The 891,058-nt window shown below is 59.2% G+C and carries 948 protein-coding genes, 3 tRNA genes, 2 other RNA genes and 4 pseudogenes (2 of these 957 only partly in view); 429 read left to right on the top strand and 528 right to left on the bottom strand.

What is annotated here, in order from left to right; genetic code table 11:
* Positions 1-42, top strand: partial view of an HNH endonuclease gene (locus tag FHT76_RS05430; RefSeq protein ID WP_259184757.1) — the 3' portion only. Its footprint begins 534 nt before the window's first position; only the last 42 of its 576 coding nucleotides appear in the window; the start codon falls outside the window, past its left edge; its stop codon occupies positions 40-42.
* Positions 43-85: 43 nt separating this feature from the next.
* Here the strand turns inward: FHT76_RS05430 and FHT76_RS05425 are convergent, their stop codons facing one another.
* The 4 genes from FHT76_RS05425 to dnaQ all read right to left on the bottom strand — a co-directional run bounded on the left by FHT76_RS05425 (position 86) and on the right by dnaQ (position 2,952).
* Positions 86-781 (bottom strand): hypothetical protein, encoded by a 696-nt coding sequence (locus FHT76_RS05425; RefSeq protein WP_259184756.1) that lies wholly within the window; start codon positions 779-781, stop codon positions 86-88.
* Positions 782-805: 24 nt separating this feature from the next.
* On the bottom strand, positions 806-1,531 hold the full coding sequence (locus FHT76_RS05420) for a hypothetical protein (protein ID WP_259184755.1): 726 nt from the start codon (positions 1,529-1,531) through the stop codon (positions 806-808).
* A gap of 5 nt (positions 1,532-1,536) precedes the next feature.
* Positions 1,537-2,160, bottom strand: a complete 624-nt coding sequence (locus FHT76_RS05415; protein WP_259184754.1) for a hypothetical protein — start codon at positions 2,158-2,160, stop codon at positions 1,537-1,539.
* Positions 2,161-2,241: 81 nt separating this feature from the next.
* Positions 2,242-2,952 carry a DNA polymerase III subunit epsilon gene (gene dnaQ, locus FHT76_RS05410; RefSeq protein ID WP_259184753.1) on the bottom strand — a complete coding sequence of 237 codons (711 nt, stop codon included), beginning with the start codon at positions 2,950-2,952 and terminating at the stop codon, positions 2,242-2,244.
* An 85-nt stretch (positions 2,953-3,037) separates the two neighbouring features.
* On the opposite strand from dnaQ, the gene FHT76_RS05405 reads away from it, so the two are divergent.
* Entirely contained in the window at positions 3,038-3,439 is a 402-nt protein-coding gene (locus FHT76_RS05405) for a hypothetical protein (protein ID WP_259184752.1), read from the top strand.
* A gap of 3 nt (positions 3,440-3,442) precedes the next feature.
* Positions 3,443-4,066 carry a RusA family crossover junction endodeoxyribonuclease gene (locus FHT76_RS05400; protein ID WP_259184751.1) on the top strand — a complete coding sequence of 208 codons (624 nt, stop codon included), beginning with the start codon at positions 3,443-3,445 and terminating at the stop codon, positions 4,064-4,066.
* Here the strand turns inward: FHT76_RS05400 and FHT76_RS05395 are convergent.
* From FHT76_RS05395 to FHT76_RS05375, 5 genes are all read right to left on the bottom strand, one after another.
* Positions 4,032-4,643 (bottom strand): hypothetical protein, encoded by a 612-nt coding sequence (locus FHT76_RS05395; protein WP_259184750.1) that lies wholly within the window; start codon positions 4,641-4,643, stop codon positions 4,032-4,034. The genes FHT76_RS05400 and FHT76_RS05395 overlap by 35 nt on opposite strands.
* A 144-nt stretch (positions 4,644-4,787) precedes the next feature.
* Positions 4,788-5,141, bottom strand: a complete 354-nt coding sequence (locus FHT76_RS05390) for a hypothetical protein (RefSeq protein WP_259184749.1) — start codon at positions 5,139-5,141, stop codon at positions 4,788-4,790.
* Between the two features lie 121 nt (positions 5,142-5,262).
* The gene (locus FHT76_RS05385; protein ID WP_259184748.1) at positions 5,263-6,327 is read right to left on the bottom strand and encodes a helix-turn-helix domain-containing protein; all 1,065 of its coding nucleotides are present in this window, start codon (positions 6,325-6,327) and stop codon (positions 5,263-5,265) included.
* Between the two features lie 116 nt (positions 6,328-6,443).
* Positions 6,444-6,866, bottom strand: a complete 423-nt coding sequence (locus tag FHT76_RS05380) for a hypothetical protein (RefSeq protein ID WP_259184747.1) — start codon at positions 6,864-6,866, stop codon at positions 6,444-6,446.
* A 4-nt stretch (positions 6,867-6,870) separates the two neighbouring features.
* Positions 6,871-8,973: an ATP-dependent helicase gene (locus FHT76_RS05375; RefSeq protein WP_259184746.1), complete on the bottom strand. Its 2,103-nt coding sequence runs from the start codon at positions 8,971-8,973 to the stop codon at positions 6,871-6,873.
* A 123-nt stretch (positions 8,974-9,096) separates the two neighbouring features.
* On the opposite strand from FHT76_RS05375, the gene dnaE reads away from it, so the two are divergent.
* The 3 genes from dnaE to FHT76_RS05360 are packed head-to-tail and all read left to right on the top strand — an operon-like array spanning position 9,097 to position 13,445.
* Complete coding sequence (dnaE, locus tag FHT76_RS05370) at positions 9,097-13,011, top strand: DNA polymerase III subunit alpha (protein WP_259184745.1); 3,915 nt, start codon at positions 9,097-9,099, stop codon at positions 13,009-13,011.
* On the top strand, positions 13,008-13,262 hold the full coding sequence (locus FHT76_RS05365) for a hypothetical protein (RefSeq protein ID WP_259184744.1): 255 nt from the start codon (positions 13,008-13,010) through the stop codon (positions 13,260-13,262). Before dnaE ends, FHT76_RS05365 begins: the two co-directional genes overlap by 4 nt.
* 33 nt (positions 13,263-13,295) lie before the next feature.
* Positions 13,296-13,445, top strand: a complete 150-nt coding sequence (locus tag FHT76_RS05360; protein WP_259184743.1) for a hypothetical protein — start codon at positions 13,296-13,298, stop codon at positions 13,443-13,445.
* Between the two features lie 34 nt (positions 13,446-13,479).
* Here FHT76_RS05360 and FHT76_RS05355 read toward each other — a convergent pair whose 3' ends face one another.
* Together FHT76_RS05355 and FHT76_RS05350 are read right to left on the bottom strand one after the other, a co-directional pair.
* Positions 13,480-13,977 (bottom strand): hypothetical protein, encoded by a 498-nt coding sequence (locus FHT76_RS05355; RefSeq protein ID WP_259184742.1) that lies wholly within the window; start codon positions 13,975-13,977, stop codon positions 13,480-13,482.
* Complete coding sequence (locus tag FHT76_RS05350; protein WP_259184741.1) at positions 13,974-14,849, bottom strand: hypothetical protein; 876 nt, start codon at positions 14,847-14,849, stop codon at positions 13,974-13,976. Before FHT76_RS05350 ends, FHT76_RS05355 begins: the two co-directional genes overlap by 4 nt.
* A 123-nt stretch (positions 14,850-14,972) precedes the next feature.
* Here FHT76_RS05350 and FHT76_RS05345 point away from each other — a divergent pair, with 123 nt between their 5' ends.
* Entirely contained in the window at positions 14,973-15,764 is a 792-nt protein-coding gene (locus FHT76_RS05345) for a metallophosphoesterase (RefSeq protein WP_259184740.1), read from the top strand.
* A 3-nt stretch (positions 15,765-15,767) separates the two neighbouring features.
* Here the strand turns inward: FHT76_RS05345 and FHT76_RS05340 are convergent, their stop codons facing one another.
* The 7 genes from FHT76_RS05340 to FHT76_RS05310 form a co-directional block, all read right to left on the bottom strand.
* A complete protein-coding gene (locus FHT76_RS05340; protein WP_259184739.1) occupies positions 15,768-16,364 on the bottom strand; it encodes an RNA 2'-phosphotransferase in 597 nt (198 codons plus the stop codon).
* A 71-nt stretch (positions 16,365-16,435) separates the two neighbouring features.
* A complete protein-coding gene (locus FHT76_RS05335; protein ID WP_259184738.1) occupies positions 16,436-17,893 on the bottom strand; it encodes a hypothetical protein in 1,458 nt (485 codons plus the stop codon).
* Positions 17,894-17,974: 81 nt separating this feature from the next.
* The gene (locus FHT76_RS05330) at positions 17,975-18,712 is read right to left on the bottom strand and encodes an HNH endonuclease (RefSeq protein WP_259184737.1); all 738 of its coding nucleotides are present in this window, start codon (positions 18,710-18,712) and stop codon (positions 17,975-17,977) included.
* Between the two features lie 10 nt (positions 18,713-18,722).
* A complete protein-coding gene (locus FHT76_RS05325; RefSeq protein WP_259184735.1) occupies positions 18,723-20,150 on the bottom strand; it encodes a hypothetical protein in 1,428 nt (475 codons plus the stop codon).
* 23 nt (positions 20,151-20,173) lie between these two features.
* Entirely contained in the window at positions 20,174-21,343 is a 1,170-nt protein-coding gene (locus FHT76_RS05320) for a DotG/IcmE/VirB10 family protein (RefSeq protein WP_259184734.1), read from the bottom strand.
* Positions 21,344-21,352: 9 nt separating this feature from the next.
* Positions 21,353-22,330 carry a DotH/IcmK family type IV secretion protein gene (locus tag FHT76_RS05315; protein ID WP_259184733.1) on the bottom strand — a complete coding sequence of 326 codons (978 nt, stop codon included), beginning with the start codon at positions 22,328-22,330 and terminating at the stop codon, positions 21,353-21,355.
* 10 nt (positions 22,331-22,340) lie between these two features.
* Complete coding sequence (locus FHT76_RS05310) at positions 22,341-23,042, bottom strand: DotI/IcmL family type IV secretion protein (RefSeq protein WP_259184732.1); 702 nt, start codon at positions 23,040-23,042, stop codon at positions 22,341-22,343.
* A 251-nt stretch (positions 23,043-23,293) separates the two neighbouring features.
* On the opposite strand from FHT76_RS05310, the gene FHT76_RS05305 reads away from it, so the two are divergent.
* On the top strand, positions 23,294-23,842 hold the full coding sequence (locus FHT76_RS05305; protein WP_259184731.1) for a hypothetical protein: 549 nt from the start codon (positions 23,294-23,296) through the stop codon (positions 23,840-23,842).
* Between the two features lie 36 nt (positions 23,843-23,878).
* Here the strand turns inward: FHT76_RS05305 and FHT76_RS05300 are convergent, their stop codons facing one another.
* From FHT76_RS05300 to FHT76_RS05275, 6 genes are all read right to left on the bottom strand, one after another.
* Positions 23,879-24,988, bottom strand: a complete 1,110-nt coding sequence (locus tag FHT76_RS05300; RefSeq protein WP_259184730.1) for a hypothetical protein — start codon at positions 24,986-24,988, stop codon at positions 23,879-23,881.
* A gap of 94 nt (positions 24,989-25,082) precedes the next feature.
* Positions 25,083-25,262 (bottom strand): hypothetical protein, encoded by a 180-nt coding sequence (locus FHT76_RS05295; RefSeq protein WP_259184729.1) that lies wholly within the window; start codon positions 25,260-25,262, stop codon positions 25,083-25,085.
* Positions 25,263-25,265: 3 nt separating this feature from the next.
* The gene (locus FHT76_RS05290) at positions 25,266-25,922 is read right to left on the bottom strand and encodes a hypothetical protein (protein WP_259184728.1); all 657 of its coding nucleotides are present in this window, start codon (positions 25,920-25,922) and stop codon (positions 25,266-25,268) included.
* Positions 25,919-27,199, bottom strand: a complete 1,281-nt coding sequence (locus tag FHT76_RS05285) for a hypothetical protein (protein WP_259184727.1) — start codon at positions 27,197-27,199, stop codon at positions 25,919-25,921. The genes FHT76_RS05290 and FHT76_RS05285 overlap by 4 nt, the downstream gene beginning before the upstream one ends.
* Positions 27,200-27,209: 10 nt before the next feature.
* On the bottom strand, positions 27,210-28,418 hold the full coding sequence (locus FHT76_RS05280; RefSeq protein WP_259184726.1) for a thioredoxin fold domain-containing protein: 1,209 nt from the start codon (positions 28,416-28,418) through the stop codon (positions 27,210-27,212).
* Between the two features lie 88 nt (positions 28,419-28,506).
* Entirely contained in the window at positions 28,507-31,056 is a 2,550-nt protein-coding gene (locus FHT76_RS05275; RefSeq protein WP_259184725.1) for a DNA topoisomerase 3, read from the bottom strand.
* Between the two features lie 188 nt (positions 31,057-31,244).
* On the opposite strand from FHT76_RS05275, the gene FHT76_RS05270 reads away from it, so the two are divergent.
* On the top strand, positions 31,245-31,937 hold the full coding sequence (locus tag FHT76_RS05270; RefSeq protein WP_259184724.1) for a hypothetical protein: 693 nt from the start codon (positions 31,245-31,247) through the stop codon (positions 31,935-31,937).
* Between the two features lie 56 nt (positions 31,938-31,993).
* On the opposite strand, the gene FHT76_RS05265 is transcribed toward FHT76_RS05270, so the two are convergent.
* The 23 genes from FHT76_RS05265 to FHT76_RS41380 form a co-directional block, all read right to left on the bottom strand.
* Positions 31,994-32,998, bottom strand: a complete 1,005-nt coding sequence (locus FHT76_RS05265) for a hypothetical protein (RefSeq protein WP_259184723.1) — start codon at positions 32,996-32,998, stop codon at positions 31,994-31,996.
* A 12-nt stretch (positions 32,999-33,010) separates the two neighbouring features.
* Complete coding sequence (locus FHT76_RS05260) at positions 33,011-36,898, bottom strand: strawberry notch C-terminal domain-containing protein (RefSeq protein WP_259184722.1); 3,888 nt, start codon at positions 36,896-36,898, stop codon at positions 33,011-33,013.
* Between the two features lie 133 nt (positions 36,899-37,031).
* Positions 37,032-38,348, bottom strand: a complete 1,317-nt coding sequence (locus FHT76_RS05255) for a hypothetical protein (RefSeq protein ID WP_259184721.1) — start codon at positions 38,346-38,348, stop codon at positions 37,032-37,034.
* A gap of 259 nt (positions 38,349-38,607) precedes the next feature.
* On the bottom strand, positions 38,608-39,732 hold the full coding sequence (locus FHT76_RS05250) for a radical SAM protein (RefSeq protein ID WP_259184720.1): 1,125 nt from the start codon (positions 39,730-39,732) through the stop codon (positions 38,608-38,610).
* A gap of 9 nt (positions 39,733-39,741) precedes the next feature.
* Entirely contained in the window at positions 39,742-40,527 is a 786-nt protein-coding gene (locus tag FHT76_RS05245) for a hypothetical protein (RefSeq protein WP_259184718.1), read from the bottom strand.
* Positions 40,503-41,624, bottom strand: a complete 1,122-nt coding sequence (locus FHT76_RS05240; protein ID WP_259184715.1) for an SPASM domain-containing protein — start codon at positions 41,622-41,624, stop codon at positions 40,503-40,505. The genes FHT76_RS05245 and FHT76_RS05240 overlap by 25 nt, the downstream gene beginning before the upstream one ends.
* 98 nt (positions 41,625-41,722) lie before the next feature.
* Positions 41,723-42,487 carry a hypothetical protein gene (locus tag FHT76_RS05235; RefSeq protein ID WP_259184712.1) on the bottom strand — a complete coding sequence of 255 codons (765 nt, stop codon included), beginning with the start codon at positions 42,485-42,487 and terminating at the stop codon, positions 41,723-41,725.
* A gap of 36 nt (positions 42,488-42,523) precedes the next feature.
* Entirely contained in the window at positions 42,524-42,949 is a 426-nt protein-coding gene (locus tag FHT76_RS05230) for a hypothetical protein (RefSeq protein WP_259184711.1), read from the bottom strand.
* Between the two features lie 76 nt (positions 42,950-43,025).
* Positions 43,026-44,123, bottom strand: coding sequence for a radical SAM protein (locus FHT76_RS05225; protein WP_259184710.1), 1,098 nt, complete (start codon positions 44,121-44,123; stop codon positions 43,026-43,028).
* Positions 44,120-45,277 (bottom strand): radical SAM/SPASM domain-containing protein, encoded by a 1,158-nt coding sequence (locus FHT76_RS05220; RefSeq protein WP_259184708.1) that lies wholly within the window; start codon positions 45,275-45,277, stop codon positions 44,120-44,122. The genes FHT76_RS05225 and FHT76_RS05220 overlap by 4 nt, the downstream gene beginning before the upstream one ends.
* A gap of 279 nt (positions 45,278-45,556) precedes the next feature.
* Entirely contained in the window at positions 45,557-47,083 is a 1,527-nt protein-coding gene (gene pilV / locus FHT76_RS05215) for a shufflon system plasmid conjugative transfer pilus tip adhesin PilV (protein ID WP_259184707.1), read from the bottom strand.
* Positions 47,084-47,179: 96 nt separating this feature from the next.
* Positions 47,180-47,692, bottom strand: a complete 513-nt coding sequence (locus FHT76_RS05210; RefSeq protein ID WP_259184705.1) for a hypothetical protein — start codon at positions 47,690-47,692, stop codon at positions 47,180-47,182.
* Between the two features lie 12 nt (positions 47,693-47,704).
* Positions 47,705-48,766 (bottom strand): type IV pilus twitching motility protein PilT, encoded by a 1,062-nt coding sequence (locus FHT76_RS05205; RefSeq protein ID WP_259184704.1) that lies wholly within the window; start codon positions 48,764-48,766, stop codon positions 47,705-47,707.
* Positions 48,767-48,821: 55 nt separating this feature from the next.
* A complete protein-coding gene (locus tag FHT76_RS05200; protein ID WP_259184703.1) occupies positions 48,822-49,889 on the bottom strand; it encodes a type II secretion system F family protein in 1,068 nt (355 codons plus the stop codon).
* An 80-nt stretch (positions 49,890-49,969) separates the two neighbouring features.
* Positions 49,970-51,847 carry a GspE/PulE family protein gene (locus FHT76_RS05195; protein ID WP_259184702.1) on the bottom strand — a complete coding sequence of 626 codons (1,878 nt, stop codon included), beginning with the start codon at positions 51,845-51,847 and terminating at the stop codon, positions 49,970-49,972.
* A 59-nt stretch (positions 51,848-51,906) separates the two neighbouring features.
* Complete coding sequence (locus tag FHT76_RS05190) at positions 51,907-52,671, bottom strand: hypothetical protein (protein WP_259184701.1); 765 nt, start codon at positions 52,669-52,671, stop codon at positions 51,907-51,909.
* The gene (pilO2, locus tag FHT76_RS05185) at positions 52,631-53,992 is read right to left on the bottom strand and encodes a type 4b pilus protein PilO2 (RefSeq protein ID WP_259184700.1); all 1,362 of its coding nucleotides are present in this window, start codon (positions 53,990-53,992) and stop codon (positions 52,631-52,633) included. Before pilO2 ends, FHT76_RS05190 begins: the two co-directional genes overlap by 41 nt.
* Before the next feature lie 28 nt (positions 53,993-54,020).
* Positions 54,021-55,655 (bottom strand): pilus assembly protein, encoded by a 1,635-nt coding sequence (locus FHT76_RS05180; RefSeq protein ID WP_259184699.1) that lies wholly within the window; start codon positions 55,653-55,655, stop codon positions 54,021-54,023.
* Between the two features lie 27 nt (positions 55,656-55,682).
* Positions 55,683-56,519, bottom strand: coding sequence for a toxin co-regulated pilus biosynthesis Q family protein (locus tag FHT76_RS05175; protein WP_259184697.1), 837 nt, complete (start codon positions 56,517-56,519; stop codon positions 55,683-55,685).
* Positions 56,520-56,615: 96 nt separating this feature from the next.
* Positions 56,616-57,062: a hypothetical protein gene (locus tag FHT76_RS05170; protein ID WP_259184694.1), complete on the bottom strand. Its 447-nt coding sequence runs from the start codon at positions 57,060-57,062 to the stop codon at positions 56,616-56,618.
* A gap of 244 nt (positions 57,063-57,306) precedes the next feature.
* Entirely contained in the window at positions 57,307-57,468 is a 162-nt protein-coding gene (locus tag FHT76_RS05165) for a hypothetical protein (RefSeq protein WP_259184693.1), read from the bottom strand.
* Between the two features lie 145 nt (positions 57,469-57,613).
* On the bottom strand, positions 57,614-58,381 hold the full coding sequence (locus tag FHT76_RS05160) for a hypothetical protein (protein WP_259184692.1): 768 nt from the start codon (positions 58,379-58,381) through the stop codon (positions 57,614-57,616).
* Positions 58,382-58,432: 51 nt separating this feature from the next.
* Complete coding sequence (locus tag FHT76_RS41380) at positions 58,433-58,774, bottom strand: hypothetical protein (RefSeq protein ID WP_405049494.1); 342 nt, start codon at positions 58,772-58,774, stop codon at positions 58,433-58,435.
* On the opposite strand from FHT76_RS41380, the gene FHT76_RS05155 reads away from it, so the two are divergent.
* From FHT76_RS05155 to FHT76_RS05145, 3 genes are all read left to right on the top strand, one after another.
* Positions 58,756-59,877: a radical SAM protein gene (locus FHT76_RS05155; protein WP_259184691.1), complete on the top strand. Its 1,122-nt coding sequence runs from the start codon at positions 58,756-58,758 to the stop codon at positions 59,875-59,877. The genes FHT76_RS41380 and FHT76_RS05155 overlap by 19 nt on opposite strands.
* Positions 59,871-61,094 carry a hypothetical protein gene (locus FHT76_RS05150; RefSeq protein WP_259184690.1) on the top strand — a complete coding sequence of 408 codons (1,224 nt, stop codon included), beginning with the start codon at positions 59,871-59,873 and terminating at the stop codon, positions 61,092-61,094. The genes FHT76_RS05155 and FHT76_RS05150 overlap by 7 nt, the downstream gene beginning before the upstream one ends.
* Positions 61,095-61,224: 130 nt before the next feature.
* A complete protein-coding gene (locus FHT76_RS05145) occupies positions 61,225-61,620 on the top strand; it encodes a hypothetical protein (protein WP_259184689.1) in 396 nt (131 codons plus the stop codon).
* A 62-nt stretch (positions 61,621-61,682) separates the two neighbouring features.
* Here FHT76_RS05145 and FHT76_RS05140 read toward each other — a convergent pair whose 3' ends face one another.
* The 7 genes from FHT76_RS05140 to nrdH all read right to left on the bottom strand — a co-directional run bounded on the left by FHT76_RS05140 (position 61,683) and on the right by nrdH (position 79,148).
* Positions 61,683-68,141, bottom strand: coding sequence for a putative Ig domain-containing protein (locus FHT76_RS05140; protein WP_259184688.1), 6,459 nt, complete (start codon positions 68,139-68,141; stop codon positions 61,683-61,685).
* Positions 68,142-68,414: 273 nt separating this feature from the next.
* Complete coding sequence (locus tag FHT76_RS05135) at positions 68,415-74,540, bottom strand: Ig domain-containing protein (RefSeq protein WP_259184687.1); 6,126 nt, start codon at positions 74,538-74,540, stop codon at positions 68,415-68,417.
* A 200-nt stretch (positions 74,541-74,740) separates the two neighbouring features.
* Positions 74,741-75,256 (bottom strand): hypothetical protein, encoded by a 516-nt coding sequence (locus FHT76_RS05130; protein ID WP_259184686.1) that lies wholly within the window; start codon positions 75,254-75,256, stop codon positions 74,741-74,743.
* Between the two features lie 112 nt (positions 75,257-75,368).
* Positions 75,369-76,343 carry a class 1b ribonucleoside-diphosphate reductase subunit beta gene (nrdF, locus tag FHT76_RS05125; RefSeq protein ID WP_259184685.1) on the bottom strand — a complete coding sequence of 325 codons (975 nt, stop codon included), beginning with the start codon at positions 76,341-76,343 and terminating at the stop codon, positions 75,369-75,371.
* A gap of 21 nt (positions 76,344-76,364) precedes the next feature.
* The gene (gene nrdE / locus FHT76_RS05120) at positions 76,365-78,509 is read right to left on the bottom strand and encodes a class 1b ribonucleoside-diphosphate reductase subunit alpha (RefSeq protein WP_259184684.1); all 2,145 of its coding nucleotides are present in this window, start codon (positions 78,507-78,509) and stop codon (positions 76,365-76,367) included.
* Positions 78,506-78,910, bottom strand: coding sequence for a class Ib ribonucleoside-diphosphate reductase assembly flavoprotein NrdI (gene nrdI / locus FHT76_RS05115; RefSeq protein ID WP_259184683.1), 405 nt, complete (start codon positions 78,908-78,910; stop codon positions 78,506-78,508). Before nrdI ends, nrdE begins: the two co-directional genes overlap by 4 nt.
* Before the next feature lie 10 nt (positions 78,911-78,920).
* Positions 78,921-79,148 (bottom strand): glutaredoxin-like protein NrdH, encoded by a 228-nt coding sequence (gene nrdH, locus FHT76_RS05110; RefSeq protein WP_259184682.1) that lies wholly within the window; start codon positions 79,146-79,148, stop codon positions 78,921-78,923.
* A gap of 347 nt (positions 79,149-79,495) precedes the next feature.
* Here nrdH and FHT76_RS05105 point away from each other — a divergent pair, with 347 nt between their 5' ends.
* From FHT76_RS05105 to FHT76_RS05065, 9 genes are all read left to right on the top strand, one after another.
* Positions 79,496-79,678 (top strand): hypothetical protein, encoded by a 183-nt coding sequence (locus FHT76_RS05105; RefSeq protein WP_259184681.1) that lies wholly within the window; start codon positions 79,496-79,498, stop codon positions 79,676-79,678.
* A 77-nt stretch (positions 79,679-79,755) separates the two neighbouring features.
* The gene (locus tag FHT76_RS05100) at positions 79,756-80,121 is read left to right on the top strand and encodes a hypothetical protein (RefSeq protein ID WP_259184680.1); all 366 of its coding nucleotides are present in this window, start codon (positions 79,756-79,758) and stop codon (positions 80,119-80,121) included.
* Positions 80,118-81,131: a DNA cytosine methyltransferase gene (locus tag FHT76_RS05095; protein WP_259184679.1), complete on the top strand. Its 1,014-nt coding sequence runs from the start codon at positions 80,118-80,120 to the stop codon at positions 81,129-81,131. The genes FHT76_RS05100 and FHT76_RS05095 overlap by 4 nt, the downstream gene beginning before the upstream one ends.
* 213 nt (positions 81,132-81,344) lie before the next feature.
* On the top strand, positions 81,345-82,502 hold the full coding sequence (locus FHT76_RS05090) for a hypothetical protein (RefSeq protein WP_259184678.1): 1,158 nt from the start codon (positions 81,345-81,347) through the stop codon (positions 82,500-82,502).
* Positions 82,499-83,671 (top strand): hypothetical protein, encoded by a 1,173-nt coding sequence (locus tag FHT76_RS05085; protein ID WP_259184677.1) that lies wholly within the window; start codon positions 82,499-82,501, stop codon positions 83,669-83,671. Before FHT76_RS05090 ends, FHT76_RS05085 begins: the two co-directional genes overlap by 4 nt.
* The gene (locus FHT76_RS05080; protein ID WP_259184676.1) at positions 83,668-84,852 is read left to right on the top strand and encodes a hypothetical protein; all 1,185 of its coding nucleotides are present in this window, start codon (positions 83,668-83,670) and stop codon (positions 84,850-84,852) included. Before FHT76_RS05085 ends, FHT76_RS05080 begins: the two co-directional genes overlap by 4 nt.
* 67 nt (positions 84,853-84,919) lie before the next feature.
* Complete coding sequence (locus FHT76_RS05075) at positions 84,920-86,170, top strand: hypothetical protein (protein WP_259184675.1); 1,251 nt, start codon at positions 84,920-84,922, stop codon at positions 86,168-86,170.
* Entirely contained in the window at positions 86,167-87,399 is a 1,233-nt protein-coding gene (locus FHT76_RS05070; protein WP_259184674.1) for a hypothetical protein, read from the top strand. Before FHT76_RS05075 ends, FHT76_RS05070 begins: the two co-directional genes overlap by 4 nt.
* Positions 87,400-87,609: 210 nt before the next feature.
* Positions 87,610-88,782, top strand: coding sequence for a hypothetical protein (locus FHT76_RS05065; RefSeq protein WP_259184673.1), 1,173 nt, complete (start codon positions 87,610-87,612; stop codon positions 88,780-88,782).
* On the opposite strand, the gene FHT76_RS05060 is transcribed toward FHT76_RS05065, so the two are convergent.
* Positions 88,783-89,685 carry a TMEM43 family protein gene (locus FHT76_RS05060; protein ID WP_259184672.1) on the bottom strand — a complete coding sequence of 301 codons (903 nt, stop codon included), beginning with the start codon at positions 89,683-89,685 and terminating at the stop codon, positions 88,783-88,785. It lies immediately after the preceding gene.
* 275 nt (positions 89,686-89,960) lie between these two features.
* Between FHT76_RS05060 and FHT76_RS05055 the strand changes: the two genes are divergently transcribed.
* Positions 89,961-91,058 carry a hypothetical protein gene (locus tag FHT76_RS05055; RefSeq protein WP_259184671.1) on the top strand — a complete coding sequence of 366 codons (1,098 nt, stop codon included), beginning with the start codon at positions 89,961-89,963 and terminating at the stop codon, positions 91,056-91,058.
* Between the two features lie 34 nt (positions 91,059-91,092).
* Here the strand turns inward: FHT76_RS05055 and FHT76_RS05050 are convergent, their stop codons facing one another.
* A complete protein-coding gene (locus FHT76_RS05050) occupies positions 91,093-91,368 on the bottom strand; it encodes an HU family DNA-binding protein (protein WP_259184668.1) in 276 nt (91 codons plus the stop codon).
* A gap of 135 nt (positions 91,369-91,503) precedes the next feature.
* On the opposite strand from FHT76_RS05050, the gene ruvB reads away from it, so the two are divergent.
* The 3 genes from ruvB (at position 91,504) to FHT76_RS05035 (ending at position 93,936) form a co-directional block, all read left to right on the top strand.
* Positions 91,504-92,511 carry a Holliday junction branch migration DNA helicase RuvB gene (gene ruvB / locus FHT76_RS05045; protein ID WP_259184667.1) on the top strand — a complete coding sequence of 336 codons (1,008 nt, stop codon included), beginning with the start codon at positions 91,504-91,506 and terminating at the stop codon, positions 92,509-92,511.
* 63 nt (positions 92,512-92,574) lie between these two features.
* Entirely contained in the window at positions 92,575-93,579 is a 1,005-nt protein-coding gene (locus tag FHT76_RS05040) for a hypothetical protein (RefSeq protein WP_259184666.1), read from the top strand.
* A gap of 15 nt (positions 93,580-93,594) precedes the next feature.
* The gene (locus FHT76_RS05035) at positions 93,595-93,936 is read left to right on the top strand and encodes a hypothetical protein (RefSeq protein WP_259184665.1); all 342 of its coding nucleotides are present in this window, start codon (positions 93,595-93,597) and stop codon (positions 93,934-93,936) included.
* 4 nt (positions 93,937-93,940) lie between these two features.
* Here FHT76_RS05035 and FHT76_RS05030 read toward each other — a convergent pair whose 3' ends face one another.
* Positions 93,941-96,268 (bottom strand): preprotein translocase subunit SecA, encoded by a 2,328-nt coding sequence (locus FHT76_RS05030; RefSeq protein ID WP_259184664.1) that lies wholly within the window; start codon positions 96,266-96,268, stop codon positions 93,941-93,943.
* Positions 96,269-96,302: 34 nt separating this feature from the next.
* Positions 96,303-96,935 carry a hypothetical protein gene (locus tag FHT76_RS05025; RefSeq protein WP_259184663.1) on the bottom strand — a complete coding sequence of 211 codons (633 nt, stop codon included), beginning with the start codon at positions 96,933-96,935 and terminating at the stop codon, positions 96,303-96,305.
* Between the two features lie 161 nt (positions 96,936-97,096).
* On the opposite strand from FHT76_RS05025, the gene FHT76_RS05020 reads away from it, so the two are divergent.
* From FHT76_RS05020 to FHT76_RS05010, 3 genes are read left to right on the top strand one after another with little or no spacing between them, the layout of a single operon-like run.
* Complete coding sequence (locus FHT76_RS05020; protein WP_259184662.1) at positions 97,097-97,531, top strand: hypothetical protein; 435 nt, start codon at positions 97,097-97,099, stop codon at positions 97,529-97,531.
* A complete protein-coding gene (locus tag FHT76_RS05015) occupies positions 97,528-97,947 on the top strand; it encodes a hypothetical protein (RefSeq protein ID WP_259184661.1) in 420 nt (139 codons plus the stop codon). Before FHT76_RS05020 ends, FHT76_RS05015 begins: the two co-directional genes overlap by 4 nt.
* A gap of 8 nt (positions 97,948-97,955) precedes the next feature.
* Positions 97,956-98,429 carry a nucleoside 2-deoxyribosyltransferase domain-containing protein gene (locus FHT76_RS05010; RefSeq protein WP_259184660.1) on the top strand — a complete coding sequence of 158 codons (474 nt, stop codon included), beginning with the start codon at positions 97,956-97,958 and terminating at the stop codon, positions 98,427-98,429.
* On the opposite strand, the gene FHT76_RS05005 is transcribed toward FHT76_RS05010, so the two are convergent.
* Together FHT76_RS05005 and FHT76_RS05000 are read right to left on the bottom strand one after the other, a co-directional pair.
* Positions 98,430-99,176, bottom strand: a complete 747-nt coding sequence (locus FHT76_RS05005; RefSeq protein WP_259184659.1) for a hypothetical protein — start codon at positions 99,174-99,176, stop codon at positions 98,430-98,432.
* Positions 99,177-99,275: 99 nt separating this feature from the next.
* Positions 99,276-99,947 (bottom strand): NUDIX domain-containing protein, encoded by a 672-nt coding sequence (locus FHT76_RS05000; RefSeq protein WP_259184658.1) that lies wholly within the window; start codon positions 99,945-99,947, stop codon positions 99,276-99,278.
* 319 nt (positions 99,948-100,266) lie between these two features.
* Between FHT76_RS05000 and FHT76_RS04995 the strand changes: the two genes are divergently transcribed.
* Positions 100,267-101,034, top strand: a complete 768-nt coding sequence (locus FHT76_RS04995) for a PhoH family protein (RefSeq protein WP_259184657.1) — start codon at positions 100,267-100,269, stop codon at positions 101,032-101,034.
* 18 nt (positions 101,035-101,052) lie between these two features.
* Here FHT76_RS04995 and FHT76_RS04990 read toward each other — a convergent pair whose 3' ends face one another.
* The 3 genes from FHT76_RS04990 to FHT76_RS04980 all read right to left on the bottom strand — a co-directional run bounded on the left by FHT76_RS04990 (position 101,053) and on the right by FHT76_RS04980 (position 104,349).
* On the bottom strand, positions 101,053-101,457 hold the full coding sequence (locus FHT76_RS04990) for a MucR family transcriptional regulator (protein ID WP_405049493.1): 405 nt from the start codon (positions 101,455-101,457) through the stop codon (positions 101,053-101,055).
* 74 nt (positions 101,458-101,531) lie between these two features.
* Complete coding sequence (locus FHT76_RS04985; protein ID WP_259184655.1) at positions 101,532-102,551, bottom strand: hypothetical protein; 1,020 nt, start codon at positions 102,549-102,551, stop codon at positions 101,532-101,534.
* A 61-nt stretch (positions 102,552-102,612) separates the two neighbouring features.
* Complete coding sequence (locus FHT76_RS04980; RefSeq protein ID WP_259184654.1) at positions 102,613-104,349, bottom strand: glucan ABC transporter ATP-binding protein/ permease; 1,737 nt, start codon at positions 104,347-104,349, stop codon at positions 102,613-102,615.
* 159 nt (positions 104,350-104,508) lie between these two features.
* On the opposite strand from FHT76_RS04980, the gene FHT76_RS04975 reads away from it, so the two are divergent.
* The 3 genes from FHT76_RS04975 (at position 104,509) to FHT76_RS04965 (ending at position 107,567) form a co-directional block, all read left to right on the top strand.
* The gene (locus FHT76_RS04975) at positions 104,509-105,951 is read left to right on the top strand and encodes a PcfJ domain-containing protein (protein WP_259184653.1); all 1,443 of its coding nucleotides are present in this window, start codon (positions 104,509-104,511) and stop codon (positions 105,949-105,951) included.
* Between the two features lie 93 nt (positions 105,952-106,044).
* Complete coding sequence (locus tag FHT76_RS04970) at positions 106,045-106,632, top strand: hypothetical protein (protein ID WP_259184652.1); 588 nt, start codon at positions 106,045-106,047, stop codon at positions 106,630-106,632.
* An 86-nt stretch (positions 106,633-106,718) separates the two neighbouring features.
* The gene (locus FHT76_RS04965) at positions 106,719-107,567 is read left to right on the top strand and encodes a hypothetical protein (protein WP_259184651.1); all 849 of its coding nucleotides are present in this window, start codon (positions 106,719-106,721) and stop codon (positions 107,565-107,567) included.
* A gap of 287 nt (positions 107,568-107,854) precedes the next feature.
* Here FHT76_RS04965 and FHT76_RS04960 read toward each other — a convergent pair whose 3' ends face one another.
* The 4 genes from FHT76_RS04960 to FHT76_RS04945 form a co-directional block, all read right to left on the bottom strand.
* Complete coding sequence (locus FHT76_RS04960) at positions 107,855-108,514, bottom strand: hypothetical protein (RefSeq protein WP_259184650.1); 660 nt, start codon at positions 108,512-108,514, stop codon at positions 107,855-107,857.
* 11 nt (positions 108,515-108,525) lie between these two features.
* On the bottom strand, positions 108,526-109,260 hold the full coding sequence (locus FHT76_RS04955) for a hypothetical protein (RefSeq protein ID WP_259184649.1): 735 nt from the start codon (positions 109,258-109,260) through the stop codon (positions 108,526-108,528).
* Positions 109,261-109,337: 77 nt separating this feature from the next.
* Entirely contained in the window at positions 109,338-110,690 is a 1,353-nt protein-coding gene (locus tag FHT76_RS04950; RefSeq protein WP_259184648.1) for a hypothetical protein, read from the bottom strand.
* 120 nt (positions 110,691-110,810) lie between these two features.
* Positions 110,811-111,995: a hypothetical protein gene (locus FHT76_RS04945; protein ID WP_259184647.1), complete on the bottom strand. Its 1,185-nt coding sequence runs from the start codon at positions 111,993-111,995 to the stop codon at positions 110,811-110,813.
* A 190-nt stretch (positions 111,996-112,185) separates the two neighbouring features.
* Between FHT76_RS04945 and FHT76_RS04940 the strand changes: the two genes are divergently transcribed.
* On the top strand, positions 112,186-112,824 hold the full coding sequence (locus FHT76_RS04940) for a hypothetical protein (protein WP_259184646.1): 639 nt from the start codon (positions 112,186-112,188) through the stop codon (positions 112,822-112,824).
* A gap of 85 nt (positions 112,825-112,909) precedes the next feature.
* Positions 112,910-113,491, top strand: a complete 582-nt coding sequence (locus FHT76_RS04935) for a hypothetical protein (RefSeq protein ID WP_259184645.1) — start codon at positions 112,910-112,912, stop codon at positions 113,489-113,491.
* A 2-nt stretch (positions 113,492-113,493) separates the two neighbouring features.
* On the opposite strand, the gene FHT76_RS04930 is transcribed toward FHT76_RS04935, so the two are convergent.
* Entirely contained in the window at positions 113,494-113,703 is a 210-nt protein-coding gene (locus tag FHT76_RS04930) for a cold-shock protein (protein WP_259184644.1), read from the bottom strand.
* Between the two features lie 227 nt (positions 113,704-113,930).
* The gene (locus tag FHT76_RS04925) at positions 113,931-116,864 is read right to left on the bottom strand and encodes a hypothetical protein (RefSeq protein WP_259184643.1); all 2,934 of its coding nucleotides are present in this window, start codon (positions 116,862-116,864) and stop codon (positions 113,931-113,933) included.
* Positions 116,865-117,938: 1,074 nt separating this feature from the next.
* Between FHT76_RS04925 and FHT76_RS04920 the strand changes: the two genes are divergently transcribed.
* The gene (locus FHT76_RS04920) at positions 117,939-119,012 is read left to right on the top strand and encodes a Fic family protein (protein ID WP_259184642.1); all 1,074 of its coding nucleotides are present in this window, start codon (positions 117,939-117,941) and stop codon (positions 119,010-119,012) included.
* A gap of 41 nt (positions 119,013-119,053) precedes the next feature.
* Here the strand turns inward: FHT76_RS04920 and FHT76_RS04915 are convergent, their stop codons facing one another.
* Positions 119,054-119,254 (bottom strand): hypothetical protein, encoded by a 201-nt coding sequence (locus FHT76_RS04915; protein ID WP_259184641.1) that lies wholly within the window; start codon positions 119,252-119,254, stop codon positions 119,054-119,056.
* A gap of 117 nt (positions 119,255-119,371) precedes the next feature.
* Positions 119,372-120,148 (bottom strand): hypothetical protein, encoded by a 777-nt coding sequence (locus FHT76_RS04910; RefSeq protein ID WP_259184640.1) that lies wholly within the window; start codon positions 120,146-120,148, stop codon positions 119,372-119,374.
* A 119-nt stretch (positions 120,149-120,267) separates the two neighbouring features.
* Here FHT76_RS04910 and FHT76_RS04905 point away from each other — a divergent pair, with 119 nt between their 5' ends.
* Positions 120,268-120,837: a hypothetical protein gene (locus FHT76_RS04905; RefSeq protein WP_259184639.1), complete on the top strand. Its 570-nt coding sequence runs from the start codon at positions 120,268-120,270 to the stop codon at positions 120,835-120,837.
* A 225-nt stretch (positions 120,838-121,062) separates the two neighbouring features.
* Here FHT76_RS04905 and FHT76_RS04900 read toward each other — a convergent pair whose 3' ends face one another.
* Together FHT76_RS04900 and FHT76_RS04895 are read right to left on the bottom strand one after the other, a co-directional pair.
* Positions 121,063-121,488, bottom strand: coding sequence for a hypothetical protein (locus FHT76_RS04900; RefSeq protein ID WP_259184638.1), 426 nt, complete (start codon positions 121,486-121,488; stop codon positions 121,063-121,065).
* Positions 121,489-121,574: 86 nt separating this feature from the next.
* Positions 121,575-129,080 (bottom strand): putative Ig domain-containing protein, encoded by a 7,506-nt coding sequence (locus tag FHT76_RS04895; RefSeq protein ID WP_259184637.1) that lies wholly within the window; start codon positions 129,078-129,080, stop codon positions 121,575-121,577.
* Between the two features lie 289 nt (positions 129,081-129,369).
* Between FHT76_RS04895 and FHT76_RS04890 the strand changes: the two genes are divergently transcribed.
* Positions 129,370-130,071, top strand: a complete 702-nt coding sequence (locus tag FHT76_RS04890; protein WP_259184636.1) for a hypothetical protein — start codon at positions 129,370-129,372, stop codon at positions 130,069-130,071.
* A gap of 17 nt (positions 130,072-130,088) precedes the next feature.
* Here the strand turns inward: FHT76_RS04890 and FHT76_RS04885 are convergent, their stop codons facing one another.
* The 5 genes and pseudogenes from FHT76_RS04885 to FHT76_RS04870 form a co-directional block, all read right to left on the bottom strand.
* Entirely contained in the window at positions 130,089-131,099 is a 1,011-nt protein-coding gene (locus FHT76_RS04885) for a hypothetical protein (protein ID WP_259184634.1), read from the bottom strand.
* A 102-nt stretch (positions 131,100-131,201) separates the two neighbouring features.
* Positions 131,202-131,468 (bottom strand): hypothetical protein, encoded by a 267-nt coding sequence (locus FHT76_RS04880; RefSeq protein ID WP_259184633.1) that lies wholly within the window; start codon positions 131,466-131,468, stop codon positions 131,202-131,204.
* 36 nt (positions 131,469-131,504) lie between these two features.
* Entirely contained in the window at positions 131,505-132,662 is a 1,158-nt protein-coding gene (locus FHT76_RS04875) for a transposase (protein ID WP_259184632.1), read from the bottom strand.
* 206 nt (positions 132,663-132,868) lie between these two features.
* Positions 132,869-132,916, bottom strand: a pseudogene (locus tag FHT76_RS41375) (hypothetical protein); the annotation flags it as partial.
* A 69-nt stretch (positions 132,917-132,985) separates the two neighbouring features.
* Positions 132,986-133,294 carry an RNA polymerase sigma factor gene (locus tag FHT76_RS04870; RefSeq protein ID WP_259184630.1) on the bottom strand — a complete coding sequence of 103 codons (309 nt, stop codon included), beginning with the start codon at positions 133,292-133,294 and terminating at the stop codon, positions 132,986-132,988.
* Positions 133,295-133,421: 127 nt separating this feature from the next.
* Here FHT76_RS04870 and FHT76_RS04865 point away from each other — a divergent pair, with 127 nt between their 5' ends.
* Positions 133,422-133,670, top strand: a complete 249-nt coding sequence (locus FHT76_RS04865; RefSeq protein ID WP_259184629.1) for a hypothetical protein — start codon at positions 133,422-133,424, stop codon at positions 133,668-133,670.
* Positions 133,671-133,700: 30 nt separating this feature from the next.
* Positions 133,701-133,838 carry a hypothetical protein gene (locus FHT76_RS04860; RefSeq protein WP_259184628.1) on the top strand — a complete coding sequence of 46 codons (138 nt, stop codon included), beginning with the start codon at positions 133,701-133,703 and terminating at the stop codon, positions 133,836-133,838.
* Between the two features lie 154 nt (positions 133,839-133,992).
* Here the strand turns inward: FHT76_RS04860 and FHT76_RS04855 are convergent, their stop codons facing one another.
* Positions 133,993-134,460, bottom strand: a complete 468-nt coding sequence (locus FHT76_RS04855) for a hypothetical protein (protein ID WP_259184627.1) — start codon at positions 134,458-134,460, stop codon at positions 133,993-133,995.
* Positions 134,461-134,580: 120 nt separating this feature from the next.
* Here FHT76_RS04855 and FHT76_RS04850 point away from each other — a divergent pair, with 120 nt between their 5' ends.
* Positions 134,581-134,922: a hypothetical protein gene (locus FHT76_RS04850; RefSeq protein WP_259184626.1), complete on the top strand. Its 342-nt coding sequence runs from the start codon at positions 134,581-134,583 to the stop codon at positions 134,920-134,922.
* Positions 134,923-134,974: 52 nt separating this feature from the next.
* Positions 134,975-135,667 (top strand): hypothetical protein, encoded by a 693-nt coding sequence (locus tag FHT76_RS04845; RefSeq protein ID WP_259184625.1) that lies wholly within the window; start codon positions 134,975-134,977, stop codon positions 135,665-135,667.
* A 119-nt stretch (positions 135,668-135,786) separates the two neighbouring features.
* Here the strand turns inward: FHT76_RS04845 and FHT76_RS04840 are convergent, their stop codons facing one another.
* Together FHT76_RS04840 and FHT76_RS04835 are read right to left on the bottom strand one after the other, a co-directional pair.
* The gene (locus FHT76_RS04840) at positions 135,787-136,671 is read right to left on the bottom strand and encodes a hypothetical protein (RefSeq protein ID WP_259184624.1); all 885 of its coding nucleotides are present in this window, start codon (positions 136,669-136,671) and stop codon (positions 135,787-135,789) included.
* Between the two features lie 63 nt (positions 136,672-136,734).
* Positions 136,735-137,466 carry an NADAR family protein gene (locus tag FHT76_RS04835; RefSeq protein ID WP_259184623.1) on the bottom strand — a complete coding sequence of 244 codons (732 nt, stop codon included), beginning with the start codon at positions 137,464-137,466 and terminating at the stop codon, positions 136,735-136,737.
* Between the two features lie 108 nt (positions 137,467-137,574).
* On the opposite strand from FHT76_RS04835, the gene FHT76_RS04830 reads away from it, so the two are divergent.
* Positions 137,575-138,708 (top strand): hypothetical protein, encoded by a 1,134-nt coding sequence (locus FHT76_RS04830; protein WP_259184622.1) that lies wholly within the window; start codon positions 137,575-137,577, stop codon positions 138,706-138,708.
* Positions 138,709-138,711: 3 nt separating this feature from the next.
* Here the strand turns inward: FHT76_RS04830 and FHT76_RS04825 are convergent, their stop codons facing one another.
* Together FHT76_RS04825 and FHT76_RS04820 are read right to left on the bottom strand one after the other, a co-directional pair.
* Complete coding sequence (locus FHT76_RS04825) at positions 138,712-140,622, bottom strand: PcfJ domain-containing protein (RefSeq protein ID WP_259184620.1); 1,911 nt, start codon at positions 140,620-140,622, stop codon at positions 138,712-138,714.
* 60 nt (positions 140,623-140,682) lie between these two features.
* On the bottom strand, positions 140,683-141,525 hold the full coding sequence (locus FHT76_RS04820; RefSeq protein ID WP_259184619.1) for an alpha/beta hydrolase: 843 nt from the start codon (positions 141,523-141,525) through the stop codon (positions 140,683-140,685).
* A 64-nt stretch (positions 141,526-141,589) separates the two neighbouring features.
* On the opposite strand from FHT76_RS04820, the gene FHT76_RS04815 reads away from it, so the two are divergent.
* A complete protein-coding gene (locus tag FHT76_RS04815) occupies positions 141,590-142,144 on the top strand; it encodes a hypothetical protein (RefSeq protein ID WP_259184618.1) in 555 nt (184 codons plus the stop codon).
* 111 nt (positions 142,145-142,255) lie between these two features.
* A complete protein-coding gene (locus tag FHT76_RS04810; protein WP_259184617.1) occupies positions 142,256-144,115 on the top strand; it encodes a helix-turn-helix domain-containing protein in 1,860 nt (619 codons plus the stop codon).
* A 42-nt stretch (positions 144,116-144,157) separates the two neighbouring features.
* Here the strand turns inward: FHT76_RS04810 and FHT76_RS04805 are convergent, their stop codons facing one another.
* The 5 genes from FHT76_RS04805 to FHT76_RS04785 all read right to left on the bottom strand — a co-directional run bounded on the left by FHT76_RS04805 (position 144,158) and on the right by FHT76_RS04785 (position 147,920).
* Positions 144,158-145,066 (bottom strand): hypothetical protein, encoded by a 909-nt coding sequence (locus FHT76_RS04805; RefSeq protein WP_259184616.1) that lies wholly within the window; start codon positions 145,064-145,066, stop codon positions 144,158-144,160.
* A gap of 46 nt (positions 145,067-145,112) precedes the next feature.
* Positions 145,113-145,514 (bottom strand): hypothetical protein, encoded by a 402-nt coding sequence (locus FHT76_RS04800; protein ID WP_259184615.1) that lies wholly within the window; start codon positions 145,512-145,514, stop codon positions 145,113-145,115.
* Positions 145,511-146,089 carry a hypothetical protein gene (locus FHT76_RS04795; protein WP_259184614.1) on the bottom strand — a complete coding sequence of 193 codons (579 nt, stop codon included), beginning with the start codon at positions 146,087-146,089 and terminating at the stop codon, positions 145,511-145,513. The genes FHT76_RS04800 and FHT76_RS04795 overlap by 4 nt, the downstream gene beginning before the upstream one ends.
* 109 nt (positions 146,090-146,198) lie before the next feature.
* Positions 146,199-146,579: a hypothetical protein gene (locus tag FHT76_RS04790; RefSeq protein WP_259184613.1), complete on the bottom strand. Its 381-nt coding sequence runs from the start codon at positions 146,577-146,579 to the stop codon at positions 146,199-146,201.
* A gap of 15 nt (positions 146,580-146,594) precedes the next feature.
* Positions 146,595-147,920, bottom strand: coding sequence for a nicotinate phosphoribosyltransferase (locus FHT76_RS04785; RefSeq protein WP_259184612.1), 1,326 nt, complete (start codon positions 147,918-147,920; stop codon positions 146,595-146,597).
* 119 nt (positions 147,921-148,039) lie between these two features.
* On the opposite strand from FHT76_RS04785, the gene FHT76_RS04780 reads away from it, so the two are divergent.
* Positions 148,040-148,303: a hypothetical protein gene (locus FHT76_RS04780; RefSeq protein ID WP_259184611.1), complete on the top strand. Its 264-nt coding sequence runs from the start codon at positions 148,040-148,042 to the stop codon at positions 148,301-148,303.
* A gap of 161 nt (positions 148,304-148,464) precedes the next feature.
* Here FHT76_RS04780 and FHT76_RS04775 read toward each other — a convergent pair whose 3' ends face one another.
* A complete protein-coding gene (locus FHT76_RS04775; protein ID WP_259184610.1) occupies positions 148,465-148,767 on the bottom strand; it encodes a PilZ domain-containing protein in 303 nt (100 codons plus the stop codon).
* 162 nt (positions 148,768-148,929) lie between these two features.
* Between FHT76_RS04775 and FHT76_RS04770 the strand changes: the two genes are divergently transcribed.
* Positions 148,930-150,219 carry a hypothetical protein gene (locus FHT76_RS04770; protein WP_259184608.1) on the top strand — a complete coding sequence of 430 codons (1,290 nt, stop codon included), beginning with the start codon at positions 148,930-148,932 and terminating at the stop codon, positions 150,217-150,219.
* Here the strand turns inward: FHT76_RS04770 and FHT76_RS04765 are convergent.
* Genes FHT76_RS04765 through FHT76_RS04755 form a run of 3 tightly spaced genes read right to left on the bottom strand, consistent with a single transcriptional unit; the run spans position 150,203 to position 154,536 of the window.
* The gene (locus FHT76_RS04765) at positions 150,203-150,856 is read right to left on the bottom strand and encodes a hypothetical protein (protein ID WP_259184605.1); all 654 of its coding nucleotides are present in this window, start codon (positions 150,854-150,856) and stop codon (positions 150,203-150,205) included. The genes FHT76_RS04770 and FHT76_RS04765 overlap by 17 nt on opposite strands.
* Before the next feature lie 3 nt (positions 150,857-150,859).
* Positions 150,860-152,821, bottom strand: coding sequence for an ATP-grasp domain-containing protein (locus FHT76_RS04760; protein ID WP_259184603.1), 1,962 nt, complete (start codon positions 152,819-152,821; stop codon positions 150,860-150,862).
* 5 nt (positions 152,822-152,826) lie between these two features.
* Positions 152,827-154,536 carry a hypothetical protein gene (locus FHT76_RS04755; RefSeq protein ID WP_259184601.1) on the bottom strand — a complete coding sequence of 570 codons (1,710 nt, stop codon included), beginning with the start codon at positions 154,534-154,536 and terminating at the stop codon, positions 152,827-152,829.
* Between the two features lie 164 nt (positions 154,537-154,700).
* On the opposite strand from FHT76_RS04755, the gene FHT76_RS04750 reads away from it, so the two are divergent.
* Positions 154,701-154,952 carry a hypothetical protein gene (locus FHT76_RS04750; RefSeq protein WP_259184600.1) on the top strand — a complete coding sequence of 84 codons (252 nt, stop codon included), beginning with the start codon at positions 154,701-154,703 and terminating at the stop codon, positions 154,950-154,952.
* Between the two features lie 93 nt (positions 154,953-155,045).
* On the opposite strand, the gene FHT76_RS04745 is transcribed toward FHT76_RS04750, so the two are convergent.
* On the bottom strand, positions 155,046-156,194 hold the full coding sequence (locus tag FHT76_RS04745; RefSeq protein ID WP_259184597.1) for a hypothetical protein: 1,149 nt from the start codon (positions 156,192-156,194) through the stop codon (positions 155,046-155,048).
* Between the two features lie 9 nt (positions 156,195-156,203).
* Positions 156,204-156,509 (bottom strand): hypothetical protein, encoded by a 306-nt coding sequence (locus FHT76_RS04740; protein ID WP_259184596.1) that lies wholly within the window; start codon positions 156,507-156,509, stop codon positions 156,204-156,206.
* Between the two features lie 136 nt (positions 156,510-156,645).
* Here FHT76_RS04740 and FHT76_RS04735 point away from each other — a divergent pair, with 136 nt between their 5' ends.
* Together FHT76_RS04735 and FHT76_RS04730 are read left to right on the top strand one after the other, a co-directional pair.
* Entirely contained in the window at positions 156,646-157,008 is a 363-nt protein-coding gene (locus FHT76_RS04735) for a hypothetical protein (RefSeq protein ID WP_259184595.1), read from the top strand.
* Positions 157,009-157,347: 339 nt separating this feature from the next.
* Positions 157,348-157,545, top strand: a complete 198-nt coding sequence (locus tag FHT76_RS04730) for a hypothetical protein (RefSeq protein ID WP_259184594.1) — start codon at positions 157,348-157,350, stop codon at positions 157,543-157,545.
* 15 nt (positions 157,546-157,560) lie between these two features.
* Here the strand turns inward: FHT76_RS04730 and FHT76_RS04725 are convergent, their stop codons facing one another.
* Complete coding sequence (locus tag FHT76_RS04725; protein WP_259184593.1) at positions 157,561-157,845, bottom strand: hypothetical protein; 285 nt, start codon at positions 157,843-157,845, stop codon at positions 157,561-157,563.
* Positions 157,846-157,995: 150 nt separating this feature from the next.
* Between FHT76_RS04725 and FHT76_RS04720 the strand changes: the two genes are divergently transcribed.
* On the top strand, positions 157,996-158,541 hold the full coding sequence (locus tag FHT76_RS04720) for an NUDIX domain-containing protein (RefSeq protein ID WP_259184592.1): 546 nt from the start codon (positions 157,996-157,998) through the stop codon (positions 158,539-158,541).
* Between the two features lie 253 nt (positions 158,542-158,794).
* On the top strand, positions 158,795-159,184 hold the full coding sequence (locus FHT76_RS04715; protein WP_259184591.1) for a hypothetical protein: 390 nt from the start codon (positions 158,795-158,797) through the stop codon (positions 159,182-159,184).
* Here FHT76_RS04715 and FHT76_RS04710 read toward each other — a convergent pair.
* Both FHT76_RS04710 and FHT76_RS04705 read right to left on the bottom strand, forming a co-directional pair.
* Positions 159,181-161,721 (bottom strand): polynucleotide kinase-phosphatase, encoded by a 2,541-nt coding sequence (locus FHT76_RS04710; RefSeq protein ID WP_259184590.1) that lies wholly within the window; start codon positions 161,719-161,721, stop codon positions 159,181-159,183. The genes FHT76_RS04715 and FHT76_RS04710 overlap by 4 nt on opposite strands.
* Before the next feature lie 3 nt (positions 161,722-161,724).
* On the bottom strand, positions 161,725-163,158 hold the full coding sequence (locus FHT76_RS04705) for a 3' terminal RNA ribose 2'-O-methyltransferase Hen1 (RefSeq protein ID WP_259184589.1): 1,434 nt from the start codon (positions 163,156-163,158) through the stop codon (positions 161,725-161,727).
* 165 nt (positions 163,159-163,323) lie between these two features.
* Between FHT76_RS04705 and FHT76_RS04700 the strand changes: the two genes are divergently transcribed.
* Complete coding sequence (locus FHT76_RS04700) at positions 163,324-163,911, top strand: RNase H family protein (protein ID WP_259184588.1); 588 nt, start codon at positions 163,324-163,326, stop codon at positions 163,909-163,911.
* Here the strand turns inward: FHT76_RS04700 and FHT76_RS04695 are convergent.
* Positions 163,898-166,255: a bifunctional diguanylate cyclase/phosphodiesterase gene (locus FHT76_RS04695; RefSeq protein WP_259184587.1), complete on the bottom strand. Its 2,358-nt coding sequence runs from the start codon at positions 166,253-166,255 to the stop codon at positions 163,898-163,900. The two genes, FHT76_RS04700 and FHT76_RS04695, sit on opposite strands and share 14 nt — an antisense overlap.
* Before the next feature lie 422 nt (positions 166,256-166,677).
* On the opposite strand from FHT76_RS04695, the gene FHT76_RS04690 reads away from it, so the two are divergent.
* Both FHT76_RS04690 and FHT76_RS04685 read left to right on the top strand, forming a co-directional pair.
* On the top strand, positions 166,678-167,847 hold the full coding sequence (locus FHT76_RS04690; protein WP_259184586.1) for a transposase: 1,170 nt from the start codon (positions 166,678-166,680) through the stop codon (positions 167,845-167,847).
* Between the two features lie 36 nt (positions 167,848-167,883).
* Complete coding sequence (locus FHT76_RS04685; RefSeq protein WP_259184585.1) at positions 167,884-168,060, top strand: hypothetical protein; 177 nt, start codon at positions 167,884-167,886, stop codon at positions 168,058-168,060.
* Here the strand turns inward: FHT76_RS04685 and FHT76_RS04680 are convergent, their stop codons facing one another.
* Entirely contained in the window at positions 168,061-169,377 is a 1,317-nt protein-coding gene (locus FHT76_RS04680; protein ID WP_259184584.1) for a hypothetical protein, read from the bottom strand.
* A gap of 167 nt (positions 169,378-169,544) precedes the next feature.
* On the opposite strand from FHT76_RS04680, the gene FHT76_RS04675 reads away from it, so the two are divergent.
* Complete coding sequence (locus FHT76_RS04675; RefSeq protein ID WP_259184583.1) at positions 169,545-169,817, top strand: hypothetical protein; 273 nt, start codon at positions 169,545-169,547, stop codon at positions 169,815-169,817.
* A gap of 80 nt (positions 169,818-169,897) precedes the next feature.
* On the opposite strand, the gene FHT76_RS04670 is transcribed toward FHT76_RS04675, so the two are convergent.
* Positions 169,898-170,899 carry a hypothetical protein gene (locus FHT76_RS04670; protein ID WP_259184582.1) on the bottom strand — a complete coding sequence of 334 codons (1,002 nt, stop codon included), beginning with the start codon at positions 170,897-170,899 and terminating at the stop codon, positions 169,898-169,900.
* 1 nt (position 170,900) lies between these two features.
* Positions 170,901-171,140 carry a hypothetical protein gene (locus tag FHT76_RS04665; protein ID WP_259184581.1) on the bottom strand — a complete coding sequence of 80 codons (240 nt, stop codon included), beginning with the start codon at positions 171,138-171,140 and terminating at the stop codon, positions 170,901-170,903.
* A 254-nt stretch (positions 171,141-171,394) separates the two neighbouring features.
* On the opposite strand from FHT76_RS04665, the gene FHT76_RS04660 reads away from it, so the two are divergent.
* Positions 171,395-172,759, top strand: coding sequence for a co-chaperone YbbN (locus FHT76_RS04660; protein WP_259184580.1), 1,365 nt, complete (start codon positions 171,395-171,397; stop codon positions 172,757-172,759).
* A gap of 61 nt (positions 172,760-172,820) precedes the next feature.
* On the opposite strand, the gene FHT76_RS04655 is transcribed toward FHT76_RS04660, so the two are convergent.
* Together FHT76_RS04655 and FHT76_RS04650 are read right to left on the bottom strand one after the other, a co-directional pair.
* The gene (locus FHT76_RS04655) at positions 172,821-174,521 is read right to left on the bottom strand and encodes a flotillin family protein (protein WP_259184579.1); all 1,701 of its coding nucleotides are present in this window, start codon (positions 174,519-174,521) and stop codon (positions 172,821-172,823) included.
* A gap of 6 nt (positions 174,522-174,527) precedes the next feature.
* Entirely contained in the window at positions 174,528-175,181 is a 654-nt protein-coding gene (locus FHT76_RS04650) for a YqiJ family protein (protein ID WP_259184578.1), read from the bottom strand.
* 195 nt (positions 175,182-175,376) lie between these two features.
* Here FHT76_RS04650 and FHT76_RS04645 point away from each other — a divergent pair, with 195 nt between their 5' ends.
* Both FHT76_RS04645 and FHT76_RS04640 read left to right on the top strand, forming a co-directional pair.
* Positions 175,377-175,520, top strand: a complete 144-nt coding sequence (locus tag FHT76_RS04645; protein WP_259184577.1) for a hypothetical protein — start codon at positions 175,377-175,379, stop codon at positions 175,518-175,520.
* 16 nt (positions 175,521-175,536) lie between these two features.
* Positions 175,537-175,698 carry a hypothetical protein gene (locus FHT76_RS04640; RefSeq protein ID WP_259184576.1) on the top strand — a complete coding sequence of 54 codons (162 nt, stop codon included), beginning with the start codon at positions 175,537-175,539 and terminating at the stop codon, positions 175,696-175,698.
* Between the two features lie 87 nt (positions 175,699-175,785).
* Here the strand turns inward: FHT76_RS04640 and FHT76_RS04635 are convergent, their stop codons facing one another.
* The 9 genes from FHT76_RS04635 to FHT76_RS04595 all read right to left on the bottom strand — a co-directional run bounded on the left by FHT76_RS04635 (position 175,786) and on the right by FHT76_RS04595 (position 181,179).
* Positions 175,786-176,091 (bottom strand): ASCH domain-containing protein, encoded by a 306-nt coding sequence (locus tag FHT76_RS04635; protein ID WP_259184575.1) that lies wholly within the window; start codon positions 176,089-176,091, stop codon positions 175,786-175,788.
* Positions 176,092-176,166: 75 nt separating this feature from the next.
* Positions 176,167-176,475, bottom strand: coding sequence for a hypothetical protein (locus tag FHT76_RS04630; RefSeq protein ID WP_259184574.1), 309 nt, complete (start codon positions 176,473-176,475; stop codon positions 176,167-176,169).
* 60 nt (positions 176,476-176,535) lie between these two features.
* Complete coding sequence (locus FHT76_RS04625; RefSeq protein ID WP_259184573.1) at positions 176,536-177,006, bottom strand: DUF2269 domain-containing protein; 471 nt, start codon at positions 177,004-177,006, stop codon at positions 176,536-176,538.
* Between the two features lie 3 nt (positions 177,007-177,009).
* Positions 177,010-178,317, bottom strand: a complete 1,308-nt coding sequence (locus tag FHT76_RS04620; RefSeq protein WP_259184572.1) for an SDR family oxidoreductase — start codon at positions 178,315-178,317, stop codon at positions 177,010-177,012.
* A gap of 72 nt (positions 178,318-178,389) precedes the next feature.
* Positions 178,390-178,962 carry a hypothetical protein gene (locus FHT76_RS04615; RefSeq protein WP_259184570.1) on the bottom strand — a complete coding sequence of 191 codons (573 nt, stop codon included), beginning with the start codon at positions 178,960-178,962 and terminating at the stop codon, positions 178,390-178,392.
* Positions 178,928-179,458 (bottom strand): hypothetical protein, encoded by a 531-nt coding sequence (locus tag FHT76_RS04610; protein WP_259184569.1) that lies wholly within the window; start codon positions 179,456-179,458, stop codon positions 178,928-178,930. Before FHT76_RS04610 ends, FHT76_RS04615 begins: the two co-directional genes overlap by 35 nt.
* A 48-nt stretch (positions 179,459-179,506) precedes the next feature.
* Positions 179,507-179,749: a hypothetical protein gene (locus FHT76_RS04605; RefSeq protein WP_259184568.1), complete on the bottom strand. Its 243-nt coding sequence runs from the start codon at positions 179,747-179,749 to the stop codon at positions 179,507-179,509.
* Positions 179,685-180,611, bottom strand: a complete 927-nt coding sequence (locus FHT76_RS04600) for a hypothetical protein (protein WP_259184567.1) — start codon at positions 180,609-180,611, stop codon at positions 179,685-179,687. Before FHT76_RS04600 ends, FHT76_RS04605 begins: the two co-directional genes overlap by 65 nt.
* Positions 180,612-180,711: 100 nt before the next feature.
* Positions 180,712-181,179 carry a hypothetical protein gene (locus tag FHT76_RS04595; RefSeq protein ID WP_259184566.1) on the bottom strand — a complete coding sequence of 156 codons (468 nt, stop codon included), beginning with the start codon at positions 181,177-181,179 and terminating at the stop codon, positions 180,712-180,714.
* Positions 181,180-181,334: 155 nt separating this feature from the next.
* Between FHT76_RS04595 and FHT76_RS04590 the strand changes: the two genes are divergently transcribed.
* Positions 181,335-182,420 (top strand): hypothetical protein, encoded by a 1,086-nt coding sequence (locus FHT76_RS04590; RefSeq protein WP_259184565.1) that lies wholly within the window; start codon positions 181,335-181,337, stop codon positions 182,418-182,420.
* On the opposite strand, the gene FHT76_RS04585 is transcribed toward FHT76_RS04590, so the two are convergent.
* Together FHT76_RS04585 and FHT76_RS04580 are read right to left on the bottom strand one after the other, a co-directional pair.
* The gene (locus tag FHT76_RS04585) at positions 182,417-183,886 is read right to left on the bottom strand and encodes a hypothetical protein (RefSeq protein WP_259184564.1); all 1,470 of its coding nucleotides are present in this window, start codon (positions 183,884-183,886) and stop codon (positions 182,417-182,419) included. The genes FHT76_RS04590 and FHT76_RS04585 overlap by 4 nt on opposite strands.
* Positions 183,883-184,962, bottom strand: a complete 1,080-nt coding sequence (locus FHT76_RS04580) for a hypothetical protein (protein ID WP_259184562.1) — start codon at positions 184,960-184,962, stop codon at positions 183,883-183,885. The genes FHT76_RS04585 and FHT76_RS04580 overlap by 4 nt, the downstream gene beginning before the upstream one ends.
* 233 nt (positions 184,963-185,195) lie before the next feature.
* On the opposite strand from FHT76_RS04580, the gene FHT76_RS04575 reads away from it, so the two are divergent.
* Both FHT76_RS04575 and FHT76_RS04570 read left to right on the top strand, forming a co-directional pair.
* Positions 185,196-185,417, top strand: coding sequence for a hypothetical protein (locus FHT76_RS04575; RefSeq protein ID WP_259184561.1), 222 nt, complete (start codon positions 185,196-185,198; stop codon positions 185,415-185,417).
* A 7-nt stretch (positions 185,418-185,424) separates the two neighbouring features.
* Entirely contained in the window at positions 185,425-185,649 is a 225-nt protein-coding gene (locus tag FHT76_RS04570) for a hypothetical protein (RefSeq protein ID WP_259184560.1), read from the top strand.
* Between the two features lie 7 nt (positions 185,650-185,656).
* Here the strand turns inward: FHT76_RS04570 and FHT76_RS04565 are convergent, their stop codons facing one another.
* From FHT76_RS04565 to FHT76_RS04550, 4 genes are all read right to left on the bottom strand, one after another.
* Positions 185,657-185,992, bottom strand: a complete 336-nt coding sequence (locus FHT76_RS04565) for a hypothetical protein (RefSeq protein ID WP_259184559.1) — start codon at positions 185,990-185,992, stop codon at positions 185,657-185,659.
* Positions 185,993-186,107: 115 nt separating this feature from the next.
* Positions 186,108-186,428, bottom strand: coding sequence for a helix-turn-helix transcriptional regulator (locus FHT76_RS04560; protein ID WP_259184558.1), 321 nt, complete (start codon positions 186,426-186,428; stop codon positions 186,108-186,110).
* Positions 186,429-186,537: 109 nt separating this feature from the next.
* On the bottom strand, positions 186,538-187,548 hold the full coding sequence (locus tag FHT76_RS04555; RefSeq protein WP_259184557.1) for a hypothetical protein: 1,011 nt from the start codon (positions 187,546-187,548) through the stop codon (positions 186,538-186,540).
* A gap of 112 nt (positions 187,549-187,660) precedes the next feature.
* Positions 187,661-188,947, bottom strand: coding sequence for a hypothetical protein (locus tag FHT76_RS04550; RefSeq protein WP_259184556.1), 1,287 nt, complete (start codon positions 188,945-188,947; stop codon positions 187,661-187,663).
* Between the two features lie 289 nt (positions 188,948-189,236).
* Here FHT76_RS04550 and FHT76_RS04545 point away from each other — a divergent pair, with 289 nt between their 5' ends.
* The gene (locus FHT76_RS04545) at positions 189,237-190,895 is read left to right on the top strand and encodes a hypothetical protein (RefSeq protein ID WP_259184555.1); all 1,659 of its coding nucleotides are present in this window, start codon (positions 189,237-189,239) and stop codon (positions 190,893-190,895) included.
* Between the two features lie 171 nt (positions 190,896-191,066).
* On the opposite strand, the gene FHT76_RS04540 is transcribed toward FHT76_RS04545, so the two are convergent.
* Positions 191,067-192,002 (bottom strand): PAN domain-containing protein, encoded by a 936-nt coding sequence (locus tag FHT76_RS04540; RefSeq protein WP_259184554.1) that lies wholly within the window; start codon positions 192,000-192,002, stop codon positions 191,067-191,069.
* Between the two features lie 502 nt (positions 192,003-192,504).
* Between FHT76_RS04540 and FHT76_RS04535 the strand changes: the two genes are divergently transcribed.
* A complete protein-coding gene (locus FHT76_RS04535; protein WP_259184553.1) occupies positions 192,505-193,860 on the top strand; it encodes a hypothetical protein in 1,356 nt (451 codons plus the stop codon).
* 53 nt (positions 193,861-193,913) lie between these two features.
* On the opposite strand, the gene FHT76_RS04530 is transcribed toward FHT76_RS04535, so the two are convergent.
* Positions 193,914-195,107: a Fic family protein gene (locus tag FHT76_RS04530; protein ID WP_259184552.1), complete on the bottom strand. Its 1,194-nt coding sequence runs from the start codon at positions 195,105-195,107 to the stop codon at positions 193,914-193,916.
* A 522-nt stretch (positions 195,108-195,629) separates the two neighbouring features.
* On the opposite strand from FHT76_RS04530, the gene FHT76_RS04525 reads away from it, so the two are divergent.
* From FHT76_RS04525 to FHT76_RS04515, 3 genes are all read left to right on the top strand, one after another.
* Positions 195,630-196,343, top strand: a complete 714-nt coding sequence (locus FHT76_RS04525) for a hypothetical protein (protein ID WP_259184551.1) — start codon at positions 195,630-195,632, stop codon at positions 196,341-196,343.
* Between the two features lie 215 nt (positions 196,344-196,558).
* Complete coding sequence (locus FHT76_RS04520; RefSeq protein ID WP_259184550.1) at positions 196,559-198,556, top strand: hypothetical protein; 1,998 nt, start codon at positions 196,559-196,561, stop codon at positions 198,554-198,556.
* 124 nt (positions 198,557-198,680) lie between these two features.
* Complete coding sequence (locus FHT76_RS04515) at positions 198,681-200,000, top strand: hypothetical protein (protein WP_259184549.1); 1,320 nt, start codon at positions 198,681-198,683, stop codon at positions 199,998-200,000.
* A gap of 84 nt (positions 200,001-200,084) precedes the next feature.
* Here FHT76_RS04515 and FHT76_RS04510 read toward each other — a convergent pair whose 3' ends face one another.
* Both FHT76_RS04510 and FHT76_RS04505 read right to left on the bottom strand, forming a co-directional pair.
* Positions 200,085-201,344, bottom strand: coding sequence for an EAL domain-containing protein (locus FHT76_RS04510; RefSeq protein ID WP_259184548.1), 1,260 nt, complete (start codon positions 201,342-201,344; stop codon positions 200,085-200,087).
* Between the two features lie 371 nt (positions 201,345-201,715).
* The gene (locus FHT76_RS04505) at positions 201,716-201,976 is read right to left on the bottom strand and encodes a hypothetical protein (RefSeq protein ID WP_259184547.1); all 261 of its coding nucleotides are present in this window, start codon (positions 201,974-201,976) and stop codon (positions 201,716-201,718) included.
* A gap of 228 nt (positions 201,977-202,204) precedes the next feature.
* Between FHT76_RS04505 and FHT76_RS04500 the strand changes: the two genes are divergently transcribed.
* A complete protein-coding gene (locus tag FHT76_RS04500; RefSeq protein WP_259184546.1) occupies positions 202,205-202,651 on the top strand; it encodes a hypothetical protein in 447 nt (148 codons plus the stop codon).
* Positions 202,652-202,676: 25 nt separating this feature from the next.
* Here the strand turns inward: FHT76_RS04500 and FHT76_RS04495 are convergent, their stop codons facing one another.
* The 5 genes from FHT76_RS04495 to FHT76_RS04475 all read right to left on the bottom strand — a co-directional run bounded on the left by FHT76_RS04495 (position 202,677) and on the right by FHT76_RS04475 (position 206,789).
* Positions 202,677-203,648 carry a hypothetical protein gene (locus tag FHT76_RS04495; RefSeq protein WP_259184545.1) on the bottom strand — a complete coding sequence of 324 codons (972 nt, stop codon included), beginning with the start codon at positions 203,646-203,648 and terminating at the stop codon, positions 202,677-202,679.
* A gap of 30 nt (positions 203,649-203,678) precedes the next feature.
* Entirely contained in the window at positions 203,679-204,299 is a 621-nt protein-coding gene (locus FHT76_RS04490; protein ID WP_259184544.1) for a hypothetical protein, read from the bottom strand.
* Positions 204,300-204,421: 122 nt separating this feature from the next.
* Positions 204,422-205,174 carry a hypothetical protein gene (locus tag FHT76_RS04485; RefSeq protein ID WP_259184543.1) on the bottom strand — a complete coding sequence of 251 codons (753 nt, stop codon included), beginning with the start codon at positions 205,172-205,174 and terminating at the stop codon, positions 204,422-204,424.
* 202 nt (positions 205,175-205,376) lie between these two features.
* Positions 205,377-206,228: a hypothetical protein gene (locus tag FHT76_RS04480; RefSeq protein WP_259184542.1), complete on the bottom strand. Its 852-nt coding sequence runs from the start codon at positions 206,226-206,228 to the stop codon at positions 205,377-205,379.
* A gap of 135 nt (positions 206,229-206,363) precedes the next feature.
* Complete coding sequence (locus tag FHT76_RS04475) at positions 206,364-206,789, bottom strand: HEPN domain-containing protein (RefSeq protein ID WP_259184541.1); 426 nt, start codon at positions 206,787-206,789, stop codon at positions 206,364-206,366.
* A gap of 265 nt (positions 206,790-207,054) precedes the next feature.
* Here FHT76_RS04475 and FHT76_RS04470 point away from each other — a divergent pair, with 265 nt between their 5' ends.
* Complete coding sequence (locus tag FHT76_RS04470; protein WP_259184539.1) at positions 207,055-208,002, top strand: ADP-ribosylglycohydrolase family protein; 948 nt, start codon at positions 207,055-207,057, stop codon at positions 208,000-208,002.
* Between the two features lie 29 nt (positions 208,003-208,031).
* On the opposite strand, the gene FHT76_RS04465 is transcribed toward FHT76_RS04470, so the two are convergent.
* From FHT76_RS04465 to FHT76_RS04435, 7 genes are all read right to left on the bottom strand, one after another.
* Positions 208,032-209,087: a hypothetical protein gene (locus FHT76_RS04465; RefSeq protein WP_259184537.1), complete on the bottom strand. Its 1,056-nt coding sequence runs from the start codon at positions 209,085-209,087 to the stop codon at positions 208,032-208,034.
* A 68-nt stretch (positions 209,088-209,155) separates the two neighbouring features.
* Positions 209,156-209,821, bottom strand: coding sequence for a hypothetical protein (locus tag FHT76_RS04460; RefSeq protein ID WP_259184535.1), 666 nt, complete (start codon positions 209,819-209,821; stop codon positions 209,156-209,158).
* A 221-nt stretch (positions 209,822-210,042) separates the two neighbouring features.
* Entirely contained in the window at positions 210,043-211,134 is a 1,092-nt protein-coding gene (locus FHT76_RS04455) for a hypothetical protein (protein WP_259184534.1), read from the bottom strand.
* A gap of 109 nt (positions 211,135-211,243) precedes the next feature.
* Entirely contained in the window at positions 211,244-211,930 is a 687-nt protein-coding gene (locus FHT76_RS04450; protein WP_259184533.1) for a hypothetical protein, read from the bottom strand.
* Between the two features lie 61 nt (positions 211,931-211,991).
* Positions 211,992-212,186, bottom strand: coding sequence for a hypothetical protein (locus FHT76_RS04445; protein ID WP_259184532.1), 195 nt, complete (start codon positions 212,184-212,186; stop codon positions 211,992-211,994).
* 166 nt (positions 212,187-212,352) lie between these two features.
* Positions 212,353-212,946 (bottom strand): hypothetical protein, encoded by a 594-nt coding sequence (locus FHT76_RS04440; RefSeq protein WP_259184531.1) that lies wholly within the window; start codon positions 212,944-212,946, stop codon positions 212,353-212,355.
* Positions 212,947-213,069: 123 nt separating this feature from the next.
* Positions 213,070-214,065 (bottom strand): hypothetical protein, encoded by a 996-nt coding sequence (locus FHT76_RS04435; RefSeq protein WP_259184530.1) that lies wholly within the window; start codon positions 214,063-214,065, stop codon positions 213,070-213,072.
* 346 nt (positions 214,066-214,411) lie between these two features.
* Between FHT76_RS04435 and FHT76_RS04430 the strand changes: the two genes are divergently transcribed.
* Positions 214,412-215,461 (top strand): hypothetical protein, encoded by a 1,050-nt coding sequence (locus tag FHT76_RS04430; RefSeq protein WP_259184529.1) that lies wholly within the window; start codon positions 214,412-214,414, stop codon positions 215,459-215,461.
* Here FHT76_RS04430 and FHT76_RS04425 read toward each other — a convergent pair.
* From FHT76_RS04425 to FHT76_RS04415, 3 genes are all read right to left on the bottom strand, one after another.
* Positions 215,443-216,120, bottom strand: a complete 678-nt coding sequence (locus FHT76_RS04425) for a hypothetical protein (RefSeq protein ID WP_259184528.1) — start codon at positions 216,118-216,120, stop codon at positions 215,443-215,445. The two genes, FHT76_RS04430 and FHT76_RS04425, sit on opposite strands and share 19 nt — an antisense overlap.
* Positions 216,121-216,132: 12 nt before the next feature.
* Positions 216,133-217,650, bottom strand: a complete 1,518-nt coding sequence (locus tag FHT76_RS04420) for a hypothetical protein (RefSeq protein WP_259184527.1) — start codon at positions 217,648-217,650, stop codon at positions 216,133-216,135.
* Between the two features lie 102 nt (positions 217,651-217,752).
* The gene (locus tag FHT76_RS04415; RefSeq protein ID WP_259184526.1) at positions 217,753-218,169 is read right to left on the bottom strand and encodes a hypothetical protein; all 417 of its coding nucleotides are present in this window, start codon (positions 218,167-218,169) and stop codon (positions 217,753-217,755) included.
* A gap of 303 nt (positions 218,170-218,472) precedes the next feature.
* On the opposite strand from FHT76_RS04415, the gene FHT76_RS04410 reads away from it, so the two are divergent.
* A complete protein-coding gene (locus tag FHT76_RS04410; RefSeq protein ID WP_259184525.1) occupies positions 218,473-218,970 on the top strand; it encodes a hypothetical protein in 498 nt (165 codons plus the stop codon).
* A gap of 133 nt (positions 218,971-219,103) precedes the next feature.
* Entirely contained in the window at positions 219,104-219,373 is a 270-nt protein-coding gene (locus FHT76_RS04405; protein ID WP_259184523.1) for a hypothetical protein, read from the top strand.
* Positions 219,374-219,435: 62 nt separating this feature from the next.
* Here the strand turns inward: FHT76_RS04405 and FHT76_RS04400 are convergent, their stop codons facing one another.
* Positions 219,436-220,989 carry a hypothetical protein gene (locus FHT76_RS04400; RefSeq protein ID WP_259184522.1) on the bottom strand — a complete coding sequence of 518 codons (1,554 nt, stop codon included), beginning with the start codon at positions 220,987-220,989 and terminating at the stop codon, positions 219,436-219,438.
* 74 nt (positions 220,990-221,063) lie between these two features.
* A complete protein-coding gene (locus FHT76_RS04395) occupies positions 221,064-221,297 on the bottom strand; it encodes a hypothetical protein (RefSeq protein WP_259184521.1) in 234 nt (77 codons plus the stop codon).
* A 323-nt stretch (positions 221,298-221,620) separates the two neighbouring features.
* On the opposite strand from FHT76_RS04395, the gene FHT76_RS04390 reads away from it, so the two are divergent.
* Positions 221,621-222,922, top strand: coding sequence for a hypothetical protein (locus FHT76_RS04390; protein ID WP_259184520.1), 1,302 nt, complete (start codon positions 221,621-221,623; stop codon positions 222,920-222,922).
* Between the two features lie 383 nt (positions 222,923-223,305).
* Here FHT76_RS04390 and FHT76_RS04385 read toward each other — a convergent pair whose 3' ends face one another.
* Positions 223,306-223,941, bottom strand: coding sequence for a helix-turn-helix transcriptional regulator (locus tag FHT76_RS04385; protein WP_259184519.1), 636 nt, complete (start codon positions 223,939-223,941; stop codon positions 223,306-223,308).
* A 148-nt stretch (positions 223,942-224,089) separates the two neighbouring features.
* On the opposite strand from FHT76_RS04385, the gene FHT76_RS04380 reads away from it, so the two are divergent.
* Complete coding sequence (locus FHT76_RS04380) at positions 224,090-225,226, top strand: hypothetical protein (RefSeq protein ID WP_259184518.1); 1,137 nt, start codon at positions 224,090-224,092, stop codon at positions 225,224-225,226.
* A 47-nt stretch (positions 225,227-225,273) separates the two neighbouring features.
* Here the strand turns inward: FHT76_RS04380 and FHT76_RS04375 are convergent, their stop codons facing one another.
* Together FHT76_RS04375 and FHT76_RS04370 are read right to left on the bottom strand one after the other, a co-directional pair.
* Positions 225,274-225,828 carry a hypothetical protein gene (locus tag FHT76_RS04375; RefSeq protein ID WP_259184517.1) on the bottom strand — a complete coding sequence of 185 codons (555 nt, stop codon included), beginning with the start codon at positions 225,826-225,828 and terminating at the stop codon, positions 225,274-225,276.
* Between the two features lie 281 nt (positions 225,829-226,109).
* On the bottom strand, positions 226,110-226,934 hold the full coding sequence (locus tag FHT76_RS04370; RefSeq protein WP_259184516.1) for a hypothetical protein: 825 nt from the start codon (positions 226,932-226,934) through the stop codon (positions 226,110-226,112).
* A gap of 193 nt (positions 226,935-227,127) precedes the next feature.
* On the opposite strand from FHT76_RS04370, the gene FHT76_RS04365 reads away from it, so the two are divergent.
* The 3 genes from FHT76_RS04365 (at position 227,128) to FHT76_RS04355 (ending at position 228,455) form a co-directional block, all read left to right on the top strand.
* On the top strand, positions 227,128-227,445 hold the full coding sequence (locus tag FHT76_RS04365) for a hypothetical protein (protein WP_259184515.1): 318 nt from the start codon (positions 227,128-227,130) through the stop codon (positions 227,443-227,445).
* A gap of 177 nt (positions 227,446-227,622) precedes the next feature.
* Positions 227,623-227,910: a hypothetical protein gene (locus tag FHT76_RS04360; RefSeq protein ID WP_259184514.1), complete on the top strand. Its 288-nt coding sequence runs from the start codon at positions 227,623-227,625 to the stop codon at positions 227,908-227,910.
* 113 nt (positions 227,911-228,023) lie between these two features.
* Positions 228,024-228,455, top strand: coding sequence for a hypothetical protein (locus tag FHT76_RS04355; protein WP_259184513.1), 432 nt, complete (start codon positions 228,024-228,026; stop codon positions 228,453-228,455).
* Positions 228,456-228,464: 9 nt separating this feature from the next.
* Here the strand turns inward: FHT76_RS04355 and FHT76_RS04350 are convergent, their stop codons facing one another.
* The 4 genes from FHT76_RS04350 to FHT76_RS04335 form a co-directional block, all read right to left on the bottom strand.
* Positions 228,465-228,923 carry a hypothetical protein gene (locus FHT76_RS04350; RefSeq protein ID WP_259184512.1) on the bottom strand — a complete coding sequence of 153 codons (459 nt, stop codon included), beginning with the start codon at positions 228,921-228,923 and terminating at the stop codon, positions 228,465-228,467.
* A gap of 103 nt (positions 228,924-229,026) precedes the next feature.
* On the bottom strand, positions 229,027-229,869 hold the full coding sequence (locus FHT76_RS04345; protein ID WP_259184511.1) for a hypothetical protein: 843 nt from the start codon (positions 229,867-229,869) through the stop codon (positions 229,027-229,029).
* A 330-nt stretch (positions 229,870-230,199) separates the two neighbouring features.
* Entirely contained in the window at positions 230,200-230,574 is a 375-nt protein-coding gene (locus FHT76_RS04340) for a helix-turn-helix transcriptional regulator (RefSeq protein ID WP_259185551.1), read from the bottom strand.
* Positions 230,575-230,746: 172 nt separating this feature from the next.
* Positions 230,747-232,885 (bottom strand): DUF262 domain-containing protein, encoded by a 2,139-nt coding sequence (locus FHT76_RS04335; protein WP_259184510.1) that lies wholly within the window; start codon positions 232,883-232,885, stop codon positions 230,747-230,749.
* A 248-nt stretch (positions 232,886-233,133) separates the two neighbouring features.
* On the opposite strand from FHT76_RS04335, the gene FHT76_RS04330 reads away from it, so the two are divergent.
* Positions 233,134-234,108 carry a helix-turn-helix domain-containing protein gene (locus FHT76_RS04330; protein WP_259184509.1) on the top strand — a complete coding sequence of 325 codons (975 nt, stop codon included), beginning with the start codon at positions 233,134-233,136 and terminating at the stop codon, positions 234,106-234,108.
* A 106-nt stretch (positions 234,109-234,214) separates the two neighbouring features.
* Here FHT76_RS04330 and FHT76_RS04325 read toward each other — a convergent pair whose 3' ends face one another.
* Positions 234,215-235,702, bottom strand: a complete 1,488-nt coding sequence (locus FHT76_RS04325; RefSeq protein ID WP_259184508.1) for a hypothetical protein — start codon at positions 235,700-235,702, stop codon at positions 234,215-234,217.
* Between the two features lie 204 nt (positions 235,703-235,906).
* Here FHT76_RS04325 and FHT76_RS04320 point away from each other — a divergent pair, with 204 nt between their 5' ends.
* Positions 235,907-236,590 carry a hypothetical protein gene (locus FHT76_RS04320; protein WP_259184507.1) on the top strand — a complete coding sequence of 228 codons (684 nt, stop codon included), beginning with the start codon at positions 235,907-235,909 and terminating at the stop codon, positions 236,588-236,590.
* A 52-nt stretch (positions 236,591-236,642) separates the two neighbouring features.
* On the opposite strand, the gene FHT76_RS04315 is transcribed toward FHT76_RS04320, so the two are convergent.
* From FHT76_RS04315 to FHT76_RS04285, 7 genes are all read right to left on the bottom strand, one after another.
* Positions 236,643-237,395: a DUF262 domain-containing protein gene (locus tag FHT76_RS04315; RefSeq protein WP_259184506.1), complete on the bottom strand. Its 753-nt coding sequence runs from the start codon at positions 237,393-237,395 to the stop codon at positions 236,643-236,645.
* A gap of 153 nt (positions 237,396-237,548) precedes the next feature.
* The gene (locus FHT76_RS04310) at positions 237,549-238,172 is read right to left on the bottom strand and encodes a hypothetical protein (RefSeq protein ID WP_259184505.1); all 624 of its coding nucleotides are present in this window, start codon (positions 238,170-238,172) and stop codon (positions 237,549-237,551) included.
* Between the two features lie 109 nt (positions 238,173-238,281).
* Positions 238,282-239,232, bottom strand: a complete 951-nt coding sequence (locus tag FHT76_RS04305) for a type I restriction enzyme HsdR N-terminal domain-containing protein (RefSeq protein ID WP_259184504.1) — start codon at positions 239,230-239,232, stop codon at positions 238,282-238,284.
* A 129-nt stretch (positions 239,233-239,361) separates the two neighbouring features.
* Positions 239,362-240,456: a hypothetical protein gene (locus FHT76_RS04300; protein ID WP_259184503.1), complete on the bottom strand. Its 1,095-nt coding sequence runs from the start codon at positions 240,454-240,456 to the stop codon at positions 239,362-239,364.
* Positions 240,457-240,649: 193 nt separating this feature from the next.
* The gene (locus FHT76_RS04295; protein ID WP_259184502.1) at positions 240,650-242,731 is read right to left on the bottom strand and encodes a DUF262 domain-containing protein; all 2,082 of its coding nucleotides are present in this window, start codon (positions 242,729-242,731) and stop codon (positions 240,650-240,652) included.
* Positions 242,732-242,828: 97 nt separating this feature from the next.
* On the bottom strand, positions 242,829-243,815 hold the full coding sequence (locus FHT76_RS04290) for a DNA cytosine methyltransferase (protein WP_259184501.1): 987 nt from the start codon (positions 243,813-243,815) through the stop codon (positions 242,829-242,831).
* Positions 243,812-244,228: a hypothetical protein gene (locus FHT76_RS04285; protein WP_259184500.1), complete on the bottom strand. Its 417-nt coding sequence runs from the start codon at positions 244,226-244,228 to the stop codon at positions 243,812-243,814. The genes FHT76_RS04290 and FHT76_RS04285 overlap by 4 nt, the downstream gene beginning before the upstream one ends.
* A gap of 299 nt (positions 244,229-244,527) precedes the next feature.
* Here FHT76_RS04285 and FHT76_RS04280 point away from each other — a divergent pair, with 299 nt between their 5' ends.
* A complete protein-coding gene (locus FHT76_RS04280; protein ID WP_259184499.1) occupies positions 244,528-245,328 on the top strand; it encodes a hypothetical protein in 801 nt (266 codons plus the stop codon).
* A 164-nt stretch (positions 245,329-245,492) separates the two neighbouring features.
* Here the strand turns inward: FHT76_RS04280 and FHT76_RS04275 are convergent, their stop codons facing one another.
* Positions 245,493-246,491 (bottom strand): hypothetical protein, encoded by a 999-nt coding sequence (locus tag FHT76_RS04275; RefSeq protein ID WP_259184498.1) that lies wholly within the window; start codon positions 246,489-246,491, stop codon positions 245,493-245,495.
* Between the two features lie 492 nt (positions 246,492-246,983).
* Between FHT76_RS04275 and FHT76_RS04270 the strand changes: the two genes are divergently transcribed.
* The 3 genes from FHT76_RS04270 to FHT76_RS04260 all read left to right on the top strand — a co-directional run bounded on the left by FHT76_RS04270 (position 246,984) and on the right by FHT76_RS04260 (position 249,287).
* On the top strand, positions 246,984-247,976 hold the full coding sequence (locus tag FHT76_RS04270) for a hypothetical protein (RefSeq protein WP_259184497.1): 993 nt from the start codon (positions 246,984-246,986) through the stop codon (positions 247,974-247,976).
* Positions 247,977-248,445: 469 nt separating this feature from the next.
* The gene (locus tag FHT76_RS04265; RefSeq protein WP_259184496.1) at positions 248,446-248,967 is read left to right on the top strand and encodes a hypothetical protein; all 522 of its coding nucleotides are present in this window, start codon (positions 248,446-248,448) and stop codon (positions 248,965-248,967) included.
* An 89-nt stretch (positions 248,968-249,056) separates the two neighbouring features.
* On the top strand, positions 249,057-249,287 hold the full coding sequence (locus FHT76_RS04260) for a hypothetical protein (protein ID WP_259184494.1): 231 nt from the start codon (positions 249,057-249,059) through the stop codon (positions 249,285-249,287).
* A 53-nt stretch (positions 249,288-249,340) separates the two neighbouring features.
* Here FHT76_RS04260 and FHT76_RS04255 read toward each other — a convergent pair whose 3' ends face one another.
* Positions 249,341-250,639, bottom strand: coding sequence for a PcfJ domain-containing protein (locus FHT76_RS04255; RefSeq protein WP_259184493.1), 1,299 nt, complete (start codon positions 250,637-250,639; stop codon positions 249,341-249,343).
* Positions 250,640-250,957: 318 nt separating this feature from the next.
* On the opposite strand from FHT76_RS04255, the gene FHT76_RS04250 reads away from it, so the two are divergent.
* The 4 genes from FHT76_RS04250 (at position 250,958) to FHT76_RS04235 (ending at position 256,078) form a co-directional block, all read left to right on the top strand.
* A complete protein-coding gene (locus tag FHT76_RS04250) occupies positions 250,958-252,238 on the top strand; it encodes a phosphopantothenoylcysteine decarboxylase (protein ID WP_259184492.1) in 1,281 nt (426 codons plus the stop codon).
* Entirely contained in the window at positions 252,235-253,956 is a 1,722-nt protein-coding gene (locus tag FHT76_RS04245; RefSeq protein WP_259184491.1) for a methyltransferase domain-containing protein, read from the top strand. The genes FHT76_RS04250 and FHT76_RS04245 overlap by 4 nt, the downstream gene beginning before the upstream one ends.
* 2 nt (positions 253,957-253,958) lie before the next feature.
* Positions 253,959-254,972 carry an aminotransferase class I/II-fold pyridoxal phosphate-dependent enzyme gene (locus FHT76_RS04240; protein WP_259184490.1) on the top strand — a complete coding sequence of 338 codons (1,014 nt, stop codon included), beginning with the start codon at positions 253,959-253,961 and terminating at the stop codon, positions 254,970-254,972.
* A gap of 92 nt (positions 254,973-255,064) precedes the next feature.
* Complete coding sequence (locus tag FHT76_RS04235) at positions 255,065-256,078, top strand: hypothetical protein (protein ID WP_259184489.1); 1,014 nt, start codon at positions 255,065-255,067, stop codon at positions 256,076-256,078.
* A 10-nt stretch (positions 256,079-256,088) separates the two neighbouring features.
* Here FHT76_RS04235 and FHT76_RS04230 read toward each other — a convergent pair whose 3' ends face one another.
* Positions 256,089-256,544, bottom strand: a complete 456-nt coding sequence (locus tag FHT76_RS04230; protein WP_259184488.1) for a hypothetical protein — start codon at positions 256,542-256,544, stop codon at positions 256,089-256,091.
* A gap of 242 nt (positions 256,545-256,786) precedes the next feature.
* On the opposite strand from FHT76_RS04230, the gene FHT76_RS04225 reads away from it, so the two are divergent.
* Complete coding sequence (locus FHT76_RS04225) at positions 256,787-257,512, top strand: hypothetical protein (protein WP_259184487.1); 726 nt, start codon at positions 256,787-256,789, stop codon at positions 257,510-257,512.
* A 49-nt stretch (positions 257,513-257,561) separates the two neighbouring features.
* Here the strand turns inward: FHT76_RS04225 and FHT76_RS04220 are convergent, their stop codons facing one another.
* Positions 257,562-258,167: a BglII/BstYI family type II restriction endonuclease gene (locus FHT76_RS04220; protein ID WP_259184486.1), complete on the bottom strand. Its 606-nt coding sequence runs from the start codon at positions 258,165-258,167 to the stop codon at positions 257,562-257,564.
* Between the two features lie 155 nt (positions 258,168-258,322).
* Positions 258,323-258,724, bottom strand: coding sequence for a hypothetical protein (locus FHT76_RS04215; protein WP_259184485.1), 402 nt, complete (start codon positions 258,722-258,724; stop codon positions 258,323-258,325).
* A gap of 403 nt (positions 258,725-259,127) precedes the next feature.
* Here FHT76_RS04215 and FHT76_RS04210 point away from each other — a divergent pair, with 403 nt between their 5' ends.
* From FHT76_RS04210 to FHT76_RS04175, 8 genes are all read left to right on the top strand, one after another.
* Positions 259,128-259,400, top strand: coding sequence for a hypothetical protein (locus FHT76_RS04210; RefSeq protein ID WP_259184483.1), 273 nt, complete (start codon positions 259,128-259,130; stop codon positions 259,398-259,400).
* On the top strand, positions 259,397-259,711 hold the full coding sequence (locus tag FHT76_RS04205; RefSeq protein WP_259184482.1) for a hypothetical protein: 315 nt from the start codon (positions 259,397-259,399) through the stop codon (positions 259,709-259,711). Before FHT76_RS04210 ends, FHT76_RS04205 begins: the two co-directional genes overlap by 4 nt.
* 132 nt (positions 259,712-259,843) lie before the next feature.
* On the top strand, positions 259,844-260,032 hold the full coding sequence (locus FHT76_RS04200) for a hypothetical protein (RefSeq protein WP_259184481.1): 189 nt from the start codon (positions 259,844-259,846) through the stop codon (positions 260,030-260,032).
* An 88-nt stretch (positions 260,033-260,120) separates the two neighbouring features.
* Positions 260,121-260,366 carry a hypothetical protein gene (locus tag FHT76_RS04195; RefSeq protein ID WP_259184480.1) on the top strand — a complete coding sequence of 82 codons (246 nt, stop codon included), beginning with the start codon at positions 260,121-260,123 and terminating at the stop codon, positions 260,364-260,366.
* The gene (locus FHT76_RS04190) at positions 260,363-261,010 is read left to right on the top strand and encodes a hypothetical protein (protein WP_259184479.1); all 648 of its coding nucleotides are present in this window, start codon (positions 260,363-260,365) and stop codon (positions 261,008-261,010) included. The genes FHT76_RS04195 and FHT76_RS04190 overlap by 4 nt, the downstream gene beginning before the upstream one ends.
* A 138-nt stretch (positions 261,011-261,148) precedes the next feature.
* Positions 261,149-262,285, top strand: a complete 1,137-nt coding sequence (locus FHT76_RS04185) for an AAA family ATPase (protein ID WP_259184478.1) — start codon at positions 261,149-261,151, stop codon at positions 262,283-262,285.
* 89 nt (positions 262,286-262,374) lie between these two features.
* Positions 262,375-262,794, top strand: coding sequence for a hypothetical protein (locus tag FHT76_RS04180; RefSeq protein WP_259184477.1), 420 nt, complete (start codon positions 262,375-262,377; stop codon positions 262,792-262,794).
* Between the two features lie 95 nt (positions 262,795-262,889).
* Complete coding sequence (locus FHT76_RS04175; RefSeq protein ID WP_259184476.1) at positions 262,890-263,114, top strand: hypothetical protein; 225 nt, start codon at positions 262,890-262,892, stop codon at positions 263,112-263,114.
* Between the two features lie 108 nt (positions 263,115-263,222).
* On the opposite strand, the gene FHT76_RS04170 is transcribed toward FHT76_RS04175, so the two are convergent.
* The 3 genes from FHT76_RS04170 to FHT76_RS04160 all read right to left on the bottom strand — a co-directional run bounded on the left by FHT76_RS04170 (position 263,223) and on the right by FHT76_RS04160 (position 265,503).
* Complete coding sequence (locus FHT76_RS04170) at positions 263,223-263,636, bottom strand: hypothetical protein (protein ID WP_259184475.1); 414 nt, start codon at positions 263,634-263,636, stop codon at positions 263,223-263,225.
* A gap of 125 nt (positions 263,637-263,761) precedes the next feature.
* Positions 263,762-264,733 carry a signal peptidase I gene (gene lepB / locus FHT76_RS04165; protein WP_259184474.1) on the bottom strand — a complete coding sequence of 324 codons (972 nt, stop codon included), beginning with the start codon at positions 264,731-264,733 and terminating at the stop codon, positions 263,762-263,764.
* A 218-nt stretch (positions 264,734-264,951) separates the two neighbouring features.
* The gene (locus FHT76_RS04160; RefSeq protein ID WP_259184473.1) at positions 264,952-265,503 is read right to left on the bottom strand and encodes a hypothetical protein; all 552 of its coding nucleotides are present in this window, start codon (positions 265,501-265,503) and stop codon (positions 264,952-264,954) included.
* A gap of 211 nt (positions 265,504-265,714) precedes the next feature.
* Here FHT76_RS04160 and FHT76_RS04155 point away from each other — a divergent pair, with 211 nt between their 5' ends.
* Together FHT76_RS04155 and FHT76_RS04150 are read left to right on the top strand one after the other, a co-directional pair.
* Positions 265,715-266,098, top strand: coding sequence for a hypothetical protein (locus FHT76_RS04155; protein WP_259184472.1), 384 nt, complete (start codon positions 265,715-265,717; stop codon positions 266,096-266,098).
* Positions 266,099-266,110: 12 nt separating this feature from the next.
* Complete coding sequence (locus tag FHT76_RS04150) at positions 266,111-266,740, top strand: hypothetical protein (RefSeq protein ID WP_259184471.1); 630 nt, start codon at positions 266,111-266,113, stop codon at positions 266,738-266,740.
* A gap of 80 nt (positions 266,741-266,820) precedes the next feature.
* Here the strand turns inward: FHT76_RS04150 and FHT76_RS04145 are convergent, their stop codons facing one another.
* From FHT76_RS04145 to FHT76_RS04135, 3 genes are all read right to left on the bottom strand, one after another.
* The gene (locus FHT76_RS04145; RefSeq protein WP_259184470.1) at positions 266,821-267,441 is read right to left on the bottom strand and encodes a hypothetical protein; all 621 of its coding nucleotides are present in this window, start codon (positions 267,439-267,441) and stop codon (positions 266,821-266,823) included.
* A gap of 137 nt (positions 267,442-267,578) precedes the next feature.
* Positions 267,579-268,178 carry a hypothetical protein gene (locus FHT76_RS04140; RefSeq protein WP_259184469.1) on the bottom strand — a complete coding sequence of 200 codons (600 nt, stop codon included), beginning with the start codon at positions 268,176-268,178 and terminating at the stop codon, positions 267,579-267,581.
* A gap of 98 nt (positions 268,179-268,276) precedes the next feature.
* The gene (locus tag FHT76_RS04135; protein WP_259184466.1) at positions 268,277-268,414 is read right to left on the bottom strand and encodes a hypothetical protein; all 138 of its coding nucleotides are present in this window, start codon (positions 268,412-268,414) and stop codon (positions 268,277-268,279) included.
* Between the two features lie 278 nt (positions 268,415-268,692).
* Here FHT76_RS04135 and FHT76_RS04130 point away from each other — a divergent pair, with 278 nt between their 5' ends.
* The 13 genes from FHT76_RS04130 (at position 268,693) to FHT76_RS04070 (ending at position 281,407) form a co-directional block, all read left to right on the top strand.
* Positions 268,693-269,073 carry a hypothetical protein gene (locus tag FHT76_RS04130; protein ID WP_259184464.1) on the top strand — a complete coding sequence of 127 codons (381 nt, stop codon included), beginning with the start codon at positions 268,693-268,695 and terminating at the stop codon, positions 269,071-269,073.
* On the top strand, positions 269,070-269,459 hold the full coding sequence (locus tag FHT76_RS04125; protein ID WP_259184462.1) for a hypothetical protein: 390 nt from the start codon (positions 269,070-269,072) through the stop codon (positions 269,457-269,459). Before FHT76_RS04130 ends, FHT76_RS04125 begins: the two co-directional genes overlap by 4 nt.
* A 114-nt stretch (positions 269,460-269,573) precedes the next feature.
* Positions 269,574-270,245, top strand: coding sequence for a hypothetical protein (locus FHT76_RS04120; RefSeq protein WP_259184461.1), 672 nt, complete (start codon positions 269,574-269,576; stop codon positions 270,243-270,245).
* A 430-nt stretch (positions 270,246-270,675) separates the two neighbouring features.
* Positions 270,676-271,758, top strand: coding sequence for a hypothetical protein (locus FHT76_RS04115; RefSeq protein WP_259184459.1), 1,083 nt, complete (start codon positions 270,676-270,678; stop codon positions 271,756-271,758).
* Positions 271,759-271,834: 76 nt separating this feature from the next.
* Positions 271,835-272,098 (top strand): hypothetical protein, encoded by a 264-nt coding sequence (locus tag FHT76_RS04110; protein ID WP_259184458.1) that lies wholly within the window; start codon positions 271,835-271,837, stop codon positions 272,096-272,098.
* A gap of 269 nt (positions 272,099-272,367) precedes the next feature.
* On the top strand, positions 272,368-273,573 hold the full coding sequence (locus tag FHT76_RS04105; protein ID WP_259184457.1) for a hypothetical protein: 1,206 nt from the start codon (positions 272,368-272,370) through the stop codon (positions 273,571-273,573).
* Between the two features lie 174 nt (positions 273,574-273,747).
* On the top strand, positions 273,748-274,461 hold the full coding sequence (locus FHT76_RS04100; RefSeq protein WP_259184456.1) for a hypothetical protein: 714 nt from the start codon (positions 273,748-273,750) through the stop codon (positions 274,459-274,461).
* 77 nt (positions 274,462-274,538) lie between these two features.
* On the top strand, positions 274,539-275,222 hold the full coding sequence (locus tag FHT76_RS04095) for a hypothetical protein (RefSeq protein ID WP_259184455.1): 684 nt from the start codon (positions 274,539-274,541) through the stop codon (positions 275,220-275,222).
* Between the two features lie 76 nt (positions 275,223-275,298).
* Positions 275,299-275,862 carry a hypothetical protein gene (locus tag FHT76_RS04090; protein ID WP_259184454.1) on the top strand — a complete coding sequence of 188 codons (564 nt, stop codon included), beginning with the start codon at positions 275,299-275,301 and terminating at the stop codon, positions 275,860-275,862.
* A 727-nt stretch (positions 275,863-276,589) separates the two neighbouring features.
* Positions 276,590-277,222, top strand: coding sequence for a hypothetical protein (locus FHT76_RS04085; RefSeq protein ID WP_259184453.1), 633 nt, complete (start codon positions 276,590-276,592; stop codon positions 277,220-277,222).
* A gap of 303 nt (positions 277,223-277,525) precedes the next feature.
* Positions 277,526-278,446 carry a hypothetical protein gene (locus FHT76_RS04080; RefSeq protein WP_259184452.1) on the top strand — a complete coding sequence of 307 codons (921 nt, stop codon included), beginning with the start codon at positions 277,526-277,528 and terminating at the stop codon, positions 278,444-278,446.
* 172 nt (positions 278,447-278,618) lie between these two features.
* A complete protein-coding gene (locus FHT76_RS04075; protein WP_259184451.1) occupies positions 278,619-281,084 on the top strand; it encodes a TOTE conflict system archaeo-eukaryotic primase domain-containing protein in 2,466 nt (821 codons plus the stop codon).
* Between the two features lie 158 nt (positions 281,085-281,242).
* Complete coding sequence (locus FHT76_RS04070; RefSeq protein WP_259184450.1) at positions 281,243-281,407, top strand: hypothetical protein; 165 nt, start codon at positions 281,243-281,245, stop codon at positions 281,405-281,407.
* 36 nt (positions 281,408-281,443) lie between these two features.
* On the opposite strand, the gene tilS is transcribed toward FHT76_RS04070, so the two are convergent.
* Entirely contained in the window at positions 281,444-282,154 is a 711-nt protein-coding gene (gene tilS, locus FHT76_RS04065; RefSeq protein WP_259184448.1) for a tRNA lysidine(34) synthetase TilS, read from the bottom strand.
* An 89-nt stretch (positions 282,155-282,243) separates the two neighbouring features.
* Positions 282,244-282,528 carry a hypothetical protein gene (locus tag FHT76_RS04060; protein ID WP_259184447.1) on the bottom strand — a complete coding sequence of 95 codons (285 nt, stop codon included), beginning with the start codon at positions 282,526-282,528 and terminating at the stop codon, positions 282,244-282,246.
* Between the two features lie 234 nt (positions 282,529-282,762).
* Here FHT76_RS04060 and FHT76_RS04055 point away from each other — a divergent pair, with 234 nt between their 5' ends.
* From FHT76_RS04055 to FHT76_RS04030, 6 genes are all read left to right on the top strand, one after another.
* Positions 282,763-282,942, top strand: a complete 180-nt coding sequence (locus tag FHT76_RS04055) for a hypothetical protein (protein ID WP_259184446.1) — start codon at positions 282,763-282,765, stop codon at positions 282,940-282,942.
* 61 nt (positions 282,943-283,003) lie between these two features.
* Positions 283,004-283,198: a hypothetical protein gene (locus tag FHT76_RS04050; RefSeq protein ID WP_259184445.1), complete on the top strand. Its 195-nt coding sequence runs from the start codon at positions 283,004-283,006 to the stop codon at positions 283,196-283,198.
* Positions 283,199-283,314: 116 nt separating this feature from the next.
* Entirely contained in the window at positions 283,315-283,713 is a 399-nt protein-coding gene (locus FHT76_RS04045) for a hypothetical protein (protein ID WP_259184444.1), read from the top strand.
* Between the two features lie 124 nt (positions 283,714-283,837).
* Positions 283,838-284,527 carry a hypothetical protein gene (locus FHT76_RS04040; protein ID WP_259184443.1) on the top strand — a complete coding sequence of 230 codons (690 nt, stop codon included), beginning with the start codon at positions 283,838-283,840 and terminating at the stop codon, positions 284,525-284,527.
* A 152-nt stretch (positions 284,528-284,679) separates the two neighbouring features.
* Complete coding sequence (locus FHT76_RS04035; RefSeq protein WP_259184441.1) at positions 284,680-286,029, top strand: hypothetical protein; 1,350 nt, start codon at positions 284,680-284,682, stop codon at positions 286,027-286,029.
* A gap of 218 nt (positions 286,030-286,247) precedes the next feature.
* Positions 286,248-286,643 carry a helix-turn-helix transcriptional regulator gene (locus tag FHT76_RS04030; RefSeq protein WP_259184438.1) on the top strand — a complete coding sequence of 132 codons (396 nt, stop codon included), beginning with the start codon at positions 286,248-286,250 and terminating at the stop codon, positions 286,641-286,643.
* A 67-nt stretch (positions 286,644-286,710) separates the two neighbouring features.
* On the opposite strand, the gene FHT76_RS04025 is transcribed toward FHT76_RS04030, so the two are convergent.
* The 3 genes from FHT76_RS04025 to FHT76_RS04015 all read right to left on the bottom strand — a co-directional run bounded on the left by FHT76_RS04025 (position 286,711) and on the right by FHT76_RS04015 (position 288,603).
* Positions 286,711-287,598, bottom strand: coding sequence for a hypothetical protein (locus tag FHT76_RS04025; protein WP_259184437.1), 888 nt, complete (start codon positions 287,596-287,598; stop codon positions 286,711-286,713).
* Between the two features lie 52 nt (positions 287,599-287,650).
* Positions 287,651-288,322 (bottom strand): hypothetical protein, encoded by a 672-nt coding sequence (locus tag FHT76_RS04020; protein WP_259184436.1) that lies wholly within the window; start codon positions 288,320-288,322, stop codon positions 287,651-287,653.
* 62 nt (positions 288,323-288,384) lie between these two features.
* Positions 288,385-288,603 carry a hypothetical protein gene (locus tag FHT76_RS04015; protein WP_259184435.1) on the bottom strand — a complete coding sequence of 73 codons (219 nt, stop codon included), beginning with the start codon at positions 288,601-288,603 and terminating at the stop codon, positions 288,385-288,387.
* A 408-nt stretch (positions 288,604-289,011) separates the two neighbouring features.
* Between FHT76_RS04015 and FHT76_RS04010 the strand changes: the two genes are divergently transcribed.
* Together FHT76_RS04010 and FHT76_RS04005 are read left to right on the top strand one after the other, a co-directional pair.
* Complete coding sequence (locus FHT76_RS04010) at positions 289,012-290,196, top strand: hypothetical protein (protein WP_259184434.1); 1,185 nt, start codon at positions 289,012-289,014, stop codon at positions 290,194-290,196.
* A 195-nt stretch (positions 290,197-290,391) separates the two neighbouring features.
* Positions 290,392-295,071 (top strand): Ig domain-containing protein, encoded by a 4,680-nt coding sequence (locus FHT76_RS04005; RefSeq protein WP_259184433.1) that lies wholly within the window; start codon positions 290,392-290,394, stop codon positions 295,069-295,071.
* 286 nt (positions 295,072-295,357) lie between these two features.
* Here FHT76_RS04005 and FHT76_RS04000 read toward each other — a convergent pair whose 3' ends face one another.
* A complete protein-coding gene (locus tag FHT76_RS04000; protein WP_259184432.1) occupies positions 295,358-295,900 on the bottom strand; it encodes a hypothetical protein in 543 nt (180 codons plus the stop codon).
* Between the two features lie 160 nt (positions 295,901-296,060).
* Between FHT76_RS04000 and FHT76_RS03995 the strand changes: the two genes are divergently transcribed.
* Positions 296,061-296,720, top strand: coding sequence for a hypothetical protein (locus FHT76_RS03995; RefSeq protein WP_259184431.1), 660 nt, complete (start codon positions 296,061-296,063; stop codon positions 296,718-296,720).
* Positions 296,721-296,737: 17 nt separating this feature from the next.
* On the opposite strand, the gene FHT76_RS03990 is transcribed toward FHT76_RS03995, so the two are convergent.
* Positions 296,738-297,787: a PAN domain-containing protein gene (locus tag FHT76_RS03990; RefSeq protein ID WP_259184430.1), complete on the bottom strand. Its 1,050-nt coding sequence runs from the start codon at positions 297,785-297,787 to the stop codon at positions 296,738-296,740.
* 248 nt (positions 297,788-298,035) lie between these two features.
* Here FHT76_RS03990 and FHT76_RS03985 point away from each other — a divergent pair, with 248 nt between their 5' ends.
* Complete coding sequence (locus FHT76_RS03985; protein WP_259184429.1) at positions 298,036-298,245, top strand: hypothetical protein; 210 nt, start codon at positions 298,036-298,038, stop codon at positions 298,243-298,245.
* Between the two features lie 138 nt (positions 298,246-298,383).
* Here FHT76_RS03985 and FHT76_RS03980 read toward each other — a convergent pair whose 3' ends face one another.
* Positions 298,384-298,917, bottom strand: coding sequence for a hypothetical protein (locus tag FHT76_RS03980; RefSeq protein ID WP_259184428.1), 534 nt, complete (start codon positions 298,915-298,917; stop codon positions 298,384-298,386).
* A gap of 115 nt (positions 298,918-299,032) precedes the next feature.
* On the opposite strand from FHT76_RS03980, the gene FHT76_RS03975 reads away from it, so the two are divergent.
* The gene (locus FHT76_RS03975; RefSeq protein ID WP_259184427.1) at positions 299,033-299,542 is read left to right on the top strand and encodes a hypothetical protein; all 510 of its coding nucleotides are present in this window, start codon (positions 299,033-299,035) and stop codon (positions 299,540-299,542) included.
* A 13-nt stretch (positions 299,543-299,555) separates the two neighbouring features.
* On the opposite strand, the gene FHT76_RS03970 is transcribed toward FHT76_RS03975, so the two are convergent.
* From FHT76_RS03970 to FHT76_RS03955, 4 genes are all read right to left on the bottom strand, one after another.
* A complete protein-coding gene (locus FHT76_RS03970; protein WP_259184425.1) occupies positions 299,556-300,236 on the bottom strand; it encodes a hypothetical protein in 681 nt (226 codons plus the stop codon).
* 59 nt (positions 300,237-300,295) lie between these two features.
* Positions 300,296-300,613, bottom strand: coding sequence for a helix-turn-helix domain-containing protein (locus FHT76_RS03965; protein ID WP_259184424.1), 318 nt, complete (start codon positions 300,611-300,613; stop codon positions 300,296-300,298).
* 214 nt (positions 300,614-300,827) lie between these two features.
* A complete protein-coding gene (locus FHT76_RS03960) occupies positions 300,828-301,517 on the bottom strand; it encodes a hypothetical protein (protein ID WP_259184423.1) in 690 nt (229 codons plus the stop codon).
* A 378-nt stretch (positions 301,518-301,895) separates the two neighbouring features.
* Positions 301,896-302,618, bottom strand: a complete 723-nt coding sequence (locus tag FHT76_RS03955) for a hypothetical protein (RefSeq protein WP_259184422.1) — start codon at positions 302,616-302,618, stop codon at positions 301,896-301,898.
* Between the two features lie 211 nt (positions 302,619-302,829).
* On the opposite strand from FHT76_RS03955, the gene FHT76_RS03950 reads away from it, so the two are divergent.
* The 3 genes from FHT76_RS03950 (at position 302,830) to FHT76_RS03940 (ending at position 305,241) form a co-directional block, all read left to right on the top strand.
* Positions 302,830-303,924 carry a hypothetical protein gene (locus FHT76_RS03950; protein WP_259184421.1) on the top strand — a complete coding sequence of 365 codons (1,095 nt, stop codon included), beginning with the start codon at positions 302,830-302,832 and terminating at the stop codon, positions 303,922-303,924.
* Positions 303,925-304,222: 298 nt separating this feature from the next.
* Positions 304,223-304,585 carry a hypothetical protein gene (locus tag FHT76_RS03945; RefSeq protein ID WP_259184420.1) on the top strand — a complete coding sequence of 121 codons (363 nt, stop codon included), beginning with the start codon at positions 304,223-304,225 and terminating at the stop codon, positions 304,583-304,585.
* Between the two features lie 128 nt (positions 304,586-304,713).
* Positions 304,714-305,241 carry a GNAT family N-acetyltransferase gene (locus FHT76_RS03940; protein ID WP_259184419.1) on the top strand — a complete coding sequence of 176 codons (528 nt, stop codon included), beginning with the start codon at positions 304,714-304,716 and terminating at the stop codon, positions 305,239-305,241.
* A gap of 23 nt (positions 305,242-305,264) precedes the next feature.
* Here FHT76_RS03940 and FHT76_RS03935 read toward each other — a convergent pair whose 3' ends face one another.
* On the bottom strand, positions 305,265-306,302 hold the full coding sequence (locus FHT76_RS03935) for a hypothetical protein (protein WP_259184417.1): 1,038 nt from the start codon (positions 306,300-306,302) through the stop codon (positions 305,265-305,267).
* A 281-nt stretch (positions 306,303-306,583) separates the two neighbouring features.
* Between FHT76_RS03935 and FHT76_RS03930 the strand changes: the two genes are divergently transcribed.
* Positions 306,584-307,720: a hypothetical protein gene (locus tag FHT76_RS03930; protein WP_259184416.1), complete on the top strand. Its 1,137-nt coding sequence runs from the start codon at positions 306,584-306,586 to the stop codon at positions 307,718-307,720.
* Positions 307,721-307,731: 11 nt separating this feature from the next.
* Here FHT76_RS03930 and FHT76_RS03925 read toward each other — a convergent pair whose 3' ends face one another.
* Positions 307,732-308,358 (bottom strand): hypothetical protein, encoded by a 627-nt coding sequence (locus tag FHT76_RS03925; protein ID WP_259184415.1) that lies wholly within the window; start codon positions 308,356-308,358, stop codon positions 307,732-307,734.
* 24 nt (positions 308,359-308,382) lie between these two features.
* Positions 308,383-309,048 (bottom strand): hypothetical protein, encoded by a 666-nt coding sequence (locus FHT76_RS03920; RefSeq protein WP_259184414.1) that lies wholly within the window; start codon positions 309,046-309,048, stop codon positions 308,383-308,385.
* Between the two features lie 277 nt (positions 309,049-309,325).
* Here FHT76_RS03920 and FHT76_RS03915 point away from each other — a divergent pair, with 277 nt between their 5' ends.
* The gene (locus FHT76_RS03915) at positions 309,326-309,919 is read left to right on the top strand and encodes a hypothetical protein (protein ID WP_259184413.1); all 594 of its coding nucleotides are present in this window, start codon (positions 309,326-309,328) and stop codon (positions 309,917-309,919) included.
* 36 nt (positions 309,920-309,955) lie between these two features.
* Here FHT76_RS03915 and FHT76_RS03910 read toward each other — a convergent pair whose 3' ends face one another.
* Positions 309,956-310,600: a hypothetical protein gene (locus FHT76_RS03910; protein ID WP_259184411.1), complete on the bottom strand. Its 645-nt coding sequence runs from the start codon at positions 310,598-310,600 to the stop codon at positions 309,956-309,958.
* A 413-nt stretch (positions 310,601-311,013) separates the two neighbouring features.
* Between FHT76_RS03910 and FHT76_RS03905 the strand changes: the two genes are divergently transcribed.
* Positions 311,014-311,382: a hypothetical protein gene (locus FHT76_RS03905; protein ID WP_259184410.1), complete on the top strand. Its 369-nt coding sequence runs from the start codon at positions 311,014-311,016 to the stop codon at positions 311,380-311,382.
* 229 nt (positions 311,383-311,611) lie between these two features.
* Here FHT76_RS03905 and FHT76_RS03900 read toward each other — a convergent pair whose 3' ends face one another.
* On the bottom strand, positions 311,612-311,986 hold the full coding sequence (locus tag FHT76_RS03900; RefSeq protein WP_259184408.1) for a hypothetical protein: 375 nt from the start codon (positions 311,984-311,986) through the stop codon (positions 311,612-311,614).
* A gap of 25 nt (positions 311,987-312,011) precedes the next feature.
* Complete coding sequence (locus FHT76_RS03895; RefSeq protein ID WP_259184406.1) at positions 312,012-312,314, bottom strand: hypothetical protein; 303 nt, start codon at positions 312,312-312,314, stop codon at positions 312,012-312,014.
* Between the two features lie 146 nt (positions 312,315-312,460).
* On the opposite strand from FHT76_RS03895, the gene FHT76_RS03890 reads away from it, so the two are divergent.
* From FHT76_RS03890 to FHT76_RS03880, 3 genes are all read left to right on the top strand, one after another.
* Positions 312,461-312,664: a hypothetical protein gene (locus FHT76_RS03890; protein ID WP_259184405.1), complete on the top strand. Its 204-nt coding sequence runs from the start codon at positions 312,461-312,463 to the stop codon at positions 312,662-312,664.
* A gap of 279 nt (positions 312,665-312,943) precedes the next feature.
* Positions 312,944-313,423: a hypothetical protein gene (locus FHT76_RS03885; protein ID WP_259184404.1), complete on the top strand. Its 480-nt coding sequence runs from the start codon at positions 312,944-312,946 to the stop codon at positions 313,421-313,423.
* Positions 313,424-313,554: 131 nt separating this feature from the next.
* Positions 313,555-314,784, top strand: a complete 1,230-nt coding sequence (locus tag FHT76_RS03880) for a hypothetical protein (protein WP_259184403.1) — start codon at positions 313,555-313,557, stop codon at positions 314,782-314,784.
* 195 nt (positions 314,785-314,979) lie between these two features.
* Here FHT76_RS03880 and FHT76_RS03875 read toward each other — a convergent pair whose 3' ends face one another.
* Entirely contained in the window at positions 314,980-315,126 is a 147-nt protein-coding gene (locus FHT76_RS03875; RefSeq protein WP_259184402.1) for a hypothetical protein, read from the bottom strand.
* Positions 315,127-315,142: 16 nt separating this feature from the next.
* Here FHT76_RS03875 and FHT76_RS03870 point away from each other — a divergent pair, with 16 nt between their 5' ends.
* On the top strand, positions 315,143-315,631 hold the full coding sequence (locus FHT76_RS03870; RefSeq protein WP_259184401.1) for a hypothetical protein: 489 nt from the start codon (positions 315,143-315,145) through the stop codon (positions 315,629-315,631).
* Between the two features lie 13 nt (positions 315,632-315,644).
* Here FHT76_RS03870 and FHT76_RS03865 read toward each other — a convergent pair whose 3' ends face one another.
* Complete coding sequence (locus tag FHT76_RS03865) at positions 315,645-316,358, bottom strand: hypothetical protein (RefSeq protein ID WP_259184400.1); 714 nt, start codon at positions 316,356-316,358, stop codon at positions 315,645-315,647.
* A gap of 1,055 nt (positions 316,359-317,413) precedes the next feature.
* On the opposite strand from FHT76_RS03865, the gene FHT76_RS03860 reads away from it, so the two are divergent.
* The gene (locus FHT76_RS03860; protein ID WP_259184399.1) at positions 317,414-318,076 is read left to right on the top strand and encodes a hypothetical protein; all 663 of its coding nucleotides are present in this window, start codon (positions 317,414-317,416) and stop codon (positions 318,074-318,076) included.
* A gap of 103 nt (positions 318,077-318,179) precedes the next feature.
* On the opposite strand, the gene FHT76_RS03855 is transcribed toward FHT76_RS03860, so the two are convergent.
* A complete protein-coding gene (locus FHT76_RS03855; RefSeq protein ID WP_259184398.1) occupies positions 318,180-318,407 on the bottom strand; it encodes a hypothetical protein in 228 nt (75 codons plus the stop codon).
* Between the two features lie 863 nt (positions 318,408-319,270).
* Positions 319,271-319,885, bottom strand: a complete 615-nt coding sequence (locus tag FHT76_RS03850; protein ID WP_259184397.1) for a hypothetical protein — start codon at positions 319,883-319,885, stop codon at positions 319,271-319,273.
* Between the two features lie 214 nt (positions 319,886-320,099).
* On the opposite strand from FHT76_RS03850, the gene FHT76_RS03845 reads away from it, so the two are divergent.
* From FHT76_RS03845 to FHT76_RS03830, 4 genes are all read left to right on the top strand, one after another.
* Positions 320,100-323,570 carry a DEAD/DEAH box helicase gene (locus FHT76_RS03845; RefSeq protein ID WP_259184396.1) on the top strand — a complete coding sequence of 1,157 codons (3,471 nt, stop codon included), beginning with the start codon at positions 320,100-320,102 and terminating at the stop codon, positions 323,568-323,570.
* Positions 323,571-323,675: 105 nt separating this feature from the next.
* Positions 323,676-324,620 carry a tyrosine-type recombinase/integrase gene (locus tag FHT76_RS03840; RefSeq protein WP_259184395.1) on the top strand — a complete coding sequence of 315 codons (945 nt, stop codon included), beginning with the start codon at positions 323,676-323,678 and terminating at the stop codon, positions 324,618-324,620.
* Between the two features lie 99 nt (positions 324,621-324,719).
* A complete protein-coding gene (locus FHT76_RS03835) occupies positions 324,720-326,822 on the top strand; it encodes a helicase-related protein (protein WP_259184394.1) in 2,103 nt (700 codons plus the stop codon).
* Between the two features lie 74 nt (positions 326,823-326,896).
* Positions 326,897-327,226: a hypothetical protein gene (locus FHT76_RS03830; RefSeq protein ID WP_259184393.1), complete on the top strand. Its 330-nt coding sequence runs from the start codon at positions 326,897-326,899 to the stop codon at positions 327,224-327,226.
* Between the two features lie 269 nt (positions 327,227-327,495).
* On the opposite strand, the gene FHT76_RS03825 is transcribed toward FHT76_RS03830, so the two are convergent.
* Entirely contained in the window at positions 327,496-328,098 is a 603-nt protein-coding gene (locus FHT76_RS03825; protein WP_259184392.1) for a hypothetical protein, read from the bottom strand.
* Between the two features lie 866 nt (positions 328,099-328,964).
* On the opposite strand from FHT76_RS03825, the gene FHT76_RS03820 reads away from it, so the two are divergent.
* Both FHT76_RS03820 and FHT76_RS03815 read left to right on the top strand, forming a co-directional pair.
* Positions 328,965-329,624, top strand: coding sequence for an ERCC4 domain-containing protein (locus tag FHT76_RS03820; protein WP_259184391.1), 660 nt, complete (start codon positions 328,965-328,967; stop codon positions 329,622-329,624).
* Between the two features lie 130 nt (positions 329,625-329,754).
* Positions 329,755-330,762 carry a hypothetical protein gene (locus FHT76_RS03815; RefSeq protein WP_259184390.1) on the top strand — a complete coding sequence of 336 codons (1,008 nt, stop codon included), beginning with the start codon at positions 329,755-329,757 and terminating at the stop codon, positions 330,760-330,762.
* 92 nt (positions 330,763-330,854) lie between these two features.
* Here FHT76_RS03815 and FHT76_RS03810 read toward each other — a convergent pair whose 3' ends face one another.
* From FHT76_RS03810 to FHT76_RS03800, 3 genes are all read right to left on the bottom strand, one after another.
* A complete protein-coding gene (locus FHT76_RS03810) occupies positions 330,855-331,586 on the bottom strand; it encodes a hypothetical protein (RefSeq protein WP_259184389.1) in 732 nt (243 codons plus the stop codon).
* A gap of 25 nt (positions 331,587-331,611) precedes the next feature.
* Complete coding sequence (locus FHT76_RS03805; protein ID WP_259184388.1) at positions 331,612-332,616, bottom strand: hypothetical protein; 1,005 nt, start codon at positions 332,614-332,616, stop codon at positions 331,612-331,614.
* A gap of 388 nt (positions 332,617-333,004) precedes the next feature.
* The gene (locus tag FHT76_RS03800) at positions 333,005-333,310 is read right to left on the bottom strand and encodes a hypothetical protein (RefSeq protein WP_259184387.1); all 306 of its coding nucleotides are present in this window, start codon (positions 333,308-333,310) and stop codon (positions 333,005-333,007) included.
* 71 nt (positions 333,311-333,381) lie between these two features.
* On the opposite strand from FHT76_RS03800, the gene FHT76_RS03795 reads away from it, so the two are divergent.
* Positions 333,382-333,588: a hypothetical protein gene (locus tag FHT76_RS03795; RefSeq protein WP_259184386.1), complete on the top strand. Its 207-nt coding sequence runs from the start codon at positions 333,382-333,384 to the stop codon at positions 333,586-333,588.
* A gap of 233 nt (positions 333,589-333,821) precedes the next feature.
* Here the strand turns inward: FHT76_RS03795 and FHT76_RS03790 are convergent, their stop codons facing one another.
* The 4 genes from FHT76_RS03790 to FHT76_RS03775 form a co-directional block, all read right to left on the bottom strand.
* Positions 333,822-334,688, bottom strand: a complete 867-nt coding sequence (locus FHT76_RS03790) for a S1 family peptidase (RefSeq protein WP_259184385.1) — start codon at positions 334,686-334,688, stop codon at positions 333,822-333,824.
* Between the two features lie 459 nt (positions 334,689-335,147).
* Positions 335,148-336,617, bottom strand: coding sequence for a hypothetical protein (locus FHT76_RS03785; protein ID WP_259184384.1), 1,470 nt, complete (start codon positions 336,615-336,617; stop codon positions 335,148-335,150).
* Positions 336,618-336,829: 212 nt separating this feature from the next.
* Entirely contained in the window at positions 336,830-337,891 is a 1,062-nt protein-coding gene (locus FHT76_RS03780) for a hypothetical protein (protein WP_259184383.1), read from the bottom strand.
* Entirely contained in the window at positions 337,888-339,069 is a 1,182-nt protein-coding gene (locus tag FHT76_RS03775; protein WP_259184382.1) for a hypothetical protein, read from the bottom strand. The genes FHT76_RS03780 and FHT76_RS03775 overlap by 4 nt, the downstream gene beginning before the upstream one ends.
* 131 nt (positions 339,070-339,200) lie before the next feature.
* On the opposite strand from FHT76_RS03775, the gene FHT76_RS03770 reads away from it, so the two are divergent.
* Positions 339,201-339,557, top strand: a complete 357-nt coding sequence (locus tag FHT76_RS03770; protein ID WP_259184381.1) for a hypothetical protein — start codon at positions 339,201-339,203, stop codon at positions 339,555-339,557.
* Positions 339,558-339,591: 34 nt separating this feature from the next.
* Here the strand turns inward: FHT76_RS03770 and FHT76_RS03765 are convergent, their stop codons facing one another.
* Entirely contained in the window at positions 339,592-340,038 is a 447-nt protein-coding gene (locus tag FHT76_RS03765; RefSeq protein WP_259184380.1) for a hypothetical protein, read from the bottom strand.
* A 125-nt stretch (positions 340,039-340,163) separates the two neighbouring features.
* Between FHT76_RS03765 and FHT76_RS03760 the strand changes: the two genes are divergently transcribed.
* Positions 340,164-340,538, top strand: a complete 375-nt coding sequence (locus FHT76_RS03760; RefSeq protein WP_259184379.1) for a hypothetical protein — start codon at positions 340,164-340,166, stop codon at positions 340,536-340,538.
* Between the two features lie 159 nt (positions 340,539-340,697).
* On the top strand, positions 340,698-341,261 hold the full coding sequence (locus tag FHT76_RS03755) for a hypothetical protein (protein WP_259184378.1): 564 nt from the start codon (positions 340,698-340,700) through the stop codon (positions 341,259-341,261).
* A 130-nt stretch (positions 341,262-341,391) separates the two neighbouring features.
* On the opposite strand, the gene FHT76_RS03750 is transcribed toward FHT76_RS03755, so the two are convergent.
* Entirely contained in the window at positions 341,392-343,242 is a 1,851-nt protein-coding gene (locus FHT76_RS03750) for a hypothetical protein (protein WP_259184377.1), read from the bottom strand.
* A gap of 348 nt (positions 343,243-343,590) precedes the next feature.
* On the opposite strand from FHT76_RS03750, the gene FHT76_RS03745 reads away from it, so the two are divergent.
* The 4 genes from FHT76_RS03745 to FHT76_RS03730 all read left to right on the top strand — a co-directional run bounded on the left by FHT76_RS03745 (position 343,591) and on the right by FHT76_RS03730 (position 353,464).
* Positions 343,591-344,622 carry a hypothetical protein gene (locus tag FHT76_RS03745; protein ID WP_259184376.1) on the top strand — a complete coding sequence of 344 codons (1,032 nt, stop codon included), beginning with the start codon at positions 343,591-343,593 and terminating at the stop codon, positions 344,620-344,622.
* Between the two features lie 585 nt (positions 344,623-345,207).
* Positions 345,208-345,834 carry a hypothetical protein gene (locus FHT76_RS03740; protein ID WP_259184375.1) on the top strand — a complete coding sequence of 209 codons (627 nt, stop codon included), beginning with the start codon at positions 345,208-345,210 and terminating at the stop codon, positions 345,832-345,834.
* 367 nt (positions 345,835-346,201) lie between these two features.
* Positions 346,202-352,543 (top strand): Ig domain-containing protein, encoded by a 6,342-nt coding sequence (locus tag FHT76_RS03735; protein WP_259184374.1) that lies wholly within the window; start codon positions 346,202-346,204, stop codon positions 352,541-352,543.
* Between the two features lie 213 nt (positions 352,544-352,756).
* On the top strand, positions 352,757-353,464 hold the full coding sequence (locus FHT76_RS03730) for a hypothetical protein (RefSeq protein WP_259184373.1): 708 nt from the start codon (positions 352,757-352,759) through the stop codon (positions 353,462-353,464).
* Between the two features lie 19 nt (positions 353,465-353,483).
* Here FHT76_RS03730 and FHT76_RS03725 read toward each other — a convergent pair whose 3' ends face one another.
* From FHT76_RS03725 to FHT76_RS41370, 5 genes are all read right to left on the bottom strand, one after another.
* A complete protein-coding gene (locus FHT76_RS03725) occupies positions 353,484-353,924 on the bottom strand; it encodes a hypothetical protein (protein ID WP_259184372.1) in 441 nt (146 codons plus the stop codon).
* Positions 353,893-354,495 carry a hypothetical protein gene (locus tag FHT76_RS03720; protein ID WP_259184371.1) on the bottom strand — a complete coding sequence of 201 codons (603 nt, stop codon included), beginning with the start codon at positions 354,493-354,495 and terminating at the stop codon, positions 353,893-353,895. The genes FHT76_RS03725 and FHT76_RS03720 overlap by 32 nt, the downstream gene beginning before the upstream one ends.
* Before the next feature lie 209 nt (positions 354,496-354,704).
* Positions 354,705-355,943 carry a hypothetical protein gene (locus tag FHT76_RS03715; RefSeq protein WP_259184370.1) on the bottom strand — a complete coding sequence of 413 codons (1,239 nt, stop codon included), beginning with the start codon at positions 355,941-355,943 and terminating at the stop codon, positions 354,705-354,707.
* 121 nt (positions 355,944-356,064) lie between these two features.
* A complete protein-coding gene (locus FHT76_RS03710) occupies positions 356,065-357,039 on the bottom strand; it encodes a hypothetical protein (RefSeq protein WP_259184369.1) in 975 nt (324 codons plus the stop codon).
* A complete protein-coding gene (locus FHT76_RS41370) occupies positions 357,039-357,479 on the bottom strand; it encodes a helix-turn-helix domain-containing protein (RefSeq protein ID WP_405049492.1) in 441 nt (146 codons plus the stop codon). Before FHT76_RS41370 ends, FHT76_RS03710 begins: the two co-directional genes overlap by 1 nt.
* 210 nt (positions 357,480-357,689) lie before the next feature.
* Between FHT76_RS41370 and FHT76_RS03705 the strand changes: the two genes are divergently transcribed.
* A complete protein-coding gene (locus FHT76_RS03705) occupies positions 357,690-357,923 on the top strand; it encodes a hypothetical protein (protein ID WP_259184368.1) in 234 nt (77 codons plus the stop codon).
* Here FHT76_RS03705 and FHT76_RS03700 read toward each other — a convergent pair whose 3' ends face one another.
* The 7 genes from FHT76_RS03700 to FHT76_RS03670 form a co-directional block, all read right to left on the bottom strand.
* Positions 357,924-358,784 (bottom strand): hypothetical protein, encoded by an 861-nt coding sequence (locus tag FHT76_RS03700; RefSeq protein WP_259184367.1) that lies wholly within the window; start codon positions 358,782-358,784, stop codon positions 357,924-357,926.
* A 101-nt stretch (positions 358,785-358,885) separates the two neighbouring features.
* Complete coding sequence (locus tag FHT76_RS03695; RefSeq protein WP_259184366.1) at positions 358,886-359,491, bottom strand: hypothetical protein; 606 nt, start codon at positions 359,489-359,491, stop codon at positions 358,886-358,888.
* A gap of 161 nt (positions 359,492-359,652) precedes the next feature.
* Complete coding sequence (locus FHT76_RS03690) at positions 359,653-360,753, bottom strand: hypothetical protein (RefSeq protein ID WP_259184365.1); 1,101 nt, start codon at positions 360,751-360,753, stop codon at positions 359,653-359,655.
* Between the two features lie 56 nt (positions 360,754-360,809).
* Positions 360,810-361,307, bottom strand: a complete 498-nt coding sequence (locus tag FHT76_RS03685) for a hypothetical protein (RefSeq protein ID WP_259184364.1) — start codon at positions 361,305-361,307, stop codon at positions 360,810-360,812.
* Positions 361,308-361,402: 95 nt separating this feature from the next.
* On the bottom strand, positions 361,403-361,696 hold the full coding sequence (locus FHT76_RS03680; RefSeq protein WP_259184363.1) for a DUF2829 domain-containing protein: 294 nt from the start codon (positions 361,694-361,696) through the stop codon (positions 361,403-361,405).
* Between the two features lie 114 nt (positions 361,697-361,810).
* Positions 361,811-362,635, bottom strand: a complete 825-nt coding sequence (locus FHT76_RS03675; protein WP_259184361.1) for a hypothetical protein — start codon at positions 362,633-362,635, stop codon at positions 361,811-361,813.
* A gap of 58 nt (positions 362,636-362,693) precedes the next feature.
* Positions 362,694-363,647 (bottom strand): hypothetical protein, encoded by a 954-nt coding sequence (locus FHT76_RS03670; protein ID WP_259184358.1) that lies wholly within the window; start codon positions 363,645-363,647, stop codon positions 362,694-362,696.
* A 600-nt stretch (positions 363,648-364,247) separates the two neighbouring features.
* On the opposite strand from FHT76_RS03670, the gene FHT76_RS03665 reads away from it, so the two are divergent.
* A complete protein-coding gene (locus FHT76_RS03665; RefSeq protein ID WP_259184357.1) occupies positions 364,248-365,270 on the top strand; it encodes a hypothetical protein in 1,023 nt (340 codons plus the stop codon).
* Between the two features lie 33 nt (positions 365,271-365,303).
* Here FHT76_RS03665 and FHT76_RS03660 read toward each other — a convergent pair whose 3' ends face one another.
* Entirely contained in the window at positions 365,304-365,540 is a 237-nt protein-coding gene (locus FHT76_RS03660; protein WP_259184356.1) for a hypothetical protein, read from the bottom strand.
* A gap of 279 nt (positions 365,541-365,819) precedes the next feature.
* Between FHT76_RS03660 and FHT76_RS03655 the strand changes: the two genes are divergently transcribed.
* Positions 365,820-366,053 (top strand): hypothetical protein, encoded by a 234-nt coding sequence (locus FHT76_RS03655; protein WP_259184355.1) that lies wholly within the window; start codon positions 365,820-365,822, stop codon positions 366,051-366,053.
* Between the two features lie 225 nt (positions 366,054-366,278).
* Here the strand turns inward: FHT76_RS03655 and FHT76_RS03650 are convergent, their stop codons facing one another.
* On the bottom strand, positions 366,279-366,998 hold the full coding sequence (locus FHT76_RS03650; RefSeq protein WP_259184354.1) for a hypothetical protein: 720 nt from the start codon (positions 366,996-366,998) through the stop codon (positions 366,279-366,281).
* Positions 366,999-367,267: 269 nt separating this feature from the next.
* On the opposite strand from FHT76_RS03650, the gene FHT76_RS03645 reads away from it, so the two are divergent.
* Positions 367,268-368,161, top strand: a complete 894-nt coding sequence (locus FHT76_RS03645) for a hypothetical protein (protein ID WP_259184353.1) — start codon at positions 367,268-367,270, stop codon at positions 368,159-368,161.
* Positions 368,162-368,251: 90 nt separating this feature from the next.
* Positions 368,252-368,614 carry a hypothetical protein gene (locus FHT76_RS03640; RefSeq protein WP_259184352.1) on the top strand — a complete coding sequence of 121 codons (363 nt, stop codon included), beginning with the start codon at positions 368,252-368,254 and terminating at the stop codon, positions 368,612-368,614.
* A 111-nt stretch (positions 368,615-368,725) separates the two neighbouring features.
* On the opposite strand, the gene FHT76_RS03635 is transcribed toward FHT76_RS03640, so the two are convergent.
* Positions 368,726-369,406, bottom strand: a complete 681-nt coding sequence (locus FHT76_RS03635; protein ID WP_259184351.1) for a twin-arginine translocation signal domain-containing protein — start codon at positions 369,404-369,406, stop codon at positions 368,726-368,728.
* A 223-nt stretch (positions 369,407-369,629) separates the two neighbouring features.
* Between FHT76_RS03635 and FHT76_RS03630 the strand changes: the two genes are divergently transcribed.
* Positions 369,630-370,016, top strand: coding sequence for a hypothetical protein (locus FHT76_RS03630; RefSeq protein WP_259184350.1), 387 nt, complete (start codon positions 369,630-369,632; stop codon positions 370,014-370,016).
* A gap of 28 nt (positions 370,017-370,044) precedes the next feature.
* A complete protein-coding gene (locus FHT76_RS03625) occupies positions 370,045-370,269 on the top strand; it encodes a hypothetical protein (RefSeq protein WP_259184349.1) in 225 nt (74 codons plus the stop codon).
* On the opposite strand, the gene FHT76_RS03620 is transcribed toward FHT76_RS03625, so the two are convergent.
* Together FHT76_RS03620 and FHT76_RS03615 are read right to left on the bottom strand one after the other, a co-directional pair.
* Positions 370,245-370,772: a hypothetical protein gene (locus tag FHT76_RS03620; protein WP_259184348.1), complete on the bottom strand. Its 528-nt coding sequence runs from the start codon at positions 370,770-370,772 to the stop codon at positions 370,245-370,247. The two genes, FHT76_RS03625 and FHT76_RS03620, sit on opposite strands and share 25 nt — an antisense overlap.
* On the bottom strand, positions 370,769-372,349 hold the full coding sequence (locus FHT76_RS03615; protein WP_259184347.1) for a TROVE domain-containing protein: 1,581 nt from the start codon (positions 372,347-372,349) through the stop codon (positions 370,769-370,771). The genes FHT76_RS03620 and FHT76_RS03615 overlap by 4 nt, the downstream gene beginning before the upstream one ends.
* Positions 372,350-373,103: 754 nt before the next feature.
* On the opposite strand from FHT76_RS03615, the gene FHT76_RS03610 reads away from it, so the two are divergent.
* Together FHT76_RS03610 and FHT76_RS03605 are read left to right on the top strand one after the other, a co-directional pair.
* The gene (locus tag FHT76_RS03610; protein WP_259184346.1) at positions 373,104-374,144 is read left to right on the top strand and encodes a hypothetical protein; all 1,041 of its coding nucleotides are present in this window, start codon (positions 373,104-373,106) and stop codon (positions 374,142-374,144) included.
* A gap of 72 nt (positions 374,145-374,216) precedes the next feature.
* Positions 374,217-374,510, top strand: a complete 294-nt coding sequence (locus FHT76_RS03605; RefSeq protein WP_259184345.1) for a hypothetical protein — start codon at positions 374,217-374,219, stop codon at positions 374,508-374,510.
* 2 nt (positions 374,511-374,512) lie between these two features.
* Here FHT76_RS03605 and FHT76_RS03600 read toward each other — a convergent pair whose 3' ends face one another.
* Positions 374,513-374,890 (bottom strand): helix-turn-helix domain-containing protein, encoded by a 378-nt coding sequence (locus tag FHT76_RS03600; protein WP_259184344.1) that lies wholly within the window; start codon positions 374,888-374,890, stop codon positions 374,513-374,515.
* Positions 374,891-375,119: 229 nt separating this feature from the next.
* Here FHT76_RS03600 and FHT76_RS41365 point away from each other — a divergent pair, with 229 nt between their 5' ends.
* Complete coding sequence (locus tag FHT76_RS41365; protein WP_405049491.1) at positions 375,120-375,434, top strand: helix-turn-helix domain-containing protein; 315 nt, start codon at positions 375,120-375,122, stop codon at positions 375,432-375,434.
* Positions 375,435-375,706: 272 nt separating this feature from the next.
* On the opposite strand, the gene FHT76_RS03595 is transcribed toward FHT76_RS41365, so the two are convergent.
* A complete protein-coding gene (locus tag FHT76_RS03595) occupies positions 375,707-376,417 on the bottom strand; it encodes a hypothetical protein (protein WP_259184343.1) in 711 nt (236 codons plus the stop codon).
* Between the two features lie 225 nt (positions 376,418-376,642).
* On the opposite strand from FHT76_RS03595, the gene FHT76_RS03590 reads away from it, so the two are divergent.
* A complete protein-coding gene (locus FHT76_RS03590) occupies positions 376,643-377,554 on the top strand; it encodes a hypothetical protein (protein ID WP_259184342.1) in 912 nt (303 codons plus the stop codon).
* Here FHT76_RS03590 and FHT76_RS03585 read toward each other — a convergent pair.
* Positions 377,551-377,994 carry a hypothetical protein gene (locus FHT76_RS03585; protein WP_259184341.1) on the bottom strand — a complete coding sequence of 148 codons (444 nt, stop codon included), beginning with the start codon at positions 377,992-377,994 and terminating at the stop codon, positions 377,551-377,553. The two genes, FHT76_RS03590 and FHT76_RS03585, sit on opposite strands and share 4 nt — an antisense overlap.
* 105 nt (positions 377,995-378,099) lie before the next feature.
* Between FHT76_RS03585 and FHT76_RS03580 the strand changes: the two genes are divergently transcribed.
* From FHT76_RS03580 to FHT76_RS03560, 5 genes are all read left to right on the top strand, one after another.
* Positions 378,100-378,264, top strand: coding sequence for a hypothetical protein (locus FHT76_RS03580; protein ID WP_259184340.1), 165 nt, complete (start codon positions 378,100-378,102; stop codon positions 378,262-378,264).
* A 58-nt stretch (positions 378,265-378,322) separates the two neighbouring features.
* Positions 378,323-378,694: a hypothetical protein gene (locus FHT76_RS03575; RefSeq protein WP_259184339.1), complete on the top strand. Its 372-nt coding sequence runs from the start codon at positions 378,323-378,325 to the stop codon at positions 378,692-378,694.
* A gap of 172 nt (positions 378,695-378,866) precedes the next feature.
* A complete protein-coding gene (locus tag FHT76_RS03570; RefSeq protein WP_259184338.1) occupies positions 378,867-379,586 on the top strand; it encodes a hypothetical protein in 720 nt (239 codons plus the stop codon).
* A 246-nt stretch (positions 379,587-379,832) separates the two neighbouring features.
* A complete protein-coding gene (locus FHT76_RS03565; RefSeq protein ID WP_259184337.1) occupies positions 379,833-380,309 on the top strand; it encodes a hypothetical protein in 477 nt (158 codons plus the stop codon).
* Positions 380,310-380,523: 214 nt separating this feature from the next.
* A complete protein-coding gene (locus FHT76_RS03560) occupies positions 380,524-380,958 on the top strand; it encodes a hypothetical protein (RefSeq protein ID WP_259184336.1) in 435 nt (144 codons plus the stop codon).
* A 5-nt stretch (positions 380,959-380,963) separates the two neighbouring features.
* Here the strand turns inward: FHT76_RS03560 and FHT76_RS03555 are convergent, their stop codons facing one another.
* Both FHT76_RS03555 and FHT76_RS03550 read right to left on the bottom strand, forming a co-directional pair.
* Entirely contained in the window at positions 380,964-381,527 is a 564-nt protein-coding gene (locus tag FHT76_RS03555) for a hypothetical protein (protein ID WP_259184335.1), read from the bottom strand.
* A 243-nt stretch (positions 381,528-381,770) separates the two neighbouring features.
* Positions 381,771-382,697 carry a hypothetical protein gene (locus tag FHT76_RS03550; protein ID WP_259184334.1) on the bottom strand — a complete coding sequence of 309 codons (927 nt, stop codon included), beginning with the start codon at positions 382,695-382,697 and terminating at the stop codon, positions 381,771-381,773.
* Positions 382,698-383,028: 331 nt separating this feature from the next.
* Between FHT76_RS03550 and FHT76_RS03545 the strand changes: the two genes are divergently transcribed.
* From FHT76_RS03545 to FHT76_RS03530, 4 genes are all read left to right on the top strand, one after another.
* Positions 383,029-384,078 carry a hypothetical protein gene (locus FHT76_RS03545; RefSeq protein WP_259184332.1) on the top strand — a complete coding sequence of 350 codons (1,050 nt, stop codon included), beginning with the start codon at positions 383,029-383,031 and terminating at the stop codon, positions 384,076-384,078.
* Between the two features lie 117 nt (positions 384,079-384,195).
* Entirely contained in the window at positions 384,196-384,546 is a 351-nt protein-coding gene (locus tag FHT76_RS03540) for a hypothetical protein (RefSeq protein ID WP_259184331.1), read from the top strand.
* 132 nt (positions 384,547-384,678) lie between these two features.
* Complete coding sequence (locus tag FHT76_RS03535; RefSeq protein ID WP_259184330.1) at positions 384,679-385,839, top strand: hypothetical protein; 1,161 nt, start codon at positions 384,679-384,681, stop codon at positions 385,837-385,839.
* A gap of 67 nt (positions 385,840-385,906) precedes the next feature.
* Positions 385,907-386,983, top strand: coding sequence for a hypothetical protein (locus tag FHT76_RS03530; RefSeq protein WP_259184329.1), 1,077 nt, complete (start codon positions 385,907-385,909; stop codon positions 386,981-386,983).
* Between the two features lie 8 nt (positions 386,984-386,991).
* Here FHT76_RS03530 and FHT76_RS03525 read toward each other — a convergent pair whose 3' ends face one another.
* Positions 386,992-387,459, bottom strand: a complete 468-nt coding sequence (locus FHT76_RS03525) for a hypothetical protein (RefSeq protein ID WP_259184328.1) — start codon at positions 387,457-387,459, stop codon at positions 386,992-386,994.
* Positions 387,460-387,845: 386 nt separating this feature from the next.
* Between FHT76_RS03525 and FHT76_RS03520 the strand changes: the two genes are divergently transcribed.
* Both FHT76_RS03520 and FHT76_RS03515 read left to right on the top strand, forming a co-directional pair.
* Positions 387,846-389,708 carry a hypothetical protein gene (locus FHT76_RS03520; protein WP_259184327.1) on the top strand — a complete coding sequence of 621 codons (1,863 nt, stop codon included), beginning with the start codon at positions 387,846-387,848 and terminating at the stop codon, positions 389,706-389,708.
* Between the two features lie 232 nt (positions 389,709-389,940).
* Complete coding sequence (locus FHT76_RS03515; protein ID WP_259184326.1) at positions 389,941-390,309, top strand: hypothetical protein; 369 nt, start codon at positions 389,941-389,943, stop codon at positions 390,307-390,309.
* Positions 390,310-390,556: 247 nt separating this feature from the next.
* Here the strand turns inward: FHT76_RS03515 and FHT76_RS03510 are convergent, their stop codons facing one another.
* From FHT76_RS03510 to FHT76_RS03475, 8 genes are all read right to left on the bottom strand, one after another.
* Entirely contained in the window at positions 390,557-390,901 is a 345-nt protein-coding gene (locus FHT76_RS03510; RefSeq protein WP_259184325.1) for a hypothetical protein, read from the bottom strand.
* Positions 390,902-390,905: 4 nt separating this feature from the next.
* Entirely contained in the window at positions 390,906-391,442 is a 537-nt protein-coding gene (locus FHT76_RS03505) for a hypothetical protein (protein ID WP_259184324.1), read from the bottom strand.
* 431 nt (positions 391,443-391,873) lie between these two features.
* Positions 391,874-392,488 carry a hypothetical protein gene (locus FHT76_RS03500; protein WP_259184322.1) on the bottom strand — a complete coding sequence of 205 codons (615 nt, stop codon included), beginning with the start codon at positions 392,486-392,488 and terminating at the stop codon, positions 391,874-391,876.
* 135 nt (positions 392,489-392,623) lie between these two features.
* The gene (locus tag FHT76_RS03495) at positions 392,624-393,076 is read right to left on the bottom strand and encodes an Arc family DNA-binding protein (RefSeq protein ID WP_259184321.1); all 453 of its coding nucleotides are present in this window, start codon (positions 393,074-393,076) and stop codon (positions 392,624-392,626) included.
* 111 nt (positions 393,077-393,187) lie between these two features.
* Positions 393,188-394,021, bottom strand: a complete 834-nt coding sequence (locus FHT76_RS03490) for a hypothetical protein (protein WP_259184320.1) — start codon at positions 394,019-394,021, stop codon at positions 393,188-393,190.
* 407 nt (positions 394,022-394,428) lie between these two features.
* Positions 394,429-395,271 carry a Ku protein gene (locus FHT76_RS03485; protein ID WP_259184319.1) on the bottom strand — a complete coding sequence of 281 codons (843 nt, stop codon included), beginning with the start codon at positions 395,269-395,271 and terminating at the stop codon, positions 394,429-394,431.
* Positions 395,272-395,281: 10 nt separating this feature from the next.
* A complete protein-coding gene (locus FHT76_RS03480) occupies positions 395,282-396,154 on the bottom strand; it encodes a Ku protein (protein WP_259184318.1) in 873 nt (290 codons plus the stop codon).
* A gap of 144 nt (positions 396,155-396,298) precedes the next feature.
* Positions 396,299-397,210: a hypothetical protein gene (locus FHT76_RS03475; RefSeq protein WP_259184317.1), complete on the bottom strand. Its 912-nt coding sequence runs from the start codon at positions 397,208-397,210 to the stop codon at positions 396,299-396,301.
* Between the two features lie 332 nt (positions 397,211-397,542).
* Between FHT76_RS03475 and FHT76_RS03470 the strand changes: the two genes are divergently transcribed.
* From FHT76_RS03470 to FHT76_RS03450, 5 genes are all read left to right on the top strand, one after another.
* Positions 397,543-397,833: a hypothetical protein gene (locus FHT76_RS03470; protein WP_259184316.1), complete on the top strand. Its 291-nt coding sequence runs from the start codon at positions 397,543-397,545 to the stop codon at positions 397,831-397,833.
* Positions 397,830-398,510, top strand: coding sequence for a hypothetical protein (locus FHT76_RS03465; protein WP_259184315.1), 681 nt, complete (start codon positions 397,830-397,832; stop codon positions 398,508-398,510). The genes FHT76_RS03470 and FHT76_RS03465 overlap by 4 nt, the downstream gene beginning before the upstream one ends.
* Before the next feature lie 143 nt (positions 398,511-398,653).
* On the top strand, positions 398,654-398,872 hold the full coding sequence (locus FHT76_RS03460; protein ID WP_259184314.1) for a hypothetical protein: 219 nt from the start codon (positions 398,654-398,656) through the stop codon (positions 398,870-398,872).
* 99 nt (positions 398,873-398,971) lie between these two features.
* Positions 398,972-399,361: a hypothetical protein gene (locus FHT76_RS03455; protein ID WP_259184313.1), complete on the top strand. Its 390-nt coding sequence runs from the start codon at positions 398,972-398,974 to the stop codon at positions 399,359-399,361.
* 187 nt (positions 399,362-399,548) lie between these two features.
* Positions 399,549-400,268: a hypothetical protein gene (locus FHT76_RS03450; RefSeq protein ID WP_259184312.1), complete on the top strand. Its 720-nt coding sequence runs from the start codon at positions 399,549-399,551 to the stop codon at positions 400,266-400,268.
* Positions 400,269-400,272: 4 nt separating this feature from the next.
* Here FHT76_RS03450 and FHT76_RS03445 read toward each other — a convergent pair whose 3' ends face one another.
* Together FHT76_RS03445 and FHT76_RS03440 are read right to left on the bottom strand one after the other, a co-directional pair.
* On the bottom strand, positions 400,273-401,385 hold the full coding sequence (locus FHT76_RS03445) for a hypothetical protein (RefSeq protein ID WP_259184311.1): 1,113 nt from the start codon (positions 401,383-401,385) through the stop codon (positions 400,273-400,275).
* 175 nt (positions 401,386-401,560) lie between these two features.
* Positions 401,561-408,697 (bottom strand): putative Ig domain-containing protein, encoded by a 7,137-nt coding sequence (locus FHT76_RS03440; RefSeq protein ID WP_259184310.1) that lies wholly within the window; start codon positions 408,695-408,697, stop codon positions 401,561-401,563.
* Between the two features lie 242 nt (positions 408,698-408,939).
* Between FHT76_RS03440 and FHT76_RS03435 the strand changes: the two genes are divergently transcribed.
* The 3 genes from FHT76_RS03435 (at position 408,940) to FHT76_RS03425 (ending at position 413,940) form a co-directional block, all read left to right on the top strand.
* Entirely contained in the window at positions 408,940-412,272 is a 3,333-nt protein-coding gene (locus tag FHT76_RS03435) for a hypothetical protein (RefSeq protein WP_259184309.1), read from the top strand.
* A 12-nt stretch (positions 412,273-412,284) separates the two neighbouring features.
* On the top strand, positions 412,285-412,593 hold the full coding sequence (locus tag FHT76_RS03430; protein ID WP_259184308.1) for a hypothetical protein: 309 nt from the start codon (positions 412,285-412,287) through the stop codon (positions 412,591-412,593).
* A gap of 66 nt (positions 412,594-412,659) precedes the next feature.
* Positions 412,660-413,940 (top strand): PcfJ domain-containing protein, encoded by a 1,281-nt coding sequence (locus FHT76_RS03425; RefSeq protein ID WP_259184306.1) that lies wholly within the window; start codon positions 412,660-412,662, stop codon positions 413,938-413,940.
* Between the two features lie 53 nt (positions 413,941-413,993).
* Here FHT76_RS03425 and FHT76_RS03420 read toward each other — a convergent pair whose 3' ends face one another.
* Both FHT76_RS03420 and FHT76_RS03415 read right to left on the bottom strand, forming a co-directional pair.
* A complete protein-coding gene (locus tag FHT76_RS03420; protein WP_259184304.1) occupies positions 413,994-420,431 on the bottom strand; it encodes an Ig domain-containing protein in 6,438 nt (2,145 codons plus the stop codon).
* Between the two features lie 185 nt (positions 420,432-420,616).
* On the bottom strand, positions 420,617-421,777 hold the full coding sequence (locus FHT76_RS03415; RefSeq protein ID WP_259184302.1) for a hypothetical protein: 1,161 nt from the start codon (positions 421,775-421,777) through the stop codon (positions 420,617-420,619).
* Between the two features lie 126 nt (positions 421,778-421,903).
* On the opposite strand from FHT76_RS03415, the gene FHT76_RS03410 reads away from it, so the two are divergent.
* Together FHT76_RS03410 and FHT76_RS03405 are read left to right on the top strand one after the other, a co-directional pair.
* Positions 421,904-422,086 carry a hypothetical protein gene (locus tag FHT76_RS03410; RefSeq protein ID WP_259184300.1) on the top strand — a complete coding sequence of 61 codons (183 nt, stop codon included), beginning with the start codon at positions 421,904-421,906 and terminating at the stop codon, positions 422,084-422,086.
* Positions 422,086-423,084: a hypothetical protein gene (locus FHT76_RS03405; protein WP_259184298.1), complete on the top strand. Its 999-nt coding sequence runs from the start codon at positions 422,086-422,088 to the stop codon at positions 423,082-423,084. The genes FHT76_RS03410 and FHT76_RS03405 overlap by 1 nt, the downstream gene beginning before the upstream one ends.
* Before the next feature lies 1 nt (position 423,085).
* On the opposite strand, the gene FHT76_RS03400 is transcribed toward FHT76_RS03405, so the two are convergent.
* The 3 genes from FHT76_RS03400 to FHT76_RS03390 form a co-directional block, all read right to left on the bottom strand.
* Entirely contained in the window at positions 423,086-423,517 is a 432-nt protein-coding gene (locus tag FHT76_RS03400; protein WP_259184297.1) for a hypothetical protein, read from the bottom strand.
* 26 nt (positions 423,518-423,543) lie between these two features.
* Positions 423,544-423,780, bottom strand: coding sequence for an acyl carrier protein (locus FHT76_RS03395; RefSeq protein ID WP_259184296.1), 237 nt, complete (start codon positions 423,778-423,780; stop codon positions 423,544-423,546).
* A 74-nt stretch (positions 423,781-423,854) separates the two neighbouring features.
* Positions 423,855-425,285: a glyoxalase superfamily protein gene (locus tag FHT76_RS03390; protein WP_259184295.1), complete on the bottom strand. Its 1,431-nt coding sequence runs from the start codon at positions 425,283-425,285 to the stop codon at positions 423,855-423,857.
* 296 nt (positions 425,286-425,581) lie between these two features.
* Between FHT76_RS03390 and FHT76_RS03385 the strand changes: the two genes are divergently transcribed.
* Complete coding sequence (locus FHT76_RS03385) at positions 425,582-426,685, top strand: hypothetical protein (RefSeq protein WP_259184294.1); 1,104 nt, start codon at positions 425,582-425,584, stop codon at positions 426,683-426,685.
* A gap of 29 nt (positions 426,686-426,714) precedes the next feature.
* On the opposite strand, the gene FHT76_RS03380 is transcribed toward FHT76_RS03385, so the two are convergent.
* Both FHT76_RS03380 and FHT76_RS03375 read right to left on the bottom strand, forming a co-directional pair.
* A complete protein-coding gene (locus FHT76_RS03380) occupies positions 426,715-426,939 on the bottom strand; it encodes a hypothetical protein (RefSeq protein ID WP_259184293.1) in 225 nt (74 codons plus the stop codon).
* Between the two features lie 212 nt (positions 426,940-427,151).
* Positions 427,152-433,169, bottom strand: coding sequence for a putative Ig domain-containing protein (locus FHT76_RS03375; RefSeq protein WP_259184292.1), 6,018 nt, complete (start codon positions 433,167-433,169; stop codon positions 427,152-427,154).
* Between the two features lie 241 nt (positions 433,170-433,410).
* On the opposite strand from FHT76_RS03375, the gene FHT76_RS03370 reads away from it, so the two are divergent.
* Together FHT76_RS03370 and FHT76_RS03365 are read left to right on the top strand one after the other, a co-directional pair.
* Positions 433,411-433,839, top strand: coding sequence for a hypothetical protein (locus tag FHT76_RS03370; protein ID WP_259184290.1), 429 nt, complete (start codon positions 433,411-433,413; stop codon positions 433,837-433,839).
* 149 nt (positions 433,840-433,988) lie between these two features.
* On the top strand, positions 433,989-435,095 hold the full coding sequence (locus tag FHT76_RS03365; RefSeq protein ID WP_259184289.1) for a hypothetical protein: 1,107 nt from the start codon (positions 433,989-433,991) through the stop codon (positions 435,093-435,095).
* A 556-nt stretch (positions 435,096-435,651) separates the two neighbouring features.
* On the opposite strand, the gene FHT76_RS03360 is transcribed toward FHT76_RS03365, so the two are convergent.
* Entirely contained in the window at positions 435,652-435,972 is a 321-nt protein-coding gene (locus FHT76_RS03360; protein ID WP_259184288.1) for a hypothetical protein, read from the bottom strand.
* Positions 435,973-436,155: 183 nt separating this feature from the next.
* The gene (locus FHT76_RS03355; protein ID WP_259184287.1) at positions 436,156-437,025 is read right to left on the bottom strand and encodes a hypothetical protein; all 870 of its coding nucleotides are present in this window, start codon (positions 437,023-437,025) and stop codon (positions 436,156-436,158) included.
* A gap of 40 nt (positions 437,026-437,065) precedes the next feature.
* Between FHT76_RS03355 and FHT76_RS03350 the strand changes: the two genes are divergently transcribed.
* The 3 genes from FHT76_RS03350 to FHT76_RS03340 are packed head-to-tail and all read left to right on the top strand — an operon-like array spanning position 437,066 to position 439,059.
* Positions 437,066-438,196: a hypothetical protein gene (locus FHT76_RS03350; protein WP_259184286.1), complete on the top strand. Its 1,131-nt coding sequence runs from the start codon at positions 437,066-437,068 to the stop codon at positions 438,194-438,196.
* Positions 438,197-438,253: 57 nt separating this feature from the next.
* Complete coding sequence (locus FHT76_RS03345; RefSeq protein WP_259184285.1) at positions 438,254-438,559, top strand: hypothetical protein; 306 nt, start codon at positions 438,254-438,256, stop codon at positions 438,557-438,559.
* Complete coding sequence (locus FHT76_RS03340) at positions 438,550-439,059, top strand: hypothetical protein (RefSeq protein WP_259184284.1); 510 nt, start codon at positions 438,550-438,552, stop codon at positions 439,057-439,059. Before FHT76_RS03345 ends, FHT76_RS03340 begins: the two co-directional genes overlap by 10 nt.
* Here FHT76_RS03340 and FHT76_RS03335 read toward each other — a convergent pair.
* A complete protein-coding gene (locus FHT76_RS03335; protein WP_259184283.1) occupies positions 439,019-439,258 on the bottom strand; it encodes a hypothetical protein in 240 nt (79 codons plus the stop codon). The two genes, FHT76_RS03340 and FHT76_RS03335, sit on opposite strands and share 41 nt — an antisense overlap.
* On the opposite strand from FHT76_RS03335, the gene FHT76_RS03330 reads away from it, so the two are divergent.
* The 4 genes from FHT76_RS03330 (at position 439,241) to FHT76_RS03315 (ending at position 441,147) form a co-directional block, all read left to right on the top strand.
* Entirely contained in the window at positions 439,241-439,765 is a 525-nt protein-coding gene (locus FHT76_RS03330) for a hypothetical protein (protein ID WP_259184282.1), read from the top strand. The genes FHT76_RS03335 and FHT76_RS03330 overlap by 18 nt on opposite strands.
* 106 nt (positions 439,766-439,871) lie before the next feature.
* Positions 439,872-440,225: a ProQ/FinO family protein gene (locus FHT76_RS03325; protein ID WP_259184280.1), complete on the top strand. Its 354-nt coding sequence runs from the start codon at positions 439,872-439,874 to the stop codon at positions 440,223-440,225.
* A gap of 49 nt (positions 440,226-440,274) precedes the next feature.
* An RNA gene (ffs, locus tag FHT76_RS03320) (signal recognition particle sRNA small type) lies at positions 440,275-440,371 on the top strand.
* A gap of 53 nt (positions 440,372-440,424) precedes the next feature.
* Positions 440,425-441,147: a hypothetical protein gene (locus FHT76_RS03315; protein WP_259184279.1), complete on the top strand. Its 723-nt coding sequence runs from the start codon at positions 440,425-440,427 to the stop codon at positions 441,145-441,147.
* 2 nt (positions 441,148-441,149) lie between these two features.
* Here the strand turns inward: FHT76_RS03315 and FHT76_RS03310 are convergent, their stop codons facing one another.
* Positions 441,150-441,485 (bottom strand): PilZ domain-containing protein, encoded by a 336-nt coding sequence (locus tag FHT76_RS03310; protein ID WP_259184278.1) that lies wholly within the window; start codon positions 441,483-441,485, stop codon positions 441,150-441,152.
* 583 nt (positions 441,486-442,068) lie between these two features.
* On the opposite strand from FHT76_RS03310, the gene FHT76_RS03305 reads away from it, so the two are divergent.
* Complete coding sequence (locus FHT76_RS03305) at positions 442,069-442,401, top strand: hypothetical protein (RefSeq protein ID WP_259184277.1); 333 nt, start codon at positions 442,069-442,071, stop codon at positions 442,399-442,401.
* A gap of 15 nt (positions 442,402-442,416) precedes the next feature.
* On the opposite strand, the gene FHT76_RS03300 is transcribed toward FHT76_RS03305, so the two are convergent.
* The 7 genes from FHT76_RS03300 to thrS form a co-directional block, all read right to left on the bottom strand.
* Complete coding sequence (locus FHT76_RS03300; RefSeq protein ID WP_259184276.1) at positions 442,417-443,037, bottom strand: hypothetical protein; 621 nt, start codon at positions 443,035-443,037, stop codon at positions 442,417-442,419.
* Between the two features lie 137 nt (positions 443,038-443,174).
* Positions 443,175-444,263: a hypothetical protein gene (locus FHT76_RS03295; RefSeq protein ID WP_259184275.1), complete on the bottom strand. Its 1,089-nt coding sequence runs from the start codon at positions 444,261-444,263 to the stop codon at positions 443,175-443,177.
* Between the two features lie 7 nt (positions 444,264-444,270).
* On the bottom strand, positions 444,271-444,711 hold the full coding sequence (locus FHT76_RS03290) for a hypothetical protein (protein WP_259184274.1): 441 nt from the start codon (positions 444,709-444,711) through the stop codon (positions 444,271-444,273).
* A gap of 87 nt (positions 444,712-444,798) precedes the next feature.
* Positions 444,799-444,990: a superinfection immunity protein gene (locus FHT76_RS03285; RefSeq protein ID WP_259184272.1), complete on the bottom strand. Its 192-nt coding sequence runs from the start codon at positions 444,988-444,990 to the stop codon at positions 444,799-444,801.
* A 100-nt stretch (positions 444,991-445,090) separates the two neighbouring features.
* Entirely contained in the window at positions 445,091-445,921 is an 831-nt protein-coding gene (locus FHT76_RS03280) for an alpha/beta fold hydrolase (RefSeq protein WP_259184271.1), read from the bottom strand.
* A 113-nt stretch (positions 445,922-446,034) separates the two neighbouring features.
* Positions 446,035-446,808: a hypothetical protein gene (locus FHT76_RS03275; RefSeq protein WP_259184269.1), complete on the bottom strand. Its 774-nt coding sequence runs from the start codon at positions 446,806-446,808 to the stop codon at positions 446,035-446,037.
* Positions 446,809-446,877: 69 nt separating this feature from the next.
* Positions 446,878-448,062, bottom strand: coding sequence for a threonine--tRNA ligase (thrS, locus tag FHT76_RS03270; protein WP_259184268.1), 1,185 nt, complete (start codon positions 448,060-448,062; stop codon positions 446,878-446,880).
* Between the two features lie 312 nt (positions 448,063-448,374).
* Between thrS and FHT76_RS03265 the strand changes: the two genes are divergently transcribed.
* Both FHT76_RS03265 and FHT76_RS03260 read left to right on the top strand, forming a co-directional pair.
* A complete protein-coding gene (locus FHT76_RS03265) occupies positions 448,375-448,683 on the top strand; it encodes a hypothetical protein (RefSeq protein WP_259184267.1) in 309 nt (102 codons plus the stop codon).
* Between the two features lie 55 nt (positions 448,684-448,738).
* Positions 448,739-449,377 carry a hypothetical protein gene (locus FHT76_RS03260; RefSeq protein ID WP_259184266.1) on the top strand — a complete coding sequence of 213 codons (639 nt, stop codon included), beginning with the start codon at positions 448,739-448,741 and terminating at the stop codon, positions 449,375-449,377.
* A gap of 218 nt (positions 449,378-449,595) precedes the next feature.
* Here FHT76_RS03260 and FHT76_RS03255 read toward each other — a convergent pair whose 3' ends face one another.
* Positions 449,596-450,132 carry a hypothetical protein gene (locus FHT76_RS03255; protein WP_259184265.1) on the bottom strand — a complete coding sequence of 179 codons (537 nt, stop codon included), beginning with the start codon at positions 450,130-450,132 and terminating at the stop codon, positions 449,596-449,598.
* 203 nt (positions 450,133-450,335) lie between these two features.
* Between FHT76_RS03255 and FHT76_RS03250 the strand changes: the two genes are divergently transcribed.
* From FHT76_RS03250 to FHT76_RS03240, 3 genes are all read left to right on the top strand, one after another.
* On the top strand, positions 450,336-450,512 hold the full coding sequence (locus FHT76_RS03250) for a DUF2735 domain-containing protein (RefSeq protein WP_259184264.1): 177 nt from the start codon (positions 450,336-450,338) through the stop codon (positions 450,510-450,512).
* A 64-nt stretch (positions 450,513-450,576) separates the two neighbouring features.
* Positions 450,577-451,995 (top strand): hypothetical protein, encoded by a 1,419-nt coding sequence (locus FHT76_RS03245; RefSeq protein WP_259184262.1) that lies wholly within the window; start codon positions 450,577-450,579, stop codon positions 451,993-451,995.
* A gap of 42 nt (positions 451,996-452,037) precedes the next feature.
* Entirely contained in the window at positions 452,038-452,403 is a 366-nt protein-coding gene (locus tag FHT76_RS03240; RefSeq protein ID WP_259184261.1) for a hypothetical protein, read from the top strand.
* Between the two features lie 63 nt (positions 452,404-452,466).
* Here the strand turns inward: FHT76_RS03240 and FHT76_RS03235 are convergent, their stop codons facing one another.
* The 6 genes from FHT76_RS03235 to FHT76_RS03210 all read right to left on the bottom strand — a co-directional run bounded on the left by FHT76_RS03235 (position 452,467) and on the right by FHT76_RS03210 (position 458,481).
* The gene (locus tag FHT76_RS03235) at positions 452,467-452,997 is read right to left on the bottom strand and encodes a hypothetical protein (protein WP_259184260.1); all 531 of its coding nucleotides are present in this window, start codon (positions 452,995-452,997) and stop codon (positions 452,467-452,469) included.
* A gap of 56 nt (positions 452,998-453,053) precedes the next feature.
* Positions 453,054-453,773: a hypothetical protein gene (locus tag FHT76_RS03230; protein ID WP_259184259.1), complete on the bottom strand. Its 720-nt coding sequence runs from the start codon at positions 453,771-453,773 to the stop codon at positions 453,054-453,056.
* Positions 453,774-453,847: 74 nt separating this feature from the next.
* Positions 453,848-454,537, bottom strand: coding sequence for a class I SAM-dependent methyltransferase (locus tag FHT76_RS03225; protein WP_259184258.1), 690 nt, complete (start codon positions 454,535-454,537; stop codon positions 453,848-453,850).
* 91 nt (positions 454,538-454,628) lie between these two features.
* A complete protein-coding gene (locus FHT76_RS03220) occupies positions 454,629-455,687 on the bottom strand; it encodes a hypothetical protein (protein ID WP_259184257.1) in 1,059 nt (352 codons plus the stop codon).
* Positions 455,688-455,797: 110 nt separating this feature from the next.
* Positions 455,798-457,078, bottom strand: a complete 1,281-nt coding sequence (locus FHT76_RS03215) for a VWA domain-containing protein (protein WP_259184256.1) — start codon at positions 457,076-457,078, stop codon at positions 455,798-455,800.
* A 161-nt stretch (positions 457,079-457,239) separates the two neighbouring features.
* The gene (locus FHT76_RS03210) at positions 457,240-458,481 is read right to left on the bottom strand and encodes a VWA domain-containing protein (RefSeq protein ID WP_259184255.1); all 1,242 of its coding nucleotides are present in this window, start codon (positions 458,479-458,481) and stop codon (positions 457,240-457,242) included.
* 152 nt (positions 458,482-458,633) lie between these two features.
* On the opposite strand from FHT76_RS03210, the gene trxA reads away from it, so the two are divergent.
* The 3 genes from trxA (at position 458,634) to FHT76_RS03195 (ending at position 460,443) form a co-directional block, all read left to right on the top strand.
* Positions 458,634-458,954 carry a thioredoxin gene (gene trxA / locus FHT76_RS03205; protein ID WP_259184254.1) on the top strand — a complete coding sequence of 107 codons (321 nt, stop codon included), beginning with the start codon at positions 458,634-458,636 and terminating at the stop codon, positions 458,952-458,954.
* Positions 458,955-459,024: 70 nt separating this feature from the next.
* Positions 459,025-459,699, top strand: a complete 675-nt coding sequence (locus FHT76_RS03200; protein ID WP_259184253.1) for a hypothetical protein — start codon at positions 459,025-459,027, stop codon at positions 459,697-459,699.
* 81 nt (positions 459,700-459,780) lie between these two features.
* The gene (locus FHT76_RS03195; protein WP_259184252.1) at positions 459,781-460,443 is read left to right on the top strand and encodes a hypothetical protein; all 663 of its coding nucleotides are present in this window, start codon (positions 459,781-459,783) and stop codon (positions 460,441-460,443) included.
* Here FHT76_RS03195 and FHT76_RS03190 read toward each other — a convergent pair.
* Positions 460,425-461,105: a hypothetical protein gene (locus FHT76_RS03190; protein ID WP_259184251.1), complete on the bottom strand. Its 681-nt coding sequence runs from the start codon at positions 461,103-461,105 to the stop codon at positions 460,425-460,427. The two genes, FHT76_RS03195 and FHT76_RS03190, sit on opposite strands and share 19 nt — an antisense overlap.
* Before the next feature lie 266 nt (positions 461,106-461,371).
* Between FHT76_RS03190 and FHT76_RS03185 the strand changes: the two genes are divergently transcribed.
* The 4 genes from FHT76_RS03185 (at position 461,372) to FHT76_RS03170 (ending at position 463,421) form a co-directional block, all read left to right on the top strand.
* Positions 461,372-461,671 carry a hypothetical protein gene (locus FHT76_RS03185; RefSeq protein ID WP_259184250.1) on the top strand — a complete coding sequence of 100 codons (300 nt, stop codon included), beginning with the start codon at positions 461,372-461,374 and terminating at the stop codon, positions 461,669-461,671.
* 66 nt (positions 461,672-461,737) lie between these two features.
* Positions 461,738-462,328 carry a hypothetical protein gene (locus FHT76_RS03180; RefSeq protein WP_259184249.1) on the top strand — a complete coding sequence of 197 codons (591 nt, stop codon included), beginning with the start codon at positions 461,738-461,740 and terminating at the stop codon, positions 462,326-462,328.
* A 7-nt stretch (positions 462,329-462,335) separates the two neighbouring features.
* On the top strand, positions 462,336-463,181 hold the full coding sequence (locus tag FHT76_RS03175) for a hypothetical protein (protein WP_259184248.1): 846 nt from the start codon (positions 462,336-462,338) through the stop codon (positions 463,179-463,181).
* A 72-nt stretch (positions 463,182-463,253) separates the two neighbouring features.
* Positions 463,254-463,421 carry a hypothetical protein gene (locus FHT76_RS03170; protein WP_259184246.1) on the top strand — a complete coding sequence of 56 codons (168 nt, stop codon included), beginning with the start codon at positions 463,254-463,256 and terminating at the stop codon, positions 463,419-463,421.
* Between the two features lie 62 nt (positions 463,422-463,483).
* Here FHT76_RS03170 and FHT76_RS03165 read toward each other — a convergent pair whose 3' ends face one another.
* Positions 463,484-464,068 carry a hypothetical protein gene (locus FHT76_RS03165; RefSeq protein ID WP_259184245.1) on the bottom strand — a complete coding sequence of 195 codons (585 nt, stop codon included), beginning with the start codon at positions 464,066-464,068 and terminating at the stop codon, positions 463,484-463,486.
* Positions 464,069-464,195: 127 nt separating this feature from the next.
* Between FHT76_RS03165 and FHT76_RS03160 the strand changes: the two genes are divergently transcribed.
* The 6 genes from FHT76_RS03160 to FHT76_RS03135 all read left to right on the top strand — a co-directional run bounded on the left by FHT76_RS03160 (position 464,196) and on the right by FHT76_RS03135 (position 467,984).
* Positions 464,196-464,480, top strand: a complete 285-nt coding sequence (locus FHT76_RS03160; RefSeq protein ID WP_259184244.1) for a hypothetical protein — start codon at positions 464,196-464,198, stop codon at positions 464,478-464,480.
* A 22-nt stretch (positions 464,481-464,502) separates the two neighbouring features.
* Positions 464,503-464,967: a very short patch repair endonuclease gene (locus FHT76_RS03155; RefSeq protein WP_259184242.1), complete on the top strand. Its 465-nt coding sequence runs from the start codon at positions 464,503-464,505 to the stop codon at positions 464,965-464,967.
* A gap of 69 nt (positions 464,968-465,036) precedes the next feature.
* Positions 465,037-465,747 (top strand): ABC-three component system middle component 2, encoded by a 711-nt coding sequence (locus tag FHT76_RS03150; RefSeq protein ID WP_259184241.1) that lies wholly within the window; start codon positions 465,037-465,039, stop codon positions 465,745-465,747.
* A 56-nt stretch (positions 465,748-465,803) separates the two neighbouring features.
* Complete coding sequence (locus FHT76_RS03145) at positions 465,804-467,066, top strand: YwqG family protein (RefSeq protein ID WP_259184240.1); 1,263 nt, start codon at positions 465,804-465,806, stop codon at positions 467,064-467,066.
* Entirely contained in the window at positions 467,066-467,350 is a 285-nt protein-coding gene (locus FHT76_RS03140; RefSeq protein ID WP_259184239.1) for a hypothetical protein, read from the top strand. The genes FHT76_RS03145 and FHT76_RS03140 overlap by 1 nt, the downstream gene beginning before the upstream one ends.
* 55 nt (positions 467,351-467,405) lie before the next feature.
* A complete protein-coding gene (locus FHT76_RS03135) occupies positions 467,406-467,984 on the top strand; it encodes a hypothetical protein (protein WP_259184238.1) in 579 nt (192 codons plus the stop codon).
* Here FHT76_RS03135 and FHT76_RS03130 read toward each other — a convergent pair whose 3' ends face one another.
* From FHT76_RS03130 to FHT76_RS03110, 5 genes are all read right to left on the bottom strand, one after another.
* Positions 467,985-468,350: a hypothetical protein gene (locus FHT76_RS03130; RefSeq protein ID WP_259184236.1), complete on the bottom strand. Its 366-nt coding sequence runs from the start codon at positions 468,348-468,350 to the stop codon at positions 467,985-467,987.
* Between the two features lie 78 nt (positions 468,351-468,428).
* On the bottom strand, positions 468,429-469,556 hold the full coding sequence (locus FHT76_RS03125) for a hypothetical protein (protein ID WP_259184234.1): 1,128 nt from the start codon (positions 469,554-469,556) through the stop codon (positions 468,429-468,431).
* Positions 469,553-470,617 (bottom strand): hypothetical protein, encoded by a 1,065-nt coding sequence (locus FHT76_RS03120; RefSeq protein ID WP_259184233.1) that lies wholly within the window; start codon positions 470,615-470,617, stop codon positions 469,553-469,555. The genes FHT76_RS03125 and FHT76_RS03120 overlap by 4 nt, the downstream gene beginning before the upstream one ends.
* Before the next feature lie 51 nt (positions 470,618-470,668).
* Positions 470,669-472,000, bottom strand: coding sequence for an Eco57I restriction-modification methylase domain-containing protein (locus tag FHT76_RS03115; protein WP_259184232.1), 1,332 nt, complete (start codon positions 471,998-472,000; stop codon positions 470,669-470,671).
* A gap of 72 nt (positions 472,001-472,072) precedes the next feature.
* Positions 472,073-473,146: a tellurite resistance TerB C-terminal domain-containing protein gene (locus FHT76_RS03110; RefSeq protein WP_259184231.1), complete on the bottom strand. Its 1,074-nt coding sequence runs from the start codon at positions 473,144-473,146 to the stop codon at positions 472,073-472,075.
* Positions 473,147-473,315: 169 nt separating this feature from the next.
* Between FHT76_RS03110 and FHT76_RS03105 the strand changes: the two genes are divergently transcribed.
* The 4 genes from FHT76_RS03105 (at position 473,316) to FHT76_RS03090 (ending at position 477,536) form a co-directional block, all read left to right on the top strand.
* Positions 473,316-474,521: a hypothetical protein gene (locus tag FHT76_RS03105; RefSeq protein ID WP_259184230.1), complete on the top strand. Its 1,206-nt coding sequence runs from the start codon at positions 473,316-473,318 to the stop codon at positions 474,519-474,521.
* 10 nt (positions 474,522-474,531) lie between these two features.
* Positions 474,532-475,716, top strand: coding sequence for a hypothetical protein (locus tag FHT76_RS03100; protein WP_259184229.1), 1,185 nt, complete (start codon positions 474,532-474,534; stop codon positions 475,714-475,716).
* 308 nt (positions 475,717-476,024) lie between these two features.
* Positions 476,025-476,885, top strand: a complete 861-nt coding sequence (locus FHT76_RS03095; RefSeq protein ID WP_259184227.1) for a hypothetical protein — start codon at positions 476,025-476,027, stop codon at positions 476,883-476,885.
* A gap of 120 nt (positions 476,886-477,005) precedes the next feature.
* Positions 477,006-477,536 (top strand): hypothetical protein, encoded by a 531-nt coding sequence (locus FHT76_RS03090; RefSeq protein ID WP_259184226.1) that lies wholly within the window; start codon positions 477,006-477,008, stop codon positions 477,534-477,536.
* 30 nt (positions 477,537-477,566) lie between these two features.
* On the opposite strand, the gene FHT76_RS03085 is transcribed toward FHT76_RS03090, so the two are convergent.
* From FHT76_RS03085 to FHT76_RS03065, 5 genes are all read right to left on the bottom strand, one after another.
* Complete coding sequence (locus FHT76_RS03085; protein WP_259184224.1) at positions 477,567-479,516, bottom strand: ATP-binding protein; 1,950 nt, start codon at positions 479,514-479,516, stop codon at positions 477,567-477,569.
* Between the two features lie 11 nt (positions 479,517-479,527).
* Positions 479,528-480,613 carry a DNA double-strand break repair nuclease NurA gene (locus tag FHT76_RS03080; RefSeq protein ID WP_259184223.1) on the bottom strand — a complete coding sequence of 362 codons (1,086 nt, stop codon included), beginning with the start codon at positions 480,611-480,613 and terminating at the stop codon, positions 479,528-479,530.
* 1 nt (position 480,614) lies between these two features.
* Positions 480,615-481,751 (bottom strand): hypothetical protein, encoded by a 1,137-nt coding sequence (locus FHT76_RS03075; protein WP_259184222.1) that lies wholly within the window; start codon positions 481,749-481,751, stop codon positions 480,615-480,617.
* Positions 481,752-481,761: 10 nt separating this feature from the next.
* Entirely contained in the window at positions 481,762-482,811 is a 1,050-nt protein-coding gene (locus tag FHT76_RS03070; protein WP_259184221.1) for a replication initiation protein, read from the bottom strand.
* Positions 482,812-483,122: 311 nt separating this feature from the next.
* Positions 483,123-483,869: a thermonuclease family protein gene (locus tag FHT76_RS03065; protein ID WP_259184220.1), complete on the bottom strand. Its 747-nt coding sequence runs from the start codon at positions 483,867-483,869 to the stop codon at positions 483,123-483,125.
* A gap of 697 nt (positions 483,870-484,566) precedes the next feature.
* On the opposite strand from FHT76_RS03065, the gene FHT76_RS03060 reads away from it, so the two are divergent.
* The 3 genes from FHT76_RS03060 to FHT76_RS03050 all read left to right on the top strand — a co-directional run bounded on the left by FHT76_RS03060 (position 484,567) and on the right by FHT76_RS03050 (position 487,057).
* Complete coding sequence (locus FHT76_RS03060) at positions 484,567-485,172, top strand: LexA family transcriptional regulator (protein WP_259184219.1); 606 nt, start codon at positions 484,567-484,569, stop codon at positions 485,170-485,172.
* A gap of 73 nt (positions 485,173-485,245) precedes the next feature.
* Entirely contained in the window at positions 485,246-486,259 is a 1,014-nt protein-coding gene (locus FHT76_RS03055; RefSeq protein WP_259184218.1) for an AAA family ATPase, read from the top strand.
* Between the two features lie 75 nt (positions 486,260-486,334).
* Positions 486,335-487,057, top strand: coding sequence for a hypothetical protein (locus FHT76_RS03050; RefSeq protein ID WP_259184217.1), 723 nt, complete (start codon positions 486,335-486,337; stop codon positions 487,055-487,057).
* Here the strand turns inward: FHT76_RS03050 and def are convergent.
* The gene (def, locus tag FHT76_RS03045; protein WP_259184215.1) at positions 486,979-487,521 is read right to left on the bottom strand and encodes a peptide deformylase; all 543 of its coding nucleotides are present in this window, start codon (positions 487,519-487,521) and stop codon (positions 486,979-486,981) included. The genes FHT76_RS03050 and def overlap by 79 nt on opposite strands.
* A gap of 183 nt (positions 487,522-487,704) precedes the next feature.
* Between def and FHT76_RS03040 the strand changes: the two genes are divergently transcribed.
* Together FHT76_RS03040 and FHT76_RS03035 are read left to right on the top strand one after the other, a co-directional pair.
* On the top strand, positions 487,705-488,178 hold the full coding sequence (locus FHT76_RS03040; protein ID WP_259184214.1) for a BA14K family protein: 474 nt from the start codon (positions 487,705-487,707) through the stop codon (positions 488,176-488,178).
* Between the two features lie 62 nt (positions 488,179-488,240).
* On the top strand, positions 488,241-488,783 hold the full coding sequence (locus tag FHT76_RS03035; protein ID WP_259184213.1) for a hypothetical protein: 543 nt from the start codon (positions 488,241-488,243) through the stop codon (positions 488,781-488,783).
* Positions 488,784-488,789: 6 nt separating this feature from the next.
* Here FHT76_RS03035 and FHT76_RS03030 read toward each other — a convergent pair whose 3' ends face one another.
* Entirely contained in the window at positions 488,790-489,053 is a 264-nt protein-coding gene (locus FHT76_RS03030) for a hypothetical protein (protein ID WP_259184212.1), read from the bottom strand.
* A 77-nt stretch (positions 489,054-489,130) separates the two neighbouring features.
* Here FHT76_RS03030 and FHT76_RS03025 point away from each other — a divergent pair, with 77 nt between their 5' ends.
* On the top strand, positions 489,131-490,081 hold the full coding sequence (locus FHT76_RS03025) for a hypothetical protein (RefSeq protein ID WP_259184211.1): 951 nt from the start codon (positions 489,131-489,133) through the stop codon (positions 490,079-490,081).
* Here FHT76_RS03025 and FHT76_RS03020 read toward each other — a convergent pair.
* Complete coding sequence (locus FHT76_RS03020) at positions 490,065-490,331, bottom strand: hypothetical protein (RefSeq protein WP_259184210.1); 267 nt, start codon at positions 490,329-490,331, stop codon at positions 490,065-490,067. The genes FHT76_RS03025 and FHT76_RS03020 overlap by 17 nt on opposite strands.
* Positions 490,332-490,633: 302 nt before the next feature.
* Between FHT76_RS03020 and FHT76_RS03015 the strand changes: the two genes are divergently transcribed.
* From FHT76_RS03015 to FHT76_RS02985, 7 genes are all read left to right on the top strand, one after another.
* Complete coding sequence (locus tag FHT76_RS03015; protein ID WP_259184209.1) at positions 490,634-492,730, top strand: TerB N-terminal domain-containing protein; 2,097 nt, start codon at positions 490,634-490,636, stop codon at positions 492,728-492,730.
* Positions 492,727-494,046 (top strand): ATP-binding protein, encoded by a 1,320-nt coding sequence (locus tag FHT76_RS03010; RefSeq protein WP_259184208.1) that lies wholly within the window; start codon positions 492,727-492,729, stop codon positions 494,044-494,046. The genes FHT76_RS03015 and FHT76_RS03010 overlap by 4 nt, the downstream gene beginning before the upstream one ends.
* Positions 494,018-496,291 carry a DEAD/DEAH box helicase gene (locus FHT76_RS03005; protein WP_259184207.1) on the top strand — a complete coding sequence of 758 codons (2,274 nt, stop codon included), beginning with the start codon at positions 494,018-494,020 and terminating at the stop codon, positions 496,289-496,291. Before FHT76_RS03010 ends, FHT76_RS03005 begins: the two co-directional genes overlap by 29 nt.
* A complete protein-coding gene (locus FHT76_RS03000) occupies positions 496,291-497,601 on the top strand; it encodes a replication-associated recombination protein A (protein ID WP_259184206.1) in 1,311 nt (436 codons plus the stop codon). Before FHT76_RS03005 ends, FHT76_RS03000 begins: the two co-directional genes overlap by 1 nt.
* Position 497,602: 1 nt before the next feature.
* Positions 497,603-498,142: a metallophosphoesterase gene (locus FHT76_RS02995; RefSeq protein ID WP_259184204.1), complete on the top strand. Its 540-nt coding sequence runs from the start codon at positions 497,603-497,605 to the stop codon at positions 498,140-498,142.
* 331 nt (positions 498,143-498,473) lie between these two features.
* Entirely contained in the window at positions 498,474-499,082 is a 609-nt protein-coding gene (locus tag FHT76_RS02990; RefSeq protein ID WP_259184203.1) for a PAS domain-containing protein, read from the top strand.
* Between the two features lie 62 nt (positions 499,083-499,144).
* Complete coding sequence (locus tag FHT76_RS02985) at positions 499,145-500,308, top strand: hypothetical protein (protein ID WP_259184202.1); 1,164 nt, start codon at positions 499,145-499,147, stop codon at positions 500,306-500,308.
* 356 nt (positions 500,309-500,664) lie between these two features.
* Here the strand turns inward: FHT76_RS02985 and FHT76_RS02980 are convergent, their stop codons facing one another.
* Both FHT76_RS02980 and FHT76_RS02975 read right to left on the bottom strand, forming a co-directional pair.
* Complete coding sequence (locus FHT76_RS02980; protein WP_259184201.1) at positions 500,665-500,880, bottom strand: hypothetical protein; 216 nt, start codon at positions 500,878-500,880, stop codon at positions 500,665-500,667.
* Between the two features lie 47 nt (positions 500,881-500,927).
* Positions 500,928-501,152 carry a hypothetical protein gene (locus FHT76_RS02975; protein WP_259184200.1) on the bottom strand — a complete coding sequence of 75 codons (225 nt, stop codon included), beginning with the start codon at positions 501,150-501,152 and terminating at the stop codon, positions 500,928-500,930.
* Between the two features lie 154 nt (positions 501,153-501,306).
* On the opposite strand from FHT76_RS02975, the gene FHT76_RS02970 reads away from it, so the two are divergent.
* Positions 501,307-502,266: a DNA cytosine methyltransferase gene (locus tag FHT76_RS02970; protein WP_259184199.1), complete on the top strand. Its 960-nt coding sequence runs from the start codon at positions 501,307-501,309 to the stop codon at positions 502,264-502,266.
* Positions 502,267-502,273: 7 nt separating this feature from the next.
* Here the strand turns inward: FHT76_RS02970 and FHT76_RS02965 are convergent, their stop codons facing one another.
* Positions 502,274-503,407 carry a hypothetical protein gene (locus FHT76_RS02965; protein ID WP_259184198.1) on the bottom strand — a complete coding sequence of 378 codons (1,134 nt, stop codon included), beginning with the start codon at positions 503,405-503,407 and terminating at the stop codon, positions 502,274-502,276.
* 333 nt (positions 503,408-503,740) lie between these two features.
* Here FHT76_RS02965 and FHT76_RS02960 point away from each other — a divergent pair, with 333 nt between their 5' ends.
* From FHT76_RS02960 to FHT76_RS02945, 4 genes are all read left to right on the top strand, one after another.
* On the top strand, positions 503,741-504,370 hold the full coding sequence (locus FHT76_RS02960; RefSeq protein WP_259184197.1) for a hypothetical protein: 630 nt from the start codon (positions 503,741-503,743) through the stop codon (positions 504,368-504,370).
* Positions 504,367-505,452 carry a nucleotidyl transferase AbiEii/AbiGii toxin family protein gene (locus FHT76_RS02955; protein WP_259184196.1) on the top strand — a complete coding sequence of 362 codons (1,086 nt, stop codon included), beginning with the start codon at positions 504,367-504,369 and terminating at the stop codon, positions 505,450-505,452. Before FHT76_RS02960 ends, FHT76_RS02955 begins: the two co-directional genes overlap by 4 nt.
* An 89-nt stretch (positions 505,453-505,541) precedes the next feature.
* Positions 505,542-506,297, top strand: a complete 756-nt coding sequence (locus FHT76_RS02950) for a hypothetical protein (protein ID WP_259184194.1) — start codon at positions 505,542-505,544, stop codon at positions 506,295-506,297.
* A 254-nt stretch (positions 506,298-506,551) separates the two neighbouring features.
* Positions 506,552-506,950 (top strand): hypothetical protein, encoded by a 399-nt coding sequence (locus tag FHT76_RS02945; protein ID WP_259184192.1) that lies wholly within the window; start codon positions 506,552-506,554, stop codon positions 506,948-506,950.
* Here the strand turns inward: FHT76_RS02945 and FHT76_RS02940 are convergent.
* A complete protein-coding gene (locus FHT76_RS02940) occupies positions 506,947-507,444 on the bottom strand; it encodes a hypothetical protein (protein WP_259184191.1) in 498 nt (165 codons plus the stop codon). The genes FHT76_RS02945 and FHT76_RS02940 overlap by 4 nt on opposite strands.
* The gene (locus FHT76_RS02935; protein WP_259184190.1) at positions 507,441-508,634 is read right to left on the bottom strand and encodes a hypothetical protein; all 1,194 of its coding nucleotides are present in this window, start codon (positions 508,632-508,634) and stop codon (positions 507,441-507,443) included. The genes FHT76_RS02940 and FHT76_RS02935 overlap by 4 nt, the downstream gene beginning before the upstream one ends.
* Positions 508,635-508,764: 130 nt before the next feature.
* On the opposite strand from FHT76_RS02935, the gene FHT76_RS02930 reads away from it, so the two are divergent.
* The 5 genes from FHT76_RS02930 to FHT76_RS02910 all read left to right on the top strand — a co-directional run bounded on the left by FHT76_RS02930 (position 508,765) and on the right by FHT76_RS02910 (position 510,637).
* A complete protein-coding gene (locus tag FHT76_RS02930; protein ID WP_259184189.1) occupies positions 508,765-509,382 on the top strand; it encodes a hypothetical protein in 618 nt (205 codons plus the stop codon).
* Positions 509,383-509,420: 38 nt separating this feature from the next.
* Positions 509,421-509,528: transfer RNA gene (locus FHT76_RS02925), tRNA-Ser, on the top strand.
* 136 nt (positions 509,529-509,664) lie between these two features.
* Complete coding sequence (locus FHT76_RS02920) at positions 509,665-510,126, top strand: hypothetical protein (protein ID WP_259184188.1); 462 nt, start codon at positions 509,665-509,667, stop codon at positions 510,124-510,126.
* A 29-nt stretch (positions 510,127-510,155) separates the two neighbouring features.
* Positions 510,156-510,416 (top strand): hypothetical protein, encoded by a 261-nt coding sequence (locus FHT76_RS02915; protein WP_259184187.1) that lies wholly within the window; start codon positions 510,156-510,158, stop codon positions 510,414-510,416.
* Between the two features lie 26 nt (positions 510,417-510,442).
* Positions 510,443-510,637 (top strand): hypothetical protein, encoded by a 195-nt coding sequence (locus tag FHT76_RS02910; protein ID WP_259184186.1) that lies wholly within the window; start codon positions 510,443-510,445, stop codon positions 510,635-510,637.
* Here the strand turns inward: FHT76_RS02910 and FHT76_RS02905 are convergent.
* Positions 510,634-511,467: a Sir2 family NAD-dependent protein deacetylase gene (locus FHT76_RS02905; protein WP_259184185.1), complete on the bottom strand. Its 834-nt coding sequence runs from the start codon at positions 511,465-511,467 to the stop codon at positions 510,634-510,636. The genes FHT76_RS02910 and FHT76_RS02905 overlap by 4 nt on opposite strands.
* Positions 511,468-511,562: 95 nt before the next feature.
* On the opposite strand from FHT76_RS02905, the gene FHT76_RS02900 reads away from it, so the two are divergent.
* On the top strand, positions 511,563-512,252 hold the full coding sequence (locus FHT76_RS02900) for a hypothetical protein (protein ID WP_259184184.1): 690 nt from the start codon (positions 511,563-511,565) through the stop codon (positions 512,250-512,252).
* 210 nt (positions 512,253-512,462) lie between these two features.
* On the opposite strand, the gene arfA is transcribed toward FHT76_RS02900, so the two are convergent.
* The 6 genes from arfA to FHT76_RS02875 form a co-directional block, all read right to left on the bottom strand.
* Entirely contained in the window at positions 512,463-512,684 is a 222-nt protein-coding gene (arfA, locus tag FHT76_RS41360) for an alternative ribosome rescue factor ArfA (RefSeq protein ID WP_405049490.1), read from the bottom strand.
* Between the two features lie 61 nt (positions 512,685-512,745).
* Positions 512,746-513,018, bottom strand: coding sequence for a hypothetical protein (locus tag FHT76_RS02895; RefSeq protein WP_259184183.1), 273 nt, complete (start codon positions 513,016-513,018; stop codon positions 512,746-512,748).
* Between the two features lie 132 nt (positions 513,019-513,150).
* Positions 513,151-513,714 (bottom strand): type 4 pilus major pilin, encoded by a 564-nt coding sequence (locus FHT76_RS02890; protein WP_259184182.1) that lies wholly within the window; start codon positions 513,712-513,714, stop codon positions 513,151-513,153.
* 241 nt (positions 513,715-513,955) lie between these two features.
* Positions 513,956-515,272, bottom strand: a complete 1,317-nt coding sequence (locus tag FHT76_RS02885; RefSeq protein ID WP_259184181.1) for an AAA family ATPase — start codon at positions 515,270-515,272, stop codon at positions 513,956-513,958.
* A gap of 90 nt (positions 515,273-515,362) precedes the next feature.
* On the bottom strand, positions 515,363-515,875 hold the full coding sequence (locus FHT76_RS02880; protein ID WP_259184180.1) for a hypothetical protein: 513 nt from the start codon (positions 515,873-515,875) through the stop codon (positions 515,363-515,365).
* Complete coding sequence (locus FHT76_RS02875) at positions 515,872-516,087, bottom strand: hypothetical protein (protein ID WP_259184179.1); 216 nt, start codon at positions 516,085-516,087, stop codon at positions 515,872-515,874. Before FHT76_RS02875 ends, FHT76_RS02880 begins: the two co-directional genes overlap by 4 nt.
* 79 nt (positions 516,088-516,166) lie before the next feature.
* Between FHT76_RS02875 and FHT76_RS02870 the strand changes: the two genes are divergently transcribed.
* Together FHT76_RS02870 and FHT76_RS02865 are read left to right on the top strand one after the other, a co-directional pair.
* Positions 516,167-516,766, top strand: a complete 600-nt coding sequence (locus FHT76_RS02870; RefSeq protein WP_259184178.1) for a hypothetical protein — start codon at positions 516,167-516,169, stop codon at positions 516,764-516,766.
* Between the two features lie 149 nt (positions 516,767-516,915).
* Positions 516,916-517,071, top strand: a complete 156-nt coding sequence (locus FHT76_RS02865; protein ID WP_259184177.1) for a DUF1127 domain-containing protein — start codon at positions 516,916-516,918, stop codon at positions 517,069-517,071.
* A gap of 114 nt (positions 517,072-517,185) precedes the next feature.
* Here the strand turns inward: FHT76_RS02865 and FHT76_RS02860 are convergent, their stop codons facing one another.
* From FHT76_RS02860 to FHT76_RS02840, 5 genes are all read right to left on the bottom strand, one after another.
* The gene (locus tag FHT76_RS02860) at positions 517,186-518,196 is read right to left on the bottom strand and encodes a hypothetical protein (RefSeq protein WP_259184176.1); all 1,011 of its coding nucleotides are present in this window, start codon (positions 518,194-518,196) and stop codon (positions 517,186-517,188) included.
* A 67-nt stretch (positions 518,197-518,263) separates the two neighbouring features.
* Complete coding sequence (locus tag FHT76_RS02855; RefSeq protein WP_259184175.1) at positions 518,264-518,989, bottom strand: hypothetical protein; 726 nt, start codon at positions 518,987-518,989, stop codon at positions 518,264-518,266.
* Between the two features lie 295 nt (positions 518,990-519,284).
* Positions 519,285-519,360, bottom strand: a tRNA-Arg gene (locus FHT76_RS02850).
* A 45-nt stretch (positions 519,361-519,405) separates the two neighbouring features.
* Positions 519,406-519,840, bottom strand: coding sequence for a hypothetical protein (locus FHT76_RS02845; protein ID WP_259184174.1), 435 nt, complete (start codon positions 519,838-519,840; stop codon positions 519,406-519,408).
* The gene (locus FHT76_RS02840) at positions 519,840-520,166 is read right to left on the bottom strand and encodes a hypothetical protein (protein ID WP_259184173.1); all 327 of its coding nucleotides are present in this window, start codon (positions 520,164-520,166) and stop codon (positions 519,840-519,842) included. The genes FHT76_RS02845 and FHT76_RS02840 overlap by 1 nt, the downstream gene beginning before the upstream one ends.
* Before the next feature lie 101 nt (positions 520,167-520,267).
* Between FHT76_RS02840 and FHT76_RS02835 the strand changes: the two genes are divergently transcribed.
* Positions 520,268-521,332 carry a hypothetical protein gene (locus FHT76_RS02835; protein WP_259184172.1) on the top strand — a complete coding sequence of 355 codons (1,065 nt, stop codon included), beginning with the start codon at positions 520,268-520,270 and terminating at the stop codon, positions 521,330-521,332.
* Here FHT76_RS02835 and FHT76_RS02830 read toward each other — a convergent pair whose 3' ends face one another.
* Together FHT76_RS02830 and FHT76_RS02825 are read right to left on the bottom strand one after the other, a co-directional pair.
* On the bottom strand, positions 521,333-521,482 hold the full coding sequence (locus FHT76_RS02830; RefSeq protein WP_259184171.1) for a hypothetical protein: 150 nt from the start codon (positions 521,480-521,482) through the stop codon (positions 521,333-521,335).
* A 91-nt stretch (positions 521,483-521,573) separates the two neighbouring features.
* Complete coding sequence (locus FHT76_RS02825) at positions 521,574-521,900, bottom strand: iron-sulfur cluster assembly accessory protein (protein ID WP_259184170.1); 327 nt, start codon at positions 521,898-521,900, stop codon at positions 521,574-521,576.
* A 116-nt stretch (positions 521,901-522,016) separates the two neighbouring features.
* Between FHT76_RS02825 and FHT76_RS02820 the strand changes: the two genes are divergently transcribed.
* Complete coding sequence (locus FHT76_RS02820) at positions 522,017-522,328, top strand: iron-sulfur cluster assembly accessory protein (protein WP_259184169.1); 312 nt, start codon at positions 522,017-522,019, stop codon at positions 522,326-522,328.
* On the opposite strand, the gene FHT76_RS02815 is transcribed toward FHT76_RS02820, so the two are convergent.
* Together FHT76_RS02815 and FHT76_RS02810 are read right to left on the bottom strand one after the other, a co-directional pair.
* Complete coding sequence (locus FHT76_RS02815; protein ID WP_259184167.1) at positions 522,238-522,846, bottom strand: SMC-Scp complex subunit ScpB; 609 nt, start codon at positions 522,844-522,846, stop codon at positions 522,238-522,240. The genes FHT76_RS02820 and FHT76_RS02815 overlap by 91 nt on opposite strands.
* Positions 522,846-523,565: a DotI/IcmL family type IV secretion protein gene (locus tag FHT76_RS02810; protein WP_259184166.1), complete on the bottom strand. Its 720-nt coding sequence runs from the start codon at positions 523,563-523,565 to the stop codon at positions 522,846-522,848. Before FHT76_RS02810 ends, FHT76_RS02815 begins: the two co-directional genes overlap by 1 nt.
* Before the next feature lie 246 nt (positions 523,566-523,811).
* Here FHT76_RS02810 and FHT76_RS02805 point away from each other — a divergent pair, with 246 nt between their 5' ends.
* Positions 523,812-524,849 carry a hypothetical protein gene (locus FHT76_RS02805; protein WP_259184165.1) on the top strand — a complete coding sequence of 346 codons (1,038 nt, stop codon included), beginning with the start codon at positions 523,812-523,814 and terminating at the stop codon, positions 524,847-524,849.
* Here FHT76_RS02805 and FHT76_RS02800 read toward each other — a convergent pair.
* The 10 genes from FHT76_RS02800 to FHT76_RS02755 form a co-directional block, all read right to left on the bottom strand.
* Positions 524,829-525,551: a hypothetical protein gene (locus FHT76_RS02800; protein ID WP_259184164.1), complete on the bottom strand. Its 723-nt coding sequence runs from the start codon at positions 525,549-525,551 to the stop codon at positions 524,829-524,831. The genes FHT76_RS02805 and FHT76_RS02800 overlap by 21 nt on opposite strands.
* A gap of 297 nt (positions 525,552-525,848) precedes the next feature.
* Entirely contained in the window at positions 525,849-526,334 is a 486-nt protein-coding gene (locus tag FHT76_RS02795) for an NUDIX hydrolase (RefSeq protein WP_259184163.1), read from the bottom strand.
* Positions 526,331-526,636, bottom strand: a complete 306-nt coding sequence (locus tag FHT76_RS02790) for a hypothetical protein (protein ID WP_259184162.1) — start codon at positions 526,634-526,636, stop codon at positions 526,331-526,333. The genes FHT76_RS02795 and FHT76_RS02790 overlap by 4 nt, the downstream gene beginning before the upstream one ends.
* 54 nt (positions 526,637-526,690) lie before the next feature.
* Positions 526,691-530,116, bottom strand: a complete 3,426-nt coding sequence (gene smc, locus FHT76_RS02785; RefSeq protein WP_259184161.1) for a chromosome segregation protein SMC — start codon at positions 530,114-530,116, stop codon at positions 526,691-526,693.
* A 26-nt stretch (positions 530,117-530,142) separates the two neighbouring features.
* Positions 530,143-531,096 (bottom strand): DsbA family protein, encoded by a 954-nt coding sequence (locus FHT76_RS02780; RefSeq protein WP_259184159.1) that lies wholly within the window; start codon positions 531,094-531,096, stop codon positions 530,143-530,145.
* 319 nt (positions 531,097-531,415) lie between these two features.
* Positions 531,416-531,703: an HU family DNA-binding protein gene (locus tag FHT76_RS02775; protein ID WP_259184157.1), complete on the bottom strand. Its 288-nt coding sequence runs from the start codon at positions 531,701-531,703 to the stop codon at positions 531,416-531,418.
* A 78-nt stretch (positions 531,704-531,781) separates the two neighbouring features.
* Complete coding sequence (gene trxB / locus FHT76_RS02770) at positions 531,782-532,711, bottom strand: thioredoxin-disulfide reductase (RefSeq protein WP_259184156.1); 930 nt, start codon at positions 532,709-532,711, stop codon at positions 531,782-531,784.
* 103 nt (positions 532,712-532,814) lie between these two features.
* The gene (locus FHT76_RS02765) at positions 532,815-533,471 is read right to left on the bottom strand and encodes a metallophosphoesterase (RefSeq protein WP_259184155.1); all 657 of its coding nucleotides are present in this window, start codon (positions 533,469-533,471) and stop codon (positions 532,815-532,817) included.
* A gap of 192 nt (positions 533,472-533,663) precedes the next feature.
* The gene (locus tag FHT76_RS02760) at positions 533,664-533,948 is read right to left on the bottom strand and encodes a hypothetical protein (protein ID WP_259184154.1); all 285 of its coding nucleotides are present in this window, start codon (positions 533,946-533,948) and stop codon (positions 533,664-533,666) included.
* A gap of 7 nt (positions 533,949-533,955) precedes the next feature.
* Positions 533,956-534,423 (bottom strand): GatB/YqeY domain-containing protein, encoded by a 468-nt coding sequence (locus FHT76_RS02755; RefSeq protein WP_259184153.1) that lies wholly within the window; start codon positions 534,421-534,423, stop codon positions 533,956-533,958.
* 217 nt (positions 534,424-534,640) lie between these two features.
* Here FHT76_RS02755 and FHT76_RS02750 point away from each other — a divergent pair, with 217 nt between their 5' ends.
* Entirely contained in the window at positions 534,641-535,279 is a 639-nt protein-coding gene (locus FHT76_RS02750) for a hypothetical protein (protein WP_259184152.1), read from the top strand.
* A 9-nt stretch (positions 535,280-535,288) separates the two neighbouring features.
* Here FHT76_RS02750 and FHT76_RS02745 read toward each other — a convergent pair whose 3' ends face one another.
* Positions 535,289-535,483 (bottom strand): hypothetical protein, encoded by a 195-nt coding sequence (locus FHT76_RS02745; protein ID WP_259184151.1) that lies wholly within the window; start codon positions 535,481-535,483, stop codon positions 535,289-535,291.
* Between the two features lie 195 nt (positions 535,484-535,678).
* Between FHT76_RS02745 and FHT76_RS02740 the strand changes: the two genes are divergently transcribed.
* From FHT76_RS02740 to FHT76_RS02710, 7 genes are all read left to right on the top strand, one after another.
* On the top strand, positions 535,679-536,386 hold the full coding sequence (locus FHT76_RS02740) for an exonuclease domain-containing protein (RefSeq protein WP_259184150.1): 708 nt from the start codon (positions 535,679-535,681) through the stop codon (positions 536,384-536,386).
* Positions 536,379-536,927 carry a RecX family transcriptional regulator gene (locus FHT76_RS02735; protein WP_259184149.1) on the top strand — a complete coding sequence of 183 codons (549 nt, stop codon included), beginning with the start codon at positions 536,379-536,381 and terminating at the stop codon, positions 536,925-536,927. Before FHT76_RS02740 ends, FHT76_RS02735 begins: the two co-directional genes overlap by 8 nt.
* A gap of 94 nt (positions 536,928-537,021) precedes the next feature.
* A complete protein-coding gene (locus tag FHT76_RS02730; RefSeq protein WP_259184148.1) occupies positions 537,022-537,849 on the top strand; it encodes a uracil-DNA glycosylase family protein in 828 nt (275 codons plus the stop codon).
* A gap of 103 nt (positions 537,850-537,952) precedes the next feature.
* Positions 537,953-538,585 carry a ribonuclease HII gene (locus tag FHT76_RS02725; protein ID WP_259184147.1) on the top strand — a complete coding sequence of 211 codons (633 nt, stop codon included), beginning with the start codon at positions 537,953-537,955 and terminating at the stop codon, positions 538,583-538,585.
* An 84-nt stretch (positions 538,586-538,669) separates the two neighbouring features.
* Positions 538,670-539,218 (top strand): isoprenylcysteine carboxylmethyltransferase family protein, encoded by a 549-nt coding sequence (locus tag FHT76_RS02720; protein WP_259184146.1) that lies wholly within the window; start codon positions 538,670-538,672, stop codon positions 539,216-539,218.
* A 132-nt stretch (positions 539,219-539,350) separates the two neighbouring features.
* Positions 539,351-540,058, top strand: coding sequence for a hypothetical protein (locus FHT76_RS02715; RefSeq protein ID WP_259184145.1), 708 nt, complete (start codon positions 539,351-539,353; stop codon positions 540,056-540,058).
* Between the two features lie 90 nt (positions 540,059-540,148).
* Complete coding sequence (locus tag FHT76_RS02710) at positions 540,149-540,538, top strand: hypothetical protein (protein WP_259184144.1); 390 nt, start codon at positions 540,149-540,151, stop codon at positions 540,536-540,538.
* 39 nt (positions 540,539-540,577) lie between these two features.
* On the opposite strand, the gene FHT76_RS02705 is transcribed toward FHT76_RS02710, so the two are convergent.
* Positions 540,578-541,180: a hypothetical protein gene (locus tag FHT76_RS02705; protein WP_259184143.1), complete on the bottom strand. Its 603-nt coding sequence runs from the start codon at positions 541,178-541,180 to the stop codon at positions 540,578-540,580.
* A 23-nt stretch (positions 541,181-541,203) separates the two neighbouring features.
* The gene (locus FHT76_RS02700) at positions 541,204-542,733 is read right to left on the bottom strand and encodes a hypothetical protein (RefSeq protein ID WP_259184142.1); all 1,530 of its coding nucleotides are present in this window, start codon (positions 542,731-542,733) and stop codon (positions 541,204-541,206) included.
* A 314-nt stretch (positions 542,734-543,047) separates the two neighbouring features.
* Here FHT76_RS02700 and FHT76_RS02695 point away from each other — a divergent pair, with 314 nt between their 5' ends.
* Positions 543,048-544,151, top strand: coding sequence for a flagellin (locus tag FHT76_RS02695; protein ID WP_259184141.1), 1,104 nt, complete (start codon positions 543,048-543,050; stop codon positions 544,149-544,151).
* On the opposite strand, the gene FHT76_RS02690 is transcribed toward FHT76_RS02695, so the two are convergent.
* Positions 544,148-544,675: a hypothetical protein gene (locus tag FHT76_RS02690; protein ID WP_259184140.1), complete on the bottom strand. Its 528-nt coding sequence runs from the start codon at positions 544,673-544,675 to the stop codon at positions 544,148-544,150. The two genes, FHT76_RS02695 and FHT76_RS02690, sit on opposite strands and share 4 nt — an antisense overlap.
* A gap of 116 nt (positions 544,676-544,791) precedes the next feature.
* Between FHT76_RS02690 and FHT76_RS02685 the strand changes: the two genes are divergently transcribed.
* Positions 544,792-544,989, top strand: coding sequence for a hypothetical protein (locus FHT76_RS02685; RefSeq protein ID WP_259184139.1), 198 nt, complete (start codon positions 544,792-544,794; stop codon positions 544,987-544,989).
* 403 nt (positions 544,990-545,392) lie between these two features.
* Here FHT76_RS02685 and FHT76_RS02680 read toward each other — a convergent pair whose 3' ends face one another.
* Entirely contained in the window at positions 545,393-546,661 is a 1,269-nt protein-coding gene (locus FHT76_RS02680) for a hypothetical protein (RefSeq protein WP_259184138.1), read from the bottom strand.
* A gap of 102 nt (positions 546,662-546,763) precedes the next feature.
* Between FHT76_RS02680 and FHT76_RS02675 the strand changes: the two genes are divergently transcribed.
* Positions 546,764-547,594: an ATP-grasp domain-containing protein gene (locus tag FHT76_RS02675; RefSeq protein ID WP_259184137.1), complete on the top strand. Its 831-nt coding sequence runs from the start codon at positions 546,764-546,766 to the stop codon at positions 547,592-547,594.
* Here the strand turns inward: FHT76_RS02675 and FHT76_RS02670 are convergent.
* Positions 547,554-548,042, bottom strand: coding sequence for a hypothetical protein (locus FHT76_RS02670; protein WP_259184136.1), 489 nt, complete (start codon positions 548,040-548,042; stop codon positions 547,554-547,556). The genes FHT76_RS02675 and FHT76_RS02670 overlap by 41 nt on opposite strands.
* A gap of 152 nt (positions 548,043-548,194) precedes the next feature.
* Here FHT76_RS02670 and FHT76_RS02665 point away from each other — a divergent pair, with 152 nt between their 5' ends.
* Together FHT76_RS02665 and FHT76_RS02660 are read left to right on the top strand one after the other, a co-directional pair.
* A complete protein-coding gene (locus FHT76_RS02665; RefSeq protein WP_259184135.1) occupies positions 548,195-548,689 on the top strand; it encodes a DUF6283 family protein in 495 nt (164 codons plus the stop codon).
* Positions 548,690-548,735: 46 nt separating this feature from the next.
* Entirely contained in the window at positions 548,736-549,284 is a 549-nt protein-coding gene (locus FHT76_RS02660) for a hypothetical protein (RefSeq protein WP_259184133.1), read from the top strand.
* On the opposite strand, the gene FHT76_RS02655 is transcribed toward FHT76_RS02660, so the two are convergent.
* Positions 549,261-550,223 carry a hypothetical protein gene (locus FHT76_RS02655; protein ID WP_259184132.1) on the bottom strand — a complete coding sequence of 321 codons (963 nt, stop codon included), beginning with the start codon at positions 550,221-550,223 and terminating at the stop codon, positions 549,261-549,263. The two genes, FHT76_RS02660 and FHT76_RS02655, sit on opposite strands and share 24 nt — an antisense overlap.
* Positions 550,224-550,496: 273 nt before the next feature.
* Here FHT76_RS02655 and FHT76_RS02650 point away from each other — a divergent pair, with 273 nt between their 5' ends.
* Entirely contained in the window at positions 550,497-550,922 is a 426-nt protein-coding gene (locus FHT76_RS02650; RefSeq protein ID WP_259184131.1) for a hypothetical protein, read from the top strand.
* An 82-nt stretch (positions 550,923-551,004) separates the two neighbouring features.
* Here FHT76_RS02650 and FHT76_RS02645 read toward each other — a convergent pair whose 3' ends face one another.
* The 4 genes from FHT76_RS02645 to FHT76_RS02630 form a co-directional block, all read right to left on the bottom strand.
* Positions 551,005-551,289, bottom strand: a complete 285-nt coding sequence (locus FHT76_RS02645) for a hypothetical protein (protein ID WP_259184130.1) — start codon at positions 551,287-551,289, stop codon at positions 551,005-551,007.
* Positions 551,290-551,337: 48 nt separating this feature from the next.
* A complete protein-coding gene (locus FHT76_RS02640) occupies positions 551,338-551,790 on the bottom strand; it encodes a hypothetical protein (RefSeq protein ID WP_259184129.1) in 453 nt (150 codons plus the stop codon).
* A gap of 72 nt (positions 551,791-551,862) precedes the next feature.
* Positions 551,863-552,975 (bottom strand): hypothetical protein, encoded by a 1,113-nt coding sequence (locus FHT76_RS02635; protein ID WP_259184128.1) that lies wholly within the window; start codon positions 552,973-552,975, stop codon positions 551,863-551,865.
* 99 nt (positions 552,976-553,074) lie between these two features.
* Complete coding sequence (locus FHT76_RS02630; protein WP_259185550.1) at positions 553,075-554,115, bottom strand: class I SAM-dependent methyltransferase; 1,041 nt, start codon at positions 554,113-554,115, stop codon at positions 553,075-553,077.
* A 150-nt stretch (positions 554,116-554,265) separates the two neighbouring features.
* Here FHT76_RS02630 and FHT76_RS02625 point away from each other — a divergent pair, with 150 nt between their 5' ends.
* The 3 genes from FHT76_RS02625 (at position 554,266) to FHT76_RS02615 (ending at position 556,300) form a co-directional block, all read left to right on the top strand.
* Entirely contained in the window at positions 554,266-555,402 is a 1,137-nt protein-coding gene (locus FHT76_RS02625) for a hypothetical protein (protein ID WP_259184127.1), read from the top strand.
* A gap of 161 nt (positions 555,403-555,563) precedes the next feature.
* The gene (locus FHT76_RS02620) at positions 555,564-555,929 is read left to right on the top strand and encodes a hypothetical protein (RefSeq protein ID WP_259184126.1); all 366 of its coding nucleotides are present in this window, start codon (positions 555,564-555,566) and stop codon (positions 555,927-555,929) included.
* Positions 555,926-556,300, top strand: coding sequence for a hypothetical protein (locus FHT76_RS02615; RefSeq protein ID WP_259184125.1), 375 nt, complete (start codon positions 555,926-555,928; stop codon positions 556,298-556,300). Before FHT76_RS02620 ends, FHT76_RS02615 begins: the two co-directional genes overlap by 4 nt.
* On the opposite strand, the gene flaF is transcribed toward FHT76_RS02615, so the two are convergent.
* On the bottom strand, positions 556,297-556,644 hold the full coding sequence (gene flaF, locus FHT76_RS02610) for a flagellar biosynthesis regulator FlaF (RefSeq protein WP_259184124.1): 348 nt from the start codon (positions 556,642-556,644) through the stop codon (positions 556,297-556,299). The two genes, FHT76_RS02615 and flaF, sit on opposite strands and share 4 nt — an antisense overlap.
* 142 nt (positions 556,645-556,786) lie before the next feature.
* Between flaF and FHT76_RS02605 the strand changes: the two genes are divergently transcribed.
* The 4 genes from FHT76_RS02605 (at position 556,787) to FHT76_RS02590 (ending at position 561,354) form a co-directional block, all read left to right on the top strand.
* The gene (locus FHT76_RS02605) at positions 556,787-557,500 is read left to right on the top strand and encodes a hypothetical protein (protein WP_259184123.1); all 714 of its coding nucleotides are present in this window, start codon (positions 556,787-556,789) and stop codon (positions 557,498-557,500) included.
* A gap of 202 nt (positions 557,501-557,702) precedes the next feature.
* The gene (rpoD, locus tag FHT76_RS02600) at positions 557,703-559,709 is read left to right on the top strand and encodes an RNA polymerase sigma factor RpoD (protein ID WP_259184122.1); all 2,007 of its coding nucleotides are present in this window, start codon (positions 557,703-557,705) and stop codon (positions 559,707-559,709) included.
* 183 nt (positions 559,710-559,892) lie between these two features.
* On the top strand, positions 559,893-560,753 hold the full coding sequence (locus FHT76_RS02595) for a hypothetical protein (RefSeq protein ID WP_259184121.1): 861 nt from the start codon (positions 559,893-559,895) through the stop codon (positions 560,751-560,753).
* 202 nt (positions 560,754-560,955) lie between these two features.
* Positions 560,956-561,354, top strand: coding sequence for a helix-turn-helix domain-containing protein (locus tag FHT76_RS02590; RefSeq protein ID WP_259184120.1), 399 nt, complete (start codon positions 560,956-560,958; stop codon positions 561,352-561,354).
* A gap of 22 nt (positions 561,355-561,376) precedes the next feature.
* On the opposite strand, the gene FHT76_RS02585 is transcribed toward FHT76_RS02590, so the two are convergent.
* The gene (locus FHT76_RS02585) at positions 561,377-561,610 is read right to left on the bottom strand and encodes a hypothetical protein (protein ID WP_259184119.1); all 234 of its coding nucleotides are present in this window, start codon (positions 561,608-561,610) and stop codon (positions 561,377-561,379) included.
* Between the two features lie 189 nt (positions 561,611-561,799).
* On the opposite strand from FHT76_RS02585, the gene FHT76_RS02580 reads away from it, so the two are divergent.
* The 3 genes from FHT76_RS02580 to FHT76_RS02570 all read left to right on the top strand — a co-directional run bounded on the left by FHT76_RS02580 (position 561,800) and on the right by FHT76_RS02570 (position 564,869).
* Entirely contained in the window at positions 561,800-562,576 is a 777-nt protein-coding gene (locus FHT76_RS02580) for a hypothetical protein (RefSeq protein ID WP_259184118.1), read from the top strand.
* An 87-nt stretch (positions 562,577-562,663) separates the two neighbouring features.
* On the top strand, positions 562,664-562,912 hold the full coding sequence (locus FHT76_RS02575; RefSeq protein ID WP_259184117.1) for a hypothetical protein: 249 nt from the start codon (positions 562,664-562,666) through the stop codon (positions 562,910-562,912).
* Between the two features lie 463 nt (positions 562,913-563,375).
* Positions 563,376-564,869, top strand: a complete 1,494-nt coding sequence (locus tag FHT76_RS02570; RefSeq protein ID WP_259184116.1) for an acyl-CoA dehydrogenase family protein — start codon at positions 563,376-563,378, stop codon at positions 564,867-564,869.
* A 53-nt stretch (positions 564,870-564,922) separates the two neighbouring features.
* On the opposite strand, the gene FHT76_RS02565 is transcribed toward FHT76_RS02570, so the two are convergent.
* From FHT76_RS02565 to FHT76_RS02550, 4 genes are all read right to left on the bottom strand, one after another.
* Positions 564,923-565,144, bottom strand: coding sequence for a hypothetical protein (locus FHT76_RS02565; RefSeq protein WP_259184115.1), 222 nt, complete (start codon positions 565,142-565,144; stop codon positions 564,923-564,925).
* A gap of 57 nt (positions 565,145-565,201) precedes the next feature.
* The gene (locus tag FHT76_RS02560; RefSeq protein ID WP_259184114.1) at positions 565,202-565,846 is read right to left on the bottom strand and encodes a hypothetical protein; all 645 of its coding nucleotides are present in this window, start codon (positions 565,844-565,846) and stop codon (positions 565,202-565,204) included.
* A gap of 148 nt (positions 565,847-565,994) precedes the next feature.
* Positions 565,995-566,486 (bottom strand): hypothetical protein, encoded by a 492-nt coding sequence (locus FHT76_RS02555; protein WP_259184112.1) that lies wholly within the window; start codon positions 566,484-566,486, stop codon positions 565,995-565,997.
* A 624-nt stretch (positions 566,487-567,110) separates the two neighbouring features.
* Positions 567,111-567,497, bottom strand: coding sequence for a hypothetical protein (locus FHT76_RS02550; RefSeq protein WP_259184111.1), 387 nt, complete (start codon positions 567,495-567,497; stop codon positions 567,111-567,113).
* On the opposite strand from FHT76_RS02550, the gene FHT76_RS02545 reads away from it, so the two are divergent.
* The gene (locus FHT76_RS02545) at positions 567,489-567,611 is read left to right on the top strand and encodes a hypothetical protein (RefSeq protein ID WP_259184110.1); all 123 of its coding nucleotides are present in this window, start codon (positions 567,489-567,491) and stop codon (positions 567,609-567,611) included. The genes FHT76_RS02550 and FHT76_RS02545 overlap by 9 nt on opposite strands.
* A 318-nt stretch (positions 567,612-567,929) precedes the next feature.
* On the opposite strand, the gene FHT76_RS02540 is transcribed toward FHT76_RS02545, so the two are convergent.
* Both FHT76_RS02540 and FHT76_RS02535 read right to left on the bottom strand, forming a co-directional pair.
* On the bottom strand, positions 567,930-568,862 hold the full coding sequence (locus FHT76_RS02540; protein WP_259184109.1) for a ring-cleaving dioxygenase: 933 nt from the start codon (positions 568,860-568,862) through the stop codon (positions 567,930-567,932).
* 146 nt (positions 568,863-569,008) lie between these two features.
* A complete protein-coding gene (locus tag FHT76_RS02535) occupies positions 569,009-569,992 on the bottom strand; it encodes a hypothetical protein (protein ID WP_259184108.1) in 984 nt (327 codons plus the stop codon).
* Positions 569,993-570,322: 330 nt separating this feature from the next.
* Between FHT76_RS02535 and FHT76_RS02530 the strand changes: the two genes are divergently transcribed.
* Positions 570,323-570,781, top strand: coding sequence for a hypothetical protein (locus FHT76_RS02530; protein WP_259184107.1), 459 nt, complete (start codon positions 570,323-570,325; stop codon positions 570,779-570,781).
* Positions 570,782-570,852: 71 nt separating this feature from the next.
* On the opposite strand, the gene FHT76_RS02525 is transcribed toward FHT76_RS02530, so the two are convergent.
* Positions 570,853-571,107, bottom strand: coding sequence for a glycine zipper domain-containing protein (locus FHT76_RS02525; protein ID WP_259184106.1), 255 nt, complete (start codon positions 571,105-571,107; stop codon positions 570,853-570,855).
* 162 nt (positions 571,108-571,269) lie between these two features.
* On the opposite strand from FHT76_RS02525, the gene FHT76_RS02520 reads away from it, so the two are divergent.
* Positions 571,270-571,467 (top strand): hypothetical protein, encoded by a 198-nt coding sequence (locus FHT76_RS02520; protein WP_259184105.1) that lies wholly within the window; start codon positions 571,270-571,272, stop codon positions 571,465-571,467.
* A 192-nt stretch (positions 571,468-571,659) separates the two neighbouring features.
* On the opposite strand, the gene FHT76_RS02515 is transcribed toward FHT76_RS02520, so the two are convergent.
* A complete protein-coding gene (locus FHT76_RS02515) occupies positions 571,660-571,947 on the bottom strand; it encodes a hypothetical protein (RefSeq protein WP_259184104.1) in 288 nt (95 codons plus the stop codon).
* A gap of 26 nt (positions 571,948-571,973) precedes the next feature.
* Positions 571,974-573,134, bottom strand: a complete 1,161-nt coding sequence (locus FHT76_RS02510) for a hypothetical protein (RefSeq protein WP_259184103.1) — start codon at positions 573,132-573,134, stop codon at positions 571,974-571,976.
* Positions 573,135-573,320: 186 nt separating this feature from the next.
* Here FHT76_RS02510 and FHT76_RS02505 point away from each other — a divergent pair, with 186 nt between their 5' ends.
* Complete coding sequence (locus tag FHT76_RS02505) at positions 573,321-573,821, top strand: hypothetical protein (protein WP_259184102.1); 501 nt, start codon at positions 573,321-573,323, stop codon at positions 573,819-573,821.
* A 157-nt stretch (positions 573,822-573,978) separates the two neighbouring features.
* Here the strand turns inward: FHT76_RS02505 and FHT76_RS02500 are convergent, their stop codons facing one another.
* Together FHT76_RS02500 and FHT76_RS02495 are read right to left on the bottom strand one after the other, a co-directional pair.
* The gene (locus FHT76_RS02500) at positions 573,979-575,214 is read right to left on the bottom strand and encodes a hypothetical protein (protein WP_259184101.1); all 1,236 of its coding nucleotides are present in this window, start codon (positions 575,212-575,214) and stop codon (positions 573,979-573,981) included.
* A gap of 62 nt (positions 575,215-575,276) precedes the next feature.
* The gene (locus FHT76_RS02495) at positions 575,277-575,753 is read right to left on the bottom strand and encodes a hypothetical protein (protein WP_259184100.1); all 477 of its coding nucleotides are present in this window, start codon (positions 575,751-575,753) and stop codon (positions 575,277-575,279) included.
* 582 nt (positions 575,754-576,335) lie between these two features.
* On the opposite strand from FHT76_RS02495, the gene FHT76_RS02490 reads away from it, so the two are divergent.
* A complete protein-coding gene (locus tag FHT76_RS02490; RefSeq protein ID WP_259184099.1) occupies positions 576,336-577,193 on the top strand; it encodes a metallophosphoesterase in 858 nt (285 codons plus the stop codon).
* A 748-nt stretch (positions 577,194-577,941) separates the two neighbouring features.
* On the opposite strand, the gene FHT76_RS02485 is transcribed toward FHT76_RS02490, so the two are convergent.
* From FHT76_RS02485 to FHT76_RS02475, 3 genes are all read right to left on the bottom strand, one after another.
* Positions 577,942-578,493: a DUF262 domain-containing protein gene (locus tag FHT76_RS02485; protein WP_259184098.1), complete on the bottom strand. Its 552-nt coding sequence runs from the start codon at positions 578,491-578,493 to the stop codon at positions 577,942-577,944.
* A 122-nt stretch (positions 578,494-578,615) separates the two neighbouring features.
* Positions 578,616-579,002 (bottom strand): hypothetical protein, encoded by a 387-nt coding sequence (locus FHT76_RS02480; RefSeq protein ID WP_259184097.1) that lies wholly within the window; start codon positions 579,000-579,002, stop codon positions 578,616-578,618.
* Positions 579,003-579,341: 339 nt separating this feature from the next.
* A complete protein-coding gene (locus tag FHT76_RS02475) occupies positions 579,342-579,725 on the bottom strand; it encodes a DUF6750 family protein (protein ID WP_259184095.1) in 384 nt (127 codons plus the stop codon).
* A gap of 328 nt (positions 579,726-580,053) precedes the next feature.
* On the opposite strand from FHT76_RS02475, the gene FHT76_RS02470 reads away from it, so the two are divergent.
* Positions 580,054-580,434 carry a hypothetical protein gene (locus FHT76_RS02470; RefSeq protein WP_259184094.1) on the top strand — a complete coding sequence of 127 codons (381 nt, stop codon included), beginning with the start codon at positions 580,054-580,056 and terminating at the stop codon, positions 580,432-580,434.
* Between the two features lie 84 nt (positions 580,435-580,518).
* Here FHT76_RS02470 and FHT76_RS02465 read toward each other — a convergent pair whose 3' ends face one another.
* On the bottom strand, positions 580,519-581,445 hold the full coding sequence (locus tag FHT76_RS02465; protein ID WP_259184092.1) for a hypothetical protein: 927 nt from the start codon (positions 581,443-581,445) through the stop codon (positions 580,519-580,521).
* A 231-nt stretch (positions 581,446-581,676) separates the two neighbouring features.
* Between FHT76_RS02465 and FHT76_RS02460 the strand changes: the two genes are divergently transcribed.
* Positions 581,677-582,381 carry a helix-turn-helix transcriptional regulator gene (locus FHT76_RS02460; protein WP_259184091.1) on the top strand — a complete coding sequence of 235 codons (705 nt, stop codon included), beginning with the start codon at positions 581,677-581,679 and terminating at the stop codon, positions 582,379-582,381.
* A gap of 2 nt (positions 582,382-582,383) precedes the next feature.
* Here FHT76_RS02460 and FHT76_RS02455 read toward each other — a convergent pair whose 3' ends face one another.
* Positions 582,384-582,851, bottom strand: coding sequence for a hypothetical protein (locus tag FHT76_RS02455; RefSeq protein ID WP_259184088.1), 468 nt, complete (start codon positions 582,849-582,851; stop codon positions 582,384-582,386).
* Between the two features lie 225 nt (positions 582,852-583,076).
* Between FHT76_RS02455 and FHT76_RS02450 the strand changes: the two genes are divergently transcribed.
* A complete protein-coding gene (locus FHT76_RS02450; protein WP_259184086.1) occupies positions 583,077-583,580 on the top strand; it encodes a hypothetical protein in 504 nt (167 codons plus the stop codon).
* A gap of 90 nt (positions 583,581-583,670) precedes the next feature.
* Here the strand turns inward: FHT76_RS02450 and FHT76_RS02445 are convergent, their stop codons facing one another.
* Complete coding sequence (locus FHT76_RS02445) at positions 583,671-584,192, bottom strand: hypothetical protein (RefSeq protein WP_259184085.1); 522 nt, start codon at positions 584,190-584,192, stop codon at positions 583,671-583,673.
* Positions 584,193-584,293: 101 nt separating this feature from the next.
* Here FHT76_RS02445 and FHT76_RS02440 point away from each other — a divergent pair, with 101 nt between their 5' ends.
* Positions 584,294-584,881: a hypothetical protein gene (locus FHT76_RS02440; protein WP_259184084.1), complete on the top strand. Its 588-nt coding sequence runs from the start codon at positions 584,294-584,296 to the stop codon at positions 584,879-584,881.
* Positions 584,882-584,943: 62 nt separating this feature from the next.
* On the opposite strand, the gene FHT76_RS02435 is transcribed toward FHT76_RS02440, so the two are convergent.
* The gene (locus FHT76_RS02435; protein WP_259184083.1) at positions 584,944-585,369 is read right to left on the bottom strand and encodes an EF-hand domain-containing protein; all 426 of its coding nucleotides are present in this window, start codon (positions 585,367-585,369) and stop codon (positions 584,944-584,946) included.
* A gap of 249 nt (positions 585,370-585,618) precedes the next feature.
* Between FHT76_RS02435 and FHT76_RS02430 the strand changes: the two genes are divergently transcribed.
* From FHT76_RS02430 to FHT76_RS02420, 3 genes are all read left to right on the top strand, one after another.
* The gene (locus FHT76_RS02430; protein ID WP_259184082.1) at positions 585,619-586,383 is read left to right on the top strand and encodes an RNA ligase family protein; all 765 of its coding nucleotides are present in this window, start codon (positions 585,619-585,621) and stop codon (positions 586,381-586,383) included.
* A 65-nt stretch (positions 586,384-586,448) separates the two neighbouring features.
* A complete protein-coding gene (locus tag FHT76_RS02425) occupies positions 586,449-587,408 on the top strand; it encodes a DNA/RNA non-specific endonuclease (protein WP_259184080.1) in 960 nt (319 codons plus the stop codon).
* 2 nt (positions 587,409-587,410) lie between these two features.
* A complete protein-coding gene (locus tag FHT76_RS02420) occupies positions 587,411-587,662 on the top strand; it encodes a hypothetical protein (RefSeq protein ID WP_259184079.1) in 252 nt (83 codons plus the stop codon).
* Here the strand turns inward: FHT76_RS02420 and FHT76_RS02415 are convergent, their stop codons facing one another.
* From FHT76_RS02415 to FHT76_RS02405, 3 genes and pseudogenes are all read right to left on the bottom strand, one after another.
* On the bottom strand, positions 587,663-588,508 hold the full coding sequence (locus FHT76_RS02415) for a hypothetical protein (RefSeq protein WP_259184078.1): 846 nt from the start codon (positions 588,506-588,508) through the stop codon (positions 587,663-587,665).
* An 83-nt stretch (positions 588,509-588,591) separates the two neighbouring features.
* Positions 588,592-589,575 carry a D-alanyl-D-alanine carboxypeptidase family protein gene (locus FHT76_RS02410; protein WP_259184077.1) on the bottom strand — a complete coding sequence of 328 codons (984 nt, stop codon included), beginning with the start codon at positions 589,573-589,575 and terminating at the stop codon, positions 588,592-588,594.
* A gap of 39 nt (positions 589,576-589,614) precedes the next feature.
* A pseudogene (locus FHT76_RS02405) lies at positions 589,615-589,728 on the bottom strand (hypothetical protein); the annotation flags it as partial.
* A gap of 551 nt (positions 589,729-590,279) precedes the next feature.
* Between FHT76_RS02405 and FHT76_RS02400 the strand changes: the two are divergent.
* Positions 590,280-591,353 carry a hypothetical protein gene (locus FHT76_RS02400; RefSeq protein WP_259184076.1) on the top strand — a complete coding sequence of 358 codons (1,074 nt, stop codon included), beginning with the start codon at positions 590,280-590,282 and terminating at the stop codon, positions 591,351-591,353.
* A gap of 6 nt (positions 591,354-591,359) precedes the next feature.
* Here FHT76_RS02400 and FHT76_RS02395 read toward each other — a convergent pair whose 3' ends face one another.
* From FHT76_RS02395 to FHT76_RS02375, 5 genes are all read right to left on the bottom strand, one after another.
* Entirely contained in the window at positions 591,360-592,559 is a 1,200-nt protein-coding gene (locus FHT76_RS02395; RefSeq protein ID WP_259184075.1) for an ATP-binding protein, read from the bottom strand.
* Between the two features lie 181 nt (positions 592,560-592,740).
* A complete protein-coding gene (locus FHT76_RS02390) occupies positions 592,741-594,399 on the bottom strand; it encodes a hypothetical protein (protein WP_259184074.1) in 1,659 nt (552 codons plus the stop codon).
* Positions 594,400-594,478: 79 nt separating this feature from the next.
* Positions 594,479-594,652 (bottom strand): hypothetical protein, encoded by a 174-nt coding sequence (locus FHT76_RS02385; protein ID WP_259184073.1) that lies wholly within the window; start codon positions 594,650-594,652, stop codon positions 594,479-594,481.
* A 76-nt stretch (positions 594,653-594,728) separates the two neighbouring features.
* Entirely contained in the window at positions 594,729-595,367 is a 639-nt protein-coding gene (locus FHT76_RS02380; protein ID WP_259184072.1) for an NUDIX domain-containing protein, read from the bottom strand.
* Complete coding sequence (locus FHT76_RS02375) at positions 595,364-596,389, bottom strand: adenosine kinase (protein WP_259184071.1); 1,026 nt, start codon at positions 596,387-596,389, stop codon at positions 595,364-595,366. Before FHT76_RS02375 ends, FHT76_RS02380 begins: the two co-directional genes overlap by 4 nt.
* A gap of 110 nt (positions 596,390-596,499) precedes the next feature.
* On the opposite strand from FHT76_RS02375, the gene FHT76_RS02370 reads away from it, so the two are divergent.
* From FHT76_RS02370 to FHT76_RS02355, 4 genes are all read left to right on the top strand, one after another.
* The gene (locus FHT76_RS02370; protein WP_259184070.1) at positions 596,500-597,864 is read left to right on the top strand and encodes a DnaJ family molecular chaperone; all 1,365 of its coding nucleotides are present in this window, start codon (positions 596,500-596,502) and stop codon (positions 597,862-597,864) included.
* 59 nt (positions 597,865-597,923) lie between these two features.
* Entirely contained in the window at positions 597,924-599,060 is a 1,137-nt protein-coding gene (locus FHT76_RS02365; RefSeq protein ID WP_259184069.1) for a hypothetical protein, read from the top strand.
* A gap of 62 nt (positions 599,061-599,122) precedes the next feature.
* Positions 599,123-600,691 (top strand): hypothetical protein, encoded by a 1,569-nt coding sequence (locus FHT76_RS02360; protein WP_259184068.1) that lies wholly within the window; start codon positions 599,123-599,125, stop codon positions 600,689-600,691.
* 17 nt (positions 600,692-600,708) lie between these two features.
* Positions 600,709-602,220, top strand: coding sequence for a hypothetical protein (locus FHT76_RS02355; RefSeq protein ID WP_259184067.1), 1,512 nt, complete (start codon positions 600,709-600,711; stop codon positions 602,218-602,220).
* A 48-nt stretch (positions 602,221-602,268) separates the two neighbouring features.
* Here the strand turns inward: FHT76_RS02355 and FHT76_RS02350 are convergent, their stop codons facing one another.
* On the bottom strand, positions 602,269-602,595 hold the full coding sequence (locus tag FHT76_RS02350) for a hypothetical protein (RefSeq protein WP_259184066.1): 327 nt from the start codon (positions 602,593-602,595) through the stop codon (positions 602,269-602,271).
* 316 nt (positions 602,596-602,911) lie between these two features.
* Here FHT76_RS02350 and FHT76_RS02345 point away from each other — a divergent pair, with 316 nt between their 5' ends.
* Positions 602,912-604,027, top strand: a complete 1,116-nt coding sequence (locus tag FHT76_RS02345; protein ID WP_259184065.1) for a hypothetical protein — start codon at positions 602,912-602,914, stop codon at positions 604,025-604,027.
* Positions 604,028-604,030: 3 nt separating this feature from the next.
* Here FHT76_RS02345 and FHT76_RS02340 read toward each other — a convergent pair whose 3' ends face one another.
* From FHT76_RS02340 to FHT76_RS02330, 3 genes are all read right to left on the bottom strand, one after another.
* Complete coding sequence (locus FHT76_RS02340) at positions 604,031-604,633, bottom strand: sce7726 family protein (RefSeq protein WP_259184064.1); 603 nt, start codon at positions 604,631-604,633, stop codon at positions 604,031-604,033.
* A 2-nt stretch (positions 604,634-604,635) separates the two neighbouring features.
* Positions 604,636-604,863, bottom strand: coding sequence for a hypothetical protein (locus FHT76_RS02335; RefSeq protein ID WP_259184063.1), 228 nt, complete (start codon positions 604,861-604,863; stop codon positions 604,636-604,638).
* Positions 604,864-604,984: 121 nt separating this feature from the next.
* On the bottom strand, positions 604,985-606,487 hold the full coding sequence (locus tag FHT76_RS02330; RefSeq protein ID WP_259184062.1) for a hypothetical protein: 1,503 nt from the start codon (positions 606,485-606,487) through the stop codon (positions 604,985-604,987).
* Between the two features lie 117 nt (positions 606,488-606,604).
* Between FHT76_RS02330 and FHT76_RS02325 the strand changes: the two genes are divergently transcribed.
* On the top strand, positions 606,605-606,967 hold the full coding sequence (locus FHT76_RS02325) for a hypothetical protein (protein ID WP_259184060.1): 363 nt from the start codon (positions 606,605-606,607) through the stop codon (positions 606,965-606,967).
* Between the two features lie 20 nt (positions 606,968-606,987).
* Positions 606,988-607,659: a hypothetical protein gene (locus FHT76_RS02320; RefSeq protein ID WP_259184059.1), complete on the top strand. Its 672-nt coding sequence runs from the start codon at positions 606,988-606,990 to the stop codon at positions 607,657-607,659.
* On the opposite strand, the gene FHT76_RS02315 is transcribed toward FHT76_RS02320, so the two are convergent.
* The 4 genes from FHT76_RS02315 to FHT76_RS02300 all read right to left on the bottom strand — a co-directional run bounded on the left by FHT76_RS02315 (position 607,660) and on the right by FHT76_RS02300 (position 613,129).
* On the bottom strand, positions 607,660-608,718 hold the full coding sequence (locus FHT76_RS02315; RefSeq protein WP_259184058.1) for a hypothetical protein: 1,059 nt from the start codon (positions 608,716-608,718) through the stop codon (positions 607,660-607,662).
* On the bottom strand, positions 608,715-609,845 hold the full coding sequence (locus tag FHT76_RS02310) for a hypothetical protein (RefSeq protein ID WP_259184057.1): 1,131 nt from the start codon (positions 609,843-609,845) through the stop codon (positions 608,715-608,717). The genes FHT76_RS02315 and FHT76_RS02310 overlap by 4 nt, the downstream gene beginning before the upstream one ends.
* Entirely contained in the window at positions 609,842-610,972 is a 1,131-nt protein-coding gene (locus FHT76_RS02305; RefSeq protein WP_259184056.1) for a hypothetical protein, read from the bottom strand. The genes FHT76_RS02310 and FHT76_RS02305 overlap by 4 nt, the downstream gene beginning before the upstream one ends.
* 204 nt (positions 610,973-611,176) lie before the next feature.
* Complete coding sequence (locus FHT76_RS02300) at positions 611,177-613,129, bottom strand: hypothetical protein (protein WP_259184055.1); 1,953 nt, start codon at positions 613,127-613,129, stop codon at positions 611,177-611,179.
* 163 nt (positions 613,130-613,292) lie between these two features.
* Here FHT76_RS02300 and FHT76_RS02295 point away from each other — a divergent pair, with 163 nt between their 5' ends.
* Positions 613,293-613,640: a hypothetical protein gene (locus tag FHT76_RS02295; RefSeq protein WP_259184054.1), complete on the top strand. Its 348-nt coding sequence runs from the start codon at positions 613,293-613,295 to the stop codon at positions 613,638-613,640.
* Between the two features lie 70 nt (positions 613,641-613,710).
* Here the strand turns inward: FHT76_RS02295 and FHT76_RS02290 are convergent, their stop codons facing one another.
* Positions 613,711-614,280, bottom strand: a complete 570-nt coding sequence (locus tag FHT76_RS02290) for a hypothetical protein (protein ID WP_259184053.1) — start codon at positions 614,278-614,280, stop codon at positions 613,711-613,713.
* Between the two features lie 156 nt (positions 614,281-614,436).
* On the opposite strand from FHT76_RS02290, the gene FHT76_RS02285 reads away from it, so the two are divergent.
* Entirely contained in the window at positions 614,437-615,456 is a 1,020-nt protein-coding gene (locus FHT76_RS02285; RefSeq protein WP_259184052.1) for a DNA cytosine methyltransferase, read from the top strand.
* Between the two features lie 4 nt (positions 615,457-615,460).
* On the opposite strand, the gene FHT76_RS02280 is transcribed toward FHT76_RS02285, so the two are convergent.
* From FHT76_RS02280 to FHT76_RS02270, 3 genes are all read right to left on the bottom strand, one after another.
* On the bottom strand, positions 615,461-615,814 hold the full coding sequence (locus FHT76_RS02280) for a hypothetical protein (protein WP_259184051.1): 354 nt from the start codon (positions 615,812-615,814) through the stop codon (positions 615,461-615,463).
* 61 nt (positions 615,815-615,875) lie between these two features.
* Positions 615,876-616,583, bottom strand: coding sequence for a hypothetical protein (locus FHT76_RS02275; RefSeq protein ID WP_259184050.1), 708 nt, complete (start codon positions 616,581-616,583; stop codon positions 615,876-615,878).
* A gap of 64 nt (positions 616,584-616,647) precedes the next feature.
* Positions 616,648-617,223, bottom strand: a complete 576-nt coding sequence (locus FHT76_RS02270) for a DUF262 domain-containing protein (RefSeq protein WP_259184049.1) — start codon at positions 617,221-617,223, stop codon at positions 616,648-616,650.
* Positions 617,224-617,598: 375 nt separating this feature from the next.
* Between FHT76_RS02270 and FHT76_RS02265 the strand changes: the two genes are divergently transcribed.
* Positions 617,599-618,225, top strand: a complete 627-nt coding sequence (locus tag FHT76_RS02265; protein ID WP_259184047.1) for a hypothetical protein — start codon at positions 617,599-617,601, stop codon at positions 618,223-618,225.
* 52 nt (positions 618,226-618,277) lie between these two features.
* A complete protein-coding gene (locus FHT76_RS02260) occupies positions 618,278-619,327 on the top strand; it encodes a hypothetical protein (protein ID WP_259184046.1) in 1,050 nt (349 codons plus the stop codon).
* Positions 619,328-619,845: 518 nt separating this feature from the next.
* Here the strand turns inward: FHT76_RS02260 and FHT76_RS02255 are convergent.
* The 5 genes from FHT76_RS02255 to FHT76_RS02235 form a co-directional block, all read right to left on the bottom strand.
* Complete coding sequence (locus tag FHT76_RS02255; RefSeq protein WP_259184045.1) at positions 619,846-620,883, bottom strand: hypothetical protein; 1,038 nt, start codon at positions 620,881-620,883, stop codon at positions 619,846-619,848.
* The gene (locus FHT76_RS02250; RefSeq protein ID WP_259184044.1) at positions 620,880-621,896 is read right to left on the bottom strand and encodes a hypothetical protein; all 1,017 of its coding nucleotides are present in this window, start codon (positions 621,894-621,896) and stop codon (positions 620,880-620,882) included. The genes FHT76_RS02255 and FHT76_RS02250 overlap by 4 nt, the downstream gene beginning before the upstream one ends.
* A gap of 113 nt (positions 621,897-622,009) precedes the next feature.
* The gene (locus tag FHT76_RS02245; RefSeq protein ID WP_259184043.1) at positions 622,010-623,044 is read right to left on the bottom strand and encodes a hypothetical protein; all 1,035 of its coding nucleotides are present in this window, start codon (positions 623,042-623,044) and stop codon (positions 622,010-622,012) included.
* Positions 623,045-623,950 (bottom strand): hypothetical protein, encoded by a 906-nt coding sequence (locus tag FHT76_RS02240; protein ID WP_259184042.1) that lies wholly within the window; start codon positions 623,948-623,950, stop codon positions 623,045-623,047. It abuts the gene before it with no gap.
* A gap of 103 nt (positions 623,951-624,053) precedes the next feature.
* The gene (locus FHT76_RS02235) at positions 624,054-624,725 is read right to left on the bottom strand and encodes a hypothetical protein (protein ID WP_259184041.1); all 672 of its coding nucleotides are present in this window, start codon (positions 624,723-624,725) and stop codon (positions 624,054-624,056) included.
* Here FHT76_RS02235 and FHT76_RS02230 point away from each other — a divergent pair.
* Complete coding sequence (locus FHT76_RS02230; RefSeq protein WP_259184040.1) at positions 624,718-624,987, top strand: hypothetical protein; 270 nt, start codon at positions 624,718-624,720, stop codon at positions 624,985-624,987. The two genes, FHT76_RS02235 and FHT76_RS02230, sit on opposite strands and share 8 nt — an antisense overlap.
* A 181-nt stretch (positions 624,988-625,168) precedes the next feature.
* Here FHT76_RS02230 and FHT76_RS02225 read toward each other — a convergent pair whose 3' ends face one another.
* Both FHT76_RS02225 and FHT76_RS02220 read right to left on the bottom strand, forming a co-directional pair.
* Positions 625,169-625,378, bottom strand: a complete 210-nt coding sequence (locus FHT76_RS02225; RefSeq protein WP_259184039.1) for a cold-shock protein — start codon at positions 625,376-625,378, stop codon at positions 625,169-625,171.
* 77 nt (positions 625,379-625,455) lie between these two features.
* Positions 625,456-625,824: a response regulator gene (locus FHT76_RS02220; RefSeq protein WP_259184037.1), complete on the bottom strand. Its 369-nt coding sequence runs from the start codon at positions 625,822-625,824 to the stop codon at positions 625,456-625,458.
* Between the two features lie 175 nt (positions 625,825-625,999).
* Here FHT76_RS02220 and FHT76_RS02215 point away from each other — a divergent pair.
* Positions 626,000-626,075, top strand: a tRNA-Ile gene (locus tag FHT76_RS02215).
* Positions 626,076-626,129: 54 nt separating this feature from the next.
* Here the strand turns inward: FHT76_RS02215 and FHT76_RS02210 are convergent.
* A complete protein-coding gene (locus tag FHT76_RS02210) occupies positions 626,130-626,414 on the bottom strand; it encodes a hypothetical protein (protein ID WP_259184036.1) in 285 nt (94 codons plus the stop codon).
* A gap of 229 nt (positions 626,415-626,643) precedes the next feature.
* Here FHT76_RS02210 and FHT76_RS02205 point away from each other — a divergent pair, with 229 nt between their 5' ends.
* Together FHT76_RS02205 and FHT76_RS02200 are read left to right on the top strand one after the other, a co-directional pair.
* Positions 626,644-626,907, top strand: a complete 264-nt coding sequence (locus FHT76_RS02205; protein ID WP_259184034.1) for an ABC-three component system middle component 6 — start codon at positions 626,644-626,646, stop codon at positions 626,905-626,907.
* Complete coding sequence (locus tag FHT76_RS02200) at positions 626,891-627,325, top strand: hypothetical protein (RefSeq protein WP_259184033.1); 435 nt, start codon at positions 626,891-626,893, stop codon at positions 627,323-627,325. The genes FHT76_RS02205 and FHT76_RS02200 overlap by 17 nt, the downstream gene beginning before the upstream one ends.
* A 1-nt stretch (position 627,326) precedes the next feature.
* Here the strand turns inward: FHT76_RS02200 and FHT76_RS02195 are convergent, their stop codons facing one another.
* The 6 genes from FHT76_RS02195 to FHT76_RS02170 form a co-directional block, all read right to left on the bottom strand.
* Positions 627,327-627,995 carry a hypothetical protein gene (locus FHT76_RS02195; RefSeq protein WP_259184032.1) on the bottom strand — a complete coding sequence of 223 codons (669 nt, stop codon included), beginning with the start codon at positions 627,993-627,995 and terminating at the stop codon, positions 627,327-627,329.
* A gap of 74 nt (positions 627,996-628,069) precedes the next feature.
* Complete coding sequence (locus FHT76_RS02190) at positions 628,070-629,110, bottom strand: hypothetical protein (RefSeq protein ID WP_259184031.1); 1,041 nt, start codon at positions 629,108-629,110, stop codon at positions 628,070-628,072.
* A complete protein-coding gene (locus FHT76_RS02185) occupies positions 629,107-630,144 on the bottom strand; it encodes a hypothetical protein (protein ID WP_259184030.1) in 1,038 nt (345 codons plus the stop codon). Before FHT76_RS02185 ends, FHT76_RS02190 begins: the two co-directional genes overlap by 4 nt.
* A gap of 53 nt (positions 630,145-630,197) precedes the next feature.
* A complete protein-coding gene (locus FHT76_RS02180) occupies positions 630,198-631,157 on the bottom strand; it encodes a hypothetical protein (RefSeq protein WP_259184029.1) in 960 nt (319 codons plus the stop codon).
* Complete coding sequence (locus tag FHT76_RS02175) at positions 631,154-632,146, bottom strand: hypothetical protein (protein WP_259184028.1); 993 nt, start codon at positions 632,144-632,146, stop codon at positions 631,154-631,156. The genes FHT76_RS02180 and FHT76_RS02175 overlap by 4 nt, the downstream gene beginning before the upstream one ends.
* Before the next feature lie 20 nt (positions 632,147-632,166).
* The gene (locus tag FHT76_RS02170) at positions 632,167-633,183 is read right to left on the bottom strand and encodes a hypothetical protein (protein WP_259184027.1); all 1,017 of its coding nucleotides are present in this window, start codon (positions 633,181-633,183) and stop codon (positions 632,167-632,169) included.
* Between the two features lie 131 nt (positions 633,184-633,314).
* Here FHT76_RS02170 and clpS point away from each other — a divergent pair, with 131 nt between their 5' ends.
* The 3 genes from clpS (at position 633,315) to FHT76_RS02155 (ending at position 635,160) form a co-directional block, all read left to right on the top strand.
* On the top strand, positions 633,315-633,620 hold the full coding sequence (clpS, locus tag FHT76_RS02165; protein ID WP_259184026.1) for an ATP-dependent Clp protease adapter ClpS: 306 nt from the start codon (positions 633,315-633,317) through the stop codon (positions 633,618-633,620).
* Positions 633,621-633,759: 139 nt separating this feature from the next.
* Complete coding sequence (locus tag FHT76_RS02160; RefSeq protein WP_259184025.1) at positions 633,760-634,071, top strand: DUF1127 domain-containing protein; 312 nt, start codon at positions 633,760-633,762, stop codon at positions 634,069-634,071.
* Between the two features lie 123 nt (positions 634,072-634,194).
* Positions 634,195-635,160 carry a hypothetical protein gene (locus FHT76_RS02155; protein WP_259184024.1) on the top strand — a complete coding sequence of 322 codons (966 nt, stop codon included), beginning with the start codon at positions 634,195-634,197 and terminating at the stop codon, positions 635,158-635,160.
* Between the two features lie 129 nt (positions 635,161-635,289).
* Here the strand turns inward: FHT76_RS02155 and FHT76_RS02150 are convergent, their stop codons facing one another.
* From FHT76_RS02150 to FHT76_RS02140, 3 genes are read right to left on the bottom strand one after another with little or no spacing between them, the layout of a single operon-like run.
* A complete protein-coding gene (locus FHT76_RS02150) occupies positions 635,290-635,844 on the bottom strand; it encodes an RDD family protein (protein ID WP_259184023.1) in 555 nt (184 codons plus the stop codon).
* Positions 635,845-635,903: 59 nt separating this feature from the next.
* Positions 635,904-636,959 (bottom strand): ATP-binding protein, encoded by a 1,056-nt coding sequence (locus FHT76_RS02145; RefSeq protein ID WP_259184022.1) that lies wholly within the window; start codon positions 636,957-636,959, stop codon positions 635,904-635,906.
* A gap of 1 nt (position 636,960) precedes the next feature.
* Positions 636,961-637,713 (bottom strand): response regulator transcription factor, encoded by a 753-nt coding sequence (locus tag FHT76_RS02140; protein ID WP_259184020.1) that lies wholly within the window; start codon positions 637,711-637,713, stop codon positions 636,961-636,963.
* Between the two features lie 449 nt (positions 637,714-638,162).
* Between FHT76_RS02140 and FHT76_RS02135 the strand changes: the two genes are divergently transcribed.
* The gene (locus tag FHT76_RS02135; protein WP_259184018.1) at positions 638,163-638,453 is read left to right on the top strand and encodes a hypothetical protein; all 291 of its coding nucleotides are present in this window, start codon (positions 638,163-638,165) and stop codon (positions 638,451-638,453) included.
* A 171-nt stretch (positions 638,454-638,624) separates the two neighbouring features.
* Here FHT76_RS02135 and FHT76_RS02130 read toward each other — a convergent pair whose 3' ends face one another.
* Entirely contained in the window at positions 638,625-638,819 is a 195-nt protein-coding gene (locus FHT76_RS02130) for a hypothetical protein (protein ID WP_259184017.1), read from the bottom strand.
* Between the two features lie 261 nt (positions 638,820-639,080).
* Between FHT76_RS02130 and FHT76_RS02125 the strand changes: the two genes are divergently transcribed.
* The gene (locus tag FHT76_RS02125) at positions 639,081-640,310 is read left to right on the top strand and encodes a transposase (protein WP_259184015.1); all 1,230 of its coding nucleotides are present in this window, start codon (positions 639,081-639,083) and stop codon (positions 640,308-640,310) included.
* Positions 640,311-640,361: 51 nt separating this feature from the next.
* On the opposite strand, the gene FHT76_RS41260 is transcribed toward FHT76_RS02125, so the two are convergent.
* Positions 640,362-640,871: a DUF4031 domain-containing protein gene (locus FHT76_RS41260; RefSeq protein WP_310503263.1), complete on the bottom strand. Its 510-nt coding sequence runs from the start codon at positions 640,869-640,871 to the stop codon at positions 640,362-640,364.
* Between the two features lies 1 nt (position 640,872).
* Positions 640,873-641,817, bottom strand: a complete 945-nt coding sequence (locus FHT76_RS02115) for a hypothetical protein (RefSeq protein WP_259184014.1) — start codon at positions 641,815-641,817, stop codon at positions 640,873-640,875.
* Between the two features lie 151 nt (positions 641,818-641,968).
* On the opposite strand from FHT76_RS02115, the gene FHT76_RS02110 reads away from it, so the two are divergent.
* The 3 genes from FHT76_RS02110 to FHT76_RS02100 are packed head-to-tail and all read left to right on the top strand — an operon-like array spanning position 641,969 to position 643,498.
* The gene (locus tag FHT76_RS02110; protein WP_259184011.1) at positions 641,969-642,562 is read left to right on the top strand and encodes a hypothetical protein; all 594 of its coding nucleotides are present in this window, start codon (positions 641,969-641,971) and stop codon (positions 642,560-642,562) included.
* Between the two features lie 43 nt (positions 642,563-642,605).
* On the top strand, positions 642,606-643,061 hold the full coding sequence (smpB, locus tag FHT76_RS02105; RefSeq protein WP_259184010.1) for an SsrA-binding protein SmpB: 456 nt from the start codon (positions 642,606-642,608) through the stop codon (positions 643,059-643,061).
* Positions 643,062-643,114: 53 nt separating this feature from the next.
* A complete protein-coding gene (locus tag FHT76_RS02100; RefSeq protein WP_259184009.1) occupies positions 643,115-643,498 on the top strand; it encodes a DUF1917 domain-containing protein in 384 nt (127 codons plus the stop codon).
* A 55-nt stretch (positions 643,499-643,553) separates the two neighbouring features.
* Here the strand turns inward: FHT76_RS02100 and FHT76_RS02095 are convergent, their stop codons facing one another.
* The 3 genes from FHT76_RS02095 to FHT76_RS02085 form a co-directional block, all read right to left on the bottom strand.
* On the bottom strand, positions 643,554-644,633 hold the full coding sequence (locus FHT76_RS02095; protein ID WP_259184008.1) for a hypothetical protein: 1,080 nt from the start codon (positions 644,631-644,633) through the stop codon (positions 643,554-643,556).
* A 204-nt stretch (positions 644,634-644,837) separates the two neighbouring features.
* Positions 644,838-647,429 (bottom strand): ATP-dependent chaperone ClpB, encoded by a 2,592-nt coding sequence (gene clpB / locus FHT76_RS02090; RefSeq protein ID WP_259184007.1) that lies wholly within the window; start codon positions 647,427-647,429, stop codon positions 644,838-644,840.
* Between the two features lie 135 nt (positions 647,430-647,564).
* Positions 647,565-648,488, bottom strand: coding sequence for a flagellin (locus FHT76_RS02085; RefSeq protein WP_259184006.1), 924 nt, complete (start codon positions 648,486-648,488; stop codon positions 647,565-647,567).
* A 355-nt stretch (positions 648,489-648,843) separates the two neighbouring features.
* Between FHT76_RS02085 and FHT76_RS02080 the strand changes: the two genes are divergently transcribed.
* Positions 648,844-649,308 carry a D-Ala-D-Ala carboxypeptidase family metallohydrolase gene (locus FHT76_RS02080; RefSeq protein WP_259184005.1) on the top strand — a complete coding sequence of 155 codons (465 nt, stop codon included), beginning with the start codon at positions 648,844-648,846 and terminating at the stop codon, positions 649,306-649,308.
* Here the strand turns inward: FHT76_RS02080 and FHT76_RS02075 are convergent.
* From FHT76_RS02075 to FHT76_RS02030, 10 genes are all read right to left on the bottom strand, one after another.
* Positions 649,305-649,478 carry a hypothetical protein gene (locus FHT76_RS02075; protein ID WP_259184004.1) on the bottom strand — a complete coding sequence of 58 codons (174 nt, stop codon included), beginning with the start codon at positions 649,476-649,478 and terminating at the stop codon, positions 649,305-649,307. The two genes, FHT76_RS02080 and FHT76_RS02075, sit on opposite strands and share 4 nt — an antisense overlap.
* On the bottom strand, positions 649,475-649,666 hold the full coding sequence (locus FHT76_RS02070) for a hypothetical protein (protein WP_259184001.1): 192 nt from the start codon (positions 649,664-649,666) through the stop codon (positions 649,475-649,477). Before FHT76_RS02070 ends, FHT76_RS02075 begins: the two co-directional genes overlap by 4 nt.
* Positions 649,667-649,676: 10 nt before the next feature.
* Complete coding sequence (locus tag FHT76_RS02065) at positions 649,677-650,807, bottom strand: type III PLP-dependent enzyme (RefSeq protein WP_259184000.1); 1,131 nt, start codon at positions 650,805-650,807, stop codon at positions 649,677-649,679.
* Between the two features lie 524 nt (positions 650,808-651,331).
* The gene (locus tag FHT76_RS02060; protein ID WP_259183999.1) at positions 651,332-652,267 is read right to left on the bottom strand and encodes a DnaJ C-terminal domain-containing protein; all 936 of its coding nucleotides are present in this window, start codon (positions 652,265-652,267) and stop codon (positions 651,332-651,334) included.
* Positions 652,268-652,358: 91 nt separating this feature from the next.
* On the bottom strand, positions 652,359-652,916 hold the full coding sequence (locus tag FHT76_RS02055) for a hypothetical protein (protein WP_259183998.1): 558 nt from the start codon (positions 652,914-652,916) through the stop codon (positions 652,359-652,361).
* Positions 652,916-653,140: a hypothetical protein gene (locus FHT76_RS02050; RefSeq protein ID WP_259183997.1), complete on the bottom strand. Its 225-nt coding sequence runs from the start codon at positions 653,138-653,140 to the stop codon at positions 652,916-652,918. Before FHT76_RS02050 ends, FHT76_RS02055 begins: the two co-directional genes overlap by 1 nt.
* 143 nt (positions 653,141-653,283) lie before the next feature.
* Entirely contained in the window at positions 653,284-653,769 is a 486-nt protein-coding gene (locus FHT76_RS02045) for a CYTH domain-containing protein (RefSeq protein ID WP_259183996.1), read from the bottom strand.
* Positions 653,770-653,831: 62 nt separating this feature from the next.
* The gene (gene tuf / locus FHT76_RS02040; RefSeq protein ID WP_259183995.1) at positions 653,832-655,007 is read right to left on the bottom strand and encodes an elongation factor Tu; all 1,176 of its coding nucleotides are present in this window, start codon (positions 655,005-655,007) and stop codon (positions 653,832-653,834) included.
* A 57-nt stretch (positions 655,008-655,064) separates the two neighbouring features.
* The gene (locus FHT76_RS02035; protein ID WP_259183993.1) at positions 655,065-655,529 is read right to left on the bottom strand and encodes a hypothetical protein; all 465 of its coding nucleotides are present in this window, start codon (positions 655,527-655,529) and stop codon (positions 655,065-655,067) included.
* 10 nt (positions 655,530-655,539) lie between these two features.
* Entirely contained in the window at positions 655,540-655,812 is a 273-nt protein-coding gene (locus FHT76_RS02030; RefSeq protein WP_259183992.1) for a hypothetical protein, read from the bottom strand.
* Between the two features lie 315 nt (positions 655,813-656,127).
* Here FHT76_RS02030 and FHT76_RS02025 point away from each other — a divergent pair, with 315 nt between their 5' ends.
* Entirely contained in the window at positions 656,128-656,976 is an 849-nt protein-coding gene (locus FHT76_RS02025; RefSeq protein ID WP_259183991.1) for a hypothetical protein, read from the top strand.
* Between the two features lie 2 nt (positions 656,977-656,978).
* Here the strand turns inward: FHT76_RS02025 and FHT76_RS02020 are convergent, their stop codons facing one another.
* The 4 genes from FHT76_RS02020 to FHT76_RS02005 all read right to left on the bottom strand — a co-directional run bounded on the left by FHT76_RS02020 (position 656,979) and on the right by FHT76_RS02005 (position 660,163).
* Positions 656,979-657,686, bottom strand: coding sequence for a hypothetical protein (locus tag FHT76_RS02020; protein ID WP_259183990.1), 708 nt, complete (start codon positions 657,684-657,686; stop codon positions 656,979-656,981).
* A gap of 66 nt (positions 657,687-657,752) precedes the next feature.
* On the bottom strand, positions 657,753-658,427 hold the full coding sequence (locus FHT76_RS02015; protein ID WP_259183989.1) for a hypothetical protein: 675 nt from the start codon (positions 658,425-658,427) through the stop codon (positions 657,753-657,755).
* Positions 658,428-658,446: 19 nt separating this feature from the next.
* Positions 658,447-658,944 carry a hypothetical protein gene (locus FHT76_RS02010; RefSeq protein WP_259183988.1) on the bottom strand — a complete coding sequence of 166 codons (498 nt, stop codon included), beginning with the start codon at positions 658,942-658,944 and terminating at the stop codon, positions 658,447-658,449.
* Between the two features lie 82 nt (positions 658,945-659,026).
* Positions 659,027-660,163 carry an NUDIX domain-containing protein gene (locus FHT76_RS02005; RefSeq protein WP_259183987.1) on the bottom strand — a complete coding sequence of 379 codons (1,137 nt, stop codon included), beginning with the start codon at positions 660,161-660,163 and terminating at the stop codon, positions 659,027-659,029.
* 186 nt (positions 660,164-660,349) lie between these two features.
* On the opposite strand from FHT76_RS02005, the gene FHT76_RS02000 reads away from it, so the two are divergent.
* From FHT76_RS02000 to FHT76_RS01990, 3 genes are all read left to right on the top strand, one after another.
* On the top strand, positions 660,350-660,949 hold the full coding sequence (locus tag FHT76_RS02000; protein ID WP_259183986.1) for a hypothetical protein: 600 nt from the start codon (positions 660,350-660,352) through the stop codon (positions 660,947-660,949).
* A 74-nt stretch (positions 660,950-661,023) separates the two neighbouring features.
* Entirely contained in the window at positions 661,024-661,764 is a 741-nt protein-coding gene (locus FHT76_RS01995) for a hypothetical protein (RefSeq protein WP_259183985.1), read from the top strand.
* A gap of 678 nt (positions 661,765-662,442) precedes the next feature.
* Positions 662,443-663,147, top strand: coding sequence for a VWA domain-containing protein (locus tag FHT76_RS01990; protein ID WP_259183984.1), 705 nt, complete (start codon positions 662,443-662,445; stop codon positions 663,145-663,147).
* Positions 663,148-663,165: 18 nt separating this feature from the next.
* Here the strand turns inward: FHT76_RS01990 and FHT76_RS01985 are convergent, their stop codons facing one another.
* Both FHT76_RS01985 and FHT76_RS01980 read right to left on the bottom strand, forming a co-directional pair.
* Positions 663,166-663,594 (bottom strand): hypothetical protein, encoded by a 429-nt coding sequence (locus tag FHT76_RS01985; RefSeq protein WP_259183983.1) that lies wholly within the window; start codon positions 663,592-663,594, stop codon positions 663,166-663,168.
* Positions 663,595-663,760: 166 nt separating this feature from the next.
* A complete protein-coding gene (locus tag FHT76_RS01980; protein ID WP_259183982.1) occupies positions 663,761-664,279 on the bottom strand; it encodes a hypothetical protein in 519 nt (172 codons plus the stop codon).
* Positions 664,280-664,453: 174 nt separating this feature from the next.
* On the opposite strand from FHT76_RS01980, the gene FHT76_RS01975 reads away from it, so the two are divergent.
* Positions 664,454-665,278, top strand: a complete 825-nt coding sequence (locus tag FHT76_RS01975) for a hypothetical protein (RefSeq protein WP_259183981.1) — start codon at positions 664,454-664,456, stop codon at positions 665,276-665,278.
* 82 nt (positions 665,279-665,360) lie between these two features.
* Here FHT76_RS01975 and FHT76_RS01970 read toward each other — a convergent pair whose 3' ends face one another.
* Positions 665,361-665,657: a hypothetical protein gene (locus FHT76_RS01970; protein ID WP_259183979.1), complete on the bottom strand. Its 297-nt coding sequence runs from the start codon at positions 665,655-665,657 to the stop codon at positions 665,361-665,363.
* 178 nt (positions 665,658-665,835) lie between these two features.
* Between FHT76_RS01970 and FHT76_RS01965 the strand changes: the two genes are divergently transcribed.
* The 3 genes from FHT76_RS01965 (at position 665,836) to FHT76_RS01955 (ending at position 668,160) form a co-directional block, all read left to right on the top strand.
* The gene (locus tag FHT76_RS01965) at positions 665,836-666,669 is read left to right on the top strand and encodes an NYN domain-containing protein (protein ID WP_259183977.1); all 834 of its coding nucleotides are present in this window, start codon (positions 665,836-665,838) and stop codon (positions 666,667-666,669) included.
* 72 nt (positions 666,670-666,741) lie between these two features.
* The gene (locus FHT76_RS01960; protein ID WP_259183975.1) at positions 666,742-667,221 is read left to right on the top strand and encodes a hypothetical protein; all 480 of its coding nucleotides are present in this window, start codon (positions 666,742-666,744) and stop codon (positions 667,219-667,221) included.
* Positions 667,222-667,629: 408 nt separating this feature from the next.
* Positions 667,630-668,160 carry a DUF4433 domain-containing protein gene (locus tag FHT76_RS01955; RefSeq protein WP_259183973.1) on the top strand — a complete coding sequence of 177 codons (531 nt, stop codon included), beginning with the start codon at positions 667,630-667,632 and terminating at the stop codon, positions 668,158-668,160.
* 45 nt (positions 668,161-668,205) lie between these two features.
* Here the strand turns inward: FHT76_RS01955 and FHT76_RS01950 are convergent, their stop codons facing one another.
* Positions 668,206-668,634 carry a hypothetical protein gene (locus FHT76_RS01950; RefSeq protein ID WP_259183972.1) on the bottom strand — a complete coding sequence of 143 codons (429 nt, stop codon included), beginning with the start codon at positions 668,632-668,634 and terminating at the stop codon, positions 668,206-668,208.
* A gap of 9 nt (positions 668,635-668,643) precedes the next feature.
* On the opposite strand from FHT76_RS01950, the gene FHT76_RS01945 reads away from it, so the two are divergent.
* Positions 668,644-669,093 (top strand): hypothetical protein, encoded by a 450-nt coding sequence (locus FHT76_RS01945; protein WP_259183970.1) that lies wholly within the window; start codon positions 668,644-668,646, stop codon positions 669,091-669,093.
* Positions 669,094-669,213: 120 nt separating this feature from the next.
* Positions 669,214-669,567: a hypothetical protein gene (locus FHT76_RS01940; protein WP_259183969.1), complete on the top strand. Its 354-nt coding sequence runs from the start codon at positions 669,214-669,216 to the stop codon at positions 669,565-669,567.
* A gap of 60 nt (positions 669,568-669,627) precedes the next feature.
* Here the strand turns inward: FHT76_RS01940 and FHT76_RS01935 are convergent, their stop codons facing one another.
* Positions 669,628-670,215, bottom strand: coding sequence for a hypothetical protein (locus tag FHT76_RS01935; RefSeq protein ID WP_259183968.1), 588 nt, complete (start codon positions 670,213-670,215; stop codon positions 669,628-669,630).
* Positions 670,212-670,424: a hypothetical protein gene (locus FHT76_RS01930; protein WP_259183967.1), complete on the bottom strand. Its 213-nt coding sequence runs from the start codon at positions 670,422-670,424 to the stop codon at positions 670,212-670,214. The genes FHT76_RS01935 and FHT76_RS01930 overlap by 4 nt, the downstream gene beginning before the upstream one ends.
* Positions 670,425-670,569: 145 nt before the next feature.
* Between FHT76_RS01930 and FHT76_RS01925 the strand changes: the two genes are divergently transcribed.
* Positions 670,570-670,962, top strand: a complete 393-nt coding sequence (locus tag FHT76_RS01925; RefSeq protein ID WP_259183965.1) for a hypothetical protein — start codon at positions 670,570-670,572, stop codon at positions 670,960-670,962.
* A gap of 106 nt (positions 670,963-671,068) precedes the next feature.
* On the opposite strand, the gene FHT76_RS01920 is transcribed toward FHT76_RS01925, so the two are convergent.
* Positions 671,069-672,616 (bottom strand): hypothetical protein, encoded by a 1,548-nt coding sequence (locus FHT76_RS01920; RefSeq protein ID WP_259183964.1) that lies wholly within the window; start codon positions 672,614-672,616, stop codon positions 671,069-671,071.
* Between the two features lie 365 nt (positions 672,617-672,981).
* Between FHT76_RS01920 and FHT76_RS41355 the strand changes: the two are divergent.
* Positions 672,982-673,251 (top strand): annotated as a pseudogene (locus tag FHT76_RS41355) (PCRF domain-containing protein); the annotation flags it as partial.
* Positions 673,252-673,269: 18 nt separating this feature from the next.
* Positions 673,270-673,683, top strand: a complete 414-nt coding sequence (locus FHT76_RS41350; protein ID WP_405049500.1) for a peptide chain release factor family protein — start codon at positions 673,270-673,272, stop codon at positions 673,681-673,683.
* A 46-nt stretch (positions 673,684-673,729) separates the two neighbouring features.
* On the opposite strand, the gene FHT76_RS01910 is transcribed toward FHT76_RS41350, so the two are convergent.
* Complete coding sequence (locus FHT76_RS01910) at positions 673,730-674,452, bottom strand: hypothetical protein (RefSeq protein ID WP_259183963.1); 723 nt, start codon at positions 674,450-674,452, stop codon at positions 673,730-673,732.
* Positions 674,453-674,785: 333 nt separating this feature from the next.
* Between FHT76_RS01910 and FHT76_RS01905 the strand changes: the two genes are divergently transcribed.
* Positions 674,786-674,998 carry a hypothetical protein gene (locus FHT76_RS01905; RefSeq protein ID WP_259183962.1) on the top strand — a complete coding sequence of 71 codons (213 nt, stop codon included), beginning with the start codon at positions 674,786-674,788 and terminating at the stop codon, positions 674,996-674,998.
* 6 nt (positions 674,999-675,004) lie between these two features.
* On the opposite strand, the gene FHT76_RS01900 is transcribed toward FHT76_RS01905, so the two are convergent.
* Positions 675,005-675,616, bottom strand: a complete 612-nt coding sequence (locus FHT76_RS01900) for a DUF6891 domain-containing protein (RefSeq protein WP_405049489.1) — start codon at positions 675,614-675,616, stop codon at positions 675,005-675,007.
* A 406-nt stretch (positions 675,617-676,022) separates the two neighbouring features.
* Here FHT76_RS01900 and FHT76_RS01895 point away from each other — a divergent pair, with 406 nt between their 5' ends.
* The gene (locus FHT76_RS01895) at positions 676,023-676,238 is read left to right on the top strand and encodes a hypothetical protein (RefSeq protein ID WP_259183960.1); all 216 of its coding nucleotides are present in this window, start codon (positions 676,023-676,025) and stop codon (positions 676,236-676,238) included.
* Between the two features lie 63 nt (positions 676,239-676,301).
* Here the strand turns inward: FHT76_RS01895 and FHT76_RS01890 are convergent, their stop codons facing one another.
* Positions 676,302-676,790 carry a hypothetical protein gene (locus tag FHT76_RS01890; RefSeq protein ID WP_259183959.1) on the bottom strand — a complete coding sequence of 163 codons (489 nt, stop codon included), beginning with the start codon at positions 676,788-676,790 and terminating at the stop codon, positions 676,302-676,304.
* 146 nt (positions 676,791-676,936) lie between these two features.
* Between FHT76_RS01890 and FHT76_RS01885 the strand changes: the two genes are divergently transcribed.
* The gene (locus tag FHT76_RS01885; RefSeq protein WP_259183957.1) at positions 676,937-677,593 is read left to right on the top strand and encodes a hypothetical protein; all 657 of its coding nucleotides are present in this window, start codon (positions 676,937-676,939) and stop codon (positions 677,591-677,593) included.
* A 92-nt stretch (positions 677,594-677,685) separates the two neighbouring features.
* Here the strand turns inward: FHT76_RS01885 and FHT76_RS01880 are convergent, their stop codons facing one another.
* A complete protein-coding gene (locus FHT76_RS01880; protein ID WP_259183956.1) occupies positions 677,686-678,033 on the bottom strand; it encodes a HigA family addiction module antitoxin in 348 nt (115 codons plus the stop codon).
* A 142-nt stretch (positions 678,034-678,175) separates the two neighbouring features.
* Here FHT76_RS01880 and FHT76_RS01875 point away from each other — a divergent pair, with 142 nt between their 5' ends.
* The 3 genes from FHT76_RS01875 (at position 678,176) to FHT76_RS01865 (ending at position 679,500) form a co-directional block, all read left to right on the top strand.
* Positions 678,176-678,613, top strand: coding sequence for a hypothetical protein (locus FHT76_RS01875; RefSeq protein ID WP_259183955.1), 438 nt, complete (start codon positions 678,176-678,178; stop codon positions 678,611-678,613).
* 70 nt (positions 678,614-678,683) lie between these two features.
* Positions 678,684-678,869, top strand: a complete 186-nt coding sequence (locus FHT76_RS01870; protein WP_259183954.1) for a hypothetical protein — start codon at positions 678,684-678,686, stop codon at positions 678,867-678,869.
* Between the two features lie 16 nt (positions 678,870-678,885).
* Entirely contained in the window at positions 678,886-679,500 is a 615-nt protein-coding gene (locus tag FHT76_RS01865) for a hypothetical protein (RefSeq protein ID WP_259183953.1), read from the top strand.
* A gap of 27 nt (positions 679,501-679,527) precedes the next feature.
* Here the strand turns inward: FHT76_RS01865 and FHT76_RS01860 are convergent, their stop codons facing one another.
* A complete protein-coding gene (locus FHT76_RS01860) occupies positions 679,528-680,646 on the bottom strand; it encodes a hypothetical protein (protein ID WP_259183952.1) in 1,119 nt (372 codons plus the stop codon).
* Positions 680,647-680,744: 98 nt separating this feature from the next.
* Positions 680,745-681,026 (bottom strand): hypothetical protein, encoded by a 282-nt coding sequence (locus FHT76_RS01855; protein WP_259183951.1) that lies wholly within the window; start codon positions 681,024-681,026, stop codon positions 680,745-680,747.
* 205 nt (positions 681,027-681,231) lie between these two features.
* Here FHT76_RS01855 and FHT76_RS01850 point away from each other — a divergent pair, with 205 nt between their 5' ends.
* Positions 681,232-682,254, top strand: a complete 1,023-nt coding sequence (locus FHT76_RS01850) for a hypothetical protein (RefSeq protein WP_259183950.1) — start codon at positions 681,232-681,234, stop codon at positions 682,252-682,254.
* Here the strand turns inward: FHT76_RS01850 and FHT76_RS01845 are convergent.
* The 5 genes from FHT76_RS01845 to FHT76_RS01825 form a co-directional block, all read right to left on the bottom strand.
* A complete protein-coding gene (locus FHT76_RS01845; protein WP_259183949.1) occupies positions 682,212-682,493 on the bottom strand; it encodes a hypothetical protein in 282 nt (93 codons plus the stop codon). The two genes, FHT76_RS01850 and FHT76_RS01845, sit on opposite strands and share 43 nt — an antisense overlap.
* 82 nt (positions 682,494-682,575) lie before the next feature.
* Positions 682,576-682,842: a hypothetical protein gene (locus tag FHT76_RS01840; RefSeq protein ID WP_259183948.1), complete on the bottom strand. Its 267-nt coding sequence runs from the start codon at positions 682,840-682,842 to the stop codon at positions 682,576-682,578.
* Positions 682,835-683,527, bottom strand: a complete 693-nt coding sequence (locus FHT76_RS01835) for a hypothetical protein (RefSeq protein WP_259183947.1) — start codon at positions 683,525-683,527, stop codon at positions 682,835-682,837. Before FHT76_RS01835 ends, FHT76_RS01840 begins: the two co-directional genes overlap by 8 nt.
* A gap of 164 nt (positions 683,528-683,691) precedes the next feature.
* Positions 683,692-684,510, bottom strand: a complete 819-nt coding sequence (locus FHT76_RS01830) for a hypothetical protein (RefSeq protein WP_259183946.1) — start codon at positions 684,508-684,510, stop codon at positions 683,692-683,694.
* A gap of 270 nt (positions 684,511-684,780) precedes the next feature.
* Complete coding sequence (locus tag FHT76_RS01825) at positions 684,781-685,326, bottom strand: hypothetical protein (RefSeq protein ID WP_259183945.1); 546 nt, start codon at positions 685,324-685,326, stop codon at positions 684,781-684,783.
* 93 nt (positions 685,327-685,419) lie between these two features.
* On the opposite strand from FHT76_RS01825, the gene FHT76_RS01820 reads away from it, so the two are divergent.
* The gene (locus FHT76_RS01820) at positions 685,420-685,800 is read left to right on the top strand and encodes a hypothetical protein (RefSeq protein ID WP_259183944.1); all 381 of its coding nucleotides are present in this window, start codon (positions 685,420-685,422) and stop codon (positions 685,798-685,800) included.
* Positions 685,801-685,878: 78 nt separating this feature from the next.
* The gene (locus FHT76_RS01815; RefSeq protein ID WP_259183943.1) at positions 685,879-686,292 is read left to right on the top strand and encodes a hypothetical protein; all 414 of its coding nucleotides are present in this window, start codon (positions 685,879-685,881) and stop codon (positions 686,290-686,292) included.
* Positions 686,293-686,349: 57 nt separating this feature from the next.
* Here FHT76_RS01815 and FHT76_RS01810 read toward each other — a convergent pair whose 3' ends face one another.
* A complete protein-coding gene (locus FHT76_RS01810; RefSeq protein ID WP_405049499.1) occupies positions 686,350-687,237 on the bottom strand; it encodes an alanine--tRNA ligase-related protein in 888 nt (295 codons plus the stop codon).
* Positions 687,238-687,372: 135 nt separating this feature from the next.
* On the opposite strand from FHT76_RS01810, the gene FHT76_RS01805 reads away from it, so the two are divergent.
* Both FHT76_RS01805 and FHT76_RS01800 read left to right on the top strand, forming a co-directional pair.
* Entirely contained in the window at positions 687,373-687,891 is a 519-nt protein-coding gene (locus tag FHT76_RS01805) for a chemotaxis protein CheD (protein WP_259183941.1), read from the top strand.
* 73 nt (positions 687,892-687,964) lie between these two features.
* The gene (locus FHT76_RS01800; RefSeq protein ID WP_259183940.1) at positions 687,965-688,375 is read left to right on the top strand and encodes a hypothetical protein; all 411 of its coding nucleotides are present in this window, start codon (positions 687,965-687,967) and stop codon (positions 688,373-688,375) included.
* Between the two features lie 12 nt (positions 688,376-688,387).
* Here the strand turns inward: FHT76_RS01800 and FHT76_RS01795 are convergent, their stop codons facing one another.
* Positions 688,388-689,512, bottom strand: coding sequence for an OpgC family protein (locus FHT76_RS01795; protein WP_259183938.1), 1,125 nt, complete (start codon positions 689,510-689,512; stop codon positions 688,388-688,390).
* 224 nt (positions 689,513-689,736) lie between these two features.
* Between FHT76_RS01795 and FHT76_RS01790 the strand changes: the two genes are divergently transcribed.
* Entirely contained in the window at positions 689,737-691,302 is a 1,566-nt protein-coding gene (locus tag FHT76_RS01790; protein ID WP_259183937.1) for a TerC family protein, read from the top strand.
* Between the two features lie 62 nt (positions 691,303-691,364).
* Here FHT76_RS01790 and FHT76_RS01785 read toward each other — a convergent pair whose 3' ends face one another.
* Positions 691,365-692,099 (bottom strand): hypothetical protein, encoded by a 735-nt coding sequence (locus FHT76_RS01785; protein WP_259183936.1) that lies wholly within the window; start codon positions 692,097-692,099, stop codon positions 691,365-691,367.
* 278 nt (positions 692,100-692,377) lie between these two features.
* On the opposite strand from FHT76_RS01785, the gene FHT76_RS01780 reads away from it, so the two are divergent.
* From FHT76_RS01780 to FHT76_RS01770, 3 genes are all read left to right on the top strand, one after another.
* The gene (locus FHT76_RS01780) at positions 692,378-693,985 is read left to right on the top strand and encodes a PcfJ domain-containing protein (RefSeq protein WP_259183935.1); all 1,608 of its coding nucleotides are present in this window, start codon (positions 692,378-692,380) and stop codon (positions 693,983-693,985) included.
* A 72-nt stretch (positions 693,986-694,057) separates the two neighbouring features.
* Entirely contained in the window at positions 694,058-695,191 is a 1,134-nt protein-coding gene (locus tag FHT76_RS01775; RefSeq protein ID WP_259183934.1) for a hypothetical protein, read from the top strand.
* Between the two features lie 244 nt (positions 695,192-695,435).
* Positions 695,436-695,867, top strand: a complete 432-nt coding sequence (locus FHT76_RS01770) for a hypothetical protein (protein WP_259183933.1) — start codon at positions 695,436-695,438, stop codon at positions 695,865-695,867.
* Between the two features lie 57 nt (positions 695,868-695,924).
* Here FHT76_RS01770 and FHT76_RS01765 read toward each other — a convergent pair whose 3' ends face one another.
* Positions 695,925-697,202, bottom strand: a complete 1,278-nt coding sequence (locus FHT76_RS01765; RefSeq protein WP_259183932.1) for a hypothetical protein — start codon at positions 697,200-697,202, stop codon at positions 695,925-695,927.
* A 517-nt stretch (positions 697,203-697,719) separates the two neighbouring features.
* On the opposite strand from FHT76_RS01765, the gene FHT76_RS01760 reads away from it, so the two are divergent.
* The 6 genes from FHT76_RS01760 to FHT76_RS01735 all read left to right on the top strand — a co-directional run bounded on the left by FHT76_RS01760 (position 697,720) and on the right by FHT76_RS01735 (position 700,868).
* Positions 697,720-698,169 carry a hypothetical protein gene (locus tag FHT76_RS01760; RefSeq protein ID WP_259183931.1) on the top strand — a complete coding sequence of 150 codons (450 nt, stop codon included), beginning with the start codon at positions 697,720-697,722 and terminating at the stop codon, positions 698,167-698,169.
* Positions 698,145-698,612 carry a hypothetical protein gene (locus FHT76_RS01755; RefSeq protein WP_259183930.1) on the top strand — a complete coding sequence of 156 codons (468 nt, stop codon included), beginning with the start codon at positions 698,145-698,147 and terminating at the stop codon, positions 698,610-698,612. The genes FHT76_RS01760 and FHT76_RS01755 overlap by 25 nt, the downstream gene beginning before the upstream one ends.
* Positions 698,613-698,692: 80 nt before the next feature.
* Positions 698,693-698,896, top strand: a complete 204-nt coding sequence (locus FHT76_RS01750) for a hypothetical protein (RefSeq protein WP_259183929.1) — start codon at positions 698,693-698,695, stop codon at positions 698,894-698,896.
* A gap of 11 nt (positions 698,897-698,907) precedes the next feature.
* Complete coding sequence (locus FHT76_RS01745; protein WP_259183928.1) at positions 698,908-699,237, top strand: HNH endonuclease; 330 nt, start codon at positions 698,908-698,910, stop codon at positions 699,235-699,237.
* A 247-nt stretch (positions 699,238-699,484) separates the two neighbouring features.
* On the top strand, positions 699,485-699,733 hold the full coding sequence (locus FHT76_RS01740; RefSeq protein ID WP_259183927.1) for a hypothetical protein: 249 nt from the start codon (positions 699,485-699,487) through the stop codon (positions 699,731-699,733).
* A 103-nt stretch (positions 699,734-699,836) separates the two neighbouring features.
* Entirely contained in the window at positions 699,837-700,868 is a 1,032-nt protein-coding gene (locus tag FHT76_RS01735; protein ID WP_259183926.1) for a hypothetical protein, read from the top strand.
* A gap of 9 nt (positions 700,869-700,877) precedes the next feature.
* Here FHT76_RS01735 and FHT76_RS01730 read toward each other — a convergent pair whose 3' ends face one another.
* Positions 700,878-702,215: a hypothetical protein gene (locus tag FHT76_RS01730; RefSeq protein WP_259183925.1), complete on the bottom strand. Its 1,338-nt coding sequence runs from the start codon at positions 702,213-702,215 to the stop codon at positions 700,878-700,880.
* A 331-nt stretch (positions 702,216-702,546) separates the two neighbouring features.
* Here FHT76_RS01730 and FHT76_RS01725 point away from each other — a divergent pair, with 331 nt between their 5' ends.
* Complete coding sequence (locus FHT76_RS01725) at positions 702,547-703,584, top strand: hypothetical protein (protein WP_259183924.1); 1,038 nt, start codon at positions 702,547-702,549, stop codon at positions 703,582-703,584.
* A gap of 28 nt (positions 703,585-703,612) precedes the next feature.
* Complete coding sequence (locus FHT76_RS01720; RefSeq protein WP_259183923.1) at positions 703,613-704,848, top strand: hypothetical protein; 1,236 nt, start codon at positions 703,613-703,615, stop codon at positions 704,846-704,848.
* A gap of 110 nt (positions 704,849-704,958) precedes the next feature.
* On the opposite strand, the gene FHT76_RS01715 is transcribed toward FHT76_RS01720, so the two are convergent.
* Both FHT76_RS01715 and FHT76_RS01710 read right to left on the bottom strand, forming a co-directional pair.
* Positions 704,959-705,213 (bottom strand): hypothetical protein, encoded by a 255-nt coding sequence (locus tag FHT76_RS01715; protein WP_259183922.1) that lies wholly within the window; start codon positions 705,211-705,213, stop codon positions 704,959-704,961.
* Positions 705,213-706,022: a metallophosphoesterase gene (locus FHT76_RS01710; RefSeq protein ID WP_259183921.1), complete on the bottom strand. Its 810-nt coding sequence runs from the start codon at positions 706,020-706,022 to the stop codon at positions 705,213-705,215. Before FHT76_RS01710 ends, FHT76_RS01715 begins: the two co-directional genes overlap by 1 nt.
* 118 nt (positions 706,023-706,140) lie before the next feature.
* Here FHT76_RS01710 and FHT76_RS01705 point away from each other — a divergent pair, with 118 nt between their 5' ends.
* Positions 706,141-708,297, top strand: a complete 2,157-nt coding sequence (locus tag FHT76_RS01705) for a PcfJ domain-containing protein (protein WP_259183920.1) — start codon at positions 706,141-706,143, stop codon at positions 708,295-708,297.
* Between the two features lie 10 nt (positions 708,298-708,307).
* Here the strand turns inward: FHT76_RS01705 and FHT76_RS01700 are convergent, their stop codons facing one another.
* Positions 708,308-708,847, bottom strand: a complete 540-nt coding sequence (locus tag FHT76_RS01700) for a hypothetical protein (RefSeq protein ID WP_259183919.1) — start codon at positions 708,845-708,847, stop codon at positions 708,308-708,310.
* A gap of 244 nt (positions 708,848-709,091) precedes the next feature.
* Between FHT76_RS01700 and FHT76_RS01695 the strand changes: the two genes are divergently transcribed.
* The 4 genes from FHT76_RS01695 to FHT76_RS01680 all read left to right on the top strand — a co-directional run bounded on the left by FHT76_RS01695 (position 709,092) and on the right by FHT76_RS01680 (position 713,618).
* Positions 709,092-710,693, top strand: a complete 1,602-nt coding sequence (locus tag FHT76_RS01695) for an ATP-binding protein (protein WP_259183918.1) — start codon at positions 709,092-709,094, stop codon at positions 710,691-710,693.
* 23 nt (positions 710,694-710,716) lie between these two features.
* Positions 710,717-711,790, top strand: a complete 1,074-nt coding sequence (locus tag FHT76_RS01690) for a hypothetical protein (protein ID WP_259183917.1) — start codon at positions 710,717-710,719, stop codon at positions 711,788-711,790.
* An 88-nt stretch (positions 711,791-711,878) separates the two neighbouring features.
* Entirely contained in the window at positions 711,879-712,199 is a 321-nt protein-coding gene (locus FHT76_RS01685; protein WP_259183916.1) for a hypothetical protein, read from the top strand.
* Between the two features lie 282 nt (positions 712,200-712,481).
* The gene (locus FHT76_RS01680) at positions 712,482-713,618 is read left to right on the top strand and encodes an OmpP1/FadL family transporter (protein WP_259183915.1); all 1,137 of its coding nucleotides are present in this window, start codon (positions 712,482-712,484) and stop codon (positions 713,616-713,618) included.
* A gap of 58 nt (positions 713,619-713,676) precedes the next feature.
* Here FHT76_RS01680 and FHT76_RS01675 read toward each other — a convergent pair whose 3' ends face one another.
* Entirely contained in the window at positions 713,677-713,856 is a 180-nt protein-coding gene (locus FHT76_RS01675) for a hypothetical protein (protein WP_259183914.1), read from the bottom strand.
* A gap of 183 nt (positions 713,857-714,039) precedes the next feature.
* Here FHT76_RS01675 and FHT76_RS01670 point away from each other — a divergent pair, with 183 nt between their 5' ends.
* Both FHT76_RS01670 and FHT76_RS01665 read left to right on the top strand, forming a co-directional pair.
* The gene (locus FHT76_RS01670; protein WP_259183913.1) at positions 714,040-714,447 is read left to right on the top strand and encodes a hypothetical protein; all 408 of its coding nucleotides are present in this window, start codon (positions 714,040-714,042) and stop codon (positions 714,445-714,447) included.
* A gap of 200 nt (positions 714,448-714,647) precedes the next feature.
* A complete protein-coding gene (locus tag FHT76_RS01665) occupies positions 714,648-715,340 on the top strand; it encodes a hypothetical protein (protein WP_259183912.1) in 693 nt (230 codons plus the stop codon).
* A gap of 10 nt (positions 715,341-715,350) precedes the next feature.
* Here FHT76_RS01665 and FHT76_RS01660 read toward each other — a convergent pair whose 3' ends face one another.
* On the bottom strand, positions 715,351-716,184 hold the full coding sequence (locus FHT76_RS01660) for an ATP-grasp domain-containing protein (protein ID WP_259183910.1): 834 nt from the start codon (positions 716,182-716,184) through the stop codon (positions 715,351-715,353).
* Positions 716,185-716,314: 130 nt separating this feature from the next.
* Between FHT76_RS01660 and FHT76_RS01655 the strand changes: the two genes are divergently transcribed.
* Positions 716,315-716,557 (top strand): hypothetical protein, encoded by a 243-nt coding sequence (locus tag FHT76_RS01655; protein WP_259183909.1) that lies wholly within the window; start codon positions 716,315-716,317, stop codon positions 716,555-716,557.
* 17 nt (positions 716,558-716,574) lie between these two features.
* Complete coding sequence (locus tag FHT76_RS01650) at positions 716,575-718,038, top strand: hypothetical protein (RefSeq protein ID WP_259183908.1); 1,464 nt, start codon at positions 716,575-716,577, stop codon at positions 718,036-718,038.
* A 159-nt stretch (positions 718,039-718,197) separates the two neighbouring features.
* Here the strand turns inward: FHT76_RS01650 and FHT76_RS01645 are convergent, their stop codons facing one another.
* The 3 genes from FHT76_RS01645 to FHT76_RS01635 are packed head-to-tail and all read right to left on the bottom strand — an operon-like array spanning position 718,198 to position 719,700.
* The gene (locus tag FHT76_RS01645) at positions 718,198-718,584 is read right to left on the bottom strand and encodes a hypothetical protein (protein WP_259183907.1); all 387 of its coding nucleotides are present in this window, start codon (positions 718,582-718,584) and stop codon (positions 718,198-718,200) included.
* On the bottom strand, positions 718,581-719,279 hold the full coding sequence (locus tag FHT76_RS01640; RefSeq protein ID WP_259183906.1) for a DUF3841 domain-containing protein: 699 nt from the start codon (positions 719,277-719,279) through the stop codon (positions 718,581-718,583). Before FHT76_RS01640 ends, FHT76_RS01645 begins: the two co-directional genes overlap by 4 nt.
* A gap of 13 nt (positions 719,280-719,292) precedes the next feature.
* On the bottom strand, positions 719,293-719,700 hold the full coding sequence (locus FHT76_RS01635) for a hypothetical protein (RefSeq protein ID WP_259183905.1): 408 nt from the start codon (positions 719,698-719,700) through the stop codon (positions 719,293-719,295).
* A gap of 178 nt (positions 719,701-719,878) precedes the next feature.
* Here FHT76_RS01635 and FHT76_RS01630 point away from each other — a divergent pair, with 178 nt between their 5' ends.
* From FHT76_RS01630 to FHT76_RS01620, 3 genes are read left to right on the top strand one after another with little or no spacing between them, the layout of a single operon-like run.
* Positions 719,879-720,085 (top strand): hypothetical protein, encoded by a 207-nt coding sequence (locus tag FHT76_RS01630; protein WP_259183903.1) that lies wholly within the window; start codon positions 719,879-719,881, stop codon positions 720,083-720,085.
* A 32-nt stretch (positions 720,086-720,117) separates the two neighbouring features.
* On the top strand, positions 720,118-720,450 hold the full coding sequence (locus FHT76_RS01625) for a hypothetical protein (RefSeq protein WP_259183902.1): 333 nt from the start codon (positions 720,118-720,120) through the stop codon (positions 720,448-720,450).
* Entirely contained in the window at positions 720,447-720,911 is a 465-nt protein-coding gene (locus FHT76_RS01620) for a hypothetical protein (RefSeq protein ID WP_259183901.1), read from the top strand. Before FHT76_RS01625 ends, FHT76_RS01620 begins: the two co-directional genes overlap by 4 nt.
* A gap of 250 nt (positions 720,912-721,161) precedes the next feature.
* Here the strand turns inward: FHT76_RS01620 and FHT76_RS01615 are convergent, their stop codons facing one another.
* The 3 genes from FHT76_RS01615 to FHT76_RS01605 form a co-directional block, all read right to left on the bottom strand.
* Positions 721,162-721,521, bottom strand: a complete 360-nt coding sequence (locus FHT76_RS01615; RefSeq protein WP_259183900.1) for an aminoacyl-tRNA hydrolase — start codon at positions 721,519-721,521, stop codon at positions 721,162-721,164.
* Positions 721,522-721,700: 179 nt separating this feature from the next.
* Entirely contained in the window at positions 721,701-724,217 is a 2,517-nt protein-coding gene (locus FHT76_RS01610) for an EAL domain-containing protein (RefSeq protein ID WP_259183899.1), read from the bottom strand.
* 195 nt (positions 724,218-724,412) lie between these two features.
* On the bottom strand, positions 724,413-724,601 hold the full coding sequence (locus tag FHT76_RS01605) for a hypothetical protein (RefSeq protein WP_259183898.1): 189 nt from the start codon (positions 724,599-724,601) through the stop codon (positions 724,413-724,415).
* Between the two features lie 275 nt (positions 724,602-724,876).
* Here FHT76_RS01605 and FHT76_RS01600 point away from each other — a divergent pair, with 275 nt between their 5' ends.
* The gene (locus tag FHT76_RS01600) at positions 724,877-725,248 is read left to right on the top strand and encodes a hypothetical protein (protein ID WP_259183897.1); all 372 of its coding nucleotides are present in this window, start codon (positions 724,877-724,879) and stop codon (positions 725,246-725,248) included.
* 68 nt (positions 725,249-725,316) lie between these two features.
* Positions 725,317-727,125, top strand: a complete 1,809-nt coding sequence (locus FHT76_RS01595) for a PcfJ domain-containing protein (protein ID WP_259183896.1) — start codon at positions 725,317-725,319, stop codon at positions 727,123-727,125.
* Between the two features lie 28 nt (positions 727,126-727,153).
* Here the strand turns inward: FHT76_RS01595 and FHT76_RS01590 are convergent, their stop codons facing one another.
* The gene (locus tag FHT76_RS01590; RefSeq protein WP_259183894.1) at positions 727,154-728,017 is read right to left on the bottom strand and encodes a metallophosphoesterase; all 864 of its coding nucleotides are present in this window, start codon (positions 728,015-728,017) and stop codon (positions 727,154-727,156) included.
* A gap of 156 nt (positions 728,018-728,173) precedes the next feature.
* On the opposite strand from FHT76_RS01590, the gene FHT76_RS01585 reads away from it, so the two are divergent.
* A complete protein-coding gene (locus tag FHT76_RS01585; protein ID WP_259183893.1) occupies positions 728,174-728,602 on the top strand; it encodes a hypothetical protein in 429 nt (142 codons plus the stop codon).
* Between the two features lie 18 nt (positions 728,603-728,620).
* On the opposite strand, the gene FHT76_RS01580 is transcribed toward FHT76_RS01585, so the two are convergent.
* Genes FHT76_RS01580 through FHT76_RS01570 form a run of 3 tightly spaced genes read right to left on the bottom strand, consistent with a single transcriptional unit; the run spans position 728,621 to position 729,707 of the window.
* On the bottom strand, positions 728,621-728,842 hold the full coding sequence (locus tag FHT76_RS01580) for a hypothetical protein (protein WP_259183892.1): 222 nt from the start codon (positions 728,840-728,842) through the stop codon (positions 728,621-728,623).
* On the bottom strand, positions 728,839-729,378 hold the full coding sequence (locus tag FHT76_RS01575) for a NifU family protein (protein WP_259183891.1): 540 nt from the start codon (positions 729,376-729,378) through the stop codon (positions 728,839-728,841). The genes FHT76_RS01580 and FHT76_RS01575 overlap by 4 nt, the downstream gene beginning before the upstream one ends.
* On the bottom strand, positions 729,375-729,707 hold the full coding sequence (locus FHT76_RS01570; protein ID WP_259183890.1) for a hypothetical protein: 333 nt from the start codon (positions 729,705-729,707) through the stop codon (positions 729,375-729,377). Before FHT76_RS01570 ends, FHT76_RS01575 begins: the two co-directional genes overlap by 4 nt.
* 449 nt (positions 729,708-730,156) lie before the next feature.
* Here FHT76_RS01570 and FHT76_RS01565 point away from each other — a divergent pair, with 449 nt between their 5' ends.
* Entirely contained in the window at positions 730,157-732,220 is a 2,064-nt protein-coding gene (locus FHT76_RS01565) for a hypothetical protein (RefSeq protein WP_259183889.1), read from the top strand.
* A 125-nt stretch (positions 732,221-732,345) separates the two neighbouring features.
* The gene (locus FHT76_RS01560; RefSeq protein WP_259183888.1) at positions 732,346-733,644 is read left to right on the top strand and encodes a hypothetical protein; all 1,299 of its coding nucleotides are present in this window, start codon (positions 732,346-732,348) and stop codon (positions 733,642-733,644) included.
* Positions 733,645-733,699: 55 nt separating this feature from the next.
* On the opposite strand, the gene FHT76_RS01555 is transcribed toward FHT76_RS01560, so the two are convergent.
* The gene (locus FHT76_RS01555; protein ID WP_259183887.1) at positions 733,700-735,412 is read right to left on the bottom strand and encodes a hypothetical protein; all 1,713 of its coding nucleotides are present in this window, start codon (positions 735,410-735,412) and stop codon (positions 733,700-733,702) included.
* A 166-nt stretch (positions 735,413-735,578) separates the two neighbouring features.
* Between FHT76_RS01555 and FHT76_RS01550 the strand changes: the two genes are divergently transcribed.
* Positions 735,579-735,779 (top strand): hypothetical protein, encoded by a 201-nt coding sequence (locus tag FHT76_RS01550; protein ID WP_259183886.1) that lies wholly within the window; start codon positions 735,579-735,581, stop codon positions 735,777-735,779.
* Positions 735,780-735,915: 136 nt separating this feature from the next.
* Positions 735,916-736,629, top strand: coding sequence for a hypothetical protein (locus FHT76_RS01545; RefSeq protein WP_259183885.1), 714 nt, complete (start codon positions 735,916-735,918; stop codon positions 736,627-736,629).
* A gap of 79 nt (positions 736,630-736,708) precedes the next feature.
* On the opposite strand, the gene FHT76_RS01540 is transcribed toward FHT76_RS01545, so the two are convergent.
* Positions 736,709-736,939 (bottom strand): YiaA/YiaB family inner membrane protein, encoded by a 231-nt coding sequence (locus FHT76_RS01540; RefSeq protein WP_259183884.1) that lies wholly within the window; start codon positions 736,937-736,939, stop codon positions 736,709-736,711.
* A 141-nt stretch (positions 736,940-737,080) separates the two neighbouring features.
* Between FHT76_RS01540 and FHT76_RS01535 the strand changes: the two genes are divergently transcribed.
* On the top strand, positions 737,081-737,719 hold the full coding sequence (locus FHT76_RS01535; protein WP_259183883.1) for a TetR/AcrR family transcriptional regulator: 639 nt from the start codon (positions 737,081-737,083) through the stop codon (positions 737,717-737,719).
* A gap of 93 nt (positions 737,720-737,812) precedes the next feature.
* Here FHT76_RS01535 and FHT76_RS01530 read toward each other — a convergent pair whose 3' ends face one another.
* The 5 genes from FHT76_RS01530 to FHT76_RS01510 form a co-directional block, all read right to left on the bottom strand.
* Positions 737,813-738,985 (bottom strand): hypothetical protein, encoded by a 1,173-nt coding sequence (locus FHT76_RS01530; RefSeq protein ID WP_259183882.1) that lies wholly within the window; start codon positions 738,983-738,985, stop codon positions 737,813-737,815.
* A gap of 71 nt (positions 738,986-739,056) precedes the next feature.
* The gene (locus tag FHT76_RS01525; RefSeq protein WP_259183881.1) at positions 739,057-739,389 is read right to left on the bottom strand and encodes a hypothetical protein; all 333 of its coding nucleotides are present in this window, start codon (positions 739,387-739,389) and stop codon (positions 739,057-739,059) included.
* Between the two features lie 133 nt (positions 739,390-739,522).
* On the bottom strand, positions 739,523-739,705 hold the full coding sequence (locus FHT76_RS01520; protein ID WP_259183880.1) for a hypothetical protein: 183 nt from the start codon (positions 739,703-739,705) through the stop codon (positions 739,523-739,525).
* Between the two features lie 117 nt (positions 739,706-739,822).
* Positions 739,823-740,062: a hypothetical protein gene (locus FHT76_RS01515; RefSeq protein ID WP_259183879.1), complete on the bottom strand. Its 240-nt coding sequence runs from the start codon at positions 740,060-740,062 to the stop codon at positions 739,823-739,825.
* 201 nt (positions 740,063-740,263) lie between these two features.
* Positions 740,264-740,416: a hypothetical protein gene (locus FHT76_RS01510; RefSeq protein ID WP_259183877.1), complete on the bottom strand. Its 153-nt coding sequence runs from the start codon at positions 740,414-740,416 to the stop codon at positions 740,264-740,266.
* A gap of 271 nt (positions 740,417-740,687) precedes the next feature.
* Between FHT76_RS01510 and FHT76_RS01505 the strand changes: the two genes are divergently transcribed.
* Positions 740,688-741,938, top strand: coding sequence for a hypothetical protein (locus tag FHT76_RS01505; RefSeq protein ID WP_259183876.1), 1,251 nt, complete (start codon positions 740,688-740,690; stop codon positions 741,936-741,938).
* Between the two features lie 55 nt (positions 741,939-741,993).
* Here the strand turns inward: FHT76_RS01505 and FHT76_RS01500 are convergent, their stop codons facing one another.
* Entirely contained in the window at positions 741,994-742,554 is a 561-nt protein-coding gene (locus FHT76_RS01500) for a hypothetical protein (protein ID WP_259183875.1), read from the bottom strand.
* Positions 742,555-742,651: 97 nt separating this feature from the next.
* The gene (locus FHT76_RS01495; protein WP_259183874.1) at positions 742,652-743,809 is read right to left on the bottom strand and encodes a hypothetical protein; all 1,158 of its coding nucleotides are present in this window, start codon (positions 743,807-743,809) and stop codon (positions 742,652-742,654) included.
* A gap of 233 nt (positions 743,810-744,042) precedes the next feature.
* Here FHT76_RS01495 and FHT76_RS01490 point away from each other — a divergent pair, with 233 nt between their 5' ends.
* The 6 genes from FHT76_RS01490 (at position 744,043) to FHT76_RS01465 (ending at position 749,330) form a co-directional block, all read left to right on the top strand.
* Positions 744,043-744,381: a MerR family transcriptional regulator gene (locus FHT76_RS01490; protein ID WP_259183870.1), complete on the top strand. Its 339-nt coding sequence runs from the start codon at positions 744,043-744,045 to the stop codon at positions 744,379-744,381.
* Entirely contained in the window at positions 744,381-746,573 is a 2,193-nt protein-coding gene (locus tag FHT76_RS01485; RefSeq protein ID WP_259183868.1) for a VIT domain-containing protein, read from the top strand. The genes FHT76_RS01490 and FHT76_RS01485 overlap by 1 nt, the downstream gene beginning before the upstream one ends.
* 133 nt (positions 746,574-746,706) lie before the next feature.
* Positions 746,707-747,873: a hypothetical protein gene (locus FHT76_RS01480; RefSeq protein WP_259183867.1), complete on the top strand. Its 1,167-nt coding sequence runs from the start codon at positions 746,707-746,709 to the stop codon at positions 747,871-747,873.
* A gap of 94 nt (positions 747,874-747,967) precedes the next feature.
* Complete coding sequence (locus tag FHT76_RS01475) at positions 747,968-748,639, top strand: metallophosphoesterase (RefSeq protein WP_259183866.1); 672 nt, start codon at positions 747,968-747,970, stop codon at positions 748,637-748,639.
* Positions 748,636-748,917 carry a hypothetical protein gene (locus tag FHT76_RS01470; protein ID WP_259183864.1) on the top strand — a complete coding sequence of 94 codons (282 nt, stop codon included), beginning with the start codon at positions 748,636-748,638 and terminating at the stop codon, positions 748,915-748,917. The genes FHT76_RS01475 and FHT76_RS01470 overlap by 4 nt, the downstream gene beginning before the upstream one ends.
* Before the next feature lie 8 nt (positions 748,918-748,925).
* Positions 748,926-749,330, top strand: a complete 405-nt coding sequence (locus tag FHT76_RS01465) for a hypothetical protein (RefSeq protein ID WP_259183862.1) — start codon at positions 748,926-748,928, stop codon at positions 749,328-749,330.
* Here the strand turns inward: FHT76_RS01465 and FHT76_RS01460 are convergent.
* The gene (locus tag FHT76_RS01460) at positions 749,323-749,781 is read right to left on the bottom strand and encodes a helix-turn-helix transcriptional regulator (RefSeq protein ID WP_259183860.1); all 459 of its coding nucleotides are present in this window, start codon (positions 749,779-749,781) and stop codon (positions 749,323-749,325) included. The two genes, FHT76_RS01465 and FHT76_RS01460, sit on opposite strands and share 8 nt — an antisense overlap.
* A 226-nt stretch (positions 749,782-750,007) precedes the next feature.
* Between FHT76_RS01460 and FHT76_RS01455 the strand changes: the two genes are divergently transcribed.
* Positions 750,008-751,150 carry a mechanosensitive ion channel family protein gene (locus tag FHT76_RS01455; RefSeq protein WP_259183858.1) on the top strand — a complete coding sequence of 381 codons (1,143 nt, stop codon included), beginning with the start codon at positions 750,008-750,010 and terminating at the stop codon, positions 751,148-751,150.
* A 76-nt stretch (positions 751,151-751,226) separates the two neighbouring features.
* Positions 751,227-752,003, top strand: a complete 777-nt coding sequence (locus FHT76_RS01450) for a hypothetical protein (RefSeq protein WP_259183856.1) — start codon at positions 751,227-751,229, stop codon at positions 752,001-752,003.
* On the opposite strand, the gene FHT76_RS01445 is transcribed toward FHT76_RS01450, so the two are convergent.
* On the bottom strand, positions 752,004-752,303 hold the full coding sequence (locus FHT76_RS01445) for a hypothetical protein (protein ID WP_259183853.1): 300 nt from the start codon (positions 752,301-752,303) through the stop codon (positions 752,004-752,006).
* A gap of 140 nt (positions 752,304-752,443) precedes the next feature.
* Here FHT76_RS01445 and FHT76_RS01440 point away from each other — a divergent pair, with 140 nt between their 5' ends.
* On the top strand, positions 752,444-752,764 hold the full coding sequence (locus FHT76_RS01440; RefSeq protein ID WP_259183852.1) for a hypothetical protein: 321 nt from the start codon (positions 752,444-752,446) through the stop codon (positions 752,762-752,764).
* 14 nt (positions 752,765-752,778) lie between these two features.
* Here FHT76_RS01440 and FHT76_RS01435 read toward each other — a convergent pair whose 3' ends face one another.
* The 9 genes from FHT76_RS01435 to FHT76_RS01395 all read right to left on the bottom strand — a co-directional run bounded on the left by FHT76_RS01435 (position 752,779) and on the right by FHT76_RS01395 (position 759,978).
* Positions 752,779-752,982, bottom strand: a complete 204-nt coding sequence (locus tag FHT76_RS01435; protein ID WP_259183849.1) for a hypothetical protein — start codon at positions 752,980-752,982, stop codon at positions 752,779-752,781.
* A gap of 127 nt (positions 752,983-753,109) precedes the next feature.
* The gene (locus FHT76_RS01430; protein ID WP_259183847.1) at positions 753,110-754,300 is read right to left on the bottom strand and encodes a hypothetical protein; all 1,191 of its coding nucleotides are present in this window, start codon (positions 754,298-754,300) and stop codon (positions 753,110-753,112) included.
* Between the two features lie 10 nt (positions 754,301-754,310).
* Entirely contained in the window at positions 754,311-755,639 is a 1,329-nt protein-coding gene (locus FHT76_RS01425; RefSeq protein ID WP_259183846.1) for a hypothetical protein, read from the bottom strand.
* A 3-nt stretch (positions 755,640-755,642) separates the two neighbouring features.
* Complete coding sequence (locus FHT76_RS01420) at positions 755,643-756,416, bottom strand: hypothetical protein (protein ID WP_259183845.1); 774 nt, start codon at positions 756,414-756,416, stop codon at positions 755,643-755,645.
* Positions 756,413-756,814 carry a hypothetical protein gene (locus FHT76_RS01415; RefSeq protein ID WP_259183843.1) on the bottom strand — a complete coding sequence of 134 codons (402 nt, stop codon included), beginning with the start codon at positions 756,812-756,814 and terminating at the stop codon, positions 756,413-756,415. The genes FHT76_RS01420 and FHT76_RS01415 overlap by 4 nt, the downstream gene beginning before the upstream one ends.
* A gap of 173 nt (positions 756,815-756,987) precedes the next feature.
* Complete coding sequence (locus tag FHT76_RS01410; RefSeq protein ID WP_259183841.1) at positions 756,988-757,398, bottom strand: hypothetical protein; 411 nt, start codon at positions 757,396-757,398, stop codon at positions 756,988-756,990.
* A gap of 237 nt (positions 757,399-757,635) precedes the next feature.
* Positions 757,636-758,223 (bottom strand): DUF1643 domain-containing protein, encoded by a 588-nt coding sequence (locus FHT76_RS01405; RefSeq protein ID WP_259183839.1) that lies wholly within the window; start codon positions 758,221-758,223, stop codon positions 757,636-757,638.
* Complete coding sequence (locus FHT76_RS01400) at positions 758,183-758,737, bottom strand: hypothetical protein (protein ID WP_259183837.1); 555 nt, start codon at positions 758,735-758,737, stop codon at positions 758,183-758,185. The genes FHT76_RS01405 and FHT76_RS01400 overlap by 41 nt, the downstream gene beginning before the upstream one ends.
* Positions 758,734-759,978 (bottom strand): hypothetical protein, encoded by a 1,245-nt coding sequence (locus FHT76_RS01395; RefSeq protein ID WP_259183835.1) that lies wholly within the window; start codon positions 759,976-759,978, stop codon positions 758,734-758,736. Before FHT76_RS01395 ends, FHT76_RS01400 begins: the two co-directional genes overlap by 4 nt.
* 246 nt (positions 759,979-760,224) lie before the next feature.
* Between FHT76_RS01395 and FHT76_RS01390 the strand changes: the two genes are divergently transcribed.
* Positions 760,225-760,512: a helix-turn-helix domain-containing protein gene (locus tag FHT76_RS01390; protein ID WP_259183833.1), complete on the top strand. Its 288-nt coding sequence runs from the start codon at positions 760,225-760,227 to the stop codon at positions 760,510-760,512.
* A 51-nt stretch (positions 760,513-760,563) separates the two neighbouring features.
* Here the strand turns inward: FHT76_RS01390 and FHT76_RS01385 are convergent, their stop codons facing one another.
* The 5 genes from FHT76_RS01385 to FHT76_RS01365 all read right to left on the bottom strand — a co-directional run bounded on the left by FHT76_RS01385 (position 760,564) and on the right by FHT76_RS01365 (position 762,447).
* Positions 760,564-760,767, bottom strand: coding sequence for a hypothetical protein (locus FHT76_RS01385; protein ID WP_259183832.1), 204 nt, complete (start codon positions 760,765-760,767; stop codon positions 760,564-760,566).
* Between the two features lie 54 nt (positions 760,768-760,821).
* Positions 760,822-761,157: a hypothetical protein gene (locus FHT76_RS01380; RefSeq protein ID WP_259183831.1), complete on the bottom strand. Its 336-nt coding sequence runs from the start codon at positions 761,155-761,157 to the stop codon at positions 760,822-760,824.
* Between the two features lies 1 nt (position 761,158).
* Complete coding sequence (locus tag FHT76_RS01375; RefSeq protein WP_259183829.1) at positions 761,159-761,326, bottom strand: hypothetical protein; 168 nt, start codon at positions 761,324-761,326, stop codon at positions 761,159-761,161.
* A gap of 1 nt (position 761,327) precedes the next feature.
* Positions 761,328-761,741 carry a hypothetical protein gene (locus FHT76_RS01370; protein ID WP_259183828.1) on the bottom strand — a complete coding sequence of 138 codons (414 nt, stop codon included), beginning with the start codon at positions 761,739-761,741 and terminating at the stop codon, positions 761,328-761,330.
* A gap of 82 nt (positions 761,742-761,823) precedes the next feature.
* Positions 761,824-762,447 carry a hypothetical protein gene (locus FHT76_RS01365; protein WP_259183827.1) on the bottom strand — a complete coding sequence of 208 codons (624 nt, stop codon included), beginning with the start codon at positions 762,445-762,447 and terminating at the stop codon, positions 761,824-761,826.
* 207 nt (positions 762,448-762,654) lie between these two features.
* Between FHT76_RS01365 and FHT76_RS01360 the strand changes: the two genes are divergently transcribed.
* From FHT76_RS01360 to FHT76_RS01350, 3 genes are all read left to right on the top strand, one after another.
* On the top strand, positions 762,655-763,053 hold the full coding sequence (locus FHT76_RS01360; RefSeq protein WP_259185549.1) for a low molecular weight protein tyrosine phosphatase family protein: 399 nt from the start codon (positions 762,655-762,657) through the stop codon (positions 763,051-763,053).
* Positions 763,054-763,128: 75 nt separating this feature from the next.
* The gene (locus tag FHT76_RS01355) at positions 763,129-763,479 is read left to right on the top strand and encodes a hypothetical protein (protein ID WP_259183823.1); all 351 of its coding nucleotides are present in this window, start codon (positions 763,129-763,131) and stop codon (positions 763,477-763,479) included.
* Between the two features lie 329 nt (positions 763,480-763,808).
* Positions 763,809-765,968, top strand: a complete 2,160-nt coding sequence (locus FHT76_RS01350; protein WP_259183822.1) for a hypothetical protein — start codon at positions 763,809-763,811, stop codon at positions 765,966-765,968.
* 85 nt (positions 765,969-766,053) lie between these two features.
* Here FHT76_RS01350 and FHT76_RS01345 read toward each other — a convergent pair whose 3' ends face one another.
* The 10 genes from FHT76_RS01345 to FHT76_RS01300 all read right to left on the bottom strand — a co-directional run bounded on the left by FHT76_RS01345 (position 766,054) and on the right by FHT76_RS01300 (position 774,158).
* Complete coding sequence (locus tag FHT76_RS01345) at positions 766,054-766,488, bottom strand: hypothetical protein (RefSeq protein ID WP_259183821.1); 435 nt, start codon at positions 766,486-766,488, stop codon at positions 766,054-766,056.
* 179 nt (positions 766,489-766,667) lie between these two features.
* Positions 766,668-767,867, bottom strand: a complete 1,200-nt coding sequence (locus FHT76_RS01340) for a hypothetical protein (RefSeq protein ID WP_259183819.1) — start codon at positions 767,865-767,867, stop codon at positions 766,668-766,670.
* A 44-nt stretch (positions 767,868-767,911) separates the two neighbouring features.
* Complete coding sequence (locus tag FHT76_RS01335; protein ID WP_259183818.1) at positions 767,912-768,556, bottom strand: hypothetical protein; 645 nt, start codon at positions 768,554-768,556, stop codon at positions 767,912-767,914.
* 61 nt (positions 768,557-768,617) lie between these two features.
* Positions 768,618-769,652, bottom strand: a complete 1,035-nt coding sequence (gene parM / locus FHT76_RS01330) for a ParM/StbA family protein (protein ID WP_259183817.1) — start codon at positions 769,650-769,652, stop codon at positions 768,618-768,620.
* A gap of 36 nt (positions 769,653-769,688) precedes the next feature.
* Positions 769,689-770,168 (bottom strand): CYTH domain-containing protein, encoded by a 480-nt coding sequence (locus FHT76_RS01325; RefSeq protein WP_259183814.1) that lies wholly within the window; start codon positions 770,166-770,168, stop codon positions 769,689-769,691.
* Positions 770,161-770,352: a hypothetical protein gene (locus FHT76_RS01320; RefSeq protein WP_259183813.1), complete on the bottom strand. Its 192-nt coding sequence runs from the start codon at positions 770,350-770,352 to the stop codon at positions 770,161-770,163. The genes FHT76_RS01325 and FHT76_RS01320 overlap by 8 nt, the downstream gene beginning before the upstream one ends.
* Position 770,353: 1 nt before the next feature.
* Positions 770,354-770,713, bottom strand: coding sequence for an IcmT/TraK family protein (icmT, locus tag FHT76_RS01315; protein ID WP_259183810.1), 360 nt, complete (start codon positions 770,711-770,713; stop codon positions 770,354-770,356).
* 99 nt (positions 770,714-770,812) lie between these two features.
* A complete protein-coding gene (locus FHT76_RS01310) occupies positions 770,813-772,399 on the bottom strand; it encodes a type IV pilus twitching motility protein PilT (RefSeq protein WP_259183809.1) in 1,587 nt (528 codons plus the stop codon).
* Positions 772,400-772,511: 112 nt separating this feature from the next.
* A complete protein-coding gene (locus tag FHT76_RS01305) occupies positions 772,512-773,600 on the bottom strand; it encodes a type IV secretion system DotC family protein (RefSeq protein ID WP_259183807.1) in 1,089 nt (362 codons plus the stop codon).
* Positions 773,601-773,615: 15 nt separating this feature from the next.
* Positions 773,616-774,158, bottom strand: coding sequence for a DotD/TraH family lipoprotein (locus FHT76_RS01300; protein ID WP_259183806.1), 543 nt, complete (start codon positions 774,156-774,158; stop codon positions 773,616-773,618).
* 841 nt (positions 774,159-774,999) lie between these two features.
* On the opposite strand from FHT76_RS01300, the gene FHT76_RS01295 reads away from it, so the two are divergent.
* Together FHT76_RS01295 and FHT76_RS01290 are read left to right on the top strand one after the other, a co-directional pair.
* Positions 775,000-776,688, top strand: a complete 1,689-nt coding sequence (locus FHT76_RS01295) for a hypothetical protein (protein ID WP_259183804.1) — start codon at positions 775,000-775,002, stop codon at positions 776,686-776,688.
* 10 nt (positions 776,689-776,698) lie between these two features.
* Positions 776,699-778,573: an AAA family ATPase gene (locus FHT76_RS01290; RefSeq protein WP_259183803.1), complete on the top strand. Its 1,875-nt coding sequence runs from the start codon at positions 776,699-776,701 to the stop codon at positions 778,571-778,573.
* Positions 778,574-778,586: 13 nt separating this feature from the next.
* Here the strand turns inward: FHT76_RS01290 and FHT76_RS01285 are convergent, their stop codons facing one another.
* Positions 778,587-779,111, bottom strand: a complete 525-nt coding sequence (locus FHT76_RS01285) for a hypothetical protein (protein WP_259183801.1) — start codon at positions 779,109-779,111, stop codon at positions 778,587-778,589.
* A 144-nt stretch (positions 779,112-779,255) separates the two neighbouring features.
* On the opposite strand from FHT76_RS01285, the gene FHT76_RS01280 reads away from it, so the two are divergent.
* Together FHT76_RS01280 and FHT76_RS01275 are read left to right on the top strand one after the other, a co-directional pair.
* A complete protein-coding gene (locus FHT76_RS01280) occupies positions 779,256-781,607 on the top strand; it encodes an AAA family ATPase (protein WP_259183800.1) in 2,352 nt (783 codons plus the stop codon).
* Positions 781,608-781,738: 131 nt separating this feature from the next.
* Entirely contained in the window at positions 781,739-781,972 is a 234-nt protein-coding gene (locus FHT76_RS01275) for a hypothetical protein (protein WP_259183796.1), read from the top strand.
* Positions 781,973-782,011: 39 nt separating this feature from the next.
* Here the strand turns inward: FHT76_RS01275 and FHT76_RS01270 are convergent, their stop codons facing one another.
* Complete coding sequence (locus tag FHT76_RS01270; RefSeq protein WP_259183794.1) at positions 782,012-782,953, bottom strand: hypothetical protein; 942 nt, start codon at positions 782,951-782,953, stop codon at positions 782,012-782,014.
* 66 nt (positions 782,954-783,019) lie between these two features.
* Entirely contained in the window at positions 783,020-783,385 is a 366-nt protein-coding gene (locus FHT76_RS01265) for a hypothetical protein (protein ID WP_259183792.1), read from the bottom strand.
* A gap of 92 nt (positions 783,386-783,477) precedes the next feature.
* Here FHT76_RS01265 and FHT76_RS01260 point away from each other — a divergent pair, with 92 nt between their 5' ends.
* From FHT76_RS01260 to FHT76_RS01250, 3 genes are read left to right on the top strand one after another with little or no spacing between them, the layout of a single operon-like run.
* Positions 783,478-783,828 carry a hypothetical protein gene (locus FHT76_RS01260; protein ID WP_259183790.1) on the top strand — a complete coding sequence of 117 codons (351 nt, stop codon included), beginning with the start codon at positions 783,478-783,480 and terminating at the stop codon, positions 783,826-783,828.
* Complete coding sequence (locus FHT76_RS01255) at positions 783,825-784,979, top strand: RNA ligase (ATP) (RefSeq protein WP_259183788.1); 1,155 nt, start codon at positions 783,825-783,827, stop codon at positions 784,977-784,979. Before FHT76_RS01260 ends, FHT76_RS01255 begins: the two co-directional genes overlap by 4 nt.
* Before the next feature lie 49 nt (positions 784,980-785,028).
* Positions 785,029-785,259: a hypothetical protein gene (locus FHT76_RS01250; RefSeq protein ID WP_259183786.1), complete on the top strand. Its 231-nt coding sequence runs from the start codon at positions 785,029-785,031 to the stop codon at positions 785,257-785,259.
* Here FHT76_RS01250 and FHT76_RS01245 read toward each other — a convergent pair.
* The 3 genes from FHT76_RS01245 to FHT76_RS01235 all read right to left on the bottom strand — a co-directional run bounded on the left by FHT76_RS01245 (position 785,253) and on the right by FHT76_RS01235 (position 787,075).
* Positions 785,253-785,927 carry a hypothetical protein gene (locus FHT76_RS01245; RefSeq protein ID WP_259183784.1) on the bottom strand — a complete coding sequence of 225 codons (675 nt, stop codon included), beginning with the start codon at positions 785,925-785,927 and terminating at the stop codon, positions 785,253-785,255. The genes FHT76_RS01250 and FHT76_RS01245 overlap by 7 nt on opposite strands.
* A gap of 246 nt (positions 785,928-786,173) precedes the next feature.
* Entirely contained in the window at positions 786,174-786,746 is a 573-nt protein-coding gene (locus FHT76_RS01240; protein ID WP_259183782.1) for a GNAT family N-acetyltransferase, read from the bottom strand.
* Positions 786,747-786,835: 89 nt separating this feature from the next.
* Positions 786,836-787,075, bottom strand: a complete 240-nt coding sequence (locus tag FHT76_RS01235) for a hypothetical protein (RefSeq protein ID WP_259183780.1) — start codon at positions 787,073-787,075, stop codon at positions 786,836-786,838.
* 18 nt (positions 787,076-787,093) lie between these two features.
* On the opposite strand from FHT76_RS01235, the gene FHT76_RS01230 reads away from it, so the two are divergent.
* The 3 genes from FHT76_RS01230 to FHT76_RS01220 all read left to right on the top strand — a co-directional run bounded on the left by FHT76_RS01230 (position 787,094) and on the right by FHT76_RS01220 (position 789,268).
* Entirely contained in the window at positions 787,094-787,357 is a 264-nt protein-coding gene (locus FHT76_RS01230; protein WP_259183779.1) for a hypothetical protein, read from the top strand.
* Between the two features lie 34 nt (positions 787,358-787,391).
* Positions 787,392-787,783, top strand: a transfer-messenger RNA (tmRNA) gene (ssrA, locus tag FHT76_RS01225).
* A 111-nt stretch (positions 787,784-787,894) separates the two neighbouring features.
* Positions 787,895-789,268, top strand: a complete 1,374-nt coding sequence (locus tag FHT76_RS01220) for a hypothetical protein (protein WP_259183778.1) — start codon at positions 787,895-787,897, stop codon at positions 789,266-789,268.
* A gap of 166 nt (positions 789,269-789,434) precedes the next feature.
* On the opposite strand, the pseudogene FHT76_RS41345 reads toward FHT76_RS01220, so the two are convergent.
* From FHT76_RS41345 to FHT76_RS01200, 5 genes and pseudogenes are all read right to left on the bottom strand, one after another.
* A pseudogene (locus tag FHT76_RS41345) lies at positions 789,435-789,521 on the bottom strand (hypothetical protein); the annotation flags it as partial.
* 2 nt (positions 789,522-789,523) lie between these two features.
* A complete protein-coding gene (locus FHT76_RS01215; RefSeq protein ID WP_259183777.1) occupies positions 789,524-790,042 on the bottom strand; it encodes a hypothetical protein in 519 nt (172 codons plus the stop codon).
* Positions 790,043-790,113: 71 nt separating this feature from the next.
* Positions 790,114-791,283, bottom strand: coding sequence for a glutathionylspermidine synthase family protein (locus FHT76_RS01210; protein WP_259183776.1), 1,170 nt, complete (start codon positions 791,281-791,283; stop codon positions 790,114-790,116).
* Positions 791,284-791,336: 53 nt separating this feature from the next.
* Positions 791,337-791,534: a hypothetical protein gene (locus FHT76_RS01205; protein ID WP_259183775.1), complete on the bottom strand. Its 198-nt coding sequence runs from the start codon at positions 791,532-791,534 to the stop codon at positions 791,337-791,339.
* A 40-nt stretch (positions 791,535-791,574) separates the two neighbouring features.
* Entirely contained in the window at positions 791,575-792,270 is a 696-nt protein-coding gene (locus tag FHT76_RS01200) for a DUF1190 domain-containing protein (protein WP_259183774.1), read from the bottom strand.
* 215 nt (positions 792,271-792,485) lie between these two features.
* On the opposite strand from FHT76_RS01200, the gene FHT76_RS01195 reads away from it, so the two are divergent.
* Together FHT76_RS01195 and FHT76_RS01190 are read left to right on the top strand one after the other, a co-directional pair.
* The gene (locus FHT76_RS01195) at positions 792,486-793,172 is read left to right on the top strand and encodes a hypothetical protein (RefSeq protein ID WP_259183773.1); all 687 of its coding nucleotides are present in this window, start codon (positions 792,486-792,488) and stop codon (positions 793,170-793,172) included.
* Positions 793,173-793,229: 57 nt separating this feature from the next.
* Positions 793,230-794,177 carry a nucleotidyl transferase AbiEii/AbiGii toxin family protein gene (locus FHT76_RS01190; RefSeq protein WP_259183772.1) on the top strand — a complete coding sequence of 316 codons (948 nt, stop codon included), beginning with the start codon at positions 793,230-793,232 and terminating at the stop codon, positions 794,175-794,177.
* 198 nt (positions 794,178-794,375) lie between these two features.
* Here the strand turns inward: FHT76_RS01190 and FHT76_RS01185 are convergent, their stop codons facing one another.
* Positions 794,376-794,732: a hypothetical protein gene (locus tag FHT76_RS01185; RefSeq protein WP_259183771.1), complete on the bottom strand. Its 357-nt coding sequence runs from the start codon at positions 794,730-794,732 to the stop codon at positions 794,376-794,378.
* A gap of 106 nt (positions 794,733-794,838) precedes the next feature.
* Positions 794,839-795,861 carry a porin gene (locus FHT76_RS01180; protein WP_259183770.1) on the bottom strand — a complete coding sequence of 341 codons (1,023 nt, stop codon included), beginning with the start codon at positions 795,859-795,861 and terminating at the stop codon, positions 794,839-794,841.
* A gap of 275 nt (positions 795,862-796,136) precedes the next feature.
* Here FHT76_RS01180 and FHT76_RS01175 point away from each other — a divergent pair, with 275 nt between their 5' ends.
* Entirely contained in the window at positions 796,137-796,769 is a 633-nt protein-coding gene (locus FHT76_RS01175) for a hypothetical protein (protein WP_259183768.1), read from the top strand.
* 187 nt (positions 796,770-796,956) lie between these two features.
* Complete coding sequence (locus FHT76_RS01170; RefSeq protein WP_259183766.1) at positions 796,957-801,039, top strand: Ig domain-containing protein; 4,083 nt, start codon at positions 796,957-796,959, stop codon at positions 801,037-801,039.
* An 80-nt stretch (positions 801,040-801,119) separates the two neighbouring features.
* Here the strand turns inward: FHT76_RS01170 and FHT76_RS01165 are convergent, their stop codons facing one another.
* Both FHT76_RS01165 and FHT76_RS01160 read right to left on the bottom strand, forming a co-directional pair.
* Entirely contained in the window at positions 801,120-801,485 is a 366-nt protein-coding gene (locus FHT76_RS01165; RefSeq protein ID WP_259183764.1) for a hypothetical protein, read from the bottom strand.
* Between the two features lie 298 nt (positions 801,486-801,783).
* Positions 801,784-804,384 carry a PcfJ domain-containing protein gene (locus tag FHT76_RS01160; protein WP_259183762.1) on the bottom strand — a complete coding sequence of 867 codons (2,601 nt, stop codon included), beginning with the start codon at positions 804,382-804,384 and terminating at the stop codon, positions 801,784-801,786.
* 498 nt (positions 804,385-804,882) lie between these two features.
* Between FHT76_RS01160 and FHT76_RS01155 the strand changes: the two genes are divergently transcribed.
* From FHT76_RS01155 to FHT76_RS01145, 3 genes are all read left to right on the top strand, one after another.
* A complete protein-coding gene (locus tag FHT76_RS01155) occupies positions 804,883-809,385 on the top strand; it encodes a putative Ig domain-containing protein (protein WP_259183760.1) in 4,503 nt (1,500 codons plus the stop codon).
* A 306-nt stretch (positions 809,386-809,691) separates the two neighbouring features.
* A complete protein-coding gene (locus tag FHT76_RS01150; protein WP_259183757.1) occupies positions 809,692-810,156 on the top strand; it encodes an Hsp20 family protein in 465 nt (154 codons plus the stop codon).
* A 122-nt stretch (positions 810,157-810,278) separates the two neighbouring features.
* A complete protein-coding gene (locus FHT76_RS01145; RefSeq protein ID WP_259183755.1) occupies positions 810,279-810,593 on the top strand; it encodes a hypothetical protein in 315 nt (104 codons plus the stop codon).
* Positions 810,594-810,688: 95 nt separating this feature from the next.
* Here FHT76_RS01145 and FHT76_RS01140 read toward each other — a convergent pair whose 3' ends face one another.
* Entirely contained in the window at positions 810,689-812,986 is a 2,298-nt protein-coding gene (locus FHT76_RS01140) for an AAA family ATPase (protein WP_259183752.1), read from the bottom strand.
* A 176-nt stretch (positions 812,987-813,162) separates the two neighbouring features.
* On the opposite strand from FHT76_RS01140, the gene FHT76_RS01135 reads away from it, so the two are divergent.
* The gene (locus FHT76_RS01135; protein WP_259183750.1) at positions 813,163-814,725 is read left to right on the top strand and encodes a hypothetical protein; all 1,563 of its coding nucleotides are present in this window, start codon (positions 813,163-813,165) and stop codon (positions 814,723-814,725) included.
* A gap of 97 nt (positions 814,726-814,822) precedes the next feature.
* Here FHT76_RS01135 and FHT76_RS01130 read toward each other — a convergent pair whose 3' ends face one another.
* The 5 genes from FHT76_RS01130 to FHT76_RS01110 all read right to left on the bottom strand — a co-directional run bounded on the left by FHT76_RS01130 (position 814,823) and on the right by FHT76_RS01110 (position 819,835).
* Positions 814,823-815,476: a hypothetical protein gene (locus tag FHT76_RS01130; protein WP_259183748.1), complete on the bottom strand. Its 654-nt coding sequence runs from the start codon at positions 815,474-815,476 to the stop codon at positions 814,823-814,825.
* Positions 815,477-815,557: 81 nt separating this feature from the next.
* Positions 815,558-816,121, bottom strand: coding sequence for a hypothetical protein (locus FHT76_RS01125; RefSeq protein ID WP_259183746.1), 564 nt, complete (start codon positions 816,119-816,121; stop codon positions 815,558-815,560).
* A 138-nt stretch (positions 816,122-816,259) separates the two neighbouring features.
* Entirely contained in the window at positions 816,260-817,096 is an 837-nt protein-coding gene (locus FHT76_RS01120; RefSeq protein WP_259183745.1) for a hypothetical protein, read from the bottom strand.
* Between the two features lie 4 nt (positions 817,097-817,100).
* Complete coding sequence (locus FHT76_RS01115) at positions 817,101-817,961, bottom strand: hypothetical protein (RefSeq protein ID WP_259183744.1); 861 nt, start codon at positions 817,959-817,961, stop codon at positions 817,101-817,103.
* Complete coding sequence (locus FHT76_RS01110; protein ID WP_259183743.1) at positions 817,958-819,835, bottom strand: hypothetical protein; 1,878 nt, start codon at positions 819,833-819,835, stop codon at positions 817,958-817,960. Before FHT76_RS01110 ends, FHT76_RS01115 begins: the two co-directional genes overlap by 4 nt.
* A 296-nt stretch (positions 819,836-820,131) precedes the next feature.
* On the opposite strand from FHT76_RS01110, the gene FHT76_RS01105 reads away from it, so the two are divergent.
* Together FHT76_RS01105 and FHT76_RS01100 are read left to right on the top strand one after the other, a co-directional pair.
* Complete coding sequence (locus tag FHT76_RS01105; protein WP_259183741.1) at positions 820,132-820,305, top strand: hypothetical protein; 174 nt, start codon at positions 820,132-820,134, stop codon at positions 820,303-820,305.
* Between the two features lie 77 nt (positions 820,306-820,382).
* Positions 820,383-821,249, top strand: a complete 867-nt coding sequence (locus FHT76_RS01100) for a hypothetical protein (RefSeq protein WP_259183739.1) — start codon at positions 820,383-820,385, stop codon at positions 821,247-821,249.
* Here the strand turns inward: FHT76_RS01100 and FHT76_RS01095 are convergent.
* The 7 genes from FHT76_RS01095 to secA all read right to left on the bottom strand — a co-directional run bounded on the left by FHT76_RS01095 (position 821,246) and on the right by secA (position 827,414).
* Positions 821,246-821,749, bottom strand: a complete 504-nt coding sequence (locus FHT76_RS01095) for a hypothetical protein (protein ID WP_259183737.1) — start codon at positions 821,747-821,749, stop codon at positions 821,246-821,248. The genes FHT76_RS01100 and FHT76_RS01095 overlap by 4 nt on opposite strands.
* Positions 821,750-821,868: 119 nt before the next feature.
* Positions 821,869-822,276 (bottom strand): hypothetical protein, encoded by a 408-nt coding sequence (locus tag FHT76_RS01090; RefSeq protein ID WP_259183736.1) that lies wholly within the window; start codon positions 822,274-822,276, stop codon positions 821,869-821,871.
* Positions 822,273-822,671: a hypothetical protein gene (locus tag FHT76_RS01085; protein ID WP_259183734.1), complete on the bottom strand. Its 399-nt coding sequence runs from the start codon at positions 822,669-822,671 to the stop codon at positions 822,273-822,275. The genes FHT76_RS01090 and FHT76_RS01085 overlap by 4 nt, the downstream gene beginning before the upstream one ends.
* Before the next feature lie 278 nt (positions 822,672-822,949).
* On the bottom strand, positions 822,950-823,297 hold the full coding sequence (locus FHT76_RS01080) for a DUF3307 domain-containing protein (protein WP_259183731.1): 348 nt from the start codon (positions 823,295-823,297) through the stop codon (positions 822,950-822,952).
* Between the two features lie 4 nt (positions 823,298-823,301).
* Positions 823,302-823,745 carry a hypothetical protein gene (locus tag FHT76_RS01075; RefSeq protein ID WP_259183730.1) on the bottom strand — a complete coding sequence of 148 codons (444 nt, stop codon included), beginning with the start codon at positions 823,743-823,745 and terminating at the stop codon, positions 823,302-823,304.
* Between the two features lie 470 nt (positions 823,746-824,215).
* Positions 824,216-824,776 (bottom strand): hypothetical protein, encoded by a 561-nt coding sequence (locus tag FHT76_RS01070; protein WP_259183728.1) that lies wholly within the window; start codon positions 824,774-824,776, stop codon positions 824,216-824,218.
* 82 nt (positions 824,777-824,858) lie between these two features.
* Positions 824,859-827,414 carry a preprotein translocase subunit SecA gene (secA, locus tag FHT76_RS01065; protein ID WP_259183726.1) on the bottom strand — a complete coding sequence of 852 codons (2,556 nt, stop codon included), beginning with the start codon at positions 827,412-827,414 and terminating at the stop codon, positions 824,859-824,861.
* 330 nt (positions 827,415-827,744) lie between these two features.
* On the opposite strand from secA, the gene FHT76_RS01060 reads away from it, so the two are divergent.
* Positions 827,745-828,578, top strand: a complete 834-nt coding sequence (locus tag FHT76_RS01060; protein ID WP_259183723.1) for a MucR family transcriptional regulator — start codon at positions 827,745-827,747, stop codon at positions 828,576-828,578.
* Positions 828,579-828,669: 91 nt separating this feature from the next.
* Here FHT76_RS01060 and FHT76_RS01055 read toward each other — a convergent pair whose 3' ends face one another.
* The 3 genes from FHT76_RS01055 to FHT76_RS01040 all read right to left on the bottom strand — a co-directional run bounded on the left by FHT76_RS01055 (position 828,670) and on the right by FHT76_RS01040 (position 830,584).
* Complete coding sequence (locus FHT76_RS01055; RefSeq protein ID WP_259183721.1) at positions 828,670-828,921, bottom strand: hypothetical protein; 252 nt, start codon at positions 828,919-828,921, stop codon at positions 828,670-828,672.
* 316 nt (positions 828,922-829,237) lie between these two features.
* Positions 829,238-830,032 carry a TIGR04255 family protein gene (locus FHT76_RS01045; RefSeq protein WP_259183717.1) on the bottom strand — a complete coding sequence of 265 codons (795 nt, stop codon included), beginning with the start codon at positions 830,030-830,032 and terminating at the stop codon, positions 829,238-829,240.
* Between the two features lie 15 nt (positions 830,033-830,047).
* The gene (locus FHT76_RS01040) at positions 830,048-830,584 is read right to left on the bottom strand and encodes an NUDIX hydrolase (protein ID WP_259183716.1); all 537 of its coding nucleotides are present in this window, start codon (positions 830,582-830,584) and stop codon (positions 830,048-830,050) included.
* Between the two features lie 194 nt (positions 830,585-830,778).
* On the opposite strand from FHT76_RS01040, the gene FHT76_RS01035 reads away from it, so the two are divergent.
* Entirely contained in the window at positions 830,779-831,915 is a 1,137-nt protein-coding gene (locus FHT76_RS01035) for a hypothetical protein (RefSeq protein WP_259183714.1), read from the top strand.
* A gap of 46 nt (positions 831,916-831,961) precedes the next feature.
* Here FHT76_RS01035 and FHT76_RS01030 read toward each other — a convergent pair whose 3' ends face one another.
* Genes FHT76_RS01030 through FHT76_RS01015 form a run of 4 tightly spaced genes read right to left on the bottom strand, consistent with a single transcriptional unit; the run spans position 831,962 to position 838,141 of the window.
* Complete coding sequence (locus tag FHT76_RS01030; protein ID WP_259183712.1) at positions 831,962-832,633, bottom strand: hypothetical protein; 672 nt, start codon at positions 832,631-832,633, stop codon at positions 831,962-831,964.
* A gap of 51 nt (positions 832,634-832,684) precedes the next feature.
* Positions 832,685-835,954: an error-prone DNA polymerase gene (locus FHT76_RS01025; protein WP_259183710.1), complete on the bottom strand. Its 3,270-nt coding sequence runs from the start codon at positions 835,952-835,954 to the stop codon at positions 832,685-832,687.
* On the bottom strand, positions 835,951-837,465 hold the full coding sequence (locus FHT76_RS01020) for a DNA polymerase Y family protein (protein ID WP_259183709.1): 1,515 nt from the start codon (positions 837,463-837,465) through the stop codon (positions 835,951-835,953). The genes FHT76_RS01025 and FHT76_RS01020 overlap by 4 nt, the downstream gene beginning before the upstream one ends.
* Positions 837,383-838,141 (bottom strand): ImuA family protein, encoded by a 759-nt coding sequence (locus FHT76_RS01015; protein ID WP_259183708.1) that lies wholly within the window; start codon positions 838,139-838,141, stop codon positions 837,383-837,385. Before FHT76_RS01015 ends, FHT76_RS01020 begins: the two co-directional genes overlap by 83 nt.
* A 294-nt stretch (positions 838,142-838,435) precedes the next feature.
* On the opposite strand from FHT76_RS01015, the gene FHT76_RS01010 reads away from it, so the two are divergent.
* Positions 838,436-838,603 (top strand): hypothetical protein, encoded by a 168-nt coding sequence (locus tag FHT76_RS01010; protein WP_259183707.1) that lies wholly within the window; start codon positions 838,436-838,438, stop codon positions 838,601-838,603.
* A 343-nt stretch (positions 838,604-838,946) separates the two neighbouring features.
* On the top strand, positions 838,947-839,138 hold the full coding sequence (locus FHT76_RS01005) for a hypothetical protein (protein ID WP_259183706.1): 192 nt from the start codon (positions 838,947-838,949) through the stop codon (positions 839,136-839,138).
* On the opposite strand, the gene FHT76_RS01000 is transcribed toward FHT76_RS01005, so the two are convergent.
* The 3 genes from FHT76_RS01000 to FHT76_RS00990 form a co-directional block, all read right to left on the bottom strand.
* Positions 839,107-839,892, bottom strand: a complete 786-nt coding sequence (locus FHT76_RS01000; RefSeq protein WP_259183705.1) for a DUF429 domain-containing protein — start codon at positions 839,890-839,892, stop codon at positions 839,107-839,109. The genes FHT76_RS01005 and FHT76_RS01000 overlap by 32 nt on opposite strands.
* 293 nt (positions 839,893-840,185) lie before the next feature.
* Complete coding sequence (locus FHT76_RS00995) at positions 840,186-840,473, bottom strand: hypothetical protein (RefSeq protein ID WP_259183703.1); 288 nt, start codon at positions 840,471-840,473, stop codon at positions 840,186-840,188.
* Position 840,474: 1 nt separating this feature from the next.
* Positions 840,475-841,188 (bottom strand): pentapeptide repeat-containing protein, encoded by a 714-nt coding sequence (locus FHT76_RS00990; protein WP_259183702.1) that lies wholly within the window; start codon positions 841,186-841,188, stop codon positions 840,475-840,477.
* A 314-nt stretch (positions 841,189-841,502) separates the two neighbouring features.
* Here FHT76_RS00990 and FHT76_RS00985 point away from each other — a divergent pair, with 314 nt between their 5' ends.
* The 4 genes from FHT76_RS00985 (at position 841,503) to FHT76_RS00970 (ending at position 843,868) form a co-directional block, all read left to right on the top strand.
* A complete protein-coding gene (locus FHT76_RS00985; RefSeq protein WP_259183701.1) occupies positions 841,503-841,742 on the top strand; it encodes a hypothetical protein in 240 nt (79 codons plus the stop codon).
* A gap of 139 nt (positions 841,743-841,881) precedes the next feature.
* On the top strand, positions 841,882-842,700 hold the full coding sequence (locus FHT76_RS00980) for a hypothetical protein (RefSeq protein WP_259183699.1): 819 nt from the start codon (positions 841,882-841,884) through the stop codon (positions 842,698-842,700).
* A gap of 124 nt (positions 842,701-842,824) precedes the next feature.
* Positions 842,825-843,628 (top strand): hypothetical protein, encoded by an 804-nt coding sequence (locus FHT76_RS00975; RefSeq protein ID WP_259183697.1) that lies wholly within the window; start codon positions 842,825-842,827, stop codon positions 843,626-843,628.
* Positions 843,629-843,667: 39 nt separating this feature from the next.
* Positions 843,668-843,868 carry a cold-shock protein gene (locus FHT76_RS00970; protein WP_259183696.1) on the top strand — a complete coding sequence of 67 codons (201 nt, stop codon included), beginning with the start codon at positions 843,668-843,670 and terminating at the stop codon, positions 843,866-843,868.
* A 104-nt stretch (positions 843,869-843,972) separates the two neighbouring features.
* Here the strand turns inward: FHT76_RS00970 and FHT76_RS00965 are convergent, their stop codons facing one another.
* Complete coding sequence (locus FHT76_RS00965; protein ID WP_259183694.1) at positions 843,973-844,605, bottom strand: hypothetical protein; 633 nt, start codon at positions 844,603-844,605, stop codon at positions 843,973-843,975.
* A gap of 100 nt (positions 844,606-844,705) precedes the next feature.
* Complete coding sequence (locus FHT76_RS00960; protein WP_259183693.1) at positions 844,706-845,212, bottom strand: L,D-transpeptidase; 507 nt, start codon at positions 845,210-845,212, stop codon at positions 844,706-844,708.
* Between the two features lie 168 nt (positions 845,213-845,380).
* On the opposite strand from FHT76_RS00960, the gene FHT76_RS00955 reads away from it, so the two are divergent.
* On the top strand, positions 845,381-845,746 hold the full coding sequence (locus tag FHT76_RS00955) for a hypothetical protein (protein WP_259183691.1): 366 nt from the start codon (positions 845,381-845,383) through the stop codon (positions 845,744-845,746).
* Positions 845,747-845,814: 68 nt separating this feature from the next.
* Complete coding sequence (locus FHT76_RS00950) at positions 845,815-846,270, top strand: peptidyl-tRNA hydrolase (protein WP_259183690.1); 456 nt, start codon at positions 845,815-845,817, stop codon at positions 846,268-846,270.
* A gap of 33 nt (positions 846,271-846,303) precedes the next feature.
* Here the strand turns inward: FHT76_RS00950 and FHT76_RS00945 are convergent, their stop codons facing one another.
* Positions 846,304-846,633 carry a hypothetical protein gene (locus FHT76_RS00945; RefSeq protein WP_259183688.1) on the bottom strand — a complete coding sequence of 110 codons (330 nt, stop codon included), beginning with the start codon at positions 846,631-846,633 and terminating at the stop codon, positions 846,304-846,306.
* Between the two features lie 232 nt (positions 846,634-846,865).
* On the opposite strand from FHT76_RS00945, the gene FHT76_RS00940 reads away from it, so the two are divergent.
* Positions 846,866-847,363, top strand: a complete 498-nt coding sequence (locus FHT76_RS00940) for a hypothetical protein (protein WP_259183685.1) — start codon at positions 846,866-846,868, stop codon at positions 847,361-847,363.
* Positions 847,364-847,366: 3 nt separating this feature from the next.
* On the opposite strand, the gene FHT76_RS00935 is transcribed toward FHT76_RS00940, so the two are convergent.
* Positions 847,367-847,723: a ribbon-helix-helix protein, CopG family gene (locus FHT76_RS00935; protein ID WP_259183683.1), complete on the bottom strand. Its 357-nt coding sequence runs from the start codon at positions 847,721-847,723 to the stop codon at positions 847,367-847,369.
* Positions 847,724-847,859: 136 nt separating this feature from the next.
* On the opposite strand from FHT76_RS00935, the gene FHT76_RS00930 reads away from it, so the two are divergent.
* The 3 genes from FHT76_RS00930 to FHT76_RS00920 all read left to right on the top strand — a co-directional run bounded on the left by FHT76_RS00930 (position 847,860) and on the right by FHT76_RS00920 (position 849,424).
* On the top strand, positions 847,860-848,102 hold the full coding sequence (locus FHT76_RS00930; RefSeq protein ID WP_259183682.1) for a hypothetical protein: 243 nt from the start codon (positions 847,860-847,862) through the stop codon (positions 848,100-848,102).
* Positions 848,103-848,121: 19 nt separating this feature from the next.
* Entirely contained in the window at positions 848,122-848,886 is a 765-nt protein-coding gene (locus FHT76_RS00925) for a hypothetical protein (protein ID WP_259183681.1), read from the top strand.
* 97 nt (positions 848,887-848,983) lie between these two features.
* A complete protein-coding gene (locus FHT76_RS00920; protein ID WP_259183679.1) occupies positions 848,984-849,424 on the top strand; it encodes a hypothetical protein in 441 nt (146 codons plus the stop codon).
* Here FHT76_RS00920 and FHT76_RS00915 read toward each other — a convergent pair.
* From FHT76_RS00915 to FHT76_RS00890, 6 genes are all read right to left on the bottom strand, one after another.
* The gene (locus FHT76_RS00915) at positions 849,421-849,864 is read right to left on the bottom strand and encodes a hypothetical protein (protein ID WP_259183678.1); all 444 of its coding nucleotides are present in this window, start codon (positions 849,862-849,864) and stop codon (positions 849,421-849,423) included. The two genes, FHT76_RS00920 and FHT76_RS00915, sit on opposite strands and share 4 nt — an antisense overlap.
* Positions 849,861-850,427, bottom strand: a complete 567-nt coding sequence (locus FHT76_RS00910; protein ID WP_259183676.1) for a hypothetical protein — start codon at positions 850,425-850,427, stop codon at positions 849,861-849,863. Before FHT76_RS00910 ends, FHT76_RS00915 begins: the two co-directional genes overlap by 4 nt.
* A complete protein-coding gene (locus tag FHT76_RS00905) occupies positions 850,415-850,594 on the bottom strand; it encodes a hypothetical protein (protein WP_259183675.1) in 180 nt (59 codons plus the stop codon). Before FHT76_RS00905 ends, FHT76_RS00910 begins: the two co-directional genes overlap by 13 nt.
* A 100-nt stretch (positions 850,595-850,694) precedes the next feature.
* Positions 850,695-851,033: a DUF4326 domain-containing protein gene (locus FHT76_RS00900; RefSeq protein WP_259183674.1), complete on the bottom strand. Its 339-nt coding sequence runs from the start codon at positions 851,031-851,033 to the stop codon at positions 850,695-850,697.
* On the bottom strand, positions 851,030-851,350 hold the full coding sequence (locus tag FHT76_RS00895) for a type II toxin-antitoxin system RelB/DinJ family antitoxin (RefSeq protein WP_259183673.1): 321 nt from the start codon (positions 851,348-851,350) through the stop codon (positions 851,030-851,032). The genes FHT76_RS00900 and FHT76_RS00895 overlap by 4 nt, the downstream gene beginning before the upstream one ends.
* 122 nt (positions 851,351-851,472) lie before the next feature.
* A complete protein-coding gene (locus tag FHT76_RS00890) occupies positions 851,473-852,723 on the bottom strand; it encodes a hypothetical protein (protein WP_259183672.1) in 1,251 nt (416 codons plus the stop codon).
* A 230-nt stretch (positions 852,724-852,953) separates the two neighbouring features.
* On the opposite strand from FHT76_RS00890, the gene FHT76_RS00885 reads away from it, so the two are divergent.
* Positions 852,954-854,054 carry a hypothetical protein gene (locus tag FHT76_RS00885; protein ID WP_259183671.1) on the top strand — a complete coding sequence of 367 codons (1,101 nt, stop codon included), beginning with the start codon at positions 852,954-852,956 and terminating at the stop codon, positions 854,052-854,054.
* A 7-nt stretch (positions 854,055-854,061) separates the two neighbouring features.
* Here the strand turns inward: FHT76_RS00885 and parE are convergent, their stop codons facing one another.
* Positions 854,062-856,101, bottom strand: a complete 2,040-nt coding sequence (gene parE, locus FHT76_RS00880; RefSeq protein WP_259183670.1) for a DNA topoisomerase IV subunit B — start codon at positions 856,099-856,101, stop codon at positions 854,062-854,064.
* 393 nt (positions 856,102-856,494) lie between these two features.
* Here parE and FHT76_RS00875 point away from each other — a divergent pair, with 393 nt between their 5' ends.
* The 4 genes from FHT76_RS00875 (at position 856,495) to FHT76_RS00860 (ending at position 858,985) form a co-directional block, all read left to right on the top strand.
* Positions 856,495-857,016, top strand: coding sequence for a methylated-DNA--[protein]-cysteine S-methyltransferase (locus FHT76_RS00875; RefSeq protein WP_259183668.1), 522 nt, complete (start codon positions 856,495-856,497; stop codon positions 857,014-857,016).
* Between the two features lie 126 nt (positions 857,017-857,142).
* Positions 857,143-857,541 carry a type II toxin-antitoxin system Phd/YefM family antitoxin gene (locus FHT76_RS00870; protein ID WP_259183665.1) on the top strand — a complete coding sequence of 133 codons (399 nt, stop codon included), beginning with the start codon at positions 857,143-857,145 and terminating at the stop codon, positions 857,539-857,541.
* A 6-nt stretch (positions 857,542-857,547) separates the two neighbouring features.
* On the top strand, positions 857,548-857,976 hold the full coding sequence (locus FHT76_RS00865) for a hypothetical protein (RefSeq protein ID WP_259183664.1): 429 nt from the start codon (positions 857,548-857,550) through the stop codon (positions 857,974-857,976).
* Positions 857,969-858,985, top strand: coding sequence for a CBASS cGAMP-activated phospholipase (locus FHT76_RS00860; protein ID WP_259183663.1), 1,017 nt, complete (start codon positions 857,969-857,971; stop codon positions 858,983-858,985). Before FHT76_RS00865 ends, FHT76_RS00860 begins: the two co-directional genes overlap by 8 nt.
* 298 nt (positions 858,986-859,283) lie before the next feature.
* Here FHT76_RS00860 and FHT76_RS00855 read toward each other — a convergent pair whose 3' ends face one another.
* A complete protein-coding gene (locus FHT76_RS00855) occupies positions 859,284-860,498 on the bottom strand; it encodes a hypothetical protein (protein ID WP_259183662.1) in 1,215 nt (404 codons plus the stop codon).
* A gap of 147 nt (positions 860,499-860,645) precedes the next feature.
* Between FHT76_RS00855 and FHT76_RS00850 the strand changes: the two genes are divergently transcribed.
* From FHT76_RS00850 to FHT76_RS00825, 6 genes are all read left to right on the top strand, one after another.
* Positions 860,646-861,449: a hypothetical protein gene (locus FHT76_RS00850; RefSeq protein WP_259183661.1), complete on the top strand. Its 804-nt coding sequence runs from the start codon at positions 860,646-860,648 to the stop codon at positions 861,447-861,449.
* 1 nt (position 861,450) lies between these two features.
* Complete coding sequence (locus tag FHT76_RS00845; RefSeq protein WP_259183659.1) at positions 861,451-862,008, top strand: hypothetical protein; 558 nt, start codon at positions 861,451-861,453, stop codon at positions 862,006-862,008.
* A gap of 205 nt (positions 862,009-862,213) precedes the next feature.
* The gene (locus tag FHT76_RS00840; RefSeq protein WP_259183657.1) at positions 862,214-862,570 is read left to right on the top strand and encodes a hypothetical protein; all 357 of its coding nucleotides are present in this window, start codon (positions 862,214-862,216) and stop codon (positions 862,568-862,570) included.
* Between the two features lie 392 nt (positions 862,571-862,962).
* Entirely contained in the window at positions 862,963-863,265 is a 303-nt protein-coding gene (locus FHT76_RS00835) for a hypothetical protein (protein WP_259183655.1), read from the top strand.
* A gap of 8 nt (positions 863,266-863,273) precedes the next feature.
* Positions 863,274-863,741: a hypothetical protein gene (locus FHT76_RS00830; protein ID WP_259183653.1), complete on the top strand. Its 468-nt coding sequence runs from the start codon at positions 863,274-863,276 to the stop codon at positions 863,739-863,741.
* Positions 863,742-863,796: 55 nt separating this feature from the next.
* A complete protein-coding gene (locus FHT76_RS00825) occupies positions 863,797-864,369 on the top strand; it encodes a hypothetical protein (RefSeq protein ID WP_259183651.1) in 573 nt (190 codons plus the stop codon).
* Positions 864,370-864,378: 9 nt separating this feature from the next.
* Here the strand turns inward: FHT76_RS00825 and FHT76_RS00820 are convergent, their stop codons facing one another.
* Positions 864,379-865,551: a hypothetical protein gene (locus FHT76_RS00820; RefSeq protein ID WP_259183648.1), complete on the bottom strand. Its 1,173-nt coding sequence runs from the start codon at positions 865,549-865,551 to the stop codon at positions 864,379-864,381.
* Between the two features lie 127 nt (positions 865,552-865,678).
* Here FHT76_RS00820 and FHT76_RS00815 point away from each other — a divergent pair, with 127 nt between their 5' ends.
* Both FHT76_RS00815 and FHT76_RS00810 read left to right on the top strand, forming a co-directional pair.
* Entirely contained in the window at positions 865,679-865,933 is a 255-nt protein-coding gene (locus FHT76_RS00815) for a hypothetical protein (protein ID WP_259183647.1), read from the top strand.
* 82 nt (positions 865,934-866,015) lie between these two features.
* Positions 866,016-866,447, top strand: a complete 432-nt coding sequence (locus FHT76_RS00810) for a hypothetical protein (RefSeq protein WP_259183644.1) — start codon at positions 866,016-866,018, stop codon at positions 866,445-866,447.
* 15 nt (positions 866,448-866,462) lie between these two features.
* Here FHT76_RS00810 and FHT76_RS00805 read toward each other — a convergent pair whose 3' ends face one another.
* From FHT76_RS00805 to FHT76_RS00795, 3 genes are read right to left on the bottom strand one after another with little or no spacing between them, the layout of a single operon-like run.
* Positions 866,463-866,786: a hypothetical protein gene (locus tag FHT76_RS00805; RefSeq protein WP_259183642.1), complete on the bottom strand. Its 324-nt coding sequence runs from the start codon at positions 866,784-866,786 to the stop codon at positions 866,463-866,465.
* Between the two features lie 10 nt (positions 866,787-866,796).
* Positions 866,797-867,519, bottom strand: coding sequence for an HD domain-containing protein (locus FHT76_RS00800; protein WP_259183640.1), 723 nt, complete (start codon positions 867,517-867,519; stop codon positions 866,797-866,799).
* Between the two features lie 16 nt (positions 867,520-867,535).
* On the bottom strand, positions 867,536-867,802 hold the full coding sequence (locus tag FHT76_RS00795; RefSeq protein ID WP_259183638.1) for a hypothetical protein: 267 nt from the start codon (positions 867,800-867,802) through the stop codon (positions 867,536-867,538).
* A gap of 160 nt (positions 867,803-867,962) precedes the next feature.
* Between FHT76_RS00795 and FHT76_RS00790 the strand changes: the two genes are divergently transcribed.
* Positions 867,963-868,583: a hypothetical protein gene (locus FHT76_RS00790; protein WP_259183637.1), complete on the top strand. Its 621-nt coding sequence runs from the start codon at positions 867,963-867,965 to the stop codon at positions 868,581-868,583.
* Positions 868,584-868,598: 15 nt separating this feature from the next.
* On the opposite strand, the gene FHT76_RS00785 is transcribed toward FHT76_RS00790, so the two are convergent.
* The 6 genes from FHT76_RS00785 to FHT76_RS00760 form a co-directional block, all read right to left on the bottom strand.
* The gene (locus FHT76_RS00785) at positions 868,599-871,028 is read right to left on the bottom strand and encodes a hypothetical protein (RefSeq protein WP_259183635.1); all 2,430 of its coding nucleotides are present in this window, start codon (positions 871,026-871,028) and stop codon (positions 868,599-868,601) included.
* 658 nt (positions 871,029-871,686) lie between these two features.
* Positions 871,687-872,742 (bottom strand): hypothetical protein, encoded by a 1,056-nt coding sequence (locus tag FHT76_RS00780; RefSeq protein ID WP_259183632.1) that lies wholly within the window; start codon positions 872,740-872,742, stop codon positions 871,687-871,689.
* Positions 872,743-872,806: 64 nt separating this feature from the next.
* Positions 872,807-874,180, bottom strand: coding sequence for a hypothetical protein (locus FHT76_RS00775; RefSeq protein WP_259183629.1), 1,374 nt, complete (start codon positions 874,178-874,180; stop codon positions 872,807-872,809).
* A 71-nt stretch (positions 874,181-874,251) separates the two neighbouring features.
* A complete protein-coding gene (locus tag FHT76_RS00770) occupies positions 874,252-875,265 on the bottom strand; it encodes a hypothetical protein (protein WP_259183627.1) in 1,014 nt (337 codons plus the stop codon).
* Positions 875,255-876,571 carry a radical SAM protein gene (locus tag FHT76_RS00765; protein ID WP_259183625.1) on the bottom strand — a complete coding sequence of 439 codons (1,317 nt, stop codon included), beginning with the start codon at positions 876,569-876,571 and terminating at the stop codon, positions 875,255-875,257. The genes FHT76_RS00770 and FHT76_RS00765 overlap by 11 nt, the downstream gene beginning before the upstream one ends.
* 310 nt (positions 876,572-876,881) lie before the next feature.
* Entirely contained in the window at positions 876,882-877,082 is a 201-nt protein-coding gene (locus FHT76_RS00760; RefSeq protein ID WP_259183622.1) for a hypothetical protein, read from the bottom strand.
* Positions 877,083-877,135: 53 nt separating this feature from the next.
* On the opposite strand from FHT76_RS00760, the gene FHT76_RS00755 reads away from it, so the two are divergent.
* Genes FHT76_RS00755 through FHT76_RS00745 form a run of 3 tightly spaced genes read left to right on the top strand, consistent with a single transcriptional unit; the run spans position 877,136 to position 878,714 of the window.
* A complete protein-coding gene (locus FHT76_RS00755; RefSeq protein WP_259183620.1) occupies positions 877,136-878,155 on the top strand; it encodes a phosphoadenosine phosphosulfate reductase family protein in 1,020 nt (339 codons plus the stop codon).
* Positions 878,156-878,178: 23 nt separating this feature from the next.
* Positions 878,179-878,487 carry a hypothetical protein gene (locus tag FHT76_RS00750; RefSeq protein ID WP_259183618.1) on the top strand — a complete coding sequence of 103 codons (309 nt, stop codon included), beginning with the start codon at positions 878,179-878,181 and terminating at the stop codon, positions 878,485-878,487.
* 14 nt (positions 878,488-878,501) lie between these two features.
* Positions 878,502-878,714: a hypothetical protein gene (locus tag FHT76_RS00745; protein ID WP_259183615.1), complete on the top strand. Its 213-nt coding sequence runs from the start codon at positions 878,502-878,504 to the stop codon at positions 878,712-878,714.
* A 43-nt stretch (positions 878,715-878,757) separates the two neighbouring features.
* Here the strand turns inward: FHT76_RS00745 and FHT76_RS00740 are convergent, their stop codons facing one another.
* On the bottom strand, positions 878,758-879,201 hold the full coding sequence (locus FHT76_RS00740) for a hypothetical protein (RefSeq protein ID WP_259183613.1): 444 nt from the start codon (positions 879,199-879,201) through the stop codon (positions 878,758-878,760).
* A gap of 211 nt (positions 879,202-879,412) precedes the next feature.
* Here FHT76_RS00740 and FHT76_RS00735 point away from each other — a divergent pair, with 211 nt between their 5' ends.
* The 7 genes from FHT76_RS00735 (at position 879,413) to FHT76_RS00705 (ending at position 887,385) form a co-directional block, all read left to right on the top strand.
* A complete protein-coding gene (locus FHT76_RS00735) occupies positions 879,413-880,267 on the top strand; it encodes a hypothetical protein (protein ID WP_259183612.1) in 855 nt (284 codons plus the stop codon).
* A gap of 338 nt (positions 880,268-880,605) precedes the next feature.
* Positions 880,606-881,592 (top strand): PcfJ domain-containing protein, encoded by a 987-nt coding sequence (locus tag FHT76_RS00730; RefSeq protein ID WP_259183611.1) that lies wholly within the window; start codon positions 880,606-880,608, stop codon positions 881,590-881,592.
* 385 nt (positions 881,593-881,977) lie between these two features.
* The gene (locus tag FHT76_RS00725; protein WP_259183610.1) at positions 881,978-882,697 is read left to right on the top strand and encodes a PcfJ domain-containing protein; all 720 of its coding nucleotides are present in this window, start codon (positions 881,978-881,980) and stop codon (positions 882,695-882,697) included.
* An 82-nt stretch (positions 882,698-882,779) separates the two neighbouring features.
* Positions 882,780-883,229 carry a hypothetical protein gene (locus FHT76_RS00720; protein ID WP_259183609.1) on the top strand — a complete coding sequence of 150 codons (450 nt, stop codon included), beginning with the start codon at positions 882,780-882,782 and terminating at the stop codon, positions 883,227-883,229.
* Between the two features lie 4 nt (positions 883,230-883,233).
* Positions 883,234-884,046 carry a hypothetical protein gene (locus tag FHT76_RS00715; RefSeq protein WP_259183608.1) on the top strand — a complete coding sequence of 271 codons (813 nt, stop codon included), beginning with the start codon at positions 883,234-883,236 and terminating at the stop codon, positions 884,044-884,046.
* Positions 884,047-884,159: 113 nt separating this feature from the next.
* Complete coding sequence (locus FHT76_RS00710) at positions 884,160-885,356, top strand: hypothetical protein (protein WP_259183607.1); 1,197 nt, start codon at positions 884,160-884,162, stop codon at positions 885,354-885,356.
* Between the two features lie 202 nt (positions 885,357-885,558).
* A complete protein-coding gene (locus tag FHT76_RS00705; RefSeq protein ID WP_259183606.1) occupies positions 885,559-887,385 on the top strand; it encodes a glyoxalase superfamily protein in 1,827 nt (608 codons plus the stop codon).
* Between the two features lie 341 nt (positions 887,386-887,726).
* Here FHT76_RS00705 and FHT76_RS00700 read toward each other — a convergent pair whose 3' ends face one another.
* The 5 genes from FHT76_RS00700 to FHT76_RS00680 all read right to left on the bottom strand — a co-directional run.
* On the bottom strand, positions 887,727-887,981 hold the full coding sequence (locus FHT76_RS00700; protein WP_259183605.1) for a hypothetical protein: 255 nt from the start codon (positions 887,979-887,981) through the stop codon (positions 887,727-887,729).
* Between the two features lie 69 nt (positions 887,982-888,050).
* Positions 888,051-888,905, bottom strand: coding sequence for a hypothetical protein (locus FHT76_RS00695; RefSeq protein WP_259183604.1), 855 nt, complete (start codon positions 888,903-888,905; stop codon positions 888,051-888,053).
* A 141-nt stretch (positions 888,906-889,046) separates the two neighbouring features.
* A complete protein-coding gene (locus FHT76_RS00690; RefSeq protein WP_259183603.1) occupies positions 889,047-889,271 on the bottom strand; it encodes a hypothetical protein in 225 nt (74 codons plus the stop codon).
* Positions 889,272-889,320: 49 nt separating this feature from the next.
* A complete protein-coding gene (locus FHT76_RS00685) occupies positions 889,321-890,373 on the bottom strand; it encodes a hypothetical protein (RefSeq protein WP_259183602.1) in 1,053 nt (350 codons plus the stop codon).
* A 139-nt stretch (positions 890,374-890,512) separates the two neighbouring features.
* On the bottom strand, positions 890,513-891,058 hold the 3' portion of the coding sequence (locus tag FHT76_RS00680) for a hypothetical protein (RefSeq protein WP_259183601.1). The gene runs 423 nt beyond the window's last position; the window shows 546 of its 969 coding nt (coding positions 424-969); its start codon lies beyond the right edge, outside the window; the stop codon is at positions 890,513-890,515.

The raw sequence follows: 891,058 nt of genomic DNA, 5'->3' as shown, positions 1-891,058 counted from the left end.
TGGATCGACTTCCTCTACTGGGAATCTGAACTCGAGCGCTGAAAAAAATGAAGACCCCGAGAGCGTTGCCATCGGGGTCTTTTCGTTATCGTGAGATGTCTTCGCCGTGTGGCTGCTTCAAGCGGTTGTAGAGATCATGGGCGTTCCCCGTTCGCTCGATTTCCATCCGAAGACGATCCAGTCGCCGTGCGTTTTCGGTGATTTCGCCACCGGCCGTATCCTGGTCGCGGATGGCGTCGGCGCTGCCGCTCCCGGTAAGGAAATCACGATAAGCCGCCTTCACGCGCGCTAGCTCGAACTGGAGCTTCGCGGCCTCGAGGTCGAGTTTGAGGCGGATGATCTCCTTCTGCCGCTGGGCGGGGGAGTCGGTTTCGTCGGCGACCACAACCGGAGGCTCTTTCGCTTCCGCCGGGGGAAGAACGATCGGCTGGGGAGCTTTCGCCTCGTCTCGCGGCGGCGACGCGACTGGGCAATCCGCCTTGGTGAGTTTCGCGACGGCAACGCGGTCCAGAGCCATGGAGCCGTCGAGCCTCGTGACGGTCGCGTAATTTCCGCCGACCTCGATTTCCGAGACCGTCCCGAGGTGGCCTTCATAGGCGGCGCATTTTCCGGCCCACTGCTTCCCCGCCCATTCTTCGACGGTCGGGTTGTCCGAGAAGCCACCGATCATCACGGCAAGGCCTGCGAACAACGCGAGACCCATCAGGTCGCCCCGGTCGAAGAGCCGCCGCGGTTTGCCCGCTCCTGGAAGAGCGGGCTTTTGGAGGTTGATATCACTCATCGCGGTTTACCCTCCAAGACCGCCTCAGGCGGCCTTGGTTTCCTCTTCGGCGGCAGGAGCCTGCTCGTCGGACGGAAGGTCGAAGCCGTCGCGGAACTCGAGCGCGAGCATGGCGTCGATCTCGTTGGTCATGGCCTCGATGTTGTCGAGGTCGACAGCAGGAGCGGCGACGGCGACTTCCGGCTCGGCGGACGGCTGGAGCGGCTTGAGGGTTTCGAGCGGAGCGATGTCGCCGGACGCCTGGATGATGGCTTCAGAAGAGACCTGGAAGGAAGTGACCGGCTGCTTGCGGACGAGCGTCAGTTCCGGCTGGGCCTGCGGCGCGCGGAGGACGGTTTCTTCGATGCCGAGCGAGGTCGGCACGTTGGGCATTGTCATGCGGGTGGCGTCGGCGACGAACTGCACCGTGTCGTGGAACGTGCCGCAGGCGAGGTGGATGGCAGCGTCGACGTTCTGCTGGGTGCGCAGGTAGTTTTCGTTTTCGCGCAACAGACGGCCGTTGTCGGACTCGAGCGAGCTGACCTTGGCGTTGAGGCGACGGTTTTCGAGTTCGAGGTTCTCGACGCGCTTGTGATAGCGGGTCAGCAGTTCCTTGCAAGCCTTGAGGCGTTCGCCCTGCTCGCGCTTGAACACTTCATGTTCCTCGACAGCCTGGAGGAGGACCTTGACGGAGGCCGGCATCGACAGGGCGGAGTGGGTGGCCTGGCGCGAGGCTTCGGCGTTTGCTGCTGGCTGGTTCTGGTTGGTCATGTCGATTACCTTTCGTTCCTGAATGCGGACAACGGCCGCGGCGCGTGTGTCTCATGTCCGTAAGTGGTGAATTCGGATTCGTGGATCGGCGCTGACTGATAGTGCGCGCCGAGATGCATTTCCGACTGGCGGATATCCTGATGGTGCTGACGGACCGCCGGATGGGAGAAGACGCCGTCGCGGAACTCGGTTACCCGACGGGCCGGAACCTGCGGATTGTCGCGCGACATGCCGAGATCGTTCTGAAGAAGCATCGCGTCGATGCGATGGTTCAGGCCGACGCTGCTCGTGTGGGTGTCTTCGACGATACGCATCATCGACGCGTAGCTTTCCGTCAGGCGGGAATAGTTCGAGTGGATGATCTTGAGCTGGCGCTCCAGGTCGACGATGCGAACAGCATGGCGGCGGTTGTCTTCTTCGAGGACCAGGCGCGCGCCTTCCGAGGCACGAAGGCCTTCGCGAAGCTGCGTGATGACGGTGACGACCGCCTCCGCCTGCCTGCGCTGGACGTCCATCATTTCCGACAGGCGGTCGCGGGCGATAGCCCCCTGGCTTTCGGAATTGAGGTAGGTGTCCTGGAGGTCGGCAATAGACGGCTCGCCGCCCGACGCCTCGACGTCATGCTCCATGTCGATGTTCCTTGACTTGAGTTCTTGAATTAACTGACCTGATGATGAGACAGGAAATCCAAGACCTCGTCAACATCTTTGTCAGAAGAATTTTGCCCAGACGGGGTTCTTGACCTTCTTCTCCACAAAGGCGGAATGGGCCGAGATTTCGGCTTCGGAAGGCATGAGTGCCGGGCGCGCGGGGCGTACGGGGCGCGCCAGCGAACCGGAAACCAGCGATGCCACGGCCATGTTCATCGGCTGGCTCGAAAAACGGTTGTCGCCGAGGTTCAGCTGGTTGAGGCCGAGCATGTTGATATAGACGTCAGCCAGAAGTTCGGCGTCGATGTGAGCGCCGTGCTTTACGCGCTTGGAGGTGTCGATGCCGTAACGACGGCAGAGCGAATCCAGCGAGTTCTGGCCCATCGGAAACATCTTGCGGGCTTCCGACAGCGTGTCGACGACCTTGTTCTTCAACGGCGGCATTTTGAGCATCGCCAGCTCGTTGTTGACGAAGCCCATGTCGAACGGCGCGTTGTGGATGACGACAGGCGAATCCCCGATGAATTCGAGGAATTGCGGCATCACTTCGTCCATGGATGGCTTGTCCTTGAGGTCCTCGTCGCTGATGCCGTGAACCCTGAAAGCGTCCGGGTGCACCTTCTGGCGGCCCGGATTGACGAACATGTGGAAAAACTTGCCCGTGATCATGTTGCCGACGATTTCGACAGCGCCGAACTCGATGAGGCGGTCGCCGTCCCGATGGTTGAGACCCGTGGTTTCGGTGTCGAAAGAGATGACGCGATCCTTCATCGGGATGATGCCTTTCAGGGTCTTCAATTATCTGGTAGAACGGTGTAAACCTTTGTCACACGATTAAGCGCAAGGATCGATTTCGTTGTCAACGACATATAGGGTCTCCAATTACATCAGCCTGCCGGCCGTCATGTTGAGCGTCGCGTTGCTGGCCGTCGGGGCTGCCGCGTGGAGCGGATCGACATCCGCAGGAGGCTCGCATTCGGAGAAAATTGACGACGTCATCGGCGAAGTATCGGCCGTGACGCCGCTGACGCCGCTGTGCAAGGTCGTCGCCCATCGTCTTGTGGAGACGGCCGTCAAGCGCAAGGTGACCGTCCTTCGTCCCACCCGCGGCATCTGGAACGGCAAGGAAGACGAGGTCGCCGCGACTTGGGAGGCCGCCAGGTGTCCGACAGCGGCGCTCGTCGGACTTGCGTTCGGTTCGTCGAACATCGCCAACGACGATCAGCGCGAGCGCGTCGCCAAGGCGTCCAGGGGCTGATCGATGCGGATATCTGTGCAGCAGGCGAAAGCGCTCGGCATAAAGGTTCCAGGGGCGAAGGGAACCGCGAGAAAGGCGGGCGAGCCGGGAAAAGCCAAGACCAAGGGCAAGAACCGCGCTTCCGTGTCCGATTACGGCAGGCAATCCGTGCGTTTCGAGATAGACTTGCCAGCCGATCCGCAGCCCAAGGAGCGGCCGAGGACCGTGATGAACACGGGAGCGATAGTCGGAGCATTCATCGAGGCCAAGGGCAATGTCGGAAGGTTCAAGGAACTGCTGGCGGGGCGCATGTCGCACACCTACACGCCAAAGAACACGGCCGACTACGAAGACCTCATCCTCACCCATGCGAGGGTCGCGATGGCGACCGCCAAGATGCAGCCGTTCGAATGCCCGGTGAAGACCCATGTCCATCTGGTGTTCAAGGGAGACCCGGATGAGTGGCCGACGTCGCCTGGCGACGGAGACGCTGACAACCTCGAGAAGGCGGTTCTCGACGCCCTGAACAAGGTCGTCTATGTCGACGACCGTCTGGTGGTGAGAAGCATCCGCACGAAGTCGTGCGGTGATCGGCCAAGGCTCATCGTGAAGGTCAGCCCGGCATCGCGGCGAATGCGGTGTTCCTGAATATCGGTGCGGCGATAGGCTCGTTCTGGTTCGTCGCCAGTAGCGCGCGGTAATAGTTCGTGTACTGAGAAGTCTTCGGGAAAGCCGCCAGCGTCGCGCCGAACGCGGACAGGTATCTGTACATTTCCTGCAGGTTGGTGGAGGAGGACCGGTCGCTGTCGGCGATCTTGCTCATGAACCCGTCCTCGATGCCGAATTTGCGTTCGAACTTCCGCCCGGGCAGGCCGGTGGCTATGCGCAGGTCGACGCAGAAATCGGCGACCTTCTCCGTCATTTCCACGACTCGACGGGCATAGCCGTTCATGTCCGCGCGCTTGATGCGGTGGGCGTCGAATTCGGTGAACGCGGCAACGCCAGCCGCTTCAGGCACGATCGAGAGTTCCATGCCCGCGAGAGAGGCAAGTCTTGCCGCTTCCTCGATCGTCACTTCTGGGCCGTGGCTGAGGGCTATCTCCATGAGGCGGCGCTGATCCATGCCTGTGAGATAGGAAACTTCGCCGGCCCTGATCCCGGCCTCCTTGATCGCGTTCAAAATCGGATCGAGACACATCCTACGGGCAACGTTGTAATCAAGCATAATGAAACGAATTCCGGTCCATCGATTGGTGATGACACAGAATTCCCGGCCCGGCTGCATGGTTCAAAGGGAAAAGCCACCGGCGGATGGAACCGATTGCCGCGCCGGTCCGTTGGTAGCAGCCGCAAGGCGTGTCGGCGCTGTCTAAATCCAGTCTTCGTAGCGGACCGGCTTCTCTGAAAGAAGGGCGGAGCGTTCGCGACGCGCCCGTATGATGGAGTTGACACTGCCGACCATGAGATCGGCGGCCGCCTCCTTGGCGGCATCCAGGGTCTCGAAAAACTCTTTTTCCGGATCGGGCATGGCACCGTCGACGAAAGCCCTGTAGCGGCGCGGACTGATCGAAATGACGACCCTGTCCTGGGTGATGGCCACGGGCGTCGGGATCACCCGCTCTATGAGTATGTGATATCCGCCGTAGAAAGCGTTGAAAACGCCGTCGCGCTCGGTCCAGAGGATTTCCTCGCCGTTGTGAACTGAGACGTGCTGGGATGTCATGGCCGCGCCTTCCGTGGTTAGCGCTCAAAACATAGCCGAAACGATCGGAATTTCAACTGCAAGGACAACGCTCTGACAAAAAAACAGACTTCGATTCGATATCGTCGCCCAGCGTCTGCATTTACCGGGTCCGGTCGCGACAAACAGACGGCTCGGAAACGAGGTTGAGGATTCCCAGCTCCATGTCGATCTCCTTGACGCGCACCGTCGCATCGAGGCACTGCTCGACGGACGTCTTGCCGGAGTAACCGATCTTCGACCGGAATTTCACCGTCCAGATGCCGTCCGGGCCTTTCTCCGTGAGAGTGGGTCTGGCCGTAAAGACGGATACCGCAAGGCCGTGTTCGGCGATGGCGTCGAGGTTGCCGGACGACTTCAACGATTCCACATAGCCGTCGAAGGACGCCTGATCGGCGAACAGGTGTCGCGCATAGGAAATATCGCCGTCGAGACCGTCCGGATTGAGGCGGTAGACCTGCTCGTAGCCTTGCCGTGCGAAAAGGTTGACTCTGGCCGGGGTTACAAGTTTGTCCTTTTCCCAGTAGTCCTTGGGCCGGGGCGTGACGTCTCGCGGTTCGGAAATGTAGGTGACCGTCGTCTTCGTGCCGGCATGTTCCAGATTGCGGACAAGCTTTGTCATCCTGGGGTCAAGAGCACCGACCGAATCGTAGTAGCCCTCGAAGTTGTATGCGCAGTCCTTCGCGCCGTCGATGCGGTCCTTGACAACATATCCGTCCGGAAACTCGCGGTCCATCGCACTGAACGCCTTGGACCAAACGCCGAGTTCGTCGCACGAGCGATCAAAAGCGATGGTCACGCTGACGTTGGGGCGGAACCACCACGCGCGGACCGCCGCCCCGGCAGACACGGCGACGGCAACGACAGCGACGGCGATGATGGTCTTTCCCCTCGTGGTCCTCGCAAACGCGAGAGACTTGGCCACAATGAAATCGAGACGGCTTGCGAGCCTCAACGTGATGGTCTCCGACGGTTCGGGAGCGGCCTCCTCAATTGAAACAGACGGGTCGATCTTCAAGGCGAGGCAAACGGCGCGGTAGCTCTCCGGAGACACGGTCACGCCACCCTCGATGCGTCGAAGCGTTCTGACGTCTATTCCGGCTTCGTGGGCCAGTCTTTTCTGCGACATGGACTGCGAGAGCCTGAGTGCCTTGATGTCGTGCGTCATTCCGTTGTCTTGGTCCCTTGTGAACTACAGGACGATTGTCGAACTCAAACTGGACGGCATGGAAGAGGTCGACATGCGCTGACCGCCGACTGACCGTCAGTTGCCCGCTCTGTCCCTCAGATGACCTCGAGGTTTCGCGAAGCAGGAGCCGTCGGGAAGATGATCAGGGCCTGCCCTTGGGCGGCGATGGCGAGATCGCGCCAGCGGTTGATCAGTGCGACGGCGTTCGGAACCGAAGACGCCGGGACATGCGTGCCGCGGCCAAAGAACCCGACCTCGATCTTGTCGCCTTTCAGATGGATACCGAAGCGGGGGTAGTCGGAGCCGATCGTCACACAGCTCATCTGGATTTTGCTCGGGTCGTCGGGGCGGAACCAAAGCCAGATCACGTCGCCGCTGTCGAGCTTGGCCGTGATGCAGCCTTCCTCGGCGGCCGCCTGAGCCGGCTCCTGGCGGAAGCCGAGTGTCAGGCTGTTCATCGTCGCGACGAACGTTTCAAGCATGCCGATGAAGAGCGTGCGCTCGAGGTTTTCCTTCATGACGTCAGTCCCTTTCGAAGCCGAGACGGCCCTGGAGTTCGTTGGCTTCTCGGACCTTGCCGAGTTCGGCAGTCGACACGCTTTCCATGTCCTCGTAACGGAGATCGCATTCCTCGATGAAGAAGGAGGGACCCGCGAGCTTGGATTGCTTGCGCTTCATCTTGCCGCGCCGCCACGGGAAGCTGACGTCGAGCGTCTTGCGGGCGCGGGTGAAGGCGACGTGCGCCAGACGACGTTCTTCCTCGAGGCCGCCGCCCGACGGGCCGAACCAGAGGTCGCCAGGCTTTCCCTGTCCGCCTTCGTCGACGGCCCGCGGGTTCGGCATGACGCCGTAGTCGTAGCCGGGGCAGAAAACGTGGTCGAACTCGAGGCCCTTGGACGAGTGGATGGTGAGCAGGCGCACCTTGCCGAGATCGCCTGCGACCGGTTCGCCGTCGGTGATCAGCGACATGTCCTGAAGGAACAGCGCCGCCTCCTCGTAGCTCTCGGAGAGGCGATGCAACGCCTCGATGTTGAGGCGGCGGTTGTCGGCGTTGTCCTGCTTGGCGACGTAGGTTTCGTAGTCGAGTTCCATGAGACCCGTGGAGATCACGTCGAAGACCGGCCGGCCCCATCGTCCGTCCTCGGAGAGCAGGTGAAGAGCGCGAGCGAGCTTGACGGCTCCCGCCTTGGCGGTCTTGTTCAGCGCCACGCCGTTGCCTTCCTCGCAGGCGATGCGGCATGCCTCGTGCAGCTCGACGTCCTGATGACGGGCGATGTTGATGATGCCTTCGCAGGCCGACGTGCCGAGGTTGCGGGACGGTTTGTTGGCGACGCGAACGAATGCGAGGTCGTCGCGGGGGTTGACCGCAAGGCGCACCATCGCCAGCACGTCCTTGATCTCCTCGCGCTCCAGCATCGACGTGCCGGTCGACATGGCGGCGGCGACGCCCTTGCGGGCCAGCGCCTCCTCGAATGGCTGCATCAGGAAGGTCGAGCGGAACAGGATGGCGATCTGCGCGGGATCGGCACCGCCTTCGACCAGTTCCTTGATACGGCCGGCCGTCCAGGCCGCTTCGCTGGCGTCGGTCGGGTGTCCCGTTACGCGCACCGGAGGGCCGCTGCGCTCGGAATTCAAGACCTTGGGAGAGCGGCGGTTGTTGTAGTCTACGATCTGGTTGGCGGGCTTGAGGATTTCCTTCGTGCAACGGCGGTTCATCGTCAGCGCGTAGGACTTGGCGTTCGGACCCGCCATGTCGCGCATCGCGCCCGCATAGCCGCCCTGGAAGCCGTAGATGTTCTGGTCTTCGTCGCCGACGATGGTCATGCGGCCGTGGACGGACGCCAGATGGCGCACGAGCCTGATCTGGACCTGGTTGGCGTCCTGCGCCTCGTCGACGAGGATGTGCCGCACCTTGGCCGCTTCCTGCCTGAGGATGTCGGAATGCTTGTCGAACAGGACGACGACCTTGAGGATCAGGTCGCCGAAGTCGCAGAGATTGCGGCTTTCCAGCTCGTACTGGTAGGCGACGTAGCAGGCGGCGAGCTTTTCGGTGAATTCGTCGAGTTCCTGACGGCCGCGGTCCGATATCATCTCGGCGGTCAGCCCCCAGGATTTCCACAGGGAAATCTGGCGGCGGGCCTGGTCGGCGAAACCGGCCAATCCTTCCATCCACTCCTTGGAGGCGGCCTTGGCCTGCTCGTCGGTCATCTCCGCCGGGCGGTCGAAAGCGCCGTAGGCGGCAGGTGCGGAGGCGGCGACGCGCAGGAGATCGCGCTGGTCGTCCTCGTCCACGATGCCGTAGTTCGAATCCAGAAGGCCGCAGACGACGGCGTGGCGGCGCAGGATGCGGTTGGCGAGACTGTGGAACGTGCCGATCCTCAGGCCCTTGGCGAGGTCGCCGACGTGATGGTTGACGCGCTCGCTGATCTCCATCGCCGCCTTCTTGGTGAAGGTGACCGCCATGACGTTGTGAGCCGGGATTTTTTCGGTGACAAGGAGATGCGAAAGACGTGCCGTCAGGGTCGTCGTTTTGCCCGTGCCGGCACCGGCGGAAACCAGGCTGCACACAACGGAAGACGTCGCGGCGTCTTTCTGTTCGGGACTCAAATTTTCGAGGATGTTCATGTCAATCTCCTTGTCCAATTTGGTTGACATAATTATAGAACTCGTGTCAAGAAATGAATTCGATGGACGGTTTCCTCAGGCAATCGTATTCTTGAATTACATCGAAAATTGCTGGAGCGCGTTATGTCCGAGGTCTTTCCTTTTGCCCATCTGCATGTCCACTCGGACTATACCCTGTCGCGCGGTGCGAGCAAATTGAAAGACCTCATCAAGCGTTCCGTTGAGCTCGGCCTGCCCGCCATGGCGCTGACCGACGACAACGCCATGTTCGGGGTCATGGAGTATTCAAAGAAGGCGGTCGAGGAGGGTCTCCAGCCGATCCCGGGCGTCAAGGTATGGCTCGACTGCGGCAAGGGCGACAACGACAAGCCGATCCGCGGGTCGATGATCCTGCTGGCTCAGGACGAAGTCGGCTACGCGACGATCTGCACGCTGGTTTCGATGACCCACCGTCCGCACAACGGCCAGTCCGGCATCACCGCCAACGTTCCGCTGGAAATATTCGAGACCACGGACTTTTCCGGCGTCGTCATGCTGACGGGCGGCATGGACGGCTTCTTGCGCCGCATGGTGGCTGGCGGCCGCAAGTCCGAGGGCGAGGAGCTGCTCAACTGGTTCCGCTCGATGTTCGACGACCGTATCTATCTCGAGATCACCCGCTTCGGCGACGAGACGAAGGCGGAGATAGAGGTCGAGCAGCTCCTCATCGACATCGCCTACAACGCGCCTGCCGTCGAGGGCACCGACGGCGTCACCCGCACGGGCGTTCCGCTGATCGCGACGACCGAGGTCTGGTACGCCAAGGAATACCAGCACGAGGCCTTCGAAATCCTGAGCGCCGTCAACGGCAAGACGCAGATCACCACGGGCGGCAACGAGGGAACCGTCAACTGCAAGGACACCCGCCGCTATCACATGCGGTCTTCCGAAGAGATGCAGGCGCTGTTCTCCGATCTCCCGGAAGCGTTCGAGAACGCCTGTTACCTGCCCAAGCGCATGCACTTCATGGTTCCCGACCGCAAGCCGATCCTCCCGCCGTTCGCGACCGAGGGCGGTCGTTCGGAGGACGACGAGCTGACCGCGCAGTCCGAGGAGGGTCTCGACGAACGCCTCGCGCTCGCCAACATCACGGGCGACGCGCGCAAGCCCTATGACGAGCGTCTGGCATTCGAGCTTGGCATCATCAAGCGCATGGGCTTCCCCGGCTACTTCCTCATCGTTTCCGACTTCATCAAGTGGGCGAAGCGCCACGGCATTCCCGTCGGGCCGGGCCGAGGCTCGGGCGCAGGCTCGCTTGTCGCCTATTCTCTCAAGATCACCAACCTCGATCCGCTGCGCTTCGGCCTTCTGTTCGAGCGCTTCCTCAATCCTGAACGTATCTCGATGCCGGACTTCGACGTCGACTTCTGCCAGGACCGTCGCGACGAAGTCATCCAATACGTCGTTGACAAGTACGGTGTCGACCTCGTGTCGCTGATCGCCGCCTACGGCGAGCTGAAGTCGAAGGGCGCTGTCTCGGACGTCGGCCGCGTCATGCTGTCGGAAGAACACGGCGGCTACGCCTTCGGCGAGATCAAGCGCATCACCAAAGTCATCTCCATGGAGGGCGCGGTCCCGGCGACGCTCAAGTTCTCCTATGAGGACAAGGACAACCCTGTCTTCAAGCAGGTGATCGATTCGGAGCCGAAGTACAAAATCCTCTACAACAACGCCCGAAAGGTCGAAGGTCTCTACCGAAACTTCACCACGCACGCGGCCGGCGTCGTCATCGGCGGTCGTCCCCTGCACGAGCTGGTGCCGCTCGCATGGGACGACAAGAAGCATCTGCCGATCTCGCAGTTCAACATGAAGTACACCGAGGCCTCCGGTCTCGTGAAGTTCGACTTCCTCGGCCTCAAGACGCTCTCGGTCATCCGCGAGACGCTGCTGCACATCAAGGAAACGACGGGCAAGACGATCGATCTCGATGTCGTGCCGCTCGACGACAAGGGAACCTTCGAAATGCTCGCCAGGGGCTTCTCGAACGGCGTTTTCCAGATCGAATCCGAAGGCATGAAGCGCGTTCTGGCCGACATCAAGCCGACGCTCATCGAAGACCTTATCGCCGTCGTGTCGCTCTATCGTCCAGGCCCGATGGAAATGATCCCGCACTACGCTGACTGCAAGAACGGCAAGGCGACCCCCGATTATCCGGAGCCCGTCGAACGCACAAAGCCGTTCCTCGAAGAGACATTCGGCATCATGGTGTACCAGGAGCAGGTGATGCTCGTGGCCCAGAACGTCGGCGGTTACACGCTCGGCGGCGCGGACCTTCTCCGCCGCGCCATGGGTAAGAAAGACCCGGCCGAAATGGTCAAGCAGCGCGAAGGCTTTGTCGTCGGTGCGGCCAAGGGCTTCGTCGACGTGGTCTACGGCGACGGCAGCACGGGCAACGTCCACAGAGGCATGCGCTATCCCGTCGAGGAGACCACAGACCTCCTGACCGTCGAAGACATCATGGAGAAGGGCTTCACCCTCAAGGCGGGCGGCCTCAAGGTCACTTCGGTGACGCCGCTCAACAACGGCATGCCCAAGGACGTCGCCGAAGCCCTGTTCGACAAGATCGCCGATTTCGCGGGCTACGGTTTCAACAAATCGCACGCGGCCGCATACGCGCTGATCGCCTACCACACGGCGTGGCTCAAGCATAACTATCCGGCGGAATTCATGGCCGCGATGCTGACCTACGAAACCGACGATCCGGACCGCATGGCGAAGTTCAAGGAAGACATGGACATCATGGGCATCCCCATGCTGCCGCCGGACATGAACAAGTCGTTCCCGCGCTTCAAGCCCGAGCGGCTGGAGAACGGCAAGCTCGGCGTGCGCTTCGGGCTCACCGCGATCAAGGGCATTTCGGGCGGTATGGAAGACTTCCTCGCGGAGCGCAAGCGCGGAGAATTCAAGGAAGTCGAGGAGTTCTGGACCCGTTGCACCAACGCCTTCAACAAGGGGCAGCTCGAGAAGCTCGTGGAAGCGGGCGCGTTCGACAGCATCCACAAAAATCGCCATGCGACCTTCAACATCCTCAGCTACCTGACGTCCAAGGTCGACAAGAAGGCGTCCAAGGAAGCCGACCTGTTCGGCGGCATGCTTCCCGTCCAGGTCCCGGACGTAATCGCCGACAAGAAGGAAAAGGGCGAGCACATCAAGATCAAGGAAGTGGCGGAGTGGGGCAACAAGGTCGACCGGCAGTTCAATGCCGTCGGCTTCTATTTCGCTGACCATCCGCTCGACAGCTACCTCGGCAAGCTGATGAAGGTGAACGTCAAGCGCAAGGCGTCGCTCAAGGCGTGGATGCAGGAAAAGGGCCTCGAGGTCCTAAAGAGCAAGCGTCTGGCGGGCATCTGCGAAATCGTCGAGCGCAGGCAGTCGAAGAGCTCGGGCAAGTACTACGTCTTCGCCAAATTCCTCGAGAAGGCGGACTCGTTCCAGTGCATGTTCTTCGCCGATCCCGACAAGGTGGACGCGATCGTCCAGAAGCTCGAGAGCGCCAAGCTCGGCCGCCGGCCGCTGGTTGTGGTCGCCGATCTCGCCATCGATGTCGAGCGCGACGACATGACCCTGTGGGGCCGTGAAGTCTTCGATGCCGACGAGCTGATCGCCGACCATCGCGGCAACATCCACATCGTCATCGACCGGGACGACGTTTATCCGTCCCCGGACGAGAAGTCGATCCATCGCGCCGCGCTCGAGGACCTGCGCCAGGGACGAGGAACGCAGGAAGCCGCCGACGCGGCCGAAATCAAGATGAAGACCATGGCTCTTCAGCGCAAGGCTCGCGAAATCAGCGCGCTTCTCCAGTCGATGCGCGCCGATGACAACAAGAACGCCATCCCGATCTCGATCGAGCTGGTGTTGGGCAAGGACAAGACGACGGTTGCCCTCCAGGGCCGCTTCCTGGTCGACATGGCCGCGGAGAACGCGATCAAGGCGATGGACGGCGTCGTCTCGGTCGCCGAGGACGTCACGCCCGCAGCGCAGGCCATCGCGGCATGACCATGTTCGGCCTTTTCGGGAAAAAAGAAGAGCCACGCCCCCGCCAAGGCGTGTGGCTCTCTGCCGAAAAATGCAAGCAGCACTTCGAGGATATCGGCCGCGCTGGCAGGAGCGAAAGCGAAAGCGCGCGGCGGTACGGAAGGCACTACGTCCTGCTGGACGGAGCCATGGAACGTTTCGTCGCCTTCGAAGGGAAAATCGTCGACGTCGGGCCGTTCGCACAGCCAGCGCCGGCCTCGGGCGCAAAGTGACAGCATTAATCTCAACGTCAACGGAGACGATCAGTGGCTTATTTGATGCTTTTTTTGTTGGGGTATTTCATGGTGGCCTTTTCGGCCACATGGTTTTTCGGAATGGCCGCGCTAGTCGCATCGCTCGGATTCCTCGGTTTGATTTTGGCGGCTTTCTCGCTCGCTCTACTGAAAGGCCTGTAGGCTGTAGCCGTCGAAATCTTGTCTTGTGGTTTCGTCAGGCGGCCAGACTGGCCGTGATCAGCCGCCGGGTGGCGTCGCACTCCCTTTGGAATTGGGCGACAAGACCGAGTTCGAGGCTGGCGGCCCGCGCCGCAGGGACGGTGGTTTCAAGGAAATAGTCGATTTCGGAACGCAGCCGGGCTTTGGAATGAAGGTGCTTCTCCGTGTTCACGAGGCAGGTTTTGAAGTCTTCGACGGCGTCGCATTCCTCGACCCATGAACTCTCGATGATCCTCCCGTTGTTTGGCAGGAAGAAAGCGTTCCGCAGTTCGTCCAGGCCGGAGACGCCCCGTGCGTCGAACACATCGTCGTTCGGCGTTAAGACGAATGCATGAACAGCGCGTCTGCGAACATCGGTGGATCGCCCGGTGTCTCGGTAGTCGGCGAGGAGAACGCCGATCGGCCAACCAGTCTCCTCGTGCAGGGCGACGGCCATGGCGTAGCACTTGCCAAAGGTGAAAGCCTCCACCAGTTGTTCGCGCGTCGGCGTCAAAGGCGAGGACCCCTGCGTAGATCGTCACCGACCTGGCGCTCGAGATAGCGGGTCAGCTTGACGGCGCTCGACGAACTGGCATTCGCTTCGCGGACCATCGACATGATCTGGTCACGTGCCGCCTCGATGTAAATCTTCGTGCCTGTCGACTCCTGGGTTTTGAAGGTCACGGACAGCGATCCGTCCTTGTCGGCTATGATGAAGTCGTCGTTTGCCCAGACCGGCCGGCTGTCCTGAGGGATGTGCAGCGACAGCCAGCGCGACTCCACGGATATCGTCGGCAGCTCGGAGACTTCCGGCAGCGTCACGAAGCTCGCCACCCATTTGCGGACGTCCGCCAGTTCGCGAGAAGGATTGATGGGCAGCCAGATGTTCTCGTCTTCCAGATGGCGACGCTCCTCGACATCGGCTGTAATCGTGTCGAGGACGAAATCGGCCTTCTCGAGCGTCTTTATGCCGTCGGCGTGGCCGACCAGCACGGTGCCCTTGTCGCCCTTGAGAATGACGAAATCCTCGTCGGAATAGACCATGTCGAGGCCCATTTCGGTCTCGAAGTCGCCGGAGACGACGGTCGGGAAGTAGCGGCAGAGACGGCGGGCATCGTCCATGAACCAGCCGATGACGCGGTCCACCATCTCCAGACGCCATTCCCACTCTTCCTCGTCCGTGTCGACCGAGGCGAAGACGTACGCGCCGAAATGGCCGTCGTATTCGACCTTGCTGATGCCGGGGAGCTTGTCGAGGTATGTGACGAGCGAGGTGTGGTCCTCGAGCTGGCAATTGATCCCCTCGACCTTCATGATGGCGAGAAGCTCCTCGTTCGTGACGTCGAAGGTGTAGTCCCTGCGGAGGGACTCGGCGTGATAGCGCATGGATGGCATCCTGGTTGGGCGGCGATATCCAACCCTAGCATCCGCTCGCGCAAGACAGCGCGTCGCTGCCATGGTTTGTCCCTGTCAGCCGGTCGGGTCCTGCTGAATGCCACGGAGGACTTCATGAACATCTGGCACATTTCGGACCTTCACCTGACGAAGCACGAGATCGCAAGCGGAGCCGTTTTCGGCGATATTCCAAAAGCCGACCTCGCTGTCGTCCTCGGAGACCTGTCGAGCGACATGAGGGCCAATCTCGAATGGTGCGCGAGGGTGGTGCGGCCGCATATGCCCGTCGTCTATGTGCCCGGCAATCACGACTTCCATTTTCGTGGGATAATCCAGGCGAGCGCCGAGGGGCGGCATCTGGCGCGCAAGCTCGGCATCCACTACCTCGACGGAGACACGGTGATCGTCGACGGCGTCAGGTTCGTCGGCGGCACCTTCTGGTCCGACTATCGGGTCAACATCGTGGGTGACGCCCTCTCCGGCGACGAGAATGTCCGCCGCAACATGGAAAACGCGCTCGGCAAGGCCGACTACAAACGCATCATGAACTGCGAGATCGGCCGAGAGACCCTGAGGCCGTGGCATACGGCCGCGATCCACGAACGGACCAAGGGACTGATTTCGAGGACGTTGTCGAAAGCCTTCGCGGGGCCGACCGTGGTTCTCACGCATTACGGACCGCTTGCCGATGTCAGCCAGCCGGGCTTCGAGACTTCCTTGACGCATCCGTCATACACCTCTGACCAGCTGGAACTGATCGAGAGGTACCAGCCGGACATGTGGCTGTTCGGGCATGTCCACCATTTCTTCGAACGGCTGGTCGGCAGGACGAAGGTCGCCTGCAATCCGCGCGGTTACGGCCACGAGGTAACGGCTTTCCGCTGGGACTACACGCACGCTATCTGATTTTTAGGGATGGGGATGGGGCAGGTGCACCGCCTTGTGGGCCTGCGCCTCGACGAGGTAGTCAGGGCCGATGGGATCGGTGACGATCTCGCCGTTCGGAAGCAATTCGAACGAAGCCCCGTCGGCGGCGAGCCTTTCGGCGTCCACCTCGATGACGAGCGGACGGTCGCCGGGCCTCGCTGAAGCGATCTCCAGCGCTTCGGGATAGGAATAGGAGAGCCTGACCTTGAGCTTTTTGCTGACGGTCAGACCTTCATTCAGGACCCGTCGCGATGTTTCCGTGGTGCCGAAGTAGAGCGGGCCTGCGGGATAGAACGCCTCGCCGCCGATATCGACCTGGAACGAATGGCCCGAATACGCCCTGATGCGCCCGCCCGCGATCTGAAACCGCTTCTTGAAGTCCGAGCCGACGACTTCCTCGATTTCCTCCAGCGAAACAGGAGACTTGTCGAACGGCCCCAGCGTGTTCAAATAGGGGACGAAGGTCACGAGATCGGTGAACCCCTGAAGGTCGATCGCCACTCCGCCGTTGGCCCCAGGGTTATGCCGCAGGACGCGGGACAGGGTCTTGGAGATGATCGTGGCGCGTTCTTCATTCATGGGCGGCTCCTTGTGCGAGAGCCATGATTAAATCACCGATCTTCTTAATGCAAGACCCCGATATCGGGACCTCAGGTTTGCGCGTCGTCCTTCGCTGCGATCTGCATGAGCTGGATGATGAACTTCTTGCGTTCGCCGGGCGGCAGCGTCGGCAATTTGTCGAGGTTCCAGAGCATCTTGATGTTCTTCGTCGCCTGATACTGCGCGAAGACCTTAGAACGCTTGTCGCCGCCCCACTGGATCGGGACCTGCATCTGGAACAGGCCGTCCGGAATGTCGGTCATCGCCGGAACGAGCCCGAGCGACAGCGCGTCGTTCAGGAAGTCGGTCTTCATTTCCTCGGTGACGCGCGCCTGCACCCATCCAAGACCGTAGCTCGAGATCACGTAGTTGCGCTTATGGAGTTCGAGCGCAGGCATGAACATCGAAATCTTGTCCTGCCCCCTGATCCACGCGCCTTCCCAGCTCGTTCCCGCGCGGTCTTCGCCGTCCTGCGGCTTGCCGGCCTTGTCGGAGGCTTCCTTGAGCGTGGCGGCGCGCCAGAGCGTCTCGGCGATGACGCCGGCCGTCCACGAGCTGTCGAGCGTCTTGTCTGTCAGGAATTCCTGCACGGGGTCGGGAAGCTTGCTCACCAGCGAGCCGTATTCGCGTCCCATGTAGAAGGAACGGATCGACAGGTTGGCGTAGCGCGACAACGCCTGGAACTCGTTGTGGGCGACCCAGCTGCGGGACTGCTTGGCCTGCTTGTTGGTGCTGTTCGAGAACCCGTATACCGGGCCCACTTCCGGGTCGATACCCTCGACGTCGAGTTCGATCATGCACGGATGATCCGTGTCCTTGAGGAAGTCGACGATGTCGTTGCCGTGATGGCGAAAGTTCTTGCGGGCGACGAATTCGAAGGGACCCAGAGGAACCGGAACCTGGAGCATGTCCATGGCGTGCAGCGTTCGCGGACGGCGGACCATGATCGACACGGCGTCACGGATCGGCCTTGTCGTGCACTGGGTGAATTCCTGGTAGCTCTTGTCGGCCTTCATGATGGAGGCGGCTTCGGACTTCGGATAGTCGAGCGGCGGCAGGACGACGCGCAGGTCGTCGCGCAGCGTCTGCCCCATGAAGGCGCGGTCCATCGTCAGACGCGGGTCGATCTGCCGGATCAGGCGGAAAGCGGCGTGCATGATGCGGTGGAAGCACTGGCTGACGAACTGGCAGATGAAGCCAGGTGCCAGTTCGCTTGACTGTCCGGCGCGGCCCGGATCGTAGTTCCATTCCTTGAGGATGTTGGCGATCTTGACCACGAGGTAGCCCTCGTGGCGAAGGTTCGACCTTCGCCAGATTTCGGAAGCGCGGAAAAAGTCGTCATAGCCGATGTTGGTCAGCCAGATCGTGCCTGTCGACAGCTCGTCGGGGGACTGGATGCGCTCGGTTTTAGAGACCCCGGCCGTCGCCTTCCAGCCCGACATCGGCTGTTTGGGGTCGTCGAAAAGGACGACGCCAAAGTTCTTGTTTATGGCTCTGTCTTCGGCCATCAGCTACTCCGTTGCAGCGGGAAACCGCTATTCAATCAATAGAATCAGGCAAAGACCCAGCGAAGGTCAAGCATCCGACCGTCAACTGAACTGGCTAATCAGCGTTTTCCAAGTATTCGGCAACAAGTTGGAGTACGGCGCGCCGCCCGCGCGCCAACTGTCCACCATCGAAGTCATGATATTCTCGGAGCCGCGGTTGCGGACGCCGAGGGGAAGCAGGCGAATGCCGGCGAGGAACTCGCGACGTCTTGCATAAGCTTCGTCGGGCATCAGCATCATGGCGTTCGCGAGGTCGACCGGATCGGAGGTCAGCAGATGCTGCCGAGCGCCGTCCGCCGAAGACTTCAACGCCGCCATCAACGACTTGCCCATTTCGGCCGCCTCGGCCGCGAGCTTGAGGTTGGGGCTCCGTTTTGTCGTTCCCGTCTGGTCTTCGGCCTTGAGCGCTTCGTGGTGCGCGTCCGCCACCAGCGCCGTTCTGACGAGGTGATGAATCTGGACCTGCGTGATCTCCGGACGATAGATCAAGATCGCCTCTCGATGCGCGCCCGCCAGGCCGATGTGTTGGCACATGTGGCAGAACGGGCAGGTCGTGATGAGGTTCTCGAGCCTGTTGTCGTTGTGGTCGTCGTTGAAGTGATGGACTTCCTGCCACTTGTTGTTCTTGAACCCGCAGAAGCGGCAAGTGTGGTTGTCGCGTTCCAGCGCTTTCTTGCGAACGCGCTGAAACTCCATGTCAGCTTCTTGCGCACCCTTGTCGTTCATTCGCCAGTTGGTGGCCTTGACGCTCAGGAAGAGGGGAAGGAGAGCCTTGGACAATGTGATCTCCTTACCGCGGCAGAATGATGCCCTTGTCCGTCACCGCGATCCAGCGGCCACGGTAGTTCTGGAACGACTCGACGACGCCCGCGTCGGCCACGGTGTCGCCGACCTTGACCTCTACGACGTCCTTGCCGGTGGCGATCCAAGCGATGTCGCGCGACACGCCGCGAAGAACCGCGTTCTCGATGATCGGCGGCTTGAGCGGAGCCGTGACGCCGCCATCGGCCACCGCCGGAAGCGTGACGGGCTTGTCGGCGGCGACCGGAGCCTTGGCCACGGTGTTGCCGTCGAAGGACGCTCCGAACGAGGCGACACGCTGTTCGATGGCGTCGATGCGCTTGACCACCTCGTCGAGACGGCTGGCGAGCGCCGCGATGTCGGCGTTGGCGATCGGCGTGGCTTCCTTGACGGGAACCCCGGCGGTCTCGCCCTTCATCGACGCGAGGCCACCACGGTCGGTGCCGCCGACCATTTCGTCGAGAGGATCGACCTTGGCAGGAGCCTCTGCGGCGGGCTTGCCGACGGCCGGCAGGTCAAGCGAGGGCTTGCCTTCGGCGACGACCGGGTTGTCGACGGCGGCAGGCGCGTCGATCGCGATCGGGGTGTCGGTCGCCGCGGGTGCCTTTGTCGGAATCTCGAGCGCAGGCGTGCCTGCGATCACCGTTCCGTCGACCGGTGCAGCGACGGGATCGACGGCCGGAACGGCCGGGATGGCTGCCGTCTGCTGGGGCTGCTGTGTCGAGGCCGGTATCGCAGGCAGGGTTGACGGAACCGGGCCGTCCTGGAGGACAGCCGGCGCTTCTGCGACGACCTGACCGTTGTCCTGCGGGAAGAACATCGGGAGGACCTGCGTGTAGCCGATGAAGCCGACGACCGCGACGGCTGCCGCAACGCCCGCGTAGTACTTGATTCCGGGCTTCGCCGCGCCCTTTTCGGGGGCAGCTTCCGCGCCTTCTTCTTCGTTATCTCCCGTGCCGCCGGTATGATCGTCGTCATCGTCCGAGAACGGGTCGTGAGATGGCTTCCTCGCGGGAGCGGCGTCGTCGTCGTAAGGGTCGGCGGCAAGCGTCGTGCCGAAGCCGTCGTTGCCGGTGAAGTCGCCGAATTCCTCGTCCGGGTTGCCGGACAGGGATTCCAGTTCGACGCTCTGCGGCGACGGAGGGCCGCCGAAGTCGAAATCGACGTCGCCGCCGCCGAAGTCGTCGGTCGGCTCGAATTCCTGCGAGCCGAAGTCTACGTTCTCGGTGGAACCTTCGAATTCGGCTCCGCCGTCGAACGTGCCGAAATCAGGCTCGGACGAGGTCTCGAATTCACCGAAATCAGGCGCGTCGGACGACTCCGACTTCGAACCCTTGCCGTCGGATTCGAATTCCGAGATTGCGTCGAAGTTGTAATCGGACTCGAGGTCGAATTGGTCTTTGTTTTTATCAGGCATCTTTTCTGTCCCGGTGTCCGTTATTACTGGAGGAATAGCACGCCGATCGGCGTGCCGGCTTCGACGATGACCGTGGTCGGACGGTTGCCAAACTCCTGTTGGAGTATGCTACCGGCGTTCGCGACCGCCTGTCCACTGGCCTTGAGCAACTCTTCCTTCGTGTTGAGGTCCTTGCCGCCCGTGGTGATGGTGCCGTTGCCGGTGTCGATCGTCGTTTCGCCCGTGTCGCTGATGGCGTCGCCGATGCCCTGCGCGAAGCCAGATGTGAAGGCAATCGCGAGCTTCTGGAACATGTGGCGGTCGACCTTGGTGGCGAGGCCCGAGCCGATGTAAGTCGTGTCGACGGCGACCGCCTGGATCGGGATCGTCTCGTTGATCTCTTCGCCGGCGCGGGTGGTGCCGACCGTCATGCGGTCGAAGTTGATGACCAACGCGTTCTGCGCGACCTGGAAGGCACCGATGAGGGTAGCCCCTTCGTATTCGCCCTGCAGGATTTTCGCCAGAACCGGACCCGGATGGTCGGAGTTGGCGCGGCCGACGAGCTGCGCGTAGAGGATCGTGCCGGCGAGCGGCAGCTTGATCTTCGAGGTGGCTGCGTCCGCGGTTCCCGCCACCGACGGAGCGGACTGCTCGGCGGTGACAGGAGCAGGCATGGTCGCGCCGAACGCGACGACTTCGGCCACCGGCGGAACGCGGCGCTGCATGGCGTTCAGCATGTTGTTCATCTGCTCGGGGGTCACGGTGACGGCCGCCGGCGGAGGCGTGACCAGCGGAACTGTTTCGGTGACCGGAGCGTTCAGCGCGATCGGCTGCTGCATGATCTCGGCGACCGGCTCTTCGATCTTCGGGGTCTTGTCTTTCGGGTCCGGCTCGATCAGAAGCGGCACGTCGTTCTCGATCGTGTTTCCGACGACGGTCGGGAGGGCGGACTTGCCGGTCTCGATCGCCTCTTCCGCGCGCTTGTTGTCCGCCGTCTTGAGCTGGTCGCGGTATTCCTCCGTGATCGGCTGCGTGCCGCCGTGGATCGTCGTCTCGTTCATGACGCCGCCGCTGACGACAGATGGCGTCACGGGAACATCGGGCGTGTTCAGGTAGGACCAGGCGATGACGCCGACGATGACGACGCCGGCGAAGATCACCATTCCCTTGTTCTTGGTGACCGTACCCTTGAGGTTCGTGATGTACTGTTTCATTTGGTCACCTTAGCGATTGATGGTAACGCTCTCGAGGCGGCCGGCGTCGGGACCGTTGCCGGAACCTGACATCACCATCACGGGAGCTTCGTTGAGGACATAGACGTTGACGCCGACGACGTTCGACTGCTTCGACAGGTAGGCGGGCGAAAGCAGGCTCTTGGTCGTGCGGATGTAAAGGAGGTCGTTGTAGCGCCACGCCTGGGTATTCGGGTCCGACGTCTTGAGCTTCGAGGCTTCGGTCGGCGGAACGCCGTCTAGGAAGCCGAGCATCAGACTGTCGGAGGTGGCGGGCAGGCTGTCGGACGAAATGACGTCGTAGGAGGCGTTCGGGCCGCGCTGGTCGATCTGGGCGTCGACACGGAAGTCGACAGCGCCGTTCGACGGCTGGAGCGTCATCATGACCGGAACCTTGGCACCGAGAAGCGTCACGGCGATGTTCGACGGAACGTAAGCCTGTTTCGAGCTGATGGTGACGATGTTGGACGTGCCTTCAGCGCCGGAATTCTTGACGTCGTAGGCATCGGGATTGCCGTTCGTGACGCTGAGCACAGGCCAGGGCTGGCCGGTGACGTCGGCGAAGGTGATCGTCGAAATCCAGCCGGGCGACGTCTTGATCGTCGGCGGCGCGTCGCCGGAGCGCAGCGAGACGCGAACCGATCTGGAAACGGGACTGATGGCGTGGAGCGGTTCGCCCACGGCGCGGTCGTTTTCGTCTCCCTTTTGCTTGAACGTGCGCTGCTGGTCGGGCGTCAGCGGGAAGATGGTCTCGACGGCAGCCTTGAAGGCCTTGTCGTTGACCTCCTGGGCTGTCGGCGCGGCGGCGGCCGCCATAGGCACGCTTCCGACCTGCTGTTGCTGCGCGGCCTGCCCCGTCGGATAGGTCGCCGGCGGAAGGAGCAGGTTTGCCCCTTCCTGCGCAAAGGCGGCGGTCGCGAACACGGATACCATCGCGCTGGCCATCAGGGACTTCAATTTGGTTCTCATTTAACTGACCTCACTGCGAGATGATCTGTGCGATGGCGAGACCGCTGGGGTTTTCCGTTTCCGGTCTGCGAACGACTACAGCATCAACTGTAATCTCCTGAGTTTGGGAATTGCTAGCACTTTTGTACGAAACGATGATCGGAATTTGAAGACGCCACGCCCAGACACCGTTCAGGTCGCCCTGCGCCACCACGACCGGGGCGGACTTCGGAACGGCAGACGTCGAGTACTGGTTGGCCAGCATCTTCTCGAGGTATCCGGAGGTCTTGAGCGCTTCCTGGTAGCCGCGCCAGCCCGGTTCGTTGAAGCTCGGCTCGATGTCCTTGAGCTGCTGCGCGTAGTTGGCGAAATTCATGGAATACGCCTTGGTGATGTTCTGCGTCGCCCAGTTCAGGACCATTTCCTGGCTCTGGATCGGACGGTTTATCGCCTGGATTTCCGAGACGCGGCCCGACGGGTCGGTGACGAAATAACGGTACTCGATCGGCCTGAGGCCGAGATACGCGTTGCACAGCACCGAGATCAGCAGCAGCACCGCGAGAAGCATGGTGATGCGCAGGTTGAGAATGTATCTCTCCCTGGAAAGGGCGTCGCGGGCGAGCGTCGTGCCGGCGGCCATCTCCGTGTGGGAATACACCCCGGTTGCGGTTTGCCGGGCAGGTTTCACCTTTTCAGCGGCGTCTTTTTGAAGCGTCACGGGTTTCTTGGCCATTACTTTTCCCTGGAAGTACCGCGCCAAGTAAAAAGAAAGAATTGAGTTCTTTGTTCTTATTGACGACACTACCAATTGTCCCGAACAATCAATAGAAGTCAACCGCCCGAGACATTAATGGAAACCACGTTGGATTCACGCCAGACACGGTGGAGCGCATGCTATTTCGCGATGCTTCGCCAGGCCCTCCCAGCGGCTCGTCCAACCAGGGCTCAAGACCTGAAAAGGCCCGGAGTACAATGAACAGCATCATGTCGGATTCACGCCGAAGACTATGGAACGACGAGGCCACGAACCAGCTCATAGAGATGTGGGACCGCGTGTCGAGTATCGTCCTCATCGCGCTTGAACTGAACCGCACGACGTCGTCCGTCCAGACACAGGCCAGCCGCCGGGGTCTTCCCCGCCGCAACGAGGCAAATGAAAGACACCGCCGCAAATGGACGCCTGAAGACCTGAGGCTGCTGGAAGTCACCCTCGACAAGCACACCAACCGCAACGGCGACATCTACATCTGCGAGATCGCCGAGGACATGAAGCGCTCGATCGACGCCGTCAGCGCCAAGCTGGTCGAAATCCTCGGTCCGGAAGAAGAGATTTTCCCGAAATACAAGGTCACCGCGGAAACCGGCGTCGTCGTCGCGAAGGCCAACCCGCTGAAGCCAGCCAAACGCAAGAACGAGCCGGCCACCCGCGAATGCATGACCTGCCGCCGGCCGTTCTGGTCGGAAGGCTGGGGAAACCGCATCTGCCAGCCCTGTAAAAAGGAAGAATCCGGCGCGGACGGATACGACTACTGATCGCGATCCGCCGGCGGTACGGCTAAATGGAAGACCTCAAGGCGACGGAAACGTCGCCTTTTTTGCGGTTATGCACAGGGTATCGTGGTGGTCGTCGAGATATGCGAACGCGAAATTCCCGAGGTCGGTCGCGAGACGCGCGCTGTAGTCGCCAAACGACTTGATCGACGGTCGGTCAGAAGACACGTTCTCGATCACGGCTATGTTCTCGACGGGGGAACCCGTCTCGAAGTCCACCAGCGTTGCGGTAAGAGTGTCGCCGACGGTCTCGATGCGGACCCCGTGTTCCTCCTCTCGAGTGATGAGGACGACAGCGGCACCTTCCGGCGTTTCCTCCGCCCACGAAGCCTCGTCCTCCCGATATCCAGCGCCTTGCGTCGCCAGGAGCGCGTTGGCGAGTTCCGTGGCCTTATCGTGCCTGCCGGCGAACTCGGCCGTCAGGATGTCTGACCAGAGGAGGCTGAGTGTGGTGTTCACGCAACCCCAGGCGATAAAGCCGTCGACGGCGAGGGCGGCGGCGGTCACGCGCAGGTGTGGGGCGTCGTCGCCGGGTGTCAGGTAGTTGAATCGTTCACCGCTTTTCGCGGCCGAGACGGCTGCCTCGACAGACTCCGGACGGATTTGGCGCAAAAAGGCGGCAAGCGATCCCGCGGCATGGACGGATGCATCAGAGTCACCGGCCCTCGTGTCGCCGATGACCACGTTGCGGCCGATGCTCGGGGAGAGCTGGATACCAGGAAGGCCGTGATGCCGCCGGCGGACCGCTTCGACGGCCTGCTCGGCCGACACGGCGTTGCCGACGAAGACGACCGATACCTCGCCGGAACGGCCAAGTCCGACGGCCATGCTGGACCGGCCTTCGGGATCGAAGACGACGAGCGCTTTCGTGCGGCCGTCGTTCGACGACACCACCGTCATCCGAAGGTCCGCGGCCTCGATCGTCTGATCGGGGCCGTCCAGGAGTTCGCGGATGACCGGACGCAACGTGTCGAGGGTCACCTGCACGGCAAGCGCGCGCGCTTCGGCTAGCCACTTGAAGCGCTGCGTCTTGTAGGACGGGGTGGCCTTTGCCGACGCCGACAGGGCTTCTGTGTGATTGGACGCCGTGAATTGGATTTCGTGCGAAATGGGGTCTTCGGAAAGCATCGTCAGGTCCTTTTGTTTGCATAGGACGGTAGCCGAGACCGCCGAATTCAACAAAATCGGGACCTCGATGGCGTGGATTCACACCCCGCCATCGTCAGGCGCGCGATCTGCGCGGTTTGAGGCTGACCGGCCGCCGCAGCTTCTTCTCGGAGCGGATGAGCTCGAGGATTTGCTCTGTGAGACGCAGCGCGATGGCGGTCTCGCCGACAGCCGCCGCCCCGTCCCGCTTTGCGGAAAGCCTGGTGATCTTATGGTCGAACAGGCTGGTCGCCATGGATCAGGCCGCCAGCGGAATGAAACCAGGCCTGACACCGGCGGATGCCAGCGCCGAACGATAGTCGGACCAGGCCGCGATCACGCCGTCGGCGACGTCCCAGAGTTCCTTCTTCGTCTCGTAGTCGTTGGCGATATGCGCGTGGAACATCGTGACCGGAAGACCCCGTTCGCCGGGGTGCGCGTCCTTCGTGAGAGGCTCGAAGTGGCGGTCGCCTCGCGTCGTCACCAGGGTCAATGGATTGTAGACGGCGAAGCGGCAGAACTCGTTCTCGTAGCGGATGTCGTCGATCACGACACGGCCGCCGGCCTCGAGAATCTGATCGATCTTGCCGACGGCGATGTCGATCCAGAAATCGGTGGCCTGCATGCGACGCCATTCGTCACCGAGCGTCTGCATCAGCTGGCGCGCCGTACGGCCGGACATCTGCGGGATCGGGACTTCCTTGAGGTCGCCCTCGACATGGCGCTCGATCAGCTCTTCGGCGACGCCGCCGTCACGCAGCAACGAGCGAAGCATGTTCTTGAGCGGACCCGCCATTTTGACGCGCGTGTAGCCGTAGGCCGAGACCAGATGGTCGGCGAGCGTGCTCTTGCCGGACTCCTTCAGGCCGTGAACGAGGATCAGCTTCGGAAGATGCTGCTGGATGATGGCGGTCATGTTCTGTCCTTGCGGTTATCGAGAAATGAAGGAGGGGGCCTGCGGATGGGGGCGGGCGAAATCGTGGGGCCTGCCTGCTTCTCGTCCTCGGCCTCGGCCTTCTTGGTCAGCGCTTCCTTGAGGCTCTTGGGCATGGGGACCGCCTGTCCGTGCGCGAATGTGCGGTTCTGGACGGGACGGTCGACATGCACCTCGGGCGTCGATGGCGACGGTGCAGGCGCGGCACGGGAGAACGAGGTCTGGCGTGCAAACTGTGGCGGAGCGGAAGGTTCGGCCGCCCGATGCTGCTGAGGTGCGGACTGGACCGGGTTGTTGGTGAACGCGACCGCACGGGACGGCATGGGAGGCGGAGGTGCCGCTGGCTCCGCGATCGAAGAAGCGTCGTCGAGGACGTCGTCGTCTTCGCCGAGGTTCACGATCACGTTCGAAAGTTCGTCGACCGCATCGCTTTCTTGGGTGTCCTCGGTCGGAGTTTCGAATGCGGACACATCCTCGGTCGCCGTTTCGGTCCCGTGGATTGCGGCTTCGGCTAGGGACGGCGCGTTGTCGACGTTCGCGGCCGAGAGAACGGCGACGACATCGGCGGTGTCTTCATCTTCGGAATGACCGGATTCCTGGGCCAGAACGGCGGCGAACAGGGTGTTGCGCCACGCATTGCGGCCCCGGTCTTCGGCGTACGGATTTGCCTTGCGGTTCTGCGCGGCCGTGCGCCTTGCCTGTTCTATGACGTCTTCGGCCTCGGAGAGCTTGGCGCGCTTGATCTCGACACCGTAGCGCACGAGGCGCGAGGGATCGCCATGCGCCGCAGGCGCTTGTGCCTGGACCTGCGGAACGACGGAACGTGGAGCGGCGACGACAGGTCGCTCGACCGGAACCTGACGGACAGGTTCTACGACCGAGACAGCGGCAGGGGCAGGGGCGGGACCCTGGGCCTGGGATTGGCGCGGCACGGCCTGGACAGGCCTGACGGGAGCCTCGACTTCGGCCACCGCAGGGGCCTGCGCGGCCGGCGCGACGGCCACGACGACAGGCGTTTCGACGGCGGCGAACCCCGAGCGCAGTGTCGGATCGACGCCGAGACCGCGGCAGGCGAGGCCGAAGGCCATCGCCCCGTCCTCGACGCCGAGTTCGTCCACGGCGGCGAGATAGGCTTCTTCCTGGAGCCGCGCAGCCTGCTCGGAAAGCTCCGCCGCGCGTCGACGGATGTCGATCACGCGGTGAATGAAGGACTCCGAATTGCGGATGACCTCCGAGACTGGTGTTCTCTGCTGGCTCATTGGAAAACCGTTACTTGGACTTCACGCCCGATGCGTAGAGGAAGGAGTCGAGGTCGGAGGGGAGGCCGAGGACCGAGTAGAAACGGCCGTCCGGAGAGACGTATGCCAGGAAGGGGGTACGATCGACGCCGAACGACTTCGCGAAGTCCATGTTCATCGCGAGGTATTTCTCGGTGTCCTTGTATTCCTTCGAGTTCGGGTCGATCTTCGGCTCGATGTTGGTGCCTGCCTTGCTTTCGATCCAGCGGCGGCCGGGAGCCGGCGACGCGAGGATTTCGCGGGCGAAGGGTTCGCTGCCGTTGAGCGCGTTGATCAGGATGACCTTGACCTTGATCTTCTTGTCGAAAACCAGCGGCTCGAGATGGTCCCATGCGGCGTGGCAGTAGGGGCACTTCGGGTCGGCGACCATGTAGAGCGTGATCGGCGCGAGGCGCGAACCGACTTCGAAGAACGGGGTTGCCTCTGCGGCCTTGATGAACTGGTCGCGGTCGATCTTGCTGGCCCAGACGTCGGACGGATTGCCGTCGGCACCAGGGACGGCGGCTGCCGCTTCGGGAAGCGCCACGGGAGCGGCGGAGGGGGTCACGGGAAGCGCCGGAACGGTGCCGTCCTGTTTGACATCGGAGCCGGGTTCGACGGTGGCGGGCGCGATCTCGAGCGTCGCCTTCTCGGCGGCGGGCGTCGGCTCGGCCAAGGCCGGTGCAGGAACAGGTGCTTCAACAGCGGGTTCGGAAGCGGCAGGAGCCGGTGCTGCCGCTTTACCGCCGTCGGTCGCGGGCTTGGCGGCGGAGGCCGCTGGCTCAGCGTCGAGGTGGCCCTGCTTCATCGCGTTCGCCGCGTCGATGGCGCTGGCGTTTTCGGTCTTGGAACCGAGGGCCTTGGCGGCGTTGTCGAAGCGCTTGCGCATCTCGCCGAGCTGGACACCCGTGACGTTCTTGCCGCCCTGTTCGTAGAGCAGGCCGAGAACGATGTGCTTGCCGTCGGGAGCGACGTAGACAGACTGGAGCTTGCCCGTCGGCGATTCGAGCAGATAGCCCTTGAGGCCGGCTTCTTCGCCGATCAGCGTCAGCTTGTTGCCTTGCGTCTGGAGCCAGGCGAGGACGGGAGGCAGGAGAGTGTCGCGGCGCATCAACGTGTCGACGGACTGCGCGTCCTGGGCGACGGCCGACGTGGCCACGAGCATCGTCGACGCGACGAGCAGATTTCGAAGAATTCGCATTAGGGTATCTCCCGATGAGTTCTTTAAATGATTGTCGAACGCCATGGCCCCGTCAACCTTTTAAAAGACCTCACCGGGGCATTCCCTGTCATTTTTTGTCGAACGGACCGGGCCGTGCTCCGGGCGTAAATGTAGACTTCGATTTGGAGCCTGAAGACGTCTTGGAGCCGCCCTTCGCACCGCCCTTGTCGGTGCCAGAGCCGCCCTTGCCGCCGCCCTTCTTGTTGTCGTCCGGGAAGCTCTTGTTGTCGCACTTCGGGTATTCCGAGCACGAGAAGAAGGTCTTGCCTGCGTTCGGCCCGTTCTTGATCGGGATTTCGCGCATGTGGCCCTTGCCGCACTTCTCGCATTTCGGACCGGTCGATTCAGGAAAAGCGAAGGCGTCGCAGTTGTCCGTCCCGTCCTTCTTCCAGTTGTTGCACTTGAGATAGATCGCGCCCTTGGCGCTCTTCATAGTGATCATCTGGCCCTTGCCGCACTTCTTGCAGGTCGCGCCGTGACCGGGAGCCGGCGGGACGGGAGGCCCCTTGGGACGATCCGGCCAGACGATGTTTCGGCAGGTGTTCGGATCGTCCTTGTTGTAGGCGTCACAGGCGAGAACGACCGTCCGCTCCTTCTTTTCGCCGACGAAGCGCACGCCGGTACGCATCGTTCCCTTCCCGCATTCCTTACACGTCTCGCCGTCCCCTTTCATCGGCTCGACGGACTTGCCCTTGATCTTGATCGTCAGGTTCTTCGAATTCGCGACGCGCTTGCGCAGCGTGTCGTGCAGCACCTGCATGAACTGCTCTTCGGAGGCCTCGCCTTTTTCGATCTTCTCGAGCTGTCCTTCCCATACGGCGGTAAGGCCGGGCGACGTCATCTCGTTCGGCAGCGCGTCGATGACCGAGCGCCCTTCCGTCGTCGAAATGATGTTCTTGACCTTCCCCTTGCCTTCGCGCTTCAGGAACTTGCGCGACCGGATGAGGTTTTCGAGGATGTTCGCGCGCGTCGCCTCCGTGCCGATGCCGGCGTTGTCCTTGAGGCGCTTCTTGATCTCGGGGTCCTGGACGAACTTGTGGATGTCCGTCATTGCCGCGATCAGCGTACCGTCGGTGAAGTGCGCCGGGGGCTTGGTCGTGCTGTCCTTGAGTTCGCCCTTGTCGGCCGTGACCGGGTCGCCCTTCTTCATGGCGGGAACGGTCTGGTTGTCTTCCTTGCCGTCGTCTTCGTCGTCGCTCTCGCCGTCGAAGACGACGCGCCAGCCGTCACTGCCCGGAATACGGCCGGACGCACGGAACTCGAGGCCCTCGCACTTGACGGTGGCCGTCATCGATTTCCAGGTCTGGTCCGGATGAAACTGCGAAACGAAGGACTTGGCGATCAGCATGAACACCTGACGCTCGATCGGCGACATGTCCGCGAGCTTGCCTGCGTGGAATTCCGTGGTCGGTATGATGCCGTGGTGGTCGCTGACCTTGGAATCGTCCCAGGCCTTGGACTTGATCGACATGGTGGCACTCTGCGCCGCCTTGTCGACACCCGGAGTCGCGGTCATCGCCGCCATGATGGCGGGGGCTTCTTCCTTCAACACGGCTGTCGGAAGATGCTGGCTGTCGGTACGGGGGTAGGAGGTCGCCTTGTGCTTTTCGTAGAGCGACTGCGCCACCTGAAGCGTCTGCTCGGCGGTCAGGCCGAACTTCGACGAGCAGGCCTGTTGGAGGGTCGACAGCTTGTAGGGAAGCGGCGGACCCTTGGAGTTGTTCTTGGTCTCGAAATCCGAAATGACGCCGGGCTTGCCTGCGATCTTCGCCAGAACGCCGTCGGCGATACCCTTGTCGATCAGGTAGCCGTCGGGGTTCAAACCGGGGTGATCGGCCGGAATGACCCACTTCGCCTTGAACTTGCCGTTCTGGTGATTGAACCAGCCGTGAGGCATGTAGTGCTTGACGGGCTTGAAATTGGCGATTTCGAGGTCGCGCATGACGACAAGCCATAGCGTCGGCGTCTGCACGCGGCCGACGGACAGCATCATGTCCGCACCTGAGCGGCGCGCCAGGATCGTGTAAAGGCGCGTCATGTTCAGGCCGTGCAGCCAGTCCGCCTTCTGGCGTGCGAAGGCGGCCAGGAAGAGGTTCTTCTTCTTGGCGTTCGGGAACATGTTGTTGATGTTTTTGATGACTTCGTTTTCAGTCAGGGACTGCGACCAGAAACGCATCGTCCGGTCGTTGAACGGGTCCCAGTTGTGGAAACGCAAGAGTTCGTCGACGAGCAGCTGTCCTTCGCGCTCCGGGTCGCCCGCGTTGACGACGATGTCGACCTGCCGAAGCAGGGTCTTGCAGGCGTTGACCTGTCCGAGGACGGCCTTGGTCTTTTCCTTGTCGACCTTGCCGTCCATGCCATAGGCGGTGGTCGGCTCGTGCCGCCATTCCTTGGGGTACATCGGCAGGTAGTCGATATGCCACTTCTTCCAGTTCGGATCGTAGTCGTGCGGCTCGACCAGCTCGATCACATGGCCGAACAGCCAAAGGACGACGTCGTCGCCGACTTCCCAATGCGTCTGGCCACGGGACGCGCGCTTGCCGCTGATTTTGGCGAGACCTTCGGCAATAGCCTTGGCAAGGCTGGGCTTTTCCGCGATGAATAGACGTCTGGGCAAGATATGACTCCTGGACTTACCCAAAAAGCTTGCGGCCGTATCATGACCTAGTCAACAGAGCGCGGGTTGGGGTCTACAATTAATTGACGATATCCGACGGATTGACTTGGACACCCTTTTTGGTAGAACTCGCCCCGCAATAGGGAATCACCGAAATGACCGTGGCTGCGCGTTTCGCACAACGGAGAATGAACAGGCATAGCGGACTGATGGTCGGGAGCTGGTTGGCCGCTGTCGCCGCCGTCGCTCTCGGCGGACTTGCCTACGACACGTTCCTGTCGGGGCCGACGACGGTCGGAAGCACGCTTCTGGTCGACAGCCGGGCAGCGGACGAACTCGGCGTCATGGAGAGGCGGTCCGAGCGGTGGAAAGTGTCGATCACCTCGATACAGCGGGCGATCGACAGCGGCGCGTTCGGGAGGGCGGGAACGGACGACGTGCGCGGCCTCGCCGACACGATGGAAGCAGTCTTCGAAGCGGCGGCGCTCGATATGGGCAAGGACGGACAGCAATACGACGCGATGCGCCTCGAGGCGGCCGGATCGGATGCGTCGCGGGAACTGAAGCAGCGGATCAAATCCCTGAACGAGGTCCGCTCCTCGCTCGGACGGGCGTCGCTGTTCCTGACCGAGATCAGGACGGGGCTGCTGACCGGCGACCGCGACATGGAACTGGCGGGCAGGGATGGCCTCGCGCTCGTCGTGTCGCAGTGGATCAAGGAAAACCGCGGCGTCGAACGCTACCCTGTCTACGGAACCACCGCTTGGAGCGAGACCGTCGGTCGGCATCTGGACGACGCAAGGGCCGCCCTCGACGAGGACATGCAGGGGATTTCGAGTTCGCGCAACGGCCGGAAGGGTTTCGACCGTCTGTTGCCGTAACGGAAGAGGCCCGGATCATGAAGAACCGGGCCTCTTCCTGAGATCGCAATCACCGATCAGAGTTTCAACGAGACGGACGAGCGGGACGGCGTGGAGCCGACGTGACCGCGCAGCCTGTCCAGAGGTCCCGCGGAGACGTCACGCGCGTCAGGCACGCCAAGCGAAGGCTCCAGCGACTTCGGCGTGTTGTCTTCCACGCTGTTCGACAGAGCGTCGACCAGCTTCTCCGTGGCCTTCTCGACGGTCGTGGCCATCTCGTACTTGTCCATCAGGTCGCTGAGCTCGGCGATCAGCACGTCGGCGGTCTCGGCGTCGTCCCGGCTCATGGCCCAGGCCATCTTCGTCGTGAGATCGATGGCGTTGCGCACCGTCTCGCGCTTCCAGTTCAAGGTCTCGACGATGTCGTTGAACGTGGTTGTATTCGGGAGACCCTTGGCGACCTTGAAGACGTGATCGTCGTATTGGGCCACACCGGGGTTCTTCGCCACGCGGGCGAGATCGAGCATCGCGAGGACGGCTTCGGACTTGGCCGACCCCTTGATCGTGTCGTCGCTGAAGCGCTCGTTTTCGTCTACCGTCTTGAGGATGGCGGCGATGCCGTCGAGTTCATCGTTGGCGCGGGTGTTGATCAGGTCGAACGTTTCCTCGGTATAGGGATCGAGTTCGAGAACCTGCCGCTTCGGTTGTTCCGCGAACGGCGAGGCAGGGTCGAGATCGAGGTCGAGTTTCATCTTCGACTTCGCGGTCGCCGCTGCGCCGGTCTTTGGAATCTCGTCCGTGTTGGCAGTCTGTGGTTGGACCGGCGGCTCGCCACCGAAGAAATTGAGGTTGCCGTCGGTCTGGATGGTCGGCGCGACCGCTGCCTTGACGATCTCTCCTTGGCCGATGGCAGGATGCTTGAAGAACTTGGCCGGCTCGATGGCACCGGTATATACGCCGGCCGTTACGACCGAGCCGAGGATGGCCCCGGAGGTGAATCTCATGAGCCCGTTCGTGAACTTCGACAGCGCCGGGCCGTGCTTGCTCTTGAACGTCTGGAGTGCGGTAACTTCTTCCCTCATAGCAATATCCCTTTATCGCCTCGGACCGGAAAATGATGGCGCTGGCTGTTGCCTGGAACCACCGCCGCCGAAGTTGGGGCCGGAGGCCGGCTTCGGGCCGCCGCCGAACGAGTTCTGCTTCGCCTTGATCGTGCGGTTGTCGTAATAGAGCGGAAGGCCGAAGCCGAAGACGGCGTCGAGGAACGGCTTCAGCTTGTTGTCGGCGATACGGGCGGAAAAACCGCCGCTCTTGTCGATCTTGAACGCGCCCGCCATGAGGCCAGGACCCTTCTTGAACTTCTCCCACTCCTTTGCCCTCGGCACGATGACCGCGTAGCCGTAGTCGTCCCTTCGCAGGATCAGGCCCTCGGAGCGAGAGCGATATTCGGAGAAGATCGACAGGCCGTTGCCGAGATAGCGCAACGCCTCGTCGGAGTTGGCGATCCGCGACTTCCGGTCGGACAGCGCGCGGTGACCGCGCTCGCTGATCAGGACCGAGCGCCTGCGCTCGCCGTCGTCGCCGGTGAAGGACACCATCGCGCCGGCCGAGATTTCGGTGGCGATCAGCATGGCGCGGACGAAGTTGCCGTCGAGGAACGTCTTCGTTTCAGGAACGAGACCTCTCGGGGCGCGGTCGAAAGCCTTGAGATCGGGGTCGAGGGCATCGCGGCCGCCGCCGGTGTGGAGCCGGTAGCCCTTCTCGCGCATCAGGGTGGCGACCGAAATCTCGGAGATCGACTGGTCTCCTGGAACCGCGTAGCGGATGGTCCACTCGCCCGGCTGATGGGGGAGATCGGTGTTCCTGAGGCGCATGTCGACGATAATGCCGTATTTGCGGGTGTCGTCGGGACCGGGAACGTCGAGACCGAGGCCGGGAGCCGCGGTCTGGAGGATTTCCACCAGCCTCGCCAGTCGCTCGCTCGCCGACTTGACGGCGTTCGGGTCGCGGTCCTTGAGGGCGGCGTCGACCGAGATATAGCGGCCGCCGAGCGCCGTGCCGAGAACGGCGCGGCGATTACGCCCTATCTGCTTGATCTCGGCCTCGAAATAGGGACCCGCCATCTTGCCGGACAGTTGTCCGAGTCTGGTGCGCGACGCGGAAAGCGTCTGGGCCACCTTGGCGGCGCTGATCGGATCGCGCTCGACGAGGCCTTCCATGACGACGAGGTCGACCGGGCGGCCGAAGACGGGGCCGTCTGCTTCGACGCCTTCCTCGTAGCGCTCGCGGGAGACTTCCCTCCACGTGCCTTCGAGTTCGCGCACCCCGCGCGGCGTCTTGCCCTGGGCCTTCATGCCTTCGACGGCGTCGTTGTAGTCCTTGAGGAGGCGCGCGAAGAGTTCCTCGCTCTCCTCCGATTTCAGATATGGGAAGCCCTGGAGGTACTTGTTGATGTAGTAAAGTTCCTGCTCGGCCATCTCCTGGTCGATGTTCTTCATGGCGATGAACATGCGCTCGGCCACGCTCGGCTGGTCGGACAGGATGCGCATGGCGACCATGTTGCCGACGCTGTCTAGCATGTCAGGCACGTCCATGGCGGTGGCCGTCGAGGCGTTGGCCGACACGGTCGCGGAGAGCTTCTCGACCTTGCGGTTGTTCATGGCGAGCGAACGCATCTGCGAGGGAAGGCCCGTCGACAGCGTCTCGAAGGCCGGCGTGTTGACCTGTCCGCGGCGGTTGACGCGTCCCCAGAACTGCACGCGTTCGACGACGTTCGCCGGAATCTGGAGTTCGATCATGCGGCGGCGACGCTGGTCCTTGACCTTTTCCGAAGCGTGCAGCGACAGGCCCGTCGAGGCGGCGCGGGTGATGACGAGCGCGTCGAGGCCGCCGTTGTTGAAGGCGACGATCGTGTCGTTTCGGTTGCCCTTCTTGATCGGTGCGTAGAGGCCGTCGGTGACGCGCAGGTTGCGGGCCGAAATCTCGTCGGCCTTCCAGGGCTTTTCGATACGGCCCGCCGCGACGAGTTCGTGCGATATCGCCTCGATCCTGTCGCGGATGTCGTCGATCGGCGACAGCGACAGCGGCGGGAACTTCTCGATCATCGCCTTGATGTTTTCGGCTTCCGCGAGCGTGTAGGTGTCGGAGACCATCACCTTCTCCGGGTCTTCCTTGCCACGTCGGACCGACATATGGAGGATGCGGTCGAGCATCATGTTGAGGGCCGCGCGGAAATCCGGTGCCTGGGTTCCCTTGAGGGCTTCCTGCTCCTCGACGTCTTCCGGGTTCGGCTCGGCATCGGGATCGGGTTCGGCCGTCGACAGACCGGCCAGTTCCCGCATCAGGGTTTCCATCGTCTGCTCGATGACGACGACGGGCTTTTCGCCATCCAGAAGCGCCTGTACGCAGCGTTCGATGCAGAAGTTGACCGACAGCGCTGTCAGGAACTGGCGCAGGAGCGGCGCGCGCCGAGAACCGAAGTTCGGGCTGTACCATTTCTCCTGGGCCGCCTTGCCGCCTTCGCTCTGTGCGTCTTCGTTGCGTATCTCGATCTCGTCGTTGACCATGCGCTGGAGCTGCGCCAGGCGCGACAGTATCGGAGCGAGCGCGTCCGAATACTCCATGTTCAGGTCTTTGCGTTCCTCGTCGACGACGACATCGATCTTGATGCCGGAGAGATCGTGTTCGCGGCGGATGAGGACGCCGTCTTCCGCCAGATACTGGGCGACGGCTTCGGCCATGGAGTTGCCGCCCGCCTGCAGCGCGACGCGGACGTCTTCCGAGCGGAAGCTCGGCGGAAGGACGCGCGGATACTGGAGGAGGGATTCTCCGTCGCGCGCGAAGGTCGCCGACGAACGGATGACGCCCCAAGCCCCTGCGAGCGCGAGCTTCAGAGAACCGGAGGTGTTCGAATCCGCCCCGGTCGGTGCCGCGTTATGCGCCTCGTCCACCACGACATAAGCGCCCTTCGCCACTTCGGTCAGGAACTTCTCCTTGGCCGACCCCATTCTGTTGAACTGGCTGTAGGTACACATCAGGAAGCGGCATCCATCGGGAAGCTTGCCGGACTTGACGGCCTTGCGCAGCTCGGGGTCGGGAAGGGCCGCCGAAACGACGTCGCCTTTCTCCGAGGTAAGGTCGACGAGGACAGCGCCCGAGTTGAGGAGGAACGGCTTGCCGAGGCTTTGGACCGCTTCGATGTCTTTCAGGTCGCGATAGATGTCGGAGAAGAGGTTGGCCTTCTCGGTGATGAAGACCACGGTCCGGTTTTCACGGGCGGCGGCGAGCATGACGGCGGCTAGAACGCGGCCTTTGCCCAGTCCCGTCGCGTCGGCAAGAAGCATTTCGCGGTCGCGCTCCGTGGCGGCGATCGCCATGGCGTCGGCGTCGATCTGTTCCGGCGACAGGACGTCCCCTAGTTTTTCAAGCGAGTAGCCAAGACGATCCGCCAGGAAATCGTCGATCTGCCCGTGCGTCGCCTCGATACGGGCGAGCGCCGCCTCGGTCGGCTTCTTCATGTTGATCGGCACCATGGCGATCGGCGTTCCGAGCTTGCTGGCGGGACGGTAGACTGACTGGAAGGCGTTGTCCTTGCGGGCGTCGAGGCGCGGCTCTTCGACCGTCATGGGGGCCACGGGAACTTCGGCGTGCTTGATTGCGACGGGAGGCAGGAAGGGCGAGTGGCCGCGGAAGCGGACCCTCGTTTCGAGGACCGGCATGCGCACCTTGCGCAGATCGGGGAAGGCCGAAACGAGTTCGAGCGGCGTGTACGTTCCGCCACGGCGCGCCCACATGGTCCTCGGACCCGCGATCCTCACGAATCCGGCGTTGGCGAGAACCCTCGTCTGGACTTTGTCGAGCGGGCCGTCGCCGCGGACGACGATCGCCCATTCGCCTGGGGACTGCGCGAAATCGGCGGCCATGACCTCGAAGTTCCCGTGCTTGAGGTCGACCCATGTCGTCGCGGTGTCTGCGATAAGCATTGCAATATGTCCCGGATGGAAGGTTCTTTCAAAAATGATAGACCCCGTTCGGGAAAGGTTCCAGAGCGCAATACCAAAAGAAAAGGCGGACCTCGCGGCCCGCCTGTCTTAGTTTACCGAATTCCATTGGCCCTTAGCGGGGGCGGAACTGGCCGCCGGCCGGATCGGGAGCCTGGTTGTTGTTGTTGTCGTCGTCCGAACCGAAGTCCTGACCCTGCTGCTGCTGTTGCTCGGGACCGTCGTTTTCGACGTTGCGGGCAAGGCGCTTTTCTTCGACGCGCTTCGTGGCGTTGGCCTCGAAAATCTTGATGACTTCCGGCGAAACGTTCGGCGTCGGCAGGTCGTCGACAGAGTAGAGCTTCGTCGGATAGCGGTCGAAGGTCCAGGTCTGGTTCGCGAACCAGTCCGTGCCGCCCTGCATGGTGACAACCTGGTGCATGCCTTCGGCGATCAGGCCGTAGTGGTTGCGGCGGTTGCCGTTGTCGTTCAGGACGGGTTCGCCGGCTTCGTCGATCATCGGAGCCGTGAACTGTTCCTGCAGGTGCAGCTTGCCGGCTTCCTTCTGCCTCGTCTCGCGCTCGGCCGTCTTCTTGGCGGTCGTGAACGACCAGACCGGCCAGACTTCGAGGACGCCGTTGGAGTTGGCGATCCTGTCGGCGTTGGCGACGAAGTTCAGCCACTTGGCGGCTTCCTCGCTTTCCATCCAGCGATCAACGGCGACTTCCGGAGCGACATGAGCTTCGGCGTCCTTGTCCCAGCCGAGCCAGACCTGGGTCGAGGCGACCGAACCGGCCTTGCCGGCGTTGTTCTGGTTCACGAGACGGATGATGGCGGCAGGACGGCCACCGGCTTCCGAGGTGCGCTCGGCCAGCAGGCGGGCCAGCGTGTCGCGGAAGTTGGCGATCGCGGTTTCGCCTTCGCCGGTGATGGCGATCGCGGCTTCGTTGAAGTGGACGGTGCGGTCCTGGCGGATGAAGTTGTTCTTGATCGGCTGGAGGTAACCGACGGAAACGAAACCGGAGTGGAGCCATTCGGCGTCCGGCGTGTCCTTGAACTCGTGTTCGACGACCTTGACCCAGTTGCACTCGATCGTGCCGTCGGCCTGGAGCTGGGCGTCTTCGGCGATGACAGCCGCGTGTTCTCCCATCTTCGCGCCAGCGCCCTTCTTGCGGCCGACCTGGAGGTCGAAGACTTCCATCGGCTTCTTGTCGGCGTCCTTCGGCTCGCCGCGGTCCTTGATCCGGATGGTCACGACGTCGTTCTGCGCCTTGCCGAACGCCGGACGGATCAGGTAGCCCTCGACGGTGTCGACGCCGCGCGTCGCTTCCTTCGGGTTCTGGAGGTTGATCGCCTTGATGCGGAACGGAAGGTTGAGGGAAACCTTGCCACCGCCGCTGCCGCGGCCAGTGCGCTTCTTGAGGTCTTCCATACCGTTGAAGTCAAAATCCATTTTCTCGACCTTTCGATTATCGGCCCCGTCTGGGGCTGGGTTGGTTCATAATACAGGTTGGTGTCTTCTTTTTCGGGTAGATGTCGCACTTTCTGGGTGGACCCATCGCAAAAGAAGGTCGATCACTGCCTTGCCCCGAGAGCATTGCGCCGGCGGATGCAAGTGACAAAAGGATGTTGTGTCGATTTATTTGACGGCGCAATGCGAAAAGAAGACGTCGTTTACCAAAATCAACAGCGACGTCTTCGTTTGGGCGACGTCAGTAGAAACTGACGGACGCTTCGGGACCGAGGAGGGCCGCGACGCCCGCCTTGCGCTCCAGAAGCCATTCGACGTAGCGCTTTCCGCCGAAGCAGTCGTCGCCCTCGCGGTTGTCCTTCCAGAATTCCATCACGCATTTGTCGGCGTGTTCGCAAGACAGGCACTCCTCGTTCCTGTTCCTCGTGACCTGACGGCGGATGTAGGTCCGGCGCGCCGGCGAATTCAGGATGTCGGAAAACTCTTGGGTGACGATGTTGCCGAACGGCTGCATGAACTCCTTCCAGCCCGACCTGTAGTCGGGAAGAACGAAGTCTCCGTTGGGCATCAGGAACATGGTCTGGCCGGCGATGTTGGCGAACAGCCCGCGACCGCCCTGCGCGAGGATGAAGCGCATCTGGCCGATCTCGGGAACATGAAGGCCGGAAGACTTGCGCTCGATCCAGCGCTCCGTCAGTGCGATCATGAAGTCGGACCACGCGTTCATGGTCGGAGCGTAGCGGTCGTAGGCCCCGGTGGCGTTCTGGTCGTTCCACATGAAGGGAAGCCATGACGTTTCGACGATTCCGAGATCGGATAGGTAGTCTAGTGTCTTGACGGGACCCTGCTCGAGGATTTCGCGGTTGACCACGCTGATGGTCGAGACATCGAGGCCCGCGGCGACGGAATCGCGCACGCGACGGTCCCACTTCTTCACATACGGGCCGCCGCGCATGTCGCCGTCGTAGGAGGTCTGGAAGTGGTTGCCGCCGTACTTGCGGAACACGTCGTACCATTCGTCCTTCATCGAGACCAGGGAGGTCAGAACGGTATGGCGCACCTCGTAGCCCTTGGCAGGATCGAAGACGGCGTTGATGCGGTCGGCCATGTCCGAGAACAGCGGAATGCCCATGGAGGTTGGCTCCCCGCCGTACCAGTAGCAGATCACCGTGCGCTTGGCGATGCCGCGCGCGTCCCAGTAGGCGTCGATCTTTCGGCAGGCGTCCTCGATCAGGTCGGGAGACAGCGTCGTGCGGTCCTTGCGCTCCGCGAGGCTCAGGTAGCAGTGCGGGCAGCGCAGATGGCAAAAGAGGCTCGGCATCAGCGTCAGGACGAAATAGCCGTTCTCGATGGTGTTCGCTTCCATGACGGCTCCTCAGAATTCGAAGCGGGCGCTGCGGACGATGTCGTCGACCATCATCTTCGCCTTGTCGACGTTGGTGACAGCGACACGGCCGGCCGTGCCGAGCGCATGGAGGTGCCTGTTGTCGTAGGAGATCGCGCGAGCGTCGATCCATTTCGGCACGAAGCCCTCCGCAAACCCGGTCAACACTGCGCGGCTCGCGAACACGGTGAGGCGGCCGCTCTTCGACGGCACGGCGACTTGCGACGAGGCGAGGGAGGCGGCCAGCACGCCCCATGCCGCCTCGCAGTCCGGATCGCGCGCAGACGCCCTGCTGGCGGGTACCGTCGTCAACGTGATCTCGCCTTCGTGCTGGCGCGAATGCGGCATCAGGCCGAGGTTCGCCGGTATCCTCGTGACGAGGCCCGCCGAAGGCGAGACGAACTCCTCCGCGAGACCCGCGAGGAACCTTTCCTTCGCGCCGTACCTGTCTGCTGGAACGCCGACGGCGGCGGCGATCACCGTCATGGTGTTCGGGTGGCCGGCGAGATCGTAGGGCCAGTCGTCGTCCGACGCGTCGGACGTGAGGACGCATCTCAGACCCATGCCGAGCGCCTGTTTGAGCAGGATTATGGCAAGCACGGGGTTGTGCGCGGTGATTACGGCGTCACAGGACATCTTGCGTTCGCGCCATGCGTTGAAGTTGAACGGCAGCAGCCGTTCGACCAGCGCCTTTTTCTGGTGCAGCGTGACCCGCCGGACGGCGTCGAGACGCATGGCAGCCTGTGGCGAGATCAGCTCTTGCATGTGGACAGCCATGATCTGACCTCCTCCTTGCCGTGTTGTTGGATGAGCGCGTCGATGCGCTTGAAGAGCGCCGTCCAGACCGTGCACAGATCGGGGCGACCGTAGAGGGAGCCGGTGTCGTGGACGGCCTCGTTCATGCATCCGCCCTGGCAGGCGTCGAACCATGGACAGGTACGGCACTTGGTGTCGACGATGTCGCGCCGCGCCCGCAGCTGTTCCCAAACGTCGAGGTCGAAGCGGCCTTCGATCGCGTTGCCGAAACCGAAGTGACCGGAGTCGGCCATCTCGAAGCAGGTGTACAGCGACCCGTCGGGATCGAGGTTGATCGAGTTCTGCGCGCAGTCGCGCTGGAACGGGCAGACGGAATCGAAGAGGTGGACGTTGCCGAGACGCTTGCGCAGGAGGTGGGCGAACGGCTCGACGAGAACGCCCGACTTCATCGCCCACAGGTCGAACGCCTCCGTGAAGGCCGCGACCAGCTGATCCTGGTTGGCGTTTTCGATCTGGCTGCCGCCCTGGAATATCGCCCGCAGCACGAGAGGATAACCGAGCCTGTCTGCCGTCTCGACTTCGTGGGCGGCGTTGGTCGACCCCTGTCCGTCGACGACGAAGACCGCTCCCGGCCGCTTGCGGCGACGCCGCTCGATCGTCTGCATGGAGCGTTCGACGACCTTGCGGTAGGCGTCGGGATTTCCCTTGATCGTCCTCTGCGTGCCCCGGCCGTCCACCGACGTGCCGACCCTTCCCTGGAAAAGGGTGTCCAGTTCGAGGACGCGTCGTTCCGACCCGACGAGGTTCGACTGCACGCCGTCCCTGACATGGCCGAAGGTCTGCGCCATCTCCTCGCGGGCGATGTAGACCATTTCGCGCAGTTCGGCCTTGGGGACCAGCAGGATTTCTCCGCCGACATACTGCATGCTGACCATCGAGTGCGGGCCGCCGCATCCCATGACGGGAACGACTACGTCGCGGATGAAGCGGATCGCCTTGGTGAAGTCTTCGGCCGAGATACGCTTGTGCGGGTTCTCCTGCCACGAAGAGCAGTAGGAACAGTCGGCGTTGCAGGCCTTCACGAGCCTGAGGTGTAGGGTCAGATGACCGCCCTTCATGTGGAATTCGCTCCGGTCCGTTGCATCGGGGTATCCGACGCCATTTTCTCGGGACTTGCGCCGGCTCCGCATGGAACCTTGACCAAGTCGTCGCTCGTCTACTCCTGCGCCGGGGTCTCCGCGCCTGACTGCGCCTCGGAGCTTTGCTCGGCGGCATGAAGCCTGGCCAATTCGCTCGTGCCGTACTCGACTTGCGCGACCGCCTTCGAGCAGATGCCGATCATGACTTCGTCGAAACGGTCGACGCCGTCTTCGCCGGTGAAGGCATTCCTGACGACCGTGCGGATACGTGCCTTGAGGATATCGGATTTCTCGAGGGGAACGCGCTCATGGAAGCGGGAAAGGACGTACCCGTCGTCGGGCACGAAGTTCGAGGCATAGGTGGGGTCGAGCAATTCGACCACCATGTGCTGGAAGTAGCTGCTGATCGGCAGCATGACATTGTCGAAGTTGACGTTGGAACACCAGACCTCGGTAGCGGCCTCGATGCGCTGGCAATAGGCTTCGAACGACGCGTCGTCGAGATTTTCAGGAGGCAGGAAGGAGCCGCCGGCCCCGATCGCCTCGATCGTCGAGATCGTGTGCTTGATGTCGACGATCTCAGCCTCGGCGGGGATTTCGAGAAGGACAGACGGTTTCTGCGGCGACATCCCGTATGCGATGACGAGATCGAGGATTTCCTCGCTGAGGTCGCCGTCGCCGAGGAAGCGGGCGACGATGCCGATCTCAGAAAGGCCGGGAGGAACGTCGGTGTCCATGAATCCATCGTCGACCTCGACCCCGAACACCGTGGTGGGCAGGATTGCAGAAGGGTCTTTGGCGACCGCGTCGGCGCGAAGCGCGATGAGTTCCGAGATTTTCATGTCTGTTCCAGTCGGGATGGGGAAAAGGGACGTGTGTCAGCGCCAGCTGCGGGAGCCGTGGCAGGAGGGCTTCGGCGGAACGTATGGGGCGTAGCAGGTCGTTCCGGTGTTGGTGGAGTAGGTCGGCGGCGCGTAGCAACCCTTCGCCGTGAAATCGCGGGACTTCGCCGTCGTGTTGTCGGCCAGGACCTGCTCGGACGCTCCGGGGAAGTACTTCTCGCCGAGCGAAACGTCGCCATGGCCGAATTTCGTGGCGAGCAGCGCGAACGAGGCGTTGACCGCCTCCTGGACGGAGGGGCGGCCGACGGCCGCGTCGATCTTCGCGGCGAGCTCGTCCGTCGTCTTGACTTCCGGAAGGCTGACGACGCCGTCGGCGTTCTTCGCCACGAGGTTCATGGCATGCACGGCCAGAATGGCCATCGATGCCGAGATGACGATGCTTTTCTTTTTGACGTTGCTCATGGCCGCCCCCTGGTGCTTTTAATTGAAGACTTGGTTTCCGAGAATTATGTGACCGAATTCCATAAAAACCAAGTGGTCAAATGCTGGCCAGCGACTGCTGGTGGATTTCGAGAGCGGCCGCGAACAGTGTCCGTCCGCCCGAGCATTCGCCGGAACCGTCGTCCATCGACACGGCAAGGCAGCCGCTCGAGCAGATTTTCCTGAACGGACACTGTGTGCAGTTGACGATCTGCCGGTCCTTGCGCGCCTCGGCGTAGCCGCGCTCGAATTCGAGGTATTCGTCCGCGCCCTTGTTGTCGATCTCCGATGTCAACGCGGTGCAGCCCATCTTGTAGCCGGAGGAATCGACCGTATGGAACCTCGTGTCGCAATGGCCCGACCAGCAGCCGTAGCCGACGGCGTCGTTGGCGAGGCTTTCGACGGATTCCATCAGTCCGTCGAACGGCGACAGATGGAGGTTGCCGTTGCCGCGCGATTTCCACAGACGGTAGGCCTTCAGGATGCGCGCCATGCCCTTGGAGTAGGCCATGTTGTCGACGCCGATGCGGTCCCAGTTGCGGCGGGCGTAGCCGGTCTCGGTCAGGCGCTCGATGTGCATGCGCTCCACCCCATGGGCGACCATGAGGTCGAAGAGCTTGATCGGGTTTCGGAACTCCTCGAAGAACACCTTTGTCGCGGTCATGACGATGTACGGGTGCAGACCGTCCGCGACGAGGCGGTCGAGTGCCGGCCAGAACCGCTCTTCAAAGATCGCGTTCGTCTCCGGCCTGTCCTCGCGGAGCAGCCTGATCTTGGGATCGTAGGAAACGCCGACCTGCCCGTTGAAGCGGCGGCGGTAGACGTCGGCCCACTTGTCGGAGTAGGTCATGAGGTTCGTCTGGATGCCGTGGACGAAGTTGATCTCGGGCGCTTCGGCTTCCACCCGCCCGATCGCCTCGTCGAGCCATTCGGCCCCGAACATGGTCGGCTCGCCGCCGTGCCATTGCAGGAGGACCGTCTGGCCGGGCTTGGCGAACCTGCGGATGTCGGCGACCGAAGCTGCGACGGTGTCGACCGTCATGCGCTTGGGGTTTTTCGGGATGAAGCAGTGCTCGCAGTGGAGATTGCAGCCCTCGAAGACCCTCATGTAGACGAGGTGGTCGAAGTGCGGTGCGAAAGGTTCTCTGGCGCTCATGCCGCGCATGCTCCCTGGTTGTTCTCGCCGCCGTAACGGGTGGCCACTTCGAGTTTGGAGCCGATCTCGGCCTGGTTCAGGTAGGCGATCATCGTGTCGCGTCCGCCAGGTTGCTCGGAAAAGCGGCGGACGGCCGACAGGTACGTGCGGTAGCCGGAGCATTCGTCTTCGCCGTGGGCGGGACCGTTCGGCGTGATCGGGCAGCCTGACGCGCAGAAATGCTGGTTCTCGCAGGAGAAGCAGTAGCTCTCCTTGTGTTCGAGCGCCTGGTGGCGGATGGATTTGCGTCTGAACTTGTTGGCCGCGAACGCCTTGTATCCGTCGGCGATGTTGCCGTAGCTCTCCTCGAAGGAGGCCTTGTCGGGGCAGTTGTTGAGAGACCCGTCCGGCTCGACGACAACGAAGTCGTTCATGCAGGTTCCGCCCCAACGGTCCCCGCCGACACCGAAAAGGACGCCGGTGATCGAGGCGCGGATCGCGCCGTTCACCGGAGCCCACCCGGTCGTTTCCATCCGCTTCATCAACGCGGTGAACAGGCCGTCGAGAAAACGGGCGTGCTGTCGATTGGTCGGGCGGTCGGGAAACGAGGTCCCATAGGCGTTGTAGCGGTCGACGTTGAAGGCGGCGAAACCGCGCTCGACCATCCAGTCGACGATCCATTCCTCGCGGCCGAGTTCGTTCGTGGTCGGCACCACGCCGGGAATGACCTCGATGCCGGCATTGCGGGCCATGTCGACCTTGGTCTGCCACAGTTTGTGGTAGGCGTCGACGGAGCCGCCGATCATGCGTTGCGAAAAGTCGACCGACGTGCCGACCAATCCGTCGAACCGCGCGTTGATCAGCGGGAGGTGGTCGGGCCGCAACGGTATCAGGGACGTCTGCATGCTCTCGGTGTGGCCGGGCAGTTCGCGGTCGAGCAGCTCGCCGGCCTTGAAATACCAGTCCGCCGACTGCGTAAGCGGCTCGCCGCCGTGCCAGAGCACATGCACCTTGTCGCCGTTCCGGTAGCGGCGCATGTCGGAAAGGAAAGCCGCCGCCGAGCTCAACGTCTCCCGGCTCATGCGCGTCTTGTCGGCGCGAACCTCAAGGGGAAGGTAGCAGTGCGTGCATCCGACGTTGCATCGGTTTGTCGCCTTCATGTAGACAAGGATCATGGATCACCTCACGCAGCCGGTAACGCCATGGGCGGCGTCGCGCATGTCACGTCCTTGTTTTTCTCGAGTTGGAGGCGACTTGTCGGCACATCTGATTCCCGATGTTACCAAGTCTCCGCCAGCCTTTATAAATTCAAGAACTCACGTCCAATCAAAGTAGGTTCTCGTTGACGTGTTGACAAGGTCCAAATGCACTATGACCCAAGATAAAGCAAGACCTCGACCTTGGGCGGCCGTAAAGAAAAACCCCGCCTGAAGGGGCGGGGTTCGAGACTTGGATCATTCTCCGTAGTAGCAGAAGGTCTGTGCCACTGCCTGACGGGTCGTGTTGTCCGCCTTCGGGTCGCCTACCCAGTTGACCGTCCAGGTCAGGCCGTTGTCGGTGGCGACAATGCCCTGTCCCGTCTGGACCCAGGCGTTTGCGGTGTCCACGTTGACGGCACCGACGAAGGTGATGCCACCGGCGGTCTGGTTCACGACGTTGAGAGGAACGTTGACGCGCGCCTTTACCGAGTCGACCTGCTTGTAGACCATGACGCGGGCGTTGTTGTAGCCGCCGCGGCAGGTGGGCTTGGGAACGATCCCCGCTTCGTTGACGATGTAGGAATACTGCGTGACCGTCCGCGGCAGCAGGTCTCCGAGCGTCACGGCTGCCGCGAAGTTGCGCGCTCCACCCGCGACGTCGTTGCCGAACACCTTCGCGTCGATGTTGATGCGGCCGGCGTTCATGTCGCCGACGATATTGGCGTTCTGCGCGACTTCCAGGTTGCGCCCGGCCCTCAAGTCGCGTGTCGCCTTGACGTCGTTTCCGGCCGTCACGTCGACGCTGGCCATGACGTTCTTGCCGGCGACGGTTTCCTGGGCGACGACGTTGCGGCCAGCGGTGACGTCCTGGGCGGCCTTGACGTCCCGACCCGCGGTGACGTCCTGCGTGGCCTTGATATCGCGGTCGGCCCAGATGTCACGGGTGGCGCGCAGCGAGTTGGGCGCTGTGTCGTCGCCGATGATGACGGTGACGTCGCCGGTCTTCGGGTCGTCGACGCCCGAGATCATACCGGCGTTCTTCAGCGAGTTCTTGTTCATGTCGATGTGGGTGTTCATCCGGTTGGCTTCCGGATTGCCCACGTCGTTGCGGTAGAGGAAGTCCTTCAGCAGCGAACCGTCTTCGAAATTCATCGTCATCTGGAGCGTGCCGGTGTCGGGGCGTGTCGCAGCGGCTCCCCACTGGGATGCGTCCGTACGCCAGCCGCCGTTGACGCCGAGGACATCGCCGCTGTCCGACGAAAGCGGATAGGTCTTCGGAACGAAGCCGCCAGCTTCGCCGACGAGGCGGGCGGTGGAACCAAGCATGCGGTCGGGGATTTCACGGCCGCCGTAGGTGGTCAGCATGGCGTCGAGCGTCGTCGAGTTGATCTTGCGCACGAGGAGCGCGGTGTTCTGCTGGAAGGCGTTCGTGTCCACGAAGCCGGAGGTGAGAAATCCCTTGTCCTGGAGGCTGCCCGCCGGAACAGCGCCGCCGGCGGCCGTCCGGCCGACCTTGATGACGAGCGCGCCGCTCGTGGGGGCTGTCGCCAGAAGCGTCGAGTAGTTGGCCGAAAGGTAGCCCTTCGCGGCTTCGCCGATCGTCTTCATCCTGTCGGCGGTGTTCTTGGCGACGATGCGGTCGCTCTCGTTCTGCTGCATGTTGATGTAGACCACGGCCAGGACCGCGGCGATGGCCAGGGCCGCAACGGTTTCCATCAGGAACGCGCCGCGACGGCGGGAAGCCAGCAGTCTCTTCCTGAAATTGTTGTTTGGCGTCTTCATATCGGTCTCCGAATACGTACTTGGTACCATGGTATTAGAATGTTCCCGCCGGCCGAATTCTTCATTTTCGCCGGCAGGTCGTCACATTCGCGCAGTTCACATGTGGGAGACGATGACGGGGCTGCCGTCCGCCATCGCCGCGGCGATGGCCGGCGGCACGTCGACGACCTTCTTGTCGTAGATGCCGGTCAACGCAGTCAGCTTCACTTTGCCGGTCGACTTGTCGAAGACGCCGATCATGGAGGACTCGCCACCCATCTTGTCGTTCAGGCCCGCCATGATGACGTCGTAGGAGAGGCCGGAGGACTTCGGAACCGTCGAATTGACGCTGGTCATCAACGTCTTTGTGGCGGTGTCGTAGCGGGTGGTGAAGCGGTCCTTCGAGAACGCCGTTCCGTCCTTCATTCCCGGGAACAGATAGGCGGTGGGATCGACGATGGCCGTGCAGGTCGTCTCGAGGCAGCGTCTGACGGCACCCTTGTGCCAGGCCGTCATGTGGGTGGCCATGATCTGGCGGTCGATCTTGAACTGCTCCTCCTGCGCCGGGATGCCGAGCGCGAGGTACAGGATCAGGCTGAGCATGCACATGGTGACGTAGATGATCTGCATCGATCCTTCTCCTCAGTTCGGGTTGAGCGTCACCGGTTCCTTGTCGAGGGCGACCCTGCTCTTCTGCTGCTCGATGAACGACACGAGCTGGCTCGTGTCGCCTTCGCGGATCATCGAACGGATACCCGCGTCGTCTCCGACGAAAAGCATTTCCGTCTTGAGGACCTTGCGGTTGCCGCTCTGCGAACGCTGCGTCAGCAATTGTTGATGTATGACTCCGGCAAGGCCGTTCGCAAGCTGTTCACGTGCGAAGCCGATATTGTCGTCGGCGCGCGCCGTCAGCGTCAACAGGGAATCGATGGCCTGGATGACGCTGCCCGCGTGGATGGTCGTCAGCACGAGGTGACCGGAGATCGCGGCGCGCAACGCCTGGCTGGCGTCGTGCGCGCGGCGGATTTCGCCGAGGAGGATGTATTTCGGGATGTAGCGCATGGCGTCTTCGAGCTTGTCGCCGAAGGTGTCGCCTGGTTCGAGCTTGAGCTGGAAACAGTGGCCGAACTTGCCGCGCGGGCCGTTCAGCATCATTTCCGGCGGGTCTTCGATCGTGACGGCGATGTTGCCGAAGGAATGCAGGTAGGCGTTCAGGATCGAATAGGCGGTCGTCGTTTTGCCCTGTCCGGTTGCACCCGCCATGATGATCAGTCCCTTGCGGGAGGCGAGCTTGGCGAGATGGGTGACGATGGGCCTCGGAAAGCCAAGCGAGCCGATCGGCGGAATGACTGTCTTCGACTTGCGCACGGCGTACCAGGTGCCGTCGAGGTCGTTGATGACGGCGATACGGTAGCGGACGCCGTCGTGGTCGACGTGGAATTCCTTCTCGTGCTGGCCCTTATGGATGCAGGCGAGCCTGAGGTCGTTGATGTCTTCGATGTAGTCGTCGTTGATCGAAACGAGCGGCTCGTTCGCGGGCGTGTCGACCCCGCGCATCATGCACGCGCCGTTCGCCGACATGATGAGGTCGGTGAATTCGATGTCGGCGAGCTTGACCATCTGCGGCGGTCCGGGCGGTCCGCCGTTTGCTCCGCCGGAAGATGCCGGAACCGCGCCTTTTGCTGTTGGAATGAGCTTCGTCATCTGGGGATATTTCTCTCGCGCGATCTAATCAAAGACCCCGTTCCTGCCGTTTCGATTATTGGATTGCCGTTGCGATCTGCTGCTGGAGCGAGAAGATGCCGCCGTAAATCCACATGAAGGTCGCACCGAGCGCCAAGAAGCCGAGGTTGCGCAGCAGTCCTGTCTGGAGTTCGATGCGCTCGACGGATTCCTCGAGCCATTCGGTGCCGAGCTTTTCCAGCGCTTCGTCGAACTTGTTCAGGCCGGCGTAGGCGCGAAGGTCCATGACGCTTTCCTTGTCCGGGAAGTTATGGCCGGTCTTGTGCAGGGCCTCGCCGAGGTTGAAACCTTCCTTGACCCAGCGCAGCGTCGTGCCGATGCGCTCCCTGTACCAGGGGTTCGCGTCGCGCTCGAGCATGCTGAGCACCGTCGGAAGCGGGATGCCGGCCCTGATCATGCCGGACACCGTAAGCATGAAGCCCGAACCGAGAACGAGACGGTAGAGTGACCACGGCGGAAACTTGTCGAACTTCGAGCGCCACGGACCGGTCCAGCGCGGCAGGGACCACACGGAAGCGGCGATCAGGCAGGCGAGCACGGCAAGACCCGGATACAGGAACTGGTCGACGAGGCCGCCGACGAACGCCATCTGCGCGCCGATGCCTTCCCACTGCTCCTTGGGAAGCACGGAATCGAAGGCGGGGACGACCTGTCGGACGATGAGGACGAGAAGGCCGAGGGCCGCGCCGAACAGCATGACCGGATAGCTCAAGCCCTTGATGAGGGTCATCTTGATCTTGCCGGCGGACTCGTTGATGGCGATCGCCTTTTCGATGGCGACGGTGAGATTGCCCGCTTCTTCGCCGCCCTCGATGACGAGACGGTCGGATTCGGGGACCCAGCCCTTGATCGCCTGGCCGAGCTTGCGGCCTTCGGCCACCTGGCGACGCCAGTGGTCGATGATGACGGCGAGCCCTTCCTTGGGCTTGCGGCCGTCGTCGGAGGCGTGGGTCCACATGATGTCCAGCGCGCGGGTCATCGGGACGCCGTTGTTGAGGAAGCGGTTCAGTTTCCGGTAGACCCGGTTGCGCTTCTTCGCGCTGAACTGGAACTTGGCGAATTTGAGTTCAAGATTTGCCAGCATAGCAGGCGGTCCCCGTGGTTCGGTGTCTTGCGTTACCTAGAATCGTAGCCCGATTTCGAGGCGGTGAATTCGCCGGCGGATCAAAGGCCGACGAGTTCAAGGATTTTCGGGATACGGGCGGGATCGAGGTCTTCGATAAGGCCGACGAAGTGTTCGACGGAGCGGACGTCTGAGACACCCATCAATATCATCGCGAAGCCGTGTTCGAGCATGTCCATGCCGCCGAGCCTGTCCTTCCAGTAGGCGAGCGCCTCGACCTTCTGACCGGCGACGTAATAATCGAGGAACTTCTGGTCGGGGACGATCGTCTCGGCGGCGACCTGACGGCCCTTGTAGGCCTCGTAGGGATTGCCTTTGGTACGGTGCGTCGCGGCGAAGCGGATATCCTTGATGCGGTCTCCGGCAAGCTTCTCGAGAAGGACGAAAAGGCTTTCCTCGACGAGCTTGTGCTCACGCGCTTCGTCCCATCCGCACTTGTAGTCCGGATGGATTTTAGGGACGAGTCGCTGTGACACGAGACCCGTGAACTTGGTAGCGTCGCCGATCTTGAACAGGTCGAGCCCGAGGTCGCGCAGGCGGTCGAGGATGCCGATGGCGCTGTTGGCGTGCAGCGACGCCCAGACCGTGTGGCCGGTTTCGGCCGCGCCGTAGGCGAGGTTGGCCGATATGAGGTCTCGGATTTCGCCGATCATGATCGCGTCGGGGTCGTCGCGCAGGACGGCGTTCATGGCGAGGCCGAAGTTCTTCGTGCGCTCTTCCGCGGTGATCGCCGAGGCGATCGAAAGCTGCACCCAGCCCTCGATGATATATTCCGGCGGGTCTTCGATTGTGATGCCGTTGATGCCAGGACGCTCGCGCATCATTGCTGTCAGCGAGCGCTGCAGCGTCGTCGACTTACCGGAACCGGTCGGACCGCATATGATGTTGATGCCGATTGTCTTGCGGCGCATCTTGCGGATGTCGGTGATCTGGTTCGGCGTGTAGCCGAGTTCGTCGATGTCGGCGTTCGATCCGATCTTGTTGGCGTAGAGCAGACGGGCGACGAGGTAGCGGCCGTGACCGGAGGCGTAGGGGTTGAACTGGAGACGCACGGCCTGGACGCCTTGCGGGAACTTCAGCCCCTTCAGCGACGATTCCGTGACGCGGGCCTGCTGGAAGTCGAGCGGCTTGTATGTCGCTTCCGAGGTTTCCGTCATGTTGAACACGGCGTTGCAGAGCTCCAGCGCGGCACCGGCCGGCATTTCCTTGAGCTTCATGACGATGCCGTCGGTGCGGATGCGGATGATCGCCGTGTGGCGGTCGACGATGATGTGGATGTCCGACGCGCCGGTCTTGGCCGCGATCTCCAGGAGGCGAACGAAGTCGGCCTGCTTTTCGGCGGCGTCGACGCCGCGCGACAGGCTGGGGAAGCTGGCGTCAGGATTGAGGACGGACGCCTTCTCGTAGATGGCGTGGATCGTCGACATGTCGACCAGCGCTTCGCTGTCGATCCTGATGCCCCTGCGGCGCACCTTGTTGAGGACGGTGGAGGTGTCTGGATGGGCGACGTAGTCCTTGGCGACGACGAGAAGGTTGGTCGGACGCTTTTCCGGGTCTTCGCTCTCGAGCTTGAGGAGGGCGACGTACTGCGCCTGGCTGGCGGTGATTTCGGCGACGCCGCCGGGGGCCGTGAGAAGGGTCCAGTTCCTCTGGAGGAGCTTGAACTTCTGCTCTTCCGTCAGTTCGCGGTTGCGGGGCGGTTCCGGCTTCTTGGCAAGGGCTGTCGGCGCTGCGTTCTGCATCGGCTGGGTTCTTTGCTGCTGTGGTCTGGCGCTGGTCTGGGCGACGACGGGTGCGGTTCTCGCCTGCTGGGCAGGAGCCTGCGCGACGGGACGGTCGGACGGCTTTGCGCTCGGCTGGACAGCCGGCACCGGCTGGGTCTTCTTCGCGTCTTTCGAGCCGAACAGTTTGGACAACATGCCTTGCGTTTCCCGGTTTGAGGCGCGCGGAGGTCAGTCCCCGCGCGCGGCGTCTTTCATTAGCGGCGGGGAGCGGCCGGTACGCTCGTGCCGAAGGCGAGCTTCGAGGACTGGCCGTCCCTGGAAACGGTCACGCCGTTGGCGGTGATCGAGGAAACGGTCTGGCCGTTGGCCAGCACGTCGCCCCTGTGGACGGTCGTTTCGCCGTAGTAGGGAACGAGAAGGCGGGCGTTGAGATTGCCGCCGGCACCCGTGATGCTAACGATCACCGGGTTCGGCTCGCCGCCTCCCTGAGACTGCGTCTGGACCTGCTTGCTCGTCTGGACCAGCTGCTCTTCGAGCGACTTGACCTGTACGGACAGCTCGTCGCGCTCGGCGGTGACGGATTCCAGCTCGGCCTTGTTCTTGTCCTCTTCGCCGTTGATGACCTGGTAGAGTTCCTTGGCGAGCTTCGCCTTCTCGACCTGGTTCTTCAGGGCTTCGATTTCGCGCTTGTCGCTAGAACGGGCTTCGACGTCCACGTTTTCACGCTCGTTGTCGACCGAAGCGCCGACGAGTTCCTTGAGGCTCTTGCCGCCTTCGCTGGAGAGCTTCTTGATCTTCTCGTTGGCGTCGCCGACGCTGGCACCTTCCGGCAGCTTGAAATCGGGCTGCTTGGCGGCCGCGGCCGGCGCGGCACCTGGCAGGACGAGTTCGCCGGGGCTGTTCGGCTGGAGCGGAGCGACTTCCTGGGCGTTCGCCGTGGAAATCGCGGCCGACGCGATGAGGACAGCCAGAGCCGCCTTAACGCCGAACGGCGTTTTCCGGGAGTGGTAGTTGTTCATAGGCTTTCCCCTTGATGGTGTAAACGTTGTCTTCGACCTGGTATTCGAGGCTGTCGAGCATGAAGCCCGGCACCGCGCCCAGGACGTCCGCGAAGCTCAACGGGCTTAACGAAGTCTTGAATTCGATGTTAACCCCGGTCCAGAACTCGTTGGTATCGGCCGGCGAAAAAGACACCTCGGTGCGGCGAGATTCCATGATCTGGAGTACCGAGTTGACGATCACGGCCTTCTTTTCCGTCTCGATGTCGGCCGGGATTTTCGGGATGTTGCCGACGGCCCAGCTGAACGCGAACGGACCGGCCGATCCGGCGCTCGGAGACGACAGCTGCGGCTCGAGGCCGTTGTACTTCACCATGCGCATCGCGCCGGTGATCGGCATGCCGCCTTCGTCGAGGCCCTTGTCGCGCGTGACGTAGGCCGCGATGTCGGCGTTGTCGCCGCTCGGCTTGCATTCGAGGCTCGTGACGGTCCAGCCCGGGATGTCGAGCGGGAACTTCTTGACCTCCTGGAAGCAGCGCTCGAGAACGTGCGTTCCCATGAGCTGGCCGTCCCACGGCATCGGCGGAACGACGACCTTCTCGTCGGCGAGGCCGATCTGCGTCTTGGCCTGCTCGAGAGCCGCCTGCGCTTCCTCCTGGATGCGCTCCTGCTCGATCTTGTCCCACCAGTAGCGAGCGCCGAAAATCACGGCGACGGCGACCACGCCGATCACGCCGTACTTTACGTAGCTGCCGGAACGCTTGATGTCCTTGAGGCGGACGTTCGTGCGGCCGGTCAGCACGCTCTCGATCGAGACCTCGCGGGCTCCCGCGATCTCGAGGCCTTCGGGTGCGATGACCTCGGGGAAGTCGTATTGGGCGGTCAGCCTGATCAGCTGCTCGTTGGCTTCCGGCAGGTTGTCGATGAACCGCTCGGCGTCCGACAGGATGTTGTCGTCGCGAACGGCCAGCAGGTAGTAGCCGCCGTCGACCTCGAAGAGGGCGAGGAAGCTCGACCCCTTGTTCTGGCAGATGTGGGCGGCCAGCGAGGGAAGGTTTGTCTTGTGACCCTGGGCGGCGTAGCCGAGGCCGAACTGCGTCTTGACGCCCTTGCGGACGCAGAAGAAGTCGGGTCGGTCGGACTGGCCCGCACCGTAGGCGCGGGCTTCCTTGACCACCTTGCCTGGGTCCTGCGGGCTTTCCCATTGCAGGTCGACCGCATAGTCAACCTTGCCGATCTTGACCGAGCCGCGCAGCGCCGACGGGGTCGACGGGCCGAACCCCGAGGCCGGGACGTCGGCGAAGTCGTCGTCGAGATTGAAGTGGTCTTCGTTGTTGCTCATGCGGACGTTCCGATCCTTGTCCCCGGGCTTACTTCAGCACGGTCGGCGTGATCATGATGACGATGACTTCGCGTTCCTTCGAAGCCGAGGCGCTGCCGCCGAGCAGCGAAAAGAGCGGGTGGCCCGTTCCGCTGTTCTGGGTGGACGAGCGCACCTGCTCGAAGCCCGCGAGAACCAGGGTCTGGCCGTACGGGATGTTGGCGTTCTGGATGAAGTTCCTCTGGTTGAGGCGCTTCAGCTGGACGGTGTTGTCGCCGATCTTGCGTTCGTCGAAACCGTCGTCCGTGCCGACCAGTTCCTTGATGTTGACGCCGTACTGGAGAAGCACGTCGCCGTTGCGCTGGATGCGCGGCATCAGCTGGAGGGCGAAGCCCGTCGATACGGTGTCGGTCTCGAACGTCGTGTCCTCGGTTCCGGCGTCGGTGTCCTTCTCGACCGTGATCTGCTTGATGTAGTCGCGGTCCTGACCGACCTGGAGCGGAACGGGCTGGCCGTTGACGGTCGTCAGCGAGGCCGTGGTCACGACCGAGACGTCGCCGCGCTCGGAGAGCGCCTTAACGGCGGCGTTCGAACCGTTGTACTGCGAAGCCGCGTCGACCAGCGCCCATCCGAGCGAACCGCCGCCCGAGATCGCGCCGGCAGTGCCGGAGCCGCCGAGCGTGATGCTGTCTTTGGCGGACTTGAAGACGCCGCCGATGTTGAGCGCGAAGTCCTCGTTGTCCTTGACGGTGACCGAGTAGACCTTGACCGACAGGGCGACCTGGTCCTTGAGGCGCAGGTTCAGGTTGTCGATGTAGTCGCGGGCGCGGTCGACGACGGCAGGAGACCCCGTGACCGTGACGACGCCCGTCGAGCGGTTGATCGAGTAGCTGTCGCCGACGAGCTTGCCGAGCGCTGTCGTCAGTTCTTCGAAGACGTTGACGGTCACGTCGGTCTTGGCGTTCGCGCCGCCCTTGTTTTCGCCGAGCTCGCCGAGCGCGAAGCCGAGGCTGGTGACCATCGGCAGCGCAGGCACGTCGAAGCTGCGGGTGACGGTGCTGTCGATGACGATCTTGCCGCGCTCGTACTTCCACGAGACGTTGAAGTTGGAGGCGACCAGATCGAGCAGGTCGGACAGGCGGCCGTGGAAGTTCAGGGACATCGTCCCCTGGACGGGGCCGGCGGAGGCGACGATGGACGCCGGAGCGGCCGAGTTCGAAATCTGCTGGAGCGCCTGGTCGATCGGGAAGCCGGCCGGAACCGGGCCAGCGGCGAGCTCGGGCGCTACGGCCTGCGGCTGCGCGGCTGCGCCGCCGGTGCTTGCCGCGACCGGAACGTTGGCGGCGACGACCACCGGAATCTTGGTTTCCGTGGTGATGATGGACGCGACTTCCTTCAGGCTGATCGAAGCGTTGCCTTTGGAAATCGTGACGCCATTCGCCTTTTCGACCCGCTGCGGAAGCGGCTCGCCGTGTTCGTTGACGACAGACTTGGTGCCGACGAAAACGTCGCCGTGGGTGTTGATGACGTTCTTCTGCGCGGCCGGCAGCGGAGCCTTGGCCTCGGACAGAAGATTGGACGACTCCGCGCTCGTCGAGCGGATGTCGTTGGCCGCACGCTGGTTGACGCAGCCGGTTGCCGTCGAAGCGGCGAGGACGGCCAGGAGGATTTTGGTGAACTTCATTGGGAGGAGGCTCCTTGACCTGAGGTGTTAGCGGTTGACTTCGTCGGACAGCTTGTTGCTGATGACGATGACCTTGTTGCCGGTGTAGTAGTCGACCGTGATCTGCGGACGGGCGTCGCCCATCGCCTTGATGAGGTCGGAAGACGCCTTGACGAAATCGCCGGTGAAGGTGGCGTTGGCTTCGATCAGGTAGTCGTGTTCGCTGTTCCAGATGACCTTCCAACCGGTGGCGTCGGCCCAGGTGTTCAGCGTGGAATGGAGCATGTAGCCCTCTTCGACGATGAACGAACCCTTGCCTTCGTACTTCTGGAAGCCGTCCTTCTTCGCGTCGACGATTTCCTTGTCCTTCAGGACCTCGCCGGACTTGGCGCTGTCGCGGTACGGGCGGATGGTGAAACCGCCGCCGCCGACGGCAGCCGTTTCGCGTGCGGCAGGAGGATCACGGGGTTCGACGCGCGGCGCGGGAGCTGCATGCGGCTTCGGGGCGCGCTTGCGCTCGGTGCCGCCCTTCTTCTGGACGATGTCCTTGGAAGGGGTCGAGGAATAGGGACGGGCTTCCGATGCCTTGGCCTTGACGATCACGACCGTGCCGGAGCCGATCTCGGCCTTGAGGCCCTTCTTGGCGACGGCCGAAGACAGCGCGCTCTGCCAGTCGGGAGCCGAACCCCAGGTGACCGACGTCGACTTGTCTACGCCAGCGCCGTAATCGACCGTGAAGCCTTCCGGCACGATCTGCTTGGCGGCGCTTTCCAGCGGGATGTCGGAGCCGAAGCTGTCGAACGCGGCGAATGCCGATCCGGAATTCATGACTCCGAGGCCCACAACGAGGCTCCCGAGGATCAAGGTGCTGCGCAGAGATTTCATGTGGTTCCCCTAAGTATTCCTGCAAATTGACTTTGCTGATTGCCTGTATTCGATGGTCATTTGCAGTAACAGGCAGGTCAAGATGCGTGTTGAACTTTATTTGTTCTTCGATTGAACCCAGAAGCCATAGCCGGCGCAAGCAAGGGCGACCCATGCGGGTATCTTGTGGCGCTTGTGCCACAGGTGGACCGCCTGACGCTTGATATTGAAGACGTTGGCGGTGCTTTCGTAGGTCTTGAAGCCGTGATCGTTGCGCCACTTCTCGAGTTCGGAGAACGTCATGTTTTCGAGCGTGGCGGGCGCGATTTTCCCGTCCTTGCCGGCGGTTCCGTCGTAGAGCGCGATGGCGAAACGGACCCAGAAGGCGATTTCGAGGTCTTCGGGGTTGCCGGACTTCACGTCCTTTTCCCAATTGCGGATGGTCTGGCCGGAGAGGCGGAAATAGTCCTTGATCTCCTCGGGCTTGGTCAGGCCCTTCGACGCGCACCAGGCGAAGAAGTCCTTCTTGTCGAACGTGTCGATCGTCTCAACGGTGTCGGTCATTTGTCGTCCACACTAAATACAATACCGCCCGGAGCCGCCGGGCGCGGATCGCGAGTGTTGGACAGACTTTGGAAATTCACCGGGGCCGAATGCGGCTCTAATAAGTTAAAGGTAAGCGTGGGAACTGAGGCGCGTCAACAGTATAGTTCCAGTAAAATTCATGACTTCACGAAGTAATCGGGCGCGATGTCAACATTGTGCCTCAAGACACTGAAAATGCGTGGAAACTGGAAGCGGGAGACCGTCAGGCGTATTCGGGCTGACGGCCGAAGTCCGGATTGAACGCTCGATTCTTGTCGCCGTTGTCCAGAGCCTGGTTCAGGGCGCGCTTGTACGACCGCCAGATTTCGGCGGGAGCGAGTTCCTTGTACAGGTTCAGGTTTCTGACGTCGCAGACGGTGTGCATTGATCCGGCAATCTTGGATGACGAAATGAGCGGTATAGCTGTTCGTCAACATTAGGTCGGCGATTTGCAAGAAACGCGATTTATTTCGCTTGTGGCTGGCAAAGGAAGGGTTGGGCCGTCGTGCGGCCCAACCGAATTGGCGATGTCAGGCCGTTTTGCGGGCGGCCGCGATGCGCTGGTTGACGAGATCGGCCAGGCCACGCGCATCGATCTTGCCATCGACAGCGGTCGGCGAGGTGATGGAGTCGACCAACGTACCTTCGCGACCGTAGATGTCGACGCGCTCGAGGCCCATTTCATCGACTTCGACCAAGGCGTGGCCCATGCCGTCCCAATACACGGTTTTGACCGTGGCTTTGCCATTGGCCTGCTTTGTCGCGACATGGAGACCGTTGTTGCCGACGCGAAGGCAGTGTCCGGCGATGTGTTCCATCGCCACCGGCAAAAGGTCGCCCGAATAGCCCTGCTCGCGGATTTCGCGCAGCGCCGCACGTCCGAGCCTGCCGAACGAAAGATAGGTGACTGCCACGGTCACGGCGGCGGCCATGAACATGGGAAGCGCGAGAGACGCGATCGGCGGCTTGCCTGTGATCAGAGCGGAAACGATCGCGACGAGGCCCAAGCCTACGAACAGTGCCACCGGAAATAGAGACGTGTGATAGTCTGAAGTCGCCTGTACCCGATCCACGTCCGTTCTCGCCTCGACCGACTTCCACGCGGCGTTGGCCTTGGCGACGGATTGATGGATGACGAAGCTTTTGCCGACGTCGTCATCAATCGTCTTGGCATGGCGGGCGAGGGCGGACGCCGAAACCTCGTAAGCGCTGTTGGCGCGCAGTGCGGCATTGACGAGAAGGTTGGTCGGAACGCCCTTGAACGGGCCGATGTCGGCATATGGTTTTGGATTGCTCATCTGAAATTCCTTTCTGGAATATACAAATTCAAGAGGTCAAATCTTAATCTGTCAACATGCTGTCATGCCCTTCGTCTTAAAAACAAAGGCTCCGGTGAGGAGCCGGAGCCTTTGTTTTTTTGGTTGCCTGCGAGGTGGGTCAGTTGACCTTACGGGAAGCGACTGGTCGGCCGACGAGCCGTTGCCAAGCTGGCCGTTCGTGCCGAAGCCCCAGCACCAGGCCGCACCGTCGGTCTTCAACGCGCAGGTCGCGTAGCGGGCCTTGCTTCTTTGGATTGACGGCGTCGGGGTTAAAAAGAAGACTCCGCAACGGATTTCGTTGCCAAGACACGGATGCGGAAATACTATTTCATGGAAACAAGGATACCGTTGCCATGGCAGCACACAGAACATTCCTCTACCACGTCAACGTCACCCGCGACTGCAACCTGCGCTGCACGCACTGCTACATTTCGTCGATCGTGAAGAAGCATTCGGGCGAGATGGAGCGGCAGAACGTCATCAACATCGCTAACGGCATCGTCAAGCACATGGAGCGGATCGGCTACGATCTGGCCGAAATCCACCTGATCGGCGGCGAACCGACCCAGCTCGGCGTCGACTTCTTCGAATACGTCATCCCGGAAATGCGAAAAATCCTCGACGGGCGCGGCTTCAAGTACAAGCTCTGCCTCGTCAGCAACCTGATCCATCCGGAAATCGTCCGCATCGCCAGCCTGTTCGATCAGGTGGCGACGTCGTGGGAGCCGGAAACCCGCTTCCCCAAGGCCAAACTCGAGCAGATGTGGCGCAAGAGCATGCAGCGGCTCAGGGATGCGGGCATCAAGTTCGGATGCACGACCGCCGTGACCAAGCCGCTGATCAAGATGGGCGTCGAGGCGATGATGCAGAAGCTCTACTACGAAGAGGGCATCAAGAACATGCACTTCGGCTTCTTCATCCCGTCGGGGGACGGTCTCGACCACATGGACGAAATCTTCCCGGCCTTCCACGAGACATCCGCCTTCCTGATCGACGTCGCCAACTGGTACCGCGAGCGGCGGCTAGAAGACCCCGATCTCTACGTGAACCCGGCCGAAAGCCTCCTGCAGGCGATCCACACGAACCAGCCCGTGGACGACATCGTCTGTCCGATCATCGCGGGTTCCATGGACATCAACTGGGACGGCAACGCCATCAGCTGCATCGAGGCGGGCGGCAACACCGAGGTTCCGTGGTCGGGCAACGTCTACGAGACGTCGGTCGACGAAGTGTCGCAGACGGCCTCCTTCAAGCGCGACGTCATCAACGCGCGCCGGCCGCACAAGGCCTGCATCGGATGCGACGCTTACCAGTTCTGCCGTTCGGGCTGCGGCGTGCTCGCCAAGTATTGGGACCCTGAGAAGGACGCCGATTGCCCGGGATTCAAGGGGTTCATCGACCACGTCCGCCATCTCCACGACGACGGTGTCAGGCCGAAGGCGCTCGAGTTCGCGGGAGGCCATGCCGGATGCTGACGGCGACGTCGGAGAACGGCAAGGCGACCGAGCTTCAGGTGCAGATCGACGACGTCTACGCCTGCCTCGGGCTCTGCGCCGGCTGCGTGCTTTCTCCGGACGAACGCAAGGGCAAGACGCCAGACATGCCTGCCAATATCCTGGAACTGGCGATCTCGCGGCTGGTCGAGCATGCCTCGGCGATGCGGCCGCTGAATCGCGTCAACGTCACCTTCGCGATCGCCGACCACATCCTGATGGGCGCGGACTACATGAAGCGCATCCACGCGCTGGGGTCGAAGATCGTCAGGGCGGGGCAACCGGCCGCGATGGACTACAGCGGCGTGTTCTTCACGACATCGCTCGTCGGCAAGCCAGCCCGGGTGATAGACATGCTGAAGGAGGTCCGCGACAGCATCGAGGAAGACGTTCCGTTCATACCGCTGGTCGTCCTCGACGGCCGGGTGGTCAACGCCACGAAATTCGGGACGCAGTGGCGCGAAATGGTCCTGCACGCCAAGGAACTCTTCGGCAAAGTCGACCTCAACACCAACCTGTCGGTCGAGGCGTGCGCTTTGATGTCGCCGTCCGAATTGCTGTCCTTCGCCGCCGACAACGGCTTCGACGACGTCACCGTCAACTGGACGCCGACGCTTGCCAACGCCAGCGCCACTCTTTCGGATAACAAGGCCATCGCCAACTGGCTCATCGCCTTCGACGAGCTCGTCAGGGCCCGTGGAGACATCACGACGGGATACGGGCAGTATCTCGACCGGGTCGTCGAGAACGCGATCCGCGACAGGGGTCCCGATTCCGCATCGGGAATGGCGGATTACGTGAAGGCCTTGGTGCCAGAAACGATCAGGAAGTCCGTCGAGGTCGATCACCACGGCAACGTGCTGGCGAAGTTCGAAGCCGTGGGCGACATTCCCCACGCGCCGCGCCACGGACTGCGGCCGCTTGGCCACGTGTCGGAGGGGAGTATCAACGACATCCTCGCGAAGGCGAGGCCGACGATGCTACGAAACGTCATGACGCAGCACGCGAAAGGCGCTTGCCTAAGCTGCGACTACAACGCCGTCTGCGCCGTCACCGGGTTCCACGTGTCGACGGGCGTGGCGAGGATGACCGGGCGGAAGGAAGCCGCGGGGCAATGCCCGCACGTCGCCCGCCCGCTGATCGAAGCGGCTTACAGGCGCGCCATGGCGCAATCGACGGCGGTGGCCGCAACCCCGTAACGGCAGACGGGCGTCGCTGGCTGAGGCTTGAGTTTCGTCGTTTTCCGACTATTTTTCGAGCGCTCGCTCAACATCGCGAAAACGCGCGGTAGAATGGGAGTGTCACCACCACACACCATGGAGTTACCGCATGCAGATGCAGACATACTTCTATGACGATTCCAAAGCACTGGACTGGGAGCCGTCGACATCTTTCAAGGTGATCGACGCCATCCGAGCTTCCAACCGCGGATTCTTCGACGAATGGGACACGAGCGGCCATCCAGGCATGAAGGCGGCAAGGCTCGCGCGGGCACCCGACGCCAAGATGACGACGTCAGACATCAGGGCCTGGGACGATCTCGTCGTCAAGGAGCTTATTCCTTCCGTGGACCGCGAAATCGATGGCCTCAAATCGGAGGCCGAAAGGCTAGGTGTCGACGGATCGCCAATCTACGAACATGCCGTCGGTTTGCAAAACGAACGCAAGGCGTGGATCGCGAGGTCGCACGAACGTTTCATGGAAGCCTATCGTCCGCACCTTTGAGGCACCGTATCTCGAAGCCGCGTTGAAGTGGAAAAGCCCCGTTTCCGGGGCTTTTCTTTTCTTTAAGGAGAGACAATGTACGTCGTGCCGTAGACGTCATTTGGATCGGCGGTCAGCTTCGAGAACTCGTAGGTCCAGGTTATGCCGTCGGTGGAGGACTGCACGATAGGCGTGCGGAACGGAGTAACCGCCGCCGTCCATGTGTTCGTGTAATGCATCGTCAGCCTGTTGATGGCGACAGGCTCGGTGAAGCGGTAAGCCCTCCAATACGCGCCGTTCGCATCCGCAACGATGTGGCCGCCGTCGTAAGACGGGCCGGAAGTCGACCACACCTGGTCCGAGGTGAAGACGTTTCCGGGGATCGTGCTTCCGACGATCCCTATTCCCGCGATCCTGGACGGTGCCGCGCCTGACGCGGTCGTGCCTTCCCAGACAGTCCAGTCGAAGCCGCCGAGGACGTAGACGCCGAAGCGTCCGTCGAAATATGCGGGAGTGCTTTGATCGAGGACGCGCCAGTACGTCTTGCCGCTCGCAATCTTCATGCCCGCGACTGTCGTCGAAGCGGTCTTGCCGTCCTTCGAATCGGTCACCGTCCACGTTACCGTGAACGTCGCCGCATCACTGACAGCGGCATCGATACGACCAGAGATCGCTCCGGTCGCCGTGTCGTAAGTGATCCCGCTCGGAAGTCCAGTAACCACGAAGGAAGCCGTTCCGAATACTCCGGAAACGGTGGGCGCGAGCACCTTCGTGTAAGTCGCGTTCTTGTCGAAAGCGAACGAGGTCTGGCTGATTGTCAGCTGCGCGACGACCGCTTGCGTCAAGGCCAATGTCCCCGTCCGGCCGAATTCGTCGGTGACGACCACGGTTATCGGCCAGGTTCCGGCATCCGTCGGCAAGAGGACGGGATGGGTAAAGATGCCCGTCGTCGTGTCGAAGGCACCCCTGCCGACCGACTGGACCATCGCGTAGGTCAGATTGCCGATGACGTTGTCGAACAGCGGCTTGTCGGAGGTGAAGGTGGAACCGACGCGGGCGGTGTACGAGGTCTTCTGCCCGGCCGTCGGAACGATCGGGTCCTTCGGCGCGACACCGAACCAGAAGGCGGGCGTTTCCGAACTGTCGCCGTTCTGGGCCGTGACCTTGATCTTGAGATCGCGGACGATGATCGGCTCGCTCGGCGTTCCGGAGATGGTTCCCGTTTTCGTGTCGAACAACAGCCCGGCAGGGAGACTACGGTTAATGCTGTAGACCGTCCCTGCGTAATTCCACGGCTTTCCTGCGAGGCTGTCCTTGACGGTCGGCGTGAACGGCGTCGACGCCGTGCCCTGCTTGCCGAAGACCATCCGGTTCCCGGGAATGGCGGAGATCACCGGGCTGGCGTTGATCGGAGCGACGTGGATCGTGAAAGCGTTGGAGTTCTGGCGGTCCTCCAGTCCGTTGCCGAACGTGTCGACGGCCTCGATCGTCAGGCCAGGGTAGTCCTTTGCCTCGGCGATCACGTTGTTGACCGAAGTTCCGGAGGACTTGTCGAAGGCGAATATCGAGCCGGTCGTCGGGTCGACGTCGATGCCTTCGGGCCAGCTGCCCGCGCCCTTCTTGTAGGTGACGGTGCCGACGACGTAATCGGTGGCGATCGTGCGGGTAAGAGCCACGGACTGTTCGGTGGCGACGATCTGCGGAACGGTGACGCGCAGCGAAGGCAGGACCGCGATGCGGACAGGCTTGGATGTCACGCGGTTGGAGGCGTCGGTCACGAAGACGTCGACCTGGTGGTCACCGACCGCGGAGAACTGACCGGAGACCAGTCCCGATGTGCCGTTGATCGCCATCCGGGTGGCGAGGTCCCCGGAAATGTCGTTCGAATAGTAGCAGACAGCGCCGTAGGTGTTGGACGACGTCGCCTGCATCGCGAACGGGTATCCGACCTTGGTCTTGATGTCGGAGACGTTGAGGACGATGGCGTCTGTCGGCAAGATGACCGTGAAGGTCAAGGTGATCGACGCCGATTGACCGAGCGAGTCGACGGCCGATACAGAGACGTTGTCGTATTTGCCGACGACCGTGGGCGTGCCTTCGAAGGACACCTTGCCGTCGGTGACGGTCGGGGTCATGCCTGGCGGCAGGTTCTGAACGCCTGTGACGGTCCACGACCCCTTGGGGATGACCCGGCCGTAGGGCGAGTTCAAAGCCGTCACGACGATCGGTGTCGCCGGGGCGTTGACCAGGAGACCGGCCGGGTTTGCGGTCGCCGAAAGTTCGAGGCTCTTCCGCTCGGCGACGTTGAAGGTGAAGGCGTTTGCCGTGACCGTGCGGCCGGCCGCGTCACGGGCGCGATAGACGATGCCCGGGAAAGAACCCGTTGCTTCGGGATACCCCGCATAGACGAGAGAATCGGTGCCGGAGGCGCTCACATTGGGCGGAAGTGTCCCGGCGGTCTTCGTCCAGGTCACGGGTCTGCCGTAGGCGGCGTTCGAAAGCACAGTCCTCATCGTCGGCGCGTTCGTATAGCGGTAGAGCTGCTCGGTGTCGGAGGCCGACGAGCCGACCATGTTCACCGCGACAAGGGGATCGGCTGGAGAAACGGAGATGGTAATCTCGGGCGAGTATGCCGTGTTGTTTGGCCGTTGGCTTGGAACCGCCTTGATGTATTCCTTCTGGTGGTCGTCCGAGGCCACAAGACGAATCCCGGCGAACGTGCCGGCCTTGGACGGAACGCCCTTGAGCGTCAATGCAGCGCTGTCGAAGACGAGGGCATCGGGAGGCAGGTAGTCTCCCGCCTTGTCAGACGGCAGGGAAGCCACCGCGGCACCGCCGATCTTGTGCCCGACGACCTTGCCGGCACCGTCGAGGGACAACTCGTGGAAGTTGGATTCCTCGTCCGTCCAGCTGTAGCCGAGAAGCGGGCCTCCATCCTGACCGTAGGTCGTGTTGACCAACGTTCCGGGCAAATCGCCATCGATCGACCAGCTGATCTTGCCCATGACGTAGCGAAGATCGGGATCGAAAGAGGCGTCGATGGCCTCTCCCGCCTTTGGCGAGTACTGCTTGCCCGTCAATAGCGTCTTGCTCATAGACGCGATGGACAGGGGACGGACGACCGTGAAACCGTAGGCAAGCGGCGTCGCGAGGGTCCGGCCGTCGTCGTCCTTGGCGTCGACGTAGACGATGATGGCGGCGTCGCCACCGGTCGGCCACGAGCTGTCGTCGGAGAACGCGCCCGTGGAAGCCGAGAAGTCGACCGTCTCCGGAAGAGCGGCGGGGGAAGTCAGGAACTTGGGGCTGCCGACCGAATTGGTGACGGCGATGGCCTGTGTCGTAAAGGGCTCTCCCTGGCGGAGTAGGAAGCTGGCGTTCGCGTTCTTCGTTTCGACGTTGCCGGCGAGCGTTGCCTTGATCGCGACATCCACCGGGCCGGAAGCCGGTGTCGTCCCTTCCTTGTCCGCGACCGATATCCTCACGTTCCAGAGACCGAGACCTGCCGGGCTACCCGTCAGAACCCCCTGAAGCGGATCGAGACCGATGCCGCTCAGGCCTTCCGAGACGGCCTGGGCCTGATCCAGGGAATAGCTCAGCGGCGTGACGGCTGACCCGCCGACGATCGGTGCGATGTTGTCCGTCGAGACCAGCGAGTAGCGTCCGTTTCCGAGGTCCTTCAGTCGGAAGGTCGCCCTCGCGGGACTATAGGCGAGCGTCAGCGGCACCGGATTGACGACCTTGATGGCGAAAGGAGGGGTTTCGGACACGAGCGTTTCGCCCGTCCCCGCTGTCGACGTCGCCTTCAGCTTGAGGCCGGAGATGACCGTGCCAACGGGGCGGCTCGTCATGCCCGTGATCTTGCCCTGCTGGTCGACGGAGAATTCGGGCGGCACGGTGATGCCGTCGGCCCAAGCCCATGCGGGTTGTGTCCAGAAGCCGGAGACCTGTTTGCCCTGAATGGCGGTTGACGCGGTTCCCGCATCCGAAAGGCGAGGCAGTTCGAAGCTGTCTCCGCCCATCGTGACTTTCGGATATCCGCGCACTTCGAGCGGCAGGTCCACCGACCCTTCGCGGCCTGCGCCGTCCTTGAAACGCACGTGGACATCACCGTTGAATTCCTCCGTCACGTATCCCGAAAGGATACCCGTTGCCGGATCGAATTCGAGACCCGCAGGCTTCGGCGAGGCATCGAGGAAGACCACGGCGTCGACGCCGCCGATGACCGTGTCCTTGTTGATGGCCGAACGTAGGCTTGGAACATTGAGCTTCGGAGACTGCTCGCCCTTGTCTCCCTGTGCCGTGCCGTGGAAGGCCCTTGCCAGACCGGAAGGCGTCGGCCAGTCGCGGACAGTGACGTTGAACTGTTCGGACGTAACCGACGAGCCTTCGCTGTCCGTCGCCGTGATCGTGAACGGGCCGATTTCCCCGATGAATGACCGGTCGATACCCTTCAGCGCCGTCATGTCGCCGGTGGTCGTGTCGAAGGCCAGCCAGTCGGGGATGCCGCTTCCGGAAACGTCGTTCAACGTCCAGGTAATGGCGAGGTTCTTGGCACCCGGCGGCTGCGTGACGTCGAAGACGCGCTTCTGCGGCTTCTGGTCGGTATCCCATTGTGCGGTGAACAACGGAGGCACGACGGGATTGGCTGCGATCGGATCGCGGGGATCGACGATAACGGTGAATTCGTTCGAGGTCTTGGTGTCACCGGAATAATCGGACAGCTCGACACGGAAAGGACCATAGCTTTTGGCGTCCGCGGCGGTTGCACCGTAGATCGTGTCACCTGAAAGAGCAATGCCCTGAGGAAGGCCGCCTGCGTTTTGGACGACCTTGAAGGCCGGATATTTGCCGGGATTGGCCGTGTCCGGAATTACCGTCGAAAGATCGTAAGGAAGCGTCGCCCATGTCTGTTGCGCTGCGTGGCGCTTGACGTGGACGGCCGCGATGTCACCGAGGGACAGGTGGTCGTGGACGAAGAAGTTTACCGCACCCGGCGTCGCCTTGGTGTCGCCGTTGGAAAGCGTGAGCGGGACGGAGCGTTGGCCAGGCGTGCCGAAGGAGCCGGAAAGGCCGAGCGACGGCGTGTCGGTCGTCGGTGTCGTAAAGGAAAGCGTCGGCCAGTCGGACGGCGTCGTCAGGGCAACGGAATACGGGGAAATGCCGCCCGCCACGGTGATCTTGCCGTTGTAGGTATCCCCGACGCGGATATGCCGCGACTGCGCCGGAGTGGCGTCGACCAGTCCGACCCCCTTGCTTCCGACTTCGACCCGATAGAAGCACTCGGTCGACACCGTGTTTGAGCCGTTGGTAACGTCGATACGGACTTTGAAAGTCTGGTCGTCGCCGACTTTAGCAGGGGTCCCGGAGACCAAGCCATCCGGTGAAAGCTTGATTCCGTCGGGAAGCTGGCCCGAAGCGAGGTGATAGCTGATCTCGCCCTGGCCGCCGTAGGGGCGGGGGACATAAAACCGGTTGAACATCCCTGTGTATAGCTGGACCGGTGTCGACGCGTCGGCGTTCGGAGCGCAACCCGGTTGCGGATCGGACGAGCCGAACGTGAACCAGTTCGAGTAACCGGTCGTCTGGTCGCTGTCGAGCGCGCGGAAACGGATGCGCGCCGTATCGTAGGGACGGGTGATGACCCCTGAAATAACGAGGTTCTTGTAGTCGTCGTTCGAAGACACGCCGAGCGGATACTGCTGCCCGTCGTCGAGTTCGACGAAGTACCGCGGCGCGCGTTTCGGATCGATTTCACGATTGACCTTGTACTTGGACGGAGCTCCGAATCCGACGGTGATGCCCGAGCTGACTTCGAGCTGCGGCAACGGAGTAACCATGTCGGCGATTTTCGGGAAAGTCGGGCCGTCTTCGACGACGTAGGAGCCGATGTAGGTCACGACGACCCCGCCTGTGTAGTCCAATCCCTGACCGAGGATAGACGACCGCACCGCCGTCGTCGGGGTTCCTTCGATAAAGGGGCCGTTGATAGAGACACCGGCCGGTGCCGGCTTCAGGTTGTTCCATCTGAATACCGAGATGTTCGACGGGATCGCCATCTCGTCGACCTTGTACTTGCCGGTGTGGTTGTAGATGTCGACCTTGACGGGCGCGCCCTTGATCGTCACGACGTCGAAAGTCGCGACAGCCGAGGCGACCTCGTTGCCGAGTGCGTCGTAGCCGGCGAGATATGCAACCCGTCCAGCGACCTCTTCGGATGGCGTACCGGAAAAGGTCAGCGTGTCAGGGTCAAAAATAAGACCCCGCGGCAGAGCGCCGCCGACGACGCGCCAGTTGTCGTCCGCCCACTGCGGCTTCATCGGCAGACGTTCTGAGAACTCGTAGCCTACGCCGGCGGCGTAAAACGCCGTGATGTCCTTGGTTTCGGGGTCCGGATTCTCGGGGGTGTACGGCTCGGTCAGCGAGGTCTTGTAGCGGAAGAAGAACTGGCCGTCGGCACCGGTCATGGCGCTGGCGAAAGAGGGCGAGATCGAGGTCGTCGCCAGGGTCAGAGACAGGAAAGAATTCTGGAAAAAGCGGAACATGACACGAAGCCCAGATTGTGGTTATCGAAATCATAGACACCGAATCACAAAAAACAAAGCCGTTGGGTGAAGACGGCGAATATACGGACGATGGAGCAATTTTTGGGGGATATCGCCGTACATATCGAAGGGAAACGAAGACTTCGTAGCGAGGATCGCGGGGATTTGCCAACGGCACCGGCGACTCCAGATCGTCCACACGAAGATGAAAGAAGCCCCGGAGCAACCTGCTCCGGGGCTTCGATCGGTCGTCGGGTCGTCGCATCCGTTATGTCAGAATGGGAGCGTGACGATCTGGCCGGGGCTGGCGGTGAATTTTTGCCTTGCCAGTTGGGTGAACGACCCGTCCTTGTTTTTCAGGCTCAACCCAACATCGTTGAACAGTGCGTTGTTCCACACGTCCTGTCTCTGATAAAGCTTGATCTGGCCAGTGGTCGTCGTTCCCGGCACGGTGATGTCCAGCCAGGCCGTGTTCGCCGGAGCGTTCCAGCAAAGCAGGCCGCCGTCCTTGCCGTTGCCTCCCTGGACCAGGCTCGGGTCCTTGAGGTTCTCGGGGTCGGTCCCGTACCCGAAGGAGCTGGCAGCGAGCACCGCCTTGGGGAACACGTCAGCACCGTCGATGTTGAGCTGAATGTATCCCATGCAGACATGCGGATCAGTCGATCCATAGATGTTGAGACGGAAGGTGGTCGTCGGAACAGGCACGACCTCCAGCGTCAATGACAACGTCCCCGTCCGGCCGAATTCGTCGGTGACGACGACTGTGATCGGCCAGGTCCCGATGTCCGTCGACAAAACGCCGGGATTGGTGAATATGCCCGTCGTTGTATCGAACGCTCCCCGTCCCACGGGCTGGACCATGGCGTAGCTCAGGTTGCCGATGACGTTGTCGAACAACGGCTTGTTGGTGGCGACGGCCGAACCGACGTAGACGATGTAGGCGGTTTTCTGTCCGGCCGTCGGGACGATCGGGTCTTTCGGAGCGACGCCGAACCAGAAGGCGGGCGTCTCCGAGCTGTCGCCGTTCTGGGCCGTGACCTTGATCTTGAGGTCTCGGATGATGATCGGTTCGCTCGGGGTGCCGGAAATCGTGCCGGTCTTCGTGTCGAAGGACAGGCCGGCTGGAAGCGTACGGTTCAGGGAGTAAATCGTCCCGGCGTAGTTCCAAGGCTTAGCGGCCACGCTGTCCTTGACGGTCGGCGTGAACGGCGTCGACGCCGTGCCCTGTTTACCGAAGACCATTCGGTTTCCGGGGATTGCGGAGATCACCGGGCTGGCGTTGATCGGAGCGACCCGGATCGTGAACGTGTTCGAGTTCTGACGGTCCTCGAGCGCGTTGCTGAACCTGTCGACGGCGTCGATCGTCAGGCCGGGGTAATCCTTCGCCTCGGCGATCACGTTGTTGACGGCGGTTCCGCTGCTCCTGTCGACGGCGACGATCGTTCCGGTCGCCGCATCGACGTCGATGCCGTCAGGCCAGTTGCCCGCGCCCTTCTTGTAGGACACGGTGCCGGCCGCGAAGTCGGTGGCGACCGTGCGGGTCAGGCTGAGGCCCTGCTCGGCTGCGACGATCTGCGGAACGGTGACGCGCAGCGAAGGCAGGACCGCGATGCGGACAGGCTTGGAGGTGATGCGGTTCGTGACGTCGGTCACGAAGACGTCGACCTGATGGTCGCCGACGGTCGAGAACTGGCCCTTCACGAGACCGGAGGTTCCGCTGATCGACATCTGGGGAATTCCCGAGATGTCGTTCGAGTAGAAGCGGACAGCGCCGTAGGTGTTGGACGACGTCGCCTGCATCTCGAACGGATAACCGACCTTCGTCTTGATGTCGGAGACGTTGAGGACGATGGCGTCGGTCGGCAGGATGACCCGCATCGCGAGCGTGACGGACGCCGACTGACCGAGGGAGTCTACGGCCGACACGCCGATGTTCTGATAGGTGCCGATGACTGTCGGCGTGCCGCCAAAGGAGACCTTGCCGTCGGATATGGATGCCGTGATTCCAGGCGGCAGGTTGGTGACACCGGTCACCGTCCAGTCCGCCTTGGGAACGACGCGACCGTAGGCCGTGTTCTGCGCGGTGACGACGATCGGCGTCGCCTGCTCGTTGACGACAAGGCCAGCCGGGTTGCTCGACGCGACGAGCTGGAGGTTCTGGCGCGCGCCCACGTCGAATGTGACGGCGTTCGCGGTGACCGTGCGGCCGGCCGCGTCGCGGGCCCGGTAGACGATGCCCGGGAAGGAACCAGCGGCCTCTGGGTAGCCGCTGTAGACGAGCGATCCCGTTCCCGACGTCGTGACGTTGGCGGGCATTGTGCCTGCCACCTTCGTCCAGGTGACGGGGCGGCCGTAGGCCGGGTTCGAAAGGACCGTCGTCAAGGTCGCCGGGGTCGTGTAGCGATAGAGCTGTTCGCTGTCGGCGTTCGACGAACCGACCATGTTGACCGCGACCAGCGGATCGGCTGGCGCGACCGTGATCACGATCTCCGGGGATTTGGCGGTGTTGTTCGGACCCTGGCTCGGAACGGACTTGATGTAGTCCTTCTGGTGGTCGTCGGAGGCGATGAGGTGGATGTCGGCGAATGTTCCGGCCTTCGACGGAACGCCCTTCAGCGTCAGCGCGACGTTGTCGAAGACCAGCGCGTCGAGCGGCAGGTAGTCCGCAACCTTGTCGGACCCGAGAGCCGCGGCCGCGCCGGCGACCTTGTAGCCGACGACTTTTCCAGCGCCGTCGATCGACAGTTCGTGAAGGTCGGAGTTCTCGTCCTTCCAGCTATAGCCGAGCAGGGTGTTGCCGTTCTTGTCATACGCCGTATTGACCAGCGTTCCCGGTAGATCACCGTTGATGGACCAGCTGATGTTGCCCATGGCGTAGCGCAGGTCGGGGTCGAACGCGACGTCGATGGCATCTTCCGGTTTCGGGGAATACTGTTTGCCCGAAAGCTGCGTCTTGCGCATCGAAGCGATCGCCAGCGGCCGGATGACCGTGAAGCCGTAGGATAGCGGTGCGGCGAACGTGCGGTCGTCGTCGTCCTTGGCGTTGATGGAGACGAAGAAGGTGGAATCTCCTCCGGTGGGCCAGGAGCTGTCGTCGGAGAACGCGCCGCTGACAGCCGAAAAGTCGACCGTGTCGGGAAGGGAGGCCGGGGACGTCAGGAAGCGCGCGCTGCCGACGACGTTGCCGACGGCGATATCGGGCGTCTTGAAAGGCTCGCCCTGTCGCAGGACGAGGCCGACATTGCCGTTCGCGGTGTTGATGTTGCCCGCGAGCGTCGCCTTGACCTCGACGGCAACAGGACCGGAAGCAGGCGTGGTGCCTTCCTTGTCGGTGACCGAAATCTTCACGTTCCACAGGCCGAGACCGGCGGGGCTTCCCGTCAGCACGCCCGTGAGCGGATCGATGTCGATGCCGCTCAGGCCTTCCGAGACGGCATGAGCCTGGTCGATGGAGTATGCGAGCGGCGCTACGGCCGAGCCGCCGATCACCGGGGCGATGTTGTCGACCGACACAAGCGAGTAGCGGCCGTTGGCCTCTTCCTTGAGACGGAAGGTCGCCTTCGGCGGGTTGTAGGCGAGCGTCATCGGCTTCTGGCTGACGATCTTGATCGAGAACGTGTCGGTGTCGGAATAGATCGTCTCGCCCGTGCCTGCCTTGGAGCTGGCACGCAGCTTCAGGCCGGAAATCACGGTGTCGAGCGGACGGCTGGAGCGACCGGTCACCTTGCCCTGCGCGTCGATCGAGAACTCGGGCGGAACGGTGACGCCGGGAGCCCAGGACCAGGACGGCTGGGACCAGAATCCTGAGACCTGCTTGCCCTGGACGGCGGGGGAGGCATTGGCCGCGTCCGCGAGGCGGGCGACCTCGAAGCTATCGGTGCCCATCGTGACCTTCGGATAGCCGCGCACCTCGAGCGGCTGGTCGACGAAGCCTTCGCGGCCAGCGCCGTCCTTGAAGCGCACCCGCACGTCTCCCTTGAACTCTTCCGTGACGTAGCCGGAGAGGATTCCGGTCGCGGTGTCGAAGTCAAGACCGGCGGGACGCGGGGAGGCGTCGACGAAGACGACGGCGTTGAGACCCCCGATCACCGTGTCCTTGTTGATGGCGGAGCGCAGGCTCGGGACGTTGACCTTCGGAGCGGCTTCGCCCTTGGCTGCGTCTCCCTGCGCGGTTCCGGTGAAAGCCTTCGCGAGACCCGATGGGGCCGGCCAGTCCTGGACGTGGACGTTGAACTGCTCCGACGTGACTGTCGAGCCTTCGCTGTCCGTCGCCGTGATCGTCAGAGGGCCGACGGGGTTGTCGATGAACGAGCGGTCGATTCCCTTGCGCGCCGTCATGTCGCCCGTGGCCGTGTCGAAGACCAACCAAGCGGGGATGCCGTTGCCGGAGACGTCGTTCAGGGTCCAGGTAATGGCAAGGTTCTTGGCACCCGGCGGCTGCGTGACGTCGAAGACCCTTTGAGCAGGCTTTTGCTCCGCGTCCCAAGCCGCTGTAAATGTCGGTGCGACCACGGGATTGGCGGCGATCGGATCACGGGGGTCGACGACGATCTGGAATTCGTTCGATGTCGCGGTGTCGCCGGAATAATCGGAAAGCTCGATCTTGAACGGACCGTAGGCCTTGGCCTCCGCGTCCGTCGCGCCGAACAGCGTGTCGCCGGAAAGGTCGATGCCCTGCGGCAGAAGGTTGGCGTTCTGAACGACCTTGAAGGCCGGGAACTTGCCGGGAGTCGCCACCTCGGGAATGACGCTCGCCTGATCATAGGGGATCGTCGACCAGACTTGCGCGCCGGCGTGGCGCTTGACATGGACCGTCGCGATACCGCCGAGGGACAGGTGGTCGTGGACGACGAAGTTCACGGCACCGGACGTCGCCTTGGTGTCGCCGTTCGACAGCGTAAGTGGTACGGAACGCGGGCCAGGGGTCGCGAAGGCACCGGAAAGACCCATCGTCGGGGTGTTGGCCGTCGGCGTCGTGAAGGCGAGGGTCGGCCAGTCTGCGGGCGTTGTGAGGGCGACGGAATAAGGGGAAATGCCGCCCGCCACCGTGATCTTGCCGTCATAGGTGTCGCCGACCCGGATGTGCCGGGCCTGCGGCGGCGTCGCATCGACGAGACCGACGCCCTTGCTGCCGACTTCGGCGCGGTAGAAGCAGGCCGTCGACACCGTGTTGGAGCCGTTGGTGACGTCGATCCTCACCTGGAACGTCTGGTCGTCGCCGACCGTGGTCGGCGTGCCGGAGACAGCGCCGTCAGCGGCGAGCGACATGCCGTTCGGAAACTTGCCGGAGACCAGGTGGTACGTGATCTCGCCTTGGCCGCCTTGAGGGCGCGGCAAGTAGAACGTGTTGACCATGCCGGTCCACAGATGCACCGGGGTGGTCTCGCCTATGTTCGGCGCGCAGCTCGGCTGCGGGTAGGACGACCCGAACGTGAACCAGTTCGAGAAGCCCGTCGTCTGGTCGGTGTCCAGCGCGCGGAAACGGACGCGGGCCGTGTCGTAAGGGCGGGTGATCTCTCCCGAAACCAGGAGGTTCTTGTAGTCGTCGTTCGAGGAAACGCCGAGCGGGTACTGCTCGCCGCTGTCGAGCTCGATGAAGTAGCGCGGCTGGCGCTTGGGATCGATCGCCCGGTTCACCTTGTACTTGGACGGAGCGCCGAAGTTGACGACGAGCGCGTTTTGCACTTCGAGCTGCGGCAGCGGCGAGATCATGTCGGCGATCTTCGGGAAGGTCGGGCCGTCTTCGACGGTGTAGGAGCCGAAATAGGTGGCCACGACCTCGCCCATGTAGTTGATGCCCTGCCCGAGGACGCGGTAGGTGCCGGGAGTCGTCGGAGTGCCCTCGATATAGGGACCATTGACGGCGACGCCGGGAGGGGCGGACTGCAGGTTCTTCCATTCGTAAACGGAAATTGCGGACGGGATGGCCAGTTCGTCGACCTTGTACTTGCCCGTGTGGTTGTAGATGTCGACCTTGATGGGAGCGCCCTTCACGGTGATGACGTCGAAGGTGGCGACAGCCGTCGCGACTTCCTGGCCCGTCTGGTCGTAGCCCGCGAGATTGACGACTTTGCCTGACGTCACGTCTTCCGGTGTTCCCTCGAACGTGAGCGTGTCGGGATTGAACGAAATGCCCTTCGGCAGGCTGCCCGAGACGACCTTCCACGCGTCGTCCGCCCATTGCGGCTTCATCGGCAGCCGTTCGGCGAAATCGTAGCCGACGGCACCGACGTAGAACGCCGTGATGTCTTTCATTTCCGGGTCTGTCGGCTGCTCGCGTTCGACCATCTCCGTCTTGTAACGGTAGATATACTGGTTGTCGGCGGCCGCAAAAGACGGCGTTATCGAGGTCACGGACAACGTGAGTGCAAGTAGGGCGTTACTGACGAGGCGTAGCATTTTTTTGAAACCCAGATTTCGCTAGGGCGATGATAGGCAATCGCGAGCAAGTAATCAAAGACTCCAGGCAATGGAAAGAAAAAACGGACGTTCGCGCAAGTTTTTGGAAAACCGACTTGTGAAAAAACAAGCGTTTCGGAAGGGAGCGGGCATTCGCCGTTTCAACCTGGACACCGGATCGGCCGGCGGACTGACGTCCATCAAGGACCGAAGTCGCGCGTCGACGTTCCGACCGGTTCGTCATAAGGCGGGAGTTTGTCGCGGTATGCCGAGAGGAGCGACCTGAACTCCGGACCGTCGTATGGTGCCCTGTCGACGACATCGAAGACCGCGAGCAGCGCTTCCAGGAATTCGTCGTCGTCGCATTCGGCGAAGTTGAAAGGATAGTGGCGGAACTCGTGAAGGGTGACGAGGCGCTCCTCCTTGCCGACGCGCCTTGCGATGGAAGCCAGGTCGGTCCACCCGGTGACGTCGAGAAGACGGCCGTCGGGCGCTTCCACGACCGAATGATGGCCCGACTGGCACATGCCCATGTTCCAGATCGCCGTCTTCGCCGTCCAGCCGGTTATCTTCGACAGCACCCAGGCGAAGTCGTCGCAGTCCGACGACAGAAAGGCCGCGTCGATTACCGCCATGTGGTCCTCTGGATCGATCGAAGGGTCCTCCGACAATCCGCAGGTCTCGTGGAAAAAGGCCGAAACCTGTTCGATGTCCATGCCGTCTCCGATGGATGGTTGATGCCGGGACAATGCCCACCGGGACAGCAAAGGGCAAGCGTCAAAAGAGAAGGGCCGCTTGTGGCGGCCCTTGCGGAAGTCCTTAGCTGGCTCAGAACTGCCAGTCTTCGTCGACGGTGTCGACCGCCTTGCCGATGACGTAGGACGAACCGGAGCCCGAGAAGAAGTCGTGGTTCTCGTCGCCGCCGGGAGACAGCGCCGACAGGATCGCCGGGTCGACCTTGCAGATGTCGGCCGGGAAGATCGGGTCGAAGCCGAGGTTCATGAGCGCCTTGTTGGCGTTGTAGTGCAGGAACGCCTTGACGTCGTTGGTCCAGCCGATGCCGTCATAGAGCGATTCCGTGTATTCGCTTTCGACGTCGTAGAGGTCCATCAGGAAGTCGTAGGCGAAGTTCTTGATCGCGATACGGGCGTCTTCGTCGAGCTTCGACAGCGCCTGCTGGAACTTGTAGCCGATGTAGTAGCCGTGGACCGCTTCGTCGCGGATGATCAGGCGGATGATGTCGGCGGTGTTCGTCAGCTTCGCGCGGCTGGAGAAACGCATCGGCAGGTAGAAGCCCGAGTAGAACAGGAAGGACTCGAGGAACACGCTGGCGATCTTCCGCTTCAGAGGGCAGTCGCCGTAGTAGTGTTCGACGACGAGCGCCGCCTTCTTCTGGAGATGCTCGTTCTCTTCGCTCCATGCGAAGGCGTCGTCGATTTCCTTCGACGAGCAGAGCGTCGAGAAGATGTTCGAATAGGACTTCGCGTGGACGTCTTCCATGAAGGCGATGTTATTGAACACGGCACCTTCATGCGGCGTGACGGCGTCTTCGGCCAGCGTCGGCGCGCCCTTGCGCGCCTGCGTGGTGTCGAGCAGCGTCAGGCCCGTGAAGACGCGGGTCGTGGTCAGCTTCTCGTCGGGCGAAAGGCTCGCCCAGGTGGGGAGGTCGTTCGAAACGGCGACGCGTTCCGGGACCCAGAAGTTGTTGATCAGGCGCTGCCAGACCTCGAGGTCCTTGGGGTCCTCGATTTTGTTCCAGTTGATGGCGTACGGCACGCGAAGGGTCTTGGTTTCGGTGGTCATGTCTTTTGTTTTCCTTCTGGGTTAGAGCGCGCAGGAGACGCAGCCCTGGACCTCGGTGCCTTCGAGGGCCATCTGGCGGATGCGGATGTAGTAGATGGTCTTGATTCCCTTCTTCCAGGCGTAAATCTGCGCCTGGTTGATCTCGCGGGTCGTGGCCGTGTCCTTGAAGAACAGCGTCAACGAAAGACCCTGGTCCACGTGGCGGGTGGCGGCCGCGTAGACGTCGATGGTCTTCTGCCAGCCGATCTCGTAGGCGTCCTGGTAGTAGGGCAGGTTGTCGTTCGTCATGAACGGAGCCGGGTAGTAGACGCGGCCGACCTTGCCTTCCTTGCGGATTTCGACCTTGGCGGCGATCGGGTGGATCGAGGAGGTCGCGTTGTTGATGTACGAGATAGAACCTGTCGGCGGGACGGCCTGGAGGTTCTGGTTATAGAGACCGCCGGTCTTCACGAGTTCGCGCAGTTCCGCCCAGTCGGCGTTTGTCGGCACGTGGTGGCCGGCTTTCGCGAACAGCTCGCGGACCTTTTCGGTCTTCGGCGCGATGTTCTCGTTGACGTAGTAGTCGAAGTACTCGCCGGAAGCGTACTTGGAGTCTTCAAATCCCTTGAACGAGGAACCGCGCTCGCGGGCGATCAGGTTCGACGCGCGGATGGCGTGGTAGGTGACCGTCATGAAGTAGATGTCGGTGAAGTCGACGGACTCCTCGTCGCCGTAGAACATGCGCTCGCGGGCGAAGTAGCCGTGCAGGTTCATCTGGCCGAGGCCGATGGCGTGGCTTTCATCGTTGCCCTGGCGGATGGACGGAACCGAGTTGATGGCGCTCATGTCGGAAACGGCCGTCAGCGCGCGGATCGCGGTCTCGACCGAGCGGCCGAAATCGGACGAATCCATCTGCATGGCGACGTTCATCGAGCCGAGGTTGCACGATATGTCCTTGCCGATGTGGGCGTAGGACAGGTCTTCGTTGTAGAGGCTCGGCGTGTTGACCTGGAGGATTTCAGAACACAGGTTCGACATGTTGATGCGGCCCTTGATGGGGCTCGCCTTGTTCACGGTGTCCTCGTACATGATGTACGGGTAACCGCTTTCGAACTGGATTTCGGCGATGGTCTTGAACAGCTCGCGGGCGCTGATCGTGGTCTTCTTGATCTCCTTGTTGGCCACCATCTCCCAGTACTTCTCGGTGACCGAGATGTCGGAGAACGGAACGCCGTAGACGCGCTCGACGTCATAGGGCGAGAACAGGTGCATTTCCTTGTTGTCGCGGGCGAGTTCGAAGAAGATGTCCGGCACGACGACGCCGAGCGACAGGGTCTTGATCCTGATCTTCTCGTCGGCGTTTTCGCGCTTGGTGTCGAGGAAACGCAGGATGTCCGGATGGAAGACGTTCAGGTAGACGGCACCGGCACCCTGGCGCGCGCCGAGCTGGTTGGCATAGGAGAACGCGTCTTCGAGCAGCTTCATGACCGGGATGACGCCGGATGACTGGTTTTCGATCTTCTTGATCGGCGCGCCCATTTCGCGCAGGTTCGAGAGCAGCAGGGCGACGCCGCCGCCGCGCTTCGACAGCTGGAGGGCGGCGTTTTCGGCGCGCGCAATGGACTCCATGTTGTCTTCGATGCGCACGAGGAAGCACGAGACGAACTCGCCGCGCTGCTTCTTGCCGGCGTTGAGGAAGGTCGGGGTCGCGGGCTGGAAGCGGCCGGCGATGATCTCGTCGACGAGGGCCTCGGCCAGATCGCGCTCGCCGCGGGCAAGCGTCAGCGCCACCAGACAGACGCGGTCCTCGTAGCGCTCGAGATAGCGCTTGCCGTCGAAGGTCTTGAGCGTGTAGCTCGAATAGTACTTGTAGGCACCCATGAAGGTCGGGAAGCGGTACTTCTTGCCGTAGGCGCGCTTGAACAGGCGCTTGACGAACTCGAAGTCGTAGAGGTCGAGGACGGCCTTTTCGTAGTATTCCTTCTCGACCAAGTGGTCGAGCTTCTCTTCCAGAGAATGGAAGAACACGGTGTTCATGTTCACGTGCTGAAGGAAGTACTGGCGCGCGGCTTCCCGGTCGGCGTCGAACTGGATTTTGCCGTTGTCGTCATAGAGGTTGAGCATGGCGTTGAGGCCGTGGTAGTCGATCTTCTCGATGTCGGCACCGACCGAAGCTGCGATTGTCATTCTTTTTCTCTCCAAAATTGTCCAAGTCCGGTTTTGACCGCGACGACGTCTTCGTCCGTGCCGAGCAGCTCGAACCGGTAGAGCATCGGCACCGCGCATTTCTCGGCGACGATCTTTGCCCCTCGGCAGTACATCTCTCCGAAATTCGTGTTCCCCGCGCCGATGACGCCGCGGATGTTCTTCCTGTTGTCCGGGTCGTTCAGGAACCGGATGATTCCCTTGGGGACCGCTCCCCGTCCGTCTCCGTCCGCGTAGCTCGGTACGATGAGGACGTAAGGACGGTCGACGTTGACCGGACCGTCCTTCGGGCTGATCGGAATGCGGGTCGACGGTATCCCGAGCTTCTCGACGAAGCGGTCGGTGTTACCCGACTCGCTCGAGTAGTAGACGAGACCCGACACGCCGGCGTTCTCAGGCGGCCAGCTTCTTGATCAGGTCCGGACGGAAGCCGGCCCACATGTTGTCTTCGCCAGCTTCGACGACCGGAGCCTGGCTGAAGCCGAGGCCGCGCACGCGGCTCATCGCCGCTTCGTCTTCCGACAGGTCCACGACCTTGTAGGCGATGCCCTTCTTGTCGAACTCGCGGTAGGTCTGCTTGCACTGGACGCAGTTCGGGGTGCTGTAGACGATGACTTCCATTTTCTTACTCCAACAAGTGTTTGAACCAGTCTTCCGGAGACACGAATGCGCGCCGTGGAATCACGGTCAAATCCGTTACCATCTCGGTGTCTTGAATGGCTGCCCGGGATCGGGACGCGCCAAAGTTCAATTAGGTTCGGCTCGCCACATGCGCGGGTCAACGCCGATATTATTCATGGTAGGCAAATTCGGTGGACAACCGCAACCTATTGAAAGACCCCGTAAACGAATAAAAATATTTTTGCGGTTCCACGCGTCAGGGGCTTGCGTGCCGGCGCTTTTTACAATCCCGTTGAATTCCAACATCTTGACGTTTTTAACCATATTATGCCGACGTGCCACTATTAGTGGACGGTGCCGGCGACATCGTGCATTCCGTCGAAGTCCATAAATATGGCGGCCATCGCCTTGACCTGAGCGAAGGATTTATTTCGCTGCGCCTATGGCCGTTTTTCTACGGCGCGATCCACATCTCGTTCGAGCTGCCACAGACGCCGATGGCGGAAACCTACAGCGCGAGCTGTTCGTGACGAGCGTCCCAGGTGTGGCTTTCCGTTGACAGGGGCGGCTCCGAGGGACCTAAATGAAGGCTCCACAGAGAACCGACATGCCTTCATTTCAAGATTTCATAGAGCACAGCGCGGTCGTCGACGCCGGCGGAACGCAAGTGTTCCTGCCGCCGAGGAAAGCCGGCGGCGCTGAGAAGTCGCCGGTGTCCCGGGAGACGGAGCTTTTGACCCGTGCTTTCGGGCCGATATACGCAGGCGAGGTTCCGGCCCATGTCTTCCGGTCGGAAAAGCCGAAAATCAGGGACATTCTCTCTCCGCCCGAAGTCGGTGCGCGGTTCGCGCTCAGTCCGGCCGCATGCCGTGGCGTTCTCAACCGCGACAAGACCCGCGGCCGACCGATGCCGGCGCGATTGAAAGCCGCCTTGGAAACGGTGGCGCGAAGCGAAGAGGCGCAACCGGCATGAGGCTCGCCAGCCTGTGCGACGGCATCGGCTCCGCTCACCTTGCCGCAAGGTCGGTGGGATGGACATCGGTCGCCTCGAGCGAAATCGACCCGGTCTGCAACGCGGTCGTCGCGCACCATTTCCCGCAGGTCGAACATGTCGGCGACATGCGCCTTCCCGCGACGCTGGAGCGTATCAAAGACCTCGCCCCGAATGTCGTGATGTCCTCCACTCCCTGTCAGGCTTTCTCCACGAACGGCCTGAGACGATCCCTCGATGATGACCGGGGAAACCTCACGCTGGCGATGGTGACCTTCTTCCACGAAGCCAAACCGGACTGGCTGGTATGGGAAAACGTGTTGGGCGTGCTCAGCACCAAGGACAACGCATTCGGCCACCTTATCGGCGGATTGCTCGGCAGCGAAGGCCCGGTCGAAGAACCTCATGGCGGATGGCCGAATGTCGGAGCGGCCCAGGGAAACGGATGCAGGCTTGCCTGGCGGGTCGTCGATTCCCAAGGGTTCGTGCCCCAGAGGCGGCGGCGTCTATTCCTGGTCGCCACCCGCGGGGAAAGAGACCCGGTCGAGGTGCTCTTCGATGCCGCGGCCGCGGCACCCTCCGTCGAGCGGGTAATCGTTTGGAATGCGACAGCGGTGAGCGACCCCGACCTGCCAATCGTGTTCGACTGGCAGGCGGCGGGTGCCGGCAACGACAAGTCCTTCAGAGGCTTGTCGCGTCGATGGCTCGTCCGTGCGCCGGGTCTGGTCGGGACGTTGAACACCTGCAGGGTCGACGCGATGCTGGTGGATGGGGTCGTCAGGAAGATCACCACGGGGGAAGCCCAATCCTTGATGGGCCTTCCGAGCGGATATCTGGATGCCGTCACATGGAAAGGAAAACCGATATCGGCCGGAAAGATGCACGCGCTTTGCGGAAACTCGATCGTGGTGCCGATCCTCGAATGGATTTTCGGGCGTATCGCGGCCTATGACATCGGCACGCTGCCTGAAGTCGACCCGTCGTCGGCCTAGAAGGAGGGAAGCGCGGCCGGCGGACCTGTCGCGTTCCCTACGGCCGCCCCGTCTGTCCCCGCGGAGGACTTTTTTGACGGGCTTTACGGCCTTCCTTCGTCCAACCCGTGGGTTGGTGAACCAATGATGCTATCTTTCATCGGCGTGGGCAAGCCTTCCACGCGCAGGTTGTCGCTGGCATCCGTTCGGGGGTATATGGCGGTGGAGGACGCCATGCTCACGAATATCCGCTACCCAATCCATTTCGGCGCGCAGCCGACCACGACGGACCGCTACAAAGTTGTCCTCTGCTCCTATCCGTTCCGCCGCGATGTTCCCGAGGTCGAAGCCGGCGAGGCCGAGACGGTCCTCGATCTGAGCGACGAATACGTGAACGGGAGACTGGTCGAGTATGACGGGCGGCTCTTCCGCAACACGCGCGTGAAGGCCGAGGATCAGGATCACAAATCGCTCTTGAACTCCTTCGAGTGTTCCCGTGATCGAAACACACCGCACAAGCCGATGATGTCGTTCGAAGACAAATCGCGTCCGCTCGGGGTTGGACTGTGGAACCGCATCGCCCACCGGGTTTACGTCAATGCGAACGGCCGCACGGGCGAGGGATACGCATGGCCGAACGCCCCGTTCAACATGGGTCACGCGACCTGGGACAGAAACGAATTCACTTACGAAAAATGGTCGAAGAAGATCGGTTCGTTTGCGGCGGACGAGTTCCAGAACTCCTTGAACGAGGCCGAACGGGAAATCGACAGGTTGCTGTGGATCGGCGACGAGCTCTGGATAGAGACACCGCCGCTCGCCTATCAGGTGGGATATAACGGAGATGACTTCGATGTGCGGCTCGCGTTCCTGCCGGACTGGCTCGACCTCAATCTCGACCGCCAGTATTTCCCGCTGGCCGACAAGACCGAAGCGCTCGTTTACGCCGAGCAGGCGAATGCCCGCCTGAAAGGCAGGCGGACGGTTGACCACACCAAGATGATCGAACGCAGGACCGACAATGCCCTGCTGGAATTCGACCATGTGGCCTATGCCCTCAACCGGGCGGCGTTGCTGATGGGTGGAGACGTGGCCGTCAACATCCACAACAAGCCGGACAACACGAGACGAATGACGGAGGTCCACCATGATGCGATCGACGAGGTCCGCGCTGAGATCGGCAGGATCGGATGGAACCCGTCGTCATGGCACGTCGCCCATCTCGCCGGCGACATCGCGGAAGCATGGCAACGAGCCGGGAAGCCGCAAGGATGGACGCATTTCACCTCCAACAGGACGAACTTCTCCCATCTGACCATCGAACGCGTGAACGAGCAGATCGATTACCTGCCTATCATGATCGACACGAACAGACAGGGGCCGGGCCTGTGAAGACGGTCATCCGCTATCCCATCCTGTTCAGGGCGCATCCCGGCAGGACCGAGAAGCCGAAGGACGTTCTCGTCCCATATCTACATGAACACGACGTTCCGGAAATTTCCGAGGCGGAAACGCATATCGCCTTCAGGTCCCAGAAATACGCGTTGGTGGAATATGACGGGCGGCTGTTTTCCAAAGTCGGCAAGCCGGGGAGCAACTCCGCCGAAGCCTGCTTCGGACACGCTTTCGAAAAGGAAGAGCTACGTCGTCGCCCATGGTGGATACCCACGATCGAAGGCGACAAGGTATACATCCGCTACGCGGGGCAACCGCTCGACAATCTCGCCTACTACCGTCTCTATCTCGACGGCGGCGACAAGGCCAGGGAGACAATGATCTGGCCAGCCCTTACGCCGGACTACCAAAGACATCTGGGCGGGCCGCGCAGCCGCAACGAATTCACGTTTCAGGGGCTGGTGGACAAGATCAGGGATATCAACGGTGTCCAGTTCGACGCCGGGCGTGAAGAACACCGTGCCGAAGCCGAAAGACTGATCGTCATCGACGGATCGTATTGGATCGAAACGACGCCTCCCGCCATCTGCGTGGCCCATGAGGGGAGAATGATCGTGGAGCTTTCCCATCTTCCGAACTGGCTGGACCATGATCTCGGACGACAGTATTTCCCGCTGACGGCGAAAGACGAAGCGATCGAATACGCGAGGCGCGCGCAGGCGATCACCCAGCGCAGCGAGGAACCCGTCAGGAATTTCGCCGATTGGACGGATTTCCGGTTCGACGACAATCCGCTGTTCGCGTTCGACTACGAGGGCTATTCGCTCAAACGGACCACGTTCCTGCTCGGCGGCGACATCGCGAGGGCAATGACCGGCAACGGGGAGATCGAAGGCAAGATCGGAAGCGCGAGGGCGCGGGCCGTCCTTTCCGCGAAAGAGGGAGCGCGTTCCTGCGGCGCGGATTACCGGACGTGGCCGGACGCAAGCGACCTCGTTCACGACGTCACCGACGCCTGGAAAATGACGGGCCGCAAACCAGGATGGACGGAAATCCCGCCGAAACGCCACGAATTCGGAACGATGATCTGCGAACGGGCGGCCCAAATGGCGGATTCCATGCCGATCAGCGTTTCCGCCCGCTCAACCTGGACCACGTCACCATGAAAATCGACATCCGCTACCCGCTTCTCTTCAGCGCCCTTCCGTCCCGGTGTTACAGCCGCAAGGACGTCTTCGTGTCGTTCCTTCATACGGCGGACGTACCGGAGGTATCCGAACGCGATGTCGAAACCGTCTTCGCGGCGGAGACCTCCACGCCCTACCGGCTCGTCGAGTTCGACGGAAGGCTGTTTCGCAAGCTCGGCGCGCTCTCGGACCACGAGACTTCCCGTCTGCTCGACTACGCCTTCCAGAAGGACGAGGAGCGCAACAGGCCCTGGCCCTTCACGTTCGAGAACGGCAGGGCTAACCCGAGGCCAGTATCCCAGGCCCTCAACAACCATCTCTGCCACCGGCTCTATCTCGAGGGCGGCGAACATCGTCAAAAGCAGATCGAAGCGTGGCCGTTCGTTCCCTTCCTCACTGGCCTCCGTGGCAGTCGAACCAGCCGGAACGACTTCCGGTTCGAGGACCTCGAGAGGAAGCTCGCCGACATCGACGGCGAGGAATTCGGGAAGGGGCGGGCCGAACACGCGGCCGAAGCCGCGAAGCTGATCGTCATCGAACGCGATCTCTGGATCGAGACGACACCGCCTGCGATCAAGGTCGGGGTGGCTGGCTTCAATTCTTCCGCCAGAATGGTCATGGAACTGAGCCACCTGCCGACATGGCTCGACGCCGATCTCGACGTCCAGTATTTCCCGCTCACCGATCATTCCGCCGCTCTCGAGTATGCCGAGCGGGCGACGAAACTCACCCATACAGGCACCCAACCTTTCGAGGACTACACCCACGAGCGGCCGTTCACCACGGACACGACCGATCTTCTGTCGTTCGACGGAGACGGCTATTCCTGCGCGAGGACGGCGCTCATCCTCGGGGGCGACGTGGCGCGCTCGATCACCAACGCTCCGGAACTGGTGGAAAAGATCGGCGATGGCCGCGCACGGGCAGCGCTGCTTGCCCGCGACATGGCGAAGGCGATCGGCACCGATATCTCGGCGTGGCCTGACATGGGCGATCTCGTCAACGACATCACCGAGGCCTGGAAGATGACGGGCCGCAAGCCCGGCTGGGCGAACATCCCGGCGAACCGCCACGGGTTCGGCACGATGATCTGCGACCGCGCCGCCGACACGGGCAAGATTTCCGTGTTTGCGACGCTTGCCAAGGAAAACAAGCCGTAAGTCGCGCGATTCTTGCCGCGGACGGTGCCACGATGTAGGTACCAGAAGCGCCACGGAGTCCAGCGCCTTGAAGATCGACATTTCCCTCCCGTTCCTGACCAGGGGCAAACCCAAGCGCTGTGCCACGGAGCGGGACATCTACGTGACGATGCCGGTGACGGTCGACGTACCGGAAGTCTTCGAATCGGAGACGGAAGTGGCTTTCGAATCTTTCGAGCGGTTCCACATTTTCGCCGACCCCCGGGGCGGAGAAGACGAGATGCTCAAGGTGCAGTCAGGCGTGGAGCTGCGCGCCTATGACGGCCGCCTGTACCGCAAGCTCTTCGACGTGGGGTCGATCGCCGACGCCGCTTTCCATGTCGCTTTCGACGACAACACCGACCCCAAGGGCAACGACCCGGACGTCGGGATTTCGACCGGGTTCGGTTACTACGGTGCCAACCCGCTGGCGGGCGCGCTACGCCGCCAGATCGAATGGGACCTCGAGAAGACCAGCGTCGGCGACAGCAACGTCGTCTTGGCGTGGCCGAATGGAGCAGGGACGACGGCCCGCCTGCGCGCCCGCGGAAACGCCGAGTTCCCCAAGGTCGCGGCCAACATTGACGACATCGACGGCGCGTTGTCGGAAAGATCGATGCGACGGATCGAAACCCAGTCGGCCAAGCTGCTGGTCATCGGCCAGGACCTGTGGGTAGCGTGCCGGCCGCCGTGCTGGCGGGTCAGCGTGAACGATTACCAGGTCACGATCGATCTCGCTATCGCGATCGAGGGTTTCGATCCGATCATGAGCCGTCGGTACTTCCCGCTCGACAGGTTGGAAGATGCCCGCGCCTACGCTAAGAAATGCGCCCACGCAAACTGCGCCCACCCCGGCATCCGAATTACGCCTGTCGAGTACGTCGTCGACTACGAAGCGCCGATGCCCGAGCTGCTTGAATTCGACGCGGATGCGGAGGAACTGTCACGCATCGGCTACGCGCTCGCCGTCGAATGCATGCGATACGGGACGGGGAACCGAAAGTGGATGGACAATCTGCCCGGTGAGCTGAGGGAGAGCCTCTTCGCAGCCTATGCGGCGGCGATGGAGGCCGACTACGTGCAGGGTAAGATGGGTGACGTGACACCGTATGTGGAGGACCTCTGTTCGGTTTGGCGGCGCTTCAATCGCCCTGGCCGCTATTGCGAAATCGGACCCGTTCGCGGAAAGGCAGGAGACCTGATGATCAAGGAAGCCAGATTCCTGGCCGAAAACGCGCCGATCACCCTTGGCGGGCAATTTCCCACCCTGCTTCCGTCAGGTCCGGGAGCAAGCCGATGAGGATCGAAGCGAAACTGCCGTTCCTGACGAGAGGGCAGCCCCAACGTTGCAGCGCGGTCCGTGACATCTACGTCTCGATGCCGACCGTTTTCGACGTGCCGGAGGTCTCGGCCTCCGAGACCAACATCGTCTTCGAAACGGACCAACAGTGCACCGCCGAAACCGTCAGACGGAAAAGGGTGTTCCGTATGCGCGAATACGACGGCACGCTCTACCGCAAGATCGCTTCGCTGCCGGTTCTCGATCACCTCGTCGAGGCTTTCGGGAACAAGGACGCGGCGAGATTGCCGGACCCCGGTTGTTTGATCTCGATGGCACTGCAGGAAGTAGACGGCAACCCCTTGGCGAGCGCGCTTCGACGCCAGCACGAGTGGCAGCTCGACAAGCGCGCGAACGGCAACAGCAACGTCGTCATGGCATGGCCACAGGGAGATGGACCGGAGGGACGGGAGCGGGTCCGCGGGGGAACCGATTTCCCGAAGATCGCACCGACGACGGAGCATCTCAACAGGGAGATGTGCGAGATATCGCAGCGGATGATCGAGGCCAAGATGTCGAAACTCCTTGTGATCGACGACGGGCTTTGGATGGCGTCCCGGCCGCCGTCGTGGAGAGTGTCGGTCGACCGTGAAGGAGGAAAGTGGGACCGCGTCGACGTCAGGCTGGACCTAGCCGTGGCGATCGAAGGCTTCGACCCGATGCTGGCTCGACGGCACTTTCCCCTGGGCAGGCTGGAAGAGGCGAAGGCCTACGCCGCGCTCTGCGCCAAGACCAATGCCGACGAACGGAATATTACCTACACGCGCCGGAACTACATCGTCGACTACGCGGCGGAACGCTCCGAGCTACTCGATTTCGACGCCGACGCCGAGGAACTCGCCCGCATCGGCTACGCCATGGCGATGGAATGCGTTCGTTTCGGGCATCGGGCGCAAAAGAAGATGGAAGAACTCGGCGACCTAAGAAACGCCCTGGATGCCGCTTTCGCCCTGACGATGCAGACCAACTACGTCCTCGGCGAAATGGGAGACATCGGCCCCTACGTCGAAGACCTCTGCGCGATCTGGAAGAAATGCAGCAGGCCGATCAGCTACTGCGTCTCCGGAACGTCGGGGAGCCGCTTCGGCAACCTCTTGCTCCGGCGCGCCAAGGTGCTGGCCGAGAACGCTCCCATCACGTTCGGATTGGGTTTTGGCGGAGGTCATGCGCCGGAACGAATGAAAAGATGAAGGTCGATCTGAGGCTGCCTTTTCTCACCCGCGGAGGACCGCGGCGATCCAAGGATGTTGGTAGACGGTATTCACGAAATCCTAGACGACGAATCCATCCGTCTGGATATCGGTCCGCCAGCTGGGTTGCGGCTCCGATTTGATTCATGTTGGCAGCGAGGACATCCTGACCGCAACCAACGTCATAGGGTACCCAAGGGTTCAGACCGCATGTCTCTTTTCGCAAAACTCGACCGCAGGCAGATGGAACTGCTAAACCGCCCGATCTACCCCAACGTCCCGGAGACATACGACTGGGAGACGCTGGAGGTGACAAGCATCGTGTTGGACAGCATCGTCAGTCCCTTCGCGTCGTATGCGATCAACCGCATAACGGGCTTGCTCGACGGAGAGGAGCGGACCTCGTTTCTGCGAAAAGGCCGAGCGCCCTACAATGGGGATGACGAGGTAGAGATCGAGCGCACCTCGCCGAAGGAAGGCGTCGTCGAAACCGTCGTCACCGAGCGGGCGACAGGCAAGCAATGGCGGCTGATCTTCAAGGACGAGTACCGCGTTCCTGTCGTGACTCTCGAAACACGCGAAGAAAACGGTTCCTTCCGTCGTATCGCGAGGGCGAGAACCAATCGGGACGCCCCGATATCGGGTGCCGACGTGCCAGGCTTTCTCAAGCGCGACGGCGTCGATGCGTTCATCGATCTGTCGATGCTGTTGGCTCCGAAAATGCCGACGGACTTCAGGTCCGACTGGAAGGCCGGCATGCAACGCCACGACCGGGAGCAGCTGCCCCGTATCCGCGACATCCTCGCAAACGACGGCGGAATGCCGGGGCCGCTTTCGCGGGCCTACATCTCCATCCTGCATTCCATCGTTTTCGACGGGCATGCGAGGTGGGCGTTTTCGAAGCTCGACGGACTGGTCGCCCATCTGAACGAACAGGGCGCGGTATGGGGAGAGGCCGTGCTGGAATGTGGGAACGACAGCGCATGCATCGTGCCGACAGCCGACGGAAGCGTCGCGCTCTTCCATGACAACGCGTCGACCACCGGTGACGAACGGTCGTATGTCGCCAAGTTCGACCGGGTCGACGGAAAACCGTCCCTGCTGTCGCTCTATCCGATCGGACAGGACGAAGAGACGTCGTCGGCCGTCGACGCCTTCATGGAAGGAACGGCGACCCCGGCGTTCATCTTCAATTTCGGGGATGGCACCCAGAGCTTCAACGTACCGGGCCGAGGTCAGGACGCCATGACCGCATTCAGGCTGTGGTTCACTTCCGACGTGGAGTTCGGCATCCCGAACGGACGGATCGTCACCGGATTCCCGCTGTTCGAACCGGAGGACGACGACGATGACATCATCGTTGCCACCGGACCTGCGCTCTGATCAGGCGGTCGCCGATTTGCGGCCGCTCGCTTTCGGGCGGTTCGCCCACGAAAGGACGGCACCGCCGACGAGGAAGCCAGCCGACAAGACCCTGAATACCCAAGCGAGCAACCCGCTGGTCGAACGCGAGTTGCCGAGCATCTCGGCGAGGCGTTTTTCGCCGCGCACGACGTCGGCATAGCCGTTGCCGACGGAATCTGCGGCGATGCCGGCCGAAAACGGCTTCAGCGTTCCGTCGCCGTACTGAGCGATGACCGAGACCATCGACGGCTTGACCGCGGAGTAGGTCACGCGGACATCGCCGATACGCGGATTGCCCGTCGAGGTCCAGCGCGTGGACAGGGTCGACAACTCGGGAGAGGCGTTGTCAAGCCGCTGCTGTCCGAGCGCGGAGACCGTAAGGCGGACCAGCTCGGGAGACAGCTGAACGCCGCCGAGGTTCACGGTGTTGGCCTTGAATGTGGCGTCGCGGAAGGGGAGGTCGCCGGTGTTCCAGTAAGAGCGGTCGTGGAAATCCCAAGACCTGACCGGCGAGGATACCCAACGGCGGTTGTACTCGTAGACGCGTCGCTTGCGCTCCTGACCGTCGCGGTCCGTATAGGTCTTGTCTTCGTGGTCCTCGACCCACTGGTAAATCTCGACGTCGCGCTCAACGACGAGAGCGTCGAAATGGATGCCCGTGTTCGGATCGGAGACGCCTTCCGCAACGGAAACGGTACCTTGGACGTGGACCAGGTCGCCCGTCTTGTCGGACAGAGTCTCGGGGAAGGCCTCGTAGGCATGCTTCTCCACCCAGTCGAGGCGTCCGGCCGACGAGGAATGAAGGCCTTCGGTCAGCGCAAGGCCGCCGATGCCGACGGCGACGAGTGCGGCACCGACAATGAACGCAAGATTGAGTGACATCGAGACCTCCGATAAAGCAAGACGCCAGTTCATTGCATGTCGCGGCCGAGATTGCAAGATAATAGAAGACTCCGACAGTGCGGCTAGTTCGAGGCGGACGATCATGTTATCGATGCGCCACCAGGAGGGAGAACTGAAGGCCATGAGGGACACGAGGACAAAAGCGGGCGAGATCGTCGAAAACAGTTTTCGGAGCCTCGCGGCGAAAGCCGGAACCGGCCGCACGTGGACAGACCGCGAAGCGCTGTTCAGGGGCATCTGGTCCCATTTCTCCGATGTCGCACCGGGCAGGCGAGGCCATCGTCGATACCGTCAACGAAGTGGCCGTGAAGCTGCGGCCAGGGCGATCTGCGAGTTCTTCGGGGTTCAGGTTCACGAGGGACGACGGCGTCAACGAGGGGCTTGACCTTGTTCACATCGAGGAAGAGAAGGGCAATGGAAAATGGTCGCTGGGAGCGTCGTCCCACATGGGACGTTACTGGTTCACCGTGCGCCAATATCAGAACGACATTCCACATCTTATCTGTTCCGGAGAGCTGTCGTCTCCGACGGCGACGGGCTTCATCGGGCGGGTCCGCTCCGTGCACCATACGCCTGCCAACTTCCGTGATCTGACGCGGCTCGCGACGGCCTTGCGGGCCGGGAAAGAGGATGTCGCGCGCAAGGCTTCGACGTCCGACGCGATCGCGCCCGTTCTCGCACTTGACGGAGGCGTGCCCGGCGAACATTCGCGCCGTCTGCACAGGCTGCTGTTCGAGGACGCCGCCGCGAGAGCCGCGGAATGGGCGGTACCGCTGTTGCGCAAGGTGACCCAGGTCTATGTCGGTAAAGGGTTGCGATGGGGCGAGGCCGCGGCGCATTGGTCGATGCCGGCGGAAGGACACTTTCCGAGTTTCCGCAGCCCGACCACCACAAGCTGTCTGCTGCCGCATCCTGACGGCATCTCGATGGCGATGCTGTTCAGGGACGCGCAGCCGAACATCGCGACCGAAACCTATGTCGCCTTGATAGACGCGCAAAAGGGGACGTTCAACCTGCTGCCGATCGGCGAGGGATCGGTCGAGGATATCGAGGAGTTCATGAAGTCGGGCGGTGTTCCCGCGCTGACCTGCGCGTTTGAAACCGGAGAAGTCAGGGCGACGGAAAGGGCGATGTCGTCGAAGGTGCTGGAATCCTTCTGCGACCATGTCGGCGAGGCCTGGCTGGTGATGAACGACGCGCCGCTCTATGCGGCGGAGGGCGAGATGCCGATGGTCACCCACGATTTCACGCCATTCGGCGAGATCGCGCCTTGGACAAGAGCGGGCAAGCGCCTGGTCGCCATGGCCGTCGAGAAGCAGAGAAACGCTCAAGCAAAAACACCCGCTCCATAGGGGCGGGTGTTTTTGCGCATCAAGAAACCGATGATCAATCGTTGAGGTAGGCCTTCAGGCGCTTGCCGGCGTTGATCGTGATCTTGCGCTTTTCCGGAATATCGATGGCGACGCCCGTCTTGGGGTTCTTGCCGACGCGCGGCGCGCAGTCCTTGACCTTGATCGTCGCGAAGCCGGTGAGCTTGACGTCGTTGCCCGCCCGGAGAGTGTCCGAGATGGTGTCGATGAAAGCCTGGACAACTTCCGCCACGATGTCCTTGTTGATCTTCGTTCCTTCGCAGATCGTCGCTTCCAGTTCCGTTCTGTTCATAGTCTTCCTCGTGTTCTTCTTGTCTTGAGATGAAAGCGTTGCAATACTTTCCAAGTACAAGGGTCCCCGAGGGCGGATTCTCTGTCAATCGCACCAAGTAAAAACACGTTAAATACTGTGGGAATAGTTGCCTGTATGTCTGAAGAAATAGAAGACACCGCGATTGAGAACGATTCCGACGAGGGCGTGTCGCGCCCGGCGTCGCTCGCCGAGTTCAACGGACAGGGTGCCGCGAAGGAAAATCTCCAGGCATTTCTGGACTCCGCAAGGCAGCGCCAGCGCCACCTCGACCACACGCTGTTCTTCGGTCCTCCCGGTCTCGGCAAGACGACGCTCGCGCAGATCGTCGCGGGCGAGCTGGGCGTCGGTTTCCGTCAGGTCGGCGCGCCGGCGATCGAAAAGACATCGGACCTCGTGGCGCTCCTTGGAACCCTCGACGAGCGCGATGTCGTGTTCATCGACGAAATCCACCGTCTGCCGATGAAGATCGAGGAAATGCTCTACATCGCCATGGAAGATTTCCGCATGGACCTCATCGTGGGCGAAGGGGCGGAGGCCCGCGCGTTGCCGCTGCCGCTGCCGAAATACACGCTGATCGGTGCCACGACCAACCCGGGCAAGCTCTCCAAGCCGCTGCGCGACCGTTTCGGCATCCAGATCAGGCTCGAACCCTATACCGACGAGGAAATGGAGATCGTGCTCATGCGCGCGGCACCGCAGCTCGGACTGTCGCTGGTGAAGGGCGCGGCGCTGGAGATCGGCAAGCGAGCGCGCGGAACGCCCCGTATCGGCCTACGTATGCTCAACCGTATCCGCGACTTCGCGGTGACGACGGGAGGGCCTGTCGTGGACAAGGAAGACGCCCGCAGTTACCTCAAGCGGCTCGGGATCGACGCAGACGGCCTCGACGACACCGACCGTCGTTACCTGACGCTGATGAGAAAGCAGTACCGCAACCGCGCAGTCGGCGTGAAGACTCTCGCGGCCGCACTCAACGAGTCGATCGAAAACCTCGAGGAGTCGGTCGAACCCTATCTGATCCGCAAGGGCTATATCGAGAAGACGCCCACAGGCCGACGTCTTGTGGAAGAAACGTTCCCCGGGTCCGGAAACGGATTAAAACAGGGCGAGTTCCTCTTTTGAGGTCTTGATTTGTCAACATTCGAAGTGTATCTAAACTAACAAGTTTCTGATTGGAGTCTTTCGATGTCTGCATTGCCCTCGTTCTTTAGCCGGGGAGGTCCCGATTTCTCGACCCCGCCGGCGCGCAGGACGATACAGACGGGCATCCAGGTTCCGGACATCGACGACGTTCTCGAAGACGGTTACTCGCCAGCCGACGCGGAGCCGGACACGGTCGCTGAACTCCCCATGGTGGTTGTCGAACCTACTCCCGCGGCAGTCGCGTCCGTCACGGTAGCTGCCGTCGCGACGGAAGAGGCTCCATCCGACGAGCCCGAAACGGTTCCCCCCGTCTATCTCGGCGGCGCGCGTCTGCTCAACTGGGCGAACACGGCCAGCAGCGGAATGACGGTCGAAATCATGTTGAAGGACGTCGGCCCCCGCGAGGTAAACCCGTTCAAGGGCCTCAAATACGGAAAGGGAAGCGGGCAGCGCTTCAAGACATGGGTCGGTCCTTACAACGACCTAGCGGAAATCTCGCTGATCGACGAACTCGAAAGCGTCTACTTCGGCGAGTCGCAGCTCAGCTATTACGGCGACACCTGCAACAAGGGCGTCACCGTCAAGGTGCTGCTGGACAGCGGGCCGGACGGCGTCAACGGAAAGCACCCGTTCGAAGGCATGCCGACAGGCGCGATGGAAGGAATGGACCTCTACGTCCGCTTCATCGCCATCGACGACCAGGAACAGCCGATCGCGAAAAAACACGCTCCGAAGAACTCTCTGCTCCATCGCCAGTCGGAAGTCCGCCAGGCGCACACCTTCTCGCGCGACGAAGAATTCGTGAACTTCCTGCACAAGCGCCTCAAGAGACTGATCGGCGAGGCGCGGCCGGAGGTCGAACTTGCCGACAATCCGCGCGCATGGGCGCTTGAGGTGGTCAAGCTGCATCTCGGCGTCGAACACCTGCGGGTGATGAACGGCGAGGAGGTCGACGGCATCGAACCGCGCAAGAAGTGGAAGGCGCTCGCCTCGGAATACATGCAGAGTTCGGAGTACCATACGAGGCTTTTCCACCTTCGCCGCTGACCAGGGAGATCGTCGATGTCCGAACCAACGTTCCGCTACAAGTCGCTCGATCCCGACTTCAGACGCGATCCGAAGACGGCGTGCTACTGCGCCCTCTGCCAGAAGGACATCAAGGGCGAGCCGAAATTCTACGCCCACATGATCGATAGCTGCACCGCCGCCGTTCATCCGGAAGACCGCGAAATTGCCAATCGAGAGGTTCCCGAACACGAAAATTTCGGTCTTCTCGCCGTAGGGCCGGATTGCGCGAAGATCATCGGCCTGGACTTCGTCTACACGGCGGAGCAGGCCGCGGCCGTGAAAAAGGCCGCCGCCGGGGACGACAGGCCGGAACCCGCGCCTTCCTTAAAAATCTGATCGCTTATCGGTCGCGGCTAGTCCAGGACACCGCCGCCGAGGCCCGATCGTTGATCTGGTCCAGCAGCCTGGCGAACAGCGGGAACGATTCGACCCGGTATTCCGTAAGAGGACGCAGCATCGCGTAGGTGCGGAAAGCCACGGCGCGCCGGAGGACGTCCAACCGGGCGACGTGTTCTCTCCAGCACTCGTCATAGGCTTTGAGAACCAGCGTTCGCAACGTATCGGCCTCGATGGTCGGGTCCTGGAGGGCTGACAGCGCCCTTCGCAGGATTTCGGTGTCGTCCGTGCCGTCCTCCGCCGCCCAGTCGGCCACGGGGAGATCGAGCGCCGCCACCGACATGATGCGCGCCTTCAACGCCGCCGTGTCCCATGCCTCCGCATAGGAGTTTTCGGGCATGTGGTCGCGTACGGCTCTCGTGACGGCGGCAGCGCGCATCGCCTCGAAGGCCTCGCCCGGTGTCGGTGTCGACATGAATTCACGCCGGAGCGCGTGGAAGGCCTCGATCTGGACGGTGTCGACGGCGGAATACTGCATCAGCGCCTCCCTCGTGTCGGAACCCAGCGCGTCCGCGATCCGTTGGGCCTGGTCGACGAGCGGGCGCAGCGCGGCTTCTCCGTTCATCTCCAGAAGGCGACGCAGGCTGTCCGCCGGAACGGGCGAATGCTTCGTCACGAGTGCGTCCTCGATCGACAGATGGAAGACCGTCGAACCAGGCTCGCCCCTGCGGCCGGCACGCCCGCGCAGCTGATCGTCGATACGGCGCGATCCGTGCCGTCCGACACCGACGACATGAAGTCCGCCGAGACGGGACATCTCAACGCCTTCGGCGTGATCGTCCCCGCCGAGAACGATGTCGGTGCCCCGCCCCGCCATGTTGGTCGCGATCGTCAAGGCATGCCGACGCCCCGCCTGGGAAACCACGACCGCCTCGTGTTCGGCGCGAGACGCGTTGAGCAGGACATAGGTGAGCGGTTCTGGCGACGCCGTATCCCGTTCCGTAAACCCCCGCTCGGCGAGCAAGGCGGCCAGCGTCATGGATTCGGCGACGGATGCGGTCCCGACGAGGACAGGGCGGCCCGTCGCGTGAACGGAAAGCGCGTCCTCGATGGCGGCGCGGTCGCGTTCCGCCTGGGTCGCGTGGATACGGTCGAGAAGGTCCGTCCTGGACGACGGCAAAGACGGCGGGACGCGGACGGCCTGCACGTCGTACAGGCGCTTGATTTCCGAAGCCGAAGACATGGCCGTTCCGGTCGCGCCGCAGAGATTTCCGTAGAGGCCGAAATAGTTCATGTAGGTGGTCGAGGATACGGTGTCTCCGGAACCCGAGTGGGGAACGCCCTCCTTGATTTCCACCGCCTCGTGAAGACCGTCGGCGTAGCGGCGGCCTTCGAGGACCCGGCCCGTGTTGGCGTCGACGATCTCGACCTTGCCGTCGCGCACGATGTAGTCGCGGTCGCGCGCGAGCCTGTATCTCGCCTTCAGCGCGGCGTCGAGATGGCCGAGAACGTCGGATCGGCCGTCGAACAGACCTTGCGAGACCGGCAGATGTCCCGCCCGACGCAGCGCCGCCTCGGCCCTGTCTGTTCCGGCGGGCGTGAGATGGACCGAGCCGTCCTCGACCTCGATCTCGAAATCGTCTCCCTCTACGAGCGCGGCGGCGAACCCGTCACAGAAGATCGCACAGGAGGAGACCGTTCCTGAACCGTCGGACAGAACCAAGGGCGTCGAAGCCTCGTCGAGAAGCACGGAGTCGGCTTCGTCCACGACCGCGTGCGCATGTCCTCTCTGGACGATGTCGTCGTCGGTGAGCGCGATGCCGTCACGCAGGCGGTCGAAGACGAACTCGGAGTTGGAGCCGTGGACGATGTCGCACCGATAAGCGGCGCGTCGCTCTTCCTTGCTCATCCCCGGATGGACAAGGGAGCTCGTCAACCCAAGAAGACGGTAGACCGGAGCCATGAGGGCGTGATCGCGGGCGGCGAGGTAGGGGTTGACGGTGACCGAGTGGACACCGAGCCCATCGAGGGCAAGAAGGCACGAGGCGAGGCCCGCGGAGAGCGTCTTGCCTTCGCCCGTGTCCATCTCCGCTATCGCACCCCGGGCCATCACCAGTCCGCAGACGATCTGGCCGAGGCGAGGCACCAGTCCCGTCGCGCGGTGGCAGGCCTCTGAAAACAGGGACACCGCTTCAGGCGCATGTTCGAGCGCCCGCCCGCCGAGCGAGCGGAACGCGTCGGCAAGCTGATCGTCCGAAAGGTCAGCCTGATCCAGATCGACGGAAAGCCGCGCGTCTGCCGTCGCACGCGAGAGCGGCGGCGTTTCGAGCAACAGGATTTTCCGGAGGGCGGCGGCGGGCATGGCGTCAGATGTCGATCATGTCGCTCAGATAGGCCGGATCGCCGACCGTGCGGACTTTTTCGCGGACACGCAGCTCGAACCTCGAGCGGGCCGCTTCGCATTCGGAAGCGCTCCAGCGCGACGACCAGATTTTCGTGAGGGAATGGCGTTCGGTGAGGAGCGGTGCATCGTGGTTCCTGGTTTTCGACAGGTCGATTCCCTCGTACCAAGGGATGACCGGTTGCTGGAGATTTGACATCGCGTAGTACCGAGGTGCCGGCTGGTCGTTCCCGCCGGGAGCCAATCCGAAGGTGGGGACGTCTTCGAGCCAGACTCTGATCGAGACATCGACTTCGTTATCGGCGGTCAGGTTCCAGTCGTCGGCCGTCCTCTGCGCCGTAGCGCGGAGTGGCATGTCATGCAGAAGGTCGAGAAACTCGAACCGTTCGGAAATGGTCCGGACCTTGCGCAGCGGCCTGTCGCCGAGGCAGACCACGACATCGCCGTGGACCTTCCTGACCCACGTGAGGTCCACATCCAGCACCTGCTGGACGAACTTCACGGGGAAGGGAAGGCCTTCGTTCGACAGCACCCAGGTGACCACTTTTTCCGACTTCGGAGCGAAAGCCTTGAAGGCGTGAACGTAGTCCAGTTTCATGGAGGCTTCCTTTTGTCGGCGACGGCGTTGACGGCGTCTTCTATTCCGTCGTCTTTATGTTGACAGGATAAGGCGCGGACGGTAGCGTCGTCTATGATTTATCGCACGGAGCAAAGACTTCGCGCAAGACGCCAACCTACCTATCCGACGGGTATCCGCAGATGGAAACAGCAATTCAAACCGAAGCGACGAACGTGTTCCGCAATGCGGCCGCTCTCGGCGGGCGGCCGACGATCGACATCGCCGATCTCGTGTCGCTTCTCCTGGCGTCCAAGGCTCCGGACCGAGACAACGATCTCCTCGTGGAGGCCATGTTGGGAGGCAAGGCCCCGCTGAAGGTCATCGACGAGGCGCGCGTCAGGGCGGGCTTCTGGCTGCGCGACCAGGTCCCTGCGTTCACGGCGGGAAACGAGGCGCTGGCGACGCTCGCCCATCGCCGCGGCTACAGGGTGGAAACCCATTTCGACGGAACCCTATGGCATGTCGAGACCCGCAGCCTGGCGACGGGAGCCAAGGTCGTCGTCAAACACCTACTCCAGGGCGTCGCCGGCATCGCGGGCATTGCCGCGCTGGTGATCAGAGAAAGCGAAGCATGACACCCGAAGACATCCGCCGTCTCCTCGACGAGAACAGCCTTTCCATGTCGACGACGAGGACGGAAGCCAACCCGTTTCAACCCGGCGACAAGGCGGGGATGGTCCACTATTTCTGCACGCTGTCCGGTCCCGGCATCGATCAATTCGAGTTCTATACTTCAAACACGCCCGATATCGAGCCCGGCGACGTCGATATGATCGAGGCGGTGGTGAACGACGTGAAGGCTTATCGCGGCTGCGTCGGTTACGAAGACTTCCTGCGGTTGTTCGGGCTGAACGACGACGAGGACCGCGCCGACGTGGTTCTGGCATGGCAGGAACTCGAACGCCTGGCCCCGCTCGTAGAACAGGTCGCCGATCTCGCCAACGACAACCGCCGCACCGTCACGACACCAGCCGCCTCGCCTGGTATCTGAGGACACTCATGAACGTCATTCACGCATTGCAGCCCATTCCGAAGTCGATCTTCCTCGCTGGCCCGACCCCGCGCGACGAAGAAACGCCGACGTGGAGGCCGGAAGCGCTCGACATCCTGCGTGAACTCGGATTCACGGGAACCGTCTACGTCCCAGAGAACGACAGCTGGTCGAAACACGACCGATACGACGACCAGATCGTCTGGGAATGGGAGGCGTTGAAGGTGTCGACAGCCATTGTGTTCTGGGTGCCGCGCGACCTCTCCATCAACTCCAAGGGCCAGCAGAAAATGCCGGCCTTCACCACAAACGTGGAATTCGGCCTCTACGCTCGCTCCGGCAAGTGCCTGATGGGATCGCCAACGGGCGCGGCGAAGATGAGCTATCTGAACGCGCTCGCCCTCGAGTGCAACATTCCGCTTTATTCGAGCCTGCGCGAAGTCCTGGCCGCTGCCGTGGCAAAGACTTCGCTGACGCCCTGATCAAATGGCAGACGGCTGGAATGGCCGGTTGGCTTCGATGCCGAGAATGTCTTCGCGAGCAGCGGAAGCCATTCTGTGTGGTCCACCATGGGCGTCGGCGAAGTCCGCGAGAAATTTGATTTCGTCCAAGCTGGTGCTGTCGGAGGCCGCCATCATTAGCGATACGTTACGCGCCGCGAACGCCACGGCGTTCCCGAAGGTTTTCTCGTCCATGTCCGCCATGTAGTTGTCGTTCCAGTCGCCGCCCTTCTGGGCCATGAAGCGCGAGCGGATTCGACCGAGGACGCCAGACATGGGGGCCGAAAGCTCTGCGACCTTTTCGTCCCGTTCAATCATGATATGACCGACGATGCTTTGCATCGCGTCGAGGCTGACGACGGAACTGATGTTGACTTGCTTGAGGCGGGGAATCTTGGCTTCGAAAGCCTGACGCATCTTGGCGTCGACGGCTTTGCCGAATTCCGCCGCCTGACGATCGGTGATCCCCTCGGCGTTGGCGTATTCGGCGACCATGAGCTTCTGGATCGCGCCAAGCGACGGAAGGGACGTCCAGTGCTGAGAATGCGGCGCGCGCATCTGGATCGCGTAGACCTCGAGCATTTTCTCGATGGTGGCGTTCGCGCCGATCTTGTTGCCGTCCCTGAAAAGGGTCGCCGTTGTTAATGCCAAGGAGCGGACCTGCTCCTGGTCAAGGCGCAGCGCCGTCTCGTCGTCGATGGGTTTTGGCGAAAGACTGTAATCGCTCATCGCTGGGCCTCCGTTGCAATAGGTGGCCTATCAGTGATCGTCGGGGTGCAAGCGACAAGGTCATGGCCAGCGACGGCAGGTCGCTGGCCAGCCCGTATATCAGCGTGCCGAGGCCTGCGCGCCGAGCTCCCGCATATAGCGTTCCATGATCGAAGTGTGGGCGGGGAAGGCGGTTTCGACCGGTTCTCCGAGTTCCAGCACTTCCAGAACCTCGCTGTCAGGATTGAAGACCGGATCAACGATCACGTCTGCATAGACGCCGAAAATGAGGTTGATCCTGCCGTCCTGTACCGTGATGACGTCGTAGATGGTCACCTTGGATGGATCGAGCTTGATTCCGGTTTCTTCGAAATGCTCGCGGCAGCACGCCTCCTGCCAGGTTTCCCCGAGGTTGTGGAATCCGCCTGGGATGGCGAGCTTGCCGTAGCCGTCCGTGAGCGCGCGGCGGATGACGATGAGACCCTTGTTGGTCATCACAAGCAGAACGGCGACCGGAAGCGGGTTGCGAAACAAGGGCTGGTCGGGGAGCGGCGGGTTACCCGCCGATAGTGGCAGGATGTAATCGGCGTCGGACAGCTCGAGCGCGGCGCTGCCTGTCGGAGCCAGCTTCCACGGGTGGTGCGCGCCGTCGATATAAAGCACCGGAACGAGGCGGCGGTCGGATGACCTGAAGGCCCAGAAGACAGTGTCGTCGGTCCAGCGTGCGGTGTCCTGCCCGGTGAACCTGCGCCAGCCGTTGTGGATGACTTCGTTTGCCTGATTTTCGCTCACTTGCATGCTCCGTGTCTCGGTTTCCGGTCATCATTATAGCACCTCACCAACGAGCTCAAGATAAATTAAAGACCTCGCGAATTTGCGTTGTCGAAGTCTCCGCCGACGAGCACGATTTAGATGGCAGACATGCCGTCATGAGGTCTTTGAATGGACATTGTAATGCAGGATGCGACGGTCCCGCACCCTCCTGGAGGGGGCGGCGGCGCGAGGTCGGAATTCCGCAATGACGGCATACCGTATGGACGGGGCGTGGCACTTGGTGCCGCGCCCTTTTTTCATGTCTGCCGACACCCCGCAAACCTTCAGGAGCAGCACCATGGGTAGGAAGACTTCGCGCACGAACACCAAGAACCAGCGTATCGCTCAGCAGGCTCTCGCCACGCTCGTCATGGACTTCGACGCCGATCCGCGCACTCTCGACATCAAGCATAGACGCGCCAACCCCGACAGCTCCTTCAAGAAGAGGATCAAGCCCAAGACCGCCAAGCAGGTCGAATTTATGGACGCCATCGACAACGCGACGGTCATCTTCGGTGTCGGGCCGGCCGGCACCGGCAAGACCTACATCGCCGTCCGCAAGGCGCTCGAGATGCTGGCGACCAACCAAGTCAACAAGATCGTGTTGTCGCGGCCCGCCATGGAAGCGGAAGGCGAGAAGCTCGGTTTCCTGCCGGGATCGATGGAAGAGAAGCTGCATCCCTACATGTTGCCGATCTACGACATCCTCAAGGAAGCGCTCGGACAGACGACATTGGATTCCATGATGAGGAACGGGCAGATCGAGCTTTGCCCGCTGGCGTTCATGAGGGGTAGGACATTCACCAATTCACTCGTTATCGTTGATGAGGCCCAAAACGCAACCATGGGCCAGATAAAAATGGCTCTGACCCGAATGGGCGAGGGGACAAAAGCAGTCGTCACGGGGGACCCGAACCAGAGTGACCTCGACCCGAAACTGTCGGGACTGATGCCCTGCTCGAACGCGCTGCGCGCTGCACCTGGCATCGCCGTCGTCAAGTTCGAGAGGACCGAGATCGTCAGGTCGGCGATTGTGTCGACGATCCTCGAATACCTGGGCGAATAAAGTCCTCCGAGGAGCGCGTCAGTGCGCGCTCTTCCCTTCGATGCTCTTGCGCGGACGCTTCGGCCACTGCGGCGGCTCTGGCGGCAGCTCCCGCTCGGATACACCGAGTTCGGCCATTTTCAGCGCCGCCTGTTCCTTCATGATGCGGGTTCGCTCCGGCACCGACGGGTAGTCTGCCGGCAAACCGCAGAACTCGAGGTAGTCCTCGAACGGCATGTTGTAGAACATCAGCAGGTGTTTGCGCAGGTTGATCACTGGCTTGTTGTCGAAGAGGCAAAAGATGCGTTCGTTCGTTACGCTGCCTTCGACGGTCCGCACGATCTTGATCGAGGCGCTGTATTTCTCGCGAATGTCAGTCATCGACGTTCGTTCCTTGCAGTGGACATGGCCGATGTCACCTGGGACTTCCGACGCGACATCCATGTTAACCCGTTAGTGAGAGCATCCTCCTGACACCCTCGGGGTCTCCAGATATCGCATAAATCGTGACTTGGAAGTTAACGGACGGTTGCCGGGCGACGGATTTTGAACCGACGCTTGTGCAGAAACAGGAGAAACGTGCCGCCGAAAAGCCACGTCGCGTGGGCCGCACTCGACAGGAAGCCCATCCAGGCGGCGGTCGTGCGACCGAGGCCGTCGAGCGTGTGGGCGTCGCTGAAGCACATGTAGTCGGTGGCAGGCGCACGGTCGTCGCGTCTCGGCAGACAGGCGTCGACGGCAAAGGTCGCGCCTTTGAGCGACGTACTGCGGACGTATTTGGTGGAGTTGCCACGGGTGACATGCTCGCCGGAGTGCGTCACGAAGCCGTCGAACGGCAGCGGATCGGACGCGATCCGTTTCGACGCCACCTCCGCAAAGCCGCTGTCGAAGAACATGCAGGTCCTGTTCGGGCAGAAGGTTTCGAGCGGCATGTAACGGGCTTCGTTCAGCAGCATGTCGGCGACCCGGTTCTTCTCGAAGCGGAGAGTTCCCATCGGCAAGGCGATGTGGAACAGGAAAGTCGTGACGATGACGGCACCGGCGATCAGGAGAACGAATATGCGATCCCTGGTTCTCGTCTTCTTCAGAAGGCAAAGGCCGAAGAGGGTTGCCGTCAGGCCGAAGAACGCCACCATCCGGGTGACCTGGGGATTCACGCCCGCAAGGCTGCCGCCGACGGGGACATCGCCGTAGACGCCGAGAGCGACGATGAACGGGTGGATGTCGTTGTCCATGATATCGTATACACCGAGGACGAACGCGCCGAGCAGCGCCGCCGTGAAGCCGAAAGCAGAGAGAGACCGCCTGAACAGCATGACCGCCACCAGCAACAAGGCCGAGGTCATCACATCCGAATGCACCGAGATGATCATCTCCGCCGTGTCGTCGAGGCCGCCGTCGAGAAGCGACCCGTCGAAGAAGGCGACGAGGAAGCGCGCCTGGCTCCACAGGGTGAACAGCACCACCAGAACACAGGACGTGATGGCGGCTGGCCTCAGGAATTTCGACAGGGGTGCGGGAATGATCGAATGGGTCATGAAAATATGAGACCCCGCGCAGCGTCTCGATTCAAGCAGCACGGGGTCATTTCGCGGAATTTTACGCGGCCCGAGGCGCAAGCAATCCGCTCTCGAACAAAAGATGCGTGAACCGGCCGCCGCGCGTGGCTAGTTCGTCATAGGCCCCGATCTCGGCGATACGCCCATGGTCCATCAGGATGACGAGGTCCGCGTTGCGGATCGTGGAGAGGCGGTGGGCGATCACGAAGGTTGTCCGGTCCTTGGTCAGGGTATCGAGGGCCGCCTGCACCTGCCGCTCGGTCTCGACATCGAGCGCGCTGGTCGCCTCGTCGAGGACGAGGATCGGTGCCGACTTCAGGATGGCGCGCGCGATGGCAAGTCGTTGCCTCTCGCCGCCCGACAGTCGGTTGCCACGGTCGCCGACGACGGTTTCCATCCCGTCAGGCCTCGAGACGACGAAGTCCATCGCCGCCGCGGCCGAGACCGCTTCTGCGATCTCCTCGTCCGACGCGCCGTCGCGGCCGAGGCCGATATTCGCCCGGATGGTGCGGTTCAGCAGGCCGGCATCCTGGAACACCGTCGCGATGTTGCCGCGCAGTTCGGTGCGCGCGACCTTGGCGATGTCCTTGCCATCGACGAGGATTTGTCCGACCTGCGGTTCGTGGACGCGCTGGAGCAGGTTGACGAGGGTCGTCTTTCCAGCACCCGTCGCCCCGACGATCGCCACGGTCTGGCCGGGGTCCACTGTGAACGAGACGTCGCGGATGCCTTGGGTCGTGCCTGCGAAGTCGAATGACACGTTCCTGAACTCGACGCGACCCTCGACCGATCCCAGCAAGACTTCGCCGACAGCGTCTTCCTCGGGACGCGCGTCCGCCTCCAGTTCGAGGAAGTCATCGAGCTTCGAGCGGGCCTCGAAAATCTGCGAGACGAAGCCGCGGATGGACTCCAGCTTGCCGATGAGGAGGTTCGCGAAACCGATGAAGGCGATGATCTCGCCGACGGTCATCTCGCCGCGCATGACCAGCGCCGTGCCTACGACGAGGATCACCATCATCGAGATGGTCGACGCCATGCGGTTCAGCGCCGAAGCGAGCGCCCACCAGTCGAGGACGGGGAACTGCGCCTTGAGCAGGCTAGACGACAGCGACTTCAACGTCTCGGACTCGGCCTGCGCACGGTTGTAGCTCTGGACGACCGAGACACCCGAAATCGTGTCGGAGATGTGCGAGAAGAGGTCGTGATAGTGCTTCTCCACCGAGGCCTGACCGGCGCGGGTTTTCTTCATGACCACCGACTGGACGAGCCAGTAGACGGCACCGAGGACGAAGAGGACGACCGAAAGCCTGAGGTCCATGGCGAGCGCGGTCGGGATCAGCATGGCGAGCGCCACCGCAGTCGCCAGATGGCTGCGCATGAAGTCGAGCCAGAGCGCAAACAGCGTGTCGCTGGCCCGCAGCAGCGTATGCAGGACATTCGAGTTGCCGCGGGCGTTGTGCCACGACAGCGGCATCGAGATCAGCCGCGCGTAGGAACCGGAAAGGAGTGCCGCGCGCCGGCTGTGGGCGAGCCTGTCCGCCTGTCTGGCCACCAGCACGTATGCGACGATGTTGAAAGCGGCCAAGCCACCCCAGAGAGCGAGGTTGACGGTGATCTCCCCCTTGCCGGAGACGGCGTCGATGATGCGGCCGAACAGGATCGGTTCGAGGATCGCGACGCAGGCGAGCGCGACGTTGGCGAGGACGACAGCACCAACCCTCCATCTGTAGGCTGCGAGGTAGGCGAGGGAGCGGAGGTAGACGCGGGTAAGGGACATTGGGAGACCGATGCGGGAGTGATGGTGCAAGCCTAAGTAATGCGGCATGAACCGGCGCTTAACGGAGACGCCGGCCAAAAAGATTTCGGAGCGACATAAATTGCTGACAACGCGAAATCGCTGCGGCAATATTGTAAGACCCCGAAAACGGAAACCCTGATGGCCGTCGAAGAAGACAGCGAGATCGTCGAGTTTTTGTCGACCTTTACGGAGCACGCGGAAGTCGCGCGCCTGCTGTACCACTGCGTCGGGCGCATCCTTCTCAAGATCAAGAATTCCAAGCGTAACTGGCGCGAGGCGGGGCTGGCCGTCGACCTCAAGGACGCCGCCGACTGGATCGAGGTCTCGATCCTCCACAAGGAGGACTGGCTCCTCAAGGTGGACGAACACGGCCGACCCAGGAAGCTCCTCAAGTTCTCCGACCTGGAAGGTGTCCTCAAGGAGGCCAACAAGGCGATGATCAAGCGGGCCATGCAGATGCCCGTCATCAAGATCAACGACGGCGAAGAGGTTCTCGAACAGGTCCTCGATTCCGGTTGGTACATGGTCCGCCTCCTGACACCGAAGGCGCTCGACAACGAGTCCGCCATCATGCAGCACTGTGTGGGCCATGGAACGTACGACGAAAGGGTCCTCACGGGACAGGTCGTCATCCTGTCGCTGCGCGATCCGCACAACAAGCCGCACGTGACCATCGAGATCGACACCCGCAGCAACTCCGTGGTGCAGATCAGGGGCAAGCAGAACGAGCGCCCCAAAGCGGAGTACGCCCGTCGCGTCCGTCAGTTCATTCGGGATCGGGACTACGATTCCATCTACCGCCCGATCGAGATCGGCCTCGTGGTCGACGAGATGGGCAAGGCGCACAGCATCGACAACCTCCCCGAGGGCCTCGCGATCAAGGGAAACCTCGATCTCAGCGAGTACGCCCTGACCGAGCTTCCTGCCTTCCTCGAGGTGAGGGGCGATCTGAAGATCATCGGCTCCGCGATCCGCGAACTGCCAAGGGGCCTGAGGGTCACCGGAAACCTGCTGGCCGCCAAGAGCCGCCTGCAGAGCCTGCCGGTCGATCACGGGATCGCGCGCTCGATCGACGTGTCCTCGACGATGATCACAGAGCTGCCGGACGGACTGGAAGTAGACGGAGACCTCGATCTGTCCGACACGATGCTGAGGAAGCTGCCTGAAGACCTGGTGGTGACCGGCCATCTCAAGATGGAGGCCACGGACGTCGCCGTGTTTCCGGCCAGCGCGATCGTCGGCCTCAATCTGTTCCTGTCCGGCAGCGGCATCAAGCGCTTCGAAGGCGACCGTCTCTACGTCGGCGGATGCCTCATGCTCAGCAATTGCGGCCGGGTTCATTTCCCCGAGCATGTGGCCGTCGAGCGGGCGATGTTCATGGAGAAGACGGAAATCGCGTCCGGGGCCAAGGTTCTGGAGATCGGCGGAAACTTCTATTGCCAGAATTCCAATTTCACCACGCAGTCGCGCAAATTCCGCGCCAGGGGAAGGGTCATCGCCAACCGAGAGGCGAGGAACACGGAATTCGCCACGGCGATGCCGCTCGCACAGTACGACCGGACATTCGGCACTCAGGAGTAGTCTCCTTCGTTCTTGCTGCATGCGAAACCATGATGGACGTTGTGGAATACCGCGTGAACCGCTAGTTTCGCGGCCGAAAACGAGACCCATCCAATGATCGACGACAGAGAATACAACATCGACTTCCGCAACGAGCCCACCAGGTTCTATATCGTGGACGGCAGGACGGTGAGCGCCAGCACGGACTACAAGCAGTCTGAGCTTGGCGAACGTCTCTTCAAAGACCTCCGCGGCCTTATCACGGTCGAGCGAAGCCTAATCGGGCAGACGGAGGACGTCGTAAGCCGTAAAATCCACAACGGTGTCGCCAAGTCGCTCAGCTACATCGCTCGGCGGGTCGTCACCTACTGGGAACAGGCCGCGGTCAGGTACGAAGACCCGGACAGTCGCGAGCTTCGCGAGATCGAACGGAAGTACTACGGCTTGCTGATCACGCATTTCGACGAGGAAGCGGTCGCTGGTATCGGCAAGGTCGGAGACTTGGCCATCGCGGATTTCTACAAGGATGTCGTCAAGGCTCCGGAAAATGAAGTCAATTTTCAGATGCGTTACACCAGTAGGGCGACAGCGATCCTTGGCGGCTTCTCGAAGAAGCATCTTCCTGCCATCCGCGAGCGCCTTGAGGAAATCGACTCGGAACTACAGCCGGTCCAGCCGGGGAACGGTTCTCCGGCACCATAATGATCCGCGCAGATCGGCAACAAATCGGATGACGCGCACCTCCGTCGCGGGATAGCATTTCCTTCAGAGCCGGGGGGAAGGCGAAGATGAGTTACAAGGTTTATGACGGCTTCAAATTCAAGGCCACGGACATGGACGCCGTGCGCCACCACGTCGACGACTGGTGTAAGACGCTCGCAGTCCTTCACCGTCATTGGCTTGCTAGGCTGCATGCGAACATGGTGGCCAGCATCGTCGACGAGGCGGCGACGAGCGGCCGCCACGACGGCAAGGTGCCTATCGATGCGGTGAGGACCGAAATCCTCCAGCGCCAACAGGAAATAGTCAAATCGCAGCACCGCGACCCAAAGGTCGATCCGGAGTTCTCGGTGTCCGTTTTTACGCACCCGACGGGCTATTACGGCATCGTCCGCACCGAGCGTCGGGAATGGCTGGACGAATGGCTGAAATCCGACTTCGTGGAGGATTTTTGCTACTGGAACAATACGGACCGTCCCCGCGGAATGAGGCGGGAGGAGTGGGATGATCGGCACTCCGTCTGGAAGTCGTTGGCTTCGAGTAGAGCCGAGGTCCTGGATTGCACACCGGTCGGGTCCGACGTCGAAGACGCCGAAGTTGTCGCCGCGATGCCGACTGTCGAAGCGAGGGTGGCCAGGGAAGCACGGCGGATAACAGAGCTCGGGGAATTCGAGCGGCTTGCAAACGAGAGCAAGCCAGACGGGGATGAAGCCGAAAGCGACAGGTTCCAGAGATTGATTTCCATCGCCTCAGGCCTGCCGTCGTGGCTGAATTCGGACGAAGGGGCTGCCGGCATCGAAGAGACATCGGCGCGCGTCCGAGCCGTCGTGGCTGAGATCGACGAGAAAATGATGCAAAAGAGGATTGGACAGGTCGGCCTGACAAGCCGCCTGCTGTCCGCTCCATCGGGCTGTTGACGCTGAATTTGTCTGTCGACGCCGACCAGACGAACAGCCGGTGTTCGTCTGGTCCGGCCGCGGTTACAGAACCTCGCCGCGCTCGGGCAGTACGATTGCAAGAAATCCGACTTCCGAGGTCGTGCAGCCCCGCAGTATCGAAGCTCGCCGAAACACGTTCGCCCGTGCCGCTGAAATCCTTGCAGTTCCAGTCGGTGACCTTGTTGATCATCTTGATCGCGGAACTCAGGCGCATGGCGGTGTCCGCGAGCGCCAAGGATGCCCAAGGGCGACGCCAGCAACAATGGTCATACCGCTGCGAAAGCGATGTCCAGCTTCCTGGCGATGAGACGCTTCGCGCGTTCGCAGAATGCCTTTACGGCATCCTTCGAAGTCATCTGAGCGATGGACACGTCTAGTTGGGCGGCGGCCAGAACACCTTGTTCCATGTAAATGAGGCCGTCATCGTCCGGCACGCTGATGTCCTCTGGCCACGATGTGTTGGCCCAGACGCTGTGGAACCAGTTCTGCTCAGTGGGCAACTGTGAAACGCACTTGAAGACCATGATGGAGAGCTTGCTGTCGGCCGCTTCAACGCTTACGAATTTAGAGGCGTCCGGCTCAATCCGTCGGTCCGGCATATCCCATCCTGTATCGCTAGTGATCCTCAGTTCGACGAGCCAGTCGCCTATCCCAGGGTGGGACCTTCCCCCGCTACTGGGGACGAGCAGAAAGGACGCCTGATAGAGCGGCAAGAAGTTCCAGCCCCAAAAGTCACGGGGATCGGTTCTGGCGATCGGCGTTGGCGCGAGCGTGCTGGGTTTCCAGTTATAGAACTCCGTCTCTGGAAACTGCTGACCGATGAGGGTCAGCATGTCCAGGCACCGCTTCTGATAGTCCGCGAGGAGTCGGTAAGCGTGGCGGACGTCGACAAGAGCCGCCGAGAATGTCTGTTCGTCGATGGACATGGGATTGCCTCTCACTTGAAGTCTTTGAGCGCCGCTGTTGCGGACGGATTCCACGAATGGGGACGACAGGTCATCTCGCCGGGGAGTTTAAGGTGCTGGTAGTCGGCGAGACCGAGCGCCGCGACCACGTCGTCGATGATCCTCGTCGTCGCGCGCGACATCGGGTTTTCCCGCTCTTTTTCGATGGCATCAAGCAGGCGATCCCATCCGGCGGCGGCTACTTTGATATCGTGGCCAAGAGCCGAGACTTCCGCAGCAATCTGTTCAGCCATCTCTTCCGTCCTCTTCCCGAGCCCGCCGAGAGCGCAAAGGAAAGCGATGTGGCCGTCATCGCCGTTGGCATCCTGATAGGCCACCCATTCCCTCGCCCATTGGCGGGCGTCTTGACTCGGGTGGTTCCAGAGTTTCGCTTCCACGATCAAGCGGACCTGGATGGCGGGGTCGCCGAGCTTGAAATCGAGGAAGACGTCGGGTTCGACGTTCCTTTCGTCCTCGATCGCGTCGGTCCATCTGGGCCAGAAAGCGATGTCCTCGAGTTCGGCGACCTTGAGGTCGGGCAATGGCGCGCCGAACGTCCTGCGCAAGATGCGCCAGAGAATACCGTCATCGAGGTAAGCCAACCGCCCAAACACGGAGGCCGTAAGGAGGTCCTCAGAGATGCGGAAGACCTTCCGCCACGAGACCTTCTCCTCGCTTTTGCCGTTCGGTATCTTTCCCGCCTTGCCGCTTATGACTGCCTGAAGCATCCGTCCCCCTTGCGTCCGAGAGCCGCAGGTGGCGCAAACAAGCCGCAAAAGCAAGCCCCGGTTGTGACTTCCGATGCCTACGTCACAGAAATGCGGAAGGCGCTGTCCTTGCCCGCAAGCTTGCGGCCGCGCTCGATTGCAGCGCCGATGGGCGTCTTGACGTGGATAACGCCGGAGCGCTCGGGCTTGTCCTTCCAGCGGGCATGTGACTGCACCCACGTCTTCCCCTGGGTCGGCCGACCGTCGGCATCCTTGCCCTCGGCTCCGATGGGCAGGCGACGCCAAAAGCCGTCCACCTCCACCCGGAAGCGGGGCGGCGCGTAGGTATGGCTCGTTTCCCCGCGGCTTTCGAAATCGAGGGTTGCGACGTTCCGATTGAGCACACGCATATCCAACGGTGCCTTTAGCGCATGCTTTCTGGCAACACCGCCGTTGGGGTCGCCGAGCGCGGTGCGGGCTGGCAGGTCACGCACGAATTGCACTCTGGCGGAGAAGTAGGCGGGCAGGGCGAAAACGGTTTCGGCGATTTCGAAAAACAGATGGTCCTTCTCGATCTGGGCGATGGCGCGGTCTACGACGGCGCGCGCGCTTTCGTCGGTGTCGTAGCGGTCCGCCAGCTTCTGCTCGAACTGGTCGGAGAATACCGCCTGGGACTTTTCCCATTCGCGGGTGGTCATCCGGATTTCGTGCTTGAGGGTCCGCAGGTTGAAGAGACCGAGAGCGCCGGCCCGCCAGACCCCGGTATCACCCGAAAGGGTCGCGGCTGTCGGATTAAGTGCGTCCTGGATGACCCATTCGGGGGCGCTCGGATTGACGCTCCTGATCCTGGCTTCCTCGCCAGACAACGTCGCGCGCCGCTCGGCCGTGACCGCCGAGACGTCCGTCACGATGCCACCCGCCGTCTGCCAGTATAAAAGCTCGCCCATGCGAACGAGCGCGAGCCCGGATAAAACGACAGGTTCTCCGCCTTCCTCCTGGAAGACGATGTCGCGGACCCCGCCAGTGACCGAGTAGTTGTGAATGATCCCCTCTGGGAGGTCGACGAGCTTTTCCAGCGCGTGTTCGCGAATCGCCGGATCGGTGGCGTAGCCAAAAAAATCGGGGGCGCTGAAGGCGTGGTCTTTTTCAGTCCGCATCCTCAGGAAGTCGGTGATCTCGCTCGGCTCGGGCTTGAAAAAGCCGGACACGACGTCCCACACCTTCATGTAGGGAACCTCGACTCCGTTCAGGATTTCCTTGTTGCAGGTATCGAGGAAGGCCCTGGTCTGCTTGTCGATCGGGTTGCCGACACCCGACATCTGGTCGGCGGACCTGATGTTGTCGATCCGCTGCGCCTCGTCCTTCACGTAGCGCTGCGCGTTCCTTCTCGACGCCCGGTCGAATGAACCAGGGTCACGCTCGAGAAGGTTCTTCAGCCGGCCCTTGACCATCTGCGTCTCCGTTTCCTGTATCGCCAAGCTTTCTAGCGCGGCCCGGGACACGTGTCACCGGTGGAAACGAAAAGGGCGGCGTGGTGATCACGCCGCCCTTTTCGAACTCGGGAAAATGTCTTAGGCCGTGATCAGATCGCCACGACGGAGATACTCGATCGGGTACCTGCCGAGGGTGTTGTCATCGAAGCGCAGAAACAGGACTTGGCCGCCGGAAACAACCCCTTCGACCTTGCCAGTAGCCCCACCGGCCGAGAGCCAGCGATGGCGGTTGAAACGGGACGCAGGCATCAGGAATTTTTTGTCGTATCCAAGCCGGATCGCCATGGAAATGGCCGTGAGGGCGATACCGGCGACAAGCAACGTCGCCGCGTATCCTGGCATCACAGCAGGATGGATCGTCTTGTGCAGCTTGAAAGCCAAGTCATCCTGACCGTACTGCAAGAAGGGGAGGCTTCCGAACAGTACCATCGCCATCCCGCTGAAGCAGGCCAAGGCGTTGCCGACGATGACCGCGATGCGCAGCTTCGAACCGGCCGTGCGAGCCACTTCGTCCTGAACTGACAGGTCAGACGGGAGGGATGCGACAGGCGCTTCGGAAAGAGCGGCGGCCGCCAATTCGTCGATTTTGGCCAGGAATTCGCTGTCCTGCGCGAAGTCCTCTTTTTCGTGGTCGGCAATTAACACGACCAGCCCAGCGGAACCCAGGGCGATAAGAAGCGGCAGGAACGCCCAAGGAAAGCCCTGAACCGCGAATGGCATTGCGAGGAGAGAAACACATGCCGCCACAATCGCGCCGATCCGCATCTGCTTGACACCGTCACGACGTTCTGCCGCGACCAGACCGGCTTCGTAGCGCGAAAGACCCGAAAATTGCCCGGCCAGACGCAGCTCGTGACCGACCGGAACCGCGTGATCGATCCGGATTTCGCGCACCGCGCCGTTCTCCAACGAAAGCTTCATGGAGCGGAGCTCATTCGCCACGCCCATGAAAACGCCCTTGGTGATCTTGCCGTCGATTAAGGAAAGCCACGTTGTCCCGGAGAGGGCCTTGTCGAGCTGGTTTTGGATTTTCTCGTTGAACATCCCGGCACGGGTCGCGAGGAAGAACGGGTAAAACAAGCCGATCGCCATGGCGATGCCCATGAGGACTTTCTGGGCAAGGCTCGGCGCTTCGATACCGAGAACCAATACCACGGAGACGAGGGCGATATAGTAGCAGATCAATGTTGCAGCGCCTTTTACGACACCCCAAGCGGCAGCAGCACCTGTGTGGCGTTCCTGCCTGTCTAACACATCCGTCATCTAAAATCCTTTCGCGAAAAATATTGAACTCGCTCGACATGGTGGATGAGGTTGTACGACAAGATCAACCCGGCTGTTGTCGAAAAAAATGTAGACTTCGACAGCGGGCGGGCGAAATTTGTAAGCTGGTGTTGATGTGAGCGTATTTATGGATTTCAATATCGTAGATACGAATTGGAGGACGCCACCTATGGGGATGCTCGCACGCGGCCGGAAGAAGATATTCGGGGAACGGATCACGTTGCCGCTTTCCGAAGAGATGCTGGTGGACATCGACCGCAAGCTGGGCGAGGGCGAAGCGAGGCTCTCCTTCCTCAGAGAGGCAATCCAGCGGGAACTGGACCGTCGCTCGATGGATGCGGCCAGCTATTACGTCAGTGCGGCGCTGAGCGACCTCGTCCATGGGAACGTGTTCTTCAAGCTGGAATTCCGCAACAGAGACACTGTCCTGTTCGAGTTCCAGGACTACAGAAAGTCAGGGGAAGAAGCGATTTCGGCGGTGCTGGAGCGTGGAACGGAATTCGGCGTCGACGCAGTCATCGTAACCGGCACCATGCCGGGGGCGATCAATCGCAAAGACGAGGAAGACGCACGGCCCTACGTCGCCGCCCGCACATACGTCCACTGCGAAGGCGGCTTCCAACCCTTGCGAGAATTCCCGGTCAACCATGTCTCATGGGCCGATGTTGAGCACGCGTTCGCGATGGCAAGACGTGCCCGCGAGCGCAAAGTACCAAATGCGACGACTGTGGCGGCGATGGAAGAGGCGAGAGCAATCCGAGCGTCCGGGAAGTCCATAAGCGGGACTGAAGACGAAGTCATTCAATAGTTGACAGCCCCAACCCAGCGAACAACCATTTCGAAAAATAGCAGACCTCGGAGCCGTAAGTTGCTCTCGGAGTAGGGATCGCCAGATGTCCAAATTTCACAGACGCGACGAGTTTGTAGACGCCGTCCAGTGGTTCCACCCCGGAGACCACGATGCCGTCATCCTTCGTGAACCGCTTGGAGACCTGGCGAACCACAATGGACCCGTTCCGTGGCTGCCGCATGCGGACGGTGGCGGACAGCTGGTTTACGGAGGCGATTGGATCGTCACCGACCAGTTCGGACATCGCTATGCGGTCGCCAATCCAGTTTTCAGGACGCTGTTCCTCGGTGTCGGCGAAGATGTCCATCCTGACGACATCGCGGTCGACCGGTTCGCGGCCGTCATGAAGGCGAAGCTGTCGCGCAAACGCAGGCAGGGTCGCGGCGGCTGGGAGGACAAGGAAGTACGCTCGGGATCGTTCTTGTCGAGCCTTTTGGTCGAGCACGTCGCGAAGGGCGATCCGATCGATGTCGCGAACTTCGCCATGATGCTTCACCAGCGTGGGGAACAGATAGCGGGCGAGCGTGAGCGTTTCATTGACAGGAAACTGCGGGAGCGGCAGGAGCGCGAAGAGGCCGAGCTCCAGAAGAAGAATGGCGGCAGCCCAACGGTCGCCGCCACCTGAAGTCAAATGGTTCGAAGGTCGTCTGCGGACGACTTCCCAGAGCGCCGATCCTGGGTGATTTCGAAGCTGATCTTATGGCCGTCGGCCAAGCCGTTGAGGCCGGCACGCTGAACGGCCGAGATATGCACGAAGACGTCGCCGCCGCCGTTGTCCGGCGCGATGAAGCCGTAGCCCTTGTCGGTGTTAAACCATTTCACAGTACCAGTAGCCAAACCAAGTTCCTCTCATAGGTGGCAATTGCCGGCGCAATCTGGACGATCAATCCGGAAATGGCAAGAAGGATGTGGCTGGCTCGGGAATTCGAATATGATGCTGACGTGGCCTGTAATGGCCTTTATCGGCCATACTCGATATCGAGGCGCATCGTGCGTTCGAACGCCAGTCAGTGGCATTTGAACGGCCATGGTAGAGTTCCTTGACCGCTCAAATGCGAACAACGTCACGCAGGTCGAATAAAGAAGATAGACGTCGCTTCATACATCCGGCGGCGCGCCGCATCGGGATCAACATTGTTGAGAGGCGGTTCTATGTCTGTCACACCGCCGCTGAGAACCGAGTTCATTTCTCCTTGGCTGATTTTTTCAAGTGCAAGCATCAACTCAAGAACTGGCTTCGTTGCGAATTCACGCCAAACCGGGGCGATGCCGGATAGGGTCTTAGTTAGGGAATCGAGTGATACCGTACCACCCCATATTCCGAGGTGAAAACCTTGTCCCATCGCCGATGCCAACTCCACCAGTGACGGTCCCTCTTCCAAAAGCTCGTCTGGCATGGTGCACGTGAAAAACAGGTCAAAGTTGTTGTAGAACGGAGAAGTGAGATAGCAACCGTCAACGAAAATCCCCTCCCGTGGCGAAGGAAAACTTCTCGATCCGAAACTTACAAAGAAGGAACCTTCATCCTCGAAAAAATCTGGTAACCGAGAGAGATCGATCCGTGATCCTATGCGCTCTGGACTACTCTCCGATATCATTTCCTCGATATCGAACACCATTGCGCCATTGGCTTGATGGGCAGCGGTAGAATAATCGAGTGCGGCGAAAATCTCCGAAATGTCGCTGGGCAACGAGCGCCGATCACCTCTGGAAATTTCCGCCAACAGGTTTTGGTGCGGGGTGTTCGGCGGCGGGCCAGCGTGCTTCTTGAAAATTGGACCCAAAGTCCGGCCAGTGAAAAGGTGGACAAATCGATTAGGAGCGATAGACAAGGCGGATGGGGGCATCGAACGCGACGTTGCGGGTCCGTGATACTGTTGGTTTATCGTTGCGCGCCTACGAGATTTGGTCCGCGTGACAGGAACCCCCTCTTCTCTCTTTAGTCCGAATTTTCGTGACAGTTCTATTGTCTTGACGCCGTCCGTGGTCCCATTGGGCCGCTGTGAAAACAGAAGGCCAGTTTCGGCCCTCAATGCGAACATCAGGTCTTGGCAACTGAAATGCTCGGAGAAAGGATTGGGTTCGTCTGTGTCGCGGAGTTCCACTGGCACAAAGTTCTGGTCCAGGAAGTCCTCAATTTCGATAGACAGTACCTTTCTATTCGCGAACCGGAACGACAAGCGTTGAACAAAGCAACCTGGAAAGTCCGACCGAAACAGGTCAATCACAATCGCATCCAAGTCCCGTGGAAGTCGATTCCATAAATCCGGGTGTGGGTCTAAATATCGCGTTGTCTGCCAAATAAAACCAGTTCTCTCGGCGGGATAGGTAAAGCGGGTGAGGGGCTTCCTGAACGCCGGGTTGGTCTTTGTCCATCGAGGCGTTCCGAAACGCGCAGCGCGGTTCCTGTGCACGTGCAAAGCGGCACGCTGGTCATCGTCCAGCGCTTCTTGTTCTTCCGTGACTTCGAACTCGATTACCTCCCCTGGAAAAATCGAAATGAAAGTCTGCCGAAGGTATGAGCTGAGTCTCTTCATATCGCGACGGTAGTCGTCTCTCAGAGGTTCTGGCATGTTGATGGGGAAGGGGTGTGGGTATTGCGGGGGATGGCTCTCGTAAGCGACGGAACCAAGACGTCTATGTCGCCGCTTGAGGTCATTTACCACGGAAATAAGGAATTCCTGACCGAAACCTGTGCCACGCATGTCCTTCGCCACTTCCCAGTTCGATATGTAAAAGAGGTCGTGGTACTGAAATGGGGCAGACTTTCTATGGTCAGTCAGAAGAATGTGAACGAGGTGGGTGATGTCGCCGCCCTTGCTCTCGGCTTGGAAATAAGCATCGTGGGGGTCCAACAGAAAGGAAGGTTGCCGATTTACGATCAATTCTCCTTTCAAAACGCCAATCGTCCGGCCATCGCGGATCGCTCTGGCGGTCACGAAGTAGAAGGCGAGAGCATATTCCCCGTCGTCACCGCCACGTTCGCGGGTGATCTCAATGGAAACATCAGTGTCCCTCACCGACAAACTACCTCTGCGGACATCCCCCTTGCCGTATTCAAGAGGTCTCCACATCTCACCTTCGAAAGACGACGACTCTTCAATACCTGGATACCAGGAGACGAACCCATGTCCATTGTCCGATCTGGTCAATGCATCACGGACGGAAACATTCGCGAAGATATTTTTGGCGTCGAGGATGACCCTCTGTGCGATTTGCTTGAACGCCTTCCTCTTCGTCAGGTCGGACACGAGTTGATCATTTGACGCGCCAGTCTGCCCCGCGAGCCGTTTCCATAGCCCCTCTGTCGGGTCGCCGGCATGTCGCGATGGCTTCAAACCATCAAACAAGCCGATAAATTTCGATGAAAGCTCAGCCTCCAGCAGGTCCCATCCTTTGACGGGAACACCCTTTTCCGTGACGGAGATGATGTCGCCATTTGGCCGCTCCTTGTGTACCTCTGTCGGAGCCGGAATTGGACGCGACATGAAACTGTCCACCGACTCATCGAGACGAACAGCCATTGCGCCAACCAAAGGTAGGGATGCCACATCCAGCACGTGGGACCTAACCCGGTTCGCGACGGACATGCCGCGGTGACTGCGTTCCATTGTCGAAATGAGCAATGGCGTCAGCTCATCAAGGAAAGGGGATGGTAAAAGCTCCAAGCAACGCCTACGGGTGCCGCTCGGTTGTGCCTGCTCTACGATGGCTGTAGCAGTTGTCAGGTCGACATCCAGTGCTGAAGCCACAGCCTTGGCTTGAAAAGACCTCCGTGCCGAAACCTGATCCTGCGTTAAATAGTCGTCCAACTCAGCGACGGCGATGTGGGTGGAGGGGTTCTTCAGCGAGTAGAAAGTCTCAAAGCCGAGGGTGGAAGCAAACAGTTCCTGCGCCTTATGATGCGGATATTTTCGGCCTGTAATGTCGAAGATTGCATTTTTTAGTGCGACAACGGCCTCATTCACCACTTTCGGTGAGTGGATATACACTTTCATCGGTTTGGGTCCTCATGGCAGCACTGGCTCGCTCAGTCCGCCGCAAGGGTTGCGAACGATCTGTGATTCAATCTTGTGTAGTCTGTATGTAACCAAGGTCTCTGGAGGGAGCGTCACCACGCGAGCGGTCCGATGCTTGTCACCGGTGCCTAGTAGGCCGACGAAAGATGCCTGCTGCGAAAATTTTGTCAACAGTAAAAGGATAGGGGCAGAACTGCGGTCAGCAGAGCACGGCGAACCAGTTCGGAAGCGAAGGTTCGGATGACAAGGATTAAAGCTGCGCTGGCCTGTAATGGGCTTTATCGGCCAGGACGAGGAAGTTTTTGTCGCCAAATACGACTTAACGGCTGATTAAGTCGCCAGCCGGAAGTTAAGGACCATGTTGAGCAAAAGATTTGTGATGGGTTGTCCAGACAATCAACAGTATGGGCCGCGCCGGCGCGGCGCGGGTTAAGTTGCGTCTAGCGACAAAACGCCTATAAAGTTGCGTGGGGCGACAAATTGTCGTCGGAGGACGTGTTTATGTGTGCGCAACGAGTCTTATTCACGGACGGCAACGACAAGGCTGCCGACAGGGCTATTCAACGGGCTGCTGCGAACGGCAAGCTGATCAAAGTTCATGACGGTATCTACGTGGAGCCTGGGATCAGTCCTGTTGAGCAAGTATTGACGACGCGCTGGGCCGAAGTGGTAGCAAAGATTGCCCCAGAAGCGGTCCTGTCGGGGCGAAGCGCGTTGCGGAGCATGGTGTGGCGAGAACCTGCCGTGGAGGGCAAGTCATCGGTAGGTTGGATTTGGGCGAGCCGCGCCGACATAGCGACCACAAAGCGGTTGAGCCTTCCGGGCCTTGAGATCAGAATTGTGCCAGGTCCTGGCCCGCTAACCGGAGATATCCCGTTCCTGGGCGTATATCTCCCCAGTGCAGCACGAAGGCTTCTGGACAATCTAAAACCGACGAGGTCCCGCGAAGGGCCAAGTCGCACGGCTGGACGAGAGGCTGTCGAACTGGAAGTTGAACGGCTCCTCAGAACGGAACACGAGGACGCCCTGAACCAGATCAGACGGAACGCCGCTATGATCGCCCCCTTGCTCGACGCCGAGGAGCAGCTTTCGACCCTAAACGAAATCGTGGGCTTCGTTTTGGGGACCCGTGAAGCCGATCTGGTTTCCAAGGACGTGACCGCACGACGGAGACGCATCAGCCCTTACGACCCGGAATGCATGAACAGGCTTCGTGTCCTGGCGGAAACTATGGGTGTTGCCGTACTTCCGTCACGGGCCGATCCTCATACCGCAAGGGAGGCGAGGTCAAACACATCCTTCATCGAGGCCTATTTCACCAACTACATAGAGGGGACCAAGTTTCTGGTGGACAAGGCGAAGCGGATCGTATTCGAAGGCGACGACCCCGACGGTCGACCTGCTGACGGCCGTGATGTGACGCAAACGTTCTCACAGGTCGTGCATCTAACCCCGGGCATGACGATGTCGACCACGTTCGACGAATTCGTAGACGAAATCAGAGAGCGAAACCATCTGCTCCTCGACGCTCGTCCAGAGAAGGAACCGGGGCAATTCAAGACCGACGCGAACAGGGCCGGAAACACGGTTTTTGTCATGCCGGAGTTTGTCGAAGGAACTCTGAGGGAAGGCTACGCAATGATGCGCGGCATCGAGAACCCGCTTGCCAGAGCGATTTTCACCCACACAATGTTGGTGTTGGTCCATCCGTTCAACGATGGCAATGGTCGGGTGTCTCGGATCATGATGAACAAGACGCTGGTGTCGTCGGGACACAGCAGAATCGTCGTGCCTACGATTTTCAGGACAGACTACATCAATGGCTTGCGGGCTTTGACCGCCCACGAAGGACCAAGACCGTCGCCGCTCATTCGGGCAATGATGCGTTGTCAGGACGTGACGGCAAAAATCTCTGATCCATCGCTCGACCGCACGGTTGAGATTTGGGCGTCATGTCATGCCTTCCTCGAGAACGAGAGGGACGCCAACTTCACGCCACCCGACCCCGACGCCGTTATTGAGTGGCGGGATGGCATACCAGCGCCTTCCGAATATTGGCAGAACCTCGATCTTGAAGCAGCGATGTCAAAGGCAGAAAACTCGGCATCAGGACGCTTCGGGTTTTGAAGATCGGAGACCAGCTCCGCTGTCCATTTCGAGAAAGGCGGCTACAAGCGCGACCCAGACGGGGGAGAGGCCGGCATTCGGTTTTCGGGAATGAGTGCTGGCCACGTCATTGACTGCATATGCCATTCCTCTTCCAGGCCGGTCTCGTTGTCGATGACGCGGTAGTAGCAATGCTTGCCGTCACCTACGACGCGACCGGTCCGTCCGTCGTCGTGCCACACGTCGTTGAGGTCATAGGCCATGTCATACTCTCCAACATTGTCGCCAGCGGCGTCAGATTCACGGTATTCTCGCGAACCGCAACATTCAAGGAAGCCTTCGCTGTAAGCCTGGAAGGATCGGAAGTTTGTTCCAGCGCATCAGGATGGGTTCTCGAGCTTCATCATCTCGTTCCCCAATCGGTTCCCGAGAACGGCGGCCTTGAGCTCAGTAGAGTTTTGGAACCTGACAATCAGGGGAGGGTGTCCCTTACCTGCCTCGATTTTCAGAAGCTTGCGAAAGCTGTCGTCGTCTAGGTACCGTTCGATAAAGCGACGCAATCTGGGGCCGACAACCAGCCCCCAGCCCAGTATCCGTCTCGCGGCCCGGTATAGATTTCCCTCGATAGACGGGGTGGGTTCGACATTGATCTCGATTTCGCCTCGCTTGATTGCATCCCAGAAGATACCGTGCGAGACGACGCGATGGCTGTTTAGATCGAAAACCGCGGCGTCGTGCGTGAAGAACGTGGTCTTTGGAAAATCATCCAAAGACCGTCCCTTCACAAGCCCGGTCCTCAGAGTCCAAGTAGACTCGAATGCCCAGAAATCGATATCGGCATCACCGAACCGCGTCCTCCATCCACCGAAAACATTGCGCCGCGCGCCGAGGGAAGCTGCGACGGTTGCAACCTCATCGATCGTAGCCTCGATCACGATATCGATGTCAGAATCGAAAGCATCGCCACGGGCTATATCCCTGACCATGCCACCTGCGATCGCGCATCGCTTGAAGTGAGCGAAGGGACCGTCCATCAGGCTATCCAGCGCCGCACCGAAGGGGTTCGGGTCGCGCCATAGGAACGCGCTTATCCGCCGCTCGACATCTTGGTCATCGGCTGCGATGCCTGCATTACTATTCTTGAAATCCGCCATCATCCGATGGTTGCCCGGTCTCCAGAGCTTGTCTACAGACGAACAACGGTGATTTGACTGTATTGCGTTGCTTCCAGGCAACCGCACACGATATCTATCAGGAACAGCTCGCGGAGCCGACAATGACCGAGAAACTCTACACCCGCGTAACCCCGGATTTCGACCCGTCGGCTCCGACGGGCGTGCTCGTCTGCGCGGCCGATCTCACGGACACCTACGGATTTTCGCAGAACGGCTACGACAGTGTCGACTACGACGTGGAGCCGCACGTCTACGAGGTGATCCTGTCGGTAAACCGCATAGCATCCGAGGAAGAGGCGATCGCTGCCGCACGTGCACTCGGAATGTCGATCTACGACACCCACGACGATTTCGAAAGGTCGGTTGCAGCCGGAAAAGCCAAGGGCAAGTGGCCCAACGACTACATCTGCCTCGAGGAAGAGCCGATCAACCGACTGCTCGAGCGCGAAGACTTCCGTGCGGCCATGGCGGAGGCGGCGATCGGAGCGATACAGGATTACGTTGTCATCACCATCGACCAGCCGCTCCTGACAATGCTCTGGAACCCGGAGACCTACAGGCTTCTAGGACCACTTGCCATGGTGCCGGCCGCAGGGGCCGACAGCGCTCAGGACGTCCGACTTGCTCACGATCCCACAGTATCCACATCCAACAGCGGGCCACGCCGCTGACGAAACGGCGCAGCCAACCCGAACACCCGCGCCAGGATGCGAAGCGGCAAAGCGGCTCTGAGCCGCATGAGCGGCACGAAAAGGACCAAACGCGCCGCATGGCGCATCGGCGGTCCGCGACGTGGTCTCCCGAGATGCGCGGCCAGACGCCGCTCCATTATCCGCAAGCGTTTCTTTCCTAACTCCGAAACTCGACCCCAACCGTTTGATCCGGTATCGTACCCGTCAGGTATCGCGTAGGGGAAATGCCGTTTGGCCAAGATCAAGGCCGATGAGGACAGGCACGTCAGGACGATCGTCCTGCCCGTCCCGTCCAAGGAATGGGAACGCGCCGCCCTTTCGCTGACCCACGAGGCGAAGAACCTCTACAACACCGCGACCTTTCTGATCCGCCAGATCAACAGCGCGTACCGCCGTGACGAGGAGACGGGCGAGTATGTCCGCGCTGGCGATCTCCACACCAACCAGAATGCCTTGGATGCGTTCAATCGCATGATCTCTGTGATCAACGACAAGCGCAGCGGTAAGGAAGACGCGAAACTCGTCGAGGATCGCGTTGTATTTCTCGACGATCTCCGTCGGCCGCCAATTCGGCCGGGGAAAGCGTCTTTGGGACCAGTAAAATTCGAAGAAGAGCTTCAGTGTCGACAAGTGCACGACCTACGGGGCCCAGTGAAGCTTCTGGGGCGAGGCCCGCAAAACAAAATGGCCACCCTCTCGGGTGGCCATTTTCGTTGTTACCACGACCGCTTGATCGGTACGAAGCTTGCGGAGGAGGAGTTCGACCCGTTGCCGAGCTGGCCGACGGTGCCTGTTCCCCAGCATCCGACTTCGCCCCAGCTGTCGATCGCGCAGGCGGCGTCTGTGCCAGCGTCGATCTTTTCAAGGTTCTCGGCATTCGTTACTTGGGCGTAGGTCGTGCCGCAATATGCCTTGCCGTCGGTTTCGATCACGCAAGCCCTGCCGCCGCCGCGGGAGCCGTCCTTGATCGCCATCACGTTCACGACCGGGCCGCTCTGGCAACCGGCGAACATGCCGCTGACCGACTTGTAAGCGTAGCCGTAGGTCTCCGCTGCGGCGTTGGCTCCCGTAACGGAGGACACGATACCGGCTGTCGGGTATTTGGTGCCTGTAGCGCCGCGGCAAAGACGGCCTTCTCCACCCCAGCCCCACGAATACAACGAGCCGTCGCTCTTGGTCGCGTAGGTGCTGATGTACTCCATGCCGATGCTGGTGACGCCGGAACCGAGGCCCGAGACAGCCGTAGGGGTCGAGGTCGAAGCATTGCTGCCGGTCCCAAGCTGACCGTACGTTCCCATTCCCCAGCAATAGGCCAGGCCGTCCTTGATGGCGCAGGTAGACGCCGCACCCGGCGAGCTGAGAATGTCGGTCATGGCGACGAAGGTAACACCGGAAGTCATGATGCGGACAGGCGACACGCGGTCGGTCGTCGTCGAATCGCCGATCTGGCCATTGGCGTTGTCGCCCCAGCACCAGAGTTCCCCGCTTCTCAGGACGGCGCACGTCGTGTTGATGCCTGCGGCGACCATCACCGCGTCCGTGAACGAGCCGGCACGGACCGGCACGTTGGAGTTGGCCTTGACGCCGTTTCCGAGCTGGCCGTCGGTCCCGCCGCCCCAGCACCACACTTGGCCTTCGCGAACGCCGCAGGCGTGGTTGCTGCCTACGGAAATCTGGGTGAATCCGGAGGAGGTCGGGCGTGCGACGAAGATCGTGACGTCCTGCTCGGTCGACTTTGCTTCCGCCTGGGCGTTGTTATCCTTGAAATCCGCCTTGAGGTGGAAGGTGAACTGGCCAGGCTCGCGAGGCGTGCCCGTCAGGATACCACCCGAGATCGACATGCCGAGCGGGAGCTTCTGAGACGCGTTCTTGAACGAGACGGTATAGGTCAACCCTGTCTTCGGGATATTGGTGAGCGTCATCAAGTCGCCGAGATCATAGGTGTATGCAACCCAGCGGTCCGCATCCTTCACTGCCGTCGACATCGCCATATCGATGGTCGGGAGACCGATGTCCAGCTGGTAGACCGCCGAGCTGGCGACCTTCGAGTTGGTCTTGTTGGTCGCCGTGACCTTCACCATGAAGGTTCCGCTGTTAACCGGGGTTCCCGTGACGATGCCGTTGGAGGACATCGTGAGGCCGGCCGGCAGCGTTCCGCTGTCTGCGACCCACTTAAACGAGAAGTCTGTGACGCCGGCGTTCTTCACTTCGGCGAAGGTGCTGAAGTCGAAGGAGTAGGCCAAGCGCTTGGTGGCAACGGTCGGCGTTCCAGGCATCATGCGGACATACGGACCCGATGCGTCGACATTGATGGCGAAGACGTTCGAGTCACGTGTCTCGGTTCCCGTCGCAAAGGTGTCCGTCGCCTGGATCGTCAGGCCGCCGTACATTCCGAGGCCGACGGCAAGCGGAGCGGTCGCCTTGATAGCGCCGGTGGTGGCGTCGACGGTGAAGCCGTCTGGCCAGTTGCCCGAACCCTTGACGTACTTGACCGTGCCGAGGGCGTACGCGGTGTCGACCGTGCGGTTAACGTCTTCGTAAGGGTCGACCGTGACGATGTCGGGAACAACGACACGGAGGTTCGGCAGGACCGAGACCTTGACGGGCTTCGACGTCACGCGCTTCGTCGCGTCGGAAACGTAGACGTCGAAAGTCTTGTCGCCGATCGTCGGGAACGACCCCGTCACCAGGCCCGTCGACGCATCGATGCCAAGATTGCCCTTGAACTCGCCGGGAACGTGGGTCTGCGGGTCGCCGTCGATGGCATAGGAGTAGAACGTGACCTTTCCGTAGGTGTTGTCTGATGTCGACTGCATGCTGATCGGTAAGCCGACTTTCGTCACGACGTCTGAAACGTTCAGGACGATGGCGTCGTCAGGCGTGATCACGCGGATAGACACGGATGCCGTTGCCGTCTGCCCGAAGCCGTCGGTAGCGGTGAAGGTGTACGGGCCGAAGGTACCAAGCTGTGTGGGTGTCCCGGTCGCGACGATCCTGCCGTTGTCCCAACCGAAAGCGACACCAGGCGGCAGGGAGGCACCGGTCGTGTTGACTGACCAGTTGGCCTGCTGGATCGGGAGGTTCCACGCCTGGTTGACCGGCGTGATCGCGAAGTCCTCTATGGCCTTGTTGACCACGATGGCGGAGACCGTCGCAGGCGAGGCGGGCGTCAGGAGGGCGAAGCCGGTTGGAGCGCCGTCGACAACGACGTCGAAGGCGTTGGACTCCTGCTCGTCGTGGAAGGTGGTGCCAGCCACTACGAAGGCGTCCGAACCACGGATGGTCAGACCCGTGAACGAAGTTCCCTTGGCGGCCGTGATCACTCCGCCGATAGCGCCGTTCAGCGGATCGACAGTCATGCCGTCCGGCCAGTTGCCGCTGCCCTTCGAATAGGTGACGGTGCCGAGGATGTTCGACGCCGTGACCGGGGTGATGTGTTCCTTGCCGGCTTCCGCGTAAACCGTCGGCACGTCGATCTTCAGCGCGTCGATGACGTCGATCGAGAGCGTGTGGTCGGTAGTGCGTCTTGTGCTGTCGGAGACCGTGACGACGGGTGCCATGTGACCAGCGGTCGAGTAGATCGCGGTCGCAAGTCCGGTGGCGTCGACCGAGACGGACGGATCGGACGACAGGTAGCCCATGTCGCCGAAGGTCCTGCTGTCGGCCTTGATCTGCACCTGGACCGGGAAGTCCTTCTTGGTGCGGCCGGAAATCGAGGAAACCTCGATCCTCTCGTCCTCGTCGAGAACCGAGATCGCCACCTGCGTGCTGGCTGCGGAGCCAAGGCTATCCGTGGCCGAAACAGGGACAGAATAGTCGCCGACTTCCGATGTCGTGCCGGACAGGACGGCGCGTCCGTTCGCGACAGACATCGACAGACCGGATGGCAGGCCGGAGGTCGGGATGACCCAGTCCGAAGCGGGGATGGACTTGCCGAAAGCGGAGTTCAGCGCATTGACCGCGAAGGCGGGCAGCGCCGTTCCCTCGACGACGCCGAACGGGTTCGGCTTGGCGGAGAGTTCGAGGCCCTTGCGTTCTTCGACGACCAGCGTCTGCGCGTCGGCCGAGGCGGTGCGGCCCGCGGCGTCGCGGGCGCGCCAGACGAGACCGGGGAAGTTGCCCTTTTCGGTTGCGTAACCCGTGAACGACGCCGAGGTATCACCCTTCACCTGTGTCACGCCATCCGGAAGGGTGCCGGAGATCAGGGACCATGTGACCGGGCGGCCAGCAGCCGCGTTCACCGCATTGACGCTGAGCGTCGGAGTAGTGGTGTAACGGTAGATCGTTTCCGAAGCAGCCGACGCTACGACGGCCAGCGGCGCGGCGTTTTCGACGTCGATGGCGAACGGCCCGAGCTTGACGCTGTTATATTCCCCTTGGTTCGGCGACGGGATGGCGTAGTCGTCGGCGTGCAGGTCACGGGCTACGACATAGAGGCCGCCGAAGCTTCCGCTCTTGGACGGAGAGCCGACGAGCGACGGCTTCAGAGTGTCGAAGACAAGCGCGTCGTAAGGGAGGAGCGAAGAGGCGTTCGGATCGTTCGCGTCGATCCACTTCGAATTGCCGTCCTCGTCCTTCCAGCCCCAGCCGAGGAACACCTTGTTTTCGTCGTAGTTCCTGTAGACCAGCGTGCCCGGAACGTCGCCCTGGAGCGAGTAACGCACCGCCTTGATCACGTTGCCCGTCGACACGGACCACGAGGCGTCGATGCCGCCGTTGCCCGCTGCCGCATACTGCTTCGCGGACAGATCGGGAGTGACGGCGTTCGCGGTCATCGGCGCGACGACCGTGAATTGCTGGAACGCGTTCTCCTCGAAGCCGCGCCCGTCTGCGTCGCGAACGCCGATATAGAACGCGTAATAGTCCGTCGGAACCGAGAAGTGGCTGCTCGGCAACCAGGCACCGGTATCCGTGTCGAGATCGAGACCGTCATGGACTATTGCGGGGTTCGTCGAGAAGACGACGTTTCCGACGTAATTCGAGACGTCGATCGGGTCGGTGACGAAGCGCTCGTCCTGGCGGAGCTTGAGGGTGTTGTCCCCGTTCTTGCGCTTCACGAAGCCGTCGAGGGTCGCCTTGATGACAAGCGTGGCGGGCTGTTCGGGAGAACGGTTGCCTGCGTCCTTGACATTCAGCTTCACTGTCCACTCGCCGAGCTTGTCGGGAGCGCCGGTGACGCGGCCAGTGGTCTTGTTGACGTCGATCGTGCCGGTCATGCCGTTCGCGACGGCATCCGTGGCGTCGATCGAGTATTCGAGCGGCTTCTCGTAGGAACCGCCGACGATCGGAGACGGCGCGGCCGTGCCGTGTGTCGGACTGACGACATAGTTGCCGTTGGCGTCCTGCACCAGGTAATAGGTCGCCTTGGCGACGTTGTAGGCCAGCGTCACCGGAGCCGGTTTCGTGATCTTGATCGAGAACGGAGCCGTCCAGCTGTCGAGGCTTTCGCCAGCGCCGCTGATCGATGTCGCCTTGAAGACGATGCCGCTGACGACGGTGTCGAGCGGGGCGGTAGCCTGCCCTTCGACAGTGCCGGTCTCGCGGTTGAGGGTCAGGCCTGTAGGAAGGTCGGGCCCCTTCGAGGTGTCGACCGTCCAGTAAGGCTTGTTCCAGAAACCGGAACCCGTTTCGCCCTGCACGGGCACGCCGATCAGGGCCGCGTTTGCAAGGCGCGGCACCTCGTAGGCGCTCTCCGAGGTCTTGACGGTCGGATACGCTCGCACTTCGAGCGGCACGTGCATGACGCCCTCGCGTCCTGCTTCGTCCTTGAACGTTACCTCGACAACGCCGTTGTATTCGGACGTCGGCACGCCGGAGAAGGTGCCGTCGGCCGCGTTGAAATCCAGACCTGCCGGCTTGGACGGGTTCGCCCCTACGAACGTGACCTTCTCCGGACCGCCGATAACCGTGTCGCGGACGACGTAGTTGCGAAGCGTGTTTGACGCCGTACCCGGAATATTTAGCCAGGTGGCGCTTTCGCCAATGGACGTATTGCCGCTGACGGTGCCCTTGAACGTGGTGTTGACCATCGAGTCGGGTGCTGGCCAGTCGACCACCTGAATGTGGAATTCGTCGGTCGTGACGGTCGAGCCGTCTTCGTCGGTCGCCGTGATGGTGTAAGGACCCCAACGATGCAAGTCGTCATAGGCGATCTGCGGCGCGGCCGTCATCTCGCCCGTCGTCGGGTCGAAAGACAACCAAGCCGGTAGCGGATCGGCGGACTTGTTGTTGAGGACGTAGTCGACGCGGAAGTTCTTCGCACCGTCGGGCTGCTTGACGACGAGCGGCGTCGCCTTCTGCTCGCCCCAGCGGACGGTGAACTGCGGATCGACCAGGCTGGCGACGGCGATTTCGTCGCGCGGCGTCACGACGATCTCGAACGGGTTCGAGGTCACGGGCTTGCCTTCGTAATCCGTCATGGTCACGGTATGCGTGCCGTACGATTTCGCCGCCGAAGCTGTCGCGCCGTAGAAGTCGCCACCCTCGATGCCGATGCCGACGGGGAGCGTCTGCGGATCGGAAATCGTGAATTCAGGATAGGTCTTCGCGCCGGAGACGTCCGGGATGACCGAAGCGGCGTCATAGGGGATAGACCCCCACGCCTTCACCGGGCCAAGGCGCTGGACGGTGATGGTGGGGACGGTTCCGGTATCAAGCGGGCCGTGACCGACATAGGAAAGCTGACCTGCGATTTCGTTGCCGTCACCGTTGGACAGGGTCAAGGGTATGGTGGCATCGCCTGCGGCTGTCACCGTGCCGGAGACGCCGACCTGAGCGGTATCGACGGTCGACGTGGTGAAGGAGAAGCCAGCCGGCAGAGAGCCGTTGGCGGCCTTCACTTCGAACGGGTTCTGGCCTCCCTGGACCTCGGCTATACCGGCGAACGTCTTGCCGACGCGCACATGGCGGTCCTGCTGGGCGGTGGCATCGGCCAGCGAAAGGCCGCCCGGCCAGGTCCGGAACATGAGTTCGCAGGACTGTGGCGTGCCGACATTGCCGTTGATCGTAACGGTCGACGCGATCGTCACCTTCGTCTGCTGGTTGGCCTTGGACGGAGTACCGACGATCAGGTTGTTCTCGAGCTTGAGGCCGTCGGGGAATTCGCCGGAAATCTGCGTGTAGTTCACCTGACCGGAGGCGTTAAGCGGCTTCGGAGGAGACATGGAAACCGCCGTTCCCGTGTTCAGGTCGAACGGAAATTTGGCGTCGCAGCCGAGGATCGGCTGGCCGGTACCGAAGGTCAGCCAGCCAGAATATCCCTCGGTACCGTCGCTGTCGATCGCCTTCACCCTGATCTTGCCCGTGTCGAACGGCTTGAATACCCATCCCCAGAGCGCGAAACCGTTTGCCGTCTGGTTCTGGACCGCGACGCCTGTCGGAAGACCGTCGGTCTTGTCGATCTCGAGGTAGTAACGCATCGGCTTGGCGGGATTGATCGTGTGCAGAGCGAAAATCTTGCCGGGAACGGTCACGTTGAACTGGACACCGCTTTCGACGGGCAGGTCGCGGATGTCGGCCCAGTCGACCGGGTGGTTGAACGTCGGTCCGTCTTCGACGATGTAGTTGCCCCAGTAAGTGGCCACCACTTCGCCCATGTAGTTCTTTCCAAACAGCATGTAGCGCTTCTGGTCGGCCTTCGTCGGCGTACCCTGGATGTAAGGGCCGTTGGCGGTGATGCCGGAGGGCAACGGATAGATATGCTGCCAGCTGTCGATGACGACGCCGGCCGGAACCTTCATTTCGTCGACCTTGAACTTGCCGGTATGCGCGTAGATGTCCGCATGAACGGGGACGCCCTGGATCGTGTAGATGTCGAAGTGGGCTTCGGCCTTGGCGACGGTGTTGCCGAGCGAGTCGACACCTTCGAGCTGCACGGTCGTGTCGAGACCCGGCGTCGTCGGCGTGCCTTCGAACGTGCGGGTCGCGCTGTTGAAGGTGATGCCGTCGGGCAGCGAGCTTCCGGGAAGGACCGACCACGTGTCGTCTTGCCATTCGGGCTTGAGCGGCAGGAGTTCGGAGAAATCGAAGCCCACGCCGCCGGTGTAGTAGGCTGTGACGTCTTTGTTTTCCTGCTCTGGCAGGCTGACGGGTTCGAAGTTTAGGCTCTTGTACCGGAAGTAGAACACCCCGTTCTCTCCGACCATGCCAGCGGACTGCGCCGGAACGACGGAAGTGAGTGCGATGACCGCAGCGAGGAACGAGTTCCTGAATTTTGTAAACATCGACGTACCAATCAAGGTGAATTCATAGTTACTAAGAAGAATACGGCGAGTCGATACAAGGGGCAATGTCGAGGACTGCCCGATCAGGGAAAATTTGAGACTTGAAAGATAGAGAGCGCCATGCGAGCCGGAATTAAATAGAGGACGCCAAAGCTCGGGCGACGATACGGTTGAGGTAAGACGTCGCGTGGCCCATAACAGCCTTTATCGGCCACGGGCAGTAGAAACCTTGTCGCTTGGACGTCGATGACGCACAGTTGGTCATCAGCCACGCGACAGGAAGCGACCGATGGAACTGCATTTCGAGACGATCATGAAGGCCGCTGAACAGCAGCTGGCAAACGAAGCCCACATGCTCGTCAATACCGACCACAGGACGGCGGTCAAGCTGGCGACGATCGCCGTCGACAAGATCGCGCACCGATACAGCACGGCACAGAAGCTGACGATCCTCGCCGGGGTGAGGGATATCGACGAACTCGAAGTGGAAATCGCCGCTCTCGCACCCGTCAGAAAGATGTCCGAAGTGGCCACGGTGATGCTGAAATCATGCATCGCGGAACGGCTCGGCATGGTCACCGCGGCCATCGACATCGCGGTGTTCGGCAACGGCGTCCTCCGTGCGGCAGAGTCCTTCTTGAAGGTGGCGGAAGCCCAACATTGGGTCTCCAAGGACGAGGTCGTCTCGATGCGGGACGCATACGAGCGTCTCTATGCCGGCGAAGGGAGCGAAGACGATTTGCGAACGCTTCTGAAGGGAGCGGCGATCTTCAACAAGCTTTTCGGGGCGGAACGGCCCAGGGAGCGAGGCAACCAGCTTGCACCGGAACTAAGCGAGATGCGTCAGGTCGCGAACGAACTGAAGTTCTACCGAGACTTGCTCAGGCCGGGATGGCCGCTGCTGGCGTCCGCCTACGAGCAGCTCAACGACCAGCAGCGTCGTGATCGCGGCCTGACAACAGAGCGGAAGGCTCCGTCAGGTCCGAAATAGGCGGAGCGGTCCCCCGTTCAGAAGAAGCCCATGGGGCGGTCTACCCAGGCTTCGATGCATGCTCTTGCCTCGCTACCCTCGTCGGCGAGAAGAAGCATGAACTCGGACGCTTCGTCGAGAAGGTCCTCGTCGATGCTCTGATAGCGTTCGAGCCACAGTTTCTTGAGGACTGAGAACGCCTCGGCCCTTTTGGCTTTCTGGACTAGCCGCTGGCTCCTTTGCCATCCGTTCTGATTGAACAGGTCGAAGAACAGCGCTCGTGTCCGCCTGAAAAGAGGATCGTGATCCGGGTAGTCCTCGATCGGATTGAAGAACAATGCGCTCGATCCGCGATCACGCCACTTTTTGTCCCTGATGTCTCTCCATCGTTCGGTGGTGATCTCCGCCTTGGCGAAATCGATCACCGGATCGCCGAAGCCGCCATAAGGCGTGAATACCCGACCGCTCGGCGAGTTTCGTTTTCCCGTCGCATCGCGGCTTCCGATGGCGTAGCAAGGGGTGTCGATGCGGCAGTACGCCAGCTTTTCACAAACGATGATGTTCTCCTCGCAGTACCTTCGGACACGCGCCTCAATTTCAGGAGTGTCGTCCCACTGGATGTTGTCGCCAGGGCGATAGTTTCGCATCGAGGAACCTTGCGTGGCGAACGCATGGCCACACGGCTGCCGCGAGAAGAACCTGAAGCCGAAGGCGTGCCACGAGAACTGCCGCTGGTGGTCCCGATCGAAGTTCTTGAGTCCTTTGGTGGCGTTGCCTCCGTGAACCCAGCCAAAACTTCCCTTCAGCCCGCGAGTTGACTCGTTCGTGGTCTCGACCAGCGCCCAGTAGTGACCGTCATAGGCGTAGACCTTATCGTCCGACACTCCCATGTCCGATGCCAGTGCGTCTCGAAGGACCACTTCCATAAGCCGCGCGGGGACTTCTTCGAGTTCGACCTCGGTGCTGGCCCATACGTAGCGTTCTTTCGTATGGTAGTCCTGCTTCGTGTTTCCGTGAAAAAGGGTGAGGAACTGGATGTCGATTTTCATGTTGCCGCCTGCGATGTCTTTGTTTCCATTCTCATGGCGGAAACCAACGGCCGCAAACGGAAGACGCGGATAAGCGCGGGACGCCATGGAAACGGCGTCCCGTCACACACCTGCGTTTACTGGAGCTGCTTCAGCAGCTGCGGGACAGGCTGTTGGCCGGCCGGCATGTCGGTGGAAGGAAGGCTGGCGGCGAAAGACTCCACAGGTGCTTGTGTGCATCTGTGTAACGACGCCTGTCTCGCGATCCTTGGGTGCTGGCAGATTATTTTGCAAATCGTCGAGCGCCGCCATGGAAAGGGCGAGCGCACGGGCCTTGGCCAAAGGGTCGGTTCGGGGAGAGATGTCCGCTCCGAGCTTGTCGAGTTCCATGTGAACTACCCGGGCCTAAAGGACCGGGCTTCCACCTCAGGCGGCTTCCAGATGGAAGCTCGCCTGAGGTTTCTCTTTAGACGCTTCTTCGCCGCGTGCGTCTACGGCACTGATGGCCGTATACGTCTTATCTGCCGCTCCACGTCTGTAATCGGCAACCGTAGACAGAACGCCTCGGTCCGACAACCCTGTCCCAGGGTCGAGTAGTAAAGTCACAGCCCGTTTACCGATGACGACGCCGGCATTGTGGTCCGCGTTATCGCGGTGGCCGCAGGCCGTGCATTCGAATAGTGCCTGAGTTCTGCGGTTGTCGGCATCGACATGACCGCAGCAGGCGCATTCCTGGCTGGTGTAATGTGGTGCAACGAGAAACAGGAGTTTTCCAGCTCTCGCCGACTTGTAGCGTGTGAACTCCACGATCTGGCCGAGGCCAGGCTCGAGGAGACCTTTGTTCAGGGCCGCTTTGGCGGCCGCGCCGTTCTTGATGAACTTCCCGTTCTCGTCCTTCTTTGCCTTTGGCCGCTTCGTCATGTTCTTGAGCTTGAGGTTCTCGAAGACGTTGATCAACGCAGGACCATCGACGATCTTCCTGCTGGTCTTGTGGCCGAAATCCCTGCGGATATTCCGCTTTTTGGCGTTCTGGACGGCGATCCGCTCCTTCGTCTTCTGCCGACGACGAGACCCTTTCTGCTGGCGAGACAGCTTTCTCTGAAGGCCATTCCCACGCTCTTCGGCGCGATCCTTTGACTTCTTCTGCTCAGGTGAGAAGTCGAAGGCCTCGGTTGGCGAATGGACGGGGATCGTAGAGCCACGGTCGTGGCCATTAATGTTGGCCTCCAGCCATTCTCTGTCCTTCGACCTCAACCAGTCGAGCTTCGCCTGATCGTTCGCGAATACAGGGATTTCGGTCTCCGCAGGTACCTCGTCGGTCTCAAAGCTGAAGGAGACGAACCACTTGCCAGCATCCTTGACGATGCGGATCGAGTTCGGAATGCCGAACTTGCGATGCGCTTTACACTCCAGATGGCCGATGTTGTTGGTTTTCGTTCCGATGAAAAGGCGGGTGACACCGCCATCGCCTTTCTCGAAACGGAAGAGCTCGCGGGTGAGATGGATCGACCCACGATCCGTCTTTTTCTTGCGGCCAGGCCTACCGCAGAGCTTCTTGAAGAACCGCTGGTACGTCTGGTCCAATTGACTGCCGCGTTGCGCAGGATTTGCGACGGGCATTCGGAGAGCCACGGCGTCAGTTCCTTGTCCTTGAACTGGGAGAAGGACTGATCCAGCTGGGCGTATGTGCCAAGCGGCAGGTTCTTCCGCGCAAAGGTCGCGAGGTATTGATGCTCATCGCACTTGGCATTCCAGATCACGCGCGCGCAGCCGATCCACTGGTTCAGCCGTTGCTTCTGCGCTTCGGTAGGATTGGCCCTGAGGCGAATGCCCTGCAATGAATTTCCCAGCAAAATGAACCAACTATGCGCGAACTTTACCGGAAGACTTCGTCACCGGGAAGCCCCTTATCTATTCGGCTGTCGCCACTCGCTTACCTCCCCCTGAAGGGAGAGGACTGCGCTCGGGTCCCTGACAACATTCAGCACCAGAGCGTAAAGCCAGGTCCTGAAACGGCCGCTTCCCTTGAAATTGGATATCGATTGGGCAAGGCGCAAACACACCTCCTGGGCGACATCCTCGGCGTCGGCGCGGTTCCTCGTCCATTTCCAGGCGACCTTGAACACGAAGTCGTATTCGTGTTCGACAAGGCGCGAGAAGGCGCTGCGGTCTCCCGAGGCGGCCTTCTCGATCAGGTCTGGAGTCACTTCATCCATTCACGGTTCCTGCGCCCATTGCGCCGACACTCTCACAAAAATAAAGACGTGGCGCAATAGCAGCGCCTTGCTAGGTCTGTAAATAACGTTATTGTTGTCAACAAACTATAGAACCGGAGAGAACGCAATGGCAGACTTCATCGTGACAAAGACGGGCGACAAGCTGTTCTCTGGCAGGATTCCCGACGACCACCTGATTTGCCTTGGAAACGAGCTCGATTTCTCGCATCGCGGAACGGTCAAGCGCTATCGCATCGCCAACATCGTTACGCCAGTCAAGAACCGTTGGTTCCGGAAGGCGAAGTTCAGCGAGCCGAAAATCTTCCTCGATGAAGTGGAGCGCGACTCGGTGCGGAAGGTGGCCAACTGGCTCTAATAGCCATTCTCAAATCCAAGGAGCAAATCTATGTCAGAAGACTTCAAAGACTTCGAGTTCATACAGGGTGCGGGAGAGGTCATCGTCGACGGCAAGAGCGAGTGGCCGGCCTTGCTGCGCGTGAAATCCAGCGGCAAACCGCAATGGACACAGCAATCAGGATTCTGAGCGCGCTCAACAGACACGATCCTGTTGATCCCGACTACATCGAACTTGCGATGTTCGGAACTCTCGAAGAGATGCCAGAGGATTGATCGAAGCGACTACGAAAAACCCGGCTTTGACGACCGGGTTTTTCGTATGGAGAAAAGAGCTTGGGGGATCATCCAACCATTCGCAGCTGGCCGATATCGAGGGCCTGCGTGCATTCTTCGGCGATCCTCGCCTGATGCATCTTGAACATCAGCAGGACCGCTTCTGGCGAAGACATCGTTCCGGACGGCATACGTCTCGACAGGTTGTCGTAGGGCATCCACATGTCTTCCCCGTACTTTACCGCGAAACCGAGAAGCTCGCCCCGATCAAGGATGCGCGAAACGGTGTCGTCGACCTTCTCGAGCGAAATCTCCTCGACGATGTCGGGATGCTCGATCATGTAGACGGCGCGGATGCCGAAATTGGTGAGGTCAAGCGTCCAGCTGTCGGGATTGCCGCGCGCCCACTCGCAGTATCCTTCGTTCACAAGGTCGACGGCCGGCGGATAGCTGCTCTCGAAGCGCTTCATGCCGGAGTCGATGGCCAGCAGCGTTTCCTGGTGGACGGGCGTTAGGATCATCGGCGGTTTGGCCATCGGGAAATCTCCGGGAAATCGTTGATTCCACGAGGTTCCGATAGGTCGACGCGTTCATCAAATCCAAGAATCCAAGACGCCGGCTTGCCGGAACGCCTGTGATATGGCATATCGAGGTCAATGAATAAGTACGAAAACCTGAAAGCCCGACTGGACAAGGGCGAAGACGCCAGCATGAAGTGCTTCGGAAGCTCCATGCTCCCCATCCTGACCAATCCCTCCACCTGCAAATACAGACGCGAGACCTCCTACAAGATCGGCGACATCGTGTTCTGCAAGGTCAAGGGACGATATATCGACGCCCACAAGATCACCGCGATCCAGGGAAATCGGTACCTGATTTCCAATAACCACGGGCACAACAACGGTTGGACATCAACGATCTTCGGGCGAGTGATCGAGGCCGTTCTCGCCGACGGAAAGACAAGGTCATTTTTGAAAGACGATGCTACAGATCGTTGACTGCGCGCTGCTGCCTGTATATCAAGACTCCGATAGAAAAAGGAGCCGATCCATGAGCAGAGCCATCGCAATAGCCCGTCACTACAGCATGGAAATCCACAACGACAGAAGCCTGGTTGACGCGCTGGGGTCCGTCGAAAGGGAGACTGCCGAACTGCGCACCGAGGTCGAGAACGGCAGCAAGGGCGTGGACGGGATCAAGGGCGAGGCGATTGACGTCTTCAACAGCACATTGGACGTGCTTTTCCTTGCGCACCCCGAGATCACCATGGAAGAGATCGATGCAATCATGGAGGCCAAGTGCCGTAAGTGGATGCTGAAATACGCCAAGGAGGACGACCAGACCTGCACCGAAACCATGCGGGAAGCCGACGATATCATGTCGGAGCTGAAAGCAGGCGGTCTTACCATCGAGGAAATCGCCGAGGTCGCCAATATCGAACAGAACTCGGTGGAGTGCGTCCTCGATGGCTCGCTGGCATCGCGCCGGACCAAGGCCCGCCTAAATGCCATCTTCCCGGTTCTCAATAAGGCATTCGGCGGAAAATTCCGCTCGATGAAAACCATCTGGATGAAGGAAGGTCCGGACGGCGTGACATTCCACGAGCTGCTCTCAACGAAGGTTGTCGATCTGACCAAGCTTGGGTCATTCGTCGCGGCTCATGCGGCCGATGAGGAAAGTCGACGGGATGAGGCGTTTGAGACGGTGTCCGGTGCGGAGTTGAACGCCGCGGACGGACCGTAGGCGGCGTTTTCGGATCGCCCACGACAACGACCCGGCCGAGCCATCGAGCCAAACTCTGGCGGCTCGGTTGAGAAATCTCCACGAGGATGGCCAGCGGTCTTTGCCGTCTGAACGAATGCCTACATCCCACGGAAAGGCGTGAGGATTTCCGTCACGAGCGTTTCGACCGCTTCTTTGCGTGAAAACTGAGCGCTGAAAGGGATCGGTCGGTACGGCGAAAGGAACCCGGGTGCCGACCGGCGCGCGCCGATGTAGCGCTCGAAAATCGGGTCTTTGAACATGTTGTCCATGCCCAGCATGACCATGCGGTTCTTGAGGCTGCCGTAGTGGGACTGATCCTCGACGGTCGAACGTTCTCCGAAGTGCAGCTGCTGAAATAGCTCGATTTGATCGTAATTTGTTCTGCGCATGGTACCCGGGAGGCTGTGCGGTTCGTCGCCAAAGCCCCACCATGGCTTCAACACCAGCTGGTCCATCGTCGCGCCGCGCATTTCCTCAACGACATCGATGCGGCCGAGTTCGGGACGGAAATCTTCTCCGACGATGCCGTCGAAAAACATCGCCTCCTCGGCGATCCCGCCACGCGGCCCGAGCTGGCATAGCTCGGTATAGGAAACCCGTTCGCTTTCCTCTGGATAGACGAAGCCGGAGAAGGCGTAGACCGTCGCTCCGTGCTGCGAAGGCGGAAGGTCCGTCGCGCGAAAGACGAACTCGGCGTTGAGTCCGCCATTTGGGCGGAACCGATCTATTTTCCGCACGAGAAGGTCTTCAAGGGAGCAGATGTCCAGGTCAGGGCCAATCCCATCGGGAAGCGCCGTAGGCGTCCTGAGACTGACGACCGACGAGACCACGCCGTCGTCCCTGAAGCCGACGTGCAGCGGCATGCGGCACTCGTCGTACACACGTCGGTCGTCGGGCGAGGTCTCCATCACTCCGCCGGCGATGTCGGCCCTATAGCCGTCCCTGGTGACCCCGGTTTCGCGGATCGCGATCTGCATGCGCATTGGAATTCCTCCGATTGTTGCCCCATGGTGCGAGCGATATCGGAATAGGACAACCGGCGGGTGTCAGGGAGCAGGAGAGGTGGCTGACGGCTCCGGGGTCTTGACGTTGTTGTATGTCGACAGAACCTTCCAAGGGTCGATCTCGCGCCCGAGCTCCGAGATGATGCGGGCAGCGACGTACACGATATTGCCAAGCTTGTTCTTGCCCTTCCAGTTCGCGGGGTCCTCGATATTGGGGTCGTCCCATCGCAACGCGACGCCCCACTGGTCGTCGTTCGGCGCGCCCTCGACGAACTCCCGGTCACCCATGTCCATGAGGACCTGATAGTGTTCGTCCGACTGCGTGAACTTCGAGAGATTGCCGATCGTGACGGCAGGGACGGAGACCTTGTCCCAGAAGGCTATGTCGTCCGCATCCCACTTGCCGCCCTTGAGACCCGGAACCTCCCTGCCGAGCACCTTGATCTTCTTGACGTCGTGCGTGCCTGCCCGATAGCCGGGGGCCTTGGTGTCGGTCTCGCCGAACAGGACGGCGCTGCCGAGGATTTTCTCGAGGACGGACCCCTTGCCGGTGTCGCCGAACACCGAGGCCTTGGCCGCCATCATGTATTGCTCGCAGGACGAGAAGCGCAGTTTGACGCCGGACCGCAGCAGTCGACGGGGCTTGTCGTCGGTGGCGGGAGCGTAGACAGGAAGCTCTGCTTCGAAACGCGATGTGTGCCACTGGCTGAAGGGACCGCCCCAGAAGTAGACGTGCGTCGGGGTGATCCGCATCGAAAATTTGCTCAGGTCCATGTCGTGTCCTCGATTTCTGCAACCATGATGGCGTGGAATTCGGCAATCCGGAAGCGTGGAACTTGCGATCGATCATGCTATCGAAGGGAAACACCGGAGGACGAACTCATGAAAGCCAGCTTCCATTATCCGATGATGGGTTCCGGACGCTCCAGACAGGGGCGCAGCGACAAGATCGGCATCGTCGTCGGCGAATGGACGCTGGACATCCCCGAAACCACGAAGGAAGACACCCCCGTCGCCCTTTACGTCTGCCCGCACGAGAAGCCGACATACCCGGTTTGCTGGTACGACGGCGCGCATTACCGCCCGTTCCAGACATCCGAGGGGATTATACAGCAAGCGGATGGCAGTCTTCGCATCAAGGGGCTGACACGGCGTCTCGAGACGCTGCTCGGCAACAGGATGCAGGAAGAAATCACCTTCCTGAAAAGACCGCGGCAGAGCTACTACCCTGACGGAATATCGAGCCCCGACGTGGCGCACGATCTGCAGGGCGGGAAGGCCGATCTGGGTGAGAACTGGACGAGGCCGGACGGGCACTTCGTTTTCGACGAGGACGGTATGGTAGAGGCCGCGCGCTGGCGGGCGCTCGCCGAGGAAGCGGCGGGATGTTTCCTGATGGTCGACGGAAAGCTCTGGGAGAAATGCGACGAGCCGATATACAGGATCGCCGCGCGCGCCTCTCCTGGCGTCGATCTCCTCGGCGGTGGTCCGCTTGCTGGTATGATAAGGAAACCCATTCTATCCAACACAGAATCCTATGTTCGGCTCTTCAATGCGCTCGAGTACGAGATGGCGCTCGACGCGAAGGCGCTGACCGAGAAGTACCGCAAGCCGGGGTGCAAGGAGCAGTCGGGATTTATCGAGGTCTTCGTGCCGCAGGCGGTTCGCTACCAATCCGCCGAGGGCGAATTGCGACGGTTGGCGAGGCTACTCGTCCAGGACTTGGAACACGAAATGCGCCAGGGCTCCCAAAGTGGGGCCGCGAACTGGAGCGATGTTCTGTCCGTGTCCAAGATCGCAGCTTGGAACGAGGTCCGCATGGCGGAGAACTGCTTCGACTTCCCTGGCGGCCCTGAGCGCTTGGAGGAGGCTGTCGTGGCACTTGTCGATATCCTGAAGCCATTCGACTATAGAATGCGGGTTCTGCGCGACGAGGACGTCGAGGCATTGCTGTCGCGATGGCAGGATCGCGAGATCGCCGTCGACAGCATCCCCTTCATGGCTTCCCGGCTATAAAACTCAGGCGGCGTTCCGCATCGACGCGATGCGGGAGCGCATGGCGTCAACCGTCAGGATGTCGGGCACGGCCGGCAGGAACACGCCGTTGCTGAACTCGACGTCGTCACCGATTTCCTCGATCCGGTCATCGCACAGAAGCTGCTTGGCCTTGACCCCATTCGGGATGACGCGGATGCCGGTGTCGATGATGTCGAGGAAGGAGCCACAGGAAAAGGCCTCCGGGAGCTCCGTGATGTTGGTTCCGGAGAGGTCGCAGGCTCCCCCGACGGACAACCCGCTCGGGAGGGACGAGATGTTCGAATGCAAGAGCAAAAGACGTCCGCCGACATTGATGTCCGTGGGCAGTTCGCACAACAGCGACCCGTTCGCGTCGAGGTCGCCCGTGACGGAAAGTCCATCGGGGAGCCGCGTGATCCTGTGGGACGTCAAGAGGTTTCCGGCGACCGCCCTGAGGTCGTCGAGGTTCTCGACGTGCGTGTGATCGACAAGCAGATCGCCGAACACCGTCGGTCGTCCCGGAAGCGAGGCAAGGGTCGAACCGCTTGCGACGATGGACCCGCCGATCTTCCAATCCCGCGGGATTGAACTGACCGTGGCCCCGGTCATGACAAGAGAACCCGCAATGTCGGCGGTTGCCGGCATCGCGCCGACGTAGGTGTCGGGAAGATGCAGAGTGCCGCCGACCGTCATTCCCTCGGAAAGGGTTCCGATCCTGCATTCGGCGAACGTCACGTCCGCAACGGCGGCGAATCCCGGCTCGAACCTGTCGATCTGGCAGCCTCGAAAATCGATAGACTTCCGAACTCGTAGCGTGGCAGGTATTCGATCGAAGGTGGACTCGGACACGCTCAGGAAGCCGTCGACCTTGAGGTCGTCTGGAAACTCGTGGAAACCGGCACGCTGGATAGAAAGGTTCGAACGAGCGTGAAACCCGGCCGGAATGCTCCCAAGCGAACCGCCGTCAATGTGGATCATGCCATCGACGACCATATCCGAAGGCAGATGCCTGGTATCGCATTGATGGAGGCTCAATACGCCGTGAACGGTAAGCCCTGCCGGCAAGCCGCTTTGCCTGTACTCGGACAGGCTGAGAGAGCCGTGGACCGTCAGGCCATCGGGCAGGGCAAAGCCTTCCGGATATCTGCCTGGCGGGAATTTGAGATCGCCCGCCACTGCCGTTCCGGCCGGGATGGCGTACTTGTCGTAGAGCTGGCCGTCAGGAGACAGGACAAACCCAAAGCGATCCGTAAGGATGCCCGGGTTGAAGTCGGGGCGGCAAAACGCTGATGCCATGGCCGAAATATAGCGGCGGTCGGGGAGCCTGTTCTGTTTGCCTTGAAGCTGAACAATGCGGCCATCGTCGACGTTCACTTCGATGGTCGCGTGCGCCTTGCCGTAGGCGTCCCTCAGCGACAACAAAAGACGCTGACCGTTGGCGAGATAATGGTCGTATCCTCCGCCGCCGATGCAGTGCTGCATGACGGCGGACTCGCGGTCGAGCGCTTTGGGCGTCAGAAGGCGGACAAGAACGTAGCCGTTCTCGAGATCGAGCCAGACGGACTCTTCTCCGTCGGTCAGCTTCAGATTGCCGTGCTTTTGCGCGAACACCAGCATCGCCTTGTCCGCCTCCGCGAGGATGCTCGCGACCGTTGAGAACTTCATCAGTTTCTTGGGGCGGCCGGCGTCGTCGAGACGCGACAGCCACGCGCTCTTGTCGATGATGGCGGCGGCGAGCCAGTCGCAGATATGCCTGAGATCGTCGAGAGCGCATGCCGTTCGCCAGTCATCGCCCCGCGCGTCGATCTTGTTGAGGACGCGCCCGAGACTGAGCCTCAACAGTTCGAGAACAGCCACGCTCGGCGCTTCCTTGGCAAGGTGGTCGTCGATCTGCTCGGATTGGGACTGACGCATAGGTGTGCCTTTGTTGAAATCGGAACCTTTATTAAAGACTTCGACGGCGCGTGGCAACCGCTAATTCAAGACGTTGGGAGCCGAATTCTGCGCGATGAACCGATTGATGGCCACGACCATGACCCCGCCGAACAGTCCGTCTATATGACCCGCGTCTTTGACGACCACAAAGCGTGGCGGGTTGGGTGCCAGCGCGGCGAGTTCCTTGCCGGAATTCAGCGGAACGACATCGTCGCGGTCTCCGTGGAATATGAGGACGGGTGACTTCACTTTCGGCATGTCGAGGTCGCTTCGCAATGGCGAACGCAGTCCCAGCTCGACCGGGAAATAAGGCATCCTGTCCTCGACGATCGAGAGCATCGACTTGAAGGGAGACACCAGGATCGTACCGCTGACGGTGCGGTCCGCCGCTACGTGGACCGCGGGGGCCGTGCCGAGCGACTGGCCGAAGACAAGGATCGGGGAGGAGGGGTGCCTGCGAGCCGACCAGTCGTAGACCGCCAGTGCGTCGCGCAGGATCGCGTCGGCACTGACGACGCCGGCCGAGCGCGGATAGCCACGGTATACAGGCGCGACGATGCCGTAGCCGCTCGCCGCCCACGCCTTGTAGAGAAAGCCGTAGTCTTCGGGATAGCCCGCGTTTCCGTGGAAGACGATGATCGTCGGCTGACCGGGATCGGGGCGGCGGTAGAGAACCGCGAGGTCCGTCTGTTTGTCGACCGGGACAGTGACCCTGCGGACGGAGACAGGCGAGGCCATTCCCACCCAGTTCGGAACGCTTTCGTAGACACCCGGATAGATGAAGCGGTCCTGCAACGCCCAGAGCAAGGCGAAGCAACCCGCGTAGAGAATGGCGAAGGTGACGGCGAAGTTTCGAATTGTTCGGCGCGCGGATAAGGTCATTGGATGATGATGTTTGCCGATCGGGGTCTTGTAAAGCGGCCAGGCGTCGTGCTATGTCACGGCCATGTTAAAGCCAGTCACCGATTTCATCCGCAAGCACATCGATGCTCCCTTCCTCGTCATGGCGAGAGCCGCGATGGCCTTTTGCTGGAAGACGTTCGCCGTCGTTCCGCCAGCCCTCCAGCATGTCGTCATGGCGGCGGCAGGGGGGATCGGTGTCATCGCCTCGGGCGCGTTCGCGGTTTCGGCGGGAGAACCCGGATTTTCCTCGTTCCTACTACTGGCAGGCGTCGTCTACGGCGGACTTGGTGTATGGCTCTATTTGCTGGCCTCCCGAAAGCCTTGGAACGCGGCGACGTACAAGCAGGCGGTGGCCTCGGCGCTCGAAGATAGACAAGGACGGCTTCGCACGAGGGTATCCGGGCTGTTCATCGGCATTCTCATGTGCGTGGCGTCTTTCAGCCTTGCCAAGTCCGGCCAGACGGGAGAAGCGAAACTGCCGTTGCTGATGGCTCTGCTGTTCCTGACGATGACGCTGTCTGAATATTGCCGCGCCGCCGAGCCGCCGAACCCGGACGACGGCGACACATTCGCGCGGACTGCGCCATCCCGGAGCTAAGAGAAAAGACCTCGGACAGGGTGAAATAGCCACTCGAGCGGTGGCTATTTTTATGAGTGCCATGCATCGCCTGCCAGTAGCCTTGACCCTGTATTCCAGACGGGGTTTGACATGGCCAACTCGCATATCGACGTCATCGAATTCAATCAAGCCGAACTCAAGGCGAGAGCCGCCGGCGCGACGGGCGCGGTCCGCAGGCGCGTGGAAGCTTTGATCGCCGTCGCCAAGGGGCAAGACCCGCGAGAGGTCGCCGAAAGGATCGGCGCGGAACGGGCGAACGTCCTGAGATGGGTACGTGCATTCAACGACGGCGGATATGAAGCACTCTCGGAGATCAGGGTTGGCAGGTCGACCGCAATGCGCTCCGATTTCGACGCCGAAAAGCTGAGAAAGATCGCCAACGACGCTGTTCTCCCCGAAACAAAAAACAGGCTGCTCGCCATCGCGAGCATGTACGACGGCATGACGACCGCCGCCATTTCCGTGGACACAGGCATTTCGGAAGCCGTCATCAGGCGCTGGAGAGCGAACTTCAACGAGAATGGCCCAGGCGTCAAGTCGGTGGTCACCACCGCAGCGAAGCTAGAAGCGGACCTTGCAGTGACGCAGCGAACCGACATCAAGACCGTGGCCGACATCATCGGCAAGTTGACGGGTGAACAACGCGAAAAGGCAGAGGCGATCCTCATGTCTGCGCAGTCCATGTCTGTCGCGAGAATCTGCGAAGCCCTCGGCCGTCCGCGCAACTGGACGGTTTCGGTCATCAGGACCTTCAACAGCACCGGAACGGAGACGCTGTTCGGCGTCCAGAATCGTACGGCGAGAGCCGCAGCGGGGGGCCGATCCGCATCGATAGAGCTGCCGGAGGGGCACACCGTCAAGAGTCTGTCGGATGCGGCGCGACAAGTCGAGGGGCGCGCAAGCCGGGACCTCTATGCGCTGTCCAAGGTATACCTCTACAAGAACAGGCGCGAAGCGGCGGAGGCGTCGGGCGTTGCGGAGGCCAGGATCGGACTGCTGCTCGCGCGCCTTCAGAAGGGCGGCATCAAGGCGGTGTTGGAACAGCCCGCCTATATGGAGCTCGATGCAGACAAGGTCGTGCAGGTGGCTCAAGGCTACAAGGACAAGAAAGCTGCCGCGAAACTGTTCGCCCTGGCACGTGTCATCCGCGGCGAAAGCTTCGAGGCGGTCGCCGCCGACACAGGAGGCGACAAGGCAAGACTGCGCGAACTCATGAACCGTCTGGTCAGGTTCGGGCCGGATGGCGTTCCCGATGCCTATCACGTGAGAGCCGTTCCAGAGAAGCCGAAATCGAAGACCCCGCCACCGGCCATCCCGACGGCGTCAAAAGTGGCGAAGGCGACCTTCAGCGCCCGTGTCAGGAAAGCGGTCGAAAAAGAGAAGAGGGAAGCGGCCCGCAAGTCGCGCGTTCCTTCACGCTATTTCGAAGGCGTTCCAGCGGAAACAGCCCCGGTGGAAGTCAAGGCATCGTCACCGTTCGTAAGCCCAAGCCATATGGAGTTCGTCAAGTTCATGGCCAGCGACGCGGGATATGCCGGCAGAAACCTCGCATCTGCGATGCTTGAATATGTGGAGACTGGCAATGCCGAGGAAGCGGCACGCCGTTTCGGTGTCGCAGAGTCGAGTGTCCATCTGCTCTCGAACAACCTCGGCCCGACGGTCGAGTTGTACGCGGAAAACCGCGTCCGAACGATACTCGACGAAGCCGGCATCACGATCGCGAAGGTGAAGCGGCTTTCCCGGAATTGCCCGAACGGATGGATGTCGAAGCTCCGCAGCATCGGCTACCTCGCCGAACGACGCTCGCTTCGCGAAGTAAGCGCGATCACGAATGTCGGGATGGACAAGCTGTTGCGGTGGACTGCGGAAATCGCGAGGGGATGGGAGGCCGCGGAAGAGAGGCTCACGACGACGGTCCAGCCGCGGCGCGTCGCAGGCATGGGCAGGTGATGCAACCGGCGTGGCCACGGTCGAAACCGCCCGGAGCCACGTTCACATCGACATTCGCTGAGTTGTGCCGATTGCCGGTTCGGATGCAGGCGCGTCACCCCTGACGACGGCCTTTAACACGGCATAGGTCTCCAAACGCAGCGCCCGCGAATAATGCTTCCTGCCTGCGGTGGAGTCGTTTCCCGCCCATTTCAGCTGCCACTGCATATCGCCATCGATGCGACGACCGTCGACGGAAAACCGACCGGTTCGACCGGCCGCCAGATCGACCTGGATGATGGCCCGCTCCCAAGGTGGATCGCCTGCAAGCGAGATGACGGCTTTGAGGCCGGCCGCGCGCAGTCTTCTCAGCATGTTGGGAACGGAGTTCGGGTCGGCGACGATCTCGGGAGGAAGACGGTCCCTCGATTTGCGGACCTTGGGATCGGGATCGAAATCCTTTGGAGACGGGCGGCGAAGAAGGGAAGGCGAGGCGACATCGCTTTGCCACAGGTCTTCGAGTGTCGGAGGTTCGTTTGACTTCAAGGCCCAGTATGCGGACTTGATCATCCAGCTGCGTTTGGAAGCAGCGAGCTCGATCCGGTCAGCCAGTTCTTCGAACTGTCGATGCAGCTGTGTCCTGCGGTTGCCTTCCTCGGACACCATGGCTCGAGCGAGCCGCTCCAGACGATATTCGAAATCTTCGCGGGCGACAGGGTCTCTGCCTGGAAGCCGATCCCCGAGTGCGCGTTCGCGGCGTTCGGCGAAGATGTCTTCCCGGGAGGTGACGACATCGACGGATGCCACGTCCTCGGGATCGAAAGGGCCGACCACCTTGCCGATGAGATCGCCCTTGCCTGCCTTGGTGCCGACGAAATGCATCCCCGCCTGTGTCATGTAGGACCCGGTAAAGGTCTCGCCTGATTTCAGGACGACCGTAATGACGTCCTGATCCTGTCTTCCCTCGAACATGGGAGTGCCTCCGCTATCATCGCCGATCCTAGCCGCCGACGACGCATCAATCCTCGCAGGACATCATCTTCACGACGTTCGCGAGACGAGGATCGTCGGCGATCACCGCGACGCTATCGCCGGACAGCATGTCGAAGACCTCGATCTCACGCCCCTCGATCCCTTTGACCTGGAACGCTTCCTTGAAGTCGTTGAGGTAGAAGCTTTCCTTGAAATCGATGCCGACGCCGAACAGCACCAGCGACGCCGCCAGCTCGAAGTCGTGTGTCAGGAACAGCGTTTTCCGGTGAAACGCACCGACGCATATGGTCGCGCTCATCGTCTGATGGATAACGGAATTGGGAGAACCGCTCTCGGTCGACAGTTCTACTTCGGCGAGAAGGGAAAACGGCTCGCGTTCCCCCTCCTTGTATCGGATGCCGTAGAGATGATTTCGTTCGGCGCTCATGGGCGGTGCTTGCGGTTGCGGCGCTCGAGTTCTTCGGAGCTGATGAAGCCGTCCTGGTAGTTCGGGTCGCTCTCGGTCTCGTAGACGCTGTCGATATAAGCCTGCTGCTCGCGCTTGGACAGCTTCGACGGCGCGCGGCGGTCGCGTTCGAACGTGTCGACAAAGACCAGGCGGGCGTTGGCTCCCTTGTTCGAATAGCCGACGACGTCGCAACCCTTCTTGGAGCGGACCGGGTAGGCACCGGTCATCACGTAGCCGGGGATGGACTGGTCGTAATGGCCCTTGACCTCGTAGGGAAGGAAGGGACACCCCTTTTTAAAGACGTAGGCGGTCCCGGAGACAGCGCCTTTCCAGACAAGCGTGCCGGAGAAAGCGGCCATGCCTTCGTCCACCAGGCCACGCAGGGAAGGCTTGACCTTCATGTAGCGAAGGTTGCCGTATTTGTACTGGGCGATGATCGTCGAGCCGTTGTGGTCGAAGAAGTCCGTCTCGGGCGCGCCTGCGGGCTGTTCCGTTGCCATGGCGGCCGAAGCGGAGAGAACGAGGGCGGAAAGCAGTACGGCGGTGAGCTTCATGGTGGTCTCCGTTGGATATATGCCCCGTGTACAGGACGGGAACCGCGTAACGGGTTGATGCGGAACCGACAATTTTACCGATTTCGCTTTTTGTTCTTGTACGGAAAGCCTATTCGCAGATTGTACGGCGGAGAGAGCGGAAGCGGAAAACGGAAGCGCTATCGCCGAACGACACGTTGACCCCGCCGTTATAGCCCGCTCCCGGTGCCGAGAAAACGCGGCCTTCACGGCCATCCTGGGTCGCGTAGCAACCCGCGAAGAGGATGTCGCTGTCATCGACCGCCTTGAAGCCCGCAAGCCTTGCGAGACGGGATTGTTCTCGCTCAGCGCGCAGCACATCCATCGGCGTAGGCTTGCTGACGGTATGAACCAGCAGGCCGGCCATAACGAAGAAGCCAACGGCCCAAAGAAGGAAGCCAACGGCCGAGAACGACGGCGAGTTGGACGCACCGTCCGCAGATACCACCAAATCGGTTGAAATGTTGCTCACGACTGTTTCCTTTCGTTACACTAGGACTTCGCGCTTGGTCTGACCGGCAACGCCGAACACGCGCTTGTAGCGTTCGACTTCCGACGGGACGCCGATGGCCTTCGACGGGTTGTCCGAGAGCTTTACGGCCGGACGGCCATCGGCCTCGACGACCTTGCAGACCAACGACAGCGACTTGAAGCGTTCGTCGCCACCCCGCGGCGAGCATTCCTTGAAGTCGTTGGTGAGGTTGGTTCCCCAGCCGATGGGCGTGCCGCCGATGCGGTTGCGGAAGCGACGCACGCAGTTCTCGATGGACTCGATGTCCATGCCGTCGGAGAGGATCGCCACCTTCTGCATCGGGTCGCGTCCGCGCGAGCGGAGCCAGTGGATGTATTCCTCGACGCCTTCGACAGGCTCCTTCGAGTCGGGACGGATGCCCTTCCAGTCGGCGATCCATTCGGGCGCGTCGAGCAGGAACGGCGTGGTGCCGAAGGCGTCCGGCAGCATGATCAGCAGGCGGCTGCCGTACATCTTTTCCCAGTCCTCGCAGACCTTGTAGCGCGAAGCTTTGAGTTCATCGTCGGAGTTTGCAAGCGCCGCGTAGACCATCGGAAGCTCGTGGGCGTTGGTGCCGATGGCTTCCAGGCCGAGGTCCATCGCGTGCTTGACGTTCGACGTGCCGGTGAAGCATTCGCTGCCGATGCCTTCGCGCATCGCCTCGATGCACCAGCGCTGCCACAGGAAGCTGTGACGGCGACGGGTGCCGAAGTCGGAAACCTTGAGGCTGTCGGCATCCTCGGCCTTGAGGACGCGCAGGCGTTCGACCTTCGACCAAAGGCGCGACTTGGCGCGCGAATAGAGGACGTCGATCTCGAAGCGCGACATGTCGGCAAAGCCGGCACGAGCCTTGAGTTCGTTGATGATGGCGAGCGCCGGGATTTCCCAGCCCATCGATTCCTTCCACGAACCGCCGAATTCCAGGTAGAACTGGCCGTCTTCAACGCGCAGGTCGTATTCGGGAAGCTGGTAGGTGCGCAGCCATTCGATGAAGGCCGGCTTGAACATCTGGTCGGTTCCGTAAAACGTGTTGCCTGCCAGCCAGATGAGCTCGCTCTTGTCGAAGCGGAGAGTGCGGGCATGGTCGAGTTGGGCGCGCAGTTCGTTCTCGTCGATGATGTCGGCGAGGCGGATGGCTGGATTGCGGTTGAACAGGCGGAACTTGACCTTGGTGTCGGGGAACTTTTCGAAGACCATCTGCTGCATCAGCAGCTTGTAGAAGTCCGTGTCGAGCAAGGACCGGATGACGGGATCGATGCGGAATGTGTGGACGTAGGCGCGGTTTGCGAGGTCGATATGCATCCGAAGTCTCCAATTCGTTTCGGGGTCTTGATATTCCTCGCGCGCGTCGTTGTCAACATACTGGATGGCTTCCGGCGTCTTATTTTCCGGATTATCATCCGAGGAAAACGGAGACTCCGATGAAGTATCGAAACAAGGTATGGAAACGTTTGGATTTCCTAAGGATTTCCCTTGGCGGCGCGATTTTCGGAAGCGTCGGATCGAGCGTGCTTGGAAGCTGCACGTCACTCGGGCCGTCGTCGCAGCGCGATCTTGTTTGCGCGGCCGCGGGGTTCGCCCTGTTCCTGTGGATACTGATCGACGAAGACCGAAAGGAACAGCGCGCGAAGGCCGAAAAGTCAGAGAAACTCGATGCGGCCGCGCTTCCGGCTGAAAACCATTGAAGACCGACGGCCGTGGCGCGATGCCCGCCCCATGAAAACCGCCCGCCAATTCGGATAATTGCGCCTGTGTTCGCGCGTGTCGGCCTTCGCCAGACGCCATGCACCCCGCATGAGAGCAACCCCAGCAGCTCCGAACCCGATCGCCAGTAGCAGATCAACGATCATGCGCGGGCCGCTCTCAGGCGGACGTCGTGTTTCTTGAGCCAGACCAGCTCCTTGTGGAAATCGACGCCGAATTCGCCGTCTCCCTTCCAGGCGATGCGGCCGAGGACCTTCACGCCTTCCGGTTTGATCAGCAATTCAACCTCGTCACCAAGGAGGTTGACCTTGTCGAACTTCACGCGCGCGCCGACGGACGTCAGGTCGGCGATCTTGCAATCGTAGTACATGCCGTTCGGCACGTGCACGATCTGCGCCACCTTGAACGCCCGGTTGCGTTTGAACAAACGATTTTCGGCTGACATTGAGTTCTTCCTTATGCTTCGTCCGGAAAATACACGCTGACGAAGTGTTGTCAATAAAGAAAGACTTCGATAAGAGGCGTTCGAACACTTGAATTGCGGCGACATGGAAACATGCCTGCCGGCGGCATACGGTCATGCGACGGACCGGACAAGGAGCATCGGATGTCTAAGGAAATCGGACCAATCGCCCAGCTGGACGACAACAGGGCGTATCGCCGTTATTTCGACGGCCACGCCAAGTCGAGAAAGGCCAACGGTCTCGATCTCGGATTGATCGTCGATGCGACGGTCACGATGTCGGTGGAAACCATCTGGCCCGCTTTGCTGACGCTGTCGAGGCGGGTCGCCGAGGGAGACATCGCGCTTAGTAATGGCTGGACGTTGCGCACGGCACGGACGCTTCGCAGCCATGACAGCACTTTCGTCATGGAACACGAAGACACGCCCGGCGGCTTCCTCTTCAACTGCTCCATTCGGGAAGAGCCGGGGTCTGGCGGCGCTCGCTTCAAGCCGGCCGCCGAATGCGACATGGTGTCGGCCGTCACCTGCTGCGCCTACCGCGCCGACGGACTGTTCCCGCCCGGATACATCGGCTACGGGCACGACCTCGAAGGAACGCTCGCACTGGGCTTCGACGGGAGCAAGTACCAGATCGGCAAGCTGTTCGTGAGCAAGCCGTCGATCCACCTGCAGCTTTCCGGCATGGAGTTCGGACGCATCCTGATGCCACCGTCGAGTCCCGTGTCCGATCCGGCCATGGCGATAGAAGCGCTCGAGCTTCTCGGCGAGGCCTTCAGGGAGACCGGTCTTGATCCCATGATCGACAAACGGCGCGCGGAGCTGGGCGAGCTGATGATCGAGGACTTCCACATCAACGAGGCTGACCGTCTCCTTGTCGAAATGGGCGTGGGGGCGGTCAGGGGAACGCCGGGAGAGCGGACAGGCGGCATGCTCAGGCACTTCTACGCCCAAGCCGCCGCACTCGATTTCGAGCGCCTCGCGGAACGGCTTGCCGCGTCGGTGGCCAAGTTGCGCTCGGACGGCCATGACGCCGCCGAAACCTCCTTCGACTGGGGCGACATGGATAACCACGCATTCGTGCGAATGTCGTCTGAGACCGGGGGTATGCTCTGGATCGACACGCAGCAGACACCCTACCGCATCGACTTCAGCACCGACGAGAACGGTTCCATCGCGGCATTGACCGTCGCCGCCCCTGGCTCGACCAAGACATCTGAAGACCCGACGCCGACGCCGGAAGATCGCGGGTTCCTCGGTGAATTCGTCCGCGACGACGCGGGGCCGGATTTCACGATCTACGAGATCGCCGATTTCACGACACGGGACATCCGGAACATGAACGGCATCGTATCGGTCATCGACCGTCTGGCGGAAAAACTCGACGTCGACCACAAGCCGACGGCCGGCACGGCGGCTACACCGTCTCTTTGAGCCTGAGGACTGCCTCGATTTCCCTCCCGTAATCCGGGAGTTCGAGGCAGTCGTTCCTCAGGACAATCGCGTGGTCGGCAGGGATGGATATGGGCTTGGACCCGATATCGGCCTCGAAAAGGAAAAGGGAATAGCGCGCCGGGAGCGAGCCGCCGCCGAGGACGGCCATAAGGCATCCATGTGCTTCCCACGCTGCATTGGTGAGAAAGCTCTCCCGCACGGGATGGGAGTGAAGCGCTCGCAGTGTCCCGCCCGCCTTCACCATCTCGTCGAGGGAAACGCGGCCCGGAGACAGGTACGACCAGACAGACGCGAGACGTTCCAGGCGGTCCTCGGTGAGGGAAACCGTGCCTCCCTCCCGAACCAGGCTTTCCGCTTCATCGAGAGACAGGGCGCAAAGGGCTTCGATGGTTCCAGGCTCAACGAGGCTGGTGTAAAGGCCGCGGACCGCCGATCGTAGACTGTCGCGGCCGATGCTCGCCGTGCCGGCGCGCGTCGAGACCGACACCTCGCCCGTCTCCGGCAACAGATGCCAACCGGAGCCGAAGCTCGTCGCCAGGCGGGCCGCCGCGAGGTCGAGAGCCCTGCAGACGCGCTCGTGATCGGACTGGGCATCCGGTTCGACATCAAGCCACATGGACTAGCCTTCCTCTTCAGCAACAGCTCGAACAGACCGTGGCTCATGGCGGATCGCCTGCACATCCTCGTAGGTCTGAATAATCGCCGGTTTCCGACGGGCGTCCGATTTCTCCCCGGAGAATTCGGGGGAAGACAGCGGGTCGGCAGAGCGATCGGTAACTTGCGCGTCGTAGCCACGGTCACTGCCGGAAAGGCGTTCCTTCGGGTCAGGTTTCCGGGGGGTGAAATCCAGAGCCTCGAGAGTTTCCCCGACGGAGCGGTTCGTGGCTGTACGGGCAGCCATGTCATGGGTTTCCCGTTCGCGGACGCGATCCAAATCGACGAAGGTCTCGGCGTGTTCATCAAGAGAGGCATCAATCGCAGGATCAAAATTCAGGGCTTCAAGGGTCTTTTGGACGCTATCAACCGGGGTCTCCGGTTCGTCGACCCAACTTAGGACGGTGTCGGCCACCGACGTTTCGGGCGGTGTCCGATCATGGAAGTCATACGTATCCTGCCGTAGCTCATTTGGATGGAAGGCCTGTGTGTCGTGTTGCTCTATTCGCTTGCGACCTTCCAGGTTCCTCCGGATGTTGGCAAGGTTCGCCTCGGCGGCCGCGAGCATCTCTGCGGACAAGGAGCGCTTGTGGGCGGCGGCAACGCGGCGGCGGTCCAGGCAGTACGGGCCGGAACGGAAGAACGAGTTGATCTCGATGGCGACTACGCCGCGTTCGGTAAGGCCCATGTCCACGACAAAGTGCATCCTGCCTTCGGCGCGCATTTCGCGGACGATCTTGCGTGCCTCGCGGGCAAAGGCGGCGGCGAGCGGCCGGTTGACCTCATGGGCGGTCTGGCCCCGATCGAACTCGCCCCCTTCGACCTCGGGCCGCTCGATAATCGCGACCCTCTCGTCGAAAAACCTGCCTTCGCGGATATCGGTGCCGTTGAGGTTTCTGTCTGAACAGACGGACGCGACAATACGCCCGTTGGTGACGAAGAAGCGCTGCTCCCGTGTTGTCGGGAGATGTTCCTGGACGATGAGGCCGTAGCGGAAATTCTCGGAACTGTCGAAACCGTCCCTGATCAGGTTCCGTAGCGCGTCCTCGCGGGTTTGCACGCCTGTCAGATCAACGGTCCACGTTCCGCCTTTGGACCTGACCGACTTCACGAACGCCCGGCGGTGGCCGCGCTCCGCCATGTCCAGAAGAATGTCGGCAGCTCCGAGATGATCGTCGGCCTCTTCGGAATAGCGACGCATCCCTTTGCGGATGGGTTCCCACTGCCAGTATTTGCCGTCGTCCTCGTGCCTTTGCTTGACGAGCGTCTTTATTTTCTCCCGATCGTAATGACCGAGCGGGAGAAAAGTCAAAAACCCGTCCTCGTCCATTCCTGTGTAGCGCAGGATCAGATTGGGGATGGGAGTCCAGAGAACCGCCATACCAGGCTGTGCGGAACCCAGAGAGAAGAAGGAAAAAGCGTCGTCGACGTAGTGGTGGAGGAAGTTGCGCTGCCTGCCTTGCAAGTGGCGTTCGTAGTAGTCCGCGTGGAGCAGACGGCGCATGCCATCCCGGCCGATGTAAACGCCATCGATGGCCGCGTCGAATTTGGCGCGGCGCTCTGCCCTCGCCGCGATCTCGGTCTTGTAGGCCAAGTGCGTGGCAGGCGACCGTTCCCGCCACAAATGCGGGTTCCTCGGATTGTTTTCCTTGATCATCGTCCAGTTGGCCAGCCACCTGTCGAGTACGTCCGCAGCGGCAGGAAAGGCCGCCTTTACCACTTCGAGTTCCGATGCGTCGGGAATGTTCGTTATCCCGACGATCAGCGCGTGATCGAGGTACGGACGGCTCATTGCGTCAGGGTGCCACGGCGGGCGACAACGCCCTTCGAGTTCTCTTTTGCCGAGCAGACCGATCTGTGGCGATGCGCTGAATTCGCGGAGAAGCGACCGGCGTTCGTGCGCTGACGGAATGTGGGGTTGTGCCATGATTACTAACCTTCGAAATCAAATTCGTTCGGAGCGCTATGGAGACCGGTGCGAGCGCCGAGGGGAGGATTTCGTTCGAGTGCCACCGCTATTGCCAACAGGAACTCGTCCTGGGTCCCGGTTCGACGCATGCCGGTGCCTTCCCCTCCCGCCAGGATGCGCCTCGCTGTCCGCTCGCACCATTGCTGTTCGAGTACGGGCAGCGTCGGTTTGGGTTCGTCGCAGTGGATGCGACGCGCTCGACTGGAACTCAGGTTTCTGAATTTGAACTTTCGGACGAGGAGCGGGTTTCGGTGGAGGTTCGACAGGTAGCGCTCGCGCCTGTTTTTAAGGGCAAGCCACATCCTGTCGTAGGGAATGCCGTAATACGGTTCCGACCCGCAGACGTGGACAGCCACCACCACCGCCTCGCCAGTGGTCGTGAGAGCGGCGCGCACACGGTGCGGAGGTGCATTCCTTGCCCATGCGGATCGCGCGTGGCGCAGTACCCGGCGAGCCAACTTGGCCGCGATACCGCGATCGGCGACGAGGACACCGGTGATCGGCGCGTCGACGTTCATGGCATCGGCGTCGCTCGGGCAAAGCAATTGCCCATCGAACCTCCGCAAGCCGGGGACTGGATCAGCGCCGGAGACATAGGAAAACAGCACGGAACCGCTGTCGACCATGAAATCCTGAACGTGGCTGTAGGAGACGGCGGGAGACACGAAGAACGGCTTGCTCCATACGGGGAACTCGAAGTTCGGCGCGGTATCGGCAAAGCGTATCAACGATTCTTCTGGCGATAGGCCTCGAGGAAGCGTCAAGGTCACTGTTTCCACCATGCGGCGGCGGGCGGCGAGGCGGGTCCAAAGGCCGAGCTGTCCGCTTGGCTTTCCGTGAGGAACGCACGACTTCACGTTCAGCTCAATGTCGCCGTCCTTGCAAAGATCGGCCAGAAGTATGCCCAACTCGCGAGGCCCGCGGGCTGTCAGACATTCCTCGCCGGTCTCGGGATCGATCCCGTGGAAGTCTCCGGTCTGCATCTCGCGGTGAGCCGGCCAAGGTCCAAGAAACGGATGGCCCTTGGAGACGGGACTGGGATGAGGCGTTGTCCGTGCGCCGGGGAAGTCGTCCTGTTCCGGTACGCGAAGACTGGCGGCACCACGCTCCCTGAACAAGGACATCCCGCCCGCCGCGAGGTAATCGACCGCAGGTTCGGCGTGTTCCACGAACGCCAAGGTCCTGCGGGCGGCTTCAATGACCGCATCCTCAAGCGCGGGGTAGCCTGGAAGTTCCGAAACAACCCGCTCGATGAAATCCATTATTCCGGAAAGGCTCTTGGCTTCTTGGCAAAGCCCGGCTTCCAGAAGAGCCTGAAACTCGCGTGCCGCATCGGACAGAAGGTCTTGCATGACCTCGGTGTCGCTCTTGAAAAGTTCACGGGTCCTCGCGCCGCTGCTGCGCAGCTTGTCCCAATGAGGAGTGGCGTCCCGGAGCAAATGCGCGGCATCGGGGCGGCGCGAGGCGACGACGGTTGCCAGCCTATCGCCTGGCAACAGCGGGAGAGCCATTTCATACCGAAGGAACCGGTTCCCTGAGACAGGCAGGCCAAAAGGCTCGACCGTCCTGGCGTTCTCGCGTTTCGGGATGGCGGAACCTGCTGGCGCAGGTCCTGCCTGGTATGCGGCGCGACCGCGCCAGAGTCCGGTTTGTGCGCCGATGCCGTCGACCATTTTCCGCACCTGTTTCGAGGAATGAGTTCTTTGATTGTGAGAAACGCGGCGACGTAGTCAACGGAGTTTGGGGCCTTTATTTGACCTCCCAATGCGTCCGGGGTCTTGCAAAAACCCGCGGAGCCGGCTAGCGCGCTACTATGGGCAACGACCAGGAACAGACAATGAGCGCCGAGATTCCGCACTTCGACTACGACCAGCTTTCGGACAACGTCAGGTTCTTCGTCCGCACAACGCTTCACGACGAGGCAAACGTAGCGAACGCGCTGACCTTCGCCCAAGGGGAGGCCCTCGTCCAGAAGCTGACCTCCGCGGCCGTCAGTGAAGCGAGGAAGATGTTGCAGCCCTATCTCGAACGGGTCGAAGGGATCGTCGAGAGCCTCGAGACCGCGGCGGCCGGTCAATCGGAGCGCTGATCGCACCCTAAGAGGCAAGCGGAAGCCGCAACGGTTGTCCGCCTTGTAGCCGCTACGGTTTCCTCACAGGAAACCGTAGCGTGGTTCCGACGGCTAAAGGCCTGGACGCCTGACGGTTACGGCGATGGCCTGCGAATCCTGCCGCTCCAGCTGTTTCGCGATCCTGCGCGCGGTTTTGACGTCGATGCGGGGGTTGTACCACCGGGGTACGATGTCCTCGAGCGCGACTGCGGCGCGGACCGCCGGCTCCAGATCGGAAGACACGTCGAATGGGCTGGCGGATGCGTCGATAGCCTGACGAAGCTCCATTACCGTTTCGCGTGCCTCCGGCGGCACGTCGACCCCGAACCAACCACGCATTTCCTTGGCGGTCTGGAAGAGGCCGGCCATTGCGTAGTCGTGGCCGAGCAAGGCGCGGTCGTCGAGTACCTCGACCAGACAACCGGTCGTTTCCAGCATCTCCGCCGCGAACCTGTCCTTCCCCTGCGCCCGCGAAAAGGCCTTGGCCTCATCGAGGCTGTCGGCCGCGAAGAAGTGCGTGGCGCTCGTGACTACCCGCGCCTCGGCAGGATTGTACGGGGAGGGGAATAGGCCGAAGGGGATAACCGACGAGATGATGCCGTTGTCCACGTCCACCTGGTAACAGGGTTCCGGGATCGGCCTCCAGACCACGCCGTCGATGATCTTGTATCCTTCGAAGCCTTCCGCGAAGAACTGCCTGCAGCGTTCTATGTCGGCCTCGCCCGCTTCGTCGATCGGAAGCCTGCCTGTCGGCCCGTGAAATGCTTTGGCCTGCTTGTCGAAGATGTGGCTGCTGCTGTCGGGACGAAGGAGGTGCTCGATCGCGCTCGGCCACGGCGGTGAGTTCAGACCTCCGTAGTTCGCAAGCTCGTCGTAGAGACGGTGGCGGATCGGCTGAAAAACATCCTTCCTGTAGCTGAAATGCGGAATGGTGCTGTAGGAAAGGTCCGGAAACGGATCGGTGAGTGTCTCCGCGAAACGCTCCACCTTCATGAGCGGCATGTAATGCTGTTCGCCGATCATTCGTATCGGCACCGGACCGCCCCAGTTTTTGACCTCGTGATTGTAGTGGCCGTGAATCGTCATGACGACGGGAGCGCCGTCCGAAGCGACCTCCGGAACCTCAAGCTCTGTCTCGCGGCGGACGACACACCGCGTCAGCGAGGGCCGACGCAGTGGGCGGGAAGTGACGATGGCAGGGTAGGTGGCCTTGAACAGCATCTGCGCTCCTTAGAGGCCAAGAGCCGTCGAGGCGGCAACCGCAGGCTTTCGGCCAATGTCGTTTCCGTCGAGCGTCGCCCAGACGCTGTCTGGAACGACCGAGCCGGGATCGAAGGTGACGTTGAAGACGCCCTTGAGCGTCGGTCCGGCCGGATCGTCCTGGTTCGGGATGAACAACGTCTTGGTGAAGTTGCCGAGGCCGTCGTCCTCCCATCCATTGTCCGCTTCGGGCGCGCAGCCTTCGTCGAACTCGAAATCAAGATATGCCTGGTCGGCGGTCGAGCGGCGCAGATTGGAAAGTTCAACGGTATCCATGGTCGTTCTCCTCTAAAACTTCCGCATCAGGCCATTGCCGACCGCATATCACAATGGACAAGCGCTGTAACGCGGACTTGTCGAATGCCGCGCCGGACAGCATCCTTTACGCATCGGCGAACGCGAGAAAAAAGCAATGGAAGGCCCCTATTTCATCGAGCATGGCGACGTCTGGAGTTACACCACGCAGCCGGGAAGGCCTAGCTATGTCGGTCCAAACTCGCGACATGTGTGCGACGGAACCGAGGAACTCGCCATCGCTCTGGTCGGCGACACCATGATGAAGCATGGAAGCGCAAAGAGCGTGGACGCATGGGCCGAGAAGAAAGCGTCAGGATTCGATGTGACGATAATCCGTTTCCCTGTTTCACCCGAGACGGTCGAAGAGCTGAACAAGTGCGCGACGAACACGACGAGGGCGGCATCCATCGTCGCAAGACTCGAAGATATCGGCAAGTCGCGTCCAGAATTGGCCAGCCTCCCAAGGTTTCCGCGCTAGCCAAAGAGATCGCCAAAACGGTCGGACGAAGTAAATTCCCGGACGCCGCGACGGACCATTTTTGGGTGTATTTTCATGTAATTGACAGACGTCAACTTCACTCGGATTCGAGAGAACGGCGAACGTCAAAGTGAACGGAATCAATCAATTAAGAGTAATACAAACTGTATATTGGATGCATTTGCGATTTTACTGTCATCCGGGCAGGGGTTTATCGCCGTAGACATTGCAATACTCAGGATAGTTCCTCCAATTGGAGTATATACAACCACCGGATAGCATGCTACTCATCTGCGCGTTCGGAAGAGGAACCTAGCCGACTGACATTTTGGGGGTGTCATGGAAGCCGTAACTACGAAGACCTTGATCGGTATCGCCGTGCTTTCCATCGTACTGTCGCTTTTGGGACACCTTGTCACGAAGGTGCCGCTTATATCGATGTCGTCATTGCTCGTCGCCGCGACGCTCTTCTACGCCCTGATAATGCTGGTCGGATTCATCTATCGATCCGCCGGGCGAGGGCGGTACCTTCCCTGATCGGCAAGGTCGCCGTCATGCTTTCCCGGAGCGCGCCTTCTTGCGTGCGAAGCGGTCCTCGTACCACCCGTCGAACTTACCCATGCAGAACGTCACCGCGCGGAACACCGCCCATACGGAGAGGATGCAGCATCCGATGATCGAAAACACGGAATGCATCCCTCTCAGGCTGATATCGTAGAGCACCACGGCCATGCAGGTCATCGGGAACGCGATGAATATCGCCTCGATGACGAATCCCATGAAGATGTTGAAGCGGCCTTCGTTGCCGCCAATGCGATGTAGTTTTACGGTCTTCATTTCGGTCTACTCTCGGAATATGAAGATCATGCCTGTGCCACCATGAACCGGGCATGAAGGAAATCGACGACGTGAAAATAAATCATGACGTCAAATTCCGTTGTCGAAGCTTTACAGAGAGGTCACAATTCTCCTGAAGAGGAGAAAACCATGTTGAGCAAGATCGCCGACGTTCTTCGTCGCTGGCGCGGCAACCGCGGGACGAGCGCGCTTCCGATGAAGTTCACCCTCGAGCTGGAAGGCGGCCGCCCAACGACCGACGATGCGGGTGCCGCCGCCGAAAAGGCGGCGGGGGCAGCGGTTTACCCGGATGTCGTGGTGGGCGTCGTTCTGCGGAGGCGGCGGGCGGTTATGCTCAGGCAAACCAACCAGTCGGGGACGATGTGGACCTTCCCGGGCGGGAAGGTCGAACGGGACGAGACCCATGAGGAGGCGGTCGTTCGCGAACTACGCGAGGAAATCGGGCTCCGCTGCGATGTCGTGCGAAAGATCGGCGAGCGGGTGCATCCCGTCACCGGCCGGTCGATCACCTACTTCCTCTGCAAGGCGCAGGGCGGCAAGCCCCGCAACCTCGAGCGCAACAAGGCGGACGACATCCGATGGCTCACGCCGCGCGAAATCGACCAGGTGACGAACGGAACCTTGTTCGACAAGGTACGGGATACAATTCGCGACGAAACGCGCCTCAACAAATAGGGAGAGGTCGAAACCGATGATCGGAAAATTGACGAACTCGCATCGAAAGTCGGGGATTGCCGCAAAGCAGGCTTGATTTCGCCACCGTCTCCGGCCAAACACGCCCCGACGACGGCACAACCCCCCCGCCGTCTTCATATGGTGCCGCCGTGACCCCAAGACCCAAACCCCACGGCGGCACCGCAATTCGCGGTGGATTTTGCCCGCGTTCCGGGTTCGAATGGTGTGACGCTTCCAAACACCGAGAAATCCGATGGAAAAGACTTCCGATCTACTGTGGCGCGCATGGAGCCAGAAATTCTGCGAAATCGTCGAGGCCATGGACCATCGGTTCACCGATCGTGACGGCAGCGAGCGCTACATCAATCACTACTTCCACAAACAGCCGAACGGCGAACTGCTCCAGCTGATCACGACCGGCAGGAGCGACGACGTCATCGACCTGAACCTCTATGGAGCGGGGGGATCGTCGACGATCGTCGCCTCTCTCGAGGTGCGCTCGAACGGAGAGATCAGGATCGGTACTGGCAACGCCTACCACCGGCTGGAGGAAGGGACTGCCCCCGAGCTCGTGGACTTCCTCAAGAGGATGCGGGCGAAGGCGGTGTCGCAGGTTCCGCCGTCGCCACGACCCGCAGCCTAAAGCCGCGGATCGGAGGGGTCGGATTCGAGGCCGATGATGGCAGCCACGCATTCGTGGATACGGCGTAGAGGTTCTCCCCTGACAAGGCGGTCGAGCGCCTCGACGCCGAGCGCGTGTTCCTTGATCGCCCTTGCCCTTTTCGACTTGGTCGCGCGTTCGCGCAGTCGCGAAAGATTTTCGGGAAGGTCGTAATCAACTCCGTAAATAATGCGGAGGTAATCGCGACCACGGACCTTGAGAGCCGGCTGGATCATCTCGCGTTCACCCATGACCGTGAAGCTGTGAGGCTTGACGACGATGCCCTCGGCACCGTTACCGGTGTCGTGGAGCCACTTGTCGATGACCGCGTCCAGCGCCTTCGGCTCCGTCAGGGACACTTTCGTGAAATCCGTCTTCGCCATGATGGCGTCCTTGCCAAGGACCATGTCGATCCAGCGCATGTGAGTGGAGTGAAGCTCACGAGAATGAACCCGCCCCTCGCTCGCCAGAACGTGAAAAGGGGCGATCCGCAGGTCGTCGACGGAGGGCGTCGCCCAGCTGTAGCCTCGCCACACCCTGTCGAAGGCCTCGGCGTTGCTGTGACGCTCGCGGACGTGGCGAAGCTGGGTGTCGACATCGGCGACACCGCGCGCGGCGAACCGCGAAAGCGCGTCGAGGACCAGACCCGTGCCGATCTGGGCGGCCTTGCCGGTCGGGGCGTACTGGTCGCGGATCAGGGCGGCGGCCTTGGTGTTCCACGGCATTATTTCGGCGTCGAGCAGAAGCCAGTCGGACTTCAGTTCGTCGAAGAGAGGCCCTGCCGCCGCCGCTACGCGCTCGAGAACGGCACGGCGGTCGCCGTCCTTGAAGAACGGGTTGCCGTTCCTCGTCCAGATATGCCCGAGGTTGTCGTCTTCGGTATGGAAGCGCGAGCGCGCCGCCGCCGCATCGCGGCAGACGAGGACGTGCGCGCGGGACCCCATGTGCTTGGTTTCGACGACGACAGTGTCCTGACCGACCGACCGGTAATACTCGAAGGCCTGGTTCGGATGCTCGAGGAAGCCGTCGATACCCGAGGATTCGACAGGCGACATGGTCGGAGGCAAGTAGACGAGGAGCCTCGGATCGATCGTAAAGCGGGATAGCGTCTCCATCGCCGCGCCCATCTGGTCCGCTTCGATGGTGATGCGGCGTGCCAGCGAGGTCTCGATGTATTTTTTGCCCGTCACGTCGGCATGCGACAGTTCGAGGAAGCCGCGGTTGTCCTTGCGGGAGAAGAGGGGCTTGTCGGTTTCTGCATAGGCGCGGTCCGTCTTGACCGAGACAATCGTCTTCTCGGGCCAGCGCAGAGCGGTCAACTCGCCGCCGTAGACGGCCGCCGTGTCGATGCAGATTGTGTTCTTGAACCAGACGGCCTCGTCGCAGGCCACATGTCCGTAGACCACCGAGGCTTTGCCACGGTAGTCCTTCGCCCAGTCCACGCGCTCGCTCTTGCCGTCGGCGTCGGGTGGGGTCTTGGGACCGTAGACGGCGAACTCGCGCATCGCCTTGGACGCACCGAGGATCATTCCCTCTTCGATGCCGGCATGGGCGACGACGAGGTTGCCGTCGTCGAAGACGTAGTGGGCCGGAAGCGCGTCGAGGAATTCGCCCATGGAAACCTTGAACGCCTCAGACAGGCCTTCGAACTCCGCCTGCGTGGTCTCGATGCCGCCGCCATCGGAGACGGTCTGACCACGAAGCCAGCGTGAAATGCGGGCATCGTGGTTGCTCGCGACCGCATAGCCGATGCCGGAATCGACGGCGGAACGCATGATGCGCAGCGCGTCGAGCGAGCGTGGGCCACGATCGACGGCGTCGCCGACGAACACAAGCTTGCGGTCTTCCGGATGGGACAGCGTAACAGTTCGGTCTTCGCCCTCGCCACGCCAGGCGACCGACCAGCCAAGCTTCGCCAACAGCGCCTCGAGTTCGTTGGCCATCCCGTGAATATCGCCGATGATATCGAATTCCCCCCTGACGTCGCGAAGGTCGTTGAAGCTCCGGCGGCGCACCACCGTGGCGCTTTCGATCTCTTCCGGAGATGAGAGCCAGATTGCCTGCCTGATCCCGAACGCTTTGCCGAGCTTGCGCTTGTCGCGGGTCAGCAGGGCATGATGCTGTTCGACCGCCCTTGGATTGTAGCGGGTTCCCTCGCGCTTGCGGGCGTGCTTGTGGCAGAAGGACATTCCGGGATCGAGAACGATGGCGGTCACGAGCGAATGGGTCCGCTCGGCCACGTCGATCCAGCGCTGACGGTCTTCGTGACGGACATTGGTTGCGTCGACGACCGTCAGAAGACGACGGCGCAGGCGGGCCTCGATGATGCGCTCGGCCACGTCGGAGGCATCGCGGGTCGCGGACTGGTCCTCGGCATCGCCGCTGACAAGCGCGCGGCAGGTGTCCAGCGAAACGCTCTCGTGCGGGCCGAAGAGGCGCGAGGCGAAGGAGGTCTTGCCGGCACCCGTGGGGCCGACCAGAAGAACCAGTCCAAGTTCGTTGAGCGTGATCTCTGTCATGGATCAGCCTTCTTTCTTCGTGAACACGATGTAGTGGGAAATCTCGCCGTTCGCCTCGTCGGCCTCGGGATTGCGGCCGCCGACGGGCGTGACCTCGGCTTCGTAGTCATAGGCGGCAACGACGCTGTCCACCCATGCATGGCATTCGGCTCGCGTCCACTCGAACCGATGGTCGGCGTGGCGGAACTCGCCGGACTTGAAGCCGAAGACCTTATTGTAGTCGCCGTTCGGGGTCGTGATGATCACGCGACGCGGGGCCATGATGCCGAATACGCTGCGGGCAAGCAGAGACAGGCGGTCTTCGTCGACATGCTCGATCACTTCCGACAAGACGGCGGCGTCGAAGCCTTTGAAGCGCTCGTCGCCGTACATAGCAGAGCCATGAACGAACTGGACGCGCGGATCGAGGGTTTTGCCCGGATTGTTGGACAGCTTCTTGCGCGCGCGTTCGATCTCGCGGGCCGACGGCTCGATGCCGACGACACGCATGTCAGGAGCGATGCGGACGAGCCGCTCCAGAAGCTTGCCTTCGCCGCATCCGAGATCGATGACGTTGCGCGCGCCCCAATCGGAGATGTCACCGACGATACGGGAATGGCGCTGCTGATGCGGAGAGTTGTCGTCCGGGTCCTCCCAGTCGCGCATCGCCTCCTCCGTTTCGGCGATAAGCTCGTCGAGGTCCTTCTTTTCCTGGAACCTGCCGAACAGCTGGCGCGCGTATTCGCGAAGCTCCCTGCTCTTCGAAAGGTAGCGGCTGATGATCAGGTCACGCGACGAATGGGTTTTCAGCCAATCGCCGCCCTTGTCGAACAGCTTGCGGACCTCGCTCTCGTCATAGAAGTAATGGCGGCGCGGATCGAGAACCGGAAGCAGCACGTAGAGCTGGGTGAGGGCGGACGACACGGTGGCATCGCCAGTCAGCGTGAACACGTGGAGAGGGCGGTCGTCGTCCACTTCGACGTTCGGGACGGCGAGTTCGTGAGCCTCGACGGTGGAAGTCCACCCGAGTTCCCCGAACAACACATCGATCATATCGGGGTTGCAACGAACGGGGCCGACCTTGATGGTGATCGGCAACGGTTTCGCGCCGACTTCCTTGACGCGCGCGTCGATAGCGGGGTCCTTCGAAGCGAGGATGCCGTTCATCGCGGAGCCGAGCGCGCTCGAAAGCGCCTGCGACATGTGGGAAGCGGCGAGGAACGGCATGGGTTCGACGTAGGATGCGATACCGCGATCCCAGTTCACACCGCGCACACGCTCCACCTGGTCGACCTCGACCGCCAGGCAGAACTCCGCGCGATCGGCGGTGTTTACGGGGAAAAATCCGGTGATCCTGTGCTTCGGTGTCGATTTCTCGAAGACCCTGTCAGGGTGCTTGTAAAGGATGAAGCCGAGATCGGACGCATGTTCGCCCGAAACTGAAAGCGATAGAAACAAGCCCGTTCTCCCGGAGCAAATTGACGTCGAAGTGTCTTGCGACACCGAAGGCCGGATGTCAACACAGAAATCAAGACATCAATGACACCGCCAGCATTATTGCAAGACGTCATTTGCCGACTTACGCTTGCGTGAAGCCGTTAAAACAACGATCGGATCAGCCGCATGCCAGCCCTCCAAACGCTCAAGTTACGACAATCAGAGGGGACGGCCGCGGAAAAGAAGGTCACGCCAGGACTCGTAACGCTGTTCTGCGACGTCTCGTTTTGCCCCAACTCGGGAGCGGCGGGATACGGTGCTTGGTATCGCACCGACGACATGGAAAAGGGCGAGTTCTTCGGTGAAGCGATCCCGGTCTCCTGTTCGAGTTCCAACGATGCCGAGTTCTGGGGGATCGCGATGTCCCTCAGGCACGTATTCCGGGTCGTCGGAGACAAGGCGACGACCGTGGTTCTCCAGTGCGACAACATCGCGGCTCTGAGCTGGATGCGCGAGTTCCATCCAAACGCTGGAGCCGTCGGCGACCATCACGGGACGCATGGCATTCCACAGGCTCCGAAGAGCTTTCCTAATTCGATGGGGACGGCGATTGGGGTCGTGCGGGCGATGAAGCCTTCCGTGCGGGTCTGGCTGAAGCACGTCAAGGGACATTCGAAATCGAAGTCGGCCCGAAGCTGGGTCAACAAGAAGTGCGACGAGCTGGCGCGCCAATACATGGCAGCGCGTCGCGGCGGACGTGTCAGGCGGGCTTAGCGCCGTCGGCGACGAGGCGGATGACCTTTCCGCTCTTCCAGCCCGGTCTCCTGATCTCGACCACGTTTTTCATCTCGTCGTTGGAAAGACCGCGCGAGAAGATGTAGCCTTGGATCATGTCGACACCCGCGACGGATACGACCTTCTCCAGCTGATCACGGTCTTCGACGCCCTCCACCACGACCTCGTAGCCAAGACCCTTGGCGAGGCCGACGACGGCGCTGAACAGCTGCTGCGCCTTCTTGTCCTCGACGATCGGCACGACGAACGACCTGTCGATCTTCACCCGGTTCAGCGGGAGCCTGTTGAGATAGCTGAGCGACGAGTACCCGGTGCCGAAGTCGTCGAGCGAGGTTTTGACCCCCATGTTTCGCAGCGTCATCAGGGTCGCGGCGGTCTTCTCGAAATCCTTGACGAAAACGGTCTCCGTCACTTCGATGCAGAGCCGAGAGGCCGGCATCGCATACGCGGCGAGCGCGTTGGAGATCATCTCGACGATGCCGTCCCTCGCGAGGTCGAGGGCGGAAAGGTTGACCGCCACGCCGACATCCGAGTTCCACGACATGCAGTCGCGGCAGGCCGTGCGAAGCACGTACTCGGTCAGCTTGCCGATGACGCCGATTTCCTCGGCCAGCGCGATGAAGCGTGCGGGAGGGATATAGCCGGCGTCGTAGTGTTCCCAACGGCACAGCGCCTCGGCGGACACGATGCGCTCTCCCTTGGCGTCGTAGATCGGCTGGTAGTTGACCTCTAGCGAGCAATGGTCGATGGCGGTGCGCAGGTCGGCCTTGATGCGGAGGGTCGTCTGGTACTCCTCCTCGAGATTTTCGTCGAAGAGCATCCACGCCTGGTTCGGGTTCCGCTTGACCTTGTAGAGGGCCATGTCGGCGCGGCTCATGTCTGGGTGCAGGTCGAACTCGCTCTTGGGCCGGATGATAACCCCGCCGCTGCACCGGACTTCGACGTTCTGGCTCTTGATCACATAAGTCGTCGAGATAGCCGAGAAGATGCGGTCGTAAATCCGCTTGCCTTCCTCGACGCTGGCGAGGCCGGGGACGAGGACCACGAACTCGTCGCCGCCGAGGCGGCCAGCCAGGATGCGCGGGTCGTCGACGCTGCCGATCCTTGCGGCGATGCCCTTGATGACCTCGTCGCCGATATCGTGGCCGAGGGTGTCGTTGATGAGTTTGAAGCGGTCGGCGTCGAGGACGGCCAGACCGACCAGCGAGTTCTCCCCGAGTTCGGAAACCGCGAGCGCTGTGGACTCTTCCCAGAACCGCCTGTTGGCGATCTTCGTCAGGCCGTCGTAGCGGGCCAGATGCTCCATCTCCCGGTCGGCCGCCACCTTCTTGGAAACATCGAGAATGGTGAGGATGTAGGCGTCTTGCTGGCGGCCACCCCATTCTTCATCACTATATTTTTTGTCGGATTCGGCGAGACGACTGACGCGGAAACGCAGCCACCGCCCGTCGAGAGCTTCGTACGTGACTTCCCTGATATCTTCGCCGATGGCTCCCGAGCGGATCGCATCGATCAGGCTCTCGGGGTCTCTCATCAGCAACCGGAGGGCATCGAACAGTGGACGGCCCTCTTCCAGCTTGGGGCCGAGCTTGAAGCGGGCCTGTTCGTTGATGACCACCATGTTCTGGTTGCCGTCGACCATGATCAGCCCGTTGGGCATGCTGCCGATGGCGGCCATGAACTTCTGCGAGGCGATCTCGGACAGACGTGTCGTCTTGAGAGCCGTGACCATCAGCCCGTGCAGGTAAGCCGCGATCTTGTTCGAACTCTGGATGATGATGATGATGGGGATAGACGAAATGCTGATCAGGTAGTCGTCGTTGACCGGACCGGAAATCATGAAGCCGATGACCAACGGCACGCATATGCAATAGGTCATCACCTTGGCGTTGATGATCGAGCCGAAGTTTCGCCCGACGATCGAGATCATCGTTCCGCCCACCAGTCCCATGCCGATGGCGGGTGCGATGGTATGGGGCGAGGTGAGACCGGAGTAGGCAGCGACCGATCCGACCGCGACGGCGGTTCCTGCGGCGGCCAGGATATAGAGGCGCTCCCAGTAGTCGAGTTGTTCGGTCGTCGTGATCGTTGTCACAATGCGGTCGTATGCGCCGAAGACGGCGACGCGTACGGCGACCGCCGCGACGAACAGAGGAATCCACAGGAAGTAGTTCGTGTCCTTGGTCGCCCCCCAAGCGACCGCCATGCAGATCACGTGCGCGAAACATCCCGAAATAAGGACACCCTTCGCTCCGAAGAGCGTCGTGATGATTTCCTTGCGGACTTCAAATGGGATCGGCGGAGCCGACTTCCTAGAAAACATACAGTCCAATCCGGGTGGCACATTTCGGGTTCCAGCGGCGTATACAAGAACTCGCGCCGGGGCGCAAGCGTTAAGACGCCGGTTACCAGAACTCGTGTGGACAAGTTAATTGAGTGTTTACAAGGGCTTATTGAAAACCGCGGTTTAAGGTGCGTACGGTATGAGTCAGAGGAAAAGCTATGAAATGGTAAACGCGGCTACGTATAGCATGCGTTGTGTTCGAAGACGGCACACGTCAATCGAGCGGAGGGGCAGATCGAATCCCGGGGTGGGGCAGGCATGGGGACGGCCCCAAAAAAAGGGCAAAACATCGCCGTCTTGCCGTTAACGGACCGGGGTCGTGAATTTATGTTGACGTAATTCAAGAACTCGTTACAAATGCCGGCACGAAAATAGAAGACCCCATTCATCGGATTCGAGCCATGATCACCGGTATACCCGAACTCAACCGCTATCTCGACGACAAACAGTGGAAGGCCGTAAGCCAGGCGATCCGAGCCTCCGGCGGCAAGGTGACCGACGGAAACCGCCTCCACGTCGACGCCGTCCTGGACCTGATGCAGAGCCGCCGGGCATGGCGGGACCTCGACTACCGCTATGGCCAGTGGAGCTCGGTCCACGCGAAGTTCGTCCGCTGGTTCGAGACGGGCATCCTGCATTCAATCGTCATGGCACTGTTCAAGGTCGGCCTGACCGACACCTGGCGCGAGACCTACACCGAGTTCTCCAGTGGCCCGAGCGCCGTTTCAGGCCCCCAGATCAGGCCGCTGATGGCCCAGATCGCCAACGGCCTGCGCCGCCACCGCGAAGAACCCAAGAAGCGTGGACGCGCCGCCGCTCCCAAACTGCCAGCGCCCGAGGGCAACACCTACCGTGAACGCACCAAGGCCTACGCCAAGAAGGTCAAGGAGGCCGTGAAGGCGCGCAAGGGTCTGGTGGACGGCCGGATCGCCAACGAAGACTGGGAGCTCATCGCTTCGCGTATCCCCGATCTCGGAGAGGCGATGAACGCGACCCGGCGTCAGGTCGAGGAGCTGATCGACGTCATGCGGACCAACAAGGGCTGGGCCTACATGGACAAGAAGGCGGGGAAATGGAACGTCGCCTATGCCAAGTTCGCCAAGTGGGCGTCGGACGGCACCATGGCGCGCCTGGTGAAGTGCCTAGCCCAGCTCGGCCTCACCAAGGACTGGAACCGCTTCCTCGTCGCTCCGCTCGGCGACGGAGAGAAGTCGCTCAAGATGATCATCGGGGCCGAGGCATGGCTCCACGAAGGCGAGGGCCGTACACGCCGCCGTCCGAAGGCGGCAAAGCCCAAGACAGAGGCGAAGACGACCACCACGAAGCCGAGGGACAAGAAAACGGCCAAGACCGCGAAGTCCACGACAGTGAAGGCCAAAGCCGCGAAGTCCAAGACGACCAAGGTCAACGCGAAAACCAAGAAGGCGGCAGCGGCGAAGACGGCCACGGCCGCTCGTAAGACGAAGGACAAGGCCGGAACGATCCGCCGCAAGGCAAAGTCCTCCCGAGCCAAGGCCGTGGCGGCCACCAAGAATGTGGCCAAATCCGCAGCCAGGCGGGCCGCGGCCTAAGGCCGTGGTTTCCCGCGCAAGCCAAACGGAGAAGCAATGAAACTCGAGATCACCAAGGAATGGTTCGGGCGGCGTGCCGCTCTTGAAGGCGATCATGAAATCGGCGCTGGGCGACCTGTCCCACCAAGGGATGCCGCGGACGGGCAGGATGAAGACGCCACGCAAGGCCAACCCGCCGACGTGACCGCACCGCCGGAAGCCAAGGACGAGTAGTCACGGACCTTCGGGGGCCGCTGGCTTCAGGTCGTCAGCTGCATCCGGAAACAGTGCTGCGTGCGCGCAGTCGATGTTCGTCAGCGCCTGACGAATGACGACTGCCAAACGGTCGTCGTAGCCGCAGATGTCGGTCACCTCTTCGACGCGCTTCTCGTCCACCATCATGTCGATGATGGTGGACTTCCTCAGGCCAGGGGTCGCGTAGTCGGAATTCGCCACGATCACGCGGCCATCCCTGAACGAAACGAGGATGCCTTCGTCCTCCGCTTCTTCGGCGTTTTCGACGTAAAGACAAGGCACGCCGCCGTCGTCGCGGGCATAGAGGCGGTTGTCGCCGTCGTCGCAATCGTAGTCGTTCTCCGCCGACGTGTAGCCGTCCTCAAGGAGGGCATCGGTCAGTGTGGTGATGTAGTCCATCCTCGAGGCGACGTCGATCGCGACGCTTCTTTTCCACATTTCCTCGATCATCGCGGCGAAGTTCGAGCCGGGGAACGATGCCGTGTGGCTGAAGGTGCCGCGGGCAGCGACGAGAAGCGACTGGTAGCGGCTGTCCATGCCGACGTACCCGATCTCGGAATGGCGCTGCATCAGGTCCGCGAACCCGTCGAACTTGGAGGCGAACTCCGCGATTACAGGAAGCGCCGACAATGCCGCACCAGGCTCCATCACCTTGTCGGACGACGTAAGCAAGACAATGTCCGACGGGACCGCCAAGCGGCTCGGGACACGATAGCGGATGACCGCCTCAAGGTCGTCGTCTCTGAGGAGGCACCGTTGAAGTTCCCTGCGGGTCAGAACCTCCAGATCGCCGGGGTCGGATTCATAGCGATAAAGCCTGAACTGCGCGATCTCCGAGCTGTTTTCCGGGCGAAACAGATCGGACGACGCGTTGCTCTTCGCCAGGCTCTCACGCTCTCCTTGCGATACACGGATGCGTTTGACGAGTTCCTCGATCGGCAAGTCACGGTCACGAACCTCTTCTATGCGCAGGTCGCAAGCCATGATGAAGCCGGCGTCGGCGTCGTCGGGGTTCACGAAGTCGATGAATTTCGTCCACACCCTGCCGAGATCGAGACTCTTGGCCCGCCAACCTGACGGGAGACCGATGTCGATGCCGTCCTGTTGCAGAACGGCCGTTACGAGCAGCGGACTGATGGCGTCAAAGAGGTATTGAGCGGCGTACGTGACCGGAGCCTTGATGTCCTCGATACGGTTGGGCTGGAAGTGGCCAGCGGTGCGCTCGTAGTGATGCTCGAAGAAGGCGTTGACGTTGATTCCCGTGTTGTCGGGCTGGATCAGGTATTCTTCAGCCATGCGGCGTCTCCGTAGAACTTTTGGACAACGTCGTCCATTACCGTGCAATCGGCAATACGACTGGAGTTGCCACGGACGCCGCCTGCGGTCTGCCGGCCGATCCTGATTGACGGTCCGACCTGTCTCGTCAACCATGGATGTAGCAGGCAACAGGAAAGGAACGCTTCGTGACAGAGAACGCTCAACACATCGACCCGCGCTACCTCTCGATCGTCAAGGAACTCGTTGCCTGGGATAACCAGGAGTTCGACGGCAACGGCCGCCCCCTGCGATTGGAAGACCCCGAGAACGGCTACGTCTGCCCCTGTCCTGACACAGCGCTCGAACGCGCGCAGCGCGCCCTGCGAGACATGAAACATTGGGCGCTTGAAGGCCGTCGCATCGACGCGAAGCACGGACTGGAAGACATCGAACGCGACCGAGACCGCGACAGTTTCTAACAGCGGGCGATCCCGGCTGATTGGAAGTCAGAAGCGGGATAAATGGAAATCGTGGTGCCGCGCTTCGCCCGTAATGGCACTTACCGGCCAGCGGCCATCGGCCGGAGATGGGGTTCGACGGCAATCGGGCGGTCGTCAATCCGGGCCATATGAAACTCGAGCATCCGGCGGTCCTTGTCGTCAAGGGAAATACGCGACAACACGTACTCGATCTCACTGGACACGGCGTCCCATGTCCACCGCTGCTCGTCCCGGACGAAACCGAGAAGCCTTCGCTGGATGGGCTTCGCAATCTCCTTTCTGATGCCGATGTACCATAGCAAGGCGATAGCCTCGCCGACTGGAACCTCGTCCGAAAATACGGAGGAGTCGAAAACCTCCATGGAGACGCCGTCGCGTTCTCCCGGGGAAGCCATGTCGGCAGCGAGGGCTTCTGGAAGTTGCTTGATGGTGTAAAACGTCCGCCCTAGAAAACAGTCGTTGAACAGCCTGCGCATCTGTGGCCCGGAAAAGTGGCTGTCGATGTGCATCGTCATCGGGTTGTCCGTCCAGTGTGCCACAGACAACATAGGCTCCGGCGTTGGAACCCAGCAATCACCGCCCATCATCATGGCTTTGGATACCACCGAGACGTAGTCGGATCGGACTTCAGCGAGTTCCCTCTCGCCCTCCTCGTTTAGTTCCATGGATTTCCCGATCCTTACGAGGGAGGGAACCGTTTTCCTTGTGCTGTCTCGATTGATGATGTTCCATGCAGCTCCGCGGGGAAGCACATCCCCCAATCGCGGAAGCGCTCGGCGGGCTTGTTTGACGAATGTCTCATGCCAGAAGTGTCCGATTAACGCAGGCTCCAGCTTATCGTCGTAAGTCTTCAGCTTTCGATAGAATAGGCCATTGGCTGCCCGAACATCTTCCGGCTCGTAGCCACGATAAGTCCCGCGAGCGACGAGACGCATGCACGCCTCGTCAGTCTCCTGCAGTTCCACGACGGTCGGCACGAGTGCCATTACCCGTCTTGGCGAACGTTGGCGGGGAAGGATTGCCGAGCTGATGAAAGCCGGCATCCTGATGTCGATCAACATGTCAGGTGAACCAGAAGTAGGCGACGATGCCCAAGACGAGCGCTGCGAACGCAGCCAGACCCCAGAGCGCCAGCGTGAACGCGATGTAGAGCGGATGGTTCTGGATGAGGGTCCATGCCAGGGACTTGGCTAGTTTCACGGCGACATTCTTCTTGTGGTCGCGGAGATCGGTGGCCGAGATGTTGCCTTCGAGGACGGTGGCCTTGGCCATGTCTGCGGCGGCTTCGATGAGTTTTTGCATTGGGTTTTCCAGTTGCGACTGTAATTATGGTTCCCGCTGGCTGCATGAACGTCAACCGATTTAAAGGACTTCGATGGACGGCAGCCGAAATCGAAACCCTTGGCGGCAGCACGCTCCGAACGAAGGTCTGCATTGCACGGCCGGAGATGCTACCGCACCACCTTCTTAACCGAGTAGAAAGAAATCCCCCAGAAGTGTTACTTGACGCCAATCTAGTACCTCTGTCCTATGCGTCTTCGAAAGAGGGGACGAGCATGAACTGGGTAAGTAAATTCTTTCAGCCAGCGAAACCGGCTCCTGCGCGCGATGGCGCAGACCTCGGAGCGGCAACGGCTCATGGGCAAAATGGCGCGGGCAATTTCTCACTGACGCAATTGATCGAGGCGTCACACCGAGGCGGTGCGATCGCGCTATTCACGGCCGCTTGGAGCGGACCGGACAAGCTCCTGGTTCCCATTTTGGCGTCCGTCTGCGACGAACTGTCAGCCCCGCTCTTTACTATAGACGTCGACAAAGAACCGGATTTGACATCGAGATACGGCGTAAAGTCAGTCCCCACCGTGATGTCTTTCGTGAACGGCGAGCCGACCGACCTCTTCGTAGGTGCCAAAAGGGCCGAGGAGGTGAGGTCATTTGTCATCCGCGCGCGTGGACGCAAGGCGGGCAATGACACAGCGCCGTCTGAAGCGCGTGGCGGCGAAATGCCGAAGAGCGGTGCAAAGCAAAAGTCGGCGAGCCTCACGGGAACCGAGATTAACGAAATTTCAGGGCGTATCGACGCATTCGCGAAAGAAAGAGGATATGCGCGTTCCCGGTTAACGGAAGCCCATTCTCAAGCATACTGGCAATACTTGGTTGAGACCCACCTGCCACGCTTGCTGCGCGACCGCGACGAGAAAAACAAAAAACAGAACGAGTTCATGGGACTTTTCACGCTCTGCTTTCAAGTCAGGGGAATCGCGGAATTCACGGATGCGGAGCAGTTCGAGGTGATCAGTGGTTACCACAGAACGATCCTTATGAACTTCCTAGACGATATCAGCGACGGCGATTTCTTCGCCGCGTCGGCGGCGCGGGTCGAGGGGCGACCGATCCCGAGCCGGGGAGCCGTAAATTTTGCGGGGGTCGCGCAGGAACTGATGGAGCTTTACGACGCCCCGAAGGGAGCTCACGTAAGTGCCGACTCCTGCAACGCAATGGTCAGGGACGCGGTGGCGACTTTCCTGAAAGCAAGGGTAGACATGGTGGAGGGGCTCCATGACGGCCCGATAATCTTGTTCGACACGCTCGACCTCGATCTCGTCGCGAAGTCGTCCTTCGAGAGCTGGAGAGAGGGAAAGATCGGCTTCATGCCGTTCTTCATCAGGGTCGACATGATGGACAAGTGGCGCGAGACGCGGCAGTTTCGCGAATTCGAGCGTGATTATCTCGCGGACGGATTGACGGTGAGAATGTCAGTGCCCGAGGCAACCGAGCGCATGATAGCCGGAACCAAATGCCGCCTCGCGATGATGTATCCTGTTTTTCCAGAGGATTTCGCATACATCTCGGCCATGGACGACGTGCCGGGCATTGTCGTGCCTGCTGCAGCGGTTATTGAGGAAAGTAGCTCCCAATAGTAGGGGAAAATGCCGCCCCGATCGAAAACAGGGACGGCAATTCAGCGATCACCGGAGGGAATCAGCCGGCCTCGGGGCGCGGCTTCGTCACGTGCGGCAGGATTTCCGATACGCTCGAAGCGATCTTCTGCTGCGGAGCCGGCGCGACGGTCGCCGCGATGTCCAGGGCGTTGGAGCGTCCGGTCGCAAGGCCGGCGAGACCACCGACGATGCCGATTTCCGAGAGCATCTGGTCGATGATCGGAGCGTTCATGCGGTGGGTGAGGGCCGCATCGACGATCCGTTCCGTGGTGGTGCCGCCACCGGCGCTCGAACCGCCAGCCCCAGCGCCGCCGCCGTTTCCTCCCGGCGCGAAGCCGTCGAGGTCCATGATGCGGATGCTGTCGATCTTCTCCATCGGGCGGACGGCTTCGGCGATCATGCCGCGAACTTCCGCCACCATCGCAAGACGCAGACGCAGGGTCGCGGCAGTCTCGCTGATCGAGTTTTCGGCGTCGTTGCGCTGACGAAGGGCGTCGGCCTGCGCCACGCCGATGGCGAGCGTCGCTTCGGCGTGGAGTTCGTCACGACGCTTTTCGGATTCGGCCTGCGTGATGACGGCGGCGGCGCGGTCTTCTGCTGCGGCCTTCTCGGCGGCGGCCTGAACCTTGATACCGACGGCGGCCTGCTCGGCTTCCTCTTCCGCCTTGATGACCGCGATGACCTTTTCACGGTTCGCCACTTCGGTCCGGCGGGCGGTTTCGACCTGTTCGTGGGTCTTGATGGCCTCCGCCTTGGCGATGTTGGCCTCGCCTTCGGCGGCCGCCTCGTCCTTGGACTTGTTCGCGATGAGGATGTTCTTGTCCTGCTCGCTGATGGCGATGTCGCGGCTCTTTTCGATCTTGGCCTTTTCGATGTTGCGCTCGCGGGCGATGTCGGCTTCCTGCGACAGGCGTTCCTGTTCGGCGCGCAGGACGGCCACTTCGGCGTCGGTGCGGGCGCGGTTTTCGTCGAGCGCCTTCTGCTGGGCGATCTTGGCCAGTTCGTTTTCCTGGGAAATCGTGTAGGAGAGCTTGTCGGAGTCGGTACGCTTGCGCTCGATCTCGATGCGGGTGTTCTGCTCGATCTCGTTACGGAGCTTGCGACGGGTCTCGATCTCGTTGGTGAGCTTGGTCAGACCCTCGGCGTCGAAGGCGTTCTGCTCGTTGAAGTACTCGCGGGCGGTCTGGTCGAGGCCCGTCAGGGACACGGACTCGAGTTCGAGACCGTTCTTCGTGAGGTCAAGCATGACGTTTTCCTGCACGGTCGAGACGAACTGCTTGCGCGCTTCGTGAAGCTGGCCCATTTCCATGGAAGCCGCGACCGAACGCAGGGCGTCGACGAACTTGCCTTCGATGAGCTTGGCAAGCTCGTCCGGGCGCATCGTCTTGGTGCCGAGAGTGGTCGCCGCAGCCGAGATAGCCTCTTCGGTCTTGCCCACGCGAACGTAGAATTCCGCCTGCACGTCGACGCGCATCTTGTCCTTGGTGATGAGCGAGTTCAGCTCCTTGCGCGTCACGACGAGGCGCAGGGTGTTCATGTTGACCTTGATGATTTCATGCAGGACCGGGAAGACGAGCGCGCCGCCGTCCATGACGACCTTTTCCCCGCCGAGGCCGGTGCGGACGAAGGTCAGCTCCTTGGTGGCGCGGGTGTAGAGACGGCTGAAGACGAAGGCGGTGCCGAGGATCAGCAGGAGAATGACAATGGCGGAGACGCCGATGAAAATAAGGTTATCGAACATGATCAGTTATTGATCCTTTCCGGTGTTGGAATAGACGGTGGGCGCATTGCGGCTGGCGAAGAAGAACCCGCCCTCGGCACGGGTGACGTAGACGACGTCGCCTTCTGTGAAGGTGTCTCCGGCTTGTTCCGCCTTGAGCTGAACGTGATGGGCTCGGCCGTGCGTGTCGCGGACTTCGGCATCCGCGGGCAGCGTGTGGCTGGCGGTGCCGTAGACGATCTTCGCAGCGCGACCGACGAGGGAGTGCCGCGATACCGCGAACGTCTCGACGTTCGGCATCAACGGCGCGAGGAAGCGCGTTGCGTAGTGCGTAAGGGCGAAGGACGCGGCGATGGCCGGGGCTGCTGCAATCCAAGACCACAGAACGTGTCCGAGGATGTTGTGAGAGACCCCTTGAACCAGGATGCCGGCGACGCCGAAGAAGGCGAAAAGCATCATGATCACGATCATCGAGGGGACGCTGCCCCAGCCGACGAAGGAAAGCGCCTTGCCGAATGCCTCGAAGTGATGATCGTGATCGGCATCGGGCAGAATGTCGTCAACGAGGTCGGACAGGCCGACGCCGACGACAAGAAGCAGGAGTTCGAGGACGAAAAGTCCGAGGAAAACGAGCAGAGCCACCGAAAATGGCACGTACCCGTCGGTGAAGAAGATGTCCAACAGGACCCCCTTTTGGCGAGTTGGTTTTACGGGCGTCGATAGCGGTTTCCACCGATGCCACAAGCAAGTCTGAACCGAAATAGAAGAACTCGTCAACAAACTGCGTTGATTAAATGAAGACTCCAAGTCGATAAAGCCGTCGTGACACTTTCGGCCGAGAGACGCTGACTGGCCAGATGGAAAAAGGCGCACGAAATGATCCGGCGTAACGCCGACATTCTCACCAACACGGCCGCCGTGACAACCGACGGGCGACTGCTCGTTCTGCATCACGCTACAAACAGGTCGTTCGAGACATTCGAGCGATCCGCGCCATTTCGGCGCTTGGTCGCAGGCTGAAAAGCGGCGGGCGAACATGATCTCTCGCGGCGAGGGCAAGGCAAGCGACGAATGGTCGGTGGTGACCTGCGCGCTGGCGATCCTAAATCCGCTCGTCGTCGCAGACGACCCGGGGTTCTGGGACTGGGAAAGGCCGACGGACACGAATCTGTTTCATGGAGACCGGCCGAAAGCATAGGAGCTTTCTCCGAACGATTGGCGGCCGTTCACCGCGATCTTGAGGCCGAGTTCCTCCCCGCGCCCAAGAGCCGACCTCTTTCCACCCCTACCGCCAGGTGATCACCGTCACCTGCGACGACGGACCGAAATCGGGATAAAAGCGTTTCATGCCGGCGAGCATGTCCGCGAGATCACGGAAACCGTTCGCCACGATCTCCCGGTCGGAAACCTCGTTGGCGAGTTTGTGCGAGACTTCCACGACGTCGACCGTGATCGGAGGATAGGTTCCGCTGGAAGAACGAAGCTCGAGCGGACCGGTCTTGATGTCGCGGATTCCGGCACGGATGGTGTTCCTCTTGAGGCCTGCCTTGGTGGGCCCGACGAGATCGTCGGCGATGACGAGGTTTTGCATTCGAGATTTCCCTTACATGTTTAGCAAGGGAAATCGTGACTCCAATTGGGCGTGGTGTAAACTAAATTGCATAAGTTAAATCTTTGGGTCAGGAGCGCCAGCCGCGGGTTGTGGTTCGGTATGCATCGAGGCGATCCGTTCGACATGTCTCGCGACATCCTGTTTCAGGTCGTCCACCCACTCAGTGTCCAACACCAAAGAACGGCCTTCCACGGAATGTTTTAGAAGTCCGTCGAACTGGTGGGATTTGGCGAGCGCATCGATGAGCACGTCATGTGCATTGGCCACGGTTTCCGCATGTTCGATCATGTCGCTGTCGAACAGGGTCTTTCCGGCCTCGTACCCGGCCTTGATGGATGCCAGTGCCTTATAGAGTTCGTTCACGTGCTTAATCTCCTTGGTATCGGGTTCACGATCCGGACCGAGATCGAAAGCCACAAGCTGCTAGAAAGTCGGCTTCGAAATCATCAGCCAGATGATCCCGAGGACCGCCGCGAATGCCGGGAACCCGCAAGCAAACCAGATGCGATAGAGCTTGAAGTAGCGCGGTGGCAGGACATCTTGAGTGCTGGCGGCCAGCGCAGCGAGCTTGCGCATTTCCATCTGAATCCAGACGACGGGCAGCCAGAACAGGCCGGCAAACACGTAGAGACCAAGGGACGCCGAGACCCAAAGCTCGGTCAGCGGCCATCCGATGCGGTGGGCCAGCGTCACCCCCGTGATCGGCTGGACGACGACAGCCGTCGCCGTGAAGAGGAGGTCAGCAAGCACGACTGTGCCAGCTGTATGCGCGATCAGGACGGGGTTCCGGGTTTTGTGGGACATCACCATGAAGAATGCGATGCCAGACCCGGTGCCGAACAAGACGCACGCGCCGATGATGTGAAGCCAGCGGATGAAGAGGTCGAAGTCCATGTTCTATCGCGATCCTGTGAACCTGGAGGCAATGACGGCGAATACGGCAGCGGGAACGGTCTTGACGTACGGACCGAGCGGGTCGGCCCATAGCTCAGGGGAGAGGACCGTCCCGACCGCGAGGTAGGCGAGGGTGACAAGCGCCATGCCGACGAGGGCCTTGCGGGCATGAGCCTGGAACAGCGCCCCGACGCCAAGAGCGATGTCAACAAGCGCACCGCCTGCGACAACCGCGGCAGCAGATGTATTGCCCATCCCGACGGCGGTCAGATGCTCGGCGGCTCTTCCAAGGTTGGCAAGGGCGATCATCCCCGATGCCAACCAGAACAGCGACAGGGTCGCGACGGCGACGGGCATCGCCAGGTAGAGCTGCGCGAACCATCGCTCCTGCACAGTGGAAGGCAGCTTGCGCAGCGTCTCGGCGAGGGGCTTGGGTTCTCGGCCGACATGCTTCAGGTATTCAGCTGGACTGCCGACAACGCCGTCTTCGATGACATCGAGCGCGGTAGAGCGCAACGGGGAGCGCCAGCCAAGGTATCCGAGCAGATCGGCGGATTTGCCGACCAGCGAGCCAACCCATCCAGGAAGCTCGACGACGGCAACGGGCGGGGGGACGCCCATCCATGACCTGAAAGCCAAGGCGACGTCTTTCAGCGATCCAGGCGCGGCTTCCATGATGTCCATCTCCGTTGCTGCGGGTATCGTACCCTCCACCGCCATGACGACAGACGCGGAGACCTCGTCGATGTCGACGGTCGCCACCTTGGCCGAGCCGTGGACGACCGGAAGGATCATCGGAAAGGCGGCAAGCATGCGCAGCAAAGCCGTACCGCCATAGGCGTTGGGCGAGATCACAAGACCGGGCTTGAGAATGACCCACCCAAGCGCGCTGTCGCGCAGACGGCTGTCGGCGACAGCCTTGGTACGCAGGAACTCGGTCGAGGCTTCCATGGCGGCACCGGGTGCCGATATCTGGACGAAAGTCTTTATGCCTGCCGTTTCGCAAGCCTCGATCAGGGATACGACCGATTTGTTCTGGACCGCGCCGAGATCGTCGCGAAGACCCGTCTGAAGCGCGCCGGAGGCATTGACCACGGCATCGACGCCTTCGAGCGCCACGCTCCAGTCTTGCGGAGACGTCATTCTGGAGATGTCGGCGGCGATCCAGTCGCAGCGTGGCTCCTGTCTGCGGCCGTGAGCAGCGTTCCGGCCGAGGCCGACGACAGAATGGCCGGCATCCAGAAGATGGCGCACGATCGACTGTCCGATCAGGCCGTAGCCGCCGAGAACAAGTACCCGCTGTTGTTTCACTAGATCGCCCCTTGCTTCCTACTGAGTGTAAAAGCGGCGCGTAGATACTGCAACCGGCGATGGTGAAGCACCCTAGAGACGATGGCCCGCAGGAGCGACCGCCAGCGAGACCTCGCGCTGGTCCCACCTCTCGAGCGCCCAATGGACGATCGCCTCAGTTAGGGCAGTAGCTGGAGGCAGGCTCTCGAGATAGACCGCTAGACCCTCGTAAAACCCCCGGTCGCGGTTCTCGGGTGGCATGCCAAGCGACGCCACCGTTTTCGCCGCCAAGAACTTCGTCTCGACCCGAATTTTCAGAAAATCTCCGAAGTCGCAAGCGGGAACAGTGGAAGCGAGGGTGCGCTCGCAGGTATCCTCGGCGAGGTCGAGATCAAGGAGCCTGGATACCTTGTCGTGGGTCTCCGCCAGCGGCTCGGCGCGGCCTTTCCACATGCGCAAGCGCTCATCGGCGCTGGTAAGGATGGATTCCTTGAAGTCCAAAGCCGCATCCAGTTCGGATGAAGAAAAATTGAAGTGCGACCTCGACTCTGTCCCCCATAGGACACCGTCCTCGACGTTAAGAACACCATGATTGCCGAGGTGACTGTCGATGCCGACACCAATGACCGGATCATGTCCCCGGACGATGATGTTGCCGTCCACCATCCGCATGTTCCTCAGGGCGTAGGCTTTGATCTTCGCTGCGGTGTCCTCGGTGAGGTCGAACGACGGTTTGCGTCCGCCGCGGCCGAGTGTCGAGTGGAACGGACCACGGCCTATCAACTTGCCGGCTGCCCGGACGACATCGAACCCTTCCGAGTTCGCCGTCGCTTCGAAATCGACGAAGCGCGCGCCGAAAAATGTGTTCCGACAGCTTCCTCAACAGGAAGGCGCGCCGAATGTCGACGTCATGGGAGCCGGATTGGTCGCCCTCGAAATTGGGAAGCAACCCGGTCCATGGCTTGCGGATATTGATCTCGTTGAGGCGCGGGAGGTACCAGTGACCGCCGTCACCGTAGTAATGAACGTGATCGATTAGCAGGTTTCCGCCAGCGTATTCGCGGCTGCCGATCTCTGGGACCTCGATCTCGGTCGACCTGAGGACGTACTCGCCCTCGCCTTTGCAGACAGTGTAGGAGATGAACGGGATTTCGAGTTTCATGAACTGGCCTCTGTCACGTCCAAACGATGCCCGAGGCCGATGCCATCATCAATGGAGTTCGTCGTCGCCGAGCGGACGAACGGACAGCGTCCAGCCGCCGTTGCCGACCTCGTGGCGGTGGACTGCCTCGCCGGTTTCGAAGCCGTCCGCCAAAAGCAGGTCGACGACCCAGTCGGCGGGCGAGACCCCCGGAAGGTCCGCATCGCGAACGAAGCGGGTCAGCGTTTCAACGTCTCCCTTTGCAGAACTGGTTCCGGCAGGCGTGGTCAGGGTCCAGGAATAGGCAGTCAATAGAATCTCCAGCGGTTGGACGGCAGGAATGCCCGGCGCGGGGCGGCGGGTCAAGCACCGTACGCCGACGTAGCGACAGGTCCGGTTCCATGATCGTTGTCGAGCTGAACGGAAATCGTGTCCTCGCAAAATGCGAGGTATCCGTCATGGATCGGTGCGTCGATGCCGTTGGCATCGAAGAACTCGCGAAGGGTGTCGAGGCTTGCCCCGATGCCCCGACGTTCCAGCCAGACGCCGAACTCGACCTCCTGGCCCCACCAGCCTGCCTTCCTCGGACGATATTGATCGACCATCCTCTTCGTCTGCGCCGAGCTTTGGGAGCCGGGAAAACAGGCCAAATATCGGCATAGAGGTAGTCGGGCCGCTCGCCGTTGAATGCGGCCGCAACCATGTCTTCGGTTTCGGAAGCCATCGCATCGGCCTCGATCATCGTGACCTTGTCGCTGTGTACCCAGGTCTCGAAGCGCGTCGACTCCTTCATCAGGGCGATGACGTCAGGATCGCGCTCGATGACCGCGATCCTCTTCACCTCGGGTTTCATGGATGCCGCATGGACATACATACCCATGCCAAGTCCGGCCACCAGCAGATTGCCCTTCGCGCATTGTAAATGCCAGGCGTGGCTTTCCACTTCGAGCAACGCGGTGGACATCCACACGTCACGGCCGTGGAAAAGGACCGAATGCGGCGGCTCGACGACCTGATGCGCGAGATAGCTTCCGGACAGACCTCCGAGGCGGGACCTCACCGACCAGTCGCCCTGTTCGACCGGCGCGTAGTCAGGGATTTGCCACGGCAAATCAAATCCATAGGATCGCTTGTAGTCGTCCGAGAGGGTTTTCAGGTGATCTTGGTGCTTCATCAGGTTCTCCAAGACTGGAGAATGAGACAGGCCATGGCCTATCACAACGAGCCGACGAAGCTCGGCGACGGACACGCCGAACTGTCCACAAACTCGACGATCAGACCTCGATGAGACGCGGTCCCTTGCGATCCGATCCCTTTGGTCCAAAACGACGGACCGCCGCGAAAAACCGGAAGGTCGGCAATCCGATCGCCAGGAAGAGGCCGCCGATGAAAGGCAGCATCAGGACCCAGACATTGAGAAGGCAGACGATTGTCAGCAGTCCGAGTACCGCCGCGCCGATCAACGCAACCGCATGCGGAGACCGTGCCAGCGTAAGACCTGCCGAATCCTCGGTAGCCACCAGAAGATTGAACTTGCGGATCGGCTGGCGGGCCTGGAGGAGATGGAGCGTCACGACGTTGTCCAAGTGGATGCGGTTGTCTGTGACATCGTCACAGGCAAGGTTCGAGACACGCAGACGGTCGCCGTTTTCAGCCGTGAGGACGACGTTGCTGTACAGCGAGCCTGTCCTCGAGATGGTCCTGATGCCTATTTCGGTGATCTTGCCTTTGACGATTTTCATGCGGTGCCCCAAACGGTTGTATCGACCCATCGATACGTCGGAACCTTGAATTCCGCACTAAGCGGATCGTTAAAATGTTCCGGATCGGCGATCCGTCTGTTGCGACGCGTGGATGATTGCTACGGTGAAGCCATAGACATCAGGCGACAGGTCACATGGAAATCGAACTTTTCTACCCGGTATCTGCGGCCGCGCAGGACGAACGCGGCTTCGACGTGAAGGCCTACGGTTACCGCCTCGGAAAGTTCGACATCCCGGCTGCCACCGACCAGGATTACCCGTTGTTGATGGAGTACAGGTCTGGAATGGCCTCCCACCCCGTCCAGCGCTACAGGTTCGATCCTGAGACGGGCCAGGTCTACCGCACCGTGGGCACCGCCAACAACGCGAACAAAACCAAGGAACTGACGAGGTCTCACGACAACCAGCTGTCGTTCAACGATCTGTTTCGAAACCTGCAGGCAAGCCATGAAGCGGCCGCGAGGTCGGGTAAAATCGTAGTCCCGGATTTCGACCCGAAGCTGACCTTCGTCGTCAGCCGCTACCTCTTCGACAATCATCGGCTACAGAATGTTCGCGAGCGGGACCTAGCACGACATTTCGACGAGGCTCAGGCCTTGCTCGCCGAATACGTCGTGATTGGCGGCATGATCTGGCAGCCTTGCGACGAGCCGACCTTCAAGGTAGCGCGGGGTAACGAATCGTGGGGCATCGGGCTTGGCCATCACGACTACTATTCGCCGGACTGGCATACATACTATTTCTCGATCGACGAGTTCGAGATGGCCATGCAATGGATCGACGTCCTGGATACCGAGTTGCGTCAGCGTCCGAGGGCGAACGCCACTCTGGCGATGGCCCCCGAATATCAGGCGGTCAGGAGAGGCGGTGTCGAGGACGCGCGTCAGATGGTCAAAAACATGATGCAGAAGATCGTACGACTTTCCGATCTGGCTGAGCAGACACCGGACATCATCCAGGATTACGCCCGCCTCAAGCGGTTCATCACGGCATCGCCCGCCGACACCGACGAGGATGCGGTCGATGAAATCCTGGAAGCCGTGGACCGCATATGCGCGGCCGACGAAAAGGGGGAGATCGCCTACGCTCCGAACCCTCAGACGAGGCCGAGGGAACTCAAGCTGGCCCAGCTGCGGAGAGCCGTCGATCTCCACACCCGTCGGTGGCAGGACCGACCCGTCAACGTGATGACCACAAGGGCGGCCCCGAAGCTCGGTTAGTGCGCAAACCGTGGCAGGATGGCGTCGTCATGATGCCTGTCTCTGCCGATCCTTGTTCCGATGTTTTCGCTCACCCGCTTGGCAATGCGCTCTTCGGCTTCGTATTCGTCAGTCCAGCTTGGTTCTTTTCGACCTCGCCACTCCCGGCCGCTACGAGGGAGGCGGCCTTCCTGTTCCAGTGAATACCTCATCGCGTCCTCGTCGAATGCAAAGACGATCCGTGTGCCAAACGTCACGGAGTCATCGGTATGAAGCTCCGCATCGTCCAATGCGTCGCTGACCGCGTCGAGTATGGCGTCCATGTCCTTTTCGTCTTCGCCGCAGGAGAACGGGCAAAGGATGTCGAAGGTGACCTCCTTCGTATGTTCAAGGCAGGACCGGGACAACGAGACGAGGTGAAGGAGGAGCTGCTTCTTCAAGGCCTGTCCGAGCGTGTACGCCGCGTCAGAGAGGTCGTGCCTCTTGTCGATCCTGAAGTGACGGGCGTTGATCTCGAGGCCGAGATGCCAGTGATCGTCGGTCGCCTCGCAAAACTGGGCGAACACATCAAGAGAAAGCAGCATCTTGAGAGAATCTTCGCCCTGCCACACACCGAATAGACCCATTCCCGCCACACGATGGACATCGATGAATTTTTCCAGGGCCAGCCCGGCCTTGTCTCCGACATCGGCGTTGGCGATCAGTTCGCGCAGTCGATCGTCCGAGCCGGCCGTAACCTTGTGGTCGCCGCGACGTTCGTCTTCGGTGTCGTAGATCGCGTCCTCGAAGGCCCATACCCAGTCGTCAGGGGAAGCAAGTCGCAGTTTTGGCCGATGTGCCTCGAGTTCGGAATCGTCGAAATCAGGCCACCGGAACATCCGCCCGAGGTCGCCCGACGGCGGATTCACCGTGTAGCCGAGAGATGCGCGTTCCTTTGCGAACTGCTCCTCGATATTGTTCACGATCTGGCCGTTGAGGGTGACAGGAACACCGGAAAGGACCGTCAGGGCTTTGGTGAGGAAGCTCTTGAGGCTTTCCATGAGGTGGCGGGTGCCTGTCAATTGTATCTCGAGGGTTGTACCTCCGGAGGCCGACACAACGCCGTGCAGTTCGATAATGCGGTCCATGACGATGGCCGCGACTTCCTGCCAGCTGTCCAGGTCGTCGTCCGGCTGGTTTCCGAAGCGTATCGCGAACATCGGCTGGATGAACACCTTGGCGGCGCTGCCGAGGTTCTCCCGGTACTTCACGAAGGCTATTTCGCCATCGGCAGGGTTTTCCGCCCAGTAGACCGTGACGATGTCCCCACGCTCGCTTATCTGCGCTTCGCTCAAAAGGCGCAGCTTTTGCCATTTCGGCCGTCCGTGCCGAGACACCTTCAGGATGTCGCGGACCTTCTTCAGTGCCCGCTTGTCGGGAATGTTGAAACACTTGCCGCGGGGGTTAATGTCTTCGTCGTCGAACGGCATCATGGCTCCGGCAATCATCGAGACGGTCCTCCTGTCTGGCCGACTGGTTTCACAATATGGATTTTTCCTGTGTCGGCCGGGGGTTCGGTCGATCCGTTCACGATCGTCCCCTCGAACAGTCGCCACTCCCGGTTCCGACGGCCTTCGCCGATCACGACGCGTCTCCAATGTCCGCGCCGCCAATGTGTCGCCCGATGCCTGCCGGATGACCGATCGTCCCCGGGATGCTGGTTGACGTAGGCCACCATGCTCCGTCCGGCGAAATTCACCTTTATGTAGCCGAGGTTGTCCAGTTTCCGTGCCGAACTCATGCGTTTGTCGGACGAGCCGTTCGTGGCCGAGAACACGAGTTCCTTGGGGGCGTCGGGCGGATAGCCGAAATCGAGTTCGGCCCGCGCGAGGTTGAGGTAGAGCAGGCCGTTGATGGCCATGCGCAGCGCCTCGACAAGCGTTTCGTTCGCCTCAAGCAGCGAAGGCGCGCCAGAGAAGCGGCGGTTCTCGATCGACCAGGCGATGGATTGCTCGCGGGAGATGTGGAGACAGGCTGCCGTCGAATTCCGTTTGAACGTCTGCCCGAGCGGAACGTCTGCCGTGGATTTCCATCCGGGATGGTTGCAGACGAACGTAAGGCACAGCTCTTTTTCCTTCTCGGCGATGTGACGCAGATATGCGCCGTCAATCCAGAGGTCTTCCCCGAGCGAAAGGCCGGCGGACGACCCGAAATGGAGGTAGAGGCTCGCATGGGGAAGCGGCGTGTCGTCGAGAACGATGTCGTCGACGTCGACCTCGCGGAACAGCGGGCAGACCCTCGAAATGTCGTAGATGTTCTTCCCGATCTGCTCGAAGCCGGACCTCGCCCGCTTGAGTTCCTCGATGATGTCGAGCCGCCACTGTGCGGAACTCTCCGCATCGAACCCTTCGCCCTCGCGCTGGCGGTCGATGAGGGAGTGGTCTTTCTTGATCTCGCGAACGGTCGTTGCCTTCTTGGAAAGCCGCGCGAGCATTTCTGCCTGAAGGGCGGCTACGTTGGCTTCCTTCCGTTGCGCCTCGAGCCGCTCGACAAGAGCGATTCTGATCGGATGGTAATGCTGCATGTTCCAGCCATGATTCGTGCATCTGGATGCGTGTTTTTAGCCAATCGGTGTCAGCGTGTCGACATTAGTGCCACGCAACCCCCGCGTCACCGGGGGTTTTTCAACCAATTTCCAGGCCGCGACCGCTGCCAAGGACGACGGGGACGAAGAGAGAGCCGTGTGGAATTCGAAATTGTCTTCTCCTCCCCAAGGCGGTATGCGGGAGCCGGTGAGCGTGACCCCGAGAGGATGCAATGGCACAGATCATGACCATGGAGTTCGCCGAGGCGATGAACGAGGTCGTTCGCGAGCTGGCGGAAGAAATCGCATGGCGGTACGAGGGCGGCGACATGATGGCGGCATCACCCGCGATCGAGAAGATCGCGAAGACCGTGGCCGTTCTCAAGGAGGCCCGATACGAGCCATCCGAGGCTGCGGTCAATCTCCTTGCCCAGTACAAACGACAGCAGAATTGAGGCGACCATGAAGGAGAAGGCAATCAGGGAAGACGTCCTGATCCTCGCGATCGAACTGATCGACGAGCTGGCGACCGAAATCGACCTTTGGTACGAGGACGCCGATCTCAAGGAGGCGGGGCTGGCGCTGACCTACATGGAAACCCTCCAGACATTGGTCGGCGGCGCGCCCACCGACACCTACCTCCACATCATGGATCGGTACCGGAAGGCGACCGGCAAGTCATTGTAGAACCGGGTCACATTGGGTTGAAAGCGACGGTCGCTAGGGATGCCATCGTGGCGGAAAACCCGATCGCCAGCGTTTGGAAAGCCCAACGCAGCCAGGACCGCGTCGGCGCGGCGAGCGCCGCCAGGAGCGCCAATCCGAGGAGGATGACGGTATTCTGTATGTGGATGATGAGCTGGTAGCGCAGATCGTAGTCGAGATGCGCCATCAGCCCGGTGCTGAGGGTCATGGAACACCAGAGAAAGACCATGATCGTCTGGACCAGGCCGGAAACCCCTCTAGCCAGCTCCGAGGGCTCCTCCCTCCACGCGCGGTAGCGGTTCCAGAGGGATTTGGCCGTCGGCATCGGTGTTCTCCGTGGGGTGATGTTTGAATCATGATCCCCAGCGGCAAACAAATCCAAAGCTATAGCGTCTCCGAACGTTGCGAAATCCGATAGTCCGTTGCTGAACATTGCAAGGTCATGACGGTTTCGCGGACCTCAACTCACTGAGTTCGTGGACCGAAGGCATGCGACCGCCGAATGCGATCCAGAGCGGATTGGCTTCGGGATCGCGGTGTTCTTCGTTCATGGCGAGGAGAAGCATCTCCTCCGGGCGGATGCCGAGTTCCCGGCACAGCGCGGGGATACGCTTCGGCGGGAGCTTCGTCTTGCCGCTCTTGACCATGCTCAGCATGTTGGGATTGTTGAATCCGCAGGCCAGGGCGATCTCGGTCTGGGTCTTGGGGCCGGTGTATGAGCTGAGTGCCTGTGCGATGCGGCTGGCGACGGTCTCGGTCATGCTACGTCCTTTTCGTTGGTGACGTAGTGCCTTATAGACAGGCCAATCGCCGAAGCGCATCAAGTCATGAGCGGGTCGGCGCAAAGGGCGGACCAAGACCGGCCGAAGCCTATTCGCCGCGTCGTGGTTTGTACACCCGCTCCAGCGCTCGAAGCGACGGAACCCCCTCGCGCGCGGTAGGTCGCAGAAGGCTCCAGACGGCTTCGGCGAAATCTTCTGGGACGTCGAGCTCGTCTGCTATCATTTCGATCTGGATGGCTCTCCGCAGGTCCATGTCTTCGGGCAAACACTCTTCATCGAAGTCGCTTTCGCCGCCATGGCCGCCTTCGACCATCTCTTCCATCGTTTCCCAGCAGTCGAAGCCGAACAACCTGGCAACGAGGTCAGCAGCATCGTCTTCACCGACATGAAGTTCGTTGACGATCGCGTTGCGAGCCAGAATGGCGCGCTCCATGTCTTTCGGGACAATCACATAAGGAAGATGGGGCTGAAGTTCTTCTGCCATTTCGCTGAACGCCATCAACATCTCCCGCGCGTTGTCGACGCCTTCGACGGCCGCTTCGTGAAGGAGCTGGAGAGGATTGAACTCGTCCGACAGAAGCTCATGGCGGAACATGAAGTCGGCTAGAGCGACCTTTGCGGGACCATAATCCAGTTCCTGAACCCCGTCGCAAAGCGTGGCGAACGCCTTGTCGAAGCTGATGCGGTTATTGAACATTCCCGTCTCGTAGCCCTTCGCGAGCTTGATGTGGGCTTCTCCGTGGCCGAGTTCGGCAGCGCGTACGAGGGCGGGCATCGCTTTGCGCACCGTTTGCTCGTCGGACGAATACCGTCCTGCCAGCGCGAAATAGGCGTCAGCAGCGACGTCCTCGTCGTAGCCGCGGGTCGCGCGCTTGAGGAGTTTTGTCTGATAATCTGGCTCAGGCTGTTCCCGGTAAAAGAACGTGAAGGAACAGACGAGAGCAGCATGCTGTGATTTGCTGGCCATTCTGTCGAGAAAGTCAAAAACGTCGCGCGGGGTCTCCCTGCCCATCACGTCCATGATCATCATCGCCAATTCGCAAGCGTTGTCGATTTCGCGATGGCGAACAGATGATCTGAATTCGTCGATCTTGGCCATGGGTTCCCTCTCGAAGACTCGCTCCCAGTATCGGGTTAACCGATTCGTGCCAGATAGTCCTCATTGCCGACGGTCACAGCATACCACATTCGGTGGCAATTGCCTGCGGATGTTACAGGCGAGGGCCGACGCCGATCTGGAAGCCAGGTCTGCTGCCGAGGTCGATCACGGCATTGTCGCCGAGCTTGAGCGCCCGCTTGATCAGCATATCGCCGAAACGCTTCCGTGCTGGCGCGGGACCGACGTGGCAAAAGGTGGTCGGGCGTCCGAGATAGTCCCACGCGCCGCATAGGTCATCCACGAACGGCGTGACGTCGCCGAACACGCCCAAGGCGTAGTTGGTCTCTGAGACGGCCTGCATCGCTGCGTCAAGGCTGTCCCGTTTGTTACCCTCGATCCACTCGTCGGTTCTCGCGATGAAACGGGCACATTCGCTGGCCAGCGCGTAGCCGATCCTCGAGAGTTCCTCGCCTTCGGCATCGTATTCGGCGATTTCCGGAACGAGCAACTCGTACGACGGCAGTGCTTCAAGTGCCTGATACTCGCAGCGCTCCCGTGGGCGTTTTGCGACACAATCGCGCAGGTACTCGCGCGCGGCTTCAAGGTCGTTCAATGCGAAATACCTTCGAGACAGCTTGGCGTCGAATCCGTCATGGGCGTGAGCCAGCGAGAGTGTCGCGAGCGGCTGGTTTTCATCGACGTCCACCACGAGAGCCGGGGGACGGCATGCCATCCATACTTCGCCGTCGATCGCCAGAAGTCTTCTCGCCTGATGTCCGATCATCGCGAGAGACCGATCCGAAGCCTCGGCGTCGATGTCTCGGATGTCGGCCATCGCGCCCCTGAAATCGAGGTTTTCCCGGCTTCCGTGCCTTGTCAGGCCGCCCAGCGCCATCGGCCATGCGTTCACGACCCGTCCGTCTGATATGCTGGTACGTTCAAGTTCCCAGTCCCACTGGCGGATCAAGGCCGCCGACATCGCATTGCTGCTTCCCGTCTCCGCAAAGGAAATGTTAGCACCGTACTCCAGGTCGAGACCTCCGATCCCATGGGGGAACGCCCTGCCCAGATTGAAAAAGATGCGTTCACGCGGGTCGGCGACGATGTCCCGTTCGGTGCCGATGCGCCTGTAGAGCTTCCCTCCGAAAGTCCGGAGTACCGTGCCGCCCGTATGTTCGACGACATGGTGCCACGCTGGCTTGTATTCGCCGTTCACGTAGGCGTTCTGCTCGAAATTGATCCTGCATTTGCGGGCGGTCTTGAACGCAACCTCGGTCTCGCGCGCGGAAATGTCCGGGATGTCCACTGTCATGGATATCGCCATGTAAAGGTCACGGCGACGGGTGTTGCGCTTCGGAATACCGGTGGTCAGGAACGGGTATCTTAGGTCGATTTTCACGCTGGCTGCTCCTGGCCGTTCGACAAAGCCGTCGGCGGTGATCCTTGTTGTAGGCCAAACCTATATCATCTATCCCAGCAAGCGAGGGACTGATCACGCTAAAAGACGGGCTTTCGAACGCGCAAACGGCAAAAACATCTGGGGAAGGAGCGGTCGCGCGTGCTATGGAGGCTGACCTCTTGTTTTGCCGAGTGACTGGATGTGGTTCAGGTATTCAAAACGTTGGTCGGAGAAGCACTATCGTGCCGTGGATAACCGCCACAACAGAAATCTCATACTGAGAAAGCAATTGGATGAGCGCGCTCTTGATCTCGACGAGGACGACCTAAGAGCGCTGGCGAAGGAATGGCTCGTCATCAACGACGACGACGACGTGCTTTGGAACAAAGTGGCGCTCTACCAAGAGGCCGAAGATACCGGGATGGTGACCTTCGGTGGAAAAGGACAGGACCTCGGCGGGTGGTTGAACGAGCTGCCGCGGGATGACGACGGTATCGTCACCGAAATCTCGGACGAACGCTTCCGCATCCTGGCAACGGACATCGTCCATAGAGCGTTGGTGTGTTCGACGGGGTCGGTGCGGATGTCTGACTTTGTTGCCGCCGTGCGCTCCGAAGGGCTGAATTCGGATGGTATTTTTGGAAAAATCGAGAGGCTGGTTGCCGAAGAACCACTGATCGAAAGGCACTCGAGATCGCTCTTCCGCTATGCGCCGATGGAATTTGAAGACGATCCGCATGAGAAAGCCGAACACCAGATTTCCAAATGGATCGAGGCGCGCCAGAAAATTGAAGCCGCCGAGAATGAGAAACGCTCGCGAATGCGAGAAGAACTCGCGGGCATGTCGTCACGTGACAGCGTTCGGCGAATCCTCAAAGATGCGCTTCTTGCCCGCGGGAGGCCAATGCGCCTCTTTGAGCTATCAAAAGCACTCGAGGATTCCGGACACTATTACGCCAGCTACAGTGCGACGATCGCCTATCATATCAAGGATTGGCCAGAGCTGGAACGGATAGAGAAAGGAGTCTACGGCTTAAAGGGACAAAATTTCCCCTCCGTTCACGGAAAAGCCAATCGTCTGGAAGACGTAGCGGCTAAGGCTGTACCCGCAAAGGAGTCCGTCGTTGACTTGGCAGAACAAATTTCGACCGATGCCGATCCGCCGATGGCGCAATCCGAAGGCAACCATCTGCCCGCAGCCGAGCTAGACGCAGCGGCTGCGGCACCTCCACCACTGACAAAAACAGCAGAGGAAACCTCGCCTCCCGACGAGAGAACTTGCCCACAAGCCGTACCGGATGAACAGAACCGCCCGTTTGGAGAACTGCGTACCTTTTTGCGGAAACAGCTCGTCAAGGCGAACCGACCGATGAGAGTTGCTGAACTCCGAGACATTGCGCTGGCTTCCGGATATCATGGGAACCAGCCATACCAGCACGTCAGCGCTGTTCTTCAGAGGAATTCCGAATTCAGGAGGGTCGGAAGGGCGGAATTCCAGATCGCAGCGTCGCACCAGGTCGAGCAGGACGAAAATCACGAGCAAAGCGCGCCTTCTGAGACTACGGAAGGAGTTTCCTCGTTCGGAACTCATGCTGAGACGCCACCGCCACCGACCGCGAATGGGAAATCGACCGAACTGCCTGTTGAGCCTGCGTCAGACAAGGCAGAGGAAAGCGATATGGGTCGTCCGAACGTCGGAAAGGCGCGCGCGATGGAAGCCACTCCGACGAACGCAAAAACGATGACATATGCGGAACAAGAGGCGGAGGCAAAGAAGATAGTCAGGGCAATCCTCAGCCGAGTAGGCCAGAAGGTTGTCTTGAAGACGTTGTTGGACGCCATTGTAGCTGGGAACACGGGACTCGACGATCGCGCGGCCTACAAGCTCCTGCTCAAATGGAAAATCGTGAAGATGAGGCCAGTGAAACCAACGAATCCGACGCAGTAGCGCAAGTCCAACGCGGTCGCGATCTTCTTCGTCGTCTTGCCCGCTTGATTGACCACTTGATCAGGCGGGACTAATCCAAGGATGCGCAGTTCAACGGGATCAGATGATCCACGTCGCCTCGTTGCTGGCCGCTACTTTGGCCAGATGGAATGGCTTCATGATGTATACCTACTATTCGACACCTGCGGGGGTGCGATATCCAATTATCGGCTCACGACTGCCAGCGGTAGAGCCTGTGGTTGGTTGCCCCGATGATACGCTGAAAAAGAGGCGACAAACGTTGTCTCGGGACGAATGATCGAACGCCGCGCACCCGGATCGTTCCAAGCATATAGACTGGCACTCTTCGGGCGGTAACTTGATCGTGGCAGTCTCAAACCCGGCGATGGCCGTTTCTGGATACTTGAGCAGGCCGCCGCTTGCCAGCCATCCGAATATCGATGAGCCGTCGACGGCTCCAATCTGAACGCCGACAACCTCGTTTTTCTCGTTCAGGACCGGCGCACCCAGCAGCCCTTTGAAACCGTCATAGTCCGCGAAGCCGATGGCGTCTTTGCTATCGCGGCTCGACGATCTCCCGTCGCCGAAACTATCTGGTACCGGCAACCGCCGCCCGGAGCGATGTTCCAAAGCAGCAGTTTCAGGCAAATAGCCATAGGTCGTTAGAGTTAGTGCACTTCGGGTCAGAGCGCGACGAAGGGGTGACGTCATTTGAAGGGGACGGGAGAGCTTCAATTGCACCAAGTTTGCGTGGAGGTTAAAGTCCAAACTCTCTGTCTGGACCACCCTCTTGTCTTCCGTGGTGACAGTGACGCTTGCCCGGTCGCCATCCGATCGACCGAATACGCGTCCTTGCTGCGAGGTGAGTATCAACGGAACGGGAATGTCCTCCAGACGGTCCGGGTCAATCTCCTTCCAGTAAGATCGAAGAAACCCGGCTACCTCTGAAAGCCCGGTGGCTATCCGATCAGGCTTTTCGTCGAGAAATGCGGTCGCCTTCGAGCTGCCGGTGAAATGCAGGCAAAACACGCCTTCTCGACAGAACCTTTTGAGTGCTGATCCGATGTCTGAATCATATGGATTGGGTTTCGCGTCCACCAGACTCATAGGTTTCGCGTACCCCAAAGGAACCTCGATCTTGAAAACGGCATCCTCGGGGCCTGCCCCAGCAGGCCCCGAGGATAGGACTGCGAAGACCGTAATCAGGACTAGGCGACAGCGCATGGCACCCCCGTTTCATCGCCGCATCTATTCCGACGCATAGTGTTTCGGCGCGATGTACTCTTCCTAGCACGACCACCGTCGGGGACGCTAGGCGCTTGAAATGGGGTCACAGCCTGGTCGAGGTTGGGATTGCTTCGGGGTTCGGCTCTGTCCGATAACAGTGCTTATCGGCCAGCGCCGATCATTTGGCGGGTCCAAGTGATTCGCTTTCAAATTGTCGAACAGAGCCAGCAATGGACAGAAAACGACTGAGAATGCAGCTGTATCTTTGTTTTTGACGTACCGCTGGGATGCAAAAACATCCAATAAGGACAAGCGTTGACAAGCCACGAGATTCGGGTCTGGTTACTGCAAAATTTTTCGCAATGACAGAAAGACATCATCAATGGCGCAGCGTCGGCAAGGCACATCAAAGCTTGAAATAGCGTTCGGAACAACGGTCGGGCCGGTCATCGATTCCATGAATGAGGAAGAAAGGAAAAATCTCTCATTACCATTCGCCGCGAAACTAAATGATACCTCTCAGATGCTGATCGCCGGTTGGGCATCAGATCACAAGATATCGTTTTTTATCGTTTTCGATGGCAGACAAACGCTTTTCACTCGAACCAGACACGCACCACCAATTCCTGAGAAATCACGGGATTTGCCAAGCTACGTTGATTTCCTTGAGCAGGAGGTGGTGCTGGCCGTGCGTCAGGTTGTTAAAGGCGTCATCGAATTTCCAGAAGTTGATTGGTGGGATAAAGCACGTTGGTCTCGGGATGAACTTGATAAGGGCGTAGAGCGAGCCAGAGAGGAACTTAAAGGGAAGTTGGCCTCGCATCACGACGCTGTTTTCACGTTCATCACCGGATTTCTTCCTAGTGACACTTCGGCTCTGCTGGAAAAAACTACAGTTGGCCTTGAACACCTAAACGCACTAAACACTGCCAGAGACACTGGTACTGGTGAAAATTTAGCCGCGCAGGAACTTCTTTTCTACCCGGCTATCGCTGGCGCGGCGCTCGAAAACAAGGACATTGCGAAGGAACTAGCTCGGGGAATTTCTCTTGAGGAGGCCTTCGAAAACGCATTTGACCTAGACCACGAGGGATGGCGGGTACTGTCTCTTTTGGAGCAGAGCAAGATTGCGAAATACGGTCAGGAATATCTGTTCCCCGTGATGATGATCGCCCTGTCAGTGATAAACGAGGAAGTCCTAAAGAAAGTAGAAACCGCTGAAGACGCCAGATCGCTTTATGATGTCATCGAAACATTAGTTTACGTGATTTTAGACGCCTACGTTCCAGCCGGAAGCAACTACGCCGACAGCCACGTAAATATGGGGTTCATCGTGGCATACCTTATAAACGAAGAAGTATCACCTGCGGAAATTTCCGTACCAGAGCGGTTCCACTCGGTTTTCCAATTAATTGCGGAAAGAACAATACATGACGCCTGCGTCCCCGCACTGCGCTCATTCGACAAAGGAACGAAGGCGATGGGTGATTGGGAGGGGATAGGAGGCCTGGTCATGCAAAATTTGATATGGCAATTGGGACTGCGCCAGGCAATTGCTATCGTTGACCGCTATCAGGGTTCACTAAAATATGACTCTCTTAGTGAAGTCGAATCAATAGCGTTGTCGCGGATTGCGGCAGAAGCCCTAGCTATGGCTTTTCCTGCATTGACCGAGCGAGAACGCGGCCTTGCTGTGATGACAGACCTGCCCAATACACTGACATGGAGGCGAGGCTAGTTCTTTGCATCACGCGCGGTAACGAACTGGTTAAGAACTGGGTTCCCAGCCAGTCAGTCCTCTGGGAAAAGTCCAGGCAGGAACCGCATCGCCAGCTCCACCGGGAACGCCAAGCGAAGAGGTGACCTCGACGTTTCAGACTGTACGACCCCGGACTTGATCAGGGCCGCCGTCAAACGACGGGCTGACCTTTCGCTTGCCCCCATCAGAGTCATGACATCGCCGCGTTCGAGTTCTCCCCGGTAGAGGATGGCTGTCAGGACCGCGTCGGACCTCGGCGGGAGCATTCCTGCACGCGTTTCCTCGCGCGCCCAGGTCAGTACCCGGTCTCGCATTTTGTGAGGCTGCATCAGACCGCTCATGAAATCCACCTGATCGATGCAGGTCTCGAGAAAGAAAGCGGAGAAATCCGCCAGTGCACCCTCGCTGAGTGACCCTCTACCGTCGAGGCTGCCACGGCGCGGCTCGTCGCACGACTGGAGGTGCGCCTTGTATTCCTTCTCTCGACGAGCGAGGCCGCGGGCGACAGACCATAGGCCTTTGGTGCTGATCGCAGACCTCAAAGCCGCATAGGACACAAGCCTCGCGACGCGGCCGTTGCCGTCCAAGAAGGGGTGGACCCAGAGGAGACGGTGGTGGCCGCAGGCTGCGATCAAAATTCTGTCGATCCTACCCGCCGACTTGTAGCCCTGCTCCATGCGAGCGAGAAAGCGGGGTACTGAACCGGGGCTGATAGCCACATGGCGACCGACCTTGACGTCTCTCGACCTGATAGCGCCTGGCTCCACCGATACCTTTTCGTCGCCATTTCCGGTCTCGACCAGCAGAAGTTCCGGAGGAAGCAGCTCGCAGAACCGCCTGTGAATATCGCAAATCGTCTCGGTGGAAAATGGCGAGGAACTGATACCGTCGTCGTCGATCCACTTCTGGACGGTGATGTGGGCGCGGGCTTCCAACTGGAGATCACGCTTCTTCGCGTCATCGCTATAGTCGTCGTGCATCGCCCGTTCGATATCGATCGGGTGAGTGTTGTGACCTTCGATGAGATTGCTGTAGTAGCAGTTCATCGCCCTGACGAGATCGGCGAGAGAGTCTGCTATCGCGGGAGGCAGTGACGACGAGAAGGCAGCCGATTTTTCTGCCAAGGACAGCGCTAGGTCGTTTAGGTGGGGTCGCGACTTGGCTCCCTCGGAAACCGTAAGCGGTTCGAAGAGACCGATGCTTTCGCCGTCGTCGCGAGCTGTCATATTAGGCCGCCTTTTTGGCCGCTTCTTTGGCCGGGTAAGAGAACGAGATTTCTTTATATATAACGGTAACTAAAGGAAATTGTAAGGGGCGTCGTGGCCTGTTCTTTGGCCGCTTCAATGGCCGGGTGAAAATGCATCTTTCACCCGGTGAGTGCTCAATCTTTATCTCAAACCGGTCGCCGCACCAGAATCTGGTACGATCGATCCAAAAAATGGTGCGACTGGGAGATAACGCACCTTCCAAGTGTAAGGCCACTCAAGGCGTGTTACGTAACGCCGCGCGAGGATATAGCCGACAAGGCCGGAACGGTGCCGCCTCGGCCCGCTGGGGGTCAGGTTCATGGTGGGAACAGGTACGAACAGTGACGCCTAGAAAAAGGGTGGCCGATAATACGGGTTATCGGCCTCACAAAATAATCACCAAATTGATGAATAATCCACAAGCAGTTGAATTCATTGTATTTTATTGACTTCACGTGGATTGGGTGCCATCTGTTCCAGCGAAAGTAGGAGCAAGCACCAGTGACGGCCGCAGCCAACCGCGACTTCATCAGACGAATCCATGCCGCGATCGACATGAACCCGGACGCCCCATCTGGCCATGGGCGGCAAAAGTGGTTGCGAGATCGGATCATGGCACGCGCGGGAAAGGACCTCAGTCCAGAGGCTGTCAGAAAGTGGTTTGCCGGGGAAGCAAGGCCGCGTCGGGCAACGATGGCTATTTTGGCCTCAGCGCTGAATGCCGACCTGGCGTGGCTTACGCTTGGAGATCGAACTGAGGCGGTCAAGAGACAGGGTGTCGAACATTCTAGTGCAGCGACCGGTCTGACCAACCTAGTCGCCGGGATGATGCAGACAGCGGGACGTGTTGTAGAGTTCGACAGTCAGCCAGGGCAACAACCGATCGAAGACTTCGTGGTCTCGCGCGGTGCGGTACGCGCTAGAATCCACGTGCGGCGCATCCCTGTCGTGGGAGACGTTGACCTGGTCATTGATGCCAGCAGGAGGGTCGGAAACGACTGGCTCGTCGTTGGCAGGCTACTTGGAAGCACGTCGGTGCCATGGAGTTATCAATGTTTCGCTGTGCATTCCCAATGGCTGCGCAACTGCGAAGAAAACGGCATATACCGTATGCGTATCTCCGCTGCCGAGAAGGTGATGCTCGACTGGCACCCTCTGGAGTTGCTCTCATTTGACAGCGGCGCTGATTTGGCTGACGTGTCAGCCGGAAGGTGACTGCCGTTTTGCGCTTGATTTTCCGGAATAATTTGGCATGGTGCGCAAATCGGCACTCTGGATGTCGCGTCGCCCGCAAGCACGAAGCCAAAAGCGCTCCAATGGACTGCAACGTATTTTACATCAGCCCGCTTCTATAGTTGGGCATGAATGGAATGTTTCACCCCTTTGGTGAACCTCGCGGGCTGGTTCAACTACTAAAGGAGGATGAAGACATGCCAATCAACGTCGTTGACCGAGAGCAGGTCAAAAAAATCGCATCAATCATAAAGTCGAGGTGCAAAAAGGCTGGTCACGTGATCACGCTTTCAGCTTGCCGCGACATTGCCGCCCGCCTGTACGGGTACCTTAACTGGAATCACCTTCTCAAACGAAGTGTCGATAGAGAAGGTAACCATTTTAGCTGGGAGGAAGTTCAAGGTTCGTTCCTGAATTCGCTTCGGCGCGAGCCGCTTCCGCCAATAGTCATCGACGAGATCATGGAAGTATTGAAGGAACACTTTGCCGCCCAAGGCAAAGGTTCGACGGAAGACGTTCGGGGTCAACCAAATGAGATGCGTGCTGATTTGGACAGGATGTACGCTGAAGAGGACTTCGATGGGCTACTAGAGGCTATACTCGATATTTCGCCTTCCGTATTGGGCAAGTTCGACAGTGGCTTTTTCGACATGGTCGATGAGATCGTGAGAAGAAATCCAGAAGCAGCGCTTGCCCTCTCGAACATCATACCGGAATCTGGATCGCCTGATGTCGATATGAAAGCAAGATTGGCCAGATTGCAGCTCGGCATCGGCCGATCAGATGCCGCAGACCCGCATTTGCACCTCGCGATGGCGCTCCTGTTGATCACGTCCAACCGCTCGGAGGCGTTAACACATTTAGACGCAGCCTTGGAAGCTGGATGCCCAGACGCGCCCTATGTTGCTGGCATGTTCGCAGAAACGGAAGCGCCACCAAACCTCACAGAAGCAATGGAGCATTATCAAGCTGGATTCGAGGACCACGATGACCTTATGTGTGGATTGGCGATCGCTAGACTGTTGTTGTCGGAAAACGCCCTCGATCCAGCAGATTACGATTACGACGCAGAAGAACTGCTGGAGGAACTGGGGGAATTCGACACGGCTGAAGGCGACCAGGCGCGATCGATGTTGAATATGCTGCATGAAGCGCGCACTACACCTCGCGTACTTTCTGAAAAGGTCATCCCGATCAGCAGTAAAAGGCCGAAGCTGGTTCGGGACGCCATAAAGTCTTACTTCGACATATCCATCGAGAAAGCCGAAGCGGCAACCGCGAGCCTTCATGGGTTCGAAAGTTGGGGGCGTTTGTTGAACGCTGCGAAAGACCCCAGAACGATCAAGGGACCATTCGACGAAGACTTGGACGCGCCAAGGTTTGTTGCAAGGCGAAATGCACAAGTCGGGGTGCTTAGAATGCACGTCCCGATCGACCAGTACTTTGGTGAAATCGCAATCCCAATGCTGGGAGCGACAAGTAGACAGGGTAGACCGTCCTTGAGGAAGCTCAAAGAGACGGCTTCGAACAGGCTCATACCCTTCGATTCAAGAAGCATGGAAGAGAGTATGAAAGAATTTGTGAAGTCTGCGGGCATAGACTTCGACGGCAGTTCGACAGAATTTTTCAACATGTTGCGATCGGCTAAGCCCATCGATCCCGAAGTTTGGTGCGAATACCTCCGCGACACATGCAAATGGGACATCCGTGAAATCAAACCGTCGCCGACGATCGGAGGGTCGAAGGTGGCTCAGGTCAAGGGCGAGGGGCGTTCGTTCGACGTTTATATGATTGGAGCGGCATATGAGCCGGGAGACCGAACGGATTTGTTGGTCGACAAGATGATGAAGGATATCGATCAGAATGGAGGCGACGCAATTTTACTGTTCTCGAAGGTCGCGGTCTTCCGCGGCAAGAAATCCAACTTGGGAGTCCTTTATGGTGGACGGATGAGGTTGGACAGCAACTGGACAGATTTCACCGTCAGGCCAAACTGCGGGATCAAAGGGGCCATCGATCAGATCGGACATTTTCAGTATCCGCCCAATGATGAATTTATCAGTCGCTTCGGGTTTTCCGATTATCTGGAAGCCGGAGCATGGATTTCGGCAAATTCCGCGGAAGGTCCTGACGGGCCGATCAAATTCGGTTTGATCAGCATGGCCTCTGGGTGGACCTCATACGTCCGAGCTTGAAGCATTTCGCGTAAACCCCATGGCCGGTAACGCAGGTTATCGGCCATGGGCCTCGTGTCCGGCCTTCGATCTTGCAGCCTCCATGGATATCCTTGGGTCAAATCTCGATTCGAGTGCTCAGCCCATGAAACTATCCTTCGAACTTCCTCTCCTCGTTCGCGGCAGGCAAAAGGCCAGGTCGAACATCTCGGACATCTACTGCACGACGACCTTCTCGTCTGAGATTGAGGAGATTTCCCTGCGAGAGATGGAAGTCGTCTTCGAGGTTCAAGACAGGTTCATGAATCACGATCGGATCAATCGTTCGCAGGCTACGGCAATGGGAAATCCGATGGCATTCCCGACGAAGGCATTTAGGCTGAGAGCGTACGATGGAGCGGTATACCGTCGGGTGTCCGCCTCAGTATCTGAAGCGATCAAGCACGGGCTGTTCAGCACGCCGTTCGACGACACGATTTCCGGTCGGCTTGCCAACAATTACCAGCAGCGCGGGGGATGGCCAGCTGATCACGGGGGCGACATCTCCCCTGTCAGACTGCCTGGCGGCAACAAGCCGCTCGCCCGCCCTTTAACGGACGAATTCGAATGGCGGCTCGACAGGGAGAGCGTTCACGGGCTGAAGTCAAAGACGGCGTGGCCACGACCGCCGTTGCGGGCAGAGGACTACTCGAAAGGCTGGCACGCCCACCGCAACGCGATCAAGTTCGCCGATTTGGATATTCGGGACCTCATCCAGGAGGACCTCGAACTCGCACTCGCGATGTACAGAGTGCAGGCCGACAAGCTGGTCATTGCCGACGGGCAGGTTTGGGTGAAATCGCGACCGCCCGCTTACCGGGTGCAGCGCATACCGGGAAGGTTCAAAAGCGCTCCGACCTTCATCGACGTTTCAATGGTCACGGCCCCGGAAGGGTATGTCGGCGACCTCAATACGCAGCACTTCTCGCTCCGCGACGAGGATGAGGCGATCGAAGCCGCGCGTGTCATGTACGGAAACGAAGCCGATTGGCCTGAAGGATTCAATCGGGAGCTGTCAGACTTCAGGAAGCCGTATGACTGTGTGGAAGAGAGCCTGCTCGACTACGACTACCAGCAGGAGGAGATCAACCGCTTCGGTTACACCGCGGCCGTGGAATGCTGGAGCTATCTGAAGCGGAACCCTGCAAAGGCAGAGACGCTGGAGGCCCATCAGATCGCGCTGATCGAGGCGGCTTACGAAGACGTCGGGCGAGTGAACCACGTCCTCGGCATTCACCACGACATGACGGACTATGTTCCCGGTCTCGAAGCCGCATGGAAAAAGCTCGGACATAGGCAAATCCTGACCGGCGGGCAGGGACTTCAGTACTACGCCGAGATGGCGGCGGAACGGGCTCTGCGATACGTCGAGAACACCCCTATCACCCTCAACCTGCAGCCAACCGCGTCCGCACCGAAGATTTGAGTGTTGCGGCGCACTGCCGGAAACAGAACCCCGAGGGTCGAGGCTACACCTGGAATGTGAGAGAGAGACGCGTTGAGGACGACCCTAGAAGTCGGCCGTGGGCGCGACCTGCGGTTCCAGCCGCGACGCGATGGCAGCCTCAACGACCGTCTCTATGGCGATCGGGCGAGCAAGCAGGAACCCTTGCCCGAAGTGAACGCCGAGGCGTCTAAGGACCGACAGTTCGTCTTCGGTCTCTACACCCTCCGCCAGCACCACGCAGGAAGACAGGCGGGCAAACTCCATGATGCCGGCAAGCCAAGCTTCCTTCATCGGGTCCTTGTCGATGTCGTTGATCAGGCTGGCGTCGATTTTGACCAGGTTGGGGTTCATCTTGAGGACATGGCGAATGTTGGCGTAGCCTGACCCCATATCGTCTATCGCGAGCCGGACGCCCAGGGCGCGGACGGGAACCAGCGCCTCGGCCAACTTGGCGTAGTCCTCGACGATCTCGTGTTCCGTAATCTCGAGGTAAATCTGATTGCAGGGAAAGCCCGAGAACAGATGGACGAGGTCGAGCTCGCACGCGAGGGACGGCGATATGTTCAGACCAAGTACCAAGCCTGCCTTGAAGCCCGTCAAGAAGCGGGTGAGGGAGTGCCTGATGGCCAGTTCCGACAGCGCGCGCTCCAGACCGACGTTGGCCGCCTCCGCGAACCACTTGTCAGGAGAACGGAACGGCTCCATGGGAAAACGCGAAAGAGCCTCGGCACCGACGATCTCCTTGGTCGAAAGGCGATAGACGGGCTGATAGCAGATATCTGGCAATCCCGCGGCGATTGCCGTCTCGATCACCACGCGACTGATATCGTTCTTGCGGTGCGCGTCGAGAAGAATGTCGAGATGGGAGCCGATCAAGTCAGCGACGGCTCGCATGACCTGCAAGTCACGATCCCCAAGTCCGGGGACCGGTCTGACGCCGAGGCAGCACAATGTGCCATAGATGCCGCCGTCCTTTAGCGGGATAGGCACGCTCATGTGAGCGCCGATCGGGAAGGCTTCCGTTTCGGGCTTGGCGACAGCGGCCGACACCAGGCCTGTGTCGGGAATGAGCTCAGGGAGGCGGCCTTCTACGACATCGAGGCAGTAGCCGTCGGAGAGCGGTATCACCTGGCCAAGGGAAATCTGGGATTCATCGGCCTCGACATCCAGGTGCTTGATAACCCGGTTCTTGCCCTCGAATTCCGATATGAACGCCACATCCAGACCGAGAAACTGCCTCAGGGTATGAAGCGTGCGGTCAATACACTCGGTGGTTATTTGCTCGCGGCTGGCGCGGGCATCGATTTCGATATGCGAGTTCACATATTTCCCCTTTTCAACCGCGTGTAGATGAAGGGGCCACCGTTGGCAAGTGGAGTCGGCGTTTAGCAAGACCTAATAAACAGCAGATTTATGCGGTTGTTGCTCAAACACATCGAATCGAACCCGTTTTGTTCGCAGCAACGAAAGAAAATTGCGTACCGATGAAACGTTTAAGCGGACTTCGAATGGTAGACGCCGAAAGAATCACTGTAACGTTTCAGTCGCTTATAACGCTTGTTATTGTCGAAAAACTTCAGCCTCCAGCGTCTGCGACCATGCATAAGCGGCAAAGGCTTCGCACAATACTTCGGAAAAATTAACCTTTTTGGCGATCTAGTCGCCGATAGAGCCATCGCAGGACTTCCCCGTTGTCAGAACTTGTACGCGCTGAAGGCTCGATTGAGCGCGTCAAGCTTTGCAAGGTCCCGCGAGACGCTTTCGCGATCGATCAGGTGTCTGCGGCGAGCGAACTCTTCGCGTTCCTCGGTCGTCAGGAATTTGGATGCACGTGGGTCCGACATCGCGAAGGTGACGGCGTCCTCGCCACGCTGGCGACACTCGATCACCAAAACCCTCAGACGTTCCTCACTGGATGCCCGGCTTCTTGTTCCTGCCCGTTTGTTGCTGTCCACCGTATCCCGCTGCGACTGTTGATCAGGCCAACCGGATAGCGGCAGAACAGATAACGGTTGGTTAGCCAGGCGGATAAATGCTGCCCTAGTGAGCAGTTTGGGCAAACACACGGCGCTTTCTGCCAGACACGGCCGATGAAGGTAGATGCCGGCCACACCTGGCCACTGGACAACCGACGGTGATGCCGCCACCTTTGGAGGGTTATCCCTCCAATTTACGAGACTTCGATGTGCAGTGACGAGGCGGAACTAGCCAGACTGACCGATGCCGTGCGCTTCACGCTGTCCGATCACCAGAGGCTTCTGCGCAAGAGCGACGTCGAGGGCATCTGCCACAGCACGGACTTGTGCTTCGAATACTCCGCCATCGTTCGCTGCGGTCCATGTGCCGTGAAACAGGCAGCCGAACACGGTGTGACGGTCATCGACGATGTCGGTTTTTCTGCCGACGTATGCAGGCTCCGCCGCCGGCTGACGGTCACGGAGACCGACGTCGGTTCCTTGCGAGAGGCTTTGCGACAGGTAGTTCAGGACTACGACGCGAAGACCGCATCGCCTACGGAACTTCGGGATGTGATCGGTGAAAACGTTGTACGCTATCGCGAACTATCCGCGCACAAGGAGATACTGACGGAAGACGAGGTCCTCGTCCGCTGGGTCCGCGACCGAAAGTAATTATCGGCCGCTGACCTTTGCCTTTTTAACGGAGGGCAGGCGCTCTCGCTGTCTGAGACAGGGTGGGGGAACTCCCCAGGGCCAGTCTGATCGCGCTGGCGCGGCCGCTGAAGGTTCCCTCGGGCGAACCGATGACGAGCTTGGGATCGAGTCCTGACTTTTCGAACCAGTCGAGGATCGTCTCGAATGCGGCAGTCTCCGTGTGCCGGGTCCAGCCCATGACGACACCGTTCTTTTCCGTAATATGCTCGGCGATCTTCCAGGCGAGTTCGTAAGGTCGTGCGGAGGTGATGGACAAGGCATCCTCGAGTTTGGTGTCCAATCTTGGCCAGCTGAACTCCGTACGTTCGCCAACAGCGCAACGCACAGGGGTCAATTCGGCGAAGTCGTCAACGACGACTACGGATTCGGGCTTCTGTTCCATGCATCTCACGGCACAGTACAGTTCGATCGGACCCATCGGCGGATGGAAACGAAACTCGTCACCGATGTCGAGGTTTTCCTCAACATCGAAGTCTCGCTTTTTGGCTTCTATCCGGTGTTCTTCCATGAACTGGGCGAACGGCTGGCGCTGCGGGTGCTCCGACCACTTCCTGGCATCCATAACGATCTGCTCCAAGTCGCGGTGTCTCGATATAATGGACGCTTGAAGCGGATCGTCGACATCGAGATTGCGGGTGGACCAGGCTTGTTCGGCAGATCGACGAAGCCTCTGCATGTCGTAAGAGGCATTTTGTTCGATGTGAAACACGGAGGGGTTGGAAGCCAGCTCCGTATTGACCACTTCCCGGGCGGCCGTGATGTCGGCGACCGATGCCCCTTGAGAAAACCTGTTGGCTATTGCTACGAGTTTCATCGCGGAATCAAGGAAAACGCGGAACTGGACAGACGCTTTTGTGTCATCCTTCCCCTTGAAGGAGACCTCATATCCGTGCTCGTAGGCGCTGGCCACGCCCTGTATGTAGAAGTCCTTTTCCTTGTGCTTGACCGATTTCATAGTGGTTCCCCATCAGGCATCCGCGATGTCTCAGTTGCCCACAAGATACGGCATGGCACAAGGCAAAGGCGGAACGGTTCTGACGAGCTGCGAATAGATGAAGTGAAGGCGCGGCTCCGCAGGCTCCCGGTGCTCATACCACTGAACGGGTTCCGTCATAGGATAGGTCGGTATCCGAAGGAGTTTCGTTAGAAACTTGGATTTGTGGACGAACGATCCGTTGAGGCGTGGGATGTCCCGATGCAGCAACCTGCGGGTTTCGATCATCTTCTCGTCGTTCGTGTTGAAACGCTCCTGGGCTTTTTTGAAGCGATCAGTCTGGCTCTTCAAGTCGGAGGCCTTCAAAAGGCCGACCATCTCGTCGAACGCTTCAACCACGAGACGATCGGCGCGCGCGATATCGTCCCAGCTCTCCATCGAAATCAACGACCGATACACCGTATAAAGACGTTCGCGCCGGGCATCGTCGAAAAGGCCGTTCTCCTGAAGAACCAGCATGATGTCGAGAAGCGGTTGCTTGAACTCGACGACACCCCAGAAATAGTCGCGAAGGTCATCCTCCACATCAATCTTGAGACGCCTGATTTTGTAAAACGGGCGGGCCGTCAAATAGGCGGCGGCTGCGAACGAAGCGAATGTGACGAAGCTCATGTTGGTCTCCCGATAGTGAGGAGATTGTGGGCCATGGAGCCGTCGGCCACAACGCGCAAGCGGGCGAGGGGCCGCCAGTGCTTGCTTCGCTATGACGATGGTTGATCGATGGCAAGCACGGTTCATTGATCGAAGTGCGGGTACTTCTGCGAAGTCCGGATATCCCTCAGCGTCTGGATGTCGCAGATGGCCACATCTTCTTGTCCAGCACATTTATCCGAAAGTTCCACAGTGTATTCGTCGAACCTCTTGATGGAAACGGTGCCGTCCCCAAGTCCTCGTCTTGCGGTGAGATTTTGCGAGTATCCCAACAGAAGCTTCTCCCGATCTGTCTGCGCGATGTCCCTGATTACGGCGTTGATGACCTTGCTGTTCTCGGCCGCGACGTCGAGGCGGCCGTATTCTCCGCCGCGGGCATATGCGTATTCCGCACGGGCAGACAATGCGGCTCCCTGACCGTATAGGACCAACCCGAAGGCGCAGCACGCGATCGCCAGAGAAGCAAACGAGGATTTGTGATGATCGTAGAGCCAGCGGGCGATGCGCCCGGCAACCAGGCAGCAGGCCGTTTGGACGATGGGACCGGCGAAAGCGGCGGCGCTGGCGAAGTCATTGACGCGCCCGTCGGCGGCACTGAATAGCCATCCGGTATTCTTGTCCCACCAGTAGTCGGCCCAAAGCATGCGCCACTGTACGAATGCCCACAGGAGCGCGAGGATGCCGGCGACGGCAGTGCCCCTCCTGCCTTTCATGAAGGCTCCGAAGGTGAAAGCCGGAGAGATGACAAGGCCAACGCCAACCGAAATGGCTGCGGGCGCGATCCAACCGATAGGAAGCGCGATGTTGATGGAAGGCTTCGGAATGCTTGCGTTCATATTGCATGTCCCTCAATGACGTTTCCATCAAAGGGTGTCGATCTGCTCCATGTTCCGTCAAAGGAAATGGGGTGTCTGAACGTTGAACTCTGTGATCGTGGCGTTTCCAATGTTGCAGGGCGGATCGATTTATTGCTGACGAGGCCGAGATCGCACTTCTGGCGGCCACCCGATATTGGTGGTGCCGCCTTCCGTCTCTGGCTTAGTGCGAGGGGCCGGGAGGACGATAAACGACGACGTCTGCCGGAACCTGCGGAATGACACCCCGGCGTGGATTGAAGATGCATGTCCGGCGTTGCATGATGTCGTCGAGGATCGCTTCGTCCTGATGGATACGCTCCCGCGGGACGTTGAAGAGGTCGGCCAGCCTGATGCCTGGCTCCAAGTCTTCGACGGAGATCGGCCGCCGGGAAGCAGGGTTGAAGACGAAATCCTCCAGCCAGCTTCCAAAGCGACCGCGAAAGTCATGCTCGACAAGGACGTCCGTGATGCGCAGCCCATACTTGTCGTAAGCCACGGCAAGCGTTGCTTCGGGGGTTACGAGCATTCCGATCCTGTCAGCTCCCGTAGAAGCGTCGAGTTCGTCAACGAGTAGTGTGGAATTCCGTTCGCGCAGGATGAAGGGATGAGCATCGCCATCGTGGAATTCCTCGTCGGCGCGGTCCCTGATCATTTGAAGATATTGCATGACCTCAATCGGTGGGTCACGGGTGAGGTTGGTATGGCCGGTGATGAGGAAGTCCAATCCCCAGCCGCTATAAGTCAGCGGCTTTCCAGGCACGTCCGTTCGCGCTTCCGTTTCCTCGAGCAGGCCCGCGCGATGCATCTTGTCGAAAATGGCGCGCGGAAGCCAATGCTCGTTGCCGTCGGCATCGAGGTAGCGGCCCGCCTTCTGGTCGCCGTCCGCTGCGTAGACGAGGTAGGCGTCCTTGTAGTTCGGCATCCAGCGGGGATAGGCCGGGTCCCACACGCCGATCAAGCCGTAACGGTAGCCGCGAAAGCGGTCTGCCTGTGATGGTGTGAAGTCGGCGAGGGAGAAGCTGCGCTTGGTCATCGGATCGCTCCGTTGGATATGAAGACTGTCTCCCAAATGGTCGAAAACCACAACTCGACGGATGTAGGCACAGAGAACCGGACCGGAAAAATCGGCACCACTCCGCGGGCTCGTCGCCTGAAGTCGAGGGTCAGTTCACCCAGCTATCCACGGCTTTATGACATTGACGGAAGAGGGGGAAACAGTCGCTCCGATTGCCTCCCTGACCATCTCCGAAAACCGCTGTGCTGCGTCGAGGGCTTTCTCGGCGCGGTCTTGCTGGGCAGGGAAAGCTCCCTCGTCGGCTTCGTCACGGAGAAGAACGGCGGCCTTGTAGAAAAGCTCCAGACCTCTCGGTAGACGGCCGTCCTCGACCCACGCTGAAACGCAGTCGAGCAGGTCGGTTGGATCGCTAGGGCGACCTTGGAGGGTGATCGCAGCCTTGACGACATGAATGCAACACGCGCTCGAACGGCTGATTGCCCCATCGAAAAATCCTGAGCCGTAGAGCATGTCCGCCTCCACCAAGGCGTTGGACGCTTTCCGGAGGTGCAGGTCCGCTGTTCTGTCTCTCGTTGCCATACGCGGCAGCTCCCATTTCAAGTGAGCGAACGCTACCGGAAGCGCTTGCACGGAACACACGCAAAAATGGACCTTTTTTGGTGGAAGCATGCAACCTAACATGTTGACAGAAGACTCGAAGTCCTCACGGCAGGCATCCTGGAGATCAACCAGAGTTAGAGACCGCGAAATTTCTTAGCAAATACAGTCACGCTGTCAACCGGCCGGCATTTGGCGATGGCCGAAGCCCTGTGTGATCCTGATGCATTGTCAGCGAGTGTACAGCATGTTTGGAGCAATTTGCGGAGACGTCCTTGGAGCGCCATACGAGGTAAACACCGTCACGTTCAAGGATTTCATCCTTCTCGCCGACAATTCGAGGTTCACGGACGATACCGTCTGCACGCTGGCTGTCGCGAGTAGCATTATTGACGGCACATTCGATTTTGCGGCGTCGCTACGCCGTTGGGGAAAGCGCTTTCAGGTCCCTTACGGGCCCATGTTCGAAGCCTGGATTTGGTCAGATGAGCCGAGCAACAATTCGGCAGGCAACGGGTCGGTGTCGCGGATCGCCTCGATCCCATGGCTTGCCGACAGTCTCGGGCAAACACTGGAGTGGGCGGCCGCAAGCGCCATGACATCTCACCGACATCCTGATTCCGTCGATGCCGTCTGCGCCGCCACCGCGGCAGCGTGGCTCGCGATCGAGGGATGGCCGAAGGACCGGGTTCGCGAGGTCATAGAGGAGGCCATCGGTTATGACCTGACTACCCCGCTGGATCACATCCGACCTGACTTCGGTTTCCGGCTCCTCGCGTCAGAAACAGCACCTGTCGCCATCCGATCAGTCCTGGAAGGCAACGACTTCGAGGATGTCATGCGACTTTCGATATCGATGGGCGGCGATGCGGATACGATCGCGGCCGTGGCAGGCGGGATCGCCGAGGCCTACTACCCGATCCCGCGCGACATGCAGGACCATGTCTTCAGGCGTCTGCCGCCGGAGGTGCGTCAGGCACTTGTCGAGTTCAACGCACGCAAGCGGCAGGTGGCCGAACCTCGTGCGCCGCCCGATGCCGAGGTCGCGGCCGTGATCGAAGTGCTCCGTGAACGGGTGGGACACTGGCGGCAGCTTATCGAGGCTGGACCAATCACGTTCCGAAGCCGATGCCGCAAGATGCTCGCGAAGATGCGGGAAGCGGTCCGCCTACCTCCGACAAGCGCCGTCGGCTGAGCTGAGAGACCATGTCAGACGGGAATGCGTCACTTGAACGACGGCAGTGCCAACGAAACAGATCGATCGTCCCACATCTCGGTCACAAGCCTGGTCCCGAGGACATCGTACTCGTTGCTGAAGACCCTGATGCCATCTCGATGGATGGCGAGCGCGTCAAGCAGAAGGTCACCGAGCTGGCTCGGGTATTCCGTATCGTTTGACCGCTCGACGATGCGGAAGAGGTCATCGATCACCTGATGCTCTCCAAGCCAGTCCTGTGCCTTTTTCACGATGCGAGCGCCGGCCGAGTAAACGCTCATTTCGCTGCTATCGACAGCCAGACGTGATGCGTCGTGAAGAGCCACGGATACGGTATTCCAGTTCTCCGGGCGTGAATCCGGAACGCCTGCCGCTGCCAAAAACGACAAGAGACCATCCTCGTCATCCAGCCGAAAAACCGCGTGCGGGGGGATGGGATCGGTCTTCGCGGTGGTGATGCCATGCGATGAACGCCACAGTGGGCGTATCCAGGCATCGGAAACCCCGTTCTTGAGATCAAGGTCGACGGCGATCACAGGCTCGGATACCCGGAGGTAGACCAAGCCTTCAGAAAGGAGAAGACGAGCGCAACGCTCTCTGTGACGGCTTATTTGGCTGTCGATACCGTCCTGATACGGTTCGGTGAACTTGATATCCGTCAACGGCCGCAAATCAAGCGGTTTGGTCCACGTCCGTGCCTCGGCCAACGCTTTCGGGTAGACGTAACTCCGTCGGCCATCCATGCGTGCGTTATCAACGGTCAGGCGTATGCTTCGGTCGGCCTTGTGAAACAGGTAGCTGGTGTTCTTTTCGTACGGGACGAACGTCCGCGGAAGGTCTTCCAGTCTGCAATGGGGAACGAAAAGGTCTCCGCCGCGATGGAAGTATGACGTCGGCCGATCGAGTTGACCGTCGAACCGAACGGTCGCGACGGGGTCCAGTTCACCGCGGCCGCACTCGGCTAGGTCCACGCTGACGGGGACCGTGCCGACCATGGTTGCCTTTGTCTTGCGGCCATGCGGGATCGCGTTGAAAACCACCGGTAGTTCGAAATCGATATCCATGCCATTCCCCTTTGCCCAAAAGATGCATGCTGGGAATGAATGGAGCAAACGGAGTAGGGGTCGGAAGACTACTGTCTGGTCAGGACCCCTGAAAATCCACCGCTGTACCGGATCGTGTTGTCAGAAATCTTCGTAAGCGTCACGTTCACTGTCTTGCCGCTTGCTGGCTCGGGGAAAGAATAGGTGAGCCGACCTCCGCTGATAGAGCCGTCGGTGAACTGGATCGAATCCTTGTCCCCAACACTCCGCCCACTCGCCCGGTTTCCATTGACCGAGATGGTCAGCTCGAGGCTACTGGAGAACACTAGCATGGAGACCCTGCCAGACCACCGTCCTTGGAAGAACGACGGACCTGCCGCCGATGACCTGTCCAATTTCGTTCCGCCATTGACCTGGTCACGATCAAGGTATGCTGTGCACTTCTCGACCTGGAAACTGCGTTTGGTAATCGGAGACGTTCCGAACGTGGAGTCGCGATCAGAACTTTCTGACTTGAAAACGGTCTGGTGCGGTGTGTTGTCGATGTAATACTCTACCTTCGAGCAGGATGGAGCAGAGCTGCGGACGGTGAATTCGGCGGAATAGTTTGGCTTTGATCCCTTGGCGCTGTTGAGCGTGATCGTTCCCTTGCAACTGCCGACGGGTTTCGAGAAGTCGCAGTCCGCAGCTGACGCCCCTCCAACACCCGCAAGTCCGATTGCCACCGTTGCAAACGAAAGAAACACCCGAATCATAGACCCTCTCCAGTTGACGACGCCGACCATACGTCGAATGACCAGCGGGAACATCCTCCACTTGGAGTACAAGCGCTTCCAGCTGTGGACGATAATGTGGGTTATCGGCCATCGAACCAGACTACCGTCGAGGAGACCGGGCGGTGATTATCCCGCCCGCGGTGACAGGGCGACATGGACTCGATCATCTCACCAGCATTCGGAGCCGTGACGGCCAGCCTTCACGGGGTAGGACTTCGGGTGGACTTAGGCCGTTTCGAAGGCTTTAGCTCACCGTCTTCGAAGGCGTACTCCTCGTCGTAGGCGAACTGAAGGAACATTAAACGAATCGCATAATGCCCCTTGCGGCCCTCCGCGAGTTCGACCTTCTGGCTGGCGACATCGAAGCGAAAAGCGGGAACGGCGGTTCGATCGACGACAGCCGCAACTATAACCTCATCGTCTTCTTGATCATCCAGAAGATAGCCAGACACCGATGCTACCTTACCTCTGGAATCCAGGTCGAACACAGCGATATAGCCGCGCTGGGCGAAGCCTCCCCCGATGTGCTCACTGTAAAGGGCGACGGAGCCATCTCCCATGGCAATGGTGCAGCAACGGTTCTCACCGTCGTTGTACTGCAGGATATTGTCTCCCCAAATCGCCCCACGCTCGGAAAGTCCCTGTGCGAGGGTCTCATATCGGTCGATAACCGACAACAATCCATCACGAGCGCCCAACACTTGCTTCGTATAGTCGACAACCTTGCAAAGTCGCCCCGGAAGCCCACCGTCATGGAGAACCAGTTCTCTGAAATCGGCAAACTCGTCGGCCTTCGTCACCCACACGGTGCCGGCCGTGACGTCAAGTATCGGCTGCGGGATGGAGGGCCTGACCACGTCCATGAAGTCGCAGAACTCTTCGAACGCGCCTACGGCGACTTCGCCGTCGATCGAATTTTCGAATGTCACGTCAGCTTCGTCGTCGTCCCCAATCTCGAAAAGTCCCCAAGTAAGGCCTTTGCTGGGGTGTTCCTTGCCGCTGGCCAAAGAAATCGCTCCGCCGTCTTCACCGACCCGAGCCAGCTTTACGGTACGTTTTCCTTTCGGCAAGGGTTCCAGCGAAAGCCGCCAAGCATGTCCGCAATGCTCGAGGGTACAGACGTCGGTTTGCCAGGTGACCCGCAAGCGATCATCCCCTGACCATCTGCCATCAGGGCCATCGAGCCAGGCCAGAAGCCTGTTAAGACCGTGGGAGACGAGTGGGTTGGAATGCCCTTGGAACGCATCGAGCATAGGGAGGACGGTGTCGCTGTCGAAACTGGTTTTGCTCATCGGGGAAGCCTGTAAAATATCCCTCGACTAGACAGCGCCATCCCGCAAGCCACCAGCTGCGAGGAGGATGCCATGTTACGCATTCGCCGCTTCCCCCGATGAGGTGTGGTTAGCCGCCGAATTTCGGGGCGAATGCCTTGATCGGCTTGCCCGTGGCTTCCTTGCCGCGGTTGATCGCACGTACCCGTTCCTGCGCCCTGTCGATCACTTCGAGGGCGCGATCTGTTTCAGCCAGCCACTCGGTGAACACATCGATGTCGGCATCGTCGAGCTTCTGGCCGTGGACACGCTCAAATATAGGGGCGTCCTGCATCTCGAGCTTGAGTTCTTCCTCGATTTCTTCCAGATGATCGAGGGTCGTCTCTTCGAGTTCGAAGCTCCAGGTGATGTCCGCTGGAACATTCCATTTGATCCGGTCCCATCCAGGCGAAGGGACATGGCCGCGGTCGAGCGAAGTCCATATTTTCTTGGCCAAAGGCAATGCCTTTTGGCCGTTCTTCCCCTGATGGGGATAATCGTGATGGGAGCCGATCATCGCGAGGTTCATGGTCTCGCTGCTGATGGTGTAGAACATCACGACATCCGGGTTCACCGAAAGCTTGGCGTGCCAAATGCCCTCGAGGTTCTTTCCGTAGAACGGATATTCGGAATTGCTGCGATACGTGGGGTCGTCGATTTTGCGCTCGACGGAGAAGGCAATCCTCGCCCTCATGTCTGCATAGCGCCGATGCCCCCGATGCTGCTCGAGGGTATCCCAGAACAACTGGGTCATCGTGATAAATTTAAGGCCGGACATCGCATTTCCTTTCGGAATGCAATGTTACCGGCCTATTACGCAAGGTAGAACGGCGGAGTTCCTACGCCTGTTCGCGCTCGCCGCCCGCGCGCAGGAATGCAAGGCCGTCTTCGACGGTCATGCGGGTCTCTACCTCGGTGGAAGCGATGGCCGCTGCCGTCTCGGCCGCGCGCGTCTCCAGCCGACGAGCTTCACGGCCGGCCTGACGGTCGATGTAATCCTGGCGGATCATAGCCTTGGTCTGTGCGTCGCTCATGGCAGTCTCCTTCTTCGTTCGAGGAGAGAGATATGTCATTCAGAAAACATTGTCAACACTGGAGTCTTTAATTAAACGAGAGGCGATGCGGTGATCTCCGCGGTGAGAATAATAAAAGGCTCCGAGATATCATGTGTCCTCGGTCCCGGGACAGAGGACACATGCTTTAGAGGCGCATCCCAGCTCGCTCCGGCGCAGGGTGGGGAGCCTCGTGGGCCGCTGCTTCGAAGTCATGGACCACGCATGGTCCAGTCACCCATACCTCCCCGACGTGACCGCCGAGAACGGCATCGAGATCGGTCGTGTCGTCGACGACGTGCTCCATGATGACCAGCGGCTCCAGAAAGCTGTCGATCATCGCCCCTATCGCCCTCTTCTGGCGGCCGAAACGCAGATAGGTCTCGGCGATGTCGATATCGCCCGCGATATCCCGCACCAGCGCCCCGAAATTGACGCCTTGATATTGCGTGGTTCCGTTCCAATGCAGCTCGGACAGGTGGTTTCCGAAATGCAGAAGCATGTCACGCATCGACGGAACCCAGGAAACGACGCAGCCTTGCTGGAGTTCGAGAACCTTGAGGTGAGCCTCGTCGCCGTTACGGGCGTATTCGAGCGCCTGTTCTTTAATGGTCGATCCGTAAAGGCAGATTCTCTCGTCGCGGGTGCCCGCAAACCCACGAGCCTGCAGGCGCTGGCCGATCATGACGTCGATCAGCGGACAGTCGGGTGACCACGAACCGCCCGATCCCATGTAGATCATCACAGCGCTCCAACCAATATTTCACTTTGGGTCGGATGGGCGCATATTGCAAACGCAAGCTACGGCAGGACGTATATTCCGGTCTGCTGTTTCAGCAATTCAAACGACCACCACATGACGCGCTTAAAGGCAGACCGGGCGATCAAGCCATTTCTCGAGTAGCGCCCGCATCGCGTCGTCTTTTGCGACCCCCATCATGATCTCGGCGGCCTCGTCAAGGGCCTCGTCACTGAGATAAGGCATGCTCTTTTGCCAGAGAGTGTAAAGAGCGTCTACAGCCGCGGCCGCCTTCGGGTTCTTCGCGGCGGGCGCGAGCCATGGTCTAAGGCCAAAGACGCGCAGGAAAAGCGCTCGGACACCACGCCTGACGGGATCGTGCTGATGGTCTTCGATCGGGTTGAAAAACGGCGGACGCTCCTTCCGGGCATGGCGCAGTTCTCCCGGACTATCCACCGCACAGGCAGCTGCATAGGTTGTCTCGAAATCCACTATAGGATCGCCAAAACCGCCATAGGGCGTGAAAATACGCTGCTCGTGTCGATCGTTCATGAATTCAAACATCAGTGGTTCGGCGAGGCAGGGTGGTTCGATGCGGCAGTAGACGGTGTCGCCTGCTATGAGGAGGTTGTCGCGATAGTAGGCATTCGCGCGAGGCTCGATGGTTTCGATGTCGTCCCACGTCGACCGACCGAAAGGGCGGTAGTTGCGAAAGTTGAACGGCTCAGCGACGCGAAACCCCTTCTTCGGCTGCCGGGGCATCAGCTTGTATTCAAAGGCCCGCCACGAAAAACTACGCTGCCCTTCCTGTCCGAAATTGGTCAGCCCGTTTGCAACTGGCTTGCAACGTTCTGACGGCAGGTAGGTGTGTCTCATGCTATGGAAGTGGGTGTTGTTGGCCGCCTCTGCCACCGCCCAGTACTTGCCGTCGAATGCGTACGCCCTGTCGAAATCCAGGGTCTCCCGGTCGCCCCGGCCTTCGAGGAACACAAGCTCGAGTTCGCCAGCTGGAATGCAGTCGATGTCCACCTCGGTATCGGCCCATGCCATCCGCTCCATGTTTCGAGGCTGGTTCTTGGTCTTGCCTTCGTAATGGTTCAGAAACTGGACTTTGATGAGCATGTGGCGATCCCTGTTATGGGACCATTGTCAGGCGCAGACTCGGCCGGCGCGAGGTCGGCGCTCGAACTTGTCGAATGCGATACGGCACGTGAAGCTGACCACCGAACGGCGAGCGAGGAACCCAATGAGCGATATCGCAAAGAGCATGGCAGACCGCATCGGATATCGGACAGCAATTTAGGCGTCTGCGGAATTCCTCCGCCTTGGCAAGCGTTCGCACAAACACAGGACCAGAATTTTGATCATCGATTACCGATACCCAGCGCTAGTCACCACAAAAAGGCGCTCCGCGGCCGCAGCATGGAGGCAGATCGTACCGATGTTCGGTCGGTCAGAAGTCCAGGAAATGTCGTCCGACGAAGTACCGGTCGCTGCTATGGCCACGATAAACAGCGGCCAACCTGAGACGGAGCTGCGGTTCTTCGGCGGCAGGTTCTACAGGCGGTCGAGCGCAACCACCTTCGAGGCTGGAAGTTGCGGCCTTGAAGGCGAAATGGGCCGGGCGATTTGCGATCACCTGATTGATGAGCGCATGTCAGCGGCCGCCATAGGCCCGGGAGACGACGGTGCGGGGTGGAAGAAGCAGTTGTGGCGAATGCACAAGGAAGCCCGGTTAAGCCAGGAAAGGAAGTCACGCAACTTGTCGGCTGTCCCAGACGAACTATGGGCGCTCACCAAGCCGTTCGACCCGGTCAAGCATACTGACGAATTGCTGCCGAAATGGGCAGATGCGGCGGCTGCATATGTGTCATCCCTGATCGTGGTGGACGGACGCCTGTGGTTGCCAGTCGACGAGCCGATGCTTGCAATCAAGGACGGGTATGCCCTTTACGACGACGCGTCGTGTTGCCGGGCCAAGAACAACATACCATCGAAGCTGCCGTCGCCCTTCGGGACAGACAAGGGACCTTTAGGAAAAACCGGTGACTGCCATCCGTACTGGGACCCTCGGTACAGTTTCGTCTCCTTCTTGGAAGCGGTGGAGGACCCGAGCATTCCGATCAATGGGCCGTGTGACGTCCTGATGCCGGAAGCGTTTACCGTGGACCATGCCTCCCTCCAGCTCGATAGGGCTGCAAGAGTTGCCGCAGCTTCCATCGACTGGTTGCTGAAGGAAAGTGATTTGCTGTTCTTCCAATCTTCCCTCAAGCGAATGCTGAAGCCGGGATCGCGATCAACGCTTGACGCTGTCGATGTTGTGCTCGGCGAATTATCGCATCATCTGATCAGGCGGTCGGGTGAACCCGCCATCGCGCATCTTCTGCGAAAGACCCAAATCCAGGGATTGATCGAGAGAGCCAGGTTTCGCTGGAACGACAGGCCCGTCGAACTGGGGAACGATCTAGGCTCTTACAAATCCTGTACATCATCCAACGATTACGGACGGGGACCGTGATCGAGAGCTTTCGGGGATGCGGGCCTGAACTGTAGCGTCTCGTACCTCATTTTCATGACCAGAGCGTGGATATCGGGAAATCCAAAGCTCGACTCGGGGCAGTGCCCGGTCGTCGTGAGATAGACATCGGTGCCGTCATTCAACTCACGGCTCCAAAGGTGGACTGTTCGGTCTTCGGCTTCGGCACGAAAACGCAAAACCCATTCCTGAACGGTATCTTCAGGGATTTCGACCAGAGCGTCCCAACTGACGTGTTTGGTGGGGATCGGCATCAGAGGCCACGAAAACCCATATTTGTCATAGCCGCTGTTGATCATGGCGATCTCTTCCGCAGAGTATGGCTTGGGGCGGGAGTTATCCAACCACTTCTTATGTGTCTCGCCATCGCGCAGGGCAATGAACCCACTACTCAAGAAGCGTTCAAACTTGTCGAACGTCCACCACTCGCTTCTCGCATGCCCTATGATGGTGACGATCTCAATGCGTAACGCTTCCCGTTTCGCGTCTACGATCTCGATTTTGAGGGAGCGGCCATCGTCAGACACGAACTGGGCGTCACGTCCAATGCCAGATTTCAAGCGCGACATGAAGATGGATACGAATTCCGGAGTTTCCGTAATCCGGGTGTCAGCGCCAGGGTCGCGAGTATTGAAGCTCAAAATCATGTGTCCTTACGAGGCAAGGGCTGTAGAGCTTGAGCCGGCTGCAAGCTCTACGATGGTTTCTCTATACTGAGTTGGGGAGGCGGTCGACAGCCACTTCAGATAGTCGTCCTTGTCTACCGTGTCGACTTCTCCCCAGTCTTCGTTGTCGAAGACATGGGGCGCAGTGTAGCCATATCCCAACTCAAACTGCTGGAACCCGTATTCGATCCCATATCTCTGTTTCTCAGGCAGAAGGGCAGGGCGGTAGGCATCCCCGCAAAGGGAGACGAAGTGGTCGCGCATCTCCTCAACGAATCCAGCCATGCGGCCTGTGCGTTGACACAGTTCGATGTCGGCGAAAATCTCCGGGTATACCCCTGTCCGCTCTCGATGGTTGGCCAAGCGAGCCACATCGGCATTGAAGAGGTCTCCGATCATTCCGCAGGCGCGCGCGAAGTCTCTATCGTGAAGGTGGCAGTCCCTGGACTGATAGATTGATTCAACGTTCAAACGGTAGTTCCATTGATCCTCTGACGTCATTTCGAGAGATCGCGAGACGTAAAGGACGGCCTTGGTGTCGCCTTCCACCTGGATATCTACCGCGAAGCCGTTTCTACCATCCAAAACACGGTCGCCCGTCAATCGAGAGACGGCGAGCGAAAGCCCGTCTTTGCTGGTGATGGGACGAAAGGATGTCCGCAAGACTTCGTGGAAGACAGACGCATCGGTAACGCGAAAGTCCGTGACCGGTTCGCCGAGCTGCGGCATGACAAGCCGATCTCTGATATTGTCACCGCGACCGGTCGATTGAGGATGATGAGGATAGTCGATAGGCGGAACGATGCCTCCTCGAGAAGCATCGAACGCCAAACGGCAGGGGCAATTGAGGTCTTTCAAAATGTGCAACGAGCTCTCGGCAATCAACGCATGACGGCGGGGTCCGTACAGCATTTTGCCAAGCCAATGCCGTTCCTTCCGGAACCAGTCGATGCTCTCCGGGACAACGCCGGGATAGTGCTTTTCAATGTGATGGTTGATCCGATCGATACCGGCACCGAAAAGCTTTGCTCGCATCGACGTTTCGACAACGATGTCGAGGTCACCGACGTCGGATTTCGCAGGATCGATGAAGCTTCCGAAAACCCAGATTTTCTCGACCCTTTGCACGCCCTTGGGATCACGGTTCAGCGCGTCAGCGCGCTCGATCAGATCGTTGAGTACCCTACCGGCCGCATCCTTGGAGGATCGTTTGCGTGCGGAGGCCGAAGCGACAGCCAGTCCCGCATCGCTGAGCTTGGTTTCGAGGAAGCGATGCCCGCTTGCCACGTCCTGCGGGAAGCCAAATGGCGGGCTCGTTTCGAACAGCCCCCGATCATAGGCGTCCGATATGACCGCTGTAACCGCGCCGGATGAAAGGGACACGTTCGAAAGGCGACCCAGACTCCCCGGGTGGCGATTACCTTTCTCCCATGCCAACAGCAGTGTCTTAAGCTTCGTGAGGGAGTGGCCGAGAAAGGTTTCTTTGCGGTCGATGTTGGTCGTCATGAAGGGGTCCTTAGAACTCCCTCCATTCTGACCGCTTTAATGCCAGGGACAAACCAGCGCCGAGAATGCGGGCGGCCCATATTGCACACGCCTGGCAGTCGACTATCGAACAGCGTTCCCGAACGCTTTCTCGATCCGTTCGAACGTACCCGGCGTGGATTCCCAAACTCTCCGTTCCAGACGGCCGTCGACCGAGTAGTTGTCGACGCTCGCGATAACTTCCCACTCTCCGCTGACGTCAAGAAAATCGAGGCCACGATCGCTTTTCATCACGCGGATACCGTGAATGTTGTCGGTGCATGTTCCACTGCGGGAATAGTCCTTGAACGCAATCTGGCACTGAGGAAGGGTCGCGATCTTTTCTGCGAAGGTGATCGTATCGGTAAACTCGCCGAAGTCTTTCTTTTGTGCCGTCATTGAGAAGAAGACAACGACGAAAGCCAGCACGAGGGCTATGCAGAAAATCCATGCTGCAAGAGAGAAGGGGGCATCATCATACTTTGAAAGTGAAACTGACATGGAAACTCCGAGATGGTGTCAGTTTATTTGACCTTCAATTTCGCGACATGGTCAACATAATTAAAGACAACGATTTGGGAGCCAGCGCAGCGTCAACTCGACACCAAACGCTCCGATAGATTGGTGGCCGACAAGTACAGTTCCGGAACACCGCAATTGTGACAAATTGCCGGCAGAATTCTGCGTTATCAAATTTACCACGCGAATTCAGAAGCTTACATGAGATAGTGAAACCATGTTGTATGACAACGTCCAGTAGCCAAGTATACGGCATAGTTTACTGGGAAAACGACTTTGACAGGCTTGGCAAAATTCATAATTGGCGGACTGATTGTTCTCGGTGCCCCGACAGCGTCGCAGGCGGCAGGCATTTGCTACGGCACGAGGGATGTAGCGGCGGGATGGGTGTGCAGCAAAACCGATAGCAAATCGGCGGACTTCACCCATGGATGCATCTTTGTCGCGGCGCACAAGGAAACCTACGAGGTGCCCTGTCCGCCTCCACCGGCTGCGTGGGCACCAGCTTTCGAAAGCTCTCTTGTGGGGCTATCGAGCGTAAAGAAGATCAGCTGCCAGAGCGCCAACATGGGATCGCCGACATCGATCAACGGGTTTGAATGCAAGTCGCGGAATCTCCCCAATGGCGGCGCTTACTCCTACGAGATGCAAGGCATGTCCGGCGGCTCGAATGAACAGATCACGCGAGACTTCTATTGCTTCGCCTCGAAGAGCGCAGTTCCGACCAAGGGCGTTCCATCGCAAAACGACAGGACCACCTACTACGCCTGCACGGGCAGCTGACGACGCTCGATCGACGCTGGACGTGACATCGTCAAGTCGTTCGTGGAGCCTTTCGAGCTGGCATGTACTGGTGATCTACGTCATCCTCTGGATGGAACACCGAGATCAGGGGATGCATTCTGTGGGAATACCGTTGTCAATCCAGCTTCCGGAGAACGTGCGAGAAGAAGACGTCACGAAAATGATCGCGGCGCTTGGCGCTTTCCGCGGGGACCAGTGGTGGTTCCACGAGGAGAACCCGGTTGGAGGCGGGCGTTGCCTTGCGCCGTTGGTCCTCCAGAACATGATGATGCAGCTCCAGAACGGCACCTTGGAACCCAACATGCACAAGTTCAAGAACCTACTCGAGACGGCTATCTACTACGAGGCCAAGGCTCGAGAATTGCAGGCAAAGCTAGACTAAGTGTCCACAGCGGCACCGTAGGGATCGCAGGCGTTCAAAGCCGCTATGGCCGGTAATGCTACTTATCGGCCACGGGGTTCGATCATGAATTCGGGGAGGGGCTGTAGGTCGAGAATTCCCCTTTCGGTTCCGCCATTCCTGAAGAAGTCGTCTTCCACGGGGACAGGCCTCTCAGTGAAGGGATCAAAATAGATCGTGTCAGCTTCCGATATAACGGTTCCACTGCGCCAAGGTATGTTTGGCGTTTGCGGCAGCTTACGCAATTTGCTTCCTAGAAGGTGGAGATCACGTGGACGGGATTCCGCATCGTACATGATCACGCCTCCATCCTCTCCCGTGCAAGCGGTCACAACTCCAATCTGGCCTTTGAGAGTGGGATGATAGCGTTGGTTCACGCCGTTCAAGACGCCTGTGATCTCAACGATGTCCCCGGGAACGACAACATTCCTGTCGGCATCGAGCAAGAACGGCTTTAGCTCTGGGTTCCTGTTGACGTTGATGAGGCCTTTGATCTGTGTATCGTCTCCGAATTTCGGAAATCTGGTATTCCAAGCTTGAAGATTGTCTGAAACGCGCAGGTAGTAGGGCATCTCCTCAACATGGGGGTTGTTTTGGATAGCCATCGTTCCCCCAACCACGAGTGTTGTGGCAATGGAGGGGAATTCCGCGTCTGGCTTGAGTTCGAGCCACTCGAAAGCCACTATATGATCCGCCAAACATGTCCCAGAGCTATTTTCAACGTGAAGCGCCCAAACGTTCATCGTCTCACTGGGACGCGCAATGTTGGCATTGTAGATTTTGAGATGGCCTGAGACCGTCAGCGCCAAGGGAAGCACGACATCCTTGCATCCAGCAATCCAGAGGTCGCCGCGAAGGCAAAGTTTTTCAGGTACGGGCTGCGTTCGGTGGACCTGTCCACAGTCATCGATAACAACACCACGGTTCCATTGATTGATGACAGGCCACTGGCGCTCCGTAATGAACCTTACAAACGGCATCAGGTATTTGTGCTTGGGGACGGCGTTCTGCTTGCCCAAAAAATCGCAAACCAGATTGTCCTTGGTCCTAATTTGCGCGATGGCGTGAGAGCGATTTCTATCGTCTCGCAAAACCACGTACTGATGCTCCCCATCTGCAAGAGATTGGTCGTATCCGCCGTCGCCGAGGCAGTTCTGGAGTACGCCGCCTTCGCGGAGAAGGGCCTCGGGAGTTCTCAATCGTATGAGGTGGAACCCGCCATCGAGGTCAGCGAACCATTCCTCATCATCCCAAGAGGCGGCCGCTTGCGCAAAAAACTGCGCCTCCATTCGGTAGGCTTTACGGACTTCCCTTACAATCCCTTCTATATCCGAGAACTTCATGAGCTTTTTGGGGCGGCCGAGATCATCGACCTTCCCGAGCCAGTCGATGTTCATCTTGATTGACCGCCTAAGCCAACGACTACAAGCAGTCACGTCGCTGACCAGGTTGGTGAAATCCTCGATCTTCCGCTTTAGGATGACCCTTCCGAAGCATAGACGCAGGAGCCGGAAAACCTCATCGTCGCCAGCTATCCCGTGAAGCCACGAGTCTACACGTTCGCTGAGGGGGCGCTCATCAATGGAATTGTCTGTCATCGTCACCTATCCTTGTCGTCCAAGGGTAGGTGAACCAAGGGCCGGCGCAACGACAGCGGCGCAGTAACGGAAGCTCAGGCTCCGGAGATGCCTGCATCGACGAGGCCGCTGTCGATCACCGCCTGAACGACGTCCTGACGGTCGAGACGGCTGGAGACGGACGAAACCGCGCTTGACGTCCCGAGGCCGACTGCCAGGATCGCAACAACGCCTCCAACGAGGGCGAGCGTTGGGGTATACGGCTTGATCAGGTCGAAGACCGATCCAATCGTGTGGTGGGCCAAGCTGGTGTTTCTCTTTACGTCCATCAGTCTTCCCCAAGGATGCATGATCGACCGAGGCTAGCTATACAGCGCAAGCGGGCGGCGATCCATCACGCAATCCATACGCCTTTCGGTTGATATCGTTCGGAAATCGGATTTGCCGGGTCACGCAACGCTTGACTACATTTCAATTGTCCGGCGACATTGAGTCATGCGGGATCGACCGCAACGGGGTCATCCATTCCCAAGCTCATGTGCATCGACACAAACTGAACGCCACCTGATAAACGTAGTCTGCCAAGACCCCGTGCCAGTGCGTTCCGAGGATGACCGGTTCTGCGCGAGAAGGCATGCGGGCAAGAGGCAACATGCGTTTCCAAATTCACGACATCGACGCGCTCAAGCGCAAGGCGAAGTTTCTCAAGAAGTATATCGGACACCCTTTCATCGGTTGTCCCGAAATCGCGCTCGGTGAAGTCCAACGTACAATAGCGATGGGCTTGGGGTATGCCGATTGGGCCGAGCTCGTCCTCGTTACGGGACGTCAGAACCCTGCCCATGCCGCCGTCGGCTGGCCGCCAGCGGCCTTCGAACAAGTGTCGAAAGCTTTGGCCGGGATAGCCGGCATTGATGGACCTTTGGCAGAGGCATTGACATTCAGGATGGGCTTCACGCCCGAGGGATATCTCAGGACGCCCGCCACCAATGCGGGCTTCCCAAGCTTGCGGTATGCCGACCTGCTGCTTGATCGACTGTTGGAACTCGACGCTGGATCGAGCGATGCGTTGGTCATTCGCCAAGCGCTGAATGATGTCTATGATCGAGTTGGAGCTGGCGTAGCTGACGGAGCCTTTGGAAACATCGATACGAACTCTTGGCGCAGCAGGCAGGCAGCCGTCGAATGGATCGAGACGGTGGCGATCTACATGGGGTGGGACCTCGTCAGCTGGCGCGACAGGAACGCCAAGGCCGTCCTGCCAGTCACCTACGTCCGCGCCGACAGGATTTTGAGGTACGCCGACAAACTGCCGTCCGCCGGTCTGTTTGTCATGTCCGGGTGCTTCGGCAGCGGCAAGAGTACCACTCCACGATTGATTTCCTTGGCGAAACGACGGGGGAACACGACAATGTTCCACATGTCCAGCGATCTCCGTCCACTGGAGGTGGATACCCCCTGCGCCGTATATCGCGGTGAGATACGGGAGGCAGGGTCGTTGGTGGCTATTCAGAGGGAAGCCGAAAGCAAGCTGGTGATGATGCAGCTGGCCGCAGGCAGCGCTGTCTCCGCGCATCACCGCGTGATGGAAATGGCCAAGCGCGAATTCCCTGGCAACTGGAAGGATTGGCTGGACGCCAACTTCGTCAATGGTCTCCATCACGAATGGATGCCTGATTACCGACCAGACTTCGTCCAATCGATGATCGAGTGGTGGGCTAAGGATGTTCGGGCGGCGCACGTTTCCCGGGAGTATCCGCCTGACATGGAAAGCTGGCATACCCCTCACCGATGGGGCTGGGTGGCGGACAATCGCCAGTGGCGCGAAGTCGCCGTAAACGAGCGAGTTAGCAGCCCAGAGGTCGATCAGTGGTTCGCAAAACTGGCGAAAGACACTCGGTCCGAGAACCCCCATCGGCAACAGGAAGGGCGCTCGAGCCTTTTTGCCAAGTAATCGTCACCCGCGCAGGGATCACAAGAAGCGTAATTTCCGAACAAGGTAGCAGGTGAACGTCGGAGACATCGGTCGTCGACGTTCACCTGCTACCTATCAGTTGACGGCTTGGACGGACTTGAACATCCGGTTCCGCATTTCGTCGGTATGTGTTCGACAAATGGAGGCCTAGTCTGATGCCGACAATGAGGAATGAGGTTCCATAGTCCCCGTCCTTCGCTGAGCCAAGGCCTCTACTGGCCTCATTGGCGAGGGGATTGAGAACCGTTTTTGGTTGATCGTCAAATCCGAGGATAGTGTCGGCACCTATGACGTCACTCGGGACGTCATAGGTGCCGACTTTAGCTCTAAACGGCCGATCTTCGGTTTTGACCGACAGATTTTCACGTCAAGGCAAACGTGGCCAGAACCTTACCTAGAACGCCTGACATCAGGACCGTTTGCCGACGTTCGGAGCTGATCCTCGTGGCATCGTAGCTCTCCAACCGAAATCCGTGAGGCCGTGAAGTGTCAACGATGGCGTACGTCCCAGGATCGGAAACGAGCGCGACGCTGCGATCAACGAAGAACGTCTCATTGCCGCAATGAACGGCGATGACAAATGGAACCGCGCCGCTGGCCGTAATCGCCTCTGACACCCGTTGAGGCAACATCCATGTGTCGCCTTCCACGAGCGTGCCTGCATCCGTCACCCGGACGTCGGGAACCCGACGCTCATCCTGTAAGCTGTCTATGCCGCTATAGTCGCCGAGCGATGCAGCCCGAGCAGCGCGCCATTCAGGGGAGGCGAGGGCGTAGACGTCTTCGGCAGTGATCGGTGGCGTCCCGAGGCCGACGATTGCACTCTCGAGCCTCCGGACGAACTCCACGTCGAGATAGGGAGGGGAATTGGGCTTCGCCTGAGCGAAGCGCTGGATGCTTGATGCGCCGCGATAGCCCATCGCTGTCGCCAGCGCCTCGAGCGTCAGGCCGGCACGGTTCCGAAGAGCTTTGAATTGCACGGCCGTAGCATCGGACATAGATAATCCCCTTGTTCGCTTACGTCGTATAGCATCGCATACGACCTGCGTAAAACGGTATTGTCGATGTCGATGCTGCGTTGACATCGCGCCCTGCGATTTGTATTGGAGTCTTGAATTAACATGAGAGAGATGCGCGGGGATATCCATGCCTAGAGTTCGCCTTCCATACTGCTACGAGGCCTCCTTCATCAAGAATGGCCGGAAGACAGTCCACGAAGGGTATCTCCATGGCGAGGTGGCGGCAGATGTACCCGAGCTATCGAGAGGCGACGTTCGCGTAGTTGCCGAATGGTCGAACCACTTGTTTCCAGACGACGGACCATTGAACCGGACCAAGTTCGCCCACTCTAAAGCCGTATCTTGGAATGGCGGGCTATATGTGCCCGCTGGGGAGGATATGGAAGACGACATCCCCGCCGAAGTCATCGCCAAGACCCTTGACGTGATGCACGACGAACTTTGGTGTTACAAAGCGATCTACAATTACGAAACTGCCTGCAACAGTTTCTCTGCGATCGGCGACTGCATCAGGGGATGCGATGTGTACCAGTTCCTCGGTATCAGTCCTTTCGGTCGGCAGCCGAAGAAACCAACCTACGAAGCGAATGACAGAATCCTTAATGAGAACGCCGACGCCCACCGGGCAATTGTACAGGATATCGCGAACTCCCTGGCTTTCATTGACGGCACGGTTTGGAAGAGGGTACCGTCGATACAACTGCGACTGAACGTCAACGAAGGAGCGGCGAAAGCCTGGGTAACAGTCGTTCACGGAGCATATGGCTATAACGAAGCCCGTGGACTAAGGAACAAGTGGGATGTTGATCGGCACCTTCACCATCGGTTCTACGCCCTTAACGAGATCGGCAGACTTCTCAAGGACGTTGGCCCGGGCATCGATGTAAGCTGGCGGGTTTCCAGAATTGAAATCCACGACGTTGATGCCATCCGGTTCAACGGAGCTTCAAACTATGCGGCGCGAGCGATGGAAAGCGCGGTAATGGCGCATGCAAACCAAGTCGGGTTGACTGACCAAGGGTGGATCAACGATTGGCTGGCGCTGCGCACTGCCGTTGAACGGCACCGCGAATTTCCCGACGACGAGATGAGCCAACAGGACGTCGAACGAATGTTTCGACTGCTCGATGCAGACGGTGATAGAGGGCCGGCAAGAGCAGAACGCGCTAGGCGATATATTGGCGGGTATCGCTCGGAGAGCTGGGATCGAAACACGTTGATGCCTGCGCTCGGACACCACGATTCTGGCCAATGGCTGTCGTGACTGTCGGTGGTCGATAGAGTAGTTATCGCTTATGCCGTGCAACAGGTTTAGGATTGGTCTGTATTTTCTGGTTTGGAGAAAATATTGAGGTTGCGACCTGCTCTTCGAAACAGGGCATTTAGATCGTTGCCTAGAAGTTTCGCATAACGTTCGAAGGTCGATGACGAACCGTCAATACGACCATCCAGTCCTTTAGTCTTTCCAGTCACCAGAAGCTCGAACCCCCATTCAGTCAGGAACGTAACCTTCCAGCCGTTCCCAATGTCGAGCGCCTTTGCATACAAGCCGAGTTTGATCAGAGGATTTACCACCTTATTGCTCAGTCCATTTGGGGCATAGCAGTCGACACAAAGCCACTCGTCTCTGACATACGAATTTCCAGGTCTCATTATGAGTACTAGCGTTTCGGGCTTAGGATCGCCTGTGACTATCGGCGTCTCATCATAACTATCGCCCATTGCCCAGCGGATATACTGCATCTGTCTACGTGGTAGTGGCGGAACATCTAAATCCGTCATGGGACGATGTTGGTCACGTTGGGTAGGCGAAAAGCTTGGATCAGCCCCAAGCTCAAGGCCCGCCCGGAAAGCTTTCTCCATCATTCGAGCTATCGACCCAGGGGTGTCGGCGTTGTATCCTTGCTTAATCTCCTGAGACAGCTCTAGGCCAATCGCGCGAAACACATTCTTCCGGAGAGTGGCATCAGCCATTTCCGATGCGACTAGCGGTTCTCTTTGAAAATTCCTGCTACCCATCCGACTTGGTCCAGTTGTTGTACAAGAAACCTACCGAACCATAGCCCGGTCGCGCAATAAACTCCGTTCGGTAGCTCGATGCAATCGGGACGGCGGCTTCTGCGATGGACCTAAAATAGTGCGAGACGCTACAATCCTTTCAACAGTGAGAGAAGCGATCCAAGCGAGGTGAACCGTTGCCTGATGACTGCCAGGAAGCGTTTTGAAGCGCTCGCATTATGCGTTTTGGTCTCTGCACTTTCTCCGCGTTGATCTGATCCATTGTGCCTACGCAACAATGTCGGCCAGTCGAGGTCAGGAAAGCGTGCCCGTTCCTCTTTGAGTTGGGTTTGTATTTCCGAAAATTCAGCAACGTAGGGCGTCACAGTCAGCGCGTCGTTTTTACGGAGTGCCTTGAGCGAGTCCCTAGAGTGAACGGTTACGATCAGTTTGAGGGTGCCACGACCCCACAAGACCTCCATCGATGGCTCTATTGCACTTATAGTCCGAAGGAGACGCGAGGCTCTAGCCCGGTCCGCGCGTCGACGTTCGACAGTGAAGAGGAAACCGCTACTCCGCTCGATTTCCTCTGGAAGCAGCGTCTGGTACGGCTCTTCGTCGAAGATACCCTCCGACTCGAGTATTTCGCTGGGAATACTCTTCAGCGACAATTCGGGGGTCAAAATGGTGATAGCCTTGCGGTCCTCTTGGTTCATCACGGCAATCAACCTACGCCCCAGCGCACGGTACGTAGAAGTGGTGTCTTTGTGGATCACTCGCGAACCGGCGAGAAGCCGCCGAAGTCTGGCGCGGTACCGCTCGAGACTGCTTCCTCGTTCTATGCTCTCTATCACATCAAGATCGCTCGGCTCCTCGGTGACACCCTCTTGGTACCGCCGCCGGACCATGGCGAGATAGTGCATGTCCACCGGAACACGGGATGAGCGCTCGACGAACCTTAGCAGTGCATGCAAGGAAAAGTCCCGAGGTACGGGCTTGCGGCGTACGCTGCCGCCATCGTCTTTTTGGGTCGAGACATCCATTGCGGCAAACTAGGCGATATGGCACTCCGTTTCAATTGGCGAGGACGCGAAGGCAAGGCCTTGTAGAACGCAAGTCGGGAATTTAACCTCCGATCATCACCTCAACGGATAAGTGGAGACGATCTTGAGCACCGAACTGGAAACGTCGCTCGCCGAAATCAAGTTCGGCTACGAGATAGACGAGAAGACCGCAGGAGACATGGTCGACTACGCAGAAGACATTCTGAAGGAACACGACGCCCTCATTCTAGCGCTGGCCAAGGCTAAGGTTCTTGACCGCCTTACAGATGCCGCCACCAATGGCAATAAGCTGGTTATCGACGCCGACTTCGTCTCACGCATGCAAGCTGAAATAGGGAACGAGGTCGGACGCATCCTGAAGCCGGAACTCGGTCGTCGCGCAGTAGTCGAAAGATCACAAGGACCCAGCTTCTTGCGTTGACTCTGGCCGATAACACGAGTTATCGGCCATGGGTGAGGCGACGGAAAGCTCCTGGGCGCTCACGGTGGCATTGTCGGATGTCGAGTGCCGCCCAGACGTCCCCCCGTGAGGCCAACCTTGACACGTCTGCGATCCGGCCGAACCATCAGAATGCCGATCAATAAGGACGTGAGCAGGATGACGACGATACGCATCGAGAGAACGACAGACTGGCACGACTGCGAGGACTGTGGGCTCTCGGCAGCTGACGGAGCCCGAGTTCTATTCGACGGTGTCCCAAGGCTCAACCTGGCTCCAATTGCGCATTGCTTTGACGGCGTGGAATACGACGATGAGGATATCGCCCGCGAAATTCTCCGCGAGCTGGGGTCGAACGTTGTGTACTCGACGGAATACGGCTATTTCTCGCGAACTTTGAAATCCCTTGGGCACAAGCTTCAGGTGGTCGACGCGCCACGGCATTGACACCAGTCACGGGTTCGACTCCGTTACGGTATCCAAACATACCCCCTACTATTTAGGTTTTTGCTTGATAGGCAACCTGCTGTAGCCTCCCGTCATTCGATGGAGGCGGCAATATGGACGATGACCGGTTCAAGGGAAATTTAGTAAAACTTCTGCAGGGCATGGTACTGCCAATGCCGGTAAAGCCGGAGAGCGTCGAAAGGTTCAGGGCCGTTCGTGATATTCTCCGCCGCAAGTACAAGCTGAGCAGGATGGAGGCATCGTTCACGGCGGCCGCGCTTTTCGGTTTCATCGGTCCATACTTCGCAATCGAGGTGTGCCTCACGTCAAGGTTTGACGAGGAACTCGAAGGCCCAGATGAACAGTGCGATCCGTCACAGGTCATCAAACGGCGGCGCGAGCAGGCTGCCACGTTAGTTACTCTGCTGGAAATCAATCCTGCAGAAGCGAAGGACGTTATCAGTCGCATGAGGCCTACGGCACGCAACTGGAAGCCGACATTGCGAAAGACAAAATGGCATGGTCAGGCCGTGGCGAAAAGCTAATGACTGCCGTCAGTAGGCTTGGTAATCATCAAAACCATAATCTTCAGCGTCTTCTGGGTCCCAGCCGGGGATGACCTCGCTAGCGGTAGGGACAAAATTCGCCCGCAAGGCCGCACGGGAGCAATAGTCAGCTGCATCGCGGTAACCCTTGCCAGGTAGGTACTGGAAATCTTCCGCAAATTCGAGAGCTTTAGTCCCCATCAGGCCGAGAAAGCGAGCCCTTGCTACCAGCAAGGCTGCTGGCAACGGAGCGAGTTTTGAGATTGCCTTCTCTCTTTGTAGCTGTGTCTTTTTTAGAAATTTGAGCGCCTCATCCTGCTCGGCTGACGTCATTTTAAAAAGGGAGGCTTCCCCTTTCTTCTTCAAAAAATCGATGGCCGCCTTTCGAACTGGACCTGTCAGCAACCATTCCAGTTCATGAGATATGCCAGGGACATTTCTTCGGTATGCGTCCAACGGATAAGACAAGTGCTGCTCCTTCAGGGTCTCGACCGTCTGCTTACCGCGTTTCGAATAGCCGATCCACTACTCAGTGGCCGGTAATGAGAGTTATCGGCCACCGACGGGGCCGTCAGACTGCAGGCTTGCGTTCAATCGAGGCTGCCGCATGTTCCTTGAACACCGGAACGTGCTTTCGGTTCTGAAACCCTCTGTCCGTTCCGAAGGAGGCAATCAGCATCTCTGACCGTTCTGACGCGCCGATGTCCACCCGGTAGGCGGTTCCTGTCTCGGAGAGCGAAATGCGGGCCATGCCCAGCAGTTTCATGAAACCTACCTCCATGACCGCCTCTTTTAAACCGAATTGATCAGCCAGAACCTGCGCGATACACGGGGTAGGAATGCGTGCGGATATGAAGCTTTCCGAATACGAGACGAAGTCCCCTGGGGGCATTCCATAGACCTCCGCGAACCCATCGACAAACTGTAGCCGTTCCGCTCTTTCAACAGCTGCCTTTTCCGCATCACGAGCTTGAACGGCCCGGAGCCTCTTTTGCCGTTCTTCTTCCTTGGCTCTTTCCTCGGACGCCTTCGCCTCATGCGCTGCCTCCAACGCTTCTTTCCTGGACTGGAGAGACCAACTGAAAACGTGTGTACCGGTTGGATCAGGCTCGAAGAAGGGCCGATCTCCCAGCTCGACATCGCAGGAAGTCTCGACCCGCTTGATTATGTAGTGGCAAAGATCAGAGATGGCATCGATTACTTCGATCGCTTTGTCCACATCCACATGGTCTTTCCTACGTGCAGCGGCATCGACGAGACTCGAGTAATCGTCGACACGAAGAAGTTTAACTCTCTGGTGGAGCCTGATGTCGGCCGAGGACTCTTCGAGCAGGTATCCGTAAAGTTCGATATTGCCGCGCCGTGCGGGAAAGTCGTCAATCCAGAAGCCGATCCCGATCTTTGGCTTACGCATCCATCGATTTTCCCCTTGGATGTATGCTGCCTCGTCTCTCATCAGATGTCGAACGTTCCATAGTTCTGGGGAGACGAGGTCGGAAATGCGGGATTCGAGCTTGGAGAAGGAATCCAGTGCGCTCGCGGCTATGCGGCTAACGAAGTGTGCATCACGATCTCTAGAGGCAGCATCGAGCCGCATGATGATCCACCGGAGGTCAGAAGAATGCACTCGATTCGAGACATGTTCTTGGTCGGTCACGTTATGCGGTATCATCGGACAATCCATGCATTGTGGTTAGACCATACCGTCGACGACCTGTACGCAATCAACAATCGGCAGATGGAGTCACTTCGGCCGGACGATCTCGATGAGAGCGCTCAACAGAGGCGCTTCATCCTCTGAACGAAGGCCACGGCTCGTTACGATTCGCAAGGCCTTTCCGTTGCGTTCAACGCCTGCAACGACGACATCTTCTCCAGCGAGAGGTACAGGAGAGACGGGAAGTGCGGCAACCGGCGAACCATCTGACGAAACGTACTCATCGCCAAACATAAGCCATGCCGGATTGACCCCGAAAAGGCGACCGTAGGCAATGCATTCTTCAGGGCCCGGGTTTCGTTCGCCGTTTTCGTGTTTGTTATAGGTCGGCAACGGAATGCCCAATGCTTCCGCAGCGGACCTCATTGATTTATGACCCGCAGTCGTCCGAGCCTCTTTCAATCGTACGCTAATGCTGTCAGCCAAATCGTGTCTCCATACGACTACGTCGTACGGCTTTCTAACACAAAATGGGGCGGATACCAGTGGAATGGACCCAAGGCGGGTTGAGGCGAGCGACCCCAATAGCGGAAGCCACAGAGGTCGTGACGTGAAGTGTCCATGGGTGCTTTGGTTAGGGACGGGCGACAGCGCCGTCCAAGCCCTTCCAGGACGATCCTACAGCCTTTTGCCCCGCAAAGATCGAGAACGCCGCCGAAGGGGACGCGACCTCGATGTCCTCTGTCAGCAACCACCTCAGATCATGCTGCTGTTCAAGCATGCCGCCCGTGATCAGCTTTTCGCGCTGCTCGTGGTAGGTGTTGTCGAGAGACGGCGTGGTGTCAGGTGCGGCCTTCGATCCCTTGATCACGTAGTACTTGCCGTCGTCTTTACGGAGATAGGCCACGCTCTGTCCCCGGGAGGTCATGACCCAGCTACAATTCTCCGGCAGCACCTCGCCGTCCTTGAGACCGTAAATGTTGAACTCGTCGTCGACCTCACGGGCAATGATGACCTCGCGGCCGGTGTCCTGCTCAACGATGCGCTTGAGGAACTCGAGGCGGCTCTGCTCGAAGGCAACGAAATCATCATGTCGCATGGAAACCGGATCGATGCCGTGGGTTCGCAACGAGGCGTCGATGGCGGTATCGTCGACCTTGAAGTCAGTTCCGAGCTTCACGAGGTACTCGCTTGGCGCGGAGCCGGACAACAGGATGTTCGTCTTTTTGGCCAAGAGCGTCTTGTTGATCACGCTGTTGCAGCGATCATCGCTGATGCCGTTTGCCGCGCACCACTTCTTCGTGAAAATGTGGTGGATGTCGTAGTTGCCGTCGACGAACTGCTGGAGGCTCATCTTGTTGTTGGTGCCGAAGTCACGGACCTCTGCGCGGAAAAGCCCGGTCATCAACGCATTCTGGATGCTGCCGTTGGTCGCCGTGGCGATCGTTGCAAGCGTAATCCCGAACTTCGCCACGGATGCCGGCGCGGCTTGGTCGTCGGTAATCCATTTCAGGAGGGACGGCAGCTCGCCGGCAACGCCAGTGTCGCCGTTTTTCGTGTGGCAGTTCGAGAAGGTGCAGCACCAGAGCCAACGAGCCAGCTTTTTCCGTGCATCAAGGGCGGTGGCTCGACGGCCGAGAACGCAGATGGTGATCGCCAGGCCTGTGACGAGAATGGTCGGGGGTAGCTGGCGCTTCTTGAACACCCCCTGTTCCAGAAGGAAGTTGTAGGTATCGACGAAGGCACTGGCCACTCGCTCGTTGAGCTTCTTGTAATCATCGAGATCGAGCTGCAGGACGTCGTTTGAAGCGCGACCGAACTCGTGGTTGGCAACCATGAGGTTCGCGTGAAGGAACTGCTTCGGCGTGATCGCCGACAGGACGTCACGAGTGTCCGTGACGAGTCTGGCCTTATGCTTCTTCCAGTCCTTACCGAGATCGAACCCATGGGGCGCGAACCGTGCGATGGCGAGATCGAAGACGCCGAGGGGCTGACCCATCGTGTTCATCTTCTCATACTGCTTGCTGATCGCTTCGGGTGGCGTCTCCCGGTCCATGACCTGAACATTGACGTGGTAGTTCATGAAGGTCTGGTAGACAACCGTCTGGAAATCGCGGATAGCCGTCAGCACCCGCTGGCGTTCAGGTTTGCTGAAGTTCTCCTGAGACGACCAGAACCGATCTGCATCGCCGTACCATTCGTCGAACTCGAAGATGCGATTAACGGGGAAGTATCCGTATTCGTACTGGTATTCGGGGTCGGAAAGGTTAGGCGCGCTCCGGTCGATCTGGACGCCACGGGGGTCGGTTCGTACGAAGGTCAGTGCGTCGATCATCGGCTTGTCGGAGCGGACCGCGCCTTCCATGTTGAAATAGAGGTGTGCGAACCGGGCTTTCGTACCGTTTTTGGTGGATTCGATACGGATCGGGGCCTTGGAAAGAAGCGCTTGATACGATGTCGTCAGGCGTTGCTGTCCATCGAGGACGTAGTAGTCAGGATGATCGTTGTCGCCCGCCGTTTCATCCGTTCCTTCCAACGGACGAAAGCCAAACTTGGTCGACCCGCCGGTCTCCAGGAGCATGGGCACGCCAAAATTCTGACCCTCGGCGATTGTCTCCACCAGATTGAGGATGTTGTCCTGGGTCCAACACCATGGGCGCTGGAGATCGGGGAGCTGGATGGAGCCGGAATGTATCTCCCGCAGAATTTTCTGGAGGCCCCAACGACGAGTATCTACCGTCTGGCGGGGGATGGCACGGCGAGTGTAGGACATCGATTGATCTTTCCGCGAGTTCTTGAATTCGCCAGCAGTGCCCCGGAGAAAAACCGCTGTCAACAACTTTTGCGATCGAAGTCATCAATTAAATCCGGAGGTTGGCGGTTTACGTTGCCGCCAATGATGAGTCTCGCGAATGAATGACTCTGATTGCAGTGGATGAGGAATAAAAACGAAGACTCCATATTGCCAGTACTGCTGAATTATGCGTTTTATGCGCATAAGATATTTACGGAGATATGGATATGACAAACAAGCTGAAGCACTTCAGGGTCGAAGCAGAACTTACGCAGGCAGAGGTCGCAAAGGCGGTCGGGATCAGCCAGCCGCAGTATCAACGCTGGGAGAGCGGCCAAGCAGAAGTGCCGGCCGGAAAATTGAAGAAGCTGGCCTCGGCGTTCTCAACGACAGAAGCCGCCCTGTTGGGCAGGCATCCCCCTGTAAAGGCGGCGTATTACGACGAGAGTGCTCCTGAGAACACTCAGTACTACGGGGAGGTGGCAATCCATTTCGCAGGAGGAGGGGAACCGCTTCTACTTTCAATTTCCGAAGCTGCATTCGCTGAGGCACACCGTGACTTTCAAGGTTCTGCTCCATTCGTGAGAGTGGAGAGCCTCTCTAATCAGAGGGTAATGGTCCGCAGGGCGGCCGTCGCCGACCTCTATTTTTCGAGCGAAGCGCACGACACACACGGCCCAGAGCATGGGCAATACAAGAAATCGTCGTCACTGCATCTTCCTGACCCCCGCGATTGGGAAATCATCGAAGCGATTCTTGACGATCTCGGTCAGGATGAATTCGATCCGGAAAGCGTTGAGAGACTCGAGAAAATCCTGGCCCCGACCTCAGACGAGGAATTCGAAAAGCTCGTGCAAGACGGCAGCATGGATGAAGCAGGTGTCATTGCCGCACAGGAGCGCGAGGCGCGGAGACTGGACAGGATTCATACGAATGCGACGTCAGTGGTCTATCAGCTCTCCGATGGTAAGCAGCGCAAGGTATATCTCTTCGAAGATGACGAGCTGTACAATGCGCTGAGTGAGTTCTGCACCGACGAAGACCTCGATTTGGAGGTCAGTCAGCCTCTGGTTCGCTTCGCTTCGGAGGGGTATCACCGGACGCTCTTCATCAATTCCGACGCGATCGACTACATCTCAGCTCCGATCCACAGGTGGGAGAAGGGGCGGACGGAGGTCGAAGGATCGTTGCTTGATAGCTGACGAAAACTGCCGTCTCGCAACCCAGTGACTGTGAGTATTGGTAGGAACCTTGGTCGATGGAGGAAATCATCGGCCAAGGTTGACGCTACGACACGCCGCGAAGCGTTCATTTGAGCGAGGGTGAGACCTGATTGGGTTCCCCCCAGCTCGGGTAATCCTGGTGGTTGAGAATATCTTCCTTGGATATCGGGAAGTCATCTGGCAATTCTTCGACGTCGTCCTCGTCAAAGTCGCACCAGTGCAACATCCCTGTTCCAATCCGGTTATCATCGCGAACCATCACGCCGTAGTACATTGATTGGGTTAGGAGACCCTCGCGATCAACGGTAAGGCCACCGGCCTCGCGTTGTATGGCCGATCTTAGGCCGTCAAATTCGATATCGTCTACAGACACGTTCACGTCCAAATAGATTTCTGCGAACGGGTTGGTTTCCCTTCGAAGCCAAGCGAGTCTGTGCATATCGGCCCCTACGACGAGTTTTATCGCCTCCGATATGATCGACTGCTCTCTAGGTGTGACACCGCCTGATGGCTCATTGCCAATGGGAGTTACAGAAACTCGGCAGCGGTAGTTCCAAAGGTCGCCATCTTGGCCCTCCAGCATGCGGTCGACAAAGACCACAACAGGCCGCCGGTTGCCATCATCGTCGTCAAACACCAGCGCGAAGCGCCCACGTCCATCGAAACCTGTCGGGTTTGGAAGCTTGTTTGCAACGTCGTCTGGCAATGCCGTGCAACAGACGGTGACATACCGTTTATACCAGCTATCGAGAAGATGCTCCTCCAGTATCTCGGATGAGGAGGGTAGAAACACGTTGGTGGGTCCTGTGAGATTTGGGACTTTCAGCCTATCTCCCATTCGATCCGCTCTCGAAGTGGAACTGGGATGATGGGGAACAACATGTTCGAGAGGCAACCTCCCCATCGATTTGTCATATGCCAAGACACAAGGGACATGCAGGTCGACGAGTTCATTAATTTCCACTTGAGAGATGAGCGGATGCCGCTTTGGACCGAAAATGGCGCGGCGGCAGAAGTAATATGGTGCGAGCCAAAACGGTGTCACGTTGTCTATACGAAGTTCGGGAAAATGTTTTTTGTAGTAATCCATTTTCAGGCCAACTTCATTGAAGATTTTAGTGCGAGATGTCTCGACCGCGATGTCGATATCGCCGATGTCGGCTTTGCCCGGATCGATAAAGCTTCCGAACACCCACAGCCTCTCGACGTTTATGGGCGAATTGGGGTTTTGGTTTAGTTTTTCAATTCTCTCCATAACATCTGCCAAAACTGCATATCCAGCGGCCTTACTAGCTCGTTTGCGGGCGGTAGCGGTAGCTATGGCCTTGCCGGCGTCCGTCAATATTAACTGAGGCGGTCCATCGGGAAATCCCGGAGGAGTGTCATTGGCGATAAGTCGCTGGTCAATAGCCTCTTGTATTATCGCGTAAACTCCTTCCGGCGAGAGCTGAACCTTTCCGTGCTTGCCTATCGCGCCTAGATTTTGAGTTGTCTCCCAAGCCTTGAGAATCTGTCTGAGGCGCAGGAGAGAAATGTGCCGGAACGTATCGTTACTTCTGATCTGGGTTGTCATGTCTACTAGGTACTCAAGGGAATTGGCCTCGTAGACGCATAACCTGATCAGTTGAATTGGTCAAAGTATGGTGCCGCACGCCAAATGACATTGCTTGGCCGATAATGGCAATTATCGGCCAGAGTGGTAGGCAAACTCCCCCGTTTGGAGGATGGCGGTTCGTTGGCCGATCCTTAAAGTGCAGAGAGTTAACTAGGGGGCCACATGAACAAAGTCTCACCGTTGCTGTTGGCTGCGGCCGCAGCGCTTCTTCCTTCCACCTCGTATTCCGCATCGGACTGCGACTTCGACAAGCCCATAGGAAGCTGTACCGCGACGATCGACTTGTTGAGTTCTGGTGGATCGAGGCCGAGTTTCAGCGCGGAGATTTCAATCAATAGCTCGGCGTCTTCATGCTCCAAAGTCGAGTACTTTCTGGATTCGACGCCGCAGACAACCATTTTGCGGGCTGGCAGCAGCGGGCAGGAGAGCTTGTTCGGAACGACGCCGATCACGAAAGACACCATCAAGGTAGAGCGCTGTACAGCCTACGAAAACCAAGCAAACGGTTCGAGCGAAGACGCTCAGTCGGTCAAGGTCGCCAAGGCGCTTGCTGGACGCTGGGTGAGCAAGCGGTCCGGCGACGACGACTACGATACTTGGTACGACATCCGCATAACCGTCAACGAGGGGGATGTGGTGGGAACGGGAACACGGTTTCACCGGGAAAGACACGTACCTAGAGGTAAGGTCTATCAAACCAACGATACAGCTGGCGTAAAAGGGACCATAGAGAACGGTCAGATCAAAATGCAGATGATCCTGCCTGATGGGAACGGTCAGATACAGGTCTGGACCATAAATGGAGGAAAGCTAACCAACGGAGGCTTGGTATTCACCAGAAAATAGCGGCCATTCACCTCCAGACCTCGATGCGGCGCACGCCTCATGCATAGTTCTTCTACGGCCGCGGCCCGTTAGACGCCTCCACACGAGGGCTGCGGTAAGAGAACGCCAAATCGAATTCCTCGTCGGAGATCGGCTGCCCAGCTCTGCATATCGTCATGTAGCACTCGCGGGCTTCTTCGAGCGTGGCGTCGCGAAGATTTGTGATGGTGATCCGCGCCGAACGAACAAACCCAGGCAGGTCGTTCATCAGCCATTGCATAGCCGGGTCTGCCATGCCATGGCGCTCACCTGCCGTTAGGACATCGAACTGCCGCCCCCTGCTGAACACGAATGCATCCATCAGATCGCCGAACGGTGCCGATGTAGCTGACCACGCCTGGTCGCGCTGCCGGAAGGTCACCGACTTCGTGGAATAGTCGGCAACGAGGATTTCGTCCCCGAACCACACGTCGATCTCGCTGTCGCTATATGGATGCGCTGGGTCAGCGGGCGCTTGATGGACGAGGGATGCGTAGATAAGGCTTGCAAGCCTGTTCTGGCCGTCGAGGACGAGTGTCTCGACGTCTTCCGGGTGTTCGACAGGACCAAGGCGTCCCTTGGTAGGGTATTGGCCTCTGTCGGCGGCAGAAGGTGTCCATGTCGTGAGCGAACCGATCGGCCATTTGTTCAGCATAGACTTCAGGAGTTTTTCGACATCCTCCTTCGTCCAGACGTATTGGCGCTGGAAGGGAGCGAGGCCGAGACCGCCGCCAGCTGCCTGACGGGCGATATCGATGAGGAAGTCGCTGGATTGTTCGACGCGCATGCTGCAGGCCTTGTAGGAGGTGATAGCGGCGATATTCGGGGTGGGTGGAGCAAGGATCAACGTGTTGTGGCAGCACTCCGGCGAGCGACGTAAGATCGGAATATACGCTGCTGCAGCGTCCAAACTACGCAGGCATCTAGCCGATAATGACGGTTATCGGCCAAGTCCGTTGGGCATGTTCTTTTGATCTGCGGTGAACCCCACTGACTCAAGAGCCCACCAGAATTCAGCTTTGCCCTCCGGTTTGTGAAATTCCTTCACCGTCCAAGGCCCGAAGTCATAGGTGAAGATCGGTTCAGGGTCCCGCACGAAATACCAAATCGGAAAAGGTGCCTGTCGCAGTTCATGTGGATCGAACGAATATCCTCGAGGTTGCACGAGGCGGTTCCAGTTATCGACGTGGTCGGCGGTCAGTACAAGAGCGTCGACGCTATTGGCGGGGCATGAGAGGGTGACATAGCCGGCCCTAGCCATCTGATCTTGAAACGGCGAGCTTCCGGGATAGAAGTGTGAAAACCGGGTGAGCTTCGCTTCACTCGCGTAGCTGAGCATCGTTTTGGTCTGGTAGTCCACCACCAGCACACCGTACTCGCTGTCGCGGACGGGCTTTTCCGCGACATTCACGTTCAATCCTCGCAGCCATTCGATATAAGAGAGCGCGCCACGGTCGTCGCCGCTCAGGAAGCCAATATCTCGTGCATAAAGGTCACGGGCGTTTCGCGAATGCGCCTTGGCGACGTATCGCGATCCATCATTTGCCCTCAAGGCGATCGTCATATATCCAGACATGGGGTCCTCCTTTTCACTGGTTACAGTGTCTGCCGCGAGGCACACAGTGGCAAGACGGAGAGGAACTGGCCGATAATGACAGTTATCGGCCAGCGCGTCAGAACGAAAACCGATAGGGAGTTACGTCGAACCATCCGTGAACATCCATGTTGGTCCAGAGACGATCCTTGTCGGCGAATGTTCCGATCCTGGGGTCCCACGACGTGCGGCCCGCCGTGCGGCTGGAAGTAGGAATTGTTTCGAGGAATGCTTTCAGCTTGTCAGTCGGAATCAACCAACCCTCTGCTGCTGCGGTCTTCCATATGACGAACAGATCGGCCTCCAAATGCAAAGGCGTTATTTTAACAAAGCCCGTTTCAACTGCGCCCCGGTATGGCGCAGTTTTGGAGAACTGCACCGACCGACGATCACGTGTCATGAATGTGTTCGGATGACCTTCGTTGAGAAGCTCTGCACCGAGAGACAGTTCGACACCAAGGATAGCACGACGAAAATGCTCATCGTCGACGACCGAGTGACGAACGTGAAAGTCATGACCGAGCGAGCGCTTTTTCCATTCTTCATTCCACGCCAGACGTGTTGCCCCGCCAAGCACAGACTCTTTGGAAATCAATGAGAGGACCGCGTCTATGTGCGGTGGCTCTGCAGTCGCAATATCCACGAACTTGAAGAGTTTGTCAGGCATGGCGACCGGAGCATGGACCACGTAAATTCCAAGGCACGACCCGTTCGTCAAAACACACCAAGGAACGTTCAGCGTGTTGCCATAATTAACCGCCTGAGAAATCGAAATCACATCAGACAGATTTGATTTGAAGGACTTTGCTTCGACTAAAAGTACAGGCTGATCATTCGAAATCATCGCATAGTCGACACGATCTTTGTTGACCGGATATTCAGCCTGAACCTCGTCCAACCCATCGACGTCCCAACCCACGTATCGCAGCAGCGGATCGACGAGGATTCGCCGGGTCTGCATTTCATTCGGGTTCATCCCTGAGGATTTGATCGATCTGGCCTTGCCGATCAGGTCAGTAATAGAGGACACCAGTAATTTCCGTGACTCTTCAACGCCGATCCATTTTTCCCGACGTCACATTGTTGCCTGCCCTCTACGATGGGGGAGTGTAGTTGTGCGCGCAAGCCTAGCAGCAAGAGCAGCGGCCGATAATGGCAGTTATCGGCCAGGGTGGAACGGCCGACAACCTCCCGACCCAGACGCAGGCTGATCACTCGAAACCCACTTCTTGGCCATTGCCTCAACCTTACCACCCCCGCGCGGGTCTCGAACCGTTCCGCAGCATTCTATCGCGAGGGCGCGCGCGGCGGCGTCGCCAATACCGGGGGCTTCAATTTCTCGACCGCTGCATTCCAGCGAATACCTCATTCTTTTAAGAACACCAGAGAAACGCATGATGTCATCTGTTGGGATCACGCCGAACTTCTGTCGAAGGATTTCGACCCGGCCTGCCATCGGCACCTTATTCCGAGCGAAGAGATCAGATAATCCGATGATCTGCTCGGGCCGCATACCAAATTCTCTTTGCCAACCGTCCAGCGCCGAGGAATGAGTACTCAACATGTTCTGGCGTCTAATCTCTGCCTCTTCTGCTTGCTTTTCGGACCGGGCCTCCGCAGCGATCCGAAGTCTTTCCTCGATTTCAAAAGGAGAGACCAAGACATACTCGAATTCGCCAGTACCTTTCTCGAAGACCCATTTGCGAGAAACGGGGGCGTAGTTTTTCAGGCGGTTTTCCGCCTCCGATACCATTTGAACAACGGTAACGAAGAGATGCTTGCGCACGATTGCGGTTAGCCGATCTCCAAGGTGGTCATGGCAATCTGGATTGGCATCCGCGAACATGGAGTATCCACGGAGGTACACAAGCTCGTTGCAGGGGCTTGCGGTACGAAACTCAGCGTAGTCACCTCGGTTGTAAGGGAAATCGGCAAGATTGTCGGGGAGCCAGGTTACCCGGAGGTTGCCCTTGCTGGTCTCGACAATGTTGAATTGGACAGAACCTAGTGGTCTATTCGGAATGCGGGATACGGCACGAATAGCCAATGAAGCGAAGTGGTCTAGGCAGTCGTTCATTCTCGAATAGCAGTGGGCGACCGCGTCGATTTCTCCAAGAAGCATGTCGGGATACTCATGGTGTCGCGCAACGAAGCTGGCGATCCCGCACAGTCGTTCCGTAACGGTTAGCCCAAATCTGGCGTTCCCATTTAGGATGTCGTCGATTGATGGGATTGTTCGCTGACGCCACTGCATATCAAGACTCCGATAACTGCCAGAGAGCTAATGAGGTCTTCATTAAATGTCAACGGTGATTTATGGCCTTGCCCAGGCGGCGCATGGTCTTTTGCGGCCAATCCGGGCCAGCGCAAATGATGGTGTCTTCAGAGCACTGGCCGATTATGGCAGTTATCGACCAGAGCTGTCGTTCTACCGGAGTATCGCCTCATCATTCCTCGTCTGCATGCCTCATACCTTGATGGCCAGAAACGAATGTGTACGCTTTTTTGTTGAGTCGGACGGATTTGTCACGGGTCGTGAGGTACTTTAAGCACCAAGAAACCCTCTTCCGCAGTCTTTCGAGGAAAATGTCCTCGAGTACACTGTCACCAATGCACGAACTCGCCGAAAACCTCTCGAGGACATGAAGAACGATGTCGTCAAGTTTGGCAGGAGCCGATGTCTTAAATAGAAATGCCAAGGTTTCCTTGCATATCCAAAGGTAGGATGGAAGGCGAGGGTGCTGCGGCTCCGAAGCAAAAAAATCGCCATCAGTAAAGGTCCCAGGCAACCTCGCCTTCATCATCGTTAGTATAGAAGAACGCCTTTCTCGGATGAGACCATAAAAGTCATCATTCCTTATAGTGGAGGGGTCAATCCGCGCCGAAATCAGAAGGTTGTCCATGTCTGCGGAGCTAAGGCGACGAGCTATTTCAATCTCATACAGATAAATGCTTGGCGGCCGATCGCTGATGACCCTTTGGTTGGTATCGGAAGACAAGGGCGTCTTATTGTAGATTGAGTTGTAGAGAGCCTCGGGGATGCCCTCGTCCTTACACCACTTCTTGGGGAAAATATGATGGACGTCGAAGGATGACTCAGAGAAAAAGTGGTCTTTGATGATCGCTGAAGTCGCAAAATCCCGCGCGCCCTCACTAATTAGAATGGAGGTAGCGAATTTAGTACCTTGTGCGCCAAGAACAAGCGATTCAGTGACGTTAATTTTTGCCAAGAATTCCGGTGTTGTCGTATTGCCTCTGATCCATTCTGCTACTTTGAGAACATCTCCAGCGAAAAGCGGGTCACCTCCGCGGTATTTCTTCACGAGCGTAGTCCCGTAGTACCATTTGAAGAGCTTTCCCCTGACGTCGGCAGACGCACAATCCCTACCTGAGTCGCCCAAGATCGCACACATAGCCGAGAGGTAAAAAGCCGCTGGAAGGTACGTTGGGGTAAGCAAACTAGCACTTGTGAGGGCCGCGAACGCTTCCTTGTAGCCGTTAAGCACGGGTTTAGCCGCTTCGCGATAGTCGGCGGCCTTGATTTCGAGGAGGACCTTTTTAGATACACCCTGGCTAGGAGTACCTCTGGCTATGTTCAAATAATGCTGAACGGCCGGCAGGTACTCCGTTGGCTGTATGTCCTTAATGAGCCCCTTGGATACTTCCGAAATTGTTTTCTGAACCCCAGGTTCACCATTGATCCCGAACCAGTCGGCCCTTAGATCGAAATTACCGGCCGCATATTTTGCGATCAGCAATTCAAATGCGTCCAGTTGGGTTCCCTTTGAATTGAGATTGCCGTAAGCAACTGCAATGTCACCAATTGTCGCGTGGTCGAGCATCGTGATAATTGGAATTGAGGCATGTTTAACGAGCGATGGAATTTTATTGAAGAATTGCATTGCGTCGCCAAGCTCACTGGACCCACTCCTGGATATCCAGTAACTGTCGTACGCAACCTTCCATGCCTCAAAATCCATCGTCAGCCCGAGCGGAAACCAACACCGAGCAAACTGGGTCGCCTCGCTTTGAATATCTCGCAACTCCTCGTCAGCGGGTTTGCCAGTTTTGGAATCGACGATAACTGTTCTAATGGACCCAGCTATATCCTTGCTGCTCCCGTAATGCTTGATGTCGAAGTAAAACAGAATCCGGCGGAAACCCTTCCGAAAATGGACGCGAACCGGGGCGGTATTTCCGAAGACCTGAAATAGGGTAGTCAATCTTTGTTGGCCGTCCATCACCAGAAATTCTGGTACAGGATCGACATTGCTCACCTTCACTCCATCAAAGAAGGGACGATACTCGAAGTCGACTGAAGTCCTAGTTATGCGCATGATGCCGCCAATGGGTTGCCCCACGCAGACCGCCTCCGTAAGGCCTCTGACTTGGTCTTCATTCCAAACCCACTCGCGCTGAAAGTTAGGAAGCATCCACTTCCCTTGCCCCATCCAAGAAAGTATGTCGTGGAGATAACTATAGCTAGTTGAGTAAAGGCGGGATATGTCTTGTTCGCTGTCAGGTCTCATGAGTGGATAGCACCGATTGTCGTCAATTTATATTGAACTTGCTGTAGTCTGGTCGGTCAAATGCCGCCGGTCACGATGGTCGATAAGTTGGGCGTTGTCAGCGAACCCTATCTTCCTCGGCCGCAGCAATTCTGAAGAAGACCCACTTAAACATGTGGGTTACGACTGAATTGCCGACCATCCTCATTAGCTCTTTTTTGGTTAGCGTTTTGCCGCTAGCATTCTTTGTGAGATAGTCCCCGTCGAAGCCCATCAATCGTAGGGATTCCGCACTCGAAAGCTTCCTGACGACGCCATTCTGCAGAACAGCGTCTGTTCTCGTAGTTCCGAGTGTGCCAGACGTGCCACGAGGACGTACGACCCACCGCCTTGACTTCCCCATGAATGACTTATCGTTGCCAGCGCCGGAAGCTTGCCAGTCAAACGCAAGCGTCCTGCTGCGCTCCGAATGTTTTCTCAACCACTCGACAGGAATGCCCGGGAAGATGTCATCTTCCTTGGTCTCAAGGAGAACGCTAGAGGGGTCTCTTCCACCTGTAGACGCGACGAGGACAAGTCTTCGTCTCCGTTGAGCGACGAAACCCTGAGAATCAATAATTCGCCACGCGATGGATATATCTCCCCTGCGTACGATGCCCACGTCAGGCCATGTCCGGCTCCCAGCTTCCAATGGTCCTGTCATGCCGAGAAGGCCGCCTAGTAGATGACCAAAGGCATTGTCGGCCGTGCTTAACACCCCAGGTACGTTTTCCCACACAAGCCACTTTGGGAATACCGTGTGAAAGATGTTCACCAACGCAAGCGTCAGGTTGCCTCGATCGTCTCCTAAAGACCTTCGCTTTCCTATCGTTGAAAAAGCCTGACATGGAGTACTAGCGATGAGAACATCCGGCGAATACGATTTCAAATCAGCGGCGAAATCCGATCTTGTCATATCGCCGAGGTTGGTCACGCTCGGAAAGCTCGTTTCAACAATGGCATTACAGGCGGCATCAATCTCGCTAGAAGCGACGGAGTTCCATCCCACATGACGGGCAGCTACATGGGCACTTCCAATTCCGTCACAAAGACTCGCTACTCTCACTTGACGACACCTTTCGCCTGGCTCCGAAGCGCTCTTAGGATTTCATCAGGCATCGCCCGCCCCCTTGTCGCGTCTCGTTTCAGAACCCCAATACACGCCTCAGGCGAAAGCAAGAGATTGTGATCGATCTCGATTTCAATGATGTCGTCCAAGGAGGGTTTGGTGAAACCAAGACACGAAAGGGGCAATTCACCCGTGAATGTTCCGCCAACATATGAGAACAAATGATTGATTTCGCGCGTACTTTTGGATAGCGAAGGGTCTTTGGGTATGAGGCACTGCTCGTCCTTGGGAAGAAATAGTTCGACCTCAGCGTCTGGAATTTCGATCCGTTGAAAATCACGGGCGACTTCACAGAAAAGTCGCATGTTTTTAGATGAGGCTTCGAAAGTCACATCTACGGCAGTGAGCAAGAGGCACCTATAAATTAAGAGGTCATATAAGGATTCTAAAATGCGGTATCTTTCGGCGTCAAACGTTCCGAGCGCGGAATCGCATAGTAAAGCTTGAACACTCCCACATACAGGGCTTCGAAATGCGCCTTGCATCGCAACCTACTTGACGTGCGGGTGCAAATTGCATTATTTGCGTTATCGAAGTCTTGAGGTGCAACATTATTGAAGACATAAGTGGCCTGAAGTCTGTCAATTAAGCCTCGCGAATGAATCACGAATTCCAGAAAAACAGCAGTTCAAAGTAAGGAAGACAGGTTATGTCTACGAAATTTTTAGAGGCATTCATCTTCCCAGTCTTGGTGTCTATCGTTTCCGCAGCGCTGTTGGCAATCGGCGTGATCATCACAGGAAGTGATCCGGCGGACGCAATCGCGATTACACGGTATGAACTTTCCATTCCTACCGGTCGCATTGATAAGACGATCAATGCAGTAACTGGCGAAGTCACCGAAAAGTCGAAGAAAGAAGCATATGATCGGCTTTATGATCTCGACACGTACATCACCCTGTACGAAATCCAAAACAACAACAATTTCGTCGTCGATGATCTAGTCGGTTGGATCAGGCAAGATGGAATCGTGATTTCCGGAAGCGGACAAAAATATTCTATTGACAACCCCTCTTCGGAGCCATTGAAGCTCAGCTTGCCGCCATCGTCAACTTCGAAAATTGTGGTGCTGTCGAAGGGATACCAAGACACCAGAGAAGACCGATTTGCCGCCGGTAACAACGAAGTGTTTATCTGGGATGGAAGCGACAGTTTCGTAGCAAGCCTATCCGATCCGCTAATTTTTTATCCGCAAAAGTTCGTTACGAGGCACCAGTTTCTGACGTTCAGTCTCGTATCTGTTGGTGTTTTCGGAATCGCGCTGTTCGTGGTCGGTCTGCTCTTCGAAATTGTAACGCTGAAGCCAAAATGGAAGGCGAGACTGACTTCGGACGAGGCTGTGGCTGAAAAGCTGGCATTGCATGATTTGATTGGCACAATGGATGCTGGCCGCGCTACGGGTATCCGAACCAAAGCCCAATCATTGAAAAGCAAATGGGGAATCCCGTGAGGCTTCAACCCCTCGCATCATTGTCGAGAGGACGATCAACAAGCTAGACACGGGCCCTTCTGCAAAGAGCCTCTGAGGTGTTTGGTGACGCCCGTGGCCGATAACGCGGGTTATCGGCCAGTGTAAGAGTGTGTAGCATCCTCTGCCAGGACTTGCTGCGCGGGCTATTTTCGCCAAGACTTCCTAACGGTTCCGCAGTGCCTCCGAGCCAGATCACGGGCAGCGTCCTTCCCAAGGCTTGCAGGTGTGATCTGGATATTCAGCGCTTGAAGAGTATTCCGCATGGTCCGCATCGTGCCAGCGAACGTACTGAGATCGCTAGGCGGCCTGAAGCCAAATTCCTTGGTCATGATAACGGCGCGCCCTGGCAACGGGGTCTTGATTTCTTGAAAGCGATCGTTGATCCCAAGCAATACCGCGGGATGCATTCCGAATTGGGCTTCCCATTGAGCAACACGGGACAGCATTTCGGCATGCCTCTGCTCCTTGCTCATCAATTCAAGCGCTGCGGCCTCTTCGATCTCAAGAGACCGCTTGTCACGAGCGACCTGATCGAGTTTCTCCTGATCGAAAGGACTCAACAAATCGAACCTATCCGAATGGTCTTTCTGAACGAACTTCCACCGCTCCACTACCTCGCAATGGGCCGAGAGTTCATTCGTCGCCGTTTCTACAAGCATCAGCGCGGTACGAAAGACCTCGTAGCGGACGATTGCTTCAAGTTCGCCGTTGCCGTCCCTGAAGTTCTCCGAATCCCAGAGAAGGCTGAAATCGTGGAGCATCAGAAGTTCGTTGACAGGTCGTCGCGCTCCGAACTCCCGGTAATCCGAGCGCATCCATCCAAAGGTCGCGTAGTCAATTGGTACCCAATAAACCCACAGATTACCCTGCGATGTAAATTCTACGACAAGGCTTACCTTAGGCTTCTCTGAAGAACGACACGAGGACCTTTGCACATTGCGCTCGATGGACGAGGCAAGGGAATGAAGTCGACCAAACAAGGCGGCGAGATTGTAGCTTACCTCGAGCAAATGACTGCAAACGATCCCAGGGTTGGCCATCTCGCGGTGTGCAAACGCGGTAATCATGACCAGACGCTCGGGAACCGTGGTGCCAAACATGAATTCAGATTTACGCCCGAGAACCCAATCCCTATCTGGCATCTGATGATTCAATCTAATCAAAACGAAGACTCCAGCTACTGCTTGGGTCTAGTTATTGGGGTCAGGAGTTTTTGTCAACACTGGAACTCGGATGGTAGGTAACTCGACGTCGGCTATCGCTGACAGCCCTGTCGAAGAAGGTTGGATATGTGGTTGAAACAAGGATGCCGTGCGAAAGCTCTGAAGTTTGGGGAATGGTTGGTGTATCGGCACCACGGAGTTACCTGGCCGATAATGCGGATTATCGGCCAGGGGAGAACCAGGGGGAATGCGACAGGAAGCGAATTTTAACTGGTCGCTGCGGACATAGTAGGCCTCCGCCTTCCAAGTGGCCCGGGACGTTGTCAACCGTCCAGAACTCGGGACCACATCGGTGTAGCTTTAGAGGTTGCCTAGAGTGAAGAATTTCTCGGGTATAGGGTCTATAAATAGATGTTGACAAGGCAATGGCTTCGATGCGAATGGGAGGCAGTATCCGAAAAGAGGTCGGGAATGAATCCACTTCGACACATGTCCTTCGCACGCGGTTTCGCCAGCGTCACCCAATCCTTTCCAGACACGGAGGAGAACCGGTCCTGTCACCTCGAAAGAGCGCTGCTTCGTGAGATCGAAGATGCGGTAGACGGGTTGAGCCGCACCCTGAAGGAGGTTTCGTGCATTTCTGTATGGAATTTCGATGAGCTGGAACATCGGAGTGGCATAGAGAGGCGCGCCGGGCAGAGCAAATGGTACAGAAAACCCAAACTGATCCTTGATTCTACGGTAACAAAGAAAGGAAACCTTTGCGTAACTTGGAGACCAGCTGAGGGCTACGAGAGAGATACCATTTACGGACCTTACCATTACAACGCCAAGGCGGCATTCGAGCGGCCTCAGAACGAGGTCTTGATTATTCGCAAATTTGCCAGGGCAGCGGATATCGCCGAGGGTAGCGACCATTACGGCACGATGGATCGGGAAAGGCTCTGTAAAATCGTCGATCTAGTCCGGCTGCTTATCGAACACGCCCGTGAGCTGTTGTCGATTAGCTGCGACGTCGAGTTGGGAGAGACCGTCAAAGTGAATTATCCCGTCGAGGAATCTGTCGTCGGGAAGATCGAGCCAAGCGAAAACCCAAAGTCAGCAGGGGTTCGCGATCTCTCTGGTGTGGACAAACGGATCGAAGAGGCATTTTTGGAACGCTACGGCATCACCGCGGCGACCTTGGTCGGGTTCGTGTGGGCAACGCGCCGATATCGAATGCCAATTGCCGTTATGGCCCAACTGCTCCATGACCATCACGGGATGAAAGCGGAAGTGTGGACGGACGGCTTCCAGAAGTTGGTCGACGAAAATGAATTACGGGTCATGTGCAGTCAGGCGTTAAAGCGGGTGGAAATTCCATTCAAAGGGACGCCGCTGCCAGCGCTTAAAGAGCTGTTTGCCAAATCTTTCCCAGACAGGAAGAGCTGGCACGTCGGCACGTTCGAACCTACCTTCCCATAAGCCGAAAGGCCCCACGCAAGTCATGGAAGCTCTGGCCGGTCGAAGACGGCAAGAGCATTGGCCGATAACAGGCGTCACCGGCCAAGGGGTAGCACCCCGCACTCCTTGACACGGCCGACCACGGTATTTAATGACTCCGTTTGGAACGAGACCTCCACGAATTGAGGACGTCAGCGATGAGTAAATGGGATGGAAGCCGCGACGCGAGGGCAGGGCCTTGCCGTGCTTTCGTCGCTGGCCCGCGCGGGACCAAGGAAGAAGCGGAAAGAGAGCGGAAACTCTGCGGAAACGTACCGTCGGGGCCTTAACAACCTTCTGCGGGAAGTGCTGACTGGGGCGAATGAAACGGAGACGACCATGAACACAATCCTCAATGAACGCATTCGCCAATCGATGACACAGAAGCGGCTCGCCCATTGAGGCTGGCATCGACGCTAGGACGCTTCGAAAGATCGAGAAGGGTGAAGACGTGTCGGCCGAGCCCCGCCTCTCGGTATGCAAGGTCTTGGGCCTCGATCCAGCAATTGCTGTTATCGACGCGCAGCTTGCTCCCAGAGAAGAGGTCGTATCTGCCGCGCCTGATCAGCCGAGCGTAGCGCAACGGGCACCGACAAAGAAAAGCAGGTGGGATTCCATCGTCGCGGAGGTCAAGGATTGTTGCATCAAGGCGATCCTACCAACGGCGCTTTTCTTTGGAGCCTACGTGGCAGCGGCATTGATGTACGAGAATGCCCCGAACGCGAATGTCGTTGTATCGCTCGATCGCACATGCCGGGACACTGATGCCAATGAGATGACAGACAATGTGTCCAAGGCTCTCGCGGGGTCGAGGGTTCTGGCGTCATCGATTAGGCCAGGAACGAGTACGTGTGCGATCGTATTTCAGGTGGCGACGGACGTAACAGAGTCTGACTTGCTCGCCCAGTTGGCCGCCGCCGGCATGTCAGGTCACCTTGAAGACTACAAGTTGCGCAACCATCCACTGGGCTGAGCATGGATCGGGAGATCGGCCGGAAAGAGGTGTTTGCCTTAGCTTGCGCCCACTGAGACAATGGTCGCGCACCAAAGGGAGGAGCAGGTATGGAACTGAACGCCACAGAAGTTGACCGCATCGATTTTCGCGAACTGAAAACGCAAGACGAAGGTGAAATGTTCATCTTCCACAACGAACACATCAAAAGGGCCGTATGCTTCATTACCGACCCCGATCGCTATTTCACGGACGAGGAAGCGTCCGACATCATGTACGGACGACGGACGTGGGGGGAGGTTGTGCAATCGAAGAAGGCCGCGACCGGCGCGCTGAACTGAGCGGTTCGTGTGAATTCACTGGCCGATAACAGGCTTTATCGGCCATTGGGGTCTCAAAAGGGCAAGTCCATAAAATCTGACGTCAAGTACCCCCGAATTTCTTCGAGCGTGTAGGACTTGCAGAAGTGTCCCTTGTATGTGTTCGGCCCTTTGTCGAAGCCGCGCAATCCGCCTGTTCTGGCTTTGGTAACCTTCACCTCTCCACGGAGTTCGACGTTCGGCGATATCGACCGGAGCTTGCCACCCAACAACGGTTCGGAAAGAATGAGGTCGTTATTGATAATCAAGCCAGCGGGCAATTCCTTGAGGGACGAACCCCTGAGGTCGAGGGTCCCGACCTCCGTACCCGCAGATATCGATTCAACGGGTGCATTACCCAGCGTGAGCGTTCGCCCAACGTAGAGGCCCTCTGGCAAAACTCGTATCGCGGTGTCGTGCAATTCGAGGTCTCCAGCGACACAAAGCTCCTGCGGCAGCTTCGTGAGCCGTGTACCTCTCAGGTCGAGATCGCCATTGACCGCTAGCTTGTCGGCCAAATGCTCGACGGGGCTTCCAGAGAGGATAAGGTGTCCAGGAAGCATTGTCAGAGGCCGCCAGTCCTTTATGCCTGTCCCAGACGCGAAGATGCTTCGTCCGACGCTAAGGATCGTTGGCAGCTCCGTTATGTCGTCTCGGCCGTTTAGCGACAAATCAAGTTCGACGCTCACTACGTTCGGCAACGGCCCACGCGAAAACTGGTCGGAGAGAACGAGGCTCCCGTAGACGCTAAGAACATCCGGCAAACTAGCCTTTTGGCGGATGTTGTCTGTGCGATCAATCACAAAATCGACGTCTTCGATTTGGAGCTTGGTCACAACAACAGCTTCCATTAATGCCGCCATGTATTTCTCGACTGGCACAGCATTCTGCTTTCCGCGGGTCTGGATAATCGCTCTGTCCCTTAGGTCGACCTGAAGAGTAGCGTGAGGTCTACCGCTGGCATCGCGAAGAGAGTAAAATGTCACATCACCAGACCCGATGTATTTGTCATATCCTCCGTTGCCAACGCAGTGCTGCATGATCGAACTTTCGCGATCAAGAGCTTCCTTTGACAACATTTCGACGATCGACATCCCTCCAGAAAGGGTGATGACGATCCTTTCGTCTCCAGAAGCAAGTGCCGCCCGGCTGCCTCTCTCGATATCGAGCCGCATCGCCTTGTCGGCTTCTTTGACGATCGCCTCGATGCTCCCGAACTTCATCAGTTTCTTGGGCCGGCCTAGCTCGTCCACGTTTGCGAGCCACTCAGCTCGCGCGCCAATGGCCACCGTAAGCCAGTCCACGACGTGTCCGATAGCCTGTTCGTCCGCCAATACGGTCCAATCGTCGCCCCGCGACAGCGCCTTATTGAGGACCCTTCCGACGGAAAGGTGGAGCATGGTCAAAACGGCATTGTCGTCAGTGAACTGGTCGAGGTATCTAGCAATCTGTCCGTCCACGTTTGGAAAACCCCGCCTCGCTGGAGATGATACAAATTAAAGCAAGTCAAAGCCGGCGCAAAGTTGAGGCGAGGCGCAAGGGTGAGCGAGATTCCATCGAAGCTAATTCATGACTTCAGGACGCAATCCAGTGTTGACAATTAAATGGGGTCTTGATATTCCGAAGCCCAGTTTGGTGATGGAGTGTCAAGAATGGCCAGTCCGGCGGAGCAGAGTTTTCGAGGCAAGCGTATTCTTGTTGTCGGCGGCAGCCCTCGGGAAAGCATTGATGGCGTCCGTCATTATGCCAACCATAAGCGCGATCAGTCTCATGGCGCACGAGCAGCGGCAGCGCTGGTTGCCCTCGGAGCTTCGGTGACATTCGTCTCCGTGAACTCCTCTACGGTGAGCCTCCCGTCCGGTGCCGCGAATTTCGATACGGTCAACGGCTCCAAGATCGTTTGCACGAAGGAACTGCTCGCCGCCTGCGCCAAGCACAATTCCGAGCCGTATGACGCGATCGTCCAGCTGGCCAACATACCTTCGGTCATCCCGGTTCAGCCGTCGGAACATAAGCTTAAGGTCAAGTCCGAGGAAGGCGTTCCAGTGTTCCTGGACGTCGTCGCAAACATCGACGTCATCATGCGGCTTCGGTGGATGTTCCCGAAAAGCGCGGTGTTGGGATACGACAATCGTCAGCAGTGGTTCGAAGTCGGGAACGCGGCGCTCGTCCACGATATCCGCACGGTCGTCAGTGACCTGCCTGGCCAGTCGACGCCCACCAAGACGGTGGGGACCCCCGCGGTCGACCACACCAGCAAACCATTGTCAGGTCGAAAGGTCGTCGTCACCAGCGGCCCGACGGCCGAGCCAATCACGGCTTTCGGCGACGTGATGACCAATTTCTCGTCAGGTCGACAGGGACACGCAATCGCCGAGGCATTGGCGGGAATGGGCGCGGAAGTGGTTCTGGTGTCTGGCCCGACGTCTCTGCGCGAACCCTCGGGTGAAAACATCCGCACGGTCCACGTCAGTTCTGCGATGCAGATGCATCGGGCGGTCATGGCCGAGCTTCCGGCGGATGTCTTTGTCGGGGTCGCTGCGGTCGCGGATTTCGCCTCGCAGCAGCCGCACGAAGTCCCAATCAAGGAAGGCGAGTTCCGGACGCTGGAGCTGTGCCAGAACCCGGATATCTTGCGGTCCGTCGGGAACCATGCGTCGCTGCGCCCATCGGTCGTGGTCGGCTTCGCGGCCGAGACGCACGACGTTTTGGCGTATGCGCGTGACAAACTGAGCCGGAAAGGCGCTGACTTTATCTGCGCCAATCAGGTAGGCGAAGCCGTCGCTTCCCGGGGCCCGGGAGTGAACGAGATTACGATGGTGACGCCGATGGGGGACGAAGTATTGCCCGAACTCAGCAAGCTCGACGTGGGCAAGGTGATCGGCTCGAAAATCGCCCAGCTGCTGGCCCACCAGACGAGCGCGGCAGCATGATCAAACTGCTGGTCGTCCTGCCGACCGAGGACTACCGCCATGGTCACGTCTTGCGTCGCCTAGCCGAAGAGGCTAGCGCAAGCGGCATGGTGGCTGAGGTCCGCATGCAGGATGCGGCAGCGCTCGTTGAATGCAGCGAGGACGCGCAGGCGTTGATCGCTGATGTAGAGCTGTCGGGCGACCTCATGCGTCAGGTCAAGGCTGCCAATCCAAGCGTGACGCTGATCGGCGTCCACGGCTGTAACGACGCGACGACCATCGCGGCGGCAATGGACGACGGTTATTCCAGCCTTCTCAAGCATCGCTGCACCATGATGCTAGCCCTATTGCCGCGCGGGGCAGATTCAGCGGACCGATCTCTTTTGATCACGGGTGAACGAGGCATCGTTCCTTCGAAGGGCTTGGACACAACCGCTCGATCGTTCGTCGACCTGCTTACAAGCCGTGTGGGCCAGCAGCACAATAGGACCGAGCTCACCTTGGGCGGCCTGCCTGGCTCCATCGACGGCGATCTCGCAGAAGCCATCCGGCACACGAGAGAGTGGGCCAAATGGTCGCTTTTCCCCAAATACGAAGCACGCGATCCAAAATATCCTGGCGCGGAGTTTGGCTTTGTCGCGAAGCGTACGGCCGCGGGGACGCTGATCACGGCTCGCGCTTCGAACAAGGAGAGGCCTGGCCCAGACGATTTCGCGTTGATCACCGCCGTCGATGAAGATGGAACCGTCCACGTCAGTAGCGCCGGGCGCAAAGCCAGCCTGAACGCGCCGCTTGCCCATCGCATCCTCCAGGAACGACGTGACATCAACTACGTCGTACATAGTCACGTATTTCTGCCGGAAGGGGTCACGGTTCCTGCCGTGTCGACACCCGGGACGACCGATGACTGGAACGCCGTTGCACAGGCTGTGCAGAGCGGAGCGCAGGTGATCAACCAGCCGCATCATGGCACCCTGATCCTACTCGAACACCATCAACAACTACTGCCGATCTTGATGGCGAACGGCCTCTATAGGCACAACAGCGAATTCTACGATCACGCCTACGCGCGCTTTCAGGCCACGGTGGACAAGCCGACCAGCTTGGAACGGACGATCAACCAGATGGCTATTCCTTTGAATGCGTCGGTGCTTGATCTTTGTTGCGGCACGGGGGCCTCGACGCTGGCATTGCAGGCATTTGGCCTGAACAAAATCGACTTCGCCGACAGATCGACTTCGATGCTGGCAGTTGCAGAGAGCAGGCTCGGCCGCAAGGGCGGGGTGGCCGAACTCGAGGACCTCAGCGACATCCCTTCCGGGGCATATGACCTCGTGACGGTCCGCCAAGCATTCGCTTACGTCCGCCCCGAGGATTTGGGAAGGGTAGCGAAGAACATTGCACGCATTCTAACGCTGTCCGGACGTTTCGTGTTCAACGGCTTCGCCAAGATCGCGGCCGGTAGCTCGAAGGCGCGTGACATCGAAACCGAGCGGGAGAATGTCCTCGTTCGGACGCGCGAGAACAACCAGATCACCGACGAGGCTGTCTTACACACCCAGCGGACCGAAATCGTGGATTTCAATACCGGTCGGTGGGATGCGGTCCTCGACGTCAACCATTTCTATCAGCACGCGCCAGAGCGGCTCCGCGAGGAGTTTGAGGCCGCCGGGCTGTCACTGGAATCCTATCACCAAGGCAACAGCATCTGCTACGTCGCCTCTCGGTCAGGAGAATAGCCTTGCTGTCTCTGCAATCCAACACGGTACTTCTGCCTAACGAGACGGTGGACGAGCTGGATGCAGCGATAAAGGCCATCGATGTGCGCCGCGCCGCTTCCTACGCCGATACGTGGGGTGAGCAGGCGCTTCGGGAAGACGTGAAAGCACTCACGCCAAATTGGACCGGAGAAGCTCTAATCACCGGGTCTGCCACGCAGGCATTGATGCTAGCGATGCAGCACGTTGGCCGCGAGAAGGCCATCGCCATCCAAGTTCCGTGTTATTTCGCCGTCCTTCGGCAAGCCAAGGAGCTCGGATTGAGCGTGCGGCCGTGGCATTACGTCGACGAGCTGGAACGCATCGGCCCGATCGACGCGATTTTGCTGACCAGCAACCTGACGCCCCCGAAAGGCATTTCATTGTCTCAGGAGGCGAAGGAGCGCATTGCCGCCGTTGCGCGTCGTTATGACGCTTGGGTGATCGAAGACAATGCTTACGAGGCGCTGTGGTTCGAGAACCCGCCGTCCCCTGTCCCGGCTGACCCGGCGCGCAGCATCCGCATCGGCAGCCTGTCGAAAATCGTCAGTCCTGACTTCAGGATCGGTTTCGTCCGCTCCAATGCGGAGACGCTCGAGGCCCTGCGGTCGCGTAAGATCACTATGGAACTGTCGACACCACGGTTCATCCAAGAGGCGGCGAGGGCTGGCATCACGCCACAAGCGCTAAGTCGGTGGCGGTATGAGCTCAAGTCGCGGTCAGACACGTTGCGATCCACACTGAGGGATGTTTTCGGCGTTGGCGTTGCGGCACCAGAGGGTGGCCCCTACGTCGCGTTGCCGCTATTTGATGCCACGGAAACAGGTACGCTGGTCGCGCGGTGCCGGGCAAGCGGATTGCTGCTCGACGAAAACCGCCAGCACTATCCCGATGGGCGCAACCGACCATACATCCGCCTGCATTGCGGCAGCATCCGCGGCGAGGACATCCAGCGCGCCGTCGAACTCCTGTCGATCTGCCTAGACGAGATCGGGTGAGGGCCCAACCCACGGAACGCGATTAAGGGACTTGATCTTGTATCCCGCGGCGCGAAGGTGTTGGCTCAAACGAGCAGACGCCGGAGCCAACAATGATCGTCGAGATGCCGTTCTTTCAGAAGTTCACGGGGCGCAGCCCGAACCGCAGCGACATTCGCGAGATGGTGAGCTACGACAAAGACCTGATGGACTTGGCGGAATTTTCCCTTTCCGATTTCGACCAAGGTGCAGAACTCGGCGAAGGCATCGGAACCCTAGTCAGGGACGGCCGACACTGGGCGTATTTCGGCACGGGCGTCACAGGATGCCTGGACAGCCGCCCCGTTGATGCCGAGCGGCGAGCGACGGCAATGCGTGAATTGTCGAAAATAATCGACCCAACTCGCTTTTTCGACAACGGCAGAATGAAGCTCCAAATCAACCGCCTCATGTCGGAGCCACCTCAGTCACGGTGGATCGAGAGCACAGAACGACAAAACATCTTGGCGCGCCTGAGGGAATGGGTGGGGGAAAATGTCGCTGTGATCGACGGGCATCTGGCGATCAGGGTGGGCGAGCCGTCTCTTAGGCTGATGGTTACGCAACGAAACAAACGGAGCAAGGAGTGTTCTCTGTGGATCGAGCGGGGAAACCTTCTGCCCGACCTCGCGCGCCATCCGCAAGGACTTCATTTCCCGATCAGCGACAAAGACACCATCTGCGAGGTTGCAAGAATTGCGGTGGCCAAGAATCCCCATGTCGAGTGGGGAGGCATTCTTATCGATGAGAAAGAGATCGACAGGATGGCTGTCGGGTTTCCAACGGATGAGAGTATGCACGAGAGGACACTGCGGTCGCTTGCCGCTGGCGTTGTCGTCGGCGGCGTGCGCGGCCCGAACGGGTGGGCGATACAGCACCACCTCGATTATCTCGATACATTGAACGACATGCCGACCGGACAGACGGACGACAGCATACTCGATCAGATGATGAACAGTCTTGTCGTTATCTCTCGATACGTCACTCCGTCCACTTCAACTCTCGTGGCGATGGCGGTCGAGCGATGGGAAGATAGGCCGGTGGCCGCCATCTCTATGTGCGGCCTCCCACGTCGCGTAATCCCTTGATGGGAGGCCTCTACATGAACGGTGTCGGTGGCATGCTGATGCCACGCGCCTTGGCGGCTCGCTTCACCGCTGGCGAGTAATGAGAAGCCGTAAGATCGGAGGCAGACCGCATCGCGCGTTGGAAGGTTCCAGCGAGCTCTATGACCCCGGCAGCGGCCGCCGCATCACGGTCCTCTGCCGTCGTTAGATCAACCGCGTGCGCCCTAATGATCTTGTCGAAGGGGTGGGCAAGTTCCTCGGGCAACCGGCCGTCTTTGAAGCATCTCCTAAGACGTGGAAGATAATCGGGCACCTTTGGGTCGGCGTTCAGCCTCAGCGATACCGCAATGGCGGCCTGTACGCAGGACCTGAGAGCGAGCGTGTATGCGCCATCGAACATATCCGCCGCATGGAGGAAACGGGCTTGCTCGAGCGCCTTTTCGGCTTTGTCCCAGTGGGCGGTCCATGTTTTGTCGGTCGTGATCATGCGGCGGTTCCTAGTCGATTTGGTAGCTAGCAGACGATACCTGAGAGGCATGCATTTGTCAGGTCGGGCTCACAGTCTTAGTCGATGACTGATAATGGCGTTGTCGATTGCCAAAGACAGTAGGAGACCTTGTATAGGGGATAAAGGAGATCGATAGCTTGTATACTCTAGCAGAAATGGAAGCCAGAATTCGAGCCGCTGTCCCAGCAATGCAGGAGAGTGCCACGGACAGATTTGAGGCGATGGCCGAGAAATACAATCCGATTTTGGCCGAAGTGGCGCGTCAACCTGTCGTGCCTCGTGGCACCGTCGACGAGATATTCCCGATGGGCGACAGAACAGACCAGAGGGATTACATTTTCAATCAGGTCGAAGGCCAGACGGAACTTGATCGGTTGATCGAGGCGTTGAAAGGCGATGGCGGCGACGAACACTGGGAGTACGACAAGTGGCTTCGCAGTGCCGCCAAACACGAGAAAATCGTGGTCGAGGTGAAACAAGAAGGGGATGACAAACCTGCCGGATTCGCGATTTTCGGAATGACGCTGGCTTTCGAAGACCACGGCGACGACGAGGTTGAGTCCCATCTTTATCTAACCTTGGACCTTGCCGCCATCTACCTTTCGCCATGTCACCGCGGCCGAGGGTTTTCGGCGGCGCTTTCGTGGGCGGTGGGGTACCAAGTGGAAACGGTAATCGAAGCCCTGAAGGAGCTGGCGGAGGAGAAGCAGCCATCAGCACCAGAAGGCGGCCTCGAGATATTCATTTCTGGTGAGGCGCAATCGGCGGGAGGGGCGCGCTATCTCGCGACGACCGTCGAGAGGATTAAATCGAACCTTGAATTCCTTTCTTTCGAGGCAGGATGGGCCGGCGATATCGACGTGATCGATGACATAGATTTCAGCGACTTCCCTGACTGCGGTTTCAGTGAAGAGGACCAGATATTGCAGAAACCAACATACGGCTGATTTCCCTGACCGATAACATGAGTTATCGGTCACAGGGCCGCGCGGACGCCTAGCAGATGCCCAGTATCAACGTTGGAAGGCGTGGTAGATCGTCTGGGTGCATTTTGCTGAACTTGTCCGATACGTGTTCGAAGTAGGCCGGTCCAGAAGACATCTGCGCCTGAAGGTCTTTCATTGGCACGATCTCGATGGCGCATTGGACCAACCCCATCCGCCGGAGGATCGAATTTTTGATCATGATGTCGTAAAATGGGAAGGTATACTTGCCGAGCTGCATCTCGATCACCATTCCGTCCCGCAGGAAGTCGCTCTGCGTGTTGGAGCGATATGGCTTTAGACGCGCAGCGCGGATAAACGCCTTTTGCTCGTGGTAGGGGAGCAGAGCTGCGGCGCGATTGACGTCAAAGTCCTCGCAGACAAAGTAGTTGTCCGTGTATTCCTGCCAACCGGCGGCATCCATCCGTTCTTCAAAAGCCTTGTTGATCTGGATCGGAGACCAAAGCAATCGTCCTTCCCGACCTTTCTCCCGTGAGACCTTCTTTTCCAGCCTGTCGAGGTCTACGAGCCGCAGCGCGTCCTTTACAACGGAAAGCGACCCGTTCTCGGTCGCGGTCTCCAATCCTGAACTCAGGGAGAGATGTTTCTTGATACGCATTCGCAGGTCATCATGCCAATGCGGAATTGTAGACTTGGAACAAAGCGAATGACGAACGCCGGCCGCCTGGTGAGGCCGTTGATCAACGAAGCGGCCGATAACACTCGGTATCGGCCGTTGGAGACGTCGAGCCCACTGTTCAGGATGCGCCGGGGCTAGCCGTGTGTAATCCCGAGGATTTCTCGCTCGGCGGCTTCGACAGCGTCACTTGGTGAATTCCAGAGAGTGTCTTGCGGACGTTGCCCATCCAAGAAACTACAGCTCGAAGCTAGCCAAATCGCGATGTTCCAGTTTGTGTAGCCTGCGTCCCTTAGGAGAGTGACGACCATTTCGAATGCATCCCGTCCAGGGAAATTGACGTCGCCAGCAACGACCCACGACGGATAAAGCAGGACCCCATCATGCTCAATAGTCAGCGTCTGCTGGGCAATTTCCTGTGTGACGGGGACGGTGGTCGAGCTGCCTTCCATTGGAAGCCACGCGCCGGCCTCAAGTACCGCCGTCCTAGCATTGTCAGCCATTGTGGCCTCGATCGCCAGTATCTGTTCCTCGATCATAGCGCCTTCTTTCGTTGGTATCATGGATAGGACCCCACAATCCATTACTACGGCAAAGCCTCGTCGGCGCAATTCGCTATAGTTCCAGTTGTCGAGATCGCGCCGTAACGATTGGACAGACGGTCCATATCGGCGCACTGGAAGCCGTCAGTACGCATCGAAAATCGTCACTGCGGGAGAGGTGAAGGACTTCAGGTTCTCTCGTGTGGCATCGTATTCGTCAGCAACGGACTGCGGCGGCTGATAACAGGTGTTATCGGCCAGCTCCGTAGGAAGTGGGTTTAGTTATGCAGGGCAAGATGCTCTGGCCAAACATCGTTCGATTTCGGAATTGCGAACCAGACTTGCAAGAAATCATCCCTCCAGCCATCGTAAATAGAGGCGTGTATAGGGCTGGAGCGTTATGACCGAGATCAAATCAGGACATCAAAAGAATTCTGGAACCGATAATTTTATCGGGCTGGTGGTCTCGATTGCTTTCGGAACGGTCTTCTACGTCTTTGTCATGCTTATGATCCTGGGTCTCAAGCTCAGCAGCGAAGCTCCGCAGAGGGATCACATTCGGTCCCTCCGGGAAGCGACGTGCGCGAAAAACGGAATGGTTCTCCTCGATGACAAGTATCATCCCGCCGTGTGCGCTTTCGAGGTCGATGAAGAAGGCAATCGAGTTCCATGATTGAGGTCGCGGCCGTGCTTGGAAAACGTCAAATCGACCAGATCAAAACCAATAAATATGAGGCGATCTCGATGACTGCGGGCTTCGTGGCAGGCTGCGCGTTTGTCGGCGTTGACGAACTGCAAAAGGCCGCCGCGCTGGATTGGGCGAGAGTCGTTGCGGTGATCGGACTGTGTTCTATCGTTGCTGTCATTCACTCCGTCGGCGCGGTCCCGGAGGATCGACTGTCGATTGCCAAGAGATGGGTTAGGGCATCGGCCATGACGATCGTTGGAGCGGGCGTGACCAGCCTTGTTGCCTTGGTTTTCTGACGCTACCAACGTGCGAAGCTGGCCGATAACGAGCTTTATCGGCCACGGCACCAAGTGGGCCCTTGAAATCCTGTTAGGCTAGCGCCCCTCAATAGTCGGGGAAGTGGCGCACGCACTGCGATGGGAGGTGATATGGTTGACCGTCTCGAAACATGGAAATCCATCGTCCAAGGCCTTCAGAGGATCGAGGATGCCGTCGACTTGATCGAAGGAGTCGAACTCGAAGAGGACGACTTAGAAATCCAATTGCTGGCGATCAGGTCGTCCCTGAAGGACATTCGCAATGCGGCGCATGACTTCATCCGACCAGACAGGGATTAACTCCAAGGCGCACGAAGGTCGAAGAACTGTAGGCTGCCCGGCCGGCTTCCCCGGAGCCTGCGGACCGACGTACAATGGCACCCAGTGAATGGAAATCGGGATCGCCGCATGGCTGGCTTGTTTCGATGAGACAACAAGAGGGGAAATATCAATGGATTTGAAGGCTCAGTACGAGCAAGGCCGTAGGGATGCCTTGGAAAGGTGCCTGGAGGCTGTTTGGGATGCGTCTCTACCAAACGGGCAGGGTGCTTGGTCCGAAGGACAGTACGACGCCTGCGAAGAGGTCGCCAAATTGATCATGAACCTTCAGAAGGAAAGCGAGCCGAAGCCATGAAATTTCTGATCTCGGGCTCCGCGGGTCGGGTGGGGTACGCCGACGGGCAGACCTTCGTCTACACGGACGTCGAAAGCGAGCCGAGGCAATGGCTTTCCACCGGTATTGGAATGTACGCCTACGCCCTCCTTCATGCCGAGGACGTGACCGAGATCGATGCGGAAACGATCGAAGACGCGCTTGACCGAGGTCGTCAGGAAGTCGATTTCGCCAAAGCCTTGATGATGCTCAACATCATCATCGACCCAAAGAAGCTGAAGTTAGACGACGAGATCACAGATTGGTTCCTGGTCCACTATGAGACCAACGCCAAGCCAAGGATAGATGCGATCCTGCGACGGGCACCGCTCCCTGCTGGGGTGTCGGTTGAGGCGCTGAAGGCTATAATCGAGGCGCAGCCTAGATTGACCGAAGTCATCAACATCATCATCGAGACTCACAGCAGGAAAGATGCGCCCACGGAGACCGAAATGGCCATCGATAGAGAGAGAAAGCTCGTCTCCGCACTCAAAGAGGTAATGTCTTGGGTGACAAATTGGGACAGCCGCTTTCTCGACGACGAAGAATGGCCCGAGACGGAGAATCGAGTGAATGCGGCGATCACTGCATCGGAAGAGTTTCTGAAGCAGTTTGACCACAGGTAACATCGCTGCCCGCCTAGACCTCAGCGTTCGGATTGGGGTCTTGAATGACCGATAACAGGCCTTATCGGCCAGCCATCGGTTGACGAGTTGGGCAGGCCGGAACACCCTTGAGTCCTAACGCTTTGAAAGAGAATTTTGATGACGCTTTTTGAACGTCAGGGGCGCGACTGGTTTTTCGCGTCAGCCCCTCGGAAAGTACACGACAAGTTGCCCGCTGGGACCTACCTGCTGAACAACCACCCTACTCTTGGCTACTACCTTTCTGAGATCGAAGACTTCACGCTGCCGGAAAAGACGTACGGAAGGGAAATCGAGCGCTACGATCGGATCATCAATACGTTCATGTCGCGGCCGGCGACCACCGGTGTCATCCTGGCCGGCGAAAAAGGGTCTGGAAAAACCCTGCTCTCCAAGCGCGTTTCGATCGAGCTGGCGAGACAGCACGGGATTCCCACGATCATTATCAACGCGCCTTACTGCGGAGACGACTTCAACCAATACATGCAGGCGATCACCCAGCCGGCGCTGGTGGTCCTCGACGAGTTCGAGAAGGTGTACGACACCGCGGCGCAAAACCAGTTGCTGACGGTCCTCGACGGAACGATGCTGTCGAAGAAGCTGTTTATGGTGGCGATCAATGACATCGGCAAGATGAACCAGTTCATGCTCAACCGTCCAGGTCGGTTCTTCTATGTCTATCGGTACACCGGAGCATCGGAAGAGGCCGTTCGTGAATATCTGATCGACAAACTTGCGGACCAGTCTCGCATCGACTCGGTCGTCAGCTACGCTCAGTTGTTCCGCAATTTCACCTTTGACATGCTTTCGGCGATCGTCGAAGAAATGAACCGTTACAACGAGCCGATCAGCGAAGTCATGCAATACCTCAACGTCAGCATGGAATGGGGCGGGGCGGAGTGCTACGACGTCCTCGAAGTAAAGTTGAAGCGTGAGATCGACGAAAAGTTCCTCGGCTGGGATGCCGATTCCGTCCGGAAGGGCGGGGCGGGCCGATCCTTCAACGACGGCTATGCATACAATCCCTTCCACGACGTCGTGAGACAGCGCGTCTACGTGCGGGTTGCCGAGAAGAAGAAGCAAGAAGACGAGGATGAGGACGACTATTACGGTGGAAACTACGAATATCATCGGGTTACGCCGAGCGATATCGTCAGGGTCGATAATGGCGGTGTCTTCACGTTCGAAACAGACACGATGACGATGAGGATCGGCAAGAGGGTGGCAGAGAGCTACTCCGCGAAGATCATCGCCTGACCAAACGGAAACCGGCGCGGGATGCGAGGCGACGTCTACAATTTTGTTGACGCCGCCTTTTTTGCGTGATGTGATTGAGTCACGGCAAAATGAAAGGTTCCACTGTGCTGCAACAGCTGATTGACGCCGCCTTAGCGCGCGGCGCGACGGACATCCAATTGATTCCTGAACAACATGCCTTCAGGGTATTCGAACGCATCCAAGGTGTTCGAAGGTTGGTTGGCGAGTACAACCAGGAACACGAAAGGGCGATCATTGCGCAGGTTAAAGACCGCTCGGCTATGGACTTGATGGAAAACGCCAAAGAACAGTTCGGCGAGTTCGAATCCGGCAATGGAAACACCAAGATTGGTGTCTGTGCAGCCACCTTTGTGGACGAGGAAGGCCGTGAAGGAGCACAGCTTAGCTTCGCAAGACGACCGTTCAAGCTGCTGAACGAAACAACGAAACATGCCAAAAGCAGGGCTGAACAGTTTGAAGCTCGCGGTTTCGTAGAGATCGGAATGTAATTTCCGGTTCCCGCACCGTAGACGGAGTTTTCAATTTGTCGACGCAAATCCAGAATGAATTCATTGAAGAATAATCGTCAAACAAGGAGTGTCTCATGAAAAACGTATTCACCAAGACTGTATTCGGCGTAGCGGTAGCGACGTTCGTCGGGCTGACCGGTGCCGCGCTCTATTACGCGCCGATCGCATACCAGAAGGCGCAGGAAGCCAGCCTCACCAACGCCGCAACCTCCAGCCACACCAATGTCCAGGTGCTGAGCCTGCTGTCGGTCGTTCTGTCCTTGACGGCCTTGTCGCTGACCCGTCGTCGCGCAAAATAACGCCACGAAAAAGCTACGAACCCCGATGGGGCGCGCTGCTGAGGCGATTGCTGAAATATGACGACGTCATCAAGCCCGCCGCGTTGGCGGGCTTCTTTGTTTTTGGGCTTACCGCGGATACCATTCTGGATGGGCGTCGATCTTCTCCTGGGTGATGGAGTCAAACCTTTTGGCGCGCCATTCGAATTCCATCCGGGCAATCTCAAGGGCGACGTACAGCTCCGAGGTTTCGTCGGGCATCGCTTTGCGCAGTTTGTCGCGCTCTCGTTGCGGCATCTCGAGATACGCCAGGTATTCATCCTCGCGCGCTTCGTCGAAGCCCTCAGCCCACGGGATGCCGTGGAGCCGAAGGCGCTTTCTCATCGCTTCCTCGGCGGTGTCGGGGACCTTGAAACCAAATTCGTGGGCGAGAGCAACCAGCTCCTGCTCTGTCGACGCAAGAGACTCCATCGCGTTCTCCCACGATAGCCGGCCGGCGCTCCAAAGGGTCAGGGTCTCGTGCAGGCTGAGATCGGCGGTCATGGCCTTCGGCTCCTTGTGATGGCCAAAATATAGCGCCTGACGTCCGCCTTGGACAGGACCGCGGAGATTTCCATGGAAGCGGTCGAACCTCCCGCCTCAAGGAAGTGATCGGATAGAGCGATCCATCACTCAGCCAGCCGCCAGTGATTGTCTTCGTGTGCGTACGCGATATCGACCCGGGCGAAGACATTGTCGCCCGGTACATAGCCGACGGCAGTGTACCTGCTGTCGTTGCTCTGGTCTCGGTTGTCGCCGATAACGAACACCATGCCTTCAGGGACCGTCAGCTCGGCCGTTTCGTCGCCGCCCTCGAGGTCGGAGATTTCCATTATCGAGTACGAGCGTCCCGACGGGAGCCTCTCCTTGTAGACGATGAAATCTACATTCTCGATCGTGACTTTCCCCGTCTCTTTCCGGGATGCCATCGATCCGTTCACATATAGTCGCCCAGCCTTCATCTGGACACGGTCGCCGGCCAGCCCCACGACCCGCTTGACGTAGTCGTTGCCGGAGCCGTCCGGTACGCGAAAGATCACGATGTCTCCAAGCTGCGGATCGGCCCTGAACAGAGGGACCTTCGGCCCGATGTCGAAGACGAAGGAGTAGGGACCGTACCCATATGCGAACTTGCTGGCGATGACGTAGTCTTTGGAGCGGAGCGTGGGGGCCATCGAGTTGGTCGGGATCGTGAACGGCTGGTACACGAAGCCTTTGACCAACATGATCACGACGAATGGAGCGCCCACGAAGAGAGCGAGGAGACCATACCAACGCCCGTAGAAAGGATAGCTCGTCCGATCGCTTTCCTGGGCGGTGACATAACCGTGAACCGCGCCGATCAGGTTGAAGACAGCGAAGGAAAGATAGGTCGGGGTCGTCCAGTCATATCCGAAGAGGAGAACCTCACCAAGCGATATGGCATTGCCAGCGACGATATACGCCAGAGCCAGCCAGCCGCGCCCGAGATAAGCCATCACGACGGCTGGGCCGAATATGAGGCCAACGAGTGCGGCCGAGGCTGGATACCTGCCGGTCAGCGCCCGCACGCTCAGCCAGCGCATCGGGCCGTAGGAAACTGCCGCGGAATCGTTGCTCATGTCGTGCAAGCCTCGCCCTAGCGTGAATGAGGTTCCAAAGAACGCTCCCGCAGCGTGTGGTGACAACGGCAGCGACATCAACATATCAAAACGGCTGGCGGCCGGAATAACGCAATTGGAGGAGGCCGAGAGCTAGCAGGCGTGGTCTAACGGTTGTCTGGCCCTGCAACGCAGACCGAAACCCGACCTGCGCTTGTCCAAAAACAGCCGTTCCGCCGTCACTTGTCCGCGGCGACGAGGCCTCGTCGTGCCAGGATCGCTTTCATGCTACCGCTCACGCCGTCGACGACTGTCGTCGCGTTGATCAGGGCTTGAGTGGCTGGGTCACGAAGAGCATGCAGGACCTCTCTGGTCATGAACCCTTGGCGAGAGAACAATGCCCTCGTCACGAAAACCCGGCTGTTTGTCGGAGACGAGATTATCTCCTCCCTGATTTCAGTGATCGCTCTTCCAGTCTCGTAGCCACCGAAGGGCATGCCGCTGCGGATCATCTGCTCGGTAATGGCCGCGTTTATCTTCGCGCCATCAGGCCCGAGCAGTTCAAGGGAAACCTGCATCTGCTCGCACGCGACGCCTATGCAGAAATAGTATGCCGAGTTAGGGGACGAGGCTAAAGCCTCCAGAGGTTTTCGTGGGACACCACGGCTTACGAGTGTCCTTGCCATGCTCTGGCCGAATGCCCGATAACCCCCGCTCACGCGAATCGCCAGCTCTTGAAGGAAGTCGGCGGCGACCTCGTTTTGCGCGCGCTTTCGGAACAGACCGAACATTCGAATCCTCCGTGTGCTCGCCAAGAAACGCTACACCAAGGCCCCGCACCCGCCAAGCCCATCTCTTCGCCGCACAGGTACGGGATCGTGAGGTCGGCAATTTATCGACGTCATAAATTTGGCGTTGACGCTCCATTGTCAACACTTTATAAGGCTCGAAGTCTTCAATTCGTCGACAGATAACGGTCGGCTTGGCAGGGATAGGGAAGCAATGGAAATCATCCTCATCGACGACAACCAGCCTACTGAATACCCCAGCCCTGCCGCACTGGGAGAAAGTGTCCTGGTAACCGGAACGCTTTGCACCAACAACACGTCGGGCGGCACCGCGATTCTCGAGCACGCCGGCACACAGTGCGTCGTTACCAAGGCGTTCTGGGATTACGAGACGGGCTGGCGTTATCACGGCCGCGTCGATGATGCTGCCGCGCTCGACGCGTTCCGCGAGCAGGCGACGACCAGGTTCACCCCGGAAAGCTACCGCGAAAAATACCCGAACAATCCGGACCTGTACGAGCGCGCCAAGAAGGCGGCCGACGAATTCGATCCAGGTTACGTCTACTTCAGCGAACATGACCTCGCCAAGCGCGGCTAACAGGAGATTACGATGACTGCAACCGCCGCCAAACATAGCCTGACAAGCACAGTCTTGAACCGCCTGTTCGGAGTTCCGAAGGTTGAAGTAGAGTCCAAGGTGATCGAAACACCGAAGCCCTACAATCCCGTCGCCGGCCTGTCTCGCGATGAGGTCCGCAAGCTAAGGCGGATGTTGGCCAGCGCTGCTCACGGTGCCGACCCATACGATTCTGACGTGCTCTTTGACTCCATCAGTGATGAGTCCGCACACGACGCACTGGAGGGTCGAGGGGAATTCGCCGAAATTTGGCGTATCTCACATGAACACTTCGATTGGGGTTTTGGACACACCATCGTTCGCGCAAAGATCACTGGCGAAGCTGGTCTCAGTGTTTCTCGTTACGTAAGGGACGACAGCACGCTTTCGCAGCTTCACGCTTTGCCTGAATACGAAGCGCTTAGGATGGACAAGGGAATCCCGACAACGATCGCCGCTTTCTATAATCACGACGAAGCGGCAGACAGATACGAGTTCTGCGTTCGTTGTTTTTTGAGGGCCGATCAGCTCGGCGAGATCGATACTGTACACAGAATGCTCGAAAGCATCGGAAACGGACTAAAGAACAGTCAGAAACCAAAGGCCCGTCGACGGGCTGCATAGGTTGCGATCTGTGACTCCTGAATGCTTCACCTTCGGTGACCGATAGTCATCCTACCGGTCACCGAAGGTACTTGAAGCGATCAGACGCCGATCTTGAAAGTCTTGCCGTCGTGGAGGCACTGATTGCACGCAGCACGCTGCCGGAACTCGGCCAGTCCTTTGCCGTTTTCTTCATTCCAGGATTCGACCCAATCACGGGTCTCAACTTTCTTGAGATACGTGATCACGGAGTTGCTGTCTTGATTGAAAACGCAGAGGGCGTTCGCACCATTGTCGGCTGCGATCTTCTTCGCTTGATCGACAAGTTCATCGAGGTCAATGGCCGTGACCGAGAAGTCGGGCTTGCTTGGTTCTCCCATGACCGAAACGGTGCCAGTGTAGTCGCCGGACGCTGACTTGTGCGTCATAACGCAGACCCGAGGTACCGCCTCGGCATATCGACGGTTCTCTACCTCGGCATCAAATTTCGCAGCTGCAACGCGACCTTGCGGCGTCAGGATGTAAGCCTTTTCGGCAACGTATCCAAATCCGTAAAACAGGGCAGGAAGCCCGACGGAAAGCACAACCACTGCGAAGAATGCGTCAAGATTCCAGGAAATATACCAGACGATAAGGCCTGCGGCCGTAAGGAGCATCAGGGAAATAAAGCCAAGCTCCATTCTGCGCAGGCCAAATGTCGTTCTAACGTCTTGGGAATTCATCCGTGATCTCCGTGTTCATCTACACAAATTGAAGACGTTAAGGCTTGGCGCGTCAACCAACTATCGCAATCAAGAAGCGTGGAGGTTGCTCTCTTGCTGACAGACAATCACGGTTATCCGGCAGTGAGAGCGGGTGCCTAGTTGGCGTCAACCGCCGCCGCAGCCTTCGCGGCCTGCGCCTGCTGCGCGATCTTCAGCATCTCAGCGAGATAAGGCTTGGGATTGCCATAGTAGAGGCGGTAGAGGCCGTCGAAATAGGCGATGATGCTGTCGTGGTCGCGCAAGACGATCTCGGGGAGCATGTAGGTGTATTCTGCGTCGTAGTTGAACGCGATCTGCTTGCCGGAGTGGTAGTGGCGGACAAGCGCCCGCATCACGGTGCGTTCCTTGTCGGCGCAGCAGCTCGTGCCCTCGACGTCCACGAAGAGGTTCCGGATGTGCTGGCTGACGAAGTCCTGCTTTTTCAGGAGAAAAAGCAGGTGGTGATTGTCGCCATGCACCGTTTTAAAGAGGGCATCCGTAAGTTGGTCATGGCGACGAAGCAAAGCGTGCTTGAACCTGCGGTAATCAAGTTCACGAAGGGCCTCCGTGGCCTCGAGAATCGCCGGATCGTTCTCATGCGCGGACAGCACTTCCTGCGCCGCACGGCCTGCTTCGCCCAGGATCGACGCAAAGATGTTCTCGAGGCCCTTCTTCAGGTCTTCCTTTGAAAATTCACCAGACTGTTCTTCCGTCATTCGTATCTCTCCGTTTGAGAAATAGATGGTGGCGTGGCCGCGAAAATCGGTCAACGCCATCGCGGACGATATCGAAGACTTAGAACTGTTCTGACCGCTTACGGCTTTGGAAGATTGCCGTTATTGGGCCGACGGCCGAGACGGGATTCCAGTTCCTCGACCTCGCCCTCGCGCGCCATCTTGGCTTCCGACACTTCTGAGCGGGCTGTATTCAACGCCTCTGAAGTAGCGTTCATCTGGATGACATTTATAGCAACCGTAAGCGATAATCATGCTCGTGCCGCCGATTATAGGGAGAAGACCACCATCCCCGGCGCGGTATTTCGAGATGTCGACTGGAAGGTTGATGGCGGAGAGGCCGGCCGCGACGAGGTAGCCCCATTCTACGGCCCTGTCGGTAATGCTGCGGGCTTTTGACATGTCTTTTCTCCGTTCCATTGGCATGAAGCATATCGCCTTGCTAGGCAAGTTGCCATGGGCCGATACTGGAACCATACAGCATGGGAAAACTACAATGAACAGGGCATCCGCAGCGATCCTCCGGTGGTACCTCCTGACACTCGACGACGGAGAAGAACATGCGGAAACGCTCATATCGGCCATCGCAAGCGGCATGGCGAACGGCGATGAAAGCCTGCGCCAGATGTTCTTTTCGCTCCTCGCCAAAGCCCACGAAACAGCCGAGGAGTCCGACGACTATGACATCTTGACCAGACTGTTCGAGCTACATTTCGAGCTGGATGCCCTCCAGGCTGCTGAAATTCGCGTTAGGAACATCACGGAGCTGATGGAACTCACCAACGCCGAGCCCCGCGGGCCAATCAGCGCGCGAATCCGAGACCTCAAGCTCAAGTCCCTGTTGGCGGAGCTTGGCTTGGAGGATCGCCAAACGTGAAGGCGGTGGCATGGCGCTGGCTTGCGCTGATCGGAATGGTCGCGGTGGTGACGCTGGCTGGATGGATTATCACTGAAAGATCGCGGTTCACCGCTGACATCCGGGCCAACCTCAGGTCGATTCCTCTCGACGCTAGCTGCGACACCAATGGCATACTGATCGATCAGGGATTGGTGAACTGCGTCGATATCGGCGGCCGGTTTCGCGTCGTCCACTCGCGAGTGACGCAGGTGTTCTTGTTGACGTCGGCCACGGTACGACCGACGCCTTTTGCCAGCTTTACCGCCGACGTGGACATAGACCGCCCCATAGACGACGCTCTGATCCGGTTCAGTGATGCCGTGGCTCAGGCGGCTCTCCAGCAGAAAACGTCCGCCGCCCGATAACGTCATTTATCGGTCAATGGCTCCTGCTCGTCTGCGCAACCCTCCCCCAAGTGGAGTATGAAATCCTGAGATTCGCGTGGTATCGACCCTCGTACGGGATTCAAGGAGAGCTGAATGAGGCATTTGATTTTGGTCATCGCGGTGACGCTGTCTCCGGCAGTGGCCCTCGCGGAATGCGATTTTGACAAGCCTGTGGGATCGTGCCGGGCGTCGATATCGATCGACAGTACCTCGGGATCGAAAGGAAGCTATTCCGCCGAGGCTACGGTGAGAAGCTCCGCCTCCTCGTGCTCGAAGGTGGAGTACTTCCTCGACAACACACCGCAGACAACCGTTATCAAGAACGGTAGCAGCGAAGACGAGAGTCTTTTCGGGACCAAGCCCATCACGAAGAAATCGGTGCAGTTCAAGAAATGCACTCAGTATGCATCGAAGGATTCCGCTGGAAAGAAGTCGGGTGGGGGCGAGGCCGCCGATAGCGGCGGCCCACGATATTTTCAAGGGAGATGGACTGGTTCGATTGGATGGGGTTTCGCGCGCGGCCCGATCACCCTGGACATCGCCGTCAATGGAAACCACGGGAACGGGATATCGGCCTCCAGCGTCGGGGAACCGCAACGGATTGACGGAACGATTTCCGGCACCCGGATGACCTACCGGCACATCAACGAAGATGAGACCACCACAGTCGTGCTGACAAAGTTGAGCGACAACACCCTTTCCTACGACGCGTCGTCGGCACAAGGCGGCATGATTCACGTAACTGGAAAGCTGACGCGCCAGTAGGGCATTCAACCCGTTATCAAACCCATTGGCCGATAACGCCCTTTATGGGCCACAAATCGGCAAGCTGCCCGGGAGCAGGTTTTGTCAGAGAAAACGCTCGCTGAATTCTGCCCAGAACTCGTTCCCAAAGGGGGCATCCGCTTCGTCCTGGGAGCGATGGGGAACGGCCTTGGCGGAGGCGACCGCCGACGGATCGTGTCGGCAACCGTTGCATAACTGATGATCACAGTCTTCGACGTAGCCCTTGTATCCACAACCGACGCAGTTGACCAAAATCATGACACGCATCCCCCAAGTCATCAGAAACCTAGTCTCGCTCTGATTATTCGCGATCGCAACTTGGCTCGGGCAATGGGTTGGAGTGGCGCGCAACGCTTGTTTCCGGGATCAAGTGATCATAGGGTCAGTGCAACTGACTTAGGCTAAAAGCATGGCAACCCTTCGATACGAATATCCGATCGCCTTCAACGCGACGCCGCTCAAGCACAAGTCGCACAAGTTCGTTGCGGGCAAGTTCATTGAGACTTACGACGTTGCCGAAGTCGACGCCAACGATGTTCATCCGTTGATCGACATCACCAACGACAAGGGCGAAGAGTTCCGCTGCTTCGAAATCGAGGGGCGATTTTACAGGCTCGTCGGGGCCATCGACGACGATGTGGTCGCGGCCTACTACTCGGCAGCCAACAGTCCGATCAAGGCCCTGAGCGAAGAGTATCACGGACTCCGCAAGGGTGGTCAGAAGCGGGCGAAATCTTTAGGTCTACCGATCTTTCCAAAGCTCGACCCGGAAGTTGAAATCGGAGACGCCATCCTGAAGCGCGAATGGTTCTCCGAGCTCGATCGCGAGTGGCTAGATCGAATTCGCGACAAGGCGGTTGCACAGCTATCGTCTCTGAGGAGCTGTGACGGGGTTCTGTACGAGCGCATGTCGGAGCCAGGCTTCATCGTCACTATGTCCGCCAGCCGGGACGGCCTGTCGGCCGAGAAAATATCGATCGCGTTCGAGAAAACCGACAACCGGTTTTACTACATCGGTCACCCAGTCGGATATTTCACGGCAGCCCAGCAGGCAGAGGCGTGGGAGTACGCGGTAAAGTTGGCGCAAGTACATGGCGCGCAGTTCGAATTCCGCGGCAACACGAGTGTCGTCGTCCATGACGAAGACCGCCTGACATTCGAGCCTTCCCATGCCCATGCAATGGATGCGTGCACCATTGCCTACCGAATGCTCGACGGAGACACGGCGAGGGAACAGAGCGGGCTGAAAGACCTTCTGGAGCGCATGGAGGCGCTATTGGGCGAAACTCCAGACGATTGGAGGTCGGAACCGAACTCCGAGGCCCTCCAGTCCAAAGCGCTGGCGGCCGGAGAACTCGCACGCGAGGCTCGTGAATTCGTCGCTCGTATGGAGGGGTATCCAGTGATCTTCATCGATACTTTGCTGGAACGCTGGGATGACCGGCCGGTCGCGCTGGCGATGTCGGCAGCGCCAAGTCCCCGTCGGGTGTAATCAGCCGCATGATGCCCACCCAACAGTTCCTTGCGTCGCACCGGCCTATGCTTTATTTACTAATGCGGTGGACACGATGTCGAGTGTAGCAGTGAAGGTTCTGTCGACGGTGAACGCCCCCTACGGGACGAACCTTTCGGCTGAGCAATTGGCTGCGAAGATTTCCGATCCAGCAAGCGTCGAAAATTTCGACCCGTCAGCATTTTCCTTCTATTCCGAGGTCGATGAGGGCCTCCAGAATTCGTTCCTGAACGAAATGCATATTGATCATTCCGAAGCGACTGAGATTGCGCACAAATTCTCTGCTCTCGCAGGATACCCGATGGCGTTGGCCCGATAGTGGCAACGCCATCGAGAAGCCAGTGGGAAAGCCTGTTTGATCGGGCTGTAGCGATCATAGATCAAGCCAATCGCGAATTTAAGCACGTTGACGATTGGAGCTTTGACGTGAAATCTTTATCGACGATCCGCAGACTCGATCCCCAGGTTCACGGCTACACGTTGAACCTAAATCCCGACCATCCCGTAGGCGCACTCAATCGTAATGAATGATGGAACCCACGCGCCGGCCGGAGTCCAATAGGTATGGAAGACTTCAAGGAGTGTCGCGTGGCCAAGTTTCAGTTCTCGTCGGAAGACGGCTATTCACGGGTGTCGGCTGGAGAACTCCAAGGCATCATTGAACATGGCGGGTTTGACGAAGAAGTATCCTCGGTCCTCACCAGCCTTTGTCACCCGTATTTTACCGACTACCTCTGGATTGCGGGCGAGGACAGGGAATATTTCGCTGAAATTTTCGAGAAGGCGCTGAAAGCCGGACACGAGCAGAGTTTCGGTATGTACGAAAAGGTCGTCAAGAGCGACGAACATATCAAAAGCAGATGGCCGTCGTTGGCTGCCGTCGCCTCGCATCTTAGGGCCGACGACCAGAAGATAATCGTGATCACCTACGACGTAAGCGGATGCTTCCCGAATTCTAGTTTCGCGCCAAAGGCATGGAAATCCGCAAACAGGCCACATGCCGAGGATGTGTTCGAAGAACTACCGGAGGCGGAGCAGTGGAGCCTGACACTCTGCAACCTGTTGAAGAAGCATCCAAAGAACCAGTGGAAGCGGGGCTTCAGCCACTACGCGTCGAAGAAATTGAAGGAGCAGAATGCCATCGGCATCGGCAACAAGCTTGCCACTGACAGCATCATCCGCAGCGAAATCATCGCCGCCCGCGACCTACCTGCGCTGGAGACGGCGCTGTCCAAGCTGGGAGAGGAGTTGCTTGAACGCGCTGGAGATCACATTGATCCAGATGACACGATATACATTGCAGGAAACAGGGTCGACAACAAGTTCCTGGCCGATCCGCTGGGTGAAGCTTACCTCGGTCAGTGCCGTGGCGCGATGATGTTCCGAACCGACATATGCGATGGCATGCTTCCCAACATGTTCGCGCTCGCAACCGAAATTGAATGCTGGATCGAGCCGGATTGCCCGGTATCCAAGTTGGTCATCGTTCAGGCAGTTGTTTCCCGTGCGGACGAGATAACCCGTGCTATCGAGATGGTTCAACGACGGGGCCAGAAGTTCGATGACGTGCTGCTATTGACGGGCGTGATCAACAAGATGCAGCTGGCGAAGATCAAGAACCTGTATCCGGACATCGAAGTGGAGAGCGTCGAGATCACCAAGGGCAACCTTCGGGAGGTGCACGAGCACATGGAAGAGGTCTGTGAGGCAGAGGGTAAGCCGAAGCGTGTTCGATCGGGCATCATCCGCCGGTTTGTCCGGCAAGACATAGAACGGGAAAAGGCGGTGACCTGAGAACTTCCATAAGTGCGGTAGGCCGATCTTTCGCGGCAGCCAGGTCGTCTGTTTCTTATCAAAGGCATCCCATATCAAGACGTCACGGAGTCATGAATTGAAGTGTTGACATAGCCAGACACCATTGATATCGAAGCGACGTCATTAATTAAAGACTAGGCCGTGGAGGTTTTGATGTCGGGTGACGAAAATACGCATTACAAGGTTCGCCAGTTTCTCCGTAACGAGGCGATTAAAAGCGGTCACTCGGACGTCTACAAGGCATTTATTCAGCGGCCATCAGACTCGAAAATATGGCACCTCAACCTCAATGGCGACGCCATCGGCGCGGCGGTCACGCACGGCAGCAATATCGAGTTGTTCCATGTGAAGACCGGCGAGCAAGGCCGTCTAAAGATGGTCGCGGAATCCATCCTCGCGCAAATGTGCCAAGAAAATTACGTGGTCGCCACGGTGACAGAAGAGGACGCCGAGAAGCGGGCGTTCTGGAAAGAACTCGGCTTCAAGCCAAAGGGCGGGCTGCTTTATCTGCAATTGCAGGATTGGCAATGGCCGGTCGACCTGAAGGTGTTCGACGGGGTCAAGAAAGGTGTCGCCGTTAAGTTCTTCGACAGGAGCCAGAGCGGGGAAACTCCGTTTGCCGAAATGGATGGCGTCGGCGTCCTTTCAGACAACCACATCCTCCATTTGCCGGAGCTAGCGGTCGCTTTCGATGGCAAGTCCGAAACCACGTTTGGCCGACGTTGGGTTTCCGTATTCATCGACGGCACGCTGCAGGCTGAGGCCAGACTTGATTCCGCCAAGGCGAGAGAGCTTGGAATGCGTCGAGACGCAGGTGGCATGCCATACATCGCGACGGTCGACCTTTACACGCCGACGATCCTCTGAGCGGCTTCGTTTTGGCCGCCCTCATTTGCTTTATGCCGTCCCTAGCATGACAGTGAATCAAACACTGGAGGAATGAAATGTCCCTACAACGAGTAGCCGCTCAAATCGAGTTCCTTGCTGGACCGAAGCTCGCTGAACTTGGATTGACCTTGGTACTTCATCCGAGCGAAAACCCGGCCTCGGAAGACCATTCCATCCTATTCACCGACGCAAGGGCGCGGGCGCATGCGGTGAGCGTGCAGGTTGACTCCAACTCACCGTCACTAGCCAACTCATCGCTGTCGATCGAACACGTAGAGCTGAAACCCATCGAAGGCACGCCGCTATCGTGCGTGAAGTCTGGATGGGCGCACGCCGAATTGAGGTCAAATACGATCGGAGGTAGGGTGGAGGAAATCCTCAGGGCCATTGGCGCAAACAACTGGTTCATCCCGGTTGATGACGTCGAGGCCGGGATCGTCACCGACTTCCGTTGGGAAAAGATCATCCCGAAGATGCGCGAGCATTTCTTCGACGGCGAAGTCAAGCTGAGCAGCTCGGTCGTGGGCCAGCCAAGCGACACTGTCGAGATCATCCACGGCGGCAAGACTACCGCAAAGGCCGCATTGGCTGGACAAGCAGTTATCCGCGTCAGCTACGAGACGCTGGCTGGCGACGAGCGCGTTCTGGAATACGTCGGTCTGGCAAAGTTCGAAGCGAACATCGACAAGGACCTTGGCGGCAGACCAGCTTCGACGGCGGGAATCGGGCCGCGCATCTAGCATCCTTGGGAGACCTCATGGCCGGTAACGCGAGTTATCGGCCATGGCTCATGCCATTACGTTCAGGAACAAAAATATGAACCCGACGCATCTTGCCAAGCTCCTCAATCTCACGGAAAAGGCGATGTTCGCATTGATCGAGTTGCGGCCGTTCCCAGCAAGCCTGAGTTCGGAAGACGATGCCGGAAGGGCGCTTCGACTTGCCATTGTGGAACATCGCGACGCCGAACACGCCGTTTTCGAGATTGAACATGCGTTCGAGAGGCTCATCGAGGAAACCAAGGCACAGCTGGTGGCCTATCGCGCCGAGACCGAAGAGTTCGCACGCGCAAATCACCTCGAGGTGGTAAAACACGTTCATTTGACGATCGACGACCTGTTTCTCCGTGATGAGGTATCGGCGGCCGAGGCTCGAAGGGCCGTCGTTCAGGTCTTGTCGAAGGTGGATAGCGCTGTCGCGAAAAAGATCACGGATGGCATCAGACTATGGGTAACCAACGCCAGGCTTCGGGGTGAGAACCTCGATCCGTGGAAGAATTTCATCACCGAACTTTTGGAGGTTGGCACCTTCAACGTCCACCGCGATCAGGTGGACAGACTGGCGCAAGTGGTTCTCCTGATCGCCAGTTCGAACCGTTGACGCAGATATGGTCTCCGGATTGTTCTGTCGGGAAAGATGATCTCGCGGATTTGCGAGGCCGTGCCGACTTGTTCCTCGGGCAGCTAACAGCCCGCTACGGAAAATCCCTGAAGCCGAATGTCCAACGGCGTAAACCATACCAAAAGATGGGGGTCGCGCTTCTTGCCGGGGTTTGCTAATCCGGGACCGTATCGAGGTCAGAGCGTATGGAAATCGTCCCACTTAATCCTGCCGCTGAGAACATGGAGTGCATCATGCTCTCGGATTTCGGTTTCGTCTCAGCCACTACCTTAGCTTATCGCTCATCTCTTTTTGGCAGGATCGTCAGGCACTCCCCGGGGCTGCCCATGGCGACGGCAAAGAAAATGCGCGTCGCCGTCGTCAGTGATGCCGCAAATTCGAAGAAGACATTGGCTCAGGCACTCTCGTTTCCAGACCATTCAAATGTGCCAGTTTACGAGCTTCAACCGCCTGCCGAAGCCGTTCCACGATTGATCACGCTAACGTTGTTCTGTCTAGTTCTGTTGTCTTTCTCGTACTCGACGTTGATAGGACTCGGCCTTCCCTTGATCCTCCAGACGAAAGCCTTCGGAGGCGAATACGAGCGGCTTTCCGCCGCAAACTACATGCGGCTTCAAATGATGACGTCAGACACATCTTATCGTCGGGATAAACCTGAGGATTTCCCATTGCCGTCCAGACTTTCCTCGGTCCTGGAGCGGAAGCCATGAATTATCAGCGGCGCAAAACCGACGCACTGCTCATCAGTGCGGCCATGATGCTGGTCGCGGGACACTGCCTGGAATGGTGGGGGTTGCTAGGGATTTTCTCCGACTCCGTTCAAACCGCGTCGGAACGGCTTCTCCGCAGTTTCATCTGGAGTTATTCGGAGGGCATGACGATCTCGCAGCTTCATGGTCGGCAAGCCGGCTGGATGCAGATTCTAGCCGACAGCTTTCTCTTATACGCGCTGTTCTCCGTGGCAGCCGTTGCAATGGCGTGGCGTTTCATCGGCCCGGAAGTGGCCAAGATGGGCGCGATCGCCGTCATCGCTTTCACCTTCGTCTTCGACGGACCTCTGCTGGCGGGACGGGCAATGATCGACTATGCGTCGGACGGCCATTATCTGGAGGCGGTGGATAGGGGAGGTATCACCTACACCGGAAGCTATTTGAGGCCACTGACACCGCTCGCTGGAGGAGTCGTCCAGACGCCTCTTCACGACGAGCGTACAAGCGGCATGCTGTTTCCATTCGTCTCCCACCTGCCGGCCGCGATACTCTGCGGGAGCGTGACGTTGATGTTGATATGGTCCTTCCGCAAGCCGAAGAGGATGCGGGCTAGCGCTTCTGCGGCGTAGGCTCCAGAACGCCCGACACCAAATGCAACAGCTCGCGTCTTGCCTGAGCTGCCCTTATTCTCTTCCTGTCGCTATAGAAGAGAAAATGGCAGAATGCGGAAGTCGATAAAAATACCCGTCCTGCATACCATCGGCGGAAGCCTTTCGAAGACGCAGAAGACACTTGTTGGCGTAGTCGACCACGAAGTGGCGCTACGAGAGCTATCCGAACGCGACGCGCCGTTGGCACTGCGAGCGGTCTTTAATAACAGTCCGTTCGAACGATGTGACTTTCGTCTACATGCCGGAAGACTATATCGGCGGATGGTCAGGACCAAGACCGACAATCCGCTATCAGTCTCCGATCGGTTCAGGCGGGTACAAAACGACCTGTGGGAGGCCGCAATCGAGCTTGCGAAGACGACGCCGGGCCAGATAATTCCGCCCCGGCCACAGCTCGTGGCGAAACCGAAGGAGTTGAAAGGGTATGATGGAATTCCGGAGTTCGTCGCGGCCGCCGTCAGGAACGTTCCGCGCCCCAGAGACCCTGAGACCGAGATCGCCGACTGGCGGCGACGCGCGGACGACATGGCGGCAAAACATATCGTCGTCGGCGAGAGGGCGTACGAGCTGTCCTCGGAGCCGATGTATAAGGTGATTTTCAACGCTCCGGATCGCATCCTCTTTGCCTATGATGCGGCCCGCGTGTACTCGGTCGTCACCAGGGACTTTCGTCAGTCGGAGCTCGGTGGTCTTGACCTGTTCGCGTTTCATTTCAACGTCGACCAGGAAGAGCAAGCACTGCAGCTATTCGAAGCGAGAAAGAAGCCTGAAAACATCGATGCAAACCATGGGGTACATATCGAGCGGTGGCTAGACGACTACCAGTGCGTGGATAATGACGCTTTCGAAATGGACAAAATGGCAAAAATGGTGCTGAATGACGTTTCATGGGGGATCACGGTGCGTTCGAGAACCAGGCCGATGATACTCGATGTCGGATCAACCGAGCTGATTAATTCCGTCATGCATCTAAAAGCGATGGTCGACAGCCGCGATCCGGCGCAGGGGGTCGATGACGATCTCGACGTGGCGATGGAGCGCGTTATCGAGGCCGCTGTCGGTGGCGCGAAGACCAGGCCGTACCTTCGTCCGAAGGTGAGGGAGATGGCTCTCTACAGCATCGATCGCTGGCGGCAGCGACCAATCGTTATGCCGTCGCAGTCACTTACGTTAAGTCGCTGAGCGGTCTCGATTGTGTTGATCGTCGAAGCAAGATCGCGTTCGACGTCATCAATTCCTGGTAAATGTTGATAATCATTCAATAATCCTGTAAAAGACCTCAGTTCCAAAGGGGTTTTTGCATGCTCCGAGCCAGTTTTGCGTCAGGAATTCTACAGCTTCGATTGGTTGCCGCATGAGGAGGGCCAGCGGAGACCAGCATTCCGATCTCCCGCTTTTCGGCCTCGCCGCTCCCGTCGTCACGGCCCGGATCGACCGAAATTCGCCCCTCAGCGCCAAGGTCAACTTCCTGCTTGGGCTGTTCGGCGGCCACGACCTCCACGTTGGCTATCGATGGGAAAACAACGGTAGGATTGGGACAGCGATCCTCTGCGACAACGAGTGGGACAAGGAGCTTTGCCAAAAAGGCGGTGGTGGCGGGCTTGCGCGGTGCGAGTCATGTCCGAATAAGAGTTTCGTGGTCAACCGAGAGATGATCATGAGAAGCCATCTCGCTGGCAGCAAGCAATTCGGCAAGGTGGCGGCCTGGAGGCGGGACGACGAGTTCGTCGCGGCGGTGTATCCCGTCGCCGCTGACGGCACCTGCCGCTTCTTCTGCGTTGGGTTCGTCTCGGAAGGGTGGCGCAAGGATGCCGAGGCTTTCCTCGAGACCACAAAGCTTTGGCGCATTCCGGCAGCGGTGGAGGCGGGCAGGGACGGGCGAGGCGCGCGGGTCTGGGTCTTCTTTCAGGAAGGCGTCCCCGCGCGCAAGGCACGCGAACTGGCCTACTCGCTCGTGACGGAGACGATGGACCGTCGGCCTGAACTGGCTTTCTCGACCTACGATTTGGTTTGGCCAGCCGAGAACTCCGCGATATCTCCAGTCAACGCGAAGCCAGTTCCGCTGCCGCTACAGATGAGGCAGATGGCATTGGGTTACACCGTCTTCCTCGACGATCAGATGAACCAGGTAGACGATCAGTGGCTTCACCTCGATCGGATGAAACGCCTATCCCTGTCGCAGCTCGATTCCCTGCTCGGGACCACCAAGAGGCGCGCCGACCGCGTGCTGGGCGTCCGATTGGTCGCAGAAGGCGATTTCGACACGACTGTTGGAACGCGCCCGTCCGGCCTAATCGGGGTGCGGCCGGTCTCGGTTGCCATGCCGCCAGTGGTGGATGTCCTTGTCTCAAACCAGGTATACATCGACAGATCGCAGCTTCCCGCCCAACACGCGGCGAGATTGATGAGCCTCGCGGCATTTCAGAACCCGGTCTACCTCAAAGCCCAGAAAGACAAGCGCGACACCCGAAACCAGCCCCTGATAATCTCGCGCGGCCAGATCGACGACAGGTTCGTCGCCTTGCCTCGGGGCTGCCTTCCGGACGTCCTGAAGTATCTGGAGCATTACGGGGCGGCACCGCGGGTCGAGGACAAGCGCAACAGGGGCCAATCACTGCCATCCGTATGCCGGTTCACAGGGACATTGGAGCCGTCGCAGCAACTCGCTTACGAGGCCCTGATGCAGCATGATATCGGCGTGGTCGAGGGGCCGCCGTCGTTTGGAAAGACCGTCGTCGCGGCCGCGATGATCGGCGGCCGAGGGGTCAATTCCCTCGTCCTCGTCAACCGCAGCCACCTTCTCACCCAATGGAAAACCGCTCTGCCACGGTTCCTCGACATCGATCCATCGTTGATCGGGACCATCGTCAGCGGCAAATGGAACCACAAGGGCGTTATCGACATCGCGGTGATTCAGGGGCTCAAAGGCGAGGATAGGACAGAAAACGGGTTGGTGCTGGACGACCTGTCAGAGGATTTCATCGCGGGGTACGGCAACATCATCGTCGACGAGTGCCATCACATCGCGGCCGTGACCTACGAGGCGGTTACGAAGCGAGCGCCAGCGCTCTACTTCTCTGCGTTCAGCGCGACGACCAAGCGGGGCGACGGCAAGGAACCGGTGGTGTTCATGCAATGCGGGCCGATCCGTCACCGGACGACGGCCGAACAGCAGGCGGCGGAGCGTGGAATCCGCCAGACGGTCCTTCAGAGGCGGACGGCTACGATCCTGCCGCCAGAAGTGCCTGTCGACGATCCCAACGCGCTGCAGGCCATCTACAAGGCTCTTGCGGAGGACGAGGGTAGAAACGATCAGATATTCGAGGACGTGATCGTAGCACTTTCGAAGGGCAGGTCACCGATCGTGATCTCCGAACGCCGTGACCATCTCGAGGTGCTTGCCAAGCGGTTCGAAGGCCATGTCGATCATCTGGCTGTGATGCACGGGCAAATGAAGAAAGCCGCTCGGGAGAAGGCCGAGGCCGCGCTGGCGGCCCCGCTCGGAGAGCAGCGCCTCATCCTGGCCACCGGAGGGTTCCTCGGTGAAGGATTCGACGACAGCAGGCTCAGCGCCTTGTTCCTGACCATGCCGATATCGACGGAGGGATGGCTGAAGCAATATACAGGCCGCCTTCAGCGTAAGCAGGACGGCAAGGAAGAGATCGAGGTCTACGACTATTTGGACTACAAGGTCCAGCGGCTGGTGAACATGTGGAAGGCGCGCCAGAGGGTCTACACCGAAATCGGCTTCGACATCGTGCGGGATACGAGCTTCATGCCGGAATTCGACGAAGGAGACTGGGAGTTGGTCCAGGTCTGAGGCCGTGGTGAGCGATCCGTCACTGGTGTCTGCACTGTACGGTCGCCAAGGCTTGCCAAAACGGGCAAATCAGTTGACTCTCACACGCCATGCGCCAGATCAGTCCGCCTAGCCATAGCGACGACGATCCAGACAGGCATCTCAGGTGCCAAGAGGCGATGCTGTGGGCTTTTCAGGATTTCATCACGGCAGCCACCGAGGCGGGATGGCATGAGCGCGAGGTCGCGGCGGCGATGATCGATCTTGCCGATCACCACCTCTTGGGAATGATGGAGAACGAAAAGACCTCCGCGATCATCTCGCTGCTCAGGCGGATAACCTGACAAGTTGCCGTGAAGACATCGGTGATCAGAAGGCTCTTAGAAGTTCGGGGCTTTGGCGATCGCTGGTTCGATGTCGCCGAAGTCTTCCTCGTCAATGGAGAAGTCGGCTGCGGCCGCAGCGGACGTATAAACGATAGATTTAAGGACGTTACGACGCTTGGACATCTCGGGGATGAGCTCGTTGCGGACCCAATTGCGCTCGTGCGTGCTGTCTGCGTTGCTGGCGTCTTCCATCCACTGGTACCCACGGCGCTTCGCTTGCTCGAGGATCGCTGCCTTGGGGACTTCGAGGAACGGGCGGTATCTGGAGCCGGCGAATTTGCGCATGCTCAGCTTGTCATGCGGGTAGCCGCGCATGAGCCGCAGGATGATGGTCTCCAGCTGATCGTTGGCGTGGTGACCGGTCATCAAAAGCTCTTCCGGTCGTTTGATCGTCGAGAAGAACCGATACCGCTGGCTACGGGCCTCCGCTTCGAGACTTGATGCCGCGCGCATCCTATCAGGTTCCCCGTATCCGACATGGCACTCCAAGCCGAGGTCAGCGCAGGTCTTCCGCAAGAGTTGCTCCTCTTCGACCGCTTGATCCCTGAGGCCGTGGTTGAAGTGGGCGACCCGCAACGGCTTCCCGGAGTTCTTCGCCATGAAATGGAGCATGAATATGGAATCCACGCCGCCGCTGACGGCCAAGAGGTAGGCTTCGGACGAGCTTCTGATCTCCGCGATGATCTGGTTCCATTTGATCTGCATGTGCGCTCCAAAGGGGGACTGATGCCAATCTATCGGCCGTTGTTACCAGCCACAAATCCAGCGTGCGCCCTGACCGGCTTGCTCGTGGCTTAGAAAAAGCCCCAGCCAAGGAACGTCGTTGGCGTTCCGACCGATACAGGCTCCGGCGCGGGGTCTGGCTTCTTCATCGAAGCCTCGATCCGGTCCCTTAGTTGCTGGGGGATCGGGACACCGTTGTTGATGGCCCTTGGCGCGTATCGCTCCGTCGAATAGGTCCGCGCAGGACCAGAGGGGCGCTCCGCTGCGCGCTCGCCTGCATGTTGAGACGGCTGCATCATAGCCATCTGGCCGAATTGCACGTGATGCGCGGTCATCGCGGCCTTTGAATATTTCATCCTGATCTCCCCCGCTGCCGAACCGTTCCTCCAGTCGTTATGACCCGGCGGAGGTTAACGAAGTGCGACCGGAAGACAACCATAAATGCCCACGCTATAGCCGGCCGGCGCGATTTCGACCCGTGTCACGTGCAATCGCGCCGCGGCAGCCGCGTCAAAATCGAATGACAGAGTTGCCTCGAGAAGGACTAACGTCGATCCACTGCTTTGATGCAGGTCAGGGGAACAAAAACAATGTCAGACGACAAAAACACGCAGCTCATAAAAACGTTCAAGAACATGATCCAGGACTTCGGCATGCCACGGACGCCAGCCGATATCGCGGACCCCGACTTCAGGTCGGCCGCCGCCGCACACATCGACGAATTCGATGAAGCCCGCAGCGAGTGCGAAAGCGACCTCACTCTGCGTTGAGGCTTTGACTGGCATTTCCGCCTGATGCATCCTCTCTGAGAAACAGTGGTCAGGAAAAACGATGACTTCGAAGGACCAGAAGGAAGCGGAAGCAAAGTTGCGGAAGCTGATGAAGAGTAAGGAACCGATGACCAAAGAAAGAGCGCTGGAAAGCCTGGCGCTCATGATGGCAGCCGGGCGGGTCAAGGTTCCATCATCCGGATCGGCTTCACCGATCGACGACGAGAAACGCCCCGGCAGGATCAGGCCTTTCTGAGGTTTCGATCTGGGGTCTTCAAGAAAATCGACGCCTTTAAAATTTTAGACGTCGATTTAACGGGCAGGTAGCGCGTGCACTCTACACAGGCTCCACAACCAACGGAGCCTTAAAACATGAAGCTTGCAGCCATCTCTGTCGCACTCGGTATCGCATTCGCAGCTACCGCTGCTGTCGCATCGGACATCAAAGCCCAAACAGAGGCTGGTGCAGGCAAGGGCCTCAACAAGTACATGGACATCTACAGCCAGACAGGCATGGCAGGTCTGGAAGACGCTGTCACCGAATGCTATCATGGGCAGCAGAAGACCCAGACGGTAGAAGGTATCGCGGAATGCGCGGCCCTCGATTTCCGCGCCAGCGGCGAGGACGCAGCCTTCGCGGCCAGGACCGGATTGCAGGTGGGTTTCTTCAAGGCTCCCAAGCCGATGAAGCGTGTCAAGGCCGCCGTCAAGCCGCTCAAGCTGAGCGCCGAAGACCAGAAGGCCTTCTTCGAGGTGATCGGTCGCCTCTAGCCTAGAACGCCACGCAAGCGAGCTAATTAGACGCCCTGTTCGGCTAACGCTGGACAGGGCGTATGTCTTTCAGCGTTCGAACCTGTACTCCAATTGGAGGATGCATGATCGCCAAGCCATTCCTATGAGTATTCCCATTTTTATAGCGAGCTCGGAAGACATGCCTCATTTTATGACTTTAACCGCCAGCATTTTTATGGCGGCTCTTGCGGCCCGAGGCTCCGATGAGGCGACACCTCGTGAGACCGCTCATCGGCAGGCGATCAGCGAGATAACCGAACTCGATTGCAGCTTCGGCGAAATCGCTGACGACCTTTTATCGGCTGCACACCACATGGAAGGGTTGATCGCGCGCTGGCCGATAGGGTCGGGGCTGAAGGCCTCTGAGGTCGCACGCATTCGAACCTTGTATCTATCGGCGTTGAATACCGCTGAGTTGGTTGATCCCGTGAGGACGGCCACACGCATCGAAAGAGACGGGGCCATGGCAACGATGGGAACTCGGCAAGAGGACGTCGAAGAAGAAAAATCGGGGCGATTGATGGCAGTCGGATTGCAAATTGCCAAGAACATCCAGTCGTATGCCAACCTCTTGGACGGGGTCCTGGACAAATGGTCGACCGCGACCGCCGGAGGGCAGGAGACATCGTCTGAAAATGATGAAATAGAGGGGATTCGTGTTCAAGTTCGAATGACCGCTGCAGCTGCATGGGCAACCAACGACATGCGGAAGATTATGGTCGCACAATCCGAGAAGCGCGGCGTTACCTTCGAGCGCGCTTTCTATGGGACCAGAATAAATTGCGGGAACTGAGGCGACATAGCGACGGGGCAACATACCCAAGTCTATGACCAATTAGACATGCCGAGCTAAGCATATAGGGTAAATACTATTATTTATTCGCGCTTGCGTTGCTTAAAACTTCAAATATTGTTGCCTCGCGGTTTCAAATGTGTGGGGCATAAATGAACCAGATGGTAATGAACCTCCTGAAGCAAAAGGTATTGGGCCAGTTGAGCGATGCGGACGCCGCCGAACAACGTCGGCTAAAGCGCGCCATAACAGAGGGTTGGACAGGAGTAGGGAACAACGCCCGCGAACGCCGTTCGGCCGTAGGCGTGTCGGAACAAACATTTGACGATCTCATGATCCCGAACGGCCGGAGGAACCGGATCGCCATCCAGGATTCGCGTCTCCGCCAATACGCCGAAAGGGACGAGGCCAGGACCGCCAAAATAGCTGCGTTGTCGTATTTTGCAAATTCAGGTTCAACCATCGCGACTGCGCGCGACGCCCAATTGCTGATCGACAAGGACAACGCCGGGCTCAAAGCAACGAAGTCGGTGGATTGGCCGGAGGTGAACGCCGTCATCCCGGACGAATATCTAAAGCACGCGAACGACATCACGAAACAACAGGTCTTGGTAATGTACAGGCGAGTCATTGTGGCTTTGGAGAACGCGCTCGTCGACTTCACCGTTGAAGGCATCTCCGACGATGGCATTATGCGTCGCGTTCTTCAGGCGTATACCAGTCATATAGCGGGATTGAATGTACGGATGCTCGCGTCACTGAAAACCGCGATTGTCGTTTTGAAGGAGACCACCGTTCCTTCCAGATTTTCGGCCTATCTCGCTGGAATTGGCCAAGAGGTCCCCCAGTTGATCGACGCCGAAATTCGGAAAAAGGAAGCGGCCGAGAAGCAAAGGGTCGACAACGAGAAGAAGGCTGCGGAGGAAGCGGCTGCACGCCGCATCAAAGTGGCGGAGCTACAGAAAACATTCGACGTCAAGGAGGGGCGGCTAGACCTCCAGCCGCTGTTCTGGCCCAAGCCGACAGAGGCAGAAGGCCTGGTCATCGTCCGCAATATAAAAGAGGCTTTCGCCAGAGCCCAGAAAGTGGTCGCGGGACACTTTCCGGACGATTACGGCAGCGAGCCTCAGTACATTTGCGTTCGCTCGCTGAACGAACTGGATTGGACGTGCATTTCATCGTTGAGGTCGCTCCTCGTTGAAGATCGCTTTGGTCTGAACGAGGCAAAGGGAAAACTCGGTCAGGGACGGATCACTCCGGAGATGACCCTTGCGTTCTTCTGGGCCATGAATCCCGACGGTCGCGCTGAAATAGGGTTCAGAGACGGTCGGCACGGTGACTTCAAGTCCGTCGCCAGAAACTTCCCGGAACTGTACGCACGGTTTACGGGTGATGAAGGCTGGATCAGGAAACAGACTCGTGATCGGCTTTCACGCTACTTGGGAGACCAGACGGCGCTTGGAGCGGCCAGCCGCTGGGCATTGAACAACGCGCAGACCTGATATCGGGGAGCCGAAGCGTACCCTGGCCGATAATGCCAGTTATCGGCCGCCGAGCGGACGTTTGCAGCCCGCGTACTGAGCGATCCGTGTTACATAAGGACTCATACTGGCCACTGAACACACCGACAAAAATGTGCGAAAAGTTCGTTTGACGACACATTGTGAACGTGCTACTCAATATGTGTTCGTAAGACGCAACGCAAGTTTGGGAGCTACGCATGAACCCCGAAATCGGACAGCGCATCAAGGAAGCCCGTCAGAAAGCTGGTTTAACGCAGGAACAACTCGGTGAAGCGATTGGGAAAAGCCGGGTCGCGCTCGTGCGTTGGGAGGCTGGAGCGGATTTCTCCACCGACCTGCTAGACAGTTTGTCCGAGAAGCTCAATGTCGCGCCTGAGTGGATCATGTTCGGTGACCGGAGAGAGGCGGTCGGCGTCTCGGACGAGGTGATAAACCTTATCGAAAACGCGAGGAAGCTAGTTTCGGCGACCGTCGGCTTCAACGTCACGGACATCCAGGCCATCGAATGGATCGCGACGAAAGCAGGGGTCCGCAACGCTCTGTTTGGCGAAGATGAGGGCAATGATCAGACTGGCGAGGCAATCGCGAGCTGATCAAGTTTGCGTCGGTGAGGAGACGTTTGCGGCCGATAATTCGATGTATCGGCCACAGAGATCATGTTCAGCGCAGCTTTGGGCTGGAAATCACCGCGGGATGACCAATCAAACTCTGGATGCCCCTCGACGCCATCGCCTCGACGGCTGATGTCTTGGCGCTGTCCATGACGGCTTGAAGGGCGTCTTCCCTGCGGACAGCGACCACGGGATCGCCGAACCGATCCCCTTCCGCGGCATCGAGCTCGGCTGTCGAATATGCCGCGAGTGCCGCTCCGTCGGGGGTGTCTACAATGAGCAGATGCCAGCGGTGGACGGGCTGTAGGTACTTGTTGACGTAGTTCGCCAAGACGCTTTGGGCCGCATTAAGGTTCGGCGCACAGACGTTCTGCTCAGCGATTTCGTGGTTGGACCCGAGGCTGCGTGAAACGATCCTGAAGTGGAGTTCGTCTGGGCCGCCATTAGCCTGAAGGCGCGCAACCACGTCCGTTTTGATCGTAAAGTAGTTGTCGCTCCTGTCCTCCGGGTCGTGCCAGTGGAGGCCAACGGTGTAGTCGGTACCCAGATGCGCGTATAGCCGCGCCCTGCCGTCTTGCGGAAAGACGCTGCCGGTGAACCAGTCCGGTTCTACCTCCCATTTGTCACGGCAAAGACGTTCGAACATCGTCTTCAACTTGAGGAACCGTGGTAGCGGAAGAGGGAGCTTCTGCGAGAGGGACATCCACTGACCGCTGGACTTGCCGATACCCAGAATTTCCGGGTCCTGGTAGTCCTGTTCTGTGCATCCCAATCGATCAACGCCGTCGGCGTTGAAGCCGAAGACGTTATACCCGTGGGCGTCGACAAGCGTCTTCTTCGAGAAGCCCATCTTATAGAGGGTCTCGGTGTCGGATGCCCAGTTCGGGTCCTTGTCGTAAATCCAGTCCATTGTCGGGCTGATGAATTTGTCGGTCATAGCTTCGCTTTCATGTCGTCGATAAACAAAGCATTGCACCTCAGTCCGAAATTCACAATTTCGACGGGCCAGACGACAGCTGCGCAAGGCGATCCGCCAGTCCTGCCGTTGGGTCGTAGGTATCCCTCGTCACTCTCCATGTCTGTATCTGCCGCAGGCGAAAGGCCGCCTCTTCCGAGACCGGGCCGTCGATCGACCGAAACTTGTTCTCCAAGCCATCGAGAATGGTCGTCGCGAACCCCTTGGCTTCCAGATCGCTTCTGGTCAGGGATGCGAAGGCTCGCGACTTCACGAAGTCGGCCATGTTGCGGGCATTGCGGAACGGAAGTTTCGCCCGGTTGCGCATGTAGAGGTCTTCGAGCATGGTGTCGTCAAACATCGTGTAGGTCGCGACCCCTGGATGGTGATCGAAGAACTCGAGCTGAGGCTTCACCGCATCCAGTCCCGCATCCGTGATGCGAACGATCTTGTTCGGCGGAGGCACGACCATTACCACGTATCCTTGGTCGAGGATGGTGCGGTCGGTGGCGTTCTGTACGATCTGATGCCAGAAGGGAGCGTTGCTTCTCGTCGGATTTGGCCGGAGGTCATCCTTTCCCATCTCGCGCGACTTCCTGATCGAGTTCCTTATTTGCTCGATGCTGCCCTGCCGCTTCGGAGACTGGGACAAGAACCGGAGCGCCAGGAATCGCGCTTCCTCTTCGTTCAGCTTCGGAATGTACACGGCGACCTCCTACGCGGGCTATGCTCCTCCGGTGCTTGGCATCACCAGAAAAGCGACTATCGTCATTCGCTGGGCGGCGTCCTGTCGGATTTCTTGGCCGCGTCGGCGACCATCGACGCCAACCGGCCGCCAACGTGGGACCTCAGGTCTTCGATCGCCTTGTCGATGTAGTAGACGGCCTTCTCGCATCCGTGAAGGGCGTTCGCGTGATTTCGGATGGTGATCAGCTGCTCTTCCAGCCTTCTTATTTGTTGGTGGAGGTACAGCACGTGGTCGGACATCAGGGCATTCCATTGTTTGCGTCGCGAATCGGCAACCAGTCTAATAGCCCAAAACGGAATCGCGCGCTTCGTGAGTTATTACACTTGACGGCTCAGCCCATCCGGCGATCATGAGAATACTCTGACGTCGAGGGCCCACTGGGGTCCACTGCCTTTTGTTCTGGGGACTGCGTTGGAGTCTAAACTGCTTGCCAAGTGCTGACGTGAGCGACCGTGCGGGCCAGGGAGACACCACGACGGATGTTCTTCCACCAGGACGAGGGGTTCTACCCTTTCCGCCCATTACCCGTGGGTGATACGGAAACATTCGCGGATGTTTCAGGGGACGAAGGGAGCGCCACGTCAGCGCTCCCTTTTTGCTGTTTGGATGTCCACTGGCCGATAAGCCCTGTTATCGGCCACAGCAGGATGATGGTCCCAAGCGACAAGAGCGCCTACGATAGGCCCGTCAACCGGGCGATCAATATGCTGTTTTCAGTTCCAATACACTTCAACCTCACGGCCACCAGAATTGGTGGCGAAAGACGGCAGTCGACCCAGGCATGGAGCATCGTCGACTTCGAAATGACCGACCTGTCCGACAGTGACGTACCGGTGGCCACCAGATGGAGACAGGATTTCAAAGGCATCGAGTTCACCCGTGGCGGCGTCGCGACCGCGATCGGGGCGTCGCCTGCCCACGAGTTCATGCATGTCAGGAAGTTCGGGGAACATTTCTTCAGGCCCGTTGTCATAGATAGCACAAACTCGATCGCCGCCACGAAACATGGGGAGGACGCCGCCTTTCTGACGGGGCAAAGGGCCGCGGATTTGCTCGCGAGTTTCGCTGAGACAAGCATTTTTGCGACTCCCATGCCGGGAGGGACACATCAAAAACGCCTCCGCGCGAACGGCGGAGACGGGCTTGCCGACTTCGCCAGCGTGGACAATCACGATCTTGATCGCAGGGTCAGGAACGTCAGGGAGAGACTGTCGAAATTCCTACTTGTCGAAGGCGTCCTTTATGAAAGGTGTCAGGAACCCAAGGTCGCGGTTTTCACCACAGAAGTCGAATTCAATGACTCGAGAGAACCGCAACTCGGGACCTTCGCTTTCGTCACCTCCAATCCATACGCGCTGACGTCGTTGGACAAGAACGCCGTGTTCTTCGAAATCGAGGACTACGGTAGCGCCGCCGCCAAGGCGCAACGGGCAAACAAATCGCGTCTCAACAGAAACTCCCTGGAGGCCGTCAATTCTATGTTGGCCCCGGAGATCGATCAGGCAGACAGCATTTACGCGCGGGATGTCGCATGGATTCGCCGCGTCACCAGGATTGCAGTCGATATGGCCGCCAGAATCGGAGAGCAGCGAGCTAGCGCACTGTCGGAGGAGCTGTACGCGGCGTATCGCGACTTGCACAAGTGCCTGCATATGTCCGACGGCGAGGATCGGTTCTCGCTAATGGGCGAAGCGATGGCCGCCGTCCTCGCCGAGTGCCGGGGACAGGAATGGCAGCATCTTGCGGATGCGGCAAGCGCGGGTCTCGAAATCCTCGATAACCGTCCGGTAGATGTAGAGGTCAAGAGCAGCCTTCGACCGTCGCTAGGATGACCCGTCTGCAAGGTCCGGATTTGCGTGGCAGCAGCGGACTGGAAGCGCCGCGACCCACCAACACATAGTAAAAACGCTGAAACTGGTTGCATTTCGAACACGGTAGAAATGCAAGACCCGATTTTTCGGCAAACAAAGTTGCTACTGCTTCCGCCGAAGCACATCATTCTGATCATCGAAACTAAGGTCTCACGCATGTTGCGCAGAATTATCACGTCTTCACTTATCGTCAGCCAACTGATGGCGTCCACCGCATACGCGCAGTCGGACACTAAATTCTATTATCGGTACACGAAGGGGACGTTTGAACACCTACAAGGTCCAGGTCAGCCGACGGACCCAACCGACCCGACAGACCCGACAGACCCGACAGACCCCGGGGAGCCTTCCGATCTGTTCGTCGCCAGAAACATCGGCGGAGACTCGGACGCCCTGGTGCTAGGCGCGGACGAGCCGCACGTTTCGATTTCGTTGTTCGACCCGGAGTCTGGAAATCCCTTCTATGGCGCGGCCAGCTGGGAGCTTATCTCGGGGACTCTCCCGCAGGGCGTCGTCGCCAAGCTTTCGGACGACAAACAGACAATGTCGTTCAAGGGGGTTGCCATCGCGGCGGGCGACTTCAACAACATCGTCTACAGGATCAAGGACCAGTCAGGGAACAGTGTTTCGACGAAGCCGCTTAGCTTCAAGGTCGTAGACACCGGGATCGCACTATATCTGTTGCCCGATGGATACCCGACGATCAAAGCCCAGACGGAGCAGGTCTCCCTTCGCGTCGCAGCTGACAATGTTCGGCCGGGCTACCCGGTCACATATGAGGTCAACGGAACGCTGCCATCGGGAATTTCATATTCGGTGGTCGACGGACAGCTTGTCTTCTCCGGCACTGCGGATATCGCCGGTCACTACCAGGGAATCACGGTCACGGCGCACGACAGCCTCGGCCGTTCGAAGACGATTCCGGTCGTCTTCAACGTCACGTCCTATTACACGGCGGTCAACAATCGTAGCGGTCAATATCTCGACGGCACAAAGAGCGCCGCGATCGTAACCACCCTCCACGAGATCGGCACCGATGAGGTTTTCACGGGCGGAGCCACCTGGACGCTTGCGTCTGGATCGCTCCCGAAGGGCGTAACCGCGACGCCGTCGGCCGATGGATCGCAGATGGTCTATTCGGGAATCGCCACTCAACTGGGAACGTTCGAGGTGACCTGGCTCGTCAATGACGGGCAGGGGAACTACGTGAGGACAGACCCGGTGAAGTTCTTCGTCGGGGTCGAACCTCAGCTTCAGGTCGTGAGCGACCGAGGCAGCTCGTTTACACTCGACACGGCGAACGACAAGAAGACGATCTTCACGGCGGAAAACACTTCCGACGGAAACGGCATCCCGGTCGGCAACTGGAAGCTGACCGGCGCGCTGCCGCCTGGCATGAATATCGTTCAGAACGCCGACGGCGCAGTTCTATCCGGCATCCCTCAGACCCCAGGCCAATACAAGGTGACTTTGGCGGCGACCGACGCACTCGGTAAGTCGGACGAGATTGCTTTGACTCTGAGTGTCGTAAGAGGCTTTGATCTGCTGCAGACCAAGACATTCGAGAGCGTCTACTCGAATTTGCAGAGCTTCGGCGCGTCATATCGCTTGCGGGTGGTCAACACCGGCGCGACAGGTCGCCCTTACGCGGACGCCGCGACGAAGTGGGAGCTGATCTCGGGCCGACTGCCTGCGGGAGTACAGGCAGTCGTGTCTGATGACATGTCGAGCCTCCAGCTTGTCGGGTCGCCGACAGAACTTGGCACGTTCGACAATCTCGTCTGGCGCGTAACCGACAAGTTCGGCAACACGACGGACTCCCGGCCTCTGACATTGACCGTCATCGCTAAGGAAGCCCTTGAGCTTGCCCGTGAGGGGTCGACGATCGACCCCCAAACGATCTCAGGACTTCCTTCCGATCCGTCTTATATACGGGTAAGGGCGACCAATGTAGCCCCGGGCGGCATCCTGCCCGCCCAGTGGGTGGTTTCAGGTTTGCCCTCTGGCATGTCTATCGCGAAGACCGAAACGACGGTCACGTTCGCGGGAGTTCCTAAAAACGTCGGCCAGTACCTCGTGAACGTGTCGGCGACAGACGCGCTCGGCGATACCGCCTCCACGGTAATTCCGATAACGGTCGTCAACGGTCTTTCGCCGGCGCAGTACAACCCGACGTCGGAGACGGTCAAGGAAAGAGGCGCTAAGCCCCAGACAGCTCTAGTGGCGTTGCTCACCGCACAAAATTCGCCTTATCTGGGTGGAAACCTGGTTTGGACACAGGTCAGCGGCACGCTGCCCCCTGGGATAGCGGCCGTTCCAGAGGCCGACGGCTCTGTCATGCGCTTCGTTGGCTCCGCCACGAAGACGGGGGTCTACGGCAACATCGTGTTCCGTGTGGCCGATGTGAACGGCAATACGTTCGATACAAAGCCCTTCACGTTCAACGTCGAGGTAAACAACGAGCTTCTGAACATCACCAGCACGGTCTCGCAGGTGAATTCCGTTGTCGGAAGCACTCTCGATACATCCCTTCAGGCAACGGGCATCGCCCCCGAAGACGTTCTTATGCCCGGCAGCTGGACGATCACAGGCCTGCCGGACGGGATTTCGCCGAGCTGGAGCGCCGATGGCAAGACGCTGTCGCTGCGCGGCACCTATACGAAGAGCGGCCCATTCACCGCAACCATCGGCGTTAAAGATCGCCTCGGTCGCACTGCAAGCCAGACGATCACCTTCCAGATCGGTGCCGGATATAAGATCGTCGCGACAGACGGTGCCGGAACAGGCAACAGCAGCGAACAGGTTTTGTACACCTACATCACGGCGGCCGATCGTCAGCTCCGCATTCAGAATATCGAAACGGGAGCGCTCTACACAGGCGGAGCGACGTGGCAGATCGAGACCAACAACCTGCCTACGGGTGTGACGGCGACGTTGTCGGCTGACCAGTCTACCTTGATCGCCAGCGGATACCCGACAGCGACCACCAATGGCTGGAAATACACGTACTGGAACGTGACCCTGGCAGACGGCACGAAGGTCCGCGGGGGCTTCGGTTTCAACGCTTTCGACGCGCCGATCTCGCTCGGCAGCGACCAGACGACTACCGCTTTCCAAGGAGTCGCCTTCTCGCGTAGCTTCGGCGTCAGCAATTTCGGTACGGGCGGCACATTCACCATCGCCAACGTCACCAGTTCAACTCTTCCAGCGGGTCTTGGCCTGCGGGTCAGCGGAAACAGGCTCTACGTCGAAGGAACGCCGACAGCGCTTGGTACAACTCCGATCACGTTGACGGTGACGGACCACTTTGGCCGATCGGGTTCGGCAAAGCTAAACCTGACGGTAAACGCTCCATTTACTGTAGGTCGCAACACGCCGATCACCGGAACCGCGATTTCGGGCGATGTGAACAAGGGTATGCTCTGGGTAAACAAGCCAGGCGGCGGGTTGGTCGAAGACTACGACGTCGTCTGGACACTTGAGAGCGGCTCGCTGCCTCCGGGATTGAGGCTCGAGGGCAACGGGTACGAGCGGAATTCCCTCGTGCTACGTGGTTACGGCACCGCCGCAGGAACGTGGAAGTCGACCTGGCGCGCAACCGACCCAGATGGCAACTATGCGATTTCTCCTGAAATCACCGTTACACTCGGTGCCAGGACGAACATGTCGATCACGGGAACCGGCGCTTCTTCGTTGGTCTCGGGTACGAATGCGACGTTGGGAACATTCACACCGAGCAACAACGCGTACGGACAGCCGATCGACGCGGCGAATTGGACGGTCACAGGCCTGCCTCCCGGCATGAACACGTCGGTGACAAACGGCGTCATGACCATTAGCGGCACGCCAACGACCTACGGAACCTACAACCTCTCGGTTCAGGCAAAGGACGCTACCGGTCAGACGGCCACATATACCCGGACTGTCACTGTGATCTCCTCGATGACGGCGAAAGTGAACACTCCGATCGCGGGAACGGCGTTCACGGCCGACTTCAACAAGGGCATGCTCTGGGTCGTGCAGCAGGGGACCAACACCCTGGTCAGTGACGTCGACCTCGTCTGGACACTGGAAAGCGGCTCGCTTCCCACGGGCGTACGTCTCGAAAAGAACCCGGCGGAGCGGAACTCGCTGACACTCCGTGGCTATGCCACGCAGACAGGAACCTTCAAGTCGACGTGGCGTGCCACCGCCCCGGATGGCCAATACACCATCTCGCCTGAGGTCACCATCACCGTGGCGGCGAGGACGGCGTTTACGCTGTCGGGCGGAACCAGCATCTCGATTGCTCCAACCCAGGCCGGAAGCCTCGGAACCTTTGTTCCTGCCGGTGCGGCATTCGGTCAGGGCGTCGCGGCCGACAAATGGACCGTCACCAACTTGCCACCTGGCTTCACGCCGTCAGTGGTCAACGGCAACCTGACGATCTCGGGTACCGCGACGACCGCTGGGACGTACAACGTCACGGTAACGGCCGAAGACGCATCGGGAGCCACCGCTAGCCGTTCTGTCACGGCGACCATCAAGGCCCCGTTCCGTATCGTCAACAACTACGGTACGATTACGTTGACCAACAACGTGAGCGCCTCGCGCACGGCACTTCTGTTCTGGGACGACAACAATGCGTACATCACGACCGTCAAGAACCTCACGGTGCTTTCCGGATCGCTTCCGCCGGGCATGACGATGACGCTTGGCACCGGGGCCAACGCAGGTACTGCCATCCTGGCGGGGACGCCGACTGCCGCCGGCACGTACACAGTTCGCTATCAGGTTCTGAGTTCGACGAACGTACCGGTGCAGCAGACGAGCGACTTGACCATCGTCGTCAACTGACGGCGGTCCAAGCATGCAAGCAAAAGGGGCAGATAATTTCTGCCCCTTTTGCTTGTTCGGTTTTTTCTATGGTTTGACGCCGGGGCGGCGAAACCGCTTGTCAGCTGAAGCCAGGTCCACGGGGTGTCGGCTGGTCAATGCGTGCGTCTTCCACACTTTCACCCATATCGGGTTGCGCGTTCTGCTCTCGTGCCATCGCAGTCCTGATCCGCGATGCGAAGACATTCGCCAAGGCATTGGACCCTGGAGCCACTTGAACCGAGCGGTTGCGGGGAGCGAGACGTTCCTAAAGATCGGGATAGTCTTCCAAGACACCAGCGGAGACATCCAATCCAGCTACGAGCGCCCGGATGATCGCTGTCCTGTGCGCAGATCGGCGCAACTGCCGACCTGCCACCGAAAGATAGTTGCTCTCGTTCATCGTTTCCGGATGCCAAAGACCGATCTCGAACGCCTTGATGACCATCTCGGTGCCAATGCCTCTTTTCTGGTGACCGTCACGAACGATGATGTTCTTGCCTTCGACGCCGCCAGCAAGTTCTCCCGTGGCCGCATCGAACACCGCGACCATGGCGTCGCCCGCTCCATTGACGGCCGTCGCCATCAGGTATCCGTCCACCGGCCCAGGCGTCGCCTTGGAAAGCATGTCGCGCTTCCTTGCGAAGTTGAGCATCGCCTTGAGCGGGTTCTTCGGCCAGGCGTTGTCATACAGCCGCTCGTCCGCGACCGCGGCCGCCAGGAAAGGTTCCTGGCTCGCTGGGAGGGAGGGGCTGGCCATCAAGGCATCGAGGGTGATTTCGTGAAGAGGAACGCTACGACGGCTCGTCATATGTGTGCCTTGGATCGGTTTACATGATGAACGCTACACAAGGACGACGAAAAGGACCAGTTGCCCCGAACTGGAGGGGTCTGTGGAGGTACTCCAACTGGGGGATATGACAAGCTCAAAACGCAGGCTATGAAAAGGGGAACACGATGAGGGACACCATATGCGCCGTTTCATCCTATCGATTGCGTTGCTGTGGCTGCCGACTGCCGCAATGGCCGAATGCGACTTTGATGAAAAAGTCGGTTCATGCTCGGCGACGATCACGATCAACAGCACCTCGGGGTCGAAGGGAAGCTACTCCGCGGAGGCCACCGTGAGGAGTTCGGCAGATTCGTGCTCCAAGGTGGAATACTACCTCGACAACACACCGCACACTTCCGTCATCAAGAACGGTTCATCGACCGACGAGACTTTTTTCGGCCAGAAGCCCATCTCGAAGAAATCGATCCAGATCAAGAAATGCACGCAGTTCGCATCGAAAGGACCGGGAAGCAAGGCAGCCGGAAAGGGCGATGACCAGGTAGCTGCAGCTGGGCCGAAGTACTTCGAGGGGCGTAGGAAGGGGTTCGTCGGCCTGCTGATCGTCGGAGGTCCGGTTGAACTCGACATCCAGGTCAGCGGAAACCGCGCAACCGGAATTTCAGATTTTCCCAGCAACAATGCAAGCGAACGCATTGATGGAACCATACAAGGGAACGTCCTGCGGTATAGCTACGTCGTGGACGGCGACACCCAGAACATCGTCCTCACAAGGAAAACCGACAAAACCCTCTCCTATAGGGGAAATGCAGGGATCAGCGGAACTCTGACGAGGTACTGAGACAGCTGTCCCGACGATTACTCGTTTCTTGCGGGAGGTCCGTAGCCCGTGATCGGCAGTCGGCTTCCCGCAGTAGACCCCTGAGCCGAAACAGCGTTCGAAACGGTCGAGAATAGCCGGCAAAGGTTGCCGCTGGACGAATGGTCGTAAGCAGCACACCCGGATCGGTCTTTGCATATCGCGCGACATTGATCGGACGACGTCTGAATTTTGGCAGTTTCGAATCCCTGTATGGTCGTGTTCGGGTAGCGGAGAAGCCCGCTGCGGACCAGCCACTCGAACATGGAGAACTCCCCGAGCGCTCCGATCTGAATGCCGACAACTTCCCGGTTCTCGTTGACGATCGGCGCGCCGAGCGCTCCGTTGAACCCCTTGTAGTTGCCGAACCCTATGACATTTTTGCTCTCGCGGCTGGTGTAAACTCCGTCGGCGAAATCGTCGGGAAAAGGGGCCTGCCTTCCAGAGCTGCTATCGATCCATCGTCTGTCGATCGAGTATCCGGTGAGCGTCAGGGCCTTATTAATTCGCGTTGAGGCCCGTTTGAAGGGTTCGATCTCCAATCGCCTGGAAAGCCTCAGGGTCACAGAGTTGATATGGAGGTTGAATTTGAAGCTCTCGGTCTGCGCGACCCTCTTGTCTTCGGATGATAGGGTTACGGTGGCGCGGTCTCCGCTCGACATGCCAAACAGCTGCCCGTCGCCGCCATACAAAATAATCGGCACAGGGATGTCGGTGAGCCGATCCGGATCGACCTCTTTCCAGTAGGACCGCAGGAAACCTGAAATCACGAACAAGCCAGTCGTAACGCGATCCTGTTCTTCGTCGAGAAAAGCGGTGGCGGTCGTGCTTCCAGTGAACGAAAGGCAAAAGAGACCATCCCTACAAAAGGCTTTCGACGCCAACATCGTGTCGGAAAACGATCCGCTCGTGCTTGCATCCAACTTCGTCATCGGGGACGAGTATCCGCTAGGCACCTCGATCTTGAATATGGCGTCGATGGTCGACGCGAATCCCAAACGAGGAACAAGGGCCAGCAGGATGGCAAAAAACACCAGGAATCGGCGCATTCCAACCTCCGTCGAGAAAGCTGCTGTATGCGTTCGAGAGCAGATTTGCCTCGACGGCAGCCAACGGCCAAGATTATGTACAAAATGCAATTAAAGTGAAGCTCTTAGGCAAACGGCACGGTCAGGCTTAGGATTTCGGTAGATCAAAAGCCTGTCCGGATTTAGGAGGATAGGACACGGCTCCAGCCGGTCACGCTTGCCTCGCACGCGACCGACGACCAACATTCACGATAGTGAAGGAGAGCATTATGTCGAACAGCGACAACGATCCCGCGAATTCGCCATCGCACGGCCACAAGAACCCCGATCGAACAGACAGCCTGCCGACTTCAACGCGCTCGGTCCGCAAGTCGAAATATACGATCGAGGAACTGATCGAAGGCCATGTGCCAGGCCCCATTTCCGAAGAATTGCGGGCGTGGGAGGTTTCTCCGGCAGTCGGAAACGAAGTCTGGTAGTGGATCGCGTGAAACGCTGGATGGCGTTATGCGCAAGACGTCATGCGCATATGGCCCCTGATCAGCTCCTTCAAGCGATCTCGGCAGCGGCCCAGGTTCCGGAAGCACGGTATCCTCTCTGAGGCGGCTGTAACTCGGTCAAAGGCCAGGGGTTTTGAGTGGTCCCGCGACTTTGTTCGCGTTGACCCCCTGAAGTTCTTCAAGAACAGTATATGCGGTCTCCAAATCCGCACTGTCGATCCCGAACTTTGGATCGTTGGTCGCGCGGAACTCGGCGCTGCGGTCTTCCAAGTCGACGCGGAACCGATTTGAAGTCGGCAGATACCAAAGTGCTGCGTCGTCGAGGTTCGTGATGAACTGCGGCTCCGGAGCCGGCCGAAAATCCGGATCGTACTTGTCCAGCCTCACCAAGACCGCATGAACCAACTTCATTCCGATCGCCACCGCTTCGGAATCAGGCCAGGTCATCCCGAGTTCGCTACGGAACTCCAGAGCAAGGCGGTCGGCGGACATGCCTACGCCAGGTGTGGCCCACCGGCTGTATACGCGCCCGCATTCCTCGTCTGTGAGCGCCTCGATGCGCGGAAAATGTTCGGCGCGGAACGCCGCCACCTTCGCATTGTGCGCATCGATCCATTCGGGCATAAGAACGCTTTCGGTTTCAATGGTCATATTCAGCTCCTGCTGACGTCAATCTACCCGTGGGAATGGCATGCAGCAAGCGAAGTGCCGAGGTATTGCCACATCGATGTTTTCCACCAGACAATGAAGGAAACAGGAGGCATGAATGGCCAAGCTCAAATTCATAACCGACGCGGAAGACATCCTCTTCGATATCGATAGGCACGATGCCGAGGAAAGGGAATCCGGCGTCATCGGACCAGGAGCGATGGCCCTCATTCGCCTGATGTACTTCGAGTTCAACCGCGATGCCGAGGAAATCGCGCGAGTGAGCCGCTTCGATCTTTCGAAAATTCGGGAAGTGATCGCCCAGTCAACGTCCGCGGCAATCGAGACAGCCTCGACCAGCGAGGACAATGGATACCAACGGGCGTCTGTGACAAAGCCAGGCTTCATCACGGACGCCGAGGACATGCTCTTCGACATGGACAGGATGGACGCAGAAGACAAAGCGGCAGGCATCATTCGACCCCACAAAAAGGACTCCATCAGGCACATGCACTTCGGCTTCAATCGAACTGCGGACCAAATCGCGAGGTCGTTGGAGCTAGAGGTAACCAAGGTTCAAGAAGTGATCGATCTGAGCACTCCTGAAGAAATCGCAGTCTGGCGATAGCGGACGGCGGCCGTCACATCCGGGTGCCACGGCCTTGGGGCCGTGGTGCAACGTCGATAGCCTGCCCACCGTGGTTGGGAATGATTGGAAGGTCAGTCGCATCAGCGAGAGCTTCGATCTCGGCCGCGAACTCCGGGTAAGGGTTCCTGTTATAGCGACCCGTCGTGTGGCAATCGGAAACCATGTCGGGGTTCCGCACGACTTCACCTTCCGGGAGCACGCACAGGCAAACCTTGCCGACGGTGACGCCAGCGTCGTCTGGACCCACCAGTACAAACCAACGCCGAGGATGGCGACCCTCTGCCTTTTGCTCCATCTCGTAAAAAACGCCGATCGCGGTCTGGGTCAGACCGCCAGCGTATCTAGCTCCCTGATCAGAGTCGATTTCCGCCCAGCGATCACCGGAATCCAGCTCGAGTACGGTCTTCAAGGTCGGAGACATCATCCCGTCGACAACACTGCCGAGGGTCTGGACCGAAATTCCAGACCGGACCGTCCAAACGTACTCGAACGCACCGTCTCCCATCAGGGTGACCGGCCGCTTTCCGCCCATGTAGTTTATGAGGTAGGTGCCGTCGGCACGACGGTAAACCGTCTGGCGACCTTCGTTGACGTGATTTTGGTTAGGATCATGCTCGCCGCCGATGATGTGGTGGACGTGCATTCGAACCGTCTGTTTGCCGAGATTTTCCATGTGGAGCTCCTGTTCCGTCCACGCTATCGACCAAGGGCGCAAGAGGCAACTCCGACCCGCTAGCGGCGAGGCGCGCTGGACGAGGATTGCCTTATCGAAGCAGGTTCTTTCGGGACAAAGCCAACCGTGAAGCCGAACAGTCGCGCAATCCGTTCCAGGGTTTCGATGGTCGGATTTGCCTTGCCTGTCTCGATTTCAAGGACCTGCCGCTTGGTTATCCCGGCGATCGTCGAGAACTGGGCCTGAGTAAGGCCCAAGGACTTCCTGATCTCAACGACGGCAGAAGGGAACCTCAGCTCGCCAGTTGCAGCTCTTTCACTTAGGCGTGAGCGGTTCTCGCGGACTTCTTCTTTTGTCGGCTTCTTCCATCTGGGCATTGAGGTCCCTCCACTGATGCTCTCGGCGACCATCTGGCAACCATTATAGCAACTTCGATGACCTCGCGAGGCACGCCGATCTGGTTCACGATAACCTGGACTTGATGTCCAATCGCAATGATTAAGCCCCTTATAAGGGTCATATAACAGTGATTATTGAAGTTATCAAACCATTAAAGGGATATTTAGCGCTGACACCTTGAACGATGTTATTCTATCTGCGGGTGGCGAACGGCCCCATTTCGCTTGTCATCGTGCGTCCATTGATCGTGACTTTGAACGGGGCATCAGGGTGTGACGCCCATGAAAACATCAGCTCGTTTCCATCTCGCGTGCCGCTGAATTGTCTCTTCTCGACCCGTTTCACATAAGGTCCACGTGGAACACGCTGCTCACGTATGGTGTCGACTGCATAGCCCTTAAACACTCCCGCATGGTCTTCCTCGATATGAAGGACGGTTTGGCTTTTTATCGTCTCGAGGTCCGTGAGGGGAAATTGCCAAGTAGTTCCCTTCAAGGAATTCTTGGCATCGTTCGTATCCTTCGTGCCAACGGCCGCATCTTCGTAAACCGTGCAATTCTGCACCTCGATGCTTGTCCTCAATATTGGCGTCGTCCCGAATAAGCTTTCCTGCCCGGAATTCCCGCCACGCAGGATCGTCGTCTGCGGTGTGGAGTCGAGGTAGTACTCGACCTTCGAGCAAGAGGGTGCCGAGCTTGTGATTTTGATCTCGGCCGTGAAGCTCGGCTCAGAGCCGCCGGAACTCAAAACTTCAACAGACCCAGTGCAGCGGCCAACGGGCTTGTCGAAGTTGCAGTCTGCCGCTGCAGGAGCGGCCGCTGGTACGCCCAGTGACGACAGGGACAGAAGTAACAGTGAAACTTGACGCATGATGGTGTTCATAGCCCCTCTAACATCGTCGGCCTTCAGAGAGTACAGCCAGCGAAGAAGACCAACCTCCTCCAATTGGGTTACATTGTGAATTGGCATGCTTGCTATGCACCGCACAGACGGCTTCAGTGGCCGAGAAAGCTCATTATCGGCCACAGGCCGCAGGCTCGGGATGCTGATCGACGTATGGTTACACCATTGTGGGTTCCGCATCGTGAAAACAAAAAAGGCTCCTTTCGGAGCCTTTCCCATGGCGTTGCCGCCGAACGAGTGTGCCTTACCGTGGTGGTCCGACCTCAAAGGGTGCACTGGCAGCAGCGACCTTTCGGAAGCCTCGTTGTCCGCTGCTGATCTTAGAATAGTCGCCGACGGCGACTATCGCAAGCTGGGTTACCCCATCTTGGGGGCAGCGACGATCGGCTTGGCGGGCAGTTCATCTTCCGCCTCGAATGCATCCATTTCCGCCTTATTGCGGTACGCTTCGTCGATCTTGTCCTGCCACCCAGCGAGATCGTCCGGCGAGAGCAACCCACGACCAGTCAGGTAATCTCGAACTTCCTCGAGACCTTCGATATCGTAATCGTGGAACGACGTGTTCCATGCCGGGTAGGCGACGGTGAACGAGCGACTTGGGCCACCAGGTTCCCAATGGAGCATTCCCGGATTTGCCAGCAGGCTGCTGGCGTCCTTGAGCGGTTCGATTTCGACGGTTTCCATCTTCTGATCGTCGTCGTTCCACTCGTGCAGATGCGTAATCATCCTGGCGAGGCCGTCGGCACCAGCCTTGCCCCCACGCTTGAAAAACTCGGCCTGGGCGATCTCAGCGCCGATGATCGTATTGAAGTTGGTAAAGCGCTGGGCGGCGACAAAATTGCCTTCCCGGAGGTCAACGAGCACGTAGCCGTAGTCGGAGGGCACATTCGCAATCTTGCCGAAGCCCTCGCTGAAGACGTCGTTTTCGTACTTGTCGAGAAACTCTCGGAGTTCGCTGACATCGCCAGTTTTGGCGAACCCTTCGTTGATAATAGCACCAGGCATGAATTTGGTGTGCGCCTCGATCGTCTTCAGCGCGCCGTCTTGTTCAATGATGCCGATCGCAATCCTGCCGCCCATGGAAATGCCTTCTCCGTAAAACCGTTACCGCAAACTATAGCGGATGAACGCACAGAACAATGCGGTAGGCGACCCACGGTCGATAAGGACCATTATAGGTCAGTGCGGGGAAGGCCTGAGCAAGGGCAGGTTGCGGAGCAGTCCGGACGGTTGGCTTTGTCGATAAATCTGGACTATCGTTCCATCCCGTCACGATGGCGATGGAGGCGATATGCGGGTAGCCGTACCGATCTTCTACGACGCAGCGGGTATCAGAAAGGGGAACCAGGTTCGATCGACGCTTCTATTCCACGAACTGGTGGACGTGGATGTCCACGACGTCGACGGAACCTCCGCGCCGATTGCCTTGACATGGCGCGACGATCCGCCGCCGTCCATCTTGGGGGCAGCAGCCTGGGTGGTTGAAGTCGGTGCCGAGATGCAGCATGTCCGTTATTTCGAAGGGCAATTCTGGCGGCCCTTAGAGACGCGGAAGGCGATCGGGCGCGGAGACGGCCGAGCGATCACCTGCCGGGAATTCTTCGAGGCGGTGGAATCCGGATTGCACCGTGCGGTATTCCCACTGCCTCCAGAAAGACCCGCGCGCTTCGACAGAGATACCGAGTATTTTGGGTCCATAATATCGACCAATCGCGGGCGGTCTGCTGCGGCCGTCAACAGTGCGGCTTCCAGACTCCTTGTCGTTGACGGCTACGTGTATGAAAAAGCGATAGAACCGTACGTGATCCTAGCCGGCGCGCGCTTTGCCACGCCAGTACGTGATGGGGTTGTCAAGCATGCCCATTGCGCGATCATTCGCGTGGTCGCTTTCGAATATGACGGCTCCGCCCTGGAACGTTGTGAGACGTATCCGATCCAGCGTTTCGACGAAGCCGTCGCGAAGACGAAGATGCTGACCGCCGGATCACGAAAGGAACAGATGGAGGCATTGACCACCTACAACCTTACGAGGAATCCCGTAATCGAACTAGACTTGTTGAACTATCCAGCAAGCGCCGTTGTTTCCGAATGCCGCCTCCGCCTTCGGGAATTCCTTTCGGGTCAGGCAACCGCTCCGAAATTCCTCTCAGCGGACCGCACTGAACTTCGACTGCTATGCGATCTGCATGACGCGCTGGAAAGCCTTCCAGACGAGGCCTCATTGGCGGCCGTAGAGACACTGGGAAAGCGTTTCATTGAAAGCTATGAGGAGGCTAGACAGTTTCCCGACGACGGCCTTTCTCTCCTCAGGGCGGCGATAGCAGCGGCGGAAGACAGACCAATCCAATTGAACACTGACATTTTCTCACATCTCACTGACGGATAAGGACCATCGTCAGCCGCCATCCGGCGTGCTGTGGCCGCGTCTGCGTGTCGTCGTCAAGCGCGATGGAGAATCCCTTTCGAATATCACTTCAATGGACGATAAGGATCATTATCGGCCATCGAAGCGCTACAGAATGAAGCGTTTTGTCATCGTCGGTGTCATTGCCGAATGCGGTGATATCCCTCACAGAACAAGAAAAAAGCGATCCATTGCGACCAATCTTGGACGATTCTGTAATCCATATTTGACAATATGACACCACGTAGTTACACAACTGCAAGCGCAGCTGGAGTCATCGATGATAGTTCATGACATTTTGGTTGATCGAAAGAAGGCGGTTCTCGATCAAATAGCGTCACTGGAACAAGAGATCGCCGAGATCGACAGGATGCTGGCCCTGTCCCCGCCGCCGTCGGCCAAGGGTGTTCCCTTATCCAGGATGACGAAGGAGGAGCAAATCCTCGAGGCGATCAAGGCCGGACACCACACCCCCGCGCAGATCACAGACCATCTGTCGAAGGCCATCGGAAAGACGATCAACAGCGGGACGATCCGCACCAGGCTCCACAGAATGAAGGTCGAAGGCAAGATCATCAGAGATGCTAGAGGCTGGAACACAACCGCCGCTGCCGAGCGTGCGGACCCTCAGCAACACGATTAAATTGATCGTTGCAGAGCCTGAGGGTATCCGTAGAGCCAGTTCAGCCATCTAACTGGGAGTAACGTGTCTTCATCATTCCAGAACCCCCAAAGCCGATCCCTCTGCACGAGATCAAACTGGCCGATCTGATGGCACCGAAGTCCCATTCGAAGGAAAGGGAGGCAATAATCACGCGCGCCTGCTCCGATCCGAAATATCTGAACAAGAAGCTTGGCTTCAATCCCATTGTCGACCTCCTAACACGGGAGGAGCAACTCCGCTATCGCATGAAAGACGTCGATTGCGGCATGGATGGCTACAGCATGGCCTTTGACCAGCCCGCAGGACTGCTTGCGGTCTATGACTCCGCTGGGAAGGTTATCGGTGGGATCAAAGACAAACGTGTCCTCGTGCTACCTGAACATCGCGGGCAGGGGATCGGCGCGGAGATGATTATCCAGGCATTCGAGACTGGAGTAATGCATCCGAGTACGATGAACGTTGGCAACTCCCTGACGACTGCAGGGCGCGCCAATCGCAAAGCCGCACACCGTATCGCCGTGGAGCGGGCGGTGCGGGCGGGCGTAGATATGAATCCTGAGGTTCTGGCCAGCTACGCTGACTTCGCGCCGGGTTGGACGTCTACACATTCGGCCAGAAGTACACCTAAACCGTAAGAATGTGCGGCCACGCTAACGCTCTAACTGCCAAGCCGTAAAGAAGCGTTTCTCTTTAGGTCCACCGTTGCGTAGCGCTCAAGAGCGATTCTGGCATGGGCGATGAGCGCTCGCCGTTGGGGGGACAGAGCAGGCGAGTCCCAGGATAGAAACGTGTTGATAACGGCTTCGTCCACCGACGGCGTTAGGCCGGCATGGTATTTCGCGACGCTATCACGAACATCAACCCACTGAGCGACCGTTTCCTTGGGATACTCGCCGACGTCTGAAGCCGTGTCCAAGAGGAACCGGTTTATCATTCGAGCAAGATAGTCACTTCGACCGTTGAATGCTAACGCTGTAGAATCAAATACTTTGACGTCATGAACTACCCCATCTTGATAGGTTTCAGTCAAATCCTCGGAGTGATCAGCATCGTCAAGTGAAAACCGAAAAATGCTTGAATCGTTGAATTCGGCGTCTAAATCGAACCTAAACCAAGACTGCCCGTCGTCCTTGCTGAAATCAGGCCATACTTCGACAATATCGAGAGGTTTGGGATTACTTCTGTCGATCACCCGCAGGTGGAGACGTGAAGCCTTTTGAAAGACGTGTCCCTCCATCACAATTAAGGTGTCGGCAACGGCCTCCATTTCAGCGAGACATTCAGGTTCGGTAGACGAGGAAATGATTGAATTTTTTGCAAGATTAAACGCTCTGCCGTTTGAATAGGCGTGAAGCAATTGCAATGCATTTTCCGATTTCACGAGTCCTCGAAAGATAGATCGATGCGGGCTTTTGTAAGCATCGCTCACCTTGCCCTCGAAATCCGACAGAGCTAGAAGTCTCCCTGTCACTTCATCCATAACAGGTGCGTAGACTGAGCCGCGCCATCTCACGCATTGACATCTTAATAGTTCGGCATGGTCCCCGAAGTCTTCTCCAAGAAAAATAGACCAAGTCGCCAAAATATCGACATCCGCTTTGTCGACTACAGGGACATCACGATCAACATAGCCGACCATCGCCCGCTTCTTTGTCTCGCCCCCGACAAGTTGGTGAACATAGTAGAAATATGGCAACGAAATTTTCATTGGCACATAAGGCAAACTGACACGTCCGATGTCAAGCTGTTGACGCGATCGTTCTAAGGGTCATATCGGAAACCGAACGGGTCAGTGGCCGATAATGACGTTTATCGGACGCGGACAGGTTCGCGCCGGACGCTGGCGCTGTACACTTCGACGCCCGAGATCATTGAAGAGCATGGTCGATAGGATGCGGATCGAGTTGCCGCCTCCATCCTTGGCGCTTTCAAGCCGACGGGCGATATTGCGGCTAACGGTTATCTGGAAGGTGCCACTTGAGCATTCCCGCGCGGTTCCCATTCGCCTATACAGCAGACGTTCGCACTGCGAGAGGCTTCTTTGATAATCGAGTTCTCGTGGACACTGTCGACATAGACGTACCGACCATGGCGGACGCGGAGTGTCCGGTAGTCATGACATGGCGGACTAGCTGGGATGGTCGTCGCCCCGGGAACGCGTTCGTCGCCGAACACGATAAAAAGACTTTTGTTATACGCCACCGCGGCGGGCGTTTTTATTCTCCCGTGGAGCCGAACGACAAGGGGTTGGGACATCTATCCGAGGACCACCTCCCTCGTAGGGAACGCCACGGCTACGGTGCCGAAGGCAGTGTGGCCCTCGGGAACCTCTACGACAGATATCTTCCAGGCGGGGAAAGTCGGGTCGAAGCGGTGAAGAAATGGCTGACGGGAGATTTCAAACGGCAGCCGACGGAAAGCGACATACTTAGCAGGGCGAAGTCAGACTATCTGACGAGAAAAGCAGAAGCGAAGAAGGTGGCATCTCGTCTGATGGTTATCGGAGGAGTGCTCCACGTTGAAGTCTGCGAACCAAAGTTCGTCGTCGGTACAACGTATTTCAACAATAGGAATGACATGCCACGTGGTGCGACCTGTTGCCCGCTCGTGGCGATATTGTTGGAAGAGGCAAAATTTGGAGCGAGGCTTCCGCATTTCGGAATGCGTCGGCTAGACGCTAAGGAGGAGACCCGCACGGCTTCAATGCGTCAACTCGACGAACTCATCGCCTACTACGACACTCGTGGAACGCCGATCCTCTTGCACTTCGACGATCTCGAGATTAGCGACGACGTGGAATTCGAGTTCGACGGCGAGCTGAATAGGAGGTGGCGCGTGGTCTGCGAGGTCGTCTCAATGCTCGCTGACCAAGTCCAAATGATGCCAGAAGCAGCGGCGATGGCATGGATGCGACTAAGGAGGGTTGCCGCTATGAGGGAGGCCGATGTCACCCGAGAGGCGGTGGACGATCTTTACGAAGACGTGGTCGGCCTAGTCTCATCCATTGATGTTAAAGATATGGATCGCCAGCGACTGCTCGACGCGACCGAATGGTGGAATGACGCGCCGATCAAGCTCGAGATGGGCCATCTCGCGGGCCCGGCTCCACGCTGACAAACGTCGGTCTATTGACGTACCACCCAGACTTGCCCTGCGTCGTCGACGATCTCGCGCCCTTTGAGCTCGTAATGGGCAGGTGGTGAGCCGCGTTCCCATTTCAGCTGGATGCTCGTGCCGTCGCGAGTGCCTGTAAACGATTTCCGGTCAGTTTTTCTTATCAACTGGCCCGGTCGGAATTCTTCGATGATTGTTGAGGTCCACGTCCCTGAAATGGAACCATGGGTGTCTTTGATGCTAACGACGACCGATCCTTTCGTCTTCGCCGTATCGAACTTGTAAGACCAGGTTCCAGTTAATGACGCGTTGAAAGACTCGTACGTCGTGCATTTCAGCACTGGAAGACTGTTTCGCATGATGGGTCTGGTGCCAAAGAGTCTTTCCTGCTTGCTATTCTCGCCACGTAGAAACGTCGTTTGCCGAGACCGTTCGAAATCGAACTCGACTGCGGAGCAAGAAGCCGACGAACTCTTTACCAAGACCTCAGCCGAGTAGGCGGTTTTCGAGCGTCCAGATTTCAGTAATTGAATGATGCCGTTGCAACTGCCGACGGGCTTTTCGAAATCGCAATCAACTTCTGCAAATGCAACAGGTGGGGCAGTAAGCAGAGCGGCAACAAGAACCCAAGAACGCATATGACGCACCCCATCTTTCCAAGGTTATTGCCGAGTAGCCCAGACCTGGCCGTCCTCGCCGATCAACTTCCGCCCCTTGAGCACCAGGCGGACCGGATAAGGACTGTCGCCTAATGTGAGAGTAACATTCACCCCTTCGCGGGTTCCGTTGAGCGATTTACTCTCCGTCTTCTTTTTCCATTTGCCAGGTAGGTACTGTTCATTAACCGCGTAGTTAGCTGACCCAGAGATCGCGCCGCCGCTGTCACTCAGGTCGATCCTGACGGTACCCTTGATTGTCGATAGATTGAGTTTCCGCAACCAAGTTCCATTCAATTCCGCATCTAGGCCGTCAACGGTTTTCTTGGGAGTTGCCGCATCTTCGTACGCTGTACACTTCTGCACTTGGATGCTGGTTTTCGAGATAGGAGTCGTTCCGGACAGGCTTTCCTGTGTGCTGTTTCCCCCACGCAGGATCGTCGTCTGTGGGGTGGAATCGAGGGAATACTCGACCTTCGAACAAGATTTGGCGGAGCTTTGCACCTTGATTTCTGCTGTAAAGCTGGGCGTCGAACCGCCGGAACTCAGTACTTGGATTGTTCCCTTGCAGCTTCCGACCGGCCTGTCGAAATTGCACTCTGCCGCCGCAAAGCCGATTGTCGGAGCAGACAGAAATCCAGCGGCCAGATACAGGATACTCGTAATGCGCATGCAATCCCCCTAGTTGAGGCCCATGCCTACCAGAAAAATTGTTCGCCGGGCATACCGCAATTGGAGGAGATTTAGGCACGGCAAACGAGGCCGGCGGCCGATAAGGCTCCTTATCGGCCAGCGTCCAACCGTCGCCAACAAACCACAGACGATGCTTGCCTTTCCGAAATAATCGCCTAAGTGTGGTGTACCGCCTCGGATGAGGACGGATTTGGCTGTCCCCTGGATAGGGATCGAAGGCACCAACGAGTATTCGTTTTGGTTCTGGAGACAGCCTATGTCGATCTATGCACTACATCTAAACGATCAGGAATATCTCGCCGAAAGCTTTCGGCAGGCGTTGCGCATTGCTGCCACCGTCATTCTTCCGTCCGACACCGCCCGCGACGAGGCGAAAGCGGTCGCGTGGTTTCCTCGTCTCACGGAGATGAAGGCCCAGGGAAGCGTCAATCAGTACCTCCGCTATCTCAACGCCCGTCAACTCCACTTCTCGTTCTTCGTCGACGAACACGAGGTGGGAGGGCCGCCGGATTGCCCGACATTCCGCGCGCGCTTCGACTTCAATAGTGGCCTCGATGTCAGCTACGAGGTGCAATCGAGGCTATGGGATATCGGTTTTCATAGAACTCACAGCGCCGTACCAGCGCTGACCGATGACCTGTTCGATGCCATACAGAGTGGACTGGAGAAGGCGCGGTCGGCGACCGGCGATGCCGACGTCCTCCAGAGACTGCAGATCATCGAGCAGAGAATGGGCGGGATCGCGACTGTCCCAAGCGTCGGTCGCCCTTCCGCCATCCTTGATCGCCTAGCAGACCATGCTTGCGATCTCTTCGAGGACATAGCTTACCAGGCCTTCAGCACAGGTTGAATTGTCCTTCCTTCTCGGCCAATGAGACGGAAGAGTTCACATTCCCATATTGCGCATGAGGTGAATCAAATATTCACGGTGATAAGGACCGGTGCCGAATTCCGTTTTCTGCCAGTATTTGGTGAAGTCCTGCTTGATGTCCTCGATACCATCTTTGTCTTCGAACGGACGGATAACGGAATCGATCTGGAGCCAGGACTCCTTCGAGGGATGTAGAGTGCCGTCTTTGTCGCGCACAAGCTTACCGTCTTCCAAGGGAACAGCCATGAAACAGCCCTCTGGAACCAATTCATCAACCTGTACGGCAGCGTGTTCTGAACCAGCGATGGAAATCACGCTCGGAACTGATACGGGACCAGCGTATCCGATCGCCTTATAGCGCTCGGCGGAAATGTTCTCCAATGTGTTCTCGATCTGTCGGTGCGCGTTCTCCATCACCTGGTGCATGCTTGTGCCATGTGCCCAACCCTTAGACCTTAGGTAGACAAGGGAGTCGAGCGCGTTTCGGAACTGGAAAATAGCCTCCTCGACATCTCGCTGAAACGCCGATTGGATGTCAGCGGATTTGTACTCAACTGGACTGCGGATGAAGCCAAATAAGTAAGGGGATATCGAGTGAACGATGGAACGACGCAGCCGTTCGTCGTTCTTGATGGCCGATAGAAATCGAATGTCTGTCATGGAGGTCTCGTCTTGTGGACCAGTAAATGGTGCTCAGGAAGGTTGAGGCCGTCAATCGAGGTGGACCATTGGCCGATAAAGCTGCTTATCGGCCGACGGATCGGAAGAGTCACATTCTCGGAATTAGGTAGCCCCTCCTACCAGACTAGCGGCCGCTGAACTGTTGGGATCGACGCCCTCAGTCCGCTCGTGTCTGTAGGCCCGGGGAAAGAAGAATGCTTAATTGGGCAGCAAATACAACAAGGTTCCCGACGCAGAAATAAACTAAGAGTTTACAACGGTGCCAAAAAACAAAACGCGTTATTGTCTCAGGCATCGGCCGATAAAGCTGGTTATCGGCCAGACAGGCGACGCTTGTTGAATACCGGCTGCTGACGTATGCTTCGGCGTCCGAAATGGAAATGGATTGTCACGTGACCGAGAAACTTACCTACAAAGCCATTGAAGGTTGGGCGCAGTCGAACGGTTTCTCCATCGACAGCAGCGATGGGCGTCTAAAGGCCCCATACGGCGAGGCGACGGTCGTTATTGAGCCGCTCGCCCGGGATTTTCGCGTGGTCATAGAGCATGGTGACTACAGGCACCGTCTGATCACGGCTACTCCTTCAAAGACCTACGTGGACGACAATGGAATGCTTCAAGGGGCCGGTCTGTTTACCTACTTCTATACCCGCTACTTCGACAATGGAGATGACGAAATACTGCCAGTCTGGTTCAACAAGCGAGTGAGGGTCGCCATTGCGGAACGTGCTGCCGCAGCAAGGAGCGCCGCGCGCCAGTAAACATCGGGCCCCGCAGTATGTGCGCGACTGGAACCCGCGACATTTACTAGGACAAGCGAGCGCGGTGAGCCGCTCGCCGACGTCATCAGCGACGATCTCAACGAAGTCCTGGAAGCTGTCGCCACCCAGGATGCAGAGGCTACCGCCAAGGCAATTCCAACAGTTGGTGGCCTACGCACCTAAGAAATGCCTGCCCGCTCGGTCCTGCATCGTGGGTCGAGGGGATGATCTACGGACGAGGAGATGTCACGCCCAGTGAGGGGAGGAATTTTGGTTTGTAGCGATCGAGAACGGCCACACGAACGCACCTGGCTAACGGATCGTTGAAGACTTCGAGCGCATCCATCGCCTCAATTGGCGAAAGCCAGCCGTCCGCGAGCCTCCAGCGCCTGTAAAACAACCAGTCGAAGTCATGAAGGCGGACCTTCTCTATCGTCTTTCGGACGCCTTCGTCCGACTTGTCGTCGGAAATTGAAATGACCCTGGTGCCAAATTCCTTCTTTAGGCTGGCGGTATGTTCCGCGCTGACACGTCGCCACTCCGCGACATCGGCATCGGTGATCGTGAGCAGCCGATCAAATTCAACGATGATATCGTCAGGCATCTCATCGATCGCCGACTGGACCGCCTCAGAAAATCTTGGATCGATTGTCGCTTGCTCGGGTTCCGGTAAATCCCAGATGATCATTTTGGTTCAAGACGCCCAGGACGACAGCGACGACGTCGTCCCACCGCGGGAGCGTGTCGGGGATCGCTGGGTCTATACGAGCGACCGCACCCCAACTCCTTTCGTCCGCATGACCGAGTGCGGACAACGCCTCGCATCCCATTTGGTACGCGGTTACATAACGGTGATCCCAGCCCTGTCGCTGGTCGCCGGGGAGATTGTCCTTCAAGAACCTGACGACCTCGGCCGCCCAAAGAGCCTGCACCGCGAACCTCGTTGGAAATCCCGCTCGAGTCGTTTATTAGGGCTGGTGGCGCAGATTGGCAAGCTCCATCGATATGATCGGCAAGGTGCCGATAGACAGGCACTTCCGCCGAAGCTAGGATTCTGCTTGTAAACTGGAAGATTGATATGCTTGAAAAAATTCATGACTTCACCGTTATAGTCTGCGCATTCATGACGGTATTGACCTCATGGATGGCGTTCGTCGCCGGCACCGCGCCGTGGTACTTCCCCGTCATATTCCTGGCACTCGCGCTAAGCCCAATTTGGTCCTTCTACGCCGAAAAGGCCGTGGTACATCATTTCAAGAAGAGGAAGACCGGTGCTAGATGAACTCGTACTGCGGTCAGTTAAGTTGACCAGAAGCGAAGACTTGGCCATTCGGGAATTCGCACATAAGACCGGCATACGCGTGGGAGAACTGATCAGGGCGGCGGTTGCGTCCAGGATCGGTGAATGGGAGGCCTCCGGCTCTGACACGCTGCTGGATGACGACCTTGCTGCGGTTACTTCGGCGACCCCTGGCCGATAAGGACATTTATCGGCCACGGCGCGATGCTGGTTGTTCCTTGATCGGCGCTACCATATTCTCGACGCGACTGGAGAGACGCGATGATCGCTGACGACCCTATAAATGGACCAGAAACAGTTGAGTTTAGCGTTCCGCTTTCCGACATCGTCGCCTACTGCAATCCGCTCGACGGACAGGAATGGGATTGCGCTCCGATAGAGCCAGCCGCGGTCATTGACGCCGCCAACCATCAGGAATTCGAGACGGAACATTGGCAAGAGGTGAACAAGAGGCACAGAGGACAGGCTTTCGACGACTTCACCTTCCACATCCGCCGGATGGCATTCCTCTATGCAAACGCCGACAGCAGTTCGATTGAACTCGAATTGGATCGTTTTGAGCGAAAGATGAGGCTCCGGGTTTTTGACGGTAACCACCGTCTCGGGAGCGCGATCATCAGGGATGATGCCGAGATCGGCGTTACGGTCCCCTTAGACGACGTCGAAGATTTCCTGGCTATAGTCCCGTCAGCCGTACCGACGGCTCAGAAGGTCAACGCGCCTACTGCCGTCGCGCCATAGCCGGGACCGACACCGCCTTTATCGGCCACATTTCAGAAGGTTATCCTTAGTTAACGAAGGATAACCTTAGCAGCGGTCCCGTTTGATGGTTGCGCCTTCATACCGGCATAGTCGGATGAAGGGAGAGAAACATGCGCATCAGGTTCGATCACCCAGCAGTCGTCAGCGGAGAGTGGCACAACGGCGACGTCCGACGTGAACTCGTGCGCGTGGCGGCAGATTTCGAGATCAAGGAACTGTCTGAACGAGAAGCTCCGCGCTCTTTCACAGTCGACGTGAATGGCACTGTTCTGTCCGAATACCGCATGGTAGGGGGCCGACATTACAAGAAATGGATATTCGACCAGCAGCAGGACATCCGAGAACCCGCTTCAAACCTCATGAAGTCCCTCTACACGGGCGCGAACATTGATTTCCCTGTCTTGACGGACATCCTGAAATCGGAAATTCGCGAGACCCGAAAACTCCACGGCCCGGCCCAGATCGAGAATACCGAGCGATCGGTTTTGAAGCGGGAGTTGCAAGATGGGTTCGACTCCAGAGCGATCGCACTCTTGAAGGCCCCGCACTTCAAAAAGTGGCAATGGCTGGGAAGAGATGCCGATGCCGAAATCGCCGACTGGCGTGAGAGAACCGCAGGGGTGTTCGACAAGATCATCTTGGTGGACGGATGTCCGCACTTGCTTTCCTACGAGCCTTGCTATCGGTTGGTCCATGCAGGCACTTCTCAGCCTCGCCGAGGACCCGCGGAATTGGTGCCGCACGATGTGGCAGTCTATGGAAAGACGCTAAAGGATCGCCAGACGGAGGCAAACACCGGTCTTGAGACCCTCGGGTATCTGGGTCTGGTACTCGGTGCCCAATTTTTCGCCGCTAGTGACATGGAAGGCATTGCCACGTTCGCGGAAGCAAGTGGATGGGGAATGCGACACATAGGCCAAACGATTGTCATTCACAACGAAGCCGAGCCGTTCGGCGACTTCATGGAATTGGAAACCGTCCGTCACGCACGGATCGTCCTAGACGGGGCCAGGGTGATGATCGGGCAGGTCAAGGGACAGAACCATCTGCAATACCAGTACCACGGCCGCCAGGTGGACAAGCTGGCGATGCAACGGAAAATGGAATGCCTTCGACAGGCGATCGTTGCGTGGCAGGACGAGCGAAATGGCATCGACGGCCTAGTAGCGCCATTCGAAGACCTTTGGACGGAAATCGTCCAGTGGGATGACGGTAGGCCGAAGAGGAACGCCTTTGAACTGGAAGACCAGGTGAAGGCGTTCAGGGTGCGGGAGGACTTGGCGTCCGTGAACGTTGTCACGGTTCCCTGGATCAGCCCGTTGGCCGGCCGAGAGCCATGATCGGAACCCCTATCAGTGGCATCGCGACCGGCCGCTCTTTCATGACTCCCAGGTGACCAGAAATTGGTAGTTTTTGGCTTTCGCCAATATATGGTTGGCGTATAATCCAGCGCATCACGGGGCGACCGAAACCATATGTTGCATGACGAAAAAAACCGACTGTCCATTTGTACGACGCATTCGTTGGTCTCCGAGCTAGATTGTATCGAGGCTAAACTTGACGCCGAAGGTCTTGGAGAGCTTGACCGCGGGGAAAGCGTTGATCTCGACGACGCGCTCGACAAGGCAAAGGCGATCGTCAAAGACGTCGAAAATCGACGTGCATTGACACATCAACGCCAAAGGTAGGGGCATCTCCTTGCGGCACTTCATCCGTTTCGGCGACGTGCCGGAAGGCAAAAAGTCCAAGATGTGGACCGCTCCCAACGTCTATATGCACGGAAGCGTGGGGCGTGTGCTGCCGGGCCTTTCGGCATATGGCGCGAAGCGTAAAGGCGGAAAGTGGGTGCTCGTCACTGACGAAATCAACGTCGGCTCCGGAATAGCCTCCCTTTCAGATTGCTTCTACAGGGCCGTGAACGCACCAGATAGCAACAAGATATACCTGCTGAACGGGGTTGCGACGACGTGGAAGAACATGACGTCGCAAGAGAAAGAGACATTCGCGGATTTATACCCCGGAAAGCGCTACGAGGGCTATGACATCCTTGGGACCGATGGCGAACCATTGGTGCGCGACTTCGAGATCATTTCCACTGTAAAAGTGACCGACTTGATCTGCAAAATGATAGACTTTCCCGAGGACTGGGACCTCGACCTCCCAAGTTCCCCAGATGTGGTTTCGTAGCGTTATGGCGCGCTTAAAAGAAGGACTCCACGTAGTCCGTCAACGGCACATAGCCCTCCAAGTAGACTAACTGAAGCTCGCGGTCCACGCGGAACCCGCGGAATTCAAACCACGAGAGCGCGATTTCAGTCGTCAGCTTAAGTGCCTTACGGGCAGAATCAATGGCGCGCTCGATGACGTCACTCTCCCAATACGGGATGCTGCCACTGTCACAAAGGATCATGCGGCGGTCGAGAGATGCCGGGCGTTCGCGCTCGATCGCCCCCAAAAACAACTCGGCGATGTTCTCACTGCTGTGCTCCAGGCAGCTCGCGAACGCGTAATCGTCAGGCAACGCCCCGAGCGTTCTCCGGTACAAGCTTTCTGTACTGATCTGCTCGAAGGCCTTCGCGTTGGTAGACAGCCATTCATCGATCCCGCTTTCGCGCGGGCTCAGCCTCATCCGCTGGACCAAGAAGCGCTTGAGGAGCCTTGTGCCAGATTCGCCATAGAATTCCACGAACGGGGACTCGTTCCATTGCCGAAGCCCCCGGCACATGGCAACGCCAACTGGAACCCAGTCATTTTTTCCTACCGAGCAGTGATAGGACAACCCTGCAAAGTAGCTGGCTCCGAAGGCGTCGATATTTGCTCCTATCCAGTGAAATGGGGGAACAGCCTGTCTTTTGACGTCTTTACTTTTCTCAATGGAGGAACCGACTTTACGACCGAAAAGCTTTCGAAACATTCTCAACCACTTAACGCATGGGGACAGCATCAAGTGTCTAGCGGCCGGCGAGGGTGGTCAATCCGTGAGGCCAGATGCCCGCAGCCGATAACCCTAGTTATCGGTCATCGTCCCCGTTATAAGGTTTGGGCGAAACCCTTATAACGACCGTTTCTCGCCCGCGATCACGAAATCACCGAAACGCCGGACGAAAACGGTCAAACTGAATTCCTATTCCCAACCAAGACTTCATCGCTAACAACGGGCGTTCAAATACATTTCTACGATCAGTCGCGATAACGACGACCCACTCAAGACGATTGGGTCGTCTTTCCCAAAACGGGAGTCGTCGAAGCGACAATGAATATTCCACCGCCGGGTCTCCGCACTGGTCTGCGATCCGCTTCACGGTATCAGATACCCGGCCAAAAAGGACAGTCTCTGCGTCCTGGTGATACCGCAGTCTGATTTGCTGCGCCGAGAACTCTGCGTCAGACAGATCGTCACATAGGGTGTCAGCGTCCATCCCCGGAGGGGTTTCCACAAATCTGACTTTGGAATTTGAAGATAGAGCATTATCCACAAAAGCTCGGCGGCCGGCTTCGGCCATACGCGCTTCTTCGATCGTCGCGAGAAATAAGATACGCTGCCCCACGCCCACGAAATTCCCCCCCTAGAAAGAAAAAGCGGAGATGTCGCAGTTTCCGTGGGACCGGCATTTGCGAGAAAGCTTGAGGGCCTATTCCCAATATCCCTCGAGGACGACTTCATCACTGAGCGCCAAGCATCTCCAAGGTGATGATTTACCGGAACACCGCAGTCCGTCAACCACGACAATGATAGACACGAACGACTGAAGCGATGACTGAAAACTTGTGTGGCCGATAAGCCTAGTTATCGGCCAGCGGCAGTCATTGACGCCGACGAAATCGCATTAGAAAGTGGTTCTCAACAACACCTCCCACGCCTATCGAAGAAGCGCACCCGGGAGGTTTCTTTTTGCCTTCAGGTGCAGTACTGGTCGATTGCGTGGCCGCGGCGCATGGTTCTCGAAACCGTTGAAGGGAATTCAATCCATGAGAGACTACTTCATCCGCAAGGGCGAAACGCCGAAGCTCGCTGAGCTCACCACCGTTTCCGAGCGCAAGGATGGGAACGTCCACTTCGCGAACGCCTGGGGTGGTTTCGTCTACTTCACCAGCGAAGCCCAGTTCGCGGAGCAATTCGACAGGCTGCCTGAAGACGCAGTGACGAAGCTCTTCAAGACCTATGAACCTATCTCCGTCACCGCCCTCGAAGGGGATGCGTCGATGGAAGGATTCACCAACGGTCAGGCGTGGAACGGATGGGAAGTGCCAGTTTTCACAAAGGAGACCGTTCTCGCGGCGCTCGAGGATGGCGGACATCTCGCGCACCCCGCTATCTACTCGAACACTCGCTACTTCTTCGATAGCAACACGAACGATCTATACGAGATCACAACGCAGGACGGCGACATCCCAGCTAGCTTCGACGTCAAAGCGCTTGAGCAGTTCTTGTCTCAGCCGCGTGAAGTCAAGGAAGTAGCCGCCTATGGCGAGGCCATCGGCCTTTGGATCAACCAGACCTATAAGACGGCGATCGTAGTCGACGGGGAGACGGAGCCAAAGGTCGTCTACGAGGTTGGCAACGGATGGTGCTGGGAAGATATGGCCCGTTTCGAGGAAAAGGCAGCGCCTTACGCCGGACAGAAGATGTAATCGAGCTGAGTACCGCAGAAATAATTCAAGGCCTTCAGGGGTTTCCTTGGAGGCCTTTTGTTTACGTGGCTGCCACTCGTGCGCCGCGAGCCGCCTTGATGGACTAAGAAGCTTTAGAGCCGAAGAAGTGGCGCAGCGCAGAGTCGATCACGCCGTTCGCGATGGTCCATACGATGAACACAACAACGGCGACCACGATCTGCTTCGTCGACGGGTCCGGCAGTTCGATCGAGAAGAGATCAGGGACGACGATATAGAGCAGGGCAAGCATCATCAGCGCGTTGCTGAATGGCCGCCAAGCGCCAACGAGGATGTCGGTAATTTTCTTCATGTGAGGTCTCCAAATAACACAGTAGGAATATGAGACTCTGAAATGCCCGCGCGCGTCAATTGAAAGTTCCACCGACACGTGTGAAGGGAACGGCAGTTGTTCGATGTGGGGATGCCGTAGCCGATAAGGCAGGTTATCGGTCACCGAAGGTTGCGGGAGCCGAGGTGGCGTTGGATACTTGTCGCAGTCAGTCAAAAGGGGTGGCGAACGCTTCGCTTACCGCCAGCCGCAACATGAAAGGGATGCCTGATGAACGTCGGCGAAGTGATAGAGACTCTGAAACAGCTTCCTCCAGATGCTCCATTTTGCAGGGTGGACCCGTATTCGGACACGGGATTGACCGAGATCGTGTCGATCCACCGGGAGCGGGGAGCATATAAGTCGGAGGAAGGCCAGAGAGTACATAGCGACATGGTCATCTATGTGCGGTGATGGTTCCGTTTGACGGCTACAGCTGCCTCAAGTAAGACAGTCGCCAGGCAGTCGAGGCGATAGTATCATGCGGAAGGCCCATGGCAGATGGCGCATCGATCAGATACTAGCGACTATTGGATCGCTCTTTAGGTGGCGGAAGAGTGTCGGGCTTTCTCCACAGGAATCGCCCGTCGCCGTAGGTTCCAGTTCATTCATCGTGGACGACGAGTCAATAACCGCTTGGTTCCAAGCCCATAACAGCTGTCCTGATTGCGGCGGCGCGCGATTTGTGGATGGGCCGAAAGGCGGAATGTCCCGCAATATCCGCTGCGAGAATGCAGCATGCGGATCGCAGTACAATGTTGCCGCAGTCCAAGGACACGTCCTTTTCGCACAGCGCATTCACTGGGAACATTCTGGAAAACGAACCATCCACTAAGCCAGATCAGTTAGACAGCCGCCAAATTAGGCGGCATCCGCCCTTCGTCGGGTGTTGGACGTGGCGTCAGACCAGCTGCTTTCAAAGCGTTCTTGAACTGGTGGTCGGCGTCGCCGATGTAACCGTGTTCAGCACCCATTTTTACCCACAGCCAGCGCTCCGCCACCGACGTGGGAACGATCGCGAGACAATAGGTGTCACTTCCTTCGTTGATGTCGATGATGCGATAGCCAGCAGCCTCGGCCGCCTCGCGGAACGCTACATAGACCATCCCGGCCGCCTCGCCGCGTTCAATTTGTTTCGGGAGGCGCGCGGCTGCGGCGACGGCAGAAGATGTATCGACCCCAACCGCACCGAGTAGGCATGAAAACGTCTCGACGCATTCAGAAACAGAATCAGCCCAATCGAGATACCAAGCCCGATCCGTTTCGCCGAGCGCACCAACCACAATCGCCGGAATGCCTGCATTATTAAAGACGTTCAGATCATCAAACGCATCGCCATCTGGAATAGTGCCCGCAAAGGCATGGGTGGCAATTCGCAGAGCTACTTCGCTTCCGCCTGATACCTCGTTGATAAGCGCAAGTGCGTGTTCACGGGTGAAAATGAAGTCTGTTTTTGTCAACGCGTAAACCTCGGATGGACCATGTCGTCGGCGATAAATAGAGACGTCGACACGCTTTGGCAAGCTGGTTTATTCAAGAATTCGCCGTCAGTCATTGGCCGATACTGCTAGTTATCGGACATGGTGAGGGCGGTAAAATAATCATGGCCCCACGATAACGGCGCTTGTCCGCATAGTGCCAGCGACGGAAGATATTACGCTGCGAGGAGAAAATATGGACAGTAATGCATCTGCTATACTCGGGTACTGGCGTGATATCGAGTACCTGAACCCACAATCATTGAACAAGGAGGACGCAAAGAAACTTCGGTGGATGGTGAGCCGCCCAGCCGAATTACCTTGGATAAACAATGCTCGCAGGACCGCCGCCGAGAAGCAGCTAAGCAAGTACACAAAGCGAAAGATGGAGATATCTTACTTCGTCTACTGCGGAATCTATGACGTTGGCGCAATCGCGAAACAATTGACAGGATGGTACGGTCAGGAGACGGAACAAGATCGACAGTTGTTGCAACAGAAGTCAGGGAGAGCCGCAGCTCTCCTTGTTAAAACAGACTCAAAAGGCGTGGTGCGGGACGTCTCAATTTCGAGTACGCCATGGTACATGGGTCGGCTAGACCCCGCATCTAAAGCAAAGCCCATGGCTGCGTTTGAAGGGCAAGATGGATTCGAGCATTTTGTAAAGGAAAAATTGCTAGATCACGTTTCGGACGCAGTCGCGATCGCAGACGGTCAGCGTGTTCCTGAGCGAGTTCTTTTAAAACTCCAGCACGAGGATACCTCGGTGCTTTCGGAGATATTCTTTGGCTATGCTGGATGGCGGCCCGAACGGGTATTTCCAGCTTGCTTGGTTGAAGCGAAGGTTACCGAGGTAGGGGCTGAGACAAGTGCCGACGACCTGCTCAATAGCTTTATAGCAGCCGACCTTCAAAATGTCCAAAATGAGATGCGGCACGGAAACTTCGGACAGGCTCTAAACTCGTATCTCGGCAGTCCGGGCGAAATGAACGCCAAACGATTGGATATAATGCGGGACAACGGGATAGAGATATTCAAAACTTCTGCTCCAAGAGCGACGCCGAAAGGGCGGTGGCCAACAGCAAATCCCCTCGCAGTGGCACAACAGTTCGCCATCAATAAGTTGATGTCGGAGATTGGGAAAAATGGCGGAATATTCTCGATCAACGGCCCCCCAGGGACTGGAAAGACGACACTTTTGAAGGACCTGGTCGCAAGTGTCGTAACAGATCGAGCCGAGGTGTTGGCAAAATTCGAGTCTGCGTCACAAGCCTTTGGAACTGAGATCAAACTCCCGGAGTCCGAATACCCAGGACGGGCTTTGAATGGTGCACTGCATGACTTTGGTATTGTTGTCACCTCGAGCAACAATGCCGCAATTGAGAACATTAGCCTTGAATTGCCGACAAAAAAATCCGTAGAGGGTGTGGACTTCCAAGTCGACTATTTCTCGCAGATATCAGACCGGCTTTTAGCTCGTGACTCAACTGACGAGACGGATGCCGATCAAGACGATGATAGCCTGCCGACTTCGGACGGGGATGTAGCCACATGGGGTTTGATATCTGCCGCCCTCGGAAAGGCTGAAAACAAGACAAGGTTCGTTAATCGTTTTTGGTGGGGAGGAAAGCAGCTGGATGGAACCCCAGAGCCGTGCTTCAAGGACTGTCTATGGGAAAAGGTCCCGGGAGCACTCAACTGGGACGAAGCCCGACGTCTATTCCTCGGTCGGTTGGATACCGTAAACCAGCAGCGTGAACGGCTTGAGAAAATTCACGCGGACATCAGGGGCAGCATTGCTGATCGTAGCCGTCTCGCAGAATTGGAATCCAAACGAGACACCTTGGCAAAGGTCTTAAAGAAGACTTCCGCGAAGCGGGAGGGCATTCAGAGGGAAATCGCGAACCTGAAGGTAAACAAACTCGCATTGGATGCGAGGTCTCGGGCCAATGCGCTGTACGAAGAATATTCTGGAAAGCGCGACAGGTCCAAGTATCGACTCGGTGACTACCTGCGAAAGATCGGGGGAATTAACGGCAAAAGCGATTTGGCGTCAGAGTTGAACCAGCTCAGAGGCTCTTGTGAGAGGACGCTACGAAAGCTCGAGTTAACAAAACCATCATGGTTGGTAAGACTGTTCCGACCAACAGAATTCGCAAAGTGGGAAAACGACTACGATCGTACCACAAGTAGGATCAACCTAATCGAATCTGCTTTCGAGACTTGGCAGGAGTACACGGCAGCGCGAAGGCGTTTGGAAAGCCTTGACGAAGACGGGGCGTTCGATTTGAAGGCGGCGGCGAAAACAAAAATCGAGCTTCGGTTTGCCACTGAGAGGCTTTCCGAGCTTGATTCGGTTGCATATGGCATTTCCAACACGGTTGCGAGAACGGAGGCGAGCTTCTCTTCCGTGAGCAATCAAATCGCGTCTCTGAAAAGGACGATTGGTGATGCCAAAAAACGGCTGGCCGAAAACTGCCTTGAAATCGGCCTATCGGAAGACGTCATTGACCTATGGACAGACTTCAATAACCGGGAAAAATTCCAACAGGAATCCCTTTGGTACACAAAGGAGTACTATCGCTCCAGGTTTAAGCTATTCGAGGCTGCCCTCGAGCTGCATAAAGCCTTCTTCAAGGCAAACCATATGACTCTGATCAACAATCTTGGAATGATGTGCGAGGTCCTTCAAGGCAAAGCGGAGGCCGATCCAAAGTTAATGCCGCACCTATGGGGTACATTGTTCCTAGCGGTTCCAGTCGTCTCAACCACGTTTGCGTCTTTCCCCCGGTTGTTTAATGGGATGGGAAGGGAGAGTATCGGTTGGCTCCTTGTCGATGAAGCAGGTCAAGCTACACCGCAGGCGGCCGTAGGAGCGATCTGGAGATCGAAGCGCGCCGTTATCGTGGGCGATCCGCTTCAGCTTGAACCTATCGTATCGCTCCCTGAAAAGGCCGTAGATGTCCTGAGGGACCGCGCCGGGGTGAGTAGCGAGTGGCATCCCACGAGGTGTTCGGCTCAAGTGGTAGCTGATCGGGCGAATATGTTCGGGACATACATTGCCACGGGGGGAATGCCAACATGGGTTGGGGCACCGCTCATTGTTCATCGCAGATGCCAGAATCCGATGTTCGCGATATCAAATGACATCGCTTACGGTGATTCAATGGTACACGGTCGAGACACTGCAATGAAAGGAATTTCGCCAGACAGTCGCTGGATAGACCTAAAGCCTGAAGGTGAAAGTGGTCACTGGGTCCCCAACCAAGCCGATGAGGCAGTTCGGATAGTACAGGCAATTGTTAACTCGGTCGGCCTGCGAACAAAGGAAGGAGAGTATAACGTCTTCGTCATAACCCCATATCGTGATGTGGCCGAAGGTTGCAGGGCAAAATTACGAGCTATTGACATAGATAGCCCGGAGAAGATTTGCGGGACCATCCACACTTTTCAAGGCCGCGAGGCAAAAACCGTCATTTTGCTCTTAGGTGGCGATCCGAAAAAGGAGTCAGCGGTGACTGCCTTCGCGGCAAAATCACCAAACCTTCTAAATGTCGCGGTCACCCGGGCAAAGGATACCCTAATAGTGATCGGCGACACGGCACTATGGGCGTCAGCTCCATATTTCAAGACAATGGCTAGAAAACTTAAGACTGAGAAGAAATAGCGAAACATGCAAAATGAGGAAGAGAACGAGAGGTGCCTGTTAAGTTTGTGATCCATGTACATCTGTGCATTCTTCACTGGATAACGATGGGCTATCCCTTAGCTCATGACGACACACATCACCCTCCACGACGGATATGCAGACGCCACGAAACGAGCCTACCAAGCAGATTGGAAGGTTTTCGAAAATTGGTGTCTCGAATTCGGTTACCCACCACTCCCATCCACCCCTGAGGTCGTGGCTGAGTTCCTCGATGCGCAAGCCGAGGAATTCAAGCCGGCGACCCTAACGCGCCGGAAGGCCGCGATCAGTTCCATTCACAAAGATATGGAGCAGCAAGACCCAACCAAGAACCGCCTCGTCGCAGTAGCGTTGAAAAGGGCCTATCGGAAGCGGGGGCGCAGGCAAAAGCAGGCACGCCCTCTGAACCGCGAGGTAGTCGATCTGATGTTGACGTCAGAACGAAAGAGCATGATTTTCGCTCGCGACGCGGCGCTGCTGTCGACCGCATACGACACGGGCTGCCGTCGGTCAGAGCTTGTTTCCATTCAAGCGGAAGACATTGATCGTATGGACGATGGATCGGCCACGGTCTTGATCAGAAAGGCCAAGACGGACCAAGAAGGCAATGGGCAGGTTAGGTATCTTGCGCCAGACACCGTGAAGAAGATCGATCTATGGCTCGATCGGTCAAACATTGAAACGGGGTCGCTATTTCGATCCATATTCAATGGACAGGTCAAGGCAGCCCAGTTGCCCCCGAGGGACGTTTCAAGGCGTTTCAAAGCGATGGCCGCAGCGGTCGAAATCGAGGCAACGATAGCGTCGACTTATTCTGGACACTCTACTCGGGTCGGAATGGCTCAGGACATGGCGGCCGCAGGCATCGACCTAATTGCCATCATGCAAGCAGGTGGATGGAAGACGCCGACCACTGTATCTCGCTATGTCGAAAGACTAGGAGCCCAGCGCGGCGCGGCCGCCACGCTGGCACAAAAACAGAGGCGAGGCCTGTCCCGCCAAAAGTCGACAGACGCGGGCGCAGACTAGGTCAAACAATACAACTCCGAAGGCACATAGTTGCCATTTTGTTCGCATCCGGTACATAGGCAATGAGTTTGCGTGTACGTGTAATCTTGAGGTGTCAGCATGGCTCAGAAGGTGAAAAAGCTCCTGCGGATTGACGAGGTCAGGGGTATCCTCTCGGCTAAACCATCGGAAGTCGAGCGATGGGTCAACAACGGCGACATTCCTGTCCACGAATACAGGGAGATCAGAAAATACGGTCGCTACCTCAATGTCCGAATGTTTGATCCAGATGTAATCTCAAGCCTACTTAGCAACATCGAGAATTGGCGCGTCAGGGATAACGGCGAGAAGCGTCAGCGCCGTTCTCAGGTATCTAAGTCGGTAGCGGAGAAGACCCGCTCCACGAAGGCATTGAATGCCGAACTGCGGTCGCTGACCGGCATCTCTGACTATGCTGCGTCGTTCCCGCTCGCGCGTGGACTGGGACGACGCCTTGTATTCTTTTGCGGTCCAACAAACTCAGGAAAAACCTACCGCGCGATGCAGCTGGTCACTTCCGCTGGTTCGGCTGAAATTCTGTCTCCTTTGCGGCTCCTTGCCATGGAACATTTCGACACCCTCACGGCGCGGGGTCTGCCGGCATCGATGATCACCGGAGAGGAAAATATCGGCGAGGAAACCGCGCCATACATATCGCGAACGATCGAGTGCGCAGATTTCTCGAGGGTCGTCGACATCGGCCTGATTGATGAAGTGCAATTGCTAGATGATCGATCTAGGGGTTGGGCATGGACAGCGGCCGCATTCGGATTGCCTGCAAAGACACTGGTGATGACTGGTTCCCCTGAAGCATTGCCACTCGTGCAGCGTATAGCTGAGATGACAGGCGAGGAACTAGAGGTGATCAGCCTCGAGAGACTTGGAAAACTCGAGGTCATGGATGCGTCTATTGAACTCACCGAGGTGCGGAAGGGAGATGCTATCATCGTCTTCAGTCGGACCGACTTGAGCAAGGTGCGCAAAATTCTGAGTGACGTTGGGGAAGTAACCTCCGCCGCGATCTACGGCGCGCTGGGGCCTGAGGTGAGGCGAACGGAAGCTGCTCGGTTCGCATCAGGAGAAGCCGATGTTCTCGTCGCAACCGACGCCATCGGTATGGGTCTGAACCTACCGATCCAGCGCGTACTTTTCACCACGACGCGGAAGTTTGACGGAGAGAAGCTGCGCGACCTAACGATCGGTGAGATCAACCAAATCGCTGGGCGAGCGGGCAGGTTTGGGAACGGCGGACGAGGACAGGTAGGGATCGTAGAGCTGCCTGACCGAACGGCGGTTCGCCAAACGATCTGGCGAGCGATTGATGTGTTCCAGCCTTCATTGCGCACCCGCTTCCTGTTCCGCCCGTCGGTTAGGGTGGTCGCTAGAGCAGGCACTGCGCTGAACACCAAAAGCCTCGTTGCAGTTATGGCGTACCTACGGGCGCATTTGGCAAAGGGAAGCAAATCCTTCGAACTGGCGGATACGAGCGAGATAATGGAACTCGCTCACCACCTTGATGGTCACCAGCTTTCGCTCGAGGACAAATTCCTGTTCGCGTGTTCGCCATGCGAAACGAGAAGTGACGCACAAATGCGAACAATTCGAGCCTTCGCTAGAGAGCATTCTGAGGGTCGGCGGGTCGGGTTGCCAAAGTTTCTGGAACATGGCCACGCAGAGGCACTGGAGGATTTTGCAAAGGATGCTTCGCTTTACCTTTGGCTAGCTCGACAATTCCCAGCGACGTTTGCTGAATCAAAGGACGTGCAAGCGCTCAGAGCAAAGGCACAGGAAGAACTAAGCCGCATTACCATGAGTTTGGGACAGGTCAATGCCGACCTAGACGACGAAAAGCGGGAAATGGTGGTGCTGAACCATCTTTACCCTCCGACGTTTCGTAACCGGTACGGTGAATTCGAGGACTACGAATACGATTTCGACGATGATGACGATGACGACTTCGATGTCTATCGAAAGCCGGTCCAAGTGAGCGCACCGAAGAAAAGGAAACGTAAGCGGAAGAAGAAAAAAAAAGACGTTTACCGAAACGGCAGCAGTCTAAAGTTATTTTGGTTGCCGAAGTCCGTCAGGAACCATACGATGAAATTCCACGCTGTCGGTTTACCGATGGCCGGCGGCGGCCTCTGTGCCGCCGTTTCCATTTATAGCACTTTCAGTGGCCGATAAGGGCTGTTATCAGTCATCGGTTGCGATCCTTCGCGCCGGCTCGCAAACTTTAAAAAGAGCGACAGGAGCGACAGATGGTTCTAACGACAAAAATAATGGTCGCGGCCAGAACAAGCATGGTCACACTTGGCTGGACCATCGTCTTCTTTATGACATTCACGGCAACACTGTTGGCTATGGCAGCAGAGCGCGCTCATGGAACTCAACGATTGGTCGGGCCAATCCTATTACAGGCTGGTCTGGTGGCCATGGTCAAAGGGCTTTACGCACTCCGCTCTTCACTCGCAATCCCTGAAAAGCCTTTCGGTCCGGCCCTACGCGACGCTTCTTTGGGGATGGTGGTGGTATTGGCAGTCACGCTCCCTGGGCTTGGAGGTTGTCTCAGCCTCAATAGCTGCAGCTAAGCGGCGTGGCGGCGTGATGCACCTTAAAATCCCTGACGGGCCAGAGTACGACAGGGAAAGTGCAGGCTCGAAGTCGAAGAAGCGCGGCGGTCGTCAGCGGATCGAGACTACTTGAGCTACTAACAAGACGGTCGATAATGGCCGTTATCGGCCGTCGACAGCTACTTGCCGCATATAGTCCTGCTCAATGGCCTCCGGCATATACCGAGCAATCAGATACCTGAAATGTCTTTCGGGTTATCGGCTTGGTGCCGAAAAACCCTTCCCAATCAGAACGGCTTGAAGGGCGGAGTTTCAACGGCATGGACGCGTTCAGTGGTGGGAATTTCCGTGGGCAGCCTCGACGCGACTGACATTATCTGTGCGCGCGTCATCTCTTGCCCTCGATCACTTCCGGATTGCATGACGTAAGCGACGCCCCAGTTCTGCGTTGTGTCGATGTCCTTGACGATTTTCGCAAGAGACCGTCTGGTCTTGAGGCTCATGGCTGGCGGAAGGTCTATGGCGAAGCCCTCCAGATTGGTGATCCTGACCCAGCCCTGATAAAGCCGCCCCGACGTCGTGTGTCCGGTTCTCTGATCGAATTCCAGGTGCCCTTCGTCGAACGTCATCTCGATCACGTGGCCGACATGGGTGATATAGTATCCCGTGACGCGCGCGCCGCGCTCAGACGCCGTCGGGGGAGGAACCCAGCCATTCGCATAGCTGCCGTCGGGCAGCAAAGGCGAAAGAGAGCTGCCGCAGTCACCGCAATGGTATGGCGATATTTGAACCATTCCGACGCCGACGTCGCAGAATTCCGCATAGGCATCACCGCCACACAGTCCGCATTCCTCAGCTGGCTCGGCCTCGCCGTAACAGTACCCGCCCATTTGCCTTTCTCAAACATCAGTGCTGAAAAAAGCATGGTCATCCGTGGACCTGCAAAAGGCAATTTGGGCCAACCGATGAGGGCGGTTGTCGGCCTCGCCATGTGGACCAGCTCGTCAATTGCAAAGGAAGGCATGGTGGCCGATAAGGGCCTTTATCGGCCATTGATGAGGCAAGGACCCAAGCATCGATATGACATGCGCTATCGGCCAATTGGCAACAGACTGACGAAAATATAATCCCTGACCCCACGCACCCATGAACCAAAGGCTAATCGAACGGCGGAGGGCGTACCTTAGCTTTGAAAAAGCCGGAGAGCGACCTCGAAACACTAAAAGTGTCGTGGTCCGATGCTGACTCTCGGAATTCATAAGGCAGCAATTATTGGCAGGCGGAACCCTTGATTCCCGGGACGACACGGTTAGTCTCGCCTACGGCTATCGATTGGAGGGCGTCATGCGAATCTCATTGAACCCATGGGATGCACCAAGTGGGGGATACACCCTGATCTACGTGAACGGCCTGCCGATTGAGGGAAAGGTCTATCTTCAGGGATCAAAAGGCAGAACCCTCGTCAAATTCAAAGGTGACTCTGGAGAATTCACGGCAGACCGAATCCTGGATATGGTGGCCGAGGTCGCGGGATGTGACGTGCATAACTTCGAAGAGCTGTTGATAGCGGCGCGATCCATGCCTCAGCCAAAGCGAGGCCCACGAACAGGCAGCACTGCGGCGAGCGCTCGACGAGGGGGGGGGGAACTATTTCGACCAGGCCGCAAGTCGCCCAGACGCCTGGACAGCGGAACATACCCACAATCTCGATCCCAACGAATGGAAGGACCCGCTTCCCGAAGAAACCATCCTCCTTGTGGACCATCGGGAACCGAGGGAAATGGTTGAGTTTTTCCAGAGGGTCGAAAAGCTGAAGGTCGAGATCGTCTCGCTAGAGACCGGTGACTTCGTCATCCCTGGGAAACTCATCATCGAACGCAAGACGGCGGCGGACCTCGTGCGCTCAGTGGTCGATGAAGACAAACGGGTCTTCTACCAGACTGAACGCATGGCTAATTCCGATATTCCCGGTGTTCTTCTTCTTGAAGGTGACATCTACAAGCAGACCAACATGAAGCTCAACGCGATCACTGGCACGCTATCCTTCATATCAGCCATCCAAGGGATATCGATCATCCCGACCCTGTCGCCGACACACAGCGCGGACATGATAGTAAAACTCGCTCGACATTCCATTTACGGTCTAGGCTACCATCTCTCGCTACGGGGGCTTGGCCCGAAAGAGCCGCGATTGTCGGCCCCATTCGTATTGGCTGGAATTTTCGGGGTCTCGGAAGTAATGGCATCGATACTGCTTCGCAAATTCGGCTCCATAAATAAGGTCTGCCAGGCCACCGTCGCGGAGTTGCGGGATATCGAGGACATCGGTCCTAAGCGCGCCGAAAGCATTTGGCTCACGCTCAATGGCTCCCACCATCAGGACGGGGAAGGGCCGATGCTGACCATTGAAAACTGACGACGGGGAAACCTCAAGCCCAGCCGCAATGGCCAGTAACCGACGAGGGGCCTCTTATCGGCCACGGGCACGGGTTTGTCTGAGGCTGCGCCCGAGTGTTCAATCTACTTGGACATCGGGTGGAGCGAACATGAAGATCGTTTTGGATATCGGATACGACATCAGAGGGCGGAAGCCGGGAAGGCAGCTCAACATGCCCTACCGGTTCAAAGAATCCGTTTTGCTCGACATAGAAGAGATACATCCAGACGACGCCCCTGTAGCCGTGAAGTGGCGGGCGCGGAAAAAGATCGAGTGTCGGTTGAAGGCTTATGATGAGGTCCTGACACACGGCGACGAGAACGGAGAGATGCTGACACGATGGCACGACGGGCGTCACTGGCTGTGCCTGGCGGGGAGCCAAAGGGATGACATTGGCGCTCCATGGCTAATTCGTCAGCTTGAAATGACCAAGCACGAGCCAAGAGATGCCCCCGCGATCAACAACCCGATCAACCTGTTCGAATCCGTCAAGGAAAGCGGCCGTGGCCCGGCACTCGAAGCCGTTGCAGAAGCTCGAGATCGGCTGATCTCGGTCGACGGCGTCCTCCACCTCGCGTGCGCGCAACCCGCCGTCAGGACGATCCTAACGCATAAAACGAGAGGCTATGGTAACTACGAAGAAAACATGGCGATCGATACCCGCAGCAGATATCTCGATGGAAATTCGGGATATATGATGGGCGTAATCGCGCATCCGCTCGCCGATTGGGACAGAGTTCGGTCACGGGTTCACGCGCAAGCTCTCGACACCAGTGCGGTCTGGACCGAAAGCCACCTTACGCGGCCTGAAGTATATATCCCGGAGAGCATCAGCAAAGACGTCGACGCCAGGCGGGCGGTCGACTCGCTGGTGAAAAAGGCCCTGTACATCATGTCCGCCCCCAAAGAAGCTGGTGTCCTCGCGAAAGAGTTCTTCGAGGCAAAAACCAACCAGCGTCATGATTTACTCGAAGCGCTGGTGGGCCAAGCAGAGAAATTCGGCAAACCGCTACATCCGGCGCATCGGCAGGAACTCCTCCGAAGCGTCGCGAACATTGAAGATGATATGTCGATCGAAATCGGGTTGGTCGCTGAACCCTCGCGGCTAGGCATGTAACGACGGGAACTTCAACGACGACATGGCTTGTCGACGTGGTCGACGCGGTGGCCGGTAAGGGCTATTATCGGCCACCGTCCGCCTAAGAGATTCTAGCGCATTATTCCAAAACGACCGCTTGGCTCCAGAACCCGTTTATCGAACATGCCTACCCTTCGGGCGGCAGATTGGAAAACGGCATTGGGATCATTGCCCAGAAGACCCCGGTACGCTTCAATCGTCGATGACGTGCCAGGTTTCCGATCGGCCGATACGCGCGTCTGCCCCGTAGTGAAGAATTCAAAACCCCACTCAGTCATATAGGATACTTTCCAGCCGTTGGAAAGTTCTTGAGCGTCGTGGTAAAGGCCGAGTTTGATAAGTGGACTCACAACTTTATTTGTGAACCCACGTTCCTGGAACCTGATGGGAAAAAGCCATTCGTCTCGCGAAAGGCTTGATGGCATGCCGCGATATCCAGGCTGCATTATGAGGAACAGTGCCTCTGGTACCGTAGCCCCTCGATTTCCGTCGAAACCAATTCGAAGGGCTACTTGAAAGAGGGGGATTTCCTCGCGTGGCGATGGTGGGACGTCCAGCTCCGTCATGATGCGATTGGAAGTTCTCTGATTGATTTTGAAGCTCGGACCGGCCCCCAGTTCCGCGCCAGCCTTGAACGCTTTCTCCATCAACCGAGCGATTTCGCTCGAAATGTCCGTTACGAGTCCTTCTCTTATTGAACAGGCGAGGTCGCGACCGATTTCCCGAAAAACGCTCTTCCGTAGCGATGCATCTGCCATTTCCACGTGGTCGAGGGCTTCTCTTCGTGTGCGATTAATGGACATCAAGTCTATCTCCTGGTGATGGATTTTACGCTGCTTGGCAATTGGACTGGATCGAGGCGGCTGAGTTTTGCAACAAGAGTTCGTTCATCCGCCGCCACCCATAGATGCCATCGCGAAGAAGCTGTTGACCGATGTGTCCTATAGGCTGCTGGGAGAGCTGGTTCAGCGTTTCAATCCCTCTGCGGACGCGCCACTCGTGACCAGACTGACTGGCTGCCTTGACTATTCGCAATTCGGATAGGGCGTCCAAAACCCAAGCATTATCGACGCCAATAGTCTGTCGGTAGATTTCCTTTTGGAAGCGCTTCAGATAACGCCGTCGAGTGTCGAACTCGAGCCGACCACCATCGAACAACTGCAGCCCATGGAATGTACCGGAGACTGGCCTATCAAGGGCTTGCCGGCCAGCGACTTCGTTTAGAGAAATTCGGAAGTCGCTCTTCCAATTGAAAGGCCGCTCTGAATTTGCCCACGACATACCTTCGTTTTTCGAATAGTCGATTGCGCTTTTGACACGGTAACTGCGGCCGGTGGCATATTCCCTGTATACCACGCAATGAATGTTGCTTGCTTTTTGATAAACCAAGCCGTCGACGATCAAAGTGCGGCCGGCTAGGTACTCCAGCCATGCGATATCTTCGATTCTTGTCGTGCCGTGGTCGGGTTCTTCATGTCGCAGAGAGCTGTTAAGAGTGAGCCACTCACGAAGAAGAACTACCCGTGTTTGGTCCCGGCTCGGACTTTGGTAGTAGGCGGTTGCCGTGGGAATACTAGTCGGAAGCCCGAAGCGTATAGCGGCCAGGTCCCTGGAAGTTACTCTCTTTCCCTGATCGGTAACGGTGGGCATGTAAAGGGAGCCGCGCCATGAAATGCACTCGATCACTGCATCGTCACGGGCAAACCAGCGCGCGACAAGCTCGACTTCTGCTCTCTTTATGTATGGAATTTCAACATCGTGAAAGCCTACACAATGGATCGACGTATCTTGCTGTACGTTGCAGTCGAAGAAAAAGGGCAATTTGAGAAGCATTTTGACATCCACGGGGTGAGTTGTTCCAATGTCGGCAAAAGATTTTCGCGGCGTAATAACACTGTGGGACCTCCATGGTTGAATCGCGTCACACCGTCAGGTGCGACCGTCGCGTGGATATGGATGGGGAAGAACGTTACTTTGGAAAGGTAGAGATTTTTACCTTAAACGGGATGACAAAGAACCGAGTTCGTCGGTAAGAATGCATGCAGCATATTCTGTTATGCTCACAAAAGACATTCGTCGATCCCATTAAACGAGTGATTGGACGTCAATCAGCGTGCCGATGGTCCGATTCACGGAACATCTGGTCGCAAGGATTTGGAGCTTCTATTTCGAGTTTTCAAGGTACTGAGACAGTTGACGAAGATTATAGTTAACGCAGGCCTTAGCGAACACAACTCCACGTGTAGGCATCTGCAGGGTCGGCATTGACGGCATGGTACGCCTTGCCATAGTCGAGTTCGCACAGTCGATCCATGTTGACGGGGATAAGCGCTCCGCCGCTGCGGCAACTCCAGCTGCTGGCGTCGGATCGACTGCCCATCACGGCCGATGCCTTGCTGCCGTACATAAACTTGCAATGGTTGTCGATATCCATGGGACGGCCTTGCTGCGCGTGCGCCGGCACGCTGAAGACGAGCAAGGAGGCGAGTAGGACCAGGCGGGCAGGGACGTCCAAAGCTGTTCGCATGTTCGGGTTCCTCTTCAGGGTTGTTCGGAGGGCTTGGCAACCCCGGTTATCGCGTACCACGAGGCCGGCAGATGGAGCTGGCTCCCATTGACGCGTGCCTCGTCTGGAAATCTCGCAATGAGCTCGCAGAGCGCGTCGGGCAGGCTGGGCCACAGCATCTCGATGAACGACTTTCGATCCTCCTGTGGAAGCCTCGAGATGGTGTTCCGGATGACCGCCGCCCCACATTGCAGATAGTGTCTTTCGCCTACAGTATCGACCTGCTGGTCCTCTGGTGAATTCACAGACCAGCGCGCAGTCGCGGCCGTGCGTGCTATTTCGCTTCGCTTCTGCTTGGAGAGCTTCTGCGCGCGAGCCTTGCCACCAGCGCTCTAAGGGGAATCCGTCATGCGTCCTCCGAAGTCCGAAGGAGACAACTACCACGGCCACAGGGATTCCCGCAAGCATGGCGGGGGTCGATGCTTGCGGGGGATATGCATGCAGGAATGGATCGGCCCTGCACCAGAAGACATCAGATACCTTGGCTTTTCAGCCACCGATAAGCGGGTTCGGCATAGACCGAAGCGGGACCGAGACCAACGGAGTTCACGCCCGCGATGATGATTTTCCCCTTTTCCTGGTAGGGCTTTCCCTTTCGGAGAAAGAAGGAGGGTCCGCCGCTATTACCCGCACAGGCGGCGGTAGTCTTGAGCGACCAAATCCACGGAAGGTGCATGCCAAAAAAGCCGGTGTTGTTCTTTTTGACGACAAGTGCCTTGCTGGGGTTCGCCATGGAGCAGGATTTCAGACCGCCATTGGCTGCCTTGCCGACGTTCACGCCATAGCTGCCGCGACCATACGACTCGAAGAGGATCGTCTCGGTTTTGAACATGATCTGGTCCATCCACGGCACATGGTCGACGAGGTCGGTGAACTTGTAAGAGGCCTTGTAGTTGTCGCCCATGACCTTGGCGGGCGCGACGTACTTCTGATAGCGCTTGAAAAGCTCGTCGCTCAGGCCGAATATCGTCGTCCCGGCAGGGACGTCTTGAGACAAGGTGACAACGGCCAGATCGCAGCACTTGTCGGGGTCTGGCCTTGGGTACAGAGCCACACTCTGGGACGGGATCACTTGTACGCCTCCCTTCGAGAAGAAGGTGACGGGAAGGCCGCTGCCGCTTCTGCCCCTGAAGCAATGTTCGGCCGAAAGGATTTTCCGTTTGGTGACCACCGCACCCGCGCAGAACTCGCCGCCCATTTGAATGTGGACGATCCCGCTGCTGAAACTTGTCTCCGGGGACAGGTAAGAGTCGCTGACGTCCAACGGGTCCGCCCTGGCAGGCGAACATATTGCGACAAGTATGGCGATCAGAACCGATCGAACGACTGCCCTATGCATTCACGATTCCCTCCGTTATGAGCCAATGAGGCCTATCGGAGGGTCTAACATCCCAAGAACATGAGGTTCCTCCTCCAATTGGAGGAGCTTAGGACAAAATCTGCCAGGCCCATGCAGTCGAGGACATCACCACCCCGGTTCGCCGACTGGTGTCCAGTTTGCCTCTCGAATGATATCGCCATAGCGCTCGTCGTTGTCGGCCTGGATACGGCGCGAGGAAATCCTCAATGCCGATCCTGTCATCGTCGTCGCAATCTTCGACCGCGGACGGGGACCAGGGCTGGACACTAGAGTTCAAGGTTTCGTAGGAAGTCATCTCTTTGTCCCGCATTTACCATAGAGCGTGCCTAGTTGCCTCCGATACGTCGATGGAGACCCTGTCAGGGGCCTCTTCATCGTCTGAGACGCCAAGCACTGGCCGATAAGGGGCATTATCGGCCAGCGGGGGCGATCAATGTGTCAACGGAGGTCCGGTTTCGTAGCTCCAGGGGCCACAGAGAGGTCTTTCAAGTACCTCTTCGCTGGAATGTGATCGACATCGGCACTTGCACCTTCCGCGGGGTCACGGACTTGGAACTCCGCACCGTTGCCATACTTGCCAGCACGCACCTCCCGTAGGATTTCCAAGTCGTTCTCGATCATAAGGGGAGCATAGCCGAGATATCCCGTCCGCGCGGCCTGCGCATGCACCTCGAGCGTCTTCGCAGCGAGATCGTAACTGTAGGCAAGGCCTTCCAGTGGTCGACCGGTTTCGAGCCGGCGTACCAACTCGTCATCCTTGAGTTTGCCTTCCATGTCTCGGGTCTTCTCGATAAGCCAACTATAGTTTTCGCGGCCGAGAGGTTCGTCGTCGTCAAGTCCATTGGCCACGGCGAAGTCATGGGACCAAGAATCTGCAAAATACGCATCAATCGACGTGGGCTCACCATTCGTCCGGTTGATGACCGTGACGAAGACATTCTGCTCGTTTAGATCGATGTTGTCGTGACGGTATACAGTTTTCTCCTCCAGTTCCTCAACGGATACACGGATGTCGGTGTCGTTATACGCGAGGACGGTCCCAGCGCCGAGACGGAGATCGGAAGCTATCTTGGCGATCTCCTCGAGGTCATCGATATGAGCGACGATAGCACGTTCGAACAGGTAGGCGGACACCGAGCCGAACATATCGACGGCCGTCCCATTCCTTACGAGTTGAGTGTGTTCCTCAAGCTCCCAAAACGGTTCCCCAGCCTTGGGTTCAAAAGTCCGCATGAACCGATCAATGATATCAAAGGGGCGGGAGAAATCCCGTGTGTTCCCTACCGCGGAATTGAACCTGTCGTCGCGGGCATTGATGATGACCCTCACACTACCTACGGAAATAGGCCAACACACTTTCTCCATTCCATGTTGCTCTATCCGAGCGACGATGTCTTGAAGCAAAGAAGGGGTATCCTTTCCGCTGGTCGCACGGCGAGCATAGCGAGCCGCTTCAGGGACTACACCCGCAAACGCTTCAAGCTTACTTCCGGCTTCAAGCATCGTTTCGATCTTGTCGGACAGTGCTTTTGGCATCTCGGGCAAAAGAGAAATCAGATAAACGTCGACGATCTCCCTACCGGTAGCGCCAGAGGCGGACTTGCGGGGACCCCATACGATGAGATCGCGATTGCCCACAGAATATTCTACAGCAAGTCCGAACTGTTTGTTGGGAAAAGAAAAAGCCTGAATGACTGAGCCGTGCGACGTTGCCATTGGTCCGTTGGACGATATCGCGGCGTGCTTGATCTTCATGTCATCGAGTGCTGGGAGGACGGCAGCTGCGAGGCATTTTCCGTAGAATTTGGTGAAGAGCTCGCCAGCGCTGTAGTCGATCATCTCCTGGTCATCATTGAGCATGAGGTCGTCGGCAAAAAACTCTATGGCAGCCCTGCTGGTGGATATCATTTGAAATTCCCGGGTCTTGCTGAAACTGTGCCACCAAGCGTAACCGCAGAGCCTGCTTGCCACAACGCGAAGCGGACTTAACCCGGGTGGCCGCCGTCACGAGGCTGCCGGGACGAGCGATGTCCCCGAAAAAGGCACGCACAAGCGTCCGGTGCTGTCTGCTGCGGCGACTGTGGTTTCCGTAGAAAAGCGGCTTGCGGCAGTTGGCGGCATCACGGTCGATAGGGGGCGAGCTGTGATCGGCTGGCCGTTTGCCTCATATCTATGTCGTCGTAGACAGCGAGACTTTTCAAGGCCTGCGCCACCGAATCGCGCAGGCGCGGGCTATCGCTGAGCGATGCCAGCGCCGTAAGCGGCGCGACCGGGTCGGCTTCCTGATCCACGAGGAGATCGAGGACCTCCTCCCTGGCCGTCAACCACCGTCCGATTTTGGCCGCGTCGAATCCTCCGACTTCCACGCCTGCGGCGGCGATAAGTTCCCTGACCGCTCGGCCGAGGTACTCGCGTCGTCCGTCAAAGACCAGAGCGGCCTCGTCATGGATTTCCAGGTCGGAGAAGTCAGGCCGCTGGACTTGGGTGGTAAGCGCCCCCACTTGTTGAAGGTCGTTGAGGGACGCCCGATGGATACAGACCTGGCGATGGCCGTTCCACCAAAAGTCGTCCGCCCATGTACGGCCGCCGTCCTTGCTGTAGTCGAATTGCAGTTCCGTTGCGTCGAGATTTCTTTGTGCACCGACCTCCTTGACGCGCAGATGCAGTCCGACGGCTCTCTGCCACATCCTGTTATCGGCAACGAGGAGGCCATCGGCCATCTCGGTTATCGTCTCGATGTCCGCGGCCTCGGTCGAACCAACGATGCGATCCGCCTTGGGCCTTGAGAATTTCGACCTTCTGCCCTCCAGATAAGAGCACAGGTGCCAAAGCCGTTGGTCGGCTGAGGCGATCCCACGGTACATAGACACGAAAGTCTCGACACCATACCGCCCGTTGACCCCCTCTTTTCCAGAGACAACCGTAGGAGACAGGTCTCGGTCGTGACTTTCGGAGGTGACCGGAACGTAAAGATTATTGTTCCACCTTATGCACGCGCCACGTGGGTTGGGATCGCGATGGTGCCTGAAAATCAGCCAATTCCATGAAGCCACCTTTTCCGTTTCGCTGATCGCCACCTCCGGTATGTCACAGTCGTAAATCCCGACCTGGGGTCTACGCTGGATTTCACCCGAACTTGTCAGGTGGTCCACATAGAAGATGTGAGGCAACCGTGCTTTCATACCCCAGGTCCAACCTTTGGCGCTGAACGCGATGTCGCAGTCGGCCAGAGCCGGCAGTCTTCACGAAGTTTCCCGTATTCGATCGCCGACTCCACATCACAGGCGAAGTCGAAGAAGAAGAATTCCTTGGTGGTGGCGGAGGATTGACCCGAGACCGTTCGTTGATTTTTGAAGTCGAACACAAGGCTAGGGCTGCCTGTGCCTGAAAGCATGGCATTGACGACATCTTCCGGGTTCTTGTCGTCCATCAGCATTTCGACGCAGAGCTTTGCATTCTTTTTGCCGTAGTTTTCGAACCACGCCACCAAGCCGACCTCGCCCGTCCACTTGGCTCGATTGCCGTGATAAAAGGCTGGCGAACCGTCCGGTGTCGGGATCACGCAGGACGTGATGTCCCCGTCGTGGTAGACCATGGCGGCCGATCCCCACACCGCGCCGGCTTCCGTCATCGCTTGAGCGAATTCGGCTGCAGTATCCCCGACCCAGTTGGCGACGGGCGCGGTCACATCATCGAGGACCGCTTGTACATAGCTGGCAGACAGCGCACCAGGCAAACCTCCGTCGTAAGCAAGAAGCTTGTCTTGCTGCTCGAGAAACCAGACGACTTCCCCGGTGACGGTATCGTGAGTGTGTTTCCTGAAATCGTCTGGCATCGAAGTGGACAGTGCGGTCGTCAAAATGAAAAGTGGAACGTAAGCTTCATTGTGGAAGCGCCCCATGACAGCACCTGGACCACTCGGCGTGGTGTAGAAATTATGCTTTTTGAGCCGTTCGACCCGCAGTCCATCGTCGATCTCGCCGGACGCGAGGACCTCCAAGGTACCATCCAAGGCGATCTCCGCGATCTCGATCATGTCCTCTTCGCGCTCTCTGAACCACGACACCGACCACGATTTCTCTAGGGCGCTATCAGAGAGGATGCACGTTTTCTTGCCCTTCTTCGCGTCATCGCTCCAGGACGTCGAAAACCTGTCGTCGCCTTCCCACTGGACGTCGTCAGCGCGCTTCAGCCAGTGGCCAATGCGGTTCAGGCTGAACGATGCCAGGGAATTGACGTACCGCGGACCTTCCTCCTCGAGCATGAAAATCTTGTGGGAGTCGATCTCCCCAGTCGGCACCGCTGGGAAACAAGCCTTGTTCCAAGCCCGATGCATCTCCGCGCGACGTTCGTCTTTCATCTGTCGTCCCCCTTTTGGTCTTTGCATTCAGACTGCGGAAAAGGAAGCATCAGACAACCTCGACGGGCTTTGGCATCGTTGCAACTGGCGTGTCCTCAAGCCATTCTCATCAAAGTTGACAGGAGACCAGAATGCTCGACAGGCGAGATATAGTGAATTGGCTTACGGACCACGGCTTTGAGACGAACGACGGCTTCACGTTCGTAGCGCCGATCCCGGAAGGAACCTTTGAGATCGAGCTGTCGGACAGAACAGGCAGGTATGCGCTGTGCAAGAACGGCCGCCGCATCCAGGGGAAGCCGACACCGTATCACGTGATGAACCTGGACCAGGTGAATGATAGCCTCCACGGCCTTGGTCTATATACGCTGTTCATGGCGGAGACCTTCGTTGGCGGAGAACCGCCGATATGGTTCTCGCAGGAAGTTCGAGAGGCCCTGAAGCCAACGACGCCTTCCGCAGGAGCGGCAGCGCCCCGCCTGCATTAGCTGCCGGGACGGTTGCGGCCCGAGTAGGTTGCTACTAGCCGCCGCGCCAGAGGCCAGCCAACCTGAGTTTCGGACCAGACGTCGCGAGCTGAGGGTTCAAGTGGTTCGCCAACATCTGAGCCTCGTCCGCCGCCACCGCCTTGTCGGCCGCGATCGCTGCTCGGGCACGCGCCAACACGTCCATGCGTGGCGTCTCATGCAGGGTCTTCATATCAACACCGGTGCCGTCCCTTTTTGATTCTTCGACCAAGCCCTGGAGCTTGTTTCCGAATGCCACGGCCGCCACGGCGGAGCCGACCGTGGCCGTTCCGAGCGCTGCCACCGTCGGGAGGTCGACCGTGCCGCCGGTTAGATGGGAGACCAGTCGCAAACCGGCCGCGAGTGTCGCGCCTATGGCCAAGGTCGCTGCAAAGGAGTGGAACGGATGGTGTTCGTCTGCGGACTTTTCGATCTCAGAACGGTTGGAGGCCTTTGGTATCATGGATGCACGCCTGCGGAAGTCGATTGTCTAGGTTACTCATGCCTATGTGCAGCCGACTATTCGTATTACTTTGCCCGAAGCTGTTTTCGTGGAATTCTTTAACAAAACTGACGAAGAGCATGAAAATGAACGTTGCTGCGAAAGCCGTACTGCGCTGGCTACTTTCCCGAAGAAGCGATCAAGCCGGAGAGATCGAGCTTTTCATCTCCGCGCTCGAACGAGGCGTCGACAAAAAGGAGGGAGATGCCGTCGAGCTTTTGGCCGGCCTTCTGAACAGGCCAAACCAGGAGGCTAAAGAGGACGATGACCAGGCAGACATCGAACGGCTGATCGCTCTGCATCTCAAGCTGGAAGAACCGTCGAAACAAGAGCAGGTCGTTGTCGCCATGCAGGAAATCCGAGGACCGCTCGACCTCCCTCCCTCTTCTGGACTGCAAGCTCGCGTTCGTTCCTGGGGCCTGGAGACACAGCCGCGTAACATCGTAGCGATCAACGGATAGTCTACACCCCGCTTCGACGTCAGAACCGCGTCACGAGCTATATGGCAAGGAGAGGAGAGGTTTTCGAAATCGCGGGCTTGAAACAAAAAAGCTCCGCCGCCACCCATGCTACCTTAAATCCACGCGATTTCCGCCTATTTGTCGGAATAGGCAAACAACGTGCAGGGCGCGATGATCCCATCAGAACTGTTCTTCGACCTAGTGGATGCTCAGGTCTCCTTCAGGGTGAAGCATCACGAATATTCCGTCGGTGGAATCATCTACGACGTGTCCCGCGCGACCGCCGGCAAGATGACGCTGAGCCTCGCCAAAACGCACACAGTGAACGGGTCGGCGGACCAAATCCTCGCGCGCATCAATGCGCTTTTGTGCAGACAGTACGACCACTGCGCTCCTCGACTCGAACTAGACAAAGCCCCGTGCTTTAGAGGTGGAAAGAACTATACGGTTTCCATTATCCCGGAGAAAAGGGGGCAGTTTCAAGCGTTCGGTGGGCCTGTCGAGTTCAGATGTCGCCTCGAACAGGCTGACGACCCAGATGCAGTCCGACAGAAGGTGCTGGCTGAGGTTACGCTCGCGGAGCGGACAAAGCTTTACTCGATGCAATTGCTAGATAGCAATCGCCTCGTCGAGCTGAGCCGACACTCGGCTCACGCCTTGCCCGCAAGAATTCGAGCGATGACAACTACTCGCCTGCGGACCTTGGTCAGGCAGTCCACCTAAATGATCACGACGAGAACGACACGTGATCGCAGACGAGGCCCAGATTTCTGAAGCATGGACGTCACCCATTCTCGCGAACGTCCGTTTAGCCGCTAAAACCGCTGGCCGATCAGGGGACACTGGAGTGGGGTCAGTCAATCGTTTCGCGCATCCTCGCAAGGTAAGCGTTGCGCCTTATTTGGGTGTCATTCAATTCGTAATGCCCATAGTGCCACTCCGCGCAGTAAGAATAACGGTCAGCCAAGTCTGACTCATGCGACTCGAGCATCTGAACCATAAACGGACGATGAGCGCCGTTCTCGAGAAAATTTCCTGGGTCATGGCTACCAAGCATTTCCATAGCCTCGAATGCCCTAGTGATTGGGCCATCCCATTTGTCGGCTGGAAGCAGTGCCCTAACGCTCGCGGCCTCCTGCGCTCCCGAATTCAGGTAGGCAACAAGCCAAACCAGAGGAAGATACTTTTTCGCTGAAGGTGTATCAACGCCCTTCAACACCCACGAGCTTCGAGTGGCATTCCGATACTCTCCATTGTGCAGTTCTGCCTGGCATAATGAAGCCACAGTGCGCACCCAAGTGTCATGATCCAAGGGGCTGATGGATTTTCGTTTCGCGGCGATATCGTGCAAAGCTCGCATATGGCGAACTGCATCTTCAGCGTGGAGGTCGAAAGAATCATCAATCGCGACATAAATCCCGAGTGGGTCTTGAGCAACCAGCATCTGCGGATCGCTCCTAAATTCGCTGCGGCAGGCTTCAGGTTCTGGGTAGGTTCCCAAGATACGGACGCAGAAGGAGTTCCCTTCCCAGTTCGCGACTGCCGCTTCAAACTGGGTTTCGGTCACCGATCGACTGATCTTTGTCTGGATTTTCGAAGAGGGTGATTGGACTGCAACAGAAACCGCGACGCTGCCGGCAAAAAATCTTCCCAGCGCATTCATGGATGCGTAGATGGGGGCAGAAAGAAATGGAGCCCATTGTCGATCTTCTTCGCTTTCCTTGTCGCTGAGGCTATGCTCAATGCAACCTGCTAAGTCGTGCTCGCCTTTCGTATAGAACGCGGTATAACCGTTTCGAAGATTGTCCCGCATTCGAATACCGACAGACCGTGCTGTTCCGCCGTCACCCCAGCGATCTGGATAGTCAGGCTCACTACAGACCACCATAGCGGAAACGTTGAACGCTTGCGGACACCCGCGATCAGTTTCGTCGATATCGATTCCGAGATAGACACCTTCCACGCCGCAATCTTGATACGGGCTCGGAAATGCGTTTCTCCCAAGGTGGACATAAATAGCGGCATGATGCCAGTCATTGGGAACGCAGGTCAAAATCTCATCACAGAATTGGGCTGTATCAAGATCAGATAGGCTTGACGCATCAATGATCCAACCTCGCTTTCTCGTATCTTCGAGAATCGACTCCAAGGCCGTTTCTGTCGCGCCGCCGGCGTCTTCGCACAAAACGCGATCTAAAAACAAAAGGCCTCGGCCGCGTGCCCATTCACCTAAGATTTCGACTGCTTCAGAATAATAGTAATCGAAGTCTCTATTGAAGTTTTCACAATGCTCGTCAATCCGAAACCAAATATCAGCCACGCGGTTCGGATGATAGCGTTCTGCCGCTGGGTACGCGACGAGAGTCCTAGCTGTTCCTCCTCGCTGCGCTCTGGCTGTCGGCCTGAGCCTATCGAGAACCATCTTAATTTTGCCGTCCGGAAATCCGCCTAGCCGGAGATGGTGAAGTTGTGATAACCGACGTGCCGAAAATTGGTGTTCAGTTAGCTCATCGTCCTCGGGGCCCGGCTGTTCGTTGCTCCCAACTCTAGTTTGCAAATCGTGCCAGCTCTCATAGCCAAATAGCTGGGAGCTAATAGCCTGAGATGCGGTAGTACTAAGCTTTAGGCCAAGTTCCTTAGCGATCTGCACCAAGTCCTTCGCGACAGCACGTGGCCGAGCGTCGCTCATCAGGAAATAAGGCATAGCTGTCCCTCCATACGCGCTTCGTCGCGAAGCGCAATGCGACCTAAATGACGGATGCGTAGAAAAAACCAACCCAGCACGGGCTTAACCATCATGAACGATGGACGGCTTGGAGCCGCTTTACGTGATACTCATATAGCTGATTCGCGATCCGCATAAAACAAGTATTCGAACTTAGGTCGTTGTCGGCAGGTAGAAAGGTGCACCGGTTGTTGAGACAAATTCGGGTCTCAGGCCCATCGCGCTGGAGAGGCCAGCGAAAGATAGATAACCCCAAAGGGTCACTGACCAGCATCATTTTGCCGAATCGACAGTTTTTTGGCAACGTATAGGGAACAGGGGGCAAAAATGAAGTTCGAGATTGTTCATCCACGCGAGGTGCAGATCAAAGAAAATGGCGTAAAGCGGCTCGCTCAAGTCGGACAGAAAATCACAGTGAAAGAGTTGCCTGATCGGTGGGACGGTGAAATCAGCTGGAGGTGCGATAGAACCGGAAACGTAAGCAATTTTGTTGAGGTCGGCGGGGAATTTTACGAAGACATTAAACAGAAGGTCAGCAGCGGTCGTCTTCCAAAAAAAATGTTCTATGAAGAGCAGGGGTTCTTTTCGGGGAGGGATCGGGTCTACTACGAAGAAGATATTATCGATTGGAGCGCGACTATTCGGAGGAAGGCGGCCGGTCTTCGCCTTCAGGGTGAGAGAATTTGGAAGCGCTCCCCTGGACCTGTCCTAAAGATAGCTAGCAAGCAATACGGATGGCACACATCGCTTGTGTCGGGACAACCCGAACTCCGAAATGACCACCTATTTACATTTCATTTTGGGTTAGACGAACTTGAGTCAGCGCGAGATTGGCTCAAATCCATGATCGCAGAAGGAAGGACGGGAACATTTGGCGAATTGCAAATCAACGGTGGTAGTGTCCCGTTCATTGACGGAGCCCATCTTGATGCGATTAATGTAGCAAACACAGTGCGAGCAGAATTCAGTTCGGCAAGCAAACTAAGAAATGTGCCAGGACCGGCACTAGGCGATTTCGATAGTTTGAACTTTTGGTTGGGAATGCGGGGTCGTTACTCGGCGGACTGGCCCCCTCGATATGTTCCGTTGGATGTAACTGAAATCGAGGATGATACTATCCTGAGATTGCTGACGCATAGCGCGAAAATCGTCGGACTTTTGAGGAAAGCAGGCAAGAAAAACTTCCCTCAGCAATCAAAAAATTTTAATCGGCACATTGAGAGAGCCGAGCAGTGGATTGCTGGCAAATGGCCCTGGCGAGACGGAGAGTTAAGAAAACTCGTCAACCTCACGCAAAACAAAGATCATCATGACGACGACGGGGACGACCCGCAGGAAAACCCAACGGTGTACTACTGAGTGTCAGGAAGATGACAAATCATCAGGAAAGAGGGGATATGCCCTACGTCGAACGGGCTGGTCAAATAAAGTTCGAGGACCGCGAAGGGTCCTCGAGTGCGGCCGGCTCAAAGCGCGACCCCGTGGCGGTTGGTGCCATTTGACTACCGTACTCGCCAAATCTAGCCAGCGCAATCTAAGCGGGGACTGTCATGCTCGCTTACGTTAGTAGACACTAAAACATGGATCGGGCAGGTTTCATTCGGGACCTCCTGTTTGACCCCAACTAGCCCGACGCCGATCCACCCCGACCAGGCGTCGGGCGGACCTTTTGCCCAACGACATTTTGAACGTCGGCGCGGGAGGCTGCGGTGTCTCCTACCTCTCGTAAATCCCGCCGTCATTTTTCGGCAAGTGCGGAGCGAGGCAGATAAAGGCTCTCGTCGGTGGATGCCTGAATGATGGATGCCGTTGGTTTCATCATCAAGGACTCGGTAATGAGGAAGGATTGCTTGCAGTCGACCGGGAAGTCGAGCCAGACGATGAACTATGCTCTGAGAGCTGGTATGGTCAAATGACAGGCATCTGCGATAGGTAGGCGGGGACATGGACGAACCGGAATTCGAGATGTGGGATATCCATCCCTTGATACCGATTCTCCGTTTCGCCGACGTCGAGGCGTCGGGGATTCACGAAGGGTCGTATCCGTTGGAGTTCGGCTGGTGCGGGATCGATCTGGTACCTTCCGCGATCTTGGTGCGCCCAGAGCCGGGATGGACCACGAACCTGTTCGATCCCAATTCCTACGAAATGCACGGCATCTCATATGACATGGCGAAAGCCAACGGCGAAGACGCCGACGCAGTCGCGCACAGGCTGAACGCCGAGCTCCAGGGGAAGGCCGTCGTGACGGACAACGTTTATTGGGACGGCGTATGGACAGCGAGGCTGGCCGAGACCACGGGAGTTCCGATGCGTTTTGGCTACAACGACTCCACCAACATGAAGACCACGTTCAGCAGGGTCTACGATCCGTGGTGCGTAGAACGGCGCGACACCCTCTACAAGGCTACAGATCGCTTTTACCCGCACACCCACCGCGCCGACGCAGATTCCCTACGCATGGCGGCCCGCACCCGCATGCTCATCGACCGTGAATGGGCGCAATGGCTGCTCGATCGCCCGAATGCAACGGCACAACCGAGTTTCGCCGGCCGAACATTGGGCCGGTGATCGACGGTTGACGTCTTTGTGATCCAAAGGAGTTATGCGCTCCGAGCTTCAGAAACTGGAATTCGCGGTGCATCTCGTTCCTACGTGCGACTGTCGATCCGACGCCGGACGGCGAGCGACTTCTGAGAGGGAGCCGCCAGCGATACCTTGCCACGCGGCGTCGCGCGCGCCCACGTTCGTCCAAGGCGCGGTCTATCCACGTCTCTAATTAGGAACATTGGGACTAAAACAACAGGTCTCAATATGACAAATGGCAGGCTCAAAAGACCTCAAAAACATTCAAAAAACCGCATACAAATGGCGGATTCCTTGATCTAGGGGTCTCCCCGGAATACTTTATTGAAGTCTATAATTTTCTGAGGGTCACATGTTCAAAAACCTGTTCGCCAGCACGGTCATACTTTTCGGATCGATCGCGCCGTCCTACGCAGCAATGGACCCTGCCAACGGCACGTATTTCTTCCGTTACAAGTCCGAGGACATCAAGATCGATGTCGACGACAACGAAAACCAGTCCAAGAACATAACGGCTTTCTACGCAGTCGGCCTGGACGAGGATTTCTCGGAAAAACTTCCGATGAAGGCGCAATGGGCCAACGACAACTGGGTGGTGACGAGCGGCAGCCTGCCAGACGGGATAAGCTTTGATCCAGCGACCCTGACCTTCTCCGGAAAGGCGACCAAGGCCGTGACGAATGTCGTGGCCAAGCTCACGGGATATGACGACAACAACAAAGAAGTCGCCACCGCGTCCGCGAATTTCGACGTCATCGACCTGCCGAGCAATACCCAGACTGTCGACCTCTATGGACATAAGGGGACCTACTTCTTCAAGCAGTTCTCCATCCCGGCCGGTATCACGGTCAACGAGTGGAGCATCCGCTATCCGCTGCCCGCTGGTATCAAGGCCGTCGGTCCCAACCTCGACGGCACGCCTACCGAGGAAGTGAACTCGAGATACGTCATCATCGGCTACGACTACCTCGGCGAGGCCGTCGTGGCATTCAAGGGAAATTTCACTGTCGACTACGCCTCGGAATTCCCTCCGATCGCGGACAAGCTCTACGATTTCGATCCGAAGGTCGATCCGTACGCCGTCATTTTCAACAAGATGGCAGTCACTCCGATTAAGCAGTCGCTCGGCAGTCCCGCCGAAGTCCGCTATTACGTCGACGTACAAAATGGCGGGAACCTGCCAGGCTCCCTGAAAGTCTCCAACGACGCCCTTGGTCGGACGATCTCTGGGTCCATCAAAAAACACTACGACCAGGCGACGATCCGCTATCGCGCAAGGGACATCGATGACCACGAGTCGATCTCGAACTGGTTCAAGATTGGTTCGCTCGGCCCGACGCCAAAGTGCGGCGTTTACGAAGGGCAGTTGCCGCCGTCGACCATCGTCGGCATGGCGGGAACGGCCATCAGCCCATACAGGGTCCCGTTCGTCGACGCGGCAGGAACCAAGGAATATGTGATGACGTCGGGCGCGCTGCCAGATGGCATCACGTTCAACACGGCGACCGGAGTGTTTTCCGGAACGCCGACCAAGGAAGAGAAGCAGGCGGACATCAACGTCGACATCCGCGTCACCAACAACGGCACCACCGATGTCGGTCACTGCGGGCCATATGACTTCGACATTCAGCCTGCGAAGTTCGGCCTGTCCTACGCCATCACGGAACGCGACATTCGCAAGGGCGAAACCATCGACGCCACGCTGAACCCAGGGGGCGGCCTGCTCGGCAACTGGTCCATCGCGCTGAACGATCCGTCGTCGCTCCCAGCCGGTATATCGTATGCTGGCGGCCAGTCGCTGGCAGTCAAGGGGCAGGTCAATACGAGCGGCGACTACGCTCCGGGCTTCACCCTGACGAACGGCGACGGCCGCACGTCTTCGACGGTCGTGTCCTTCTCGGTCCACGATCCCCTTTCCATCGAGGACCTGCCTGCGACGCTGTCGCTGAAGAAATACGACGTGATGCCGTCGCCATATCAGGTGGTCTACGACAAGGCGGCGATCATCGGGTCGCCGAAGTTCGAGATCGTCGGCTCGCTCCCGGCAGCGGCGACGTTTCCTGCTGAAAGCCTCAGAATTGGTGCGAACTCGGGTCTTATTCTCGGCGGGACGACAGAGGCCCCGGGAACATACGGTCCGTTCAAGGTGAAGCTCACAGACGAACACGGCGGCCTCGCGACGAGCAAGGACTTCAATATCGAGGTTCTTCCTCGCGACAACATGGTCGGGAAGACCACAGCGCCGACATTCATCATCAACTACGCCGATACGAAAGGTCAGCAGCCGCTCACGGTAACGCAGCCTGTTCTCGCCACGAACCTTGCTAAGACGTGGTCCATCAACAAGGCGGTCCCGGACGGGCTGTCGTTCGACCAGGACACGGGTATAATCACAGGACTGGCGAAGACAAAGGGCGAATACGACGGATACGTCATCTCGGTCTCCGACACCGATGGCGGTAGCGTGTCGTCCGAGCCGTTCACGATCTCGGTAATCGAGCCGCCTGCGCCGACCGCGGGTCGCGTCGCTTCGATCGCGACGAACGTCGCCGGGGCCATCAAGCGCACCGTAGCAAGCGAACCCCTGCGGTTCGACGAGAAAACGCTCGTCGGCGGCATCTCCGCCGTTAAATACGTGGATTACACGCCTGCAATCGCAGGACTTAAATTCGACACGACGAGCGGCACCATTTCGGGTGTTCCGACCGAAGAATTCCACGGCGACGTCAACATCAATTTCACGGACGGCAACGGAAGGCCGGGAGTCGCGCCGCTTCGTTTCGACATCTATCCCTATCCAGAAGTCGTCGTGAACCCGACCTACGAGCTGCCGCGCCTTTCGGGTTCTACGATCAAGGTGTCGGCGAACGAAGGCTTCTTCGGCGGCGTGACATACTCGCTTTCACCGAATTCGGCGGCCCTGCCGACGGACCTGTCCGTCACAGCATCCGGCCAGATCGACGGAACCACGAAGGACGCGATCGGCGACTTCCCGGGCATCGTCATCCGCGGCAAAGACGGAGCCACCGGCATAGTCGTCGACAGCGCGCCATTCACCCTCAAGATCGTCAAGCAGGTCCCGCTGGCGCTCAAGACCAACACGCCGAAGGTGACATACAGCCTGAACGACAAGACCTTCACCCCGGTCTCGAGCACTTCGTTCTGGCTGAGCACAGACGGTTCCTACGTCGCACCGCTGGCCTACACGCTGGTGAACGCGCCAAACGGTTTGACAGGAGTGGATGCCGGAACAGGAAGGCTCACTGGTGCGCCGGATTCTCTCGGAGAGTGGACCGTCACCGCGACGGCGATCGATGCCGAGGGAGTTCAGGCAACCCCTGTCGACTTCACGGTCAAGGCCACCCTCGACGGGTATGTCCAGACGACGCCAGTCGCGCAATCGCCTTCGGACGTACTCCCGGGCGCAAAGGCGACGCTGCGCAAGGGCGAAACATTCCAGACGGCCACAGAGGTTCCGAGCAACCACGTTGGAACGGTGACCTTTACAGGGGCGGGAAATCCCTCGACCCTGCCGTTGGTCGATCCGAACCTCGGAGTTTTCAGGGGGTACATAGACGCCATCGGCACTACCAACTGGACGGCCACGGTGAAAGACAGCGACGGTCGCGGATATGCGTCCAACGGCCACCTGTCGTTCTCCGCGGGCGTCATCGCGCCTCTCGCACTCTCGCTGACGCAGACGACTTTCACGGCGGCGCAGTATTCGGCCAGCAAGCCAGTGAGTATCGCTTTCCCCAAGGCTTCCAATGCCATTGGAACGATCTCCTACGGCATCTCGGGCGATCTGCCTGGTCAGCTGTACACAACAAACGGAAACGGCGTCTGGACCCACTACAATGCGGACAACACGAAAGTCACGGTGACGAGCGCGACGCAGCTGCCGGACGACGCGTTGGTGTTCAACACCGTAAACGCGACCCTCCAGGGTATCCCTTCGTCCGCGGGAACGTTCGACAACCTTTTCATCACGGCCAGTGACGACCATGCGGACCGTTACATCCAGAACGATTCGACGAGGGCGGCGTACAACTCCGCGACCGCAGGACCTTTCAAGATCGTCGTGGATGCAACGGGCTTCCAGATCACGTCGACCGCAAACCCCAAGCAGGTCATCGTTCCCGACGGCAACGCGACGGTGACGCTCGGCGTCGTCAACAACGCCTACGGAAAGGGTGTGACCTGGACCGCAGGGGCCAGCACCCTGCCGACGGGCATCACCTACGCCATCAACGGCAACAAGGTGGACTTCTCCGGATACTGGACGACCTACGGGACTTACTCGATCGCCTTCAGCGCCAAGGACGCGCTTGGGCGCACGACGTCGGGAACGCAGTCGTTCAAGGTCATCCTTTCTTCGCAGCCGATCGACCTCAACGTCTACGCCATCACCTCGAAGGTCGGCTTCCCGATCAAGATGGAGCCGCCGTTCGCCTCCAATGTGCTGTCGACCGGAAACGACTTCGGAACCCTGTTGTTCACCTCGTCCGACGCAGCAAGCCGTGGCCTGGGTGTCGACAGGGATACCGGCGCGATCTCCGGATCGCTCTCGGCGACGCAGTCGTTCACGTTCAACCTCTCTGTCACGGACGACACGAACCGCATCACGTCCAAGCCGGTCACCGTGAACGTCATCCCGGCGCTGCGCGTCCTGTATCCGTCGCTCATCACAGTGACGCAGGGAACAGCCAACACCACGGTTCCGGACACGGCCTACAACATCGGCGCTGTGACCTACGAGCTGGCGGCAGGGCAGACTCTCCCGGCAGGCCTGTCCATCAATCCGGCGACGGGCGGCCTAATCGGCACCCCGTCGGGAGCGACAGGACAGTTCGACAACTTCGTCGTCTACGGTGTCGACGCGGCAGGCGACCGACAGCCGTCGAACACATTCTCCATCCAGGTGAAGCCGATCAACGCCCGCCCGGTGATCTCCAACATTTCCGGCAACAAACTGGCGTTCGGAACAGTCGGCGTGCCGTTCAGCTTCACGCCTACCGTCAAGGACAGCGTGAAGAGCGCCGCCTGGACCTACCCGGCCAACTACACGATCAACAAGGACCTCACCGGCACCGGCCTGTCCTTCGACACGACCACTGGCGTGATCTCGGGAACGCCGACGACACCTGTCTACTTCACGGACATGGTGATCGGGGTCTCCAACGACACGGGCAGCTCGCAGACCGCGGCATTCATCTTCGGCATCCAGCCGTCGACGGCGATGAGCGGGGCAGCGGGTCAGGTGACGTCGTATGCATACCGCGTCGGAGATGTTGTATCGATCCCCGCGCCGGTCTTCAACAACACGTGGGGTACGATCACCTACACAGCGACACCGCGCCCTGCTGGCACGACGATGAGTACGGCTGGCGTTCTGTCCGGTACGACGACGGCTGCGGGTACCTCCAACGTCGTGACGACTGTGACGGATGTCTTCGGAAGAACCGCGACGTTCACCTACACCGTCGTGGTACGAGCCGCGCTTACCATCAAGGTTTCGTCGCCTGCGACGCTTATCGAGCAGGGGACGGCATACAGCGCAATCAACCTTCCCACCGTGACGAACGCCGGAGGGACGACGAAGTTCGACGTGGTCGGCCTTCCAGCGCCGCTTACCTTCTCGACGTCCACGGGAGCCATATCGGGCAATATCCCCGTCAACACCTATGCCAATGGTGCGACGTTCCCGGTCGAAGTGACGGTCACGGACACGACTGACGGTAAGACCGCCACGGCGACCTACACCCTCAACGTGGCGAACACTTTCGCGGCGGCCACCGGCCAAGCCTTGACGGTTACCGTCCGCTCTGGTCAGCCTTATACGTTCCCCAAGCCTGCCTTCAACAACGGTGTCGGCACGGTCACATATACCGGCAAGTACTACATCGCCGCCGGTGGATCGCAATTAAACGGCTCGATCGACAGTGACGGCATAATCACCATAGACCCGGTTTCTGTGGCTTCGACAGGTTATGTGATCATCACCGCCAAGGACGCTCTCGGTCGGACCGCGACGCTGCAGCACAACATGACGGTCATGGCGGCGATGACGATATCGGCCGTCCCCCTTGGCCTGCAGGAAGGCGTGGCGGTATCGAACCAAGATCAGTTGACGGTCACGAACGAATACGGTGCATCCACCTATTCGTACTCGGGCCTGCCACAGGGAATGACCTGGAACACCTCCACGGGGGCGCTGTCGGGAACTCCGGCCACCGGCCTCGCGAGTGGCAGCCAGACCTATCCCGTGACGGTCTCCATCACGAACTACGGCAACACGGTATCAACGACGTTCAACGTCGTCGTGTCGGCTCAGCCGGGACACCGCTACTGGAAGATCATTTTCGGGCAGGCGGTGCAGCCGACGGTTCGCGAGGTCTACTTCCGCAACGGCAATACGGCGTTCGTGGCGACGTCTTGCACGAACGCCGGTCTCTGCAACCTGAACACCAGCGGTTACATCACGGTGTCGACCGCCACGGGTACGGTAGCGTCGCGAAGCTTCACCTTCACGTTCCCGACGCCGATCGTCCCGGACAACATCGTGTTCGAGCGTGGAATATCGACGGTCGCCGTATCGTTCAACGTTCTGTGGTCGGATGACAACGTCAACTTCACGCAGATGAACACGGTGCCGACAAGCGTCGGTTCCGGAACATACTCCATCCCGAACTAAGGGAGTGAATGAAGGAGGGCCGAAAGGCCCTCCTTCTCCATTTGTCCTGCAAAGTTGAAAATTTGGACATCTGCAGGACAAACTTCGATTATTTAGACACTTGAAGGCGAAGCAGTGTCCGACACACTTGGCCTGGATGCCATCGGAGCGGCTGTAGTGGTTTGCGCCCGACCAGGCCAAGATTTGGCTGCCAGACAGCCTTGAGGATGCCGCATGACTTCGCTTTCCCGTTTCATCGCCAGACAATCGGACGACGACGTCAAGATGATCGTTGCCGTATCGACCATCGTCATCGTCGGTGGCCTTTGGGTGTACAGCGGCATCCGGCAGAGCCTGATACACGATGAATCGATATTGGCGCAGCCCCTCAACGGAAGCTCCGTCAGCGAATTCATCGACACCCTCGACCAGAAGCCGGACGGTCGCGTGGATTCGCTCACGCTGAACAAGGCGGCCGACCGTTTCATGGCCGACATGATCGAGACATCGATGCTGGCGCTTTCGGCGAACAAAGGCGAGCTTCGCGTGCCGACCGAGCAGGAGATGGCCAAGAACAAACTCGATCCGCGCCGCTACGACGCCGTCAGAGACATGGAGCTGACGATCAGGACCAAAGGAAAATTCCATTGGTCAGTGAAAAAGTACGGACCCCAGGCGGCCGAGAAACTCGATGCGGTCAAACAGGCCGTCACCAATTTTGAGAAAATGGTCACGGCCCTCAAGGTCGCCGACATCGGCACCGCAAAGGCGGAGCTGGTCGAACTCCAGGACGCGCTACACGATTATCTGCTGAAATTCCATTCCAGAGAAGAGTACATGGACCGCGCCAGCTCTGACCTGCGTTTCCTGGAGCGGGAGTTCGACGCCATAAACAAGTCGGTCGCCGCAGCCGCAATCCCGCAGACCGCTGTCCCGAAGTAGGGCTACCGAGCGCAGCTACTTAACGAGGTGATCGAGAGAGGCCCGCCGGTTCATAGACCGCGACTTCCCTCGGCCAGCGCGCTCTTTGGAGCGGTTCCTCTCCGGTGAAGATGTTTCTCCTCCTGAAGGCATAGGGAGCCTCCACCAAGAGTATTGGACGGAGGCTTGGCATGTCGGGAACGAAGCGTGGCGTGCGGCCGCCAGAACGTCGAGCATCGCAGGTCCAATCCGGCACTTCGAGGTCCCACCGCAGGGCGAGGTGCTCCCCGACCGCGCCGATGTATGAATCCGCGAATTCATTACCGAGATAGGCCGGAGATGCGGATATCATCGCCTGCATGGCATCGCGATCAGGATATTCCGTGTAGAATTCGTCGAGAAACTCGTCCAACGGGAGGGCATATTCCGCTCCACCGACGTCAACGACTTCAGCTAGGCTTCTTGGGCGAATTCCCGACATCGTCTTCCGGTCCGTTGGTGAGGTCGGCAGCAATTCCGGCTACCGCCTGTTTCATCGTGAGGTTAATGTTCTCGGGTCCAAAGTACAATGCGTGGATCGAGAAGATGTCGTCCGCTGTCTTCAGCCCCAGCTTCTTCGCTAGCATCGTGAGATCGCTGATATCACGGCTTGCGGCGCGGCGTAGCGCCTCGACCTTCATGGCGACGAGGTAATCCGGCTTGGCGAGGACCACGTTTAGATGCGGGCGTCCATGCTGCGGATATTTTCCGTAGGGGATGAGGTCCGCATCGGTCGCCGACCTGCTCGTGAAAACCGACACGTTCTCGTTCAGCCAACTTGTCCCTATCCCCAGCTGACGACCGACCTCCCTAGCGGCTTCCATCACCGGACCATGACCGACACTGACGACGCAATCCACATCCGCGGTGTTTTCACGGTATTCGAGTTGAAGCATGACGGCAGTCCCGCCGTAGACGGCGATCTCTCCCAACACCTTTTTGCGAGCCAGGATTTCTCCCAGCTTGTTGAAGGCCTTTTCCAGCATCTTTCGATTAAGCGGACGATCGTTCATCGGATAGGCGTTCCCTGACTTTCTCTCACGACTATGCCACGTGGGTTTGTCAGGTTCAAATGAAGGAAAATGTGTCCCTTACGGAAGGTAGACCCTAGACCTGCCCGTCGCCGCGGCGACGAGGGGCCAGGAAGGTCGTCCTCCACCAAACGTCCCCATCAGGGGTTCGCCGCAGCCACCAGGGTTCAATCGAGAGTGTCGAGGAGCGGCTATGGAATACGAAGAACGATCGGCTTGTTCATGTCGGCGTAATTCGCCATTGCCGATGCTTTCTGTTGATCGGAGGCAGCGCCGTAGATATCCAGGCAGTCACCGTAAACCCCCTCGGTCAGCTCCCAGTACATGTAGGTCATCTTCGAGTAATAGGCACGGGAATCCGCCTGCCTGTTCCACACGTCCGCTATCGCGTAGTAGGGCTTGGCCTCTAGGAAGGCCAACGCCTCCAATTTAGTCGCCATCGCCGCGACTTGGACGACGTCCACGTAGTCGGGATTTATAAGGATGCCGGCTTTGAAATATTCACTGCATTCGACGTAATCGGCGATCTTCTGATCGATGGCCTTCTTCTCTGGAGACCCTGGGACGAGCTTCACCGAGCCTGGTGCGGGGGTGGGAGACGCTGCCAACACTGCTTTGGTCAGCATCCCTGCCGACTGGTCGGCCTCAGACGCCGCCGACGTGCCGTGTTCAGATCGGGAGGATTGGACGCTGACGTCGGAACGAGTGCCATCCGCATTCCTCAGGGCGGTCTCGGCGTTAACAGTATCAAGACGCGCCTTTTCGATTCGGGTCTTTGCCTCGGCATCCGCGAGAGACGCTTCGCGTTTTGCCGCCTCGACACGAACCTTGGCATCCGCGTCAGCGGCAACTGTTTCTTTTCGCGCTTGTTCAACCCTGACCTTGCCGTCCGCCTCCTCACGGATAGCGGCCAGCTTCGCAGAACTGGCCTTGGCTTCCGCCTCGGCTCGCTTCACTGCCTGCTGAGTGTCAAAGGCGACCTTTTGTCGGCGGATATCTTCGGCCTTAGCCGCCGCGACCATAGCGACGCGCTTCGACGCATTGTTGTAAACAGAGCGAGCCTCTTGGATAGCGGGATCGCAATCCTCCAAGACCTTGGCAACTTCGCCGCGCGCATTCAGTGGGTAGGAAAGCAAATTCCGGCCGAATGCCTCTTCGTTGGCGCGCTGGATGACCTCGAACGTGGCGGTTGCGGAACCGATCTCTCCTACGACGAAGCGAAGCGCCGCCGCCGATGTCTTGGCGGCTTCACTCACATCGAGTCCGCCGACGAAAGTTTGGCCGGCCTTGAGCTTGCCAGCACAAACGGCCAAGTGCGTTGCCAGAGAAGCTGACCCCTTGGCTTCGAGCGGTGTAAAATCGGCGTGGGCGGGAAGCGCGCCGACCATCAGCGAAAAGGCGGACATTTTGAATACGGCGAACTTAGACATCTGCGTCCTCCTGCGAACCTGATGCTCCATATACCGTCGGAGTCTTAAAAAAAGGAAAACAACGCGCCGTGGGAAATGGCAATTGATACTGGGAGACCCGAAAAATTGAAGACGCCGACCGTCAGCCGCTTGGAGGGCGAGGATAGGTGAATCCTTGGGCCAGCAATTTGGAGCGGATGGACAGATTGGCGATGCCGACAAGGGAGACCCTTCCGCCCAAGCCAAGCAGGTCGCCTTTCAACGTTTCGGCCTGACCTTTGGCGAACCGGGCAAACACCCGCTCAACGATGGCATCCGGGCCGTTAGTGGCTTCGGCGACATGAAGTTCGACTAGATCGGCGAAAGCGTTGTCGGCGGCGTCGATGTCTTTCCCGTATCGCCAGAGGAAGCGTTTGAGAGGCGTGATGGACCTGGAGACGGCGTCGGCGACGGCAGAATCCAACCAGCCATCAGCTTGAGGTGAAACGGATTGACCACGCTCCACACGGCCGACGCTTTGTCCCGGTAGCCCATAGGAAGAGGAGGCCGAGCGGAAGACGAACTTGCGCCGAAGTCTTGGCCACTGCTGCGACCATACAGCGATGATAGCCCGCTCCCACTTTTCCGCGTCGAGTTTGGACGTGTCGATCGAGACCGATTGGTAGGCTTCGCGTAACGCGGCAGCGACTAAGCGCGCATCGGGGGCAGGGATGTCGGTCGGCCGCTTTTCAATCTTCAACGGTTCCGAAAATCCATCGTCGGCCTTGTAGCCGTGGGGCCGACGGAACAGCGAAAGAAGCGGCGTCAGGTCGACTTGGGTGGACATCGTCGCACTCGGGATCAGGAGGATATGGCTCCAGACGCAACCGGGCCGGGGCATTTCCTGAGCGAGCCAAGTTCGAACGAGGGCGTAGAACCCACCCGGAAGCTGAGACCCGCTCAGATAACTCTCCGTACCCGAAATCGAAACGCCAGGGGCCAAATCCGACAGCGCGGCAAGCTCGTATTCATCGTTGGTAGTCAGTCTCACACTCGAGCGAAGCAGTCGATGCCCTTCGTAATATCCAAAGACGGCCTGTTCGACGATATTGTAGTTTTCGTTCGAAACAGAAGACATCAATCACGCTCCACACCGGGATTTGCAGATCGGACAAACGACTTTCCTTCGCGTTCCTGTGCCGGGGAGATAGCTGCTTTCTTCGCAAGGAATTGGATTACTTGGAGATGAGATGGGACAAACCCAAAACCGTTCGCCAACTCGTCAGCGAGTTCATCCAGCAGCGACACAACCTCAGGATCAACGAAAGTCTTTGCCGGCTTGAGACCGCCACGGCTTGATCTGGTGTTTCTTCCTTTCATCCCATACGTGGGATCGAGGTCGTTCGGCTGGCACCTGAGTGCTTTGGCGAGCTTCGCGAGGGTCGAGTTACGGGGAGTGGCACCGGCCTCGATGTCCGAGATAGACGGTTGGGAAACGCCGGATCGCCTCGAAACCTCGGTTTGCGTGATCCCGAGCTGAACCCGTCTGGACACAATCGCTGCGGAAACTGAATTCATCGAAGCTCCATACTCAAATCTAAGCGCCTATATAGGAGAAAAATAGGTTCCAATCAATATATTTAAAACCTATATTGCTGGACTTAGGAATCAAGACTTGGAACGGATGCGCCAACCGATGGCCGGTAACGTGAGTTATCAGCCAGCCGTTGATGCCATTCAGGATCAATGCCATCATGATCGGCATCAACGGAAATGGATGAGGGCAAAATGAAGGTCTGGAACGCAGGCGACAAGAGCTCGGCATGTTGCGATAGCTGCAAGGCGGTGGTTCAGACGACGTTCGGGATTCACGACGTCCAGCTCGAGTCAAGCGGGGCTGTCGTCGAGCAGATCATGGCGGCCGCTTGCGATCAATGCGGCGAGGTTGTCGCCATCCCTCCGCAGTCAACGCTCGCCATTCAAGCCGTGATCAGGACGGCGCTAGACAGCCGCCCCTTGTGATCAGGGTTGCAGGGTCTGGACCGCATCCGAGGTCGGAGCGACATCAGGAATGCACTCAGCGTAGATTCTCGGGTCTGTCACTTTCACCTCGGTAGGGTCGCTGGGGCCGAGCCAAGAGGAATGGCCCGACTGAACAGGGTATCGCATGGCCCAGAACTTCTGCTGGGCGAGGCCTCGATAGTGATCCAGCGCGTTGTAGGCCGCGCGGGCGTCTCCGCCGCCGTCCAAGGGCGTCGACGGATCAAGAGGAACGTAGATGGTCACGGTGTCCCTGATAGGAGGATGGGTTCCGAAGCAGATGCTTTCATACCGGAAGGCCAACACACTTTGCGGTTCCTTGGCGATCCATTCGCCGTCTTCGTACCAGAGGTCGTATTCTCTGACGAAATCGTTGTCTTCGCCGTTCCTGTGGCTTGGCGGAATGTCGAGTTCCTTCAAGACGTCGAGAAATTCGCCTTGTTCGAGCGCACGGGTCTTCGAGAACGACGGATGGCAGATTTTGAAGTGCGTATCGTCCCTACGGCTCTTGAGAACCCACAACATGGCGACCGGTTCGCCAGATGCCCTGTCTACGACCCCGAAACGGGCGCACCGGTCCGTGTAGCCATCGTCGTCGTGGGGATGGGTATTCGTGTCCCCCATCGCGATGTAGGCATCTGCCAGCCTCGTGCTGTTCAACCTGTAGCGGACCAGATCGGAAGTCGCGAACGAGGCCACGACGGTCGGTTCGGGTTCGTCGTAAACGTCCTTGTCGCCCTTCTTGAAGGCGATGGCCCTTTCTACGATCTCGTCGAGCGAGCGCTTGATCGGAGCGTAGTCCTCGAAGCGGCTGAGATGTCCGTTGCGGTTGTGGTCGGTCATGCGATTTCTCCAGAATGCAAGTCATCAGAACGCGCGGGGCCGCAACAATCCAGCGCCGGGAGGTAAATGACCGATAAAGAGCGTCATGAAGCAGCGCCAGATCAGGCCTCTCCACGGAAGTAGTCGAGAAGATTGCCCTTCCATTTGGGGTTTTCCGCCTTCATGCCGTCGTTGGTCCGCTGGATCACCGACCAAATTCTCTTGCGCAGCTGATCCGCGGCCGCCGCGTCGATGTCCTTGAGGCCCTCGTAGTCCGAAAAGCATATCTTGAGATCATGCCTCACGTCGCCCTTGGCGGAGAGGTGGTCTCTTACGAGCGTCTCCATCGTGTTTTCGCCTCGTTCAACCTGACCGAGATAATAGACGAGGCTCTCCTCGGCCGCTTCGATGCTGCGGAAATAACAGGCGGGCGCATCGACTGTTCCTGCGCGGAGATCGGCGTAGAGAGGACTGACGGCCCTGATGAGGGCGGCGCGGCCAGACGGCGTCACCTTGTAGATGGTCTCGATAGACTTGCCGCTCTTGGACGGCTTGGAGCCGACCTGAGCGACCCAGGAAAGCGATTCCGCTCCCTCGGTGAACCGCTTGGTCAGGCCACGCAGCGTAAAGCTCGCGTTCGACAGTTGCCGGATCGTGAAGCCGTCGGGGAGCAGGGTGTGCAGCCGGAGCATCGCCATCCGAAGCCACTTAATACGCCATTCTTCCATCTCGCCCCCGTTGTCGACGCGTCTGACACTATTGAAGCGCGTGTGGCGGTCGGCGGCAAACAGCCGGTTGCAACGCATAAAGCCAAGCGGTTTGCCATCGGGATGCATTCACCGAAGTGCGGATTTCAACACGCTGTTGAACTTCGATGTCCAGTGAACGGTCAGCGCATTATGGGAGAGGGGGATTGCGTCTCTACCGGGACCGAAACCACCCGGTCCTCGAGAAGCAACAGCGCGTCCCTCATCTGCTGCTTGTCGCTCTTCTTCCACTTCGTCACAATGTCGGCAGGTATCGCCGAAAGCAATTCGAACTGTTCGTCCAAGTCTTGGGAATACATCGCCCTTGTGATGTTGCGATGGGGATAGGGGCCATGCACAGGTGCGGCAAGTCGGAGACTTGCGAGCAAGCCTTTCAACACCAGGCCGACTTCGGTCGACGATTCGTGGTCTCGGGCAATGGAATCGGCGATCAAAATCTCCGGTGCAAAATGCGCGAGAGATTGGACAGCGGAGGTTCCATCAAGAGCCGTCGCCACCGCGCGATCCCAATCCGGGATCGCGAAAATGTTGTAGGCCGCTTCGCGTTGATCCCAGAACTGCCGCGGGGTTGTCTCGATGGCGATGTCCAGGTGTGGATCGAGCGCACGATGCTTGGTATGGCAGACCGAAACGAAAGGCTCCATGGACCGCCTATGAAGAACTCCATCCACCACGATCAACGAAGCGACAGCCTCTTGAAGGCGATCCACTTTCTCAGGTCGATCGCTTCGCCTGATAGACGAGAAATCGGCCGAGGGGTCGCGATTTACGTCCTGGGAGCCAGATACGCAGGCAACTTCATGGAGTTCGTCCCCCAGCCCCATCACGACCGCCGACGTCGCCGACTCGTGGTAAGTCTCGCGCATGAGCGCGGCCGCCAAGTCGTCAACTGTGAGGGCTGGGGTGGCTGTAGTGCCAGTATGATGGGCTGAGCTGGAATTCAGGTGTCCGTGGCACAGCCTCTGCCAATGTCTGCCGTTATACCATCTCGTATGCTGATAGCCGTCGGGTCCGACAACTCCGGTATCCGAAAACCTTTGACGCGAATACATCGATGGCGGCGTTCTGGGAGCCGGACGCCAGCGGACGGCGACAGGAGCCTCGGCAGACGAAATCTCGGCAATGGAGACAGTCACGAACTCGCGAAAATAGTACTTCTTGCTGGAGACCGCCCCGTCCTTGGTTCCGCTTATGTAGTAGTTGATGGGACACTGAAATTCCATGACACGCCTCTCCTTGATTTGACGACCATATCAACGACGAAGGCGTGTAACAAAGGCTATCCGAAATGGCCTACGAGTTCTCGGTCAAGAGCGTCGAGCCTCATACCAAAAACGCGCATCTTACCTTCGTCGAGCGGAAAATGCGGCAACATCGTGGGGCCTCCGTAGGACCGCGCATCCTCACATTCGTCTGCGTATTTGACGAGAATATCGCGAAGTTCAGCGACGACCTTGGCTTCCTTCAACACGGGCTTGGGCGGGGAGTATGGCTCGGATACCGCTAGGAAGTCTCTCATCACGAGACGGGAATATCCGGCTTCTGCCGCGATCTTGGCGGCATCCTCTGTCGGGTGGTCGACTTCTTCGTGTCGACCCGTCATATCGAGACCTTGGTGATATGCCTGACCGTTGAAGTCGACGCCATAAACAAACTCGCCAAGCGAGGTCTGGGCTTTGAAGAGACGGAAGCCCTCCCCGCTCTTGTCTGTCCACTCGGGCGGCTTGATCCTGAAGGTCAGGACGGATGGATCGGCAGGCTTCGGTGTTTCGGTCACGGCATTTCTCCAAGTCTATTAATTCAGTCTCGACTGGAGCGACCGTGAAGCCAAGCGTGTAAACACCGGATCATGCGAAAAACGCAAAAGCGCGATCAGACCTGTGAGGCGAGAATGTCTACCGCCGACAGGATTTCCCAGTCGGTAGCGTGCATGTCTGGCTGCGAGGCGTTCCACCCAGGCTGATGGACCTTCTGGGCCGTGAAGAGCACGAAGGTGGACGCGAAGCTAACGGCGCTTCCGTCGAGAACGATTCCTGGAACAGCCGCTGGCGCGAAGACATGCCGATAGACGAACATCCCCTTTCCGTTCCAACCCGCGCGGCGGACGCACTGGCCGCCCATGAGTGCCTCGAGTGCTTCTCCGAAAGTCTTCTGCCGCTCGGCCATGTCCATACCAGTCGTTGATGTTTCTATGGACAATTCTCAGGTCGGCAGCGGCCGGCATCAAGCGTTGCCTACAAGCGAAACGCCCAGGTTTAAAGCCTGAGCGTTCTGTGATTGTCAGCCCGCCATTTTCATCTGCGGTGCGGAGGGAGCACTTTCGGCCTCGTGATCGTGCCACGGCGACAGGGCAAAGTTGTCTGTGTCCTTGAGGAGTTTATGGACGGTGTCGCGGGCGATGCCGAAATTGACGCGGAAGAAGCCGTCGCCCATGGCGTAGCGGTCGAGCGCTGCGTGGATGTCGTTGTACGCCGCGAGCGGTTCGTGGACCAGCCAGGCTGCGAGGACGCCATAGGGATGATGGTCGGGGTTCTCGTCGTTCAGGCGCTTGATGACCTCCTCGACCTCGCCGCCGGCAGCGCCGACATGAACGACGTCGCGTTCCGACGATGACCAGAGAACGTAGGCCCAGCCTTCTTCGCGCACCGGATGCCCGTTCCTGACCGTCATGTCGAGGTAGTTCTCGAGCATTTCGTTGCCATAGTCGGCATTGATGCGCTCGACGGCTTCGTTGAACAGGTCGACGTTTTGCTCACGGATTGCACCTTTGAGGACGGCAATGCTGGTCGATATGGCCTTGCTGACTTCGCCTGACGGGTGACCGAGGAACTTCGAGGTCGTGAACCAATCGTAGCAGTCTCCGACGTAAATCCTCGAGAACATGCCCTTGACCATGCTAAGGCTCTGCTGGAGAGGCTCGGAATCCTTTGGAAGCCGACCCGACTCGATGACATTGAGGACGACTTGGGTTGCCGCTATACGGTCGGACCAGTCTTTGTGTGGGATCGGGATCGTACCGAAACCGTTCCTGCCGACGAAATCCTTCGCAGGTACTTCGGTCATCGGCTTCTTCGGCCCCTTGATGCGCTTCAGGCTGACGGACATCGCTTTTTCTCCTTGGATTTTTCCAAAGCGTGCCGGAGGCTGACGCAAGAAAACACGGCTACCGTAAGCCGAACGTCGGTTGGCGGGTATTCACATCCAGCGAGATCGGCCGATCACGCAACCTTTCGAGCATCGACGGGATGAAGAGCTTGGCTTCTGAACCAGGCTTGGCGGCGGTCAAGCAGCCTTGGAGCATCTCCTCGACGCCGTCATAGGTCCAGTTGGCGTCATTCGCGAGGAACTCCGCCACTGGAATGATCATATCCTTCGGCACCTCATCGTCTGACTGCAGCTCCCAAAGCATACGAACGCCGTCCGGTATGTACGGAAAATCGTTCGAAAAATAGAACGGATCGTGGGATATGACGGAGAACCTCGCCCCCTCGAACACCGCTTTTGGAGAGGAAGTCCTCCCGGCCATCGCTTGAACGGTTTCAAGCTCGGCAAAGGAGAAGAGCTGGATGCTGCTAGGAAGATACTCGCGCGACAGAAGCGGCGAGTAGGTCGGGAGCTCGCCAGCGAAAATGGAAATCCTTTTGTACTCCGGCGACCGCGCGTCCATCTCGACGGACAGAAGCGGTTCGTTGCACTCTACCCACACTTTGCCGTCGATGACGACATAGGACGAGCATTGCTCCTCGAAGCGTCTCCTGGCCGCCTCTACCGTTTCTTCGTCGCTATCGGTGATTTCCGTTTTCGCGGAGCGATCGATGAAGGACACCTGGTTGACGTTCGGAACGTCTTTTCCCTGTAGGATATCCAGTACGCCAACGGGGTAAGCTTTCTTCGCGTGGGGAAGGACGGCCACATAGATTTCGTCGGCAAGCTTTTGACGTCCATGAGGGCGGCCCCATGGCTCTCGAAGGTCCACACCCTCGAAGGACTCGATCGTCTTGCGGAGCGGACGATAGAAACGGCCATCTATGAACCGAAACTCGAACGCATTGGTTCGAGCGCTGACGAAGTGTCCCGCGGTTGCACGCAGCGCGACCGGGGATTCGGACTCAGACACCTCGCGGATGTCGACCGTAGTGTCCAAAAAAATGACAGCAGGGCCTCGGTTTCGAAACCCGGGCGGTCGGACTTCCCGAAGGAAAACAGGAAAACGGGCTTTCACGATCATGGGGACCATCCGCGCGACGATGTGGGAACGCTATACATCGGGAGAGCAATCCACCATAGCCTGAGCAGTTCAAAGCTCCGAAGCGCGCGCAGAGGACCGCTGCCCCGGCAACGGAATGGTCTTCGGGGCAGCGGGAGGCGGTCATCCGCCCCTGATGCCGCCTGCTTGCTAGGCAGAACCTACAACTGAGCTCGCGATTGGCACCGGACCTAAGTCTCGCGATTTCAGGGGCGAAGGTCTCGACGAGTTGCCGCCGATGGGTAAGGCAACGACAATGACCAGGAGGTCAGTTAGTTTTAGGGGGAATGGATGGACAGACCGGTTCACGTGTAAGGTCGGATCGCCGATGGCCGATAAGTACCATTACCGGCCAGTCCGGAATGTTTGTTGAGGGAGAGATTGCCAATTTCTTGTGGCATGCCTCTTGAGGGCCGATGCTCACTCGACACCCGATGGCCTCGTTGGGCGGCGAAGGGACGAGGGACGACGATGATATTGGATGTGAAGTTTCCGGTGCTTATCACTGCGGCGGCACTGCCTCGCTACGGAGAACTGAAATCGATATTGGCGTTGGTGGATACCAAGGTCGAAATCGAAGAAGTGGAAGACGTTAGAGCGCCAGTCGTCGTCAGGGTAGAATGCCGCACAAGAGACATCGAGGAAATCAGGCATCGGGACGGCGTCTTCTACAAGAAGATCAACCCCGACTTTCATTCCCTGGAAGATATCGTTCGCTATCGACACCGGCGGTTCGCATTCCACAGGTTCGCCCTAAAGGCCAGTGGGCAGCAGGATGTCGTTCTGCCAAAGGGAGTCGTGAACAAGATTGCCAGAGGTGTGGACATCTTATCCGAATATCCAAAGCTCGAAAAACTCGCGAAATCGATGAAACTTGGCGAGGTGGGCGAGGCGGAACTCGAAGAGGCGCGAACTGAATTCCATTCCTGGATTGCGAACGCTGTTGTCGCGATCGACGGAGAGCTGTGGATTGCTGTTCCAGAGCCTATGCTTTCCGTCGATCATTTTGCGGCTTATCCGCTCGAGCTGGCTTTTGACGATCTTGGAAAGAAGGACCCTATCAGCGACCGCTTCTACCGAGCGCCAGTAGGGCGGACGCTATATACGATGAACCAGCTGGAGCAGGCGTTCATCCCGAAGAAATATGCCCCTGACTACAAGGACAGGACCAACGTCGAGGTGCTGGACCCGTCGGTTTTCCTGGACGATGTCCCTATCGGAGACATCGTCGCGCAACTCTCACATATCAGCAACGACTTCTCCTGGGACATCAACGTCTCCGACGAAGCGAAGAAACGGCTGTCGGATTTTGTGGAAAACGAGGAAGACTGGAGCTGGGACAGAGCTTTCGATGAAGTCGAATATCTATTGGCCAACGTCTATACGAAAAGCTCCCAGTTTACCCGGCAGATCATAGAACGAGAGCGGGATCGCATCGAGGCCAAGTCTATAACGATCCCGACCGCGCTAGCCATGGGCCGTTACGGAATGTAAAGCGGAAGAACGGCCGATAACTAGCGTTATCGGCTATTCAGCTAGCTGTTTGAGAAGTTCGGTAAGCTCCGTTTCCTTCTCCAGCACCTTGCCGTCCATGTATTGTCCGTTGGTATCGACCCAATACATGAGTCCAAAGCCCATGGGGATAACGCCAACCTTCTTTTCGGTTTTGCATTTCAGCCTGAAACGAAGGATGTTGACGAGGTCGAGCGCCTCGTAGGAGTTCATGCTGAGTTCATAGTTTCGTTCTTCGGGCATCACGTACATTTTCGTCTCCTCCTGGAACGATGGATCGCGGTTGTCTGAATTTCGGCGTATCGAAGGTCGAACTAGATTTTGGACCTCACTCCAATGCGAGATCAATGTTTTTTGAAGACTCCACAAGCATGTCTCGTCGTTTCATCGAGCAGGAGCGATATACGAGGGAGACATCGCCAAGTCGTTCCCGATTGGGCGGTCTTCCCAGCGGCGAAGCACCGAAAGCGGATGGCGATCAGGGCGCATTTCCTCAAAAAGGAGATGTGAAACAAGCCAGAAGACGGATGCATGACTATGATCGCGCTCGAAAGGGCAACAGACGATCCAGATGACCCGTCGTTGCGAATTTACCGGGACTCGGCCATCGGCGGCATCATCACGGTCAGTATCGCGGGGGATATATCAGTGGATGGCTTCGCCAATCTGGATGGCTACCAGTTCAGGAAGGGTGGTAGCTCGCGCCCGGGCAAACGCAACTCCTTTGCGGACACGGTACGGGTTATGAGGCCAGAGTTCGCATGATGATCGAGGTTCAGGTTCCCCTGTCTTATGTTCTCGACGCTTCCTTCCCGGGCCTTCGACCTTAGAGCGCCAACGTCCACTAGGCTTAAACCCTGCTCCCAGGAGCGCGGCCGCTGACGGCGTGGAATTGATAATAGAGATGGCGTGAAATTACTAATAGAGATGACGTGGAATCACCAATAGCGGCCGATAACGGGCGTTACCGACCAATGAACTCAGACGGCACTAGCGCTTGGGGGTGCGGCCTATAACAGGCTTAGAGGCGACAAGCTTTTCGTAGTCGAATACCATTACCTCGTCTTCAGCCGGGTGCGGAAGCATTCCTTCCAGGATGACCCTCACGCCCTCTTCGAGGCAGGGTGCGATACAGGATGTGTTGCCCTTGTCGTAGTCACTGGAGATGCCGACCTCGACCGGCATTTCCGCCAAGATGCGGTCGGTCAGCGGCACCGCGATATCGCGCCCTTGGATTTCCACGAATTGGGGAGCGGGAGTGCCTCGGACATAGACCTTGAAGCCTTCGATGTTGCTCTCCTTCAACCACGCCGTCTGGCCGTAGAAGTCGTCGAGCAGGAAACCGTTGGCCGTCAGGATGCCGGCGACCAGGCGCTCGTCCTTTTCCTCGGGAGTAGTAGGCGGCGAGGGGGTCATCTGGGAAGCCATTTCGGACGCGACCGTAACGGCAATATCGAGCGTTGCCCCTTCGGGGAGATTGCGGCGTGCATGCTCGACAAACGAAGCGCTTCTGCCGTCACCTTCGATGAGCTTGACATGGGAGTCTAGGCCGTCGTCGCGGACGAACACAGCGATCCGCTTCGAAAGCGGTCGGCAATCAGACGGATGGTGATAGCACCAGCTCCTCGCTTCGTCGCCACACCACGTGCCAACGGTCACGGTCGACGCGACCAGTCCTGGAATTTCTGGGGCGGGTATGTGTCTGGGCATGATGTCCTCTTGATTGCGTGTCAGCCGTTAACTTATTGCCAGGCAACGCACACAACAAAGGCAGCGCGTGCGGCCGGCACCTTGCTCTTCCATGCGGTACCCTCTATGTAGTGATCAGGAGCCGCCAGCAGCCTCCGGCAGTCCTCGCCCCTATGGGTTTGCTAAACGCTGGTTTGAAGAATTCACTGCACACCACGAACCTTTGTCAGAAGGTCGCGGGCGGGTCGACGAGGGCTAAACCGCTACCACGACCGTAGACGGAGGCTCGCATGCCAGTAGAACTGACTCACCAGAACATCCGCGATCTTACCAAGGAACTCCGCGAACTCTCGGGGCGCGACGTCAAATCCACCGCTGTTCTCGCGGCGGTCGCAAAGGCGCTTGGCCGACGGCCTGACGCCTTGATGCACGAGCTCAAGATCGAGCCATCGGCGTCGAAAAGTCCGGCAAAGGACGGCTCACGCTTCGTGTTCCCGCATGATCCTCGCAGCAACTACGATCACATCGACAGTGAAGCCATTCGCCAATCTGCACTCGCGCTGATCTCGGGATACGAAGACCTGCTTGCGGAAGATGTCGACATCAAAGCTATCATTACCGACAAAGGCGGGTGGATGATTACGAAGGTCTTGCGTACGGCCGCCGCCTTCGCGTTTATGAGGGGAATCGATCCCAATACCAACTACGACGCTGCGCTGGTGATGCAGGGACTGGCCGACTACGGCTACCCGTCGACCGGGGCCGTCACCGCCGAAATCAAGCAACCATCTCCGGTTTCCCAGTCGCGCGATTTAGCCGAGGCGAACGGCTTCAGAATCTGGCACTCGGGTGGAGGGACGTTGGTTTTCGGAAAAGTGCTAAAGGATAGCGACCTCCCAACCGGAGACACTGCGACGCTCAGCGTCATGATTACCGCCAAGGGAGGCACCTCGGTCGACGCTGGACCGAACGACCGCGTGTGGTTCGCTGGAATGAACTATCAGGACCCCCGCGGATCGGAAAGGGTGGCAGGTGGCGGCAATGAGCTTTCCACTCTCCACGAGGCGCTGATCGTCTCGGCGGTATTCGCGAGCCAGGCAAACCGGGTATGGGAAGAGAACTACGATCCAAGGGCGATCACAGCATTCCTAGACCGCCGAAATTCCAGCCAGCCGAAGGTTTGATGGCGTCGCGCAGCAAATTCCAAGATTTCGATTGAAGCCGAAATCGACAGACCTCACACTCCTTTGGTCAAATCTGTAAAGGAGTGTTCTTTGGTCCTCACGGAAGCCGCCTTCATCCTCTGGGTTCTCAATTGCCTGATTGTGGCAGCACTGGCTCATTTTGTCGGCTGGCTATTAGCGGGGGCAATCGTCGCCGGGGGATGGATGATCGTCTGCACGGTCGCCTTCGTCGCAGAACATTTCTTGGATCGCAGGGATACACGCCGTGGGCCACTCCACGAGACGCTCATCGCTTATGCTGCGACGATCGTTCAAACGCTGTGTATCCTCGCCGCGATCCTGATCTTCCCGGTCGTCTATTTCGGCATCCTCGCGCACGGCCACTACGAAAATAAGAAGGCGGCCCGCGCAGCTGCGGAACACGGAGCTGACGCCGGACAATCCGATGACTAGATCGGCAGGGGAAGAAGCGATCGCGCCCATAATTGAGGGCGTCAGATAGTCATTTCGTTATTTGAGCAAGGCTCTGGCCGATAATGCTGTTTATCGGCCAGCTCCTTTCAATCAGACAGAGCGCGTCCACTGTATGTGGGAAGAAGGATCGGACAAGAAGGCCTCCCGGAAACTAGACGACAGGTCTGTTCCGTCGAAACTCACGTCGATCGCTTTCAGCTCTCGGGAATAGACGCCGTATGGGAACCGGTCGAGGATCGCGCTGACCTGGGAATGCATGTCTTCGATGCTCGATGCTACAATGCCGCAAGTCGCGTGGTGGCCACACTGCCAAGCAAAGTTGAGCTGGTCGCGCTGAATGCCGGAAAGAGACGTCCCGAGAAAACGGGCATCAGGAGACTGGAAAATAAGCTCGTCAGGATCGTCTCGCCAGTGCGAGATGAGATTTTGGTGCGAGTTCCTGACGGAAAACTCGGGTCCGAACGCCACCAAGGAAACCCTCCGCTCCGGCGCTGCCGCAAGCGGCAAGAGTTCATCACAGAAGGCACGATCCCCGATCGCCAGCGACCGGCGTGTGGGGTGAGCCTCGATGTGGGAGAGGACGGACTGGGTTACGGCCGCAGACGACGTCATACCCAGAAATGAAAGAACCATCCCTCTGCCTCTGGAAGGCTTGGAGGGGAATGAAGGTTGAGTTTCCTTCGCGATCGAAGGAGCAGGCAGTGTTCCGGCGACGATGAGGCCGACAGCGGCGAGGGAGGCTGTCGTAAGGAATTCACGTCTGCTGAGCATGGTTTCTCCGGTTGAGAGTTTGGAAGACTTCAGTCTCCGAAAATGGTAACGGTCTCAAACTGCCCACGGAAGTGAAATGTTCGAGAAACGCTTTGGACGCAGCCGGTTAAGCAAGCGATCAGGTCAATTCAGGATTAAATTCGATCACTGATCGAAAAATGCTGGATGCCGGCAAAATTCCAGGTCAGCATTTAATTGCAGACATAAGTGGCGGGAGAGACGCATGTTCACAAAGAAATCTGAAGGCGATTTGACGGATGCCATTGGCTTCATTCTGGCCATCGGGTTCATCGCTGGCATCCTCGGTTTGGTGGGCGGCGGTGCGGTCGAATCGACCAGGAAGCGGCCATACCTGATCGCGATCATCCTTCTGGCGGTCGCTGCCGGTGGCTACTATTTCATGAGCGGTCCGGCTCAGCCGCTTGCAGTCACCATCGCGCCCCACGAGGTTGTCCAGGCCCATTCTTCGGGCGCTTTCTGCTTTCAGGCCGCCGACGGGACGAAGGGAAGCATGATCGGCATGGACGACGAGAAGATCGTGATCAAGGCCGACGGCGGAAAACTGCACACCTATGCCAACGGCCAGCTGCGGACTGTCGCCTGCGACTGAAACCGATCCGTATGACAAAGGAACGAAAATGATCGGAAACGACCATCAGCTCTGGGTGAACAGAACGCAGGCGAAGCGGTTTCAGGAGGCCATTGCAGCCAAAAAGGCCGCCGAACGACCCGAGGACGTCGCACCGGTTATCTGGAAAGCAATGACCGACGGCATGGAGAGCATGCTCGAGACGCTGACGCGCGAGATTGCCGAATACGAAGCCAAACTTGGAGAAGGTCAGTCGAGCAAGAGCCGCGCGTAGGTCGGCATCTTCTTCTTTGCTGGCTTTTTGGATGAAGCGGGAACTTGCGGCGCTTGGCCCGTCAGCTTCCAGATCATGAGCCAAGCCCTCATGGCGGCCGCCACGGGGCCGCTCACGTTGTCGTTGACGATCTGACGCCACAGCGTACTGGCGTCGATCTTGGCGCACTGGCAGAACTTTCCCTTCCAGTTGTCGCCGAACACGAGAAAAGCGGCCGCCTCGATACCGGACAAGCCGCTTTTTTCCTTGGTGCCTGGGCTGATCAGCTCGACCAGCCTGTCGAATTCCTGGGTGTCGCAGGGTTTTCGTGGCGGGGCGATTTCGAACTGACTACTCAGTTGCAGCCATGCCGTGATCGCGGCCGCCACGGGACCTGGGACGGTTTCCCGTTGGAAATACCGCCATGTCGTCGTGTAGTCGACCCCCAGCGCGTCGGCAAGCGTCCCCGCCCCGGTGTCCGGGAAGAGTTCGTTCGCCGCGCGTTGGAGTTCGACAGGTGTCATGAGCGCACGAAGTCCGCCATGAGAGAGACCGCGTCGGAGTCGAAGCCGACGATGTCGAACATGCCCGCATCCTCAGGATCGGCGATCGAGAAGCCCGTGGAGGTCATTCCCGCGACGATCAGCTTTGCCGGGATACCAGTCTCGCGACGGTACTTCTTCAAAGCCTCGGACGGATGCATCGACCCCATGTACGTCTCGTTGTCCGTGTAGACAACGAAGGCGTCGACTTCCAGGCCCTTCTTCAATGCGTGGAGCATCGGAGCGGAGCAATCGGTTGAACCAAACGGGATACCCGAAATGGAACGAACGACTTCCGGCAGGCTCATTTTCGAGGAGATGTTCAGGTCCTTGATCGAGTGCGAGAACCCGATGAAGTGATGAGACTTCTCCGCGCGAGCGGTCGCCATCGACATGGCCGCGGACGCCTCCCTTGCGGAAAGGACACCGCCGATCATGTTATTGCCCATCGACCCGGAAACGTCGAGTGCCAGAAGGTGACGCTTGCCAGTCGGTTCGACGTTGCCGAACGCGAGATAGAAAGCGTCATCGAGCGCGTCGACCACGTTGCTCACGGCCTTCCAGGTCCTCGAGCCCTTGACGGACCGGCCCGAACGGTAGACAGCAAGGGCGTTGAGAATGGAATACGGATGGAGGCGCGACTTGCGCACCGCATCCGCGTCCGCGAACTGGTCCGCGACCCAAGACGTCTGGCCACCGAGCGGCTTGATGACACCGAGGTCCGTCAACGTGCCGAGGTTACGCAGCAGCGCCGTCATGCCGAGGTTCGGCAAGAGAGCTTCCCACACCTTTGCGTCGGTCAACGCCCAGGTCGGAATCTGCTCCCACGTCAGCTCGTGCTTTTCGATTAACGGGATCAGCTCGGAAGCCTTCTCCGCCTTCATCGCCGCAAGGTGTCCGAGGACGAGGTCCGGAAGCACGTGGCCGTCCAGATCGCCGCCGCACGCCCAGCGGTAGAGCGCGATACGCTGTGCGTCGCCATCAGCCGCCTTCGGACGAACGCGCTGGATGATGCGCTCGTGGGTATACTCGTTGCGAACACGGTACTTGGTCATCTGGTACGCAAGCTTCTCCGGAGAGCGGTTCTCGTACCAGGACTTCATCGAACGCGCGACCGCACGGCCCCATCCACGCCCAAGGGCGTCGAGCAGGGAGGCGAACTCGAACAGGTGCGACGCATTGCGGCACACGGCCGAGACGGCATCGAGAGCGGCGCGGCGCGCACCCACGTCTTCGCTCAGCGTACCGAGCGCGAGCGCGAAGATCGCCGGCGAGTTCTTCGGCGCACGGCCGGCCTTCGAGATTTCGACGATACGATCAGCGGTACGACGGAAGTCGGCCTTCCAGCACGCATCGATAGACTTCGCGTTTTCACGCGTCAGCTTGCGGGCAGACTGGTAGTACGTCGGCGCGTCGGAGCCGAGGACCAGGAACCGGTCGAGGCGCGCCCAGATGTCCAGTTCGAACACGTAGCCGCCAGCGTTGTTGACGACCTGACGGTCGTTCAGGCGCTCCATCTGGGAAACCTTGGTTGAATCGATGAGAGATGCGTATGACATTGCAGTCTTCCTTTAGAAGTCTTGCGCCGTCCGTCAGTTTATGAAGTACGCGAACGCGATGGTGGAATCGGGTTTTTACGGTGCCTTACCACTTGGCTATCCCCATCCGAAGATGGAGAGCAGGATTCGAACCTGCGTATACCGGCTCCCAAAGCGATAACCGAAACCGAGGATTTCGCGTACTTCATAAATTGACGAAACGAACGCGGATGGATCGTGATGGGGGATATCTTAAAAGGATAACCCAACACTGGGATTTCGTTTCACCAACTTACAAATCGACTATCTTGCATTTTGCAATGTAGTGCAACCCCATGGCCCGTATTTTTCTGATTTTTATTCCGGCGGAGTACGCTGAAATTTGCGGAAAAACGAGAAAAGGGAGTCCAGTTCCGCTGGTGATGCCGAATACGAAGGGCGAAATCGGGGTTTTTGGCGGTTGCTCTACCATCTGAGCTACTTGGCTTGCGGCCAAGACGGGGATCGAACCCGCGACCTACTGCGTGAGATAACCGAAATCAGGGATTTCGACATCACCAGCGGAACTGAGGCGACGAGTGCGAAAGGTCGCTATGGGGTTTTATCTACAGGATAACCCAAAGCTGTGATCTCGTCTGATCTAGTGATATTGCATTTTGCAATGTCGAGTCAACAGACAAAATGAGGTCGGCACGATTTTTCCGCCATTGCACATTGCAATGTCGCCCTGGGGGCGTCGGTTGAGCCGGCCACGCGCGGCGGGCACCATGGTGTCATGGAAAGAACAAAGACCACCTCTCAGTCCAACCTCGACCCCGTGGCACTCGCTGCGGAAATCGATGCGATCCGCGCGTATGCATCACGCCATATAAAGGCGAGGGCGAAGAACGCCGCCCGCTCAAAAGGCCGCAGGACACGCCACCTCAATGAGCCGCAGGTAGCCATGGTCATGGTGCAGCCCATCCTGAACCTGATGGGGTGGGGGACGCGCGACGATCCGGACAGCCTCTGGCGCGAACTGGCGCTGCCGAACGGTCAGGCCGACTTCGCCTGCCTCGTTGACAACGAGGTCAGGGTGACCATCGAGTGCAAGAACCTCGGCGTCAATCTCCGCGAAGAGAAAGTCGTGACCCAGGCGGGATGCTATGCATTCGCAGCGGGCGCTCCATTCGCGGTACTGACCGACGGCCTGGTCTGGGCGATCTATTCCACGTTCTCCAAGGGTCGCCCTTTAGAAAAGCTCGTTCGCAGGATCGACCTGATGAAAGCCTCGATCGACGATGCCGCGGAGTTCTTCGGGTTCTGGAGCAAGGCGAGGGCCATCGCCGGAGAAATCCGTGTAGCGAGACCACAGGCCTCAGCACGCAAGGCGAGGGGCCGCAAAGCCAAGAGCCGCCGTGCCAGCCTCAACTCGCCGACGTTCAGGAACCACGTCGCTCTGGTGGAGCGCTCGATCGGCGGGCCGCTGCGTCCCGTGGAAAATGCCCGTAACACCTTCGAGACATCGACCGGGGAGCGGGTCAGGTTCTGCCTGTCCTCTGGAAAGAAGGGCGCGGCGATGTTCAACATAGGCAGGGAGCATCTGGACGGCGGCATGTTGTTCCTGGCCCATGACGGTTGCGAACACGGTTGGCTGGTTCCCGCCGACATGCTCAGCGAGTATCTGCTCGGCGCGGCGGCGGTCGACGGTCCGGCGAGGAAAACATGGACGCCGCGCGTCAGCTGGTCCGACGAAGGCGACGTTCTATGGACCAACAGGGAAGCCCTGAAGACCCTGTCTCTCACCGCCCATCGCCATCCGGTCGGTCACGCTTGAACAACGGAAGTTGAAACGACGCGCGCTTCGCGTTATCTATCCGCCAGTTGGGGAGCATGGAGGAGCGCGACGATGGAACCGAACCCGAAGCTTTACAAGCTCCTCACCGAGGCGTGCGACGAAGTCGGGCAGACCCTTCAAGAGGGCGACGAGGAGAAGTGGCTCGCTTACGTCGCCATGGACAGCGACACAGCCCTCGACTGGCGGAGGGAGATCGGCATTGCAGAATTCGCGCGTCTGCAGCGGCTGGCGTTCCATTCCCATATCCGCGGGGGCGTTCCGACAAGCTTCCCCCAGAAGACGGTGAAGGGGCCGATCAGGCGCTTCGTTGATCGCGTTCGTGGAACGAGGACGTCTGGTGAGTAGAGTCAGGTTTCGAGCGCGCTGATGGCGTCGCCGATCCCCGCCTTTTTGACGAGCCAGCGAAGTGCCTGGTCGGGGGTGGGTTCGAAGCCGATGTCTTGCGCGGCGACGATGCGGACCAGGCCAAGAACCCGATCGACGGCAGATGCGTCGTCGGTCGATTGCGGGGAAGAATTCACGACCGCACCGCTAAGCAGGGCCGCAGCGTCGATGTTGAGAAACGCGCAGAGCTTCGTCAGGTTCTCGAGGGTTGGCTTGGTCGTGTCCTTTTCCCAACCGACCAATGACGGTCGAGCGACTCCGACGTAGTCAGCCGCTTCCTGCTGTGTGTTGCCACGGGATTTTCGGACTTCGCGAATGCGTTGACCCAACGTCTTTTCCATGGCAATTCGCCCCGCTCATGGTCAAATCCTACTAGCAACTACGTAAAAGTAGGTCAAGACTTCATTTTGAGCGCTTCCGTGGCCGATAAGGGACGTTATCGGTCACGGCTATCGAGGCTCTGCTCTCGCGGTTCATAGGGGCCAGTTTGGTGACAGTCGATCAATCTGGTATTTCCATTCCAAGCTGACGCGGTAGCATCGTTGAAATACCGGATAGAGGACACGGACGATGAGCGTCTCAATTCAAAACCTTACGGCCCTTCGAGCTGAGCGGAACATGACGCAACAGCACCTCGCAGACGCAGCTGAAATCTCACTCAGGACGGTAAAGCGAGCGGAAGCGGGTATAAGGATTTCTTCGACCGCCAAGGCAGCTATTTTTGCCGCTATGAATGTCTTCACTTCGCCTGAGACACCACGGGATCGTATCGCGATAGGAGAGAGGCGCATCACAGCGTTGATCGATATTGGACCCATATCGAGAGAGGATTGGCAATCGCTTCATAGGTTCCTTAGGACAGAGCAGGGAGATGATTTCCAGTAGAAATCGATCGGATTCCAAAGTTCTGCATATTATGGCCGATAAGGTGCGTTTCGGCCACTGGGTCATGGCTGGCGCGGCGTCGGTGCCGAGGTCATCGATCAACGGGTCTCGAAGGCGGTCCGTTGATCTTTTAGAATGCCATGCGCTGTGACTATCTCCACTCAGTTCGGAGTGATGAAAGCAACAACGTTCGGGATTTCATGCGCACATCTGGGTGGCATCGCGACAAGCTTGCCGCAGAAGGCGGTGTAGGGGCCAAACGGCTGATCGGATCAGCCGATCGTTTGGCTGGACATCGCACAATCTTCTTTGGCGGGACTGTCTCCAAGCGCACTGATGGCGTCGTCGACGCCTGCCTTTCTAACTAGCCAACCAAGAGCTTGCTCGTACGTTGGCTCGAAACCGATATCTCGACCTGCGAGGTTACGCACCAGTCGCAGAGTATTGTGGACCGCAACCGAACCAATGTCATCTTCGGCGTCCGAGTTCAGGAAAGTGACCTTGACGACCTCCTCGTCGGTAAACAAGACGGCCAAGCCGTTGGCTTGCAAGAAGTCGGCGAACCTTGCAAGGACTCCGTCGAGGACGTACGCGCCATCGATTTCCGAACTTTGCATGATGTCAGAAATCGCCGAGGAAATAGCGCGAAGAGACGATGTTTCGATGTGCGATACTTCGACCCCCAGAACCGCGGTCTCGCGTGCCTTCATGCGGAAGGAGAAAGTGGGTTGTCCTGCTTCAGGAACGGCTGACAAGCTAGAGGAATCAGCTATTGCAAAGACTATCATTGGCAGCAGGAACTGTGACTCTGCGACATCTCCCGCCGACACTTCTATCCCGCACAAGAAGATCGGTTTGTCCTCAGCGCATTTGGAAACGATCGATTGAACCCGGTTCGCGAGACGAAGACTTTCTCGTCTTTGATTCGGTTGAGGTGCCACAACTTTCGGGCCTCGCTCAGACGCGGTGACTGTCGTTTCCATTTTGCTATCCTTGAATTTGGCAGGGTATTACACAGTCTAATCGCAATTTTTGGGCGTAGTCTCTCGCCGAGCGAAATGGCTCGATATTTGTGTGAAAGCATGTTCACCGCGTGCGGTTGGCGATCTAAGGCGGCCAACAATTCTCACTATCAACCACTGTCGTTCGTTCTTGCATTCATCGGCCTGTGATAGCCTCGTCAAAACAGCATGGAAATCAGTGCAAAGATGGCGAACGAACCACTCACCGCAGAAGAACAGGCTTGGGCGAACGCAAACGCCGAGGCCGTGCGTACTTTGATGGCGAGAGCCGACACGACGGCAGCGGCATCGAACCAAGGGACAACTGATCCGATTTCCGATGCCGCCCGCGATCTCACGATGTCCATAACCAGGCTCAGCTCGAAGATCAGGAAAACCGCCGAACGCGCGCAGGTATCGCTGGGACGCTACAAGAAGATCGCGGCCGACGCCACGATGAGAGCGGACGACGAGGAATATCGCGCGCTGATCTCCGAGGAGATCGCGGACCTAGAGGACGAGATAGCGAAGATAGATCACCATCAGGCGGCGCTGCAAAGAAAGCTGGCGGCTTTGGCAGGCAATCCGGAGGAGGCCTTTCTTCCTCTCGGGACGGTCGTCCGTTTCGTAGGGGTTCCAGATCATGAAAACAGCCTTGGCCTGAGCGACGACAGGAAGAGCTATCCTGTTGCGGGATCAATCGGGGTGGTCACGAGGCTCAACCATGAGGGCGAGTATCCGATCAGCGTCAGCATGAGGGAAGAATACGAAGATGGTTGGGGAGAAAAGAGGCGTCCGAGTGACGGCAATCTCCCGACCTACTTCGTCGAGCGCGAGATGCTCGAGGTGGAGGAATACGCCCGGTTGCCAAACGGGGCTGAATTTTCCGGATACCAATATCACCCGACACATATCAGAAACGACGAGTGGAAACAGGGCGTCGAGATGGTCCTCGAGGCACGGGGCCACTTCTGGCGGTTCCATGACTTCGGCGGAAAGCAGGGCATAGAAGCGTTGAATGCTTTCGAAAGCATGGAGGAAATGCCATGGATCGAAGGACCGGTCGAACAATATGCGACGTCGGCGGGAACTCCGACGGGGCCGGCGGTAGGACGTTAGGCGAGAGCCTTTTTGCTTTCGGCGTGCTTCATGGCTTCGGTATGAATTTTCTCGTACCAACGACCGAAGTCATGCGAGTGACAAAGAAGTGCAAGGCTCTCTTCCAGCTCTTCCGCATTATTGGCGACGCGGGCGGTTCCATCGTTGTCGGTGACCATGACCGGATAGCCAGAGCTAGAAACAACAACGCGACCGATCATGTGCTTGGCGACAATGCGGCTGTCGCAGGTGATTGAGACATCCAACGACTGCGACTTCCTTTCCATAAACGTGCACGTGACTGAAAGACCGGAGACGAACACATGGCCCTCGGAAACCTCGCGCATAGCCTTCTTGAAGGAATCAAAGATTCCGTCGATCTCGCTGAGCGCCCTGCCGGCATTGCGCGCAGCGGCTCGGCCCGTCTCGATGGCGTTCGTGAACTTAGCGAGTGCTGTCATTGAAGGTGACGTCCTTGCGATTGTAGCTATCCTTAGCAAAAGTAGACGTGCGGATAAATTTGGTGTCAACTGATTTTGGAAGCGAACAAAATGGAAGGTTCCGAGATGGCCGACAAAGTCGAACCGCATGCGAAGATTATCTCAGCCCTTTCCGGCACGATGAGCGACCGAATGTGGCCGGACGAGTTGCTGACAAGATGCAGGCAGATGCGCGAGGCAATCGAGGAGATCGAGAAGATAGCGCGAAGCAATGTCGGTGGGTCGCGCTAGCACTGGTGGAATGCGCGCATTCAAGGAAAGGATGCGGTATGGCCTTCAGGAGACAGCTATGACGTTCACCTGCATCCGCATTTATCCGAATGGTTCCGCGAAATATTCCGTGCGAGACGAGGCCGGGGCCAGAAACTGGCTGGCCTATAACAGTCAGTGGCGGCCGGGGAACACGCTCGTCATCAACGGCATGGTGATCGACGGGACGGGAAGCCTCAAAGGCAAAGCTCTACGGGAGATCGTAGATTTCGTCCTGTCACAGGAGCTTCCAGACGAGACCATTCGGGTTATCGGGAACCATTGGTGCGATATCGAGCGGAAGCACGTCCAACGCTATCCTGACGATGACGTCCTCGTGACGGACTACCATGGGATGAAGCACGTCGAAGAACTCATGATGAAAACGCCCGTGATGTCGATGCGCCCTTAGGCCATGTTCAATACTCTGGGCGTGAACGCTCGAAACGTTCAGAAAACTGAACACAAGCGGGCTGGGATCGATGAATCCACGAGGTCCTGTTTATCCTATTTTTACCACGGCCCGTAACATTCAATTAAAGACTCCGGATTACTCGTGGCCCACCGACAACCGGAGGACGTGCATGTTTAATATCGATGCGGAACGCGGCCAGCTGATCGACACCTGGAAGGAAACTTTCTCGGACAATTGGTTCAGCGCGCCGAAGGCACCCATCAGAGCGCTCGTCGACACCAACAAAACGACCTTCGATATGTCCTTTCGTCACGGACACAATCTGTTTGGATGGAAAGCAGGCGACACGCTTGCGAAGCGCGGCCTTTGTTCAGGCGCGATCTATCGCACCGAGCGTTTCATGAACATCGATCAGGATGCCCGCTGCGGTTCGAGAGGTACCGAAAAAAACGTCCATATCGAGCATACGGTGCCGATCGCCGAGCTGAACCGTCAGTGGATCGCATACCTGAAGAGCCATGAGGCAAGCATCGCCACGGCCTACGCATGGATGCTCTGCCATTCCGTCTCCACCGCATTCCACATGAATGAAATGGGCGGCATCAAGGGCTACGAGGGCAAAACCGATGCCTTCGATCCGACGTCTTCATGGTTCAACCGGCCGTTCATGCGTTACACCAAGAAGGCGGAAATGCCGGCGATCTGGAACGTTCTGTCAGGCGAACGGATCGATTACCAGACGTGGACGTTCGCGGACCACTTCGCGGCGGTCGACAAGCTGTTCGATCTGGCCGGGTGCGCGGCTGATGAAGCAAATCTCGTTCGCCAAGAGGCGAAAAGGATGATCATGGACTTCGAAATGGCCGACATCGTGTTGCGCGCGGCCTGATCATTCCGGGTGTGCGGCCGCTGCCTCGGGTAGCGGCCGTTTGTATTTGTTTTTGCCGCTTTTTTGGCCGATTTTGCAAACAAGAAATGGCAAATGAAATAAGCGCACTAGGAGGTGGCGACAGAGGAACTGTGCCGTTCTTTTTGCCGATATTTATTGGACGGATTATCGCCCTAGTTTGTTTCCGGTTTGTGGGTCGCGAGCGACGGTGAGACCTTCGTTGTACGGTCAACAAAGGAACCAGCTATGTACCCGCACCGAGCCATCATCACCCCGAATAGAACCGTCCTTTTCCACGCCGCTTATTGGATAGCGCAGACGGCCATTGGCGAAGAGGACGGCGGCGTCGCGGACCACTACGAATACAACGGCTTCGGTTACCGCGAAACCTTCGCGAACCAGGGCGGTGCGACGCCAATCAATGTGATCCTGGATCATCTTAGCAGCATGGACGTCGTGAGGCGTCTGGAAGCCGCAGGCGAACCCGACATCGAACCGGCCGCCGAAGTCACGGACGAAGCACTGCCAGAAATCGCGAAATCGGTAGCCGCTGCCTGGATCGGTTTCCTCCAGCAGCAGTTTCCAGAGGTGCCGGCCGACAAGATCGCCGAGACCACCCACGATGCCGAGAAGGCGTTTCTTCACTACATCACGTTCGAGCAAGAGTTCTCGAAGGCCTATCCCGCGAAGCCCCAGGCCACAGCTTCAGGTGTCTCTCTCTAAAGCGAGTGCGCCGGGCCACTAGTGCTCGGCACACCTCACTGCCATCATCGGTCTCACAAGGTCTTCAAAATGATTGGTTTGTTTGATCGAGCCAGCGACGCGCGTGCATGCTTCGCGCTTCACAACGAGCGCTCCGCAGCGAGATGGTAGCGTTTGTCCGTTGCTCTGGCGGCGAGCATGGTCAAGGCGAGATAGCTTTACAAGGAGCATACCAATGACACTGCTGGCCACCCAAGGCGATACATTCATGATCACCATTGGAGAGTATAGTGATGTTCTTCTCTACGGTCCGTTCATCGCAAAGGTTTCGATCGAACTTGAGACCGCAATGGAAAGCTTCGGCGAGTGGCTTCACGAAAACGGCGACGAAGGTGCTGAGAAGCTCCTTGAGGACACTCTCTGTACTTCCCAATTCGAGAACCACGGCCCAGGCGCAGAGAAAATATATCTCCGAAGTGCTGCATTCGCCGCTTGGCTGGTTCACGTCGGCGCGGTCGACGTGCAGCCTGCCGTCAAGTCGATCACTCTCAACATCCACCAATACGAGTCTGGGGGCCTGACGAGCATGGTCGGCATTGGCGGAAAAGTCCATCGAACAGACTTTGGTTCTGCGCCCGTTGTCGTCTCGAGCCCTCGCCGAGGGCCATAACGCAATTACTGTCGTACGTCGCCGTCGAAGGGCTTGTCGGTCAGGTCGGACAGGTGGATGTCCTGCTGCGTCAGCATGTGAAGCAGCTGAACGGCACTCTCGATACCGATGAGTTCCTTGTCACTGTCCATATCCGCACCAGCCTTCTCAAGGTCGCGGTACGCGACGTGCCGGATGGCGGTCGCGTAGGCGAGGAGGTTCCAAAAGTCGATCTTGTCCGGAAACTGGGCGAGGTCGACCAAATCGGGCGGGCCGTCGGAGTCGGCCGAGACCGGAAAGCGCTTTGCTGCCTCGCCGATGTCTTCAAGGATCGATGCGAGTGTCGACCCGATGAATTGCCTGGCGGTCAGTTTTCGGGCTTCGGTGTAGGATTCGAACGTCGTTGAATGCGCGGCACGCGAGAGCGCCTTTTCGTCGTCCCAGACCTTGGTTCCACGGTGATAGCCAAGCGAAATCGTCTGGGCGATATCGTAGGCAGCAGCCATGGTCAGGGGGACGCCACCTTCCTTTTCGGCGATTGCGGCGGCAACTGCTTCTACGATCAATTTATGGACTTCGCTGTCAGACATTGTCGGCTCCATGAGGTGTCTCAATTAGGGTGCCGTGATTTCTGCGGTATCGCCAGTCCCTACAATGTTTGAAGGGTGCAAATGATCGATACGAGGGGCGAACAGGCACAGCTCCCAACGTTTGAAGACATCGCTTCCAAGACTGTCAGAGAAATTTCAGGAGGGTGTCGCGGAAGTGTGGACTTCTGGAGCGACGAGGAACTTTCTTAGCTATGCGCGAGGTTAAAGTGCAGTGACCAAGGGTCAGGAATGACGGCGCGAGTTCATGTTTTCCTGCGCACGCCGACGATGTTTGATCCGCTCGATCATCATGATCTTGCGCAGCTCGTGATCGGCGCATCCTTGTGGAAGTCGAAGCACATTTGTGGGCATCTGTTTTGGAGCAGCCCGCACGTATTCCTGCGTTACCTCGACCATCGTGATGGGATTGCCGTCATCGTCAAGCGCCACGACAAACGATGATCCAAATGGATCGCCGATCCTATACGAGACAGCCTCAACTGGCGCGCGCTTTCGTTTTGCCGTCGGGGCGGAAAAACTGACGACTTTGCTGTGCACTTCGACTGGCGGTCGTTGAAGCGGCTCCATAACAAGAGGGAGAGCGGCGGGCATGATTTGAGTAAGCACCGGTGGATTTGTTTGGATTGGTGGCCAAGGGTTGAACTTGTGGGAACGGATGTTGGGGTGGCGCAACTCCTCCATATAGCGAGCGAGCCAATCAATATGGCATCCGGAGAGAGTGTCGAACGACCGTGGCCCCCAGCCGAAGCTTTGTCTGGAGGAGTTGCCCAACCGTCGGTTTTTCACCAGGTGGATTAGCTTGGCCCGCCGAATGAAGTCAAAGACGGAAGGGTCCAGTTGCCATATGCCATCACCGTGCGTTCCGTCCGGGAACCGCCTTATTATAATGATCTCATCTTTGAGCCTCTCCACCGTTCGATCAGCCAGTAGCGCCATCGCGACATAGGGATCGTTGACACGTGCCACCACGTGCCTCAGGTCTGTCACGAGATATCCGATGCCCCGCAAAACCTTGCCCAGCGCTTCAAAACATGCGAATTCCATCCCATGGATCGGTGCGAGAAGCTTCACACTTTGGTTTGGTGGAAACACCACGGGTCCTTGGCCGTCCCAGGTCGCCCTCGTGCAGGCGTGGCCGTCGACCTCCATCCTGTCACGGCCGCCGTCATGTCCACGCGCCCTGTTTCGGCCCCGGATGCCGTCACCGTACCATTTTACGCCAGCGGCGGGGTAAGCCGGGTAAAAGCGAACTTCCGTCGTCACGAGTGCCTCCTAAAAGCAGCGCCTTTCGTAGCGCAGGCTAGGCGAGTCGCGAAGATGTCTGATGCGATACTCACAGTAACAAGGACTATGGCCGATAACACGCATTCTCGGCCAAGGGCCGGCTTGGCATGAACCGTTGCCCAACGCGGGTGCGGCCGCTAACGTTCGGTGATCACAATGTCGGTCGGAAGACTTCGGCGGACGACGGGACCTCGAAATGCGCATTCTTTGCCCGATCCAGTACGAAATCTATGGGACGACGAGAACGAACCGCCGCCCGCTTAGGTATCTCTACAAGGAACTTGTCTCTGTGGAGATCGTGGAGGTTTCTGCCGCCGATGCGCCTGTCGCAGTAGAGTGGATGCCTTCAGAGGTGAGGCTCGCGGACCGGGAAATCAATCCCGTGGTCACCGGTCCTGACGGAAAGCAGCTCACACGGTGGTTCGAAAACCGACACTGGCAGCGGCTGAGCGACGGCCACTTCTACGGAAAGAAATCGCTCGGGCATAACATCGAGGTATCCCATCTCCAATCCATGCTCGCCGATCCGTCGAAAAATTCCGTGGCTCGAGGTGCAATCGGGCTGATGAGCCAGGTAGATCGCAAGGAGCGAGCCAGGATCGTCGATGTCAAAGAGGACCCGCGCGGTCGGTTCGAGACCATCAGGCTCGATGGGAGAACCATTGCCATGGGCTATCTCGACAAGGCGATAGAAGGTCTGATTTCGGTGGAGGGGGTCCTTCATCGCCGATGCATCGAACCGTTCTTTCGCGTCTCGCTCGTCACCGAAAAGGAAAGGCTACAGGTGCGAGACATCCGGGTTGAAGCGACGGCGGATGCCTTGTGGTCACCGTCACATTACATATTCGCCTGTTTCGGAGTGGATCAGTGGGATGGGGCAATCGCGTTCGCGAACTCGCAAGGATGCACGTTCGATATCAGTGCGTTGTCGACGCAGAAGCCCGTAATCCTGGTTGACGACTCCATCAGGTACGATTGGGAGGTCAGCTATAAGGCCGCGACCGAAGCCAAAAAGGCCCAAGAGCAGCTTAGGATGTTTTCGATGTCATTCGATCCGCGCCTCGAGGATGTCATCGTCTCGCAGGATGCCGACGAGCAGTACGAAATCCTGCACTCGATCGATCTTACCGATCCAAAATGGGCCGGGAACGAGAGCGCGCTGCGCGGCTACCGGAAGGCGATGGAGATACTGGAGGACCGAAAGGTCACCATGGTCGTCCCCGGTCACTCTGGCCTGCGTCCCTGAGTGACCGCACTGGACGGAGAAGACGGTTACATCATGATCCCAAAATCTCTGCCTGTTTTGTCGCTTTCTGGCCTCGGTCCTAGAGTCGGGACACTGGCGGCCAATTGAGGAAACGAGATGACGATACTGTTGCCTGAAGATCGACCTGACGACCACACCATCGGAAAATATTTCAAAGGAGACGGCTGTATATGGTTTTGCGACAGCTACGACACCCATATCGGCTACTGGATGACACCAGTGTACGGCGAAATGCGCAGCCTGCTTCAAACGCCGCCAGAAAGAACCAATGTTTCCGAACGAGCTATCGGCCGAACATTCCATGTAATCTACGACATAGGTGTCGTGGGCGAGCCCTATTATCAATCTCAGCATCGTCTCAGTCAGGAGGAACGGGAATTCATCTCGCACCTTCTCGAGGTAAAGTCCGAGGCAGTGCCAACAGCGACGAACGCTCCTCGAGCCTGACTTTCTTGGCCAACGAGTTTCGAAGAGCCAACGCTGACCTATAAAGAGCATTATCTGCCATGGGGCGTGTCGTCGGTTGAACCCTGCAAAGCCTGTGCGAATACTCCCTGAAGCAATTCAGGAGTGCGAGACATGCAGATCGGGGTTCCCTTCGCTTACGAGGCAGAGGTCAGGAACGGGCGACGCCGTGAAAAGGTCATCTTGGGCGAATGGACGACCGTCGAGGTCAACGAGGTGGCATCGGACGACGCTCCCGTGCTTGCCGTGTTTGAGGTGACCAAAGGCCGCGGAACGATTTCCTCGGAAATCCGAGAGTTCGACGGTCATTGCTATCGACCGAAGATCGACGCCCCGCATGGCAGGGAATACGATATCTTCGCGCGCCGCGTCGATGTGGGTTCGCTTGGACAAGAGAACCCGATCGTGAAGACATTTTTCGGTTACGGATGGGGCGACGTTCTCGGCAGAGGCAACAACGCCATCAACCCCGACAGCCTTGCCACCGTTCTCGAAGCCGCGAACAGCGGAACCAGAGGGTTCGATGTGGTATCGAGCTTTAGGAATGCGGTACTTCAGAGAAATCACGACGTCGCCGAGACGCTCATTGTCATCGACGGGCAGGTATGGGAGCGATGCCTTGCGCCTCATTTGCTTCTCGCCCTGTCAAAGCGGCCGCCGGAGGTGTCGCTCTCGTTCGAAGAGCCAGGCACAGACCGCGCCCTTCAGGATGACATAATCGTTCCGATTTCCGAGATGTCGTCATTGGTAGATGCCGTTCAACGGTTTCACGCGATCAACGAGAGGCAAGAGCTCACCAATGCCCAGGGACGCCAATATCTTGAGGCGGCGTGGAATCCAGAAGACGTCGTCTATCCGACCGTGACCTCATTCGGTCCTAGCCCCATACAGTCAGAGATTCCATATTTAGTCGGCCGCGCTGAACACTACCTAAAGGCCCACTTCGGTCACATAATTGGTGATCTCCAAGACAGGACAGCAGCCTTTGCTCGGAGCTGGGCAGACCTGAAGGACGCTGTCGAGCTAACAAAGGCGAATCCAGGAGCAGATACCGCTGAACACCTGGTTTCCTCATTGGACGGCTATCTGGAACGTTGCGCGATCGAAGGGCCTCGTATTGACACCAGGGACAACAAGCCGTTCTACGGCACCGAGCGTCACAAGGTCCGCTTCGATCTTCGACTGGCTTGCGAATTGTCGGCATGGAAGGCATTTATGGACCGGGCAGACGACCACAAGCCTGCAAATCATCAAAATGCACCGCGGCCGCGGTGACCATAGGCGCGCAAAACAGCGCGCCTATCCATATCCTACCCAAGGCCAACGGCAAGGAACGCCATCCATGCACATCACGCTGCCATACGCCTACGCGATACACGGTCGCCGCGGCAAACTGGGAAGGACAGTCCACGCCGCTGGGGTCGTCGAGCGTGACGTGCCTGAGATTTCGTCAACAGTCGCTCCGTTGGTGGCCGAATGGGTTGTCGACGATGGCCTCCAAAACGCGCGGGCGTTCTGGGGCGGCTCCCGCCACTCGCGCATTTCCTGCCGGGTATTCGATGGCGCGCACTACATCCAGATGCCGGGACCACTCAAAGCGGACATGGTCGCAAAAGACAGGCTATTCTGCTCCGGCCTTTGCATCCAGTCGCTCCTGAAACTGATGAAAATGACCCCGGGACAGGACGACACCAGGATTCTCGAGAAGCTTTACATCGGCGAACAACCGAAGATCGGAAATTTCGGCAAGCCGCTGGACCGCGTCGTGACTTCGGACGAGACCTTCCGCGAGATGGCCGCAAAGGCCCTTGTGAACTCCATGATTTTCATCGACGGCGTCGCTTGGACACGTTGCAACGAACCCAAGCTCCGGGCTACTCGAACGCATCGTGGCGAGGGAATGATTTCCGTCGACATCGAGTTTGACAACGACATGTCCAAGCATGCCTATGGCAACCATGTGCGCTCCAAGCTTTACGACACAGACCTGTTCTTCAACCTGACGGATCACGAAGAGGCGAAGGCATTCCTTTGTAGCAAGGGAGTAGAACAATCGCCGACCCCAGGGGGAGTACAGCAGATTGTCGTCTACGCTCCGGACCAATTCGATTTCGACGATGATCGCGCGCGTCTGCGGGCCATCGGCCGAGAACTGGTCTGGCATCTCCGAACGCAAGTGGGGGAAATGGATGCCCCGACCGCGCAGGATTGGATGACGTTGCGTGAAACGATGGAGGGGAGGAGCGAGATGGACAATCAAGCTCTGTCCGACGTAATTTCGCGCCTTCTTCCCGAACGTAGCGAAAACGTGGAAGTGGCCAAGCTGGGCAATGACTTCGAGATCGCGCGGCAGATCGGCGAATTCAGAGCAGGTGGTCAGCGGGCCGTCGTGCACGATAGCCAACGCCGACCAAGGTGACGGTTCCGCTATAGCGGGCAGTATTGCATCAGGCCCATGTAATCGAGGTGGTGTTTCTTCTGATACGCCAGGTAGACCTTGAACCGCTTCAGGCACTCCATCGGGTCCTCGCCAGCCTGCTGCGCGCCCGTGGGCTGCTGCTGCGGAGCTTCTCCCACTGAAGCGTAGGCGGTGCATCCCGCCACCTGGATATTGTCCCGCGAGATCGGTTTCGTTCCGAACAAGGATTCCTGTTCCGAATTGCCCGACCTCAGTATGGTGGTGTTCGGCGTGTTGTCGAGATAGTACTCGACCTTGGAGCAGCTAGGAGCCGAACTCGACACCTGGATTTCAGCCGAGTAGCTGGGCTTAGAACCGCCGGAACTCAGAATCCTGATGCTGCCCGTGCAGCTGCCGGCCGGTTTGTCGAAATCACACTCGGCTGCGGTAGCGGAAAGCGGCAGCAAAACCGCGATGGCTCCGAGGAGCATAGGCATTACGTCATTTTCCATCGAGACCCCGTGTATTCGTCGCGAGCGTTATCATCCAGTGTTTGCACGAGCGTAGCTCTCTTGCTTCCTCCAATTGGAGTAGGAGAACGCAGATACATCGCCAAGCCCGTCATGGCGCATTTTTTGCCGATCTACTGTTGCTGAATACCAGATGATTATCAGTAGGTTAAGAGACTTTTTAAAGGTATTTTGCCGATCTTCGTTGCCGATGTTGCGCCTGTCTGTCGCAATAGCTGATAACGAGCATTATCGGTCGCCACTCCATTACTGCGGGGAGCCTGCTCCGGTCTCGGCAATCGCGCGGTGATTCCGGCCCTTGAACCATTCTGCGTCTCATGTTTTCTGGATGAAATACTGTGTCGGAGAGCCTCATGCCAGTTGCATCAATCCGTTTCATTAGCAGCGACCTCCGAAAGGACGCCGCCGATCTCGTCGCACAACGGATCACCCCATCAGCGACAAGCATATGTGCAGCTGTAGGGGGGCCTATAATCAAGGCTGGTGAAGGCACGATAACCTTCGAAGAGGCTACGTTCACAAAAGGGGACGGCACCAGTTACGTGGTCGAAGCTCAGCTAAATGACAAATCACTTATCGATCCCCGTAACCCTGACATCGTCCTGTATTACCAAGCTCTCTCGCGTTTTGAGGCATTGATTGAGAACGCCGGCTTGTTCGGCAAGGCTACAGTCACGGCCGTATCAATAGACGGGTCCTCGATTCCAACGCCAGCCATCGAAGCGGGGTACAGGTTCATACGCGACCGTTCGGCGTCAACAGAACAGATTGATCCGTCTGATCTGCTCTTGAAAACCGTGTTCATGAAAAATGGCACAGCGATTGTAGAAACGAAACCGAGCGACACCGACGTGGTCGATGGGACGCGTTCGAAGTCGTTCTACGACGTGGGGGCAATCGATGCCGAAGGAGATTTCCACTCTCTCCGGTCAGGATTATCCAGAAATGAGGCGCAAGCATTTGCCGAAAGGGTCATTTCCGGAGAGCAGGTTGAGTTCAAACCTTCATCAGATGAGAAGCCAGTCGTCGATTTGGTTGGAGTGGTGGCGACACGCCGAGAACGCCCCACGACGGCCAGCCTGTGGACCTATAGAAGCGATCAAGTGTCGACATTCGAAGGCGATGCGTACCGTGTCCCGATCCTATTCGCAATGAGGGGGTACTCGCAGCAACAAAAACGGGTGGAGTGGGTGGAGCGGGCGGCAATATCCATACCCTCCGTCAATTCCGAGCCGGTCTACACAGTAAATTTGCCGACAGCGAAGGAAACTGCCTTTTACCGGATTGGAAAAAGGCACTACGTACCCATGGTTGCTCACCCTCTCTCAGGTTTTATAAGGACAAGAATTCATCAATCAGATGAGCTGAAGCAGTTCGTAGCGATGCTGTCGTGGCGGGACAAGAGCGAAGACCGATTTAATCTCCACCCCATAAACGTTCTCTCGCATTGGGGCGGATATGTGCCACACGCCGAAGTAAAAAACCTTTCTGGAGGGGACGATCAGAAAGGTGTGTTTGCGGACGTTTCTTTTGATGGGACATTCGGCGGGACTTCTCGAGGCGATCTATACGCGAATTTCGAAGAAGCCTGCCGAGCAGTTGGTGAAATATCACTACGCACCGAACGGGACGCTGTTTTAGCCGCAGTATCTGAGATTGGGAGATTGTTCGCTATGACTAGAGATCGAGCGCTCGCGGTCGTCAATGAGCCCAAGATCATCGTCCAACAGGACTATGCCACGAAGACCGCCACCGTAACCGCGAAGGTTTCACCGCAAGAGTATCCATTCGCTGCCGTTTGGTTTCCTCTGACCAGACAGGCAGATGCAGAAATCTTTGCCAATGAGCTTGCGGCGGTACGCCATACCTCGTTTAAACTGCCTCGTTTTACATTCACCGTTCACGACGACACCGAGGTTTATGATTTCGTTCGCGAAAACATCCTACGATTATTGGACAACGTCTTCGGCTACAGTCCAGAGATGAGAGAGCTTCGGGACTCTTTGAACCGACTATCGACCGAGGACCTCGGGACCAGGGTCATAGAGATGTTTTCTGATGCCACCCTTGACGATGCAATAGATCGTCGAAGAGCCAGCGAACGCAGTGCACCCGATAGACGTCAGCTCGAGATTGCGGTTGATGAGTTACGCCTCTTTGTCTCGATGCACGTTCATACGCCTGAGAATACATACACGGCACAGATAAAGCCGTAGTCTGGCCGATAACAGTCATTATCGGCCAGCGGTGTCGCTTCATCACTGCGCGGAACATGCTCCGTTCTCCCAGTCGCAGTCGTCGCTGCTTCCGCCCGATGGGTATGTTTGCTGAGGCGGGGGTCGGTATACCGGCGCTGTTTGTCGGGGCGGCGGTACGTATCGCCGCTGTGGCGGCGGTCGATACACCGGTGCCGGAGTCGAATATGCCGGATATCCAGAAAACCCGCCGATGAAAGCTGCGGTGTCGGCGTCGGTCCATCCGCCGCCGGTTGTTGCGCAGCCGGAAGTGACGACTACCAGAGCGAGCGACGCGAAGACCGGGGCTATCGGAACCCAATTGATCTGGGAAAGCTTGGAGCGGTCACGGATCATCGCAAAGCCCGCTGCAGATGGGTGCGCATTGAGTTCGGCTCTGGCTGGAACAACCTTTGCCTTGCACCGCGCACGCATCGAACGACCTCTTATTGCGGCAACCAGGAGGATAAGGTCCATATCCATCACCCGGATCATCGTTCTGCACGAAGAGCAGTTGCGTAGCAGCCTCTTTTTGATGGTGAGCGGCACGCCATGGGGACTCCTTCTCAATTCTCCAGCGTGACGGGTCTGAGGCAGCTGTGGCGGACGTGAAGCACGCAGTGGAAACGAGCGCGGCCGCGAGCAACAGCGCGGAGCGATGCTCGGGAACAAACTTGCACAACGCAGCGAAAAATGACGTATCACGCATGAAAGCCTCCTAGAGATTTCATCGATCACGGACGCGTGGAAACTATCACTTCGAGTTTTAGTTGTCTTTTAGTCAAATCGGACTACGGCCGATAACAGGGTTACCGGTCAGCGCTGGATGGTTAGGTCTTGTGGTCCTTCTGATATATGATCGCCGCAATGGCCGCGGTCGAGTATTGCAGGGTGGTCGTGCGCAACTGACTTTGGTACGTCCTGATCTTGGCTTGACTGACGCCGGCTTGGGCGAGCTCAGTCCCGAACCGGTTCATGTGGCTGGAACAGCGGCGGTCGACGGTTTCTTTGATGTTGACCCGTTGCTTGCTACCCAGCGTCTGCGACATGGTCTTCACCGTGCAGCTCCGGTAATCCTGTATCGACCCGGTGATGACTTGGTCGCCGCTGCCGCTCGTAGTCGCACAAGAGGCAATGGTCATAATCGCCGCGCATATGGTGAGGTGTTTTCTCATCGCGTCAGTCCACTTTGTCGATGTCGTTCTTGAGTTGATCCAGCCAGCTGTTAAAATCTCGCTTAAGACCTACCTTGACGTCCCGCACACGGTCGATGGCACCGTTGACGCGGGTCTTGAGGTTAAGCATGACATCGGCGGCCGTGTCGCTGAGGTTTGCTGTCTGCTGCTGCCCGTCACCGAAGGCTTCCTTTATGAAGCTTCCAAGCTGGACCTTCGCGACGTGATCGACCACGTCCTTCGTCAACTCGCGCTCGACCTCTCGAGTGTCCTCATCAGACCACCAATTTTGATTGGGGACCTCGCGCTCGGCTTCGTTCTCCGCTTCCCGTCGAAACTTGGCCTTGAGCGCCTCGATTTCTTTGAGCTTCTCCTCGGTAGTGAGTTCCGTCGGCTGGCGCGTAGCCTCCTCCTGTTCTTGCTCTTCGGCCATCTCGGATATGGTGCCGATGATCGACCCCATGGTATCGGCGACCTCTCCCCAATCCGTTCCGCCCCCTAAATTGTTCCCGCCGCCGCTTGGCATTGGGCGGAAAGGCATGCTGCAATCGGGCGGGGGGCCTTCTCTTCGAACCTCGACGTCGTTGCAGTCGACTGCCAAAGCTGAGGATGACCAAACAAGGGCGAGACCGATTCCGAACCACGCAGCTTTCAATTTTGCCCCCTTTGAAGAACGCTCTCCATAGGGATAGTGCGCTTAAGGGCCCACTTGGACATCCCCCACTTGGAGTATGATCTGCATGGCAACAGTCCATCCAGAGCCGACGGTTTGCCGGTGCCGGAAACCTTGAATGGCCAGAGGGCGAGCCATTACGAGATGCCTGTCACCCGCGAGGACAAGGCGGCCAGACTGAACCTTTGGACTTCGCTCGGAACCGTCGCCAACTCGTTCGGGACGAGGGCGTCACAGGCCATCTCACGGCAGAGGCGGACGGCAACAAGCTGGCTAGGCAGCAATGTTTGCAAGAACACTTATGACGCGTTGCGACCCGTGGCCACGCGCCGCTCAAGGATGAAGTCCTCTACCTTCGGTGCGCCGTTCAGTTCAAGGACGCTGTCGATGCGAGAATAATCGTCCCATCGTTCCCCGTTGTAGGCGTTGACGAGGTGTTGTCCGCGGAGACGGTCGAGCCAGTGATAGCCGCCGACACAGGTGTGCCAAACGACCTTCCTCTTGGCGGAGTTCGGGTAGTGGATGATCAGGTAGCAGTCGCGTTCGTCTTCGGCGTAGCCGACGAGTCGGCCGACCTCGGTCCCAAGTAGGACGGGTTCGTTGAAGTGATCGCGGCACATCTGCTCCAGATCGGTCGTCCGCGGCGCGATTTCGTCGAACGGCATCTTGAGTGCCGGGGCAGGGGCCTCCGCCAGCTTGCGCCATTGCTCTTTCCAGAACGACGCGAGGCACTCCGCCTTCGCCTGCTCGATCGTCGTGGCGTTGGTATCTCTGGTGTCGGACAGCTTGCAGTGCCATTTGAAGACGCCGCCGTCTCGCTCGTATGCCTCTCCGACGAGCATCAGGTCCTGCTTGAGGAGCCACATCCCGTCACCAGCGTCTTCCCAACGCGGATATTTCCAGCCTTCGATCATCAAGAACTCCCCTATTCAAAGAGTATGGTAGCGGCAGGGTTTTCGAACGCAAGACGGCGCTGAGGCCTCGTGTCGCGACAAAGACAGGTGGGTGAGTGCCGATGGCCGTTATCGGTCGGGGGAACTCGAGAAGGATCACGTGACGCTATCAATAGCTCGTTCGATCTTGTAGCGGACTGCCGGTAGAAACGCCTTGACCTCCTCGTCGTCGTTGGGATCGCTGACCAACGAAAGGAGTTCGTTGTACCCGATGACGGCAAAATACATCAGACGCGGGGCGGCCAGCTTCACAGCGCGGGAGGCGTTGATGTCCGAAACCAGAGCGAAGAGGATGTCCATCCGATCAATGTCGATCTTGGTTGCAGCAGCATCGTCACCGACCTTGGTTTTACTACGGAGTTCAACGGTCGTATTGCCACCAGAAAGTCCGCCGTTGTTAAGGGACCGCTCGAGCCGGACCAGAATCTCAGAATTGAGGCTCCTCCCGTTGGCAGCGGCATCGACTTTAAGCTTATCGCGCATCCCAGTAGGAAACCGAACAACGTACTGATCAGCCTTGTTGCTCGGGTATTCGCTTTTGTCGCTCATCGCTAAATTCCTAATCAACGTCCGGCGGAACATAGCGACTTGATATGAGCGGTTCAATAGGAGTGATTCCACTTTGATCCACTGCGGGGAGTGCGGCGGCAGTGTTTTCAGTCAGGCGGTGACACTCTCGCTGGGAACCGTCTTCGATCTTGGCGGTCCGGCTTTCTTTGCGAGGGGCTTTGGTCTGGAGACTACAGGTTTCCAGTCCCTTGATGTCGGCCGAACCTGCGCGATGACGTCGAGGGCGGAATTGAGGTCAGCTTTGACGTGGCGGGCGAGGGCTTTGGCCTGACACAGAAAGCGCTCCTCAAGAATGTCGGGCGAGCAGAACTCGTCCTCGGGTTCGACCCTCTCGAACTGGTCATATGGCTTCTCTACCGCATCCAAGACGTCCTCGTAGCGCTCGAAGCCATAAAGTCCGGCGGTGGCTTGGTTGGCTACGGGAAGGGTCAGAGAGTACCTGCGTCGAATGGCGTCCCTCACCTTGTCGACGCGGCCGGCATCGGTCGGCTTGACGATATGCGGAGAGGTGGCCGAGAAATGCTTGGCGACAATCGCATCCGGATCGTCCAGGCCAAGGAAGAAAGAAGTCGCCAGTTCGGAGGCGGCTTGCGGACTCTCAGGCTCTCTCGGCAACGAGCGGAGGGCGGAGATGTAGGATTTCGTTCGATCGTCGCCCTGCGCCGCAAGCTTGAAAAGCTCCTGAATGTCGGCCCGTTTCTGAGGGCCGAGCGCGCCGGCCACGGCCAGTGCTGCGACCGTACAGGCGGCTGAGGGAGAACTCTTTGCGCTCGCCATCATCAGGGCATGGAATCGGGGAGGTCGCTCGCACGGATGCAGGAACACCACGGTCAGTCCACGTTCGACCACTCGCTGGTGATTGGACCGGGCGAAAAGGAGTTCGATTTCGTCCATCACGGGGCCAAGCGTTTCGTCATCACTCATACACGCCACTCCGGTTGCGGATCGAGAGTAGCTGAAAAATCAACGTTATCAAGCGCTGCCTAAAACAAGGCGCTGCAGCGACAGAGGCCGCGCGATCGGCAAGCTTCCGGCGCGATCCGAGCGGCAAGTTCATGGCGAGCTTTTGACCGACGACGGTTTGAAGGCACGCTAGAAAGAGGCGACGTCGGGACAGGGATGTCTGCCGGCCTTCGGAGCCCGACCAAAGAAAACGGCCGCACTCGGCGGCCGTTAACTCCTCACCCTTGCGCTGCCCAGAACCGATTGCCGTCAATGCGGGGCAGGAGGACATGCGGGATATGGCGCGTCCGGCAAGACGCATGGCCAGTGATCGTTACGCATGGCGACACACCAATGCTGACCGCAGTATCCATCGGCGTCAATGGACGTCAGTGTGTCTGCCCGGAGCGGGGCTTGCTCGGCGGCGAAGGCTTCTTCGCTTCAGCTGCCATGGAATTGCGTAGAGCTTCCATGATATTGACCACCTTCGGGCGCGGGGCGACCTTGTCTGCCGGCCTCGTCTTGATCTTCGGCGGTGCCTGAAGCTTCTTCTTCAGCTCAATCATCTTAAGTAGCTGGTTCTGGACCGGGTCGGTGACCATGGAGGCAGACCAGTGGCCGGTTTCCTTCTTGATGAATTGGTCGATGACGGAAGCTGCCTCGCTATCTACCTCATCGGCCTCGATACCAGCGAAATACTCGGCTTTGTCCCGAATCTCGTCGCCGTATCGGAGGGTCCACAGGACGATACCTTTGCCGTTTGGTTCGATCATTACAGCCCGTTCGCGTCGCGAGATGACCAGCCTCGAGATGCCGACCATATCCTCCGACGACATAGCGTCTCTGATGACAGAGAAGGCGTCCAGCCCGACAGGGTTCTCAAGGGAGAGGTAGTAAGGTGTTTCGAGCCAAATCCACGGTATGGAGGCGCGCGGCACGAACATCTCGATGTCGATAGTCCGTGTGCTTTCCAGCGCGACGTTCGACAGCTCGCTGTCGGTCAGCATTACGTACTCGCCGTCGGCGATCTCGTAGCCTTTGATCTCGTTCTCGGAGCTGACCTGCTTCCGGGTTACGGAGTCCACGTATTGGCTGACGACCGGGTTGCCAGTCTGGCGGTTGAGGGTCCGAAATTTGACCTTCTCGTTCTCGGTCGTCGCCGGGAGCATCTGAACCGGGCAGGTGACGAGGCTGAGCTTGAGGTAGCCTTTCCAATAGGGAGCGGGAGCCATGCGGTGTCCTCTATCCTGTCTTGCGTCGTGACGTGGCCTTCGGCTTGACCTCGCTTGACCGTGAGGCTGTCGATGGCGTTAGCTTGCGGCGTGGTTGCGCGCCATCTCGGAGCATCTCGGCACTCTTCCTCAGCGCCACGAGGAGGTCGTCAGGCTTGGAAACAGCTGGCTCCGGCCGCTGCGGGATCGCCCTACCTTCCATCTTGGCCTTTACCAGATCGGCGAGCGCCGCCTCGTAACGATCGGAGAATTCCTCTGGGTGGAACTCGCCGACCTTGGTCTTGATGATATGCTTGGCGAGATCGAGCATCTCTCCTTGGATATCCATCGCCGGAATATCGGAGAATGCCTCCGCTGCCGAGCGAACCTGGTAGTCGAAGTTCAGCGTCGTCGCGATCAGTCCGTCTCCATCAGGTACGATCAGCATCGAGCGCTGGCGGCGGAAGATCACCGTTCGTCCAATCGCCGCCACGCCCGCACGACGCATGCCGTCTCGTAGCAGCGCATATCCGTCCGAACCCAGTTTGTCCGGCGTGAGATAGTAGGGCTTGTCGAGATAGATCGTGTCGACATCGTCTAGCGGGATGAACTTCAATATGGTGATCGTCTTGTCGCTTTCCGGAACTACGGCCGCGATTTCGTCTGGCTCGATCTTGAGAAACCTGCCGTTCTCGATTTCGTAGCCCTTGATCTGGTCATCCTTATCCACGGGCTTCTCGGTCTCGCTGTCGAAATACTCACGATTGACGCGATTTCCCGTCTTCTTGTTGAGGATGTGGAACGCGATGCGTTCCGCCGCCGTCGAAGCACTGTAAAGGGCGACCGGGGTCGACACCTCGCCGAAACGAATGAACCCTTTCCAGTTGGCGCGAGGCCCTGCCATGGCGGTACTCCTTTGCAGCCACCACGAGTCAGATAGGTCTGGGCGTCGAGAGGTCCATGGCTGGCCAACGAATCAATTGTGGCCAATGAGAGGCGCGCAAGGTGTGTTCGCGCCACAGGGGAGTAGCTGCGGGGGACTCGCCCATCAGGCGTGAGGATCGCCCTCCCCATCAGTCGCGACATCGAGAAAACGGTACCGGGTATCGACCATCCGAAGCATTCGGTCTCCAAAAACCCGCTCGACCTCCTTCCTATCGATTGTGCGCGTGGACAATTTTTCTACGACGTCCCACGCGAGTCCGTGCCAGACACCGTCATTGGCATGAAGGTAGTCTTGGACGTCTTCGAGGTCATGGAATCGAACCACGTGCGATGCCAGCGTTCGCCCGTTATAGCCTCTGTTGGAGCAGCTCTCACATCCTTTGGTTTTACATTGACGACAAACGCAACGCACGAGGTGCTGAGAAATCGCACCGCGGAGGACACCAAGTTTCGTGTGGGGTAATCCCCAGTGGGACATCACCTCCGCTACTCTCTCGACGCTCTCGAGCGGAGATACGGCCAATACAAGGAAGCCTTTCTCGGCAAAATCCAAGGCCTGTTCGGTGATTTCGCGGTCACTCAGGTATCGAAGAAGTACCACATCGCCGTTACCGCTCGCGGCGGAGGGAAGGTCATCCTGCGTGTAAACTCTCCGACCTATTGTCTCCAGGTATCGTGCCGAAGCCTCCGCAGTCGTGTTCCTGCCGGAACCTGTCGCGCCGCAGGCTAGGCACAGACCAGACGAAGAAGATATCGCACGCTTCCAAGTGTCAAGCAGACGAATGCCGAGCTGGTCGAGGGTGGGGCCGAATCTTAGAGCGGTAGGAAGATTGCCGGGTTTTAATCGCGCTTTGACGTTGCCTTTCAACGCATGCATGAATGCGTCCGTCTTCCATCCGAAGGCTTCGGCGATAAGGTCGAGGCGCTCTGTGTGCCTGAGCGAGGAGCTGTCCGTCTTGGATAGGGATGCCGCGAGTTTTCGCACGGCTGCCTTGGTGACAAGGATGTCGGTCATACTGTTCTCCGGTTTCCGGCAGTCGTCAGGTTGCTTCCATCACCCGAAATCCGGAAAGGAACAGGATAACGAGTTTATCGATAAGCCGACGTTCAGCATGCCATTGCTGGCGGAAGCTGCCACGGTGCGTCGGCGACCTACGAGAAGGGTAGGCGCGGGAGATGAGAGCCGTCAAGATATCGCGACGTGACGTCGGGAATTACCAAGATTGGTTGGGCCTTCATCTTGTCCAGAGCGGACGACACGTGTGTCCATGTTGGACAACAATGAAATCCTTGTCTTAAAATTTGCCTGACGGTGAGCTTGAGCAAGTCAAGACATCGGAGGACGACATGACAGACAAGGCCAGCCCATTGCGGGGTTACGACGACAGCCACTACCTGAAGGAAATGTCAGACGGGATCATCACCCGTCGGTTCACTTCCGTAGAAGAGGCGGCCAAAGCAGTTCTCGACGAGGAGGCCGGATCGAACGTGGACCGCCTGCGGCGCAAATTTCGCGAGCAGAACTGGTACGAGCGCGGTCTGAACGATTACGTCAAGGCTGAGATCAACAGACGAGCTGCCGAGACGGCTCCACACGAGCAGGACCACCCGCGAGTCACGCGACAGGCAAGCCGATGACCAAGATGCAGATTGCCGTCGATGACGTCATAAAGAAGATCACGTACGAGTTTACCCCGACAGGAACACTGGCATTCCTCGGCGCTGGCGTTACCGCAGGACTTGCGGCCATGGCAACCCGCCAAATGTCACTCAATCTTGTCCTGTTGCTATCCTTCATGGTGTCGTTTGTCGGGATGGTGGCTTGGGCCAACAGCGCGTCTAGGAAGGCATCGCCTGTCCAGGCATGCCTTCATGTCGCAGCGCTAGCCGCATTGTGCTTGTCCATGATCATCGGTTTCTCCATGGTCGTGCCAGACCCAACGTACAAAGCTGGATCGCTTCCAGGTATGGCTGCGATCGCTTTTTTAGGAACGGTTGCGGCCTTCTACATCAGTGAATTCATCCTTGCGTACGGACGCCGTAACGGACGAGAGAAAACGCCGGAAATTATCGGCTTGGCAGCAGCGTCCATAGTCATCGTAAACACGCTTGGGTGGGCACCCTTGCTGCTCGACGCATCCTACGTCATGAAGCGTGCAGAGCAGGGCGGCGAGGCGTTCCATCGGGTCGACGAAGTGTACTGGAAGCTAAAAAAGGAACATCCGGACATAGACCTGAAGCCGTTGAGGGATGCTCAAAAGCAGATCGTCGACGATGCGATGCGATTTCCGAAGTGGGCAACCGAAATCCGGTGAAGCCGACGTGTGATCAGCCGAAACCTATCGTTAACGCTGTAATGCGGCCGCCTCGGAACCATGAAAAGCCGGCGGCCGATGTTATCCATTTGGTCACGAATTCCTGAGAAACACTCGCTCGTCCAATCAACGGCAGCGAAACAATGTCCACCAAGAAGCTTATTCGAGAACTCAAGGCCATGGTCGAGACGATGACCAATGATTTCGAAATCGAGACCACGAACAACAACCATCTTCGCATCACTCTCTTCAGATACGGCAAAACGGCCAGAGTCATCGCGCCTGGCACGCCGTCAGATCGCCGTGGCATGCTGAACCTGCGCTCGGATTTACGCAGGCAGTACGCTTCACTGGCGGCATAGGCGCACGACGTCCAGCAATATTCCGAAATCAAAGTCGGCTTGACGGAATTTCTCCGGCATCCGCACAATCTCACGACCCCATTCGAAAAAGGATACGTCGTGCGGACACTCGTGAAGGCATTCAAGCGCAAGACAGACGCAACAGAGAAATTGCTGAACTCGGTCTTGGTGGCCTTCACGACGATCGCGATGGACGTCCTCATGTGGAAGCAGCTTCGGCCCGCGTTCGAGGCCATCGGCAGATCGGACGACTTGTCGGTGCCTCTCGCGGTCTCTGCGGCCGCGACGATTGGTGTGGCGGTGGCGCTCTGCTTCAAGCTCCCCTCGGAATGGCGCAAGATCGTAGCAGATCAGGCCAGAAACGACGCCGCTGGCTGCAACATAGTCGGCCAGAGGGAAGAACTACTTGCCGCACGCCACGAGGCGGCGATGGCAAAGGCGAAGCTTCTGAAGTGCAAGGCCGGGACGGAACGGGTCCTGGTCGGCTGAGGCTGACGACAGTCGGCGCGTGAGCGCGACGAGAACGGGCCACCACACTAATTTCCCGCGTTCTTGTCACACTAAGTTTCTGCCAAGTCGAGAAGTGATCGGCGGTCTCCCCTGCGAGCGATCACTGCCTTGTCGATTTCAATGCCGGACCCAACATTCGTACGAAACTGCCAATCGGGAGTACGGCATGTTCGATATTGACACCATCAGGACCAACGCCTCGGAGTTGCTCGATCTCTGGCAAGAGGCCTCTGACGGCAGGATCGCGCCCTATGCGGCCGTCGAAATGTTGCGTCGTTTCTCTTTGGACCACTTCAAGTTCGATATGGACGACGCCGAAGCCTATCGCGCGGCGTTCCCTCATCTCTCTCCAAGTCAACTGCAATCGGAGGCGGCTGTATCCCAAGCGCTCGTGGAGAACGTCTGGGCCTCGGTCGTTCCGGAGTTCGCTGCGAAGCAGGAGGTCTCGATGTCCGGTTACAGGACTCAGCTCGAAGAAGTCGCACGTGATTTCGGGGAAAAGGTCGATGAGCGATTTTTCGCGACCAACAACCACGGTAGGCAACCGATCACTCTTGGCGAGTTCGTCGACTTCCTTCGGGGCGATGGGCGCGCGATCCGCAAGGAGATCGGCACCTTGATCGACACCATAGCCGCCCTCCCGGACGAGGCCGATTTGGACGACTTCCAAAGCCTGGCATCGCGACTGAAATTTGCCTGCGCAGCGATGCCGGATGTCTCATCGATGGCCGATGGCGTCCACGGAAGTATCCTGGCGCTGATCGATTCCAACAAGAACCGGCTGCTTGGTATGGCGCGCTTCGCGGAGTTCGCGCGCGACGGCATAGTGCAGTTCAACGCGGCAGCCCAGCAGAAGAAAGCACAGTCGGCCGCATATCGGGCGTAGAGGATCACCGCTTGAGATGAGGCGGCTCGGTCACGGGAACAGAGACGGGGCGATCGTGCCACCGACCGACCATGGCCTCGAGCGGCAGACCACCTGGATTGAGACCGCCTCCTTCGGGAGATCGGATGACCGCCTCAAGGGCATTGGCGATGTCGTCCGGTTCAACGGATTTCCCAGCTGCGATGCTTTGGGCCACGCCCCTCAATTCGCGATAGGCGACGAGGGTCTGGACCGGTAACTCGTCAAGCACATAGTCACCGAAATTGGGCGCTCCCGGTTGCCCGAGAAGTTCTTTCCTCGCGTTGGACTCAATGCGGACGACAGCTGCCGCAAGGCTATCTCCTTCCAGTCCTCGCATGGGGACGGAACCGTAGTAGACCAGACCGCCAAATGTCGCGTCGATCGGGCTGTCGTTCCGGACGTAGTTGGCGGCGGCAAAATTCCTTGCCTCCTCCTCGCGGTCAATGCCGAAGTAAGCAATAGCGCACTTGTTTTCGAGGTAGAACGGAATGCCAGGCGGGTGGCCGAAATCCGGGTAAGGTTCGGTGCTGACATGCAGACACCATCGTGTGGAGCCAGTGTGCATCAGCTCGATGCGCGGTTCTTCGCATCGCTCATAGACTTCGCCGCCGACGGACACGTAGGCATTGCCGAAGCCGGCGAGAATGACATCGATTGCGGCGTCGATCGACCGATCGGCATAGAGACCACCCTCATCGCGAAGCGCGAATTCCGATCGCGACGGAAGATTGGCGAGATGCTGTGCGACCTTGCTCCATTCCGGCCCCTGTGCGGGCGGCAGGACTTGGTATCCCCGCATTGAGGCTTCCGCAAATCCGCAAACGGCGATCCCGATCTGCGCCTCGATCGCCGAGGCCAGTCTTTCATGGTCATCGATCTGTAGCCGCCCGCGCATGCGGTTGGTGTAGTAGAGGCCGCCTGCCCTGAAGACAGAGAACTTGTCACCGCGGCTCTCGTAGTCAACGAGATGCTCGGCGTCGTGGGGCAGGTCGGGAACCTCGATCTCGATCTGGTCGCGGCGGTAGACCAGATGCGGATTCCGCTTTCCAGGAGGAACGCCGATGCTGGGACGGGGGTATTCGATGCGGAGTTTCATGGCGGGGCCTGCGTGTGGTCGTTCTCCATAAGTCGCCCATTGATGCGCGTATGACAACCAGCGGACCACCTCTTCCTCACTGTGAACGCGAGGAGACATCGGCGGACTGCCTGTATCTCAAACGTCGATGGCCTCCCGCAGGGGAGGCCATCTTTCGTGATTCAGGTGCTCGTACTTACCACGAAAGCGTGAAGCTGGTGGTGGTATAGGTCGCCGTGATGGTGAGCGAGGGTATCTCGTCCAGCCAATAAAGGTTCGTCCCGTCGTCCGAGAAGAGAAGCCTGATCCTCGGGTTCACACTCGTCGACGGGCGCGGCACCAGGATGTTGTCGACCGCTTTCGGTGTCGCATACCTGTAGAAGTAGGTTTGCGTCGTGCCGGTGTTCGAAATGACCAACGACGAGGTGGTATTGCCGTCGCAGAGCTTTGCGCAAGTGCTTCCCGATCCGTCGGGAAGACCTACGTTTGTCGTGCCGCTACGCAAGAAGGCCTCGTAAGCGCTAGAACCTGAGCCGATCTGCGACTGGAAAACCCATACCTTGTGAGCGCCGCGCGGGTTGGGAGCCGTGATCACATAGGTGATCGACTTCTCCATCGCGTCGAAGCTGTCTACCACCTTCACTGTGACGCTGAACGTAGTGCTGCTTTCGTACGCGCCTTCGACGATCTTCCCGCTGATCGCGCCGGTGGCCGGATCGATCGACAGACCGGTTGGAAGACCGGTCGCGGTGTAGGTCGCTGTTCCCACGATGTTGGTCGCCGTCGGCACGAACGTCTTGACGTAATCGACTCCCTGCATCGCCGTCTGTGCCGCGCCAGCCGACGCCAAGGTAAGCGCCCCCTTGATATCGACGGAATAATCGAACGTGGCGGTCCGGCCGAAGACGTCGGTCACCGTAACCTTGGTGTTGACGACCTGCACCGTGGTCGGAGTTCCAGAGAGAACGCCTGCCGAGGAGAACGACGTGCCGGCCGGCACGGGGGTCGCCGTGTAGGTCAGCTTGCCGAACGTGTTGTCGAACGACGGAGTCGGTATCGACATCGCCACGGTGGCGCGTTTCGTGTAGGCCGTGGTCTGTCCAGCGGTCGCGACCATCGGAAGCGCTGGAGGCGTGCCGATCACGAACGGGGCAGTCGCCGAATTGCCGAAGTCGCTGGCGGCCGTGATGACCACGTCGTCGAAGTAGAACGGCGCTGTCGGAGTTCCCGAAATAACGCCTGTCTTCTTGTCGAACGTGAGGCCGTACGGTGTCAGGTCATGGTTTATCGTAAACCGGGCGGGATAGGTCCATGGCTTGTTTTTGACGCTGTCGGTCACCGTCGGTGTGAACAGGAACGGCGTTCCTATAGTGCCGAAGGGGAGTTTGTTGTTCGTGACGTTCGCGATGACCGGGTAGGCCTGGATCGGATTGACGACGATCAGGAAGCCGTTGGAATACTGCCGATCGCCGATGCCGTCGATGCCGACGACGGTGAACGGTCCATACTCGCCCGCTTCGACGGTCGGGTCGCCAGAGATGGTTCCGGTGGTCGCATTCAGGCTGAGACCGTCAGGAAGCGTCTGTCCGGCCGCCATTTGGTACGAGACGTTGCCGATGGCGTAGGAGGTGTCCACCGTACGCGAGGCGACCTCGCCTTGCGTCACGATTACCTGGTCAGGATAGATCAGGCGCAGGTTCGGAAGGACCGTTACCTGGACGGCCTGCGAGGTGACGCGCTTCGTGGCGTCGGACACATACACGTCGAACGTCTTGTCCCCAAGGCTCGGGAACGAGCCGGTCACCAGACCCGTGGCGGAGTTGATGTCGAGGTTGCCCTGGTACGCGCCCGGAACGTGGGTCTGCGGGTCGCCGTCGATCGCGTAGGAGTAGAACGTGACCTTGCCGTAGGTGTTGGTCGCGCTCGGCTGCATGCTGATCGGGAAGCCGACCTTCGTCTGGATATCCGACACGTTCAGCACGATGGCGTCCTCAGGAGTGATCACCCTGATCGAGAGGGTCAGGGTCTTTTTCTGACCAGCCATATCCGTCGCCGTGAACGTGAACGGACCGTAGGTCCCGAGGGCAGTGGGCGTACCCGTCGCAACCATCTTTCCGCCCGAGAAGACGAAATCGACGCCAGGCGGAAGGCCCGCCGACTTGTTGACACTCCAGTTTCCGGCCGTCAGCGGAAGGTCCCATGCGGTGTTGACAGCGGATACGGACAGTCCTTCGACAGGGCGGTTGACGATGACGGCGGCAACGTCCGAAGGGCTGACCTCGGTTTCAAGGGCGAAACCGGTCGGCGTGGAAGTGACGAGGACATCGAACGGGTTGGAAGCCCTGACGTCGTGGTAGGTCTTATCGCCGACGACAAACGTGTCGTCACCGATGACCGTCAGGCCGGAGAACGTGCCTGTTGCCGTCGGAGTTCCGCCGATCTCGCCCGTCGCCGGGTCGACCGTCATGCCCGCAGGCCAGTTGCCGTCGCCCTTCGAATAGGTGACGGTACCGAGGATGTTGCTGGCCGAGACCTGAGTGGTGCGTTGCTGGCCCGTCACGGCGTAAACCGTGGGAACCTCGATCGCGAGCTCGTCGATGACGTCGACCGAGATCGTATGATCGGTCGTGCGCCGGGTGCTGTCGGAAACGGTGACGACAGAAGTCTTCTGCCCCGCATCCGAATAGACGGCGGTGGCAATCCCGGTCGCGTCAACCGAAACCGACGTATCACCCGATACATAGCGCATGTCTCCGAAGGTACGGCTGTCGGCGGTAATCTGGACCTGCGCAGGGAAGCCCTTCTTGGTGCGGCCCGAAGTCGAGGACACCTCGATCTTTTCGTCTTCGTCGAGAACGGAGATCGCGACGGCGACATTGGCGGTGGCACCGAGGCTGTCGGTAGCCGAGACGGGTACCGAGTAGTCGCCGACGGCAGAGGTCGTTCCGGAAAGCACGGCACGGCCGTTCGCGACCGACATGGTCAGCCCGTCAGGCATTCCGGATGTCGGCAGTACCCAGTCCGAAGCCGGGATCGTTTTTCCGAGGGCAGAGTTCAGCGCGTTGACCGAGAAGGCGGGCAAAGCCGTGCCTTCGACGACACCGAACGGATTCGGCTTGGCTGAGAGTTCGAGGCCCTTGCGCTCTTCGACAACGAGGGTCTGGGCATCGGCCGTGGCCGTGCGGCCGGCGGCGTCTCGGGCGCGCCAGACGAGACCGGGGAAGCTTCCTTTCTCTGTGGCGTAGCCGGTGAACGAGGCCGAAGTATCTCCCTTCACCTGCACCACACCGTCAGGCAGATTGCCGGAGATCAGCGTCCATGTGACTGGGCGACCGGCTGCCGCGTTGACGGCGTTGACGCGCAGCGTCGGAGCCGTGGTGACGCGGTAGATGGTCTCCGACGTTGCCGAGGCCATAGCCTGGAAGGGGGCCGCCGCCTCGACGTTGATCGCGAACGGACCGAGCTTGACGGTGTTGTACTCCGACTGGTTCGGAGACGGGAAGGCATAGTCGTCGACATGCAGGTCCCGCGCGACGATATAGAGACCGCCGAACGAACCGGCCTTCGAAGCGACGCCGACCAGAGATGGGTTCAGCGTGTCGAAGACGAGCGCGTCGTAAGGCAAGAGGGTAGAGGCGTTCGGATCGCTGGCCGCGATCCACTGGCTGTTGCGATCCTCGTCCTTCCAGGCCCAGCCAAGAAACGCCTTGCTGTCGTCATAGGTCTTGTACACCAGCGTACCGGGAAGGTCGCCTTCGATTGAATAGCGGACCTCTTTGATCACGTTTCCTGTCGTCACGGACCAGGTCGCGTCGATGCCGCCGTTGTCGACGGTCGAATACTGTTTCGCGGACAGGGCCGGAGTCGTTGCGGAGGCTGTCAGAGGAGCGATGACTTTGAACGACAGGACCGGATTTACTTCGAAGCCGCGTTTATCGGCATCCTGCGCCGTCACCGCAACGCCGTACGAACTCGTCGCTCCCTTGAAGGAACTCGTTTCAAGGAAAGCGCCCTTGTCGGTGTCGAACGCAAGTCCGTCTGCGAGGATCGCGGGAATCGTCGAGAAGACAACGTTCCCGACAAAATTGGAGACGTCCAATGCGGGTGTGGTGAATCGTTCGTCCTGTCGCAGGATCATGGAAAGCGGGCCGTTCGAGCGGTTGACGAAGCCATCGAGCGTCGCCTTGACGGTCAGCGTGACCGGATCGTCCGGAGTACGCCCGCCGCCGTCCGTGACGTTCAGTCCGATCTGCCATTCGCCGAGCTTGTTCGGAGCGCCGATCAGTCGGCCGTTGTCGACGTTGATGCCGAGGTCGCCGGTCATTCCGTCGGAGAGCGCCGCGGCCAGATCGATCGAGTATTTCAGAGGATCGTCATAGGAGCCACCGACCGTCGGCACAGGGGAAACGGCAGGATTGGTCGGGCTGACCGCATAGCCGCCGTTTCCATCGGGGATGAGAAAATAAGTGACCTTGCTCTTATCGTAGGCGAGCGTGATCGCCGCGGGCTTGGCCACCTTGATCGAGAACGGCGCTGTCCTGCTTTCGAGGGTTTCGTTGTTCGCACCTCTGGAGACGGCCTTCAGCACGATGTTGCTGACGACGGTGCCATCGTCGGCACTCGTGCTGCCTTCAACGATGCCCGTCGTCGGGTTCACGGTGAGGCCTTCGGGGAGATCGGGTCCGTTTGCAAGATCGACAGACCATACAGGCGAGTTCCAGAAGCCGGACACGGCCTCCGCTTTCACCGGATTGGCGATCAGCGCTGCGTTCGCAAGGCGGGGGACATCGTAGCTGGATCGCGTCATCCGGACCGTCGGATAAGGACGGACTTCGAGAGGCACGAACATCGTACCCTCGCGACCTTCCTCATCCGTGAATGCGACTTCGACGTTTCCTTTGAACTCCGAGAGGGGAACGCCGGAGAAGGTGCCGTCGGCGGCGTTGAAATCAAGACCGGCGGGCTTCGACGGGTTCGAGCCGGTGAAGACAACTTTCTCCGGGCCGCCGATGACGGTATTGCGCAGGACGAAAGCACGCAGGCTCTCGGGCGACACGCCCGGGATATTCAACCAGGTCGCGTTTTCGCCGGCCGCAGTGTTTCCGCTGACGTTTCCTTTGAAGGTCGAACCGACGTTTGCGGCAGGCACAGGCCAGTCGCCGACAACGATGTCGAACTGTTCGGTCGTGACGGTAGAACCTTCCTGGTCGGTCGCGGTGATCGTGAACGGTCCCCAATTGCGCTTGTCGGCATACGGGATTTGAGCCGAGGCAGTCATCTCGGCAGTGGATGTGTCGAACGAAAGCCAAGCGGGAAGCGGATCGGGAGATTCGTTGTTCAGCGCGTAATCGACGCGGAAATTCTTCGCCCCTTCCGGTTGCTTGACGACGAGCGGCGTCGCCTTCTGTTCGCCCCAACGGACGGTGAAGTGAGGCTCGACGAGGGACTCGACGCCGATCGCCTCGCGAGGTGTAACCACCACTTCGAACGAATTCGACGTAACTGGTTTGCCTTCGAAGTCCGTCATGGTGACGGTGTGCATGCCGTAGCTTCCGGCCGCGGACGATGTCGCGCCACGGAAACCGGACTGATCCAGCGTGATACCGGAAGGCAGGCCGCCAGCGTTCGACACAACGAATGCCGGGTAGTCGTTTGCACCGGAGACGTCGGGGATGACGCTCTGTTCGTCGTATGGAACCTTGCCCCATACCTTGGAAGCGGCGAGACGCTGCACGCTGATAGTCGGAACCACGCCCGTGTCGAGCGGACCGTGGCCGATATATGAGAGTTGGCCAGCGATGTTGTTGCCGTCTCCGTTCGACAGCGTCAAGGGGATAGACGTAGCGCCGACCGTGGTCGCCGGGCCGCTCACACCGACAAGGCTCGTGTCGACCGTAGGGGTCGTGAATGCAAAGCCGACAGGAAGCGTACCGGCGGAGGGTTTAACCTCGAACGGGTTCTGGCCGCCCTTGACCTCCGCCACGCCTGAATAGGTCTTGCCAACGCGAACGTGGTGGTCCTGAAGCGGGGTGCTGTCGGCAAGCGCGAGATTCCCTGGAACGGTGTGGAAATTCAGGACGCAGGACTTCGGCGGCGCGGACTGGCCGTTCGTGGTGACGACGGAAGCGATGTTGGCGGACGTGGTCTGGTTCGCCTTGGTCGGCGTTCCGACGATGAGGTTGTTTTCGAGCTTGAGGCCTTCGGGCAGAGTGCCGGATGCCAGGGAGAACGTGACGGAACCTGTCGTGCCGGTCGGGGCTGGCGGTGCCATGGAAACGGCCTTGCCGGTCTTCAGTTCGAACGCCGGACCGCTGACGCCGCAGCCAAGCACGGGCGCGCCCGTGCCGAACGTCAGCCAGCCCGAGTAGCCGATGGTGGCGTCGCTGTCGATCGCCTTGATCCTGATCTTCCCCGTCTCGAAGGGACGGGCAACGTTGCCGGCGACAAGGATGTTGGAGGTCGTGGTGTTCTGGACCGTTACGCCTGCGGGAAGACCTTCGGCCTCGTCGATCTCTAGGAAATACTTGATCGCCTTGCTCGGATCGATGGCGCGTTTGACGAAGATGTCGCCCGGCGATTTCTTGGAGAAGAACACGGTGTCGTTGATCGGAAGCGGACGGATGTCACTCCAGTCGGCCGCGAAGTTGAACGTCGGGCCGTCTTCGACGAGATAGTTGCCCCAGTACGTGGCGACCACGTCGCCCATGTAGTTCTTCGCGAACAGCATGTAGCGGGTAGCGCCCGTAGCGGTCGGGGTTCCCTGTATGAAGCGGCCGTTCGGAGAAACACCCGAAGGAAGTGGGTAGACGTTCTGCCAGGTGTCCGCGACGACACCTGCGGGCAGTTTCATCTCGTCGACCTTGAATTTGCCTGTGTGGGCGTAGATGTCGGCGTGATACGGAACGCCCTGGATCGCGTGGATATCGAAATGGACCTCCGCACGGGCGACGGTGTTGCCAAGGGCGTCGACGCCTTCGAGTTCGACGGTCCTGTCGATGACGGGCGTGGTGGGCGTGCCTTCGAAGGTGCGGGTTCCGACGTTGAAGGTAATGCCGGCCGGAAGGATGCTTCCGGGCTTCAGAGACCACGTGTCGTCCTGCCATTGCGGCTTGAGCGGAAGCAGTTCGGAGAATTCCATGTCGACGCCGCCCACGAAGAACGCGGTGACGTCCTTTTTTTCTGGTTCGGGCAGGCTGACGTTGTCGATCCCAGGGGCCTTGTAGCGGAAATAGAACGTTCCGTCGCTGCCTGCGAAACCGGCTGCGTTAGCGGGGATGGCGCTCGTCAAGGCGATGGTCGCCGCGAGAAACGAGTTCCTGATTTTCGAAAACATGCGGTCGAGTCCTTTATTCGTCGTCTTGAATATTACGGGAGAAGGCGTCCGGGAACAATGCAGTTTGCGTAATGCGCAATATATTGCCCGTTGTCGAATGGCAATGATCCCAAAAATAGTCGGTCGGCGGCGGGTGGTTGGTGCGGAGGACAATTTAAAGACTCCGAGTTTTTCAGTTGAATTGAAGACCCGAATGCTATAGTGAGTTGTCAACATTTGTTTGAGCGGTCGCGGAGCGTGGCATGGAAATCGAAAAGCATCAGGCCGGCGTCGAACGCATCGAACGTTTCCAGTCGCTCCAGGCCGGGCAATACTGGCGCGCCAAGGAGCAGATCGGCCACCAGGGTATCGACAAGGACGAAGTCCTGCTCCTCGAATCCATCAAGTGGGTCGACGACACCGCGCACACGATCGTTCTGCGCGCTCATCCTCTGAAATACGGCAACTCCGGCAACTACCAGTATCCTGACGGCAAGGGCGGGACGCTTTCCCGCCATATCAACTGGCGCAACCACGAGTTCCTTCTTCCAGACTTCCTCGACAAGTTCGAATTCGAACCTGACGCACAGATCGTCCGGACGAAGGAGCTTGCCTCGGTGCAGGCCGCCGTCGAGCAACGACAGGCTGAAATGGTTGAGTTCAGCTCCAATCCGGAGGTCGTCGCGAAAGTCATCGAAGACGGCCTCAAGGCGGAGGAGGAAAAAGCACGTCAGGGAGACGGTGGGACGAACCTTCCTGCTTTGTCCAACGAGGCGGCAAGGGCCGCTGCCGCTGTCGCGACGGGCAGCGTGGCGAACGCCCTGATGGCGGGCATCACAGAACAGAAGATCGAGATGCTCAAGGCGGCCGCCAACCGCGAGCATCTGATCGCGACCATCCAGTCGAACTGGATCACCAACCAGTCCAAGGCGATCTCCGACACCGTCGCCAGAATGACGCCGTTCTACCAGGAGAAGGCGGCAGCCGCGCTGGCGCAGACCGAGGAGACGCGCAACTACGTCGCCAAGATCATGAGCGGCGTCGCCTCGCTGGACCTTTATGTCGGCAAGGATGTGTTCGTGGAGACGGTCCGCGAGGGAGCGTCTGCTTCCAAAGACGAACCGCTGACATTCGTGCAGTCGAAACTGTGTATGGACGAGGAACTCGCCATGCACCTCGACGTCGACGAATGGTTCGATTTCACGAGCGTCGACAAGTTCTTCCGCGCGCTTCGGGAGAACGACGACCTCGTCCGCCAGATTTTCCCGACCGACCGCTGTGTCGTCGCGATGGCGTCCACGCGCCGCCACATCGACTACGGCGACGGCTTGGCGAACTATTTCCGCAACAAGAAGAACCATCAGGTGTTCCTGCTGGTTCGCGACGGATGGAACATCCATCAGGTCATCTCTCCCGTCGAGAGCCATCTCGGTGCCAGCAAGCTGTTTCCGTCCAAAGGCGACGGCGACAAGATGTTCAGGGGCGTCGACGGCAGCCAGATCAAGTTCGACGAGATCGCCTTTGCGGAAAGGCACGCCAGACAGGCGAGCGCCACGCTGCATTACAAGCGGTTCCTCATCCTGTGCGCGGGTCTCGATCACCGTCTCAAGCTCTTCGGCGAGTTCTACGAAGAGCGGGACGCGATGCAGTTCGTCTCACTGGGGTTTCAGGAGCGTTATTGCCGGTTCATCCGCGACGGAGACGCGTCGGCGTCGCTGCCGACTATCGAACGCCAGCCGGTTTCCGAGTGGATCAGGGAAAAGAACGCCTTCGTGCAGTCGGGGTCGCGCCTTGTCTGCAACTGGTACACGCTGATCACGCAGAAAACCGCGCCTTCGCTCTGCGATGTCTACAACAACCGTGTGAGCGTCCGTTTCGGGCCGGCGGAGCAGGCTGGTATCGCCGTTGCCTACCGCGAGGGGAAGTCCGTCTGCGTGGACGTGGAAGTGTCCGGCGAAAACCGGACCAACTACGACAAACGCACCTTCAACGCTAAGATCAACCTAAGCGCTTACGAGGAAGGCTTTTACTCCGAAGAGATTCCCTACCTCTGCCTGGATAAGGTGTCGCTGGACGATATCGACTGGTACATCCACAACCGTGGAAGCCGGATGAACCACATCGCCTACATCCGTCTGTTCAAGGTCGCCGCCAAAATGCTCAAGGCCGAGCGCTTGGTCGAAGCGGAAACGCGCGGCCAAATGAAGCAGGCACTCCTTGACGGCAAGGTCGCTGACGAGGGCGAAGCCGACAGCATCGTCGACACCGCGGTCACGGCATGGCGCGCGGCCAACCGCGGCAAGCCGTTGCCAGTCTTCGAAGGCGGAAAGGCTCCCAAGGAATGGAAGGGCATCCTCGACCAGATGTTCGTCGTCGCCCGGGGAGCGGACGAGCGCGTCGAGAAGGCGGAGGCGTTCCTCGCCGCACGGAACCTGACGCCGCTCAGACTGACGGTTTCGGGCGACGGGCGTATCGTCGCCTATGCAGCGCCGAACGAGGACGAGCGCGACGACCGTTTCGAGCCTCATTGCTCGGTGCATCGGATCGCTATCGACTTCAAGCACGGCGAGGCCAGGGAACGCAGCCGCCGCTGGGCGCGCATGCTGCGCTCCGATGCCAAGGAGAACGTGCTCAAGGAATGGGACGACGCGAAGGAATGGTTCGACGTCACATCGAGCTTCATGTCGCTCAGCGCCAAGCAGACCCTGCTCGCCCAGTTCACCGACCTTCGGCCGAGGATCGAGAAGTTTTCGCGCAAACTCGAACGGGAAGACTTCGAGGCCCTGTTCGAAGCATGGGAAAAGCAGACAGGGGTAGTGGACAACGTTGGCATCGCTTTCCCGTTTGCTCTGGTTAGAAACGGAGACGGCGACCTGAAAATCATGGCCGTCGGCATCGAACGCATGTTCGTGCTGCTGTTCAAGCTCGCGCCGAGCGACGAGGACGCAGAGCGCGTCCGCGATGCCTATGTGCATCGCTACAGCGTGAAGACCCACGCCAGAGGTGTCTTCAACAACTACCTCGAAAAACACCCAGGCATTGACTGGCAGGTGTACGGCTTCGACCCAAAGGACGTGAAGACAGAAGGCGTCGTCTACTTCGACGGCTGGGCGCACGACTACAAGTCCGTCGCGCGCATCCGCGGTGTCGACCCCCTGCTTGGCCCCGCGACCGAGGCATGGCTCAAGAAGGCCAAAGCCGTCTACTATTCGCCGGACATGGTCGATGCAGGGCCATCCTTCCTGGACAAAACCCTCGCGATCACTCGGCCCGACGATTACGGTCCGTATCGTATCGAGACCATTCGCGTCTCCAAAAGACAGAGCGACGAAGCGGTGCCGTTCGGTGTCTTCGTGGACACCGCCCATGAGGCTCTCGCGGACGCGATGGGAAAGGCGCGGGAGGAACGGCCTTCGGTCTGGGACGACACCAGCATGTTTACGACACGAACGGCGGCCGCCTCGAAGTCCCTGCGCGACCGGTACATCGAGGAGAAGGCCCGTGAAGAAGGCGGACGCCTCGTTCACCACTCGCAGCTTCCCGACGCTCCGCAGCCGATCAAGGGCGTGGATCGCTGGTACATCCTCAAGGATTGATAGGAGAACGACATGTCGAGCAGGATCATCAGGATCGAGTACAACGAGATCGGTGACCCCGATTACAGCGGCATCACGATCAGCGACGGCGAGAATACCGTCCGGACCTTCATGACGGGCGACGTGGTGGCGGATTTCGCGGATATGAAGGATTGGTGCCGCGGAAATCCGTTCCCTGGACGCTACATGTTTAGCTCGAGCGTCGACCACTTCACGATGGACGTTCCGGGCTACGGCTGGACGAGCGACGACGAGGGCCGCGATATGTTGATCCGCGTCCCGATCGACGAGCAGCAAGCCGGCGTCGATGACGACTCCTGATCTTTAAGCCATTGTCCGTCGCGATGTCGCGGCCGATGATGCGGCGATAGGTCGAAGGGCATCACAGTGGCGAACAAGGATATCGTGGCGAAACTCATGGCGAAGACCGCCGATGGAGATGAGGAAATTTCGCGCCTGCTCGCCATGTGCGCGGGCCGGGTGATCCTCAAGCGCCTGAACGAAGGCGAGAAGGAACTTCCGGACGAACACACGTTGCGCCACATAGCCGACTGGATTTCTGCCGCCGTTGTCACCGATGCCGAATGGCTCTCCAACCTGGACGCCGACGGACGCCCAAAGAAGCTGATGAAGTTCTCGACGATCGAGCAGATCACCGCCGAGGCGGACAAGGCGATGCGGATAGCAAACCAGCGTCTTTTTCCCGTTGGCGCGGTCGCCGACGACGAGGAAATCCACCAGGAACTCGAAGACGGCTACGTTTTGGTCAAAATGCTCGCCCCATCGGCTCTCGACCGGGAGTCCGCGGCCATGCAGCACTGCATTGGACACGGAAGTTACGACTTTCTCCTCAAGTCGGGCTTGCGGACATTCCTGTCGCTACGCGATCCGGCCGGAAAACCGCACGTCACGATCGAGATAGACAACCAGACAAACAAGGTACACCAGCTTCAAGGAAAGCAGAACCGCGCGCCAATCAAGCGCTACATCGACATACTGAAACCGGCCCTCGAGAACAAATATATCGTTAGTACGCCGACCAGACTTGGTTACGCCATAGACGAACACGGCAAGTGGCACGACATCTATACGCTCCAAAATGGAATGAAATTCGAGGGGACCCTCAACATCAGCGGGACCGACCTGACCGAGCTCCCGCGCGACCTCATCGTAACAGGGCATCTCATCGCCAACGATACATGCCTAAGCGAGCTTCCTCCGGGATTGAAGGTCAGAGGCAACGTCGAACTCCGTCGTTCGCAAATTCGACGGCTGGGCGACGCGGTCAAGGTCAACGGAAACATGGACCTTTCCGGGTCGCGCATGATGATCCTGCCCAATGGACTGACTGTCGGCGGCAGCCTTGACCTGAGCAACACCAAAGTATGGAAACTGCCGAGCGGGCTACGGGTTGGACATACGCTCGACATCAGCAGCACCGATATCTCCGAGATTCCGGAAGACATAATCGTCCGTGTCAAACTCACGATGTATCGCACCGACGTGGAGACCCTTCCTGACTCCATCAACGACGACCTGGTCGTCTATCGATCACCGCCAAAGCATAACTGGTTTGGCAAGTCGCAATCCGACGGGTGCCTCGCCGCGGACATGAAGTTCAAGCCGAAGCCCCGGAACTCCATCAGGAAGCTCTTCGGATTTGGCTGAAGCACCCGGACTTACATCCAAGTAAAAGGCCCGCTTTTGGCGGGCCTTTTTTCTTACCAGTCGCCGGAGATCGACTTGGTGACCTCGCGGCCCTTGCCCGTTCCGTCGTAGACCCGGGTCCAGTTGACGCCGTCGTCCGAGAAGTGGGCGGAGATGTCTCCCGCGTTGGACTCGTTGCCAGGGTACCACCACCACTTGATCGCCTTGATCGGCGGGGCGTTGGCTCCGAAATCGAGTCCGATGTACTTGCCGAGCAGGTGGCCGCCGGCCGTCGCCGGATTTCCGTCGAACATGCCGGGATAGCTGCCCCATCCCGCGTAGATGCCGGCGCTCATGACGGTCGCCTTGCCCTGGCTATACCACAGCGAGTAGTTGGTGCTGTCAGCGCCGAGGAACTGGAGGTCTTCCAGGCGGGCCGGGTAGGAACCGCCGTCATACGCCCAGGTCAGCTTCCAGTACCGATGGCCCTTCGTCGGGTCATAGATCGTCACGGGGTAGGTAGCGCTCTTCGAACGGGGCGAGGCGGCATAGTCGTCCGTCGCGGTGACCGTGATGTTGAACACGGTGCCGAACGCGACGGTCTCCGGAACCTTTCCGGAAATAGCACCCGTGGCACCGTCGATGGTCATCCCCGTGGGAAGTCCTGTTGCTGTAAACATGACTTTTCCATAACCGCCGACGACTGTCGGCGCATAGTAGTTCGTCACGTCGACGTTCCTCGGGACACTGCCGGACGCAACCGTGGTGACCGTGAGAGGACTCAGGAATAGCTGGTTGTACCAGAACCTGGCGGTCCGGTTGAATTCGTCGGTCACGTCGATGTAGATCGGCCAGCCTGCGGCCGGTTGGTTCGTCAGAACAGACGCCGTCGAGGCAGACTTCTGATGGAACTGCCCGTCGTCGGTGTCGAACGACCAGTTGGTGGCAACCGTTTGGTTGCCTTTCGAGAAGGTCAGATTGCCGACGTAGTTGATCATCGTCAGCGGATCGCTGTCCCAGAGCTCGTCGTAGCGGATCGCATAGCTCGTCCTCTGCGTGGGCGATGCGGCAAGCGGGAGTTTGGGAACCATGCCGACCCAGAAGGGATTGGTCTTGGCGCTGTCGCCGCGCTGAGAGGTCACGGTGATCACCATGTCGCGGACGATGAACGGCGTGTGAGCCGTACCCGAGATCACGCCCGTGTTCTCGTCGAACGCCAATCCATACTGAGTGAGATCGGTACTCAGCTTGTACTTGGTGCCGCCGTAGTTCCACGTCTTCTTCTCGATGTCGTCCTTGACCACGGGACGCCACGAAACGATCGCGGTGCCCTGCGTGCCGAGGATCGTCTTCGCGGGCGTAGTGATGACCGGCAGGACATCGGCTACGTCTACGAAGATCGAGAACTGGTTCGATGACTGGCGGTCCTTGTAGGTGATGCCGTTCACGACGAAGGTATCGACGGCGACGACAGTCAGACCAGAATAGGTGCCTGACGCGGCCTGCATCTTGTCGAGGACCTCCTTGGTGATCGGATCGATGTACTTGGAGCGGATCGTTCCGGTGGCCGGATCGACCTCGACGCCTTCAGGCCAGTCGCCCGCGCCCTTTTCGTAGGAAACGGTGCCAAGCGCGTAGGTCGTGTCGATGGTGCGCTCCAGCTTCACGGCTTGCTGGGACTGAACCAAGGTCGGAACCGTGATGCGCAGGTCGGGGATGACCGTGACGGTCACGGGCTTGGAGGTCACGCGCTTCGTCGTGTCCGTCACCCAGACGTCGAAGTTGCGGTCGCCTGCCGTCGCGAACGCACCCGAGACCAGACCCGTATCGATGTTGATGTCCAGATCGGCGGCGTACTGGCCGCTCACGTGGGTGCGCGGATCGCCGTCGATGTCGTACGAGTAGAACTGGACCTTGCCGTAGGTGTTCGTCGCGGTCGACTGCATCTGGAACGGCACGTTCCTCTTCGTCTTGACGTTCGACACCTCGAGACGAATTTCGTCGGTCGGCTCGATCACCACGAAGGTGATGGAAATCGTTCTAGACGAACCCATCGAGTCCACGGCCGAGATCGTGAAGCCCTCGTACTTGCCCGTGACCGTCGGAATGCCCGTGAAGGTCACCTTGTTGTTGCCGATAGCGTAATTGACGCCAGGCGGAAGCCTGTCGGTGCCGCTGACCGACCAGTCTCCATCGGGGATCGCCTTGCCGTAGGCCGAATAGCGCGGCGTAACGGTGAGGTTCGCATCCGCGACATTGACCAGGCGAACGGCCGGATCGTCGGACGGGATCAGCTCCAGCGGTTTGCGCGGGCCGACCTTGAGCTCGGCGGCGTCGGATGTGGCGGAGCGGCCGGCCCTGTCCTTGGCTTTCCAGATCAGGCTGCCGAACGTACCCGTCTGCTCGGGATAACCGTTGTAGGACAGAACTGTGGCTCCCTTGACGAAGCTCACGTTCTGCGGAAGCACGATTGTGCCGACCGGCGTCCACTCGACCGGGCGGCCATAGGCGTTGTTGGTCGCAACGGTACGCAGCGTCGGAAGCGTGGTGATCTGGTAGATGGTCTCGCTGGCCACCGTGTTGGCGACGGTCAGAGGAAGCGCAGGCTTCACCTGGATGGTGATCGGTGCCGTCTTGGCGGAGTTGTTCTCTTTCTGCGACGGCACGCTCTTGATGTAGTCGTCGGCATAGTGATCGAAGGCCTCGATCTGGAAGGTGAAAGTCCCTTCCTTGGACGGAATGCCCTTGAGCGAAGGCGTCATCGTGTCGAACACGAGGGCGTCGAGCGGAAGCAGGTCGGGAAGGTCTTCTGCCTTGGTCGTTGCCGGGAGGCTATGGCCGACGCGGTCTTCGTCCGTCCACTGGTATCCCGTGAAGGTGCCGTCCAGAGCGTAGAGCTTGTTGACCAGCGTGCCAGGCAGGTCGTCGCTGACGACGCTGTACCTGATCGTACCCAGACCGTTCTTGATCGTCACGCCGAATGACGCGTCGATGACGTCGTCGGCGCTTGCTGAATACTGCCGCGTGTCGATCGACGTCTGCTTGGCCGGAACCGAGGCCTCGAGCGCCGGAATGACATTGAACGTCAGCTCGGGCAGCGGGCTGGCAAACGTGCGGCCGTCCCTGTCCGTCGCCTGTATGCGGATCGTGTACTGGTTCGCGCTGTCGAACGCGCTGTCGTCGGAGAACGCGCCCGTCGTGGCGTCGAAGCCGACCGCCACGGTCGATGGAAGGTTCGCCGGGATCGTCGAGAAGACGACGCTGCCAACCTTGTTGTTGATGTCGAGCGCGTCCGTCTTGAACGGTTCGCCGACGCGGAGTTTGAACGACTTGTCGGCGTTCGTGCGGCCGATGTTGCCCGAAAGCGTCGCCCAGACATCAAGCGTGAACGGCGAGGCCGGCTGGGTCTGTTCGGTGTCCGTGGCGTTCATCAAGACGTTCCAGCGGCCGAGGACATCGGGGAAGCCGGAGAGGTTGCCTGTCTTGGAATTGACGTCGAGCGTGCCAGTCATGCCATCGGCGACGGCCTGAGACTTGTCCATGGAATAGGCCAGCGGATCGACGTAGGACCCGCCAGGGTTCGGCGTCGTCGTGATCTGGCTGACGTACTTGTAGGCTCCGTTGTCTTCGGTGAGGAAGAACTTCGCCGTCGCAGGACCGTAGTCCAGCGTCATCGGAACGGGGTCGGTGATCTTGAGGTCGAACACCTGCGTGTAGGACTCCAGTTCCTCCTTGTTCGCACCAAGCGAGGTCGCCTTGAGGCGCAGTCCCGTGACCGTAGTGCCTACGGCGTCCTTCGTGCGGCCGACGATCTTGCCGCTGGAGGCGTCGACGGACATGCCGGACGGAAGAGCGGGGTGACCCGCGGACGTGTCGAGCGTCCACTTCGGGTTGTTCCAGAAGCCGTTGACCTGCTGTCCGGTGACGAGCGGGTTCGACTTGGCGGCATCCGAAAGACGGGGAACCTCGTATTCGGACTGGGTCATCCTGACGGACGGATAGGCTCGCACCTCCAGGGGAACAGCGAGTTCTCCCTCGCGGTCGCGGGCATCCTTGAAGCGCACGATCACGTTGCCGTTGAATTCAGATGTCGGGACACCTGCGAACGAACCGTCAGCCGGGTAGAAATCGAGGCCGGCGGGATTTGTCGGCTCGGACGACAGGAAGGTCACGCCCTTGCGGCCGCCGATGACGGTGTCTTCGTTGATCCACTTCACAAGGCTCGGGATGGAAACGTAGGTGGCGGTTTCCTGGGCGGAGGTGTCTCCGCTCACGCTGCCGCGATAGACAGTCGCCACCGTTCCAAATGGCGGCTTCCAATCGATGATCGAGACATTAAACTGCTGCGACGTCACCGTCGAGCCTTCGTCGTCGGTGGCCGTCAGCGTGAACGGGCCGTAAGAACCGCGCTCCGCATACGGAATGTCAGCATCGACCGTGATCTTGCCAAGGTCGCCGTCGAAGTGGAACCAGGTCGGGATCGTGATGCCGCCGACGTTGTTCAGCGTCCATTTCACGCCGAGGTCCTTGGCACCCGGCGGCTGCTTCACCGTCATCGGGATTGCGGAAACCGACTGGGGGTTCTCGACCATGAACGACGGGGCGTTCAGTGTGTCGACCGCGATAGGCTCGCGCGGGTCCACGACGATCTCGAACGGGTCTGTCGTAACCTTGTCCCCGGAATAGTCCGACATGGTTGCCGTGAAGGTGCCATATGACTTGGCGTCCGCCTTCGTCAGGCCGGTGAAGTCGCCGTCCTCAGAGAATCTGATATCGGACGGCAGCCCGCCGACGTTGGAAAGCGTGAACTGCGGCTGGTTGCCCTTCTTCACGTCGGGAATGACCGTCGCGGTGTCGTAGGGGATCGATCCCCAGACCTGAGAGGCGTCGAGGCGCTTGATGTGGACGGTCGGCACCGTGTTGACCTTCAGTTCGTCGTGAGCTGTAACGGTCAACGATCCTGGCATCGAACTGCCGTCGCCGTTCTTCAGCGTCAGTCCGATGCTCTTCTTGCCAGCGGTCGGAATGACGCCGGAAATGCCGATGGATGCGGTGTTCTGGGTCGCCGTGGTGAAGTACAGGGGCAGCGCTGCCGGATCGGTGAACGACACGCTGTACGGGGCGATGCCGCCCGCGATCGTCGCGGCTCCGGTGTAGACATCGCCGGTGCGGACGTGCTTTGCCTGACCGTCGGTCGCGTCAGTGATGGAAACAGTGCCTGGCTGGACATTGATCTGGTAACCGCACGTCGTCGACACGGTGTTCGAACCGTTGATCACGTCGACCCGGAAGTCCATTGCCTGGTTGTCGCCAGCGACGAGCGGGGTGCCGCTGATGACACCGGTGTCCTTGTCGAGAGACAAGCCGGCGGGGAATTTGCCAGAGGCCACGAAGTATTCGAGGCGGCCCTGACTGCCGAACGGGCGCGGAACGGAAATCTTGGCAGGTGTACCCGTATAGACGAGGAGCGGATACAGCTGCGAGTACGGAGCGCAGCCGGGCTGCGGGTCGGAAGACCCGAACGTGAACCAGTTCGAATAGCCTTCGGTGCCGTCGCTGTCGAGCGCGCGGTAACGGATTGTCGCCGTGTCGTACGGCTGCCAGATGTAGCCATCGAGGACGAGGTTCTTGGCGTTGTCGTTCGAAGACACGCTTCCCGGAAGACCGTCGGACTTCGTCGGATCGATCTCCATGAAATAGCGGACTGCCTTAGTGGGGTCTATGGCGCGATTGATCTTGTGGGTCTTGGGCGCGCCGAAGCTGTAGGGTCCGAGCTGATACCCCCATTCGAGTTGCGGCAGAGGGGAGACGAAATCCGCGATAAACGGGAACGTCGGTCCGTCTTCCACCGTGTACTTGCCGAAGAATGTGACGATCGCTTCGCCCATGTAGTTCAGGCCCTGGATGAAAACGGGGTACGATCCAGCTGCCGTCGGCGTTCCTTCGAAGTATGGTCCGTTGACGGTCACGCCCGGAGGGGCCTTGTAGAGCGCGCGCCAGCTGTCGACGGCAAGCCCGGAGGGAATGGACAGCTCGTCCACGTGGTATTTGCCCGTGTGGGCGTAAAGATCGACAGTCCGCGGGGTCCCCTGGATTTCGTAGATGTCGAACGTGACCTTCGCGTCGGCGACCTGGTTTCCGTTGACGTCGATGCCAGTCAGATACGCGACCGCGCCGGAGGTGGGGGATGTCGGCTTTCCTTCGAAGGTGCGCGTGGCAGAATTGAAGGTGATGCCATCGGGCAGGGTGCCGGAGGTCACGCTCCAGTTGTCGTCAGACCATTCGTTCTTGAGCGGCAGAAGCTCGGAAAAGTCGAAGCCGACGCCACCGACGTAATACGCAACGACGTCTTTCTGCTGTTCGTTAGAGTCGTCGACGATCGGCGGTGTCGTCTTGTAGCGATAGTAGAAAGTGCCGTTGTCGCCAGTGAAGCCTTCAGAGGCAAGGGCAGGGCTTATCGCCCCGAATACGATAGAGAGAGCCGCGACGGTAGAAATGAATCTCTTGAACATGTTTACATTCCGGCAACGAAACATAGGTTTGATAGTATGCTACGGTTTCACCAATTTAACGGTCAAGCTGACCGGCATGGAATTGGCGGACCCCAGGGGCGCGAAACGCCTGATGTCCACGGCTGCGGAGTTCATCAGAAAATTGCGATCGGACCCGCCGGCGGAGCGACTTCGCCGGTCATGCATCACATGCCCGCAAATCCGAGGGACGGTGCCGCGGCGCGGCTCTGTGCATATTCCCGGGAGAGAGCAGGATATTGGTACTGGCCGCGCTTGGGGTCTTGGAGAGCGACGCGAGGGGTGTCGTAATTCTGGACACCGTGGCGCATCAAGATGCTCTCGAGATCGTCGATGACAGCTTCCCCGACGAAGAAGCGTTGAACGGGGTGTCGATGCTTCTTACTGAGGTTGACGGCGTCCACGGCCTTCACGTCGTGACGGCCGAACCGATCGAAGAGATCGGAAATCTCGGACTGAAGCGTGTCGTTACGAGCGATGTGGTAGAGGAAGCCCACGAGGTGTTTGCCGCTGTAACCGGGACCTGTCTCCGGGCGAACCCGGATGTAGGCGGTGGCGTCGCAGTCGAGCGCGGCGTCGATGCGCTCGTCCTTTGTGTAGCCGAGCTTTTCGAGGATATCCACGAGATCGCGGGCGCAGCGTTCCGTCTGGAGGAAAGTCAACGACCCGCGATTCCTGTCCCAGTTGCGGCGGAGCTTCACGGCCATGTCACTGAGGGGCGGTGCCAGCGACACATTGGCAGCCCTCACCAAAGCCCATACTTCGGACATCAGGGACGATTGCGTTCTGGGGTCCTTCACCGAAGGCAGGCTGAAAGAGATCGAGCGAGAGGACTCGTTGTAACGCAGGTGCTGAACGAAGCGGTCCTGCTCCTCGGGAGCAGGCGGAAACACGAACTTGAGTTCCTCCATGACCGCCTGGTAAGCCACGCCGTAGCGGGCCGTCAGCTGCTCGCGGTACTTCTTGCTGCGCTCGATGGCCCAATCACGCTCGGTGGGCGTCAGTGCAAGACGCGACGCGCTGCCCAGTTTTGCCGCAAGACGATGGCCCTCGGGAGCATCCCCCTGATCGAAACCGCGGTTGTCGCGCGCGATCGCTCCGTCGCATTGGCTGGCGAGAAAGCGGATGAAGCTCTCTATCCCATAACCGTCGCCCGATTTGACGCGCGCGGGGAACATCGTCTGGCCCGAGGTGTAGTGAGCGAGATAGGGGAAAGTCTTGCGCAGTTCGGCGGCCTGATCGTAGCCGTCCTCCGTCGCGGCCATGTGTCTGACGAGGCCGAGCCTTGTCTTGATCTCTGCCAGATACTCGGACGGTGATGTGCGCATGATATGCTCCCTGTTGGATACAGGGTCGACGACAGCAACGAAAGACACCAGGTGGCCGCGAATGTTTGACACCGACGCTCAAACGTCAAATCCTTGATTTAGGCACACCATAATCAAGGACTCCGAATGCGCAATATCGAGCAGTACCCCATCACCAAGGAAGAGAAAATCGCGGCTGTCGACGCGGCGATCAAACGCTTCTCCGACGATAAGGCGGTTGGAGGCATCACCGCGGTCGCGCTTCGCGCTGTCCTTGAAGACCTTAAAACAAGCAGCGCCATCGTCGCCGCGACGACCAGAGAAACCTGATGCTTCTCGAGTTGCCGATCATCAGCCAGATCATCGCATTGATGCCCCGGGACGACACGCCGAGCAGCGTCGTCGTCCGCGACAAGGGCGTGTTCGAATTCACCGAGGCAGACCCGAAAGAATTCGCGCCAGCGGTGATCATGACCGAGCGCATCGGCAACCGGGAGCCGGCCACGGTCTACTGGAAAGAGGGAGATTTCTGGGCCTACTACACAGGGGGCGTGCCAGGGGTCGATGCGGACGAAGCGCAAATCGCCAAGGCGGACGCCTTCAAGTGGCATTGGTTCGCCTCCGTCATCGCGCCTGAAAACTATCTGTTCAGCCACTTCACGTCCGGTACTTTCGGCGGGTTCCACTCCGAAGTAGAGACGATACCCAAGCGCGACCGGATCATAGAAAACTACCGCGATCTCGTGGTCGGCCGAATGCAGGAGATGTTCGCGGACAACGTGAGGATCGTCGACGGCGCACTGATGTTGAAGGTGAAGGAGCCCGCGTATGGACTCTACATCCGCAATGGCGCGACCAAGAAAGCACCGATGGTAGAGTGCTATCCGACGCAGGCAGCTGTCTCACCCAAGGTCAGCCGCGGACTGAACAACGGACATCTGTTCTCGGCTCTGGACTGGGACGGACTGAGCGATGCCGCGCGCATTTTCAGGAAAATCGCGCCGGCCGCGGCGGTCTCGCCTGACCCGCCGAAGATGGACATATTGATGCCGGAGGCATTCACGTCCGAGCATTTGACCTACAGCGCCCGCTCGCTCGCCTTCATGGCCTATCGCGGAATGGGTGCGCGCACCATAGCCGAGCGCCACATGGCGGATTACGGACTGCTATACGAATTGTTCGAGCACCAGGCGAATGTGCCGGGGATCGTCGACAGATTGGTGGACGTGATGTCGAGGGTGGTGCATCTCGCGGATTTGGAAGACCGCTTGGCGTGGGAACTGTTCCTGGAAAGATACGACAACGCGCCGATTTCGATCGCGTTCTGACTCAGGCAGCCAACGTGTCGTGGTGAAGGCCATTCAGCCTGAAGCCCTCTGAGATTTTCCGAGCGAGACGAGAGAGCGGTTCGGCGTGGCGATTTCCCAGCGTCACTGCCGAGTATTCCCTCAGTCGAACGTAAATCGAGAAACCGTCGCCGAGGATTTTTGCTTGCTTGAAAGACCAGTCTTCGCGGGAGTGGTCGGAGGTACGGTGGCTGTCATCGCTGCCGCTGTCCTTGGCTAGGAGCCTGGACATCCTTACCTCGGCTACAAGACGGGAAGCGGCGGCCGTTGCATCGGTATCGCAACCGAAATCCGAGCGCATCGCCTCGGCGCACTCGCCGACCGCCAAGGCGATGTCGATGATGTTCGACATGAGCCGGAAGCTCACGCTGTCGCCGCCCGGGAAAGGACCTGGATTGAGGTTGTTGTCCCGCACGACGTCCTCCCCGGTTGGCGTAATGGTCAGGCGGTGGCTTTGGTGATGTAGTCGATGGCAGCGCCGACCGTCAGGAGGCCGTCGGCCTGGTCGTCGGCGATTTCGATCTCGAATTCCTCCTCGAAAGCCATGACGAGTTCGACGGTGTCGAGCGAGTCAGCGCCGAGGTCGTCGATGAAGGAGGATTCGTTCTTCACGGAATCTTCGGCAACGCCGAGGTGGTCTACGATGATCTGCTTAACGCGGCTTTCGATATCGCTCATTTATGTCTCTCTTTGACTGGAGGTTGATAACTCTTGATGATCATTGATCGGGGTAAACCGGAACGCAACCGAAATCAGAGACTTCGCGGACGGAAGACGATTTTCTTCGGCGAGGGTTCCTCAGGGCGCGGCGTCCACTCGAGGAGGCGGACGCGGGGATCGAGAACTTCGAACTCGGAAGGATGGGCGTCGGGGGTGGCCGGGCCGTTCGCCCAGCCCATTTCCACGAGGAGGCGCTCGGAATCCTTGATCCGCACGACGTGGATGCTGCGACCGTCAGGCAGATCAGGAGGCGCGTCGGTCATGATGGCGACGCCCCGCATCCGGGCGTGCTGGAGGAGTCCGTACACCCTTTCGAGCATGGAAGGCTTGAACCCGTCGAGGATGGCGACACTCATTGCGCCCTTGGGCGTGGCCGGGATCGGCATGGCGTTCATCTCGAGTTCGATCTCCGAGACGACCATACGCCGAAGGCGGTGGTATCCGACATTCCCGGGACGGATGCGGACGATACCGATCTTCCGCTCGCGGATGATCCGTTGGACGTTCCAGGGATTGTCCTCTTCCGCCTTGATGGGAGGAAGGATCGCGTTCAGGTCTTTGACGAGTTCGTCGTGAAAATGTTCCATGTCGGCCGGAATTACACCCCTTCCGACGAAGGAAGAAATCCAGGTTTGCATGTCGTTCTTCAAAGACATCGGCATCCAGTAGCCGTTGGAGCCGTCGTGGCTCCATTCTTCGGTTGCCAATTCGTGGAACCGTGCCGGCTCGGCGACTTCGACGATGAGATCGGTATCGAGTGGCCGATGATCCCGTCGGCCCAGGAACCGCGCTGCCTCTACGACCAGTCGCACCGCTTCGAGCATCCTGTCTTTGTCACGACCGTCGGGCTGTTGCGAGCGGAGATAGCGCATCGCGGATTGGACGACATGGACCCCATGGAGTCCATCGTAGGAGGACGTGTATGGAGAGTAGGACACCCCATACATTCGTCCCTGGTTGCCGTTCGCGTCAATGACGATCACGTCGTCGGATCGTCCCGTCTTTTCCGCGAGCTTCTGGATCATTGGCCCAGAGGCACCGTCGTCGAGGTGGTCGACGAACACGAGACCGCCGCCGGCCCATAGGACGCTCTCGGAAAGGCCAAGCATCGCGGCGAGGCGATCTCCGTTTTTTCCAAGCACGGCGAAGTGGTTGAGATAGTCGTCGAGCGTCGCTTGAACCGCGCGCGGGACACCGTCGACATCCGGAACGTATCCGATCAGGCCGCGCAGATGCGGGCTTTCGGGAGGCTTGACGGCAATCCGGGAGGCAACGGCCTGCGGGGCTGGCTCGGCCGCGGCGCTCATCGTCGCCCAGTTGCGGAAGCCGTTGGCGACGGCCATCACTTCATAGGCCTGGCCGAGCGAAACGCTCGCGCCGAGTTCCTTGAGTTTAGCTTGCACGGCGCGCGCGCGGCGTTTCGGGCTGCCGTCGACAGCCGCATTAGAATTGTTGCTGGTCATTCCATGTCTCCGTTTCGATGCCGGGCATGCACGTCGAAGGGTCCCCGTTGCTCCGTCAGCCCGTTGTGATCGATTGGATCATGGGTTTCGAGGGCGTTTCAGTCTAAACCGCTTTCTCCATGCCCTTGCGGGCGGGGACGAAAGGCCGCGGCGGCCGATTGCCTTTGTATTGGGTTCATGCAGATAAAACAAGACGTCGATCACGTTTTTAATTTTGGACTTCAATGCGTCTCGGCCATTTGTTACTTGTTCGGTGCCGACCCATTGTCGAGGCGGAAACGGAGACTTACACGGACATGAGCGATTTTCTCCCCGAGGACATCACCGACACGGCGGCGACACCAGAGGGGCGTGTGTTCGCGGCCTGCGTGGCGCTAGCTCGCAAGGGAACGCCAAACGAATTCCCGCTGCAGGTAGACGAACTCGTAACGGCTGCATGTGTACCCGCCAACGGCGCGCAGCCGCGCCTCGTCACCAAACGGCTCAGCTTCGAGGTGCCGATCCAGGTCGCTTCCGACCGGCATTTCGCACTGCACGAGCAGAAAATAGAACACGAGGGCGACGGCTCATCTGCATGCACCGAGGTCAGGGACATCTGGGTAGACGGTCCTCGCGCTTGGGAGAAGACGGAGCAGCACCACAAATCCCAGAAGGACCCAATGGCGTATCTGCGGTTACTCGCGGTGCAGTGGGCAAGCAGGGCGCTGGAAAAGGCGCTTCAGCGATCAGACACGGCCAGAGCGTTCGACGGCATTCCTGACACCGTGCGCAATGCGCTGTGGCGTATCAGTTTTCAGGTAGACGGCAGTGACGCGATGATGACCAGACAGCTCAGTGCCATCCCCCGGCTCGCGATCAAACCGTCCGCGGTTTGGGGCGCGAAAACCTTTCTCAATATCGCTGCCGTCGACGGCAAGATCAGCGATGACGACTGGAAGGGTCACCTCCTGTCCTTTCAGCTCGCAGATATCGCCGAAGCGCAGGCGGTGAGGGATGCGCTCGTCGTTCGGCACTGCCCTGGATATGACGACACTGTGAGTTACGACTGGATGGACGTTGGCGTTCTGTCTGTCGGAGCAGGCCCGATCAAGGCCATCCGTCAAGAGGAAGAGGAAAGCTCCGTCGTCAAGGGGCTGCGGGCGCTTGGCAAAGCGCTGAAGAACGTCGGCCTGATGGATCAGGACGACAAGGGAGATTTCGAGGTGGCGGACGTGGAGGGCGGCCCGTATCAGCGCCTGTTCCGCGAGGTGATCGAGGCGGTCTCACAGAAGAAGCCATCCGGTTTTAGAGACTTCCTCAAGAGCGAGGGCTGGGAGTTCGACTTCTCGCCGCTGGACGTCGCGAACGCCAGGGACAGCCTCGAGGCGAAGGCGACGAACGAACGCCGACCCAAGCCATGACGTCAGCGCGTAGCCACGCTATGCCGTGGCTACGCGGCCCTCCTCAAATCGGCGGACACCAGAACGCAGGCGCTTCGGGCGTTGGTGTTGGTTACCAGCATCAGGAGAAGGCCGAGCGCGACAGCGCGTGGTATCTTCAACTCGCCGGAAGCGAGCGCGCGGTGGGTGCAAACGTCGATATCGAAAAGCTTCTCGAGGTCTGCGGCGATCAAACCCGTGACGGCAACCGCAGCCTTGTACTCGTAGGCTTGCATGGCAATTCCATTCGATTCGCAGTCTATTGTAGAAGTTGGAATGTTAGGCCTGCCTCATATCTTCGGTGTCGATAGACCGACAAATCGTGTCGAACGGGCGACATTCACGGCGGTGTCACGCAGGGGCAACCCGCGGGAGCGCGTCCGCAATAAAGAAAATCCGGTTACGGCTTCGACAAAGGGCGCGAAAATCATCCGCGCCCTTTGTCGAATTATGGCGTCTTCAGGAAGATCACGTCAGCCCAGTAGTTGGCCTGTGACGCACTGCTCGGGAAAACGCCCGTTGTCGCAGTGCCGCCATAGGAGTACGCGGCACCGGTGGCCGTAAGTGGTCCGTTGACGATCGATCCGCTCGCGAAGCCGCTTTGAGTGCCGACATAGTATCCAGTCGAGTGGTAGGACGCGACATAGACGGTGTTGGCCGTGATGCTGACCGGGGTTGCGAAATAAACCGTCTGCCAGCCGGTCGCGGTCGTGTTGGTAAAGCTCGCGGTGGCGAGCTTCGTGCCGGTGGAGGTCCAAAGATCGACAACGTTCTGGCCCTTGTCAGACACACTGCGATAGAACTTGATGCCCGCCACTTTCCCGTCGACGTTCGCCTTGAATTTCACGCCCACACTCAATTGGGAGCTGTCGTTGTAGGTGGCCGCCGGCACCTGCGAAGACGTGAAGAGGCTATAGGTGTCCGCGACAATCAGCGTGTATGTGGCTTTCGCCTTCCTCTGGTCCCAACCATCCGTGACCCAGACTTCAATTGGGAACTGCGTTTCGTTGGCATAGGTGGAGGCAGGCACTGTGCCTTGGATCGCGCCTGTCGTGGTGCTGTACGTGAAGCCGGTTGGCAGGCCGATCACTTCGTAAGTTTTCGTTCCGACGGCGTTCGAGGACGCCTGATTCATCGCGGCATAGGTGACGCTTTGAGTTATGGCCGTCGTCGGCGAAGCAACGCTCGCCGTTAGAGCGTCATTTACAGTCACCGAGTAGGTGAATTGCGCCGTGCGTCCGAAGACATCTGTCACCGTTATCGTCACGTTCGTGACTGCGGCTGTCGCCGCCGTTCCCGAAACGACCCCTGTGGCGGCCGCTATCGCCGTACCTTGCGGTGATGTGGATGCCTTATAGGTCAGTTTACCCCATGTGTTATCGAAGACCGGTGCCGCGATCGAAACCGAATCGCCGACGCGGTATTTGTAGGCATTCGTCTGGCCAGCCGCCGCAGACATCGCGACGTCAGGCTGGATACCGAAGACGAATGGGGTCGTGGAAGAGCCGCCAACCGAGTTCGATACCGAAACCACCATGTCGTCGAAGTAGACGGGCGACGTAGGCGTACCCGAGATCACGCCGGTCGTGGCGTCGAACGTCAATCCTGTGCCTGTGAGGTCCTTGTTGATCGTGTAAGTCGCCGGGTAGACCCAAGCCTGGTTCTTGACGCTGTCCTTGACCGTCGGAGTGAAGTTGAACGCAGTGCCCACGGTGCCGAAGGCCAGTTTGTTGCCGGTGATGTCGCTGATCACCGGCTTGGCGGCGATCGGGTTGACGACGATGGAGAAGGCGTTCGATGGCTGCCGGTCTCCGAGGGAGTCGACGCCGTAGACGACGTAGTCCGGGTTGGTTCCAGGGGCGGCCGTCGGGGTGCCGCTGATTTCGCCCGTTGTCGGGTTCAGCGTCAGGCCGGCCGGAAGCGTCTGCCCAGCGGCCATTTCGTAGGCCACCGCTCCGATATTGTAAGCGGTGTCTATCTTGACGGTTCCCGCAGCCCCCTGCGTGAAGGTCGCGATCGTCGGAGCGACGAGCCTCAGGTACGGAATGATCTGGACGTGTACCGGTTTCGACGTGACGCGGTTGGTGTCGTCGGTGACGAAGAGGTCGAAGTAGAAATCGTCGACCGCCTGGAACTTGCCCGTGATGACGCCTGTCGACGCTGCGAGGCTCATCTGCTGTGGGTAATTCGTGGCGATGTCGTTCGAGTAGAACCTCACATTTCCGAACGTATTGTCGGTCGTCGGGGCCGCCGTCGTGAAGCTGTAGCCAGGCTTGGTCACGATGTCGGCGACAGACATCACGATCGGATCGGTGCTCAGCACGACCTTGAAGGTGATCTCTAGCGACGCCGTGCGTCCCATGACGTCGGTGCCGTGCGCCGTGACCTTGTAGCTGCCCAGCTTGTCGCTGTAGCCGGCAAAGGCGATGCCGTCCGCCCCGACCGTCGCGGTGATGCCAGCGGGAAGGGCTGACCCTCCGCTCAGGCTCCAGGACTGCATCTTTCCGTAGGCCGCGTTTTTGGCAAACGGAACAAGGTTGGCGTTGCCGTCCGGTACGATGACAGCCTTCGGGTTCTGCGCTGCCGCGAGTTCCAGCGGCAAGACGGCATCCACCGTGATCGTGACGGCCGGGGCGGTCGCCTTGTTGTAGGCGATGCGCGTCGGGTCGCCCATCTCGAGATAGCTGTTTGCGTGGGTGTCGCTCGCGGTCGCGACGATGCCGGCGAAGGTTCCGGTCTTCGAGGGAATGCCTTTCAGCGTCCCGTCCTTCGTGTCGAAAACCAGCGCGTCGAGCGGTAGGTAGTCGTCCGCGACGGAGGTCGGCAGCGGCTGTGGAAATCCGTTTATGGTGTACTTCACCACACCCGATGAGTCTGTGAGCAGCGAGAAACTGTCGCTTGGGGTCGACCAATTGTAGCCGATCGGATTGTCCTGGAGATCGTAGTTGCGCATGACGAGCGTTCCTGGAACGTCGCCGCCGATCGCCCACCTGATCTTGCCCATGGCGTATTTCGGCCGCGGGAAGGTGATGTCGACAGGCTGTGCCGCCGCGAACTGACGCGAGGTGAACTGGGTCTGCGACATCGTCTGGAGTTCGAGCGGGGGCTTCACGCTTGCAGACAGCCGTACCGGGCTGCCGGACGGAGCATAGAAGCCGCGCCCGTCGGAGTCTTTCACCAAGACGTCGACGACGTACGTCGTTTCGGCCGTGTCGTCGATGCGGCCGTAGAACTCGCCGGTCGCCGCCGAGATGCTCAATGAGGAGGGAAGCGCAGCTGGAGAAGAAGAGAAGACCGGTGTGCCGACGTAGTTCTTGACCACCAGGCCAGGCGTCTGGAAGGTTTCTCCTGCCCTGACCGTTACGGCGGGTATGCCCGTGACCGGCTGCACATACCCCTCAAGCGTCGATTTGACGACAACGGTTGTGTCAGCGTGTTCCCCATCCGCATCGGTGGCGCGGACGGTGACGGTCCATTCGCCGAGCGTTGCAGGGAAGCCCGTCAGGATGCCAATTGAATTGATCGACAGGCCCGAAAGCGTATCCGGGTCGCTGCCGATGATCTGATAACCGACCGGGGTGCGGTAGGACCCCTTGAGGACCACCGCATGGGCGCTGGCGTCCGTCGAGTTGAGGGTGTAGTTGCCGGTCTCAGAGTCGTTGAGCCGGAAGGTCACATTGCCGCCCGTTTCGACAGTGAACGGATCGCGAGACGTGACGTTGATCGTGAACGGGCGAGAGGACGCCGTGATCCCGGAACCGCCACTGTCGGTCGCCTGAACCACGATGCCGCCGTACTGACCCTCGGTGACGGCGGTCCGTCCAACGATGGTGCCTGAGGTCGCATCCACGCTCAGCCCGTCTGGCAGAGGGGCTGAGGACGGCGAGAGCCGCCATGTCGCGGTGCTACCCCAGAAGCCGGAATTCTTGGTCGGCTTGATGGCGAAGTTCGCGGCGTTGGCGATGCGTGGAAGATCGTAACTGTCGGCCGTCGTCACCCGTGGGTACGGGTGGACAGCCAAGTTGAACGTCCCGACGCCGTCACGCCCCTTGGAATCCTTGAACCGGATCGACACCGGCCCGTTGAACTCGGCGTTCGGATTGCCAGAGAGCTGGCCATTGGCCGGATTGAAGTCGAGGCCAGCCGGACTGTCCGGTTCAGTCGAAACGAACGTCGCGGTTTTGATGCCGCCGATGAACGTGCCGGTGACGGGGTTCGGAACCGGACCAGAGAAGAACACTGGGTCCTCGCCACTCGAAGCGACGCCGGAAACATTGGAGTGAACGAGACCGCCGGGAAGTTCGACGGCGGGTGTTGGCCAGTCGGTGACCGTGACGTGGAAAGGCTGCGAGCTGGCGCTCGAGCCGTCGCTGTCCGTCGCGGTGATCGTGTAGGGACCATAGGCGCGCATGTCGGCATACGGAATGTTTGCCGCGGCGGTGAGTGCGCCGGTGTCCTGGTCGAAGGAGAGCCACGACGGCAGGGGCTCGTCGCCGGTGATGGTCCAGTCGATCTTCAGCTGGTCGGCGAGCGCAGGTTGCTTGACCCCAAACGCCGTCCTCTGCTGCTCGTTTGGCATTTCCACGACGACGGAGACTTCGTTTGTCGCCTCGGCGACCATCGGGTCGCGCTCGACGACTTCGATGTTGAAAGGCTTCGACGAGGTCGTGTCGCCGGAGTAGTCCGACATCGTCAGCTGGAACGGGCCGTAGGTGCCAACGTCCCAGGTCGTGCCGCCCGCCAGCGTGTTTCCGGAAAACCGCAGCGTGTCGGGAAGGTTACCGGACAAGGAAAGGACCGGTTGCGGTTTGTAGGTGGTAAGGTCCGGAATGACGGTGTTCGCATCGTACGCGAAGGCGTGCGAGAACGTGTTCTCGTAACGCTTCATCGTCAGCGTGCTTGGAACCTCGTTGAGAGTGAGCGGGCCGTGGGCGTAGACGCTCAGCTTTCCGACGTTCGAGTTGCCGTCGCCGTTCGATGCCTTGAAGCCGATCTGGTATGGCAGAGCCTGGGTGGAGACGGTGCCGGCAACGGCAAGTGACGCTGGATTGAAAGACAGCGTCGGGAGCAGCGTTTCGCCGTCGTTGACAGAGACAGACCACGGATCGATGCCGCCAGTCAGGGTCAATTGGCCGTTGTAGGCCTGTCCGACGCGGATGTGACGGTCCTGCGCGGGCGTGGTGTCCGCGAGCGTCAGTCCGCTGTTCTGGACCTCGACCGTGTATTTGCAGGTCGTCGAAACTGTACCTTCAGGGTTGACGACGTCGATCCTTACCTCGACCGGACGCGCCGAGGCAGCCTTCATGGGAGTGCCTTCGTAGTAGCCGCTGTCCTTGTTGAGTGTCACCAAGTCGGGAAGCGTTCCGGAGACAAGCGTGTACTGTATCGTGCCCTGAGCACCCTGCGGCGTGGGGACCTTCGTCTTGATGGTCTTGTTGGTGTACCAGGTGATCGGATAGCCACTGGTCGGGCTGCAGGTCGGCTGCGGGTCGGACGTGCCGAATTCGAACCAGTTGGAAAATCCGACCGTGTCATCGGAATCGATTGCCTTGTAGCGCACCTTCGCGGTTTGGAACGGGTCCTGGACGTTGCCAACGACCCTCAAGTCGGAGGCGATGTCGTTCGAAGCCACGGTGCCCGGTAGGGAACCAGGCGAAGCGACTTCCAGGAAATACCTGACATCGCCTGGCTTGCCGATGGCATGATTGACACGGTCCCTCGACGGCGCGCCGAACGAAAAGTCGTCGCCGCCAGTCTGGCGAAGTGGCCTCACGTCGTCCGCTATCGCCGGGAAGGTCGGCCCGTCTTCCACCAGGTATTGGCCGAAGTAGGTGATCACCGTCTCGCCCATGTAGTTCTGGCCGGTGATAAGAACGGGGTAGTTGCCTGAGGCAGACGGCGTGCCGTCGAAATTGCGGCCGATAATCGAGACCCCGGGCGGCGTGGCGTAAAGGCGGGTCCACTTGTCGACCGTGATGCCCGCTGGAACGTCGAGCTGCTCGAACTTGTACTTGCCCGTATGGGCATAAATATCGACCGCCTTTGGCTCGCCGGTGATCGTCACGACGTCAAAGGTCGCAGAAGCTGAACCGATCTCGCGAGCAGTGGTGTCTGTACCGACTAGGTTGACCGTGACCCGCGTCTGCTGGCCAGTGGCTTTGCCGGAGAAGGTGAGGGTCGCCGGATCAAAGGAAATGCCAGCCGGGAGGGTTCCGGAGACGATCGACCAGTTGTCGTCCTGCCATTCGGGCTTCATCGGCAGCTTGGCGGAAAACGGATAGCCGAGCGCGGCGACGTAGGACGCCGTGATGTCCTTTTGTTCGGAGCCAGGCGTTTGAGAGACGCCGAGATCGTCTTTGTAGCGAAAGATAAACTTGGAGCCGCTTTCGATAGCCGCCACAGACGTTGAGAACGGGAACACCGTCACCACTGCGGACAAAAACGCCCTCAAAGCAAACCTGAACATGCCGGACTCCACGTAGAAACACACATAGCGCAATCAGAATACTACCTTCGATAAAAACCAACATCAAAATCGCCGGTATATCGACCCAAAATTGGCCTGATGGCGTGACAGAATGCAAGACGTCGGTTGGCCGATAATGGTCTTTACCGGCCAGCGAAGGTGGAGTGTTGGGTGGTTTGTCGCCTCGACGGTCGATCAATCGTAGTCGTCATCCTCGGTCTTCGAATGACTGGGAATGGCAATGACGATTTCAGTAGCAGAAACAGGCTTCCAAAGCGGCTTCTGCAAGCGTAAACACACCAGGCAATTCGAATGCAAGACGACAGTATGGAGTGAAGCTGTGAGCAACAATCCCGGAAAGAAGGGCAAACCCGCTCCTTGGGTGAAAAAAGAGAACGAGCATCGGCGTCGCGCTCTTGAGGAATATACTCGTGCGAACCATCCAGCCTACGACGAATGGCGGAAGAAGCGCACCGAGGCGGCGAACATGATCCGAATGGAAGCAGAAACGAAGCATCCCGGCGTGGCTGGTGTAAGCGACGCCATCAAAGAAACGGACAAGAAGGTGGGGAAATGGGACAAGCAAAATCCTACCCCGCTGACTTGGGAAGAGAGCAGGCGACTGGAGGCCGAGTTCGACGCCCAATATGAACGGCCAGACTTCTCCTAAGGGCTGGACATTCCCTTTCGTTATCTGGCCTCGTCTGGGCGAGATGAGGCCAGATGCAAACATGGAGGCTGCCGCCCGAACGGCACCGTGCTGGTGTCTGGCGGGGCAGAGCCATAATCTGGAGACAACGACGTTTCCGAGGGCTTCCGATGCGTTTCTCCGTTCCAGTGAAATTCGACCTTACCGCAACCAGGATCGGTGGGGAGCGCAAGCAAACGACACAGGCCTTCAGCTTGGTGGACGTCGACATACCGGAACTGAACGATGACGAGGCTCCGGTCGTTCTTCAGTGGGAGCTGAAGTCAGATGACTTCAAGTTCCCCGAACTGGGGGTCGCCAACAGGATCGGTGCAGCGCCGCGAGGCACTCCGATGCATGTCCGCAAGCACGGGGAAACGTTCCTCCGCCCGGTCACGAGGATGCGCGCCAACAATGCCTTGAGCGGCGACAACTTCGGAGACGACGTCTCTTTCCTGACGGGCGACAGCGTCGAAACCATGCTCGCAAACTTCGAGGACGGCAGCCTGTTCCGCAGCGAAATGCCCGGCGATGCGAACCAGAAAAGACTTAAACGGAACGGCGGGAACGGGTTTGCCGACTTCGAAACGGTCGAAACGCACAATTTGGACAGTCGGGCTGCGTATGCGAAACGCACGGTGAGGAACATGAAGCTGATCGATGGCATCGTCTACGAGGCGTGTCCAGAGCCGCAAGTCATGACCATCATCACCAAGATAGAGCTAGCCGGTGCGGTCGAAACAGGCGCTTTCGCAGTGGTGACTATCGGCGCACATCCGTTCCAGTCAAAGAACATGCGGGAAGAAACGTTCGCCGTGGAGGACTACGAGAAGGCCATGGATCGGGTCCGCCGTTCCAACAGTTCGCGAAACCTCAAAGAGAGCCTCTCGAGGATCAACGAGGGATTCCGCCCGGCTATAGACCAGGTGGACAGCATCTATGCGGACGACGTCGCCTGGATGCGGAAGGTCGCGAGGATTGCCGGTCGTGTCGCTGACGGTTTGCGCGTGAAACCGCTCGGCGAAGTATCTGAGGAGCTTATCCACGGGTACCAGAAACTGCACGCTTCGCTTCGCATGCCGGAAGCGGAAGAGCGCTTTTCGTTGATGGCGCAGGGCCTATCCGAGATCGCCGAGACGGAGGGCGAGTTTTCTGAACTGGCAGGGGAAGCCCTCGGAATACTTGATGACAGACCGATGGCCGTTGCCATCAAGCAGGAGCGGACATTGGGGCGCTGAAAGCCGCCCCATGGAGCAGCAATTGTAGGAGAAACAACCGTTGCGCGCTCGAAGAATGCCAAAGAGCGCCCTGCGGCCTATGGAGGAGGGTCGAGGCCGTAGCGTCGGTCAAGTCATCGGCGGCCGCCCGTCGTCTCGTTATCGGCGCGGCCCCCGCGAGTTAGTCTCCTCGCGCGGCTCGTCCTTGATCACCCCAAGTTTACGTCCAGCGCGCCGGAAAAGGTCATTGATATCGTCCCCAAAAAGGGACTGATACTGCTTCGCCGTTGACGAAGTTCCAGAAACCCTGTCGTCTAATCCCCGCGTCTGTCCCGTGGTTAGAAGCTCGAACCCCCACTCCGTCATGAACGTGACTTTCCAGCCACCATTGAGTTCGTACGGAGTTGAATAAAGACCTAGCTTGATCAACGGATTGACGACCTTGTTACTCAGGCCTTTACGATCATATCCCAATGGAATCAGCCACTCGTCACGCGAGATAGTGGAGGGCATTCCGGGGTGCTTCGGTCGCATTATAAGAACAAGTGACTCTGACGGTGGAACCTCATATAAACGGTCACTTCCCGATGTAATTTCCCATCGCCAAGCGGATTAAATATATTTGCTGCCGGGGAAGCGATGGGATGTCTATTTCACCCATCACTCTTTTGGCTGTTCTTTGGGTGGCACTGAATGATGGATCGGCACCCAGTTCCAGCCCCGCCTTGAAAGCCTTTTCCATCAATCGAGCAATTGAACCAGGAGCGTCGGTGTTGTACCCTTGCTTGATTTCGTAGGACAGCTCCCTACCAAGCTCGCGGAAAACATTTTTCCGCAGTGATGCCTCGGCTATTTCGCCCAAATCAAGCGGGTCACTCAGGTTGCGCCTCGTAGGCATAAACTTGCTCCATTGTCAGTCGCTAATCTTTTAAACGAGATTGGCGCAATCTCGAAGTAAATCAACTTATGGCCGTTCTACAGACAGTCGTAACATGCCAGCGCCGTTCACTGCGCTGTGCCGTGATATTGAACAAATCGAGGATCGAACCATTGGCCGATAATCAGCATTATCGGCCAGCGGTTAGTCGAACATGCAGAAGGACTGCCCGATGCTTCGGTCAACGACGTTCGCCACTTTCCAACTCGACATCCTGTCTGTGATCTCCACGGCCGAGCCTTTGCGTTCGCCACGGCTGTTGGCGTTGGCAGTAGAAGGCTTTGGTTCGTAGACCCACAGCATCGGCTTCCCATCGCCGCCGCAGGTTGGTTTGGCCACGATAGCGCCCTCATGCAACACATAGGAAAACTGCGCGACTTGCTTTGGAAGAAGGTCTTTGAGCGCTATCACATCGACGGCCTGCGAGGGCCGCGATTGTGAAAATGCAGCCAGGGTGATGGCCGCGACGCATGTCAGCGCAAGCGCAGCAATTCGTCCAACGGGTCGAACCCAGTTACCAAGACCGTTCTGGAGCGTTTCAGTCGAGCCTGCAGATGTCTGGGGAGACACGAGCGCAAGTTGCTCGTCCAGCCATGCGTTTCGACCTTTCTCCAGCCATTGGCCTTGCCTGAATTTCCTCCGAAGGCGATCGACATTGGAACCGGCCGGTTCGCCGAGGACATGCTTTGCCGCATTGTCGACCGACGAATAGCGGCACTCAATTATGCCTTTGGCCATCTCGGCGAGAAGAGTTGTGTCGTCGTATCCGCGCTTTTCAGTCATAGTGAAATCCTTCTTTAGGAACACTACGAGTTTGAAACGGCACACATGGAAGCGTCTAGGACAACGAGTGTCCAAAATGGACTTTCGAATTTTTATGAACGCCTCAGAGTGCGCGTATCCAACCAAAGTCCTGATCGCTCGACATACAGCGTCTTCCAATCTATCCACGAAGCCAAGATAGCGAAGAATACCAAGCCGATGCGGCTCAAACATCGACACTTTCAGGGACATGCTACATGGTTCGCATCAGCCAATGCCGGAACCCCCTGTCATGAGACACACCTGGAAATTCCCCGCCCTCGTAAGGGGCATCGCTCCGAAATCAGGTGAAGAGCGACATTGCCTCGTTGCCGGATCGGCTGAGTTCGAAATCCGTGAAGTCGATATCTCACGGATGCCTATGGCATTCAAAGCCGAACGCCATGAATTCGCGTTCCCCATAGAATACCGTCTCCTCGACGGAGTCCTCTACAAAAGCGAGGAAGACTACGACGACTTCGAAAGGGAAATGGACGGCGAAGACCTCATGGCATACGGAAGTTCGATGTTCTATCGAAGGGTAGCCGACGAAATCATCGACATCATGAAGTCTGGCACCGTCATACCATGGCCCATGGACGCGCACCTGAAACGGGACAAGGGAGCGCGCGACTTGGAAACGACAGGGGTTGTCCTATTACCCGGCGGTGAAAGTGACTTAGCGTACTGGCGGAGCAAATTCGGGGACGCTCTTGCGAGGATCGTGCTTTCTGACGGACGGGTCTGGACGCGCGTCGGCGAACCGGTGTTTTGCGTCAGCAAATCGAAGGGCGTCAACGCCGTGCATATGTACATCGACGACGCTTCGATCTTCACGGAGAAGAGAACCGAATGGGGAACACGACAGACTGCCACCAGTGCAGGCGGCGGAGCTTACCGCATCTTCTCAATCGCAGACCGTGCGGCCGCATTGCGATGCCTCGACGCGATGGCCGCTGATCTTGGAATTCCAGGAGAGGAACTGGACACGATAGAAATATTCATGCCGGAAGCCGTTTCCATGGACATCGACCGTCTCGAGATGGACAGACTGGCGCGTGTGTGTGTCGCCCACATAGGCAAGGCCTTCACCAAGGTCAAACCAGGTGGAGGGGAAACGCTTCTCGAAATCGCTCCGTCAGCGCTCGTGATGAGGTGGGTTGAACTCAAGGAACTGTTGAAAAGCTACCGTCCCACCGACGGCATCCCGGAAACCCTCGAGACACAATTCAACTCGCTCATCACGGAAACTGACGCGTTCGCCGGAGACTACGGCCCGGTATTGATACCGGAAGCACTAAGGAACGCGATATCGTACTCGCTCGACCGATGGGACAACAGGGTTATCGACGTGGGTGCCACGGCAACCTTTGCGGCGGGATAACCACTTCCGGACGACGAGAAAATCGGTGACGATAGAAAGACCATGACGGAGAAATCGATGACCAAATTTTTCTGCAAAGACCGCCTGTCCGGCGAACGGGCCGAGGTCGACACACTCGAAGAAGCGCTCACGATCGGCGAAGAGTGGCTCGCCGACCACCGCAACGAAGCGCAACACGATGGCGAGTGGCTGAATGACGTGGAAGACCTGACGGTTGGGTTAGTCGCAGACTCCGGAGACGAAGAAGACGACATCGTTACGCACAGGGCAACCTTCGTCGGGACCGACGAAGAAGGCTTCGATTGCACCATCCTCCCCGTGCCGGTCGCAGTCGCTGCCCCTGAGGCCCCGCAGTGCAAGTAACCGCGACAGATGCAGAACTAGAGGCGCTAAGAACCAGAGTTGCCGCACTCGAAACCGAACTCGCGGCCGCTAACAAGAAGATCGAGGAAGACCGTCAGGCTTCGGCCGCTACAGCGCGTCGCCCGTTCGGCTATGTCGTGGAACTCCGCCGTGATCAACCGTGGCCGGGCATTCGCTGGCGGCGCAGCCGCGTCATCGCGTCGAGAGACGAGGCCGAATGGTGTGCGTCCGAATGGCTGAAACAGGTCGAGGGATGGAAATTCATGAGTGGTTCGACCACGGAAATCATTCCGGTATACGCCGGCTTCCCCGCAGACATCGTTTTCGTCGCGAATGACGTCGGAACGCAGCTGAAGAAGACAGCCAGATGTTCAGCGTCAATCCTTGAGCCACTTCTGCCACATCTCAAGGAGGCAGTGTCTGCCTCCTGCGACGCTTATCGAACGCCGCCCAAGGTAGCTAGTCGCCGATCCATTCGTCTAGCATTGCGTCGATCGTAGCATAGGACTCTCTTCCACCGTCCATCAGATGAACGCTGAAAGGACCAGCCCTGTACTCGGCCGGTCGCACGTAACCGAATTTCCTGTCGCCATCCAACCAAGGTGCCGACTTGACGGCGACCTGATCGCCGGAGGTCTCGGAAAAGGCCTTCTTTTCTGCAGCCTTCAGGATCGCGATCTTGTGGGCGCTGATCAGCATTCATTAACTCCAAACGTCTTGCGCGGCTTTTTTAGCCCCGATTCCTGGGGCTGGCAATTACCTAGTTTTGACACCGGGGGAGACGGTCATTACTGTCCAACGAACATCGAGGACGACATGGACGACAATACGAAAAAAGCCCTTAATTCATTTTCCGAAAGGGTTGGCTTGAAGCCGTGGATTTTGGGAGAGGATGGCCGCACCCCCGTCAGAACGGACATGGCCGGATATATGGACTGGGCGGCCAAGGTCGGCGGCTTGTCTGTACGCGTGGCGACGGACGACATCGACGGAACAACCGTCTCGACGGTGTTTCTGGACCCGATGTCGATGGCAAGAGACGACAATCGCCAGCCGAAGCTTTTCGAAACGCTGGTAACCGATCCCGAGGGAAACAGCGGTATCGAGTCTCGCTACCGGACATGGGAAGAAGCCGAGCGTGGTCATGCGGAGATCGTCGCCGGGCTAAGGCCACTTCCCCAGCCCATGGCCGGTCCAAAGCGGTGACTTGTCGGTTCGTCTCGCACCCCTGAAGCGAGCCTTTCGCAGCGATAGGCGTTGATCGCCAGCGCTACGCCACCTATATCCCCGTCGAAGAAAAAGGAGGCGGGGATTGGGTCGAAACGTCAGCGAAGAACAGAGGGAAAAGGTACGCGTGCTGTCCGTGCTCCTGTCCGAACAGTATCCGGGAGCGTTCCCGCCGGGACGGGTGGCATTGGTGCCGCTCAAGATCGGAATCCACCGTGACGTCATGGTAAGGCACCCGGAAATCGACCGACTGACGGTCAAGAACTTCTTCGTTTTCCACGCCTACTCGAAGCCCTATCTACAAGCCTCCAGCGTGGCCGGATCGGCGCGGCGGGACCTCGACGGGAACGAGGCGGGGATCGTCACCGAAGAACAGGCGCAGGCAGCCCGTGACGCGCTGGCGAAGATCGGCAAGCGCAAGAAGAAGACGGCATCCTGATCGTCAGCCGATGGCCTTGAAAACACGGTCAAAGCCACCACATCTTCAGGGTGGCCGGCGGCGGACGAGTCCGATCGCCAACCGGGTCAGGTCTGGAAAGAAGCAGCCCCAACGATCCGTAAGCGGGTCGCCGTCCGGTCACCAATCATCCTTCTCCTTTTCACAATGCCGCCTTACCATCGCGGCAAAGGAGATATCGATGTCCAACATTTCCGGAACCAGCTTAACGTCAGAGCAGATCGCCAATCGCACCAACGGCCTGAGGCGGCACGTCGACCTCAGGATGAAGAAATTCGCTTCCGACACCTTCAGGTACAGGGACTGCGAATTTCCGCCAAAAGCCCTTCAGGCGCGGCTCGAACTGTCCTTTGTCGACATGGTCGCCAAATTCCACGCGGCCTCGGTTCCGTCAGTCGAGGCGGCCGACGATCTCGAGCAGGCGATCGAACTCCTCAACCTCAACATCGAAAAGGCGGACTGGAGTTTCCAGAGGAGCGTCGACCCGGAAGGGCCGGACCAAAGATGGGGAGAGCGGACTGTCACGAACGATTTCCCCAACCGCTACTCGATCAAGAGCTTCGAGACCTATGTCACGCCGACGGGATTCGGATTGGTCGGCTTCGACAAATACGGCGACAGGGGTATGGTCATCGACCACTCGAACCATCCGTCAGAAACCGGCAAGCACCATGCCAGGCCGCAGTGGCCGGCGGTGCCAGAAGGGACGCCGGGCGCGCATTCCGTGGAGAAAATGATGGAACTCGTGGGTGAACTCGCGTTGGAGGTCCTCGCCGAGTACGAACTGCCGGAAGATCAGCTCACGGTCATAAGCGAAGTCGTCGACGAAATTCCGATCAAGATGTCGGAAAGGAGACAGGATGGAACGGCAAGCGCAAACGCGACCGCCGTTCCGAAAATGTAGTCCTACTTCCGGTGATAGAACCTGTGGTAGGCACGGACCTGGGCTGCGGCCGCCGAGCTACTGACGAAAGACACGCCGATACGCGATCCTTTCACCCAACGTACGACAGCGTCGATGTTGCCGAGCTCCGTGCTTATGATGGACACCAAGCAGCCGCGCTGGCCGAAAAACGTGTGTTCGAGATCGAGGCACATCCCAGACGTGGACAGATCACGGACCGTGCCGCGGTCAGTGCGGCCTTTGAGGTCCACGACAATGGGTATTCGGGTCCGCATCCTCGGCGCTCGCCTGGCTTCACCAGAGGACGTCGAGGGATTTGCAAGCTGTGCTAATGCCATCTTATGTCAACCGAGTTCTAGGTATTCTATGACCCCATTTCGCACGCCGGATTCTAAGTGTTTGTGAACCGGTTTGTTAAAACTTTATTGATTAGCCCGATAATCGTCTGTTTTCCCCTTTGACGAATAGATTATTTCATATCTATCAAACCGAAGAACTCGCTATTCGACCTGAGGTCGCATAATTTAAGCGAATGCTTGAATTAGGAATTGTTAAATTGGTGAACTCGATGTCGGGCTGAGGCTTGTCGCCTTGGCATGTTGGAGATGGCAATCCGAGACAAGTTCTCCGCCACCATGCGGCGAGAAAAAGGTGGATATCGACACCTACGATCCGAGTGTCAGGTGGTCGGGAAGAATGGAGTTACGTAGCGGAAAACATCCATCCTTCAAATGTTTTCAAGAAGTAGGTCAACCACTCTTTCGAGGGCTTCAGCGAAACGATCCGCGCGCGGGGGAAACTACTCTCGAAATTCAAACAGATGGAAATTCGGCAACTCCATTCGTTCCGCGCCACGCCGTGAACCTTCTTCCATGCAGGCCGTGGCCGTAGCTTCACGGTAGAACCAAGGGAGGATGTCCTATGAGCAACACCGAGAAGTCGATCGTCTTGACGTGGCGCAACGAAAACTATGGCCAGGTAACAGGTGCCGTGGCGTTCCGCGCGACGATAGACCCGTACCCGTCAGAGGCGGCGAAGGCGCGCGTCGTCAGGGCATACAAGTCGGCCGGATTCGAACTGCATTCCGCACGTCAGGCATGGCTCGCACCCGAAGCGGTGGAATCCATTCCCGCGACGCTCGTGGAGAAGCTGGAAGCGCTCGGCTATCAGGTCGCCCACCAAGGCGTTGTCCCCGATATCATCGAGCAAGAAGCCAAGGCGACGATAGCACCGGCCGCAGGACCGAAAATGTAAAAAGCCTGAAACGGGTCAGGCAGCCCAACGGGCGGCCTCGGTGGCCGCCCTTGACCACCTGTCGATGCCGATCAGGTCGAAATCTTCGTGCTGGACGAGATAGGCCTTCGCGTTTTCCTCGCCCATGTCGCCGATGAGGTCCACCAAGCACTCCATCCCGTAGGCCTCGTCGTCGTCGAGCCTTTCGCCGTAAGTCAGGCATTCCTCGCAGATGACCTCGCCGTCGACGACGGTGGCGCTATCGGCCATCGTCTCGCAGTCACAACGCTGGCAACCGTGACCGAGGCCACCTTCGATCCAGTCGGCGGGTCGGACCTCGTCGGGTGCCCTGCCGTCCCACAGGGGCATGCGACGGACGGCGCTGCTCGTGAATGCCGGGCGCTCGTCCAGGGACAGTCCCGCTCCGTCGCACCACTTCGCGAACGCCTCTTCCGGCGTATTCGCGCTGATCGGCTGCCAGTTGAACTCGCCAGGCGTGCCAGCTGCCCACATCGGCGGCAGAGGCGGCGCGCTGGCGATGATGTCGGCGGCGCTAGCCGTGGCCAGTGGGGCGGCTTTCACTGCCGTAGCAAGGGGCAGCGCGGCGACGCCCGCGAGGCTTCCGAGGAACGAGCGCCTCGACATCTGGATGGCCATGGGAAGACTCCAATTCTTAAACGGAGTCTACGATAGAGAGGAATACGCCATCCTGTCCACGGCAAAAGAGAGAGTGTCGGGCTATCGTGATTCTAAAAAACCGCCTTGGTTTCGTCCCCGGCCAAAATTGGTCGATCTCAAGACGGATCGGGAGCAGACAGGGAAATCGGCGCGCGGAGCGGGCGGTTCACCCAACGCTCGAAATGCCGCTCGAAATGCCGCTGGAGGTAGCGTTCGCAAGGATAGCGGCCGAGCTGCGGGTTGGGGTGCCTGCATATGGAAAGCATCGACGACATCAGGTCCTCGACCGCATCGGCATCCACAGTGTTGTCGCGCGCGTTCGAAAGATGCCGCAATTGCTTGGCCATGGCGAGAAGGTCGTCGACTCCTCTCTCCTTTTTCAGCGTGTTTAAAATCGTGCTGGCCAGTATGCCGGCGACGCGTAGTAGTTCCCGCTCCTCGTAGCCTTCCGAAACGGAGAATGGTTCCATGTCGAGGACGGCCAATTCCTGGTCGATCGACGGTTGGGAGCCGAATTCGGACGACAGATCGGAGGCGAATTTGATCGCCGCATCCAATGCCGTCAACGGGAAGAGATAGTCTTCCGCTCCATGCCAATTCCGACGGCTCCTCCAGTCGGTCTCCGAGTTTTCGAGATACAACACCACGGAGCGTTGCCGCAATGTTACAACGATCTGCGGAAGCGAGGTTTCACACCAGATATGGCCGTCGACCACGACAAAGGAGGCGAGATACTCCTCGAATCTTCTCTTCCAATGATCGGTGTAGAGCGCGAGATCGCCATCGGGGACAGTCCGGACTTCTGCGGACATGGCCTCGACGTCCAGATCATGCACACCGGAGCGCAGGCGAGCGCCGAAATCCTCCGGCCACACGCGGCGACGATCCCGGAGGGCTGAGAGGTTGTCCCTCAGCTCGTCCCAATGCGCCCAAGTCAGGAACGGTTCAGCGGGGTTGACGAGTTCATCGAGGAATTTCAGGAGGTCGTCCGATCGATGGATGAACGCTCTGTTGTTCCATCCGAGGAAGTTCGTCGTAACGATCTCCCTGTGCCGGGTGTATTTTACCGTCGCAATCTCCGAAAGATGGGTGCGGGAGAGATGCGGCACCACGATATCCGCCTCGCGGAGAACGACGGCTGGCCGGGGCGTTTTATGCCTTGGCGGCAACGCAGACGGCAGAAGGACTGGGAACTTGACGATCATCGGCGGATCATGGCACGGCCGGGGCAGCCGCGACAATGGCGGCGGGTGCGCGAGGCGTGTATGCCTCCATCATTTCGCGGAGGTGTTCCGGCCCCTTGTCCTTGATGATGCCGAGCAGCAGGAACTTCTTCCCGTGCTGCCTCATACGGGAGGAGAACCACTGATCGACTTCTTCGAAGCCCCAGTTGTGCGGCTGGGAGCGACGGCCGGGAAGCGCGCGGTCAAGGATGCCGACCTTGAAGTCGTTCGCTGCGTCGATCCAGTAGTCGTTGTAGGGGATCGGACCGTGTTCTTCGAAAAGAGCCGCGATCTCCGCGAGGAGCACCTTGTGTTCCTCTTCTGCGTACCCGAGCCAGCGGTCGAAGTCGCGCGTTTCCCTCTTGATGTCGAGATGCATTGTGGGTCCCATCCGTTTGGCGAGCGGCACGACGGTGCCGACGTCTTTCATTACGAATACAGCCGGATGCGGCCGCATCAAACAAAAAGGACGCCGAGCTTGCGCTGCGGCGTCCTTTTTAAAGGTGTCGGAGACGGATCAGTCTCGAAGAGACCACATCAGACACCAAATCCAGCCGACAATGGTCCAGCCCGCGAGGAAATTCACGATCAGGATGCCAGCCTTGTTTTCATGCTCGCGATGAACGGCCACGAATGACGGGATGAGATAGACGATAAGCGCAGCGAGAACACCGACGAAGATGAGAGCTGCGAAGAGAGCGAACGGCATTTGTGACCCTTTTTGTTATGTCCGTCCTCGAATTACAGATCAAAATTTCATCGGCGGGAAGCCGTCTGAATCAAAATTCGTGGGCACAACACGAGAAAGGTCAGGCAGCGCGAAAGGATGCCACCCGCGGGTTGAGAAAATCGATGAGGATGCGCGAGAAAATAGCCGGCTTCTCGTGGAACACGGCATGGCCGGCATCCTGGATCGTGATCGGCGTGAACCCGGGGTAGCGCCCTTTGATCTTGGCAATGTAGGACGGCCTCACGAACGGATCGAGAGAGCCGTTGAGCAGGCAGACAGGGATCGACGTCGTCTCTACGAAGCGCTTCTGATCGTGGCACTCGCCATGCATCAGGCTCTTGCCGAACATCTGTCGGACACGGCCGTCGGCGCGCATCAGGTCGGAGATGTAAAGCCGTGAGCCTTGGCCGATGCACAGGGATTCGAACTTGCCGGCGTCGCGCAGATCGAAGTGACGCTTGGAGGCGAGGGCGAGGCCGCCGGAAACCTTGAAACCGCTCAAGGCGGCCAGAAAACCAGCGGATACCGGCGGCGTGCCGGACAGCACAAGACCTGTGACGGGCAACCCGCGGGCCGCGACCTCAATGGCCACATGACCGCCGAGCGACCAGCCGAACACCGCGAAGGAAGACAGCTTGAGGTGAGATGCGAGGTCCTCGACGCAATCGGAGAAACCGCGCACGGAGTAGACGCGAACCGGGTCGGATGCATCGTCGGATAGCCCGTGACCAAGCAGATCAAGGGCGATCAGCCGAAACGCGCGGCCGAGTTCACCAGAAAACAGGTGCGAGAAAACGTTCATCGAATACGAGGAGCCATGAAGGAGAACGAGCGGTGTCCCTTCGCCTCCGCTGTCGCGGAAACGCAAGACCCCATACCGTGATTTGAACTCTGAAACTTCTGGCAACATGGTGAGTTCAATATTTGATTGCGCGCGGCGCGTCAACTTCGCGCGCGGGTTCATTCACTTGGTCGTCAATGTCGCGTTAATGGAACCTGGAAAATTGCACCGACGCGGAACGGTCAGGAAAGCGCGGGCGCGGCTCGCTCCGCGAGCTTGTTCACCGGAACCGCCATGCCGCCGAGCATGTCGTAGGCGCAGCCGTCAGCGAGGTTGAGGACGATCGAGTTCGCGGGATGATCTCCTAGAGGCCGAAGGCGGCCGTATTCGCCTTCGACGAGGGCAACGGCTTCGTTTTCCACGAAGGCGGCTGCCGATGCCATGTCGTCGGCGCAGCCGTGCAAGCAGACGGAACGGCCGTATGTCTTGTAAGAAAGACCGAATGGAGGACGCCACACGGTGCCGGACGTCACGAAGGTGTTCAGCGCTGGCGGCTTGTCGGCGGCCCAGGCGGTCAGGGAGAGCGCCAGCGCCGGCCGGTTCTCGTCGCGTTCGCCCGTCATCGACAGGACTTCTACAAGCTGCATGTCGTGGCCCGCGCCGAACGACAGGAGGAAGGTCGCGTCGCTGAAAGGAACCGCGGCGTCATGCATGGCTTCAACGCAGTCGCGCATCTGGAAATGGAAGATGTCGTCTTTCAGTCCCGTGGGCGCGGAAAACACGATCGCTCTGTCACGGTGATCGACGACGACGAGCGGTGGCTCGGAGCCGTAGGCGTTGTAGAGTTCCTTGCCCTTCACTAGCTGGCCGTAGTTCCAGGCCATCGCATCCAGCGCTTCTTCCAGTCGGCTTCGTTCCAGCGATGCCACGACGACGGTCTCGCGGAACCGACAGAGATCGGGATCGGTCGGTGTCAGATGGCGGCGAAGGGAAGAAAGGAAGCTGGATAGCGTCATGGAATGCGTCACCGGGTGGATGACAAAGGATCGCCCCGGTGACGGCGAGTGTCAAAATCGACGAGCCGATCACCGCCGCTTCGCCGCCTCCGCAACCGCGGCGGCAAGCGGGACGACACGCTGCGACCCGTCGCGCTCGCGGATCGCGACAGCCGCCGCATCCGCCTCCCGACCGCCGACAACGAAGGAGACGGGGATGCGGGCTGAGTGGATATCCACCAGACGCCGCGACAGAGTCTCGTTGCCGTCGTAGAGGACGGCCCGGACACCCGCTTCGCAGAGATCGGCAAGCACCTTCTCGGCATAGGCACGCTGCGCCTGCGAGATCGGGACGACCGCCACCTGGTCGGGAGACAGCCAGTATGGAAGATCGCCGCCGTGGTGTTCGAGCAGCATGGCGAGGAACCGCCCCATCGAGCCGAAAACGGCGTGGTGGATCATGATCGGCACGGCATCCTCGTCGTTCTCGTCAACGTAGGACGCGCCGAGGCGGCCAGGCAGGAGCATGTCGAGCTGGACGGTGCCGCACTGCCAGTCACGCCCCTGGCGGTCGCGCAAGACGAACTCCAGCTTCGGGCCGTAGAACGCGCCTTCACCAGGCTGGAGGCGGAAATCAATGCCGCGCTCCTTGGCGGCGGCGGCCAGCTGCGCCTCGGCCCGATCCCACATCTCGTCGGAGCCTGCGCGGACGGCAGGACGGGTTGAGAACGCCACTTCGTAGCCAGAGAACCCGAGTTCGGAATAGACCCGGTCGAGAAGGCCGATGAAGCGGGACACCTCGCGCTGGACGTCTTCGGGGCGGCAGATGACGTGGGCGTCGTCCTGCTCGAACGAGCGGGTGCGCATCAGGCCGTGCATCGAACCCGACGGCTCGTTGCGGTGGCAGGCACCGAATTCGGCGTAGCGGACAGGAAGGTCGCGGTACGATTTGAGACCCTGGTTGAAGATTTGCAGATGGCACGGGCAGGACATCGGCTTCAACGCGAACTCGCGCCCGTCGCCGTCCTCGACGCAGAACATGTTCGCGCCGAACTTGTCCCAGTGGCCGCTGCGCTCCCAGAGTTCGCGGGGAAGGAGTTGCGGGGTCCTTACCTCGTTGAAGCCCATGCGGCGCATATGCCCGCGGATATAGTCCTCCAGCACGCGGTAGATCGCATATCCACGCGGATGCCAGAACGGCATGCCGGGGGCGTTTTCCTGGATGTGGTAGAGTTCGAGGCTTTGACCGAGCCTGCGGTGATCGAGATCGTCCATTGTCGTGTTCCTTCTTCGTGTTGGGGAGGGACACGGGGCGCGATTTCCGCATAAGAAAAAGGCCCCGTCCGTCGTGCGGCGAGGCCCTTTCTGGTGAAAACGTCGGTTTGCTACCGAACACAGAAAGACGACCCGCCGATGGCGGTGGTCGTCGTTGTGGTCGGGAACTGGCTCGCGTGCGCTTTCATGAGGTCATTGTTACGTACGGCGGCGGTAAAAGTCAACCAGGGCCGGAAATCCAGCCGATGTGTTGACACTGATCGGAGTCTTCAATAAGAAAATCGAAGTCTTGTATTGAGTAGGGAATTGAAGATGTCGAAAGCATTCGCGGTCAATGTCGTGGCGACGCTCGGAGCGGGTGTAGCGTCCACAGCCTTCTCCGTCATCGCCGCCACGGCGGGAAAAATGGAAATCTCGGTCGCCGTCGTCGGCGGACTGTGTTCGCTGGTCGCCATCGGCTCGATCGGAGCCATGATCCTCCCCGAACTGAAGCGGGCGCGCGAATGGGATGCCATGAAGGCTGAAGGCCGGTGTCTCGCCGAACGCTCAGATGCGGCGTTTCGCCTGCGCCGCCAGGACACGGGCCACATGGAGGAACTTGAGCGCGCGCTGACCGCCTGATGATGGAAGAATGCTTCGCGCCGTGCCACGGTCAGGCCGCAACAGAGAGAAATCCATGACCCCAGACGTCAAGATCAAGACCGTGTGCCTGCACCTTTCGGATTCGTCGTTGGACCTTCCGGCGGTCTTCGGCGCGAGGATCAGGGCCGCCGGGGGCAAGTTTGCGGAGCTGCGCAAGAAGAGCATGAGCCGTCGCTACGTGACGCTTCCGTTTTCCGAGAGCGATCTGATCGACGAACTCATGGATCGCTACCGCACGGGGCCGAAGACGACCATGGTCATCGAAAACCTATCTTCCGAGACGTTGACGTGGGAGCGCTGCGCCGAAGTGCGAAACAGCCACATGGCGGTCTTCCACTGGCAGCGCGGCGGCGGCGAGAAAGCCAGCGCCTTCCTCGAGCGGGTCTTCAACGAAAAGCTCGTCGCCACCGACTGGTCGCAAGACATGGCGCGGTGGTCCAAGATGGACAGGGACGCCGCGGATCGCAAGCGCGCTTTCGATTTCGGGAACAGGATCGCCGACCTTCGTGAGCGGATCGCCGCCGAAGCCGTCAGGATCGCGGAAGGTGCCAACGACATCGACCCGCTCAAGGAGCTGGCGGCGGAGTACGCCGAGGTCTGCGCCGCGGCCGGCGTCGCCATCGAGCGGAAAGGCGACAGCGAGCTTATCGTGAGCGCCGGGATGAAGCCGTAGGTAGGGCGGGCAGTCTAGCGCGAGGATTTCGGTCGAGCGAATGGCCGGCCACAATCATCGTGAACGTCCGAAACGAGGAGCTTGGAATGTCCACGGTCAACATAGCTCTTGCTGTCATGTCTATCCTGATTCCGGTATTGCTCGTGGTAAACCACTATCTCGACAAGGCGAACCGCATTCTCTGATGGATCACGGTTCGCTTTCGGACCTCGTTGGCCTTACGGCTGCCAGTCGTTTCTGAACGCCTTCATTTCCGCCTCGACCGCCCTGCGGCCGTTGTAGACCAGTTCGCCGTCGGCGGTCCTGATTTCCAGGATGCGATCACCGGTTCCCTCGGCGCTTTCGATAACGGCTTCGAGGCTCGGAACCCTTCCGGAGTTCTCGTAGTATGCGATGTCTTCTTCACTTAGCAGCGGCGTCGGATCGTCCGCCTCGCAATGCCCCTCGTGTTCCCAGATGAGCGCTGACAGGCTCTTGAGCCATTCGAGCGTCGGCTCGGCGGGCGTCGGCGCGGTGGCGCGCTCGTAGGACGCTTCCTTCGCCGCCTTCCGTGCGATCAGATCGCGGGACACGCGCAGGAGTTCGGTGCAGAACTGCTGGCCGATGTCGCTGGAGGCTTTCACCTCCTCGATGAGGGTCTCTCGGGTTATCGGGCCGTTCGCCGTCATCCAAGCGGTCGAGCCAGGGGTCATCTCGGCGAGGGTTGGGACGACGATGTCCTTGATGACGTCGGGAATGATGCCGGAGATTTTCATCTTGTTTTCCGTGGTTGATCCCCGAACGGTAGGGGAGCGATCCGCGTTCATCAAATCCGCCAGTACCTCGCTGCCGGCGAAATTCTTCCATGGTGGAATGCATCTAATTTCAACATGTTGAACAAATAATAGGCAGCGGTTGTTTAACTAATGGGCAATCTGCTACAGTCGTTCGAACAGCTTTACGCTACGGAGGCCAGGGAATGCAGGCTATCGAAGCAACAAGAACAGCGAAGGTCATCGACCTCGCGGCCTTCCGGTTCGCAAAAACCGCGAAACCCAAGGACGACGCGATGCGTGCGCAGGCGGCCCAGTACTGCGACGCCGCCGATAGCGCCGCATGGTATCACCGCGAGGCGGTGCGCGAGGACCTTCACTAAGCACAACCTGCGTTTACAAATCGGTTTTCCGATGTAGTCTGGCGGCTTCACGGACCGGAACCGCATGGACTTAACGCTCGACGACCTGTTTTCGCGATGCTTCGACGGTATGATGCTTGTCGCGCTCGATGCGTCGAGCCTCGATCCGGTACCGATCTCAGCCGTGCCGTCGGGCAGGAAGTGCGGTTGCATATGCCCGATCTGCTACGGTGGGATGGTCGCGAGAAAAGGCACCGTCAGGACCCACAGCTTCGCACACCAGGCGGACGCTCACGGCCTCGGATGCGCCCATGCCGCGGAATCCATCTTGCACAGGCTCGCCAAGGCGGTCATAGAGCGGAAGCGCGAGATCAGGGTGGCCGACACCCAAGTCCGCGACGAACTAGGACCCCTGACCATCGTCCAGGGCAAGATGGTCCATTTCGACCGCGTGGAACTCGAAAAGAGGACGGGCGAAGTCATTCCCGACGTCGTGTGTTCGGCCGGACGTCGGAAGCTCCACGTGGAGTTCAAGGTCACGCACGGATGTTCGGCCGAAAAACTCTCCAAGCTGGCGGGCCTCGATGTCGCCGTCATGGAAGTGGACCTTTCGGAATACCGACACTTCAAGCTCAAGGAACTAGACTTCATCATCCTCGACGAAGCGCCGAGGACGATGCTCCTCAGCCCCCTCCATGAGAGGGGCAAGGCGCTCCTCGAACGAAGGATCGCGGAGACGGCCGAGGAAGTCCTCAGGAGGATGTCGACGTTCCAGCCCATGCGATCTCGAGAGGTGCTGTTCTCCGGCCGCCTGGAGCGGACACTGCGGTCGCCGTTCATCTCCGAGTTCGTCGAAGGCCTGAACCTCTTCGAGATCGCGGACCTCGAATGGCAATCATGGATACTCTGGACGATCCTGCAACGGCCGGACGCGCCGCCGACGACAGCCGAACTGGTAGGCGCTTTCCGGGCGAACGGATGGGTCGGCGCACACGAGAAGCTGATCAAGCCGTCGGTGGCGAGATACGCCCGATCTGTCCTGAAGGCGCGTGTCATGACGCTTGACGAGATCGTATCGACGTTCCTGCGGCACATCGGCGAGCTGGGGCTGGTCAAGCGGAGCGACGACGGGAAGTGGATCGCGACCGCCGATCTGGCGACATACGAGAAGAACAGGAAGGTCAGGCGGGGAGGAAGGCCAGGCCTCGCCCAGCAACTGACCCAACAAGGAAACCTCGAATACCGTAAACGCATCATCCGTGAACATTACAGCGCCATCCTCGCCGTTCTCGAGCCGCACCGCCTGCCGGAAGCGGACACGTGGTTGATCGAGACATCCCGACACTTCGGCCTGACACCGTTCGAACTGGCGATGGAAAGCTACCTCTTGGAAGAGATGGCGATGTTGAGAAGGGACGTCGAACGGGGTCGCGCGCTTGAAGGACGGTCGCTCCTCGCGGTCGTCCTTCAACACCAGTCGGCGGAACCGGCTTGGCCGGCCTGATCGCCGAAGGTAACATCCGAGCAAACGCTCAAGGAGATTCGCGTGCCACAGTTCTTCGTCAAGCAGCCGGACGGCAAATTCGCGGTGTTCAGCACGGTGGTCGACGACTTCCACGGAATGGGGATGTCCGAGGAGGAGGCGCTGGAACACGCGCGCGACGAAATGCGGATTGGACCCGACGACATTGACGCGGTGTTCGGGAAGGCAAGACGGGACGAGCCGTTCTGGGATACGCCGGACCGGGGAGACGGTCTCAACAGATGGCGGCAGGCATTGGTGCCGCTCGCGATCCGGCATGGACTGGAGACAGTTTCGGAGCGTTTGCGCGAGATGGAGCTGGGTGACGACGCCATTCCGCCGGAAGCGATCCGCGCCGCCGGGGACGGTCATCGAAGACCGGGGCGCTAGCCCCGGTTAACGTAGGGTGAGGTCGTTGACGGATCACGAGCGGTAATCACCGCAAGCATTGGATTACATGCGAGGTTCGCGATGTCTGTCAGCGCGTTCCGGCCTCAGGGCGGCTGCCGGGTTGTCGCCCCACAACGACCGCATCGTATGCAGCGATCGGCCAGTTCTGGCATCGTAGAAGTCGGCATGGATGTCGTAAAACATCCCGAAGTGATCGCGAAGCGACGTATATTCGTCCACGGTCAGTTCGCGTGCGATCAAGCGAAGAAGTTCTTCCGGTGTCAGATCGACAGACATGTCTTCCATGCGCAGTTGAACGGACGGCTGGTCCGAGAGAAGCGATGGAATATTGTCGCGAGCGACGAGGTCGAGCGGATTGAACACTATAGCCGCGCCATCGTCCAATGCTTCGATGACATTTCCCTGTGGGTCCCGTGGCTGCTCGCCGGTGGCACCCCAGATAACGCACCCGACCAGAGCGTTAGGGGTCGTTCTGAAGGTCTTTTCGGCGTCTGTGATCTCAAACCAAGGCATGTCGATGCCGACGGCGTCGCGGTTCTGGGGAGGGTGGTTCTCGTATTCGGGAAACGGCATGTCGGTTTACCTCTGATTTGGGGAATGACTACGCGACTTACGCGGAGAAGACAACGTCAGGGACGAAGCTGCGACTGATCCGGCGCGGGCGCGAACGAGGAGAAATACTCGATGACGCCGTCGGCGTCGTCATTGTCGACGAGCTGGTGGACGATCGTCGCGGCCTCGAGAGCGTCGCCGACCGAAAGCGGCGTCGCATGGGCGAGGAACTCCAGGGCTGCGGCATGGATTTCGGCCTCGAAGTCCGTGATCATCGGAAAACCGGGATAACGGGGATCGTCGTGGGGGACGCGCAGCGGATGGGTCATGGCGATCTCGGCGAGGACCTTGAAGGTCGCCTCGGCGGGAATGCCTTCCTTGACCGCCCAGAGGGAGGAGAAGCCCTTCAGGACGGCGGCGTTCCAGGCGTCGTTCCAGATCGACGCGCCGACACGGCCGAGATCGTTGTCCCCGATCATAATGATGTCGTACAGGTCGCGGCCGGGTTCATGGAGTGGGTGGCGACGGCCGGAGCCACCGGTCTTTTCCGACAATGCGGATACCATGACAGACCAGAAAACCGGGCCGGTGTCGCAGTAGTCGTGGCTGGCGCAAGGAGTTTGTTCCCCGAAGAACACGCCGTACGTGTTGGCATAGTCAATACCGATCAGCTGGCTCTCGGTGAGCCTGACGGCGAGGGCTTCGCGGAACTTGTCGGCGATCCGCGACACGAGCTCCTTGCGAACATTCGGATCGTCCTTGGCGGTCATCAGATAGGTGGCGTGGTTCGGATACATGCAGCTGTTCTTTCCGGATTTCACTGGCATTCGCAAGCCGTCGTTTCCCGAACTCTATGGAGACCAACTGCACCTTACAATGCAGGCTGCCCACGATCGAACACCATGAACGACGAGACGATGGATTCATCCCAAGAGGGACGGGCCGCCATTTCGACGACATCTCCGTACATGCCGAGGAACCCGCAGTAACGCTTGAGAAGCCCGTTCCGACCGGCAGAGGCAACGAGCTCGGGCGCGGTATGCTTGATCGTTTCCACGAAGACCGAGCCGTCGGCAGTGGGAAGTCGGGTGCTGCCGTAGGGGTGATCGGCGTCGATGTTCGTGACGACCGCGAGGCCGCGGGGGCGCAACACCCTTCCGATTTCCGCGAAGGCGCTATCGACGTCGCGGACATGCGTCAGGACCCGACAGCAGATGACCGCTTCGAACGAAGCGTCGGGAAAAGGCAGGCTCTCAGCTCCGCCTTTGCGGAGATCGAGCGCGGGATGGCCGGAGCGCGCGACGGCAAGCATGCCCTCGCTCAGGTCGACACCTGACGCGCGCTCGAAAAGGTCGCGAAGGCGGCCGAGGTAGTAACCCGTGCCGCAACCGACATCCAGAAGGTCTCCCCGCGGAGACGGGCGGCTTTCCAGAAACCGACGCACAAGGGGAAACTCGTGTTCGCGCCAGAAGTCCTGCCAGCTCCAGTCGTCGTAGTGAACGGCTGCAAGGTCATACCCGGCTTCCGGCGAAAGATGTTCTTGTATGGCGGCTTCCGACATGCGTTCTCCGTTGACCAAGCTGAACTAGAACCGGTCGATTGGAGACTAATTAAAGACCCCACACCCGGAAATCAAGCGGAGTTTGTCCAGGTTACGAGCGCGGAGACGAGTACTGGGCCGAGAATGAAACCGGAATATCGATGGTGTCGGCGAAGTCCTGTTTGTACTCGTCCGGCATCAGCTCGACGAATTTTCGGAAGGACGCGAACCGGTGGGCGTGGTTTTCCATTCCGTAGCCGATCTTGTGCGCGTCCGGCAGCATCGCGGCCGCCTCGAAGGCGTCCGCGAACGCGAAGACGTTTTCCACCGTCGGCTCTGCCTGCAGTGCCAACCCCAACCGTTTGGTGTCCTCGCCCCAGTAAGCGGCATTGGCGATGTTCAATTGCGCCATGCTGGCGAGCTTGAGGCCGGCTTCGAGGACGGGATTGGCCGAGAGCGGGACCGTCGGCGCGTCGACCAGAAATTCGCAGTCGCTGTGCCAGCTGCGTTCGTTCTTGCGGGCGATGCCGCACTCGCTTTCAAGCCATGACGCGAACCGGTCGACCAAGTCCATGCGATCGAAGGGGAAGGAATAATCGCCGCTGGCGACCAGGCTCAGATCGACGGAATAACCATCGCCGCCGATGTGGACGTTGATCTTGGGGTCGTGGTTCTTGGCGTAGACAACGCCATCCACGATCACCAGGTTGTCGGTGATGAAGGCCTGAAGCTCGTCGACAGCGGCGTTCCGGCCGGAATCCTCGATGTGTTTATCCTTGAGAATGCCGGCCTCGTAGCCGGAGCTGTAGCTGTACCAGAATTGTGTCGACTTCACTTTAAGGATGTCGGGAAGCCAGCGGACGCCGTCGCTGGCCATTTGAGAGAGGGTTTCGACATTCAAACGCGTTTGATCGCGCAGGCGAGGGGAAGCGTCGATGTCGCGCATCAGGTGGCCTTGGTACTGGTGGAACACCGTGTCGGAAATCAGCAGCTCGCCGTCCTCGCGGCGGTACCGCAAACGAAATGTCAGCGCGGGTTCGAGCTCAGACGGGTCAGCGACGGGAAAGTCGAACCACGCCTTGTCGATGACCTTGTAGTCCTGTGGGGAGCGGCACTTGGGCGGAATGCCACTGTTCTTGTAGACGATCGGAAGTTCGAATTGCATGCCCATGTCGCTGCGTCCCTGTCGATGGTCGCAATATGGACCGCTTCCGGGCAATCGACAACGGCATGGGGTTAAAGCCGCCGCGGAACGCATGGCGTCCGGCGGCGGCCAACGCATCAGGCGATGATGCCCCTCGCCCGGGCGGCTTTCAGCCATACCGGGAACTCGCTCATCATGCGGTCGTAGAGTTCCTCCTCGCTGACCCTGTGCAGATCGTCGATTGCGAAGAAGCCGGCGTTGTCAACCAACCGGCCTGTCATCGTGTCCAGTTCCTGAAGCGCGCCGTACTTACTCCCGCCGACGCCGATGAACTGCCAGAAGATCGGAAGTTTGGCAGCATCCTTAATCAACGCTTTGATTTCGCTGTTTTTGTACACCCCGCCATCGCTGATGAATAGCACGAAGACGGGGTCCTTGCCGCCTTGTCTGCCGACGAACTCCATAATGTCCTTGATGACCGCAGGCTCGTTGTTGCCCGCTCCGATCTTGAACATGCCGAATTTTTCGGCTTCACGCTTCACGTAGTCGCGCACGTTGTCCAACGTGACGTTCGGGAGCTTCTTCTGCTTGTCGGCGAAAATCCAGCAATCGAGTTCGCCGTTGTCGTCGAAATGGACAGCGAGCGGAACAACCCGGTCGACGACCTCCTGAACACGGCCCTTGCTGTACTGAAACGCCATGGAACCCGACTTGTCGAGGACCAGATAGACCGCGGCGACGACGTCGGCAAGCTTGTTCTTCTCGAGCGAGACCTGTGCCTTCTTGGCGAGGCTGACGAGATGGGGGGCCTTTTCCGCGACCCGCTTTTCGAGCGATACCTTCGTCGGTGCGGGAGGCGGAGGAGGAGCGGATGAGGCCGTTGCCGACGGAGCCGAAGAAGCGGAAGAAGCGGGAGCGTCGTCGATCACCACGCCAAAGTGGGTCGCCAGCGGCGCAAGACCGCCTTCGAAGCCCTGTCCGACGCAGCGGAACTTCCATTCGCCGTTGCGGCGGTAGAACTCACCGAGGATCAGCGCGGTTTCCGTCTTGCCTTGGGTCGGAACCGTGGCCCGGAGGCCCCCGATGTCGATATCGATGTCGGAGAAGGATGCGAAGCGCACCTTGTTCTCGTGGATGGTGGCGGTCAGCGACACCTTCTCGACCCCTGCGTCGATGGCAGCGAGGTTCAGACGGAACACTGTACGGCCGCTGTCGCTCTCGGCGAGGACCACGTTTCCGCCCGAAACGGAGGGCTGACCGTAGAAACACATGTCCCGGTCGTTTCGAACCTTGCCGTCCGCCTTGAGGAGGAACGCCGAAACGTCGACGTCGATACCGGCGAGCGGCCGGAGCGTAATTATTGCCGAGATGTTGTTGGATGGGACCGCGGCGTTAGCGCCGGGCGTCAGGATCGACATGCGTTGAGTGCTCCGTCGGGTTGAAGACAGCGCACATTGTCGAAGAGGAGTTGAAACGTCAACCGCTCCATAGACCGTAAAGACCGGAAAGGTAAACGAAGACCCGGGAACGGCTTCCGCAAAGAAGAAGAGCGTCGCCACGCCGGCGACGCTCTGGGTCGTCAGTCGATGATGCCGGCCGCGCGGGCCGCCTTGAGCCAGGACGGAAACTCGTCCATCAGGCGGTCGTAGAGTTGCTCCTCGGTGACGGAATGCAAGTCGTCGATGGCAAAGAAGCCGCAGTTGTCGACGACACGGCCTGACATCGTGTCTAGTTTTTCGAGGATGCCGTAGCGGCTGCCGCCGATGCCGACGAACTGCCAGAAGATCGGCAGCTTGGCCGCTTCCTTCATCAGCGCGGTGATCTCGGCGTTCTGGTGTACACCGCCGTCACTGACGAACAACACATAGACGGGGGTGCGGTCGCCAGTCTTCTTGTAGAAGTCGATGACCTTGCGGATGACGGCCGGTTCGTCGTTGATGCGGCTCGCGAGCTTCCATTTGCGCCAGCCGCCATTGTCGCGTTCGATGAAGCCGTTGTAATTGTCGAGCGTAACACTTGTCAGCTGCTGGGGCTTTTCCGCGAACGCCCAGCATTCCAGTTCCTCGTTCTTGTCGAAATGGACTGCTAGAGGAACGGTGCGGTTCAACAGTTCCTGCACACGACCCTTGCTGTACTGGCCGTTCATCGAGCCGGAGCCGTCGAGGACGAGCGCCACCTGGGCAACGACCTCCGTCAGCTTCTTCTTTTCCAGAGTGACCTGGACCTTCTTGGCGAGGCTGACCAGTTGCGGGGCTTTGGCTTCGATCTTCTTCTCGAGCGAGATGCGGGCAGGGGCGGGCGGCGCGACGGGAGCAGGAGCTGGTTCTTCGACGACGACGCCGAAGTTCGTTGCAAGCGGAGCCAGACCGCCCTCGAAGCCCTGACCAAGGCAGCGGAACTTCCATTCGCCGTTGCGGCGGTAGAACTCGCCGAGGATCAGCGCGGTCTCCGTCTTTCCGTCCGTCGGCACGGTCGCCTTCACGCCGCCGAGGTCGAGCTGGATATCGGCGAAGGAACTGAAGCGGACCTTGTTTTCATGGATGGTCGCGGTGAGGGCGATCTTGTCCACCCCGGCATCGAGCGTCGCGAGATCGAGGCGGAACTCGGAACGGCCGTTTTCGCTGCCGACGAATGAGACCTTGCCGCCTGCGCCGGACGGCTGACCGTAGAAGATCATGTCTCCGTCGTCACGCACCTTGCCGTCGGCCTTGAGGAGGAATGCGGAGACGTCGACATCGACGCCAGCGACGGGTCGCAGGACGACAACCGCGGAAATCTGGGAGGGTACGGACGCGTTCGCGCCGGGTGTCAGGATCGACATTCGGATAAGCTCCTTGGAGTGGGTACCCCTCGATCCTGAAGAAGGGACGGGGAAACGTCAACCATTTGGAGTTCCGGAGATTTTTCGCCGGCGCGGTTTGAAGCGATGTCGGTCGATCACCATCTAAGCCTTCGGAACCAAAGGAGCCTGCCATGACCACGGTGAAAATCGACGAAGCCAATTTCGAAAGCGAAGTCCTCAAATCGGAAATTCCCGTCGTCCTCGATTTCTGGGCGGAGTGGTGCGGCCCCTGCAAGATGATCGCTCCCGCCCTCGACGAACTGTCCAACGTCTATGCGGGACGGATCAAGGTCGCAAAGCTCAACGTCGACGAAAGTCCGCAGCTTGCGGCACGATACGGCATCCGGTCGATCCCGACGCTTGCCATCGTCAAGAACGGATCGGTTGCCGACATCAAGGTCGGTGCCGCACCCAAAGCCGTTCTCGCCAAGTGGATCGAAGGCTCCCTGTAAGCCACTGATCGCATTGTGACATGCCTCGCGCCAGCTCACGATGTCACAGTTTAGATATCGGAGGGAAACCATGACCGCATTACAGGCATTCGCATCGAGAAACGCCGGACGTCCGTCCGCAGCCGTGGTCGCCGCGATGATCGGCGTGGGCTTCCTGGCGGCGGGCGCGGCGGGCATGCCGGACCAGGCCAAGACGATCCCCACACATTCCGTTTCGGCCGACGAGCCGGGCGCGCACCTCGTGCAGGCCGCGTCGGCGCGTGTCGCCGACCAAATTTCCGACATGAAGCGCGTGATCCTCGTGATCGACGCCGTCGCCGACCTGCCGATCTCGGGGGCGGACAAGATGCGCGACGTCACGAAGTCGTTCAACGAGTTCGCTCGGCTCACACCCGATGGCGGTGCCAAGGAACACGACAAACAGCTGTTCGCGGTCACCGAGGCGATGAACACCATCGAGTTCGAAGCCGCTGTAGAAGACCTCAACAAGGACAAGATGGACCTCGCCCGCGCGACCTTTGGGCTGCGCAACGTCCAATACGCCCTCCTGACTGGAAACGAGCAAGAGCTCGCGGAAAATCTCGACACGATCGAGACCTCGATCGCCCGGTACGAGGCGAGACATCCGGAAAAGGAGGCGTCAGCATCGCCAGACGCTCCAGACGCGATCCACGTCGCCGTGAACAACGTCAAGCAGAACGTGCCGGTCGAACGCAAGCGCATCTTTGTCACGCTCGACCGATAGTCGATCGGCGTCGGGTGCCAGCGCTGGACTGCGGCCGATCTCCGGGTGATCATTTGTCCTTGGACGCAGCGGGGAGGGCAAATGTCGGAGACTTCGAACGCCAAAAAGGAACTATTCACCAAACTCCGGGACTTCGCCGTCACCTACGACGCGCTGCCGGAGGACGCTGAAACCGAGCATTGGTACTCGTCCGACCTTCCATCCCATGACTTCAACCGCGAAATATTGAAGCCTGGCGAAAACGACAAGGCTCCGGACGGTTGCGTCCGCATCATGTCGGACACCGACTTCTGGGAAATCGCGAACTTGCCGTTCCACTTCGAGAAGCTGACCTGCGGCGAGATCGTTTCCGTGCTGTGGCCGGACGTGCCGGAACCGAAAATCTATCCCGACCACGGCGACTATTGGTGGACGGCGAGCGCCGACGAAAGCCTCGAAGTCCCGGGCGAGCCATTCGAACTGTGGATGCATTACCGCACCGACGGTGTCATGACGGACTCTATGCGGTTCGATACTCTCGCGACGGAGCAGAAGGCGATCGAGCGCGAAGCCAAGGTGCGGTCGGGGACGACCGAAGGAACGGAAGCGCTTTTCGAAATCAGGACATGGAAGGACGGCGAAAGGATCGGCGGCGAGTTGCGTCCGCGCACGAACGTCACCTATTCGCCTCCGTGCGAACCGATCGTGTGGCCGTGGCAGACGGAAGCCGCCGCAGCCGATCCCGATCAGCCGGCCAGCGCGTAAGCCGGAGCGGCCCTCTCATCCCGTGCGAAGGACAGTTCGTTCGCGACCAGAAGCGCGCAGCACTGATTGGCCTCGCGGAGAGCGCGGGCCGCGTGGCGGGCGTCGGCCGCACCTGTCCTGAGTTCGCTGATGAGGTTGCTCATCTGGCCCATCAGGAGCTTGATGTCGTTGACGCCGCCCGTCTCGATGACCGCCGCAAGCTGCGACTGGACCTTTTCAGGCCTGATGCGCATGGACGCGAACGGATGCTTGGTGAGGTAGCGATCAAACATGGCAAGGCCACCCGATACGGCCTGCGTGAGGTTGTCGACACCGTAGGTGGCGAACTGCGCCGCGACCGCCTGGTGAATGTCGTCCTCGATCCTGCCGAACACGGCGCGGCGCAGGGCATGCTCGATGCTGTCGGAGACCGTCGCGCCGGCCAGTTCCATCGTCAGGATTTCGGGGAACTGCGCGATGTAGCGCGGGGCGAGCGATGCGTCGTAGTGGACGGTCTCGAGAATGGCGCTACGGGTAAGGCCATAAGCCTCTTCCATGGTGACCGCCGACATGCGGCCGCCGGTGGCGTCGCTGATCCCTCCGCGCGAGATCGCCGAAAGCAGAACTTCAAACCGCGCAAGCGCGATATCACGGCATTTCTGGACGTCGATTACGTCAAACATGGTCTCGTATCCTCTTCGTTTTGACGTTCTCGACAGTGGCGCAATGGGCCGCGTCCGACCAACCGAACTCAGAGGCCTACAGGGGCATGTTTGCCAGGGTCCGGTGTCATCGAACCGTCATGGAAATTGACGGCAGCAACCGTGGCCTAGCGAGGTCAACAAGGATGTCCCCACATCCGGTGACCAAATTAAAGTCGCCGCCGCCGCCAGAGGTTTGACCCATCGGCGAAACGGGGTCACGCTTGTCGGGAACATTGGAAACAACGATGGCAACGATCCGCATCACCTGGATGACCGACGAACACGAGTGCGACGATTGCGGTACGAGCTACGCTTCCGGGGCGTCCGTCGAAATCGAAGGTCACGAAACGCTGGACCTGAAGCCTTCCGCGTATTGCTACGACGGGAGTTCCTATTCGCGCGTCGAGGTCTACAACGCCATACTCGCCGCTCTCGGTGAATACCCCGAAGTCGAAGAGCGGGAATGCCGCGAACTGATCGAGTGCCTTGGTTTCGAAATCACCGAAGACGTTGAGTGCGGTTTCGATTACGACGATGACTACTGAACCGCTGCCGCTTGTTCCATTCCCGCGCACGGCGGAAGCTTGCCTGAGGAAATGCGGACATCTGCAATGAGACAGCTTCTCTCGAATGGCGTGCTGGAAATGGACCAAGACCTGCTGACATGCAGGTCGTTCGCGGTCGGAGGACTTGTTTTCGACAACGAAAACGGTGTCGGAGCGGTTCCGAACCTTGCCGAGATATTCTGGAAGGGCGCGTTGGTCGGCATGACGCCGCGCATGTTCCACAAGCTGACGCCACCCCTGTCCGAAGACGAAAGACCGAAGACGAACGCTTTCCTCAGGACCAACCAAGACCCGCTCGGCACACCTTATTTGATGGTAAAGCTGGACACCAAAACGAACGCGCTGTCGGTCAACGGACACGAGGGACGCCACAGAATGTCGTGGATGGCGCGGAACTTCGGTCCCGATTTCGAAATTCCCGTTGGCCTGTTCGTCCTCGAAGACCACTATAATCTCAAGGCGAGGGAAACCGAGACCTCGATAATCGAGAGGATCGCCGAAGGCGTGCGAAGAGAGAAGTCGCGAGAGTTCGTCCACGGGCCGCTGTTCGAACGGGCCGTATGGTCGCACGGGGAGCTTGGTATCGAGGCGCGATCAGCCAAAGCGGCAGGGCCAAGCGGTCCCGGCAACGGATAGGAAGCGAATGCGAAGGCATCTGAACCCAGAGGTGAACTATTCGACCATCCTGTTCGAAGGAATGGAGAAATGGCGGCCGAGACACCTCGTGGAAAACTATGCGTTCGACGTCTTCGCGGGCTTTACCAGGCTTTCGATCGAGTTCAGGGACGAGTTGCTCGAGCGGACGCCTATTCCCGTCGGGTCGAAGAACGTCGTCTTCGACTATGATCACACGAGACTGTCGGTCACCTGGACCGGCCGCGACGGCAAGGGATGGCGCTTCGCCATGTCGCCGGAAACGGCAGGCGGTGTGGGGATCGACAACATGATCGGCTTCCTGAATTACCCTCTTGGCGCATTGGCGGCGATAACGCAGGACCACATGGCGCTTGCGACGCGCTGCCAGGGGAAGATGCCCGCGGACATGCCGCGCGCGCCATTCGTCCGCCTGGACTGGAGCCATCTCGAGGCCGTCGGAAGGCACCGCGACGTATCCGCCTTCATGTTCACCAAGACTGATACGGGCATGAACATCGACGTGAAGCTGACGGATGCTTCGTCGCTTCCCGTGACTACGGACGAGACGGGCGCACGGATGATGTCGTTCGGCATTTCTCCGGACCATCTGACGCTCGATTGGGGAGCCGGCACGGGGAGGATCGAGGAGCGCTCCTGGCCAATCGACGGCCTTGGAGCCTTGGAATTCGACCGCGACATATTGTCGGACCTCATGGGCTTCGCTTACCGCGCCATGACTGGAGAGCGGGAAGCGGACCTGCGTGGAAAGGCAACAAATCCGGTGTGGCGTCTTGTAAATCACATCGAATCGGCAGGTATCGGAAAGGTCGCCATGCCTAAGCCGCATGGCTGACTTGAAAGCGCGTGTCTGGTTGCCTGCATAAGAGGCAACTATCTTGGGGTCATGAAAAAGGGGATTTCCATCATGACCACGACACAGAGCCGCAGAGGCTATCTCGGAAACATCATCGACATCGTCGGCGCTGCGATCAGCGCGTCGGCTGCCGTAGACGGCCGTCGCACGCCGAAGGCCACGGACCTCCGCAAGCTCGGGATCGACCCGGCGGCGTTTCCGAATGTCAGCCGCGTCTAACGGCTGCCAATAAACCTAATCGGAATTGAAAAGACCCGGCTTTCGACCGGGTCTTTTGTCGTTCAGGGTTTGAAACCGCCCCGATTTCGGGCGGCGTCGACGTTTCCGCCGACTGCCTCGAGAGCGTCGAGCGAGAAGGCGAGATCGTCGGCCTTCCAACCCATGCCGGGGCCGGGGTTCTGATCTGCGAGGACCTCGGCCTCCTTCCACCGTTCCAGCTTCTTCGCCGCTTTCTCGTAGTCGTTGCTCGCGGCGACGAAGTCACGTTCGCGCGCGGCGATCCCGGCGTCGCCCTTCGCGTAGTCCGGGTTGTCGAGGTCGGTCGTGGCTTCCATACGACGAAGGGCGCTCGCCACATCGCTGAGCGCTTTTGCGTCTTCCATCGTGACTTTCTTGTCAGACTGAACAGCCTTCGTGGCGGCTTCCAGGGAGCGGGCATGGTCCGCATCGTATTTGGGACCAGTAGGGTCGGTTGCCAGCGCGAGGCCCTTCTCCTGGTGAGCCGAAACCATGTGCGTCTTTGGGATGAACGACTTGAGATCGGTGTGGCTAAGCACGACACCTGCCGTCACGCCAATGACAGCCGCCAGCAGGACGGTCGACCGGCTCGTTCTATGGCGCTCTTTAAATCGGTTCAATTCGGTCATCCTGTCCTCCATGATGTCATCGCCCTTTCAAACCTACGTGCTTTAGAGGCAAGAGACGATCTTTGCCTTGCCGTTCAAGGGCCGGCGGCCTAAGCTCGGCCGCATTAGGTAGACGGAAGATACGGCGATGGAGCTGGCAAGAGACCTTGTCCGCATCGAAATCACGCGATTGCCCAGCACAGGCATGTTCCTCGGCGTGTGTCCTGTCCTCAGGGGACTATTTGTCCATGGTCGCGATGTCACCGAGATGGAGGACCGCATACCGCAGACCATCCGGCACGTCCTCGAAGACATGGGCTACCAGGACATCGAAGTCGAAAAGCTCGAAGACGAGGGAACCGACGACGTGTCCGCGGTGTTGACCGTTAGGAGATACCAGCTGGCATTCCGGGTGATCGCGGTCGTCCACTGACGCCGGCTTTCGGGGACATGGCATGGTCGACACGGTGACGCCTGAAGTCCGTTCGCGCATGATGGCGGCGGTAAAAAGCAAGGATACCTCGATCGAGACCGCGATCCGCAGGGCCCTTCACGCAAGCGGTTTTCGGTTCCGCATCCACAAGAGGGTGGGCAGGTCGCGGCCCGATATCCTCCTGCCGAAATACTCGGCGGCGATTTTCGTTCACGGCTGCTTCTGGCATGGTCACGCCGGATGCCGTTACGCGAGGATGCCCAAGAGCAACGTCGCGTTCTGGTCAACGAAAATCGACAGGAACATGGCCCGAGACAGCCGCAACGAGGAGGAGATGGCCGCGATGGGATGGCGTGTCGCGCTGGTCTGGGAATGCGCCATCAGGGACCTCGGTGTTGCAGAGGTAAGCGGGTTGCTCGCCGACTGGCTGCGAACCGGCGGCGAGAAGTTCGAGGTCGAAACGGATCGCGAGACGGAAATCCGTTAGACCGGGAGCCGCGCATTGCCGGGGCGCGCGACGGGGACTACGATTCTCTGGTAACCGACGGAGATGTCTGTGCCTTCCCAGGAAATCAAACTGTACAACGGCGTCCTCGAAAACGCCGCCCGGGTACTTCTCGGCCTTGCTGCCTTTCATCCCACACGTCTTTCGATGGAAGAGACGAGGATCGTCGATTACTTCGCAGCCTACGGCGAAGACGTCGGGTTGGAAACCAGCCTCCAGGACAGGGTGGCATGGCGGGGCCAAGTGTTCGGCATGCGCGAAACGATGGTGACGGAAGCCATCGGATTCCTCCTCGCCGCGGGACAGGTCGAAGGCGACGACGAGCTCGGCTACCGTTCCATCGAGGAAAGCTGCATGGCGATAGGGCTATCAGAATATCTGGACGAGATTTTCAGGGTTTGCTGCCATATGTCCGACGAGGCTGAAAAGGCAGGGATAAAGGCCTATTTCAACGATCGGAAGGCCGACATTGAAAGCCGCATCGATGTTCCGCTCGAGGGGCCTCCCGACGATCCGGGGTTCCACCGTTTCGAACAGCGGCAACGCAAGGACATCGAGCGCATGGAAGGTCTCGAAATGACGGCTTTCCTCTTCAAGAAGCTTCTGGAGAGGAGCCGGGTATCGGAACACCCTTGGCTGACGAGGGAATGGCTGGCAGCGGTTCAATCGGCAGCCGACAAAGAGCAGACCAAATGCTATCGGACGATCAGCCAGCTGAAATCCATGCGTCAGAAACCGTGCGCGGAAGACAATAATTCTTGACTTGGGGCGGAGCTCCGATAGAACTGAGGTCCTGAATTAAAGGACCGAAAGCGCCAATGCCATTTATGACACCAGCCGACGAAAGTCGTCGGATCGAACTCATGCCGCATCTGGTGCGGGCGATCGTCTTCGAAAAAGACAATCCGAACTACCCGCTCCACGAGGACAGGGTCGTCCGCCACGTCCTGTCGCGCTGGCAGAATTTTGGCAGTTTCGCGGTTCTTGACGAACTCTGCGGTGCCGACGCCCTGCGCGACGCCTTCTTCCCTGAAATCCCTTCGATCTCGATGTTCGGCGCGACTTTCGACAATCAGGACATCATCAACGTCGACATCGAGTGGCTCGGCACGGACGGAGCCCAGGTCATCATCTCCTACCACAAGGAAGCGCACGCGCGGATGGTGGCCGAGAGGAACAAGGCGATCGAAGAACTGAAGGCCAGACGGGCCGCGGAATACCCGCCGCCCGCCGAAGTCTTCGCCGCATACGAAAAACTCGGAAAGCCGGTGTGGACCCCGGTCCTCGAACCGGGTGACGCCGCCAATCCGAAAGGCTCTCGGTATTTCGGAAGCCCCTGGATGCCGCTCGACGCCGAATGGCCCGAGAACGAGGATGGCGACCAGCTCGGCTTCGTCATGCAGATCAACATCGCAGACCTGCCCACCGCCATGCGCAACCGCCTCGGGGGCGACGGGATCGTCGCGATGTTCTACGACGTCGATATCGACTGGGACCCTTGCTACGACGGCCCGGAAGACTACGAGACTGCCGCCGTATTCCTCCGGTTCGACCCGAACCTCGAGGGAGGAGTGCGCGAGGGGCGCAAGCTGGAGGGCAAGGCCCAGGCCATCACGTCGTGGCGGGCGGGGACAGACTATCCCGATCACGAGGACCTCCTCGCTGGAAACGAAATCGATGTCGGTGTCCAGAAATTCCTGATCGACACCGGCTACGAGATCGGCGAAAGCCGCTACCGGCTGCGCGGCGAACCCGCCGGGACTGACTCGGTCGGCGACTTCATGCGTTCGGCCGAGAACATGTGGGGCGCGGGCGCATGCGACGCCGAGACGAGCGCGAACGTGTTGGACATGTTCTGCGGAGCGGGCGACAAACTGGCGGGATGGCCGGCATGGGACGGCGGACGGCGATGGCTGGAACACGAAGGCCGGCGCATGGCCCTCTTCTACCAGATCGACGTCATGGACAGGCCATGGGAAGGTTTCGCCTTCTGGCGCGGCGACGAACGGGCGCATATTTTCTTTGACGAGGCGGACACGTCGGTTTTCCGCCTCGCATGGGACAGGGGGAACGAATACTGATGACCTGGCGAAAACCAAGACTTGAGTTGCCGACACTCGACGCCGATAACGAGATCATCGAACGGCCGGGCAAAAACGAACCGGACGGCGAGAAGATCGGCATGAACCGACGCGGAGAGTACGAAGGACGAGGCGCGCCTCCGACGGCGAAGTACTGGTACGGAACGGGCGGCCGACGTTGGGCGGGCAAGGGCAGGAAGGCCCCGCTTCGCAACTGGAAGCGAGATCGACATACCCAGTGGAAAGACGACGGTCCCCAAGAAGCCCACACCGAGACGCAATAACCACGGACAGGCGAGCACATCTCCTGAAACCCGATTTTCACGAACGGAAAACACGATGCACAGCCTTCGCTACATGAACGTGGCCGATACCGTAACCAAGAGCCTCACGGCGGCCTATCCGGAACTCGGTGACCCCGAACGCCGTTGGGAATTGGCCGACGCCATCGCGAACAGCTACGACCCGAAGCGTGGAGACTTCGAAAACCGGGCTGAGATGCGCAAGGCGGCGGTCGAATACATGAAGGCCACAGGAGCCGCCGACGCTCAGTCGGCGGCTGAATCGGAGCAGGGAGCCGACATCTACGCCTTTAACCTCGTCTGGATGCGCCATGGAGCCGTGTTCGCGACAGAAACGCACTACGTCTCGTATCCAGACAGGCGAGATGAAGAGGAAATCGAGACCAGGCTGGCTTTGACCGGCATCGGAAAGGACGGGGTCATCGGCGAGGACGGCGTGCGCTGGATGCTGATCGCCAACAGCGTTTCGTTCGACACGATCGATGACGAGATTTCGATCCGGTTTTTCAGCCGGAACAACGGCAAAATGGATGGGCGGATCGAGGAGACAGGTCGCGTTACGGTAGGCGAACTGCGGGAACGGCTTCAGACCGCAGGCTCCGCTGCGGCAGCCTGATCAGACCTTCAGCCTGGCCACGCATTCCTTGATCTTCATCACCGTGATACGGCGGGCGATCGGGGAGTTCGGCATCTTTTCGACCGCGTCAGAAATCAGCGAAAGCTGCTGGAGATTGTGGATGGCGCGGTCGACGCCGGACAGCTCGGCATGGAGCTTGGCGGCAAGCTCGACGACCGAATTCCACGGTTCTTCCTTTTCTGTCTGAAGCGCGGTCGCGATCACGCGGGCCAGAAGCTCCTCGGAATCCGCTTCGCCCTTGCCGCAGCCTTCGTAAAGAGTGGCAACGAGGTCATCGATAAAGCTCTCGTCGGCCTCTTGCTCTTCGAAGTACCAACGGACGATGATTTCGCTTGCAGGTGTCATGGATTTCCTTCCCGGTTCTAACGAATTGGAACACGCCGCGGTGGCGAATTCAAGAACTCGCCGATCCGCCGACGGAAGTCAGTTGAGGCGGGCGCTCCTGCTGTTCTCCAGTCGGCCGGACGGAATGACCGATCGTGCCATCCCTTCGAACCTGTCGCTGACCCATTGCGGCTCGTAGCGGACGAGGTTGGCGGCGAACGGGAAGGGGCCGAGGATGCGTCCGTCGATCTCGCCCTCGACCAGGTAGACGTCCCCGCGCTGCGCGCAGCCAACGCCGTCGAGGCCAGCTGCCGACAGGTCCTTGCCGTAGCACTCGGCCTCGCCCTCCATCATGGCGCGTACCGTCTCTACGGCCGCCGCCGCGCAGCCCCGTCCCAGCCAATGCGGCAGGGCGACATCCAGCCCCGTAATGTCGGCCGCCAGCTCGGCGAAGGCAGCGAGGCTTTCGACATGTTCCCCTTCGCCGTCGCCTGTCGAAATCTGCACCGTCAAGGCATCGAGGTCGAACTCGGTCATCACCGCATACTCGCGGCTGTAGAAACCGACGAGAAGCATGGTCGCGATGCCCTTGGCTTCGACAACCTGATCTTCGGGTACGCAGAACGTCTCGAAGTCATCGACCTCTCCTTCGAGAAGGGAGCGATCTGCGGGGGTGCCAGGGGAAGCGGCGAATTCCGCGAAGGCGCTGTGGAGGTCGCGGAGCGTTCCGGGGGTCGCGTGGACGACGACGTCAGGCCGAAGGGCGATATCCGCGATCGCGACGCGGCCGCCCGACGCGACAAGACCCGTGTCGCGGAAGGACCGCTCGAGCGCCGCCATGGACGAAGCGTCGGATACCAGACGGTGTATGTCTTCGACAGGACCGGTGACGGGCAGGAAGAAGACATCCGAAATCCTTTCGATCCCGTTTGCCGCTCCATGCACGGATGACACTCCAGCCCCCTTGAGAGCCTCCCTGAAGGCGACGTCGGCGAGATGCGGGTTGTTGTCGCAAGCGATCTCGAAGGCGGCATCGAAGGCAGGATTGTCGACATCCGCCTGGACGGCGAGGTGAAACCCGCCGATATCCCCGATGTGGAGGCTGTCGAACATCGATTGCATCCGCGGGCCGAGATCGGCGATCTCCCGCGCGAACGCGATGCCGGCCGCCCTGTAGTCTTCGACGTCCAGGATCATCTCGGCTTTTGTTCGGGCATTTGCGGTCATGGGCGGCGGCCTCCATTTTGGAAAAGAGCGGTTGAGACTGGATTGATCTCCCGACCGTCCCACATCTCGGCGACCGCACGCCCTATGACCGCTTCGTCGGGATACAGAATAGGAAGACCGGACGAGTGCAGATCGTGCAGAGAAAGGATGCCGTCGCATAGGCGATCCGGAGCCGACATCTCGTTGAAATTTCCCATAAAGGCCGAAATTTCGTCCAGATTGCCTCTGTTGTCGCGGGCGGCGAATTCATCGTGCCGAAGGACGTTGTGAGCGAATGCGTAACAACTCGCCCGTTCCGACGAGAGCTTCAGGACATCCGGGTCATGGATTTCAACGAGAAACTTGTGGAAATTGAGCAGAGGTTCGTTCTTGGACCCAAGTGACAGGCAGAAATCGCGAGCTCGGTCGCTTTCGTCGATCCTGAACAGGGCGTCTGGAAAAAAGTGATCCCTACTTAGTCCCTGCCATGGGCGATGCAACGGCCGAACGAGATAAACGTCGCCGTCGTTTATGGAGCGCCTGACGGAAATGCATGGTTCAGAGACTTCGACATGTATCATGTCCTCGCAGATTAGCAACCTGGACGCCCGGTCTCGGAAAGAAGCGATCTGTCGCTCCAAGCTCTGCACATCCAGGTTTTCAAACGCCATGTCGGCGAGTGGAGTTGGATTGACAGGCCGATCGTATTGGACGGGAACGCGATTGACCACCGGATAAAGCGATACCCGTGGACGCGAAGCGCCCTTTTCGGCCTCACGCTCGACGAAGTAGGAACTTCGCTTGAAGACGAACGGTACCCGCTGCTGGTCGAAGAGCCTGATTGTCCTCTTGAGCATCACCAGCGGCTCCAGAGGCAAGTAAAGGCGGCCGCCGTAGGATTTGAAGTCGCAGCGCGTCGCGGAGTTCATTTCGAAGCGGACCGATACGGCCGGAGTGAGCTCGGCCCGGGAACATTCCTCGATGTCGACGTCCACCGGGACGCTGGCCAGTACAAGCCGATCGGTTTTGTACTTCTCGGGCCGCCCTTCGACGATAACCGGAACTTCGTATTGGACTTCCATTGTGATATCCGCTCCTCGTGCAAAGAAGCCTCGCAGAGGCCAGGGCAAGCATCAAACGGTGTTGTTGGCGCGGTCCATGATAAAGGGAGGATATGACATCGCACGGAGATCGGTGGCGTTTACCTGGGTGCTGCCGGATATCGATCTGAATTCGGCGTCCGCCTCCTCCGAGTTCAGGTAGGAGCAGAGCCGCGCGGCAAGCCCGGAAGGAAGGCCGCGTTTTCCGAAATGAAAGACGTTGAGATGGTTCTCGAACGCGACATCGATGCCGTCGAAGTCTTCGGAACGAAGGTGATAGGCGAGAATCCGGCGCTTGGACTCCTTGGACGAAATGCGTTTGACGACGACATAGTCTCCCACCGGCCAGGCGTCGCTTAAGACGGCTGCATGGCGCGAGAGGCGGTTAGCCCTTGCGAGAACAGTCGGGTGCGTGAGACCGGCGGCCGAAAGATGCTTCGGCGTGACAAGCTGGATTGCGGCCGTGTCGTCGGTGACGGAAGCGCGGACACGATATTCGACGATCGGTCCCGTGCTGACATCGATCCCGAGCGCCGCAAGGCTGGTTCCATCGGGTTCGGTCTCGTTCGCCGGAATGCGGATGAACAGGTTGTCGTCGCCAGGGCGGACGATGCGGTCAAACGGAAACGACGACGAACTGACATCGGAGAACGAGCCGTCCGTGGACGTCGAAACGACGACCTGCCGCTGAGCGCCTCCCCTGGTGAGCTTCACGATCACGTTTTCCTGCAGGACGGCATCCTCAGCGAAGGCTGATCTCCTTGAATTGAAGACGTGGATCGAGTCCAAAGAGGCAAGCGAGAGCATGAAGCGGCGGAACGGTTTGTGATAGAGGCCATTGAGGAAAGACCTCGGAACGATAGCCACGATCTCTCCGCCTTTCTCCATAGCGAGGAGTGCCGCTGCGACGAAGGCCGTATAAAGGTTCACCGTCTTCAGGCCAAGTGCCTCGACCGCCTTGCGATGCGGGGAGGCATTGACGATCTTGCGATAGGGAGGGTTCAGGATGGCCCTGTCGAAACGCTGGCCGCTGGCAAGCAGACGGGCCGCGTCGAGGACGAAGTCGACGTGGTGGATTTCGAACGGAACCCCCGTATTTTCGAGCGTGCCGCCAAGCGGAGCGATCAGTTCGCTGTCCAGTTCCCACGCGTCGATGCGCGCGACATTCATCCGCGAGGCGGCCGCATGGAGGAGACATCCGACGCCAGCTCCGGCGTCGAGAAGGCGGACAGGGCGTTCCTTTGCCGTGAACATGGAGGCCATGCGTTCGGCTATGGTCGCAGGCGTGAAAAACTGGCCGAGCTCGGCGCGGCGCGAGGGATGGAGGGAGGCCGTGGCCCTCCTGCGGATGTCTTCGATGTCCATTGGAGCCTTGAATTCAACGAGGTCTTGAATTCAAGGCTAAGGTCGAAGCGGACTAGCTGTCCACAGTCTTGGCTAGGAGGTACGGGAAAGCGCCTCGATGGCCGCCCAGTATTCTCGGACGAAGGAGAAGCCGAACGCCTCCTCCACGACCACGATGTCGCTGACCTTGTCGATGGCCCATTCGTTGATCGTCTCGGCCGCGCCCGAGGGCATCAGGCCGTGGTTGCGGGCAAGGGCCGCGAACTCGCTGTTCGGCATGGACCCGCGCGCCATGAGTTCGCGCAGGACGGCGGCGTGCGCGACGTCGAGGCCGGCGACGGGCGAGGCGGCCTTCATCGGGGCGCGCTCCTTCACGTCCGAGAAGATATCGGAGAGAAGGGTCGAAACGGCGGCGGTGTCGCGCTCGATGTCGGCGAGGCGAGACATGTCGATCGGCGGCGGAGTGAAAGGGCTGGCCGCAGGAGCGGGCTCGCTGCGGCCCTTCGCGGGCGGCGAGGACGGAGTGGATGCGCGCGGGGTTGAGGACGAAGGCGTGGCTCGCGGCGTTGGCGGAGCGGGACGCGGGGGATGCGGCACGCCCTGATCGGCGGACTGGCGCGCCGGAGGCCAGGACGCGCCGATCCCGAACTGCTCGGCGAGCGTCTGGCGATCCGACGAAAAACCGTGTCCGAAGGCGCGCATCTTCCAATCGGTGTCATGTCTGTAGACGCTCGCGATGACAGCGGTGCGTTGGCCGAGCTCGACCTTCATCGTAAAGACGTGCGGACGAGACACGCCGTCCTCGAGCGTCACGGAAAGCTGCGATCCGGAAAGGGCGTCGATGCCGTCCGCGATGATGGAAACGGCAGTGGCGGCCGCGGGCATCAGCAGAGTGGAGATTTCAAAGACGATCCCGTGCCAACGGTCGGCCTTGGTGACATCGACGAGATGGCGAGCGCCACGGTCGCGACGGACCTGCGTGACGGACGAAACGACGGCGCGCTGGTCGAGCGGTTTCTTGTCGTTGTCCAGAAGCACGAGAGCGATGTCGGGCGCGCGGGAAATCGGAGCGCCCGAATCCGATCCAATGGCGACGATGAGTTTTCCAGCGCGGATAACCCTCGTTTCACCGAGGACCATGATCGGCGTGACGTCCTTGAATTCCATGCTTCCCTCGTCGAGACCAAAACCTGTGGACCTATACCGTAATTCCAGGAAGAGTGTAAGACCCCGGATAAGGAAGGAAAGCGGAATACTGCGAAAGGTAAACGCATTTTTACGCTGGATTTGTTCCTTTCCGTCCATGCGGCTCTAATTGCCGAAAGGGAGAATCAGCATGAAGCTCGAAATCGAATATCCGATGGTCATGAAGGCGGTACCGCCCCGTTCGTCGATCCTCAAGGACGTCATCGTGAAGGATGTCGTTACCGTGGATATTCCAGAGTTGTCAGCATCGGAAGTTCCGGTGGCGCTGCGGGTGAGCGGAGTCAATACGCAGACGCAGACGCCATACCACGTTCCTTACTATTCCGTGCGCGGGGGACTGTACGTAACCGCGAAGCAACCGGAGATCGAAGAAGGTCGAGTTCGCTACGATTTCGGTTACAAGGAAACGGAGCGCTTCTCCCCTGTCTTTCACAACGATATGCACTGCGAAGCCCAGACGGTTGTCGATAGGGTCGTGGGAACACACAAATCGGGAGCCGCGAAGTTCATTTTTCCTGAAGGACTGGCGAGAGCACATCAGGACAACAAGGACAGAGGATACGCGAGAAACCGGGACAAGCCTCCGGTTCAGGTGGCGCTCCCCAATTTCAAGGACCTGAAATTTCCCAGAGTAGACGATACCGAAGTCGAGCATGCAAGGGCGGCGATCATGCGCAGAATCGACGATCTGGTGATCGTCGACGGCAAGTTCATGCTTCGACGTCCGGAGCCGGTGTATTTCGCGGACGCAAGCAGGGATAGGAGGGAGCCGGGGGTCTTCGTCATGCTGAAGGTCACGGAAGAAGAGCTGAGGGACGCCGAACACGTCCAACTGGACAGGGCGTACTTCGCCGCGGACGACCTGGAGGGAGCGCTCGCCTATGCCGCCGAGATGTGGCGCATCAGGAAGCAGGACGATCAGGATTACGACGCTCGTCTTTTTGGGAACCAGATAGAAGTCCTGGACCCCTCGGCGTTGCGCTTCGACGGCGACCGCATTTCGGTGGTCAGGGCCGCCGAGGCCATCCGGCGGAACTTCATGGAGACGCTCCTGCCACAAGCAAACGGCGGCCCATCCTACGTGAAGGAAATGGTGACTAGAAATTTCGAGAACACCAGCCTTGAGGCGATCGTCAACTACAAGCATCTTGAGGCCGCCCTGAAATGCACCGACGGATCGATCACCACGGACGATCTTTGCGCCAGGATCAGGGACTGTCTGTCCGGATCGGAAAGCGAGCGCTTCGCCAAAGACATGGAAGCTTCGATGCTGGAAGTCGCGGTCGGCCGTTGGGAGCGGCGCGAGGCGCGGCGCAACTTCGGACTGATATTCTGAGAATCAGCCAGTGAGAATCGAAGTCGATTTCCCTGTCATCACCACCGGGCTTGCTCCGCGAGGCAAAGGGCCAAAGCCCGTCGTCGCCCGCAGGACGATCACGGTGGACCTTCCGGAATATTCCGAAGCCGAAGCGCCCGTGGCGATGACGACCACATTTCACCCGGATTCTGACCCCGGAAGCGAAGGCCTTCGCTACAGGGGCGTCGGCGAAAACCTGTATCGGCCTTCCGAGATCGAGATCACCGAGGGAAGGGTCAGGCACAGGTTCTCCTTCGACTACATTCCACAATCGGTGGGTATCCATGAACACCTGAACGATGACATTTCGAAGCTGTTGCACCGACTTCGCGATCAGTACTCGACCTCGTTGCCGTCGGCGATCATTCCCTCTTCGCTCGGACAATATCGGCTCCAACACGATCGCGCGGGAGCCGAAAACAGGTTCATCGAACTGCCGTCGATCTCGGAGTTGGGGCTGAAGGAATTCGACGAGCAGGCCGTCGAGGTCCAGACGGCCACGTTCCGTGACCATATGACGAGGTTCGTGCGGGTCGGCGCAAAGATGCAGATCGCAACGGGCGAGCCATTCTATGCATGCAGCTTCATCGGCGCGAATTCGCCGGCGTCGCTGACCGTCGAAGAAAGCGACTTCAGCGGGAAGATAGAGGACAACATCAGGTCTTCCTATGCGATCGCCTGCTTCCGGGCAGACGAAAGCCATGACCACATCCACGACGAGATTCGAAGGATTTCCACGCTCTCGGGGCAAGAGCGACGGGTCCCAGGGGACAATGCGCACCGCATTCACGTTTTCGACCCTGCCTACGTCACGTTCGACGCGGCAGCCGCAAATCTGCGATTGGCCGCCAGAAGCGCCATCAAGGGATTCGTGGCGGACACGGCAAGGTCGATGACCCCTTTCAACCATCGCGCCCTGGCGGCGGCGCTTCTGTCCATGCCAATGGAGACATTCAAGGCGCACAGATCGCTCGAACTCGCGCTGGCCGAGAACGACTACCACGGTATTGCGGACATCCTGCCTCACTTTGCACGATTTCAACCCGGAGTAGGGGCAGGGACTGACTTCAGCCGAAGTGAGGCGATGATAAACGACGTTCTCGATCGTTGGGAAAACAGGCCAGTCCGCGCATTCGAACTCAATGCGAAGTCGTGCCAAGCCTCTGCGATGTGACCTCTACGGCAGGTAACCAGGAGCCGCAGCTTCTGAATCGAGGCTTCGTTCGGAAGTGTCCCGCATAAGGGACTTTATCCTGTTGCCGCGATCATGCGGGAAATCGCTCGAAGTACTCCCCTACGCCAATCAAAGTTAATTTTTCCTGAAAGCGGGGGTGCCGCATCTCCCACTTCGCTCCTCTATATTAAAATTTGTCGACAAAGTTTGACTTTAGACCTCCGGTTGTCCAAGTTGCTCGAATCAGGGGGCGCTCATGTTCCAACGTCTGTGCGCCTCCAGACGGGTCCAAAAACTTAGAGGTCATTATGAAAGCCAAACCAGCCGCGGCCGCCAAGCCGCTTTCCGCAGTCGAAGAAATGCTTTCCAAGCGCGAAGCACTGATAGCCGACCGCGATACCGTTCTCTCCAAATTGATGGAACTCAATGCGGGTATCGAGTCCCTCGATACCGTCATCGCGATGTTCGACCCCAATCACGTTCCGCTCGACATCCGCCGCGCGCAGAGCGCTCCGCTGCTGACGATCTCCGCCCAGCCGATTTTAGCCGAGGTCGCAAAGACCGTGGCCGCAGAAGAAACCAGGCAGGCATCCACCAAGGCCGCAGCGGTCAAGGAAGCCAAGCCTGCCGCCAAGGAAGTAAAGGCCGACACGACGAAGTCTGGCAAGCCGGGTCCGAAGACCAAGAAGACAGCCGCAAAGACGACCGGCCGCGAAAACGTGAAGGTCGGAAGCCCACGCAAGGCCGATGCCGCAGAAACGGCTCCGGTGCCGTCTGAAGGAGCGCTCGCAGAAGCGGTTTCCGCCCGCGCCAACCAGAAAGTCGATCAGAAGGACCAGCACCAGAAGAAGGTCACTGCCGCACGCGAGCAGATCAGGGACTATTTCGGCGACATCGACAAGCTCAAGACGCTCGAGGACATCGTCAAGTCGTCTTCCGACGGCGTGCCGTTCCGCTCGATCTGCGAAGCGTTTGCCGAGCGCCACCCGATCGACATCACCAAGCCGGAAGTCAAGAAGGTCTTCAGCGACCGGCTATCCGCCCTCCTTCACGGTCTGTCCCAGCAGAACGTCGTCAAGCGCGGCGAACGTCAGGGAGCCGAAGGCAAGGAAAACGTGTGGCTCTACACAAAGAACGGAGAGCACGCATCCTCAGCGGCTGCCGCTTGATCCATGGCCGGGCGATCCAGGGAAAATCGCGGTAAACCCGCGACCATCCTCGCCGAGGCCAGAGCTCGGCGCGAGCGGCGCAGGACGAGGTCTGCTTCAACGCAGGCAGCTCCGTCGCTCGTGGCCGAGAAGGCACCGGAGGAGCTGCCGGAAGGGACAGACCTTCTGGCAGCGCTTTCAGCGAAGCGAGCCGCAGCCGTTTCGAGAATTGGCGACCTCGAGGCCATGATCGGCAGGGAAGCCGCTTCGATTGCGAACATCGACGCCGTCATGACGATGTACGATCCACTGCATCAGACATGGGCGGGGGCCGGAACGTTGAAAAACGCAGTACCCGTCAAGCAGAAGCACGCTACTTCCAAGGCAGCCACCGTGGCTCGCGACAAAACCCACTATGCGGATGTCGACAGGTTCTTCGGCTCCGACAAGCGGACCGAAGTCGTGAAACAGATCATGGTGGATGCAGGTCACCCGATGTCGTCAGCCGACATTGCCGACGCCTATGTCGCCTTGAAGGATGGCTCTCTCGACAAGGGTGCGCACCAGGTCCTCATTTCGAGGATTTCCGCGATCCTTTCGAGACTGCGGAACCAGGGGCGGGTAAAGACGGTCGAAACCGAAGGCTGGAAGAATTCCTGGCGCTTGTCTTGAGCGCCAGGACCACTCAATGAAAAGACCACGCTAATTGAGGAAGTTTTCCTCGAGGTCCGCGAGACTGACGGTCCTGACGTTGGTCGCCTTCGCGCGAGACGCCTTGGTGGTCAGTCTCGCCAGCCGCATCGGACGGTCGGTGCGGTCCACGTGGAGGTCGTTGCGCTCCACGAAATCCTCGCCGCCGAACGCGTTGAAGAACAACGGCCGGTTCGCGGCCATCGGGCTGACGGGGCCGCAGCACATCCACGGAAACTTCTTTCGGCCGCCCTTGCCGAAGCTGGCGGGATCACGGAACGAGCGGTAGAGCGCCAGATCGCGTGGATCGCCGCCGACCATGTCCTTCACGGCTGCCAGCTCCTCGCCCATCGAGAGCCCGAAGCCGCAATAGAAGCTGCGGACCTGCTGGGTGATCTCCTTGTCGATGCCGCCGACGGTCTGGTCGATGAAGAACCAGCCAAGGCCGAATTTGCGGGTTTCGCGGACGGCTTCGATCAACTTCGCCTTGAGCTTCTTGCCGTCGTCGTCATCGGCCGCCAGATGACGTGGTGCGAAACGGTGGGCCTCCTCGAATACCACGACCGTGTTGACGTTGTCGTGATTTCCTTCGCGGACGCGCTCGGCGACGATGTTTTCGCATGTGCGCCTGAGATCGGAGGAAATCTTGTAGAGGATTTTCTTCTGGATCGCGTCCGTGAACAGTTCGCGTTCGTCGTTGGCGTCCTTGAGGCTTTCGAACTCGTCGCCGAGGTCGTTGAAGTCGCGGCGGTTGCCGGGTACAGAAAGGTCGATGACGGCCAACGGGCGGTTGCCCGATTTGCTGTCCATGACCTGGCGGACGAGCTGCGAGATCGTCGGACGGGTTCCGTCGCCCTGCTCGAAAAGATAGCCGAGGAAGTCCCAGGTGCCGTAGATACGGTGATCGTCGCTCTCGATGATACGGTTGATCTGCTTGCGCAGGGCGTCCTTGGGTTCCTTGGACTTGTAGATTTGGGAAAGATAGCCGTCGTCGTCCTCGTCTTCGACTTCCGCACCGCGGATCGCCTGGAGGATCGTCACGAGCTTATCGCGACCGCGCAGGTCCTCGAGCTTCATGTCCTCGGTCTTCTTGATGATCTCGACGATCGCCTTGGCGAGTTCTTCCTTGTTGTCGGCTCCGCGGATATTGAGGTCGCGGTCGAACCCGAGCGCGTTCATGACCTCTTCGAAGAGTTCGTAGCCCTCGAGCTTGATCTGGGTGATGCCGAAACGGCGCGTCGCGCGGTTCATGCCCTTGAGGATGCCGCGCATCGGAAGGCCGGAAGAACCGACTTCGTAGCCGTCGATTTCGTCGGCGAACTCGCCCTTGGGATCGATGATGAGGATCGCCATGTCCTTGTGGCGCGCGTATCCCATCAGGATCATCTTGGCGAGCGTGGACTTGCCGGCCCCGGTCTTGCCGACGACCAGGCTATGGATCGCCTCGCCAAGGCCGCCAAGACCGCCGCCGAAGTGCTTGACCAGCATTGGAAGAGACAGGGAGTCGTCGCCGTAGGCGCGGCCCATCTGGAAGATGTCGTCCTTTTCCGACGCGACGAGCTCGTCGAGGATTTCCTGCGTCATCCGGTAGAAGGGCGTGCCGGACGGCGGAATGCTGGCGAGGACGTCGAAGCTCCACATGTCGTCGGGGTTGTCGCGGCCGAAGACAGCGCCGGGCGCGGTGGAGGCGGTCAACGTGTCGAGGATGCCGGAGATGCCGGCGATCGATCCACGGGTCTTGATGGCGTTCTTGACCGAGGTCTGCTCGTGATAGGCGTTGCGCATCTCAAGTCCCGTAATTTGGGACGTCACGCGCAGCTCACGGCCTTCCTGAACGAGGTCGCAGTAGAACAGCGAGCCGACGAGCTTGCGGGAAGCGGCGTCACGGAGGATGTCCAGGCTCATTTCGTCGGTGGACGAGGGGCTTCCGAGAGAGGCGATCGGTGCATGCAACTGCGTCATGTGTTCTTCCATCAAGTCCTGTATCCCATGATCATCAGGATCAGGGCGTCGTCGTCTTCCTGATAGTCTACCGCGGCCATGTCCATGATCGGGGAAACGCCGACGGAAATCTGTTTTGCCTTTGTATCCGCGATGTAGAGCGGCAGCGGCTCGCGGATGCCGGGCGACAGCGTGGTCTCGTACAGCGCCTTGAGAACCCGCCTGCCGTGATCCACGTCGTCTGCCAAGGCCGGCGGGACGTCGAAGCGGAAAGCCGGGGTCCAGGCGTGCGGACGGTAATAGGACCATGCGACAGACGTAGAAGCCTGAACGAATTCGGCATATTCGGTGTCGGAGAACTCCAGCGAGTTCGCGACCTGCCGCTTCTTGTCCTGGAAGCTCCTCGGATCGCTGTCCTTGCCGCCGAACATCGCGGTCATCTCGCCTGGGCGAAGCGCCATGGTGGCAACCGTGCGGCCGTCGAAGTCCTTGAGGCTCATGGGGAGGTCGTGGACGAATTCCTTGTTGGTGGTCGTGTATTTCGGAACCGCGACGAACCGCTTCGAGGTCAGCACTTCCATGGCCGCGTCGCGCATTTCGGGAGTCCGAAGTTCCAGCGCCATCTGCTCGAGTTCGGTCTTTCCGTTGTGAGACAGGACGATCGCCTTGGTGATGTTGATCAATCCGGACGTCATCGACCCGTCGACCAGAACGAGGTCGGCGTCCGAGGACGCGGCAAGCCGGATTTCCATCGCCGACATGATGCCGGTCAGGATTTCCTTGTTGCGCGCGTTGCGTGGAACGCACCCCATCCAGTCGACGCTGCGCGGCTCTTCGCCTGGTCCGACCGCGACGGCGACTGCGGCGCAGATGTCCCCGATGGCGCGGGAATCGGCGATGTGAGCGCCGTCGACGGCGGCGATCGACGGCATGTCGACACCGTCAAGCAGCGACGGATCGACTTCGTAGATGTGGTTGGCTTCTTCGAGGTTCGCCCTGACGTTCTCGCGCTGACGCGAAAACTCAGACGCGAGTTCGGCCGTTCGGGCGGCGACATCACGGCCTTTCGAAAGCAGGCGTGCCACGAGGTCACCGGTGTTTCCGTAGTTCGACGTCATGTCAGGCTCCGAGAAGGAAGAAGCCGAGATCGCTCACGGCGTCGAATGGACAGGGGCGCTTTTCCGTGACCACGGCTTCCTGCCAGCTTTCCAGCTGCGCCTTGGTGCAGGCAAGCGCCTTGTAGGACGGCGGCAACTGCTCCAGGAAGGAAGCGTTGAGATGGGCGATCTCCCACATGTCCATGTAGTCGGCCGCGGAAGGAAGGCCCTCAAGCGTCAGGACCGCGTCGCGTTGGGCGGGATCGGCGAGGAGGCGGAGGAAACCGGCGTCCGCCGTGCGCTGGCCGGGTTCGATATCGACCTCGCCCGCTTCAACCTTGCGGATGAACGCCTTTTCGAGAAGGAACGTGGTGTTCGAATCCAGCTTGAACGCGATGGCGGACCTGATGGTCGAAACGGAACGGCGCATGGGAGCTCGCTGTGCTGCGCGGGCGATGCCTTCGGCTGCCACGAGACGCCTGTCCTCGTTTTCTTCGGCCGCTGCGCGTTGCGCGAGCTTCTCGACCTGGTCGCGGGTCATGTTCTTGAGCGTGTCGGCATAGGCTCGGGCTGCATACCGCTGGAAAAGCGGTGCGAATTCCGGAAGTTCGGTCGCGAAGCGAATTTCGTAGGCGGACAGGTCCTGGACCGGGCTGTCGGAATAGCCGGCGTGCTTGACCGCCTCGCTGTAGATGTCGGCGATCGCAAGGAACGTCTTCGAGGGGTTGCTGAGCGTCTCGCGCAGGAAGAGCGCCGACTTCGTCGCGGTGAACGGATTGGCGTCCAGACGCATGCGCTGCGCCCAGGCGATCTCCTGGGGCCAGACGACGATCGACAGCTTCGTCGCGATGTTCGTTTCCTTGTATTTCTCCGCGACGGCAACGACGGTACGCCTCGTCACGTGATAGGGACGCTTCGATCTGGCGTCGATCCACTTCAGGAAATGGCCGTCGGGATCGGATGCCGCCAGACGGAACTCGCCGTCGTTCGGATGGATGACCATGTCGTTCAGCCATTCCTTGCGGAGAGGCTCCACGACCTTCGGCACCATGCGGTTGGCCTTCACGATGAGTTCGGCGGCCGTCAACGTCTCGGGATTCAGCGACAACGAGGCAACTCGCTGGCGCAACAGCTCCATCTTGCGATCAAGTGTCACCATGGGCAGCTCCTTAGCCGAAAAACTCGCCGAAGACGTCGTTTGTCAGGTCTTTCAAAAGAGGGTCGACTTCCTTCTCGAGCCTGACCTTGAGCCAGGCGAGGAAGGCGGTGTCGGGATCGCTGAACACCTTGTTCTTGTTCTGCGACCGCCATTCGCCGATGTAGTCGTCGACATTGCCGTCGGCGGGCATCATTTCGCGCGCGCCTTCGATACTGCGATCGGTAAGGGTCGCCGGCGCGCCGCGCTCCTCGTAATTCAAGCCGTCGTACATGTCGATCGTCTTGCGGTCGACGCGCGTGGACGCCGGGCGGCCGACCACCTTGCTGGTGCTTGCTGCTTCCATCAACCGCGCATGCGACTTGGATTTGGCCTCGAAGACGATTTCGACGATGCCGCCGCCTTTGCCGCCCTTGACGAAGTCGTAGACGACGTCGAACTCGGCGATGGCGTTCAGCTCCTCGACGGTCTTCTCGATGACGATCTTGCGGAAGTTGTCCGGCCGTGGATGCTTGTCGCCCACCTTGAGAAGCCGGCGAAGATCGTCGGGCGTGGTACGGAAAACCGGGGACTTCTTGCGGTACTGAAGCGCCATGATGTCGTAGAGGTCCGCGGCGAAGCTCGACATGTCGCGTTTGCGGTCGATGTAGATGTTCGCGTAGACGTTCGGATGTGCGATGAAATGGTAAAGGATCGGATCGAATGCGTATTTCAGGTTTCCGTTCTCGGACTGCGACATGTCGGTGGACAGGAAATGCGCGGTGATGGAGCGGGCTTCGTCGTTTTCGTCCTCGTAGTCGATCTCCAGAACGATCCTGCAAAGCCGCTGGATGGATTCGACCAGGTCCTTGTGCCGCTTGATGCGGGTATATTCCATGACTTCCTTTGTCGCGAGCCGGTAGACACCCTGCGGGGTGAGGTCGTCATACGCGCGGAACAGCAGGTAGTCCATCAACACCCTGTCCTGCCGTTCGAGGACCACGTCGCCTTTATGGGACGCCGTGATCACGTGGCTCGCCTTTTTATAGACGTTGTTGTCGTTGTAGACCGATGGGACGCTCATGCTCTAACTCCGAAGCCTTACTTTACCTTGTAACTTTACTAAGCATAGTAAGAACCCATAGTAAAGTCTGGTCTTTGGATTGGGGAGAGAATTCTTGAATAAAACAAGACCCCGTTCGTGTCCGATTTTTAGGGAGAGAGAGTCGATTTTCCAGGGAGTATCGTCTGGAGATTAGTAAACTTCGGCTTTCTGCGATCCCGTTTGTCGAATGATTCCATCGAGTTGAAGGGCGTTCGACTTCCCTGAATATAAGAACATATCCGGGAACGGGAGATTTCCGGTCCGACATGCATTTCGCCCGACCTGTCGGATCAACGATTTTCGAGACGCCATTTGGCCGGATCGGTGAAAGGTCCGATCCAAAGACCGCGCCTTGCTGTCATGGCCGATACCGCTGCGGAATTATATATCCCCGCCGATTGACGGTTGGGAAGAGCCAGACCCTCGGAAACGAGCAACGCGCCGATGTCCTTTGTCTGCGCACCCGAGCAAGTAGCTGCCGCGCCGTTACCAGCCGGAGAAACGACCGTGCATCGCACTTTCCCGGAGCTGACGAGAGAAGCGAGGCGTTCGAACGCCTTTTGACCACAGCGCCACGACGTCCGTGTCGGGGTGGAACAAACCTGTCGCAGCCCAGGCGCTTCAATTCCGTTCAGGCGCACGGGATTGCCGTCGACAAGGAGAGTGTGACCGTCATACGCACGCGCCTTGCCGTAGAGCGTCATACCCGCCTTGTATTTGTTCTCCGTGGTCGTGGAGCCGACCGCGGCCGGTTTCGTGACCGTAGACGATGCCGCAGCGGCCCGCAGAGCGCCGTCAGGAGCTTTTTTGAGGTCGGTGGTCGTCTTGTTCGTTCCGTTGCGTGTGACGGCCGTGGAAACCTCCGGAGCGGGCTTCTGAACGCTTGTCTGGACCAACGTCGATTGCGCGCGTTGCGGCAAGGAAACGGTCGGAAGCGTGCTGGACGGGTCGTAACCGGGTTTAACCTCCTGCGCGGATACGTTCGCGGCGAGCGTCGTCACCAGGGCTGCGGTCACGAGGAATGTCTTGCGGATCATGGTGTTGTTCCAGTTATTCAGGGCCTTGGAACGATTTTCACACCGTCTCGTCCAGTGGGCAAACTCGCGCCGTCCGGTTCGGCGGGCCGAGCGGCACCGGAGAGTCATGTCACTGAATTGATTCGCTTTCATCGGGGAAGAGACAAAGAAAGTCCGGGTGGGCCGACCAGGACGGTTGCTCGCGATCCGCCGGCCGAATTCGGATTTTCGAATCCGCGTTCGAGATGTCGAATCTTCGACCTCGGTAAAATTCGGGATTCTGAATCGCGAAATTCGGAATCGTGAATCCAGGTTGGGAGTTTTTGCGTAAGTATCTGATTCATAATGATACAGGACGTTCAAAATATTGAATCTTCGTTCGGAATCCCGAATCCCGGTTGTTTTTGTGGGAGCGAAGTCCTTGTTTTTGGGAATGTTGCTGAAAACGAAGGCGTGGTGCCGGATTAGGCACTTTACTAAAATTCACGATCCCGAATCTGTCGTTCGAGATTACGAATCTTAGTAAAGTCCGGTTCGTCCGCCAGGATTCGGTGGTTTGGGCCAATTACGCCATCGGTTTCCTCCGTGAGGTGGCGAAAAATTCGGATTATTGAATCTTTCGGCCGGGAAATTCGAGTTCGTGAACGAAACGGGGTCTTGAATATGTTGACACGGCCATTCTTGTTCGATATTTCGAATCCCGATTTCAAGATTCCGAATGGACGAGATGGACACGCCTCCCGAAGCCAGAGCTGACCGATTGCGCCGCGCCATGCGCGGACGCACGCAGGCATGGCTGGCCGAACAGATCGGCGTCGCTACCTCTTCCATCAACGGATATCTCAAGGGAAAGGTCCCACAGGCGGACGTATGCCTCAGGATGTGCGACGCGCTCGCTGTCGACATCCGCTGGTATCTCGACGGGGAGGCCCCGCCGGAGGAGACGGCGCAGGGCGAACGGGTCATTCAGGTTCCCTTTGTCGACGACGGAACGAAGGCGCTGACCTTCACCACCGGTCTCCTCGACATGTTCGCCGTGCCCTACGAAAGCCTATGCTGCATATCCGTCCAAGGGACGATGATGGCTCCCGGCATCCCGAAGGGGGCGGAGGTGCTTGCCACGCGGTCCTTCGCCAACATCGAGGACGGCAAGGTCTACATCCTTCAATTGCGAAACGGCTATGTGCTGCGGCGCTTGCGGGTCCGCGGAGACGGCAGTTTGGTTGCCGTGTGCGACAATCCGGCCGTTCAGAACGATTTGCCCGATGAAATCCTCTACGAAGACGTCACCGCCGTCGCTCTGTGGTCCAGTCAGGTCCCCTGATCAGCGGGCCGGAGGTTGAGGCGGCTTCGGCCGGCGGTCATGATCTATGGATCGCCACCGGTTTTGTGATCGCATGCTTAAAGACTATCCGATACTCGAATCCCTTCTTTCGTCAGGGTTCGCGGGAGACCGCGACGCGTTCCGCGCCAGCCTCGAGCTGATGGGAAAGCGCGCCGAAGAACTCGGCGACAGCCAGGTTGCCACCCTGCTCGACAAGGTCGCGAAGACAGCGGAACGCGGATGGGTCGAAGACAGGACGGATGCGGCCGACAAGAAGGCGGCTTTCGGCAGGACGCTCGGCAGCATCGACGACATTCCGCCGGGGATCATGATGCTCAAGACCAACGTCACCATGAACGAGGTCATTCTTCCGGCGAACGTGAAGCTGGTCATCTCCGAGTTCCTCGAGGAGCAGCAGTACAACGAAAAATACATCGACGCCGGTCTCGAACCGCGAAACAAGGCCATGCTCATCGGCCCTCCCGGCAACGGCAAGACCGAAAGCGCCAAGGCGATCGCCAATTTCATGAACGTGCCGCTCTACTATGTCAGATACGACGAACTCGTGTCGAAACAGCCAGGCGAAACCCAGAAACGCCTCAACAGGGTGTTCAATTTCGCCAAGACGCACAGGAGCATGCTGTTCTTCGACGAAATCGACGCCATCGGCAAGGACCGATCCGACGAAGGGCAGACCGGTGAAATGAAGGCGGTGGTCTCGACGCTTCTCGTCCAGCTGGAAGACGTTCCTCCTCACGTCCTCGTGCTCGGAGCGACGAACCACCCCGAAATGATCGACAAGGCGATGTGGCGGCGTTTCCATATCCGCGTGAACCTGCCGAACCCGACGATCGACGAGTTCGTGAAATACCTGGCGATGAAATTCGGCACGTTCAAGCTCGAACCCAAGATCGACCTGCGCATTCTCTCTTACCAGCTGGAAGCGGAAAACTTCGCCGAAACGTCGGTTTTCGTGGACGACTGCGTCAGAACCTGGATCAGGCACGACAAGACGATAACGATCGAGGAGGCGATCAAGCGCGCCGTGGTCACCTGGCCGAAGAACCGCGTGAAGATCGCGAAGTAGCCGTCGACGCCAGCGCCGCGTTGACTGCAGACTTCAATTGCTGTCCTCATACGCTGGACAATTGGAGACTTCGAAATGATCAACCTCTGTACCCTCACGGGCGTCGACGTCCGAACCGATCTCGGTCGCGTCATCGAGATGGCGGCGGCCTATCCGTTCCTCGAGTTCGGAATTCTCCTGTCGCGCACGCCGGAGGACAAGGACCCGCGCTATCCTCAGTTCCGTCAGATCGCCGATATGGTCGAGCGGCTTTCGGGGCGCGCGAAGCTCGCTCTGCACGTCTGTGGCCGGGCCGTCGGGGAATTCGTGAAGGAGCCGGCCAAGGGGGCGGTTTACGCCGGACAGGATATCCATGACCTCGTCGCCGCCGGGATCGGACGCGTGCAGCTGAACTTCAACTTCGAGCGTTTCGGCTTGTCGGTGGAGGAAATCGATAAGGCGGTCCGGCGGACATCCGCCAAGGTCATCACCCAGCATTTCCCCGCGAACGCTCCTGTTTCGCTCGGCGTCACGGCTCCGAACCATCAGGTCCTCTACGACGCGTCGGGAGGCAGGGGTGTCGCGGCGGCCGGCTACGACCGTCCATTCGCCGGGAAATACACGGGATACGCAGGCGGCCTCGGACCCGGGAACGTCCTCTCAGCCGTCGCCGCCATCCAGTCGGTCATCGGGGACGACACCGTCTGGATCGACATGGAGAGCCGCATCAGGACGGACGGCTATCTCGATCTCGACAAGTGCGGAAACGTGGCGGCTTCGATCGCGCCGGTTCTGGTTGCAAGTGCCGCCTCTAGCTGAGCGGCGCGATCCACGATGAGGATGCCATCCAGGTGATCGACCTCGTGCTGGACGCACTTCGCCGCCAACCCGTCGAGTTCGATCGTCTTGATACGTCCGGTTTCGGACATGTATTCGACCATTACCTTTTCGGGCCTGCTCACCGTGAAGCGTTCGCCGGGCAGCGAAAGGCAGCCTTCGACCATCGCAGTGCGGACTTCCGAGGACTCCACGATCACCGGGTCGATCATGACGAGGCCGCCGCCCGCCTTGGTGCTTGGATCGCAGCGCAGCAGGATCATGCGCTTCGCGATCCCGATCTGGGGCGCGGCCAGGCCGATGCCGGGCGTCGCCGAAAGGGAGGCGCGGAGTTCCGCCGCAAGGTTTCTTGAATCTTCCGAAACGCCGTCGATCGGCGCGCACCGCATGCGCAGCACGTCGGCGGGGTAGATGACGACCGGCTTGGGGTCTTTGATAACTGGCATACGAGGTCTCCTTGGATGGAGACTGTATTGCACCGTCGAAACATTAAATCAAGGACTTGATTGGGGAAGACTAAGACTGCGAGCACGGGTTCCCCTGGAGAAATAATTTAATTAAAGACGTCACATTCAGCGTGCATTCATGTTTAACCGTGCAATATCAGCGCTATAACGGGAGTTGTCCATATGATCAAGCAAATCGCATCCGTCGCAATCGCTTCCCTGATCGCCCTCCAGGCAGGCGCGGCTCTGGCCGACAGCAGGACCTATATCATCGGCCAGGATGGCGTCTATGTTTCCGGCAGCCGTGGCGGCTTCGATCGGGATCGTGGCGACCGCTGGCGCGACGACCGCGACCACGACTGGCGTGGCCACCGTCCCCCTCCGCCTCCGCCGCGCGGAATGAACCGCAACGACGACTACGCCGCCGGCATCATGGGCTTCCTCGGCGGCATGGCCGTCGGCTCCGCGCTCGACAACGGCGGCCGAATTCCGGTGATCCGTCAGCCGCCGGACCGCTTCCAGCCGCGTCCGGTGACCCTGCGGCCGTGGTCGCCCGGCTGGTACCGCTGGTGCGATGCCCGCTACCGCTCGTTCGATCCGCGCTCGGGAACCTATATCGACCGTACAGGTCGCCAGCGCTTCTGCGAAGTGAACTGACCATCACCGCTTGAATGATGCGCCTCCGGATGACACAAAGACGTGTCATCCGGAGGTTTTTTATGTCTGCCATTCGTTTCCAGTCAAAGTCGCCCAGACACAAACGCGACGTCGCGGCGCTGCTCGAGGCAATTCCATACGAAACGAAGGAAGACAAACAGAAGGTGGTGGCACTCTGTCTCGAGCATTACGTCGAAGCCAAGCGAGCTTTGAACGTGTTCGGGAAGCTTCTGGTCGAAGGAATGGAATACAACAATCCTGAACTCATCCTCGCCGCCGTCCAGGCCTACCGCGACGAAATGGCCGCGATGCTTGCCGGTCGAGACGAGTACATCGCGCGGACCATGGAGTCGAAGTCCACGGTCGTCACCGAGCGCATCGCCAACCAGATGACCGAGGGCGGGTTTGGGAGGATCGCCGATACGGGAAACACGTTCACCGATACAGACGTCAGGAGAGCGCTTGCGGATCGCCTGAGGGACGTGGCGGACGAGGCAATTAAGTCCTTCGATACGGTCACCGATGCGGAGAACGCCGACATCCAGCAGTTTATCGCCGAAATAACGGAGCCTACGCCGACCGATCACGGCGGGCCGAAGGTTTAACGGGCGTCAGTACTCCGGCTCGTTGTCCAGATGGCCGACGACGACGCCGGACGGGTAGATTTCGCCAAGCATGAAAATCACCTTCTCGAGGACCTCGCCCATCGGCGGGTTGTCGGGAAGTTCGTCGTCCAGCACGAGTTCGTAGCGGTGTGCCGACTTGCGTGTCACCGACAGGACGTAGGGTGACAGGGCCTCCTTGAACGCCACGAGGTCTATGTCTTCATCCGTCATCGGATTGAAACTCAGTGACCACTCGTTCTCTTCGCTCATCCCAACTGCATCCCTTGTCCCTAATGGCCAATGAAAACATACTGTCTCGATGGGACACAACAGGATTTTTGCGGGCAATGGACGGCGACGTTAGGGAGCGGCTCGAAAACCAGGCGATGATGGCGGCCGTCGTCCGAACGGGCGGCCCCGGCATCGGTGTCGCCGAATGGATGGAGTTCCTCGCCGCGAACGTCGGCGGCTACGTCGGAGACGTGTATTTCGGCATTGAATCAGAGCCATGGCGCGTTGTTCTCGCCCTCGCGGATGGCGGGTTGTTCACGCCGAACGACCAAGGCGTCGACCTCACGGAAAAGGTCGCGGGAGCGCTCAACGCGAAACTTTCCGAGATCAGGGATACAGAGGCCGCAGCCACGCTCGGTGAAATCGTGGCACTCCTCCGTTCGCGCTTTTCCGCCGGCGGGGCGCTGGAATGTTCCGTGGCGGGAGAGGGCGTCGCTCTCGATTTCACCAGGGGACGCCACATGGTCTCCCACGGCCGCAACCTCATGGCGCTGCATGTCCACGGGCTGACCGCGCTCGGGACTTATTACAGTCCAAAGGCAGTGGTCGTCTCTGTATATCCGGATGGAATGTGTGAACTCAGGGACGGTTCGAGGATTCCGTTCTCCGATATCGCCGAACCCGAGGACGCGAAGAAGGGAGAAGCGGCGGTCGACGTTCCGCAGAGGCAACAAGCCTCGATGTCGCGCCTGGCGGCGCGTATCGCCAGATCGAGCGCCGGGTCGATGCAGGGGCCGGAGCCTACGGGTATGATCGTGTCCCGCGGAGAGGACAGGCGTTTGATGCTGGCGCTGAAAACGGAGCTGCCGAAGGGGAAGCTCCTGGTGCGGTTCCTGCCGTCGGCGGTCCAGCTTCTGGTCGATGGAGAAGTCGTCGCGCAGAGCGGTTTCGGCGAGGTCGCCGAAATCCTCGGTTGGCTGGATGACAGCACGGTGGAGGTCTGTGCGATCAACGACGGCGCTGTCAAATGGAGCAAGGCCGCCGTGGAGATCAGAACCTCGGCTTGAAGAGGTTGTCCTTGGTGATAGCCTCGCCCTCGGCGCGGACCCTTGGTTCTTCGCCAGGACGGGTGAAGTGGCGCTTCTTCTTCACTTCCGTGACGAACGTCGGCTTGTGTGCCGGACGGCGGGTCTTTGTCGGGTTGAAGGACTGCTTCGGCGGGGGCGTTCCGAACACCGACGCTATGTCGTAGTTCTTGGACGCGACTTCTTCGTACAGGTCGGGGTATTTCTCCCCCTGCGGTTCTTTCGGAAACAAGGCTGTATCTCCTGGATTTCGATCTCTCGATCTGCGGAGACTTTATTTCCGTGGCTTGCAGGTATCAAAAACCGCCCCGAAATCCGCCGATGGAAACATGCAAGGGACGCGTTGAATACGCACGATAATTTCGTGTCTTGCATTATTGGCGGCGCACAATGTTGACGGCCTCAAGAAACGGCTTGCCGAAAAACACGGGCGATCCACGCGGAGCGGGCCGAAATTGAGGACTCCACATTGACGAACGCCCCTGCGGTCTATATGTGAGGTGCAAGTGTTGACAACCAGGAGTCTGGGAATCGATGGTGGTGACGGGCAGCGACAGAGCGCGGTGGGTGAAGCGGGGCGAGACCACGCACATCTACGGCATGGGCCTGTTCACCGGTCTCTTCTACGTCGGCAAGACATTCGGTGACGGCGGCGGTCACGACAAGTACATCGTCAACCCGAGTTTGCAGATCGGTCGCAGCTCGCGCGACTATATCCCCGGCCATGATTTCTGGGGCGCGTCCTACGAGGCGTTGCCGCCTTCGGGACGCCGCGCCTATCTCGAATGGCTTTCCGGGTCGTGCCGCGATACCGATATTCCGGTCCAGTTCGTCAGGCTCTATGCCAGCGGTCTCTACCGCCGTGTCCTCGTGGACAGGGGCGAAGATAGCCAGACGGTTCTTGCCGAAGCGCAGCGGATGTTGGGGCTGCACCCCGAAAACGAAGTCGTCCGCGAACTGATGTCGACCTTGCTCGTCTTCGCGACGGGTATCGACTACAAGCGCGGGCAGGTGCCTGTCTATCGTCAGGAATGGCGCAAAAGCATCTACGTGCCGGCCGAAGTGGTCCTTCGCGTCGGATCGCTGATCGCTGATAGGACTCCGATCGGCGCTGACGACGCCTTTGTCTACGCCATGGAACGCGGAAAGATCAGGAACAGAAAGCAGATCGACGTAGAAGGCGTCCGCCTGCTCTGGAGACGGCTCTATTCCGGTCGGCATGGCGAGGGGATCGTCGTTGATCCGCCACAGCAGAAGCTCAAGCTCGAACTGTCGATGCCCGACGGCGTCCGCACGGTCAAGTTGCCCGTACCCGACTGGTGCAAGCGTCTTCCCGATCCGCGCCAGGCGAACGCGTTCAACGAGCGTATCGACGCGATGTTTTCGGAATGCGTCTCGGAACTGGAGAGCTATTCAAGGCTTGTACGCAAGACGCCCGGTGCCGCGGGGACGCTCGAAGCGATCAACGTGCTGCCCAAGCAGCTGGTCGCCACGTCGATGGCGGGACGCTTCGCCAGCGTGAAGGCGTCGCTCGACAACGCGCTCGCCAAACAGGGTGTGGTCGCCTCGAAGGTCCTGACGCTCTTCAAGTTCATGGAACTGCCGTTCACGGAAGACGCAGAGATCACAGCTGGCGTGCGCAAGCTGATTTCGGGTGCCATGGACAAGATGGACATCGCCTTCGAGCCGGACGGACGCGCTGGCGCTCAGGGATTTACGACCAAGGGGAGCATCGTCTTCTTCCGCGGCGAGAACGGCCTGCCTGTCGAATGGGAAGGTGCCTACGCGATCCATCGCGCATGCGCCGACTTCGTCATCGGGCATGTGTGCAACAAGGGCGGTCAGGCGATCGCCGCCGAAAGACTTCTGTTCGAGGCCCGCCGCGCCGACGCCGACCTGGAAGACCGGGAGCGGACGCGACTGGCTGCCCATGCGCGCTCGCTCGTGGTCGACTTCGGCGTTCGCAAGGGCGCTCCGTTTCGTCAGGGGAAATTGCACGAAAGCGAACTGCCGCGCCTCGCGTTCCTCGTGATCGAGGTCGTGTCGGGGCTGCCGGAACTTACCGTGCAGTCCATCGCCGTAGCCGAGAAGTTCATCGAGAAGCTGGGCGGCGACAGGCGGGCGTTGCACGCGATGCTTCACCGCAAGCAGCAGCCTGAACCGGACGGCCTTGTGTCGGTCGTGAGCGCCGAGCCGTCGCGCGGCGTTGCCATTCCGCCACGTCCTGTCGAGCCCAAGCGCGCCGAGCCTTTGCCGCCGGCGCTCGATCTCGACAGACTGAAGCGAATCGAAGACGAAACGGTTATGGTCACGGGGTTGCTGAGCGACATCTTCGCTGGAGACCCAGTGGTGGAGACGCCGGCGGTTGTGGGGAGTGCCGGTGGCAAACTCGGTGGTCTGGACGCGGCCCATTCCGAAATCCTCGAGGCCGTCATGACGGCGGGGGGAATGCCGCGTGGGGAATTCGATCTGTTGGTGAAGAACAAGCGCCTCATGCCCGACGGTGTACTTGAGACCATCAACGACATGGCGTTCGACCTGTTCGGCGAGGCTGTCCTCGTCGAGGACGGGGCCGTTGTCTTCGAGGAGCATCTTAGGGCGGAACTGGAAAAAACGAGGGTAACTGTATGAATGCGAACGTAAACCAGAGACTGAACGCCCGTGACCGCGATTCCATCGTTCAGGCCCTGATGGCGGGTGTCGTTCCCCGTGTCGGCCTCGCGCACGTCCAGGTCGGGCGCAACGTCGAGGTGACGGCGCTGGTCCGCGACATCGAGCGCGTCGTCGAGGGCGGCTCAGGTGTCCGCTTCATCATCGGCGAGTACGGTGCCGGCAAAACCTTCTTCCTCAACCTCGTCCGCCTCGTCGCGCTCGAGAAGAAGTGCGTGACGATCCACGCCGACCTCGCGCCCGAGCGCAGGCTTCACGCGTCCAACGGCCATGCCCGCGCGCTCTACACCGAGGCCGTCCGCAACATGGCGACGCGCACGAAGCCGGAAGGCGGAGCGCTCCAGAGCGTCATCGAAAAGTTCATCGGCGAATGCATGCGCGAAGCGGAAGAGGGTGGCACGTCTCCAGAGGCCGTCATCCAACGCCGTCTCGTCACTCTCGAGGACCATGTGGGCGGATACGACTTCGTGACCGTCCTGCGCGCCTACTGGCGTGGAAGCGAAAACGGCAACGACGACCTCAAAAGCGCGGCGCTTCGCTGGCTGCGCGGCGAGTATTCGACGAAGACCGAAGCGCGGGCCGCGCTCGGCGTCCGCAACGTCATCGAGGACTCCAACGTCTACGACAGCATCAAGCTCCTGTCGGCGTTCGTGCGTCTCGCAGGCTATAGCGGGCTGATGGTCGTCTTCGACGAGATGGTCAACATCTACAAGCTCCAGCACGCACAGTCGCGCGAGAAGAACCACGAGCAAATCCTCAGGATCGTGAACGACGTCCTTCAGGGCAGCGCCCAGCATCTCGCCTTCGTTTTCGGTGGCACGCCGGAGTTCCTGACGGACAGTCGTCGCGGCCTCTACAGCTACGAGGCACTGCATTCGCGTCTCGCGGAGAACTCGTTCGCCCGCAATGGCATTGTCGACGTCAACGGCCCCGTCGTGCGTCTCCAGTCGCTCTCGCAGGAAGAACTGTTGTTGCTGCTGCGCAAGGTTCGCGCGGTCTACGATGCGGGGAAGACCGAAACGGTAATCTCCGACGAGGGCATCATGGCTTTCATGACCCACTGCTTCCGCAAGGTCGGGGAAGCCTACTTCCGCACGCCGCGCAACACGATCAAGGCTTTCGCACAGCTCCTCTCGGTTCTCGAGCAGAACCCGTCCATCGACTGGCGCGCGCTGCTCGACGACGTGGATGTCGCCAAGGACCACGGACGCATGGCGGAAACCACGGTTGAAGAGGGGGACGACGTCGATGGAGACCTCACGACAATCCGCCTCTGACGTGTCGTCGTTCGAGAAGCTGCATTCCAAGGTCCGTCGCTGGATATACGATCAGGGCTGGAGCCAGCTGCGCGACGTCCAGGACCGGACGATCCCGTCGATCATGGACAGGGACGGCGACACCCTCGTGATCGCGGGAACCGCTTCGGGCAAGACGGAAGCGGCGTTCCTGCCTGTCCTGTCGCTGGTAGCGGATCGAGAAGAAGACGGGATTTCAGTTCTTTACGTCAGTCCGCTGAAGGCGCTTATCAACGACCAATTCGGCCGTTTGGAGCAGCTGTGCGAGGCCATGGAGCTGAATGTCGTGCGCTGGCACGGCGACGCGCCGCAGTCAGCCAAGCAGGCGCTTGTGCGCAATCCGCAGGGCATCGCGCTCATCACGCCTGAATCCATCGAGGCGCTCCTGGTGCGTCGACCGGAGCGCGCAAGGGCGCTGTTCCGCGATATCGACTTCATCGTCGTCGACGAGGTGCATGCGTTTCTCCATTCGGTGCGAGGGCTTCATCTTCGGTCTCTGCTGCGTCGTGTTGCGGCGATTTCGAAGAAGCGGCCGCGCATCGTCGGCCTGTCGGCGACCATCGGCGATCCGCAGGTTGCGGCTTCATGGATCAATCCAGAGGCACCGGACTCGGTCGACGTCGTCGTGTCGACGGCCGGCAATCCCGAAGTGAAGCTTGCGGTCCGTGCCTACGTCGATGCCGAAGACCTCCTCGACCCCGATCAGCTGGAAAGCGATGAAATCGTCGAAGGTGAAGCTTCGAAGCAGAAGGTCGCGCTGGACTACATTGCCGACGATATCTTCGGAGCGGCCAAGGGGCACAACAACCTCGTGTTCGCGGGTTCGCGGCGGCGTGTCGAGGCCCTGACGGACAGGCTTCGTCGGCGAGCGGAAAAGCTCGGCATGCCAAACGAATTCTTCGCCCACCACGGCAGTGTTTCCAAGGAGTTGCGCGAGCCGCTTGAGAAACGTCTAAAGGCCGGGAACCTGCCGACGACCGGCGTGGCGACGACCACGCTCGAACTCGGGATCGACGTGGGCAGCATCAGGACGGTGTTCCAGATCGGCGCGCCGAGAAGCATGTCGAGCCTCAAGCAGCGGCTGGGTCGAAGCGGACGCCGCGACGGCATGTCGGCGATCCTTCGCATGTTCATCCGCGAGCGGCGCGTGAGCGCCAAGACCCATCCACTGGACCGCCTTCGCCTCGACATCGTGGCGGCGGTGGCCTCTATCGTGCTGCTCGGCCGCAAGTACGTCGAGAAGCCGGGGACACCTGCGGGTGCCGCCACGGTCGCTTTGCAGCAGACGCTGTCGACGATCGCCGAGCGCGGCGGCACGACCGTCGCCGATCTCTATCAGACGATCTGCGCCGTCGGTCCGTTGTCGGTCATCCCCCAGTCCGACTACGTCGCCCTCCTGCGACACATGATGCGTACAGAAAAGCTCATCGAACAGGCTCCGGACGGAACCGTCATGCTCGGGGCGAAGGGTGAGCGGATCACCGGTGCCAAGGACTTCTTCGCGATCTTCGAAACGGACGAAGAGTGGCGCGTCGTCGCCGACGGCAAGTCTATCGGAACGTTGCCGATGACCAACATGGCGAAGGCCGGATCGTATATCGCGTTCGCCGGGCAGCGATGGAAGATCGAGACGGTCGACCTCAACTCGAAGGTCGTCGAAGTCACCAAGGCGACCGGCGCGAAAATGCCGAGCTTCGAACCCCTCGGGCGCGAGGGCATTTCGGACGTGTTCGCCCAGGCCATGCTGGAGGTCCTGCGCTCCCGCGATCTGCCTCCCTATCTCGACGACAAGGCGAAGGAACTCCTCACCGAGGGGCGCAACACGTTCGACATTCACGGTCTCGACGGCAAGGTCTTCTGGGAAGAAGGCGGCGGCGTGAGCGTCCTGACATGGGCTGGAACGGAGACGAACCGCATGCTGGCCCTCATCCTGAAATATGCGGGCCTCGATGCCGGATCGCATGACATCGGCGTGTCCGTCGCCGGATGCTCCGCCGACATGGTCGAGGCGGCTTTACGAGGCATGGTGACGAAGCCGCCGCTCGCGACCGCCGTCGTCAAGATGGTCGACGATCTCCAAACGTCCAAATACGACGCGCTGGTTCCGCACGAGGTCCTCGAGAGCCAGTGGATCAAGCAACACGCGAAACCCTATGCGGAAGCTCTGGCCATCGCCTTGAAACTGGCTGTAGCATCGCAGGCTGAACCTACTCTCAAGGAAGCCTGATGGACGACCTGTTTTCCGCCTCAAAGGCCGGTGGGCCGAAGCCGCTCGCCGACGGCTCAAGACCAGCCACGATAGACGACATCATCGGTCAGTCGCACCTTCTCGGGCCTGACAAGACATTGCGTCGCCGCATATCCGAAGGACGGGTCGGATCGATCGTGCTTTACGGCCCGCCGGGCGTCGGGAAGACCACTATCGCGCTGGCGGTCGGCAATACGCTCAAGAAGCGCTTCGAGTACCAGCACGGCGCTGGCTTCAAGGTCAAGGAAATCGAGAAGATAGTCGACGAGGCGAATGTCAGGGACACGCTCGTCTTCATAGACGAAATCCATCGACTGACCGCCACCCAGCAGGATTACCTGCTCGACCACGCGGAGAAGGGTACTTTCGACCTCATTACGGCTACGAGCGTCAATCCCTATCACAACCTGTCGGACGCACTCTGTTCGAGGTCGGCAATATATGAACTCAAGGCTCTCAACGAGCCCGAGCTTCTGGCCGTCATCGATCGCGGTATTGCGAAGCTAAAGGCTCTCGGTAGGGAAGTCGAAATAGAACCGTTCGCCAAGGTCGTCCTCGCTCGGAAATCCGGCGGCGACGGGCGGCGTGCGCTGACAACGCTGGAAGCGATCGTCCTCGGGCGAGGGAGCAAGGTCTCCATCACCGAGCAGATGGTCGACGAGGAGTTGGCGGCTTCACCGCTCAGGTACGACCGCAAAGGCGACATGCATTACGACGCCATGTCTGCGTTCCTAAAGTCGATGCGTGGCGCTGATCCAGATGCGACGCTGTATTGGCTGGCCTTTCTGCTTAATGCGGGAGAGGACCCGAGATATATCGTGAGGAGAATGGTGATCCATGCGAGCGAAGATGTCGGACTGGCTGACAACAGCGCCTTGCAGTCTGCCGTAGCCTGTTTTACCGCTATCGAACGGGTTGGTATGCCAGAGGGGAGGATCGTGATGGCGCACGCCGCATTGCATATATGCCTCGCCCCGAAATCCAATTCTTCGTACGACGGCATCAACAAGGCTCAACAGTATATCAAGGCCAACGGAGTCATGCCGGTGCCGAACCACCTTAGGGATACCCACTACGTCGGTGCGGCACCTCTCGGGCGAGGTGGTTACAAGTCGCCGCATTCGGTGCCGGAGGGCTGGTTGGAGCAGGTCTATGCACCTGGCATAGAACTCGGACAATTTTACCAGAGCGATGCGCGCGATGCCTCGACTTTCGAACAGCGCGCAGACACGTATTGGGAGACTGTCAAGAAGCGGTTGTCGCCGCGAAGATGGGGCCGGAAGAGATAGGATGACATTCGTGAAGAAGTTCTATATAGCCGACACGCATCTGCTGCACGCGCGGCTTCTTGAAATTCAGCCACGTGCTTTCGGGTCGATCGAGGAGCACGACGAGAAGATCATAGCCAACTGGAACTCGGTGGTCGGAGACAAGGACATCGTCTACCACCTCGGCGACTTCGCGTTTCAGCTGGGCGTTCAGGCCGAAAAGGTGCGCTGGTACTTCTCGCGGCTCAAGGGGCGCAAGCATCTCATCATAGGCAATCATGACCTGGACGAGGACGGCAATCTGCATCCGACCATAGCCTCGCTCGACTGGGCGGAGCCGCCGCAGTTCATGAAATTCACCAACGACGGCGGCAAGAAGCTGATCCTCTGTCATTACGCGATCCGTGAATGGCAGGGCTACCACAAAGGCGCTTACCACTTCTACGGCCACTCGCACGGCAAGCTTCCGGGTGCCGGATTGTCGCGCGATGTCGGCTGCGACGTCCCAGACGTCAATTTTACGCCAAAAACTTACGAACAATTAACCATCGGGATGAAATAACAGACATCCCGATTTGGGACATCAACGCCCCGATACTGCCTTCCGGACCGACCCCGGCGGAGGTCAGTGATCGGGGCGTTTTACATTCGCACATCACGAATGCCGTCCGACCGGCGGAATGTGCCGCGGCGACGCGAATTCCACGATTTTGACAGCTATAGGCCCCGTCTCGATTTTTCAGGGGGCAAGAGCGTCGGTTCCGTCGGCTATTTTTCGGCTCGCGAATTAACCCTAGAATGCGTTATTGGCTTCTCTGAAGACCGCGGGCTCTTGGAGAACACCCTTTTCCGGGTATTAATAGGGTAACGATTTGTTAACCGGAAGTCTTGAGATGGACGACATACGTTTCGACGAAACGAAAGACATGGTCCGCTACTGGGCGTCGCTCGGCGGAGGCTCGCACGCTCCGTTGCGCGCCGACGTGTCTCCGCGCGACATCGTAAAGCTGCTGCCCCGGGTGTTCATCATCGCCAACGATGACGGAGTCTGGAAATTCCGTCTCGCCGGAACCGAGTTCTACGTGTTCTATGGCCGCGAGATGACGGGCCAGTCGTTCTCCTCGATCTGGGGCGGCGACTTCGCCGCCGTTTCCGACGGATTGGATGCGGCCGCGGCGGCCCGTCTGCCGCTGGTGGTATCGTCCGACGCATGGACCATGGACGGCGTCGTGGAGGTGGAAACCGCTATCCTTCCGCTTCGTTCGACCAGCGACAACGCCGAAGTCGATCGTTTCATAGGTCTTCAGACGTTCAAGTCCGCCAAGCCGATGCTCCTCAGCGGACTTCCGTTCGTCCAGGCCTCGGTCAACTCGACTGCTGTCGTCGGCGAGAAGGAGCGAGCTTCGCTGGCGCAGGCGCGCGGCAGAATCGTGCCGGCGATGAAGCTTGGCGAGCGGCCAGACGCGTCGATCCGCGCTGTCGAAAACCAAGTCTCCGCATGACTTTGCCTTGCTCCTCACCAGGTTCCGGTCTATGTCGGAGTACCTGATAAGGAGAGAAATTCATGACCCCGAATGAAATCTACGGATTGCCGTCCACTGACGTGAAGGATTGGCGAGACCTCGGTCTGGAAAACATCCAGATGATCTTCGGGGTATCCGGCTTCTCCTATAATGCCTTCGACGGCGACTATCCGCCGGAAGACGCGAAGATCGCGGTCGCCGACAAGTTGTACTTCTACGAGGACAGCGAGCGCGGCACATCGATCCGGTCGCTGAGCTTCGAAGGAAAGCCGTTCGCACTCTTGATGAGGGCTGGCGAAGACGGAGACTGCGGCGAAGACGTCATGGTTACGGACGACGCGCTGTTTTTGGCAGCGAAAAGACACGTGCTGCAAACATTTGTCGAGCTGACTTTGGCTACGGAACACGATCACGATCTCCGCGATCCCGCGACCCATGATTTTCCGGGCTATTACAACGCCATGTTCGCGCGTGTCGGCGACGAGGTGCGTCTGGTCGATCCGTACCACTGCCGTCGCGGGGACGGCCGCCTGATCTTCGATGAGGTCGCAATGAACAGGAAGTTCGACGAGCTGCTCCGTCCGGAGATCGAGGTCGTGAGAAAGCAGGGGCTTGCGGACGATGGGCGTCGCCTCAAGGCGATCCAGGTTCTGAAGGCAGGAATTCCCTCCGATCTGCAGGTCATCGAGGTCGATCGTAGAAACGAGCGTGGAGACTGGGTTGCCGTCGCCTACAGCGACGGCGTGGATGCCATGACGCTCGATGCAGATAAAGGACAGTTCTCGACCTTTTACTGGCTGGACATCGGTCCAAAGATGGTTGGTCCAGCCTCCGTGCTGACGGCCATCGAAAGCATTGTCGCCGGCCGTCCCATCGATGCCGAAGGCTCGGCCGCGACGGAGATCGCAAAGACGTTCGACTGCACTCCGCTGGAGGCGGTCCGGGCTCTGGTCAACTGGGGTGGGGATATGTCGAGGGACCTCTGTGGGGAAATCCTGAACGTCATCGGCGCGCCGTCTCCGGTGGATACGCAGGAAGGCCCGCTTGACGGCTACAAGGTGGCCGCCTTCGTCGCGGACAATCCGGGTGCCGCTCGCTACTGCCGCAACGGATACCCTACGGTCGAGCAGGCGAAGCAGCTGATGGGGATCATCAATGCGAGGGCCGCTAAGGACGCCGAAAAGGCGGCGGTACAAAGGCTCTGACGGAGCCAGTGCCGGAAACGAAAACAGCGGTCCTTGGGGGGCGCTGTTTTCGTTTCCGGCTGCGGATAATCGCGAAATTATGTAGGAAACGCCACGAGGCCGGAGGTCAATATCCGGTCAACGAACGTCTGCCACAGCCAACCGTCTCGCAGCAGCTATCGCTGGTGTCGATTGGGGTGGAACGGCGCAAACCTCTTCGCAGTCATCGCACACAAACACAAGGATGTCTCTCGCAATACCGAGCCCGTCATCAAAAGGCACGTCACGACATTTCACTGTCGTCTTCACAAACCTCGTGAATTTCCAGCAATACGCTTCGCTATCGTCACCAACTGTATACAATTGCATCCTGCCGCTCAGACTTTGAGACCAAAATAAAACATGGCGACGACGCTCGCAACAGCACCGGCCGCCGGAAGAACCGCCAGCCTTTGCGTGAACGCGGTGCTTCCCATGCCAGCGAAAAGCTCGGAAGCGAACATCGCCAGCAGGGTGGTGGAACCCAGCCCGCCGACCATGATGTAAAGAAGTTTCCATTCCCGCATGGCTGCATCGATTTGTTCCGGGGGCATGGGTGGCCTTTCAAAAAAATGAGGACTGAACAGCGGCGATGGTCTCTTTAATCCCGCTTCTCTGGATTCCACCCGGCCGCAAGGAAGAGCATGGCGACGAGCGGCGGAAAGGCGATCACGAAGGGCATGATCAAGATGCTTGTCGCAACGATCTTGAATGCCGTGCCGAATACATGCTCCGCCATCCCGTCCGTCGCGGCCGACGCCTCCGCCGATGGAACGAACTTCCGCGTCACGTAGTTGCGCGGTTGAGCGAACATATCATCATACATGAGGAAGCCTCCATTCGGTTGAGATGGCATTGGTATGCGTCCCGATTGGTGTAGTCAACATAATTCAAAGACATCGACGGCCAAAGCGGTTGTGCGTTTCCGAATCCCGAGTTCATAATCAATGATAATTGAAGAACTCAACTGGATGCGTGAAATGAAACTTGTCTCGATGTTCTCGGGCTGTGGCGGACTCGACCTTGGATTCAGGGGCGATTTTGACTTCAGAGGCGAGCGTTACCAGAACCTCGGTTTCGACTTCCTCGGAGCATACGATTTCGACGCCAAGGCGATCGAGACATACCGTCAGAACGTCCACCACCTTGCGGACGTGCTTGACCTGTCGTCCTACGATCCCGCGACCCTCCCTGCCGCCGACATCCTCGTCGGTGGCTTTCCGTGTCAGGATTTCTCGTCCTGTGGCCCGCAGCGCGGTCTGGGGTCTGAGCGCGGCCAGCTCTTCAACGCGCTCGCCAGGTACATGCGTCAGCATCGGCCGAAGATGGTCGTTGCCGAGAACGTCAAGAACCTCGAGTACATGCAGGACGGCGAAGTCCTCGATTTCATCATGAACGAGTTTCGCGGATGCGGCTACCGCGTGGAGATGTGGCGTCTCTATGCTCCGGACTACGGAATTCCGCAGACGAGAACCCGCCTTTTCATCGTCTGCGTGCGCGACGACATCGAAGGCTTTCCTGTGAAGCCGGAAGCGCTGTTTGCGGACGCTCACCGTTCCATCTCCTGGGCGATCGACGACCTCAAGGGCGTTTCCGACGAGACGGTTCCGAACCAGTCGCAGTATTTCAAGGCGGCGCGCGCCAAGAAGGGCAACGGTCAGGGAGACGAGACCTCGAAGGCCGACAAGCCGGGGTACACGGTTCGTGCCAACGCCAAGTCGCGCATCCAGTTTCACTACGAACTTGACCGCCGCCTGACGGTGCGCGAGTGCGCCCGCCTGCAGACCTTCCCGGACAACTTCAGCTTCCCGTACTCCAATTCGCAGAACGTGAAGATGATCGGCAACGCCGTGCCGCCGATGCTGGCCCACGTCGTGGCGACGTCGGTAGCCAAGTTTTTGCTTGAAGCGCGGCCGGCAACGGAACTCAGGGCCGCCTGAGTTCCGTCTAGGGGTGTGGATTGGATGAAACGGGTAACCCTATGGGTCGGTCGTTCCAATATTCGGATACCCTGCGCGTGTTGCTTTCCAGTGCCCTGCTGAAATTTTGGATGCTCCCGTCTGCGTGACGGCCCATGTCGAAAACCTGTATCGTCAACTCCATCGCGAAAAGACGAAGCGTCTCGTCTATTTGGTCAATATCGCCTGCTGCCAGTGCTGCGGAGAGCTCGCCATAGACACAGGCAAAACGGCCGTTCGTCGTTTTCAAGGGTCGTTTGGTCGATTGGTTGAGGAAATGCTTCTCGAACCGAAAGCATGCCCCTGTTGCAAGACGTACAAGCTCTTTCTCCGCGAAGTCTTCTCCAAAAACTTCGGCGACGATGACATCCGTCAAGTCGCGCTCGCTGAATTCCCGGTCGGAGCCAAACTTGGCGCGTAAGCGACCGAAGTCGTTGACAGGATAGACGCGCAGGTGTGGATTGAGGGCGTCAGCGCTGACGTACTGGCCGTCGACATGGTTGTAAAGGGACATGTCGGCCACCATCATCCCGTCCCTTCCGTCGTTATTGGTGGTGTGCAGCAAGACGGGTTCAGGGACTTCAGTCCAAACCTTGCCGTCGCAGATCATCGTGGACGAAGCATAATCGGTCGCCTTTTCCGCCCAGTAAGCGACATCGTCGTCGTTGCAGTCCGTTATGGACTCGATGAACGCATAGGCGTCTTTCTTGATGAAGTCATAGGCCTTTACGTCGGCTGCCGTCTTGTATGGAAGCACGTGAAGGAGGTCCTTGAAACCGACGAGCAGGCGTTGTGGAGGCCAAAGGTCGGAGCTTGGAACGGTTACGGCAGCGCGCGCGACGTCTGCCATCAGTATCGTCAGCGCACCGCCAAGTCTGGTGTGAATATTGGCTGTGGAATCGACGAGAGCGTAAAATCGTCCGTCCATGTATCGATAGTTATCCCAGCTTCCAGCAGACGCGTTTCGATAGAGCAATGCACTCTGGAATACCAGCGGCGCGCGCGCCGGGTCGACTTCAACGATATCGGCTTGTCCTCTCATCATGGTGAGGATGTGGCGCTCCTTACGTTGGTGGCGAGGGATTCCCCGGATCAGTGCTGGGTAGTCGAATGCTGTCTTCATGGCTTCCACTTCGGTTCGCGATGACAATGGACTGACAACCTGCCTTCGTCAAAAGCCGGATCGAAAAGCCTGTCGCGGTCGTGGAAAACCTATATGCACACAGTCAGCAAGCATGTGTGCATATAGGTTACGAGGCTTCTGCCCGATACGGTGAGCGACCCTCTGCGCCTAAGCAGCGTCCTCTTCACGGATGGAAAGCTGACTGTCGGAGTTCCTGTCTGAAGTTGGCTGATGCCTATATGCACACAATCACCGCCTTTGTGTGCATATACGTCATGTCGTCACTTTCTGACCGATACGTTACAATCCCTGTGAAAAATGCGCACGGAGGTCATGGTGCCAAGCTACGAGGACAAAAAGTCTGCTCTCTTGAACGCAATGCGGTCGGAAAGAAGGCCTCTGCGCTATGCCGAGGTGCGCCAGATCATGGGTGGAGATGCGGCGATCCGCAGACTCGAGGCTGATCAGGTTGTCGAGCGGATTTCGGCCGGTGTCTTCGGAGAGCCGGGCAGGGATACGACATGGGACAGCGTGGCGGTCATCTCATGTCTTCATCCGGAGGGAATTGTCTGTCACGAGACGGCGGCAATCTTCCACGGGCTCACAGATGCCAATCCCGATGTCGTCCACATGGCGTTTCCCAGAAACAAGCGGGTTCCAGTTCACCCGGACATCAACATCGAGGGGCACCGCTGGGCTGAGACCTACCTGACATATGGAATAGAGCGCGTGAACATCGGATCGATGCACGTCGATATGACGACGCGGGAGCGGACCGTCGTCGACTTTCTGCGTCGGATGGAGCGCACCGGGATGGTGGAGGAGGGCCTGAAGGTGATGCGAGCGTACTTTGAAACAGGTGGTTCCGAGCGGGAGCTAATGAGGATTGCGAAACAGATCGGCGCGGAAGCGCATGTGAGGACGGTCGCTCAGACGGTTATGGCGATGAGGGGAATGCAATGACTGGAAGCTCATCAGGAGCGTCTGTTCTTCATAAGATCAAGGAAGTCGCGAAGCGCGATGGGCGAGAAGTACAGGCGCTCACGACAACCTACGTGGTCGAGCGGTTCTTGGCGCGGCTTGCGGTAGTGGACACTGACGGGCGCGTTACGATTAAGGGCGGACAGTCCCTTAGCATCATCTTCGGCAATAGCGGCCGTCCGACCAAGGACCTGGACGTCAATGTTCATTTGCCGGATGTCGCCGACCCGATCTCTTGGTGCGAGGACCTGATGCGCCGAGTGGTGTCGCTCGACCTCGGTGACGGCGTTATTCTCGACTTGGCCAACGTGCGCTACGAGCGCCGGAACCATCAAGCCGAGGGGGGCTTGAGGGTGACCGTTCCAGCGTCGGTTCATTCGTGCCGTGTGCCGCTCGTTATCGATGTTGGTGTGAACAACGAGATGTCGTTCGCACCAACAATTCATGACCATGCGGGGGTCCTTGCCGACGCCAAAAGTCCATTCCCGCCCGTCGGGGTGAAAATTTACCCCTTTGAGAACACAGTTGCGGAGAAGATTGTTTCGAAAATCGAAGACGGTGCGGCTTCGATCCGGCACAAGGACTTCTTCGACATCTGGTTCGCGGTCGAAGTCGGAAGGCGCATCGGCGACTACTCGAAATTGCTCACCAAACCGAAATTCCTGACTCCATTGGACGCGATCACGCTATCCAGAGTTAGACGGGGCATCCGCGAAGGAACACTGCTGGAAGTGCCAGTCATAGGAATTGAGGATAGCACGTACGACAAGTTTTCTTTTGCGTTGTCGCGGACGGCGTCCTCGCGCGGAACCGCGCTTCCAGATGACCTTATGTGCTATTTCAGGTCGGAATTCGGGGACGATGAGGCGCAGTCGGTGCAATGGGCGAACTGGTGCTTGAACAATCGCAAGAGGTTGCTGTTTCAACCGCCGGGAACGGATGCCGCTGGAGACAAAACGTCGTCATTCCAGGTCCTGTTCGACAATTTGGAGCCGTTCTTCGGCGAGATAAATTCGAGACTTCAGAGGCCGAGCCCTGTCGTTCCGGCCACGCCCGGATTTTAGGGCTGGGGGAGATATAGAGAGTACGCATCGGGGTCTTCCGTTTGCGTCAAAACCGATGCTATAGTGCACCCTCTCGTTGAGGAGTGCGAATGCGGATTATCGGCGGACACGACTACTATGACAGCGCCCAGGCCTTCGGTCAGGACAAGGAGCGAGTATTCGTGCGCAAGTCATTCGACAAGGACGAAGGACTGCTCGTCGGCGAAGTGGGTCTCAAGCCGGTCGACGCGTCTAGGCTGCTATTGGCTCCGGACCACAGGCTTTACCGATACCACAGCGACGACAAGGTCAAGAACCGCAAGGGCAGGTTCGACTTCCGGCCCATGGTCGTCTGGTTCGCCGGCGTGCGCCATGCCTGCGTCATGGTCGAAGGAAAGCACGCGGATCAGGACGGCTACATGAAATGGTGCGCCTGGTCGGCAGACGAGCTCAGGGAGTTCCTGGCGTCCGTGGAATCCGGGTTCTCCGATAACCACTGGACGAGGACCGATCTGGGAAAGGATAACGTGGACGAGTGGTTTGCCGAGCCGGGAACCGATGCCGAGAAAGAGTGGCTGGTCACCAAGGGCGTCTCGATCGCGATCAGCGACGGCCTTGGAAGTCATCACGGTCACCAGGCGTGGTACAGCACCAGGCGCTGGAAGATCGATACGGACGGCCTCAAGGACCTTGGCTTCCAGTGCGTCCTTCCGCCGTGGGAGGCGTTTCAGAGGCTCGACATGTGGGTCGGAGGCATCATCGCACGCCCGGGCCGCCCGACGGTCGAGATCGCCAGCGACGTGGTCCGCCGCGACAAGCATGGTTTCGACGGCATGTCGTTCAAGAAACCAAAATCGCAGGACTGACGTGGTGGCGGAACATCCCGAACAAGGCGGAGCCGGCTTTCGAACGCTACGACGTGGGATGTCCGTGTTGCCAAGGCACCGGGCAGGCGGACAGCGGCGGCGTGTATCGTTGGGGAAAACCGGTATTCGTTCCGTGCGGCTGCCTTGACGACCCCTTCGATCGATCAGCCGCGGATTCATCGGCGGACATGCCGTCAGAGCGAGAACTTGCCCGCTGGATTTGAGGATAACCGAGAAATTACGGAGATCGATGGATGAGCAACGCCAGGACCGTCACAGAATTGGACTTCCGCATGCCGGAATTCCGCGACGCGAAGCCGGAGGACTACGAATTTCGCGCCGACGGCAAGATCGTCCGCAAGGACCGCTGGGAGCGCGGCGTGAGAAGCGTCGCATCCGCGATCGGCTTCACGGGGCGTCGGGAGTGGGAAGTCGAGGACGTGGTTCAACGGGTGCGGGAGATCGCTTCGGAAGAAGACGAGTGGGTCCCGCTGCGGAGTGTCGATTGGCCGGACGTTCCGCGAAGTGCGGGTGTAGACCTTAGGCTCGAAGACGGTAGCCTGCTGCGCGGAGCGTTCCACGAGGGCGGCGGCGTGCTTTCTTGGAACGGCAACCAGGTCACGTTCGCCGTGAAGTCGGTCCTCGTTCTCTAGCGGAGTTTCGGTGCCGCCGTCCGCTGCTGGGGCGCAAGCGTCGGCTCGAGGCTGAGGTCGAAGGCGCGAAGCCAGTCCATGACCCTTGGCATGCAAGACTTCATCGATGCCATGTGATCCCGTGATCCGAAGAAAATCGGATCGAGCATGTACGGCTTGGCCAGTCCCGCCACATCGGCCGCGCCGGCGTTGAGGTCGATGATCTTGCCTTTCTTGACCGCGAACTGGTGATCGTAGTTGCCGTCGATCCCGGCGTCGAAGACGATGGCGGCGAAGATAGACGAGAACTTGCACGCCCCGCTGAGGTCATCGGGTTCCTCGCTCTTGTAGGGAGAGCCGAAGCGCGTTTCCCAGTCGGCTTTCTGATCCGCCCATCTCGCTTTCCACATCTCGAACGCGAATTCGGACGCGAGTTCGATGTTCTCGGGTGTCGGCTCGAGCGGAAGGTTCTCGAAGGACAGGTCGAGGCCTTTGGTGAGGCGGGTTGTTTTCAATTGGGCGTCCTCATGGGGATGATGTTGATGGCTTCGGCGTCGTCGAGCTGTCGGCGCGCATAATCGAAGAACAGGCGGTTGGCGCGCTTTGGCCCGATTTCGGACTGCATCTGGTTCGACCACAGCGGCTCGCGCCGGTCGATCTCGGCAAGAAGGTCGTCGGCGACAGATGCCATGTCAGCCCGTTCTCCCGTCACGAGATTGTCGCCAAGCGCCTCGTAGAAGGCGCGTGCTACCGGATCGCCGGCCCGTTCGTCGTGCGGCATCTTCATGACGTCCAGGCAGGCACCGTAGTTCAGGGCAAGGCCGACCAGGTGGCGATGGGTGAACTCCTTGTCCGCATCGAACTCCATGGCCGACGAAGAGGGAGGTCCGCTGTACGAGCGGAGGTCGGTGACGTTGAAGCGGGGAGCTCGATTGAATATCGCCCGCAGTTCCTCAACGTAGGCGTTCGCTCCGTCCGTATCGTGCAGCGGGAAATAGCGCGTCGTGATCCGCCTGTCGCGCCACTCCGGGAGGAAGGCCGTTTTAATCCAGACGTCCTGCGGGTTGTCGGCGTAATGCGAGGTGGACATGTTGACCATTATGCACGGCGTCGAAGTCTCCATCCAAATGTCGCCGTCGATGCATATCAGCCCGGCGAGACGGCGCTCCTGCATGCGCTGGCAGATCATAAAGCTTGCCTCGTCGCGGTCCTTGATGAGATGTTCGACGCTCTCCAGGCTCGCGAGGTTTCGGACGTCTTCGTCAAATCTGAGGTCGGCATTCCGGCCGAACGCGGGCCATGTCCTGTAAGTCAGGCCCTTTGCCAACGCAAAATGGCGGTTTTTGAAGTGCTGCCGGATCGGCTTGCCGATAGGTGACAGATGGGGATGAAATGGAAACGGGTCGCTGTCTACCGCGCCCTCGCCCGATAGCCTCGCATCCTTGAGCTGCCGGAACAATCGGCCTTCGTGTTCTCTGATGGTGAACCTGTTGCTGCCGCGGGGCAGGATCAACGGATGTTCCGCGCTCAGGGTCTCGTCATGGCGAACCATGTCGATATCCGCCTCGAAAACGACGGAAGCCTCGGATGACTGAATTTCCGGAACGTCACGGGTAAACGGTGTGTGGACGGCAACCGTCTTGGTTCCTCGGTGACGCTCCAGGCGCGCTTCGAAAACCGTAGGCAGCTTGACGGTAACCTGCATGTCGAACTCCTCGTCGTTGTGGCAAACGATGCCGTTTTCGTCCGCGGGCCACAAGCCAAGCTGTTGACGGCGCGCTTGACCGTTGCGGACCCGGCCGGAATGATTTGATGAGGGAATGCCAGGGGTCGGAATGAAATATTCAGGTGTCGTCGTCGCGAGGGATAAGGTGGAATATGGCTACGTCGTCGCTGGTGAAGAGGCCGTGTTCCGTTTTGTCGTCGCAAACATCGTCGATCACGGCATTCACATCCTGGCGTCGCTTCCGCGCGAGGTCACGGAGGAAGGAATAGAGCAGTTCGCCGATACCCACCACGCCTATGCCAGACTGCTGTCGGACAGGAAGTGCCACAAGCGCTACATGGCTGAAGTCCTGGAATATGTGAGATCGCTCCCAAGGGGATGCAGGTCGGAACAACTGTTCAACAAGGACGACGAACGCCGTGCGATGTCCGAGGAGCAGGTCCGCGAAGGGTTGCTCAAGTCGCTCAACGAAAGGGATGCGTTTCGCGCGTCGACGGCGTTCGAGGTGGCAACGCCGTTCCTGCGCGCCGACAGACGGCTGGTCGACCTCATGGACCGCATCACCGCATCCGCCAATCGCTTCTATGACGAGGGAGAGGTGGAGTTCCTCGTTCGGGTCGCCGAGGCCATGCAGAAGAAGGTGGTGTCGACGTCGCCGTTCCTCAAGGAGCAGGTAGAGAAGGCGAGGGCGTGTGTGGAGTCTTCCAATATTCCGGCGATGCGTTGACACGCATATTCGGTGTCTTACAATAAATCTACACACATGAGGGTGTAGCTCCAAAGGATAGAGCGGCAGGCCTGCTAAGTCTGCGTCACAGTATATGGCCGTCTTGAAACACGGTTGTGCGGGTAAGAACCCCGTCATCCTCGCCAAATTCCCGTCCAATGCGTTGGCGGGGCAAGAACATCCCGTCGAAGGTTAATCGCTCTCGGTGCGCGCTTATGCGCACCTGCGTTGCTGCGCGCGTGATCCGGAATGCGGGACCGAAACAACCGACAGGAGACGCGGATGAACCAGGCGCAGAAATATTTCCAGAACCATCTCGATCAGGGCAACGTCAAACGGTTCGACAAATTCGGAAACTTCATCGTCACCAAAGCATACGCGGGACAAAAGGTGGACACCGTCATCAATGGCGTTAAGGAGACCACGAACACCGCGAAGGAAGGCGACAATATCGTCACGGGTATAAGCGGCGAAACCTATCTGATCGACGACAAGAAGCTGCAGTCCCGATACGAATTCGTGGCGAAGACCCCGGAAGGCGACAGCTATCGGGCGACAGGACATTGCTTCGCCGTGAAATACCAAGGTCCAAGCTTCACGTTCCGCGCGCCTTGGGGCGAGGAAATGATCTGCGACGAGGGCGATTTCATCGCCAGCACGTCGAAAGACAATCTCGATGACGTTTACCGCATCGAGGCGGACGCTTTCGCGAAGACTTATAAACCGGCTAAGCTGGAGTCGTAATGTAAGACTTGGGCGGACTGGAGAATGAAATGATCACGGACAAACCCGGCGCTTTCTTTGGGACCTTCAAGGTCAACCAAGACGGCACTTACGAGCTGATCGAAGACGGAGACATCGTCCCGGTCGATATCGGGCCGACACCGGAATGGACCGTGGAAGAACTCGTTGCGTGGATCGACGAGAAAGAAAGGTCTGCGCGTATCGACTGGCACGGCAGGTACCGAGAGAGTGCCGAGAGGGACATCCACAAGCTAAGTCGCATCAGGGCGATCCTGCTGGAGACGAAATAGAAGGCTTCGCAGCTTAGGAGGGAAGCATGAAGTTGATGAGACGGGTATCTGGTTTGGTGATCACGGCCGTCGGCGTGGCCACGCTGGCAGCCGTCGCCTGGGCGATCTTCGTATCCGCCAGCGAGGGCGTGCTTCAGTATCTCGGTTTCGGGATCATCTTCGGATTGATGGCGGTCGCGACGGGAGCCGCGATCGCTTTGCCGTCCGATGTACGGCGTTAGAGCGCCGGCGTCGGAGTTCCGGAGACCGGATGGGTGTCGCTCGGCGTGCCGAGGTGTCGCCGCACGATTTCCTCGACCCTGTCGATATAGTCCGCGGCGCGCCCCATGATGGTGTCGCTAAAAAACTGCGGCGGCAGCGCTTCGCTCTCGTGCAGGTTCAACAGAACCTTGCGGCACCGCTTCCTCGCCAGCATGTAACCAATCGGGACGACGACGCCACGGGTCCCGACGACGACGGCGATGTCGTCGCTCTGTAGGTCCTCCAGCGTCTCGTGCAGTTTCACGTAGAGCGGAGCGTCTTCGTTGAACAAGACGACGTCCGGTCGGTAGCGGCTGTTGGTGCGCGGGTCGCGGAACTGGAAACCTCTCGCGGGCGCAAGCGAGGGGTCGCCGTCCCAGTAGCGCGTGTAGCCGATGTCCTCGGTCTTCTTTGGATTGTTGTACTGGCGCATGCGCGTCAGGAAGCCGTGAACGTGGGTGGACCCGGAAAAACCGGCCCGTTCGACAAGGTCGTCGATGTTCTGGGTGATGTGGACGAGCGAGCTGCCGTAGTCGGCTGCCAGCCGCGCGATGGCCTTGTGGGCTTCGTTCGGGCATGCGTTGCCGAGACCGACCCGCATGTCGTCGACGAACCGGTTCAGAAAGGCGGGATTTGCCTTGAGCGTCTCCGCGCTGACGATGTCCTCCGGGTTGGAGAAGCGACCGTATGCGCCGTTCGAGCCAAAGAATGTCGGGACGCCGCTGTCGGCGCTGAGGCCGGCTCCGGTGAAAAAGAAGGCCATCGGAGGACGGGGCGGCAACGGAGCGCACAGTCTGCTACGGAGAGACATGATAGGAAAACTTTCCTTAAAAATTGCTTTACGAGCGACCCGGTTTGTGGTTTAAGCGTTCGCGTTATGTTCACGCCGATGGAGGGTCAGTTCCAATGCTAGCAGGGCAATATCTCGATGGGAATGTCGCCGACTGGAATGCGCAGCCGGACGACCGATGCCTGTGCGATGTCGAGGCGACGATCGTCTACCGGCTATCGATGGAAACAAAGGCTTTCGAGACCGGATTGTCCAGGCTGGGTCGAAGACGGGTGGCGCGGGCGGAGTTCGTGGCAAGGAAGCTCTGCGGGCAGTCCGGCAGGCTCGGGGTGATCGACGCGGACGCGACCTTCGCGGCAAACGACGAGTTCGAGGAGATGTTCGGTCGCGAACCGCTCGATGCCTTCCTGAACGACACGGAAGAGGTGGTTCACAGATGCCTTGGATCGTTCTTCGATGACGCCGTCGCCTGCAACGCCGTGACCTCGCCGATGTCCGCCGGGGCTGCCTTCAAGGCAATGCCCGCGCGGTCGTTCACGACACCCGAGGCGATGCTTCAATATTCCAAGGGAAGGCTGTCGGGATGGACGCCGAGCGTCAGGACGGAGATTTCGTTCGTCCTCGGCGGCTCGGTGGCCGCGATCAACGAGGCCATGGCGTGTTTTGCGCCGGCGATGGCTGAATGCGGCATCCTGACCAGGTGCGAGCGTTCGATGAGAAAGCCGGATTTAGCGGGAATACCGCATGGGCGGCCGATGCTTACGGAAGTGTTGCGGGACGGGTCGCGCGAAGCCAACAACGTGTAGTGAAAAGCGGATGGCGAGAAGGGCGGCCGCGCAGACCATGAGCGACGACGATCCGATGAGAATGGCGACGACGAACGTGAAGGCCGCGAGGATCGGAAGCAGTTCAAAGGAGCGCGCGCTGCCTGAAGTCTTTTTGTCCATGGTCGGATTCTCCCTGTGACGTCTATTAATATAGGGTGAAGCCGCCACAATTGGAACAAGAAAAGGACTTCATTTCGTTGAAATACGAAACGGACGTATCAAAAACGATGACTTTGGCGGAAAATACGCCCGATCATGACGGAAGCCGGAAACAAAAAAGACACCGTCTGTTCGTCCAGAGCGGTGTCTTGTTTTGCGGGTGTAGGAACCCTTGCCTTTCACGACCTTCGTCTTTCGCGGCCGGAAAACCGGCGTTCTCAGGACGAAGGCAACGGGATTTTTCTTTCCCATGTCGACCTCCTTCGTGTTGCGACGAGGTTTTGATATAGGTTCCAGACGATTAATGCAAGACCTAACGGGCCGCCGCTTCCTTTTCGGCCTTGGTTGGTGGCCGCCGCATGCGGGCGATGTACTCGTCGGCGACTTCCTCGCTGAGGGAGAAGATCAGTTTCGTCCCGATACGCTCTCCGTCCTTGAACTCCGGGCCGCCGCTCAGGCCGCTGGGGGTGTCGTAGCCACGGTCGTAGAAATCCCTGATGATTTCCATATGCCGATTGAGACGAACTGGGTCGACTACGAGTTGAAGCGCCCGACACTTGACGTTCTGTTTGATTTTGAAGGTCATCGATCACGCCTCTTTGTTCCGTCGAGAGCGACGTGTATTCGTGCGTGGATGTATTGTCAATAATAAACGAAGACCCCAAAGAAAAACCCCGGAGGCGATCCGGGGTTTTTCTCGGTCTGGTGTCGGCTTCTGTTAGTTGCCGAAGGTCCAGGTGACCGTGTTGTACGTGGCGCTGCAAGAAGCGGTAGCCTGTGCGAGCGTGAAGGGCAGGTTCCCCTGCTGCTGCTGAACAGAAGCGCCTGCCTCGTAGAGGCCGCGGCCCATGTCCTTTGTCAGCATCTGCTGGCAGGCATCCTGCGGAACGTTGGAGAAGGTGACATCGAAGGCGCTGTTTGCGCCACCGTCAGGAGTTGAGGTCGGGGTGATGGTGATCGTGCCGTTGAACGAGCTGCGAAGCGTGTTGCCCGAGATCATGCTCTGCTGGAGAGCCTTCGAGTTGACGATGACGCTCGTGCTCAGACCCTGGTAGTTCGACTGACCGGAGTAGAGTGTGCGGACGGCGGTCTGAATCTGGTTCAGCTGCTGGAGTGCGGTTGCTGTCTTGCTCTGTCCGAAGGCGAGGGCGAGCAGGATAAGGACACCCGCGATGATGGTGGCTGCGATAGCGAGGTAGGCGATGACTTCCATCATCGTCGCGCCGCGCTCGCGGCTCCTGTGGAGTTTTCTGGCGTATGCGCTGTGGAGTTTGGAAATCATGAGTGTCTCCCGACGGGTTCCCCTTGGCTTGCGGCTACAAGCCCTTTACTTGGTTTAGGCCTGCAAGTATTAAGCAGACGAATTCCAGTGGTAGTAAAGTCGCCGGCAGGAATTGGGACACATTGGGCAAAAGTATAGGTTCCGTTAATACTTGCCGAATATTCGAATAAACGTGTTGAATACCCACAAAAAAGGCCCGCCGGTGGTTGCCGACGGGCCTTTTTTGTGGGTGGTCGCTACGCTAATGATGCTGTATCACGCGCTGACGGTCGAACGCCGACCTCAGGGTGACCTCGAAGGCATCGGCCAACGCGCGCAGGGAGCCGCGGCTCGAGCTGAAGAAGGACTTCAGCGCTTCCGTTTCGATATCGTCGAATGCGGGCAGCGCGAACTCGTCGATGTCGTACTCCTCCGCCGTCTTCCGTCGAAGGGAGGCGATTATGGTGTCGAAGTGCTCAATGCCGGGTCTAGCCACTGGAACGACGGTGAAGCGGTCGAGCAGCTCCTCGGCTATCGTGTCTATTCTGTTCGCCGTCGCCATGAACAGCGTGTGGGAGAGATCGATATTGGCCATCAGTGCGGTGTCGTAGTACTGCGACGGGATGTCGAGCATCCCCATCAGAGCGCCCATGACGCTCCCGTTTTGCGAGCCGATGCGCGACGACTTGTCGAGTTCGTCGATGATGATGCAGGGATCGCAGGACTGGGATTCGAGGATCGCCTGGGCGGGGAGGGACGTCCTGAAGTTGGCCCAGCCTCTCGGCGTGGCCGCAAGGGTCGCCCCGTCGGACGTGCCGGCCGCGGGCAGCCTGATCCAATGTCTGCCGAGCAACTGGGCGACGAAGATGGCCAGCGAGGTCTTGCCGGTTCCCTTTTCGCCGACGAAGATCATCGGCTTGGCGTAGGATCGGTCGGAATGTGTTCCTCGTATGATCGCGAATGAACGCTCGATGATCTCGGCCGCCTGCGACGCCCAAGGGTAGCGGTAAGCGATGGCTTCGGCGACGGCTCCTTCTGCCGGCGTCAGGCCACGCCTCGGAACTTGTTTGCGCAGAATGGACGAGAAGCGCGTCGAAAGGCTCCGGCCCTCCTGCGACTGCGGGTCGCCGATCGAATTGAGGATGACGAAGCCTGCTTTTTCGACAACAGGCGGGTCCATGACCCCGAAGGTCTGAGTGGGTTCGTCGTCCGATTCCTGTGTCGGCGGCCGGGGGCCGTTCATCATGGTTTCAAGATCGACCGTCGTCGCGATGATCCTGCGCCAGTTGTCCGCCACGGCGTGGAAGTGCGTCGCCTGGGCCTCGGGCATGGTGGTTTCCGCGACGTGTCTCTCGATCACGCCGGCGTATAAAATCATGGCGTCGCGGTTGCCGAGACTGCCAAGCGACCATAAACCCATGAAGCCGTATATCTTGTCGTCGAGATTTCCGGACCCGGCGCGCTTTCGGGCTATTTCCAGGTTTCGGATGTTGTTGAGCGGAGAGAGGCCGAGTCCGACGAGAGTTTCCCTCGCGTCGAAGAGGCTTCCCGGTGCCTTGATGAACTCGTCGTTTATCACTATTCCGGACCTCCTAGCGTTGTATTGCGGGGTCTTTTAATCCGGATGCGTGAATTGTCAACGCGTAAGATTGGTTAATGGAGTCCTGGATTAGATCGACGAGCGCCGAATATACGGCGCGGCGGCGCGCGACGGAGACATTTTCGTCTTGTTGCGGATGATGTCGGCGGCGGCGCGAAGGATGGCGGAGACATTGTCCGTATATGCCAGACCGCGCAGGAGTACGAGCTCCTCGGGAGAGGGGAACATGCGACCGAAGCACTTCGCCGCGACTTCGCCGATCACGTCGGTATGCGGAGCGTCGCCATCAATGCGGTTCTTGACGACGTCGCGTGCCGTGCGCGCGGTCGTGAAGAATTCGGAGACGCGGTCGGCGTTGTATTTCTTCTTCTGGGCCTTGGATTCCGTTCCGAAGAGGACGAGGGCCGTGTCCATGTCGACGCCTGCGTCGAGAAGGCCCGCCAGCGTCAGGTAGACGGAGATGCGCTCTTCGTCCAGGAGGTACGGAGGTACAGAGCCGTTGTCGACGCGTTCCTGCTGCGTCTCCGTCTCGAGGCCGCTGTTGAACGATTCGAACGTGTGGTCTGTGGCCTTCTTGATCATCTAGCTCTGTCCTGCTTTTCCGGAAATGCGACGGCGATGGCCGAGAGGATTGCTCCCGCGATCAACAACGGAGCGCCGAGGATGTGGAACGCCGTCGGGTCTTCGGTTCCGGGTGCGAGCGCGATGAACATGAAGCCGGCGACGAGTGCGCCGAAACAGTCACCGCGCCGTCTCGTGATAAGGCGACGCACGTCGATCAAAGTGCTTTTCAACTGCTCGCCCTCCGTGGTTAACTTGAAGTTTCAGACACGGCCCCGCCAAAATCAAGCAGTAATTGGAGACCTTGCCCCCATGACGACGACAGCACGAAAGATAGTGGTCGCGGCTCTGGCTGTATTCGCGGGAATGGCGACGCAGTCGCGGGCCGAGGTCGGTGGCGGCAGGATCGTCGTCGAGTATGCGGAGAAAGCGATTGCCAAGGGCTATGGCGCGATGTGTTCGCTCGCGATGACGCCGGTGGTGTCGGGCGGATACTATCCGTGCATCGATTTCGGGCCGTACCGATACGTGAGGGGATACGAGAGCGTCGCCGCCTTCGTCGTCCAGAAGGACAAGGCCCCCTTCAAGATCATGGGTGGAACAGCGCAGAGCCCCGGCTTCGTGATCGACGGGCCATGGGTACAAGACCTTCCCATGCGGATGGTGGCTTACTGGAACGACGTCATCGAAGGCGGAGCCGACAAGCTCAAGCAGTCGCAGGAGACGTCGGGCCGCAAGAGGGCGGCCGAGGAATACATCAATTCGCTGGTCAAGAAGGAAAAACCGTCGGAACCGCCTGTCCCCGCCGCGCCAGCGCCACAGCCGGTCGTCGGCGACCAGTCGAAGGACGAGATCGGCAAGCCGGTAGATGCCGCCGATCTCAAGGAAGCCCTGCAGGCAGTGGGTCAATAGTCGCGGTCGAGGCGGCGCGACGTCTTTAAAACGGTGTTTGCCCGTCCTGCGCGGGCTGCATTGCTGCGATGCACAACGGGCGCTGGTGTATTTCGGAGTCCTCATTTAACTTTGGGGATAACGATAGGAAACACACAGGAGTTAAGGCCATGATCGGCACCATCGCAAAGCAAATCCGCAACTACCGCCAGTATCGCCAGACCGTCAATGAACTCGGCCGCCTCAGCGACCGCGAACTCGGCGATCTCGGCATCGGCCGTTCGGAAATCCGGGGCGTCGCCCGCGCTGGTGTTGCCGGTCTCTGATCGGACCTGCGTCGACGGCTTTGAGCAAAAGGCCCCGTGACGAAAGTCGACGGGGCCTTTTTCGTGTTCGCTTGTCGCGGTCGTCAATCGTCGCTAGACGACGCTAGATTTTGCTTAGAACATCAACGTCGGCGCGGTGCTTCTCGCCGGAAGGGCGGAAAACGCGATCTCCGCTTCCGCCTCCGGCGGGATGTCGAGATCGGCGATCTCGCCGTTTTCGATCGTCGCCAGCGTGATGTCCGCGGGAGACAGCGGCGGATCGGACCATTTTCCCCACAGTCCAAGATTATGCCTCAGGATGGCATCGTCGTCGATGAGGCCAGACCTGCTGATCCTGCGGCCGTCAAGGATTGGCCAGGCGAAGCCGATTTCGCCGGACCGCTCGGCGATCACGATGTCCGCGCCGGTCGAAAGGGCGAAGGCGGCGGCGGCGGCCGGGCTGTCAGGCACGCGGGTGGCAAGCCGCTTCGATTCCATCTCGAGCGCTGCCGCATGCCTCTTTCTCACCAAGTCGTCGCCGGTCAGGCCGGGGACAGGGCGCTGGACCGCGCGCTTCGTCCAGAACCGCCATGCAGCTTCCGAGCAGCTGCCGGGTGTGAACATGTGGCCGTGCGGGGCGGCGCGAAGGCCCGTCAGCTCCTCTGCCGCGTCGACGAGGAGGTTCGCCAGCCCTCGGCCCATGTGGGCTTCCTGCATCGTCTGATTGCCGTGAATGGTTCTTTGGCCGAAGACGAAGGTCGCCATCGGGGTGTTGGTGCTTCCGGAATAGCTTCCGACCGTGGTTCCGTCGGGGGCGGCGAGAAGGGCTGTGAAGGTGCTGGGTCCCCGCCAGTCCGCGATGGCGATGTAGCCGTCGTCATTGCGGACGACCGCCTTGTTGTCCATGCGGGCGTTGGAATTCTTCTCGGCCAGGTCGGCGAGGACGTCGGAGAGGGAAAGCAGTAGTTCGGGGTTACGGGCTTCCCAGAAGAAGTCGATGTGCCACGGACTCGGAATGGTGCCGGTCGGATAGTGTTCGAGCCGCCATCCGGAGTAGACAGGAAGCAGGAGGTGAAGATCACCTGTCGGTCCGTGCCGCTCGAGGGACCCTCCATCACGCGGCTCCCAGTCGCTTCCAATGTGCATTTCCGTATTCTCCGTTCACCGAAACTATGGGTTTCGGCGAACGGCAGGGCAAGGGTAGGCCCCTAGACTAGCGGGGTATTTTGGCGTTGACGAGTTCGACGAGCCGGGTCGCGTTCGCAATGCGCTCGCTGGCGGGAGACAGAATATAGAAGGGGTTGCCTTCCTTGTCGAAAAGGGAAGCGCCGACGTATCCGTCTTCTTTCCGGTGGGCGCAGGCTTGGATGTCGCGGTAAGCGACCCGGGTGACTGTCAGCGTGTCGGCCTCATCGTCGCGATTGCTTATGTAGACCGCATCGGCCGTCATGGCCCAGGCCTGATGGATGCGGCGACCGTTCCGCTTTGTGAAGTATCCGGTGTATCCCCGCGCGCGCTCCTTGAAGAAGTCAGCGGCAAACTTGGCGTAGTGATAGCCGCCGATGACTGCGATACCAAGCGCCAGCGTGGCAAACAATATGCCGAGAGCGAAGGGGTCGCTCGTGGTTTTGTCCTGGAAGCCAATACAAGAGAGAAAAGACGCCAGTCCAGTGGCTATGGCGAGGAAGAAGCCGAGCGTCTTCACGTCGCCTTTTTCCGAGCTGATCCAGCGCTTGCGACGCTCTGTTTCTAGTTCCCAGTCTGTTTGGAAGCCGCTTTCGGCAGGATGGACGATATCGACGATCGTTTCGCCGTTCTCCTTTACGGCGACGTCGATCGCGGCGCGCGCCTTGGATGCGCCTTCGTTGATGAAGGCCTGGATGTGTTCGATGCCTTTTCGGGTGGCTCCGTTGAACGGGATCAGTGCGATTGTCGTCATAAAGCGTTCCTTGTGTGGTTGTAGAGCAAGGATGGAGGCAATCAGGGAGGACCGCAATGGATTGCGTTAATTAATGACGCCATCGCCAAAAATTACGGGAAAATCGGGATTTAACCCCAGCTTTCCCCGTTCGGAATCAGGAGTCCAGGTCTCTCTGATGGCGGGACCAGAAAGCCATATTTGCCGAGGAATGTGAGTTCTGTCAATCAAGAGCGCTGACGAAGCTTCGCGACGTCTCGAATTGCAAAGAAATAACTTCAACAAATGAAGATAATCACTTGATTTTATTGGAGAATGGCGACTCCAGTAGGGATCGAACCTACGGCCTCCAAATTAGGAATTTGGCGCTCTTCCGACTGAGCTATGAAGTCTTTAATTACCTCGATTGCTGTGTTCAGCGAGGCGTATGAGTTCTTCTAAACAGTGCCTCTCGGACTGTCAACATCAACGCTGAATATTTTCGAGAAAAATGCATACAGCAATCCGTAGGGAGTGCCGAGCGCGATGGCGTAAAAGACGACGTCGTGCAGATTGCCGCGGCAATCGAAGCATTCGCCGATTCCTTCGAGCAGGACTGCCACTGCCAATCCGGACAGGAGCTGTGCCAGCACCATGTATGCGATGACGGAGTAGGACCTGTGGCTGACCGTTCGCGGAAACACGGTTTTGAACACGACGATCAAGGCGGGGAAAGGAAACACGAAGATCGTCGCGAGAAGATCGAGACGGGAGTAGGTAATTCCGAGGAAATGCGCCGCCAGCAGCATCGCGTGATACATCAGGAAGCCGGATATCCCGGCCACTGACAGTTCGGCGACGAAGGAGTTCAGCTGAGCCTTGAAGGACGCCATCACAGGAGGCCTGTCCCTTCGAGGATGCCGAGGAGTCGCTGTCCGACGGAACCGAGGACTTCGGCGACGGTCTGATCGGGGATGTAGCCGATGTACCAGAGGCCGACGGTTCCGAACACCGCGAGGAAGCAGAGGGAAACCGCCGTGTCGGCGACGAGCGCCAGGAGCTTGAACGGCGTAACGGCGACCGTCAGGCACGCCATGGCGACCGACGGAGCCTGCGCCCACCACGGGCTTCCCGTTGCCTCGATGCGGTCGAGGTCGTTCCTGGCGGATGAGCGAGGCGGTGTCTTCGCCGGCCGTGGTGTCTGCGAATTGGTCGTCATTCTTGTGTCCGTGGGGTGACGGGAGGCTTGGGTAATGACGATGTTGCGGTATTTACGCCGGGATGTCACGCTACCTGTACTATTAAATTCAGGACTCCGATATGTTCTTCAGAAAGCTCTCCGCAGCCGTCGGACTGGCCGCCTGCGTGGCCCTTCTCGGCACCTCCGCAACCGCGCAGCAGGCGGTCCCGGCGAAGTCGGCCTGTATAGCCCCGCCGTTGCAGCAGCAGGGCGCTCTGAACTGGTTCCTCGGCCTTCACCCCTCGGACGACCTCCTGTCGGCGTGGTGCCGCATCCAGGCGCTGCCCGGGAACGTCAGGTTCAACGTTCAGTGGCCGGTGTCGAAGATACACAAGAGCTGGGACACGTCGTTCACGACGAAGATGCCGGCGAGCCGCATCGTGGAAATCGTCCAGTCGATGATTCCGACCGACGATTCCAACCCGCTATCCGACACGGGCGTCCCGCTCGGCGACGTGCTGACCAACGCCGTGGCGCTCGGCGCGGCCCGCACGGCCGATGGCACCGTCCTTGGCTTCGCGCCGACGCATCCGGCCGCCAAGCAGGTCGTCCTCTGGGAGCCGCTTGGACTGCGCGTGAAGCCCGTGGTTCTTGCGGGGCAGGAGTTCACCCTCAGCGTCTACCTGAAGCCGAACCTCGGCCTTCTTTCGATGGCGCTCGCAGGCAAGGCGACGGATGTCCGCGTGAAGGCCTGGAGCGGGCGGTTCCAGACGGGCAACTACTTCCGCACGGCTTGTTCTGAGTTCTTTCCGGCCTGCGAAAGCCTGCCGGATATCGCGACGGTCCACCTTCCGCTCCTCGTCGACACCGTGCGCCTGGATGCAGAAGGCGAGAACATGACGGCGGCGGCCGTCGCCATCGGCCGTGAACTCTATGCGCGCAACTCCACCCTGACGACATCCGACCCGATGGCCGCCTTCGACACGGCGAACGGACGCGGCATCTTCGCGATCAACGACGAGACGGGAACGCTGGACTTCAAGGCCGAGGGATCGGGCGGAACCAAGTCGATCTCCATCGTCTACCACGCGAACGAGGGTTCCGCGCTGCTGAAGGGGCTGGACAAGGTCGCCGAGGAATACCGCGCCGGGACGGGGCAGAAGAAGAAACTGCCGACCGTTCCAGACTCGATGGGCAAGCTGTGATCACGGATGGCGGAGGGTTCTTTCGATCTCCGCCGCGATCCCATTGGACTTCGGCCTGGCCTCTTCCGTGAGGCCTAAGAAGGCCGCGAAGGCCATGACGAGGACGAGGAAGCCGAGAATGTGCCAGCCTTTGACTGGAGACTTTTCCATGAGGGTGGTTCCGGGAAGGTGAGAGGCCCGGACATACGGACGTAGGGCAATGGTGGTGCGCCGAATGGGGCTAAACTGTGCCGCCGGCCGATCACATGTGAAATGACGCGCCGCAACCGCAGCGGCCCGCTTCGAGCGGGTTTTCGAAGGTGAACTGGCGGCCGAAACGGTCCTCCTTCCAGTCGATCGTCATGCCGAACACCATCAGCAGCGACTTGGAATCGACAAGGACCTCGGCACCGTGTTCGCAAACCTTCTCGTCGACGGGGCCGGCGTCTTCCACGAACGACAGATCGTAGCCGTTGCCTGAACAGCCGGACTTCACGACGGATAGCCTGAGGCGCTGCCCGACATGGGAGACCGCGAGCTCCTTGATCCTCTCGGCGGCGGCGGGGGTGATGTTGAGGATTTTGGCCATTGGAACTCCGATCGCAAAGGGGGCGGTTATTGAAAGACTTCGATGTCGGTAATATGTTCTATGGATAATAATGACCCCGAAGACCGTCTTCAAGGTCGGCCATAAGGATAGACACCATGAGCATCACCGTCACCGAGAATGCGAAGTCCAGAATAGCCGCCATCTGCAAGGGTGCGCCCTTCCGCGTTTCCGTCGACGGTGGCGCTTGTCAGGGGTTCCAATATGTTTTCGACATCGCGGCGGAAGCGGGCGCTGACGACGAGGTCGTGGAATTCGAGGGCGGTTCGGTCGTCGTCGATCAGATGTCTCTGCCGTTCCTGCTCGGCAGCACCGTCGATTACATTTCCTCGCTGGTCGGCGAGAGGTTCGAGATTTCCAATCCCAACGCGACATCGACCTGCGGCTGCGGCACGTCGTTCTCCGTCTGATCAGGCGTCTCGTTGACGATCTGGAGGAGTTCATCTTTCGAGGGGAGGTCCCCGAGGGATGACAGACCGAAATGGTCGAGGAACAGGTCCGTCGTCACATAGGTCACGGCGCGGCCTGAATCGGTCTTGCGGAGAGCCGCGCGCACGAAGCCGGCATCCATCAGCGAATCGACCACCCCCTTGAACAGCGCCAGCCCTCGGCCGGTCTCGATGTCCTTCGCGGTCACCGGCTGATGGACGGCGATGAAGCAGAGCGTTTTGACCGCGGCGTCGGTCAGCTTGCGGCCCTTGCGCGCGTCGTTGCGGCTGAGGGCCTTCAGGACGGCTTCCGCCGGAACGAGAGACACCGCTCCGTCCCTGATGCGGACGTTCATGCCTCGCGTGGCCCAGAAGGCGGTGAGCGCTGCTAATTCGTCGGAGATGTCCCGACCGAGGTGCTTTGTGAGCTTCTCCAGGCTGACGGGCGCTGGCGAGGCAAGCAGCAGCGCCTCGATCTGCGAACCGAGCGCCGACGCCATCAGCGTTTTCCGACCATCGCCTTGATCCCGAGGCCCGTGTGGTTGAGGAACACGCCGACGCGGCTGACGGTCACCGTCATGTTGAGCGCGTCGCTGATCACCCGGCCCTCGGTTTTGCGCTGGGCGTTCTCCGGCGCGGAGGAGCGGTAGCTGATGAGCATCGGGAACTGGATCGTCCAGGTGTAGTTGCCCTTGACGACGTCGGTGCTGATGATCTTGCCGGCACCCGTCGGAACGGCGGTCAGGACGAAGCTGTTGCCGAGGATGGCCGCGAAGTTGTTCGATTCCTTCATCGACGCCTGGAACGAATCCCATCCCGTGGCCGTCAGGTTTTTCTGCGCGTCCTGGAGCTGGAGACGGTAATTCATGAAGTCGAAGGAGTGGAGCCTGGTCACGGCGTCGATCGTCCAGTCGATCACGAACTGGTCGTCGTGGTTCGGCTGGCTGAGCGGGACCTGCGGCAGGACCAGGCCGCTGTTGCTGACCGGGATGTAGCGGTAGCGAGGCGGGTTGGGGAACATGGCGAGGTTGCCGATGATGCTGATCACCAGGGCTATGACCATCATGGTCATGACGCGCGAGACGAAATAGAGGCGCTCGCTGGAATAGCGCTCGCCAAATAGGATCATGGCGACGGCGCGATCGGCCGATGGCCACGGTCCCGTTGGCTTCTGTTGTGCGGTCGTGTTTTGTTGACCTTTTCGCATCTGCACTGACATTATGGACGGCTCTTCCCGCGACCCTAAAGTATTTCCTGATGTTAACTTGAATCAAAACCCCAGTCGAGTGAGCATTTAACAGTGCAATGGCGTGCTGAACGAGGCGTTTTACTTCATCAAAGTGGACAAGTCGAATAATTAAGCGGGTGATTTGCTTGGATATTCGTACATGATTACACCGGCGGCCACTCCGGGGTCTATGATTGACGAAGTCGGGTGCCGCGCTGGTGCTGAAGGAGATGTTTCATGCGCAAACTGAATTGGCTCAACTGGGCGCTGATCCCCGCGGTCGTCATGGTCGCCGGCGAGGCGCGGGCGGACACGTCGAACACCGTCGGCGAGAAGCTGGTCGGCCTGATTTCGAACGTGTGGAACCCGCTCTTCCTCTTGATCGCGGTCCTCGCCGCGGTCGGCGGCATCTACATGATGGCAAGGGGCCTCGGAAAGCTCGCGGAAGCCGCCAACGAACGGGGCGGAAAAGGGTTCGCGCCCGGTCTCGTGTGGATTCTGGTCGGGGCGCTCCTGATCGCGCTGCCAGACGCCGCCGGCATGGGCATGAACACTGTCTTCGGCGCGGCACGCGGTGGCGGCACCCTGGACGGTGGCGGCCTTGACTACAACGACGGCATCACGGGCGACTTCTTCCAGCAAATGACGGGCGGAACGGTCGCGCCAGGCGATGTCGTCAACTGTCTCGACGCCGGCGTCAGCGAACCCGCCGTCTGCATGGCGAAGAACATCGCGGTCAACGCGGTTCCCATGGGTATCATGGTGCTGTTCTCGCTCGTCTTCCTCGCCGGCCTCGCCGGCTTCGCGATGACGCTGGTCGAGCTGGCCAAGGGCGTGGACGGCCGAGACCAGTCGAAGAGCCATATCACACGCCTCGTCATCAGCGTCATGCTGATGAACGCTCCAATGGCCTTCGGTTTCATGTCACAGACGGTGTTCGGAACGGCCAACAGCACGATCAGCACGACATTCGGAAATCTGAACGCCGACTCGTCGCTGCTGAAGTACACATCGGGTTCGAAGATCGACATCGTCGTGCGCTACAGCGCCTTGATCGGCTATAGCTTTACCATCCTCGCCTTCTTCGGGGCGTGGGCGTATGTCCGAGGCATCTTCATGGTTAAGGGAGTGGCCGAGGCCGGGAGAAACGCCGGGTCGTACGGCATGGCCGGTGTCTACATGGTCGCAGGCATTCTGATGGCGAACGCCAAGGCGTCCACCTGCGTGATCATGAAGACGACCGGCGGCGCGAGCCTAGCGACCGGCTTCTGCTGACGTCGCTGCTTTGCGGGGCGCGGGGGAGGTTTCCCGCGCCTTGAGGTACGGAACGAAATCGATGACGTTGGCCGAATGGGGAGCGACGTTTATCCTGGTCGCGTAATCGAACGACCCTGTGCAGGTAACGCCTTCCTGCTCGAATATGGCCTTGAAGGTCTCTATGGCGCGATCGGTCTGAATGAAGCCGTCGACCGGTATCGTGATATCGGCGATCCACATGTCCATCGGTTCGTCTTCGTTGTCGTTGCAAAGATCGATACTGCCGAGGATGGAGGCGGTGTCCTCCACCATGTCCTGGAAATAAGATTCGACAACCGATTTCGGTGTACCCTTGGGGTATGTCACGGGAGACCATCCGTCCACGGAGGTCACGTAAGCCCAGCCGATCGATGCCATGACGTCTTCAATTTTTACGCGGCCGGGGCGGGCGAAGAAGGTGCCGCAGGGTAGAGTGACGCCGTAGCCGGGAACCGGATAGATTTCGGTGGATAGGGAGACTGCCCAATCCATTGCCTCGTCCAGGTTCTGAAACGTGTCTTCGTCACGCCAGACTCCGCTTTCGCCGAGTTCGGAGATCACCTTCCACGGATGGCACGTGTCGGAGCCGTCGTGGATGATCTTGTAGTCGCGCTTGCCGGGATAAGGGCTGTTGATTTCAAAAGCACCGTCGGTGGACAGGGTGACGTTGAGCGCGTTCATAATTCATATTCTCCAGGGTCTGTAATTACGAGTTAGCAATCATCCAGATGGTGCGTCAATCGAAAATGTAAGAACTCGATCACTTATTTGCCAAGACATTGTAAACATTATTGTTTCGTCGGAATTGAAGAATTCGTCAACGGATTTTGAGGCTCATTCAACCGACGCGAGAACGTCCTGTAAAAACCAAGTATTCGGAACGTATTTCAAGACCTGAAATCAGTAGTTCGAGCAATAGAAAACCCCGGGACCGTGGGTTCCGGGGTTTTTCGGTTGTGGCAGGAATGCGAGCGATGCTCAGGGCTTGCGGAAGATTCGGTCGAAGTCGCACCAGCGGCCGGACGTGCTTTCCACGTGGCGGATAAGCCGGTTGACGGTGATCTTGTCTTCGAGGATCGCGCGCAGGCCGTCATGGACGTTCTCGGGGATTTCCTCGAGCGTCATCCAGCTGGCGTCTTCCGATTCGCCGTTCAGATGCGGAGCGAACTCCTCCTCGACGGTGGCGATGAACGTGTCGAAGCTGAAGGTGGAAAGTTCGAAGTGGAACAGGTGTTCGACGGGGCCGTCGATACGGTGGCCGGTTTCCTCGAAAGCTTCGCGTCGCGCGGTCTGTTCGGCGCTTTCGTAGCCTTCCGATTTTCCGCCGAAGCTGGCCCAGGTGAGGGGATAAGGCGTGTTCACGGCGCGCTTGCACATGAGGAAGCGGCCCGTCTTGCGGGCCATGATCATGCAGCCAGCGCCCTTCTTGGTGGATGGGCCACCGGGCGGTTGGTAAAACCTCATTTCTGAATCTCCGTCAACGTTTCGACGTTGGGGGTTGAGGCCGCCTTCCCGAACGGGATTTCGCCAGGCTGCAGGACGCCGGCGAAGGACACCCAGGATGCGAGAACGATGATGGCGACCACGATGAATCCCGCGAAGGCGAGTATCTTCTGCGCGGGGTTGGCAAAAAGGGAAAACAGGCGGCCGATGACGATGGTCGTCGCGACACCGATGGCGAAAGAGACCCGCGAGTCCTGATGCGCGGACCAACGCCAGACGGCCGAGAAAAACTCCGGCAGGTTATACAAGACGCTGGTGTCCATAATTAATTTCCTGATTGGCAACACCAATGAGGGTGATTCGAAAATTCGCCGTGGTCAATCCCGGATGGCGCTTGACTGAACGTAAGACACCGCCTGCTCAACGTCGACGGTCATGATCCTGCTGACACCGCGCTCCGCCATCGTGACGCCGTACAGGCGGTCGCAGCGGGCCATCGTCAGCGCGTGGTGGGTGATCACGATGAACTTGGTTCCTTCGGCCGCGAGGTCGTTGACGAGACGGCACATCCTGTCGACGTTGGCATCGTCGAACGGGGCGTCGACCTCGTCGAGGATACAGACGGGCGCGGGGCGGATCAGGAATACGGCGAAGATCAGGGACAACGCCATGAGCGCCTGTTCGCCACCGGAAAACAGCGTCATGGTCTGAAGCTTCTTGCCGGGCGGGGACGCGAAGATTTCGAGGCCCGCCTCCAGCGGGTCGTCGGAGCCGGACAGCTTGAGGTGGGCCTCGCCGCCGTTGAACACGCGCTTGAACAGGGTGCGGAAGTGTCCATCGACCGCGGCGAAGGCCTCGAGCAGCCGTTCGCGGCACTCGGCGTTGATCTTCGAGATGGTGTCGCGCAGCTGGCGGACCGCCTCCCTCAGTTCGGCGCGGACCTTGCCGGCCTCGCCGACCTTGCTTTCGACGTCGTTGAGCTGCTGTTCCGCCAGCAGGTTGACCGATCCGATCTGTTCGCGTTCGCGCACCAGCCTCTGTACCCGTTCGTCGCATTTCGCGAGATCGGGAAGGTCAGCGTGGTCGGCGATACCCGAGATGGCTTCCAACTGGTCAGGCTGGCAATTCAACCGTTCGGCGATTTCGCGCGACAGTCCGTCGTTGCTGTCGCGTGCCGCCTTCATCTCGGCGATGAGGCGGGCGCGGTTCTCCTTAAGACCTGCCACGGCGGCCTCGCCGTCGCGTGCGGAACCCCTGGCGGCATGCAGGGTTGCCTCGAGGGCGCTGGACGCTTCCTGTGTCTCCACGAGGGTCGCCAGTCGCTCTTCGACGTCCTCGATGGCGTTGGCCTCGGCGTCGGGCATCAGCACGTCGGTTTCCTCGAGCGCTTTCGCTTCCTCGATCGCTTCCATCCTGCGGGCGGCGAGTTCCGCGATGCCTTCGGTCAGGGCCTTCGACCGACGGTCGATTTCGGCCATCTGCTTGCGGACGGCCTCGGTGCGCACCGATCTGGTCTCCGCTTCGCGGCGGACGCGATCGAGGGACAGTCTGGCTGTGTCGTAGGCCTTGGATGCGCCGGTCTGGGCCTCCCTGGCGGCCTTCAACGTCGCTTCGCTGGCCGTGATCGACGGGTAGGCGTCGAGTTCGGCGCGGGCGGCTTCGAGGTCCTGCGTTTCCGCGTCGCGCTGCGACGTGGCGTCCTCGATCGTCTCTGCCATTCCGGCGATCTTCGCTTCCAGCTCGACCCGGCGTCTCTGTGTGTGTTCCACCTGACGTCTGGCCTCGGCCAGCTCGCGTTCGGATGTCGACAGGGTCGATTTGGCCGCCGCCTCGTCCTTTGCGGCCATCGCGGCTGCTGTCTGGGCGCGGTCTATGTCGATCTCGGCGGCGCTCGCCTCGAGACGATCGAGTTCGGACCGGATTTCCTCTGTCCGTCTGGTCCTGCGCGTGATTGCGGCACCTTCGGCGCTGTCGACAGAACGATATCCGTCCCAGCGCCAGAGACGTCCGTCTACGGTCACGATCGACTGGCCGGGGGCAAGCGACGACACCAGCGCTTCCGCGTCTTCCGGGCTCCGCACGACCCCCGTTGCGGCAATGGCCGCTGTCAGTTCGGCGGGAACACGAACATGGGCCGAGAGCGGTGTTGTCTTGTCAGGGTGTTTGGCGGTCACGCTGGATACGAGTGTCCACCAGTGGGTCTCGCCCGATCCGATCGGAGCGTGGAAGGCCGAGCCGAGAGCGGCTGCGAGCGCTTCGTCATACCCGGTGTCGGCGCTGCACATGTCAGCCGCACCGTTCCCGTTGATTGTCCTAGACAGGGCCGAGAGTTCCGAATTCAGAGCGGCCTGCATGGCGGAAATCGACGCAAGCGCCGTCTTCGCTTCGACGAGGGCGATCTCGCTGGCCTGACGGGTTTCGGTCGCGACGGCGAGGTTGGCGGCCGCTTCCTCCGTCGTGATGCGCAGGGCTTCGATGCTCGGTGGCTCGGCGGGCAGCGCGGCGAACTCGCGTGCCAGTTCCTGCGCTCTGGCTTCGGCGCTCGCCAGTCGCTCGGCGCTGCGCGCCAGCCGCGTCGACAGATCGGCCTGGCGCTTGACCAGTCCGTCCCGGGCGGCCGCGAGCATGGAGTGGGCATCGGCGGCGGCGTTGGCCTCTTCCGTCTTGCCTTCGAGAACGATACGCGCTTCCTCGAGAAGGGCGGTGTTTTCCTCGATCAGGACGACATCGTATTCCGCGTCGTCTTTGGCCGCCTCTGTCTCGTCACGCAACAGATCGGCCTCTTCGGCCAGCGCGTTGAGCTCGGTGCGGTCCCGTTCGATATCGGCATCGGCGCGGGCGACTGTCTTTGCGGCGTTGGCGATGGCGTTCCTGGCAGACTGGATTTCGCGGCGGATGTTGTCGACGCGTGCCTTGGCGAGCGCGAAGGCCGTCTCGGCGTCGATCTTCTTCTGGAGGAGGGGCGCTGCCTGCGCTTCTGCGGCCGACAGCGTGGCGTCCAGAGCGGCCTGGGCGATCAAAGCGGCCTTCACATGCTCCTCGTTGTCGAGCTGCGCCGCCTCGGCCAACGCCACTCTCGCTTCCGAGGTTATGCGCCTGACGAGGAACGTCGTGGCTTCCGCCGCACGGATCAGGTCGTCGATCTCGCGGCGGCGTTTGGCCTGCCTCGCCTGGCGGCGCAGCGACGCCACCTGGTCGTTGAGGCCCTTCTCGATCATCTCGGCCTTCTCGAGGTTCTCCTCGGTACCGCGAAGGCGCAGTTCCGCCTCGTGGCGTCGGCTGGCGAGGCCGGAGACACCGGCGGCCTCTTCGAGCAGGTTCCGGCGCTCGACGGGCTTGGCGTTTATGATCGAGGCGACATGGCCCTGGCTGACGAGCGCGGACGAACCGGCACCCATGCCGGCGTCCTTGTAGAGGGTCTGAACGTCTTTTGCCCTTACGGGCTTGCCGTTGACCTTGTAGGTGCTGCCGTCGCCGCGGTCGATGCGGCGGGAGACTTCCATGGTCTCGAGGTCTTTCAATTCCGCCGGACCAAGCCCGCGCGGATTGTCGAGGTAGACCGTGACCTCGCAGTGGTTCTTCGGTGGCCTGACGTCGGTACCGTTGAAGATGACGTCGTCCATGCCACTACCGCGCAGGCGCTTGGGCGAGGTTTCGCCCATGGCCCAGCGCAGGCTTTCGGTGACGTTCGACTTGCCGCAACCGTTAGGGCCGACGACGCCCGTGATCCCGTCGAGGATGGCTATCTCGACGGGATCGGCGAAGCTCTTGAAGCCGGAAATCCGGAGCTTGTTGATCTTCATGCGGGTCGTTGGCCTTCGTGTGTGGATTACTTGCGGGCGATGTCGGCCGCGGCTTTCAGGCGGTCGAAGAGGTCGGGTGCCGCGCCGCGCACGAAGGAGTTCGCGCCCTTGACGTAGATGAACGGCGTGCCGTTGATGCCGGCGTCCGTGGCGGTCGAAAGCGTCGCCTTGATGCGGGCGTCAACGTCCTTCGCCACGCCGTCTTCCGTCACATTGAAAGACTTCGCGATGACTTCGTCGGCCTTTTCCTTGCCGACGGCATCCCGCAGAGCGGCGTCGATGTCGTCGGGCGTGGAAGCCTGGGGATGGCCGAGGAGGATGTCGTGGAACTTCGGATAGGCTTCCGGGTAGAGAGCGAACAGCGTGCCGCCGATATGGGCCGCCGTGGTGCTGGCGGGCGTCAGGATCGGCATTTCGCGGTGGACCAGCTTCACGTCCGGGTTCGCGTCCACAAAGCGTCGCAGTTCTCCGTCGATCTTCTTGCAGAAGCCGCAGTTGACGTCGAAGTAATAGAAGAGTTCGACCTTGCCGTCCTTGTTGCCGACGAACGGATATCCCTTGTCTTCGGTGACGGCGGCGGCCTTCTCCACGACCTTCTGGTCGGCGCTCGCCGCCTCGTCCGCCTGCTGCTTTTGCATGTAGGCGTTCAGGGCATCCATCACGAATTTCGGATTGGTGTTGATCTCGTCGCGCACGATGCGGCGGATGTCGTCCTCGTTCACCGAAGGAGCCGTCTTGTTGTCGGAGACATTGCCGACCAAGGCGTCGATCTCGGCATCGCTGGCGTTTGCCTTGGCATCGGCCGCGGGCGGGGCCACAAGCGTGGACTTGGCGTTCGGGTCGAATTCAAGCGAGCCGAACGCAGCGGGAGCAGAACCGGCCGCCATGATCCGGTAGTTGCCGGCGGCGATGCCGATGTTGACTGCGGTCGTGAGAGCGAGGATGGCGATAAGGCCCTTGCTGGCCGGGGTGGTCTTCATGCTGCGTCCTTTTCGGGGAAAACATAGAACTCGTCAGAAGCGGATTGTCCGTCAGGAACGGGTAGGAGTAAAGGTGTTCACCCGATATTGAAGACGCCGGGTCGAGAGGCCGAAAGCGTGATCGACGTCGACGTAGAGCGAAGGGAAGTCGAGTCGGGGTTCCCGGCGCGGGCTGTCGCGCGCTGAAGGGCCGGTTGCGCGCGCCGTCGGTGGACGCGCGTCGCCTCTGCGGCACCTGCCCGTGTAGACGCAAGAAAGGCCGCACGCGTGTGGCGTACGGCCCTTCTTGTAAGTGGATACCGGCGTTGCCGCCAGGACCTTACTTGTTGAGTGCGTCCTTGAGGGCCTTGCCGGCCGAGAACTTCGGAGCGTTGCGGGCTGCGATGTCGATCTCAGCGCCCGTCGACGGGTTGCGACCCTTGGAAGCCGGCTTGTGCTGGGATTCGAACTTGCCGAAGCCGATGATGTTCAGGGCGTCGCCCGCCTGGAGGGTTTCGACGACCGAAGCGAGTACTGCGTCAACTGCCTTCGCGGAGTCTGCCTTGGTGAGGCCGGACTTGGCGGCTACGGAATCGACGAGATCGGACTTGGACTTGGTGTTGCTCATTTTTTACTCCTTGGAATGAGTTCCATGTCTTCCATTACACGATTATTTCCATGATGCAATGGCCGGAAGCCCAGAAAATCAGGCTTTTTCGAGCCAACGGTCCGCATCGAGTGCGGCCATGCAGCCCATTCCAGCAGCCGTGACTGCCTGCCGATAGACAGGATCAGCGACGTCTCCGGCCGCGAACACGCCGTCGACGCTCGTGCGCGTGCCGCCCGCTTCCGTCTTTATGTAACCACCTGAAAACGTTTCAAGTTTTCCATCGAACAGCTGCGTCACCGGATCGTGGCCGATAGCCACGAATACCGCATCAGTCGCGATGGAGTCTTCCGATCCGTCCACGGTGGAAACGATCGAAACCGACCCCACTTTGGTGAGGTCTTCGTTTCCGACAATTTTTTCCACGCGTGCGTTCCAGTGGAACACCACGTTGTCCCTCGCACGGAGCCTTTCCTGCAGGATCGTTTCCGCGCGCAACGAATCCCTGCGGTGTATAAGGTGTACCGTGCGGCAAATCTTCGACAGGTAGAGGGCTTCCTCGACGGCGGTGTTGCCTCCTCCGATGACAACCGCATCGAGCCCCTTGAAAAAGAACCCGTCGCATGTGGCACACGCCGACACACCCTTGCCCATGTATTCCGATTCGCCCTCGATACCAAGCCAGCGGGCCTTCGCGCCTGTGGATATGATGAGCGCGTCGCAGGAATAGTCGTCGTTTTCGCCCCTGAGGACGAAGGGGCGTGTCTGAAGGTCGACCGAGACGATCGTGTCATATTCGATATCGGTGCCGACGCGCTCGGCCTGTTCCTGCATGGTCGCGGTGAGATCGCCGCCTTCGATGGCTTCGACGAAACCCGGGTAGTTTTCCACCTCGCCAGCGATGGTCAGTTGGCCGCCTGGCTGTGCGCCTGTCAGGAGGAGAGGGGAAAGTCCGGCGCGGGAGGCGTAGATCGCGGCCGTCAGGCCGGCGGCCCCGGAACCGAGGATGATGAGTTTGCGGTGTTGCATTGGAGTACCTTCACTTGTGGTTGGCTCCAATCGTCACATGGATGTATGCCGTCCGCAAACGCCAAACCCGCGGTCACGGCGATCCGTCCGTTTCGCCTCGTCGTCAGCGCCTTAATGCGTTGTATTCCGGATCGGTCCGGCGTTCAGGTACGTATTCTTCGCCCGGTTGGTTCTCTTCCGCGCATGTGATGAGGGTCTTGCGCTCCGGCGCGTAAGTTTCGAAGTCGGGGTTCCAGTTCCTCATCCGTTCGATTATCTCGCTTGCCGTCCGTGGCGAGAGGTTCCACGAGTCCACGCCGACATCCATCGAACGTCCTTGGCTCGGCAACCTTCCATGGGTGTGGCCGTAGAAGTGGTACGCGTCGTAGAAAAGTCCGGGCCAAGAGCGGAGGGCGTAGTGGCAGAGCAGGATACTGCGGTCCTTGTCCTTGACCATCTTCATGAAGGAGGGTCTCGAAGACCAGCGGAGACCGAGGATGTCCTGGTTCTTTTCGTCGTGGTTGCCGATGATCAGGTGTTTGCGGCCTTTGAGTTTTTCGAAGACTTTCCTGATCTGCGCCCCGTCGAGTTTGTGACCGCAGGCGAAATCGCCGAGGATGTATACATCGGTCGAGTTCGAAGCGCGGGCGTTGTGAGCTTCGATCATGTACTCGTTCATTTGGGAGACGTTGTCGAACGGACGGCTTTCGGCACAGTGGGTGAGTATCCCTTCGTGGAAGAAGTGGTGGTCTGCGCAGTAGAGGCGGTCTGGTTGATCCATTTGGTCCTTGGCCCGGCCGTTGAGGGCAGGGCGGTGCTCCCTTGTTGAAAGTGTCCGCCGATAGTCCGACAGCCGCCTGCAACAAGCCAACAAGGTTGAACGAGTTTATGGAGAGGGAGAGCGGAAATCCCCTCAATGTGTAGCTTTGTAGCGTTGCGGATGCGTAAACGGCCGGTCTGCGCCGGCCGTTTGTCACTTTGGGAGGTAGGTTGTCAGTACCTCAAGCATGCGCGCGTCGCGCTCGGATGGCGCGCCCTGGCGCTCCTCGATCATTTCGGCGGCAGCCCGTCCGACGAATTCGGGGGCTGGATAGAGGTTCGCCAGCTCTTCCGCCGTCATCTCGAACGGGTCGCCTGTCGGACAACCGGCCGCGCGCTTGGCTCGGTTCATGGCTTCCTTCATGATGTCGACCTTAAGGGTGTCGCCGTGCATGACGGCGGCACCGAGGTCGGCGAAGAACCTGTCGAGAGCCGACACGGGTGCGTCAGTTCCCGAGCGCCGTCTTCGCGATCGGCGTCATCACCTTGCCGTCGAACGCGTCGCCATACTTGGCCTTGAGCGCCTTGACCGCGTCGCCGAGACCCTTGGGGCCGGCAGGGACGTCGCCAGAAGCCACCAGTCCTTCGACGAAAGCGCGGACGTCGTCTCCGGAGACTTCCGCGGGCAGGTATTCGTTCAGGATCACGACCTCGGCCCGGTAAGGCGCTGCGTTTTCGGGGCGGCCCTGCTTGTCGAACGCATTCGCCGTCTCTGTCGCGTTGGTAACGAACTTGCGCAGGAGGGAGACGATTTCTGCATCCGTCGGAAGGCGTTTTTCCGTCTTTGTCGCGTTCTTGACGGCATCGGAGAGGAGCGTCTTGAGGACGGTGGTACGGTGCTTGTCGCCAGCGCGATACGCCGTGTCGATGTCGGTCTTGAGGGTGTCGTGCAAGCTTTTGGTGTCGGTAGTCATTGGTTGTCTCCTTTCCTGACGCCTCGCGTCTTCGAGTAAGCCCTGTGATTGATGTCATCAATTAGGCTTAGGGGCTTCATGGCGTATCCGGCATGTGAAGGCAAGAATAAAATGAAGACGCCGATGAGGATATATGCATGAGCCGCCGAAGGAGGTGTGTTTACAAGGATCGGCGGCTCGGGAAAAATTATTCAAAGTATTCAAATAGGAGATTTCAATGGCCCATCTGATCGATGCCGCGGTCATCCGCAAAAAGACCGAAGCCGACACCGCTTACATCGCAAACAAAAGCCGCTATCTCGACATGTGGTGGGTCGGACTCGTCGGTGCGGGATTCATCGCGGGGGCAGTGGCGTATCTGACCGAGCCGCTCCTGGCATCTCCGTTTGCGGGAGTGTGTGCTGCGCTGGCGCTGGGTATTTTCCACCGGGCATCGCGTATCCGCCTGGCGAGGGCACGGGTGAACAACGCCTGGAAGTCTGCCCTTCCGACCGACCTCCATACGGCGGCTGGCGAACCCGTGAAGTTCGTTGCCTTTATCGACGAATGGCGTGGCGTTGTCGTGTCCCATCAGGACGGGTCGCGTGTTGTCCTGCCGTGGGACGGGCTGGAGAACAGCAGGGGCGAGGTGATCGTCAATGACGGCGAGGGGCAACGTTCCTTCGAGGCGGCGCGGTTGAAGCGCTGGTCGGCGGTGAAATGGAAAACCGACGACGGGCGGGTCGGTACGCTTCGTGGCATCAGTACCGCCCTTGGTTACGAGAGCAGCTACGACGTGACGACGCTGACCCTCAAGATGGAAGACGGCAGCGAGGTCCAGGAGAACATCAATCTCCTGACGCCTGTCGCGCGCTGATATCGCCTCTCAGATCGCCGGAATTTCCTCGGGGCGAGCCCCGAGGCGCAATGCGAGAACCGCAAGCCCGTTGTCGAGCATCTTTCTGGGAAGAAAACGGATGTGGCTAGGATTGCATTCGATGATCGAAACGCAGTCCTCGCGGGTGACGGCGATATCGTCGTAGGACCGTGCGCGGGCAGCGGCGGTTTCGGTGGAGGGCATGGTTGGTCTCCTCGTGTTTTGTGAGTGACCCGGTCATCGTCCCGCTCGGCGGCACAAGCGACAACGCCGCAAAGCTCCGCAGCGAAAATAAAACCGACGTGTAGCGAAGACATGGCTTTTGACCTTCTCGGCGTTAGCCATCATATTGAGCCGAAGAAAGCCAACGCTCCCGTTCCGGAGCCTCAAGGACAGGCAATGCATTTCGATCTGGTGTCCCTCGTCAAAGACGACGATTTCTGCGTTCTGGATGTCGAGGGTGACGGAGAGCGCGAACAGCACCCCGTCGAAGTCTCCATCCTCAAATACCGCCGCGGGACCGCCGTCGAGGAATTCCACTGGCTGATCAATCCAGAGCGGCCGATCAGCAAGTTCGTGCAGTCCATCCACGGTATCACCGACGACATGGTCATCAACGCTCCGACATTTGCCGAAATCGAAGCCGAGATCGCCGCTCACCTCGACGGAGCCTCGGTGGCCGCCCACAACATCAAGGACGACATGCGGATGCTGTCCGCTGTGATGCTCGAGGCTCCGCTGCTGCCGGCCCGGATGATCGACACCTACAGGCTCTCTCGAAACACGGTGAAGGAAATCTCCAAGCATAACCTCGACAGCCTGACGCAGGCTCTCGGCATCGAAGTTCCCGCAAAGAGGCCGTTCCCCGTCCACACCGCCTATCCGTTTCGAGGGGTGGCTCGGCACTCGTCGGGCGTCGACACATACCTGGCTGGCGAGGCGCTGAAGCAGATGGTCAATCGCATCGATCCGTCGCCGAAGCAGGTGAAACACGTCTCCCAGTCGGTCCTCTTCCAGATGAACCCGCGGCAGGTGCAGGCGATCCGCGACGAGATCGAAGCACGCGACGCTTCGCGGGTGGCTCCAGGGATGGCTGCCCGTGTCTGACCAGCCTTCCAGGGAAAAGATGCTAGAGGTCGCCAAGACCTACGCGAAGAATGCCCTGACGGCACGCGAGATGACCTCGGACCAGCTGCGCACCAGAATGGCCGCCAAGCTCGCGCGCCGTTTCCCGGCCCCGCAGTTCGAGCTCGATCCCGACGTCGTCGCCGCGGTCGTGGAGGAGGTCGAGGCCTTGTGCGTCTCCTACTCCATGATCGACGACGCGGGCTATTCCAAGCGCAAGTCGGAGGCGGGTGTCCGGGCTGGCAAATCGAAGCGGATGACTGCGATGTCGCTGCAGCTGAAAGGCGTCGACGACGAGACGGCCCGCGAGGGTCTTTCTGAATACGACGACCTTGCGGCCGCGCTGAACTTCCTCAGGAAGAAGAAGGCTGGACCGTTCGCCGGTCCCCATGCGGACCCTGATAAAACCAAGAAGGCGTTGGGGGCGTTTCTGCGCGGCGGTTTCTCCTATTCCCTCTGGAGCAAGGCTTGCGCGATGTCGGTGGAGGAAGTCGAGGACTACATTTTCTCAGCGGCGCGGTAACATCGTTCAACGACCTATGTCTAATAGAAGACATCGCTGTTGACACCCGAAGCCCAAGTGCGTAGACCACGGTCTGCAATTTTGGATGTAGGGCATGGGTATCGACGGACTGCGTGGTGGTCGCTCAGCGGGGATGGACAACATACCCGATCCTCTCGATTTCCTGCGCAGGATCGAAACCATGTCGGCCTCCGACATCGCTCGCGAGGTCAAAAAACCTTCCGCACTCCTGATGGAACGGGCGGCCGCTCGACAGGGAGAGCTTGAGGTCGCATACGCGCCGTTCGACCACGTCAACGGCAGTGCGCGGGTCGTCATCGTCGGCATCACGCCTGGTCGGACGCAGATGGAGGCGGCGATAAATGCCGCCAAATCGGGCTACTTGATGAAACTGCCCGAGGAAAAAATCCTCGAAAGAGCCAAGGTTCACGCGAGCTTTTCGGGTGACATGCGCCCCGATCTCGTCGCTCTGCTCGATTTCATCGGCATGCCACGGGTCTTGGGGGTCGGTTCGACCAACGAACTCTGGGGTCGGGCCGCGAGCCTTGTCCACTTCACGTCGGCGCTGCGGTATCCGACGTTCTTCAACGGGGAGAACTACAACGGGACACCGCGGGTCGGCAGTGACCCGCTCCTTCAACGGCACGTGAAGGCCTGGTTCGGGGCGGAAGTGGCAGCGCTGAAGGACGCGATCTTCGTCCTGCTTGGCGGCAAGGTCGAGGATTTCGTCCTCCCAGTGCTCCAGGCGGGCGGCGTGCCGGACGGGCGCATCATTCGCGGCTTCTTCCATCCGAGCGGAGCGAACCGCGAGCGGGTGAAATACTTCCTCGGAACTCTCGGCAAGCCTCCGTCTGTCAAAGTTGATCGCGAGAAGACCGATAGGAACCGCGAAGAAATCATCGCCAAGGTGTCGGCGCTCTAGTCAGGGCGATCTAGCGGCAATTTGTCGTTCCACCATTGCCGGGTCTCGAATTCGCAGGTCAAAATAGATGACCTCAATTCAAGAAATCGGGAAATCGGAAGACATGGCAAAGAAGACGATCCAGGTCGGACCGCCGACGTTCGGGCACGAGCAGGGCTTCTGGAATGAAGGAAAGACCCTGGTCGCCGGAATTGACGAGGCCGGCCGCGGCCCGATCGGGGGACCATGCCTAGCGGCGTCTGTCATTCTCGATCCCGCTGCGTATCCGGCGGGCCTCAATGACTCCAAGAAATTGACGGACGCGAAACGCGAAAGACTCTTCGATGAAATCATGGCCCAGGCGGTATCCGTGTCTGTCGGCGTCGCCACCCATACGCAGATCGACGAGATGAACATACGTCAGGCGACGTTCTTTGCCATGCGTGAGGCGGCGCTCGGACTTGCTGTCCAAGCCGATGCTTTCATCGTGGATGGGAACGCATTGCCGCCGGGACTCGGAAAACCGGCGAGGGCGGTTATATCGGGCGACGCCCTGTCGTTGTCAGTGGCGGCCGCCTCGATCATCGCCAAGGTCACCAGAGACAGAATGATGCGCGAATACGCGCTGCAATATCCACAATACGGCTTCGAGGTGCATATGGGCTACCCGACGAAAGCCCACGTCGCCGCGATCGCCGAGCACGGCCCGTGTCCCATCCATCGCATGACGTTCGGGCCCCTCAAAGCCGTTGCTTGACGGCCAGCCGGCGCTTGAGTACACCGAATCTGCCGGGTCACTATGTTTGAGCCGACCATGTCCGGTTGTATTGGAGATAGTGCCTTGTCGTTTGTTCTTGATGCCGTGGTGACGTTGAGCGGCTTCGCGATTATCGCGATGTACACCTGGTCGATGAAGAGGCACTTCAGCACGGCCGAAACGCCGATCGAGGTGAAGTTCCTGTCGCCGTTCATATTGGCGACTTCCTTCTGGTTCACCTGGACGATCATGACGTCTCAACAGGGCGCTGGCCTGACGACCATCGCATGGTTGATGCAGTTGGCGTCGGCCGCCCTGTTCGTCTGGGCGATCAAGGCGTCGAAAGAGGCGCGGCTGACATACATCTTCGACGGAGGTCTGCCGCAGGGGTTGGCGACGGAAGGGCCGTACCGATATGTCCGCCACCCGTTCTACACCTCATACATCACCTTCTGGTCCGCTTGGGCGTTGGCGACAGGCAGCGTCTGGTCGTTCATCCCGGTTCTCTGTCTCTCCGCCTTCTACGTGAGGGCGGCAAGGCAGGAGGAGAAGGTCCTCATGGCGGCTCCGTTCTCCAAGGCCTATCAGGAATACCGCAGTCGCACAGGCTTCATGCTCCCCAAGATCGGCTGATCCAGTTCGCTGGACAAGTTGCCAATTCTCCGAACTCCGATCTACGCGCGTCGATCGGAGTCTTTATTTCCTTGATTCTGGTCGCCTGCCACTGTAGGTAGTTGCAAGATATTAGCTTGGCGGACGGTGCGGATGGCAAAGGGCTACAACTCGAACTTCAACAATCACTGGGACGGCCCTCAGATGGTCAGGACGGAGTTGAACTTCACCAACGGATCGTCGGGAAAGAAGGTGTTCGAGTGGACGTTCCGCGTCCCGGGCAACAGGGATCGAATCCCTGTCGAGGTGAAGGCCTACAACGACGGCACCGATGTCTGGTTTCAGGCATTCGGTCCTCATCTGGAGGGCCAGATCAAAAGCACGGACATCAACGAGTTGAAGCGGATGGTGCAGCAGCGCCTCAACGAGCAGATCGACCTATTGACCAATGTCGAATGGGAAGACTGGTTCGAGGTGGTCGTGACGGGCGGCAACTCCGATTTCGGCGACAGCAGGTTTTCCGCGCTCGGTGCGGACCTTAAAATCCAGGTGAACAGGTTGAAGCGCGGTGTCGATCCTTCGACGGGAAGGGTGCTGACCGTTATCAACAATACGGTGACCGACTTCCCCGTGGCGACGCGTCTGTCGGACGGCCCTGAGGTGAACTCCGGCGTCCGAATCGGCAGCGTCGCCGAGAAGTCCTACATTCCGGCGACCGAGGAAAACAGGCGTGCCATCGACAACATCCTGTCGCGCATGCAGGAGTTGCGGGAGTCCGTCGCGGACTTCCTTAGCCAGGAAAACATCACCGAGAGCCTGGAAAAGGATGTCCTGAAAGCGCTGCCGGGTCCGAAGCGGTAGGCGGGCATCCGAGATGCGGGTGTCGCCGTGGACGATTTCAGCTGAAGGCGTTACGGGTATGTGGCCCATCGTCGGTAGGAGGCGTGAAAAATGAACAACGTGGCTTGGTCTGAACATCTCGCAAACCTCAACGCGAGGACGCCGGAAGACATTCCGCTCGAGTACTTCGATCCCCGCATTTCCGACCCGGCCGAGAGGATCGAAAAGGCACGTCGGGCATTCGAGGTCGCCAAGGCGGCTCCAGTCCGTGCGACGGCCGAGCAGATCGACGCGGGATTGCAGGCGCAGGCCCGTCACCGTGACGAACCGTCGGCTGTCGAGGTCAAGGACATCGTCGAGGCCGCGTTCAACGCCGACAAACTGCATCATCTGGTCAAGGAATGGGTGATGGAGCGCAAGACTATCCTGTCGGGCGAAAACGCCAAGATGCACGAGATTGCCCGTCGCCTCGCTGCGGCCGTGGGCGAGGAACTTGCCTGAGTTTGCGACTGTAGAGTCCGTGCAACGATAAGGATGTCGTCAAGCGACCGCGAGATCGAACAGGTTGACGTGCTTCTTCCAGCGGGCCTTCCAGCATTCTCCCCACGTATGCGCCGTGCCGCCGTCCTTCAATCCTGCCTCTTCCGAGGAAAGGAATCCGGCGTCTCCAGGCATGAAGACAGACGTCGGCTTCGAACCGAAGGTGAAGGCCGCCATATGCGTGCATTTGCCCGCGACTTCCAGGTTTCGACGCTTGAAACCTTGGAACACCTCGATCTTAGCGCCGCGCTCGATCGATTCTGCGATTTCCATGAGGCCGTCCACGCCGCACGAGGACCTGAAGTCGTTGTGATGGTTGTTCGCGGTCTTGCCCGGGTTCGAGGCGATGCGGTGATTGGGTACAAAGGCCCTGCCGTCGAAATCGGCGGGAAGATAAAGCCTCAGGGACTTCACCTGGCCTTCCAGGAAAAGCCGTACGGCTGTGTGGTCGGCGAATGCAGCGCCGCCGGACACGGCTTCCTCGATTCCGTGCGCGCGCACCATTGCCAGTGCTTCGTCGTACATGGCGTCGTAGAGGATGCGGTCCAGACGTTTCGCGTCGTTTCCGCGTCCCGCCGATCCGATCAGCGAGATCGAGTTCATCGTATGCTCCCTTTAGGCGTCAATTAAATCTTGAAGCCATAGTAGGAGCTTGTCCAGAACAACGCCGCGGTCGCGATGGCGCAGGTCCAGCCGGCGGGACCCGCCCACCATCCTCGCACGGTGTTCGCCTCGGAGACGATGGCCCACCTCGCTTCGAAGTTGGAAGAGACGAGCGTTATCAGTCCCGCAACGAACGACAGGGCCGCCATGTAGAGCAGGTTGTCCGCCGCGGCTTCCGGGATGTCGTAATGGCATGCCAGCCACCAACCGCCGACCGCCATCAGGACGGGAACCTTCCATGCGCGACGGCGAGCGCCCTTCGCGAAGGCGTGGGTCGCGTCGTTGTAGATTTCGCCCAGCTTGGAGATCGATTTGGCGGTGACCGCGCCCTTGGTCTCGAACCCGGCCTTGCTGTCGAGATCGTCGGGCTTGACGAAGCATTCGGCGACTTTGGCGAACCCGGCGTCCTTAATGGCCTTGCGGATGCCCGAGGGTAGTTTTTCGGAGGCCGCCACCCCGAGGACAGGCGTGAACTTGTCCTCGAGAAACGCGGAGAACCGGATGTCGGGGAGGAACTGGGTCTTCGAGTGCTCGACCCACGCCTTCTTGCCCTCGAACGCGAATTCGATGCGGTTGACCGTCGAGAAGCAGTTGTACGAAACCTTGTATTCCAGATCGGAGCCGACCCTCGTCACGGTCGCCGACGCGACGTCGGATTCGAAATGGCCGCCGTGCCCGTCGTCAAGCCCGGCCCGAGGTCCGGAGAAACCGGCTGCCGCCCAGAGTTTGAGCATGGAAAGCTGCTGCGCCGATGCCTTCGTCGCTCCGACTTCGGTCTTCGTGGAGCAGGAGAACGTCGCGGAGTAGATGGTGGCCACGATCCCGCCACCGCCACATCCGCCGCAGCGCTGAGTGCCGTGGCCGCCGCATGTTCCGCATCTTACGCTCAGGGTCGCGCCGCACTGGTGGCATGGCTTGCGGCCTTTGCCGTTGCAATACACGCACATGATGTTGCCTGTGCCGCCGCGACCGGAACACGCCACGCAATTCTCGTAACCCGAGCGAAGGCACCAGGTGCAATCGTTCACCCCGACGCCGCCGCACGGGCCGCACTGGAAACGGCCGGCACCGCTGCAGGAGGTGCAGGTATCCTTGCAGACGGCGTAATCGGTCTGGAATAGCTTCGCGCTCTTGAGGTCCGCCTTGATGACCCGGTCTCGGAGGATTTTCTCGGAGACGAATCGGCCCAGCATGTCCGCGCGAAGTTCTGCCTGGAGGGCCGCGACACGGCCGTGGGACACGACGGGGATGTCGCCGGCATTGACATCGCCATTGACGAAGCGCTGCGCCGTTTCGAATTTGAAGGAGAACAGGGTATCGAAAGGAGTCTTGAGACGGCTGCTTATGACGTCGCCGTCGATGACCGGAGGCGTGGCGTTGACGAATTCGCAGGCGCGGGCAAGCGCCTTCTTTATTTCCTTGATCGCAGCATCCGAAAGCGGACTCTGGACTGCTTCTGCGTCTGCCTTCTTGATCGATACCGTCTGGTTCACCGCGACTACTCCTGTTTGTTATTGAGATAGCCCGGGTCCTTTAACAAGTCGACAACCGTGCCCGTTCCGGTTGTCTACGATTCGCGTGAATTCATGACGTCGTTAACAGGACGTGAATGCGCAACGCATTGTTTAGCCGCGATGAATGGAGATTCGTTTCCGCGTATATTCGAAAATTACTTCCCGGCAGGTTGTATTTTTATCGGGATCGGTAAGGTGTTGTTAACGCAAATGTTGTCAGTTTGGCGTGCGTCTGTTCGGCGCGAGACGGGGACATGAACGGCCTCTGGGGTAAGTGCAGGCAGGGGGCATTCGTGACCAGTATCATAACGAACGTATCGGCGATGACGGCGCTCGGCTTGCTTAGGTCGGTCAGCGGGAAGTTGAACGACGAGTCGGAAAAGATGTCGTCGGGCCTGAGGGTGCAGACGGCCGCCGACAACTCGGCCTATTGGTCGATATCCACCTCCATGCGCTCCGACGTGAAGGCCATGAACGTGGTCAACGACAGCGTCGGACTTGCGCAGGGCGTGGTGGACACCGCTTACGCGGCGATGCAGACGGTCCTCGACAGTTTCGTGGAGATCAGGAACCTTGTCATCACGGCCAGCAGCATGCCACAGCCAGGCATGAAGGATGCGGTCAAGCCTTCTTTCAGTCTCGATCCGGAATACGCGAAATCGGACGTCTACAAGATCGACCAGACGATCCAGCAGCTTCAGAACCAAGCCAGGTCGGCGATGATGTCCGCATCGTTCGCCGGCGTGAATTTGATCTACCACAGCAAGAACGAAGACGAGAAGGCGAGCCAGCAGGTGTTCTCGTTCACCACGGGCTACGTTGACGGCAAGGTCCAGACGCTGGACGTCAAGGCCATGGATACGCTCCTCCTGAACGACGACTTCGGGAGCTTTCCGACCACTTATCCGGGGGAGTTCAATCCTGAGCAGACCCTGTTCGACGGGGGCGACACCGTAAACGCTCCAGGGTCGTTCACACCCGCGGGTATCTATTGGTTCAACATTCCTGTTTCCAATCCGACGACAGGCGATCCGGAGGCATATCCGGTCGATCCGACCTACGTCCTCCAACTGATCGAGAACCACGTCGTGCGCTTTGGTTCTGACAGACAGGGGCTCTACAGCAATTTCGTCGACAGCATCGAGCAGAAGATTCAGGGAGTCACTGCAAAGATGTCGTATGTCGGCAGCATCCAGAAATCGCTCGAGATGTACGACGATATCAACAACAAGATGATCGATTCCGCGACGAGGGGCATTGGCCGCCTTGTGGATGCCGACATGGAAACGACGGCGAGCAAGCTTAGGGCGCTGCAAACCCAGCAGCAGCTGGCCGTGCAGAGCCTTGGGATCGCGAACCAGTCGCCTTCGAGGCTGCTGTCCCTGTTCGGCGGCTAAAGAACCCGGCCGCCGTTGGGGCGGGCGCACTGAACGTACTGGTAAAGCACCAGCGTCGGAAAGCCGGCGAGGCTGCAAAAAACGTCGAGAGAAAACCGCGCGAACGAAATCATGCCGAGGTCCAGGAGCCTCAGTGAAAACGACGCCGAGTTGAACACGAAGAACACCGAGATGACGAAGAAGACCAACCGCATCGGCCAGAAGCTCCGGCGGTTGCTCAGCGCGATGTTCGTAGCCAGTCGTTCAGCCTCAGGTCCCCAGTCGTCGTGGAAATCGCCGAGAAAGCGAAATGTCGTCCGGCTCATGAAAAGGGCGAGGCCGGCGTAGAGGACGAGCAGAGGAATCTTGGTGTAGTAGAGGTTTCCCGTGCCGAGGAACACCGATAGCGCCATCAGCACTATGGTGATGGACCCTGCCCACGCCAGCGCTGCGGGGTGAGTGAGCCCAAGTTTTGTCCTGGCGGACAGAAACCAGCGTTCCGTCATCGCGACGAGTTTCTTGTCCACAAGCAGAATCTGTTCCATCGTCGCCCCTTCGCCAGTGCGTGCGATATCACCCGGTCGCGGCCGTGGTCAACTTCGCGGTTTTGCCGGCGGCTGTTTGCCGACATGCTTGTCGCAGATCGGTAGGGGGCGGGAACGTGAAAAGCAAAAGCAAAAGGCGGATACCGCTGCATTTGGTGCGGTGGCTGCGCAAGCTTGATCGGGCTGTGTCCCTTAAGCCGGCGACGAAATTCGTCAGTTACGGCGACGGACTGCTGCGGATACCCGATGACAAAACCTATCCGGCATACCGCTGGATCAAGGTCAGGACGAAGGTCGTAAAACCGGAGGATTGAGGGAAAAGGGTGACGGCGTCGGGTGGGGACAATCGCCCCGAGGATAACCCTGGCGAAAGCCAGTCTTCCTCCCCGACGCCGTCGGGAAAACTCCACCGCCCCGTGCAGCGGGGCGTGGTGTCGGCTGCACTCCGACACCTGTGGCAAGAGCCTGTGACCTTAGAAGCGGTCCGGGCCGAGGTGCTTCCGGCGTCATCGCGACGTCGGCTCCGTCTGTGTTGCGGACGGGTACGCTCTTGACGCCTTCATGGCGTGGGTCGCTATGGCATGCCCACGAGCTTGGCTACGTGGGTTCGCCGTTGGCCTTCGGCCGTGTGGCGGTCCGCCTTTGGCGTCTCGCATTTACGATGGTGTGATCACTTGCCCGTGATGTAAAGGGGTGTAGCGAAAATAATGCAGGACTTCACAGCAGAGGGCCGCTTGGGTCCCACTTTGGCTGGGCGACATCCTCGTCGAACGTGTGGGTCTCGACCATTTCCTTGTGTTCGCGGACCTCGCCATCCTTTTCCTTGAGCGATTGGAGCGTGTAGTCCACGCTGAATGGACCGATCGAGAGCATGGAGGTCTCGAGGAATTCGCGGGGAAGGCTAACGGAGGCATCTGCATGGGTGTAGACGCCTGTCGGGGCGACGGGCCTCTCTCCAGCCATGAAGGCTTCGACAGCCGCGAGCGTGTTGCGTCCGCGCTCGAGGGCGACGAGGAACGTTTTCGCGGGCTTGCCGTCTGCGCCAGGTTCGTTCCAAGCGAGGTAGCTGTTGTGGTCGAATATCAGGTTGGCCTGGGTTGTCAGGATGGCCGCTGGGACGTCGTCAGAACCTGGGACGGCGCACGCCATGTAATCCCCATCGCCGAAGCTAAGGTAATTCAGTCCGAATGTCGCTCCGTTGGTTGCGAGACCGGAGATCGTGCCGGGTAGACGTTTTGCCAAGAACCGGAACGCCCGCTTTGCTCCGGAGGTGGCCATGGCATCCGAGACTTCTAGGCACAGCTCGCCTGGAAGTCCTCCGTCGAGATCGATGGCGGAGCGGTATCCGACAAGGTTGAGTTCGCTCGATGACAGCCCGATGTCGGGGTGTGGTTTTCCTCGGTTTACCTTCTCCAGGTTGGCCGCGACGAATGGCTTGATGACGTCCATGGCGGCGACGAATTTGGCGAAATCGGAATATTGCCCGTACCCATAGCCGCGCGCCCCTTTGTCGCCATCGTTTCGGTCGACATGTCCTGAACCGATACTGTTGGTGTAAGGATAGTAGGGGTCGCCAGCGCGGCACTCGCGGAAACTGATGTCGTTGATGACAACGCCAGGGGTGCCGTGACCGGGCCTTGGATTGAACTCCAATCTGAACGCGGGTGTTCCGTCGGGGCCGAGTGCGGTTACGACATGCTCGATGGTGCCGTCTTCCTTTGTGGTGTGGCGAACATTGGAGAGAACAGCGCCGTCGATCGAGATGTCGGTCCCGTCCGCCGCCGCCTCGATCAGCGGGCAGATCGTCGCGTCGACGCAAACGAGCGCTTCTCCGATCACGCGCTCGGAGAATCCTCTGTATCCACCCATCATCTGGTCGATGCTCGGGTATTTGGGATTGTCCGAACCAAAGCGCTTGTCGATCTCCAAGAAACTTTCCATCGCCTCGTTGAAGGCGGCTTCTCGGGTTGGGATTGTGTCGGGCATTTGATGGTTCCGTGTTTTCGTGGATCGCATATTGACATCGGCACTTGAAAACAAGAAGGTCGCCGCAAGTAATTAAAGACCTCAATAGGCCGAAAGCATGCCATGACCGTATTCGTCCTGCAGAACAACAGCCTCGACCGCATCGGCCGCCTGGTGATGCCCTGTGTCGAATATTGCCATCGCAACGGCCTGACCTTCGTCGACCGCTCGCTTACGGTCGACCTCGATGTCGATACGTTGGACCTCGACGATTCTCGTGGGATGCTGGTATATGGGTCGGTCGGGTGGGCGAAGCGCTTCAAGGAAAGCCGTTTCGGCCACTGGATCGACTATGACGAAGACGCCTTCGCGACCTCAACGTGGGGTCCGGTTCTCGGAGACCGGGCGCTGAACGGCCGAGGCGAGCTGATGACCGTGCAGGAGGCCACCCGCCGCCTCTCTTTGGGGGAGCGACTGCACCTGCGTCCGGACCGCAACGACAAGGCCTTCGGCGGCGGTCTGTTCGATGCCGCGTCGTGGGACGAGGTGCTTGCCGAGAAGCGCAGCAGCATGGGCGTCGTACTTGACGAGGTCGTCTGCTGGGCAAGCCCGGCCAAGACGATCGACGGGGAGATCAGGTGCTGGTTTGTCGGCGGCGAGCTCGTCGAGATGAGCCGCTACCGGAAGGACGGCGCACTCTTGATCGAACGGGTCGACGATCCAGCCATCGCGCGTATCGCGTCGGAGCTTGGCGGTCTGTACCTTCCGCGCGACAACGCCGTGATGGACATCGCCTTCCAGGGCGGCGAGGCCTACATCGTCGAGTACAACAAAATCCATTCGGCGGGTTGGTATGCGGCCGATGTCGACCGCGTCCTCGATGCCTGGGTCGCCGATCTCCAGGCGCGCGCGGTCAGTCGACCGGGCATTTTACTTTCGACGGCTTCGTTGTAACCGTGTCGATGGCCACGGGGCTGATGCCGGGGCCGAGCGGCATCGCCTTGAGGCCGAGGCGGACGGAGATGCACTCCGCATCTTCGACGCCCGGGCCGAGAGACTTGTGGCGGGCGATGAAGTCCGCCTGCCAGTCGCCGTTTCCACGATCCGAGACGCTGACCTTGCTGATGATGTCGTCGATCGCCTGCCCGCCCTTTCCGAAGACGAGCGCGATGGTGCCGTCGGCCGTCTTGGCGTCGACATAAGCCGATAGTGCCTTCTCGTCCGCGAAGTAGCGGATGCGCTTCTGAAGCGCGGGGTCGCCCTGCGACGGTTCGAACGTGGTGATGCGGGGATAGGCGAACTCGACGAAGTCCTTGACGGCATCCGCTTCGGTCTTGTCCTGCGCCAAAGCAGGAACGGAAATCAGCATCGCGAGGAGCGAGGCGGCGAGTACGGTTTTCATGTGCGTCTCCTGATTTACATCCGATTTTTTGTTCGCAAGACGACGAAGTCAATAAAAACACTCGTGATGTCCGTATTTAGTAAGTGCATACGGAATGTTGACAAGCACGGAGGCCGGAATATAAAGACGCCGTAGGTTTTGCTGGAGTTCCCATGGCGAAAAAGGTTGTGACCATTCACGAGACCAGGGTCTGCTCCAACGACTACGGCGTGACCACGGTCGAGACGCGCGGGGCCGGCGCTCATGCCCATCGTCGCAAGCCGTGCAAGGAATGCCCGTGGCGGATGGACGTGCCGACCGGCGTGTTTCCCGCCGATGCCTTCCGCGAGAGTGCCAACACCGCCTATGACGGCGCGATCAACACGTTCGGTTGCCACATGAACAAGGCGAGTGCGGTCGCGACCTGCGCCGGATTCCTGTTACGCCACTCCGACAACAACATCGGCATCCGCCTTTCGCTCACAGGCGACAGGATTGACCTCGATAGCGTCGAGGACGGTGGGTTTCCCGTCTATGCGTCGTACCGTGATATGGCCATTGCAAATGGCGTGCCTGCCGACGATCCTGTGCTTCAGCAGGTAAGGTCCAATACCGACGTATGGGATCACGTCGCGCGGAAATGGGTTCCGGCCGACGAAGGAAAGTGACGATGGAAAACGGGCGCGAACATCGGTCTGCCAAGGGGAAGTGCTGATGTCCGCAGAGCGCGACGCCGCCAACCGAATGGCCATCGATCACTACATAGGCCTGCTCGCCGGCATGAACGTCCAGGCACCCTTCGGTCAGTTCATGATCGACCACGGCTCGTATCACGAAGCAGCGCCGTTGCCCGCGCGGCTCAAGTCACTCATGCCTACAAGATGCTACTCGAACGCCCAAAGCGCCGTCGTGAGGGCCGTATCGGCGGGCCGAAAGCCGCTGACCTACGCCGAGGGCTATGCGTGTTCAGGCAAGCTCGCCTATCCGATCCAGCATGCGTGGCTCGTGGACGACGAGGGCAGGGTGGTGGACCAGACGTGGTCGAATCCTGAAGAGGCTACCTACTTCGGTGTCCTCTTCACCACGGAATACGTCTTGGAAACGGCCGAGAAGTACCGGCGTCGGTACAACTCGTTGCTCGACGACCGCCGCGACTACTGGGCGCTTCTCAAGGACCCCGCCATCGCGGAGCGTGCCGTCATCCCGCCGGGAAACCTCGTTACGGAAGGTCGGCCCGCCCTAGTGATGGGTCGGACTGTTTGAGGTCTGGGGCATCACCTTGGGAATGAGGGCCGCGATGTCGTCGCGCGAAACGGGTCGCAGCTCGCCGTCCGAGTAGATCATCTGGGGAATATCGCCCGCGGGGAGCTTGGCGGTCGCGTATCCGCTGAGGGTCTTGGCGACGCTGCGGGTGTTTCCGGTCGGGATGATCAGCAGGTGGTCGATGCGGCCGGAGTAGACGAGAAGGTCGTCGCCTGCTTCTTTCGACAGCCTCTCGAGGAAGCCGTCCACAAGGATATAGGACGAGGCTGAGCCGGTTCCCGTGATCTCCGTTATGTCGCCGACACGGTGGAACCGGTCGGCGGCCGCGCGGCATTCGCGGCGGATGTTGCGCATGGCGAGCGCCTTCAGCTCGTCGAGAGACAAGTCGCGTCCTCGTCGCATGTCCTCGGTCACGAAGACGAGCGTGTCGTCCTGATGGACCGCGAGGACGGCCGTCAGATCGTCGGTGACCGGCCAGTGGACCAGCCTGTTCAGCGCCGGGTCCAGACCGAGTTCGACGGCCCGCTTGCGGTTGCGCTCGAGCCAGGCGGCGACGTCGGCGGACGCCTTGACGATCGGTACGCACTGTTCGAGGTCGAGCTTCTCGTCCTCGCCGACGATAGAGGCGATGTTCGCGCCGACCGCCGACACAAGCTCGAGGAGGTGGTCCTTTTCCGCAAGTACGTCGAGGGTTCCGAACATCTCGAAGAGCTTGGCGAAAGAGACGGCGGCACCGCCGCCGTGACCGCCGCTCCTGACGATTTTGACGGAGAGCTGGTCGGTCCGTGTAACCTCGTGGGCCGGGTTCATCACGCGGATCGCCTGATAGATGAACTCGCCGAACTGGTCGGGGGACTTGAAGAGTGCGGGGTCGGGCCTGTCCTTGTTGATCAGAAACAAAGCCTGGGTGACGATCCGTCGGGCGTCGTCGCGCGTCATGGGTATTCCTTCATGCCATTCACGGAGGCATGTAGGGGACCGCGAGCAAAAAGTCCAACGATCATTTGGAAATTCTCGAACTCATGGTTACCGCGGGTCCTCCGGCTCGCGCCTGTTCTCGGAGCTGGAACCGCGGCGGCTCTGGTCGTCCGTTTTATTCCGAATTGGGTTGGCAGTCGCAGTTGGCGCAGGATTTCGGTCGTTGGCAAATGACGTCTTGAATTAAATCCGATTGCGGCCGACGATGTTGCGTCAACATAATTGGAGACCTCAATGTCACGAGCCACCGCCAGGGCGCGCCGCGCCGATCTTTGCGCGCGCGTCGTCGACGTCCTGACGCCGGAACTTCTGACCGGTCGCTGGAAGTCGTCGTTTTCGGAAACGGGAAACCGCTATGCGGGACACTGCTATGCGGCGGCCGAAGCCGTGTTCCACCTGGTCGGCGGCCGCGCGAGAGGGTGGTTGCCGTGCGTCATGTCGAACTCGACTTGGAGCGAGGGCCTTGAACCCGGAGAAACGCACTGGTTCATCCGTCACGAGCGGACGGGAGAGATACTGGACCCGACGGCAGGGCAATTCGGCGGTGCCGTTCCCTACGAACGGTCGAAAGGGTGCGGTTTCCTGACGAGGGAGCCATCGCGCCGCGCTCGGGTGATCATGCAGCGGCTTGCCGAAGGGTCGGTCGCGGTCGCAGCCTAGTGCAGGCCTGCGATCTTAAGGGCGCGCAGCGCTGCCTCGGTCTTCGCGATCACGTCCTTCGCCTGCCTACGCAGCTGCGGAGCTACGCTGAGCATGTTGGGCTTCCCCGTCGCGTGCCAGTCCTCCTCGATTTGTTTGAAGGTGAGCGACCAGAGGTTCGAGTCGCGGTCGTGTCGCTCCTGCGCATCTGGGCCAGCGTCTCGATGTGTCCGACGACTTCGAGCGCTGCGCCGATGGTTTTCGCGTTGACAGCGACCGTTTCCGCATCGATTGCCAGAATCCGCGGCCTTGTCGTGTAACGACGGCCGACAAGGCGGCGCGTGATCGCGATGGCCATGGCGTAGACTGCGTTCTGGATTCCGATCATTCACAGGTCCTTCGTTAAGTTTAGCGGGTCGGAGAGTGACGACGCGGATCAGTCCTCGTCGGCGACATCGTTCCAGTCAATGTGACCGGATGCGATCAGGCGCTCGAGCGCGTCGACGGCCTCCGCGCGGGTGACGTGGGCGAGATCGTACTGTTTGTCCTTGTGGCGCTCGAGGCGAGGGCGGAAGAGCTTCTCGGATTCTGCAGGGAACGCCAGTCCGAGGAATTCGGTTGCCGCGCGCTCGTCGCGAAGCGGGGTACCTGCGACCGAATTTGCCCAGCCGGCGATGCAGGCGGCCGTGGAACAGGCCGGCTTCGGTGCGCCGAACGACTTCTCGAACAGCTGGTCGCTGAGGCAGCTGAGGTAGTCAGGATTGACCCAGAACTGCTTCATGCTGAAAAAATTGCCCGTGTCCTTGATGGCGTCGAGGACACGGGTCGCGTTCTCGCGGTTCAAGCCGGGAACCAGGGTCAGGACGATTTCCTTCTTTTTCTTGGCCACGCGCTGCTCCATCAGGTTTACGTGGCGGAGTAATTAAAGACTTCGTCTGGTCATGTCAACGCAAGGTTTCGATCACGGTCCGGCGGTCGGGCCGCCGATAGCGCGCCGCGAGAAGCCGTGCCCGGTGAGTTGCTCGTAGATTCGCACGCATTCGTCGTATTCGTCGAGGACAGCCGGCGGTGTCACCTCGGAAGCCTGGTCGAGGAACCGTTCGATAGCCCCGAACGCTTCGTCTGCATCCGGATTGACCAGGGCGAGATTTCTAAGGCATTCGGAACGGTCCTTCAATTCCAGGAACGCGGCGACACCGGGGCCGTCGAGATCGCCGATTAGGGATGAATGCCTATCCACGATGAAGTCGATCGTTCGCGAAGCGACGTCGCGTACTCTGTCGAAGCTCATGGCTTGCGGCGCGACGAGCGCGTAGGACGGCGTCTCCCATCCTTGCTGCATGCCGAGGCCGGCCGCGATGGACCGCGCGTTTTCGAGCTGGTCGACGGGGAAGAACATCATCCTGGCGGGGCTCGTCGCGAAGAGGCGTGACGGGCCGTTCACGACGGAACCGTAATGGGTCTGGCCCACGTGCAAGTCGAGGTACGCCTTGTCGGTGGAAAGCGCGATGACGGGTTCTTCGACCTTCTCGTATACAAGGCCGCCGATCGAGATCAGGTTCTCCACTCTTTGGCGCAACTCTTCGCGCCTTTCGTTTTCCTGGCTCGAAAGGACCTGCGTGATTTCGAAGTCGTCGATCCGCGAAGCCTTGCCCTGAAGGAAGCCGGTAAGGGAGTGGACGTTGCTTTTCGGGCCGCCTAGATAAGCGAGTTGGCTGGCGGCCTTGATGGCGTCCCGATACGCCATGTCGATCCCGGACCGATCGACGAGGGTGTCGGCCGGAAGCGTGTATGAACCGACGTGGCGGTTTTCGATGGCGGGACGGTAGAACCGGCCGTCGACGAGGCGGATGGCGTTGTTGCCCGTGACCTGGCCGGAGAAGTTGGCCTCCTCGTTGAGGAAAAACGACGTGAAGAACCGTTTCCACGTGACGACCTCTGTCGCCTCGCCTTCGCTCACGCTCCGTATCGCGAACTCCGCCTCGCCGACGAAGTGGCTGCGGGTGGCCTTCCGCTTCCGCTTGAATATGACGTCGGCTTCGAAAGTGAAAGGAATGCGAATGGAAACGGACATGGAAGCTCCTCGGTTCGTCAGAGCCTATAAGGCGGTGCCGCGTCGATCAACGAGGCACCGCATAGAGGATGTCACCGAGTGGAGACAGCGTTCGCGTTATCAGCGCTTGCGGACGACGCCGTAGACGATGTTGCGGTTGAAGCCGAAGAACACTTCGGTGTCGACGTCCATGCCTTCGGTGCTGGCTTCGATGATCCGCTTCATGTCCTCTTCGGACCGCAGGAGCAGAGCCCAGTTCATAAAGGTCTCGAGGTAGCCGTCGACGAGGATCGGGTAGGAGTAGTTCGCGAACAGGAACGTGCCGCCAGGCTTGACGAATTCGAGCGCCCGCTGGGTGAGCTTGATCGCGACCTTGTCGGTCAGGTAGTCGTACAGGCCGGAAATGTAGACGTGCTCGAACGTACCGGGTTTGGCCTTGTTGGTCAGGATGTCGCGCACCGAGCCGTTGACGGACTCGACGATCGATCCACCGTACGACTCGGCTATGGTCGCGATGCTGATCGGGTCCTGGTCGAGGGCCGCCCAGCGCTTGAGCGCCTTGTTCTTGAAGGCGGCCGAGGACTCTGCCTCGCGCAGGTGGCCAGCCGCGACGCTCAGGACTTCGGTCTCAGGACCGTGTTTGGCGGCCGCTTCGTCGACGAAGCGCGCGAGGATGTCGCGGCGGTCACAGTTGGCCATAGAGGAAGGTGCGGTGCTGGTGTATTCAAAGAGCTCGCGGCCGAGGTCGGTGGCTGCTTCGACTTGATGGGCCGTGTCGGGATGGCGGTAGATCAGGTCGAGGAGATGGGCGTCGCCGGAATAGCCGCGGGGCTTGTCCCACGACCACTTCGTCAGCGGGTCCTGGAGGAAATACGTGGCGACGGGGTGGTTCTGGGTCTGGGGTATGAGTTGTTGCCAGACGGAAGGGTCTTCCTTCGCGCGGGTCTCGTGCAATGCGACAGTGACGTCGTGGATGATGGATCGGGGTGCGTCGCCGTCTTCGAAACGCTTGAGCGCGGAATCGAGGAGGGCGGATAGTCTGGACGAAGCATCGGCGAGCGCGGTTTCCTCTGGTGTCGCGATATGGCCGTTGAGGGCCTCTGCGATGGAAGCTGGGGTGATAAGGCTATGCCCGTCGAATTCGAAGTACGGCTTCGTCATGTTGTTCACGATCTCGTTTCTCGCGCGGAATTGCGCCTCTTGAAATCGTGTGGGGCCCGTCCACCGGCCGCAATGCGTCTGGAATGACGCGGTCGTCCGTGGTTTTGTCCGTGCATGGGCAGGCGGTGCGCCGCAACGGGATAACGCAGTATGATTTTCGAGATTCCGATCCGCTACAAGGCTACAGGCCGCAAAGAAGGCAACAGGCTGAACTCGACCCTGCCGTTTCAGGAGAAGGTGGCCGTCGATCTCGAAGTTCGTTCGGCCGAGGAAGCGCCAGTGGTAGCGGAATGGGACGACACACCGCCGAAAGGCCTCTCTCAGAAAAGCGGATGGACGATCCTTCCTGGTGCCGAGCGCGAGCATGTACGGTATTTTGCCGGCGCATATTGGCGGCCGCTGCGTCGGTCGGAGGTCTTGGAGGGTGCGGACGGACAGCCGATAGCCATCGGCGAATTCTCCGATTCCGTCGAAGCGGGAACGCATTCGTCAGGGTTCCCGAAGGTGGAGCTGACCGGGCGGAAGTTCTTCGGACCATCGTCTTATTTCCAAACCGTGGACTTCACCGATCGTGCGAAGCATGTCCAATTGGTGGAGGAGGCGGCGAAGGACATCCTCCTGGTCGACGGCATCGTCTATCAACGTTGCATCGAGCCGATGATTGTCCAGAGAATGGCGACGTTCGACTTTCACAACGAGGCACTCGATCGCGTCGTCGGCTATTCGGGGGAGGTTTTGCGGATCGTCAATCGGCCGCCGACGGACACGTCGGAAACCGCGGCCAGGATGTACTGGCATATGCAGATAGCGGACACCTATCCGCTTCACATGTTCAAGGAGGCTCTCGGTCGGTCGAGACGCCAGAACGCCACCAACCGGCGAACCAAGGATATGCTGAACGAGTTCAATCTCCGCAAGCAGCCGACGCTGTCGGGAGACTATTTCCTCGAGCCAGAAAACGCGCGGGTGGCCGACTGCGCCGTCAAGCTGCGTCAGTTTCTGGTCGTCGTCGCCCAGGACAGGGAGACGTTCCTTCCCGTCTCCGACACCAGAAAGATGCGGCTGTATTGCGATCTGTCGGAGGCCTTGGCGGAAATGCCGTCCGAACGGGCGATGGATGTCATAGAGCGTGCGGGCAGAGAGTATCTCGATCACTACGAGGTCGACCGCGAGGTCAACCATCCAGAGCAGGTCTACCTCAAGAAGGCGATGCGTGCGGCGGAGGAGAGGTCCATCGACCTGCCCATAAGGTCACAGGCCGTCAAGCGGCCGTCGGGTGGTCTGTAGACGAACTCTCGTCTTGGCTGGCGGACTTTGCTTCGGCGGCTCGGAGTTGACATGCCGGTTGTCCCGGAGAATGGTTTGGGTCCTGAAGGCTTGTGCGCGGGGTCCAGTAAGTGAGCGTATCGGGATTGGCGGAAGGCCGTTTGCAAGAACGGTGTCGGCGCATGGGGAGGCAAGACCTCGTTGATCGAATTACCGAACTCGGGCAGGATGCAAAAGAGGAGGAGGTAGAGCCTTCGGGGAGGTCAGCTGCCGATCTGGCATCGTTGGTGGTCGGCCAGCGTCTCGTACGGCCGATGCTGTCAATGACGGATGGCGGAACATATCGCGCCATGTGGAAAGGCGAGGGATGGCAGGCTGCCATCCACTTTCTCGGAGACGCCCGCGTCAACTTCGTCGTTGCCCACTCTGTTGGAGGAAAGCTGGACAGGAACTACGGCAGCTCGGCCATTGGTCCGATCAAGCGCTATCTCAAAGCCCTGAAACTGTGGGAGAAGATGCGTGCCTCTCGGGAAGAGGCCGGCGCATGAGGGAAATCTACGAGTTCGCCGAATTCCTCGCCTGCTCGTGGCGGCTGGGCAACCCGGGGGTTCCCATGCCGATTGCGGACGGCCGTCTTGACATGGCGCTGGAAGCGGGGCTGGACGCGCTCCCGGAGAGGTTCCATGGCGTGTTGAGCTTTGGCAATACGAGGACCGGCTACCGCTGCTACGAGATGACCGACGTGCTGCACGCCGCCTACGCCAACCTTCTCGTCACGGCTCCGACTCCGGCGCATACGACTGTCGACATTGTGATCGACGAGCCGGTTGCTTCCATTCTTCTGCGCAGGCGCGGCATTGCGGCCGGCGATGCGGCCGCATTCGCGAAGTCACTACGCGAAAGGATGGCGAGCTTTTAAGCGAGGCCGTTGCGGATGGTCGTCATGATGTCGATGATGCCCTGGAAGTTGGCGGACACCTGTTTGCGGATTTTATCCATCTCGCCGAAAATCCAGATACCGATGGAGATCAGGTTGGCGCGGACCTGTTCGGTCAACTGGTTGTCCGGCGAGCTGAGGTCGTCGATGAGCGCGCTCCAGAGCTGTCTGGTGTAGGTGATCGCCTCGATGGCGATGCGCGAGTAGCGCTTCTGGTTGGCTGCGGCCGTCAGGAGGGAGATCGACTTGTCGAAGGCCTCGCGTTCGCGGCTCTTGGAGTTGGATACGGAATATTCCATGGCCTCTGCATAAGCGAACTGGTACATGCCGTCGTCCTTTCCGTCCGTTCAACGTTGAAAGTCAATTAAAGACTCCGGTGAGGCGGGTCAAGAAGAATTGCTAGACTCCGTTGATTTCCTGTTCGCGAATCTGTATGAAGCCGTCAATTGGCAATGTGAAACCGAAATTATGGAAGTGAACGCCGTGGAAAAGCCGTCGAACCTCGCTCCCGTCGATGTGTGGGAGGATTTCTCCGCCTTGGAGGAATTCAAGGACGAGGCGACCGAGATCATCCCGTCCCTCCTCGAGGAAGGCACGCGCCGTGACGTTATGGTCGTGACGGGGGAGAACGCATCTGGCAAAAGCCTCGCGTTCATGCTTATCAACCAGCTCGGCCGAAATTTCGCGAAAGAGGACAAGATCGCCCTCGAGGTCATGGATATCGGCATGGGGCGGCGTACGACCTCCGGTGTCGCCAAGGCGTTCATGTTCGGCGACGAGAACATCGACAGCACGGGCAACGTCTCGATCAAGGTCATGCAGACGTCGGTCTCGACCTCGAAGAACCGGACGAATTTCCACTACCTGATGCTGGACGAACCGGATATCGGGGTCGGGGAGGGGTACCACAACGCCATCGGCCAGTTCCTATCGAACTTCGCCAACGACATGCCGGAGAAGTGCCTCGGCCTGGTCGTCGCGACCCACAGCCGCCGCATCGCCGAGAAGCTTCTCGATGCAGGCGCGTCCAGCCTGCGGCTGGGCACGGACCTGCGGCCTGTGCGCGAGTGGGTCCGCGAGGGCGATATCGAAAAGTCGCTGGATGACCTGATTAATCTCAAGGACGTCTGCGGCGACAGGTTCAGGGCCGTCAGCAAGATGCTGAACGGTCAGCGTTCATGAAAAAGTAACCATATCGCGCGAGTGTGCGATCCTGAATGAGGTGACTCGGGCAGGATCGCGGCGCGCGGTTTGACTTAAACCGACGCATGATTGCGTCAAGAGTTAACCTTTGGGTGGTCTTCGGTCTCGAGTACTTCTTTTTGAAGCATTCAAGCTCTATATGCGATTCCGGGACCTCAGCGGACATGGAAGGATTTAATCGATGGCGGGCATCTCTGCTGAAATGGAAATCGACGACGGCAATTCTTCGGACGGTGATCGTCCGTTGCTCGACACCGAAGCCCTCGTGAAGGGTTTCATCAAGTCGGCCAAGAAGCGCGGCTTCGCCACGATGGGGCAGATCAACGCGCTAACGACCGCGGGCGGCATGTCGTCCGAGGGTATTGAAGACCTGATGACGATGCTGTCAGACATGGGCATCAACGTCGTCGAGGACGAAGACGCAGACGAAGAGGCGATCGAGAACGATGACGACGACGCTGACGACTCCGACGGAGAAGTGGTCGTCGCCGGCTCGAAGGCGGTTCTCGCCACGAAGAAGAAAAAGGAAACCAGCGACCGCACCGACGATCCCGTTCGCCTTTACCTGCGCGAGATGGGCAATGTCGAACTTCTGACCCGCCAGGGCGAAATCGCCATCGCCAAGCGTATCGAGTCCGGCAAGGAGACGATGCTGGCGGGGCTTTGCGAAAGCCCGTTGACCTTCCAGGCCATCATCATCTGGCGCGACGAGCTCGCGCAGGGGACGACCCTGCTTCGCGATGTCATCGACCTCGAAGCGACCTATTCGGGTCCGGAAGCCAAAGCAGCGCCTGAGTTCAAGAGCGCCGAACAGATCGAACTCGAGCGGAAGGCCGCCGAGGACAAGGAGCGCGCCCGTCGTGCGAGGCAGGCGGAAGACGACATCACCAATGTCGGCGGCGAAGCTCCGGTGGTCGAAGAGATCGAGGATGACGACTCGTCGCTGTCGATCCTCGCCATGGAAACCGAGCTGCTGCCTCAGGTGACCGCGACCCTGAACACCATCGCCGAGACCTACGCGCAGATGAGCGGTCTTCAGGAGAAGGCGCGCCGGGACGCCGACGACGAGGAATTGATGGCGATGTACCGCGCCGATCTGATCGCCGCCGTCAAATCGCTGTCGCTCCACCCGAAGCGCATCGAGGCTCTTCTCGAGCAGATCGACGACATCTCGAAGAAGTTGACCCAGAACGAAGGCAAGCTCCTGCGGCTGGCCGAATCCTACGGTGTCCGCCGCGACGACTTCCTCCAGAACTATGCCGGCCGCGAACTCGATCCCGATTGGGTCGACTACTGTTCGACGCTTCCGGGGCGCTGGAAGAACTTTGTCGAAAAGGGCAGCAAGGAAATCAATACGCTCCGCGCCGGTATTACTGCGCTGGCGGCCGACACCGGCATCTCGATCGGCGAGTTCCGACGTATCGTCGCTCTGATCAAGAAGGGCGAAGTCGAGAACCGCGTGGCGAAAAAGGAGATGGTCGAAGCGAACCTGCGCCTCGTTATCTCCATCGCCAAGAAGTACACAAACCGCGGCCTTCAGTTCCTCGACCTGATCCAGGAAGGCAACATCGGCCTGATGAAGGCGGTCGACAAATTCGAATACCGCCGCGGCTACAAGTTCTCGACCTACGCGACATGGTGGATCAGGCAGGCGATCACGCGCTCGATCGCCGACCAGGCCCGCACGATCCGCATTCCGGTCCACATGATCGAGACGATCAACAAGATCGTCCGCACGTCGCGCCAGATTCTGAACGACACCGGTCGCGAGCCGACGCCGGAAGAAGTGGCCGAAAAGCTCGGCATGGCGCTCGACAAGGTCCAGAAGACCATGAAGATCGCCAAGGAGCCGATCTCGCTCGAAACCCCGGTGGGTGACGACGAAGGCGACTCGAGCATGGGAGACTTCATCGAGGACAAGAACGCCGTGTCTCCGATGGACGCCACCGTACTGTCGCACCTGCGCTCCGCGACGACGAGAATCCTTGCGACGCTTACGCCGCGCGAAGAGCGTGTCCTGCGCATGCGCTTCGGCATCGGCATGAATTCGGATCACACGCTGGAAGAAGTCGGCGTGCAGTTCTCGGTGACCCGAGAACGCATCCGCCAGATCGAAGCCAAGGCGCTGCGCAAGCTCAAGCACCCCAGCCGCAGCCGCGCTCTGAGGACGTTCCTCGACGCCGCATAAGCGAGGTCGGGACTTGGTTGTGTCTGGAGAAACCTGGACCAGCGAAGGCACGCCTTCGCTGGTCTTTTCTATGGTGGTCGGTTTGTGTTCCCGTTCGGGAACATTCAACGTGGCGTCCCCGGAAAAGACTGAAGATGTTCCCGCTCGGGAACATCTTCAGTCTACTGTCGGAGGAGTTTTCGGTTGCGCGGTCCGCAGGTAAAGTCGGCGGACGGATCGGGCGGGGTGATGTTGTTGAGAGGTTTGCAGATAGGCGGTGCCAGAACCGAGCTGGACTACGGTCTCCAGACGAAGCGGGGCGAACCATTGCGTTTCGTCTACGAGGAATACGTTCCCGGGACCAACCGCTGCTACAAGCTCGATGAAATCGGTGCCTACATCGGGGATATCAAGGTCGGCTACATCCTCGTCGAGAACGTCCCAAGTCACGTGTTCGAAAGCTTTTGCCCGACTGTTTTGCATTATGCCGCAACGTTGGGCGGCCATGTATCGTTGTTTCCCGAAGACACTGTCGAGCAGGCGCTCGAAGAACTGAGTATCGAGACACTGCGCAGGATCGCACACAGATTGACTTTCCTGGTCTCGTGGCCGGGCAAGAATATGGATCACCTTCAGTCGCTGGCAGAGTTCGAACTGTTCCTGAAATCGGAAATGGCTTCGACCAGGTGGTTCAAAAACGCCAAGAAGGCCTATGACGACTTCAGGGTCTACAACCTCGACAAGCCAAAAATCGGTTACGTGAACACCAAGGGAGAGGCGCTGAACGTCCGTGGTTTGTTTTCCGACAACAGCGGTCAGCGTATCGGCATCGCGCTCTATCAGGTTGCAGCAATGGAAATGGCCAGACGTGGTCTCGAGTTCTATCTCGCCAACCAACTGACGTCCGAGGATGCCAAGGTCATGCACGGACATTTTGAAAAGGCCGGCTGGCTCGTTCGGGAGAACCATCGAGTTCGGTTGGACGGTATGGCCATAGCGGCCGATCTGGGCGTTGCCCTCGAGGTCGGGATCAAACCCGCCAAACAGCCATCTTTCGTGAGTTGACGCTGCCGTCGTTGGTTGCCGTTGGGGAGGCCCAGCCGGACGCAAACAGACTTCGGGACGACGGCTGCCGACGTTGTCGATCAAGAGCTAGGACAAGCTAGGTCTTTGCTGACATGAATGGTGTTGACGTTTCAACACGTATGATAGCAACAGAGTGTTCATATCCGACGGAGGTCATGTGGAAAAACTCCCCGAGCTCGCCATGAATCTTCGCACTGCGAGGTCAGCGGCAAATCTCAGTCAGGCCAAGCTGGCGAAGCTTTCCGGCGTCAATCAGCAGTACATCGGACGGATCGAAAAGGGGAAGGTCGATAGTCCGCACTATCTGCCGGCGATCGCAGCTGCGCTCGGGATACCGGTGTCGACGCTCGATCCAACCTACGAGGATCGGAACCCCGCCTCGAGCCCAGGGTCTGCGGCGACGCTCGCCAACGCAAATAGGGTCGCCGAGGATTTGCGCGACAGCGGTGTCTCACATGAAGAAATCAGTGGTTTGGTTCAGTCGGTCATCTCGCTTTCCGCTCGACTGGAGAGCGAATTAGGGTTTCGGCCGACGTTGACGCAATCCTACCAGTATCTTTTGAAAAGGGCCGGAATCTGATAGGGATTTCGGATGGAGTGACCTAAAGTTCGGTCAGTTCCTCGTCTTCTTGACGGAGTTGCCCCGCCAAGGCATCGAACCGCTCGAGCGGAGTTGGCTCCGATCCAAGTGTGACAATCGCCGGAATGACAGGATCGACTTTACGCGCTCGTTTTGTTCGAGTGCGCACGTATTTGGCCTTCGGCGGCAGGAAGGATGAATCGTCGGGGTGCATGGTCGCGCGAATCTCGGCTAGCCTCTCGTCGACATACGACATTGTCACCCTCTTTTGGTTTGCGCCGTTCATATGGGGGCATATGGAACGTCTATCAAGCGCCTTGAGGTGCGTCATGCGGTCTCGGCAATGTCTGGCATCGACCTTCTTGTTGTCTGGGTTCACTCAGAAAATTTGTCGGTTGCTGCGGTGTGGCGCTATGTGGTCGCAGAAATGCGAACGGGAATTCAGATGACAAATGGCTTTTTGAGCAAAATCGCTGCGAGGATAGTCGGCACCAAAGGCACGGGTCTCGATTGGATACCAACCGCCGACTGCGAGAAGCTCGCCGGATGGGCCTTGTCGAACTTCGAGTTCAAACCTCGCGTCGCCTATTTGCCGAAGGGCGGATGGTTCCGAAGCAATCTTGACGGACAGGTGCTGATGTACCGCGAGATGACTTACTGGGACAGGATGGGCAGGGGCGAGAAGCGCGGCTACTTCTCCCTGCTTCTCGATCACACTGGGTTTCCGGTCAAGGCGGATGCGATCGCCTGGAATTTCGCGAGCAAGGCCGATCTCCACATGAACAGGCCGACGTCTATCGAACGCATGGGAACACAGCCGGATTTCGGTATGATTTCGTCCATCCGGTCGATCCACGAGTTGAACACGATCCGGGTCCCAGAGGTTATGGCAACGCCGCAGATGCGAGAGATCGCGGAATGGGCGCTCGACAACATGGAAATCGGGTCGGCTCGATCGGCGAATCCAACCGGAAGCTGGTCGGTCGAGAACCATGTCGGAGGTCTGGTACTAAGACATGACGTCACGTTTGATTTCGACGGGGCAACGCGCCTCAAAGGTGCGTTCAAGGTCGAGTTCGACGGCGACGGGGAACCGCACGGGGCTTGGGCGACAATCCAACAGCGGACGCCTTTCGCCATCCGCACACCCGAGGAGTTCGAGGTTTCGACGAGCTACGCGGCGAAGATACGGGCGCATACGCAGTCGAGACCCGCTTTGTAATCCCCGGGACATAGACGTCACCCGATGTTGACCCGGGACACCTTTATGTAAGCTTGCCGCCACATGGCGACTAGTTGGAAGGCGTGGATGACGAAAGAAGTGACGATGACCTACAAAGAGCTGGCGGGCCGGCTCGGGATCAAGGTCGGTGAATTTCTCGAAGATGTGAACCGGTCCGATCTTCTCGCTGTGCATCGCCAGCTTGGGTCTGCCATCGCGAGGCTCGATCGGGACACCATCAAGCGTCTGGTCATCGACGTCGCATCTAGGTGTAGGGATATAAGAAGGTTAGGCAACCACAAGGTTCCGCGGCCGATCGCGATCAGGAGGGCATAGGGAGTCTGATCGGGAAAAAGCGCCAGCAGGAAGTTCAGGATGCGGCTGTGGTAGATCGGGAGGTCGGGACATGAACCGATCCCGCAGGCGCGGAATCCTGCGAGGACGAGGCCGTACGCAAAGGCGACCGTCCAGTAGGTTGCGAGTGCCAAGTAGATGCACTTCCAAACCGCGCGAAAAAATCGACCCATGGAATATCCCCCACATCGCGTTCTTTAGACTCGGTGAGACTGGTCTCTGAGCCGGTTTTGGCGACCGTGGTTGCTTCAATCCATCTCGATGAAAGACGCGTCAAGGTCGGCGAACGAAGCCGAGGTCGCCGAAGAACGACGTCTTGAATTATTTTTTTGCTGGAATTCGCCCGTCGACTGCGATAGTCACCGGCACAATAACTAATGCTTGGTTGCAAGTAAATCAAAGTATAGCGTTGATGTATGTGTCCAACCGAGAAGTAAAGACAGCAATGATAGCAAACGAGAAAGCGAAGACTTCGTCAGATTTCGAGCAGGTCCGCGAGGACGTAATCGGCATTCTTGCTGGCTCCGACTTTTTATCGGCAGACGAAGTGCGAATACTGCCTCCAGGCCTTCTGGACAGTTTGGCAAAAGCGAAGGCCTTCGGTCTCTGCGGAACGAAAGAACACGGCGGGGCCGAGCTCGCCATCAGCGAGGCAAACGCGGTCATCACGGCCGCCGCGACGTTCGACGCCTCCGTGGCTTCGGCGATGGTCATCCATAACTTCCTGTCCACTCCGTGTCTCGAAAACGCCGTGGATTTGATCGGCAAGGACGAAATTCTCCGACGGACGGCTTCGGGGGAGGCATTGTGCGCGTTTGCTCTAACCGAACACGGTGCGGGGTCTGCCCCTCGCTATATCTCGGCAACGGCTGTGAAGACGGAAACCGGATATCGGATCAATGGAACCAAAATCTGGATCGGTCTTGGCGCGTGGGCAGAGAACGTGGTGTGTTTTGCCAAGGTGCCGGACCAGGGCAACAGGGTTTCGGCATTTCTCGTGGATACGAAGTCCCCGGGCTTCTCGGTCCAGCATGAACACAAGACGATGGGCTTGCGCGGCATCGTCCAGAACACGTTGAAATTCGAAGACGTGGAGGTTCCGTTCGATAGGTGTTTGTCGGGTCATGGCAACGGGTACAATGTCGCCAAGAACTCGATGAACAAAGGGCGTTTGGGTGTTGCGGCGATGTCGCTCGGCGTCGCGCTCAGGGCTACGCAGGTCGTTTCCCTGTATGTTTCCCAGCGGAAGATCGGGACACAGTTCCTGGTCGGCAATCCCTTTGTCCAAAAGCAGATCGGGGACATGGTTCAACGCATCGAATGCATGAAGAAAATCCTTCGCTTTGCCGAAGCCGCGCCTCAGGATGCGCCGCTGGCCGAATACATGGCCACGGTCGCGAAGGTCATTTGTTCGGAATGGGCGAATGAAATCGCCAACGAGGCCCTCCAGCTCCTCGGAGGACGAGGATACGAGGAAGACGTCCTCGTCGGGAGAATGTATCGCGACGCGCGCATCATGAAGATTTTCGAAGGGCCTACCGAAGTTCTCTTGGCCCACCTCGACCGCATCTTTTCTTCCAAGGCTACGTCGGTTTCGATGGAAGTCGCATTCGGCCAGATCGACGCCGCCGACCTCTATGCGAAGACATTGGTCAAGGTAAGGGGTGACCATGCGAATGGCGCTGACCGCGAGGTGTATCGCGGCTGGGCGATAGCGCTTTCGTTTGCCATCGGTGTCTGTCGTCGTGACGAGGCGGCCAAGGGGACCGTCGACTACCTATCGAGGCGACTTGCGCTCATCTTGGACAAGGTAGAGGAGCAGGGGAGGGGTGGAGAACATCTACCACAGTTGATCGAGGATTTCCTCGCGTCGGCGAACGGAAGTATCCGGAAGCCGAATTTCGACCAGACCTTCATGTCGGTCAAAGGTTTCGTCTGACCGAAGGCCTGAAAAGTGGGTAGGGACAGCCTACCCCGCTTCCAAGGTGTCTGTCAGGCAGTGGCTGCGCGGGCTTCGCCGTGGGCGGGGACCATTTCGCTTTTTTCTCCGCAGTATTCCGAACCGTCATCGAAGCCGATTGTCAGGTAGTCGGTGTAGCCTGTGTTCTGGGTGCCACGGCTGTCCGCGAACCGAATGGCACCAACTCTTCCGTCAAGGGTGCGCCACTTTGTCTCAGAGAGACGACGGACCGTGTCGGATTGGTCCGTTCGCATGTCAAATTCCGGCGGACAAGCGAAGGTGGTCATCTGCGGCGCAGTGGGATTTGAGGCCTAGCTGCCGGCGCTCCAGATTTTGCGGCAGGCGCTTCGGAAGGCGGAGAAGTTGTTGAAGCCTTCGTAGTTGTCGAGCGAGATCGCCACGGACTTGATCCCCGTCTTCGGTTCCTCGATCCGGAAATAGATCATTTCCCCGTTCGCGAGGCCGTCGAGGATGGACGAGAGTTCCTCGCGGTCGACGCCGCTCCAGACGTTGAAGGCGTCGGTGCTTGTGGCCAGACCACGCAGGTTCGACGGCTTGACCGCCCCGGTTTCGGTATAGAGGGTGACGTTTGGACCCATCGGCTTGTCGACATGGCCGAGACGGAAGGAAAACTCGCCGGCCCCGTTGGCGAACACGGTGTTGTTTCCGTCCGAGCAGTTGATGACCAGCCCGTTGGACCATGTCCTGCCGACCTCTCCGGTGAGCGACTTCCCGAACGAGACCTGCAGCTGCGCGGAACGGCGGTCGCGGTCGAGTTTCGCTTCCGTGACGTCTGCGGCGATGACGACGCGGCCGTCGCCGCCGTCGCGCGTCTCGTGGGAGTGTGCCTGCGCGACGACCAGAAGCGAGCCGACGCAGGCCATGGCCACCCGGGAAATGCCGTTCCGCACGGACGCAAGGTTGGCAGACGCGGCATCCGGATAGGTGATGGTCATGTTCTCGCCTCGCAAACAGCAAAAATTCAGCCTGCCCAATAGCAAAGCCAGGCGAACGTCGCAACTTAATTAGAGACGTCACACGGATGGAAGGTTAACCAAAAACAAAGACGTCGCATGGTGACGAGATGGGGCAGGGGTCAGCGCCCTACTCCGCTTTCCTTGGTTTCCGATTGTTTCGAACCCGGTTGGTTCTGGATGGTCCGTGGAGATCGCAGAAGCGATGAAGGAAGATTCTTGCCTGGCTGGATGCATCGGCCCCGTCATCTTCGGCTGCCCATCCGGCGAGATCGACGAGGTAGTCGACGACCGCTTGCAATATGCCGTTGAGGTCGGTCCGCGTGGACCGCGCCTCGTTGACGAGATGCGCGAAGAAGCCCGTCGCCGCATCGGCGACCTGATCCCAGGACTGCGCGGCGATCAGCTTGTCCATGCTGATCCCGATGATCTCTTCGCCGTAGTCGTGAAAGCGATCGATGGACCGGAGCTTTCGGAGATTGAACTTTGACAGTTTTCCGTTGCCAAGCTTGCGGGATTGCCAGATCGTTGGAAAGAACCTCGGCAGCGAACGCCGATCGACACACGCGTGGCCTATGAGTTCCGGCGGGAGTTTCGCGCTGTTGAGGTGGATGATCGCCATGACGTCATCGCTCCGACTGTTTCGACAGAGAGTTTGATAGAACGATGACGGTCTGTTGTCAAATATCTCTTTTGCAACAGTCACTTAGCTATTAGTTCCATAATTAAGCTTATGCGATCTTGTTGACGGCCGGCCGCGGTCCCCGTGTATCTTGAGGCCTAGATGTCCGGTTTTGTTTGACAGCCGTTGCCGCAAGTCGTAGCGACCGCTCGACCGCTCGACCGCTCGACCGTTTGACTGTTGGACGCTGAGCGATGATTTACGAAATCCAGCACTCCAAACGACCTCATCAGTGGGGTCGTGGCGATATCGAAGCTTTGAAAACAATGGTCGCCTGCGGCTCCGGGAAAATCGTCGTGATGCCGGTCCTGAATCGATCTGCCGAAACCGTCGGTCGAAGTATGCAGTTCGACCTGCCTGACAGCGGTCCAAGGTCGCTGAAATCATAACGGCCGCATGTGGCGGCCGTTGAGTGGCGATGTGACGATACCTGCTGACGTTCGATGCGTCTACCGGTCAGGCGGTTACCCCTGCGGGCGAAGCGGCGTTCTTATTGGCCTTTTCGAGTAGATGTGGCGCTCGCCAGTCCAAATAGCTTTCGGCCTTCTCGTTCAGGCGTTCGGCTTAGGCATGGTGAATCCATGGCATTTCGCGGAAAAACGAGCTGATCAGGACGTCAGCGTCGTCTTCGGCAAGGTCTGCGTTTCCGTATCGATCGTCCGCTTTGCTCTGAATAAGCCGATAGAGTTCGAGGAGCATGTTGCCCTGCTGCGCGAACATCCGCTTCTCGTCGACGGCTTCGGCGATGAAGGCCGGGGCGTCATCCGGTAGCGTCTTCGGTGCCGAGGCGATGGCGACGATCGCCTGGGCGGCGTCCTCGATCGTCAGCTGGCCTTCGCTGATACCATGGTGGAAATGATGTCCCTGGACCGTCTCGTAGATGATCTTGCCGGAGATCGTGTTGGCGACCTCGCGGTCGATCAATTTGTGAGCGGATTTTCTATGGATCACTCGCTCGACTTCGAGGGTGGTGTCGACAATCCGGCCGATCTGCTCTTCGACGCGGGTGAGGAAGTAGCCCTTTGCCTTGTTAAGGAATGCGCGAACGTTCGTGGAGTGGCGTAGTATCGCTTCAGCCTGGAGGCCTGCGGCTATGTTAATGGCCTCTTTTTCCGAGGCACCCCACGCGACCTGTTTGTCTTCGCCTTTGGCAGGCTTGCCAATGACGGGTCAGAGGTGGTTTTGCTTCTCCGGGGCACCGACGAAGCGGTAATACTGTTCTGTTTCGGTCATCATGATCTCCTCTTGTGTGGGAGATTTAGGCATGGTGGCGCGCAAAGAGCAAAACGCGCATTCGGCCACGAATTCGGTCGACAAGGGAACTGTGATGCGAACCTTCGGGCATGGAAGGACCGCAAGCGCGGCCCCTACTCCATTGAGCGGTTAGTCGACGATCGGCGGCAGGTAGCGCTCGATTTCGGCGCGCAGACCGGAATGCTGCTCGGGTAGCTTGAGCGCCTCGCCGAGATGGGCCGTGTCTTCGTCGCGGTCGAAACCAGGCTCGTTGGTGGCGACCTCGAACAGGACGCCGCCCGGCGTGCGGAAGTAGATCGCCCAGAAGTAGTCGCGGTCGATGACGGGCGTGACCTGATAACCGGTGTCCATCAGCGCCTTGCGGACCTCCAGCTGTTTCGCCCTGTTTTCGACGGCAAAAGCGACGTGGTGGACGGAGCCTGCCCCGAGCCTCGCGGCCTCGAGCAGTGGCTTGGCCTCCAGATCGATAATCCCCGCACCGTTGCCGCCTGGAACCGCCAGTCTCGTAATGCCCTCCTTTCTGTCGACCTCCTCGTAGCCCATGAAGCGGAGCAGTTCGGAAGTCGCACCGATATCGCGCAGCCGCATGGACACGGAGTGGAAGCCGCGAACGGCGTGATCTGGGTCGATGCCGTCGTGACGCCACGGTGCGCGATGGTCGTCAGCCACTTCGACGAGTGCAAAACCGTCGCCGTCGGGGCCTGCGAACGTCAGGCGCTTTTCTCCGAACCCCTCGATCTTTTTGACGTCTGTCGCGCCGAAGCCAGGCAGTCGGTTGGACCAGAAGTCGAGAGCGCCCGTAGGGACCGAGAAGGCGGTCGTACCCACCTCCCCGCTCCCGCTCTTGCCACGGGCGATATGGGCGAACGGGAAGTAGGTAATGATCGTCCCGGGGCTGCCGTTTTCGTCCCCGTAGTACAGGTGGTAGGTGTCCGGAGAGTCGAAGTTCACGGTCTTCTTGACGCGACGCAGGCCCATCGCTTTGGTGAAAAAGGCGTTGTTCTCGTTCGGGTCCTTTGCCATCGACGTGACATGGTGCAGTCCGCTGATCTGGTTGAGCATTGTCGTTCCTCGTTTTGCCGACCTGCGGCCTGACGTGAAATATGGCACCCTACCCCTGCGGCAGGTAGAGTGAACAACGAGAACTGATTGTATTGTAAATGTGAACGACGAGCCGCCGCTCCAGGCCGAGAGCGGCCGAGTAGCTACTATTGGCGGATCATCACGAGGGTGCCGTCCTTCCAGAAAGAATGGTCGTTTCGCATGTTGTAGCGGGCAGAGGTAACCTTACCGCTCTTGTCCCTCACGTTGAGAACCACTTCGTTTGCCTTCCTGCTTCCATCGACAATGAGATCGACCTTAGCGTCTGCTTTGGGATCGCCGACGAAATCAGGCCACGAGCCGCTTGATGACCCTGTCCCCTTGATGACACCGTTGTTGTCGGTCAGAGAGTAAGAAAGATCGGCTTTAAGGGTCGTCCAGTGCCCGGACAGCGAACTGACTGTGCGGTCCAAGTCTTGCTCTCTCTGGCGGGTCATGGTGACGTTGCCATTGTAGTTCTGGATGGTGTTCTGGTTTACGACGCGATCTCGTTCGGTTGTCACGCCGAATTGCGTGCGCAACTTCTCGAGAGTGGGGCTGATGATTTTCAGGGTCAGCGTTTTCCCCTTATGCGTTCCGGTCATGTAAGCGTACGTCGGTGTCTTATCCAGTTGGATCACTTGGGTTCCGATGATCTTTCCGTCTTCTTCCCACAAATCCCAATACCAATAGTGATTGCTGTTCCACCGCCCTGTAAGAGTTCCATCCTTTGGCTCTGGAGGATTGTCGGATGCTGTTTCTTGTGGTGCGTCTGTTGTTTCAGCATTGTGGGGGCCAAAAGCCTGGCAGGAAGTGACAACCATGTCGGTTGGACTGATGGGCGTAGTCGAAGAAATGCTTTCGATGCTCGTCCCGTTTCTGACGAAGGATGTCTCCGTGAGATCGCCGTTTCGATAGCTGACTTTCGAGCATTCGGCCGAACTCTTGATCACGATATCGGCAGAGGAATTGCCGTTGGAGTTGACCTGGTTCTGAATCGTGATCGATGCATGGCACATACCGGTCGTCGCCCCGCCGAAGTCGCATTCGGCCGCCGCGGCCGCCGCCGACAGGAGGAGCGTTCCGAAAACGAGGATGCCGATGGTGTGCATGGGTTCTCCCTTCGATGTCGGGCTACGGATATAACATCAGTCAGCGTGAGTCGGGTGGCGATTTTCGGTTAATCCGCAGTCCGCTGCGTCTCACGCGTGGACCTTCACTTCAGAAAGGCTGTGGTCGACGGCAGCCTCGAGTGTCCGATCTGGAGCCTTGTCCAACTTGCAAGATCGACGCGCATGACGACCACCGCGAAACGCGATTGGTCTAGCAACGGTCGGCTTCGAATGTCGGCTGGTTGGCAATCCGGGTCATGATCTCGCGAGGTCTTGATTTAACCGGCGAAACCCCGACAATCGGGACTGTCGAACGGAGAGCGAGAGGACATGTCGGATATTACTGCGGTGAAATGGATGGAAGACTACAGCAGGAACAGGTTTCTAACTCTGGTGCGCTCTCGGTCGCCTAAGCGTGTCGAGCTTGTCGCGCATGAATTCGCAAGGACGGTCGTACGCATCTCAATGACGTTGAACGCCAGGGCGGCGGCTTTCCTTGAGTGGGTCAGCGATCCGGCGAAGTTCCCTGATTTTGCCGTTCCACAGTCTGAAGGCAACACCATCATCGGCATCGCTTGCATCGGAGATGCATTCGCCTACGGCGTGGCGATCAAGAAAGACACAGACAATATCGTCCTGGTCCGTCTTTCGAGAGGGAATTCGCCGCGGGTCCATCGGACCATCCAGGCCGCGGACTACGCCCCCGGTGTCTTCGCAGACGAGGTCATCGCCGCGCTTGCCCACCTGGAAGCGAAGGCGGACCTCGGCGAGCCGTCGCCGTTGCGCTGAGCGCACCGAGAGGTGAAACGAAAAACGGCCGCTTCGAAGCGGCCGTTTCCTTGTGGGTTGACGTCTTGGGATCAGCAGTAGTCGAGGTAGCGGTTGCCGTAGCGGTCGCGGTAATAGCAGCGGTCGGGTTCGCGCTCGGACGCATTGCCGATAATCGCGCCGCCGGCTCCGCCGATTGCCGCGCCGACGGCTGCGCCGCGAACGTTGCCGGAGAGAGCGCCGCCAATGATGGCACCGCCGGCGGCACCAAGGCCGGCACCGCGTTCGGTGGCCGTGCAGGCGGCGAGCGACGCTCCGACGCAGATGATGGCCAGAATTTTCTTCATGTCAGTCTCCTTTAGTTTCAACAGGATAATGAATGACTCCGATATTGGTTTCAATGTGGCCGGTCAATTGACGTCTTTAATTATTCCATCGTTGGCCGCGCCATGGCACTCTGAATCATTGTCCAAAGGCTAGAATGGCGGACTTCGAAATCCGGGGAGTTGATGATGGGTTATGTGTTGGTGATCGGTGTAGTGTTGCTGGTGTGGACCGCGATCAGCGTCCTCTATTTGGCGAAGGAAGTCCTGGGACTGCTTTCGCTCAGTGGCGGGCGGAAGGAAACCTGGCTGACCTATGTGATCGTCGCGCCCGCCGTGGTCATCCTCCTGGCCGTCAGGGCAATCAAGGGAAAGCGGAAGTAGGAAGTCGGCGGGCAAGAATGTCCGATGAGGAGTGGCCGACGAACTTCCTCGCAGAAATCCGTCGGCGCGACGCTCCATTTTCCTGGTCTGGAGCGGTGGTCCGCTTCGGGACTTGCCCGATCGCATCGTCTTGGGAGACAGCGCCCGGATACGCCTGCGAGTTCCCGAAATCAATCCCCAAAATCAACCAATTTACAAGGAAATGCCGGCCGTATGCCCGTGATCGAGCACGAGATCGCCGAGCCATTCGTTGAACTCGCGGGCGATCCTGATCTTGCTGTCCACGCCTTCGACGAAGGGCGTCTCGAACTTCGACATGTCGACATGGCAAAGGGGTTCGCCCTCGTCGGTGCATTCGAACATGTCGAACTGGCCGCGGTTCTCGAGCTGGAAGCAGTATAGGCGCTCGCCGGGGCTTTTGAAGTAGACGCGGCAGTTGTCGTTGTCCACTTGCTTCAGTGTGAGGTCGATCTGGGTCATTCGGGTCATCCTTGTGAATGGTCGTATTAGAGATGCGGCTTGTTTTCTGGGGCGCTCGGTCCTCCCAGATCGACCTGACGGTTGACCCACATCGTCGCTCCCGGAAACCTGTTCCTTCCCGCCATGGCATCGAGCTCGAGCATCAGGTCGGCGGCCATGTCGAGGAACTCTTCGGACTGGCTGTCGAGGGATTTCCTCACGGGCCTGACGAGGTCGCGCAATTGAAGCCACTTGTGGATGTACGACGCGCTGTCGCGGTGCAGGTCGCACTCGGACATTGACGCTTCGATGTCCTTGACGATCAGTGGCTTGAGGTCGGGTTTCTCGAAAAATGCCTGGTCGATGTAGCGGATATGGAACTTGACCCGCTGCTTCTCGATAGCGTCGGGAAAGTGGTCGGGGATCGTGTCGTACTCGGTCATCGCCATCTTGTAGGCACCGACGGTCATCATGTCGGCCTTGTCGTTCATGTATGAATAACGATCCGAGCTGAGTTCCTTGCCGTTGAGTGTTCCGTCGAAAGCCCAGTGGATGGCCTTGTCGGTCGCGTAGATCATCGGAACAGGCGCGCGGTGCCAGAGCTCGCCGTCGATCGCGATCACGCTCGACTGAGCGTATTCTACGGTTTTCTGGCGCTTTTCGTTGATGTCGTTTTTGGTGACTTCTCGGTACCCGATCGTGCCATCGACAACAGCGCAGTCAATGATGCCGTCTGGTCTCTGGTAGAAAGGCTCACGAGGCTGGAGGTCGTTGTCGACCATATACCATAGGTTTTTGGACGTCGTGTTGTATCGCAGGATGCCGATGAGGCTGAGGCCTTTGACAGCCTTGGCGTTGTCGCGCTCGGCTTCGGCCTGCGTGTAGGCTTTGAAATTACGTCGGTTCTCGTGGTAGCCAGGATCGAGTTTCTTCCTCATCGGCCAGTAGCCCATCAGCATGATATGTTGCTTGCCGAAATCCACATCCTCGTCGCGGGAGTTCCTGATCCAGAAGCCGCCTTCGAAATGGCGGAAAGTCTCCGCGGGACCTCCGTCTTCGTCCAGAAGTTCGAGGGCCACCGGAGCATCGCTCTCGTGGATGTCGCGGATGTTTACGCGCACTTGATCATAGCCGGTGCTGCCAGAGGGATTGCGGCAACGCGGCTCGATCCCGCTGACAGAATACTCAAATGGCACGTCGATAATCATGGGGCATTTCCGTTTTCTATGATGGAGGGAGATTGTCGGCCGCGACTGCCGGACACACCCGTAGTTGGCGCACAATACTCCTGGCTACCGCTTGCAACAAGCCGGAGGAGGCGTGGCGAATGGGGTCTTGATTTAACGTGCATCCTTCGATAGACAAAACCGAATTCACGACCTGACGGAGCTGCAATGTCCATCGCCTCCCCTTCCCTCGCCGCGATCCACGACCGGACACGATACGATGTCCTTCTTGCGGGCATCGGCTCTCGCCGGAACGAGCTTCTGGCGGCAGAATACAAGAAGGCTGTCAATGCGGCTGCCCAGGAACTGGATGTGCGGAAACTCAAGTGGGTCGGGGGAAAGGACGCCAACGCCACGTTTTACGCGGAACTCGACCTGTCGTCCATCCCTGCGGACTGGTCAGTCCTTGGCGCGGCCGCGTTCGAAGGTGAACGCGTCTGGGTCGTTTCCGTCGGCCCCCAGGCGACATCCTTCGCGCGGTGGACCAATGTCCACGCATTCGGATATCGCCATGAACAAGAGGGTTATCGTTCGGACTGGGTGGCGAGCGGTTCGGCTACCGAACGTTTCCAGATCGAACCCAAGGAGTTCGGGCCGGAATTCTTGAGTGTCCATCTGGCGAAAGAACTGGCGACGATGTGGGCGGTGCGTGACCTTGAAAGGACGTGATCGCGGACCATGATCGTAGTCCATTCGTTCTGTTGAATGGGGGAAACAGGATCGATGAGTGAGGGAGCGCCACCGCTCGTGCCGTTGGCGATTGTTACGGAAGTGGCTCTCTCATGAGAGCTGCCGAACACCGCCGAGGACAGAGTGTCGATATCAATCAAGGCTCAAAACCGCGCCGACGGCTCGAACTCCATTTTCCAGGTTCAAAGGGAGCGCCGTCGACCGTGGTCAGAGGCTTTGCGGAAACGGCAAAAGGAGGCTGCTTAACCTTGTGCCTCAGTCCGGACCAATCAGGCTGTTCCTGTGGGTTCTTGACCGAGAGTTCCGAAGGAATGTCCGCTTCCTCAGCAGGGATGCCATTCAGGAAATCGATCTTGGCAGAGGCGATAAGAAACGGGCGGCGCATCAGGTCCTGTAGGTCGTTGGTCGCGACTTTTCGGTCGACTTCCCATCCGATGGAGATGTCATTCGCCGTGATGTGGCTCGGTGTCTGGCAACCCTTCGCGATCTCGGAGGCTCCGCCGATCTCGGCCCAATTACCGACGAACGCATGTCCATCGACGGTGACTTCATCGCCGAGGCCGCCGAAGCCCGATCTGGTGACGACCGCAGTAGTGCCGTCGGGATTGAAGTGTCGGACGAGGTGTCGTTCGAAGACGCTGAATCGCTCTCTGTCGTCGCCTGTGTCGAACGCCGAATTTTCGAAGAAGTAGGCGTTGGTGATGTCGAACGTGACATCGATGACAGTTCGGTCGTCCATGTCGTCGGTCAGGGATTCGCTCACGAGGTCGACGAGGTCGAGGGCGTTTTGGACGCGCACGTTGCGGAATCTCCGCTTCTGGTCGTCGGTGAGGATCGTTTCGAGGTCTTTCGGGCCATAGAGGGCATTGTTGACCTTGGCGAGGAAACCGGCCCGCCTGGGGTGCGGGGAACTCACGTCGAACTTGTCCGGAACCACGGTGTGTTCTTCGAATTTGACGTTGTCGCCGACCACGGCCATTTCTCCGACGGTCGCCCAATCGCCGAACGAGGTGAAGCGGCCGATTCGTGCGCCTGCCCTGAGTTCCTTCCATTTCAGAAGTTGGAGAGCCGTGTCGATGTGTACGCCGCGCTCGATGATGCACCAGGGGTTGCGGATGACGAGCGCCGTCGAACCGTCTGGATTTCTATGTTTCAGGAGGGTGACGTTGTAATGTGCCACCAGCTTTTCGACGCTGTCTTCAGAGGCGCTGGCAAGGGCGGCGAGCGCGAGGGCTGCCTTTTCCTTGACCGGAAGGACCGACCAATCCACAAGGCTCAGGGCAGACTGCGCGAACTCCTTTGCGAGGTCTTTGTCTCCGCCTGAGAAGCCGCCCATCATGACGAGATTTTCGGGAAGTGAATCGGAGTTCATCGGCAAGGTTCCTGAGGTGTTTACGGGAACCTTGCCGATGAACATTGCAAAAGTCTAGCCGTTTAGAGGCCGACGCGCGCCAGGACAGAACGCGCCGCGGAGAGTGCTTCGGCCCTATAGACGAGAAGCCGCTCCCTGACCTGTATCACGTATCCCATTCCCCAGGCGAACCATCCGTAGCTCAGGAGTTTGTCGCGGCCGGCGTGGTAGATGCGTTCGACTAGCAGGAAGGTGACCAGATAGGAGAAGATCAGCAGAGGCAGTCCGACCACGACGTTGCCGCTCGCCATGAGAAACAGCGCGAAAATTTTCAGCGGCTCGGCGATCACGAAGGGAACCGCGAACAGGACGAGGATCGCAAGGCGCGGCAGGCGGGAGACCAACGCCTCGAAGGCCTCCATGATCCGCCACGAGGCGACCCAATTCAGGATCGGACGATAGAGCGGCTTTGCAACGGCGTCCGCGACGATGACGAGGCCGATCAGGAAGCGGACGGGAAGGGTAAGGTGACGGAGCGGAGATTTCTTGGGTTGATTCACTGTTTGTCCGTTGGTTGCTTGATGGACCAAAGATGTCGATGTCTCGTGGCGAATTCAAGACGTCGAACTGGAATGCTTTTACAATCTCGGGGCAATCCGGCAATGTGTGCTGGAAAGGAGAAATGGATGGGTCAGTACGACGATATCTCCGATGCGGCATATGCCGAGGGCGGGCTTGAAACTTTGACGACCGCGCAGCGGATACTGTTCGAACGGACAATCACCGCGGTCGGTGTAGCCCCTACCCTTCGCCACCGCGCGCGCCGCAACTTGCTCATAAAGTTCGTCGAAGATGGAGAAGGCGCGGTACAGGCCATCCTAGACAAATCTCTGGACAGAGCGAAGCGCGCAGAGGCATGGCTTGCCAACAATGGAGGGCCAATGGCCCCAGCTGGAGGTGGATTAAGGACGCCTTAGCGATTTTCTATATACGTTGAAACGGCTATTTTTGCTGTACCGAAAATATAGCCCTTTCAGCGTATATTCGGTGTTGCGGGCTTCTTCACTGCGCAGTGAAAATAGCCAGAATAATGAAAATGGCCGCAATCTCGGCCGTGTTGAAGGAATGGCAACGGAATCTTAATGACACCACGCCTGTTTTTCGTAACCGACATCCATCTCAAGATCAGCGAGGCCATCGGTTTCGCGAAGCCTTTCGACGTGCCTGATGCCGACGTTTGCGTCGTCGCGGGAGACGTCACAGACCGGATGCTATCGGGGATGGAGTGGGTGGCGAAGACGATCGGCGGCAAGATGCCCGTGGTGATGGCGCTTGGCAACCACGACCTCTACGGCCAGGACATGACGTCGGTCCGCCGCAAGGCCTCGACCCGCGCCGAGAACCTCGGTATCCACCTCCTCGACGACAGCGAGGCCGAGGTGTGTGGCGTCCGCTTCGTCGGTGGCACGCTCTGGACGGATTTTCGCCTCTTCGAAAGCTTCAGCGATCCGCCGCAGTATTCCAGGGACGACTGCATGCGGGCCGTGCGTGGCGAACTCGCAGACTACGTGGAAATTTACGCGAACGAAGTGACGGGCGGTGTCATGGCGAGAACACTGACGCCGCGCGACACGATCAGGTATCACGAGCAGACTGTGGCCTATATCGACAGCGTGCTGTCGCGTCCGTTCGACGGACCGACGGTGGTCGTGACCCACCACGCGCCGCATCCCCGATCGATCCACCAGCGATTTCTGGATCGGCCGTCCTCGGCCGCCTATGCCTCGGACCTCGGCTGGCTGATCGAGCGTCACCAGCCGGAATACTGGCTACATGGGCATGTTCATGATACCTTCGACTACATGATCGAGGGCACGAACGTTCTATGCAATCCAAGAGGTTACGGCAGTTTTCCGAATCCGAACTTTAATTCGGCCCTTGTGTTTGACGTGACACGACGGCCTCGCGATGTTTCGTTGCTCCCGAACCAGGCGCGATAGCTTACACCGAAGTAGTTAGCGCCTAACACGTTTACGTTTTGAAGATCGCATAATACATTCCGGTCCTAATTTAGGCGCTTCGCATAAACACGAAGGAGTGTCATGATGGAACGGCGATCAGTTTCGATAGCGCCGAGGTTGGGGTTCCTCTACAGGATAGGCGGGTGTCCAAAATGCATGCGCCAGTCGTTTCTAGTGGCGGGCGCGGCCACGTTGTCTCTTGGGGGTGTCAAACTCGTTGAACGTCTTCATATCTACAGCAACGCATGGCTCGAAGTGGCTTTACTTTGTCTCACGGTCTCCGCGATTGCTCTATGGCTATCTCACGTCTCCGTCAGAAGTTATCGGATACTTCTGGCGCAAGACCACTCCGGACAATCGGCGGACCCGGTGGGAGAACATAGCCCTCGGTCATCCCTGGGCGTCGGCAAACTGAGACGCGAGTTTTTAAAGAAAGTCTTTCTCGTGATCGGAAGTACGGCGTTGGCAACGGCCATACCGTCGCTTGCGAACGCCTCGGGCGAATGTCCGGGGAGACTGAATTGCGGATGGGGATCGTGCGCCCAGAGGGTCAATTCCGATGCGTATTGCTGTCCGCGGGGCTTTCCCATCCTGAGCCTGTGTGATTGCCAGTGCTACAAGAGCGTGCAAGGTATGCCCTGCAATCAAACAGGTTCATGCTTTGACGAGAATTTCTGATGGGAAACGTGGCGCGATCCGTTGCCGGTCCGCGCCACTATGAATGGCTTTATGGCCGATGCTGCGGAACTGCGCGCTGGTGCTCTTCATGGGCGACCCCGCCGAAGTTCTTGAGGTCGTAGAGTTCACGCAACTCGAGCTCCGACTTGTTCCTGACCTCGTAGGCCGCAAAGGTGCCGTTCAGGAAAGCGCGTTGGCGCACCGGATCGACTTCGGACCAGAAAAGTCCGTAGACAGGGAACTCTCCGTCGAAGAAACGATCGATGGACGTCAGTCGTTGCTGGCCGTCCAGCAGCCACATATCACGCGGATAGACGTCCCGGCCGTCGGGAGTTCGTACCGAAGTCTCGCTGGTGTGGTACGTGTACGTGCCGGCGTCGCCCTTCTGCACCAGTGTTTCGATGAACGCGATCATCTTGTCCTCGCCCCACACGATGGGACGCTGAAACGGAGGAATGGCGTGGCCCATGAGCCAGTTCTGGTCGACACTGTGCCGGGTGACGGAGAGCGGATCGTTCTCGTATTTCAGCTTGAGCAGCCTCAGGTGGTCGATGTTGAAGTTCTTGATGCTTCCCCAGTCGCGGGGTTTTTCATACCACATTGGGCATCTCCTGTTTAGTCGTCCCAAACTGCCTTCGAGGCTTGCAACTGAATAGCCCAAAAAGAAAGACCCCGAACATGTCGGGGTCTTTCGATGAAGTCAATACTCGTTGTGCCGGGTTCTTAGAACGCGACGGAGCCGCGGTCGGTGATCGTGACCGAGCCAAGGCCAAGGGACTCGGACAGCATGCCGGAGAAGGTCGGGATGGCGACGAGGGCAGCGCCGATGCCGATACGCCACATGCCTTCCGAATACTTGACCTGCTGGCCCTGGGTTTCAGCAGCCTGCTTCAGCTTCGACAGACCAGCGCCGATGGCGATGATGCCGATCAGGAACATGCCGGCGACGGTTGCCTTGCCGACCTGGCCGATCTGAGTGCCGATCTTGCCGGCCTGGTCGCCGACCGTGCCGGTTGCTGCGTTGGCGTCCATGGCGGTCATTGCGAAAACCGTGAGCGCTGCGGCGGCTGCGTACTGCGAGTCACGGACCTTGTTGAGGATTTTCTTCATGTCAGTTCCCCTTATTTGAAGACTCCACCGCGACTTTGTTAAGCGGCGTTAAGGAAATTCTTGCGTGGGGGAACCACTGAATCAATGTAGTCAAAGTATCGTTGGCACTTGTCAGCAGAATAACGCGGCAATAACCTCCGTTTATGCTTGCAATGTAAACCAGATTTATTTAAAGACGGCGCTTGTACCTTGAGGTCTACCGGCGAAAACAATCCGCCGGTGAAAGCGCGGCCGAAGCGTCCGCATGTGCCACGACGAGAAAAAGCTTGGAGCCGGAGCCTCGAAAAGCCAGACCCAGGCGGTATGCCTGGGTCTGTGAAAGCCGGAACGCTTGAGCCGTCAGAATCCGATGCCGCCCCGATCGGTCATGGTGATCGAACCGCCGCCCCAGGAAGCGACGAGCATGCCGGAGAATGTCGGGATGGCGATCAGCGCCGCGCCGATTCCAATGCGCCACATGCCCTCGGAGTACTTCACCTGCTGGCCTTGGGTTTCGGCGGCCTGCCTCAGCTTCGCGAGGCCGGCACCCACCGCGATGACGCCAACCAGGAACATGCCGGCGACCGTCATCTTGCCGACCTCCCCGATCTGGCTGGCGATGTTCTTGGCGGTACCGCCGATGTCTTCCACGGCCAGAGCCTGCTCGCCGGACATGGCTGCGACGGTAACGGCTGCCGCCAGCGTGTAGTTGAGGTCGCGCACCCTGTTGAGGATTTTCTTCATGTCAGTTCCCCTTTTTTACCCGACGCGATTTTTGGAGTGGCGTCGGTGCGGGAACTCTGAGGTGACAATTTCGTGAAAACAATGCGTTATGCGGATAAGCTAAAGTTTCTTATGAAAACCGCGGCGTTAACAATTCGTAACGATCGACGTGTGAACAATTTTTTGAAGGAGCTTTCAAGTCCAATTTGAAAGTCCGCCGGCGCATGGTGATCACTGTGGGCGGCATGTGTTTGGTTTTTTAACATTCGTAAACCGGGAAACGATCCAGGGTCTGGAATTCCACTCGCGCACCCGGTATAGCTTCGGGCGCGTGACGGAGGGTCTGGAAGTGAACAAGGCAATCATAACCATAGCGGCAGCGGTATCGCTTTTCGGCGGGTCCGCTCTGGGGCGGGAAGACCTCTTCGTCGGTCCGCTGGCCGGAAACTGCGGTGACGATGTCCAGTGCACGGCCGACTTCAAGAAGACCGGCAAGCTTTACGAGATGAAAGTCCGGGTTTCGGACCACATGAACGACAAGGAGACCGTTTGCCAGTTCATCGTGGAGATGAAGCCGCTGGCTTTCGACCTGCTGGTGGGTGACCTAGACGGCGAGCAGGTCAAGGCCGTCCATATGCCGACGCAAGACGTCGTGATCTCCGGACTGCCCAAGGACGAATGCTCGGGGGCGGTCGTAAACGGGGCCTATCGCCAGTTCTTCGACGAATAGAAGTCGAAGTCGGCTCGTCAGTGTAGGGCCGCTCGGCTGAAGTCGCAGGCGGCCCGCGTTTTCGTTGGACGTTCGGCGTCCCGGCTATGGCCTGAGCTGTGTCGCCAGGTTTTCCATCTCCGACATCCGCTGACGCGCGACCAGCTCACGGACGACACCGGTCATGTAGTCAGATCGGTCGGCGTATTGTTGCCGTGTGAGCGGCTGGTCATCGATCGCAAAGCCGGCATCATGAATCCGACGCAACGCTTCCTCGAAATCGGGGTGCCTTGCGAAATCGTTCAGGCCTTCCCGCTTCATGATCGCGGAGAGCTTGCTGTATTCCGCTTCCTCCGCCGGCGTACGTTTGGAAAAATGCAGAGCCTTGTGCCTGCCGATCTTGGCCTGCGCCTCGAGGTGGAGCGTCGAACCAAGGCGGATAGGCTCGTTGCCGAAGCCCCAGACCGGTGTCCTAAGGAAGGCGGACGACGAGTGGCCTCTCGTCGCCTCGATCAGCGCCGGGTGGCCCCAGCCGGGATTGATATCGCTACCGACCCGGCCCTCATAACGCAGGAAGGTTTCCGGCTCCGAGCCATAGGACGTCGATCCGAGCTGGAAGACGCTGTCGCAGTCGAGGAGGATCGGAGGCTTGTATCCGACAAGCCCGCTGAAGGCCAGGACGACCTTGCCAGGCGCGGCCCCCTCGACCCTGGTTCGGCGGAGGAACAGCTCGGCGTTGCTGAAAGCGCTTGGCATCACGCGATCGAGCGTCTTCCTGACGGTGTTTTCGACGGTGTCGAATTTGAGTTCGTCATCGATAGAGCGGCCTTCGCGGGTCGCAGGATAGATGTGGCTTGTGAACAGTGCCAGGATGGGCGATCCGTCCTGTGCGAAGTCCATCCGCACCCCGATGAATCGCTCTTCCGCCTCGATCGCAAAGGACTCGTCGGTCTCCAACAGGCCGGTCGCGATCCAGAAATCGTGACCGTTGCGGCTTTCCCTTGTCTCTCTGAATGCAATCTGAATTTTCATTTTGTAAGCAACCCCGCGCACCTCTTTGAAATGATGTTTCATTCAAGTGTCGGCAAACCACAAACCGAGCGCGCCGGATGAGATTTCAGATGAAAACTCATGGATCGGATGTCTGAAGTCTCAGCTCCCCTCGCGCCAGATGATGAAATTTCATCCCCGAATGTGATGAAAACCGCTGCGGCGAATCGGCGGAGCGTGTATGAATTCTCAGCGTCGATTCGGAGGGCATGCGTGGAAGAACGGTTCAGGGACATCCTTCGGGAAAGCCTCGATCGGGAAGGCATGTCTGCCGCCGAACTCTCGCGGGAAGTCGGAATGGACAAGGCCTACTTTGTCGATCTGCTGGCGGGGCGGAAGAAAACCGTGTCGGCCATCGCCTTCATGTTGGCCGCCCGCCGCCTTGGTCTCGACCCGTGGGACCTTGCGGGTGTCGATCGCCCCGACGGGGAAATTGCCCCTGCCCCTCGCAAAGAGGCGTCCTCCCCTCCGGAGATCGTTTCAGTGGCCGTCCTGTCGGAACCAGTGCCGGCATTGCGTGTCGAAGGGTGTGGCGTCGTGGAAGAAGCTGCGTTCCGTGTCTCCGGGCGATCCGACGGGGAGCGGTCTTTTGCCGTGATCGAAGGATATCCCCCCGAGAGGCAGTTTGTCTTCGAGGTCCGCGGGCATGACTACGTGCCGTGGGGCTTGCCGTCTGGAGCCGTGGTACACACGGTTTCGTTCCCGCGGTATGAAACGGTCGGAGCGCCTGGTCGGTTGGTCGTCGCGAGCCGCCAGCAGGCAAGCCTGACGGAAACGGTCCTCCGGCGGGTGACGGTCGATGGGGACGGCGAAATGAAGCTGATGTCGCCTATGGGTGCGCGGGAAAAACCGGGCGATCTCGGCCTGCGTTTGGAAGGGCTTGTCGTCCAGTCCTCCCTGCCCGCGATGTTGCCGTAGGGTTACCAGTCGGACAGGTTGCCGACGGGCTTGGCGAGCGTCTCGTGGATGCGCGTCAGGCGCTGGCACTGTTCCAGCAGTTCCTTTTCGCTGCCGAAGATGTTGGCCTCGAAGTCCGACGCCTTGGCCGACCAGTCGTGGCTCGCCCCGATCAGGCGCTGGCAATATCCGGAGAGCGCGTTCCCGGCATGACGGGTGGCTTCGTCGCCGGACGAGGCCATGATCTTGCAGACGTTCTGGATTTGCATCGTCACCCTGAGGATCGCCGTGAGGTCGGCGTGGCAGGTGGCGACGACAGCGCGGGCGTGGTCCTTGGAAACGCCGCCCATGAGACGGCGGTAGAACGGCGGCTTGATGTTCTTGTAGGCTCTGCTGATGACGGACGCCATCTTCGCAAGGCATGCGTCGAGCGAGAACCCTGGCCTTGTGCGTAGTGGCAGGTTGCTCAACAGCGCAATTTTGTCGTCCATATACAATCGTCCGCTGCTGGCCAGTCTGCTTTGCCTCTCACGAGCGTAGTGCTCGGGGTCTTCGATTACGAATCTTCTCTCAATTCGCCGGCGGAGGCAATCCTAGTTTGTGGACGTCGCGAGCGTTTGTCGCGTCCTCCGTTCGCGACTTCGCCGGCGTTAACGCTTTGTTTGGAATTTTGCCGGGCCGCATGGGAGGATTCTCGCATCAAAGGAGGAATCCAGATGCTCAGAGATACCATCCAGAACGTCCCGGACGATTTCGTGGCCCTCGGCGCGCGCGTCCACACGCACCGCTACAACAACTTCGACTTCAAGCTCGAGGTGAAGGCGCATCCGTCCACGAACACCACCAACGACCGCGCCCGCCGCCTGTCGGTTTTGAACATGGAAGCCAACATCCGCAAGAGCGCGGCCGGTCTCGGACATGGTCAGTACCTCAAGCCGGAAGAGATCGCCAACCTGCAGAGCGGCAAGGTGATGCTTTCGACGACGATCGCCGGCAAGCACTACAACATCCCGATCGCGGTTTCCCCGCGCGGCGAGTATTCCAGCGAAATCCTCAAGGGCAGGTTCAACTCGCTCCAGGACATCAGCGCCAAGGTGATGGACGGAATTCTGATGCACAACGGCATCGACAACATGTACGTCACCAGCAGCCGTTCGAGCATGCGCTCCCAGATGCCTGCTACCGCACCGGCCCAGTCGGGCTTTGGAATGCGCATGTAAGACAAGTTGGCGCGGTCTTCCTCTTCCGCTGCCACGAAAAAGACCCCGGTCTGCTGATCGGGGTCTTTTTTATTGCCTGATCCGCTTCGGTTAGATCACATCTGCAAGGCCGTTTCGGCCAAGGCGTTCCAGTTCCGGGATGATAAGCGCGCCTGCGACCTCGAGCTGACGGTAAATCGGCTTGCGCCGCCAGTCCTGGAGCGACCACGGCCAGATCGCAGGGGGTGTCGCATACCCTTCGCCGCCCTTCGCGCGATCGATCGCGTCGAGTATGTATGCGGCGGCCGCAGATGACAGCTCGAAGCTGGAATGTTCGTCGTCGTGATTGTCGTCGTAACCTTCGGCCCGTTTTTGGCGGGCGCGTTCAGCCAGAACGCCGAGGGCTGCCGAAGAGGCGTTCTCCCAGCCGGCTCGCTGGTTGACTATGACAGTCTGAAGGCGGGCAATCTCCCGGCGGTGATCGGCAAGTTCCGTCTCGAGTTCGGAAATGCGCTCCGTCGCCTGGGTGTCGGCTGCGGGCGCTTGCGCTGCGAGTAGCTCGCGCGCCGCATTGGCGACGAGCTCGCCGTCGAGATGGGGCAGAGCTTCCTTGAGAAGCTTTTCTAAATACATTGTTGAAACTCCGGCGGGGTCTTTATATAAAAAGGATGACCTGGAACGGCCCCGCCCACAATCCCGTTCGTGTGAACGCAGTTCAGGAAGTTGAGACACCGATGGACTGCCCGGAATTCACTCTGTTCGACAGGTATCCTTACCTTCGTCTTTTGACCTTCGTCGACATCGAAAGCAGCGGCCTGATGATGGGGTCGTATCCGATCCAGTACGGCTGGTGCGGTTTTGACCTCGTTCCCCGGCAAGTTTTGATCCGCCCGTTGCCAAACTGGTCGTCGACGTACTTCGAGCCGTCTTCGGTCGAAATCCACGGCATCAGGCGGTCGCAGCTGCTGATCAACGGCGTGGAGGCCGAAGAGGTCGCGCGCATGCTCAACGAGGCGATGCGAGGCGGTACGGCTTTTTCGGACGCCATCGCCTGGGATCGGGACTGGACCGACAGGCTTTTCGACGACACGGCCGTGGAACGGGAATTCCGGCTCGAGACGGTAGACAAAGCGTTCGAGCGGATCGCTTCGATCTGCGATCCGTGGTGCGTCGAGCGGCAGGAAGCGATTTTCGAGCGGGTCGACCAAATCTTTCCCCACGTTCACAAGGCCGACAAGGACTGCCTGCGTCTTGCGGCCATGACGCGATCCTTCATCGACCGGCCGTTTTCCGAATGGCTCCTGTCGACTGCGACGGTGTAGGCCTGAAAAGAAAAAGGGGCGGAGGAAAACCTCCACCCCCTCGGGGAACCGCGTCGGCGGGGTTACTTGGCAGGCGGCGGTGTAGGCGGAGCGTCTCCGTTCGGACCGCCGGGACCACCCTCGGGCAGTTTGCCTTCCGGCTTGCCGGGATGTTCCGGTCGGTCGTTCTTGTCGATGACGCCGTCGCCGTTGCGGTCGAGTCGCTTGAACAGATCGGGGCGGTCCTTGCCGCCGGAGAGGAATTCCTCCTTCGAGATCGTGCCGTCGCCGTTGGCGTCGAGCTTGGTGAAAGCCTTCTCAGCCCGTTCGCGCGCGCCGGCCTCGAACTCCTCGCGGGTGACCTTGCCGTCGTTGTCGAGGTCCATCGACGCGAAGCCAGGTCGGTCGTGGGCCTTGCCGCCAGGCGCGGGCTTGTCGGCTGCATGGGCCATGCTTGCCAGGGTCGTGGCCGCTGCGAGCGCGAGACCGGTAATGAGTGTTCTCTTCATGTATGCCTCCCGTTGGCGGGAAGTCCGAGCATTCCCGTTCCAAAAATGTAGGACTTCGTTTTCGAAGCGTGAAGGCAGGACGCCATTAAATCTCGGTAATGAAAGGTATTCGAAGCATTATCCTAGACCTCGCCTCGGAAATTTTGCTGCTTGCGGATGAAAAATCGCCTTTACGTGTCGCGGAGTCTTGCTTAAAAGTGCGCCGGCCAGGACATTGATTGGGTCTTGCAATCGGACGAGTTCTTTAAAATGCATGTTCCCTCCCCCATCCGCGAACCTGGTTTCGTGAAGCCGCCGAAGCCGCTCGGCAACAAGGCCTATGGCAGCACGCCCCACCTTATCGGGAGCAGGCTTGGCCCCGGCGACTACTCGCTGACGCAGGAGCATTCAGACCTGTTCACGGGCAAACGCAGGCGCAAGGGCGACCATTTCATCGTCACCGAGAAGATCGACGGCTCGTGTGTTTCGGTCGCGAAGCTCGACGGCAACATCATTGCCCTGCAGCGCGCCGGCTACCTGGCCGCGACGTCTCCGTTCGCTCTCCATCATGCGTTCGACCGCTGGGTTGCGGCCCGCCGGGACTACTTCGACGCCTTCCTCGGCGAAGGCGAGCGTGTCGTCGGCGAATGGCTCCATACGGCGATGGGAACGCGGTACGACATCGTCGATCCTGACCAGCTGTTCGTCTCGTTCGCGCTCTTCCACGACCGTTTCAGTACCGACCGCGCGATCTACGACGAGTTCAGGTCGCGTACGGATGCCGCTGGTCTGCCGCGCGCGGCGCTCATTTCGGAAGGTCCCGCTATCGGCATCGAGGAAGTCTTGGAAAAACTCGGAGAACGCGGTTTTCACGGTGCCGTCGACGGCATCGAGGGTGCGGTCTGGATCATGGAGACGAACGGCGAATTCAACGGGGTCGCGAAATACGTCAAGGCCGACAAGGTGGACGGCAAGTACATTTCGAACATCACGCAAGCAGGCGATGTCGTGAACTATCGCGGTCCTTCATTTTGAGCGGGATTTCCGGTGTCGCGTTCGGCCGACCGTGCAATCGTGAGCCATTGGGCATGGGTTCCGTCATGAAGTCTTCGTTTTTCGCTGCCGCGCTCGCGGCGACCGTCCTGTTCTCTCAAGGTGCCGCCTCGGAGGTCCTGCCGACCGACTGCTCGACCGATTATGTCGGTGGGACGGCACCCGATCTCGTCAACGCCAAGCTCAAGAACGGTCTGCGCGAACTGTGTTTCTCGGAATTCGCGGTCTATCACTCGGGCCTGACCGCGACGCCTCTGTTCGTCGCCCAGCACCTCACGGCCGATATCGTGCATCGCGCCAAGGCCGTCGATCGGGTGAACGTCTTCCATGCCGAGCCGCGGCTGCCATCCTCGGAGCGGGCCGAGCTGTCGCACTATGCCAGGAGCGGCTTTGATCGTGGGCATATGGCGGCCGCCGCAGATATGGCCACCACGAAGGGACAAGACGAAAGCTTCTCCCTTGCCAACATGGTTCCGCAGAAGCCGTCGCTCAATCGTAAGGACTGGGCGAAAATCGAGGATACGACGAGGGACATCGCCGAAAGGTATGGCGAGGTGTATGTCGTCACAGGTCCTGTGTTCTCGGGGGCAAGCCTTTCGCGCATCGGCGGTCGCGTGCTGGTTCCGACCTATGTCTACAAGGCGGTCTACGTTCCGTCGACCGGTCAGTCTTCCGCCTGGTGGGCTGACAACAAGACAGGCGGAATGGAGGTCGTGACGATCGACCAGCTCACCGACAGGGTCGGGGCGGACGTCTTCCCGGCCGTGCCTGCCTCGTCCAAGGCGGCTCTCGTGAAATTGCCGTTGCCCCTGGGCGCGCCGCCGATCACGGTCGCTGCCGACACCGATACGGATGTCACCGCGGCGATCCCGCAGGAACAGACGAAGGCCAAGGTCAACGGCGGCGGTCACGCCGCGGCTGCGAAGCCTGAATCCTGGTGGGATTGGGTCCTTGCGGTTCTTGTCGCGGTGCTGGAAATTGTCGTCAGGATTGTTTGGAGGTCATGAGAATGGACTATTTTAGGAACGATAGCGAAGCCGCGACCGTCGGCGGCCTGACCATCGAAAACGGGATCGGTAGTGCGTCTGTCCATGGCAGTCTGGTGCTCAAGGCCGACGCTGGCTCTCTGGAGCAGTTGAGGGTGCTTCAAAAGCGGTTGGCAGACATGGAAAGCGCCCTTGCCTCGGTGATCGAGGAGGGCGCTTTCGAGGAAGTGGACGATGTCGCGGTGTTGGAGACTGTTTCCAACCCGTTCGGCTGATCAGCGCAGCCTGGGGACGTTGGGGGCGTGGCCGATGGCCGGACGGGGTGCGGCCGGCCAGCCGTAGACGTACTCGCCGTGGTTGTCCCTGACGATCAGGAATTCGAAGTGGTCGACGCGCCAGAGCGATGTCTGGGCACGGTAGCCGGGGATATTGCGACCGAAGTCGATGTTGTCGCTGGTCACCTCGTTGCCGTTTTCGGTGATGAAGCGGATCGTGTCGCGGACTTCCGCCTGGCTGTGGAACGGCTGGCCCGGAATATGGCCGATCATGTTGATGTCTTCGAGTTCCATGTTGCCTGCGTACTGCGCGAAGATGTCGCGGCCGAGACGCCTGATCTGTCCGAGCATGTAGGTCGGAAATCTGCGGAGCTGCACGAAGCCCGTCATCGCGCCGCCGCCGCCGACCATGCGAGCGTTCGCATCGTGGCCAACGAGGGCGTTGCGCGGAGCGTGCGCGGGAAGATTGCCGCGGTAGATGTGACCCTGAGGGGCAGCGCCTGCCTGACGCGGCAGGTACGCCTGCTGTTGCGCCGGGCGTCGGTTGTCGTGAATCTGGCGTGGATCGTAGGCCTGACCGCCTTCGACCTGTTGGCGGTACCTGGTGAAGAACTCTCCGAAGCGATCGGTGGCGCGGTCCGCCATGGCACGCTCGAAGGCGGTCTCGTCGTCGATGTTGTCCTGAAGGTCGCTGCCGAGGATCGCGCCGAAATGGGCTTCCATCGTGTTCGGATCGACAACCTGTTGTTCTTGGCGACGTGCGGGCAGTGCAGCGGCGAAACCGTCGAGCGGTGCCAGTTCGTTGCCTTCGCCCCTGTTGCGAACTCGTACGGGTCTGCGTGCCATCTAAAATCTCCCTTGTGTTCGGAACTTACCCGAGGCTCTGGAAAGAGACAATTGCCGTTGGCGTCTTTACCGATGGGGAGCGGTCATTGGGTGTAGTCATCGAGGCTGCCGCCGATCTGCCATTGCCGAACGGGTCTATCTTGCGGGGTTGGCGATGCGGAGACCGTGTCGCCAAGACTGAAATTTTCGTTCAGCAGTTTTCCGCAACCCTTTGTTTTTAGATCGATCGCATCGGTTGGCATGGTGACGTCGGAGGATAGGATCGGCCCCATAGGAACCGAGGCGAACGCATCGTCGAGAAGTGCGGCGGTATTGCGCTCCCGTGTCTTCGGGTTCGGAGCGCCGAGGACGACCGTGATGACACGGCGCGATCCCCGCTCGGCCAAGCCGACCAGATTGAACCCCGACGCGCAGACGTATCCGGTCTTCATGCCTCGGATGCCATCATAATGGCCGACGAGACCGTTGGTGTTGCGCAGCGTCTTGCCGGCAAAGGTCACGGAGGGAATGCCGAACAGGGAGGCGCTCTGCGGGAGATCGACGACGAGGTGTCGGGCCAGGATCGCGAGGTCGGCCGCCGTCGAAACCTGTCGCGGGTCGTGGAGGCCGGAGGCGTTGACGAAGCGGGTGCCGTGCATGCCGAGCGCGGCGGCCTTGAGGTTCATCAGCCTCGCGAAGTTCGTTTCGCTTCCGGCCGTCGTCTCGGCGATGGCGACCGCGATGTCGTTCATGCTCCTCGTCAGCATGATCCTGAGGGCATCGCCGAGGGGGAGCGCTGCGCCTGGCTGGAGGCCGAGTTTCGAGGGCTGGACGGATGCGGCGTTCTGGGAGAAGACGATCGGGGTGTCGAGGGTCATGCGCCCTGCCCTGACGGCTTCGAGTACCACGGCGGCGGTCATGAGCTTGGTCACCGACGCCGGATGCCAGGACCTGTCTTTCTCGTGGGCGGAGATGACGGTTCCGGTATCGACGTCGACGGACAGGGATGGTCTCGCGCCCGCGGGACCGGAGGCGGAAACCAAAAAGGCGATCAGAAGCGGAAGAATGGATCGGCAAACAGCGGGCATGGACGTATGGTCGCCGCGATCCAGACTGCAATCAATCGATCAGTTGATGCCGATGCCGCGATGCGTCGTTTTCCTGAAGACGCCGCGGTCGATCTCGCGCTGCCTGTACTCCAGGTCGAAGCGGTCGAGCGAACCGTTGAGGTATGCTTCTTCGGCGCGACGCTGATGATGTGGCGCATGAGATTTATCCCCTCGTTATGGGAATAATCTACGGCCTCGTTGTGCAGCGCACAATAAAAGCCCCCGCAAGGGAGGTACGCGGCAGACGCATGGGTCGGCGAACGGGTTGCTCAGATTATCGGCAGCGCTCGTTGCGCTCTTTATGATGGCGCTTGAAATCGTCGGGAGAGTGGCTGGCGGACCGCCACATTTCCTTGATCAGCGTGGTGATGTCGTTGAGTACGCGATAACAGTGCTTCATCGATCTACAATTCTCGGATGCGAGTTCTGCAATTCCGTTCCAGCGACCTCTTCAACAGCATGGAACAGCGGGTTTATAACAGCATGCTAAATCGATTTACACCCCCTAATTATTATGTAGTGGAGATAGGTGTGACGCAGGCGTTACAGAGGCGTTACAGAGGAACTTCAGCGCTTGCTTATCCACACCAGGGAAATCAAGGAACTCGCTGTTTCTGCTTGATTTTTAGACGGTGATCCGGAATAGGTCGTATGCGACGAAAGTTGAACAGGGAGACCGGTCCATGATGGTAGATTACGATGTCACGGTCCTCGTCACCGCGACCCCTCCCAGGCACACCACTGCCAAGCAGGTCATCACCGCCGTGACGGGTCGCGTCAACGTGCCGGAGATTGCCGATCTGGACCTGGCGGCCACCCTGTCCAACTACGACGGGACGGACGAAACGCGCATCTTTACCACTCCGTCGGGGGACGTGTTCGTACATGTCGGCTCCGCCTCTCCGGAAGTTTTCACCGACCGCGCCGGAGGACTCGAATTCCTGCGCAAACACAGGGTCGAAGTCTCGAACCGGCTACGCCAGATGCCGAAGTCCGCCCAACGCTTCCAGTTCCATCCGGGGTCGAAGATCGTTTCCGCCGACGATTTCGGTCGCGTTGACCCGTGGGAATCCGGCGCGACGCAGCTGCAGATGAACGTGATCGACAAGGCGCGCCAACGCGTGGAGGACCACCTTTCGAGCTATGTCGTCATGGGAGATGACCTCTATCGGCGATCGCTCGAGCCTTTCCTGGTTCTCTCGGTCGGCAGTGGTGTCGCCAGTTTCAGGCTGGACATCGAAACCGACGTCCGTGAAAACATCGCCAGCGGCAAGGACAGGGGTTTCGAGCCGATCGCCTGCTTCGCCCTCGATCAGGCGAAGGCGGCGCGCGCGCATGCCGCCTCGCTCGTTGAAGGTGTTCGCCCTCGGGTAAAGGGCGGTGGGATCAAGGTGTCGGAAGTCGCCGCGTCGAAACTCCATGTCGATGCACTCGCCATGACGTTGAGGGCGGCCGCCGTAAAGATGCTCAAGAACTACGTCGCCGAGGCCGTCGACATGTGGGACGTCGAGGGGGCGCTGAGCGAGCTGCCGATGGACGGTATCATCGCCTTCAGGAAGCTTTCCGATGCGGTTTCCAAGTCGTGGAACGACATCGACATGATCGACGCGGCGGTCAATGCGTGTCTCGAATACGAAGCTCATACTGAAGACGATGCCTTCACGGGGCGAGCGCGGGTGTCGGAGATGATCGAGGCATGGAACGACAGGCCGATCGGTCTCGGCCTGTCGGGAAATGGCTTCGCGGCTCGCGCCTAGCGGTGATCAGGGTGTCGGGACTTTCGGCACGCTGCCGTAGCGGCGCTTCGGTGCGACGGCGTCCCTGATGACGCGGACGACCTCATGGGCTTCCCAGTCCTTCGGCGGCTCGAGTTTGGCGAGGAAGCGTTCGATGACGGCGTCGGGAACCGATGCCGTGCGCTCCGAATTCTGCTTCATCACGACGTCGATGGGTGCCTCGAGGTAGACGATGCGAACGCGCGCCTTGTAGTCGCGCAGCAGGCTGATGACCTTCTCGCGTTGGTCGGAGGTGATGTTCGTCGCGTTCCAGATGAAGTCGCGCTTTGCCCGCAAATGCGACTTGGCGGACTCGAGGACGGCCTGAACCACGCTGCCCTGGTTGTCGGTCCATTCGACGCCCATTTCCTCCCGCATGTCGTCGAGACTGACCACGGGAACTCCGGGCATGTTCTCGGCGATCCACGTGTCCTTGCCGACCCCCTGGATGCCGCACATGATCGTGCCTTCGCAGGCGTGGTCCATGTAGGCCTCGTACGCGGGGTGGCGGTCGTCGCGGCGGACGTAGGCGAGCATGCTCTCCTCGTTGGCGAACTTGTAGGGCTGATCGAACAGGCCGAGACCGTCGAAGACCTCGCTGGACAGTTCGACGCGCAGCTTGATGTCTTCCGGGTCGTGGCAGATGCGGCCCCGGGCGTCGGCGCGCGCGTGCATGATGAGGAGCATGGGGTCCAGTTCCATGGCGAGCATGATCGCCTTCTTGGTCTGGGCGGCCTCTTCGTGTTCGTAGAGCCAGAAGGGAATCTGGTGAGCGAGGATCAACGAGCACATGTGTTCGCGATAGGAATAGGGCATGCCGGCGATCATCATCTCGCGGCGGGCGATTGAAGCTCCCGCCCGAGAATGACCGCGCGACGTGATCGATCCGTCTTCCTCGGTCTTCGTTCGCTCCGGCTTTCCGGAATCGTGGAACACGGCCGTCCAGAACAGCAGGAACTGCGCCCAGCCGTCGAGGTGCTTGAAGTCCGGGTCCTTGAGAAGTTCGCCGATGACCATTTGCGTGTGGGTGGAGACGAGGACTTCGCCGTGATGACGCTTGTCCTGCTCGCAGGTGTTCATGTCCCGGAGGATGGGGAACTCGTCGCACAGAGCGTCCCAGCACGGCTGCGCCTGATAGCGCTCCATGAGGGCGTGCATTCGTCCGTCGATGTAGGCGTTCTTCGCCATGTTCGTCATCCTCGTAATTACAGACGCGAGGGATATCCCGGAGGGAGACGAATATCAAGACCCCAGCCGATCGGGATGTCTGCGGCACCAAAAAAGAAAACCCCCGAGCAGCTGGTGAGCTCCGGAAGCTCGCTGACGGGGGCCGTGTTGTTGAAGATGATGCCGGGCGTCGACACCGAAGTCAACGGATGTGGCGGAAGGGGTTCGGGGCCTGGACGCCTTGGTTGGCCCTGGCGATCGCTTCGTTTTCCCGCTGCTTGGCTGTCACTCGCGCCTTCTCGAGGTCGGCTTGCCTGACCCTCGCCGCCCCGTCGATCGCCTTTCCGTTCGCCTTGAATTCTTCGGCGTCGCCCATGTCGGGTAGCGAAATGCCGAGCAGTTCAACCATCGCGTCGCGGAATTCGGCGATACTGGCGAGTTCCTTCCAGCACGCGGCCTTCGTATAGGTCGCGACCGACTGCTTCGACGCCTTTTCCAGTGCGGCATCCGCGTGGCTGCGACGTTTGACGATGTATTGCTCGAGCTTGGCGGCATCGACCGTGCAGGACGACGGATATTCCGCTTCCTTCTTTTGATCGCCGACACGCCAGCAGACCTCGTCGAGCGGAAGATCGCCGAGGGTCAGGAAATCCGTGAGTTCGCCGACGTGGAAGCGGAACGGCGTGGCCTTGGTCGCGTTGTCGATGTCGCCCAGTGCGCCGCTGACCGTTCCTGCGAGCGTTCCTAACTGTCCGGATGCCCGACCCGAAAACAGGATCGTCTTGCCGCTCGGGGTGTCCACGAAGGCCGCGATGGGGTTTTTCCGGTATTCGGAAAAGGCGACCGGGCCATGGAACCACAATGACGACCCTGAGACGAAGCCGCGCGGTGCTTGACGGGCGACGAATGCCCGCGCCACCTGGTCCGTGGTCTGGTGCCACGTCTTCAGGACGGGAGGCCTCGACTTGAGACGGGCGGCCTTGCGTTCGTTGTAGACCGTCCACGGAGCGTTGTCTTCGCGCAGGTCGGTTCTCGCGACCGCTTTTGCTGCCGATGACAGTATGATCGTCGCTGTCGGGGCGGAGTCCACCAGCGTTATCGCGACCATGATCGCTGGGCGTCTGCTTGGCGCGAACGATCCTTCGGTGGCGCGGGTCCAGCTGTTGGCGGCACGTTCGTCTTCGAACACCACAATCCTTGACACGTCGGCGGCTGGAGGTGAGAGCTTAAATCGGTCCCTGCTGTCGTTCAGCAGTTCAACGACCCACTCCTGTCCGACTTTCTTGGGAACGTCGAAAAGCGCGGGTCCCTCCTGGTCCAAAGCGTCTTCGTTTCTGCCGCTGTTCCAGCGGTGCGCATACTCGGGCGGCACGTTCAGGGAGGTGTTGCGTCCGGAAAGGTTGAGTTCGCTGGCAAGCGCGAAGGCGACATCCTTGGTGCGCGTGTCGCCCTCGCAGGCGACGAAGATATCGACGTTCGGCAGACCGTACAGAGACCGCATCAAGGAGAGGCTTTCGGCGTCGGCCGTGGCCAGTGCTTCGAGTGCCGCGTTCCGCTTTTTCGTCGCCTTGAGGACGATGTTGCCGTTTTTCTCGGTTACCGCCCACGCGCCGTGGCCACTCGCCTTCATCTCGCGGTCGCGGCTTCCGGTGTAGCTGTAGAAGCTCCGCTGGAGCGTCTCGTTGATGACGTCAAAAGACGGCGGCGTTTCGAGATTGCCGAAGTGGTGCTTGCCGCCGAGGGGGTCCGTGACGGTGATGCCGTCGTGGCGGATGACGACCTCACGGCCAGCGACGAGCCTCGTCGTCGTCAATGCCGCGCGGATGTAGTCTATGGCGATTTCGTTTTCTTCGTTCGTCATCGTCTGGATGTCCCCTCGGATAAGGGGACACTACCGTCGGACGATGCAACGGTCTACCGACCTTCCAGAAGACAAGCCGTCAGGCGGGCTGCCCGTCGTCGACGCCCCCGAGTTTCTCCAGCTTGGCCTTGAGTTCGTCGACAAGGTTCGATTGCCGTTCATAGTCGGACTTCATGTTCTCGAGCTTGAGTCGAGCCTGATTGAGCTTGTGCTTGGTCACGCCGCGTTCGGAAAAATCATTCAGTTCAATCATTTGAATTCCTTCTTGGATGTTTTGAGACAAGAGTGAAGTGCGGTAGATGAAGATGTCGACCGCACTTTTAGAAGGCCTATGGCGTCGGAAGTCTGTGCTGCACGGGCTGCGGGAACAGGGCCGCACGCGCTGCCCGGTAAAGGGTCAATGTACGACCGTTGAAGGCTTGTTCCGCTTGCTCGTGGGTCAGTCGCACCGGCGGCCTGCATTCGTCCGTCTCTTCGAAAGGGACGACCCGTTCGATGAGGCCCGCGAAGAACTGCTGGCAGGAATTCGGCCAAGGATACTTGTAGCCATCGGGTTTGACGCCGTCTGAATGCGACCGCATGAAGCCGACGGCTACGACGTCGGAAACGACTGCACCGGTTTCCTCGTCGGTCTCGCGCTTGGCCGCGACCACCGGGTGTTCCTTCTTCAGTGCCTTGAACGACAACATCGGAAGGGCAAGGGCTTCGGCCAGCGTCATTCCCTTCGGCGGGATCGGGTCGCGGTGGCCGCCGGGGACCTCGACCTGACGGCGGCGGTTATGGGCAAGGAGGATGTCGCCATTGTCGAAGAACGGGAAGACGAAGGCCGTAGGCGTGACGGTATCCGGTGCAAGAAGGTCGCTCAAAACGACGTCTACCGTGTTCGGCAGCGGAATGTAGGAGACGTTGGCCTCCTCCGCCGTGCCTTCCATGGCAAGCATTTCGTCTTCTGTCATAAACTCGCTCATGCGTAGGCCAGCTCCTTGTTCACCTTGCCGTAGACCGCGTCCGAGAGCTTGACCGATGGTCTCGCCCCCTGCCCCTGGATCACCACGGAAGCGCACTTGGCACCGATGGCGAGGGCATCGCGGGTATATTCGCCGTCAACGTAGCCGTGGAGGAAGCCAGCGGCAAACGCGTCGCCCGCGCCGACGAGGTCAACGATTTCATCGACGGGTTCGGCGGCAACCTTCTCGGTCTCGGTCGGCTTGCGGCCGGTCGGGTCGCCCTTGACGGAGGTGGCTCCCTTTGAGCCAAGAGTGACGACGGTAAGGGCTTGGAACATGCCTGCCTTCTCAAGGGCGTCGCTGGTGTTTTCGGCTTCGTGAAGCGCGCGGATTTCCTTTTCGTTAGCGATGACAACTCCGCATTCCCAGTGGCCCGTCAGCCGGTCGAAGACTGTGCGATTGCGTTCGACGCACCGGGAGTCGGACAGAGTGATGGCGATGGTGGTGCCTCCGGAAATCGCGATGTCGAAGATTTCCTCGACGGCGGCCGCGGAATGCGGGGAGTCGAGCAGGTAGCCTTCGATGAAGACGAGCTTCGCCTCGGCGATGGCCTTCTCGGGGATGTCTGCGACAGACAGATGCGTGCAGGCACCGAGGAAGGTCGACATGGTGCGCTCGCCGTCGGGCGTCACCAGCGCCAGGCAGTTGGCGGTCGCGACTTCCTCGTGGTCGACTTCGCAAAGGAAGTCGACGCCGATCTCGCGCATGCCGTCACGGAAGAAAGCACCGAGCGCGTCGTTGCCGACCTTGCCGACGAAGGCAACCCTGCTGCCGAGCGATGCGAGACATGCGGCGGTGTTGGCTGCCGATCCGCCAGGAGCCATCGCGACATCGGAGACCAGCGAGCGGCGACGCGCGGATTCAGCCGCGTCCACCAGCATCATGCCGCCCTTGTCGAGGCCGTTGTTGGCGACGAAATCCTCTCCGACACCGGAGATGAGGTCTACAATTGCGTTTCCGATGCAGACGACGTCGTAAGCCATGGTGCCTCCGTATTGGCCGCGGGCATTTGCCCGTATATCCTTGTTAGCATCTAAGTCCTCCATTGTGAAGTCCATATAAAGATATCTTTATATGATTTAGAAAGACCCCGATGCACTGCCGCGGATTACCATCCTTCGACCTGGATAGCCAGACCCTCGTCCATCAAAAATTCAAGACACCGATCAAGTCAATTCGGGGCGTCGAGCGCGTGTCGCGGTTCGGATTTCTCTGGGGCGTGAAGGTCGTAGAGGAAGACGGCCGAGAACTGGTCTGTCTCGTGGCGAGCCGCGGCGCGAAACGGGACGCGGACGAAGTCGCGCTCGAAGGCGCGTTGATGGCGGTGATGGAGACGGCCTATGCCTACTGGTCCGGCGTGTTCGCCCGTTCGATCGAGGAGAACGGCGAGTTCAATCACGCCGGTGTCAAGGTCACCGCCGCCGGCGATGTCTCAGGGTGCGGTGGCGCTGGGAACCTCCTGCGCGGCCGGTTTACCCACGAGATCGACGGCGACGTCCTGCGCCTGCGCTTCCTGCATGACGCGAAGGTCGGCGTCGTCGATTGGCGGCCGGGTCTTGCCCGCGACGCGGCCATTTCGGTTCTTTATGATCTGCGCGAGAAAAGGGCGAAGGCCGCCCCTCGCCGGGTCTCGCAAAGCACGGACGCGTTGAGGCGGAAGGCCAAACAGAGGATCGACATCGTGATCCGCGATCTCGCGGCCGTCCTCAGCCGCGGCGACCTGGTTTCCGGTCGCGCCAAGCTCCAGGCCTTTTGCGTGGCGAACGGATTGCAGCCCGTCGGCGACCAGTTCCTGATCAACGCACCCAAGTTGCTCGTGCAGAAATCGTTCATCCAGAAATCCTTCGAGGACATCCAGCGCTACTACGATCGAACGATGCAGCCGCAACGGCCGGCGGAGCTGTTCGAGCAGCTGATCCGTCTCGGCGAGTACGAGGGAAAGCTCAATGCCCGCCAGATGTTCGCGCTCTATGAGATCGGCCTCTTCCTTTCCTATTCGATGCCGCGGATCACCGCGATGATTTCGGCGGTCATGACGGGCGGCGATCCTTGGATGGCGGCCGAGGCCGCGGACATCGCCGAACGCCAACGCGAGGAACAGCTGCGTGAATGGCGCGAGCAACAGCGTCACGAGAACCAGGAGCGCGAGGAAGGACCGGCCGCTGGGCGTCGTCAGGCTCCGCCGCCATACGAAGGATTCGAGGACTTCGACGATTTCGTGCCGCCGCCGCCCGTGGTCCCGCCGGCGCTAACGCCTATGATGGCCGTCCTCGGACTGACGGTCATTGCCGACGAGCGGTCGCTGCGCGCGGCATGGACGGCAAGGGTCCGCCAGTGCCATCCGGACAGGCTCGGCCCGTCGGCTTTGCCGCAGGACCTGGAAGAGGCGAACCAGGCAACGGCCGAAGCCAACATGGCCTACTCGGTGTTGCTGGACTTCATGCGCTCCGGCGGTTAGCCGCCGTGCCCGACGCATGTCCACAAGACACCATGGTTCCAGGATAACGGAGATTTGGAATGAAATTCGGCAACGCGGAGCGCGACAAGTACGCGGCTCATATAGAACTGGCGGCCAGACATGGGGTTTCGAGCGACATGCCGCTGAAGGTGGAGACGTCGTTCTTTCTCCCTCACGTCGGTTCCGGCGAGGCCGCCGTCGTGGAGATACACGTCTCCATGGAAGTGTCGATCCGGATCATCGCGGAAGGGCATGGCGTCGAGCGGCTCGGCGATGTCTCCTGGCGGAACTATCACGGCTATTCCGATCCGTTCCGAAGGGCGGCCTACTATAAGGTCGATGGCGACGTTCCTCGCGTGGTCAGGTCGCCGAGCGTCGGCAAGGACGGGAATGTTCCACTGGCTGCCACCGATCCGTTTCAGCTCGCGAAGTTTCTGATCGAGCAGTGCGCGCAGGAGATCAAGGGACTGTCCGAGGAGACGGGTACAAAGCTTCGGGATGCCGTGCGGGCCTTGGTGGAGACCAGGGTGCGGGACGGGTTGACCGCGGCACCCCTGATCGTCGGCCGCGACGGCAAGGTGACGATGGTCCGTCTTGCGGACGTTCCGCACTATGTCGTCGTCGAAAGTCCTTATGGAGGCAAGGGCGTGGATGCCGCTTACTGGGACGTCGTCGTTGATCGGCCGCGGGATTTCGACGCGCTGAACTGGCAGGGTATCGGCCTGCGCTTCGAGCCTTGGGAAACGGACGTCGCCGGAAAGGTCTTGCGGTCTTTCGGGATTGACAGCACGCCGCCGACCTATGCAAGGATCGATTTTCCGTCCGATGCCGCATCCGATCTGGCCGTGGCCAATCGTTGCGCGATGAATGCGCTTCTCCCGCATTTCATCAAGAAGGTCATGCTCGACCTTTCCAGTTCCGAGCTCGGCAAGACATCCACCGTTCAGGCGCACACGAAGGCTGTCTACGGAGCGGTCGCCCGTGGCGAATGGGGATCGGAAGAGCTGGATGCCGCGTTCGATGCGCTGCACGACCTCTGGACATACAGCGCGCCGTTCTCCGAGCTGTCCCGTACCAAGGGCTGGACTTGCAAGCTCTCGCCGTTCGAAGTCATGAAGGCAAGGGTTGATGCGTTCCCGTGGCGTGGTGTAGTGCCCGTGGCTGCGGTGGAAACCACTGCGGCTCCAGCGCCGTGAACTGGTGACTTTCGCCAGAGCGGTCTAAGGTCGTCTTGTTGGACACCTGAAGAAGCGCCCTGATGAAACTGACAGTTCCGTATACCTACACGTTCTGGTATGTGCCGACCCGGTGCACGAACGACCGCCACGCCCTTTCTCAGGCGGTTATGGAAGTCGAGATTGCCGAAATCGACGATGCTGACGCGCCCGTCGTGATGACGGTCGCGAACGGCAAGGACGCGGGCCTCGGCAACGAACAGGGAGCTGACCGGTTCCTCCCCCGCGCGGACGGAAAGCCACGTCAGGTTCGTATGCGGAACGGATTGTTCTACGTGGAAGCGATGTCCGCCGAGGAGCTCTCTCAGCGGGCGTCGAGGCTTGCGACGCTGGATGCCACCTTCCTGGCGAAGTTCGGCATCTCTGGACAGCGCACGCCTGGATACGTGGAAAAAAGTTATGGCCATTCAGACATCACCTCGGTCAGCGGCGTTCGCCGCCAAAACGGTGGCCTCAGGGAAGACAAGACCAGGGACGACAGAGGGGAGAAGGTCGGCCGTCTGATCGCCCGGCAGGCGGCCAGGATGTTTATTGTCGACGGCGTGACCTTCGAACTTTGCCGCGAGCCGGTCCTCAAGATCAAGTTCGACCACAGCGGGTTGATGGCCCACGGTATCGTGGAGGCTTTCGAATCCCTCGCCGCGCGCACGGACTACAGCAAATATTCGGAGACGTCGGCGTACACCTCGTCCCTGATCCATGCCGACCATCTGCTGTCGGATATGGGCGTGGAGAAAAAAGTCTCGTTCGAGGTTATCGACCACAACGCTTCGTCCTACGACGGTGTGGCGTCCGACATCGCGTTTCATCTCGTTCGCGCCGAAAGCGACTTGAAGGGCGTCGTCCACGCGGCTCCGACGGGTGTGCTGCAGGCCTACTACAAGGTCGCGGAAGCGTTGCGCCACATCGACCGGTCCAGCCCCTCGATTTCCGCCGAAGTGATCGCGGCCGCCCATTCGGTCATGGATATCAGCGTCGATCCAGAAATCGACGAGCCGATGCAGCAGCTCTCCAGGACCAGGTTCATGAACGACAGATCGGGACGCCAGGCGGTCCTTGGACCGGATCACGGAGGTCCGTTCCGTCTCGACCTCATGCATGTGGGAGGGTATCGCGACAGGCAGGGAAAGATGGCCTCGGCCACCGCCTTCGCGGGACGCATCCTCGATCGTTGGGAAGGCCGTCATCCAGGCTCCACCTTTGACAACGGCCAGACCGACCGCATGACTACCACCCTGGTAAGTGGCGTGACAGTCGCCGAAATCGGAAGTGACGCCCAGGCACGTCACGCCGCCTGGGAAATCGGCCTCGCTCCTGGGCAGGTGGAAAAAGCGATAGCATCTGGATCGCGCCTCTTCCGGCTTTCGGCCGAGAAGATGGCAAGCAAGGAACTGTCGAGAGCCACGAGGGCGGGCATGGTTGGACTGGTGATCGGTCCGGCCCCAGGTGATCCGAATGGGCACTGGTCCGTCGCCGTGAAGGATCATCCAAAGGCGGAAATCGCGCTGGACGCCGTGTCGCAGCATGTTGAGGCGATGGATGAACGTGACATGGAAATGGCACAAGATCAACAGCTTATTTCGATTTTCTGACGGAGAGGACGAGAACAATGAAGGTCAACATCCCCTTCGTCTATTGGGTGCACTACAAAAAGCCGCGCCAGCCGAGCTGGAGCCACTCGGAGATTGCAAGCGAGGCGACGTTCGACATCGAGGACGTGGCGGCCGCCGACGCTCCGGTCGTTCACGTGGTTTCCGATGACAGCATGAGCGACGGTGAGGACAGCTACTGGGGCGGCGGACGGAATCCGAAAACTGTGAGCAAGTTTCATGTTCCAGGTGGTGATTGCGTCATCCGAAAGCATGCCGGGCAGTATTACGCCAGCCGATTTCCGGTCGCCGAGATCGCGACATGGCGCGACAATCCCGAGTACGATCCGTTCGCCGTGAAGATGTCGCTGCGCGGTGACGAAGCCGAACACGGCAGGGAACTCGACACCGCGTTTCATGGACGTAAGCGCTCGGTTTCGCTCGAGGATTTCCACGCCAAGGAAGGGGACGTCAAGAAGTTCACAAGCGATCGTGCGACGACGGACCGCTACTTCAATCATCTGGTCGGCCAGTTCGCCGTGATCGACGGCGTTCTTTACGAGAAGGTCGACGAGCCGGTCGTTTCGCTGGTCGTTCAAAGCGGCGGCAAGCTTTCTGCCTATATCGAGGAAGTCTCGTCTCCGGTGCTTACTCATTTCAGGAAGGGCGACTGGAGGGGCAACGCGAACGAGCGGATCAGGTTCGGCCTGGACGAGTTCGACAGGGCGATGAAGGTGGCGGCACGGATTGCCGTCGCCAACAAGCTAACGCTCGCGATCCATGCCAATGTCTCCCAGGTTTCGGCCGCCGAGGTCAGGTTCAGGGGTGACCACGAGTATCTGTTCTCCGCGGCCTCCGGTGTCGCCAGCCAGCTGACAAAAGCCGTTGCTTACATGCCTGAGAAGGTCGGGCTAGCCGTTCTGGGTGCTGCGAACCTGCTTGCCATCCACGACAGGATGACTCCTGCCGCGCTCCAAGCGGTCAGGAAGATGGAAGCCGAGCTGCGGGTTTATTTCGCAGGCGATCATTCAGCGCCTCCGTCCGACGACTACCACTATGACTACGACCTCCGTCAGGCTTTCGGAAGCGGCTGGCGATGGAAGCTGGATCGGCTGACGGACGCGATCTCCCATTGGGACGCGCGGGACGACGTCGGACTGGAGTGGTTCGACGATGCGCTCGATGCCCTTCCGATCTACGACTATCCCAAACGGGCCTACGAGCTTACGAGCCAACTCGACATCGACAAGGTGGCGACGATGTGGAAGGGCGGGATGCCGCACGAGTTGGAGTACTTCGATCCGGGCGCTTCTGTTCTCGTCGTCGTCGAGGACTTCGAGGATCATGTTCCGTACGCTGCGTTGATCTACGATCGAAGCGATCTCACTCTAGCGCCGCAGGTGGTCAAGAACGGCGACCATCCGGAATCGGAGACCGCGGAGGTGCTGGCCAATGCATTTGTGCAAAGTGCCAAGGCAGATGTCGGACACTCTTTGTCAGTCGTTCCGGCCAGACGGGCTTTCCGGCCATGACCTTCAGCGATAGGTAGAAGCAAGTTGGTAGCGCCAGCCGTAGACGTCCTATGAAGGCTTGGAGATTTCCTGCGCCGCCGCGGTTATTCCATCGTCCACGATAGCCAGCAGCTCGCGCTGATTGGCATTCGGGAGCCTGGCCCTTGCATGCGCTTGGATAATGTCGCGGGGCGATGCTTCGTTGCCGAACCTGTCGCAGCCAGGGAGGACAGGACCTCTGTCGGCGTTGAAGCCCTGACGGAGCATCGCGGATACGTAGTGCGTCGCTATGAGGTCGGCCGAACAGGGCAGGATTTTCGTCTTCATGTAGAAAGAGAAGACCTTGTCGCGAAAGGTAGCTGTCAGGCTCAGATTGTCGTTGGCGGGGGAGGTCATGCAGTCTCCGGAAAATAGTAGGAAGGTCATTATCCCGGGTGCCTGGTCATTACAAGTCCACATCGTCAAAATCGAAGTCATCGGTTTATCGAATTCCCAGAACTCGATAGTCGCCAGCAATCAAAGTCTTCGCACCAAGACGAAAAGCGCCATCATTTTTCGGCAATTCGGGAGTGTCGCACCGTTAACCGGGCATTAACCGCAACCGACATATCCAGAAAACGCGGCTGGGACGTAGTGCATACGGTCGCCTCTCACCGTCTGTTGCTCCATGCGCCATCGGATGGCATGAATGCCGTCAAAGGAGACGACAGGCATGCGCATTTCCATTCCGTTCAGTTACAGCGTGAAGGCGGTCGAGTTCAAGCACAAGCTTCCATCCAACTTGACGATGGTGGAAAAGGCTTGGGTCGAGGTTCCGGACGTCGATGCATCGGAGCTTGACCTGGCGCTTGTGGTGAGGAGCTCGGCGGGTCTGGATATCGAGCGCGTCTACGCTTTCGCGGGTCAGTTCTGGGTTAAGGACAACAGGGAAGCGGCGGACCTTCCGTTTGTCGCACAACACCTCTCCGCGGCTGGTCGGCCGATACCGTCTTCGAGCGGGTCGGGACACCACGAGCGCGAGCGCGAAAAGAGCGAACTTGAGGAAGTGACCAAGCTCCTCGGGAAAGTCGGCATCCTGAGGACAAGGACAGCTGGAATCGGGCGATGGGAAGCCAAGCAGTGGCTATACAACACGCCGGACGGTTTCGATTTCCTCGAAAAAACGGTCGAGAGCGAGAGGGCGCGTGCCGTCACGGGTTCCGACAGGGAGGAAAGACTACGTCGAGCGCAAAGGATCGCGCTCGAGCAGACGATCTGTGTCGACGGCCAACTCTTCCACCGCGTGGCCGAGCCTGTCATCGCTTCAGGTCATTACGGCCTCAAAATGCAATGGACGTTCGGATGTCCGGACTTCCTGAGCGAAGCGGGCATTTCCAAGAACGGCGGATATCCCGTGTCCGCAAAAGACTTCAACAGGATTCACGAGTGGTTCGATACGGACAATCGGGCAGTCGACGTCGATTTCTCCTTCGACGTTGTCGATGACCGGAACTTCAAGATCAGGGCGGACCGGATCGCTTTGTTGTCCGGGTTGCAAAGGGCCATCAAGGACGGCCTGAGCAACACCAACTCAACGCCATACATCGCGAAATGGTGCCAACTGCGAGACTGGGTTTCGGACCTTTGGCAGGGGCCTGACGGAAAGTTGAGTTCAAAGGAAGTCCTGGAGAAGGACGATCGCGAGTTCGATGCGCTGGCCGGCGTGTTCGAAGAACTCATGGAGTTCGGCGAAAGTCCGAGATACGGCAGTCTCTCCGTGCAGGGATTGAAGATGTGGGATAGCCGTGCTGTATCGCTCGCGGTCAAGCAGAGAAACATGCAGCCCTGATGATCAGATAGTCCGCGGCCGGAACGGGCCGACGAAAAACGGGTCGTGGCGGTCCAGCCAGTCCCGTCTGCGTGCAACACGCCGGAACACCTCGGTGCGTACCTGCGGCAATGTCAGGTTTCGGGCGATCGCCGCGTGCGCTTCGCCCAGCCGCAAGCGGCTCAGTCCATTCGTCTCTCCGAGGCTGCGCAGGACGTCGAGAGCCTCGTCCTTCCAGAGAAGGCCGGCGATCCGCTCGGCCGAAGCCGACGGGTTCTCCTCGGGTGGCCGCAACGTCGACAGGATGATCGTTCCGTCGTCATCGCGTGCCTCTGTCAGGCCCCACCAGGGCGGAAGGTACGGCGCTGCCTTGTCGATATGACGGGCGGCCGCGACCAATGTCATGGAATTGAAGACAAGGCCGTAGATTTGCGCCTGGTTCCCCAGCCTAACGAGCGTGTCTCCTGCGCTCTTGATTTCGTACCCATCCAGAGATGTGTTCGTCAGCCGGGCGAGATCGACCCGCACCGTGTTTCCCCACAGCCCGACTTCGCCGAGGATGCGGCCATGCCCGTGTTCGGGGCGAAGCTGTCTGGCGAGCGGTATTCGGATGTCGGGATCGAGCAAGATCAGGCTGCCGCCATTTCGGTATAGGCGCGGCGAACCTTGGTGCGGACGTTCAGCATGGAGCGATGGTCGCTGGGCGTCAGGGGAGCGAAAACAGTGCGGTGTGTGCCGTTCCGGCGGATCGTGATGCTGAGATGACCGCCTTTGCCGGACTGGATGTCATGGTCAGTCGTGAATTCCTCGATCATCCTCACGAGTTCCTTGCGATGCTTCCTGATCGTGTCTGCCATGTCCTCACACCGAAATTGGGGTCTTGAATTTTAAACCAAGAACTCGATACAGGGCACGGCATTCGATGTCTACATATTTTAAGAACTCGCGGTGCGTTTTTCTGCCAGATGGCGTCTTTAATTACATTTTCGCCCGGGGCGTTTTGAGGGGCGGCGTGCTGCGCATGAAATCGTCGAAGGCGCGTTGCTGGGCATCGACCCGTTCCATAGTCTCGTTGTCGCGCGCCTGCTGGCTTGCGATGAACGGGCGGATTTCGTTCATGTCGAGTTCGAAGCCTCGCTCGTGTGCGACCTCGGTGTAAATCCGGAAAATGTTGTTGTATTCGCAGCGGAGGACCGTGTGGTCCTGCTCCGTAATGTCCCCGCTCTCCCGCTCCTCCCACAGGCCGTCTTCCTCCTGTCCGAGGCGGCGCATCTCCTGGAGCAGGCGCTCGTCGGTCAGGGACGCGATCTTGTCCTTCTGTTCCTGTCGCTCGCGCGCCCACTGTTCGGATTGCCGCTGTCCGGCGTATCTGGCTTCGGGGTCGATCGTGTAGAGGACCTCGTGAACGGCCTCCGACAACTCGCCGTCCTTCCAGAGGCGTTTTTGGGAATGGTACTGAGGGCGTGGGCCGCGGTCGGCGGCCCTTGGGTTTCGGATGCCCCAGACAGAGAGATACATTTCGTATCCGTAATGCGGGTGGAAAGGGCCGCTCTTGTCGTATTCCCAAGCGGCATAGACGTCCCAGTTTGCCGACGTGAGCTTGAAACACGGCTCGTACTGGCTCGTGTGATAGGACGGGTGTTTCTTCTTCGGGTCGTGCGCGACGAACCCGAAGCCGGATTTTTGGACTGGCAATGGCCCTGAACTGACAATGCGGTCGTCTTCGAACGGAGCGGCGTTGTACGCTTTTGTTGCGGCCTCGGAGAAGAGGACTTCGTCTTCTTCGAGTTCGATCTTGCCGACAGAGGGATCGACGGTCAGAAGAGAGCCTGCCGGATAGAGGTTTCTCGCTCCCTCCTTGCGGATGATGGCTCCGCCGCTGGTGGCTCTGAGTTCTGTCACGAGATGGGCCATTGCGCCGCCGCGTTCGACGATCACCAGCCCCCCGAGTTGAAAGGTCTTGATCGCAACGAACAGCCAATCAGGGCCTGCGTCCTTGACGACTGAGATCGGCGGCAGGCCGTCGGCCGAGGCGACGGGGAGATCGTCGGGGTGTGTCGGGACGTGGACCCTGCCCTTCACGGCATGTCCTTGCAGGAGGACGTCGCACTTGAAGCGGAGAAGCCGGCTCTGGACCGCGCCTCTGGCCGCATAGGCCGCAGCACTGAGTTCCTGAGCGATAGCGCCTTGCTTCATGTCGAGAGGTCCGAGCCCGGCACCGAGCATCCAGTCCGTGTGGTTCGGGTCGTCCGCGCCCTGCTTGACGCCGACAGGGCTGACGGTCTTCCACGGAGACACGAGATGGCTGCCGCCGGACTGCGCGACGGCCCAGAGTTCGAAGGGCGCTCTCGGGACGCGCAGAAGGCCGTCGGTCCTGATCGATGCAGGCACGGCGATCGTCATCCATCCGGCCTCGCCCATGGCGTCGGCCTGGGCGATGATGGCTTTCCTGAAGGTCTCGATCTTCTCGTCGCGTGTCATGGCGTTTTCCCGTGGAGAGTTCACCGGCAATTCTAGCCAGGGACGTGGCAAGCCGGAAGCGCGGTTGTCCGTTGCCATCGCCCGGTTTATCCAGAAGTGGTCATTTGGAGCCACGTCATGCATCTCAATCTCAGATACCACTTCATGGCGCGCGCAGCCCTTAGACCGGGGGGCGAGACAGGATGGCAAAAGTTCGCCGCGACCAAGGGTGTCGAGATCGCCGAACGGAGCGATGCCGAAGCGCCGATGGCTTTCGTCTTCAAGGAGCAAATGCAGAAGACACCGCACTACCTGCGCTACGACCACAGGGCTGGGGCGCTGTTCTTGCGCCACTCCAAAGCCAATCGCGTCGAGGCCCGTAACGATTCCTTTCAATACGATCTGGATTATCCGACGAGGGGCATGAGAAAGTGGAACGAGGAACGATACGCGCCGCGTTCAGGGCCGAAGGGCATCAGTTCAATTTTCACAAGGACATAGAACTGGACCGCCTGCACAGCGTGAACGAAGCGGACCTCGCGCTGGCGGAAAAGATGCTCGCCGAATGTATGTCGAATTTCATCGCCGCAGACGGGTGGCTGTGGAAGAAGGTGAATGAACCCGTCTTCCATCTCTACAGGACTAACAAAGGCTGGAAGACGACCATCTCGACATTCCCCGACCCGCGTATTGGATCGGATCGACGGCACTTCCATTTCGGGCTGCACCAGTACGAGGAAATGCTCGGCTGGAAGGCGCGGCTCACGGAGGTGACGGGCAGCCCGTCGACTGTCGACGAGTTCACCGCCATGGACGTCTACGAGACGACGGTGGACGGGTATCCGATCGACATCGAGTTCGCTCTCCTCGATCTGGTCGAACACTTCGACCGCACTTCGAGGTCGATCGCGCCGGGAAACGAGGGAATCCTGTCGCTGACGACCATGCCGCTGCCGATCCTGGACGTTTTCATGCGGGCGCGGCGTATCCTCGAAATCCCCCGGCAGGAACGGGACGACGAGGTTCACTCTGCGGCCGTGGAGATGCTTGAGTCGATCCCCGCGCTCATCGAGGCGCATCCCGATTACAGAGTGCTGTTTGCCAAGCCGTCTGAGAACGCCTTCCAGATCGAGAAATGGCACGCGCGGCCGATCTCGCTGGTGCCTACGCTCAGTCAGCGGCACGAGCCTTGATCAAGGGGTGGCGATATGGTGGCCAGGCAGAACAATCGGCCTGTCTTCCCAAAGGGCCAAAATCTCGTCGAGCGGAAATAGATTGCCGTCGGTGAACACCGATGCGCTGAAGCTGGAATCTCTTGCCGAGCTAAGAGCGTTGAACAGATCGTCGGCGTATTCCTCAGTTTTTTCAGTCGTTTCAAGAAGCTTCCTAATGCGTCGATAGATGGCGATGTCCTCCAGGGGAACTGCGTCAAGCAGCTCGTAGACATGGTCCCGAAGGAGGTTGGTCCCCGCATAGGCGTCCTTGAAGCGCGCCGCGGCGATCTGTGCGGCATTGCGCAGTGTCCTGACTTCCGCGTCGTCGCGTAACGAGCCGGCTCCCTCGACGACATCATGGATGATCTCGCCATAGGTCAGGCCACGATCGGTGATCGACTTGGCGAAAGCTTCCGCGTCCTCGTAGCGGCCCAAGGGGAATGCCGCGATCGAAGAGGTGGGCAGCTCCTCGTCGGTCGTCACGTCGATGACGGTGTGGGAACCGTAGCCGACGACCACGTAGACGGGTTCGCCGCATGGTTCGAACAGGTAGCCGTTGATCGTGACGAGGCCTGCCTGCACCCCCGCCATGTGCGCTTCGTAGTCCGCCCTGAGTAGCTCGTCCGGGCTCCGGTAGGCGACATCGCCATAGATCGGCAGTGCACGGAGCTTGTTGGTGAGGCCGCTTGCCGAGTGGGTGATCTGGGGAACCTTCTCGGTCGTGATCGGGACGTTCTTGACGAACCACGCCCATGCGCCTTCGCATAGACAGTGATGAGCCATGGTCCTGGCATCGCCGGCCTTCGGCCCGCTGGGAGACCACTGCTCGGCGATTTTGTAATGCCTTGAGCCAATGCGGAATATTTCTGTCTGGAACTTGTTTTTGTCGTGCTTGAACTTGACTGCTCGAACGACATCGTTGCCACTGTAGGCGGGTATGTCGAGCTTGCCGGCGCGGCGCATCCACAGGGCCTTGGGCGTGCGGCTCTGGCCTGGAATGGCGAGCTGGAATTCGGGAATATCGACTTCGATGATCATGTCGTCGGCTTTCGTGTTTGACTTGAGAAGTCGATATCTATGTTTCTGTTTTCCCACAGGGAAAGGATTTTCAAAAGAGGCAAGATGTCCTCGGTGAACCTTGATTCTTCACCGTATGACGCCACGTCCTCCAGGAGTTCGACCAGACGGTCCGCATTGACCGCGATTTCGGATAAGTCCTTGCCTTGTGTGGCGGCGCGCAAGCTTCTTGCTGTCGACAGCTGATCGAGCGGGACGTCGAAGATCGCCTCCCGCAATGCGTCCGTTGGACGGTTGTGAAAAAGGGAAAACGAGGATTCGAAGGCATCCAAGGTGCGTTTGGCGGCAATCGCGATCGTTGTCTCGATGTCGGCGAAATCGGAGGCGACCTGTGGGGATTCTTCAAAATTCCGGTGGGTGTGGATCAGAAGCCCTGGATTGGCCCCCGCCTCTTCGATGGACGCTACGAAGTCCAAGGCGTCGTCCCTTCTTCCGAGGCGGAAGACGGCGACGGTGTCGGCCGACGGCTCGCCGTCGGTAACCAGATGCATGCCGACATATGGTGCGGTGCCTCTAGGAGAATGGGCTCCCGACACAGAGACCGCGTAGAACGGCTCCTGGATTTTCCGGTACAACGTCGACCCGAAGACGGCATATTCCTTGACGATTTCGTCGATCGCCAGAAGCTGCGCTTCGTAGGCCTGCAGGTCGACGACGACGCCGTCATAGCGCTCGACGTCAGGCAGAAGAAGCAGGTCATCGGGCTTGCGGCCGTCAGGGGGCGCGGTGAACTTCTCCGTCTTGTGGCGGAGAATTGCGTCGACGGCCGCCGCCGTTCGAGTCGCGATTCTGTCGGACAGTTCCCCGCTGACATTGCCTGGCACGGCGACGTTCAGGCCGTCGGGATAGTGGCGTGATTTGTCGGACACCTGCGTGTAGTAGCCCTGCTCGGTCTTGAAGACCTTCTTCACGGGTGTCGGAGTGCCTGCCATCGGCGTCTCGCAGCTGGCGGCCAGGAAAGTTCCTTCTTCGCCGGCCGGCTCAGGAAGGTCGTAGCTACGCCAAGTCGTCAGGACGATCTTTCGGGGCGTCTTGAGCTTGGCCGGAAGGACATCGACGATAACCGGGCATTTGACCCTGATTTTCATCGCGGGCCTCGCGCGCTCGCGATGGGCGCAATGTCGATGTCGATGCTCTGGTTGTTCCAGAGGTCTACGATAAGTTCGAGGGGCGACTGCTTTGCATCGCGCCAGTCGCTGCGAATGAACTGGCTTTTCGCACCGAAAGACGCGATCTCCTCGAGAACGGGAACGAGGCGTTCCGCCTCCTGTACGAGGCCGAACACTGTCCGTGCACTGGTAATATTATCTAGTTTTCTGGCTGCGGCGATATGTTCGAGTGGTGTCTCAAGCATCAGCTTGTCGATAACTGACTTGCTTTGGTATTCGTGGTGGTAATGGCTCTTGAACGCCCTCAGAGACACGCAAGCGGCATTGGCGACAGAAAGCGCGGCATCGTCGAGTTCGGAATGAGCGCCTGGTCCCTCGGTCATATCCGGATAGGACGGGCCAACCGCGAAGCGCTGCATGAACGACCGGGCTTCGTCGAGGTGTCCAAGTCTGAAGATCGCCACCGTCCCACTCGGGATGTCGTCTGAGCAGATGGTGAGTGAGCAGCCGTGGGTGCTGCCGTTGACGACCGCGTAGTACGGCTCGGCCACGCGTTGGCAGATCATCCGGTCGACAAGGATGAACTCGGCTGCGATTTCCCGGCGAATGGACTCGACGTTGTCGCGCAGAGCTGCGTGGTCGATCGCAGCGTCGGCCAGTTTGTCGATCGAGGGAAGCCTGAGCATTTCCTTGTCCGAGAGCTTGTCTTCCTTCGCGACGGGCGCGGCGTTTTCCCGCGCGAACACGACCTTTGGGACCTGTTCGCGCTTGGCTGCCGCATTGGCTTCGCGCCTGATGATCGCCACGGCGGCATTCGCGATCATAGGGGAGATCGAGACTGAGTTGAGAGCGCTGACGATGCCGTCTTTCGCGACGGCGGGCGTGTAGAACCCGCCTTCGGTCGCGAAGATTTCCGTCCTCTCTGGCGCGCCTTTGTCACGGGCGGCCTTCGGCGTTCGATACGAAAGCGCAGGTATCGCGTCGACGAGGAGGCGTTGCTGCGGGAGGTCGAAGACGGTTTCGATCGACGACGCCACGAGGTGCTTGGTGCGGTGGCCCTTGGGAATGGCGGGGACGAGGATCGGGTGTTTGACCTTGTATTTCACAGCGCGGGTCCTTTTGGATTTCTGTCCCGATCATGTGCCATAGGATCGACAGAAACAAACATGCGGTTGCCAGTCCCGCCGAGCGAGGACGATGTGACGAACATCCATGGAGGCCGCATGCAACGCGAGCGCGGCGCGTGGCGCTCGCGAAAACCAACGCAAGGAGGTGGCCCTGGATCGGCGTGATCGAGGGCCACCGATTTTTTATTCTTGATCGAGTGTCATGAAGACAAGGCCGACGGCACGCCGTTGCTCGGGACTGAGGCGCTTGATCAGTTCGCCGAGTTGCTGGATCGCCTCATCGCTCGTCGGGGCTTCGAGGGTGGCTGGGGTCGTTTCGTCGAGGGAGCGACGGTACCGATCGATTTGTTCCGGCGTCAGCGGCTTGATTTCATCGAGCGCTTTCTCAAACGCCTCGTCGTTGCGGGTGTCCACTTCCGTTTGCACGGGACCTTCGATCAGGGTGAAGCCGAGGTTGTCGAAGGAGGTCGAGAACACCACGCCCGTCTCGGTGTTGTCGGTCGTGAAGCGGACGGTGTCGCCGACCTTCGTGACGACGATCTCGCCGATCTTTTCCTCGGATACCTCGACGATCTTGCCAGGCAGGCTGTCGATCGTGAGGTAGAAGCTCGTGCGATCGTTCTGCGTCACAGGCGTGATCGTCAGGACCTTGCCCTCGAAGGTCTTCTTGTCCTGTCCCTTGCCGGGTTCGAAGGCGGCGTCGCGGTTCGCCCGCTGGACCGAGCGGAGGAAGTCGGTCAGGACCGCTTGAACGGAATTGCCCTTGCCGAAGACATTGCGGTTCGAGCGCAGCACGATACCGAACGCCTTGCGCGAGCCAGCCGCATCGACGATCACGGAGAAGAACGCTTCCTTGTTGCCTTCGAGGGACAGCAGGACCGGGTCTGTGGCGTGATATCCATCGAAGTCGGCGAACGCGCCGTTCAGCACGGCAATCGCCGCCTGTTCGGTAATGCCTGCTTGGCGATAGAAGGTGATCTTGCCGGTTCGCGCGTTGGCCGTATAGAAACCCGATGTCGCGCCGTCGGCCTTGCTGTTCTGGAACTGCGTTCCGGAATAGTAGACGATGTCGAGCGAGGCGTCGATGGTTGGGTCGATGCCGGGTGTGGATTCGATGACGTCGTTGCCGGAGAACAGGCAGGCCCAAACGCCCTGGCTCCAGCAGCCCCAGTCGTCGAAGCGGTCGGCCACCATCTTCTGGTGATAAAGGCGGTCGACCCAAGAGGGAATCTTGGACTGATCGGTGTAGTTCTGGATTTCACCCGTCGTCGCGTTGACGAGCGCCCAGCTGACGGGCATCTCGCCGCCGAATCCGACCTGCGGCAACGACATCGGGACAACCCACCACGGATTCCAGTCTTCGTCGACTTGGAAGATCGCTTCGCCCATGATCTGGTTCTTGAAGCCGTTGTTGAAGAGGTGACGATAGACGTTGGTGTCGAACCAGGCTTCGATCCCGTACTTGATCGGCTTGTCCTGCGGGAACTTCGTGTTCATCTCGTTCATCTGGGAGACGGCGATGTAGCCGGGCGTCGTGCCGTTCGAGAGCCATTTCCAGAAGCCGTTGTGTTCGAGAGGCGTCAGCCAGTAGAACGTCTGTCCGACCTTGTTTCCCCATGCCTCGCCGAGAATGACGCGCGAGCCAAGTCCCTCTTCCGTCGCGGATGCGAGAAGTTCTGCCGCACGCTTCTTGGCAAGTTCGTCGGTGACGATTCGGGCCTGCGATTGGTCGACCAACGGGGCGCTGGCGTCGCGTTCCTTGATTTCTGGGACCATCAGGTTCGCGTAGTCGCTCGCGTGAAAGATCGGAGCGGAGGCGGCAAATGCGAACAAGACGAACGCAATTACCGCGGCCGACCAGGTGACCACAGCCTTGCCGGACATGTCGCCGAACGGCATGCGAAGGCCGATCGAGATCATCGCGACGAAGGCGATCTGGCCGTAGGTGCTGAGAAGCCACGGGCTGAAGGACGTCATGAACATCCAGGCGACGAGCCACGAGACGATGCCAACAACGACTGCGGCAATCGCCGTGCCGACGGCATTGACCTGCTTGAGGCCTCCTTCAAGGAAGAAGGTGATCGCGGTGATGACAGCACCCGCGAAAAACCATATGATGGGCGTGATGGAGAGCATTCAGTGGGGTCCTTTCAAAGAACTCGTGGCGTCTTCATATAGACGAGTGCGATCCGTGTAAAGTCATCGATGTCTTGAATTATTCCTAGACCGTGGCCGTGGCTTGTCCGTTGCCTGTCGCCATCGCATCGTGATAAACAAGCCAAACATGGAGACAACCGAAATGTGGATGAACAGGGACGACATCGACCGCATGGTCGAGACAGCGGAAAACTACCTTCCAGAGGTTCTGCCGTTCGCGAAATACCTCGCCGACTGGCGTGATGTGGTGGACGACAACAGCGACGGCTGGCCGCACTGGACTGCCGGCTCGAAGTGCGCGGAAAAGCTGATGAAGCTTCTCAGGGAAGCGGATGACAGCCGTCGCGGTCGAGGAAGTGTCCCTCCCCGCGAACTGTTCCTCAAGGCGCTGACGCCGATCAAGTCGTTCGCTACCCAGAGGGGATTGCCGAAGCCCGAACTGGACGAGGATCGCCCCGCCCCGGCGGCGAACAGAGGCCCGCGCTTCTAATCGACCGCGGTAAAGGCGAAAGCCCGACGGTACGTCCGCCGGGCTTTGTTGTTTTCAGGTGGTGAGCGGTTCACGCCGCCATCGGGCCGCTTTCCAGGCGCGTCTTTTCTCGTTCGAGGAATTCGGTGCAGAAGTCGACGTAGTCAAGCATGGTAAGGACTTCTTCCCATCCGCTTGCCCACCACTCAACTTTGTTGGTGCCTGCTTTCATGACGCCGTAATTCTTGCGCAGATCGACAACCTGTTCCCGAAGCCGTGGCATAAGATCGAGGAGATCGCGCACGGACTTGAGGTCCTGCTTGGCATGGTATCCCATCGCGCTTTCGCGGATTGCATGGTGCCACATGTTGCGCCCGGTCTTCGTTTTGATGTGGTCGAGTGCCACGGAAATTTCCCGCAGCACGAGCTGAGGGGTGACCTCTTCGGGGCATTCGAATTCCGCTGCGGCATGCGCGTAGATATCTTCGATTACGTCATCATGCGACTTATCCTCGGTGCCATCCGCATCGGGAACGAGGTTGCCGATCTCGGACTTGAGGCGGGTACGGCGGACAACCAGGCTGTCGTCCACGTCCTGGACGTTTCCCGTCATTTCGCGGGCCAGTTGGCGGGCCGTTGTCTTGAGCGCTTCGATATCCATGGGCGGCGATCTCCGTTGTGAATTCGCTGGAGTCTTTAAATACACCATCGTTGATTGTCAACACTGGAACCCCGCGATCCATGACGGAGTTCCATTTCGCGTTGACCAAATCATGACCCCGATTGACAATGAGTTCTTCACTTTTGAGGTCATCGCATGCAATCTTTCAAATTCATCGACCTGTTCGCGGGGATCGGCGGCATGCGTCAGGCGGCCGAAATGAACGGCGGCACGTGTGTGTTCTCATCCGAGATCAATCGCGAGGCGGCCGCCACCTACGAGGCCAATTTCGGCGAGCGGCCGTATGGCGACATCACGCGGGCCGACGAGAACGACATCCCGGATCACGACGTGATCTTCGGCGGGTTTCCCTGCCAGCCGTTTTCGATCTGCGGCTTCAAGCGTGGGTTCGAGGATGCCCGCGGGACGCTGTTTTTCGACATCCTCCGTATCGCCAAGGCCAAGCGTCCGTCCTGTCTGGTCCTCGAGAACGTCAAGCACTTCGCCAGCCACGACAAGGGCAACACCCTGCGGGTCGTCGTCGCGGCGCTGGAGGAGATCGGCTATTCCGTGGCAGTCGAAGTAATCAACGCCGTCGACTTCGGACTGCCGCAGAACCGCGACCGAACGATCATCGTGGCGTCGCTGAACGGAACCTTCGATTTTGGCAAGCTCGTCCAAAGCGAGCGTGTGACCGTCGCCTCGGTTCTCGAGTCAAACGGTCCTTTCGAGTACGTCGATCCGGCCGAGTACACGCTGCTTGGCGACGATGTCGTCAAGGTCCAGAAACAATCGGGACTGCGCTTCGTTGGGTATCGCAACCGCAACCTCCGCAAGGTCGGGGTCCGCGAAGGAACCGAGCATTTGTCTCGTGTTCACAAGCAGCCGAACCGCATCTACTGCGCCACCGCCACGCATCCGACGCTGGCCGCAGGTGAATCTTCGGGTCGCTACTGGATTTTGATCGATGGCGTGGTTCGCAAGCTGACGCAGCGCGAGTGCTACCGTCTTCAGGGATTTCCGGACAGCTTCGAAATCAGCGGAAGCGCCACGGCGGCCTACAGGCAGATCGGCAACTCGGTGCCAGTGCCGATGATCGCCGAAGTCGTGAGAGCCGCCGGAGAGCAGGGCCTGATCGCCGTTTCGGACGGCGTGGAAGCCCGCCGGGCGGCGTGATCCGTCAGCTGCGGCTGTCGTAGTCGGTCACGTCCCTGTCGATGCCTGCTACCGGCACATTGAGGTCGAAGAACGGTAGTTCGAGTTCATTATCGATGAAGAGGCCAATCGGGACGGATGGTGCGAGGAAAGTCTTGCCGTCCTTTTTCCAGTATGCCGCCGTGTGTTCACCGTCGGCGGCGATCTCGAACCTCGCGGAGCCTTGACGCCACGGGTTGGAGACGCGGATCGTGTCGCCTTCCCGCGCCACGGTGAGGTAGCCATTGCGGTTGGACTTCACCAGGATCGAGCCGGCTTCAAGCGCGGCAAGCGTCAGGCTGTCGATGTCGATGGCTTGTTCGAGGTCCGTGTAAGGCATTGAGGCTGTCTCCCGATTGTGAGGAGATGTTGCACCATCGGCCAGCCAGCGACAAATTCCGTCAGGCGTTGTCGACCTTGAGCTTCTGGATCGAAACCGTCTCGACGTCGGTCGGCAGAGTGATGATCTCGAACTCGTTGCGTGCCATCAGGTAGGCGCGGACCTTGTCCTTGGAGATGACACCCTCGGCGAGATAAGCCTCCCGATCATGGATGAGTGCGAAACGCTTGGCGAACCATGTGGCGACCTTTTTGGACGTGGTCCACGAAATGCCGATGAGGCTTTCGTCGTTGCGTTCGAGGCCGTGCCATACCTTGACGGGGTCGGGCAGCTTGGAGAGCGCCCTCTCCTCCTTTTTCGTCATGGCGAGACGCGAATTCGGCTCGCTCCAAAGCCCTTCCCAGAAGTCGTTGTACTGCTCCACATTCTCGCTGTCAGTCCAGACCGACGAGATCAGCTCCCAGACGCTCTTGTCGTCCAAGGAGACTCGACCGTCGTCGATCAATTGTTGGAGCGCGTCGGCGCGGTACGGCCGCTCGTGGGCGAACACCACATCGCTCCAGTTGCCGGCGGCACCTGCCGTGGCGATGAATTCGAGCTTTTGGCTGTAAAGGCGGTTTATGTGTCCGCAGAACCCCGGTGCGGGAACGATGGTCTGGACCAAAGGATGGCGAAGCATACTACCGTCCACGTAAGGAGCAAGGTCTGGGTGCATATCACCCTTGTAGAAGCCGAAGGTGCTGGCGATGTCGTCGTTCAGCTCGGTCATCGTAATCTCCTGTGTGGTCCGGACGGATGAGCCGCGGCCTCTGGCTGCCACGGCTGTAAGGACGTTACGGCGTTGCGACCGGAAGTGCCCGTTCGTGTTCCTGATGCGGCGTACCACCGAAGTTCATCGAGTCATAGATCAGCCGCATCACGTTTTCGTCTGCGATATTGGTCTCGTACGAGGCGAAATGGTTGTCCCCGAGGAAGAACCGCTGGTTCACCTCGTCGACTTCGCTCCAGTATTTGCCTTCGACCGGGAACTCATCGTCGAAGAAGCGCTGCAACGCCGTCAGTCGCTGCATGCCGTCGAGAAGCCACAGGTCGCCGAAGTAGGTCACCTTGCCGTTCGCGTCCGTACGCTTTGCTTCGGGCAACCCCAGCGTGGCGTTGAACGTATACGTGCCGAGCATGAGCTTCCGGCGTGCGGAATTCACGAACGCGATAGCCTGGTCGTCCGACCAGACATGTTGGCGCTGGAAGGGCGGGACCGCGAAGCCCATGATCCATTCGCCGTTTCGCGCCTCGCCGGACAAGCCGCTGTACTTAGGATCGTTGCGGAAATCCTGTAGGCGGAAATAGAGGGAGCGGAGCGTGCTGTCCGACGGCCTGCCGAGGGGAATGGGATCGAACCAGTTCGTCATGGAGTCTTCCTTTCTATCTCGCGCACGGAATATCTTGCCGCGCAAAAGATGTAAAGAAGGAAACCGGGAGAACCAGGATGTCCAAAATGTAAGCTTCGCAAGCCATATTGCGGTGATATGGAGCGCCAAGCTTGCATTTTGGATGGAGTTCTAAATGTATCATATATGGCGTGTTAAAAAGCCTAACGGGTCATTTATGACCTATTAAAGCCTGCGACATGGGATTAGGTGTCACATATGACCTCTTGTATCGGGTCTTGATTTCGGTTGCGCCAAACGCCAGATTTGGGAGTGTGAACCAATGACGGAGAAGTCGCCGTGAAGCACGTCAGGGCAGGATTCCATTAAGGTACCAACCTTCCTGGAGTCTTAAAATTGTTCAAAAGCTATGTCGGATACGACGGTCCCGTTTCGCTTCACGCACTCGGCGGCGATGGTTTGCGTTCTCCGTTTTCGGGCCGCATTGAGTTCGAGTGCCCCGAGGCGCTGAGGGACTACCTCCAGTTTCGGGGATGGCTCGGGTACGCGAGGACATTCGTCTTCGACGAGGCGGTGGACTGCCTTGTCCTGCGTTCCGTCGGGTGGGACTGCAAAGGGCCGGCCGTCAAACTGGGCGTCGACCTCATTGTTCGCGACGACTGCGGCGTGCGCATCCCGATCAATGCCGTGAAAGCGATGCTCGCGGGAGCGGAAAAGGCGTACCGCAAGCGCCGGGCGGAGGCGTGGGCGGCAAAACGGCCTGTCGATCCGCCTTTCCGGGCGGGACCCGTGCCGAACAGCGGCAAACGGCGCTTCCGCTACGCGGGTTCGTTCCCCAAAATGTATCCCGAGGTGGCGGCGAACGATTTTCTCCGTTACGACGAAGACTGCCTTGAACACCGCCTGACGACGAGGTGCCGCAGAAACCGCTCGGCCCTCGTCTGCCCGGCTTGGGACGACTACGGTAGGGACTACAGAAGCCGCAGCTGGAAGGCCACGCGGCGCACCCAGTGGAAGGAATGAACGCGGATGCTGTGCAGGTACGAAACCCCGGTGATCGTGAAGGGCATCCCCGATGGCGGCCGGGTGGTCCGAAACATCATCGGCAAGCGATCGGGGCGTTTCGAGCTGCGCGAATATCCGGACGGGCCGTCTACTCCGCCCCGGTCAGGTGAATGGCGACCGACTGTATCATGCGGCCACGGACGGCACGGGGGTTTTCACGGACTTGACCGCCCTAAGAGGATCGACCTTCCTGGTCGACAGCACAGTCCCGGCGATCAACAGCGCGTTGGAGGAATTTCAGTTCGCGATCAACAATCATACCAAGGAAGAGATCAAGAAAGGTTGGTATCCCTCCAGCCTGGCACTGGAAGTCCCGAGGTTTCTGCGGCCGGCCGTGCGCCAGCTGGACGAGCTCGATCCGGTTAGGGCGCGCATCACGGAGTTCGACCACGAGGCTTTCGACCGGCAGCACGAAACCTTGGGAAGAAAGTTGGCGGAGACCTGTGTCGCGTATAACGGCCGGGTACTCAATGTAGAGCGCAAACCCTTCGTCACCGTTTTTCTGAAGAACAAGGAAGTCGTCGTCACTGCCGAGATCATGGACGCCGCGGAATACATGGCGATGACCCACGAGAAGGGCCTCGGTGATTGCATCAAGCTGTTCCCGATCACCGAAAAGGACGCGGCCGTGGCCTTTGCCGAGGAGATTGTCTCTCGGAAAGACTGGAAGCTCAAGGTTGTTCCTTTCGAATTCGAGGCCATCAGACCTGAATTCCTGGAGGTCGATGCCGATGCTCTGCAATACAGGTTGACGGCCCTCGCGATCACGACGCGGTTTGCGGCCGTGGCTAAGAAGATGGGGTCCATGCGGGTGGCCACGGAAATTCCGTACGGGGCCTTGGACGTCATTCGTTCGCTCGTAAGCGCCGTTGACAATCCCCGGTGGACTGAAAGCCTTGCCGACTTGGAAGCGGCCGCGAATGCGGCTATCGACTACGACGAGGCGGAGGGAACGCCTTACTTCATCGACCGGAGGAATCCGGCTCAGGCGATCGTCCTCGACCTTTGGAGGGATCGTCCCGTCCATGTGGAGCTATCCGCTCCAATCCGGACACCGTAACGTCGCAACGGTTTTCTCACAGGAAACCGGCTTGTCGATGCGCGGGTATGCGATGCTGCCCGGCCGATTGGTCATTTAGAAATTTGGACATGAAAAAACCGCCTCGTGGCGGTCAGGGCATTCTATCGATTTTCAGTCCGTTTAGTCTCCGCCTCCTCCGCCGTCTCCGCCTCCGCCGTCTCCGCAGCTGCCACTATCTCCGCTATCACAGCCCCAGTGGGAGGTATCGAACCAGCTGCTTCCGCTATCGGAGGTTCCGCTGGAGCTTCCCGAGCCGGAAGTTCGACTTCGCTTCGGGTTCGTCTCGGTTCGGGCCGTTCGCCTTGCCGACAGCTCCACGAAGAGAGCGATGAATGCGATCCCGCCGATGACGGAGATCGTAGTCGAAATAAATGGGTCCAATCAGTTTCCTTTCGTTTTTAATCAGGAAATCTCGTTTCCTGATTAAAATGGTGGATTACTTTTCGGTGTCCGGCAATGGGCCGGTCTGTGAAACTTTCATGACAAAATCCGCCACGTCAAAAGGCGGCGTCATGGCTCCTCACCGGAAGGAAATCGCCAATGGCGCGGTTCTCCCAGCGCTCGGCAGCGAGTTCCCGGGCCGCGGGACTGATGCCGGAGTTCTTGTAGTCGTATTTCGCCAGGGATAGGACAGCATCCATGAGGTCGCCAATCTGGCTTTCGGTAAAGCGCCCGCTTTCCGGCCGTGTGTGTTCGAAGGCGTCGAACAGCAGGCAGGCGGCGTCCAGCTCCTGGTAGGACATCTCTTTCATTCTGCGTCGCGCGGGTTCGACGAGGCTGCAGGCGATATCGACGACGGTTTGCGCTTCAGGGTCGAGCGCGATGGACTCGGGAATGAGGACTTCGATGTCGGGGACACCCCATTCAACGCCGTCAGAGCCTTGCAATGTCCAACCAAGGTCGATGTGGTCGAGAACCGCCTCTCGGAAACCGTGGGCATCGTCGAGGCGAAAGCGCTGGCCTCGATAGCCGCGGTCATCGAAATTCTTGATACGTCCCGACAAGGTGTGTTCGACCAGAGCGGACTCCCGGAACACTCCCATGACCTTCCGGCCGTCTTTCGTGTCGTCCAGCCTAAGGCAATAACAGGGTTCGTTTGCCCGCCGCCAGATTTCTCCATCGATCAGAGCGATATTGCGGTCGAAATGGCTCTGGACGGCCACGATCTTTTCATCCCGCATGTTCTCCACGACCCCCTTGAACGCGGTATCCAACGGGAACACCTGTTGTCCGTCTGGGCTTCCTGCCACGATGGAGGTTCCGAGAGGTTCCAGTGCGGTCTCCAGTCTCATCTGACCGGCGTCTCCGACATGCGTCCAATGGCTGTCGTCGTGCCAACGGGTCGTGTAATCCCGCGCGAACAGCCTGTTGGAATTCTGTATGCCGCGATGTCGCGTGGCGATCGGGAAGTCGCTCGGGTCCCGGTCGATCAGATTGAACGCCGCGCTGTCGTAGACGTAGTTGAGGGAGACATCGCGAAAGCCGCCGGCCGCGACGCCGATGATCCGGTTGACGAAGGTGTGCTTGATCATCATGGCGTGGGTCCTCCGACTGTCATGTCGCGGTTCGGGTTCACGCCGTAGACAGACATGTGGAGACGGTCCCTGAATTGCCGGACGAGGGTAGGCGAAACGCGCAACGAAAGCTGCATGCGGTCCGCGACCTGCATCGCGGCCAAGGCCTTCTCTTCCGTGTCGATGCCGGCGTCGCGCATCCTGGCGAGCGAAATCCACTGCCTGACGTCGTCGGTGGACATCTGGTCGAGACGTTCTCTCCCCGTCTCGACCAGCCGGTCGATCGCGATCGCCGCGCTGGTGGCGTGCCATGGATGGCGGATGGAGTCGGGTATCGCGATGTCGAACTCCACATCCGTGGTGTAGCCGTCGAGGTAATCGGGGTTGATGCCGTCGTCGGCGATCCGGCTGAGAACCGCGCACGCGACGTCCAATTCGTCGGCTGCGAAAAGGTGTTCGATCGGGAACGCTTTCCGTCGAACGAAGCCGGTCGGGATGACCTGCTCAAGCAGGGGTCCGACGGCCCTTCCGTTCGAGAACATGCAGCCGACGACGTAGTGAGGTTCATGGCAACGGATGAGGACCGTGTCTCCGGCGGTGACGATGTTCCGCTTGGCCCACTCCGTCGCGTAGCGGGCTGTGTCGTCCGTGTTGTCGGAATGGATGTCGGCGAACTGTTTGCGGGCCGAGCCGAGCGTCTTGGCTCCGCCTTTTGCGGCGAGTTTGCCGGGGTCGCCACCATGGATGGCTTCGATGATTCCGAACTGGACCAGGTCCCTGGGGGTGCGCGCTTCGATCGCGAGCCAATGGCAGTCGTCCAGCCAGCGAGTGGACTGGCTACCGGGCCCGCACCTGACTGGGGCTTGCCCTTGAGGACATGCTCTATCGGCATTGTTCCAGATTACGGCCTCGGGCGCGTCGCGCAGATCGATTTCCCGAAGCTCGACCTGTGTGGTGGCCTTCGCAAGAGCGCGAACCTGTGCGCCTTTGATTGTGCCGACGATGTCAGAGAGGAAAGGGATTTCGATACGCATGGTGGGATTCCGTTTGAGCTCCTATCGAAATCCATGGTGCGGCAATGGACAAGCCCGTCAGCCTCGGTCGGCGAAGATGGTGGTGTATCGAATGCCGCCAGGATCGGGTGCCGTCAAGGGGTTCGATGGAGACCTGGGGACATCAAGAGACTTGCCGTATTGACCGGACGTGCGTCCCACTGTTCTTCGGCAAGCCTGACCATCAGCCGTTCGGCAGAGGTTAGGTGACACCACTGAGGGCCGGCGTTCAGCGCATCCAGAACCGCGCCGCCCTCCGCTTCCGTCAGCTCCGATGCCGCCTTCAGGCTCAGGTCGGAAATCATTCGGAAGGTTTCGGTGTAGGTCGAGGTCTTCAGCACGCGTTTCCCGGCAATACCTGCCGCAACCCCGAGCAACGATCTTGTTCGCATGTCTTCGATTTGATCTACGTGGCAGGCCATGTCCGCGTATCGGTCGCGGTCGAACATGTGAATGAGTTCATCGCAAATCAATTCGGGACCGATGAGGGACCGGCAGAGTTCTTCAATCTCTCGAATGTCGTTGAGGCCGAAATGGAGGCCTGTATTGTGCGTGGTTCCCTGCCATGGGACGAGGAGCGGCTGGAGCATCTGCAGATAGCACTTGCCCTCGACGTTCGGACGCCTCCAAACCTTGAGACAAAGCGAGGGCTCGTGAACTCTCGTAAGGAGGTGGCCGTCGACTTCCGCGAAATTCTCACCTGCGTATTCGGCGATCCGTTCGACGATTGCCTGCCGCTGGCTGACCTCGACGTATTGCGGTGACGGAGTTTTCGAGAGGATTTCGGGGTCCTTGAGGAGAAACGCTCCTTCATTGAAGAACTTCGCTCCGCCGATCTTGTTCATGAGGATGACGAGGTCACCCCTGTTGGTGTCCTCAACCTTCGCGTCGCTCGACCCTTTACCCGACACGGGCATCACGTGGCCGTCGGCATACGCCCAGTGGTCCGCACCTGTGGTGTATGTCAGGACCTCGTCGGCAGCCAGCCTCGATCCGATCTCGAACTCGCTGACGTCGCGCTTGGGTATTTCGACCTCAGCGATATCCCATGCCGCAAGATGCCGGATTTCGCTGCTTCTGGGGGTCCTGCCGACAAAACGATGCAGGAACGGCATTTTGACGGGGCTCATTCAGGGGCTCCTTCCGGCGGCAGGCAGTCTGGAAATCTCGGGGGCGTTGAGGGGTCGATCGTTCCACTGATCCTCCGCCAGCCGAAGCATCAGTCGTTCCTCTTGTTTGAGCTTGGGATGGAACGCGTGCATCGCCTCGATCAAATTGGCGTAGTCGGCGTCGGTAATGTTTATCATCGGCTTCGCGGCCATTTCGGAGATGATTGCCAGCGCCTGGTTTGAGTTCACCTGCTCGGCCGTCCTATGTCCGACGATGTCGTCGGCGAGTGCGATTAGCGACCGCTCGCTCATCTCCTCACTGGATTCGGTCATCAGTTCCAGTTCGTCCAAGTTCACATTCACCGACAGATCGTCGTCGGGTGTGATCAACGATCTGGCGAGCGCGATCAGTTCGCGGCCACGGTCGATGGGGACGTGTAACCCGGCCGAAAACTGGTTTGTCTGCCAGGGTCTGTGGTCGGCCAGTTGGATCGACAGGTAGCTTGGCTCGGCTTTGCTGCGATGCTTCCAGATCAGCAGGGTGAGGGAAGGTTCGTGGACCCGTACCGCCAGATTGCCGCCGACATCGGCGAAATTACCTTCTACGTACCCCGACAGCCGGTCGATGATCGAGTCTCGTTGGCTGGAAAGGATGTACGCCGGGTTGGGCGTTTTCAGAATGATGTCGCTTGGCTTTATCCTCAGCGCGCCTTCGTCGAAAAAGTGGCTGGCTCCGATGCGACTTGACAAGGTTTCCATCAACGAGTTCGAAAGCCGGGACAGAGGTGTGTGTGGGGTTGCATCGCCCAGGCACCCGTCGAAAAACGCCCAGTGCGAACCGTCACGGAAATAGGTAACGCGGTCGAGACCAGTTCTCGACCCGATCGTGAACTCTGAGGGGGACAGTTCTGGAATATCCAGTTCCACACTGTCCCAAGCATTGATAAGGCGAGCTTCGGCGTTTCTTGGGGTCGTTCCGAAGTACCTGTGAAGGAAGGGAATAGATTTCCTGGTCATCGTCGGCTTCCTGTCAAAAGCCGGCCGCGGCGACCAATGTAGGTCGGATGGGTGGGATGCCGTTTATCCTGACCTCGGAGTAGAGTTCCCAGTTGGTTCTCGAATTCCCGCCTGTGCGAGCCTCGCGCTGGTCCATGGACAATGACTCGATCCATGCGGCGTGAGCGCGCAGCATCGTGTCACGCCTGACGTCGCTCAATTCGAGGTCGAGGCCGCCGTCCTCCGCGATCGCCATGATTTCCTGGTCCGACATTGCATCGACGTCTTCGATCGAGAAAACGGGCGCGTCGGGAATTCGGTCAAAGGCGATGTCGTTGATGCGAAGCTCGGCGTAGAGGTCGAAGTTAGATCGTATCGAGGAATTCCAGTCTGCGGACGCCAGCGTTTCCTGGTCCATCGTTCTGACCCATGCGGCGTGCGACGCCATCATTTCGGCGCGCTGGGAGACACTGGCAGATAGATCGGCGCGCAGGTCTTCGATGGCGCAAAGGGCCAGAATGGCGTCTTTCGACAACGCGTCGAGTTCCCTGAAAGTGAAACGGGCCATGCCCCACTCCATCGTCTGCTGATCCACGATGGTGTGGCTTTGGGCAACAAGGAACAAGCTTTGGGCGACGGGGATCGTATTGCCGCCGGTGGCGGGTGCTACGACCATTGGGTCGTCAGGAGGCACGACGATGCGCATCAGTTGCTGCATACCCCATTGCAAGCGTACTCGGAGGCACGATCCCGATCTCGTCGTCGTGGACGGACGGGTTCTCGACTTCGGCGACGAATGGATATGTCAGAAGCACTGGAGCGTTCTACCGCCGGCGCTGAGGCGCGAGCATGTCACCGCCAAGAGGAAGGTGAAGCGCCTCGGCGACATGGAGTCCGAAATCGCAAGCGCTACGGTTTGGCGTCGGTGCAAGGACAAGGCCTCCGAAATCGCTTTCGGCCTGTCTTGAGAGGCCGCGATGGGTTGGCCCATCGCGGATGCTCATGCTCCGATGTCGTCTCCGAAGGACGGAACCGCCAGCTTGTTGTCGGTGCGTGTCGTTACCAGACCGGGTTTGTCCATCGTTGCTCCCTCGCAAGTATCTGCGAAGGATCATGACGTTGGGCGCAACCTGTAGCAATAGCCGATATTCAGTGGCGTACGGCGAGTTCCGACGCTGCCAAACGGCCGTTCCGACCCGGCGCGAGTTCGTACGTGATCTTGTCACCCTCGATGAGTGACCGTATGCCGGCCCGTTGTACTTCCGAGACGTGGACGAAGACATCGCTCCCGCCGTCGTCTGGTTTGATAAAGCCGAAACCCTTGTCGGTGTTGAAGAACTTGACTGTACCCTTGGCCATGCAAGTAATCCCCTCGATCTTGCCTTACAGCGCGGGAACTATACTTCGAAAGACGAAGATGGCAAGCCCATCGCCTCTCAGGCGGCGATGGGCAAGTTACCGGATACTGCGCATAGGAGCCGGTCGGGTCGCGCGGGCTTGGGTACGAACGTCGCAACGGACGGGATCAGATGGGAAACGTCCCGGCCGGATGTAACGACGATGTCGACATCCGGGCGGCTCACCGCGACGAAGGCGGCGAGAGCGAGGCCGTTCAGTGTTCCCGGCATGTCGACATCGGTCACCAGAATGTCGAAGGCGAGACCCGTCATCAGCATCGCTGCGGCTCGGTCCGCCGAGCGCGCCTCGATAACTTGGAATCCGGCCTCCGACAGCGTATCGGCGACATCCATTAGAATCAGGGGTTCGTCTTCGACCAGGAGAACGGTTTTCTGCGATGCCTGCATGTCCTTTATCCTTCCATCGGACTGCGATGACGATCTGGCGTCTTTGTTTTTATTGTTGAGGGTTAAACGCGCGTGCACGAAAAAAGTTCTTCGGAGTCTTAATTTATTTCGCAGGAATCAAAAATAAAATATTGACAGCCGCGATAGGTCTGCCTAAATGGTGATGCAATGGTAAGGGTCTGTAGCTCAATGGTTAGAGCCCTCGGCTCATAACCGATCGGTTGCAGGTTCGAGTCCTGCCGGACCTACCATTTCTACCTAGAAATTACAGACTTCGCTTGCGGCGACGCAAGGCGCGCCCTGCGTCAATGACCGGCCGACAGGGCTTCGCCGGCACCGCCGTTCTTCGGTCTGCGGAGAAGCAGGACGACGGGCGTCATGGCGAGGATCAGGACGCCCATGAGCCAGAAGCAATCGCTGTAGGTCATGACGAGCGCGTTTCGCTCTATCAGGCTGGACAGCTGGAAAATGGCCTGCAGCTGGGCCGTGGGCGCGTCTATGCCCTGCGCCAGGCCGCTTGCCGCCAGTCGCGCTTGGCCCGCGAGAAACCTGACGCATCGAAGTTTGGAAATCCCCAAGCCTGTCCGCACCCTTAACTCGTGAATCTCATCGCGATCCTCGCGTTAAATGGCAAATGTCGTCATTTCGTGGCTCTTGCGGCCTGCTAACTTCGGATTTTTGACACTAAGAGAAGCACAGATTCACGTGTTTCTGTCGAGGTGTTCCCTGCTGACTTCAACGGTTTGCGAGAGGAATTCATGCGGGATTGCCGGAGGGGTTTTCCCGGGTGATCATTCGCTGTCACATGGTGTTGCGATAATGATCCTACCTACCAAATTCCTGCCGCCGGAACGCTCGGTTATCTTCATCGGCGGCGAAATCCTGGCGTTGCTCGTGGAGACCGCCTGCACGCCGAGCGACATTATGGACCGCCTCAACACGGGCCGCCGCGTCCCTATAGATTTCGACATGATCGCCCTCGTTATCTCGTTCCTCTATGCTATTGGCGCAGTGTACCAGGACGACGGGACGATCCATCTCACGAACAAGCGGAAAGACCACGTCAATGCGGATAGAACCTGATAGCATTCTGGAAACCTTGGGGGAGATCGAACTTGAGAGGACGGAGATCGCCCTAAAGCTTTCCATGTACGGCGGGCATATAGCCCATCTCCGTAGGCCTGACGATGTTCAGGGTGCCGATCGCGAGAGACAGGTGATTGCGATGTACGAGCGGGTCGGCGTGATTATGCCAGGAGCGATCAAGCAGAGGTTCGACGATGTGCGCGCGTTTCATGCGTCGATTTCGGCCAACCGGAAAATCCACCTCGCTGACCAGGTTGACGACTATCTGGAGCGGATGGCCGAATGCGAGCAGAGGCTGAAGGTCCTCAAGGCGAGGAAAAACGAGCTGCTGGCGGTGCTGTCGAATGATACAGAAGGTCGCCCGGCCGACGTGGCGGCAGCCGAGGCGCGTCTTGTGGAGCTGCCGGGAAACTAGGTCAGAAATCGACCTGCTTGCCACGTATCCAGCCGTCGTCTGACCGCATTTCGTCGAGGCTGGAACGGATCGACTGGACGACCTGGCTTTCGGAATAGCCGTAGGTCGTCATCGCCTGATCGAAGCTTGCGACCGCCTGCTTGACGGCGCGCGGCGAACCGCTCCTATAGGCGTCCACAAGCAGTTCGAGCGCGTTCGTCGCGTCAGCCAAGGTCTTCTTCTGGAAATTGATCGACGAGGCGGCGTATTCCATCGACGCTCCCTCTTCGAGGGTGTCGGGAAGTCCAAGCCTCGTCATGTCGAAACGGGCCAGTTCAGGATACGGCGTGTCCTGGTAAAGCTGGTTGTTGAGCTGAATAAGAATGTCGGCTGCGAGCCGTCCGTCGCGCGGGCGAGCCAGGTCCGGCGTGTTGTGGAGCGCTCTACGGATCGTCTTCATGTCTTCGAGGCGGTCGGCCGTACGGTCGGCGATCATCGCCATACGCTGCGCCATCCCCGCGCCGCCGATCGGGCTGTCCCTGTCAGGCATGAAGCTCTCGCCTGCCACGGCCTGCAAGGGCGCGAAGAGGGTCGCGGCCGCGACCACCGCCATCGATGCGAACAGGCCGGCCTTTGCCCTGAAGCCCTCGTCGAGGCCGTGGCGGTCCAGAAACTTTGAAAGAGCGGTCATCGTGTGATCTCCCGTTGTTGGGACAATGATCCGCCCTGCCCTTGAAACTGACAAGCAATCCGCCGCCGGCCGCCTTACGGTCTGCGGCCGTGGTTCACCTGGATGTCGATCGACTGGCCGTCGTGCAGTTTCAGCGCCTCGGCGATCAGGCCTTGGGCGTGCTGGCTAGCCTTAGGGCCGCAAACGTAGTGTTCCGCCGACGCGGCAAGCGCGTCGAGCGTCGCGGATGAGAACTCGAGCGTGCGTGCCAGTCCCAGCGCGTCGCGCATGCCCGCCCAGCGGCACATCGAATCCACGTCGAAGGACTTGAGGAGGTCGCCGTCATGGTCGATCGCCTTGGACATCAGCTCGATGAATATCTCCGTCGAGCTGTCGTAAGCGAAGTGTTCCTCGATGAAAACCGTCGCTCTGGCCACGTCGGGATCGCTGCCCCAGTATTCGTTGGAGGCTTCGATCATGCGATCCCATTCCGCGAGACCGAAGATGTGGTCCTTGCGACTTCTCTTCGTGGCTGCGGGCAAAGACATTATCAAGGCCGATGGTTCGGCGTGGCAGTCGAGTACGTAGACAGGCTGCGGTACGGCGCGCCAGAACATCCCGTCGATTACAATCAGGCTGTCCCACAGGGCCTCGGTCTTCGCACGCTTTTCCGCACGGTCCGGCGACATCCACCTCGTCCACCTTTTTTCGTCGAAGGGGCGTATAGGGTTGCCGTCGTCTTTCTCGGGAAACAGCCCTCTCTGGAGGGTCTCGGGGGCATCTATGAGAACATGCCTGAGGTTGAGGGGGTTCTCGACTTCGTAAATGCCCCGCTCGAGGAAAGTGGCCAGCATATCCGGAGTGACACCGAGCGTTGCGTCGTTGTATTCGAATAGCGACTTCCCGTAAAGACGACCCTCGTACGCCCTCAGCGATACCTGTCCTCTCTCGCCGATGTAGGTGTCCCCGCCGAATGGCGCGTTGAACGCAGCGGCGACGGGAGCGTCTTCGATGTCGACGACGCTGACCTTCACCTGGACGGTTTCGAACGCGAGTTCGGAGCGTTCCTTGGTGCCGCGCGAAGGCGTGCCGATAACCTTGAACACATACGGAATTTCGAAGGCATGCTCGGTCACTGGTTATTCCTCCACGAACCGGAGGAAAGCGTATCGACCGGCCGGTCTGCGAATTCGCGATATGCGTATACGAGGTTGTCGTGGCGAATTTCCTCGGGGAAGCTCTCAATCAGATTCGCGGCAGCCGCCTCCAATGCGTTGATAACACCGACTTTCTCGAATTCGGCCAATGCCTTTCTGAGTTGGAGGAAGGCGATGCCGAAGTCCGGATCGACCGTTTTCACTTTCGTGTGGTCGCTGAAACGGTCGATGTGGGCGCGAACCGCATTCACGAAGTTGACCTCGAGGTCGTTGAAACTCGCCGCGCTTTCTAGGTAGACCGTCGGGGCGCGGTCCATCGTGATCACGTCCTTCTTTCGAAGGCTGTACATCGCGTTGTGTTCGTTAATTTCCGCGACGACTTGGGCGTATTTGTCTATGCGGTAGGTGATCGTCGTTGGTTTCAGTTTATGGTTGGGCATGATTCGAGGAATGGTCTTCACGGCATTGCCGTCTATTTGATACGAAACTTTGGTCACGACCGGTTCCGACGAGGGTTCGTAGATTTCGTCGCCGACGATGAAGACGCGCTCGGCCGCGCGGCGAAGCTTGCTGACCTCCTCGTCGAAGGTCGACGAAAAATCCTTGTCCTGACGATAGGCGGATTGATCGACGGGTTTTTCGGCATTCTTGTTGTCGTAGTGGATGAAATTCTCGCCGAAAATCCGAAAATCGGCATGGGGATTGAGCTTGCTCGCCAGAGTGTCGGGCGTCAGTCCGTCGGTCCGTCTCAGGTAGAATTCCCCTTCCTTCATGCGCATGGCATGAATGCCGTTTTCCGGCACCCGTTGAGCATTTTCCCAGTCGTCCCGGTATCGATGCCAGGTGCAATCGGCGGGGATGCTGTCGTCCCATTCGACCGCGAGCGGGGCCGCTTCGTCGGTGAGGACGGGGATGTCGACCTCGACATATTCCCAGTATTGTTCGGTGGTCTCGGTCCTTTTGCCCTTTGGCGTTCCTTTGACCGTGTAGGCGAGCGGGACGTTGAACAGCATGCGAATTCTCCGGCGGCTATGTTTGTCCGAAAGGTATGTCCGCGACGGGCAAATCACAAACGGGGCGTGACCTTGTCGGCTGGCAGGATGTCGTTGATCGACACGTCACGGTCGACCCAGCGCTGGACCGCTTTCCGGTATCCGTCGAGCTTGCTCGGGTTCGCGATGCGTGGTTCCCGCTCCTTTCGCTCCATCTCGGTCACCAGCCAGTTGATTGGCTCGACGAGCGCGTCGCAGTCGATCTCGTCCCTGGTGCGACCGGCGTAAAGGGCGTGAACGTCAGCCAAGGCCTTGAACACATACGGGTGCACGTCCGCCAGATGAGTGTAGCTGTAATCCTCGATGATAGCCTTGGCGGCGTCGATGATGGTGTCGCGTTCGGGCTGGCGTTTGATGCTCTCTGGGATTAGGACGGTGATGTAGCCCTCGGCCGATTGACTGTCGGCGCGGTCGATCTTGGAATTCATCAGCCAATGATGATGTCGATGGTTTGGGCGGCCGGAGTCGTTGTCGGTCAGGAAGTCGTGGCAAACGTTCGTGACGAACTCCTCACGGAGAATGTACGGCTCCGCGCACTCGATCCAGAATTCTCCGTCGACGAGCAGCATCCGGTCGTAACAGAGGTGTGCCTCGTCGATCGCCTTCTGGCGCGCACGGTCGTCGAACTCCGCATAGCGGCTCGCCTCGTACTTCGACGGCCGGGTTTTCCAGTCGAAGCACCCGTAGCCGTCGGTCATGCTGTAAACGGACCCGTTCTCCAGGGTTTCCAAAATTTCCGACGTCGAGAGGCTTGGCTGTCCTTCCAGCCGTTCCTGGTCATGCCGCGGCAGGAAGTGGCGGTCAGCGAACCAGCGTGTTTTTTCGCCGTGCCGGGTCTCCGTCGCCACCGGGGCGTCCGCCGTCGTTGTCTCCGCGATCTCGACTTCGACAGTCTCGTAGAACCTGCCCTTGTAGCCGGACGAGCCGGGAGGCTTGCACATGGCCTCGTAGTGGATCGTGACCGCGATCTTCAACGCCTGGGTCCTCCTGGAGCAGTCATGGATGGCAGGGCGACGGGGCGGTTGTCCCATCGATCAATGGCGATGTCGATAGCCCAGGAAGGATTGCCGTCCATGTGGGACAGGTCGTAGCCGGTTGCTCTTACGGCTTCGGAAAGCCCAGTGAGTGCTGCGTGGGCGGCATCGGCGTCGACATCGACCTTGGCCGTGTTCCAGAGGCATGCCGCGATCGGGGCCAAAGTCGCCAGCACGGCAGGAGGAATAGTCATCATGGATTCGCGGTTGAACATGGTCAGCGCATCGATACAGGTGTTCACGAGACAGTCGCGGTCCGCATCGACAACGAGGCTTTCTTCAACGAGAACCGTGATGGGAGGCTCCGGCGCAAGCGGCTGATTTGGCCAAGCGGCGGCAAAGGTCGCCGCCGCCTCTTCATATCGGTCGGCCCGGAAGAGGGTTGCGGTTCTGAACGGGTTGGCGATGGTCTCGAAGCGACGGCCCTCCCGTGTCTCCTTCGGTCTTTCGATCACGACCGTGATGCCCCCGACCCCGACGTGGTACATCGGCTCGGGGCAACGGGTGTAAAGCATGCCGTCGACGATGAGACAATCGTCAGCCCAGGCGCGCACGTTTTCATGCGCCTGAAGGAGACTGCGGTCATCGAAGTCGACGAACTTCGAGCGGTCCAGGTCGACGCTGCTGTAATCAGACTTTTCGAAATAGCCGCGGATTAGAGAGTAGAAGTTCCGATCCATCGGACTGTCGAAAATGCGGAAGATTTCTGCTGCCGTCACCCCTCGGCGTGTTACGTCGGTCTCGCGGTCGAGAATGGCCCAGTGCGATCCGTCGTGCCACCGGGTTTCCATGGGACCGGCCCGTCCGCCGTCCCATTGCATGGCAACCGGAGCTTCCTCTGGAGATGCTTCGCGGATTTCGACCGCCACCCGTTCACGGAAGTTCCTGAACGAGCCTGCGCTGCCCCTTGGCTTCGCGAACGCATCCACTCGTGCTTCCACCGTTATCCTCATGGTTTTGGCAGTTCCTTGTGCGAGACGTCCAGCGTGATTTCGGAATCGAACCAGCGGCGCAGCGCCTCGTCGAGCCTCTGGCGATCATCCCGCCCGTAGATGTCCATCGCCGGATCACCCCGCTGCGCCGCCGAGCGCGCGGCGTCGACTGCCTCGGCCAAGAGGTCGTAATCGACATCGGTCCAATCTCTCTGCCAGAGCAACTCGCTGACCGGAAGGATTCCGCGAAGGATCGCCGGCGGGATGGTGTCGAGAGGATGCTTGTTGAGGGCATCCAGCATGAACTGGGCGGCTTCGCGGAGAATGGCTCGACTGTGGTCGGTCCCGATTGAGGACGGGATGTGAACCACCACATCGGCGGGTTCGATCATATCCCTGTCGAACCACGTTTTCGCCATCGAAAGGGCCTCGTCGACATCGTCGAGGCAGAAGCGCTCCGTATGAAACCAGGGGCTATGGTTGATGGTGTTGGGGCGGTGGTCGTTGGAAAGCGTGCCTGGATCGGCAGGCCAGTTGGTCTCGACGTCCATGCCCCAAGAGGAAACGTTGTAGCGTGGCTCCGCGCATGCCATGTACATCTTCCCGTCGACCACAAGGCAGTTGCGAGCCCACTCAGCGGCGTTGGCGAGCGCCCGCCGCCGCGAGGCCTGATCGTAATGTTCGAGCCTTGGATCGGTCAGTCTGTATTCGTTGCCTTCGGAGTACGTGAGAAAGCCGCGGGTGAAGCCCTCGTCCGGGCGATAGGGGCGACGACCGTCCACCGGTGGCAGTCCCGCCAGAAGTTCGGCGGCATTGTCTCCCCGTCGGACCGCCCTAAAATGCCGTCCGTCGTACCACCGGGTGTGGGCAGGTCCTTCGTGGGTGTTCCAGGTAACCGCGATGGGAGCTTCCATGTCCGCCACCTCGGCGATATCGAGAGTGACGGGCTCGCTGAGCGTCAGGTAACGCTCCCCCATGGAGGAGCGCGTCTTGACGGCGCTGTTGCGGTGCGCGAGTTCGAAGGTGATCTGCATGCGTAATTCTCCTTTGAGGAGACCATATGCCAGGCGGATGCATTTTGCATCCCACGCAGAGCGGGCAAATGGGTTCTTGAATTATCGGTGGCGATGCTATAATCAGGGTCTTCAATTAAGGGACGAAAACCATGCCGACCAACGATCTCGACCTTCTCGAAAGAGAAGACGTAAAGCTTGAGCGACCCAAGATGTATCAGGTCGTGATGTACAACGACGACTTCACGCCGTTCGAATTCGTCGTGCTGATGCTCATGCAGTTTTTCAACAAGGGCGGCGACGAGGCTCACGCGATCATGATGCAGGTGCACACCCAGGGTAAGGGCATCTGCGGCGTGTTCACCAAGGACATCGCCGAGACGAAGGCGCTTGAAGTCATGAAATGGGCGCGCGTCGAGCAGCACCCTCTCCGCCTCGAAGTCGAAGCCCAGCCGTGAAAGCACAAAAACCGGGCAAATCAGAGACCTGATTGCCTTAATGATGTGCAGCCGATGCATTGCTCGTATGCAATAGATTCGTTTGCCGGCCGCGTCGTCTCGCAGCAATCTATACTCAATCCATGGAGATTGAGAGAAAATGACCGCTGTAGCGAACGACAACGCATGCAATTCAAAGGGAAACGCGATCTCGCGTTTCATCCGCAAATACATCGAAGCTCGCCGCGCCCGTCAGGGGATGCGTGACATGCTGAGCCTCGGAGACCACCTTCTCCGTGACATCGGAGTCACCCGGTTCGACGTTCACACCGCATTGAACGCACCGAGCGGCAGCTGCGGCGAAAGGCTGGCGATCCTTGCAGAAGAGAACCGCCGCACACAGTTCCGCATGGCATGCGGAAAATCGGGTTTCCGCCCCCAGGCGAACGAGACGGTGAAGCTGGCTGCCTGATAAGCCAGCACACCTGTTGAAGACGGTCCCGCGCCCCCACATACGCGGGGCCGTTTTCGTTCTGGGGTCATGAAATATCGCGGATGTCTTGACTTTTCAGGCTTCCGTCTTTATGCCGACAGCATGAAAAAAGAAGACACGAACTTCCCTCGCCCGAGCCTGTTCAATCTCCGCCAGCTGTCGCTGGTCGCATGGCTGCTGGACGCTCCGTCTGGAACGCGACGCTTCATGATCGACACCGGCAAGACCAGGAAGTTCTACGAGACGGGCGCGCCTCGTGCTGAGGACGGACTTCTCCCCGTGTCCGCATTTCATCCCGATGAAAAGAGCGACATCGCCAAGGCTGCGCGCGACGAGTTCGGTGGCAGCTTCAAGTTCGATCCGTGGGACCTTTTTAAGGCCGGCATCCTGGGTCGTTACGAGCGCCGCTATCCAAACATGGCTGCCTCGACGGTGTCATTCGAGGACAAGGTCGCCGACATCTACATCCCCGGAAAATGGAACCTCGGCTCCGTCTATTACGAGATCGGTAACGACTGGGCCCGCGAATGGTATGCACAAAGCGGCAAGGCGCGCCGGGAAAAGCTTCTGGCCGCTCTCCGCGAGAAGGAGGCTGCCACGCGACGCCGTGCGGTATTCGGGAGGATGGTCTCGATCCAGCCGATCATCACGAAGGAACTCGCCGCCGTCCTGCCCGCCGGCTATCACTTCACGCTGCCCAGTCACAGTGTGTTGCGTCCCTGCATGGTGGCGACGATCGTCGCTGAGACCGAAAAGCGCTTTAAAGTACGCGATGCGGCCACCATGACCGGGGGCCGGATTGCGAAGTGGGGCATGACGACGGAGGTCGGCCGCGAGGAATATGTCGAACGTGAACTCCTCATGCTCGACAATGCGACCGACGCCGATATCGCCAAACTCGTTGCGTTTGACGAGGAGTACGCCCTCGAGGTCAACGAGATCGGGAAATCTGTCTGCGAGGAGATCATGCCGATCATCGCACGGATGGCGGCCAGGGTCGAGCAGAAGAAGGGGCAGCACGGCGACATGCTCGCCGACCTTCTCGCGAGCCTCAAAAAGGACCGCTAGCGTTTACGGATGCCGCAGGAGGCGAGCAGCTGGCGGAAAGCTGCCGCGAGAGGCCGCAGAAGGACGACGTCGTCGAACGCCCGCCTGAAGGCTGCGCGGGAAAGCCTGACTGTGCCGCGGCCCCTCATGTCACGCCTCGACCGATAGCTGTGCCAGTGCTGCGAACACGAACAATGTCGCTGCGACGCTCGGCGCGAAAACGGGAATCAGCCAGAAGAGCCTGCTGTTGTCGTGCGAGTAGCGGATGACGGTCGACAGGTTGCGGTCGTAGTGGGTCGTTCCGTCCCTGCGCAGGAAGTAGAGACTCACGAAACCGGCGATGATGGAGGCGATCTGGAGGCCGAACGCCTGCCCGAGGATCAGGACCTTGAATTCCCGTTCCATGAAGAAGGAGAAATCGCGCTCGCGGGGCTGGGTCGGGACCGCCTTGATGCCCGCGATGTATTTTCCGGCGCTGTTGCCGAAGACGGCCTGCTGCGCGGCCAGAACCACCGTGCATCCGACCATGAAGAGGACCGCGATCAAGAGCTGCGATCCCATCGGGAATAGGCCAAGAGTAGCCGCGAGGAAGGCGACAAGGGTGACCAGGATGGCGGCGAGGTTTAGATCGACATAGCGCGCGAACAAGCGCCTTGGTGCCGTCGCCGGCTCGTCCGCTATCCTGATGGTGATGGTCGTAGGCATCGCGTTCTCCCCGCTCGATGCCTAAAAGACTATTTCGCGGCCCTGCCGGCCGCAAACGGTCACGCCTTGGGGAATATTACTTCCTGATACAGGCCGTTCGGCCGCCTGTTCGCGAGCGTGATGGTCCCGCCGTGACGGGTGACGATTTCCTTGACGATGGCAAGGCCGAGACCAGCGCCGCTCACCGACTTGCGACGTGCGGGGTCGGCTCTGAAGAACGGCTCAAAGGCGTTGTGGATGACGTCTTCGGGAATGCCTGGACCTTCGTCTCTGATGCCGCAGATGACTTGGTCGTTGTCCGCGATGACGGAGACAGAAGCCTTTTCACCATGGGTGCAGGCATTGACGAGAAGGTTCGAGATCGCCCGCTTGATGGCCAGCGGGCCTCCGGCGATCTCCGCCCTGTCGAGACGGTCGATCTGGACGTGATGGCCGATCATGTCGAGCTCGGCGACGATATCCTCGATAAGCTCGTCGAACCTGATCGTCGTGCGCTCCTTGGAGCCGACCTCTTCCTTTACCAGCGAGATAGCGCTGTCGGCGATGTGCATCATCTCGTCGACGTCGTCGATCCACTTGTTCCGCTGCGCCTCGTCTTCGAGCATTTCGGCCCTGAGGCGCATTCTGGTCAGCGGAGTCCTCAGATCGTGTCCGGCCGCCGCCACGAGGCGCATACGGCTGTCCATGGCGTTGCGCAGGGTGTCCGACAAGGTATTGAGCAGGCGGACGGTGATGAGGGCCGCGCCGTCCCCGCGCTCGGCCATCTGTGGAATGATCGCCTGCGGGTCCACGGATTCTATGGCCTTCTGAAGGGTTTCCAGCGGCCGCACCACCATGTTCCCGGCGATGATGCTGACCACCGCGGACGATGCCGCGATCAGGCCCGCATAGAGTATCAGGATGATAAGGTCGGGTTCCCAGTCGCTCTGCACAGGGGTGACGGACACGAACGGCTTCGCTCCGTCCTCCTTCGGCTCCTGCAGGCGGTAGACGTACCGCGGCTCGGGGTTGGCGCTGCCCTTGTAGACGACGATCGTGGCGAGGATCGACAGGACGCTGATCAAAATCAGCGCCGTCATCAGAAGGAGCGTGACCTGTGTCCTGAAGCCCTTCACCTCATGCCCTCTCGACGCGCGCGGTCAGCTGGTAGCCGCCGTTGCGGACGGTGCGGAACAGTTCGTCCGGCGCGCCTGCTTCCCGGAGTTTCCGCCGGATGCGGCTGATCAGCACGTTGATGGTGGTGTCGAACGTGTTGAGGCTCTTGCCCGTCAGTTCCAGAAGGTTTTCGCGGGAGATCAGGCGCTGCGGGCGATCGAGGAAGACGTGCAGGAGATCGAATTCGGCTCCGGTCAGTTCGACTTCCTTGCCGTTGTGGTCGTAGACGCCACGGACAGACGGGTCGCAGGTGAAGCCGGAGAAACGGTAGACGCCGGCCTTGCCCTCATCGGCTTCCTTTTCGCGTTCGTTGTCCTGCGCCTGCGGTGCGGCCGGCGCTTCTCCCGTGCGCCGCAGGACCGCGCGGATGCGGGCGACCAGTTCGCGGGGATTGAAAGGCTTGCCGATGTAGTCGTCAGCGCCGAACTCGAGGCCGAGGATACGGTCGACTTCCTCGGTGACGGCGGTGAGCAGGATGATCGGCGTCCTGAAGCCCGACAGCCGAAGGTCGCGACAGGTCTCGAGGCCGGAGCCGTCGGGAAGCATGATGTCGAGAACCACCATGTCGGGGGTCATCTCGGCGAGCTTCTTCTTGAAATCGCCGATCGACGAAGCTTCGGTGATCTCGAAGCCCTGGCTGCGGAGATATTTCGAAAGGAGTTCCAGAATTTCGCTGTCGTCGTCTACGATGAGGATATGCGGGGTGTCGCTCATGGGAATTTTGCCTTGGTTTCGAGACAATTGTGGGCGAAGATTTCAGGACGTGGAAGCGAAAATTTAAGCGAAAACCGTTGCCGTGCCTTGTGATTTCATGTCTCGGCGGTATCGCAGCAACAATCCGGCAACAAAACTCAAGGTCCAGTAATCGTAAACGGGGTTTCCTGAAATCATCCGGAAAGCCACGCGCGCTATAGTGAAGTCATGGAAGAGGCGAGAGTTTCTTCCCGTATCGGTGAGTTCTGATGGGTATCCTTCCTCATGTTGCCGATGGCGGTCTGGCCGATTTGTCCTTGAGGCCCTGACTGTGTTCGATGAACGCTCCTGACCTCCGCGCTTGTCCTGGCGTCGGAGGTCTTTTTTTGTCCGCGCTCAGACATCAATCCGTTGACGATGTCTTCGATTTACAAGAACAATGCACGTCTGCTTTGAATTGGAGAATGCAAATGGCAACGGAGCTGTCGAGGCGAGGACTTTTGACTGGTGCGATGGCGGCCGCGTCGCTGGCCACATTTCCATTCGGCGGCACGATCGAAGGCGTGGCGGACGTCTCGCCGGAAGCGGCGACCGTACCAGTGGCAGTATCTCCATTCATCGTCGTCATGGACGAGTGGGGTTACTACGTGGACGACTCATGCCGTGAACCGCATTTGTCGGACGCGAGGACGGACCGCGCTCCCATTAATATCGAGCCGAGTATCGTCGCGACGATGATCGACATGATGCGAGCCGCCTAATCCATAAACGTTCAGGTCCTCAATTCTGACGAGGTCGGCTACTACGTCGGAGATGGCATGGATCGACGGCCGATCAGGCGCGGCGCGTAGAAATGATGGTTCTGTTGCACAGGTGGTTGCTGACAACTTGCCTGGCCACCGCCACTCCGGTAGAACGTTAGCAGAACACGATTACGGAGTTTGCAGTTGGCTAAAGCGGGACAGAGAAAGAAGGGCGAGACGCCCGCCGTCCTGCGGTGCGATAAACTTCCAACCTTCATGAACGCCGGGAAAGAGCGCGATCTTCGCGCCATGCTGACTGGTTGGCGCGACGCAGCAGGTGTTTATTCCAGACTTCAATGGCGCTGTTTCTTCGAGCGCGGACATTTCGATCCATTTCTTGACCCAGCCACTCAATATCGAAAAGACGGAGCAAAGGCCCGGATTGGAATTCTCCGACAGATCGCGCTGAAGCACGGGATCGAGATTCCTGCGCCGCAACAGATCGAAGATGGAGAGAAGCCCAAGAAAAGGGTGTTGCCCACACCACCTGGACTTTACGATTGTCTTGCACCGATGAAGTTGTCACTCGGGGCGGCACAAGTTCAAATGGCCAGGGACCAGGCGCTGGGCACGTTAAAGTCATTCATGTCCAACCGACAGAACGACTTCGTGGATACAGTCCTTGGTTCGAACATCGAAGACCCGCTCCGCCGCGAGCTATTCACCGTCAATCGCGCCTCAGCTTGGTTCGACCAAGAACGCTCCGTAAAGGTCGAAGGCGTGGAGGTCCCGCGCTCAACACGCGTCCTCGCGCGCAAGATCATGTCGCATATTCTGTCGCGCCACCGTAAGCCGTCGATGAAACGGATCGGCATGGTTGTCGACAGCCGCATCGCCGAACTTGACGAATCGCGCACCGCTACGTCTCACGACTTGTGGCTTACAATGACCGTCAAGTCCAAAGAGCGTGGATCGCGCCGCATCCACATTCCGATGCGCTCGAACGACTATTTCTCAGCGCGACAGGGCGAACGGAGGAAGACCTTTCAAATCATCGAAGACCGTGAGAGCGGTCGTATCTCCGTCGGTGTCGTAACTGATGTCGGTAGCGCGTTCGAGCGGCGTCGCAATGCCTATGCGGCGGACGCAACTGGACCGAAAGCCTTGGATTTCGGTCTGGTGACGATGTTCGCGTCCGACGACGGCGACCTCATGGGGCGCGAGTTTCTCCGCAAGCTCAAGTCGATCGACGCGACGATCTCTAGTATCGCAAAACACGTTCAGCGTTCCGGCGGAAAGCCACGCGATTCCAAGCGCTACGTCGCGCATGTGACGCGACTGCGTGGCTACATCACCACCGAGCTTCGCCGCATCCTCAACCGCTTCGTGTCGGTTCGGAAGCCTACGACGATCTTCCTCGAGCGACTGAACTTCCAGTACCCAGAACTGTCCCGTCGGATGAACCGCATCTTACAGAACTGCGGCCGCGGCGTGCTGAGAGCGAAGCTCCAGGCCCTGAAAGAGGAATTCGGCGTCGAGACCCACGAGGTTGTCTCAGCCTACACCAGCCAGACCTGTTCGTGCTGCGGTTATGTCGACCGCCGCAACAGGAAGGCGCAGGCGGTGTTCGCCTGCCGCTGGTGCGGAAGGAGTTTGCATGCGGACGTCAATGCCGCGCGGAATATCGGGTCGGAACGTTTCCGGTCTATCGGTTCCGCGAAGCGTGGCGTTCGGAGCAATGTCCTCGACATGCTGGTCACCCAGCACGTCGAGCGAAATACCGGGGAGCGGGGCGCTCCGGCCGACCCAAGGATGTCCAATCCGCATTTCGCGGCGTGGGCGGACAAGGCGAGGTTATCGTCGAAGGCGGCGTGAATGCCGAATTCGGATGAAGCGGAGGTGATGAGGACGGACGTCAGCAACCACTTATGCACCAAGCCCGAAATGATCGTCGACAGGATCGATGACGGTTCCGTTGCCGAGGCAGATTTCGCAGGCGACGGGATCGACGTGGCTGGCATGGCCGTCGGACGCGATGGACTGGTCGGGATCGTAACCGGAGCCGCCGCACCGATCACAGGTAAGCTCGTCCTTGGTGGTCTCGCTGACGTTCTGTTCCGTCGTTCCGATGGTCGTCGCGCTTTCGGCTTTTGAGGGTTTGACGCGTCGCTGGTCGTATTCAGGCAGCCGGGTGCGTTCCATGATGGCAACCGTTTCCCGTCGGCTGGTCTCGATAGCGCCGAGGCGGATGGCGTCCGCCCTTCGGAACAGGGGGATGTCGTAGTGAGGAACCCCCGTCCGCGACAACTGGAACCAGCTTGGCTTCGAACCTATGAGTTTTGCCATGGCGTGAAGCTCGTCGAGCGTGTCGGCGAGCATGTGGCAGGTGATCATCCGGCCAAGCTTGTTCCTGGTTCGGTCGACGTAGACGGCCATTTCAGTTCTTCTCGACCGTCGACGCCTCGATGGCCTCGCGCATGAGGTCGTCGTGCATGCCCTCTGCCTGAAACAGGCGGGCGTGCAGGGCGAGAAGCGGCTCCAACGCGACGGCCAGAGCGTTGTCGACCGACTGGTAGTAGGCTTCGACGCGGTCGGTGTCGACGGAAAGCAAGGTCTGGGCGGCACGCTCTGTCGCTCCGTCGACCATCACGTGTTCACGTTCGACATATTGGTTCGGTTCGAAGCCGCGGATCGGATTGTGGTGCTCGCCCGATCCGTCGGTGTCGCGGATACGCACCACGTCCTGAACGTAGAGGCGCTCCTTCGTTTCCTTGACGACCCGCGCTTTCCACGTCGGACGGACGAGCTTGAGGTCCGGGACCGGTAGCAAGAAGCCGTAGGGCAGCGACTTTTTCGTTTCCGCGTCAACACGCGGATGGACCTTGCACTTGGCCCCGATGATGACGGTGCGGCCGACATCGGCGCGCAGGCCATCGCGTTTGGCCTTGAGGGCGGCGAACGCAGCCTTCCACTCCATCTCCCATCGCTGCATCGACGTATCGGTCTGGCGCATCAGCAGCATACCGCCGTGAACGGTATCAAAGCCTTTGTATCCGATGGACTTCATGAATTTCTTGAAACCATTGTCGTCTCCGTCGCGGGAGAATTGCGAGTGAAAGCCGACGAGGACCTTGTCCGTCACAAGTGGCGTGTATTTGATCTCGAGAGAGCCGCCGAGGCGGTCGATAAGGGATATGTCTTCGCACCCTGTGGACGCCGATGCGATCGTGACGACGCCGTTTTCCGTGACCTGGTAGAGGCCGATCGACTTGGAACTATAGTGATCGGTGGAAACGACGGCAAAACGGTTCGCGGCATCTTCCACCAGCCAATCGGCCAGAGCGAGTTGAGCGTAGCTGAACTTCGTCTTCGATTTCGTCATCGCGGTCTCCATTCGTTTCGTGCGCCTTTAAGCCATAGCCGCTCGGCAAAATCAACGGAAATCGTCAATCGGCGTCTTCATTTAACGGAATAATGTTGACACAAAGAAAGACTTCGTCCATCAGAAGACTAGAGATGTTACGGGGACGTTCATGAGCGCTATCGATGATCAGGAAGAGCCGGTCCTCCCCGTCGCGCCGGGAGACTTCGTCGAGACGAAGGACCTGACCTACCCGCGCATCGGACGGGTTGTCCGCGCGCGCTGGGTGGATGAAGGCGGCAAGCGCATCTGCAAGATGGACGTATCGATGTACAATATCGATGGCGTCAACACCAAGCGTGTCAGTCCCGCCTTCGACGGTCCGAAGAACTACGAGCCTTGGATCACCTATACGGACGAATGGATGCGCATCGCCAAGCCCGACTTTCCTGTGAGCCTCAAATGGGTGCCGCTGGAAGACGGGTCGGGTCAGTCCATCGCCCAGTACGTGACCGGTGCCAAACGGCTTGGAGACAGAACGGTGGTGCGACGCCGGAAGACGAAGGTCGAATCGCCGCTGGCGGTTAAACCAAAACCGCCGAGAAGCGACTTCGATCCGGAGCTTGAGGTCCGTTCGAGGAGAATGGCGGCACAGCAGCTTCGGGACATCAATCGGGCGATGCCAAATCCCGAGCTGATCGCCAAGGCGCAGCAGCTTGAAGACGAAGCGGGCAGGATCGCCCGCGAACACGGTATGGAACGATAGGCGGACGCTCGACGTTCGCGACTGAATTCGGAAGGACAGGAACATGGCAGACGCCGAAAACAAGAAGACCGTGGTTGCGGAAAACAGGCGCGCCCGTTTCGACTACGACATCATCGAGACGATCCAGGCTGGCATCGTTCTCACTGGTACGGAGGTCAAGAGCCTCAGGAACAACAAGGTGACCATCGGCGAGAGTTATGCTTCCGTCGAGGGTGGCGAGCTGTGGCTGATCAACTCCCATGTCCCGGAGTTCCTTCAGGCAAACCGCTTCAACCACGAGCCTCGCCGTCATCGCAAGCTTCTCGTCAAGCGCCGCGAGATCGACAAGCTCCAGCGTTCTATCTCGCGCGAGGGCATGACGGTCGTTCCGCTCAAGCTCTACTTCGAGAAGGGCCGCGCCAAGCTCGACATCGCGATCGCGAAGGGGCGCAAGGCGCACGACAAGCGAGCAGCGGTCAAGGAACGCGACTGGAACCGTGACAAGGCACGCCTGATCTGAGATAAGCCCTCGAAGCCCACAATCGCGAAGCCTTCGACAACGGAAGTGATCCAATGTGGTACCCGATCATTGCAAAGGAACGCTTCGTCTCGATTTTCCAGGGGGACGACACGCACTCATCCGGAAAATGGCTGATCCCGATCCCGTTTGGCGATCCAGACGGAACCTGGGAGAGGCTCGCCGATGCGGCGCGCGACGGGCGACTACTCGCCGTGAAGATTTCAGCGCCGCCGCTGGACGAGAAGTTGGGGCACCACCTTGTTTGCGCCTACTCGAAAATCTCGACGCGGATTGCCGTAAACGAGGCTCTGTCGAAGCTACGCATGCTCGGGGTCTCGGGTGACCTTCGCTACAAATCCGATAAGGCGACGCTCGACGGGCGCGATGACTACCTATGGGATTCGGTCGATCTGGAGGCGCGACAGCCCTCGCGTTGATCATCCCTTGTCGCCGCAAACCCGGCCGCTCCCGCGAGGCGATGCGTAATCGGTGTCAGTGCTTCGAGGCAGGAACGGCTGCCTTATCCTCGTTCCACGCCACATCACCTGACAGGCTGTCGATGTAATTGGACATTCGGTCGAGATCGGCGGCGAAGAGGTTGGCAGGCAACCTGACGGGGCCATAGACGTCTATGCCATGTTGCGCGGTGACGGTGACGCCGTCGCCGCTGCGGTGGACGAGGATGCGGTCGAAGTCGGGCATCGTCACGTGGCCACGTCGCATCGCCCGCAACGAAAAGGAATGCTCGATCGTGTTGATCGCCATCACGGCGCATCCGCGGGCGATGGAGCATGGATCGTCGGCCTGTACCGTCGCCGGGAGGGTCTTGCCCATGTGTCGTTTCCAAGATGTCACGGCGGTCGATTGTTCGATCCTTGCGTCGATGCGGTGCGCGGAAAGATGGTCGTCTACGTGAACTCCATCGGGAGGCGTGACGATCCTTGCGACCGGCAGGAGTCTGTTGGCGTAGACGTTTGCCGCCCCGGGCGTCTCTTCTGTGGTCGTGTCCACGCCGAACACCGACGCCAGGGCTTCGCCAAGGTTGTCGGCCACCACCCGGCCCGTCAGGACCGGAGAAATCATTCTCAGCGCAAGCCTGAGGGTGCCGGGTGTGATCGAGGATGCTGCCAGTGGATCGAGGAGGCTTCCGCAGGCAACGATGCTGCTGTGTCCTGCCGCAAGCTCGCTTCCCAGGAATGAACCGGCGATGTCGTTCAGTGTATCCGTGCTGTCAGCGACCTTCTGAAGGTCTCCAAGCACTCCGCTTAGGGGAACGAAGAACAGCTGGACGATCGCATGGGCTTTTCCTTGCGAGGAGAGGTATGGCGCAAGAGAGACGGATGACATGGATAGGACGGTGCGGCCGAACTCCAGCGGATCGAAACTGTCTTCGCCGATATCGGAAATTGAATCCGCGAGGACCCGATCGAAAGCCGGATTGTCGCAGACGCGGGGGAAAAGCTGAGCGACCAGGTCGCCGTCATCCCGGGCGTATGCGGCGACGAATTGCGCGACTGCATGGCGGTATTGGGTGTCATCCGCCTGTTCGTCTTGATGATTTTCGTCCGTCATGTCGTCCCGCTTAAGTAGATTTGTAAAAGTATTTTCGTGCACAAGATTAAATATTTACTTTAACAGCAACCTCCGGTTAAAGATTTGCACGCATTTTTGATCTAACGCCAAACGATCGCGGGCGGACCATCGCCGCAAACAGGTTGCCATTGCGACGGCGTTAGTGGGCCGCGGGTACGGGGAGGTGCCCGCGGCCTTGTGATTTCAGGATGCCGCGAGAAGCGGTGCGGATTCGTCACCCTCCACGAAGATCAGCCTGTCAGAACCGTTCGTCATGTGGACGGTGTCGCCTTCGTTAACCGCTCCCGACAGGATTTTTTCCGCCAGCAGGTCCTGGACGTACTTCTGGATGAGGCGCTTGAGCGGACGCGCCCCGTAGGTCGGGTCGTATCCGCGCTTCGCCAGCCAGTCGCGCGCGCCGGCGTCCAGCTCGAGTTCGATCTTGCGATCGTCGAGGAGTTTGCGCAGGCGGCCGATCTGGATATCGACGATGCTGCCCATGTCGGAGAGACGCAGGCGGTGGAACAGGATCGTTTCGTCGACGCGGTTGAGGAACTCGGGACGGAAGGATGCCCTGAGCGCGTTCATGACCATCGGCTCCGCTTTCGAGACATCGTCGCCGGACAGGAGATACTCCGACCCGATGTTCGACGTCATGACGATAAGCGTGTTCTTGAAGTCCACGGTCCGTCCCTGGCTGTCCGTCAGGCGGCCGTCGTCCAGCACCTGCAGCAGGATGTTGAAGACGTCGGGATGCGCCTTCTCGATCTCGTCGAAAAGGACGATCTGGTAGGGACGGCGGCGAACCGATTCCGTCAGGACCCCGCCCTCCTCGTAGCCGACGTAGCCGGGAGGCGCTCCGACGAGACGGGCGACCGAGTGCTTCTCCATGTATTCCGACATGTCGATGCGGGTCATCGCGTTGTCGTCTTCGAACAGGAAGGCGGCGAGCGCCTTGGTTAGTTCGGTCTTCCCGACGCCGGTCGGGCCGAGGAAGATGAAGGAGCCGATCGGGCGGTTGGGGTCCTGGAGGCCTGCCCTTGCGCGTCGTACCGATCTCGAGACCGCCTGAACGGCTTCGCCCTGACCGACGACCCTCGCGCCGAGTTCGTCTTCCATCCGCAGCAGGCGCTCGCGCTGGCCCTCCATCATCTTGTCGACGGGGATGCCCGTCCAGCGCGACACGACAGCCGCGACGTGGTCGCTGAGGACCGTTTCCTCGACCATTCCGCTGCCGGCGTTGGCTTCCGCCTCGGCAAGCTGCTTCTCGACCCCCGGGATGACGCCGTAGGTGAGTTCACCCGCCTTCTGGAAGTTGCCGTTCCTCTGCGCGGACGCGAGCTCGTTGCGGAGTTCTTCGAGGCGCTTCTTGAGATTTGCCGCGTCGCCAAGCTTGTTCTTCTCCGCCTCCCAACGGGCGGTCATGGCGGACGCGCGCTCTTCGAGACCCGCAAGCTCCAGTTCGAGGCGGGACAGGCGGTCGGCGGACGCGCGGTCCTTCTCCTGTTTGAGGGCTTCGCGCTCGATCTTGAGCTGGACGACGCGACGATCGAGTTCGTCGAGTTCCTCTGGCTTGGAATCGATCTGCATGCGCAGGCGCGACGCCGCCTCGTCCATCAGGTCGATGGCCTTGTCCGGCAGGAACCGGTCCGTGATGTAGCGGTTGGAAAGCGTCGCGGCCGATACGAGAGCGGTGTCGGAAATTCGGACCTTGTGATGCTGCTCGTATTTCTCCTTAAGGCCGCGAAGGATCGAGATCGTGTCTTCCACGGTGGGTTCTTCCACGAGGACCTTTTGGAAGCGACGCGCGAGGGCGGCGTCCTTCTCGATGTGCTTGCGGTATTCGTCGAGCGTCGTCGCACCGATGCAGTGCAGCTGGCCGCGCGCGAGAGCGGGCTTGAGGAGGTTGGAGGCGTCCATCGCGCCGTCGGCCTTCCCTGCCCCGACGAGGGTGTGCATCTCGTCGATGAACAGGATGACGCCGCCGTCGGCATGCTCGATCTCGTTGAGGACGGCCTTGAGACGTTCCTCGAATTCGCCGCGGAACTTGGCACCTGCGATCAGCGATCCCATGTCGAGAGCGAACAGACGCTTGTCCTTGAGGCTTTCTGGCACGTCGCCGTTGACGATGCGAAGTGCCAGGCCTTCCGCGATGGCGGTCTTGCCGACGCCGGGTTCACCGATGAGAACCGGATTGTTCTTCGTGCGGCGCGACAGCACCTGCACGGAGCGGCGGATTTCCTCGTCGCGGCCGATGACGGGATCGAGCTTGCCGTCGCGCGCCACTTCGGTGAGATCGCGGGCGTAGCGGCGCAAGGCGTCGAAGCTGTCTTCGGAGTTCTGCGTGTCTGCGACCTTGCCCATGCGTCTGGCCTTGATGATCGCTTCGAGCTTGGCGTTGTCGACGCCGGCCGTCCGGAATGCCAGCTCGGCTTCGCCGGGATTGGCGGCAAGGGCGAAGAACAGGCGGTCGATGGCGACGTAGCTGTCGCCTGCGTCCTGCGCGATGCGGTTGGCTTCCGCCACGACCTTCTGGAGGCCGCGCGATGCCTGATGGCCGCTATGTCCTTCGACCTTTGGGAACTTCGCGACGGTGTCGCGCAGGGTCTTGGAGAAAGCGAGAAAATCGCCGCCGCTCTCGTTGATCAGGGTCGAGGCGTACCGCTCCTTCTCGTCGGTGACGAAAGCGATGGCGAGGTGGACTTCGGTGACGATCTGGTTGGATTCGGCTTCCGCCCTGTCACGGGCTGCGGCCATCATTGCTTGGGAATTGTCGGTGAAGCGTCTGGTATCCATGGGGTCTCGCATTAAGTGTCAAACAGGCTTGTTGTCGTACCCGAATGTAGTGCGCCGATGCAAGTAATTACAGACCTCAAAAGCGAAAAACCCGCCCGCTTTCGCGGACGGGCATCTTCGGGAAGCCAGTCGCCCTTAGCGGAAGAGCGACAGGATGTTCTGGCTGTTGGAGTTCGCGATGGACAGGGCCTGAACCGCGAGCTGCTGCTGGGTCTGGAGAGCGGAGAGCTTGGCGCTCGCCTCTTCCATGTCGGTGTCGACCAGCTTGCTGACGCCGGCTTCGAGGTTCGACTTGAGCTTCTTGGCGAATTCGCCGGAAGACTCGATGCGGTTGGCGACGGAGCCGAGGGTGGACGAGGACTTCGTCATGTCCTTGAGCGCACCGTCGACAGCTTCGAGCATGTCGGACAGCTGAGCGTCGGTCGTCGCCGCCGTCAGGGTGATGTTGTTCGAGCCGCCGGCGATCGAGTAGTTGTTCGAATTCGCGCCGGTGCGGTCCTTCGACAGGATGCCGTTGGCGGCGGTCGCGCCGTCGATCAGCAGCGTCTGGGCGCTGTCGATGGAGATGCTCGTGGTGCCGAAGTTGTTCGAGCTGTCACGGGTGATCGAAGCCGTGACGTTCTGAACACCAGCGCCAGCGCCGGTCGCGCCCTTGTAGAGCATGTTGACGCCGTTGTAGGACGAAGCCTTGGCGGTCGTCACCAGCTGTGCCTGGAGCTGCGTGATCTGGGTCTGGATCAGCGTCTTGTCGGCGGAGCCTTCCTTGGCCGAAACCAGCAGGTCCTTGATCTTCTGGGTGGTGTCGATGGCGTCTTCCGTGCCGACGGCGGCGGTGTCAACCTTGGCGGCACCGATGCCGAGCAGCGAGTTGACCGTGTCGAGGGACTTGATGTCGGAGCGCATCGTGGTGGCGATCGAGAAGAACGCCGCACCGTCCTTGGCGCTGTTGATTTTGAGACCCGTGGAAATCTGCTCCTGGGTCTTGCCGAGCTGCGTATTGATCGAACGCAGGGTCTTGAGGGCGTTGGTGGCGGAGGTGTTGTTCAGGATGGAAGACATTCGGTGCCCTTTCTGGACAGGATATTTGAAGACTTCATGCCGGCATCTCCGACTGACGTTGTGGCATCATGCCGCCCTGCTTTCGTTTCGGGCCGTCGTTGGGGTCTTTCTATCCCGGATTTCGGAATCAAACCTTGCGCCGGAAGTTAAACTTTTAACGAACTCCGCTTTTTTGAAGACTTCACTGAAGCTTTTTTGCCAAAGAGCGCGTTTTCATGGGGTCCAGGGTCTGTGTTTGCTCCGAACAAGGTGAAAAGTCGTTAACACATTCACGCCACAGTGCCAGGCGACCATTGCTATGTCGCACAAAGACCCCAGCGTCTTGCGGCCTATCCGATCAACCGGGACTGAAACCTTGAAAAAGATCATGTTCGCCGTTGCGGCTACCGCCTTGCTGAGTGGTTGCGTGTCCGACAACGGTTCCAAGACTATCGTCAGGAATCTGCAATTCCAGGATTCCGCCGCCGTCCATGACAGGACCTATTTCTACCAGGCGCAGACCGCAAGCGTGACGGCGTCATGCATGCCGCAAAGCCTCCTGCGTATCCTTGGCCATATAAGAGAGAGAACCGGTGTCCGTCCTATCCTGACATCAGGACATCGCTCCCGCGGCCGCAAGGGCTCCATGCATCGCCATTGCCTCGCCGCAGACATCAGGGTTCCCGGTGTTTCGGACATGCGTGTCGTCGAGATCGCGAGGACCGCTCCTGGGATCGGCGGCGTGGGCCGATATTGCAACGGGATAGTCCATGTCGACGTCGGGCCGCGGCGCGAATGGACGGAATGCAGCGGTAGGCGGCGGGGCATCGCCCGCCGCTAGTCCGCAGGAGGTGGTCCCGGACGGATGATCCGATGCGGGACGCCGACATTGTCGAAGAGATCGCCTGCGGACTCCCAGTAGGCGTCGATCGCGTCTTCGCGCTCTTTCATCTTCGCGCCGTGTAGATGCTTGCGCGATGCGACGTAGGCCTTGAAATCGGCGACGTTCATGCCTGGTCCTCCGGAATGTCGCTCATTCCCACGCGACACCGCCCCGGCCGACTTCCAAAGCCGACGGTGTCGAGGTGCGGGCTGATCTCGTCGTAAAGGGCGTCGGCCTCGCGCTTACGCTCCTCTGCCTTCGCCAACTGGATCGGGTGGTCCCGTTCGATCTCTTTCAGGAACTGCTGGTAGTTCATCGCCGTCCTTTCAGATCACGTAGGTGCGCAGTGGCTCGAAGCCATTGAAGGCTACCGCGGAATAGGTCGTCGTGTACGCGCCGGTGCCTTCGATAAGGACCTCGTCGCCGACGGTCAGGGAAAGCGGGAGCGGATACATCTCGCGTTCGTAGAGGACATCGGCGCTGTCGCAGGTCGGTCCTGCCAGGACGCATTTCTCCTTGGCGTCGCCGTCGCGCGCGGTGCGGATCGGGTAGCGGATCGCCTCGTCCATCGTTTCCGCGAGGCCGCCGAACTTGCCGATATCAAGGAACACCCAGCGGAAAGCGTCGTCGTCGGACTTCTTCGAGACGAGGACGACTTCGCTGCGGATGACACCCGAATTGCCGACCATGCCACGGCCAGGCTCGATGATCGTGCGCGGGATCATGTTACCGAAGTGGCGGGTAAGGGCCGCCCTGATGCGGCTGCCGAAAACTTCGGTCGCCGGAACGTCGCGCAGATAGCGCGTCGGGAAACCGCCACCGAGGTTGAGGAGGGTCAGCTGTACGCCGATATCGGCCATGGCATCGAAGATGCGCCTCGCCTCGCCGATCGCCGAATCCCATGCGTCTGCGTCCGTCATCTGCGAGCCGACGTGGAACGACACGCCCGATGCCCTGAGACCCTGCCCATGCGCTGCCTTGAGGACCTTGATGGCCATGTCGGGCACGCAGCCGAACTTACGCGAGAGCGGCCACTCGGCTCCCTTGCCGTCGGTGAGGATGCGGCAGAACACGCGCGCTCCGGGCGCGGCACGAGCGACCTTCTCCACTTCCTCGACGCAGTCCACGGCGAAGAGGGAGACACCGAGCGCGTGGGCGCGCGCCACGTCGGCTTCCTTCTTTATGGTGTTGCCAAAGGATATGCGGTGCGCGGACGCGCCTGTGTCGAGCGCCATCTCGATCTCGCGGACCGAGGCGCAGTCGAAATTCGAGCCGAGCGCGGCAAGGAGGCCTAGCACTTCGGGCGCGGGATTTGCCTTGACGGCGTAGAAGACGTCGCTGTCCGGCAGGAAGGCCCGGAAAGCATTGTAGTTGTCGCGGACGACATCGAGGTCGACGACGAGGCACGGGGACGCCGGCTGGCGGGTACGCAGAAATTCACGGATGCGGTCGGTCATATGTTCTTCCTTCCAACGGCGAGCGCGCCGAACGGGTGATGGATCAATGGCGGATGGGCCGACGGATTGGTGTCCGTATGCCAGATGCCTCTGATTGGAAGGAGAACCGTCCGCACGTCGGGCAATGAAAGTGGTGCCTCAAAAGTTTCGCCCGCGGTTGGAATGCGGACAGAGACCAAAAAGGCCCTCACCGTCGTTGCTTTGGGATGTCACCTTGGCCTTTCGGCTTCGGAGGAGGCGTTGACCTCCTGTACCTCGCCGTCGGAACGGCGGACACCCTCGGGGCACGTGCGAATTGGGCAAGATGGAGTCTATGATTACTTGTCGCGTAGATCAACGATCCGATTGTCGATTTTTAGACGGTGCGACGACCGGGTATCCGTGGACCCGGTCGTCTGTCCATTACCGTGGTTTACTAGACCGGAGAGAGGCTCCGGTTGACATGACAGCGACCTTCAAAAAGTCAGCCTGCCTGTTGCGATTGTCTCGCTAGAAGATGAAGAAATCAATGACGTCGGATGTTGCTACTTCACCAGCTTTGCGAGCTGCTCGGATCGGTAGGAGGGTGCGCTTGCTTCGAATTCCTCGAGCAGTTTGCGCTGCCTGTCGGTCAGCGTGTCTGGAAGGATCGCCTTGAGATCGATGAGGAGATGTCCTGCCGCGGCACTCGGACGTTCAGGCCATCCCTTGCCCTTGGCGACGAGGGTCGTTTCTCCCTTTCTGAAGGGCTGGACCTCGATCGCGTTCTTCTGGCCGTCGAGGTGGACGAACTCGATGGTCCCGCCGATAGCCGCGAGCGTGAACGGCACGTCGAGGCGGATACGAAGGTTCTGGTTGTCCAGCTGGAAGCGGGCGTGCTCCCTCACCGACAGCGCGAGGAGAAGGTCGCCATCGGCTCCGCCGTCCCTGCCCTTGCCGCCGCGGCCGCGCACCCGAACCTTGGCACCGTCGACGACACCGGCCGGCACCTTAACCCTGATCTTCTCTCCGGACTCCGTTTCAACGACCTTGTCGGTCCCGGTGTAAGCCTCGTCGAGGCCGATCTCCACCTGGAGTTCCCTGTCGTCCCCCTTGAGCGGCGCACCGCTGGTCTTGCCTGCGTTCGATGAGGATTGCTGCCCCGCCCTGTCATAAAAGAAACCCGGGTCCATTCCTGGCGCGTAAGTCCTGCCGCGGTTGCCGTAGGTCTTGGTGAACATCGCCTCGAAGATCGAGTTGAACATGTCGCTGTTGGCGAAGTCGCCGAGGTCGTCGGCTGACGCTCCGGACTTGCCGTTCGCCTTATCTTTGAGCGCCTCGTAGGCTTCCGACACTTCGCGGAACCTACGCTCGGCTTCCGGATCGGAACTGTTGGTGTCGGGATGGTATTTTTTCGCGAGCTTGCGGTACGCCGCCTTGATCTCATCTTGCGTGGCGGTGTCGGAGACGCCGAGCGTCTTCCTGTGATCTCGAAGGGTCATGTGACGGAAACCCAGTTGAACGAACACTTTGAAGTCTTCGTTTAATTTGGAGGTTCGTCAATCGAATTGGAAGGCCCGGAGTCCGGAGCCGTCACTCGGCGGCCGTGACCGGTGCCTGTGGCGCGTCGATGTCGTCGCCTGTCAGGAACGTCGCGCGTATCCTTTCAGGGTCGAGCAGTTTCCTGTCCTGCGGAAAGCTGAAGGGGATCGGATAGTCCACCATGCCTCTCCAGCGCTCCGGAAGCCCGGCCCTGTCGATGACGAAGTAAGCGAGGCCGCCTCGGTACGGGTTGCTGACGATCCTGATGTCGGCGCGCTGGATACAGGGGAAGCTGTTGGCGGATGGCGTCTTGGCTCCCGCCATGAAACCGTTGAAGGTGCAGAGAGAGTTGAAGTCCTTCTTGGCGATCTCCGCTTCGAGCGAGGCGAACTCGTTGTTGCGGGCCGTGATGCTCTTCGATCGCGTCGCGTGGCTCCATCCGGCATATGGCATGAGGATCATCGTCGCGCAGCAAAGGGTCGCGAGTATGACCGCTCCAAATCGACCGCGGACCCAGCCAGGGGCGGCGCGGTATCCCATGAAAAGGATACTGCACATGACGGCTGCGACGATCGCCATGCCGCCTATGTAGAAAACGTAGGTGAACATCAGGTGACCCGCTCGATGACGGCGGTGTCGATCAGTTCGAGGCTGGCGCGGTAGCTGGAGCGCAAGGCATCTGCCGTTGGGCCGCTGTCCTTGGCCGCGTCGAGGAGTTTCTCGTGGACCGCTCCCCGGTTGTCCACGATGAAGAGGTCATAGACGATCTGGCGTGCCTCCGCTTCGGTCATTCCGGCGGTTTCCGGCACATCGACAATCAACGAGAACTTCAATTCGAACTCCGCTCTACTTGGCTTGGAGTCGTCTCATATTGGCTTGCGCGCACGTTGTCAAAGACTTCAGGCGAGGAAAGAGTGGAAATAAAAGGTTCCAATGTGGGCATTTGCTCACATCGGAAGGTTTGGAGGGTTGCAGATCAGGGTTCGGGCGTTCCATCCAGGGCAAGGACGGCGTTCTTGTAGCGGGGGTCGAAAGTGACTTCGGTCATGGCCCACGCCGGAAGCGTCACTGCGGCATCCGCGTCGTCCAGTTCGACCTCGGCGACGATCAGGCCTTCGAGGTCGCCATGGAAAACGTCGAGTTCCCACAGTAGTCCTTCGAAGGGAATTTCATAGCGTGTCTTGCGGATTTCGATACCGACCATATCGGCCTTCTTGACATCGTATTCCGAGAGCGGTGTCGCGAACTCGTACTCGTCGACGGCCAATGCGTTGCCGCCGGACTTCACGGCGAGGACGGCGTGGTCGTCGCCTTCGTCTTTGCGCAGGCGGATGGCCAGTTCCTTCGTCGCGACGATGTAATACTGGCTGATCTCGCGTTTGGCATCGTAAAGCTTGCTGTCGATCAGGTGAGCTACCGCGCCGGTGTCGACAGTATATTTGCGTTCGATTTCCTTGGCCATTCGTGGTGCCTTCTGTCCTGAGGATTTCAGGGCGGGCCTTTCGGACCCGCCCTGATTTTAGATTACTCGACGATCGAGGCGACGATACCGGCACCCACGGTGCGGCCGCCTTCGCGGATGGCGAAGCGCAGCTTTTCTTCCATCGCGATCGGAACGATCAGCTCGACGTCGACAGTGACGTTGTCGCCGGGCATGACCATTTCCGTGCCTTCCGGCAGGGTGACGATGCCGGTCACGTCCGTCGTGCGGAAGTAGAACTGCGGGCGGTAGTTCGTGAAGAAGGGGGTATGGCGACCGCCTTCTTCCTTGGTCAGGATGTAGGCCTCGGCCTTGAACTTCTTGTGCGGCTTGACCGAACCCGGCTTCGCCAGAATCTGGCCGCGCTCGACGCCGTCGCGGTTCACGCCGCGAACCAGTGCGCCGATGTTGTCGCCGGCCTGACCCTGATCGAGCAGCTTGCGGAACATTTCAACGCCGGTGACCGTCGTCTTCGAGGTCGCGCGGATGCCGACGATTTCGACTTCTTCGCCGACCTTGACGATGCCGCGCTCGACGCGGCCGGTCACAACCGTACCACGGCCCGAGATCGAGAACACGTCTTCGATCGGCATCAGGAACGGCTGGTCAATCGGACGCTCAGGCGTCGGGATGTAGGCGTCGACGGCTTCCATCAGCTCGCGGATCGCGTCTTCGCCGATCTTCTTGTCCGAATCTTCGAGCGCCGCCAGAGCCGAACCCTTGACGACCGGAATGTCGTCGCCCGGGAAGTCGTAGGACGACAGGAGTTCGCGGACTTCCAGTTCGACGAGCTCGAGCAACTCGGCGTCGTCAACCTGGTCGACCTTGTTGAGGAACACGACGATAGCCGGAACGCCGACCTGACGAGCCAGCAGGATGTGTTCGCGGGTCTGCGGCATCGGGCCGTCGGCGGCCGAGCAGACGAGGATCGCGCCGTCCATCTGGGCAGCACCGGTGATCATGTTCTTGACGTAGTCGGCGTGGCCGGGGCAGTCGACGTGCGCGTAGTGGCGGTTCGGCGTCTCGTATTCGACGTGCGCCGTCGAGATGGTGATGCCACGCGCCTTTTCTTCCGGCGCGGCGTCGATCTGGTCGTATGCCTTGAATTCACCGAAGTACTTGGTGATCGCTGCGGTCAGCGAGGTCTTGCCGTGGTCGACGTGACCGATGGTGCCGATGTTGACGTGCGGCTTGTTGCGTTCGAACTTGCTCTTGGCCATGATTTCTCCGATTGGCTACTGGTACGGCGGGTCACTTATCCTTTTGCCGAGGATAATTCAAGACCCTGATTTCTGAACGGGCGGATAGGGAGGCAACTTGAATGCCGCCCTGACATCATTGAAGTCGACGAGATGCGTCAAGCGATAGCCGTCGTGGGTCCAGTAATCGAGGCGGACCATCGCGCCGTCCTCTTTCTTGTACAGGGTGAGATTGTTCTTTTCGTCGAGCACCGCTCTATATGGGTCGGCCTTGAGGCAGGAATAGGCGGTCCCGTCGAAACCGTTGAAGGTGCATCCCTCCGTGAATTCACGTGCGCGGAGGTCTTCGATCAGAATGTTCCATTCATACAACGCCGTGGCTCTGCGCGAATAGCCGTCGGTTACAGGCTTTGCGATGAAGCCATCATCGACGGATTCGACATTTTCAGGGAGGGTTCTGGTTTTGTAGGAATCCGAAGCGGAGGCGCAATGGGATGATGCTGCCAGAACCGCGGCGAGAATGAGAGACTTAAGGGTCATCATGAGCGATCCTTTACTTGTTCACGGAGAGGTAACGGGCTTCGTTGCCGCGCGCGGCGTCAAGGGCGGGCAGACGCGGAATGCTGCGGTCCGTGCCGTCCTCGGCCTCGGAACCGAATTCACGGCCGGCTTTCAACGCGTCGATGGCCTTAGCCAAGAGGTCGAGTGACTGCTTCATGATTTCGCGCAGGGACATTTCGGGAGCAATCGCCTGCAACCGCTGGGTTTCCTCGGCGCTGAAGTCAATGAACGCCCGTGTCTTCGTCTGTTCCTCAATTTTCGGCAAGCCAACACCCTTTCATGCAGTGGATTCAAGAATCCGATGCGGATCGTGTATTGAAATCGCTGGGTTAAATCAAGTCCTTGAAATCGTCATGACGTCTTTATTTTCCAAGGTCATCTTTCAGATATTAGCCTGTCTGTTGACCTGCGTCCCGGTTGTCGATATATGGACAGCGGGTCGACGGCAACCCGTGGCAGTCTCCGTCCGCAAGGACATGCTAAACGTCGTCGGGAAATGCGCAGTTCTCGTTTTCCGTGTCAACGTCCGGAATCCGAGTGACGGGGACGACTCGGGCCATACCGGACAAGGATCGCGGAAATGACCGTACCCACGATTACCCACTCTTCCATCCGAAAGCTGGCAGCGATGCTCGGAGAGGTGGACAGTTCCTCGCTGAAACACTCCGAGCGGATCGAGCTCATCGCCTCCTCCATGGGGCTGCGGGGCGACGCTCTGATGCATGCCTTGAAGACGGCGGATAAGGCACTGACGCCTGCCGACGTGGCCGCTCGGATTTCCTCCCTTGGATTGCCCGGTATCGAGCCTTGGATTCCATGGCTGGTTTCCCGTTCGAAAGGTTCCGTCTTCCTGGTATGCGGAAACATGGGAGATCGAGCCATCGCAACCTGCCAAAAGCTCGCGGAAATCCTGGTCGAGGGAGGCAGGGTGCTTCTCGATGACTTGGTCGGCCTCGACCAGCCGCTCCCGGGGAATTGCAGAGACGCCGTGGTAATCGAGAACAATCACGGCTTTCTGAGAGCGGTTCGATATGCCGAGGCGGGCGCGATCGTGTTCGTCAAGGCAAGGACGTCGAGCATGCGAGACGCTTATGACAAAATGGTCGAGTTGGTCGACGAAGGCAAAACTCCATCTGTCGATGTCGTGCGCGGGGTGTCGGTCCAGAAGATTTTAGGCGGCACCGATAAGCAGCGTGTTCCGATCATCGACTTCCGTTCGCTCGAGACATCGGAACAGCGGCAGTTCGTACTCAAGAAGCGTGTCGAGCCGTGGTTTGCGGAATTCGGGACGGCCTGTATCGCCCTCGATTACGTCCGGTCCGGAAGGATCGCGATCGACGAGGTGAAGCGGGCGTTCGGGAAGGATGTCGAGATAAGGATCGAGAAAGCGATCAAGGCTTATCCGGAGCTGGCTGTTAAGGTGCGATAGGCTCAGCCAACCATGGCGGCTGACATTGATGCCTCGGCGTGGCTGTCGAGTTGCGGCAGGCTCTGCTCCATCTCAACGACGCGCCCGTGTGTCGCTATCGCGCGGGCGCGATCTACCTCGGACAGGACGATCTCCCCTGCCCGCAGGCGCACCCCCAGTTCCTTGAAGTAGCCAAGCGCCTTGGAAACAACGTCAGCCTCGGTGGCGGGCGGCATGGGTCGCCAATGGTGTTCCAGCGATGCAGGAGGCGTCACCTTGACCATGGCCCTGCCGATGGCGAGGTTCGCCTGCAGGAAGGCGGCTCCAGTGCCCCATGGCAGCTGGCTTGCGAGGTTCAGATATGTCGCGGACATGAGGGCGGTGTCGTCGCAGTCGGCGAGAGGTGCCAGGTTCGGAATGATCGAGACCATGATGCCGAATGCCATGGCCTTGAACTTCGAAGCCACCTCTCCCGCCGAAATGCCTGCCGCTGCAAGCAGGTCGTTTTCGTTGGCGAACACGAAGCGGTCCTCCGCCATCCAGCTGAGACGCTGTACGGAGGCGACATAGGACGCCGCGGCTTCGTCGAGGTGTTTTCCGTAGGTTTCTTCGTCGCCTTCCGAGAAGGCGCGGTCGGCGATCGACAGGTGTTCGGTCCAGGTGTGGCCGTTCGACCGCCCGAGCGTGTGGTGGTTCCTGCCTCTGAGAAGTTCTTCCGTGTAGTCGATCATGCCGCCGCTTCCTTGGTTGTCCAGAGGATATGGCGGCATGTCGCAAGCTTCACGCTGTTGGGTAGGTCAATCGGCCGGAAGCGCCTGGCGCAGCGCCGCGACCTTGTTGGGGTCGAACGTGTAGAAGGTGTCGGAGATGCCGGTGGAGACAAGAACCCAGTCGACGTGTTCGCCAAGGCTTTCGGCGTTCTCGGGCGTGATGCCGCTTGCCACCGCGAGGTCGAAGGATGCGATGGCCGTCTTCATGGCCTCGAGTTTTTCCTCGTCAGGGGCGACGCCCGTACGGGAACCAGAAGTGGTCGCGATCCAGCCGAGGTTCTTTGCTTTCACGGCCGCTGTCGCCGGATCGGGTTCGTGAGGCTGGGTCTTGAATGCCACCGAACCGAAGAACAGGAAGCCAGGATTGTCCTTGCGGATATCGAAAATGGCGTCTTCGATATCCTTGGAGAGCTGCGTGACGCCCTTGCTCGATACGCCGGGGTTGTCGCACCAAGAGCCATCGAGACCGAGCTCGGCGTCGCGGCGGACCATGTCTACTGGATGGGTTGAAAGGCGGTTGGTGATGACGATGAGTTCGGGATGTCGTCCCTTGATCTCGACGGCCGCCGTCTCGATGAGGTCGTCCTTGCCTTCCATATGGATCAGGCAGACGCCGTCGTAAGAGTTGGCGGCCGCGACGCGCGCGTTTTCGAACGCCGTATCGTCGTCCAGATAATGGATGACGGCGATGAGTTTCGTCATATTGATTTCCTGTCTGCCATCAGGCCTTAAAGGCGGTCTTCACTGCGTCGATATCGAAGTAGTGATCGTCGCCCTCCACCACAAACGGGTCAAGGCCGATAGCACGGCCGTCCCGAGCGATGCGGTAGAAGATCATTGCGCCGTCGCGCCCGGCTACGGCCCGAAAACCTTCGGCTACCGTCTTGCACATGCGCCGCTCTGCCTCGGGTGTGCTCGCCGACGCGCTATGGCCATTGGCGGTGCAAGTTTCATTCAGCGCCTGTTGGTAAACGACCTGTCCGATCGACTTCGATGCACGCAAACGGGTCTCGAGACGCTCGATTCTGGCGTCGACGTCGTCGATCTGTTTCATGATGGATGAATAATCGGCGCTAGCGGCCGTCTGCGATGTGTGGGAATACGCTTGCTCGCCGTTGAAAACGACGTCGATGCCGTGGCGGACGTCTGGATTCAAGAGGGAAAGGGCGCAGAGTGTTCCGGCAAACATAAGACACTGAGCAGTCGGACCGTATACCATTGGATGAACTCCGCTTGAAACTAAAACGGGGTCTTAAATTAAAGACCCCGTTTCGTCAACAAGACATCGTCTGAATGCCGCGTCATCCGGCCTGGATAAGGCCCATCTCCTTGAGCCGCTGGATCGCCACGCCGTACATGCCGTGGTGGTCGCAGAACCAGAGCGTCTCGGGGATGAGCGCCGGGTCCACAAACTCGGCGTGCTTTGCGTCGTCCATTGGCTCGACCTTCGGAACTTCCATCCAGTCGGGAAGGACGATCACGTACAGCATCGTCGCGTATCGCCCGCGAAGGTCGCGGCCGGGAGTGTCGTTGTAGTATTCCATCACGACATTCGACTTGAGAATGTCGATGGTCAGCCACGGATTCAGGCGGGTCAGGCCGCTTTCTTCGTCCACCTCGCGCAACGAGCAGTCGAGGAAGTCCTCGCCTGCGTCACGGATGCCGCCCGGGAACGCCCAGAGATCGTGGCCGTAATCGCCGCCACGACGGGTCATGAGGAATTGGCCGCGGTGCATGACGAGGATGTCGCCAGTGTAGTTTTGCGGATCGTCCTTGTTATAGACCTCGCGGATGTGGTCGATGTTTTCGCGTTCGCGCACGAGGATCGCATATGCCGGGTTCAGGCGGAAACGCTCGAGGAAGGCGACGACCGGTGCCGGCAGGTATTCGGCAAGGATGACGCTGTCACGCCGGAAGTAGGCTTCGCGGATAGCGGTGGCATCGACTTTCGAGACGCGTTCGGTGAGCATGATGTCTCCCCATTCGGGGAACATATCAAGATACTCGCTGGTCGCGGCGTCCTTGCGGAAACCAGCCAGTCCGATCATGCTGTCGTCGATTTCGATGCCTTCGCGGACGCCAATCTCGGCGGCGACCTCCCGAACGATGCGCTTGGTGTTCTCGGCCCAGCCCTCGTGGTCGCGGAAGAAGTCGGGCATCGGACGGATGATGAGGCGACCCTCGGCGACTTCGGCTGGGAAACACTGCTCGATCAGGAGCTTGCGTTCTTCGTAGGTGAGCGGGTTCTTGTAACTGCGTGCCAGGTTCGAGCTTCCAACCAGGAACACCAGATATTTCGCGCGCTTCAGCGCTGCTCGGACGTTGCCGACGTGACCGTCGTGCAAAGGCTCGATACGGCCGGGCAGACCGCCGATCATGAATTCAAAGTTCTGCGCTACGTCGGCAGTGGTTTTTTCCATGAGTGCGGCCTGCGTCATTTCGTTCGATTCCCGTTCGTTTGATTGACCGTATCCCGGGTGGAGGCCTCAGTAAAGTGCAAAATACACTTTAACCCTTGCTATCCAGACAACCCAGTTGGGTTCTCTCCGCATAGCTTCTGTTTTGGGCCATCCGATTGCCTCATGCGTCGGCCTGTGGATCACTCGGGAGACGGAGAATGACAAATGGTCCAATATGACTTCAAGCAGCTGATGAGTCCACGCTCCCGCGAAATGCAGGAAGCCAAGCATTCGGAGATCGAGCGCCTCTACGGTCTTCCCGACCGTTGGCTGGCCCGGGAACTCGTGACGCTGTCTCGCCATGTCGTCCGTACGGTTCCGGGTCGTTGCATGCCGGGGTCGTCCACTGCCGCCCTGCTCTTCGAAGCTATTCCGGAGATCGCTGCCCGCCTTGGCGAAACGACGTTTCTCCAGGGTGAGCGCTCCAACCGCGTGCGTCAGATGGATGGTCGCGAACTGCGTGAATTCCTGTCGGCCGCAATCAAGCGTGACCCCGTCATCTGGCAAATCCTGGACGACTACCCGGTGCGCGGTTGCAATGCCTATTCCATCATTGCCAACGATGCGTCGAACGGTAATCCCGTGGTCTTCGGGATCGATCGCTTCGCTGAACCCGATATCGAGAACCTCGATCGATTGGCATGGGAGGTCTATATCGTCTCGGGAAACAGGGGCCATGACTGCGCGTTCGGCTGGCGGCCGGAATTCAGCATGGACGCCACATTCCCCGGCGACTGGTTCGTCGCTCCCGAGGTCCGCATTTAGGATCGGTGTCAACATTCGCTTGAAATTGAAGACCCCGAGTGATAAACGGTCGCCAACTCGAATTGGAGGCCGTCATGACAGGCAAGAAGACAGGAAGCAGGACACCGATCCCGCCCGAAGTCACCACTCACGAAGACCACGGCGAAAACGTCTTCGTGTCCCGCCATCCGGCTTTCGCGACGGTCGGGTTTTACGCAATGCATGGCGGCAACGGTGCCACCGACCTATTCGGTGCGAACGTGCGCCTGCAGAACACCATCCGCATGAAGATTTGCCGCGCCCACATGGAAACGAGGACGGTCGACCGCATCTATGAGGATGACGTGATCCTCGAACTCGAGTTGAGCGAATCCCAGTTCACCCAGGCGATCACCCAGTTCAACCGCGGTACCGGGACGCCGGTCACCCTGAGGCAGGCTCCTGACGTGGACGTGGTCCCCGTGGTCTATCCGCAGGTTGCCCACGTCGACGTAGAGAAGAGGCTGAAGGAGGCTGGCGACCGCCGTGTCGAGGCGGAGCTCAAGAAATTGACAGAAACCTTCAACGCCGTGCGTGCGCTGGCGGAAGCCGACGGAAGCGTTTCCAAGAAGTCGTTGCAGGCCGCGGTGAAGTCGCTCGGCTTCGCCATCGGCAACCTGCCGGGCAATCTCGACTACTACAAGAAGCTGCTTCGCGAAGATGCTGACCGCATCCTGGAGGAAGGAAAGCTGGAACTGCATGCGGCTGCCAGCTTGCTCATCTCGCAGGGTATCTCACCGACGCTTCTCATCGACGAAAAGTCGCCGACCGACGGGCAGGCAATGCAAGGAAAATAGCAACGGCGGCGTTCGAAAGAGCGTCGCCTTTAATGGGGTTTTGCGATGTGACCGTCTCGGAGATGGCATCAGCAACCGTAGAATTCGGTTCTCCGCACTGTATGCGGAGAATAACGTCTATTTTACGTATTAAGTGCGGAGAAAGCGGCGGTCGCCTCCTGAAGCGACGTAATCAAGGTGGATTGCATATCTCGATCTTGCCCTTCTGCATCTGGTCAAGAAACCATCAATCGTTCTTGTAGTCATTTTCGATCGGCAATTCGGAGTCCGTGTGACAGGAAGCCGCTTGACCACGGAAATCCGAATAGGCCTCGATCTGGCTCGACATCGAGTCGAAGCGCTGACTGAACTTTTCCATCTGCGAGATGGCGAGATTGGCGACACACAGCTGCCGACTTAAAGAGAATAGAAGAACCAACCAAGCTAAATATTTGGCAAAATAAAGACATCGATTGATTTCCTTTGGCCGACGAGCCATTGTGTGGTTATCACGTCGGCGAATGAGCCGACACCCCGGCAGGTCAAGGTCTCCGGGTCTATCAATTTTCCAAATTCTGTTGACAGAAAGAACCGTTTGCGTTGAGCATCACTCAACGCAAACGGAGTCCGGAAATGGTAAACCTCGCAAAATCAGCAGAATCGTTCAGGGTGTCGCTTGAAAAGAAAGGTATTATCAAAATGCCCGAACTTGAAGTGGCGTCGGCTGTCGATGTCAGCGGCTCGTTCCTCGGGGAGCATCGCGCCGGCCTGACCAGCACATTCTTGACCCGCATCGTGCCGTGGGGCATCACGTTCGATCCGGACGGCAAGATCGACATCTTCACTTTCAGCGACGGCCCAGCCAGCGCCCACTACGTCGGCTACATGGATGCGTCCAACTACGCGGACTACGTCGCCACGAACATCGTAGACAAGGTTCCAGGCTGGGGTGGCGCGACCGACTACGCTCACGTCCTGCGGATGATCCTTGCTCACTTTGGCTGGGGCGAGAAACAGGAAGACGCGCCGCTCCAGCCCAAGAAGACTGGGTTCTTCGCTCGCCTGTTCGGCGCAGGAAAGCCTTCGGCCGTCGAGCAGCCGCAAGCTGACGAAGCACCGCGACGCGCCATCGTGTTCTTCGTCACCGACGGCGTGGGTGACGATCCGGAAGCGACGACGAAGGTTATCGGCGACGCCGAGCGCGAAGGACACGAGACGTTCTTCGTGATGGTCGGAATGAGTAACCGATCGAGCGAGTTTCCACTCCTCGCGAAACTGGCCGCCAAGCATGGCAACGTCATCTTCCGCAAGATCGAGGACATCGCCGCCTTCAACGCGATGAGCGACGAGAAGCTGAACGAGTTCTTCCTCGACGAGAAGCTGACGGCCTGGTTGTCTCGCTAGGCTATTTCGGAGGGCGTCTTATGCGCCCTCCTCTTCGTCATCGTCATCCAGCTCGGCGTCTTGAGAGTGGTCCCGCGTAAACGGCAGATCGAGCTTAGTCTGCAAAGACCGCCGTAGTTCGTATTCCGCCTCCAGCGCTGGAAACGACGGGTCGTTGGATCGCTTGGCTTCCACAAGGGCCGACGCAAGCGATCCAGGCTGTCTTTCCGCGATCGTGCCACGGATATAGCGGAGTTCTTCCTCGGTGAAGCCACGACGACCTGCGCGGTATCGGCCGACATCCATGCGCCATTTCTCAACGGTCAAGGCGGCTTGCTCGTAAAACGTCCGCTCCTCTTCTGAAGACGCTTCCAGCTTCGACTTCTGAACGTCGAGCGCAACGCATTCAAGGCGAGACAGAAGATATGCAATGTCGGAACTCGTCAGGTCGATAGTGCCGTAGGCCATCCCGGGTCTCCTTTTTTCCAGATTTCATACCGGAGTGATGTTTCACGATCAACATCGATCGGTAGAAAAGCGTTGTATTTCAATGAATTCCAACTGATTTGCCGGAAACTCCGAGAGGCGGCTATCGCTCTCGCAGATGTCCGAAGAAATCTCCGAGATTCGCCAGTCAATCCTCGCGTTCGCCAGCGATTTTGAGACCGAAGAAAGCCCGCGCTGCCGCGCTCTTGAGGCAGAGACGGATCAGGATGGCCCCCGGGCCAGAAACGCCGTTGCGCTCCCACCTGCGCCAAGCAGCGCCGTCGTTCAGTCCAACGAACGCAGCTGCTTCGGCCGCCGACAGGGAGAACGCCTCACGTGCCGCCTTGACCTCCGCCCCGCTGAGGTCGTTCTTCCGCCCGGGATTCGATGAGGTCGAAACGCCGGTCTGAAGCAGGCCCTGCATGATCTTCCGTGCCTCCGTCGCCGATTTTACCGCGAGCATTTTTGGGTTCCTGGAAAACAGGTCCTTGAAGTCGGCGGGCATGTCGTCGCGGATTGGCCGGCGCGCGCGCTCATCGACCCAGGAAGCATTTTCCAGCGTCAGCGACCACCAGCCAATGCCCCAGCGACGCGCCTTTGCGATCGGGGTGCTGCCGTCCATGACGATCATCGTCGTTTTTGTCGGCTCGAGAAAGGTGAGTGGCATGTCGGCGCTCCAGATTTGTCGCGGCAACATAGGTCTAATTGACCTACTTTGCAAGCGGGTTCTTGAGCTCGGGTTGCCGCGATGTCTTGTAAAAATAACGACTTGGGGTCTTCCATTGCGTGACGAATGATGGCATACACTCGCCGATTAAAACTGCCAGCTAGCGAGGTCCCCATGTCCGAGATCAAGTCCTTCACGTCTACGAAGCGTATCGTCGAGACGACCAAGCTCTCCTGCAAGGCGGTAAGCGACCGACTGAGCGTCTATACGACATGGCTCACGACCGAAGTCGTGGACTCCGGTGCCGCCGCCTCCACGAAAATCATCAAGCAAGGCTTGGTGGAAAACGCCAAAGTGGCGAAACTCCGGAACGGCAAGACGGTCGTGCCGGACTTCGAGCCGATCAGGTCGGACAAGGATCGCCGCTTCCAGATGGTGCTTATCACTCCGGAAGGACGTGAGTACATCCGTGTCCATGGCAATCCCCTCGCCTATTCCAAGGTCTGGGAACACATGGAACGGGAGAAGATGCTGCTGTTTCCGAAGGGAGACGTGGCGTGGGTGGAGGTCCTCGACGAGGGCAACCTTCGAAACGTCCACTTCGTCTCGACCTATGACCACTCGATCGTCGACATCGACGGCCGACTTGCTCCTGTGGCAAGGACGTTCGAGTTCACCAATGGTGAATACGATCTCGACAAGGCAAGCGAGGTGTTGGCCGCGAACCCCGAAATGGAGATCGTTCTCGATCGTCGGGGCAGCCGCATCCATCAAATCCCCAGCTACAACGTGTCGGAAGGCCGAACGCTCGAGATGAAGGTGAAGTGGATGCCGGGTCCTGAATCCTGGGCGAAGCTGGTCGGCCAAATGGCGACCCTGCGCAGTCCGAACGGATCGCCGGTGCTGCGTCTGGCCGAACACGAACTCATGTACGGGTACGATCCTCTGGGGCTGGATGCCGCCGGCTGCCGCCGACCGTCCCGATACGAGGAGGAATAACACAGTCCGCCCAAGGGTATCATTGCGGTGGCCGGTAACGACAATTACCGGTCACCGATTGCCTCCGCAGGAACTTGGGTCATCACCCAGGCGTCGATGTGGCGCTGACGGCTTCCTCGCCGCCCTTCAAGATGGCCAACGTACGGGCAACCTTCTCGGGGTTGTCGGCCGCGAATTTGAGAAACGTCTCGACTGTCGTTGCATAGTCGGCAATGGCGTCCTTGGTCGAATCGTCTCCTGTGAAACGCAATTCCGTGATGTCGAAACGACTGTCCATGTCAATGATCGCGTTCTGCGCGAAGAACATGTCGTAGACATGGTCATGCAGCTCTGCGGCGTCGTTGATTTCATTGTCAGTCAGGTAGGTGCTTTCGGACATTTTCTGCCTTTTGCGATCGGGCGTGGTCTTCGTTTATTTTGCCCTTCATATCACAGGGAACCTTTTGCGCAACCGAAGATGCGCGCACTTCTGAATACAAAATAAAGACGTCGGAGACCGTTGACTGACCGAATGGTCTTGAATATGAAGTCCCCATGTATTCAAAGGCGGGGTCCGCATGATTGACGTCAACGGTTCTGAAAATTCTGGTAGCAGACCCCGCGTCGCGGTTCTGATCGACCTTGAAAACACGTCTCATCGGCTTGCGGAAAAGATTTTCCACGAGGCAGCACAACTGGGTGAGGTCGTCGTCCGGCGCGGCTATGCGGACTTTTCCAACAAGGCGCTCGGATGGGGAGCGGCGATCAACACGCAGTTGATCGATCCTATTCATCGCTCTGCCTCCAGTAAGGGAAAGAACTCGAGCGACATCGCTTTGACCATCGACGCGATGGACCTGCTCTACGAGGGGTTCCACGGTCGTATCGACGTCTTCTGCATCGTCACTTCCGATGGCGATTTCGGGCAGATCGTCCGCAACATCAGGGTAAAGGGACGCGAGGCGATCGGCATGGGTGTCGCGCCGGCCTCGGCGTTCACGCAGTCGTGCAGCCGCTACGTCTCGCTCGTAGACAACAAGGTCACAGCAAGCACCGTCACGATCCGTGCCGTTGACGAAGAGGTGGTTCGGGTTTTCAATGCCGCTCTGACGCAGACGCGCGCGGACGACGGATGGGCAACGCTCGCGGAAATGAGCAATGCGGTCATTCAATCCCTTCCCGGGTTCAAGCCGAAGAACTACGGCTTCAAGAAGCTCACGGATATGGCCGAGAACATGCCGGGTTTCGAGGTTGAACGTATCGACGGCGGTGTCGTTCGTATTCGTTCGCTTGTTTCTCCCGAACCGGAGGTCGCCGTCGCTGCCAACGCCTTGGACGGCGCGAAGGATGTCTTTTTCGGGTTGGACAGCAATGTGGTTCAATTGGTGGCGAACCACGTCTATCGTCATTGAAGGCTTGTACGGCAGTCGTGTACGCGCCTGTCCAGCAATTCCGTTAGCAATTTGAGATAAAGGATAGGCCCCATGGGCATGGAATTAAGTCGCCGCAACCTGTTCAGGGGGTTGCTGGCTGCATCTGCTCTCCGCTTCCTTCCTGCCGTTCCAATGGATACACCGACCGCACCGTTGGTGTCGCGGACGCTAAATCCGTTCGCCGCAGGCAGTTCTGACCGCTTGACCGAGATGATCGTGGCGCTCTTGGACGATCAGCACAAAATGGAGACGATCAAGGTCATTCGCGCAATTCCTTCCTTCCGTGTCGAAATGCTCGACGACAACGGCTCTGGAGAAAGCGTTGCGGAGACGCTGACAAGACACCTGGGCGACGGTGAATGGTCCGAATGGTCCTACACCGTCGACGACGTGCGCGCCGCTCTCACTTCGCTCGATCGCGAAGATGAATTGCGGCGACAGGCGCTCCTGTACTGGACGGGCGGGGACCGCTCGATCACGGTTGACGACGCAACCGTCGCGGAGACGCAGATCGCGATGCCTGTGGCTTGAACAGCAATTTCGGTGGCCGGTAACGGGCATTATCGGCCCCAGAAAGCATCGAGGGAGGCGAGCCTTTCGGCGGCCTCCCTCGGGAACTCGACAACTCTTCGAACCTGAGTTCTATCCGCTATACCAGCCGGATCGCTTGCGCGACGGTAGGAGCGACTTGCAGTCGATTGTCGCGCCCGCTGCTATTGGAATGCCTTCCGCCGGGGGTGTCAAGTTCAGCGGAAATCGAGCATGAGAGATTTGTCGCGCCGTCTGATGACTGGCATTGTCGGCCGCTCGCTACCGTGACCGACTCTCGCCCAACGGAACTTAACCAAGACCTGACTTGGTGGTTGCAATCCGATGTGGCCTGCGCAAATGTCTGCCTGAATTTCAGGGACCGTTGTTCGATGAAAACGAGGATCGTCCATGCGGCGGATGTATGGTGACGAAAAGCTAGTAATGGCCGTACGGGATCACCTGCTGGGGCATCTTCTGCATGTCACCGACTACGCTCATCTCGAGAGCATCGAAAGGCATGGCCTTGTTTCTCAGCGTCGCGCGCAAGAGCTCGGCATTGCTCCGAGCTACCCCGGTGGAAACGACTTGAGCAGAAGTCTGGACGTGGCCCGCGGGTTGAGCGATATGGTTTTTCTCAGTTTCTATAACTTGGGGGTGATGCCGAACCACGATGACGCTCGGTATCGTCGGCCGATCCTTTTAAAGGTCGATGCCAGCGTGCTCATGTGGCCAGGCGTCAAGGTTGCTCTCGGGCGTGCAAACCGCTCGCGGACCATGATCTACAAGCCGGCCAGAGCGTTCTACGAGATGGACTGGGACGTGATCCTGGGTGACGTCGACCCAAATCACCCAGGTGGTTTGGCTAGGGTTCTCGAGGCGCGGGATTACGAGGTCCTCGTGCCTGATTGCGTCCCGGTGGAGTACATCGGATTAGCGTGAAATAACCATGCCGCGATGCATTCTAACCGAATGGAGTGCCAGTCATCATGTCACTGAAAATTCGCCAGTGTACGATGTCTTGCCGGAGTGAAGACCGACCATCGCGTATCCCTTGTTGGAGAACGCGGCCCGTTCGCCGTCCGTAAGCTCGCGGACGTTCTCGGCGGCGACCATGACGTTGAAAAACCCGAGGCCCTCGGCAAACATGCCGTAGTAATAGGTCTGGCCGTCCACATCGATCGAGAAACGTGTGCCGAACAGCTCCCAGTCGCAGCCACCGATCTTCTCGAGGCCGTCGGTGTGATAGGGCTTCAGATACCGAGCGAGTTTATGAGCGGCTTCGTTTTTAATCGCCACGTAGCCTTTGGTTTCGACCTGCCGGTCCTTGAATTGATCGGGATCGACGTAAGGATATTTCATCGCGGCGACGAGGATCGCTTCTTCCGCTTCGTATTCAGCTTGCGTCATTGACATCTGTCTTTCTTGATTGGTTTGCTCTATGATGTCTTACAAAATTGTGGACGACAACCGAAATTAGGCCGTAATGCGCCTAAGAAAATGGCGGGGCGAAAGATGGGCTTTTCGGCGTTATTCAAGTGGCTCGGCTTCAGTAAGGCACCGCCGCCACCGGCATATCCACGATGGCCGGAGCGTGGTGATGCAGAGCCTTGGATGCGAGGCAAGATCGCGCATTTCCGAAAGCATTATCCTGATCTGGCGTGCAACCTGTTCGATATTTCCTGCGCCGACTATCTGCCGCTCTGCGTTCATGTTGGAGGGTGTTTTGGACCGCAGGAGCTCGCGATCTACCGGATGCTGAAAGACGAAAACCAAGACCTCGTTGAGCAAGCCAGCAAAAGCACCGGGCATCGCTTCATGCGGTCTCGCGTTTACGACCCGCGAGATTGGCCTGACGAACCCATGTATCCGTGAAGACGCTGGCCGATAAGAGCCATTAACGGTCCGACAGGAGCCAGAATCGGATGCTGCGACGTCTTGTATTCCCAGCAACACCGTGTATTGATCCTCTACTGAATAGCGATGGAGAATGCCTTGGGCAAAGAACACGATTATCCACTAGCGCCATACGTCCACTCATCCGCAAGCGGATCGAACGCATCCAAGGGAAGAAGTAAGCGTCCGGAAATCGTGGTCGTAGGTACGATCTTCGTCGCGTTCCTTATCGGCTACTCTGGATATTCCGTCGTTGATGCGAATAAAAAGGCAGACTTGGCTCTAGGTAAGTGCTTCGCCAACAAGCTCGGAGCCGTGGGAATTGCAGACCGGCGTCAACACTCCGATCCAGTCGGCGGCGATCCGTCTTACAGGATCACGTTCGCCTCCGGAATTCGTTCGATCTACAATTTGAGCGAACTTACCCCGATCCCGTGTCCACCTGCACGTTGAAGTCGCCTTCTCGGCATGAACATCATAACGCACCATTGCAGGCTGGCTGTTTGATCGCAGCTATGACCTAGCAAGCGCTCGGTCGAGGTATTTCTTTTCGAGTTCTGCAAATTGCTCGGCCTGTACTGGAAAATCCGGCGTCATGAAGCATGCTGTCTCACGAGCCAGGGCCAGCCATTTCCGCATCTCGCCTTCGTTCTTGGCTGCGAGATCAAGCCAATGTGCGATCTCCAGCGTGATCTCGGCGGCCACTGACACTGCTTTGGACTGAACCGGATCGTTCAGGAGCGGCAACAATGCGACACTCGCCTGCCATGGCTCGACCTCGGTCAGTTTCCTAAGATAGGCGATCGTCGGCCTTTTGAAGGAGTCGAGGTCGAGCCCGTTCGCGACGGCAAACGTCTCCATCACCTCGTGCGCGGCCTCCAAACGGGGGTCGATCGTACGGAGATCGTGGATGCAGCGCCCCTTGAGGAACGAAAAAGATTCCGTCGACACATTCCAGTTGGCGACGGCTGCCATGAGCGCTAGTTCCGCCAGGTTGCGGGGAGTATCCCGCAAGTCATTTACCGCGCCCTCCACTAGCGCGATTGCCTGCTCGGTTTCTTTGGTTATCTCTGCATCCGTCAGGTCGGCGACCGTTCTCATTCTTTGGCTCCTGCGAGATATTCCACTTCGTCCTCGAAGACCGTGAAAAGGATGAACTCGTCCTTAACGACGTCAAGGGTGGTGCGCCCATTGCTATAGAAATCCTTTTCGTCATTACGTCGATCTACAGTGCAAACCGTTCCGACGGGGACCGTTAGGCCACCAGCGAGCTTGCCTTCGGTTAGCAGTTTGACTTTCGGTTTCGTCAAAGCGGGCGTCCTTTGCCGGCTCGTGAGGGCGAGCTCAATGGGTTCGGCGTCTTGTTTATCAGCGTAAGTGGGCCGCCGCAAGATGCGTGTTGATATCCGGATGGTAGGCCTATATGAAGACTTCAGTCTTTTGGAGGTCTGCTGGATGCTGGAAGTCTTTCTCGCGGGTGCATTGTTGGAAATCCTCGCCATCGTGCTCCTGCCTCTGTTTCTCGGATGGCTTGGCAAGGTCTTTGTGGCAGCCGTGCTTTACTTCGCATGGTGGATCGGTGGGTACGATCTCCTGCATGTTGTTTTGGGTCTCTGGGCGGCGTCCTACGTTGCCGTCATTGTCGTCTTCGGTGCTGCCCGGTTCTATGTTGCGGACAAGCTCTACGCGATGACCGCGACGCTCAAAGACCATTCGTGCCGCAAGACGCTGAACAAGCGACGGGAAGAATACAACAAGGAGCGGCGAGAGCGCTGGAAAACGGTGTCTGGGAATATTCGCAAGGCGGATAAGTTGGCGCTACTTCGATACATCTTCTTCGGGCAGTAATGGGCTGAACGGCGTGCATGCGTACGAGTCAAGGCAACGGCCGGTAACCACCCTTATCGGCCACGGACGTTTGAACGCCAGTGGCCGTCGTGGAATGCGACCTAAATCAGGCCGCAGAAGACACGTAATTTCTCAATGGAACACCGAGAAGTTCGTTGAGGGCCTGGAGATGTACCCGGTGGCTCGGAGACGGGTCAGAGGGATTGAAATCAAGCCAACTCGCACCTGATTTCGCGGCGTCCCATGCGCCAGACAGCCATGTCTCCTCGTCAACCATCACAAGGCGGCCCGCTGCTCCCTTGCCGCCATAGAAAATGAGCTGGTTTTTGCCATGGCAAAGCTCGAGCATTTTAGCGCCACATTCCCCCGCCGCCAGTGAGAGCATCTTGTTGTGAGCAATCGCTTCTTGACGGTTCGTCGTGACATCTACGACGCCAGGCTCCGACACACGCACCTCGACCGGCTTCAAAACTTCGGAGCCGTCATAAGTGGTTCTCATGATGCTGCACGTTCTGTTCTGATAATCGAGCCTTACAAAAAGCTCGCCAGCCATATTGATGGACCTTTTATCGCGAGCGCGTTGGTCCGCGGCCTTGTCGAAGAGTGCCAAGAGCTGTGCGACATGACCATTTGGCGTGATGAAGGTGCGGTCGAAGGCGGGAAGTTTACGAGTTCCTTCCTCATTGCCTTCCAGCGAAATTTTATACCTTGGGAATGGGTGCAAGTCATCGTCATAGCCGTTGTCCGGCCACCATCCATGATCGCCAACAAGCGAATATAGAGTTTCGATCAGGGACGCCGCCCAGAGAATATCTTTCCAATTTTTTCGGTCGTAGTCGATCACGATATGAAGGGTACCGTAATCATCGGACCTAGAATTCCATAGGGTGGAATGCCGGCGCGCGACATCGTCATGGATGATGCTTGTCATCGCCTCCCCCAAAGCATGGTCAGCATCAGAGGTAGTCCATCCGAAGTTCTCCAAACGGGTGTAGTCGATAAATCTTTCCGAGATTTCGACACGGTGAATCAGCCGTGACACGTCAACTTGAGTCTTGTACGTGATATGTCCCACGATAGCGGGACCGCCATTTCGAGTAACTGCCACGACGACGGTTGAGAACTGGCTTGAGGCATCCCGCTGAAGGACTGAGTTACCGCTATATCCGTCGTCGTCGGTTTCATTGATGTCACCGAGCAAGCGTGACGCCAAGTATACGGTAGGGGTGGCGCGGCAACCTGCGCCGCCGACAAGTTTGCCTTCGGTGACGCGAATATCCGCCCACCGTTCGGTGTGCGCAGGCTGGAGGAGGACCAGCTCCGATCGTTGGATATTTTCGGGTGCGACCCGAGATACGATGCCTTCGGCCGCACTCGCATCGACACCCTTGAACTTCTCACCCAGAAGGATGCGGGCATATTGCCTATACCTAGCCTGCGTATCGGTTTCGGTTCCCGGTTCGTTCCACTCAGATCGCGAAACGGGAAGGTTATTCACCTGGAAATCCTCAAAGGATTCGAACCCGAGCATCTTGGCAACGGTGTCTTTCGCTTTCTTGCTCCCAGCCTTGACGCCGTATTCTTCTGAGAGAATTTCCGAGAGCTTGTTAGCTGAGAGATTCAACAGACGCTCATGGGGGAGGTGGACAAGCATTGGAGTCTCCAATTTATCGACACGCATCATTGCGTTCTTCAATTGTTCTCACATATTTCAGCCGGGATCGGATTACAACGAAAAGATAGACCCCGAGGTGAGGCGCGTGTGCATAAGGTTAACAATGCTCCAATAGGAATCCACAGTTCGGATCAATCTCGCTTCCCGTAGACACGATCTAGTTAGTCGATGGCCGGTAACGCCATTATCGACCACAGGCTTGTGTCAGGGGCAGCTCTGTGTCACTGTCCACGGCATGAGGACAGCTATGAAGAACATCACCTGCCATTTCCTTTGACCCCGCTCCGGTGGCGAACGGCGTTTGCCGTGCTTTGTCCGGGTCGATCAGGTGAAAGGAAAAAGGAATGTCGTTGATCATCCTTGAAATTCGAGCCGCAGAAGGCGGCGATGATGCCAAACTGTTCGTTGGCGATCTGGCGCAGGCGTATGAGCGCCTGGCCACGGGTAAATCCTGAAAGTGTGACCGAGTGGATGTTGCGCCTGCGGCTTGCGGGTTCAATTCCATCGCCCTGTCGGTGCAGGGAGCTGGTGTGGAGAGCCTCAGGAACGAAGCCGGAGGCCATCGGGTGCAAAGGGTTCCGCCAACAGAGCGGCGCGGCCGCGTCCATACCTCGACGGTAACAGTCGCCGTGATGGAACATGCGAAGCCTGATGCAGACTCGCCGTACGCGAGGCGTTTGGACGGCGATTTCAGGGTTGAGTGGTTCAGTGGGTCGGGCGCTGGAGGGCAGCACCGAAACCGGCATCTCAACTGCGCGAGGCTGATTCATCTCCCGACAGGGCTGAAACAGGAGCGCCAGGGACGGTCTCGCGAGGCTAATTACCGCGATGCAATGACAGCTCTACTCGCTTTGCTGGACGATCTCCTTCGCTCAGGCTCCAAGGCTGTCGAGGACGATGTTCGTCGGCAGCAGATCGGTTCCGGAATGCGCGGTGACAAGCGGAGAACGTATCGGTTTCAGGATGATATGGTCGTCGATCATGGCACAGGGAAATCAATGCAGGCGAGCAAGGCGATGAAAGGTGGATTACCTAGTCTTTGGTAAGGCCCGCGCATTGATTCTCTCGCGAGAGACTGCAGTCAGGAACGTCTCAATGCAGGCTGCGCCCGACAAAGGAGTGTTGTGGTGATAGTTCATCGGCAATCGGCACAATGCGCGGGAAAAGCTTGCTTTCGAGGATGATCGAAGTCTGGTTGAGATTAAGTGACGCCTCCATTCCATCATCCAGAACGATCCAGATTTGCGGATCAACTTCGTCCTCCGAGTTCCAGACCGCCTTGACCGGGCCAAGCATACTCGGATTGAATAGATCGACGACGACATCGCCAATCTCTGGGGGATTAGTCTCGCCAATCAGGCGCGGACCAAAGATTTCTCGGAAAGCAATTTGTGAAGCCGCATAGAGACCTTTGAGCGTCGCCAATTCGTCTCGTTCTTCGGCAGTCTCCCAAGTGCATCCTGCAATCCCCGTCATGGCATGGCTACACAGCATTGCCATATCACCAGTCGTCGCGTTGCCGTCCGCGAAGTTCGCCAATATCTCATATCCTTCGTGACTGTCGAGCTGATGGTCATCGATGGTGCCAACGTTAATCTCGATGTCCGGGAAGACCGTCGGACGCCAATCAAGTCCTCGCGAGTCAGTCGACATGGCCTTGGCCTGGGCAATCACCGCGTCAAGCAGATCGCCATCGACGAGGTGAACTGGGTCGCCCCGAAAAACGATAACTGACGGCATGGTGCCATCCCTGTCGATTGATTCTACCGCATCCGCTAAAGCTGTGAAGTAGTCTTCCTCAAAGTCGTCCGCCATAGCTCGATCCATTTGCTTCCGATGGTGAACATAGCCCAACAGTTCGCAAAATGATATCGTTGCAGTGGCTTGGCCGCCGCCGTCTTGGAGATTCAGTCGGCTACGCCTCCTTCCCCTCCAAGACGGCGGCGCATCACCTAGATGAGTATACTGCGCAAGTCCTCAGTGTGTGATGACGCCTAGATCGTCGGGATTTCCGGGCAGCGATGAGTATGAAAATGACATGGGGTTATTAGAAATCGGCATCTCAACTGTTCGAGAATCTGGCATGTCCCAACGGGGCTCAAGCAGGAACGCCAAGGTCGGTCTCGCGAGGCGAATTACCGTGATGCGATGGCCGCCCTGATCACCATGCTGGATAACCGCTTGCAGTCTGGCTCGAAAGCTGTTGAAGACGACGTCCGTCGCCAGCAAATCGGTTCTGGCATGCGCGGCGACAAACGCCGCACGTATCGGTTCCAGGATGACATCGTCGTCGATCATATCACTGGGAAGTCGATGCAAGCGAACAAGGCGATGAAGGGGGCGTTGATGCACCTTTGGTAAGGTACATCAACGTGCATGCTTGGGAGATCGCTTTTTCCAATCCATGAACACCTCGATCAGGCTTTTAGGGTCACCGTTCCAGTGCGTCTTCAAGCCGTTGTCGTTCAGCGCTTTGACAATATACATTCCGGCTGCCTCGAATGCCGCATCCGGTGAGTGAAACTTGAAATACTCTCTAAAAACAAGAAAGGTGACGTTCATACGTCCAGTTTCCATGGCGTCGTCTACGTTTTGGTCGTGGTAATAAACGGCCGCCCACTTGTCTGATGATGACCTCTGAGCTTTTTGAAAAGCAAGTTTTACTTCCTCTTCAGCATCGCTGGGGGAGTCGGATGGATTGTGGACGCTGACAAACCCATCCGCCGCAAGCGCTGAAAAAGCAGCATATAGACGGTCAACATCCGTAAGTGTCGGCCAGCTCGCCTCCTCCATCACCTTTTCGTCAAACAAGCAATTGGTGAATTTTGTCGCAGAGGTTTTGTCGAGGCTATTGAAGCGGCTCCAGTCGAAAGCTTCCAGTACGCTCATGACGACTTCCTCGCGAGTGGCATATCCACCACGTATCATCGGATGCGCCCAGTCTCTGATCTCATTAAGCTCGACTTGGAGAAGGCTCATACCCTCAATCCTTCACGGTTGGCATTGGTGACGTAACTTGCACGCATATCATCAATCGTTGGTCGGTATCGTAGTCATGTCAACTGTTTTGAGTGGGCGGATGGCTCCATCAAAACTCTAGTCGTTAGTTGTAATTAGAAACGCACCGCCACCGTCTTGAAGGCTCGGCAGGCTAGGCCTCCCTCCCCTCCAAGACGGTGGCGCATCGCACTGATGAGTATGCTGTGTAAAGTGGTCAGGTCCTGGCCAGTCCAGGATTGATGGGGTTTCCGCGAAACGATGAGTATGGAATCGACAAGGGGCGATAAGAAACAGGCACCTCAACTGTTCGAGAATCGTGCATGTCCCGACGGGATTGAAACAGGAGCGCCAAGGACGATCACGAGAGGCAAACTATCGGGATGCCATGACGGCGCTCATCGCGCTGCTCGATGACCGTCTCCGATCAGGGTCGAAGGCAGTCGAAGACGATGTCCGGAGGCGGCAGATCGGTTCCGGGATGCGCGGAGACAAGCGGCGAACGTATCGCTTCCAGGATGATATCGTAATCGATCACGTTACCGACAAGGCGATGAAGGCGAGCAAGGCGATGAGGGGGTCGCTGGATGGGCTATGGAGATAGTGGCTCAGACCGACCTACCAGCTACAATGACACCAACTTGTGTCGCCTTAGCAAGGATGGGACTTACATCGAGAGCCAGCCCCAACCGAAGAAAATCATGCCCCCGAGCAGAATTACGCCACACGCTTGACCAAACGAATCCTGTTTTTCGCTTTGAGCCGACAGGTGGCGCATCCCGCATGCTGGAACTGTAATGCTCACCAGCCCGACCAGAACGGCAACAGCAATTTCCTTGCCATCCCATTTTTCTATAATGAGGTGAGTAAGCCACACGCCAGCTCCCAAGATATAAAGAATACTGCAGGCTGTAAGCACTTCAAACCAGTCATCGCGCCCGCCCCATGTCCTGCCGCGAGCACGCAGGTTGCCGAATGCATGCAGACTAAAGTTCCCTGCTCGATGGAAAAGCACCCTCGAAACGTAAGCTATGATAATCAAGGCGAACGTAGCGACACCAATGATAGGTGAGAACTTGATTGCGAATAGTCCGGCGACAAGAGACGCGCAAAGCATGGCGCATGCGCGAGATGATGAAATGGCGTGCTGAAACATCGTTCTAATCCTAAGAAGGTATTCTCAAAGGGTGGTGCTTAGACGGTGACGTTGTCAACGACTTTATATCCCGTTTGAAATCGTGCGCCGCCGTCTTGAACGCTCGGTCGGATACCCACATCATTGGGGAACGGGAGGATTTATCGATGACACCATATGATCAGCTGGCGCAGTCAGTCGCCTACTTTCCAGACGAACACTTCGCCGCTGGAAAGTTCGCAGGGAATTTCTGGGCTGATCCCACGGACCCGTCCTGCCTTGGAGGTTGGGTTCGGTCGAACGGCTCTCTCCACGAACACCACCTTGCTACGGAGACTGGAAGCCAACTCTTGTCGATCGACGAGGGTCTCTGGCTGAACGAGGTCACGGTCTCGGGAGACTTCGCCTCGAAGGAGGAGGCTACGTCTATGACAGGGCGATCTTCTGAAGGACATCCGTTCGGTGGCATCTGTGAGTTCCTCGACAGCCTTGTAACTGCCGCTCCTGTCGTGGAGGAGGTATACGAGAACATCGCCATCGAACTATGGATGGCGACGTTTGGTGGCGTCTTCGATTTTGCCTGCCACGTACACTCGGCTCAGGTCAGGAGTCGGTCAGAGGCCAGAGATGTACGGATCGCGCAAATGCGCAAGGCGCAGGGGCCTCTGGATGCCATAAAGGCTTCAGTCTCGAAGAACAAGGAGATGATCGTCCGAGGCCATCCATATCTGATCGGCGTGCGGAAGCTGAGTGTCATCCAACACTACGGCGCTTACGGGACATCGACCTGCTTACGAGATTCCGTAAGCTCGACCGTCGATTAGCGGAATCTCGTAAGCTTAGGTCGTGCTGGAAGTTTCCGCGAAGCTAGCTGCCTTCGTCGGTCTCGATTGATGGCGGAGCAAGACAGCCTGTTTCAGTCGAGATCGATGACCAATAACTCCGGCGGTGTTGCCTCCCGCACGACCCTGACGGCTGCGAGTTCGTCTGCTATCCGCAACCGCGCTTCGTAGGCGTCCACATTGCGCTGGAGGTTGAGCCAGAACGCGGCAGACGTGTTCGTGGACTTCGCGATCTTGAGCGCCATGGCCGTCGTCACCTTCCGCTTCCCGTTGACGATCTGGTTGACCGTGAACCGCGATGTCTGGATGGCGTCGGCGAAGTTCTCCTGGCTGACGCCGATCTTCTTGAGGAGGTCGTCCAATACCGATCCCGGGCCTATTGGTTCGGCCGACGGTCCGTCCAGTGGGGATACGTATGTCATTGGTCGCTGGTCTCCGAAACGATCAGGCAGGCGTATGCCGAAGCCGGCGTGTCGTCAATAATGCGCGGCATTACACGTCGTTGACCACGGCATCGCTGTGACTCACCCTGTGGTTACTAGCTTTAGCAATCGCAGGTCCACCATGCCTCTTCGCCGTGAAACTCCGTTCGCCTTTACTGCCGAGCAGAAGGCCTATCTCGAAACCGTCCTCAAGGCTTTCTCCGGTGGTGCCCGCCGCACCCGTCAGAAGGGTGCCGAGCGAGCCGCTCTGACGGCCGAGCAGCGTGACGCCTTCCTCAAAGACGCCTTCGAGCAACTGACGTGGCTCACGACCGACGAAGGCAAGGAGAGCCTCGACAGCCGGGAAGACGACACGATCTCCGCATCCGCGTCGATCATCACCAACATCTTGCACTTCCTCGCCAAAGCCGGACACTCTCCGCTGCAGGTTCTTCAGGCGGCCGTCCTCGGCTTTTCGACGCAGGTGGGGGACGACGACGAGTTCCGGCTTGTCTACGAGTTCCTCGAGGAGATGCAGGACGTAGCCGACGAAACGATAGGCACCGACCACAAGGCCTGAGCTACCCTTCGCGTCTTGAAATCCTGGTTGCTACAGTCTACAAACCAGCGAGTGTTGAGTGGAGTGGGCCGTGGCGATCGAAATGAAGCAGATGAACCTTAGAAACTGGACCTCCGTCCCGCCGGGCGACTTGGACCTCAACGGGAACGCGGCTGACCTCCATCCCACCGGCGAGGGCAAGGAATGCGTTGCCCAAAAGCGTAGGGACGGACTCGAAAAAGCGGTTCGGAAAATCTCCTTCGAGCCGGGTCACTGAAGGCTGACAGGCCCCCATGATCGACATCCCGGAATGTCTCGCAGGCCTTGGCAGGGATCGACGCGGCTACCCGATCCCGATTACGGCTGCTGTCGATAGGGACGGCACGCCTCATTTCACGGTGACAGACCAGCCTGCTCGCCATCGCATGATCGACGAGGATCGTTGTCATCTGAGCGGCCGGAAGCTCCTGCGCGGCCGCTGGTTCATCGGCGGTCCGATGCCGGCCTTTCATGAGTTCGGAGCATTCATCGACGGCCCCATGCTGGACGAGGCCTCGCTCTTCGCGGTGCGTACCTGTCCCTATATCGCGGCTCCAAAATACGCGCGCCGGATCGAGGGCGCGGCTTTCTCCAAGGCAGCGCCAGAGGGTAGCGAGCTGATGAGGACGCACGAGGAAACCAATCCAGATCGCCCCGAGCTATTCGTGCGTGTGATGACGACGGGACAGAAGCTTGTCACTTCGAACACGGGCGATACGCTCTTCGTGACGAGAAAACCGTATGTCAGGGTGGAGTTCTGGCGACATGGCCAGCAGCTCGCTTTCGACGAGGGCGTGGCGCTCAGCGTCGCCTCATGCGGCGGCGAGCTGGCCCGACGCGATATTCTCAAGGCTTGCGGAAAGAAATAGTCGCAAAACCTTGTTACAAAAGGAAAGTCAAACGGTCGGCGACGGCGCTTCGACCGAATTCTGGCGTCGACGATCAATCACATTTGCCAGTTTGCTCTCGACGTCGGTGTTAACGACGATCCCGCGATCACGGGCGTTGTCGATTGCAGTTTCCCGGTCGGCTCCCATGTATTCCGTCATCAATGCCAGTAGGGTTCCTGCGAAGACTGGACCGTGTCCGCCCTCTTTTGGCAGACGCAGACGCGTGACGACGTGGTGGGCGACCTCGTGGACGACCGTGTGGCTGTCCAGCATGCCCCTGTTGAGAACCACCTGTCCCAGCCTGTAGTAGCTTCTGGTGACCAGCGTGGCGCGCCCGAGTGAAACCGTCGGCGGCGTGATGCCGAGGTCCGTGCAAATTCGTGCCGCCAGCTCTTGCGCCTCGGAGATATCCGAGAAATGCCGGTTGTCGGCCTCGAACGAGTGTTCCCACATGTACAGGGCTTCGCGCTGCATGTCGTAGGGGCGGTTCGTACGCTTTGTCACGAGCGGCACATATTCGCGAGTGGCCCTCTCCGCCGCCCGTTTTGCCGTCTGCCAGTGGTCGTGGCGCGACAGCCCGACAATATCCTTGAGGTGTCGGGAATCCGGCCGCCATCCGACGACATAGCCGTGCTTCGATCCCGTGTTGATAACGACGATCTCGCCGTGATGCTTTGAGTTGCCCTCGAAGGCGGGCTTGTCGGACCGCTCGATGTCCAATTTGGCTGGCGGCGCGGAGGCGGGACGCAGCGTCCTCTCCCGCTCGCAGATTTCAGGCGAGTCCACCATGACGAGCCGGCGCGGATCGACGACCGCGAAGCCGACAGGCATTTCGAATACCACCTGGCCGTTGTCGCCCTCGAGCCAAATGTCGTAGATTTCGCGAAATGGATGCATCTCGAGCGACACCTCGTCGGTGTGGACCAGTCGGTACTCGTCGCCGGCGATCGTACCCTCAAAAAGGTCCAGAGCGGAGAAGAGGCGACCGGACTTCTTGCTGAACCAGTGACCGAACAGTTCACGGGCGTATGCGGACTCGAACGGTCCGACTACGCGGCCGTCAGGAAGTGTGTAGTCGCTTTCGCCTGGCGTGTAGCCTTTGTCGATGTTTCCGAGCAGCAGCATGGAATCTCCTTTGGCGAGACGTTAAGGCTCGGCGTTGCGATGAGCAAGGCGGCCGCGCGAAACGGCGCAAAGAGCGAGTTGGATTTAAACGCGGATGATCAATGCCGCCAGACTTCGGCCGCGGCACTTCTCGCCGCTCCCATGGCAATGCAAAGGTCAGACCATTCCGGCGTGAAGCGTTTCGCTTCTGCCAGGGCCGCCAGTTCGTCAGCCCGCGCGCTGAGGGCGGCAGCGACATTGTCGACGATGTCGGTTTTGCCTGCGATTGCCTTGAGTGTGTCCTCCAGTAGCGGATGACCGACGATCTTTGTGGCTGCTCCTGCTGTTTGGACAGTCTTACCACGGCTGCGGCGTGCATCAAATAGTCGGTATTCGATCAACTGCGATGGACGCTGGCATCGGAAAAATCGAGATTGCTGCTCGGACTACTCCGGATAGAGCAAGACGTAAAGCGATTTAATTCAAGACTTCGATTAGTTTGCGGGTTGTCGGGTCAACGAAATTGCATGACCCTGAGTTCTTGAATATTCCTCTCGGAACCAGCCACACGTGTCGCAGCCATTGTCAGAAACAGCCTCGGAGGAGATGCGCGCCGTCAGCGCATGTCTTCAGTCCCTGTTCCTGACGACCTCCGGGTTTTCAAAGGTATGCGAGGAGGATTTCGCCTGCCCCGAGAAAGGCCCGCTGCTGCTTGCGGGCAAGCGCCTGACCTGCCTCGGTTCTGCGAAGGAGAACATAGAAGCCTGGAAGACGGCCGGCGTCGTTTTCGAACACGCCGATGCCGCAGGTCGGGTCGTGGCTGCCAAGCTGCGCATACGCGCCGCGGAGATGGTGAATTTCGTCTTTGACGAAACCGCCCAGCTGACGAGGGTGACGCCAGAATGGATCATGGCTCACCCCTATACCCTTCCCGTCTTCGCCAACGCCACTGGGACGGTCAGCAAGAAGAGGTTCAAGAACCAGTTCAAGCTGACGGCCGCAAGTGACAGGAGTATCGGGAGGACCGATGCGACAAGGATAGTGGAAGGCATCCAGCCGGGCATGGTGCTTGCGCCGCGCGAAGTGGTCGCCGGAATGGAATCCCTGATCGAGGGCATCGTTCGGGACCAGATCGGCAAAGTGGTCAACGAGGCGTTCATACAGCAGGCGCTTGATCGCCGAGACGTTCCGTATGTCCGTGACGAAGGCGGCAGTAATCAAATCGAGGGTCTCGTGAGCGCTAGCCGGGCGGATATAGCAGCTCCAGACAACAGCGATCCCAAGGTCTTCATCGAAGTCAGGAAGTCGACGGCAAACCACGCTTCGCTCTATGCGTCGTCGCTGATGTTCAGCGCCCTCGACAGGCGTGGCAGGCACCCGAATTCACTGGCGATCATGCTCTATGACGGCGCGTGGTCCGGCGCGACGAAGGCGCTGATGGAAAACGCCTTCCATTACGTGTTCCATGTCCTTGAAAGCGACCAGGCGGCCGATATCGTAAAACGGCATCTCGATGGGGAGGACATGCGGCCGAAGCGACCAATGCTCACTCTTTCATTCGGGGAAGCAACTGGTACGGTCAGCGATCATTCCGCAACTGAAGTCGAGGCGATCTCCACCTCTCGATAATAGACGCCCGTGTCATAGTAGCCTTGCGGTGCCGGCCGATAAATTCGGCGGGTGTCGATATGCGGATGTGGTTCCGTAACGGCCTCGAGGTCGGCTTTGGCTTGCTGATGGGTCGGCCACGGCTTTTCGTAGTAAGGCGGCTCTTTCGTGGCCTGCCCGTACTGGTCGACCGGATACACTTTCGCCACCCACTCGCAGCGGTAAGTCTTCGTGGCGAACTTTTCGGTATCGTCGGCCATCTGCGTTCATCGGTGCGTGTGTTCGGATGGAAGGTGTCGGCTTGGCCGCGGAATCGACCTTCGCCAGTCCGACACTTTGTCGTCAGCTTTTCGCTACGACCAACCTGACGGCGTCGGCGTAGTTGTCGACGGCGCGGTTGTGGTCTTCCTGCGCGTCGGCATAGTAGTCCTTCGGGTCCCACTGGGCCGTATAGCCTGGGACCTTGCCCCGAGCCTTCTCCAGTTCGGCTTTCGTCTCGAGAAGGCGCTCGACTGCCTCGGCGAGCTTGAGGTTAACTGGATCGCACGGTGTCGGATCGCCGCCTCCGAAATTCAGGCTGTTGCTGCGCGGATAATCGAGTTCAGACATCGGTCTTTCCTTTTGCCTTCTGGGCGGCCTTCGTCAGCTTTGAGAGGACGCCGTTTCCGTACGCGTCGATGGCGCGATTGTATGCTTCCTCTTCGTCGGCGTAGTAGTCACGGTCGTTCCACTGCCCCGTGTAGTCGGGGACCGCATCCTTCTCGCGCTGGAGTCTGTCGCGCGCGTCAAGTAGCAGTGCGAACTCCGGGGAGCCAGTCCTGCTGTCGAGGTTAGGCTCGTGGCTTGCGCCGAAGATGCAGTCGTAGATGCCGAGTGCCTCTTCCGCCAATACAAGGCAAGCAGGATCGGGTGGTGTCGGTGTCCCGCCGCCGAAACTCAGGGAGGCCTGGCCGGACTTCGCGGTCGGCGTATCGGCCGCGCGGGCGTCCAGGACGGCACGGATGTCCTTGCCAGCGCGCCAGCAGGCGTAGCCAGGAGTCTGGCGGGCCGAGGCATCGTTCTTCCAGCGTTCGTCGTACATTCCGTCGAACCCGCGCCAGAAAGCCCCTGCCCATCCATTGCCGAGGCAACGACGGCCCGTCGCGTAGATAAGGTCTTTGTGCTTCGTGTCGTACGACTGCACGGCGGCATCGTACTGCTGCTTCATGATCTTGTTGCGGAACGGATTGCGTACCAGACCGCGCATTTGTCCGTGAAGGTCGCCGATGGAGCCGTCTGCGAGCGGATTTTTCATCTGTCGTCTCCTGACTGCTCTGCCGTTGCGGCGTCTTCCTTTTCTGATATCTGAAAACCACACATCGAATGTCGTGTCAACGCTTTTGGAATGCATGACTCCATTTGCACGAAAAAGCGGCGGCAGGTCGCCCCGCCGCCGCTTTATTACAATTCCGGTAGGGATCAGAGCTTGGGCGCGGCGACGGCCTTGGAATCGAACTCTGCCTGCTTCTTGAAGACCAGGTCGTAGTCGGCCCGCGCCGACTTGGCGCGCAGTTTGAGGTCGACGAATGAGACCGTCAGTTCATTGACGCCATCAGGATAGCCGTAGGCGGTGATGATTTCGGCGACGACGACGATGTCAGACCCGAAGGTTGCTGCCTTTTCGTAATCTTCCGTCTTGGAGACGTCGTAGGAGCCGAGAACGCCGCCGGCTCCGCCGCTGGACCCGCCATCATAGGAGGTTGTGCAGGCATCGTACTTTTCGGTGCAAACGCCCTTGTCGCCGAGATACCAGAACATCTTGGTCAAGCGGTCGTTGGACTTTTCCTCGGCGCTCGGCTTGCCGTACTTTTCGACAAGCTGCGCCTTCATGGCTGCGACGGTCGGAAGTCCGTCCTCGACCTTGAGGTTGACGACGCGGCGCGCCGCGAACACCTTGTTGCCTGCGGCAGGCGACGCGAGATAGACCTCGGCGATGCCCGCCTTCAGGATGTCGCCTCCGGTGTAGAACGTGTCGAACTGCTGCGACTGGACCTGGCGCGTGCCGATCTTCATGTGGAAGCGGTCGATATTGTCTTCGCCGCCGTAATCCTTGGCGAGGATCGCCAGAGCATCGCTTGCCGTCATGCCGGGCTTGATCCCGATGATGTCCACGGGGCGATCGACGATACTGACGGCTGACTGGTCGATGGTCTCCGGGATCGTGTAGTTGTCGATCGCGAACGCGGAAGTCGCCGCAAAGGCAGCGAATGCGGAGAGGATAGCGGCTTTGACGAACATGCGGTGACTCCGATTGATATCGGTCACGAATAAAGGCCCTTCGATTAGCGACCGTTTAAGACGATGCGATCGATTTTATCGAAATGTCGATTACCGAACGGATGGCGTCAGATTTTGATTGGATCGGGATCGTTCATCGTCGGACGTCCTAGATTTTGATGGGGCCAGGGCCTGCCATGTGATCGCCTTTGTGTTGGCTGGATGGTGCTCCGTTACGATCTCAAGAATGCCGGAACGGAGCATCGGCCGCAATCGGGTATAACCGGGTGATTATTCCGGCGTGCGAGAAGCGAGCTCGCGCAGCAGCATGACGCCTGCCGCCTTGTCGTCCTTGGCGAGATGGGCCTCCCATTCCGTGATGAGCGCACCTTCGCGGCCGAGAAGTCCGTCGGCATGGCGCAGCACGAGGGTATTGCACACGGCGGTCGGGCGGATCGCGAGTAGCGCCGCGACGGCTTCCGCTTCGCGGCCCGTGCCGAGCCGGTCGGCGATGATCCCGAGTGCGACGGCCGCCGAACGGCTCTGTCCCTGATGGCAATGAACGAGGAGCTTCGACGTCGTGTGTTCCCTGCCCTTCATCAAGAGATAGCGGACTTCTTCCCTGGTCGCGGCCTTGCCACGACCCTGCGTGAGGTCGGTGTCGTCGAACTGGACCACGGTCTGGGTTGTCTTTCCCGAGCGCACGCGAAGGCCGTCCTCGTAGTTGGTGTCCTCGATCGTGATGACGTGGTCGAACCCGGTCCAGTCGCGGCGGGCGTCGGCGAGAGACTTGACGGCAATGAAGCCTTCTTTTGCGTTTCCAGGTACGATCAGCATGACGTCTCCAATTCGAAGTCTTGACAAAATGCCTTCGTCCAGACGAATTAGCAAGACGACAAGGCGAATGAGGCCTGTTCCAAGGAGTTTCCGATGTCCGAGTTCACGATCCACTTCATGAATATCACCCCTGACACCGTTGAGGTGCGGAAGGTTGAGACGACGGACCTTGCGGGCTTGTCGATCCCGGCCGATGCCATGCAGTTTGGATTTTTCGACACCGACCTGAAATGGGTCGCCCCGTTCTATTACGTGACCGAAGAAGTCGATGTCGGCGAGCTCGAAGGCCTCAAGGCTCGTCATCCTGACGCCAGTCTCCACGTGAACGGCGACCTCGTGGACACCGATGTGTTCGCGCTCGTAAGCTGGTCACATCCGGAAGGCGAACAGTGGAACGGCAAAATCATTGTCCTCCTCAATGGCGACAATGCTGTCATCACAAGGAACGGCCTGGTGAAGATCGCCGCGGTTTGACGACAAACCATTCTGTGGGCAGCCATTGTCTCTTTCCGATCGGCATGGCAGTTTTCGGCGATACCGAAGGAGAGAAGAATGACCAATAAGTTCGCGCAACGCATCCAGCAGTGGGGACGCGTAAACAGGGCCGGCCAGACCGTAGTACCGGCGATCGTAGAGCTGAAGACAATCATCGACGGGATCGGATACATCGGTGTCTCCGAGGATGTCGTCGAGCAGACATTGGAATCAGGAATCGGTCCGACCGGTGCCTTCTTCACGGCGCTCCCGGTCGCCTATGCTGACCAGACGCTTGCAGCAGAAGCCGCCAAGGAGCAGTACGGCGAAAGCGCCCGCATCCTCGCCGTGGATACAAGCATGGTTCCTGACTTCGCCTCGTGGCAGCGCAACGGCAAATCGCTCGATAGCATGGTGGTATGGGGCGCGGTGCCAGCCGAGGCTATATCGGAGGTCCGCCCCGTGAGCCAGCCCAGCGGACCGACGCTGTAACAGTTCAGGTCAATTCCAGGACCAAGGCCGCAGGACGACACCTGCGGCCTCCTTGTTTTAGGATGTCGCAAATTCCCTGACGTCGATCCCGTGAGTGTCAAACCACCATTCCGGCGGCTTGTCGGGATGCTTGTGCTTCAGGACCTCGTAGCGGCGCAGCAAGCGCTTCTGGCGTTCGACTTCATCCATGAAGAACGGGTGGTCGAGCGTGCCGCCCTTGACGGCCAGGAGGCGTAACAGTTTGCGAAGGACGTAGCCCTGCTCCTTGTTGCCGGGGCGGTACCCGCTCTTGATGATCTTCTCGATCGTCGAGCGAAGCGTCGTCAGGGCGTCGACAGGTGGAGTGCCGTTGACCACCATGTCGAGGCGCTCGAGTCCAAAACCGACGTCGATGCAGGTTCCGAGCGGATTGACGGTGTTGCCGATCTCGATTCCGTCCTTGTAGAACTCGGTGCAGTATCCGCTGATGCTGCCGTCGCTCCATTTGCAGTCAGGGTCTGGCCGGATGGGAACACGGCCACGGTAAAGCGGCGTCCATTCGTCGAGCTTGTCGGGGTGGATGGTGACATAGTCCGGCCAGCCGCCAACCAGGTCGAGGAACTCGAGCCAGAAGTCGATCGCCTCTCCTACCGTCATATGACGGAACGAGAACAGTCCGAGCATGTCGAAATAGAGTGAGTGGGTGCCGTCACCGATCTCGTCTAGGTCACCGAGCCTGAGGCAGGCCTGGACGTTCGCGCGTGTGTTTCCTGAATAGGATGTGTCGGAAAAAAGCGGCTTGAACTGCTGCATCCCGGCGCTGCAGAAGAGCGTGGTTCCGTCATGCGGACGGACGGATGGCAGTTTGTTGAATTCAATACCTTTGGTTTGGCAAAACTCCCGGTATTGATGGATCAGGCGTCCCGCGAGGACATAGGCAACCTCCTTTTTTGTGTCGTGCCTGATCGAAACTAATGAGCGCGGACGCCATATGCAAGGTCGGGTTGCCTGTAATCCCATGTCTTGCGGCCGGCCGATGTAAAACGGTCACACAGAATAGGGCGGCCGATCCGCGGCGAGACTTCATCCGAAAGATAAGACATGGAAATGCACAACGGCTCTCATCCCCTGAATGTGGGTCAGGGAGAGTTCAGGGTAACGAGCGACTGGAGACTATCGTTGTCGACTGTGCTTGGTTCATGCGTTTCGGTCTGCCTGCTCGACCCCGTTGCTTGTGTGGCTGGAATGAACCACTTTCTCCTGCCACACTCGCCGTACTCGCGGGTGGCACCGGACGCCAGGTATGGCGGCTATTCGATGCGGATGATGATCACGACCATGTTGGTGCGCGGCGCGACGATCGAGAACATGCAGGCCAAGATTTATGGTGGGGCCTCCACGCTGACTGTCTCAGGCGACGTGGGAGAGAGGAATGTCGAATTCGCCTGCGAATATCTCGACCGTGCTGGTATCCCGTTGTTTGGCGGTTGCGTCGGCTCGGACCTCGTCCGCCGCATCACTTTCATCCCTGGCGACGGCCAGGTAATTCTCCAAAGCCGCCCAGTTACCCCCGCGAACACACAGCGGATGGAGCCAATCGCGCCTCGGTTCGCTGCATAGGAACCGAGAGGCATAGACTAACCTCAGTTTCCGGTTGAGAGTTATGCGTGAAGCTGGAGAGTAGGGAGGCACGATGCGCGTACACTACGAATTGGCGAATTTTGTCGTTTCGGCCTGGAAGCTGGCGCAGAAAGACGAGCGAATACCAACTTCGCTTGGTGTTCTCGACCGCGCTTTGGAGATGGTCATCGACGACCTCCCTGAGCGTTTCTCCAGCGCCCTGCGCTTCGCAGAGATGCCGGTTGGAAGGCTTTGTGTCGAGCTTCCCGATATTCTCAGCTGTGCTTCTGAAAGCTACCTGATAACCGAGCCAAGTTACGGTCATGACACGGTCGGAATAAGAATTAGCGCGGCCCGGGCGATGGATTTGCTGGATGATCTCGATATCGACATCGCCGTCGCTGCCACATTCGGTAGGAAGTTGGCTACGGCGGTTCACAAAGAGTGCTATCAACTACGCAGGACGGCCTCGTTTATCCGGTAATCGACAAGCTTCTTAGCCTTGGAAAATCGGCTGTGCTTTCTGGCGGATCACCGCGGAGACGTCGTCCCAACCTGCTGCCAAAAACTGAACGCCAAGGCCGACGGTCAGGATGACAACGTCTTCGGTGCCGGTCGCAGGGAATGCGTTCTTGAGGGTCTGGAGTGCGATGCAAAGGACGGAACCCGTCGCGAACACGGACAGGCTGTTGGACCCGAGGAAGCGCAGCGGAGTCGACCATGCTGCGTTGGCTACCTTCGCCGTCGCTCCCATATGGATTACCACGTAAGCCAGCGCGAGGACATGCAGGAGGCGAGGAAGCGTCAGGTACATCTTGTTGAAGCCGAAAAAAACCTCGGGGAGCGCAGGGAAGTCCGTGTAGCTCCAGAGAGACATCTGCACGACGGTGCAGGCGGCGACGAGATAGGCCAATGCTCCAGCGAAAAGCGCTGGGTGGTAGGAGCCGAACGAGCGGCCTTCCTTCTTGGACACGCCGATGACCACGCCGATGGCGAACACCAGCTGCCAGGAAAACGGATCGAGGAACCAGCCGCCGTCGGTCGGGAAGTTGGGGAAGTTCGCGTGTGTCAGACCTGCGGCCAGCCACAGCGCGGCCGATCCCGCGAGGAAGCGCATCGGACTGCGCAGCGCGAAGGCGATCATCAGGGGTGCCGCCAGCATCAGGACGCAATAGAGGGGTAATATGTTGAAGTAGCCGAGCTGATGTCCGAATGTGATCATCCCAAGTCCGGCCGCCCACGGGTTGTTCATCACGACGTCCATGTTGTTCTTCGACAGCATTCCGTCGTTGCCGACGAGAGTGGAGATCGAAACCACCGACGCTACGGCCAGCAGCGTGATGAGCAGATGGACCCAGTAAAGCTTCAGCGCGCGAGCGGAGGACTTGAGGAGGCCCTCGCCGATCGACGACTTGGTGGCCTTTGTGTAGGCGAAGGCCGCCGCAATGCCGGACATCAGTACAAAGGCTTCGGCGGCGTCGGAAAACCCGAAATTGCGGCTGGTGAAGCTCTCGAACACCGTCCCCGGTACGTGGTTCACGAAGATCGTGACGAGCGCGATGCCGCGCAGGAAATCAAGACGCTGGTCGCGTTTCTGGCTCGGGAGGACGGTGGGAGACATGGGGCGCTTTTCGGGAGTTCTGTGATCGTGACGTCATTGGACACCATCGTGTATGAACCCAGGCTGAACATGGGTCAATCGCCGAGCGAATTCTACGATTAATTTCGTTGGAGTCATCGATTATTCTCGAAACCCTTTGACAGTGCGGTGTCAACACTGTAATTCCCGTCGTCAAAGACCCTAGCGCGTTGTGCGCGGGGAATTGGAGTCTTCGAAAGGACCCCGTGACTATGCTTCTCGACCTGCTCTACGATCCGACGGCCTGGATTGGTCTTCTGACCCTCGTCATTCTCGAGATCGTCCTCGGCATCGACAACCTCGTCTTTATCGCCATCCTGGCCGATAAGCTGCCCGAGCATCAGCGCAACAAGGCTCGACTGATGGGTCTTGGCCTTGCGCTTCTCATGCGTCTCGTCCTGTTGTCCACGATTTCGTGGATCGTCACGTTGACCAAGCCACTCTTCACGGTCGGCACCCTCGACTTCTCCGGACGCGACATCATCATGATCGTCGGCGGTCTGTTCCTCCTGTTCAAGGGGACGATGGAGCTGCACGAGCGCATGGAAGGTCATCACGGGGGCGGCAAGGGCGGGGCGGCGAATGCCGTCTTCTGGCAGGTCCTCGTCATGATCGTCGCCCTCGACGCGGTGTTCAGCATTGACAGCGTCATCACGGCCGTGGGCATGACTCACCACCTCGAAATTATGATCGCCGCAGTCATCATTTCGATGGCGATCATGATGCTGACCTCGCGCCCGCTGATGGAATTCGTGTCCCGCCATCCGACTGTCGTCGTGCTTTGCCTCGGCTTCCTGATGATGATTGGCATGTCGCTGCTGGCGGAAGGTTTCGGCTTCCACATCGAGAAGACCTACATGTATGCGGCCATCGGCTTCGCCGTCGCGATCGAAGCGCTCAACCTCTTCATCCGCCGCAACGCCGCCCGCATGGTGACCACGGGTGACCTTCGCGACAAGACGGCCTCCGCTGTTCTCGGCCTCCTCGGCGTGAAGTCGAACGAGATCAATCTCGGCGATGCCGCCGCAAGCATGGCCGAAAAGGTCGAAGCGGCCGAAGTCTACTCCGAACAGGAAAAGGACATGGTCCGCAGCGTGCTCGGCCTTGGGGGGCGCAGCGTGCGCTCGATCATGTCGCCGCGCACCGACATCGACTGGCTCGACGTCAATGCCGATCCGGCCGAACTCAAGGAAACGGTCGAGAAGACCGTCCACTCGCGCCTTCTGGTATCCGACGGCGAACTGGAAAACCTCGTGGGCGTGATCTCCACCAAGGAGGTTCTGGTTCGCTTGGCGAATGACGAGGAAGTGGATGTTCGCACGCTCGCCAGCGCCCGTCAGGTTCTGATGGTTCCCGACGTGATGGACGTGGTCCAGCTGCTGGGCAAGCTCAGGGTCGCTCCGCTCCAGATCGGCGTTATCTTCGACGAGCATGGTTCGTTCACCGGTCTCGTGACGCCGACCGACGTTCTCGAAGCCATCGCAGGCGAGTTCCCCGACGAGGACGAAAGCCTCAGCGAGGTTCCGCAGCAGGACGAGAACACGTGGGTGTTCGAAGGCTGGGCCGCCATCGAGCAGGTCAACTCGGCAATCGATGCCGACCTCTCCGACGACGACGCGAACTACTCGACGATCAACGGCTTCGTGATGGCGAAGCTGGGCGACAAGCCTTCGGTCGGGACGGTTCTCGAGGACTCGGGCTTCCGCTTCGAGGTCGAGGAAATGGCGAACCTCGTGGTGGGCAAGATCAAGATCACCAAGATCGCCGCCTAAGCGCCAAACGCACAGATTCCAAATGGGGCCGCCAGAGTGCGGCCCCATTTGCATTTCGGGCTTCAGGCCGCGTAGCGCAAGCGCGGCGCAGTCGCCGTCAGCTTCTCCCTGAACATGTCGAGATTGGTTGTGATGGTCTGCAAGACGCTTGTCATGCGATCCTCGTAGCCGAACGACGTGATCGCCCTGTCGAAGCTATCGGTGGCGTCCTCCATCGAATGCTCGACAAAGTCCTCCCCTTCCTCGGCGGACAGCGTGTGGGAGAAGACGAGGTCGTGGATGGTCTCCAGTGCGAGATGGGAGAGCCTGCGTGCCGACACGCCGCCGCTCAGGAGTGCGTTCCTAAGGCCTGACAACGGAGCGGTCGTGTGGCTCGCCGCCCTCCCCGTGTCCACGGAGAACTGTATTTCTCTTTCAATGTCATCGTGGCTGCGCCTGAACTTGGCGGCCGCCATCAGCGATGCGTCGGCACCCTGTGCGAACCGTCCGATGTCCGGGTACACGGCGGCAATCGAACGCGAGATCGTCCACTTGAGCCTATCGTAGAGGTTTTCGTCGACGTGTCCGTTTCCGGCTTCCATCGCTTTCCAAAGCGCTGCGTTTCCGGGAAGCTCGGCGATCAGGTGCGGAGCCGGTGCCGTCTCGACCGCCTGCCGATAGCGGCTTGCTATGATCGACATGAGGGCGACCGCATGGGCGGGGTTAACCTGTCGTGCGAACTGGAGGCGCGAGACCAGGCAGGTGATGGACTTCGCGATGTCTTGGATTTCGGATGCGGTTGAGCGCGTCGTGGTCATGTTCCCTCCCTCAGGTCTCGGGTTGTTTCTAGGTCTATAATCCACTGAAACAGTCGAGTATTTGAAAGCATGCATTTTTAATTATCACGACAAATGGGGCCTATTATTGCGTTCGGTCGGGTAAAACCGGGGCGAAGAAATCAAAACATTAACAGACGCCGTTTGGCGGGGTGCTCATCTACGGAGGTGGTGATGCCTGGGGCCTGTTTGTAGCCGAAGCCGCCGGCAGGGTATGATTTTCGCAAACGCCCGTAATCTCGCGGCACGGAGAATCCCTCATGAAGTTGCCATTCAAGCTCGACGAGAAGGCTGCCGCGCGCCTTGGCTTTGCGCCTGGTGCGGTCGCCCTGCCGACGCCACGCGACGACGTGGTGTTCGCGGTCGGGCTTTCGCTCGACTTCTCAAGGGTCTTCGCGACGACGGAAGCCTACCGCGTCCAGTCTGGTCGCCTCATCCCGGCAGGATTGAAAACCTACAATCTCGTCGGTCCGATCAACGCCGTCGACATCAACCTGCCCGGCATGCGCGTCTATCTCGAACGCCTTTGCTCGGACAAGGAGAAGCCGCTGGACGAGAGCACCGTCCGCCGCATCGTCGGAAAGCCGTTGGATGAATTCCGGCAGCTTTGTACCCGAGTGATCGGCCGCGACTTCCTGAATGGAAACACCGTCCCCGGCGAAATGCGCATCATCAACAAAGCTCTGGAATTCATCTCGAAGGGCAAGATCGATCACGCGCGCCTCTTCCTCCAGTGGCCGGGCTTCTGCCAGACATTCCTGGAGTTTCCCGACATCATCGATCGTTCGGTCGCTGGCGAATCCATGTGGGACCTGATGCCGCACAGCTTCGACGAGGCAAGTGTGAAGGAGCTACGCAAGATCAGGAAGTTCTCGACGGCATGGGTCGACTCCGGTGTCCCGTCCGACACCTATCTCAAGACCCTGGCGAAGGCCTGTACCTATCTGCCCGACGGCGCGCAGCGTCCAGAAGACAAGATCGAGGCCAGGTCGCTGATCCATATGCACGAGCTCTGCGACCAGGCGTTTCGAAGCCTGGAGCCGACCATGCAGAACAAGGTCAAGCGGGCGTTGTTCTCGCACAGCGAGACGTGGCGCGGACAGAACGAAGGGTTCTCCGCCGAATACGCATATGACTACATTCATTACATATATTACAACTTGCTGATGGATGCCTTCAGGCTTAACGGCGTGCATAATCCGTCCGAGGAGATGCGGGTCAGGGCGTTCTTCGGGATCGTCGGGGGCAGTCTCCAGCGCGTCGCGCACTCGAGCAAGCAATGGCATGCCCGCCTTCCCGCCATCATGAGTGCTCGCGATCCGTCTGTTCCCAACTCGTGGGTGTCGGCTGTCGATCCGATCCACGTGCCTGCCTTCCGCACCGTGGAAATGGATCACAACGAGGAAGTCACGAACGTCTACATCTTCCCGCTCGATAATGACGAGGAACTGGCCAAGGAAGGCAATGGCCAGCGTCACTGTGTCTATTCGCAAAAGCGGCTTTGTGCCGAGGGTAGCCTGCGTATCGTGTCGATCCGCCAGCTTATCGAGAAGGAATTCAAGACGCTTTCGACGGCGAGCTTCTACCTCCAGGACGGCCTGATCTATATTCGAGACCACCGCGCTTTCGCCAACGCGGACCCGTCCTATGTCTCCAGGGAGGCACTCGGCTGGTTCGAAGGTCAGATAAACGGTCTGAAGCCCTCCTTCCGATTCAACAGGGAATGGCTCCCCGCCAAGAAGACACCCGAGACCACGGAGAACCTGCGCGCAGCGCTCCACGACCGCTTCGAGAAGTGCCGTCCAGCGTTGTCCAAGAAGATGCAGAAGGGCGGCTTTGACGCTCTGCTCGCGGAATGCGTCCAGTGATGCGCTCCTGCGGCCGCCATTGATACATTCGGCCAGCTCCTTGAATATGAACCATCTTTAGGAGCTCGCCGTATGTTGTTCGAATTGCCACTCGTATACAAAGTGACCGGAGTGAAGCACGGCAACCGTCGTGCGACAGCCCACGACGTCGTAGAGATGGTCGAAGTCGATTTCGCGGTGGTGGCCGAAGATGACGCGCCGATCGCCGTGGAGTGGATCGCCCACGTTCCGGAAGGCCTGAAGGTCGAAAGCCAGATCGGGTATGCCGCTCCCGGCTTTTCGCCTGCCCCACCCGACGGGAAACTGCACACGCGTCTGATCAACGCCCGCCACATGTGTCCAGTCGTCGGTATCGACATGGCGGGATGGATCGGCCCCTTGGTGGACTCGGCACTCTTGCAGGAAAAGAGGGGTGTTGGCGTATGGCGCGACATCTTTAACCTGGGAAACCTTCCAAGCGGAACATTTGAAGGTATCGAAAAGCTTGGGAAGAAGGGGCTGGTCCCGGTAACGGCAGTGGAGACGACCTTCAAGACCGTCGAAAAGACAACGCGAGCGCAGGCCTTGGCGGTATTACGCCAAGCGGTTTCCGATTGCGCGTTCGTGAACGACACTCTCTATCGGCTATGTTCCGAGCCGAAGGTCATTTTCTGCGAGGTAAACGTCAAGGATGAACGGGGAGTCCGCCGAAGAGGTTGCATCCCGTTCATATCATGCGATCCAGACCATGCCGCCAAATATCTCGGATTTAGCGGGATAGGCTACAAGATTTCAGACCTAAAAAGCTGGAAGTCGATGGTGCGCAAGTGTAACGGGTTGAATCGACAGTCCCCAGGGCTTTTCGAACCCCTCTACCGTGGTCGTGCGCCTATCATCAACGACATTCTGGGCGATCCGGACTATCGGTTCATGCGGGACATCGAGGACAGAATGAAAGCGTTCGTGTCAAAGGCTGGTGAGTTGCGTTTGCGGGAGATGTCTACGGCTGTCATTCGGGCGTATTGCTCGGTTGTCGACGCGAACGCTACCCTGCGTCAGTCGGGCGGCTTGGACGCCTTGGAGACCGCCCTCGCCGACTTGGTCGATGCAGCGCGATCAGGTCCCTACGTGGAACGGACCTTGGCAGAACAGGCGGGAGCGATCCAAGAGCTCCTTGCTATGCGGCCTGTCGAAATAGGGGCTATCGTCCAGCAAGTTAGGACGTAGGACGACGTGGAAATCAATTTAGGATTTTCGTCATGCCCCGCCATCGCTCGAGCCCATGGGCTATCTGAACCGACGATTGCCTGCGCGACGGCTTCAGTCAGTTCGAAACACCCGAGGCCATCAAGAACGGGGTCTGTTTTTAAGTGGTCTACCACCAGGTAATGATTAACCAAACACCGCATAGTCGCTTGATGTTCTCCGAATGTTCGCTAGAACGCAGAGGACCGCAGCCAAGGAGATACTTATGCGAGACAAAGACTATGATTTCCATTCGATCACGTTGTCTGGGCGCACGTTTGTTGGGTCAATGTCGGTGGATGGCCCCTACATCTCGGAACAGAACAAGGGTGTTGCCTTGGGGAGCTGCTGTTCGGTAGGACGTGATCAAAACGGCGACTGGGCGATTTTCAAATATCGGGATCAGCACCGCCTTTCGTTGAAGGGACTGTCCGATGACGATGTTGCCGACCTCGTTGTCGAGTTCGGAATTCGCCTTCATGATTCTCGGCCAGAGGAGTGGATGCACTTCTTCAATTCACCAGCCTGGCCGAAATGCAGCGCTTGGATTAACAAACATCCAAGGATTGCCGCCAGATTCGCAAACACCACCCATTATCTTCCAGGTTGGTTTGACAGGGCGATCGCTGAAGGACGGGCTGTCAAGAAGGCGGCGTAAAATCGACCCAACTGCCTTGGCCGATAACTCTAGTTATCGGCCAGCGATTTCTCGCAATCAATCGAAGTCGTAATCGTCTTCGCCGTAATTGGGACTGCGATCCAAAGGGACGTGTTCCGTGAGTTCGGAGGGGATGAGGTTGACCCTGGTCTTCATCTTCCTGAAGTGCGTGGTCACCCACTCCTCGACCGAATCCTCCGTTCCGGCTTTGAAAAAGCCGTCTGGTCCCATCCATCTCAAAATGACATCTGGGTCTTCGCACGACGGATGTAGGTAATCGAGGAAGCGTTGGCCGATCTCGTTGATGGACAACGTCAGCGTTTGCTGGTCGATATCGACCAGTCCGCTTGCTATCAACGACGCTTCGATGCGTTTGTCTCCGCCATACTCAAGAGGAGCGTACTTGTCGGTGCCGTGCCATGTCGCACTATGCGAATCCTCGATCCTGGGGAGCAGTGCTTGGAAGAGGTGGTGGTGTCCATCCCAGCTGTTGAGACCATCTGAGCAGCTAATGGGGCCGATCTTCCTCAGTGCGTAAAGAAGTTGAAGCGCGAAAGGGTGGTCTAGCCCATCGGGGACGAGGCCATCGTTTAGTGCCTTCCACCCGTCCACGATGTGGGGAAAGACGCGCCAGTAGTGATTGTAGTCGTATTTATGGGCCGGTCGTTTCCATCCGCGTTTCTTGGTCGACTGATGCACGCCATCGATGTGATCAATGATGTCAGGCTTGCCATATCCGACGCGAGCGGCACGAAGTGCCTTCATGGCTATCGCCTGAAAATTAATCCTGTACGAGTACATGAGTATCCCGTAGGGGCGTACGCGCCTTAAGATTTCATCGACCGTAGTTTGACGGAACCGATGGTGCGTGAAGGTTATCATGCAATTTGGATTGCCACCGAGAGCGACTTCTTCTGTTTCAGGATCGGCCCAGCCCGTCGCCCGCACGAAGATCGTCTGCTTATCGGTAGAGAAGCTCTCCAGCATTTTTCCCAGCCTGAGGAGATGGTCGTTCATTCCGAGAGGGCCGTAGTGAAACGATTCTGGTTCTAGGGCGAGAACCTCAAAGCGCTCGATGATTTCGGCCGGCTCGGTCAGCGCCGGTCCAGGGTCTGGGAAAATTTTGTTGGCTCGACCGTGGAAGTCGTTTTCCACCGCTTTGTATTCGAAATACGGTTCAGAGACCAACGGGAACATTGTCCATGGCACGTGTCGTGGCATCGCGGTCTTGATCGATGGGAAAACGTTGAACATCGTCAGGCGCGCTGGCCGACCAATATCGGCCGCAACTTCGCTCTCCTTGCTGGAGACGACTGCGGACAGCGTCGAGGTCATGTTGCCAAGCCACAAGGCTTTAGCTGGGCGATTTCTTGGTTCGAGGGCGGCGGCCGAGATATAGGGGTCAATGCGGCGCGGCGGCGCGCATCTGCATGTTGGGACATGATCCGTGCTCCAATGGGAATGGAAGGTTGGGGTCTTGGGCAGATAATCTGCCAAGTTCGAGTGTAGGGTAACCATGGACACCGTCAAACAGCCGGTCATCTATTCTCCCGCGGTCGATCACGCCGGTAAGCTTGCCCCTCGGTTGGCTGCTCAATTATGTCACGGCGGTGTGATGGGTCTCCCCGCTAGAAAATGCATCCCGATAGTTTCAACGCGGATGCATTTGCAATTGAAGACTTCGAATTTCCTGCTATATGTTTTTTCAGGCCGCTGGAGCCGAGGCAGCTTCCCCAATCCTGGATGCTAAACCCCAGCACTTAGATACCCTTTTGCTTTGGATCGTTTTCGATAACCAGGGGCGGAGGTTCGATGGAAGCAAGCCTCAACGCCAATACGGGAATCGAAGACCATGTCAGCCATCTATCTCGGCCTTGCAGATGTACGAAATCTCCTCCTCGCTCTCGGAAAGCCGAGGACGCAGGAAGTCACGCCAAAGGTGGCGCTGGAACTGATCGCCGCCGGTCTCGGGGTGTCTTATCGGTTTCTGACTACCTATACCGACTTGGTTCCGCCGCTGGATCACCACGGGCTTCCACTTTACAAGGAAAGACTGCTTGCGCTGGCCCACCTCGTTTCGACGCACGACACCTCGTCAATGAAGAACACGCAGAGGCTGGATATGCTGGCTTCTGTGTTTGATCGGCGCGCGGATGCCATGATGCACCAGCTCAAGTCTGACCAGGCGACGGTAGGTAAGAACTCGAGCCTCGATGAGGAAAAGCTCGGGCTTCCAGCGACGAAAATCGAAGACGTGTACTTCGAACACAGGGATGTGTGGAAGGAATCTATAGAGCGCTGAATGGCCTCTACGTCGTCGTTGGCAACCAATGGGCCACCCGCTCGGTTCTTGATCCGTCAATGTATCACCTCATCTCGAACTCCAAGGTGAACGTTGCCGCGTTCAGCTTCGGGGATTTCGACATCTGCGGACCAATGCGGGAAACGACGGAATACAAGGCACGAATGGACGGAATTGTTCAGCAGGCCGTCCGGCACAGCCAAGTTCTATGTTTCTACGGCGCTCGAGATGTCTGGGACATGGATTCGGCGATTGCCTATGCGAAGACGCTTCCAACGTTCGTCACGGCCTATTCTGGTGCTGAAAACGGCGTTCAGACGCTTGCCGATAAGAAGCTCGCTGACGCCTGCCTCGATGTGACTTTGCTGACTGTCGAGACGGAGTCGGCGGAACTGGGTTTCACTGACAAGTTGCGTTCAAGCTTTAGGGTTCTCCATATTTGACCGCGCAGGAATTAAAGACGTCGCTTGCTTCTGCGCGGCAGTCCGGTAAGAACATGCTCTGGAAACTGGAGGCGTGACACATGTCGACTTGGCTTGAGCGAAAAGAAGAACGCCGCCGCGAGGCCGCCAAATATCACGGCGTCAAGATGGAAGTCTGCGCCGCCTGTTCCGGGTCTGGCTACTACGACAACACCGGAAGCCCTGCTTGTGGTTCCTGCGGCGGCTCTGGGAGAATGCGTGGGCGTCCGAACGTGTCGTGCGACACGCAGCACGTAGCGGTCTGAGGGAGGGTCAGATGGCGTGTCCGAAGAACAAGCCGAAAGGTAGTTTTGTCTCCCCGCGTTACGACTTCCTTTTTTACTCGGAAGCGTATGCGATCCGCGAGAAACTTTTTGCCCGTGATGTGCCGCTGTGTGTCTGGTGTCAGGAGACTGTCGGGAACTGGCGCTCTGACAACCCGTTTACGGCCGACCACGTGGTGACTTGCCAGAGCGGCGGTGCGTTTGATCTCGACAACCTCGTGATGGCGTGCGGCGCGTGTAACTCTGGAAGAGGTTCTCTGAGTGTCTTCGGGTACATGGTTAAACGCGCGGAGGAAGCAGCACACATCAAGCTGGCTGCGTAGCCAAGTTTCGGCTCGGCCAACACGGGCAACATGTCGACTTGGCTTGAGGGAAAAGAAGAACGCCGCCGCGAGGCCGCCAAATATCACGGCGTCAAGATGGAAGTCTGCACCGCCGGCTCTGCGGTCGGGCTACTACGACAACAGCCGAATCCATGCCTTCGGTTCTTGCGGCGGCTCTGGGAGAATGCGTGGTCGTCGAAATGTGTCGTGCGACACGCAGCATGTAGCAACCAAACGGAGTGTCGGCATGGCCAAGAAGAAAATCAGACCTTATGCCAACGAACCTCATGTCAGCGTCCAATATGCGGTTTGGGACATGGAGCCGCCGACCCCAGAGTCCAGGGGCAAGGTCATGGTGCCGCAGTCCCTGATCGACAAACACGGTCTGCAGGCCGCTTTCCTGTTTGTCAGTGGGTTCCACCATCGCTATATGGGGCTCGTAGAGCATGGCCCTTTCACCATCGACGGCGATCCATTCACACTGACGACTGCGTGAACGCCAGTTGAACCTTGGCGGAGGCGGTCTCGCCAGCCACTGCGTTTTGACAAAAGCCGGGAGAGCCGCCAAAGGTAAGCCTCGAATATATTGGGGTGCTACCGTGAAGGCGAAGCTTAAAGTCCATTATTACGTTTCCGACGGACAGACCCGTTTCCAGGAGCCGGTCGAGGTGGATTTTCGCGAGCCCACGGATGACGAGGCTCCGTTGGCCATCGAGTGTGAAGACGCGACGACCCGTTGGTTCGAAGGACGTCATTTCCGTCGCTACACCTTGAATACCTCTGTCCAGGGTGAACCACATGGAGAACGTAGGGCGGAAGTCATCGTCGCCTACTTGCAGGATCACGATAGGCCGTATGCGCGCGGTTACATGCGCGAAGGCCTGCCGGACGAAGCGCAGCCGGTAGAAGGAACGCTTCTTGACGGCTACTACGAAACAAACCCCATGAGCGCGGATCGCAAGTTCAGCGAGAAGCGGTATCCGGCATTGATCGACGATCCCAAGCGTTTGGCAGCGGTCGAAGGAGCGAGAAGGTTCGCGAGCGACTGTATCGTGGTCGACGGCCAATTCTGGGTGGCCTGCGCGGAACCGAAGCTGGTACTGGACAAGCGCCGCGTGTTTGTCGACACACGACACAGGAGTGCGCCCCTGACGAAGGCGGAGAAAACTCAGTTCAGGCAAACGAACATGAACGATGTTTCTCTCAACTACGGGCTTGTCTACATGACGTTCGGACTACTCGAGGCCGACGATCTGCGCTCCTTGGCGTCGGAATGGAGGATGGCCGCCGAGGTTCCTGACGTCACGATCCATATCCCCGGGTCGCTGTCATGGGATCGGCGTGATGCGCACCTGATATATGCAGGTCAGCTGCTCTTGGCCCAGTGGGAAGGCCGGCTCGAAGTGATACCACCGGATGTCGGGCAATCCCTGTTCAGGATTCAAGCCTGCTTCTGGGGAAAGTCACTTGAGCAGGTGGACCGCGACGCCCTGTCGGACGCGATCGTCGAAGCGGTGGCGGCCCACGGCAGGCACGGGATCGACGTTCGCGTCGCCGCACGCGCTTGCGACGACTGGATCAATCGGCCTATTACGATGGAGCTGGGTTCAGCGCCCGCTCTTCGGTCGTGAATTCGGACATCAACTGGAAAGATGGGCGAGCCGTCTGAGCGCATTGGTCAAACGCTTCACAAGGTGGGTTTTCTGGTCCGCGAAGGTCTGCCTGACCGCTGTCAAGTGGCCAAAGCTACCGGGATCGATACGGGTCCAATCCGGCTTCTCTGCCGTGAACGCTTCAAGCGACACCTCGTGTAGGCGCAGGTCCTTCAGGACATTCATCATGACCATCAGCTGGTACGTGCAACCGTCCTGGAAGGCGGAATTCCGTTCGTTGCGATAGTCGGTGGGATTTATGGCTTTGGCAAAGGAGACCACTTCATCAAGCGACTTCTGGAACGAGGCGATGATCTCTTCAATTCTTCCGAAACCCGTGGCGAACAGGTCGGCAAGATCGCCGTCGATGACGTGGTGCAGGTATCGCTGCCGATCCATCACCCACCGGTGAAGCGGGTCGTTGGGAAAGGCAGCCCAGGCCTCTTCTGTCGACATGGAGGAACCATCCTGGTCAAACATGGACGTAATGCTTGGGTGGTTGATCATGAGCCGCCTGAAGCGGACGGGACCGAGCGCTTTAATGGCATCGATGATATCGGTTGGCCGGGACTTGGCCTTAGTCTCGGAGGTGCGGGTGCTGTAAAGAAGTTCTTCGCGTCCATCTGGATGCGTCAAAACCGCAAGTAATGGCGCGCCGGTTGGGATTTCCTCCGGCTGCTGACTGTCGCACAGCTCCAGAACTTCCTTGGCGATTTCCTCGATGACCGCCTCAAGCGCTGCGGAATACAACTCGGCCTCGCCGTTGCTTTCAGCGCGCTTTACCAGTCTGCTCGTGATCTCTTGGCTGGCCGTGCCGTGGGGGAACATGGTCGCGAGGGCAAGACGAGCGACGGGGTCGCTGCTCGCGGCAGAGATTTTGGTGCGAAGCGCCACATCGTCTTCGAATGTGGTGAAGGCCCACACTTCCGCTGCCGAGAGTTGGCTGAGCCCGCCCAGCCAGCGATGTGGCTCTGATGCGTCGACCGGGTTTGTTGGCTCGTCAGTGTCGCCTGTCTCCTCCGGGGGCAACGAGGCGTATCCGGCGGCAAGTGCCGCCTCTTTGAGAGTTTCGAGGAATTCCGGAATGTTCATTGCCTCGCCATAGGTCGGCCAGCCACGACCGAGAAACCGCCTTGTCACAGCGCCAATGATCCTACCCCTTACTTCCGTGTCGCCCCATCCCCACTCCGCGATATCCGCGACCAGCCGGATATCTTCGGCGAACATGTCGGCGACGTCCTTCTCGGAGAAATCGATTTCCGTTTGGTACCGGATGTAGTCGACAATTTCTGGCATCTGGTCGGCGATATCGATCTCGATCTTCAAGGCTCACATTCCTCGGGTTCTGTTGCTGGAAAATCCGCAGTCGCTGAAGTCTTCTATTTGACTGGCAGCGTGTCAATAAAAAGTTGACGTGGAACAATCGGGCGCACGAGACAAAGTGCGGAAACGATGACCTCAAGCTTTCCGCATGCATCTCGGAAATCGAGATCATTGGGTCGTTTGGCCTCAAGCCAAGCGCCGATAAGTCAGCGTTGCCGAGGCCAAAACGACCGTCGCTGGCCGGTAACGCTCATTATCGGCCAGCGACGTCCACTCCATTTGTGTGATGCGCTTAAACCATGAATTCTCTGTCTCTCAACTGGAGAATTCAAAAATGGGTTATGTGGCCGACTTCGTAACGGGCAGCGCGATACGCGAAGGCGAAACCGCCGTCGCAGTGGTTATCGTTCCGAAGAAGGGCGGTTGGCCGGACCCGATAAAGGCGGCCGCGGTCGACCCTGTCCATGCGCATGATCGGTTCAGCCCCTTGTCGCTGCCTCTCCGCGGCGTCATCAACGACAGGGGGTACTTCGAACCCAATCCGGACCAGCTGGCGTTGGGCCTGCTCCTCGACACGACCGGGTTCGAAACATGGTCCGCGTTCTTCGACGAGGCGTGCGACTTCCGGGGTGCAACATCCGGATTCATGCTCGACGGCGAAAGAACAGTGGCGGGCGTCTCCGTCATGAAGCCGGAATCCTTCGCCTACCTCGTTCAGACGGGCAGAGGCCAGCCGGACGATCCGATGGCGGCCGCCAGAATTCTGATCGACGCTCAGAAGCGTTGGGAAGGACAGCGGGAGACCGAAGGGGTTTCGCTGCTGCACGTGGCACTGCTCCATGGCTCTCCGAGGCCCGGCAGCACGTGGACCACATTGGAGGGCGTGGATATTGTCGTCCCGCCCTGTTCCGTAGGCCTCAGTCACGGCTACCCATGGGAACTGAACGACGCCGCATCGAGACACATCATGGACGTCTATCAATCGGCGCACGCACGCATGACCGTTGAAGAGGTTTCCCTCCTCTACCGGGCGCTCTCCGATTTTCAGGGGTTGTCTCGTGGCCTTCAGTACGTCGGCAAGTATTTCGCGCCGGCCGGTTTCATGCGCCACGACAACTACGCCGCCGTCCGCGACCTGCATTTCAACGCGCTGGTCTCGCTTGTGCATGACGTTTCCGATAGGGCTGGATACGGAATTGAGTCGCGCGGCGAGGAGTTCTTCGACGACATGACGGACCTGATGAGGCGTCTCGACGGCCTGAAGGACCAAATCAGGGAAGAAGTGGCGAAGGCTCGCAAAGTACAGAACGAGATCGGTGACTGGCCAGATGCCGGTCCGGACCAGCCCGCCTCTCGGTCTCCGAAATTCTGACAGGCCTCTATCGATCGGGAAGACAGTCATGCAAATCTCCATCAAGCTACCCGTCATGGCCAGGGCGTTCATCAAAGGCGCTCGTTCGGAATCCAGGCTGCTGGTGTCGCAAGTTCACCAGGTCGATGTCCCGTCCGTTTCCGCTATGGAAACAGAGGTCCCGATCAGAACGGTCGTTACCAATTTTGGAGGGCGCGCTTACCACGGGATGCGCGAGCTCCGCTTACACGACGGCAAGCTCTACCGTTACCTCGGCATCAATGCCCATCTTGGAAAACTGGACGACGGCGGAAAGATGCTGAGCGAAGCCTTCGGCGACTTTGGCTTGAGGAGCGCTGACTTTTTCGCCAGTACAGAAGGGCGATCCGATCGGCGTGATTACTACCCTCTCACAAAGCCGATCCGTGGCGTGATAGAGGACAGGCTTGATGCTTTGTCGATGAATGGCGCGGACATCCGCAACAGGACCTGGCCAAAGCTGTTTGCCGTGCCAGCCTGGGAAAACGAGGCCATGTCGCTCGACGCCGCGATGGATCATGTCCAAGAGGTCAATCGAGACGATCTCGAGGAGGCCTTTGCGATGCACCGCGCTCAGGCCGACCGCCTGCTTATGATCGACAACGAGCTTTGGTACGAGACAACGCCGCCATGTATCGCCGTTGAGACTCAATGGCGGGCTGGAGGAAAGCCAAGCAATTCGGCGGTTATCGTACGCTACCGGCATTTGCCCGAGACTATGGATCACGCGATAACCACAACTTACTATCCCATCTCGGCGTACCGCGAGGCGCACGAAGCGGCAGACGAGGCCAACCGAAAATTCAGGATGGCAGGTGTAGCGGTCCTGACGACGGGATTCGAGCGCGACAACCTTCCTGCGTTTGCGCATGGAGACCATCCGGCGTTCCAGTTTGACCAATCCGAGGACCTTGTGAGGCGAACCGGTCATGCCCTTGCGGTGACCATCCTTCGCAACGCCGTTCAAAGGCCGGACAAGTTCGCCAACGTCGGCGGTGGATGGCTATCCGAGCTGGAGAGCGCTTTCGCTACCTTCAATCCGCTTCTAGGCCGCGACATCGACTACGCTGCGAGACTTCCTGCTCTGGCTGAGACGTTCCTTGCAGTCTCGCCGTACAAAACAGCAGCCCTTTCCATGCTGTCCTACAAGCAAGTGCGCAAGGCGATCGAGGTCGCGGTCGAGCAGCTCGACAACCTGCCGATCAGCGTCCACGGACTGGCGACGGCTCCAGCTCGCGCGCTGTAAAGATGATCGCCTGATTGTTTTACGTTAGGGCGCGGTGCGAAGGTGCGCGGAACAAGGAGACGCCAATGGAGCCAGTTCGTTGAAATGCTCGACGACCTGCCGATCTCCATTCAGGGATTCTCGCTGGGAGGCGCTTCGGCGTTGCCCTGACTAGGTTCGAGGTCGACTCCCAGGATAGCGGCTACCTTCATGACGGCGTCGAATTCCATATTGCGGATTTCGATGATCGACAGCGGCACGCGCTGACGCATCGCGGTATCGATCTCCGCCCATGCGGAGGAAAAGACGGTTCTCGCCTGCGCAAGCCGGCTGCCGCTCTTCATTTCCGCGACTACGGCTTCCTTGGTCATGAAATCCCTGCGCATCAGCGTGCATCCGTCCAGTTGTCGAAAATCTCGTCGAGGCGGTCCAACGCCGTGCCGAACGCCCGCTGAAGGAGTCGCGGATGCGCCTCGTCGACCTCGACCATCCGCCCGCTGTCCGACGTGACGATGAAGTCCATCGTCCTGCGCTTGGGGTCCAGCCTGACGGCCGACAGACGATTGGTGCGGAAGCAACCGGTATCCAGAGAAATCCGGTTGTCCGTTACGATGGGACCGTTCTCGAAGATCGTGTGGCCATGCACCACGACATGATCAGTGGCATTTGCGATTTCGAGGAACGGCCTCCTGATCCAGGTCAAGACGTCCTTGTCCTGTTCGTCGATCGGGGCGAAGCGGTCGACGCCGGCATGACAAAAGACGATCCGACCGTGCGACGTGATCGGGTAGGCGCTCGCGATCATCCGAATGAGATGCGGGTAGTTCGCGCCGATCGCGACAAGAGCGTCCTTCATTTTCAGTTCGGGGTAGAACGAATGGGCGGTCATCGTGCCGCCGTTTTGCTCCCAGTCGTACACGTCGCGCCCGAGGCCCTGGCTGCGGACGGCACCCAGAAACCAGTCGTCGTGGTTTCCAAGATGAAGTCGGGACCCTTCGTGCTTTTCCAGGGTCTGGTGTACGAGTTCCAAGCATTCGCGACTGCGCGTACCACGGTCGACGATGTCGCCAAGGAAGTAGATGACGGGCCGGCCGTTCCAATATTTTGCGTCTGCCTCGATGAACTCGATCATCTTCTCAAGATGGTCGAGGCGGCCGTGGACATCGCCGATGGCGTAGTAAATGGGGTCTTTCATTTATCTCTCCGTGAGGGCGAGACTTTACCCCGGAGTCTAAGGTTATTTCAAGACTTCATTCCGGTGTTGTTTGCCAGGCGGCCTGCTAGGGTTGGTGGATATCAGGGAACAGATACTCATGGAACCGGCAATTTACGAGAAGGAATACCGCGCGATCCTCGAGCGCCTGTCCGAAACGGGTCACATGCGTTCGGGACAGGACATTCGGCAGCTGATCGTCCAGTGTCTTCTGCCCGCGATGATGCGCGATGCCGCGCGTGCTGTATCGCGAGGCCGGGCCGCTCCGGCATTTCTTCCGGGAGACCTCGACCATATCGCGGACTGGCTCGGTTCGGCGATGGCCGCCGAGCTGAAGTGGCTGCGAAACTTAGACCAGGAAGGCGTGCCGAAGAAGTTCTCCAAGCTCGTCACCGTCGAGGACGTGAAGGCCGAGGCCAACAGGGGATTGGACAGACTCATCCGCGACACCCTTTCAAAGCCGGCCGCCGAGGGCGAGGAGGAGCTCGTCGCCGTACTGGCTGACGGATATACCCTGGTATCCCTGATATCGCCGCTCGCGCTCGATCGTGAATCCAAGGAGATGCAGCACTGCGTCGGTCTTGGCGGATACGACGAAGGTGTCCGAGCGGGCGAAATCGCGATCTACTCCCTGCGTGATCGAAGGGGTAAGGCGCACGCGACGATGGAGGTCCGCATACAGGAACGCCATGTGGTCCAGGCGAAGGGCAAGCAGAACCGGTTCCCGGCCAGAAAATATTTCGACCTACTCCTCCCGTGGCTCGCCGAGCAGGGGTACGGCATCAGCCGGGAAGAGCTGGCCGGCGGGTACTTCATGCAGACGAATGGCGTGATCCGCCATGTGGAAGACTTGGCGGCCGGCGAGGAGATCGAAGGGAGCATGACGCTCCGGTTTGATGGCGACGAGGACGTCGATCTCGTTCTGCCCGAGGGCTTGCGGATTTCCGGCGAGCTCTCGATCAGGGCCGAGTACGCGGCCGGAAAGAAAGTCGTCTTCGGTGCGAACACTGTCGTGCGTGGGCAAATGCAGACGACCGCAGCCGTCGTGATGGGAATCGAGAACGTAAGCGCCAACAACCTCCGGATCATCGCGGGAGAACTAAGCGCTGTTCCTGATGGCAGCCGTATCTCGGGCCATGTCTATATTTCCGGCACCAAGATCGGAGACATTCTCGAAAGGGCCGTGTTCGAAGGCGGTCTGGAAATCCGCGACATTGAGAGGTTGACAATACCGTCTGCAATCTCGGTCAGAGGTCCTGTTGTGCTGGCCGGAAGCGAGCTTGTCCGCGTGGAAGAGGGCGTTTCGCTGACGGGAGACATGACCATTCAAGGGGGCCTTGGAGACCCGGTGTTGACGGCCGCCAGAAACCTGTCGGTGGGCGGATCGCTTAGTATATCGGGGTTCTCCGCGTTCCTGTCCGACGGCCTCCATGTCGGCGAGAAGCTTTCGATCCAGTTCTCCGAGCTGGAAAGACTGCCATCGAAGATGGAGGTCGGTGGACTGGCGATTAACCAAGTGAAGGGGGTGTCCGTCATCCCGGCTTCAGCAGTCGTCAATGGAGATGTTTCGATCCTGAAATCCGACATCACGAACCTCGCGGGGCGGCGTGTGTGGCCTGGCGATCTTCGAATCCCGCACATGCAAATCAACCACCTGCCGTTTGGACTGACGGTGGGCGGAACCCTCGAAGTGTCCTGGACCCCGCTTGTCGAGTTTCCGCAGGCCATGCGGATAGCCGGTGGACTGACCGCAGTCGGATGTAAAGCAGGGCGCATCCCTGAAGATGCCGTTATCGGCGGAACGATCGACCTCAGTCGGAACGACGATGCGGGCTTGCCTGACGACACAGTGGTTCACGGCGAGCTCAAGCTCGACGGTTCCTACTTCAAGAGAATGCCCATGGGAGTGAAGGTCGAAGGCATGCTTTCCCTGGGCGAGTTTCCGGTGGACCGGATTTGCCGACACTTCGAAGCGAAATCCTACGTGCTTTCTGAAGCGTTTGTCATCGACGTCTCGGACCTGACCGAAATCGAAGAGAACATCTGGATCGACGCCAAAGACCTGTCGAAGCTGCCTGAAGGAATGACGGTGGGCGAAAAGCTCATCGTCAAGGGAAACCTGGACGGCGCGAGGCTTCCTGACGGGATAACCGTACGAGACTATGTTAGGGTCTTGGATAGCGACGAGGTCCCGCCTTCCTTGATCCCGCCTACGGCGATCATAGGAGGTACCCGGACCAACAGCTTGAGGCTTTGACGGCCGCCGCTCAGGCGCGGCGGGCGAAGCCGAGCCGATCGCCGTCGCCGGGTTCGGGTGGTTCGGCCGACCATGAATAGGCGAGTGCCACGAGAGCCCAAATGTCCAGCGGGAAAACGCACCGTTGCCAAGTCGCCAGCGCCCGGATTTCCGCTGTGATGTCGGAACAGCAGACGACCGTGACCACGAGCGCGGTCATCAACATCAGGTAGCGGACCCACGCCGTCTCAGTGCGGAGAGACGCTGCCTTGACTGCGTAAGCCCTGAACAAGTCGGCCGACCAATCCTTCTTCGCGTCGGTTCGCAGGCTCCCGTTGTTTTTCCAGAACCTGATCGTCCAGAGCACGCAGACCCCGCAGACAAACAGGTAGGTTGGATCGACAGTCACGCTCATGGCGAGGAATGCGACGCTCGAGACGGCGACAGTGCATAGGGCGGGCCAGAACTGGACCGCGAGCGGACTGACGCCGAAACCGTTGTAGGCAAGGCGCATCGCCTTCTCGGCCCAATGCAGCAGCAGCTCGTCAGGCGACCAAATGACGTCTTTCATTCTCGCTCTCCACACCCGCTCGAGTTCACTAATTATGGACGTCGATCGCCTTGAGGCAACGCTCCGAAAACGACGTCTTGGATTTATCTCGAAAAAAGTAACGAGTTCTTCAATTATTTTGTTGACAGCGATGCATCAGGTCTGCAATTTACGCCCACACCGCACGAACGAGTTCTTGGATTAACGAACCGCACTCGTCGGGGGACCAACGCAAACCGCCGCAAAGGCAACGGGGATAATGACCATGACCGCAACCATACACGCTCTTTCGAACCTGCTCTCCAACGGCGTAGCCGCATACGCCGACCATGACATGACGATCGGCCTCAAGTCCAACATCGCCCGTGACGCCCTCAAGCGCGCCAGCGATTTCAAGACCGTCGCCGACTGCATCTTCGAAGCGATGGCAAACGCCTACGAAGCATACGACATGGGTCAGACCCCGAAGGTCTGGCTGGAAGTCAAGCGCAACGGCAAGGACACCACGGTCATTATCCGCGACAAGGGTGTCGGCATGTGCAGCGCAAAGGGCCTCGTCCGCTTCTTCTCGCTCCACCTCAAGACCGAGCGCCGTGAAAACGGCCTGAACATGCGCGGCTACAACGGCACGGGCAAGATCGCCGCCTTCAAGTACGCCGGCCGCATGCAGGTCGAAACCGTCAAGGACGGCCTTCGCAACGTCGTCGTCCTGACCTCCGAAATCCTCGAGCAGGCCGCCCGCGACGAAGTCCAGCCGCTCGCGCAGTTCCTCGTGAAGGACCAGCCGACCACCGACGAGAACGGCACGACCATCACGATTTCCAAGATCAAGAAGGGCTTCAGCTTCGGCGCTGAAACGCTGCGCGATATCCGCACCAAGCTCTCCTTCGAGCAGATGATGTGGATGAAGAACGCCGAGATTTACCTCAACGACGAACTGGTCCTCCCCGAGACCATCAAGTCGACCGAACAGTGGTCGATCCAGTCCGAGTGCGGCAACTTCTCCGGAACGATATACTTCAACGAAGACCGTCCCTACATGCACGAACTGCCTGCCGTCTACATGAGTGCAGGCCGCGTATTCCTCGCCCGCGAACAGTTCGGCATGGAAGGCAAGCGCTTCCGCCAGAACGTCCACGTCGAAGTCGGCACCACCGAGGACTGGGCCGTCGAACACTTCTACGACCGCCGCGAAGCCTTCGTTGCCGAAAGCCGCGATCTCAAGCTCAAGCTGAACAACAACCCCGAAGCTCAGGCATACGCCGACTTCGTCACTGCCGAAGTCGAAAAGGTCATGGCCGAACTCGACCGACGCGAAGACGAGCGCCGTCGTCAGACCATGAACGAATTCCAGGCGAAACTGGAGCGCGACTTGTCGAAGCTCTTCTCTAACCTCGTTCTTCTTCAGGGCGGTACAAACGCTCAGGTCGATCGCGCCGAGCGCGAGGAGGCAATTTCCGAGCAGATCGTCAAGCTTCACAAGCAGGAGCAGAAGAAGGGCGAAGGCAAGCAGAAGACCTCCCTGATCAGCTTCGAGTTGACCGATCTTCCAGAAGACCAGGAGTTCCTGGTCGACTATGTTGCCAAGCGGATCAAGCTCAACCGCCAGTTCGCGACGCTCAAGGCACTCGCGACGTATGCTGACAGCGCCGCCTACCACCTCGCGACGCTCGAGACAGCCTCGGCGGCATTCTGCGACCTGCTGGCCAACAACACGGTCAACGAGGCTTTCGCCGACACCACCCCGTCGATCGCAGAAGTCATGGAAACCTACTCTGCTGCTAGCGCCAAGGTCCGCAAGCTCGCCGCCACCATCACGCCTCAGCTGTACGTCCGTTGCGCCAAGGCCGCCGAAGTCAACGCCTGATCTGCCGGAAAAGGAAGACCCCGATGACACAGACATCCAACGAAATCGCCGTCGGCCTTGTCAAGTCGGGCGTCTTCCGCGAAAACTGGGTGGCCGATCTCGGCCTCTCCATCGAAGACATGGCCTCCATCGCCGCCGAACTCTTCGACACCGCCCTCACCTCCTTCTCCAGTGGCTGGTACGCCGTCATTTCTGATGCCACGGTAGCGGGCCGCACGGTCCTCAGGATTGCCGGTGCCATCGACGACGAAACCGTCCCGACTGGCGACATCGCCGAAGCCATCATCAAGATGGTGAAGTACGGCGTCATGGAACGCGGCGGCAAGCGCGATCGCAAGCTGGGCGAGGCAATCGCAGAGCTGTTCACCATGGCTCCCCCTGAAGACCTCGTCACTGCCATTTGCACTGCCATCGGCGCAACGTTTCGTGGTGGCCGCTTCGACTTCTCCGACGTCGACCGTTTGGTGGAGCCGGTCAGCATCGCCGAGCGTGACCTTCTCGTTAAGCTGTCCATCCGTCCCGAAGGGCATGCACCGACCTGCTGGCTCAGCCGCCGCATGAATTCCCGTCCGAGCCGCACGACCGTCGACTACACCCTCCTGCCGTCGGTTCCGTTCGTCCTCAAGTCCGACAAGGGGCCTGCCCGCCTCCTCGGTCGCACGGTCTCCGAAGAAGAGCTGGGCCGCGGTGCCGGAGAAACTTTCGTCGCCCTCACGCACTCCGAATGTCGCACGAGGATCGCGCTTGAATACCGCGTCAACGAGGAGGCTGTCGAGGGTAACTCCTTCAACGTCCGCCCCGAATGGCGCGACTTCGTCAACGGCCAGTTCATCGAGGTCAACACTGGCAAGACCGTTAAGTACGACCGTGACGGCCGCGACGCCCGCAAGCTCGTCGGTGTCGGCAAGGTGATCCGTACCTGCTATCCGAACTACGAGGTCGGCGAAAGCGCTTTCGTTGTCATCGACCGTGTCGCAGGCACCGCTTCCATCGAGGTCGGTCAGCGCTATCTCCCTTCGTTCGACGCGCGCATCGCCGATCTCCTGGCGAACGGAATTACGCCGCGTCAGCCAGTTTCCTTCCCCGTGGCCGCCTGATTGGTGGCCCCCTTGGCGCGGCACTCCGGTGTCGCGCCTTTTTTTATTCAAGCAAGCGAGACTTACTATGCAGGCGTTGTCACGAGCGGTGTCCAAAACGGAGCCGACCATCAAAATAGACATCTATATCGCCGGAGACCTCGAGCAGGCGAAGCAGATATGCCGCAAGTGGACGCTCGAAGTCGGGGCCTGCGTCACCGTCGAGGCTGTCTCCTATATCTACAGCGGCGGCGAAGAGACCGGGGTCCGCGTCGGCTTCATCAATTATCCCCGTTTCCCGACCGACCACGAAACGCTTTTCAACAGGGCAGCCGACCTCGGTCACGTCCTGATGACGGGTCTTTGTCAGCTGTCGTTCTCGATCGTGTCTCCGGTCCGCACGGAATGGGTTTCCCGTCGGCCGGAATAATGACGTTCGTCCAAAGGAAATCGGCGGTCGTTATTAATGAACTCGCTATCCGGCGGTCCGTTGATTAACGAAGGATTCACCGCTCTCGCCCCTGACATAGATGGCGGTGGCGGGAGGGCCGCCCACCCGTGTCCTGGAATGGTACGGTGGCGTGCTGATGCATATTTGCCGCACTGAGTTCTTTCCCCGAATTTGGCTATTTACATCCCACATCGCGCTCAGTATGAGCCACATCGGAATTTGGCGGAACCGTGGCGTTCCGCAAACAGTGGGGTTTGTAAATTGAATACACGCATTGCATTGGCTCTCGCCGCTTCGGTCATCTCGGTTCTTGACGTCACCAGCGCGTCTGCGGGCGGTTTCACCTATGGCGACGCTGATATCTACATTCTGCTCGAAGACGGCAACGTCGTTACCCGCGACAGCGTGACGTTCGTCGATCCGAACCGCAAGTACGACAAGAAGCCGGGCCTCCCCGGCCTTTCCCCTGCCCTCGACGGCAAGGAATTCTCCGAAACCTACTGGGTTCCTTCGCTCGCCGCGAAGTTCGACATCAACGACCAGTTCTCCTGCGCCGGCACCTACACGATCTCCAACGGTGGCGCGTCGGATAACGGTGGGGTCATGGATTCCCGTGGCAAGCTCAAGGAAAAGTTCACTACCGACGAATACGGCCTCACCTGCGCATATCACATGCCGGTCGGTCCGGGCCGCCTGACGATCCTCGGTGGCGCGTTCTATGAAGACTTCAACTACGATCTCTCGGCGATGACCTTCGTCGCGCCCGGCGTGATCAGCCCGCTCAAGGTCGACCTCGGCGACGGTGCCTTCGGATGGCGTGCGGGCGTTGCCTATGACATCCCGGAGATCGCGTTCCGCACGTCCCTGGTCTATCGCTCGGGCACGTCCTTCGAGGCCGACGGCGACGCGGACTTCTCTCGGATCGGTCTGACGGCACCCGCCGCTGGTTGGGGCGAACTTCCTCAGAGCGTCGAACTGAAGGTCCAGAGCGGTATCGCCCAGGATTGGCTCGCTTATGGTTCGGTCAAGTGGACTGACTGGTCGGTCATGGAACGCCTGCACCTGAAGTTCGGTCCGTCCGACTTCTACAACGAATACCACTGGCGCGACGGCTGGACGATTACGGGCGGCGTCGCCCACAGCTTCACCCCGAACATCGCGGGATTCGCGAGCGTCACCTACGATCGTGGTGTTTCGACCGGATGGGACCTCTATGGCGACACTGTCGCCTTCGCTGTCGGAACAGACATCAAGGACAAGTTCGGCGGGAACCTGAACCTCGCGGTCGCCGCGGCATGGTTGGAACCGGAACAGGAAACGAAGTACGGCCCGCTCAATGCGTCGAGCCAGAGCAGCTGGGGGTTTGGTCTCCGTGCTCAGTACCGGATTGCCTTCTGACCGGGTAAAAACGACATCGACGGGCGGCCTGGCGGTCGCCCGTTTTTTTGTCCGCAGACTAGGCCAGCGAAAGCAGGTACTGGCCGACATGCCAGTAGAGGGTGCAGGTCAGGACGGACGATGTCGCGATGATCGCGTATCCGCCCATGCGCCAACGCCAGGCCTCACCGAAGGGACCGTGCGCATCGGGGCCGAAATCGATGACTGGGCATGCAGAATTCAATACGTCGAGGGTCATCCGCGCATCCTTGAAATCTTAACGAAGTCTTAACAGGATTATTTCCTTTTTATCGGTAGTCGTCAATTAATTTAGGACTTCGTTGGGAGCTGAGTTTTGATTTCAAGGACTCGCATTCCGACCAACAATGTTGCGCGCATGAGCCGATGCGGCTAAGATCAGGAAAATACTGGAAGTTATGGCATGACAGACAGATTCGATTTCCCCTACTCGCTCGTTGACGGCGAACTGTTTCGAACGGACAGCAAGGGAAACCGGAAGAGGCTCTGTCACAGGGGCGGCAGTGTCGCGCTCGCCTACGACACCGAGGACGGTGTCCTTCATCATCACGGAGAATACAACGACGTCAGCAAGTGGTTCGACGAAACGCGGGCGAAGCTGTCGAAGTCACCGTCGACAATCGGGCTCGCCGACGCGTTGACCCTGGTTTCCATGCCTCTCGAAGACGAATGCGTCCAGGAGGTGAACCGTTGCATCGCGGTCACCGGTTCCGTGATGGGGATCGAGAAGCGGCTGTCGCCGCTTTACGGCTTCGGCGCTCCAGGGACCGGAACATCGTCTACCTTCGGTTCGAACCGCGAAAGTGTGTGAAATCCGAGCGGGCCGACGACGGGGTAAATGCCGTCGTTCTCGATGATGTCGCCCACCATGCTGCGGCGGACGGATCAGCGGGGACAACCGTTACTCCTCTGGCCGGCCGGGCAATGCCTGGTACAAAGCGGGCTCTTGTTGCTTGCACGCGCCGCCCGGAGTCTGTTCCGGACAATACCTAGCAGACGGAAGTAACGAACATGGGCGTTGGAGTTTCCCAGGAGACGCGTGGAACAGTGGCGAACGACATCTACATGAAGGTGTTGAAAGACACCTATGCCGAGATGCAGGCGGCCAGGCAGCTTACGCCGCGTCACCAGGAGTGGTTCAACGGGGTTGTCCGCGGTTCCACGCCTCAACAGGGGGATTCGCTCGAGAACGCCGTCGCCAAGGCGGTGGCTGCCAGAATGAAGACCGTGTTCCTGGCGTTCGGAGACCGCAAACATGCCGAGTTCACCGACAAGATGCGCTTCCGCCACAACATGGTCAAGTCCGTCGACGCAGGTCTGATCCCCGGGTATTTGAGCCATGGCATTTGCCGCTTCGGCGAAGTCAAGGAGAAGACCGCGAAGACATACGAGACGATCCGCTTCTTCGTGACGAACGGCGACATCGAACTAAGAACCGACCAGCAGCGTTATGTGAAGCTACTCGACAGTTCTCGCGACAAGATCATGTACTACGGCGTCGCGCAGACATTCGACCGTTGCGGCAATCTACTCGGCTTCAACAAGGACAGGGGTGAGGACGGTGTCATGTTCCTGACGGACGACAAGCAGGAGGCGCTCTTCCAGATCGCCGCCCTATCGACCGATATGACAGCCGACTACTTCCGCAGCATCGCTGTCCCTGCCCAACCAAAAGCCCAGGCTGCTGCAGCCCCGAGGTTCTGACCGTCGGGACTTATTCCTTCACGCTCATCCCGTATTCGTCGGCGACGCATGCACTGACCGCCTCGGCGACGGCGATGGTGTCGCAGGCATATAGGCCGGAGCAGGAAAAGCTGTTCAGCTCGACCACCCGGCCGCGATCTTCGGAAAGCGCGACATCACAGGTGTAGACCGTGTCCGGTTGCCAGTCGCGGCCCGCGACCTCTCTTGCGATTTCGTCGCAACGAATGTCGGTGGCTGTCGACGGCGTGAACCCTTCCGCCCAGCCGTAGGTGCTTTTCGCCACCACCTTGCCGTCCGCGATGACGTAGCGGCATTCGAGATCGATCGGCTTGGCGCTGGCGACCACAATCAGTTCTTCCAGACCAACGCCTGACAGTCGTTCGAGGCAGGACATTTCATACTCGAAGCTACCTGCCTTCACCGGAAAGCCCGTGAAGGACTTGGTGACCCTGTCGGGGCGCACGAATACGTCACCTGGTGGCGACCGGCGACGCTTGAGTTCTCCGAACGGCAGAATGTGGAAATCATCGTTCAGAAGAAGGTCTCCGAGGTGTGCCGCGAAGCGGTGGAACGACAGGTTTTCGATCTGCATATAGGAGCCGGGTCGGGGAACGGTCGGGTTGGCGCTTGAAAGTACGTGCCGAACGAAAGCGTAGCTGCCGTAGGCCATCACGGCTCGCTCTGCCAGTGACGGCAGCTCTCCGCTGAGCTTGCGTCCGCGCGGCTCGAAGGAATGCCGGGAGACATCGCAGCCGGCTTGGGTCAAAGCCTCGGCGAATGTCGGACCGCTTTGGGGCGTCGAGCGTTCTAGCAGGTAGTTGTCCAGTACCCAGAGCGGTTTCATTGGCGTCTTCCTTTTTTCCTGTTGATCATACGGAACGCCAGACAGACAGGCAAGGTTTCGCGTCAAATCCTGTTGACGGGACGATGTGACGTCTTGAATAATCATCGGGACAACAAATTCGGAGACGGTTATGAGTGTGGACCAAAAACTGCTGGAGAGACTGTGCAAGTCGCTCGCCTATCATGTCGTCGAGACCGAGATTACCTTTCAGTTCATGACACCGCAGGAGCCGGAGATCGCCGACCGGATCGCTGAAGCCAAGGCGCTTGTCGCGGAGGCTGGTTTCGATTTCGACGTGATCTATCCGCTGGCGGACAGGCCGGCCGCCGTGTTGGCCGAACACGTCAACGGAATGTTGGGCGCGGGCTGCTGAAGACATCAGGGAAAACCATGACCGCAAAATCCACAAGCCTCGCGCTCATCGACATCGAGGCCGAAGAAAAGGGTCGTCGCCTTGTGTCGGCCGAAACGGTGGCGATGGTCGGTGAAACACTCGGTGTTGTGCCGAAGGTTCCAACCGTTGCGCTGCAGGGAAACCTTCGGACATCCGTCGAGGCCGTGCTCGGCCCGCACGCCGCTCTCACGGAACATGAGCTGGGGGCGATCCGCCGCGCGGCCGACATATTGCCCTCGCCAGCGCCGACAGACAGCTTCGTCTGGGAGGCGGTAAAGCGTCCGGCCGACGTCGATCCGCTGGTCCGCGCCGTCATGATCTATCACCGCTTCAACGTTCAGGCCGTCGCCGTCAGCGAGAAGATCGGCGCGAACGACGCCTTCCGGAGCTTTGTTCGTCGCTTTTCTAGCGGTGACGAGACAGAACTCCGCGTCGTGCTCGATGCGGAGCGTCGGCATGTAGACCGCATCAGCTCTTTCATGGAATTCGTCGGCGCGTTCGTTGAGAAGGCCTCCTTGGTGTTCGAAGGCGACGAGTGGACGATCGGTTCGGTTCTGGTACTCACCGCCGCGGTCGGTGGCTTCCTCCATAGTCGTGAAAGCCTGTCGGCCGGCTGGGAGCTCCCCCACATGCCGTCGGACGAATGCCTCGACGCGGTGGAAGGCCTTCGCGTCGAACTCGCCTACGCCGCGAGAGAGGTCCGCGAGAGCCACGGCATCAACCTGCTTGGCTATTCCTTGTCCGCTCTGTCCGGCATTCGCAGAAGCCTGTTCGACGGAGGCGCGGACTTCCGGATGGCGATCTCGTCCTTCGGCGTCGAAGAGGACGACGACGAGCGGCTGGTGGCGCTGGCGCGCAATGTCCGCATATTCCTCGAAACCTGCGACAGGCTGGAGCAGGCCCTTGCCGAAGGCGGATACGGCGAAGCCGACATGCCGGCCGTCATGTCGCACGTCCTGTTGCGAAAGTACCTGATAGAGGCTTCCGATGCCACCGAGGTTTCCTGGAACTCGGTCAAGGGCATCCTGCGGCCGCGCGCCTCAGTGTCGCCCGAGCAATTCACCGACCTTCTCGCGTCGCTGGAATCGGATACGTTCTCGGCGAAGCTGGACAACGTCAGCCGGGACCGCGGTCAGGCCATCTCCAACGTCGTTCTCGCGGCCGAGCATTACGTCTATTCCCGACTGTATTGGATTGACGCGGGCGAACGTGTCCTGTCCTGCGATCCGGGAATACGGATCGTCGATCTGCGTTCCATCCTCGAGATGGAGCCGGAAATCCACGGCAATACCGAAATCCTGTCGCGCGCCGGAGCCATGGACAGGCACGACGTCGCGGTCCTCGAACAGCATCTGGAATGGATGATCGGGGTCTACGGAATGCCTGTGTCGAACGCCGCGATCGACCGCATCATCGCAAGCAAGGGTGTGGCTCTTGAGGGTCTCCTGACAGAGCCGTGATTGAATGGGCGACGTTTTGCCCATTCGCTATTGGCCTGGGCGGAGTCAAAAAGAGACGAGAACGAGGCCAGAGAGCGGCGGATCGCCAAGCTCAATGACCTCAACTCCAAAATTCCAGTCACACCTGAAGTCAGGCGTCGTCGATCGACAGCCGGCGGCTTACATTCGCATGCCGACGGTCGGGGTCGCCGCAGAAAAATCGGCTTTGTACGTGTCTGTAAGCGTCTCGAAGAACGCAGGTAGGCTGTGGATGATCGTCACTGGTGTGCCAGGCAGAATGGCGACTTGACCGCCCATCGACCGTTCGGCGATCAGAAAATCGACACCCTCGAAGTTTTCCATGTTCGTGAGGGAGAGCGTGGCCTCCAGGACCTTCCCCGTTTCGTCTTTTTCGATCCGGCTCGCGGAGATAAAGTAGTCCTGATCTGGGACTTCGGCTCCCCTGAAGAGAAACGACTTCGAGCAGAGGTCGGTGAGATTGGTCGGCATGTCAGCGGCGGCGATGACGCTGTCACGGTTGTGTAGGGATGGTCTGGCCTCGGTCATGATTGGATTTCCAATTGGGTCGCCAGAGTGTCGGTCTTGACCGAGCATTTGACAACCGAGTTGCTTTTCAGGATGGCGGCATCGCGTCGCGCCTTGACGAGGAACGCCCAGTCCCACCGAAGTTCCCACATGGAAGCCTGGACGCTGCCATACTGGTTGGGATATTCGATGATCCGATCCCAATTCGAGCGCCGCATCGTTTCGACAGCATCCGCCGGTCCAGCGGGACCGGGCGCGCATGTGCGGTCATAGCCATGGCTTTCACAGAGTGCGTAGAACGCGTCGGTCTCGCCGCCGTCATCCTCGACGTCGCTACCGCACGACGGAAGGAACCAGCCGTTTAGGACGAAGTGCCAATCGTCGAAGTCGGAGAGCAGGTATAAACCCTCCGGCACGTCGAAGCCGACGAGGAAGGGCGCGTCGGTGGTATCATCGTGTCCGGGCAGTTCGCGCAGTCTATCGTACTCAAGCGCCGATTGTCCGTTGTGTTCGGCCCAGCCGAAAACGGGCCAGCGCGGATTACAATGCGCCGGGGCCGGTCCGATCCGCCTCGCCATCCGGTCGGCTAGCCATCCATAGGCGCTGACGAACTGGTCGTTGTCGTTGAATACCGAGTGCTCGGGCGAGCCGACGATATGGCCAACCTTGCGCAACGCCTCGTAGGCATCGCTTTCCATGTAGTGGAAGACGCGCATTCTTTGTCCGCCATTACTCCAGGATGCGTTCTTCCACCGTAACGTATTCCAGGCGCTCGAAATGCCCGACCCACGGGATATGGCGAACTTCGAAGCCGTCAGGAAGCGTAACCCCTACCTCGGTCTTCTCGAGAATCCGTTTGGCCTCCAAGGCGTTCTTCGCCTCCTTGTGTGCGGACATGATTTCCGAGTGGGCACCGACACGGTTGGAGAAGGAATCTCCTGCGGACCAAACGGCGATCACGAGATGGGCCGTATCGCCCTTCTGGAAATCTTCCCCGACCTCGAGGCCGTCGCCGCTTTCCACCAGGGAGGCACTGCCGAAGTCGTGGGAGGTGTCCGTGTCTTCTCCAGACCATTCCTCGTCGTTGGCTTCACGGGTGACTGCGGTGTAACAGTCGTCCTTGATAACGATCTTCATTCGCCTTCTCCTTCGCCAGCAACCAGGCCCTGCCATAAACGGTTTCCGGAGAAATTTCAAGACGTCGACATGCGAAAGTGCTGACGCAGGCCACATGAAAACCAAGACTTCGAGACGATAATGTGTTGACAATGACCTTGTAAAACCCTAAGACTTGGCCGAAATATGGAGGTCGAGTATGGGTTTGGTCGTCGACATTGCTAGCTTCCGAAACCGCCTGAACCCGGCTCGTCGCTTCGAAAGCGTCGCCTGCCCGCTGTGCGGAACGAAGGCACACGGTGTCGATCGTGGCGGTGAAGTCGCCTATGTCTGCGACGGCAGTCTCACGGACCACGGCAAGCTCGAATGGAGCTACGCCCCCGAGCAAGTGGCCATCCGTAACTGACCATCCGTTATCTTTCCGTTCAAGGACGTGACATGACCTCTACCCAGCATGATCGAGCGCAGACCGCCTTTGCCGAAATCGAACGTCTGCGCATGGCGACAGACGAAGGATCGCTCGCCAAGCGCGCCGACCGCATGTGGGAGATCGCCTGCGAAATGCTCGGCCGCCCGGTCGTTGGTGCCACTCCACTGGAGATCGCGCCCGAGAAGACGCCGCGGGAAATCTCCGTATCCGAGGTTCTCGAAGCGGCTGACGAATGGTTTCGCGAGAGAGCGCCCGCCGAACGCGGTGATCTCGGCATGCAGACGGCGTTCAAGGACGGCGCGACATGGGCAATCGGACGAGCATCGGAGAACCGCAAATGACGTCTGTCACACACCGCCAGAGGCACGCATTGGCTGTCCTGCAACATCGGCACGTTGCCTATCCGCAGTACGCCGGTTTTCCCGCCAATCAGCTGGGAGGTGCGACGACCGCCATTCTGCGCCGGCTCGCGCCGCTCGGTTACGTGAAGGTGACGCGCGGTGGTCGTGGATCGCGTCAGTTCTACTCGATCACCGAAAGCGGTGTCGCGCAGACGATCCGTTCGGTCGGATTTTCCTGTTTCAGCTGTCGCGAGGTCCTGGACTTCGAGTGCGCCGTCGGCGACGAAGATGACATCGCCGGCGCTAAAGGCTGGATGATCGGACATTGGGAGGGCCAGGGCCAATACGTATGCCCGAATTGCCCGACCGCCATCTGGGAGGCCTTGCCGCTCGGTACAGAGGAAGGCCGCAAGAGGTTCGCCGTCTCGGAAGCCGAGACGGCGGCTGGACAATCAGCATGACCGTATCAAGGAAGATTGGCGCTGCGCCGTGCGTCAAATGCAACGGGAACGGCAGCTTGTACGTCCGGTTCACAACGGGTTACATGAGCGGAGCTGCGGAAACCTGCAAGGCGTGTTCCGGGAGTGGGGCCACGCCGCAACCGGCGAGTGGGAGCAAGCCCTCCTCGACGCGATAGTCGTCGCTTGACTTAACCAGGGTCGTTGGTCGACGAAGCCCGCACGCCCCCGTCAAGAACGGGGGCGTTTTCGTCTAAACGCATCTCAGCTTTTTCACGATAGCTCGTGCGTCTGTCCGTCGCAGCGGCCCGATCCCGAGCGCCGTCACGACAGGAGAACCGTCGAAATGCGGAAGCAGAACGTGTCCTTCGTCGGTGAAGAGCGCGTGTGGCACTCCGGCCTCGCGACAGCGGTCTGCAAGCTCTCGGATTTCGCGCTCACTGCGGCAGTAAAGCGTGACCTTTGAGCCGCCGTTCAGGCCGAGCCTGTAACGTCTGGCGTGGTCTGGATGGGTGTCGATGCACTCGAATAGGGATGCCGTGTAAGCATGTCCGGCTTGAGCGGAGAGCTTTCCTGTCGGCATGTCGAGATCGCGGCGGACGACGGCGTACATGATCAGATGATCGTCGCGGTCATCGGCGGGTTGGGTATGGGAGGGCGTATTCTCGGGAAGCGGGCCAATCCGTGTGGCAGGGCTACGTCATCTTCGTTCCTTTCTGGGTTGCCCTACCAGAATGAAAACGGCCGCCGCCCCAGTCAAGGTGCGACGGCCGCGATGAAAGCCCGCGGGACTTAGTGGGCGTTGTTGCGGGACACGATCGAGATCACGTTGCCGCCTGCCGCCGCCTTCTTGGCGACCAGAGCGTCGCGGATTTCGTGGCTCTTCATCGGCTTGCCGAAGAGGTAGCCCTGGATCAGGTTGACGCCGGTCTTGTTGATCTGCTCCAGCTGGTCCGTGTTCTCGACGCCCTCGACCACGATGCCGAGGCCCATGTTCTTGCCGAGGCTGACGATCGCGTCGAACAGGCGGCGGGGCTTTTCTTCGGTGGTGATGTCCTGAAGGAACGCGCGGTCCACCTTCACCTTGTCCAGCGGCAGGGCGCTGATGATCGCGAGGTTGGAGTAGCCCGTGCCGAAGTCGTCGATGGCCGTCTTGACGCCCATGTTCTTGAGGGTCGTCAGGATTTGGCGGGCCTTCTCGCTCTCCTTGAGGAAGATCGACTCGGTGATCTCCACCTGAAGACGGGTGGCGGGAAGCTTGGCCGCCCTGAGCGCCTCGGAGATGACCTCGACGATCTCGAAGTGGGCGAGGTCCAGTACCGAGAGGTTGACCGAGACGCAGGTCTCGTCGTCCCAGCTCGCGCAATCCCGGCAGGCCGTGCGGATCATGTGCTTGGTGATGTCGCCGATCAGGTTCATGCTCTCGGCTATGCCGATGAAGTTGTCGGGGCCAAGCACGCCGAGCTGCGGATGGTGCCAACGGCAGAGAGCCTCGCAGATTTCGATCTTGAGACCGTCGGGCGTGCACATCGGCTGGTACTCGACGACCATCTGGCCGTTCGACACCGCTTCCTGCAACTCGGAGCGCATCTGCTGGGTGTTCCGGTAGACCTGTTCCAGTTCGCGGTCGAAGAGCGCCCAGCGCAGCGTCGATTCCTTGCGCTCGCGCTTCTCCTGCTTGACCTTGTAGAGGGCCAGGTCGGCCTTGTTCATCGCGTCGTCGAGGTTGAATTTCGCCTTCGGCACGACGATGACGCCGCCGCTGCACCGTACTTCGACCGATTTGTCGAAGATGTCGTACGCCTTGCAAATCGTGCGGAAGGCGTTGTCCATGAACGAACCGACGTCGAAGTTCTCTGCGATATGCGGAAGGACGAGGACGAACTCGTCGCCGCCGAGCCGCGAGATGATCAGGCTCGGCGTCTGGCGCTTGAGCTGCTTCATGCTCTGCGCGACGGAGCGGATGACCTCGTCGCCGGCCGCATGGCCGAGCGTATCGTTGATGTCCTTGAACTTGTCCACGTCGAAGACGCATAGCGCGATGTTGGGTCCGCGCGATTTCGCGCGGATGTTCTTGGCTTCCTCCACCAGCTCGCGCATGTGCGAGCGGTTCGGGATGTCGGACAGGCCGTCGATGTTGGCCGAGTAGCGGACCTTCTCCTGCTGGTGGACACGCTCGGTGACGTCCTCGCAGACGACCACGTAGCCGTCGTGCCTGCCATGATGATGGTCGGTCGTGTCGAACGTTTCCTGGCGTATGGTGAACTCGATCTGGAAAGCGTCGGAGAACTTGAGCGTTTCCGTCTTCGACGTGCCCTCCAGCAGCTTGAAGATGCGTTCCTTGAAGCCGACGGCATCCGTGGGCGACAGGCGCACCCGGTTGTTGGCCATGTCGTAGACGTTGCTGTTACGCGGAAGAAGGCCGAGAAGTTCGGCCTCGCTGGCACCCTTGCGCGCGCCATGCATGAAGAGGTCCTCGATGGACTTGCCGGTCAGCTCGACGTCGTCGGGAACGCCGAACATAGCCTTGGCTACTCCGTTGGAGAACTTGATGTTGCCATTCGGCTCCAGCATCAGAAGCCCGTTCGGCATATTCGAAACGGCGTTGTAGAACTTGTTCCTGAGGACGTAGGCGTCCTCCATGGCGGTGATCGTATCCTTGAGGGTCTTGCGGACGGCCTTCGCCATGGCCTGTGTCGCCAGCATGAACGGAATGAGGAGCATCGCGCCGCCGATGCCGATGAAGTACTTGCCGCTGTAGGCCGCGAAGCCGAGAAACGCCGTGATGCAGGGAAGGAAGCTGCACATCACGATCATGAAGACGTTCTGGCCGTTGGCGTAGTTGCGTCCGACCGCGGCGACCATCGTGCCGAGCGTGAGCGCGAGGGGTATACAGGTGGCCCACTGACCGGGGTGGAAGTAGATGGAGTAGCCGGTGAGGGTCCCGACGACCAGCGACGTCATCGACGACGCCGTCATATAGTAGCGGTACCACCGGTCGATCTCCTCTTCCGTGCTGGCATCGGAGATCAGGTGGTCGCATACGCGGTCGTATGCGCGAAACTGGGCGACGCGGCCGAGAAAGACGGCGATGGCGATGCCGCAGAACACGAAATAGAACTTGTCGCCCGTATCCGCATAGGCGATCGAGCAGGCACCTATCTGCCCGATCAGGCCCTGGAACAGCGCGGACCTGCCCTGAAACAGGGGTCGCAGCGAGGGCTTGCGGAAGAACATCTTGTCTTCGGCGGCCTCTGCCCCGACCATTCCAAGCCTGTTCTTGATTATCGATACCAAATTGAAGTGCATAATGACCCCTGGGACGTGCCGGAATTCCAGCTTTCGCCTGGATACCGACGACCTTCCATTAAGGAACTCGCAATCGGAAAGCAAGGACGAAATGCTCTACTAACAGGGGAAGTCGAGAAAGGTTAACGTCGGTGTGGCGCGATACTTAAAATTTGAACGGAATCAATAAGAACGTCACAAATAGTGAACTTGCGGTCACCCACCCGTCGTCGTCAGTTCCTCCAGGCGGTAAGCGAGGTGCTTATAGCGGCAATGGTCGGCGTGGAACTTGGGCTCGGGTGTCTTGGTCATGCAGCCGCAGGAAGCCACGATCTGCGTGATCACCGTGTCGATCTCCGTGAGCTCGTGGACATCGGGATGAATGGTCCGGTCGAGGGCGCTCATATTCGTTTTTCTCCTTATATCTAAGGCGCGAGTTCTTGATCACGCCACAAGGCATTCTCGCACTCCTGCGGCCTACGGCCATTATCGCGCATCGACGTCTTGAAATAAATATGACGTCTTCATTTTTATTGTTGACTTCGGTCACGGGTCGAACGATAAGCACATGTATAGCGGGCGTCCTGGCGGACGGCCTGCCAATCCCTTTAATCGGTGGGTTCGAAACGGTCTCCGCGACACTGCGGGCGCTCGCCGCGAAATACGAATGTGAAATTGAAATGAACGCAATGCGCCACGACATCATCGCAAAGATCGGCTTCCCGGCTTCGGCCCCGGTAGAAGGCCACTTCGCAAGCCTCGCATGCCTGCACGAACACGGCTATCTCCGCGACGGCGGCGATTACTCCTATGCGCTGACAAAAGCCGGATTCCAAGTGGTCCTGAATGGCGAGCGTCCTTTCCTCGACGTCTGCGTGACGCCTCGGGGCATGTTTGTCGACGGTGTGAAGAAGGCCGCGGAAGAGATGTTCGGCGCGCTGGCATCGGAGGGTTTCGAGGGCGTCGTCAGGGAAGCTTCGACAGGTCGCTCGTGGTATCTGTCGGGCGGCCGCTCGATTTCGCTCTCCGGCGAGCTGGATATGTGCGCCTGAAAGCCAATCCCGCCGCTTGAAGGTTGCCGGCCGCTTGCGCCTAATACGGGCACACTTGGAGTCTTCAAATGCAGGTAATCGGTCTCGCCCCGGCGTTCGTCGCAACCGACGTCATCGCAGCCAGAAGCACCCGTCAGACGGTATCGGAATGGGCCGAGCGCGTCGTGCGCCGTCACGTCCGCCGCACGGCGGGCCTTCATCGCCGCCTCACCTCCGAGAAATCCGTCGTCGCAGCCGCCGCCCTCGACCGAATGCCCCCTGACGTCGTCCAGAAGATCGTCGCCGCCTTCAAGGCAGGCGACGAAATCTATTCGCCAGACAAGGCTCTGCTCCAGGCGTTCATCGAACGCGCGCTCGACACTATGGATTTCATGGAGTCTCTACCTCTCTCGGACCGCCGCATCCGCCGTATCGAACGCCTGTCGTGGTCAGACGCCGAGCAGATGGCGGTCGACTGGCATGCGTCGCTGGCCAGGGTCCGATCGACCTCCAAGGACGTCATGTCGGGCGTGCGCAAGATCGCCGAGTTTCCCGACGGATCGTTCTTCGCCGAACTGACCACCGCCATGGCGCTCAAGACCGAGGGCGCGCAGATGGGCCACTGCGTCGGCGGCTACTGGAACCGCGTGAAGGGTGGAGACACGAGGATCGTGTCGCTACGCGACGCCGACGGCCAACCCCATGTCACGATCGAGCTGAGCCGGCCCGCCGAGGTGGATGTCGAAGGACGTGGCAAACTGCGTCTCATGGCGAACCTGAGGGCCGGCATGAACCAGGTGGTGGAGTCGGTCGACTGGTATGCCGCGCAGATCAGAGGCAAGCAGAACCGGGTCCCTGTTCCGAAATACGCGGAGAAGGTCCGGCAGTGGATGGCCGACGTCGCGATCCCGTCGCGGGAAGAGGGTTTCGCCCGGAAGGCCGGCGACGCCACGATGGCGATTTACGCCGTTCCGCGGAACAAGAGCTTCTTCCTGACCGAAGACCCAGGAGAAGCATTTTCGGTCGCATCGTCGATCGCTTTGGCGCAACTCGAGGCGGGCAGCGTCACACCGCGCGACCTCGTGAGGAGAATGCATGTCCACGAGATCGTCCGCGATGTTCGGGACGATGCCGCGGTCTCCGCCTTCGTGGCGTCCGCGGCCGATGCCTTTCTCAGGAGCCTTCGGTCGGCATACGAATCCGGAACGTCGAATGTCCTTCGCAAATTCGCCGAAGGGGGACTGGACGAATTTGTTCGATTGTGCTTCGAGGGTCGGCGTGTCGCCATCGATCCGATGGCCGGAATTACGGACTTCCTGTTGTCGCTCGACGAGAAGGCCGAGGTTGCTTCGCGGGAACATACGTTGGCGGCGGCTCCAGGCGGCCAGACGCTCTCGGCGCGCATCCACACGGTTCCGGCGCTTGGATTGGCGATGCTCAACTCGGGTCGAGCCGCGGGCAAGGAAGAACGCGTTCTCAACGGGATGGAGCCGAAACTTCGCAAGATCGTGGAGGCGATCCGGTCGGATCAGGGCATCTACCACGTTGTCAGGTCATCGACACCCGGGGTGAAGAAGAACGACCTCGTACAGGCGTTCTTCGCTTGCGGCCTCGGGCAGGATTATGCCGTCGCTGCCGCGCAGGTGCCGTCGAGCGTCAAGATGCGGGTCAAGGACATGCTTCTCGAGGCAAAGCGTGCCAGGCTCGCAGGTGCCAATGCGAACGTCGTCTTCAATCTTCTTGGTGAAGGATACGAGGCGAGGCTGTCGTCCATGCTCATCGAGGTCGCTGGTCAGGACAGCCTGGTTATCGGTCCGGAGCCGCAAAAGCCGGTGACGACGGCGAGGGTCGCCCCCTCGCCCGTCCTGAAATCATACCCGATGCCTCGCCGCCGCTAAACGCCTTGGCATTCGTAGCGAGAGGCTGTCACCCGATCGATAGGCTGGAGGCCGCCTGGACCCCATTCTCCGCCGATGTGGAACGATATGCCTCGAAGACGCGCTTTGGGTCGTCCAACAGGGTTCCGAACCCGCGGTCGAGCCGCCGCGCTTCAATATAGCGAACACCCGCTTCCGTCGACTGCGCAAACGATATGTCCCAAGTATCGGGGTCGACGATGCAGGCCGTCAGTCGACCGTTGCGGCTTGCGCCGGTGTCGATGGAGATACGGTTTTCCGTGACCTCCGGTCGCATGCCGATGATCGTATGGCCATGGATGACAGGTCTGGCCTTGGGGTCGACGTGTGCGAGGAATTTTTCCCTGAAATTGGAATAGGGTTTCATGTCTCTGATGCCGGCGAGGATGTCCACGCCCTGGTCGGCGAGGTCCATGGTCCACTCGATGCCTGCATGCACGGCGAGAAGGCCGTGGCGTTCCACGCTCAGAGATGCGTTACGGATAGCGGCGACGTGGTGTCCGAAGTTGGCTTTGAGTGCAGGGAACATGCCTTTGATGTCGAGCTTTCCCATGTAGGACTCGACGGTGGCCATGCCGCCGTTCAACGCCCATGATCCGGAGAGTTCGGACTTTCCATTGCTGTCCAGCGCATCCAGCATCATGTACTCGTGATTGCCGAGCAGAAGCACGGACCCTTCGTGCCGTTGGATCGTACGGATCGCCGTCTCGACGCAGCCCTTGGAATCGGGTCCCCTGTCGACCAGGTCTCCGAGGAACGTGTATCGCGGCTCCGCCCCCCTGCTGCGGGCGTGCCGCTGTAGGAAGGAAAGGAGTTGCATGAGGAGAACGGATTCTCCGTGGGTGTCGGCGATGAAGAAGTCGATCGTTTGCATTTTAATTGATGTCTCCGATTTCTCGATTTTCGCTCGCCGGAAAGCAATCGGCAACATAAGAGGCGGTGGACAACCTCCGTCGGAGTCCGGAATTAACCGTTCGTTTACGGATTCGGGTCTAAGAGGCATGCAGGAAAAAGAGAAAGGGATGACAAGATGGACGTTAGACGCACTGGATCATACCTCTCCCGCGAAGAATCCTACATGTACGACAAGGAGCCGAAGTTCCCGCTCGAGGCGACGAACAACGCCGCTCGCGTCGAATACCTGCGCAACGGCCTGACCTTCACGGAATCCCGGCGCTGCAAGCTGTCGCGGATATCGCGTTCGGGTGCCATCATCGAGTTCTCGGTCGACACCGTTCTTCCGGATTCCATGACGCTCGATATTCCTGACGCGCGCATCGAAAAGATTGGCTGCGTCAAGCAGTCCGAGCGGCGCACCACGATCGGCGAAAAGAGCGTCAACATCACCCTGCGCTTCCTGCGCATGCTCTCGGAGAAGGAACTGGCCAGCATCAAGCAGCACAGCCTGCTGCCGAACGGCCAGCCGCAGCGCATGCCTAACGTGGTGCTTGGCAACTGAACTGTCGGGTCAGAGAGATCAGAGGATGGCGTCGTAGCCGCTGGCTGCGAGCGCCCTGAGCAGGCCGCCGTTTCCCGGAAGCATCATGAACGTGTCGGAGGCGGTCTCCCCCGCCTCCGCAGACGCGACCATCCGCCTTGCGGAGGGAAGCGCCACGCCGGCCATGTAGAGGTGTCGCACTGCGTCGCTGGGCCGCCTCGGACGAGCCGAGGCCGTGAAGGATATCGAACGGCGTGTCATCGAGCCACCGCCTCGACGTCCTGAACCTCGGGGATGAAGTGGCGCATCATGTTGCGGATGCCGTGCTTGAGCGTCGCCGTCGAAGACGGGCAACCCGAACACGCTCCGACCATCTCCAGATGAAGAACACCCTTGTCGTCGAAGCTGTGAAAGCGGACGTCTCCGCCGTCATTGGCGACCGCCGGGCGGACATGCGTTTCAAGCAGGTCCTTGATTTTGGTGACGACGGGATCGCTGTCGCTCTCGACGGCATCCCGCCGAGACAGGTTGGCCAATGCATCCGCAGACGCTGAGATCATCGCCCTTGCCTCGTTCTGGACGTCGATCCAGCTGTTTTCGTCTGCGACCGTCAGGGACAGGTAATCGCGGCCGACGAATACGGAAGCGACGCCGATTCCAAAAAGGGGCCCTAGTGCCTCGGGGGCGCTTACGGCATCCGCGATTTCATAAGGGGAATCCGTCAGGTGGACGTCGAAGCTGAACTTCTTCGTCAGTGGGTTCGGCGTCGGTTCGATGCGGACGATGAGCTCTTTCATCGGCAGCCTCGCATGCCGGCGACGAGTTGCACCGCAGGCGCGCTGTCGCCTGGCATGAGACGGGCGGCATTCTCGCGGTCGATCTCGAAAATGGCGAGATGGTTGACGAGGACGGTTTCGAAGAGTTCGGTGTGGCCGCCCTCGCCGGCGAGGACGGTCCTGCGGGCCGAAGGGGACTTGGAGACGGCGACCGGTTCGGTTCCGCTCAGGTCGAGTTCGACGGTCTGGACCAGGACCTGCCCGTGATCATCGGTCAATAGCAGGGTGCCGTGGCCGTCCACGTCCCAAAGGCTCCAGTTTTCCGAAGCCGTGGTTTCATTCGTTGTCATGTCTCGTCTTTCTTTTCGGCGACCTGCCGTAAAATTCCGCCTCCGAAGCGGCTGCTTCTGAGGAGAGCGCCGTCGGGAATGCGGGAATTATAGACATCGGTAACGCAAGAGCAACCCGGATTCGTCAAAAATGACGTCTTCAATTAATTGACGCACCGTTGCCTGCATTCACCGACACGCGCGTAGGGGTCTGCAGGACCATCCGAGGCTTCATGGCCGGCCCTGCGAAAGCCGGAGCCGCGCGTCGTCCGCTCTGGTGCAAAGGCGTCATTGCGCCCGTCGGGCAGGCACCGCGAGGCTCGCGAACGCCGATCGCGTCGACGGCGTGATCATCTTCGTTGTTTCGCGGGCCTAGAGTCTGTGGGGTCTTGAATTATTTCAGCAGAGCCGTTGCCTTTCCAGTATCAAGCATATATACGAAGCGTCTGTTTTGTCGGAGAAGAGCTGCGATGACGACCTATGACAATCCGACGGCGGAAGCCCTCGAACTCTGGCAGGAAATCGTCGGTGTCAAAGCGGGTTCGTCCTCCTTTACATGGGGTACGGCTCATCACCGCGGCGAGTTCGAGCGCCTGCGCGAAGCCCTCGATCTCGATCCGACGGAAATCACCGCGAACTTGCTGCTCGGCTACTACGCCCGCAAGCACTTCCAGGAAACCCAGGTCACGCAGGCCGAGTTGCTCGCCGATACCGCCGGCATCCTCAAACTTCTCGAGAAGCCCCGCCGTTTGCTGGAAATCCTCGAGCGGCCCGAGATCGTCGAGCGCCGCGCCGCATTCATCTCCAGCGTAACGCAGGCCCTGGAGATGTACGGAGCGGCCGACCGCGAAGACGTCCAGGAGGTTCTCGCAGACCATGACGCGATGGCGTTCCTTCGTCGCGATGCGTTGCGCTCGATGGAAAAACTGTCGGTCCACCAGTTCCTCGACGGCGATCCGGAGCCTGCGTCGGTGCGCCCCGTCTACTACAAGTTCGTCTACCAGTGGTTCAATGTGAACTCGATGCTCGACGCCGTCGCAGGGCAGGCACCAGGCGTCAGTCTGAACCTGATCCGCGACCCAAATGACTTCCAGTCGTATTTTTGCTTCGCGATCCGAAATGGCGGACGGGTGTTCGTGTTGAGCGATGTCCCAAAGAACGTGCATCCGCTTCAGCCCATGTTGTCCCGTCGACCGGACCGGGAGATGAAAGAAAGGGTCGCAAAAAACTGGTATCCTTATGATCTTATGGGTCTCGCCTACAACGAAGAGAACGGCCAGTTGTATTTCGACCGCAGCTCGGAGCGCTCGCTCGTGGTCGGTCAAAGCCAGGCCCTTCCATTGAAGCCGATCTCAAAGATCGGTCCCCACGAAGTCATCTGGACCGCCATGATGTTCGGTTTGATCGTCGACCGCTTTTGGCGCAAGGGACACACCGAGAAGCAGCTGTCCTACACGGCCGAAATGATCCGCGTCGAAGACAAGATGCTTACCTCCGCCGTCAAGACGGGACTGCCGGTCAAGGGCTATACCAAGATCGACGCCAAGCCGCTTGAGCGCGACGACGTCATGAATCCGAGCGCGGAAGCCACGGAAGCCTTCGGCCCACGGACGAAGTATGAGACTGCGTGGATGGAGGAGCGTTATGGTCATCTCGTTACCGAGGAGAGCTTGAATCTCATCGCATCTCCCGAGCGTCATCATCGCCTCGCCCTGACGACCGGAGAGATCACGGACAGCCGTAGCCGCGACGACCTGAGCGACCGAAGGTCCTTCGGCGATAGCAAAGTTCTGTCCACGGTGAAGATCGAGAAGCTTCCGTCGACGAGCTTCGGTTCGAAGGAGAAGATCGAGGCCGACCGTCTGTTCATCGCCCGCTACAACTACGCGATCCAGATCAACGCGTTGGCGCGTAACGAATACGAGAAGCGGAAGGACGAGGTCACCAAATGGTACCGCGCCAAGGTCGACGCCAACGCAGAGACATTGAAGTCGTGGGTCGTTGACCAAATTCTGTGGGTGCCTTCCACACATGACAGATACAGCTCCAAGATGGGGCACGGCTACGCTCCGACGGGGAAGCAGGCCATCAGGTCGTTCGCGTTTCCTTGGATGATGGACGATGTCAACAGGCGCATTCGCAACCTCGGCATCGGGACCAAGACGATCGGTGGCTTCGAAAGCACCAGGGGATACCTGTGCGCCGTAAACGACACCAAGGCAAGCTACTGCTTCACGTTCTGTCCTGCCAACGCGAAGGAAATCGCCGTGGTCGCCGGATGCGAGGAGAGCGAGCTTCCAGACGTGTTGCAACACTACAACCTCGGTGCGGACCACAAGGGCAACCACCTCTTGGATCGCGTCGATCCGGTCGACTGGGCCATCCATGACCCATGGGAGGAGTTCGACGCGCGAGTGGGAATCTTCTTGTCTAAGCGGGGTTTCGACAAGCTCTGCAAGAGCAGCGTCAAGCCGCCTTACTGGGAGGAACACGGCGTGAAGGAAGCCACTCACCACGATTGGCGTACGTGGTAGCAAAAACCACCTGGGGACAAGACTTTTTAAGGTCGAATCTGCCGGCGTTTTGAGGCCGGTGGTTGCGGAACATAACATTCTCCAATTGCAGGACCTCGAAAGAGGCGTATCCAGTGGGGGAATACATGTTAAAGCCTGCCCTTTTCGTGATGCTGATGGCGAGCGTCGTCGGTTTGGCGCTGCCTGCTTCGGCCGAGGGAACGTTCATCTATCGATACAAGCAGGCCGTCGGGAACGACGCTGGCGGCGGAACGGTCGGACCTGGTAACGGCGGTCCCGGTCCGACGAACCCGGGGAACGGTGGCGGAGAGGAAGTCGCCTGCGGAACGGCGACGGGCAGCCTTTATACCTGCTCGCCCGGCCTCGACGAGCCGAGCACAACGGGTGCCGATCCGATCAAAATCGTCCTTACGGGCGATCCGACGGGAGAGAGCGATAGCCGTCCGTTCGAATGCATGCACGTCTCGGGCGGCTACGGCAACTATATCTTCATGGTCACGCCGCTGGGTGATACGTCCTGGATTCAGAGCGTCGATGTGGTTGCGAAGTCCGATCTCAACGCTCCTGAATCCGGTAACAAGTACTGGTTTCAGTATCCGGACTACGACGGAGACTACGACATCATCAGCACGACGCCGGATATCTGCGTGCGCGTGACCCCGAAGCCCGACGTCACGGGTCCCGCGAGCAACGTCAAGGTCAGCGTCACGGTGGGAGACTACGAGACGAGTGCTGTGTCGGACGGCAAGGCCAATTACACGGAGAACCCGTACGATGCCCAGAAGGAAGTCACCTTCACCCTGAAGGCCGGCTACTTCACCGTCAAGCAGAGCCAGATCGGCATGTCCTTCAACCTCGTGCAGAACTACGGCACCAGCCGATACTACGGGCCGCCGCTCTTCACCTATTGGACCACGACGGGAAGCGGCATTCTCCGCGGCAAGCCGTTCTACTACCAGTGCTGGAAGTACAATGCCGGCTTCGGCTCCGACATGATGCAGTACATGGTCGCCAAATACCCGTTCTCCGACCCACCAAGCTGGGTCGAGTGGTTCGACCTGCGTACACCCGCCCAGATCAATCTGCCGTACGAGGCGCTTGCACCGGATCATCCGGGATCACAGGACGCGTCATGGCCGATGGACTTCCCGACCGACCAGCAGCACATTTTTGAGCCTGGAAAGGAAATCTGCCTGCGCGTCGCCGAGAAGGCGGGGAATACCTCAACCGAGCCTTTCACGTTCACCATGTACCTGATGGAAAACTTCCCGATGGAGGGAAGCACCGTCAAGGACCAGAACTATCTCACCTTCAAGTACAATGCGACGCCGGTGTTCAACGATCCGGCCAACGACTGGGTGGATACGGGGGACGGTGATGACGGCGGCGATGATGGATCGACCTGCGACGGGCCCTGCCAGTAACGAACGCGACGAAAACGGCCGGTATGACCGGCCGTTTTTTCATTGAAGAGCGGCGTCAGCTCTCGTAGCTATCAAGCCAGTAGTGAAAGCCGTCATAGTGAAGGAAGCTGATCTGATCCTCTGCCGCGTCGATTTCCGTCTGGTTGGCGTTCGATTTCCCGGACAGAATGTAGTGAACCATCGCCTCGACGAGAGCGTCCTTGACTCGGTCTTCTCGCCATACGTCGAGGTAAGCCGACCATGAGCGGTGTATCAATCTGGCGATCATGGCTCCGCGCCCGTAACTGCTGACAACATCCCGGAACTCGGTCGCCAGACGCCCGAAGTCCGGATGGGAGGCCATCTCGTCGAGCGCGGCCTCCAACTTGATGTCGAACGCCGCTGCTTCGCGTTGGAGGGTTTCCACGAGGCCCCGCCAGTCGAATGCGTAGGTCTGCGCGCTCCAAAGATCGCTGATCGCGACAACCTCGAGCGCGCCGCTTTTCGTCGTGCCGACATCCAGCGCGAAATCGAGAACCTCACGCTCCTTGAGAAGTTTGCCGACCTCGCGCGCGAAGTCGGCATGGCTCGCGAGGATAGCGCTGTGGTCGATCGTCCCCTCGCCGTCCTCGAGCAGCGCCGAGGCCCCGAGGCTCAAGCGGCGATCGAACCCCTTGTCGCTATCGCCGTCGTAGGGATGGGCTGCCGGATCGGTGCAGGTCGATCCGACAATCACACCGTCATGGAAGAAGTAGCGGTTGAGCGTGCGATACGCCTGCCATGGCTCTACGGTCGCCGCCCACTCGTAACGGGCAATGTTGTCCAGAAGATCATGCGCAGATCGGATGGTGGAGACCCGGGACAGATCGATCCGCCTCGGTCTGCGTTTGACGTTGCCGCCGCGTGGCGTGTAGATCGCGACTTTCGTTGCGTTCGCGGCCATATCGGCAAGTGCCCCGGCCAGCATGATGCGTGACTCATTGAGACGCCTTTCGAAAATCTCGCGCTCGATCGCCTCGAAGCGCGACGGACCGACGCCGAAAACTGTCCTGCCGAGGTGATCATGAAGGAAATCCCACGACCAGAACATCGGGTCCGCGGACTCTTCCTCGCCGAGACGGTACAGGAGCTTCGACAGGTCTGCATCGAACCGCGGGTCGTTTTTGTCCGCCTCGCTTCGCCCGGGATAGTGCTTGGCAAGGCGGGGGACACCGTCTTCGTCGTGTCCGGTCAGGAGTGCCGTGACGATGTCATTGTCGTCCAGGACGACGTGGACCGCGGAGACGCACGGGGTCAGACGGGCAAAGGCTCCGAAGGCGCTCGCCGCGCGCAATGTTCGCGCGATCATCGCGGATTCGTCCGGTCGTGGTTGCGGCGGGACTGCGATTGAGAGGGAGTGTTTCTCGATCCGAAAGGCCTGGAGTGCGGGCTGGTCGCCGGGGTTCTCGATAAATCCGGCAATAGCCCTTTCCAAGCTCTGTGAATGGTTTGGGCATTCCTCGGTCCGTTTGGCGAGCGCTCGCTTTACGGCATCACCATTCCGCCAATCCGGGAAGCTCCGGTCCCAGGCTTCCTGCCAGAACCTGAGGTCGGCCTCGGCGCTCGGCGCTGCTGCAATGGCTCGCTCGATGTCGTCGACGAACGGCAGTGCCTCGATCCGCAAAACCGTCACGCAGCCGGATCGGGCCAATCGCCGCCTCAGTACGGGAAATCCTTCCTCGTCGGACCGAGAGTCGTCAAAACACCGCTGGAACAGCGTGCCTTTCCAAAATGGCGTGGACGAGGTCATTAATTTCTCCTGGATGGTCAACAATATTTTTGGCTCTCCGCCGAAGGATGTCCAGACCTAAGCAGCCAAAGGGGAGCGAATTATTCAAGACCTCGCGGATAGAAATGTTGACAATTTCCAGAACTCGTCTATAAGTCAGGCAACGAACGAAACGAAGGGGTGTCCGATGTCCGATCTTCCTCCCGCAATTAAGGCGATCCAAGAGCAGTTCCGCCCTCGTTTCGAGGCGCAGGACGCCCGTATGGAAGCAATGGCCGCAGCCGCTTTCAAGGCGCGCATGGACAACGCCGAAGTCACCCATGACGTATCGGCTGAAGAAGCGCTTGCGATGCTCGCCAAAGAGGCGAAGAAATACGATCTCGAGTAGAACCGAATAAGACCCTCCCAAGGTCGAGGCGCGCGTGACACGGTCCGCGCGCCTTTTTGCGTTGCACAAAATTCCATCGTTTTTCTTTCTTGCAGTCTCGATGGGCAGAATGGCTTCACACGCACGGAGTGGGGCCATGCAAGGTGTAAAACGGGTTCTGTATACCGATCTCTACTGGGATTCTCTCGCGGAATTCCGGAACACGCCGTACTATCGGCAAATCCACGAGAACATCATTGCCTGTGTGGCGAACAAGGTCCGTGACAGGAATTTCTGGTCGCCGACGGATGAAATGTTCTCGGCGCAGAAAGAACTCAAGGGGATTTGGCACGCGAGGATTCTAGGCGTTCCGCTGCGGCTGTTGTTCTACAAGATCGAGGGAGACACGCTTTACTTCGGAAGCATCGGCACCCACGCCGACTACGGTTGGAAGGGCAAGAACTCCAAAGCCGCCGAACGGCTGGTCGAACGTTTCAGGCATTCGATCTCCAGGGGCCATGTCCCTTTCCCGGACTGGGACCCGTTCCGTTGGAACGACCCGGCTACTCTGGTCGATCATCCGGAAATGGCTGTCTTGTCATCCAAGTCGCTACGCGTTCTCTACGGCCAGCTATCAGAGGAATACGAGACCCTGACCCTGTTCAAGCGCAAGCACGGCGAGCGTGCCGTCGAGGACCTGGAGCTTGCGGTCTCATGGATCGAGACGATTTCGCAAGCCAGGGACCAGGTCGAGCGCCTGGTCGCCTCACGAGAGATGTTCGAAAAGGCCTTCCGAGACACCACCATGGCAGATTGCGCGATGGTGATCCCCTCGCCCGAAGTCGCTTCCAGGTATACGAGCTACCGGTGATCGGCCGAGAAGCGGCCAGTCCGAATTTTCCAAAGGCGTGACCCGAAATCCGGTGTCACGCCTTTGTCGTCTGCGGGCATCATGCTTTCTCGTGGAAAGTCTGCTGCTGACCGGCCGCGTCGTTGTTGTCGCGTATGGTCTTGGTCAGGTTAATCGAAGACATGACGATCATGGTGACCCCCATCGCGAGGAAGCCCTTTGCCCAAAGATCGGTCGGCAGGAAAAATATGCCGATGCCGGTCATCAGGACGGAAGCGAGGAAAGAGACGTAGGTGAAGTTTACCCAGTTGCTGGAATGCGGTGCGCTCATGGTGGTTATCCTCCCATTGGGGTTGTTTTCTTTTGCGATCGGGGTCTACAATTTGACCAGTGATCGAATTCAGGATGTGGAGTTTTCGATCAGTGATCAACATGGATTTCGAGCACCGATCGAAAATGAAAGGAAAAAACGATGCAAGTCGTTGAAAAGACAACGAAACAAAAATCGAAAATTTCGAAAAAAGAGCTAATTCTGGATGTCGCCGACCGGCAGATTTCCGCCGGTGGCCTCAAGTCGATGTCGATCAGAACCATCGCCGACGAGCTGGGCGGAGCGAGTTCGTCGATGTACTACCATTTCAAAGACCTCGATGAATTGGTGCTGCGGGTCAACTCGCGTACGATCGCCATTCTCGACGGCCTCCTGGCCGAGGCTGCGGAGGCTGCCGACGGCATGGGCGTGGCGGCCCTGTTCGAGAGACTGGCCCTCGCCTACCTGCATTTCGCGATCGACCGCCCCATGCAGTTCGCGGCGCTATTCGAACATCGGATGACCGGAGACGCCCCTATCCCGGATTGGCATATGCAGGAACACTACGCGCTCTTCAGGCATGTGGAGGCCCCCCTGGCGTCGCTGGACATGCCCATGTCTGCGGACGAGCGCCGCGTCCTTGCGCGCACGATCTTTTCGGCCGTCCACGGGATCGTCCACCTCGCGATGCAGGGAAGGCTGATTTCTCTTCCGGTTCAGGAGATCGAGAAGCAGCTCCGCCTGATTACGCAGGTCCTGGCGAGCGGCCTTGCAGGCTTCGCTGCTGCTCGGGTCGCCTGATCGGTTGGCGAGGCGGGTGAGATTTCGTCGAGGTATCCATGCTGCTCGACGAAATGGATGCTCGTCGCGATGAAGGCGCGCTCAACTCGGCGATTAATGACCGGGGTTGTGGTTTTTGGCGACGGGGAGCGCGATCGGAAGGTCGTCCAGGCGGGAGCGAAGGTGTTCCGTGTTCATCTCGATCCGCTCCCAGACCTGCCGGTCGCCGTGCGTTTCGAACTGCTTGTCTGCCCGTGAAGCCGCGGGGATCAGTTCGTCGAACGCCTGGAGTACCTCCTCGTAGCATGGGGAGTCCGTCAGGTGCCGGGTCACCGTTTCGGCCGCGCGGGTGACTGCGCGCGCCCAGCGTCCGAATTCCGAGCCGTTCGGGTTCAACGCCCTGCCATGTTCGATGTTGCCGACCCGCTTGTGGAACCTGGCGTCGGCCGCCTTGAAATAGGCTGCGTGCATCATGACGAAGCGGCAGGTCTCAAGCTCCATGATGGTGGCGGGAGACGAGCACTTGCCGTGGCAGTCGATCGTGAACCAGTTTACGATCGCGTCTCCCCCGATGACATGCTCGGAAAACCGCACGACTTCGTCGTCGGCGTCCGCCGGGAACAGATGAACATCGCTTCTAAGTCCGGCTTCGGGAAATTGTATCCATCCATTGTTGTCGAACAGGACGCGGTTGATCTGGTGCTGGTAGAAGGACGCGTCGACCAGTTTGACCCTGCCTGTATCAACCACCAGCAGGGGTTCATGGCACCGCTCGTAGGTGACACCATCGACGACGGCGAAGTGTGAGAGAAACAATTCCATTCGGGCACGCCAGGCAGCGACATCCGCCTCGTCAAGGTGGGTCACGTTTCGTCTGGCGACCTGTCCGGCGGACGCGAGAAAATTCATCGCATCCTTGTTCGTGAGGTAAGTGGAAAAGCCCAATGGGGGCTTCGGGATGAGCAGGTTGCGATCTTCCGCGGCGATCTGCCCGAGAGCGTCCTGGAATTCGCTGTCGATAAGGCGGACGTCGTTCTCGGTGACGGTGGCCAAATGTTCGATCGAGCGGGACAGGTGGTTCACATTGAGCGGAGATTTCCTCCAGAGGCGGTCGCCCATGGAGACGATGGGACTATGACCACCGATATCGAATGCCGGCTCGATCGCCGCCTTGTCGAATTCCATCACCTCGAACGACGCCTCGGCGGTTCCGACCGCTTTACGGATTCGATCCGAGCGCGATGTACGGGCGCTGGCGATGACGGGGTAGGTGAAATTAAGGCGCATCGTTGTGGTCCATGATGATCCGGCCATGTTCACGCGATCCATGGCATGGAGCAACGCCGCGCCCTGAAAGCTTAGATCAGCGCGGCGACGTCCAACGCTCGTGTCGCCAGCCACAGAACGGCAAACCCGGCGACGACGCTCGCCTTGGCGATCCGGCATTGCCTGCGCGAGAGTTCCCTGTGGCCGAGGAGGCTGGATGCGTGGGCGGCGATCATCACGGGTGTGAAGATGGCCGCCACGATGAGGAGGCCGATCGGCATGAGGTCTAGCCGGTAATCGTAGGATCGATGGTCGATGTCGCTGAAACGTAGGAGAAGGCCGCCGATGGTGGCCGCGAAGATGACCGTAAACCATGCGCTTCGAATGCCCGTCTTGATGCGGTCACCGTCAGTTGCGTAAGACATTGGACCTCCCGTGAATTGATCACAGGCGTACCCTACGCCTCGGCGGATTTGGCCGGAAGTATAATTGCATACCGCAACGCAGCAAATCCGACAGATTGTCGCATCTATACTTGCTGTGAGATGTATTTCTCTTTCAACTACGCCAGCCGATGTCCTTGCGCACGTCGAAAGGAAGAAATTCCGCCGCGCGTTGCTCGCGCCTGCGCTTTACAGAGGCGATAATGGACTGGAGAAAAGCGCCGACGTGGCGATGTGTCGGCGTAGAAGTACGAACGGACATGGAAATCATCTTTGATTTTGTGGGATCGATGTCCAATATGCCGCTCCCAATGACATAAATAAATCGAAACCTTTTCATTCATCCATCAGCGGAATTGATGGGTGCGGCCGCCTGTTCTGATTTGGAAAACGCCGGGGAGCTCGCGCCTTGGGGTTACTCTTCGCCTCCGCTGGCCAGTGCGCAGTAGACCTTGCGGCCATACCATTCGCCGATCTCCTTCCACTTGAAGCCCTTCGGCAGCTTTTGCTTGGCGGTCGGGGCGCAGTAGTAGTCCTCGGAGCCGACGTAGATGGAAGGATTGTAGTAGCGGCTCGGCTGATAGCGGCCGTCGGTGACGTCGCGGATGTCCCAGCCAAGGTGGAAGGCGATGATTTCGCTTGCGTGTTTGGCCATCGGTGTCTCCTTTTCGCTTCGAGGGGATAACTACCGGGCACCTTCACGTACTGCAATTGAAAAATACTTTCAACGTACTGTTTTTATTAGATAATATCCCAGGAGAATTAAAATAAGTCTCCTGGGATATTATTTCGTTTTTCCATGGGAACTTGGATTCCGTAAATTCCGGTAAATGCAGCCCGCATGGAATGAACGCTGCTAGTGCTGCGAGAACATGATGACGCTGGTGACCGCGAGCATGCCGAGACTGATCGCAAAGAGAGCCAGTTGATGACGAGGCACGACCGGCGGCTTCTTCGGGGCGAGTTCCAGTTGCTGTGGAGCGGCGCGGTGCAGAACAGGCTTCTTCATAATCCAGTCTCCAATGATGTCTTGAATAGGGTCGTCCGGCATGCGAACCCTGTCAACAATATGGAACAAGGATTGAAGTCTTGACATCGATGCCAATACCGACAGAAACTTCAATCAAGGCTTGGTCGAGCCTTCCATCCCCATCCGCAAGGACACGGTTGATCGACTGAATTCTTCGCTTTTGGAACCCACATGGTCACTCATCATCACGGGCAACGGCGATTGGTAACGGGGAAGCCAGAAATGCCAGATGTTGCCTTCGGAGATAGACATGACCCACAACGCAACCGCGCCAGTCGACGCGGAGCAGTCGAAGCTTGCCGCCCATGCCATCAAGAAGCGGTTTGACGACCTCAATACACCGATCAAGCTCAATCACGCATACGAGGCCCTGGCCATAGCCCATCGATATCCGAACTGGGCGACGATGAAGGCGTCTTTCAAAGTCGAAGAGCCAATTCCTGCGCCATTGCCCACCCAGTTCAAGTACGGCATGGCCTATGGAAGCGAAAAGAAGATCATCGCCAGTTCAGCGGGACAGTCGAAACATATTCATGCTTTCAGCGCCTCTTCAGCGGCGCGAAGCGACCTTCTGGTTGGATTGTCCAGAAACGCTATCGAGAACGGGTCCGGGCTTTTCTTTTTTCATGCGGTCGCTCGCGGCGAGGACCCGTCAGCCGTGATGATGGACGTCATGAACCTGACTGTGCACGCCGGTCGACGCCGCGAGTTCTTCGTCATCGACGCCAGCCGGAAGAATTCACGCCTCGGAAATTCGTGCAATATTCTTGCGGCGGCTGAAAGCGCCGAGGAAATAGCCGAACTTTTTTGGGTGGGAAACTGGCATATGTCCGTGGCGGCGAACATCGTCAGGATCAGGGGAATTCTCACTGTCGCCGCAAGACATGCTTTGAGAATCGCGCGATCATCAAGCATTCCGATGACAAGCGATCTCCTTGTTCAGATGCTCGGCGAAATTCAGGTGGGATCGCTGTCGCTGTCCGAGGACGATGCGGCAGAGTGCGAGTACAACTCCGGACCTGTCTATGCCGACCTGTGCAGGACGATAACCACATACGTCGAGAGACAGGTAAAAAGCTATCCGATGTTCTTCGACAATGAGGCGCAATGGAACGGAATACAGGCAGCCGCCAACAAGCGGCAAATCGTCGTCGTTCTTGTTTCATGGGATGCCGGTGACGATGTTCTCGATGTCGTTGGCCGGATTGCTTTCAGAGCGATCAAGCGGACGATTGCCAAAGCAAGGCCCAAGCATGCGTTTCCGGATATGGTCGTGTTCAACGATGTCGGTGGATTCGACGGCGTCGACATAGATGGCATCGTCAAAGACGCAGGCGGCGTCGTCGTCTGCGTCGGCGATCAATGCCCGTCCCCTCCGGCGGCTTTCGCTCATAGCGCCGCAATCTACCGCAGTTTCGGCCGTGAAAACGATAGTGGCCGGCCAAGCCATTATCTCGAGGTCGACGGAAAGGAAGTTCCGATCCACACAAATTGGAGCTGATCGCAAAAAAGGGGCGCTTCGAGCGCCCCTTTTTTCATCCATGATTCGCCGCTCGTCAGTGCAGCGTGCCGCGCGTCCGCTGGAGGAACACGGTGAGGTCCGTCACGACCTTGCGGTGAGCGTAAGCGGAACCTGGCCACTGGCGGCACATTTCCTGCGACCCCAGCTTGCCGGCGGCGACCGCGATACGGTCGGCTATGGCGTAGGGGTCCTTCAGGTTGACCTTCATCACCTCGTCGTCGGCCCAGCTCGCCGCTGTCGAGAACGCCATGTCGGCGTCAGGATCGTCGGCCGCCACCATCTCGTCAACCAGCAGGTGCTTCAGCTGATGGACGAGCTGCATATGAGCGTGCGCCGCCACAGGCCATGTCGCGCATGCCTTGAGGTCGGAGAGAAGGTCTTCTGAAGCGCATATTCGCGCGCGTATCGAGCGTTCGTCTGCCAGGTCGAGGATTTCGATCTCCTCGATGACCCAGCGACCGGCGTCCGCATAGCTGATGTCGCCTATACCCTTGCCGGCTATCGCCGAGTCGAGCAACAGGGCCTGAGCATCGATGCGGTTAGACGGCTCGCTGTGCGTGAACCTGCTGAGGCTTTCGACGTTGAGTATGCCCATTTCAGTTCCTTTCTCGTACACTGCTCGACTTATTGCGCTTCGGAAATTAAAAAAGCGTTAAATCGAGACTCCAATTGCTTCTTTTTACAGACTCCGCTCATTTCCAGGGCATCGGATGCCCTCTCGATGCGACCGGAAATTCGATGAATTCGTGGACGGACATTGACGCTCTGGCGTTGAAATCCTGCGGTCCGGCTTCCGCGATCCCTTCGGCCAGTTGCCGCAGAACGCCACGGTCGGCGCTCACTCGCCATGCCTTGTCGCGATAGCTGCGGGTCTCGCGCGGAAGCGCCTTGATCGCGTCGACCCACGCCTGGTTGAACGGTGCGAACGACACGAGAACTACGTCGTCGTCTTCCGAATAGCGGATATCGAGAACGGGATCGACAGCCTTCCGCGCCTCCTCCTGTCCCTTCGGCGGTTCCACTCCGGCGATCCTGGCCAGTTCCGCCATCACGCCTTCCTTGAAGACCGGATTGTGGCCGCCCTCAAGGAAGCTCTGGATAAACGCATGGCCGCGCTTGTCCGGAACCACTGTATAGGTCACGTCCTGCCACGACTTGCCGACATTGATCCAGCCGGACTTGCTGGCCTTGAGCTCGGCGTGGAGCGCATGGTCGAAAGCCATTGTAAACGAGATCGCGCCGTCTTTAATTTCGACGATCGGTCCGTGATGTCCGAGGATGCGGTCGTCGTCGCGCACCGATGCGAGAGAGGCGGAAACGAGACCGAGAACCCGCTCGTCGAGGACATCGATCTTATCGAGGTGATCGGTAAGAACGAATGCGAAGCGCGCCGAAACTCGCCAGAGGCGTCCAGCGCCAGCAGGTTGAAAAGCCTCTTCCCGTGGAAGTCGTTCGAGGACCGTCTTGAGGGCGGGCGAAAAGGAATTGCTGACGACCACGGCCGGCTTGCCGTCGACAATGGACATGTCGGCCCAGTTGCTGGGGATAAAGGGAGACTTCAGGCCAGGCTTCTTCTGCGCCCTGAGATCGCGGTACTCCTCATCGGAGATCGTCTTCGATCTCAACAGCTGCTGCGAGTGGTGCGCGGCGAGGCGGCCGGCGTAGGTCCACATCTCGGTATTCCAGCGCGAAGGACCAAGGGCGGCCAATTCGTGGCCTGGTCCGGCTGTGGATTTGGAAAAGCCGTGATCGTCGCGTGCCAGAGCGTGATCGCAAGCCTTGGCGAGTGCCTCGATGGCACGGACGACGGTCTGCTGTGTCGTATCACCGTGGACGCCAGTATCATGCATGCCCGCGCTCCCGTCTACATAATTGGAGACTTGTATTGATTCACGTAACGAAAATCAAGACCCCGAAAGCCAGGCTGGGATTGGTGGTCGGGGCGACCTGCTCCGGATACCTTCGACAGGCACCGGAATTACACCTGGATTCTTTTTTACACTTAACTGTCTTTTGGAGTTGACGCCGACATATCCTAATGACACCTTACTGTCATTAGGAACGGAAACGGAGGTCTGCGGCGATGAACCTGCAGGAACTCGAAGAGCAGTCGGGGCAGCCGGCAAGGCTTATCCGCTTCCTGATCGGTGAAGAGGTCATACCCGGTCCTACGGGCGGAAGACGGTTCGCGAGCTACGGGGAAGACCATCTCCGGGCGCTGGCGATCTATCGCGCCGCCAAGGCCGAGGGGATCGAATCCCTGGAGGTGATCAAGGCGAGGATCGAGGCTGGTAGCCTGCCGAGCGTCCACGAGATCGCCCCTGGTATCGAACTCAGGATCGAAGAGGGAAGCGTGGCCGATATCGGTGCGTTTGTGGAAGCCGTCAGGAAACTGGCATCTGAATCCAAGGGAGAGAAGTAATGGTTATTGCAGTCAGAAAAACTGAAGAAATGCTGTCGCGGCACGTCCTATATTCGCGGCCTGGAAAGGTTCCGGTGCCGTTGAAGGCCGTTTCGTATGACGTGGAGATCGTTTCGGGTCTCGCGATCGTAAGGCAGAAGCGCGTATTCAAGAACGACGAAAAGCAGCCGATCGAGGCGACGCTTACCTTCCCGGTTGGCTACGATGCCGTGGTTTCGGACGTTCGCGCCACCATCGACGGCCGCCTTATGGTCGGCTCGGCAAAGGCCAAGCAGGAAGCCAGAAAGACCTACGAAAAGGCGCTCGACGACGGCAAGGCGACCGTGCTTCACGAAGAGCTGATGCGCGGCCTGCATATGGTCTCGGCTGGCAATCTCGCGGCTGGCGCGGAAATCACGGTCGAAGCGACCTACGTGGCACCGCTCGCTGTCGTCGCTGGCACTGGCCGCCTGCGCATTCCGCTGACCATCGGAGCGATCTACGGCACGTCGCCGCTCATCGCCTCCGACGATATCGTGGCCGACGGCGCGGCCATCGAAGCCGATGTTTCAGTTCGCGGGGCCGACGGCATCAGGATCAATGGAAATGAGGCATCCGGCGTTACGAAGGTGAAGACCTCGGCGGTCATCGACATCTCCGTTCCGGCACTCTCGCTGGTACCGGTCAAGGCGAAGATGCCGTCCGGGTCTTGGGCGCATGTGGATTTCGCGATCCCCTCCGTTTCAGAACGTCCTCTGGACGCCGAAATCCTGTTGGATACCTCGGGTTCCATGCGGGAAGCCGGCAACAGGAAGACGAAGACGAAGTGGGATGCCGTCGTCGAAGGCACCTGTTCAGCTCTCAAGACGGTCATGGACGAAGACGGCTTCCGTTTCTGGACGTTCTCCAACGAGTGCGTGCTTCGCGGTTCCGCCAAGGGCAAGGATGCGGCGAAGCGCGCAGCCTCGGTTCCGTTCGACAACGGCGGCACGGAGCTGGCCGAGGCCGTCCACAAGGTCGCCAACTCCCGCTCGGAGGCCAATATCCTTCTCGTGACCGACGGCCAGTCGCACCGCGAGATCGATTTCGACATCGTGCGCAAGTCGGGCGCTCGCTTCACGGTGGTCCTGATCGGCCGCTCGGCGTTCGGGAGCCGTGTTGCGCAGCTCGCAGCCATCACGGGTGGTCAGATGTTCGTGGTCGATCCGTCTGACGACGTCGCTGGCGTCGTGTCCGCCGCGCTTATCTCGATGCGTTCGGCGGCCTCCCCGGTCAAGGCCAGCGAAAACCCGGAAGCGGCGGTGAAGCGCACCATCGGCGGTCTGGTCATCTCCGTGGAGTACAGCGCCCACGACGGCGAAGGACGTGACGAGCCTCAGGCCGCCGCCTTTGCCGCCAACCTGGCGGTTGCGGCGCTCCCGACGGAAGCGGCGGGAAAACTCGCGGAGGCCGCAGGCATCGTGACCCACCTCACCTCGATCGTCATGGTCGATTACGAGGGTGGCGAGGTCGACGGCATCGCCGTCACCCGCAAGGTCGGCCTCGCAGAACCTGAGGAACGCGGCATGTCGCTTCTCAGCGCCTCTCCGATGCGGGGATTGGCCTTCGCAAGTGCTGCTCCGGCAAGGGCGATGCACAGCGTGACGACGATGGGACTTACGGCCTCCGGCGGCGGTGCTGGAGATGAAGCCCTCGAAATGGCCTACGGAGGCGGTTTCGTTCAGCAGGAAAGCGCCGACCAGGCATCAGGTTCGTGGCTCGGACGTCCGCGCGGCATCACCTCGAAGGGTATCGCGGGCAAGGTGGGAGGCTTCGTCCAGAAGATCACCAAGACCGTGGAAACGGTCGAGACGACGGAAGTGGTCGCGGGCATGCCTTCCTCGTTCTCGCCCTACCCGGAATATCCGTTCGGTTCGCACGACGTGCCGCCTACGTTCTTCGACTGGACCATCGTCGCCGAAGTGATCAACGGAAATGCGTCTGCCATGATCCCGGGCGGCTATGACGAAACATACGCGCTGATCCTTGCTGCCAAGTCCGAGGTCGTGGAGCTGGCGAAGTCCCTCGGCCGTGATGTCCTGCATGTGGCGCTCGCCCTCGTCGCCAAGAAAAAGGGCGACGGTGACCGCATGGCGGAGCGGATCGCCCGCAAGGTACTCGAGGGCGCTGACCAGGCGAAGCTCGCCGCGGCGCTCGCGCAAATCCCCGGCTGATAAAAGGGGGTAGTCGGGCCGCCGTTGTGGACGACAGCGGCGGCCCTTTTCTTTTGGGGATCGCTGTTGGACAACCGCGGGCTCGCACGGTATCGATTGGTCATTGATGGCTGCGGCCGAAGGAAATTGCGGGATGTACGTCGACTATCGTTACCCGGCGTTGATCAGGGGTCGCGTCGGCTCATGGCAGAAGGATCGCCACATCCTCGTATCGATGACAGGTCGCGATGAGATCGAGGAAATCGGCTACGAAGATGCGCCGCTTGCGGCGACTGTGACTATGGGAACTCAGAAACCGGTGGACTTCCGAGTGTATGGAGGCCGGTTTTATCGGATGGCTTCTGAATATGGAGACATCGAGTTTCGCTCGGGACTCGATCACCGCATCGCCGAGGAGATCGCGAACGCCTGCCACCTCCACGTCGGGAAGGACATCCAGCCCTGGCCGAAGAACGCAGCGGAATTTATCCGGCATTCCGATATGAGGCGAGATGGCTTTCGCCATGCGAGAGGCGAGTTTCTCCACATTTCCGACGCCGTGCGCGACCAAATGCTTCCCTTGTCGTCACTTGCTGCGTTCGAAGGGAGCGACGCGGAAAACTGGGAGCAAGTGGCGGCGGAATACATGAGAGGCCTAGTCATGATAGACGGCCACATGTGGATGCCTGTCCGCGAGCCGATGATGGCAGGAGCGGCGCACGACCGGTTTCCCGTGAACACCATCATCGACGCCTCGATCTACGACGCAAAGTTCGACAATCCCAAGGATCGACCGACACCGTTTGGGCGCAGGGAGGGCTTTACGTCCATGTTCTGGTACCCGAGCATGCGGGTCTACCCCTTGAATGCGGATGATGACGGCCTGGACGGAAAGATGGCCCCTTGGATGTTGCCCATGGAAATTCGCATTCCTGAGGTGTTCGGGGCGACCTACGCCGTGGACGAAGTGGACCGCGTCGCGCGGGTGGTCGTGTCAGAACTCTATTCCGTCTGCAAAACGGAATACGGCACATTCAAGGAAACGCCTGCGAAATTGCGGGAGCACCTAAATGAAACACGGCGGCTCTTGTCGTCCGAGAGGATAACCGACGAAGTCGCGGACGGGATCGTGCGGAGACTTCAGCTCATCCTCTGTTTCATCGTCGGGGCGGAGTCGGAACGGTCACGCCCGACGCATGGACATTGGAATCCGGATACCATCAAGGCATTGATCAAGGACACGACCGACATGTGGGCGAACAGGGAGATCAACATCGATGTATCGTGGTCACCGCGCTCGACGGGGCCTTCTGCTCCGTAGGTGGTTGAGCGAAGCGACGTCTTCATATCTGCGCTTTCTCAACTATTGAATTGGAGACCTCACCGTGATACCAAGGCCCCGAATGGAGAAGGCAATGGATATCGCGCTGTTCGGCGACACGCATGGGGATTACACGGCCGTCGAGGAGGCAGTCTCCGCTGGCGTCCCGCCCGTTTCCGTCTTTCTCGGTGACTTCGATCTCTCGCGCCCTCTCGACGAGGAACTTTCGCCGCTGATCGAGGCGGGAAGCGATGTGTGGTGGGTCCACGGCAATCATGACGCCGACACGCCGGAATGGTATGACTTCGTCTTTTCGTCCGGTCTGGCTGACCGAAACCTGAGTGGCCGTGTCGTCGACATCGGCGGTTACAGGTTCGCGGGTCTCGGCGGTGTCTTCCGCAACAAGGTCTGGAATCCAAGATCGACGGAGCAACCGGGTTTTTCCACCCGAAAGCAGATGCTAAAGGCCGATCCAAGAAGCCGATGGCGAGACGGCCTGCCGATGCGTCACCGCGCGACCATCTTTCCTGAGGACGTGCAGGCCTTGTCGCGTCAGCGCGCCGACATCCTCGTCACGCACGAGGCTCCGACCTCGCATCGGTACGGCTTCGGCAAACTCGACGAGCTGGCGGCCGCCATGGGAGTGAAGCTCGTCATCCATGGGCATCACCACGAGCCATACGAGAGCCGCTTGCCTAACGGCATCAAGGTGATTGGAATGGGCCAGGCCGACTGGCGTATCGTGAACCTGGGAGACCTGAAATGACCGAAACGGGCGACAACGGAAAAATCCGCGGCGTTATCATGCCCGACGTTCTGGCGCGCGGGGATCGCGGAGAGATCGCCAATCTCAAGAAGGCGGAAGAAAAACACGGGATGACGACCGGCGGGAGGTTTCTCGACGGCAAGGAAGGCGTTGTCTCCTATCTCGGCTATCCACGTCCGAGGTTCTTCTTTCAGGCCCGCCGGCCAGATGGCTCGTACGACGATGCCGTCGAGCTCACCAGGGAAATCTACGACCGCACCCACACACTCAAGCTTTGAGGGCGACCATGACCGAACTCCAGGCACTGCAGAACTATTTCTGGAAGACAAAGAAGGGCTTTGACGGAGGCGCGAAAGAGCTTGCCGACGCCCTGAAGGGCGCGCCTGCTGCTGCGATCCGCAAGTTCCTCGATGCCCAGGGATTTGGTTTTGCCGAGGTCAGGGTGCACGCAGGAGAGCTTGGCTCGAGTGTCTGGGCGGTCGGGTCGCATGCCAACGAAACGCCCGGCGACAAGGACGCCACCGTCCAGTTCGATCCGAACGCCCTGAGCCTCGCCTATCTTCTGGGCGTTGTCCTGCATGCGAGCAGGCAACCGGGGGACGGGGACTACGGTCTCCCGGAAGGCTCGCGTAACCCGGATGGCAGCATCAATGCGGACGTCGTCTTGGCGAGCATCAAGAAGCCTAAGTAGCTAGCGTCATTCCATCCGCGATCAGCTCGTCGGCGACGGCATTGCCCTCGTCGGTGAGCTCGTAGGAGGTTCCGGCGTTGCGCCCTCGTCCCGACTTTCCTATATGGGGGTCGCGGTGCTTGGTCATCAGTCCTTCCTTGTGTAGCGCCGAGAGATGCGGGTTGACCGATCCCATCTTCATGCCGGTCGCGTCCTCGAGTTCGACGTAGAGAATCTTGCCGCTTTTTCTGAGCGCCAGGATGAGGCGACGCTGCTGCACCGGGCGTTTTGTGCTTCTCTTTCCTTCCGCGTCAGGCCGCGGCGCGTATCTGCGGGACGACCCGCTCTCGAAATCGAAGCCTTCCTTTTCGGAAAGCTTCTGAAGTTGGGCAACAGCCGCCGTCACTTCGCTGATATCCGCCATGGACAGCTTTTCGAAATCGATACGGCCTTTGAAAAACAGCGATGCCATGTACGCTCCTTAGTTCTCTAATTTATTTGTGCAGAAATAAGCATTTCAGACCGTTTGTCAATCCACAAATCGGCCTAACACATTGATTCTATTAGATTCTAGCCTGTCGATCGATTCTGGCGGGAGGACTTGAAATTCAATGGCTTAACGACACGAATATGTGGCAAAATTTGTTGTCGTGAGCCACAATATTGCACGATGTCACCATTTAAATTCTGGAATTGAAATGCTCGAAAGTCTTCAATCGTTCTTCGCTTCGACCTCATGGGCGCAATCCGTCGCTGGCATGGTCATCCTGTTTGCGGGGGCTGCCATCGTCCACCTGTTCATGCGCCGTCTCGTCCTGCGCGTCCTCGGAAAGCTCTTGGCGCTGACCGAATTCGGACAGGACCAGGACCTGAGAAGGCACAACTTCGTCGCCCGTCTTGCGCACGCCGTGCCGGCCGCGGTGGTGATGTATGGCGTAGAGGCCGTCCCTGCCCTCCCGGCATCCATCGTCAAGGTCGTCCAGAACGTCGCCACCGCCTACATCATCCTCACGCTGGTGTTGGCCGCCTCGACCATCCTCGACGCCATCAACGCCGTCTACACCCGCAAGGGACTGGCCGCCGTCAGGCCGATCAAGGGCTATCTCCAGGTCATCAAGATCGCGGGCTTCATCGTCGCTGCCGTGCTGACCCTTGCCGCGCTCGTCGACCGCTCTCCCGTCATCCTCCTGTCCGGCCTCGGCGCGATGGCCGCCGTCCTCATTCTGGTGTTTCAGGACACACTCCTCTCCTTCGTCGCCAGCGTCCAGATTTCGTCGTCCCAGATGATCCGTGTCGGCGACTGGGTGCAGGTTCCGAAGCTCGACGTCGACGGAACGGTGATCGACATCGCCCTCTACCACATCACCGTCAGGAACTGGGATATGACCCTGACGACCATTCCCGTGCGCAAGTTCATCGGCGAGCCGTTCAAGAACTGGCGCGGCATGTTCGAGACGGGATCACGGCGCATCAAGCGCTCGCTCTATCTCGACCAGACGAGCGTCAAGTTCGTGGAAGCCGCATGGGTCCGCAAGTCGAAGTCAGACACGATCATCGGCCCGTTCCTGTCGTCGATCGGGCCAGTCGCGCCGACCACGACCAACTCGGCGCTCTTTCGCGAATATCTCGAGTGGCACCTGCGTCGCGATCCGAACGTGGATGACACGATGCGGCTGATGCTGCGCACCACCGACCCGACACCCACTGGCATCCCGCTCGAAATCTACTGCTTCTCGCGCGAGACCGAGGGCCTTCCCTACGAAAAGCTCCAGTCGGGCATCTTCGACCACGCATTGGCCGTCATGCCGCGCTTCGGACTGTCGGTGTTTCAGGCGCGATGATCGGCGAGAGACCCTGTCATTTGTCGCTGGCGGCCCTGCGGAACATCATCCGTCATCCCATGACGGCGGACAGACCATGAGACGTATGCGCAACCAGTTGGAGACGGCCTTGCTCGGAGAAGCGGGGATCGATCTGCGCAGGGTCTCGGGTTACAACTGGGTCCAGCATCTCGCCATGTCGGCGATCCTGGAGGACAGGAAGGACGCCGCGCAGGCATGGTCCCACACCAGGTCGGCGGCGCGCTCCTTCGTCGCCTCGCTTCAACTGCTGTCTCGGCCCGGTCCGCGGCAATGGCTGCACCTGTCCGACGACGTGGTGTTTCGAAGCGTTTCGGCATACCTTCTCAAGACCTTTTCGACGCACATGGACCTGTTCGACCGGGTCTACTGGCGCTTCAAGACCGATGTCGCGGCCGTGATGACGGAAGTCGCCCCTCAACTGGCGAGGCTCTGCGGAAACGACGACTTCAGCATGCTGGTCAACGTCTACCTGAATACGGTCGAAAAGCTGCCCGACGGGGTCGGTGTCTACTTCGTCCACAGTGATCAGAGGGTCGGCTTCACCGCGGTGACCGTCCACGCGCCGAGCGGTTTTCAGAAATACATGACGAACGTGCGCGACAGGGGGCTCAAGGTGGCTCTGGACGACGCGGCCGCCTATTACGCCGTCCTGGTGTCCAAGCAGCAGAGCGGCCTTGTCTCGCTGTCGTCCGCCGAACTCGCTCGCGTCGAGGACGCCGTGGCGTCGTTGATCGCCGAGGGGCGCGATGTCGCCGGGGCGGATAACCTGCTGTCGTTTGAAAGCATCGAGGCGACCGAAGCCGCCCCGAAATATGCTGTGCCTCGGTTCTGATCAGGCCACGAACGCCTTGCGGACGTCTTCTCCGTATCCCTTGGAGAAATCCGAGCCGCGCTCGACCGCGCGCAGGAACGCGGCCGTGGCGCGCTGGAAGGCGAGCGCGTTGTAGGAGATGACGGCGTTGATCGCCTCGTCCGGCGTCTTCGCTTTCGTCAAAGCGCCGGCGAGTTCGCCGAACGCCGAGAGTTCAGTGTTCGTGGTCGTGGCGATATCGGTTGCTTCGGTGAGTGCGAGTTCGACGCCTGCCTTGGCCTTAGATTCGATAACCGACTGAATTGTCTTGAGGTCGAACATCGGGGTCCTCCATTTTGTGTTCTTGGATGACACTACGCTTCGTCATTGTGCAGTGCAATATAAAACGGAGTCGCAAATTCCGTTTGTCCCCTTCGTTCTGTTGTCCCGTAATTTGAGTATCGGCGAATGGAGCGGTGTCCATGCAAGATTTGATGGTTTCGAAACTTCTGTCCCTGAGGTTCTACGACTTCAACGACGGCGACAGACGCGGGCTGGCAGGCAACATCAGGAACAACGGCATCCAGTCGACGGTTTCGGAGGCGGCCAGGATATATCTCCAGACAGCTCTCGAACGCGACATGGCGGAGCCTGGCCATCTGTCGAACATCGCAGACTGGCTTGAAGGCTTCGGAGGAACGGTCGATCGCTCGGTCGTCGCCGAATACCGGGAGGTCATCCGCGAGTTGACCCTGAACGCCATCTTCCCGCGCGACATCCGCTACGCAGCGCCCGGCTTGTAGAAGCTCTGTACGGATTAGCCGGTGAGGCCTCGCTTCAGCTGGGAAAGTCCAACGGACATCGCCGTGACACCGAGGATCAGGCACGTGGCGTTCATGATCGAAGCATCGATACCGCCGTTGGTCGCCACTGCCCGCAATGCGGGGACCGAGAGGATGATGGCCGCGGAAGCCATCAGGCCGAGTGAACGCAGGGAATTCAGGAATTCGTTTCGGCTCACGCGACAACTCCGTTGATGTCAAAGCAAGACAATCGTCCGCCTGTCTGATATCCACGTCAACAGCCGGCCGATCACACTTTGAGGATTGCGGATTTCGCCAATCAGGACACGACGAAATCGGACGTTTTTAAAGTGAAGGCGCGCTCTGCGGGTGGCAAACGGCCTGTTCGATCCCGTCCCAGTCCATGAAACGATGGATGCCTTGTGCGTATTCTTCGCTTCGGCGTCCCCTCCAGTCGTAGCCGACATGGAAAGTGGACAAGGCGACGTCCTGGTAACGCTTGGTCTCCAGAAACGCAGGAGTCGTCGTGATGCGGCGCGTTTGGAAGTCGAACGACATCATTGGGTGGCCCTCGATTGCCTCTCCGTTTCTGAATGCCTCGATCGTCCGAACCATGTCTCCGTTACCGACGGGAACGAGGTAGCTTTCGGCCGAGATCGGCTGGCCTTTGTCATCCTGCCGCAGAACCTGCATGGAGGCGTGATGTGGATCGCTCGAAGGGGGGATGAAATGGACGAGGGCGATCGCCCCGGGGGCGCGAACCATCACTGCGTTTTCGTCCTGATCGTTGAAGCGGAGCGAGTTGTCGGGCCAGGTCATCAGGCGGCCGACCTTCGCGTCGAGGGCTGGCAACTCGCGGGCAATCCAGTCGTAGATTGCTCCCATGCCCCTCTCGAGAACCATATCGCCGAAACGCGCTGTCAACGCGCCTGGCAGGCCGCCGTCTCGTTCGACAAGGGCCATGTACTCGTCTCGAAACAGTGAAAACTTCTGAGTGACTGCGTCATTCGCAACTTCGTCCTTGATAAAGGGCAGAATGAGCTTGCAGGCTTCAGTCAATCCAGGGAGTGCGCCAGGTCCATCGTGACAGCCGTAGCGTAGGTTCGAGAACTCCTCGTTCGGAAGAGAGAAACTGGCGTGGGTGATGCCATATTGAGCTCGTGGGCGAAGCAATACCACGGTGTCCGACGAGCGCTTGCGCATTCGGCCTGCCGGGGTGTGCAGCGTTCTGACGACGAACCGGTCGACACCGCCCTCTTGGATCGTGAACTCGTAGAGGCGGCCATCGTCCGCGCGTCGACGCGGAACAAGCGAAACTGGTCCGATGGAGACTCCGTCCGTCGATGCGGCTTCCACCTTGGGAAAGGCGTGGGTCCTGATCTTGCGGAACGCGTCACCTATCACGTCCTCGGCGAAGATGCGGAAACCAAGGAAATGATAATCGCGTTCGCGAGGATTGTATTCGTCTTGGTGTGTCTCAAAGTATCGGGCCAATGCCTCTTCGAGAACCTGGCAATCGGTCTTGTCTGCGGTCATGCTTCAGGTCCTAGATGGTGATGGTTCGGGCGGCTGGAAGTCTGAGGGTGGCGATCAATGGGATCGGATCGGCTTCTTCGATCTCGTCGAGCGGGATCGCGTCGGTTCTCGATCGTTTCGGCACGGATACCAGTTGAGCGACCTCCGGAAGAGTGGATGAGAGGAAAGCCCCTGCTTTCGAGCTGCGCGCGACATCCATGATGGTGTCGGCGATCCCGGGAACGAGAATGTCGTGGAGGCGATTGTATTCGTCGCTGGAGCCGCGGCGGCCGTTGAAGAGGACCGTATCGATGTGATTGGCCATCATGGCGCGGAGTGGATTGGATTGCGTCGCCACCGCTGTCCCATTGGTATCGTTCCCGTAGCGGACCTCGTTCCTGCGCTTCTTGGTCTCTCGCAACTCCAGGATCGGCGCATAGGTCTTGCCGGCCGTGTACGTGCGGATGGCGTTGCCTGTGGTGATAATATCGTCTTCGTTTCCTGCCTTCACGTGTAGGATGAGCGCCGCCAGCTGGTCGGGAGCGGGCATGTTTTCGAAATAGAAGCAGAGGTCGACGAGTTCGATGTTGTCCTTGTCGGTGACCGTCAGGTTTAACGCCCCATGGCCGTTGCTCGACAAAACACCCTTGCGGGCGCGGAAATTGAACCGCTTTCCCGTGACGACGACGTCGTCGCCGGAGATGAAGGCGGAGGCGGTCTGTTGGCCTCCGATCTTGGAAAGAAGGTCGATGGCCTTGATCAGGGGCTTTCGCCGTGCCTTGCGGACGCTCCTCGAGACGGGCTTCCGGTAATGGGCGGCCTGTTCAATCTGCATGGATTCAGTGATCAGCTGCATCCGCCGCTCGTTGACCCGGCGGTAGAAGTCGGGAAGCAGATACCGCGCCTCGGAGAATGCGGAACGGCCCATGATCCTGACGTCGTCACGGGCGCGCATGACGATCTCATTGAAAGCAGGGAGAAATGGCGAGGCATTGTCGGAAACAAAGGAACGGTTCGCCAGAAGGGCTTCGACGGCTTGTCTGTCCGGCCCGCGGAGTTTGATGGCCTCCGAAAGCACATGCCTCGCGCTATCCGTGAGCGTGCGCGGGAGTTCCTGGAACCCGATCAATGTGACCGTCGCCCGATCGTCGAGGTCCGCCGTTTCACGCCACGAAGCCATGCGCTGTCTGGCCGTCGCGTTCATCAACCTGATGAACTCGTCACTTCCGCTCAGGCCCTCGTACCAGCCGAGCGGGTCCTCGTCGAGAAGGGTGATGTAGGCGTGGACGTCCGCTGTCATGTCGCCGCACTCGACGCTATGGTCGAGCGAGAACATCACATCGGCGGGAAGTCCGGTCATCGTTCAGCCTCCGCGCATCGGCATGACGCCGACAGACTGGCTGCGGGCGATCCTGGCCGGGTCGTAGGACTGTTCGGCGCGTTCCGTGTCGATTTCGGGGCGCTCGGTGACGCCCGCCATGCCGGCCGCGATGATCTCGGCGAAATCCTCGTCCTTAACGGCGACGGAACGGCGCTTCATGATCTCTTCGACATCGGAAATTCTGGACTTCGGACGGGGAATGAAACCGAGCGCCTTCGGATGGATGATGAAGAACGCCATGCCTTCGGACATCTTCTTTTCGATGAGCGCGCGCATCACCTCGTCGTTGTCCTTCTCCCAGGTGATGGTCGAGTCACCGGAGTTGTTCAGGAGCGTAAAAGCGCGGATCGCTTCGATATCGTCGACGTCCTCGGCGGCATCTGGGATTGCCTGGCCGTGGGATTCGCTGTGAATAGTCGCGATAGCCTCTTGGGCGTTACGCAGGATCATCTCAGCGGTTTTGGACGTCTCAACGAGTGCGTTGACCTCTGCAACCGTGTCGCAAACAACGGCGATCTTTGAGCGGAGGACGTGAATCTCCTTTTCGGAGACTGCGCCGCTGTAGTACGGGCCGGAACTGTCGCCAATGCTTTCGGATACCAAGGGCTTCAGCTTGACTACGGGAGTTCCGTCCTGTGCGCCAAGTACGATACAGGGGGCAGTCAATTCTCGGAACGCCGGTCGTCCCTTCAGGAGGACAAAACGACCGGGAGTGATATTCGTTGTGGCATTGCCGATTTCGAAGACTTCGATCATGGCTTTGGGGTCCTGTTTTCGAAAGTTGTGCTAGGCTGGATTTCAGTGCCATCGAGTGCGACGAAAAGTTCCTTGCCGGCCGCTATTGAAGCCTGGTAGAGACTGCGGGACTCAAAGTTGGCGCGGTAGATCGCGTTGACCTCGTCGAGGGTGTCGCAAGCGCAGGCGACGGATGTCTTTCGCATGGTCTTGAGTTCGTGTTCGTCGACTTCCGTCGCGACCATGACGCCGTCTTCGATGGTCCTGCACAGATGCAGGCCTTCAACGGAAACGCCCATTTCGCGGGTGACCATGATCGCCGCTGAATATGAGGCGTAATGCATTCCGCCGTCAGCGAAGGCGTACTTGCCAATAAGGCTTTCCGAGGCTGGCTTCTGCTTGTTGTAGAACGTGATCACGCGGGAACTCTCCGTTTATCGGACAATGCGGCCACGTTCGGAAAGGATCAAGGCCGTCGGCTGCGGAATGACCGCGGCGCGCACGGTGTCTTTATTTGCGCGGCACAGATCGATACCTGGCCAACGCGGCCGTGTCAACGGGAATTGAAGAACTCGCCCGAGACACTCGGGGCTCAGCAGCAGGGGCGAAGGGCTGCTTGGGATTTGCGGCGGTCGGTGGAGTTGGCCGCGATGGCCGCGAATTCGACGGTGAGCTTGTCTTTCGCCTTGAAGAACTCGTCGAGGGCTTCCCTGCTCTTCTGGACGATCACGTTCGCCTCGTCGGCGTCGTCGCATACGGCCCGGATTTCCGCGAGCCGGATCACCTGTTGTTCTCCGGCGGTTTTCTCGGTGAACACCCAAATCGATTTAACGTCGTCGTAATTGGCATGCAGCCGCTCGACAATAGCCGAGTTGTCTGTCTTCTGGATGACCCTGCAGGGGTGCCTGTAGCTCGGCCAATCGTGCATGATGCTCTGCATCACGATCCGCCCCTCGAGTTCCTCCGTTTCGATTTCCTCGACGCTTGAGACGAACTTGATCATTCCGCTGCATGCCCTCACTGCGCAGGATCATTCCTGCTGAACCGCCGCTGAAAGACTTCATGGACGGGTACTACCTGTGCGCGACGTACGTCATCGAGGCCAAGCTAATAATGCCCTCTGAACGGGAATGCAAGAACATATTACTTCAGGAATATACGTTTTTTTGGTCGGTCAAGTTCTAGGATTGCCACTGCGAGTCCTTCTTATTTTCGATCAAGCGGGAGACCCCTCCCCGCGTCAAGCGGCGAGCAGTCCCTTGTACCGCAGGCGCTCGGAATCCTTCCTCAGGTAGAGCGGATGCTTCGGAGAGCCGTTGGCGGTGATGCCGAGGCAGTAAGCGTCGATGTTTTCCGCTTCGAGCGCGCGCACCACGTCCGCGCCGTAGTGGCTCAACTTTTTGTGAAGAGACCCGAAGGCGAGGATGACTATTTCGGCGGACTTGGCCTGCTCGACAATAGTCGGAAGGTTGATTTCGCTTCGTGGCTCAACCCCTCTTTCCAAAAGGGCCTTCGGCTGTGTCGCGCGGAAGTCCATGACGTTGCACTTCCGGTAGACGCCATAGCCCCAAGCGGCTGTGAAGTCGCATTCACGCCGAACGGTCGGATCGTCGACGGTCCCGTCGGCCGTGCTCGGGTTCATGCCGATCCACAAGACGTGGCCGGGATTGATCGCGTCGCCCCAGGTCCGCCAGAGCAGAGGCCTGTAACGGCCGCAGTCGGAAAAGGTCGCGCCGCCGACGATGGTGTCGCGCAGGCGTATCCTGACCTTGCCGCCAGGATCGTGCTTATCCTTGGAATCGGGTGTCGACCCTGAGAATGTGGGCATCGAAGCCTCCGTGTCTTTTGATCTTTTGCATGTACTGCTCGAGAACCAGGTCCGGTTCGATCTGGCTTTCTTTCGCAGAGCGGGAGAGTTCCTTGATGATGGCTGCGTAGGCCGACCGATCGAGGAGGTTGCGTGCGAACGCCTGGATGAGGCCGTGGATCGGGCCGTATCCAGAACCCACCTCGTCGAGCGCGTTTGCGTCCATGCTGATTACGAATGCAGGAAGCGGCATGGACGCTGGGTCGTGCTGCTCGAATGTAGGGTCGGCGGCTCTCCAGTGCGGAGCGACGACATCGTAGACGGCTTGCAACGCCGTCAGGAAATCGGCGATCTCTTCGGCCGACGGCTCGACCTCGATCTCGTACAGTTCGTTGTGCAGCTTGTAGAGAAGGAGGGCGAGGCCGACATCGGGAGTGAGCGTGACGATGCGCTCATGTTGCCCGTCGCGGACCGTCATGCGATCACGGACGAGCTGGGGCGTGCGCCAGACGTTTTCCGGGAGCAAATCGGTCACGGGCGCAGACCGAAATCCTTGAAGTCATCAGGGGTCTTGATGTCGCCGCCGCCAGGAAGGGGGATCGATACCGGTCCGCCGCTACGAGCGTACCACGAGTAGTTTTCCGGGATCGTCGCGACGCCGTCCTTTCCACGGAACTGGTCGACGACTTCGGAAGGCAGGATGTTCATCGTGCCGCCGGCCGGTCCTTCGAGGTCCATCCCCTGTTCGGAAAGCATGGCCGCGACCTCTTCGGGGAGCGCCCTCAACATCTCGGGCGTGATTTCCTGTTCGCCGCCGGCATTGAGTTGCTGGAGGTTGAGGAGAAGCTTGCGCACGTCAGTGTCGGACATGCCGTTGCCGATCAGCGACTTGACGGCCGCCTCGGCATCTTTCTTGAAGGCCTTGGGGTCTTGCTTCGCTTCTGCCTTCTGGTCGTCCTTGCCTGTCTCGGCGGCTTGATTCGTCGACGCCTCGGGCTTCGGATCGGGCGTGGTCGCCTTATCTTCCTGCGGTGTCTCGGCCGCCTTTTCGGGAGCGGTTGGTGCTTCGGGCTTCGGTTCGGCGGGAACGGCCTTCGCGTCGGCGGCAGTCGTCGCAGCGCGTGGCTCGTTCGCGGGGGCCGCGCCGCCGTTCGTGTAGAGGTTTGGATTGTAGGTCGGCAGTCCAAGATCGGAAATGGCTTCGGCCGCGTTGGCAGGGGCTTGCGGAACCGCCGGCGTGACTTCGGACGCCGGCGCGGTCGTCGAAGGAGCATTGAGGAAGTCCGGCTTCTTCAACACCTTCAAGCTGGACAGGTCCTGGGTCCCACCCTTGTCGATGAGATCGCGGGCGGCCTGCGGCAGGTCGGAGGGAATCTGCGGTTCGGCGTGGGCGGTTTCCGCTGCACGCAGGTCCGAAGCCAAGCGTCTCGTCTCGAGGTAACCGACGGTCAGGGCGGCGACGATGGCGATCGACGCGACGCTGACGGACAGCGCCTTCACGACGGAAAGTACGGATGGCCGCTTCTTCTTCGTCAGCTGCTCGGCGATGTCGAGATAGGCCTGCATGGCCTGCGGCGCGCTCCCCGTGAAAATGACGGTTTCCGTGTCGGGTGCGGCCGGGTCTCTCAATACGACATTCGAAGCGATCTTGTCGGTCAGTCTGGTCGCGATTTCCAGACGACGACCGGACGACACGACGACGATGGCATCGTCTGCGCGGATGACGTACTCGGCACCCCGTCCGATGGTCAGGAAGTCCTTGGGCAGTTCCTTCATAGATGTATCCCGGAAATGGCATCGCTTCGGCGACGTCTTCGATTTCTGTCATCTGAATTTTAGGCACAAGTGTCGGCCTCCATCAATCCCCGAAGAGCCGGCTGGAAGGTTACGAATTGGCAATCGGGACTTCCCGTTATTCGCGCATCGAAAGATGCGGCGTCTTGATTTATTTCGACATTCGATGCTTTATCTTAAATTGCGTAGGGGACATCAATGTCCCATCGTTTGAAATTGGATTGAATAATGACCGAAGACCATGATTTGTCGAAGGCGACAAAATTCGATCTCGAGCGACTTCGGGCGTTGATTTCGGCCGAGCGGGCGAACGCGCGCATCACCCAGGACGACGTGGCGGCGACTATCGGTTGCAGTCGGAAATGGGTGTCGAGGTTCGAACGCGGTCTGTCGGTGCCAAATTTCGAGAACGTGATCGCCTATGCGTCGATGTTCGGGATCGGAATTTCCATGGACATTCCGGAACGGGTTCCGGACCTCGAATTGCCATCGCGGGGAATTTCGAAAGTCGAATGACTTATCGGAAGCCAGTGTAACGGGTAGTCGAGGTCGACAAACTCGAATTTTTCAATTCACGCTTCTGAGGGTGTCTTCCCGAAGAAACTGACGCACCCCGAGCGCCTCTGCGAGTTCCGGCATCAATCCGAACTGTCGGCGGAATTCCTCCAAGTCCGTACGGATCACGTCAGTCGACGGGGGTGTCCAGAAGCTGGCGTTTAAGTCAAACAGAATCTCCTCAGTCGATAAGGTCGGGATGTCGCGCTTTTTCATTTGTCACCGTTCCGTTGGGTTGGCCGAATAATGAGCCTTCATGATGTCAACGCCCTACCAGACGTCTTCGGAAAAGAGCTCGCTCCCGCGGTTGTTTGGCATCGGGTGTTCGTCCGTCCCGAAATTTTCGAGCGCCGGATAGTGGGCGAGCTTTTGACCCGGGAATGCCGCCATTTCTTCGGCGACGAGCTTCCATGCTTCCTCACGCGACACGTACCGCGCTCGGTCGGTGACGAATCCCTGATCGCAGTCGAGGTTCGCATGGGGCTGATCGGGATAGCATGGGTCGACCAGTCGGCCGACCTGACCATGGCGGGCCGGCGCGAGAAGCGAATAAACACCCTTGTCGGGGTGTAGGAAAGCAGCGCCGATAATCCGTTCGAATGCCATTTTACTCTCCGTCTCCCTCGTCGTCGGGAAGGGAATTCAGCAAGCCGTCGATTTCCTCCTTGAGAGTTTCGAGCGAGACACGGGTCTGCTCGACGCTCACCGACGTGTCGGAGAACACCCGCTTGATGGCCTCGAGGGCTTCCTTGTGGCGTGTATCGGAGTTCGCCATCTCACTTCCCATCGCGTTTTGCACGTTCCAGCTCAGCTCTCGCCTTGCCCTCTTCGGTCAGGATCAGGCGGTCGGCGCTGAGACCGGCGTTGCCCTTCCAGTTGGCAAGTGAAAGTTCCACGAGCTTCTTCGCGGGCGCGTAATTGTCGTTGAAGCGGTCTTCGCCCTTGAGGACATCCAACAGAGCGTTGACCTGCGCCGTGGACAACTTGGCTTGAGCGCCAACTGGAGGTGTCGTGGTGTCCGCCATTTGGTTCGTCTCCTGGGCCTGCTTGCGGGGGAACGAGAAGCGACTGCCGCGTAGCGTGATTTCCTTGCCGAGCACCTGGCGGGCGATTTTGGCAAGCGCCTCGTTGTCGAGATCGTGGAGACCACGAGCTACGAAGAACTCCATCTCGCGTCTATTCATAGCCATGAATGCTCCTGTCGCCTTCGAGGGCGCGGTTTAGCATCGGCGCTACTCTATTTCAAGACCTCATTCGCGCGCTCGCGGAATTCTACGGCTGAGGGACCGCCGCGAACCGGGCGGCGTCCCAAGGTTGCGCCCAGAACGATTGTTTGCCAGCTTCGCCGCCATTCTCTGCGCTGACCCGGACGCACTTGGTCCCGTCGGCAAGCTGTCCGCGGCTGTCGCAAGCGCCGAAGTAGCCCTTGGAAGCCCTCGCGGCGTCGATAATGGCCATCTGGGTCGTGCCGATCACCCGATCGAGGTCGGTGCGCACGGCCAGGACCGCGTCGGCGGCGGCCGTCGCCTCGGTGACCTCTTCCGGCGTCGTCGCCCGCACAAGGCCGTCTCCGACCGCCGAGAGGATGGCGTAGCGCACGTCGAGCGCCATGATGTACTTGGTCAGGGGATTGTCTTCTCCCCTGCTCTCCTTGGTCAGGTCGGCGAACATCCGGCGATGCTCCCTGTTGATGCGCATCGCGTCCGTGATCGCGGGGAGGGACCGCTTTTCGAGAAAGAAGGGCGTTTCCTGGGGCATTGCTGCCGGTTCAAGCGCATCTTCATGATCGACGCGAGGCGTCTCCGCCGTCTGGAGGAGCGAGAGCGCTCCAGCCTGATCGGTCGACCCGAATGAAATCGCAAGAGTGAGGAAGGTACCGACTAGAAACGCGCGCATGGCTGCCCCGCAGAGTATCGAATTGAATGACTTCGTCTCTACAGGCTAAGAGAGCCTCGGGACGCTTGCATAGGTCCCGACGGCGCGTGCCGTGGGGTCTGCATCACGAAGAAACAAGGAGTTGCCGAAATGTCGCTATTTCCGCCTTCGTTCATGGCCCGTTTGTCGCGCGAACCGTCGACTTTCTCGCGTTCCGGAACTGGGAAGATGCCCGTAAAGCCACTCAACGTCCTCTTCGTATGCAGCCAGAACAAGCTGCGCAGCCCGACCGCAGAACAGGTCTTCTCCACATGGGAGGGCCTCGAGGTGCTGTCGGCAGGCACCAATAACGACGCCTGCACGCCGCTAGACCGGGAACTGGTACAGTGGGCGGATGTCGTCATGGTCATGGAACGCGAGCATCGCAGCAAACTACAGCGGAAATTTCGCTCGGCGCTTGGAGGAAGGCGCGTGATCTGCCTGGACATCCCGGACGACTACGAGTTCATGCAGCCAGAGCTGATCAGCCTGCTCGAAGCCAAGGTCCCTCGCCTCCTTCCCGGAATTCGCAGGCCAACGGCGGAAAACCGGTGTGCCATCCACGACGGGAACGCCCCTGCTCCTTGACCGTCGACGGCCGGATGGATAGCGTCACGCCCGAAATGGGTGGCTTTGTGCGCCCGTGTAATCGAGGAACTGGCTATGACTGTCGAACGCAGGCGCGCGCTCGTGGAGAGGATTTTCGGCGCTGCCACCGAAAGAGGTGTCGAGGTCGACACCGATCCGCTTTTCAGGTCGTGGATCGAGGAGTGGATCGCCGGGGAGATCGACATGGACGAGCTGCGGCGGCGCTATGCCGATCTCAGGCGGCTCAGGTATCAGGAGCGCCGTCAGAAGAAAGTCGGGGCCGTCGCGGCCGCACCGATGTCGTCCGAGGCAACCACCTTCGAAATCCCGCCGCTGGACCAGAATTCTTTGGAGGCCGTCCTCATCAGCCTCCAGAACCATGTGGGCGGTCCGGCCGACGACGGGCCATCGGGCCCGGTCGGTTGATGTGTCAGGTTGGAATGGGGAGTTCGATGACGGCGGCGGTAGAGACGCCATCAGCCGAAACGTCTATGCCTTTCCCCATTGCCAGGGTCTTGAGAACGGATTTTTCAGCAGGGAAAATAAAATTGAAGACCCCGTGTGTTTTTTGCTTGACCTCGGAAGCCTGGTTTTCTAAAAAGTAGACATACGGCCATGGTTGCGGTTCCTTCTAACTTCATCATGTAAAAGAAACACCGCGCCGCTTTCCGTAGTTCCAAGAATGGCTCCCTCAAGGAGCCATTTCTTTTTGCTGCGGGTCGGCCTGTCTTTTCCATGAACAGGAGTATCGATCGATGAACGCCATCAACACCTCCATCAAGATGTCGGACGACATTCTCCTCGTGCAGAACGGTTACGTGGCCGTGCCTGACCTCGCGGCCGCCGATGGCGCGAAGATCGACGATCTCCGCCTGCAGAGCCTCGGCACGATTGTGTCAAACCTCGCCTATTACGGCTACGTGCCTTCGCTCGCCGCGACGCAGGCGATCATGAAGCTGTCGGACGCCGGCATCTACGAGTTTTGGAAGAACGCCAAGCCAGCGCTCGCCTATGTGACGGGCGAGGACCGCAATATGGGTGATTTCGTCGTCTACAAGAACTTCCCCAAGGAGGTCCTCGAGATGTCGCAGGCCCGCTACTGGTTCAATCAGATTCTGATGTACTGGGGTCTTCCGAACGATCTCTTCACCGAAGAAGTCGAAGAGCGTGGCGCGCTCTCCGAAAAGACAGGCCTCAAGGTCCTCGATCTCGCGGACGGAGAGACGACGTCGGGAATTTTCGTCAAGCTCTGCAAGACGGCCGCGAAGTGGAACGACTTCCAGAACGCGCAGGCGAAGCACCTTATCGCGGCGATGGATGACCTTGTCGTCGACATGGACCAGTTCTCGTTCAAGGAAAATGGCGTCACGTTGGTCGCTCACTGCATCGCCGCGGCTGTTTCCGGCGAGCGCAAGGTCGCGTTCTCGACAGCGACGGACGTATTGCGTTTGGCAGCCGCCCTTTCCGAGGGCGACGTCTCGTTGCGCACGAAGTCCAAGTTCCGCAAGTTCTCCCGCCCGGAACGCCGGTTCCTGCTGGGGCTGATCGAGTCCGCCAAGCATATCGAGGAAGACTTCGCGATGCGCAAGGAGCAGTGGAAGCGCCTGCTGTCATATCTGCGTCCGGCCGACTTCAATGTCGGGCGCGTCTCCGCTGCCTATGACCTCCTCTACAACAAGCAGGTACACACTCTCGATGCCAAGGTCGAGAAGGCGATGGCGGTCAAGGATATCGGCTCGCTCGATCTTCTGAAAGCACGTCCGGGCCAGCTGCTGCGCCGCCTGCACAAGGCATACGACCTTTTCGGCCGCGAGGCGTTCGATGCGTTCAAGTCGGTTTCGCATGACCTCACAGTGTCCCAGTTGGTCAAGCTCGACGGTTATCTGGCCACGGTCAACGACCGCAAGTCCCTCGTCTTCACGCCCAAGGGCAATTGGACCAAGGCTCAGTTCGTCGAGAACGGCAAGGCGAAGATCGATGACGCCGATCTCGCGGACCTGCGCGCATTCATCTCCGCGGAGGTCGGATCGCGCCTCGATGCACTCTATCCGTCTGGCTTCAACGTCGATCCGGCGACTAAGGACGTCAAGCTTCAGGCGAACGGACAGGAACTGGCGGCGTATGGCCGAGGGACGGTCTTCGATATCCCGGACAATATGAAGTTCCTCAGGACCGCGAGCTATTGGGAAGCCAAGCGCGAGTCTGGCAACGTCTGGTTCGACGTTGGCTGGAATTTCTACGGGGCTGACTGGGGCCATAGGGGAACGGTCAGCTGGGATTCCACCGAGCCGTTCTCGAGCCAGTCGGCTGTCTTCTCGGGCGATCCCACGAATTCGAAGGACCTCAAGGGCCGCGCCTGCCAGATGATCGACCTCTACCCGCAGAAGCTGATCGCCGACGGTGTCCGCTACGCCGTCTGGAACGTGCTGTGCTACAGCGCGATCCCGTTCGAGGGCGCGACCGATGTGCTTGCCACATTGCAGTGGGGAGAAGAGCCGCAGGAAGGCAACCTCTATGAACCGGCGCGCGCCCAGATGGTGTTCCCGCTGACTGGCAAGTCGCTGACGAAGTACGTCGCCTATGTCGACCTCGTCGAACGCAAGCTTGTCTATATGGATGTCGGGTTCAGTGCCAACATTCATTCGGCACAGAGCAACGAGGTGGAAATCGGCGAAAGGATGCCGGCGTTCGTCGAGTACCTGGCATCGCTCCCTTCGATCCACGACGTGTTCTCGCACGGTCGCAAGGGCGATATCCAGGTCCTCTATGGAGACGAAGGCGTCGATATCGACGGCAAGGCGTGGGTCTTCCGTCGTGGCAACGCCGAGAACGTGGTCGAGCAGATCGACCTCGAGCAGTTGCTGAATGCCAAAGGAGACGTCGTGGGTGCGCGAGCGGTCGCCGAGCGCGCTTAGGTACCTCTGGCGTAGTATCGCGCGTGCGCAGGCCTTCCCTGAAGCTGGTGGGCCTGCCTTTCCGTTCGTGTATCGTACGAAGGACTTAATAGTGTTTGACGGGGTAAGGGGCTACGATACCGACGGCCGGATTATTGGCAGGTAGGCTCCCATGAATCGTTTGCTGATGGCATCTATTGCCATGATGACGCTCTTTTCTGTCGCCGAGGCGGTAGCAGATGATGACGAAATACAGCTTCTCGATCCCGGTGCCGCCACCACGCAACAGCAGGTCGATCAACCGATGCCTCTGCTTCATGGGGGTGACGAGCCGATGCCACTGCTCCATGAAGGCGGCGACGAACCGATGCCTCCCGTCCCAAAGCGAGAGCGCGAACAAGCGCCGCGGCAAGACGTCGGGAAGCTGAACGAGCAATGTAAGTACAACTGGGACCGAAGTTGTGAAGCCAACTGGGGCCAGGAAATGAATTCTTGCAATAATCTGTTCGGGGGAGCCTACGGAGACCAGGATCAGCGCCATCGGTGTCTCGCGGACTCGGAGAAGCGATACGACAAGTGCACGAGCAGAAACGTCCAATGGTACGGTCCGCCGCTCAATCGTTGCGCACTGAAATGAGCTGTTTCCTCGTTAAATGAAGACGCCGCCGGGAAACTGACGGCGTCTTCATTTAGCAAGATTAATCTACTAAATCCATGTTTTTAATACGCATGCTCATCTGCAGCCGTGAAGAACTGTTCGAGCGATTCGATACCTTCCTCGTACAAATAATTCTCGACGCCTTCGCACGCCGGATCGAGATAAGGCTCGATGAGAGAACGGTTCGAAATGCGTTCGGCGAAGTAGTGGCTCATGATGCCGGCACCTTCGGTGTGGAAGCGCTTGCGGCCGCAGTTGTTCATGCCGTACCACATGTTGCGGTCCAGCTTTTTGATGTAGGCCATGTCGTGTTCCTTGAACACGCCGCCCTTGGCGCGCGCTCGGTCGAGCATGGCGTAGATGACCGTGTTCTCGTAGGCGTGCTTGCTGCCGATCGTGTCGATGACCTTGCGGAGTTTGGCGTCCTTCTCGTGACGCTCCACGAAGGCCTTCATGGCGGCCGTCCCGTCCTTGCCGCTGGCCCAGGCAATGCTGAGCTCTTCGCGTTCGTGCAGGCTGATGTTCTTGGGCTTGTCGCTGTTGAACCCGGGGAAGACCTTCTCCAGCTTGAGGTAGTGGAGCGCGCACATCAGCAGGACGGCCTTGCCGTTCAGCGTCGCACGGTCGAAGCCGTGCCACTGCTTGCCGAGCTGCTCGGTGAACACCGCGCGGCAGGCTTCGTGGTCGAGTTCGTTGTCCTCGAAGCGGATCGCGTTCTTCTTGAGCCATTCGGGCGGCGTCAGCGGAGGGCCGATCTCGGCGTCCCTTTCGTCCGGATCGAAGTTCGCGGAGTAGGTCGCGACACGCCAGTTCTCGGCCTGGAACTTGGCGAAGCTCGGAGCCTTGCCCTTGCCGCCAGCGAGCGAGAACGACGTCTTGTAGCCTTCGCCCTTCATGCGGTACTTGATCGCGATCGCCATCCCGACGATGGCAGCGGCGATAACCCAGCTGACCTGCTCGCCGACCGTCTTGCGAACCAGTGCGAAGTTTTCCCAGGTGATGTGCTTCGGGTTGTTGGCATCGCGGCGTCCATCGAAAAACTGCTCGATGAAGTCCTTGAGCATCGAGCCGCCTTCGCCGAGGCCTTTGGTATGCTCGATGATCCAGATGAACGCATAGTCAACCGCGAACGCCGGGTAGACGATAGCGGACTTCGCGTAGGTCCAGACGCACCACGCGCCGAGGATCACCAGGACGGCCGCGATGAACCACACCATTTCGATGTTGCCGCTACCGTCGCCTTGTTGTCCCTTACCAGCCATTGTTCTCTTCCCTCTTCTATTCCGTGCATGTCAGTGACCGGTGGTCACATCAGGTCCCCGATGGTTCGCTTCTTGCCCGCTGTGACGGGTGTGCTCGGCGGCTTGGGCGCGGGGTCCTGTCGTTTCTCGGGGACCGGCGTTTCCACTGCTCTCGGCGGCTCCGTCGGGACCTTCTCCTCGAAGGCTCTGCGCTCCGCATCAGGAGGCCTTTGCGGTTCGAGAGCTGTACGTGGAGGTTCCGGCGCGCGATCGTACTCAGGCGGCCTCGCTGGCCTCGTGTCGTGGCCGCCGCTCCATTGCCCGCTGTCGGCTTGCGGCGGGTAGCCCTGTGGCGGATACGGATGGTACTGGGGCTGCGGTGGGTACGGCACGTAGGCGGGCTGCGGGGCGTATGTCTGCGGCGGATAGGCCGGAACCGGTTCCTCGCGGCGCGTCCTGCCCGACTTGCGGCTGCGGCGCTCGAGAATGGAGTCCACGATAGCGTCGAGACCACATGCGTCGATGACGGCCTTCGGCATATCGCCGGACTCCACCATGGCGATCATGCCGCGGCGGAGCATCGTGCGGAACACGTCCTGGGGGCGGTCGAAGCGCGCGCAGGCGTCCCAGATATCGATGAGGACGTCGTCCTCCCGAATACCCGGCTTCACGTATATCTGAAGCGATTTGGACCTCTGCGGCGCTTTCAACTGTCTTCGTCCGATCTCGTGGTTTCAGGGGCGCGGAAGAGCGCTCCTTTTGAGCCTTGGATTATTCGCCTTGGGAGGCGAGCAGCGCCTTGTGGCGGGCGAATTTATGGAGGCCGCGGGCGTTCGCGAATTCAGGGTCGGGAACGATCTCGCCGTTGTGCGGAAAGCTCTTGAGGAGGCCGGTGAACAGAGCCGAACCCCCGCCGACGAAGACGACGTTGTCGATCGATGCGCCGTTACCGATGACGACCTCGATCGCACGCTTCAGCTTGCCTTCGAACTCCTCGAGGACGGCGTCGACGATATCGGAGATGTCGCGCGGCTTGCCCCAGAGCTTGATCGTCTTCTCCGGGTTGCGCATCGCCTTGGCGAGGTCGGACAGCGGCAAGTTTCCGCGCACGTCGAATTTCCGGGCAATCCCGTGGGAAAGACCGGCGTACACATCCAGCATGCCGATGTTGTCCGTGCCGGAGCGCTGATGGTCGACGCTCGCGCCGCCGTTCATGACCGTGGCGATGTCCGTTGTGCGGCCGCCGATGTCGATGATCGCGACCGCGCCGTCGATGTCGTCGCGGACATTGAGGTCGTTGTCCAGAGCGAAGTCGACCCATGCCGATACCGCCTGGCAACCGACGTTGACGTTGCCGATCTTGGGGATGATCACGTCGGGACCGCCGGCCTTGACCGTCTTCAGAAGGTTCTCGCGCTTCAGAGCGATTTTCGCCTCGTCCTTCTTGCCGTCGCGGAAGAAGTCGGCAACTGGGAGGCCGGTCCACAGGTCGATGTCGAATTTCGACAGGTCGGCCTCAACGAGCGCGTGGTTGACGAGGACGCGATCCAGCACGGAGGTGTGGAAGCCGTCGAACTTGGTGTCTTCGCTTTCGATCAGTTCCGAAACGGTGAAGCCAACGCCGTCGACCTCGTAGAGACCGACGAAGCCGTCGCCGTTGATAGAGCCGATGCCCTGCTTGCCCGTGCGGATGGACGACCTGCGCACCTGCTTTACCTCGGTGCCGTCGGGAAGGATCGTGTAGAGTTTCGTCTGGGCGTAGCCGTCGTCGACGGCGACCAGCAGCTTTGAATCGTTGTTCGACATGGTGCTAACCTTTGGTTTGTCGTTGCTTTGGCGTCTTCATTTCGCGAAGACGAGACTGGCATTCTTGAAGTATGAATCGTATGTGACTTCCGTGCCAACCCAGGCGGGGAAGTTATTTATGGACTCCGCGTCCTCAGATTCGATCTCGACGATGACGAGGCCCTCGTGGCGGCCCTGAAACTCGTCGACCTCCCAGGTCCTGCCGTCGAATTCGACGAGGTGGCGAAGCTTCGTGAGCGTCAGGTCGCCAGCATGGGAAACGAGGCTGCGGGCGTCTTCGTACGGGACCGAATATTCGTATTCGTCCGTGGATATCGCCGTCGCCCCGAACTTCATCGTCAGGAAGCACTCGGGCTCGGAGCTGCCGTCGCCGGTGAGGAGCGTGCGGATGCGCACGCGGACCGAACGCTCGCGCTCGGCGACCAGGTAGGCCTGTTCGATGAGGAAGGATTGCGAGACCTCGTCGCGCCATCCGTCGCCGCTCACCTTGAACTTGCGCTCGATTTCCTTAGTCATGGCTGTCGCCTGGCTCTGGGTTTCGGCGCAGCGCGTTGCGGGCTGCATGGGCCCACTCAGAAACGCCGTTGTCGCGCGGCTTGAGGTTCCGGCCGACATGGGTCTGGAAGATGGACGGGCTAGGCATCTCGACGTCGTCGAAGACGTATTTGATCGGGGAGGAGTATTCTATCGTGCTGGCCATATCAGAGCTTTCCCTTCAGGAGGTTGGTCCCGTCCTTCTTCACCTCGTCGACCACGACGGGTTCCCGGTTGACCGGCTTTTCCCAGGCCAGACTTCGGCGCTCGTAGTCGACCTTGCGCCTGATCTTCTGGAGGCGGAGCGCCGGTCTGTAGCTTCCGGTGAACCATGCGCGCACGGCGCGCAGCGATCCCATGAAGCCAAGGCCGATACGCTCGACATAGAGGGCAAGCGCGACGACCACGAGGTCCAGGCCGATCGTCCAGAAGCGGATGTGCAGCAGGGTCGCGAAAATGACGACACCGACGCGAACGTCGAGGAACAGAAAGCGCGCCGGCTTATAGGTGTTCTTGAAGTGTGCCATCTCAGTCGTTTCCCTTTGTGTCGATCCTGCGGGCGTCCCATGAATCTGACAAACCCGCTGGTCCAGCCGCCGATGCGCTAGCTATCGATGTGTTCTTCATCAGGAGTTTCCTCCGGTCTCGGCGATCTGCTCGAAGGTCTCCATGGTGATCGTGCCTTCCGCCAGGAGTTCGAGAGCCGACTTCAGCATAGTCTTGCCGACCACTTCGCCCTGGGTCAGCATCCGCTGGATCAGGAGCGGCCACTGGAGCTGCTTGGTCTTGAGGAAGCGTTCGCGGGTCTTGGGGTCGAACACCATGAACTCGCGGCAACCCACCATGCCGCCGCCGACCTTCGGAACCAGAATTTGGACGACGATCATGCGCAAAGCGCCCATGAGGTCGATCGACATGCGGTCGCGGATTTCATGCGGAAAGACGTTGATCGCGCGGTTGATCGTTTCGGCGACCGAGTTGGTGTGCATGGTCGTGTAGGTCAGGTGACCTTCCTGCGAAATCTTGATCGTCTCTTCGATGGTCTCCGCATCGCGGGATTCGCCGAGGATGATGATCTTGGGCTTGCGGCGCAGGGAGTTACGGGCGGCGTAAGCCCATTCGGAGATGGCCTTGTCGCGTGGCTTCAGGTGCCGGCCGACATGGGTTTGGAATACGGTCGAGCTTGGCATCTCGACCTCGTCGAAGACGTATTCGATAGGGGACGAGTATTCGAGTACCTTTTCGTTGGCATCAGGCCGCTCGACGATCATCCGGATAATGGAAGACATCAGCGTCGATTTGCCGGAGCCAGTCGGGCCGCAGATGAAAATGATGCCGTTGGTGGGCCTCGTCGCGCGCAGGAGCTCGGGCTCTATTTTGAGGACCTCGATCGGGATCGGCGAGGACGGCAGGGTACGGATCGTCAGCTGCATGCCGACGCCGCCTTTGATACGACCGGGCGTGATGTTGACACGGTAGCGGCGGATGCGCTGGCCGCGGATGCGGACCTCGTGCGAGACGTCCAGGTCGTTTCCGGCCAGCGCTTCCGCCGGTCCGTTTTCGCCGTATACGTACCGAACGCAGTTTTCGATCTCGTTGGAGGAGATCGTGCGCGACGTCACGCGGCACAGCTTGCCGCCGATTTCGGCGATCACGTGCTGGTCGGGAGTGATCGTGATGTCGGACGCCTTGCGGTCGCCGCACCAGCGCAGCATGTCATCCAGCTTGACGCTGTCCAGATAACCGTCGAGCGGATAGACCGATCCGTCATGCGCACCGCCGAAATCGTTCTTGAGGATGACCTCGACCTGTTCGTCGGAAATCGAAGCGTTCTGGAGGAAGACGATCTCGATCGAGAAGCTGCCGTCGTCGGTGGCTGTCGTCATCCGGTTGTAGGCGATTTTTCGGCCGCCCTTCGAGTCCACGTATTCGGTCGTTTGGACCCGACCCGCGTTTCTCGCCAGCTGCTCGTCGTCTGCCGAAAGGACCTTGTGGACGACCGCCGCAATCTCGAAGCCGAACAGAGGACGGTCGTGGAGCTCGAACGAAAGCTCCTTGAAAACCGCCTCGATCGGAAGGCCGGGAGCGATGCGTAGAATCGAAATTTCGTTGTCGACGCAGTGTTCGAGGATCAGTCGATAGGTATCAACGTCGAATTCGGTACTAAAGGGGTATATCGGCAGGCCGTTGATTTCTATGGTTTTTTCAGTCATTTCGGCCTCCTTTATTTCGATTCTCAAATCATGTTTTTCGATTCGCCGACCCCGGAATTCGATTCGAAATTCAAAGAATTCGATTCACGATTTCGGGGTCGGTGACGTCTGACTAGAACCGACCGTCCCCTCCGCTGGTTTTTTCGGTGTTCGAAACGACTGGCTTTGGCTGCGTGGTCGGTGCCTTCGGCTTTACCGTACGCGGCTTGCGAGGCGCGGGTTTCGGCTTTTCCTCGACTTTCGGAGCGACCTTGTCCGGTCCCTTCGGCTCGCCGGCGGCGTTCAGGGTGGTGGCCGAGGCTTCCCATCCCTTGTTGTTCACCTGGAGCTGCGGTTCGGCCGTCATGCGGATCGCGTTGTCGTTGACGCGCATGTCCTGTCCGGTGCCTGTCGTGCCGAGCGGAGCGGCAGTCAGGATCGGCGCGGAGACCTTGTTTTCCTCGAGAAGCGCCTTGTAGCGCACCATTCCGGTGAAATCGCGGTTCAGGCGGTCGAGGTTGGCCTTGAAGATTTCGTGGGCCTGCTCGCGGCCCTTGTCCCATCCCTGCTTGATCCAGCGGTTCCAGCGGTCCTTTTCGCCTTCGGTCTGCGGCTGGAGGGCCTCGGGGGGCTGCTGGGCGTCGTCGAAACGGACGATCAGGTAGGTCTGCCACATGGGCGCGACGGGCGTGAACCGGGACTGCTCTATGATTTCGTAGACCGTGTCAGCCACGCGCAGCGTCTTGCCTGCATCGAAGGCTTCCCAGGCGTCGACGGCTTCCGAGATGATCGGCGGGCTGACCATCGTGTTGTTCGGCCCCTGGAGCATCAAATTCTGGAAATTGTAAGCCTTCGTCATCAAATTGGCGTTGGCTTGCAGGCGCTTGTTGATCTGCGACGTCTCATAGGCTAGGCCGGCGCGGGTCCCATAGGCGAGCGCCGTTTCTTCCATGGCGGGCAGGCGAAGCTTGTCCTCGCCTTCCTTGGGTTCGGCCTTCTTCGGCTTGTAGAGGTCCTTCGCCATGATCTGGTCGAGCGACTTCGTCGGTGCGGTCTTGAAATCTACCTCGCCGGCCTTGTAGCCGGGGTTGATGTCGGCACGCAGCGGGGCGTCCTTTGGGCTGTCGATGACCGCCTGACCAGGCATGGTGTTGCTCGTCGTCGTGCATCCGGCGGTCGAAAGAGCGATCAGGGAGACAGCCGCTAGGTATCTGAATTTCATGGCGTTTCTCCTAGATCACTTGCCCCAGCTCGGGGAAGTTCCGGCCGCCTTGATCGGCTGCTGCTGGGCCTGCAAATAGCGGAACTCGATGCGCTTGGCGTTCGGGTCCACCGAGACTTCGCCGAATGGGAAAGCCTGAAGGCCGATATCCTCGAGGGCCTTGGCGGCCGAGATGTCCTCGACGCTGACATGGACCATCGGCGGGATCGAAGGACGGTTGCCAGTGATCTTGAACTGGTAACCGACGAGGTTCGCGATCTTCGCTGCCGCCTCGTGGGCAGGACCGGACCAGTCGATGGTCGCCGGACGCTTGAGTTCTTCGGGAAGGCTGGATTCGTCGAGGGCAGACGGCGTCGGAGTGGTGCGGGCTACCTGCACACGGGCCAGCGTCTCCTGGGCCTTCGATGCGCGGCCTACGGCGTCCGCCAGTTCCTTGTCGATGGTCTGGGCGTTGTAGACATCGGAAATGTCGTTATCCGGGGTCTTTGTCGTGGAGCAACCCGCCATCAAAAGGGTCGCCGCTGCCACGGATGCGATGAGTACTGCCTTAATTGACATCTGGGGACGTTCTCCTGACTTGGAACCGGTTGTCTGCACGGTGCTGGCAATTGATATCTCAATCATGGTCACCGCAATTTACCTGGGCCGCAAGACCTTTTAATTCCGCCGACAGTTGGAACGCGTCCTCCTGAAATCCTTGCGATTTCCGCGCAACTCATCTCAATTTACCCTTCTACGATTCGAGACTCCGGAAACGAGATTCAAAGACGTGAAATATCGATTCAAAAATGGAAATCATCGATTCGACTTTCGAAGGACATTTTGAGGTTTGGAGGACTCGGGTATTCGTCCTTCGGTTTCAGAGAGTCGAAACTCGTCGCTTTTCGTGGTTCGGTTTCCGTTCGGAACCTGAAGTTTTTCGAGATCGCTGAATCGTGCCGGAAGTGCCGATCACGACCGCGGCGATTCTTCGAGACGATCATTCGAGGATGTCCGGCGACGTCCGTTTTCGGTCGCTTCCCGGGCGAAGTTATCGCCGGCCGCCGGCATGTCGATGCAGCGTTTGGTCTGGCTGCGTCGAGGAGCGGAAAGTGGCGCGCCAGCAGTGCTTTAGAGCTGCTCTGCCGGCGGGAAACGGCGTTTAATCCGTCGAATTCCGAATCGTGCATCGAAGAATAAGAATCGCGTTTTCTTCGTTCGAGCAAGAAAAGCGCGGAAAACCCGAAGACTTCGATTCTACTTTCGAAGAGTTTCCCGATTTGCGATTCGGAAATGAGGAATCGCGATTTTTATATAGGAAGTAATGGGGAGAACACGTTACTATTTTTCAAAGCCCCCTTAGCGGGGTCCTTGAAAGCGAAACCCCGTAAAATGGCCTTCCCGAGGCCGTGGAGGCCCTATGGACGCCCTCAATTCGCCGTCGGACGGCCAGACGAACGCTTCGGCTGAAGCCACCCGTACGGGACCACAGGGGGCCTCCCCGCCTCCGGTTGCCCGCAAGCCAGACTTCGGCTCCGTGCCGCCCCGTCCGGCCAACCAAGCCCCCGCCATGGGGGCCGTGCTGCGCCGCGAACCGAAGCCGCCGATCGGCAGCCCCGCATGGCTGGCCCGCCCCGCGAGCTGGGACATCGCCCCGCTCTCTTCCAGTGTTGACAATGCGGAGCGGCGACGCCCCTGGGACGGAGACGCTGGCAGTCACCCGTCGGCTCGCAGTGTTGACAATGCGGAACGCGCCGGGCCTTCCAATCCCCGTGGCTACCGCGAGGCCGAAGGCTTCGATGACGACAACGATCCCATCTCGCTGTTTCCCAGTGTTGACAATCTGGACGGCTTCGACGCGCCTCCGGTCGGTCAATATATCGAACCGGCCCGCTTCACCCGGCTTAAGGGTCCGCAGACCTATCGCCCTCAGGGACGCTCAGGTCCGGACAAGGAAGTCCAGAGGCTTCTACGGGAAGCCAAGAAGCAGCAGGTGGTCGACCGAGCGAGAGCGCGCGGCCGTGATCCGAACGAAGGGGCCGAGGAAGTCGTCAAGGGCGTGACGCGGTCCGTCAAGACGCAGCAGCAGTACGTCGACCGCGGCAACCAGTTGCTCGCCCGTTACCGACGCGAGCGCGGGATTATCCAGGACGACCTCCTGTCGTTGGACACCGTCGAGTTCGCCGACTGGGTGCTCTCGCTGAAGCCGACCCTCAAGGCGACGACATGGCGTCCTTACAAGCAGTCGGCCAAGGCTGTCCTTGCCACCCTGCCGGAAGCGGACCAGGCGATGGCGATCCTGGACGCGGACACGAGCGAGTCCGGAAGCGAACCGGAACGCAAGCCGACCAAGGAAAAGAAGAAGGGTGGCCGGGAAATGATCAGGCGGACATCCGCCCTCAAGGCCAAGTCGATTTCCAAGCCGGACTTCGACCGCATCGTGAACTACCTACGCTTCCTGTCGTCTTCGAAATACGGACACACCCTCGCCGACTGGCTGGTGGCGGGCATAGCGACCGGGCTGCGCCCGGGGGAGTGGATGGCCACCAGTCTGGAGATTTCGGAAGACCCCGATGCTCCGAAGGGTCGCTACGTCTGGCTCTATGTCCTCAATGCCAAGAGCACCAACGGCCGGGGCAACGGACAGGCGAGAACAGTGGACCTCTCAAATGTGCGCGATGAAACCGTCGAGGCGATCAAGCGGATGTGCGACCGGGGACGCGAGTGGTTGGTCCGCGGCACCTATGGCGACATGCAGGGCCAGTGCGCCCAGTTGCTCTACAATACGGCCGAGCGCATGTTCCCGGGTCGCAAGCTGTCGATTGCCCTCTACACGACGAGGCATCAGTTCCTGGCTAACGCGAAATCCTATCATCCGCCCGAGGCCGTCTCTGCCATGGCTGGTCATGGGGTCGACAACACGGCGATGGAAAACTACGGCAAGAAGCGGTCTGCCTGGAACATGGACGACATCGAAGACAAGGCCAACCCGCTGCCTGAAGAGGTCGCCACGGTGAAGCGACGCCATACCTTCTACGAAGACCGGGTAAAAATGCAGGAAGCGGCCGGCATCAAACCGCGCGGCATGGGCATGGGCGGCGACGATTGAGGCCGGATAGATGACCCAGGAAATCGGAATGGAAGTCGTCAGGGAACTCGCGCCCGAACGTGACGAAAGCCGCCATGTAAAGCCGTACCAGATTGCCCATGCGAGACAGGCGGCCGTCGGTATCGCCGCGATGAAGGACTGGGAGCGCGATGTCGTCGCAGACTTTCTCGATATCCTCGCCGTCAACATGGAAGCCGGGGCTTCCCACATTGGCTATCCGGAGATGATGTCGATCGCCGACATGGTTCGGACCGGTGGCGATCATGGGGGTCTCCTGATCGGCGAGCCGTGGCTGGCGAACCGTAAGCTCAACGCAGATCAGGTGGCTCCTTTGAATGCGGCCCTGATGCGCCATGTCTTCCGCACGTATAAGCTTTGGGAACTCAGAAAGCACGGCTTCAATTACCCAATAGAGTCAGAAATCGTCCGGCTGGTGAAGGAGTTGGATGTCACGTGCCTCCGGTCGATTTCCATCGCGCTATACAAAATCGGTAGCACGGATGAGCGGGCCAATCGTCTTATGCGCTGCCTGGATTTCGTTTTGGCTTGTCTGGGTCATCGGGACTCCATCTTGAGCATGGCAACCTACGTCGCCGTATCCATGAGATCGCTCGATCCGACTGACGGACGATATGATGGCGAGCTATCGCGCCGCGCTCGTCTCGTGCGCAATTGGACGAGGCTTTCTTTGGCCTATCAGAGGAATGCCGCCGATCCGTTTCTCCAGGTCGGGAAAAAGATAAGGACAGTCAACATCGACATGCTTCGCCTTGGCGAGGGTAGCGCGGCCATGGTTCCGTTCGACGACGAGATCGTCATTCCGGGTGTCGCGGATGAAGACCTGCCAGTCCCTGCGTTGATGAGGCCATTCCTCGGACCGCCGCAGGCGGAACCTGATCCATTGCGCCCGTTGCCTTCTCAACTCAGCAGGATTGCGTCTCGGAAACGGGCTAAGCTACTCCGGTGGACAGAATCCGATATTGCGGTTTCGGCCGGGTCGCCCGCCAGCAACGGAACAGCCATCCTCCTTGATCGTATCGGCGGCGAGGACACGTCGTCCTTGGGTTCGACCTACGGGTTCATGCTGACGCCGCTCCGCCTGGTTCCTTCCGCGATCGACCCGGATGCCCTCTATTCACGGCTGCAGTCTGAGTTCCCATGGATGCGAGACCTCAACATTGCCGCAGCCCGCGCGACCTCGATGTCCATAAAGAAGAGCGATCCGTATTGGCGGATGAACCCGACGGTGGTGGTTGGGCCGCCAGGAGTCGGCAAGACGCGATGGATACGGCGTCTGACGGAACTGGTCGGGATCGGCTCTCATTCATTGAGCGTCGCGGGCATCGACCACGACAAGTCCATTCGCGGAATGGAACGTGGATGGTCCAATGCCCGTCCGTCGTTTCCGGTGCTGGCGTTCGAGAAAACCAGGATCGCCAATCCGATCTTCCTCATCGACGAAGTGGACAAGACCGAGAAAGCCGGGGTGCTGGATTGCCTGATCCCGATGATGGAGCAGGAGACCGCACGACGTTATCCGGACCAGTTCCTGCTTGGAAATCTCGATCTGGGTCACGCGACCTTTCTTTTCAGTGCCAACGATGTATCGAAGTTGTCCCCGATCCTGAAGTCGAGGCTGGCGGTTGCTCAGGTGCGATCGCCGACCCAGGAAGAACTGGGGCGCGCGGTTGAAGTCGTGATATCAGAAGAAGCCGTCACCTACGGACTCGGTTCTGCCGAGGTGGAAGCGGTTTTAGACGCCGTGCGAAACGGGATGTCGAAACCGGCCGAGCCCTTCCCCAATCTCCGTGCCGTGCAAAAGCTTGTTGCCGATACGATCGGGTCTGTCGTATGGCAACCTCCGGGACCGAGGCTGGTCACGTAGGTGCAGCGCGTGATCAGATTGCCTGAGGGCTGCCCTCGAATTCCGCCAACATCTGATCGAGGCCTGCTCGCAGTGTGGCGTAGGCCCGGTCATAGCGTTTGCGGATCGACTTCTTTTCGAGCGGCAGGCTGGCAATCCTCTCGTCCGAGTTGTTGTCGAGATTGTCGGCAAGCTTGACGATGATGACGACGAGGTCTCTCGCCGCGACGATATCCGCGATCCATTGCTGGTAGACCGGCTTCGGGTCCATGCGGGCCAAGGCGGAAAGGCGGCTCACCAGGCTTTCGCTGCCGCCGAGTGCGAGGACCTCTTCTTTCGTTGCCTTCCCGTCTTCGATGAGATCGTGGCCGATAGCGACAAGCAGAGATTCTTCGATATCTGCGTCGGACAGCATTCCGGTCGGAAGAGACTCAAGGAGTTTTCTTGTGTTCGACAGAACCCGGAGAAGATGGTCGATGTATGCCTCGCCCGACATGCTCGCCTGGCCTGCATGGCGCTCGCGGACGAAGTCGAGGAAGGTTTCAAGCGTCAGTGTCATGACGACCTCATGCCATTTCGATGACATCAGGTCAATCTCGATGTCATCAATTGGAAACAGAATGGATGACGTCAGGTCGTATTTCCTCTTTGGCCGATGCGTGCGCGGGTCTAAAATTTGTAGGTTCGGTGCATGGGATGATCGATGTCGATAAAGAGCTGGTTCAGGAACAAGGGCGAAACGCATGTCGTGAGCGGCCAGCCCTCGCAGGACGAGGAACTCGAGAAGATTCAAGACGAGCTCGAGGACGAGATGCTGGCTGATCACCTGTCGACGGTGTTTTCGAAAAGCGTGACAGCCCCTCCTCAGGTCGAACCTGTCGATGTTCCACCCGCAGACCAGGCCGGCCGCGCTCTGGAAATGCAGACGCAGCACCTGTTTGAATATCATTCCGTCTTCCATCGTCGCCTGTGGGGCAAGACAAGCGATATGCCGCAATCCGACCGTGAAGTGGTGGCCGATTATCTGGATGTGCTGGCGAACAATGTCGGATACCGCGGCATCTATCTCGGGTCGTCGCAGCTTCTCGAGATCGCCGCCCATCTCCGCGAATCCCGGATGCAGACATCGCTCCTCGTCGAACCGTGGATGTCGCCTTTCAAGATGCGGCGTCGCGATGTGCGCGATCTCTACATCCATCTTTGCAACCAGGCCTTCTCGCTGCTGTCCTCGGTGGGAGAACCGGAAGGCGCGCGCAAGGATTGGGCTTCGGAAGTCGAGCGGGCGAAGGACACGATCGGCCGTTTCGATCTGATCGCGTTCGCCACGGTGAAGTCGGCCGTCGAGGCGGTCTCGCTCGAAGACAACGATCTCGGCGCGCAGTCTCTCCAGATGAACATGGATTACGTCCTTGCCTGCTGCGGAGATCGTGGTGCGATGTCCAGGATGGCGGGCTACATGGACTTCCTCGTGCGCAACGATCCGTTCGTGTCGACCAGGGCGGAGAATGCTCCCGACGAGGACGACGTCCGCCGGATCGTCGGGCGGTCCTGGATGAGGCTCGCCGCCGCGGTTGCGCACAGCGGTCTCGATCCGTTTACCACCGCGAGCGACTGGTTGCCGAACATATGGCTGGACCTTCGATATATCGACGGCGAAGGGCCGAACACTGCCGAACAAAGGGGTCTGGTGATCCCCGCTCTCAGCGCGACGGTCGATCGGCGTTCGTTCGCGCGGCGCGGATGGAGGGACGACCGCTATGGGGAGTGGCGGGGTGCGTCTCCGTCGCGTCCCGTCCTGAACACGGAAAGCCCGGAAGACGACGAGCGGGCGGCCGTTGTCGCCAAGGTCATGGAACTCCTGAAGACTTACGGTGAAGACGCTGCAATTGCCGCGATGACCGCGGGGCGAGACGTCGAAGGCGGCGACCTCGTCAGGATGGCGGATCGTGTTCGCGCCAATCCCGGTGTGATGGCGGCTTTGGCGGCGCTCGAAGCGGCTGACCTCGCGGAGGAAACGGGCAAGGAGCGATCACGCCGGATCGCGCGGGCTTTCGCGGAATCGATGATAAGGCCCACCGAGGGAACGACGGCCGATCTCATCTCCAAGCTCGTAGACAAGAAGTCCGAGCCGGTCTCAAGGTCAATGTCGACAACCGCGATAGCAGTTCTCGATCACATCGGGCCAAGCGAAGCGACGACGCGATCGGAAGGCCGCGCCGAGGAAACCTATGGCCGTCTGTTGCATCCCCTGCCCCTGGCTGTGAGCGATATCGATGCCGATGCGGTCTACGACGCACTTCAGGCCGAATTCCCGTGGATGAAGGACGCCAACCAGATGGTAGCCGTCGCGACCGCGCGTCAGGACCGCCAGAAGATCAAGCATTGGCGGCTAGAGCCTTCCCTGCTCGTCGGCCCTCCCGGCGTTGGCAAAACCCGCTGGATCAGGCGCGTGTCCGAACTGACGGCGGTCCCGACGCACACGATCTCGCTCTCCGGCGTCGCGCATTCGAAATCGATTATCGGAAGTGAGCGCGGATGGGCATCGGCACGTCCTTCCTTCATGGCTTACGGTTTCTTGAACACGCTCCGGGCCAACCCGATTTTCCATATCGACGAACTCGAGAAGACGGGATCGAATGCCAACGAGCCCAACATTCAGGAATCCTTCCTGCCGATCCTGGAGAAGGAGACAGCGCGCGCCTATCCCGACATGTACCTTCTCGGAAACTTCGATCTCAGGTGGGGGTCGTACCTGTTCAGCGCAAACGACCTGTCGAAGGTGTCTCCCGTCCTGCTGACGCGCCTCAAGGTCATCCACGTGAGAAAGCCGAACCAGACGGAAGTGGACAAGATCATCGACACCATGATCGACGAAGCCTGCGCGAACGAAGAGTTCACGGCCGACGAGATGGATGGCATTCGGGAACGGGTGGCGGCAAGGGCGACGCGGATTTACGTCGAGTCCGGAGACCTTCGCGATGTCCAGCGTCATGTGGAGGAAGAGATCAGGAACTCGGTGTGGAAGCCGCGCGGTCCATATCTGGTGAAGTCATGATTTTGTCCGGACGAGGGTTTACAGTCCTGCGATGGGGTCTTATAAAAGAGAGGCAGTCATTGCAGTTCTCCTTTGTGCTGGCCCGTCGTTAAGGCGGGTCTTTTTTGTTATGATTACCGGGAGTGTCACGGATGGTCACCGATGCAAAGCTGAAGAGCTTGCTCGATAAGGCTGCCAAGCTGGATGAAGAAATCGAAGCTGCGGTGAACCGTGAGGCTACGTGGTTTGAAGACCGGTACGAGTGGTTCACCGAGTGGATCGACTGCGCGGTTTGCGTGCCGATCGCGTTCGTCATGATCGTCTGGTGCGACTTCGTTGACTGGATCGACGACGCCATCTGGAAACTGAAAAACCGCCATGGCTGACCACGGCGGTTTTGTTTTGCCTGCATTGATCGGGCTCTGTCAGTTGCGCGGCGTGTGCGGCGCGACGTCGAATTCGTAATTCTGCTTCTCGACCCATTTCCTGAAGGCGTTCCCCGGGGTGGCTCCTTCGGCCATGGCCTTCTCCGCCTTGACCGCATGACGTTTCCCTGCCGCGCGGTCGAACCGCCGGCGTTCCCAATACCCGTCCCGCCGGTAAGCGATCCAGAAGACGCCGTTGTATCCAGAGTGCAGGAACACAAGGTCGGGGTCGACGTAGATGATCTTGGCTTCGGGATAGACATGCTTTTCGAGCGTGTGACCAACGAGCAGCTTTTTGTTGGCTTCGACGCGGCGCGCCATGAGAGACGGGACGCCCGCCATAACGTCGAAGGAAAAATCTTCTCCTTCCTTGAGGTTGCGCGCTGCGAGGCCGTTGCGAACGTAGCGTTGGCTTTCTTGGCTGCTGTCGATAACGGCCTTGAACGCGGAGATTTGCCGGGAATCCCAGCTCATCGTTCCGCCTGACCCTCGGGGCGTTTCGGGGAGCGACCACATGCAGACTTGCTGATCCTTAGTGGAGGACAGGATGACGAAGTCGGGGTCGCTGTAGAGGACGACGGCGGGAACCCTTGTTCTTGTGCTCAGCTTCCGCGAAATCATTTCCGAGGAATTGGAATGCTCGTTTGCGTAGTCGGGAACGAGAAGTGCCAAACGCTTCGCGTCGTCCAGCAAAGCCGCCAGGAGTTCGGTGGCGAGAACCTTCAGCTCGCCACTCTTGTTCAACTCGCCGTCGAACGACAGAGTGAAATGATAGTGTCCGTGCACCTCGGTCATCGTCACATCGGCGACACCCTGCATGGAAAGAACATCGCACGGATGTGGAAGGACGATCTTGGACGGAGCTGCCCCGATCCAGGTTTCGAGTACGGCGGTTTCATCTCGGTCGAGTGTGAAACAAAATCCAGACTTGCGCTCGCTCAAGGCAACCTCTCACATTCGGCTTGCGTCGAATTTCTGATATCAGAAATTTACGGTGCGTCAATGGGGTTAGGAATTGGCGAGTTCGGAAAGCCTTGTCGCCACGTGCGTGAAGTGTTCGATAGTCGAGCCCTGCTGGATCGCGATCTCCATTGCTTCGTTGGTTGACAGTTTGGAGTGGAGAGTGTTGTGGTCGCCCCTTGGTCCGTAGTCTGCAAGGAGCGCGAAGAAGGCGGCGTTAATAATGTCGGGCAACTCGAAGCATCGCAGACCCACGGAGCCGCAACCGAAGCTCAATCCCTTCAGGTTGACAGGAAGGTCGTCGCCAATCGATTGAAGCGCGCGGTCGAGGCGGCCGCCGTCGGTGCGGAAATAGCCTGTGCCAAGTGTCGCCATCGCCAGAAGAACTTCCGCCTGGTCGTATTTTCCTGCCACGGATTTCTCTCCTCGAACGAAATTGGCTCGCCTGTCTTGCCACAGCGGAAGCGATGTGGCAATTGACGTCTTCAATTATTCGGAGCATCGGCATGGAACTACCGCTGAGCAAACAAAGACTCCATGAACTACTCGCCCGCTATGAGGCGGGAGTGACGATTGAGATGGTTGGCGGTATCGACACCGGTGTCTACTTTTCCTTCAAGGGAAAGGCGAAGAGAAAGATCGATCCCGGGGAGCGGTGCGGCGGGCGCATCTTTCGTCAGCATGGATTCTGCTCCGAGGCGATCATGCCGACGCGATCGGAAATGATCGGTCGTGGCGGGGTCGCTCACGGACAGGAATTGTTCTTCGCGCGCTGCGCGGAAAGGCAGAAGAAATTCGAGCGTTGGATGCGTGACTACGCTTCGCGCCGAGAAGGAAATGAAGGGAAGTCGGAATGAGTAGTTTTCAGGTCCCCGTGGTCGCCATCGACGCGATTGAAGGACATCCGAACGCGGACGCGATCGAGGTTGCCCTCATCCACCGCTACAGGTCCGTCGTGCGAAAGGCCGAGGGTTACAAGCCAGGAGACAAGGTCGTCTATATTCCGCAGGCTTCCGTCGTTCCTGACTATCTGATGAAGCGGATTGGACTATGGGACGAGGCGAAGGGCATCGGCCGGCTCGGCGGTCCGAACTTCAACCGAGTGTCGGCGTCCAAGTTCCGCGGTCTTCTGTCTCAAGGTATTTGCCTTCGCGTGACACCCGATGAAGTCGACAGCGATCTGGTCTGGGTCGATGGCGAGGACGGCCGTACGGCCGCGCGCGTCGGTGACGACCTGTCGGAATTCCTCGGTGTCACAAAATGGATTCCGCCCATCCCGGAGGAGCTGCTTGGCGAGGTGTTCGCGCCAGGCCGCGAGTTCACCGTCGATTTCGATATCGAAGACGTCAAGGCGTTTCCCGATGCGATGATCGAGGGCGAAGAAGTTGAGTACACCGAGAAGATGCATGGTGTCTTCACGGCCATTACGATCCTGCCCGCTCATGACGCGCAATCCCCGGCCATTGCCGAATTCGCATTCGGACCCGACCGAAACATGCTGCTCTACTCAAAGGGTCTCGGCGCACAGGGTCTCGCGTTCAAGGCAATCGAGGCCAATGACAAGAGCATCTACGTCCGCGCAACGGTCGGCCTGCGCGCGCGCCTCGCCGAATTCGGGGCTTCCATTCGCGAGCCGTTGACGATCATGGGCGAGACGTTTGGTCCCGGCGTGCAGGACCTGCACTACGGCAAGGAACTCGGCTTCCGTATGTTCGGCGCTTGCAGCGGCTACCGGGGCGGCCTCGAACACTACGGGCCTGATCGCCGTGCGGAACTCGCGGCTGCCCTCGGAATCGGGCAAGTCCACTGTTTCTATCGTGGACCTTTCTCGTGGAAAACGCTTGCGGAACACACGGACGGCAAGACCGCGACCGGAGCCGATCACATCCGCGAGGGTGTCGTCGTAGCACCCGTTGTCCAGCGCGATCACATCCGTCTCGGGCGCGTGATCGTGAAGTCGGTTTCCGAGCACTACCTGCTGCGCAAAGGCGGCACGGAATACAGCTGAGTGGGGCGGGAAACCGCCTCTTCACTCATTCTCTCACAGGTGACGGAAAATGTTCAAAGACACAGACAGTTCGGCACTTAGGCTGAAGCAAGGGTTGGCCGCGTTCGCCTTCGTCATGCTCGCTGCGTTTTTCGGTTTTTGGGACTTTGTCTGCGACGAAGGATGGGTTGCGGCCAGAGGTCTGGCGACCTGCGTCGGACTGTTGTTTGTCGCTCTGCTCATCCTCGAGCGGGTCGTCTCGCCTTCCCTTGGCGACGGAAGGCGGAACGACCGTCAGTAGCTGATCCAGCGCGCTGTCAGCGGTCGAAGCTTGTTGATTCCGGTGTCGTCGAGAACTCCCAGTTTCTTGAGATACCACCGAAGCTCCATGGGAACGCGCGGGACAAGGTCAGGTCGTTTGCGCAGCTCACGGAAGTTCATCCACTCGCACGCCTCGCCGTTGAGGGTCATGAGCGAATTCTTCCAAGGACCGAGTCCGTATTCGACATACTGGACACGAGCCGAGCCGTCGGGCTCCGTGTCGCGCGATCCGCCCTTCTCCCACTGGAACATCAGAGCGAGGTCGAGATCGTCGTCACGGCGCTGCCAGCGGCGGGCGTAGTAGCAATCGGGATAGAAGACGACGTGGTCTTCATCGCCGTCTTCCGTGACGTTGATGCGCTTATAAAGCTCCGTCGGGAGTCCGAGGATGAACGTGTCTTCTTCCCGCTCGCGCACATTGGAGTAGAGCGCGTGCGGTGTCAGGTATGGCGCGCGGTTCGGCTCCGACGAAAAGTATTCGCGGTCATAGAGGTCGGGATCGATCTGGAACATGGAGGGGTTGGCCGTCTCGAATGTGTGTTCGAGGGTTTCCCATGTATCCTGCGTTTCGCAGTCGAGAGTGACCGCCTCCTCGAAGGCGATCCACGGCATTCCCCAGCCCATCGTCGTGCAGAAGCTTGAACTCATCAGCGGGCGACCAGAAGCACGAGTGCCGGAACCAGGGCAACAGTGCCGAAGAATGCTGCGGGGTAGTGGCGGGCGACGAATTTCGAGACCATTTCCAGACTCCGATCAGACAAAACAGTGCGCTTGAGTAGCAGTGGTGTCTTGAATTGTCAACATTTGGCCAATCCGCATTCGAAGACTTCAAGCAGGATCGGCGTTTTCGAACCTGGAGGAGTCTCGTCGCCTGTGGAGGTGGCAATATCGTTGTCACATTGAGAGTTTCGAGACGGGCGTTTCGGGTGACTGGTTGGTGACGACGAACCGGAAGGCGCTTGGCGTGCTGTTGACGATCTGTCTGAGCCGATCGGCTTGATCATGGAGGTCGCTCCAGTCAGAGACTTCATCTCTGAAGGCGTCTTTCTCGGCCTGAGACGCTCCGATGACCTTCTCGGCTCGCTCGGCGTAGTTCCGGAGCTTGGCTTCGATCCGCGCAAGGGAGGTCGCGGCCGCTTCGTGTTCTTCGTTGACCACGACATTCCAATCGATGGATTTCAGCAGGGCGGCACCGTCCTCGGTGAGATAGCCGAACTTGATCGCGACATCCGGGTATTCGCGCTGCAGGGCAACGACGAGCGCTGTGCCGATGCCCTGCTTGCGCATCGACTTGCGGACCTTGATCATGCTGACCGACGGCTCGCCCTCGTAGACGACGTATCTGAGCGTTCCGCTGTGGACGCCGTCGACGGTTGCGATCAAGGCCATGTCATGCTGGCCGCAGTAGTAGTCGAGGTGGCGGTTTTCGATCTCGATCATCGGGTTTCGTTCTCTGGATGCGCTCACTCTATCACCCGGTCTTGAAATCCGGAAATCCTCGGGCGAGCCTGTGGTCATACATTTCTCACGGAGCTTATGGTTTGACCAGGGACGGTCTACTCGCATTGCTGGAACGGACGAGGCAGCATCTGGAAGCGCATATCCATGACTTCGAAACGCAGGCGGGAGTGCGACGACATGGCGCGGCGCTGACGTCCGGCTATTGCCGTGGAGCGTGCGCGGGCCTTCTGAAGCTGCTTGCGGTTCTCTATCCTTCCGGTCTCTGGCGCATTGGAGGCGGTTGCGGCGAGGAGTGCCGTCCCCTCCCCGACAATTCGGCGCGGTTTGTCAATCATGGAATGTTTCCCGGTGGAATGCTCGATACAAGCGGCAGGTGGAGCGGCCACTTCTGGATCGAGGGCGTCGTCGACTGCGGAGCATCAGTCATAGTAGACCTCACGGCGGACCAGTTCGGATACGACCCTGTCATTCTTGCAGACAGGGATGACGATCGTTACCGCTGCAACATCCTGTCATCCTACGAACCGTTAAACGGAACAGAGAGAAAGTGGGGATATGGACTGTTCATGCGGGCAATCGATACGACTGAAGACTTCAAATTTGCGGCCGCCGCCTAACAAGATTGAAAATAATTGGAGACTTCATGCGAAAAGTGTTGACCGCGCTGAAATCGGGGTCTATGTATGGGGTGTCTTTGGCGGAAACGACGGAGAATATGACAGTAGACGGAAGACGTAGATAGCGGTTGAGACCGGGGATGCGACGCCCCGCACCTCCACCATGAGTTGTGCCAAAACATGAAGTTCAACCAAGTGCACAATTGATGATGGGGGTGAATTAGGATCGATCAGGCGCAAAGGGGTCTGCTTGCTGTTCGGCATGATACCGCCGTTATCGGGTCAAAAGAGTAGTTGCTAACGACAACAACGCTCAGGTTCGTGCTCTCGCTGCCTAACCGCAGTGCGGGAGAACCGCTCCAAGCCCTCTAGGTTAGCCCCTTGAGGCGAGGTCCCCGGGTACCTGGCAACAGAAAACTCCGGATTTTCTCTCTTCACTCATCATGGACTTCACGTCGGTCTGACGGCCGATAATCGATTGCATTCATTCAGGGGCCGAAAGGCTCCTTTTCGCTGACTGAACGAGGCCCTGCCGAAATGACCGACACCTTCCCGACGAAGTTCGCAACAAAGGGCCATTTCGGCTGCCAGCTGGACGAGGTCATCGATCTTTCAGTCGACACCGATATTGCGCGGTTCCTCAACTACTATTTGGGTTTCTATCGCGTCGAAGCGAATTTGCTGGAGGCGATCCACGAGAAGTTCGGAACCGACGAGGCGGCGATGCCAGAGGAGGCCCGCAAGCTCCTCCAATACGCTGAAAAAGTCGGACCAGTCTCGCACGAATGCACCCATTGCGGGGAGAGCGTGAAGTCGGTCGCAGTCGGCGACACGTTCGTCCCGAAGATCGAATGCGCCGAAGCCGGTGGGATGAAGCCGTACGAGGTCCTTCTCGGAATCCCGTCTGGGAAAATCGTGTTCGCCAATGATTTGCGCGGCCTCGTTGTCGTCGATGACGACGGTCCTTCCGTGAACGGCGTCATCGGTCGCAAGGTGCTGACGCAATCGTCTGCCGCTGCGGGTCTTGCTCTCGTCAGTGTCGGAAATAGCTGCCCATCGGTTGTCAGGGTCGGCGACGAACTGCACGTCGGATGCGGGCTTCCCAAGGGCGGCAGGCTCGGGAGCATCTGCACCGACCTTTGGTGGTATAGCGCGATGGATCACGATTTCTTCCTGATGCGTTGTGAAGCCGCCGGTCTGGACCCGGAAGACGAGATGGATTTCGTCGTGGATGTCGAGCCGGGCGTTTACGCCTTCTCCGACGAACTGGCGGACCGTGATCAGGATGTAGTGGTTCTCTCAAAGATCAGGAAGGTCGATGCGGCTGCGCCCGTTGTTTCCACGGCTGGCGAGGATGCGGCGACTTCCCTGCGTGACAGCCAGTTCTGGAAGCTCCTGTCCAAAAGGAGTCATGAGCGAGGCGGCATGTCTAGGCTCGGTGACATCTTCTGCGTGCTTGGCGGCGGTCTCAACTGGGTCAATGGCGGACTGCGCTCGGTAAGCGGTCGGCGAGATGATCCTGCTTACGACGGTGGGATTGAGCTTCAGAACCGCACGACGGTTCGCGGCGACAGGCGCATCCCTTTGCTGCCGGAGAAGGAAGTCGGGATCATCTATCCTCTGTACTGGAATTATCCAGGAAAGCTCGGGATCGCGCCGGAAAATATCGATCCGTACTGGCTTGCCGCAGGATTGATGTTCCTGACTACCGCGACATCCCAGCCTGTGAAGGTTCTCGGTGACGACCGGATGGAAGAAGACAAGCGTCTGGCGCAGAGCGAGGAGAACAAGGCTATCATGCTCGCATCCCTCGACCTCCTTCTCGAGATCGCCGACGTTCGCGGCCTGTGGGAAAACGGCCGGCTCGACGCGGTCCTTGCGGAACTGGTCGACGCCTTCTCGAAAAATTGACCACTACCCGTCGGCGTCCGTTACGTAACGGGCGTAGGCCTAATGGTTGTCCGGAAACGCGAAACGCCCCTTTCGGAGCGCTCGGGCGGCCTCTCAGGAGACCTCATGGGCCAAGCCCGACATCATTAAAACCTGGCGATGGCCCCGGTGCAATGGCATTTCGGGGTCATTTTTGCGTCCGGTTCGGATCGTCGCCACTGGAACGCTGACGGAATCGGTGTGCTGCCACGAAGGGGGTGTTGGTTTCGGTGAACTTTAGAACGTAATCGGAGCCCTGAACGGCGGCGCGGGCGTTTGCGGCTCGGCACCAAGAAGATGCGGTCGCATTTCACGGATGTACTCGATGACGTCTTCCGTTGGCAGGGAGCAGCCGTCATACCTGACGCTTCCGGCGCAAATCCAGAGAGTGCCTGGTTGCGCCCATTTGCCATCGACCAGACCCGTCGCGAAGTCCTCGTCGAGTTCGAACACCTCGTGGCCGGTAGAGCCGCCAATGAAGCGGATAATCTCGTATTTACGGCCGTTGTGTTCTCGATCCTCTATCCTGACGTCGATAGCTTTAGTCCAGGTCTTGGTTGCGTAGGTCTCGGTCTTGATCCCGTTACGCGGCGGGTTCGCAAGAGGCCGCTCCGCATACCGGGTGAACGTCGCCTGAAATTCGCGCCTGGTGAGGTCGTACTTCGCTTCGCGCGCATGGTAGGCATCAATGCGTGCGCGCTCTTCCGGAGTGGCGTTATTGTAGGCGTCCTGCGCCATCTTCCTGAAATCAACCATTCGTCCGGTCCCCGCTCTGTCTCGGAAGTGATCTCAGCTTCGCCCGTAGGAGTGCATTGCTCAAACGTGGATTACGGGGTGACGAAGTGTGGAACGAAACGCGACATCACGCCAGTGACAGGCCCGTCGTCTTCCAGGATGCAGATTCCGGCCGGCTCACCTGCGACCACCCACGAGCCGACCAGCGTATGGTCGTCTCCGAAGGTAGGCAGGAAGTTGACCGCCTGCAGAACATGAGGTCCTTCCGTGGCTTCGCCTTCCGTTTCGAGCTTGCCCCCGGGGAGGCTGTCACTGGTGATCGTGATGTTGTCGCCCTGTCGGGAGTACACAGGCTTGCGGACGTGCTGGCCGTTGAGCGAGGATGCGCGAGTGTCGTCTTCGAAGTAGCAAGGAAGAAGGTTCGGATGGTTGGGGAACATATCCCATAGGACGGCGAGCATGCCCTTGTTGGACAGAACGACCTTCCAGAGCGGCTCGAACATCCGTGACGGCGTGGTCTTCAATACGCCGCCAAACTCGTCGCGCATCATCTCCTCGATCGGATAGAACTTGAAGAAACGCTGGATGCGGTAGTCTTCGAGGTCCGTCAGCCAGTCGGCCGCGTCCACGCCGAATTCGCCCATATTTATCACCTTGGCGACCAGGCCTGCGGCGCGTGCGCACTCGGCGAGGTAGTTGACCGTCATCAGGTCTTCCTCGGCGTCCATGGTGACGCCAAAATGGAAGGTGTCGCCATCGGCGGCGAGCGAGGAGAAGGCGTTGCGCAGACGTTCGTCAATGTCGCTGAACTGGAAAGCGCCCATTTCGACGTCGCCGCGCGCCTTTACGTCCTCAAGCCACCGACACTGGAAGACCGCGCTTTCGAAGAGCGCCGACGCAGTGTCGGCGTTGAATTCCAGGAGCTTCGCCGGACCCTTGCCGTCATAGGCCAGATCGAAGCGGCCATAGAGGTCCTTGTGGCCGGCGCGCCACGATGCCCTGATGGCTTCATGGAACGCCTCCGGGAGCGCCATGCGCGACATCAGTTCGCTGTCCTCGACGATCCGCTCCGCCGCCTGATAGCACATCGACATGAGTTCGGCCGTCGGGGCGGCAAGGCGCTCGCGGACCTCGCGGGATGAGAAGGTGTAGGCATGACGCTCGTCCCAGTAACGGGCATCGTACATGGAGTGGATGGTGAAACCGCCGTCTTCCGCTTTTTTGCGCCAGTCTGCGCGTTCCGTGATGGCGATCCGTTCCATGATGCGTCTCCGTGGGGTATTTGTTTTCGAAATCTACGCGAGGTAGGCGGCCATTAACCAGATTTGCCATTGAGCCTGCGGAGAGCCTCGAGGCGAAGGTCCTCTCGGTACTCGAATGACGAGGAATAGTCCGAGAACTCCGCGGCGACGACCAATTCGCCAATGAGGTCTTCGTTGCTCAGGTTCTTGATTGCTTCGTCCCGCTTGGGGCCTCGCATAATGTAAGACGGCGAATCATGCATGTAGTCCATATGACGCAGCTCCTTTTTCGTGGCAGGACGTATCGCGTGGTCAGCTGCTGAAGCTGCGAGAACTGCCGAAACTCCGCGATCCGCCAAGGCTTCGCGTGCTGGAGCCGCCGAACAGCCTGGAGCTTGAACTGGACTTGGGCATCGACCATTTCGACGAGCTGCCGGAGGTGCCGCTGGTCGACGGCTTTACGCCGAAGCCGTTGCGGGTGAGCGTGGTCGTACGCACGGGCGGTGTCTTGAGGGCTGAACTGCCGCTGTCGAACCGGGTTTTGCCGAAGCTCTTGCCGAGTTCGACGCCTGACGAGTTGACGTAGCTGCCCGTCCGCGGATGGTAGGCGGCTTGCGGGAAGTAAGGCGTGGAATTGCGCGACATCATCGAGCCGAGAAGATAGCCCGTCATCAGCGGCGCGAAGTGGTTGGAACCGGTGGAGTGGGCCGCCGTGGTGGGGGCGCACTTGTCGAACGTCACTTCGCAGTCCGCGAGGCTGTTGAATGCGGGCGCGTTCTTGTCGTGATCGGCAAGTGCCGCCGTGTAGTCGCTCTCGCATTTATTGATCGCGTCCGTGCGGTCTTGTCCGGAGAGGCCGGGCTTGACGACGTCTACGACGGCGGGGCAGGACTTGGGGTCGTCGACCAGTGCGGTATCGACGGGTTTTTCCCCGCACGCGACCAGCATGGAAGTGCTGGCAAGCAGGAGAAGGTATGCGGCGGTCCGCGATGAAGTCATGCTTTTCATGTTGCGCCCTCGTGCGAATATCGTGACCCCGAAATATAGACCTCGGCCATACGTGTCAACGGCCGAGCCTAAAAACAAAGAACTCGTTGTCTCGTTTTGCAAATGTCGTCGAAGGAGGCATTTTGCCGACATTTGTAAAACTGGCTTGTTTCCGGCTCGCGAACGTCTTATTTTGCAAATGTCGGCAAAATGCCCTTAGATTGGACAAATGCAAAATGGATGACGAAGAGCGCAATTGGCACGGCTATCTGGAGAAGGCTTATCAGTTCCTGCGTTCCGCCGGACGACCGCTTGCGGCCGAAGAACTGGCCGCGGCCGGCATCAACCGCACCACGATGTCGCAACTGATCTCCAGCGGTCTCGTCGAGCGTCCGGTCCGTGGCGTCTATCACGTTCCGACCTCCGAAGACGACCAGCGGGTCATGTGGGCGGCAATCTCGCTCGGCTATGACGCCGTGTTCTGCTTCATGTCGGCGGCGTCTTTCTACGGACTGACGGAAGAGGGAGCCGGCATCCCCGATGTCGCCATTCCCGAATACGGTCGTGTACCGTCAAAGTATTCGTTTGAATCCCGTGTGAGGTTCCACAGGTGGCCACGGGCGGCCATGGTGGACGACGTCGAAATCGTGGACATCCAGGGAGTGTCGGTCAGGATCACCTCTCCCGCCAGAACGGTGGTCGACATGTATCGCCATTCCACCCTCAACAGGGAGCCTGGCATCAAGCCGGTGGTCATGGACACCGCGTTCATCGACTGCATCTCCCGTTTCATTGCAGACGGCGACCAGAATGCGAAGTCCATGGCGCTGCGTCGGGTCGCGGAGGCGCACGGGTGCTGGGAGGGTATTTCCGGCATAATGGCGGTCATCACCGCCACCAAGGATCGCTTGATGACGTTCTGAGGCTGTTTGTCCCTTTCGTCCACCGAGCCGATGCTCGAAGGCGAAAAGGGAAATGCCATGAACGGAAAGAACGTCGCCGAGAGCGTCTACGCGAAACTCAGGAACCTCGCCAAGGAGCGCCGGGTCGACGTGCCGGTGATGCTGAAGCGCTACGCTCAGGAACGCCTCCTCTACCGCCTTTCCGTGTCGTCCGTCGCCTCCGAGTTCTGCGTCAAAGGCGGATTGTTGCTGACGGCGTACAACAAAGGAAATCTCCTGAGGCCAACGGAAGACATAGATTTCAATGGTTTCCGTAGGGGCGCGACTATCGAAACGTTGCGCAAGGCGTTGGAGATCGTGCTGGCGACACCGGTCGAAGACGACGGCGTTCTGTTTCTGATGGACACGATGAACATCAAGAAGGAACACACCGGGATCATCAGCGGCGGAAAGATCATCATCGCTGCCCGGATTCACACGGCGAACGTCGAAGTGCGCGTCGACGTCGGCTTCGGCAACGCCGTCACGCCTGGTGCCAAGGAACTGGAAATGCCGACGCTGCTCGATTCGATGGCACCCCGGCCGCGGGTTCTAGCCTACCCGTTAGAGACCGTGATATCGGAAAAGTACCACGCCATGGCTATGTTCGGCTCGGCCAACACCCGGATTAAAGACTACTTCGACGTGTGGACTCTGATCAGGATGCACAACTTCCAGTCCGACGATCTGGTGAGGGCCGTGATCAATACGTTCGATGCCCAGGAGCGCTCGATACCCGACATGCCCTTTGCAGCGCTGACGGAGGAATACGCCCGCGACAAGCAGGTCGCGTGGTCGATTTTCTTGGACAAGATCGACGAACGCGATGACATCATTTTTCTCGACGTCGTGTCGGACCTGTCGGATTTCGCCTGGCCGATCATGACCGCGGCGCAGGGAGGCGCGAACATCCCGTCGATCTGGACACCCGAGAATGGGTGGTCGAGAAAGCCGGAACTCGCCCTGTCAATGTCGTCCATGCGGTAAAGGATAAAGCTTGGGTCCGCTCGCCCTGCCAAAGTGCGGGCGAAGTGTCATTTTGGTGACACCATTCCATAAACACATAGTAAAATAAAAGAACTCGCCGTCCCTGGGTCGTCAAACGAGGGGCGGCGTTGTTGCTTCTGCGACTGGAAAACGCGAACTCATGCCGAAACGACGGCCGAAAACTCAGGCATCGGAAGTTTATTCCGGGTCCACCCAGTCGATGAATTCGTAAATCATGTCTTCCGGCATGGAGACCGGGCGCGCCGATTCCGCCATTTGGCCTTGGGATGCGGCTTCGGTGTGTTTTCTCTCAAGGATTTCATGGGCTAAGGTAGCCATGGTCCTGAGGTCTTCTTCGATGTCGCCGACAACCGGCTTCTTGAAGCTGCAAGAACCGATGAACTCGGACTTGAACACGCCTAAAAGCGCGCCTGTACCCGACTCGAAGCTTACTTCTGTGCTGTCGATGAAAAATGGATCGACGTATCTGGAGACGATCTCTTCCAGGGTCTCGTCGTGCTGGAATGCTGCCATATGGAGAATGCTGGTTTTCACTGCGCTGCCACCTGTTTGGGGAGCATCTCCTATACCTAAGCGGGAAAACAAAGAAAAGGGCCCGCAAGACGATTGCGGGCCCTTTTTTAACAGAAGGTTAACGCGATTAGAACTTGCGTGTAACCGTGACCTTGGTGTTGTAGTCGTCGTCGGCCTTCAGATCGCTGTAGGTCAGCTGGCCAGTGACGTCGAGGTTGGTGACCGGGGTCCAGGTAACGCCGGCGTTGGCAGCGACGTAATCCGAGGAGCTGTCCTGGTCGAAGTAGCCGACGCCCGTGAAGGCTGCGAACTTGTCCGAGAACTTGTACTTGCCAGCGGCCGTGACGAGGTAGCCCTTGTCGCCGTCCGTGTCGCCGTAGCCGGCGGCCAGACGGAAGTCGATCGCGTCGGAAGCCTTCAGGTCAGCCGTTGCCTTGAGGAACCAGGCGTCGTTTTCGTCGGAGTAAACGCCCGACAGGTCGACGCCGCCCCAAGCCTGCTCGTCGATACCGACGCGGCCAACGACGTCCGGAACGTAGTCGTCGCCGAAGCGGCCGTTGTTGTCGAAGAACGATCCGCGGCCGTTGGTTTCGAGCGCTACGCCTGCGTAAACGCCGCCGTAGATGCCCTTCTGCAGGACGCCGATGGTCGTGGTGTTCAGGTCGCCGGCGATGGATTCCAGGTCGAAGTCACCGTAGAACAGGTCGGTGTTGAGCAGCGTTTCCTTGTAGCCAAAGTAGACCGGGCCGACCGTGACGTAAGCCAGTTCGACGTCGGTCGTGCGTTCCGGGTTGCCGCCGACGTAGTAGGTGTCGAAGTTGTTCTTCGAGGACAGACGGACCTTCGTGCCGATCGTGCCGAGCTCGGAATCGGCCTTGGTGTCGATGTCGAGGTAGGCTTCAGCGCCGGCGAAGTTTTCGTTTGCGTAGGTGTCGTTACCGGCGGAGAACGAAACAGCGCCCGAGAGCTTCAGGCAGGTTTCCGTGCCGGGGATGTAGAAGTAGCCAGTGCCGAAGGCATCGCAGACCTGGACGTAGCTGCCCGTCGGCGGAACCGGAGCGTCAGCAACGACGGCGTCGGCAGCGTTGGCCGAATAGGCCGCCAGAAGCGCGGCGGACGAGCCGAGAAGGGTGAGAAGTGTCTTCTTCATAATGGGTTTGATCCTTGTGTTTACCATTCCATCCGTGGCTAGACCCCGAACGTTGACCTAGCGTTCCATGAATTCCCCACGGCGGTAAGGACGAATTCTTGAATTTCTTAAAATCTCCCGGCCCAGGCCCGCATTCTGTTGCAATGCGGCAACATAATTAAAGACGACGATGGCGAATAAGGCCATTCGGTGTCTTTATTTCAAAATTGGTTGACGTGAGCGCTTTTCCGACTGACGATCTTTATATAAAGACCCCAACCAACGGAGAATTTTCGATGACAACACACACTAAGCCGGTCATCGGCCTGGATGTCGACGGCGTGATTTTCGACTACGTGGCCGGCCTTATGGAATATGCGAACTCTCGCGGGATTCGCGTCGGATGCGCCTCGGACGAAGTCGACACATGGACCATGACGGCCGCCTTCCCCGATCTCAACGAAGACGAAATCTGGGAGTTGATCGAGACCTTCAGCGAGAACGAGGGCTTCGGACGTCTGCAGCCGTTCGCAGGCGCTCTCGAAACGATCGCGCTGCTCGTCGCCGAGTACCCTGACTATCCGCTCGTCGCCATCACCAGCGCCGGCAAGTCCGAAGTGACGAAGAACCTACGCGTCCAGAACCTCCAGGGCATTCCGTTCAGCGAAATCCACGTCCTGCCGCTTGGCGAGTCCAAGCAGGACTACCTCGCCAAGTTCCCGGCCAACAGCCTGTATGTCGACGACCTGAAGAAGAACGTCGACGTGGCCGAGAAGGTTGGCGTCACCGGCATCTTCGTTCGCCGTTCCTACAACACCGCCGATACGCACCCGCGGATCGCCCACGACTGGGAAGAAATCGCGGCTCACATCAGGGACATCCTGCCGCCGATCCCGACGGCCCAGCCGGAACTGTCGGCAGCCATCTGACAACAAGCGCCCGAGGATTGAATCCAGTCCTCGGGCGTACTGTATATGCGCCATTTTTGCTGCGCCAGCACCACTTTTGATACGCCAATTGGAGTCTTCGAAAACAATCCTGACGCGGCCCTTTGCAATTGAACCGCCGACGACAATAGTGGGTCAGGAAAACCGTTAATTCCTGGGGGCAGGACCTATGTTTCGAAAGTTGACTTCTGTTTCGCTGATCGCGCTGCAGGTACTTACGCCGACTATCGCATTCAGCGATCAGGGCGACGCCTTTTATTTCCGTTCGGACAAGACCGGCCTCATCGAACTCTCCACCTCAGGCGGAGGCGACGACGGTCAGACCCCGTCGAAGTCGATACCCGATCGCACATTGCCTTCGCTCAAGGGCAACGTCGGAACCTCGGCTTCGTCGATCTCCCCGCTGGCCACGCTGGCAGGCATTCGTGATTACCTCGAGGGCGGTGAGGCAGCAGTCGTCTACGACGGCGTCTCCCCGGCCGTTCCGGGTCTTTCCTTCAACGCCGCGACAGGTGTCCTGACTGGTACGCCGCTCGACGCGTTCAATGGAACTGTGACGATCAGCTATCACGACACCGCCGGTAAACCAGGCAAGCTCAGCCTACCCGTCGCTCTCTATCCGCACCCCGTTCTCGTCTCCTCGCAGGACTCCTACACGCTCCCCCGTACGATCGATGCTGCCGCGTATGGCATCAAGGTCACCCCTGGGAACGACGGTTACTACGACGGTGTCACCTATTCCATAGCGCCTGGTTCCGATGCGCTGCCAGACGGACTGTCCATGGCGAACGGCGTCATCATCGGCTCCTCGACGGCTCCCGTCGGGTCGAGCTATGACGTCGTCATTCGGGGAACCAGCGTCGCCAATCCGAGCGTCTACGCCGACAAGGGCATCACGGTTAAAATCGTCGACCCCATGCTGATGGCGCTCGACGTTCCGGATGCGCCTCTGGTCTGGAAGATCGACGAAGACACGGGCGCGGTCACGCGCCAGGCTTTCGATCCGGCTCTCAAGCCGACAGGGGTCTATCAGGCTCCGCTTGCGTGGTCCCTCAAGGACGCGCCGAATTGGTTGGGTATCGACGCAAACGGCCAGCTTACCGGAACGCCTGCCACCTACGGGAACTTCGACTACACCGTTCAGGTAGAGGACGCCAAGCACGGCACCGCCTCGGATACCGCCACGCTCAAAGTCATCAAATCGGGATACGTGTTCCTGACGCCAGGCGCGCAATTCGTGACCGTGAGAACGGGCGAGAGCTTCGCGACGGCCGAGCAGACCGTCACCAACTACGTCGGTTCGTACACGTTCCAGCCCGCATCCGTTCCTGACGGTGTCTCGTTCGACAGCACGACGGGCGTGTTCACAGGCAATTTCGACACCCCCGGCGACCGCATCTGGCGTCTGCATGTCGTGGACGAACAGGGCCGCAGGGATGGAGACGGCGCAGTCGCCAACTCGAACTATGTCGACTTCTTCCACGTCTTCGCCCCGGTGGAACTCGCGGCCGCCACTTCCGCCGTCGGAGGAACGCAGGACGGCTCTCCCATTTCGATCACATGGCCCAAGCCGTCGAACATAATCGGCAAGGCCAACTACGCCATCCTCGGCACGGTCCCAGGAACCCTCTACTACAAGCTCTACGACAACAACGATCCGTCCAAGCTGGCGACCTACGTCCAGGACACCCCAGACGGCAATGGCCCGTCGGTTCGTCAGGCGGCGGGAGAGACAGCCGCCCAGACCGAAGCCAAGCTCGCGGACGATCACATCGTCTTCGATACGTCTTCTTTGACGCTCACGGGCGTTCCTTCCGCCACGGGAACCTTCGATCTGGCTCTCTACGTGATCGACGATCACGAGCAGACGGGCTACACTGCAAACCCAGGTGACCCGACACGTGCAACGGCGAACTCTGCCACGTCGCCATACTCGTCCATCAAGGTAACGCCGCCCGGCTTCTTCGCCGTCAATGTCGGCGGCTCCGCCATCAATCTTACCCGGCTGACATCTCAGCCGACGAACTGGACCGCTCTGCGCGACGGCATAAACAACGACTCCTACAAGAACGGGGCGACCTGGACGCTGCTTTCGGGAACGCTTCCTCCCGGCATCAGAGCCACTCCTTCGGCAGACACCGACCGTATCTATTACACCGGATATCCGACTGAAGTCGGAACATGGGGTAACATCGTCTGGTCGGTGAAGGACGCAGCGGGTACCACTGTAAAGACCCCTCCCGTGTCCTTCACTGTGGCTGATCGCCTTGCCCTGGCGCTCACCTCTTCGGCAGGGTCGACAAAGGTCATGCAGTCGGGTGTCGACGACGCTGCTTTGACTGTAACGGCTTCCAACCTGGCCAATGGCGTCCAGATCGCTTCCAATGCGTGGACCGTCTCTGGTACCCTCCCTCCAGGCGTGACGTATACCGCATCGGGCAACGTGGTTTCGTTCACAGGTGTTTCGACGACCGTTGGAAACTACAACATCGTCGTGTCGGCGACCGACAGCGCAGGCGGAACGGCAACTCTGCCCTTGACCCTCAAGGTGGCAAACCCGATCAGCCTGCTGATCCTCTATGGAAATGGGGGAACGCTGAACCAATACACGTCCAAGGCATCAACGGTGATCCTCGTCAGGACGACTGGCAACTATCCATACGTCGGACCTGTGACGTGGGAACTGGTATCCGGTACGCTGCCTCCAGGCATCACGGCCACGATCCCGACCGACACTGACTCCCTCGCCCTGACTGGTTATCCGACCCAGCAGGGAACGTGGGACAACATCACGTACCGCGTGACGGCGGCCGACGGCGGCCAGGCGACGTCCAAGCCGTTCGCGCTCGTCGTCACCGACCGCGCCGCGCTATCGCTCTCTGCGACACCTGGCCCGACGCGCTCGATGACCGTCAATAGCGACGATGCCTACACGACGATCACGGCTGCCAATCTTCCGAACGGCACCGCGATCGCGGATGGCAACTGGGTGGTCACGGGTACGCTGCCTCCGGGCGTCTCCGCGACGAAGGCTTCTGGAAAGCTCAGCTTCTCCGGCAAGGCGACGGCCGCTGGAACCTACAACGTCGTCGTACAGGCGACCGACAGCCTCGGGGCTACGGCAAGTCTTCCCCTGACCTTCAAGGTCTCCGCGGCAGCCCCTGTCTACTCGGTCACAAACTACGTCAACACCACGGTCACCAACAGCCAGACTGTCTACCAGCAGACATCGCAGCCGACCATCGTGACGAAGGCGCAGCTCAAGTCGAACAGCGCGCTTTATCCCGTGACTGAATGGTCGATGGTCTCTGGAACCCTGCCAGCGGGCATCACGGCGACGGTTTCGGCAGACAAGTCGACCATCACTTACAGCGGCTATCCGACGGAAACTGGAACCTTCAGCAACATCGTCTGGATGGCGACGGATGTGAACGGCTCGCAGGTCGCAAGCGCGCCAGTCACTTTCACCGTCGCCGCCCGGCAACAGGTCGCACTCACCGCCAACCCGGGAACGGCGCGATCGATCATGGTCCAGACGGACGACGCCGCGACAACGATCACCGCATCGAACACGGTAAACGGTGAAGCGCTTAACTCGTCGAGCTGGACCGTGGGCGGCTCGTTGCCTCCGGGTGTCACATACGCGGCCGGCTCGAACCTCGTGTTCAGCGGCAAGGCGACAGCCACTGGAACGTACAATGTCACGGTCAAAGCGACCGACAGTGCTGGCTCGTCTGCGACCATGACCGTCACGTTCACGGTAACGGCACTCGGTCATACGTACTGGCGCATCTGGGACAACCAGACGACAGGGAACTGGGGCTTCGATGCCAACGGCACCAACAAGGGTATCGGATCGGGCAACGAGACCACCATCTTCCAGGGGTGGGGCGCTATTCTCACCACGTGGTATGATGGCACTGGTGCTGATGTCAGCTCGTTCAGGGTTCTGAACTCGGCAATGCCGGTCAAGGGCTTCAACCAGAGCGACTACATATGGGACCTGTCCGGTTACGCAGACGCATGGCAGATCAAGAAGCTCAACGGCGCTTGGTGGAAGGTTTGGAAATTCTCCAAGCGGGTCGACATCACCAGGATCAGCTGGACTTGGGGAGATTCGTCTAATGCCCTCTACTCTGCGGTTCTCTACCCACACGTCCAATGGTCGGATGACGGGGTGAACTGGACGGAGTCTTGGTCGGCGACGCTGCCAAGGTCCAACGCAAGACCGCAGGGAACAACCAAGCCGTGAGACAGGAAACGCCCCTGAAGATAGACTTCGGGGGCGTTTCGCTTCTGGGCCTTGTCGAGAAAACCCCTCCCCGCAAGCACTCACATGAAGAAGACTTTCGATGTTGCTGCCAGTTCGCGGAAGACCTTGGTGTCCCTAAGCACCTTGTCGAGGCTGACTTGAATCTCCCCGTCGTCTTCGATCTCGATCCAGAACGTCCGGTCGAAATCATGGCTGTCGTCGCCTCTCCATTCGCGAAGGAATTCCTCGACATTGCAGACGGCACCGTCCCAGAGATAAACATCATCGTCCACGACGATACCGACGACGCTGGTTCGTTCGGAAAGCTCGTGAACCGGTCCATTGAGGATGGCGAGAATTTCCCTTGGCATCGGGTTAACATGGACCGTCACCGGCTTTTCGACGTAGCCGTTGACCACGATCTCGATGCTGCGCGGCTGCTGCATTTCGTTTGCTCCTATCGTTTGCGACGGCTGGAGGATGTCACCTGGAGCCGCTCAAGAACAAGGAAATGGAAACCAAAAAACAAAAAGTTCCGGAAAGCTTTCCTATCGAAAAGCCATCGTCAATATATTGTATTTGCAGCGTTTTTCGAGGGAAGAAGATCGCAAACAACAAGTTCGGAGGTCGTCGCAGCGGCCCCTGAATAGAATCTGCCTTAAAGTCCGAGAAATTGCCGCTCAAAGGAGAAAACCATTCCGGAGATTGCCGGGTTAGCGGCATTTTGACTTCCAAGACCTGGTCTCAGGCAGCCGTGCGGTATTTCGCGTGAACCTGTCGGAGTTCGTCGAGTGGAACGTCCGCAGTTACGGGGGCGGCGTTCAGGTGCTTTACGAGGGTGTCGAGGGCCTCGATATTCCGGCTGTACAAGACGTAACGCGATTTCGAAACGGCGTGGAAAAGCTTCGCGTGATTGGCGAGCTCGCGAGCGTCCATCGAAGCATAGTTTGCGTCGGAAATGGTCTTCTCGGCTTGCGACCATACGGCGTCCCGGAATTTTGTCTTTCGGGTTCGCTCGTCAGCCAGGATATCGAGAAGCCGGCCCGCGACGTCCGGTTTGGCCAGCCAGGTCGGACATGACAACCAAAACGTCGATGTCATGTTCATGAACTTCTTCGGCAGAACCCGGTGCCATCTCACCACGAATTCCGTGACTTCCGTCTCCGTCATTAGGTCTGTGCGTCGTCCGTACGCCTGGGATACTCTCGCCAGCGCTTTCTTGAACTGTGCTTTGGACTTACGGCTGTCGAGCACAAACCCGAGATCGGCGAGGTCGACCAGTCGATCGATCAGCGCGTAGTGAACCTGATCGTCCAGCGCCGACCACAGTCCGCCTCGCCTGACGGCGTAATTCTCGAACGACGCCACGCGCATGAACCATGCCACGAGCAGGCGCGACCTGGCGTCATGAACGGCCTCCCGTGTCTTGAGCGCGTCGTCTCGTAGCATCGCGTTGCAGTGCGTGAGCAAGCCGTTCAACACCGGCTCGCTCACGCTATCGACGTTTCTCTCGAAGGCTTCGATCGTCTGCTGCGCGAGAGTGCGGAATTTTCGTTCGTTGTCGCTCCACACCCATCTGCCGTCCAGAGTGAAAATGGCCGGCGCGTCTGCCCCCTTTTTTCCAATGCGAGAAAGCGTCAGGAAACGCTCGGAGGTGAGCCGCTTCTGGCGGAGCTTGGCGACGATCTCGACGAGGTCCTTCTTGTCGCTTCGAAAGCCGGAGAGCCTTGTTACGGCACCTGCATGCATATGGATGTCGATCGAGCCGTAATTGTCTGGGAAGTAGCGTAGAAGGTAGTCAGTTTCCTGCCATCGGCCATCGGTCGTTTTTGCCGGAACCTCCACCATGTCGGCGACGAAGCTTCGCCACTCGCGGGTTTCGGGGATCAGGGTCGGCTGACAGAGCTTGTAGAACTCGGTGGTCGTCGTTCGTGAATCGCTCGCGTCGTTCTTGAACCATTTGACCTTTGTCGCGGTGAGAAAATCCAGACACCGTTGCGCCTCCGCACGTGAAATGCGCTGGCCCGGCAGGACGTTCGCCTCGATGTCGTATTTCGTCTTTGCCGCCACCATCAACAGCCGGGCCGGGTCGTCCGAATGTGGAAGATAGCATTCGGCGGCGGATTCATCCGAGCATCTCTGCTTGTAGAAGAAGCCGTCTGGCATCTCGATACGCTCGTATGTGTCGACCTCGGGAACCAGAGTTGCGGTGTCGCCGACGGTCCTCATCCACGGAAGACCGAACCCCCGGGCCTTCTCGACGTCCCCCCTGACGAAGTAGTTGGCGATCTCGCAGGCCTCGAGTTGGTCCTCGTAGTGAGGCGTCATGTCGTCGGCCGGCTTGATCCGCACCATCAGCGGCTCGAAATCGGCCGTGTACCACCGTTTGGCGGCTTGTGGTCCGAGGGCGTGTTCGACCACCATCAGCGGTTTCGATGGGTCCTTGGCGGACATGAACATGAGGCTGCGTTGGTCGGATAGAACCGTCCTTCCCAGGAAATGGATCGTGTCCCATGTGTCGAATATCGAGGTCCAATGTCCGTGGGCGTAGACGAGGGCATAACGCCGCCCAACGCCGTGGAAGTCGTGCACCCCGAGCGTGTTCAAGAGGGACACGGCCGCATCGCAATATGCGACGGGCAGGCCGCCATTGGCTCGTTTCTGAATCTGGATGAGGGTCGGCCCGCGCTCGCCGTTGCTGATCTCGACAGTCAGGACGGGCTTCACGGTGTCTTTCCTGAGCGAGAAAATCCTCGTCTTGCCGGAATCGACCATTTGGGCGTAGCCAAATCCGCCGACGCAGTGGGACATCATCGATCCCTCGTAGCGGAGCGCCGCGGAATCCTTGAGTTCGAACCAGGTCAAATCGGGCGACACCGACAATAAGGGGTCGGAAGTCCCGCCGTAGGCGATCGAGTTGGCGTTCAGACGCTTCGTCCATGCATCGGCCTTGGTGGCCAGAACCCGCGTGTCCATACGGGAAACCTTCTTGTATAGAGGGTCTTCCGTTCGCTTGAGTTCGGCGATCCAATCGAGGATGTGGTGCAAATCCGCCCCGAGGGTTTCGAAGAGATCGGGGTCGAAACGGCGAACTTCTTCTCCGGCGAGAACCTTCGTCAGGATGTGCTGCCGTTTTTCGTCGGGAATGGGCGAATTGATGACGTGGGCGGGCTTGAGTCGGAACGAGAACAGTTCGCCAGTGAGGTATTTCAGAAAGTGGCGGGAACTCAACCAGGAAAGGGCCTCGTTGATTTCCCGCGACCGCGCGTCGTCTCGCCAGCGAGCGACAAAGGTCTCTACCGCGGTAGGGTTCGAGATTTCATACCTGTGGCCGGTTCCCGCCATTGGGTTTCCTTAGTCGATGGCAATCGAGGTCTTCTATTTAGCACGGGTTTCCGGATCGCCTCAATACGAGGTCAACAATTTTTATGGTGACGGCGAATGTAAATGGAGGAGAGGTAGCGAGATTGGTTCTTTGCCCGCCGGCAGACGTCGTCTCGAGGTGGTTTTTTTTGCGGGTGGCCCCGTTTTTTTGGCGGTCAAGTCGCGGTTGGGTCGAATTGTCATCACCTATCCGACAGCGAGCGCACTCGTATCCGTTCGGGTTGGTTTTTCAGGCTGCTTCACGGTGGCTCGTTAATAAAATTGCAGACCAGTCCAAGCCTCGAAGCCTCATAAGGAAATGCGTGAGCGCATCGTCTGGGTCTCCATTGCCTCGGTCGGCCTAGACTATCGTGATATATCACATACGGATTTCCGGATTGTTTCCGAATATAATTACTTGGTTAATGGCGCATTGAGCCTCATAGTCTGAAAACTCTCGGGGTCTTGGATTATATATCGATGTTGAAGAAGCTTACCTCCACGGCGCTGATCGCGCTTCAAGTCCTTACGCCGGCGTTCGCGGCGAATGCGTCGGACACCTTCATGTATCGGTACGTCAAGACGACTGGCGTGCTCGGTTCGTCCGGGGCGGAAAATCCCCAACCGGGAAAAGTTCCTGACAGGACGCTGGCAACGGTCATCGGCAGCGCTGGCTACGACAGGCTTTCGTCCGAGTCCCCTGATTCCGTTATTGACTCCCTCAAGGAATATCTCGACGGCGACGTTGTTTTCGACGGAGCTTCCCCTGCCATCCCCGGCATGTTGTTCGACACGTCGACGGGCCTCCTCGAAGGTATACCGAGTTCGTCGTTCAAGGGGTCTGTCGTCATCAGCTACCACGACGCTTCTAACAAGCCGGGGAAGCTTTACCTGCCGCTGGTGATCTATCCCCAGCCGACTCTGGTTTCGAGCGACACCTACGAGCTGCCGAGGACCTTCGACGCCGCGCAGTTCTCGATCGGCGTGGAACCCGGCAACGACGGTTTTTACAATGGCGTCGATTATTCGCTCGCTCCGACATCGGATGCTCTGCCTCACGGCCTTTCGCTTTCGGGCAACAAGCTCGTGGGTGCGACGGACGCCGCTCTGAATTCCGTCTACTCGATCGTGATCCGCGGGACCAGCAAGACCAACGCCGCCATCTTCGCGGACCGGGCGTTCACCCTCAAAGTCGTCGGCCAGTCGCAGATCGCGCTCGACCTGCAGGACAAGCCCCTGGTCTGGCAATTCGACGACGCCACCAAGAAGGTCGTCTCCGCCCAGGTCTTCGATCCGGCACCGAAACCGACAGGGACCTTCGCTAGTCCGCTGACGTGGACGAAAAAATCAGGTCCCGATTGGCTTGGGGTCGACAGCAACGGCCAGCTGACGGGTACGCCGGCCGCGCGCGGAACCTACGATTACGCTCTTGAAGTGAAGGACGGCATCGGCAACTCCGCCTCGGATACCGCGACGCTCAAGGTCGTGACACCGGGTTACGTCTATCTGGCTCCTGGTGCGCAGTTCCTTCACGTAAGGTCCAAGGAAACCTTTGCGACCGCCGCGCAAACGGCCTCTAACAACGTCGGGGCAATTACTTACCATCCGTCCGGTGTGCCAGAGGGCGTTTCGTTCAACGAAACAACGGGCGTGTTCACCGGCACCTTCGATGACGCGGCAAGCCACATATGGCACCTCAACGTCAGTGACGAAGAAGGCCGCACAGACGCCAATGGCGGCGAGTCCGGCACCAACTACGTCCAGAGCGTGGAAACTCACGGACCTGTCGCGCTCGGCGCGGCTACGTCCGCCACGGGTGGAACTATGGACAGCCCCGAAGCACCGCTTTTCGTGCAGTGGCCGTCGCCGGAAAACATCATCGGAACGCCTTCCTACACGATCAACGGCGCGATTCCAGGAACGCTCTATTACAAGACCTACGACCAGAACAAGGCGTCGGGTCTCGTCACCTACACCTCGGCAGGCGGCAACGCGACAAAGCAGGGCGCAGGAGAGACAGTGGCACAGGTCGAGGCCAAGCTGGCAGCCGACCACATCGTGTTTGACACACTGGCCATGACGCTTTCGGGCGTTCCTTCCGCTTCGGGCTCCTATCCGATCAGCCTCTACGTTGCGGACGACCACGAAGAAACGGGATACAAGCTCAACCCGTATGAAATCACCCGCGCGACTTCTAATTCGGCGACGTCGCCACAGACGACGCTCAACGTTCAAGGCCGTTCGATCCTCGCCGTCAACGTCCTCGGCAACTCCGAAGCGCTCTCGCAATACACGTCGGTCCCCAAGAACGGCATCGCTTTGCGGGACAGCGCATCGAACACCGCTTACAAGGGCGGCGCAACGTGGACCCTCGTTTCCGGCACGCTTCCGCCCGGCATTTCGACGGTGATCTCGGCCGAACAGGACAGCCTGTCCTTCACCGGATATCCCTCGACCCAAGGAACCTACGACAACCTCGTCTGGAAGGTCGTCGCCAACGGCCGCACGTTCAACACGACGCCTCTTTCCATGGTCGTCGGCCCGCGGGTCGCGCTTGCGTTGGAGATGCCCCAGAGCGTCGGCATCACGGTTCGGGCTGGCACACAGCCGGTGAACCAGGTCGTGAACGTCCTCAACACGCCCAATGGAGAGATAATCCCGCCCGCTTCGTGGACAGTAACAGGTCTGCCGGAAGGCGTGTCATACGCCATCTCCAAGAACGTTCTGACGCTCAGCGGCACCGCGCTCAAGACGGGGAGCTATACGCCCAGCTTCACGGTTGTCGACAGCAAGGGCGGCAACGCGACCGCGACCATGCCGATCGCCGTCGTCGCTCCGTTCATCTCCTACACGAACGGTGGCAACAACCCCACGATCTCGCAGTACACCCAAGCCGCTGCATCGAGCACGATCATCAGGGACGCAGGTTCCAACGACACATGGTCGGGCGCACTGACTTGGACACTCGTTTCGGGAACCCTCCCACCGGGCATCACCACCAGCTACGCCTACAACGGCGCGCAGATCAACTACAACGGCTATGCCACGGCGACTGGCACATATTCAAATATCGTCTGGAAGGTAACCGACACCCAGGGCAACTCGATCCAGACCGCCCCTCTGACCTTTACGGTCAAGGCGAGGGATGCGCTCGCCCTGACTGCCAACCCTGGCCTTACCGTCAGCGGCACGGTTGACAACCCGATCAACATAACGATCACGCCATCGAATACACCGGCTGGCGAAAAGATCACCGCGTGGACTATAACCGGTGCAGCACCGGACGGTATGACCGTGGTTTCGAAAAACGGGGTGCTGACCTATTCAGGTGCTCCGACGACGTTCGGAACATACGGGATCACGATCAAGGCGGATGACAGTATGGGCGGTTCGGCCACCGTCGTCTTGACGATCAAGGTCGGTACGCAGCTTCTCGCCTACAACAACGGTTGCTGCTCGGAGACGCTGAGGCAGTACACCACGGTTCCGACCTCGAACACCGTCATCAGGGTCGCGGCATCCAACACGACCTATACAGGTGGGGCCACGTTCGCTCTCGCCACGGGGACGTTGCCTCCGGGTCTGTCGATCGTCACCAAGGCGGACGGTTCCGGGTACTCCTTCACCGGCTATCCGACCGCACAGGGAACCTATAGCAACATCACCTACAACGTGACCGACCCGTACGGTAACGTCTTCCAGACGAAACCGATCGAGTTCGTGGTATTGCCGCGCGCCGACCTTCAGCTTTCAGCGACGCCTGGCAACACCCGCCAGATGATCCTGAACACCGACGACGCGCTGACAACCGTGACGGCCTCCAATATCCCGAACGGCGGAACGATTCCGACCGCGAACTGGTCAATGACCGGTACGCTGCCTCCCGGCGTCGCCCGCACGGCGAAGACGGACGGCTACTACTTCACCGGCAAGGCAACGGCGGTTGGAACCTACAATGTCGTCGTCACGGCTGTGGACAGCATGGGCGGCACCGCAAGCTATCCGATCACGTTCAACGTGACGTCGGCCGGCATGTTCACGCTCACGAACAGCGCGGCTACGCAGACGATCGTCCAGTACGGCACAAAGCCGACCATTACGACGACATCCAAGCTGACTTCCACAAACGCCCTCTATCCAGCCACGTGGAAGCTTGTTTCCGGCAAGCTGCCGCCGGGCATCACAGCGACGCCTTCGGCTGACGGTACGTCTCTGGTCTATAGCGGCTACGCATCGCAGACCGGAACCTTTGGCGGCATCATCTGGGTGGCGACCGACGGCAACGGAAACCAGGCTGTGTCGACCGCAGTTTCCTTTACGGTCACCGCTCGCACCGCTCTGAAGGTCACGGCAAACCCGACAACCGGCATCCAGACCTGGGTTACCGGCAAGGGTTCGGCATCGACGACCGTTACCGCCAGCAACATCCCCTCGGGCGGCAATGCGGTCGACAACATCGACTGGACGGTGACTGGAGTCGTGCCTCCGGGCATCACATGGTCCGTGGTCAACGGCGTGGTGAAGTTCGCTGGAACCTCGATCGCTCCGAAGGACTACTACAACATCAAGGTCACGGCGATCGACGAGACTGGACAGACGGCGACGGTGTCTCTCGAGTTCAACATCACCACGCCGTTCAACACGATCGGTCAGCTGACCAGCCAGTCGAACGCACAGAACGTCGTCTGCAACGGCGACTGCTACTACTACTCGCGGACGGAAACCCTGCAACTGAACACCACTACTCCGACCGTCCAATGGCGCATCGTTGACCTTGGAAACGCTTCGTACGCCGTGACCAGCTTCGCGCTGGACTCCGGTTCGCTGCCTCCTGGCGTACAGGCGACGCTGAATGCCGCGAAGACCTACCTGCAGTTCACCGGCGTTCCGACTGCGACTGGTACGTATACGGCGCAGTTCACACTGACGGACAAGAACGGCGTGAAAAGAGTGATACCAGGCATCACTTTCGTCGTGGAGTAAACGCAAGGCGGGGTGACTCCCGCCTTGCGTTTGAGGTCTATGTTTAAAAGGCATCCGGGCGCTGTAGCGGATGCCTTTTTGTTTGCTCGCACTGATAAAGCGGGAGCGAACGGGGAAGGGCGAAGTCTTACGAACCTCCACATCCGACATCAGCGAGGCGGCCACCAAAAAAAGCGCGAAGTCTTTAATTTTTTTCGAACTCGAGTTCTTGAAATAAAGGGAGGTGGCCACCACCTCAGTTGAGGACGCCTTCAAGGGTCCAATCACAAACGTCGCCCGCACGGGGACAACACACGGAGCATTTAGATGAGCACAAGGCATATCGTTCACCCATTCCTGACCCGCGTGGTCGGCTTCGACCGTCTCTTCGGCATCGCCGAGGCGCTGAGCCAGGTTGGCGAGTCCAATTTTCCGCCCTACAACATCGTCAACGTCGGTGAAAACGACTACCGCATCGAGCTGGCCGTCGCAGGGTTCTCGCTCGAGGAGCTTTCCGTCGAGACCAAGGAGCGCGTCCTTGTCGTGATCGGCGAGCGCAAGCGTTCCGATGACGAAGCCGCATCGACGTTTATCGTTCGCGGTATCGCGAACCGCGGCTTCAAGCGCGAATTCCCGCTCGCCGATTTCCTTGAGGTCAAGGGCGCGTCGCTCAAAGACGGTATCCTGTCGGTCGATCTGAAACGCGAGGTTCCCGAGAACCAGAAGCACCGCAAGGTCGATATCGGCAACGGCACCCAGACTTCCGCTACTTCCGAGGCGAGCGTCGGCTAATCCCCCGTTAGTCAGCCGCCTTCGAAACCCCGCGAGCCTCTGGTTCGCGGGGCTTTTTCGTGTGTCATTTGCGCCGGCACTTTGGCGAGCGCAGAGTCTTATGAACTCACAAGGAGATCGCAATGCGTACGCTTATCAGTGCAGTTGCATTCAGTCTTATCGCTCTTGCTGGATCGGCGTCCATCGCGTCGGCGCAGACCTGCTACGGAACCCAACTTGTCCCGACAACCATGGACTGCAGCGCCAACGCCTCGAGGTCCGCGGACTTCTCCAGCCCGTGTACCACGGTTCCCGCCCATGTCATCACCGTCGTGGTAGCGTGCCCGGTGCCTGTGGTCGCTTCGAACAACGGGAGTTCTGGTGCGGGCGGCAGCAATGGCGGAAGCCGGGGCGATAACTGCGCGTGTGATCATGGATCGGAATCCGGTCACTTCTGATCGATTTGTTCATTTCCATCAGGCTAACGGTCCTCGGCGTTGTCCGGGAACGAGCAAAGAGGCCGCCCTCAAAGGCCGCCTCTTTTGTTTTTGGGTCAGTCGCAATTGAGTGCGTGGCCGCCAGCTGTCATGCCATGGGCGTTCATTTGCGCAACCAGTGCTGCCCCGTCGATGTCGCCTTGCGCCTGGAGGTCCTTGGCGATGGACCGAAGCGCTTCCAGATGCGGACCGAGCATTGCCATGGTTTCCTTGTGCAGATGTGCCAGCCAGTCGCCGCTTGCCTTGTAGACGGCCTCTGTGTCGCGCTTGTCCACGAAGCTGTCGCCTCTGGCCGGCAGCGTGCCTTGGCCAATGAGGAACTCGGACGCCTGCCTTGCTTTCTCCAAGTCGGAGCCCGCTCCGAAACCGAGCGACCCGAGGCCGCCGTGAAGTATTTCGGCGGCCCGCCCTGCCAAGCAGATGACGATCCGCGCGGCACTGTCGGACACGCAGTCGATACCTTGGCCATCCTCAAACTCCCAGACGACATGGCCGAGCGATCCAAGGCCTGGACGCACTGTCGCGAGGCCGATCTTTGCCCGATCTCCGAACAGGAGGTGTATTGCGGCCGCATGGCCCATCTCGTGGATGGCGATACGGTAGAGCTGTTCCGGCGTCAGGTCGTCGTTGGTCTCGACACCGTTTTTCGTGGTGCTGACCATCGCTTCCGTGAAGTGTTCCAGCGATAGCTCCTTGTCCTCCTCCTGCGCCAGGGAGACGGCCTCCTCCACCATTGCCCTGACAGTCGCCGAGCTGGCCGTGAAGCATCGCAGGCTCAGTGCGCGGCCTGTCACCAGTTCGGACCGCCCCTTGGGCAGCGTGGCTCTTCCAAGGTACCAATCGACGATCTCGGCGATGTCCTCCATATCCGGCGCTGGGACCGCGAGGTGTTCGCCGAAACGTCCGTGGCGGAGGATCGCGGGATCAATGGCCTCGAGGTCGTTCGTCGCACCGAGGACGACGATGTCGCCGCGGTCCTTGTAGCCGTCCATGAGTTCGAGGAAGCCGTTGATAACCGCCCGCATGTAGGAACCGTTCTTTCCTCCTTCCGAGCGTGATCCGAGCGAATCCAGTTCGTCTATAAACAGGATCGAGGGAGCTGATCTGCGCGCCTTGGCGAATGCCGCTCGCATAGCCGAAAGCGTGTCGCCAAGATGACCGTCGCCTGTGCTTTGCCATTCGGCAAAGGAGGTCAGAATGAGGTTGCGGCCGGACTCCTTGGCGATCGTGCGCGCAAGCATGGTTTTGCCAGTGCCGGGAGGGCCGTGCATCAGAATGCCCTTCCTTTGACCGTTGTCCATCCGCGACATGAGGCGGCGGACGCGCTTGCGAATGCGTTTGATGCCGGGCATCTCGTCAAGGCCCGGAGCGTCTTCTGTTTCCTTTGAACCTGACTGTTCGGTGGGTTCTCCCGCCTTGAACGTTTCGCCGAGCGTGGAAGCAACGCGCAGGAGGCGGGATAGATCGGCCGTGTCCTTCGACATCACGGTCTGCAGTTCGGCGATCAGAACTCGGGTCGCGGAAAGAGGAATGTTCGGGGACTCCCACCCATCCGCACCGAGAACCATTCCGCTGTCATCTATAACGTCGCCGATGTCGGAAAACTCATCGTCGAGTCCCTTCCATCCTCCATCGCCGAACCCCTGTTCGTCGAAATCTGAGAAAATATCGAAATCTGAGAGAATATCGAAAGACAGATGAGGAATTCGAGTCCCGGAGAACCGGATCGGTGCGAAATCTTTATCATGGGCCGCCGTGCGAAAGGCTCTCATCGTCAGAAGGAAGGGGTTTTCGATGTCGGGCAGGGTCGTCGGGCGGAACCTCGACAGATATTTGGGCAGGCTGGAACTCCTCCTCGCGACCAAAAGCAGCGAGCGTCCAGATTCGATCAATGTCTGGACGGAGGAATGGGTGCGTCTGTGCTGCTTGCCGTCGAAGTCCAGGAAATTGTCGACGTGGGTTTTGTGCAGGATGGCGGTGTCGTCGAAAGTCTCGGAGGGTCGGTTACTAGGGCCGCCCCAACTGTCTCCAGGGAGGTAGGGTTTGAGGGCCGCAGGGGCGTCATAGAGAACGTAGATGCGGCAGCGTTCCTCCGGGTCGATCCCAAGGGCGCGAGCGAACTCCGCCGCCAATTCTCGGGCGAACACGTCGCTTCGTTTTTTGACGATTTCCCGCGGATCGAGAACCTGTGCGGGGGCTCCTTCCTGCACGACTTCGAGTTCTCTTGAGGTTTCGCTTTGAGAAGAGGAGCTGTCGTCGAGCGTAACGAATTCTGCCACTGAATCGGTTGCCCCGGTTCCGCGGCGGTTGAACGGCGAGCGCAAGAAACTTAGAAAGCCGTGATTTGAAGTCATGCGATCTCCATTGGCAACGTCTTGAAATCTGTGATTGATTGTCGGCCATCGCCAAAAGAATGCAAGTCGTTGACAAGTCACCCGCAATCTTCGTAGACTTCATTCACGGCTTGGTCGCGCCATCAGTTCCCACCTCGCGAGAGGTACGGTAAAGCGTCCTTCGAACTGAAACGCACATGCACTTTTCCAACCCAACGGGCGGAGGCGTATGGCAACGGGAACACCCAGTAAAGCCTGATGACCGCCAAACGGAGTGGATAATGACGCATGTGGAAATCCCCGCAGTCGACTACGCGCGGGCGAAGAATGCGGCCAAGGCCGTAAAAACAAGACTTCACGAGCTCGGAAACAACGTCTGCCTGAACCACGCTTACGAAGCCGTGGCGGCGACGCTTGGCTTCAAGACGTGGGCGGTGATGAAAGCCAATCTTGACAAGGGCGACGGCGCTAGAGTGGCGTCTGGTCCGATCTCGGCCGAATGCGAAGTGCGCCAACGGGGACAGCCGACAATAGGCGACTTGACAGTCGGCGAGAACAACCCGGTCGTCATGGTTCATGGCCCAGCCGGGTCGAGGCGAAATAAAACGGTCAGCGGCGTAGCGAAGCTGAACGTCAATCCAAAGCGCCCTTTTCGGGTCATCGGACTTGGCGCTCCGGATACGGAGCTGGCGGCTTATCTCGCAAACAGCTTGGATAAGCTGCTTCATGGTCACGGACACCCTGCAGGGCAGGACGATATCGTCTTTACCCTGAACCCCTACCTCGAGAAATGTTCTGTAAATCCTTTCGATCTTCCGTATGGCGCAACCGCACCGGCGGCTAACAAGCGCGCATGGCTGGTTTCATTTCTCCAGAGACTTGCTGGGGACGGCCACCGCACGACGTCATCGAGATTCCTCGAACAGGGCATCGACCTTCTGTATAAGAAGTTCATGTTTGAAGAACCATTTCGCTATCACGCAGGAGTCAATGAAGACGTGGATGCCCATCTCGCGGGCGCTGTTTTGCCAGACGGTGTTACCTGGATCGCCGTGGCCAGATTCCTCATGCAGAAGTTCCAGATGCGGCTGGCCCGGTTGGCGTGGCGACACGCCTCTCCCCGGCTGGAACACCTGATGACCGTCCTTCGGCATGAAGACTTGCTCGACATAGGCGGCTACCGCGACAGTCCGATACCAGGTGAGCGACTGGCGGACAAGTACGTGCGGGTGGTATCGAGCGCGGTGCGAGAATATCCATTTTTCCGCAGGCCGACAGCTGTGGACTTCGATGGCGGAGCGGTGCGGATTATCGGGATCGAGCAGCCAAACGGTCCTGCTGACAGTGCGGTGGCGCTCATGTTTCGACTCGTCGCCGAGCAATGCTTTTTCGGCGACGACAGGGGTGCAACTGGTACTCGCGTCGTCAGCTCGGGTGCGGAACTCATTCAAGCGGAGTTGGTGGAACTGATGGAGTTAGCTCATGCGGAAGGAGACATCAGCCTGATCGTCGCCTCTGACCGAGAGCTTCCTGATTTGGAAAGGCTCACGACAACGCATGTGGTTAGCGGATGCGCTAGCCGGGCAGCGGTTCAGGAGGTATGCGCACGCCTGAACATCAGTGGCGTAGGTTTTGAACTTATCCATGACCGCTTGTTCGAGGACTTCGACGAAAAGCGGATAGAGACATTCTGCGTTCGGCGTAAGTTCGTAGGCCAGCGCGAAGGAATGGTCGTCATCCCGCTCAGGTCTGCGTCATAGGCGGACCGGGCTATCCGAAGCGGGAGTTCAGCAAGGAAAACGAGCGAATTCCCTCTCTCTTGGCCTATTGGAGCTCAGGACGAGTTCAAGATTTCGACTATTTCCCCCTGAACTCGTCGCTCTCGAAGGCCATCCGATGTGTGAGGATCGTTTCGCGGTCCTTCTCATGCTTGGAGATCGCCATACGAAGAGCGTTCATCTCGTAATTCGAGAGTTCGCTTCCAAGCCGTTCCTCGATCGACTTGAGGCCGCCGATAAGGTCGTCGAGCGCCGCATCGCCGGCCGCGCGTTCGGCTGCTCGTTCTTGCTTGTCGCGTTCGTCCCGAGTCTTGCGTTCGGCGTTCTCGATCCTCCGTTGCTCGGCTTCCTTGGCGAGATAGACCCGCAACTCTTCGGTCGTCGGCAGCGAGGAGACGTCGCGGCAGATGTCGTTTCGAAGCTCGACGGCTTTGACCGCGACGCTCTCGAGCGTGTAAAGGCGTTCTTTCATGTAGACGTCGCGCTCGCCGATACCGGAAACGCTATAGCCGTCGATCAGGCGCTCAAGCTTGAATGGCTGCTTGCCTATGCCGAAGGGCCGTTTCACTCGGGCCACGAACGCGCCGTCGATGCGCAGTTCGAACAGGCCCTGCTCTTCCGGTTTCTCTTCCGGGTCGCGCCCGATAGTAAGCGTGCGCATGCGCGGCGGAATGCGCGTGATCTCGACATTACGGCCGTCGATATCGAAGACTTCGGTCGTCAATTTCACCATGGCGGCCATCTCCGTTCGATCATAGTCACTTGGATCGCTTTACAGGAGAAAGCTACGGAATACAAGACTTCGCATGACGGACTATCCGCCGAGCGAACTGGCGTCTTCTCCGTAGATTTCGAGCGCGGCGGCGTGGGCGCGCTCCCGTTCGGCGACCTTCTCAGCAATATGTCCCAGGAATGTCGTGCGATCCATTTTGACCGTCAGCGGACGGCCGTCATCGATAAGGTTCAACACCCCGAAGCGGTCAGCTGCGCCGTCTACCACCCAGAAAGCGACAAGCTGAATCGACGGAGACTCCAGCATACGGAGATTGCATTCGCTCGGATTGGACGCCTCTTCCGCGACGATCGTCTGGATGCAGTTCCAGAGCTTCTCCGCATACCGGCCGTAAGACAGCGAGGCGAATTCGATGTTTTCGTAGGCCTTCACGTCGGCGAGACCGGGGCCGTCGTCGAGTTGGACGGGAAACCTCCAGCGTGTCGGCGTCAGACTGCGCAGCGCGCCATCGGCGGCTTCGGCCGCGGTCATCGTGTATACCGGGATCGCAGGCGACAGATATTCGGGCGTCGGCTCGCCGGGGCAGGCCCATTTGTCCGCCGCTTCCTTCGCATGTGGAGGTGACGGTTGGTAAACGATCGTCATGGTGGCAGCCCCTCGTCTTCTGGCATCGTCGATTTTGATGTGCGGCGGGGCTGCAAGCAAGGGGAGCGAGGTCTCTGTTTACCTGAAGAGGAAAGGCGTCCGGCGCACATTGGAGGACGATGCGCCGGACGAAAGGGATCAGCGCTTGCTCTTCTTGGTCGACGAAGAGGACTGTTCGCCGCCTTCGGCGAACCACTTCTGGGCATGGAGCTTGAAGGGGGCCAGCCCGCGCGTATCGGGGGTGATCGCGAAGATTTCGCGGGCCGACATCAGGGATACGTTGTAGTTCTTCGCCAGCTGATCGAAGACGACGACGGTCATCTCGCGCATGGCGTCGTAGGCCTTCTTGGGGTTTGGGCCGCTGCGCTTGCTCGGGGCCGGCTTCTTCTTGAAGCGCCCGGTGTTCTGGTCGAGGAACATCGCGATGACGAGTTCCATCATGCCGCGGGAGTTCATGACCTTGGGATTCTGCGCGATACGCTCGACGCTCGCCTGCATTTCGTACGGCTTGCCGGAGAGGAGCGCCTTGCAGACCCGCTCGTCGTCCTTGTGGAAGTGATAGAGCGTCAGATAGGCGAAGACCGTGTTGCGCGAGTTGCGGCGCATGCCGGACGAGTCCGACGACTTGTCGTCCAGCTTGTAGCTGCTGATGACGCGCGCGACGTCGCGCCAGAGCTGGTCGACGTAGGCGAGGTAGAGGAACATGATGGTTCCCGGGTCGGAAAGCTGGCCCTGTCCGTTCGGGATCAGCGCCGGGTAGACGTGACGCGCGAAGTCCAGACCGGTCTCGAAGCGGGCGTCGAGGTCGATCTCGCCGCAGCCGTGGACCGGCTGGCAGAGGTTTGGGTTCGCCATGATCTTGCGGGCTGGAGACACGCGGTCAGTGACGTCCTCGACGATCGCGTGCTCGTCGCGGAAGGCATCGAACGCCAGGATGCCGGCGGGAGTGAGTGTGCAGATCGGATGCATGTTCATGGTGTTACTCCTCGGTCGTCATCGACTGGTGCTGGGTTGCCTGCGCCCTCTTGGTGCAGAGGAAGCGGTAGTAGTTCTTGACGCCGTCGGAGACGAACTCCTCGGTGCCAGTACGGTCTTCCTTGCCGGCGCTCGTGAAGTAGTCCCACTCGCCCGTGGCGGCGTAAGCGGCCGCGAATTCCTTGAACTTGGCGGCCCACGGTTCGCTGTCGTAGTCCTCGGGGCAGGCCGCGAGTTCCGTGACGATGCGACGGAACACTTCCGGGAGAACAGAAAGCTGGACTTCGCGGTTGTTGAGAAGGAGCGCCTTTCCGAACGTCGGATGAACACGAAGGACGGGTGTCGCCACGCCGTGCAAGGTGAGGTCCCAGCTGCCGGCAGTGTCCTCGGAGCTGATGATGTCGATGAGACCGCGCGCTTTGCCGTTCTGGGAGCGCAGCGCCTTGATCGATTCCTCGGGGCTTTCGTCGGCCTCGGTTTCGTCGATGTCTGGCTTGTGCATCGAGCCGCCAGCGACGATCCTGTGGCCCTGTTTCGGGTCGGAGATGTTGATCACCGCGCTCAGATGGCTCGGATCGAAGCCGCCTTCCGTGTATCCGCGGATGACGCCGAACGTGTTGATCGGTCCCGACTGCACGTCGCCGACCACCAGCGTCCACTTGGGCTTGCCGATCAGCTGGAAGTCGAGCGATACCGTAAGGCCTGGCCGGAGTTTAGGCTTCAGCAGGTTCCACCCGGTCAACCTGACTTCGAAGTACGTGCGGGTGCCCTCGCCTCGAACGGTGTATTTGAGTTCGTCGCGGGCGATGTCGAGGCGTTCGGTCGGGTTGATGTGGACTGTCTGTGACTTCAGGACGGTGTTCATGCTGCCTCCGCGAGTTCTGTTTCGGGAACGATGGCGATGTCGATGTTGCGATTGACGTCAACCCCGACGATAAGGATTTCAAGGTCCGCGTTCGCGCCCCAAACCTGGAGCAGGCCGTCGCGGTAGGAATGGCCTTCGCAGCCGTCGGCGGTGACTTGCGCGCCGCTCTCGGAGAACGAGCCGACGCCCTTGCTCTGGCCGGGATATTCGAGCTTGAAGACAACGTCCTCGGGCGGCTGCTTGCGGAGCAGTTTGGCGATCTCGTCGGTGAACGACAGGCGCAGCGTCTTCGCCGAGAAGTCGTATTCGTAGGTAAAGGTGCCGCCGCCCGGATTTTCGAACAAGACCTCGCCGCTATCGGGTTCGCCGCTCGCACCACCGCCGGTGCGGCCGGCCGTCGAGTTGCCGGGCATCGGGAAGAACTCGGCGAGCGAGATCGTGTCGCTTTCGGTTTCCGTGTCCGCCAACGCGCGGCAGAAGCGCGAGCCTGCGGCGTTGAAGGTGTCGATCACCGTTCGCGGAGCGATCCAGCCACGGGCCTTGGCCTGATTGACCTCGTAGCGCGTGTGCGAGATGTCTTCGGCATCGCCGAGAAGGACTTCGATATCGTCGCCGTCGGAGATAACGAGCATGTTATGGCCTGCGCAGTCCGCCGTGTTCACGATCGATCCTCGAACCTTGATGGCGACACCCGGCTCGCCGTCCTTGGTGCGCTGGACGAAGATTTTCAGCTTGCCGCTCACCGCTTCGCGGTCGACGTGCTTCGCAGTCAGGGAGAGGACGCCAGCGGCGGGCTTGCCCGTCAGGTAGTCACGCCCGATCTCATCGGTGAAGGAGATGTTCTCGAAGCTGTCGAACGTGACCGCCTCGGAAGCGTTCTGGCAAGCCTTGACGAAGGAGAGGCCGGCACGTGCGCGGTCAACGCCGTCACGTCGGCGGCGCTTGCCAGTCTGGGGCTGGCGGAACGCCTCGATCTGCTGGGAGTTGATGAAGGCCCACAGGTTTTCGGAGGTGATTTCGGTCGAAGACCCCGTGTCCTTGTTGTGGACGCCGTAGTCGATGAGACCTTCGGCGACCTGATAGTATTCCTTCGAGACGATCTGCTCCACGATGGCTGCCTCGTTGACCTGGTCACGGCGGCCGACGATCACGCAGGTGAGGCCCGGATCGTCAACGGCGCGTTCGATGCCAAGATCGGCGGCGAGCTTGTCGGCGTCCTCGTTCACAAGGATGCCAAGCCAAGCGCCTTCGGTACCGGGCGCGACGTCCCGGTTGATGAAGCCGAGGCGAGCCTCCATCGCGTACTTCTTGCCGTCGAGGACGTGGGTGGTGAGAGACAAGCGGCCACTCGCGACCGATGAACCGTCGGGGCGGCGCGCGTAGAACAGCATGTAGCGGGCATCGGAGGCGGCGGCGAAGGATGCTGAGCCATAGCCGTGGCGGCCGCCTTCGTGTCCGTTTTTGCCGTCGACACCCGTCCCGCTGGTGAAGCCGAAGATTTCGAGTGGAGAGCCAGGTTCGATGTGAATGCCGTCGATCTTGCCGGCAAGGCCGCCCGAGTGGTCAGACACAACGAGGACCTTGAGGTCTTCGCCGAATTCGGTGTGGACGATATCGCGTTCCGAACAAGCCTGCGCATGCGCCATCGCGGTTTCGATGCCATAGGGTAGCAATGCCTCGTAGGCCAGCGTCTTGAACGTGTAGTCGAGGCGAGCGCGGCGACCGGGGAAAGCCTTGCGGACGGCATCGCGGGAATTCTGCGACGGCTCGGTCACCACGTGGACTTCGGGATTGTCGCTTAGGACCTTGTCAGTGAGGTTGTTGGTGGCGGTGACGCCTGGCATCGTCGGGACGTAGTAGAAGTCGGCCTGCATCAATGTCATCTCCTCAAAATCGAAGACCTCGCATAGCGGCGATAGCTGATCTAGTCAACATATTTCAAGACTTCAGGTGCACTTTTTAGCTGCATCTCGCAACACGGGACCTGTCAACAATTTGCCAGCATTGCCCAGGACTTAACCGCCACTACACCCGAAGAGGCCGATCAAGGGATTTCGAGACGATGATCCGCGAAGTCAACCTATCCGGGTTGTGCCGCCGCTGGCCTCGGGTCACAATTTTCAAATGACCCACGGGATAGCCCCGTCGTGGTTCGATCCGGGAGATTTCAATGAGAAAGAATTGGGCCAGGGTGTTGCCGAACGCGCTGACCGTACTGGCGGTCGCGGGGATTACGGCGGCCGACGTATACGCGACTGGCGACATGCCATGGTACAAGATCACGGCTTGGGTCATGGTGTGGGGGATCGTCATCGGGATCGTCACGGCAGACCGTCGCCTGTGACCAAAGTCCGGAATTAACGGTTTCTTAATATCCGGCGTGCGAATGCCTCCCCGTTTAGGTATTGGGGAGCATGGGCTTTGAGTGCAGAATCCATTCTTGAGGGTTTATTGCAGGTTCGCGACGTTTTGGTCGCAAAGGCTTTAGCCGAAGCCATATCCGTCTCTGGTCCGCCGGGCGACCCTTCCAGGCTGCCGCACCGTTCCGAGCAGTATTGGCTTCAGACGTTTTCTACGCCGGACGTGTCGCCGGAGCAGATGCGCAACTTCCTCGCCGCCTTCCAGTTCGTCCGCGAAACCTGCGACTACGGAGAGGCCGCGGCCCTTGCAAACAAGCTGATCGGAAGACAGCACTTCGAACCGTCGATCGACATCGCGGCCATGGCGGCCGCGTTGCGGGTCGTCACCGAGCGCCGCGCCGCGCAGACGACGGCCGCCGCGGCGATCTGCATGTTCGCCAAGCCGCATGCCAAAGTCTTCACGATGGGAGACGTCCACTGCTACTCCGCGCGCCTCTCTTTATGGGCCCTATCGGACCGCGAAGGCCCGCCGCTGCTGGGAGTGCCTTTCCACGAGGATGGATGGGAGGCAGAAGGTAGTTATGAAGCAACAGATTACGACGCATATGCGCAGGCGTGCGAGGGCGTCGTGAATGGCCTACGAGGGGTGGCGTCCTTCGAGAATGCACTGAAGCGCTACACGGACTACCTCGAATCCGTGCAGGGACCGATGCGATCGCGCGAGACAACGCCCTTGGATTTCGTCGAGCGTCGCCTGGTCGAGAAGCTGATGGCCGTCGAGGGCTGGTATATCCGCTACTGGCTGGAGAACGCGGTGCAGATCGGCAGGCTCGCTCCCTCCGACGAAGGCATCGTGATTTCGCGGGCCGTCCCTCGCCGGCCGCAGGATGTCTTTGCGACGGACCTCGCCGCGAAGTTCGGCTACTAAGGCCGCGCCTCGTGGTACCAGGAGATTTCGACGGGGCCTTCGTGGCCCCGTTTCAAGTAGACGGCACCGACAGGAAAGCCGAACGGAAATCCTGCGTCACGGCCGGTCCCGTAGTAGCGGATGTGCGCGATACCGCCGAAACGGTAGACCTTGTGAAGCTTCTGGAGCGATGACAGGAGCTTGTTCACCGGGATCAGGTAGACGATGTGGTCCGCCAGCTCGAGGCTGTGGTCGAGCCATTTCGAGAAGATGCTGTACGGCGGATTGGAGACGATCCAGTCGACCTTGTCGCGGAACTGAAAGAAGTCCACCCCTTCGGCGATCTCGCACCAGGCCTTCGGCTCGGGGAGCGCGTCGAAAAAGACCGAGCCACCGCGGCACGGATCGAGGCTAAGCCCGTAAGGTTTGAAGAAATCCACGATATCCGCCGCCCAAGCCGCAGGCGTGAAGACCACATCGTTCGGATTTTGCTCTGTCGGCGTCTTGATATGCATGCTCATAGGTAGAATTGCACACCGAAACCAAGACTCGAGCAACCGCTCAAGCATGTCCCGGTGTAAATTCGCGATCTACGAGCGCCGCCGCAGTCTCGGAAGGCGAGTCAGCGACATGGGCGCGATCAGGCAGAGAAGGTGGATGTCTTGAGACGCCGAATTTCTTCGGCTACATGTTCCTCTCCGTAGACCGATGCGATATTGGCAGCCTTGTCGACGGCGTCGTTTTTCCAAAATTCGGCGTTGGCATCAGGTCTCGGGTGTGCGTCGGGGCCGATACAGGACGCGATCTTGTTCGCGAAATCCACTTGGCAAGCCGCCTTGCCGGCCCCAGCGCCGCCTTTGATGAGCGACCGGGTGGCGGACCCGGGCGCTGACCAAATGGTGTCGTCGCCGTCGACGTCCATGACCCAGTAGGTTCCGAACGGAGTTTCGGCTTCGACTGTGTAGCGCCGCGCATCGGACGGCTTCCACACGAGCGTGATGACGGAACCATTGAGATGTGTGCGACGGCCGCTATTGTTTTCGTTCATTCCGAACTGTCCTCTTTGTTTTCCACTGCAAGGACTTGCGTGACGTGCGCCTTGAGTTTGGCCATATGTTCGGCGGCCTGTTTCAGGGATGCGATCTGTTCTGCCTTGAGGTCGGCGGCGTTGCAGGCCTTGAGAACCGTCATGATGCCGATTTCCTTGAGTTCCTTCTGACGGTAGGATCGACGGAAAGACCCGACGCCACGGCGATAGGACATCCAGATACGCGCGAGCTCGGAGCCGTGTCGGAAGTCATCGACGCGCTTGCCTTGTAGATGTTCGGGCCAGACGACCTCACGGCGGGCAGTGCGGCTTGCGACCTGTGCATCGAAACCGGACGCACCGTCGGAATTGAGGGATGCGTGCTCGGCCAGTTCCTTGAAGGTAAACGCGCTCACGGACTGTACTCCCCTTTAAGCTGACATCGGGGTCTACAGAATTTCGCTGGCGCGGTCAATGGAGTCTTGTATTGATACGCAGAGCGCCTGACGTTGTCGCAGGACCCCTGCGCTGCAAAACTCGGAGAACGACATTCGGCGCGCGTTCCAGGATTTGCTCCAGGTTCCTTCCTTGGACGAAAAATTCCGGGAGGTCGTCGCACGTCGCGATCATCCAGCCTGTCGGGATATGTGTGGAGACCTTGATCGTCAGCTCCATGGTGAATTACCTCGACTACCTACCAGGGCAGGTAGTCCTTGAATTGGAACAGCAGGAGCGCCCATAGAAGCTTGCATCCAATATGCAGCGCCTGGTCTACGTGTTCTCCGAACCGTCCGTTGCACTTGGCGTCGTCGATCGCGAAATGGCAAACGATTTCGAGAAGCGCCAGCGTCAGGCAGCCTCCGGTGAAGAAGTAGACGAAGGTTCCATGGATGTAGCAATGCGCCAACATGGGATGGAACCACGACGTCCCCTCCAACGGCTTCTTTCTGTTCTTGCCGCAGGCGATGAAAGCGGACTGAAAGGCGTAGTCACCGAAGAAGTGTCCGGCCAGCAGGAGAAAGACGACGTGTTGCGGTTCCATTCCGTCACCCCATAGAGAGAGCAGCCCTGTAGTCGTAGGTCTGGAAGCCGGTCGTGAAGTGATCGGCGTCGGCGGAGCCGGGCGTGGGCTTGGACGTCGTGAAGCCGATCCTCGCGATGTCGTGGCGTTCGTTTCCAGACGGGTTCCAGCTCAACGGCATCTGTTCGATGAGATCGGGAACGCCGGCCTTGTCGGGATCGAAGCCGCGGCTGTCCGCCAGGTATTCGCGGATGGTCGCGATGTCTTCGGCGGTAATGCGGCCCTCGAGGACGATATCCGCTTCCTTGAGCTTTTTCAGGACGGTTCTTTCCTCGTGCGCGACGGTGGTGCCGTTAGGACCTGGTTCGGTTCGCGCCGGAATGACCACCTCCTCACTCATCACGTAGTGGATACGAGTGTTCTCCCCTTCTCCGTCGATGACGTCAAAGCGGGCTGGAAGCGTGGACATCGGTGTCTCCTTGGTTGTCCGAGGTCTTTAATTTACCACAGGCGCAACCGGAAACAACAGGATTTAACGACGTCGCGCAAGGAAGGAAGATGCGGCCGGACAAGTGTGTGGGGGAGGTTTGTCCGACCGCATCGCATGCGAATGTTCCAGGGTCTTCCGTTATTGATTTTTATTGGGGAAGTCCGTCCTCGAAGCCGCCATTAAAAGGTATGGGCCGTATTCCTCGAAGGCAACGTGAAATCCGTAGATTTATGGGGGTTTTTATTAAAGCCGGATCGGTTTGTTGCATCGCGGCAATACACGCTTCCATCTTCAAATCGTTGACGTGCGGCGGCAATGGCGGTCGTCAACAAATTAAGGGGATCGGGAGGAAGACGGCGGGAACAGCCTGCGTGTGTTGCCGCCCGAGGAAATACTACCGGAACGTCAGTTGATGGCCCTTCGGGACGATCTTCGCCGGCGCGGGCCATTCAATTCGGCGAAGCGGCGGCTGTCGTCGTCCTCGACGTCGGTATTCCATCTTTGCCAAAGATCGCATCATGTCGCGCGCGGTACTCGGCCTCGTCGATGTCGCCGGACCGATAGGCCTGGATCAATTCCCTCTTGGCGGTGCGCTCCACTTCGAACCGGTCGCGGCGCTCGATGAAAGCCGCAACGCCGTCGATTATCTCGATCTTGGTTTCGTAGCCGCGTCGCTCCGCGATCTGCCGTTCGACATCCGATCGCAGTTCCACGTTTGCGAGTTCGTCCCTGTCGGCGAACACGATCATCGGCCGGCCGTTGACCGCCACGAACGAGATCGATCCGTCGTCGACGAGTGAATGGTGGATCATGTGGAGCAGGCCAGCGAACCGTTCGGCGCTATCGAACGACCGGGCATCCGACAGCATCAGGTAATCGTACGGATTGGATTCGGTGGTCAGAAGCCATTCCGTGATGAGGCGCATGTCCTCGTGCGGGTCGGAGCGGTAGGCAGCGATCTTCTCGACCGCTGCCTCGTATGCGTATTTCCAGAATTCGAACTTTTCCATAACGCGTTGTCCGATCGATGGGCGACCGTCTCGAGCGCCGGAGTTTCCGGAGCCGGAGAACGGTCGCAACCCGGTTGAGAGGTCAGGCGGCCCGATCCTCCGGATTGATCACGCCCGGTTTCGTCGAAACGATCTGGGACGAGAGCCTCGTCACTTCATCCGCGATGTGTTCGAGCATGGCCTCGAACATGTGGTACGCATCGGTCCGGTATTCGACGATCGGTTCGCGCTGGGCGTAGCTGCGGAAGTTGATGACGCTCTTGAGCGTCTCGAGACCAGCAAGGTGTTCGCGCCAGAGGCCGTCGAAAGACCGCAACAGCGTGAACTTGCGGGCGTGTTCGAAGACGCCTTCGTCGAAATGCTTCCGACGTTCTTCTTCGTCCTCCGCCATGGCCTTCCAGACGCGATCGAAGACTTCTTCTTCGGAGACGCCGTCCTCGCTCGCCCACTGTTCGGTCGGCAAGGTCAGGGTCGTAAGCTCGAAAAGGCGCTCGCCGAGGCCCTTCATGTCCCAGGTTTCGGGATAGCTGTTTTCCGGGATGTGCTTTTCGATCGCGGCCCTGACCGCGCTTTCGCGCATCGTGTCGACGATCTCCGCCACGTCCTGGGTCCCCATGATCTCCTTGCGGTATTCATGGATCGCTTCGCGCTGGACGTTGTTGACGTTGTCGAACTTCACGACGTCCTTGCGGATGTCGTAGTTGCGCTGCTCGACCTTCTTCTGCGCGCCTTCGAGGAGTTTGGAGATCAGCGGGTGGCTGATCGCGTCGCCTTCGGACAGGCCAAGCGTGCGAGCCGTCCGGCCGAGCTTTTCGGACGCGAAGATTCGAACGATGTCGTCTTCGAGCGATACGAAAAACCTGGAGCGACCCGGGTCGCCCTGTCTGCCTGCGCGTCCGCGCAGCTGGTTGTCGACGCGGCGGCTTTCATGGCGCTCGGTTCCGAGGACGAGCAGGCCCCCTGCTTCCTTGACGAACTGCCGAGCCGCGGCGATCTCGCGCTCGATCCTGGCCTTCGCCTCTTCGATCAGGGCGGCGTCCTCGATGCCAGCGAGCTCTTGCTCCAGTCGACCCTCGAGCGAGCCGCCCAGTTCGATGTCCGTGCCGCGGCCGGCCATGTTGGTGGCGATGGTGACGGCCCCCGGAATGCCGGCCTTGGCGATGATCGCCGCTTCGTGCTGGTGGTTGCGCGCGTTAAGGACCTGGAACACGGGGCGTCCCTTGGGGATGTCGGCGAAATCGCCTTCCACGAAGCCGGCGCGACGCAGGTATTCGACCATGAGGTCGGACTTCTCGATCGAGGCCGTGCCGATCAGGATGGGCTGAAGGCGCATGCGCGCTTCCTTGGCGGCTTCGACGATCGCCTTGAACTTGGCGTCCGTCGTCAGATGGACCTCGTCGCTTTCGTCGACACGGGCAACGGGGCGGTGCGTCGGGATTTCCGTTACCGCAAGACCGTAGACCTCGGCGAATTCCTCCCGCTCGGTCGCCGCGGTTCCAGTCATCCCCGCCAGCTTCTTGTACATGCGGAAATAGTTCTGGTAGGTGATCGAGGACAGGGTCGCGGTCTCTTCCTGGACGCGAACGCCTTCCTTGGCTTCCAGCGCCTGATGGATGCCGTCGCTGAAACGCCGGCCGTCCATCATGCGCCCCGTGCTTTCGTCGACGATGACGACCTGGCCGTCCTTGACGACGTAGTCCTTGTCTTTCGTGAAGAGCGCCCTCGCCTTGAGCGCGCAGTTGATGTGATGGACGAGGTGGGTGGCCTCGTGGTCGTAGAGCGGCACGCCTGCCTTGAGGAGTTCCTGGGCGCGAAGCATGGCCTCGACCTTGTCGGCACCGGCCTCGGTCAGCGCGCAGGCTTTCATCTTCTCGTCGACCGTGAAGTCCTGCGGCGCGCGCAACGAAGCGATGATCGCGTCGACCTTTATATATATGTCGGAGCTGTCCTCCACCGGGGCGGAGATGATCAGCGGCGTTCTCGCCTCGTCGATCAGGACGGAATCAACCTCGTCGACGATGACGAAGTTGTGGCCGCGCTGGACCATCTGCGAGGCCTCGAAGCGCAGGTTGTCTCGGAGGTAGTCGAAACCGAACTCGTTGTTGGTTCCATAGGTGATGTCGCAGCGATAGGCCTCGCGGCGTTCCGGGTCTTCCATCTTGGACAGGATGACGCCGACGGTCAGACCGAGGAAGCGGTGGACCCTGCCGATCTGCTCGGCGTCACGCGCCGCCAGGTAGTCATTGACGGTGATGACGTGAACGCCCTTGCCCGAGAGCGCGTTGAGATAGGTCGGCATGGAGGCGGTCAGCGTTTTGCCTTCGCCGGTCCGCATTTCGGCGATACGGCCGTCGTCGAGGATGAGGCCGCCGAGGACCTGGACATCGTAAGGACGCTTTCCGAGGACGCGATAGGCTGCTTCCCTGACGACCGCGAACGCTTCCTGGCGCAGCTTCCCTTCCGGCTTCTCGCCGTCGTCGATGCGGCGCTGGAACTCGGAAGTCTTTTCCCTGAGTTCGTCGTCCGACATTTTCGCGAAATGATCCGACAGCCCGTTGATGGCGGCGAGGTCTTTCTTAATCCTGCGGTCAGAACCGCTTTCCGCGCCGGATATGAAGCGGATGAGAGCATTGATCATGTTTCAGAAGACTTCCGTTTATTACTCAGAGTTCCGATGGTAGCTCCAAGAAATAAAGTCTTCAACACTTGAGACCGGACTCCGCTCGACTGTGTCGTCTTGGAATCGGTGTGTAACGTTTTATAGACCTCGTTCTGGGGTCTTGAATTTCGTGAACGGAGCGGGAACAAACGATTAATTATTGAAAAGATTTCGTTTTTTCGATTTTTTTGTCAACTTTCTTGGAACTTTTTCTTTCCTGCGGACCTTATAGGTTGCTCGAGAGGAGACGGACAGGTCTTCAGGGTGCGGGAATAACTGAGCCGCGAAATGGAAACAGGAGTTGGGGTCATGGCTGTGCAAGCATCTGTAGACATCGGAAATGCACATCTTGAGGTACTCATGGGCTACACCAGAACAATGGTGGCCGCCAACAAGGTGCAGGCAGAGAACGCACCGGCGTTCATGAACGCCCTTTCGGAAGCCATGATGGCGACCGTATCGAAATTCGAGGCGGTGGCGGATGCCGTCGCCAAGGCAGCCGAGATGGCGAACGACGCTGGCGATAAACAGTCCAGCCGCGCTGTTGCGGATAAAAAGAAGACGTCGAAAAACAAGACCGAGGCCAGCTCGGGCGATAAGGAGGCGAAAGTGCCCAAATACGCAAAGACCGCCAAGATGCGCGCGGCTCTGACTGCCGACGGACCGATCAGCGAAAAGCTGCCCGCGGTCGTGGCCGCCTACCGCTTCGTGGCTCCCAAGCGCGGCGTCGGCCGTCCTCGCAAGGACGCTCCCGTGCCGGTCCTGACGGAGGAGCAGCTCGCGTTCGACAAGGACTTCCTCGAGAAGCATCCTGTCCTCGAAGGCCTGACGGAGGCCAACTCGATCGGCGAGGACAAGCTGACGATCCTCTTCGACGGCACGAAGCTCAAGATGATCAACCGCTACCTGTGGACCAAGCACGGCATCACGGTCGAGGATTACCGCCGTATCTACGGCCTCGACCCGAAGTATCCGTCCTGCGCCGCTGCGTATCGGGAAGAACGCCGCCGTCACGCGCGCCGTCAGGGTCTCGGCACCGATATGGTTCCCAAGACTCCGAAGTCGGCCAAGGGCAAGAAGGCAAACAAGACGGTCGGTGAGGTCGTCGCGATGTCACCGAAACGGGTGGCGGCAGTCGCCTAGTCGACCCGCCTGACAGGACTACCAAATCGAAGAGGCCCGCCTTTCACAGGTTCGGGCCTCTTCGATTTTCGGGATTATTGCTTATCGATTTTCAGGAAACCATGTCTGGATCGGCGTCGCGGTCGATCCTGATGATCGTGGCTCCCGTGGACTTCACGGCATCCGTGGCGCTGACAATGGCCTCTTCCATGGTGGCGGCATCGCGGGCGAAGGAGACGCAGATAAGACCGCTTCTGTAGATAACGAGGGCATCGTCGCAGCCCGCATCGTAGAACTTCTGTTCGAAGTCGGGAGCATCGTGGTCGAGGCCCGTTGCGATGATGTCGAAGAAGTGGGTCTTCATTGTTCCTCCTTGGGGTCTTCTCATTATCCTACCTGGAGATGTCGCCTTGGCACAATCCGCATGGCGGTGGCCGACGGTCACGCCTTCGGCAGCGGCTCCCAGGTGCCTATCGCGGCACCGGCTCCGAATTCCTGCTCAAGGCTGTCGAGCAGCACGCGCTCGTGGTCTTCGATTGCGTCGTCGTCCACGAACCGCCAGTTCCGGTCATACAACTGGAAAGCCTCGTGCCTCGATATCGGGCGGGCGGGATCGCGGTTCCAGCATAACCGGCGAAGCTCGGGAAACTCCGCGGGGACGATGTTTTCCGGTTTCCCGCTCAATGCCTGACCGTGTTGGCTTCGGCGGCCTCTCGAATTGCCAGGAACTCCCGCTTGAAGCTCCAGCGGAAGACCGCCAGCGCGCGGTTCGCCAACGAAGCCGCGGTATCGACGATCGACTGGACAGAAAATTCGCCGAGGGCGTTGCCGTCCGAAACCGTGTAGGCGTCGATGTCGAACGCCCATGTCGGGACGGACATCGGTGCGAACATGTTGGGGTCTGGGGACGCACCGGGCGGAAGTTGTCCGTAGCGGACCGTCAGTCCTCCCTCGTCGCACGGCATGTGAGCTTCGGCGAGGCTGAGGTGGGCGGTCGGGAATGCTTGCGACGGACCGGCCATGCCATCCCGCAGAATATCGGCGAGCGATCCGGCATTGGCGACTTCGCCCCTGTTTAGGTAACGGATTCCGATCCTGAGGACGTGGCTGGGGCCGACCGTTTCGCGAAGCGCCGCCAGGGTTTCCGACAGACGCTGGATAAGGTCGGCCTTCGACGTGTAGGCGGTGGTCTCGAGGGCGATAAAGCCAGAGGCAAGCGACAGCCGCCAGCGGCCCTGCATGTCGCCGAGCCTGTAAAGGTTTTGCGTACCCCCGCGCCCGTCTTGCATGGAATCGATCTTGAGGAATGGATAGCGGAACCTGATCTTCTCCTGGAAGGCCGAAGCGACCGCGGGATTCCCGATGGCGAGGATTTCAGGAAACTGGACCTGAAGGATGACGCGCTCGATTGGCGGTGACGCGAGCGGGTTGCCGGGTGCCGGCGGTCCGGAGAGGGGTGTGTTGTCGTCGCTCATTCAGGCGTCCTTCTTTCACTGGATTTCGGTCGGCGCGTACTTCACGGAAGCGTCCGGCTTGGACGGCTTGCCGAGCTTGGCGGGCAGCCCGAGGAGCAGGGTCTTCAGTTCCGGTTCGCGGACGCGGCGCGCCGCCTCGTCGCAGCTCACCCATTCGCGCTTGCGCTGGCCGACTTCGCGGAACCCGTCGTCGAGCGTTTCCACGCGCAGAAGGTAGACGGCGGCGGCAACGGGGAGCGGTTGGTTCTTGGTCCCCTTGAGATAGGTGTAGTAGCCGAACGCCTTTTTGCGGACCTTGCCGTTGACGCCTGCTTCTTCCCACGCCTCGATAGCGGCCGCGCGGTGCGGCTTCTTGCCCTTCATCGGCCAGCCCTTCGGAATGATCCAGCGGCCTGTGTCGCGGGAGGTGACAAGCAACACTTCGATTTCGTTTGTCTTGGCGCAGCGGCGATAGCAAAGCGCCGCGTACTGCTCGCCGAAAGGACGCGTGAACAGGCTCCCGGAAATATCCGCGAGTTCACCGAGCAATCCTTTCGTGGCGACGTGCTTCATCGCATTCGATCCCTAATCCTGAGGTGTTGAATTCCTATCGGATTATTATGCCGAGTTCTACAATTAATTTGCATTCCGGCTTCAAATCGTTATGAAAGCCAGACATCGAGTTGTCGTCCGAGCGCGCGGGACGCATTTGTCGGTTGTCGGAGCGATCACCATAATCGCCGCAGTCAAAAAGGAGATCGTAGCGGATGACCCAGCAGAATTTCGAATTCGGAGACCTCGCGGCGAAGCCAAGCGCTGAACAGCGCCTCTTCGACGAATGTGTGCGACAGACCGTGCGGGGACGGCGCATCGATTTTCCACTCGTGATCCGCGAAACCGCCCGCATTCCGTTTGTCCCTGACGACAGTCATCCGGCGATGATCGTGGAAAGAGAACTCGACGTGCATCTCGTCATCCCGGTCCTTCCGATGGAAGGCGACGCGCTGGTCATCAGGTCCCGCAAGGCGGCTGGTCCAGGCAAGGAGAGGCGTATGCGGGTCTGGGTCGGCGAGACATTCGCGGTCGACGTCGGATCGCGCAAACCGGAAGACATGGGGTTTCCGGAGTACATCGCGAAGACCGCCGTGGAATGGATCGAGGCAGGGGTCGATGCCGCTTTGAAGGCAGGCGAGAAAACCTGGGACGGCATTCGCGAGCTGGATGGCGACATGAGAGAAGCCTTGTCCAGAATTTCGGTCGTGGTCGACGAAACCGGCACTCCGTCGCTCGCGCAGGAACAGGATGTTCCGCGCTTCCTTCTGGTGCCTGACCCGATCATGGGCAAGAAGCACTTCTACAGCCTGACGCTGACCGAAGCCAGGAACACGGCGTGGATGGACGAATGGATGCGCGAGTTCCTGACTTTCCCGCTCGGCGACTACGAAGGAGCCGCCAGTGTCCGCATGGCTTTGGTTCGACAGCACTGCCCGAAATTCGACGACGGGTATGGTTACGAGCAGATGGACGCCCGGGTCGAATACGAGGAAGATATCGTCAGTCGTCATGATTTTCTGCTTGCTCTCGACCCTTCCGATGAAAGCCTTGCGGCCGGCATCAGGGAATTCGGCAGGCGGTTTGCGATGGCCCTGCCATCCGGCGTCGATGCCCGAAAAGACATTCTGATGACACTGCGCGAGGCACCGGACGAAGAAGACGTGATCGAGGCATGCGACGCGGCTCAACGAAAGTCCCCGGACGTATATTCCGCGTTCCTCGAGGCGGCAGGCTGGGATTTCCCGTTCGATCCGCTCGACATCGTTGCCCTTAAGAGACGTTACGCGATGGGATTGCCGCTCGACGAGAAGAACGCGCCGAAGGGAGCCAAGGGCGGTCCTCAGCTGTAGTCGCGTAGATGAGGCCTCCGAGTTCGGGGCCTCATCCGCACTCCGGTTACAGTTCTTGGATTATAGCCGTACTCTGTCGTTGGCTGCGTTTCCGTTCCGCTTCCCAGACCGCATCCTGTTCCTGAAGGTAGCGTTCCGCCGCGACACGGCCTTCGGCGTCAGCGATCCATACGCCTTCGCGCCAGTATTCGATGGTTCGAAAGGGCCTCTTTGGCTTGAGGCTTCGAACCGCCTGTCCGTCGTAGGAGAGCTTCTGGCCGACGTACATAACGAGAAGAAACAGGTCGGGACGATTGGAAAACACGGTCGGGTTGTAGGAGATGCCCACTTTCGACGGTCCGTAGCTCATCGGCGCGATTTTCGAGACGCTCTTGCTGTAGGACGGCATCGCCAGATAGGGACACACCTGCACGGCGTAGCGAGCGCATTCGTAGTGCATCGGCGGGTCCAGGAAGGCCCCGTCCGGATGGAGCGCGCTTCCGGGTCCTCCGACCGACCATCGTCCGCGCAACAGTTTGCCGCCGCATATTCCACAGCGATCTTCCCTGAATAGCGTCTGCCTGATCGATTCATCGTTCGCAGCGAAGTTGGGCTTGCCGTTTCTGTCCCGGGTCACGACGACGGGGACGGGATAGCCTCTTGGATCGACGGGAAGTGAGCGCATCCGCTCGGGTATCGCGACATGCTGCAAATTTTTCCCTGGTGGCTTTTCAGCCATCGTGGCGCTCCTGGCGGTTGTCGGGATCGGGACCTTAGACGATGCCTCGCCTTAGTGAAAGTTCCTGGATCGGACCACGAGGCCGTCAGGTTGGGATTCTCCAGCTGGCACGGGCATGTCAGGCCTTGGATAAACTGCAGCACGACCTTCTTTCGTCTTGGGTGGCTGCGGCGCGTGCCTGAACTCGTCGCCCCTGGCCGTCGGCAGCGTGATCTCGCCGTCCCGTTCTGCGAGTTTGCCAAGGTCGGCGGAGAGATCGAACAACCTCTGGGCGACCAGGTGTACGACGTCCCCTTCGCGCTGGATTTTACCGTTGATCGCGAGCATCGAGGCGGACAGGATGACCTGCCGCTGTCGCTCGTAGAGGCTCGGCCAGATCACGGCATTGACGATCCCCGTCTCGTCTTCGAGTGTCGCGAACATGACGCCCTTGGCGCTTCCGGGCTTCTGCCTCACCAGAACGAGACCTGCCGTCATCAGCCATCTGCCGTCCCGCTGCCCCATGGCTTCGGCGCATGTGACGATGCTCCGCTTCTTGAGGTCTTGGCGAAGGAGCGCCATGGGGTGCTGGCGTAGCGTCAGGCCGACATGGCCGTAGTCTTCGATCACCTCCCGTCCCTCGGTCATTGATCGCAGTGCGACTTCCGGTTCCTGCATCTCGGGAACAGTCTTCTCTTCGCGGGCCGCGGCGGCCGCCCATAGGGCTAGAGGCTCGGCGCGCATGCCCTTGATCGCCCATAGCGCGTCGCGTCGCTCCAGACGCAATGACGGCAGGAAGGCGTCGGCTTCCGCGAGCTTGACGAGGGACGACGTCGAAACGCCCGACCTTCGCCACATGTCGTCCGCCGAAACAAACGGCTGGTCTCCCCTCGCCGCGACGATCCTCGCGGCCTCGGCGGTAGCCAAGCCCTTGACCATCCGCATTCCTAGACGCACGGCCAGGCGACGGCTGCCAAGGACTTTTTCCAGCGTGCAGTCCCATCTCGACCGGTTCACGCAAACAGGTCGCACCTCGACCCCGTGCGCCCTGGCATCGGAAACGATCTGCGCGGGAGCGTAGAAGCCCATCGGCTGCGAATTCAGGAGCGCCGCGCAGAAGGCGTCGGGATGATGGCATTTCACCCAGTTGGACGCATAGGCGATCAGGGCGAAGGAGGCGGCGTGGCTTTCCGGGAACCCGTACGACCCGAAGCCTTCCAACTGACTGAAGGTCTTCTCGGCGAATTCTGGAGCGTAACCGTTCTTGATCATGCCGGAGACCAGCTTGTCCTTGAACTTTGAGACCCCTCCCGTGTGCTTGAAGGTGGCCATTGCGCGCCGTAACTGGTCCGCCTCGCCACCGGAGAAGCCGGCGCAGACCATAGCGACCTTCATTGCCGACTCCTGGAAAAGCGGAACGCCGAGCGTCTTTTTGAGGACAGCCTCGAGTTCGGGTGTCGGATATTCAGGGTCTTCCCGTCCTTCGCGCCTTCTAAGATAAGGGTGGACCATGTCTCCCTGGATCGGCCCAGGCCTGACGATCGCCACCTGGATGACGAGGTCGTAGAACGTCCTGGGCTTGATGCGCGGCAGCATCGCCATCTGGGCTCGGGATTCGATCTGAAAGGTGCCGAGCGTGTCCGCGCGCCTGATCATCGCATAGGTCGCGGGGTCCTCGTGAGGTATGGATGCGAGGTCTTTCGTGTCGCCCTTGTGTTCGGCCATCAACTTGAAGGCCTTCGACATGCAGGTCAGCATTCCGAGCGCCAGCACATCGACCTTCATGAATTTGAGGGCGTCCACGTCGTCCTTGTCCCACTCGACGATCTGGCGGTTGTCCATGGCGGCGGGTTCGATCGGAACGAGGTCGTCGAGACGGTCGTTGGTGAGGACGAAACCGCCAGGATGCTGTCCGAGGTGACGCGGCGCGTCCATCAACTGGGCGGCCAGTTCGAGCGTGAGGCGGAGCCTGTAGTCCGAAAGATTGAGATTGCTCTCCTTGAGGTGATTGTCACCGACTGCCTCTCGCGACCATCCCCGGATGCCCGACGTCAGCTGCGTGATCAGGTCTTCAGGTAGCCCAAGGGCCTTCCCGACATCGCGAAGCGCGCCTTTGGGTCGGTATCGCTGCACGGTCGAGCAGAGTGCGGCCTTGGTGCGTCCGTAGGTGTCGTAAATCCACTGGATGACCTCTTCGCGCCGTTCGTGTTCGAAGTCGACGTCGATATCGGGTGGCTCGTCGCGCTCCTGGCTGACGAAGCGCTCGAAGAGGAGGTCGTTGGTCTCGGGATCGATCGAGGTGATGCCGAGGCAATAGCAGACCGCAGAGTTTGCGGCGGACCCGCGCCCCTGGCAGAGGATGTCTTTCGAGCGCGCGTATCTGACGATGCTGTAGACGGTCAGGAAGTATGGGGCGTACTTCATGATCCTGATGAGTTCGAGCTCGTGCAGGATGGATTTCCTGACCTTGTCGGGGATGCCTTCCGGATATCGGTCCGCGGCCCCGTCCCAGGCGAACTTGGTCAGCGACTGCTGGGCGTCGAGACCGGGAACGATAGCTTCCTCGGGATACTGGTACTGGAGATCGGCCATGCTAAAGCGGCATCGCTCGACGATCTCGCGTCCGCGTGCCAGAGCCTCAGGGTAGTCCGGAAACAGGCGGTGCATTTCCTCTGGGGGTTTGAGATATCGGTCGGCATGTCTTTCGCGGTCGAACCCGACATCGTCGATCGTGGTCCGGTTGCGGATACAGGTGACGACGTCCTGGAGCTGACGTCGGCCGGGATCGTGGAACAGGACGTCGTTGGTGATGACGGTCTTCACCTTGTGGCGCGCGGCCATTACCGCGATTTCGTGAAGCCTCAACCGATCGTTAGGACGGCGGCGAAGGCTGAGGCTGACGTAGGCTCGGTCTGCGAAGAGCTGCGCGAGCTTCCTGAGTTGAACGCCACAGGTCTCGTCCGCATCGTCGGGAACAAGGACCGCGATCAGGCCGTCGGAATACTGCTCGAGGTCCGAGAAGTCGATGATGCACTTGCCTTTGCCGCCGCGGGATTTGCCCAGCGACAGCAGGCGGCAGAGCCTGGAGTAGGCCGGGCGGTCGATCGGGTAGACCAGGACGGACATACCGTCGACGAGATCGAGGCGACATCCGACGACAAGGCGAACGCCCGTGGATTTTGACGCCTCCCAGGCGCGGACAATGCCGGCAAGGCTGTTGCGGTCGGCGACGCCCAGCGCTTCGATCCCGAGTTCGGCCGCCGTCTCGAAAAGTTCGTTGGCGCTCGACGCGCCGCGCAGGAACGAGAAATGCGTCGTGACCTGGAGTTCGGCGTATCTCATCCGAACACTCCGTGCAGGAACCATTTGCGCGATCCGGTCTGTGCGTCCACGCCGTCGCCTGAACGGAATACCCAGTAGCGTTCGCCCGTCTCGTCCTCGACCGCGAAATAGTCGCGGACCGCGTCGTATTCCTGCTGCCTCATCCACCATTCGCCGAAAATGCGTTCCGGACCGTCGGCGCGCCGGACCTTGCGGCGTTTGCCGCGCCAGGTGAAGACAGCGGGCGGCTGGTCCGGAAGCAGGGCGACGACATCGATCTGTTCGGGATGGGCGAGAAGCCGTGACGGTCGCGGCCACTTGGCAAGCCAGGTGGCTCCCGTTTCCTCGGCGGTCGGGGCGATCCTTTCGATCGAACGCTCGGGAACGTCCGAGGCGACGGGAGCGAGACGGTAGAGCCGTTGCCCGCGGTTGCCGAGGATGTCGATCAGCGGCGAGATGTCGGTGACCGTTTCCTCTACGAGCGACGAGGCGACCTGTCGTTCTTCAAGGGGTTCGGCCATGATGGCGACGAGCGTCAGCTTCTCTATACCGAAGCCGGGATCGATCTTCTCGATACGGTCGCAAAGAAGCTTGGCGAGGCGCGCAGGCTCGCGGACGGGCTTGGCAAGGCCCGCGCGAAGGCACTGGATGGTGTTGTCGACACGGTGGCAGACGAGGTCGACGCGCCGCGCGCCGAGGCCCTTCTTTTCGAGCTCGTCGGTCAACTGGCCGACAAGGCGACGGATGTATTTCGCGATGGTTTCGGCAGCGGCGATCGGCTCGGAGAATGGCCGGAACACCTCTACGAGTCCGGCTGTCCTGATCGGCTCTATCGGCTCGGCGGTCCGCCCGAAAATCTGGTCGAGCCGTCGGCCTGGTTCGGGGCCGAAACGGAGCGTGAGCGGCGCGCGCGGCATGGCGGAGAGTTCGCCGACTGTCTCGACGCCGAGAACGCGCAGGCCCTGGACGGTCTCGGCGGGAAGCCTGAGGCAATGGATGGGAAGACCGGTCACAGCGCGCGCGATCTGGCCGGAAGGAACGACGGTCGTTTCTTCTCGTGACAGACGCGCCAACGCATGGGCAGCGCCCCAGGTGTCGGCGACGGCGGCGCGGGCAGTCAGGCCACGGGCGCGAAGGCGGTTCACGAGACCGGATATCAGCAGTTCCTCGCCGCCCTGCAGGTGGTCGGCACCTTCCGTATCCATGGCGATACCGTCGGTGCCATCCACGGAAACGACCGGGCTGTAGTGCCGCAGCGCCCAGAGCGCGAGGCGTTCCAGTGCGGCGGCGTCTTCCTGCGGAGCGGCATCGATCATCGCGAGGTTGGAGATCATCGCCTGCGCCTTGCTCGCGGGCATGCCGATCCTGAGTCCCACGCGAAGCGCGGCCTTGTCGGCGGCGGATATCCAGCGCTTGGACCCGCTTCGCGATACGATGACCAGTGGCTGGTCAGCCGGAACGGCTTCGTTGCCATGGCTCCGCACCTTGTCGGTGGCCAGATAGGGGAAGAAAACTGACACGACCCTTGGCATCGCAGGCTCCTAACTCAAACTCGGCACACTCGCCCGCCTTCACTCTCATCAGCTCCGCCAGCCATCTCGCCCGTCCTATGCCCGCGACAGGCAGCTCCTCGGATGGCAGGACACTCACCCGCCAGCGCGTCGCGGAAGCGGTGGGCTGTCCGTAATCGGAAGCCTCCGCCTGCCTGCGCCAGCGCCGGAGCGCGATCCCCATCGTCCCGGTCTTCTCGGCCGCCAGCTGCAGGCGTCTCGAGGCTGTCATCGGCAGCCGGACAAGTTCGGCGACAACAGCACCGAGGCCACCAAATGCGAGTCCTTCCTCGAAGGCGGCAAGAACGTCCTCTTCCTTGTTTGCCTCGCAGAAAACGACGCGGTCAGGGTGAAGTCCGGCCTGGGCGATGGCGGGAAAGAAGAGGTCGGGCCTCGTCAAGCACCAGAGAACCTTGCCTGTCGTTCTGGCGGCAATGCCGGCGACGAACAGGGCTGCGGCGGCACCGTCCACGGTTCCCGCACCACCGCCAGACACCTCGTGCAACGCGCCGAAGGCAAGGCCGCCGCCTGGAAGGTGCCGATCGATCTCGTCGACGCCGAAGGGCAGCGTGTTGGCTTTCCGCGATGCGGTCCCCTCAAGAAGGGCGATGCGCTCGCGAAGTTCGTTCAGGACCTCCGGTGTCCGGACGTGCGTCATGATTCACGGACCTCCTGAGGCTCGCGTTGGACTGATTTAACAGGCTTCATACCTGGAAAATGTTGATGTTCTCTTTCTGTTCCTCCTTTTTGAGTGTGGAGTCAAGAGAGGTTTGGCATGCATCCAAGGTGTGGAACAACGCCATTCTGCCGAATAAATAAGCGGAATCAAGGATGTAAGCAAGTTTGCGTAAGTGACCGAACTGGCGGGAAATTTACGCAGGGTGGTCCCCACTGCGATTGTAGGTTTCCGCGAGGATGTGTAAAACTGGGGCCAGTCAACAGAGGGATGACGTTGTCCGATCAAGACTACGATCCAGAGCGGCCGGTATACCTTCGGATTGGCGACTGGCATCCATCAGAGGTTTCGCGCAACTACGCAACCGGGGACACCGAGGCGGGCGTCTCCGTGTACGACCTAGCGCCTGACGGTTCGATCGTCGTTCCATCGGAGGGAGAATGATCGTTTGAAGACCTGTCGAGCCGACTGAAGCTCGATCAGCCGCGGCATCTCGTCCAAGGCGATTGGGTCGGATGCGGCGGCGAAGGAGAGCCGATCCTCAAAAACCTGGTCAAGGTCGGTCTATGGCCGCAAGACCTTCCGGCAGGCTTCAAGTCCTCCATGGCGGATATCGAGGGTGAGACCCTTGTCGCGATCGAGGACGTGCCGGAGTCGGGGGACGCTGCGTTTCGTTCGCGCTTCGCGATCTAGGAGCGGTCGCGGATGAAATTTATTCGCACCTCCTGCGAACAAGCCGGCGATTGGTTGGCCATAGTAGGGATAGACCTCATCTAGGAGCCGTCCCATGTCACCTCGCCTCACCGTCCGCCGTCTCGAAGCCATCGTGGAAGCCCTGACCGCCAGGACGGCGGGTGACTTGGATATCGAGGACGAAGGAGCGCCAACACGGGACGACTACGAGGCAGCCTTGGACTGGGCTCTCGCGGAGATCGGAAGCCGGAAGACTAAGAGCGCTCGACCCGTGGTATCCAGATAGCCGAGACTGCGTCACCGAACGGCACCGCCCTGCCCTCGAGCGCCATGATCCCGATCCAGACGCAGACGACGGCATCGAGCGTGTCTTCGAATGCCTTCAGCTGATGTCCCCGTGCGGTGGCATCAGGAAGCGGCAGCGCTTCCGTCACGCCGTCGACCTGAGCCTCCAGCAGTCGGACGATGGTCCGCCATTGCTCGATGACCAGCGCCTTGCGCTCGGCGGGCGTCTTGTCCCGCCAGTATTTGCGGATTTTTCCGACCTTGTATGGAAGCCTATCCGGCGCGTCGGCGAGTTCGACAAGCGCCGGGTGTGGATAGACCTCGATGACGCCCCGCTCGGAAATCTCCGTGGTCAGGAGCGGGTAGCCAGCGGCCCTCAGTCCTTTCGCCAGCGCCTCGCCGATCTTGCCTGGTCGTTCGGAGTTGGGGCTGTGGGTTCCTGCGTTGCGGCCGCCATATGCAAATGAGACGGCCTGGTCGGAGGCTCTGCGGTCGACGATCGGCTCGTGGGAGAGCGGCATGTCCACGGCCACCAGGTCGACCGCGCATCCGGCAATGGCCTCGGCGGCGCATAGAAGCGAAGCCATGTCGGGTGACGAGCCACGTGCGCGTTCGAGTGTCTTCGGCATACCGAAAAAAGCATAGGACGGGGCGACGGCGACGAGTCTCCAACGCCCTCCATCGGAGACGGCCAGCGCGACGCCGCTGGGTTCCTTTTCCGTCCATGCCGCGTCGATTCCAAGAACTGCGCGCAAGCTATCCCCATCCGCAAGTCGACGAAAAAGTCTAGGAGTTCACGTTCTCTCGCAAGCAATAAGGCCCGCCAGGTCATCATCCCCGCGAGCCTTATTCGAGTCTTGAAGCGCCCTATCTATGCTTGAATGCTGCCAGACCGTCAACTCAGGTAAAAACAAAGGCGGGCCGGCACCCGTAGGTCCGACCCGCGTCACCAGTCAAACGGGCATATGACCATCTCTGGTCAGGGATTGGCACCGTAAGCGCATAGCCAATCCTAAGCCGACGATGATGCCGGCGGGAACCGCTATCGTTAGCGTCGGTCGTTTTTCGGAGACCGAGCAGTCACCGATGCGTCTGCGGCTGCCGCGCCTCTCAGAAGCCGTTCGGAATGCGTCTCCGGGAGAAGGCCCACGGACGCGCGCTCTTCGTTGATCGCGGCGTCCCGGGCCAGGTTCCGATCGGAGAGCGCCCATGTCACTGCACAGAATTCTTCGCTCGACATGCCTGTTACGTTGACGCCGCCGCGTTCGTCAGCCTCGGCCAGCGCGGCATCGACGAACGCCTTGAGAGATTCCGGGGTATGGGTCTTTGCGACCATCTCACAGTACCTCCACGCCGACTTCGTAAAGCAGGTACGCCGCCTGGTCCTGGGAGATGATCGCGCCCTTCATCGAGCGGATCGTCGCGAGGGTGAATCCCATGATGCTCGCTCCGCGCAGATCGGCCCCGCGGAACTTGCACCGTTCGAGGGTCGCGTTTCGAAGGCTGCTTTCTTCGAACACGGCCTCGGTGAAGTCGCAGCTTTTCAGCTGAGCATACTCGAAATGGACGCCGGTCACCGTCTGCTTCTTGAAGGAAATTCCCGAAAGGACCGCATCGTTCAGGATGGATTTTTCGAACTGCAGGTTCGTGGTCTTGGCGTCGACGATACTCACGCCGACCAGCTTGGATCGGTCGTAGCGCGCGTTTTCGAGTACGGCCCCCTCGAAGACGCTGTTGTTGAGATCGCAGACTTCGGATCGGCTGTCGGTAAGGTCGGCCGCCCTGAAGTAGACCTCGCCGCCACGGCACCGTCGCCACATCGTCGATCTGAGGTTGGCACCCGTGAAGTTCGCCTCTCTGATATGGCAGCCATCGAAAGACCATCCCTCGAACGACATATGTCCGGCCTTCGCCTTTTCGAGATCGCAGTTCACGAGACGGTAGGGCTCGCCAGCCTTGGAAAGCCGTTCCAGCTCCGCGCGATCGAGTTTGCAGTCGCTCACGACGTTTGCTTCGGGAATGCGTTCTTCCATCGTGACGGCTTCGGTCATTGTCTTCCTTTGAAATTCATCTCGATTCTGGTGTCATCCATTATGACGCACGGAAACCACCGTCTGTGAAGACGGACGCATTTACGCAAAGCAATGTGTTGCCGCGATTAAACGCAAATAAAAGACGCTGAGATACTTCTTTCGTCTGAATCGATTGATATCCGATCAAGTATGGCCGGACTCATTTACCACCGGCATTAAGCAATGCGTTTAATATTCCCCTCCAGATCGCAAATATCGCACGTGACCCAATTTACAAACGGGAAAATCACGATATCTATATTCGCGCTGTAATTGTCAGAAGGGACTTGTAAATGGGCATTTTTGATGATTCGAAGCCGTCCCACGAGGCGAGCTTCGGTGAACGCATATGCGGAGACTCGCAGGCTTCCAAGAAGGGCGATCTCGGCGACTTCTTCTCGGGTAGCGGCACGAAGGTTCGCGAAGCGACATGGGGCGAGCGCATGTCGGGGCAGTCCACGGCCCGTCACGACTCCAGCTTCGGAGACGACGTGACGGGTGAAACGGAGTCCACCTGGGGTTCCTGGAAGTAACAACGAGAGCCTCGCGTCGCCCAAGCGGCGTGAGGCGTACCGACGCCCGCGTGCGCGGGAGTAATATGGAGAATTGAAACGGGCATCGTTCCCTCGGTGGGAGCGCGATTCGCCGTGCCTTGGAAACATCGGAGACATCATGAATTCGCTTCGCATTTTAGACGAAATCGCACGGAACGTAATCGTCACCATCGATGTCGACGAGAAAGTCTGCTTCGACGCGCATCTGCTGAACAACATGGTCAGGGGTGTCGTGCAAGCCCGCATGAACTTCGGGCAGGCAGTCATGGAGACGGGCGACACGAAGAAGGGGGCCAGGCGTCTTTTCCGCGACATCACCCTTGGCGAGATCGCGCGCGATCTGCAGGCTCATTGGGGCAACGACATCGTCAACGGGATGGCGCAGTTCCCCATCCTCACGAGCAACGAAGACATCGATTACTGGACCAAGTCCCCGCAGTTTCCAGCGTTCGTGAATGCCCTCCAAGGCATCGGGATCAAGATGTGGAACACGCGCAATCAGTATGACGGCCTGTCGCTGGCGGTCTTCGCTCCTGTCTTCCCCAAATGGTACGTCTATGCGCGCGGCAATCACGCGCTCACCGATGAAAAGCGCCTCGACCTTCTTGAGAGCATCCAAGGCCAGTACAAAACCTTCATGCCAGAAGGCCAGCGGCTCGATGAAGACGAGATCGGTCCGGTGTTCGCGCTCATGCTGAAGGAAATCGTCCCTCAGATCAACGAAGCCGCCCCGAACCACGACGACGCGCGCCGAACCTTCGGTGGCTTCATCGGGTATTACAAGCTCTGCGGGCTGGACATCGAAGCAGGCGAAATTTTCAAGCTTCCAGATTTCTATAAGGAGCTTTCGATCTTTTTCTGCGACAACCTGTTCGAGGACTCCTACATCCCGAGATTCCGGGCGACGGTGGCACGGAACAAACAGCAGCGCGCGTGATCGTGACCAATCCGTTCAGGACATGCCGAACGGATTGGAGTTCTTGGGTACCTGTCGGCTCACTGGATTTTCGCGTTCGCCAAACCAATCATTGGTGTCGACGACGACATGATTGGTGGGGACGATGGAAGAAATGGCCGAACTGAATGCATTCGCGACGCGCTACGGGAATGCCGAACTCGCTATCGAGGTTTCCAGGAGCATGGTCGCGGTCCAGAGAGGTCAACGGCTGCCCGCCCATATCGCCGACCACTTCACCGACGGATACGCGGAACACGCCGTAACGTCGGCGGAGGTGGCGATGGACGCTCTTCTCTTCGACGGCCGCAAGGTTGTTCGTGACATTCTCGGCAGGATCGCAAGGTCCTACATGGCTGAGGACATCCAGGTCTCGAGCCACTACGACGCCCAAGCAGGACGTGTCGCCGCTAGCAGGGGTCGGTGGGAGAAACTCGGGGAAGCGCTTGACCGCGTCTCGCAGGCGAGACTGGCGGTATGCCTCGCTATCGACGCGCTCGCGCTCGCCCAGCCGGGTTTCGACCTCACCGCCTCCTTGTCCGCCGCCAAGGAGGCGGTCGCCACGATGGAACGCGAAATCGGGAGTGACGATCTGATCGACGTCGAGCAACGGCAACTTCTCCGATCCTTCTCGGAACTCGGCCTGTCTCAGCCAACCAACGTTCCGGCGGTCGCGGCTGACGTTTGCTCGAGGATCGTGGATGTCGCGGCAGCGGTTTCGCGCCGCCTCGACGCGGCACTTGTAAGCGCGGCCGGCATCATCGAAGACGAGACGGAGTTCCTCGTGGAGATAGAGCGACCCTATCTGCAGCGCGCCGCACTGCTCGTACCCGAGCGGATAGCCGCCTTGGCTCCCGACTTTGGAGCCGAGCTGAAGCAAAAGGTTGAAGGCTTGACCGTAAACCTATAAGTTGCCACCGCAATTACGCAAACACGGGGACGACTGCATATGCCGACCGGTACAGTGAAATTCTTCAACAACGACAAGGGCTTTGGCTTCATCACTCCCACGAACGGCGGACAGGACGTCTTCGTTCACGTCTCGGCTGTCCAGGGCGGATCGCTGCGCGAGGGCGACAAGGTCAACTACGACCTCGGCCAGGATCGCAAGACCGGTAAGTCAAAGGCCGAGAACGTTTCGGTCGCCTGATCGGATTTCTTCGTGAGCTTTGACGCCCGCCTTCGCTCTGAATGGCGGGCGTTGCATTTTGACCGACGATTTGCCGTACGGGCCAACGTGGCTCGCCCTCGCCTCTATCGTGAGAAATGAGCTTGTAGCGCCAAGAGACGCCTTGCCATTTCGTCGGGAGACAGTGGGACGGCATCGGCCGGCGGACGGACTTTGATCGGTTTTCGTGGTTTAGCCACCTTGAGTTGAGCCGTGGGTTGTCGATCCCCTCTGGCTATCGGCGAGGTGTCCGTCCTTCTCGGCGACGGGGTGGGGTTCCCGATCGGTGGCAGCGCTTCTTTTTGGTCACGCACCCGAACCGCCCTTCGGACGGCGTCGAAACTGTTCTGGTCAAGAAGGAAGGTCTTGAGGGGGATTTCCTTCACGGCACGAGGCCGGTCTCCGTAAATCCTCGCGAGAAGGAAATAGACCAGCCGCGGATTCCAATCGGTACCCGACAGGGTTCTGATCTTCTCCCTGTTCAAGAGGCGGCAGACATCGGCAGGCTTGCGGAAACCGCCTTGGGCATAGCCGATGATCTTTTGCCTGAGGGAAGACGCAAGCTTTTCGAACGCGTCGTCCGTAAGGCCGAGGTGCGCCCTGTCCTCCGCTCTGAGAGATGGCGGCATTCCACCATAGTCGGACCCCGTGGTCATCGGTTCACGATCGCGCTTCTGTGCGCCACGTTGCATCGACCGAACCTGTGACTTGCTACCCATGCTTCCCCCTGCGCCAATGGCCGCAACGAACATATGCAGTCGCGATCCGCTTCGCAACAGCCGCTGGCCGCATGCACGGTCGAAGTCCGCTTTTATCGTGCTACCGGGTCACGATGACCTTAGCGCCAGGCTGCACGAGGTCATAAAGCTCGTGAACGTCTTCCGCGTACATCCGGTAGCAGCCGCTCGAGGCATCGCTTCCGATCGACTTCGGATTGTTCGTCCCGTGGATACGGAGATACCCCTCGGCCAGGTAGATCGCGCGGTCGCCCAGAGGGTTGTTCGGGCCTGCCTTGACGACTTCGGGAAGGCTCGGGTCCTTCTTGCGCATGTTCGGCGTCGGTCGCCATTCCGGGTTCTTGCGTTTGTGCGTCACATGGGTCTCGCCGAACCACTGCATGCCTTCCTTTCCGACGGCGATCGCATACGAAGTCCTCGTGTGGTCTTCGCCGACGAGATGAAGCGTGCGGTCACCGGTGATGATGACGATGGTTCCTGGCTCCTCGTCGCCCGGCCAGTCACCGTACTTGCTGCCAGCGAGGGCGGTCGAACTGATAAACGGGGCGGAGACGGCTGCAAGGAGAAGCGAACGGCGGGAAATAAGCATGACATGTTCCTGAAAACTAAGGGAATTATCACGACGTCTTTCGATTCATTCAACCGCCGATAAAGCGAGTTCTATAATTATGTTGCCTTTGTTGCCGTTCAGCACCTTTCATTGGCCAGCCAGATCGGCTATGACGTCCATGATTATTAATCAGAGAGGAGTGAAGGCATGGGTATCGAGCGCGAGGAGAACGAAACTGGTCGCGAACCGGGCGTGGACGAAATCGTCGGCCGCCTCGGGAAGTTCATCAACGAGCGAGCCGCGCTGCTGTCGCTTCTCTACGACATCAACATGCTTCCGGAGCAGACTGTGACCCGTCAGGGTGCCATTCGACTTGCAGGGCTGTGCGAGGTCTGGAAAAGGGGTGAGGAAGGGACACTGGCGACTGCCTCCCGTCCGCCCCTGACCGTCGATGGCCTTGCGCAGGAAATCCGCCGCGTCGACGGCAACCACAGCCTTGGCGCGGGCGCGCTTTCTGAAGCGCTCATGCCATTCCTTCAGAAGCACGCTGCGCCGACAGAGGAAAGCGTCTAGCATTCAAAAGGCTGTCCAGCTGAAGTCGCAATTGCCGGACAGCCTTTAAAAATCAAGGATTCGCCCCAATGCAGCAAGACCTCGAACATAATCTCCAATCGGCGCTCAACGGATTTGTCGTGGACTGCCGGGAGGAAATTCCTAAAGACGACTCCGAACTGAAAATCTGGATTTTTGCCCGCAAGGACCTCACGTTGTCGCTCGGCAAGTTCGGAGCGCAGTCGGCACATGCGGCCGGCACCTGCATGGTCCTCACGGATCGAGGCAATAGCGTCGACGTCAACGACTACTTGGCGCTGGGCCAGCCCAAGATCGTGGTCGGCATCGACGACGAGGCGGAGCTCGTCAAAGCGGTCGAACTCTGCCGCGCCGAGATGTTGGTCACCGTCCTCGTACAGGATGCGGGCCGCACGGAACTCGGCGAAAAGACCCTGACCATGGGTGCAGTCGGTCCGTGCCGCCGAAACGACCTTCCAAAGCCGGTGAAGCGTCTGCGGACCTTCAAGGTGCCTGAACCGGCGTGATCGTCAGGGAGGCCAGTGCCAGCGCTTCGGCCTTCAACTACGTTCTTGAGGCGGCCTCCAGGTCGTGGTCCACTCATAAGTCACCTTGTCGCCATCGACCCTGATCGTGGCAACTTCCTTGCGCGTGCCGTCACTGAAATGGCCGAAAACCGACCCGCGGCCGCGGTTCATGAGGCTTGTCGCGAGGCCTGGGACTTCAGACCATTTTACCACTTCACCGCGCTGCATGGCGAGTGGTCCGTTCGGAAGACTGACGAACTGGCTGACCTGCACTCTCTCCCGATAGGTGAAGATAACCTCAAAGCGGAGGGCAGGTGGCTGGGGAGGAAAAGCCTTGGCAATCAATTTGCTGAGTATCGACATTCAACGTTTCCTATCAGAGACTTCCATGAACGGTGGCATAACCCATGCTGTCGAAAGCCAATACTAGAAACGCGCAAGATATACAACCGGCGACAGTATAAAGATGTGTTTCGGTTGGTACCGACGTTTGCTGGATCACTCGATCCTCCGCATCGGCATCCTGCGTCCATGCTGGTGCCTTGCCACAGCGGCGATGATCCTCGGAGTACGGAACGAAAACTCGGAGAACGACATGGCCGTCTCGGCTCCTTCGCTTGCGACCGATGATGATATCAAGGCGTATACTTCGGGTGACAGCCACACGCTGGCCGTTGCGTTGCACCGTCGCTTTGGATGGCATCTGGTAGTAATTACGGACAGTCATGACCCGTTCTGGGTAGACCCGGGCGATCCGAGCAACACGATTCCGGCCGTGGTCCATGTCTATGCGCTAGACGGTAACGGCGATGCCTGGGATATCCGTGGGAAGCGCTCGCTCGCCGCAATCAGAGACGACATGTACGAACTCTTCAATGTCCAGGACTTCGAAGAGACAGAATGCTCCGACGAAGACGACCTGTCGTTCTTCGTGGGTGTCTGGTCGGATACGGGAGAACCTGTCGTCCGTCCCCTACCCGCCTACACGGAAGAAGACCTCCTCGCGGCCGAGACTGTCATCGTCAGGGTCTACCCGAACGTACCCGTCGCCCTGATTGAGAAACAGGGGATGCAAAGGCCGTTCCCCCGGTGATCTTCAGCTTGCAAGTTCGATAGCGGTGAACGCCGGCTCGCTCAACGCGAGGGACGCCAGCATGCGCAGTGCCTCGCGGATCGTCTCCTCGTAGCTCTTGCCCGTCCGCATTCGCTCCTCTGCGAGGGTCGCAAGCGTTTCGCGGGGCAGCGTGAGAGAAAGCGACGTGGCCATCTTCGTCTGCGTTGCGTTGGCTGCTGTACGCAAAGACGAGTGATCCCTGGCTTCCAGCGCCAGGTCGACGAGCTCGGCGTCGCTCTCTACGTCCAGTTGTTTGCGCAAGGCGCGGTAGCGGGCAACGGTCTCCTCGTTCGTGACGAGGGTCAGTGTCGCGGCGTTGTCGTTTTCCGCTAGATGCATTGCGGATCGTCTCCTCTAAGGCGGTATTGATACCTCCCTAACGCGAGTTCCTTAAAATTCATTCCATAAAGATTGCTAGACTTGTAGTTATCCACGTCTTCAATTATGGATGATCCACGGAAATTCTAGGCGGCAAATGACAGAACATAGTTTTGAACTTTATTTCGACCTGCCAGAGGGTGACATAGACGAGTTCATCGAGCGGCTCGCCGAGAAGTGCACAGACGCGATCGTCGGGTCAGGAGTTTCCGGCAGGATCGCTCTCGATTTCGTTCGCGAGGCGGCCGACAGGAAATCGGCAATAGAGTCGGCGGTCGGAGACGTGTTGGAAGCGATCCCGGGTGCCATCCTGATCGAAACCATGCCCGTGGCGTCATAAGAGTACGGAAGGGAATTTCATGGCAAGCGATAACAAGGGCAACGGCGGCGCGACGCTGGACCTCAACGGCATCTTCACGATCGGCGACATCGTCATGATGATCGACCTCCTCGAGTACGGCATGGCCAGAGCCATTATGACCGAAGGCAAGGACGCGTCCGAGCGCATGGAGCAGCTCCATGCGCAGCTCGTCGCCGTGTCTCCGCTTCCAGAGAGCGGCGACCGTCGAAAGATGGGATACGAGTGGTTCCGCGCGTGCAAATCCGTGTCGAAGTGCGCCTATTTCGGTGCCTACATGGTGGAAGTGCAACACTATCGCGAAAACGAATATCACATGGACGCCGTCATCGACGGCGAGGTTCAGCGTGTGGTTGCCAGCGGGAACAAGGAAGAGATCGAAGCGGCGCTGCCTTTGGTGAGACAGTGCCTGCGCGACATCGCTCCGATCGACGCCGAACCCGTAACCCTTCTTAAAGGGCTGGTGGACCTTGGCGAGACCGTCGAAATCAGGCGTCTGGAACAGCAGGATTGGCAGAACAAAGGAAGGCTCAAAGCCGTTCAGGCCGCCTTGGCCGATCGGCTCTCCGTGGCGACACCGTTCGTCCATGTCGCAGACGCGTCCAATCACTGGAGCGTCAAGACGGTGGTCGAGGCTCGCTTCGCAGTTCCGGTGTCAGTCGCCGAAGACGTGATCACGCACGTGGCCGAAATCAACGCCGGAGCGCTCGCCGATTACTCGAAGAAGTACAGGCCCGAACCTTTCTCGGTAGCGCCAGCCCTCTAACGAAGTCTTCTTTTTCTTCGCCGGCTGGCTTTGGTGTCTTCCAATCTCCTGTTCAATATTGTAATACCTTGCCAGCCCGAGAAGGAGTTTGAAGTCCATGCGCCGCAAACTTGCCATTGCCTTCGTACTCTCTTCCTCGATTCTGGCGGGATGCGCGACGACGTCGACCGTCCCCGCTACCGACCCGGCGACCACTAACGCTGTCCAGCCCGTAAACGTCGACCCTCCGTCCGCGGCGGCCCTTTTCATCGGGGATGCCGCCACGCACATGGACGAGAAGGCGAGGAACGACTATCTCGTCGCCCAGATGTCGGCGCTCGACGGCAATGGAAAGACGACCTTCGAGAACGAGGCTCTTGGCGTGCAGGGAAGTGTCGAAAGCGGGCCGTCGGTCCTGACGGCTTTGCATCCCGACATGGAGTGCCGGCGTTACTCGTCGGTCGTCTGGGTACTCGGAACCGGCCGTCTGGTCGAAGGCGATGCCTGCCGTGACAAGGACGGCCCTTGGCAGGCGATGGGCATCCGCCACGACGGCTAGAACGCAGTCAGTGCGGCTTTCTCTACTTCATTGACCGGAAGGCGTGCGACCCGCTCCCAGTGAGCCGTGTCCACGGCAGCACCCGATCGGCCGTTCTGGATGGCCTTTTCGATCTTCTGGCGGACCATCGTTCTGGTCTTCTCGGGAAACGTGTCCCAAAGACGTTCGAGCTCAGTCGCAACCGTCCAGCCAGCGCTCGTCATCCGCGGCAAAGCATAGCCGAGTGCTGCGAGGACAGGTGCGTAAGGATCGGCCGTTTCCTCGAAACCAAGCTCGAAGTCAGCCTGTTCGAGGCAGGTCTTGGTGGAGACAGACGCCTGCTCGCCGGAAAAGAGCGCCGTGAACACGTCCCGCTGGCTCGCGCTCAGGCCCTCGATAAAGCCTCTGGCGGCATAGAACATGAGGTCGGCGCTGAACTGTAGCTGAAGGTTGTCGGTCATGGCGATGCGATCTCCACAGGGCAGCGGACGCCCATCATCTTGAGCTGGAACTTCACGTCCTTGTAATCGCCTTCGATCCCGCAAGTCGAGATTTTTTCGTCCCAGAACGCGCGGCGTGCGTCTTCCGCCTTCTTGAGGATTTCGCTTTTTGCCAAGCGCTCCGCCTTTTCGCTTTCGAGGCGCTCCACATAGGCTTCCGCCTCGCCGAGCTCCATCAGGAACGGTTCATGCGCGAGGACGGCGAGCTTGCGTGCGTGATACTTGTTGTGAGCGTACGCATAGGCCGTGGCGAGATCGTGGAACGACGCCGGGCTGCTGATGCTGATCTCGGACGTCGGGTGGGCTTCGTTGAGCGGATGGTCGGACACCCTGATTTCTCCGATCCCAGGAACCGCGAAGTAGGCGGACCTGTAGCCGAACTTGCTCGTGGTCAGAAGAACGTCGGATGTCCTGACGCCGGCATCCTTCAGTCGCGAGACAAGCCTAGATGCCCACTTGTGGATGCGCGGGTCTGCGGGAGCTGCCGCCTCGGGCGGAGGGGCCTTGCGGCTTACCGCTTCCATGGCCGCGCTCCGTTGAGGACGGACGGATCGAAGTAGCGACGGGTCTTGGTAAAACCGGAGGAATGGAAGTACGCCGCATCTCGGGCGCGCGGGCGCTTGCGTCGGCTCGATGCGGTGATCAGCCAGTAGGCGGCGATGATGAAAGCGATGAACAAGAGGCCAGACATAGGTGATCCGAATAGCGATTGTCGCGACATGCGACGTCTTTAAAAGGGTCTCAGAGCAACGTCTGGGTGTCAATATTTTGGCACACCGACGTCTCTAATTTCAGGAACAAAACCATGCCGAGGAGAGCGGCGCGTTCGCCCGGGCGAGCAGGAAATTGCCGTGGCAACGTTGCGGCGCGCACCAGCAGACGATGTTGCGGCCCCTGATTTCGCCGAGGTGGGCGTCGAGGCCGGAGGTCTGGTACCACTCGACGTACTTGGCGATCACCTCGTCGCGGGTTCCGTCCGGCCCAATCCGGAAGGGATTGCCCCAGCGGCTTCCGCGGCCGATGTAGACCGATCCTTCCGGCACGCCGTTGAAGCGCTTGTTGAGGACGGATACCCGCAGGCCATCGACATCGATCGCCGAGGCTTCGTCGAAAATGGCGTGAATGCTCATGCGACGTCGAAGCCGGCGCTGGTGGTCTTGGCGGCGATCCTCGCCTTGATGTCCGCCATGACTTCGGCGTGGGGGATGCCGGGACGTTCGTCTTCCATGGCTTCTCTGACGGATGCCCTGAACCACGCGTCGTGGCTAGCCTTGTCCATCGCAAGTCCAGCGGGCAACCCTTGCTCGTTGACGACAGCGGTCAGAAAGATACGTACGGCGTCGGAAGTGGTTATCCCGTAACGCGCCAGAACCCGCGCAGCATTGTCCTTGAGGTCTTCGTTTACCCGGACATGCACCATCGATGTCTGGTCTTTTTTCGTTCCCATTTTGCCGCTCCATATGAGGTCCTAAATAAGCGTCTCTCAAATGAGATACAGCGTCAATGCGAGTTCGCAACAAAAACCACCCGGTTCGCAGGGAACCCGGCGGCGGATGGGGGTAGACAGGATCAGTTCGGTTTGACGAGTGCGGAAAACGGGCTTTGCGCGGAGACCCTCGGCTTGTTCAGCGACATCATGTGGCTGGCGAGCTGCTGGTCGTCCATCGCCCGATACTCATCCATCTCCTCGTCGTCGACAAATCCCCTGACGAGCGCTCCGAGGGCTGCGAGATCAAGTCCGAAATGCGCGAGGCTATCCTCGTCGGCAGGTTCCTCCGTGAAGTCCATGCCGCCGTCCCATTCGCCGTCGGTCGACTGGTGGCTCCACGGCTTCAGTCCAGTCGCGTGAACGACCCCCGGCATCAGGCCGCCACGTCTCGAAAACTCTTCGAGGGCGAAGCTTTCGTCCAGATAGACCACCACGCCACGGGACGTCAGGATGCCAATGTGCTCAGAGTTGCCGTCCGGGTTCTTCGGATCGGGGAAAACGACGACGAGCGCTTCGTCGCTGGCAAGCGCGTGCCTCGCGGCTTCTGCGGTATGTTTCCAATGGGCGACGGGGGTTAGTTTGACTGCGCGATTCAACGACGGGAAGGCTCGATTCCGTGCCTTTTCCGGTCGCACCGGAAAGGCGGCAGAGACCGTTTCGGGAGTGAACTCGCCTGGAAGAACCGCAACGTTGTGAACCGTCGTCAGCGTGGTGTCGTGTGTGATCGCCACATCGATCCCTGTCCCGATCAGGATTTTGCCTGCGGTCACACCCGCGGGGAGGTTCGTCCGGTCGAGTTTTACCGGCTCCTTCGAGAGCCACATGTCGCCGACTTTGCCGAAATCCGCGAGGATGTCGGCCACGCCAAGTCTCTTGTAGCTGAGGGCCTCGACATCGTCTTCATTCTTCGTAACGTATCCGGCATCGTGTGAAACAATCCGCGCGTAAACGCCATCGTCGTCGTCCCTATCGACGAGGAACGCAACGGGGTGTTCCCACCAATTGGTCTCATGGTACGGGTAGGAGGCCGCTTCGCCGATCAACGCGCGCGCGTAGGAAATGCGGTCTTCCTCGGGCATTTCCGGGAGAGGAAACGAATAGTAGAGCGTCCACGTCTCGCCGTGGGGTCCGGTAAGCCTGCCCCAGTCGCCGCCGCCGGAAGGTTCGAATTTGATCTCGGTGCCATCGCCGGTCACGCCGTGCGTGAAGCGCCTTTCGTCTCCCTTGAGGGTCAGGACCTTGAAGACGTTTTCGTGGTAGCCCTTGCGGATGACGACTTCGTCGCCTTCGCCAAGGTCGTTGAATGTCGGGCGGACGCTATGCAAGCTCATCGTTTTCTCCAAGGGAAACAGAGTTCAAGGATTGTAGCAGCGGGTGCGAAGATCAAGGGCAACGGCCTTGGTTGCGATGGTTTATCCGAGCGGGAACGTGCGTCGTCCAATTCGGATTTTGAGTCCGTCCAATTCGGAACCGGCAATCTGTTCGGGTCCCCTTTGTCCCGTTGATTTTTGCGATTTCTGGCGGCAGTTTCGTGAAGGAACTAACAGCGACGAGGCCTGCGATGCTACTCGAAATCCCATACGTTTACGAAGCCAAGGTGCGCTATCCGCCTCGTCGACGTGACGATCTCAGTGCCACGCACTTTCGAAATCTGCACGTCGGAACCACGGAGATCGAAATCCCGGAAGTCTCTGTAGACGACGCTCCGGTGGTGATGTCGGCGCGGGGAGTCGGGGCAATGCGCAAGGATGTCATGCATGTTCGCCACCATGACGGCGGGTTTTACTACACCAGCAGCAAGACGATCGGTCGAGGAGGTGTCAGCGTTACAGGGGAGATGCTGAAACGCGGCAGCGGGGCTTTCGACCGCAATCATCCGAACATGCATCCTGTACTGCGCGCCTATAGGAAACACGACATTCCCTGTGCCGCGGGCGGGCAATATGGCCTTACGAAGTGGTTGACAGGCGAAAAGCTCGAAGTTCCCAAAGGAGAGATCGTATGGGAACGACAGGGTGAAGGACTTTCGCTTGCGCTGTCCGCGATCGATCCGATGATCCTGATAGACGGCGAGGTGTGGGTAAAGGCTTTCGAGCCAACGCTTGCCTTGTCGGTCGTGGTTGAAAACTACGAGGACGTACGGGTTCGGATCGACATCTCAAACGACCAGAATTTGGGACACCGATATTTCGGTAGGAGCGAGGTCGGGAAGCAACACATGGAATCGCCGATCCGTTCGCAGGTGTTTCCGTTGATCGATCTGGCAGCAGCGACCGAGGCGGCAGAGGGATTTGGATTGCGAAAATCCATAGCCGTCTCTTTTTCCGATCTGGAAATCCGGGACCACGGTGTATTCCGTTTCGACGCATCGGAAAGTCACATAGCCCGCACTGCATCCCAGTTTCTCGCGATGACGGCGGGAGACTTGGCGGGTAAAAGCGATCAGGCTATCGGGGACTGGCTATCTCTCAAGAAGAACTTGACTAGGGTCCAAGACGGACAATTGGAGGCATCGGCCTTGGTGTCCGATATCGATCTGGCCCTGAAATCGACACGCGACGAAAAGGTGCGAAAGGAGATGGCTTCCGCACTGGAGTTCTACGATAGCATGCCTTTAAACGTCGTGCAGGTGGCTGCGACGATACGAACGCGAAGGCAGTGATGGCGCGCTAGATGTCAAGGTTCTGGGCGAACTCGGCGTTCGTCTGGATGAAGTTGAAACGTGCCTCCGGCTTGGTCCCCATCAGGGCGTTGACGACTTCCGCTGTCGCGTCCTCCAGCCCCTCGCCGATCCCGACCTTCAGCAGCGTGCGCGTCTTGGGGTCCATCGTCGTTTCCTTTAGCTGCGCCGGCATCATCTCGCCCAGGCCCTTGAACCGACCGATCTCGACCTTCTTGTTCTTGAAGTCTTTCGTCTTGAGGATTTGAGCCCGGTGCGCGTCGTCCCGCGCGTAGACCGTTTTCGCTCCAACCGTCAGGCGGTAGAGCGGCGGCACGGCGAGGAAGAGGTGGCCTCCCCGGACCAGTTGCGGCATTTCCTGGTAGAAGTAGGTGATCAGCAGCGAGGCGATGTGCGCTCCGTCGACGTCCGCATCGGTCATGATGATGACGCGCTCGTAGCGCAGGTCGTCCTCCCGGTAGTTCTTGCGCGTCCCGCAGCCGAGCGCCGTCGTAAGGTCGTTGATAAGCTGGTTCGCCCCCATCTTGTCGCGGGTGGCGCTGGCGACGTTCAGGATTTTCCCCCGCAACGGAAGGATGGCTTGATTCCGGCGTTCGCGGGCCTGTTTCGCAGAACCTCCTGCCGAGTCACCCTCGACGATGAAGAGCTCAGCGCCCTTAGCGGTCGTCTGCGAGCAGTCCGCGAGCTTTCCAGGGAGCCTTAACTTCTTGACGGCCGTCTTGCGGCTGACGTCCTTTTCCTTCTTGCGGCGGAGACGCTCGTCGACGCGCTCGATGATCCACTCGAGGAGCTTCGTGGCTTCGGCCTTGTTCTCGAACAGGTAGTGATCGAATTGATCCGACATCGCCTTTTCAACGATGCGCTGAGCTTCGGTCGTCGCGAGTTTGTCCTTGGTCTGTCCGACGAATTCAGGCTCACGAACATAGACGGCCAGCATCGACGCCACGGTCATCATGACGTCGTCGGGGGTGATATCCTTGGAGCGCTTGTTCTGCGTCATTTCCCCGAAATTGCGGATGCCCTTGGTCAGGACGGCGCGCAGGCCGTTCTCGTGGGTGCCGCCTTCACGGGTCGGGATCGTGTTGCAGTAGGAGTTCACATAACCGTCGTCGGTGTGCCATGTCACGGCCCATTCGACGGCACCGTGCTTGCCGGGAGTGCCGACGGAACCCGCAAAGGGTGTCGATACGACAGTCGTCTCCTTGCCGATCTGCTCGATGAGGAAGTCCTTGAGGCCGCCCGGAAAATGCAGGGTGGCTTCAGGTGGCGTGGCTTCCTTGGGGTCGAGGAGCGTCGGATCGCACTTCCACCTGATCTTAACGCCCTTCACGAGATACGCCTTTGAGCGCGTCATCTTGAACAGCGTCGTCGGATTGAACTTGTGGACCGTCTTGAAGATGACCGGGTCGGGGTGGAAGCGAACCGTCGTGCCGCGCTTCTGGACGCGACCGATATGTTCGAGCTTCGACGTGGGCAGCCCGCGCGAGTATGTCTGGCGATAGAGCTGAAGGTTACGCGCGACCTCGACGACCAGATTGTCGGATAGCGCGTTCACCACCGAGACGCCGACGCCGTGCAGACCGCCCGAGGCCTCGTAGGCGTCGCCGTTGAACTTGCCGCCAGCATGGAGCTTGGTCATGATGACCTCGAGCGCCGAGACGCCCTTCTGCTGCGGATGCTCGTCGATCGGGATGCCGCGGCCGTTATCGGTCACCGACAGCATGCCGTCGGCCGAAAGTTCGACATCGATCGTCGTCGCGTGTCCGGCGACAGCTTCGTCGATCGAGTTGTCGAGGACTTCCGCGAAGAGATGATGGTAGGCGCGCTCGTCCGTGCCGCCGATATACATGCCGGGGCGCTGGCGAACGGGCTCGAGCCCTTCGAGAACCTTGATGGAGTGCGCGCCGTAATCGTCTTCGGCGCTCTTCGGGGCAGCGGGCTTGGCTGGTGCGGATGCTGCTGCCTTCTTCGCCTTCGGCTCTTCTGCTTTGATTGCTGCGGAGGACGCGAGGTCGAAGAGATCAGTCATGCGGTTTCCCGAGTTGTTGAGATGAACAGTTCCTGTTTTGTACGATTCCAGCGAATGGCACAAGGTACCTCGCGCACCCCGGGATTCCAGGGTTTCCGCTGCGCATGAAAAACGGAGTCTCTGGATGTTCTGTGGATATCCGCTTTCTGTTCTTTCAGCCCGAATCAGGGCGCTTATCGCGGTCACCCGAGATAAGAAAGCCCTTGGACGTCATTCGAACCAAAAATGCGCCGATTCCTGGGCGTGTGACAAGACGGCCTGTGGAAAAGTTGTGGATCGTCGGTGTATCGGCGGCTGAAATCCTGTGCGTGATTTTCGGCGGCTTGGCAAGAATCGGGTGGCGGCCATCAGTCCCGGCGCGGACTCTCCTATGGCAACACGGAGTGACTTAACATGGGGACGAATACTAGCGCGCTAAATGGCTACGTTGTGGATAAGGGAGAGATCGGCAGCGTTATCGTAGGCTACCGGAATGGAAGGGTGGCGGCTGTGCTGCTGGGCGACGATGTCGCGGATGTAGTTCGGCAGCTTGGAGCGCGCTTTTCGGACATCGCAGCCCGTGGGCCATGTGATGACGGCCATGGCGTTGCCCGCAAGGTCGCGGCTTACATGGATGGGGAGGACTGGACTTTCGATGCTCAGACTGAGGTGAGCGGCACATCGTTCCAGAAAACCGTCTGGCGTGCCATCCAATCCATACCTCGCGGGAGAACGGAAACCTACGCCCAGATCGCGGCGAAGATCGGCAGGCCGAAAGCTGTCAGGGCAGTCGCATCGGCCTGCGCGGCGAACCCGATTGCGATCCTCGTCCCATGTCATCGGGTGGTGAGATCGGACCGGAAGGCCTCCGGGTATGCTTGGGGGATGGACAGGAAATCGGCGATACTGGCTTCGGAGGGATTAGATAAGGCCTGATCGGCGGTCAGAATTCGCTTCCAGCGTGCGCCCGGGATTTTGGTTCGTAGCCACTTGTTTTTTTCGCAAGGTGGCGACATATTTCTTCAAGGTAGCCACCTTGTTGGGGTGGCATGGAGAAGAACCATGGACGGCAGACTTGTAAGGCAGATTTCGGAACTCGGCGAAACCGGTGACGGCGACGGCATCAAGGAACTCGCTCAGGTTCTGACGGCCGCGGCCGGCGGATCGCTGACGGTCAAGGCCGCGCGCGACACACTCTCGAAGGTTCTGGACAAGGCACGCGGCGGCGACATGCAGGTGATCGGCCGCAAGACGGAGGACATGGCTGTGGTGATCTCGCTCAAGGACCTCGCCGCCCTAGTTCGCTCCGCTTCCCGTCCGAAGTCCTTTGGCTCCGCGCTCGACGAACTCGGGTTCAAGCCGCTCGGTCGCCGGATCAAGGTGCGCCCCGGCATCGACGGCCCCAAGCTGCTTCGTCCCCGCAAGGCGACAAAGGCCGCCTCGCCGGGTATGGGGCGATAGGCCTGGATGTATCTGTTCTCGACACAGACGCTCATGGACCTCCTTTGCGGGATGCCTGAGGTGAAGGAATTCGCTGACAATGTCCCGAGCAACGCTGTCTATCTCAGCGTCGTTTCCCTCGGCATCGTAGACGAAGCGATCCGGGAGACGCCTGCCAAGGACGGCAGGGACCAGCTCGACAGGCTCTTCAGGCGCGTCCTGTCGATGGCGCGAACGCATTCGACCGTGGAGGTCTTTGGCGAGTCCACAGCTTCCATCTGGGCGAAGCTCGGCTCCCACGACCTCATCGTCGATGACGACGGCGAACGGGCGATGAGCGACGTCGAGCGGATGGTTGTGGCCACCGCTCTCGATCGAAAACTCGTGCTCGTCGAGCAGGTGCAACCCTACCACCGGATGCTCCCCGAACTGAAGGTTGTCGACCCACATGGCTGACACCATCAAGAAGCGCGGGCCAGCGCGGAAACCGCCCGTCTCCCCTGCCCCGTTTCAGGTCCTCTCGTTGTCGGGCGGAGGTTACCGCGGTTTGTTCTCCGCTATGATCGTCGAGGAATACGAAAAGCGTGCTGGAAAGCCCATTCGCGAGTGCTTCGATCTGATCGCCGGAACGTCGATCGGAGGCATCCTCGCCTGCGGAATCGCGGCCGGCATTCCGGCGACGACGATCAGAGAAGCGTTCGAGCGCCGCGGCAAGGGAATCTTCGAGCGTCGCATCGGCTTGCCTGGTGGCTTCTCGGTGAAAATTCCAAGACTTGGTATCTTCGGCGCGAAATACTCCCGTGCTGGGCTCGAAGCCGCCGTCGACGACACCTTGGGTAACGCCATCGGAATCCGCATTTGCGATGTCGAGAAGCCTCTTGTCGTGACGGCGGTCAGCGCCACCAACGGCAGTCACGTCCTCTTCGACAGCCGCGCGAACGACAGCATGAAAGACGTCACGCTGCGCGAGGTTGCCCTGTCGACGTCGGCGGCACCGACCTATTTTCCGGAATTCAACGTCGGCGGGAACTCACTGATCGACGGTGGCGTCATCGCCAACGCGCCAGACGCCGTCGCCATGATCAAATCAATGTCCGTCTTCGGGCAGCGCCCAGAAGAGATCAGAATGCTTTCGATCGGCACCGCGGGCGGCGTCACTGGCGAGGTCTTCCGTGACGGTCGCTCCGCAGGCGCATTGAAGTGGATGGTCGCCCGCAACCTGTTTGGATTGACCGTTGGAGCGCAGCAGGAACTTTCGCTTGGGCTCGTCCGGGACCTTCTCGGCGAGCGGTTCCTTCGCGTGGACGCGACACCCGACAGCAGCCGCGCCAAGGCAATCGCGCTCGACAAGGCAGACCTTACGGCGACCGCAACGCTGCGGGAACTGGCAAAACGGGCGATCGACGATGTAGACCGTCATCGCGGTTCGGACCTTTCGTCATTCCTACGTCATTCGGCGTCTTGAATTACGGCCCCAGCTCGCCAATGCAGCGGGCTCGGCCATACGCATATTCCACCTGACCACAGACAGCTTGACGGACATGACAACACGCGTCCCAAAGAGACTTCAAAACCGAAGGAACGTCTAATGCTGCTAGGCAACGAGAGCTACTGGAAAATATCGAGGTACCTGTTTCTGATCGGCGACTGGAAGCCAGCCGTCAAGTTTTTGACGTATGCCATCCGTGGGAAGAAAAACCCCAATACACGCAATTAACCGCTTGTCGGCAGGACTGTGACTCGTGGGTGAGCGTCCGCTTACTTCAGCCCCAGGAGAGGCCTCGAGGTGACACGTCCAGCGCTGCGACCGGTCGGTTGTCCCAACGGTCCAGGCAGGCGTTCACGATTCCCGAGCTGATCTCGTTGTCACGCACCGTGGAGAAAAACATCTGGCTGCCGAAGGCTGCGCGGACATGGTCCGCAAGGGTATCGTCGACACCGTGCGCGTCCGCTTGTGCGATCCCGTCCACGAGTCCCTTCAACGTGAGGATATCGCTTACGCTGGCGTTCGTGACGTTGCGGAGTATTCTTTCCTTCGTGTGGGTGTGGTCGTCGTATTCGCCGCGGCCCTTCGTCAGTTTGTTGGCCATCCACTCGCTTGCGGATATGGCGCATTGCAGAATGCCAAGGGCGGCCGAGTCCGTCGCGAGCAACTCTGGCTCGTGTGCGATAAACTCTCCGTTCAGGTGACGCAATACTTGGTCTTCCGGCGACGTGCCTGGGAAGCGGGCAGTGATTTCCCTGGCGAGTGCATGGCCTTCGTCGGCATCGTCGCCGCCGCAGACGATATTTAGGGTCATCGCGAGCGATCTAATCTGTTCGGTCGCTGGCCTGAAATGCGGAGCCTCGAGGATTTCAGCGTTGATCGCCCGCGTCGGCGGCATTCCACACATTGGGCTGTAGGCGACGACGGGCGTGCGGCATTGCCTCCACAAACATCCATCGACGATGATGATGCGGGACATGGCCTCCTGCATCTTCGTCCTGGCCTCTACGAAGGCGACTTCATTGATCGCCTTGTAGCGGAAACGGTGCCGGGGCATGAGGTTCGTGATGTTTTCGCGCCCGGCCACGACGTTGGCGACATCTTCGGGAGACAGTGCGGACGACAGCTGCGTCCCGTTTTGATCCTTGATTTGCTGGATCGCTTCGTACTGGTCGACGTGGACAGCTGCCCAGGGGCGTTCGATTGGAAACGATCGGTGCTTGCCAAATTGGAAGGTGACATTTGTCTCGCCGAAGTGGTCGCGCTCGACCGGCGTGGAAGACATCCTGGAGTAAAGAGCGTCGCCAAGCGCGTAGATCGCGTCCGCTTGGTTGAAGGGGCGGCCGCGAAACGTCGCAGCTCGCACCAGCTCGCGCGCGGAATATTCAGGGACGTCGAAATCGGCGGAATCCGTTTGAAGGATCATGCGGTCCTTGATGCTTCGTTCGGGCTTGCCCCAAGCGAGAACCGGATAGTGGATGTTCAGCTTCATTGTCGTCTCCGTCGTCGTCGCACCCTGCCCTGTCCCGCGGCATCCGACAAGGGGAACCGGATTTTCGTTCGAGGGCGATGTCTTTAAATTGTTGACGACGCGGGGTTGTGGAAGTCACAATTGAGGGAAACAACTGGAGACTTCGCAATGGTCACTGAATACATGGGCAGCGTTGCAGAACCCACACCAGAGGAGCGCGAACTCGCTTCCAGGAAGCGTCAGCTTGTGGATGAACTGCGCGAAGAGACCAGCCGCATCAGGGAATCCTTTGGCCCGATTATGAAGATGCACGGGGACGAGACTATCGGCTTCGTTGCCCACGACGAGTTCGACACGGTAGAACGGGCCGCGCGGGAGTATTCGGATAGCAAAAAGAAAACCGAAGCAGCGCTGGCCGAAAGCGAGAAGCATCACGCCACGATTGGCGGGTATATCTTTCTGTCACTGTTGGCGGCGATTGGATTGGGTGTTTATCTGGGCCTGGCGATGGCTTTCCTGACATTCATTGTTGCGGCCTGTTGCATCATGCCTTTCGGGTTCATGAAGCCGTGGCCAGACAGCGTTCGCGCCAAGCTCAAGGATGTGAATCTGGTTCAATCCTTGGCCGCCCAGCGGCCTGGGTTCCGATTGAAAGGACTGAAGTTCCTGGTCGGAGACCAACCGCTCGAAATCGAGTGGCTCGCGGTCGGTCGGAGCGGTGTCGCGTTCCTCGATGAGGACAAGCGCCCTTCCTATGTGGCGTTCAAGGACTTCTTGTCTGTTTATGCGGACACGCAGTGCCGGCAGGTGAGCATGGAGATCGCCGTGGGTCGAAGCGCCGACGAGATCGAGACCGTGACCATTCAGCATCCGCAAACAAGCGACATTCCGACGACACGCGCCTACGCCGAGGATACCGTGGCCGATTTCATCGCCACAGCCATTGCGGACGCAAAGACGGGGGCTGCCTGACATGGTGCTTGCCTACTGGACAGTCCTCGTCGATCTCGCCGCTGAAGCCGATGCCCTTTCCTCCGAGAAGGAAATCGACCATGCGAACGCCTCACTGGCGGCGGTGGCCGAAACGATCTCCGATATCCTTCCGACGGCCAATGTCGGCGTCCTGCGGGAGGGCCTGTCTGTGGCTACTGCCGCGCTCTCGAGGGTCAAGGCAATGGGGGCCAATGACCAATCTCCGGATTTTATAGCCGGGCGACTGTCGGCCATCGTTGACATCCTCGGATATGCCGCCGCAGCGACAGCAGACGACGTGGTTGTCGAAACGGCCAAGCAAGAGAAACATAAGGCCGTCCTCAGGTTGCTTGCCAGTGCGTCGTTCCGTGATGTCGATCTAGCGGAAAAACTCGGCGAGGACATCGAAGCCGTGTCGGCATCGCTCAACGAGCTGCACTCGATCGGTTTGGTCACCACCCATCGCCACGGCACAGAGCGATACCACAATCTGACACCCGTCGGGAAGATTTTATCCGATGACGTGATCGGGCGAATGGAACCTGAGGGTCGCGAGTAGGTGTCAGTGGTCGGGATCGCCCATGGCGTCCCTACAATACTTTGTTTCCAACGAAATGAAGACTTCGGGCGCTTTTAGCTTGACGGCCGCAACCGGAATGATATTGAAGGCCTCGCTGCCACTTGGCAGTCAACAACCGTGACGCAATATGTCATCCGTGCAAGCGCCCATGCCGGGGCAATAATACGTGGTCGATTCCAGGAACATGAATGTAGCGCTTATCAAGGCGGAACTTGTCCGTCGCGGCCTCTCGAAGTCCGTCGACCTCCCCGCTTCAATGGCGAGCTGGGACGAGGGAATGCTGCTTACGGCTCTGGCCGCTCATCTATCGACGCCGAACGCGGGTCATCTGCGTGAGGACCTCTCGACGCTCGGCATCCAAGGGCGCTTCAGGTGCGGTGGCTCGGAATGGATGGTGACAGATATCGGCATCCGGTCGCTGAGCGCCATCAAGATCGACGAAAAAACAAAGGACGATCCGACATGGCTGCGCGGACCGTCGTACGCGCTTGCTGAGACCGTGTTCGACACCTTCGACATCGAGGGCATCGAAATCGACTGAGTTCGTCTCGATCGCACTTGAAGATGATCGTCGATTTCCAGCCAAGGTCGGTCAACTCGTAGAACTTGGCGCGGGCCGGTAGGTGGCCGATCGCGTTGCATTCGTCCTTTGGAACGATCACGACATCCGACGCCGGAAGGCGCTTCGATGTGCAGGACGTATACTTTGTCGTACCGATTTCGCAGGCGCTGACGTCGACGCGAGCCGTGATGCGGAGGAGCGTCTGGCCTTTTGCGTTCAGCGCCCGCAGTGTCGTGCCATCGTCAAAAATTTGGCATCCGAATCGTGTTGCTTAGAAGACCTCATATCCGTTGACAATGCCGGATTCTGATCGGCCTAATTGAAGAACCCGCGGCATTGAGCGCTTTCCGCGCCAGCAATTGGAGCCAAGAATGACCAAGCCAATCAGCCCCGACGACATCGCCGAAGCCAAGATCGGGCATATTCCGGAAGCCGTCGTCGCGGTGTTCAACAAGATGATCGCACTCAACTACACGGGTGGATCGGCGACGGTGCGTCAGGAAGACGTGCTCAAGGAGATTGCCAACACCACGACGCTGGACCGTGGCGAAATCTTCGACAAGGGATACCTCAACGTCGAAGAGATATTCCGCGCCGCCGGATGGAGGGTCAGCTACACGAAGCCGGATTACACCGAATCGTTCCCGGCCTATTTCGAATTCCGGAAGAAGTGAGGGTCCTGATGTCTGAGCAAAGCGATATGGCCGCATATGCCGCGGCGATGGAGCCGGAGGTTCCGACGGAAATGGGCAAGCTGTGGGAAAAGCACCTCGCAGTCACTAGGCAACACCTCCGGGTCGCCAATTGCTTTTCCGCCCTGCGGGATTTCGAGAAGGGCTTCGGCAAGCTCAAGGGCGTCGGGAACCTCGTATTCGAAATCGGACACAGTCGCGGACAGTTGGAAGCTGGGCTTATCCGCCTCCAGCTTCGCAAGGACGACGTTTTCCACGTCGCGGGAAATTGGTCGGTGACTGAAGAAGGCGACGCGACCGTCGAGTTTGCTCAAGTGACGACAGTGTCGTGTCCCGGACCGCAACTGGGAACGGAACTGCGTCGGCTGATCGGCAGCAAGCAGCTCAAGCTGATCCTTGATCGGGTATCCATGGAAGCCAACCTCGCGTCGTTCCTGCCGGAATTCGGCGAGGAATAGCCGCCGCTTGTCGTAGGCTCCTACTGCGTCGATCCTGGGGCGACGGGAGATCGACATGAAACACATCGGCCGCAAGGTATACAACAATTGGGGACCAAATCTCACGGTGGGTTTGGGGCTGATCACGTCCGAGTGGAGCGGTTTCAAGCTCGCGCAGCAGAACCGCGCCGACATGAGGGTGTGTTATCTGTCGGACTTCGGCGGCGAGATCATGCAGGTTGGCGACGGGTTCGCTCCTGCTGCCAACACCTTTGGGAAATCCGTCAACCAACACCTCGAGTACGACGAGTTCTGGAGGCAGACAGTACCGCAGCTGCCGGTCGGATTTTGCGGGATGCGCATGATCACGACCTGGTCGGACACGACAATGCTGGTGATCGACAAGATCGCGGGAGACCCGGCGGAGCGGTTCGACATCCATTCCGAAGCCTACATGTCTGCAATGGCATATGACGTGTTCGAGGTCGACGGAGAATTGATGGAGAGAAAGGCCGGGCGGCCGGTCGCGCAGCTATTTGGATTCGACGCCAACCGGATCATCACCAAGGGGCCGTGGTTTTCCGAGGAGCAAGACCGCGATTACGTCGCATCGAAACAAGCTGTCGGCATAAAGGTCCCGGGGTTTTAGGTGGGCTTGTCACCACTTCGGAGAAAGCCGCGGCTGATATGCCTGCCCACTGAAGTCGACCGATATCGTCCGATCACGCCAGCTTCTCAGGGCTTCCTTGACCAAAAGGCAGATTCCGGACTTTTGGAGCGAGTATCCGAGATAGTCTTGCTCGCTAAGGCTCTCCGCAAATGCTCGGAACTGGTCCAGAGCCGGTTCAAGATCGTCACCGTCGGAGATTTCCGTCCCCTTGGTCAGTAGCCGCAAAGCCTGGTAGTGCTTTCCGACGTCAGAACTCCTCCGAATGACTGTCCCCGGTCCCAAGTTAATCGCCCGCTTTATGGACACCACGGACAATCTTGCCGCGCGGTCCATCCTCAGCGCCGCATGGTCAGTCGTGAACGCCTCCGGCATGTGGATATCACAAAGCCAGTCCTCCTCTCCGTGGGCGCTATCTAGGGCTTCCGGCAATGACATGTAGCGCCAGTGCGCGGACCAATAGGGTGACAGGGTGCGCGCGGCATGGGAGCCGTTCGACACGCTTCCATATGGAGAAGGCATCTCGGAAGGTCGTCCGGATCGGTTTCGATAGGCCGAAACATCGTCGAAGACGTAGTCGTCGTGGGTCGATGTGTAGCTCCAGCGCATGACAGGCTCTTCCACTGGACACCAAATTTTGCCGTCGACGACGATCAGAGAGGAAACGTAGTCGCTGGCTCGTCGCTCCCACGTCGTCAGTTCGCCAGCGCCGTGGTTGGCGGCATCGAACGGAGGCAGCATACCCCAAGCCCAGTTGGGTAGGCGCGCGAAGCTCCCGGGAATTCGCGGCTGTGTCAGGTCACGGCTCCACTCCGCCCAAAGTTGGGTCTTCAGGTGGCGTGGATAAAGCGAGGTATTGTGTTCGCGGTCAGCGAGGAGCTGTTCGCAAATCGCTGCGAGCATGGTCGCCTCGAGGCCGACAGAAGCTTCGGTATCGGGCTGACCAAACCTGGTGGCCTGCATATAAAACCGATCGCCGCGATATCGAAACTTTTGGCCACCATCACGTTCTTCGACGCTGAAGACGGCGGCGACAGGTGCTTCTTCGCTCGAGACCTCAGGGATGTCTGCGACACCAGGCACGCTGACAATCTGCTTCCTGGCTTGGGACCCGATGCGCCGTGTGGTGTTTGCAAGAGCGGGAAAGCGATAGTCGAAGCGCACGATGAAGTCCTCTCTTTTCGACAATAACGATTGGCGACGTCGCCGCAATCTGCAAACGCGTGATTTTTGTTTATTGCGGGCGGAAGGGCCAGAAGTAGGCATCGTCATTCAATCGAGGATGCACAAAATGAGAAGCATGTTCCGCCTCCCAGAGGGGCAACTCGATCGTCAGTACCTGCGTATATGTTCGACGTTCAAGCTGCTAAAGCTTTGCAGAATCGACGAAGACCGCGCGGTGGAACTACTCGAGCAGCGTCGGATCAGAGGCGCGGACGGGCTGGTCTCGAAATGGGTGGAACACCTGAAACGCAACGAGTGGTCGGATGGAGCCTTCGGCCAGAGGACCATATTGGGAAATGCCTACACGGGGCCGCGACCATAACCGGGGTCACCAGCTCGGGCAATATTGTTTTAGGTCGGCTATTGGGCTTCCTTGTAACGTGAAATCATAACAAAGGTGGCGCATGGATATCGCTGAACTCATTAAGTCGGCAAAGATCGGCAGGGAGCGCAAAGACGCTCAGATCGATAGCTGTTCTGCTTTCGCAGCCGCGCTCTACGACGTACTCGAAGAAAACGGCTACTCGCCATCGCTGGTGAACGCTTCGTATCGCGGTGCCACGATCGAAAGGACATGGCATCACCTTGTCGTCGAGGTGGATGGCACGATGTACGACTCCCTCGGCGAATTCAGCACCGAAATCATGCGCGCCCGCTCGAAGATTCACCCGACGGTCAGCTACGAGCTCAAGTACTCGCCGGAAATCCGCGACGATTGCTACGACGAGGACGATTTCGGCGGCGTCTATGAATTCCTCGTCAAGGAATTCCGGAAGACAGCGAAGAAACTGAATGTACTCGAAGAAAAAGCTGTTCCAGCCTTGGCGATGCGCTGACCGCTAATTCGTTCTCTAGGGCCTCGCAGTGGCTCTGAGGCGTGCGGATACCCGCAGCTCGCACCAGTAGACCTCGCCGATAGTCTGGGAGATCGCGCGGCGGACACGGCACAGGTTGATGCCGTCCACCTTGCGCGGCTTCTTCTCGACGATGAGAACGTCGCCGGGAACGATCTTGACTTCTCGGCCGTCGAGACCGCCGACCTTGCCCGCGAAGAGCGACATGTACTCCTTGGGTTCGCTGGCGGGCATGCCGTGACCAAGCGACGGAACGCCATCCTTGATGACATCGTTGACGATAAGATGCGTCCCGGGGAGCATCTGTTCCTTCTTGAGCATCGGCGGGTCCTTATGCGTTTGTCTGCAAGACAGGGCGGTACTCGGCGAGCATCTCGGTCCATTTCTTCGGAGCGGACGATTCATCGAAGAAGTCGCCGAGGAACGACACCATGGTGGCGTGGCGCTTCTCCGCTTCCAGGCGGCCAGATTCGGTGTGCATTCGTTCGCGGAGCTTGAGAAGTTTTTCGAAGAAGTGGTTGATCGTGGACCCCTTGTTCGCGTCGTACTGCGCGGCCGTGAAATCGACCATCGGGGTGTCTTCGGGGTCGAACATCGGGCGCTTCTTGCTCGCGCCGTACACGAAGGTGCGGGCGATCCCGATAGCGCCGATGGCGTCCAGTTGATCGGCGTCGGACAGGATATGCGCTTCGAGCGTTCTCTCGCGACCGCCGTCCAGCATCTTGTGAAAGCCGATCATCTTGATGGTATCGCAGACGGTCTCGAGGTCGACAGCGTCGACACCGGCCGCCGCCATGATACGGCGGGCCGTCGGAAGCGCATCCTCGGTTGTGATGTCGCCCGTGAGCTTGCGGTCGTCGACGTCATGCAGGAGTGCCGCCAGCGAGACGACATAGATGTCGGCGCTTTCGTGATATCCGAGGAGAGCGGCCGTCTTCCATACGCGACGGATGTGTTGCCAGTCGTGACCGGACCCCTCGTCCGCCAGAAGATTTTCGACTTGGAGGGCGACTTCGTCGACGATCTTCTCTTGGCTCGGCGCGATGTTGTACATAAGGTCTCCGAGTTTACTAAGTATCAGTTTTTGGGTAGGCAGGATGGCCAGGCCACGGAGGTCGTCCGAGGGTGACGTTCAGTTCGCGTGCTTCGCCCTCCGAGACACGGTATTTGGCGCAAAACTGGATCACGGTTCGCGCGTGCCGCAGGACGTCGTCAGGCTCAGTCTTGAGGGCTTCGTAGACATCTGGAGGATACTTTTCGCGGAGAGCGTTTCCGGCAGTCACGATGGCCTGCTTTTCAGCGGCCCTTTCCATTGCTCGTTTCGTTGGCTCTGCCATGTCCCCATCCTCAAGGCCTCACGTAGGGTCTTCAAATAACGAGGCGCGGATTGAGAGTCAATGCATTCGAAGGTTGCGCGCTCCCTAAAATCTCCGTTGACGTCTTGCATTTATTTGCGCTTCGCGATACTTGCCGTCCTCGATCTGCCGAGGAGTTCGCATGTCCGATAACATCGCTGCCGAGCCTGTCGTCTTCCAGATCGAGGAAGGCGGCTACGGTGTGGACATCACGCCATCCTACACCGCCTCGATGCGTCGCCTTTTGCATCGGGCTACGGACCACCCAAAGTACGCGGCATACGCAACCAAGGTGGCGGCCGGTCATGCCTTCTTCTCGCAGATGGACATCAAAGGCCATTGCGATGTCGAGATGGCATCTATCCGCCATGCGTTGGCGGTCGTCCCGGGTCACTTCGTGATCGCAGAGCATCGACTACGTGAAAATCCGGCCGAAGAATCCCTCGTACGTCGGATCAATGTCCTGGCGGAGTTCGACCCGACGTTCGAAGTACTGCTCAGGCTCCATTGCGTCAGGATCGGCGAGCTAGGCGTTCGCAAGGCTTCCAAGGAAGTCGCGAGCGTGATCGCAGGCGGCATGCGCGGTTTGATCCGGCTGGCAGGATCGCTGGACGATGCCTACGCACATCTTCGGGACGTCCAGCTGCGAACGGGCGGGATCGATTTCTTGTCAGGTGAAATGACCGCGGCACGGCTCAGAGAAACGCTTCCTGTCGTCGCTCAGGAGCGGTTCCGTGTCATGGCCGGAGAGATGGGTCTATAATCTCGATGCGGACGCTCAGTTGGGTAGTCGTTTGCTTGCGAGCATCAGACCTATCAGACCGTCGCTGTTGAAGATGTTGATCCAGTTGCCGACGAGGGCTGGCTGCAGATGCAACGTCGCCGCGATATCATCAAGGTCATCTCCCTCGTAAGCTCGCCTGAGCATCTTGAGCTTTATTACCGTCGATGCCGAAGCTGATCTAAGCATTTCGTCGATCCGCGCGACGTTGTAGTCTCCTCGTAAGTGGATGCGGACGCGAGAAGGCCTTTTCGCCTGAGGCGGCGTGGGCATTGCTGCCGCCTTGGGGGTCGGCTTTACCTTGGTGGCTCGAGTTCCAGATGCCTCTGGTCCGGAATGCGCTTTTCCGGTGTGCGCATGGACGCTCGCCCGCGCCTTCGCCCTTTGGGACTGGGCTTTACTTGGCGCTCTGACTTCGCCAGCCGATTTGGCTTTCGCCGGCTTTTGCTCCGCGAGGAGCGCCTTGTCCAGGTCGGGCTGCTTTGCGATTGCGATCCGCTCCGGCCTCTTCTTCGTTTTGGCGGCGCGTCTTTCCAGCCCGGAATTATCGTCGGCTTCCTGTTGCCGCCTCTTCCCATCGTCGGCAGCCTTTCGCTTCGGCCCCTGCGTTTCGACCGCCGAACGTTCTTCGTTCCTGCGAACCCTTTGCCTTGCGCCTTCCAAATCAGAACTGGTCTTGGTTTGCCTGGTTGCCTTCGCGCCGGCCCTTTCGTCTGTCCTTGTGGACTTGCCTTTGGCCTCCGTGGGAACCTCTTCGGGAACCGTGGCCGTGGACTCTTGTGTCGCCAAGGGGTCGATCTCCTTGGGACGATCACCGTCAGACGGCGCTGGCGTGTCCCCACGTGCCGCGACCGCTTGCTGTGGCATAGCAGGGGAGTGCGGCGTGATGGTTCTGCGGAAAACCGGCCTGACCTTCGCGAAGCCAAGGACCGTGGCTAAGTCGTACTTTTTGAGATCGGCCAGGAGAGCCAGCACCTCCGCTTCCTCCAGCGAACTTGCATCGGCAGCGCCCACGGGTGAAGCACCTTCATAAAGGGCGATCAAAGCGGAGGACTTTCTGCGTACCAGATCGGTCTTCAAATACGGAACCATGGCCTTTATGTCGGCGGAGCTATGCCTCGCCGGAAGATCGGCAGTAAGAGGCGACACCAGGGTATCCAGAGAGAAGGCACCGCCGTTTCGGATGAGTTGCTGCCACTTCTCGACTGCCGTGGCATCAAAGCCGTTGACCGTAAGGAGGTCTGAGAAATTAGGATCGTCTGAGAACGATGCGATCAGCAGGTCGGCGATTTTTCGCGGGAACGGTTCATCGTGCCTTGCGCGCCACTCCTTCAATCCCGCCACGATGGTGTGGCGTTGTCCGAGCCTGATGCGATCGAAGGCGTCAAGACCGTCTTCTTTGTACGCGGAGACAAGTTGGAAGAATTCGCCAGGGGGAATGTTGGCAATGGTTGCTCCGGTTTTGATGGAAGCTCCATTGGAATAGGCGATCAGTCCGAGAATTTGGCGATGCATATTGCATGGAAAGCGTGGCTCTTCGACCTGGGAGACTTTGGGAAGCCCGATCAAGGATGGCGGAGTTCCAGCAGAGGAGAGCGCGACGACGGAGCTGAAGCCATTTCGTCTGGCGCGATCGAACCATATGTCAAACGCGTCGTTCGGAATACCGTTAGACGCGAGCGCTTGTTCGAAACCTTCGCGTTGGCTGAGGCGGTGTATCATCAGCCACCTGATTGTCATGAGAAACGGGTCTCGGCGGGGAGACGTCCATTTCTCGAGTTGCTGCAAAAGAGCTTCGTCTCCGCTTTGCTCAGTTACGCTCGAGATTGGAGGTTGGTCGCCTGCCCCGAGCCGCGCTTCCGTTCGCCTAAGGAGGTCGACGGTGATCGTTTCGCCCACGACCTCACGCAAGGGTGTACCCTCGGCGATCCTGGCAAGCGCCTCGAGAACCAAGACGGTCTTGGGGTCGGCCCGTTTCGCCATCGCCCTCAGCTGTCGAGCCGAGCGTCGAACCTTGATCGATACGGGGTCGAGAACGAGGGAAGTTGCGTCGCCTTTCGTCACTTTCGCGACAAACGCCGCCAGGGTTAGAGGCTGAACGTTCCACTCGGCGGCCGCATCCTGGGAACGAGTGCCGCTGAACACGGCACCTGCCGCCCTGAGAAGGGAGCGATCCGCTTCCGATGTCGCGTTTTGAACCGCGGCTTCTATCTCGTCAGGAGTGGGTCGGTAGCTCTCCTTCCCCTTGAAAGCGAGGGCGTGTACACCGCCCTCGCTCAAAAGATCGCGCCAGGATGTCAGCTGCGTTACAGAAACCCGATGTTGTCGAGCGGCTGCAGCCATCGACTTGGTTTCGTAGAGGGTGGCCAGCGCGAGCAGCCTTTCCTTGAGGGTGTCGCTTGACGCTTCCGCGGCTGCTTTCCGCAAGCTTTCTTTATCGTGTCCTACGGGTAGCTTTATCATTTTCGAGGTGTTTACCGCCCGTGAGACGCCGCATTCCACCAGTCGCCCTCCAGTTTCAAGTGCCTTGTCGAAGCGCCTCCGTGCCTCGTATCCTTTCAGAACGAGGCAAACACGCTCTATCCTTGCAGCGCATGATCTGGCCGAAGAAACCGACATAAGCACGATTCTTATACAATGACCGGAACCTAGACTATTCGAGGAAACTTTGAAAGCGCGGTTGACGGTCGATTTGCAGGTTGTCGAACCGCCGCTCGATTTGGATACCCATGGGTGTCGAGATTGAGCGCGCACAAACGCCTGTCTTCGAACACGGAGTTTTACGCCGCCACGGGGTCGGGCCGGCCTGACCTATGGAAGTGCGCCGTCTTTTGCACCTCCATCGCGAGCTTGGATGTGTAGGCATCGGCACGAATGCTAAGTTGGCAGACGTTTGCATGAGAGCTTCAAACCGACAGTCAGTCGTGATTGAAAACGTCGATCCGGCGTCATAATCCTGTCGAAGAGTGACTATTAACGAACAGACTGGATTTTCAGAACCGCTGGAAAGATGGCTTATTCAACCAGCCATCAAGACCTGCGAAGTTGCCTTGGAAGCGGCTCGCCCGAGCGAGGGTGTTCCGTCCTATGGGCGGCGTGTGATGCCCGCTTTAGGGGTAGCTGTGCCGGATCGGTCTGCCCTGTAGATGTCGAGGATTTCGCAGCCGCGTTTAGGCCACTGGTTCATATGTGGCTCGGGCGTCATGGCGCAGAAATCGTAGAGGGTTTTCACATCGTGTTCCGTGAGCGGTTCCGGCTCGAGGACGTACCAGCGGGCGACGGCATCGCGCATCTGCATCCAAAGTGATATTTCCCGGTCGCCCATCTTGCCGACGCGGTATTCGTTCGTGCGCACGGCTGAGTTCATGATGCGTGCCGCGAACTCGGCCTCGCCGTCAAAGGCGACCAGATCGGGTCGGTGGATTTTCAGGTCACTGAAGCGCCAATCGATGTGGCTTTCCGCCTCGACATGGGAAAGCGCCCGGCTTTGCTGGTTGATATCGAAGAACCGGGTGAAAACCGGGGCCTGAATGCCGGGCATTCCAGTGAGGAGGTCAGCCTTGTCTTGGCCGTACGGCGACGGCCCGATCATCAAGGTGGCCTGATGCTCATAGACCTGGGAAAGAGACAGCATCATGCCGGGGATACGGTGCCAGGCCTCGCCGTCGATATCGGCGATCCCGTCGATCATGTGCTGGGCTTCGGCTCTCTCGTGGTCAAGTGTCGTCGCCACGACCGCCCTGGACTTCGGAATTCCCTTCGGAACTACGCGGGTCGCGTCCTGGCCCGAAAGCGCGTTCAGAAGTTGCTTGCTGCGGTTGCTGCCCCAATGCGAAATTCCATACAGGCGCTTCATCGCATCGTGCCGCGCGAACTCTTCCAGATCGGTCGGGCTTTCGGACACCAGTAGCTCGGTGCTGATGCCGAGCTTCCTGTAGAGGTCGCCGTTCCAGGAAATCACCGACCTTTTGATCGTGTCCCGATTGGACAGTATGTTCCAGTCAGCGACGAGTTCGACATCCGCCTTCGAGACGGTCGGGATATCGGCCGTCACCGTCGATATGGCCCCCGATGTCGTGGATTTTTCCTCGCCCGGCTTCTTGTGGGTGATCGAATAGGCAAACGGGAGAGAGAGCTTCATGGCAGTTCCTCGGGACATGTTCCATACATGCCTTCACGCCCCGCACGTTTCAACCTCGGTGACCTTATCCGCGATGAGCTTCACACACAGGATCGGCGATCATTGGGACTTCCCTGAGGACTTCCGAATGGCCCGGCGATCCGCCAGGCTGTGGAACGCCGTCACAGATCATGAACTTCACCGAAAGCGCTCCGGTCAAGCCAGCCGGATAACGCCGGATCGGCTTCACGATCCTGTAGAGACCGTTCTGCTCGACTATCTGTCCGTCCGAGATCAGCTGTAAAAGGCCTACCTGTTGTGGAAGAACGTCGTACGGTTGCACCTTGGTGGGAGCGACAACGGACCTCGGGTCGATCCGAAGGAGACCGAGCGGCGAGTAGATCGAGAGATTGCGCGCGGCATCGGATTGCGCGGCTGAACTGGAAATTTTAGGAAACATCGAAAACAGATCGATCGGCGTTCCACGGTTCGGCTCCGAGAACGTTCCGCTTGGGATAGAAACCGTCGACATGGTGTAATTCGCGACCACCTTGTCAGGCGCTTTGCCGAGTTTCTCCTTGAGCTCCACGGATTGCTTGTACCTTCCGGCCTCGTCGCTTGTCCACGGGAGGCAATCCAGACCAGCAACGAATGTAACTTTGTCGGCTGTCAATCCGGAGACGCCGACACCGTCTCCGGCGTCGGGGCCGCGGTTTATGCCGACGGCGACGAAACGGCTCACCCGGGAGACGTCACCTGTTACCCGCCAGACGGTCGGCATGAAAGTCTGGGCGACGACGTAAAGCGGACCGGCTCCAGGTTCGATCTGGACTTCAGCGGAGTCCGCTTCGGTGTCCAGCCCCGCGATCGCGAGGTCGATGAGGTTTCCGGCCTCGTATTTGGAGACGAAGACTACCGTTGCGCCGTCGACATCGGGAAAATCGCATTTCGATGATGTGTTGTGTGGAATTTTAGGGGGTTCGCCGACGTAAATGCTGACGGTCTCCGGAGCATTGGCGTTGGCGGCATTGGCGCGGTATGGTTCGAAATCCTTGGAGATAGCCCCGATCTCGCCTCCCGCAACGGACCCGTTGCCGTCCGTATCGTAGGCATCGAAAGCATCCCTCGCCCAGACTTCTACTTCGTCCTTCTGGACCTTGCCGTCGCCGTCGAGATCAAGAGTGTGAATGCGCTCGAAGTCGGACTTCGAGAAGCCTGACGCTTGCCGCGCGGAGAGCGGAGCAAGCCTTTTCACGTCTTTGGCGTCGAACACGCCATCGCTCCCGGCATATCGTTTGAACGACGTCAGCGCCCTGTCGACGAATTCCGAAGATTGAAGAGGTGGATGTTCGCCGGCCCCTGAGAACGCGAGGCTTGCCGCGACGGTCGGTGCGGCAAGCGACTGGGAAAAGGAGGCGAGAATGACGACCGACGACAGCAAGAAAGGAGTGAGCTTCATCTGGGACCTATTGATCGCGCGATGAGCTACACTAGCATCCCGTCGGTTGTAGTGCTGTCGCCGGCGATGTTTTAGATTCTGCCTCTTGCCTGCGAGGCCGCCTCGTAGAGGCATGTCGCGATCGACCAGTCCATGTTCGACGAGCCGAAGACGGAAGCAGGAACCAGGAGGAGGCCGTCCTCCTTGAGGGCCTTCTCGAAGTTGACGTGGACCCGGCGGAAGTAGCCGGAGCCGCCGTCGCCGACGTTTCCGCCGTACTTCGCCAACTTGTGTTCGCGTCGCGCCCACTCGCTGTTGAAAATCTTCCGCTGTTCAGTCGGCATGAATGGATCGACTGTGAAGGCTTCCAGTACCGAAGTGCAGGTCTCGATGGTGGGTTCGAGACCCAAGTCCTTCCACCAGGCTACCTCTTCATCCTTTCCGATGGCGTAGCCGAATACGCCGCGCAACAGGTAGCTTTTCGACATGGAGAACAGGTGTACGAAGCGGGCCTGGTGCATGTCGTCCACGAAGTGTTCCGGAATTCTCCAATCATAGAGATAGACGGAGTCGAACAGCGCCCAGCGGTCTGTGCCGGCCTTCGTCCATTCAGCGAGCTTGGCCCTCTCTTTCCCGGTCAGGAAACGGCCAGACGGCGACAGCGGATCGGTTATGAGGAGCGCGGCCTTCTGGGAGGCCGTGTCGATCTCGGCGAGGTCCACTTCCGGGATTGTCTTGAAAAAACGGATGGCGAGCTGCGGCGCGCGTGCCGCAGCTTCCTGCTTGTAGAAAGGATAGACGTCCTCTGGCAACCAGAGTTCCATGCCGAGTTTCTGCATTCGCTCGAACAGCCCGCCAAGTGCAGCGCGCACACCGCGCGTCGGCTCGAGGTGTAGCCCCCGTTGCGACGTCCGGTCGAAATGGAAGTTCACCCACATATCGGTCGCGCGATCGAGATTGACGGGAAGCGGATATAGGGGGTCGCCCCAGCGCTTGGTGAAATCCATCGCCTTGAACGGATTCAGGCAGTCGAAACGGTTCTCCGACGGGATGTCGTTCGCCGCGAGGACGCCTTCGCGCCAATCCTTGTATTCTTCAAAGTTCATTGTAATTCACCTGACTGTTCTGGTCTTCGAGAGATGCCATGACGGTTCCGTCCGCCATCACGTTCCAGGACCGTGCGACGCCGTTGGCGCGCTCCCAGTGGACGCTCGGCTCCGTATAGGCGGCGATTTTAATGGGCTGGCCCTTATGGACGGCACCGAATACAGGCGCTCCCCATGGAAGGGTCGATTCTGTGGTCCAGCCGCGCGACTTGGCGGCGTTCAGAATGAGCGACAGCGGGACGGCGTTGTACTCGCTGAAGAGGTTCGCGGCGCGGTCCGCCCAAGTCGACTCCAGGGAGGTGGAGACATAAAGCTCCTTGAAGTTTATCTCCCCTACCCCGTGTTCGACGGCCCAGTCGAGATAAGCGTCTAGCGAAGCCTCGTCCTCGACGCCACCCTTCTGCAGGACGGCGATCAATCGGGGAGTGATACCGACTTCCTGGGCAAGTGCTATGGCTACATCCGTCCGGACGGCAAGGCCCATCAACCGCTCGGCATCCTTGTCAGGCGCGCCGTGGCGAGAGATCGCGAGGACGGAAAGGCCGGCATCGGCCCACGACTTGACGTCGCCGTAGGCGCGGTCGTGCGGACGCGAGCCGAGAAGGTGTCCGTTGGTGATCATGATCGTCCGGCCGAGCGTCAACGAGAGCGTCTCGATACCGTCGCGCAGCTGCTTGGCATTCAACAGCGTGGGCTCGCCGCCGCCCGTGATGACCGCGCGCTCGGCCCCGCGTCGTTTGGCGACGAGAGACACGGCCTTGAGGTCCATGCCCTTCGCGAGCTTGCCGCGGTAGTTCTCGGACACGGAAGCCTTGGAAAAGCAGAAGGGGCAGGCCGCCTGGCAGGCATGGCCGACCGGCAACCACGACAGCGAGCGTGGCCGGATGCGATCCCAAGAAAACAGAATGTCGGAACCGACCGCCATCGATTCCGCCAGCGCGTCCTCCAGCTTCCAAGTCTTCCAATTGCCCTTATCGGTTGAACCGACGGGATCGAAGAGGGCAGAAATCGGCGTGGTGGTGCCGAGGAAATACGCCCCGAGGCCGGTGGCATGGTCGCGGCGCAGTTGGGCGTCATTGACCGGAGTTTCGATGATGATCGGCCGATCACCCGCCCTCCCCGTCTTGACCGCCAGACGCGCGGCCTTTTCGAGGCCGATGGAGATTTCGGAGAGCTCGAGAGTGAAGAACCTGTCTGGAAAGGTGGAAAGCGGCAGGCGCGTCTTGTCGTAGACCTTGGCGTACTTGTCGTAAGCAGGCGCAAGGTTGGAAAGCGCGGTCGCGAAATATCTTTTTTGCAGCGTCACTAATAACTCCGGGGGCGTCGAACCCATGACTTCGAAAATCATAATTCGAGGTTTCGCCACCGCATAGCCGTGATTTGAAGACTTCATCCCGCGAACCATCTCATGTCCGCCAAATTGATTGACGTGAGCACGGTGTGGAACGGCGATGTTCTCGCGCGAGCGAGACGGTCAGCTCGACAATTCGGGGGCGTTCTTGGTTCGACGGCGGTCTGCGGCCCTTGCGGGCGGCGTCTGATGCTGCGTGCAATCCTAAGACGACTCGATACTGTCAGAACGACGCGCGGATCGCAATACCGAATGATGCGATGGATTAAAGGGACAGGACGTATTCAGGCAAGGCGTCGTCCTCCTTGAAGCCGGCATCGTACAGATCGCTGCGAAGACCTTCGAGGTACACATCTCGGTAGGTGAATACGCCTGCCCGCACCTCCTCGCCGCCTAATACGTGTGCTAGGAACCCTCTTATATTAATGTCGGAGTCTGTCAATAATCTTGGCATCGGCACTTCCATTTCGGCGCGATCCGAGGTATGTCGACGGCAATTGAAGACTTGGAGAAAAAGAGATGTTCATCGACGCCCCTGAAGTGTCCGCAGAAACTCCAGACCTCAAGTCCTATGACCGCATCATCCTCGCCTTTTCGGGCGGCAAGGATTCGCTCGCCGCCCTCCTGTATCTGCTGGAATCGGGGGTCGATCCGGCGAACATCGAGCTCCATCACCATGACGTGGACGGCGACGCTCCTGTCTTCATGGATTGGGCGGTGACGCGCGCCTACTGTCAGGCGATTGCCGACTTCTTCGGCATCCCGATCTATTTCTCCTGCAAGCTGGGCGGTTTCGAGCGCGAGATGAGCCGTGATGGCGAGGCGACCGCGCCGATCAAGTTCGAAGTGCCGACGGAAAGCGGCAAGGCCGTGATGTATGCTGGCGGCAAGGGTAAGCCGGGTACGCGCCGCAAGTTTCCGCAGGTCGCGGCCGATCTGTCTGTGCGCTGGTGCAGCGCCTACCTCAAGATCGACGTGATGGCTGCGCTCATCCGCAACCAGGACCGCTTCTACAACAAGCGCACCCTCGTCGTGACCGGCGAGCGCGCCGAAGAGTCGACTGCCCGTTCCCGTTACCTGACGATGGAACGCCATCGCACCGACCTTCGCGACAGCGATAAGAAGCCTCGCCATGTCGACCATTGGCGGCCGATCCACGGGTGGGAAGAAAGCAAGGTTTGGGACATCATCCGTCGCTTCGGAATCGTCCCGCACGTCGCCTATCAGCTCGGCTGGTCGCGCCTTTCCTGCATGGCGTGCATTTTCGGCAGCCCGAACCAGTGGGCGACGATCCTGCACGTGTTCCGCGAACGTTTCGAGATGATCGAGGCGCGTGAGGAAGAGTTCGGCGTCACGATTCGGCGCAGCGAGACGATCCGCCAGACCGCAGCCAAGGGGCATCCGTATCAGGCGGCCTTGGACAATCCGGAGCTTGTCGTGCTGGCGACGGGCCATGAATGGAATGCGCCGATCTACATTTCACCCGAATACTGGGTTCTGCCCGCTGGAGCCTTCGGTGAAAACGCAGGTCCGCTTTGATTTCGAAATAAGAGGAATTTCCTATGCCAATGGTCGCGATCGAACTGGAAACATGGGTCACGGACGAACAAATCCAGAAGTCGTTCGATGACGTGGCTACGGCCATTTCCGAAGGATACGGTGCGGGAACCATCGCGCTCGATGACTACACGGTCTACCCGGGGTTCTGGAGCCTTTACGACAAGGAGCAAGAGGATGGATACTTTGTGATCCGGATCGAACACGACGATGGCTTGAACGACTACCAGATCGCGGGCGCGGTCAAATCCTTCGCGAAAACGTATCAGCGCCCGGCAACCGTGACAGTTGGCGCGAGCCAAAGTCCAATGTGAGAAGAGGACTACAGGTGATTAGTGTCAAATTCGAAGTGAGAAACGCGCTCGGGGAACAAGTACAGGCTCCAATGTGGCTCGACGTCGACGACGTTCCGAACAAGGGCGACACGATTGGTCTGTTCGGTATCCGCGGAGCTGTCGATTCCGTGGACCGCGTCTACGAGCGGGGCAATACCCGCAGCGGGGTTAAGCAGGAAATCACCGTAACCATCCGAGCCAATTAATCCTCTAACGATAGTCTCCGCACTCGACATCTGCTGCCGAGCGCTACTTGGTCGCTTCCTTGAGGGCTTCCGCCCTGGCGTGCAGGTCCCTGCCGATCACCTTCGCCGCGATGTTCGCCCTCTGAAGCTCGGTCATCGCGGCGCTTTCGCTCGTCCGCTCGGCGATAGCCCTCGTGTAAGCGTCTTCGCCCTTCTGTGCGGTCCAGAGGGCGGAAAGCACCTTTCGGAGCAACGCGAAATCAGGCGTGGGGTCTTCGCCGGACTGTGCCAAGGCGGACTCGACTTCCTTGATGAGCGGCGCGATGTCGTTGATCGCCTTTTTCACGGCAGTGTCGCGTCGAGTGCCTGTGACCGTCCAAACGTCGTCCAGATAGACGATTGCGCTGTCCACGGTCGGTGAGGAGGCGTAGGTGGATTGGGCGGCCGCAACCTTAGTAGCGATCTTCTTCTGCTCGCCTTTGAGGGGGTGGACGAACGCGACGGACATACGGGGTTTCCTCAACGGTGGCGCACCATTCGACGGGGTCTTGAATTGAGCCCGTGCGAAGCGGCGGAGATTGCTATTGCCGATCATGATCGCTGCGAATTCGTTGACTTGGCAAGCCCAATCAGCTTGTTGATCGATTGGTAGAAACCTGTCGGATCGACTTTACCTCCAGACGCCAACAAGAGATCATAGGAAAAACTGGAGACACCGTATGCCTGTGGCCGTCGCGAAAAAGAAACAATACCCATGGGAAACCAAGTCGTGGTTCGTCAACATGCGACGCACCACAGGCTACCTGATCAAAGGGATGGACGAGAGCCACGTCTATGCGGAAGTCCACTTGGCAATTCCGAAGGCGGACCTTGCGCTCGACGACGACGAAGCCAAGCGCGATGCCGAGGAATTCGGGGATCGGGGTATCGCCTACACGTTGGAAAACAAGGTTTGCGGCTACCTTCACCGCGAACACCAAGCGTGGAAGAATTCGACACCGCAATTCGCCCGTTCCGATCTCCGCGCATATTGGCGGATGGGAAAGAAAATCTTTGGCGACCGCGATCCTTCTCCAGCGCCTCCTCCCGAACCGACGGAGATCACGTGGCAGGAAGCGCTGTCCCTGGATGCCGGCATCCTGGTGGTCGTAGGGCGTGACAGCGAAGCCAGAGCTTCGGCCGCGCGACGCATCGCCAAGCACAAGCGGCGATCCCTCCTTGAACTGGACATCGAGCGCGAGACGATAGACGGCGCGTTGAGCGGCCCTCTCGACTACGTTCTGTCCCCGGAACACGACGCCCGATGCGTGGTCCATTTGAACGGTCTCGACAGGAGCTTCACGGAGCGGGACGCCTGGGACAACGCTCCCGTCGGGCAAGGTGCCTTGGAGCAGGTCGTTTCGGTCATCGATGCAAAGCGATATCGCACGATCGTCATCCTCGGTTACCACGAAGGCGCGGATGTTCCACGGGCGATCTGGACGCACGAGAACGTCAAGGTCCTGTATCCGGACAGCTTGGGGTGTACGGAGTTCGGCGCGGGGTTCCGCGATCCAGACGGCAAGCCAGCCTGAGGCAAGGCGGCAAGCCTTCTCATTCCAATAGCGTGCCGTCGCCAAGGTAACGCAGGAAACGGCATCAGCCGGTGGGTTGCTCAAGGTGATTGACTTGCTGGTTCTAGGTAAATACAAGACTTCGATCAAGTGCCGGTCGGAGTCATCAATTGTACCAACATAAGTTTTTGAATTCTGAAAGACTGCTGGCCACCATCAACCGCTTGGGGCCAGAAGGTCTCTTCGATTTTTTGCGGCCCGCGGACGAGCTTCGAAGGGATTTCCCCATCGATTTGGAGGCACGCATCAGGACGGTGTTTTCGGATCGCCTCCGCCACTTGTACGGACCGTCACTCAGGATGACCGCCTTACATGAGGCGATCTTTACCATGTGGTTCTCTGGTGCAAGAGAGGCCATCGGTCGCGATCCTGCGTTCCCCAATATGGAGGAATCCGTAAGTCGCCTCTTCGCGTTCATGGCGCATTACGTGGGGATGGTGGACAATGAACCAGATGAGGCGATCAGACAAATCGAGTCTGGTTCCTTCGACCTGGACACGATTCGCAGAAAGCACCTCAAAGCTCTGAGGCTCGACCCCGCGTACGTAGCCAACCAAGTCGTCAAAAGTATCGTGCGCGGCCGAGGCTTTGGTCATCGTCTCAGGGAGTTGGTCGAAATCTCGATCGGACGGATCGCCCTGAAAGAACTCAGGCGGGATATTGGATGGCGCGAGAAGCAAAGCTGGAGTGACATCAGTCATATCGCCGACTGGATCGCCAGTGCTGTCGCAAGCGAAGAAGCTTGGCTTTCGAACCTCGATGAGCGGGGCCGCGTCAAAAAGCTGATGAAGTTTGGAAGCCTGGCTGCAATGCATGCGGAAGCAGAAAAGCAAATGAAACGGAAGCTCGTCGCGCAGCCAGTCGCGATGGTCGCGGAGGAACCGGTTTTCGCGAGCGGCGACGGAGAATACAGAATCGTCCAGCTGACGACGCCGGCCGCGCTCGACCGCGAAAGTGACGCGATGCGCCATTGCGTCGGACAGGGGGCGTATGATCGTTATCTCGGCCACAAGGATCACCTGCTTCTGTCGCTCAGGGACAAATCCAATCGGCCGCACGTCACCATTCAGGTTAGAAACCTCAAGATCGTGCAGTTCCTTGGCAAGGCAAACAGCACTCCGAAGCTGGAATACAGGGATGCCGCGTTGGCGCTCCTTGAACCCCTCGGGATCGAGTTTTCCTCGGCCTCAGATGAGGTCAATAGACATGCCATCTGGTATGGCGAGCCCGTCGAATATCGGGACCCGAACATGCGGGATGCGCAGCAAAACATTCATATCTTCTGAACAGGATGAAAGCGTTCCAGTGTACGAGAGAAAATACCTCAACGATCCTTTGCTGATCGAAGCGCTAGTCAAGAAGGGACCATCCGCGCTGTTCGATTTTTTGTTGCCGATCGACGATTTTCAGGATGAATTGCCTATGTCCTCTTCGCGCGACGAGTTCGTCGAGCAAACGGGTTCTCTCTTTTGCTCCCAATTTCGTGTGGATGAATTGTGTTGCAGGATCATCAATCTAGCGCACGAAACGCGCGGGCATGTTCAATCCCAGTTCGTTTCGATGGCCTACCATCTATGGGTAATGGACAACCGCCCGGTGGAGGCGGTTACGCTATTGGATCATTCCAGGTTTGACGGTGACGCTATCCGAAGGCTTCACAATATGGATTTGATGGGCGATCCTGTGTATGTGGCCAAATGGTTCGTAGACAGGCTTCGATTTCGGCACAGATACCAGTCAAACGACGCACTTACGCCATTGGTCAACGCATCGATCGGGCGCATCGCGCTGAAGGAGAGCCGGAAGGACCTGAACTGGTTTAGGCGTCAGGACGAGGAAGCAGTCGATCATGTCGTGGACTGGATCGAGTCCTCTCTGAATAGCGGCGCGCCGTGGATTTCCAATCTCAACGACAAGGGAATACCGAAAAAGCTCATGAAATTTGGAAGTCTCGAGGCAATGCACGCTGAGGCCGACAAGCAAATGAAGCGGTTGCTTGTCCACGAGCGGCAGAGGATGGGAAAGGAGGACGAAGAAGACTTCGCCGACGAAGGCGGAGAATTCTATATCGTGCATATGAAGACACCAGCTGCGCTCGACAACGAGAGCAATGCGATGCGGCACTGTGTCGGCCACGGTGCTTACGACAGACGGCTTTCCGAGAAACGGTCCCTCATGCTCTCGCTGAGGGACCGAAAGGGATGGCCGCACATGACGATCGAGATCGTCAACGGAGAAGTCGTCCAGGCGCGCGGCAAGGCAAACTCGAGGCCAAAGGAAGTCCATGCAGCGGCCGCGCACAGGCTTCTGGATATCTGGGGCTATTATGGAGGGGATACGGATTATCTCCTCAATTTCATGACAGAGCGACCCCGGTACAAGTGGGCCTGAGGCTCTGTGGCCGATAAGCATAGTTATCGGCCATCGATTTCGGGGGCGGAAACGCCTCTTCGCTGAACTAAGGAAGAAGACGATGACAAAGACCCAGACGGGTTCCACAGCACGCTCGATTGCCGAGATTTGCAGCTACCCGGGGCCGAGCAGTTCCGAAGCGGATAGCATCGTAAAGCTGGTCCGCTCCGGAAACCGAACGGAGGCCGTGAAGGAGATCGAGAAGGCGTTCTATGCTTGCACGGAAGACGAGGCCGAAAAACTCTACGACGCCTATGTCGATGTGGTCGTAGGAAAGCCGTCGACGCTGGTCGAAATCAAGGTGTCAGAGGTAGAGGTGGCTCAAGCTTCCGAGAACCTGTTCGACATCCCTCAGCAATACGTCGCCAGACGGGCGGGGTATATCGGGACGCTATTGAGGCCATCGAAACACTACTACTATCTCGAGGGACGGCCAGTCCCAGTCTCAGAAATCGATCAGGTCTGGAAACTGGTCCCGCTGTCCGTCGGCGCGGGCGCTGCGAAGGAGTGAAGGCATGGAAAACCCGATCGTCACCAAGAATTTCGTGGAAAGGCTGAGCGAGAACATCGGCGCGAAGTTCGGGGTCGAGGTTTCGTATATGGATGCGCTCGATCTGGTTGCCAGTTCTCTCGGGTGCCCGAGCGATCCGTTGATGCTTACGCTAGAACTTGGGGGAGCGGTGGTCAAAGAGCGACCGAGGAGCCGGCTGGATGACCACGAGTTGACTTTCGGCGCACTGCATCCGTCGATCGACCAGCTACACTCGGTGTCCGCTGAGGTTGCCGACGAATTGCTGGAGCTAGGAGGCCGTGGAAAAGGACTTGTGCTCGTCACTGGTAACGACGGAACTGGCAAAAGCGTCCTTGCTGGAGCGCTCTTGAAGGGGTGGGTTGCGAACCACGGAGGGGTCGGCGTCGTCTTCGAGAAAGAACTGGAATTCAAGTCGCTGTGTGGCTGCGCCGGATCGGACGGGGAAGTTGTGTTTTACCCCGCGACCAAGGGGAACGACGACATGTCTCACATTCGCAGTTTCGGCCAGAACTATCTTTACATGGGGGAACCTCTTCGGAAGCAATCCGATTTCATGAAAGCCATCGAGCTGGCGAAGACAAGGCTTGTCGTCGCGATCTGTTCCCGCACACATTACGCTCGCATGATGGAGGGAACTGCGGCCCCTGAAGAGGAAAGAGACACCCCGTATCCGCACGAGCTATTGAAGGCCCATCTCTCTTCTTCGCTCAACTACGAGATCACTACGCGGGTCGATGGGGAGAAATTCAGCGCCATCACAACACGTTGGGTCTCGGGTTGCCCGATCGATATGTGAAGGGATGGAGGTTTGAAGGTAGGTTGTCAGGTGACGGCTGGAGGACGGCGGGGCATTGACCCAGCCTGATCTGACAGGGATCATTGACTGAAGTCCGTCAAAGCAAGGCTGTTATGCAAATCCAGATAAGATTCCCGTTTTCGCTGAGGGGCGTGCCATATGGGTGCCGCGCGGAGAAATACATCCACGCGACCTACGATCTTTCGTGCGACGTCACGCAAGTTCATCCATCGGAGGCTCCGGTCGTACTGACGACACGACATGGCTATCTCCAGGAGGACTGGGATACGAAGTTCGGCTATTACGAGAACTCCAGGACGGAATCGCCTATCGCCACAACGGAGCGCACCGTCCCGTTCGACATCAGGAAATTCGAAGGAAAGCATTACACCTTTTTCTGTCGCAAGGATCAGGCCGAGGAACGCTTTCTGTATCACGGCAGGCCAGCCGGGGGAGATCATTACGACTACCACGAGGACGGCATTGCCAAAATCGGGACCCCTGTCCGACAGCATCCGCTTGCCCTGCTCTACTCTGAAATAAGCCAAGGTCGCTCGTCTTCTGTTGGAGACGGCAAGAGAAGCGGATTCCAGTGGGTCACGTGGATCGACGACACCTTCCCGCCGTTCCACACATGGCGGCATACACTCTCGGCCTACCGCGCAGACGATCTCGCTGGGGCAGAGGCTGCCTATGCCGCCCTTGCCTCCAGAGTCTTGGTGGTCGGCAACGAGATATGGCTGGAATGCGGTCTGCCGTGCCTGAAGGTGAGTTTCGTGGACAAGGCGTACATCTTTCACGACCTCATGCCGACCATGCCCAGCGACACGATGCTCGATCAATTTTTCCCGTTGGATCGCTTCGATGCCGCCATGCAATACGCCACCAGATATGTGGAAGGCAAAGACGTCGTGGACCTCCGGTGTCCAGTAGAGGTCGATCGTGCTAGTGATTTCGCTTTCGACCACGAAAGCTACCGCGCATGGCGGCAGGCGCAGATGCTCGCAATCCACTGCAAAACATGCGTTCTGTCTGGAAGCAAAGGAAAGCTTGCGACAACGGATGCCGAGAGAAGCATGGTCGACGCCGCTTACGACGAGGCCGTGAAGTTCAATCCGGCTTTCAGAACCATAGGGCGACCTGAAGACTACATTTACGACGTCACGAATCTGGCTTCCCGGTTCGACCGGAAATGGTTTCCGGGGTTCGCCTGGGGAGGATTCGAAAAGCCGCTTCGAAAGCGTTTTCTAGCGGAGACTCTGGAAATGTTCGACAATCGGCCGGTTCATATTTTCAGGCTGGGTACGTGATCTGAAACTGACGGCCGGCAAGGTATTGATCCGCCTGTGTGGCTGTGTTCTCATTGACAATGGTAACCGTGCCATCCACCCCCGTCCGAGAGGACATGGAAAAACGGATGAAGTCTTCCTTAACCAAAGCTCCATCAGCAGGCGTAGGCAGAACGAGTAACGGGGGTCCTTACAACAGCCATAGCGCCCAAAGGAGACGGTTATGACGACTCTCGGGAACGAGAACCCGCGCGACGGAGACGCAGCCAAGCGGCGCGCACAGGCAATGAAGACCCGCCTCAAGGAACTGGGTCACGATATCCCCCTCACCCACGCCTACGAAATGCTGGCGACATCATGTGGCTTCAGGAACTGGCCGACGATGAAAGCCAGTCTGTCGTCATCGACGGCACACACTGATTTTGGATCGCCGCTGGATACTTCGGTGACTGCGGGTCGTGCAGTTTTTCTCGACGACGACGGCAAACCGTGGGAGCTTCCGGAGAGTGAGGAATGGGGTTTTGAACTCATCTTCGGTCCGCTTGGTAAAGGAAAGGCGTCGTTTGCACAGGCCCTCGATCTGCAAAGGTTGGAGCAACACCTGGAATACAGCCGGTCCAGCCTTCCGCGGATTACGACGATCGATATCGAGGGCGTGTCGCACGCTTTTATCGATAGGGTGCAGGAACTGGTATCTCGTAAATCGAGACATCGGGTCAAACACGTAAGGCTTCATGCCAATCGCAGCCAGTCGGTCAATATTTTCGACACTCCCCTTGGGTTGAGAAAACCCCCAGCCGCGCAGCGACAGGCGCTCGCCACGTTCATCATGGCCATCCTAGACCTACCTGACGGTGACCCGCGGTATCACGAGTTCCATCAAATTTCGCTAGCGGCTGTCGACGACGTATACGCGCGTTTGGCGGGAAAGACAGCAGGCTCCAGTCCGCGACCATATAAGCAAGGCATGTCGTCGGAACTCGACCGCGATATCAAGGCTCTTTTGCCCCCCGATGCAAATACCCAGACATGGTGGGGAATAGCGGATTCCTTTTTCGAGGCGCGTCATATCCAGCACGCCGCCATGGCTCAGCGGTTCGCGGTCCCGAAGCTCGCCGACTTTCTTCCAATGCTTGTCGACGTCGGAAATTACGACAGGGATTTCGTTTCCGGACTCGAGGCAGCTGTCATCCGGCACATCCACAGTTTTCCGATCCTGTCGGAAGAGACGGACGTCATTGCCGGGAGCGAAGCCATCCTGGCCGTCGACATCTCCGAGTTTTCCAAAAGAGGAGGAAGCGCCCGAGACCTGGGACTGGCGTTTCTCCTTGCCCGACAGGCGTTCGCCGGACACCAGTTTTTCATGTGGTCGGAGATCGAAGCGGTTCCTAAACTTTACCGCGGCCATCACGCAAGCAGGTGGCACACCAGACAGGGCGGCCGCGACAGGGGGCTGCTTGTCTATGACGACGTTCACAGACTAAGCGGGGTGGCGATAAGGCAGATCGAACTGGATATCGAGGATAGACGCAAACGACAGCCGGATATTCGGCTGTCCACGCAGGGATATCTCGGTCTGTCAAAGCGCACTGAGGAACTCGTTTCGCGCACGTTCTTTCTGGGTGTGGGCAGCAAGAGCGAGGCGAGCAAGGCTTCTGCCTACGGCCTTTCGTCGGCATGGTTGGATGCGTGTGAAAGACGGCTTACAGGTCCTGGCAGGGATGGTTTGCCGTTCGCGGTTACAGTCAAGAATTTTACCAAACCAGACCCCCATTTTGTGACGATGGCTATCGGTCCGGAAGGACTTTGGGCTTCCATCACCAATCCGGACGACATCCTCGTCAGGACGATGGTCGCGGAAGAAATCGGATTGTTGGCAGCGCGCCGCGCTCTCGGCAAGCGGTTTCCGGGTGGCTCTGCGGGAACGGAGGTCGAACTGCGATTGCACGGCCACGACATCAAGGGGCTGCCACGCTCGGTCGTAGACGAAATGCGAACGCATGTGATTGAGAAGCTGGCCAAGGAGATCGCTTCGTTGTCTGCCAGGTGACATCGTGGAGCGCGGCGTAGGAAACCTCCGGCTCGGACCGACGATCATCAAGGCGTCCTTCACGCAAATCTATGACCGGACCTACGACAAGGCGATGCTCGTATCGAAGCACGGGCATGAACTGTCAGCAGCATGCCCGTCATCACGTCTGCGAAGGACATGCTCGCCGATATCTACGGTGGATCGGCGAAGGCGGACGTTTCGGCATGGATCAGGAGACACGCCGGATAGTAGTAGGACTCCAGACGCCAGCAAAACGATTGCTGGCGTCTGGAGTAACTATCATCTACCCAAAGCGCCGCGGTTCGCTGGCGCAATGCGAACGGCGCGGATTCGATTCCTTACAGCGCCAGCGGCGACTTAGGCGATCCCTTTGGATTGCATTGGACAGAATAGATTACGGCGGCGACTGAAGCGAGGAGAAGCAGATTATGCGTCGGAGACAGCTCGGTGGTGCCGATAATCATGTTGATCGCCACATTGACCCCTACGACGGACAATCCGATGAGACCGAGAGGGCCGAGGATTCGGCCGCCCTTGGCAGGACACATCCGCGCGAGGCCTTTGCTTGGGATGATGCTGAGAAGTGAAGTCACGATAAATCCTCCAGTTGCATCATCAATTGTGCCGCCAGGATTACGACGGCGCAACCAAAGACCGAGAGATCAGCGACGCCTTCTGGGGGTGTCGTTGCGAGGTTCGTCGGGCATGTAGTCGATCGCGCGACTTCCCTGCATGGCCGCTTCCCAAACCTCGTTCAGCGTGTCCCTCCAGGCCGGCACCGGACCAAGGTCGATGAGCCGGCGATCAATATCGCCAAGCTTCCGCGTGGTCTCGGCAAGCAGCGCTAGAAGGTCGGCCTTGCACTTTTCAACGCTGTCATCGTCCTGAGTGGGTGCCGTGGCGACGACGGGTGCGGGTTCCGGTCGATCCGGGCGAACGGCTTCCTGAACCCTTGCCGCGAAACCGGCGGCCCTAGCGCCTCCCGCGTCATCGCCGCGAACGTTTACTCGTATCGTTTCCTTGACAACGGATTCCATGCCGAAGAACAGCGTTGTCTCCCAGGCCGCCATCTTGCGAACCGCCAACTTGATGGCCATGGCGCTGTCATTGCCGGCTTCGGCCATGAACGGCACGGCGGCGGTTACTCGATTGTGGCTTTGCAGGAGAAGGCCGAGGTAATCTTTCATCTGCTTGGAAAGCCGCGCGGCATCGATTTCCAGCTGGATGCCGGGAACGGCCTGCTCGATTGCGCGGGAATCTGGAATGACAACAGTCTCGGGAGAAGGTAGATCGGCCGCACGCGCCGCCGTCGCTACGACATGGACGACTTGGAGGAAGCGTCCGTCTTCGCTTCCGTGCTGATAAAGGTCCAGCTCTTTCTGGTGGTCGTGAAAGTTCTGGACATCCCGGGGAAGCCAAAGCGTATATCCGACGCCTCGATCTTTCCGCATGCGGACGATGGAGGCCACGCCTTCCGATACAACAAGCGCGGTTGTGTGACCGTAGCCGAATTCCATGAGATTTCTCCAGTTTCTGGAGGTCATCTTTTAACCTCGGGAGAGCAAAGGACAACAGGCCGTCGTCACTCTTCGAAGGGTGACATCCATCCCGACGCCTCCATGGCCGGTAATACCCATTATCGGCCAGCGGAATCGGATTCAGGGATTATCGGCAGCGAGTTCCGCCAGTTTGCTATCGATTACTGCGACGGTTTCCTCGTCGTAGTAATCGCGTGGATTTTTCCCATGCTGGAGTATTTGGTTGATGGGGTGCTCTTCGTCCATCACCGAAAGCGCCCACGTATGCCACTGGATACCGTCCCTCACCGACCAGAAACTCAGGTTCAAGTCGCCAACAACAGAGTAGTGCATTGGGTTGGTCATGCGTAGGCTTCTCGTCAGGTATTTGCTTAAACGGCGAATTGACTTGGTGTCACATCTTGAAGGAGGGAGCTGCGGGGCGGGCGGGTTCGTCTGGCAACTCATAGATTGTCCCGTCGCGAGCTGGGAGACCCAACTTTCCGTTGACAATGACGGGTGCGATCCAGTGCCAATGACGCTCCGTTCTACCAACCCCGTGCGCCACTCTCCGCCAGTGACCTCGTCTGTAGTGCGGTTCAACGTTTCTTGATGAAGACTCGTGGAGGGCGAGTTCGGCAGAAATATTGCGTCCGTAAAGACGCACAGACTTGAACCCTCGGCGTTGGAGCAAGTCCGCCATCTTCGTGTCGCCTCTGGCGATTTTTTCGACGTAGCCTCGGGGCGCTTCCGGTTCGAAACCGACCTCAACATCGGCCTTCGGAGTGCTGATATAAAGAAGTGAGTTCACGGCAATTCGAAGGGCGTTTGTCACGAGCTGGTCGTCATTGGCTATCTCTGATCTACCGTTAAGTCCATCGATGAGCTCAATGCTTTCGCTCACTGTGAATCCGGAAATGAGTGGGGCTCTCGCTATCCAGCTTTGCGCACCAACAAGTTCGGCGACGTTCGCTGCTGGCCCTGGATCGATGTAGTTGCAGCAGAAGACCAGTTCGCGCGTCGGCGTGCTACCGTCGATCTCTGAAGGCACAACATAGGCACCTTCGATGTAAAGCCCCGGGCGAGACGAAATGTTGAGATTGGCGCTCGCACCAAAATGGAGGTAAAACGCTGGAAAAGGGGAATCTATGTTGTCTACCTCGATATCGTCCACTTCGGTGTTGGAGAAGAATCTCGCGAGTTGAGATACATCGAATATGTTGTTTCCATTTTTGCCAAGTACGTCCGTGACGTGATTGAAATTCTCGACCGCCGTCTTGTTGAAGTTTCCCATACGCTTTTCGAGTTGAGAACGAAGGTAATTTTTCGTAGCTGCCTCTGACTGAAGGTTGGAGTAGGTTCGCAAACCATCTCTCATGATTTCTTGGCTCACACGACGCATGCGACCGTTAAGGCCTTCTACGAGCAACGGGTGCCTTGTGGGATGATAATAAGGAAGCTGCGGCATTGGTCTGTTCTCAAGGGGGAAAGGATAAGGATTAGGTAGCACGGCCGCCTGCATCACTCAAATTGACCTGTGCCTTGCTTAGATTGGGAAGCCACGCGAAGCCGATCGAGTGCCTTCTATTTGACGGAACGGCCGTGACCTAGCGCATAAGGCCTTGCGCCTTGGCCTGTGCGATCTTCCTCTCGGCAAGCCCAGCCAGCCTCGACTTGCGGTCAAGATCGGGCTTTTCTTCGCCGAAGAATTCGAGATATCGATCGGCCGGCATGTCCTTGCGGATTTTCGCGACATCCGTGATGTCCGTCGGAAGAATGGCCAGCTCCTCCACCAGTCGGAACGCCCTGCCCTTGAGATCGACCCGGCGCAATTCGCCGATCGCCATCGATCGTAGCGTGTCGGCAGACAACGTCGGACCCATGACGCTGTTGACGACGTGGGCCTCGTGGGGTGAAAGGCCGAGGTCGAACTCGAAGCCCATCCGTTTGGCGATCCACGACATCCCGACCTTGGACGTTTCCGACATCTGTCCCATCTCCCCGAAGATCGGAAATCCCAACCGAAGAAGGTCGATGAGCAGCTTTGGCGTCCTAGAGAATGCCTTGTGGAGCGACGGTCCCCACTGGTTGTCGCCGCGCTCGATGGATGCCAACGCCGCCGCCAGTTGGTGGTGAGGATTATCCGGATCGAG

It is taken from the genome of Rhizobium sp. BK176, from assembly GCF_024808055.1.
This window is presented reverse-complemented; position numbering and strand designations above follow the sequence as displayed.

Bases quoted from the DNA above. Each gene is read 5' to 3' on its own strand.
- FHT76_RS05425 (WP_259184756.1), bottom strand. From the start codon at position 781: ATGAGTGATATCAACCTCCAAAAGCCCGCTCTTCCAGGAGCGGGCAAA.
- FHT76_RS05420 (WP_259184755.1), bottom strand. From the start codon at position 1,531: ATGACCAACCAGAACCAGCCAGCAGCAAACGCCGAAGCCTCGCGCCAG.
- FHT76_RS05415 (WP_259184754.1), bottom strand. From the start codon at position 2,160: ATGGAGCATGACGTCGAGGCGTCGGGCGGCGAGCCGTCTATTGCCGAC.
- dnaQ (WP_259184753.1), bottom strand. From the start codon at position 2,952: ATGAAGGATCGCGTCATCTCTTTCGACACCGAAACCACGGGTCTCAAC.
- FHT76_RS05400 (WP_259184751.1), top strand. From the start codon at position 3,443: ATGCGGATATCTGTGCAGCAGGCGAAAGCGCTCGGCATAAAGGTTCCA.
- FHT76_RS05395 (WP_259184750.1), bottom strand. From the start codon at position 4,643: ATGCTTGATTACAACGTTGCCCGTAGGATGTGTCTCGATCCGATTTTG.
- FHT76_RS05390 (WP_259184749.1), bottom strand. From the start codon at position 5,141: ATGACATCCCAGCACGTCTCAGTTCACAACGGCGAGGAAATCCTCTGG.
- FHT76_RS05385 (WP_259184748.1), bottom strand. From the start codon at position 6,327: ATGACGCACGACATCAAGGCACTCAGGCTCTCGCAGTCCATGTCGCAG.
- FHT76_RS05380 (WP_259184747.1), bottom strand. From the start codon at position 6,866: ATGAAGGAAAACCTCGAGCGCACGCTCTTCATCGGCATGCTTGAAACG.
- FHT76_RS05375 (WP_259184746.1), bottom strand. From the start codon at position 8,973: ATGAACATCCTCGAAAATTTGAGTCCCGAACAGAAAGACGCCGCGACG.
- dnaE (WP_259184745.1), top strand. From the start codon at position 9,097: ATGTCCGAGGTCTTTCCTTTTGCCCATCTGCATGTCCACTCGGACTAT.
- FHT76_RS05365 (WP_259184744.1), top strand. From the start codon at position 13,008: ATGACCATGTTCGGCCTTTTCGGGAAAAAAGAAGAGCCACGCCCCCGC.
- FHT76_RS05350 (WP_259184741.1), bottom strand. From the start codon at position 14,849: ATGCGCTATCACGCCGAGTCCCTCCGCAGGGACTACACCTTCGACGTC.
- FHT76_RS05345 (WP_259184740.1), top strand. From the start codon at position 14,973: ATGAACATCTGGCACATTTCGGACCTTCACCTGACGAAGCACGAGATC.
- FHT76_RS05340 (WP_259184739.1), bottom strand. From the start codon at position 16,364: ATGAATGAAGAACGCGCCACGATCATCTCCAAGACCCTGTCCCGCGTC.
- FHT76_RS05335 (WP_259184738.1), bottom strand. From the start codon at position 17,893: ATGGCCGAAGACAGAGCCATAAACAAGAACTTTGGCGTCGTCCTTTTC.
- FHT76_RS05325 (WP_259184735.1), bottom strand. From the start codon at position 20,150: ATGCCTGATAAAAACAAAGACCAATTCGACCTCGAGTCCGATTACAAC.
- FHT76_RS05320 (WP_259184734.1), bottom strand. From the start codon at position 21,343: ATGAAACAGTACATCACGAACCTCAAGGGTACGGTCACCAAGAACAAG.
- FHT76_RS05315 (WP_259184733.1), bottom strand. From the start codon at position 22,330: ATGAGAACCAAATTGAAGTCCCTGATGGCCAGCGCGATGGTATCCGTG.
- FHT76_RS05310 (WP_259184732.1), bottom strand. From the start codon at position 23,042: ATGGCCAAGAAACCCGTGACGCTTCAAAAAGACGCCGCTGAAAAGGTG.
- FHT76_RS05305 (WP_259184731.1), top strand. From the start codon at position 23,294: ATGTCGGATTCACGCCGAAGACTATGGAACGACGAGGCCACGAACCAG.
- FHT76_RS05300 (WP_259184730.1), bottom strand. From the start codon at position 24,988: ATGCTTTCCGAAGACCCCATTTCGCACGAAATCCAATTCACGGCGTCC.
- FHT76_RS05295 (WP_259184729.1), bottom strand. From the start codon at position 25,262: ATGGCGACCAGCCTGTTCGACCATAAGATCACCAGGCTTTCCGCAAAG.
- FHT76_RS05290 (WP_259184728.1), bottom strand. From the start codon at position 25,922: ATGACCGCCATCATCCAGCAGCATCTTCCGAAGCTGATCCTCGTTCAC.
- FHT76_RS05285 (WP_259184727.1), bottom strand. From the start codon at position 27,199: ATGAGCCAGCAGAGAACACCAGTCTCGGAGGTCATCCGCAATTCGGAG.
- FHT76_RS05280 (WP_259184726.1), bottom strand. From the start codon at position 28,418: ATGCGAATTCTTCGAAATCTGCTCGTCGCGTCGACGATGCTCGTGGCC.
- FHT76_RS05270 (WP_259184724.1), top strand. From the start codon at position 31,245: ATGAACAGGCATAGCGGACTGATGGTCGGGAGCTGGTTGGCCGCTGTC.
- FHT76_RS05265 (WP_259184723.1), bottom strand. From the start codon at position 32,998: ATGAGGGAAGAAGTTACCGCACTCCAGACGTTCAAGAGCAAGCACGGC.
- FHT76_RS05260 (WP_259184722.1), bottom strand. From the start codon at position 36,898: ATGCTTATCGCAGACACCGCGACGACATGGGTCGACCTCAAGCACGGG.
- FHT76_RS05255 (WP_259184721.1), bottom strand. From the start codon at position 38,348: ATGGATTTTGACTTCAACGGTATGGAAGACCTCAAGAAGCGCACTGGC.
- FHT76_RS05250 (WP_259184720.1), bottom strand. From the start codon at position 39,732: ATGGAAGCGAACACCATCGAGAACGGCTATTTCGTCCTGACGCTGATG.
- FHT76_RS05245 (WP_259184718.1), bottom strand. From the start codon at position 40,527: ATGGCTGTCCACATGCAAGAGCTGATCTCGCCACAGGCTGCCATGCGT.
- FHT76_RS05240 (WP_259184715.1), bottom strand. From the start codon at position 41,624: ATGAAGGGCGGTCATCTGACCCTACACCTCAGGCTCGTGAAGGCCTGC.
- FHT76_RS05235 (WP_259184712.1), bottom strand. From the start codon at position 42,487: ATGAAAATCTCGGAACTCATCGCGCTTCGCGCCGACGCGGTCGCCAAA.
- FHT76_RS05230 (WP_259184711.1), bottom strand. From the start codon at position 42,949: ATGAGCAACGTCAAAAAGAAAAGCATCGTCATCTCGGCATCGATGGCC.
- FHT76_RS05225 (WP_259184710.1), bottom strand. From the start codon at position 44,123: ATGAGCGCCAGAGAACCTTTCGCACCGCACTTCGACCACCTCGTCTAC.
- FHT76_RS05220 (WP_259184708.1), bottom strand. From the start codon at position 45,277: ATGATCCTTGTCTACATGAAGGCGACAAACCGATGCAACGTCGGATGC.
- pilV (WP_259184707.1), bottom strand. From the start codon at position 47,083: ATGAAGACGCCAAACAACAATTTCAGGAAGAGACTGCTGGCTTCCCGC.
- FHT76_RS05210 (WP_259184705.1), bottom strand. From the start codon at position 47,692: ATGCAGATCATCTACGTCACCATGTGCATGCTCAGCCTGATCCTGTAC.
- FHT76_RS05205 (WP_259184704.1), bottom strand. From the start codon at position 48,766: ATGACGAAGCTCATTCCAACAGCAAAAGGCGCGGTTCCGGCATCTTCC.
- FHT76_RS05200 (WP_259184703.1), bottom strand. From the start codon at position 49,889: ATGCTGGCAAATCTTGAACTCAAATTCGCCAAGTTCCAGTTCAGCGCG.
- FHT76_RS05195 (WP_259184702.1), bottom strand. From the start codon at position 51,847: ATGTTGTCCAAACTGTTCGGCTCGAAAGACGCGAAGAAGACCCAGCCG.
- FHT76_RS05190 (WP_259184701.1), bottom strand. From the start codon at position 52,671: ATGAACAACTACCACTCCCGGAAAACGCCGTTCGGCGTTAAGGCGGCT.
- pilO2 (WP_259184700.1), bottom strand. From the start codon at position 53,992: ATGAGCAACAACGAAGACCACTTCAATCTCGACGACGACTTCGCCGAC.
- FHT76_RS05180 (WP_259184699.1), bottom strand. From the start codon at position 55,655: ATGAAGTTCACCAAAATCCTCCTGGCCGTCCTCGCCGCTTCGACGGCA.
- FHT76_RS05175 (WP_259184697.1), bottom strand. From the start codon at position 56,519: ATGAAATCTCTGCGCAGCACCTTGATCCTCGGGAGCCTCGTTGTGGGC.
- FHT76_RS05170 (WP_259184694.1), bottom strand. From the start codon at position 57,062: ATGACCGACACCGTTGAGACGATCGACACGTTCGACAAGAAGGACTTC.
- FHT76_RS05165 (WP_259184693.1), bottom strand. From the start codon at position 57,468: ATGCACACCGTCTGCGACGTCAGAAACCTGAACCTGTACAAGGAACTC.
- FHT76_RS05160 (WP_259184692.1), bottom strand. From the start codon at position 58,381: ATGAGCAATCCAAAACCATATGCCGACATCGGCCCGTTCAAGGGCGTT.
- FHT76_RS05155 (WP_259184691.1), top strand. From the start codon at position 58,756: ATGGCAGCACACAGAACATTCCTCTACCACGTCAACGTCACCCGCGAC.
- FHT76_RS41380 (WP_405049494.1), bottom strand. From the start codon at position 58,774: ATGTTCTGTGTGCTGCCATGGCAACGGTATCCTTGTTTCCATGAAATA.
- FHT76_RS05150 (WP_259184690.1), top strand. From the start codon at position 59,871: ATGCTGACGGCGACGTCGGAGAACGGCAAGGCGACCGAGCTTCAGGTG.
- FHT76_RS05145 (WP_259184689.1), top strand. From the start codon at position 61,225: ATGCAGATGCAGACATACTTCTATGACGATTCCAAAGCACTGGACTGG.
- FHT76_RS05140 (WP_259184688.1), bottom strand. From the start codon at position 68,141: ATGTTCCGCTTTTTCCAGAATTCTTTCCTGTCTCTGACCCTGGCGACG.
- FHT76_RS05135 (WP_259184687.1), bottom strand. From the start codon at position 74,540: ATGCTACGCCTCGTCAGTAACGCCCTACTTGCACTCACGTTGTCCGTG.
- FHT76_RS05130 (WP_259184686.1), bottom strand. From the start codon at position 75,256: ATGGACATCGAACAGGTTTCGGCCTTTTTCCACGAGACCTGCGGATTG.
- nrdF (WP_259184685.1), bottom strand. From the start codon at position 76,343: ATGACCACCGAAACCAAGACCCTTCGCGTGCCGTACGCCATCAACTGG.
- nrdE (WP_259184684.1), bottom strand. From the start codon at position 78,509: ATGACAATCGCAGCTTCGGTCGGTGCCGACATCGAGAAGATCGACTAC.
- nrdH (WP_259184682.1), bottom strand. From the start codon at position 79,148: ATGGAAGTCATCGTCTACAGCACCCCGAACTGCGTCCAGTGCAAGCAG.
- FHT76_RS05100 (WP_259184680.1), top strand. From the start codon at position 79,756: ATGCCTTCATTTCAAGATTTCATAGAGCACAGCGCGGTCGTCGACGCC.
- FHT76_RS05095 (WP_259184679.1), top strand. From the start codon at position 80,118: ATGAGGCTCGCCAGCCTGTGCGACGGCATCGGCTCCGCTCACCTTGCC.
- FHT76_RS05090 (WP_259184678.1), top strand. From the start codon at position 81,345: ATGCTCACGAATATCCGCTACCCAATCCATTTCGGCGCGCAGCCGACC.
- FHT76_RS05080 (WP_259184676.1), top strand. From the start codon at position 83,668: ATGAAAATCGACATCCGCTACCCGCTTCTCTTCAGCGCCCTTCCGTCC.
- FHT76_RS05070 (WP_259184674.1), top strand. From the start codon at position 86,167: ATGAGGATCGAAGCGAAACTGCCGTTCCTGACGAGAGGGCAGCCCCAA.
- FHT76_RS05065 (WP_259184673.1), top strand. From the start codon at position 87,610: ATGTCTCTTTTCGCAAAACTCGACCGCAGGCAGATGGAACTGCTAAAC.
- FHT76_RS05060 (WP_259184672.1), bottom strand. From the start codon at position 89,685: ATGTCACTCAATCTTGCGTTCATTGTCGGTGCCGCACTCGTCGCCGTC.
- FHT76_RS05055 (WP_259184671.1), top strand. From the start codon at position 89,961: ATGTCGCACCGGGCAGGCGAGGCCATCGTCGATACCGTCAACGAAGTG.
- FHT76_RS05050 (WP_259184668.1), bottom strand. From the start codon at position 91,368: ATGAACAGAACGGAACTGGAAGCGACGATCTGCGAAGGAACGAAGATC.
- ruvB (WP_259184667.1), top strand. From the start codon at position 91,504: ATGTCTGAAGAAATAGAAGACACCGCGATTGAGAACGATTCCGACGAG.
- FHT76_RS05040 (WP_259184666.1), top strand. From the start codon at position 92,575: ATGTCTGCATTGCCCTCGTTCTTTAGCCGGGGAGGTCCCGATTTCTCG.
- FHT76_RS05035 (WP_259184665.1), top strand. From the start codon at position 93,595: ATGTCCGAACCAACGTTCCGCTACAAGTCGCTCGATCCCGACTTCAGA.
- FHT76_RS05025 (WP_259184663.1), bottom strand. From the start codon at position 96,935: ATGAAACTGGACTACGTTCACGCCTTCAAGGCTTTCGCTCCGAAGTCG.
- FHT76_RS05020 (WP_259184662.1), top strand. From the start codon at position 97,097: ATGGAAACAGCAATTCAAACCGAAGCGACGAACGTGTTCCGCAATGCG.
- FHT76_RS05015 (WP_259184661.1), top strand. From the start codon at position 97,528: ATGACACCCGAAGACATCCGCCGTCTCCTCGACGAGAACAGCCTTTCC.
- FHT76_RS05010 (WP_259184660.1), top strand. From the start codon at position 97,956: ATGAACGTCATTCACGCATTGCAGCCCATTCCGAAGTCGATCTTCCTC.
- FHT76_RS05005 (WP_259184659.1), bottom strand. From the start codon at position 99,176: ATGAGCGATTACAGTCTTTCGCCAAAACCCATCGACGACGAGACGGCG.
- FHT76_RS04995 (WP_259184657.1), top strand. From the start codon at position 100,267: ATGGGTAGGAAGACTTCGCGCACGAACACCAAGAACCAGCGTATCGCT.
- FHT76_RS04990 (WP_405049493.1), bottom strand. From the start codon at position 101,457: ATGGATGTCGCGTCGGAAGTCCCAGGTGACATCGGCCATGTCCACTGC.
- FHT76_RS04985 (WP_259184655.1), bottom strand. From the start codon at position 102,551: ATGACCCATTCGATCATTCCCGCACCCCTGTCGAAATTCCTGAGGCCA.
- FHT76_RS04980 (WP_259184654.1), bottom strand. From the start codon at position 104,349: ATGTCCCTTACCCGCGTCTACCTCCGCTCCCTCGCCTACCTCGCAGCC.
- FHT76_RS04975 (WP_259184653.1), top strand. From the start codon at position 104,509: ATGGCCGTCGAAGAAGACAGCGAGATCGTCGAGTTTTTGTCGACCTTT.
- FHT76_RS04970 (WP_259184652.1), top strand. From the start codon at position 106,045: ATGATCGACGACAGAGAATACAACATCGACTTCCGCAACGAGCCCACC.
- FHT76_RS04965 (WP_259184651.1), top strand. From the start codon at position 106,719: ATGAGTTACAAGGTTTATGACGGCTTCAAATTCAAGGCCACGGACATG.
- FHT76_RS04960 (WP_259184650.1), bottom strand. From the start codon at position 108,514: ATGTCCATCGACGAACAGACATTCTCGGCGGCTCTTGTCGACGTCCGC.
- FHT76_RS04955 (WP_259184649.1), bottom strand. From the start codon at position 109,260: ATGCTTCAGGCAGTCATAAGCGGCAAGGCGGGAAAGATACCGAACGGC.
- FHT76_RS04950 (WP_259184648.1), bottom strand. From the start codon at position 110,690: ATGGTCAAGGGCCGGCTGAAGAACCTTCTCGAGCGTGACCCTGGTTCA.
- FHT76_RS04945 (WP_259184647.1), bottom strand. From the start codon at position 111,995: ATGACGGATGTGTTAGACAGGCAGGAACGCCACACAGGTGCTGCTGCC.
- FHT76_RS04940 (WP_259184646.1), top strand. From the start codon at position 112,186: ATGGGGATGCTCGCACGCGGCCGGAAGAAGATATTCGGGGAACGGATC.
- FHT76_RS04935 (WP_259184645.1), top strand. From the start codon at position 112,910: ATGTCCAAATTTCACAGACGCGACGAGTTTGTAGACGCCGTCCAGTGG.
- FHT76_RS04925 (WP_259184643.1), bottom strand. From the start codon at position 116,864: ATGAAAGTGTATATCCACTCACCGAAAGTGGTGAATGAGGCCGTTGTC.
- FHT76_RS04920 (WP_259184642.1), top strand. From the start codon at position 117,939: ATGATCGCCCCCTTGCTCGACGCCGAGGAGCAGCTTTCGACCCTAAAC.
- FHT76_RS04915 (WP_259184641.1), bottom strand. From the start codon at position 119,254: ATGGCCTATGACCTCAACGACGTGTGGCACGACGACGGACGGACCGGT.
- FHT76_RS04910 (WP_259184640.1), bottom strand. From the start codon at position 120,148: ATGATGGCGGATTTCAAGAATAGTAATGCAGGCATCGCAGCCGATGAC.
- FHT76_RS04905 (WP_259184639.1), top strand. From the start codon at position 120,268: ATGACCGAGAAACTCTACACCCGCGTAACCCCGGATTTCGACCCGTCG.
- FHT76_RS04895 (WP_259184637.1), bottom strand. From the start codon at position 129,080: ATGTTTACAAAATTCAGGAACTCGTTCCTCGCTGCGGTCATCGCACTC.
- FHT76_RS04890 (WP_259184636.1), top strand. From the start codon at position 129,370: ATGGAACTGCATTTCGAGACGATCATGAAGGCCGCTGAACAGCAGCTG.
- FHT76_RS04885 (WP_259184634.1), bottom strand. From the start codon at position 131,099: ATGAAAATCGACATCCAGTTCCTCACCCTTTTTCACGGAAACACGAAG.
- FHT76_RS04880 (WP_259184633.1), bottom strand. From the start codon at position 131,468: ATGGAACTCGACAAGCTCGGAGCGGACATCTCTCCCCGAACCGACCCT.
- FHT76_RS04870 (WP_259184630.1), bottom strand. From the start codon at position 133,294: ATGGATGAAGTGACTCCAGACCTGATCGAGAAGGCCGCCTCGGGAGAC.
- FHT76_RS04865 (WP_259184629.1), top strand. From the start codon at position 133,422: ATGGCAGACTTCATCGTGACAAAGACGGGCGACAAGCTGTTCTCTGGC.
- FHT76_RS04860 (WP_259184628.1), top strand. From the start codon at position 133,701: ATGTCAGAAGACTTCAAAGACTTCGAGTTCATACAGGGTGCGGGAGAG.
- FHT76_RS04855 (WP_259184627.1), bottom strand. From the start codon at position 134,460: ATGGCCAAACCGCCGATGATCCTAACGCCCGTCCACCAGGAAACGCTG.
- FHT76_RS04850 (WP_259184626.1), top strand. From the start codon at position 134,581: ATGAATAAGTACGAAAACCTGAAAGCCCGACTGGACAAGGGCGAAGAC.
- FHT76_RS04845 (WP_259184625.1), top strand. From the start codon at position 134,975: ATGAGCAGAGCCATCGCAATAGCCCGTCACTACAGCATGGAAATCCAC.
- FHT76_RS04840 (WP_259184624.1), bottom strand. From the start codon at position 136,671: ATGCGCATGCAGATCGCGATCCGCGAAACCGGGGTCACCAGGGACGGC.
- FHT76_RS04835 (WP_259184623.1), bottom strand. From the start codon at position 137,466: ATGGACCTGAGCAAATTTTCGATGCGGATCACCCCGACGCACGTCTAC.
- FHT76_RS04830 (WP_259184622.1), top strand. From the start codon at position 137,575: ATGAAAGCCAGCTTCCATTATCCGATGATGGGTTCCGGACGCTCCAGA.
- FHT76_RS04825 (WP_259184620.1), bottom strand. From the start codon at position 140,622: ATGCGTCAGTCCCAATCCGAGCAGATCGACGACCACCTTGCCAAGGAA.
- FHT76_RS04820 (WP_259184619.1), bottom strand. From the start codon at position 141,525: ATGACCTTATCCGCGCGCCGAACAATTCGAAACTTCGCCGTCACCTTC.
- FHT76_RS04815 (WP_259184618.1), top strand. From the start codon at position 141,590: ATGTTAAAGCCAGTCACCGATTTCATCCGCAAGCACATCGATGCTCCC.
- FHT76_RS04810 (WP_259184617.1), top strand. From the start codon at position 142,256: ATGGCCAACTCGCATATCGACGTCATCGAATTCAATCAAGCCGAACTC.
- FHT76_RS04805 (WP_259184616.1), bottom strand. From the start codon at position 145,066: ATGTTCGAGGGAAGACAGGATCAGGACGTCATTACGGTCGTCCTGAAA.
- FHT76_RS04800 (WP_259184615.1), bottom strand. From the start codon at position 145,514: ATGAGCGCCGAACGAAATCATCTCTACGGCATCCGATACAAGGAGGGG.
- FHT76_RS04795 (WP_259184614.1), bottom strand. From the start codon at position 146,089: ATGAAGCTCACCGCCGTACTGCTTTCCGCCCTCGTTCTCTCCGCTTCG.
- FHT76_RS04785 (WP_259184612.1), bottom strand. From the start codon at position 147,920: ATGCATATCGACCTCGCAAACCGCGCCTACGTCCACACATTCCGCATC.
- FHT76_RS04780 (WP_259184611.1), top strand. From the start codon at position 148,040: ATGAAGTATCGAAACAAGGTATGGAAACGTTTGGATTTCCTAAGGATT.
- FHT76_RS04775 (WP_259184610.1), bottom strand. From the start codon at position 148,767: ATGTCAGCCGAAAATCGTTTGTTCAAACGCAACCGGGCGTTCAAGGTG.
- FHT76_RS04770 (WP_259184608.1), top strand. From the start codon at position 148,930: ATGTCTAAGGAAATCGGACCAATCGCCCAGCTGGACGACAACAGGGCG.
- FHT76_RS04765 (WP_259184605.1), bottom strand. From the start codon at position 150,856: ATGTGGCTTGATGTCGAACCGGATGCCCAGTCCGATCACGAGCGCGTC.
- FHT76_RS04760 (WP_259184603.1), bottom strand. From the start codon at position 152,821: ATGGCACAACCCCACATTCCGTCAGCGCACGAACGCCGGTCGCTTCTC.
- FHT76_RS04755 (WP_259184601.1), bottom strand. From the start codon at position 154,536: ATGGTCGACGGCATCGGCGCACAAACCGGACTCTGGCGCGGTCGCGCC.
- FHT76_RS04750 (WP_259184600.1), top strand. From the start codon at position 154,701: ATGAGCGCCGAGATTCCGCACTTCGACTACGACCAGCTTTCGGACAAC.
- FHT76_RS04745 (WP_259184597.1), bottom strand. From the start codon at position 156,194: ATGCTGTTCAAGGCCACCTACCCTGCCATCGTCACTTCCCGCCCACTG.
- FHT76_RS04740 (WP_259184596.1), bottom strand. From the start codon at position 156,509: ATGGATACCGTTGAACTTTCCAATCTGCGCCGCTCGACCGCCGACCAG.
- FHT76_RS04735 (WP_259184595.1), top strand. From the start codon at position 156,646: ATGGAAGGCCCCTATTTCATCGAGCATGGCGACGTCTGGAGTTACACC.
- FHT76_RS04730 (WP_259184594.1), top strand. From the start codon at position 157,348: ATGGAAGCCGTAACTACGAAGACCTTGATCGGTATCGCCGTGCTTTCC.
- FHT76_RS04725 (WP_259184593.1), bottom strand. From the start codon at position 157,845: ATGAAGACCGTAAAACTACATCGCATTGGCGGCAACGAAGGCCGCTTC.
- FHT76_RS04720 (WP_259184592.1), top strand. From the start codon at position 157,996: ATGTTGAGCAAGATCGCCGACGTTCTTCGTCGCTGGCGCGGCAACCGC.
- FHT76_RS04715 (WP_259184591.1), top strand. From the start codon at position 158,795: ATGGAAAAGACTTCCGATCTACTGTGGCGCGCATGGAGCCAGAAATTC.
- FHT76_RS04710 (WP_259184590.1), bottom strand. From the start codon at position 161,721: ATGACAGAGATCACGCTCAACGAACTTGGACTGGTTCTTCTGGTCGGC.
- FHT76_RS04700 (WP_259184588.1), top strand. From the start codon at position 163,324: ATGCCAGCCCTCCAAACGCTCAAGTTACGACAATCAGAGGGGACGGCC.
- FHT76_RS04695 (WP_259184587.1), bottom strand. From the start codon at position 166,255: ATGTTTTCTAGGAAGTCGGCTCCGCCGATCCCATTTGAAGTCCGCAAG.
- FHT76_RS04690 (WP_259184586.1), top strand. From the start codon at position 166,678: ATGATCACCGGTATACCCGAACTCAACCGCTATCTCGACGACAAACAG.
- FHT76_RS04685 (WP_259184585.1), top strand. From the start codon at position 167,884: ATGAAACTCGAGATCACCAAGGAATGGTTCGGGCGGCGTGCCGCTCTT.
- FHT76_RS04680 (WP_259184584.1), bottom strand. From the start codon at position 169,377: ATGGCTGAAGAATACCTGATCCAGCCCGACAACACGGGAATCAACGTC.
- FHT76_RS04670 (WP_259184582.1), bottom strand. From the start codon at position 170,899: ATGTTGATCGACATCAGGATGCCGGCTTTCATCAGCTCGGCAATCCTT.
- FHT76_RS04665 (WP_259184581.1), bottom strand. From the start codon at position 171,140: ATGCAAAAACTCATCGAAGCCGCCGCAGACATGGCCAAGGCCACCGTC.
- FHT76_RS04660 (WP_259184580.1), top strand. From the start codon at position 171,395: ATGAACTGGGTAAGTAAATTCTTTCAGCCAGCGAAACCGGCTCCTGCG.
- FHT76_RS04655 (WP_259184579.1), bottom strand. From the start codon at position 174,521: ATGTTCGATAACCTTATTTTCATCGGCGTCTCCGCCATTGTCATTCTC.
- FHT76_RS04645 (WP_259184577.1), top strand. From the start codon at position 175,377: ATGATCCGGCGTAACGCCGACATTCTCACCAACACGGCCGCCGTGACA.
- FHT76_RS04640 (WP_259184576.1), top strand. From the start codon at position 175,537: ATGATCTCTCGCGGCGAGGGCAAGGCAAGCGACGAATGGTCGGTGGTG.
- FHT76_RS04635 (WP_259184575.1), bottom strand. From the start codon at position 176,091: ATGCAAAACCTCGTCATCGCCGACGATCTCGTCGGGCCCACCAAGGCA.
- FHT76_RS04625 (WP_259184573.1), bottom strand. From the start codon at position 177,006: ATGGACTTCGACCTCTTCATCCGCTGGCTTCACATCATCGGCGCGTGC.
- FHT76_RS04615 (WP_259184570.1), bottom strand. From the start codon at position 178,962: ATGGTGGACGGCAACATCATCGTCCGGGGACATGATCCGGTCATTGGT.
- FHT76_RS04610 (WP_259184569.1), bottom strand. From the start codon at position 179,458: ATGAAACTCGAAATCCCGTTCATCTCCTACACTGTCTGCAAAGGCGAG.
- FHT76_RS04600 (WP_259184567.1), bottom strand. From the start codon at position 180,611: ATGAAGCACCAAGATCACCTGAAAACCCTCTCGGACGACTACAAGCGA.
- FHT76_RS04595 (WP_259184566.1), bottom strand. From the start codon at position 181,179: ATGAAAATCGTCAAAGGCAAGATCACCGAAATAGGCATCAGGACCATC.
- FHT76_RS04590 (WP_259184565.1), top strand. From the start codon at position 181,335: ATGGAAATCGAACTTTTCTACCCGGTATCTGCGGCCGCGCAGGACGAA.
- FHT76_RS04585 (WP_259184564.1), bottom strand. From the start codon at position 183,886: ATGATTGCCGGAGCCATGATGCCGTTCGACGACGAAGACATTAACCCC.
- FHT76_RS04580 (WP_259184562.1), bottom strand. From the start codon at position 184,962: ATGCAGCATTACCATCCGATCAGAATCGCTCTTGTCGAGCGGCTCGAG.
- FHT76_RS04575 (WP_259184561.1), top strand. From the start codon at position 185,196: ATGGCACAGATCATGACCATGGAGTTCGCCGAGGCGATGAACGAGGTC.
- FHT76_RS04570 (WP_259184560.1), top strand. From the start codon at position 185,425: ATGAAGGAGAAGGCAATCAGGGAAGACGTCCTGATCCTCGCGATCGAA.
- FHT76_RS04565 (WP_259184559.1), bottom strand. From the start codon at position 185,992: ATGCCGACGGCCAAATCCCTCTGGAACCGCTACCGCGCGTGGAGGGAG.
- FHT76_RS04560 (WP_259184558.1), bottom strand. From the start codon at position 186,428: ATGACCGAGACCGTCGCCAGCCGCATCGCACAGGCACTCAGCTCATAC.
- FHT76_RS04555 (WP_259184557.1), bottom strand. From the start codon at position 187,548: ATGGCCAAGATCGACGAATTCAGATCATCTGTTCGCCATCGCGAAATC.
- FHT76_RS04540 (WP_259184554.1), bottom strand. From the start codon at position 192,002: ATGAGTCTGGTGGACGCGAAACCCAATCCATATGATTCAGACATCGGA.
- FHT76_RS04535 (WP_259184553.1), top strand. From the start codon at position 192,505: ATGGCGCAGCGTCGGCAAGGCACATCAAAGCTTGAAATAGCGTTCGGA.
- FHT76_RS04530 (WP_259184552.1), bottom strand. From the start codon at position 195,107: ATGACAGCTCGCGACGACGGCGAAAGCATCGGTCTCTTCGAACCGCTT.
- FHT76_RS04520 (WP_259184550.1), top strand. From the start codon at position 196,559: ATGCCAATCAACGTCGTTGACCGAGAGCAGGTCAAAAAAATCGCATCA.
- FHT76_RS04515 (WP_259184549.1), top strand. From the start codon at position 198,681: ATGAAACTATCCTTCGAACTTCCTCTCCTCGTTCGCGGCAGGCAAAAG.
- FHT76_RS04500 (WP_259184546.1), top strand. From the start codon at position 202,205: ATGTGCAGTGACGAGGCGGAACTAGCCAGACTGACCGATGCCGTGCGC.
- FHT76_RS04495 (WP_259184545.1), bottom strand. From the start codon at position 203,648: ATGAAATCGGTCAAGCACAAGGAAAAGGACTTCTACATACAGGGCGTG.
- FHT76_RS04490 (WP_259184544.1), bottom strand. From the start codon at position 204,299: ATGAGCTTCGTCACATTCGCTTCGTTCGCAGCCGCCGCCTATTTGACG.
- FHT76_RS04485 (WP_259184543.1), bottom strand. From the start codon at position 205,174: ATGAACGCAAGCATTCCGAAGCCTTCCATCAACATCGCGCTTCCTATC.
- FHT76_RS04480 (WP_259184542.1), bottom strand. From the start codon at position 206,228: ATGACCAAGCGCAGCTTCTCCCTCGCCGACTTCACACCATCACAGGCA.
- FHT76_RS04475 (WP_259184541.1), bottom strand. From the start codon at position 206,789: ATGGCAACGAGAGACAGAACAGCGGACCTGCACCTCCGGAAAGCGTCC.
- FHT76_RS04470 (WP_259184539.1), top strand. From the start codon at position 207,055: ATGTTTGGAGCAATTTGCGGAGACGTCCTTGGAGCGCCATACGAGGTA.
- FHT76_RS04465 (WP_259184537.1), bottom strand. From the start codon at position 209,087: ATGGATATCGATTTCGAACTACCGGTGGTTTTCAACGCGATCCCGCAT.
- FHT76_RS04460 (WP_259184535.1), bottom strand. From the start codon at position 209,821: ATGATTCGGGTGTTTCTTTCGTTTGCAACGGTGGCAATCGGACTTGCG.
- FHT76_RS04455 (WP_259184534.1), bottom strand. From the start codon at position 211,134: ATGAGCAAAACCAGTTTCGACAGCGACACCGTCCTCCCTATGCTCGAT.
- FHT76_RS04450 (WP_259184533.1), bottom strand. From the start codon at position 211,930: ATGTCCGGCCTTAAATTTATCACGATGACCCAGTTGTTCTGGGATACC.
- FHT76_RS04445 (WP_259184532.1), bottom strand. From the start codon at position 212,186: ATGAGCGACGCACAGACCAAGGCTATGATCCGCCAGGATTACATCGAC.
- FHT76_RS04440 (WP_259184531.1), bottom strand. From the start codon at position 212,946: ATGATCTACATGGGATCGGGCGGTTCGTGGTCACCCGACTGTCCGCTG.
- FHT76_RS04435 (WP_259184530.1), bottom strand. From the start codon at position 214,065: ATGCTCATCAAAGTCCAGTTTCTGAACCATTACGAAGGCAAGACCAAG.
- FHT76_RS04430 (WP_259184529.1), top strand. From the start codon at position 214,412: ATGTCGTCCGACGAAGTACCGGTCGCTGCTATGGCCACGATAAACAGC.
- FHT76_RS04420 (WP_259184527.1), bottom strand. From the start codon at position 217,650: ATGACGACCAACATCGACCGCAAAGAAACCTTTCTCGGCCACTCCCTC.
- FHT76_RS04415 (WP_259184526.1), bottom strand. From the start codon at position 218,169: ATGTCAGTTTCACTTTCAAAGTATGATGATGCCCCCTTCTCTCTTGCA.
- FHT76_RS04400 (WP_259184522.1), bottom strand. From the start codon at position 220,989: ATGACAGACAATTCCATTGATGAGCGCCCCCTCAGCGAACGTGTAGAC.
- FHT76_RS04395 (WP_259184521.1), bottom strand. From the start codon at position 221,297: ATGGACGTAAAGAGAAACACCAGCTTGGCCCACCACACGATTGGATCG.
- FHT76_RS04390 (WP_259184520.1), top strand. From the start codon at position 221,621: ATGCGTTTCCAAATTCACGACATCGACGCGCTCAAGCGCAAGGCGAAG.
- FHT76_RS04385 (WP_259184519.1), bottom strand. From the start codon at position 223,941: ATGTCCGATGCTACGGCCGTGCAATTCAAAGCTCTTCGGAACCGTGCC.
- FHT76_RS04380 (WP_259184518.1), top strand. From the start codon at position 224,090: ATGCCTAGAGTTCGCCTTCCATACTGCTACGAGGCCTCCTTCATCAAG.
- FHT76_RS04375 (WP_259184517.1), bottom strand. From the start codon at position 225,828: ATGATGGAGAAAGCTTTCCGGGCGGGCCTTGAGCTTGGGGCTGATCCA.
- FHT76_RS04360 (WP_259184514.1), top strand. From the start codon at position 227,623: ATGACGACGATACGCATCGAGAGAACGACAGACTGGCACGACTGCGAG.
- FHT76_RS04355 (WP_259184513.1), top strand. From the start codon at position 228,024: ATGGACGATGACCGGTTCAAGGGAAATTTAGTAAAACTTCTGCAGGGC.
- FHT76_RS04345 (WP_259184511.1), bottom strand. From the start codon at position 229,869: ATGCGTAAGCCAAAGATCGGGATCGGCTTCTGGATTGACGACTTTCCC.
- FHT76_RS04335 (WP_259184510.1), bottom strand. From the start codon at position 232,885: ATGTCCTACACTCGCCGTGCCATCCCCCGCCAGACGGTAGATACTCGT.
- FHT76_RS04330 (WP_259184509.1), top strand. From the start codon at position 233,134: ATGACAAACAAGCTGAAGCACTTCAGGGTCGAAGCAGAACTTACGCAG.
- FHT76_RS04325 (WP_259184508.1), bottom strand. From the start codon at position 235,702: ATGACAACCCAGATCAGAAGTAACGATACGTTCCGGCACATTTCTCTC.
- FHT76_RS04320 (WP_259184507.1), top strand. From the start codon at position 235,907: ATGAACAAAGTCTCACCGTTGCTGTTGGCTGCGGCCGCAGCGCTTCTT.
- FHT76_RS04315 (WP_259184506.1), bottom strand. From the start codon at position 237,395: ATGCGCGTCGAACAATCCAGCGACTTCCTCATCGATATCGCCCGTCAG.
- FHT76_RS04310 (WP_259184505.1), bottom strand. From the start codon at position 238,172: ATGACGATCGCCTTGAGGGCAAATGATGGATCGCGATACGTCGCCAAG.
- FHT76_RS04300 (WP_259184503.1), bottom strand. From the start codon at position 240,456: ATGCAGTGGCGTCAGCGAACAATCCCATCAATCGACGACATCCTAAAT.
- FHT76_RS04295 (WP_259184502.1), bottom strand. From the start codon at position 242,731: ATGAGACCTGACAGCGAACAAGACATATCCCGCCTTTACTCAACTAGC.
- FHT76_RS04280 (WP_259184499.1), top strand. From the start codon at position 244,528: ATGTCTACGAAATTTTTAGAGGCATTCATCTTCCCAGTCTTGGTGTCT.
- FHT76_RS04275 (WP_259184498.1), bottom strand. From the start codon at position 246,491: ATGCCAGATAGGGATTGGGTTCTCGGGCGTAAATCTGAATTCATGTTT.
- FHT76_RS04270 (WP_259184497.1), top strand. From the start codon at position 246,984: ATGAATCCACTTCGACACATGTCCTTCGCACGCGGTTTCGCCAGCGTC.
- FHT76_RS04260 (WP_259184494.1), top strand. From the start codon at position 249,057: ATGGAACTGAACGCCACAGAAGTTGACCGCATCGATTTTCGCGAACTG.
- FHT76_RS04250 (WP_259184492.1), top strand. From the start codon at position 250,958: ATGGCCAGTCCGGCGGAGCAGAGTTTTCGAGGCAAGCGTATTCTTGTT.
- FHT76_RS04245 (WP_259184491.1), top strand. From the start codon at position 252,235: ATGATCAAACTGCTGGTCGTCCTGCCGACCGAGGACTACCGCCATGGT.
- FHT76_RS04235 (WP_259184489.1), top strand. From the start codon at position 255,065: ATGATCGTCGAGATGCCGTTCTTTCAGAAGTTCACGGGGCGCAGCCCG.
- FHT76_RS04230 (WP_259184488.1), bottom strand. From the start codon at position 256,544: ATGATCACGACCGACAAAACATGGACCGCCCACTGGGACAAAGCCGAA.
- FHT76_RS04225 (WP_259184487.1), top strand. From the start codon at position 256,787: ATGGCCGAGAAATACAATCCGATTTTGGCCGAAGTGGCGCGTCAACCT.
- FHT76_RS04220 (WP_259184486.1), bottom strand. From the start codon at position 258,167: ATGCGTATCAAGAAACATCTCTCCCTGAGTTCAGGATTGGAGACCGCG.
- FHT76_RS04215 (WP_259184485.1), bottom strand. From the start codon at position 258,724: ATGATCGAGGAACAGATACTGGCGATCGAGGCCACAATGGCTGACAAT.
- FHT76_RS04210 (WP_259184483.1), top strand. From the start codon at position 259,128: ATGACCGAGATCAAATCAGGACATCAAAAGAATTCTGGAACCGATAAT.
- FHT76_RS04205 (WP_259184482.1), top strand. From the start codon at position 259,397: ATGATTGAGGTCGCGGCCGTGCTTGGAAAACGTCAAATCGACCAGATC.
- FHT76_RS04200 (WP_259184481.1), top strand. From the start codon at position 259,844: ATGGTTGACCGTCTCGAAACATGGAAATCCATCGTCCAAGGCCTTCAG.
- FHT76_RS04195 (WP_259184480.1), top strand. From the start codon at position 260,121: ATGGAAATCGGGATCGCCGCATGGCTGGCTTGTTTCGATGAGACAACA.
- FHT76_RS04190 (WP_259184479.1), top strand. From the start codon at position 260,363: ATGAAATTTCTGATCTCGGGCTCCGCGGGTCGGGTGGGGTACGCCGAC.
- FHT76_RS04185 (WP_259184478.1), top strand. From the start codon at position 261,149: ATGACGCTTTTTGAACGTCAGGGGCGCGACTGGTTTTTCGCGTCAGCC.
- FHT76_RS04180 (WP_259184477.1), top strand. From the start codon at position 262,375: ATGAAAGGTTCCACTGTGCTGCAACAGCTGATTGACGCCGCCTTAGCG.
- FHT76_RS04175 (WP_259184476.1), top strand. From the start codon at position 262,890: ATGAAAAACGTATTCACCAAGACTGTATTCGGCGTAGCGGTAGCGACG.
- FHT76_RS04170 (WP_259184475.1), bottom strand. From the start codon at position 263,636: ATGACCGCCGATCTCAGCCTGCACGAGACCCTGACCCTTTGGAGCGCC.
- lepB (WP_259184474.1), bottom strand. From the start codon at position 264,733: ATGAGCAACGATTCCGCGGCAGTTTCCTACGGCCCGATGCGCTGGCTG.
- FHT76_RS04160 (WP_259184473.1), bottom strand. From the start codon at position 265,503: ATGTTCGGTCTGTTCCGAAAGCGCGCGCAAAACGAGGTCGCCGCCGAC.
- FHT76_RS04155 (WP_259184472.1), top strand. From the start codon at position 265,715: ATGGAAATCATCCTCATCGACGACAACCAGCCTACTGAATACCCCAGC.
- FHT76_RS04150 (WP_259184471.1), top strand. From the start codon at position 266,111: ATGACTGCAACCGCCGCCAAACATAGCCTGACAAGCACAGTCTTGAAC.
- FHT76_RS04145 (WP_259184470.1), bottom strand. From the start codon at position 267,441: ATGAATTCCCAAGACGTTAGAACGACATTTGGCCTGCGCAGAATGGAG.
- FHT76_RS04140 (WP_259184469.1), bottom strand. From the start codon at position 268,178: ATGACGGAAGAACAGTCTGGTGAATTTTCAAAGGAAGACCTGAAGAAG.
- FHT76_RS04135 (WP_259184466.1), bottom strand. From the start codon at position 268,414: ATGAACGCTACTTCAGAGGCGTTGAATACAGCCCGCTCAGAAGTGTCG.
- FHT76_RS04130 (WP_259184464.1), top strand. From the start codon at position 268,693: ATGAACAGGGCATCCGCAGCGATCCTCCGGTGGTACCTCCTGACACTC.
- FHT76_RS04120 (WP_259184461.1), top strand. From the start codon at position 269,574: ATGAGGCATTTGATTTTGGTCATCGCGGTGACGCTGTCTCCGGCAGTG.
- FHT76_RS04115 (WP_259184459.1), top strand. From the start codon at position 270,676: ATGGCAACCCTTCGATACGAATATCCGATCGCCTTCAACGCGACGCCG.
- FHT76_RS04110 (WP_259184458.1), top strand. From the start codon at position 271,835: ATGTCGAGTGTAGCAGTGAAGGTTCTGTCGACGGTGAACGCCCCCTAC.
- FHT76_RS04100 (WP_259184456.1), top strand. From the start codon at position 273,748: ATGTCGGGTGACGAAAATACGCATTACAAGGTTCGCCAGTTTCTCCGT.
- FHT76_RS04095 (WP_259184455.1), top strand. From the start codon at position 274,539: ATGTCCCTACAACGAGTAGCCGCTCAAATCGAGTTCCTTGCTGGACCG.
- FHT76_RS04090 (WP_259184454.1), top strand. From the start codon at position 275,299: ATGAACCCGACGCATCTTGCCAAGCTCCTCAATCTCACGGAAAAGGCG.
- FHT76_RS04085 (WP_259184453.1), top strand. From the start codon at position 276,590: ATGAATTATCAGCGGCGCAAAACCGACGCACTGCTCATCAGTGCGGCC.
- FHT76_RS04080 (WP_259184452.1), top strand. From the start codon at position 277,526: ATGGTCAGGACCAAGACCGACAATCCGCTATCAGTCTCCGATCGGTTC.
- FHT76_RS04075 (WP_259184451.1), top strand. From the start codon at position 278,619: ATGAGGAGGGCCAGCGGAGACCAGCATTCCGATCTCCCGCTTTTCGGC.
- FHT76_RS04070 (WP_259184450.1), top strand. From the start codon at position 281,243: ATGCTGTGGGCTTTTCAGGATTTCATCACGGCAGCCACCGAGGCGGGA.
- tilS (WP_259184448.1), bottom strand. From the start codon at position 282,154: ATGCAGATCAAATGGAACCAGATCATCGCGGAGATCAGAAGCTCGTCC.
- FHT76_RS04060 (WP_259184447.1), bottom strand. From the start codon at position 282,528: ATGAAATATTCAAAGGCCGCGATGACCGCGCATCACGTGCAATTCGGC.
- FHT76_RS04055 (WP_259184446.1), top strand. From the start codon at position 282,763: ATGTCAGACGACAAAAACACGCAGCTCATAAAAACGTTCAAGAACATG.
- FHT76_RS04050 (WP_259184445.1), top strand. From the start codon at position 283,004: ATGACTTCGAAGGACCAGAAGGAAGCGGAAGCAAAGTTGCGGAAGCTG.
- FHT76_RS04045 (WP_259184444.1), top strand. From the start codon at position 283,315: ATGAAGCTTGCAGCCATCTCTGTCGCACTCGGTATCGCATTCGCAGCT.
- FHT76_RS04040 (WP_259184443.1), top strand. From the start codon at position 283,838: ATGAGTATTCCCATTTTTATAGCGAGCTCGGAAGACATGCCTCATTTT.
- FHT76_RS04035 (WP_259184441.1), top strand. From the start codon at position 284,680: ATGAACCAGATGGTAATGAACCTCCTGAAGCAAAAGGTATTGGGCCAG.
- FHT76_RS04030 (WP_259184438.1), top strand. From the start codon at position 286,248: ATGAACCCCGAAATCGGACAGCGCATCAAGGAAGCCCGTCAGAAAGCT.
- FHT76_RS04025 (WP_259184437.1), bottom strand. From the start codon at position 287,598: ATGACCGACAAATTCATCAGCCCGACAATGGACTGGATTTACGACAAG.
- FHT76_RS04015 (WP_259184435.1), bottom strand. From the start codon at position 288,603: ATGTCCGACCACGTGCTGTACCTCCACCAACAAATAAGAAGGCTGGAA.
- FHT76_RS04010 (WP_259184434.1), top strand. From the start codon at position 289,012: ATGATGGTCCCAAGCGACAAGAGCGCCTACGATAGGCCCGTCAACCGG.
- FHT76_RS04005 (WP_259184433.1), top strand. From the start codon at position 290,392: ATGTTGCGCAGAATTATCACGTCTTCACTTATCGTCAGCCAACTGATG.
- FHT76_RS04000 (WP_259184432.1), bottom strand. From the start codon at position 295,900: ATGACGAGCCGTCGTAGCGTTCCTCTTCACGAAATCACCCTCGATGCC.
- FHT76_RS03995 (WP_259184431.1), top strand. From the start codon at position 296,061: ATGCGCCGTTTCATCCTATCGATTGCGTTGCTGTGGCTGCCGACTGCC.
- FHT76_RS03990 (WP_259184430.1), bottom strand. From the start codon at position 297,787: ATGCGCCGATTCCTGGTGTTTTTTGCCATCCTGCTGGCCCTTGTTCCT.
- FHT76_RS03985 (WP_259184429.1), top strand. From the start codon at position 298,036: ATGTCGAACAGCGACAACGATCCCGCGAATTCGCCATCGCACGGCCAC.
- FHT76_RS03980 (WP_259184428.1), bottom strand. From the start codon at position 298,917: ATGACCATTGAAACCGAAAGCGTTCTTATGCCCGAATGGATCGATGCG.
- FHT76_RS03975 (WP_259184427.1), top strand. From the start codon at position 299,033: ATGGCCAAGCTCAAATTCATAACCGACGCGGAAGACATCCTCTTCGAT.
- FHT76_RS03970 (WP_259184425.1), bottom strand. From the start codon at position 300,236: ATGGAAAATCTCGGCAAACAGACGGTTCGAATGCACGTCCACCACATC.
- FHT76_RS03965 (WP_259184424.1), bottom strand. From the start codon at position 300,613: ATGCCCAGATGGAAGAAGCCGACAAAAGAAGAAGTCCGCGAGAACCGC.
- FHT76_RS03960 (WP_259184423.1), bottom strand. From the start codon at position 301,517: ATGAACACCATCATGCGTCAAGTTTCACTGTTACTTCTGTCCCTGTCG.
- FHT76_RS03955 (WP_259184422.1), bottom strand. From the start codon at position 302,618: ATGGGCGGCAGGATTGCGATCGGCATCATTGAACAAGACGGCGCGCTG.
- FHT76_RS03950 (WP_259184421.1), top strand. From the start codon at position 302,830: ATGCGGGTAGCCGTACCGATCTTCTACGACGCAGCGGGTATCAGAAAG.
- FHT76_RS03945 (WP_259184420.1), top strand. From the start codon at position 304,223: ATGATAGTTCATGACATTTTGGTTGATCGAAAGAAGGCGGTTCTCGAT.
- FHT76_RS03940 (WP_259184419.1), top strand. From the start codon at position 304,714: ATGGCACCGAAGTCCCATTCGAAGGAAAGGGAGGCAATAATCACGCGC.
- FHT76_RS03925 (WP_259184415.1), bottom strand. From the start codon at position 308,358: ATGCGTTCTTGGGTTCTTGTTGCCGCTCTGCTTACTGCCCCACCTGTT.
- FHT76_RS03920 (WP_259184414.1), bottom strand. From the start codon at position 309,048: ATGCGCATTACGAGTATCCTGTATCTGGCCGCTGGATTTCTGTCTGCT.
- FHT76_RS03915 (WP_259184413.1), top strand. From the start codon at position 309,326: ATGTCGATCTATGCACTACATCTAAACGATCAGGAATATCTCGCCGAA.
- FHT76_RS03910 (WP_259184411.1), bottom strand. From the start codon at position 310,600: ATGACAGACATTCGATTTCTATCGGCCATCAAGAACGACGAACGGCTG.
- FHT76_RS03900 (WP_259184408.1), bottom strand. From the start codon at position 311,986: ATGCCTGACGATATCATCGTTGAATTTGATCGGCTGCTCACGATCACC.
- FHT76_RS03890 (WP_259184405.1), top strand. From the start codon at position 312,461: ATGCTTGAAAAAATTCATGACTTCACCGTTATAGTCTGCGCATTCATG.
- FHT76_RS03885 (WP_259184404.1), top strand. From the start codon at position 312,944: ATGATCGCTGACGACCCTATAAATGGACCAGAAACAGTTGAGTTTAGC.
- FHT76_RS03880 (WP_259184403.1), top strand. From the start codon at position 313,555: ATGCGCATCAGGTTCGATCACCCAGCAGTCGTCAGCGGAGAGTGGCAC.
- FHT76_RS03865 (WP_259184400.1), bottom strand. From the start codon at position 316,358: ATGTTTCGAAAGCTTTTCGGTCGTAAAGTCGGTTCCTCCATTGAGAAA.
- FHT76_RS03860 (WP_259184399.1), top strand. From the start codon at position 317,414: ATGAGAGACTACTTCATCCGCAAGGGCGAAACGCCGAAGCTCGCTGAG.
- FHT76_RS03855 (WP_259184398.1), bottom strand. From the start codon at position 318,407: ATGAAGAAAATTACCGACATCCTCGTTGGCGCTTGGCGGCCATTCAGC.
- FHT76_RS03845 (WP_259184396.1), top strand. From the start codon at position 320,100: ATGGACAGTAATGCATCTGCTATACTCGGGTACTGGCGTGATATCGAG.
- FHT76_RS03840 (WP_259184395.1), top strand. From the start codon at position 323,676: ATGACGACACACATCACCCTCCACGACGGATATGCAGACGCCACGAAA.
- FHT76_RS03835 (WP_259184394.1), top strand. From the start codon at position 324,720: ATGGCTCAGAAGGTGAAAAAGCTCCTGCGGATTGACGAGGTCAGGGGT.
- FHT76_RS03830 (WP_259184393.1), top strand. From the start codon at position 326,897: ATGGTTCTAACGACAAAAATAATGGTCGCGGCCAGAACAAGCATGGTC.
- FHT76_RS03825 (WP_259184392.1), bottom strand. From the start codon at position 328,098: ATGGGCGGGTACTGTTACGGCGAGGCCGAGCCAGCTGAGGAATGCGGA.
- FHT76_RS03815 (WP_259184390.1), top strand. From the start codon at position 329,755: ATGAAGATCGTTTTGGATATCGGATACGACATCAGAGGGCGGAAGCCG.
- FHT76_RS03810 (WP_259184389.1), bottom strand. From the start codon at position 331,586: ATGTCCATTAATCGCACACGAAGAGAAGCCCTCGACCACGTGGAAATG.
- FHT76_RS03805 (WP_259184388.1), bottom strand. From the start codon at position 332,616: ATGCTTCTCAAATTGCCCTTTTTCTTCGACTGCAACGTACAGCAAGAT.
- FHT76_RS03800 (WP_259184387.1), bottom strand. From the start codon at position 333,310: ATGCGAACAGCTTTGGACGTCCCTGCCCGCCTGGTCCTACTCGCCTCC.
- FHT76_RS03795 (WP_259184386.1), top strand. From the start codon at position 333,382: ATGGAGCTGGCTCCCATTGACGCGTGCCTCGTCTGGAAATCTCGCAAT.
- FHT76_RS03790 (WP_259184385.1), bottom strand. From the start codon at position 334,688: ATGCATAGGGCAGTCGTTCGATCGGTTCTGATCGCCATACTTGTCGCA.
- FHT76_RS03785 (WP_259184384.1), bottom strand. From the start codon at position 336,617: ATGATATCCACCAGCAGGGCTGCCATAGAGTTTTTTGCCGACGACCTC.
- FHT76_RS03780 (WP_259184383.1), bottom strand. From the start codon at position 337,891: ATGAAAGCACGGTTGCCTCACATCTTCTATGTGGACCACCTGACAAGT.
- FHT76_RS03775 (WP_259184382.1), bottom strand. From the start codon at position 339,069: ATGAAAGACGAACGTCGCGCGGAGATGCATCGGGCTTGGAACAAGGCT.
- FHT76_RS03770 (WP_259184381.1), top strand. From the start codon at position 339,201: ATGCTCGACAGGCGAGATATAGTGAATTGGCTTACGGACCACGGCTTT.
- FHT76_RS03765 (WP_259184380.1), bottom strand. From the start codon at position 340,038: ATGATACCAAAGGCCTCCAACCGTTCTGAGATCGAAAAGTCCGCAGAC.
- FHT76_RS03760 (WP_259184379.1), top strand. From the start codon at position 340,164: ATGAACGTTGCTGCGAAAGCCGTACTGCGCTGGCTACTTTCCCGAAGA.
- FHT76_RS03750 (WP_259184377.1), bottom strand. From the start codon at position 343,242: ATGCCTTATTTCCTGATGAGCGACGCTCGGCCACGTGCTGTCGCGAAG.
- FHT76_RS03745 (WP_259184376.1), top strand. From the start codon at position 343,591: ATGAAGTTCGAGATTGTTCATCCACGCGAGGTGCAGATCAAAGAAAAT.
- FHT76_RS03740 (WP_259184375.1), top strand. From the start codon at position 345,208: ATGGACGAACCGGAATTCGAGATGTGGGATATCCATCCCTTGATACCG.
- FHT76_RS03735 (WP_259184374.1), top strand. From the start codon at position 346,202: ATGTTCAAAAACCTGTTCGCCAGCACGGTCATACTTTTCGGATCGATC.
- FHT76_RS03730 (WP_259184373.1), top strand. From the start codon at position 352,757: ATGACTTCGCTTTCCCGTTTCATCGCCAGACAATCGGACGACGACGTC.
- FHT76_RS03725 (WP_259184372.1), bottom strand. From the start codon at position 353,924: ATGTCGGGAATTCGCCCAAGAAGCCTAGCTGAAGTCGTTGACGTCGGT.
- FHT76_RS03720 (WP_259184371.1), bottom strand. From the start codon at position 354,495: ATGAACGATCGTCCGCTTAATCGAAAGATGCTGGAAAAGGCCTTCAAC.
- FHT76_RS03715 (WP_259184370.1), bottom strand. From the start codon at position 355,943: ATGTCTAAGTTCGCCGTATTCAAAATGTCCGCCTTTTCGCTGATGGTC.
- FHT76_RS03710 (WP_259184369.1), bottom strand. From the start codon at position 357,039: ATGTCTTCTGTTTCGAACGAAAACTACAATATCGTCGAACAGGCCGTC.
- FHT76_RS41370 (WP_405049492.1), bottom strand. From the start codon at position 357,479: ATGAATTCAGTTTCCGCAGCGATTGTGTCCAGACGGGTTCAGCTCGGG.
- FHT76_RS03705 (WP_259184368.1), top strand. From the start codon at position 357,690: ATGAAGGTCTGGAACGCAGGCGACAAGAGCTCGGCATGTTGCGATAGC.
- FHT76_RS03700 (WP_259184367.1), bottom strand. From the start codon at position 358,784: ATGACCGACCACAACCGCAACGGACATCTCAGCCGCTTCGAGGACTAC.
- FHT76_RS03695 (WP_259184366.1), bottom strand. From the start codon at position 359,491: ATGGAAGAATGGCGTATTAAGTGGCTTCGGATGGCGATGCTCCGGCTG.
- FHT76_RS03690 (WP_259184365.1), bottom strand. From the start codon at position 360,753: ATGGAATTTCAGTGTCCCATCAACTACTACATAAGCGGAACCAAGGAC.
- FHT76_RS03680 (WP_259184363.1), bottom strand. From the start codon at position 361,696: ATGGCCGAGCGGCAGAAGACTTTCGGAGAAGCACTCGAGGCACTCATG.
- FHT76_RS03675 (WP_259184361.1), bottom strand. From the start codon at position 362,635: ATGTCCGTCAGCCTGAAGCGCATCAAGGGGCCGAAGAAGCCGATGACC.
- FHT76_RS03665 (WP_259184357.1), top strand. From the start codon at position 364,248: ATGATATTGGATGTGAAGTTTCCGGTGCTTATCACTGCGGCGGCACTG.
- FHT76_RS03660 (WP_259184356.1), bottom strand. From the start codon at position 365,540: ATGTACGTGATGCCCGAAGAACGAAACTATGAACTCAGCATGAACTCC.
- FHT76_RS03655 (WP_259184355.1), top strand. From the start codon at position 365,820: ATGACTATGATCGCGCTCGAAAGGGCAACAGACGATCCAGATGACCCG.
- FHT76_RS03650 (WP_259184354.1), bottom strand. From the start codon at position 366,998: ATGCCCAGACACATACCCGCCCCAGAAATTCCAGGACTGGTCGCGTCG.
- FHT76_RS03645 (WP_259184353.1), top strand. From the start codon at position 367,268: ATGCCAGTAGAACTGACTCACCAGAACATCCGCGATCTTACCAAGGAA.
- FHT76_RS03635 (WP_259184351.1), bottom strand. From the start codon at position 369,406: ATGCTCAGCAGACGTGAATTCCTTACGACAGCCTCCCTCGCCGCTGTC.
- FHT76_RS03630 (WP_259184350.1), top strand. From the start codon at position 369,630: ATGTTCACAAAGAAATCTGAAGGCGATTTGACGGATGCCATTGGCTTC.
- FHT76_RS03625 (WP_259184349.1), top strand. From the start codon at position 370,045: ATGATCGGAAACGACCATCAGCTCTGGGTGAACAGAACGCAGGCGAAG.
- FHT76_RS03620 (WP_259184348.1), bottom strand. From the start codon at position 370,772: ATGACACCTGTCGAACTCCAACGCGCGGCGAACGAACTCTTCCCGGAC.
- FHT76_RS03615 (WP_259184347.1), bottom strand. From the start codon at position 372,349: ATGTCATACGCATCTCTCATCGATTCAACCAAGGTTTCCCAGATGGAG.
- FHT76_RS03610 (WP_259184346.1), top strand. From the start codon at position 373,104: ATGGAAAGAACAAAGACCACCTCTCAGTCCAACCTCGACCCCGTGGCA.
- FHT76_RS03605 (WP_259184345.1), top strand. From the start codon at position 374,217: ATGGAACCGAACCCGAAGCTTTACAAGCTCCTCACCGAGGCGTGCGAC.
- FHT76_RS03600 (WP_259184344.1), bottom strand. From the start codon at position 374,890: ATGGAAAAGACGTTGGGTCAACGCATTCGCGAAGTCCGAAAATCCCGT.
- FHT76_RS41365 (WP_405049491.1), top strand. From the start codon at position 375,120: ATGAGCGTCTCAATTCAAAACCTTACGGCCCTTCGAGCTGAGCGGAAC.
- FHT76_RS03595 (WP_259184343.1), bottom strand. From the start codon at position 376,417: ATGGAAACGACAGTCACCGCGTCTGAGCGAGGCCCGAAAGTTGTGGCA.
- FHT76_RS03590 (WP_259184342.1), top strand. From the start codon at position 376,643: ATGGCGAACGAACCACTCACCGCAGAAGAACAGGCTTGGGCGAACGCA.
- FHT76_RS03585 (WP_259184341.1), bottom strand. From the start codon at position 377,994: ATGACAGCACTCGCTAAGTTCACGAACGCCATCGAGACGGGCCGAGCC.
- FHT76_RS03580 (WP_259184340.1), top strand. From the start codon at position 378,100: ATGGCCGACAAAGTCGAACCGCATGCGAAGATTATCTCAGCCCTTTCC.
- FHT76_RS03575 (WP_259184339.1), top strand. From the start codon at position 378,323: ATGACGTTCACCTGCATCCGCATTTATCCGAATGGTTCCGCGAAATAT.
- FHT76_RS03570 (WP_259184338.1), top strand. From the start codon at position 378,867: ATGTTTAATATCGATGCGGAACGCGGCCAGCTGATCGACACCTGGAAG.
- FHT76_RS03565 (WP_259184337.1), top strand. From the start codon at position 379,833: ATGTACCCGCACCGAGCCATCATCACCCCGAATAGAACCGTCCTTTTC.
- FHT76_RS03560 (WP_259184336.1), top strand. From the start codon at position 380,524: ATGACACTGCTGGCCACCCAAGGCGATACATTCATGATCACCATTGGA.
- FHT76_RS03555 (WP_259184335.1), bottom strand. From the start codon at position 381,527: ATGTCTGACAGCGAAGTCCATAAATTGATCGTAGAAGCAGTTGCCGCC.
- FHT76_RS03550 (WP_259184334.1), bottom strand. From the start codon at position 382,697: ATGGAGGTCGACGGCCACGCCTGCACGAGGGCGACCTGGGACGGCCAA.
- FHT76_RS03545 (WP_259184332.1), top strand. From the start codon at position 383,029: ATGCGCATTCTTTGCCCGATCCAGTACGAAATCTATGGGACGACGAGA.
- FHT76_RS03540 (WP_259184331.1), top strand. From the start codon at position 384,196: ATGACGATACTGTTGCCTGAAGATCGACCTGACGACCACACCATCGGA.
- FHT76_RS03535 (WP_259184330.1), top strand. From the start codon at position 384,679: ATGCAGATCGGGGTTCCCTTCGCTTACGAGGCAGAGGTCAGGAACGGG.
- FHT76_RS03530 (WP_259184329.1), top strand. From the start codon at position 385,907: ATGCACATCACGCTGCCATACGCCTACGCGATACACGGTCGCCGCGGC.
- FHT76_RS03525 (WP_259184328.1), bottom strand. From the start codon at position 387,459: ATGCCTATGCTCCTCGGAGCCATCGCGGTTTTGCTGCCGCTTTCCGCT.
- FHT76_RS03520 (WP_259184327.1), top strand. From the start codon at position 387,846: ATGCCAGTTGCATCAATCCGTTTCATTAGCAGCGACCTCCGAAAGGAC.
- FHT76_RS03515 (WP_259184326.1), top strand. From the start codon at position 389,941: ATGAAAGCTGCGGTGTCGGCGTCGGTCCATCCGCCGCCGGTTGTTGCG.
- FHT76_RS03510 (WP_259184325.1), bottom strand. From the start codon at position 390,901: ATGAGAAAACACCTCACCATATGCGCGGCGATTATGACCATTGCCTCT.
- FHT76_RS03505 (WP_259184324.1), bottom strand. From the start codon at position 391,442: ATGCCTTTCCGCCCAATGCCAAGCGGCGGCGGGAACAATTTAGGGGGC.
- FHT76_RS03500 (WP_259184322.1), bottom strand. From the start codon at position 392,488: ATGATCGAAGGCTGGAAATATCCGCGTTGGGAAGACGCTGGTGACGGG.
- FHT76_RS03495 (WP_259184321.1), bottom strand. From the start codon at position 393,076: ATGAGCGACAAAAGCGAATACCCGAGCAACAAGGCTGATCAGTACGTT.
- FHT76_RS03490 (WP_259184320.1), bottom strand. From the start codon at position 394,021: ATGAGTGATGACGAAACGCTTGGCCCCGTGATGGACGAAATCGAACTC.
- FHT76_RS03485 (WP_259184319.1), bottom strand. From the start codon at position 395,271: ATGGCTCCCGCTCCCTATTGGAAAGGCTACCTCAAGCTCAGCCTCGTC.
- FHT76_RS03480 (WP_259184318.1), bottom strand. From the start codon at position 396,154: ATGGCAGGGCCTCGCGCCAACTGGAAAGGGTTCATTCGTTTCGGCGAG.
- FHT76_RS03475 (WP_259184317.1), bottom strand. From the start codon at position 397,210: ATGACCGACATCCTTGTCACCAAGGCAGCCGTGCGAAAACTCGCGGCA.
- FHT76_RS03470 (WP_259184316.1), top strand. From the start codon at position 397,543: ATGACAGACAAGGCCAGCCCATTGCGGGGTTACGACGACAGCCACTAC.
- FHT76_RS03465 (WP_259184315.1), top strand. From the start codon at position 397,830: ATGACCAAGATGCAGATTGCCGTCGATGACGTCATAAAGAAGATCACG.
- FHT76_RS03460 (WP_259184314.1), top strand. From the start codon at position 398,654: ATGTCCACCAAGAAGCTTATTCGAGAACTCAAGGCCATGGTCGAGACG.
- FHT76_RS03450 (WP_259184312.1), top strand. From the start codon at position 399,549: ATGTTCGATATTGACACCATCAGGACCAACGCCTCGGAGTTGCTCGAT.
- FHT76_RS03445 (WP_259184311.1), bottom strand. From the start codon at position 401,385: ATGAAACTCCGCATCGAATACCCCCGTCCCAGCATCGGCGTTCCTCCT.
- FHT76_RS03440 (WP_259184310.1), bottom strand. From the start codon at position 408,697: ATGTTTTCGAAAATCAGGAACTCGTTTCTCGCGGCGACCATCGCCTTG.
- FHT76_RS03435 (WP_259184309.1), top strand. From the start codon at position 408,940: ATGGAAATCGAAAAGCATCAGGCCGGCGTCGAACGCATCGAACGTTTC.
- FHT76_RS03430 (WP_259184308.1), top strand. From the start codon at position 412,285: ATGTCGAGCAGGATCATCAGGATCGAGTACAACGAGATCGGTGACCCC.
- FHT76_RS03420 (WP_259184304.1), bottom strand. From the start codon at position 420,431: ATGTTCAAGAGATTCATTTCTACCGTCGCGGCTCTCTCTATCGTATTC.
- FHT76_RS03415 (WP_259184302.1), bottom strand. From the start codon at position 421,777: ATGCGCACATCACCGTCCGAGTATCTGGCAGAGATCAAGACAAGGCTC.
- FHT76_RS03410 (WP_259184300.1), top strand. From the start codon at position 421,904: ATGCGCAATATCGAGCAGTACCCCATCACCAAGGAAGAGAAAATCGCG.
- FHT76_RS03405 (WP_259184298.1), top strand. From the start codon at position 422,086: ATGCTTCTCGAGTTGCCGATCATCAGCCAGATCATCGCATTGATGCCC.
- FHT76_RS03395 (WP_259184296.1), bottom strand. From the start codon at position 423,780: ATGAGCGATATCGAAAGCCGCGTTAAGCAGATCATCGTAGACCACCTC.
- FHT76_RS03390 (WP_259184295.1), bottom strand. From the start codon at position 425,285: ATGACCAGCAACAATTCTAATGCGGCTGTCGACGGCAGCCCGAAACGC.
- FHT76_RS03385 (WP_259184294.1), top strand. From the start codon at position 425,582: ATGAGCGATTTTCTCCCCGAGGACATCACCGACACGGCGGCGACACCA.
- FHT76_RS03380 (WP_259184293.1), bottom strand. From the start codon at position 426,939: ATGCAAGCCTACGAGTACAAGGCTGCGGTTGCCGTCACGGGTTTGATC.
- FHT76_RS03375 (WP_259184292.1), bottom strand. From the start codon at position 433,169: ATGTTCAGGTTTGCTTTGAGGGCGTTTTTGTCCGCAGTGGTGACGGTG.
- FHT76_RS03370 (WP_259184290.1), top strand. From the start codon at position 433,411: ATGACGATTTCAGTAGCAGAAACAGGCTTCCAAAGCGGCTTCTGCAAG.
- FHT76_RS03365 (WP_259184289.1), top strand. From the start codon at position 433,989: ATGCGTTTCTCCGTTCCAGTGAAATTCGACCTTACCGCAACCAGGATC.
- FHT76_RS03360 (WP_259184288.1), bottom strand. From the start codon at position 435,972: ATGCCTACGAGGCGCAACCTGAGTGACCCGCTTGATTTGGGCGAAATA.
- FHT76_RS03355 (WP_259184287.1), bottom strand. From the start codon at position 437,025: ATGTCCCTGAAAGTGTCGATGTTTGAGCCGCATCGGCTTGGTATTCTT.
- FHT76_RS03350 (WP_259184286.1), top strand. From the start codon at position 437,066: ATGAGACACACCTGGAAATTCCCCGCCCTCGTAAGGGGCATCGCTCCG.
- FHT76_RS03345 (WP_259184285.1), top strand. From the start codon at position 438,254: ATGACCAAATTTTTCTGCAAAGACCGCCTGTCCGGCGAACGGGCCGAG.
- FHT76_RS03335 (WP_259184283.1), bottom strand. From the start codon at position 439,258: ATGCTGATCAGCGCCCACAAGATCGCGATCCTGAAGGCTGCAGAAAAG.
- FHT76_RS03315 (WP_259184279.1), top strand. From the start codon at position 440,425: ATGTCCAACATTTCCGGAACCAGCTTAACGTCAGAGCAGATCGCCAAT.
- FHT76_RS03310 (WP_259184278.1), bottom strand. From the start codon at position 441,485: ATGGCATTAGCACAGCTTGCAAATCCCTCGACGTCCTCTGGTGAAGCC.
- FHT76_RS03305 (WP_259184277.1), top strand. From the start codon at position 442,069: ATGAGCAACACCGAGAAGTCGATCGTCTTGACGTGGCGCAACGAAAAC.
- FHT76_RS03300 (WP_259184276.1), bottom strand. From the start codon at position 443,037: ATGGCCATCCAGATGTCGAGGCGCTCGTTCCTCGGAAGCCTCGCGGGC.
- FHT76_RS03295 (WP_259184275.1), bottom strand. From the start codon at position 444,263: ATGATCGTCAAGTTCCCAGTCCTTCTGCCGTCTGCGTTGCCGCCAAGG.
- FHT76_RS03290 (WP_259184274.1), bottom strand. From the start codon at position 444,711: ATGAAAGACGTCGGCACCGTCGTGCCGCTCGCCAAACGGATGGGACCC.
- FHT76_RS03285 (WP_259184272.1), bottom strand. From the start codon at position 444,990: ATGCCGTTCGCTCTCTTCGCAGCTCTCATCTTCGTCGGTGTTCTCGCT.
- FHT76_RS03280 (WP_259184271.1), bottom strand. From the start codon at position 445,921: ATGTTGCCAGAAGTTTCAGAGTTCAAATCACGGTATGGGGTCTTGCGT.
- FHT76_RS03275 (WP_259184269.1), bottom strand. From the start codon at position 446,808: ATGACGCTATCCAGCTTCCTTTCTTCCCTTCGCCGCCATCTGACACCG.
- thrS (WP_259184268.1), bottom strand. From the start codon at position 448,062: ATGGACGATCTCGATCACCGCAGGCTCGGTCAAAGCCTCGAACTCTAC.
- FHT76_RS03265 (WP_259184267.1), top strand. From the start codon at position 448,375: ATGTCGAAAGCATTCGCGGTCAATGTCGTGGCGACGCTCGGAGCGGGT.
- FHT76_RS03260 (WP_259184266.1), top strand. From the start codon at position 448,739: ATGACCCCAGACGTCAAGATCAAGACCGTGTGCCTGCACCTTTCGGAT.
- FHT76_RS03255 (WP_259184265.1), bottom strand. From the start codon at position 450,132: ATGAAAATCTCCGGCATCATTCCCGACGTCATCAAGGACATCGTCGTC.
- FHT76_RS03250 (WP_259184264.1), top strand. From the start codon at position 450,336: ATGCAGGCTATCGAAGCAACAAGAACAGCGAAGGTCATCGACCTCGCG.
- FHT76_RS03245 (WP_259184262.1), top strand. From the start codon at position 450,577: ATGGACTTAACGCTCGACGACCTGTTTTCGCGATGCTTCGACGGTATG.
- FHT76_RS03235 (WP_259184260.1), bottom strand. From the start codon at position 452,997: ATGCCGTTTCCCGAATACGAGAACCACCCTCCCCAGAACCGCGACGCC.
- FHT76_RS03230 (WP_259184259.1), bottom strand. From the start codon at position 453,773: ATGTATCCGAACCACGCCACCTATCTGATGACCGCCAAGGACGATCCG.
- FHT76_RS03225 (WP_259184258.1), bottom strand. From the start codon at position 454,537: ATGTCGGAAGCCGCCATACAAGAACATCTTTCGCCGGAAGCCGGGTAT.
- FHT76_RS03220 (WP_259184257.1), bottom strand. From the start codon at position 455,687: ATGGGCATGCAATTCGAACTTCCGATCGTCTACAAGAACAGTGGCATT.
- FHT76_RS03215 (WP_259184256.1), bottom strand. From the start codon at position 457,078: ATGTCGATCCTGACGCCCGGCGCTAACGCCGCGGTCCCATCCAACAAC.
- FHT76_RS03210 (WP_259184255.1), bottom strand. From the start codon at position 458,481: ATGTCGATCCTGACACCCGGCGCGAACGCGTCCGTACCCTCCCAGATT.
- trxA (WP_259184254.1), top strand. From the start codon at position 458,634: ATGACCACGGTGAAAATCGACGAAGCCAATTTCGAAAGCGAAGTCCTC.
- FHT76_RS03200 (WP_259184253.1), top strand. From the start codon at position 459,025: ATGACCGCATTACAGGCATTCGCATCGAGAAACGCCGGACGTCCGTCC.
- FHT76_RS03195 (WP_259184252.1), top strand. From the start codon at position 459,781: ATGTCGGAGACTTCGAACGCCAAAAAGGAACTATTCACCAAACTCCGG.
- FHT76_RS03190 (WP_259184251.1), bottom strand. From the start codon at position 461,105: ATGTTTGACGTAATCGACGTCCAGAAATGCCGTGATATCGCGCTTGCG.
- FHT76_RS03185 (WP_259184250.1), top strand. From the start codon at position 461,372: ATGGCAACGATCCGCATCACCTGGATGACCGACGAACACGAGTGCGAC.
- FHT76_RS03180 (WP_259184249.1), top strand. From the start codon at position 461,738: ATGAGACAGCTTCTCTCGAATGGCGTGCTGGAAATGGACCAAGACCTG.
- FHT76_RS03175 (WP_259184248.1), top strand. From the start codon at position 462,336: ATGCGAAGGCATCTGAACCCAGAGGTGAACTATTCGACCATCCTGTTC.
- FHT76_RS03170 (WP_259184246.1), top strand. From the start codon at position 463,254: ATGACCACGACACAGAGCCGCAGAGGCTATCTCGGAAACATCATCGAC.
- FHT76_RS03165 (WP_259184245.1), bottom strand. From the start codon at position 464,068: ATGACCGAATTGAACCGATTTAAAGAGCGCCATAGAACGAGCCGGTCG.
- FHT76_RS03160 (WP_259184244.1), top strand. From the start codon at position 464,196: ATGGAGCTGGCAAGAGACCTTGTCCGCATCGAAATCACGCGATTGCCC.
- FHT76_RS03155 (WP_259184242.1), top strand. From the start codon at position 464,503: ATGGTCGACACGGTGACGCCTGAAGTCCGTTCGCGCATGATGGCGGCG.
- FHT76_RS03145 (WP_259184240.1), top strand. From the start codon at position 465,804: ATGCCATTTATGACACCAGCCGACGAAAGTCGTCGGATCGAACTCATG.
- FHT76_RS03140 (WP_259184239.1), top strand. From the start codon at position 467,066: ATGACCTGGCGAAAACCAAGACTTGAGTTGCCGACACTCGACGCCGAT.
- FHT76_RS03135 (WP_259184238.1), top strand. From the start codon at position 467,406: ATGCACAGCCTTCGCTACATGAACGTGGCCGATACCGTAACCAAGAGC.
- FHT76_RS03130 (WP_259184236.1), bottom strand. From the start codon at position 468,350: ATGACACCTGCAAGCGAAATCATCGTCCGTTGGTACTTCGAAGAGCAA.
- FHT76_RS03125 (WP_259184234.1), bottom strand. From the start codon at position 469,556: ATGACCGCAAATGCCCGAACAAAAGCCGAGATGATCCTGGACGTCGAA.
- FHT76_RS03120 (WP_259184233.1), bottom strand. From the start codon at position 470,617: ATGGAAGTCCAATACGAAGTTCCGGTTATCGTCGAAGGGCGGCCCGAG.
- FHT76_RS03115 (WP_259184232.1), bottom strand. From the start codon at position 472,000: ATGGACATCGAAGACATCCGCAGGAGGGCCACGGCCTCCCTCCATCCC.
- FHT76_RS03110 (WP_259184231.1), bottom strand. From the start codon at position 473,146: ATGGAATTCAAGGACGTCACGCCGATCATGGTCCTCGGTGAAACGAGG.
- FHT76_RS03105 (WP_259184230.1), top strand. From the start codon at position 473,316: ATGAAGCTCGAAATCGAATATCCGATGGTCATGAAGGCGGTACCGCCC.
- FHT76_RS03095 (WP_259184227.1), top strand. From the start codon at position 476,025: ATGAAAGCCAAACCAGCCGCGGCCGCCAAGCCGCTTTCCGCAGTCGAA.
- FHT76_RS03085 (WP_259184224.1), bottom strand. From the start codon at position 479,516: ATGACGCAGTTGCATGCACCGATCGCCTCTCTCGGAAGCCCCTCGTCC.
- FHT76_RS03080 (WP_259184223.1), bottom strand. From the start codon at position 480,613: ATGACGTCGAACTACGGAAACACCGGTGACCTCGTGGCACGCCTGCTT.
- FHT76_RS03075 (WP_259184222.1), bottom strand. From the start codon at position 481,751: ATGGTGACACTTGATCGCAAGATGGAGCTGTTGCGCCAGCGAGTTGCC.
- FHT76_RS03070 (WP_259184221.1), bottom strand. From the start codon at position 482,811: ATGAGCGTCCCATCGGTCTACAACGACAACAACGTCTATAAAAAGGCG.
- FHT76_RS03065 (WP_259184220.1), bottom strand. From the start codon at position 483,869: ATGATCCGCAAGACATTCCTCGTGACCGCAGCCCTGGTGACGACGCTC.
- FHT76_RS03060 (WP_259184219.1), top strand. From the start codon at position 484,567: ATGGACGAGATGGACACGCCTCCCGAAGCCAGAGCTGACCGATTGCGC.
- FHT76_RS03055 (WP_259184218.1), top strand. From the start codon at position 485,246: ATGCTTAAAGACTATCCGATACTCGAATCCCTTCTTTCGTCAGGGTTC.
- FHT76_RS03050 (WP_259184217.1), top strand. From the start codon at position 486,335: ATGATCAACCTCTGTACCCTCACGGGCGTCGACGTCCGAACCGATCTC.
- def (WP_259184215.1), bottom strand. From the start codon at position 487,521: ATGCCAGTTATCAAAGACCCCAAGCCGGTCGTCATCTACCCCGCCGAC.
- FHT76_RS03040 (WP_259184214.1), top strand. From the start codon at position 487,705: ATGATCAAGCAAATCGCATCCGTCGCAATCGCTTCCCTGATCGCCCTC.
- FHT76_RS03035 (WP_259184213.1), top strand. From the start codon at position 488,241: ATGTCTGCCATTCGTTTCCAGTCAAAGTCGCCCAGACACAAACGCGAC.
- FHT76_RS03030 (WP_259184212.1), bottom strand. From the start codon at position 489,053: ATGAGCGAAGAGAACGAGTGGTCACTGAGTTTCAATCCGATGACGGAT.
- FHT76_RS03025 (WP_259184211.1), top strand. From the start codon at position 489,131: ATGGACGGCGACGTTAGGGAGCGGCTCGAAAACCAGGCGATGATGGCG.
- FHT76_RS03015 (WP_259184209.1), top strand. From the start codon at position 490,634: ATGGTGGTGACGGGCAGCGACAGAGCGCGGTGGGTGAAGCGGGGCGAG.
- FHT76_RS03010 (WP_259184208.1), top strand. From the start codon at position 492,727: ATGAATGCGAACGTAAACCAGAGACTGAACGCCCGTGACCGCGATTCC.
- FHT76_RS03005 (WP_259184207.1), top strand. From the start codon at position 494,018: ATGGAGACCTCACGACAATCCGCCTCTGACGTGTCGTCGTTCGAGAAG.
- FHT76_RS03000 (WP_259184206.1), top strand. From the start codon at position 496,291: ATGGACGACCTGTTTTCCGCCTCAAAGGCCGGTGGGCCGAAGCCGCTC.
- FHT76_RS02995 (WP_259184204.1), top strand. From the start codon at position 497,603: ATGACATTCGTGAAGAAGTTCTATATAGCCGACACGCATCTGCTGCAC.
- FHT76_RS02990 (WP_259184203.1), top strand. From the start codon at position 498,474: ATGGACGACATACGTTTCGACGAAACGAAAGACATGGTCCGCTACTGG.
- FHT76_RS02985 (WP_259184202.1), top strand. From the start codon at position 499,145: ATGACCCCGAATGAAATCTACGGATTGCCGTCCACTGACGTGAAGGAT.
- FHT76_RS02980 (WP_259184201.1), bottom strand. From the start codon at position 500,880: ATGCCCCCGGAACAAATCGATGCAGCCATGCGGGAATGGAAACTTCTT.
- FHT76_RS02975 (WP_259184200.1), bottom strand. From the start codon at position 501,152: ATGTATGATGATATGTTCGCTCAACCGCGCAACTACGTGACGCGGAAG.
- FHT76_RS02970 (WP_259184199.1), top strand. From the start codon at position 501,307: ATGAAACTTGTCTCGATGTTCTCGGGCTGTGGCGGACTCGACCTTGGA.
- FHT76_RS02965 (WP_259184198.1), bottom strand. From the start codon at position 503,407: ATGAAGACAGCATTCGACTACCCAGCACTGATCCGGGGAATCCCTCGC.
- FHT76_RS02960 (WP_259184197.1), top strand. From the start codon at position 503,741: ATGGTGCCAAGCTACGAGGACAAAAAGTCTGCTCTCTTGAACGCAATG.
- FHT76_RS02955 (WP_259184196.1), top strand. From the start codon at position 504,367: ATGACTGGAAGCTCATCAGGAGCGTCTGTTCTTCATAAGATCAAGGAA.
- FHT76_RS02950 (WP_259184194.1), top strand. From the start codon at position 505,542: ATGCGGATTATCGGCGGACACGACTACTATGACAGCGCCCAGGCCTTC.
- FHT76_RS02945 (WP_259184192.1), top strand. From the start codon at position 506,552: ATGAGCAACGCCAGGACCGTCACAGAATTGGACTTCCGCATGCCGGAA.
- FHT76_RS02935 (WP_259184190.1), bottom strand. From the start codon at position 508,634: ATGCAGGTTACCGTCAAGCTGCCTACGGTTTTCGAAGCGCGCCTGGAG.
- FHT76_RS02930 (WP_259184189.1), top strand. From the start codon at position 508,765: ATGAAATATTCAGGTGTCGTCGTCGCGAGGGATAAGGTGGAATATGGC.
- FHT76_RS02920 (WP_259184188.1), top strand. From the start codon at position 509,665: ATGAACCAGGCGCAGAAATATTTCCAGAACCATCTCGATCAGGGCAAC.
- FHT76_RS02915 (WP_259184187.1), top strand. From the start codon at position 510,156: ATGATCACGGACAAACCCGGCGCTTTCTTTGGGACCTTCAAGGTCAAC.
- FHT76_RS02910 (WP_259184186.1), top strand. From the start codon at position 510,443: ATGAAGTTGATGAGACGGGTATCTGGTTTGGTGATCACGGCCGTCGGC.
- FHT76_RS02905 (WP_259184185.1), bottom strand. From the start codon at position 511,467: ATGTCTCTCCGTAGCAGACTGTGCGCTCCGTTGCCGCCCCGTCCTCCG.
- FHT76_RS02900 (WP_259184184.1), top strand. From the start codon at position 511,563: ATGCTAGCAGGGCAATATCTCGATGGGAATGTCGCCGACTGGAATGCG.
- arfA (WP_405049490.1), bottom strand. From the start codon at position 512,684: ATGGGAAAGAAAAATCCCGTTGCCTTCGTCCTGAGAACGCCGGTTTTC.
- FHT76_RS02895 (WP_259184183.1), bottom strand. From the start codon at position 513,018: ATGACCTTCAAAATCAAACAGAACGTCAAGTGTCGGGCGCTTCAACTC.
- FHT76_RS02890 (WP_259184182.1), bottom strand. From the start codon at position 513,714: ATGATTTCCAAACTCCACAGCGCATACGCCAGAAAACTCCACAGGAGC.
- FHT76_RS02880 (WP_259184180.1), bottom strand. From the start codon at position 515,875: ATGATCAAGAAGGCCACAGACCACACGTTCGAATCGTTCAACAGCGGC.
- FHT76_RS02870 (WP_259184178.1), top strand. From the start codon at position 516,167: ATGACGACGACAGCACGAAAGATAGTGGTCGCGGCTCTGGCTGTATTC.
- FHT76_RS02865 (WP_259184177.1), top strand. From the start codon at position 516,916: ATGATCGGCACCATCGCAAAGCAAATCCGCAACTACCGCCAGTATCGC.
- FHT76_RS02860 (WP_259184176.1), bottom strand. From the start codon at position 518,196: ATGCACATTGGAAGCGACTGGGAGCCGCGTGATGGAGGGTCCCTCGAG.
- FHT76_RS02855 (WP_259184175.1), bottom strand. From the start codon at position 518,989: ATGACGACAATCGCACTGATCCCGTTCAACGGAGCCACCCGAAAAGGC.
- FHT76_RS02845 (WP_259184174.1), bottom strand. From the start codon at position 519,840: ATGGCGTCCTTCAAGGCTCAGCTGAACTCCTTCGTCGCCGAACTGTCA.
- FHT76_RS02840 (WP_259184173.1), bottom strand. From the start codon at position 520,166: ATGACGACCAATTCGCAGACACCACGGCCGGCGAAGACACCGCCTCGC.
- FHT76_RS02835 (WP_259184172.1), top strand. From the start codon at position 520,268: ATGTTCTTCAGAAAGCTCTCCGCAGCCGTCGGACTGGCCGCCTGCGTG.
- FHT76_RS02830 (WP_259184171.1), bottom strand. From the start codon at position 521,482: ATGGAAAAGTCTCCAGTCAAAGGCTGGCACATTCTCGGCTTCCTCGTC.
- FHT76_RS02825 (WP_259184170.1), bottom strand. From the start codon at position 521,900: ATGGCCAAAATCCTCAACATCACCCCCGCCGCCGCCGAGAGGATCAAG.
- FHT76_RS02820 (WP_259184169.1), top strand. From the start codon at position 522,017: ATGAGCATCACCGTCACCGAGAATGCGAAGTCCAGAATAGCCGCCATC.
- FHT76_RS02815 (WP_259184167.1), bottom strand. From the start codon at position 522,846: ATGGCGTCGGCGCTCGGTTCGCAGATCGAGGCGCTGCTGCTTGCCTCG.
- FHT76_RS02810 (WP_259184166.1), bottom strand. From the start codon at position 523,565: ATGTCAGTGCAGATGCGAAAAGGTCAACAAAACACGACCGCACAACAG.
- FHT76_RS02805 (WP_259184165.1), top strand. From the start codon at position 523,812: ATGCGCAAACTGAATTGGCTCAACTGGGCGCTGATCCCCGCGGTCGTC.
- FHT76_RS02800 (WP_259184164.1), bottom strand. From the start codon at position 525,551: ATGAACGCGCTCAACGTCACCCTGTCCACCGACGGTGCTTTTGAAATC.
- FHT76_RS02795 (WP_259184163.1), bottom strand. From the start codon at position 526,334: ATGAGGTTTTACCAACCGCCCGGTGGCCCATCCACCAAGAAGGGCGCT.
- FHT76_RS02790 (WP_259184162.1), bottom strand. From the start codon at position 526,636: ATGGACACCAGCGTCTTGTATAACCTGCCGGAGTTTTTCTCGGCCGTC.
- smc (WP_259184161.1), bottom strand. From the start codon at position 530,116: ATGAAGATCAACAAGCTCCGGATTTCCGGCTTCAAGAGCTTCGCCGAT.
- FHT76_RS02780 (WP_259184159.1), bottom strand. From the start codon at position 531,096: ATGAAGACCACCCCGGCCAGCAAGGGCCTTATCGCCATCCTCGCTCTC.
- FHT76_RS02775 (WP_259184157.1), bottom strand. From the start codon at position 531,703: ATGAGCAACACCAAGTCCAAGTCCGATCTCGTCGATTCCGTAGCCGCC.
- trxB (WP_259184156.1), bottom strand. From the start codon at position 532,711: ATGCAACACCGCAAACTCATCATCCTCGGTTCCGGGGCCGCCGGCCTG.
- FHT76_RS02765 (WP_259184155.1), bottom strand. From the start codon at position 533,471: ATGGATCAACCAGACCGCCTCTACTGCGCAGACCACCACTTCTTCCAC.
- FHT76_RS02755 (WP_259184153.1), bottom strand. From the start codon at position 534,423: ATGACTACCGACACCAAAAGCTTGCACGACACCCTCAAGACCGACATC.
- FHT76_RS02750 (WP_259184152.1), top strand. From the start codon at position 534,641: ATGGCCCATCTGATCGATGCCGCGGTCATCCGCAAAAAGACCGAAGCC.
- FHT76_RS02745 (WP_259184151.1), bottom strand. From the start codon at position 535,483: ATGCCCTCCACCGAAACCGCCGCTGCCCGCGCACGGTCCTACGACGAT.
- FHT76_RS02740 (WP_259184150.1), top strand. From the start codon at position 535,679: ATGCATTTCGATCTGGTGTCCCTCGTCAAAGACGACGATTTCTGCGTT.
- FHT76_RS02730 (WP_259184148.1), top strand. From the start codon at position 537,022: ATGGGTATCGACGGACTGCGTGGTGGTCGCTCAGCGGGGATGGACAAC.
- FHT76_RS02725 (WP_259184147.1), top strand. From the start codon at position 537,953: ATGGCAAAGAAGACGATCCAGGTCGGACCGCCGACGTTCGGGCACGAG.
- FHT76_RS02715 (WP_259184145.1), top strand. From the start codon at position 539,351: ATGGCAAAGGGCTACAACTCGAACTTCAACAATCACTGGGACGGCCCT.
- FHT76_RS02710 (WP_259184144.1), top strand. From the start codon at position 540,149: ATGAACAACGTGGCTTGGTCTGAACATCTCGCAAACCTCAACGCGAGG.
- FHT76_RS02705 (WP_259184143.1), bottom strand. From the start codon at position 541,180: ATGAACTCGATCTCGCTGATCGGATCGGCGGGACGCGGAAACGACGCG.
- FHT76_RS02690 (WP_259184140.1), bottom strand. From the start codon at position 544,675: ATGGAACAGATTCTGCTTGTGGACAAGAAACTCGTCGCGATGACGGAA.
- FHT76_RS02680 (WP_259184138.1), bottom strand. From the start codon at position 546,661: ATGCCCGACACAATCCCAACCCGAGAAGCCGCCTTCAACGAGGCGATG.
- FHT76_RS02675 (WP_259184137.1), top strand. From the start codon at position 546,764: ATGACCGTATTCGTCCTGCAGAACAACAGCCTCGACCGCATCGGCCGC.
- FHT76_RS02670 (WP_259184136.1), bottom strand. From the start codon at position 548,042: ATGAAAACCGTACTCGCCGCCTCGCTCCTCGCGATGCTGATTTCCGTT.
- FHT76_RS02665 (WP_259184135.1), top strand. From the start codon at position 548,195: ATGGCGAAAAAGGTTGTGACCATTCACGAGACCAGGGTCTGCTCCAAC.
- FHT76_RS02660 (WP_259184133.1), top strand. From the start codon at position 548,736: ATGTCCGCAGAGCGCGACGCCGCCAACCGAATGGCCATCGATCACTAC.
- FHT76_RS02655 (WP_259184132.1), bottom strand. From the start codon at position 550,223: ATGACGCGCGACGACGCCCGACGGATCGTCACCCAGGCTTTGTTTCTG.
- FHT76_RS02650 (WP_259184131.1), top strand. From the start codon at position 550,497: ATGTCACGAGCCACCGCCAGGGCGCGCCGCGCCGATCTTTGCGCGCGC.
- FHT76_RS02645 (WP_259184130.1), bottom strand. From the start codon at position 551,289: ATGATCGGAATCCAGAACGCAGTCTACGCCATGGCCATCGCGATCACG.
- FHT76_RS02635 (WP_259184128.1), bottom strand. From the start codon at position 552,975: ATGTCCGTTTCCATTCGCATTCCTTTCACTTTCGAAGCCGACGTCATA.
- FHT76_RS02630 (WP_259185550.1), bottom strand. From the start codon at position 554,115: ATGACGAAGCCGTACTTCGAATTCGACGGGCATAGCCTTATCACCCCA.
- FHT76_RS02625 (WP_259184127.1), top strand. From the start codon at position 554,266: ATGATTTTCGAGATTCCGATCCGCTACAAGGCTACAGGCCGCAAAGAA.
- FHT76_RS02620 (WP_259184126.1), top strand. From the start codon at position 555,564: ATGGGGAGGCAAGACCTCGTTGATCGAATTACCGAACTCGGGCAGGAT.
- FHT76_RS02615 (WP_259184125.1), top strand. From the start codon at position 555,926: ATGAGGGAAATCTACGAGTTCGCCGAATTCCTCGCCTGCTCGTGGCGG.
- flaF (WP_259184124.1), bottom strand. From the start codon at position 556,644: ATGTACCAGTTCGCTTATGCAGAGGCCATGGAATATTCCGTATCCAAC.
- FHT76_RS02605 (WP_259184123.1), top strand. From the start codon at position 556,787: ATGGAAGTGAACGCCGTGGAAAAGCCGTCGAACCTCGCTCCCGTCGAT.
- rpoD (WP_259184122.1), top strand. From the start codon at position 557,703: ATGGCGGGCATCTCTGCTGAAATGGAAATCGACGACGGCAATTCTTCG.
- FHT76_RS02590 (WP_259184120.1), top strand. From the start codon at position 560,956: ATGAATCTTCGCACTGCGAGGTCAGCGGCAAATCTCAGTCAGGCCAAG.
- FHT76_RS02585 (WP_259184119.1), bottom strand. From the start codon at position 561,610: ATGTCGTATGTCGACGAGAGGCTAGCCGAGATTCGCGCGACCATGCAC.
- FHT76_RS02580 (WP_259184118.1), top strand. From the start codon at position 561,800: ATGACAAATGGCTTTTTGAGCAAAATCGCTGCGAGGATAGTCGGCACC.
- FHT76_RS02575 (WP_259184117.1), top strand. From the start codon at position 562,664: ATGACGAAAGAAGTGACGATGACCTACAAAGAGCTGGCGGGCCGGCTC.
- FHT76_RS02570 (WP_259184116.1), top strand. From the start codon at position 563,376: ATGATAGCAAACGAGAAAGCGAAGACTTCGTCAGATTTCGAGCAGGTC.
- FHT76_RS02565 (WP_259184115.1), bottom strand. From the start codon at position 565,144: ATGCGAACGGACCAATCCGACACGGTCCGTCGTCTCTCTGAGACAAAG.
- FHT76_RS02560 (WP_259184114.1), bottom strand. From the start codon at position 565,846: ATGACCATCACCTATCCGGATGCCGCGTCTGCCAACCTTGCGTCCGTG.
- FHT76_RS02555 (WP_259184112.1), bottom strand. From the start codon at position 566,486: ATGGCGATCATCCACCTCAACAGCGCGAAACTCCCGCCGGAACTCATA.
- FHT76_RS02545 (WP_259184110.1), top strand. From the start codon at position 567,489: ATGGATCACTCGCTCGACTTCGAGGGTGGTGTCGACAATCCGGCCGAT.
- FHT76_RS02540 (WP_259184109.1), bottom strand. From the start codon at position 568,862: ATGCTCAACCAGATCAGCGGACTGCACCATGTCACGTCGATGGCAAAG.
- FHT76_RS02535 (WP_259184108.1), bottom strand. From the start codon at position 569,992: ATGCACACCATCGGCATCCTCGTTTTCGGAACGCTCCTCCTGTCGGCG.
- FHT76_RS02530 (WP_259184107.1), top strand. From the start codon at position 570,323: ATGTCGGATATTACTGCGGTGAAATGGATGGAAGACTACAGCAGGAAC.
- FHT76_RS02525 (WP_259184106.1), bottom strand. From the start codon at position 571,107: ATGAAGAAAATTCTGGCCATCATCTGCGTCGGAGCGTCGCTCGCCGCC.
- FHT76_RS02520 (WP_259184105.1), top strand. From the start codon at position 571,270: ATGATGGGTTATGTGTTGGTGATCGGTGTAGTGTTGCTGGTGTGGACC.
- FHT76_RS02515 (WP_259184104.1), bottom strand. From the start codon at position 571,947: ATGACCCAGATCGACCTCACACTGAAGCAAGTGGACAACGACAACTGC.
- FHT76_RS02510 (WP_259184103.1), bottom strand. From the start codon at position 573,134: ATGATTATCGACGTGCCATTTGAGTATTCTGTCAGCGGGATCGAGCCG.
- FHT76_RS02505 (WP_259184102.1), top strand. From the start codon at position 573,321: ATGTCCATCGCCTCCCCTTCCCTCGCCGCGATCCACGACCGGACACGA.
- FHT76_RS02500 (WP_259184101.1), bottom strand. From the start codon at position 575,214: ATGAACTCCGATTCACTTCCCGAAAATCTCGTCATGATGGGCGGCTTC.
- FHT76_RS02490 (WP_259184099.1), top strand. From the start codon at position 576,336: ATGACACCACGCCTGTTTTTCGTAACCGACATCCATCTCAAGATCAGC.
- FHT76_RS02485 (WP_259184098.1), bottom strand. From the start codon at position 578,493: ATGTGGTATGAAAAACCCCGCGACTGGGGAAGCATCAAGAACTTCAAC.
- FHT76_RS02480 (WP_259184097.1), bottom strand. From the start codon at position 579,002: ATGAAGAAAATCCTCAACAAGGTCCGTGACTCGCAGTACGCAGCCGCC.
- FHT76_RS02475 (WP_259184095.1), bottom strand. From the start codon at position 579,725: ATGAAGAAAATCCTCAACAGGGTGCGCGACCTCAACTACACGCTGGCG.
- FHT76_RS02465 (WP_259184092.1), bottom strand. From the start codon at position 581,445: ATGAAAATTCAGATTGCATTCAGAGAGACAAGGGAAAGCCGCAACGGT.
- FHT76_RS02455 (WP_259184088.1), bottom strand. From the start codon at position 582,851: ATGGACGACAAAATTGCGCTGTTGAGCAACCTGCCACTACGCACAAGG.
- FHT76_RS02450 (WP_259184086.1), top strand. From the start codon at position 583,077: ATGCTCAGAGATACCATCCAGAACGTCCCGGACGATTTCGTGGCCCTC.
- FHT76_RS02445 (WP_259184085.1), bottom strand. From the start codon at position 584,192: ATGTATTTAGAAAAGCTTCTCAAGGAAGCTCTGCCCCATCTCGACGGC.
- FHT76_RS02440 (WP_259184084.1), top strand. From the start codon at position 584,294: ATGGACTGCCCGGAATTCACTCTGTTCGACAGGTATCCTTACCTTCGT.
- FHT76_RS02435 (WP_259184083.1), bottom strand. From the start codon at position 585,369: ATGAAGAGAACACTCATTACCGGTCTCGCGCTCGCAGCGGCCACGACC.
- FHT76_RS02430 (WP_259184082.1), top strand. From the start codon at position 585,619: ATGCATGTTCCCTCCCCCATCCGCGAACCTGGTTTCGTGAAGCCGCCG.
- FHT76_RS02425 (WP_259184080.1), top strand. From the start codon at position 586,449: ATGAAGTCTTCGTTTTTCGCTGCCGCGCTCGCGGCGACCGTCCTGTTC.
- FHT76_RS02420 (WP_259184079.1), top strand. From the start codon at position 587,411: ATGGACTATTTTAGGAACGATAGCGAAGCCGCGACCGTCGGCGGCCTG.
- FHT76_RS02415 (WP_259184078.1), bottom strand. From the start codon at position 588,508: ATGGCACGCAGACCCGTACGAGTTCGCAACAGGGGCGAAGGCAACGAA.
- FHT76_RS02410 (WP_259184077.1), bottom strand. From the start codon at position 589,575: ATGCCCGCTGTTTGCCGATCCATTCTTCCGCTTCTGATCGCCTTTTTG.
- FHT76_RS02400 (WP_259184076.1), top strand. From the start codon at position 590,280: ATGATGGTAGATTACGATGTCACGGTCCTCGTCACCGCGACCCCTCCC.
- FHT76_RS02395 (WP_259184075.1), bottom strand. From the start codon at position 592,559: ATGGCGAAGAACGCCTACATCGACGGACGAATGCACGCCCTCATGGAG.
- FHT76_RS02390 (WP_259184074.1), bottom strand. From the start codon at position 594,399: ATGACGAACGAAGAAAACGAAATCGCCATAGACTACATCCGCGCGGCA.
- FHT76_RS02385 (WP_259184073.1), bottom strand. From the start codon at position 594,652: ATGATTGAACTGAATGATTTTTCCGAACGCGGCGTGACCAAGCACAAG.
- FHT76_RS02380 (WP_259184072.1), bottom strand. From the start codon at position 595,367: ATGAGCGAGTTTATGACAGAAGACGAAATGCTTGCCATGGAAGGCACG.
- FHT76_RS02375 (WP_259184071.1), bottom strand. From the start codon at position 596,389: ATGGCTTACGACGTCGTCTGCATCGGAAACGCAATTGTAGACCTCATC.
- FHT76_RS02370 (WP_259184070.1), top strand. From the start codon at position 596,500: ATGCACTGCCGCGGATTACCATCCTTCGACCTGGATAGCCAGACCCTC.
- FHT76_RS02365 (WP_259184069.1), top strand. From the start codon at position 597,924: ATGAAATTCGGCAACGCGGAGCGCGACAAGTACGCGGCTCATATAGAA.
- FHT76_RS02360 (WP_259184068.1), top strand. From the start codon at position 599,123: ATGAAACTGACAGTTCCGTATACCTACACGTTCTGGTATGTGCCGACC.
- FHT76_RS02355 (WP_259184067.1), top strand. From the start codon at position 600,709: ATGAAGGTCAACATCCCCTTCGTCTATTGGGTGCACTACAAAAAGCCG.
- FHT76_RS02350 (WP_259184066.1), bottom strand. From the start codon at position 602,595: ATGACCTCCCCCGCCAACGACAATCTGAGCCTGACAGCTACCTTTCGC.
- FHT76_RS02345 (WP_259184065.1), top strand. From the start codon at position 602,912: ATGCGCATTTCCATTCCGTTCAGTTACAGCGTGAAGGCGGTCGAGTTC.
- FHT76_RS02335 (WP_259184063.1), bottom strand. From the start codon at position 604,863: ATGGCAGACACGATCAGGAAGCATCGCAAGGAACTCGTGAGGATGATC.
- FHT76_RS02330 (WP_259184062.1), bottom strand. From the start codon at position 606,487: ATGACACGCGACGAGAAGATCGAGACCTTCAGGAAAGCCATCATCGCC.
- FHT76_RS02325 (WP_259184060.1), top strand. From the start codon at position 606,605: ATGCATCTCAATCTCAGATACCACTTCATGGCGCGCGCAGCCCTTAGA.
- FHT76_RS02315 (WP_259184058.1), bottom strand. From the start codon at position 608,718: ATGATCATCGAAGTCGATATTCCCGAATTCCAGCTCGCCATTCCAGGC.
- FHT76_RS02310 (WP_259184057.1), bottom strand. From the start codon at position 609,845: ATGAAAATCAGGGTCAAATGCCCGGTTATCGTCGATGTCCTTCCGGCC.
- FHT76_RS02300 (WP_259184055.1), bottom strand. From the start codon at position 613,129: ATGCTCTCCATCACGCCCATCATATGGTTTTTCGCGGGTGCTGTCATC.
- FHT76_RS02295 (WP_259184054.1), top strand. From the start codon at position 613,293: ATGTGGATGAACAGGGACGACATCGACCGCATGGTCGAGACAGCGGAA.
- FHT76_RS02290 (WP_259184053.1), bottom strand. From the start codon at position 614,280: ATGGATATCGAAGCGCTCAAGACAACGGCCCGCCAACTGGCCCGCGAA.
- FHT76_RS02285 (WP_259184052.1), top strand. From the start codon at position 614,437: ATGCAATCTTTCAAATTCATCGACCTGTTCGCGGGGATCGGCGGCATG.
- FHT76_RS02280 (WP_259184051.1), bottom strand. From the start codon at position 615,814: ATGCCTTACACGGACCTCGAACAAGCCATCGACATCGACAGCCTGACG.
- FHT76_RS02275 (WP_259184050.1), bottom strand. From the start codon at position 616,583: ATGACCGAGCTGAACGACGACATCGCCAGCACCTTCGGCTTCTACAAG.
- FHT76_RS02270 (WP_259184049.1), bottom strand. From the start codon at position 617,223: ATGACGAACTGGTTCGATCCCATTCCCCTCGGCAGGCCGTCGGACAGC.
- FHT76_RS02260 (WP_259184046.1), top strand. From the start codon at position 618,278: ATGGCGGCCGGGTGGTCCGAAACATCATCGGCAAGCGATCGGGGCGTT.
- FHT76_RS02255 (WP_259184045.1), bottom strand. From the start codon at position 620,883: ATGATGATCAAGCACACCTTCGTCAACCGGATCATCGGCGTCGCGGCC.
- FHT76_RS02250 (WP_259184044.1), bottom strand. From the start codon at position 621,896: ATGCGTATCGAAATCCCTTTCCTCTCTGACATCGTCGGCACAATCAAA.
- FHT76_RS02245 (WP_259184043.1), bottom strand. From the start codon at position 623,044: ATGAGCCCCGTCAAAATGCCGTTCCTGCATCGTTTTGTCGGCAGGACC.
- FHT76_RS02230 (WP_259184040.1), top strand. From the start codon at position 624,718: ATGCGCATCAGTTGCTGCATACCCCATTGCAAGCGTACTCGGAGGCAC.
- FHT76_RS02235 (WP_259184041.1), bottom strand. From the start codon at position 624,725: ATGCGCATCGTCGTGCCTCCTGACGACCCAATGGTCGTAGCACCCGCC.
- FHT76_RS02225 (WP_259184039.1), bottom strand. From the start codon at position 625,378: ATGGCCAAGGGTACAGTCAAGTTCTTCAACACCGACAAGGGTTTCGGC.
- FHT76_RS02220 (WP_259184037.1), bottom strand. From the start codon at position 625,824: ATGCAGGCATCGCAGAAAACCGTTCTCCTGGTCGAAGACGAACCCCTG.
- FHT76_RS02205 (WP_259184034.1), top strand. From the start codon at position 626,644: ATGATCCTACCTACCAAATTCCTGCCGCCGGAACGCTCGGTTATCTTC.
- FHT76_RS02200 (WP_259184033.1), top strand. From the start codon at position 626,891: ATGCGGATAGAACCTGATAGCATTCTGGAAACCTTGGGGGAGATCGAA.
- FHT76_RS02195 (WP_259184032.1), bottom strand. From the start codon at position 627,995: ATGACCGCTCTTTCAAAGTTTCTGGACCGCCACGGCCTCGACGAGGGC.
- FHT76_RS02185 (WP_259184030.1), bottom strand. From the start codon at position 630,144: ATGCTGTTCAACGTCCCGCTCGCCTACACGGTCAAAGGAACGCCAAAG.
- FHT76_RS02170 (WP_259184027.1), bottom strand. From the start codon at position 633,183: ATGCAGATCACCTTCGAACTCGCGCACCGCAACAGCGCCGTCAAGACG.
- clpS (WP_259184026.1), top strand. From the start codon at position 633,315: ATGCCGACCAACGATCTCGACCTTCTCGAAAGAGAAGACGTAAAGCTT.
- FHT76_RS02160 (WP_259184025.1), top strand. From the start codon at position 633,760: ATGACCGCTGTAGCGAACGACAACGCATGCAATTCAAAGGGAAACGCG.
- FHT76_RS02155 (WP_259184024.1), top strand. From the start codon at position 634,195: ATGAAAAAAGAAGACACGAACTTCCCTCGCCCGAGCCTGTTCAATCTC.
- FHT76_RS02150 (WP_259184023.1), bottom strand. From the start codon at position 635,844: ATGCCTACGACCATCACCATCAGGATAGCGGACGAGCCGGCGACGGCA.
- FHT76_RS02140 (WP_259184020.1), bottom strand. From the start codon at position 637,713: ATGAGCGACACCCCGCATATCCTCATCGTAGACGACGACAGCGAAATT.
- FHT76_RS02135 (WP_259184018.1), top strand. From the start codon at position 638,163: ATGGCAACGGAGCTGTCGAGGCGAGGACTTTTGACTGGTGCGATGGCG.
- FHT76_RS02130 (WP_259184017.1), bottom strand. From the start codon at position 638,819: ATGTCCGCGCTCGAAGAAACAGCGCCATTGAAGTCTGGAATAAACACC.
- FHT76_RS02125 (WP_259184015.1), top strand. From the start codon at position 639,081: ATGTCCAACCGACAGAACGACTTCGTGGATACAGTCCTTGGTTCGAAC.
- FHT76_RS41260 (WP_310503263.1), bottom strand. From the start codon at position 640,871: ATGGCCGTCTACGTCGACCGAACCAGGAACAAGCTTGGCCGGATGATC.
- FHT76_RS02115 (WP_259184014.1), bottom strand. From the start codon at position 641,817: ATGACGAAATCGAAGACGAAGTTCAGCTACGCTCAACTCGCTCTGGCC.
- FHT76_RS02110 (WP_259184011.1), top strand. From the start codon at position 641,969: ATGAGCGCTATCGATGATCAGGAAGAGCCGGTCCTCCCCGTCGCGCCG.
- smpB (WP_259184010.1), top strand. From the start codon at position 642,606: ATGGCAGACGCCGAAAACAAGAAGACCGTGGTTGCGGAAAACAGGCGC.
- FHT76_RS02100 (WP_259184009.1), top strand. From the start codon at position 643,115: ATGTGGTACCCGATCATTGCAAAGGAACGCTTCGTCTCGATTTTCCAG.
- FHT76_RS02095 (WP_259184008.1), bottom strand. From the start codon at position 644,633: ATGACGGACGAAAATCATCAAGACGAACAGGCGGATGACACCCAATAC.
- clpB (WP_259184007.1), bottom strand. From the start codon at position 647,429: ATGGATACCAGACGCTTCACCGACAATTCCCAAGCAATGATGGCCGCA.
- FHT76_RS02085 (WP_259184006.1), bottom strand. From the start codon at position 648,488: ATGTCTTCCATCCTGAACAACACCTCCGCCACCAACGCCCTCAAGACC.
- FHT76_RS02075 (WP_259184004.1), bottom strand. From the start codon at position 649,478: ATGAACGTCGCCGATTTCAAGGCCTACGTCGCATCGCGCAAGCATCTA.
- FHT76_RS02070 (WP_259184001.1), bottom strand. From the start codon at position 649,666: ATGAACTACCAGCAGTTCCTGAAAGAGATCGAACGGGACCACCCGATC.
- FHT76_RS02065 (WP_259184000.1), bottom strand. From the start codon at position 650,807: ATGACCGACCGCATCCGTGAATTTCTGCGTACCCGCCAGCCGGCGTCC.
- FHT76_RS02060 (WP_259183999.1), bottom strand. From the start codon at position 652,267: ATGACCCTTCGAGATCACAGGAAGACGCTCGGCGTCTCCGACACCGCC.
- FHT76_RS02055 (WP_259183998.1), bottom strand. From the start codon at position 652,916: ATGTTCACCTACGTTTTCTACATAGGCGGCATGGCGATCGTCGCAGCC.
- FHT76_RS02045 (WP_259183996.1), bottom strand. From the start codon at position 653,769: ATGGCCAAGGAAATCGAACGCAAATATACTGTCGACACCGGCGCGGTA.
- tuf (WP_259183995.1), bottom strand. From the start codon at position 655,007: ATGGCCAAGAGCAAGTTCGAACGCAACAAGCCGCACGTCAACATCGGC.
- FHT76_RS02035 (WP_259183993.1), bottom strand. From the start codon at position 655,529: ATGATGACCCTTAAGTCTCTCATTCTCGCCGCGGTTCTGGCAGCATCA.
- FHT76_RS02025 (WP_259183991.1), top strand. From the start codon at position 656,128: ATGACCGTACCCACGATTACCCACTCTTCCATCCGAAAGCTGGCAGCG.
- FHT76_RS02020 (WP_259183990.1), bottom strand. From the start codon at position 657,686: ATGATCGACTACACGGAAGAACTTCTCAGAGGCAGGAACCACCACACG.
- FHT76_RS02015 (WP_259183989.1), bottom strand. From the start codon at position 658,427: ATGACGAAACTCATCGCCGTCATCCATTATCTGGACGACGATACGGCG.
- FHT76_RS02010 (WP_259183988.1), bottom strand. From the start codon at position 658,944: ATGGTATACGGTCCGACTGCTCAGTGTCTTATGTTTGCCGGAACACTC.
- FHT76_RS02005 (WP_259183987.1), bottom strand. From the start codon at position 660,163: ATGACGCAGGCCGCACTCATGGAAAAAACCACTGCCGACGTAGCGCAG.
- FHT76_RS02000 (WP_259183986.1), top strand. From the start codon at position 660,350: ATGGTCCAATATGACTTCAAGCAGCTGATGAGTCCACGCTCCCGCGAA.
- FHT76_RS01995 (WP_259183985.1), top strand. From the start codon at position 661,024: ATGACAGGCAAGAAGACAGGAAGCAGGACACCGATCCCGCCCGAAGTC.
- FHT76_RS01990 (WP_259183984.1), top strand. From the start codon at position 662,443: ATGCCCGAACTTGAAGTGGCGTCGGCTGTCGATGTCAGCGGCTCGTTC.
- FHT76_RS01985 (WP_259183983.1), bottom strand. From the start codon at position 663,594: ATGGCCTACGGCACTATCGACCTGACGAGTTCCGACATTGCATATCTT.
- FHT76_RS01980 (WP_259183982.1), bottom strand. From the start codon at position 664,279: ATGCCACTCACCTTTCTCGAGCCGACAAAAACGACGATGATCGTCATG.
- FHT76_RS01975 (WP_259183981.1), top strand. From the start codon at position 664,454: ATGTCCGAGATCAAGTCCTTCACGTCTACGAAGCGTATCGTCGAGACG.
- FHT76_RS01970 (WP_259183979.1), bottom strand. From the start codon at position 665,657: ATGTCCGAAAGCACCTACCTGACTGACAATGAAATCAACGACGCCGCA.
- FHT76_RS01965 (WP_259183977.1), top strand. From the start codon at position 665,836: ATGATTGACGTCAACGGTTCTGAAAATTCTGGTAGCAGACCCCGCGTC.
- FHT76_RS01960 (WP_259183975.1), top strand. From the start codon at position 666,742: ATGGGCATGGAATTAAGTCGCCGCAACCTGTTCAGGGGGTTGCTGGCT.
- FHT76_RS01955 (WP_259183973.1), top strand. From the start codon at position 667,630: ATGCGGCGGATGTATGGTGACGAAAAGCTAGTAATGGCCGTACGGGAT.
- FHT76_RS01950 (WP_259183972.1), bottom strand. From the start codon at position 668,634: ATGTCAATGACGCAAGCTGAATACGAAGCGGAAGAAGCGATCCTCGTC.
- FHT76_RS01935 (WP_259183968.1), bottom strand. From the start codon at position 670,215: ATGAGAACGGTCGCCGACCTGACGGATGCAGAGATAACCAAAGAAACC.
- FHT76_RS01925 (WP_259183965.1), top strand. From the start codon at position 670,570: ATGCTGGAAGTCTTTCTCGCGGGTGCATTGTTGGAAATCCTCGCCATC.
- FHT76_RS01920 (WP_259183964.1), bottom strand. From the start codon at position 672,616: ATGCTTGTCCACCTCCCCCATGAGCGTCTGTTGAATCTCTCAGCTAAC.
- FHT76_RS41350 (WP_405049500.1), top strand. From the start codon at position 673,270: ATGGAACATGCGAAGCCTGATGCAGACTCGCCGTACGCGAGGCGTTTG.
- FHT76_RS01910 (WP_259183963.1), bottom strand. From the start codon at position 674,452: ATGGCGGACGACTTTGAGGAAGACTACTTCACAGCTTTAGCGGATGCG.
- FHT76_RS01905 (WP_259183962.1), top strand. From the start codon at position 674,786: ATGGCCGCCCTGATCACCATGCTGGATAACCGCTTGCAGTCTGGCTCG.
- FHT76_RS01900 (WP_405049489.1), bottom strand. From the start codon at position 675,616: ATGAGCCTTCTCCAAGTCGAGCTTAATGAGATCAGAGACTGGGCGCAT.
- FHT76_RS01895 (WP_259183960.1), top strand. From the start codon at position 676,023: ATGACGGCGCTCATCGCGCTGCTCGATGACCGTCTCCGATCAGGGTCG.
- FHT76_RS01890 (WP_259183959.1), bottom strand. From the start codon at position 676,790: ATGTTTCAGCACGCCATTTCATCATCTCGCGCATGCGCCATGCTTTGC.
- FHT76_RS01885 (WP_259183957.1), top strand. From the start codon at position 676,937: ATGACACCATATGATCAGCTGGCGCAGTCAGTCGCCTACTTTCCAGAC.
- FHT76_RS01880 (WP_259183956.1), bottom strand. From the start codon at position 678,033: ATGACATACGTATCCCCACTGGACGGACCGTCGGCCGAACCAATAGGC.
- FHT76_RS01875 (WP_259183955.1), top strand. From the start codon at position 678,176: ATGCCTCTTCGCCGTGAAACTCCGTTCGCCTTTACTGCCGAGCAGAAG.
- FHT76_RS01865 (WP_259183953.1), top strand. From the start codon at position 678,886: ATGATCGACATCCCGGAATGTCTCGCAGGCCTTGGCAGGGATCGACGC.
- FHT76_RS01860 (WP_259183952.1), bottom strand. From the start codon at position 680,646: ATGCTGCTGCTCGGAAACATCGACAAAGGCTACACGCCAGGCGAAAGC.
- FHT76_RS01850 (WP_259183950.1), top strand. From the start codon at position 681,232: ATGCGCGCCGTCAGCGCATGTCTTCAGTCCCTGTTCCTGACGACCTCC.
- FHT76_RS01845 (WP_259183949.1), bottom strand. From the start codon at position 682,493: ATGGCCGACGATACCGAAAAGTTCGCCACGAAGACTTACCGCTGCGAG.
- FHT76_RS01840 (WP_259183948.1), bottom strand. From the start codon at position 682,842: ATGTCTGAACTCGATTATCCGCGCAGCAACAGCCTGAATTTCGGAGGC.
- FHT76_RS01835 (WP_259183947.1), bottom strand. From the start codon at position 683,527: ATGAAAAATCCGCTCGCAGACGGCTCCATCGGCGACCTTCACGGACAA.
- FHT76_RS01830 (WP_259183946.1), bottom strand. From the start codon at position 684,510: ATGTTCGTCAAAGCCGCTATCCTCTCCGCATTCGCTGCCTTTGCGGCG.
- FHT76_RS01825 (WP_259183945.1), bottom strand. From the start codon at position 685,326: ATGCTGATCGTACCTGGAAACGCAAAAGAAGGCTTCATTGCCGTCAAG.
- FHT76_RS01820 (WP_259183944.1), top strand. From the start codon at position 685,420: ATGTCCGAGTTCACGATCCACTTCATGAATATCACCCCTGACACCGTT.
- FHT76_RS01815 (WP_259183943.1), top strand. From the start codon at position 685,879: ATGACCAATAAGTTCGCGCAACGCATCCAGCAGTGGGGACGCGTAAAC.
- FHT76_RS01805 (WP_259183941.1), top strand. From the start codon at position 687,373: ATGGAAATGCACAACGGCTCTCATCCCCTGAATGTGGGTCAGGGAGAG.
- FHT76_RS01800 (WP_259183940.1), top strand. From the start codon at position 687,965: ATGCGCGTACACTACGAATTGGCGAATTTTGTCGTTTCGGCCTGGAAG.
- FHT76_RS01795 (WP_259183938.1), bottom strand. From the start codon at position 689,512: ATGTCTCCCACCGTCCTCCCGAGCCAGAAACGCGACCAGCGTCTTGAT.
- FHT76_RS01785 (WP_259183936.1), bottom strand. From the start codon at position 692,099: ATGACCACGACGCGCTCAACCGCATCCGAAATCCAAGACATCGCGAAG.
- FHT76_RS01780 (WP_259183935.1), top strand. From the start codon at position 692,378: ATGAAGTTGCCATTCAAGCTCGACGAGAAGGCTGCCGCGCGCCTTGGC.
- FHT76_RS01775 (WP_259183934.1), top strand. From the start codon at position 694,058: ATGTTGTTCGAATTGCCACTCGTATACAAAGTGACCGGAGTGAAGCAC.
- FHT76_RS01770 (WP_259183933.1), top strand. From the start codon at position 695,436: ATGCGAGACAAAGACTATGATTTCCATTCGATCACGTTGTCTGGGCGC.
- FHT76_RS01765 (WP_259183932.1), bottom strand. From the start codon at position 697,202: ATGACCTCGACGCTGTCCGCAGTCGTCTCCAGCAAGGAGAGCGAAGTT.
- FHT76_RS01760 (WP_259183931.1), top strand. From the start codon at position 697,720: ATGTCAGCCATCTATCTCGGCCTTGCAGATGTACGAAATCTCCTCCTC.
- FHT76_RS01750 (WP_259183929.1), top strand. From the start codon at position 698,693: ATGTCGACTTGGCTTGAGCGAAAAGAAGAACGCCGCCGCGAGGCCGCC.
- FHT76_RS01745 (WP_259183928.1), top strand. From the start codon at position 698,908: ATGGCGTGTCCGAAGAACAAGCCGAAAGGTAGTTTTGTCTCCCCGCGT.
- FHT76_RS01740 (WP_259183927.1), top strand. From the start codon at position 699,485: ATGGCCAAGAAGAAAATCAGACCTTATGCCAACGAACCTCATGTCAGC.
- FHT76_RS01725 (WP_259183924.1), top strand. From the start codon at position 702,547: ATGGGTTATGTGGCCGACTTCGTAACGGGCAGCGCGATACGCGAAGGC.
- FHT76_RS01720 (WP_259183923.1), top strand. From the start codon at position 703,613: ATGCAAATCTCCATCAAGCTACCCGTCATGGCCAGGGCGTTCATCAAA.
- FHT76_RS01715 (WP_259183922.1), bottom strand. From the start codon at position 705,213: ATGCGCAGGGATTTCATGACCAAGGAAGCCGTAGTCGCGGAAATGAAG.
- FHT76_RS01710 (WP_259183921.1), bottom strand. From the start codon at position 706,022: ATGAAAGACCCCATTTACTACGCCATCGGCGATGTCCACGGCCGCCTC.
- FHT76_RS01705 (WP_259183920.1), top strand. From the start codon at position 706,141: ATGGAACCGGCAATTTACGAGAAGGAATACCGCGCGATCCTCGAGCGC.
- FHT76_RS01700 (WP_259183919.1), bottom strand. From the start codon at position 708,847: ATGAAAGACGTCATTTGGTCGCCTGACGAGCTGCTGCTGCATTGGGCC.
- FHT76_RS01695 (WP_259183918.1), top strand. From the start codon at position 709,092: ATGACCGCAACCATACACGCTCTTTCGAACCTGCTCTCCAACGGCGTA.
- FHT76_RS01690 (WP_259183917.1), top strand. From the start codon at position 710,717: ATGACACAGACATCCAACGAAATCGCCGTCGGCCTTGTCAAGTCGGGC.
- FHT76_RS01675 (WP_259183914.1), bottom strand. From the start codon at position 713,856: ATGACCCTCGACGTATTGAATTCTGCATGCCCAGTCATCGATTTCGGC.
- FHT76_RS01670 (WP_259183913.1), top strand. From the start codon at position 714,040: ATGACAGACAGATTCGATTTCCCCTACTCGCTCGTTGACGGCGAACTG.
- FHT76_RS01665 (WP_259183912.1), top strand. From the start codon at position 714,648: ATGGGCGTTGGAGTTTCCCAGGAGACGCGTGGAACAGTGGCGAACGAC.
- FHT76_RS01660 (WP_259183910.1), bottom strand. From the start codon at position 716,184: ATGAAACCGCTCTGGGTACTGGACAACTACCTGCTAGAACGCTCGACG.
- FHT76_RS01655 (WP_259183909.1), top strand. From the start codon at position 716,315: ATGAGTGTGGACCAAAAACTGCTGGAGAGACTGTGCAAGTCGCTCGCC.
- FHT76_RS01650 (WP_259183908.1), top strand. From the start codon at position 716,575: ATGACCGCAAAATCCACAAGCCTCGCGCTCATCGACATCGAGGCCGAA.
- FHT76_RS01645 (WP_259183907.1), bottom strand. From the start codon at position 718,584: ATGACCGAGGCCAGACCATCCCTACACAACCGTGACAGCGTCATCGCC.
- FHT76_RS01640 (WP_259183906.1), bottom strand. From the start codon at position 719,279: ATGCGCGTCTTCCACTACATGGAAAGCGATGCCTACGAGGCGTTGCGC.
- FHT76_RS01635 (WP_259183905.1), bottom strand. From the start codon at position 719,700: ATGAAGATCGTTATCAAGGACGACTGTTACACCGCAGTCACCCGTGAA.
- FHT76_RS01630 (WP_259183903.1), top strand. From the start codon at position 719,879: ATGGGTTTGGTCGTCGACATTGCTAGCTTCCGAAACCGCCTGAACCCG.
- FHT76_RS01625 (WP_259183902.1), top strand. From the start codon at position 720,118: ATGACCTCTACCCAGCATGATCGAGCGCAGACCGCCTTTGCCGAAATC.
- FHT76_RS01620 (WP_259183901.1), top strand. From the start codon at position 720,447: ATGACGTCTGTCACACACCGCCAGAGGCACGCATTGGCTGTCCTGCAA.
- FHT76_RS01615 (WP_259183900.1), bottom strand. From the start codon at position 721,521: ATGTACGCCGTCGTCCGCCGCGATCTCGACATGCCGACAGGAAAGCTC.
- FHT76_RS01610 (WP_259183899.1), bottom strand. From the start codon at position 724,217: ATGCACTTCAATTTGGTATCGATAATCAAGAACAGGCTTGGAATGGTC.
- FHT76_RS01605 (WP_259183898.1), bottom strand. From the start codon at position 724,601: ATGAGCGCCCTCGACCGGACCATTCATCCCGATGTCCACGAGCTCACG.
- FHT76_RS01600 (WP_259183897.1), top strand. From the start codon at position 724,877: ATGAACGCAATGCGCCACGACATCATCGCAAAGATCGGCTTCCCGGCT.
- FHT76_RS01595 (WP_259183896.1), top strand. From the start codon at position 725,317: ATGCAGGTAATCGGTCTCGCCCCGGCGTTCGTCGCAACCGACGTCATC.
- FHT76_RS01590 (WP_259183894.1), bottom strand. From the start codon at position 728,017: ATGCAAACGATCGACTTCTTCATCGCCGACACCCACGGAGAATCCGTT.
- FHT76_RS01585 (WP_259183893.1), top strand. From the start codon at position 728,174: ATGGACGTTAGACGCACTGGATCATACCTCTCCCGCGAAGAATCCTAC.
- FHT76_RS01580 (WP_259183892.1), bottom strand. From the start codon at position 728,842: ATGACACGCCGTTCGATATCCTTCACGGCCTCGGCTCGTCCGAGGCGG.
- FHT76_RS01575 (WP_259183891.1), bottom strand. From the start codon at position 729,378: ATGAAAGAGCTCATCGTCCGCATCGAACCGACGCCGAACCCACTGACG.
- FHT76_RS01570 (WP_259183890.1), bottom strand. From the start codon at position 729,707: ATGACAACGAATGAAACCACGGCTTCGGAAAACTGGAGCCTTTGGGAC.
- FHT76_RS01565 (WP_259183889.1), top strand. From the start codon at position 730,157: ATGACGACCTATGACAATCCGACGGCGGAAGCCCTCGAACTCTGGCAG.
- FHT76_RS01560 (WP_259183888.1), top strand. From the start codon at position 732,346: ATGTTAAAGCCTGCCCTTTTCGTGATGCTGATGGCGAGCGTCGTCGGT.
- FHT76_RS01555 (WP_259183887.1), bottom strand. From the start codon at position 735,412: ATGACCTCGTCCACGCCATTTTGGAAAGGCACGCTGTTCCAGCGGTGT.
- FHT76_RS01550 (WP_259183886.1), top strand. From the start codon at position 735,579: ATGTCCGATCTTCCTCCCGCAATTAAGGCGATCCAAGAGCAGTTCCGC.
- FHT76_RS01545 (WP_259183885.1), top strand. From the start codon at position 735,916: ATGCAAGGTGTAAAACGGGTTCTGTATACCGATCTCTACTGGGATTCT.
- FHT76_RS01540 (WP_259183884.1), bottom strand. From the start codon at position 736,939: ATGAGCGCACCGCATTCCAGCAACTGGGTAAACTTCACCTACGTCTCT.
- FHT76_RS01535 (WP_259183883.1), top strand. From the start codon at position 737,081: ATGCAAGTCGTTGAAAAGACAACGAAACAAAAATCGAAAATTTCGAAA.
- FHT76_RS01530 (WP_259183882.1), bottom strand. From the start codon at position 738,985: ATGCGCCTTAATTTCACCTACCCCGTCATCGCCAGCGCCCGTACATCG.
- FHT76_RS01525 (WP_259183881.1), bottom strand. From the start codon at position 739,389: ATGTCTTACGCAACTGACGGTGACCGCATCAAGACGGGCATTCGAAGC.
- FHT76_RS01515 (WP_259183879.1), bottom strand. From the start codon at position 740,062: ATGGCCAAACACGCAAGCGAAATCATCGCCTTCCACCTTGGCTGGGAC.
- FHT76_RS01510 (WP_259183877.1), bottom strand. From the start codon at position 740,416: ATGAAGAAGCCTGTTCTGCACCGCGCCGCTCCACAGCAACTGGAACTC.
- FHT76_RS01505 (WP_259183876.1), top strand. From the start codon at position 740,688: ATGACCCACAACGCAACCGCGCCAGTCGACGCGGAGCAGTCGAAGCTT.
- FHT76_RS01500 (WP_259183875.1), bottom strand. From the start codon at position 742,554: ATGGGCATACTCAACGTCGAAAGCCTCAGCAGGTTCACGCACAGCGAG.
- FHT76_RS01495 (WP_259183874.1), bottom strand. From the start codon at position 743,809: ATGCATGATACTGGCGTCCACGGTGATACGACACAGCAGACCGTCGTC.
- FHT76_RS01490 (WP_259183870.1), top strand. From the start codon at position 744,043: ATGAACCTGCAGGAACTCGAAGAGCAGTCGGGGCAGCCGGCAAGGCTT.
- FHT76_RS01485 (WP_259183868.1), top strand. From the start codon at position 744,381: ATGGTTATTGCAGTCAGAAAAACTGAAGAAATGCTGTCGCGGCACGTC.
- FHT76_RS01480 (WP_259183867.1), top strand. From the start codon at position 746,707: ATGTACGTCGACTATCGTTACCCGGCGTTGATCAGGGGTCGCGTCGGC.
- FHT76_RS01475 (WP_259183866.1), top strand. From the start codon at position 747,968: ATGGATATCGCGCTGTTCGGCGACACGCATGGGGATTACACGGCCGTC.
- FHT76_RS01470 (WP_259183864.1), top strand. From the start codon at position 748,636: ATGACCGAAACGGGCGACAACGGAAAAATCCGCGGCGTTATCATGCCC.
- FHT76_RS01465 (WP_259183862.1), top strand. From the start codon at position 748,926: ATGACCGAACTCCAGGCACTGCAGAACTATTTCTGGAAGACAAAGAAG.
- FHT76_RS01460 (WP_259183860.1), bottom strand. From the start codon at position 749,781: ATGGCATCGCTGTTTTTCAAAGGCCGTATCGATTTCGAAAAGCTGTCC.
- FHT76_RS01455 (WP_259183858.1), top strand. From the start codon at position 750,008: ATGCTCGAAAGTCTTCAATCGTTCTTCGCTTCGACCTCATGGGCGCAA.
- FHT76_RS01450 (WP_259183856.1), top strand. From the start codon at position 751,227: ATGAGACGTATGCGCAACCAGTTGGAGACGGCCTTGCTCGGAGAAGCG.
- FHT76_RS01445 (WP_259183853.1), bottom strand. From the start codon at position 752,303: ATGTTCGACCTCAAGACAATTCAGTCGGTTATCGAATCTAAGGCCAAG.
- FHT76_RS01440 (WP_259183852.1), top strand. From the start codon at position 752,444: ATGCAAGATTTGATGGTTTCGAAACTTCTGTCCCTGAGGTTCTACGAC.
- FHT76_RS01430 (WP_259183847.1), bottom strand. From the start codon at position 754,300: ATGACCGCAGACAAGACCGATTGCCAGGTTCTCGAAGAGGCATTGGCC.
- FHT76_RS01425 (WP_259183846.1), bottom strand. From the start codon at position 755,639: ATGACCGGACTTCCCGCCGATGTGATGTTCTCGCTCGACCATAGCGTC.
- FHT76_RS01420 (WP_259183845.1), bottom strand. From the start codon at position 756,416: ATGATCGAAGTCTTCGAAATCGGCAATGCCACAACGAATATCACTCCC.
- FHT76_RS01410 (WP_259183841.1), bottom strand. From the start codon at position 757,398: ATGATCAAGTTCGTCTCAAGCGTCGAGGAAATCGAAACGGAGGAACTC.
- FHT76_RS01405 (WP_259183839.1), bottom strand. From the start codon at position 758,223: ATGCCCACATTCTCAGGGTCGACACCCGATTCCAAGGATAAGCACGAT.
- FHT76_RS01395 (WP_259183835.1), bottom strand. From the start codon at position 759,978: ATGAAGGAACTGCCCAAGGACTTCCTGACCATCGGACGGGGTGCCGAG.
- FHT76_RS01390 (WP_259183833.1), top strand. From the start codon at position 760,225: ATGACCGAAGACCATGATTTGTCGAAGGCGACAAAATTCGATCTCGAG.
- FHT76_RS01385 (WP_259183832.1), bottom strand. From the start codon at position 760,767: ATGAAAAAGCGCGACATCCCGACCTTATCGACTGAGGAGATTCTGTTT.
- FHT76_RS01380 (WP_259183831.1), bottom strand. From the start codon at position 761,157: ATGGCATTCGAACGGATTATCGGCGCTGCTTTCCTACACCCCGACAAG.
- FHT76_RS01375 (WP_259183829.1), bottom strand. From the start codon at position 761,326: ATGGCGAACTCCGATACACGCCACAAGGAAGCCCTCGAGGCCATCAAG.
- FHT76_RS01370 (WP_259183828.1), bottom strand. From the start codon at position 761,741: ATGGCTATGAATAGACGCGAGATGGAGTTCTTCGTAGCTCGTGGTCTC.
- FHT76_RS01365 (WP_259183827.1), bottom strand. From the start codon at position 762,447: ATGCGCGCGTTTCTAGTCGGTACCTTCCTCACTCTTGCGATTTCATTC.
- FHT76_RS01360 (WP_259185549.1), top strand. From the start codon at position 762,655: ATGCCCGTAAAGCCACTCAACGTCCTCTTCGTATGCAGCCAGAACAAG.
- FHT76_RS01355 (WP_259183823.1), top strand. From the start codon at position 763,129: ATGACTGTCGAACGCAGGCGCGCGCTCGTGGAGAGGATTTTCGGCGCT.
- FHT76_RS01350 (WP_259183822.1), top strand. From the start codon at position 763,809: ATGAACGCCATCAACACCTCCATCAAGATGTCGGACGACATTCTCCTC.
- FHT76_RS01345 (WP_259183821.1), bottom strand. From the start codon at position 766,488: ATGGCGCTGATCCTGGTCTCCGTAGGCTCCCCCGAACAGATTATTGCA.
- FHT76_RS01340 (WP_259183819.1), bottom strand. From the start codon at position 767,867: ATGGCTGGTAAGGGACAACAAGGCGACGGTAGCGGCAACATCGAAATG.
- parM (WP_259183817.1), bottom strand. From the start codon at position 769,652: ATGTCGAACAACGATTCAAAGCTGCTGGTCGCCGTCGACGACGGCTAC.
- FHT76_RS01325 (WP_259183814.1), bottom strand. From the start codon at position 770,168: ATGACTAAGGAAATCGAGCGCAAGTTCAAGGTGAGCGGCGACGGATGG.
- FHT76_RS01320 (WP_259183813.1), bottom strand. From the start codon at position 770,352: ATGGCCAGCACGATAGAATACTCCTCCCCGATCAAATACGTCTTCGAC.
- icmT (WP_259183810.1), bottom strand. From the start codon at position 770,713: ATGGCACACTTCAAGAACACCTATAAGCCGGCGCGCTTTCTGTTCCTC.
- FHT76_RS01310 (WP_259183809.1), bottom strand. From the start codon at position 772,399: ATGACTGAAAAAACCATAGAAATCAACGGCCTGCCGATATACCCCTTT.
- FHT76_RS01305 (WP_259183807.1), bottom strand. From the start codon at position 773,600: ATGAAATTCAGATACCTAGCGGCTGTCTCCCTGATCGCTCTTTCGACC.
- FHT76_RS01300 (WP_259183806.1), bottom strand. From the start codon at position 774,158: ATGTCAATTAAGGCAGTACTCATCGCATCCGTGGCAGCGGCGACCCTT.
- FHT76_RS01295 (WP_259183804.1), top strand. From the start codon at position 775,000: ATGGACGCCCTCAATTCGCCGTCGGACGGCCAGACGAACGCTTCGGCT.
- FHT76_RS01290 (WP_259183803.1), top strand. From the start codon at position 776,699: ATGACCCAGGAAATCGGAATGGAAGTCGTCAGGGAACTCGCGCCCGAA.
- FHT76_RS01285 (WP_259183801.1), bottom strand. From the start codon at position 779,111: ATGACACTGACGCTTGAAACCTTCCTCGACTTCGTCCGCGAGCGCCAT.
- FHT76_RS01280 (WP_259183800.1), top strand. From the start codon at position 779,256: ATGTCGATAAAGAGCTGGTTCAGGAACAAGGGCGAAACGCATGTCGTG.
- FHT76_RS01275 (WP_259183796.1), top strand. From the start codon at position 781,739: ATGGTCACCGATGCAAAGCTGAAGAGCTTGCTCGATAAGGCTGCCAAG.
- FHT76_RS01260 (WP_259183790.1), top strand. From the start codon at position 783,478: ATGGAACTACCGCTGAGCAAACAAAGACTCCATGAACTACTCGCCCGC.
- FHT76_RS01255 (WP_259183788.1), top strand. From the start codon at position 783,825: ATGAGTAGTTTTCAGGTCCCCGTGGTCGCCATCGACGCGATTGAAGGA.
- FHT76_RS01250 (WP_259183786.1), top strand. From the start codon at position 785,029: ATGTTCAAAGACACAGACAGTTCGGCACTTAGGCTGAAGCAAGGGTTG.
- FHT76_RS01245 (WP_259183784.1), bottom strand. From the start codon at position 785,927: ATGAGTTCAAGCTTCTGCACGACGATGGGCTGGGGAATGCCGTGGATC.
- FHT76_RS01235 (WP_259183780.1), bottom strand. From the start codon at position 787,075: ATGATTGACAAACCGCGCCGAATTGTCGGGGAGGGGACGGCACTCCTC.
- FHT76_RS01230 (WP_259183779.1), top strand. From the start codon at position 787,094: ATGCTCGATACAAGCGGCAGGTGGAGCGGCCACTTCTGGATCGAGGGC.
- FHT76_RS01220 (WP_259183778.1), top strand. From the start codon at position 787,895: ATGACCGACACCTTCCCGACGAAGTTCGCAACAAAGGGCCATTTCGGC.
- FHT76_RS01215 (WP_259183777.1), bottom strand. From the start codon at position 790,042: ATGGTTGATTTCAGGAAGATGGCGCAGGACGCCTACAATAACGCCACT.
- FHT76_RS01210 (WP_259183776.1), bottom strand. From the start codon at position 791,283: ATGGAACGGATCGCCATCACGGAACGCGCAGACTGGCGCAAAAAAGCG.
- FHT76_RS01205 (WP_259183775.1), bottom strand. From the start codon at position 791,534: ATGGACTACATGCATGATTCGCCGTCTTACATTATGCGAGGCCCCAAG.
- FHT76_RS01200 (WP_259183774.1), bottom strand. From the start codon at position 792,270: ATGAAAAGCATGACTTCATCGCGGACCGCCGCATACCTTCTCCTGCTT.
- FHT76_RS01195 (WP_259183773.1), top strand. From the start codon at position 792,486: ATGGATGACGAAGAGCGCAATTGGCACGGCTATCTGGAGAAGGCTTAT.
- FHT76_RS01190 (WP_259183772.1), top strand. From the start codon at position 793,230: ATGAACGGAAAGAACGTCGCCGAGAGCGTCTACGCGAAACTCAGGAAC.
- FHT76_RS01180 (WP_259183770.1), bottom strand. From the start codon at position 795,861: ATGAAGAAGACACTTCTCACCCTTCTCGGCTCGTCCGCCGCGCTTCTG.
- FHT76_RS01175 (WP_259183768.1), top strand. From the start codon at position 796,137: ATGACAACACACACTAAGCCGGTCATCGGCCTGGATGTCGACGGCGTG.
- FHT76_RS01170 (WP_259183766.1), top strand. From the start codon at position 796,957: ATGTTTCGAAAGTTGACTTCTGTTTCGCTGATCGCGCTGCAGGTACTT.
- FHT76_RS01165 (WP_259183764.1), bottom strand. From the start codon at position 801,485: ATGCAGCAGCCGCGCAGCATCGAGATCGTGGTCAACGGCTACGTCGAA.
- FHT76_RS01160 (WP_259183762.1), bottom strand. From the start codon at position 804,384: ATGGCGGGAACCGGCCACAGGTATGAAATCTCGAACCCTACCGCGGTA.
- FHT76_RS01155 (WP_259183760.1), top strand. From the start codon at position 804,883: ATGTTGAAGAAGCTTACCTCCACGGCGCTGATCGCGCTTCAAGTCCTT.
- FHT76_RS01150 (WP_259183757.1), top strand. From the start codon at position 809,692: ATGAGCACAAGGCATATCGTTCACCCATTCCTGACCCGCGTGGTCGGC.
- FHT76_RS01145 (WP_259183755.1), top strand. From the start codon at position 810,279: ATGCGTACGCTTATCAGTGCAGTTGCATTCAGTCTTATCGCTCTTGCT.
- FHT76_RS01140 (WP_259183752.1), bottom strand. From the start codon at position 812,986: ATGACTTCAAATCACGGCTTTCTAAGTTTCTTGCGCTCGCCGTTCAAC.
- FHT76_RS01135 (WP_259183750.1), top strand. From the start codon at position 813,163: ATGCACTTTTCCAACCCAACGGGCGGAGGCGTATGGCAACGGGAACAC.
- FHT76_RS01130 (WP_259183748.1), bottom strand. From the start codon at position 815,476: ATGGTGAAATTGACGACCGAAGTCTTCGATATCGACGGCCGTAATGTC.
- FHT76_RS01125 (WP_259183746.1), bottom strand. From the start codon at position 816,121: ATGACGATCGTTTACCAACCGTCACCTCCACATGCGAAGGAAGCGGCG.
- FHT76_RS01120 (WP_259183745.1), bottom strand. From the start codon at position 817,096: ATGAACATGCATCCGATCTGCACACTCACTCCCGCCGGCATCCTGGCG.
- FHT76_RS01115 (WP_259183744.1), bottom strand. From the start codon at position 817,961: ATGAACACCGTCCTGAAGTCACAGACAGTCCACATCAACCCGACCGAA.
- FHT76_RS01110 (WP_259183743.1), bottom strand. From the start codon at position 819,835: ATGCAGGCCGACTTCTACTACGTCCCGACGATGCCAGGCGTCACCGCC.
- FHT76_RS01105 (WP_259183741.1), top strand. From the start codon at position 820,132: ATGAGAAAGAATTGGGCCAGGGTGTTGCCGAACGCGCTGACCGTACTG.
- FHT76_RS01095 (WP_259183737.1), bottom strand. From the start codon at position 821,749: ATGAGCATGCATATCAAGACGCCGACAGAGCAAAATCCGAACGATGTG.
- FHT76_RS01090 (WP_259183736.1), bottom strand. From the start codon at position 822,276: ATGAACGAAAACAATAGCGGCCGTCGCACACATCTCAATGGTTCCGTC.
- FHT76_RS01080 (WP_259183731.1), bottom strand. From the start codon at position 823,297: ATGGAACCGCAACACGTCGTCTTTCTCCTGCTGGCCGGACACTTCTTC.
- FHT76_RS01075 (WP_259183730.1), bottom strand. From the start codon at position 823,745: ATGTCCACGCTTCCAGCCCGCTTTGACGTCATCGACGGAGAAGGGGAG.
- FHT76_RS01070 (WP_259183728.1), bottom strand. From the start codon at position 824,776: ATGGAAAAGTTCGAATTCTGGAAATACGCATACGAGGCAGCGGTCGAG.
- secA (WP_259183726.1), bottom strand. From the start codon at position 827,414: ATGATCAATGCTCTCATCCGCTTCATATCCGGCGCGGAAAGCGGTTCT.
- FHT76_RS01060 (WP_259183723.1), top strand. From the start codon at position 827,745: ATGGCTGTGCAAGCATCTGTAGACATCGGAAATGCACATCTTGAGGTA.
- FHT76_RS01055 (WP_259183721.1), bottom strand. From the start codon at position 828,921: ATGAAGACCCACTTCTTCGACATCATCGCAACGGGCCTCGACCACGAT.
- FHT76_RS01045 (WP_259183717.1), bottom strand. From the start codon at position 830,032: ATGAGCGACGACAACACACCCCTCTCCGGACCGCCGGCACCCGGCAAC.
- FHT76_RS01040 (WP_259183716.1), bottom strand. From the start codon at position 830,584: ATGAAGCACGTCGCCACGAAAGGATTGCTCGGTGAACTCGCGGATATT.
- FHT76_RS01035 (WP_259183714.1), top strand. From the start codon at position 830,779: ATGACCCAGCAGAATTTCGAATTCGGAGACCTCGCGGCGAAGCCAAGC.
- FHT76_RS01030 (WP_259183712.1), bottom strand. From the start codon at position 832,633: ATGGCTGAAAAGCCACCAGGGAAAAATTTGCAGCATGTCGCGATACCC.
- FHT76_RS01025 (WP_259183710.1), bottom strand. From the start codon at position 835,954: ATGAGATACGCCGAACTCCAGGTCACGACGCATTTCTCGTTCCTGCGC.
- FHT76_RS01020 (WP_259183709.1), bottom strand. From the start codon at position 837,465: ATGCCAAGGGTCGTGTCAGTTTTCTTCCCCTATCTGGCCACCGACAAG.
- FHT76_RS01015 (WP_259183708.1), bottom strand. From the start codon at position 838,141: ATGACGCACGTCCGGACACCGGAGGTCCTGAACGAACTTCGCGAGCGC.
- FHT76_RS01005 (WP_259183706.1), top strand. From the start codon at position 838,947: ATGTCACCTCGCCTCACCGTCCGCCGTCTCGAAGCCATCGTGGAAGCC.
- FHT76_RS00995 (WP_259183703.1), bottom strand. From the start codon at position 840,473: ATGGTCGCAAAGACCCATACCCCGGAATCTCTCAAGGCGTTCGTCGAT.
- FHT76_RS00990 (WP_259183702.1), bottom strand. From the start codon at position 841,188: ATGACCGAAGCCGTCACGATGGAAGAACGCATTCCCGAAGCAAACGTC.
- FHT76_RS00985 (WP_259183701.1), top strand. From the start codon at position 841,503: ATGGGCATTTTTGATGATTCGAAGCCGTCCCACGAGGCGAGCTTCGGT.
- FHT76_RS00980 (WP_259183699.1), top strand. From the start codon at position 841,882: ATGAATTCGCTTCGCATTTTAGACGAAATCGCACGGAACGTAATCGTC.
- FHT76_RS00975 (WP_259183697.1), top strand. From the start codon at position 842,825: ATGGAAGAAATGGCCGAACTGAATGCATTCGCGACGCGCTACGGGAAT.
- FHT76_RS00970 (WP_259183696.1), top strand. From the start codon at position 843,668: ATGCCGACCGGTACAGTGAAATTCTTCAACAACGACAAGGGCTTTGGC.
- FHT76_RS00965 (WP_259183694.1), bottom strand. From the start codon at position 844,605: ATGGGTAGCAAGTCACAGGTTCGGTCGATGCAACGTGGCGCACAGAAG.
- FHT76_RS00960 (WP_259183693.1), bottom strand. From the start codon at position 845,212: ATGCTTATTTCCCGCCGTTCGCTTCTCCTTGCAGCCGTCTCCGCCCCG.
- FHT76_RS00955 (WP_259183691.1), top strand. From the start codon at position 845,381: ATGGGTATCGAGCGCGAGGAGAACGAAACTGGTCGCGAACCGGGCGTG.
- FHT76_RS00950 (WP_259183690.1), top strand. From the start codon at position 845,815: ATGCAGCAAGACCTCGAACATAATCTCCAATCGGCGCTCAACGGATTT.
- FHT76_RS00945 (WP_259183688.1), bottom strand. From the start codon at position 846,633: ATGTCGATACTCAGCAAATTGATTGCCAAGGCTTTTCCTCCCCAGCCA.
- FHT76_RS00940 (WP_259183685.1), top strand. From the start codon at position 846,866: ATGGCCGTCTCGGCTCCTTCGCTTGCGACCGATGATGATATCAAGGCG.
- FHT76_RS00935 (WP_259183683.1), bottom strand. From the start codon at position 847,723: ATGCATCTAGCGGAAAACGACAACGCCGCGACACTGACCCTCGTCACG.
- FHT76_RS00930 (WP_259183682.1), top strand. From the start codon at position 847,860: ATGACAGAACATAGTTTTGAACTTTATTTCGACCTGCCAGAGGGTGAC.
- FHT76_RS00925 (WP_259183681.1), top strand. From the start codon at position 848,122: ATGGCAAGCGATAACAAGGGCAACGGCGGCGCGACGCTGGACCTCAAC.
- FHT76_RS00920 (WP_259183679.1), top strand. From the start codon at position 848,984: ATGCGCCGCAAACTTGCCATTGCCTTCGTACTCTCTTCCTCGATTCTG.
- FHT76_RS00915 (WP_259183678.1), bottom strand. From the start codon at position 849,864: ATGACCGACAACCTTCAGCTACAGTTCAGCGCCGACCTCATGTTCTAT.
- FHT76_RS00910 (WP_259183676.1), bottom strand. From the start codon at position 850,427: ATGGAAGCGGTAAGCCGCAAGGCCCCTCCGCCCGAGGCGGCAGCTCCC.
- FHT76_RS00905 (WP_259183675.1), bottom strand. From the start codon at position 850,594: ATGTCTGGCCTCTTGTTCATCGCTTTCATCATCGCCGCCTACTGGCTG.
- FHT76_RS00900 (WP_259183674.1), bottom strand. From the start codon at position 851,033: ATGAGCATTCACGCCATTTTCGACGAAGCCTCGGCGATCGATGTCGAT.
- FHT76_RS00895 (WP_259183673.1), bottom strand. From the start codon at position 851,350: ATGGGAACGAAAAAAGACCAGACATCGATGGTGCATGTCCGGGTAAAC.
- FHT76_RS00890 (WP_259183672.1), bottom strand. From the start codon at position 852,723: ATGAGCTTGCATAGCGTCCGCCCGACATTCAACGACCTTGGCGAAGGC.
- FHT76_RS00885 (WP_259183671.1), top strand. From the start codon at position 852,954: ATGCTACTCGAAATCCCATACGTTTACGAAGCCAAGGTGCGCTATCCG.
- parE (WP_259183670.1), bottom strand. From the start codon at position 856,101: ATGACTGATCTCTTCGACCTCGCGTCCTCCGCAGCAATCAAAGCAGAA.
- FHT76_RS00875 (WP_259183668.1), top strand. From the start codon at position 856,495: ATGGGGACGAATACTAGCGCGCTAAATGGCTACGTTGTGGATAAGGGA.
- FHT76_RS00870 (WP_259183665.1), top strand. From the start codon at position 857,143: ATGGACGGCAGACTTGTAAGGCAGATTTCGGAACTCGGCGAAACCGGT.
- FHT76_RS00865 (WP_259183664.1), top strand. From the start codon at position 857,548: ATGTATCTGTTCTCGACACAGACGCTCATGGACCTCCTTTGCGGGATG.
- FHT76_RS00860 (WP_259183663.1), top strand. From the start codon at position 857,969: ATGGCTGACACCATCAAGAAGCGCGGGCCAGCGCGGAAACCGCCCGTC.
- FHT76_RS00855 (WP_259183662.1), bottom strand. From the start codon at position 860,498: ATGAAGCTGAACATCCACTATCCGGTTCTCGCTTGGGGCAAGCCCGAA.
- FHT76_RS00850 (WP_259183661.1), top strand. From the start codon at position 860,646: ATGGTCACTGAATACATGGGCAGCGTTGCAGAACCCACACCAGAGGAG.
- FHT76_RS00845 (WP_259183659.1), top strand. From the start codon at position 861,451: ATGGTGCTTGCCTACTGGACAGTCCTCGTCGATCTCGCCGCTGAAGCC.
- FHT76_RS00840 (WP_259183657.1), top strand. From the start codon at position 862,214: ATGAATGTAGCGCTTATCAAGGCGGAACTTGTCCGTCGCGGCCTCTCG.
- FHT76_RS00835 (WP_259183655.1), top strand. From the start codon at position 862,963: ATGACCAAGCCAATCAGCCCCGACGACATCGCCGAAGCCAAGATCGGG.
- FHT76_RS00830 (WP_259183653.1), top strand. From the start codon at position 863,274: ATGTCTGAGCAAAGCGATATGGCCGCATATGCCGCGGCGATGGAGCCG.
- FHT76_RS00825 (WP_259183651.1), top strand. From the start codon at position 863,797: ATGAAACACATCGGCCGCAAGGTATACAACAATTGGGGACCAAATCTC.
- FHT76_RS00815 (WP_259183647.1), top strand. From the start codon at position 865,679: ATGAGAAGCATGTTCCGCCTCCCAGAGGGGCAACTCGATCGTCAGTAC.
- FHT76_RS00810 (WP_259183644.1), top strand. From the start codon at position 866,016: ATGGATATCGCTGAACTCATTAAGTCGGCAAAGATCGGCAGGGAGCGC.
- FHT76_RS00805 (WP_259183642.1), bottom strand. From the start codon at position 866,786: ATGCTCAAGAAGGAACAGATGCTCCCCGGGACGCATCTTATCGTCAAC.
- FHT76_RS00800 (WP_259183640.1), bottom strand. From the start codon at position 867,519: ATGTACAACATCGCGCCGAGCCAAGAGAAGATCGTCGACGAAGTCGCC.
- FHT76_RS00795 (WP_259183638.1), bottom strand. From the start codon at position 867,802: ATGGCAGAGCCAACGAAACGAGCAATGGAAAGGGCCGCTGAAAAGCAG.
- FHT76_RS00790 (WP_259183637.1), top strand. From the start codon at position 867,963: ATGTCCGATAACATCGCTGCCGAGCCTGTCGTCTTCCAGATCGAGGAA.
- FHT76_RS00780 (WP_259183632.1), bottom strand. From the start codon at position 872,742: ATGAAGCTCTCTCTCCCGTTTGCCTATTCGATCACCCACAAGAAGCCG.
- FHT76_RS00775 (WP_259183629.1), bottom strand. From the start codon at position 874,180: ATGAAGCTCACTCCTTTCTTGCTGTCGTCGGTCGTCATTCTCGCCTCC.
- FHT76_RS00770 (WP_259183627.1), bottom strand. From the start codon at position 875,265: ATGAACTTTGAAGAATACAAGGATTGGCGCGAAGGCGTCCTCGCGGCG.
- FHT76_RS00760 (WP_259183622.1), bottom strand. From the start codon at position 877,082: ATGGAAGTGCCGATGCCAAGATTATTGACAGACTCCGACATTAATATA.
- FHT76_RS00755 (WP_259183620.1), top strand. From the start codon at position 877,136: ATGTTCATCGACGCCCCTGAAGTGTCCGCAGAAACTCCAGACCTCAAG.
- FHT76_RS00750 (WP_259183618.1), top strand. From the start codon at position 878,179: ATGCCAATGGTCGCGATCGAACTGGAAACATGGGTCACGGACGAACAA.
- FHT76_RS00740 (WP_259183613.1), bottom strand. From the start codon at position 879,201: ATGTCCGTCGCGTTCGTCCACCCCCTCAAAGGCGAGCAGAAGAAGATC.
- FHT76_RS00735 (WP_259183612.1), top strand. From the start codon at position 879,413: ATGCCTGTGGCCGTCGCGAAAAAGAAACAATACCCATGGGAAACCAAG.
- FHT76_RS00730 (WP_259183611.1), top strand. From the start codon at position 880,606: ATGACCGCCTTACATGAGGCGATCTTTACCATGTGGTTCTCTGGTGCA.
- FHT76_RS00725 (WP_259183610.1), top strand. From the start codon at position 881,978: ATGGGCGATCCTGTGTATGTGGCCAAATGGTTCGTAGACAGGCTTCGA.
- FHT76_RS00720 (WP_259183609.1), top strand. From the start codon at position 882,780: ATGACAAAGACCCAGACGGGTTCCACAGCACGCTCGATTGCCGAGATT.
- FHT76_RS00715 (WP_259183608.1), top strand. From the start codon at position 883,234: ATGGAAAACCCGATCGTCACCAAGAATTTCGTGGAAAGGCTGAGCGAG.
- FHT76_RS00710 (WP_259183607.1), top strand. From the start codon at position 884,160: ATGCAAATCCAGATAAGATTCCCGTTTTCGCTGAGGGGCGTGCCATAT.
- FHT76_RS00705 (WP_259183606.1), top strand. From the start codon at position 885,559: ATGACGACTCTCGGGAACGAGAACCCGCGCGACGGAGACGCAGCCAAG.
- FHT76_RS00695 (WP_259183604.1), bottom strand. From the start codon at position 888,905: ATGGAATTCGGCTACGGTCACACAACCGCGCTTGTTGTATCGGAAGGC.
- FHT76_RS00690 (WP_259183603.1), bottom strand. From the start codon at position 889,271: ATGACCAACCCAATGCACTACTCTGTTGTTGGCGACTTGAACCTGAGT.
- FHT76_RS00685 (WP_259183602.1), bottom strand. From the start codon at position 890,373: ATGCCGCAGCTTCCTTATTATCATCCCACAAGGCACCCGTTGCTCGTA.